The 922,746-nt window shown below is 48.4% G+C and carries 752 protein-coding genes, 27 tRNA genes, 8 pseudogenes and 2 riboswitches (2 of these 789 running past the window's edge); of the genes and pseudogenes, 329 read left to right on the top strand and 458 right to left on the bottom strand.

The window, feature by feature from the left end; genetic code table 11:
- From N5E87_RS05875 to N5E87_RS05860, 4 genes are all read left to right on the top strand, one after another.
- Window positions 1-866, top strand: partial view of a PepSY-associated TM helix domain-containing protein gene (locus N5E87_RS05875; RefSeq protein ID WP_279775168.1) — the 3' portion only. It extends 817 nt beyond the left edge of the window; 866 of the gene's 1,683 nt are visible here — the last part of the coding sequence; the start codon falls outside the window, past its left edge; it ends in the stop codon at window positions 864-866.
- Entirely contained in the window at window positions 863-1,213 is a 351-nt protein-coding gene (locus N5E87_RS05870; RefSeq protein ID WP_011621934.1) for a DUF3325 domain-containing protein, read from the top strand. The genes N5E87_RS05875 and N5E87_RS05870 overlap by 4 nt, the downstream gene beginning before the upstream one ends.
- A gap of 100 nt (window positions 1,214-1,313) precedes the next feature.
- Window positions 1,314-1,751, top strand: a complete 438-nt coding sequence (locus N5E87_RS05865; protein WP_088210791.1) for an OsmC family protein — start codon at window positions 1,314-1,316, stop codon at window positions 1,749-1,751.
- A gap of 129 nt (window positions 1,752-1,880) precedes the next feature.
- On the top strand, window positions 1,881-2,303 hold the full coding sequence (locus tag N5E87_RS05860; protein ID WP_279775167.1) for a hypothetical protein: 423 nt from the start codon (window positions 1,881-1,883) through the stop codon (window positions 2,301-2,303).
- A 106-nt stretch (window positions 2,304-2,409) separates the two neighbouring features.
- Here N5E87_RS05860 and N5E87_RS05855 read toward each other — a convergent pair whose 3' ends face one another.
- From N5E87_RS05855 to thrA, 6 genes are all read right to left on the bottom strand, one after another.
- Entirely contained in the window at window positions 2,410-5,691 is a 3,282-nt protein-coding gene (locus N5E87_RS05855; RefSeq protein ID WP_088210793.1) for a S41 family peptidase, read from the bottom strand.
- Window positions 5,692-5,898: 207 nt separating this feature from the next.
- Window positions 5,899-6,777, bottom strand: a complete 879-nt coding sequence (locus tag N5E87_RS05850; RefSeq protein WP_279775841.1) for a transporter substrate-binding domain-containing protein — start codon at window positions 6,775-6,777, stop codon at window positions 5,899-5,901.
- A 166-nt stretch (window positions 6,778-6,943) separates the two neighbouring features.
- Window positions 6,944-7,237: a hypothetical protein gene (locus tag N5E87_RS05845; RefSeq protein ID WP_279775166.1), complete on the bottom strand. Its 294-nt coding sequence runs from the start codon at window positions 7,235-7,237 to the stop codon at window positions 6,944-6,946.
- A gap of 266 nt (window positions 7,238-7,503) precedes the next feature.
- The gene (thrC, locus tag N5E87_RS05840; protein WP_279775165.1) at window positions 7,504-8,787 is read right to left on the bottom strand and encodes a threonine synthase; all 1,284 of its coding nucleotides are present in this window, start codon (window positions 8,785-8,787) and stop codon (window positions 7,504-7,506) included.
- A 65-nt stretch (window positions 8,788-8,852) separates the two neighbouring features.
- Complete coding sequence (gene thrB, locus N5E87_RS05835) at window positions 8,853-9,791, bottom strand: homoserine kinase (RefSeq protein WP_279775164.1); 939 nt, start codon at window positions 9,789-9,791, stop codon at window positions 8,853-8,855.
- Window positions 9,788-12,256, bottom strand: a complete 2,469-nt coding sequence (gene thrA / locus N5E87_RS05830) for a bifunctional aspartate kinase/homoserine dehydrogenase I (protein WP_279775163.1) — start codon at window positions 12,254-12,256, stop codon at window positions 9,788-9,790. The genes thrB and thrA overlap by 4 nt, the downstream gene beginning before the upstream one ends.
- A 642-nt stretch (window positions 12,257-12,898) precedes the next feature.
- Between thrA and slyD the strand changes: the two genes are divergently transcribed.
- A complete protein-coding gene (gene slyD / locus N5E87_RS05825; protein ID WP_279767419.1) occupies window positions 12,899-13,561 on the top strand; it encodes a peptidylprolyl isomerase in 663 nt (220 codons plus the stop codon).
- Between the two features lie 192 nt (window positions 13,562-13,753).
- Window positions 13,754-14,132 (top strand): annotated as a pseudogene (locus N5E87_RS05820) (hypothetical protein).
- 30 nt (window positions 14,133-14,162) lie between these two features.
- On the opposite strand, the gene trpR reads toward N5E87_RS05820, so the two are convergent.
- The gene (gene trpR, locus N5E87_RS05815) at window positions 14,163-14,438 is read right to left on the bottom strand and encodes a trp operon repressor (protein WP_011621923.1); all 276 of its coding nucleotides are present in this window, start codon (window positions 14,436-14,438) and stop codon (window positions 14,163-14,165) included.
- Window positions 14,439-14,627: 189 nt separating this feature from the next.
- Between trpR and N5E87_RS05810 the strand changes: the two genes are divergently transcribed.
- Window positions 14,628-15,077, top strand: a complete 450-nt coding sequence (locus tag N5E87_RS05810) for a cytochrome c (protein ID WP_011625579.1) — start codon at window positions 14,628-14,630, stop codon at window positions 15,075-15,077.
- A 65-nt stretch (window positions 15,078-15,142) separates the two neighbouring features.
- Here the strand turns inward: N5E87_RS05810 and N5E87_RS05805 are convergent, their stop codons facing one another.
- Window positions 15,143-15,832, bottom strand: a complete 690-nt coding sequence (locus N5E87_RS05805; RefSeq protein ID WP_088210800.1) for a cytochrome b/b6 domain-containing protein — start codon at window positions 15,830-15,832, stop codon at window positions 15,143-15,145.
- A gap of 297 nt (window positions 15,833-16,129) precedes the next feature.
- Here N5E87_RS05805 and raiA point away from each other — a divergent pair, with 297 nt between their 5' ends.
- From raiA to N5E87_RS05790, 3 genes are all read left to right on the top strand, one after another.
- A complete protein-coding gene (gene raiA, locus N5E87_RS05800) occupies window positions 16,130-16,486 on the top strand; it encodes a ribosome-associated translation inhibitor RaiA (protein WP_011621920.1) in 357 nt (118 codons plus the stop codon).
- A gap of 1,174 nt (window positions 16,487-17,660) precedes the next feature.
- Complete coding sequence (locus N5E87_RS05795; protein WP_011716230.1) at window positions 17,661-18,125, top strand: DNA polymerase III subunit chi; 465 nt, start codon at window positions 17,661-17,663, stop codon at window positions 18,123-18,125.
- A gap of 15 nt (window positions 18,126-18,140) precedes the next feature.
- A complete protein-coding gene (locus N5E87_RS05790; RefSeq protein ID WP_249554440.1) occupies window positions 18,141-21,017 on the top strand; it encodes a valine--tRNA ligase in 2,877 nt (958 codons plus the stop codon).
- A 412-nt stretch (window positions 21,018-21,429) separates the two neighbouring features.
- Here N5E87_RS05790 and N5E87_RS05785 read toward each other — a convergent pair.
- The 13 genes from N5E87_RS05785 to recA all read right to left on the bottom strand — a co-directional run bounded on the left by N5E87_RS05785 (window position 21,430) and on the right by recA (window position 28,665).
- Window positions 21,430-21,506, bottom strand: a tRNA-Arg gene (locus N5E87_RS05785).
- Window positions 21,507-21,600: 94 nt separating this feature from the next.
- Window positions 21,601-21,692 (bottom strand) — tRNA-Ser (locus N5E87_RS05780).
- A gap of 36 nt (window positions 21,693-21,728) precedes the next feature.
- Window positions 21,729-21,805, bottom strand: a tRNA-Arg gene (locus N5E87_RS05775).
- Between the two features lie 44 nt (window positions 21,806-21,849).
- Window positions 21,850-21,926: transfer RNA gene (locus N5E87_RS05770), tRNA-Arg, on the bottom strand.
- Window positions 21,927-21,969: 43 nt separating this feature from the next.
- Window positions 21,970-22,046, bottom strand: a tRNA-Arg gene (locus N5E87_RS05765).
- Window positions 22,047-22,128: 82 nt separating this feature from the next.
- Window positions 22,129-22,205 (bottom strand) — tRNA-Arg (locus tag N5E87_RS05760).
- Window positions 22,206-22,233: 28 nt separating this feature from the next.
- Window positions 22,234-22,310, bottom strand: a tRNA-Arg gene (locus N5E87_RS05755).
- A gap of 18 nt (window positions 22,311-22,328) precedes the next feature.
- Window positions 22,329-22,420: transfer RNA gene (locus N5E87_RS05750), tRNA-Ser, on the bottom strand.
- A 203-nt stretch (window positions 22,421-22,623) separates the two neighbouring features.
- Entirely contained in the window at window positions 22,624-22,821 is a 198-nt protein-coding gene (gene csrA / locus N5E87_RS05745; protein ID WP_006082602.1) for a carbon storage regulator CsrA, read from the bottom strand.
- Window positions 22,822-22,939: 118 nt separating this feature from the next.
- Window positions 22,940-24,196, bottom strand: coding sequence for an aspartate kinase (locus N5E87_RS05740; RefSeq protein WP_279775161.1), 1,257 nt, complete (start codon window positions 24,194-24,196; stop codon window positions 22,940-22,942).
- Between the two features lie 9 nt (window positions 24,197-24,205).
- Window positions 24,206-26,830, bottom strand: a complete 2,625-nt coding sequence (gene alaS, locus N5E87_RS05735) for an alanine--tRNA ligase (RefSeq protein ID WP_279775160.1) — start codon at window positions 26,828-26,830, stop codon at window positions 24,206-24,208.
- A 276-nt stretch (window positions 26,831-27,106) separates the two neighbouring features.
- Entirely contained in the window at window positions 27,107-27,517 is a 411-nt protein-coding gene (locus N5E87_RS05730; protein WP_279775840.1) for a regulatory protein RecX, read from the bottom strand.
- Window positions 27,518-27,591: 74 nt separating this feature from the next.
- The gene (gene recA / locus N5E87_RS05725; RefSeq protein ID WP_109287350.1) at window positions 27,592-28,665 is read right to left on the bottom strand and encodes a recombinase RecA; all 1,074 of its coding nucleotides are present in this window, start codon (window positions 28,663-28,665) and stop codon (window positions 27,592-27,594) included.
- A 382-nt stretch (window positions 28,666-29,047) separates the two neighbouring features.
- Between recA and mutS the strand changes: the two genes are divergently transcribed.
- Entirely contained in the window at window positions 29,048-31,633 is a 2,586-nt protein-coding gene (gene mutS, locus N5E87_RS05720; RefSeq protein WP_279775159.1) for a DNA mismatch repair protein MutS, read from the top strand.
- Window positions 31,634-31,773: 140 nt separating this feature from the next.
- Here mutS and rpoS read toward each other — a convergent pair whose 3' ends face one another.
- From rpoS to rlmD, 15 genes and pseudogenes are all read right to left on the bottom strand, one after another.
- On the bottom strand, window positions 31,774-32,754 hold the full coding sequence (rpoS, locus tag N5E87_RS05715) for an RNA polymerase sigma factor RpoS (protein ID WP_086903154.1): 981 nt from the start codon (window positions 32,752-32,754) through the stop codon (window positions 31,774-31,776).
- An 80-nt stretch (window positions 32,755-32,834) separates the two neighbouring features.
- The gene (locus tag N5E87_RS05710; protein WP_086903153.1) at window positions 32,835-33,731 is read right to left on the bottom strand and encodes a peptidoglycan DD-metalloendopeptidase family protein; all 897 of its coding nucleotides are present in this window, start codon (window positions 33,729-33,731) and stop codon (window positions 32,835-32,837) included.
- A 98-nt stretch (window positions 33,732-33,829) separates the two neighbouring features.
- Window positions 33,830-34,465 (bottom strand): protein-L-isoaspartate(D-aspartate) O-methyltransferase, encoded by a 636-nt coding sequence (locus N5E87_RS05705; RefSeq protein ID WP_011621910.1) that lies wholly within the window; start codon window positions 34,463-34,465, stop codon window positions 33,830-33,832.
- Window positions 34,462-35,211: a 5'/3'-nucleotidase SurE gene (gene surE, locus N5E87_RS05700; RefSeq protein ID WP_086903152.1), complete on the bottom strand. Its 750-nt coding sequence runs from the start codon at window positions 35,209-35,211 to the stop codon at window positions 34,462-34,464. Before surE ends, N5E87_RS05705 begins: the two co-directional genes overlap by 4 nt.
- Window positions 35,208-36,335, bottom strand: coding sequence for a tRNA pseudouridine(13) synthase TruD (locus tag N5E87_RS05695; protein ID WP_279775158.1), 1,128 nt, complete (start codon window positions 36,333-36,335; stop codon window positions 35,208-35,210). Before N5E87_RS05695 ends, surE begins: the two co-directional genes overlap by 4 nt.
- 29 nt (window positions 36,336-36,364) lie before the next feature.
- Window positions 36,365-36,844 carry a 2-C-methyl-D-erythritol 2,4-cyclodiphosphate synthase gene (ispF, locus tag N5E87_RS05690; RefSeq protein WP_086903150.1) on the bottom strand — a complete coding sequence of 160 codons (480 nt, stop codon included), beginning with the start codon at window positions 36,842-36,844 and terminating at the stop codon, window positions 36,365-36,367.
- Between the two features lie 51 nt (window positions 36,845-36,895).
- Entirely contained in the window at window positions 36,896-37,645 is a 750-nt protein-coding gene (gene ispD, locus N5E87_RS05685; RefSeq protein ID WP_086903149.1) for a 2-C-methyl-D-erythritol 4-phosphate cytidylyltransferase, read from the bottom strand.
- A 10-nt stretch (window positions 37,646-37,655) separates the two neighbouring features.
- Window positions 37,656-37,955 carry a cell division protein FtsB gene (ftsB, locus tag N5E87_RS05680; RefSeq protein ID WP_279775157.1) on the bottom strand — a complete coding sequence of 100 codons (300 nt, stop codon included), beginning with the start codon at window positions 37,953-37,955 and terminating at the stop codon, window positions 37,656-37,658.
- Window positions 37,956-38,055: 100 nt separating this feature from the next.
- Window positions 38,056-39,351, bottom strand: coding sequence for a phosphopyruvate hydratase (eno, locus tag N5E87_RS05675; protein ID WP_011621904.1), 1,296 nt, complete (start codon window positions 39,349-39,351; stop codon window positions 38,056-38,058).
- Window positions 39,352-39,564: 213 nt separating this feature from the next.
- Complete coding sequence (locus N5E87_RS05670) at window positions 39,565-41,205, bottom strand: CTP synthase (RefSeq protein ID WP_023267550.1); 1,641 nt, start codon at window positions 41,203-41,205, stop codon at window positions 39,565-39,567.
- 116 nt (window positions 41,206-41,321) lie between these two features.
- Window positions 41,322-42,200, bottom strand: a complete 879-nt coding sequence (mazG, locus tag N5E87_RS05665; RefSeq protein WP_279775156.1) for a nucleoside triphosphate pyrophosphohydrolase — start codon at window positions 42,198-42,200, stop codon at window positions 41,322-41,324.
- A gap of 187 nt (window positions 42,201-42,387) precedes the next feature.
- Window positions 42,388-42,683, bottom strand: a pseudogene (locus N5E87_RS05660) (IS481 family transposase); the annotation flags it as partial.
- Between the two features lie 140 nt (window positions 42,684-42,823).
- Complete coding sequence (locus tag N5E87_RS05655) at window positions 42,824-45,529, bottom strand: hypothetical protein (RefSeq protein ID WP_279775155.1); 2,706 nt, start codon at window positions 45,527-45,529, stop codon at window positions 42,824-42,826.
- A gap of 509 nt (window positions 45,530-46,038) precedes the next feature.
- The gene (gene relA / locus N5E87_RS05650; RefSeq protein ID WP_126512669.1) at window positions 46,039-48,246 is read right to left on the bottom strand and encodes a GTP diphosphokinase; all 2,208 of its coding nucleotides are present in this window, start codon (window positions 48,244-48,246) and stop codon (window positions 46,039-46,041) included.
- Window positions 48,247-48,435: 189 nt separating this feature from the next.
- Window positions 48,436-49,785, bottom strand: a complete 1,350-nt coding sequence (gene rlmD, locus N5E87_RS05645) for a 23S rRNA (uracil(1939)-C(5))-methyltransferase RlmD (RefSeq protein WP_279775153.1) — start codon at window positions 49,783-49,785, stop codon at window positions 48,436-48,438.
- 101 nt (window positions 49,786-49,886) lie between these two features.
- On the opposite strand from rlmD, the gene barA reads away from it, so the two are divergent.
- The 3 genes from barA to N5E87_RS05630 all read left to right on the top strand — a co-directional run bounded on the left by barA (window position 49,887) and on the right by N5E87_RS05630 (window position 53,600).
- Window positions 49,887-52,694 carry a two-component sensor histidine kinase BarA gene (barA, locus tag N5E87_RS05640; RefSeq protein ID WP_279775152.1) on the top strand — a complete coding sequence of 936 codons (2,808 nt, stop codon included), beginning with the start codon at window positions 49,887-49,889 and terminating at the stop codon, window positions 52,692-52,694.
- On the top strand, window positions 52,669-53,268 hold the full coding sequence (locus N5E87_RS05635) for a YjaG family protein (protein WP_011625559.1): 600 nt from the start codon (window positions 52,669-52,671) through the stop codon (window positions 53,266-53,268). Before barA ends, N5E87_RS05635 begins: the two co-directional genes overlap by 26 nt.
- Window positions 53,269-53,366: 98 nt before the next feature.
- Entirely contained in the window at window positions 53,367-53,600 is a 234-nt protein-coding gene (locus N5E87_RS05630; protein WP_011625558.1) for a DUF3319 domain-containing protein, read from the top strand.
- A 5-nt stretch (window positions 53,601-53,605) separates the two neighbouring features.
- Here N5E87_RS05630 and lldR read toward each other — a convergent pair whose 3' ends face one another.
- Window positions 53,606-54,505, bottom strand: coding sequence for a LysR family transcriptional regulator LldR (gene lldR, locus N5E87_RS05625; RefSeq protein WP_086903143.1), 900 nt, complete (start codon window positions 54,503-54,505; stop codon window positions 53,606-53,608).
- A 233-nt stretch (window positions 54,506-54,738) separates the two neighbouring features.
- On the opposite strand from lldR, the gene N5E87_RS05620 reads away from it, so the two are divergent.
- The 3 genes from N5E87_RS05620 to N5E87_RS05610 all read left to right on the top strand — a co-directional run bounded on the left by N5E87_RS05620 (window position 54,739) and on the right by N5E87_RS05610 (window position 58,780).
- Entirely contained in the window at window positions 54,739-55,701 is a 963-nt protein-coding gene (locus tag N5E87_RS05620) for an AEC family transporter (RefSeq protein WP_279775151.1), read from the top strand.
- A gap of 129 nt (window positions 55,702-55,830) precedes the next feature.
- The gene (gene recN / locus N5E87_RS05615) at window positions 55,831-57,489 is read left to right on the top strand and encodes a DNA repair protein RecN (RefSeq protein WP_279775149.1); all 1,659 of its coding nucleotides are present in this window, start codon (window positions 55,831-55,833) and stop codon (window positions 57,487-57,489) included.
- A 415-nt stretch (window positions 57,490-57,904) separates the two neighbouring features.
- Complete coding sequence (locus N5E87_RS05610) at window positions 57,905-58,780, top strand: universal stress protein (RefSeq protein ID WP_279775148.1); 876 nt, start codon at window positions 57,905-57,907, stop codon at window positions 58,778-58,780.
- 85 nt (window positions 58,781-58,865) lie between these two features.
- Here the strand turns inward: N5E87_RS05610 and N5E87_RS05605 are convergent, their stop codons facing one another.
- The 9 genes from N5E87_RS05605 to glyA form a co-directional block, all read right to left on the bottom strand.
- Window positions 58,866-59,360 (bottom strand): phosphatidylglycerophosphatase A, encoded by a 495-nt coding sequence (locus tag N5E87_RS05605; RefSeq protein ID WP_220057564.1) that lies wholly within the window; start codon window positions 59,358-59,360, stop codon window positions 58,866-58,868.
- A complete protein-coding gene (thiL, locus tag N5E87_RS05600) occupies window positions 59,360-60,316 on the bottom strand; it encodes a thiamine-phosphate kinase (protein ID WP_249554396.1) in 957 nt (318 codons plus the stop codon). Before thiL ends, N5E87_RS05605 begins: the two co-directional genes overlap by 1 nt.
- Window positions 60,317-60,394: 78 nt before the next feature.
- A complete protein-coding gene (gene nusB, locus N5E87_RS05595) occupies window positions 60,395-60,799 on the bottom strand; it encodes a transcription antitermination factor NusB (RefSeq protein WP_011621889.1) in 405 nt (134 codons plus the stop codon).
- Between the two features lie 14 nt (window positions 60,800-60,813).
- A complete protein-coding gene (ribE, locus tag N5E87_RS05590) occupies window positions 60,814-61,290 on the bottom strand; it encodes a 6,7-dimethyl-8-ribityllumazine synthase (RefSeq protein WP_011073313.1) in 477 nt (158 codons plus the stop codon).
- Window positions 61,291-61,429: 139 nt separating this feature from the next.
- Window positions 61,430-62,533 (bottom strand): bifunctional 3,4-dihydroxy-2-butanone-4-phosphate synthase/GTP cyclohydrolase II, encoded by a 1,104-nt coding sequence (ribBA, locus tag N5E87_RS05585; RefSeq protein WP_011621888.1) that lies wholly within the window; start codon window positions 62,531-62,533, stop codon window positions 61,430-61,432.
- 67 nt (window positions 62,534-62,600) lie between these two features.
- Window positions 62,601-63,257, bottom strand: a complete 657-nt coding sequence (locus N5E87_RS05580) for a riboflavin synthase (RefSeq protein ID WP_011621887.1) — start codon at window positions 63,255-63,257, stop codon at window positions 62,601-62,603.
- 7 nt (window positions 63,258-63,264) lie between these two features.
- Complete coding sequence (gene ribD / locus N5E87_RS05575; protein ID WP_279775147.1) at window positions 63,265-64,410, bottom strand: bifunctional diaminohydroxyphosphoribosylaminopyrimidine deaminase/5-amino-6-(5-phosphoribosylamino)uracil reductase RibD; 1,146 nt, start codon at window positions 64,408-64,410, stop codon at window positions 63,265-63,267.
- Window positions 64,411-64,509: 99 nt separating this feature from the next.
- Window positions 64,510-64,959, bottom strand: a complete 450-nt coding sequence (gene nrdR / locus N5E87_RS05570; protein WP_011073317.1) for a transcriptional regulator NrdR — start codon at window positions 64,957-64,959, stop codon at window positions 64,510-64,512.
- Window positions 64,960-65,169: 210 nt separating this feature from the next.
- Window positions 65,170-66,423 (bottom strand): serine hydroxymethyltransferase, encoded by a 1,254-nt coding sequence (gene glyA / locus N5E87_RS05565; RefSeq protein ID WP_011625551.1) that lies wholly within the window; start codon window positions 66,421-66,423, stop codon window positions 65,170-65,172.
- Window positions 66,424-66,613: 190 nt separating this feature from the next.
- Between glyA and ettA the strand changes: the two genes are divergently transcribed.
- On the top strand, window positions 66,614-68,281 hold the full coding sequence (gene ettA, locus N5E87_RS05560; RefSeq protein ID WP_011621884.1) for an energy-dependent translational throttle protein EttA: 1,668 nt from the start codon (window positions 66,614-66,616) through the stop codon (window positions 68,279-68,281).
- A gap of 76 nt (window positions 68,282-68,357) precedes the next feature.
- Here ettA and N5E87_RS05555 read toward each other — a convergent pair whose 3' ends face one another.
- Both N5E87_RS05555 and N5E87_RS05550 read right to left on the bottom strand, forming a co-directional pair.
- Window positions 68,358-69,365, bottom strand: coding sequence for a TIGR00341 family protein (locus N5E87_RS05555; protein ID WP_011716198.1), 1,008 nt, complete (start codon window positions 69,363-69,365; stop codon window positions 68,358-68,360).
- Window positions 69,366-69,632: 267 nt separating this feature from the next.
- Window positions 69,633-70,556 carry a LysR family transcriptional regulator gene (locus N5E87_RS05550; protein ID WP_086904357.1) on the bottom strand — a complete coding sequence of 308 codons (924 nt, stop codon included), beginning with the start codon at window positions 70,554-70,556 and terminating at the stop codon, window positions 69,633-69,635.
- Window positions 70,557-70,745: 189 nt separating this feature from the next.
- Here N5E87_RS05550 and N5E87_RS05545 point away from each other — a divergent pair, with 189 nt between their 5' ends.
- Complete coding sequence (locus N5E87_RS05545; RefSeq protein WP_279775145.1) at window positions 70,746-71,645, top strand: MBL fold metallo-hydrolase; 900 nt, start codon at window positions 70,746-70,748, stop codon at window positions 71,643-71,645.
- Between the two features lie 111 nt (window positions 71,646-71,756).
- Window positions 71,757-72,410 (top strand): DsbA family protein, encoded by a 654-nt coding sequence (locus N5E87_RS05540; protein ID WP_089068238.1) that lies wholly within the window; start codon window positions 71,757-71,759, stop codon window positions 72,408-72,410.
- A gap of 128 nt (window positions 72,411-72,538) precedes the next feature.
- On the opposite strand, the gene N5E87_RS05535 is transcribed toward N5E87_RS05540, so the two are convergent.
- Together N5E87_RS05535 and N5E87_RS05530 are read right to left on the bottom strand one after the other, a co-directional pair.
- Window positions 72,539-72,874, bottom strand: a complete 336-nt coding sequence (locus N5E87_RS05535; protein WP_279775144.1) for a TapY2 family type IVa secretion system protein — start codon at window positions 72,872-72,874, stop codon at window positions 72,539-72,541.
- A gap of 22 nt (window positions 72,875-72,896) precedes the next feature.
- Window positions 72,897-76,568: a PilC/PilY family type IV pilus protein gene (locus N5E87_RS05530; protein ID WP_279775143.1), complete on the bottom strand. Its 3,672-nt coding sequence runs from the start codon at window positions 76,566-76,568 to the stop codon at window positions 72,897-72,899.
- 559 nt (window positions 76,569-77,127) lie between these two features.
- On the opposite strand from N5E87_RS05530, the gene N5E87_RS05525 reads away from it, so the two are divergent.
- From N5E87_RS05525 to N5E87_RS05510, 4 genes are all read left to right on the top strand, one after another.
- Window positions 77,128-78,285 carry a metallophosphoesterase gene (locus N5E87_RS05525; RefSeq protein WP_126512659.1) on the top strand — a complete coding sequence of 386 codons (1,158 nt, stop codon included), beginning with the start codon at window positions 77,128-77,130 and terminating at the stop codon, window positions 78,283-78,285.
- Between the two features lie 277 nt (window positions 78,286-78,562).
- Window positions 78,563-79,357 (top strand): transporter substrate-binding domain-containing protein, encoded by a 795-nt coding sequence (locus tag N5E87_RS05520; protein ID WP_086904352.1) that lies wholly within the window; start codon window positions 78,563-78,565, stop codon window positions 79,355-79,357.
- A gap of 199 nt (window positions 79,358-79,556) precedes the next feature.
- Window positions 79,557-80,669 (top strand): efflux RND transporter periplasmic adaptor subunit, encoded by a 1,113-nt coding sequence (locus N5E87_RS05515; RefSeq protein ID WP_086904351.1) that lies wholly within the window; start codon window positions 79,557-79,559, stop codon window positions 80,667-80,669.
- Window positions 80,669-83,824: a multidrug efflux RND transporter permease subunit gene (locus N5E87_RS05510; RefSeq protein ID WP_086904350.1), complete on the top strand. Its 3,156-nt coding sequence runs from the start codon at window positions 80,669-80,671 to the stop codon at window positions 83,822-83,824. Before N5E87_RS05515 ends, N5E87_RS05510 begins: the two co-directional genes overlap by 1 nt.
- Window positions 83,825-83,906: 82 nt before the next feature.
- On the opposite strand, the gene N5E87_RS05505 is transcribed toward N5E87_RS05510, so the two are convergent.
- Window positions 83,907-85,094: a multidrug effflux MFS transporter gene (locus N5E87_RS05505; RefSeq protein ID WP_086904349.1), complete on the bottom strand. Its 1,188-nt coding sequence runs from the start codon at window positions 85,092-85,094 to the stop codon at window positions 83,907-83,909.
- Window positions 85,095-85,238: 144 nt separating this feature from the next.
- Here N5E87_RS05505 and N5E87_RS05500 point away from each other — a divergent pair, with 144 nt between their 5' ends.
- Window positions 85,239-86,006 (top strand): helix-turn-helix transcriptional regulator, encoded by a 768-nt coding sequence (locus tag N5E87_RS05500; protein WP_086904348.1) that lies wholly within the window; start codon window positions 85,239-85,241, stop codon window positions 86,004-86,006.
- Between the two features lie 152 nt (window positions 86,007-86,158).
- Entirely contained in the window at window positions 86,159-86,632 is a 474-nt protein-coding gene (locus N5E87_RS05495) for an NYN domain-containing protein (protein WP_279775839.1), read from the top strand.
- A 20-nt stretch (window positions 86,633-86,652) separates the two neighbouring features.
- Here N5E87_RS05495 and N5E87_RS05490 read toward each other — a convergent pair whose 3' ends face one another.
- The 3 genes from N5E87_RS05490 to N5E87_RS05480 all read right to left on the bottom strand — a co-directional run bounded on the left by N5E87_RS05490 (window position 86,653) and on the right by N5E87_RS05480 (window position 92,446).
- Window positions 86,653-87,921, bottom strand: a complete 1,269-nt coding sequence (locus tag N5E87_RS05490; protein WP_279775142.1) for an HD domain-containing phosphohydrolase — start codon at window positions 87,919-87,921, stop codon at window positions 86,653-86,655.
- A 123-nt stretch (window positions 87,922-88,044) separates the two neighbouring features.
- The gene (locus N5E87_RS05485) at window positions 88,045-91,194 is read right to left on the bottom strand and encodes a multidrug efflux RND transporter permease subunit (protein ID WP_086904346.1); all 3,150 of its coding nucleotides are present in this window, start codon (window positions 91,192-91,194) and stop codon (window positions 88,045-88,047) included.
- A gap of 13 nt (window positions 91,195-91,207) precedes the next feature.
- Window positions 91,208-92,446: an efflux RND transporter periplasmic adaptor subunit gene (locus N5E87_RS05480; protein WP_011716183.1), complete on the bottom strand. Its 1,239-nt coding sequence runs from the start codon at window positions 92,444-92,446 to the stop codon at window positions 91,208-91,210.
- 639 nt (window positions 92,447-93,085) lie between these two features.
- Here N5E87_RS05480 and N5E87_RS05475 point away from each other — a divergent pair.
- Complete coding sequence (locus N5E87_RS05475) at window positions 93,086-93,706, top strand: TetR/AcrR family transcriptional regulator (RefSeq protein WP_011716182.1); 621 nt, start codon at window positions 93,086-93,088, stop codon at window positions 93,704-93,706.
- An 89-nt stretch (window positions 93,707-93,795) separates the two neighbouring features.
- On the opposite strand, the gene N5E87_RS05470 is transcribed toward N5E87_RS05475, so the two are convergent.
- A complete protein-coding gene (locus N5E87_RS05470; RefSeq protein WP_011621862.1) occupies window positions 93,796-94,224 on the bottom strand; it encodes an OsmC family protein in 429 nt (142 codons plus the stop codon).
- 203 nt (window positions 94,225-94,427) lie between these two features.
- On the opposite strand from N5E87_RS05470, the gene N5E87_RS05465 reads away from it, so the two are divergent.
- Window positions 94,428-95,246, top strand: coding sequence for a transporter substrate-binding domain-containing protein (locus N5E87_RS05465; protein WP_126512657.1), 819 nt, complete (start codon window positions 94,428-94,430; stop codon window positions 95,244-95,246).
- A gap of 15 nt (window positions 95,247-95,261) precedes the next feature.
- On the opposite strand, the gene N5E87_RS05460 is transcribed toward N5E87_RS05465, so the two are convergent.
- Window positions 95,262-96,155 (bottom strand): LysR family transcriptional regulator, encoded by an 894-nt coding sequence (locus tag N5E87_RS05460; protein ID WP_086904664.1) that lies wholly within the window; start codon window positions 96,153-96,155, stop codon window positions 95,262-95,264.
- A gap of 135 nt (window positions 96,156-96,290) precedes the next feature.
- On the opposite strand from N5E87_RS05460, the gene N5E87_RS05455 reads away from it, so the two are divergent.
- Both N5E87_RS05455 and N5E87_RS05450 read left to right on the top strand, forming a co-directional pair.
- Window positions 96,291-97,547 carry an adenylosuccinate synthase gene (locus N5E87_RS05455; RefSeq protein WP_086904658.1) on the top strand — a complete coding sequence of 419 codons (1,257 nt, stop codon included), beginning with the start codon at window positions 96,291-96,293 and terminating at the stop codon, window positions 97,545-97,547.
- A gap of 173 nt (window positions 97,548-97,720) precedes the next feature.
- On the top strand, window positions 97,721-98,134 hold the full coding sequence (locus N5E87_RS05450; RefSeq protein ID WP_037428549.1) for a thioesterase family protein: 414 nt from the start codon (window positions 97,721-97,723) through the stop codon (window positions 98,132-98,134).
- On the opposite strand, the gene N5E87_RS05445 is transcribed toward N5E87_RS05450, so the two are convergent.
- Together N5E87_RS05445 and N5E87_RS05440 are read right to left on the bottom strand one after the other, a co-directional pair.
- Window positions 98,123-99,652 carry a bifunctional diguanylate cyclase/phosphodiesterase gene (locus N5E87_RS05445; RefSeq protein WP_037415378.1) on the bottom strand — a complete coding sequence of 510 codons (1,530 nt, stop codon included), beginning with the start codon at window positions 99,650-99,652 and terminating at the stop codon, window positions 98,123-98,125. The genes N5E87_RS05450 and N5E87_RS05445 overlap by 12 nt on opposite strands.
- An 85-nt stretch (window positions 99,653-99,737) precedes the next feature.
- Window positions 99,738-100,577 carry an HDOD domain-containing protein gene (locus N5E87_RS05440; protein ID WP_037415376.1) on the bottom strand — a complete coding sequence of 280 codons (840 nt, stop codon included), beginning with the start codon at window positions 100,575-100,577 and terminating at the stop codon, window positions 99,738-99,740.
- 373 nt (window positions 100,578-100,950) lie between these two features.
- On the opposite strand from N5E87_RS05440, the gene yegQ reads away from it, so the two are divergent.
- Window positions 100,951-102,315 (top strand): tRNA 5-hydroxyuridine modification protein YegQ, encoded by a 1,365-nt coding sequence (gene yegQ, locus N5E87_RS05435; RefSeq protein ID WP_279775141.1) that lies wholly within the window; start codon window positions 100,951-100,953, stop codon window positions 102,313-102,315.
- Between the two features lie 3 nt (window positions 102,316-102,318).
- Entirely contained in the window at window positions 102,319-102,570 is a 252-nt protein-coding gene (locus N5E87_RS05430) for a YfhL family 4Fe-4S dicluster ferredoxin (protein ID WP_011621854.1), read from the top strand.
- 86 nt (window positions 102,571-102,656) lie between these two features.
- On the opposite strand, the gene N5E87_RS05425 is transcribed toward N5E87_RS05430, so the two are convergent.
- The gene (locus tag N5E87_RS05425) at window positions 102,657-103,193 is read right to left on the bottom strand and encodes an SCP2 sterol-binding domain-containing protein (RefSeq protein WP_086904659.1); all 537 of its coding nucleotides are present in this window, start codon (window positions 103,191-103,193) and stop codon (window positions 102,657-102,659) included.
- Between the two features lie 138 nt (window positions 103,194-103,331).
- On the opposite strand from N5E87_RS05425, the gene N5E87_RS05420 reads away from it, so the two are divergent.
- Together N5E87_RS05420 and N5E87_RS05415 are read left to right on the top strand one after the other, a co-directional pair.
- Complete coding sequence (locus N5E87_RS05420; RefSeq protein WP_224020886.1) at window positions 103,332-104,333, top strand: peptidase U32 family protein; 1,002 nt, start codon at window positions 103,332-103,334, stop codon at window positions 104,331-104,333.
- A 31-nt stretch (window positions 104,334-104,364) separates the two neighbouring features.
- The gene (locus N5E87_RS05415) at window positions 104,365-105,237 is read left to right on the top strand and encodes a U32 family peptidase (RefSeq protein WP_279775140.1); all 873 of its coding nucleotides are present in this window, start codon (window positions 104,365-104,367) and stop codon (window positions 105,235-105,237) included.
- Window positions 105,238-105,252: 15 nt separating this feature from the next.
- On the opposite strand, the gene N5E87_RS05410 is transcribed toward N5E87_RS05415, so the two are convergent.
- On the bottom strand, window positions 105,253-105,972 hold the full coding sequence (locus N5E87_RS05410) for a DUF998 domain-containing protein (protein WP_086904660.1): 720 nt from the start codon (window positions 105,970-105,972) through the stop codon (window positions 105,253-105,255).
- A gap of 702 nt (window positions 105,973-106,674) precedes the next feature.
- Between N5E87_RS05410 and N5E87_RS05405 the strand changes: the two genes are divergently transcribed.
- The gene (locus N5E87_RS05405; protein WP_279775139.1) at window positions 106,675-108,033 is read left to right on the top strand and encodes a YjiH family protein; all 1,359 of its coding nucleotides are present in this window, start codon (window positions 106,675-106,677) and stop codon (window positions 108,031-108,033) included.
- 467 nt (window positions 108,034-108,500) lie between these two features.
- On the opposite strand, the gene N5E87_RS05400 is transcribed toward N5E87_RS05405, so the two are convergent.
- The 4 genes and pseudogenes from N5E87_RS05400 to N5E87_RS05385 all read right to left on the bottom strand — a co-directional run.
- Window positions 108,501-108,833 (bottom strand): hypothetical protein, encoded by a 333-nt coding sequence (locus N5E87_RS05400; protein WP_037424342.1) that lies wholly within the window; start codon window positions 108,831-108,833, stop codon window positions 108,501-108,503.
- Window positions 108,834-108,911: 78 nt separating this feature from the next.
- The gene (locus tag N5E87_RS05395) at window positions 108,912-109,136 is read right to left on the bottom strand and encodes a hypothetical protein (protein ID WP_037424339.1); all 225 of its coding nucleotides are present in this window, start codon (window positions 109,134-109,136) and stop codon (window positions 108,912-108,914) included.
- Window positions 109,137-109,568: 432 nt separating this feature from the next.
- Window positions 109,569-110,546 carry a transposase gene (locus tag N5E87_RS05390; RefSeq protein WP_099456835.1) on the bottom strand — a complete coding sequence of 326 codons (978 nt, stop codon included), beginning with the start codon at window positions 110,544-110,546 and terminating at the stop codon, window positions 109,569-109,571.
- 85 nt (window positions 110,547-110,631) lie between these two features.
- Window positions 110,632-110,964, bottom strand: a pseudogene (locus tag N5E87_RS05385) (transposase); the annotation flags it as partial.
- A gap of 355 nt (window positions 110,965-111,319) precedes the next feature.
- On the opposite strand from N5E87_RS05385, the gene N5E87_RS05380 reads away from it, so the two are divergent.
- The 3 genes from N5E87_RS05380 to N5E87_RS05370 all read left to right on the top strand — a co-directional run bounded on the left by N5E87_RS05380 (window position 111,320) and on the right by N5E87_RS05370 (window position 114,827).
- Window positions 111,320-112,402 carry a UDP-2,3-diacylglucosamine diphosphatase gene (locus tag N5E87_RS05380; RefSeq protein WP_279775138.1) on the top strand — a complete coding sequence of 361 codons (1,083 nt, stop codon included), beginning with the start codon at window positions 111,320-111,322 and terminating at the stop codon, window positions 112,400-112,402.
- An 89-nt stretch (window positions 112,403-112,491) separates the two neighbouring features.
- Window positions 112,492-114,294: a lysophospholipid acyltransferase family protein gene (locus tag N5E87_RS05375; protein ID WP_086022265.1), complete on the top strand. Its 1,803-nt coding sequence runs from the start codon at window positions 112,492-112,494 to the stop codon at window positions 114,292-114,294.
- Window positions 114,295-114,395: 101 nt separating this feature from the next.
- Window positions 114,396-114,827, top strand: coding sequence for a CBS domain-containing protein (locus tag N5E87_RS05370; RefSeq protein WP_011621846.1), 432 nt, complete (start codon window positions 114,396-114,398; stop codon window positions 114,825-114,827).
- Between the two features lie 25 nt (window positions 114,828-114,852).
- Here N5E87_RS05370 and N5E87_RS05365 read toward each other — a convergent pair whose 3' ends face one another.
- Window positions 114,853-116,205 carry an NCS2 family permease gene (locus N5E87_RS05365; protein ID WP_086903685.1) on the bottom strand — a complete coding sequence of 451 codons (1,353 nt, stop codon included), beginning with the start codon at window positions 116,203-116,205 and terminating at the stop codon, window positions 114,853-114,855.
- A gap of 517 nt (window positions 116,206-116,722) precedes the next feature.
- Between N5E87_RS05365 and torE the strand changes: the two genes are divergently transcribed.
- From torE to torD, 4 genes are all read left to right on the top strand, one after another.
- Window positions 116,723-116,893: a trimethylamine N-oxide reductase system protein TorE gene (gene torE / locus N5E87_RS05360; protein ID WP_011621844.1), complete on the top strand. Its 171-nt coding sequence runs from the start codon at window positions 116,723-116,725 to the stop codon at window positions 116,891-116,893.
- Window positions 116,894-116,919: 26 nt separating this feature from the next.
- A complete protein-coding gene (gene torC, locus N5E87_RS05355; protein WP_011625513.1) occupies window positions 116,920-118,098 on the top strand; it encodes a pentaheme c-type cytochrome TorC in 1,179 nt (392 codons plus the stop codon).
- Between the two features lie 15 nt (window positions 118,099-118,113).
- The gene (torA, locus tag N5E87_RS05350) at window positions 118,114-120,603 is read left to right on the top strand and encodes a trimethylamine-N-oxide reductase TorA (protein WP_011621842.1); all 2,490 of its coding nucleotides are present in this window, start codon (window positions 118,114-118,116) and stop codon (window positions 120,601-120,603) included.
- Between the two features lie 67 nt (window positions 120,604-120,670).
- Entirely contained in the window at window positions 120,671-121,300 is a 630-nt protein-coding gene (gene torD / locus N5E87_RS05345) for a molecular chaperone TorD (RefSeq protein WP_279775137.1), read from the top strand.
- Window positions 121,301-121,572: 272 nt separating this feature from the next.
- On the opposite strand, the gene torS is transcribed toward torD, so the two are convergent.
- A complete protein-coding gene (torS, locus tag N5E87_RS05340; RefSeq protein ID WP_279775136.1) occupies window positions 121,573-124,626 on the bottom strand; it encodes a TMAO reductase system sensor histidine kinase/response regulator TorS in 3,054 nt (1,017 codons plus the stop codon).
- 56 nt (window positions 124,627-124,682) lie between these two features.
- Here torS and torT point away from each other — a divergent pair, with 56 nt between their 5' ends.
- Complete coding sequence (torT, locus tag N5E87_RS05335; RefSeq protein ID WP_279775135.1) at window positions 124,683-125,750, top strand: TMAO reductase system periplasmic protein TorT; 1,068 nt, start codon at window positions 124,683-124,685, stop codon at window positions 125,748-125,750.
- Between the two features lie 65 nt (window positions 125,751-125,815).
- Here torT and torR read toward each other — a convergent pair whose 3' ends face one another.
- On the bottom strand, window positions 125,816-126,526 hold the full coding sequence (torR, locus tag N5E87_RS05330) for a two-component system response regulator TorR (RefSeq protein ID WP_011625509.1): 711 nt from the start codon (window positions 126,524-126,526) through the stop codon (window positions 125,816-125,818).
- 200 nt (window positions 126,527-126,726) lie between these two features.
- Here torR and N5E87_RS05325 point away from each other — a divergent pair, with 200 nt between their 5' ends.
- Window positions 126,727-127,098, top strand: coding sequence for a PilZ domain-containing protein (locus tag N5E87_RS05325; RefSeq protein ID WP_279775838.1), 372 nt, complete (start codon window positions 126,727-126,729; stop codon window positions 127,096-127,098).
- Between the two features lie 83 nt (window positions 127,099-127,181).
- On the opposite strand, the gene radA is transcribed toward N5E87_RS05325, so the two are convergent.
- A complete protein-coding gene (gene radA, locus N5E87_RS05320; RefSeq protein WP_011621836.1) occupies window positions 127,182-128,546 on the bottom strand; it encodes a DNA repair protein RadA in 1,365 nt (454 codons plus the stop codon).
- A 102-nt stretch (window positions 128,547-128,648) separates the two neighbouring features.
- Between radA and N5E87_RS05315 the strand changes: the two genes are divergently transcribed.
- Window positions 128,649-131,021 carry a PilZ domain-containing protein gene (locus N5E87_RS05315; RefSeq protein ID WP_279767309.1) on the top strand — a complete coding sequence of 791 codons (2,373 nt, stop codon included), beginning with the start codon at window positions 128,649-128,651 and terminating at the stop codon, window positions 131,019-131,021.
- A 16-nt stretch (window positions 131,022-131,037) separates the two neighbouring features.
- On the opposite strand, the gene N5E87_RS05310 is transcribed toward N5E87_RS05315, so the two are convergent.
- Together N5E87_RS05310 and serB are read right to left on the bottom strand one after the other, a co-directional pair.
- Window positions 131,038-132,039, bottom strand: a complete 1,002-nt coding sequence (locus N5E87_RS05310) for an alpha/beta fold hydrolase (RefSeq protein ID WP_279767307.1) — start codon at window positions 132,037-132,039, stop codon at window positions 131,038-131,040.
- Between the two features lie 82 nt (window positions 132,040-132,121).
- The gene (serB, locus tag N5E87_RS05305; protein WP_279775134.1) at window positions 132,122-133,114 is read right to left on the bottom strand and encodes a phosphoserine phosphatase SerB; all 993 of its coding nucleotides are present in this window, start codon (window positions 133,112-133,114) and stop codon (window positions 132,122-132,124) included.
- 79 nt (window positions 133,115-133,193) lie between these two features.
- Here serB and N5E87_RS05300 point away from each other — a divergent pair, with 79 nt between their 5' ends.
- Complete coding sequence (locus N5E87_RS05300) at window positions 133,194-134,390, top strand: AhpA/YtjB family protein (protein ID WP_279775133.1); 1,197 nt, start codon at window positions 133,194-133,196, stop codon at window positions 134,388-134,390.
- A gap of 168 nt (window positions 134,391-134,558) precedes the next feature.
- Here N5E87_RS05300 and deoD read toward each other — a convergent pair whose 3' ends face one another.
- The 11 genes from deoD to pnp form a co-directional block, all read right to left on the bottom strand.
- A complete protein-coding gene (gene deoD / locus N5E87_RS05295; protein ID WP_011621831.1) occupies window positions 134,559-135,269 on the bottom strand; it encodes a purine-nucleoside phosphorylase in 711 nt (236 codons plus the stop codon).
- Window positions 135,270-135,360: 91 nt separating this feature from the next.
- Entirely contained in the window at window positions 135,361-136,575 is a 1,215-nt protein-coding gene (locus N5E87_RS05290; RefSeq protein ID WP_055647280.1) for a phosphopentomutase, read from the bottom strand.
- Between the two features lie 9 nt (window positions 136,576-136,584).
- Window positions 136,585-137,916, bottom strand: coding sequence for a thymidine phosphorylase (deoA, locus tag N5E87_RS05285; RefSeq protein ID WP_011625502.1), 1,332 nt, complete (start codon window positions 137,914-137,916; stop codon window positions 136,585-136,587).
- A gap of 184 nt (window positions 137,917-138,100) precedes the next feature.
- A complete protein-coding gene (gene deoC / locus N5E87_RS05280) occupies window positions 138,101-138,871 on the bottom strand; it encodes a deoxyribose-phosphate aldolase (protein ID WP_011716152.1) in 771 nt (256 codons plus the stop codon).
- A 414-nt stretch (window positions 138,872-139,285) separates the two neighbouring features.
- A complete protein-coding gene (locus N5E87_RS05275) occupies window positions 139,286-140,125 on the bottom strand; it encodes an outer membrane protein OmpK (RefSeq protein WP_011716151.1) in 840 nt (279 codons plus the stop codon).
- Between the two features lie 335 nt (window positions 140,126-140,460).
- Entirely contained in the window at window positions 140,461-141,720 is a 1,260-nt protein-coding gene (locus tag N5E87_RS05270; RefSeq protein ID WP_011716150.1) for a NupC/NupG family nucleoside CNT transporter, read from the bottom strand.
- Between the two features lie 176 nt (window positions 141,721-141,896).
- Complete coding sequence (locus N5E87_RS05265) at window positions 141,897-142,661, bottom strand: TatD family hydrolase (protein WP_176370337.1); 765 nt, start codon at window positions 142,659-142,661, stop codon at window positions 141,897-141,899.
- Window positions 142,662-142,671: 10 nt separating this feature from the next.
- Window positions 142,672-142,851, bottom strand: coding sequence for a hypothetical protein (locus tag N5E87_RS23520; protein WP_041412565.1), 180 nt, complete (start codon window positions 142,849-142,851; stop codon window positions 142,672-142,674).
- Between the two features lie 71 nt (window positions 142,852-142,922).
- A complete protein-coding gene (gene prfC, locus N5E87_RS05260; RefSeq protein ID WP_011716148.1) occupies window positions 142,923-144,503 on the bottom strand; it encodes a peptide chain release factor 3 in 1,581 nt (526 codons plus the stop codon).
- Window positions 144,504-144,602: 99 nt separating this feature from the next.
- Window positions 144,603-145,505 carry a lipoprotein NlpI gene (gene nlpI, locus N5E87_RS05255; protein ID WP_086903699.1) on the bottom strand — a complete coding sequence of 301 codons (903 nt, stop codon included), beginning with the start codon at window positions 145,503-145,505 and terminating at the stop codon, window positions 144,603-144,605.
- A 191-nt stretch (window positions 145,506-145,696) separates the two neighbouring features.
- Entirely contained in the window at window positions 145,697-147,796 is a 2,100-nt protein-coding gene (gene pnp / locus N5E87_RS05250; protein ID WP_011716147.1) for a polyribonucleotide nucleotidyltransferase, read from the bottom strand.
- A 192-nt stretch (window positions 147,797-147,988) separates the two neighbouring features.
- Between pnp and N5E87_RS05245 the strand changes: the two genes are divergently transcribed.
- On the top strand, window positions 147,989-150,043 hold the full coding sequence (locus N5E87_RS05245; RefSeq protein ID WP_086903701.1) for an EAL domain-containing protein: 2,055 nt from the start codon (window positions 147,989-147,991) through the stop codon (window positions 150,041-150,043).
- An 86-nt stretch (window positions 150,044-150,129) separates the two neighbouring features.
- On the opposite strand, the gene rpsO is transcribed toward N5E87_RS05245, so the two are convergent.
- From rpsO to rlmE, 14 genes are all read right to left on the bottom strand, one after another.
- Window positions 150,130-150,399, bottom strand: coding sequence for a 30S ribosomal protein S15 (gene rpsO / locus N5E87_RS05240; protein ID WP_011621820.1), 270 nt, complete (start codon window positions 150,397-150,399; stop codon window positions 150,130-150,132).
- Window positions 150,400-150,525: 126 nt separating this feature from the next.
- A complete protein-coding gene (truB, locus tag N5E87_RS05235) occupies window positions 150,526-151,479 on the bottom strand; it encodes a tRNA pseudouridine(55) synthase TruB (RefSeq protein WP_086903702.1) in 954 nt (317 codons plus the stop codon).
- Window positions 151,479-151,919, bottom strand: coding sequence for a 30S ribosome-binding factor RbfA (gene rbfA / locus N5E87_RS05230; protein WP_086903703.1), 441 nt, complete (start codon window positions 151,917-151,919; stop codon window positions 151,479-151,481). The genes truB and rbfA overlap by 1 nt, the downstream gene beginning before the upstream one ends.
- Window positions 151,920-151,981: 62 nt before the next feature.
- Entirely contained in the window at window positions 151,982-154,651 is a 2,670-nt protein-coding gene (gene infB, locus N5E87_RS05225; RefSeq protein ID WP_086903704.1) for a translation initiation factor IF-2, read from the bottom strand.
- Window positions 154,652-154,676: 25 nt separating this feature from the next.
- The gene (nusA, locus tag N5E87_RS05220; protein WP_086903705.1) at window positions 154,677-156,176 is read right to left on the bottom strand and encodes a transcription termination factor NusA; all 1,500 of its coding nucleotides are present in this window, start codon (window positions 156,174-156,176) and stop codon (window positions 154,677-154,679) included.
- A gap of 29 nt (window positions 156,177-156,205) precedes the next feature.
- Window positions 156,206-156,661 (bottom strand): ribosome maturation factor RimP, encoded by a 456-nt coding sequence (gene rimP / locus N5E87_RS05215; protein ID WP_011716141.1) that lies wholly within the window; start codon window positions 156,659-156,661, stop codon window positions 156,206-156,208.
- A gap of 170 nt (window positions 156,662-156,831) precedes the next feature.
- Window positions 156,832-156,908: transfer RNA gene (locus tag N5E87_RS05210), tRNA-Met, on the bottom strand.
- An 83-nt stretch (window positions 156,909-156,991) separates the two neighbouring features.
- A tRNA-Leu gene (locus N5E87_RS05205) sits at window positions 156,992-157,078 on the bottom strand.
- An 11-nt stretch (window positions 157,079-157,089) separates the two neighbouring features.
- A complete protein-coding gene (secG, locus tag N5E87_RS05200) occupies window positions 157,090-157,422 on the bottom strand; it encodes a preprotein translocase subunit SecG (protein ID WP_011716140.1) in 333 nt (110 codons plus the stop codon).
- 1 nt (window position 157,423) lies between these two features.
- Window positions 157,424-158,206, bottom strand: a complete 783-nt coding sequence (gene tpiA, locus N5E87_RS05195) for a triose-phosphate isomerase (RefSeq protein ID WP_011071430.1) — start codon at window positions 158,204-158,206, stop codon at window positions 157,424-157,426.
- A gap of 193 nt (window positions 158,207-158,399) precedes the next feature.
- Window positions 158,400-159,737: a phosphoglucosamine mutase gene (gene glmM / locus N5E87_RS05190; RefSeq protein WP_086903707.1), complete on the bottom strand. Its 1,338-nt coding sequence runs from the start codon at window positions 159,735-159,737 to the stop codon at window positions 158,400-158,402.
- A gap of 74 nt (window positions 159,738-159,811) precedes the next feature.
- Window positions 159,812-160,645: a dihydropteroate synthase gene (gene folP, locus N5E87_RS05185; RefSeq protein ID WP_086903708.1), complete on the bottom strand. Its 834-nt coding sequence runs from the start codon at window positions 160,643-160,645 to the stop codon at window positions 159,812-159,814.
- Between the two features lie 159 nt (window positions 160,646-160,804).
- Entirely contained in the window at window positions 160,805-162,778 is a 1,974-nt protein-coding gene (ftsH, locus tag N5E87_RS05180; protein ID WP_164717925.1) for an ATP-dependent zinc metalloprotease FtsH, read from the bottom strand.
- Between the two features lie 29 nt (window positions 162,779-162,807).
- Window positions 162,808-163,437, bottom strand: coding sequence for a 23S rRNA (uridine(2552)-2'-O)-methyltransferase RlmE (gene rlmE, locus N5E87_RS05175; protein WP_011621809.1), 630 nt, complete (start codon window positions 163,435-163,437; stop codon window positions 162,808-162,810).
- 90 nt (window positions 163,438-163,527) lie between these two features.
- On the opposite strand from rlmE, the gene yhbY reads away from it, so the two are divergent.
- Window positions 163,528-163,827 carry a ribosome assembly RNA-binding protein YhbY gene (yhbY, locus tag N5E87_RS05170; RefSeq protein ID WP_011716136.1) on the top strand — a complete coding sequence of 100 codons (300 nt, stop codon included), beginning with the start codon at window positions 163,528-163,530 and terminating at the stop codon, window positions 163,825-163,827.
- A 57-nt stretch (window positions 163,828-163,884) separates the two neighbouring features.
- Here the strand turns inward: yhbY and secF are convergent, their stop codons facing one another.
- The 7 genes from secF to N5E87_RS05135 all read right to left on the bottom strand — a co-directional run bounded on the left by secF (window position 163,885) and on the right by N5E87_RS05135 (window position 170,562).
- A complete protein-coding gene (secF, locus tag N5E87_RS05165) occupies window positions 163,885-164,769 on the bottom strand; it encodes a protein translocase subunit SecF (RefSeq protein ID WP_126512608.1) in 885 nt (294 codons plus the stop codon).
- Between the two features lie 2 nt (window positions 164,770-164,771).
- The gene (secD, locus tag N5E87_RS05160) at window positions 164,772-166,646 is read right to left on the bottom strand and encodes a protein translocase subunit SecD (protein WP_279775132.1); all 1,875 of its coding nucleotides are present in this window, start codon (window positions 166,644-166,646) and stop codon (window positions 164,772-164,774) included.
- A gap of 377 nt (window positions 166,647-167,023) precedes the next feature.
- Window positions 167,024-167,551 carry a hypothetical protein gene (locus tag N5E87_RS05155; RefSeq protein ID WP_011621806.1) on the bottom strand — a complete coding sequence of 176 codons (528 nt, stop codon included), beginning with the start codon at window positions 167,549-167,551 and terminating at the stop codon, window positions 167,024-167,026.
- A 314-nt stretch (window positions 167,552-167,865) separates the two neighbouring features.
- The gene (gene greA, locus N5E87_RS05150) at window positions 167,866-168,342 is read right to left on the bottom strand and encodes a transcription elongation factor GreA (RefSeq protein ID WP_011621805.1); all 477 of its coding nucleotides are present in this window, start codon (window positions 168,340-168,342) and stop codon (window positions 167,866-167,868) included.
- A gap of 246 nt (window positions 168,343-168,588) precedes the next feature.
- Window positions 168,589-169,407 carry a DUF4198 domain-containing protein gene (locus N5E87_RS05145; RefSeq protein WP_011716132.1) on the bottom strand — a complete coding sequence of 273 codons (819 nt, stop codon included), beginning with the start codon at window positions 169,405-169,407 and terminating at the stop codon, window positions 168,589-168,591.
- 29 nt (window positions 169,408-169,436) lie between these two features.
- A complete protein-coding gene (locus N5E87_RS05140; RefSeq protein WP_167373712.1) occupies window positions 169,437-169,949 on the bottom strand; it encodes a DUF2271 domain-containing protein in 513 nt (170 codons plus the stop codon).
- Between the two features lie 16 nt (window positions 169,950-169,965).
- On the bottom strand, window positions 169,966-170,562 hold the full coding sequence (locus N5E87_RS05135; RefSeq protein ID WP_086903712.1) for a PepSY-associated TM helix domain-containing protein: 597 nt from the start codon (window positions 170,560-170,562) through the stop codon (window positions 169,966-169,968).
- Window positions 170,563-170,967: 405 nt separating this feature from the next.
- Here N5E87_RS05135 and N5E87_RS05130 point away from each other — a divergent pair, with 405 nt between their 5' ends.
- Entirely contained in the window at window positions 170,968-171,603 is a 636-nt protein-coding gene (locus N5E87_RS05130) for a hypothetical protein (RefSeq protein WP_176370338.1), read from the top strand.
- Between the two features lie 304 nt (window positions 171,604-171,907).
- On the opposite strand, the gene N5E87_RS05125 is transcribed toward N5E87_RS05130, so the two are convergent.
- The 10 genes from N5E87_RS05125 to N5E87_RS05080 form a co-directional block, all read right to left on the bottom strand.
- Window positions 171,908-171,982 (bottom strand) — tRNA-Gln (locus N5E87_RS05125).
- A gap of 20 nt (window positions 171,983-172,002) precedes the next feature.
- A tRNA-Leu gene (locus N5E87_RS05120) sits at window positions 172,003-172,087 on the bottom strand.
- Window positions 172,088-172,170: 83 nt separating this feature from the next.
- Window positions 172,171-172,247, bottom strand: a tRNA-Met gene (locus tag N5E87_RS05115).
- A gap of 1 nt (window position 172,248) precedes the next feature.
- Window positions 172,249-172,323: transfer RNA gene (locus tag N5E87_RS05110), tRNA-Gln, on the bottom strand.
- Window positions 172,324-172,345: 22 nt separating this feature from the next.
- Window positions 172,346-172,420: transfer RNA gene (locus N5E87_RS05105), tRNA-Gln, on the bottom strand.
- 47 nt (window positions 172,421-172,467) lie between these two features.
- A tRNA-Leu gene (locus tag N5E87_RS05100) sits at window positions 172,468-172,552 on the bottom strand.
- Window positions 172,553-172,606: 54 nt separating this feature from the next.
- A tRNA-Met gene (locus N5E87_RS05095) sits at window positions 172,607-172,683 on the bottom strand.
- A gap of 207 nt (window positions 172,684-172,890) precedes the next feature.
- Window positions 172,891-173,982: a redox-regulated ATPase YchF gene (gene ychF, locus N5E87_RS05090; protein ID WP_011621800.1), complete on the bottom strand. Its 1,092-nt coding sequence runs from the start codon at window positions 173,980-173,982 to the stop codon at window positions 172,891-172,893.
- A gap of 140 nt (window positions 173,983-174,122) precedes the next feature.
- Window positions 174,123-174,710 (bottom strand): aminoacyl-tRNA hydrolase, encoded by a 588-nt coding sequence (pth, locus tag N5E87_RS05085; protein WP_011621799.1) that lies wholly within the window; start codon window positions 174,708-174,710, stop codon window positions 174,123-174,125.
- A 167-nt stretch (window positions 174,711-174,877) separates the two neighbouring features.
- Window positions 174,878-176,104, bottom strand: coding sequence for an FAD-dependent monooxygenase (locus N5E87_RS05080; protein ID WP_164717924.1), 1,227 nt, complete (start codon window positions 176,102-176,104; stop codon window positions 174,878-174,880).
- Window positions 176,105-176,452: 348 nt separating this feature from the next.
- Here N5E87_RS05080 and N5E87_RS05075 point away from each other — a divergent pair, with 348 nt between their 5' ends.
- The 7 genes from N5E87_RS05075 (at window position 176,453) to N5E87_RS05045 (ending at window position 183,146) form a co-directional block, all read left to right on the top strand.
- Window positions 176,453-176,785, top strand: coding sequence for a hypothetical protein (locus N5E87_RS05075; RefSeq protein WP_011716126.1), 333 nt, complete (start codon window positions 176,453-176,455; stop codon window positions 176,783-176,785).
- Window positions 176,786-176,924: 139 nt separating this feature from the next.
- Window positions 176,925-178,349, top strand: coding sequence for a tRNA (N6-isopentenyl adenosine(37)-C2)-methylthiotransferase MiaB (gene miaB / locus N5E87_RS05070; RefSeq protein ID WP_011716125.1), 1,425 nt, complete (start codon window positions 176,925-176,927; stop codon window positions 178,347-178,349).
- Window positions 178,350-178,612: 263 nt separating this feature from the next.
- Entirely contained in the window at window positions 178,613-179,677 is a 1,065-nt protein-coding gene (locus tag N5E87_RS05065; RefSeq protein ID WP_011716124.1) for a PhoH family protein, read from the top strand.
- Complete coding sequence (gene ybeY, locus N5E87_RS05060) at window positions 179,667-180,128, top strand: rRNA maturation RNase YbeY (RefSeq protein WP_011716123.1); 462 nt, start codon at window positions 179,667-179,669, stop codon at window positions 180,126-180,128. The genes N5E87_RS05065 and ybeY overlap by 11 nt, the downstream gene beginning before the upstream one ends.
- A 39-nt stretch (window positions 180,129-180,167) precedes the next feature.
- Entirely contained in the window at window positions 180,168-181,043 is an 876-nt protein-coding gene (corC, locus tag N5E87_RS05055; protein ID WP_011716122.1) for a CNNM family magnesium/cobalt transport protein CorC, read from the top strand.
- Window positions 181,044-181,085: 42 nt separating this feature from the next.
- The gene (lnt, locus tag N5E87_RS05050) at window positions 181,086-182,636 is read left to right on the top strand and encodes an apolipoprotein N-acyltransferase (RefSeq protein ID WP_011716121.1); all 1,551 of its coding nucleotides are present in this window, start codon (window positions 181,086-181,088) and stop codon (window positions 182,634-182,636) included.
- Window positions 182,637-182,651: 15 nt separating this feature from the next.
- Window positions 182,652-183,146: a type II secretion system protein gene (locus tag N5E87_RS05045; RefSeq protein WP_011621791.1), complete on the top strand. Its 495-nt coding sequence runs from the start codon at window positions 182,652-182,654 to the stop codon at window positions 183,144-183,146.
- Window positions 183,147-183,207: 61 nt separating this feature from the next.
- Here N5E87_RS05045 and N5E87_RS05040 read toward each other — a convergent pair whose 3' ends face one another.
- Window positions 183,208-183,708 (bottom strand): zinc ribbon-containing protein, encoded by a 501-nt coding sequence (locus N5E87_RS05040; protein ID WP_023268299.1) that lies wholly within the window; start codon window positions 183,706-183,708, stop codon window positions 183,208-183,210.
- Between the two features lie 121 nt (window positions 183,709-183,829).
- Between N5E87_RS05040 and leuS the strand changes: the two genes are divergently transcribed.
- From leuS to lipA, 14 genes are all read left to right on the top strand, one after another.
- On the top strand, window positions 183,830-186,409 hold the full coding sequence (gene leuS, locus N5E87_RS05035; protein WP_037415179.1) for a leucine--tRNA ligase: 2,580 nt from the start codon (window positions 183,830-183,832) through the stop codon (window positions 186,407-186,409).
- A gap of 59 nt (window positions 186,410-186,468) precedes the next feature.
- Entirely contained in the window at window positions 186,469-186,963 is a 495-nt protein-coding gene (gene lptE, locus N5E87_RS05030; RefSeq protein ID WP_037415176.1) for an LPS assembly lipoprotein LptE, read from the top strand.
- A 52-nt stretch (window positions 186,964-187,015) separates the two neighbouring features.
- Window positions 187,016-188,047: a DNA polymerase III subunit delta gene (holA, locus tag N5E87_RS05025; RefSeq protein WP_099456849.1), complete on the top strand. Its 1,032-nt coding sequence runs from the start codon at window positions 187,016-187,018 to the stop codon at window positions 188,045-188,047.
- Between the two features lie 12 nt (window positions 188,048-188,059).
- Window positions 188,060-188,698 (top strand): nicotinate-nucleotide adenylyltransferase, encoded by a 639-nt coding sequence (nadD, locus tag N5E87_RS05020; RefSeq protein ID WP_047536934.1) that lies wholly within the window; start codon window positions 188,060-188,062, stop codon window positions 188,696-188,698.
- 117 nt (window positions 188,699-188,815) lie between these two features.
- Window positions 188,816-189,145: a ribosome silencing factor gene (rsfS, locus tag N5E87_RS05015; RefSeq protein ID WP_011071401.1), complete on the top strand. Its 330-nt coding sequence runs from the start codon at window positions 188,816-188,818 to the stop codon at window positions 189,143-189,145.
- Window positions 189,145-189,615: a 23S rRNA (pseudouridine(1915)-N(3))-methyltransferase RlmH gene (rlmH, locus tag N5E87_RS05010; RefSeq protein ID WP_037415165.1), complete on the top strand. Its 471-nt coding sequence runs from the start codon at window positions 189,145-189,147 to the stop codon at window positions 189,613-189,615. The genes rsfS and rlmH overlap by 1 nt, the downstream gene beginning before the upstream one ends.
- Window positions 189,616-189,675: 60 nt before the next feature.
- Window positions 189,676-191,532, top strand: a complete 1,857-nt coding sequence (gene mrdA / locus N5E87_RS05005; protein WP_279775130.1) for a penicillin-binding protein 2 — start codon at window positions 189,676-189,678, stop codon at window positions 191,530-191,532.
- The gene (gene rodA / locus N5E87_RS05000) at window positions 191,529-192,632 is read left to right on the top strand and encodes a rod shape-determining protein RodA (RefSeq protein ID WP_011621782.1); all 1,104 of its coding nucleotides are present in this window, start codon (window positions 191,529-191,531) and stop codon (window positions 192,630-192,632) included. Before mrdA ends, rodA begins: the two co-directional genes overlap by 4 nt.
- Window positions 192,633-192,649: 17 nt before the next feature.
- Window positions 192,650-193,714 carry a lytic murein transglycosylase B gene (mltB, locus tag N5E87_RS04995; protein ID WP_086903352.1) on the top strand — a complete coding sequence of 355 codons (1,065 nt, stop codon included), beginning with the start codon at window positions 192,650-192,652 and terminating at the stop codon, window positions 193,712-193,714.
- Window positions 193,698-194,540 carry a septal ring lytic transglycosylase RlpA family protein gene (locus N5E87_RS04990; RefSeq protein WP_011621780.1) on the top strand — a complete coding sequence of 281 codons (843 nt, stop codon included), beginning with the start codon at window positions 193,698-193,700 and terminating at the stop codon, window positions 194,538-194,540. Before mltB ends, N5E87_RS04990 begins: the two co-directional genes overlap by 17 nt.
- A 144-nt stretch (window positions 194,541-194,684) precedes the next feature.
- Window positions 194,685-195,860 carry a serine hydrolase gene (locus N5E87_RS04985; RefSeq protein WP_279775129.1) on the top strand — a complete coding sequence of 392 codons (1,176 nt, stop codon included), beginning with the start codon at window positions 194,685-194,687 and terminating at the stop codon, window positions 195,858-195,860.
- Window positions 195,861-195,980: 120 nt separating this feature from the next.
- Window positions 195,981-196,247 (top strand): DUF493 family protein YbeD, encoded by a 267-nt coding sequence (gene ybeD / locus N5E87_RS04980; protein ID WP_011621778.1) that lies wholly within the window; start codon window positions 195,981-195,983, stop codon window positions 196,245-196,247.
- 92 nt (window positions 196,248-196,339) lie between these two features.
- Window positions 196,340-196,993 (top strand): lipoyl(octanoyl) transferase LipB, encoded by a 654-nt coding sequence (lipB, locus tag N5E87_RS04975; RefSeq protein ID WP_088586977.1) that lies wholly within the window; start codon window positions 196,340-196,342, stop codon window positions 196,991-196,993.
- Window positions 196,990-197,955 (top strand): lipoyl synthase, encoded by a 966-nt coding sequence (gene lipA, locus N5E87_RS04970; protein ID WP_279775128.1) that lies wholly within the window; start codon window positions 196,990-196,992, stop codon window positions 197,953-197,955. Before lipB ends, lipA begins: the two co-directional genes overlap by 4 nt.
- A 67-nt stretch (window positions 197,956-198,022) precedes the next feature.
- Here lipA and rimI read toward each other — a convergent pair whose 3' ends face one another.
- Complete coding sequence (gene rimI / locus N5E87_RS04965; protein ID WP_279775837.1) at window positions 198,023-198,433, bottom strand: ribosomal protein S18-alanine N-acetyltransferase; 411 nt, start codon at window positions 198,431-198,433, stop codon at window positions 198,023-198,025.
- 125 nt (window positions 198,434-198,558) lie between these two features.
- Window positions 198,559-198,909, bottom strand: coding sequence for a DNA polymerase III subunit psi (locus tag N5E87_RS04960; protein WP_037415143.1), 351 nt, complete (start codon window positions 198,907-198,909; stop codon window positions 198,559-198,561).
- Window positions 198,910-199,124: 215 nt separating this feature from the next.
- Between N5E87_RS04960 and dpsA the strand changes: the two genes are divergently transcribed.
- Window positions 199,125-199,592, top strand: coding sequence for a DNA starvation/stationary phase protection protein DpsA (dpsA, locus tag N5E87_RS04955; protein WP_037415139.1), 468 nt, complete (start codon window positions 199,125-199,127; stop codon window positions 199,590-199,592).
- Window positions 199,593-199,941: 349 nt separating this feature from the next.
- Here the strand turns inward: dpsA and N5E87_RS04950 are convergent, their stop codons facing one another.
- The 7 genes from N5E87_RS04950 to N5E87_RS04920 all read right to left on the bottom strand — a co-directional run bounded on the left by N5E87_RS04950 (window position 199,942) and on the right by N5E87_RS04920 (window position 207,447).
- Window positions 199,942-201,147, bottom strand: a complete 1,206-nt coding sequence (locus N5E87_RS04950) for a heparan-alpha-glucosaminide N-acetyltransferase domain-containing protein (protein WP_126512590.1) — start codon at window positions 201,145-201,147, stop codon at window positions 199,942-199,944.
- Window positions 201,137-203,287: a TonB-dependent siderophore receptor gene (locus tag N5E87_RS04945; RefSeq protein ID WP_126512588.1), complete on the bottom strand. Its 2,151-nt coding sequence runs from the start codon at window positions 203,285-203,287 to the stop codon at window positions 201,137-201,139. Before N5E87_RS04945 ends, N5E87_RS04950 begins: the two co-directional genes overlap by 11 nt.
- A gap of 83 nt (window positions 203,288-203,370) precedes the next feature.
- Window positions 203,371-203,661 carry a DUF2946 domain-containing protein gene (locus N5E87_RS04940; protein WP_126512586.1) on the bottom strand — a complete coding sequence of 97 codons (291 nt, stop codon included), beginning with the start codon at window positions 203,659-203,661 and terminating at the stop codon, window positions 203,371-203,373.
- Window positions 203,662-203,819: 158 nt separating this feature from the next.
- Window positions 203,820-203,896 (bottom strand) — tRNA-Trp (locus N5E87_RS04935).
- 615 nt (window positions 203,897-204,511) lie between these two features.
- Entirely contained in the window at window positions 204,512-205,480 is a 969-nt protein-coding gene (locus N5E87_RS04930; protein WP_126512582.1) for a hypothetical protein, read from the bottom strand.
- A 43-nt stretch (window positions 205,481-205,523) separates the two neighbouring features.
- The gene (locus tag N5E87_RS04925; protein ID WP_126512580.1) at window positions 205,524-206,435 is read right to left on the bottom strand and encodes a 3'-5' exonuclease; all 912 of its coding nucleotides are present in this window, start codon (window positions 206,433-206,435) and stop codon (window positions 205,524-205,526) included.
- 85 nt (window positions 206,436-206,520) lie between these two features.
- Window positions 206,521-207,447 (bottom strand): DUF808 domain-containing protein, encoded by a 927-nt coding sequence (locus N5E87_RS04920; RefSeq protein ID WP_126512578.1) that lies wholly within the window; start codon window positions 207,445-207,447, stop codon window positions 206,521-206,523.
- A gap of 309 nt (window positions 207,448-207,756) precedes the next feature.
- Here N5E87_RS04920 and rpiA point away from each other — a divergent pair, with 309 nt between their 5' ends.
- The gene (gene rpiA, locus N5E87_RS04915; RefSeq protein WP_011621766.1) at window positions 207,757-208,416 is read left to right on the top strand and encodes a ribose-5-phosphate isomerase RpiA; all 660 of its coding nucleotides are present in this window, start codon (window positions 207,757-207,759) and stop codon (window positions 208,414-208,416) included.
- 107 nt (window positions 208,417-208,523) lie between these two features.
- Here the strand turns inward: rpiA and N5E87_RS04910 are convergent, their stop codons facing one another.
- Window positions 208,524-209,714 (bottom strand): class I SAM-dependent methyltransferase, encoded by a 1,191-nt coding sequence (locus N5E87_RS04910; RefSeq protein WP_126512576.1) that lies wholly within the window; start codon window positions 209,712-209,714, stop codon window positions 208,524-208,526.
- 468 nt (window positions 209,715-210,182) lie between these two features.
- Here N5E87_RS04910 and N5E87_RS04905 point away from each other — a divergent pair, with 468 nt between their 5' ends.
- From N5E87_RS04905 to N5E87_RS04895, 3 genes are all read left to right on the top strand, one after another.
- A complete protein-coding gene (locus N5E87_RS04905) occupies window positions 210,183-210,635 on the top strand; it encodes a hypothetical protein (RefSeq protein WP_126512574.1) in 453 nt (150 codons plus the stop codon).
- A gap of 83 nt (window positions 210,636-210,718) precedes the next feature.
- Window positions 210,719-211,600 carry a DUF692 domain-containing protein gene (locus N5E87_RS04900; protein ID WP_126512572.1) on the top strand — a complete coding sequence of 294 codons (882 nt, stop codon included), beginning with the start codon at window positions 210,719-210,721 and terminating at the stop codon, window positions 211,598-211,600.
- A complete protein-coding gene (locus N5E87_RS04895) occupies window positions 211,597-212,412 on the top strand; it encodes a DNA-binding domain-containing protein (RefSeq protein WP_126512570.1) in 816 nt (271 codons plus the stop codon). Before N5E87_RS04900 ends, N5E87_RS04895 begins: the two co-directional genes overlap by 4 nt.
- 39 nt (window positions 212,413-212,451) lie before the next feature.
- Here the strand turns inward: N5E87_RS04895 and N5E87_RS04890 are convergent, their stop codons facing one another.
- Window positions 212,452-213,585, bottom strand: coding sequence for an endonuclease/exonuclease/phosphatase family protein (locus N5E87_RS04890; protein ID WP_086903365.1), 1,134 nt, complete (start codon window positions 213,583-213,585; stop codon window positions 212,452-212,454).
- 681 nt (window positions 213,586-214,266) lie between these two features.
- Here N5E87_RS04890 and N5E87_RS04885 point away from each other — a divergent pair.
- The 4 genes from N5E87_RS04885 (at window position 214,267) to N5E87_RS04870 (ending at window position 218,787) form a co-directional block, all read left to right on the top strand.
- Window positions 214,267-214,968: a hypothetical protein gene (locus N5E87_RS04885; RefSeq protein WP_086903366.1), complete on the top strand. Its 702-nt coding sequence runs from the start codon at window positions 214,267-214,269 to the stop codon at window positions 214,966-214,968.
- A gap of 22 nt (window positions 214,969-214,990) precedes the next feature.
- Window positions 214,991-216,364 carry a magnesium transporter gene (gene mgtE, locus N5E87_RS04880; protein WP_086903367.1) on the top strand — a complete coding sequence of 458 codons (1,374 nt, stop codon included), beginning with the start codon at window positions 214,991-214,993 and terminating at the stop codon, window positions 216,362-216,364.
- 316 nt (window positions 216,365-216,680) lie between these two features.
- Window positions 216,681-217,769 (top strand): methyl-accepting chemotaxis protein, encoded by a 1,089-nt coding sequence (locus tag N5E87_RS04875; protein ID WP_086903368.1) that lies wholly within the window; start codon window positions 216,681-216,683, stop codon window positions 217,767-217,769.
- Between the two features lie 250 nt (window positions 217,770-218,019).
- A complete protein-coding gene (locus tag N5E87_RS04870) occupies window positions 218,020-218,787 on the top strand; it encodes an ABC transporter substrate-binding protein (RefSeq protein WP_086903369.1) in 768 nt (255 codons plus the stop codon).
- Window positions 218,788-218,869: 82 nt separating this feature from the next.
- Here the strand turns inward: N5E87_RS04870 and carB are convergent, their stop codons facing one another.
- From carB to N5E87_RS04835, 7 genes are all read right to left on the bottom strand, one after another.
- Window positions 218,870-222,094 carry a carbamoyl-phosphate synthase large subunit gene (carB, locus tag N5E87_RS04865; RefSeq protein ID WP_086903370.1) on the bottom strand — a complete coding sequence of 1,075 codons (3,225 nt, stop codon included), beginning with the start codon at window positions 222,092-222,094 and terminating at the stop codon, window positions 218,870-218,872.
- Between the two features lie 27 nt (window positions 222,095-222,121).
- Window positions 222,122-223,282, bottom strand: a complete 1,161-nt coding sequence (carA, locus tag N5E87_RS04860) for a glutamine-hydrolyzing carbamoyl-phosphate synthase small subunit (RefSeq protein ID WP_086903371.1) — start codon at window positions 223,280-223,282, stop codon at window positions 222,122-222,124.
- Between the two features lie 168 nt (window positions 223,283-223,450).
- Window positions 223,451-224,263 carry a 4-hydroxy-tetrahydrodipicolinate reductase gene (gene dapB, locus N5E87_RS04855; protein WP_055647169.1) on the bottom strand — a complete coding sequence of 271 codons (813 nt, stop codon included), beginning with the start codon at window positions 224,261-224,263 and terminating at the stop codon, window positions 223,451-223,453.
- Window positions 224,264-224,335: 72 nt separating this feature from the next.
- Complete coding sequence (locus N5E87_RS04850; RefSeq protein WP_055647162.1) at window positions 224,336-224,953, bottom strand: FKBP-type peptidyl-prolyl cis-trans isomerase; 618 nt, start codon at window positions 224,951-224,953, stop codon at window positions 224,336-224,338.
- Between the two features lie 192 nt (window positions 224,954-225,145).
- Complete coding sequence (locus N5E87_RS04845; RefSeq protein ID WP_086903372.1) at window positions 225,146-225,955, bottom strand: M48 family metallopeptidase; 810 nt, start codon at window positions 225,953-225,955, stop codon at window positions 225,146-225,148.
- 142 nt (window positions 225,956-226,097) lie between these two features.
- The gene (locus N5E87_RS04840) at window positions 226,098-226,691 is read right to left on the bottom strand and encodes a GNAT family protein (protein ID WP_086903373.1); all 594 of its coding nucleotides are present in this window, start codon (window positions 226,689-226,691) and stop codon (window positions 226,098-226,100) included.
- Between the two features lie 123 nt (window positions 226,692-226,814).
- The gene (locus N5E87_RS04835) at window positions 226,815-228,170 is read right to left on the bottom strand and encodes a DEAD/DEAH box helicase (protein WP_086903383.1); all 1,356 of its coding nucleotides are present in this window, start codon (window positions 228,168-228,170) and stop codon (window positions 226,815-226,817) included.
- Window positions 228,171-229,075: 905 nt separating this feature from the next.
- Between N5E87_RS04835 and N5E87_RS04830 the strand changes: the two genes are divergently transcribed.
- Together N5E87_RS04830 and N5E87_RS04825 are read left to right on the top strand one after the other, a co-directional pair.
- Entirely contained in the window at window positions 229,076-230,356 is a 1,281-nt protein-coding gene (locus N5E87_RS04830) for an AAA family ATPase (protein ID WP_126512558.1), read from the top strand.
- A gap of 180 nt (window positions 230,357-230,536) precedes the next feature.
- On the top strand, window positions 230,537-232,147 hold the full coding sequence (locus tag N5E87_RS04825) for an IS1634-like element ISSpu7 family transposase (protein ID WP_011787758.1): 1,611 nt from the start codon (window positions 230,537-230,539) through the stop codon (window positions 232,145-232,147).
- Window positions 232,148-232,636: 489 nt separating this feature from the next.
- On the opposite strand, the gene dnaJ is transcribed toward N5E87_RS04825, so the two are convergent.
- Both dnaJ and dnaK read right to left on the bottom strand, forming a co-directional pair.
- Window positions 232,637-233,770: a molecular chaperone DnaJ gene (gene dnaJ / locus N5E87_RS04820; RefSeq protein ID WP_011716086.1), complete on the bottom strand. Its 1,134-nt coding sequence runs from the start codon at window positions 233,768-233,770 to the stop codon at window positions 232,637-232,639.
- A gap of 109 nt (window positions 233,771-233,879) precedes the next feature.
- The gene (dnaK, locus tag N5E87_RS04815; protein WP_011716085.1) at window positions 233,880-235,799 is read right to left on the bottom strand and encodes a molecular chaperone DnaK; all 1,920 of its coding nucleotides are present in this window, start codon (window positions 235,797-235,799) and stop codon (window positions 233,880-233,882) included.
- A gap of 285 nt (window positions 235,800-236,084) precedes the next feature.
- On the opposite strand from dnaK, the gene N5E87_RS04810 reads away from it, so the two are divergent.
- From N5E87_RS04810 to N5E87_RS04800, 3 genes are all read left to right on the top strand, one after another.
- Window positions 236,085-237,005, top strand: coding sequence for a DMT family transporter (locus tag N5E87_RS04810; RefSeq protein ID WP_086903374.1), 921 nt, complete (start codon window positions 236,085-236,087; stop codon window positions 237,003-237,005).
- Between the two features lie 133 nt (window positions 237,006-237,138).
- Window positions 237,139-237,615 (top strand): Cys-tRNA(Pro) deacylase, encoded by a 477-nt coding sequence (ybaK, locus tag N5E87_RS04805; RefSeq protein ID WP_011716083.1) that lies wholly within the window; start codon window positions 237,139-237,141, stop codon window positions 237,613-237,615.
- A gap of 124 nt (window positions 237,616-237,739) precedes the next feature.
- Window positions 237,740-238,042, top strand: a complete 303-nt coding sequence (locus N5E87_RS04800; protein WP_086903375.1) for a hypothetical protein — start codon at window positions 237,740-237,742, stop codon at window positions 238,040-238,042.
- 111 nt (window positions 238,043-238,153) lie between these two features.
- On the opposite strand, the gene N5E87_RS04795 is transcribed toward N5E87_RS04800, so the two are convergent.
- From N5E87_RS04795 to N5E87_RS04775, 5 genes are all read right to left on the bottom strand, one after another.
- Window positions 238,154-239,431 (bottom strand): glutamate-5-semialdehyde dehydrogenase, encoded by a 1,278-nt coding sequence (locus N5E87_RS04795; protein WP_086903376.1) that lies wholly within the window; start codon window positions 239,429-239,431, stop codon window positions 238,154-238,156.
- Between the two features lie 12 nt (window positions 239,432-239,443).
- Complete coding sequence (proB, locus tag N5E87_RS04790) at window positions 239,444-240,562, bottom strand: glutamate 5-kinase (protein WP_086903377.1); 1,119 nt, start codon at window positions 240,560-240,562, stop codon at window positions 239,444-239,446.
- 176 nt (window positions 240,563-240,738) lie between these two features.
- Window positions 240,739-242,028: an NCS2 family permease gene (locus tag N5E87_RS04785; RefSeq protein WP_011621743.1), complete on the bottom strand. Its 1,290-nt coding sequence runs from the start codon at window positions 242,026-242,028 to the stop codon at window positions 240,739-240,741.
- Window positions 242,029-242,437: 409 nt separating this feature from the next.
- Window positions 242,438-244,603, bottom strand: a complete 2,166-nt coding sequence (locus tag N5E87_RS04780) for a TonB-dependent siderophore receptor (RefSeq protein ID WP_086903378.1) — start codon at window positions 244,601-244,603, stop codon at window positions 242,438-242,440.
- A 922-nt stretch (window positions 244,604-245,525) separates the two neighbouring features.
- Window positions 245,526-247,064, bottom strand: coding sequence for a peptidase M17 (locus N5E87_RS04775; RefSeq protein ID WP_086903379.1), 1,539 nt, complete (start codon window positions 247,062-247,064; stop codon window positions 245,526-245,528).
- 218 nt (window positions 247,065-247,282) lie between these two features.
- Here N5E87_RS04775 and N5E87_RS04770 point away from each other — a divergent pair, with 218 nt between their 5' ends.
- Together N5E87_RS04770 and N5E87_RS04765 are read left to right on the top strand one after the other, a co-directional pair.
- Window positions 247,283-248,746 carry an aminoacyl-histidine dipeptidase gene (locus N5E87_RS04770; RefSeq protein WP_086903380.1) on the top strand — a complete coding sequence of 488 codons (1,464 nt, stop codon included), beginning with the start codon at window positions 247,283-247,285 and terminating at the stop codon, window positions 248,744-248,746.
- 146 nt (window positions 248,747-248,892) lie between these two features.
- A protein-coding gene (locus N5E87_RS04765; protein WP_126512554.1) for an IS3 family transposase occupies window positions 248,893-250,109 on the top strand; the annotation gives its coding sequence in 2 pieces (ribosomal slippage) (window positions 248,893-249,241 and window positions 249,241-250,109; 1,218 coding nt in all).
- Between the two features lie 124 nt (window positions 250,110-250,233).
- Here the strand turns inward: N5E87_RS04765 and dinB are convergent.
- The 17 genes from dinB to N5E87_RS04680 all read right to left on the bottom strand — a co-directional run bounded on the left by dinB (window position 250,234) and on the right by N5E87_RS04680 (window position 267,920).
- Window positions 250,234-251,313, bottom strand: a complete 1,080-nt coding sequence (dinB, locus tag N5E87_RS04760; protein ID WP_086904329.1) for a DNA polymerase IV — start codon at window positions 251,311-251,313, stop codon at window positions 250,234-250,236.
- Window positions 251,314-251,464: 151 nt separating this feature from the next.
- The gene (locus tag N5E87_RS04755) at window positions 251,465-253,468 is read right to left on the bottom strand and encodes a methyl-accepting chemotaxis protein (RefSeq protein WP_086904330.1); all 2,004 of its coding nucleotides are present in this window, start codon (window positions 253,466-253,468) and stop codon (window positions 251,465-251,467) included.
- Window positions 253,469-253,765: 297 nt separating this feature from the next.
- The gene (bfr, locus tag N5E87_RS04750) at window positions 253,766-254,233 is read right to left on the bottom strand and encodes a bacterioferritin (protein ID WP_011621737.1); all 468 of its coding nucleotides are present in this window, start codon (window positions 254,231-254,233) and stop codon (window positions 253,766-253,768) included.
- 9 nt (window positions 254,234-254,242) lie between these two features.
- A complete protein-coding gene (gene bfr / locus N5E87_RS04745; protein WP_086904331.1) occupies window positions 254,243-254,716 on the bottom strand; it encodes a bacterioferritin in 474 nt (157 codons plus the stop codon).
- A 238-nt stretch (window positions 254,717-254,954) separates the two neighbouring features.
- Window positions 254,955-255,179, bottom strand: coding sequence for a (Na+)-NQR maturation NqrM (gene nqrM, locus N5E87_RS04740; RefSeq protein WP_011071354.1), 225 nt, complete (start codon window positions 255,177-255,179; stop codon window positions 254,955-254,957).
- Window positions 255,180-255,190: 11 nt separating this feature from the next.
- Window positions 255,191-256,249, bottom strand: a complete 1,059-nt coding sequence (locus tag N5E87_RS04735; RefSeq protein WP_039978924.1) for an FAD:protein FMN transferase — start codon at window positions 256,247-256,249, stop codon at window positions 255,191-255,193.
- Between the two features lie 98 nt (window positions 256,250-256,347).
- Window positions 256,348-257,604 carry an NADH:ubiquinone reductase (Na(+)-transporting) subunit F gene (nqrF, locus tag N5E87_RS04730; RefSeq protein WP_055647149.1) on the bottom strand — a complete coding sequence of 419 codons (1,257 nt, stop codon included), beginning with the start codon at window positions 257,602-257,604 and terminating at the stop codon, window positions 256,348-256,350.
- A 46-nt stretch (window positions 257,605-257,650) separates the two neighbouring features.
- Window positions 257,651-258,259 (bottom strand): NADH:ubiquinone reductase (Na(+)-transporting) subunit E, encoded by a 609-nt coding sequence (nqrE, locus tag N5E87_RS04725; RefSeq protein ID WP_006080469.1) that lies wholly within the window; start codon window positions 258,257-258,259, stop codon window positions 257,651-257,653.
- Between the two features lie 6 nt (window positions 258,260-258,265).
- Window positions 258,266-258,898: an NADH:ubiquinone reductase (Na(+)-transporting) subunit D gene (locus N5E87_RS04720; protein ID WP_011621733.1), complete on the bottom strand. Its 633-nt coding sequence runs from the start codon at window positions 258,896-258,898 to the stop codon at window positions 258,266-258,268.
- Entirely contained in the window at window positions 258,898-259,686 is a 789-nt protein-coding gene (locus tag N5E87_RS04715) for a Na(+)-translocating NADH-quinone reductase subunit C (RefSeq protein ID WP_086904332.1), read from the bottom strand. Before N5E87_RS04715 ends, N5E87_RS04720 begins: the two co-directional genes overlap by 1 nt.
- Window positions 259,679-260,878 (bottom strand): NADH:ubiquinone reductase (Na(+)-transporting) subunit B, encoded by a 1,200-nt coding sequence (locus N5E87_RS04710; protein ID WP_011716068.1) that lies wholly within the window; start codon window positions 260,876-260,878, stop codon window positions 259,679-259,681. Before N5E87_RS04710 ends, N5E87_RS04715 begins: the two co-directional genes overlap by 8 nt.
- Window positions 260,878-262,212 carry a Na(+)-translocating NADH-quinone reductase subunit A gene (locus tag N5E87_RS04705; RefSeq protein ID WP_055647166.1) on the bottom strand — a complete coding sequence of 445 codons (1,335 nt, stop codon included), beginning with the start codon at window positions 262,210-262,212 and terminating at the stop codon, window positions 260,878-260,880. The genes N5E87_RS04710 and N5E87_RS04705 overlap by 1 nt, the downstream gene beginning before the upstream one ends.
- A gap of 403 nt (window positions 262,213-262,615) precedes the next feature.
- Entirely contained in the window at window positions 262,616-264,667 is a 2,052-nt protein-coding gene (locus tag N5E87_RS04700; RefSeq protein ID WP_055647148.1) for a TonB-dependent receptor, read from the bottom strand.
- Window positions 264,668-264,821: 154 nt separating this feature from the next.
- The gene (gene luxS, locus N5E87_RS04695) at window positions 264,822-265,331 is read right to left on the bottom strand and encodes an S-ribosylhomocysteine lyase (RefSeq protein ID WP_011625409.1); all 510 of its coding nucleotides are present in this window, start codon (window positions 265,329-265,331) and stop codon (window positions 264,822-264,824) included.
- A 155-nt stretch (window positions 265,332-265,486) separates the two neighbouring features.
- Complete coding sequence (gene dctP / locus N5E87_RS04690; protein ID WP_055647147.1) at window positions 265,487-266,602, bottom strand: TRAP transporter substrate-binding protein DctP; 1,116 nt, start codon at window positions 266,600-266,602, stop codon at window positions 265,487-265,489.
- Between the two features lie 203 nt (window positions 266,603-266,805).
- The gene (locus N5E87_RS04685; protein ID WP_011621726.1) at window positions 266,806-267,126 is read right to left on the bottom strand and encodes a BolA family protein; all 321 of its coding nucleotides are present in this window, start codon (window positions 267,124-267,126) and stop codon (window positions 266,806-266,808) included.
- 134 nt (window positions 267,127-267,260) lie between these two features.
- Complete coding sequence (locus tag N5E87_RS04680; protein ID WP_086904333.1) at window positions 267,261-267,920, bottom strand: alpha-ketoglutarate-dependent dioxygenase AlkB; 660 nt, start codon at window positions 267,918-267,920, stop codon at window positions 267,261-267,263.
- A gap of 177 nt (window positions 267,921-268,097) precedes the next feature.
- On the opposite strand from N5E87_RS04680, the gene N5E87_RS04675 reads away from it, so the two are divergent.
- Window positions 268,098-269,231: a methyltransferase gene (locus N5E87_RS04675; RefSeq protein WP_086904334.1), complete on the top strand. Its 1,134-nt coding sequence runs from the start codon at window positions 268,098-268,100 to the stop codon at window positions 269,229-269,231.
- 206 nt (window positions 269,232-269,437) lie between these two features.
- On the top strand, window positions 269,438-272,596 hold the full coding sequence (locus N5E87_RS04670; protein WP_279775125.1) for a DUF2339 domain-containing protein: 3,159 nt from the start codon (window positions 269,438-269,440) through the stop codon (window positions 272,594-272,596).
- A gap of 74 nt (window positions 272,597-272,670) precedes the next feature.
- Here the strand turns inward: N5E87_RS04670 and N5E87_RS04665 are convergent, their stop codons facing one another.
- A complete protein-coding gene (locus N5E87_RS04665) occupies window positions 272,671-273,963 on the bottom strand; it encodes an aminotransferase class I/II-fold pyridoxal phosphate-dependent enzyme (RefSeq protein ID WP_011625403.1) in 1,293 nt (430 codons plus the stop codon).
- 594 nt (window positions 273,964-274,557) lie between these two features.
- Here N5E87_RS04665 and N5E87_RS04660 point away from each other — a divergent pair.
- On the top strand, window positions 274,558-274,944 hold the full coding sequence (locus N5E87_RS04660; protein WP_126512546.1) for a GreA/GreB family elongation factor: 387 nt from the start codon (window positions 274,558-274,560) through the stop codon (window positions 274,942-274,944).
- 564 nt (window positions 274,945-275,508) lie between these two features.
- Here N5E87_RS04660 and N5E87_RS04655 read toward each other — a convergent pair.
- Window positions 275,509-276,288, bottom strand: coding sequence for a helix-turn-helix transcriptional regulator (locus N5E87_RS04655; RefSeq protein ID WP_086904337.1), 780 nt, complete (start codon window positions 276,286-276,288; stop codon window positions 275,509-275,511).
- A 207-nt stretch (window positions 276,289-276,495) separates the two neighbouring features.
- Between N5E87_RS04655 and N5E87_RS04650 the strand changes: the two genes are divergently transcribed.
- Both N5E87_RS04650 and N5E87_RS04645 read left to right on the top strand, forming a co-directional pair.
- A complete protein-coding gene (locus N5E87_RS04650) occupies window positions 276,496-277,386 on the top strand; it encodes a DMT family transporter (RefSeq protein ID WP_086904338.1) in 891 nt (296 codons plus the stop codon).
- A 142-nt stretch (window positions 277,387-277,528) separates the two neighbouring features.
- Window positions 277,529-279,160: a methyl-accepting chemotaxis protein gene (locus N5E87_RS04645; RefSeq protein WP_086904339.1), complete on the top strand. Its 1,632-nt coding sequence runs from the start codon at window positions 277,529-277,531 to the stop codon at window positions 279,158-279,160.
- Window positions 279,161-279,242: 82 nt separating this feature from the next.
- Here the strand turns inward: N5E87_RS04645 and N5E87_RS04640 are convergent, their stop codons facing one another.
- From N5E87_RS04640 to N5E87_RS04625, 4 genes are all read right to left on the bottom strand, one after another.
- Complete coding sequence (locus tag N5E87_RS04640) at window positions 279,243-279,710, bottom strand: hypothetical protein (protein ID WP_086904340.1); 468 nt, start codon at window positions 279,708-279,710, stop codon at window positions 279,243-279,245.
- A 53-nt stretch (window positions 279,711-279,763) separates the two neighbouring features.
- Window positions 279,764-280,612: an FAD:protein FMN transferase gene (locus tag N5E87_RS04635; protein WP_086904341.1), complete on the bottom strand. Its 849-nt coding sequence runs from the start codon at window positions 280,610-280,612 to the stop codon at window positions 279,764-279,766.
- On the bottom strand, window positions 280,612-281,163 hold the full coding sequence (locus N5E87_RS04630) for an FMN-binding protein (RefSeq protein WP_126512544.1): 552 nt from the start codon (window positions 281,161-281,163) through the stop codon (window positions 280,612-280,614). The genes N5E87_RS04635 and N5E87_RS04630 overlap by 1 nt, the downstream gene beginning before the upstream one ends.
- A 79-nt stretch (window positions 281,164-281,242) precedes the next feature.
- Window positions 281,243-282,151, bottom strand: coding sequence for a DUF6662 family protein (locus N5E87_RS04625; protein ID WP_011621714.1), 909 nt, complete (start codon window positions 282,149-282,151; stop codon window positions 281,243-281,245).
- 549 nt (window positions 282,152-282,700) lie between these two features.
- Here N5E87_RS04625 and N5E87_RS04620 point away from each other — a divergent pair.
- The 3 genes from N5E87_RS04620 (at window position 282,701) to N5E87_RS04610 (ending at window position 285,638) form a co-directional block, all read left to right on the top strand.
- Window positions 282,701-284,038, top strand: coding sequence for a Na+/H+ antiporter NhaC family protein (locus tag N5E87_RS04620; protein ID WP_011625394.1), 1,338 nt, complete (start codon window positions 282,701-282,703; stop codon window positions 284,036-284,038).
- A 185-nt stretch (window positions 284,039-284,223) separates the two neighbouring features.
- Window positions 284,224-284,916 carry a hypothetical protein gene (locus tag N5E87_RS04615; RefSeq protein ID WP_086904342.1) on the top strand — a complete coding sequence of 231 codons (693 nt, stop codon included), beginning with the start codon at window positions 284,224-284,226 and terminating at the stop codon, window positions 284,914-284,916.
- A gap of 11 nt (window positions 284,917-284,927) precedes the next feature.
- Window positions 284,928-285,638: a 23S rRNA pseudouridine(2604) synthase RluF gene (locus N5E87_RS04610; RefSeq protein ID WP_086904343.1), complete on the top strand. Its 711-nt coding sequence runs from the start codon at window positions 284,928-284,930 to the stop codon at window positions 285,636-285,638.
- A 162-nt stretch (window positions 285,639-285,800) separates the two neighbouring features.
- On the opposite strand, the gene N5E87_RS04605 is transcribed toward N5E87_RS04610, so the two are convergent.
- Complete coding sequence (locus tag N5E87_RS04605; protein ID WP_086904344.1) at window positions 285,801-287,258, bottom strand: OmpA family protein; 1,458 nt, start codon at window positions 287,256-287,258, stop codon at window positions 285,801-285,803.
- Between the two features lie 915 nt (window positions 287,259-288,173).
- Here N5E87_RS04605 and N5E87_RS04600 point away from each other — a divergent pair.
- On the top strand, window positions 288,174-289,007 hold the full coding sequence (locus tag N5E87_RS04600) for a hypothetical protein (RefSeq protein ID WP_086902125.1): 834 nt from the start codon (window positions 288,174-288,176) through the stop codon (window positions 289,005-289,007).
- Window positions 289,008-289,565: 558 nt separating this feature from the next.
- Here the strand turns inward: N5E87_RS04600 and N5E87_RS04595 are convergent.
- The 3 genes from N5E87_RS04595 to gbpA all read right to left on the bottom strand — a co-directional run bounded on the left by N5E87_RS04595 (window position 289,566) and on the right by gbpA (window position 295,173).
- Complete coding sequence (locus N5E87_RS04595; RefSeq protein ID WP_279775124.1) at window positions 289,566-291,722, bottom strand: S46 family peptidase; 2,157 nt, start codon at window positions 291,720-291,722, stop codon at window positions 289,566-289,568.
- A gap of 238 nt (window positions 291,723-291,960) precedes the next feature.
- Entirely contained in the window at window positions 291,961-293,136 is a 1,176-nt protein-coding gene (locus N5E87_RS04590; RefSeq protein WP_011625389.1) for an aromatic amino acid transport family protein, read from the bottom strand.
- Window positions 293,137-293,697: 561 nt separating this feature from the next.
- The gene (gene gbpA, locus N5E87_RS04585) at window positions 293,698-295,173 is read right to left on the bottom strand and encodes an N-acetylglucosamine-binding protein GbpA (RefSeq protein WP_279775123.1); all 1,476 of its coding nucleotides are present in this window, start codon (window positions 295,171-295,173) and stop codon (window positions 293,698-293,700) included.
- Between the two features lie 125 nt (window positions 295,174-295,298).
- Window positions 295,299-295,394, bottom strand: a riboswitch (cyclic di-GMP riboswitch).
- 402 nt (window positions 295,395-295,796) lie between these two features.
- Here gbpA and N5E87_RS04580 point away from each other — a divergent pair.
- Complete coding sequence (locus tag N5E87_RS04580; protein ID WP_086902122.1) at window positions 295,797-296,354, top strand: TMEM165/GDT1 family protein; 558 nt, start codon at window positions 295,797-295,799, stop codon at window positions 296,352-296,354.
- A gap of 70 nt (window positions 296,355-296,424) precedes the next feature.
- Here the strand turns inward: N5E87_RS04580 and katB are convergent, their stop codons facing one another.
- The 6 genes from katB to fkpA form a co-directional block, all read right to left on the bottom strand.
- The gene (katB, locus tag N5E87_RS04575; RefSeq protein ID WP_086902121.1) at window positions 296,425-297,885 is read right to left on the bottom strand and encodes a catalase KatB; all 1,461 of its coding nucleotides are present in this window, start codon (window positions 297,883-297,885) and stop codon (window positions 296,425-296,427) included.
- Between the two features lie 346 nt (window positions 297,886-298,231).
- Complete coding sequence (locus N5E87_RS04570; protein ID WP_086902120.1) at window positions 298,232-298,477, bottom strand: YgjV family protein; 246 nt, start codon at window positions 298,475-298,477, stop codon at window positions 298,232-298,234.
- 53 nt (window positions 298,478-298,530) lie between these two features.
- Window positions 298,531-298,968 carry a hotdog fold thioesterase gene (locus N5E87_RS04565; protein ID WP_086902119.1) on the bottom strand — a complete coding sequence of 146 codons (438 nt, stop codon included), beginning with the start codon at window positions 298,966-298,968 and terminating at the stop codon, window positions 298,531-298,533.
- 110 nt (window positions 298,969-299,078) lie between these two features.
- Window positions 299,079-299,534: a hypothetical protein gene (locus N5E87_RS04560; RefSeq protein ID WP_086902118.1), complete on the bottom strand. Its 456-nt coding sequence runs from the start codon at window positions 299,532-299,534 to the stop codon at window positions 299,079-299,081.
- Between the two features lie 128 nt (window positions 299,535-299,662).
- On the bottom strand, window positions 299,663-302,275 hold the full coding sequence (exeM, locus tag N5E87_RS04555; RefSeq protein ID WP_086902117.1) for an extracellular exonuclease ExeM: 2,613 nt from the start codon (window positions 302,273-302,275) through the stop codon (window positions 299,663-299,665).
- A 648-nt stretch (window positions 302,276-302,923) separates the two neighbouring features.
- Window positions 302,924-303,694 carry an FKBP-type peptidyl-prolyl cis-trans isomerase gene (fkpA, locus tag N5E87_RS04550; protein ID WP_023268389.1) on the bottom strand — a complete coding sequence of 257 codons (771 nt, stop codon included), beginning with the start codon at window positions 303,692-303,694 and terminating at the stop codon, window positions 302,924-302,926.
- Window positions 303,695-303,847: 153 nt separating this feature from the next.
- Here fkpA and N5E87_RS04545 point away from each other — a divergent pair, with 153 nt between their 5' ends.
- The 6 genes from N5E87_RS04545 to pepN all read left to right on the top strand — a co-directional run bounded on the left by N5E87_RS04545 (window position 303,848) and on the right by pepN (window position 310,559).
- Entirely contained in the window at window positions 303,848-304,798 is a 951-nt protein-coding gene (locus N5E87_RS04545; RefSeq protein ID WP_023268390.1) for a wd-40 repeat-containing protein, read from the top strand.
- A 9-nt stretch (window positions 304,799-304,807) separates the two neighbouring features.
- Window positions 304,808-305,020 carry a SlyX family protein gene (locus tag N5E87_RS04540; RefSeq protein ID WP_011716034.1) on the top strand — a complete coding sequence of 71 codons (213 nt, stop codon included), beginning with the start codon at window positions 304,808-304,810 and terminating at the stop codon, window positions 305,018-305,020.
- Window positions 305,021-305,082: 62 nt separating this feature from the next.
- Entirely contained in the window at window positions 305,083-305,613 is a 531-nt protein-coding gene (gene def, locus N5E87_RS04535) for a peptide deformylase (RefSeq protein ID WP_011716033.1), read from the top strand.
- 9 nt (window positions 305,614-305,622) lie between these two features.
- Complete coding sequence (locus N5E87_RS04530) at window positions 305,623-307,023, top strand: hypothetical protein (protein ID WP_086902116.1); 1,401 nt, start codon at window positions 305,623-305,625, stop codon at window positions 307,021-307,023.
- 67 nt (window positions 307,024-307,090) lie between these two features.
- A complete protein-coding gene (gene lpoB, locus N5E87_RS04525; protein ID WP_007645693.1) occupies window positions 307,091-307,684 on the top strand; it encodes a penicillin-binding protein activator LpoB in 594 nt (197 codons plus the stop codon).
- 241 nt (window positions 307,685-307,925) lie between these two features.
- Window positions 307,926-310,559, top strand: a complete 2,634-nt coding sequence (gene pepN, locus N5E87_RS04520; RefSeq protein ID WP_086902115.1) for an aminopeptidase N — start codon at window positions 307,926-307,928, stop codon at window positions 310,557-310,559.
- A gap of 46 nt (window positions 310,560-310,605) precedes the next feature.
- Here pepN and N5E87_RS04515 read toward each other — a convergent pair whose 3' ends face one another.
- Window positions 310,606-312,138: an EAL domain-containing protein gene (locus N5E87_RS04515; RefSeq protein ID WP_256657218.1), complete on the bottom strand. Its 1,533-nt coding sequence runs from the start codon at window positions 312,136-312,138 to the stop codon at window positions 310,606-310,608.
- 287 nt (window positions 312,139-312,425) lie between these two features.
- On the opposite strand from N5E87_RS04515, the gene N5E87_RS04510 reads away from it, so the two are divergent.
- Window positions 312,426-314,318, top strand: a complete 1,893-nt coding sequence (locus tag N5E87_RS04510) for a methyl-accepting chemotaxis protein (protein ID WP_279775122.1) — start codon at window positions 312,426-312,428, stop codon at window positions 314,316-314,318.
- 93 nt (window positions 314,319-314,411) lie between these two features.
- On the opposite strand, the gene N5E87_RS04505 is transcribed toward N5E87_RS04510, so the two are convergent.
- Window positions 314,412-315,872, bottom strand: a complete 1,461-nt coding sequence (locus N5E87_RS04505) for a sensor domain-containing diguanylate cyclase (protein ID WP_086902112.1) — start codon at window positions 315,870-315,872, stop codon at window positions 314,412-314,414.
- A 345-nt stretch (window positions 315,873-316,217) separates the two neighbouring features.
- On the opposite strand from N5E87_RS04505, the gene N5E87_RS04500 reads away from it, so the two are divergent.
- Window positions 316,218-317,111, top strand: a complete 894-nt coding sequence (locus tag N5E87_RS04500) for a DUF72 domain-containing protein (protein ID WP_086902111.1) — start codon at window positions 316,218-316,220, stop codon at window positions 317,109-317,111.
- A 12-nt stretch (window positions 317,112-317,123) separates the two neighbouring features.
- Here N5E87_RS04500 and N5E87_RS04495 read toward each other — a convergent pair whose 3' ends face one another.
- From N5E87_RS04495 to N5E87_RS04470, 6 genes are all read right to left on the bottom strand, one after another.
- Complete coding sequence (locus N5E87_RS04495; protein ID WP_086902110.1) at window positions 317,124-318,593, bottom strand: inorganic phosphate transporter; 1,470 nt, start codon at window positions 318,591-318,593, stop codon at window positions 317,124-317,126.
- A gap of 194 nt (window positions 318,594-318,787) precedes the next feature.
- Window positions 318,788-320,464: a glucan biosynthesis protein D gene (locus N5E87_RS04490; RefSeq protein WP_164717923.1), complete on the bottom strand. Its 1,677-nt coding sequence runs from the start codon at window positions 320,462-320,464 to the stop codon at window positions 318,788-318,790.
- A gap of 256 nt (window positions 320,465-320,720) precedes the next feature.
- Complete coding sequence (locus N5E87_RS04485; RefSeq protein WP_086902109.1) at window positions 320,721-322,196, bottom strand: carbon starvation CstA family protein; 1,476 nt, start codon at window positions 322,194-322,196, stop codon at window positions 320,721-320,723.
- A gap of 227 nt (window positions 322,197-322,423) precedes the next feature.
- A complete protein-coding gene (locus N5E87_RS04480) occupies window positions 322,424-322,900 on the bottom strand; it encodes a GNAT family N-acetyltransferase (RefSeq protein WP_011716022.1) in 477 nt (158 codons plus the stop codon).
- A gap of 184 nt (window positions 322,901-323,084) precedes the next feature.
- Window positions 323,085-323,819 carry an LrgB family protein gene (locus tag N5E87_RS04475; protein WP_011716021.1) on the bottom strand — a complete coding sequence of 245 codons (735 nt, stop codon included), beginning with the start codon at window positions 323,817-323,819 and terminating at the stop codon, window positions 323,085-323,087.
- Entirely contained in the window at window positions 323,819-324,253 is a 435-nt protein-coding gene (locus tag N5E87_RS04470) for a CidA/LrgA family protein (RefSeq protein WP_086902108.1), read from the bottom strand. Before N5E87_RS04470 ends, N5E87_RS04475 begins: the two co-directional genes overlap by 1 nt.
- Before the next feature lie 120 nt (window positions 324,254-324,373).
- On the opposite strand from N5E87_RS04470, the gene N5E87_RS04465 reads away from it, so the two are divergent.
- A complete protein-coding gene (locus N5E87_RS04465) occupies window positions 324,374-325,264 on the top strand; it encodes a LysR family transcriptional regulator (RefSeq protein ID WP_011625365.1) in 891 nt (296 codons plus the stop codon).
- Between the two features lie 4 nt (window positions 325,265-325,268).
- On the opposite strand, the gene N5E87_RS04460 is transcribed toward N5E87_RS04465, so the two are convergent.
- The gene (locus tag N5E87_RS04460; RefSeq protein ID WP_011623796.1) at window positions 325,269-326,093 is read right to left on the bottom strand and encodes a hypothetical protein; all 825 of its coding nucleotides are present in this window, start codon (window positions 326,091-326,093) and stop codon (window positions 325,269-325,271) included.
- A 374-nt stretch (window positions 326,094-326,467) separates the two neighbouring features.
- Here N5E87_RS04460 and N5E87_RS04455 point away from each other — a divergent pair, with 374 nt between their 5' ends.
- From N5E87_RS04455 to N5E87_RS04445, 3 genes are read left to right on the top strand one after another with little or no spacing between them, the layout of a single operon-like run.
- Entirely contained in the window at window positions 326,468-327,202 is a 735-nt protein-coding gene (locus N5E87_RS04455; RefSeq protein WP_086902107.1) for a basic amino acid ABC transporter substrate-binding protein, read from the top strand.
- A 5-nt stretch (window positions 327,203-327,207) separates the two neighbouring features.
- On the top strand, window positions 327,208-327,888 hold the full coding sequence (locus N5E87_RS04450) for an amino acid ABC transporter permease (protein WP_011623798.1): 681 nt from the start codon (window positions 327,208-327,210) through the stop codon (window positions 327,886-327,888).
- A complete protein-coding gene (locus tag N5E87_RS04445; protein WP_086902106.1) occupies window positions 327,881-328,606 on the top strand; it encodes an amino acid ABC transporter ATP-binding protein in 726 nt (241 codons plus the stop codon). Before N5E87_RS04450 ends, N5E87_RS04445 begins: the two co-directional genes overlap by 8 nt.
- 692 nt (window positions 328,607-329,298) lie before the next feature.
- Here the strand turns inward: N5E87_RS04445 and N5E87_RS04440 are convergent.
- On the bottom strand, window positions 329,299-330,309 hold the full coding sequence (locus tag N5E87_RS04440; protein WP_086902104.1) for a sugar-binding protein: 1,011 nt from the start codon (window positions 330,307-330,309) through the stop codon (window positions 329,299-329,301).
- A gap of 361 nt (window positions 330,310-330,670) precedes the next feature.
- Between N5E87_RS04440 and nfsB the strand changes: the two genes are divergently transcribed.
- From nfsB to N5E87_RS04425, 3 genes are all read left to right on the top strand, one after another.
- Window positions 330,671-331,324, top strand: coding sequence for an oxygen-insensitive NAD(P)H nitroreductase (gene nfsB, locus N5E87_RS04435; protein WP_086902103.1), 654 nt, complete (start codon window positions 330,671-330,673; stop codon window positions 331,322-331,324).
- A gap of 309 nt (window positions 331,325-331,633) precedes the next feature.
- On the top strand, window positions 331,634-332,278 hold the full coding sequence (locus N5E87_RS04430; RefSeq protein ID WP_011623806.1) for a DNA-J related domain-containing protein: 645 nt from the start codon (window positions 331,634-331,636) through the stop codon (window positions 332,276-332,278).
- A gap of 266 nt (window positions 332,279-332,544) precedes the next feature.
- On the top strand, window positions 332,545-333,297 hold the full coding sequence (locus tag N5E87_RS04425) for a DsbA family protein (protein ID WP_086902102.1): 753 nt from the start codon (window positions 332,545-332,547) through the stop codon (window positions 333,295-333,297).
- A gap of 69 nt (window positions 333,298-333,366) precedes the next feature.
- Here N5E87_RS04425 and N5E87_RS04420 read toward each other — a convergent pair whose 3' ends face one another.
- The 3 genes from N5E87_RS04420 to hemG all read right to left on the bottom strand — a co-directional run bounded on the left by N5E87_RS04420 (window position 333,367) and on the right by hemG (window position 335,726).
- The gene (locus N5E87_RS04420) at window positions 333,367-334,374 is read right to left on the bottom strand and encodes a DUF4382 domain-containing protein (RefSeq protein ID WP_086902101.1); all 1,008 of its coding nucleotides are present in this window, start codon (window positions 334,372-334,374) and stop codon (window positions 333,367-333,369) included.
- Between the two features lie 265 nt (window positions 334,375-334,639).
- Window positions 334,640-335,167, bottom strand: coding sequence for a cytochrome b/b6 domain-containing protein (locus tag N5E87_RS04415; RefSeq protein WP_086902100.1), 528 nt, complete (start codon window positions 335,165-335,167; stop codon window positions 334,640-334,642).
- 37 nt (window positions 335,168-335,204) lie between these two features.
- Window positions 335,205-335,726 carry a menaquinone-dependent protoporphyrinogen IX dehydrogenase gene (hemG, locus tag N5E87_RS04410; RefSeq protein WP_086902099.1) on the bottom strand — a complete coding sequence of 174 codons (522 nt, stop codon included), beginning with the start codon at window positions 335,724-335,726 and terminating at the stop codon, window positions 335,205-335,207.
- A gap of 442 nt (window positions 335,727-336,168) precedes the next feature.
- On the opposite strand from hemG, the gene N5E87_RS04405 reads away from it, so the two are divergent.
- The 4 genes from N5E87_RS04405 (at window position 336,169) to N5E87_RS04390 (ending at window position 342,630) form a co-directional block, all read left to right on the top strand.
- On the top strand, window positions 336,169-337,374 hold the full coding sequence (locus tag N5E87_RS04405; protein WP_086902098.1) for an MFS transporter: 1,206 nt from the start codon (window positions 336,169-336,171) through the stop codon (window positions 337,372-337,374).
- A gap of 146 nt (window positions 337,375-337,520) precedes the next feature.
- Window positions 337,521-338,360 (top strand): TIGR03899 family protein, encoded by an 840-nt coding sequence (locus N5E87_RS04400; RefSeq protein WP_086902097.1) that lies wholly within the window; start codon window positions 337,521-337,523, stop codon window positions 338,358-338,360.
- A gap of 140 nt (window positions 338,361-338,500) precedes the next feature.
- A complete protein-coding gene (locus N5E87_RS04395; protein ID WP_126512509.1) occupies window positions 338,501-340,735 on the top strand; it encodes an EAL domain-containing protein in 2,235 nt (744 codons plus the stop codon).
- 14 nt (window positions 340,736-340,749) lie between these two features.
- Complete coding sequence (locus N5E87_RS04390; protein ID WP_279775120.1) at window positions 340,750-342,630, top strand: HAMP domain-containing sensor histidine kinase; 1,881 nt, start codon at window positions 340,750-340,752, stop codon at window positions 342,628-342,630.
- On the opposite strand, the gene cysC is transcribed toward N5E87_RS04390, so the two are convergent.
- The 5 genes from cysC to cobA form a co-directional block, all read right to left on the bottom strand.
- On the bottom strand, window positions 342,622-343,239 hold the full coding sequence (gene cysC / locus N5E87_RS04385; protein ID WP_086902094.1) for an adenylyl-sulfate kinase: 618 nt from the start codon (window positions 343,237-343,239) through the stop codon (window positions 342,622-342,624). The genes N5E87_RS04390 and cysC overlap by 9 nt on opposite strands.
- 48 nt (window positions 343,240-343,287) lie before the next feature.
- The gene (locus N5E87_RS04380) at window positions 343,288-345,012 is read right to left on the bottom strand and encodes an SLC13 family permease (protein ID WP_279767173.1); all 1,725 of its coding nucleotides are present in this window, start codon (window positions 345,010-345,012) and stop codon (window positions 343,288-343,290) included.
- A gap of 3 nt (window positions 345,013-345,015) precedes the next feature.
- Window positions 345,016-346,458, bottom strand: a complete 1,443-nt coding sequence (gene cysN / locus N5E87_RS04375; protein WP_086902092.1) for a sulfate adenylyltransferase subunit CysN — start codon at window positions 346,456-346,458, stop codon at window positions 345,016-345,018.
- Between the two features lie 130 nt (window positions 346,459-346,588).
- Entirely contained in the window at window positions 346,589-347,497 is a 909-nt protein-coding gene (gene cysD, locus N5E87_RS04370; RefSeq protein ID WP_011623816.1) for a sulfate adenylyltransferase subunit CysD, read from the bottom strand.
- Window positions 347,498-347,575: 78 nt separating this feature from the next.
- Complete coding sequence (gene cobA, locus N5E87_RS04365) at window positions 347,576-348,406, bottom strand: uroporphyrinogen-III C-methyltransferase (RefSeq protein WP_279767171.1); 831 nt, start codon at window positions 348,404-348,406, stop codon at window positions 347,576-347,578.
- A 430-nt stretch (window positions 348,407-348,836) separates the two neighbouring features.
- Here cobA and N5E87_RS04360 point away from each other — a divergent pair, with 430 nt between their 5' ends.
- Both N5E87_RS04360 and N5E87_RS04355 read left to right on the top strand, forming a co-directional pair.
- A complete protein-coding gene (locus N5E87_RS04360; RefSeq protein WP_086902090.1) occupies window positions 348,837-349,721 on the top strand; it encodes a phospholipase A in 885 nt (294 codons plus the stop codon).
- 186 nt (window positions 349,722-349,907) lie between these two features.
- On the top strand, window positions 349,908-351,455 hold the full coding sequence (locus tag N5E87_RS04355) for a S41 family peptidase (protein WP_279767170.1): 1,548 nt from the start codon (window positions 349,908-349,910) through the stop codon (window positions 351,453-351,455).
- A 53-nt stretch (window positions 351,456-351,508) separates the two neighbouring features.
- On the opposite strand, the gene N5E87_RS04350 is transcribed toward N5E87_RS04355, so the two are convergent.
- The 5 genes from N5E87_RS04350 to N5E87_RS04330 all read right to left on the bottom strand — a co-directional run bounded on the left by N5E87_RS04350 (window position 351,509) and on the right by N5E87_RS04330 (window position 359,452).
- Window positions 351,509-353,245 (bottom strand): hypothetical protein, encoded by a 1,737-nt coding sequence (locus N5E87_RS04350; protein ID WP_279775119.1) that lies wholly within the window; start codon window positions 353,243-353,245, stop codon window positions 351,509-351,511.
- A gap of 367 nt (window positions 353,246-353,612) precedes the next feature.
- Complete coding sequence (gene mtgA, locus N5E87_RS04345; protein ID WP_086902157.1) at window positions 353,613-354,398, bottom strand: monofunctional biosynthetic peptidoglycan transglycosylase; 786 nt, start codon at window positions 354,396-354,398, stop codon at window positions 353,613-353,615.
- Window positions 354,399-355,075: 677 nt separating this feature from the next.
- Window positions 355,076-355,873: a phosphoadenylyl-sulfate reductase gene (locus N5E87_RS04340; RefSeq protein ID WP_086902087.1), complete on the bottom strand. Its 798-nt coding sequence runs from the start codon at window positions 355,871-355,873 to the stop codon at window positions 355,076-355,078.
- On the bottom strand, window positions 355,866-357,563 hold the full coding sequence (gene cysI / locus N5E87_RS04335; RefSeq protein ID WP_011625339.1) for an assimilatory sulfite reductase (NADPH) hemoprotein subunit: 1,698 nt from the start codon (window positions 357,561-357,563) through the stop codon (window positions 355,866-355,868). Before cysI ends, N5E87_RS04340 begins: the two co-directional genes overlap by 8 nt.
- A 74-nt stretch (window positions 357,564-357,637) precedes the next feature.
- Window positions 357,638-359,452 carry an assimilatory sulfite reductase (NADPH) flavoprotein subunit gene (locus N5E87_RS04330; protein ID WP_086902086.1) on the bottom strand — a complete coding sequence of 605 codons (1,815 nt, stop codon included), beginning with the start codon at window positions 359,450-359,452 and terminating at the stop codon, window positions 357,638-357,640.
- Between the two features lie 417 nt (window positions 359,453-359,869).
- On the opposite strand from N5E87_RS04330, the gene N5E87_RS04325 reads away from it, so the two are divergent.
- From N5E87_RS04325 to N5E87_RS04315, 3 genes are all read left to right on the top strand, one after another.
- Window positions 359,870-361,396 carry a Re/Si-specific NAD(P)(+) transhydrogenase subunit alpha gene (locus N5E87_RS04325; protein ID WP_086902085.1) on the top strand — a complete coding sequence of 509 codons (1,527 nt, stop codon included), beginning with the start codon at window positions 359,870-359,872 and terminating at the stop codon, window positions 361,394-361,396.
- Between the two features lie 11 nt (window positions 361,397-361,407).
- On the top strand, window positions 361,408-362,892 hold the full coding sequence (gene pntB / locus N5E87_RS04320; protein WP_023268429.1) for a Re/Si-specific NAD(P)(+) transhydrogenase subunit beta: 1,485 nt from the start codon (window positions 361,408-361,410) through the stop codon (window positions 362,890-362,892).
- A gap of 152 nt (window positions 362,893-363,044) precedes the next feature.
- Window positions 363,045-363,434: a hypothetical protein gene (locus N5E87_RS04315; RefSeq protein WP_086902084.1), complete on the top strand. Its 390-nt coding sequence runs from the start codon at window positions 363,045-363,047 to the stop codon at window positions 363,432-363,434.
- Between the two features lie 88 nt (window positions 363,435-363,522).
- Here N5E87_RS04315 and N5E87_RS04310 read toward each other — a convergent pair whose 3' ends face one another.
- The 3 genes from N5E87_RS04310 to hldE all read right to left on the bottom strand — a co-directional run bounded on the left by N5E87_RS04310 (window position 363,523) and on the right by hldE (window position 366,410).
- Complete coding sequence (locus N5E87_RS04310; protein ID WP_086902083.1) at window positions 363,523-364,002, bottom strand: TetR family transcriptional regulator; 480 nt, start codon at window positions 364,000-364,002, stop codon at window positions 363,523-363,525.
- A 153-nt stretch (window positions 364,003-364,155) separates the two neighbouring features.
- Window positions 364,156-364,983 carry a hypothetical protein gene (locus N5E87_RS04305; protein WP_086902082.1) on the bottom strand — a complete coding sequence of 276 codons (828 nt, stop codon included), beginning with the start codon at window positions 364,981-364,983 and terminating at the stop codon, window positions 364,156-364,158.
- Entirely contained in the window at window positions 364,980-366,410 is a 1,431-nt protein-coding gene (hldE, locus tag N5E87_RS04300; protein ID WP_011715992.1) for a bifunctional D-glycero-beta-D-manno-heptose-7-phosphate kinase/D-glycero-beta-D-manno-heptose 1-phosphate adenylyltransferase HldE, read from the bottom strand. The genes N5E87_RS04305 and hldE overlap by 4 nt, the downstream gene beginning before the upstream one ends.
- Window positions 366,411-366,512: 102 nt before the next feature.
- Between hldE and N5E87_RS04295 the strand changes: the two genes are divergently transcribed.
- The gene (locus N5E87_RS04295; RefSeq protein WP_086902081.1) at window positions 366,513-367,439 is read left to right on the top strand and encodes an LpxL/LpxP family Kdo(2)-lipid IV(A) lauroyl/palmitoleoyl acyltransferase; all 927 of its coding nucleotides are present in this window, start codon (window positions 366,513-366,515) and stop codon (window positions 367,437-367,439) included.
- A 173-nt stretch (window positions 367,440-367,612) separates the two neighbouring features.
- On the opposite strand, the gene N5E87_RS04290 is transcribed toward N5E87_RS04295, so the two are convergent.
- The gene (locus N5E87_RS04290; RefSeq protein ID WP_086902080.1) at window positions 367,613-369,337 is read right to left on the bottom strand and encodes a potassium/proton antiporter; all 1,725 of its coding nucleotides are present in this window, start codon (window positions 369,335-369,337) and stop codon (window positions 367,613-367,615) included.
- 622 nt (window positions 369,338-369,959) lie between these two features.
- Between N5E87_RS04290 and N5E87_RS04285 the strand changes: the two genes are divergently transcribed.
- The 3 genes from N5E87_RS04285 (at window position 369,960) to N5E87_RS04275 (ending at window position 375,080) form a co-directional block, all read left to right on the top strand.
- On the top strand, window positions 369,960-372,245 hold the full coding sequence (locus N5E87_RS04285; protein WP_279767160.1) for a nitric-oxide reductase large subunit: 2,286 nt from the start codon (window positions 369,960-369,962) through the stop codon (window positions 372,243-372,245).
- A gap of 192 nt (window positions 372,246-372,437) precedes the next feature.
- A complete protein-coding gene (gene norR / locus N5E87_RS04280; RefSeq protein ID WP_279767159.1) occupies window positions 372,438-373,994 on the top strand; it encodes a nitric oxide reductase transcriptional regulator NorR in 1,557 nt (518 codons plus the stop codon).
- A 171-nt stretch (window positions 373,995-374,165) separates the two neighbouring features.
- Entirely contained in the window at window positions 374,166-375,080 is a 915-nt protein-coding gene (locus tag N5E87_RS04275) for a L,D-transpeptidase family protein (protein WP_011625331.1), read from the top strand.
- A 100-nt stretch (window positions 375,081-375,180) separates the two neighbouring features.
- Here the strand turns inward: N5E87_RS04275 and N5E87_RS04270 are convergent, their stop codons facing one another.
- Window positions 375,181-376,008, bottom strand: a complete 828-nt coding sequence (locus tag N5E87_RS04270; protein ID WP_088210999.1) for a M14 family metallocarboxypeptidase — start codon at window positions 376,006-376,008, stop codon at window positions 375,181-375,183.
- Between the two features lie 162 nt (window positions 376,009-376,170).
- On the opposite strand from N5E87_RS04270, the gene N5E87_RS04265 reads away from it, so the two are divergent.
- Complete coding sequence (locus N5E87_RS04265) at window positions 376,171-377,586, top strand: pitrilysin family protein (protein ID WP_279775117.1); 1,416 nt, start codon at window positions 376,171-376,173, stop codon at window positions 377,584-377,586.
- Window positions 377,583-379,121, top strand: a complete 1,539-nt coding sequence (locus tag N5E87_RS04260; RefSeq protein WP_279775116.1) for an insulinase family protein — start codon at window positions 377,583-377,585, stop codon at window positions 379,119-379,121. Before N5E87_RS04265 ends, N5E87_RS04260 begins: the two co-directional genes overlap by 4 nt.
- A 3-nt stretch (window positions 379,122-379,124) precedes the next feature.
- Here N5E87_RS04260 and N5E87_RS04255 read toward each other — a convergent pair whose 3' ends face one another.
- Entirely contained in the window at window positions 379,125-379,913 is a 789-nt protein-coding gene (locus tag N5E87_RS04255; RefSeq protein WP_086902075.1) for a polymer-forming cytoskeletal protein, read from the bottom strand.
- 217 nt (window positions 379,914-380,130) lie between these two features.
- On the opposite strand from N5E87_RS04255, the gene zapE (N5E87_RS04250) reads away from it, so the two are divergent.
- The 3 genes from zapE (N5E87_RS04250) (at window position 380,131) to N5E87_RS04240 (ending at window position 382,994) form a co-directional block, all read left to right on the top strand.
- Window positions 380,131-381,333, top strand: a complete 1,203-nt coding sequence (gene zapE, locus N5E87_RS04250; RefSeq protein ID WP_176370273.1) for a cell division protein ZapE — start codon at window positions 380,131-380,133, stop codon at window positions 381,331-381,333.
- A gap of 49 nt (window positions 381,334-381,382) precedes the next feature.
- Entirely contained in the window at window positions 381,383-381,820 is a 438-nt protein-coding gene (locus N5E87_RS04245) for a MerR family transcriptional regulator (protein WP_086902074.1), read from the top strand.
- Between the two features lie 238 nt (window positions 381,821-382,058).
- Complete coding sequence (locus N5E87_RS04240; RefSeq protein WP_279775115.1) at window positions 382,059-382,994, top strand: NAD-dependent epimerase/dehydratase family protein; 936 nt, start codon at window positions 382,059-382,061, stop codon at window positions 382,992-382,994.
- Window positions 382,995-383,096: 102 nt separating this feature from the next.
- On the opposite strand, the gene N5E87_RS04235 is transcribed toward N5E87_RS04240, so the two are convergent.
- Window positions 383,097-383,720 carry a LysE family translocator gene (locus N5E87_RS04235; protein WP_086902072.1) on the bottom strand — a complete coding sequence of 208 codons (624 nt, stop codon included), beginning with the start codon at window positions 383,718-383,720 and terminating at the stop codon, window positions 383,097-383,099.
- Window positions 383,721-383,796: 76 nt separating this feature from the next.
- Window positions 383,797-384,774, bottom strand: coding sequence for a LysR family transcriptional regulator (locus N5E87_RS04230; RefSeq protein WP_279775114.1), 978 nt, complete (start codon window positions 384,772-384,774; stop codon window positions 383,797-383,799).
- Window positions 384,775-384,910: 136 nt separating this feature from the next.
- Between N5E87_RS04230 and N5E87_RS04225 the strand changes: the two genes are divergently transcribed.
- Window positions 384,911-385,870, top strand: coding sequence for a sodium-dependent bicarbonate transport family permease (locus tag N5E87_RS04225; protein WP_279775113.1), 960 nt, complete (start codon window positions 384,911-384,913; stop codon window positions 385,868-385,870).
- A gap of 81 nt (window positions 385,871-385,951) precedes the next feature.
- Here N5E87_RS04225 and N5E87_RS04220 read toward each other — a convergent pair whose 3' ends face one another.
- Together N5E87_RS04220 and glnE are read right to left on the bottom strand one after the other, a co-directional pair.
- Window positions 385,952-386,923: a sensor domain-containing diguanylate cyclase gene (locus tag N5E87_RS04220; RefSeq protein WP_279775112.1), complete on the bottom strand. Its 972-nt coding sequence runs from the start codon at window positions 386,921-386,923 to the stop codon at window positions 385,952-385,954.
- Window positions 386,924-386,982: 59 nt separating this feature from the next.
- On the bottom strand, window positions 386,983-389,847 hold the full coding sequence (gene glnE, locus N5E87_RS04215; RefSeq protein ID WP_279775111.1) for a bifunctional [glutamate--ammonia ligase]-adenylyl-L-tyrosine phosphorylase/[glutamate--ammonia-ligase] adenylyltransferase: 2,865 nt from the start codon (window positions 389,845-389,847) through the stop codon (window positions 386,983-386,985).
- Between the two features lie 257 nt (window positions 389,848-390,104).
- On the opposite strand from glnE, the gene N5E87_RS04210 reads away from it, so the two are divergent.
- The 8 genes from N5E87_RS04210 to N5E87_RS04175 all read left to right on the top strand — a co-directional run bounded on the left by N5E87_RS04210 (window position 390,105) and on the right by N5E87_RS04175 (window position 397,127).
- A complete protein-coding gene (locus tag N5E87_RS04210; RefSeq protein ID WP_011623853.1) occupies window positions 390,105-391,082 on the top strand; it encodes a hypothetical protein in 978 nt (325 codons plus the stop codon).
- A gap of 15 nt (window positions 391,083-391,097) precedes the next feature.
- Window positions 391,098-391,997, top strand: a complete 900-nt coding sequence (locus N5E87_RS04205) for a DUF350 domain-containing protein (protein ID WP_011623854.1) — start codon at window positions 391,098-391,100, stop codon at window positions 391,995-391,997.
- A 4-nt stretch (window positions 391,998-392,001) separates the two neighbouring features.
- Complete coding sequence (locus N5E87_RS04200) at window positions 392,002-393,735, top strand: polyamine aminopropyltransferase (protein WP_279775110.1); 1,734 nt, start codon at window positions 392,002-392,004, stop codon at window positions 393,733-393,735.
- Window positions 393,736-393,813: 78 nt separating this feature from the next.
- On the top strand, window positions 393,814-394,227 hold the full coding sequence (locus N5E87_RS04195) for a DUF2170 family protein (protein WP_007645549.1): 414 nt from the start codon (window positions 393,814-393,816) through the stop codon (window positions 394,225-394,227).
- A gap of 12 nt (window positions 394,228-394,239) precedes the next feature.
- Window positions 394,240-394,929: a PspA/IM30 family protein gene (locus N5E87_RS04190; RefSeq protein ID WP_011715973.1), complete on the top strand. Its 690-nt coding sequence runs from the start codon at window positions 394,240-394,242 to the stop codon at window positions 394,927-394,929.
- A gap of 149 nt (window positions 394,930-395,078) precedes the next feature.
- Window positions 395,079-395,732, top strand: coding sequence for a hypothetical protein (locus tag N5E87_RS04185; protein ID WP_011715972.1), 654 nt, complete (start codon window positions 395,079-395,081; stop codon window positions 395,730-395,732).
- A 107-nt stretch (window positions 395,733-395,839) separates the two neighbouring features.
- Window positions 395,840-396,169 (top strand): hypothetical protein, encoded by a 330-nt coding sequence (locus N5E87_RS04180; RefSeq protein WP_011715971.1) that lies wholly within the window; start codon window positions 395,840-395,842, stop codon window positions 396,167-396,169.
- A 133-nt stretch (window positions 396,170-396,302) separates the two neighbouring features.
- Entirely contained in the window at window positions 396,303-397,127 is an 825-nt protein-coding gene (locus N5E87_RS04175) for an ion transporter (protein ID WP_279775108.1), read from the top strand.
- A gap of 53 nt (window positions 397,128-397,180) precedes the next feature.
- Here N5E87_RS04175 and N5E87_RS04170 read toward each other — a convergent pair whose 3' ends face one another.
- Window positions 397,181-398,692, bottom strand: coding sequence for a CYTH and CHAD domain-containing protein (locus tag N5E87_RS04170; RefSeq protein WP_279775107.1), 1,512 nt, complete (start codon window positions 398,690-398,692; stop codon window positions 397,181-397,183).
- A gap of 231 nt (window positions 398,693-398,923) precedes the next feature.
- Here N5E87_RS04170 and N5E87_RS04165 point away from each other — a divergent pair, with 231 nt between their 5' ends.
- The 4 genes from N5E87_RS04165 to putA all read left to right on the top strand — a co-directional run bounded on the left by N5E87_RS04165 (window position 398,924) and on the right by putA (window position 405,115).
- Window positions 398,924-399,604 carry a TIGR00153 family protein gene (locus N5E87_RS04165; RefSeq protein WP_011623862.1) on the top strand — a complete coding sequence of 227 codons (681 nt, stop codon included), beginning with the start codon at window positions 398,924-398,926 and terminating at the stop codon, window positions 399,602-399,604.
- Window positions 399,605-399,629: 25 nt separating this feature from the next.
- Window positions 399,630-400,919: an inorganic phosphate transporter gene (locus tag N5E87_RS04160; RefSeq protein ID WP_086902064.1), complete on the top strand. Its 1,290-nt coding sequence runs from the start codon at window positions 399,630-399,632 to the stop codon at window positions 400,917-400,919.
- A 194-nt stretch (window positions 400,920-401,113) separates the two neighbouring features.
- Window positions 401,114-401,662 carry a TIGR04211 family SH3 domain-containing protein gene (locus N5E87_RS04155; RefSeq protein WP_164717988.1) on the top strand — a complete coding sequence of 183 codons (549 nt, stop codon included), beginning with the start codon at window positions 401,114-401,116 and terminating at the stop codon, window positions 401,660-401,662.
- A 258-nt stretch (window positions 401,663-401,920) separates the two neighbouring features.
- Window positions 401,921-405,115 carry a bifunctional proline dehydrogenase/L-glutamate gamma-semialdehyde dehydrogenase PutA gene (gene putA, locus N5E87_RS04150; RefSeq protein WP_181382201.1) on the top strand — a complete coding sequence of 1,065 codons (3,195 nt, stop codon included), beginning with the start codon at window positions 401,921-401,923 and terminating at the stop codon, window positions 405,113-405,115.
- Window positions 405,116-405,172: 57 nt separating this feature from the next.
- On the opposite strand, the gene N5E87_RS04145 is transcribed toward putA, so the two are convergent.
- The 4 genes from N5E87_RS04145 to N5E87_RS04130 all read right to left on the bottom strand — a co-directional run bounded on the left by N5E87_RS04145 (window position 405,173) and on the right by N5E87_RS04130 (window position 410,049).
- Window positions 405,173-405,892, bottom strand: coding sequence for a LemA family protein (locus N5E87_RS04145; RefSeq protein WP_279775105.1), 720 nt, complete (start codon window positions 405,890-405,892; stop codon window positions 405,173-405,175).
- Window positions 405,893-406,032: 140 nt separating this feature from the next.
- Complete coding sequence (locus tag N5E87_RS04140) at window positions 406,033-406,881, bottom strand: hypothetical protein (RefSeq protein WP_279775104.1); 849 nt, start codon at window positions 406,879-406,881, stop codon at window positions 406,033-406,035.
- 8 nt (window positions 406,882-406,889) lie between these two features.
- Window positions 406,890-408,479 (bottom strand): hypothetical protein, encoded by a 1,590-nt coding sequence (locus N5E87_RS04135; protein ID WP_279775103.1) that lies wholly within the window; start codon window positions 408,477-408,479, stop codon window positions 406,890-406,892.
- A gap of 22 nt (window positions 408,480-408,501) precedes the next feature.
- Window positions 408,502-410,049, bottom strand: a complete 1,548-nt coding sequence (locus N5E87_RS04130; RefSeq protein WP_279775102.1) for an OmpA family protein — start codon at window positions 410,047-410,049, stop codon at window positions 408,502-408,504.
- Between the two features lie 367 nt (window positions 410,050-410,416).
- Here N5E87_RS04130 and N5E87_RS04125 point away from each other — a divergent pair, with 367 nt between their 5' ends.
- Both N5E87_RS04125 and N5E87_RS04120 read left to right on the top strand, forming a co-directional pair.
- Window positions 410,417-411,151, top strand: coding sequence for a DUF599 domain-containing protein (locus N5E87_RS04125; protein ID WP_011715964.1), 735 nt, complete (start codon window positions 410,417-410,419; stop codon window positions 411,149-411,151).
- A 96-nt stretch (window positions 411,152-411,247) separates the two neighbouring features.
- Window positions 411,248-411,427, top strand: coding sequence for a helix-turn-helix domain-containing protein (locus N5E87_RS04120; protein ID WP_011623867.1), 180 nt, complete (start codon window positions 411,248-411,250; stop codon window positions 411,425-411,427).
- A 51-nt stretch (window positions 411,428-411,478) separates the two neighbouring features.
- On the opposite strand, the gene cyaB is transcribed toward N5E87_RS04120, so the two are convergent.
- The 4 genes from cyaB to N5E87_RS04100 all read right to left on the bottom strand — a co-directional run bounded on the left by cyaB (window position 411,479) and on the right by N5E87_RS04100 (window position 417,110).
- Complete coding sequence (gene cyaB / locus N5E87_RS04115) at window positions 411,479-412,078, bottom strand: class IV adenylate cyclase (protein WP_279775101.1); 600 nt, start codon at window positions 412,076-412,078, stop codon at window positions 411,479-411,481.
- 52 nt (window positions 412,079-412,130) lie between these two features.
- The gene (gene cydC / locus N5E87_RS04110) at window positions 412,131-413,882 is read right to left on the bottom strand and encodes a cysteine/glutathione ABC transporter ATP-binding protein/permease CydC (protein WP_279775100.1); all 1,752 of its coding nucleotides are present in this window, start codon (window positions 413,880-413,882) and stop codon (window positions 412,131-412,133) included.
- The gene (cydD, locus tag N5E87_RS04105) at window positions 413,879-415,816 is read right to left on the bottom strand and encodes a cysteine/glutathione ABC transporter permease/ATP-binding protein CydD (protein ID WP_086902054.1); all 1,938 of its coding nucleotides are present in this window, start codon (window positions 415,814-415,816) and stop codon (window positions 413,879-413,881) included. Before cydD ends, cydC begins: the two co-directional genes overlap by 4 nt.
- A gap of 247 nt (window positions 415,817-416,063) precedes the next feature.
- A complete protein-coding gene (locus tag N5E87_RS04100) occupies window positions 416,064-417,110 on the bottom strand; it encodes a DUF3626 domain-containing protein (protein WP_086902053.1) in 1,047 nt (348 codons plus the stop codon).
- A gap of 395 nt (window positions 417,111-417,505) precedes the next feature.
- On the opposite strand from N5E87_RS04100, the gene N5E87_RS04095 reads away from it, so the two are divergent.
- On the top strand, window positions 417,506-419,155 hold the full coding sequence (locus N5E87_RS04095) for a DEAD/DEAH box helicase (protein WP_086902052.1): 1,650 nt from the start codon (window positions 417,506-417,508) through the stop codon (window positions 419,153-419,155).
- Between the two features lie 109 nt (window positions 419,156-419,264).
- Here N5E87_RS04095 and N5E87_RS04090 read toward each other — a convergent pair whose 3' ends face one another.
- Complete coding sequence (locus N5E87_RS04090; protein ID WP_279775098.1) at window positions 419,265-420,965, bottom strand: methyl-accepting chemotaxis protein; 1,701 nt, start codon at window positions 420,963-420,965, stop codon at window positions 419,265-419,267.
- A 269-nt stretch (window positions 420,966-421,234) separates the two neighbouring features.
- On the opposite strand from N5E87_RS04090, the gene N5E87_RS04085 reads away from it, so the two are divergent.
- The 4 genes from N5E87_RS04085 (at window position 421,235) to N5E87_RS04070 (ending at window position 425,499) form a co-directional block, all read left to right on the top strand.
- Complete coding sequence (locus N5E87_RS04085; RefSeq protein ID WP_086902050.1) at window positions 421,235-422,482, top strand: cysteine desulfurase; 1,248 nt, start codon at window positions 421,235-421,237, stop codon at window positions 422,480-422,482.
- Between the two features lie 67 nt (window positions 422,483-422,549).
- Window positions 422,550-422,993, top strand: coding sequence for a SufE family protein (locus N5E87_RS04080; protein WP_086902049.1), 444 nt, complete (start codon window positions 422,550-422,552; stop codon window positions 422,991-422,993).
- Between the two features lie 110 nt (window positions 422,994-423,103).
- Entirely contained in the window at window positions 423,104-424,267 is a 1,164-nt protein-coding gene (locus N5E87_RS04075; RefSeq protein WP_086902048.1) for a membrane dipeptidase, read from the top strand.
- Between the two features lie 59 nt (window positions 424,268-424,326).
- Entirely contained in the window at window positions 424,327-425,499 is a 1,173-nt protein-coding gene (locus tag N5E87_RS04070) for an AAA family ATPase (RefSeq protein ID WP_279775097.1), read from the top strand.
- A gap of 24 nt (window positions 425,500-425,523) precedes the next feature.
- Here the strand turns inward: N5E87_RS04070 and N5E87_RS04065 are convergent, their stop codons facing one another.
- A complete protein-coding gene (locus N5E87_RS04065; protein ID WP_011623878.1) occupies window positions 425,524-425,853 on the bottom strand; it encodes a cupin domain-containing protein in 330 nt (109 codons plus the stop codon).
- A 146-nt stretch (window positions 425,854-425,999) separates the two neighbouring features.
- Between N5E87_RS04065 and N5E87_RS04060 the strand changes: the two genes are divergently transcribed.
- The gene (locus tag N5E87_RS04060; protein WP_126512442.1) at window positions 426,000-428,267 is read left to right on the top strand and encodes a toxin-antitoxin system YwqK family antitoxin; all 2,268 of its coding nucleotides are present in this window, start codon (window positions 426,000-426,002) and stop codon (window positions 428,265-428,267) included.
- 61 nt (window positions 428,268-428,328) lie between these two features.
- Here the strand turns inward: N5E87_RS04060 and N5E87_RS04055 are convergent, their stop codons facing one another.
- Together N5E87_RS04055 and N5E87_RS04050 are read right to left on the bottom strand one after the other, a co-directional pair.
- Entirely contained in the window at window positions 428,329-428,703 is a 375-nt protein-coding gene (locus N5E87_RS04055) for a PH domain-containing protein (RefSeq protein ID WP_279775096.1), read from the bottom strand.
- A 142-nt stretch (window positions 428,704-428,845) separates the two neighbouring features.
- Window positions 428,846-430,762, bottom strand: a complete 1,917-nt coding sequence (locus tag N5E87_RS04050; RefSeq protein WP_086902045.1) for a U32 family peptidase — start codon at window positions 430,760-430,762, stop codon at window positions 428,846-428,848.
- Window positions 430,763-430,949: 187 nt separating this feature from the next.
- Between N5E87_RS04050 and rluA the strand changes: the two genes are divergently transcribed.
- From rluA to N5E87_RS04035, 3 genes are all read left to right on the top strand, one after another.
- Complete coding sequence (gene rluA / locus N5E87_RS04045) at window positions 430,950-431,627, top strand: bifunctional tRNA pseudouridine(32) synthase/23S rRNA pseudouridine(746) synthase RluA (protein WP_011625286.1); 678 nt, start codon at window positions 430,950-430,952, stop codon at window positions 431,625-431,627.
- A gap of 95 nt (window positions 431,628-431,722) precedes the next feature.
- Entirely contained in the window at window positions 431,723-432,184 is a 462-nt protein-coding gene (asnC, locus tag N5E87_RS04040; RefSeq protein WP_011073571.1) for a transcriptional regulator AsnC, read from the top strand.
- A gap of 207 nt (window positions 432,185-432,391) precedes the next feature.
- Entirely contained in the window at window positions 432,392-436,276 is a 3,885-nt protein-coding gene (locus N5E87_RS04035) for a S8 family serine peptidase (protein ID WP_279775095.1), read from the top strand.
- 91 nt (window positions 436,277-436,367) lie between these two features.
- Here the strand turns inward: N5E87_RS04035 and N5E87_RS04030 are convergent, their stop codons facing one another.
- From N5E87_RS04030 to N5E87_RS03990, 9 genes are all read right to left on the bottom strand, one after another.
- Entirely contained in the window at window positions 436,368-437,138 is a 771-nt protein-coding gene (locus N5E87_RS04030; protein ID WP_086902043.1) for an ABC transporter permease, read from the bottom strand.
- On the bottom strand, window positions 437,135-438,073 hold the full coding sequence (locus tag N5E87_RS04025) for an ABC transporter ATP-binding protein (protein WP_086902042.1): 939 nt from the start codon (window positions 438,071-438,073) through the stop codon (window positions 437,135-437,137). Before N5E87_RS04025 ends, N5E87_RS04030 begins: the two co-directional genes overlap by 4 nt.
- 516 nt (window positions 438,074-438,589) lie before the next feature.
- Window positions 438,590-439,120, bottom strand: coding sequence for a hypoxanthine phosphoribosyltransferase (hpt, locus tag N5E87_RS04020; RefSeq protein WP_011623888.1), 531 nt, complete (start codon window positions 439,118-439,120; stop codon window positions 438,590-438,592).
- Window positions 439,121-439,127: 7 nt separating this feature from the next.
- Entirely contained in the window at window positions 439,128-439,787 is a 660-nt protein-coding gene (locus tag N5E87_RS04015; RefSeq protein ID WP_279775094.1) for a UbiX family flavin prenyltransferase, read from the bottom strand.
- A 1-nt stretch (window position 439,788) separates the two neighbouring features.
- A complete protein-coding gene (gene mpl / locus N5E87_RS04010) occupies window positions 439,789-441,186 on the bottom strand; it encodes a UDP-N-acetylmuramate:L-alanyl-gamma-D-glutamyl-meso-diaminopimelate ligase (RefSeq protein WP_264889397.1) in 1,398 nt (465 codons plus the stop codon).
- Window positions 441,187-441,354: 168 nt separating this feature from the next.
- Window positions 441,355-441,990, bottom strand: a complete 636-nt coding sequence (locus N5E87_RS04005) for a hypothetical protein (RefSeq protein WP_279767127.1) — start codon at window positions 441,988-441,990, stop codon at window positions 441,355-441,357.
- Window positions 441,991-442,187: 197 nt separating this feature from the next.
- Complete coding sequence (locus N5E87_RS04000; RefSeq protein ID WP_264889395.1) at window positions 442,188-443,051, bottom strand: sterol desaturase family protein; 864 nt, start codon at window positions 443,049-443,051, stop codon at window positions 442,188-442,190.
- Between the two features lie 44 nt (window positions 443,052-443,095).
- Window positions 443,096-444,127, bottom strand: coding sequence for a DUF2804 domain-containing protein (locus tag N5E87_RS03995; RefSeq protein ID WP_086902037.1), 1,032 nt, complete (start codon window positions 444,125-444,127; stop codon window positions 443,096-443,098).
- 241 nt (window positions 444,128-444,368) lie between these two features.
- Entirely contained in the window at window positions 444,369-444,932 is a 564-nt protein-coding gene (locus N5E87_RS03990) for a porin family protein (protein ID WP_086902036.1), read from the bottom strand.
- A gap of 136 nt (window positions 444,933-445,068) precedes the next feature.
- Between N5E87_RS03990 and N5E87_RS03985 the strand changes: the two genes are divergently transcribed.
- From N5E87_RS03985 to N5E87_RS03970, 4 genes are all read left to right on the top strand, one after another.
- Window positions 445,069-445,635: a YajG family lipoprotein gene (locus N5E87_RS03985; protein ID WP_086902035.1), complete on the top strand. Its 567-nt coding sequence runs from the start codon at window positions 445,069-445,071 to the stop codon at window positions 445,633-445,635.
- 33 nt (window positions 445,636-445,668) lie between these two features.
- Complete coding sequence (locus N5E87_RS03980; protein WP_011625277.1) at window positions 445,669-446,256, top strand: peptidylprolyl isomerase; 588 nt, start codon at window positions 445,669-445,671, stop codon at window positions 446,254-446,256.
- Window positions 446,257-446,325: 69 nt separating this feature from the next.
- Window positions 446,326-446,646, top strand: coding sequence for a hypothetical protein (locus N5E87_RS03975; RefSeq protein WP_086902034.1), 321 nt, complete (start codon window positions 446,326-446,328; stop codon window positions 446,644-446,646).
- A 149-nt stretch (window positions 446,647-446,795) separates the two neighbouring features.
- A complete protein-coding gene (locus N5E87_RS03970; protein ID WP_279775091.1) occupies window positions 446,796-448,193 on the top strand; it encodes an MFS transporter in 1,398 nt (465 codons plus the stop codon).
- 90 nt (window positions 448,194-448,283) lie between these two features.
- Here the strand turns inward: N5E87_RS03970 and N5E87_RS03965 are convergent, their stop codons facing one another.
- Window positions 448,284-448,769 carry a YajQ family cyclic di-GMP-binding protein gene (locus N5E87_RS03965; RefSeq protein WP_011623899.1) on the bottom strand — a complete coding sequence of 162 codons (486 nt, stop codon included), beginning with the start codon at window positions 448,767-448,769 and terminating at the stop codon, window positions 448,284-448,286.
- A 162-nt stretch (window positions 448,770-448,931) separates the two neighbouring features.
- Here N5E87_RS03965 and N5E87_RS03960 point away from each other — a divergent pair, with 162 nt between their 5' ends.
- The 4 genes from N5E87_RS03960 (at window position 448,932) to N5E87_RS03945 (ending at window position 452,305) form a co-directional block, all read left to right on the top strand.
- Window positions 448,932-449,294 carry a VanZ family protein gene (locus N5E87_RS03960; protein WP_011623900.1) on the top strand — a complete coding sequence of 121 codons (363 nt, stop codon included), beginning with the start codon at window positions 448,932-448,934 and terminating at the stop codon, window positions 449,292-449,294.
- Window positions 449,294-450,274, top strand: a complete 981-nt coding sequence (locus N5E87_RS03955; RefSeq protein ID WP_279775090.1) for a 2-dehydropantoate 2-reductase — start codon at window positions 449,294-449,296, stop codon at window positions 450,272-450,274. The genes N5E87_RS03960 and N5E87_RS03955 overlap by 1 nt, the downstream gene beginning before the upstream one ends.
- 295 nt (window positions 450,275-450,569) lie before the next feature.
- A complete protein-coding gene (locus N5E87_RS03950) occupies window positions 450,570-450,908 on the top strand; it encodes a P-II family nitrogen regulator (RefSeq protein ID WP_011623902.1) in 339 nt (112 codons plus the stop codon).
- Entirely contained in the window at window positions 450,905-452,305 is a 1,401-nt protein-coding gene (locus N5E87_RS03945; RefSeq protein ID WP_232015271.1) for an ammonium transporter, read from the top strand. The genes N5E87_RS03950 and N5E87_RS03945 overlap by 4 nt, the downstream gene beginning before the upstream one ends.
- A 62-nt stretch (window positions 452,306-452,367) precedes the next feature.
- Here the strand turns inward: N5E87_RS03945 and N5E87_RS03940 are convergent, their stop codons facing one another.
- The 6 genes from N5E87_RS03940 to N5E87_RS03915 form a co-directional block, all read right to left on the bottom strand.
- A complete protein-coding gene (locus N5E87_RS03940) occupies window positions 452,368-453,891 on the bottom strand; it encodes an EAL domain-containing protein (RefSeq protein WP_232015359.1) in 1,524 nt (507 codons plus the stop codon).
- A 206-nt stretch (window positions 453,892-454,097) separates the two neighbouring features.
- Window positions 454,098-454,970, bottom strand: coding sequence for a multidrug transporter (locus tag N5E87_RS03935; RefSeq protein ID WP_086902031.1), 873 nt, complete (start codon window positions 454,968-454,970; stop codon window positions 454,098-454,100).
- A 164-nt stretch (window positions 454,971-455,134) separates the two neighbouring features.
- The gene (gene kdsA / locus N5E87_RS03930) at window positions 455,135-455,983 is read right to left on the bottom strand and encodes a 3-deoxy-8-phosphooctulonate synthase (protein WP_086902030.1); all 849 of its coding nucleotides are present in this window, start codon (window positions 455,981-455,983) and stop codon (window positions 455,135-455,137) included.
- Window positions 455,984-456,040: 57 nt separating this feature from the next.
- Window positions 456,041-457,288, bottom strand: coding sequence for a DUF819 family protein (locus N5E87_RS03925; protein ID WP_011623906.1), 1,248 nt, complete (start codon window positions 457,286-457,288; stop codon window positions 456,041-456,043).
- Window positions 457,289-457,432: 144 nt separating this feature from the next.
- Window positions 457,433-458,221, bottom strand: coding sequence for a tetratricopeptide repeat protein (locus N5E87_RS03920; RefSeq protein WP_086902029.1), 789 nt, complete (start codon window positions 458,219-458,221; stop codon window positions 457,433-457,435).
- Window positions 458,221-458,616, bottom strand: a complete 396-nt coding sequence (locus N5E87_RS03915; protein WP_011623908.1) for a SirB2 family protein — start codon at window positions 458,614-458,616, stop codon at window positions 458,221-458,223. The genes N5E87_RS03920 and N5E87_RS03915 overlap by 1 nt, the downstream gene beginning before the upstream one ends.
- 117 nt (window positions 458,617-458,733) lie before the next feature.
- On the opposite strand from N5E87_RS03915, the gene N5E87_RS03910 reads away from it, so the two are divergent.
- Window positions 458,734-459,147, top strand: coding sequence for a GNAT family N-acetyltransferase (locus N5E87_RS03910; protein ID WP_086902028.1), 414 nt, complete (start codon window positions 458,734-458,736; stop codon window positions 459,145-459,147).
- Window positions 459,148-459,292: 145 nt separating this feature from the next.
- On the opposite strand, the gene prmC is transcribed toward N5E87_RS03910, so the two are convergent.
- The 3 genes from prmC to hemA are packed head-to-tail and all read right to left on the bottom strand — an operon-like array spanning window position 459,293 to window position 462,512.
- Complete coding sequence (gene prmC / locus N5E87_RS03905) at window positions 459,293-460,153, bottom strand: peptide chain release factor N(5)-glutamine methyltransferase (RefSeq protein WP_086902027.1); 861 nt, start codon at window positions 460,151-460,153, stop codon at window positions 459,293-459,295.
- 2 nt (window positions 460,154-460,155) lie between these two features.
- The gene (prfA, locus tag N5E87_RS03900) at window positions 460,156-461,247 is read right to left on the bottom strand and encodes a peptide chain release factor 1 (protein WP_011715925.1); all 1,092 of its coding nucleotides are present in this window, start codon (window positions 461,245-461,247) and stop codon (window positions 460,156-460,158) included.
- 14 nt (window positions 461,248-461,261) lie between these two features.
- Complete coding sequence (gene hemA, locus N5E87_RS03895; protein ID WP_011625266.1) at window positions 461,262-462,512, bottom strand: glutamyl-tRNA reductase; 1,251 nt, start codon at window positions 462,510-462,512, stop codon at window positions 461,262-461,264.
- Between the two features lie 254 nt (window positions 462,513-462,766).
- Between hemA and lolB the strand changes: the two genes are divergently transcribed.
- The 3 genes from lolB to N5E87_RS03880 all read left to right on the top strand — a co-directional run bounded on the left by lolB (window position 462,767) and on the right by N5E87_RS03880 (window position 465,327).
- Window positions 462,767-463,411, top strand: a complete 645-nt coding sequence (gene lolB, locus N5E87_RS03890) for a lipoprotein insertase outer membrane protein LolB (RefSeq protein WP_086902026.1) — start codon at window positions 462,767-462,769, stop codon at window positions 463,409-463,411.
- A gap of 1 nt (window position 463,412) precedes the next feature.
- Window positions 463,413-464,267, top strand: coding sequence for a 4-(cytidine 5'-diphospho)-2-C-methyl-D-erythritol kinase (ispE, locus tag N5E87_RS03885; protein ID WP_086902025.1), 855 nt, complete (start codon window positions 463,413-463,415; stop codon window positions 464,265-464,267).
- A gap of 112 nt (window positions 464,268-464,379) precedes the next feature.
- Window positions 464,380-465,327: a ribose-phosphate pyrophosphokinase gene (locus tag N5E87_RS03880; RefSeq protein WP_011623915.1), complete on the top strand. Its 948-nt coding sequence runs from the start codon at window positions 464,380-464,382 to the stop codon at window positions 465,325-465,327.
- Window positions 465,328-465,512: 185 nt separating this feature from the next.
- On the opposite strand, the gene N5E87_RS03875 is transcribed toward N5E87_RS03880, so the two are convergent.
- On the bottom strand, window positions 465,513-467,375 hold the full coding sequence (locus N5E87_RS03875; RefSeq protein WP_086902024.1) for a methyl-accepting chemotaxis protein: 1,863 nt from the start codon (window positions 467,373-467,375) through the stop codon (window positions 465,513-465,515).
- Window positions 467,376-467,776: 401 nt separating this feature from the next.
- On the opposite strand from N5E87_RS03875, the gene N5E87_RS03870 reads away from it, so the two are divergent.
- Genes N5E87_RS03870 through N5E87_RS03860 form a run of 3 tightly spaced genes read left to right on the top strand, consistent with a single transcriptional unit; the run spans window position 467,777 to window position 469,841 of the window.
- Window positions 467,777-468,310 (top strand): RNA polymerase sigma factor, encoded by a 534-nt coding sequence (locus N5E87_RS03870; RefSeq protein WP_086902023.1) that lies wholly within the window; start codon window positions 467,777-467,779, stop codon window positions 468,308-468,310.
- Window positions 468,310-468,888, top strand: coding sequence for an anti-sigma factor (locus tag N5E87_RS03865; RefSeq protein ID WP_086902022.1), 579 nt, complete (start codon window positions 468,310-468,312; stop codon window positions 468,886-468,888). The genes N5E87_RS03870 and N5E87_RS03865 overlap by 1 nt, the downstream gene beginning before the upstream one ends.
- Window positions 468,885-469,841, top strand: coding sequence for a DUF4097 family beta strand repeat-containing protein (locus N5E87_RS03860; protein WP_086902021.1), 957 nt, complete (start codon window positions 468,885-468,887; stop codon window positions 469,839-469,841). Before N5E87_RS03865 ends, N5E87_RS03860 begins: the two co-directional genes overlap by 4 nt.
- Before the next feature lie 84 nt (window positions 469,842-469,925).
- On the opposite strand, the gene rsuA is transcribed toward N5E87_RS03860, so the two are convergent.
- Entirely contained in the window at window positions 469,926-470,633 is a 708-nt protein-coding gene (rsuA, locus tag N5E87_RS03855; RefSeq protein ID WP_164717920.1) for a 16S rRNA pseudouridine(516) synthase RsuA, read from the bottom strand.
- A 338-nt stretch (window positions 470,634-470,971) separates the two neighbouring features.
- Between rsuA and N5E87_RS03850 the strand changes: the two genes are divergently transcribed.
- The 4 genes from N5E87_RS03850 (at window position 470,972) to N5E87_RS03835 (ending at window position 475,535) form a co-directional block, all read left to right on the top strand.
- A complete protein-coding gene (locus N5E87_RS03850; RefSeq protein ID WP_086902020.1) occupies window positions 470,972-473,056 on the top strand; it encodes a M13-type metalloendopeptidase in 2,085 nt (694 codons plus the stop codon).
- A gap of 462 nt (window positions 473,057-473,518) precedes the next feature.
- Window positions 473,519-474,304, top strand: coding sequence for a RelA/SpoT domain-containing protein (locus N5E87_RS03845; protein WP_088211053.1), 786 nt, complete (start codon window positions 473,519-473,521; stop codon window positions 474,302-474,304).
- A 281-nt stretch (window positions 474,305-474,585) separates the two neighbouring features.
- Window positions 474,586-474,993, top strand: a complete 408-nt coding sequence (locus N5E87_RS03840; protein WP_011623923.1) for an SMI1/KNR4 family protein — start codon at window positions 474,586-474,588, stop codon at window positions 474,991-474,993.
- A 41-nt stretch (window positions 474,994-475,034) separates the two neighbouring features.
- Window positions 475,035-475,535 (top strand): DUF4447 family protein, encoded by a 501-nt coding sequence (locus N5E87_RS03835; protein WP_011623924.1) that lies wholly within the window; start codon window positions 475,035-475,037, stop codon window positions 475,533-475,535.
- Window positions 475,536-475,607: 72 nt separating this feature from the next.
- Here the strand turns inward: N5E87_RS03835 and N5E87_RS03830 are convergent, their stop codons facing one another.
- A complete protein-coding gene (locus N5E87_RS03830) occupies window positions 475,608-476,237 on the bottom strand; it encodes a glutathione S-transferase family protein (protein ID WP_011715913.1) in 630 nt (209 codons plus the stop codon).
- Window positions 476,238-476,354: 117 nt separating this feature from the next.
- The gene (locus N5E87_RS03825) at window positions 476,355-478,940 is read right to left on the bottom strand and encodes a TonB-dependent receptor (RefSeq protein ID WP_086902017.1); all 2,586 of its coding nucleotides are present in this window, start codon (window positions 478,938-478,940) and stop codon (window positions 476,355-476,357) included.
- Between the two features lie 199 nt (window positions 478,941-479,139).
- Here N5E87_RS03825 and N5E87_RS03820 point away from each other — a divergent pair, with 199 nt between their 5' ends.
- The 4 genes from N5E87_RS03820 to N5E87_RS03805 all read left to right on the top strand — a co-directional run bounded on the left by N5E87_RS03820 (window position 479,140) and on the right by N5E87_RS03805 (window position 483,623).
- Window positions 479,140-479,682, top strand: a complete 543-nt coding sequence (locus tag N5E87_RS03820) for a PH domain-containing protein (protein ID WP_011625253.1) — start codon at window positions 479,140-479,142, stop codon at window positions 479,680-479,682.
- Window positions 479,683-479,765: 83 nt separating this feature from the next.
- Window positions 479,766-481,052: an Nramp family divalent metal transporter gene (locus N5E87_RS03815; protein WP_126512423.1), complete on the top strand. Its 1,287-nt coding sequence runs from the start codon at window positions 479,766-479,768 to the stop codon at window positions 481,050-481,052.
- 151 nt (window positions 481,053-481,203) lie between these two features.
- On the top strand, window positions 481,204-481,668 hold the full coding sequence (locus tag N5E87_RS03810; RefSeq protein ID WP_041412549.1) for a DUF1456 family protein: 465 nt from the start codon (window positions 481,204-481,206) through the stop codon (window positions 481,666-481,668).
- Between the two features lie 266 nt (window positions 481,669-481,934).
- On the top strand, window positions 481,935-483,623 hold the full coding sequence (locus N5E87_RS03805) for an NAD-dependent malic enzyme (RefSeq protein ID WP_086902015.1): 1,689 nt from the start codon (window positions 481,935-481,937) through the stop codon (window positions 483,621-483,623).
- Window positions 483,624-483,688: 65 nt separating this feature from the next.
- On the opposite strand, the gene N5E87_RS03800 is transcribed toward N5E87_RS03805, so the two are convergent.
- Both N5E87_RS03800 and N5E87_RS03795 read right to left on the bottom strand, forming a co-directional pair.
- Entirely contained in the window at window positions 483,689-484,123 is a 435-nt protein-coding gene (locus tag N5E87_RS03800) for a DUF3069 domain-containing protein (protein WP_011625248.1), read from the bottom strand.
- Between the two features lie 24 nt (window positions 484,124-484,147).
- Window positions 484,148-484,675, bottom strand: a complete 528-nt coding sequence (locus N5E87_RS03795; RefSeq protein ID WP_086902014.1) for a phosphatase PAP2 family protein — start codon at window positions 484,673-484,675, stop codon at window positions 484,148-484,150.
- 156 nt (window positions 484,676-484,831) lie between these two features.
- On the opposite strand from N5E87_RS03795, the gene N5E87_RS03790 reads away from it, so the two are divergent.
- The gene (locus N5E87_RS03790; RefSeq protein WP_089068436.1) at window positions 484,832-486,730 is read left to right on the top strand and encodes a GGDEF domain-containing protein; all 1,899 of its coding nucleotides are present in this window, start codon (window positions 484,832-484,834) and stop codon (window positions 486,728-486,730) included.
- Here N5E87_RS03790 and N5E87_RS03785 read toward each other — a convergent pair.
- Complete coding sequence (locus tag N5E87_RS03785; protein WP_232015358.1) at window positions 486,727-487,497, bottom strand: transporter substrate-binding domain-containing protein; 771 nt, start codon at window positions 487,495-487,497, stop codon at window positions 486,727-486,729. The genes N5E87_RS03790 and N5E87_RS03785 overlap by 4 nt on opposite strands.
- A gap of 206 nt (window positions 487,498-487,703) precedes the next feature.
- Here N5E87_RS03785 and queG point away from each other — a divergent pair, with 206 nt between their 5' ends.
- Window positions 487,704-488,879 carry a tRNA epoxyqueuosine(34) reductase QueG gene (queG, locus tag N5E87_RS03780; protein ID WP_086902011.1) on the top strand — a complete coding sequence of 392 codons (1,176 nt, stop codon included), beginning with the start codon at window positions 487,704-487,706 and terminating at the stop codon, window positions 488,877-488,879.
- A gap of 17 nt (window positions 488,880-488,896) precedes the next feature.
- Here the strand turns inward: queG and N5E87_RS03775 are convergent, their stop codons facing one another.
- Window positions 488,897-489,676 carry a TOBE domain-containing protein gene (locus N5E87_RS03775; RefSeq protein ID WP_086902010.1) on the bottom strand — a complete coding sequence of 260 codons (780 nt, stop codon included), beginning with the start codon at window positions 489,674-489,676 and terminating at the stop codon, window positions 488,897-488,899.
- Between the two features lie 202 nt (window positions 489,677-489,878).
- Here N5E87_RS03775 and modA point away from each other — a divergent pair, with 202 nt between their 5' ends.
- From modA to modC, 3 genes are read left to right on the top strand one after another with little or no spacing between them, the layout of a single operon-like run.
- Complete coding sequence (gene modA, locus N5E87_RS03770) at window positions 489,879-490,664, top strand: molybdate ABC transporter substrate-binding protein (RefSeq protein WP_086902009.1); 786 nt, start codon at window positions 489,879-489,881, stop codon at window positions 490,662-490,664.
- Window positions 490,664-491,401, top strand: a complete 738-nt coding sequence (modB, locus tag N5E87_RS03765) for a molybdate ABC transporter permease subunit (protein ID WP_086902008.1) — start codon at window positions 490,664-490,666, stop codon at window positions 491,399-491,401. Before modA ends, modB begins: the two co-directional genes overlap by 1 nt.
- Complete coding sequence (modC, locus tag N5E87_RS03760) at window positions 491,395-492,480, top strand: molybdenum ABC transporter ATP-binding protein ModC (protein ID WP_086902007.1); 1,086 nt, start codon at window positions 491,395-491,397, stop codon at window positions 492,478-492,480. The genes modB and modC overlap by 7 nt, the downstream gene beginning before the upstream one ends.
- Before the next feature lie 72 nt (window positions 492,481-492,552).
- Here modC and N5E87_RS03755 read toward each other — a convergent pair.
- Together N5E87_RS03755 and N5E87_RS03750 are read right to left on the bottom strand one after the other, a co-directional pair.
- A tRNA-Leu gene (locus N5E87_RS03755) sits at window positions 492,553-492,639 on the bottom strand.
- A 151-nt stretch (window positions 492,640-492,790) separates the two neighbouring features.
- Window positions 492,791-494,380, bottom strand: coding sequence for a bacteriohemerythrin (locus tag N5E87_RS03750; RefSeq protein ID WP_086902006.1), 1,590 nt, complete (start codon window positions 494,378-494,380; stop codon window positions 492,791-492,793).
- A gap of 316 nt (window positions 494,381-494,696) precedes the next feature.
- Here N5E87_RS03750 and N5E87_RS03745 point away from each other — a divergent pair, with 316 nt between their 5' ends.
- Window positions 494,697-494,828, top strand: a complete 132-nt coding sequence (locus N5E87_RS03745) for a DUF3149 domain-containing protein (RefSeq protein WP_011715898.1) — start codon at window positions 494,697-494,699, stop codon at window positions 494,826-494,828.
- A gap of 113 nt (window positions 494,829-494,941) precedes the next feature.
- Here the strand turns inward: N5E87_RS03745 and N5E87_RS03740 are convergent, their stop codons facing one another.
- Window positions 494,942-495,553 (bottom strand): superinfection exclusion B family protein, encoded by a 612-nt coding sequence (locus tag N5E87_RS03740; RefSeq protein ID WP_086902005.1) that lies wholly within the window; start codon window positions 495,551-495,553, stop codon window positions 494,942-494,944.
- 167 nt (window positions 495,554-495,720) lie between these two features.
- On the opposite strand from N5E87_RS03740, the gene N5E87_RS03735 reads away from it, so the two are divergent.
- Window positions 495,721-497,352 carry an ATP-binding protein gene (locus tag N5E87_RS03735; protein ID WP_086902004.1) on the top strand — a complete coding sequence of 544 codons (1,632 nt, stop codon included), beginning with the start codon at window positions 495,721-495,723 and terminating at the stop codon, window positions 497,350-497,352.
- A 145-nt stretch (window positions 497,353-497,497) separates the two neighbouring features.
- Here N5E87_RS03735 and tcdA read toward each other — a convergent pair whose 3' ends face one another.
- Complete coding sequence (gene tcdA / locus N5E87_RS03730; protein ID WP_086902003.1) at window positions 497,498-498,316, bottom strand: tRNA cyclic N6-threonylcarbamoyladenosine(37) synthase TcdA; 819 nt, start codon at window positions 498,314-498,316, stop codon at window positions 497,498-497,500.
- A 417-nt stretch (window positions 498,317-498,733) separates the two neighbouring features.
- On the opposite strand from tcdA, the gene N5E87_RS03725 reads away from it, so the two are divergent.
- Complete coding sequence (locus N5E87_RS03725; RefSeq protein ID WP_086902002.1) at window positions 498,734-499,798, top strand: porin; 1,065 nt, start codon at window positions 498,734-498,736, stop codon at window positions 499,796-499,798.
- 430 nt (window positions 499,799-500,228) lie between these two features.
- Window positions 500,229-501,344, top strand: a complete 1,116-nt coding sequence (locus N5E87_RS03720) for a porin (RefSeq protein ID WP_055647705.1) — start codon at window positions 500,229-500,231, stop codon at window positions 501,342-501,344.
- A gap of 180 nt (window positions 501,345-501,524) precedes the next feature.
- On the opposite strand, the gene parC is transcribed toward N5E87_RS03720, so the two are convergent.
- From parC to nudF, 7 genes are read right to left on the bottom strand one after another with little or no spacing between them, the layout of a single operon-like run.
- Window positions 501,525-503,801: a DNA topoisomerase IV subunit A gene (parC, locus tag N5E87_RS03715; protein ID WP_011715892.1), complete on the bottom strand. Its 2,277-nt coding sequence runs from the start codon at window positions 503,799-503,801 to the stop codon at window positions 501,525-501,527.
- On the bottom strand, window positions 503,794-504,969 hold the full coding sequence (locus tag N5E87_RS03710; RefSeq protein WP_086902000.1) for a PQQ-dependent sugar dehydrogenase: 1,176 nt from the start codon (window positions 504,967-504,969) through the stop codon (window positions 503,794-503,796). Before N5E87_RS03710 ends, parC begins: the two co-directional genes overlap by 8 nt.
- Before the next feature lie 52 nt (window positions 504,970-505,021).
- Entirely contained in the window at window positions 505,022-506,908 is a 1,887-nt protein-coding gene (parE, locus tag N5E87_RS03705) for a DNA topoisomerase IV subunit B (protein WP_086901999.1), read from the bottom strand.
- A 56-nt stretch (window positions 506,909-506,964) separates the two neighbouring features.
- Window positions 506,965-507,540, bottom strand: coding sequence for a YqiA/YcfP family alpha/beta fold hydrolase (locus N5E87_RS03700; RefSeq protein WP_086901998.1), 576 nt, complete (start codon window positions 507,538-507,540; stop codon window positions 506,965-506,967).
- A 26-nt stretch (window positions 507,541-507,566) separates the two neighbouring features.
- A complete protein-coding gene (gene cpdA, locus N5E87_RS03695) occupies window positions 507,567-508,406 on the bottom strand; it encodes a 3',5'-cyclic-AMP phosphodiesterase (RefSeq protein ID WP_011623972.1) in 840 nt (279 codons plus the stop codon).
- A gap of 15 nt (window positions 508,407-508,421) precedes the next feature.
- Window positions 508,422-508,862 carry a DUF1249 domain-containing protein gene (locus N5E87_RS03690; protein WP_164717919.1) on the bottom strand — a complete coding sequence of 147 codons (441 nt, stop codon included), beginning with the start codon at window positions 508,860-508,862 and terminating at the stop codon, window positions 508,422-508,424.
- Between the two features lie 4 nt (window positions 508,863-508,866).
- Window positions 508,867-509,478 (bottom strand): ADP-ribose diphosphatase, encoded by a 612-nt coding sequence (nudF, locus tag N5E87_RS03685; protein WP_011623974.1) that lies wholly within the window; start codon window positions 509,476-509,478, stop codon window positions 508,867-508,869.
- A gap of 243 nt (window positions 509,479-509,721) precedes the next feature.
- On the opposite strand from nudF, the gene tolC reads away from it, so the two are divergent.
- A complete protein-coding gene (tolC, locus tag N5E87_RS03680) occupies window positions 509,722-511,029 on the top strand; it encodes an outer membrane channel protein TolC (RefSeq protein ID WP_011623975.1) in 1,308 nt (435 codons plus the stop codon).
- Window positions 511,030-511,103: 74 nt separating this feature from the next.
- Here tolC and N5E87_RS03675 read toward each other — a convergent pair whose 3' ends face one another.
- Genes N5E87_RS03675 through N5E87_RS03665 form a run of 3 tightly spaced genes read right to left on the bottom strand, consistent with a single transcriptional unit; the run spans window position 511,104 to window position 513,306 of the window.
- Window positions 511,104-511,841 (bottom strand): TIGR04219 family outer membrane beta-barrel protein, encoded by a 738-nt coding sequence (locus tag N5E87_RS03675; protein ID WP_279775085.1) that lies wholly within the window; start codon window positions 511,839-511,841, stop codon window positions 511,104-511,106.
- A 2-nt stretch (window positions 511,842-511,843) separates the two neighbouring features.
- Window positions 511,844-512,812 (bottom strand): DUF2333 family protein, encoded by a 969-nt coding sequence (locus tag N5E87_RS03670; RefSeq protein WP_011623977.1) that lies wholly within the window; start codon window positions 512,810-512,812, stop codon window positions 511,844-511,846.
- Between the two features lie 11 nt (window positions 512,813-512,823).
- On the bottom strand, window positions 512,824-513,306 hold the full coding sequence (locus tag N5E87_RS03665; protein WP_011715883.1) for a copper chaperone PCu(A)C: 483 nt from the start codon (window positions 513,304-513,306) through the stop codon (window positions 512,824-512,826).
- A gap of 34 nt (window positions 513,307-513,340) precedes the next feature.
- Between N5E87_RS03665 and N5E87_RS03660 the strand changes: the two genes are divergently transcribed.
- Window positions 513,341-514,078 carry an enoyl-CoA hydratase-related protein gene (locus tag N5E87_RS03660; protein WP_011625227.1) on the top strand — a complete coding sequence of 246 codons (738 nt, stop codon included), beginning with the start codon at window positions 513,341-513,343 and terminating at the stop codon, window positions 514,076-514,078.
- Window positions 514,079-514,216: 138 nt separating this feature from the next.
- Here N5E87_RS03660 and N5E87_RS03655 read toward each other — a convergent pair whose 3' ends face one another.
- From N5E87_RS03655 to N5E87_RS03635, 5 genes are all read right to left on the bottom strand, one after another.
- Window positions 514,217-514,417: a PspC domain-containing protein gene (locus N5E87_RS03655; protein WP_011623980.1), complete on the bottom strand. Its 201-nt coding sequence runs from the start codon at window positions 514,415-514,417 to the stop codon at window positions 514,217-514,219.
- Between the two features lie 145 nt (window positions 514,418-514,562).
- Window positions 514,563-514,856: a hypothetical protein gene (locus N5E87_RS03650; protein WP_011623981.1), complete on the bottom strand. Its 294-nt coding sequence runs from the start codon at window positions 514,854-514,856 to the stop codon at window positions 514,563-514,565.
- Between the two features lie 208 nt (window positions 514,857-515,064).
- On the bottom strand, window positions 515,065-516,072 hold the full coding sequence (dusA, locus tag N5E87_RS03645) for a tRNA dihydrouridine(20/20a) synthase DusA (RefSeq protein WP_086901996.1): 1,008 nt from the start codon (window positions 516,070-516,072) through the stop codon (window positions 515,065-515,067).
- 225 nt (window positions 516,073-516,297) lie between these two features.
- The gene (locus N5E87_RS03640) at window positions 516,298-516,972 is read right to left on the bottom strand and encodes a Fe2+-dependent dioxygenase (RefSeq protein WP_086901995.1); all 675 of its coding nucleotides are present in this window, start codon (window positions 516,970-516,972) and stop codon (window positions 516,298-516,300) included.
- A 75-nt stretch (window positions 516,973-517,047) separates the two neighbouring features.
- Complete coding sequence (locus tag N5E87_RS03635) at window positions 517,048-519,243, bottom strand: TonB-dependent siderophore receptor (RefSeq protein ID WP_086901994.1); 2,196 nt, start codon at window positions 519,241-519,243, stop codon at window positions 517,048-517,050.
- Window positions 519,244-519,812: 569 nt separating this feature from the next.
- Between N5E87_RS03635 and N5E87_RS03630 the strand changes: the two genes are divergently transcribed.
- On the top strand, window positions 519,813-520,277 hold the full coding sequence (locus tag N5E87_RS03630; protein ID WP_086901993.1) for a chemotaxis protein CheX: 465 nt from the start codon (window positions 519,813-519,815) through the stop codon (window positions 520,275-520,277).
- Between the two features lie 154 nt (window positions 520,278-520,431).
- Here N5E87_RS03630 and alr read toward each other — a convergent pair whose 3' ends face one another.
- Complete coding sequence (gene alr / locus N5E87_RS03625) at window positions 520,432-521,508, bottom strand: alanine racemase (protein ID WP_086901992.1); 1,077 nt, start codon at window positions 521,506-521,508, stop codon at window positions 520,432-520,434.
- A gap of 75 nt (window positions 521,509-521,583) precedes the next feature.
- Complete coding sequence (gene dnaB / locus N5E87_RS03620) at window positions 521,584-522,990, bottom strand: replicative DNA helicase (protein ID WP_011715877.1); 1,407 nt, start codon at window positions 522,988-522,990, stop codon at window positions 521,584-521,586.
- Between the two features lie 125 nt (window positions 522,991-523,115).
- Here dnaB and N5E87_RS03615 point away from each other — a divergent pair, with 125 nt between their 5' ends.
- Window positions 523,116-525,314, top strand: a complete 2,199-nt coding sequence (locus N5E87_RS03615; protein ID WP_086901991.1) for a S46 family peptidase — start codon at window positions 523,116-523,118, stop codon at window positions 525,312-525,314.
- 242 nt (window positions 525,315-525,556) lie between these two features.
- Here the strand turns inward: N5E87_RS03615 and rplI are convergent, their stop codons facing one another.
- Genes rplI through rpsF form a run of 4 tightly spaced genes read right to left on the bottom strand, consistent with a single transcriptional unit; the run spans window position 525,557 to window position 526,994 of the window.
- Window positions 525,557-526,009, bottom strand: a complete 453-nt coding sequence (gene rplI, locus N5E87_RS03610; RefSeq protein ID WP_011623996.1) for a 50S ribosomal protein L9 — start codon at window positions 526,007-526,009, stop codon at window positions 525,557-525,559.
- Between the two features lie 36 nt (window positions 526,010-526,045).
- Window positions 526,046-526,273 carry a 30S ribosomal protein S18 gene (rpsR, locus tag N5E87_RS03605; RefSeq protein WP_006083042.1) on the bottom strand — a complete coding sequence of 76 codons (228 nt, stop codon included), beginning with the start codon at window positions 526,271-526,273 and terminating at the stop codon, window positions 526,046-526,048.
- Window positions 526,274-526,284: 11 nt separating this feature from the next.
- Entirely contained in the window at window positions 526,285-526,590 is a 306-nt protein-coding gene (gene priB / locus N5E87_RS03600) for a primosomal replication protein N (protein ID WP_011073673.1), read from the bottom strand.
- A gap of 8 nt (window positions 526,591-526,598) precedes the next feature.
- Window positions 526,599-526,994, bottom strand: a complete 396-nt coding sequence (gene rpsF, locus N5E87_RS03595) for a 30S ribosomal protein S6 (RefSeq protein WP_011715868.1) — start codon at window positions 526,992-526,994, stop codon at window positions 526,599-526,601.
- 224 nt (window positions 526,995-527,218) lie between these two features.
- On the opposite strand from rpsF, the gene N5E87_RS03590 reads away from it, so the two are divergent.
- Entirely contained in the window at window positions 527,219-527,962 is a 744-nt protein-coding gene (locus tag N5E87_RS03590; protein ID WP_041412545.1) for a DUF481 domain-containing protein, read from the top strand.
- A 181-nt stretch (window positions 527,963-528,143) separates the two neighbouring features.
- A complete protein-coding gene (locus N5E87_RS03585) occupies window positions 528,144-529,568 on the top strand; it encodes an MFS transporter (RefSeq protein ID WP_086901990.1) in 1,425 nt (474 codons plus the stop codon).
- Between the two features lie 69 nt (window positions 529,569-529,637).
- Here N5E87_RS03585 and rlmB read toward each other — a convergent pair whose 3' ends face one another.
- From rlmB to zapE (N5E87_RS03545), 8 genes are all read right to left on the bottom strand, one after another.
- The gene (gene rlmB, locus N5E87_RS03580; RefSeq protein WP_086901989.1) at window positions 529,638-530,378 is read right to left on the bottom strand and encodes a 23S rRNA (guanosine(2251)-2'-O)-methyltransferase RlmB; all 741 of its coding nucleotides are present in this window, start codon (window positions 530,376-530,378) and stop codon (window positions 529,638-529,640) included.
- A complete protein-coding gene (rnr, locus tag N5E87_RS03575; protein ID WP_279775079.1) occupies window positions 530,379-532,808 on the bottom strand; it encodes a ribonuclease R in 2,430 nt (809 codons plus the stop codon).
- Between the two features lie 39 nt (window positions 532,809-532,847).
- The gene (motX, locus tag N5E87_RS03570) at window positions 532,848-533,504 is read right to left on the bottom strand and encodes a flagellar protein MotX (protein ID WP_082389636.1); all 657 of its coding nucleotides are present in this window, start codon (window positions 533,502-533,504) and stop codon (window positions 532,848-532,850) included.
- A 107-nt stretch (window positions 533,505-533,611) separates the two neighbouring features.
- Window positions 533,612-534,907, bottom strand: a complete 1,296-nt coding sequence (locus N5E87_RS03565) for an adenylosuccinate synthase (protein ID WP_055647687.1) — start codon at window positions 534,905-534,907, stop codon at window positions 533,612-533,614.
- A gap of 66 nt (window positions 534,908-534,973) precedes the next feature.
- Complete coding sequence (locus N5E87_RS03560) at window positions 534,974-535,162, bottom strand: DUF2065 domain-containing protein (RefSeq protein WP_047533524.1); 189 nt, start codon at window positions 535,160-535,162, stop codon at window positions 534,974-534,976.
- Between the two features lie 114 nt (window positions 535,163-535,276).
- Window positions 535,277-535,669, bottom strand: a complete 393-nt coding sequence (gene rpsI, locus N5E87_RS03555; RefSeq protein ID WP_006083052.1) for a 30S ribosomal protein S9 — start codon at window positions 535,667-535,669, stop codon at window positions 535,277-535,279.
- A 14-nt stretch (window positions 535,670-535,683) separates the two neighbouring features.
- Window positions 535,684-536,112 carry a 50S ribosomal protein L13 gene (rplM, locus tag N5E87_RS03550; protein ID WP_011073682.1) on the bottom strand — a complete coding sequence of 143 codons (429 nt, stop codon included), beginning with the start codon at window positions 536,110-536,112 and terminating at the stop codon, window positions 535,684-535,686.
- Window positions 536,113-536,410: 298 nt separating this feature from the next.
- Window positions 536,411-537,523 carry a cell division protein ZapE gene (zapE, locus tag N5E87_RS03545; RefSeq protein ID WP_279775077.1) on the bottom strand — a complete coding sequence of 371 codons (1,113 nt, stop codon included), beginning with the start codon at window positions 537,521-537,523 and terminating at the stop codon, window positions 536,411-536,413.
- A 440-nt stretch (window positions 537,524-537,963) separates the two neighbouring features.
- Here zapE (N5E87_RS03545) and degQ point away from each other — a divergent pair, with 440 nt between their 5' ends.
- On the top strand, window positions 537,964-539,316 hold the full coding sequence (gene degQ, locus N5E87_RS03540) for a Do family serine endopeptidase DegQ (RefSeq protein ID WP_279775076.1): 1,353 nt from the start codon (window positions 537,964-537,966) through the stop codon (window positions 539,314-539,316).
- Between the two features lie 125 nt (window positions 539,317-539,441).
- Window positions 539,442-540,524 carry an outer membrane-stress sensor serine endopeptidase DegS gene (gene degS / locus N5E87_RS03535; protein WP_279775075.1) on the top strand — a complete coding sequence of 361 codons (1,083 nt, stop codon included), beginning with the start codon at window positions 539,442-539,444 and terminating at the stop codon, window positions 540,522-540,524.
- Between the two features lie 163 nt (window positions 540,525-540,687).
- On the opposite strand, the gene N5E87_RS03530 is transcribed toward degS, so the two are convergent.
- From N5E87_RS03530 to N5E87_RS03520, 3 genes are read right to left on the bottom strand one after another with little or no spacing between them, the layout of a single operon-like run.
- Window positions 540,688-541,125, bottom strand: coding sequence for a PaaI family thioesterase (locus tag N5E87_RS03530; RefSeq protein ID WP_279775073.1), 438 nt, complete (start codon window positions 541,123-541,125; stop codon window positions 540,688-540,690).
- Between the two features lie 33 nt (window positions 541,126-541,158).
- A complete protein-coding gene (locus tag N5E87_RS03525; RefSeq protein ID WP_279775072.1) occupies window positions 541,159-541,563 on the bottom strand; it encodes a hypothetical protein in 405 nt (134 codons plus the stop codon).
- Window positions 541,539-542,420, bottom strand: a complete 882-nt coding sequence (locus N5E87_RS03520; RefSeq protein ID WP_279775071.1) for an alpha/beta fold hydrolase — start codon at window positions 542,418-542,420, stop codon at window positions 541,539-541,541. The genes N5E87_RS03525 and N5E87_RS03520 overlap by 25 nt, the downstream gene beginning before the upstream one ends.
- An 80-nt stretch (window positions 542,421-542,500) precedes the next feature.
- Between N5E87_RS03520 and N5E87_RS03515 the strand changes: the two genes are divergently transcribed.
- On the top strand, window positions 542,501-543,079 hold the full coding sequence (locus tag N5E87_RS03515; protein WP_279775070.1) for a TetR family transcriptional regulator: 579 nt from the start codon (window positions 542,501-542,503) through the stop codon (window positions 543,077-543,079).
- A gap of 97 nt (window positions 543,080-543,176) precedes the next feature.
- Here N5E87_RS03515 and murA read toward each other — a convergent pair whose 3' ends face one another.
- The 7 genes from murA to mlaF are packed head-to-tail and all read right to left on the bottom strand — an operon-like array spanning window position 543,177 to window position 547,800.
- Window positions 543,177-544,436 (bottom strand): UDP-N-acetylglucosamine 1-carboxyvinyltransferase, encoded by a 1,260-nt coding sequence (gene murA / locus N5E87_RS03510; RefSeq protein WP_011621482.1) that lies wholly within the window; start codon window positions 544,434-544,436, stop codon window positions 543,177-543,179.
- Between the two features lie 12 nt (window positions 544,437-544,448).
- Window positions 544,449-544,700: a BolA family protein gene (locus tag N5E87_RS03505; RefSeq protein ID WP_011621481.1), complete on the bottom strand. Its 252-nt coding sequence runs from the start codon at window positions 544,698-544,700 to the stop codon at window positions 544,449-544,451.
- Window positions 544,701-544,716: 16 nt separating this feature from the next.
- Window positions 544,717-545,001 (bottom strand): STAS domain-containing protein, encoded by a 285-nt coding sequence (locus N5E87_RS03500; RefSeq protein WP_086901982.1) that lies wholly within the window; start codon window positions 544,999-545,001, stop codon window positions 544,717-544,719.
- Window positions 545,002-545,006: 5 nt separating this feature from the next.
- Complete coding sequence (locus N5E87_RS03495; protein WP_086901981.1) at window positions 545,007-545,660, bottom strand: ABC transporter substrate-binding protein; 654 nt, start codon at window positions 545,658-545,660, stop codon at window positions 545,007-545,009.
- Window positions 545,661-545,671: 11 nt separating this feature from the next.
- Entirely contained in the window at window positions 545,672-546,145 is a 474-nt protein-coding gene (mlaD, locus tag N5E87_RS03490) for an outer membrane lipid asymmetry maintenance protein MlaD (RefSeq protein WP_011715852.1), read from the bottom strand.
- A 54-nt stretch (window positions 546,146-546,199) separates the two neighbouring features.
- Entirely contained in the window at window positions 546,200-546,985 is a 786-nt protein-coding gene (gene mlaE / locus N5E87_RS03485; RefSeq protein WP_086901980.1) for a lipid asymmetry maintenance ABC transporter permease subunit MlaE, read from the bottom strand.
- Window positions 546,982-547,800, bottom strand: coding sequence for a phospholipid ABC transporter ATP-binding protein MlaF (gene mlaF / locus N5E87_RS03480; RefSeq protein ID WP_279775068.1), 819 nt, complete (start codon window positions 547,798-547,800; stop codon window positions 546,982-546,984). The genes mlaE and mlaF overlap by 4 nt, the downstream gene beginning before the upstream one ends.
- A 561-nt stretch (window positions 547,801-548,361) precedes the next feature.
- Here mlaF and N5E87_RS03475 point away from each other — a divergent pair.
- From N5E87_RS03475 to mgtE (N5E87_RS03425), 11 genes are all read left to right on the top strand, one after another.
- On the top strand, window positions 548,362-549,339 hold the full coding sequence (locus N5E87_RS03475; protein ID WP_011715849.1) for a KpsF/GutQ family sugar-phosphate isomerase: 978 nt from the start codon (window positions 548,362-548,364) through the stop codon (window positions 549,337-549,339).
- Window positions 549,339-549,890, top strand: a complete 552-nt coding sequence (kdsC, locus tag N5E87_RS03470; protein ID WP_023268678.1) for a 3-deoxy-manno-octulosonate-8-phosphatase KdsC — start codon at window positions 549,339-549,341, stop codon at window positions 549,888-549,890. Before N5E87_RS03475 ends, kdsC begins: the two co-directional genes overlap by 1 nt.
- On the top strand, window positions 549,887-550,447 hold the full coding sequence (lptC, locus tag N5E87_RS03465; protein WP_011715847.1) for an LPS export ABC transporter periplasmic protein LptC: 561 nt from the start codon (window positions 549,887-549,889) through the stop codon (window positions 550,445-550,447). The genes kdsC and lptC overlap by 4 nt, the downstream gene beginning before the upstream one ends.
- A complete protein-coding gene (gene lptA / locus N5E87_RS03460) occupies window positions 550,434-550,985 on the top strand; it encodes a lipopolysaccharide transport periplasmic protein LptA (protein WP_088211738.1) in 552 nt (183 codons plus the stop codon). The genes lptC and lptA overlap by 14 nt, the downstream gene beginning before the upstream one ends.
- Window positions 550,982-551,713 carry an LPS export ABC transporter ATP-binding protein gene (lptB, locus tag N5E87_RS03455; protein ID WP_011621471.1) on the top strand — a complete coding sequence of 244 codons (732 nt, stop codon included), beginning with the start codon at window positions 550,982-550,984 and terminating at the stop codon, window positions 551,711-551,713. The genes lptA and lptB overlap by 4 nt, the downstream gene beginning before the upstream one ends.
- Window positions 551,714-551,818: 105 nt before the next feature.
- The gene (locus tag N5E87_RS03450) at window positions 551,819-553,294 is read left to right on the top strand and encodes an RNA polymerase factor sigma-54 (RefSeq protein ID WP_088211739.1); all 1,476 of its coding nucleotides are present in this window, start codon (window positions 551,819-551,821) and stop codon (window positions 553,292-553,294) included.
- Between the two features lie 28 nt (window positions 553,295-553,322).
- On the top strand, window positions 553,323-553,610 hold the full coding sequence (hpf, locus tag N5E87_RS03445) for a ribosome hibernation promoting factor (protein ID WP_007650503.1): 288 nt from the start codon (window positions 553,323-553,325) through the stop codon (window positions 553,608-553,610).
- Window positions 553,611-553,612: 2 nt separating this feature from the next.
- On the top strand, window positions 553,613-554,056 hold the full coding sequence (gene ptsN, locus N5E87_RS03440; RefSeq protein WP_011621469.1) for a PTS IIA-like nitrogen regulatory protein PtsN: 444 nt from the start codon (window positions 553,613-553,615) through the stop codon (window positions 554,054-554,056).
- Complete coding sequence (gene rapZ, locus N5E87_RS03435) at window positions 554,053-554,907, top strand: RNase adapter RapZ (protein WP_011627200.1); 855 nt, start codon at window positions 554,053-554,055, stop codon at window positions 554,905-554,907. Before ptsN ends, rapZ begins: the two co-directional genes overlap by 4 nt.
- Window positions 554,894-555,169, top strand: a complete 276-nt coding sequence (locus N5E87_RS03430) for an HPr family phosphocarrier protein (RefSeq protein ID WP_011627201.1) — start codon at window positions 554,894-554,896, stop codon at window positions 555,167-555,169. The genes rapZ and N5E87_RS03430 overlap by 14 nt, the downstream gene beginning before the upstream one ends.
- 212 nt (window positions 555,170-555,381) lie before the next feature.
- Window positions 555,382-556,746, top strand: a complete 1,365-nt coding sequence (mgtE, locus tag N5E87_RS03425; RefSeq protein ID WP_011627202.1) for a magnesium transporter — start codon at window positions 555,382-555,384, stop codon at window positions 556,744-556,746.
- Window positions 556,747-556,820: 74 nt separating this feature from the next.
- Here mgtE (N5E87_RS03425) and N5E87_RS03420 read toward each other — a convergent pair whose 3' ends face one another.
- Window positions 556,821-557,648, bottom strand: a complete 828-nt coding sequence (locus N5E87_RS03420; RefSeq protein WP_086901977.1) for a molybdate ABC transporter substrate-binding protein — start codon at window positions 557,646-557,648, stop codon at window positions 556,821-556,823.
- Window positions 557,649-557,883: 235 nt separating this feature from the next.
- Window positions 557,884-558,576, bottom strand: coding sequence for an OmpA family protein (locus N5E87_RS03415; protein ID WP_086901976.1), 693 nt, complete (start codon window positions 558,574-558,576; stop codon window positions 557,884-557,886).
- Between the two features lie 655 nt (window positions 558,577-559,231).
- Here N5E87_RS03415 and N5E87_RS03410 point away from each other — a divergent pair.
- Complete coding sequence (locus N5E87_RS03410; protein WP_011621463.1) at window positions 559,232-559,465, top strand: transposase; 234 nt, start codon at window positions 559,232-559,234, stop codon at window positions 559,463-559,465.
- 729 nt (window positions 559,466-560,194) lie between these two features.
- Here N5E87_RS03410 and N5E87_RS03405 read toward each other — a convergent pair.
- Together N5E87_RS03405 and N5E87_RS03400 are read right to left on the bottom strand one after the other, a co-directional pair.
- The gene (locus tag N5E87_RS03405) at window positions 560,195-561,052 is read right to left on the bottom strand and encodes a PA4780 family RIO1-like protein kinase (protein WP_086901975.1); all 858 of its coding nucleotides are present in this window, start codon (window positions 561,050-561,052) and stop codon (window positions 560,195-560,197) included.
- Between the two features lie 271 nt (window positions 561,053-561,323).
- Window positions 561,324-561,659, bottom strand: a complete 336-nt coding sequence (locus tag N5E87_RS03400) for a hypothetical protein (protein ID WP_256657222.1) — start codon at window positions 561,657-561,659, stop codon at window positions 561,324-561,326.
- 207 nt (window positions 561,660-561,866) lie between these two features.
- Between N5E87_RS03400 and N5E87_RS03395 the strand changes: the two genes are divergently transcribed.
- Window positions 561,867-562,415 carry a DUF2799 domain-containing protein gene (locus tag N5E87_RS03395; protein WP_086901973.1) on the top strand — a complete coding sequence of 183 codons (549 nt, stop codon included), beginning with the start codon at window positions 561,867-561,869 and terminating at the stop codon, window positions 562,413-562,415.
- A gap of 52 nt (window positions 562,416-562,467) precedes the next feature.
- Here the strand turns inward: N5E87_RS03395 and N5E87_RS03390 are convergent, their stop codons facing one another.
- A complete protein-coding gene (locus tag N5E87_RS03390; RefSeq protein ID WP_086901972.1) occupies window positions 562,468-563,250 on the bottom strand; it encodes a phosphatase PAP2 family protein in 783 nt (260 codons plus the stop codon).
- 193 nt (window positions 563,251-563,443) lie between these two features.
- On the opposite strand from N5E87_RS03390, the gene N5E87_RS03385 reads away from it, so the two are divergent.
- Window positions 563,444-565,384, top strand: a complete 1,941-nt coding sequence (locus N5E87_RS03385) for a GGDEF domain-containing protein (RefSeq protein WP_086901971.1) — start codon at window positions 563,444-563,446, stop codon at window positions 565,382-565,384.
- A gap of 186 nt (window positions 565,385-565,570) precedes the next feature.
- Here the strand turns inward: N5E87_RS03385 and nrfA are convergent, their stop codons facing one another.
- Window positions 565,571-566,974: an ammonia-forming nitrite reductase cytochrome c552 subunit gene (gene nrfA, locus N5E87_RS03380; RefSeq protein ID WP_279767056.1), complete on the bottom strand. Its 1,404-nt coding sequence runs from the start codon at window positions 566,972-566,974 to the stop codon at window positions 565,571-565,573.
- Between the two features lie 242 nt (window positions 566,975-567,216).
- On the opposite strand from nrfA, the gene narQ reads away from it, so the two are divergent.
- Both narQ and N5E87_RS03370 read left to right on the top strand, forming a co-directional pair.
- Window positions 567,217-569,013 (top strand): nitrate/nitrite two-component system sensor histidine kinase NarQ, encoded by a 1,797-nt coding sequence (gene narQ, locus N5E87_RS03375; protein WP_279775063.1) that lies wholly within the window; start codon window positions 567,217-567,219, stop codon window positions 569,011-569,013.
- Window positions 569,006-569,635, top strand: a complete 630-nt coding sequence (locus N5E87_RS03370; RefSeq protein WP_011621455.1) for a response regulator — start codon at window positions 569,006-569,008, stop codon at window positions 569,633-569,635. Before narQ ends, N5E87_RS03370 begins: the two co-directional genes overlap by 8 nt.
- A gap of 88 nt (window positions 569,636-569,723) precedes the next feature.
- Here the strand turns inward: N5E87_RS03370 and N5E87_RS03365 are convergent, their stop codons facing one another.
- Window positions 569,724-570,098: a YacL family protein gene (locus tag N5E87_RS03365; RefSeq protein WP_011715834.1), complete on the bottom strand. Its 375-nt coding sequence runs from the start codon at window positions 570,096-570,098 to the stop codon at window positions 569,724-569,726.
- A gap of 180 nt (window positions 570,099-570,278) precedes the next feature.
- Between N5E87_RS03365 and N5E87_RS03360 the strand changes: the two genes are divergently transcribed.
- Window positions 570,279-571,244 (top strand): zinc transporter ZntB, encoded by a 966-nt coding sequence (locus N5E87_RS03360; RefSeq protein ID WP_279775061.1) that lies wholly within the window; start codon window positions 570,279-570,281, stop codon window positions 571,242-571,244.
- A gap of 54 nt (window positions 571,245-571,298) precedes the next feature.
- On the opposite strand, the gene N5E87_RS03355 is transcribed toward N5E87_RS03360, so the two are convergent.
- From N5E87_RS03355 to N5E87_RS03345, 3 genes are all read right to left on the bottom strand, one after another.
- Window positions 571,299-572,414 carry a M14 family metallopeptidase gene (locus N5E87_RS03355; protein WP_279775060.1) on the bottom strand — a complete coding sequence of 372 codons (1,116 nt, stop codon included), beginning with the start codon at window positions 572,412-572,414 and terminating at the stop codon, window positions 571,299-571,301.
- 1 nt (window position 572,415) lies between these two features.
- Window positions 572,416-573,771 (bottom strand): lysine-sensitive aspartokinase 3, encoded by a 1,356-nt coding sequence (gene lysC / locus N5E87_RS03350; RefSeq protein WP_279775059.1) that lies wholly within the window; start codon window positions 573,769-573,771, stop codon window positions 572,416-572,418.
- A 143-nt stretch (window positions 573,772-573,914) separates the two neighbouring features.
- A riboswitch (Lysine riboswitch) is annotated at window positions 573,915-574,089 on the bottom strand.
- Between the two features lie 241 nt (window positions 574,090-574,330).
- A complete protein-coding gene (locus N5E87_RS03345; protein WP_011621450.1) occupies window positions 574,331-574,765 on the bottom strand; it encodes a DUF3293 domain-containing protein in 435 nt (144 codons plus the stop codon).
- A gap of 586 nt (window positions 574,766-575,351) precedes the next feature.
- Between N5E87_RS03345 and arcA the strand changes: the two genes are divergently transcribed.
- Entirely contained in the window at window positions 575,352-576,068 is a 717-nt protein-coding gene (gene arcA / locus N5E87_RS03340; protein WP_007644695.1) for a two-component system response regulator ArcA, read from the top strand.
- A 314-nt stretch (window positions 576,069-576,382) separates the two neighbouring features.
- Here the strand turns inward: arcA and N5E87_RS03335 are convergent, their stop codons facing one another.
- Window positions 576,383-578,674, bottom strand: a complete 2,292-nt coding sequence (locus N5E87_RS03335) for a S9 family peptidase (protein WP_126512409.1) — start codon at window positions 578,672-578,674, stop codon at window positions 576,383-576,385.
- A 296-nt stretch (window positions 578,675-578,970) separates the two neighbouring features.
- Here N5E87_RS03335 and N5E87_RS03330 point away from each other — a divergent pair, with 296 nt between their 5' ends.
- The 5 genes from N5E87_RS03330 (at window position 578,971) to N5E87_RS03310 (ending at window position 584,502) form a co-directional block, all read left to right on the top strand.
- A complete protein-coding gene (locus tag N5E87_RS03330) occupies window positions 578,971-579,963 on the top strand; it encodes a class 1 fructose-bisphosphatase (RefSeq protein WP_086901963.1) in 993 nt (330 codons plus the stop codon).
- A 564-nt stretch (window positions 579,964-580,527) separates the two neighbouring features.
- Entirely contained in the window at window positions 580,528-581,517 is a 990-nt protein-coding gene (locus N5E87_RS03325; protein ID WP_086901962.1) for a nuclease-related domain-containing protein, read from the top strand.
- Window positions 581,518-581,544: 27 nt separating this feature from the next.
- Window positions 581,545-582,498: a hypothetical protein gene (locus N5E87_RS03320; RefSeq protein ID WP_086901961.1), complete on the top strand. Its 954-nt coding sequence runs from the start codon at window positions 581,545-581,547 to the stop codon at window positions 582,496-582,498.
- A 637-nt stretch (window positions 582,499-583,135) separates the two neighbouring features.
- A complete protein-coding gene (locus tag N5E87_RS03315; RefSeq protein WP_011621445.1) occupies window positions 583,136-583,624 on the top strand; it encodes a TIGR00645 family protein in 489 nt (162 codons plus the stop codon).
- A gap of 407 nt (window positions 583,625-584,031) precedes the next feature.
- Window positions 584,032-584,502: a hypothetical protein gene (locus N5E87_RS03310; RefSeq protein ID WP_086901960.1), complete on the top strand. Its 471-nt coding sequence runs from the start codon at window positions 584,032-584,034 to the stop codon at window positions 584,500-584,502.
- 62 nt (window positions 584,503-584,564) lie between these two features.
- Here the strand turns inward: N5E87_RS03310 and N5E87_RS03305 are convergent, their stop codons facing one another.
- From N5E87_RS03305 to N5E87_RS03285, 5 genes are all read right to left on the bottom strand, one after another.
- Window positions 584,565-585,815, bottom strand: coding sequence for a dicarboxylate/amino acid:cation symporter (locus tag N5E87_RS03305; protein WP_086901959.1), 1,251 nt, complete (start codon window positions 585,813-585,815; stop codon window positions 584,565-584,567).
- Between the two features lie 390 nt (window positions 585,816-586,205).
- Window positions 586,206-587,078, bottom strand: a complete 873-nt coding sequence (locus N5E87_RS03300; protein WP_086901958.1) for a Wadjet anti-phage system protein JetD domain-containing protein — start codon at window positions 587,076-587,078, stop codon at window positions 586,206-586,208.
- The gene (locus N5E87_RS03295) at window positions 587,066-588,286 is read right to left on the bottom strand and encodes a hypothetical protein (RefSeq protein ID WP_011715822.1); all 1,221 of its coding nucleotides are present in this window, start codon (window positions 588,284-588,286) and stop codon (window positions 587,066-587,068) included. Before N5E87_RS03295 ends, N5E87_RS03300 begins: the two co-directional genes overlap by 13 nt.
- 42 nt (window positions 588,287-588,328) lie before the next feature.
- Window positions 588,329-588,982: a hypothetical protein gene (locus N5E87_RS03290; RefSeq protein WP_037422308.1), complete on the bottom strand. Its 654-nt coding sequence runs from the start codon at window positions 588,980-588,982 to the stop codon at window positions 588,329-588,331.
- An 11-nt stretch (window positions 588,983-588,993) separates the two neighbouring features.
- Window positions 588,994-592,665 carry an ATP-binding protein gene (locus N5E87_RS03285; protein ID WP_086901957.1) on the bottom strand — a complete coding sequence of 1,224 codons (3,672 nt, stop codon included), beginning with the start codon at window positions 592,663-592,665 and terminating at the stop codon, window positions 588,994-588,996.
- Between the two features lie 557 nt (window positions 592,666-593,222).
- Here N5E87_RS03285 and N5E87_RS03280 point away from each other — a divergent pair.
- A complete protein-coding gene (locus tag N5E87_RS03280; RefSeq protein WP_086901956.1) occupies window positions 593,223-594,122 on the top strand; it encodes an intradiol ring-cleavage dioxygenase in 900 nt (299 codons plus the stop codon).
- A gap of 113 nt (window positions 594,123-594,235) precedes the next feature.
- Here N5E87_RS03280 and N5E87_RS03275 read toward each other — a convergent pair.
- A pseudogene (locus tag N5E87_RS03275) lies at window positions 594,236-594,433 on the bottom strand (LuxR C-terminal-related transcriptional regulator); the annotation flags it as partial.
- Window positions 594,434-594,788: 355 nt separating this feature from the next.
- Here N5E87_RS03275 and N5E87_RS03270 point away from each other — a divergent pair.
- Window positions 594,789-596,087 (top strand): PAS domain-containing methyl-accepting chemotaxis protein, encoded by a 1,299-nt coding sequence (locus N5E87_RS03270; protein ID WP_086901954.1) that lies wholly within the window; start codon window positions 594,789-594,791, stop codon window positions 596,085-596,087.
- Window positions 596,088-596,457: 370 nt separating this feature from the next.
- On the opposite strand, the gene N5E87_RS03265 is transcribed toward N5E87_RS03270, so the two are convergent.
- The gene (locus N5E87_RS03265) at window positions 596,458-597,159 is read right to left on the bottom strand and encodes a DUF3581 domain-containing protein (protein ID WP_086901953.1); all 702 of its coding nucleotides are present in this window, start codon (window positions 597,157-597,159) and stop codon (window positions 596,458-596,460) included.
- A gap of 259 nt (window positions 597,160-597,418) precedes the next feature.
- Here N5E87_RS03265 and N5E87_RS03260 point away from each other — a divergent pair, with 259 nt between their 5' ends.
- Entirely contained in the window at window positions 597,419-599,602 is a 2,184-nt protein-coding gene (locus tag N5E87_RS03260) for a TonB-dependent receptor (protein ID WP_086901952.1), read from the top strand.
- Between the two features lie 68 nt (window positions 599,603-599,670).
- Here the strand turns inward: N5E87_RS03260 and N5E87_RS03255 are convergent, their stop codons facing one another.
- The 13 genes and pseudogenes from N5E87_RS03255 to N5E87_RS03195 form a co-directional block, all read right to left on the bottom strand.
- Window positions 599,671-599,901 (bottom strand): hypothetical protein, encoded by a 231-nt coding sequence (locus N5E87_RS03255; RefSeq protein WP_011621428.1) that lies wholly within the window; start codon window positions 599,899-599,901, stop codon window positions 599,671-599,673.
- 118 nt (window positions 599,902-600,019) lie between these two features.
- Window positions 600,020-600,430: a DUF2391 family protein gene (locus N5E87_RS03250; RefSeq protein ID WP_011621427.1), complete on the bottom strand. Its 411-nt coding sequence runs from the start codon at window positions 600,428-600,430 to the stop codon at window positions 600,020-600,022.
- 83 nt (window positions 600,431-600,513) lie between these two features.
- Window positions 600,514-600,636 (bottom strand): hypothetical protein, encoded by a 123-nt coding sequence (locus N5E87_RS03245; protein WP_256657223.1) that lies wholly within the window; start codon window positions 600,634-600,636, stop codon window positions 600,514-600,516.
- Window positions 600,637-600,981: 345 nt separating this feature from the next.
- Window positions 600,982-601,299: an antibiotic biosynthesis monooxygenase gene (locus N5E87_RS03240; RefSeq protein ID WP_086901951.1), complete on the bottom strand. Its 318-nt coding sequence runs from the start codon at window positions 601,297-601,299 to the stop codon at window positions 600,982-600,984.
- Between the two features lie 93 nt (window positions 601,300-601,392).
- Window positions 601,393-601,827 carry a hypothetical protein gene (locus tag N5E87_RS03235; RefSeq protein WP_197721430.1) on the bottom strand — a complete coding sequence of 145 codons (435 nt, stop codon included), beginning with the start codon at window positions 601,825-601,827 and terminating at the stop codon, window positions 601,393-601,395.
- 124 nt (window positions 601,828-601,951) lie between these two features.
- A complete protein-coding gene (locus tag N5E87_RS03230) occupies window positions 601,952-603,334 on the bottom strand; it encodes a hypothetical protein (protein WP_256657224.1) in 1,383 nt (460 codons plus the stop codon).
- A gap of 26 nt (window positions 603,335-603,360) precedes the next feature.
- Window positions 603,361-604,916 (bottom strand): IS3-like element ISSpu6 family transposase gene (locus N5E87_RS03225; protein ID WP_086937296.1). Its coding sequence is split into 2 segments (ribosomal slippage): window positions 603,361-604,454 and window positions 604,454-604,916, totalling 1,557 coding nucleotides; the frame shifts between segments, so codons are not numbered across the junction.
- Between the two features lie 676 nt (window positions 604,917-605,592).
- Window positions 605,593-606,042, bottom strand: a complete 450-nt coding sequence (locus N5E87_RS03220) for a hypothetical protein (RefSeq protein WP_086904190.1) — start codon at window positions 606,040-606,042, stop codon at window positions 605,593-605,595.
- A 171-nt stretch (window positions 606,043-606,213) separates the two neighbouring features.
- Window positions 606,214-606,492, bottom strand: a complete 279-nt coding sequence (locus N5E87_RS03215) for a peptidylprolyl isomerase (protein WP_011627235.1) — start codon at window positions 606,490-606,492, stop codon at window positions 606,214-606,216.
- Window positions 606,493-606,569: 77 nt separating this feature from the next.
- A complete protein-coding gene (gene mrcB / locus N5E87_RS03210; RefSeq protein ID WP_011715809.1) occupies window positions 606,570-608,864 on the bottom strand; it encodes a penicillin-binding protein 1B in 2,295 nt (764 codons plus the stop codon).
- A gap of 77 nt (window positions 608,865-608,941) precedes the next feature.
- Entirely contained in the window at window positions 608,942-611,449 is a 2,508-nt protein-coding gene (hrpB, locus tag N5E87_RS03205) for an ATP-dependent helicase HrpB (protein WP_279775058.1), read from the bottom strand.
- Between the two features lie 385 nt (window positions 611,450-611,834).
- Window positions 611,835-612,176: pseudogene (locus tag N5E87_RS23515) on the bottom strand (TonB-dependent copper receptor); the annotation flags it as partial.
- A gap of 205 nt (window positions 612,177-612,381) precedes the next feature.
- Window positions 612,382-614,568 (bottom strand): EAL domain-containing protein, encoded by a 2,187-nt coding sequence (locus tag N5E87_RS03195; RefSeq protein ID WP_086904188.1) that lies wholly within the window; start codon window positions 614,566-614,568, stop codon window positions 612,382-612,384.
- 170 nt (window positions 614,569-614,738) lie between these two features.
- Between N5E87_RS03195 and thpR the strand changes: the two genes are divergently transcribed.
- A complete protein-coding gene (gene thpR, locus N5E87_RS03190) occupies window positions 614,739-615,311 on the top strand; it encodes an RNA 2',3'-cyclic phosphodiesterase (RefSeq protein WP_086904187.1) in 573 nt (190 codons plus the stop codon).
- 117 nt (window positions 615,312-615,428) lie between these two features.
- On the opposite strand, the gene N5E87_RS03185 is transcribed toward thpR, so the two are convergent.
- On the bottom strand, window positions 615,429-616,208 hold the full coding sequence (locus N5E87_RS03185; protein ID WP_086904186.1) for a tetratricopeptide repeat protein: 780 nt from the start codon (window positions 616,206-616,208) through the stop codon (window positions 615,429-615,431).
- Window positions 616,209-616,630: 422 nt separating this feature from the next.
- Between N5E87_RS03185 and crp the strand changes: the two genes are divergently transcribed.
- The 4 genes from crp to N5E87_RS03165 all read left to right on the top strand — a co-directional run bounded on the left by crp (window position 616,631) and on the right by N5E87_RS03165 (window position 619,676).
- Window positions 616,631-617,266 (top strand): cAMP-activated global transcriptional regulator CRP, encoded by a 636-nt coding sequence (crp, locus tag N5E87_RS03180; protein WP_011070954.1) that lies wholly within the window; start codon window positions 616,631-616,633, stop codon window positions 617,264-617,266.
- A gap of 82 nt (window positions 617,267-617,348) precedes the next feature.
- Window positions 617,349-617,696: a hypothetical protein gene (locus N5E87_RS03175; RefSeq protein WP_011621417.1), complete on the top strand. Its 348-nt coding sequence runs from the start codon at window positions 617,349-617,351 to the stop codon at window positions 617,694-617,696.
- Window positions 617,677-618,351, top strand: a complete 675-nt coding sequence (locus N5E87_RS03170) for a response regulator transcription factor (protein WP_011621416.1) — start codon at window positions 617,677-617,679, stop codon at window positions 618,349-618,351. Before N5E87_RS03175 ends, N5E87_RS03170 begins: the two co-directional genes overlap by 20 nt.
- Entirely contained in the window at window positions 618,348-619,676 is a 1,329-nt protein-coding gene (locus N5E87_RS03165) for an ATP-binding protein (RefSeq protein ID WP_086904185.1), read from the top strand. The genes N5E87_RS03170 and N5E87_RS03165 overlap by 4 nt, the downstream gene beginning before the upstream one ends.
- 131 nt (window positions 619,677-619,807) lie before the next feature.
- Here the strand turns inward: N5E87_RS03165 and N5E87_RS03160 are convergent, their stop codons facing one another.
- The 22 genes and pseudogenes from N5E87_RS03160 to N5E87_RS03055 form a co-directional block, all read right to left on the bottom strand.
- Window positions 619,808-620,611: a DUF1338 domain-containing protein gene (locus tag N5E87_RS03160; protein ID WP_086904184.1), complete on the bottom strand. Its 804-nt coding sequence runs from the start codon at window positions 620,609-620,611 to the stop codon at window positions 619,808-619,810.
- Between the two features lie 164 nt (window positions 620,612-620,775).
- The gene (astD, locus tag N5E87_RS03155; protein ID WP_086904183.1) at window positions 620,776-622,239 is read right to left on the bottom strand and encodes a succinylglutamate-semialdehyde dehydrogenase; all 1,464 of its coding nucleotides are present in this window, start codon (window positions 622,237-622,239) and stop codon (window positions 620,776-620,778) included.
- Window positions 622,240-622,248: 9 nt separating this feature from the next.
- Window positions 622,249-623,268 (bottom strand): arginine N-succinyltransferase, encoded by a 1,020-nt coding sequence (gene astA / locus N5E87_RS03150; RefSeq protein ID WP_086904182.1) that lies wholly within the window; start codon window positions 623,266-623,268, stop codon window positions 622,249-622,251.
- A gap of 127 nt (window positions 623,269-623,395) precedes the next feature.
- Window positions 623,396-624,613: an aspartate aminotransferase family protein gene (locus tag N5E87_RS03145; RefSeq protein WP_011621411.1), complete on the bottom strand. Its 1,218-nt coding sequence runs from the start codon at window positions 624,611-624,613 to the stop codon at window positions 623,396-623,398.
- A gap of 308 nt (window positions 624,614-624,921) precedes the next feature.
- Entirely contained in the window at window positions 624,922-625,833 is a 912-nt protein-coding gene (locus N5E87_RS03140; RefSeq protein WP_086904181.1) for an alpha/beta hydrolase, read from the bottom strand.
- Window positions 625,834-625,888: 55 nt separating this feature from the next.
- Complete coding sequence (locus N5E87_RS03135) at window positions 625,889-627,034, bottom strand: HDOD domain-containing protein (protein ID WP_086904180.1); 1,146 nt, start codon at window positions 627,032-627,034, stop codon at window positions 625,889-625,891.
- A gap of 199 nt (window positions 627,035-627,233) precedes the next feature.
- Window positions 627,234-629,714 (bottom strand): prolyl oligopeptidase family serine peptidase, encoded by a 2,481-nt coding sequence (locus tag N5E87_RS03130; protein ID WP_086904179.1) that lies wholly within the window; start codon window positions 629,712-629,714, stop codon window positions 627,234-627,236.
- Window positions 629,715-629,889: 175 nt separating this feature from the next.
- On the bottom strand, window positions 629,890-630,465 hold the full coding sequence (locus tag N5E87_RS03125; RefSeq protein ID WP_086904178.1) for an aminodeoxychorismate/anthranilate synthase component II: 576 nt from the start codon (window positions 630,463-630,465) through the stop codon (window positions 629,890-629,892).
- 156 nt (window positions 630,466-630,621) lie between these two features.
- A complete protein-coding gene (locus N5E87_RS03120) occupies window positions 630,622-631,059 on the bottom strand; it encodes a ClpXP protease specificity-enhancing factor (RefSeq protein ID WP_011715796.1) in 438 nt (145 codons plus the stop codon).
- Entirely contained in the window at window positions 631,059-631,688 is a 630-nt protein-coding gene (sspA, locus tag N5E87_RS03115; protein ID WP_011715795.1) for a stringent starvation protein SspA, read from the bottom strand. Before sspA ends, N5E87_RS03120 begins: the two co-directional genes overlap by 1 nt.
- 96 nt (window positions 631,689-631,784) lie before the next feature.
- Complete coding sequence (locus N5E87_RS03110) at window positions 631,785-632,483, bottom strand: cytochrome c1 (RefSeq protein WP_086904177.1); 699 nt, start codon at window positions 632,481-632,483, stop codon at window positions 631,785-631,787.
- Complete coding sequence (locus N5E87_RS03105) at window positions 632,483-633,697, bottom strand: cytochrome bc complex cytochrome b subunit (protein WP_011715793.1); 1,215 nt, start codon at window positions 633,695-633,697, stop codon at window positions 632,483-632,485. The genes N5E87_RS03110 and N5E87_RS03105 overlap by 1 nt, the downstream gene beginning before the upstream one ends.
- Complete coding sequence (gene petA, locus N5E87_RS03100) at window positions 633,697-634,287, bottom strand: ubiquinol-cytochrome c reductase iron-sulfur subunit (protein WP_086904176.1); 591 nt, start codon at window positions 634,285-634,287, stop codon at window positions 633,697-633,699. The genes N5E87_RS03105 and petA overlap by 1 nt, the downstream gene beginning before the upstream one ends.
- A 368-nt stretch (window positions 634,288-634,655) precedes the next feature.
- Window positions 634,656-635,549, bottom strand: coding sequence for a protease modulator HflC (gene hflC / locus N5E87_RS03095; RefSeq protein WP_086904175.1), 894 nt, complete (start codon window positions 635,547-635,549; stop codon window positions 634,656-634,658).
- A gap of 3 nt (window positions 635,550-635,552) precedes the next feature.
- Window positions 635,553-636,698 carry an FtsH protease activity modulator HflK gene (gene hflK, locus N5E87_RS03090; protein ID WP_011715790.1) on the bottom strand — a complete coding sequence of 382 codons (1,146 nt, stop codon included), beginning with the start codon at window positions 636,696-636,698 and terminating at the stop codon, window positions 635,553-635,555.
- Window positions 636,699-636,734: 36 nt separating this feature from the next.
- The gene (gene hflX / locus N5E87_RS03085) at window positions 636,735-638,042 is read right to left on the bottom strand and encodes a ribosome rescue GTPase HflX (protein ID WP_086904174.1); all 1,308 of its coding nucleotides are present in this window, start codon (window positions 638,040-638,042) and stop codon (window positions 636,735-636,737) included.
- Window positions 638,043-638,066: 24 nt separating this feature from the next.
- On the bottom strand, window positions 638,067-638,339 hold the full coding sequence (gene hfq / locus N5E87_RS03080; protein ID WP_011070934.1) for an RNA chaperone Hfq: 273 nt from the start codon (window positions 638,337-638,339) through the stop codon (window positions 638,067-638,069).
- Between the two features lie 92 nt (window positions 638,340-638,431).
- The gene (gene miaA / locus N5E87_RS03075) at window positions 638,432-639,358 is read right to left on the bottom strand and encodes a tRNA (adenosine(37)-N6)-dimethylallyltransferase MiaA (protein WP_041416990.1); all 927 of its coding nucleotides are present in this window, start codon (window positions 639,356-639,358) and stop codon (window positions 638,432-638,434) included.
- The gene (mutL, locus tag N5E87_RS03070; protein WP_086904173.1) at window positions 639,351-641,285 is read right to left on the bottom strand and encodes a DNA mismatch repair endonuclease MutL; all 1,935 of its coding nucleotides are present in this window, start codon (window positions 641,283-641,285) and stop codon (window positions 639,351-639,353) included. The genes miaA and mutL overlap by 8 nt, the downstream gene beginning before the upstream one ends.
- Window positions 641,286-641,298: 13 nt before the next feature.
- Window positions 641,299-642,690 (bottom strand): N-acetylmuramoyl-L-alanine amidase, encoded by a 1,392-nt coding sequence (locus N5E87_RS03065; RefSeq protein ID WP_086904172.1) that lies wholly within the window; start codon window positions 642,688-642,690, stop codon window positions 641,299-641,301.
- A gap of 8 nt (window positions 642,691-642,698) precedes the next feature.
- On the bottom strand, window positions 642,699-643,157 hold the full coding sequence (gene tsaE / locus N5E87_RS03060) for a tRNA (adenosine(37)-N6)-threonylcarbamoyltransferase complex ATPase subunit type 1 TsaE (protein WP_086904171.1): 459 nt from the start codon (window positions 643,155-643,157) through the stop codon (window positions 642,699-642,701).
- Between the two features lie 79 nt (window positions 643,158-643,236).
- Window positions 643,237-643,542, bottom strand: a pseudogene (locus N5E87_RS03055) (NAD(P)H-hydrate dehydratase); the annotation flags it as partial.
- A 110-nt stretch (window positions 643,543-643,652) separates the two neighbouring features.
- On the opposite strand from N5E87_RS03055, the gene N5E87_RS03050 reads away from it, so the two are divergent.
- Window positions 643,653-644,861 (top strand): IS4-like element IS10A family transposase, encoded by a 1,209-nt coding sequence (locus tag N5E87_RS03050; RefSeq protein ID WP_088585397.1) that lies wholly within the window; start codon window positions 643,653-643,655, stop codon window positions 644,859-644,861.
- A gap of 15 nt (window positions 644,862-644,876) precedes the next feature.
- Here the strand turns inward: N5E87_RS03050 and N5E87_RS03045 are convergent.
- The 7 genes and pseudogenes from N5E87_RS03045 to orn form a co-directional block, all read right to left on the bottom strand.
- A pseudogene (locus tag N5E87_RS03045) lies at window positions 644,877-646,073 on the bottom strand (NAD(P)H-hydrate dehydratase); the annotation flags it as partial.
- Window positions 646,074-646,317: 244 nt separating this feature from the next.
- Complete coding sequence (locus tag N5E87_RS03040; RefSeq protein ID WP_011621393.1) at window positions 646,318-646,773, bottom strand: hypothetical protein; 456 nt, start codon at window positions 646,771-646,773, stop codon at window positions 646,318-646,320.
- 561 nt (window positions 646,774-647,334) lie between these two features.
- Window positions 647,335-647,410: transfer RNA gene (locus N5E87_RS03035), tRNA-Gly, on the bottom strand.
- 122 nt (window positions 647,411-647,532) lie between these two features.
- Window positions 647,533-647,608, bottom strand: a tRNA-Gly gene (locus tag N5E87_RS03030).
- Between the two features lie 44 nt (window positions 647,609-647,652).
- Window positions 647,653-647,728: transfer RNA gene (locus N5E87_RS03025), tRNA-Gly, on the bottom strand.
- Between the two features lie 32 nt (window positions 647,729-647,760).
- Window positions 647,761-647,836, bottom strand: a tRNA-Gly gene (locus N5E87_RS03020).
- A gap of 189 nt (window positions 647,837-648,025) precedes the next feature.
- The gene (orn, locus tag N5E87_RS03015; RefSeq protein WP_086902935.1) at window positions 648,026-648,571 is read right to left on the bottom strand and encodes an oligoribonuclease; all 546 of its coding nucleotides are present in this window, start codon (window positions 648,569-648,571) and stop codon (window positions 648,026-648,028) included.
- Window positions 648,572-648,683: 112 nt separating this feature from the next.
- Between orn and rsgA the strand changes: the two genes are divergently transcribed.
- The 5 genes from rsgA to N5E87_RS02990 all read left to right on the top strand — a co-directional run bounded on the left by rsgA (window position 648,684) and on the right by N5E87_RS02990 (window position 655,614).
- Entirely contained in the window at window positions 648,684-649,748 is a 1,065-nt protein-coding gene (gene rsgA / locus N5E87_RS03010) for a small ribosomal subunit biogenesis GTPase RsgA (protein ID WP_086902936.1), read from the top strand.
- Between the two features lie 80 nt (window positions 649,749-649,828).
- Window positions 649,829-650,707, top strand: a complete 879-nt coding sequence (asd, locus tag N5E87_RS03005) for an archaetidylserine decarboxylase (RefSeq protein ID WP_011627258.1) — start codon at window positions 649,829-649,831, stop codon at window positions 650,705-650,707.
- Between the two features lie 14 nt (window positions 650,708-650,721).
- On the top strand, window positions 650,722-651,606 hold the full coding sequence (locus N5E87_RS03000) for a DMT family transporter (protein ID WP_279775048.1): 885 nt from the start codon (window positions 650,722-650,724) through the stop codon (window positions 651,604-651,606).
- Window positions 651,607-651,674: 68 nt separating this feature from the next.
- Window positions 651,675-654,878 (top strand): mechanosensitive ion channel domain-containing protein, encoded by a 3,204-nt coding sequence (locus N5E87_RS02995; protein ID WP_055646863.1) that lies wholly within the window; start codon window positions 651,675-651,677, stop codon window positions 654,876-654,878.
- 13 nt (window positions 654,879-654,891) lie between these two features.
- A complete protein-coding gene (locus N5E87_RS02990; RefSeq protein WP_279775045.1) occupies window positions 654,892-655,614 on the top strand; it encodes a glycerophosphodiester phosphodiesterase in 723 nt (240 codons plus the stop codon).
- Window positions 655,615-655,637: 23 nt separating this feature from the next.
- Here the strand turns inward: N5E87_RS02990 and N5E87_RS02985 are convergent, their stop codons facing one another.
- Window positions 655,638-655,973: a DUF3392 domain-containing protein gene (locus N5E87_RS02985; RefSeq protein WP_047534684.1), complete on the bottom strand. Its 336-nt coding sequence runs from the start codon at window positions 655,971-655,973 to the stop codon at window positions 655,638-655,640.
- Between the two features lie 87 nt (window positions 655,974-656,060).
- On the opposite strand from N5E87_RS02985, the gene N5E87_RS02980 reads away from it, so the two are divergent.
- A complete protein-coding gene (locus tag N5E87_RS02980) occupies window positions 656,061-656,993 on the top strand; it encodes a D-2-hydroxyacid dehydrogenase (RefSeq protein WP_279775041.1) in 933 nt (310 codons plus the stop codon).
- A 117-nt stretch (window positions 656,994-657,110) separates the two neighbouring features.
- On the opposite strand, the gene N5E87_RS02975 is transcribed toward N5E87_RS02980, so the two are convergent.
- Window positions 657,111-658,685: a PAS domain-containing methyl-accepting chemotaxis protein gene (locus tag N5E87_RS02975; RefSeq protein WP_086902941.1), complete on the bottom strand. Its 1,575-nt coding sequence runs from the start codon at window positions 658,683-658,685 to the stop codon at window positions 657,111-657,113.
- A gap of 247 nt (window positions 658,686-658,932) precedes the next feature.
- On the opposite strand from N5E87_RS02975, the gene N5E87_RS02970 reads away from it, so the two are divergent.
- Entirely contained in the window at window positions 658,933-659,124 is a 192-nt protein-coding gene (locus N5E87_RS02970; RefSeq protein WP_086902942.1) for a bacterioferritin-associated ferredoxin, read from the top strand.
- A gap of 207 nt (window positions 659,125-659,331) precedes the next feature.
- On the opposite strand, the gene N5E87_RS02965 is transcribed toward N5E87_RS02970, so the two are convergent.
- Window positions 659,332-659,988, bottom strand: coding sequence for a thiopurine S-methyltransferase (locus tag N5E87_RS02965; RefSeq protein WP_086902943.1), 657 nt, complete (start codon window positions 659,986-659,988; stop codon window positions 659,332-659,334).
- 107 nt (window positions 659,989-660,095) lie between these two features.
- Entirely contained in the window at window positions 660,096-660,434 is a 339-nt protein-coding gene (locus N5E87_RS02960; RefSeq protein ID WP_086902944.1) for a hypothetical protein, read from the bottom strand.
- 247 nt (window positions 660,435-660,681) lie between these two features.
- On the opposite strand from N5E87_RS02960, the gene N5E87_RS02955 reads away from it, so the two are divergent.
- Complete coding sequence (locus N5E87_RS02955) at window positions 660,682-662,490, top strand: protein kinase (RefSeq protein ID WP_086902945.1); 1,809 nt, start codon at window positions 660,682-660,684, stop codon at window positions 662,488-662,490.
- Window positions 662,491-662,530: 40 nt separating this feature from the next.
- On the opposite strand, the gene N5E87_RS02950 is transcribed toward N5E87_RS02955, so the two are convergent.
- The 3 genes from N5E87_RS02950 to N5E87_RS02940 form a co-directional block, all read right to left on the bottom strand.
- The gene (locus N5E87_RS02950) at window positions 662,531-664,933 is read right to left on the bottom strand and encodes a zinc-dependent metalloprotease (protein ID WP_086902946.1); all 2,403 of its coding nucleotides are present in this window, start codon (window positions 664,931-664,933) and stop codon (window positions 662,531-662,533) included.
- An 84-nt stretch (window positions 664,934-665,017) separates the two neighbouring features.
- Window positions 665,018-668,728, bottom strand: coding sequence for a response regulator (locus tag N5E87_RS02945; RefSeq protein ID WP_011621379.1), 3,711 nt, complete (start codon window positions 668,726-668,728; stop codon window positions 665,018-665,020).
- Between the two features lie 220 nt (window positions 668,729-668,948).
- Window positions 668,949-670,343, bottom strand: coding sequence for a PhoH family protein (locus N5E87_RS02940; protein WP_011627270.1), 1,395 nt, complete (start codon window positions 670,341-670,343; stop codon window positions 668,949-668,951).
- Between the two features lie 402 nt (window positions 670,344-670,745).
- Here N5E87_RS02940 and rapA point away from each other — a divergent pair, with 402 nt between their 5' ends.
- Together rapA and N5E87_RS02930 are read left to right on the top strand one after the other, a co-directional pair.
- Window positions 670,746-673,652 (top strand): RNA polymerase-associated protein RapA, encoded by a 2,907-nt coding sequence (gene rapA / locus N5E87_RS02935; RefSeq protein WP_086902947.1) that lies wholly within the window; start codon window positions 670,746-670,748, stop codon window positions 673,650-673,652.
- Between the two features lie 245 nt (window positions 673,653-673,897).
- On the top strand, window positions 673,898-674,932 hold the full coding sequence (locus N5E87_RS02930; protein ID WP_086902948.1) for a DUF3530 family protein: 1,035 nt from the start codon (window positions 673,898-673,900) through the stop codon (window positions 674,930-674,932).
- Between the two features lie 64 nt (window positions 674,933-674,996).
- On the opposite strand, the gene N5E87_RS02925 is transcribed toward N5E87_RS02930, so the two are convergent.
- Window positions 674,997-675,803 (bottom strand): crotonase/enoyl-CoA hydratase family protein, encoded by an 807-nt coding sequence (locus N5E87_RS02925; protein WP_086902949.1) that lies wholly within the window; start codon window positions 675,801-675,803, stop codon window positions 674,997-674,999.
- A 578-nt stretch (window positions 675,804-676,381) separates the two neighbouring features.
- On the opposite strand from N5E87_RS02925, the gene N5E87_RS02920 reads away from it, so the two are divergent.
- Window positions 676,382-677,377, top strand: coding sequence for a response regulator (locus N5E87_RS02920; RefSeq protein ID WP_011621374.1), 996 nt, complete (start codon window positions 676,382-676,384; stop codon window positions 677,375-677,377).
- Window positions 677,378-677,395: 18 nt separating this feature from the next.
- Window positions 677,396-678,370, top strand: coding sequence for a sensor domain-containing diguanylate cyclase (locus tag N5E87_RS02915; protein WP_011621373.1), 975 nt, complete (start codon window positions 677,396-677,398; stop codon window positions 678,368-678,370).
- A gap of 57 nt (window positions 678,371-678,427) precedes the next feature.
- Here the strand turns inward: N5E87_RS02915 and rraB are convergent, their stop codons facing one another.
- From rraB to N5E87_RS02885, 6 genes are all read right to left on the bottom strand, one after another.
- On the bottom strand, window positions 678,428-678,835 hold the full coding sequence (gene rraB, locus N5E87_RS02910; protein ID WP_011715766.1) for a ribonuclease E inhibitor RraB: 408 nt from the start codon (window positions 678,833-678,835) through the stop codon (window positions 678,428-678,430).
- A gap of 43 nt (window positions 678,836-678,878) precedes the next feature.
- Window positions 678,879-679,622 carry a 1-acylglycerol-3-phosphate O-acyltransferase gene (locus N5E87_RS02905; protein ID WP_041412535.1) on the bottom strand — a complete coding sequence of 248 codons (744 nt, stop codon included), beginning with the start codon at window positions 679,620-679,622 and terminating at the stop codon, window positions 678,879-678,881.
- A 183-nt stretch (window positions 679,623-679,805) separates the two neighbouring features.
- Window positions 679,806-680,585, bottom strand: a complete 780-nt coding sequence (locus N5E87_RS02900) for a metal ABC transporter permease (protein WP_086902950.1) — start codon at window positions 680,583-680,585, stop codon at window positions 679,806-679,808.
- A gap of 4 nt (window positions 680,586-680,589) precedes the next feature.
- Complete coding sequence (locus N5E87_RS02895; RefSeq protein ID WP_086902951.1) at window positions 680,590-681,498, bottom strand: zinc ABC transporter substrate-binding protein; 909 nt, start codon at window positions 681,496-681,498, stop codon at window positions 680,590-680,592.
- Window positions 681,482-682,663, bottom strand: a complete 1,182-nt coding sequence (locus N5E87_RS02890) for a membrane protein (RefSeq protein ID WP_011715763.1) — start codon at window positions 682,661-682,663, stop codon at window positions 681,482-681,484. Before N5E87_RS02890 ends, N5E87_RS02895 begins: the two co-directional genes overlap by 17 nt.
- An 81-nt stretch (window positions 682,664-682,744) precedes the next feature.
- On the bottom strand, window positions 682,745-683,035 hold the full coding sequence (locus tag N5E87_RS02885) for an ABC-type zinc uptake system zinc chaperone (protein WP_086902952.1): 291 nt from the start codon (window positions 683,033-683,035) through the stop codon (window positions 682,745-682,747).
- 255 nt (window positions 683,036-683,290) lie between these two features.
- On the opposite strand from N5E87_RS02885, the gene N5E87_RS02880 reads away from it, so the two are divergent.
- The gene (locus N5E87_RS02880) at window positions 683,291-683,416 is read left to right on the top strand and encodes a hypothetical protein (RefSeq protein WP_011621366.1); all 126 of its coding nucleotides are present in this window, start codon (window positions 683,291-683,293) and stop codon (window positions 683,414-683,416) included.
- 80 nt (window positions 683,417-683,496) lie between these two features.
- On the opposite strand, the gene N5E87_RS02875 is transcribed toward N5E87_RS02880, so the two are convergent.
- Window positions 683,497-683,826: a hypothetical protein gene (locus tag N5E87_RS02875; RefSeq protein ID WP_011621365.1), complete on the bottom strand. Its 330-nt coding sequence runs from the start codon at window positions 683,824-683,826 to the stop codon at window positions 683,497-683,499.
- Between the two features lie 220 nt (window positions 683,827-684,046).
- On the opposite strand from N5E87_RS02875, the gene N5E87_RS02870 reads away from it, so the two are divergent.
- Entirely contained in the window at window positions 684,047-685,702 is a 1,656-nt protein-coding gene (locus N5E87_RS02870) for a mechanosensitive ion channel family protein (protein ID WP_086902953.1), read from the top strand.
- A 79-nt stretch (window positions 685,703-685,781) separates the two neighbouring features.
- Here the strand turns inward: N5E87_RS02870 and N5E87_RS02865 are convergent, their stop codons facing one another.
- Complete coding sequence (locus N5E87_RS02865; protein ID WP_086902954.1) at window positions 685,782-687,494, bottom strand: formate--tetrahydrofolate ligase; 1,713 nt, start codon at window positions 687,492-687,494, stop codon at window positions 685,782-685,784.
- Between the two features lie 240 nt (window positions 687,495-687,734).
- Between N5E87_RS02865 and N5E87_RS02860 the strand changes: the two genes are divergently transcribed.
- On the top strand, window positions 687,735-688,625 hold the full coding sequence (locus N5E87_RS02860; protein WP_086902955.1) for an aldo/keto reductase family oxidoreductase: 891 nt from the start codon (window positions 687,735-687,737) through the stop codon (window positions 688,623-688,625).
- Between the two features lie 54 nt (window positions 688,626-688,679).
- On the opposite strand, the gene N5E87_RS02855 is transcribed toward N5E87_RS02860, so the two are convergent.
- Window positions 688,680-689,510, bottom strand: coding sequence for a MaoC/PaaZ C-terminal domain-containing protein (locus N5E87_RS02855; protein WP_084796712.1), 831 nt, complete (start codon window positions 689,508-689,510; stop codon window positions 688,680-688,682).
- Between the two features lie 708 nt (window positions 689,511-690,218).
- On the opposite strand from N5E87_RS02855, the gene N5E87_RS02850 reads away from it, so the two are divergent.
- The gene (locus N5E87_RS02850; protein WP_086902956.1) at window positions 690,219-691,004 is read left to right on the top strand and encodes a methyltransferase domain-containing protein; all 786 of its coding nucleotides are present in this window, start codon (window positions 690,219-690,221) and stop codon (window positions 691,002-691,004) included.
- 173 nt (window positions 691,005-691,177) lie between these two features.
- On the opposite strand, the gene N5E87_RS02845 is transcribed toward N5E87_RS02850, so the two are convergent.
- A complete protein-coding gene (locus N5E87_RS02845) occupies window positions 691,178-692,074 on the bottom strand; it encodes a TraB/GumN family protein (RefSeq protein ID WP_086902957.1) in 897 nt (298 codons plus the stop codon).
- A gap of 48 nt (window positions 692,075-692,122) precedes the next feature.
- On the opposite strand from N5E87_RS02845, the gene N5E87_RS02840 reads away from it, so the two are divergent.
- Both N5E87_RS02840 and N5E87_RS02835 read left to right on the top strand, forming a co-directional pair.
- Entirely contained in the window at window positions 692,123-692,431 is a 309-nt protein-coding gene (locus tag N5E87_RS02840) for a prephenate dehydrogenase (protein WP_086902958.1), read from the top strand.
- A 138-nt stretch (window positions 692,432-692,569) separates the two neighbouring features.
- Window positions 692,570-694,321, top strand: coding sequence for a GGDEF domain-containing protein (locus tag N5E87_RS02835; RefSeq protein ID WP_086902959.1), 1,752 nt, complete (start codon window positions 692,570-692,572; stop codon window positions 694,319-694,321).
- 22 nt (window positions 694,322-694,343) lie between these two features.
- Here the strand turns inward: N5E87_RS02835 and N5E87_RS02830 are convergent, their stop codons facing one another.
- Entirely contained in the window at window positions 694,344-694,868 is a 525-nt protein-coding gene (locus N5E87_RS02830) for a DUF3016 domain-containing protein (RefSeq protein WP_086902960.1), read from the bottom strand.
- A gap of 270 nt (window positions 694,869-695,138) precedes the next feature.
- Between N5E87_RS02830 and N5E87_RS02825 the strand changes: the two genes are divergently transcribed.
- Complete coding sequence (locus tag N5E87_RS02825) at window positions 695,139-695,447, top strand: hypothetical protein (protein WP_086902961.1); 309 nt, start codon at window positions 695,139-695,141, stop codon at window positions 695,445-695,447.
- A 149-nt stretch (window positions 695,448-695,596) separates the two neighbouring features.
- The gene (locus N5E87_RS02820; RefSeq protein WP_086903010.1) at window positions 695,597-695,911 is read left to right on the top strand and encodes a hypothetical protein; all 315 of its coding nucleotides are present in this window, start codon (window positions 695,597-695,599) and stop codon (window positions 695,909-695,911) included.
- A 6-nt stretch (window positions 695,912-695,917) separates the two neighbouring features.
- On the opposite strand, the gene N5E87_RS02815 is transcribed toward N5E87_RS02820, so the two are convergent.
- Window positions 695,918-696,427 carry a DUF4240 domain-containing protein gene (locus tag N5E87_RS02815; protein ID WP_086902962.1) on the bottom strand — a complete coding sequence of 170 codons (510 nt, stop codon included), beginning with the start codon at window positions 696,425-696,427 and terminating at the stop codon, window positions 695,918-695,920.
- A gap of 125 nt (window positions 696,428-696,552) precedes the next feature.
- On the opposite strand from N5E87_RS02815, the gene N5E87_RS02810 reads away from it, so the two are divergent.
- The 4 genes from N5E87_RS02810 (at window position 696,553) to N5E87_RS02795 (ending at window position 699,210) form a co-directional block, all read left to right on the top strand.
- Window positions 696,553-696,936: a hypothetical protein gene (locus tag N5E87_RS02810; protein WP_086902963.1), complete on the top strand. Its 384-nt coding sequence runs from the start codon at window positions 696,553-696,555 to the stop codon at window positions 696,934-696,936.
- 74 nt (window positions 696,937-697,010) lie between these two features.
- Complete coding sequence (locus N5E87_RS02805; protein ID WP_086902964.1) at window positions 697,011-697,808, top strand: response regulator; 798 nt, start codon at window positions 697,011-697,013, stop codon at window positions 697,806-697,808.
- A 146-nt stretch (window positions 697,809-697,954) separates the two neighbouring features.
- Complete coding sequence (locus tag N5E87_RS02800) at window positions 697,955-698,227, top strand: HU family DNA-binding protein (RefSeq protein ID WP_011621350.1); 273 nt, start codon at window positions 697,955-697,957, stop codon at window positions 698,225-698,227.
- Between the two features lie 290 nt (window positions 698,228-698,517).
- The gene (locus N5E87_RS02795) at window positions 698,518-699,210 is read left to right on the top strand and encodes a TorF family putative porin (protein WP_086902965.1); all 693 of its coding nucleotides are present in this window, start codon (window positions 698,518-698,520) and stop codon (window positions 699,208-699,210) included.
- Between the two features lie 43 nt (window positions 699,211-699,253).
- Here the strand turns inward: N5E87_RS02795 and rimK are convergent, their stop codons facing one another.
- The 4 genes from rimK to N5E87_RS02775 all read right to left on the bottom strand — a co-directional run bounded on the left by rimK (window position 699,254) and on the right by N5E87_RS02775 (window position 704,638).
- Window positions 699,254-700,159 (bottom strand): 30S ribosomal protein S6--L-glutamate ligase, encoded by a 906-nt coding sequence (gene rimK / locus N5E87_RS02790; protein ID WP_011621348.1) that lies wholly within the window; start codon window positions 700,157-700,159, stop codon window positions 699,254-699,256.
- Window positions 700,160-700,325: 166 nt separating this feature from the next.
- Complete coding sequence (locus N5E87_RS02785) at window positions 700,326-702,044, bottom strand: GGDEF domain-containing response regulator (RefSeq protein ID WP_086902966.1); 1,719 nt, start codon at window positions 702,042-702,044, stop codon at window positions 700,326-700,328.
- A 9-nt stretch (window positions 702,045-702,053) separates the two neighbouring features.
- Window positions 702,054-702,488: a response regulator gene (locus N5E87_RS02780; RefSeq protein ID WP_086902967.1), complete on the bottom strand. Its 435-nt coding sequence runs from the start codon at window positions 702,486-702,488 to the stop codon at window positions 702,054-702,056.
- Entirely contained in the window at window positions 702,485-704,638 is a 2,154-nt protein-coding gene (locus tag N5E87_RS02775) for a CHASE domain-containing protein (protein WP_086902968.1), read from the bottom strand. Before N5E87_RS02775 ends, N5E87_RS02780 begins: the two co-directional genes overlap by 4 nt.
- A 314-nt stretch (window positions 704,639-704,952) precedes the next feature.
- Here N5E87_RS02775 and N5E87_RS02770 point away from each other — a divergent pair, with 314 nt between their 5' ends.
- On the top strand, window positions 704,953-705,129 hold the full coding sequence (locus N5E87_RS02770) for a hypothetical protein (protein WP_011621344.1): 177 nt from the start codon (window positions 704,953-704,955) through the stop codon (window positions 705,127-705,129).
- A gap of 104 nt (window positions 705,130-705,233) precedes the next feature.
- On the opposite strand, the gene N5E87_RS02765 is transcribed toward N5E87_RS02770, so the two are convergent.
- Complete coding sequence (locus N5E87_RS02765; RefSeq protein ID WP_086902969.1) at window positions 705,234-706,196, bottom strand: PDC sensor domain-containing protein; 963 nt, start codon at window positions 706,194-706,196, stop codon at window positions 705,234-705,236.
- A 280-nt stretch (window positions 706,197-706,476) separates the two neighbouring features.
- Here N5E87_RS02765 and N5E87_RS02760 point away from each other — a divergent pair, with 280 nt between their 5' ends.
- Window positions 706,477-707,832 carry a flavohemoglobin expression-modulating QEGLA motif protein gene (locus tag N5E87_RS02760; RefSeq protein WP_086902970.1) on the top strand — a complete coding sequence of 452 codons (1,356 nt, stop codon included), beginning with the start codon at window positions 706,477-706,479 and terminating at the stop codon, window positions 707,830-707,832.
- A gap of 67 nt (window positions 707,833-707,899) precedes the next feature.
- On the opposite strand, the gene N5E87_RS02755 is transcribed toward N5E87_RS02760, so the two are convergent.
- The 8 genes from N5E87_RS02755 to N5E87_RS02720 all read right to left on the bottom strand — a co-directional run bounded on the left by N5E87_RS02755 (window position 707,900) and on the right by N5E87_RS02720 (window position 715,671).
- Window positions 707,900-708,271 carry a hypothetical protein gene (locus tag N5E87_RS02755; protein WP_240520040.1) on the bottom strand — a complete coding sequence of 124 codons (372 nt, stop codon included), beginning with the start codon at window positions 708,269-708,271 and terminating at the stop codon, window positions 707,900-707,902.
- Between the two features lie 132 nt (window positions 708,272-708,403).
- Window positions 708,404-709,846, bottom strand: coding sequence for an MBL fold metallo-hydrolase (locus tag N5E87_RS02750; protein ID WP_086902971.1), 1,443 nt, complete (start codon window positions 709,844-709,846; stop codon window positions 708,404-708,406).
- Window positions 709,847-709,964: 118 nt separating this feature from the next.
- Complete coding sequence (locus N5E87_RS02745) at window positions 709,965-710,834, bottom strand: DUF2927 domain-containing protein (RefSeq protein ID WP_140374491.1); 870 nt, start codon at window positions 710,832-710,834, stop codon at window positions 709,965-709,967.
- Window positions 710,835-710,841: 7 nt separating this feature from the next.
- The gene (arsJ, locus tag N5E87_RS02740; RefSeq protein WP_086902972.1) at window positions 710,842-712,104 is read right to left on the bottom strand and encodes an organoarsenical effux MFS transporter ArsJ; all 1,263 of its coding nucleotides are present in this window, start codon (window positions 712,102-712,104) and stop codon (window positions 710,842-710,844) included.
- A 9-nt stretch (window positions 712,105-712,113) separates the two neighbouring features.
- The gene (locus N5E87_RS02735; protein WP_086902973.1) at window positions 712,114-713,127 is read right to left on the bottom strand and encodes an ArsJ-associated glyceraldehyde-3-phosphate dehydrogenase; all 1,014 of its coding nucleotides are present in this window, start codon (window positions 713,125-713,127) and stop codon (window positions 712,114-712,116) included.
- Window positions 713,128-713,190: 63 nt separating this feature from the next.
- A complete protein-coding gene (gene arsB / locus N5E87_RS02730) occupies window positions 713,191-714,210 on the bottom strand; it encodes an ACR3 family arsenite efflux transporter (protein ID WP_086902974.1) in 1,020 nt (339 codons plus the stop codon).
- A gap of 35 nt (window positions 714,211-714,245) precedes the next feature.
- Window positions 714,246-714,590: a metalloregulator ArsR/SmtB family transcription factor gene (locus N5E87_RS02725; RefSeq protein ID WP_011627301.1), complete on the bottom strand. Its 345-nt coding sequence runs from the start codon at window positions 714,588-714,590 to the stop codon at window positions 714,246-714,248.
- A 469-nt stretch (window positions 714,591-715,059) separates the two neighbouring features.
- Window positions 715,060-715,671, bottom strand: a complete 612-nt coding sequence (locus N5E87_RS02720; RefSeq protein ID WP_126512366.1) for a LysE family translocator — start codon at window positions 715,669-715,671, stop codon at window positions 715,060-715,062.
- A 99-nt stretch (window positions 715,672-715,770) separates the two neighbouring features.
- On the opposite strand from N5E87_RS02720, the gene N5E87_RS02715 reads away from it, so the two are divergent.
- Entirely contained in the window at window positions 715,771-716,637 is an 867-nt protein-coding gene (locus tag N5E87_RS02715; RefSeq protein WP_086902976.1) for a LysR family transcriptional regulator, read from the top strand.
- A gap of 75 nt (window positions 716,638-716,712) precedes the next feature.
- Here the strand turns inward: N5E87_RS02715 and N5E87_RS02710 are convergent.
- A pseudogene (locus N5E87_RS02710) lies at window positions 716,713-716,934 on the bottom strand (hypothetical protein); the annotation flags it as partial.
- Window positions 716,935-717,419: 485 nt separating this feature from the next.
- Between N5E87_RS02710 and N5E87_RS02705 the strand changes: the two are divergent.
- Window positions 717,420-719,381, top strand: coding sequence for an Ig-like domain-containing protein (locus N5E87_RS02705; RefSeq protein ID WP_086902977.1), 1,962 nt, complete (start codon window positions 717,420-717,422; stop codon window positions 719,379-719,381).
- Between the two features lie 60 nt (window positions 719,382-719,441).
- Here N5E87_RS02705 and N5E87_RS02700 read toward each other — a convergent pair whose 3' ends face one another.
- From N5E87_RS02700 to N5E87_RS02675, 6 genes are all read right to left on the bottom strand, one after another.
- Complete coding sequence (locus N5E87_RS02700) at window positions 719,442-721,157, bottom strand: hypothetical protein (protein ID WP_086902978.1); 1,716 nt, start codon at window positions 721,155-721,157, stop codon at window positions 719,442-719,444.
- Window positions 721,158-721,356: 199 nt separating this feature from the next.
- Complete coding sequence (locus tag N5E87_RS02695; RefSeq protein WP_256657225.1) at window positions 721,357-722,670, bottom strand: sigma-54 dependent transcriptional regulator; 1,314 nt, start codon at window positions 722,668-722,670, stop codon at window positions 721,357-721,359.
- A gap of 365 nt (window positions 722,671-723,035) precedes the next feature.
- Window positions 723,036-723,362 (bottom strand): putative quinol monooxygenase, encoded by a 327-nt coding sequence (locus tag N5E87_RS02690; RefSeq protein WP_086902980.1) that lies wholly within the window; start codon window positions 723,360-723,362, stop codon window positions 723,036-723,038.
- Window positions 723,363-723,405: 43 nt separating this feature from the next.
- Window positions 723,406-723,879, bottom strand: a complete 474-nt coding sequence (locus tag N5E87_RS02685; protein ID WP_086902981.1) for a GNAT family N-acetyltransferase — start codon at window positions 723,877-723,879, stop codon at window positions 723,406-723,408.
- A 128-nt stretch (window positions 723,880-724,007) separates the two neighbouring features.
- A complete protein-coding gene (locus N5E87_RS02680; protein WP_086902982.1) occupies window positions 724,008-725,615 on the bottom strand; it encodes a DHA2 family efflux MFS transporter permease subunit in 1,608 nt (535 codons plus the stop codon).
- A 13-nt stretch (window positions 725,616-725,628) separates the two neighbouring features.
- A complete protein-coding gene (locus tag N5E87_RS02675; protein WP_011627308.1) occupies window positions 725,629-726,684 on the bottom strand; it encodes an HlyD family secretion protein in 1,056 nt (351 codons plus the stop codon).
- A gap of 97 nt (window positions 726,685-726,781) precedes the next feature.
- Here N5E87_RS02675 and N5E87_RS02670 point away from each other — a divergent pair, with 97 nt between their 5' ends.
- Window positions 726,782-727,735, top strand: coding sequence for a LysR family transcriptional regulator (locus N5E87_RS02670; protein WP_086902983.1), 954 nt, complete (start codon window positions 726,782-726,784; stop codon window positions 727,733-727,735).
- Window positions 727,736-727,919: 184 nt separating this feature from the next.
- Entirely contained in the window at window positions 727,920-728,330 is a 411-nt protein-coding gene (mscL, locus tag N5E87_RS02665; RefSeq protein WP_011715722.1) for a large-conductance mechanosensitive channel protein MscL, read from the top strand.
- 81 nt (window positions 728,331-728,411) lie between these two features.
- Here mscL and N5E87_RS02660 read toward each other — a convergent pair whose 3' ends face one another.
- From N5E87_RS02660 to N5E87_RS02630, 7 genes are all read right to left on the bottom strand, one after another.
- On the bottom strand, window positions 728,412-728,735 hold the full coding sequence (locus N5E87_RS02660; protein WP_011627310.1) for an antibiotic biosynthesis monooxygenase: 324 nt from the start codon (window positions 728,733-728,735) through the stop codon (window positions 728,412-728,414).
- A 129-nt stretch (window positions 728,736-728,864) separates the two neighbouring features.
- Window positions 728,865-732,077 (bottom strand): efflux RND transporter permease subunit, encoded by a 3,213-nt coding sequence (locus tag N5E87_RS02655; protein WP_279775014.1) that lies wholly within the window; start codon window positions 732,075-732,077, stop codon window positions 728,865-728,867.
- Between the two features lie 77 nt (window positions 732,078-732,154).
- Window positions 732,155-733,438: an efflux RND transporter periplasmic adaptor subunit gene (locus N5E87_RS02650; RefSeq protein ID WP_086902985.1), complete on the bottom strand. Its 1,284-nt coding sequence runs from the start codon at window positions 733,436-733,438 to the stop codon at window positions 732,155-732,157.
- Window positions 733,439-733,453: 15 nt separating this feature from the next.
- Entirely contained in the window at window positions 733,454-734,836 is a 1,383-nt protein-coding gene (locus N5E87_RS02645; protein WP_086902986.1) for a TolC family protein, read from the bottom strand.
- A 216-nt stretch (window positions 734,837-735,052) separates the two neighbouring features.
- Window positions 735,053-735,502 carry a hypothetical protein gene (locus N5E87_RS02640; RefSeq protein WP_176370301.1) on the bottom strand — a complete coding sequence of 150 codons (450 nt, stop codon included), beginning with the start codon at window positions 735,500-735,502 and terminating at the stop codon, window positions 735,053-735,055.
- A gap of 163 nt (window positions 735,503-735,665) precedes the next feature.
- Window positions 735,666-735,869, bottom strand: a complete 204-nt coding sequence (locus N5E87_RS02635) for a DUF3012 domain-containing protein (protein ID WP_011621316.1) — start codon at window positions 735,867-735,869, stop codon at window positions 735,666-735,668.
- Window positions 735,870-735,905: 36 nt separating this feature from the next.
- Window positions 735,906-736,271 (bottom strand): STAS/SEC14 domain-containing protein, encoded by a 366-nt coding sequence (locus tag N5E87_RS02630; RefSeq protein WP_011621315.1) that lies wholly within the window; start codon window positions 736,269-736,271, stop codon window positions 735,906-735,908.
- A 148-nt stretch (window positions 736,272-736,419) separates the two neighbouring features.
- On the opposite strand from N5E87_RS02630, the gene arfB reads away from it, so the two are divergent.
- The 4 genes from arfB to N5E87_RS02610 all read left to right on the top strand — a co-directional run bounded on the left by arfB (window position 736,420) and on the right by N5E87_RS02610 (window position 738,564).
- Entirely contained in the window at window positions 736,420-736,833 is a 414-nt protein-coding gene (gene arfB / locus N5E87_RS02625; RefSeq protein ID WP_011621314.1) for an alternative ribosome rescue aminoacyl-tRNA hydrolase ArfB, read from the top strand.
- Window positions 736,834-736,934: 101 nt separating this feature from the next.
- Window positions 736,935-737,369 carry a type II 3-dehydroquinate dehydratase gene (aroQ, locus tag N5E87_RS02620; protein ID WP_037428701.1) on the top strand — a complete coding sequence of 145 codons (435 nt, stop codon included), beginning with the start codon at window positions 736,935-736,937 and terminating at the stop codon, window positions 737,367-737,369.
- A 34-nt stretch (window positions 737,370-737,403) separates the two neighbouring features.
- Entirely contained in the window at window positions 737,404-737,853 is a 450-nt protein-coding gene (gene accB, locus N5E87_RS02615) for an acetyl-CoA carboxylase biotin carboxyl carrier protein (RefSeq protein WP_279775012.1), read from the top strand.
- 33 nt (window positions 737,854-737,886) lie between these two features.
- Window positions 737,887-738,564, top strand: coding sequence for an SDR family NAD(P)-dependent oxidoreductase (locus N5E87_RS02610; protein WP_279775010.1), 678 nt, complete (start codon window positions 737,887-737,889; stop codon window positions 738,562-738,564).
- Between the two features lie 51 nt (window positions 738,565-738,615).
- On the opposite strand, the gene N5E87_RS02605 is transcribed toward N5E87_RS02610, so the two are convergent.
- Together N5E87_RS02605 and N5E87_RS02600 are read right to left on the bottom strand one after the other, a co-directional pair.
- Window positions 738,616-739,827, bottom strand: coding sequence for an MFS transporter (locus N5E87_RS02605; RefSeq protein ID WP_279775009.1), 1,212 nt, complete (start codon window positions 739,825-739,827; stop codon window positions 738,616-738,618).
- A 91-nt stretch (window positions 739,828-739,918) separates the two neighbouring features.
- The gene (locus N5E87_RS02600) at window positions 739,919-740,674 is read right to left on the bottom strand and encodes a hypothetical protein (RefSeq protein ID WP_086902991.1); all 756 of its coding nucleotides are present in this window, start codon (window positions 740,672-740,674) and stop codon (window positions 739,919-739,921) included.
- A gap of 158 nt (window positions 740,675-740,832) precedes the next feature.
- Between N5E87_RS02600 and ubiD the strand changes: the two genes are divergently transcribed.
- Complete coding sequence (gene ubiD, locus N5E87_RS02595; protein WP_086902992.1) at window positions 740,833-742,314, top strand: 4-hydroxy-3-polyprenylbenzoate decarboxylase; 1,482 nt, start codon at window positions 740,833-740,835, stop codon at window positions 742,312-742,314.
- A 110-nt stretch (window positions 742,315-742,424) separates the two neighbouring features.
- Window positions 742,425-743,123 carry an NAD(P)H-flavin reductase gene (fre, locus tag N5E87_RS02590; RefSeq protein WP_086902993.1) on the top strand — a complete coding sequence of 233 codons (699 nt, stop codon included), beginning with the start codon at window positions 742,425-742,427 and terminating at the stop codon, window positions 743,121-743,123.
- A gap of 508 nt (window positions 743,124-743,631) precedes the next feature.
- Here the strand turns inward: fre and N5E87_RS02585 are convergent.
- The 3 genes from N5E87_RS02585 to N5E87_RS02575 all read right to left on the bottom strand — a co-directional run bounded on the left by N5E87_RS02585 (window position 743,632) and on the right by N5E87_RS02575 (window position 750,906).
- The gene (locus tag N5E87_RS02585) at window positions 743,632-744,582 is read right to left on the bottom strand and encodes a bacteriophage abortive infection AbiH family protein (RefSeq protein WP_086902994.1); all 951 of its coding nucleotides are present in this window, start codon (window positions 744,580-744,582) and stop codon (window positions 743,632-743,634) included.
- Between the two features lie 601 nt (window positions 744,583-745,183).
- The gene (locus N5E87_RS02580; RefSeq protein WP_011621304.1) at window positions 745,184-745,810 is read right to left on the bottom strand and encodes a flavin reductase family protein; all 627 of its coding nucleotides are present in this window, start codon (window positions 745,808-745,810) and stop codon (window positions 745,184-745,186) included.
- Window positions 745,811-745,959: 149 nt separating this feature from the next.
- On the bottom strand, window positions 745,960-750,906 hold the full coding sequence (locus tag N5E87_RS02575) for a S8 family serine peptidase (RefSeq protein ID WP_279775006.1): 4,947 nt from the start codon (window positions 750,904-750,906) through the stop codon (window positions 745,960-745,962).
- Between the two features lie 258 nt (window positions 750,907-751,164).
- Here N5E87_RS02575 and N5E87_RS02570 point away from each other — a divergent pair, with 258 nt between their 5' ends.
- Window positions 751,165-753,558, top strand: a complete 2,394-nt coding sequence (locus tag N5E87_RS02570; RefSeq protein WP_279775004.1) for a fatty acid cis/trans isomerase — start codon at window positions 751,165-751,167, stop codon at window positions 753,556-753,558.
- A gap of 42 nt (window positions 753,559-753,600) precedes the next feature.
- On the opposite strand, the gene N5E87_RS02565 is transcribed toward N5E87_RS02570, so the two are convergent.
- Window positions 753,601-755,733 carry a M13 family metallopeptidase gene (locus tag N5E87_RS02565; protein WP_279775003.1) on the bottom strand — a complete coding sequence of 711 codons (2,133 nt, stop codon included), beginning with the start codon at window positions 755,731-755,733 and terminating at the stop codon, window positions 753,601-753,603.
- Window positions 755,734-756,187: 454 nt separating this feature from the next.
- On the opposite strand from N5E87_RS02565, the gene N5E87_RS02560 reads away from it, so the two are divergent.
- Window positions 756,188-756,766, top strand: coding sequence for a nucleoside triphosphate pyrophosphohydrolase family protein (locus N5E87_RS02560; RefSeq protein ID WP_086902998.1), 579 nt, complete (start codon window positions 756,188-756,190; stop codon window positions 756,764-756,766).
- 57 nt (window positions 756,767-756,823) lie between these two features.
- On the opposite strand, the gene N5E87_RS02555 is transcribed toward N5E87_RS02560, so the two are convergent.
- The gene (locus N5E87_RS02555; protein ID WP_086903013.1) at window positions 756,824-757,051 is read right to left on the bottom strand and encodes a helix-turn-helix transcriptional regulator; all 228 of its coding nucleotides are present in this window, start codon (window positions 757,049-757,051) and stop codon (window positions 756,824-756,826) included.
- Between the two features lie 2 nt (window positions 757,052-757,053).
- Window positions 757,054-757,572: a DUF2975 domain-containing protein gene (locus tag N5E87_RS02550; RefSeq protein WP_109286855.1), complete on the bottom strand. Its 519-nt coding sequence runs from the start codon at window positions 757,570-757,572 to the stop codon at window positions 757,054-757,056.
- A 157-nt stretch (window positions 757,573-757,729) separates the two neighbouring features.
- On the opposite strand from N5E87_RS02550, the gene N5E87_RS02545 reads away from it, so the two are divergent.
- Entirely contained in the window at window positions 757,730-759,790 is a 2,061-nt protein-coding gene (locus tag N5E87_RS02545; RefSeq protein WP_279775002.1) for a prolyl oligopeptidase family serine peptidase, read from the top strand.
- 45 nt (window positions 759,791-759,835) lie between these two features.
- Here the strand turns inward: N5E87_RS02545 and N5E87_RS02540 are convergent, their stop codons facing one another.
- Both N5E87_RS02540 and N5E87_RS02535 read right to left on the bottom strand, forming a co-directional pair.
- A complete protein-coding gene (locus N5E87_RS02540; RefSeq protein ID WP_279775001.1) occupies window positions 759,836-761,407 on the bottom strand; it encodes a response regulator in 1,572 nt (523 codons plus the stop codon).
- Window positions 761,398-766,443: a transporter substrate-binding domain-containing protein gene (locus tag N5E87_RS02535; RefSeq protein ID WP_279775000.1), complete on the bottom strand. Its 5,046-nt coding sequence runs from the start codon at window positions 766,441-766,443 to the stop codon at window positions 761,398-761,400. Before N5E87_RS02535 ends, N5E87_RS02540 begins: the two co-directional genes overlap by 10 nt.
- Window positions 766,444-766,995: 552 nt before the next feature.
- On the opposite strand from N5E87_RS02535, the gene N5E87_RS02530 reads away from it, so the two are divergent.
- Together N5E87_RS02530 and N5E87_RS02525 are read left to right on the top strand one after the other, a co-directional pair.
- The gene (locus N5E87_RS02530) at window positions 766,996-768,045 is read left to right on the top strand and encodes a two-component system response regulator (protein ID WP_279774998.1); all 1,050 of its coding nucleotides are present in this window, start codon (window positions 766,996-766,998) and stop codon (window positions 768,043-768,045) included.
- 68 nt (window positions 768,046-768,113) lie between these two features.
- Window positions 768,114-768,404: a helix-hairpin-helix domain-containing protein gene (locus N5E87_RS02525; RefSeq protein ID WP_086903004.1), complete on the top strand. Its 291-nt coding sequence runs from the start codon at window positions 768,114-768,116 to the stop codon at window positions 768,402-768,404.
- On the opposite strand, the gene N5E87_RS02520 is transcribed toward N5E87_RS02525, so the two are convergent.
- The 4 genes from N5E87_RS02520 to N5E87_RS02505 all read right to left on the bottom strand — a co-directional run bounded on the left by N5E87_RS02520 (window position 768,401) and on the right by N5E87_RS02505 (window position 773,262).
- A complete protein-coding gene (locus N5E87_RS02520) occupies window positions 768,401-769,519 on the bottom strand; it encodes an AI-2E family transporter (protein ID WP_279774997.1) in 1,119 nt (372 codons plus the stop codon). The two genes, N5E87_RS02525 and N5E87_RS02520, sit on opposite strands and share 4 nt — an antisense overlap.
- Before the next feature lie 217 nt (window positions 769,520-769,736).
- Window positions 769,737-770,657: a redoxin family protein gene (locus N5E87_RS02515; RefSeq protein ID WP_279774996.1), complete on the bottom strand. Its 921-nt coding sequence runs from the start codon at window positions 770,655-770,657 to the stop codon at window positions 769,737-769,739.
- Window positions 770,658-770,899: 242 nt separating this feature from the next.
- Window positions 770,900-772,054 carry a hypothetical protein gene (locus N5E87_RS02510; protein ID WP_279774995.1) on the bottom strand — a complete coding sequence of 385 codons (1,155 nt, stop codon included), beginning with the start codon at window positions 772,052-772,054 and terminating at the stop codon, window positions 770,900-770,902.
- A gap of 146 nt (window positions 772,055-772,200) precedes the next feature.
- A complete protein-coding gene (locus tag N5E87_RS02505) occupies window positions 772,201-773,262 on the bottom strand; it encodes a nitronate monooxygenase (protein ID WP_279774993.1) in 1,062 nt (353 codons plus the stop codon).
- A 388-nt stretch (window positions 773,263-773,650) separates the two neighbouring features.
- Here N5E87_RS02505 and N5E87_RS02500 point away from each other — a divergent pair, with 388 nt between their 5' ends.
- Window positions 773,651-774,067 (top strand): DUF2541 family protein, encoded by a 417-nt coding sequence (locus tag N5E87_RS02500; RefSeq protein ID WP_126512337.1) that lies wholly within the window; start codon window positions 773,651-773,653, stop codon window positions 774,065-774,067.
- 64 nt (window positions 774,068-774,131) lie between these two features.
- Complete coding sequence (locus N5E87_RS02495; protein WP_279774991.1) at window positions 774,132-774,557, top strand: DUF4156 domain-containing protein; 426 nt, start codon at window positions 774,132-774,134, stop codon at window positions 774,555-774,557.
- Between the two features lie 85 nt (window positions 774,558-774,642).
- Here the strand turns inward: N5E87_RS02495 and ubiA are convergent, their stop codons facing one another.
- Both ubiA and uvrD read right to left on the bottom strand, forming a co-directional pair.
- Window positions 774,643-775,503, bottom strand: a complete 861-nt coding sequence (gene ubiA, locus N5E87_RS02490) for a 4-hydroxybenzoate octaprenyltransferase (protein ID WP_086903820.1) — start codon at window positions 775,501-775,503, stop codon at window positions 774,643-774,645.
- Window positions 775,504-775,628: 125 nt separating this feature from the next.
- Entirely contained in the window at window positions 775,629-777,797 is a 2,169-nt protein-coding gene (gene uvrD, locus N5E87_RS02485) for a DNA helicase II (RefSeq protein WP_011715677.1), read from the bottom strand.
- Window positions 777,798-777,968: 171 nt separating this feature from the next.
- Between uvrD and N5E87_RS02480 the strand changes: the two genes are divergently transcribed.
- Window positions 777,969-778,889 (top strand): response regulator, encoded by a 921-nt coding sequence (locus N5E87_RS02480; protein ID WP_279774990.1) that lies wholly within the window; start codon window positions 777,969-777,971, stop codon window positions 778,887-778,889.
- Between the two features lie 243 nt (window positions 778,890-779,132).
- Window positions 779,133-781,103 (top strand): hypothetical protein, encoded by a 1,971-nt coding sequence (locus tag N5E87_RS02475; RefSeq protein ID WP_279774989.1) that lies wholly within the window; start codon window positions 779,133-779,135, stop codon window positions 781,101-781,103.
- A gap of 288 nt (window positions 781,104-781,391) precedes the next feature.
- Here N5E87_RS02475 and N5E87_RS02470 read toward each other — a convergent pair.
- Window positions 781,392-782,947 (bottom strand): IS3-like element ISSpu6 family transposase gene (locus N5E87_RS02470; protein WP_086937296.1). Its coding sequence is split into 2 segments (ribosomal slippage): window positions 781,392-782,485 and window positions 782,485-782,947, totalling 1,557 coding nucleotides; the frame shifts between segments, so codons are not numbered across the junction.
- Between the two features lie 441 nt (window positions 782,948-783,388).
- On the opposite strand from N5E87_RS02470, the gene N5E87_RS02465 reads away from it, so the two are divergent.
- Window positions 783,389-784,318, top strand: a complete 930-nt coding sequence (locus N5E87_RS02465; protein ID WP_232015265.1) for an FRG domain-containing protein — start codon at window positions 783,389-783,391, stop codon at window positions 784,316-784,318.
- A gap of 454 nt (window positions 784,319-784,772) precedes the next feature.
- On the opposite strand, the gene N5E87_RS02460 is transcribed toward N5E87_RS02465, so the two are convergent.
- Window positions 784,773-785,141, bottom strand: coding sequence for an NUDIX domain-containing protein (locus tag N5E87_RS02460; protein ID WP_279774987.1), 369 nt, complete (start codon window positions 785,139-785,141; stop codon window positions 784,773-784,775).
- Window positions 785,142-785,255: 114 nt separating this feature from the next.
- Here N5E87_RS02460 and N5E87_RS02455 point away from each other — a divergent pair, with 114 nt between their 5' ends.
- From N5E87_RS02455 to N5E87_RS02440, 4 genes are read left to right on the top strand one after another with little or no spacing between them, the layout of a single operon-like run.
- Entirely contained in the window at window positions 785,256-785,537 is a 282-nt protein-coding gene (locus tag N5E87_RS02455) for an IS66 family insertion sequence element accessory protein TnpB (protein WP_253990071.1), read from the top strand.
- Entirely contained in the window at window positions 785,537-785,887 is a 351-nt protein-coding gene (gene tnpB / locus N5E87_RS02450; RefSeq protein WP_253990070.1) for an IS66 family insertion sequence element accessory protein TnpB, read from the top strand. The genes N5E87_RS02455 and tnpB overlap by 1 nt, the downstream gene beginning before the upstream one ends.
- A 21-nt stretch (window positions 785,888-785,908) precedes the next feature.
- Window positions 785,909-787,657 carry an IS66 family transposase gene (locus N5E87_RS02445; RefSeq protein ID WP_279774986.1) on the top strand — a complete coding sequence of 583 codons (1,749 nt, stop codon included), beginning with the start codon at window positions 785,909-785,911 and terminating at the stop codon, window positions 787,655-787,657.
- A gap of 18 nt (window positions 787,658-787,675) precedes the next feature.
- A complete protein-coding gene (locus N5E87_RS02440; RefSeq protein WP_279774985.1) occupies window positions 787,676-787,939 on the top strand; it encodes a transposase in 264 nt (87 codons plus the stop codon).
- Window positions 787,940-788,037: 98 nt separating this feature from the next.
- Here the strand turns inward: N5E87_RS02440 and N5E87_RS02435 are convergent, their stop codons facing one another.
- From N5E87_RS02435 to N5E87_RS02425, 3 genes are read right to left on the bottom strand one after another with little or no spacing between them, the layout of a single operon-like run.
- On the bottom strand, window positions 788,038-788,919 hold the full coding sequence (locus N5E87_RS02435) for a neutral zinc metallopeptidase (RefSeq protein ID WP_086903815.1): 882 nt from the start codon (window positions 788,917-788,919) through the stop codon (window positions 788,038-788,040).
- A gap of 47 nt (window positions 788,920-788,966) precedes the next feature.
- Window positions 788,967-789,392 carry a hypothetical protein gene (locus N5E87_RS02430; protein ID WP_086903814.1) on the bottom strand — a complete coding sequence of 142 codons (426 nt, stop codon included), beginning with the start codon at window positions 789,390-789,392 and terminating at the stop codon, window positions 788,967-788,969.
- A gap of 11 nt (window positions 789,393-789,403) precedes the next feature.
- Window positions 789,404-789,637: a hypothetical protein gene (locus N5E87_RS02425; RefSeq protein WP_011621266.1), complete on the bottom strand. Its 234-nt coding sequence runs from the start codon at window positions 789,635-789,637 to the stop codon at window positions 789,404-789,406.
- Between the two features lie 193 nt (window positions 789,638-789,830).
- Here N5E87_RS02425 and N5E87_RS02420 point away from each other — a divergent pair, with 193 nt between their 5' ends.
- The 5 genes from N5E87_RS02420 (at window position 789,831) to N5E87_RS02400 (ending at window position 795,783) form a co-directional block, all read left to right on the top strand.
- Window positions 789,831-791,324, top strand: a complete 1,494-nt coding sequence (locus N5E87_RS02420; protein ID WP_086903813.1) for a helicase HerA-like domain-containing protein — start codon at window positions 789,831-789,833, stop codon at window positions 791,322-791,324.
- 313 nt (window positions 791,325-791,637) lie between these two features.
- Window positions 791,638-791,760: a hypothetical protein gene (locus N5E87_RS02415; RefSeq protein ID WP_039978852.1), complete on the top strand. Its 123-nt coding sequence runs from the start codon at window positions 791,638-791,640 to the stop codon at window positions 791,758-791,760.
- A gap of 493 nt (window positions 791,761-792,253) precedes the next feature.
- Window positions 792,254-793,210 (top strand): TAXI family TRAP transporter solute-binding subunit, encoded by a 957-nt coding sequence (locus tag N5E87_RS02410; RefSeq protein WP_011627359.1) that lies wholly within the window; start codon window positions 792,254-792,256, stop codon window positions 793,208-793,210.
- 107 nt (window positions 793,211-793,317) lie between these two features.
- Entirely contained in the window at window positions 793,318-795,351 is a 2,034-nt protein-coding gene (locus N5E87_RS02405) for a TRAP transporter permease (RefSeq protein ID WP_086903812.1), read from the top strand.
- A gap of 33 nt (window positions 795,352-795,384) precedes the next feature.
- Window positions 795,385-795,783, top strand: a complete 399-nt coding sequence (locus tag N5E87_RS02400) for a DUF1850 domain-containing protein (RefSeq protein ID WP_086903811.1) — start codon at window positions 795,385-795,387, stop codon at window positions 795,781-795,783.
- 46 nt (window positions 795,784-795,829) lie between these two features.
- Here N5E87_RS02400 and N5E87_RS02395 read toward each other — a convergent pair whose 3' ends face one another.
- Window positions 795,830-796,816, bottom strand: a complete 987-nt coding sequence (locus N5E87_RS02395) for a sensor domain-containing diguanylate cyclase (protein ID WP_086903810.1) — start codon at window positions 796,814-796,816, stop codon at window positions 795,830-795,832.
- A gap of 147 nt (window positions 796,817-796,963) precedes the next feature.
- Window positions 796,964-797,299 (bottom strand): FKBP-type peptidyl-prolyl cis-trans isomerase, encoded by a 336-nt coding sequence (locus tag N5E87_RS02390; RefSeq protein WP_011621259.1) that lies wholly within the window; start codon window positions 797,297-797,299, stop codon window positions 796,964-796,966.
- Between the two features lie 189 nt (window positions 797,300-797,488).
- Between N5E87_RS02390 and trxC the strand changes: the two genes are divergently transcribed.
- Window positions 797,489-797,911, top strand: a complete 423-nt coding sequence (trxC, locus tag N5E87_RS02385; protein WP_086903809.1) for a thioredoxin TrxC — start codon at window positions 797,489-797,491, stop codon at window positions 797,909-797,911.
- Window positions 797,912-797,977: 66 nt separating this feature from the next.
- On the opposite strand, the gene N5E87_RS02380 is transcribed toward trxC, so the two are convergent.
- Window positions 797,978-799,378 carry a DASS family sodium-coupled anion symporter gene (locus N5E87_RS02380; RefSeq protein WP_086903808.1) on the bottom strand — a complete coding sequence of 467 codons (1,401 nt, stop codon included), beginning with the start codon at window positions 799,376-799,378 and terminating at the stop codon, window positions 797,978-797,980.
- A 658-nt stretch (window positions 799,379-800,036) separates the two neighbouring features.
- Between N5E87_RS02380 and N5E87_RS02375 the strand changes: the two genes are divergently transcribed.
- The gene (locus tag N5E87_RS02375; RefSeq protein WP_086903807.1) at window positions 800,037-801,080 is read left to right on the top strand and encodes a sensor domain-containing diguanylate cyclase; all 1,044 of its coding nucleotides are present in this window, start codon (window positions 800,037-800,039) and stop codon (window positions 801,078-801,080) included.
- A gap of 221 nt (window positions 801,081-801,301) precedes the next feature.
- Complete coding sequence (locus N5E87_RS02370) at window positions 801,302-802,474, top strand: MFS transporter (protein WP_086903806.1); 1,173 nt, start codon at window positions 801,302-801,304, stop codon at window positions 802,472-802,474.
- Between the two features lie 48 nt (window positions 802,475-802,522).
- Here the strand turns inward: N5E87_RS02370 and N5E87_RS02365 are convergent, their stop codons facing one another.
- From N5E87_RS02365 to N5E87_RS02355, 3 genes are read right to left on the bottom strand one after another with little or no spacing between them, the layout of a single operon-like run.
- A complete protein-coding gene (locus N5E87_RS02365; protein WP_086903805.1) occupies window positions 802,523-804,145 on the bottom strand; it encodes a PepSY-associated TM helix domain-containing protein in 1,623 nt (540 codons plus the stop codon).
- 6 nt (window positions 804,146-804,151) lie between these two features.
- Complete coding sequence (locus tag N5E87_RS02360; protein ID WP_086903804.1) at window positions 804,152-804,442, bottom strand: hypothetical protein; 291 nt, start codon at window positions 804,440-804,442, stop codon at window positions 804,152-804,154.
- A gap of 3 nt (window positions 804,443-804,445) precedes the next feature.
- Window positions 804,446-804,700 carry a hypothetical protein gene (locus tag N5E87_RS02355; protein WP_086903803.1) on the bottom strand — a complete coding sequence of 85 codons (255 nt, stop codon included), beginning with the start codon at window positions 804,698-804,700 and terminating at the stop codon, window positions 804,446-804,448.
- Between the two features lie 341 nt (window positions 804,701-805,041).
- On the opposite strand from N5E87_RS02355, the gene N5E87_RS02350 reads away from it, so the two are divergent.
- Entirely contained in the window at window positions 805,042-805,929 is an 888-nt protein-coding gene (locus N5E87_RS02350; protein WP_086903802.1) for an SPFH domain-containing protein, read from the top strand.
- 107 nt (window positions 805,930-806,036) lie between these two features.
- Here N5E87_RS02350 and N5E87_RS02345 read toward each other — a convergent pair whose 3' ends face one another.
- Complete coding sequence (locus N5E87_RS02345) at window positions 806,037-807,557, bottom strand: permease (RefSeq protein WP_086903801.1); 1,521 nt, start codon at window positions 807,555-807,557, stop codon at window positions 806,037-806,039.
- Between the two features lie 2 nt (window positions 807,558-807,559).
- Window positions 807,560-808,033 (bottom strand): Zn(2+)-responsive transcriptional regulator, encoded by a 474-nt coding sequence (gene zntR, locus N5E87_RS02340; RefSeq protein ID WP_086903800.1) that lies wholly within the window; start codon window positions 808,031-808,033, stop codon window positions 807,560-807,562.
- 337 nt (window positions 808,034-808,370) lie between these two features.
- Between zntR and purH the strand changes: the two genes are divergently transcribed.
- From purH to N5E87_RS02320, 4 genes are all read left to right on the top strand, one after another.
- Window positions 808,371-809,969, top strand: a complete 1,599-nt coding sequence (gene purH / locus N5E87_RS02335; RefSeq protein WP_086903799.1) for a bifunctional phosphoribosylaminoimidazolecarboxamide formyltransferase/IMP cyclohydrolase — start codon at window positions 808,371-808,373, stop codon at window positions 809,967-809,969.
- 105 nt (window positions 809,970-810,074) lie between these two features.
- The gene (gene purD, locus N5E87_RS02330) at window positions 810,075-811,373 is read left to right on the top strand and encodes a phosphoribosylamine--glycine ligase (protein ID WP_011715652.1); all 1,299 of its coding nucleotides are present in this window, start codon (window positions 810,075-810,077) and stop codon (window positions 811,371-811,373) included.
- Window positions 811,374-811,553: 180 nt separating this feature from the next.
- Window positions 811,554-814,775, top strand: a complete 3,222-nt coding sequence (locus N5E87_RS02325) for an ImpA family metalloprotease (protein WP_086903798.1) — start codon at window positions 811,554-811,556, stop codon at window positions 814,773-814,775.
- A 156-nt stretch (window positions 814,776-814,931) separates the two neighbouring features.
- Window positions 814,932-815,156, top strand: coding sequence for a hypothetical protein (locus N5E87_RS02320; RefSeq protein ID WP_086903797.1), 225 nt, complete (start codon window positions 814,932-814,934; stop codon window positions 815,154-815,156).
- A 3-nt stretch (window positions 815,157-815,159) separates the two neighbouring features.
- Here the strand turns inward: N5E87_RS02320 and N5E87_RS02315 are convergent, their stop codons facing one another.
- The 3 genes from N5E87_RS02315 to hemE all read right to left on the bottom strand — a co-directional run bounded on the left by N5E87_RS02315 (window position 815,160) and on the right by hemE (window position 820,052).
- Window positions 815,160-815,963, bottom strand: a complete 804-nt coding sequence (locus tag N5E87_RS02315) for an SDR family oxidoreductase (RefSeq protein WP_086903796.1) — start codon at window positions 815,961-815,963, stop codon at window positions 815,160-815,162.
- Window positions 815,964-816,038: 75 nt separating this feature from the next.
- Window positions 816,039-818,609, bottom strand: a complete 2,571-nt coding sequence (locus N5E87_RS02310) for an EAL domain-containing protein (RefSeq protein ID WP_086903795.1) — start codon at window positions 818,607-818,609, stop codon at window positions 816,039-816,041.
- 378 nt (window positions 818,610-818,987) lie between these two features.
- Window positions 818,988-820,052: a uroporphyrinogen decarboxylase gene (gene hemE / locus N5E87_RS02305; RefSeq protein WP_011621241.1), complete on the bottom strand. Its 1,065-nt coding sequence runs from the start codon at window positions 820,050-820,052 to the stop codon at window positions 818,988-818,990.
- Between the two features lie 459 nt (window positions 820,053-820,511).
- On the opposite strand from hemE, the gene rsd reads away from it, so the two are divergent.
- The gene (rsd, locus tag N5E87_RS02300) at window positions 820,512-820,997 is read left to right on the top strand and encodes a sigma D regulator (protein WP_086017236.1); all 486 of its coding nucleotides are present in this window, start codon (window positions 820,512-820,514) and stop codon (window positions 820,995-820,997) included.
- A gap of 179 nt (window positions 820,998-821,176) precedes the next feature.
- Here the strand turns inward: rsd and acnB are convergent, their stop codons facing one another.
- Window positions 821,177-823,774 carry a bifunctional aconitate hydratase 2/2-methylisocitrate dehydratase gene (gene acnB / locus N5E87_RS02295; protein WP_069453740.1) on the bottom strand — a complete coding sequence of 866 codons (2,598 nt, stop codon included), beginning with the start codon at window positions 823,772-823,774 and terminating at the stop codon, window positions 821,177-821,179.
- Between the two features lie 434 nt (window positions 823,775-824,208).
- On the opposite strand from acnB, the gene hxpB reads away from it, so the two are divergent.
- On the top strand, window positions 824,209-824,865 hold the full coding sequence (gene hxpB / locus N5E87_RS02290; protein ID WP_011715645.1) for a hexitol phosphatase HxpB: 657 nt from the start codon (window positions 824,209-824,211) through the stop codon (window positions 824,863-824,865).
- Between the two features lie 69 nt (window positions 824,866-824,934).
- Here the strand turns inward: hxpB and N5E87_RS02285 are convergent, their stop codons facing one another.
- The 9 genes from N5E87_RS02285 to ampD form a co-directional block, all read right to left on the bottom strand.
- On the bottom strand, window positions 824,935-826,977 hold the full coding sequence (locus N5E87_RS02285) for a M13-type metalloendopeptidase (protein ID WP_279774984.1): 2,043 nt from the start codon (window positions 826,975-826,977) through the stop codon (window positions 824,935-824,937).
- 211 nt (window positions 826,978-827,188) lie between these two features.
- Window positions 827,189-829,408, bottom strand: coding sequence for a patatin-like phospholipase family protein (locus tag N5E87_RS02280; RefSeq protein ID WP_279774983.1), 2,220 nt, complete (start codon window positions 829,406-829,408; stop codon window positions 827,189-827,191).
- A 225-nt stretch (window positions 829,409-829,633) separates the two neighbouring features.
- Window positions 829,634-834,136, bottom strand: coding sequence for an EAL domain-containing protein (locus N5E87_RS02275; protein ID WP_279774982.1), 4,503 nt, complete (start codon window positions 834,134-834,136; stop codon window positions 829,634-829,636).
- Between the two features lie 408 nt (window positions 834,137-834,544).
- On the bottom strand, window positions 834,545-835,972 hold the full coding sequence (gene lpdA / locus N5E87_RS02270) for a dihydrolipoyl dehydrogenase (RefSeq protein ID WP_037413608.1): 1,428 nt from the start codon (window positions 835,970-835,972) through the stop codon (window positions 834,545-834,547).
- Between the two features lie 149 nt (window positions 835,973-836,121).
- Complete coding sequence (aceF, locus tag N5E87_RS02265; protein ID WP_279774981.1) at window positions 836,122-838,158, bottom strand: pyruvate dehydrogenase complex dihydrolipoyllysine-residue acetyltransferase; 2,037 nt, start codon at window positions 838,156-838,158, stop codon at window positions 836,122-836,124.
- Window positions 838,159-838,170: 12 nt separating this feature from the next.
- Window positions 838,171-840,837, bottom strand: a complete 2,667-nt coding sequence (gene aceE, locus N5E87_RS02260; protein ID WP_279774980.1) for a pyruvate dehydrogenase (acetyl-transferring), homodimeric type — start codon at window positions 840,835-840,837, stop codon at window positions 838,171-838,173.
- A gap of 80 nt (window positions 840,838-840,917) precedes the next feature.
- Window positions 840,918-841,670: a pyruvate dehydrogenase complex transcriptional repressor PdhR gene (gene pdhR, locus N5E87_RS02255; RefSeq protein WP_011070781.1), complete on the bottom strand. Its 753-nt coding sequence runs from the start codon at window positions 841,668-841,670 to the stop codon at window positions 840,918-840,920.
- A gap of 369 nt (window positions 841,671-842,039) precedes the next feature.
- The gene (gene ampE / locus N5E87_RS02250; RefSeq protein ID WP_011627384.1) at window positions 842,040-842,891 is read right to left on the bottom strand and encodes a beta-lactamase regulator AmpE; all 852 of its coding nucleotides are present in this window, start codon (window positions 842,889-842,891) and stop codon (window positions 842,040-842,042) included.
- 80 nt (window positions 842,892-842,971) lie between these two features.
- Window positions 842,972-843,511 (bottom strand): 1,6-anhydro-N-acetylmuramyl-L-alanine amidase AmpD, encoded by a 540-nt coding sequence (gene ampD, locus N5E87_RS02245; RefSeq protein WP_279774979.1) that lies wholly within the window; start codon window positions 843,509-843,511, stop codon window positions 842,972-842,974.
- Between the two features lie 250 nt (window positions 843,512-843,761).
- On the opposite strand from ampD, the gene nadC reads away from it, so the two are divergent.
- The 10 genes from nadC to N5E87_RS02195 all read left to right on the top strand — a co-directional run bounded on the left by nadC (window position 843,762) and on the right by N5E87_RS02195 (window position 853,396).
- A complete protein-coding gene (nadC, locus tag N5E87_RS02240; protein WP_088211949.1) occupies window positions 843,762-844,643 on the top strand; it encodes a carboxylating nicotinate-nucleotide diphosphorylase in 882 nt (293 codons plus the stop codon).
- Window positions 844,644-845,912: 1,269 nt separating this feature from the next.
- Complete coding sequence (locus N5E87_RS02235) at window positions 845,913-846,350, top strand: prepilin-type N-terminal cleavage/methylation domain-containing protein (RefSeq protein WP_126512320.1); 438 nt, start codon at window positions 845,913-845,915, stop codon at window positions 846,348-846,350.
- 69 nt (window positions 846,351-846,419) lie between these two features.
- A complete protein-coding gene (gene pilB, locus N5E87_RS02230; RefSeq protein ID WP_126512319.1) occupies window positions 846,420-848,129 on the top strand; it encodes a type IV-A pilus assembly ATPase PilB in 1,710 nt (569 codons plus the stop codon).
- A gap of 129 nt (window positions 848,130-848,258) precedes the next feature.
- Window positions 848,259-849,524 carry a type II secretion system F family protein gene (locus tag N5E87_RS02225; RefSeq protein ID WP_279774978.1) on the top strand — a complete coding sequence of 422 codons (1,266 nt, stop codon included), beginning with the start codon at window positions 848,259-848,261 and terminating at the stop codon, window positions 849,522-849,524.
- 55 nt (window positions 849,525-849,579) lie between these two features.
- Complete coding sequence (locus N5E87_RS02220) at window positions 849,580-850,506, top strand: A24 family peptidase (protein ID WP_279774977.1); 927 nt, start codon at window positions 849,580-849,582, stop codon at window positions 850,504-850,506.
- Between the two features lie 96 nt (window positions 850,507-850,602).
- Window positions 850,603-851,220 (top strand): dephospho-CoA kinase, encoded by a 618-nt coding sequence (gene coaE / locus N5E87_RS02215; RefSeq protein WP_279774976.1) that lies wholly within the window; start codon window positions 850,603-850,605, stop codon window positions 851,218-851,220.
- Window positions 851,213-851,947 (top strand): cell division protein ZapD, encoded by a 735-nt coding sequence (gene zapD, locus N5E87_RS02210; RefSeq protein ID WP_086903878.1) that lies wholly within the window; start codon window positions 851,213-851,215, stop codon window positions 851,945-851,947. Before coaE ends, zapD begins: the two co-directional genes overlap by 8 nt.
- 122 nt (window positions 851,948-852,069) lie before the next feature.
- The gene (gene yacG, locus N5E87_RS02205; protein ID WP_011621218.1) at window positions 852,070-852,279 is read left to right on the top strand and encodes a DNA gyrase inhibitor YacG; all 210 of its coding nucleotides are present in this window, start codon (window positions 852,070-852,072) and stop codon (window positions 852,277-852,279) included.
- Window positions 852,280-852,313: 34 nt separating this feature from the next.
- Window positions 852,314-852,712, top strand: a complete 399-nt coding sequence (mutT, locus tag N5E87_RS02200) for an 8-oxo-dGTP diphosphatase MutT (protein ID WP_279774975.1) — start codon at window positions 852,314-852,316, stop codon at window positions 852,710-852,712.
- Window positions 852,713-852,859: 147 nt separating this feature from the next.
- Window positions 852,860-853,396 carry a thioredoxin family protein gene (locus N5E87_RS02195; RefSeq protein ID WP_086903877.1) on the top strand — a complete coding sequence of 179 codons (537 nt, stop codon included), beginning with the start codon at window positions 852,860-852,862 and terminating at the stop codon, window positions 853,394-853,396.
- Between the two features lie 74 nt (window positions 853,397-853,470).
- On the opposite strand, the gene N5E87_RS02190 is transcribed toward N5E87_RS02195, so the two are convergent.
- Entirely contained in the window at window positions 853,471-854,397 is a 927-nt protein-coding gene (locus N5E87_RS02190) for an exopolyphosphatase (RefSeq protein ID WP_088586235.1), read from the bottom strand.
- On the bottom strand, window positions 854,398-855,717 hold the full coding sequence (rhlB, locus tag N5E87_RS02185) for an ATP-dependent RNA helicase RhlB (protein WP_086903875.1): 1,320 nt from the start codon (window positions 855,715-855,717) through the stop codon (window positions 854,398-854,400). It abuts the gene before it with no gap.
- Window positions 855,718-855,869: 152 nt separating this feature from the next.
- Between rhlB and trxA the strand changes: the two genes are divergently transcribed.
- Both trxA and rho read left to right on the top strand, forming a co-directional pair.
- Window positions 855,870-856,196 carry a thioredoxin TrxA gene (gene trxA, locus N5E87_RS02180; RefSeq protein WP_011070766.1) on the top strand — a complete coding sequence of 109 codons (327 nt, stop codon included), beginning with the start codon at window positions 855,870-855,872 and terminating at the stop codon, window positions 856,194-856,196.
- Between the two features lie 211 nt (window positions 856,197-856,407).
- Entirely contained in the window at window positions 856,408-857,673 is a 1,266-nt protein-coding gene (gene rho, locus N5E87_RS02175; RefSeq protein ID WP_011621213.1) for a transcription termination factor Rho, read from the top strand.
- Between the two features lie 177 nt (window positions 857,674-857,850).
- On the opposite strand, the gene N5E87_RS02170 is transcribed toward rho, so the two are convergent.
- Window positions 857,851-858,783 (bottom strand): LysR family transcriptional regulator, encoded by a 933-nt coding sequence (locus N5E87_RS02170; RefSeq protein WP_279774972.1) that lies wholly within the window; start codon window positions 858,781-858,783, stop codon window positions 857,851-857,853.
- Window positions 858,784-858,901: 118 nt separating this feature from the next.
- Here N5E87_RS02170 and N5E87_RS02165 point away from each other — a divergent pair, with 118 nt between their 5' ends.
- Together N5E87_RS02165 and N5E87_RS02160 are read left to right on the top strand one after the other, a co-directional pair.
- Window positions 858,902-859,924 (top strand): zinc-binding alcohol dehydrogenase family protein, encoded by a 1,023-nt coding sequence (locus tag N5E87_RS02165; protein WP_279774971.1) that lies wholly within the window; start codon window positions 858,902-858,904, stop codon window positions 859,922-859,924.
- Window positions 859,921-860,205: a putative quinol monooxygenase gene (locus N5E87_RS02160; RefSeq protein ID WP_086903872.1), complete on the top strand. Its 285-nt coding sequence runs from the start codon at window positions 859,921-859,923 to the stop codon at window positions 860,203-860,205. Before N5E87_RS02165 ends, N5E87_RS02160 begins: the two co-directional genes overlap by 4 nt.
- Before the next feature lie 61 nt (window positions 860,206-860,266).
- Here the strand turns inward: N5E87_RS02160 and N5E87_RS02155 are convergent, their stop codons facing one another.
- The 4 genes from N5E87_RS02155 to N5E87_RS02140 all read right to left on the bottom strand — a co-directional run bounded on the left by N5E87_RS02155 (window position 860,267) and on the right by N5E87_RS02140 (window position 864,669).
- Window positions 860,267-860,998 carry a fumarate reductase iron-sulfur subunit gene (locus N5E87_RS02155; protein ID WP_086903871.1) on the bottom strand — a complete coding sequence of 244 codons (732 nt, stop codon included), beginning with the start codon at window positions 860,996-860,998 and terminating at the stop codon, window positions 860,267-860,269.
- The gene (locus tag N5E87_RS02150) at window positions 860,998-863,004 is read right to left on the bottom strand and encodes a fumarate reductase flavoprotein subunit (protein WP_086903870.1); all 2,007 of its coding nucleotides are present in this window, start codon (window positions 863,002-863,004) and stop codon (window positions 860,998-861,000) included. The genes N5E87_RS02155 and N5E87_RS02150 overlap by 1 nt, the downstream gene beginning before the upstream one ends.
- Before the next feature lie 61 nt (window positions 863,005-863,065).
- Entirely contained in the window at window positions 863,066-863,737 is a 672-nt protein-coding gene (locus tag N5E87_RS02145; RefSeq protein ID WP_011621208.1) for a fumarate reductase cytochrome b subunit, read from the bottom strand.
- Between the two features lie 206 nt (window positions 863,738-863,943).
- Window positions 863,944-864,669: a fumarate reductase cytochrome b subunit gene (locus tag N5E87_RS02140; protein WP_086903869.1), complete on the bottom strand. Its 726-nt coding sequence runs from the start codon at window positions 864,667-864,669 to the stop codon at window positions 863,944-863,946.
- A 441-nt stretch (window positions 864,670-865,110) separates the two neighbouring features.
- Between N5E87_RS02140 and prmA the strand changes: the two genes are divergently transcribed.
- The 6 genes from prmA (at window position 865,111) to N5E87_RS02110 (ending at window position 870,418) form a co-directional block, all read left to right on the top strand.
- The gene (prmA, locus tag N5E87_RS02135) at window positions 865,111-865,992 is read left to right on the top strand and encodes a 50S ribosomal protein L11 methyltransferase (RefSeq protein WP_011621206.1); all 882 of its coding nucleotides are present in this window, start codon (window positions 865,111-865,113) and stop codon (window positions 865,990-865,992) included.
- A 174-nt stretch (window positions 865,993-866,166) separates the two neighbouring features.
- Window positions 866,167-867,135: a tRNA dihydrouridine synthase DusB gene (dusB, locus tag N5E87_RS02130; RefSeq protein ID WP_086903868.1), complete on the top strand. Its 969-nt coding sequence runs from the start codon at window positions 866,167-866,169 to the stop codon at window positions 867,133-867,135.
- Between the two features lie 16 nt (window positions 867,136-867,151).
- Window positions 867,152-867,457 carry a DNA-binding transcriptional regulator Fis gene (gene fis / locus N5E87_RS02125; RefSeq protein ID WP_006083371.1) on the top strand — a complete coding sequence of 102 codons (306 nt, stop codon included), beginning with the start codon at window positions 867,152-867,154 and terminating at the stop codon, window positions 867,455-867,457.
- Window positions 867,458-867,645: 188 nt separating this feature from the next.
- Entirely contained in the window at window positions 867,646-868,338 is a 693-nt protein-coding gene (locus N5E87_RS02120; RefSeq protein ID WP_086903867.1) for a hypothetical protein, read from the top strand.
- 731 nt (window positions 868,339-869,069) lie between these two features.
- Window positions 869,070-869,816, top strand: coding sequence for an iron-sulfur cluster repair di-iron protein (ric, locus tag N5E87_RS02115; RefSeq protein WP_086903866.1), 747 nt, complete (start codon window positions 869,070-869,072; stop codon window positions 869,814-869,816).
- 98 nt (window positions 869,817-869,914) lie between these two features.
- The gene (locus N5E87_RS02110; RefSeq protein ID WP_086903865.1) at window positions 869,915-870,418 is read left to right on the top strand and encodes an ATP-binding protein; all 504 of its coding nucleotides are present in this window, start codon (window positions 869,915-869,917) and stop codon (window positions 870,416-870,418) included.
- Between the two features lie 4 nt (window positions 870,419-870,422).
- Here N5E87_RS02110 and N5E87_RS02105 read toward each other — a convergent pair whose 3' ends face one another.
- From N5E87_RS02105 to N5E87_RS02075, 7 genes are all read right to left on the bottom strand, one after another.
- Window positions 870,423-871,001, bottom strand: a complete 579-nt coding sequence (locus N5E87_RS02105) for a HupE/UreJ family protein (RefSeq protein WP_086903864.1) — start codon at window positions 870,999-871,001, stop codon at window positions 870,423-870,425.
- Between the two features lie 147 nt (window positions 871,002-871,148).
- Window positions 871,149-871,871, bottom strand: a complete 723-nt coding sequence (locus tag N5E87_RS02100) for an HAD-IA family hydrolase (protein ID WP_086903863.1) — start codon at window positions 871,869-871,871, stop codon at window positions 871,149-871,151.
- Window positions 871,871-872,770 (bottom strand): tyrosine recombinase XerC, encoded by a 900-nt coding sequence (gene xerC / locus N5E87_RS02095; RefSeq protein WP_086903862.1) that lies wholly within the window; start codon window positions 872,768-872,770, stop codon window positions 871,871-871,873. The genes N5E87_RS02100 and xerC overlap by 1 nt, the downstream gene beginning before the upstream one ends.
- 48 nt (window positions 872,771-872,818) lie before the next feature.
- Window positions 872,819-873,454: a DUF484 family protein gene (locus N5E87_RS02090; RefSeq protein ID WP_011627404.1), complete on the bottom strand. Its 636-nt coding sequence runs from the start codon at window positions 873,452-873,454 to the stop codon at window positions 872,819-872,821.
- On the bottom strand, window positions 873,451-874,278 hold the full coding sequence (gene dapF, locus N5E87_RS02085) for a diaminopimelate epimerase (RefSeq protein WP_086903861.1): 828 nt from the start codon (window positions 874,276-874,278) through the stop codon (window positions 873,451-873,453). Before dapF ends, N5E87_RS02090 begins: the two co-directional genes overlap by 4 nt.
- A gap of 70 nt (window positions 874,279-874,348) precedes the next feature.
- Window positions 874,349-875,593, bottom strand: coding sequence for a diaminopimelate decarboxylase (gene lysA / locus N5E87_RS02080; RefSeq protein WP_086903860.1), 1,245 nt, complete (start codon window positions 875,591-875,593; stop codon window positions 874,349-874,351).
- A gap of 42 nt (window positions 875,594-875,635) precedes the next feature.
- Window positions 875,636-875,830, bottom strand: a complete 195-nt coding sequence (locus tag N5E87_RS02075; RefSeq protein ID WP_011627406.1) for a lipoprotein — start codon at window positions 875,828-875,830, stop codon at window positions 875,636-875,638.
- 67 nt (window positions 875,831-875,897) lie between these two features.
- Between N5E87_RS02075 and cyaY the strand changes: the two genes are divergently transcribed.
- The gene (gene cyaY / locus N5E87_RS02070; protein ID WP_011621196.1) at window positions 875,898-876,227 is read left to right on the top strand and encodes an iron donor protein CyaY; all 330 of its coding nucleotides are present in this window, start codon (window positions 875,898-875,900) and stop codon (window positions 876,225-876,227) included.
- Window positions 876,228-876,266: 39 nt separating this feature from the next.
- Here the strand turns inward: cyaY and N5E87_RS02065 are convergent, their stop codons facing one another.
- Window positions 876,267-878,681 carry a class I adenylate cyclase gene (locus tag N5E87_RS02065; protein WP_279774970.1) on the bottom strand — a complete coding sequence of 805 codons (2,415 nt, stop codon included), beginning with the start codon at window positions 878,679-878,681 and terminating at the stop codon, window positions 876,267-876,269.
- Window positions 878,682-878,883: 202 nt separating this feature from the next.
- On the opposite strand from N5E87_RS02065, the gene hemC reads away from it, so the two are divergent.
- The 11 genes from hemC to N5E87_RS02010 all read left to right on the top strand — a co-directional run bounded on the left by hemC (window position 878,884) and on the right by N5E87_RS02010 (window position 913,747).
- Window positions 878,884-879,816: a hydroxymethylbilane synthase gene (gene hemC / locus N5E87_RS02060; protein ID WP_037430190.1), complete on the top strand. Its 933-nt coding sequence runs from the start codon at window positions 878,884-878,886 to the stop codon at window positions 879,814-879,816.
- Between the two features lie 4 nt (window positions 879,817-879,820).
- The gene (locus N5E87_RS02055; protein WP_224021497.1) at window positions 879,821-880,561 is read left to right on the top strand and encodes a uroporphyrinogen-III synthase; all 741 of its coding nucleotides are present in this window, start codon (window positions 879,821-879,823) and stop codon (window positions 880,559-880,561) included.
- 60 nt (window positions 880,562-880,621) lie between these two features.
- Window positions 880,622-881,860 (top strand): uroporphyrinogen-III C-methyltransferase, encoded by a 1,239-nt coding sequence (locus tag N5E87_RS02050; RefSeq protein WP_279774969.1) that lies wholly within the window; start codon window positions 880,622-880,624, stop codon window positions 881,858-881,860.
- On the top strand, window positions 881,857-883,023 hold the full coding sequence (locus N5E87_RS02045) for a heme biosynthesis HemY N-terminal domain-containing protein (RefSeq protein ID WP_279774967.1): 1,167 nt from the start codon (window positions 881,857-881,859) through the stop codon (window positions 883,021-883,023). Before N5E87_RS02050 ends, N5E87_RS02045 begins: the two co-directional genes overlap by 4 nt.
- Window positions 883,024-883,423: 400 nt before the next feature.
- The gene (locus tag N5E87_RS02040; RefSeq protein ID WP_279774966.1) at window positions 883,424-905,401 is read left to right on the top strand and encodes an Ig-like domain-containing protein; all 21,978 of its coding nucleotides are present in this window, start codon (window positions 883,424-883,426) and stop codon (window positions 905,399-905,401) included.
- Between the two features lie 88 nt (window positions 905,402-905,489).
- Window positions 905,490-907,667 carry a type I secretion system permease/ATPase gene (locus N5E87_RS02035; RefSeq protein ID WP_086904748.1) on the top strand — a complete coding sequence of 726 codons (2,178 nt, stop codon included), beginning with the start codon at window positions 905,490-905,492 and terminating at the stop codon, window positions 907,665-907,667.
- Window positions 907,664-909,046 carry an HlyD family type I secretion periplasmic adaptor subunit gene (locus N5E87_RS02030; RefSeq protein WP_086904749.1) on the top strand — a complete coding sequence of 461 codons (1,383 nt, stop codon included), beginning with the start codon at window positions 907,664-907,666 and terminating at the stop codon, window positions 909,044-909,046. Before N5E87_RS02035 ends, N5E87_RS02030 begins: the two co-directional genes overlap by 4 nt.
- A gap of 26 nt (window positions 909,047-909,072) precedes the next feature.
- Entirely contained in the window at window positions 909,073-910,488 is a 1,416-nt protein-coding gene (locus N5E87_RS02025) for a TolC family outer membrane protein (RefSeq protein WP_086904750.1), read from the top strand.
- Window positions 910,485-911,093, top strand: coding sequence for an OmpA family protein (locus N5E87_RS02020; RefSeq protein ID WP_086904751.1), 609 nt, complete (start codon window positions 910,485-910,487; stop codon window positions 911,091-911,093). Before N5E87_RS02025 ends, N5E87_RS02020 begins: the two co-directional genes overlap by 4 nt.
- An 18-nt stretch (window positions 911,094-911,111) precedes the next feature.
- Window positions 911,112-911,819, top strand: a complete 708-nt coding sequence (locus N5E87_RS02015; RefSeq protein WP_086904752.1) for a transglutaminase-like cysteine peptidase — start codon at window positions 911,112-911,114, stop codon at window positions 911,817-911,819.
- 8 nt (window positions 911,820-911,827) lie between these two features.
- The gene (locus N5E87_RS02010) at window positions 911,828-913,747 is read left to right on the top strand and encodes an EAL domain-containing protein (protein ID WP_086904753.1); all 1,920 of its coding nucleotides are present in this window, start codon (window positions 911,828-911,830) and stop codon (window positions 913,745-913,747) included.
- A gap of 181 nt (window positions 913,748-913,928) precedes the next feature.
- Here the strand turns inward: N5E87_RS02010 and N5E87_RS02005 are convergent.
- From N5E87_RS02005 to N5E87_RS01990, 4 genes are all read right to left on the bottom strand, one after another.
- Window positions 913,929-914,005 (bottom strand) — tRNA-Pro (locus N5E87_RS02005).
- A 53-nt stretch (window positions 914,006-914,058) separates the two neighbouring features.
- Window positions 914,059-914,135, bottom strand: a tRNA-Pro gene (locus N5E87_RS02000).
- A 14-nt stretch (window positions 914,136-914,149) separates the two neighbouring features.
- Window positions 914,150-914,225 (bottom strand) — tRNA-His (locus tag N5E87_RS01995).
- A 53-nt stretch (window positions 914,226-914,278) separates the two neighbouring features.
- Window positions 914,279-914,355 (bottom strand) — tRNA-Arg (locus N5E87_RS01990).
- A 208-nt stretch (window positions 914,356-914,563) separates the two neighbouring features.
- Between N5E87_RS01990 and N5E87_RS01985 the strand changes: the two genes are divergently transcribed.
- A complete protein-coding gene (locus N5E87_RS01985; RefSeq protein WP_086904781.1) occupies window positions 914,564-917,194 on the top strand; it encodes a diguanylate cyclase in 2,631 nt (876 codons plus the stop codon).
- A 29-nt stretch (window positions 917,195-917,223) separates the two neighbouring features.
- Here the strand turns inward: N5E87_RS01985 and rep are convergent, their stop codons facing one another.
- Window positions 917,224-919,239, bottom strand: coding sequence for a DNA helicase Rep (rep, locus tag N5E87_RS01980; RefSeq protein WP_011627416.1), 2,016 nt, complete (start codon window positions 919,237-919,239; stop codon window positions 917,224-917,226).
- Window positions 919,240-919,454: 215 nt separating this feature from the next.
- On the opposite strand from rep, the gene N5E87_RS01975 reads away from it, so the two are divergent.
- The 3 genes from N5E87_RS01975 (at window position 919,455) to N5E87_RS01965 (ending at window position 920,561) form a co-directional block, all read left to right on the top strand.
- Complete coding sequence (locus tag N5E87_RS01975) at window positions 919,455-919,709, top strand: accessory factor UbiK family protein (RefSeq protein ID WP_011621181.1); 255 nt, start codon at window positions 919,455-919,457, stop codon at window positions 919,707-919,709.
- Between the two features lie 94 nt (window positions 919,710-919,803).
- Entirely contained in the window at window positions 919,804-920,142 is a 339-nt protein-coding gene (locus N5E87_RS01970) for a hypothetical protein (RefSeq protein ID WP_089068657.1), read from the top strand.
- A gap of 53 nt (window positions 920,143-920,195) precedes the next feature.
- Entirely contained in the window at window positions 920,196-920,561 is a 366-nt protein-coding gene (locus N5E87_RS01965; protein ID WP_279774965.1) for a hypothetical protein, read from the top strand.
- Here N5E87_RS01965 and N5E87_RS01960 read toward each other — a convergent pair.
- On the bottom strand, window positions 920,558-921,724 hold the full coding sequence (locus N5E87_RS01960; protein WP_279774963.1) for a crosslink repair DNA glycosylase YcaQ family protein: 1,167 nt from the start codon (window positions 921,722-921,724) through the stop codon (window positions 920,558-920,560). The two genes, N5E87_RS01965 and N5E87_RS01960, sit on opposite strands and share 4 nt — an antisense overlap.
- Window positions 921,725-921,958: 234 nt before the next feature.
- Here N5E87_RS01960 and N5E87_RS01955 point away from each other — a divergent pair, with 234 nt between their 5' ends.
- Together N5E87_RS01955 and creD are read left to right on the top strand one after the other, a co-directional pair.
- Entirely contained in the window at window positions 921,959-922,486 is a 528-nt protein-coding gene (locus tag N5E87_RS01955; protein ID WP_279774962.1) for a hypothetical protein, read from the top strand.
- 162 nt (window positions 922,487-922,648) lie between these two features.
- A protein-coding gene (gene creD, locus N5E87_RS01950) for a cell envelope integrity protein CreD (protein ID WP_279774961.1) crosses the window boundary here: on the top strand, window positions 922,649-922,746 show its 5' portion. Its footprint extends 1,375 nt past the window's final position; the window shows 98 of its 1,473 coding nt (coding positions 1-98); the start codon lies at window positions 922,649-922,651; the stop codon falls past the right edge of the window.

The raw sequence follows: 922,746 nt of genomic DNA, 5'->3' as shown, positions 1-922,746 counted from the left end.
GGGGCGATGCACCTATCAAGCAGGTGATTGTTTCCTATCCGAAAGATCAAAATAGCCAAGTGACCTTCTACCAAAATACCGGTAAAGACGTCACCGATGAATCAACACTCTTAGTGTTTAACGGTGTCACGGGTGAACTCAAGTACGCCAGCCCCCATAAGATGTCGGCAACCGTCGTGACCTACGACACTATGATGTCACTGCACACCGCGCGTTTTGCCGCGCCACTGCTGCGTATTTTGTTCTTCTTCTGTGGCTTACTCGGCTGCGCCATGGTCGCAACGGGTACCTTAATGTGGGCGATTCGTCTGCGCCAGAAACAGCAAAAGGCAATCGATAAAGGCGAGAAAGCGAGCCGTGGCCTGCGCTTAGCCGAAGGATTAAACTTCATGTTTATCATAGGCTTGCCCTTAGGCGCGGCGGCATTTTTCTATGCAAACCGCCTATTACCAACGGATTTTGCCGCCCGCTCAGCCTGGGAAGTACATAGCTTCTTTATCGCTTTAGGAGTGATGGGCGTATGGGCATTTTTCGGTCGAAGCCGACGTCATTGGCAATTCGCCTTGATGCTTATCGGAGCGCTTTATTGCGCACTGCCACTGTTAAATGCGGCCACGTCTCCGAGCCACTTAATTGATAATATCCGCAGCCAACAATGGGCACTGGTGGGGTTTGATGTGCTCGCGCTGTTACTGGGCTGTGCCATGCTTTTTGCCAGCACTCGACTCTCGGCCGTGGTGAAAACACTGCAAAAACCGAGTCGAAAAAATACCACAACCGTTGAAAAAGTCAGGAGAAAACAACCTGATCCGAGTTATGCTAACGAACTTGCCTCGTCGTCTCCCTTGGAGGAAGCAAAATCATGATGCCAGAATTTATCCCAGTGCTCGGCATTCTCGGGCTCAGTTATCTCTCCCTTGCGCTGTTTGCGTTAGCCAAGTTTGGCCATTTTAAGGATGTGTTTAAGCGCCCACCATCACAGTGGCAGAGCCGTCTGTTAACCCTGTTTGCTTGGCTGTTATTAATCATCAGCCTAAGCACCTGCGCTCAGGGACAAGGTTGGGCCTATGGCAGCATTTTATTTATGGGGATCATCTCGCTGGCCGCGATGTTAGTGATTTTGACCCTAAGCTACAGCCCGCGCCATCTTCCCATCGGCATAGTCACCGGCAGTGTATTGACTTGCAGCTTACTGTTAACGGGTGGGATCTAAGTCGTTTCAAAGGCGGCGCACTAAACTGTGCGCCCCATGCTGGAGAAGTCTTTTTAGCTAAGCTATAGTGCCCTGATGTCCTGCTATGAGGAGAAAAAACATGGGCTTTAACTTAACGGTGAATTGGCAAACCTCTCCAGCCGAAGAAGGCGAATTCTGCCGTGACCACAGCATTACGTTTGGCAGCGGTCAAACGATTCAGGCATCTTCTGCCCCCGAGTACAAGGGCAATGAACACTTGGTTAATCCAGAGGAAAGCCTGCTTGCGGCCTTGTCCTCCTGTCATATGTTGACCTTCCTCGCCATCGCTCATCTTAAACGTCTCCCTGTCGCCTCCTATGTCGACGAGGCTTCGGCTGAGCTAGGGAAAAACGAGGCTGGCAAGCTTGCAGTCACAAAAATGATCTTAAATCCTAAGGTAGTGTTTGCCGAAGGTGTCGAGGTTTCTGCTGAGACTCTTGAGAAAATTCACGAAAAAGCACACGCAAACTGCTTTATCGCCAATACGTTAGCGACAGACATTCAAATTAAGTTTTAACGATTTGGGGCAAGTTTATCGCGATAAACTTGCCCTCTCCGATGACCCATTTCCCTACCCGTTCAGCTTAGCTCAAGCTAAGTTACCGTATGATAACGCCATATCGTACGCTCACACTCGAGGTAAGCTATGCAAATCCAAGCCTATCGTAATACCGCAACACCCTATCAACAGCCAGCAGCAACAGCCACGACGAGTACGGCAACAGCCGCACCCGCCAGCGCGAGCACTGTGACCCTATCTAATGAAGCGAAACAACTGTCGCAGGTGGACCCGATCCCACAACCTCATGCGCCAGACTTAAGCAAAGTGAAGGCGGGTGTTGAGCAATATGCTCATATTCAAGCGACCAAAATGAAATATCAGGTTGCATCGGACATGGTCAATATCGCGATGGGAACGAACGATGGGATTTCGGCTCCCACGGCTTACTATTTGAGTCACAACGATTCCGCTCGGGCAGCAACTGTGGGGCAAATGGCCAATCAACAACAGGTCAACACCCTGCAAGCCTATGTTGATGCCAGCGAAAACATTAATGAGTGGGCATAAAAAAAGGTGTTGTCTCGGGAACCACAAGACAACACCCTAACATTGAACTAAGCCAGCTTAACTTGGCTAACTTAAACCTTAGTTAAATTTCTATTTTTTAAGCTAATTACTTAGCTTTTATGTCTTCTGCCATTCCTTTCGCCGGCATAGGCTGCGCCTTCAATGCGGGGATAGGCTGCTTAATCAACTCATCCTTAAGATAGCTGATGGCCGTTTCAAGCTGCGCATCGTGGCCGTTAAAGGTCGCAAAGGGTAAGTTATCCACCTCGATATCCGGTGTTACCCCATGTCCTTCGAGTACCCAGCGGCCATCCATCGCATATTGCGGATATTCGGCGACCCGCGCCATACCTTTATCTGTGAGAGAGTTACGACCCGATAACCACACGCCAGCGCCCGCAGTTTGCTTGCCAATGAGCGGAGCAATGCCCAGCGCCTTAATCCCCGCCGAGAAGGTTTCACCATCTGAGTACGTTAGCTCGTCGGTTAACACCACTAAATGGCCACGGAAGGTTTGCTGCATATTGGTATTAGGCGTGCCATGGGTTGGCTGCCAGAATGCCCAAGCGCGGCGTAACAGTTTTTCGATGATCCAACTATCAATATTGCCACCGCGGTTACGGCGCACGTCGATAATCAAACCGTCCTTGTCGTAATTGGTGTAAAACTCACGGGCAAAACTCTCAATATCGCCGCCGCCCATGGCGTATAAATGCAGGTAACCAATCTTGCCCTTACTCGCCTCGGTCACGACACCTGCGTTGTGGTTAACCCAATCTAAGTAACGTAATTGGCTATCGACCTGAGTGCTAACCGGCATCACCACGGTTTTATGGTTTTGGCTGCCGCGTTTAAGCTCGAGTAATACCTGCTTATCCTGCTGATTACGCAATAAACGAGTCACATCGGCCACATTAGTCACAGGAGTGCCATTGATGGCGAGTAACATATCGTCTTCTTTCGCATCGACTTCGATACGGCTTAAGGGCGATGCCTGGCTTGGCAGTTCAGGATCATTACGATAGATATGGGCAATTTTTACCCCATCGTTAGTTTGTTGTAGCCGAGCGCCTAAACTCGCACCTTTGGCCGCGTCTGGGTCTTTTGGCAGATCGCCACCCCGCACTTGCGAGTGCAACGAGTCTAGCTCGCCCATCATCTGCATAAAGATATCGTTTAACTCGTTACGATCGGTTAAACGGTCAAGTAGCGGTTGGTACTTGGCCTTGGTCGCTTGCCAATCGAGGCCCCGCATCTTCTTATCGAAGAAGGAGTCCCTGTGCATTAACCAAGCATCTTCAAACATTTGTTGCCATTCTAGGGTGGGTGAAATCGCTAATTGCCACTGATCCGTTTGCACCTTGGCGTTTTCGGTATCCCCCAACTTGTCGCCCGCATCTACGATCAGCAGCGACTTTTCATTGCTTTTTTTGCGCAGCAACAACTTGCTACCATCGGCGGACACACTGTAGTTCGCCACGTCTTCGGCAAACACTTCGGCTTTAGGGCGCTGCTCGCTAAACTTAATCGTCATCAAGCTAGGCTCAGTGTCATCGCCAATCGCTTGGTCGAGCACATAGAGACGACCATCAATGGCAGTTAACTGGCTGTAATTGCCTGAATCGACAGGCACTTGCCATAAACGCTCGCCAATTCCCGCCCAATCAATTTTTACCGGCGTCGGTTTATCTTTAGAGTCTGCCTTTTCCGCCGTCTTAGCCGTCAGCTCTGTGGGTTTGCTAAAGGGGAACTTGGCATTCTTCACTAAGGCAATCGCAAAAATCTGGCTACGTTTATCAAACACTGGCCCCATATTGCGGTCGCCCCAAGGTGAGCTTGGTGTCGCAGTAAACTGGCGATTGGAGAGGAAATATAGCCACTGGCCATCGCGACTAAAGGTCGGCGAATAGGACTCATACTTGTCGCTAGTGAGCGTTTGAGCCTTATTTTCGTCCACAGAATACAGCACGATTTGTGGCCTTTGCTTGCCGATTTCGGATTTAGTTAACGCGATAAAACGACTGTCTGCCGACCAGCGAATATCCGCATAGGGGCCGAGTCCCTCACCGTTGCTGATGATTTTTTGATTGGAGTTTTTCTTCAGATCCAGCAACCACACATTGCCATCGTTATCGTCGTGGGCAAGGTAACGACCATCGTTAGACAGACTCAGCGTCATTCTTAAGGTATGACCATCTTTGGTGAGTTGCTTCGCGCCGCTGCTGCCATCGGCAGGAAATTGCCAAATTTCCTGTTGACCACTCATGTCGCTGATGGCATAAACCGATTTACCATCCTGACTCATAATCGCATTGCGCACGCGATAGGTACCAGGCAGTGCCACTTGCACTAAACGTGAACCATCAATTCCCGCAATCGCCACATGGCTGCGGGCAGTGATCACCACTTTATCACCCGCAAGCGCAAGGTTCGCTGAGGTCGCATAATCCATAGGATCTTTTACCCAATGCTCGCGGCGTTGAGCAAAATCGGATGTTAATTCAATATCTAATAATGAGTCTTTGGCAGAGGCGATATCAAAAACATGAATATCTGCGCCCTGCTGGAACACGACTTTGCCTTGGTCCATGCGCGCGCCGCGCACTTGCCAATCTTTATATTGGGTCAACTGTTTCGCGTCACTGCCATCCAGAGCCATGGACCAGAGATTGTCGTTACCATCGCTGTCGCTGATAAAGTAGAGTCTGTCTTGCCATAGCATAGGCTGACGCACCGAACCTTGATGCTGACCACTGAGCAACTGCGCCTCGTCTTTGCCGCCGAGTTTAAAGCGCCATAACTCACCCTTAGCGCCGCCGCGATAAACCTTAGCGTTGTCGCCGGTGACCTGCAGGCCAAAACGGGTAAAGTACACATATTGATTATTGGCATCGACCACCCCTTCTACTGCGTCCGCAAGTGGTAAGTCAGTCGTCGCCAAGGTCTCAGGGTTAACCAGTCGCAACATCCAATTGTTCGCAGGGCCAAAGCCACTGTCGGTGGAATAAAGCACTTCGCCCTTTGCGGTCCAGCCTTGCACGCGCACTCGGCTGTTTTCGAAACTCACTCGTTTGGCCACACCACCCGCCACAGGAATGACATAAACCTCACTCGCGCCCTCATAATTGGCGACATAGGCCACCCATTTACCATCGGCGGAGATGGCCGCACCTAACTCTTCGGCGGGTAAAGTGGTCAGGCGCATCGCCGCCTTTTGCCCGAGCGTTTGAGTCCAAAGATCGCCTTCGGCCGTAAAGACTAAGGTTTGGTCATGCAATGCTGGCGCACGGTAATAACCTTGATTGCTCGCGGGTTGAGCGATGGCGTGGGCTGCGGACAAAGTGCCAAGGGCGAGCATGCAGCAGGCAACAGAATGACGAAGTTTCATGTGTAATCTCTATCCTATTGTTATTGTTAGCAATGGACTTTCTAGTGGGCGTGATTGACGAATGATGACCCAAAGTCTGGCAAAGTAATCCTACAAGCTAGCAGAAATTGATAGAGAGAGCAGTAACTGAAGGCAACAGAAGTTTTAGCAAATGTGTCATAGGCTTACCATTTGCTATACCGATAATCTTAACGGTATTTCTCAGGTTTAATCGAAGGTGAGTAAGTCGGCATATTGCGCGGAGAGCGAATTAAATTGATGGCTGGTTTTCGTTTGCTGCGCCAACGAAATTTGCTGCCATTTATATACAATTCGGGCAATTTCCCCGTTGGTACTTAACGCCTTAATTGCAGCATTAAATTGCTTTAATTGCGCTGATGAAAGGGTTTGTTTGCTGAGCATTAAGTGAATTTGGTTGCGGTCCAACACTGGCTTTAGCGGTGATAACCTCACCCCTTGATGCTGACTGGCGATATAAGGCATGGCCATGGCATCACCAATAATCAGATCCGCACGGCCATAGGTGAGCATTTGCACTGACTTATCGGCATCGGGACTGAGTATCAACAGATGCTCTTGCTCCAAGCGCTGCCGCGTCTGCTCATAATCCACCCCATACCAACCACTGATAGGCACTAACAAACGCAGTTTCTGGCTAAAAATATCTTGCCATTGGGTTAAGCGGATCTTGTCTTTGTTTCCATCCAACACAAATAAACGCACGGTTTCATCACGGTAGGCGGCGGAAAATAAGGCATACTCTTCACGCTCAGCGGTTTTAGTGGCGCCCATCATCATGTCTAAGGAGCCACTTTTCAGCATTTGATGCGAGCGCTTCGCCGGCACATTGATAAAAGTGACCTCGCAGCCTAAGTGTTCGGCAAAGGCGCGAAGCAGCTCCACATCTAACCCCTGCGCCTCCCCCTGCGGATCTTCCCAGGCATAGGGCGGCCAATCGTTATAACCCACTTTGAGGGGATTTAAGCAAACGGGCGCTCCGGCCTCAGATGGAACACCTAAAGCGGGGAAAATAAAAATACATAACAGCAGGATATGGCTAAGCTGAAAAACGAACCTAGGCACAATAGTCGCCCCATAATCGGTTGTTCTCGTCCTCATCAAGAATGTCTAACGCAATGAGTTTACCGTTAGAGCCGCAGCGTTCCCATCGCCTTCCTAAGCTTAGTCTGCATCAACTGAGGATGCCATGGCTTGAACTCCCGTAAGAAAGCCGTCGCTTAAGGTAACCGATTTAAAGCAGGCACTTATAAACTATCGCCACCACTTTGGTTGGTTCGCCCATATCCGTTTGCAGCCACACTATATGGGTGCCTCCTAACTCTTCTCCTTGTAAGGCGGCGGATTGTTTTGCTTCGGCAAGGTTATTGGCATGGCGACTCACACCTGTGACTAGCGCAAAACTGTCACAGTGAGTCACTTCAAAATCATAGGCTTCGTTAATACGCCGTGGTAATTGAGGGGGTTCTAAGGCGCAACTTGTGAGAAAAAAGATAAGGCAAATCCCTGATAAGGCACATTTAAACAAAACAGTTTATCCAATTGTTAAATCCTAAATAGGCGGGCGAACATAACGAATTCGATTCAACTTAATTGTGAAGCAACTCACATCCCTTTAACGACAACCAATACACTAAGTTACAAATATTAATTTGATTTCATATAGTTATATAAAGGTTTGATAATCATCATGGATGATAAGCTTTGATTAATTATCTCGAGCCTCATTTACACTTGTAAAAAAGGGAGTCAATCGACTCCCTTTTACCTGTTGCTTAATGGCGATTCGCCGCCTCAGCTTAACACCGCAAATAAATGTGACTTTAACTGAGCAAAATCGGCGGCTAATTCAGCCGAGAGTATGGGTTTATGCTCCACCGCTTTAAGTTCTGCAGGCAGAGGTAAATCGAGGTTAAGCTCTCTATCTACGACGTCCTTAAACTTGGCAGGATGCGCCGTACCTAAAAATATTCCCACTTCATCAGGCACTAAGTTAAGCGTTAAGGCTCTGGCTGCAATCGCTGCATGGGGTTCGGACACATAACCTTTGTCATGTAACTCCGCCAACGCCTCCGAGGTTTGCGCCTCTGATAAACGAATCCCCACTAGGTCCGCCAATGGCCAACCGAGTTTCTCGCAAATGGCCTCGACGCGCGGCCAGTTACTTGGCTCGCTCACATCCATCGCATTGGACATAGTCGCTTGAGTAGGATTAGGCTGCCAATCACCACTCTCTAAATAACGTGGGACAGTGTCATTGGCGTTGGTGGCGGCAATAAAACGTTTAACAGGTAAGCCCATGGCTTTGGCAAACAAGCCAGCGGTGAGATTACCAAAATTACCACTGGGCACGGCAATCACAGGATCGGCCTCATGGCGCTGTTTCGATTGGGCGACCGCTTCAAAGTAATAACAAATCTGTGCCAGCAAACGGCTGATATTGATTGAGTTGGCCGAGTTTAAATGCAAGCCATCACGCACATCGCTATCTTCAAAAGCCTGTTTGACTAAGTGCTGGCAAGCATCGAAATCGGACGCCACTGCCACAGTGTGAATGTTCTTACCTAAGGTGGTGAACATCTTTTCCTGTAGCTCACTGATTTTGCCCTTAGGATAGAGCACGACTACATTGACTTTATCTAGGCCGTAAAAGGCATCGGCCACAGCCGCCCCAGTATCACCCGAGGTCGCGGTTAGAATGGTTAAGCGCGAGTCTTGGGTAAAGGCATTGATGCATTGCGCCATAAAGCGCGCACCAAAATCCTTGAATGCTAAAGTTGGCCCATGGAAAAGCTCAAGGCACGAGCGCTGCTCATCGACCGCCACCAAGGGCAAATCGAAATTAAAGGCACGCTCGACCAGTTTATCTACCGCGTCTTGCCCAAGCTCTGAGGCAAGCCAAGCGCCGAGTACTTTTTTACTGCGCTCGACAAAAGGCATCGCCAGCAGCGCCTCGATATCGTGCAACACAGGGATTTGAGTAGGAAAAAACAGCCCTCTGTCTTTACCGAGTCCTAATTGCACCGCTTCCTTAAAGCTCACTTTCTGCGAAGGGTGTTTTAAATTATATAGTTCCATGCTCACTCGACCTTATCAGTGCCAAGCCGTTAGGCTTGGGCTTAATGCTTTTAAAAGTAAGAAAATTAATCGACTCGGCGCGTACCTTGCTCATCGAGGCGGCACACATGGGCAAAGCCCCCCGCTTCAGTCAGATAATGAGCCTCTAACCACGCCTTGGCGGCGTTAGCGGTCGCAAGATCGTCTGTTACCGAAAACAGCGTTGGCCCACTGCCGGAGATGCCAGTGGTTAACATGCCTAATTCGGCCAGCGCCGCCCTAGCATTGTCATAACCCGGTATCGCCGCCGCGCGGTAAGGTTCGGCCAACACATCCTTCAAGACTTGAATCGCAAGCTTGGCGTTTTGCTGATAAGAAGCGTGTACAAAGGCACTCAAATAACGCCCAAAATCGATGGCCACGGACTTATCATATTGTTCTGGCATGAGTTTACGCATCATTGCCGTTGAGAGTGAAATCCCAGGATACGCCACCACCCAATACCATTGTTTAAAACTGGGAATCGACTCACAGATAGCACCAGGCACATTGAGCATCAGCTGCATGCCGCCTAAATAACAGGGCGCGACGTTGTCGTAATGCACGCTACCGCTGATCTTGCCCTCAAACTCGCCCATGAGTTCGAGAAGCGCTTGCTTATCGTATGGACGCTCAAAATGCTCGTTAAGCGCGTAAAGCGCTGCAACCACAGAACTGGCGCTCGAACCTAAGCCACTGCCGACGGGCAAGTTTTTTTCTAGGGTTAATGCCACGCCTTGGTTTTCTTTCCCAAGGGCTTTTAAGAAAAACACCGCACATTGATGGACGATATTCTCCTCAGGATTGCTGGGTAACTTATGCGCCCAAGCTCCCACTTGAGTGAGGCTCACCCCCGCATCCGCCGCCGCAATAGTGACTCTATCGCCTAGTAAACTGCCATCGATGGGCGCAAGTGCTGCGCCCAATAAATCAAAGCCCACACCCACATTACCCATAGAGGCGGGAGCGTAAACGGTCAAACTCATACACTCACCTCACGAGTCCAATTTAAGGTTCTTAATACATCGGCAAAGGCGCCGGCCGCTGTCACTTCTGTACCCGCACCGTATCCACGTAATACAAAAGGAATCGGCTGATAATAACGGCTGTAGAATGCCAGGGCATTTTCACCACCTTTTACGCTGTAGAGCGGATCGGTAGCATCGACTTCGGTGATACGCACATAACACGCGCCTTCTTCAATCTGCCCCACATAACGCAGCACTTTACCCTGCGCTTTCGCCTCTGCCACTCGCGCCGCAATCGCCGCATCTGCCTCGGTTAAACGCGCCATAAAACTTTCCACATCGCCTGAATCATCAAAATCGTCAGGTAAGACTGAGTCGACAACGATATCGCTTAGCTCAAGTTTCAAACCCACTTCACGGGCCAAAATCAGCACTTTACGCGCCACATCCATACCACTTAAATCATCACGGGGATCGGGCTCGGTAAAGCATTTTTCCCGCGCCAGTTTAGTCGCTTCTGACAGCGTCATACCCTCATCGAGTTTACCGAAGATAAAGGATAAGGAGCCTGACAAAATACCGTTAAACTTGTGTAACTTATCGCCAGCAAATAACAGTTTTTTCAAATTATCGATAACGGGCAATCCGGCGCCAACGTTGGTCTCATACAAGAACTGACGACGTTGTTTCAAGGCTGTTTGACGCAGTGCTTGGTAGTAAGCGTAGTCTCGAGTATTGGCCTTCTTATTTGGCGTCACCACGTGCATGCCCGCATTCATCACCTCTAAATACTGGTTCGACACTTGCTCGCTTGAAGTACAATCCACCAGCACAGGGTTTAATAACTGTTGCTCTTTCACCCAAGCCAATAGCGCAGGCAGATCGCTTGGCTGCTGACTGTCGGCAAGCAGGTTTTGCCAATTGTTTAAATCGATACCCGCGCTATCGAGTAACATCTTGCTTGAATTCACGATGCCGCAGACACGAATGCTAATGTGCTGTTCTTTTAACACGCTCGCCTGATGTTTGATTTGCTCGAGTAAGCCTGCACCAACATTGCCGCAACCCACTAAAAACACATCCAAATATTGCTGCACATCGAAAAAGCCTTGATGACAAGCCGCTACCGCATGCTTGGTCTTTCGCTGCTCGATTACCGTTGAAATAGAACGTTCAGAAGAGCCTTGCGCAATCGCGATGATATTCACACTCGCCTGCGCTAACGCTTGGAAAAACCTCGCCGCCACACCTTTATGGGTACGCATGCCATCACCGATCAAGGAGACGATTGCTAAGTCATGGCGCATTTCAATCGGCTCGAGTAAGTCACTTTTGATTTCTAGTTCAAACTCTTGCTCCAGCGCCGATTTCACCTTGGCCGCATCGCTAGTCGCCACACAAAAGCTGATGCTGTATTCGCAAGAACTCTGGGTGATGAGTGACACGGAAACGCCACTACGGGAAATTGCCGCCAGCGTGCGGCTCGCCATGCCGACCATGCCCTTCATGCCTGGGCCTGATACATCAAACATGGTTTGATTATCCAGATTAGAAATTGCCTTCACCTGCAGACCGCTTTCATCGGCCTGATTCGATACCAGAGTGCCAGGCGCATCGGGGTTAAAACTGTTTTTGATATAACAGGGAATATGAAACTGAGCGATAGGCGCAATGGTTTTAGGATGCAGCACCTTAGCCCCAAAATAAGACAGCTCCATCGCCTCTTGATAACTGAGCTGTGACAACAATTTAGCATCGGTGACAACCCGAGGATCGGTGTTGTATATGCCGTCAACGTCGGTCCAAATCTCACAACTTGAAGCATCTAAACAAGCGGCCAGCACGGCTGCGGAATAGTCAGAGCCGTTACGGCCTAAGGTCACGACCTTGCCGTCTTCATCGGCGGCAGTAAAGCCGGGCATCACCCAAACCCGTTTTTCATCGAGGGCAAGATTTTTGAATCGCGGTTTACTGACGGCAATATCCACCACGGACTCGAGCGGACGACCACGGCCTAAAAACAACTCACGTGGGTCTAGCTGCGATGAAGTAATACCTTTTGCCAGCATGACTTGCTCCATCAAAGCAGCAGACAAACGCTCGCCAGCAACAACGATTTCGGCGCGCACCCCGTCAGGGCATTCCTGCAGCAGCGTAATACCGCGTAATCTGTCCTGCCAACGTGCAAGCTGCGCACTCAGTCCGGCGAACAACACTTCGCTTTGACTGCTCGAGAGTCCAGAACTGACCGCATCCTGATAGAGCGAAGTAAACACCCGCTCAACGTGTTGAATGACTGGCGAATAATCTTCCCCTTTTACCGCCACATCCACCATTTCTAGCAAGGCGTTTGTCACTGTCGCGGGCGCAGAGAGCACTGTAGCCACAGGTTCTGCTTTCGCCGCCTTGGCCACGATATCCGCCGCCATTGAAAATCGCTGCCAATTTGCAAGCGAGGTACCACCAAATTTCATTACTTTCATCTTGATCTCCTGTACCGCGCCCGACTAAGAAACATAAGCTAGAAACAAAAAAGCCCGCTTCTTTGTGGGAAGCGGGCTCGTCGTTAAAATTCTTTAGGGTGTATCAGCCCGCCCCCACTCTGGTTGTAGTGGTGGTTGTAATAATGGTAATTACTACAAAACCTAGGCTATGCATACGTTTGGGCTAATCCATGTCAATGTGATGTAAAACAGAATTGCCTTTTTCACCTAGCCTTGTCAACCCCCTAACTGGATTATTTATGAACAAATCTTTCACAGCCTCAAATTCGCCTCTTAACATTCATTAATATCAAGTTTTCCTAGGGTAAAAATGCGATTTCATCAATAGAAAACTGTTGACGTAAACGTAATGCTGCACAAATACATCTATTTTTAAACATTTAAATTCAATCAATTATATCAAGCATGTCGTAATGCCTTTAGATTAGGCTATGTAAACCCACTTTCGAGGCCAACAAACCACAAGCGATATCCATCAACAATTTGGCGTAAATTTCTCTCCAAATGGCTGTTCATCACGCCAACAAAAAGCTGTGCGATATCTAACATAAGCAACTTCAAATTATCGCCAGCGCCCCAAAAGCACGTTATTATGCGCGCACATTCCGAACCGGAGGCGATATGAAGATCACCCAACACAGCGCGGTAACCATTCATTACCGTTTATCAGATCAAGACGGCAGACTTTTAGAAGACTCTTTTGATGCCGAACCTATGCTCTATCTGCACGGTGCAGAAAACCTGATCCCAGGATTAGAAGCTGCATTAGAAGGTAAAACCAAGGGCGAAACACTGGATGTGACTATTAGTGCCGAAGAAGCCTACGGTCCTTACCACGATGGTCTGCGTCAAGCTGTGCCATTAGAAGCATTCGGTGATATCGAAGATATCGTTCCTGGTATGCGCTTTATTGCCGAGACAGAAATGGGTCAACGCCCAGTGCAAGTTGTCGAAGTCAAAGATGATGTGGTCATCGTTGATGGCAACCATCCTTTAGCGGGCCAAGCTCTGAGCTTCAACATTGAAATTATCGATGTTCGCGCTGCAACTGCAGAAGAAGTTGCCCATGGCCATATCCATGCCCACGGCGGATGTGGTAGCCATGGACACAGCCATGATCATGACCACGGCGGCGGATGCTGTGGTGGTTCAAGCCAAGATGCGGGTGGCTGTTGTGGCGGTTCTGATGATCATGGTCATCATCACCATGACCACGATCATGAAGCGTGCGACACACCCAAAACAGGTTGTGATGGCAATGGCGGTTGCGGTTGCCGCGGCTAATCGAGGTCGTAACGCGTAAAGCTCACTAACCCGAGCAAGATAATGAAGCACTTCCTTACATAAGGAGGTGCTTTTTTTATCAACAAATGTTTATAATCTAAAGGTAAACACGGAAGTTTTAGATAGATTCAGCATTTTTAACTGGAATATTAGGGTTTTAAACCTATTTCGATATCATGCGACGGAGTGCATATGTTAACAAAACCGGTATATGAAGCTTTACCTTATGGTTATATGGCATTAGGCATCGCAAGCTTTATGCTGCTCGACCCCAATTATGCTTTGATTGCTGCAGCAGTCATCTTTGTGCTTGGCGCAAGAATTTACACTATGCGCTCCCAAAACCGTCGTACCGACCCTATCAAACGTAGTAAATCAGGCGGGATCCCTAAGATGATTTATGACCTATTACCCTTCCTATACTTGCTCGGTGCATTGTCGATCTTTAAGTTTTTACCCGAAAAGTTTTACCCATTTATTAGCCATATTACTCTTAAGCTACAGCTTCTACATTCTGGTAAGACGTACGCTTTATCGTCGTCATAAGTTGCCTGTCACCCCAGTGTTTTAAGCAATTAAAGATAAAGACATCACGGCGACCTTATTTGATGAGCTGTTGAATTTTTTCTCTATGGCTGGGTGCCATATTCTTTAAATAGTTTGAACAGCGTGTAATCGTGGCGATGCTGACCTCGTATTCCGCCGCGATTTGCCGCTGGCTCATCTCACCATCGAGTAATAATTGAAATACCTTTAATCGTCCCGCGATCGCACTGCGCTCTTCTTCTGTCAGCAATAAATGGAACAACACTGAGAGTTCTTCATAGTTTCCATGGCTCAATATTTTCTCTAAAACTAAGTCCCAATTGGCTCGCATAATCGCCCCAGTAGCATTGTTTAAGCATTACAACGGCAGTTTAGCAGATTTACTCAACCAACAAATAACTTGTTACGTTTATCCCTCCTGCCTAGACAAAAACTGACAAAAATGCTTCTAGTACATTGAGTTAATTTGTGTACAATAGGAGCGCAATGTCACACTTCGACGCTAATTTGTGAGAATACGATGAAAAAATTACTCCTGACTCTCGTTGCCGGTACCTTATTGGCTTCAACTGCACAAGCACACAATTTTGAAGATGCGAAAGACGCGATTGAATATCGCCAATCTGCATTTGGCCTGATTGCTTATAACTTTGGCGATATGGGCGCAATGATGAAAGGCAAGAAACCTTTCGAAGCTGAAACCTTCGCAATGCGCGCCAACAATGTTGCCGCTCTTTCGCACATTCCTTTCGAAGGCTTTATTGAAGGTTCAGATAAAGGCGATACCGAAGCGCTAGCCAAAGTATGGCAAGATAAGGCTGACTTCGACGCTAAGATGAAAACCTTCCAAGAAAATGCCGCTATTTTAGCGACTGTGGCTCAAAAAGGTGACCAAGCTGAAATCAAGCAAGCCTTTATGAACACTGGCAAGAGCTGTAAAGGCTGTCACGACGTGTACAAAAAAGACTAATTACGCGTTGTAATGTCTAATAAAAAAGCCTGCTACATGCAGGCTTTTTTTATGTTCAGCATTGGCTAGAGCACTTGTACTATGGGCCACATCAAATAGGTAAACACCACTCCAGCGATGATTAACAGCACGATTAAGGCCAACCAGTGTGATTTAAACACCAACTGAGTTTCAGATTCGGCGTGCTCAACCTTAGACACCCGTTTATAACCGCTGAGCATGGCTCCCACTAATTTGTCACCTTTAAGCGCGTGTACAACGACAGCCAACACATGCACGGCACTCAAGGCTAAGATGAGGTTGAAATTCATTTTATGCAACCAAGTGAGAAACGAAGCAGTATCAGCACTCACATAGCGGTACAGTGGACCTTCGGTAAACACATCATCGGTAGCAAAGAGTCCAGTGATTAGCTGTAAGCTAATAATGGCAATCAACACAATCACCATATAACCGCCCATCGGGTTATGCCCTAAAACCACTGACACGCCCTTTGCGCGAACATCTTTCAAATATTCAAACACCACCTTGGGATGATGCACGAAGTGACTAAACCTCGCAGTATCACTGCCAATCAAGCCCCATAAAAGCCGAAAGCCAATCAAAATCAACAAACTATAAGCAAAGATCTGGTGCCATTGCATTTCGCCCACTTCGGCACTCCACCAGAGTAAGGCCATGAGGGCCACCATGCCCCAGTGAAAAAAGCGTGTGGGTAAATCCCAGACTTTAACTTTGATATGTTCGGTTTCCATAATACCTGCCACTCGACTGAGCAATGAAATAAGTGAAGGTATTTTATCGGGATCTAATGAAAAACTTAAAGTAAAGATAGGTAAATGATGGGAAAGACTGCGTAGTTATCCCATCAAATATGGCCTGTTCCGATAACCAATTCAAGCCTTTTCGACCAAGAATCCTCGAGATTTGTCTAAGCGATCAAATAACCAACGAACAGAACTGAACGGGGTAAAAAATGTGATTTAGATCTCGTTTTTAAGGGTGTAGATTGGTAATCTGAAATCGAAGGAAACAAATAGAAGGTGCAACATATGCTAAAGATTACGAGCAAACAACTAGAAGTCACTGCCCCAATCCGTGAACGCATTGAAAGCCGTTTTGACAAACTTTCTAGGCACGATGTGCAGTTGATTAATCCCCATGTCATCATCACAGAGGAGAAACCTGGTTTCAAAATTGAAGCATCGGTTGGCATCCCAAATGGAGAACTTTTTGCTCAAGCAAAACACGACAATCTTTATGCAGCCATTACGGCCATGGGTCAAAAATTAGAGAAACAACTCAATCGATTAACCCATAAACCTGAAGCACAACGTTTCGCATCCATTGCTCATCCCGAAGACGCTGTTAATGTCGAGGATGATTACGAGGAGGAAGATGCAGCTTAAGTTACTCGATGTTAGTGCGAGACCACATCACTTCGAGAGCATAAAGTAGATAAGGTTTAATAGGTCACATTTTTAGCAAAAGTTTGATAGACCATCCTAATGGTCAGTAAAAAGAGTGTGAACCTTTAAATAACTACTACACTTTACTAAGTGACAGCAGAATCGAAGTGATGTGAATTTCAACTTAAAAGCGTTAAATATCACCATAAGAAGGAGTACGCCGCCACACAAAACTCATACTCAAAAATAGTGACACAGGCAGTTACATTAAGGCAGTTACATTAAGACAGTCACATAAATTAAGTAACGCCAAGCAGTAATATTTATGCGTTTTCCCTCTGATGATCAAATGAGATGCGAGGTTACTAAAAAATAGAGACCGATGACCAGCAACTAACGACAAACGCACTAAAAGGGTGTTAACACACGAGTCGATCATAAAGGAGTAACCTACTACATCATATTGCCAATTTTAGTCTTACACACTCTTTGAGCCCAAATGTAACAATCAAGAGGAGGACGTCAGCAATAGAGCCACATAGCTACCATGAAAGACCACTTTAGGTGAATTAGCTTCTTAACAGTCAAACAATATGAGGAGGTTAATAGCGTTATCGGTAATATGAGCAAGTGGGCATATTACAAATAGTGAGTAAAAAAGAATTTAGATAACACGGAACAAGGCGAGCTGCTTAACAGCAAAATACCCAGTACCTTTTTGAGTACTAATATCAGCCAGATTCCTTTATTTATATTCTGTAGTGTAATCGTAAGTGAAAATGTAAGTTAAAATTGTAAGTTGAAAGTGAGTTAACCTGCTGAATAAACAAAATCTAATGCAATATGTGTTGTTTATTCACAAAACGTCAATAAATCCTTTAATAACAATGCTCAATAACCTAGGAGGAATAGTTTGTTTGACCAGTCTTTCAACCAGCGCACCTTCGGGTGCGCTTTGCTTTTATATCCCGAAAACCCATAGTCGTTTAACCATTAGTCTTAGCCTTAAGCGAGTACTTAAGCTGTGCACATTTGGCACAGTAACGGCTTAAGCCAACCCCTGTCCCCGCTGCTCAATCTCCCGCGAAAAACCCCGAAGCTAAACGTTAACCCCGCTTGAGTTTTAGTGTAGACTTACCCGTTCGTCTATAACTTTAAGCAAGGCATTGAAATCATGACTCAAGCGCTGTTTTATTTACTGCCGCCGATGGGCGTGAACACGGCCCTTAATGACATGTATCAATTGGCTTGCCGTCTAGCCCAACAGGGATTTATAAACCAGCAGCAGGTCTATATTCACTGTCAGGACAAGAACATCGCCTTCGAAATCGACGAGTTACTATGGCAGTTTGAACCCAGTGCATTTGTCCCCCATAACCTCAAAGGTGAAGGCCCCACCACAGGCTCACCCGTTGAAATCGGTTTTGACAGACTCGGCCCAAACAAAAGTCGCCAACTTCTGATTAATCTTGCAGACCAAGTACCTCCGTTTGCGGTAAACTTTGGTCAAATCTTCGATTTTGTGGCTAATGACGACCAACATAAAGCGATAGCACGTGAACGCTACCGCCAATATCGTGGCTTAGGGATTGAATTAACAACCCAAAATTTAGCAACACATCCACTTAATTTAGCTTGAGACAGATACGTTCCCATGGAAAAAACATACGATCCTCAGTCCATTGAGCAGACTCTTTACCAAAACTGGGAAGAGCAAGGTTACTTTAAGCCCCACGGCGATGCCTCACAAGGCAACTATTGCATCATGATCCCGCCACCTAACGTGACGGGCAGCTTGCACATGGGCCACGCTTTCCAAGATACCATCATGGATACACTGATCCGCTACCAACGTATGAAGGGTAAAAACACCCTGTGGCAAGTCGGTACTGACCATGCGGGTATTGCGACTCAAATGCTGGTTGAGCGTAAGCTTGAAGCCGAAGAAGGCAAGAGCCGCCATGACCTTGGCCGCGATGCTTTTATGGAAAAAGTATGGGAATGGAAAGCGCAATCTGGCGGCACCATCACTAAGCAGCTGCGTCGTATGGGCGCCTCAGTGGATTGGGACCGTGAGCGCTTCACTATGGACGAAGGCTTGTCTAAAGCCGTACAAGAAGTGTTTGTCCGTCTCTATGAAGATGATTTGATTTACCGTGGTAAACGTTTAGTGAACTGGGATCCTAAACTACATACCGCGATTTCTGATCTCGAAGTGGAAAACAAAGAAAAGCAAGGCCACATGTGGCATCTGCGTTATCCATTAGCCGATGGCGAGCTGACTGCCGACGGTAAAGATTACCTCGAAGTCGCCACCACGCGTCCAGAAACTATGCTGGGCGATAGCGCAGTTGCTGTTCATCCAGACGATGAGCGTTATCAAGCGCTGATCGGCAAATTTATTCTGCTGCCAATTGTTAATCGTCGCATCCCTATCGTTGCCGATGACTATGTAGACATGGAGTTTGGCACAGGCTGTGTGAAGATCACTCCTGCCCACGACTTTAACGACTATGAAGTCGGTAAACGTCACAAACTTCCTATGTTCAACGTGTTGACCTTAGATGCAGCCATTCGTGCATCCGCTGAAGTCGTCAATACCGATGGCACCATCAACACTAGCTTAGATGGTAGCCTGCCAGAGCGTTTCGCAGGCCTTGATCGTTTCAAAGCTCGTGATGCTATCGTGGCCGAATTTGAAACCTTAGGTCTGCTCGAAAAAATCGCGCCACACGGCCTAAAAGTGCCCTACGGTGACCGCTCTGGCGTAGTAATCGAACCTATGCTGACCGACCAATGGTACGTCGCCGTTGCACCTATGGCGAAAACCGCTATCGAAGCCGTTGAAAATGGCGACATTAAATTTGTGCCGCAGCAGTACGAAAACATGTACTTCTCTTGGATGCGCGACATTCAAGATTGGTGTATCTCTCGCCAATTATGGTGGGGTCACCGCATCCCCGCTTGGTACGATGCGAACGGTAAGGTGTATGTTGGCCGTAACGAAGCTGAAGTGCGTGCTAAGCACAATATCGATGATGCAATCGCCCTGCGCCAAGATGAAGACGTACTAGATACCTGGTTCAGCTCTGCCCTGTGGACATTCTCAACCTTAGGCTGGCCTGACAATGTTGAAGATTTAAAAACCTTCCACCCGACCGACGTGTTGGTGACGGGTTTTGACATCATCTTCTTCTGGGTTGCCCGTATGATCATGATGACCATGCACTTCATCAAAGATGAAGACGGTAAGCCACAGGTGCCATTTAAAACCGTTTATGTGACAGGCCTTATCCGCGATGAAGCGGGTAACAAGATGTCAAAATCTAAGGGCAACGTACTTGACCCATTGGATATGATTGACGGTATCGATCTAGAAGCCCTAGTTGAAAAACGCACTGGCAACATGATGCAACCTCAACTCGCCGCCAAGATCGAAAAGAGCACCCGTAAAGAATTTGAAAATGGCATCGAAGCCCACGGTACCGATGCCCTGCGCTTTACCCTAGCGGCAATGGCCTCAACTGGCCGTGATATCAACTGGGACATGAAGCGTTTAGACGGTTACCGCAGCTTCTGTAACAAGCTTTGGAACGCATCACGTTACGTGCTGATGAATACCGAAGGCCAAGATTGCGGCCCGAACTCACCGGATTACCAAGGCGGTGAGATGGAATTGTCACTGGCAGATCGCTGGATTATCGGTTTATTCAACCAAACCGTGAAAACCTGCGACGACCACATGGCAAACTACCGCTTCGACCTTGCAGCGAACACACTGTACGAGTTCACTTGGAACCAGTTCTGCGATTGGTATTTAGAGTTAACTAAACCCGTACTGCAAAACGGCAATGAAGCGCAAATGCGTGGCACCCGCCATACGCTGGTCAATGTGTTAGAGGCGATGCAACGTCTGATGCACCCTATGATGCCATACATCACTGAAACCATCTGGCAACGCGTTAAACCACTGACAGGCGCTCAAGGCGACACCATCATGCTGGCACCATTCCCAAGCTACGATGCAGCCAAAGTAGATGCGACCGCGATGGCCGATCTCGAGTGGGTTAAGCAAGTGATTGTTGCAGTACGTAATATCCGTGCCGAACTCAATATTGCGCCTTCTAAGCCATTAAATGCCCTACTGCGTGGCGTGAGTGCCCAAGATCAAGCCCGTGTTGAAGCGAACCAAGCCTTCTTTACAACGCTTGCGCGCTTAGAGAGCATGACGATTCTTGGCGAAGGTGAAACAGCGCCTATGTCGACCACAGGTCTGATTGGCGAAATGGAATTATTGATTCCGATGGCAGGTCTGGTGGATGTCGCGGCTGAAATGGCTCGCATCGACAAGCAGCTTGAGAAGCTGACTCAAGAGATTGCTCGTATCGAAGGTAAATTATCGAATGAAGGCTTCGTGGCGAAAGCACCGCCAGCCGTCATTGATAAAGAACGCGCCAAGATGGCCGATCTGAGCCGTGATATGGACAAACTAAAAGAGCAAAAAGCCGAGTTTGCTAAGCTAGAAGCCTAATCACGACATCTACGCTAAAAAGGGCTGTATTTTACAGCCCTTTTTATTTCCCCTGACCCGTCCTAAATAGCGTTACACTCTGCAAACCTCTCTCAGGACTCACCCTAAGACGCAATGTCACTCATCAATCCCTTGTTCCATGCTTATCTCTTCGTCTCTTTTACCGCTCAGCTTGCGAGTCAAGATAACCCTTACAGCTATCTCTTTATCAGGCGCTAAACAGTAAGCCAGCGCGAAAACATCATCGCTTAAGGCATAGGTATTCAAACAAGCATAACGTGGCATAAGAGGCGGATTATCAAGATTATAAAGCACGGGAAGAGATAAGGATTAATGCGAAATTAAGCAGAAAAATTCCATTAAAAAAGCCCTGCAATTGCTTGCAGGGCTTATCTAAATCTAACTAAGTAGATGGTGCGCGTGGAAGGATTCGAACCTCCGACCGCCTGGTTCGTAGCCAGGTACTCTATCCAGCTGAGCTACACGCGCTTAAATACTGGGTAAGTTGCCACCTTACCGATAGACTTGAGTCTAGAAGAAGCACTTAAGTCTCGCAAATTAAATCTATTCACTAGGAATAGAATGGCGGAGAAGGAGGGATTCGAACCCTCGATGGGAGATAAAGCCCATACTCCCTTAGCAGGGGAGCGCCTTCGGCCACTCGGCCACCTCTCCGAAAAATCTGCATTTGTAAGCTAATGCTTACTAAAATGGTGCGCGTGGAAGGATTCGAACCTCCGACCGCCTGGTTCGTAGCCAGGTACTCTATCCAGCTGAGCTACACGCGCGATTTTTGCGTTTTGCTAACAAAGCTAAAGCTCTGTCGGCGAATTGGTGCGCATGGAAGGAGTCGAACCTCCGACCGCCTGGTTCGTAGCCAGGTACTCTATCCAGCTGAGCTACATGCGCATTTTTAACTGTTATCTCAACACATTCGCATTGAGATTGAATATGGTGCGCGTGGAAGGATTCGAACCTCCGACCGCCTGGTTCGTAGCCAGGTACTCTATCCAGCTGAGCTACACGCGCTTAAAACACTTACTTGAAGCACTAATTACAAAATTTCGTCTGAAATTCAAACCTGATGAGTTAAACATAACTAATGCAGAGATGGTGCGCATGGAAGGAGTCGAACCTCCGACCGCCTGGTTCGTAGCCAGGTACTCTATCCAGCTGAGCTACATGCGCGACTTGTATCTATCTTGCTTCAATAAAATGGTGCGCGTGGAAGGATTCGAACCTCCGACCGCCTGGTTCGTAGCCAGGTACTCTATCCAGCTGAGCTACACGCGCAATTTTATCGGTAAGAAATGGCGGAGAAGGAGGGATTCGAACCCTCGATGGGAGATAAAGCCCATACTCCCTTAGCAGGGGAGCGCCTTCGGCCACTCGGCCACCTCTCCGTTTTCTTGGCGCACATATTACTGTTTGACGAAAATAAGTCAAACCCTTTTTCTGAAACAACTTCTGTTTGAAGCGTTTTTAATCACATTGCTGTTATATCCATCCAATGTGTTGATTTGCGCCAATCTTTCGGTTCAAAAAATAAAAAAGCCAGTTAAAAAACTGACTCTTCTATGTCGCTAATACTCGCCTAAGCGCCGTATTAAAAGTTACCACCTTCTGAAGGTGTACCTGATTTTTCAGATTGAATGCGTTGATAGATTTCTTCACGGTGGACAGAAACCTCTTTCGGTGCATTAACACCAATACGCACTTGATTGCCTTTTACCCCTAGCACTGTAACTGTGACTTCATCACCAATCATCAGTGTTTCGCCAACACGACGAGTCAAAATCAGCATTCGATAGCTCCTTTATGTCTTAATTCAGCTTACACACGGCACTCATCCGGTAGATGGGCATATTATAGGGTCAGCTGAGTACAAATTAATAGTATTCAATACTCAAACAGTTATTTAATTACACCTTATTTAGCTCGAAGGCGTGATGCAACGCTCGAACCGCCTTGTGTAAGTCCCTTTCATCGATCACAGTTGACAATTTACTCTCCGATGTCGAAAGTAACTTAGCATGGATTGTTTCATTACCCAATACATCTAACATCTTAGTCAATAATCCAACTTTTGCCTGTAAACCTTTGCCAACTAAAGACACTTTTGCACGTTGACGCTCAACAATCAATTGGCCTAGATCAAGACTTTCGCTTAAAAGCTCTAGCTCATGCAATAAAATATCGACCTTGGCTTCGGCCAGCATAAAACTGACACATTCGGCTGCTGAGGTTTCATTGAGCTTGAGCGGGGTAATAAACTCAACATCAATCTCAAGCCGTGCCAAGCAGGCTAATAGGGCTTGATAATGCTCACTGCTAGTAAATAAACCCTCGATGGTTAAGGTCGCGAGCGCCTTATTAATTGCAATACCTTGCACGGATGCGGCCATCGCCAGCTCTGATTCATCACCAAATTGGATCAATGTCCCATGGCCAGCCTCAAAGCTCGACAATACACGCAGTGGCACTTTAAAACGTTGTGCGTATTCAACCGAGTCGGGATGCAACACCTTGGCGCCGAGTTTTGCCATTTCTAGCATCACATCAAAACCAATCACATCGAGGCGTCTGGCACTACTATCGATATTCGGATCGGTCGTAAATACACCGGGTACATCGGTAAAGATTTGGCATTCATCGGCTTTTAACGCCGCAGCGAGTGCCACTGCCGTAGTATCAGAACCACCGCGCCCTAGGGTTGTTACATCACCATTGGGATCAATACCTTGAAAACCAGCCACAATCGGCACAATGCCATCGTTTAGCAAAGAGGTTAAGTATGCCGTATCGACACACTCAATACTCGCCCGACCAAACTGACTGTTTGTATGAATTTGGACTTGATCGCCAGTCAGGGATCTCGCGTTTATGCCGCGACGTTGTAACGCCATCGCCATTAACGCAATACTGATTTGCTCTCCCGTCGATACCAGCATATCGAGTTCCCGCGCACTCGCGCGGGGATCGATTTGCGCCGCAAGCGCAAATAGTCTGTTGGTCTCCCCTGCCATCGCAGAAAGCACCAAGACCTGCAGCTCACCATTGTGAGCGGACTTTGCAATTTGCTCGGCAACCACTTCGATGCGTTCAATCGAACCCACCGAAGTGCCACCAAACTTCTTCACAAAAAGCTTGCTACCACTAAGCTTTCGTTTTTCGAGCACAGCAACCTCTTAAGCTAAACGCTCAGTAATCCAAGGTAATACTTGAGACAGTGCCGCATCCAGATTTTCTGGCTGGCTACCACCCGCTTGGGCCATATCAGGGCGACCACCGCCTTTACCACCCACCTGTGCAGCAACCATAGCAACCAGTTCACCGGCCTTCACTTTAGCGACTAAGTCATTGCTCACGCCCGCGATAAGGTTCACTTTACCTTCTTGAGCCACACCGAGCAGGATAACGGCAGATTTCAGCTTTTGCTTTAACTCATCTTGCAGGCCACGCAGTGCACCTGCTTCAACGCCTTCAAGTTTCTTAATCAGCACATTTACGCCATTAACCACAACCGCATCACCGGCTAAATCCGCACTCGCTGCCGCAGCTAACTTATCTTTCAGTTGCTGCATGTCTTTTTCAAGTTGCTTCATTTTATCCAGTTGTGCTTTCAGCTTAGCCACAACAGATTGAGTATCGCCTTTAAGCAGTGCTGCTGCTTCTTCAAGTTGCGCTTGTTGCTGTGCCACATAGGCCATCGCCGCTGCGCCGGTTACCGCTTCGATACGGCGAACGCCCGCAGCGATACCACCTTCAGAAGTAATTTTGAACAGACCAATGTCACCGGTACGGCCAACGTGAGTACCACCACACAGCTCGATAGAGAAATCGCCCATAGTGACGACACGCACTTGTGCATCGTACTTCTCACCAAAGAGCGCCATAGCGCCTTTTTCTTTGGCTTCATCAATCGCCATTTCAGCGACTTTCAGCTCATGGTTACGGCGAATTTGGGTGTTAACTAACTCTTCAACCTGTTTCAATTCAGCAGGTTTGACCGCTTCGAAATGAGAGAAGTCGAAACGTAAACGCTCAGGGTCAACTAACGAACCTTTTTGAGTTACGTGAGTGCCCAACACTTGACGCAGTGCGGCGTGTAATAAGTGAGTCACAGAGTGGTTTAACTGAGTACGGTGTCGCAGTTTCTTATCCACTTTTGCTTCAAGTATTTGGCCAACGCTCAAGCTGCCAGCCGTTAACGTACCTTTGTGACCTGAAGCTTGACCAAACTTTTGCGTATCGCTAACAGCAAACTCAATACCTTGAGCCACTAATACGCCCTTGTCACCCACTTGGCCGCCCGATTCTGCATAGAAAGGCGTCACATCGAGCACGACTACGGCATCATCACCCGCATTGATTGCAGGAACTGACTCACCGTTTAGGTAAAGTGCTGTGACTTTGGCATTGCCTGTGAGTTCTGAGTAACCACAGAATGCAGTTTCAGCATCAATTTTCAGTGCCGCGTTGTAATCGGCGCCGAAGTTACCCGCGGCTTGCGCGCGGCTACGTTGTTCAGCCATCGCCGCTTCGAAACCTGCTTCATCGACGATAATGTTGCGCTCACGGCATACGTCGGCGGTTAAATCCACTGGGAAGCCATAGGTATCGTACAGTTTGAAGACAGTTTCACCGTCTAAGGTATCGCCCTGCAATTCGTTTAATGCGCTATCCAGAATACCTAAACCACGCTCAAGCGTACGGGCAAACTGCTCCTCTTCCGCTTTAAGGGCTTTTTCAACAATCACTTGGGTATCGGCAAGACCTTTAGCGGCATCGCCCATCACTTCGATTAGCGTCGGAACTAACTTGTAGAAGAAGGCTTCAGTTGCCCCTAACTTGTTACCGTGACGCACGGCGCGGCGAATAATACGACGCAGTACATAACCACGACCTTCGTTCGATGGCATCACACCATCGGCAACTAAGAAGGCACATGAACGAATATGATCGGCAATAACACGCAGCGACTTGTTAGATAAGTCAGTCACGCCGATGATTTCAGCCGCTTTAGCAATCAAGGCGCGGAAAATATCGATTTCGTAGTTTGAATGCACGCCCTGCATAATCGCAGCGATACGCTCAATCCCCATACCGGTATCGACGGAAGGTTTTGGCAGCGGCAACATTTCACCAGAGGCCTGGCGATTGTATTGCATGAATACTATGTTCCAGATTTCGATGAAACGGTCGCCATCTTCTTCTGGGCTACCAGGACGTCCGCCCCAAATATGATCGCCGTGATCGTAGAAAATTTCGGTACAAGGACCACAAGGACCTGTGTCACCCATTTGCCAGAAGTTATCTGAAGCGTATGGCGCACCCTTGTTATCGCCGATGCGAATGATGTTTTCAGCGGCAACACCAATCTTTTTATTCCAAATTTCAAAGGCTTCATCGTCTGTTTGGTAAACAGTCACACACAGACGTTCCTTTGGTAGCTTCAAGACTTCAGTCAGGAATGTCCAACCAAAACGAATCGCATCTTCTTTGAAATAATCACCAAAGCTGAAGTTACCCAGCATTTCGAAGAAAGTATGGTGACGCGCGGTGTAACCAACGTTATCTAAATCGTTGTGTTTACCACCCGCACGGACGCAGCGTTGGGCAGTGGTCGCACGTGTATAGCTACGTTTGTCCATGCCAAGAAACACGTCCTTGAACTGGTTCATACCGGCGTTGGTGAATAAAAGCGTGGGATCGTTGCCTGGTACAAGAGAACTACTGTCCACAACTTGGTGACCATTGCTGCGGAAAAATTCGAGGAAAGCACTTCTAAGCGCTGCTGTCGTTTGATACATGAAATCGTCCTGAATTGGGTAAGCATGACCAGCTACACCATAAGGTAGCCGTATTTCTATTTGCCCAGCATTATAAGCAGACTGAGGAAAGACGACCAGCCTTGAATAGCGATATAGGCTTAGGAATCTCATATTTTCGGTGAGTTTGCCGCTAAGACATTGCTTATCACAAAAGCCAAGCGGTAAAGAAGAGTCGATGAGGCGAACCCGCACCGCTGCCGAACGCAAAAGACAACGACAAGCACTAGCCTAGAGCTGCGAGTTTATGCCATGACGTTAGTCATCATGGTCTTCCAAAGGGTCGTAATCTAAGGCGTAGGAGACTTGTTCGTAATTAAAGCCTTGGCTCAGTAAAAACCGCACCCGTTTGGCTTTTTCTTTCGCCAGCAGCTCGCGGGATTGTGAGCCTTTGACCTCGGTGACTTTTGGGATAGCATATTTTTTGATGGCTTTAGCTTTTGCTAGCTCAAACCAATCATGATCATTTGCAGATAACGCGGCTTCGATACAATCCTTTGAAAGCCCCTTTTGGGCAATGGCTTGGCGAATACGGATAGGCCCATGACCACGGGCAATATGGCTGCGAACGAGAAGCTCGGCATAGCGCTTATCATTGATAAAACCCGATGCTTCACAATCATCGAGCACGGGATCGATATCAACGATTTCAAAGCCTTTCTCGAGCAGTTTGGAGCGGATTTCTTGGCGGGAATAGTCGCGGCGCGCTAACAGCGCGACCGCGATTTGACGGGCTGACTGGCTCAGAATACTTCGCCTGTTTCGAAATCAACATTGCCTTCGCTATTTTCATCATCAGAAGAAGATGAAGACATAGCACTTGGGTTACTCAGCAATAACTCACGCAGTGTTTTATCGATTTCAGCAGCAATTTCTGGATTTTCAGTCAGATATTTACCGGCATTTGCACGGCCCTGACCAATCTTGTCACCCTTGTAGCTGTACCATGCACCGGCTTTTTCGATCAGTTTATGAGCCACACCTAAATCGACTAATTCACCGGTACGGTTGATACCTTGACCGTAAAGAATTTGGAACTCAGCTTGCTTAAACGGCGCAGCAACTTTGTTTTTAACCACTTTAACGCGCGTCTCGTTACCTACCACTTCATCGCCTTCTTTGATTGCACCTGTACGGCGAATATCGAGACGAACAGAGGCGTAGAACTTCAGCGCGTTACCGCCCGTTGTGGTTTCTGGGTTACCAAACATCACACCAATCTTCATACGAATTTGGTTGATGAAGATTAACAGTGTATTCGATTGCTTGAGGTTACCCGCTAACTTACGCATCGCTTGGCTCATCATACGCGCCGCTAAGCCCATGTGTGAGTCACCAATTTCACCTTCAATTTCCGCTTTGGGTGTTAATGCCGCAACCGAGTCAACGATGATCACATCTACCGCACCAGAACGGGTTAACGCATCACAGATCTCAAGGGCTTGTTCACCGGTATCGGGTTGTGAACACAGTAAGTTATCGATATCAACGCCTAACTTTTTAGCATAGATAGGGTCTAGCGCGTGCTCGGCGTCGATAAAGGCACAGGTTTTACCTTCGCGCTGAGCGGCAGCAATCACTTCTAATGTCAGCGTCGTTTTACCTGATGATTCTGGACCATAAATCTCAACGATACGTCCCATTGGTAAACCGCCAGCACCTAAGGCGACGTCAAGGGAAAGTGAACCAGTAGAAATAGTCTCAACATCCATAGAGCGGTCTTCGCCCAGCTTCATGATGGAGCCTTTACCAAATTGCTTTTCAATTTGGCTCAATACCGCAGCAAGTGCTTTCTCTTTGTTTGGATCGACCTTCATTCCTGTTCCCTCATCTAGACAGTATCAGTACTGTCAAAAGTGATATTCAATTTAATAAAGCGGGTAATACAAAAAGCGAGGCTCTTTGTCATAATCTGCTGACTAGTATACTGTACAATCATACAGTATCAAGACCTGTGAATGATTTATTTTTCAGTCAGAAAATTTTCCCGTTGAGACAAGCTTTTACCGACTCGTGCTGCAGATTTGTCAGGATATCAGTGAATATCCATGGTTTAAGGGTCAATTTTCAGAAAATTATTGCTAAGATTGGCGTCAATTTATTTTAGACAGTAATAGTGCACATCCACTGATTTTTTATCCCATTACTGTACGACTTATTTCCCCGCTTTGGGCCGGCATAACGGACGAAAACGATTTAATGAATCCTATAGATACCGATGATTTAGAAAAACATACCCCTATGATGCGTCAATATTTGACCATGAAAGCAGAGCATCACGACATGCTGCTGTTTTATCGTATGGGTGACTTCTATGAACTCTTCTATGATGACGCAAAACGCGCCTCTGAATTATTGGGCATTTCCCTTACAGCTCGCGGCAAAAGTGGCGGAGACCCGATCCCGATGGCGGGTATCCCTTACCATGCAGTTGAAGGCTATCTGGCCAAATTGGTTCAAATTGGTCAATCGGTCGCGATCTGTGAGCAGATTGGCGATCCTGCTACCTCAAAGGGCCCAGTTGAGCGAAAAGTGGTGCGTATCGTCACCCCAGGTACTTTGACCGATGAAGCGCTATTGCAGGAGAGGCAAGACAATCTGTTAGCCGCGGTTTACCAAGGTAAAGTTGGTTTTGGCTACGCGACCCTCGATGTGTCTTCCGGCCGTTTCGTGATTGCCGAATTAGAGACAAAAGAGTCCCTCGAGGCCGAGCTGCAACGTACCAATCCGGTCGAAATTCTCTATAGCGAAGATTTTGGCGCGATGGAGCTATTGCACCATTTTAAAGGCAAGCGTCGCCGCCCCGAGTGGGAGTTTGATTACGATACCAGCATTAAACTGCTGCTGGCACAATTTGGCACTAAGGATTTGCACGGCTTTGGGATTACCGATGCAAGGCTTTCGCTACAAGCGGCTGGCTGCTTAATGCAATATGTGAAAGACACCCAACGCACCGCCCTGCCCCATATCAATGCAATTACCCGTTTCAATCAAACCGATACGATTGTCTTGGATGCGGCAACGCGCCGTAACCTCGAACTGACACAAAATTTGAGTGGTGGTCGAGATAACACCTTAGCAGCCGTGCTCGACAATACCGCCACAGCCATGGGCAGCCGGATGTTGCAACGCTGGATCCATCAGCCGCTAAGAGACCATGCCCTGATTTTTGCTCGCCAAACGGCCGTAAATGAATTACTCGAGACCACTGCCCATGAGTCATTGCATGAGCAGCTTAAAGCCCTAGGCGATATCGAACGTATCATGGCAAGGCTGGCGCTTCGCACCGCTCGTCCAAGGGATTTTGCCCGCCTACGCCAAGCATTAAACCTATTGCCTCAGTTGCAGCAATCACTCGCGCAGTTAAGTGCGCCCCATACGGTGAAACTAGGCCAACTTTTAGGTGAGTTTCCCGAAGAGCAACAACTGCTTGAGCACGCCATTGTCGATAACCCGCCGATGCTTATCCGTGATGGCGGCGTGATCCGTGAAGGCTACAATGCCGAGTTAGATGAATGGCGAGGCTTAAGTGAAGGAGCCACTGATTATCTAGTTCAGCTCGAGGCGCGGGAAAAAGAGCGTACCGGCATTGCCACGTTGAAGGTTGGCTACAACCGAGTGCATGGCTACTACATCGAAGTCAGTCGCCTGCAATCGCAGCAAGTGCCGTTAAATTACCAGCGTCGTCAAACCCTTAAGAATATGGAGCGTTACATCACGCCCGAACTTAAGGAATACGAAGAAAAAGTGCTGTCGAGCCAAGGTAAGGCGCTCGCCCTTGAAAAACAACTATGGGACGAATTGTTTGATTTAATCCTCCCCAAGTTGCATGAACTACAAGCCTTCGCCAGAGCGGCAGCTGAGCTCGATGTGCTGAGTAACTTTGCCGAACGTGCCGAAACTTTAGGGTATACCTGCCCAGAACTGAGCAGCGAAATCGGCGTAAAAATCGAAGCGGGTCGCCATCCAGTGGTTGAACGTGTGAGTCAAACGCCTTTTATCGCCAACCCTGTCACCCTACACAATCAACGCCGGATGTTGATTGTTACAGGTCCAAACATGGGCGGTAAATCGACCTACATGCGCCAAGTGGCGCTTATCACCCTAATGGCACATATTGGCTGCTTTGTGCCAGCTGATCGCGCCATCATTGGCCCTATCGATCGGATTTTTACTCGGATTGGCGCCTCAGACGATCTCGCCTCTGGTCGCTCAACCTTTATGGTGGAAATGACTGAAACGGCAAATATTCTCCATAATGCAACCGCGCAAAGTTTAGTCTTGATGGATGAAATTGGCCGTGGCACCTCAACCTACGATGGCCTGTCATTAGCTTGGTCTGCGGCTGAATATTTAGCACAGCAAGTCGGTGCAATGACGCTGTTTGCGACCCATTATTTCGAGTTAACGCAATTACCGGAAATTATGGCTGGCGTTTATAACGTGCACCTCGATGCGATTGAACACGAAGACACCATCGCCTTTATGCATGCAGTGCAAGAAGGTGCAGCCAGTAAGAGTTATGGTTTGCAGGTTGCGGCCCTTGCCGGGGTGCCAGCTCGGGTGATTAAGGCGGCAAAACACAAGTTACATCAACTTGAGAGCCGCGATTATCAAGTGGAAGGTGCTAATGTTCACGGCACTAGGGCACCGATCCAAACACTGCTCGCTCTGCCTGAGCCGGTGGAGAATCCCGCAGTCAGCAAATTAAAAGCCATCAATCCCGATAACCTGACCCCAAAACAGGCGCTGGATTTACTCTACGAGCTAAAACGCTTGAGTTAACACATAGAGTGAAAACTCGCGATAACATAAACGCGAAAGCATAAAAAAACGCCCTCAATATTGGGCGTTTTTTATGACTTTTTAAACTGGTTTAGGGCTAATTATCCAAGCCAAAGTTTCTAAACCTTAATCTCTAAACCTTAGTTTCTAAATAGGGCCTCTACAGAGAGGCCTTGAGCGCCCAGCAAATCACGTAGGCGTTTAAGGGCTTCTACTTGAATTTGGCGAACACGTTCACGGGTGAGGCCAATTTCTGCACCTACGTCTTCAAGGGTTGAGGGTTCATAACCCAATAAGCCAAAGCGGCGCGCTAACACTTCTCTTTGCTTGGTATTGAGTTCGTTGAGCCATTTCACCACTGAGTTTGAAATGTCTTCATCTTGTACTTTGTAGTCAGGGCCTACGTTGTCGTCATCGGCAAGCACATCGAGTAACGCCTTGTCGTTATCGCCACCTAAGGGGATATCGACAGAGGTGATCTTCTCGTTGAGCTTCAGCATACGGCTGACGTCAACACTGGATACTTGCAGTTTCTCGGCAATTTCTTCTGCCGTAGGTTCGTGGTCAAGTTTTTGCGCTAATTCCCGAGCCGTACGTAAATAGACGTTGAGCTCTTTTACCACATGGATTGGCAAGCGAATCGTGCGGGTTTGATTCATGATGGCACGTTCAATCGTTTGTCTGATCCACCAAGTCGCATAGGTTGAGAAACGGAAGCCTCTTTCTGGGTCGAATTTTTCCACCGCACGGATCAAGCCAAGATTACCCTCTTCGATTAAATCCAGCAGCGCTAGGCCACGATTATTGTACCGACGGGCAATTTTAACCACGAGTCGCAGGTTGCTCTCAATCATGCGATTACGGGATTTTTCGCAGCCTTTTAAGGCCTTACGGGAAAAGTAAACTTCTTCTTCTGCGCTAAGCAGTGGGGAAAACCCTATTTCACCTAAATAGAGCTGGGTGGCATCAAGATTTTTTTGTAGGTCATCTTGAACCTGTTGTTCGAGTCCTAGTTCTTGAACTAAATCAGCGGCAATATCCTGTTTATCGAGATCAAACTCTGCGGTATCTACGGAAAAATCTACTAGTTCTTCTGCGGCAGTGCTATTTATGCGGCTCATGATCAAATCTCCCAAACCTAATGTAAACTGCTTGAATTACTGCAATTTTTTATCCTCCATGCCAACAAGGCCCTAAACAATCATTGCTTAGGTAAATAGTTAAGTGGGTTAACAGACTGACCGTGGTAACGGATCTCGAAGCGAAGCATTACCTGATTGGTACCTGTACTGCCCATTTTTGCAACTGTCTGTCCAGCAAGGACATGTTGCTTTTCTTCGACTAAGATCTGATCTGCATGAGCATAGGCACTAAGGTAATCGTCACTATGTTTAATAATCACTAAATTACCATAACCCCTAAGAGCACTACCTGCGTATACCACCCGCCCATCTGCAGCGGCTTTGATGATATCTCCGCGTTTTCCTGCGATCTTAATTCCTTTATTTCCCTGCTCATTGGCAGAGTATGTCCCAATCAATTTACCTCTTACTGGCCATTGCCACTGACTGACACTGTCTGGCAGTGTTGATGTCGGGGCGACGATCGAAGGGTTAACATTTTGTTTAGAGCTTGTTGCAGAATACGCAGGCTTCGCTTTCTGATCAAGTGTTTTTTTCTGCTGTTCACTTGACAAGTTTTTCGCGGAAGAATTGTTACTAGCTGATTGTTTATCAAGAGAATTAGCTTTATTTTGCCCTTTAGACGCTGAATTACTTCCACCTAAAGTTGTAGAGCCTTTGCCATTTTTCCCAGTGTCATTCGTTAAATATAAAATCTGTCCAGGGTAGATGGTGTACGATTTATCTAATTGATTAATTTTGGCAATTTCGGCGAAGTCTTTACCCGCAGCCCAAGATATCGAATAAAGGGTGTCACCTTTCTTAACTTTATATGAATTAGATTTAATGTGGCCTTTGTTATGTTTGGAATAACTGTGGGAGAGACTTTCGACAGGTGCGGGGCGACTCGCCTGAAAGCTACAGCCCGCAAGCAACAACACTAAACTGAGGTTTAAGAGTAAACCCGCATTCAACAATAAAAACTCCTCTTTAGGGCTATCTTACTGTTTTACCTAATCATAAAAGGCCAAGTGTTCAACGAAGTGACCTAAAGCTAAATACTTCAGCGAATAACTTAAGCGAGCTCGCCATTGACCAAGGGAACAAATTTGACGGTTTCTATTACTTCAGAACTAAAACGGTCCGAGCGACGAGTAAAGCGCATCAATTGCTGCGTCTCTTCCCCCACAGGGATGATTAGCACGCCCCCTTCGGCCAATTGGGACAACAAGGCTTCGGGAACCTTAGCCGCTGCCGCCGTGACCATAATGCCATCGAAGGGGCTGCGATTCGGCCAGCCCTGCCAGCCATCACCATATTTGAATGACACATTATGCAGATCGAGCCGCTTTAATCTTTGTCTCGCTTGGATCTGTAAACCTTTAATACGCTCAATGGTGCACAGTTCTGGCACTAATTGCGCCAGGATCGCCGCTTGGTAGCCTGAGCCCGTTCCCACCTCAAGCACCTTTTGCGGCTGATGTTGAAGCAGTAACTCTGTCATACGCGCCACGATATAAGGCTGAGAAATGGTTTGTCCTTGGCCTATGGGCAAGGCAGTGTTTTCGTAGGCTTTATGGGCCAGCGCATTATCAAGAAACAACTCGCGCGGGGTATGGGATATTGCCTTAAGAACGGCTGGATGGCGGATCCCCGCCTCCTGAAGCTTTTTTGCTAAATTCACCGCCGATGTTAAGGCAACTCGAGTCATATTTTATCTACCCAATCTTGCAATACCGATAATTGTCTATACGCGGTCAAGTCCACGGTTAAGGGAGTGATCGACACATAACCATGGGCAATCGCATGGAAATCCGTTCCTTCACTCGCATCTTGTTCTACACCCGGTGGGCCAAGCCAAAAAATCTCTTTCCCCGCAGGATCCTGCGTTCGCACTATGCCTTCGGCCTTATGCCGTGCACCTAGGCGCGTCACCCGAATCCCTTTAATCTCATCGAGCGGTAAATCGGGCACATTGATATTGAGGATCTGATCGCTCGCAATCGGATGCGCTAACAGCCCCTGCACGATCCGCCGCGCATACACTGCCGCAGAGTGGTAATGTTTTAATGCCTTACCATTAAGCGAAATTGCAACGGCGGGGAAACCTAAAAACCGCCCCTCCATCGCCGCCGCTACTGTACCCGAATATAAAGTGTCATCCCCCATATTCGCGCCAGCATTGATGCCCGATACCACCATATCCGGCTCTCCATCACAAAGCTCACGTATAGCTAAGTGAACGCAATCCGTAGGTGTACCGTGAACCGAAATATAACCATTATCTAACCTATTAATTCTTAATGGGTTAGTCAAGGTTAAAGAGTTACTTGCGCCGGAACAATTACGATCGGGTGCAACCGTCATCACAGTGGCGATTTCGGCGAGCGCCTCGGTTAAGGCTCTGATCCCCGGCGCATTCACACCATCATCATTACTGACTAAGATGCGGATCATGAAGCGGACTCATCAGGCTCTGGCGCACTGGTTTCTGGTGTATCAAGCTCTGCCGTCTGACTCTCTGTTGCAGTATTCGCCTCAGGCGAGACTGTCGCTTGCCATTGCAGCTCTTTCACATCTTGATAATCAACCAGCTCTCTTAACAGCGATGTCGCAAAGCTGCCCGCAGGTAAAATAAATTCGAGCACTAATCCATCCGCAGTTTGCTCGTACTTAAGGCCTTGAGGCTCGAGTAACAATGGACGACGCTCCTGCTCAAGCCCCGCGTGCTCAAGGCCGTAGCAATCTTCGCTCAGCTCTGCCATGGCGAGGGTTTCAACCTCGGCGGCTTCGCCCTGCGGCAGCATTTTCCCGCGTCCCCAAAGTGGGGCTGAAAGCTGAATATCTTTCTCAATCAAGCGCTTTAAAACCACTAAGTCCCATTCTGGCGTGACGAAAAAGCTCTTACTGCCCGCCAGCATCACGCAATCCCCCGCTAAGGGTTTAGTGCCATGATTCGCCAAACGATAGGAGACGACGGTATTGAACAGATTGGAGCGCACCGCAGACAGATACATGCTGCGCTTATTACGGTCTTTCACCTTTTTGCCCGCCAGCATTTGCCGTCCCATCACTAGATTTTTACCATCGTGACCGAAACGCTGCTCACCAAAATAATTAGGCACACCAATCTGGCTGACTTTTTCAATGCGGCTGATAATGTCTTCTACGTTTGTGACATTGCGCAGGGTAAGAATAAAACGGTTGCCCAAGAGCGCGCCAATACGTAGTTTTTTGCTGTGGCGACTGCTGGATAAAACGGTTAAGCGCTCGCTGTTTAGCTCGCTCCAAGCTGGGGTTTCTTTACCTGGGATACGAATGCCAAACCACTGTTCTGTGATGGCATTTTTATCTTTTTGTCCAGCATAGGTCACCTCTTTGGGATGAACCTTAGCGAACTTCGCCAGCATTTCAGCCACTTGCACCGTATTCAGCCCATCCTTACGAATGTGGACTAAATGATGCTCGCCCTCGCCCGACGGGCTAAAAGGCAAAATCTCTTTCACGATAAAGTCGCTGTTAACGGTTCTTAAATCTGCGGTGCCCGTCGGTTTGCCGTACAGGTAATGTAGTTCGCTCATGGGTCTTTCTTATCTCTTAAAGTTTCAGGCTATTGGCGACTGAGTAATACGACGGCTTCGACCGCAATGCCTTCTTTACGGCCGGTAAACCCGAGTTTTTCGGTAGTGGTTGCCTTAACGTTGATATCGGCAACGTCAGCATTAAGATCGGCCGCCAACACGTGGCGCATATCCTCGATATGCGGCGCCATCTTAGGCGCTTGGGCAATGATAGTGACATCCAGATTACCTAGCTCAAATCCCTTCGCCCGCGCTAACGCATAGCAATGGCGCAGCAAGACGCGACTATCGGCGCCCTTATAGGCGGCATCGGTATCGGGGAAATGTTTACCAATATCCCCAAGGGCCATCGCCCCTAAAATGGCATCGGAGATGGCATGCAGCACTACATCGCCATCGGAATGAGCCACCAGCCCTGTTTCGTAGGGGACTTCGACCCCACACAAAATTAACGGGCGCGCTTCACCAAATTTATGGACATCAAAACCATGGCCGATTCGGATTTTCATTACTTAATTCCTAACGTATTTAATAAATTGCGCAATTCACTCAACTTGCCTTCAAGCATTCGCGCGCAGTAAAAAGAGCTCTGCCAACTCCAAATCATCGGGATGGGTGACTTTAATGTTATCCGCCCGCCCAGCGACCAAACCAGGGGAAATGCCCGCCCACTCCATCGCCGAGGCCTCATCGGTCACAACAGCCCCCGCGGCAAGCGCAGCTTTTAAATGTAATCGCAACAAGGAGGTAGGGAATAATTGCGGCGTCAACGCATGCCAGAGATTATCGCGGCAAACAGTCGAGCTAATTTCACCTAAGCTATTGGCGCGCTTCATGGTATCCCGCACAGGCATGGCCAAAATAGCCCCTTGGGGAAAGTGCACCCGCGAAGCCAGCAATTTATCTATGTCCCCCGCCATCAGGCAGGGTCTGGCCGCATCGTGTACTAAAGCCCAACCATTATCAGGCGCCTTATCGAGTGCCGCCAATACCGAGTCGGCGCGCTCAGAGCCGCCAATGACAGTCACCAGCTTGGGATGCTTAGCCTGCGGTAACGCAGCAAACTCGGTATCCTCAGGATGCAGTGCCACAATCACTTGGTTAATTTGCGGATGGGACAATAACTTGTCTAAGGTATGGGCCAGAATGCTTTGCCCCAGCAAGGTTAAATATTGCTTGGGTTTGCCCGCGCCCATGCGACTGCCAATCCCCGCGGCGGGCACAATCGCGACCACATGGTGCGAGAAAGGATCAATTTGAACTGCAACTTGGGTTTCGACCTGCGGCGCGACTTCTAATACGGTATCCATAGGCGCTCCGTTACTGCGAGGGACTCGATATTGAACGGTCACCGCCCACCACGCGATAGAAGGTCTCGCCTTCTTTCACCATGCCTAGCTCGTTACGCGCCCGCTCTTCAATCGCTTCGGTACCACTCTTAAGGTCGATAATTTCCTCTTTAAGCACCTGATTACGCTCATTGAGTTTTGCATTACCTTCTTGCTGAGCCGCGATCTGTTTTTGCAGAACAAAGTATTCGGGCAGGCTGTTATCGCCCGACCACAGCCGATATTGCAGCAAACCGAGAAGCACTATGAGTGCAATGACAAAGAATTTCATGGAGGAATTAGCGTCAGTATCTTGAATTAAAAAAATATACTGCAGATAGTACAACAAAAAAGGCCACCAAGTGGTGGCCTTTTTACATCAGACGACTAAATTACGCCTGACCTTTGATTTCTTTCAAACCGCGATATGGCGCTTTTTCACCTAATTGCTCTTCGATACGCAGCAATTGGTTGTATTTAGCAACACGGTCAGAACGGCACAGTGAACCGGTCTTGATTTGGCCAGCCGCAGTACCTACCGCTAAATCAGCGATAGTAGCGTCTTCAGTTTCACCGCTACGGTGTGAAATCACCGCAGTGTAACCCGCTGCTTTTGCCATACGGATAGCCGCTAAGGTTTCAGTTAATGAACCGATTTGGTTGAACTTGATCAGGATTGAGTTAGCGATGCCGTTCTCGATACCACGGGTTAAGATCTTAGTGTTAGTTACGAATAAATCGTCGCCCACTAATTGGATCTTATCGCCCATGATCTTAGTTTGGTATGCCCAACCATCCCAATCTGACTCGTCCAGACCGTCTTCAATAGAGACGATTGGATATTGTTCAGTCAGTGACTTCAGGAAGTCAGAGAAACCGTTTGAATCGAATACTTTGCCTTCGCCAGACAGGTCATATTTACCGTCTTTGTAGAACTCAGAAGCCGCACAGTCTAATGCCAGAGTCACGTCAGTACCCAGCTTGTAACCCGCTAATTCAACAGCTTCTTTGATTACCGCTAATGCATCAGCGTTAGAAGACAGGTTAGGTGCGAAACCACCTTCGTCACCCACAGAAGTGCTTAAACCTTTACCGTGCAGTACTTTTTTCAGGGTGTGGAAAATCTCAGCGCCCATACGTAAAGCTTCGCGGAAGTTTTTCGCGCCAACAGGTTGAACCATGAACTCTTGGATATCAACGTTGTTATCCGCGTGCTCACCACCGTTAAGGATGTTCATCATAGGCACTGGCATAGCGTATTGGCCAGGTGTGCCGTTTAATTCAGCGATGTGAGCGTATAGAGGCATGCCTTTGAATGCTGCAGCCGCTTTAGCCGCCGCTAAAGACACAGCTAGAATCGCGTTAGCGCCTAACTTGTCTTTGTTTTCAGTGCCGTCTAAGTCGATCATGATTTGATCGAGTTCAGCTTGTGCAGTCGCATCTTTACCGATTAACGCTGCACGGATAGGGCCGTTTACGTTAGCCACAGCAGTCAATACACCTTTACCTAAGTAACGGCTCTTGTCGCCATCACGCAGTTCCAGCGCTTCGCGGCTACCGGTAGAGGCACCAGATGGCGCAGCCGCCATACCGATAAAACCACCTTCTAAATGCACTTCGGCTTCAACTGTTGGGTTACCACGAGAATCCATGATCTCGCGACCAATCACGTTAATAATCTTAGCCATATTACCCTCGATTTAAGTTTAAAAGAGAAAAGAAAAAACCAATACCAATGGGAATTAACAGATGTAGAGTACGACCAAAATCTTTAAATTCCGTTTACTATTTCCGTCTATACGCATGTCGTTTATACACATGGGTATGAGTTTTTACTCATGATTACGCGGCCTGAGTGTAACAAAAGGCCGGGCCCACTGTCGCGGGTCCGGCCTTAAAATTTATTTCTTCAGATCACGTTTTTGATGTGCACTTGCGGCAGCAACGAAACCTTCGAACAATGGATGACCATCGCGTGGGGTCGAAGTGAATTCTGGGTGGAATTGACCCGCAACAAACCAAGGATGATCTTTCAGCTCAATCATCTCAACCAGTTTACGGTCAGAAGATAAACCACTAAATACCAGACCCGCTTGTTCTAAACGTTCTCTGTACTTGTTGTTCACTTCGTAACGGTGACGGTGACGCTCAACACAAGTGTTACCTTTGTACGCTTGCGCCGCTTTTGAACCTTCAAGCAGGTGACATAACTGCGCACCTAAACGCATAGTGCCACCTAAATCAGAGGCTTCATGGCGTTGTTCAACATTACCTTCTTCATCAACCCATTCAGTGATTAAACCAACCACAGGGAATGGCGTTGCTTTATTGAATTCGGTTGAGTGTGCATCGGCCATGCCTGCAACATTACGGGCAAATTCAATCAGCGCCACTTGCATACCTAAACAGATACCAAAGTACGGCAGCTCGTTTTCACGGGCATATTTAGCCGCCAGGATCTTACCTTCCACACCGCGCTCACCGAAGCCGCCTGGAACTAAGATACCGTCTAAACCTTGCAGAACTTCATCGCCTTTCGCTTCAACGGTTTGTGAGTCGATATACTTGATGCTCACGGATACACGGTTCTTCAGACCCGCATGCTTTAATGCTTCATTGACTGACTTATAGGCGTCTGGCAGTTCGATGTATTTACCTACCATACCAATCACGACTTCGCCGTTTGGATTGGCTTCTTGGTAAATGACGTTTTCCCACTCAGACAAGTCGGCTTCGCGGCATTCTAAACCAAAACGCTTAACCACTAAGTCATCTAAACCCTGTGAGCGCAGCAGCGCTGGGATCTTGTAGATACTGTCGACGTCTTTTAATGAAATAACCGCACGTTCTTCAACGTTACAGAATAACGAAATCTTCGCACGCTCGTTGGCAGGAATCGCGCGGTCGCCACGGCAGATCAGCACATCGGGTGCAATACCGATAGAACGCAATTCTTTCACTGAATGTTGAGTCGGTTTGGTTTTCACTTCACCCGCAGCGCCAAGGAATGGCACTAAGGTTAAATGCATAAACAGGGTACGATCGCGACCCAGTTCAACGCCTAATTGACGGATAGACTCAAGGAATGGCAGTGATTCGATATCACCCACAGTACCGCCGATTTCAACGATAGCCACATCATGACCTTCACCACCTGCAATCACTTTTTCTTTGATCGCGTTAGTGATGTGTGGGATCACCTGAATGGTCGCACCTAAGTAATCACCGCGACGCTCTTTACGCAGCACTTCCTCGTAAATACGACCCGTAGTGAAGTTGTTGCGACGGTTCATCTTAGTGCGGATGAAACGCTCATAGTGGCCTAGGTCAAGGTCTGTTTCTGCGCCGTCCTCAGTCACAAACACTTCACCATGTTGCGTTGGGCTCATGGTACCTGGATCAACGTTAATGTATGGGTCCAGTTTCATGATGGTTACATTGAGACCACGGGCCTCTAAAATTGCGGCTAATGAAGCGGCTGCAATGCCTTTACCTAGTGATGAAACCACACCACCAGTAACGAAGATATACCTTGTAGTCATGCTGAACCTGAGAAAATGAGTTTGAAAATACGTGCTTGTAAGAAAGCACTAGGACGGGGCAGTAGTATACCAAAGGTGTTGCCATTCGACAAACACCAATCCGGATAATTTGCCCTTTATCTTGGCTCGCCCTGTTTAACCATATCCCAGTAGGCATCTAACTCTTCTAAGCTATGTTCTTCTAATGCTTTATTATTTTGTCTCGCAAATGCCTCAACACCTTTAAAACGGCGTTCAAATTTAACATTGGCTTGGCGCAGCGCTTGTTCTGGGTCCACCTTTAAATGACGCGCCAAATTCACCACTGCAAATAATAAGTCGCCCATTTCGGCCTGTACTTTGGCTTGGTCGAGCGCAGGCTGATTCACCTCCGCCAGCACTTCATCAATTTCTTCATGGATTTTTGCGACAACGGGCTCAAGCTCAGGCCAATCGAACCCAACGCGCGCGACCCGTTGCTGAATTTTGATAGAGCGCGATAACGCTGGCTGCGCACGCGGAATATCATCAAGCACAGACACCTCGCTTGGTGAAGCCACCCCAGCCGCTAATGCCTTTTGTTCACGCTCACTGGCTTTGATTGCTTCCCAATTGGCTTTCATTTGCTGACTGCTGGCATCGGCCTCAAACACTTCATTACCAAACACATGGGGATGACGGCGGGTCAGTTTGTCGGTGATTTTATTGACGACGGTGCTGAAATCAAACCTGCCCTGCTCTTTGCCAAGCTGGCAATAAAACACCACTTGGAATAATAAATCCCCCAGCTCATCGGGTAATTCGTCTAGGGCTAAACGTTCAATCGTGTCGGCCACTTCATAGGCCTCTTCGAGGGTAAAAGGCACTATGGTTTGAAAGGTCTGCGCCTTATCCCAAGGACAACCCGTTTGCGGATCGCGCAGCTTCTCCATAATCTTCAATAATGGCGCAACATCGGTTGCAGAAAGTGCTGTTGCTGAAAGCTCAGTAATAGAAGGCGTGGTATGGGAAGTCATGCTGATATCCTTGCAAGAGAGTCGACACAGACAAATACGCAGGATGAGTACAAAGGAATACACTCAAGCAGAGTCGCGTCGCAACTAAGACAGTAATAGGGCAATAAAGCGCTAATGATAAAGTAGCCAAGCTTAAAGTGCTATTTTGAGTCGGAGATTAGGCTTTAGCGGAGATGATATGCCCACTACAGGCTTCATCCTCTTGCAGCTTACACTCAAGGTCGGCAACTTTTTCATCCGAAAGGATTATCCCTTCTGGCTCGACTTTGACTTCGAGGACTTTTAATCGCTTTTGAAGTTCTCTAAGCTATGTCGTAACCAAATAGAGTGCAAGCCACTGGCGGAGACAAATATCCTTTGTTTTTGAAACTCGTTACTAGAGCGAGACTGCCCATGAGCAGGAAACGCGATAGCATGTGTTAAGACAGCATTTTCAGTTACATCATCAACACGATTCTTAAGGTTCAGTGTTCTTCTGGACTGTAATACCCAAAAAAGAAGGCCAGCTGGATTGCTGACCTTCTCTTTACAACTATTCACCTTCAGTCACCAAACGCTCAGTAACCGAGCACAACCAAAATAGCTATATTGCAGCTTTACACAAGTCGCTAAGGCACCAAAAACTAAAATCCAAGTGCCGTGGTTTGACTGGGTTCCAACACCAAACGTGCAACACCAGTGACACCTGCACCATAAGGTCTGCTGGCCTGCATACCACGACTGAATGCCGCTGGTGCTGCTGTTTGGTTCCAGTAATCAAAGGCTATTTCTTCATAGATATTGAGTCTAGGGCCAAGACCTCGGGCCACATACCAGGGTGACTGGCTGTCATTGCGGCGCTCTTCAAATTCAAACACATAAATCCGCGGCCCCAATACGCCAGTCTCGACTTGTTTGAGCATATACCAGTCACGGCGGGCACAGGGCTCAGTGTCTACATCGCCACATTGCCAGCGATAAATTGACTGGAAGGCCACATCGTCGGACTCAGTATCAACTATCCACTTGATCGGCCGGTCAAACACGGGGGCAAAATCGGGAGGCGATGCCTGGAAGCTGCCAAGCTGATAACCCGTATTGCCTGCATTGAACTGCCAGCCAAAGTAGGCAAAACCGTCATCCCACAGCAAGTTGCCATCCTCCCAAGCTGACTTACGCCACTGATTGATGAAGCTGGTCCAATATTTGCCTTCGCCGTTGGTCAAATCAAACTCGCCGATGACGCCATTTTCGACTTCAAGCGCATAGTCGGTGTCGGCGGCAATCAGATTGCCCTCAGCATCGTAAGACTCACTGAATACCTGAATATCGCTGCCGGACTGGTCAAGCTTGCTGATATGCACGCTACTGCCATCTTCAAATCGGGCAACAAAAACACCCTGCTCATCAATGGTCCAAGTGAAAGGCCGCTCCAACACTCGGGCGATACCTGTGCCATCTGCACTGACCTCAAACAAGTCAGCAAACATATCCGAGTAACCGAGTCCTGGCTCACCAAAGTAATAATAATGTTCGACAATCCAGTCGCTAACTACCTCATCAGCAGTGAGTTTAAGTTCACTCAGTTTATCGCCATTGCGCATCAGTTGGTCGGTGGTGGACTCATCCAGCTTGCCACTGGTCGACACCACACCGCCTGTCAGCGTCACCGGCGTCATGGTTTCTTTCACCGTTGCGACAATACGGAAAGTGTCAGTTTTCTCGCCTTCTATGACCCGTTTCATGGTGGTGCTTTGCGGCTTGCGCAGCACTTCCACCTGGTTGACGCCTGCACTATGCAATTGCTCAACCTGCGCCATGGTTAATCCGGCAACGCCTTCTTCGACAGCGGGATAACTGTAGGAGCCCATAGGATCGATATAAGTCAGAGTTAAGGTGCCATTGGTGAGTGCCCAGCTGAACTTCTCTACACGACCAGTAGTTTCAATCCCGCCACCATCCTGGTGAAATTCAAATCGGCCCCCCCCTCGGGACAAAAAGCCTACCGCCGCTGGATACACTTCATAGTAGGTACTGGCAAGACTTTCAGGCGCAATCGGGGGGGTCAACTCAGGATCTGCGATGATATCGTCGACGGTCGCACTAATAATACCAGGCGTGGCGGTTTCGGCTGCGGTGACATAGCTGTTGTATGCTTCGGTATTGGTCAAGAGCTCCAGCACATTACTGACCCCTTCCGGCAAGGCAAACGCGCCCCCCTGAGTAATCAGTTTGACCACAGCAGCTGCCTCTATCAACTCATCCGGACTGACTGATTTTTCAATCAGGGTGAATTGGTCTAAATCAGCAGGAACCTCACCATTGTTAGCCGAGACTATCAGCGAATACAAGGCGGTCGAAACCGCATTGATAGACACAGTATTGGCGCCCTCATCGGCTGCTAGAGCATCTGCCTTGGTAGCTGGTGGCGAAACCTGCGTACTGGAGCTCACTTTGCCTGCCACAGCCGCCAGCACAGGATCCGCGTTCAGCTGGGGGACAAACTTGTAATACTCCAAACCGGCAGTGCTGGCCGATTTAACGATGAGATTAGTAAATAGATTGGTTTCATCATCGTCGGCTTTAAGTGGCAGGCTAAAAGCACCATTGCTGTCAGTTGTGGTACTGAAACTGGTGCCAGCCAAGGTGCCGCTGACCTCGGAGCTAGCAAAAGCGGCGTCAGCGACATTCCCTCTAACAGTATAAGTCATCATAATTGGTGTTACGGTGACGGTTCCGACTACAGAGGCGGATTCATCATCATCGTCAGTAACCATCAAACTGAAGCCTAGGTCGGTATCAGCCGAAACGCTTGGCGCCGTAAAACTTAAGGAAGCAGTGGTTTCACCAGTCAGGATTACCGGGACGCCAGTGGTTTGGGTCCAAAGATATGAGCTGATACTGCCATCCTGATCTGTCGCTGAGGCAGTTAAGGTCACAGCCGACTTCTCAACTACACCTTCAAAGAGGGCAGTAACCGTGGGCAACCTATTGTTGGCCACCAGCACCGAAACCGTGGCACTGGCAGTTTGATTGGCGCTGTCAGTAACTGTGACCCGAAGCACTGCGGTCCCATCTGCATCAACGCTCGGCGCGGTCACACCAACGATGGCGCTGGTGATGTTGGCCAGCTTTAACGTGGGGCCGGATTCTTGAGTCCATTGATAGCTGAGCGAGCTACCATCGTCCTGGCCGACCGAAATAATATCGACGCTTCGGTTTTCTTTCAGCGCTACAGAACTCGCAACGGTTACCGTTGGCATTTCATCGGTGTCATCAGAGCCGCAGGCTGCCAGTATGGCGCAGGCCAAAAAACTCACAGACACCTGTTTGAAATTTTTAAATTTCATCGTCACTCCTTAACGAGCTATAGGGTATATACGAGAGGTATGGGATAGACAACAATCGATAGGTATTGACGAATAACAAGCAATTAGTTCGCCTTTTAACCAATCAAAAAAAGCATAGTTCATATTTAAAAAGCACACGATAATAATTACGATTACAGTTCAGTAATTAGTGGAAGCTGCCATATCTTTTGTGCTTCATTCCTCTTCATACTCGTCTTTAGATTTTCTTCACTTTTTCTATTTTTGAGCAGTTGAACACCTCGAACAGAAGAAGACTTATAGATGCTAATAAACGCAAATTTATCATCTGATTAATCGCTACGTCAGAAGTGCTTTTTTGCATGATGGAGATAAACTCACGTAGCGAAACTATGAGCGAATACATGGATGGATTATTTATTAAGTAAAGAATCCACCTTCTGAAGAAGGTGGTTTAGGGCTAAATACAAAAAAGCGGTAGCACTTTATGCCCTACCGCCTTTTACAACGCATAATCACAGAATCGAGAATTACAATCTGCGCGCTTCTATCACGCTATCGACTTGGGAGAGCTTAGATAACACCCGCGATAAGCCATCGAGATTATAAAGCTCTAATTCCAGCTCTATGGCCGCAGTTTGATTCTTAATATCCGATGAGGAGCTCATGGCGAGCACATTGGATTTTTCGGCGGCGAGTACTGAAGTCAGATCCCGCAATAAACCACTGCGATCATGGGCTAATACGCGCAGGCGCATACGATAACCACCTGAATAGTTCTCGCCCCAAACCACATCGACGCCACGTTCTGGGTGAACGCGCATCAACTCTTTAACCTGTTCACAGTCGGAGCGATGCACCGAAATACCGCGCCCTTTGGTGATAAAACCTAAAATTTCATCCCCAGGTACGGGCTGGCAGCAACGGGCGATATGGCTGAGTAAGTTACCCACGCCATTCACTTCCACCTGACCACGGCTATTGGTGCCAGATTTGGGTTGGCTCTTCTTAACTAATTCTTCTACCGCATCTTCTTCGCTCACCTCATCGAGGCGCAACTTACTTTGAATATGGTTAACGACCTGATGTAAACGCACATCACCGCCGCCGATAGCGGCGAGTAAATCGTCCATACTCGCCATATTAAAGCGCTCAACAGCGATGGCGGCATCTTTGATTTTAAGGCTGACTCGCGCCAACTCGGCTTCGAGCATTTCTTTACCGGCGATAATGTTTTTATCGCGGTCCTGCTGCTTAAACCAATGTTGAATTTTCGAGCGCGCCCGCGATGTGCGGATATAACCTAAGTTTGGATTGAGCCAATCGCGCTTAGGATTAGGGTGCTTCGAGGTGATGATCTCGATACGCTCGCCCGTTTCAACCTGATAGGTAAACGGCACAATGCGACCATCGACCTTGGCACCGATACACTTATGGCCGACCTGCGAGTGAATATAGTAGGCAAAGTCGAGCACGGTTGAGCCAAGTGGCAAGTCAACAACTTCACCGCTTGGGGTAAAGACATAGACTCTATCTTCAAATACTTGGCTGCGGACTTCTTCGACCAAGTTGCCGCTTTCGACCACGTCTTCCTGCCATTGCAGAATTTTACGCAGCCAATTGATTTTTTCTTCGTAGCCGCTCTGTTTGCCGGAGTGATTACCTTCTTTATATTTCCAGTGCGCGGCAACCCCCAGCTCTGCATCTTCATGCATATCTTGGGTACGAATTTGAATTTCAACGGTTTTACCTTCAGGCCCCACCACTACGGTATGAATCGATTGATAACCGTTAGGTTTAGGGTTGGCCACGTAGTCGTCGAACTCACGCGGAATATGGTGCCAAAGAGTGTGCACGACCCCTAAGGCGCCATAGCAGTCCTGCAAACGTTCGGTGACAATCCGCACGGCGCGCACGTCAAACAACTCATCAAACTTGAGGTGTTTGCCCTTCATCTTGCGCCAGATGCTGTAGATATGTTTTGGACGACCATACACCTTAGCGCGGATATGATCCTCATCGAGGCGCTGCTGCAACTGCTCGACAAATTTTTCGATATAGACTTCGCGGTCTAATCGCTTACCGTCTAGCTGTTTCGCAATGTCCTTGTAGGTATCTGGATGCAGATAACGGAAGGAAATATCTTCTAATTCCCACTTTAACTGACCAATCCCCAAACGGTTAGCGAGCGGCGCATAGATATCGGCAATTTCGCGGGCCAGCAAGACGCGGGTTTCTTCGTCGGCATTTTTCACGGCGCGCAGCAAACAAACACGCTCAGCCAGTTTGATCACCACGGCGCGTACGTCTTCGACCATCGCCAGTAACATGCGGCGGATATTGTCGATTTGCGGCTCGGTTGAGCGGCTATTAGGGTTGATTTTTAACGCACCAATGGCATCCATGGTCACAACGCTGGCGACTAACCGCGCCAGCGGCTCGCCAAATTTTTCTTTGATCGCTTCTTCGTTTAATAAACCTGCATCAAACACCACAAACAGGATAGCCGCTTGCAGCGTCTCGATATCCATATTCAGCGGCGCGAGGATTTCAATCATCTCGCGGGCACGTTCGAGTAGTTCTCTTTTCGCGGCAGGACTCTTAGCGGGTAAGGCTTCGACCTGTGCAATCAGGGTGAGTAAGGTTTGCGCCTCCTCGACATGACTGACATAGCGAGCCACCCAATCTTCAAGATGAAAATCGGGATCATTAAAGTGCGCTTCGCGAACAGAGACCATCTAATTTATTTCCTTATTCGTGCTCAGAGAAAAGTGGCACCACCTCGGCACTCCTATCTTCAGCATTGGCACGGACTTGTCAAACCCAACGAGACGAAACTTCACATTTTTTACGTTATTCAAACGCTTTGCTTACTTTACACTCGAATAACGCGGGCAAGTGAAGAAACCTTGCCCAACCGATAAGCCTTATTTTGCAAGCTCAAACAACGCCATGGCTTCGATATGATGTGTCTGCGGGAACATATCGATTAAGCCTAACTTTTGTAACTTGTAGCCACGTTCAAGTAACACCGCACTGTCGCGGGCTAAGCTCGCCGGATTACACGACACATACACCACTTGGCGAGGTTTCATCTTCTTAAGCCATTGCAAACTCTCGAACGCACCCGCGCGGGCAGGATCGAGTAGCAACTTATCAATCTTGCCCATCCAAGGCTCGCAGGATAAATCGGCACTTAAATCGCCATGGTAAAAGGTTAAATTGCTTAAGCCATTTGCCGCCGCGTTTTCACGGGCTTGGCTAACCATTTCTGGCACCCCTTCAACCCCAATCACTTCGGCGCCCAGTTTAGCTAATGGCAAACTGAAGTTCCCCATACCGCAGAAGAGATCGAGAATACGCTCACCCGCCTGCGGTGCTAACCAGTCTAACGCCTGCGCCACCATGGCCTTGTTAATTTGCGCATTCACTTGCACAAAGTTACCCGGGGTAAAGGTGAGGCTCACAGGCGTTGCATCGGCTTTATCATCGAACAACTGGTAAACGGGCAATAACAGCGTGCCATTCACCCCATGGAACTCGCCGTCGTTGTCTTGTAAACAAATATGGATTTGATGCAGCTCGGCAAACTGCGCAAGCTTAGCCATGTCCTTATCATTTAAGGATTTAGTGATCCGAATTACCGCAAAATGGCCGTTGTCGGCGTCAATCAATTCTAAATGACCAAGACTCGATTTGGCCGCCAGTTGATTAAGCAACTTAGCAAACGGGTCGATTAAATCCGCTAAGGGCTTCGCCAAGACTAAACAGCTATCAATAGGCACGACTTGGTTGCTGCTCGAGGCACGAAACCCTAAGCTTAATTGCTTGGTATTTTTATCAAATAAAGTCGCAAGGCGGGCGCGGCGACGATAGTGCCACCCCTCACCCGTCAATGCGGGCACAGAGTTGCCTTCGGTGCCAGCAAATTTGGCCATAATATCAACCAAGGCCGCTGACTTATGCTCGCGCTGGCCGGCTAATGACATATGCTGTAAATCGCAGCCGCCACAGCTGTGGTAATGTGGGCATAGTGGCGTGACTCGCTCAGCGCTCGGTGTCTCGACTTTAATTAGCTTGGCTCGGGCATAGTTTTTCTTTTGTTCGGTCAGCTGCGCCTGCACGGTTTCATTTGGCAAGGCCCCGGGGATAAATACGACTTTTCCCTGATGTTGTGCTATACCAGCCCCTAGATGATCCAGCTGGTGCACGCTAAAGGACTGCTTCGCGGACAATTGCTTGGAACTATTTGGTTTTGCTTTAAAAAATTGTGCCATTTCGGCCTCTAAATCAATAAAAAACTGGTAAAGACCGCCCTTTTTCTGGCAGTCTTATAAAATTATATCGTCCCTAGAACTTAGGAAACTGCGCTGCGGCTATGAACCCTGTCAACAACATGACCAAATACAGCTTACGTTCCTGGGTTCTGGTGCTTGCGCTTGCGCCGACGATCTTAGTCGGTATTCTTCTGGGCAGCTACTTTACCATAAATCGCTTCTATGAACTCGAAGATACGCTGATTGAACAGGGCAGCAATATTATCGAGCCTCTAGCGATTGCCAGTGAAGTGGGACTCGTGGGCAATGACAGAGAGGCTACCAAACGCCTCCTTGCCGCCGCACAGCTGAATAAATCCACGCTCGTTAAATCCATCGCTATTTTTGATATTCAAAATCAACTCTTTGTCACATCGCATTACCACAAAGATTTCGAAATCATGCGCTATAAAGAGGCGCTGAGTAATCTGCACAAAACCGAAATCGAGCATGTGGGCGATAGCCTTATCCTTAGAACACCGATTTTTGCCACCGCCCCTCCGACGCCGGGCGCACCCATCAATTTTGATATCCAAACCGATACTGGCGAATTGCTCGGTTATATTTCGGTGATTATCAATAAAGAACGCGCGCTGCTCGAACAACATAGGGCCGCCGTGGCCGCCTTTATTATCGTCTTGATTGGGGTGCAATTAAACCTGTTGTTTACCTTTCGTCTGGTGAAAAACGTTACCCAGCCGATTACCGAAATGGTACGAGTGGTGGCCAAAATTCGCGAGGGTAAACTCGATGCTAGGCTCGAGGGCAATCTTATCGGTGAGCTGGATTTGCTTAAACGCGGTATTAACGCCATGGCGGGTTCGCTATCGGAATATCACGATGAGATGCAGCAAAATATCGATCAGGCCACCTCGGATCTGCGGGAAACCTTAGAGCAAATTGAAATCCAAAACGTCGAGCTCGACTTAGCCAAAAAACGCGCGCTGGAGGCCAGTCGCATTAAGTCGGAATTCTTGGCGAACATGTCCCACGAGCTACGTACTCCCTTAAACGGCGTGATAGGCTTTGCCCGTCAGCTCGTTAAAACCCCGCTGCACTCGAGCCAAGTCGATTACATTAATACCATCGAGCGCAGCGCCACTAATCTGCTGGCAATTATTAACGATATTCTCGACTTCTCGAAACTCGAAGCCGGTAAAATGGTGTTAGAAAAAATGCCATTCGGCTTAAGGGAAACCTTAGGTGAGACGATTACCTTAATCTCGGGCAGCGCGCAGGCGAAAGGGCTGGAATTGGTCGTCGATATTGCGCCAAACGTCCCCGACAATGTTAACGGCGATGCCATGCGCGTTTGCCAAATTATCAATAACTTAGTAGGCAATGCCATCAAGTTTACCGACTCGGGCAGCGTGTTAGTCAAATTAGAATTACAAAACCAGACCGACGAGCAAGTGGTACTGCGCTGTGATGTGATTGATACCGGGATAGGGATTGACGACAGCCAGCAGGACTACCTCTTTCAAGCCTTTGGTCAAGCGGATTCCTCGATTTCCCGCCGCTTTGGCGGTACAGGGCTTGGGCTGGTCATCACTAAGCGTCTCGTCAACCAAATGGGCGGCCAAATTGGTTTTACCTCGGCGGTGGATAAGGGTTCAAACTTCTGGTTCACTCTGCCATTGGGGCTCGGTCAATTCCAAATTGGTGACTCATTGCCCTTTGAAAAACTTAAAGATAAAACCGTGCTGTTTTATGAGCCCAGAGTGCTCACCCATTCGGTGATAAGTCGTCAATTAAAGCAATGGGATACCAAAGTTACTCACCATCAACACATTCCGAGTTTACAGACGACGCTCTCGACCACCGAGCATCAGTTCGATTATGTGCTGTTGAGTTGCCATGGATTTAGCAATCCCAATCAATTAGTCAGCACCTTAAACCAAGCCAAGACCAAGACGGATTGCTTAATCGTGCTGTTCGATTGCCAAGAGCAGGAAGTGCTAAGCCAATTTATTCGCCCCAATGCCGATGTGGTGTTGTCACTGCCGGTGAGCGAGCACCAACTGGCGCGTAATATGCTCTATCCGCCAATAGAATATGATATTTCACCACCAGCCAGCATCACAGTGCCCGCCGCGCGCCAATCATTGACCGTATTGGCGGTGGACGATAACTTTGCCAATTTAAAGCTGATTGATACCCTGCTTAACGAGTTAGTGACGACCGTCATCGCCGTTAACAGCGGTGAAGAAGCCGTCAAACAAGCCAAGAGCCGCACCTTTGACCTTATCTTTATGGATATTCAGATGCCGGGCACCGACGGTATCAGCGCCACTAAGCAAATCCGCCAAGGGTCGATGAACCGTAACACGCCGATTATTGCCGTGACCGCCCACGCGATTGCCGAGGAACGTGAACTGATTTTAGGCAGCGGTATGGATGGGTACTTGCCTAAACCCATAGATGAAGCGGCCCTCAAAGCCGAAATAAACCGCTGGATCACTCGGCCCAAGTTCACCCATTTCGATTTACATACCCTCAACTGGGATCTTTGCTTAACCCAAGCTAACCATAAGTCGGATTTAGCCTTAGACATGCTGCGCATGTTATTGGATTCGCTGCCTCAAACCGTTTCGGCAATCGAGACGGCGCTGAGCCAAGATGACCAAGCGACTATGCTCAGCACAATCCATAAACTTCATGGTGCTAGTTGCTATTGTGGGGTACCAACGACACAGCGATTATGCCAAGAGATTGAATCGGCATTGAAACGTGATGCCCGTGTCGAAGATCTCGAACCGGAAATACTAGAGTTACTTGATGAGCTAACTAAGGTAGAATCGGCGGCAAAACAAGTGCTATCACAGCTATCAGCGGAAATAACAGATGACCAAAAAAACGGGCTTCTTTAAGCGTTTAAAGGCGCTAGAACTACCACAGAAAAAACTCTTTGCCATTGCCCTTTGCCAACGAATGTTACCTAACTATCAATTGTTTTCAGAGGTTTGCGAGTTTGGCGATCCTGCGGTATTAAGCACTGTGCTCGAGCTTCTTTGGCAATCCCAGTACGACAACAAGCTGAAATTCAACATCGATGTGCATTTGCAGCGTCTAGAAGATAACACCCCAGAACCCGCCGACTTTGATAGCTATGGTGTGTATCCGGCGATGGACGCCGTGGTGGCTCTCTCGACGTTACTCGGGGCGATTCAAACCAATCTCGAGGAAGATATCACCAATATCAGCAAATTATCCTCAAGCACTGTGGCGAACTACATTGAGACCATCAGCGATGTGGATTTAACCGATGATGCCTTAGATGACTACGTCTTCGCCCATGAAGTGATGGAAGAAGAGCGCGCGCTGCAAAATACGCTGCTGGAAATCATCGAGGAAAATCCTAAGATCACCGCCGAGTTAGTGAAAGGGTTACGCAAAGAGATTATCGAAGCGGGTGTATCGAATATCGGCATCAGCGTGGCCTAAATAGGAACAGGCTACCTAAGAGACTTGGCTTTTAGGTAGCATCTTATACTGGGGAATACTGCACGAGGGGATAGGACTTAGCTAGGCATCCATTCAATATGAAAAAACTCGTTTATCAAGGATTTATCTTAACCAATAGCGAAGGCCGCACCGATACCTGGAAACTCACCATTGGTCAGCAAAGCCGTATTGGGTCCTTGTTTGAACTGCGCCGTTTAGTCAATTACTACCTTGAACTGGGTATTGTGCCCGCCACCCGCGCCAGCCTACAAGAGGCGAAGCAGACCCAAAACTCCATGAGTAAAAATCCGCTAAAGCCTCGCAAACGCTAACAGGCTTACGCCATCGAAAACAGTTCGGGCGCCTTAGACTGCATAAACTCGATAAACACCCTCACCTTCTGCGGCTGCTGACTCCGCTGGTGATACAGAATCGATATTCTGCGCTGTTCACCAATCCATTCTGGCAAGAGTACTTTTAACTGCCCCTCTTTAATTTGCTGTTTTACAAATAATTCTGGGCCATAGAGTATGCCGCCGTGGTCGAGTGTCGCCTGAATCGCCCCGTGCAGATCCGTGAGCGTAAGCTTTGTTGGGCCATTAAAATAAAACGACTCACCATTAGGGTGCTTTAAGTGCCAATTAAACAGTGGCCATACTTTAATTAACTGGTGGGCTTCAAGATCATCGGGATGGGTTAACTTTGGCGCCGAGGCTAAATATTCCGGCGTCGCAAACAGGCGATAATCGAGTTCGCCTAAGGTGCTCGACACCCAAGAAGAATCGGGCTGAGCACCGCCCACAATCGCCACATCGATCCCTTTATCAATTAAATCGACTAACTCATTGCTTTGGGAAATATGTAAGCGGATATCGGGATATAAACGTCCAAACTCGTTCAATGCGCGGATAAAAATGATAGAAATAATCGAAATCGGCGCCGCAATCCGCAATGTCCCTTCGGGCTTATCACTGCCGACACCGCTCAGTTCATCAAATTGGGCAATGACGCTCTGATAGCGTTGGAATAACGCTAGGCCTTCTTCGGTTAACCGCAGCTTACGGGTGCTACGCATAAACAATTGCTTATCGAGCTTCTCCTCAAGTTTGGCCAGCTTACGGCTCACTGTGGCGATGGGCATATCGAGCTCTTTAGCCGCTTGGGAAAAACTCCCCGCATTCACTAAATGCACAAACAGATAAATTAACTGCAGCTCGCCGCCTATATCATCAGCCATTTTCAATCCCAATCGTTTATGTGAGTGCCTGCATCCATAACGCGCACTAACTCATTGTGTTTTAAACGTAGAATTATTCACTTCTACGACCATAGCGCAATAGCCTCCAAGGGGAATGCTATGCTATTTTGCCGATAAATTTACTGCGCTAGCGCCGATTATCGTCAATTGGCTGAGAGAATATCCCGAGGCTCGTTTACGGGATAAGCAACACAAAAGGATGAGTGAGGGACATGACCATTTTAACCCCTCTGTTTGCCGTCTTCGGGATCATGCTACTGGGCACACTAGTGCAAAAGCTGCGCTTTCTTCCAGTAGAAACAGACCAAGTACTCAATCAATATGTTTATTATATTGCGTTTCCGGCCATCCTATTGATAGCACTGGCGCAGCAGCCCATTGAAGAGATCCTACAGTGGGGATTTATCGCCGGGTACAGCGCAGGTATGTTGGTGATTTACCTCGTTTGTATCGGCATCTCCCTGCTGGTGAACCCTAAACAGCCTGCGATAGCCGCCGTGCGCGCCTTAAATGCCACTTTTGGCAATACCGCATTCATCGGTATTCCACTCCTTGTCATCTTATTCCCCCAGCAACAAAGCGCCTTAGTTGCCGCTGCAATTGCCAGTTTATTGTCCGTACTCATGTTTGCCGTGGCCTTGGTCTCGTTAGAACTCGCCACCAATAAACAGCGGCAACATCACGCCGCGGTGATCATGCTGTTAGCCGTGGTGAAAAACCCGATTGTGATAGGTTGTTTTATTGGCGTGGCCATTTCGGCATTAGGGATAACCTTACCAGCGGGCTTGGCAATGATGATCCAGCAGATAGGCAATACCTCCAGCCCCTGCGCCCTCTTTGCCGTCGGCATGGTATTGGCGAAAGCCATGCGCTATCAAAAAGATAGCAAGGTATTTAGCCTAGCTAACTTTATCGAACTGAGCCTTATCAACCTGTTTAAACTTATCCTGCAACCCGCCTTGGTTTACTTCATGTTAAAAGGCGTAGGTGTCACGGGCGACTACCTCGTTATGGGCGTTATTCTTAGTGCCTTGCCCACGGCGGCAAGCGTCTATCTGTTGGCGCAGCGCTATAACACTCAGGCCTCCACCAGTGCACAAGGGATACTCTTTGGCACTATAGTGACCTTTTTCAGCTTACCCATTCTGGAGCAGCTCGTTAAAACCTATTCATAAACAAATAATTAGGCTTTAGGCTATCGCGATATGTCGAATATTCACCCAAAGCCACTTTACTGTATATAAATTCAGTATATACTGTTTATCAATACAGTGATTTGGTAAGTTTTTCGACAGGAACTCACTATGCTTTGCCAACTCAGCATCAACAATTTCGCTATCGTACGTTTCCTTGAACTGGACTTTCGCCCCGGTATGACCAGCATTACTGGTGAGACTGGCGCGGGAAAATCCATCGCCATTGACGCGCTAGGCTTATGCTTAGGCAACCGTGCCGATGCCAGCAGTGTTCGCCCTGGCGCGAGCAAAACCGAAGTCAGTGCCCGATTTTCGCTCGAGGATGTGCCTCTGGCAAAACGCTGGCTTGAAGATAACGATCTCGAACTCGATGATGAGTGCATTCTGCGTCGAACCATTGGCAGTGACGGCCGCTCACGCGCCTATATCAATGGCAATCCCGTCCCTTTGACTCAGTTAAAATTACTGGGGCAATTGCTTGTAGGGATCCATGGCCAGCACGCCCACCATGCCATGTTAAAGAGTGAACATCAGCTCACCTTGCTCGATAGCTACGCCAATCACAGACTACTGATAGACACAGTCGCGGCAAGCTATCAGCGCTGTAAACAAATTGAAGCCGAACTCAAACAATTAGAAGCCTCCCAGCAGGAACGTATCGCCCGTAAACAGCTGGTGCAATATCAAGTTGAAGAGTTAGATGAGTTTGATCTCAAGGTTGGTGAATTTGAAGAGATTGAACAGGAACACAAACGCCTGGCAAATGGCACCGAGTTGGTAGATAGCTGCCAAGCCAGCCTGTTTTTGCTCACGGATGGTGAAGAGAGCAATATCGAGTCATTACTGAACAAAGCCGTCGGCCTTGCCGAAAATCTGCAAAGTTATGACCCCGCGTTAACCAATGTCAGCACTATGCTGAACGAGGCGCTTATTCAAGTGCAAGAGAGCGCGGGCGAATTGCAGCACTACCTGAGTAAACTTGAGCTCGATCCCGCGCATTTTGCCTATTTAGAGGAAAGGCTCTCTAAAGCCATGCAACTGGCCCGTAAGCACCAAGTCAGCCCTGATAAATTAGCCGAGCATCATCTCGCCCTCAGGGCCGAACTCACAACCCTAGATGATGATGAAAATAAGCTAGAAGATATTCAACGCCAAGTGGAAGCCAGTAAAGTGGCCTACCTCGCTAACGCGCAAAAGCTGAGTCAGAGCCGCGCCCGTTATGCAAAAGAGCTGGATAAGTTGGTGACTCAATCCATTCATGAGCTCAACATGCCCAAGGGTAAGTTCACCATTGAAGTGAATTTCAATCCAGAAATCATGTCGATGAACGGCAGCGATAACATTGAGTTTATGGTTACCACCAACCCAGGCCAACCGTTACAACCTATATCAAGGGTTGCCTCAGGCGGCGAATTGTCACGTATTGGCTTAGGTATCCAAGTCATTACCGCGAAAAAGGTTGCCACACCAACACTCATTTTCGACGAGGTGGATGTTGGGATCTCAGGCCCCACTGCAGCCGTGGTTGGACGTATGCTGCGTAGCCTTGGCGAATCGACCCAAGTACTGTGTGTAACCCACTTGCCGCAAGTTGCCGGTAATGGCCATCAGCATATGTTTGTGAATAAATTCAACAAGGCCGGAAGCACTGAAACCACTATGACGCCTTTAGATAGGGAGCAACGTATCCAAGAGCTCGCCAGATTACTCGGTGGCGATACTATTACCACCAACACCTTAGCCAATGCGCGGGAGTTATTGCAGTAGTAACTCACCCTACCCCGCTGTAAATAAAGTCGTACACAGATTAAAGGCGCCAAGGCAGCCTTTAATCTTATTTGCAAGGGATAAACCTAAGCAGAAGGATTCACAATATTAGATATTTTAAGACGTTAGAATATTGATATCCCCAGATACTGACTAGCGGAATGCAAAATAACCGATAACGATAACAATCGCCCTCCGTGATGGATGAATGAATAATTTTTTATATTAATCGGTATATTTATAAAAAAATAATCAATAGTCCTGTCACCCTTTTCAATAACCTAATGAAGTTTAAATATTAATTTCAGTTAGATTATTATTGGCTAGATTGCAAATTTGATAGTGATATTTAATATTATCGAATAACGGTAGCTCTCCTAGACTTAATTACCTCTCTGGTCAATAGGAGTTGATCATGCCTTTCCAGCACATTCTCGCAGCAGTAGATGATTCAGTTCCGCCCAATGCCGTACTCAAAAAGTCCGTTGTCTTGGCTAGAAAATGCCATGCGTCCTTAACCGTTCTCAAGGTAAAACGCACCCACAATTTTAATCTCAATCTTTTATTTCATAGAGATAAATCTAAGCTGATGCCAGATGAAAGACGAAAGCCCATCTTGGCTTATCCAGATAAACAATATCCAATACACATAAAAGAATGCCTATCCCACTCAATACACAATGCTATCGTCAACGAATGTAATCAGTTTGACTATGATCTCATCATCGTCAGTCACAAATTCTATCCACCTTTCTTCAATGAATTTTTAATTGCAGATGAATGGCAATTGCTACGATTACCCCATATTCCAGTGATGTTTGTGGATCTTGAGGATTGGCACGAGAACGGCCATGTTCTCACCGCATTGGAACTCGATAATGAAAATATGACTCACCTCGAGTTTAATGAAACCCTTATAGAAGAAAGTAAACGGATTGCTAGCCTGCTCTCAAACGATTTGCATTTAATTAATAGCTACTTACCCGATCCCTTTTACATGAGCTTTAATCATCAGCCACAAGAACCCGTTTCAGAGCGGGAAAAATATAAAGCGAAGCTCACCACTGTGGCACGGCAGCACAATCTCAATACCCGCAACCTACACGTAGAAGAAGGTTTGCCAGAAGATACGATTTCCAATGAGGCACGTAGGCTCAACGTCAATATGCTGGTGATGGGCAGCGCCGAACGCAAAGGCATGTTGAGCGCATTCAAAGGTAATGCGGCGCGAAATATTATCAACAAGCTGCGAACCGATCTCTTTATTGTTAAACCGCGACATCAGCACTAATCACACTCAGCACTCAACAATCTCGCAAATAAAAACAGCCTTTAGAATTCACTAAAGGCTGCTTAATTATTACAAATCGGTTTCGTTAATGGATAAAAGCCGCGAGAGCCTGCACACCAATAAGCGCGAAAATGCCTGCTAATACATCGTCGATCATAATCCCAAAGCCGCCTTCGACCTTGGCATCCAGCCAACGGATTGGCCAAGGTTTGATGATGTCAAAGAGACGAAATAGCACAAAACCAACGACTAACCAGAGCACTCCGGCAGGCGCGGCAATCATTGTGATTAATAAGCCTGCGACTTCATCCCAAACGATTGCACCATGGTCATGTACGCCCATATCCTTAGCAGCTTTATCGCAGATATAAATCCCCGCGAGTACGCATACTAAGGTCACGGCTAAGTACCAACTCAAGGGCAATTGCGCCAATAACAAATAGAGCGGCACGGCCGCCAAGGTACCAAAGGTGCCGGGCGCCTTAGCCGCTAAACCACTGCCAAAGCCGAGTGCTAAAAAATGGATTGGATTTTTAAGAGACAGGCGCGACAGCGCCTGATCTTGGGATAACAACTTCATTAAAAGTGCTCAAAGCCATGATATGGCGGCGTAAACGGCTCACCATTGAGTTGCAACTTAAGTTTACTGCCCGCGCAGATTTGTCCAACCCGCACAAACTTAGTCCCCGCGTGGCTCAGTGCTGTTTCTAACGCACCTTTTTGCGCCTCTGGCACAGTAAAGAGCAGCTCATAATCCTCGCCCCCCGTCAGCGCATAACCTAAGGCATGCTCTTCGCTCACGGTATCCTGCATGGCGCGAGACAACGGAATCGAGCCCACATCCACAACCGCGCCTACCTGCGATGCTTTGAGGATATGGCCAATGTCCGAGATAAAACCGTCGGATAAGTCGATAGCGCTGGATGCTAAAGACCGTAACGACTGACCCGCTAACACTCGAGGTGTTGGACGATAATGGCGATTGATTAAGAACTCTTTATGCTCCGCACGCGCATGCTGCACGCCGCGGATCAAATCCAGTCCTAATGCTGAATCGCCTAGCGTACCGGTCACATAAATCCAGTCTCCTGCTTTTGCACCGTGACGCGTCAATGCCTTACCCTGCGGCACTTGTCCATGCACGGTAATGTTAATGGCTCTAGGGCCACGGGTAGTATCGCCGCCAATGAGGGCAATACCATAGTATTCAGCCGCTTCGAAGAGTCCCTCACTAAACCCACTCAGCCAGGCTTCGTTAACCTCAGGTAAGGTAAGCGCAAGCGTCATCCACGCAGGCTCAGCCCCCATAGCGGCTAAATCCGAAAGATTCACGGCTAAGGCTTTGTAACCTAAGGCTTGAGGGGGAATATCGGGGAAGAAGTGAACGTTTTCGACTAAGGTATCGCAGGAGATGGCGATCGACTTGTTTTCGGCGGGCTGCACTAGGGCGCAATCGTCGCCAATACTTAGTTTGACATCACGGCGCGTGGGGCCGCGGTGATTGAAATAACATTCAATAAGTTGGAATTCTTTCACTGTACAGTTTGGCGCGACTCACATCGGCCACCTTTGTTAGCAATGAAAAACGGTATCCTAAGATACCGTTTGTCCTTATTACTTACGTGCAACCAGTTTGTCGAGTAATCCATTAACAAACTTATGGCTTTCATCCGCACCGAAAGCTTTAGCCAGTTCAATCGCCTCGTTAATCGCGACTTTGAACGGCACATCTTTACGGAAAGTCAGCTCATAGGCCGCTAAGCGAACTATGGCTTTCTCCACTGGCGACACCTCATCAATGGGGCGGTCTAAGTGTGGAATGAACAACTCATCCAGTTGGGTTTTCTTAGTTGCTACGCCTGCAAATAGCTCACGAAAATAAGCTACATCAACACCGTCGAGGCTCTGTTCAGTTAAAAACTCGTGCTCGACATCGGCAATATTATTCCCGCTTAGTTGCCATGAATAAATGGCTTGTACGGCTAAACGGCGGGCCTTGCGGCGCTCAGAAGGCTTCATTATTTTTCCTACTATTACAACTGTTGTTCTAGCTGTTGCAGAACATTGACCATTTCAAGCAAGCTTAGTGCAGCTTCGCCGCCCTTGTTACCTGCTTTAGTACCTGAACGCTCAATGGCTTGTTCAATGGTATCTGTCGTCAATACACCGAAGGCAACAGGCAGATCGAACTCTAATGCGATTTGAGCTAGACCTTTGTTACATTCACCTGCAACAAAATCAAAATGAGGGGTACCACCACGGATCACAGCACCAAGTGCAATGATACCGTCAAACTTACCACTTGCGGCAACACGACGTGCAGCCAGCGGTAACTCAACCGCACCAGGTACACGGACGACAGTGATGTTTTCATCACTGACCTGGCCAAAACGTTTCAGCGTGTCAAGTGCACCTTCAAGCAGGCTCTCAACTAAAAAGCTGTTAAAACGCGAAATTACAATCGCAACTTTGGCATTCTTCGCTTCGATATTACCTTGAACTACGTTCATTTTCTTACCTAATTTAGCTAAAGCACCCGGCTTGGGCGAAAAGTGGCGACATGATACCACAGTCAATCGCCCACAGCCCTATGCAAATTATACAAATGATTAATTTTACCTTAGTGCAACGTCTAACAAGCTCAGCCTGTTACTCCGCCACGTATTCAGTCACTTCAAGACCAAAGCCCGATAGCGAGTGATAACGCTTAGGTGAGCTCAAGAGACGCATTTTGGTCACTCCTAGGCTGGCAAGGATTTGCGAGCCCACACCCACGCGCCGTGAAGTACCTTGCCATTTTGCAGAGGCTGGTGCTTGACCTTGATCTTCTGCCTCAAAGGCTTTGACTTTAGAGAGAATTTCACAGGGATGCTCTTGATTGCCCAGCAACACCAACACACCACCTTCGGCAGAAATACGCTCCATGGCTTTTTCAAGCGGCCAACTACGCTGCTGATCGCGCTCTGAGTGGAGTAAATCGTTGAAGGTATTTTGTAAGTGTACGCGCACTAAACAATCTGGCTTCACTTCGCCCTTCACTAAGGCAAAGTGCAGTTGATTGTCGATAGTGTCCCTAAAGGTCACCATGTCGAACTCGCCAAAGCGGGTTGGCAGTTTACATTTGGCTTCGCGCACGACTGTGGTTTCTTTGGTGTTGCGGTATTCGATAAGCGCCGCAATAGTGCCGATTTTAATCCCATGTAATTCAGAGAAAATCTCTAAATCGGGGCGACGGGCCATAGTGCCGTCTTCATTGAGGATCTCAACAATCACGCCCGACGGCTCAAGCCCTGCTAAACGGGCTAAATCACAACCCGCTTCAGTGTGACCTGCGCGGGTTAACACGCCGCCGTCCTGCGCCATTAATGGGAAGATATGACCAGGCTGTACTAAATCCGACGCCTTGGCATCTTTAGCCACGGCAGCTTTTACTGTTACGGCGCGATCGTGGGCCGAAATCCCAGTGGTTACGCCTTCTGCTGCTTCAATCGATACTGTAAAGTTAGTCGAGAACTGCGCATTGTTATTAGTCACCATCAAGGGCAGGTTTAACTGCTGGCAACGGGCTTTAGTCATCGTTTGGCAGATAAGTCCACGACCGTATTTCGCCATAAAGTTAATCGCTTCAGGCGTGACCAGCTCGGCCGCCATAATCAGGTCGCCTTCGTTTTCTCTGTCTTCGTCATCCATCAAAATAACCATTTTGCCTTGACGAATATCCTCGATGATCTCTTCTATACTGTGCAGCGCCATTGTAGGACCTTTATGATTTTACTGTTGTTATGAAATTCTATACCTAAGTGAGCTAAGTGCCAGTGCCCTAACGCACAAAGCCAGCACGGGCTAACATTTCCATAGTCACCCCACCGCCTTGGGTTTCTTTAGTATCAAAGCGCATTAAACGCTCTAAATAGCGGGCGATTAAATCCACTTCAATATTCACCTTATCGCCAGCTTTCAAATCTACCAACGTGGTTTCACCCGCAGTATGGGGCACTATGGTTAATCGGAAACGGTGTCCATCGACTTCATTTACCGTCAAACTCACACCATCGATGGTGATAGAACCTTTATGGGCGATGTAGCGAGCCAGCTCCGCAGGCGCCGCTAACCAAAATTCGATTGCTTGCCCACGAGCAAGACGCTGCTCTACGGTGGCAATGCCATCCACATGGCCGCTGACCATATGCCCGCCGAGGCGAGTTGTCGGGGTAACGGCTTTTTCAAGATTAACCTTAGTGCCGACTTTATAGTTAGCAAAGCCTGTGAGACTGACAGTTTCAGCCGACACATCCGCCACATAGCCATCGGCTAATTGCTGAACCACAGTCAAACACACCCCATTGGTGGCAATACTGTCGCCTAAACGCACATCGCTTAAATCCAGTTTGCCACTGGCAACCGTCAAACGAATATCATCGCCTTTACGTTCAAGCTTTCGCAGCGTGCCAACGGCCTCAATAATCCCAGTAAACATGGTTAACTCACTTATTCGCTAAAGATGGATTGGACGTGAGCCTCAAGGTGAAACGCGTATCCGCGCCCACTTTACGCTCATCGACCAGTTTGAGGGTCGGAATATCGGCCATCATTTGATAATCGGGTAATTCGAGTAGATTACGTCCCTGTGCGCCAAGGATTTTCATCGCTTGATACAGCACTAATTCATCGGCTAATCCCGCTCCGATAAAGGCGCCGGCTAAGGTCGCGCCCGCTTCGATAAGCACCTGATTACAGCTTTTGCCTAAATAGCTTAAGAGTGCGGGCAGCGAGATTCGACCATCAATCGCCGGTAATTGAAGACAAGTCACATGGGCGGGCAACTGCTCTACAAAGGCTGGCGAGTAAGGCTCAGTTGAGACTAATAACATCGGCGATTCAATCGCAAGCAATGCTGCCGTAATCGGCATCCGGCAACGACTGTCTAAAATAACCCGCAGCGGTTGTAAAATCTGCGCTTCTCTCAATTGTGAGCTAAGGCTGCCAAGCTCTGAGTAGCGCACATTGAGCGAAGGGTCATCGGCTAGCACAGTGTCAATCCCTGTCACTAGGGCGCAGGCGCGTAAACGTAAACGCTGCACATCGCGGCGAGCTTCGGGGCCAGTGATCCATTTGGACACACCGTTTGATAACGCGGTTTTACCATCGAGACTCGCGGCAAGCTTTACCGTCACCCAAGGTAGGCCTGATTCCATGCGCTTCATAAAACCAAGATTTAAAGCGTAAGCTTCGTCGCGGTGCAAACCGACATCCACTTGAATGCCCGCATCGCGCAGCATTTGAATACCGCGACCACCGACCTGAGGATTGGGATCTTCAACCGCCACCACAACTCGTTTTACACCAATATTGATCAGCGCCAAGGCGCAGGGCGGTGTGCGGCCATAATGGCTACAAGGTTCTAAGGTGACATAGGCGGTCGCGCCGCGTGCACTATCGCCAGCCATCCGCAGTGCATGCACCTCGGCGTGGGGCTCGCCGGCTTTTTGATGATAACCTTCACCGACAATCTGATTATCTTTTACGATAACGCAACCCACACTAGGATTGGGGCGAGTGGTATAAAATCCTTTGCGAGCCAGTTGTATGGCTCGGCTCATCATCTGGTTATCGAGTTCTGACCAATTCATATAAACCCTATGAAATCTTGAGGAAGCGTGTCCGAATGCTGCGCATAACGAGGCGCTAACCTAAGCACTAACCTAAGCGCTAACTTAAGATAACCCACATTACTTTTGCAGTTTCGCAATCGCCTCACCAAATTCGGAGACATCTTCAAAGGCGCGATAAACCGAGGCAAAACGAATATAGGCAACCTTATCTAGGCTCATTAACTGTTCCATCATCAAGTTACCTATCATCTCGGATGGCACTTCGCGCTCGCCGGTAGCCCGCAGCGTTGACTTGATTTTACTTAAGGCCTGCTCGATTTCATCCATGGACACAGGGCGCTTTTCGACCGCGCGTAACATACCTGCTTGCAGCTTTTCTTCATCGAAGGGTTGGCGCGTACCATCGCGTTTAATCACCCGTGGCATAACTAATTCTGCCCCTTCGAAGGTAGTAAATCTTTCGTGGCATTCGGTGCATTCTCGGCGACGACGCACTTGATGGCCTTCCGCCACTAATCGGGAATCGATCACTTTAGTATCTGTCGCGCTGCAAAATGGACAATGCATTGAGCCTCCTGCCGTGAATGGAATAAAGCCTATGGCTTTCGCTGTTTCTCGCTTAAACCGAGCGGGTTTAAGTCTAAGATTTTAGCAATAAAAATGGCCGCTTAATGCGGCCATGGGATTTTATCCTATTTATCGGCTGAGGTTAACCACCTGAGAGTGACACCCTAAGCAGTTGTGAACTCAGCTTTCATATTCAGATAAATTAACGAATTAACCGTAAACAGGGAAACGGGCGCACAGTGCCAATACTTGGCCTTTTACGCGCTCGATGACCGCTGGGTTGTGGGCATCGTCGAGGATGTCACAGATCCAACCGGTTAACTCTTTCGCTTCAGCTTCTTTAAAGCCACGGCGAGTGATCGCAGGCGTACCGATACGCACACCAGAGGTCACGAATGGAGAACGTGGGTCATTTGGCACAGAGTTTTTGTTTACTGTGATGTTCGCGCTACCTAAAGCGGCATCGGCTTCTTTACCCGTCAGGTCGCGACCGATTAAGTCCACCAGCATTAAGTGGTTGTCAGTACCGCCAGAAACGATCTTGTAACCGCGCTCTAAGAACACTTCAACCATGGCTTTAGCATTCTTAACCACTTGTTGTTGGTAAGCTTTGAACTCTGGCTCTAAAGCTTCTTTGAAGGCTACCGCTTTACCCGCGATAACGTGCATCAAAGGACCGCCTTGACCGCCTGGGAATACCGCAGAGTTCAGCTTCTTGTATAGCTCCTCATCATCGGCAGCAGACAGAATGATACCGCCACGAGGACCGGCTAAGGTCTTGTGAGTGGTTGAGGTCACAACGTGCGCGTGTGGCACTGGGTTTGGATACACACCAGCGGCGATAAGACCCGCAACGTGCGCCATGTCGACAAACAGGTAAGCACCGATTTTGTCTGCAATTTCGCGCATTCTTGCCCAGTCAACGATGCCTGAGTAAGCAGAGAAACCACCGATCATCATCTTAGGCTTATGTTCAACCGCCAGACGTTCCATTTCGTCGTAGTCGATTTTGCCTGATTCATCGATGCCGTAAGGAATGATGTTGTACAGTCTACCGGAGAAGTTTACAGGTGAACCGTGGGTCAAGTGACCACCGTGAGCGAGGTTCATACCTAAAACGGTATCGCCTGGTTTTAACAATGCCATGTAAACGGCGCTGTTTGCTTGAGAACCTGAGTGAGGTTGCACGTTTGCGTAAGTCGCACCAAACAGTTGTTTTGCACGCTCAATCGCTAAGGTTTCAACTACGTCCACATACTCACAACCACCGTAGTAACGCTTGCCTGGGTAACCTTCGGCGTACTTGTTGGTTAATTGTGAACCTTGCGCTTGCATCACGCGTGGACTGGTGTAGTTTTCAGAAGCAATCAGCTCAATATGCTCTTCTTGACGCAGAGTTTCGTTCTGAATTGCGTTGAACAGTTCCGGATCATAATCTGCGATATTCATATCTTTTTTCAGCATTGCTTACTCCAGCTGCCAATTCTTGTAGGTAGGGTTGCGCGGTATTCTACTCGTAACGAGCCGACAATCCCAGTCTCTGAAACATGAAAATCCTACAGTTTTACCTTGAACTCGCCTCAATGCCGAGTTGAGTTCGGCGCGCAATCGAGTAGAATTAGCCGCATCATTAGTCACTTATAGATGCAGAAAAATGGCTCAGTTTGTTTACAGCATGCTGCGGGTGGGCAAGGTTGTTCCTCCTAAGAAGCAGATCCTTAAAGACATTTCCTTAAGCTTTTTCCCCGGCGCTAAGATCGGTGTATTAGGTCTTAACGGTTCAGGTAAATCCACCCTACTGCGCATCATGGCCGGTATCGATACCGAGATTGAGGGTGAAGCGCGCCCAATGCCAGGTCTGAAGATTGGTTATCTGCCGCAAGAACCAAAACTCGATCCGACGCAAACCGTGCGTGAAGCGATTGAAGAAGCGGTTTCTGAAGCCAAAAATGCCCTCAAACGATTAGACGAAGTCTATGCGGCTTACGCCGATCCCGATGCGGACTTCGACGCACTTGCCAAAGAGCAAGGTGAACTCGAAGCCATCATTCAGGCGCAGGACGCCCACAATCTGGACAACATCCTCGAGCGTGCGGCGAATGCCCTGCGTCTACCTGATTGGGATGAAAAGATTGAAGTATTATCGGGTGGTGAGCGTCGCCGTGTGGCGATTTGCCGCCTGCTGCTGGAAAAACCAGAGATGCTGCTACTCGACGAACCCACCAACCACTTGGACGCCGAATCAGTCGCTTGGCTCGAGCACTTCCTGCAGGAATACTCGGGCACCGTTGTGGCCATTACCCACGACCGTTACTTCCTCGACAATGCTGCGGGCTGGATTTTAGAACTTGACCGTGGTGAGGGTATCCCATGGGAAGGCAACTACTCTTCATGGCTTGAGCAAAAAGATGCTCGCTTGAAGCAGGAATCTGCCGCAGAAAGCGCGCGTCAAAAGACCATCGCTAAAGAATTAGAATGGGTTCGCCAAGGTGCGAAAGGCCGTCAGTCTAAGGGCAAAGCCCGTATGGCGCGCTTCGAAGAGCTGAACACCACTGATTACCAAAAACGTAACGAAACCAACGAGCTGTTTATTCCGCCCGGACCGCGTTTAGGTGACAAAGTCATCGAAGTGAAGAACTTAACCAAATCCTACGGTGACCGCGTTCTGATCGATAACCTGTCGTTCTCCATTCCTAAGGGCGCGATCGTCGGTATTATCGGTGCCAACGGTGCAGGTAAATCGACCCTGTTCCGCATGCTGTCTGGCAGCGAGCAGCCTGATAGCGGCACCATCGAGCTGGGTGAAACCGTGCAACTGGCGTCGGTTGAACAGTTCCGTGACTCGATGAATGACAAGAACACCATTTGGCAAGAAATTTCCGGTGGTCAAGACATCATGCGTATCAACAACATGGAAATCCCAAGCCGCGCCTATGTGGGCCGCTTCAACTTCCGTGGTGCGGATCAGCAAAAAGTGATTGGCACGCTGTCGGGCGGTGAGCGCAATCGTGTTCACTTAGCTAAACTGCTGCAGGCTGGCGGTAACGTACTGCTCCTCGACGAACCTACCAACGACTTAGACGTTGAAACCCTGCGCGCACTGGAAGAAGCGATTCTCGAATTCCCAGGTTGCGCTATGGTGATCTCGCACGACCGTTGGTTCTTAGACCGTATCGCGACCCATATTCTGGACTACCGCGACGAAGGCCAAGTGAACTTCTACGAAGGTAACTACACCGAATACTCGGCGTGGTTGAAGAACACCTATGGTGCCGATGTGGTTGAGCCACACCGCTTAAAATACAAGCGTATGACTAAGTAAGCGCGATGCGTTTATCGGTACATAAAAAGCCCCGCAATTGCGGGGCTTTTCTTTGATGCACAAAAGGTTATGCCGACTAATCCTGTTCCTGAATCGCTTTCACATCACCATCGCGGTCAATCACATCGACCTGAAAGTAACGCACGCGCACGGTCGCCGGTTTTACTTGCCCCGTCTGCGTCAACTCACTTTCTAGTAGTCGCACAAAGCTGGCATCTGGTTTTTTAATGCCGCCAACGGTGACCCGCACTATCCATTGACTCGCCTCTTCCTCAATCCCGACTTTAATCAACCGCATATTGGGGAACTTGAGTAGCTGCTCGCTCACAATGCGAGTCACTTTGCTCTCATACAATTGCCTTGCCACCACATTATGCAGATTCACGCTGAGGGCGATAATCAAAATAACCAGCAAAATCAATGTAATGAAGTTACGTTTCAGCAACTCCCACAGCGAGCTTTTTTGCCAAAAATAAAATCCGTGAAAACCGTTCAACCACAGCACCACGGAGGACACAAATTGGATGGCGACTATGTTGGTAAACGTCAGTAAGAAGGCGCCTCGGGCGAGTTCAAAATTACCATGGCCTAGCAATATCGCCGAGGCACACAGGGGCGGCACTAATGCGGTAGCAATCGCTACCCCTACAAAGGAAGTACTTAACCGCGGCGAAATAGTCGCATAGGCGCCCGCTGCACCGCCAGCAAACGCGACCATTAAATCGAGAAAGTTTGGTGCCGTTCTCGCCATGATCTCCGGCGTGATGGGAATATCGGAATGCAGAAAGCCAATTAAAAAGGCGGTGAAATAAACCAGAATACTCCCCACGATTAAACTCTTAATGGCATGGCGGACTAGCAGCTTTTCCCCTTCGACCAGTCCTAATGCCAAGCCCAAAATGGGGGAAAACAGCATAGCGACAATCATGGCACCAATGACCACCGCAGCGCTGTTGGCCAAGAGTCCGTAGCTGGCGATGATGGCCGCTAGGGTGTTCATCGCCAAAAAGGGCACATCGAGCTGGGCATTGACGCGAATATTCGCGCGGGTAATTTCTTTGTGATCTTTAATATCTTCGCTCATATCGTCTGCTCAGCAAGGGAGGATGGGACCTAAGTTGCACATTTAAAACAAAAATATCCCAACCAATATAGCTGAACAGAAAATAGCCGCAATGGGGTTTAAGCGTCTGGCGCAAAATATAAATCGAAGGAAGGAGCTGGGACTGATTAACGATTCCAAAGTGACGTTAACCGGAGGGACAGAGTCGAACGAACAACGCAACCCTGTCACCACTATCTCATAGAGATGCAAGCGCAAGTTGCAAGTCGCGCATTCAAGATCACGCCCTTATATTGCGCCATTAAAATGCTGTACTAGCATATCCATCATCACCCTTAATGCGGGTTGCATATGTTTGCGGGATTGATACACCCCGTACACGCCTAAGGATTGAGGTTTAAATTCCCGCAGCAATGGCACTAATGCCCCCGAATCGAGGTGCGGTTTTGCCGCCCACAGGGGCTGCATGGCAATTCCCTCCCCCGCCAAGGTGGCGTTTAGCACCACCATAGAGTCATTGGCACTTAGGTTGCCCTTCACCGGAATATTAAATATCTGCCCGACTTCCTGCGTTGGCGTTGCCTTCGCGGCGACAGGCATTTGAGTGAATCGCCACATCACATCGCCAAAGTAGGAATAGGTTAGGCTGTTATGCCGAGTTAAATCCTCGGGATGCGTGATGGCCGAATGGCAGGCAAGATAACTCGGTGCAGCGCACACCACAGACTCACACTCGCCTAAACGTCTGGCGATAAGCGTAGGGTCGAGTTCGTTGGTGATTCGAATGGCAAGATCGATTCGTTCAGCCACTAAATCAACGGTTTGACTCGTCACATGAAAGTTCACACTCGCCTGCGGGTATTGGGCTAAATAAGGACGCACGACGCTGGGGAGGAGTAAATGCGCCATAAATTGCGAGCAGCTGATCCGCAGTAGCCCTCGGGGCTGGGCACTCTGAGCATGACTGACGGCGGGGACTTCCTGCGCCAACTCAAGCAAACGCTGACAATAATCGAGCACTTGTTCACCCGCATCGGTCAGGCTCAAACGTCTCGTAGAGCGGTGCAATAAACGGGCGCCTGACCATTCTTCCATCTCTGCCAAATAACGGGTCACCATGGAGCGCGACATATCTAACGCCTCGGCGGCGCCAATCATGCTCCCCCGTTCGACAATAGTCACAAACACCTTTGCCGCTTCGAGTCTATCCATGGTTTATTCGCCCCTTGTTGATTAGCTTGCACTAGATTCTCGGCTTTCAACGCCAATTCATCCGAATTATGCAACAAATAAGCGCAATTTTCCGTGTTTATCTAACGTTTTTTGCAACCTAAACTAAGCTCACTTTTGCAGCAGTGCAAATCACCGAATGCCTATTTGAATGAATAAGTGAGAACTGAAATGACACTATTGAATAACCTAAGCTTGACCAGCTTCAAACCCCAATTCGCCGCTGCAATGCTTGTGGCAGGAATGGCTACGGCGCAGGCCGCACCTTTGCAAGTGAGCCATTTTAATCCGGGTGAAAACAGCATCTTTGCCGTATCCTCCAGCTTTATCAGTGGCGAGCATGAAATGATGTTGGTCGATGCTCAGTTCCAAAAAAATGATGCCCAGACTTTAGTGAATACCATTAAGGCCAGCGGAAAAAAACTCACCTTGGTTTATATCAGCCACAGCGATCCAGACTTTTACTTTGGTTTGGATGTGATTAAGCAAAACTTCCCCGAGGTAGAAATCGTCGCAACCCAAACCACGGTCGATGATATTAAAGCCTCGATGGAAGGCAAACTCGCCTACTGGGGACCGATTTTAAAGGACAATGCGCCGAGCCAATTAGTGCTGCCAAAGGTGGTGACAACCAATAGCTTTAGTATCGATGGTGAACAAGTGCTGATTGAAGGTCTAGAGGATGCTCACCCTAAGCATACCTTCCTATGGGTACCTTCGGCTAAGACAATCACTGGCGGAGTTGAAGTATTTGATAATACCCATGTTTGGATAGCTGATACCCAAAGTATCGAGTCTCGCCAGGCTTGGTTAGCCCATTTGGATAAAATGAGTGCCCTCTCCCCCGAAACAGTGATCCCTGGCCATTATCTTGGCAAGGCAAGATTTGATCAGCGTTCAATTAGCTTTACCCGCGACTATATTCATGCCTTTGAAAATGCAGCTAAAACAGCAAAAAATTCTGCGGACCTAATTGCCAAAATGCTCGCACTCTACCCACAAATCCCCAGCGATGTGGGCCTTGAGATCAGCGCCAAAGTGATTATGGGCGAAATGCGCTGGCCCATGTAAACGCATCGGGGCACGGTATTCCCTGCCCCATTCATTCTGATGTAAGCCTTGGTTAGCACTCAAGCCAAAGCTCAGTACAACTCAGTTCAGCCCGTTTTATAGGAAGTCCCCATGAATACCAATGAAAATCCACAGGCCGTTTTACATGCCATTATCGACCCTCTGTGCGGTTGGTGTTATGCCGCCGCACCGCTGTTTGATGCCGCAGCCGCTGCCGGATTTAGCATCAAACTCCACGCGGGCGGCATGCTCACAGGCCCAAGACGCAAACAGATTGATAATCAATGGCGCGACTATGTCATGCCCCATGATCAACGTATTGCCGCACTAACCGGACAAGTCTTTGGTGAAAACTACTACGAAGGCCTATTGCGTGACACGAGTATCCTATTGGATTCGGCGCTGCCCATCAGGGCGTTACTCGCAGTGACTGCCTTAGGTGGCAATGATTTAGCATACTTACATGCGATGCAGCTCGGCCATTATCGTGATGGCAAGTGCGCAAGCGATGAAAATAACCTGCATCTTTTAGCGGAAAAATTGGGCATAGATGGCGCCGCCTTTGCCCGAGAATACGCCGAAAATGAAGAAGCCCTTTATCAACATATCGTCGCTTCACGAGCATTAATGAATCAGCTCGGCGCCCAAGGTTTTCCCTCCGTGGCGCTAGAGACCAGTGAAGGTCACTTAAAGCTTCTCAATCACAGCCGCTTTTACGGTCAACCCTCGAAGTGGCTTGAATATCTGAATGAGCAGCTATCCTAATCGGCAGCTTTCTTATCAAGTTTGCGTTTAAAAGCATACGCCTTAGGAGGTTTAATACCTAAGGCGTAATATTTTAGTCCTGAGCACAAAGCGATTATCTAAATCTTTTTAAAGGCTTAGACAATCGGTTAACCTTGATTTTCAGGAGCAAGCTCGGCCTGCTTGGCCTCTTCGAGGGTAAAACTCTCCGCCTTTTTCACGCATTCCAGCACAGTCTTAACATAGAGTGCTATCGGCTTATCCTGTGGTAAACGGGGTAATTTTGTTCCGGGTAAAGACAGTTGATACTGCTCGGCTTTAGATTCAAACCAGGAGAAACGCATCAACTTAGCTCCTTGATTCGTTTCTAAATAGCATTTGTAATCCTGTCGTTTCTCTTTTTCTGCCGCCATTGCAGGCCATTGAAGCCCCCATAACAGCAACAAAAAAATGGCACCATATTTCATCATTACGCTATCACTCATATTAATTTATTAAGGCTTTGCATCATTGATCTACGTAGTAGTAAATCTTATTTGCCTTAGGCCCACTGCCGATACACTTAGGATTACCGCTCTCACAAGTCGCCTCCTCAGGCACTGCCTTACCAATCCCAATCAAAAACATATCTGGAGTGGGAGCCTTAGCATTGGGGTCATCGGGCTGTGCAGCCGGGGGGATGACCAATTGCGGCGTATCCAAAACCAGTTCACCGGCATATAAGAAATCGGTTCTGTAACCATTTGTTCCCTTCTGTAAATTTCTCTTATGAAGAAATCCCCTACCCGAACTTAAACATTGGTCCTCCGAAGCATCACTGCCAGGCGCAAAGCTAGTAAACTGGACAGCACCGCCAACAATAATTGCAGACGAAAGGCTCTTTTGACCTTTCAGAGGGAACTGATAGTACCAACCCCGTTTTTTGCCAAAGGCGATTTCACTAGCTTGGTTGCTTGGCGCCGCCGTAGTCACATCGTATAAATCACTTAAGGTTAAGGCGCTCGGCACTGGCTTTTGATTAGGCTTACCTTGGAATGATTGGGTCACAACATTCCTATCTTGCAAGGCAAAAAACATATCCGAACGGGACACATCGTTAGGTTTTGCCCTGTGACCACTACCCACCACTACGGCATCGTAGGGAATATTCTGCTTCGTCACTGTCTTGGTCGATTTTCCGTTGACCACCTGAGTCAACTCGAAGGTATTGGTGATAATGGTCTGCGCGACCGTGGGGCCGGAGAAGAATCGTCTGTCACTTGCCACCGAACTCCTATCCCCTAATGCGGCAAATTTAAATCCCGACCAGGTCGAGGTATTTGCAGAAGGCATATCCATTCGCCACACATTCCCTTGTGTGTCAGTGGCATAAATCCTATCCGTTCTTCCATCACCATTACCGTCTAACACGGCAACGCTGCTCGGAACACTGTTCGCAATCCCCGGCAATTGGGTGTTTGCGCCATTGCCACCAAATTGATGGATTAACGCGCCTGTTTCGGCATCGACAATAAACACGCCTCGGCCTTGGCTATCGTCACTGCCAATTTCGGCGCCATCCTTGGTCGCAGGAGTATATCCCGCACCGAAGATCAGCACGGGTTTATCCCCAGTGGCACTCGGAATCGTGGTGACGACAGGCGTCGACCAGGATTGACCTAACTCGCCCATTCCCGGTGAGCTGGCATCAATCCTCCACATAAAAGTAGGATTATCGGGGGAGGTGATATCGAGGGCATAATAAGCATTTCCCCCACGGCGCATCCCCACAAACACCCACGCTTTTTCAATACGTTTACCCTGCATTTTGGTGTAAGCGACTGGCGAGCCATCGATGCCGTATACCGAGTGCACGCCCGTTGGCGCGTTCGCCTTCAGATCGCGAAAATTCGGCAGCAACTCATAGGGGATAAAACCCCAAGTCTCAGACACGCTATCGCCTTCATCCTTGAACATATGCAGGAACCCATGGTTAGTCCCCACGATAATCCGAATATCGGGCTGATCTTCAGAGCCAAAATTGAGTGCTAAGGGTTTGGAATGTAAAGCATCCCCCATAATATCGGCGCGCCAGTTGGGGGTTGCGCCACTCGCGGCACTGAGGTCCTGATTCTTGTCATTATCGACATCGATGCCCTTGGCCCAATCAAAATGCTCGCTAAGCTCAGTTTCATCAACCCCCATATACAAGGCCAAACGTGCATCGCCCCCCGCTTTGCGAGAGGCATTCGACAGGGTAAACGGGCTTAATCCCGTGCCTAAATTACTGTACAAGGTGCGACTACTCGCCTGCTGCATTGCACCTAGCACACCACCCCGCTTCACATCGTTACCATCGCCACTCGCACCACACTCTTCGGCCGAGGTCCAATAGGAGCAGGCCTCGGCTTTGATGTTGCCATCTTCGCCTATCGCATTGTTGCCTTTGCTATCGACAACATCACCACTACTAGTCACCTTAAATTTCTTGATATTGCCTAACCATCTCGGTCCTTTGTTCGGCAAAAACATAGAGTAATAAGCGGAATCAAAGGTTTGTGTTCGGTTAAAGTTATTACTCGCCACCGAAGGAGAGGTAAAGCTGGCATTTTTTTCGAGGATATTGTTCAGGGCCGTTTGTAATGAAGAGCGTAATTTACTGGCATCGGTCGCATCGAAATACTTACCTCCGCCATTTTCGGCGGTCTGCTTCAGCAAATGTTCGGCACTGGCGGCACCTTCACTAAAGCCGATGGTAAAGGTTCTAACGGTTTGTTTACCCGCAGAATTAGGATTGACGTCTTCGTTTCTCATCCAGCCCGAAAGCGCACTGAGGTAGCTGACGGGGCTTGAGGTATGTTTTCCCACACCTTTGGTTAATTGCTCCACCAAACCATCGGCCGCGTTATCCAAGGTGGGTTCACCGTCGGTGATATAGATGATATAGGCTTCATTTTGGCAACGTTTGAAGGGCGAATTATAGTTATTAGTCCCCACGACTAATGCTTCTGGATCGGTAAAAGGGTTTCTTTTCGCTTCGTAAGTTCCCTGATAGCGCCCCCAGCGGTCGTAATAATGGTAATCGCTGTCGTCGTCACCAAAATACTGACTCTGCCCGCCGAAATAGCGGTACGCCTCATAGAGGGTTTCGCATAAGGGGGTATTTTGGGCGTAGTTAATATCATTAATCCCTTTAAGCAGATCAATTTTAGCTGCAGCGGACATCGGCTTAATCCCAGAGATAATCCGCCCACCGTCACGCTGCCCATCATAGGGGCCATTCATATTGAAAATCGCTAGACCAAAATCCACACCCGGCGTGGTTAAAATCACACTTTCAATCGCATCTTTAGCCAAGGCCAGTCGCGTTTTATTGACCCTAGTTTTAGGACCATGCAGCCAGTTTAAGTAATCTTCGGTATAGACGGTAACCACTTTACCAGTACCAAACGCGGTCTTTTCCGCCTTCGCCTTGGCCGCGGACTTTACACTGTCTGACGAGTTAATACTGGCTTTAGTGTAACGAACCGGTTTGCTCGCCGTCCCTAAGCTATCCACGGGTAAACCTTGGGCTTCACCTGCCGCGTTACCGAACTTGTTTTCCTGAATATCCTCAAAACAATCGACGGCGGAAATGGAACTGCCGTTAAGCTCTGAAAACTCTCTCCAAGACCCCGAGCTTCCCGAAAAACCATATTCCCTAAAGAACCCCGTAAAGGTGCCGTAACGATTCAGATATTCCCATGAGCTTTCGCAGCCATTGAGAGCCCCTTTGAACTTACGTTTTTCCCGCCCTGAATTAGGGTTGGGCGCAGCCTCGTTTTCCGATGAGCCTCGGCTATAGAATAAATTACCCGATTGGGCATAATTTACATCGCGCTTATTCTCGTAGGGCGCTTCGACATCATAGGCGAGACTGCTCATGCTGCCCGAGTTGTCGAAAATAATCAGCACCTGTGGACGCGAGCCATTACGGGCGGACGCTTCGAAAACATAAAGCTCTGTGTCATCGGCGTGAGTCGGCGCCATAAATAAACTGGCCGCACTCACAATTACACTCGACAGAATAAGAGAAATGACTGACGTTAACGTATGGCGAACGTTTTGTGGTCGAGCGTTAAGGGATATCAGTGAAGAAACACGAGCAAGAGAGGACGCCACCCTATTATTAGGCTGGCATGTTAATAAAGACGGAATCATACAGTACGCATATCTGTTATTTAGATAAAAACACTTTTACCTAGCGTCTTATTATTAATCCACAGATTAACAATAAAGCCGATGCCAAAACAACCAACACCATTACCGAATGGAAGCCAGTAAAATCATAGCATTAGGTAACACGAACTGACTTTTACCATTATCAACACTTCTTTGGCAATAAATAAACAAAACTATTTAAACTGATAAATATGTATCAACAAGATCACAATGATGCGCACTAAAAATAATCACTTAAAAGTCATCATTTAAAGGTATCAGGAATAATTTATTTAAAAGTAACCGTATAACTTCCGCTTAAAATCAATTCCAAAATAACGCATTTAAATATGCGTAAAATACGATCAGCTCATTTCAACTCTCTATCTTGCTATCCGATTTCGATGCTCAATTATCGCTATCCTTTTAGCGGTATTTTAGGCATTCAGTGAGTCCATCATGAAAATATCCCATCTTTATGCCCCTTGCTGCATCTAATTATTAACATTATGCTAACCAACCCTAAATAGGCGGCGTAAAACGATATAAGGAACATCGAATGCACTTAGTCTCCGAATCTGGCCTCCCCCATGCCAACAGCCCATCGCAGGATGTGTATTCGTCCGAATCAACCCCAAAACGTCGCACGCTCGCCGCTCAGGGAGTCTTATTGACCCTGCTCAGCTTATTTTCCGTTGCCAGTTATAGTGCTGATCCAAGCTCCCCGGTCACAGATGGCCCCTATGTATTTCTCAATCAAGGGCAAGAAAATACCGCCTACTGGATCTGCCAGAGTCAGTTAAAACAAACCCCTATCGCAAACAATCAATTGGCTCGCCCAAATGATTGCGGCAACTTGCCACAGCCCTTACGTCATAGCGAAGCGCCTCAAGTTGAAGCCGACACTTATACCCATGCGGGTAAAATAGTGGCCCTGAGCGATGTGCATGGCCAATTTGATGTGATGATTAACTTGCTCAAGGCGCACAAAATTATCGATGACCAACATCGTTGGGCCTTTGGTGATGGCCATATGGTGATGACGGGCGATATGTTCGACCGCGGTCATCAAGTTAACGAAGTTCTGTGGTTTTTATATGAGTTAGATAAGCAAGCCCAAGCCGCCGGTGGTCGATTACATTTACTCATGGGCAACCACGAGCAAATGGTGTTTCGCGGCGACTTACGTTATGTGAATGAGCGCTATCAAACCTCGGCGGAATTACTCAATCGCAGCTATGATGCGCTCTACAACAAAGACACCGAAATCGGCCGTTGGCTTCGCAGTAAAAACACGTTGGTGAAAATCAATAATTTGCTGTTTATGCACGGCGGAATAAGCCCAGAATGGGTCGAGCGTAAACTCAATATCAGCGATGCCAATCAGTTATTTCGCCAACATTTAGACGATAAAAAAGAAGATTTAAAACAAAACGATCTGCTGAACTTCCTGTTCTTCACCAACGGTCCGACTTGGTACCGTGGCTACTTTAAAGACGCGCTTAACGAACAAGAAATTGACCAGATCCTTAACTACTTTAAGGTTGACCACATCATAGTTGGCCACACCTCGCAGGATCGGGTTCTTGGGCTTTATCATAATAAAATCATTGCGATTGATAGCAGCATTAAGAATGGTCAATCGGGTGAGCTATTACTGATAGATCAAGACAAGCTCACCCGTGGTCTGTACCAAGGTGAACAGCTAACGCTTTAAAATAAGAGCAAGCTTTAAAATAAGCACAACTCGAAGATAAGCACAGAACAAGATGATTAAGGGCTTATGGGCTTTCCCCATAAGCCCTATTTATTGGTCAAAGCAATAACTTCACTTCCCCTTTCGTTAAGAGTTATCCCCTAACGTTAGTCATCGCTGTTGCCACCATTCGCTTCCAGCGTTTTCAACACAGTAGAACCATTACACAAAATTCCCGCTCAAGCCCTAAACAGCCCCTATACTCAGCAAAGTGGCTCCGTATATTTAAAGGATAAGTATGGGTTTCAAGTCGCTAATCAAGATTAGCCTTGTATTACAGCTCTTAGGATTATCCGCACCCAGTTTAGCGGGGCGAGAGTTAACACTGGTCGCAACTAACTATCCTCCCTTTTATACCAGTGAGTTAGCCGATCAAGGCGGCGTCGCTCTCGTCGTCAAAGAAGCCTTTAAACGTCGCGGCTACCATGCCAGTGTAAAATTCTATCCCTTCGCGCGGGCAGCTTTGCTAGTCAAAACTGGCCAAGCCGATGGCATTATCGGCCTTTGGTATCGCAAAGAACGTGAGCAATGGGCGCACTATTCCGATCCCATACAAGCCGTACAGATAGTGTTCTTTAAACGTAAAGATAACCCCTTACATTTTAGTCAATTGAGTGAGCTTAAGCCCTTCACCATAGGCATTGGTCGCGGCTACGCCAATCCGCCCGAGATTGCCGCAGCAGGGTTAACCACAGAGGAAGGCAATTCCGATGAGATGAATCTTAAGAAATTGTTTCTAAAACGCATCGACTTAGTGCTGATTGGTTACAATCTTGCCCAATATTTAATCAAGCAACATGGCGATGAGTATCTCAATGCCCTTGAACAAGTTGGCGAACCCATAGCAACTGAGGTATTCCATTTAGGGGTATCGTTAGCGGTTGCCGATCAGGCCACCTTAGTCGATGAGTTTAATAAAGGCCTTGAAAGCATGGCCCAGGATGGCCGTCTTGACGCGATTTTAAGCCAATATCCGCAAATTCAATCCAGCTTAGATCCGATAGAGAAAATACGAACACAAGCACATCCTTAGCAAGATAACTCGGCTATCATAGCCACTTCGAACGGGACGAATGAGATTGCCATGGGGTATCTCGACACAAAACACAATTTCTTTCACTTTCGAGTGCTTAACTTTACAAACTTTTACCCACCTGATGACGGTTATTCACTAGAATAGCGCCATTAGTGCGTACGCCTGTTAACCGTCTTTGTGCGAGATAATCATTCCAATGAAAAAAACCATAATAGCCATTGCCTTAGTCGCTGCGGTTGCCGCCGCTGTGAGTTTTAGTGATGTACTGCAAGCGGCCAAACCCGAAAGCGCGCCCCATTTAATGCGCACTGTACCTGTGGTAACCGGAGAAGTGATTGAACATCCGCTGGCACAATCGATTTCACTCATAGGTAAACTCGCCGCCGATCGCGCTGTGGTCATCGCACCGCAAGTCACGGGCAAGATTAAGCAAATCGCAGTGACATCAAACCAAGCGGTCAAAAAAGGCCAGCTGCTTATCGAACTCGATGATATGAAAGCCCAAGCCGCAGTGGCCGAAGCCAATGCCTTTTTAAATGATGAAACCCGTAAACTCCGGGAATTTGAAAAACTCATCAGCCGCAATGCCATCACTCAAACCGAAATCGATGCGCAAAAGGCCAGCGTCGATATCGCCAGAGCACGACTCGCCTCGGCGCAGGCGGATTTACATTACCATTCGCTGATTGCCCCCTTTGCCGGCAAAACCGGTCTGATTAACTTCAGCGAAGGTAAAATGGTCAGCATAGGCACTGAGCTGATGACCTTGGATGATTTATCCAGCATGCGACTCGACCTGCAAGTCCCCGAACATTTTCTGTCACAGCTGAGCATTGGTATGCCAGTATCCGCGACCAGCCGCGCTTGGCCGGGGGAAACCTTTATCGGCAAAGTGGTTGCCATCGATCCACGCGTCAATGAAGAAACCTTAAACCTGAAAATCCGCGTGCAATTTGAAAACGCGAAAAACCGCTTAAAGCCCGGCATGATGATGTCATCGACCATCACCTTCCCACCGATTTCCGCCCCAATTGTGCCAGTACAAGCCTTAGAATATTCAGGCACTAAGCGCTACGTGTATGTGGTTGGCGAGGACCATATCGCCCATCGCACCGAAGTGATTTTAGGCGCCCGCGTGGGTGATCAAGTGCTTATCGATTCTGGCCTCAAGATTGGCGACAAAGTGGTAGTGCAAGGGCTAGTGAATATGCGCGATGGCTTAAAGATCAATGAAGTCGTGCTCGAAGCCAATAACAAGACTCAAGGTCCTGCCGCTAAGTCAGACGTCAACACCGCGGAGACGAAATAATGTGGCTGTCCGATGTTTCCGTTAAGCGCCCCGTCGTCGCGATCGTTTTAAGCTTATTGTTATGCGTGTTTGGTTTAGTGTCCTTCACTAAACTGTCGGTACGGGAAATGCCCGATGTCGAAAGCCCAGTGGTAACAGTCAGTACCAGCTACTCAGGTGCATCGGCCGCGATTATGGAGAGCCAAATCACTAAGACCCTCGAAGATGAACTCACGGGGATCAGCGGCATCGATGAAATCACCTCAACCACCCGTAATGGCAGCTCGCGGATCACAGTGAAATTCCTCCTCGGTTGGAACTTAACCGAAGGCGTGAGTGATGTGCGTGACGCAGTGGCCCGCGCCCAGCGCCGCCTGCCTGAAGATGCCAACGATCCTGTCGTCTCTAAGGACAATGGCTCTGGCGAGCCCTCTGTCTATGTCAACTTAAGCTCAAGCGTAATGGACAGAACTCAGCTGACCGATTACGCCCAGCGCGTATTAGAAGACAGATTTAGCCTCATCAGCGGCGTGAGTTCCATCAGCATCTCGGGCGGTTTGTACAAGGTGATGTACGTTAAGCTCAGACCCGAGCAAATGGCGGGACGCAATGTTACTGTCACCGACATTATTAACGCACTGCGTAAAGAAAACGTTGAAACCCCAGGCGGTCAAGTACGTAACGATACCACTGTAATGTCGGTGCGCACTAAGCGACTCTATTACACCCCGAAGGACTTTGACTATTTAGTGGTTCGCACCGCCAGCGATGGCACGCCTATCTATCTAAAGGATGTGGCGGATGTGGCCGTTGGCGCCCAGAACGAAAACTCCACCTTTAAGAGCGATGGTATCGTTAACTTAAGCTTAGGCGTTATCACTCAGTCCGATGCGAACCCTTTGATTGTGGCGCAGGAAGTCCATAAAGAAGTCGATAGAATTCAAGACTTTCTCCCCGAAGGCACAAGCCTAGTGGTGGACTTTGACTCGACCGTCTTTATCGACCGCTCAATTAACGAGGTATACAACACTCTCTATGTGACTGGCGCCCTTGTGGTATTAGTGCTGTACATCTTTATCGGCCAAGCCAGAGCGACCCTCATCCCTGCGGTGACAGTACCTGTGTCACTGATCTCAGCCTTTATTGCCGCCAATATGTTTGGTTACTCGATTAACCTCTTGACGCTGATGGCATTAATTCTCGCCATCGGTCTTGTCGTTGACGATGCCATCGTCGTGGTAGAAAACATCTTCCACCATATTGAGCGCGGTGAAGAGCCGCTGCTCGCCGCTTACAAAGGCACGCGGGAAGTAGGTTTTGCGGTTGTGGCCACCACAGCAGTGTTAGTCATGGTATTCCTGCCGATTTCCTTTATGGAGGGCATGGTCGGTTTACTCTTTACCGAGTTCTCGGTGATGCTGGCGGTATCTGTGCTGTTTTCTTCACTTATCGCCCTGACGCTGACGCCAGTACTGAGTAGCAAACTGCTCAAAGCCAATGTTAAACCGAACCGTTTTAACCGTTTCGTCGACAGTGGTTTCGCCCGCATGGAAAAGGTTTACCGTGTTGGCGTGACTCAGGCGATCCGTTTTAAATGGTTGGCGCCACTGGTGATCCTAGCCTGCGTTGGCGGCAGTGCCTGGTTAATGCAACAAGTGCCCTCACAGTTAGCACCGCAGGAAGACCGCGGCGTACTGTTCGCCTTCGTAAAAGGCGCCGAAGGCACTAGCTATAACCGTATGACAGCGAACATGGACATAGTCGAAGACCGACTGATGCCCCTGCTCGGCCAAGGCGTGTTACGTTCTTTTAGCGTTCAAGCCCCCGCCTTCGGTGGCCGCGCTGGCGATCAAACAGGCTTTGTGATCATGCAGTTAGAGGACTGGGAACATCGCCATGTCACGGCGCAACAAGCTCTTGGCATTATCAGTAACGCCTTAAAAGACATTCCCGACGTGATGGTTCGCCCTATGATGCCAGGCTTTAGGGGCCAATCGAGTGAGCCAGTACAATTCGTCCTCGGCGGCTCAGATTACGCCGAGCTGTTTAAATGGGCGCAGGTATTAAAAGAAGAAGCCAATGCCAGTCCTATGATGGAAGGCGCGGATTTAGATTATGCCGAAACCACACCGGAGCTTATCGTCACCGTCGATAAAGAACGGGCGGCAGAACTTGGGATCAGCGTCGATGAAGTCTCGCAAACCTTAGAAGTGATGCTCGGCGGTCGTAAAGAAACCACCTATGTCGACCGAGGTGAAGAGTACGATGTGTATCTGCGCGGCGATGAAAACAGCTTTAACAACGTTGGCGATTTGAGCCAAATCTATATGCGCTCGGCCAAGGGCGAATTAGTGACGCTCGATACCCTAACCCATATCGAAGAAGTCGCCTCGGCACAAAAACTTAGCCATACCAATAAGCAAAAATCCATCACCCTCAAGGCCAACATCAGTAAAGGCTACACCTTGGGCGAAGCCTTGAAGTTTTTGGATAATAAGGCGATTGAGTTATTACCTAAGGATATTTCCATCGGTTATACCGGCGAATCTAAGGACTTTAAAGAAAACCAGAGCAGCATCTTAATCGTGTTCGGTTTAGCGCTCCTAGTGGCTTATCTGGTACTGGCGGCGCAATTTGAAAGCTTTATCAACCCCTTAGTGGTGATGTTTACCGTGCCTATGGGGGTATTCGGTGGCTTCCTCGGCCTGTTAGTCACCAGTCAGGGCATTAACATCTATAGCCAGATTGGGATGATCATGTTGATTGGTATGGTGACTAAAAACGGTATCTTAATCGTCGAGTTTGCCAACCAATTGCGTGACCGAGGTTTAGCCCTAGATAAAGCCATTATCGACGCTTCGACTCGTCGCTTACGCCCCATTTTGATGACAGCCTTCACCACCTTAGTGGGCGCAGTGCCGCTGATCTTCTCATCGGGCGCGGGCTCTGAAAGTCGGATTGCCGTGGGTACTGTAGTGTTCTTCGGCATGACCTTCGCCACTTTTGTAACCCTGTTCGTGATCCCGGCCATGTACCGTTTAATCTCGGCAGCGACCCATTCACCGGGTTATGTTGAGGCGAAACTTGAGGCGGCCATTAAGGCTCAAGAATTAGCAGCGCAAGAGTTAGCGGCGCAAGAGGCAGCCAATCAACAGGAACAAACAGCCAAAGCCTAGCGCGATACAGTAAAACTAAACGGCATAGGATGTTTGTTAAAACCATAAAGCCAAGGGAGTCGTTTCCCCTTGGCTTTTTTATTTAAGTCTGAGAACCGCTCCCTCTGCGCCCTGTCAAGCTCGTCAAGTTAGTCAAGCTCGTCAAACCAAGCCCCACACAAAGCAGCGCCGCGAAGCTAATCACGCCCCCAAGATGGCTAACCATGCCCGCAGCGCCTAAACCTAGCCCCAACAGAATGTAATAAAACAGTCCAAACAGCGCGCCAGCAGAACCAGCATAAGCGCGGTAGTTTGCCAGCGCCGAGCTTAGGATATTAGGAATAGCGATCCCATAAGCAATCACAATCAACAGCATGGGTAGTAAGAAGTAAACATTGTTCAAGCCAATATCAGTCGATTGGATGAGCCAAATACCGAGTCCCCCGAATAGTGCAATAAGGCTTGCTAACCGCACTAATAGTGCACTGGAGTAACCTCTGCCTAGTAATAGTTTATTAAAATAACTGCCAAGGAATGCGCCAAGGCCCAATAACAACCCACTCATCCCGAAGGCAAGCGTCGACAACCCTTGCGCCTCAAACATAAATGGCGCCAATGAAAAGTAGCTAAACCACATCAAGTTAAATGAGGCCACCAGCAAGGTGTTTTTAATTATCTCGCTGTCGGTAAGCATCTTAATAGCTAACTCAACTATCGGGATTTTTTGGGTATGTGCAGGCCTCGTTTCGGGCAAAGATTTTAGCGACAAAAACAACAGCACTATGGCAGAAACCATCAGGGCGACAAACACCCCTTGATACCCCCAATAAGCACTGAGGAGACTCCCCAATAGCAATCCGATAATCGGGCTGATCCCAAGAGACATGCCCATCACCGAAAAGACTTTGGCCAATTCCTCCCCGCTGTAACTGTCACGCATCATGGTTTGAGTAATGACAGACCCGACTGCCGCACCAAAGGCCGATAATACGCGCGCCAGCAGCAACAGGGTAAAGTCGCTAATCATCAATGCGAAGGCTGAACCAATGGCATAACAGACTAATCCCGCAAGCATGGCGTTGCGTCGACCAATGATGTCGGCTAAACGACCCCAGCAAAATACGCCTATAGCAAAGGCGATAAAGTACACGGATAAGGTTTGCGAGGCGCTGGCAACAGACACCGCAAAGTTTTCTGCAATATTTGGCAAAGCCGGGCTATAGATGGTTTCCATAATTTGCGGAAACATCATCAACAGCACGCACAGCCAGAGTGGTGGTTTTATTTTCATGATTTTTATCTGCGTTTTAGCCTTTCAGTGTTAACCGATAAACCAAAACGGCGCTCCATACTTGTCAAAGAGGGCGCAGTATAGATAGGATCCCCAAGTGACAATTAACGACACTTAGACAAAAAACATCAAAAATAAGACAACATGGCCTTTATTCAACCCGAGCAGCAATTTAATCCCGATGCCTTAGACAACCTAGTGATTGGCATTGCCGCCGAAATTGGCGAGCATGACTCAGGTGTACATCAGCACCGCAAGGCTCAGCTGCTCTACTCATCGGCGGGATGTATGCGGTTTAACTTAGCCGATACTCAAGTCGTATTGCCGCCAACCCGTGCAGCTTGGCTGCCCGCAGGCGTGGTACACCAAGTCACAATGCGCGATGTAGTCGCCTATCGTTCACTCTACTTTGAGCCTGAAACCGTGGCGTCTTTGCCGGATAAAGTCACGATTTTCCATGTGAATCCGTTACTCAAAGCGTTAATCGACACTATGTCCTTTTGGCCTTGGGACAAACCCAGACACAGCCAGCACAATGCCTTTGCACTGCTAATTGAAGAGTTACTCCATGCGGATGCACAGAATTTAAGCTTACCCCTGCCCAAGGACAAACGGCTGCAAACTTGGCTTAAGCAATTGCAGCAACAGCAAATAATCCCCGCCAGCTTGCAGGAGATGGCCATTGAAATCGGCGCCAGCGAACGCACCATCAGCCGTATCTTTAGTAACGAAACGGGCATGGCTTATCAGGCGTGGCGGCAACAATGGCGCTTGCTCTCAGCTATTGAGCAATTAGCTGCGGGCGCCTCGGTGGCGCAGGTAGGATTTAATTTACAGTTTTCCAGCGACAGCGCCTTTATCAGCTTTTTTAAACAATATACCGGCACCACCCCGGCGCAATACTTTAGATAATCAATCCGTTAATCTAGCTAACAATCCATTAAGCGCAGCTACACACGGTAACTCCCTTTTAGACCCATTGCAGTTTTGCCTACTCGCGCCATTACCCGCCTTGCTGTGCTATAGTGCGCAGAGTCACCCAACTGATAGCCATAACTTATCCCTTGAAAAAAATCGCCCTCTTTGTCGACGTGCAAAACATCTACTACACCTGCCGTGAGGCTTATCAGCGCCAGTTTAACTATCGCAAACTCTGGCAACAGTTAAGCGCGCAGGGTGAGATTGTCAGCGCCATCGCCTACGCCATTCATCGCGGGGACGATGGTCAGTTAAAATTTCAAGATGCGCTGAGACATATTGGTTTTGAGCTAAAACTTAAGCCCTTTATTCAGCGCAGTGATGGTTCGGCAAAGGGTGATTGGGATGTGGGCATCACCATAGATGTGCTGGAGATGGCGCCCGAGGTGGATACTGTAATCTTGCTGTCTGGCGATGGGGACTTTGCCCTCTTGCTCGATAAGATAAGGCAAAAATACGCCATCGAGGCTGAGGTGTATGGCGTGCCCTCCCTCACGGCAAAATCTCTAATGGATGCTGCCACGCAGTTTATTCCTATCACTCCCGATTTACTGCTCTAACCTTTTACGCTAGTGAGCCACTAAGCCTCATACTCTTGTGTCGAGAGTTGGTAAAAATTATCCGCATCGGCTAGCAACACATCATAAACGTTCGAGTCCAACTTACCTTGTTGAACCATAGGCAACATAATCTCCAGCACCTCACTTAAGGACATAGAACCTCGATAAGGCCGATGTTGGGTTAAGGCTTGAAATACATCGACGAGTGCAAGGATACGCGAAGGTAAATCTAACTGTTCTTGTCTTTTTCTAAAGGGATAGCCCGAGCCATCGAGACGCTCATGGTGGTTTGACGCCCACTCACCAATCACAGACTTAGGAAAAAAGCTCTTTAAGGTGTGGTCGGTATCGACTGTGTGGCGCTTCATAATCGAGTATTCCTCCCTAGTCAGCTTGCCTTCCTTATGGAGTAATAAATCGGGGGTTTTGAGCTTACCAACATCGTGTAACAGCCCAGCCACATACAATAACTCGGCATCGGTATCCGATATGCCACAATCCTTAGCGACCAGTTTTGCCAGCAGTGCCACCTTGTCCGAATGATGAAAAGTAAAGGGGCTCTTGGCATCGACAATCCGCGCCAAAAATCTTGATATCTGCTTAACGCCTTCGAGATCCAACTGTTTGTCGTACAGTTGATTCGCTTCAAACTCGAGAGCCATTTGCTCGATATGGGCAGCCTCCATGTTGTACCAAAAACCGTCTTTACTGACTAATTGGCACATGGCCGCCACCATATTAGGCTCGAAGAGCACGCCACTGTGGGCTAGCAAATTATCCGCAACTAACCCCTCATGGAGGGTGATAAGCTCTTGATGACAACCATGGGTATAGCGCGCCCGCAGAAAATCGGTCCGATCGGCCAGAAACACCAATGCAGCAAGGTCACGGTCAAACTCAGAGATTGCCGCGGTTTGCAACTCTAGCCAAGGTGTATGGTGATAAAGCACAGTGAGGGCAAAGACATCTAGGATAGGGCACTTCATTAATGCCTCATACCCACGGCGGCTGTGGGAGGTGGCATCTTCTGGCTGCATTAATTTGAGTAGGCGTAGATGTTCCTCGGAGGAAGACACGCCGCAGTCATGGATAAGCCCCGCAAAATAGGCAAACTGCTTCTTTTCATCTGACCAGCCAAGCACATTGGCGCATTCATAAGCGATATAAGCCACCCGATGACCGTGGTGTAAGTCATCCACGCCAACAAAATCCAATGCCGTCGCCACGGCTAACAGCGCATGCCGCACATCAATTTTGATGCTGATTTCTTGGGGCTGAAAAGCATTCATCGCATTTTCCTAATTTAACGCACTGATCTAACTATAGTTACTTCGTCGATATTTACCCGCAAAAATAAAAAAAGACCTGCATTTGCAGGTCTTTTAAGGAGATAACAGATTGAACTGGCTTAATTATTGTGCCGTTAGCGCTTCCGCTTTACGGCGACCGCGTTTAGCGAGGGCATAGTAAAACAGCGGTGTCAGGATTAACCCAAACAGTGTCACCCCAATCATACCGGCAAATACCGCGACGCCCATGGCTTGACGCATCTCGGCGCCCGCGCCTGTTGAAAACACCATGGGTACCACCCCCATGATAAAGGCGATAGAGGTCATCAAGATGGGGCGTAAACGTAAGCGCGCCGCCTCGAGAATCGACTCCATGACTTCCATGCCATGGTCTTGTTTTTCTTTGGCAAATTCGACAATCAGAATCGCGTTCTTGGTCGCTAAGCCCACGAGGACGATAAGACCAATCTGGGTGAAAATATTATTATCACCGCCATAAATAAGCACACCACTAAGCGCTGAGAGTAAGGTCATTGGAATGATTAAGATAATCGCCAATGGCAAACTCAAACTCTCGTACTGCGCCGCCAGCACCATAAATACCAGCAGGATCACCAGAGGGAACACTAACAAGCCTGTGTTACCAGCGAGGATCTGCTGATAGGTCAGCTCAGTCCACTCGTAGGTCATACCTATCGGCAAAGTCTCGGCGAGGATTTTCTCAATCGCCGCCTGCGCTTGGCCCGAACTCACACCGGGTGCAGGGCCACCGTTAATCTCAGCCGTAGTGAAACCGTTATAGTGCATCACACGATCGGGCCCCGCACTCTGGCTCACATTGATAAAGGAGCCGAGTGGGATCATATCACCATTCACATTAGGCACTTTTAACTGACTGATCTGCTGCGGGCTTTGACGGAATGCTTCGTCGGCCTGCATATTCACCTGATAGGTTCGACCGAAACGATTAAAGTCGTTGACATAGGTCGAGCCCATATAGGTTTGTAATGTCTGGAAAATTTGATCGAGCGACACTGCCTGCTGTTTCGCTTTAGTCCGATCGATATCCAGTTCAAGTTGTGGCACGTTCACTTGGTAGCTGGAGAAAATCCCTGCTAATTGTGGATCAGCCCACGCCTTGTACATCACTTGTTGGGTCACCTGATACAAGGCCTCATAACCAAGGTTGGCTCTGTCTTGAATTTGCAGACGGAACCCTCCAATAGTGCCGAGGCCTTGCACAGGTGGCGGCGGGAAGATGGCAATAAACGCATCCTGAATACCAGCAAATTTCTGATTTAATTGGCCGGCAATCGCATTCGCCGACAGTTCAGGACTCTTACGTAACTCAAAATCATCTAGGGCAACAAACACCACGCCCGAGTTAGGACTATTGGTAAAACCGTTGATACTCAGACCGGGGAAGGCAATAGAGTGCGCCACACCGGGGTGATTTAAGGCGATGTCGGACATTTTCTTGATCACCGCATCGGTACGCTCGAGTGAGGCCGCATCCGGTAATTGGGCAAATGCCACTAAATACTGCTTATCCTGTCCTGGCACATAACCCGTTGGGGTATTTACAAATTGCACGCCCGTGAGCGCAACCATCCCCAGATACACCAGTCCGATAATGCCGCCAAAACGGATCACCTTACGCACTAAATAGCCATAACCCTCTGATGCACGGTTGAATAAGCGATTGAATGGCGTAAATAACCAACCACCAAACAGCTTATCCATTAACCGAGTGAGCGCATCTTTAGGCGCATCATGGCCCTTGAGCAACAACGCCGATAACGCTGGGCTCAAAGTGAGCGAGTTAATGGCCGAAATAAAGGTCGAAATCGTGATAGTCAGCGCGAACTGCTTATAAAACTGCCCCGTTAATCCGCTCATAAAAGCGGTCGGAATAAACACCGCGGCCAACACTAAGGTGGTTGCCACAATCGGCCCAGTCACTTCCTTCATGGCTTTTTGTGTTGCGGCAATGGGGCTTAAACCCGAGGCGATATTTCGCTCGACGTTTTCTACCACTACGATGGCATCGTCGACCACAATCCCGATGGCCAGCACCAAACCAAACAGCGACAACGCATTGAGCGAGAAGCCCATCAAGTGCATAAAGGCGAAGGTACCCACCAAAGACACAGGCACGGCCACCAGCGGAATAATCGAGGCACGCCAAGTCTGCAGGAATAGCACCACCACGAGCACCACTAAGAGCACGGCTTCGAGCAGGGTTTTCACCACCGCATGGATAGAGCCACGCACAAACACAGTCGGGTCGTAGACAATCTCGTATTGCAGCCCTTCGGGGAAAGACTTCGCCAGTCTTGCCATTTCGGCGCGCACATCGTCGGAGATTTGAATCGCATTCGAGCCTGATGCTTGGAACACTGGAATAGCTACCGCGTCCTTGTTATCTAGCAATGAACGCAGCGCATAGCTGGTTGCACCGAGTTCGACGCGTGCCACATCCTTAAGACGGATCACCTCACCGTTTTGCCCGACCTTGATGATAATGTCTTCGAATTCTGACAGTTCAGTCAGACGCCCCTTAACGTTAATCAAGAGTTGGAAGTCGGCATTACCGCTAGGCTGCGCCCCTAAACTGCCCGCTGCCGCTTGCTGATTTTGCTCACGTACCGCGGCGATAATTTCAGCTGGCGACATGCCAAGCGCCGAGACTTTATTCGGGTCAAGCCAGATCCGCAGACTATATTCGCCCGCACCGAATAAACGCACCGCGCCCACGCCTTTGATCCGTGCTAACTCATCTTTTACGTTGAGCGCCGCGTAGTTAGACAAATACAGCATGTCATAACGGTTATCTGGCGACAGTAAATGCACCACCATGGTTAAGTCTGGCGAGGACTTTTCGGTCACAATCCCAAGGCGTTGAACCTCCTGCGGCAAACGTGGCATAGCACGGTCAACCCGGCTCTGTACTTGGGTTTGCGCCCTGTCCACATCGGTGCCAATGGCGAAGGTAATGGTCAAGGTCATGCGTCCATCGGACGTCGCCTGCGATGACATATACAGCATGTCTTCGACGCCGTTGATTTCCTGCTCTAAGGGCGAGGCAACCGTTTCGGCGATGACTTTAGGGTTAGCGCCAGGGTAGTTGGCGGTTACCACGACCGTCGGAGGCACCACTTCAGGGTATTCGGTAATGGGTAATTGCCAGACGGCAATCGCCCCGGTGATAAAAAACAGCAGCGAGAGAACGGCTGCAAATATCGGTCTTTTAATAAAAAACTGCGACAACATTCTGTTGGATTCCTTAACCGCGGCTCGCTACTTCAACGTCTGGAGTGGTGATATTTTCTTGATGTTTATCAAGCAGTAATTGAGCTTGACGAAGCGCCTCTAGCTGTTCGCTGTCGGCCATATCAACCAGGTGTGGCTCAATTTGCATCTTAGGACGAACCCTTTGCATACCATTGACGACGATTTTGTCGTCTGCCGCTAAACCTTGCTTAACAATGCGTAAACCTTGAACTTTTTCACCTAGGGTGACGCCGCGATACTCCACGGTGCCATCGTTTGCCACCACTAAGACGAACTTGTTGTTCAGATCGGTGCCCACGGCTTTATCGTCAATTAAGATGCCGTCATAGGCGCCGCTACCGGCGGTACGTAATCTGGCGAACAGACCAGGGAGCAAGCTGTTGTCTTCATTGCTAAACGTAGCACGCACTCGAATAGTGCCTGTCTGTCTGTCCATCGAATTATCGACAAAGTCCACTAGGCCTATGTGTTGATATTCGCGCTCGTTGGCCAGCGCCATATACACGGGATTGTCGCCAGCCCTAGGGTCTTTACGCTTTTTCTCGGCGGTTAACTTGACGTATTTTAGATAGGTTTGCTCATCCACATCGAAGTAGGCATACATGCTGGCGGTCGACACTAAGCTGGTTAATACACTCTGCCCCGCAGACACATAGTTACCCGCAGTGACATTGGCGTAGGAGGCTCGGCCATCAATCGGCGCGCGCACTTGGGTGTAATCTAAGTCCAACTCGGCGCGCAGCAGCGCCGCTTTCACAGAGGCTACGGCCGCCGTGGTTTGGCGTTTGTTAGACTCGCGGGTATCGAGTAATTCTGCAGATACCGCCTTTTGGGCAAAGAGTTTACGGGCACGTTCTAAGTCGTTCGTGGCCAGTTGCTCAGCAGAGAGCGCGCTAGCAAGATCTGCTCTTAACCGGGCCACTTCCGCTTCGAACACACTCGCATCGATATGGAAGAGCACATCGCCTTTTTTCACTAAGGCGCCTTCTTTAAAGTTTACCGACGCGATATAGCCAGATACGCGTGGCACTAAGGTCACACTCTCTGGCGCCTGCAAACGGCCAGTAAATTCATCCCACTCGGTAACACGCTCATGCAATACCTGCGCAACATCGACCTTAGGTGCACCCGGTGCTTGCCCCTGCTGGGCTTCGGGTTCACCACAGGCCGAAAGGACAAAAGCCGCCACGGCAGTCAACATCAATATCCGTAAAGGTTGGTTACTTTTCATCTTACAATCCTCATGTGGCAGGCATTTATCTCGTTTAAGACAGACTTCAGTGATGGGCACTCGGTCAAAACCAATAAATACCGACTGGTAAAAAATATTATGTACTGGACGGTAATATATGGTGTAAACTGACTCTGTCAACTTATTTTGTACCGACTAGTATTTAATTTTTTGTGACAGCGTGAAACTATGTAGTTAAGCCTTTGAGGTTATTAGGGCGTGTTGACGTTTCGAGATTAGATTTTGTTCGTTCTGGCAAGCACGTGCTCGCGAAACGAGGAATGATGTGTAGTTATTCTACTCAAATGACGAGCGGCTCTTATGACAGAAAGTAAGAGCAAGGGCTTGCCAGACGAACCCTTCGGGCAGCATTTGGCTGGCGTTTCTGCTGCGTTATCGTCCGTTTATGTAGAATAACTACACAGCACGGACTTTGCCTTGCATAAAAGCCAGCCAAATTGCTGCAAAAATAACCCTGAAACGTCAACACGCCCTAGCCACAGCGAACGTGCTATGTGGGCTTGAATGGACGTATATTTTGGTGAGTTACTCACCTAACCCGCAGACAGCAGGCAAGAGTGGCTGGACATGAACTAAACCCATGTCTATCCTAGGGGCAATTGAGAATTGAGGAGCCTAATGATGTCAACCGTCACCCAGACGCCCTGCGTAGGTCGCCCACGAGCCTTCGACGCCGACGATGCATTGGCCAAAGCCTTGGAAGTCTTCTGGCAAAAAGGTTTTGAAGGTACATCGTTAACCGATCTGACTCAGGCCATGGGCATCAACAAACCCAGCCTATATGCCGCCTTTGGTAATAAAGAGCAGCTTTTTCTGAAAGCGATCGAGTTATACGAGCAGCGCCCCTGTGCATTTTTCTATCCTTCGCTTGAAAAAGAAACCGCCTATCAAGTGGTTGAGGCCATGCTCTATGGCGCAGCATCATCTTTAGTGGATGAGAGTCATCCCCAAGGCTGCTTAATTGTTCAAGGCGCCCTCGCCTGTAGCGAAGCCGGACAAGCGATCAAAGATACCTTGATTACCCGCCGCCGTGACGGAGAACAGGCACTATGCCAACGTCTGCAACGGGCAAAGGATGAAGGCGATTTACCCGCAGATGCCGATCCGCTGCTGCTGTCTCGATATATAGGCACAGTGCTGCAAGGCATGGCAGTGCAAGCCACCAATGGCATATGCCCCGGAGAATTACGCAAAGTCGCCGAGCTAGTGTTAGCCAACTTTCCGAAAAATAATGCGTGATAGTGCGACTAGCTGATAGCCATTGACATAAACCCCAGCAAACTCTGGGGTTTATGCTTTTAAAGCCGCTATCGAAATTAATCTTGAGATTAGTGCTGAACTTGGTGAGTGACTAAGCTTGGGCGCAGCAGATTGTCGTGGACAGGACAACGGTTACACACAGTATCTAAAAACTCACTCTTTTGTGCATCGGTTAAATCAGCATCAATGCTGGCATTGATGGCAATTTCTTTAAATCCCACAGGATCATCCGAAGGCTGGCCTAGTAATCCAGCCGAATTCATCACGGCTCTGACATGCACATCGAACTGGTGAATGGTGATATTTCGCTCACGCGCAACCATCTTAGCAATCGCCGAAATACAGCCTCCGAGCGAAAATAAAAAGGTCTCTAAGGGATTAGCGCCTTCATTGGTCGCGCTGGGTTGATCGATAATCAGCAAATGCTCACGTACCTGCGCCGTAACCTTCCAACCGCTTCCCATATGTGTGGTGACTTCAACGACTTTATCCGCCATGACTTACTCCATTAGTTTTTTTTCAATCAGATTATTCTAATAATTAAAAAACCAAAAGTCACAACTTAAGATCACAGTTTTATGGCCTAACTCGTTTTGTCATAAACAATCTCGGCCACATCACAAATCGCAAAATCATTAGGTTCGTTATAGGCACTTATGATATAAATTTCCGATTAGGAATAGGATGATACGGAAATAAGATGCGTGTTTGCAGCCCAACAAGGAATGAATTTCAGCGTGTAATAAATAACCCGCTGACGTTGTTGACTGCGGCTTGCTTATTTTTATTCTCTGCCACAAGCCACTCCTCCTTTGCCCAAGAAAGCCAAAGTAGCCCACAAGCCGCAGGCCATAGCATCACCTTAGCCGCCGAAGACAGCTGGCCACCGTTTGCCAATCAGTTTGGCCAAGGGATCTCCCATCGCCTTATCGCGGCGGCATTCAAACAATCTCAAGTGGAAGTCAACAGCCTAGTCGTGCCCTATAGCCGCGCCCTTATGATGGCCGAAAAAGGTGCCGTCGATGGAGTCTTTAACGTGACCCGCGAGGCGAGTACCGAGCAACGTTTTGTGTTTGGTAACACGCCGCTATTTGTGGCGAAAGCCTCTTTTTATCAACGTAAACAACGCCCGCTCATCGCCGCCAATAAATGGGAAATTCCCAAAGGCAGCATAGTCGGGGTCATAAAAAGTTATGAGTATGGCGATGAGTTTCCCGAACTGGTGAAACAGCGCCAACTGAATGTCATCACGGTCGCCAACCAACAGCAACTGATTAATCTGTTGATGATTGGCCGAGTCGATGCAGCGGTCATGTTCGACTTAGTCGCGCAGGAAAACCTGCAAAAAATGGGCGTCAGTGACGATGTGATCCCCGCCTTTAATAACCACAGCAGCGAGATTTATCTGGCCTTTTCGAAGCAAAACCCCAAAGCCGCACAACTCGCTAAAGAGCTGGATCTGGGCTTAACCCAGTTAAAAGCCAATGGACAGTATCAACAACTGCTTAGCACTAAGTAACCTTTCAAACCGCCATTAGCTGCCTTGAGTACGGATAATCTCTTGGTTCACCCAATGTAGCAGCTGCTTAATCGCTTTCGAGAGGATCTGATTCTGCCGCACGATGTAACCCAAACTGGTGCTCGGAAACTGCGGCAATGGCGTGACTTTACTCTTTAAGTGCGTCTTAGTGTAAATCGAAAACTCAGGCACAATTGCCACCCCAAAGCCCGCCTCGGCCCAATCGATTTGCGCATCCACACTGCCGACTTCCATGATCCGATAACGGGGTAAATTTAAGGTCGGTAATGCGGGATCGAGCAACTCGCGGGTACGAGTATCATGGCCGAGCAGAATCAAAGTCGGCCGCTCCGCATGGGGCATATCATGGCTGGCTTGGCTTTGCTGCCACAGCTGCAAATTATCCCCAAAGGCACACCATTTGATTTGCTGTAACTCGGTAAAATGCAGCGGCTGACTCTCCTTTTGCGCGATCACAAAGCCTAAATCCGCCTCGGCATTAGTCACCAATTCTGAGGCTTGGGAAGACGTGGTATTAAGCAGGGAAAAATCAATCCCGGGGAATTCCGCTTTAAATAACTGAAATGGCTGAATAAGCAGCAAACGCGAAATGATATCGCTGGCCGCTATGGTCAAGGTGCCTTGACTGAGATCGTTGATGGCATTGAGATCCGCCTGACACACTTGCAGTTCCATCAAGGTCTTCTGGCTGCTCTCGAGCAAACGAAACCCCGCCTGAGTTAGCCTAAACGGATTGCGCTCAATCAACTTAACTCGAGTATTCTGCTCCAGTTGTTTGATATGCAAGCTGACATTGGGCTGCGTCATATGCAGCGCCGCTGCCGCCTTTCCGAAGTGCTTACACTCGGCTAAGGTCACGAAGGTCTTTAACCAATGAAGTTCGAGCATCGCATTCATCTCCATCCATCAATTCAGCTCACCCTATGATATATGATTTCCTTATCACGACGATAACTATAATTAATTTCTCTTATTCATTAAGCAGGTCTAGCATAATCGCTTAATTCCTGTGGAGATGATGTTATGCCGTCTATCGTAGTTGTTGGTGCAAATTGGGGTGATGAAGGCAAAGGCCGAATCGTAGATTATTTAGCCGCAGATGCTGCAGCGAGTGTCCGCTTCCAAGGCGGTAACAACGCAGGTCATACGGTCGTTAACGACTTTGGCACCTTTAAATTACACCAATTACCTAGCGGTATTTTCAATCCAAACTGCGTTGCAGTACTTGGCCCTGGCATGGTGATCAGCCCTGAAAAACTCAGTGTTGAAATCGCCGAAGTCGAAGCGGCTGGCATTGAAGTTAAATTATGTATTTCTGACCGCGCAACCCTTTGCTTACCAATCCATGCGCTGGAAGATACCTTAGAAGAACAACGTTTAGGCGATCTGGCCTACGGTTCAACTCGTCAAGGTATCGCTCCTGCCTATGGCGATCGCGTGATGAAAAAAGGCATTCTGGTTGGCTGGCTAAAGCAACCGGAAGTGCTGAAAGAACGCATTCAATTTATGCTCGACTGGAAGTTGCCACAGTTAAAAGCACTGTACCCAAGCTGTGACTTCAACCAAACAGCAGAAGAAATGACTCAGTGGTTATTAGAGGTGACCGCCCCATGGCGTCCATTTATTTGCAACGTGACTGAGCCATTAAAAGCCTTACAAAAACAAGATGCTAACTTGTTATTTGAAGCGCAATTAGGCGCCGGTCGTGACTTGATTTACGGCGAATATCCTTACACGACCTCTTCTAACGTGACAGCGGCTTTCGCAGGTCTAGGAAGTGGTTTACCGGCTCTGCGCCCAGAGCGTGTGATTGCCGTAGCTAAAGCCTTCAGCTCATCCGTTGGTACTGGCACCTTAGTCACTGCGATGGAAGAGCAGGATGATTTCCGTAAAAACGCTAACGAATTTGGTGCAACCACGGGTCGTCCACGTGATATGGGTTACTTCGATGCCGTTGCTACTCGCAATGGTGTTGAGCTGCAAGCCGCAACTGAAATCGCCCTGACCAAGATTGACTGTCTGACAGGCATGAAAGATCTCAAGATTTGTGTTGCCTACGACGGTGAGCACACTGAGAACCCAATTTGGCCACAAACAGCTGCATTAAGCCCAGTGTATGAGCAAATGGAAAGCTGGAGTGAAGACATCACCACTTGCCGTACCTTCGAAAGTCTGCCAAAGGCTGCACAACATTATGTTGAACGCATCGAAGCCCTCATGGGCGTGCGCGTCAGCATGGTGTCAGTTGGACCTGAGCGCGATCAAATGATCATTCGCTAACGCATCGATTACCCTACAAAAAAGCCATATTCGTTTCGGCGAATATGGCTTTTTACTTTTGCTTTTTATACTCATCCCCCATTCCAATGGGACTGAGCGACTCTCTTGGGTTTTGTTTCACAAAATAAACCGCTAGACTGCGCTCAAATGAATAATCCTATATCGATGATTTTATGCCGCAATTTAGCCCGACTTATTCTTTTCCTGTGCAAATTTACTACGAAGATACCGACTTTTCTGGTGTGGTGTATCACCCGAACTTTTTGAAATACTTCGAGCGCGCCCGTGAGCATGTGATTGGCGCCGAGCGTTTACGCGAGCTCTGGCAACAGCAACAATTAGGTTTCGCCGTGTATCGCAGTGATATGTTGTGCCACGAAGGCGTGGAATTTGCCGACATCATCGATATCCGCACTAAGTTCTACTTTGAGAGTAAATACCGCACTGTATGGCTGCAGGAAATTTGGCGACCCAACGGCAAAAAACCTGCGGTTACGGCCACCATTGAAATGGTCTGTATGAATCAAGCGCGACAACTCGCGCCGATGCCAGCAGAGTTAATAACTCAATTAAGCTTAGGAATGTGACCCCATATTGACGCAAAGCATTTTGGGAGCAGGACGAAGTCGATGCCAGTGCATCTCAAGCTCTACTGCCCGCATTGGCTTGGCGTAGCATATGCCTTGAATCCGATCGACGCCCATCTTGACTAAGAAATTAAGCACCTCTTGGGTTTCGACGCCTTCGACCGTTACCTCATAACCGAGTTTTTTAGCAATATTAATGCTGGCCTCAAGGATATATTCAGAGGGTTCGTTCGGTTTCAGATCCTCAAGAAATGCTTTATCAATCTTCACTTCGTTTGCAGGTAAATGTTTTAAATAAGCGAGGGAAGAATGACCTGTACCAAAATCATCGATGGCGAGTTTTACCCCAAGGCTGCGGATTTGCGCTAAGGTATCAACGGCTTTATTTAAATCTGCCATCAAAGTACTCTCAGTAATTTCAATCATTAAGCATTCTGGCGGTAACTGGTAATGCTTTAGGCGCGCATCGATTTCATGGGGTAAGGTTTCACTATCGAGATCGCGAGTCGATAAATTCAACGCAACACAAACAGAAATCCCCGCTAATCGCCATTTTACCTGCTGCTGGAGCACTTGTTCTAAAGCCCAATGGCTAACGAGATCGATCATACCCGCGCATTCGGCAAGTGGGATAAATTCCCCAGGAGAAACCAATCCTAGCTCTTCATGTTCCCAGCGGATTAATGCCTCGACCTGAGTGCATCCGCCTGAAGCAACATCCTGCTTAGGTTGGTAAACCATGTATAAATGATTGCGTTGTAAACCATTAGGCAAGCTATCAATAATCTTTAATTCTCGCAGCTGGCGAATATCGTCATTCTCACTGTAACAGGCTATTTCAATTCGAGTTGAACGGGCTTTTTTGAGTGCTAAATCGAGTCTTCTGAGCATATTACTCACGTCGGCATGGTGCTGCGCTAATTGCAAACAGCCAATTTGTAGGCGCACACTGACTGGCGTATCCTTAATTTTAAAGGGTACCTGCAAGCGACCACGTAAATGCAGCAACGACTCCTGCGACAAACTCTGCTCATAATAGAGAAAAAACTCATCACCATTTAAGCGGGCAATCAGTTTCGGCTTTAGGCTTAAGCCAGTTAACCGATCGGCAAACTGTTTTAGCAAAATATCGCCAAACACAAACCCAAAAAGATCGTTCACATAGCGAAAACGATAAATATCAATAAGTACTAAAGTACCTTGTGTGATAGGCATTAACGAAGCCAGTGCGCGTTTAAGCCCAACACGATTATTTAACCCTGTCAGCTTATCTTTGCCCATGCCCGCTGGCAGTGCAGCGAGCATCTCATTTAAGGAATGATACAGGGACGCATACTCTTGCGGCACATCTGCAATATTAAGTGGGCTTCGGTCAGTCTTTTGCTTTTCAAGTTGAGGGCATAACTGTGCTAAGAATTGCTGCTGTTGGCGCAATGCTTGGGATCTTGTGCGTAAAAGAAACAGCACGGCGATCAAAACGATAACCAACGCTAAACTGATAAACTCCAGAATAACCATATCTAGGCCTCAATCTTACAGCGTAAGCTAATGACCAATATTTCCTCACCATAGGACAAGATTAATTTCCTTCTAAGCCCTAGGATTACTGGTAACTTTCTTTGATTGAATGGAATTTATCCATAAATTCATCACTTGCTAAGTCATTCGCCGAGACGGGCAATCCACGGCTAACAAACACATCCATCCGCTGCTCAAAATCAGCTCCTGCGCGTAACTCGCCAGTGTAGAATGCCGCGGCACGGATAAAATCTAAGTAGGTAACATGGTCGGGTAAATAGGGCAAATCAGCCCATCGCTCAACCACTTCCATCACCTCTGGTGCAAAATCCCAACTTTTTAACACGGCACGACCTAAAGGGCCTTGCATTTTACGTACTAAAGAACGCAATTGCTCAATACTGGTAAATAACTCAGGATGGGCCTCCGCCTCGGTGAGCACAGGCAAAGCACCGATATTATGGACTAAACCTGCAAGGGTTAAAGTGTCTAAATTTAACTGGCTAGGACGACGCTTATTGTACATCTGCAATATGGCACAAGCCGCAGCCGTCACATCGATAGAAGTACGCCAAACCTCATCCATCACTTCCCACACCATTTCATTGGTGGAAATAAATAGCTGCTCCATCGCCACTGATGTCGCAATACTCTTAATTTGGATTAAGCCAATGCGGGAGACTGCGCTATTAATACTCTCGGCGGGAATCCCACGACTATACAAGGCACTGTTGGCCACTTTAATAATACGCGCCGAAATGGCCGCATCTTGACCAATCACCTCAGCCACTTGCTTAAGACTTGCATCTGAGCGGCTCACCACTTCTTGCACCCGCATGGCGACTTCAGGCAAGGTTGGCAATACTAAGGCATCATCTTTTAATTTTTTAAGTAATCCGACTAACAGTAGATGTTCAGTAGACATCTTCGCTCCCATCAATCTGCAAACATAAAGCGGTAATAGTTGGAGTATATCAGTTGACGATCATTTGATGGGCAGAAAAAAGCATCAGACGTTAATTATTTGTATGACGCTGTTATCAATTTCACCCAGAACGGCATACGAAACTTCTTGGCTATCCCTTGATTCGCTTAAGCGAAATCGCACTAAACAGACGAGACGTCGTCAATCCACAGACAAGCGTCATCCCCCGCCATCACCTAGCTTAGGGGTATATTCGTAAAATGCGAACTATACCTAATCTTAGACGAGGTGATTTGCATAACCCTACTTTGATTGTGTAAAATGCCGCCCCCGCGCACTGCGCCTCCATCTACCAACCAATTCGAGAGTCATTATGTTCAAACCTGAGTTGTTATCTCCCGCTGGGACGCTGAAAAACATGCGTTACGCTTTTGCCTATGGTGCAGATGCCGTGTATGCCGGCCAGCCGAGATATAGCCTAAGGGTTCGTAATAATGACTTTAAAATGGAAAACCTAGCTACAGGTATCGAAGAAGCCCATGCGCTGGGTAAAAAGCTTTATGTGGTGAGTAACATTGCTCCCCACAACGCTAAGCTCAAAACCTATATCAAAGATATGGAACCGGTAGTGGCGATGAAGCCCGATGCGCTGATCATGTCAGACCCCGGCCTTATCATGATGGTGCGTGAGGCCTTCCCTGAGCAGGTGGTGCATTTATCGGTGCAAGCCAACGCCATTAACTGGGCGTCGGTCAAATTTTGGCAGACCCAAGGCATTAAACGGGTGATTTTATCCCGTGAATTGTCCTTGGATGAAATCGAAGAAATCCGTCAGCGTTGCCCAGATATAGAGTTAGAGGTGTTTGTCCACGGCGCCCTGTGTATGGCCTACTCGGGTCGCTGTTTGCTGTCGGGTTATATCAATAAGCGCGATCCAAACCAAGGTACTTGCACTAACGCCTGCCGCTGGAAATACGATGTGCACGAAGCACAGCAAACTGACTCTGGCGATATCATTGCCACCCCCAATGCGGTGCAAATCGAAACACCAACCTTAGGCGCGGGTCCTGCGACCGACCAAATCTTCCTGCTGCAAGAAGCCAATCGCCCCGGCGAATACATGCCAGCGTTTGAAGATAAGCATGGCACTTATATCATGAACTCCAAGGACCTGCGCGCAATCCAACACGTTGAGCGTTTAGCGAAAATGGGCATCGACTCGCTGAAGATCGAAGGCCGTACTAAGTCCTTCTACTATGTGGCCCGTACCGCACAGCTATACCGTCAGGCCATCGACGATGCCGCCTCAGGCAAGAGCTTCGATCGCAGCTTGATGAACCAACTCGAAGGCTTAGCGCACCGCGGCTACACCGAAGGTTTCTTACGTCGCCACGTACATGATGAATATCAAAACTACGACTATGGCTACTCAGTCAGCGATACCCAACAATTTGTGGGTGAATTAACCGGTAAACGCAATCTGGCTGGCCTTGCCGAAATCGAAGTGAAGAACAAATTCTCTGTCGGTGATAGTGTTGAATTAATGACGCCACAGGGCAATATCAGCCTCACCATCGAGCAACTCGAAAACCGCAAAGCCGAATCGGTTGAAGCGGGATTAGGTTCGGGCCATACCGTTTACTTGCCCGTGCCGAAAGAGGTTGATCTGAACCACGGCATTTTACTGCGTAATCTGCCCCAAGGTCAGGATACCCGCAACCCACACGAAGCAGGCTAAGGCATGGCATTACTGATCGACGACAGTTGCATCAATTGCGACATGTGTGAACCTGAATGTCCGAATCAGGCCATCACCATGGGGGAAGAAATCTACGAAATCGACCCAGACCGCTGCACCGAATGCGTAGGCCATTACGATAAGCCGACTTGCGTCTCCGTCTGTCCGATTGATTGTATTGACCCCGACCCTAACCGCGTCGAGTCCCACGACGAGCTGTTGGTCAAATTCGCCATACTCACGCAAAAAATTTGAGTGAGCATCGCCCGTCCAAGCTAAACAAAAAGCCCCGCAATGTCAGCGGGGCTTTTGTTTAACGGTTGATTACAGCCAAGTTCGCATCAGCTTAAGCTTGGGGATTTAGCCAAAATCACCGTCGGTTTTGCCTCAAGCTGCAAACGCACAATGGCATCGGCCAGCTTTTCAACGCTTAAGCGAATGGGTGTCGGCAGGCTGGCAAACTCAATACTCAGCAGCAGGTTTTTCACCTCAAGCCCTAACTCGGTATCGCCTTCGATGCTCAGTTTACGTTGGAAAAACAGCGTATCAGGGTCTTCTTTTGCCGCAGCGACCAATAACAGCTCGGCGGAATTGGCACTAAAGCTGACCTGGGCATCGGTCAGCTCACGCACCTGCCAGCGGCCATCGAAACTCACTTCAAAATACAGATTTAAATCTTCAACCCGAATCGCAACCCATTTATCTGTCAAGAAATCTAACTCGCCATCTTCGGCCTGCGGCGCCAGCAGCTGCGTTAAGAGTTGGCTAAGTACCTTGGCCTTAAGGCTAAAGGGCACTTTGGAGAGTGGCAAACGGATCAGTTTTGGGGTGAGTTCGAGCAGTTGTTTTGCAAGATTAGCTGAAAAAACAGCGGACATAAGCGGTTACCTAAGGATAAAAAACACTATATCTCCCAGTTTACCGAGATTTTATGATCTTAAACCTGTTTTAAATCAATTCACCGCCATTCAATCTTCCCTACACTCTGCCCCTGTTATTTTATCGGGAGCACCATTATGGAGTTGTTGTGTCCAGCAGGAAACCTGGCCTCGCTAAAGTCGGCGCTGCAGGCCGGAGCCGATGCTGTCTACCTTGGGTTAAAGGATGATACCAATGCACGTTCATTCGCGGGCTTAAACTTCACCCCTGCAAAATTACAGGAAGCCGCCGAGCTCACCCATCAGCGGGGCAAGAAAATCTTCCTCACCTTAAATACCTTTCCTAAGCCGAATGAGGAGCACCGTTGGTATCAAGCTATCGACTTGGCGGCCAGTATTGGCGTTGATGCCTTAATCGTTGCCGATCTGTCGCTGCTCGACTATGCCCACAGGCAATATCCGCATATTCCGCTGCATTTATCGGTACAGGCCAGCGCCACCAACTTGGGCGCACTGAGTTTTTATAAAGAGGCTTTTAATATCGCGCGGGTGGTATTACCCAGAGTGCTGTCGATGAAACAAGTACGCGACCTCGCCAAGGTCAGCCCTGTCGATTTAGAGGTCTTTGCCTTTGGCAGTCTGTGCATTATGGCCGAAGGCCGCTGCAACTTATCCTCCTATGTTACCGGTCAATCGCCAAACACTGGTGGCTCTTGCTCGCCAGCGAAACACGTGCGCTGGCAGGAACAGGGCCAAGACAGGCTGACTCGCCTCAACGAAGTCTTGATTGATAAATCAGGGCTCGATGAACAAATGGGCTACCCCGTCGTCTGTAAAGGCCGTTATCTCACCCAAGACGATGATAAACCGCAATATCTGCTCGAGTCTCCCACCAGCCTAAATACCCTTAGCTTGCTGCCTGAGCTTGCCAAAGCGGGCATAGTGTCACTCAAGATTGAGGGGCGTCAGCGCAGCCCTGCCTATGTAGAACAGGTGACCAAGGTTTGGCGCCAAGCGATTGATACCTATCTTAATCAACCAGATAAATTCCAGACGCAGGCCCATTGGGAGCAAGCCCTCGCGAAAGTCTCCGAAGGCCAAATTACTACCTTAGGCGCCTACGAGCGTGACTGGCAATAGCCCTAGCGATAACCACAAAGAAGAAACGATTATGAAAATTTCCCTCGGCCCACTGCTCTATTGCTGGGAAAAACAACAGGTCATCGACTTTTATCAGCAGGTGGCCAATAGTCAGATCCCGTTAGTTTATTTGGGTGAAGCCGTCTGTAGCCGTCGACGCGAACTCAAATTTGGTGACTATCTCGAACTGGCCAAAATGCTAAAATCTGCGGGTAAAGAGGTGGTGCTGTCAACGCTCGCCCTTATCGAAGCGCCCTCGGAATACACTGAGCTTAAACGTCAGGTCGATAATGGCGAATTTAGCATTGAGGCCAACGACATGGCGGCAGTGTATCTCGCCAAGGAGCACAAGCTGCCCTTTGTCTGCGGCGCCAGCATCAATAACTACAACCGCGCCAGTTTAGATATTTTGCAGCGCTTTGGCATGCAGCGCTTTGTGATGCCAGTAGAACTGTCAAAGGCTTGGCTGAGCCAAGTGGTCGCGCAAAAGCCCGTATTCGAAGTCGAAGTGCTCGGCCATGGCTACTTGCCGCTCGCCCACTCGGCGCGTTGCTTTACCGCTAGGCATCGACATTTGTCGAAGGACAGCTGCGAAACCGTTTGCCGCCAATACAGCAAGGGTTTACTAGCACAAACCCAAGAAGCTCAGCCTTTGCTGAGGTTAAATGGCATTCAAACCCAGTCGGCCAGCTGTGTCGATTTGCGCAGCGAAATCAATGAAATGATAAAGGTTGGCGTAGATGTGTTTCGGGTTTCGCCCAGCAGCGTAGCCTGTATCACTCAGGCCGATACGCTGGTCGAGGCATTAACTAGCGAGGCAACGGACGCTCAGTTTCCTCTTAGCGATGAGCACTGTAACGGTTACTGGTTTGGCGAAGCGGGGCTAAAATCCTTCGTCAGATAAAAGACATAGCCTACTTCACTCAAGCGTTGGCTCCTGGGTGAATGTGGGGATACATGATGGTGGCGTTAATAGCAGCGCCACCGTCCAACTTAATAGACTCCCAAGCCCAATCCATTCCAGCAATGCAGGCCACCATAAATCGGGCCTTGGCAATTGCAGTATCATTTCTTGATAGAAAGGTCTGTCTCCTTCCGTTAAGCCCAATGCTAACAGCGGCACATAGAGAAAAGTCATCATACTGAGCAATACCAACAGCGCTAATAATATCGTCAAGCGCTGACGGTGCTGCGAGCCGAATCCCACCCATAGTAGATAACAAATTGCACTTAAGCTGCCAAAGTAGAAAAACCATTTAAGTGCGAGGATATGCAAGTGATACACATTGACCGGAAATAGCCCAACACAGGCCAAGGCTAAAAACGTCAGTGCTAGAGCGCAAAAGAAAGGATACCCCCAAAACCCGCTTACAGTCTGTAGGGAGGAAAGACAATAAAAAACAACGCTTAAACTGCCAAAAAACAAACCGCCATTGAGCACCACGGCAAAGCTAGAATGGCCATAGGTTCCCAATTCACTCAGTGTATGATTTAAAAAATTGAAGGAGCGTGTTTCAGAGTAATCAAATCCGAATACTGCCACACAGATCCCCAGCATCAATCCAAAAATACCAAGGAAACCAAACTTAGTGGCAAGTGCCGAGCCCCTTGTTGCCATATTCATTTTTATAACAGTCATGGATAATTTAGCCAAACCAAAGTAGTACTAACTTACATGGAATTACAAAGAATTAAAGCGGCCCCTATCCTCTTTAGCGTAATATTTTATTTCATCACTATTCGCGATTTTTTAGTCATCGCAAAAACACTCCGAATTTAGTCATTTTTCAATAAAATATATGCAAATCCAAAGTTAAAAATGAATAAATAATCACAATAAATTCAATTATCGCTGTATCGTCCCAAAAGGTTAACCCATCATTGCCACCAGTGTTAGTTCGCTCACATTAAGTTAGCAACAACTGAAGCCCCGATACGATTCATGGACAAAAAAGCATCTAAAAGTGTATTTAGTGAAGATCCATTGAGAAAATTTTGAACAAAATATCACAAAAAAACCAATAACCCCAAGAGCAAAACAACTCAATAAACAATTCGCAACATGACAATGTAATCACTTGATTCAATAAAAATAAACCGCATCAAAACGTAATTTCGCACCCAAAACATTCATTAGAAATCGCCCAAATAACTATGCTATTTTGCTGCTTATCTCAAACAAATTTCCGAATCGTTTTACATGGCGGCGCTAAGCGAGTAATCTTCCCCCTTCTCGATTTTGAGTTGAATGAAAATGCACCTCACCCCAGCAAAGAATGCGGTTTTGAGAGAGCATTGATTCAAGTTTATTTGTGCGACTCGTACTTTAAGGTGTACACCATTGGCTACTGAACATAAAAACCGCAACATTAAGACGATACTCACCTTTATCGTCCCTTCGCTGATCGGTCTGCTGCTGTTTATGACCCCTATCAGCTATAACGATGCGATAACTATTCCCATCGCAATCATCTCTAAAGCACTGCAAAGCGTGTTAAGCGATGTATTAACCTTAATCGTGACTGTGATTGTTGTCGCCATGGCCTTGGCTTCGTTGCTGACAAAGTTACTCAAACCTAAGTTTGTGCTGAACAATCACTTCCTCAATGGTTTACTCAATATCAGCCCGCTGTGGCTTACCACCCGTGTCGTTGGCGCTGTCTTTATCGTGCTGACCTACTTTGGCATTGGCCCCGAAGCGATTAACTCTTCAAGCACTGGCGCCTTAGTACTGAACGATTTGTTACCGGTACTCTTCTCGGTGTTTATCTTCGCCGGTATGTTGCTGCCACTGCTATTAAACTTCGGTCTATTAGAGCTATTTGGCACCCTGCTGACCAAAGTGATGCGCCCAGTGTTTAACCTGCCAGGTCGCAGCGCCATCGACTGTATGGCCTCTTGGTTAGGTGATGGTAGCGTTGGGATCCTGCTGACCAGCAAGCAATACGAAGCGCGTTTTTACACCCAAAGGGAAGCCGCAGTTATCGGTACCACCTTCTCGGCGGTGTCAATTACCTTCAGCTTAGTGGTGATCTCACAGGTGAAGTTAGAGCATATGTTTGTGCCCTTCTACCTGACTGTGTGTTTAGCGGGTTTTGCGGCGGCCGTGATTGTACCTAAGTTACCGCCACTGTCGTGGAAGAAGGATAACTATATCGACGATACGCCACGTCAACCCGATGATGAGATGATCCCCGCAGGACACGGCGCACTCTCTTGGGGCTTTGATAAAGCGCTCGAGAAAGCTGCCAGTGCTGGTGGTGTCAAAGCCGTTCTAAATGAAGGGATTAAAAACGTTATCGATATGGTATTTGGCATTATCCCAGTGGTAATGGCCATTGGTACCACCGCGCTGATCATCGCCGAGCATACGCCTATCTTCAATTACTTAGGTATGCCATTCATTCCGTTACTGGAACTGCTGCATATCCCAGAAGCCACCGAAGCCTCTAAAACTATCGTTGTTGGCTTTGCCGATATGTTTATCCCGTCGATTTTAGCCAGCTCTATCGAATCGGATATGACCCGCTTTGTGATTGCCGCGTTATCCGTAACCCAGCTAATTTACATGAGTGAAGTGGGCGCACTGCTGATTGGCAGTAAGATCCCAGTGAATTTTGTTGAGCTTTTTGTCGTGTTCGTACTGCGCACCTTAGTGACTCTGCCAGTAATTGCTGGCGTGGCTCACCTGCTGTTCTAAGCGCAACATCACCTTAAATATCAAGGGGAGTCAGATTAACTGACTCCCCTTTTTTATACTGATTCAAACACGAACTCATACACAAACAGGCAGTTTTGATTACTTCGTTGAGAGTGGGTTAGTCGTACAAACTCCACTCATCATCATATAACTCAGTTGGGATAAAAGAACGTTCAATATAAAAGGGCGACCCATGGTATTTGCTCGATGACACGCAGCGAGTCCATCCGTGGATGCTCGACCGCCCCGTCCATGGGGGGGACGGTCGTCTCGCAAACCTCCATGGCTCACCTATTTAGCGTTGGCGTAATCTGTAAGTTTTAAAAAGAAATACGCAGCATGTTTTGGGACAGTTTCCTAGTTGAAGCCTTAACTCTAACTCGTCAGTTTCGGATAAAAATTTCTATGGATTAACGCCAAGTACTATAGCAGTTTGTAAGTTGCGTGTTACTGCGCCTTGTTTGCCTTTAGTCGTGATAGAAAGCCTCAGACACATAGAAATCGCAGAAAGATTTGATATCTTCCTTATTGTCGGACTCGATAGCTCTGGCTCGCAGTTTATAGCCACGCACAATTCGGCTGTTGTTTTCAATGGCGAACTGAATCATCAAATCATTGCTGCTTAAATCAAGCTTCTCTAATTCAGATTTAGCTGACTCCGCATTACTTTCAGTGAAAAAACTTTCCTTCATTTGCATATCTGGCTCAATAAGCAATTCTCTATGTTCGCACAGCAATTTCTCTTCAGTTGCTTCCGCATGAAGAGAGAACAAGATGGCTATGACAGCTAAAAACTTCATCACAGCTCCCTAGGCATAACGTTCGGTTCAACCGCAGTTTGTAAGCGCGAAGCGCTGTAGCGGCGTTGCAACCGCTTGTTATGGGTGGTGAATCTCATTTTCCCTGACCTCAATGTCCCCATTTTTTTCTGTTTCTACAACGTAAGGCGGGTTAGGCTCAAACTTAATTACAGATACAACAGACCCACATAGACCGGCGTGCCGTCCAAATGCAACCACGACATAGTCATTCATTAAAAATTTCACACCTGCAATCTGTTCGCCACCAAGCCATCTATTATGAAGATCACGTGCTACGTTCATGTATTACTCCATAACGCTAAGCACAGTTGCAAAATATTTGGCACTATATTTTGTCAATTGATGCGCATTGTTATAAATCAGTATGACGCGAAAGGTTAAGAAACTCTTCACCAACTTTATCGGAATACTGTTTAGCAATTTCCATAATGACAATACTATCTATGGATGGATTAAGTAGAAGTAAAGTACATGTTACCTACAATAAATCCAGCCACCCAATATAAATCAATAACATAATGCACTTTATGTTTGCCTACAACTGGTCCGAGTTAAAATGGTTTAAATAGGGACAATCAACAATCGCGGGGACAGCATCTAAGGCAATAAATTGCGCTAACTCATTAAAAAATGAGGTATTTAAGACGAAATAAATTGGCCCATAGTGCTTGGGATGTGTTCTGGATGAGGCTTTTGAAGTGATATAAGCAGTTGTCAGTTACTGTTAAAGTGCTGGCAGCATTTAGCAAAATGCCGTCGTCGCTTTTCTAAGTGTTCGCAGTAATCGGTCAGTTCTTGCAAGGTGCCCACTGGACCGTAAAATAGCTTGCCAAATTCGGTTGTCAGCTTGAGCCAATTGTCATGGGGAATATTTAATCTGTTCAGTATCTTGGCGCTACTTTCGCTGATGCATCCACGTTTATCATTGCGAATGATTCGGCCGGTATCATCCACCAATTGAAGGTAATCCGTTAAGGAAAATGCAATGCCATTGGGTTGGTTGTCGCACTCATTACCAATAAAAGGCAGTAGATTGCTCGGCTGCTCACCTTTTAATGCGGCCCGAATACGTAGTTGAATACTGGTATGGTCGGATTGTTCAGGTGTATCAGCCAGTTGTGATCTAATCGGATTTAAATCAACGTAAGTCATGCAGGCTAACACCGCAGCTTCATCGAGTAGAGCCTGTGACTTAAAACGACCTTCCCAGAAACGGCCTGTGCAGTTATCTTCTTGATTTGCTTGTCTTGCTATCGGTTCGTTGAGACAGCGCATAAACCATGAAATATCACACAAACGACTGCGATAAAGGGCGATTGAATGCTTTAATCTGCTGACCTCATGCGCTTCAACTAACTCACCTTTGGCGAACTTTTGTGTTAACTCATCGCCTTTAAACAACTTATGCCACTGCTCAAGCACTTCGCGGTCAGTCCAACGATTTGCACTGTCGATATCCACCCGCAGCACCAAATGCAGATGATTCGACATCACCGCAAATGCTGCCACATCAATAGCAAAAACGGCTTCAAGTTCAAATAATAATGACTCGACCCAAACACGGCGATGGTCATAGTTTTTACCCGAGTAACTATCATCGCCACATAAAAAAGCCCGCCGAACAACGCGGCTACAGCAATGGTAATAAGGAGTGTCTTCAAGACTTATCTGAGTTCTACGAGGGCGCGGCATACAAACCTCCTTGTTCAATGCTTAACCAAAGCATAGTAGGAGGTTTACTACCGCGCTATTAAAGCTGGGTGTCCAATTTCGGACTACCTTTGGCGAACTTTTGTGTTAACTCATCGCCTTTAAACAACTTATGCCACTGCTCAAGCACTTCGCGGTCAGTCCAACGATTTGCACTGTCGATATCCACCCGCAGCACCACATGCAGATGATTCGACATCACCGCAAATGCTGCCACATCAATAGCAAAAACAACTTCAAGTTCAAATAATAATGACTCGACCCAAACACGGCGATGGTCATAGTTTTTACCCGAGTAACTATCATCGCCACATAAAAAAGCCCGCCGAACAACGCGGCTACAGCAATGGTAATAGGGAGTGTCTTCAAGACTTATCTGAGTTCTACGAGGGCGCGGCATACAAACCTCCTTGTTCAATGCTTAACCAAAGCATAGTAGGAGGTTTACTACCGCGCTATTAAAGCTGGGTGTCCAATTTCGGAAGTCGGGAAGCTCTCAGGGATGAGTTTATGGCGTGTCACAGGGGAAGCAATGGCAATTCATCCTGCACACCTAGCGATAATACAATCTAGCTTTAGGCTAAAGTAAGTTAAATCCCCAGCCTGTTCTCATTGTATCCAGATCTAAATCTTGACGGGTTAACTCCAGCCTAATCCACCTTGCTGTCATCTGCATGTCACTTAAGCTTCATCATTCAGTCAAAGCCCGTCACTAACCTCTAAGGCAGTCAACAGCCGCATAGGGTGAATATGAGATGACTGGAGCTAATTACAGGGGACTTGATCGCACGCTTATCGACGCACTCAAGACTCCCCGCAACTCTTCCCGTAACACTCCTTCCAACTCTTCCGACAATGCTCCATCCAGTGTTAACACTACTTCCTTCTCAACCCCACATATTGCCAACGCCAGCTACGCCGCAAATAACCAAACCATCACAGTTAACGCCCTCTGGCTATCGGATATCCATCTAGGTTGTAAGGATTGCAAAGCCGACTATCTGTTAAGCCTATTAAATACCGTGCGTTGCCAGCACTTGTATCTGGTCGGCGATATTGTGGATTTATGGGCGCTCAAACGCCGCCTGCACTGGCCCGAGAGTCACAATAAGGTATTGCAAAAACTGATTGAACTGGCACAAAACGGCACTCAGGTGATGTATCTGCCGGGTAACCACGATGAGTTAATCAAGCCCTATGCCGAACTGACGCTGCTGAATATCAAAATTGCTCGCCAGTATATTCATCAGGGGATTGGCGGCCACAAACTGTTAATGCTGCATGGCGATCAGTTCGATGCCGATGTTTGCGTTGGCCGCTTCTACGCCATCTTGGGCGATCATCTCTACGACTTGTTGCTGTTCCTCAACCGCAATCTCCATCGCCTGCGAGAGCGTTTAGGCTACCCGTATTGGTCACTCGCCAGCTATATCAAATCCCGCGTTGGCAAGGCGCAGACGGCTATCGCCCGTTTTCGCCAGGCCGTAGTGAATTATGCCCAGCACTATGATGTAGATGGCGTCATCTGCGGCCATATCCACCAGCCAGAGTTATCGGTTCACGCTCGAGATAACCAATACAGCACGCCGAATAAGCGCCAGATAATCTATGCCAATGATGGCGACTGGGTCGAAAACTGCAGTTTGATCACCGAAACCTTAAACGGGGAATTACAGCTCTGCCGCTGGAACGAGCAAAGCGTAAACCTCGATATTCTGAGCAGTATTGTGCTGGCGCAAACGCCACCCCAAGCGCCTGTTAACGCCCCAACACCTATTCCACAAACGGCCACACACAGCCCCAAACAAGCAGAAATCCAACCAAGGGATGTTGCCTAATCATGAACCCATTAACACCTCATACCCCAAACGCAGATTCATTAAGCCCTAACACATTAAGCGCCAACGCATTAACGCAGGACGCAGCCATGCCACTGCCCGCCTTAAAAGCCAGTTCGATGATCTTTACCGTCGATAATGTGGTGGAGCAAAACCTGCCCGCCCTCAAGGATAAACCTTGGTTAGCCAAGCCGACTAAGGCAATGCTGCGTTACCTGTTGAATGAAAAACAATGTAACGAGATAGCCAATCAGTTTGCCTATCTGCAAGGGGTCGATTTTGTCGAGCAAGTGCTCGCCAGCTTCGATTTTAGCTTTACCGTGCCCGCCAACGAGGTCGAAAATATTCCCTGTGAGGGCCGCGTGGTGATCTTCGCCAATCATCCAATTGGCTCCCTCGATGCCCTCGCCCTGATTAAACTGGTCAGCGAAATTCGCCCCGATATCAAGGTTGTGGCGAACGAGCTCCTGATGGCACTCGAGCCTTTGCATTCTATCCTGCTGCCAGTGCGCAATATGACGGGCGGTACGCCGAAACAGCACCTCGAAAAAATCCACCAGCATCTGCGCAATGAAGGCGCGGTACTGATTTTCCCGTCGGGGGAAGTCTCTCGCCTGCGCCCGAGCGGCGTGCGCGATACCCAGTGGCACTCGGGCTTTTTGAAGATGGCGATTTCCTGTAATGCACCGCTGCTGCCAATCTTTTTGGATGCTAAAAACTCGGCCACCTTCTACGGCGCCTCGATGATTTACAAACCCTTAGCCACATTGCTACTGGTCAAGGAGATGTTTAAACAGGCCAAACGCAATATGCCCATTCGTATCGGCGAGCTTATCCCGAACGAAGCCGTACGCTCGATGGACTTTCCGCTAAAGACCAAGATAAAACTGCTTAAAAATCATCTGTATCGCATCGGTAAAGATAAAGACCCACTGTTTATCACCCAAAGCGCCATCGCCCACCCTGAGTCGCGCCGAGAGCTACAGGCGGCGCTGCAACAATGTGAACTCCTCGGCGAAACCCAAGATAACAAGCTGATTTATTTGTATCAGCATCAGGACAGCAACCCCATCATGCGCGAAATTGGGCGCCTGCGGGAAATCGCCTTTCGCGCCGTTGGCGAAGGCACGGGCAAACGCCGAGATATCGATAAATATGATTCCTACTACCAACATCTGGTGCTGTGGGATAAAGAGCAGTTTGAAATTGTCGGCGCCTATCGTTTCGCCAGCGGCGAGCAAGTGCTAAATCGCTACGGCGACAACGCCCTCTACAGCCAATCCCTGTTCCAATATGCCGACGGTTTTATGCCCTTTGTTAAACAAGGCTTAGAACTTGGCCGCAGCTTTGTGCAGCCCAAATATTGGGGCAAACGCAGTCTCGACTACCTCTGGTTTGGCATTGGCGCCTTCCTCGCCAAACATCCCGAATACCGCTACCTGTTCGGCCCTGTTTCCATCAGTAATCAACTGCCTGGCAGCGCGCGGGAGATGTTAGTGCATTTCTACTCCAAGGAGTTTGCGCCAGCACAGCAGCTAGCGGTGTCAATGTCGCCCTTTGGCTTGTCCAAGCAGCGTAAGTTGCAGTTGGATGAACTCTATTCGGGCGAGGATTACCAAAGCCACTTTAAGCAACTCAAACAAATGCTGGCGAGTATGGGCGCCGCGGTACCAACCCTGTACAAGCAGTATGGCGAGCTGTGTAAGCAGGATGGGGTGAAGTTTCTCGCCTTTGGGATCGATGCCGATTTTGGTGACTGTGTCGATGGCTTAGTCTTGGTCGATACCCATAAACTGAAGGGGAAAAAGTACCAGCGTTATATCGGCGCCCATTTACCCGAAGACTTACGCAACCCCTTGATGGCAGAGGACGAAACCGACGAACAGGATTAGGCACAAATCCGCCCTAATACATTGGCTAAATAAACATCGGTCTGTTATAAGTATCTGTAATACAGTGCATTAACGATACACGTCCTAGGAAGGGGTTTATCATGCCGATCATTATCGCCGATATTATGCGTACCCGAGTCGTCACGGTCGAAATGGACGATCGCTTAACCGTGGCGAAGGATATTTTCGATCAGGCAAACTTCCACCATCTGCTGGTGGTGGATGAATATAAACTCGAAGGGGTATTGTCGGAGCGCGACTTACTGCGTGCCATCAGCCCGAATTTGGGCAGCAGTGCCGAAACCGCTAAGGATCTCGAAACCCTACAAAAACGCGTCCATCAGGTGATGACCCGTAATCCCGTTACCGTTGCGCCACATGTGTCGCTCGATGCTGCGACGCACACCCTGCTAGAACACAATATTGGCTGTTTGCCCGTGCTCGATAATGGCGATTTGGTCGGGATAGTGACTTGGAAGGATTTACTGCGAGCCTATTGTGAACACAATGAGGTCAATGAAAGCGAGTGCTAACGGCACTCGCTTTCAACTTTATAAACTAGATCGCCCAGCCGCCCATATAGAAGGCCACAAGACCCAGCGTAATGGCGAGCACGCCTAACTTAAGCTGACGGATTTCACCGCTAAAAATGCGGCCAACCACTAAAGTCACAAAGCCAAGCATAATACCCGTCACAATGTTACAGCTGAGGATGATGAATACGGCGCAGGTTAATCCCGCCATCGCATCGACCTTGTCATTAAAGTCCAGCTTAGTCACATTGCTGAGCATCAATAGCCCCACATACATCAACGCAGGCGCCGTAGCATAGGCAGGCACTAAATAGCTGAGTGGCGCTAAAAACACCATCAGCAGGAATAATCCGCCCACTATAGTCGCGGTTAAACCCGTCTTACCGCCCGCCGCAGTACCCGCTGCCGATTCGATATACACGGCAGCAGGAGCGCCACCAACGATACCCGCAAACATGCTGCTCACAGAATCTGACGTTAATGCCTTGCCACCGCCGACGATATTATCGTCTTTATCCAGCAGATTGGCTTGCCCCGCGACCGCACGGATGGTGCCAGTGGCATCAAAAATCGCCGTCATCACCAGCGCCAGTACAATCGGTAATACCACAGGATTCAAGGCGCCCATAATATCCATTTGGCCAATCAGCGAGTGCTCAGAGGTAAAATCAGGCACGGCGAAGAAACCTTGGAATTTAACGCTTGGATCAAACACTAAACCGAACAGGGATAGGCCGATAATCACCAATAAAATCCCGCCGGGTACGCCGCGACGCTCTAAACCGATAGTGGCCGCTAACCCCAGTACGGTGGCGATAACGGGCAGGCTGTTAATGTCGCCTAACTTCACTGGCAGACCCGCGTCATTGGCCACAATCAACTGCACACTGTTAGTGGCAATTAAGAGTAAAAACAAGCCAATACCGATACCTGTACCATGGGCAATCCCCTTGGGTAAGTTAGCCAGCACCCATTGACGCACGCCCGTGACACTCACGACGGTAAAAATCACCCCCATCCAAAAGATGGCGCCTAAGGTCACAGGGATACTCATGCCCTGACCTAACACTAAACCGAAGGCGGTAAAGGCGGTGAGTGAAATCGCACAACCAATGGCCATGGGTAGATTTGCCCAGAGCCCCATCAGCAGCGAGCCGAAGGAGGCAATTAAACAGGTGGCGACGAACACGGCGCCGGGATCGAATCCCGCTTTGCCTAACATATTGGGTACCACAATCACTGAGTACACCATAGCGAGGAAGGTGGTTAACCCTGCAATCACTTCTTGGCGAACAGTGCTACCACGTTGTTGAATTGAAAAAAAACGGTCCAGAAACGAACCAGAGGGTACGGCTGTTGAACTCAATTGCTCAGACATATCTTGTTATACCTTGTGATCTCTTAAAATAGGGTCGATACCAATTGGCTTAACCATTGGCGACGCTGGCTGCGGCAGATTAGAGCCCCAAATCCAATGACTTGGGTGAGAGATCCACATCATTCTCCTACATCGGGAAAAATCCATGATCTGCAAGCAGTGACGCTTTGCATCGTTAAAATGGCTTCAACGAGACAAACGCAGCCTTTGTTGGGCGCGGATAATACTGTAAACGCCGCCAGATAGCTAAGACCTCGCCTGCACTTCAGTAAATAATTAGCGAAAAAATTCAAAATCAGTGTTTAAAAAAACGCCTAAACCGCACAACAAACTGCCGAGTTCGATCACAGAAATTAGATTAACTCTCTGTCAGTAAAACAAAAAGTCATCGGCTTTTTAAAATTTTCATAATTTTTCATATATTGTCAAAGCCCATTCATCCCTGCAGGCAAGTCCATTCACATCTCCCCTTTATAGTGCTCCCATCAAAAATCGCTTTCGAACGGAGCTCTTCCCAATGACAAAGCCCACTATGCAAACATCGGATAAGTCCTCACGCAGCAATGAGTTAAAGGCGCTGGGATTCATCATTTTCATACTCTTTCCCGCACTGACTGTCGCGGGGATCAGTCTCTACGGTTTCATCATTTGGATGATCCAAGCCTTCGGCGGCGTTGTCGGCCACTAATTCACTGATACTTTGAGGACGCTATTATGAAGTGGTTAACCAACCTCTGGCGCACACTAAACAAACCCACAAAAGCTCTCACCTTAGGCGCTGTCAGCATCAGTGCTTTTATCATGGGCATCATCTTCTGGGGCGGATTTAACACCGCACTGGAAGCCACCAACACCGAAGCCTTCTGTATTAGCTGCCACAGTATGGAAAGCAAGCCTTACCAAGAGTTACAGGAAACGGTGCATTGGTCGAATCACTCTGGCGTGCGCGCTACCTGCCCTGACTGCCACGTGCCCCACAACTGGAGCCGTAAGATTGCCCGTAAGATGGAAGCTTCCCACGATGTTTGGGGCTGGTTATTCAACACGGTCAACACCCCTGAAAAATTTGAAGCTAAACGCCTCGAAATGGCGAGCCGCGAATGGAAACGTTTCGATCGCGACAATTCTCTGGCCTGTAAAAACTGCCATAACTACAACTCGATGAAGTGGGAAAGCATGTCACCACTGGCGCAAAAACAGATGAAACGCGCCGCCGAAATCGACCAAAGCTGTATCGATTGCCACAAAGGTATTGCCCACCATTTACCTGAAATGGGCACGGCCCGCGCACCTGAACTCATCGCCGAAGTGGGCGCTGGCGTCAGCTCAGTCGAAACCAACCAAACCTACTACAGCGCCTTGACTAAGCCACTGTTCTTTAGTGAAAAAGGTGACGTTGAAGCCGGTACCTTAAACGTGGCCACTAAAGTCAAAGTGCTCGAAACCCAAGGTAAGCGCATCAAAATTGGCATCGATGGCTGGCGTAAGAAAATCGGTGCAGGCCGCGTGATCTACATGGACTTTGGGGTAAACATTCTGTCGGCGCAGTTAAGCAAAGATGCCGCCGAAACCGAAGGTGTTATCCAAACCTTTGAAGAGAAAGAAGACCCAATGACAGGCCTGAAATGGCAACGGGTTGAAGCCCAAATCTGGACCGATAAGGATTACCTGCTCACCGAGCTGCAACCACTCTGGGGCTATGCCCGCGACACGTTCCGCTCAAGCTGTAGCGTGTGCCACACCCAGCCAGATGAAGCGCATTTCGATGCCAATACCTGGCCTGGCATGTTCCAAGGCATGTTGGCCTTCGTGAACATGGACCAAGACACCCAAGCGCTAGTGCAGAAATACCTGCAGGAACATTCGTCAACCTTCGTGAAAAAAGAGCACTAATTCGGGAGTAATACCATGAACAGAAGAGACTTTTTAAAAGGCTTAGCCTCAACCTCTTTCGTTGCTTTAGGTGGCAGCTCAGTGTTAGCGCCCTTAAATGCGCTGGCCAGCACAGGCTTAAATGAAGACGAATGGCTGACCACGGGCTCACACTTTGGCGCCTTTAAAATCAAACGTAAAAACGGTGTGATTGCCGAAGTCAAAGCCTTCGATTTAGATAAATATCCAACGGATATGATTAACGGTATCCGCGGCATGGTCTACAACCCATCCCGCGTGCGTTACCCAATGGTTCGCTTAGACTTTTTACTAAAAGGCCATAAGAGCAATACCCAGCAACGGGGGGATTTCCGCTTCGTTCGCGTGACCTGGGATAAAGCATTAAAACTGTTTAAACACTCACTCGATGAAGTCCAAACCAAGTACGGTCCATCGGGCTTACACGCGGGGCAAACCGGCTGGCGCGCAACGGGGCAACTGCATTCCAGCACCAGCCATATGCAGCGTGCGGTGGGGATGCACGGCAACTACGTGAAAAAAATCGGTGACTACTCCACAGGTGCAGGCCAAACCATTCTGCCCTATGTATTAGGTTCAACCGAAGTGTATGCCCAAGGCACCTCTTGGCCGCTGATCTTAGAAAACAGCAACACTATCGTGCTCTGGTCAAACGATCCTTACAAAAACCTGCAAGTGGGTTGGAACGCCGAAACCCATGAGGCCTTCGCTTACCTCGCGCAGTTAAAAGAGAAGGTCAAACAGGGCAAGATCCGCGTGATCAGTATCGACCCTGTGGTCACCAAAACTCAGGCTTACCTTGGCTGTGAACAGTTGTATGTGAACCCACAGACTGACGTGACGCTGATGCTGGCCATCGCCCATGAGATGATCACCCAAAAACTTTACGATGATAAATTCATCCAAGGCTACAGCTTAGGCTTTGAAGAGTTTGTGCCTTACGTGATGGGCACTAAAGACGGTATCGCCAAAACCCCAGAGTGGGCAGCGCCAATCTGTGGGGTTGAGCCACACATCATCCGCGATCTGGCGAAAACCTTAGTGAAGGGCCGCACCCAAATCATGATGGGTTGGTGTATTCAGCGCCAACAACACGGTGAGCAACCTTACTGGATGGCCGCAGTCCTCGCGACCATGATAGGTCAAATTGGCTTACCCGGCGGCGGCATCAGCTATGGTCACCACTACTCTAGTATTGGTGTGCCTGCAACCAATGCGGCGGCGCCCGGCGCCTTCCCCCGTAACTTAGACGAGAACCAAAAACCCCTGTTCGACAGCACCGACTTTAAAGGCGCGAGCAGTACGATTCCCGTCGCCCGTTGGATTGATGCGATTCTCGAACCCGGCAAAACCATTGATGCCAACGGTTCGAAAGTGGTGTATCCCGATATTAAGATGATGATTTTCTCGGGCAATAACCCATGGAACCACCATCAAGACCGTAACCGCATGAAGCAAGCCTTCCATAAGTTGGAATGCGTGGTCACTATCGATGTGAACTGGACGGCGACTTGCCGCTTCTCCGACATAGTGCTGCCCGCCTGCACCACCTATGAGCGCAACGATATCGACGTATACGGCGCCTATGCTAACCGCGGTATTTTGGCGATGCAGAAGATGGTGGAGCCGCTGTTTGAAAGTTTGTCAGACTTTGAAATCTTCACTCGCTTTGCCGCGCTGATGGGTAAAGAGAAAGAATACACCCGCAATATGAGCGAAATGGAGTGGATAGAAACCCTCTATAACGAGTGTAAAGCCGCGAACGCGGGTAAGTATGAGATGCCAGATTTTGCCACTTTCTGGAAGCAAGGTTATGTGCACTTTGGTGATGGCGAGCTGTGGACACGTCACGCCGACTTTAGAAACGATCCTGAAATCAATCCATTAGGTACGCCTTCCGGCTTGATTGAAATCTTCAGCCGTAAGATTGAACAGTTCGGTTATGACGACTGCCAAGGCCATCCAATTTGGATGGAAAAAGCCGAGCGTAGCCACGGTGGCCCAGGTTCGGACAAATATCCTGTGTGGCTACAATCTTGCCATCCGGATAAACGTCTGCACTCACAGATGTGTGAGTCGAAGGAATACCGCGAAACCTACACAGTCAACGGCCGCGAACCCATCTATATCAGCCCTGTGGATGCCAAAGCGCGCGGCATTAAAGATGGCGATATTGTGCGCGTCTTTAACGACCGTGGCCAACTGTTAGCGGGCGCCGTGGTATCGGATCGCTTCCCTAAAGGTGTAGTGCGAATTCATGAAGGCGCATGGTATGGCCCAGTGGGTAAAGATGGCAGCGTCGAAGGCGGCGCCGAAATCGGTGCCCTGTGTAGCTATGGCGACCCGAATACTCTGACCTTAGACATTGGCACCTCTAAGTTGGCTCAAGCCTGCTCAGCCTATACTTGTCTGGTCGAGTTTGAGAAATACCAAGGCAAAGTCCCTAAGGTCAGCTCCTTCGATGGTCCTATCGAAGTCGAAATCTAACCGAGCCCACAAGGCGATGCGCCTAGCCAACTAGGCGCATTCCACTGTTAATCTTGAGGAACATGCGATGAGCAACGTCGATATCAATCATGCCAGAGCCTTAGTGTATCAGCTGCTGTCTTCTCTGTTTGCCCGTGAAATTGATGAGCCGCGCCTTAAGCAACTCACCAGTGAGCAAGCGCAGCAATTCTGGACACAACTGGGTTATGCGCCCGAGTTTAGTGCACCAGTCGCCAGCATACAGAAGGTGCTGAATGGCTTAACGAGCGATGAAGCCTTGCTCGAACTTGCCGCCGATTATTGCGGTTTATTCCTTGTAGGCACAAAGCACAGCGCCTCGCCCTATGCCAGCCTGTACTTGAGCCCCGAGGAAGAACCCTTGCTATTTGGGCAGCAGCATCAACAAATGAGCGAGTTTTTACACCAGAGCAAACTGCAAGTGCAGAGTCACTTCCCTGAACCTGCCGATCACTTAGCCGTGATACTCGCCTATATGGGGCACTTAGCTTGTCACAGTGAAGATGCTGCCCAGTTAAGCTTCCTAAATGCTTGTATAGACTCTTGGTTAGCCAAGTTTGTCGCCAAGGTCGTTGAGTGCGATAGCAAGCACAGCAATGGCTTTTACAGCGCTCTCGCCACACTTACCCTCGCTTGGGTGCAGCAAGATAAACAGCAGTTAGAACAGACAATCAATTGATCGCCACCAGCCTAAAGCCCGAGTAGCGTTAAACCCAAGTAGCGTTAAACCCAAGTAGCGTTAAACCTGAGTCGCATTAAGACTCAAGTTGATGCCTCATGTCCCGCCCTAGAATTAATTAACGAAATGCGGCTCCCAAGGGAGCCGCTTTTTTATTCCTCGATTTGCATTGGTTAAGCAGAAATACGTGCTGTTAAGAACGACTCACTTATAGAGTTAACGTCCTGTCGCGAATACTTTGCTGCTAATCCCGTGCAGCTAATCCAGTGTTGCTAGCCCTGTGTTGCAAGCCATTGCTCAAGCGTTGTCATCGATGCCTGCCAGCAGGCGGTTAATTCAGCCACGGCCTTGCTATCCAATCCATTTTCCCCTGTAGTGTTGAATGTTTTCTCCCACTGCTGACAACACTGGGTCAGTGCTTTTAGCCCCATGCTGGCACTGCTGCCCTTAAGCGCGTGCAATAGTTTTGCACCCTCGCTGAAATGCGCCACAGAGCTTAGCGCCGAGAGTCGCTCAATTTGCTCGGCACTGGAGGTTCGATAGAGCGTCAACATATCACTCACGGCTTTCACGCCTAAGACCTCAAGATCTTGCTGTAACTGGTTAAGATCTAACAAGGTTTCAGCTTGATGGCTCTGGCGGGTAGGTTCGGCATTATTCGGCGATTGAAGTGATTGTGCCGAGTGCGGCGATGACTCATACGATGAGGCTGGAATTGAAGCTGGCACACGCGCAACGCCTAACCATTCTGTCAGGGTTTGTAGGCTCAAAGGTTTAGCCAACACAGTATCAAACCCAGCCTCCCGATACAGGCTAAGATCCTCCGTCTGCATCTGCGCGGTAAAGGCGGCAAACTTCACATTGTCATTGGCGAATAACGCCTTTAACTGGGGTAATAGCGTGAGTCCAGAGCCATCACTCAGCTGAATATCGAGCATCACAGCATCGAATGCCTTATCGCCACTCACATGCGCCAGCGCCTGCTGACAACTGATGGCCAAACTGGAACTGTGGCCTAAATGCGCCAAAAATCCCTGCGCGACCATGGCATTGACCTTGTTGTCTTCAATCACTAACACCCGCAGGGGATTAACCCGTTTTTGCACCTGAGTTTGCGTATCCAATGCCCTATCACACTGGGTAAAGCTCAGCTCAAAACCAAATTCACTGCCCTTGCCTGGCTCGCTCTTGACCCAAATGCCAGGCCCCTGTGCATCCATCAGTTCAACTAACTGTTTGCAGATGGCAAGCCCTAAGCCTGTCCCACGGCTGCGCCCCTGATTAGGCAATACGCAGTAAGGCATAAATAATTGCTCGCGCACCTCGGGCGCAATCCCCACGCCGGTATCGGCCACCACAAAGGTCAACTTATCGCCTCGTACGCTGACATTGAGACTCACGCCGCCTTCGGGGGTGAATTTAATGCCGTTACCAATCAAGTTAAACAACACTTGCCTCAGCTTAGGGCCATCAATCTGAATACACGCGGGTAACTGGGGACGATTCAGCCTTAGGCTCAATCCCGCTAAATTGGCGCCCGCCACCATGATCGCCAGCACTTCATCGAGCAGGGCATTGATATCCGTTGGCCGCGGCTCATTGGTTAAATTACCCTGCTCGAGGCGGGAGAAATCGAGAATATCGCTCAGCACGGTTTGCAGCAGCGTGCCGCTGTATTGCGACAACGCGAGCATCTGTTGCTGCGCGGGCGGTAACTGACTATGGCCGAGCAGGGTGAGCGTCCCGAGTAAGCCATTGAGCGGGGTGCGGATTTCATGGCTCATGGTCGCCAAGAATTGGGATTTTGCCTGACTCGCCTCCTCGGCAACGATTCTTGCCTTAGCATGGCCTTTGGCCTCCGCATCGAGGCGCAGGTTGGCTTCGGCCAATTCCTGCGTGCGCGTGGCCACGGTTTGTTCGAGGGCCTTTTTATGCTCGGTCAGCTCATCGGCGACCTGGCGTAAATCCGTCTGTAATTTCAGGTTATGGGCGGTTTTTCGCTTAAATGCCTCGATGGCATTGGCCATGGCGGTCAACTCATCGTCGCCGTGGGCATCGAGGCTCACATTGGTGTCCCCTAAACTTAAGCGCGACATGGCCTCGGTCGCCTGATTTAACCTCAAGGCAATGCCGCGATAGATCACTCGATAAACCACGACCGCCATGATAACCAACATTAATATGCCCGTACCCCACAGCCCCAAACGGGCGTAAGACAACTGCATTAAATAATCACTGCGCGCCAGCTCCGCCCGCTGCTGCTGTTGATTAAGCGCACTGTCCACCAGCGTGTTGAGGCTATAGAGTTTTTCCGCTAACTCCTGCTGCTGACGCTGTTGGCGCTGTAGGCTTTGGCTCAGTTCTCGCTGTAATTTAATGATTTTTGGGGTATGGAGAAGGAGTGCCAGTTCCGCCTTTAGCGCATTGAGCCTGCCAGGGTCGCGGATAAGCTCAGCCACTGTGGTGAGCGCCATTAAATCGATACCCACCTCTGCCGCTGGCGCCTCAGTGGTCGCCAGCTCGATAGCCGTCCCTTGCTTTGGATGATCTGGATGATTCTGCGCCATGGGGTGGGATGGTGCAGTGCTGGCAAAGGTTGCCAATAAACGGGGAACACTCAATTGCAGTTCGGACTGTAATTCGGATGCCTCAAATAACTGACTGAGCAGCGCAATTTGATGCACTAACTTGAGTGCGCGGTTGAGCTGCTCCTGCACATCTAACTCTCGCTCAATCACATCATCGAGCAATTGGCCACTGCGTTTATCCCCCGCCATATCTGGGTAGGCTTGGCTGAGTTTTGCCAAAATCGCCGAGTCGACGACCGCCAATTCAGATTGCAATAACTCAGAGGCGCGGCCTGCGGCAACCGATAATTCGCGGGCCCTAAGCTGTAACTCATCGCCTAAGGTAATGCGCTGGCCGACACTCTTACCCAATAAGGTTAGTTGCTCGATGATTTGCCCAGCTAATACGGATAAATGATTATCTTCGTTCACATCCAGTGTTAGTAACACTTTGATGCTATTTAACATTGTGGCGCTTTCAAGGCTGAGCTTACGGCCGATAAATTCCCGCTGCCGCTCGTCCTCCACTTGGCCTAACTGGGTCACGCCATCGGATAAGGCATTAGAGGCCTGCACTAATTGGCGCGCGGCTTGAGAGGCGGGTAAGGATTCTTCATACAGATAACTGTCGGCCTGTTTAAGCCAATGCAAACTCAGGCTACCTAAGCTAACCAGTAGCAACAGCAATACCCCAAGCACGCCGAAGGCGAGCATGAGTCTGCCGGTTAAACTACTTCGCGATAAAGATAAAGGCGCCACACTTGTTCCTTCTGTTACAATGCCTTCGAAATAATCACTGTGGATGATACGAGACAATGGGAAAATTTTGGCAAGCTTTGCTCACACTCACCACTTTTGGCCTGTCATGTTTATCTGCAACTGGCGCCAACAGCCAAACTTGGCCATTGGAGCAACGCCATCCCTTTAATGCCAAGATTCAGCAGGCGCAGGCACTCGATTATCATCCCCTGAGTAAAGCACAACAGGCTTGGCGCATTTGTGCCTTAGTCCCCCACCTGAAGGATGCCTATTGGATTGGCATCGACTACGGCCTGATCCAACAGGCGAAACACCTCGGTGTGTCGCTGGATCTGTTCGAAGCGGGCAGCTACTACCATCAAGATAAACAGCTCGAGCAATTAAGCGCCTGCATGAAGGGAGATTACGACGCGATTTTGCTTGGCGCCGTGAGCCCCAATCTGCTCGAACAGTTTTCTGAGCCGCTAACTAAACCCGTGCTCGCCCTAGTGAATAAGCTCAATGCTGAGCAAGTGCAGACCCATATCGGCGTTAACTGGTATCAAATGGGGCTCAGCGCGGGCAATTTTATTAAGGCGGATGCCAAAGCGCATACGCCCACCCAGCCGACCACCTTGGCCCTCTTAGCGGGCCCTGAAAACCTCGGTGGCACAGATTTAGTCGAACAAGGCATTCGTCATGCCCTCGAGGGCAGCAATGTCAGCATCAGTGCGATTCAGCATGCCGATAACAATCGCAATCTCTACCGCGATCAATTACAGATTCTGCTTAAGGCCCAGCGCCCCGACTATATTCTCGGCAGTGCGGTGGCGATAGAAGCCGCTGTTAGTACCCTCAAACAAAAACAGCTGACGCAAGACATCAAGCTGGTGAGCAGTTACTTCTCCCCCGCGATTCTGCGCGGCTTAAAGCGACAAAAAGTGGTCTACAGCAATGATGACTTGGTCGTGTTACAGGGCAAACTCGCCATCGATGTCACGGTAAAACAACTCGAAGGCGCTGCGCCTTTTGGCGATATAGGTCCTGCTATCGTTGAGCGCACGACCTCACAAAATACCTTATCGGATCTTAGCTTTAGTCTCGCCGAAGCGGATTTTTATCCCCTGTATCAAGTGCGCCCCTGAGTGCTTAACAAAGCGATTAACTCTGCGCTTAATATAGCTATAAAATCATGGGCTTAAGTTAGCGATTAGTCATCCACCTTAGCGGCAAATAAATAGCCTTCACCATGGACAGTGACAAAGAGTTCGGGATTAAGCTTATTACGCAGGCGACGGATGATGACATCTATGGTTCTGTCATTCACATCCTGATTGCGATGACTGGTTTGCTGCATTAAGCGCTCGCGGGAAAGTACCTGCTGCGGATGCAACGCAAAGGCGGTTAACAACTCAAATTCGGCCTTAGTGAGCTTGATAAGTTCCTCCCCTTGGCGCAGCTTACGGCTGTTTAATTCAAGCCGATAGCCTTCAAAGCTCATCACATCATCGGGCTCGGATAATTCCTGCACCAGCGCTTGTTCGGCTTGTTTTACCAGAGAAATCCGCCACAGTAGGTTTTTAACCCTAACCAATAGCTCCCGCAGCTCGAAGGGCTTAGTCACATAATCATCGGCGCCCATCTCAAGGCCAACGATTTTATCAATCGATTCATCACGGCCCGAGACTAAGATAATCCCCACATGGGAGCGGCTACGTAACTCACGGGTTAAACTTAAACCATCCACCCCGGGCAAGTTAATGTCTAACATAATTAAATCAATATGTTGACGATTAAACTCGTGCCACATCTGCTCGCCATCGGCCGCCTCGACAACGCGGTAACCTTCTTTTTCAAAATACCCTTTCAATCGAGCACGAATAACCGCTTCATCATCGACAACGAGCACACTATAGGCCATGTTCTACATCTCTTATTTTGCTTAACTGAATTATTCATACTTTTTCATATTTGCATATGAGGAAAAGGTAAAATATGCGATCTCCGTTACTTTCTCGCACAAAAAACTGCCGAACTTTTACAGTAACATCAATATGACATATGCTTAGGCATATTGATTGGGGTGAGCACTAACAAACTATGAACAATAAAGAAGTAGTGATTGATGAAAGACGAAAGTTCTCGCGGATCCTCTTTGCCGCTAGCGCATCGGTACACCAAGGCGATAAACAGTGGCAAACCACCATACTCGACCTCAGCCTAAATGGCGCACTGGTGGACGAACCTGCCGGATTTAGCCATTCAGGTGAACCTATCATCCTCAGTTTTACCTTGCCGGGCTCGGATATTGAGCTGCAAATGGAAACCGAGTTAGTGCATCAACGCAACCAGCAACTGGGCCTGAAATGTAACTTTATCGATGTTGACAGCATCAGCCACCTCAAACGCATCGTTGAGCTGAACCTAGGCGATGCGTCGATACTGAATCGTGAATTAGCGCTATTTATCGAAAAACACAACAGCGCCGATTAAGCGAAAGCTCAGCGCGACACAGGCTTCACCGCCGATAACACCATAAAAAACAGCGCCATTAGGCGCTGTTTTTGTTTTGATCATTATATCGCTTCGAGGGCTTCGGATAATTTTGCCACGCCCACCACTTCCATGCCCGCTGGCGGCTTTTTCGGCACATTGGCACGGGGCACAATCGCCCGCTTAAAGCCATGTTTGGCGGCTTCAACGAGGCGTTCTTGACCATTGGGCACGGGGCGAATTTCCCCGGATAACCCCACTTCACCAAATACCACTAAATCGCTCGGTAAAATATCGCCACGGAAACTCGACACCATGGCCAGCAGCAAGGTTAAGTCGGCACTGGTTTCCGTCACTTTAACCCCACCAACGACGTTGACAAACACGTCCTGATCCGACATTTGTAACCCACCATGACGATGCATCACTGCCAGTAACATGGCTAAACGGTTTGCATCCATGCCCACAGCGACTCGGCGTGGGTTCGACATCGCCGAATTGTCCACCAGCACCTGAAGTTCTACCAGCAGCGGACGCGTACCTTCCCACACCACCATCACTAAGGAGCCAGAGGATTCTTCTTCACCGCGGGAGAGGAAAATCGCCGAAGGGTTAGCCACTTCCTTCAAACCACGCTCGGTCATGGCGAAGACGCCTAACTCGTTAATCGCCCCAAAACGGTTCTTGTGGGAACGCAAGGTGCGATAACGGCTGTCGCTATCCCCTTCAAACATCACAGAACAATCGATACAGTGCTCGAGCACTTTAGGTCCGGCGAGGCTACCGTCTTTGGTCACATGGCCAACCATAATCACGGCAATGCCGTTTTGCTTAGCAAAGCGAGTTAAATAGGAGGCCGATTCACGCACCTGCGACACGCTGCCGGGGCTCGATGCTACATCGCTCATGTGCATGACTTGAATAGAGTCGACGACGATGACTTTTGGCGATTCTTGCAGGGCGACTTCGCAGATCTGCTCCACACTGGTCTCGGATAACATCCGCAGTTTATTGGTCGGCAACCCTAAGCGATGGGCGCGCATAGCGACTTGCTGCAAAGACTCTTCACCCGTCACATAGAGCGCAGGCATTTGCTCGGCTAAATGGCACAGGGTTTGGAGTAACAGCGTACTCTTACCGGCACCGGGATGACCGCCAATCAGAATCGCAGAGCCTGGCACTATACCGCCTCCGAGCACCCGGTCGAGCTCGCCAAAATGGCTCACAATCCGTGGTAACGCATTGAGGTCAATTTGGTCTAAGGTTTTGACTTCGCTACTACCAGCACCGGCATAACCCGCAAACTTAGTTCCCCGTCCGGGCGAGGCGGCGCCTAAGCGCACTTCGGTTATCGTATTCCACTCCTGACAAGCACTACACTGCCCTTGCCAGCGAGGAAAATCCTGTCCACACTCATTGCACACGTACGCGGTTTTATTCTTTGCCATAACTTATTAAAATCTGTATAAAATCAATTTAAGTAACTGTGAATACTGCCGACATTAGACTAACACAGCACGGCATAAAATCAGCATTAGAAAAGACCCTACATGAGTTTAGATAACCATAATGCACTCATAGAACAGCTCAAGCCGCTACTCATGGAACCGAATTTCCAAGAGATTTTTCAGCAGCTGACTGCCGATGAAAACAATTCGACCCGTTTTCTGTTGAAAATGGAGTTGAATCGTTTGGCTTCGCCCTGCACCCGGATTATCGATCTTAGGGACAAATCTGAGTTGCCCTGCACCGAAGTCATGCTCGGCCAACAGCGCCATTTTCTCGATGAGCCCGCCAAGCATAGTCTGCAAGCGGCCATGTCTTTATACCGCAATAAGTACACCTTAGGGGTGTATGAATATGTCATCGCCGCCCATCAACAGCGGCGACAAAAACTGCGTCAGGTAACACAACAAACCGATAGCGTCGAACCCGAGCCGTTTATGGTGCCCGGCGTGGTGCTCGGCAGTTATTTTAACCGCGCCGAAGAGCGGATGAATTACAGTATCCGCATTGCGGTGTCGCAACCCGGACGGACGGAAATGCCGGGGATCACCGTCGATTTATCGGTTGGCGGTGCGCGCATTCGCTTGGCGGCGAATCATCCCTTCGACCTCGATAAGCCCCTTAAGGTCAAACTGCTCGAGCTGAGTGAAGAATATTACTATCCCGATTTACAACTCGGGGTCGATTATCAGATTGTCGATAGCCAAACCAATGGTGAATTCGTTTGGTTACGCTTGCGCAGGATTGGTGGTACCGATGCTTTAGGTGAAATGCTGGGCAACTTAATCCGTGGTTATAAACTTCGTTATAAGCTGGATGTGAATGATGTCTTAGTGACGGCGTCGGGTTTGGGGTTCGAGCGTCATTACCTACCGCACCTGCCGCATCTGCCTTTGTTTCTCAATCAGCAGTCCCAATCCATCACCCATATGCTGCTGAGCCGCGACAATCAGCAGATAGTGCATTATTTTCAGGATGAGAATGATATCAGCCAGTTGCCCGCCATGCTGACGCCGGCAAGGCTCTCTGCGCTAGTCAATCATCCCGAAAATCCCGATTACGGATTGTTTTTTAGTTTTACCTACAACGCCCAAGGCTCACTGTATTTTTACTCGGCCACCTTAGCCGAATTAAAAGCCAAGGGCATGACGTCTTTATTCCTCGGTTTTGCCTCAACGAAACCGAGCTGGCGTATTTTCAAACTCATCCCAGATAAGATTTACCATGCTAAAGGCTATCGCCGTGCGACCTTGCCGGGGGATGATGCCAAGTACAGTCCGCTGGTGGAGCAGCAATTGTCCCAGTTCAGCCATATGCTGCAACTTATAGACCTCACCAATGAGGATGAAAGGGCCAGCTACAAAGCTTGGCAGGACGATAGCAATGCCAATGCGCTCAAAGCCTTTGGCCAGCAGCGCCTAACGGCACACCAAATCAAGCCAGTTTCGATGCAATTTAGTGAGCGTCGACAGGAAGCGCGTTTTGCCTTCAAAACCTTAGTCAATGTGTCACAGGGTGCCCTAAAAGCGACGGGCATAACCTTAGATATTTCTGGCAGAGGCATGCAGCTGACTCTGGATAATCCGACTGAGTTTGCCACCAACAAGCCAATAATGATCAGTTTGCCTAAGTTGCAGACCATTGCCGGTAAGACTCAGCTGGATAATTTGCCCTACCGCCTAGTGCGTACTCGTAAAAATGGCGTAACGCTCCATTTAGCCGCGGTCATGGGTCACACGCCCCACGTTGGGGTGGAGTTTTTAAATAAACTGATCGCCCATAACCGTGAAAAACTCGAACAGCTGACCGAGAACAATAGCGAGATAACAGAGCTCGCCGATGGTTTAAAAAACATTCTGCTACGCGAGCTGCACTCGGTCCCCTACTTTGTTGAAAAAACAACAAAATCGGCACAGGTCGCCTGTTTAGGGGTCAGCACTGAGCATGATGAAATCAGCGATATTTTTGCCGCAGGTTCCTCGGATACCCTGCAATATAATCTCGCGCCGCTACTAAAAGATGGATTCTTTAAACGGGACATTCTCGATCCTATCCGCCAAATGAAGCCGCAGCAGGATATGGATTTTATTGAGGTATTTATCCAATTGACCCGCCAGTCCCGCGGTCAATTCCATTTAAAATGTGTTCCCGCCACCGAGCTTGGAGATGCGCAGGCCAAAATCGCCTTTATCAACCAAAGTAAACTGGCGGGACGCTTTATGGCGCTGCGGATTTACCGTGGTGCAACCGAGAAACCGGATATGGGTTACCTGCGCCGCGAATTGGAATACATCAACATCCACGCAAACCACAGGGCGAAACAACTCGAGGAACAACTCTGGCGGATTATCGGTGTAGGGGAACTACTCGATATCACCCAAGAGGTGGAGCTGCGCTACCCTACTCTGCAAAAATAAACTAGGGTGCATCGCCCTAGTCTTTTAACACCGCCAATTCAAACCCGAGATACCAATCGCGGATCAGTGGAAAATGGTCACTCATCGCATCCATATGGGTCAGCATATCCGCATGACCATAGTCGTGCTTAAAGCCATTCGCCTTTGAGAGCAGAGTGTATTTCACTTGGCGAAAACCACATTCAGAGATCATATCGGCGACATCTTCGGGATGCCCAAGCACAGTATCGTTTTGCCCAGCAATAAACCACGCGACGGGCCAGTGGGCCGCCTTCGCCGCCTTGCCATAGTCGAAGCCATCGTCATGGTCACGCCACTCTCCACGCACCCAATCTATGCTTTGAGTTAATGAGGCGCGGCTCTCGTTATCCATACCGACACGCAGCTTATCGGCGGCGAGATACCCCTGCCCCACGGCTAAACTCGGGGCGAGGCGATTCCAAAACACATCGACCATCAACCATTTTTTAAAGGACTTCACTCGAATCGTGCGTTTACTGCCAAAGGTTAGCAGTGAACGTACACTCTGCTGCAATTCGGGGTAACGCGCTAAGGCGCTTGCCATCAACACGCCGCCCCAAGAATGCGCGCACCAATGCAATTGCGATGGCGCAGGCTTTCCCTGCTCCTGACAAAGCTGTTGATGTATCTTCAAAATATGCTGCTGCACTAATGGCAGTTGCTCGCGGATCACCTCGCCTTGCCCTAGAGTAAAGCCACGCGCAATTTTGGGCAGACTCAAACCTCTACCTGCCGTATCCAGCACATAAACCACAAAGCCCGCCTGAGCGAGAAAGCATCCTAAGCCTCGACCACTCTGGCTGTAAAATACCCGGCCATTGGACATAGCACCATGCAACATCAAGATCGGAGGCTTTGAAAAATCCGCATTAGCAGGCAACAACTGGCGCAGGTGCAGCTGTCCATCTCGGTAAGGAATATAAAGGGAAGTTTGTGCGGGCGTTTGCGCCGAGTGTTGGGATGAAGAGGAAGTCAAAGTCAGTCGCTGGTAGTCCATTGATGAACACTAAACTACCAGCTAAGCGTCAAAAAACAAGAGTCATTACTCTAATGTTAACGACTCGGAAACAGCGGATAAATTAAAACTGCAGCAGATAAGGCAATACCCGCAGATCTAAACTGCGGATCCGCGCATCAGCCGCCGCCGCAAGTTTAGGCTTAGCATGGAAGGCAATCCCAAAGTCCGCCGCCTGCACCATAGGAATATCGTTTGCACCGTCACCGATGGCAACACGCTGCCCAACAGGGATCTGCCAGTCTTGGCTACAACGGTTCACCACATCGGCCTTAAACTGGGCATCGACGACTTTCCCCGTGACGGTTCCCGCGAGCTTGCCGTCCGCAATCACTAATTCATTGGCAAAGGCTGCGTCTAAATTCAACAGCTGTTTTAAGTGACCAACGAACGGCGTAAAGCCGCCTGAAGCCACAACGAGGCGCCAATGGTGCCACTTAAGCTCGGTCAGCATGGCCTCAAGGCCAGGCATCAGTGGCAAAGTGTCACACAGGGTTTGAATAATTCTGGCATCGGCGCCCTCGAGCTGGGCCACCCTTTGGCGCAAACTCTGCTCGAAATCCAGCTCGCCCTGCATCGCGCGCTCTGTGATCGCCGCCACTTGCTCGCCGACCCCTGCCATCGCGGCAAGTTCATCAATACATTCAATTTGGATCGCGGTAGAATCCATGTCCATCACCAGTAAACCGGGCTCGCTCAGTTTAGGTAATGGGCCACGAATAAGGTGTAACTCCACCTGTGATGGACAGGTGGCTAACAGCTCGGCACTCGGCTCCACGGGAAGCGCTAATTCAACGCAATGCAACGCCACTTGACGGCGAATAGGTGCGATGGAGAGCGAGGCTAATTTAAGGTTTTTAGCTAGAGAAACAATCCAAGCCGCTAATGAGTCTTCAATGCCTAAATCTTCGTAAATCAGACGCATAGCAAATCCACTTGGGGATGGCCGCGTAGACGATTCCTGATAAGCCTCGAAACAGAGCCCCTGATATTCAAAGCGAGGTGAAGGGCTAGCAGCTAACCATACAAACAGCGCATTTTGGTTCAAGCTTTCCATAGGACTCGTGTTCTCCAACTATCGGGCTCACTCAGAATCAATTATGATTAGGCAAGCGCTCTAACTATTAAGGGTCAAAGTGTTATATCTTAAAGGGCTAAAGAAAAGCCATAAAATCAGTAGACTGCTCCAAATCGCCATCGCCCTGACCTTGATGGTCGGCTTAGTGCAATTGTGGCAGACAAGCCTACTACAAGGTCAGCTGCTTCTAAAGTCCCAAACGCAAAAGATGGCCAGATTACTGGTACAACAAACGGCCTACAGCGCGGCACCCGCCCTACAATTGCAAAACGATGAGCAGCTCCAATGGCTGGCCAGCGCCCTAGTCGAAGATCCTAAGGTAATGTCGGCGGCCATTTTCAGCGACCAAGGTATACGCTTAGCCTTCGCCCAAAGCCTGACCAATGAAGCCTTAGATCCAGAATCGGAAGACATGAGTTTGCTCCTAAGCAAATATCCGCCCTATGTCGAACCCGTGATCCAAGATGGAAAAAATTTAGGCTATGTTGAGGTTAGACTCGATACCAAACTATTTTTTAATGAAATCAAAGAAGCACATAACCTAAATATGGAGCAGCAGCAAATGATGCTGCTGGTTGCCGGCCTTATCGGTATGTTGTTATCCCGCGCCTTGTCCTTTAAGCGCGCCGATTTTGACCGCCGTCGCACCCGCGCCAAATTGCGTAAAAACCCTAAGAAGAATAAAGCCATAAAAGCCCCCGAAGCGGCCGAGGAAGCTAAACCATCGGATAGTCAAGATACCCAGCAGGATGCCGTTATCGCAAGTGGCACTGAGGCTGTGCAAAAGCCGGCAGAAGCTAAAAAGGCCAAAGAAAGCAAAGAAGCACAGGATCTCGACACTCTGCCCTTGGAGAAATCGGCCGTCAGCAAGGCGCAGAATGAAGACAGCAATCAAGCGATTGCCGAACCTAAAGTGAAGAAAACCAAAACAAGCGCAGAAACAAAAGCTGCACTTGCGCCAGAACCCGTATCAGAGCAAGCAGCAGAGAAAGCGCTTGAGGTGAAGCCAGAGCTTAAACCAGAGAAAGAGACAAAGGATGAGTCATCATCTGAGCCAACGCCTCAGTCTCAGTCTAAAACGGATACCAAAGAACAGGCGACTCAAGCTTCAGTCACCGAGGCGCCAAGCTCAACGCCCGCGCCGAATAAATCTAAGGTTAAATCGGTGCGCAGAGTGAAAACCACTGTGGCGAAATCTACCGCAGAGAAAGCCCCAGCTCAACCAAGCGATTTAGATACCGATTCTACGGGTTAATCGAGGCGTATCAGCTCAAACTGAAGCATCTTGGGTTTAGCGCCGCCTTACAAAATTATCCATCCAAGAGCCAGCAACCCTGCTAAACCGATTGAACTTGAAGATAACGAGGCAATAAAAAAGGGTTCGCAATGCGAACCCTTTTTTTATAACGAAATTAGCGACACATTACAGCGTAATAGCAGCGTCTAATGTCATCACGATCATATCGTTGAACGTGGTTTGACGCTCATCAGAAGTGGTTTTTTCGCCAGTACGGATATGGTCAGATACAGTTACCACACACAGTGCACGAGCACCGAATTCATGGGCAACACCGTATAAACCAGCGGCTTCCATCTCTACGCCTAACACGCCCATTTTTTCCATCACGTCAAACATTTGTGGATCAGGAGTGTAGAACAGATCGGCAGAGAAAACGTTACCAACACGGATCTTAGTGCCTTTCACTTTGGCAGATTCGATCACAGCATTCATCAGCTCGTAGTTCGCGATAGCAGCGAAATCTTGGCCTTTGAAACGTAAACGGTTAACTTGAGAATCGGTACAAGCACCCATGCCGATGATTACATCGCGCACTTTAACGTCAGTGCTGATCGCGCCACAAGTACCCACGCGGATCAGGTTCTTAACGCCGTAGTCTTTAATTAATTCAGTTGCATAGATTGAGCATGAAGGAATACCCATGCCTGAACCCATAACAGAAATACGTTTACCTTTGTAAGTACCGGTAAAACCTAGCATGTTTCGAACGTCAGTCACTTGCTCAACATTTTCTAAGAATGTTTCAGCAATATATTTTGCACGTAATGGATCGCCAGGAAACAGAACTGTCTCAGCGAATGCGCCCTCTACAGCATTAATGTGTGGTGTTGCCATCGAAATAACCCCTGTTTATTTTATTAAGACTTAAGTCTTTGTTTACTGGCGGCCCAATGTTGGCCGCCAAATCGAGATCTTGCACGTTTACTTAGATAAACGACTCACCGTATTCCATCGGCTCAAGCTTGAAGTAACTTGCGATAGATTGGCCGATATCGGCGAAACTGTTACGGCGACCGAGTGAACCCGCTTTCAGCCCTGCGCCATAGGCCAATACAGGCACATATTCACGGGTATGGTCAGTACCTTGCCATGTTGGGTCGCAACCATGGTCAGCGGTGAGGATTAACAGATCGTCCTCATCCAGCAACGCGAGCATTTCTGGTAAACGCGAGTCGAAATACTCCAGCCCTTTCGCATAACCTGCCACATCACGGCGGTGACCATAGTGGGAGTCAAAATCAACAAAGTTAGTGAATACAATAGTATTTTCACCCGCTGATTTCACTTCGGCTAAAGTCGCATCAAATAGCGCTTCTAAACCGTTTGCCTTCACCTTTTTGGTGATGCCACAGTAAGCGTAAATATCGGCAATCTTGCCCACACTCACGACTTCACCACCGGCGGCTTTTAACTTATCTAATACTGTCTTCGCTGGCGGCTCGAGGGAGTAATCCTTACGGTTACCAGTACGAGCAAAGTCGCTTGGGCCTGTGCCATCGAATGGACGCGCAATCACGCGACCAATGTTGTAAGGCTCTAACTCTTCACGGGCGATTTCGCAAAGACGATATAAATTTTCTAAACCAAATGTGCCTTCATGGCAGGCAATCTGGAATACCGAATCCGCCGAAGTGTAAAAAATCGGCTTGCCAGAACGCATGTGCTCTTCGCCTAACTCTTCCAGAATCGTGGTACCAGAAGCATGGCAGTTACCTAAAAAGCCATCGAGTCCTGCACGGGCTAGAATCTTATCTGTCAGCTCTTTAGGGAACGAGTTTTGGTGCTCGCTGAAATAGCCCCAGTCAAATAATACGGGCACACCCGCCATTTCCCAGTGACCGCTCGGGGTATCTTTACCCGAACTTAATTCTTGAGCGTGGCCATAGGCACCAATCAGCTCAACATTGTCCGCAAAGCCTGGAGCAAACGCCCCCGTGCTTTCCATCGCCGCATGGGCTAAACCTAAACGCGCCAAGTTTGGCAGCGTTAACGGGCCTTCACGGCCGATATCGGCTTTACCTTCGGCACACGCTTTAGCGATATGGCCAAAAGTATCAGAACCTAGATCCCCAAACTTGGCGGCATCGCCAGCGGCGCCCACGCCAAAGGAATCCAACATCATTATAACTGTACGTTTCATAATTCTTCCTTAAAGATCCGCTGCTCGGATATAAGCATAGATCTCAGGTGTTTTTTCTGGAGCGACTTCATCAATACGAATCGCTTTTTTCACGGCTTCTTCCGCCTGAGCAAAGGCATCTTCAGATTGTGCGTGGATCACGGCAATCGGTGTTGAAGCATCAATCTTATCGCCAAGGGCACAGACTTGCGTCAGACCAACACTGTAGTCGAGTGCATCACCAGGCTTGCGACGACCACCACCTAAGGTAACCACAGCTAAACCGAGTTCGCGGGTGTCCATGCTGTGGGCATAACCTTGGGTATCGGCAAAGACTGGGCGAATAATTTGCGATTGCGGTAAGTACTTACTGTAGTTTTCGACAAAATCGACTGGACCACCGAGGCCTGAAACCATCTTGCCAAAGATCTCGGCAGCGCGGCCGTTATCTAATACGCGGTTTAACTTGGCACGGGCATCCGCTTCATCGGTCGCGAGGCCACCAAGGAGTAACATCTCGGCACAAAGACCCATAGTCACAGCGTACAGACGAGGATTACGGTAAGCACCGGTTAAGAAGTCGATGGCTTCTTTCACTTCAACCGCATTCCCCGCACACGAGGCTAATACTTGGTTCATGTCAGTGAGTAAGGCCGTTGTTTTAGTACCAGCGCCATTGGCTACCGCTGCAATACTACGAGCAAGCTCTTCAGAGGCTTCGTAGGTTGGCATAAATGCGCCGCTACCGACTTTGACGTCCATCGCCAATGCATCGAGACTACAAGCTAATTTCTTAGAGAGAATTGAGGCGGTGATGAGGGAGATGGATTCGACGGTCGCAGTGTTGTCACGGATGGAATAAAAACGTTTATCGGCGGGAACCAGATCGCCAGTTTGGCCGATAATCGCCACACCAACGTCTTTAACTACTTTGCGGAACAATTCACTCGAAGGTTCGGTTTGATAACCGGGAATAGCGTCGAACTTATCGAGCGTACCGCCTGTGTGTCCGAGTCCGCGACCCGAAATCATCGGCACATAACCACCGCAAGCCGCAGCCATGGGGCCGAGCATGAGACTAATCACATCACCGACACCACCTGTACTGTGTTTATCGATGACAGGGCCATTCAGACCAAGTGATTGCCAGTTGAGTACAGTGCCAGAATCGCGCATTGCCGTGGTCAAAGCGATTCTTTCATCCATATTCATGTCATTAAAATACACAGCCATGCCTAGTGCGGCGATCTGACCTTCCGACACTGCATTAGTGGTTATGCCCTTAACGAAGAACTGGATCTCTTCTGTACTTAAGGCTAACCCATTGCGTTTCTTACGTATAATTTCCTGAGCTAGAAACATGATACTGCCTCCAAGCTAAATACTAATACAACATATCCGTTATTTAGCTTTGCAATGAAACATCAAAACTGTAGCAATATTACAATTACATGCTATCGAAGTTTTGATGTTTCCAACTAGATTTAGGTCACACTTAATTAGTTTCGATATACGATTTTGGTATTAATCGAGATGCAATGTTCGATTAATAGCCTTGAGTCGGCTTAGGCGCATCGGCTAATTCTAATGTGTGTAACAAGCTGTTGAGTAAGCTTGAAGCACCAAATCTAAAGGTACGTGGAGAGACCCAATCCGCACCGAGAATACGCTCAGCCACACCTAAAAACTCTGCAGCTTGAGCAGCATCACGTACGCCGCCAGCAGGCTTAAAGCCCACTTTGGTGTTCTTTTCACTGATCACAGTCAGCATGATTTCGGCCGCTTCAAGGGTCGCGTTGACAGGTACTTTACCGGTAGAGGTCTTGATAAAATCAGCACCCGCATCGATAGACAGTTCAGAGGCGCGGCGGATAAGCGCAGGATCGGCTAATACACCTGATTCGATAATCACTTTCAGTAATACATCGCCACAGGCTTCTTTACAGGCTTTGACTAACTCGTAACCGACACTTTCGTTACCTTCCATCAGCGCGCGGTATGGGAATACCACGTCAACTTCATCGGCACCATAGGCAACGGCGGCACGGGTTTCTAATACAGCAATAGCAATATCATCGTTACCGTGTGGGAAATTGGTTACTGTTGCGATTTGAATGTCTTCTGCGCCCAGCTCATCGAGGGTCTTACGTGCGATAGGAATGAAGCGAGGATAGATACAGATGGCAGCAGTATTACCCGCTGGTGTCACGGCTTTGTGACACAGGTCGATCACTTTCTGATCGGTATCGTCATCGTTTAAGGTGGTTAAATCCATAAGTTCGATGGCGCGTTGTGCTGCTTTTTTTAAATCAGTCATAATAGCTCTCCAAAATAAAAAACAAATAAATAGAAATCAGTCGCTTATACGCAACGCTCAGAGCTGGCATTATTTTGATTATTTTTATATGGCCGGGCCTTCAGGCGATGCCGAGTAATTTGTGTAGGGCAAATTACATTTTTATTAGGTATTCAATCTTGCCTATGCATAACACATACGCATCCTGACACTTAAATGAACTATAAGTGATCACGACTTGAATCCTTGAAGACCGGAAGAGAGGATACGAATAATGTCTTGTTCCTACTTTTCCGCGAAAAATCCGTTTTAGCGCGAGAAAAACACAAACCTTTATATAAACGCACTGCTCAAATTATAAATGGGTTTAGATAAAGATTCATGACACATAAAAGATGGAGCCGCCATCGCGGCTCCAACGGCTTTTACAAGAAATTAGAACTTGTAAGTAGCTGACAGGTAGTGAGACCAACCTGTTGATTCTAGAGCCAGTGCACCAGCACCGTCTTCTAACAGGTAAACGTCTTTGAAGCCTTTCAAGCCATAGCCCAGAGCGTAACGATCTGAGTGCCAGTATAGACCGAAGAAGATGTTACCACCGTTAGAGGTTTTTGGTACGAAAGCAGTCTTGTCTTCGTCAGCACCGAATTGGTAATCGATGTAACCTTGGAATGACAGGAAGCTCTTGTTGTCGAAGAAGTAGAAAGGCTTGAACCAGTTAGCAGAGAATTGGTAACCGTTCCACTCTTTCGCGTTCATGTCGTAATAACCGTACAGGTTCATACCTGTTTTGCCTAACCAAGGCACGTTTACGTCAGCACCAACACCCCAGAAAGTAGAGTTAACGCCTTCACCGTTCAGACCGTCCCAGTTGAACAGAGTAGAGAAGTAAACTTCTTGTACTGGACCGAAAGATAAATCTTTACCAGTTAATGCATCGATAGAAACACGTGGAGCAAATTTCATGAACAGTTTGCTGGTGCCTGAACCTGGGTTCTTGTCACCGTCTTTGGTGTTCTCGTTTGCTAAGTTGAATACGTCAACATAACCATACAGATCGAAAATACCAGAACGGCCGCCGAACTCCATTTCTAAGTAGTTGTGTTGGTCGCCAGAAGCTGGGTTATCAGGCTTTTCGCCGATAGAGTACATAGCGTTGAACTGCATCCACTTGTAGTCAGAACCGTGAAGGTCTGAACGGTCTGCAGCAAATGCGTTACCAGACATTGCAGCTACTGCTGTAGCAGCTAAAGCTAAAGTTTTAACGTTTTTCATCATCAACCCCATTATTTTGTTTGCTACCGTCAAGGGTAGCGTTCTTTTTGTGGCGCTCGCATTCTACCTCGATTAAAAAAAATCTCAATAATCTGGCGTAAAATCACGAACACAAAATTCTTAATTGTGAACAAAGTCGCGACTTGTTGTTTACGATTAATTAACTTAACCGTACGTCACGACTGTTAAGACAGCATCACAGCTAAAGTCTAGTTGTAATCTGGCCTATACAATCGGGAAATATTCACTACTGGAAAATGGTTGAATTAACTTAGGTCCCGCCCTGCATGGTCAGGACCCAGTTAGTGGGGAGCGTCTCCCCTACACGTCTATGCTTAGATAGCTAAGAACAGACCTGCAATTGTTGCACTCATTAAGTTAGCTAAAGAACCGGCGATAACAGCACGGATACCTAACTTAGCTAAATCGTGACGACGGTTAGGAGCCATAGCACCTAAACCACCTAGCAGAATCGCAATAGAAGACAAGTTAGCGAAACCACACAGTGCAAATGAAATAATCGCTTTGGTTCTGTCAGTCATTGCTAAACCAGTGTCAGCAACAATCATACCGCCATCAGCGATGTCTTTTAGGTATGGAGCAAAGTTCAGGTAAGCTACGAATTCGTTAACAACGATCTTCTGACCGATGAAAGAACCAGCAACCAGTGCTTCGTTCCAAGGTACACCGATTAAGAAAGCTAAAGGCATGAAGATGTAACCAAGGATCAGTTCCAGTGTTAAACCTTCAACACCGAACCAACCACCTACACCACCGATGATGCCGTTGATCATTGCGATCAAACCAACGAAGGCTAACAGCATTGCACCAACGTTTAACGCTAAGTGCATACCAGATGAAGCACCCGCAGCAGCAGCGTCTAAGACGTTAGCTGGCTTATCAGGATCTTCTGGTAATTCATCCATGTCGTTTTTAGCAACTTCAGTCTCTGGGTGCATCAGTTTAGCCATTAATAGACCACCTGGTGCCGCCATGAATGACGCAGCAACTAAGTACTCAATAGGCACGCCCATTTGCGCGTAACCAGCAAGTACTGAACCTGCGATAGAAGCTAAACCACCCACCATGATCGCAAACAGTTCTGATTGAGTCATAGTTGGGATGAATGGACGAACCACTAACGGCGCTTCAGTTTGACCAACGAAGATGTTAGCAGTCGCAGACATAGATTCAGTACGGCTTGTGCCTAATGCTTTTTGCAGACCACCACCGATGATACGGATGATCCACTGCATGATGCCTAAGTAGTACAGAACGGCGATCAGAGAAGAGAAGAACACGATAACTGGCAACACGTTTACCGCGAAGATAAAGCCAAGTTTGAAGTTAGCTAAATCACCGAACAGGAAGCCGATACCGTTTTGTGCATAACCGATAACGCTAGAAACCGCGTCAGATACACTTTTCAGGATATCTTTACCGACAGGAACGTACAGTACAAAACCACCGAAGGCGGCCTGGATGGCTAATGCACCACCCACAGTACGCAAGTTAATTGCTTTTTTGTTATTCGATAGGAGGAAACCTATCGCAAGTAGGACGACCACCCCTACTAAGCTCATCAATATATTCATTAACCATCACCCTATTGTTAACACTTTTTAATTATGTTGTTAATCAACCTATTTCCGAGTCAGATTATACCCGAGAGAAAGTCGAAAATCGTCGTTTTGATCAAAATTTTGGAGTTTAATTTCAACCGCTTAGAGCAAAATGCTATTGCGACCTACACCTGTTTAACCAAAAACAACTAAAGGTCAAACAGTTGCATTGCATTCGACACCAAGTGTTCTGATATTAGAACACTAGATTTTTTTTGCAAAGTTGCAATTTTGTCTATAAAAAGTACAGCGTTAGCGGGTTGATTCCGTTTTTCTGTAACATTTTGCGGGGTCATGGCAGGAGAATCAGTCTCAAGTAGGAAGCTGTCTAGGGGCAATTCGCTGACGGTTTTGAGCAGTTTTTTCGCATTGGGATTCATCACTAAGCCCCCAATACCTAGCTTAAAACCCAACTTAATATATTCAGCAGCTATATCGGGACTGCCAGAAAAGGCGTGTATTACGCCACCTTTTGGGAGTTTGTGGCGCTTTAAATGGGACAATACCTCTTGATGAGCTTTGACTGCATGGACGATAACGGGCAAGTTCAGCTCATTGGCGAGAGTTAGCTGCGCATCGAAAAATGCTAACTGTTTACTCCAATTATCAGCATAAAGTTTGTCTAATCCGCATTCACCAATAGCAACAAAACGGGGACATTCTCGTAACTGAGAAACTTGAAATGTTAATGTAGAAATAGCCTTATCAACATCTTCGGGGCAAAACCAAGGATGGATACCTAAGGCAAAATAACATTGATATTGCTCTGCAATCGCCAACTGCTTTTCCCAATGCAGCGGGGAAACTCCCGGAATAATCAGATTATCGATGCCCGCTTGTCGCATACGCTGCACGACCTGTTCGCGGTCACTATCAAACTCTGCGAAATCGAGGTGTGCGTGGGTATCTAGCATCATCAATCTGTTACTCCGATTTTGTTTCTCCTTGGGGTGCAGGCGCCTTTTCTTGGCAATTCGGCTTGTTGCGGGCTAATGGCGGGTCCTCCAATCGAGGCATACAACAACGGCGATTCTCTGGCGTCAGCCCCATCTTGTCACACCAACGAATATAGGCACGCCACGCCCGAGTTATCCAATGAATCATGAGTCATCCCACAAATTGTAGATACAAAAAAGGCGGTGAATCACCGCCTTTTACCCTAGGTTACTTACCTGTTAGTGTTCGCGCGTTTTAGCGAACTCGATATCAGGGTATCTTTCCATCGAAAGATTTAAGTTAACCATAGTTGGCGCAATATAAGTTAAGTTATCGCCACCATCGAGCGCCAAGTTTTGGCTGCACTTACGGCGGAACTCTTCTAGCTTACGCTCATCTTTACAATAAACCCAGCGGGCCGTTGAAACGCTAATACCTTCGTAAATCGCTTCAACGTTGTACTCGCTCTTTAAGCGGCCGACAACCACTTCAAACTGCAGCACACCCACAGCACCAACGATTAAATCGTTCGAATCTAATGGACGGAACACCTGCACGGCACCTTCTTCAGACAACTGAACGAGACCCTTAAGCAATTGTTTTTGCTTGAGTGGATCACGCAGACGAATACGGCGGAACATTTCAGGTGCGAAGTTAGGTACACCGGTAAAGCGGAACTTTTCACCTTGGGTGAAAGTATCACCGATACGAATGGTCCCGTGGTTATGTAAACCAATAATATCACCAGGATACGCCACTTCAGCACGTTCACGGTCACCCGCCATAAAGGTCAAGGCATCGCTGACGTTAACATCTTTGCCGATGCGCACATGGTGCATCTTCATGCCTTGCTCATAGCGACCAGAGCAAACACGCATAAAGGCAACGCGGTCACGGTGTTTAGGATCCATGTTAGCTTGGATTTTAAACACAAAACCGGTGAATTTTTCTTCGTCAGGCATGATCATCCGCGCATCGCTTTCACGAGGCAACGGCTTTGGTGCCCACTCCACAATACCATCGAGGATATGGTCAACACCGAAGTTACCCAAAGCGGTACCGAAGAAGACTGGCGTAAGTTCACCCTTTAAGAAGGCTTGATGATCAAATTCATTCGATGCACCGCGAACCAGTTCCATTTCATCACGTAAATCAGCAGCATAACTACCAATCGCTTTATCCAGCTCAGGGTTATCGATGCCTTCAATCACGCGACGCTCTTGAATCGTGTGTCCCATACCGCTCTGGTACAGTACCACTTCATCACGCAGAATATGGTAAACACCTTTAAACTCTTTACCGCTGCCAATAGGCCAAGTGATAGGCGCACAAGCGATATTGAGAACATCCTCAACCTCGTCCATCAGTTCGATGGGATCGCGAATATCACGGTCGAGTTTGTTCATAAAGGTGACGATAGGCGTATCGCGCAGACGCGTTACTTCCATCAATTTGATGGTACGATCCTCTACGCCTTTTGCCGAGTCGATAACCATCAAGCAAGAGTCAACCGCCGTCAAGGTGCGGTAAGTATCTTCCGAGAAGTCTTCGTGGCCGGGAGTGTCGAGTAGGTTAACGAGCGCGCCACCATAGGGGAACTGCATGACAGACGTAGTAATCGAAATACCACGGTCTTTTTCCATTTCCATCCAGTCAGACTTAGCATGCTGACCCGATTTTTTGCCCTTAACGGTACCCGCTTTCTGCAGCGCGTTTCCGAATAACAGCACTTTTTCGGTAATGGTGGTTTTACCCGCGTCGGGGTGCGATATAATCGCGAAGGTGCGACGTTTATCGACCTCTACTTTATTGTCTGACATTTAACCTATGCACTCGTATCGCTAAAAAAGGCGCAAATTATAGCGCCTCAGTGCGTACTTGGCTAGGTAAAGCCCAAGATGTGTCTCGGGCGATATGGCTTATTTTGTGCCTTCGAGCAAACCTTTAACTTTGGCTAGTTCAATTCGCGCATATCTGTGCTCAACAAAGTCATAGATATTGGTCGCGAGGGCAAGGCGGAAATAATTCGCCGCCTCTTGGTATTGATTCTTGGCGATTTCGATTTTGGCGAGGTAGAAATACGCTTCACAGAGACGCTCAGCATATTCTTTGGGATGGGTCAGGCCTAATTTGGCGTCGGCAAAAACCTGCTCGCGGCTCTTAACGCCTAGGTAATAATCAACAATCACGGTTGACCAGGCATCGGCTTCCAGTCCCTTTCGGTGCTCCTGTAACTGACGTTTAGCTTCTTCAGCGTTATCCTTTGACTGGATGAGATATAACCACAGGGCGCGGTAACCATCTTTATTGTCGCCGGCATAAAACGCCTGCATATCTTTTAAAGCGAGATCGTTCCGATCGCCATAATAAAGCGCAATGCCGCGATTCAAGTAGGCATAATCATAGTTTGGCGACAGCTCTAATACCCCATCAAACGCCTCATAAGCGCTATCGTATTCACCCTCTTGGGTGTAATAAATACCAAGGAAATTATAGGCATCGGCTAAGTCGGGTTGCAGTTTAAGCGCCTGCATAAAATCGATACGCGCCATTAAGCGTAAACCAACGCTGTCGTAAATCACGCCACGGTCGTAATGAAAACGTGCGCGCTGCTCGTTGGTTAGCTCAACCGCCGATAATATTTCATTCAGCTTGGCAAGGGTGACTTCAACTTTATAGTCTGGCATCACGGGGGCGATGACTAACTTGCCTTCAACGTCATTTTGGTTGTCTAAGGGAGACTTAGTGGTCGCACATCCAGCCAACATCAAGCTGGCACCCGCCAGCACAGCAACAACAGCGGTTCTAATTTTAAGACTCATCCATTTCTACCTTTTTAGATTCCCAACCCACGCAGAAGAATGTTCATGATAGCAATCCCACTTCAGGACTGCTATTGAGGAATAGCATTAAACGCAATTTTATTAAACCTAAACAAACAAAAAGGAGATCAATTGATCTCCTTTTAGTCACGTCATGTCGAAACTGACGCCGATAATGTCAGTAAAGACGATTATTCAGCAGCGGCTTCTTTAGTCTGTGCTTCTTTGATTGACAGTCTTACACGGCCTTGACGATCCACTTCCATTACCTTAACGGTAACTTCTTGGTTCAGTTCAAGGTGGTCAGAGACGTTAGCAACACGCTCATCGCTGATTTGCGAAATGTGCACTAAACCATCTTTGCCTGGCAGAATGTTAACGAAGGCACCGAAGTCTACGATACGGATAACTTTACCGTTGTAGATACGACCCACTTCAACTTCAGAAGTGATTTCTTCGATACGACGGATGGCTTCACGGGTTGCATCGCCATTTGACGAAGCAATCTTCACAGTACCGTCATCTTCCAGTTCGATAGTGGTGCCGGTTTCTTCGGTCAGCGCACGAATAACCGCGCCGCCTTTACCGATAACATCACGGATCTTCTCTGGGTTGATCTTGATAGTTGTGATACGTGGAGCGTGGTCAGAGATATCATCACGGTGTGAACCAATCGCTTGGTCCATCACGTTCAGGATATGTACACGTGCGCCGTAGGCTTGTTGCAGTGCAATTTCCATGATTTCTTTGGTGATACCTTCGATCTTGATGTCCATCTGCAGTGCAGTCACACCGTCACGAGTACCGGCTACTTTGAAGTCCATGTCACCTAAGTGGTCTTCATCACCTAAGATGTCAGACAGAACAACGAAGTTGTCGCCTTCTTTTACTAGACCCATAGCGATACCCGCTACAGAAGTCTTGATTGGTACACCCGCATCCATCAGCGCAAGAGACGTACCACACACTGATGCCATAGAGCTTGAACCGTTAGATTCAGTGATTTCAGAAACCACGCGAACGCTGTATGGGAATTCTTCAGCCGTTGGCATTACTGCGTTGATACCACGCCATGCTAACTTGCCGTGACCGATTTCGCGACGCTTAGGTGAACCCACCATACCTGTCTCACCCACAGAGTAAGGAGGGAAGTTGTAGTGCAGCATAAAGCGGTTAGTACGCTCGCCCATGATGCTATCAATCTTCTGTGCGTCACGCTCAGTACCTAGAGTACAAGTTACCAGTGCTTGAGTTTCGCCACGGGTAAACAGTGCACTACCGTGAGTACGTGGTAATACGCCTGCTAATACGCTGAGAGCACGAACCATGTCTGGCTCACGACCGTCGATACGAGGCTCACCACGGATGATGCGACCACGAACCACTTTCTTCTCTAAGCTACCGAGCAAACCGTCAACTTCACGTAAATCGACGTCTGGGTTTGCAGCCAACAGTGCTTCTTTAGCAGCGGCTTTAACCACAGCAACTTGAGCATAACGATCTTGTTTAACTTGAATTTGATACGCTTGCGCTAAACCGTCTTCAGCTAATTCTTTAACTTGAGCAACTAAGGCTTCATTGGCAACTGGTGCAGTCCAATTCCAAGCTGGTTTACCCGCTTCAGCTTTGAATTCAGCAATCGCTTTGATAACCACTTGTTGTTGGTCATGGCCATAAACCACTGAGCCTAACATCACTTCTTCTGGTAATGCTTGAGCTTCTGACTCAACCATCAATACCGCGCTCTCAGTACCGGCAACAACTAGGTTCAGTTGGCTGCTTTCTAACTGAGTCACTGTTGGGTTCAGTACGTATTCGCCATTGATGTAACCCACGCGCGCTGCACCTAATGGGCCGCTGAATGGGATACCCGAAATAGCAAGCGCAGCCGAAGTACCGATCATTGAAATAATATCCGGCTCGATTTGTGGATCGACAGATACAACAGTAATGATCACTTGAACTTCGTTTGTGAAGCCATTAGGGAAAAGAGGACGAATTGGACGGTCGATCAGGCGAGCGATTAATGTCTCATCTTCTGAAGGACGGCCTTCACGCTTAAAGAAACCACCAGGAATTTTACCTGCTGCGTAGGTCTTTTCTTGATAGTTAACAGTCAGAGGAAAGAAGTCACGGCCTGCTTCAGCTTCTTTTTTACCAACAACAGTGACTAACACTGTCGTGTCACCCATGCTAGCTAAAACGGCAGCGTCTGCTTGACGTGCAATAACACCTGTTTCCAGGGTGACTGTATGTTGACCATACTCAAAACTCTTTACAATTGGATTCACGTGACCCATTCCTTAATTAATGACCTTGAATTACGCGCGTAAGTATACTGCAATTATCCACAATAGATAAAGAGCAGATAATGATGACAAAGGTCTATCTTTTCACTAAAGTGGGTAAACGAACAAAGAGTTATGCTGTAACTTAATGTCGCAAGATCCCCATAGCGAAAACAATAATAAAGGATGTGTTGAATGACGGGTCGCTTTAAATCCCTAACTTGGAAACAAACAAATCTCGTCGTTTTTACAGCGCTTTTTTTCGCTATCGCCATCTTCATTGTTGAAATCGCCCTCGTCGTCGTCTCCACCAAGCAGCAACTCACTACCACTCAACAAGAATTACTCGATTCTGTAGAACAACCCGCCGCCAACGCCGTCTGGGCTTTAGATGATAATTTGGCAAGGCAAACCCTAGAGGGGGCGATTAAAGTAGAGCATGTGGGCTCTGCGGTGATTGAACTCGATGATGGCTCGATGTTTGTTTCGGTGAGCAATAATAAAAAAAACAACTCACAAACCTTTATCAGCCTTAGCAATAAACTCTTTGATGACTTAAAAGAAATCTCACGGCCCTTGTATCGGCCCTTTTACTTTGAAGGCACACAAAAACAGCAACTTATCGGCACGTTAACCATTTTTTACGACACGCAGGAACTGACCAACACCCTCTTTAGCCAGTTACGCTTCAGCTTTTTTGCCACCTTAGCCCGCGCGCTATTACTCACCTTAGTGCTGTCCGTCGTATTCCACCGCTTCTTAACACAGCCAATAGCCAGGATCAGCGAAGCTATTGATAAGATTTCCCCCGATTCGCCCGATGAAAACCTGCTGCCCATGTCCAACGCCCATAAGGATGATGAATTAGGCCTAGTGACATCGAAGTTTAACCAGATCCTTATTCAATTCAGTCAGACCCAATCTAAACTGCGTAAAATGGCCACCCGAGACCCATTAACAGGCCTTCCCAATCGTACCCTACTACTCGAAACCATTGCCGTGACTATCCAGCGCTCACGGGTTCATAAAAGCAGTTTTGCGTTGATGTTTATCGACTTAGACCGTTTCAAAAATATCAATGACTCCCTCGGACACGCCCTTGGCGATCAATTCCTCGCCCGCATCGCCCGTATTTTAGAACGCGTGGTGGGCGATAAAGGGTCAGTATCACGCCTAGGCGGCGATGAATTCGTGATTCTAGCCGACTCAGTCCACTCCCCCGATCAAGCCGCCGACTTTGTCGATAAACTGTTAGTGCAGCTGAATGTGCCGATTCAGCTGAATGAACATGCGATTCACCCAGCGGCATCGATTGGGATTTCCATCTATCCAGAAGATGGCAACAGCGCCGAAGATCTTATCCGCCATGCCGATATCGCCATGTACAGCGCCAAGGCCGCAGGATCGAATCAATGGGCCTTCTTCAAACAGCAGATGACCGAGCGTGCGGCGGTGCGACTCCGTACCGAAGCATCGCTACATGATGCCTTGAAAAACAATGAATTTTTGCTCTACTTTCAGCCAAAATTGGATTTACAAAGCGGTAAGATAACCGCTTGTGAAGCCCTGATCCGTTGGCAAAAAGATGGCCGCTTAATCAGCCCCATCTCCTTTATTCCGGTGGCGGAAGAAACCGGCATTATTATTCCGATTGGACGTTGGGTTATAGAACAGAGCTGCCGCGTACTGCGCGACTGGCAGAAGAAATATAACTATGCGATACCGATTGCCATTAATGTCGCGTCACAACAGTTTGCCGATGCCAGCTTAGTGTCGGACATTAAGCAAATGGCGCTGCGTTACCAAATTCAACCGGAATTGCTCGAAATTGAAATCACCGAAACATCGTTGATGAATGACATTGAGCTTGCGATCAACAAGTTAGAACAGCTCAAGTCGGCCGGATTTGGTATTGCCGTCGATGACTTTGGAACAGGCTACTCTTCCCTGTCTTATCTGCGCCATTTGCCGATCACGACCATGAAAATCGACCGCTGCTTCGTGTCCGACTTACCAGGGGACAGCGCGATTGCCTCGACCATTTTGATGTTAGGTAAACAATTGAATCTTACGATTGTGGCCGAAGGGATTGAAAACGAGCAGCAACTCGATTGGCTCAAGCGTAATCAATGTCAAATTGGCCAAGGTTTCTACTTTAGCCAGCCGTTGCCCCAGGCAGAGTTTGAGGCGCTGTATATCGCAAACCAAACCGCAACCATTAGCAATATTGATGGATTTCGTGGCGCCTAACGCACCGAAGAGAGAGTGTAAAAGAGTAAATTTGAGGCAATAAAAAAGGAGGCTTAGCCTCCTTTTTTATGTCAGTAAACGCGTGATTAACGACGTAAACCTAACTTTTGGATCAGCTCATTGTAACGCGCTGCTTCAGTACGCTTCAGGTAAGCTAATAACTTACGACGAGCGCTAACCATGCGTAACAGACCACGACGTGAGTGGTGATCGTGGATGTGCTCTTTGAAGTGATCTTGCAAATGGTTGATTTGAGCAGTTAACAGCGCAACTTGAACTTCAGTTGAACCAGTGTCGTTTGCGCCACGGCCAAATTCAGCCAGGATCTTTGCTTTCGCTTCAGTACTTAGTGACATGTGTCTCTCCAAATATAAAATGTGAATCTCTAGCCGATCACTAACTCAGCCAGAGGGCGCGCTATTCTACCCATAATCCTTGGCGCGCGCAATAAATGCGATGGATTAATAACCCAAGATAATCAATTAAGATGCTTTAGCTTGGTCGTGGAGCACGACTAAACGCTTAGGTGCCAGTAAGCCATCTTCGTTCATCTCGCCAATTCCGACGAAACGACGCTCAGTGCCCAACGTAATGCGCACCAATGTATCTGCAACGAGTCCAGAGACTCGTACCGCCTGACCTTGCATTAAGTAAGCTGCGCTTGCATCAGGCACATTAACCTCGGGAAAGTCAGCAACCGCCGTATCCATAGGTAGCAGCAACGAGTCCAGCAAACTGCTTGGGTCAAGCTGCTCTTCCTGCGCCTTAGCGACTAGGGCTTCGAGTTGCTCCAAGGTGACCATTTTGTCGTAGGGATAATGCGCGACTTGAGTACGACGCAGCATAATAACATGGGCGCCACAACCGAGCATCTCACCTAAATCATCGATGATAGTGCGAATATAAGTGCCCTTTGAACAATGAATGTCTAAGGTCAGCTCATCGCCTTCTAGACCGATGAAGTTCAGTTCAAAGACAGTGATTGGACGTGCCTCACGCGGCACTTCAATCCCCTCGCGGGCATACTTATACAAAGGCTGGCCTTGGTATTTCAGCGCCGAATACATGGAGGGTACTTGCTGGGTATCGCCACGAAAATGCTCTAAGGCGGACATTAACTGCGCCTCAGTGAATTCGAGCGGGCGAGTCTGCACCACTTCACCGTCGGAGTCGCTAGTATCTGTGCGTTGCCCCAGTTTTGCGGTAACCAGATAACGCTTATCCGAATCCAACAGATGCTGTGAAAACTTAGTCGCTTCGCCTAAACACACAGGTAGCATACCCGTTGCTAAGGGATCGAGTGCGCCCGTGTGCCCCGCTTTGTTGGCATTAAAAAAGCGCTTTACCCGTTGTAATGCAAAGTTGGAACTCATGCCAGTGGCTTTGTCCAACAACACAATACCGTCGATAAAGCGCCCCTTCGAACGTCTCGCCATTACGCTTTACCTTCGGTGTCATCAGCTTCGTCGATGTCATTCTCAGTCACATCGTCGGCGCTACCAAACTGTTGCTGCTTGGCTTTATCGCTGTTGATCACTTGGCTGACGAGGTTAGACATACGCATACCTTCAACCAATGAACTGTCATACACGAAACGGATTTCAGGCATGACTCTCAGCTTCATGCGGCCCGCAACTAAAGTACGGATATAAGGCGCCGCTGTAATCAAGGCATTGAGCTTTTCTTGCACCAGCTCTTTGTCTTCTTCGAAGAAAGTCACAAACACTTTGGCGTAACTTAAATCGCGGGACACATCGACATCATTAACGGTTACAAAACCAATACGGGGATCTTTCATGTCGCGTTGTAACACAACAGCCAGCTCTTGCTGCAACTGCTGGGCTATGCGACGTGTACGACTGAATTCTTTTGCCATAATAGAGTTACCATAGCTAATGTATTAAATTGAAAGGGCGGCTAATGCCGCCCTCTTTATCGTTACAGTGTACGTGCCACTTCGACGGTTTCGAATACTTCGATTTGGTCACCCACGCGGACATCGTTGTAGTTCTTAACACCGATACCACATTCCATGCCGTTGCGAACTTCGTTAACGTCGTCTTTAAAGCGACGTAGCGATTCGAGTTCACCTTCGAAGATCACCACGTTATCACGCAGTACGCGGATTGGTGCGCTGCGCTTGATGGTACCTTCAGTCACCATACAACCGGCGATTGCGCCCAGTTTGGGTGACTTGAACACGTCACGTACTTCAGCCAGACCGATAATCTGTTGCTTGAACTCTGGTGACAACATACCCGTCATCGCCGCTTTCACTTCATCAATCAGATTATAGATAACGCTGTAGTAACGCAGGTCAACACTTTCGCTTTCGATAGTCTTACGCGCCTGTGCATCGGCACGGACGTTAAAGCCAACCATGATAGCGTTAGAAGCCGCAGCTAAAGTCGCGTCGGTTTCGGTCAGAGCACCCACACCGCGAGCGATGATGTTCACTTTCACTTCGTCGGTAGACAGACCCATTAAGGAGTCGGTAATCGCTTCGAGTGAACCTTGAACGTCTGCCTTCAGAACGATGTTCAGTTCCTTCACTTCGCCTTCGGTCATGTTCGCGAACATGTTTTCCAGCTTAGACTTCTGCTGACGTGCTAATTTCACGTCACGGAACTTGCCTTGACGGTACAGGGCTACTTCACGGGCTTTACGCTCGTCGCGAACCACAGTTGCTTCATCACCGGCAGATGGCACACCTGACAGACCTAAGATCTCAACAGGGATTGATGGGCCCGCTTCAGTGATTGAACGACCGTTTTCGTCTTTCATCGCACGGATTTTGCCGTACTCTAAACCACACAGAACGATGTCGCCTTGGCGCAGTGTACCTTCTTGAACCAGAATCGTTGCCACAGGGCCGCGACCTTTGTCCAGTTGTGATTCGATAACCACACCTGCCGCCATACCGTCACGAACCGCTTTAAGCTCTAATACTTCAGCTTGCAGCAGAATGCCTTCGAGTAGGTCGTCAACGCCAGCACCTGTCTTAGCAGATACGAAGGCGAACATGTTGTCACCGCCCCAATCTTCAGACATAACGCCGTGTTGCGCTAATTCACTCTTCACGCGGTCGATATCGGCTTCTGGTTTGTCCATCTTGTTGACGGCAACAATCAATGGCACGTTACCGGCTTTAGCGTGTTGAATCGCTTCGATGGTTTGTGGCATTACGCCGTCATCGGCAGCAACAACCAGTACAACGATGTCAGTCGCTTTAGCACCACGGGCACGCATTGCGGTAAACGCGGCGTGACCTGGGGTGTCTAAGAAAGTGATCATGCCGTTTTCGGTCTCAACATGGTATGCACCGATATGCTGAGTAATACCACCGGCCTCACCCGCAGCCACTTTCGCGCGGCGAATATAGTCGAGCAGAGACGTTTTACCGTGGTCAACGTGACCCATGATGGTCACAACTGGCGCACGAGGTTCAAGCTTAACGCCGCCCTCTTCATCACGCTCAGACAGTACTTGTTGCTCTAATTCGTTTTCACGGATCAGTACCACTTTGTGGCCCATTTCTTCGGCTACTAATTGGGCAGTTTCTTGATCTAACACTTGGTTGATCGTCACCATTGAGCCCATCTTCATCATTTGCTTGATGATTTCAGTCGCTTTAACAGCCATTAAGTGCGCAAGTTCTGCCACTGTAACGGTTTCACCGATACGTACATCACGGGTAACAGCAGCTACTGGCTTGTTAAAGCCGTGTGCCATTGATTCTGGCGCAGTGCTGCGGTTACGCATGTGTTTTTCGCGACCATCGCGAGCATCTTTACCACCACGTTTAGTCTTGGCGGTGTTTTTGTTACGAGCACGACGACCACGTTTTTCTTCATCCATATCCGATGAGTCTTCAGCGGCACGGGCCACTTTAGAGGTAGTGATATGGTGATCGCTGTAACGCTCAGCCTCTTTACGTTGACGCTCTTCTTCGTCCCAACGCTTAGAGTTTTCTTCCGCTAACAGACGTGCTTTTTCAGCCGCTTTAGCCGCTTCTTCGTCTTGCTTACGCTTAGTCGCTTCCGCTTGAGCCGCTTTTAAACGCTCAGCTTCAACACGTGCCGCTTCCGCTTCTGGTGAAGTATCTTTTGTGGTTTTCGCATCAGTCGCCGCTTTGGCTTTAGCTTTTGCTTCAGCATCCGCTTTCGCCTTGGCTTCTGCTTTTGCTTCGGCGTCTGCTTTAGCCTTAGCTTCGGCTTCCGCTTTGGCCTTGGCTTCTGCTTCAGCTTTTGCCTGAGCTTCAGCTTCTGCCTTCGCTTTGGCTTCTTCTTCAGCTTTCAGAACCGCTTCGCTCACGTCACGCTTAACGAAAGTACGGGTCTTACGTACTTCTACTTTAACGTCTTTAGATTGACCACCATTACCGGCCACACTCAGGGTCGATACGGTTTTACGTTGCAGTGTCATTTTGGTCGGTGCGCTTTCGCCGCCATGCTGCTTCTTCAGATAATCCAGTAACTGTTGCTTCTCAGCTTCAGACACGTTATCAGTTTGGCCTTTCTTAATTCCGGCCTGAGAGAATTGCTCAATCAGACGTTCAACACTTTTACCCACTTCCGTGGCCAATTTCTCTACGGTAGTATCTGCCATCAGTTAAATCCCCCTGTTGATCGACTTATGCTTCTTCGCCAAACCAACAGATGTTGCGGGCTGCCATGATCAGCGCACCTGCTTTTTCTTCTGTCAATTCTTCAATTTCGATCAAATCATCAATGCCTTGTTCAGCCAAGTCTTCTAGAGTCACGATACCTTTGCTTGCTAAAACATAGGCTAAGTGTCTTTCAACACCTTCAAGTGCTAATAACTCTTCACTTGGCTCCACACCATCTAGTGCTTCTTCAGTGGCGAGAGCTCGAGTAGAGATCGCCGCTTTTGCACGCTCACGTAATGCTTCAACGATATCTTCATCGAAGCCATCAATTGCTAATAATTCAGATACAGGCACGTAAGCCACTTCTTCGAGAGAAGTAAAACCTTCGTCAGCCAGTACTTGAGCAAAATCTTCATCTACATCCAGTGCGTTCATGAATAAGCTCTTCACCTTAGCGCTCTCGGCTTGGTGCTTCTTGTTCATGTCTTCCACTGTCATTACGTTCAGTTCCCAACCAGTCAGCTGAGTCGCTAAACGCACGTTTTGACCGTTACGGCCAATCGCTTGTGCCAGACTTTCCGCTTCAACGGCGATATCCATTGAGTGGTTGTCTTCATCAACGATGATAGAAGCCACATCGGCAGGCGCCATTGCGTTGATCACATATTGTGCTGGATTATCATCCCACAACACGATATCCACACGCTCGCCACCGAGTTCATTCGATACAGCTTGTACACGTGCGCCACGCATACCGACGCAAGCACCGATTGGGTCGATACGACGGTCGTTTGACTTCACGGCGATCTTAGCGCGTGCACCTGGGTCACGCGCAGCGCCCATGACTTCGATAAGCTCATCGGCAATTTCAGGTACTTCAACACGGAACAGCTCAATCAGCATGTCTGGCTTAGTGCGAGTTAAGAATAACTGCGCGCCGCGGGCTTCTGGGCGTACTGAATACAGCAGTGCACGGACACGGTCACCAGGACGGAATGATTCACGTGAAATTAAATCTTCACGGAACAATACGCCGTCAGCGTTGTTACCTAAGTCAACAACCACGCTTTCACGGGTCGCTTTTTTCACTACACCAGTGATCAGCTCGCCTTCTTTATCTTGGAACTGTTCAACGACTTGCGCACGCTCAGCTTCACGTACTTTTTGTACGATCACTTGCTTAGCGGTTTGCGTCGTAATACGGTCAAAGGCGACAGATTCGATCTGATCTTCGATGTAATCGCCAGGTTGGATTTCTGGGTTTTCGTAACGCGCAGCTTCCAAGGTGATTTCGCGGTATGGGTTTTCTAACGCAACACCGTTATCGTCGATCACCATCCAGCGGCGGAACGTTTCATAGGCGCCGGTTTTACGGTCGATAGAAACACGAACGTCGATATCGCCTTCGTATTTTTTCTTGGTTGCAGTTGCCAGCGCAGTTTCTAGCGCTTCAAAAATTTTCTCGCGTGGAACGGCCTTTTCATTTGAAACCGCCTCAGCGACTAGCAGAATCTCTTTATTCATTTCGTCTTGCCTCGTTCACCTTGAAACCATCAAAACTTAGCGATGATGTTGCCTTTACGGATATTATCCAAGGCGACAACCAGCTCTTTACCATTCACATTGAGTGACAGCATTTGACCGTCAACCTGTGTAATGGCGCCTTTTAAATTACGACTGCCCGCGACAGGCATTGTCAGTTGAAGCTTGACATCCTCACCGACGTAGGCCGCATATTGTTCAGCAGTGAACAGCGGTCTATCTACACCTGGTGAAGAAACCTCTAAGGTATATTCGGTCGAAATAGGGTCTTCAACATCGAGTACAGCGCTGACTTGGCGACTTACGTTGGCACAATCTTCGATATTGATACCATTCTCACCATCAATGAACACGCGCAGGATTGAATGTTTACCCGCTTGTACATATTCAATGCCCCAAAGTTGGAAGCCTAATGCCTCCACAGGCACTTTGAGCATGTCTGCCAGTCTGGATTCTAATGTTGCCAAAATTGACCCCCGGAAAAAACAAAAAAGGGCTTAATAGCCCTAGTAAAACGTCGCATCGGATACGACAAATTTAAAAGTCCCAGATAACAAAAAACCCCGTAATGACGAGGTTATTAGCTTCAAGAACCTGTAAACCATAACGAATTCAAACACTATTCGTTACTAGGAGCTGGTTGCGGGGGCCGGATTTGAACCGACGACCTTCGGGTTATGAGCCCGACGAGCTACCAAGCTGCTCCACCCCGCGTCAACTGTGTGCAAGTATATTGACTATCGTCTTTGCTTGCAATAACTAAGTCAGCGCTTACTTCGTCTCACTTAGCTATATTATGGTGCCGAGAGCGGGACTTGAACCCGCACGTCCGTTAGGACACAGCCACCTCAAGGCTGCGCGTCTACCAATTTCACCACCTCGGCGACACCTTTTACTAGTCAGGAATTTTCGTTTCTGACTTTTCGGTTGCTTGATCAACTGGTTGAGTAACCTGTTCATCAGCACCTAAATTTTTCCATGCATCTTCATTTTTTGCGTGGTTTGCACTTAAGTTGCCAATCAGCAGACTTAACGTGAAAAACGCAATGGCCAGAATCGCCGTTGTACGTGTCAGGAAGTTACCTGAACCGCTTGAACCGAATAAGGTACCTGATGCACCGGCGCCAAATGAGGCCCCCATGTCAGCTCCTTTGCCTTGCTGGATTAAGATCAGGCCAATTAAACCTAATGCAACCAACAAGTAAACAACTACTAAAACTTCATACATATTATGCGCTCATCGCTATGGTACACAGACTTAAAAACTCGGTAGAGTTTAAACTGGCACCGCCAATCAGTCCACCATCAACATCAGGTTGGGCAAATAAATCTGCCGCATTACTCGGTGTCACACTGCCACCGTACAAAATCCTGATATTTTCTCCGATAAACGGAGACACTTCAGAGAGACGCTTGCGTATAAACGCATGTACTTCTTGTGCCTGCTCTGGTGTCGCGCTCTTACCAGTCCCTACGGCCCATAACGGCTCGTAAGCGATAATGGCGTTATCAAAAGCCATAGTGCCATTTTTCTGGATCACTATATCCAACTCTTCCGCAATCACCTCGAAGGTACGTCTTGCTTCACGTGCTGGACCCGACTCACCCACGCATAGAATGGGGGTTAAACCGTGCTTTTGTGCTGCAGCGAATTTCTCCGCTACGATATTACTCGTCTCTCCGTACATACGGCGACGTTCTGAATGCCCGATAATGACATATCGACATCCGCAATCTTTAAGCATCTGGCCCGAAACTTCTCCGGTATAAGCGCCAAAGTCATGTTGACTTAAATTTTGAGCGCCCATCCTAACAAGTGAACCGTCTAACGCTTCCTTGTTTGCTTCTAGCAGTTGCCTTACGCTTTCTAGATAGATAGAAGGCGGGCATAAAACCACTTCAGCTGAATCATTTTGGAGCTTTGAGGCAAATTTCTTGAACAACTCTTGGGCTAATGCCGCGCTGCCGTTCATCTTCCAATTGCCAGCTACCATAGGACGTCTGAGTGCCATCACTATCTCCTCTGAAAGCGGCGTGAATAATAGCGAACCACTTATTAAGTTACAATAGCTAAATTCGAAATTTTTCAGATATTAGGTTGGAATGCTTACTTTTTACACGCCAAACCCTATTCTTGCTCATTAATGCAGCTAACACCTTCATTTTTAATCGGTATCAGCTGCACTCGACTAAAGATTGGTCTGATTAGCTCGCCGATTTTACCGCATCTGCGATCAAATTGGCGTGCGCTAACACAGTATTGTGATCATCACCTTCAACCATTACGCGAATTAACGGTTCAGTACCTGATTTACGTAGTAATACGCGACCTCGGGCACCCAGTTGTGATTCAACCTGAGCTTGGGCGGCTTTAACTTTATCTGAGCTTAATGGGTCGTGTTCCCCCTCAAAACGCACATTCACTAACACCTGTGGCAGCATCTCCATCGGGGCCGTGAGTTGCTCTAATGTGGCATTTTGTCGACGCATTGCCGCCAATACCAAGATACCTGCCACGATACCATCTCCCGTCGTGCCATGGTCAAGGTTAAGGATATGCCCCGAGTTTTCACCGCCAATGCGCCAATCGAGTTCTTTCAATAACTCCATCACATAACGGTCACCCACTTTAGAGCGAGCAAAGGGAATATCTAAGGCTTGTAAGGCTAAATCGAGGCCTAGGTTAGACATTAGCGTGCCGACAACGCCACCACGCAGCACGCCACGGGCTTTAGCATCGCAGGCCAGAATATAGAGAATTTGGTCACCATCGATAACTTCACCACGGCTGTTGACCATCATAATACGGTCACCGTCACCATCGAGTGCAATCCCTAAATCGGCGCCCTCGGTCAATACGGTTTCGCAAATTTTCGCCATGGACGTGGCGCCCACTTTGTCATTGATGTTGACGCCATTGGGCTTATCACCAATCGCAATCACCTCTGCGCCTAACTCACGGAATACCGCAGGTGCAATGTGATAGGTCGCTCCGTGAGCACAGTCCACGACAATTTTTAACCCTGTTAGGGTTTGATCCGCAGGGAAGTTACCCTTGCAATATTCGATATAACGGCCACGCGCATCTTCGATACGTGACACTTTGCCCAATAAATGCGACTCGACACACTCTAAGGGCTTTTCCAATTCGGCTTCAATTTCAAGCTCTAAGTTATCGTCCAGCTTGCTGCCATCATTGGAGAAAAATTTAATGCCGTTATCGTAGTATGGATTGTGGGATGCACTGATCACCACCCCCGCTTCGGCGCGGAAAGTGCGAGTAAGATATGCCACAGCGGGTGTTGGCATGGGCCCCATTAACATTACATTGAGGCCCGCTGCTGAAAGACCCGCCTCTAAGGCAGATTCAAACATATAACCCGAAATACGAGTATCTTTACCAATAATCACTTTTTTCGTGCCGCTGCGGGATAACACACGTCCAGCTGCCCAACCCAACTTTAATGCCAGCTCGGGAGTCATCTGGCCTGAACCTACCTTGCCACGAATACCATCGGTTCCAAAAAATTTACGTTCGCTCATATCGCCCCACAAACTTCAATGTGTCCCTTCGGTTGGGATCATAATATTAATGAAATACTTAACAAAAATAGCCTTTATAGAGATGCCTGTGTCGCTTGTAACACTTTCAGCATATCAACAGTTTCAGGGACATCATGGACACGAATGATATGTGCCCCTTTCTGGGCCGCTATCATGGCACCAGCAAGGCTCCCCGCTAGACGCTCGGAGGTCGGTCTAGCGAGAAGGTTTCCTATCATGCTCTTACGGGATAAACCTATCAATATCGGCAACTCAAACTGCTCAAAACGCTCTAACTTCGCGAGTAGTTCATAGTTATGTTCTAAGGTTTTGCCAAAACCAAAACCCGGGTCGATTAACAATCGTTCCCGCGGGATCCCCGCATCGATGCAGGCTTGAATACGCTCGCACAAAAACTCAGCAACATCGGCAACAACGTCCTGGTATTCCGGCGCCGTTTGCATACTGCGCGGCGCGCCCTGCATGTGCATTAAACAGATGGGTACATTTAGCTGAGCCGCTGTCTCTAATGCCCCTGGCTCTAACAAGGCTCGCACATCGTTGATTAAATGCGCACCAGCATTCACCGCTTGTCGCATCACTTCCGGTTTACTGGTATCGACTGAAATCCACACATCATGATGTTTAGCGACATATTCCACCAGAGGGATCACACGGGCAAGTTCATCCTCAACCGTCACATCGGCCGCACCCGGCCTTGTCGACTCACCGCCGATATCGATGATAAGCGCACCTTGGGCCACCATGTCATCGGCATGTTGGCAAGCTAATTCAAAGGAAGAGAACTTTCCACCGTCGGAAAAAGAATCGGGAGTAACATTCAGAATGCCCATCACGACGGGCGAAGCTAAGGATAAGCGTTTGGTTCCAGCAATTAATTCAAACACGCATTGACTCCATATGGGACAGCTTGCTAGCGCGTTTCATCCGTTTACTGCGCGGGTTCATTCAAATGACTGATTTATATTGAATGACAGCGCAGTCAATTTTCTAGCAAGATAAAACAAGAAAACCCCTTAACGGGGTTCTCTTTCAATTAACAACCGCTACTTAACGGGTGACTCATCAGCATCTTTCAGCTCTGCCTCAACAGGAGCGGTCTTTACCACTTCGTCAACTTTAACGGCAGGTTCACCTTTGCCATTGCCTTTGTCGTTTGAACCATTGTCATCCGCTTGCCAATCGGCAGGCTGACGCACTTCACGACGGTTCATCAAATCGTCAATTTGCAGTGAGTCAATGGTTTCATACTTCATCAGCGCGTCTTTCATCGAATGTAGAATATCGATGTTATCCAGCAGAATTTGCTTAGCGCGGCCATAGTTTTTATCGATAAAGGCTTTCACCTCGGCATCGATAACTGTCGCGGTTTCATCGGACATTGCCTTGGCTTTACCCATGCTACGACCTAAGAACACTTCACCTTCTTCCTCGGCATAGAGTAATGGACCGAGTTTGTCGGAGAAGCCCCACTGGGTCACCATGTTACGGGCAATCGATGTCGCGTATTTAATATCTTGCGAAGCGCCTGTAGACACTTTTTCGCTGCCGTAGATCAGCTCTTCGGCTAAACGACCACCGTAGGCAACCGAAATCTGGCTTTCTAACTTACGACGGCTTTGGCTAATCGCATCGGCTTCAGGTAAGAAGAAGGTCACACCCAGCGCACGACCACGTGGGATAATGGTTACCTTGTGCACAGGGTCATGTTCTGGCACTAAACATCCCACAATCGCGTGGCCTGCTTCGTGGTATGCCGTCATTTCTTTCTCGGCTTCTGACATCACCATAGAGCGGCGCTCAGCACCCATCATGATCTTGTCTTTAGCGCGCTCGAATTCTTCCATACCGACAACACGGCGATTACCACGCGCCGCAAATAGTGCAGCTTCGTTGACTAAGTTGGCTAAATCGGCACCGGAGAAACCTGGCGTACCGCGAGCAATTACGCTTGCTTTCACATCTTCAGAAAGCGGCACTTTACGCATATGCACTTTAAGGATTTGCTCACGACCGCGAACGTCCGGTAGACCCACAACCACTTGACGGTCGAAACGACCTGGACGCAGCAGCGCAGAGTCTAATACGTCTGGGCGGTTGGTTGCCGCAATCACGATAATCCCTTCGTTACCTTCGAAGCCGTCCATCTCAACCAGCATTTGGTTAAGGGTTTGCTCACGTTCATCGTGACCACCACCTAAGCCAGCACCACGTTGGCGACCTACGGCATCGATTTCGTCGATGAAGATAATACAAGGGGCTGATTTTTTCGCTTGTTCGAACATGTCACGCACACGAGATGCACCGACACCGACGAACATTTCTACGAAGTCAGAACCAGAAATGGTAAAGAAAGGTACCTTTGACTCGCCCGCAATCGCTTTAGCCAGTAAGGTTTTACCTGTACCTGGTGGGCCAACCATGAGCACGCCCGTTGGAATACGGCCACCCAGTTTTTGGAATTTGGTTGGATCACGCAGATAATCGACCAGCTCTTTCACTTCTTCTTTGGCTTCATCACAGCCAGCAACGTCAGCAAAAGTGGTCTTGATTTGATCTTCGCTCATCAGCTTGGCTTTGCTCTTGCCAAAGGACATAGCGCCTTTGCCACCGCCGCCCTGCATCTGGCGCATAAAGAAAATCCATACCCCAATCAGCAGCAACATCGGGAACCAAGAAATAAAGATCTGGGTTAAGAAACCCGACTCTTCGGCTTCTTGGCCTTTCATGGTGATGCCTTTACGGTCAAGATCATTAATTAAATCTTGGTCATACAGTGGCATGATGGTCGTGAATTTTTCGCCCGTGCGCTTAGAACCTTCGATAGTACGTTGGTCACTTTTCACTTCAACACTGGCGACTTGTCCATCACGAACATTGTCTAGGAACGTAGAATAATCCATCTTCTGCGATGACGAAGAAGAGGGGGAGTAACCCTGAAACACTGACATCAGCACAACGGCGATGACAACCCAGAGTATTAGATTTTTTGCCATGTCACTCAAATTACTAGACCTCATAAAGTCTTGCGATGATTAACGCTAGGGTACTACAACTTGTACCCTGTCGCCACAAGATAGACTTCACGGGAGCGTGCCCGCGACGAGTCCGGTTTACGTGTTTTTACTACTTTGAATGCGTCTTTTACCGCCTTCATATATTCGTCAAACCCCTCCCCCTGAAAGACTTTGACCGCAAAACTGCCGTTAGGTGCCAATACTTGATGACACATATCTAACGCCAGTTCGACTAAATACATGGCGCGCGGCTGATCGACACCATCGGAACCACTCATGTTGGGCGCCATATCAGACAATACAACGTCAACCTTATCCGCACCGACGCGAGTTAGCAATGCTTCGAGCACTTTCTCTTCACGAAAGTCCCCTTGCAAGAAATCCACGCCGACGATGGGATCCATTGGCAAAATATCACAGGCGATCACTTTACCTTTATCTCCGGTCAGCTTGACGGCTATTTGAGACCAACCACCTGGAGCCGCACCTAAGTCCACCACAGTCATTCCAGGGCGGATCAATTGGTCCTTCTCCTGGAGCTCCTCAAGCTTGAACGCAGCGCGAGAACGCAATCCCCGTTTCTGTGCTAGTTTGACATAATGATCATCAAAGTGTTCCTGCATCCAACGGGTGGAACTGGCCGTACGTTTTTTACCTGACATTTAAAATCCGCAACAATTGAGAGTTACACAAGGGCTATATAAGGGTAGAATAGCGGTTTTTCAACAGTAACTCAGCAAAAGTTGGTAGAAATGAACTTAACAACCAAACAAAAACAGCATTTAAAAGGTCTGGCGCACAATTTAAAGCCAGTGGTGCTGCTTGGTGCCAATGGATTGACTGAAGGTGTACTCGCTGAAATTGAAAGCGCACTCGCTTATCATGAACTGATTAAAGTGAAAGTAGCCTCTACCGATAGAGAGCTAAAAAATGCCATCGTTGATGCCATAGTACGTGAAACTCAATCTGCAAAAGTGCAACTTATTGGTCATATTCTGGTGATTTATCGTCAATCGCCTGAAATGAAAATTGCCCTGCCAAGAGCTAAGTAATTTTCCAGCCTTAAACAAAACGGCCACTCAAGCGAGTGGCCGTTTTGTTTTTAGCACTTATGGCGTATCTGTGATGACTTGCACTTTATAATGCTCTGGCGTTAATCCCAAAAATTCGGGCAATGAAGTCCCGACCGATATTGATGAGAAAGTGCCAGTTAAAATGCCGATAAACATGGCAATCGAGAATCCTTCTAACGGCCCTCCGCCCATAATCCATAACGCACCCACCGTCATTAAGGTGGTTCCCGAGGTTACCATGGTACGGGAAAATGTCGCGACAATCGCTTGGTTGTTAATCTCTTGGATAGCAAGCTTTGGCTTAGCAATCAATAACTCTCGGATCCGGTCGGCAATAATGATCGAATCGTTGAGCGAATAGCCTAAAATCGCCAGCACGGCGGCGAGCACGGTTAAATTAAACTCCATTTGGGTTAATGAGAAAAACGCGAGCACGAAAATCACGTCGTGCACCAATGCAAACAACGCACCGGAGGCGAGACGCCATTCGAAGCGATAACTCAAATAGCCTAAGATACACAGCATGGCCACCAACAAAGCAAGACCGCCCTGCTCGGCTAACTCTTTACCCACTTGCGGGCCGACAATACTGGTGTTCAGTACTTGCACCTCACCCAGTGGCGCTAAGGTTTCTTGAATATCGACATTACTCTGTGCTGTGTCGGCATAGCGCAATACCCAGCGTCCGGGCTCGCTAGCCGAAATCACTGTCACCTCTTGCTGATAAGCCGCGTTCAATAGCGGTTGCAGCTCGCTACTGGTGATCCGCCTATCGAGCTGCACCTCGGTCACCACACCGCCAGTAAAGTCTAAGCCCCAGTTAAAGCCTTTCATACCAATAATGGTGAGAGAGGCCAACATTAAAAAGATAGAGATAGCGCTCGACACATAACGCCATTTGGTCAGATTGAGATTCTTCATAGTTATACCCTCACATGACGGCGCGCATCACGCCCATACACTAGGTTGATTAAGGCTCTTGAGGCAAAAATACCGGTAAACATACTGGTCAACAGACCTAAACCTAAGGTCAAGGCGAAGCCTTGGATGGGGCCATTACCGATGGAATAGAGCACTACCGCGGTGATCATAGTGGTGAAGTTAGCGTCGAAAATGGTTGAGAACGCACTGTCAAAGCCAGTGTCAATCGCTAGGGCGAAGCTGCGCCCCTCTTTTAACTTGTCTTTAATCCGCTCGAAGATCAGCACGTTGGTATCGACCGCCATACCAACTGTCAGCACCAGACCGGCAATGCCGGGTAAGGTCAGTACAGCACCGGGGATCAGCGCCAGCAAACCAAAGAGGATCACCATGTTGGCAATCAAGGCCACGTTGGCGACCCAACCGAGACGGCGATACCAGAGCGCCATAAACAGCAAGGTAATTCCCATACCAAGGCCGAGCGCTGCAAAGCCGTTTTGAATATTTTCGGCGCCAAGGGTCGGGCCAATAGTACGTTCTTCAACAATAGTTACAGGCGCCGTCATGGAGCCAGCGCGTAGCAACAAGGCTAATTGCTGCGCCTCTTGATAGGTGCCTGCGCCAGTGATCCTGAAACGATCTCCCAGCTGCGATTGAATAGTCGCAACACTAATGATCTCTTGGGTTTGCTTGGCTTTGCCCTGCTCATCCCGGCTGTATTCGCTGTAGGATGTTGCCATCGGCTTACCGATATTGGCGCGGGAAAACTCCGACATTTTTTGGCCGCCTATTCGGTCGAGGTGAATGTTCACTTCGGCCATGCCCATTTCGCCAATATTGGCGCGGGCATCGACAATATGATCGCCGCCCAATACCGGCGTGCGTGCAACATAAACAGGATTGCCAGATTTATCCTTCAGCACCTGCGCATTCACCGAACCCGATTCTTTAACCTCAAAAAAGGCCAAGCTTGCGGTCGCACCAATCACGTTTTTCGCAGCGGCGGGGTCTTGGACACCAGGCAGCTCGATGCGGATACGGTGTTCGCCCTGACGCTGCACTAAGGCTTCTGTAATCCCTAGCTCCTCAATCCGGCTACGCATAATTTGCAGGTTTTGCTGCACGGTTAAATTACGTAACTTGATTTGCTCTTCTTGAGCGAGCTTTACGACTAAGCCATTATCCGCATTGGTTAATTGCCAAGTCGGATAACTTTGTTGCATAAACTGGCGAATGGCTGAGCGAGCATTATTAGTGGATTCAGCCGCTTCATTTAATGCAATTGCAATTTGCAACCCTGCGTCATCGCGCGTGCTATCAATACGCACACTGGCGCCGCGAATTTGCTGTTCACGCAAAAACTGCCTAAGGGACTCGACTAATGCATCGGCTTGGGCTTGATAGACGGGCTGCACATCGACATCCAGCAAAAATTGCACCCCGCCGCGCAAATCGAGCCCGAGTTTAATCGGTTCAAAGCCCATATTTTGCAGCCAACTTGGCGCGGCACTCACCAGTGCGAGCGTAAGTTCTTTCGGCTCACTCACCATGGATGACACTAAGGTCTTCACTAAGGTTTGCTCGCTGTCATCATTGAGCACGATAAGGGTTTGCCCGTCATCTGAGCTATTGGCGTTGCCATGTTGGGTATGCTTAACTTCGATACGCTTAACATCAATGCCCTGCGCCTTTAATTTATCCCGCAGTTCAATGGGGGTTAAATTAAGCCCCGCTTTAGCGCCCACCTGCACGGCGGCATCTTCTCCATACCAAGTCGGTAAGGCGCTAAATAACATCACGATAATCGTGACGATAAGCACAACGTATTTCCAAGCTGAATAGTGATTTAGCAGCTTTTTACTCTGAATTTTATCCATAGATATCACTCGCATGATATTGCCCGCTCTAATAGCCAAATGCTGCGCAAATAGTGCTAATAAACATGAGCGAACAATCACTGTATTACGGTGAAACCTGTAAACACGGATCCCACAAGGAGTACGCTTAACGCGAGCAAACTCAGTGGTGATAACCGATTAAAATCCGTCTAAACCGAATGGATTTAAATCCCATGCGATTTAGTCGCACCTTCGGCGACCACACCGCAGGCTTTGATGCTAGGTTATCGGGTACAGGTTTCGGATGACAAAATGCAAAGTTAATCAAAGACATCCCTAACGACCTCTGGTTCAGATGATGAACTCAAACGGTAGTTATGGATAAGCCTTGCTAACTTGCTACAGGGAGCGGTGAGTTAAGCGGCTTGCTGACTAAAGCGATATTGGAGGTTGGAGACTTTCCAGCCGGAGATCCGCGCTGGTGAAGATTCGGCTAAGAGAGTCCAATCCGGGCGAGCATCGAGGCGAATATTTTCCCCTAATGCGGGCGCAGGCTCTGGTTCGAACTCAAAGGCTAACAGGTAAACAGGCTTCACCTCACGCATATCATGCTGAACAAGATTTATAAAACGCTGGGAGTTAGCCGGAGCAAAATTAAAATCATCCGAGTGACTGACTAATTCAGACTCTGAGCAATCGGTGGCTTGTGCCTTATCTGAATCGGTACAGACAGCTTGTTTATCGCTCGCCGTCGATTGTACCGTTGAGTGATGTGGTGCAGTGTTATCTTGCGCAGTGAGTGACGGCGTATCCGCGGTAGGCGCAGTTGTGACTACCGTTGTCGCTACCGTTTTAGGCGCCAGATGCAGTTGCTGGGCGGTTAAGCTGCGCGGCGCATAGCCACCCGCATGGGCGATCAAGATGATCGACACACAGAGTAACATTAATCCTTGGCGCCAGTGCTTAATCAAACTCAGTTCCTAATTGGATACACGCAACTTTTACGTGATGAAATATTTGCAGAAGAAACAACACTTTCTTGGGTAGCTTCCGTAAAGAACCTTGATGAATGCATAGAAAGCTCCAAGCATGCAGCTTAGGTAACCGCCGCCTCAGAGGCAAATTAAACTTTATCCATCTTGCTTATTTGTGCGCCAAGGACACTGATATTGCAGTGCCTGAGATATAAAAAAGGCATAAAAAAGCCGCGCTAGGCGGCTTCGTATCGGTAAATAAGCGAGTCTGGTGAGACCAAGACTTAGATGTATTGCACCGAAATAATTTCGTAATCGGTCAAACCACCAGGGGTTGCGATCGACACTTCATCACCTTCATTCTTACCCACTAAACCACGGGCAATCGGAGAGTTGACTGAAATCAGGTTTTCTTTGATGTTAGCTTCATCGTCGCCCACGATACGGTAAGTCACTTCCGCATCGGTATCCAGATTAAGGATAGTCACAGTGGTACCAAAAATGATACGACCATTGTTCGCCATCTTAGTCACGTCGATGATCTGCGCGTTAGAAAGTTTGCCTTCAATGTCACGGATACGCGCTTCACAGATCCCTTGCTCTTCACGGGCAGCATGATATTCCGCGTTTTCCTTCAGATCGCCTAACTCTCTCGCTGAGGCAATCGCTTCAGTGATTTTCGGGCGACGTTCAAACTTGAGCATATCTAACTCTTTACGCAGCTGTTCTGCACCGACAACTGTCATAGGAACCTTAGTCATAACTTCTTTCGTCTCCTTTAAAACAAAAGCAACCCGTGCCGACGCTAAAGGTCAACACAGTAAAATCAGGGTGGAATTGCGCTATTCTAATCGTTATGCGCTTGGGATGCATCAAGAACTATGCACCAGTGCAGCTTACTGAAGCTCACGCTCAGATGCTAGTGCCAAAGTATAATAGTGCGAACTTAAGTGGGGCAAAATGCCCACAAATAAATTTGTGGGCATGGGGAGCGTTAAAGCATGCGCTTATTCAAGCCCAGCTTCGAAGGTCAAAAAGATTTCGCTAACTGTTTTATCGGCAAGAGATTTATCAGGACTTGGACGTTCGATTGAAGCATGCAGCAGATAACGACCAGCAGCTGGCAGCGTCATCGCCACTTTACCTTCTTTATCCGAAGTTAAACTGATTTCTTCCGGCTTATTACGGTACAGGCTGCCATCCTTCATGATCGCCACACTCACGCCCTCGACAGGTTTACCATCGTAAACAAACTGCAGTGTTGCGGGTTCATTTTCAACGATATCAGCGGGATGGGTAATAGGCACCAATTCCAAGTATTCACCTTTCGGTGCTAATACCTTATCGGTGGGTTTGTTGCGGGTCACATAGGTTTCGACCCGCGCCACATTTAATGAACCTTTTAGCTCATAGGCATCCTTTGGCATCACGGCCGCTGTCGCTTTTTTATCGAGTCGACTGCGAACCATGCCTTCTTTACCTTTGATTTTATAAACAGAAAAGTATCTCGGCGTGACTTCCTTTTCAAACTTATAGGTACCGTCTTGCAGTAATTGCACGTCGAAAACCGATTTACGACCACCAGTGTAACTTGAACTTGGAGAGCTTGGCTTGCCATCGGGTAAGTACACTCGTACATCGCTGGCGGTGACCGGCTTATCAAACATAAAGACTTGGTTACTGGCAGACACATCCGAGGTGATCCACACCGCCTCTTGGCTTTCGGCCGAGACGTTATAGTGGCTAGGTAAAATCCAGCGGTCATGGCTGCTCGCCAATGGGCTGATGCAGAGCGCGCTAACTAAGGCAAGTAAACGTAGTTTCATCTTCATATCCTTTCAGTAAAGTGCAGGGCTTAGCGAGTCATACCGCTTAAGCGAATATCAATCACGCCAGTTTCAGTGGTCGCTGGTAGTTGGGCGGTAAAATCCCCCGCCGTTAAATCAATATTTTGTCTCACGAGGTCACGCCCGCCGTGCTCGCGCACCACTTCGATAAACACTGTGTAGGAGGCTGGAGTCAGCGGCTTACCCGCGTCATCCGTTAAGTCCCAATCAATTTTGTAATGACCTGCAGGCTTGGTCGCCGAGGCAATACCGTCAACAAAACTCATGTCTTCACGCCCCGCCTTTCGCCACCAACGGCGAATGTCCTTAAGCCATTTATGGCCCTCGTCCCATACCCATAGGCTTAAGGTTTTAACGGTTTGGCCCTTGGCATCCTCAACCCACACGGCCACATAGGGACGGTGATACTGGCCTTCGGTAATTTCAGGCAAGGTCAAATCAACGGTCATTTTTGGCGCGGCAAATACCGCTGAACTCACAAACAACGCACCGATGGCGCTGGTGCGAATAAGCTGACGCATCATTAATCGGTTCTCCCTATGGAACAAAGTAGACATACACAAGTGCACAGCCTGAGCTGACGAGCACCATATAAAACAAGGATTTTTTAAGTCGTTTCGTTTGAGGCAGCAGCAAATAAGCGCCGGTGAGCGAAAAGAGAATAATCAGCAAGGCGCAGAGATCTAACACCCAAGCCCAGACTATCCCAGTATTGCGCCCCTTGTGCAGATCGTTAAGCACTGCAACAACGCCATAATCTAAGGTCTCAACATAGGCTTTGCCGTCGAGCAGATCTAAGGTGACGGTGCGATACGTGCCTGGGCCTTTATTCACTAGGCTTATCTCATCCTCATCGATATCGGCAGTGCCAATATCCATATCCCACTGGCTTTTTAACCAATGCCCCGCCGCTAAACGCCACTCAGGCTCCTGCGGCGCTGCGGGTATCAAATAGTTAGGAATATCAAACTGTTCACGTCGCGGCTCTTGATCTGCTGATGAAAACCAATTGGGATGGTTTAAGGTGATCCCGGTTACGGCAAAAAACAGCATTAACAGCAGCAGTGCCATAGAGACATAAACATGAATAATCCGAGCGAAGGAAAGCGATGATTTACTAACTTTTAATTTCAATGACTGACTCTCAAGAAGGGATATTAGGCAAGCGCCTAAATCGCCACCAACCGTTAGCTAATAGCCTGTATTAACGAAAGTTAATGGGATAGAGAGTAAATGATATTTATTATCAACAAAACCCAGGTTTACATTCTTTACATCACAAGCACGGTATAACGGCAAAGTTGATGGGAAATATTGCAAACTCACAGAGCGAGAATTGAGGAGGAGAAAACAGAAATAATTGTAAAACCAATACAAATTCAATTAGATAAAACTTAACTTTTTACCCTCTAATCCCTGTAAAAATTTACTTATTCACCCCTCTCGTTTACAGAATCGCAATCGGCTACAATCCGCCGCCGGCGACTTGCTGGTACTTCCAAAGGAAATATCATCTTGAGTACAACTCTGCTCAAAAAAATGCGTTGCCTTAACATTATTTGGCTCGCATTAATGCTTAATGCCTGTGTTGCCCCACTGCTATTGATGTCACCCCAAGGCCAACTCATGTGGGCACTACTAAAACCCCTTGTCGGATTAAATCCCAATGACGTGGGGCTGTTCGAACAGCCGCTGATTAAAGATCGAATGAAGGCTCTGCTCGGAGACAACTACGAGACCACAGTATCGCTGCTTAAAACCGCCGATAAAATCCAGCAGGAAGGCCCACTGTTTTATATGGTATCGACCTATACACCAGTGCCGGAAATGGCCGAAAAAGCAGGCTTTGTGTGGAACTCAGAAACCAACCAAATGGCGGTGATGTTGCTTACGGGTGGCTCGCCAAAAATTATCTCTGAGCAATTTACCGATCAGGCTGAGAAACTGGTACCAAGCTGGCCTAAAGAACTGGCTGACTACACAGATCCGCAAAAACTACAGCAAAAGGCGATAGATGCAGGCACCGAAAAGCTGCAAGAACAAATCCCAGCGGCTGCGCCCCTAAAAGCGGTTGCCACAGGCGATGTAAAAGCGACACAGGAAGCGGTACTTGAAAAGGCAGTGAGCGAAGTCGCAGCTCCCGCAGCGGTTAAAGAAGTTAAACCTGTACAATAATAACTAATCTACGCTCTGCGAGCGTTTTAGTCGCATTTCACTTTTGTCGGTGTTAGTCAGCCACAGTGTTATTAAGCACTGTGGCTTTTTTATCTCGATGACACACCCATTCCAACCCCTAAATACATCTTAGTCATTCGCACATAGCCAAAATACAAGCACGAGGCTTGCTCGAGTAAAGCCATAACACGCGAGTAATAGAGCAGAAGATTGAAAGATAACGAAGTAATGAGGGAGTGACTCGAAAAGCACATCACAAAAGACAGAAAGCAAAAAGCCCGTCGTAGGACGGGCTTTTTAACTATGGCTGGGGTACTAGGATTCGAACCTAGGTATGCCGGGATCAAAACCCGGTGCCTTACCGCTTGGCGATACCCCAATTAACTTGTTTCACTTTGATGGTACGGGAAGAGAGACTTGAACTCTCACACCTCGCGGCACCAGAACCTAAATCTGGCGTGTCTACCAATTTCACCATTCCCGCATCAAAATGTACCAGATTGGCAAACAAAGGCGTCTCTGGATTTTTACCAGATAAATCAAATTGATTTAACGTGGATTTAAATATGGTAGCAATGGCGGGACTTGAACCTGCGACCCCAGCATTATGAGTGCTGTGCTCTAACCAGCTGAGCTACATTGCCATGGCTGGGGTACTAGGATTCGAACCTAGGTATGCCGGGATCAAAACCCGGTGCCTTACCGCTTGGCGATACCCCAAAAACTGAGAAACATGAAATGATGGCTGGGGTACTAGGATTCGAACCTAGGTATGCCGGGATCAAAACCCGGTGCCTTACCGCTTGGCGATACCCCATCACTAACTTGTTTCATACATCCGCTTACGCCGATGTTTAAAAATAATGGTACGGGAAGAGAGACTTGAACTCTCACACCTTTCGGCACCAGAACCTAAATCTGGCGTGTCTACCAATTTCACCATTCCCGCACTGCTTCAAGTTGACATCCTGAATTGATGCTAGCAAACGCTAGGATAACGAAATGGTAGCAATGGCGGGACTTGAACCTGCGACCCCAGCATTATGAGTGCTGTGCTCTAACCAGCTGAGCTACATTGCCACTTCGTTATTGCGCGCCCCTCGTAGCGAGGAACGGGGCGTATTATGCTTATTCGAGGTATCGAGGTCAACAGCTTTTTTTCGCTATTTTCCTTGAGACAAACCGTTCGGCTATTACTTCACCAAACTGAGCAACAGATGCGCTAAATCGCCCTCTGTTGCCCGTATTTTACCTTACTTTCTAAAGCTTAGCCCTTTATCAAACCCGTTATACGTTAAACAGGAAGTGCATTACATCGCCGTCTTGAACAATGTATGTCTTGCCTTCTACACGTAACTTACCCGCTTCTTTGGCGCCCGCTTCACCTTTATAGGTAATAAAGTCGTCAAATGCCATCACTTGAGCACGAATAAAGCCACGTTCGAAGTCGGTGTGAATTACGCCCGCCGCTTGAGGTGCAGTCGCGCCCACAGAAACGGTCCAAGCGCGCACTTCTTTTACACCCGCTGTAAAGTAAGTTTGCAGGCTCAGTAATTGGTAACCAGCGCGGATCACGCGGTCTAACCCAGGCTCTTCTAAACCGAGGTCCGCCATAAACTCATCACGCTCTTCGGCCTCCATTTCAGCCAGTTCTGACTCAATGGCGGCGCACACTGACACAACAATGGCGTTTTCTTTTTCAGCAATGGCACGCACTGCATCTAAATGTGGGTTATTTTCGAAACCATCTTCAGCCACGTTAGCAATGTACATGGTTGGCTTTAAGGTTAAGAAGTTTAAGTAAGCAACCGCTTCTAACTCTTCCTTAGACAGCTCCATAGAACGCAACATATGGCCTTCATCGAGGATTGGACGCATCTTCTCGAGAACATCCACTTCAAACTTAGCGTCTTTGTCGCCGCCCTTAGCACGTTTTTGTTGACGGATCACCGCACGCTCTAAGCTGTCTAAGTCGGCTAATGCCAATTCAGTGTTGATCACTTCGATATCGCGCGCAGGGTCAACACGGTTAGCCACGTGGACAATGTTGTCATCTTCAAAGCAACGTACAACGTGACCGATAGCATCGGTTTCGCGGATGTTAGCAAGGAACTTGTTACCTAGGCCTTCACCTTTCGACGCGCCCGCCACTAGACCAGCAATATCCACGAATTCCATCGTGGTTGGCAGTACACGCTGCGGATTGACAATCGCCGCCAGCGCGTCTAAGCGTGGATCCGGCACAGGTACAACGCCAGTGTTTGGCTCGATGGTACAAAACGGGAAGTTTGCCGCTTCGATGCCAGCCTTAGTTAACGCATTAAAAAGCGTTGATTTACCTACGTTAGGAAGACCAACAATGCCGCATTTAAAACCCATATTCTTACCTTTCTCTCGATGATAGGCTGGCGAGTCACACTCACCAGCAAGTTTATAGTCACCCTGCCCTTAGGCAGTACATTGATTAATTCGATTGTTCTGGTGTTCGCCGTCCTTTATGCAGGACGCGAGCACAGGGCTTACTCCGCTTTAAAGGAGTGTAAGCGAGTCATGGCTTTCACCATGTCCTCTTTAAATAGCACTTCAGTGGAACGTACGGCTTCATCTACGGCGGCGTTGATCAGCTCTTGTTCTTTAGCAGGCGCCTTACCCAGTACGTAACCACTTACTTTATTCTTATCGCCGGGATGGCCAATCCCAATCCGTAAACGGTAGAAGTTTTTATCATTGGCCAGTTTAGCAATAATGTCTTTTAAACCGTTATGGCCACCATGACCGCCACCGAGTTTAAATTTAGCCACACCGGGCGGCATATCCAACTCATCGTGGGCCACCAGAATTTCTTCAGGGGTAATACGGAAGAAATTCGCTAAGGCCCCCACAGCTTTGCCGCTTAAGTTCATATAAGTCGTTGGGATCAGCAAACGCACATCTTTGCCATGCAACACGGCTCTGGCGGTGAGGCCAAAATACTTGCTATCCGGCACTAAGCTGACGCCACAGATGCGGGCCAATTCTTCCACATACCAAGCACCCGCATTATGGCGAGTCTGCGCATATTCGGCGCCCGGATTGGCAAGACCTACGATTAATTTAATTTCGCTCATGACACTCACTAATGGCACTCAATACTGTGTTAATTGGTCGATGGCAAAGCGCACATGGACGACCATCTTGAGTTAATAATGCCGCTTATACTCGTTAAAAACGCGGCATTTTAGCACTCAATGCGTAAGTCAACAAATGCCGAGTGAGTCAGCACTAATGATGTGGCCTAATTGAGGCCCATCGCATACTTCAGCACGGTTCGCTTGATGGGTGAGTTAATATTGGCCAGTTTTAACGCGCCGTTACGCAGTAATTTAAGTGGCAAAATGTCATTACTAAAACCTGCGTAAAACACATCCATGGTCGTCATCATCAGTTGATTATCGCGATAACGTTTGGCTTGATAGGCATTTAATACCTCGGTGGACCACCAAGGTTTATCCTCGGTTAATGCATTCTTGATTACCGTTAGTAAGGCCTCGACATCTTTAAAGCCGAGGTTAACCCCTTGACCCGCCAACGGGTTAATGGTGTGCGCCGCATCCCCTAAAATCACCACATTCGGCTTAAAATAGGCATTCGCGTGGCGGCGCGTCAGAGCAAAACTGCCTTTGGCTTCTACTGTAAAGTCACTGTCTAAGCGAGCGGGGAAATGCTGGCGGATTTGGTCGGCAAGCTGCTTATGATTCAGCTGCATTAATTGTTTAATGCGATTGGCATCGTCATACCAGACTAACGACGCATGATTGCCGGGGAGAGGTAATAACGAGCGCGGACCGTTAGGGGTAAATTGTTGCCAAGTGACATCTTGCTGACCTTGGGCGGTTTGAATATTAATCAGCATCGCCGATTGGGCATAGTCCCACCCCGAAATGCCAATCCCTGCCCATTGGCGCACCTGCGAGTTGGCGCCATCGGCCCCGATAAGCAGCTTTGCCTCAAGCTGAATACCGGATTGTAAGTGCACGCTTACCCCGTCTGTGAGACGCGAAAAAGTCGCCACTCGTTCTGGGCAAAACAATTTAATCGCATCCCATTGCTGCATTTGCTCCCACAGGGCAAGTTGCACCAAACGGTTTTCAACAATATGCCCTAAATGGCTCGCGCCGATTTGTGAGCTATGGAATTGAGTAATGCAGCCATCAAGCTCCCAGGTTTCTAAGCCCAGATAAGGCACATTACGCATGTTAAGCAGGCTCTCGAGCGCGCCTAACTGCTCGAGTAACTGTTCAGAGGCCACGCTTATCGCCGACACGCGCACATCTAATGCCTGCTCGGGGGAATAAGCCTCGGGGGCAAATGATTCAATCACCGCCACCTGTAAGCCTTGCTTCGCCAGTCCGATAGCCGTTGCCGCGCCCACCATACCGCCACCGACAAGGATCACATCAAATCGCTGAGCATCTGTGGTTGTCTGGCTTGGTTGCTGTGTTTGGCTTATCGCTTGGCTCATCTTAGTTACCACTCTTTAGAATTCTTTCCATTTATCTGACGCACTATACTCTTATCGAAACTCGAACTTGAGGCACAAGCTTAAAGCGCATCACTCTGATCGCGGACATTGTATCAAAAGCATGTCAATTTCAGCTCAAAGGTGAGCAAATGTTGCTAGGGGCGCATTTGCTCACAGTTGCTTACAAAGGCAAGTTTTCAGCCTTGGCAAAGCCACTACACTCTAAGGCAACCCCGCGGGGATCTCAGGCGGTCTGCGGGACAAGCCGATTAGCTTCTCACTTAGCGAGCCCTAGCCGTTCGGGACGAGTTACCAGTGAATCCACTTAATAGAGTTAGTGAGGATGTCATGAAAACACTCATCCACTTGCAGATAGCCAGTAGTCTACTGATTTGCAGCGCGATCCCATTTAGTCATGCATTGGCAGCAACACCCGTGATGGAAACCATCACAGTCAATTACCGCGACCCGCTCGATTATGCCCTATATCTACATACCACGGAAATGTTGAGCGTATTTCGACTCGAAATCCGTGAGGACATTAGCATTCAAGCCCGTAATAGCTTGTTAGAAATGGCAAATGCTGCCCAATTTAGCCAACCATCACTCGCACAAAACCCATCAGCTGAGATAAACCTAGCTTCTTTGTGGGTATCACAATCTCAAGGGATTAGCGAGTAAAAATGTGGACAAAGCTGGTCAGCAGCCATAACTGCGGGTAAAATGTCGCGCTATTTTTACTGGGCGGCCGGATTTGTCTGTAACAGGGCAAAGGCAGCTTGGGCACATATTTACTGGGCAGCGTAGGGCAACACAACTGATGAGCAAAAAACTCCATATTAAAACTTGGGGCTGTCAAATGAATGAGTATGACTCATCCAAGATGGCGGATCTTTTAGGCGAATACCAAGGTTACACCTTGACTGAAGAAGCAGAAGAAGCGGACATTCTACTGCTGAACACTTGTTCTATCCGCGAAAAAGCGCAGGAAAAGGTGTTCCATCAGTTAGGTCGTTGGAAAACCCTTAAAGATAAAAATCCCGATCTGATCATTGGTGTGGGTGGTTGTGTTGCATCGCAGGAAGGTAAAGCGATCAAAGACCGTGCTCAGTGCGTCGACATCATCTTTGGACCACAGACACTACACCGTCTGCCAGATATGATCGACCAAGTACGCCGTGGCGAAAAGGCCGTGATCGACGTTAGCTTCCCTGAAATCGAGAAATTTGACCGTCTACCAGAACCGCGCGCCGAAGGCCCAACGGCGTTTGTGTCTATCATGGAAGGTTGCAGCAAGTACTGTTCATTCTGCGTGGTGCCTTATACCCGTGGTGAAGAAGTCAGCCGTCCATCGGACGATATCATCCTCGAGATTGCCCAACTGGCAGAACAAGGTGTGCGCGAAGTCAACCTGCTCGGTCAAAACGTTAACGCCTACCGTGGTGCAACCCACGACGGCGGCATTTGTACCTTTGCCGAGCTATTACGCTATGTTGCCGCTATCGATGGTATCGACCGTATTCGCTTCACCACCAGTCACCCGATTGAATTTACGCAGGACATTATCGACGTTTACGAAGATACTCCTGAATTAGTCAGCTTCCTGCACTTACCAGTGCAATCGGGTTCTGACCGCATTCTGACGGCAATGAAGCGTGGCCATATGGCGATAGAGTACAAGTCAATCATCCGCCGTCTGCGCAAAGCCCGTCCTGATATCCAAATCAGCTCTGACTTTATCATTGGCTTCCCTGGCGAAACCAAAGAAGACTTCGCCGATACCATGAAGCTGATTGAAGATGTGGCGTTTGACCACAGCTTTAGCTTTATCTACAGTGCGCGCCCTGGTACACCTGCGGCAGATTTACCCGATGACGTTGATATGGAAGAGAAAAAACAACGTCTGGCGATTCTGCAGGACCGTATCACTCAACAAGCCATGCGTTACAGCCGCCATATGATGGGCACAGTACAACGTATTCTGGTTGAAGGCCCATCGGTGAAAAACCCTATGGAGCTGCGCGGCCGTACCGAAAACAACCGTGTCGTCAACTTCGAAGGTCAGCCAAAGCACATCGGTAGCTTTGTGGATGTCGAAATTGTTGACGTTTACACTAACTCACTGCGCGGTAAATTTATCCGTGGTGAAGATGAAATGGATCTGCGCCGCAACCTGCGCCCATCGGATATTCTGGCCAAACACAAACAGGATGACGATCTCGGTGTGACACAATTTAAACCTTAAGGGTTTAAAATCGAGCAAGCAGCACCTATATCAGGGCGACATGGTTTAGCTAACCTCAGTGTCGCCCTTTTTGTTTTGTGTACTTTTGCCTTTTATAGAGCAGTCATTCAAAACCCTTGGGCTTAACGATTTTCCGTTAGCAATTATCCGCTATGGCTCGTAAACTGAGATTATCTTCTGATTAGAGACTGCGATAGCAAACAGGCATCGCACTTGGCTTTTCACTCAGCACTTTGCTTGGTATTTGACAATAGGAGTACTATTTGTCCAGTAAATTAACCACAATGAATCTGTATCTCGAACCCGCAGAAACCCGCCGTTTGGCCTCGCTGTGCGGTCCCTTCGATGACAATATCAAACAGATTGAGCGTCGCGTTGGCGTTGAGATAGTCCGTAAGAACAACCATTTTCAAATTACCGGACTGCCGCGTAACTGTTTAAGTGCCAATAACTTACTTAAGCAGCTCTATATCGAGACCCAAACGGTCAAGGGCAGCACGCCGGATCTCGACCCTGAGCAGGTGCATTTGGCAATTCAAGAAGCCATAGCCCTCGAACAGGACGACAGCGGTGACGATAAATCTTTATTTATCAAAACCCGCCGTGGTGTGATTAAACCGCGTAACCCCAACCAAAGCACCTATGTGGCCAACATTGTGCGCCATGATATTACCTTTGGTATTGGCCCAGCGGGAACGGGTAAAACCTACTTAGCAGTGGCCGCCGCAGTAGATGCATTAGAGCGTCAAGAAGTGCGCCGTATTCTGCTCACCCGCCCTGCGGTTGAAGCAGGGGAAAAACTCGGCTTCTTACCCGGCGATTTAAGCCAGAAAGTCGACCCTTACCTGCGCCCACTTTATGATGCCTTGTTCGAAATGCTCGGCTTTGAAAAGGTGGAACGCTTAATCGAGAAAAACGTCATCGAAGTGGCGCCGCTCGCCTATATGCGTGGTCGCACCCTAAACGATGCCTTTATTATTCTCGATGAGAGCCAAAACACCACCGTCGAACAGATGAAGATGTTCCTAACCCGTATTGGCTTTAACTCACGCGCGGTGATCACGGGGGACATCACCCAGACAGACTTACCCAAACATGTTAAGTCGGGTCTGCGCCACGCTATTGAAGTCCTGAGCCAAGTCGAGGAAATCAGCTTTAACTTCTTCGTGTCTCAAGACGTAGTGCGCCACCCCGTGGTTGCTCGGATTGTTGAAGCCTATGATGCTTACGATCGTAAGGAGCAGGCATTAAAGGCTGAAAAAGAGCGCCGCGACTATCAACAAGCGCATCCACAAACGCAACAGGAAGTCTTAAAGCATGAGTCTTGATTTAGCCTTAGATGTGCAATACGCCACGGCGAGTGACTATCTGCCCAGTGAAGATCAGTTTGCTCTTTGGGTAAAAACTGCCATTGGTAACAGCATGGAACAGGCGGAGCTGACCATTCGCATCGTCGATGCCCGTGAAAGCCAAATGCTAAACAGCACCTACAGAGGCAAAGACAAACCGACCAATGTGTTGTCGTTTCCCTTTGAAGCACCGCCAGAAATTGAACTTCCACTGCTTGGAGATCTTGTCATTTGTGCCGCAGTCGTTGAAAATGAAGCGCGTGAACAAGATAAAACCCTAGAAGCCCATTGGGCACACATGGTTGTACATGGTTGCCTGCATCTGCTAGGTTATGATCACATTGAAGACGAAGAAGCCGAAGAGATGGAGTCGTTAGAGACTCAACTCATTGAAAGCTTAGGTTTTACTGACCCATATAAGGAACAATAATTAACCACGGTGCACAGCATCAAGGTTAATGAGAAAACTATGAGTGACGATATCCCCCCGAGTACGAGCGCCCAAAAGAAAGGCTGGTTTGACAGAGTAAGTCAGTTATTTCAGGGCGAACCTCAAAATCGCGAAGACTTAGTCGATGTGATTGATGGCGCAGAGCAGCGCGAGTTAATCACCGAAGACACCCGCGAAATGATCAAAGGTGTATTAGAAGTTTCTGATATGCGTGTTCGGGATATTATGATCCCACGAGCTCAAATTGTCGCGATTCAAATCGACAATACTGTCGAAGAATTGCTCGCAACTGTTATCGGTTCAGGCCATTCTCGCTTCCCTGTGGTTAACGAAGATAAGGACCATATCGAAGGCATTTTACTGGCTAAAGATTTGATCCCCTATGGTTTCTCAAACAGTGAAGAACCCTTCTCCCTTGAGCGCGTGATCCGCCCCGCCGTCGTTGTGCCAGAGAGCAAACGCGTCGACGTATTACTCAAAGAATTCCGCTCCCAGCGTTACCATATGGCGATTGTCGTCGACGAATACGGCGGAGTATCGGGTCTAGTGACCATTGAAGATATTCTCGAAGAAATCGTCGGTGAGATTGAAGACGAATTCGACCACGATAGCCCTGAAGACACTGAGATCCGCAAGGTCGGCAACACTGTCTACATGGTAAAAGCGTTGACGCCTATCGAGGATTTTAACGAAGAATTCAATACTCACTTCAGCGATGAAGAGTTTGATACCGTCGGTGGTTTAGTGTCCCATGCCTTTGGTCATCTACCAGAGCGTAATGAGAGCATTATGATCGAAGGAATTGAATTTAAAGTCATCAATGCCGATACCAGACGCTTAATCCAACTCAGAGTTAAACTCCCCGATCCCAATGTCGGTGAAGACGTAGAATAACCCTCTACGTAAGAATAACGCTCAGTGTAAGAAGAATTATCCGTGCTAACTAACATTCGGGCTTTTGCCCAACAAAAGTCCCGACTGAGCGTGTTACGGCTCGTGCTGGCGTTTATTTTAGGCGCCAGTACGGCGCTTTCCTTTGCCCCTTATTCCTTGTGGATTATCTATCCCGTCGCCATGGCCTTAGCCCTGTGGCTGAGTGGCTCCTTGACTCCTAAAGCCAGCTTCTTCCATTGGTTAAGCTTTGGTTTTGGCTGTTTCGCCGTTGGGATCAGTTGGGTGCATGTCAGTATGGACACCTTCGGTGGCCTCCCCTTGGCCGCCTCAGTGGGGCTAATGGCGCTGTTAGCCCTCTATTTAGCCCTTTATCCGGCCTTAACGGGTCTCGGTTTAGCGTGGTTGACCCGCACTAATACTCCGTCGCTATGGCGCAATCTATTACTCTTCCCCTCGCTTTGGGTCTTAGCCGAATGGGCTAGAGGCTGGGTGATGACAGGATTTCCCTGGATCTGGGCCGGCTACTCTCAAACCCAAGGTCCATTAAAGGAACTCGCGAGTATTATTGGTGCCCTAGGACTCAGTTTCTTAATTGCGATGCTCGCAGGCGCCTTAGCCCTGTGTTTTAGCAAGCGCTACAAAAGCCTGTTGATTTTACTGCCCATCATCGCAGCTGCGGCTTGGGTTGCCCCAAAGCTAACGCAAATCCAGCCGACAGGCGAATCAGTTAAAGTTGCTCTGGTGCAGGGAAACATTCCCCAAAGTATGAAATGGGAACCCGAGGCACTCTGGCCAACCCTATTGAAATACATGGATTTATCCCGTGAGCACTTCGACGCTGACATTATCGTCTGGCCAGAAGCCGCGATCCCGGCGCCAGAATCTATGGTGCAAGACTTTTTGGATAATGCTAACAAGGTTGCCAACCTTAACCACACTTCCATCATCACGGGGATTATTAGCCGTCAACAGAACGAGTTTTATAACTCTTTGATCGTGCTAGGTAACCATAATCAGAAGCAACAAGATACGCCGGATTATGAGAGCGATGGCAGCAACCAGTTTAAAAAACACCATCTACTGCCTATCGGCGAGTTTGTGCCCTTTGAAACCTTACTGCGCCCAATTGCGCCTTTCTTCAATCTGCCAATGTCCTCCTTCGCTCGGGGCGATTATCAACAGCCGAACTTGAGCGCCGTAGGCCATAAAATTGCCCCGGCAATTTGTTATGAAATCGCCTTCCCAGAGCAGCTGCGTGACAGTGTTAACCTCGGCACCGATCTGCTGTTAACCGTATCGAACGATGCGTGGTTTGGCACCTCAAATGGGCCGTTGCAGCACATGGAAATCGCCCAAATGCGCGCCATCGAATTGGGCCGTCCTCTGGTGCGCGCCACCAACAACGGTGTGACCGCGGTTGTTGATGAGAAAGGCAATATCACAGCTGCACTGCCGCAATTCGAAACGGGCGTGCTAAGCGCGACGATTCCACTGGTCACAGGCCAAACTTGGTTTGCCAAAATCGGCCAAACACCGCTGCTATTGCTGTGTGGTGCGCTGCTGTTCGTCGGGTTTATTCGTCGTAAAAAATAACAATAGAGTCAGAAATTGATTAATCAGAAACGCATTCAAGGTTTTACCTTAATCGAACTCGTCGTCGTTATCATAGTGCTCGGGATTTTAGCGGTTATTGCGGCGCCGAAATTTATCGGTATGAGCAAAGAGGCGCGGGAGAAAAGTCTGCTGCAACTTCAAGCCAGCGTAAAAACCGCCAATACCTTGGCCTATTCCAAGACCCAAATGCCCAGTTTGCAAAGCCAAGCCGTTGTGGGCCGTGACGATATTATCGACATCGACCTCGATGGTAATGGCACGGTCGACACTCGCCTCAAGTGGGGATATCTGGACAATACCGATATCGAAAAATGGATAACGAAAGACGATAAACTCGTCATTCAATATCAAGGCATTGATATTACTTATATTGGTTACGACTTAAATGACAATTCCATTGTCGACGACGATCAGTGTTATTTCCGCTACACCCAAGCTGCCGATTCGAGCACTCCGCCGCTTTACGATATCAATGTTCAAGGCTGTTGATGACTCACAAAAAAACGACGCAAAGCGTCGTTTTTTATTTATGCACGTTGAAGCAATCCCCTTAAGGCGTTAACGCCTCACGGGTAAACTCCTCATGGTCACACTCGGGGCAATCTGGGATCACGCCCGGAAACTCAATACTCATTTCATGGCCGCAGTTAGTGCACACCATCACCCCTTGGCTAACAATATCACCACTCTGGTAATAGCCGTGGTGTTTAAAGTCTTGAGCCAGTTCATGCCATTCCACTTGGCTGCGGTCGGTGATTTCACTTAACCAATGCCAAAGGGTGTTTTCTAGAGTGATCACCGTTGGGCTGTGGCTTAAGCTGTCGGCATTTTGCTCACGCAAAAAGCTGGCGATATCACGCTTTAAGAATTGCTCAACTAACGCGAGCTCATCTTCCCCCGCTTGTTCTTTGAGGCGTAAGAACTCCTTCCCTTGAGTGACAGACTTAAATAAATTCTTTGCAGTCAGCGAGTTATCTTCCGCAAATTGCGCTTTCACTTCGTTAATTAAGGCTTGATACAGTCCTAGTAGCGCACTACTTCTATCATTCATAACCAATACTCCTTCATAGAACCTTTTTAATGCATCGCTTCTAGTTTATTCTATGCAGATCTTATTCGCGTCGATATGGCGTTAGATCAAATAAATAGGCGGCACTGCCGGAAATAGCGTGATGCAAGAGCAATATAATCCCTCAGAAATTGAAGCCTTAGTGCAAAAGCACTGGCACGACAACAAAACCTTTGAAGTTACTGAAGATGCAAACAAAGAAAAGTTTTATTGCCTTTCGATGTTTCCGTACCCTTCAGGTCGACTCCACATGGGACACGTTCGCAACTATACCATAGGCGATGTGGTTGCCCGCTTCCAGCGTCTTCAAGGCAAAAACGTGCTACAACCTATCGGTTGGGACTCTTTCGGTTTGCCTGCAGAAAACGCCGCAATCAACAACAAAACGGCACCAGCACCATGGACTTATCAAAATATTGAGTACATGAAAAACCAGCTAAAATTGCTGGGTTTTGGCTATGACTGGAGCCGTGAAATCGCCACTTGTACCCCAGAATATTACCGCTGGGAACAATGGTTCTTCACTAAACTGTACGAAAAAGGCTTAGTTTACAAGAAAACAGCTTCTGTTAACTGGTGCCCTAATGATGAAACCGTACTGGCAAACGAGCAGGTACAAGACGGTTGCTGCTGGCGTTGTGATACCCCTGTAGAACAAAAAGAAATTCCACAGTGGTTCATTAAGATCACCGCCTACGCCGAAGAACTATTAAACGATATCGACACCTTAGACGGTTGGCCTGAGCAAGTTAAGACCATGCAGCGCAACTGGATTGGTCGCAGCGAAGGCGTGGAAATGACCTTTGGTGTAGCGGGTAGTGACAAGTCATTCGACATCTACACAACCCGCCCCGATACCCTGATGGGTGTCACCTATGTAGCGATTGCTGCGGGTCACCCATTAGCAGAATTAGCGGCGCAAACTAACCCTGAGCTGGCTGCCTTTATCGATGAGTGCAAAAACAGCACCACGTCAGAAGCCGATTTAGCCACCATGGAAAAACGTGGCGTCGCGACAGGTCTATACGCGATTCACCCCATCACTGGCAAGCAAGTACCCATTTGGGCGGCTAACTTCGTACTAATGAACTATGGCACCGGCGCTGTGATGTCAGTTCCAGGCCACGACCAACGCGATTACGAATTTGCGAAAAAGTACAATCTGCCAATCGAAGCGGTTATCAAACCTGTTGACGGGGAGTTAGACATCAGCGAAGCGGCTTACACCGAAAAAGGCGTGCTGTTTAACTCTGGCGAGTTCGACGGTTTAGACTTTGACGGCGCCTTCAATGCCATCGCCGACAAATTAGTGGCTGAAGGTAAAGGCAAACGCCAAGTAAACTACCGTCTGCGTGACTGGGGTGTATCACGTCAACGTTACTGGGGCGCACCAATTCCTATGGTGACCTTAGCCGACGGTACTGTTATTCCAACACCTGAAGATCAACTGCCGGTGATCCTGCCAGAAGATGTGGTGATGGACGGGATCCAAAGCCCAATCAAGGCCGATAAAGAATGGGCGAAAACCCAAGTTAACGGCCAAGACGCGCTGCGCGAAACCGATACCTTTGATACCTTTATGGAATCTTCATGGTATTACGCCCGTTATTGCAGCCCACAGGCTGATCAAATGTTAGATCCAACCAAGGCTAACTACTGGTTGCCAGTGGATCAGTACATTGGTGGTATCGAACACGCCTGTATGCACTTGTTATATTTCCGCTTCTTCCACAAGTTGCTGCGTGATGCGGGTCTAGTAAACACTAACGAGCCAGCAAAACAACTGCTGACCCAAGGCATGGTTCTGGCCGATGCCTACTACTACACCAACGATAAAGGTGCCCGTGTATGGGTGTCTCCGCTGGATGTAGTCACTACCGAAAAAGACGACAAGGGCCGAGTGACTAAAGCTATCGATAAAGACGGCAACGAACTGGTTTACACCGGTATGTGCAAAATGTCTAAGTCGAAAAACAACGGTATCGACCCACAGGTAATGGTCGAAAAATACGGTGCCGACACTGTGCGTCTGTTTATGATGTTCGCATCACCACCAGAATTAACGCTGGAATGGCAAGAGTCTGGCGTTGAAGGCGCGCACCGCTTTATCAAACGTCTGTGGAAACTGGCCAGCGATTATGTGGCGCAGGACAACAGCGAAGCACTAGACGTCAGCAAATTAACAAGCGAGCAAAAAGCACTGCGCCGTGAAGTGCACAAGACTATCGCTAAGGTGACCGATGATATCGGCCGTCGTCAGATGTTCAATACTGCGGTTGCCGCCGTGATGGAACTGATGAACCACCTGCAAAAAGCGCCGCAAACCACAGGCCAAGACCGAGCCATCATCGGCGAAGCCTTAACTGCGGTAGTGCGTTTACTATACCCCATCATCCCACACGTGAGCTTCACCCTGTGGAATGAGCTGGGCAACACCAACAGTATCGAAGACAGCCAATGGCCTGTTGTGGATGAATCTGCTCTGGTTGAAGACAGTAAACTCATCGTGGTGCAAGTGAACGGTAAAGTGCGCGCTAAAATCACAGTCGCGGCCGATGCTGACCAAGCGTCTGTTGAAGCACTGGGTATGGCGGACGAGCAAGTCATCAAGTACTTAGATGGCGTTACGGTTCGTAAAGTGATCTATGTACCCGGTAAACTGCTCAGCATCGTTGCCAACTAACATCGTTGATGTGATAAACAGATGCTGTCCACACGACAAACAGGAAACCGCGAAAACTTATGCTAATTAAACGCTTAGCTTTCGCAATCATGGCGCTGGTCATTATGACCAGCGCAGGTTGCGGTTTTAAGCTTCAACGTAGCTACCAAATCCCCGAGCAGCTCAATCAACTCAGTTTGAGCAGCTCGGATGAATACAGTGAACTCACCCGTTTGGTGCGTGAGCGGTTACGTTTGAACAACGTCAAGATTGTCGATGCCGCCAATGATGTGCCAGTGTTAAGGCTTATCACCGACTCCTTAGAGCGTTCGACCCTGTCGCTTTACCCTACGGGCAATGTGGCCGAGTATGAGCTTATCTATTTCGTCGAGTTTGCTGTGGCCTTGCCGGGCAAAGAGGCACAGCCTTTCAAGATTGAAATTCGCCGCGATTACTTAGACGATCCTCGCACCGCACTGGCGAAAAGCCGTGAGATGGAACTGTTAGTCAAAGAAATGCGTATTCAAGCGGCCGATAGGATTTTGCAATCCCTGGCTAGCACAGAGGTGAATTAATGCAGGGTCCAAATTAATGTGGCACTGCAATAAAATGTGGAGAGTGGTTTAAATGCGTGTTTATCCTGATCAACTCTCCCGCCATCTCAATCCGCTTCACGCTTGTTACCTGATTTTTGGTGATGATCCTTGGTTGCTCGAAACCTCCAAGGATCAGATCCGCCAAGCCGCCAAACGCCAAGGGTTTGAAGAGCGCGTTCAGTTAATTCAAGAAACAGGTTTTAACTGGGGTGACTTGACCCAGGAATGGCAGTCCATGAGCCTGTTTTCTAGCCGGCGCATCATTGAGCTAACTCTCCCCAACGCAAAACCCGGTGCAGATGGTTCGGCGGCGCTACAAGCGTTACTGCAAACGCCGAATCCCGATGTGTTGCTGATCCTTGAAGGCCCAAAACTCGCCAGCGAGCAGACCAATAGCAAGTGGTTCAAAACCTTAGATAGCTTAGGAATTTATTTACCCTGCACTACGCCAGAGGGCGACCAATTCAGACGTTGGCTCGACTCACGCATTACGCACTTTAAGCTGAATTTACAACCCGATGCGCGCGCTATGTTGTACACACTCTACGAAGGGAATTTACTCGCCGCCGATCAGGCCATGCAGTTGCTACAACTGTTAAGCCCAAGCCAGCCTATCGGTGCCGACGAATTAAGCCATTACTTTGAAGATCAATCCCGCTTTACCGTGTTTCAGCTCACCGATGCACTGCTGAATAATCGCCAAGACAGTGCTCAGCATATGCTTGCCCAACTCAACGGTGAGGGTACGGCCATGCCCATTTTACTCTGGGCCTTGTTTAAAGAGCTGCAGTTGCTGCTCAGCCTCAAGAGTGAACAGGCGCAAGGCGTGCCTTTAAATAGTCTCTTTGGTAAATATCGAATTTGGGATAAGCGTAAACCGCTGTACCAAACCGCGTTGCAGCGCTTAAGCCTCACCCAAATCGAACATATGCTTGCCTTCGCGTCCAAGCTGGAATTGAACTTAAAGCAATTAGGCCATGAAGATTGGACAGGGCTCAGCCACCTGTGCTTATTATTCGACCCCAAGGCCCACGGCCATTTGGCCCATATCAGCTTAGATTAAGGCACTGACTGGATGCGTATCGGTATTTTAGGTGGCACCTTTGACCCCATACATTACGGCCATATTCGCCCCGCGATGGAAGTCAAAGCCAGTCTCAAGCTGGATAAAATCCTGCTGATGCCCAACCATATTCCGCCACACAAAAACACTACCCACTCTACCACAGCGCAGCGGCTCGAAATGGTCGCGCAGGTATGTGAGGCATTAACAGGTTTCGAGCTATGTGATATCGAAGCTAAACGCGACAGCCCATCCTATACCGTTGTCACCCTTAAGCAGTTAACTCGACTTTATCCCAATGACGAACTGTTTTTTATTATGGGGATGGATTCGTTTATTCACCTGCAAAGCTGGCACCAATGGCAGCAATTGTTTGAATTAGCCAATATCGTAGTATGTCAGCGCCCGGGCTGGCATTTAGCCGAAGGGCACCCGATGCTACATGAGTTAAACGTACGCCACGCGTCGCTTGAAGCGTTAAGTCACTCAAATGAACCACAACATGGGCGCATCTTTACCGTTGATATCAGCCCACAGGATATTTCGTCCACCCAAATTCGCTCACAACTGGCCATGGGAGAAATTCCACAGGACGCCCTCCTGCCCGTCACTTTAAATTACATTCAAAAACAACGGCTTTATTTTTCTTAGGCCGAAAATCAAGCGCTAATAGTACAAACTCAGCAGCTAAGATCGCTAAGAGAATGTATTCCCCCGCTTAAGACTGATATACTAGCGCGCTATTTAAAATGAATGAGGTACATCAGCGTGCAGAGCGCCGAATTAAAACAGTTTGTTGTCGATAAAATCGACGATTTAAAAGCCCGTGACGTCGTGGTTATCGATGTCAGCAACCAATCTAACATCACCGACTACATGGTGATTTGTTCTGGTACATCTAAAACTCACGTTAAAGCGATCGCCGAAAATCTCGTGATCGAAGCGAAAGCCGCAGGCATTCCACCTATCGGTATCGAAGGCCGCGACAGCAGCGAATGGGTATTGGTGGATATGGGCAACGTGATCCTGCATGTTATGCAAGATCAAACCCGTGATTTCTACCAGCTTGAAAAACTCTGGTCAGAAAAGCAAGCCTAATGAAGTTGCAACTTATCGCAGTGGGGACACGGATGCCCGATTGGGTTACCCGCGGTTTTGAAGAGTATCAACGCCGCTTTCCTCGGGATATGGCGCTGGAACTTATCGAAATCCCTGCTGGTAAACGCGGAAAAAATGCTGACATCGCACGCATCCTGCAAAAGGAAGGCGAGCAAATGTTAGCGGCGATTCCTAAGGGCAATCACATTGTTACCTTAGATCTTCCCGGCAAAAACTGGACTACGCCAGAATTAGCGACAGCCATGAATAAATGGCAACTCGATGGTCGTGATGTGAGCTTACTGGTCGGCGGCCCCGAAGGCTTAGCGCCCGCCTGTAAGGAAGCCGCCCATCAGAGTTGGTGCCTGTCGGCATTGACCCTGCCCCATCCTCTGGTGCGGATTGTGGTTGCCGAAAGCTTATACCGCGCGTGGAGCGTGAACACTAATCACCCTTATCACAGAGAATAGCGGGATCTTGATGTTAACGAGTGTCAACCACCCGGATGGGATCAGCTGGAGATAGCCTAAGTGTCGCCAAAAAAGCGGATAACCATGCACGACCACGCCGCCGAGGCGTCACTGTTTAAGCGTCGTGCGCTGTTCACTTTTATTTGTGTTGTCGCCCTCCTTAGTGTGTTGGTGACCAATCTTTATCATCTTCAGGTTGAATCCTATAAAGATTACGAAACGCGCTCTAATGATAACCGCATTCGTGTCGTGCCTATCGCCCCAAGCCGTGGCCTGATTTACGACAGAAACGGCGTGTTACTCGCCGAGAACCAACCCTTTTATTCTCTCGACTTAGTGCCGGAGAAAATTGCCAATATGTCCGAGACCTTGGACGAATTAGGCAAGTTAATCGAAATCACTCCCGATGAGCGTGAAACCTTTACCGAAGCGCTAAAGTTTCACCGCCGCTTTAAGCCCTTAACCCTTAAAAATCAGTTGACCGAAGAACAGGTCGCCATTTTTAGCGTTAACCAACATCGCTTTCCTGGGATCTCCGTTGAGGCGGGTTTAAAACGTAACTACCCCTATGCGAGCCAGCTCACCCATGTGCTGGGCTATGTAGGTAAAATCAACACTCGAGATCGTGCTCAATTGGAGCGTAACGATCAGTGGAAAAACTATGCCGCCACCAAGGATATTGGTAAGCAAGGCATTGAAAAATACTATGAATCACTCCTTCACGGCACACCAGGTCATCTCGAAGAAGAAGTAAACAACCGCGGCCGAACTATCCGTACGCTTAAAATTGTACCGCCGGAGCCGGGGCAAGATATTTACTTAACTCTCGATTTACAATTACAGCAAAAAGCCGTGGAACTACTCCAAGGCCATAAAGGCTCAATCGTCGCTATCGATCCAAGAGATGGCGGGATTTTAGCTTTAGTGTCGAGCCCAAGTTACGATCCCAACCAGTTCGTGCAAGGGATTAACAGCAAGGATTACAGTGATTTATTGAACGACAAATCACGTCCGCTGATTAACCGCGCTACCCAAGGCCAATATGCGCCAGCATCAACGATTAAACCCATTATTGCCCTACTGGGACTTGATGAAAAAGCCGTGACCGAACACACCCGTATTTGGGACCCTGGTTTTTGGCAAATCCCAGGGGTTGAGCGTAAATATCGCGACTGGAAACGCTGGGGCCATGGCTGGGTTAACGTCTATAGTGCTATCGTGGAATCCTGCGATACCTACTTCTATGAATTAGCTTATAAAATCGGTGTTGATCCCATCGCCCGTTTTATGGAGCAATTCGGCTTTGGCCAAAATACTGGTGTCGATATTTTTGAAGAGTCGGCGGGTAATATGCCGTCGAAAGAATGGAAGCGCTTAAAATACAACCAAGCTTGGTATATTGGTGACACCATTTCTGTCGGTATCGGCCAAGGTTACTGGACCGCCACGCCATTGCAATTGGCCAGCGCCACCGCCATTCTCGCCAACGATGGCCGCCGCTTCCCGCCACATTTGTTAAAGTCGATTAAGGATAATACGGCCAAAATTGACTCACCAATTAACGAGTTACCGCCGATTGAGCTTAAAAATCCGCGCAACTGGAAAATCATTAATGAAGCGATGCGCCAAACGGCTCATAAGTCTCGCTTCACCGACGCCAGTTACACGGCTGCGATGAAAACCGGTACGGCGCAGGTCATTGGCGTGGCCGAAAACACTAAGTACGATGCCAATAAAATTGCCGAGCATTTCCGCGATAACGCCCTCGTGGTCGCCTACGCGCCCTTTGAAGATCCTAAAATCGTCCTCGCTGTGGTAATGGAAAACGCCGGCTGGGGTGGCGCAAACGCAGGCCCAGTCGCCCGCGCTATGCTCGATGAATACATGCTAAGAGACACTTGGAAACCAACGCCATGAGTGCCCATCAACGTCAAAACATCTGGCAACGATTGCATATCGACTTGCCCTTACTGCTCGGCCTGTTTGCCGTCATGGGCTTTGGCCTGTTTGTTATCTACTCCGCCAGCGGTGAAGATCTTGGCATGATGGAGCGTCAACTGTTTAGGATGTTTTTATCCCTAGGCATTATGTTTACTATGGCGCAGATCAATCCCGAGGCGCTCAAACGCTGGGCCCTACCGATTTACCTTGCGGGGATTGTGCTGCTGCTTGGGGTACATTTTTTTGGGGAAATTAACAAAGGCGCACAGCGCTGGTTGAACTTAGGCTTTATGGAGTTTCAGCCTTCGGAGCTGATTAAACTCGCCTTCCCCATTACTATGGCTTGGTATATCAGTAAGTTCCCTCTGCCACCGAAGAAACGCTACCTTGCGGGCGCAGCGGTGATCCTCTTAGTGCCGACGCTTTTAATTGCCAAACAACCTGACTTAGGCACCTCGATTTTGGTTGCCGCATCGGGCATTTTCGTGCTGTTTTTATCGGGCATGAGCTGGGCAATTGTGGGCGGTTTTATTGCCGCCGTATTGGCCTTCTTGCCGATCCTTTGGTACTTCCTGATGCACGATTACCAAAGAACCCGCGTATTGACCCTACTCGATCCAGAGCAGGATCCCTTAGGTGCCGGTTACCATATTATCCAATCGAAAATTGCCATCGGCTCTGGTGGTCTCTGGGGTAAAGGTTGGCTCGATGGCACTCAATCCCAATTAGAATTTATCCCCGAACGTCACACCGACTTTATCTTTGCGGTGATCGGTGAAGAGTTTGGCCTGATAGGCAGCATTATCCTGCTCCTGATGTATCTCTACATCATCGGACGCGGCTTAGTCATCGCCTCTCGGGCGCAAACTAGCTTTGCCAGACTCCTTGCAGGCAGTATCACATTGACTTTCTTCGTTTATGTTTTTGTGAATATTGGTATGGTTTCAGGTATCCTGCCTGTGGTGGGTGTACCTTTACCCCTTGTCAGTTATGGTGGCACTTCCATGCTGACATTGATGACAGGGTTTGGCATTCTTATGAGCATTCATACCCATAGACGTTTTGTAGATAGATAATTTTTAGGGACTTCTTAATGCCTATTCTTCGAGCTTGTTTGGCTCCACTGGCAGTGCTTTGCCTCAGTTCATACCTCATTGGCTGCTCGACCGCGAACGAGCCAGCAACAACGACACCGCCGCCAAGCGCGGCCGTGACCACACAGGCGCCAACACCTGTATTGCCCGAGGCCTTAAAGGCAGAGTTTATTAAAACCCAAATGGCACAAGGCTTTACTCAAGCCGAAGTGGAAAGCTTCTTGGCCAAAGCCAACTACAACCAGGCGGTTATCGATGCGATTTCTCGCCCTTGGGAAGCTAAGCCTTGGCACCAGTATTATCCGATTTTCCTCACCGAGAAACGCCTCAACGCGGGCCTAGCCTTCTGGAAAAAACACGAGGCGACGATTGCCAAAGCTGCCACTCAATACCAAGTTGAGCCACAAATTATTGTGGCCATTATTGGTATCGAAACCTTCTATGGTCAGTACACGGGCAATTATCCGGTAATCGACGCGCTCTATACCTTAGGGTTTTATTACGAGCCAAGAGCCACTTTCTTTCGCAAGGAATTTGGCGAGCTGATGAAGCTGGTAAAAGAAGAACACTTAGATATCAATAGCCTCAAGGGTTCTTACGCTGGCGCCATGGGCTTTGGTCAGTTTATTCCGTCAAGCTACCGCCACTATGCCGTGGATTTTGATGGCAGCGGCAACCGTGATTTACTCCAGAGTCCAGAGGATGCCATTGGCAGTGTTGCCAATTATTTCCATGAACACGGCTGGCAATTGCACGCGCCCGTTGCGCTTCCTTTAGTGAACAGCAGTGCCAATGCGCCTAAAGCCAAAGTGTGGGCCGGCGAGAAGTTGCAGTACAAGGTTTCTGATATTCTCTCCCCAAGTTTATCGCTGGCCACCGCCCGCGATTTAAATGCCTCGCAAAAGGCCATGCTTATCGAGCTGGAACAAGTGGATAGCAAGGACTACTGGTTAGGACTCAATAACTTTTATGTGATCACCCGTTATAACCGTAGCCCTTTGTATTCCATGGCCGTTTACCAATTTAGCCAACAACTGAAGCAACAACATGACGCTAAGAAATAATCTTTTACAGCTCTTGATGCTCGGCTGCTGTTTTGCGCTCGCGGCCTGCTCGAGTTCTAATTCTGGCTCGGCCAGCGAGAAGAACAAGAACATGGATCCCAACAAGGGCCGCTATGCGCTAAAAAACGATAAGATGCCCATCAATCCACCCAATGTGGATCATGTGCCAAACGCGACCCCAAAATACGAGCCTTACAGCCGTCGCGGTAATAAACCTTACACGGTTTATGGTGAGTCCTATACGGTATTAGATTCGGGCCAAGGCTTTTCCGAGACTGGCCGCGCCTCATGGTACGGTGAGAAATTCCACGGCTATGAGACATCGAATGGCGAGCCCTACGACATGTATGGCATGTCTGGTGCACACAAGACATTGCCATTGCCAAGCTATGCTCGCGTCACTAACTTAGATAACAATAAGCAGGTCATTATTCGGATTAATGATCGTGGCCCTTTCCATTCGGACCGGATTTTGGACTTATCCTACGCCGCCGCTTATAAGCTGGGTATGTTAGGCACAGGTACCGCGCGAATTAAGCTGGATGTGATCTATATTGGCACTCAGGCCGCGACACAATCGGCTATCGCCAGTATTCAATCCTCAGGCAATCATTACATACAATTGGTGGCTTCAAAGGATCAGCATAGGCTGAACAAAATGGCGAAGGATCTGGAGAAGAAATATCAGGTCAAGACCCGTGTACAACCGGCAAACAATATGTATAGACTACAGCTCGGTCCAATTGGCCAAACCGAACTGGCCGACCGATTACTCAATAAAGTGAAACAAGACGGTTACCCCGAAGGCTATATGGTTTTGGAGTAGTGACCGCTCACTATAAGATATAGATTTAGCTTAAAAATACCCCAGATGAAGGAACCTTCACTGAAAACCTTTGTCGAAGGGTGGTATACTCGCGAAACTATTTTGCCTTTTCTTTCAATACAACCAAAAAGACGTGCTAAGTTAATGATGAATTTTGTAAAAAGTCCCATTAAAACATTGCTGCTAATTTCGAGTGTTTCTCTTCCTGTTTATGCTGCGCAGCCGATTGTTACCCCTGATGCACCTACAGTTGCCGCCAAGGCTTACGTCTTGATGGATTATTACTCGGGCCAAATCATTGCCGAAGAAAATGCCTACGAAAGCTTAAACCCAGCCAGCTTAACGAAGATGATGACCAGTTATGTGATTGGTCAAGAAATCAAAGCCGGTAACGTATCCCCAGATGATGATGTGACCATCAGTAAAAATGCGTGGTCGAAGAACTTCTCTGACTCATCAAAAATGTTCATCGAAGTGGGTAAAACCGTTAAGGTTTCCGACTTAAACCGCGGCATCATCATCCAATCGGGTAACGATGCCTGTGTGGCCATGGCCGAACACATTGCTGGCACCGAAGGCGCCTTCGTCGACATGATGAACTCATGGGCGAAGCAGCTTGGCATGCGTGACAGCTACTTCGAAAACTCCCACGGTTTAGACTCTGAAAACCACAAATCAACCGCCTACGATATGGCGTTATTAGGTGCCGCACTTATCCGTGACGTGCCTGAAGAATACCGTGTCTACAGCGAAAAATATTATACCTTCAACGGTATCAAGCAATATAACCGTAATGGTCTGCTGTGGGATAACAGCATGAATGTAGATGGTATCAAAACCGGCCACACTTCTGGAGCAGGTTATAACTTAGTCGCTTCTGCAACTAAGGACGGTATGCGTTTGATTTCAGTGGTATTAGGCACTCAAAGTGAAGCCGCTCGTAAAGCCGAAAGTAAAAAGCTGCTGACCTATGGTTTCCGTTTCTTCGAAACAGTGACCCCTTACAAGGCCGGCGACAGCTTCGTGACGCAAAAAATTTGGTACGGTGATAAGAGTACCGTCGATTTAGGTGTCGCTACAGATGCACCAGTTACCGTCAGCCGTGGCCGTGCAAAAGACTTAAAAGCCAACTTCGAACTGACTAAGCCACTGGACGCACCACTGAAAAAAGGTGAAACAGTGGGTCGTTTATACTTCCAGTTAGATGGCAAAGATATTGCGCAATTCCCGCTAGTCACCTTACAAGAAGTCAACGAAGGCAGCTGGTTCAGCAAATTAGTTGATTACTTTAAGCAACTGTTTTCTGGTTGGTTTAGCTAATCCGGCTCACAAAACTCAGCCACCTTCGGGTGGCTTTGTTGTTTTTGGGGGAGTATCGCCCTTGAATCGGGTATAATCGCCACCATATAGTTCCTATTAAAATGGTTATTGAGCACGACTATGTTAAACACGAAATTTGATGAACTCATGGAGTTCCCCTGCGCCTTCCCCTTCAAAGTGGTTGGCGATGCCCACGAAGCCCTGACCGACAGAGTCGTTGCCGTAGTGCAAAGACACGCCCCAGGTGATTATTCACCTACGGTTAAGGCCTCAAGCAAAGGTAGCTACTACTCTGTGACCATCCGCGTCACAGTGACCAGCAAAGATCATATTGAGACTCTGTACACTGAGCTTGCCGGTATCGAAGGCGTTCGCCGCGTACTATAAGTATTCCTCAAGGCTATAAAATGTGATCTATCTTACATTTATGGCCAAGAGGCGTATAATAGCGCCACTCAATTATAGGGGAGAGGTTGCCCTTGCAAGACACCACTTTGCATATTCGGCATCTGGGACAGCAGGATTATGAGTCTGTGTGGCATGCAATGCAGCATTACACCGACACTCGTAACAGCGACAGTCCAGACGAACTGTGGATCGTTGAACATCCACCCGTATTTACCCAAGGCCAAGCCGGTAAAAGCGAACATATTTTGAATCCGGGCGATATTCCCGTGATCCAAGTGGATCGTGGTGGTCAAGTCACTTACCACGGACCAGGACAATTAGTTGTCTACCCTCTCCTCGATATTAAACGCAGTAAAGTGGGTGTCCGCCAACTTGTGACCCATATCGAGCAAAGCATTATCGATATGCTCGCCAAATACGCTATCAATGCCTACGCCAAGGCCGATGCGCCGGGCGTGTATGTGGATGAGCGCAAAATTGCCTCTTTAGGTCTTAGGATCCGTAAAGGCTGTTCATTCCATGGCTTAGCACTGAATGTGGATATGGATCTAGCGCCGTTTCGACGCATTAACCCCTGTGGTTATGCTGGTCTTGAGATGGTGCAATGTAAGGAACTTGGCGGCCCACAAACCGTGATTGAAGCAGGCGAGCAACTCATTATTACCTTTAGCCAACTACTGGGCTACCAACATCTAGTTCATCATCAAGGATTAGCAGCGTCATGAATAGGCCTGAACGTTTACAACCCGGAGTCAAATTAAGAGATGCCGATAAAGTCTCGCGCATTCCGGTTAAAATCGTGCCCTCTGAGCGCGAAACCATGTTACGCAAACCCGATTGGTTAAGGGTTAAACTGCCCGCGTCTAACCAACGCATTCTCGATATTAAGCAAGCGTTACGCGCTAACGGCCTGCACTCGGTCTGTGAAGAAGCTTCTTGTCCTAACTTGGCAGAATGTTTTAACCATGGCACCGCGACCTTTATGATTTTGGGCGCAATTTGTACTCGCCGCTGCCCATTCTGCGACGTGGCCCATGGTCGTCCACTCAAGCCCGATGCGGAAGAGCCTGTTAAATTGGCTCAAACCATCCGTGATATGAAGCTAAAATACGTGGTAATCACCTCGGTTGACCGCGATGACCTGCGTGATGGCGGTGCCCAGCACTTTGCCGACTGTATCCGTGAGATCCGTAAGCTCAATCCCGAGATTAAGATTGAGATCTTAGTGCCCGATTTCCGTGGCCGTATCGACGCCGCCCTCGACATTCTGTCGACCGAGCCGCCTGATGTGTTCAACCACAACCTAGAAACTGCGCCTATGCATTATCGCAAAGCGCGTCCAGGTGCGAACTATCAATGGTCACTCGACCTACTGAAGCGCTTTAAAGAGCGTCATCCCAATGTGCCGACAAAATCGGGACTGATGATGGGGCTAGGTGAAACCAACGAAGAAATCGCTCAAGTGCTGCGTGACCTACGTGAGCACAAGGTCGAAATGTTGACCTTAGGCCAATATCTGCAACCGTCTAAGTTCCACCTGCCGGTTGAGCGTTACGTCTCGCCAGCCGAGTTCGATGAGCTTAAAGTCCTCGCCGACGAGCTTGGCTTTACTCACGCCGCCTGTGGTCCATTAGTACGTTCAAGCTACCATGCCGACCTACAAGCTCAAGGTAAAGAAGTGAAGTAACCTTCGCTTTATTAATCCCATAAAAAACAGCGCTAAAGCGCTGTTTTTTTCATCTTCCTCTAAAACCTTAAGCCGTTTCGCTTAAGGCTAAATCCATCAAAATCGCATCTTCTTTGCCCTCTGCCAAAGGATAATAGCCTTTGCGACGACCGGTTTCGACAAAGCCCCGCTTCTGATAGAGTGCGCGCGCGGCAAGATTTGATTCGCGAACCTCCAGCATCAGCACCACCGCCTTGGCAGCCTTAGCGCAGTCGACAACCGCCGTGAGTAGCAGATGCCCATATCCTCGCCCTTGTTGTTCTGGCGGCAAACAAATATCCAGCAGCGTTGCCTCATCGACAATCTGCTGCACAATCGCGAAGCCGAGCAACTCATCACGTTGCATTAACCCAATAACGCGGTACAAGTGGCCAAAACAATCGGCAAGGTTATTCTCACTCATAGGATGGGAATGAGCACTCGCTTCAATGCGCGCCATTTGACTCACATCGGTTGGCGTCAGAAGCACGATTTGCAATGATTCGTTAAGGGTATTAAGGACTTGATGACTCACGGGAAAATCCAAATTAAAAGGTAACTCACGATAATGTGTACTGGACACGACTAGGCCGTTAATTGCTGCTCACGCCACTGGCAAATCTGCCCCCACAAGGCGCGCTTTGCCTCACTGCGCGTTAGTAACTCAGCTAGGGGATCCGACACTAACCAAGCCACTCTGGGCCTAACCCTGTGGCGACGTAAATCCCAGACGATGGGTTTACCCTTATGTGGCTCAGTGTTGAACTCACAGTCATCCTTACTGATCCCAATTAAACCAAGGACAGTATCAATCAGTGGCTCAGCGGCAGACGACATATCATCAACATCCCAAACCACTTGATAAGGTCGCACTTTAGTATCGCGAAGCTGCCAAGGAGTTATCTCCATCGCGGCTAAATAGGCAGATTTATTCATGGGGTTATTGGGGTTTCATTAAGCACTGACACCACATAAGGATACCAGCTAAATGGGCCGAATGTTATTGCCAAGATACGGTTCATGGCTCAAGCCAAACGTTTACTTACGCTTTAATCTGTAAAATCGATTTTATGAATCTATTTTAACCGCTTTATATGTTTAGCTTATTTGATAATCTATCTTCATTGAGTAGGACAATAGGAGGAATTTCCATGATTAACATCGGCATCAACCAAGCTCATAGAGAAGAAATCGCCGCAGGGTTAAATCAGTTATTGGCCGACAGCTACAGCCTTTACCTTAAGACCCACAGCTTTCACTGGAACGTCACAGGCCCCATGTTCACTAGCTTGCACTTATTGTTTGAACAGCAATATACCGAGCTTGCCTTAGCGGTCGATTTAATCGCCGAGCGGGTACGAGCATTGGGCGCAAGGGCATTAGGTTCCTATTCGGACTATGCCAAGTTGACCGAAATCCGTGAAGATCAAGGTGTCACTAAAGCTGAAACCATGATCCGTGAACTGTTAAGCGACCAAGAAGTAGTGATTAGAAATGCCCGTGCGCTCTATCCCTTGGTTAGCCAAGCCAACGATGAGGCAACGGCAGATTTACTCACCCAGCGCATTCAACTCCACGAGAAAAATGCGTGGATGTTACGTAGCTTATTAAGCGAATAACCCTTTCATCATCCCCAAGCCAAATGGCCGAGCAGTCACGCGCTCGGCCATTTTATTAGGGCGTGTTAACGTTTCGAGATTAGATTTTGTTCGTTCTGGCAAGCACGTGCTCGCGAAACGAGGAATGATGTGTAGTTATTCTACTCAAATGACGAGTGACAAAGAGCAAGAGCTTGCCAGACGAACCCTTCGGGCAGCATTTGGCTGGCTTTTCTGCCGCGTTATCGTCCGTTTATGTAGAATAACTACACTGCACGGACTTTGCCTTGCTTAAAAACCAGCCAAATTGCTGCAAAAACAACCCTGAAACGTCAACACGCCCTAGGCATTTATTGATGCTAAAGCTAATTTAGAGATACTTAAGCCAAGCCTGCTGACTCTGTCCTTTGTAACGGCTAAACCAGCGCACGGGATAATAGAGCAAAGGGATCAAGACTAAGCTTATCAGCCATACCCATCCCATATGCGCTACGCCAAAAAGCTCGCCATGGTTTGCGCCAAATATCCATTTAGCCAGCGAATACAGCAACAGCAGTACATATAAGTGCAAGATATAGAAGAACATAGGCACTGAGCCAAACACTGCTAACCTCTGCCCCATCCAACCTAATACACCGCCTGTCGCAAAATAGCGCTCAAACACGACTAAGCCGTAGAACATCCCGCCCAAGGTCACCAGCAAAAAACTCAGTGATGGCGGATACTTAGTTAGATTGAATACCGACATTAAGGTTTGGCCTAAGGTATCGCCAAACTGCCAAGGTAGCGTCTCGCCGTAGAGATTGAATCCACGCAGCAAGCCAAACAGCACGATACAGCCAAGCCATAACAGTATTAATTTTTGCTGACGCAGCCACGCATCTCCCCCTCGGCCAAAGACGGGGCCTGCTACATAGCCCAATAAAATCACGCCAATCCATGGTAGCGCTGGGTAACTTATCTTCAGCTTAAGCTCGCCCTCGGCAATCAAATAACCTCGGTCATGCAGTATCGTCCACAGACTATAGCCCCACTCATCCGGCGTAAAATGGATAGGCGACAATAGGTTATGGCCAAAAACAATCAATAGCCCGAGTAATGCCATCCACAGTCTTGGGAGCTTGATTAATGCCGCCAGAGCCAACATGCTCAGTCCTATCACCCAAATCACCTGCAACCACAGGGTGTGATAATTGCCCATCCATGAGACATTAATCACCAATACTTCGAGGGCGATTAAAAATAGTCCGCGCTTGATTAAAAACTCGCGCGCAGAACGCGGCTCGCCATGGCCACGATTGGCATAAAGCCAGGCAGAGACCCCAGTTAAAAAGACGAAGACTGGCGCACAAAAGTGCGCCGCAAAACGGCTGACAAACAGCGCCCAGTTGGTTGTGCTTAAATCCATTGGGTCGCTCACCTGCATATGCAGGAAAAATCGCTCCCGCACATGGTCGAGCAACATAATCAACATCACTAAGCCGCGCATCATGTCGATGCTATTGATCCGCTGACGCCCTTGCAGCTGAGGTGTCTCAGGCGAAGCGGCGAGTGTCGCTGTGGTATTAGAATTCATAGCTAATACTCACTTTAACGTTACGTGGCTCACCCGGCACGGCCCACAGCGCCGAATAACTGCTGGCGATATAATGCTCATCCAGCAGGTTATCGACATTGAGCGCGAGACTTAGGTTTTCGCCAAGCCGAGTAGTAAAGAACATTCCAAGCAACTGATAACTCGGTAATTGAAAACTCGGATCGGCCGAATCACCTAAGCGTGAGTCCACATAACGCCAACTCAGCCCTAGATGACCGTCGATAGAAAGATCATTTAAGTCCTGTTTGAGAATGATACTGCCCGTGTGTTTTGGCACATTGACTAACGGACTGCCCGCCGGAATTAACACGCCCCAATCCAGATTCAGGCTGTCGTTCGCCGTGCGGGTATTCAGGTAGGCATAGGACAAGGTCGCTTGTAAGCTCTCGGTCAACTCGGCCGCGACATCCAATTCAATCCCCGTGCTTTTGGCTTCACCAAGGGTCGCCGAAAAGCCGACATTGACGGGATCTGAGGTCAAGATATTGCTCTTTTGCGCATCAAACCAAGCCAAACTGCCATTGACGGGTAGCTCAAACCAAGTGCTCTTGAACTTAACCCCTAACTCGACGGATTTGCTCTCCTCTGGCTCGAAGGGATTACCCGCATAATCAGTGCCTGAAAGCGGTAAAAAGCCTTCCGAATAGGAGCCGTAAACACTTAACGCCTCAGACCATTGATACACTAATCCGACTTTCGGGCTGACTCTGTGATCCCTTTGATCCGACAGACTCGCGTTGACCTGCTCTGCGATTTCTTGGGAATAACGGTCAAACCTTAACCCTAAATGCAATTTCCAGTGCTCGGTTAACTCCAATTGATCCTGTAAATAGGCCCCCCAGGCATCTTGAGTCTCTCGGTTTTCATACAGCAGACTGACCTCAGGCTGAGCCGCGCCATATTGGGGGGCAAAGATGTCGATAGCATAGGCGCCCTTCTGGCCTCGATAACGGTAGAGTCCCGTTTTCAGTCGATAATGATAGGCATCCGTCCCGAGCAGCAGATTGTGTCTTATGCTACCAGTATCAAACTGGCCGCTGAGTTCAGCACGCACTGAATGGTCTTCAGAAGCGTAATCTCGATAGCGATGCTGCCGCGTCAGAGTACGGCCATCGTCATATAAGGATTGACGTCCCTTTGCTAATTCGGCATCCGATGAGTAGCCATTCAGACTCGAATCGCGATAGTTATAACCCGCGGTAAGCGACCAATCCTCATTTAATTCATACTCATAGGTAAGCTGATGCCCAGTCGCATCCACTTTCGTTGGCCCATCGTTGGGCTCGCCCAAGTAACGCGAACGGGGCACAGTATTAAAGTCGTTATTGAGCACCACTACGCCACGATCAAATAACTGTTCTTGCTTAAGATATTCAACCTCATACAGGAGCGATGACTTATCCGACAATTGCCAGCGCAGCGATGGTGTGACGATCTTTTTATCGCTAAACACGTAATCGCGAAAACTGTCATGCTCCTGCCAAGCACCATTGATCCTAAAGGCCAAGGTATCGGTCAGCCCCGAGGTAAAATCCCCTTCCAACCGATATTGATCGAAACTCCCCGCAGACGCTTTTAAATAGCCCTGCACCTCGTACTGCGGCTTTTTAGTCACAATATTCACAGTCCCGCCCGGCTCCGAGCGTCCATAAAGCGCCGAACCCGGGCCTTTGAGGATTTCCACATAGGCCACGTTCGATAGGTCTCTATGACCGCTAAAGCCTCGACCACCATTAAAACCATTGATTAAATAGCCCGATGGCATGTTTTCATTCCCAGGAAAGCCCCGTAACGAAAAACTATCCCATAGCCCACCACCGTTGTTTTGCCGCGCGACACTGGCGGAATAATCTAATAAGTCTTGAAAACGCGTCAGCCCAGTATCTTTAATCAGTTGCTCATCCAGCACAGTAATCGCTTGAGGCAACTCAGTCGCCGGCACATTGCCGCGGTAGGCCTGACGATAATGAATGCTTAAACGCTCGATATCGTCGTCATTAAGTCCCGCGGTATCAGTTTGCACAACCTCGGCGGCCAATAGGGGAACACTCGCATCCAACGCCAATAACGCCACGCCCAGCACTAATGCCGAGCGCTTGTGGCTCACATAAACAGCCATTTTTACTCCAAAAATAAACAGCATCGGGCACCTTAGTTAAGCCAAGGCGCTCGAAAAATAAGAGAAATAGATAAAAGCAGGAGTTAGGCTGTTAGCGGCGGCGCGCGGCTATGGAAGTGGCGCCTAAATGGCGTCTTAAAGGAAATAACATCAAACTCAACCGAGATAACACCCTGTTGAGCAACTTGAAAATCTAGCGGAGAGTATGAGAGGGCATGCTGCAATTGGTGCTGATGCAAACACAGCGCGCAGTGGGCCTTGGCATCATCATTGAGGTGGGAAACACTGTGCACCGCAAACGCAACAGACAGCAACACTAAGATGGCGGCAAGCCATAGTGCTAATCTGCGCCTTGTTAGCATCACAGAACTCAAACCATACATCCTCAAACCAAAGGGCTTGCGATTGTATGTTAGACACTACGAAAGTTGCAAATACCTTTACTTAACAAATGTAAGCAAATGCGGTGATAAAATTTATTGCGCGCAAAATAAAACGGCTCGCATATTTCTATGCAAGCCGTTGTTTTATTTGGCAGGGGTGGCAGGACTCGAACCCGCAACCATCGGTTTTGGAGACCGCTGTTCTACCAATTGGAACTACACCCCTGTTGACGTGGGGCATTATGCTAAAAGCACTCTCAAAGGTAAAGGACTTTTTATGACAAACTTAATTAACTGAGGAATTTTCAAACAAGTTTGCCATCTACTGTTGATTTAATTGGCATAAAGCTGAAAAAGTCAGCATGTAAGCTCAGTGCTGAACGTAAAAAAAACCGCCAGCAACTGAGTAAACATTAAGAAACGATGCTCTCTATGCTAAAAAAACTAACGCTTCAATATGGGGCGCGCAGTTTGCGCGTCCCAGCCAAACTTGTTGGGCGAACATGATTGACTTGTTATATGCACACTAGCTCCAAATCAGCGTCACTTAGGTTAAATATTTCTAACCAAAGAGTTATACCATTTTCATCGCTGCACTCTAGATCAAATGCTCCATCGTATACATCGACGACCGTTGCTATATCACCAACGCGAGGCACTCGTGAGCCAAAACTACATTCAGTGCGCTCAAATTCCTTATTCAAAGATTTTATCTTAACAACAGAGTACTGTTTCATCAGATACCTAACTGCATATAACAAAAGAGTCGTGAAAACGCCTAAAAGATGAATTTAAGCGCAGTAGGTCCCTTACACTCGCGACTAAATCCCATCGCTGATGGTTAATCATCAAGGGTTGAGATAAAAATCCGCCGCAAATCATTGTCCCAAAGCTGGATAATCTTACGGGTCTTGTCCTTATTCCAAAAACACTTACCAAACAGGATAAGCCCTGCGCCCTCTAAATCCCGCTTATCTTCGATATTAAAGCGCTTAAACAGTTTAGTTTTGACGGCCTCGATTGGAATGCCAATGTCTTTACTGTCGGCGGGATTGAGCCAAGATAACGTCGGGTCGCTATGGGAGATAGTGCCCCAGTACATATGGGGTTTGTTATCTGTCGGATCCGCATCAGCAAAATTCACAAACAAATTCTTCGCCCGCCAGCGGTACTTACGTTCATCATCGGTGTAAACCCAAAGATCCGAAGTCGCCAGTTCGGAGCCGCGCAGCAGGCTATGGAGTAACTTTTCTAGCCCTTGGCTCGGAGTACGCTTTGCCGTGATACCTATCTCAGGCTTATCGGCCGCCACTTGATAGCCAGCTTTGGGCTCCTGTACTGACGCTAATTGCTCGGTATCATTTTCAATTTCACTTTTGGCTCCCACCTCTTGCTCTTGGGGAGCCTTGATTTTGTGCGCTGAGTTAGAGAGTTTCTTATTACTGGGATTAAGCGAAAAATCGATAACTAAGGCATCGGCGTCGAGCAGTTGTTGCTGCACTTCGAGGGCATCTTGTTCTTCACGGGACTTTTGCGCCGACGGATTAAATTCGATGCAATCGAGCTCATGGTAACGAGAGCCAAAACAGGCGGCCTTACCATCCTTAGATGCTTTACGAAAATAGGCTTTACCGTAGCAGGCGGGGCAATATAAATGCTGGCGCAAACGCTCAATCTCAGCCTCGGGTAACTGCTGAAACTTGAACACACTGTAGGTGACACCAGCCTGAGCATGAGGATTGAGTCGTAATGACGACGAAGCGTGCTCTGCCGTAGCCTCGGTTGTGAGTACACAAATCGCATCCAACATCTCTTGCCCCCTAATCCTTATCTTTACGACCTTATCTCAAGTCTTAAGCTGGATGAAAATAGCTCGCGAGTCGTGCGGCTAAACTCGGCGGCAATAAGGGTTTATTACCGACGGTTGTTTTGCCATAAAAACCTTGCAGCTTGTCGATTAACTGCCAAAAACAGAGGTTTGCCGCCAATGCATCGAGGGCGGCGTACTGAATCTGCGCTTGGGATAAAGGCACCTGTTGCCAATTCGAGAGGGTAATTTTTTTAGGTTTATCGATGCGTTTATGCAGTAATGCCACCACCAATTGCCGCGTACCCATTTCCTTCCCAGCGCCGAGCTGCGCCATCGCCCAATTCAAATCGAGTCTAGGGGAGACCTGAATATCCCAATCCCGTTTCAGTGCTTGGCCATCGCCCCTTAATCCAATCCCCACTTTGAGGATCTGTTCATTTTCGAGCAAAGGTTTGAGCTCGGCGAGCCTCTCACCCAATACCGCCCGCTGAAATAAATAGCAGGCATCTGAGGTCGCCAATTGCACTAAGCTCAAGGGATGTTGAACACCCGGCTCAAAGCTTGCCCGCGTTTCGGTATCAAACCCCAGCACAGACTCACTGCTAAGTTGTTGTAATGCGGTGGCAAGCGTATCGGGTGTGACTAATTCCACCCGCATTTCGACCCGCATTTCCACTCGCATTTCGCCCTTTATATCCACCAGCGACAGTGGTTCGAGGTTTGCCAGCTCTGCATCGGTTAATCGCGTCGTTAGGGCGAGTTTTTGCTGAAACCATTGGAACTTAAGTTGCGAATCGGCTGCCGATAAGTCCCCCGCTTGTGACTCGGCTAACCCTGCAAGATATTGACTCCCAGCAGCATCCATCGCCGCGATAAGCTCGTCGGCATGTTCGCCTAATTCCTGACGCAGCCAAGCCAACTTATTGGGAGAAAGGCAATAACGCATTAATAGCATACTTCGTCCTTGAGCGTTGAAATAATCGCCGCGAGCACTCGCGCAACTCGGGTTAGCTGATCAGCAATAAAGGAGCAAAAACGCATCAGTTACGCAGCTTTTGGAATCCAGTCATCAGCAGTACCGCCACCGCGCCCGCCGCGATGCCAAAGAGCGCGTTAAGAATGCTTGGCGTCAGTAATCCAAGCACTGGGCCGACAACGGCAATGGTTTCCACAAATTGCTCGGCATGGTGGATTTGCTCGCCGACCCAATGTAATCCATGGGTTAGAATGCCGCCGCCCACCATAAACATAGCGGCAGTACCGATAATGGTTAAGCTCTTCATCAACACGGGCGCCGCACTCAGTAAGCCAAAACCCAACTTACGATTAAAGCGAGTAAAGCTCGACTCGCCCTGACGCTGGCTCAGATACAAACCCGCATCGTCCATTTTGACAATCGCCGCCACCAAACCATAAACGCCTATGGTCATCACAATACCGATAATGGCGAGGGTAAAAAATTGCGTCGTCAGCGACTTATCCGCGACTATGCCTAAAGTGATGGCGATAATTTCTGCCGACAACACAAAGTCGGTGCGAATTGCGCCCTTCACTTTTTCCTTCTCATAGGCCGCCAGATCGCTTATTTCGGGTAAGTCAGATTCGGCCTGCTCCGCATGTTTGTCTTTGCGATGGCTATAGCTGTGGTGTAATTTCTCAAAGCCTTCAAAACATAAAAACAAGCCACCGAACATCAACAAGGGCGTCACCGCCCAAGGAATAAAGGCGCTGATCAACATGGCCGCTGGCACTAAAATCAATTTATTGCGAAACGAGCCTAAGGCGACCGCCCAGACCACGGGTAATTCACGGTCGGCACTCACGCCTGTGACTTGCTGGGCGTTTAAGGCCAAATCGTCCCCTAATACCCCGGCGGTTTTCTTGGCCGCGACCTTACTCATCACCGCCACGTCATCCAAAATGGATGCAATATCGTCGAGTAAGGTTAATAAACTCGCCCCTGCCATACATGCTCCCTTAAACAAATAATGCTGTTTTTATCAATTCTGCTTTCGCCAATTCTGCTTTTACCATAGTAACTTAGTTAGATTAAGCCCGCCTAGCGAATCGTCAATAGCGAAATGGGCTTTATCTTAGGCACATCACTTATTTTAACGAGTTCGCTTAGTGATTAAATCCTTAAGCACATTAAGCCGAACACGGCATAAGATCACCGCCCAAGATCACAGCTACAGTGCAATAGCACCACACACTTTGATGGAAAAGAGTATACTAAGCCCAGAATTTTTACTCATTTGCCATTACAGGATGTCAACATGACTCAAGATGAAATGAAAAAAGCCGCTGGCTGGGCTGCTCTCAAATACGTTGAGAAAGACAGCATTGTGGGTGTAGGCACAGGCTCAACCGTCAATCACTTTATCGATGCTCTCGCCACCATGAAGGCCGATATTGAAGGTGCGGTATCAAGCTCAGAAGCCTCAACCCAAAAGATGAAAGCCCTTGGCATCCCAGTTTATGACTTAAACAGCGTCGATAAATTATCTGTGTATGTCGATGGTGCCGATGAAATCAACGGCCATATGGACATGATCAAAGGCGGCGGTGCGGCATTAACCCGCGAGAAAATCGTTGCGGCTGTGGCTGAAAAGTTTGTCTGTATTGTTGATAACACTAAACAAGTGGATATTTTGGGTGAATTCCCACTGCCCGTTGAAGTGATCCCTATGGCACGCTCTTACGTGGCCCGTGAACTCGTCAAACTCGGCGGCGACCCAGTGTACCGTGAAGGCGTTGTGACTGATAACGGCAACGTGATCCTCGACGTTTACAACCTTAAGATCATCAATCCTAAGGAATTAGAAGAGAAGATCAACGCCATCGTTGGCGTAGTGACCAACGGTCTGTTCGCGAAACGCGGCGCCGATGTGTTACTGGTTGGCACCCCTGAAGGCGTGAAAACCTTTACCGCTTAAGGCAAGGTGAGTCGAAAGACTCCCATGCGAGAAACAAAAATGCCAGTGCAACTGCACTGGCATTTTTTATGACCCTCATTTTTTATGACACTAAGGCCATTAAGCGATTACCACACTCGAGCCACTAAGCCCTTGAGGTAAAAACCTTCTGGGAAGGCGCTGCCAATCGGGTGATCGCTCGCCTGGCTTAAACGCTCGATAAATTGGATCTCACGTTTAGCATCCAGAGCCGCATCGGCAACGATTTTTTGGAACAGATCCGCAGGCATTAATCCCGAGCAAGAGAAGGTCAACAGCACCCCGCCCGGATTTAATAATTGCAGCGCAATCATATTGATATCTTTATAGCCACGACAAGCGCCATTGAGCTGCGACTTATTGTCGGCAAACTTTGGCGGGTCGAGTACGATCACATCGAAGGTTTTACCCTCATCACGGTACTGACGTAATAGCTTAAACACATCGGCTTCGTTGTAATGCACATTGTCATCATTTAAGCCATTGACTCGCATGTTCAAACGCGCAGTATCGAGGGCAAGTGCCGACACGTCGACGTTTTCAATGCTGGCGGCGCCCGCCTTAGCGGCGTATAGACCAAAGGTGCCCGTGTAGCAAAAACAGTTCAGCACCGATTTGCCCTTCACAAACCGCGCGGCCATGGCACGGTTGTCACGCTGGTCGAGGTAGAAACCAGTCTTATGACCCTTAGTCACATCGACGGCAATCTTGATACCGTTTTCTTCAATGATGACGGGCATTTCAGGCAGCGTGCCATGGAGCAGTCCCATGGTGGAAGCTAAGCCTTCTTTCTTACGGGAATCGACGTCTGAGCGCTCGTAAATCGCGCAATCGGGGTACAGCTCTGCGAGCACATCGACAATAGTGTCACGCCACACATCGGCGCCCATGCTCAGCAATTGGCAGACCAACACATTGGCGTATTTATCAATAGTGATACCGGGCAAACCATCGGACTCGGCGGCAATTAAGCGGTAACCGGTTAAGCCTTGCTCACGAATCAGATCGTCGCGTCCCGCTTGGGCACGCAGAATACGGCGCTTAAAAAACTCACGGTCAATTTCTTCTTCGCGATCAAAAGTCCAAATCCGCACTTGGATTTGAGACTCAGGAGACCAGGCACCACGGCCCAACCAATGACCATCATGGGCAACCACATCGACGGTATCGCCCGCTTCGGGTTTACCTTTAACGTTGTGGATCCCGTTGGAAAAGACCCAAGGATGACGACGCTCAAGGGACTTTTCGCGACCGGGTTTAAGTTTGATTCTGACTGCCATAGTACCGCCTTAAAAAAGTACCGCCTTGCTAAATTGAACCGCCACAACAAACTGCGTTAAGTTCGTCAGGCGCCGTCTTCAAAAAATGGAAGCGGATAATATACCTAATATCGTTTGAGCGCGAGCAATCCACCGTAAACAACGCACGTCCACCGTCAACAACGCGCAATAGTGCCGCGCTAATTGATGGCGATCATAGCTTAGTTTTCGCCGCAAAACCCACTTACCACAGCCGATTTTTGGCAAGCCAGCACGATTTTCGACGAGAGAAACAGGATTTTGCTGAAAGATATTCTCGCCCCTTAAGGTCTTATCCCAGTAACAGGACTTAAGCAAAAGCTGCACAAGCAACTAGGCTTATTCCTGTGTTTATCCATCCGCTTTATATGCTGCCTATTGGTGCTGTCGTTATAAAAGCAAGCTAATCAACAAGATGACTCATGTAGTCAGAATGCAAAGGAAGAGACCATGAATAAGAAAGCCCAAACCGCACTTTCAGGTGCAGCACTTGCTATGGCCATGGCCGGTATGGCAAGCCAAGTGAATGCAGCAGAACCTATGACCAGCGCCGACAGTAGCGACCTCGTCCACTGTTATGGCGTGAATACCTGTAAAGGCCATAACGACTGTAAAACCGCAGATAACGCCTGCGCCGGACACGCCAGCTGTAAAGGCAGTGGATTTGTGGCTATGCCAACCAAGAGTTGTGGCGATGTCGGTGGCAAAGTAGCCGATGATTGGGTGGGCAAAATCGCCAATACCGAGCTAGTACACTGCTATGGCATCAATACCTGCAAAGGCCATAACGACTGCAAGACCGCTGACAATGCCTGCGCCGGACACGCCAGCTGCAAAGGCAGTGGTTTTGTGGCCACCCCAGCCAAAGCCTGTGGCGACTTAGGTGGCAAGGTCGGCGCCTAAGGCTTACCCGCAAGCTTGGCACAGAGGAAGAAGCGGCCGGAATCTGGGCCGCTTCAGTCACTCAGTCATCATGAGGTTGATACATGGATAAACAGCATCTCACTCACCCCACCCTAGGTTTTGGTTTAGGGCTGCGAACCCAGCACTTCGACCATGTGCTTAGGCATCAGCCCGAAGTCGACTGGTTCGAGATACTCTCGGAAAACTTTATGGTCGCAGGCGGAAAACCCCGCTATTACCTGAGTGAGATTGCCGAGCGTTATCCACTGGTGATGCACGGCGTTTCTTTATCCATCGGCAGCACAGATCCACTGAATATGGATTATCTTAAGGCGCTCAAACAACTCGCGAATGAAGTACAACCCCAATGGATTTCGGATCATATTTGCTGGACCTCCATCCACGGCATCAATAGCCATGACTTATTGCCCCTACCCTACACCGAAGAAACCGTAAGACACGTGGCCGAGCGCATCGGCATAGTGCAGGACTTTTTAGGCCGCCGCATTCTGATGGAGAACGTCTCCAGCTATTTGTCCTACCAAGACTCCACCATGAATGAGTGGCAATTTGTTAACGCAGTAGCCGAGGAGGCAGATTGCCTATTACTGTTAGACATCAACAACATCTATGTCAGCGCCCGTAACCATCAGTTCCCCGCTGAGGATTATCTGCTGCAAATCGCGCCTAATCGGGTGCAACAATTTCACTTAGCGGGTCACTCGGATTACGGCGACTATGTTATCGACACCCATGATCACGACGTTTGTCCCAGTGTGTGGGAGCTGTATCGGCAGGCATTAACCCGCTTTGGTGGCATCAGCACTATGATTGAGCGCGATGCCAATATCCCCGAATTTAATGCATTAGAAGCCGAGTTGGCGATTGCCCGTAACATCGCCCGCACTACGTTAGGCGAGTCACATCCTCTGGTTTACAGACCGCGGCAGGAGACGGTGGCATGAGTCAACTTCGCGAGATCCAACAGCAATTTATGGATTATCTGCTGGCATGCGCCGCCCAAACGCCGATACTAGAAACCATAGAAAAATCCTTTAGTGACAAAGTTGCCGAGCAAGGCGGCGTGGGGCGCGATATCCGCATGCAGATTTACGCCAATGCCTATCGCATTCGCTTAACCGAAGTCCTCGATACCGACCATGAAATACTCGGTCTGTATTTGGGCGATGACTTATTTGCGCGCATGGCCAATGGCTATATCGCCCACCAGCCCTCACGTTTTACCTCGTTACGCCAATTTGCCGATGCCCTGCCCGACTACTTAGCCAGCGACGCTTTTTTTAGCCAGTATCCGATTATCAGCGATATCGCCAGATTCGAGCGCAGACTACTCAACACCTTCGATGCCAAGGATGAACAGCGCGCAAGTTTTGCGGCGCTGCAATCCTTACCCGCCGATGCTTGGCCCTATTGCCAACTGCGTTTTCACCCTAGCGTGCAGCTTTTTGAGTGTGCCAGCAATGCGGTCGAAATCTGGCAAGCCTTAAAGCATCAACAAGTCCCGCCCGCGCCCGATTATCAAGGTAAACGCGCTTGGTTACTCTGGCGCGGTGAAAGCCGTTTAACGGAATTTATTTCCCTCGCTGAATACCAATTCGCCTTGATTCAAGGATTTATTCACGGCGCCAATATTGCCGAGCAATGCGAATTGATGCTGAACTTTTTTGCGCCAGAAGAAGCCATGCAGCAGCTGTTGCAATCGCTGCAAGCTTGGTTTCAATTAGGCTTGATATTGAGTGTTCAATCGAATGATTAAGGCATCAGCCGCTCTATACACAAGCAGCGGCTCGAACCGCTAACGCCGCAGTGCCAACTCCACCATCACGGGCGCATGGTCGGTACTATAGGCATCTCGCTCATATTCGGGCCTGACTAAATGTCTATCACAGGTCTGATAATCCACCACTTGCGCCAAACTGCGGCTATCGCTGGCATCAAACTCATTGGAGAGCAACACATAATCCAGCACAGATCCTTTAGGGCCATAGTAATGGGTGGGCGCCCTATGCTCACGGTAATGGACGGCGTTATCGGCTACATTGGCTTCGATAAACAGCTCATAAGCATCTTGTAATCGATAGTGGGCAAACACTTGCGCTAACATCACATCGGATAAATGCCCAAGCCCAGCGGCTTTAATATCGTTACTGTGCAGCGCTTCGCCTTGGAGGGTTAACGCATCCAACGCGCCTAAGGACAAACTATCGTTAAAATCCCCCATCAGGATCACCGGATGTTTGGCACTCTGTCTTCTGGCGAGTATGGCATGGAACAGCAATGCCGCCTCGGCGCCCCGCTGCATGGTCGACGCCCAGCGCCCGAGGGCCTGTTCGGTTAATAGCTTAGTCTCGGCGTGTAACTTAAGATCCGACGGTGCATTTAACGACAAGCCCAAGGGATGCGGCTCTAAAGCCAATCCCGGCCGCTTAGATTTAAAATGAACCACATAGCAATCACAGGGGCCAATCTGCGGCACCGCCACCGTCGCCCGTAACACTTTACGGCTAAAGCTAAATTCGCTCGACAGGCCCATCGCCGCCACTAAGTGCGCCTCTGGTTCGATAGCATGTACCTCTAGGATAAGGAAGCGAGACGCCAAAGCCACCACAGGGCTTTGGTAGATATAGTCACTGACCAAGGTTGCACTATCGACCACCGCAAAGTGAGTGAGTCCCTGCTGCAACGCAAGCTGGCGTAACGGTTCGGGGCTAAATACCTCCTGAAACCCAACAATATCCGGATGATGTTGAGCCAATAACTCGCTAAACCACTGGCACTTTTTCTGCCATTGGCCGTGGCTATAGATATTCTCAAAATCGTAAAAGGCTGAGGGCGGCTCGATAAAGTTAAATAGATTCACAGTCGCAATTTTAATATTCGATTGCGTCGCCTCGGTCGAACTCGACAATTCTGGGGAATGCTGCGCCACGGTATTATTCCTCCTTAGCCAAATCATGCTCTCAACAGCGCCTTTAACGGATTTACGCATCAAAATGACCTATTTCCCCAACGACTTAGGCAAGAGATGCCATCTTAAGGCGTGATACCCAAGGTTATACCTAAATCGATTTGCTCATCAATCACAGCATGCTCATTGCCACCAGCAACCTAGGCAAGAAAGCCCATAAAACCAACAAGCAACCCACTCACTGAGAACACTTAACCACCAAGACGCAACAAGATTAAAACCAACTAACTCAATTCACTCAAGAATAAAAACCAAATTCAAACATAAACATAGTGAATTGGCACTCGGGTTTGACTTTGCGTTTTCGCGGTTTAGAATCTAGCCACTTTTATCATTGCGGAGACCCACTGTGGGCACACACATAAGTGACAGTAGATGCCCTGTCCAAGTGACAGGATTAAACACCTAGCACTAGCCCGCAATGTTTTTGCTGCTACCTGCTAGGCAGGGTAGTAGCGTGACGCTTCCTCACTCCACTCCCATATATTCAATTTGAGCCTTTACCCATGGCCAATCATGTCAGCGCGTGCGCTCGGCTATTGGTTTTATCCGGCCTTTGGCTGGAGGGAAAGTGCTGACCATTGAATACATCTTCACGCATGTTTTGCCCCAGTAGGCTTCCCTTACTTTGGGAGTTTACCTATGGCTTATATCAAACATACATCCACCTTAGCCCGGCATCCTTTGGCCCTCTTTGGGCTATGTCTTAGCGTCACAGCGAACGCTTCTTTACTGGACGTTGATGATCCCGGCATCGCCGAGCGTTGCGAGCTGCAACTCGGCTGGCAACAACCTAGATCGGATCACTCTGCGACAGCACTCAAAACGGCGGCAACCTGCAACCAAGGACAATGGGAATGGCACTTAGGGCTTGAACATCAACATCTAAGCGTTGAAGAACAAGCAGACAGCAGCAAGAACCAACAGCAAGCCGAGCTGGGCATTAAATTACCCTTGTCTATCGACACTGGCCCTTGGCAGAGCGCGCTGGCTATTAATCTGCAACACCATCATCAAGAGCCACACCCCATTGCCACAGAAGTGCTCGGCATTATGGGATATCAGATGGCGGAGCGGGATTTACGCCTCTATAGCAATTTGGGCTTTTATCAACACGCGGCTCAGTCGCCACAACTGATCGCAGGCATCGCCATTGCCTTAGCGCAGAGCGAAGATCAGCAATGGATCGGCGAAATTTATCGCAAAGCACCCGAGGCACACGCCTACCGTCTTGCCTATCAATGGTTACTCAAAAGACAGTGGCAACTCGAGTTCAGCCTAGGCAATGACCTTAAGGGAAACGCCCAGCAATTCGGTGCTGATATCACTTTTTTCTTTGGCTAATAGCTCGTTGGGAGAATGACCTATGAACATGAACAACAACCAAAAAAACACTAAGCAAATCATCTTAGCCCTGCAAATCATCCTAGAACAACGCGACAGCGAGAGCATGGTCGCCTTGGCCAAAGAGCGCCATTCCGCGGACATTGCCACCGCGCTCAGCACCTTTAGTCAGTCGCAGCAATTAGTGTTTTTGCAACTGGCACCGGCAAAAGTTGCCGCCGATTTACTGCGCTATTTAAGCGATGAGCAGCAAGCCGCATTAGTGCAACAGCTTGATAAAGCGACACTATCGTCGCTATTACTGACGATGGCGGCGGATGAGCGCGCCGATCTCTACAATCTGCTTGAACCCGAGCAGCAAAAACTCTTCTTGCCAGTGTTAGCGCAGGCTAAACGGGAAGATCTGCGTACCTTAGCCGCCTACGATAAAACCAAGGTCGGTGCGGCGATGACATCGGATTACACCTTACTCAATAGTCGACATACCGCCGCCCAGGCGATTGATATGCTTCGCACGGAAACCGCCGACAAAGAAACCATATATCAAGCCTATGTGGTTGATATGTTGGGACGCTTAATTGGTACAGTCTCGCTACGGCAATTACTGCTGGCTCAGCCAGAAGAACGGGTGGTCGATTTTATGAAGCCCAACCCCATTGCCTTGGATGCCAACGCCCAATGCCAAGAAGCGGTGCAGATGATCGCCCATTACGATCTGCTGGCCCTGCCCATCATCAATGGTAAGGGGCAATTGGTCGGGATTGTGACCTATGACGATGCGATGGATATTGCCAGCTCACAGGCCGATCTCGAGTTCACCAAAACCGCGGCCATCGGCAATATCGAACACAATTTAAAGACCGCAAGCATAGGGCTACTCTACCGTAAGCGCGTGGTCTGGTTGGTGATTTTGGTCTTTGGCAATATCTTCTCCGGGGCGGGCATCGCCTTTTTCGAAGATACAATTTCGAGCTATGTGTCTTTAGTCTTCTTCCTGCCCTTACTTATCGACAGCGGCGGTAATGCAGGCTCGCAATCCGCTACCCTAATGGTGCGGGGATTAGCCACGGGCGAAGTGATACTCAAGGATTGGCTCTCACTGCTAGGGCGCGAGTTAGGGGTTGCGGGATTACTCGGTGCCAGCATGGCGCTGGCGGTGTCCTTGCTCGGTTTCTGGCGCGGCGGCCCTGAAATTGCCCTCGTCGTCGCACTGACCATGCAAATTGTGGTGATCATTGGCAGCCTGATTGGTATGTCACTGCCCTTTTTACTCAGCAAGTTAAAAATGGATCCAGCTTCAGCCAGCGCGCCACTTATCACCTCAATAGCCGATATCATTGGTGTGCTGGTTTACTTTAGTATTGCCACTCTGATACTCGACTTACCAACGGCATAGGTCGATGACCTTCTAACAAGTCGTCACAGCGTTTGCAGTCAAATGCCACTGTGACGCACAGATTGGTGTCATAGCTTAAAACCACCATGGGAAGACAAAGGCATTTATCGCTCTGTCTTCCCATCTGGTTGAGGCCCGTTATTTGCGCCAGTTCATAAATTTGTTGTTTATTAAGAAAATGATAAGAATAAAACGCTGGGGTAGATTACGCTTTTACTAGCCGCATTTTGATTTAACACCTGCCTCACAGGAATCGCCCATTAATCGGCGAACAAGCTGCTGCCATAACAATATCGACAAAGGTTTAGAGGTTTTTATGTGGTTTCATTCCAAACTCAAAGCAGAAAACGAAGCGCTTAAACAGCGGCTGATGGATCAACAACACAGACACGAATTGGAAATTGAAGAGTTAAAAAACATGGCCCGAGAAAACGAGGCCATGCAGCAACAGTCCCGTCAGCATATTGATCTGTATAGCGAAGTCATCGCCTGCCAAAACCAAGGCGGCGAGATGTTAAATGCAGTGAGAGAAGGCCTAGCCAGCAGCGCCGAATTACTCACCGAAGAACAGGCTGCGCTGTCTGAATTAGACAAAATATTTGATCAAACACGGGTAGCAATTGCCAATTTAGGTAGCCGCGCGACTGACATCAACAAGCAAGCCACCAACAGTATGGATGCCGTAACCGAGCTGAATAACACTACCTCATCAATTAATCAGTTTGTCTCCGCCATTCAAGGCATTTCAGAGCAAACCAACCTACTCGCCCTCAATGCCGCCATCGAAGCGGCTCGTGCGGGAGAAGCTGGCCGAGGCTTTGCTGTTGTCGCCGACGAGGTAAGACAACTCGCCAGCAAGGCCCACGAGGCCAGTAGCCAAATTGAAAAACTGGTAAAACAGATTGTGGCACAGGCGTCGAATATCAAAGAAATTGTGCACAACAATCAAAACAGCGCCCTCGATGTCGCCTCCTCTTCGGCTCAAATCGGCCAAGTGGTTGAAGATGTACTCCAACGCTCCCACAAAATGCAGCAGGTGATCCACAATGCGGCGACCGCTTCTTTTTTAAATACCACTAAACTCGACCACGCAGTATGGAAGAGCCATGTGTATCAATTAATTGAGAAGAATCAACATAACCACAGTGTGAACTCCCATACAGAGTGCCGTTTGGGGCAATGGTATTTCAAAGGATTTGGCGCGGAAAATTATCAGCATTTAAGCAACTTTAAAGCTCTCGACGCTCCCCATAAAGCAGTGCACGATGCGGGTAAAGCGGCGCTGGCAGCAAAACAGAAAGGCAACTTAGCTGACATGGTAAAGCAGTTACATGCTATGGAAGACTCGAGTATGCGGGTTGTGGCTTGCCTCGATAATCTACTGCGAGATGTGTATCGCCAGTAACTCGCAAGTGTCAGCAGAGATGAGCGCCCTTGGGCGCTCTTTTTATTGCTAAGTCTCTCTTCCCTTCCCGCTCCTGCACTCGTAGTAGGGGAAATTCACTATCTATGTGCCGTTGCCTGCAAGAGCCATTGCGCCATCACAATCTACAAATACCCTAGAGCCGCCTTGATAGCCTAGGGCTTATCAACTTTACTTCATTGAGAGCATGCAGTGAGACTTGCTGATAACAGTTTCATTTTTAGGGTGATTAATGAAGTTTGTCACACACATACTACTTGCGGTATGCCTGTGTATTCTTCCGTACCGGGCGCTTGCCGCCCTCAGTATCTATACCGAAGAATGGGCTCCCATTAGCTTTTCCGTCGACGGCAAACCCGATGGTTTAGCGGTGCAAGTGGTGCAAGAAATTCAAAAGCGCGTGAATAATCAGGATCCCATCAAGGTCGTTCCCTGGGCTCGCGGTTGGAAGATAATGACGGAGCAACCTAATACAGTGCTGTTTGCCATGACCAGAACGCCAGCACGGGAACAACTGTTCAGCATGATAGGCCCTATCGCCACGGGGACCATTAACTTCTATGCCCTAAAAGACAGCCAACTCAAGATTAACTCGATTGATGATGCTAAACAGGCGAAAGCCGTGGGTGTATATCGCTCTTCCGTGGAAGATCAATTATTAATGGAGCATCAGTTTACCAATATTGCCCCTTCTACCACGCCGTTACTGAGCGCGAAGCAACTGATGAAAAAGCGTATCGATTTATGGTGCAATACTAATCTCACCGCACCGAGTATTCTCGCCGAAGCGGGCGCGAGTATGGATGAGGTCAAATCCCTCTACACGATCAGCGAAAATCATCTCTACATTTCGTTTTCGAAGGGAACCCCCAACAAAGAAATAGAACAATGGAAAGAGGCGCTTATCAACATCAAGGCCGATGGCACCTTTGCACAAATTTATCACCGCTGGCTGCCCAATGATGCGCCGCCAATGGAAACCGAGCGCGTTGGACAATAAATCTTTAGTACAAGGTGTTGAGTGTAAAAAGAAAGGCCGGATAACTTAGTTATCCGGCCTTTTGATGACAGAGGCTTATGGCTTATTTTGCCAATACGCGCTGATGCAGCTCTTGCACTGACGTCACGTTAGTGCGGTCGTCCGCAGCGTGTGCCATACAAGTGGCGAATGCGGCGTTCATGGTCGTGGTGTAGTTCACTTTGTAACGCAGTGCACCGCGACGTAATTGACGAGAGTCTTCAATCGCTTGACGGCCTTCGGTGGTGTTCACTATGTAGGTGTACTCACCGTTCTTGATGCGGTCAAGAATGTGTGGACGGCCTTCGTGCACCTTGTTCACTAAGCGTGGGTTGATACCCGCTTCACCTAGGATTACCGCAGTACCGTGGGTGGCATCGATTTGATAACCCAGCTCAATCAACTTAGCGGCTAAGTCGGCAACACGTTTCTTGTCGCTGTTACGCACAGACAACAGCGCACGACCAGACTTAGGCACTTCAGAAGTCGCACCTAACTGCGCCTTAGCATAGGCTTCGGCGAAGGTATCGCCCACACCCATCACCTCACCTGTTGAGCGCATTTCAGGGCCTAACAGTGGGTCAACGCCAGGGAACTTATTAAATGGCAGAACCACTTCTTTCACTGAGTAGAAAGGTGGGATCACTTCTTGAGTGAAGTTTTGCGCCTTCAAGCTTTGACCCGCCATCACACGGGCGGCAATCTTAGCTAACGGCACGCCAGTAGCTTTCGATACGAATGGCACGGTACGCGCTGCACGTGGGTTAACTTCAATCATGTAGATTTCGTTATTCTTCACGGCAAACTGTACGTTCATCAGACCGACAACACCCAGCTCCATCGCAAGCTTTCGTACTTGCACGCGCATTTCGTCTTGGATTGCTTGGCTTAAGGTGTAAGGAGGCAGTGAACAGCCTGAGTCACCTGAGTGAACCCCCGCCTGCTCGATATGCTCCATAATCGCGCCGATAACCACGGTTTCACCGTCACACACTGCATCGATATCCACTTCAATAGCATCGTCGAGGAAGTGGTCTAACAGTACTGGCGAAGCGTTAGATACGCTTACCGCTTCGTTGAAGTAGCGCAGTAAATCCTGTTGGTCGTAAACAATTTCCATCGCGCGGCCGCCCAGTACGTAGGATGGACGAACAACTAATGGATAACCGATACGCTCGGCGGCAATCACAGCACCTTCAACGGTGGTGACTGTATCGTTTTCAGGCTGTTTCATTTCCAGACGTTGAATCGCTTGCTGGAAACGCTCACGGTCTTCTGCACGGTCAATCGCATCTGGGCTAGTACCAATAATTGGCACACCCGCCGCCTCAAGGGCGCGAGCCAGTTTCAGCGGAGTTTGACCACCGTACTGTACGATAACGCCCTTTGGCTTCTCGATACGGACGATTTCTAGCACGTCTTCTAGGGTAACAGGCTCGAAGTACAGACGATCTGAAGTATCGTAGTCGGTAGAAACGGTTTCAGGGTTACAGTTCACCATGATGGTTTCATAACCGTCTTCACGCAGGGCTAATGCCGCGTGCACACAGCAGTAATCGAATTCGATACCTTGACCGATACGGTTTGGACCACCACCTAACACCATGATTTTCTCACGGTCAGATGGGTTCGCTTCACACTCTTCCTCATAGGTTGAGTACATGTAAGCGGTGTCGGTGGCAAATTCAGCCGCGCAGGTATCTACGCGCTTGTAAACTGGGTGGATGTCGAAACGGTCACGCAGTTTACGGACTTCAGTCTCGTTTACGCCAAGGACCGCCGCCAGACGCGCATCGGCAAAACCTTTACGCTTAAGCTTACGCAGCAGTTCTTCGTTAAGACCGGCTAAACCACCTTCGGCCACTTGGCCTTCCAGCTTAATCAGCTCTTCAATCTGGACTAAGAACCATGGGTCGATGTTGGTTAAACGGAAGATTTCATCCAGGGTTAAACCCGCACGCATAGCGTCGGCAATGTACCAAATACGGTCACAGCCTGGCTCTTTCAGCTCGAGGCGAATGCGCGCTAAGGCATCGGGTTTGGTTAAGTCAGTGATTGGGTCAAAGCCGTGACGGCTCACTTCTAAACCGCGCAGGGCTTTTTGCAGTGACTCTTGGAAAGTACGGCCAATCGCCATCACTTCGCCCACTGACTTCATCTGAGTGGTTAAGCGATCGTTTGATCCGGCAAACTTTTCAAAGTTAAAGCGAGGTACTTTAGTCACGACGTAGTCGATGGCTGGCTCGAATGACGCTGGCGTGCGACCGCCAGTGATGTCGTTCATCAGCTCATCGAGGGTGAAACCGACCGCTAACTTGGCGGCGATTTTCGCAATCGGGAAGCCCGTTGCTTTAGACGCCAGTGCCGATGAACGTGATACGCGTGGGTTCATCTCGATGATAACCATACGGCCATCTTTCGGGTTGATACCAAACTGTACGTTCGAACCACCGGTTTCAACACCAATCTCACGCAGTACCGCCATAGAGGCGTTACGCATCAGTTGGTATTCTTTATCTGTCAGGGTTTGTGCTGGGGCAACGGTAATAGAGTCACCAGTGTGCACGCCCATTGGGTCGAAGTTTTCGATAGAACACACAATGATACAGTTGTCGTTACGGTCACGAACCACTTCCATCTCGTATTCTTTCCAACCGATTAAGCTCTCGTCTATGAGCAGCTCTTTGGTTGGCGATAAATCTAAACCTTGAGAACAGATTTCTTCGAACTCTTCCTTGTTGTAGGCGATACCACCGCCCGAGCCACCCATAGTGAATGATGGACGAATAATACAAGGGAAACCAACGAGGTCGAGTACACCATAGGCTTCTTCCATGCTGTGGGCGATGCCCGCGCGTGGACACTCTAAGCCAATGCTCTTCATGGCTTTGTCGAAGCGGCTACGGTCTTCTGCTTTGTCAATCGCATCGGCGGTTGCACCGATCATTTCAACGTTGAATTCAGCCAGTACGCCTTTAGCTTCAAGCTCAAGGGCGCAGTTCAGTGCGGTTTGGCCGCCCATAGTTGGCAGAATCGCATCAGGACGTTCTTTAGCGATAATGTTGCGTACCACTTCCCATTGGATTGGCTCGATGTAAGTGGCATCGGCCATTTCAGGGTCGGTCATAATGGTGGCAGGGTTAGAGTTCACCAGAATGACGCGGTAACCTTCTTCACGCAGGGCTTTACAGGCTTGAGCGCCTGAATAGTCAAACTCACACGCCTGACCAATGACAATCGGGCCTGCACCTAGGATAAGAATACTCTTTATATCTGTACGTTTTGGCATTGCTTCTCTCTTCTCCTAGCTTGCGTATTACTTAGCGTTCTGACGGTATTGTTCAATAAGCTCGATAAAGTGATCGAACAGTGGGGCCGCATCGTTCGGACCAGGGCTCGCTTCAGGGTGACCTTGGAAGCTGAACGCAGGTTTGTCCGTCAGATGGATACCTTGCAGTGAACCATCGAACAGTGACTTGTGAGTCACTTTGATATTGGCAGGTAATGTGGCTTCATCGGCAGCAAAACCGTGGTTTTGGCTGGTGATCATCACGTTACCTTTTTCGATATTGCTCACTGGGTGGTTAGCACCGTGGTGACCAAACTTCATCTTTAAGGTTTTCGCGCCTGATGCCAATGCCAGTAATTGGTGGCCTAAACAGATACCGAAAATCGGCGTATCGGTTTTCAGGATTTGTTGAATCGCTTCAATCGCGTAGTCGCATGGCTCTGGGTCACCAGGGCCGTTTGAGAGGAACACACCGTCTGGGTTCATCGCTAACACGTCAGCTGCGGGTGTTTTTGCTGGAACAACGGTGACGTCACAGCCACGGTCAACCAACATACGCAGAATGTTTTGCTTAACGCCGTAGTCGTAGGCAACGACTTTGTACTTCAGCGCTTCGGCTGGAGTATCTTCAGGTAAGCCGCCCACTAAACGCCAGCTACCTTTACGCCATGGGTAAGCTTTCTCAGTCGTTACTTCTTTCGCTAAATCCATGCCCTTTAAACCAGGGAAGGCTTTAGCCGCAGCCAGTGCTTTCGCTTCATCTAAGTCAGCACCCGCCATGATGCAACCCGCTTGGGCACCTTTTTCACGGAGGATTCGAGTTAATTTACGAGTATCGATATCTGCGATGCCAACAACATTGTTCGCTTTGAGATAATCACTGAGGGTTTGCTGATTGCGGAAACTACTTGCTACGAGTGGAAGATCGCGAATGATTAAACCACAAGCATGAACCCCATTGGATTCGACGTCTTCATTATTGGTACCAGTGTTACCAATGTGGGGGTAGGTTAAAGTTACTATTTGGCGTGAATAAGAGGGATCAGTTAAAATTTCTTGGTATCCTGTCATGGAAGTGTTAAAAACAACTTCACCAACAGAGAGACCATCGGCACCAATTGCTGTGCCAGTGAATACGGTTCCATCTTCGAGTACGAGTAAGGCAGACTTTGTCAACGCGACCTCCATAAAGAGCCAAGCCACTGAAATATAATGTTTTTATGCTATGTTAAGATACCAATTTCCGCTTATTTACGAAATTTTGACAAATTCCAGCGAGTTTACAGGATAAATCCAAACTCGTCTACACCTTGGCATCTGAGTGCAAAAAAAAACGCCAACATGGCGTTTTTTCTGTTAATTCAAACCTAATACCTGCTGCATGTCATACAGACCCGGTTTTTGCTCCACTAACCAATGGGCGGCACGCATAGCGCCATTAGCAAAGGTCATACGACTAGAGGCTTTATGGGTGATCTCTAAACGCTCACCGATATCGGCAAACATGGCGGTATGCTCACCGACTAAGTCGCCCGCGCGCACAGTCGCAAAACCAATCGTTTCACGGTCACGCTCGCCAGTGATCCCTTCGCGGCCATAGACGGCGCATTTTTCAAGATCACGACCTAAGGTCTTGGCAATCACTTCACCCATTTTTAGCGCAGTGCCAGATGGCGCGTCTTTCTTATATCTGTGGTGACCTTCGATAATCTCGATATCGGTGTAATCGCCCATGACCTCTGCGGCCAACTCGAGCAATTTCCACATCAGATTGACACCCACGGACATGTTCGGCGCCATCACTACCGGCGTTTGCTCGGCAAAGGCATTGATCTGTTCTTTTTGAGCATGATTGAAACCGGTTGTGCCGATCACCATGGCTTTCTTATGGCGCACACACCAGTCTAAATGGACAATACTGGCCTCTGGCGCAGTAAAATCAATCAGCACATCAAAGTCATCGGTCGCATAGTCGAGCGAATCCATCACTAGGACATTTAACTTGCCCACACCGGCAAGCTCGCCCGCATCCACGCCAACTAAGCTTGAACCAGGACGCTCAATGGCGGCACCTAAGCGAATGTGCTCTTGATGATAAGCCGATTCAATAAGAGTCCGTCCCATGCGTCCACCCGCACCGACAATTGCAACTCTCACTTGTCCACCCATTTCAATCTCCTCAAACCTGTTCATCACTTCCATACAAAAACGCCTAAGACTGGCTTAGGCGTTTCGATCACATTAGACGATGTCTAATAACTCGACTTCAAACACTAAGGTTGAGTATGGAGGAATAGAAGCACCCGCACCACGCTCACCGTAAGCTAAGTGATGTGGAACGAATAATTTTAACTTGGTACCTACTGGCATCAATTGCAGGGCTTCAGTCCAGCCAGCGATAACGCCAGATACTGGGAATTCAGCTGGTTGACCACGAACAACAGAGCTGTCGAACACGTCACCATTGATGAAAGAACCATGGTAGTGAGTACGCACAGTGTCTTCGTAGGTTGGTTTTGCACCGCTACCTTGAACTAATACTTCGTATTGCAGACCAGAGTCAGTCACGATCACGCCCGCACGCTTCGCGTTTTCAGCTAAAAAGGCTTCGCCTTCAGCAGAAGCGGCAGCAGCAGCTTGCTCTTGAGCCGCTTGAATACGACGGCTGATCTCAGTGAATGCAACTTGCATATCTTGCATAGATACAGCGCTTTCAACGCCAGCAAATGCATCGGCTAAACCTGCTTGAACGGCAGCAATATCCACACCTTCAAAAGAATTAGCAGCCAGTTGCTCGCCCATTTGACGACCTACACCATAGCTTGCTTGCTGTTCAACAGTACTGAATTTATCAGACATAATTAACGACTCTCAATGTTCAATGGAATTTTGCGCGCCAGTTTACCATAGTTCCACGCCCTATGCTGATAAACTGACTGCTTATTTAACTTTGGTGGCGATTTTACGTAACCGATGCGTATTTATCCAGCAATAGCGCCTAATTGCGGCAAGATAAGGCCTGCCTCTAAACGAGCGCCACGCACTGAATGGCTATTTAGGCAACACGCATTGGTTTTTGATATTCGCCTTTGCGCTCTGATACAAAGGCTGCATTTGCCCCTGTAATTGCTCGAGTTGGGCGATGCGGTTGCTGTTTGATGGGTGCGTCGATAACAGCTCTGGCCCTTGGCTACCGCCCGCTTTCGACATATTGTGCCAAAGTACCACGCTCTGCGCTGGGTCGAACCCTGCCCGCGCCATCAACTCCAGCCCCATCACATCCGCCTCACTCTCCTGAGCGCGACCAAAGGGTAAAATCACCCCAACCTGCGCACCCAGTCCTAAGGCCGACATATATAAGTCACGGTTTGAGACGCCACTCGCGCCAAGGGCGGCATCGGCGATTTGCATCCCCATGCCCGTCATCTGCGCCCGTGAGACCTGCTCATTACCGTGCTGGGCTAATACGTGGGCCACTTCATGGCCCAATACAGTTGCCAGTTGGTCCGGGGTACTCGCGACGTTAAGTAAGCCGGTATACACGCCAATGTGTCCGCCGGGCAATGCAAAGGCGTTCACTTGCTCGGAGTTGAACAATACAACATCCCACTTCTGGGTTTGATCGGGCAGCACTGCAGTGACGCGATTCGCCACGCAATTTACGTACTGGGTGAGCTTTTTGTCGCTGCTGATCTTTTGCTGCTTTTTCATTTCTTCAAAAGAAGCATCCCCCATTTGCTGCATCTGTGAAGCCGAATACAGCAAGGTTTGGCCACGCCCCGTGGGCGATTTAGTGGTCGCGCAGCCCGATAATCCTAACGTGAGTCCAATCGCCACTAAGGCGAGTGATGTTGCTTTCATAGGGAACTCCTTAATCCGAACGAGGCCGAACCTCGCAGCCAAGTGACTCAACTGATCATGCTTAAGATTTTACTGAGATAGCAAGCAGAAGCCAAACGACATTCAGAACTTGCCTAGCAAGCATAAATGAACCAAGTGCCAGTTAAGATGCAATATATTCTTCCCTTAACATGGCATAGAGGTATTCATCGCCCCATGCGCCCTTAAAGAAGATGTTTTTCACATAATGGGCTTCGCGCCGAAAGCCGAGTTTTTCGAGTAATCTACAGCAGGCAAGATTGTCTACATCGGTTATCGCAATGACACGATGCTTATCTAATTCCACAAAGAGATAACCCAGCAATGCGCTCACGGCCTCAAACGCAACCTGCTGTCCTTGATACTCAGGCGCAATCGTAAAGCCGATCTCCATTTGCTGCTCATCAATAAAATGCAGTGCCACATCGCCCACTAAGATGGCAGGCGTCGCTGCCGATGCCTCAGTGACAATCGCCAATTGAAACCAAGTGTCCGCCGCGCCAAATTGTGCATAATCCATGTTCTCGAATAGCGCGACGGCATCGCTATAAGAGTAATCCGTCCAGCTTTGATATTTGGCGACCTTAGGCTCGGCTCGATAGGCGGTAAAAGCTTCGAGATCCGCTCGCTGAAATGCTCGAAGCGTAAAACGTTGGGTGGTTAAACCGTGATTTACCATATGGTGAAGTGCGTTACCTATCGTCAATGTCGACGCCATGCCTGCTCCTTTAATGTGAATAAACCGCTAATGTCAGTCAGTCCCTAAACTCGCTATATAGTTCGCCCAGCGGAAACAGATAAATAGCAACCAATAAGTATGGATAGCAACGCAGCCTCACTCTCAACGCTTGCCTTTAAAGGCTTTGATGCCGTGCTTATTAAGACTGCGACGATTCGCCTGCTTATCACGAGGTGGGCGCTTAGGCGCCACTTTATTATCAGCACCGTCCTCTCTCACTCTTTCGCTCGGCTTATCGGTCACAGGAAAGTCCGCCAATGATGCTAGCGGTAACTCACGCGCCGTCAAGTTGCGGATCGCGGTCAAGCTTGGCATTTCACCATGGCACACCAAAGAGATGGCAAGCCCATTAGCGCCTGCCCTTGCGGTGCGACCAATGCGGTGCACATACACAGGCGCACTCATGGGTAAATCTAAGTTGATCACCACAGGCAAGGCATCGACATGAATACCACGGGCCATTAAATCCGTCGCCACCACCACTTGAATGCGATTGGCTTTAAAGTCGGCCAAGGTCTGGCTGCGCACGATTTGATCTTTTTCTCCGTGCAGTGCAGCAGCATTTATCCCTGCCTTAACTAGTCGTTTCGCTATTGCATCCGCATCATCGCGAGCACTGATAAATACCAGCACTTGCGGCCATTGATATTGTTTGAGTAATGCAATCAATGCCTGCGCCTTACTGCCCTTATTGACTAAATACAGTCGCTCTTCGATGTCGGCGGCGACAGCATTGCGTGTATTGGCCTCAACTCGAAGGGGATTATTGCTCAGCAATTTACCCGCCAAGGAATCCAACGCCTCTGGCAAGGTGGCAGAAAACAGTAAGGTTTGCTTACGCTTAGGCATCATTGCCATCAGCTTTTGCACATCGGGCCAAAATCCCATTTCCAGTAAGCGGTCGGCTTCGTCTAGCACTAGGCATTTTATTGAGTCGAGACTGATATGGGACTGCGTGCATAAATCCAATAAACGCCCGGGGGTGGCCACGATAAGCCGCGGTTTAGCGGCAAGTTCGGCTAATTGGTCTTCCTGCACTATGCCGCCACAGAGGAGCTGAATCTTCAAAGAAGACGATAACTTACTCGCCAGCGCGTGCAGCGCTATCGTTACCTGCTGCGCCAATTCCCGTGTCGGCACCAGCACCAAGGCCTGCGCATTGCTGTCCAAAGATGGCACTGACTCAGCCCCCGCTAACCCCACTTGTTGCTGAAGTTGTTGATGGATGGCTTGTAGCAAGGGCAATCCAAAAGCCAAGGTCTTACCGCTACCGGTTTGCGATAGCGCTAACACATCTCGCCCCGCAAGAATCGCAGGAATCGCGAATTGCTGTACCCGTGTCGGATGCTTGAGCCCGGCAGGCAATACCGAACATAACGCCGCATTGACGCCAAGCTCGGCAAAGGTTAACGACTCTGGGGAAGACTCAGTGGAAGAAAAAGGCTTAGGAATGGTCATCACAACACCAATAAAAACATGGGAGCGAAAGTTTACGCAGAGTTGGCTGCTAATACCAATATAGTTTCGGCTTTGACTAAAGCCCTGGGATAGTTGTTTCGTCATATCCAGTGACGTATCGGATTACCAACTATCGACAAGCAATCATTGAGTTAAAGGTTTTTAAATCAAAGTCGTGGGTCTTCAACCCACACCCGACCAAGAGGGGATCAACAGCAATCCCCTCTTGGATCTCCCTTGCCGCCCTAGCGAAGTTACATGCATTAATGAGTCGCTTCGTGCTTATTCGAAAATCGCTAACGCTTCCGATGGTACATCCCCTATTTATTAAATAAAGAATCCGAAAGCTAACTCGGCATCCATGCCTCGCTCACGCGATTTTCTTCAACGCCCTCAGCAACTTCGCAGGGGATAGGTGTATTCCGGTCACTTCATCATGGACTGCCCCATCGAGGAATTTAAAACAGATATTTCTAATCTTTTTCTCAATATTCTGCGTCATTTTTATTTTGTGTTGAAGAGTAATTTAATTGCTTTACATCAAAGAGATATAAAATGTAGGATGATATTTATCAATAAGTTAAACAACCTTTTTTTCTGGTTATCAGCTGAATAAGATTTGATATGAGCTATAGAGAAAGCAACCTCGACAGAGCACTAAGAAACTGGTTTTCAAAGGACTTTTCAAAGTCATTACTAAGATTCATTACACTTAGAAATGGACATATGAGAGGACTATCTACATTCAACATTGACTTTGTATATCCGATAACTGCTATAGCAGGGAAAAATGGTTCGGGAAAGTCAACAATTCTAGCTCTTTCAGCTTGTGCTTATCACAACAAAAGTGCTGGTTTTAAGCTGTCAAATAGAAAACTACCTTATTACAGTTTGCAGATTTCTTTATTCAGCATTCAGAAGACATACCACCACAAGGTATCGAAATTCTTTATGGTATAGCGCACAATCGTTGGAAGAAAACTGATCAGTTTCCAGATGGAATAGGAGTTGGTTATCAAATAAGAAGAAAAAAACAAGCTGGGAAATGGAATGACTATGCCAGCAGAATTAAACGGGACGTAGTATTTTTAGGAATCGAGAGAATTGTTCCTCACAATGAAAAAAGTCAATCAAAAAGCTATTCAAGATCATTCTTACATTCTGGTGACGCTGGTTGGGAAGATAAAGTTAAGGATACTGTAGGAAAAATTCTAGGCAAAAAATACGATCAGTTTAAATACGTAAGCCACTCTAAATACAGACTTCCGATCGTAACCGTAAACGGAAATAGATATTCAGGCTTTAACATGGGCGCAGGTGAGAATGCATTATTCGAAGTGCTGTCAGTTATGCATGCAGTGTCGGAAGGAGCGCTGGTCGTCATCGATGAAATAGAACTTGGTCTTCATGCAGAAGCTCAGAAGAAGTTCATTCAAGCACTTAAAGAACTTTGTAAACAACGATCCCTACAAATAATATGTACCACCCACTCAAGAGATGTCTTTTCGCAATTACCTGATGATGCAAGAATATTTATTGAAAACATAAATGGTAAATCTGTTGTTGTATCAGGTATATCTCCGGACTACGCGTTTTCGAAGCTAAGCGCTGAAAACTCACAAGAACTTAGTATTTTTGTAGAAGACCGAGTTGCTAAGTCCATTCTAATGGCGGTATTACCTAGTTCTATCCGTTCAAGAATTAGCTTGGAAGTTATTGGCTCTGCCTCAGCTCTCTCTAGGCAGCTTGCTGCAAACTATAATCGTCAAAATAGAACACCAATTTTAGTAATTTTTGATGGCGATCAACTGAATAAAGAAAAGCAAAATTTAGACCACGCATTCTCCATGTCTGAATCTATGGATAAGGAAAGTTTTAAACGCTGGATGTTATCACAAATGACTTATCTACCGGGTGATACTTGGCCTGAATCATGGTTAATACAAAAAAGCAGTGAAAGCATCGAAGAACTCGCAAAATTATTAAGTATCGACGAGGATGAGTTAAAAGATGTATTAGAGCGCGGATTGGAAGCAGGGAAACATAATGAGTTTAATGAAATAGGAAAGCTTATTGGCCTCGATGAAACGGATGCTCTAAATAGATTTTGTATGAATATTGCACAACAACATATATGCGAGTTTTCGGAACTTGTGACTTTAATCAAAAATACTCTGGATAAATAATAAAGCACTACCAGACAAATTTTCCGTAAACAGCAGCATTACTATAAAACCGTCATTCCGCAGCTAATTCCAGAATTTAAATAGTGTGATCTGGCGATCAGCTTTTCATAAAAACTACGACACCATCTTGACCGCGATCGACAGTTTTGATCTATTACTGCTATTTGACGGTCTCAAAATATGTCTACCCATCCTGTTATTAAACGCTTAGATCACCTTGGTCTCATTGCCGCCTTTTGTCACGAAATTGGCCTGCCACGGATGATAGATGCCGTTATCCCAAAATATTCTGACCACAATGTTTCTCATGGTGACGCGGTATTGGCCATGCTCCTAAATGGACTTGGCTTTCATAGCAGAACACTGCACATGTTCTCGGACTTTTTTAAGACCAAGCCTGTATCTAAGCTACTCGCCAAAGACATTGAAGCACACCACCTGACTGATGATGTACTAGGCCGCACATTAGATGCTCTATACGAAGCCGATGTCTCAGCGCTCTATCAGGTTATTGCTGAGCGTGTTGTTGATAAACTGGGCTTGACGACCGATTCTGTTCATCTTGATATCACTAGCTTCCACGTTGATGGTGAGTATGCACAAGATGAAAACACCAACGTGATTAAGCTTGTAAGAGGTTATAGTCGGGATCATAGGCCAGAGCTTAACCAAGTCGTGCTTGAACTCATCTGTGAAAACCAAGCAGGTATTCCTGTTTACATGCAAGCACTGAGTGGTAACACCAATGATGCCAAGGCATTCGCTGAAGTCACTAAAAGACACATACATTGCCTAAAAGCCGCGCAAAATAGTCGTTACTTTATCGCTGATGCCGCTTTGTACACCGAAGAAAGCATCTCCTCGCTAGATGAGCAAAATCAAAAATTCATTACCCGTGTCCCCATGACCATCAAGCTCGCAAAACAAGCACTACTTGCGCTAGAGCCAGAGCAATTAAGCACTATCGGTCATGGCTACTCAGGATGTTGGATAGACTCGGATTACGGAAAGGTCAATCAACGTTGGTTGCTCGTTCACAGTGAACAGGCCACCAAGCGGGAAGAAATCACTTTCTTCAAGAACTTAGAGAAAAACATAGCAAAAGAAATCAAAGCGTTGGAAAAGCTAAGTAAAAAACCATTCGCTTGTGAAGTTGACGCAGAATTAGCGTTTAACGATTTCAAGAAACAATGTGACTTACTTGGGTTTGAACAAGGCACTCTCATCAAACAGCCGACTTACTCTCATTCGGGCCGCCCAAAGACAGATGAAGCACCGACAGGATACCAATACTTTATCGAAGCCGCCCCCTTCACCGACCTAGAAAAAGTAAAACTGGCTAAGCTCAAAGTAGGCATGTTTATCCTCGCGACGAATGACACCGACAATGAAGCACTCACCATGGCGGCTCTTCTAGCACATTACAAATCGCAACAAAAAGTCGAGCGCGGCTTCCGTTTTCTAAAAAGCCCTGAGTTTTTAACCTCTTCCATCTTCTTGAAAAAGCCTGAGCGCATTGAAGCGTTGCTAATGATAATGACGTTGAGCTTGCTTGTTTACGCTAGTTTAGAACACAAAATCAGAGAACAACTCGCACAAACCGAAGCGTTCTTCCCAAGTATGGTAAAGAACAAGACGACCTCCAGACCGACGGCACGTTGGGTCTTCTTGCAATTCGAAGGCATAGATACGCTAGAGATTAACGGCCAAAGGTTCATCACTGGACTTCAAGATCACCAAACACAACTACTCAAATTACTCGGTAGATTCTATGAGGTAGTTTATTCCTAAATTAGCTGCGGAATGTCGGATAAAAAGACATTCGGGATTAACAGCTAACGTCGAAGTCACAGAAGTTCACCATCCCCTAGGAGTTGCCGCAGGGCATTTGCGTTCGTTGCGTGAGCGAGGCATGGATGCCGAGATAGCGTCAGTCGAATCAGGGACGAGCGTCTGACGCGATAGCATAAGGACGCTTAATGCCCAAGGGGCTTTCAACTCCGTTGGGGCGTCTTGGAGCATCCAAGGGCGAAGGCCAACGGCCGTTTTGAGCGCGAGATAGGGATATCGAGCTGGCAATTTAACATGGACGTTTTTGATAGGACGAGCAGTCCTCCTTGGTCGGGTGTGGGGTGAAGCCCCACGACTTTGACTCACCTCGGCCGCAAGGCCGCCTTTCCCAACAAAAACAGATATAAAAAAGCCCCGCTAGTGTTAAACACTGCGGGGCTTTATTTATCTAGTGCGCTGCTAACATAACAGCAGCGCCAGCAAACCTAATTAGCTATTTAGGTCTTGGAAAAACTTCTTCACGCCATCGAAAAAGCCTTCAGCCTTTGGGCTGTGCTTCTTTGATTCACCGGTTAAAGTCGCCTCAAACTCACGCAGTAATTCTTTCTGACGCTCGTTTAGGTTGACTGGCGTTTCCATCACGACTTTGCAGAGCAAGTCGCCAACGGCATGGCTGCGAACCGATTTAACCCCTTTGCCACGCAGACGGAACATACGGCCCGTTTGCGTTTCGGCTGGGATCTTCAGGCTGACTTTGCCATCCAGTGTTGGCACTTCAATCTCGCCGCCGAGCGCCGCTTTGCTGAATGAAATTGGTACTTCGCAGTAGAGGTTGTTGCCATCACGGACAAAGATAGCATGTTCACGTACTGTGACCTGAACGTATAAATCGCCCGGTGGCGCACCAAACTCGCCTGCTTCACCTTCACCCGCTAAGCGGATACGGTCGCCAGTGTCGACACCCGCTGGGATCTTAACTGACAGGGTTTTGGTCTTCTCGACACGGCCATCACCATGGCACTTAGAGCAAGGATCTTTAATGATCTTGCCGCGACCATGACAGGTTGGACATGGCTGTTGTACGGTGAAGAAACCTTGGCGCATTTGCACTTGGCCTTGACCATGACAGGTACCACAGGTAGTCGCCGAAGAGCCTTTTTTCGCACCGCTGCCGTCACACACATCACAGCTGGCTAAGGTTGGAATACGCAGTTCTTTGGTGAGGCCTTTTACGGCTTCTTCCAGTGATAACTCTAGGTTGTAACGTAAATCTGAGCCGCGGGCCGCTTGGCGTTGACCGCCACGGCGTCCACCGCCGAAAATATCGCCAAAGACATCACCGAAAATATCGCCGAAATCTCCCGCACCGCCGTAGCCACCACCGCCGCCGCGATTCGGATCCACACCCGCATGACCAAATTGGTCATAGGCCGCTTTTTTGTTGGCATCGGTAAGGATTTCGTAGGCTTCTTTAACTTCTTTAAAGCTCGCCTCGGCAGCTTTGTCGCCAGGGTTGCGATCGGGGTGAAACTTCATCGCCAAACGCTTGTAGGCTTTTTTAATTTCACGTTCGCTGGCGTCACGACCAACGCCTAATACTTCGTAATAATCTCGCTTTGACATAATCTCATGCTTCTCAGCTTAAGTTGAACGAACGGGCGTTAGGGTTTCCCCGTAACGCCCGCCTAGAAATTAACTATTTGAAATCAATCAATTTGATTGAGAGCAAATGTTATTTCTTGTCGTCTTTCACTTCTTCAAATTCAGCATCGACAACGTCATCGGCAGTCGCGTTAGACTGTTTAGCAGCACCTTCTTGTGCGCCGCCTTGAGTTTGAGCTTTAGCCTGAGCAATTTCCATCAGCTTAGCAGACGCTTCAATCAGCTCTTGAGTCGCTTTTTCAATGGCTTCTTTGTCGTTGCCTTTGGTTGCAACTTCAACTGCGCTCATTGCCGCTTCAATCTTAGCTTTGTCGTCTGCTGGCAGTGCATCGCCCGCTTCCTCAACTTGTTTCTTAGTTGCGTGAACTAAGCCGTCAGCTTGGTTGCGAGATTGCACTAACTCTTCAAACTTCTTGTCTTCTTCAGCGTGTGCTTCAGCGTCACGTACCATTTGCGCCACTTCTTCTTCGCTTAAGCCTGAAGAAGCTTTGATGGTGATGTTTTGTTTCTTACCGGTTTTCTTGTCGGTGGCAGAAACATGCAGAATACCGTCAGCGTCGATATCGAACATCACTTCGATTTGTGGCATGCCACGTGGTGCTGGCTCAATACCGTCAAGGTTGAACTGACCTAATGACTTGTTCGCGCTCGCTTGCTTACGCTCACCTTGCAGTACGTGGATGGTTACTGCACTTTGGTTGTCATCGGCTGTTGAGAACACTTGCTGTGCCTTCGTCGGAATAGTCGTGTTTTTCTCAATCAGCTTGGTCATTACGCTGCCCATGGTTTCGATACCCAGAGACAGTGGTGTTACGTCTAACAGCAGAACGTCTTTCACGTCGCCTGACAGTACGCCCGCTTGAATCGCAGCACCTACGGCTACGGCTTCGTCTGGGTTTACGTCTTTACGAGGTTCTTTACCGAAGAAGTTAGAAACCGCTTCTTGAACCTTAGGCATACGGGTTTGACCGCCCACTAAAATCACTTCGTTAATGTCTGATACTGATAAGTCAGCGTCAGCCAGTGCCACTTTTAATGGCTCTAAAGTACGAATGATTAAGTCTTCAACCAGTGACTCTAACTTAGCACGGGTGATTTTCACCACTAAGTGCTTAGGACCTGTTGCATCGGCAGTGATGTATGGCAGGTTCACTTCAGTTTGGTTGGTGCTTGAAAGCTCAATCTTCGCCTTTTCAGCCGCTTCTTTCAGACGTTGCATTGCTAGTGGATCTTTACGCAGATCTAAGCCTTGCTCTTTCTTGAATTCATCAGCTAAGTAGTTGATTAAACGGTTGTCAAAGTCTTCACCACCTAAGTGAGTGTCACCGTTAGTCGCTAATACTTCGAAGGTTTGGTCGCCGTCGTTGCTGTCGATTTCGATGATAGAGATATCGAATGTACCACCACCTAAGTCGTACACTGCAACGATGTTGTCGCCTTGCTTCTTATCGATACCGTAGGCCAATGCTGCAGCCGTTGGTTCGTTGATAATACGTTTAACTTCAAGACCTGCGATGCGGCCCGCATCTTTAGTGGCTTGACGTTGTGAATCGTTAAAGTATGCAGGAACGGTAATTACCGCTTCTGTCACTTCTTCACCTAAGAAGTCTTCTGCTGTTTTCTTCATCTTTTTCAAGATTTCAGCAGAAACCTGTGGTGGAGCCATTTTGTTGCCACGTGATTCAACCCACGCATCACCGTTGTCGGCTGCAATGATTTTGAATGGCATGATGTTCACGTCACGTTGAACTTCGTCGTCTTTGAAGCGACGACCGATCAGACGCTTAATCGCGAAGAATGTGTTATTTGGGTTAGTTACAGCTTGGCGTTTTGCTGGCTGACCCACGATGGTCTCATCATCGGTGTAAGCGATGATAGACGGGGTTGTGCGATCGCCTTCAGCATTCTCTAATACGCGTGCTTTGCCACCATCGAGGACAGCTACACAAGAGTTTGTTGTGCCTAAGTCGATACCAATAATTTTACCCATGAGGTCCTCCGAAAAATTTCTGTCTAACTAAATTTATAAGTTGGTTTTGATATGGGGCCGGACGGTTTTTTTTCAAGTCCACTGTTGGCCACCTTCTCTGCCTTAACACCTATATTGGGACAGGGAATTTAATTACAAGGGCCGATAAAAAATTTTTCTGATTTATCTTTTCAAAGGGCTCGACTGTATAAAATATTCAAAACCGCAAAATCCGCTTGCTTATCAGCAATAGCTGTTATTCAATCTGCGCACATTGAGTGATGTTTAAGCGCATAGGGTAATAGTGTGAAATCTTCAAATTTGGCGTATGTGTACGGCATGGCCGCGGTATTCCTCTGGTCGACGGTGGCAACCGCCTTTAAGATTGCCCTCGGATTTTATAGCCCATTGCAGCTGGTGTTTGTGGCGGTACTCACCTCAATCATTGCCCTAGGTGCCATTCTCGCTTGGCAGAAAAAACTGCCACTTCTTAAAGCACAGCTCCTGCGTCGCCCGGCGTTTTATCTGGTTACCGGGCTGATTAACCCTTTTCTGTATTATGTGGTGCTGTTTAAAGCCTATTCACTGTTACCCGCCCAGCAGGCGCTCTCACTCAATTACACTTGGGCGGTATTGCTACCGCTGTTAGCCGCGCCGCTCTTGAAACAACATTTGCGTAAGAGCGATATGATTGCGGCACTGATCGCCTACTCAGGGGTCTTTATTATCGCCACCGGCGGCGATATCAGCGGTTTTCGCTTCGACAGTCCGCTCGGGATTGGTCTTGCATTAACCAGCACTTTGCTCTGGTGCCTATATTGGATTGTGAACACTAAAGATCAAGGCGACCCCGTCGTCAGCCTACTATTAAGCTTTTTGATTGGTTTGCCCTTTATTACCGTAACACTGCTGCTGACCGATACCCTGCCCAGCTTTAGTTTGAGCGCCGTGATGGCGGGCATGTATGTTGGCTTATTTGAGATGGGCATTACCTTCGTGCTGTGGTTAATGGCACTTAAAACCGCGACTCGCACGGCTAATATCAGTACCTTAGTATTTTTATCACCAGTGATGTCGATTGGTTTTATTGCTTGGATTCTGCAAGAAACTATCGCCACCGCAACGTATATTGGATTAGGTTTTATTTTAAGTGGCATGATGTTACAGCAGTTATTCCCGCGTTACCTTGAGCGCAAAACCAAGCTTAATGCCAAGCTTGCAGACTGAGTAAGGTGTATCACATGGGCATAGGTAATTTATGCCCGAGCTAACATTTTAACGCCGCAGAAAGGGCTACTATGGCGGACTTTTATTGCCCCTAGACTTTTATTGTACCTAATTGGGGCGCGAGGACGAGAGCATGACACCAGCCGTACAAATGGCAAAGAAAGCCAAAATTCCCTTTGAAATCTTAGAATACAGTCACGACCCACACTGCGCCGCCTACGGCGAAGAAGCCGCCAATGTGTTGGGGCTCGCCCCCGCGCAGGTATTTAAAACCTTACTGGTCGCGACCGATAAAGCCCATCCGCCGCTTGCTGTTGCGCTCGTTCCAGTTGATCATCAACTCAATTTAAAAGCCGTCGCTAAATGTTTAGGCCTGAAGAAACTGCAAATGGCCGATGCGGATTTAGCACAAAAATCATCAGGCTATCTCGTTGGCGGCATTAGTCCCCTCGCCCAGAAAAAACAGCTGCCAACGCTAATCGATGCGACGGCTCAGCAATTCGATAAAATCTATGTGAGTGCCGGCCGCCGTGGCCTTGAAATCTGCCTTGCGGCGAATGACTTAGCGAAATTATGCCGCGGGTCTTTTGCGGATATTAAAACCCTTTAAGGCTAAATATCAGATATTTCTAAAATATGTTCAGAGCATCACAGTATTTATCCCAAATTGATTTGAAAATAGAGACATATCCGACTATAAATTGAACTGTACACAGACGACTAAGGATAGTCAGATGGAAAAATCAACTCAATGGAATCAAGAAGATGGCTTAAGCCCTATCAGTTGGGTCGCCATGCTCATTTGTATTGCCCTTTTTATCTACGAACATTTTTGGGGAAATGGTTTTACGACCATGGTGGTGATGCTCTACTGCACTTTTTTACTCCCCTCGGTACTGATCACCCGTAGAGTGCAAGAAAGGTATTTCCTGTATACCTTGGTATATATCAGGGCCTTTCGTAAATTCACTACCCTGATGTCGGTGGCGTTTCTGTGTCTGTGGTTGATTGCCACTTACACTCCACTCATCCATTAATCGAGATGTTTGTCTCGTCCTGAAATAAGTTTGCCAATAAAAAAGCCGCTATAGCGGCTTTTTTAATAGAACGATGTTGCCAAACGAGATGGCCCGTCGCTGACAAGTGAACTAAGCGCGGCTGGTGTAATCACCCCACGCTAACCACTTATAGGTGGTCAGCGCCTCAAGCCCCATAGGACCACGGGCATGGAGTTTTTGCGTGCTTACGGCCACCTCGGCACCCAAACCAAATTGGCCGCCATCGGTAAAACGGGTGCTGGCATTCACATACACAGCAGCCGAATTCACTTCGTTCATAAAATGTGTTGCGGCGTGGATATCATCGGTGAGAATCGCCTCCGAGTGCCCACTGGAATAGGTACGGATATGGGCAATAGCTGTATCTATGTCACTCACCACTTTAATGCCTAAGGTCAAAGATAACCATTCGGTCGCAAAGCTTTGCTCAGTTGCCGGGGAAATATCAAACCCCAGCCCATCGAGCAGTACATAGCTTTGTTCACACACCGAAAAACGCACACCTAAACGGTGTAAGTACTCGGCAATTTGCGGCACAAAACGCTCGGCAACCGCATTATCCACCAGCAAAGTATCTAATGCATTACATACCGTTGGGCGCTGCACTTTTGCGTTGGCAATCACCTCGAGTGCGCGCTCAAGATCGGCATGTTTATCGACATACAAATGGCAAATCCCAATGCCACCTAAGATCACCGGAATCGTCGCTTGCTCGGCGCAAAGGCGCTGTAAGGCTTGCCCGCCACGGGGGACTATCATATCGACATATTGGTCGAGCTTGAGTAGCCCTGTGACTAAGGCTCTATCCGGAGAATCAATCAGCTGCACCGCATCGACTGGCAGACCTTGGCTCGCAATCGCGCCACGGATCACTTCACTAATCAGTTTATTGGATTCGAGTGTCTCTTTTCCGCCACGCAAAATCACAGCATTACCGGTTTTAAGTGCCAACACAGCAATATCGACCGTCACATTCGGCCGCGCCTCGTAGATAACCCCAATCACCCCAAGTGGAACACGGCGGCGCGTGAGCCTTAAGCCATTGTCCAACACGCGGCTACCAAACTCTTCGCCAACGGGATCGGCAAGACGCACCACATCGCTGATATCACCGATAATCCCCGCCAGACGCGACTCGTTAAGTAAGAGTCTATCGATCATTGCCTCATTCAAGCCTTCAGCCTTAGCAGCTGCAACGTCTTTGGCGTTGGCAGCGAGAATCGCCTGAGTATTCTGCGTCAAGGCCTCGGCAATCGCCTCGAGTAAATCCGCTTTCTGTGCGGCGCTAAGATTTGCTAAGGCATAGCTGGCTTGTTTAGCCTGACTGCCCAGTTGTTGTAAATATTGCGCTTGATTAGTTTGACTCAAAACAGACCTCGCTTATAAGACGACCATGTCGTTGCGGTGCACTATTGCGTCACCATAATCGTAACCGAGCACAGACTCGATTTCGTCGGAATGTTTACCCGCAATTAACCCTAAAGCCTCACCACAGTAACGGGTGATGCCTCTGGCAATGATTTTGCCTTTTTGGTCAACCAGTTGCAGGGTTGCACCACGTTCAAATTCCCCTTTAACGCCAATAATCCCCTTAGAGAGTAGGCTGCGACCTTTTTCGGTCACGGCTTTCACCGCGCCCGCATCGAGTACCAAGGAACCTTGGGCGGCAGGTCCAGCTAAAATCCACTGTTTGCGGCTCTCTAACGGATTTTCGATGGCACTAAAATGTGTGCCGACAGATTCTTTACCGACGACTTTTTTAATCACATCGGGGTGATGACCCGAGGCAATCACCACTTCAATGCCCGCACGGCGAGCAATATCCGCAGCTTCTAGCTTAGTCGACATTCCGCCCGTACCTAAGCCCGACACTGAACCACCCGCTAACAGACGCAGACTGTCGTCAATTTTCTCGACCTGAGAAATCAGCTTAGCATTCGGGTTAGTGCGCGGATCGGCATCGAATAAGCCCTTTTGATCCGTCAACAAAATCAACAGGTCTGCATCACACAGCAATGCCGCACGCGCCGACAAGTTGTCGTTGTCGCCCACTTTGATCTCGTTAGTGGCGACGGCATCGTTTTCGTTGATAATGGGAATAATATTGTTTGCCAGCAAGGCATTAAGCGTATCGCGGGCATTCAAATAGCGCTCTCTATCGTGTAGATCGGCACGGGTCAGCAGCAATTGCCCCACATGCAAACCATAGATGCTAAAGAGTTGTGCCCAAGCGAGAATAAGCTGACTCTGCCCGACAGCGGCTAATAACTGTTTGTTAGCCATAGTGTCGGGCAATACCGGGTATTGGAGATGTTCGCGTCCGGCGGCAATTGCGCCAGAAGTGCATAATACGACTTCGACCCCTGATCTCATCAGTGCGGCCATTTGACGAGCAAGCTCAACCATATGGGCTTTATCCAGCTGTTTACTGCCAGAAGTCAGCACACTCGTCCCTAACTTCACTACCACGCGGCGATACGCTATCTCACTTAAATTCATTATTCATATGTAGAAAATAACCGGATAATCCTTATACCTAATCCGCAGAGCAATTGGTAGTTAGTGGGCAGGATGTTGGTAGAAATTTTCAATTCTGCTTGGGATCGCGCATAAAAAAGGGCCATCGATTAGATGACCCTCAAAAAATAGCCCGCGAATGGGCGACTAGCTCAGTATCAGCCGTAAATAAATTTCGCAATAAACATCGCCGCGAGCACCAGCACGCCGATATTTAAATCGCTAAAGCGGCCCGTTAACAGCTTGATGACAGCATAGGAAATAATCCCCAGCGCAATCCCTGTGGCAATCGAGAAGGTCAGCGGCATCAGGATACACACCACAACCACAGGTGCAGCCTCAGTTAAATCTTCCCATTCAACGTGAACCAGTCCAGCCATCATTAGAATCGCCACATAGAACAAGGTACCAGCCGTAGCATAGGCGGGGATCATTCCAGCTAATGGTGATAAGAATAAGGCCAAGATGAACAGTAAGCCGACCACGACGGCGGTTAAGCCAGTACGGCCGCCCGCGCTCACCCCAGCGGTACTTTCGATATAACTAGTGGTGGTTGACGTACCGAATGCAGCGCCCGCAATCGTCGCTAAACTGTCGGCGGTTAAGGCACGGTTTAAGCGAGGTAAACGGCCTTTTTCATCGAGGAAACCACCGCGCTGCGCAACCGCAACTAAGGTGCCTGATGTATCAAAAAGATCCACAAACAGGAAGGCAAACACCACGGATAGCATTGTCACTTCAAATACTTGGGATAAATCCATCGCCATAAAGGTCGGTGCGACAGAAGGCGGCATAGAAACGATACCGTTGTAATGCACATCACCGAAGAGTAACCCAAGTCCTGTGATGATAAGGATGCTTAAAATCACCGCCGATTTCATACCACGTTGCACCATGGCAATGATCAGGAAGAAACCTAACACAGCCATCACCGCAGGGAAGGCGGTAATATCGCCCATAGTCACTAAAGTTGCAGGGCTTGCGACCACAATGCCGGCACTCTTAAGACCGATCAGCGCGAGGAATAAACCAATACCCGCAGCAATACCGATACGCAGCGACATAGGAATACTGTTCACAATCCACTCGCGAATACGCACTAGAGACAGGATTAAAAAGCAAATTCCCGACAGGAAAACGGCGCCGAGTGCCGTTTCCCAGCTATAACCCATCTCACCCACGACTGTGTAGGTAAAAAAGGCATTGAGTCCCATACCTGGGGCCAGTGCAATGGGGTAGTTCGCCATCACACCCATCACAATACAGCCCACCGCCGCCGCTAAACAGGTGGCCACAAACACGGCGCCATGATCCATACCCGCATCGGCTAACATCATTGGATTCACAAAAATGATGTAGGCCATAGTCATAAATGTTGTCAAACCTGCTATCGCTTCCTGCTTGAGGCTCGTTTGATTTTGTTTCAGTTTGAACAGCTTTTCTAACATGGAACTGGGTTCCTTTTCTTTTAAAGTAGGTAGGGTCAAAAATGTAAACACTATGTAGTCGTGTTTTTCGCAGGGGATTATAGGGAGTTTGTGCTGGTCAGGCCAGAAAATTGATGGAGATTTTCTTGATAGAAATCGCTAAACAGAACAAAAAACCACCGCACTTAATTTACATTAAAGCTCACTATAAATAGGGCTTAGCAAGCCAATCTTAACCACAGGGAAATTCAAACGCCGTTCAGGATTAACAGCACATTGTTTTTAAAGCGAAATAATCACAATAAAGCACAATGGTTATCCCATTTCGGCATATAAGGCAACGTCAGCGCCGCAAATGGGATTGAAGTCGATAGCAAAAAAGCCGACGCCCTTAAGGGCGCCGGCTTTTTGAGTGCAACGGGTAAAATGCTTAAAAACGATAGTTAAAGCTGACGGTAAAATTACGTGGCGCGCCATAGTGATACACACTGTAAGCTAGGCCAGACGCTGACATATAGGCATAATATTTCTCATCCAGCAGATTCTCTACGTTAACTTGCAGATCCATATTCTCAGCCAGATCGTAGCGCGCCATCAGATTCACTAGGGAGTAAGCATCCTGCTTGATTGCCACATCACTGACATCTGAGTAACTGTCACTTTGCCAATTCACCCCACCACCTATGGTTAACTCAGGCAATAAGTCCACAAATTGATAGGTGGTAAACAGTTTAAATTGCTTCTGCGGACTGGTAGTCGCGACTCGCTTACCCTCTGCATCTTCGGCATTAAATTGCGAGTAACCCGCAGAGATATTCCAGCCATCGGCAGGCTCACCCACCACTTCTAGCTCAAACCCCTTACTCTTAGTGCCTTGTGCGGCCTCATAGTAATTCACGGGTTTACCACCGATATAAATCGTTCCGGCTAAGGTTGCCAAGTTATCTTGGTCAATTTGGAACACGGCCACAGTGGTATGTAGACGATCGTCAAGATAAGCACTCTTCAGACCTAATTCGTAGGCTTTGCCTTCTAATGGATCGAGGTAATTTTGATCGGCATCGAAATTATTCTGCGGATTAAAAATCCCGGTATAACTGGCGTAAATACGATGCGCGTCATTGATATCGTACAAGGCGCCAACGTAGGGCACAAACACCCCATCATCACCAAAGTTAGTATCGGTACCATAGCTCACGCCTTCACGGTTCCAGCTTGAGATACGTCCACCAGCAATCAGTTTAAAATCATCGGTAATGGTCAGGCGAGTCGCCGCATAAAAGCCTTTTTGCTCGGTATCCATATTGAGCTGACGGTTCGCGTTGCTCGACCATTCAGGCTCGGCAAACTGATTTTGTTGCCATTCGTAGAAGTTATCGACCACTTGCGAGTCCCAACCCGTCATATCGTCACGGATAGGCTCATAGGTATCGGCGTAGGATTTTTGCTTACTATACAAAGCGCCCGTCACAAACTCATGGGTTTGACCAAAGAGGTCATAGTCGCCTTTAAGCTGCACATCAAAGTTATTCGAGTTACTTTCACCATGGCTGTGATAACGCTGTCCACTGAGTCCCGCCCCCGTGTCTTTATCGAGCATACCCGACATGTAGATCATCTTAGTGGTGGTCTCATACTCCATGCGGTTGTAGTTAGCGACCAGCTGCCAACCATTGCTGAAGTAGTGATTCAGGTTCGCAAAGTAGTTGATGTTTTTGGTTTCCCAGCGGCTCCAATCGGCGGCTGTGGTGGCCGATGTATCCCAATCAGTGGCTGAACCATCACTAAAGACGGCGGGCAACGCGCCCCACATCGCCCCTTTGGGATCGTTGTGGTTATAGCTACCACCGACACGCAGCAAGGTGTTGGCCGTAATATCACTGTCAACCACACCATAGAGAATGGTTTTGCGGTCTTGGTACAGATCTTGGTAAGAGTCGCTATTCACATACTTAGCGACCAAGCGCCCACGCACACTGCCGTCTTCATTCAGACCATTGGATACATCCGCGGTGACTTGTTTTTTATCCCAACTTCCAGTGGCGACATCGACATAACCTTTAAGATCAGAACTGTCGGCATGCTTACGCACTAAGTTAATTGAGGCCGAAGGATCGCCAGCACCAGTTAATAATCCGGTAGCACCACGCACGACTTCAACGCGCTCGTAGATAGACACATCCGATACCGTTTCACCGGCATCACCGCCTAAACTCCAAGATAAAGGCACGCCATCAATTTGATAGTTTTGCACGGTAAAACCGCGGGCCGAAAAACCGTTACGCACGTTATCGGTTTTTGAAGATGATAAACCCACAGTGTTGTTGACCACATCGACCACGGTATTTAGCGCCTGATCTTCAATCCGATCCGCCGTCATAATGCTGACCGACTGTGGCGTTTCCCGCAGCGTGAGTCCCAACCCCGTTGCGGTATCAATATTACGACTCACTGTGTATTTACCCATCACAGTGATTTTTTCGATATTTTGATCTTGTGTCTCTGTTGTTGAAGCGGTTTGTTCTTCGGCCATCAGCGCCAAAGGATTCAAAGCTAGGGTTACTGCAGCAGCAAGTGGAAGTAGATTAAAACGCATAGTCGTTCAGCAAGTTTCGTTAAGGTGCGCATACGGTAACATCATTGAGAACGATTTGCATTTGTATTTTATGTGACAAATGTAACAAATTCATCATTCTTAAGTCGTACAAAAAGATGAATAGATTGATGACGAAGTTTTATACTTTAAAAACAGATAATTAAATTAACTTTTGATAAAAGCAGTCATTTCGAGATGGCCGCAAAAAATTTTACGTTTATGGGAAGGAATGAGAGGCATAGCGCCGTAACGACAGAAAAAAGCTAAAAAAAAAAAGCCTGCTCAATGAGCAGGCAAGACATATTTCAAGCGTCCCTTTCGGGGAAGTACATTACCGCGCTAGCGGAAGAAACCTGGCATACCCATGCAAAAACACCGATATGCTACTTGAGTCTAAACACGCCAAAAAGGCGATACAAAGGTTGATGGATGATGGAAACTAGGTTTAAAGGGATAGTTAGCCCTTAAAGCTCATAGCGAATAAACCGCCACGCAAAACATCAGAGTTAATCCAAGTGTTTTGCCAAACAAAGTGATTCTTGCCTGTATAAGACATAGTCAATTACTCCTAAGTAAAGTTGAGATTAAGTACTCTAGTAAAGCTTGGCTCGGTTCCTTGGAACTAGAGATTCTCAAATCCGTTGAGACGACTTGTCACTCGGGTCCTTGGAGAAGGATATCCATCCTGGATAGACTAGAGGGGATGGGCGCATTGCCCTGTCCACGAAAACTATTATATGTTTTCGTAGTTTTATTACAAGCTTTATTTGTATTTTTTTTAATTAAGGCTTTTTAATGTAATTTAATTACGTAAAAAAACCAAAAATCATGGCGACATGCATCACATAAAAACAGAAATAATCCTGTAACCACCTAATAAGTAAGATATTACAGAATTATTTCTATTTATTACGTTAAATTGTTAACGATTGATCAGATATTGATACAGACCGACCAAGGGACTCGCAGTGGGTTTTCCATAGAGAGGATCGCCCTCCGTCGCACTGCCAGCGATATCTAAGTGTGTGTAAGCTAAAGGAATTGCGGCATTTATGCCATGTTCAAACAATCCCGAAGCCTTAAGCAAAAACGCCGCCGGATATTGATGCCCACGGGCCGTTACCGAAGATGGCGCATTGTTAGAAGATAAAATATCAGCCGCCCCTGAGACTTCACGGATCTTGGCAAAGTCCTCGCGGCGCAAAGTAGAAACCTCAAAGGGTTCGCCCCATTGGCTTGCCTGTAACGCGAGTGTCTGCGCACACTTGGCACCACTGGCGACCGCATTTTCAACCGCAGCAGGATACGCCCCATAACAACGTACCACATGGCCCGTGAGAGTCGCGACCGAGAACAACTCTGGTTGCACCGCCGAAACGGCTTTAATACGCAGATGACTTAACAGGTCAGCCAATACTAAGCGCCCTTCCGCATCCGTATTACCAATTCGCACCCGCACGCCCGCATGGCTAGTGATAATTTCATCGGTAACAAAGGCTTCGCTACCAATGCTATTACGCACTAAGCCCAGTTCGGCGATCACTCGGATCCCTTTAGGCTTGAGCATAGACAAGGTTTTAAATAACCCTGCCACGGCAGAGGCTCCACCTTTATCGCGGCTCATGCCCGCCATTGCGCCGCCCACTTTCAGATCGGCGCCGCCCGTATCGTAGACCACACCTTTACCAGCAAATAAGAAGGTACGAGTAATCTCGCCTTCGGGCAGATATTCGAGTTTCACCACCCGCGGTTGATGCCGCCCAACGGCAAAGGAAGAACGCGCCACCGCACTTAACAGTGGATAATCGCGCTCGAGAATATCCCTATCTTCCACCACTGCGGTTTTAATCACACTGCCTTTAAAGGCTTGCAAACAATATTCGGCAAAGGCCTTAGCCGACATACGCTCAGGTTCAGTGCCACATAAATCCCGAGCCAACACACGGCCAGCTTCTAATGCGTTGAGCAATTGACTCTTTTTAGCTGATAGAGACAGCAATCCTATGGCTTCAAAGGCTGGCGTTAAGCCCGTTGCCTCGCGCAATTCTAAGGTTTGCCATAATTCTTGACCGCAGGCGAGCGCCGCAACTTCAGTCGCAAAACCAAACTTGGGCGTGGTAGAAGGCACCACATAAAGCAGGGGACGCTTAGCGCCCGCGTCTTTAGCGATGGCAATAGCAGCTCTTGCCGCATCACCATAAACACGCACATCGGCATAATCATCAGCCACTTGAGTAACCGGCGCTATGATTAAACGGCCACCGGCTAAACCGGGGGCAAACAGTAACGTCGGGCTCTTACCGACACGCTTATCGACCTTAGCGCCATGCTCGGCCAATAAACTGATCTCATCAATTCCGATAGCACCAAGATCCGGTGTGACGACCACAACCGCATCCCAACCTTCACCATCAAAAATGGCATTTTCTGCTTGTACATCAACAAAGTTAACTTGAAACATGACCCATCCTTTTTCATTATTGTGCCTGCATTATTCCCGCTATAACGCTTAATTACCAATCAAAAAATCCCTTTGTCCCCATCGAAAAGACTGAGGGTGGCAACTTTCGCTGCCACAAGCACAGATAGGCTGATCGAGAAGATTAATCGGCCGAGCAGAATGTGGTAGGATCAAGCCAAATTTGCCCTATACCCACAAGACCTGATGAGGGACCTCCTGTGACAGCGTTAAGTCAGTTATACCCACAGCCTTTATGGCAATGGTTCGAACAAATCTGTGCAATTCCCCACCCTTCCAAACATGAACAAGCACTCAGCCAACACATCCAAGCGTGGGCTAAGAGTAAACAACTCGATGTCGTGGAAGATGCGGTCGGCAATTTAATCATTCGCAAACCCGCAACGGCCGGAATGGAAGATCGCAAAATCGTCGTGATCCAAGCTCACATCGATATGGTGCCGCAAAAGAATGCCGATAAAGTGCATGACTTTACCAAAGATCCTATCGAAGCCTATGTTGACGGTGACTGGGTAAAAGCCAAAGGCACGACCTTAGGTGCCGACAATGGTATTGGCATGGCGTCAGCCTTAGCGATTTTAGGTAGCGACGATATCAAACACGGCCCACTGGAAGTGCTACTCACGATTGATGAAGAAGCGGGCATGACAGGCGCCTTTGGCCTACAAGCAGGTATGCTCGATGCTGAAATCCTGATCAACACCGACTCAGAGCAAGAAGGTGAGATCTACATGGGCTGCGCTGGCGGCGTCGATGCGCAGATCACTCTGCCTATGGTATGGCAAGCATCGGAGCAAAGTTACGCATCATTTAGCCTGCATTTATCTGGCTTAAAAGGCGGTCACTCTGGGGTCAACATCCATTTAGGTCGGGGTAACGCCAACAAACTATTGGCACGCTTCCTGTTTGAAAATGCCGATGAATTAGCGCTGGAATTAACCCAATTTACCGGTGGTTCACTGCGTAATGCCATCCCACGCGAAGCCAATATCAGCTTTATGTTACCCGCTGAAAATGTCGATGCACTGAATGAAAAAGTGCGCGCTTTTGAAGACTTAGTCCGCGCCGAGCTGGCCATTGCCGACCCTGATATGCGTTTAGTGTTGAGCGAAATCCCAACGCCAAAACGCGTGATGAGTGAAAACAGCCAAAACACGCTGATCGACCTGCTGCATGTATGCCCTAATGGCGTGATGCGTATGAGCGATGAAGTCGCTGGCGTGACTGAAACCTCACTCAACGTAGGCGTGATTAGCACTAACGATGAAGAAGTTAGCATTCTGTGCTTAATTCGCTCGCTCATCGATTCGGGCCGCAGCCAAGTTGAAGGCATGCTTAATGCGCTGACCAACCTCGCTGGCGCTGAAATTGAATTCAGTGGCGCTTACCCAGGTTGGAAGCCAGATAATAGCTCACCCGTAATGGCAATTGTGCGTGAGACCTACGAGTCTATCTATCATAAAGAACCGGTTATCATGGTGATCCACGCGGGTCTTGAATGTGGTCTGTTCAAGAAGCCTTATCCAGAAATGGACATGGTGTCGATTGGCCCTACTATCCGCTATCCACATGGCCCGGATGAAATGGTCAATATCACCACAGTTGGTCAATACTGGGATCTGCTCCTAGCTGTGCTAGAACGCATTCCCGCTAAAGGTGAATAATCACTCTAGGTGAATAGTCGCTAAGCAGACGTAAATAACAAAGGCCGCAGAGGGTTTACCAATGCGGCCTTTTTGTGGCTTTTATTTGCGCACTTGACCCGTCCTAAATAGCGTTGACACTTTTCAAACTCATTTTGGAGAGTGTAATGACTTCAACAATTAAACGAACTCAACGTGATTATTCCCTCGCTTTTAAATTGGCGGTTGTCGACCAAGTGGAAAAAGGCGAACTGACCTATAAACAGGCGCAAGACAAGTACGGTATTCAAGGTTGCTCCACCGTGTTAGTGTGGTTACGCAAGCACGGCAAACTGGATTGGTCCCAAGGGACACCGTCTACATCAATGCGAGGACAGTTGATGACTGAACCCACCGAGCTCACCCCCGAGCAAAAGATAAAAGCCCTCGAAGCCGAACTGGAAGATACCCGCATGAAAGCGGCGTTCTTCGAAGCCATTGTCGAAAAACTCAGAACTGACTACGGGATATCCGTCGTAAAAAAGCCACACGCGAAACGCTCCAGGAAAAAACGGCCATAGGTTATCGCGTCACCCAATGCTGTCGCTATCTTGGCATCAGTCGTCAGGCGTATTATCAGCAATGTCAGCGGCAAACAGAATGGGAGCAAAGGGAACGACAGGTGGTGCAAACGGTGCAGTATGAGCGGTTATTTCAACCGCGAGTCGGTACGCGTAAAATGCAGTATTTATTGAACAAAATGCATCAAATAGTGATAGGACGAGACCGGTTATTTCGCTGTCTTAGGGCGCATCGTTTGTTGGTTACGCCGAAACGGGCGTACCATAAAACGACCAACAGCCATCATCGATTTAGGTGTCATCCCAACTTGCTTAAGCCCAGCGAGCAGCAAGTGGACATCAGCCGCTCAGAGCAAGTCTGGGTGGCTGATATTACCTATCTGCCACTGCAAGATAATGAAGCCTATTTAAGCTTGGTGACCGATGCCTGGTCACGAAAAATTGTGGGTTATCATGTTGATGATAATCTAAAAACAGACGGGGTGCTAACGGCCTACAAACGGGCGCTGAAGCAGCGACAAGATAAAAGTAAACCGCTGATACACCACTCAGACCGAGGGATACAGTACTGCTCAAACGCGTATCAAGCGGTTCACGCACATCATGGCGTGACATGCTCAATGACCGATGGATATGACTGCTATCAAAATGCCTTAGCAGAGCGAGTGAATGGCATCTTGAAGCAGGAGTTTTTAACACATAAGCCCGCAACGCTGGAGGAGGCGCGACAAATGGTGACAGAAGCGGTTGCCATCTATAATCAACGGCGGCCACATTTGGCCTTAAAATACAAAACGCCCGATGAGGTTCATCGAGCGTTTTAGGTGGAAATAAGTGTCAACTTATTTCAGGACGAGACAACTACGTGAGGCTGATTATCGCGTTAACTTACATAACTTAGCTAGGTTAGATTGGTGCTGAGCCAGAGCCGCCTAGATTAGATTGACACTAAAACACAAAATCCAACTGCTTCGTTTCGCGTACCATGAGCGGCGAAAGCGTGTCTTTAGTCTCGGCGAGTCCAACAGAAACCCCGAGTAACCGAATTCCACGTCCCTCTTGCCTAGCCATTGCTTGGCTCAGTAGCTCATAGAACATCACCACGGAGACCTCGTCACTACGATGCTCGATGGTGGTCTGTTTAAAGTCATTAAATTTAAGTTTGACCACCTGCTTATGGATTTGCCTCCCCTTAGCACTTCGCCCTAAACGGCTGGACAACTCTTGGATTAATCCCGGCATCACCTGCTGGCACTGCTCAAGCGTGTAAATATCCTGAGCGAGAGTGGTCTCAACGCCTACAGATTTGCGCTCGCGGCTCACCGAAATCCCACGATCATCGATGCCATGGGCCCGCTCGACTAACACGGCGCCAAACTTACCAAAACGGGCAATCAACTCTTGCTTTGGATAAGCCTGCACATCGGCGCAGGTATTTAAGCCTAGCGAAGACAGTTTCTCAGCGGTCACTTTACCCACTCCGGGTATTTTCCGCAGGGATAAGCTTTTAACAAACTCGGGGACCTCATCGGGTGGGATAACACATTGCCCATTGGGCTTATTTAAATCAGAGGCAACCTTGGCGAGAAATTTAATCGGCGCCACGCCCGCCGATGCCGTCAGCCCAGTTTCGGCCAAAATATCACGGCGAATCGCCTCGGCAATTAAAGTGGCAGAGCCCTTAAACAGCTTACAATCGCTGACATCTAAATAGGCTTCATCGAGGGAAAGCGGTTCGATTAACTCTGTGTATCGGCAGAAAATGGCGCGAATTTGCTGCGACACCTCTTTGTAGACCTGCATACGACCGGGAACGAGGATAAGATCGGGACACAATTTCAGTGCGTAGCCCGTCGCCATGGCAGAACGCACACCAAATTTGCGCGCCTCGTAATTACAAGTGCTGATGACGCCACGCTGCACCCGACTGCCGCCGACGGCCAAAGGCTTACCGCGGTATTCGGGAAAATCCCGCATTTCCACCGCAGCAAAATAGCAATCCATATCAATATGAATGATTTTTCGCACCTTGCATTCCTCCGACACCCAAAATACTGTATATAAAAACAGTAATCAAGTATCACTTTTCAATTTGCAACGGTGCTGTTTGCGCTTGGATTGTTAGCGCCCAAAAAACAAAGGGAGCCCCTAAGGCTCCCTTGATTTACAACTATTTGAATTAAATCTTAAATTGCCCAATGTTGCGGGTCAGTTCATGAGTCGCTTGCTCAAACCCCTGCAAACTTTGGGATAAATCTTGGCTTGAGAGCAAAGACTGATCGGACAAACCGCGCACGCTAACAACGTTTTGTGCCACCTCTTCAGCCACAACGGCCTGCTGGCCAATCGCCACGGTAATTTCCACCGTTTGCTGCTGAATCGACACAATCGCACTGGCGATATCACTTAAGGCTTGCTCCACTTGTGTGGTCAAGTCTTGTCCGACCCTTGCCTGCTCAACCCCAGACTCCATCACCTGCTCGGCTTGTAGCGCGCTCTGCTGCAGGGTTTGGATAATCCCTTGAATGTTGGCGGTAGAATCTTGGGTGCGGGATGCGAGAGTTCTCACTTCATCGGCCACCACAGCAAAACCTCGGCCTTGCTCACCCGCCCGCGCCGCCTCAATGGCCGCATTGAGCGCCAGCAAGTTGGTTTGGTCGGCAATGTTGCGGATCACGCTTAACACTTCGCCAATTTGCTCTGAGCTGCTACGTAACTCCTTGATGACTTTGGCGGCTTCAATCACTTGAACCGATAATGCCTTCATGCCTTCGGTCGCGCGGGACACGATTTGAGTACCGTCATGGGCCTGAGTCTGTGCCTTTTCGGCAAAATCATTCGCCCGTTGAGCGCTTATCGCCATTTCTTGGCTAGTCTGCGCCATTTGGGTGGCAGCCGTGGCCACTGAATCGATTTGTTGTTTCTGCGATGACACAGAAGAGACCGCTAAATCACATACTTGGCGAGCATCCATCACCCCAGTGCCAACCTCTTGGGTAAGATGTCGGGTATGCAGCAGCATCTGCTGCACCTTTTCGGCAAAGCGGTTGAAGGCATCACCCAGCTTGCCTAACTCATCTTCGCGCTCCATTAAAATGCGTTGGGATAAATCACTATCACCCTCGGCAATATCTTCCATAGCATCCAGCAATTTGCCAAGCTGGCGTCTAAAGGGCAACAACATCAACCATACTGTGATGCCAACCAAGAGCATAATTCCTAAGGCAACAAAACAGGCATTCCAAAAGGCTTCGGTCACAGGCGCTTCAATCACCTCATGGGGCAACATAAAGGCTAAGTGCCATTTCTGCTTTGGATAATCGCCGCCCACGGACACAAAGGTTACCCGCTGCGGCACTCCGTTAAAGGTGACTTCGGCAAAGCCCTTCGCTTCGCGCTGCATTTGCTGCCTTAAGGTGGTAAAGCCTGAGGTGTCCTTAAACTGGTTATCGATTTGATTCGCAAGTGAGCCCGGCGGGAATTTATCCGAGAATCCAGGGAAATAAACCAGCTTACCTTCGTCCGTCATCAGGAAGGCTTGGCCGTAATTGCGGTATTTGATTGGCGCTAACAGGGTTTTGCCAATGGTATCGATTAGAATATCCATACCACCAATCCCAATCAGCTCACCATTGGCGCCATAGACAGGGGTTTTAACTGTGGCCGAAATCGAGCCATCGTTGGCATCGACCGCAGGATCGCCCACAAATAGGCCGCGCTGATCGATAGCCTCCTGCCACCAAGGACGTTTATTGGTGTAATAGTTTGGATCGCCATCGAAACGGCCATTGAGGTCGAAATATTCAAAGGTATTTGCCGAGCCGAAGAACACTGACTTCACATCGCTATCACGGTCGGAAAACGAGCGGAAATAACGAATAATATCTTGATACTGCTGGTCATTGGTTAGGTTACTGCCACGGGCATGGTATTGGCTAAACCAGTTGATAAGCCCTGGCTCGGCAAATACTGAGTGGATCACTTGCCCCTTAGCCACAAAATAACCACCAATCTCATTGGCCTTTAAGGCTACGAGCGCCGAAATGTCCGCATCCACTTGCTTACGTGTGTTATTACTTTCTTTATTCACGAGCAAAGCAGCAACTAAAGTAAGAAGTACAGCAAGGGCACCGACGATAGTGACCACTAACTGCAAACTTAGAGAACGTTTTATATATCTCATTCATCTTCCCGTCTGGCTGATCAACCACTTAACAAAAAATCATGCAAAAACAGTTTCACACGGTAACAATTTTTACCCGCCAACAACAGCCGAAATGATGAGAAAAAACGTAAACAAGTATTTGTAAAGAAAAGACATTAGCAAATAATAGGAATCACTAAACAAAGGACTTCCATCAGAAGATCCCATCACTATCACTAACTTTTACAGAATGTTAGACCAAATACTCAAAATCCCAATAAAAAAGCCAGTCACGGAATGACTGGCCTGAGTGTTTGAGCCGCGCTACTGACGCTATTACATCTTAGTTTGCAGGTAATTCGCTAAACCAATACGGTCAATCAAACCGAGTTGTTTTTCTAACCAATACATATGGTCGGATTCGGTATCGTCGAGTAAGACTTCTAAGATCTCACGGGTTTGGTAATCTTTCTTCGACTCACACAGGGCAATCACCTTACGTAAATCATCGGCCACCTTGTATTCATAGGCCAAATCGTTACGCAGCATCTCTTCGACGTTTGAACCAATGTTAAGCGCTTCCCGCGCGGCCACATTCGGCACGCCTTCAAGAAATAAAATACGCTGTACCAGTTTGGCCGCATGACCTTTTTCATCATCCGACTCGTGGGCAATACGCTCATAGAGTTCGTTCAGCCCCCAGTCTTCGTACATATGAGCATGCACAAAATACTGATCCATCGCCGATAATTCTCCCGTTAGGAGTCGATTCAACGCGTCGATGACTTCTTTATCACCTTTCATATTCAGCTCCTATGACTCACTAATTTGCGATTGAAGATAGTTTTGAATGCCGGTTAAGCTAATCAGCTCCTGCTGCGATTCGAGCCAATCTAAATGCTCTTCTTCATCTTCAAGGATATCTTCCAGCAGATCACGACTGACATAATCCTGCTCGGCTTCGCAGAGGCTAATGGCATCCCGCAACAGTATGAGTTGTTCCTGCACCATGGCTAAATCGCAATCGAGCATCTCTTGAGTGTGCTCACCAATACGCAGTTTTTCGAGCTGTTGCAGATTCGGTAATCCCTCTAAAAATAATACCCGCTCGATAAGCTTATCGGCGTGCTTCATATCTTGGATGGATTTCTTGTATTCGACGTGATTTAGCTTCTCGAGGCCCCAATGTTTGAACATTCTGGCGTGGAGAAAATATTGATTAATGGCCGTTAACTCACAGGTAAGTACCCGATTGAGTTGTCCCACCACTTTAGGATGACCTTTCATAAGTAACTATCCTTGATATGAGTGAAAGATTGATCTAAATCAAGCTTCTAGCCTAGTACAGTTTTCAACCCAACTCAAATTTTCTTTATTTTTCACAAACTTAAATATAAAAAGCATTCTCATTATCGCTTAGATTAGCCCGCTATCCACCTCAAATATCAGGGATTAATTTTGCCACTGCTAAAATCGAGGCAAAAAAATAGCCTCCAAAGGAGGCTATTTCAGTTGAAGCGGATAATTAAATGATCCTGTCTTTGGTTAACTTCGCTCGGCGCGCTTCTTCAGCGGCCATACGACGCTTACGTTTGTCGCAGGGATCATCACAATCGCAGGCTTTTTCAATCCCTAATACACCTAAACCGCCACAGCTTCCTTCCACGGCTTTGCGCTTGATGAGATAACCTATCGACATAAGCAAAAAGAACAGTAATAAAATCACAAATGCCGCGATAAAAGTGCTCATGTTAACTCCAACTACTTAAGGAAAGGCTTGAAGGCGTCACTGTAGTAGACTTTAAATCCTTCGCCTTGCTTTTCTATTAGCATTATCGCCAAGTGTTCTTTCTTGGCAAGCTCCAATGACGCTTCTGTGCCCAAAACCATCATCGCCGTCGCAAAACCATCGGCCGTCATACATTCTTTATGCAAAACGGTCACAGATGCTAGCTTATGATTAATAGGTAAACCGGTACGTGGATCAATTATATGAGTAAATCGCTGACCTTCTTCCTCATAATAATTGCGATAATCCCCCGACGTTGCCATCGCCATAGTGCCAGGCTCAATCACCTGTTGCACTGCCATGCCCTCATCGGTCGGTTTCTCTATCGCGACGCGCCAAGAACTGCCATCGCCTTTGGTGCCCTTAATGCTCAGCTCGCCACCAATTTCGACTAAGTAACCAGTTGCATGGTACTTATCTAAAATAGAGGCCACTTTGTCCACACCAAAACCTTTGGCGATTGAAGACAAGTCCACATATAAATGCGCATTGTGCTTGCTTAAGCGATTGCCTTCGATAGAAAGCTCACTGATACCCGTTTTGGCTTTAGCCGCATCGATATCCGCTTGAGTCGGCACTTTGGTTGGGCGCTTATCGGGGCCAAATCCCCATAGGTTTACCAGCGGCCCTAAGGTAATATCTAAGGCTTTGTCTGTCACGTTATACAAACGCATGCCTTCTTTAACCACTTTGATGGTATCAGGAGAGACTTCGACGCTTTGCTCAAGCGGTAACTGGTTGAAACGTGACAATTCTGAATTGGGTCGATAGGTCGACATCTGGTTGTTGACTAGCTCTAAGGCTAAGTCAATCTCGGCCTGCAGTAATTGGGCCGTCGGCATTTGCTCATTGGGAACCACTTTAATGTGGTAGGTCGTGCCCATTGTGCTACCCGCGAGGGAGATAACCTCATCCTGTTTGCTACAGGCTGAAATAAAAAAGGCTAGACCTACAAGGACCAGCCAGCTCACTGAATGCTTTAACACTGAGGTTTTTAACACGGGGGTTTTTAACGCTAGGGTTTTAAACATAGTGACTAACAACTCTTTTGGATGCCCTTTAATGCAAAAGTTGCAGATGAGAGCTCTACTCCACATCTGCAACTCTTCTCACCTTGGGCTAATTCACATTAGCCGCCGAAGTCATCCAACAGGATGTTTTCGTCTTCGACACCAAGATTTTTCAACATACCGATCACGGCCGCGTTCATCATTGGAGGTCCACACATGTAGAACTCACAATCTTCTGGCGCTTCATGGTCTTTCAGGTAGTTTTCATACAGTACGTTATGGATGAAACCTGTGTAACCATCCCAGTTGTCCTCTGGTTGAGGATCAGACAGGGCCACATGCCATACGAAGTTGTCGTTTTCAGCCGCTAAGCCGTCAAAGTCTTCCACGTAGAACATTTCACGCTTAGAACGTGCACCGTACCAGAAGCTCATCTTACGCTTAGACTTCAGACGCTTCAGTTGGTCGAAAATGTGTGAGCGCATTGGGGCCATACCCGCACCACCACCGATAAACACCATTTCTGCATCGGTATCTTTCGCGAAGAATTCACCGAATGGACCAGAAATCGTGACTTTATCGCCAGCCTTTAGGCTCCAAATGTAAGATGACATCTTACCGCATGGTAAGCTCAAGTTACGTGGAGGTGGCGTTGCGATACGCACGTTCAACATGATTATGCCAAACTCTTCTGGATAGTTAGCCATTGAGTAAGCACGGATCGTTTCTTCTTCAACTTTAGATTCTAACTTGAAGAAGCCAAAGTGTTCCCAGTCACCACGGTACTTTTCAGGTACGTCGAAATCAGCATATTTAACATGGTGCGCAGGCGCTTCGATCTGGATGTAACCACCCGCACGGAACGGAACAGATTCACCATCAGGGATTTGCAGCTTCAGTTCTTTAATGAAGGTCGCCTTGTTATCGTTAGAGATAACAGTACATTCCCACTTCTTAATACCGAAGATTTCTTCGTCAAGCTCGATTTCCATGTCGTTCTTAACATTCACCTGGCAAGACAGACGGCAACCTTTACGGGCGTCACCCTTGCTGATGTGATCTAATTCTGTTGGCAGAATATCACCGCCGCCAGACTTAACCACTACGCGACATTGGCCACAAGAACCACCGCCACCACAGGCGCTCGATACGAAGATACCGCTGTTCGCTAGCACACCTAACAGCTTGCCACCGGCACCGGTTGTAATCGCTTTTTCAGGATCGTCGTTGATGCCGATCGTGATGTCACCGCTAGACACTAGCTTAGATTTAGCGAATAAAATCACTAACACTAAGACCAGGACGATAGCAGTAAACATACTCACACCGAGGTAAACCTCGAGCGGAGTAGATTTAAAAATACCAAGAATATCCATTAACTTATCCTTAGAAGGTCCAATTCAAGAAGCCGTTTGGTGTCTCTTACAGAGACACACCAGAAAACGACATGAAACCTAAGGCCATTAAACCAGCGGTAATAAAGGTAATACCTAAACCACGCAGGCCATTCGGCACATCGGCATACTTCAGCTTCTCACGGATACCGGCCATCAATACGATAGCTAATGCCCAACCTACTCCAGAGCCGAAACCAAACACCACACTTTCGCCCAGCTTGTAGTCACGCTCAACCATGAATGATACCGCACCGAAAATCGCACAGTTCACAGTGATCAGAGGTAAGAAGATACCTAACGCGTTGTACAACGGAGGAAAGTACTTATCCAGTGCCATTTCCAGAATTTGAACTAAAGCCGCAATCACACCGATAAAGGTAATGAATTTCAAGAAGCTTAAGTCAGCTTCAGGTGCACCAGCCCAAGCCAGTGCGCCAGGTGCTAACAGCCCTTGGTAAATAACTTGGTTAGCAGGAACAGAGATAGTTAACACTACAACTACCGCAATCCCTAGGCCCATCGCGGTAGTCACTTTCTTCGATACCGCTAAGAAAGTACACATACCTAAGAAGAAGGCCAGTGCCATGTTTTCAATGAAAACAGAGCGAATTAACAGGCTAATATAATGTTCCATCTCAAATTACCCTTTTGCTTCAACTTGCTCTGGCTTATAGGTACGAATAATCCAAATCAGAATACCGATCAGGAAGAACGCACTTGGCGGCAGTAATAACAGACCGTTTGGTTGATACCAGCCACCTTCAGAGATCTTGTGCAGGATTTGAACACCGAACAGAGAACCGTTACCAAACAGTTCACGCACGAAGCCAACAGCTAACAGAATCGCACCGTAACCTAAACCGTTACCGATACCATCCATAAAGCTCATCATTGGCGGTGTTTTCATCGCATAGGCTTCAGCGCGACCCATTACGATACAGTTCGTAATGATAAGGCCCACGAATACCGATAACTGCTTAGAAATCTGATAAGCATAAGCCTGCAGCAATTGGTCAACCACGATTACCAGAGAGGCAATAATGGTCATCTGTACGATAATACGTACGCTGCTAGGAATATGGTTACGGATCATTGAGATAAACAGGTTAGAAAACGCTGTTACCGCAGTTAATGCCAACGCCATTACCAGTGCAGTTTCGAGCTTGCTCGTTACCGCTAACGCACTACATACACCAAGTACCTGTAATGCAATCGGGTTGTTGTTGACGATAGGTCCAGTCAGAACCTGTTTCAGTTCTTTAGCGTCAGACATTAGCTGAGACCTCCATTGCGTGCTTTTTCAATGAAACTCGCAAAACCTTCTTTACCTAACCAGAATGTCAGAGAGTGTTGAACACCGTTACTGGTCAGAGTCGCGCCGGATAATGCATCCACACCGTATTCAGTGCTAGCAACAGCTGGGTTTTTAGTTACGCTGATAGCAATGTTACCTTGCTCATCAAATAACTTCTTACCGTGCCATTTCGCTTTCCACTGAGCGTTTTGCACTTCACCACCAAGACCTGGGGTTTCGCCTTGCTCGTAGTACACTAAGCTTTGAATCGTGTTCAGATCAGCATCTAACGCGAGGAAAGCATACATAGTCGACCACAGGCCATAACCATGAACTGGCAGGATCACGCTGGTTAACTTACCTTGTTCGTCACGCACTAAATAAACCACTGCATCTTCAGCAACACGCTTAACCGAAGCGATGTCGTTTTGAGGTACAAATGAGGTTTTCACATCGCGAGACGCTTTGCGTTGATCGAATGTGTTGGCATCAACACCTTCAACCCAATCACCGGTTTTTAAGTTAACTAACTTAGCTTCGATGTGCTTGCTGTAAGTATCCAAAATCTGAGCTTTGGTTACTTTGCCCGCTTTCGTGTCAATCAGACCCGCAGCTTCGAGGATGTACTTTTGCTTATCAAGCAGCTTGTTTTCTGCTTGAGTTGGGCGCAGTAATACTGCCGCAGTCGACACGAATATCGCACAAATTAGACATAAGCCAACGACGATAAATAACGTTCTGCCGAACGAATCTTTATTACTAGCCACGAGCAATCCTCCGCTTGATATTTGCCTGAACCACGAAGTGGTCGAACAATGGCGCGAACAAGTTAGCAAACAGAATCGCTAACATCATGCCTTCTGGGAATGCAGGGTTAATCACGCGGATAAACACAGCCATTGCACCAATCAAGATACCGTATGCCCATTTAGCTTGGTTAGTGAATGACGCAGACACTGGGTCAGTCGCCATAAACATCATGCCAAATGCAAAACCACCTAACACTAAGTGCCAGTACCAAGGCATTGCAAACATTGGGTTAGTGTCGCTACCGATCACATTTAACAGTGTAGAGATAGCAATCATACCGACCATCACGCCGCCAACGATGCGCCATGAAGCGATACGGGTATAGATGATAACCAGACCACCTAACAGAATCGCCAGAGTCGATACTTCACCCACAGAGCCTGGAATGAAACCGAAGAACGCATCCCACCAGTTTTGGTTGAATGTGTAATCTAAGGTACCCGCTGCCGCTTGGCTCAGAGCCGTTGCACCAGAGTAACCATCAGCCACAACCCATGAAGTGTCACCAGACATGTTCAGAGGGTAAGCGAAGAACAGGAAGGCACGACCGGCTAATGCTGGGTTTAAGAAGTTACGACCAGTACCACCGAACACTTCTTTAGCCACAACCACACCGAAGGTGATACCTAAGGCCACCATCCACAATGGGATAGTTGCTGGCAGGGTTAACGCGAACAGGATAGAGGTAACGAAGAAACCTTCGTTAACTTCGTGGCCACGGATAGCGGCAAACAGCACTTCCCAAATACCACCCACGGCGAAGGTCACCGCGTAGATAGGTAGGAAGAAACAGGCGCCGTACCACATCAGTGCTGGCCAGCCAGAGTTGGCGGTCAGTTCGGTACCAAACATGCCGAACAGGCTCACTTGCCATACGTCAGGCGTTGCAAAACCCGCGATTAACGCAAGTTGTGCTTGCAGACCCACGTTGTACATACCCACGAACATCGCTGGGAAGGCACAGGCCCAAACCGTGATCATCATACGTTTCAGGTCGATGTTGTCGCGAACGTGGGTTTTACCCTTGTTCACTTTACCTGGCGTATAAAAAATGGTGTATGCCGCTTCGAAGAGGGCATAAAACTTTTCGTATTTACCGCCTTTTTCAAAGTCGGGTTCAATACGTTCGAAAAAATCTTTCAAGCTCATTAGCCTTCCCTCTCGATCGTATCTAAACAGTCACGCAGATATGAACCGTAGTCATATTTGCCTGGACATACGAACGTACACAGTGCGAGATCTTCTTCATCCAACTCTAACGCGCCTAAAGTGGCAGCACCGTCAAAGTCACCTGAGATCAGGTCACGCAGCAACATAGTAGGAAGAATATCCAATGGCATTACACGCTCATAGTTGCCGATTGGCACCATAGCGCGGTCTGAACCACCAGTGCTCGTTGTCATGTTGAACAGACGAGAAGCGCTTAAGTGGCCAAGGAATGCACGGGTAATAGAGTATTTGTTTGAGCCTGGTAACACCCAACCAAAGAATTCTTTTTCAGTGCCTTCTTCTAACAGACTCACCTGCGCGTGGTAACGACCTAAATATCCTTGAGGACCTACAGCAGTACGGCCATTCAGCACAGAACCTGAAACAACACGTACGTTACCATCTAAGGTTTCGCCCGCGGTCAGTTCAGTCATGCTTGCACCTAAAACAGTGCGAACCAAACGTGGCTTAGCCGCTTTAGGACCGGCAATCGCGACCACGCGTTCGGTATTCAGTTGACCGGTAGTAAATAGCTGACCAATGGCTATTACATCTTGGTAACCGACATGCCAAACAGTACGTTTTGCAGAAGCTGGAAGTAGGAAATGGATATGAGTACCAACAAGACCCGCAGGGTGAACACCGGCAAATTCTTCAACTTGGGCATTAGCGGCAGGAATATCGGCGCCAGGCGCTTTACAAAGGTAAACTTTACCTTCGGTAAGTCTTGCTAAGACCTTAAGACCATTAGCAAAATCTTCTTTATGCTCACGGATCACTACGACAGGATCGGCGGCATGGGGTTGCGTATCAATCGCGGTTACAAAAATACCAGCGGCAGAAGAATCTACGGCAGGCACTTTGCTGAAAGGACGTGTACGCAATGCAGTCCATAAGCCTGATTCGATCAGGTTGTCACGGACCAGTTGCGAGTCTAGCGTATCGAGAGCAGTGGCGTCATACTTAGCAAAGGCAACGCTTTCGTTCCCTTCTACTTGAATAACAACAGACTGCAGCACACGCTGGGCGCCCCGGTTAATGTCTAATATAGTACCACTGGCTAAAGCCGTATATTTTACGCCAGGATTTTTCTTATCTTCGAAAATCACCTGACCTTTTTGTACTTTATCGCCCACTTTGATCTTCATCGTTGGACGTAAGCCAATATACTCTTCACCCAAAGTAGCTACATGTTTAATGGCTGGGCCATTATGGATAACTTGCTCTGGTCCGCCTGCTATAGGCAGTTCCAATCCTTTCTTAATTGTAATCATATCCACAAGCACTACGTTTTGAAGGAAAGACAATGCGCCGCGTTCCTGCTAAATACTGAGGTTTTAAACAAAACCTACTGCATTGAGCTAGCGCAGATTTATCACAGAAATGCGATCGCAATCACGCTGGTCGCGCGCATTTTACCCCAATTGCCGTGGCATCGCCACGAAAATTATAGGTGATTTCAAACCTCAAATAAGGATTTAAAAGAATCATGCGCTACAGCGTTCACCTTCCGACCGAGTGAGGGCTCAGAAAGAGAAAATATTACGGTCGTCAAATACTATAACATTAATTTTAAAAGAAATAATTTAGCGAAAGGTCGATACCTCTTTATGGCGAGGCTTAATACGACCATTTCGCTTTCTCGTTGAATAACCTTTAAACAAGATTTAATTCAGTTTAAAAACGCCATTGATAACCCAAATAGCTGATCCGTCCATTTTCAGACCGAATTCCGCTATTTGATGCTGTGGTGACTAAGGACTCATCGAGTAGGTTTTCGACGCGAATATACAACCTATGGTGTTTATCAAAATCATAGTTTGCCGCTAAATCGACCCGCCATTGGCCCGAAACCTGTTGCAGTTCGCTACCAAATTGGCTGAAATTCCGCTCCGATTGATAGGCCGCCTCAAGATTTAGTTGATATTCGCCATAGTTAACCCCCGCACTCAATTGCAATTGATGTTCGGGTAACCAAGCCAATCTCTCTCCCTCTAGAACACAGCCTTGGACATCGGTACAAGTGCTGGTTTGATACTCGGCGCTAAGATATTGATAATTTAGCCCTAAGGGTAGCTCTACCCCACCCAGATCCCAGCGATAGCCAAGGCCAAGTTCTACACCATAGGTGAGCACATCGGGAATATTCTCTTGGGTTAACAAGCGTTCATCGGCGCACATCGAATAGCTATCGCAATCCACATGCAAATTGTCGAACTCTTGCACATAAGCCCGTAAATCCGCTTTTATCCCTTCACGCGCATATTGGGCACTCACTTGATAATGGAGCGACACCTGAGCCTCTTGGGTGGTATTCCCCGCGCTTGCCGCAGTCCAGGCACGACGGATATCGGTACTAAAACGCCAATCGCCCGCATCATAGAGAACACCTAATTGCGGCATCCAATCACTATCGGAGAAGTCCGCTTCGTCTAGTCCCGCGAACGCTTGCTTCACTTCACGATTGACACTCACATGCTCGTAAGTAAGCCCTAACTTGATTTGCATGCCTTGCCAGCGGAATAACGAATCGATGGCCGACGTCAGCGCAGTGGCATCATCCGTGTAAGCGAACAGGGCATTTGACTCATCAGCCATCAGACTTCTATCCGCTTGCCATAACGCCGTTTGTTCGCCAAAGTGCATTTCGGCCTTATCCGTATGATAACGAGCGCTGTAAATAATTTGATGTTCGCCGTATTGGTTTATGGCTTGGGTCTGGGCACCAAAAGCGCTGTAATCGTTATCTTGGACCAGCAGATTTAAATCGGCGCCATTTGCACTGGGATTTCGATCAAAAGCCGAGATGCCTGAAAGCGTTGCAGCATCAATCTCTTGCCCATTAAACAAGCCAAGTTGGTTCAGTTGTTGTGAATAGGACTGATAGTAGAAGTCAGTGATCACTTTACTGCCGCCTAAATCCACTTGGTGTGATAGCTGATACTTGTGCTGCCGCCCCCGGTGCTTATCTTGTGCCGTTGCCGAATATAAGAGTAAAGGATCCTGTTGCCAGTCTGCTGCCGTGATACCAAGTTGCGAGCGATAACTGTCATCATCGATAAATTGGTAAGTAAATTCTGTTTGCTGCGGACTACGAGCCCCGAGCAAACTGGCGGCGTTGACCTTAAACAGCAGGTCAGTTTTTTTTCTGTCGGCATCACTGCCGTTGAAAAAATTTGCATCACCTTGTTCTTGAAGATAATTCGCCGCGAATAAGGCTCCATATTCCTTTTGCTTAACACCCCAAGTCATGCCGGCATTGAAGTCGGAATCCGTTGCCCCTTCAACCTGAAAACTACCTGACTGAGGTTGGTCGGCAATTTCAAGACTCTGGTAATTCACCACCCCAAAGGCCCCCTGCCCGCCTACCGGCATATTTGCCAGTGGTGTACTCGTGACATTTTGTTGTAGTAAAAGGTTAGGCAGTAACTGCAACTGCGACGCCGAATAAGGCGCGGGTGAGAAATACACCCTATCTTGCATCACAGCTACGCCTTGGCTGGCGGAGCGCATACTGATATTCGCACTGTTTCCGCTGTGGTCGGCTCGTAATAAGGTTAGGCTGTTTAAGTAACTCAACTGCATCCCATCATCACTGGAGTGATAGTGGTTATTGAGTTCAATCAGATCGAGCGTCTGAGAATGGAGCGGGTTTGCATTAAGTGTATTAGGGTAAACACAGGCAACCGCAAGCGCGGTCAGCGACATCACAAAGTAGCGACTGGACATACCAAGCTCCCAAAAGTGTTTGTTAGCGTACGGCGTTTTTGTTGTTATTTTGTAAAATAGCTGAATTTACTCGAAAAAAAAAGCGACGAATGTCGCTTTCTTGACGCTAACACTTTGAACCTCGCTAGCGCAGAATGCGCTAGCCCAGCAAAGCTTAGAGTTGACCTAAGATCTCATCGCTGAGTTTTAAGTCGTCGTTGCGGTTAACACTCACGCCTGCGGCGATAATGTTACGGGCAATATCTTGGGCTTGTTCTAACGAGTGCATCTGATAAGTGCCACATTGATACTCGTTAAGCTCAGGAATTTCAGATTGCTCAACCACTTTGAGCACATCTTCCATAGAGGCAAGCCATGCATCGGCCACTTGGCGCTCGCTAGGCTCACCAATCAGGCTCATGTAGAAACCAGTGCGGCATCCCATTGGAGAAATATCAATAATTTCAACATCGCTGCCATTAAGATGATCACGCATAAAGCCCGCAAACAAATGCTCTAGGGTATGGATACCGCGCTCGCTGAGGATATCTTTATTCGGTGCACAAAAACGCAGATCGAATACGGTAATGGCATCGCCTTTGGGGGTACTCATATGTTTGGCAACGCGCACGGCAGGCGCATTCATCCGTGTATGGTCAACGGTAAAGCTATCAAGTAATGGCATAGGGCTCTCCAAATTCTTAGGGCGATACAACCGCTATCGGTTTATGGGCGCAAGCATAACACCAAATGGATTCGGTCGATAACAAGATAATGTAAGATGAAATCATCTCATATCAATCAGACGCTAATATGAACATTTTGTTCAAATTAGCAGCATTAGTGCTGGCGCTGCTGGCTGTAAGCATCCTCTGAAATCTTATGATACTCACGTACACCTTGCTCATACGCATGGTAAGCGCGGTACACTTTGCGCATCATAGGGTCCTGCTCTGCCTGTTCTTCAATGACCTGCTGTGAAATACGTTCAAGCTCACTAAGCACCTCCGGCGGGAATGCCTTCAGCACCACACCCTCGTCTTTTACTAAGGTTTCAAGGGCTGTCACGTTACGCGTGGTGTATTCGTCCAACATATCTTGATTGATAGCACGCGCCGCGCCTTTGACTATGGCCTGTAAATCTTCGGGCAGACTCTCGAAGGCGGCTTTATTGATCAAGAACTCCATATTGGAGCCTGGCTCATGCCAACCGGGATAATAGTAATATTTGGCGACTTTATGTAAGCCAAAGGCAAGGTCATTCACTGGTCCAACCCACTCAGCCGCATCAATCGACCCCGTTTGCAAAGCGCCATAAAGCTCCCTACCCGCCATATTGACGGGAACGGCACCGACACGTTTCAGCACTTCGCCCCCTAGGCCTGGCATACGGATCTTCAAGCCTTTAAAGTCGGCAATAGTGTTGATGGGTTTATTAAACCAGCCGCCCATCTGCATGCCCGTATTGCCACCCGCTAATGGAATAATACCAAAGGGACGATAGACTTCCTCCCACAGTGCCATACCGCCACCATAATGCAGCCAGCCGTTCATCTCTTGGGCCGTCATGCCAAAAGGGATAGAAGAAAAAAACTGTGAGGCGGGCGCTTTCCCCTTCCAATAATAGGAGGCGGCGTGGGCCATCTGCACTTTACCTTGGCTCACACCGTCGAATACCGCAAAGGCCGGCATTAACTCACCCGCGCCATATACATGAATTTGCAAACGGCCATGGGACATGTCGTTCACCAACTTAGCAAAACGCTCAGGCGCCATGCCTAAACCGGCGAAGTTTTTCGGCCACGACGTGGCTAAACGCCACTCAATCACCTCTTTGGCGGGAGCCGAGTCAGGATGGGGGGATGCAGAAATCTGTTCGGTCTTTGAAGGCGCAGGATTACACCCACCGAGTCCAATCAGTAATACCGCAAGCAATAGACTCCCCAAATGACGCATCAAACCTCTCCCACAAGACAAATAACCAGTTAACAGTATGAAAATTAGCGTGCTTTTATCGAACGACGAACGTTTAACACTGCTGAAATAAAACATATTGTTAACACATAAAGTTAGGGAGGGAAACCCAATAATTTCCTCTATTTGACCTAAAACAAAAAAGCCACGTTGATAACGTGGCTTTTATAAAATCAGGGGTGCAATTAACCGCGACAATTTGGCGTTTTAGGCACTTCAACATCCTTAGCCCATTCACTCTGAGTGAAGGTATGGATAGAAAGTGCATGCACACCGTTCGCTAATTCATCGGCTAAACAATTGTTTACCAAACGATGGCGGGCAAGTAAGCGAAGGCCTTCAAATTCATCACTGACGACAACCACTTTAAAGTGAGTCTCTGAATTAGGCGGAACATGGTGACGATGGCTTTCGTTAAGGACTTCTAAATGAGTTGGCGAGAAGCTTTCGGTTAGCTTCTTATCAATGGTCTGTGCCACTGTGCCCTGCGCATGGGTATTGGACATATTCAAATCTCAACATGGGAAAATCCAGTGGCCGCAGAGTACTGCTTCAAGTACAAAAGATCAAATCCCAACGTCAGCTTTGCGGCTTTAAGCTGAGCCAATTTAGTAACAGTATGAAATGATTTGGCTTTCAATCAGCCATGATAATTAACAATCAATTGCCTAAAGGTGTAGTTCCAACGGGGTTCCTTAACCTTTAAGCGCTTAGGCACACTGTGTAACCAATCTTGCTGCATTGGCCAATGCATAATCAGTAAGTCACCACTGTGTAAGCTAATCGTGTATTTCACCTTGCTGTGTTTATGTTTAATCACAAAATCCCGCGAGGCACCAAGGCTGATAGAGGCGATATCACTGCCGCTTGCAATCTCGGGCTCATCATCGCTGTGGGCGCCCATGCAATCTTGACCATCGGCATAGCGATTCACTAACACACCATTGCTGCCTAGGCCAAAATCCCGCTGCAGTTTGTCGCGCAATTTTTGCAAATACTTAGGCCAAGGCAGGGCACGAATAAATAGCCCTGAATATAAATAGTCACATCCCGTATCGCCATACCAAACCTGCAGCCTTGGAATGGGATGATATTCCCCAAACACTTGAATTTGTGGGCGACTCAGCGGGTAAGATTCGGCCTCCTTGAGTAAGGCATGTTGCTGCGCCACATTCAAATAATCCCTAATTAAGGTGATAGGCGGCTCGACCTGTGCCGCATCTTGGCGATGAGCACGAGAGCTTCCTCTAGCAGCTTCAATATTGACCTCAGGCTCGAGCCCTAAATCGGCTTGTTTCATGCAGCACCTTATTACGACTTACGACGTGATTGACCCCGCTCAATTATCCATGAATGCGCGAGCGGATACACAACCTCAGGCAAGCATCGCACGATGAGGGGAAATCTGCGATAATCTGCGCCTTATTTTTATTGGCAGCATTTTTATTGGCGCCGTTTTTATTGGCATAGTACAAAGATGACGACACAATTTTCAGTGGCAGGGATTGAGCTTGAACTATTTCGCTACCCCGCTTCGCAGGAATCCAATCTCCAAGCTTGGGATGCGGCAGACGAGCATTTGATTAACACCCTAGTCGAAGGCGGACAAACCGCTGTGCCAACGGCCATTATCAACGACAGCTTTGGCGCCTTAAGCTGTGCCCTATCGCGGCTCACTCCCGATTGGCCACTAAATGTCGAAACCGATGCCAGAACCAGTTTTTTAGGTGCAGAGCAAAATCATCATCGCAATCAGTTGCCTATGGATAACCTCACCTGGTTTACCAGTCGCGATGCCTTGCCTGGCAATCTCGCCCTCGTATTGATGAAGCTGCCTAAAAACCTCACTTACTTTGCCCACCAGCTGATGCGCTTATCCCAAGTGTTACCCGCGGGCTGCAAAGTGTTGGTTGGTGCAAAAGCCAAGTCAATCAACGCCAGCTTATTGGAAGTCTTTGCCAAATACTTAGGGCCAGCGAGCGCCAGCCTCGCATGGAAGAAAACCCGCGTCATCACCTGCATTAGCGATGGTAAGCCACGTGCCTTACCAAAGGAAATCACTTGGGATATTCCTGAATTTAACCTCCACATCAGCAATTTAAGCAATGTGTTTGCCGCCAATAAACTCGATATCGGCGCGCGCATTATGTTGGATAACCTCCCTCAGGGCGATTTTAAAACAATTATCGACCTTGGTTGTGGTAATGGCGTGCTCGGTCTGCGTGCCGCCCAGTTATACCCAAATGCCGATATCCATTTTATTGATGATTCCGAAATGGCGGTGGCCTCGGCAAAAGCCAATTGGGCAAACAACCAACTCCCCGCACAAAAAGGCCATTTTCATTGGGATGATTGCATGACCCATTTACCCGATGGAGTCGAACCCGATTTAGTACTCTGCAACCCGCCCTTCCATCAGGGCGAGGCGATTACCGATCATATTGCTTGGCAGATGTTTTTAGACGCGCGTCGCCGACTCAAAAATGGCGGCATTTTACATATAGTGGGTAATCGCCACTTGGCTTACCACGTGAAATTGCAGCGTTTATTTAAAAACTGCACTACTGTTGCCTCAAACGGCAAATTTGTGATCCTGCAAGCGCAGAAATAACCGCTTTAGCTCAGCAAAGATAGGCAAAAATCATGGCGCTATCTTTGCTTTCTCTTTTCATTCCTGTATCAGCGCATACTGAATAACGGCTTTTCGCTAGCCGTCCCCCTAAGTTGTCAGTACAATCTTTGGCAGCAAATGCATAAAAGTGAGTCACTTAGACTTTTATGCCCCATGGATATGGAAAGCATATTTAGGATATTGAGATGCCGTTAAAGGATGACGTTGACCAACTCAAGGCAGAATTGGCGCAGTTAAAACTGCAGCACCTGTCGCAGCAATCTTCACTCAGCCGCCAACTGGCAGAATTTTCGGCCAAGCTCGACAGCATCAGTCTTCAGCTTGAGCAGCAAGACAATGGCCCTCTCACCACCCCATCCGCGAGTGTGGAGGATATAACAGCGCCATTCGGCACGACGATGGATTCAGGGGATGAGCGCGTTTCACTGCAATCTGAAGATCTTACCCCCCATATCCAGCCGCAAATGCCCGAGGCAAATCCTTGGCAAGACGATCCTTGGCAGCGCCACGCAAAAGCTCCCTCAAAAGCCGTGCATTCACCTCAGGATTCGCAGCAGGATGATTCGCAGCAGGATGATTCGCAGAAAGATAAGGCCTTTTCTCAGCAAGCCGGACTTGAAGTGGGTGTGCAGGCCACAAGTCAGTTAGAGACCATCTTATCCCAAGGCGTTGCCGTCATCATGGCGCCATTTGCGGCCATCAGCGAACAGGTCAAAGGCTTTTATCAGCATTATCAAGCCAAGGGCTTAGGCCCAGTGTTTTTGATGACGGTCGCGGGCATCATCACCCTAACTCTGGGTTTTGGTTATCTACTGCAATATTCCATCAACCATTGGTTTTCCGAACTCGGTAAAGCCCTGCTGGGTTTTGGCTGCGCCAATGCGATTATTGCGGGCGGGATTTTTATCCGCCAAAAAAGGACGGGCATGGCCGACTTTGGCTCTGGGATTGTCGGATTAGGCCTCATCCTAAACTATCTCTGCGCCTATTTTATTGGCCCCTACTTTGAGATTATCCCCAATAGTGCCAGCTTTATCCTGCTGCTATTGATTACCTTAGCAGGTTATGGCCTGTCGATGCGGCTCGATGCAAAGATCATAGCCGTCATTGCCTTAGTCGGCGGCTCGATGGCACCTATGATGCTGTTATCCCAAAGCTATGCGCCGCTACTGTATATCCCCTATCTGCTACTGATTGGTGCGGGCGCCCTAGCCCAAAGCCGTAAATTACACTGGCCATTACTGCTGGAAATCACCGCCTTCCTGCATATCGCCTGCATCGAAGCCTTCAGCTATTTTGTCGATTTACCGCTCAGCCAATGGGGCGGCGGCGCAGTGCTCGCCCTAGTGAGCATTAACGCATTGTTTTATCTCTATGGTCTATATGGGTTTATGGTCAATCCTTCAACGACCTCACTCAGCCATAGAGCCTTGGTTCTGCCGATAGCCCTACTGGCCTTTGCTCTCTTCGAAATCACCCAATTTACACCATTCGCTGGGGAGATTTTTATCGCTAACGCACTCATCTGTGCGGGCTTATACCTTAAGCTCAAGTCTCGACTCACCCCGTCCCAGAGCAGTCTCTTATTAGTCTTTGGCGGCAGTTTTGCCGCTTTTGCCGCCCTTTATCTATTAAGCCATGATTTTCTCGGATTAGTGCTTATCCTCGAAGCATTGCTCCTGCTCTGGATTGGCCTTAAGGAGAAACTGATTTCGGTGCGCGCCGAAGCCTATGTGTTATTGCTAACTGGGCTGATGCTCAATTTATATGCCGTGCTGACAGGTTTTTCCTTACTCGGACTTGGCGAGCGAACGCCTATGGCGGCACTTGGGTTCCCGCTGCTCGCGCTAGCCTTAAGCGCGGCGGCCCTGCTATTTGTTATCCGCCAAATAGCCAATGATGAGTTGCCACTGTCGCGGCTCGAGCGGCAACTGAGTTATTTACTCAAAGAGGTACTCAGCGGTTTTTATGCGGCGACCCTTTTGCTGGCAGCTTTCCTTGTCAGCAGCGATTATTATCTCGCCATCATCCCGCTTGTGAGTCTGTTGCTGTTGTATTTAAGTGGTAAAGACAAGTTGATGGTCAGCGAGTTTGCCGCTTGGCTCTTGCTACTGCCGCTCTTATTTACTGTGGTCGAAGGCGTGACCCTTACTGACAGCCTGAGCTTTAGTGCGCAGCCACTGATGGCCAAGCTGGCACGCATCGAATTATTCGCCGCCCTGCTGCTGGCCCACTATTGGTATCGTAAGCATTATCCAAGTTCGCTGTTCGCCCAAGCCGCCAAGCAGATACAGCTCGGCTGTTATCTGCTGTTACCTCTAATGTTATTACCTAAGGTAATGCGCAGTTATTGGGAATTTACCGCGGTTGCACTCTGGCTCAGCAGTTTGTTCAGCCTCGGGCTTGCCTATGTTATCAAGCATAAAGCCCTTGAGATTGAAACCAAGATTTTGACTTGGCTGGCGATACTCACCACCGCCAGTTTGTGCCTGTTTGAAGTTTGGCAAGGGCTTATCGCACTGCTAATTGGCGCCCTAGTCATGGGCTTTGTACTGCTGCGTTATCGCAAGCTTGCCAAGTCTTGGACATCACTGCTAACACTGCAATGGCAACTTAGCCCTTATTATTTCGCACTAGTGCTGGCCGTATTAGTCTATGGATTTAACCGCGTCGATGTAGTGGCATGGTCGATGACGGCTTTAGCGCTGAGTGGCTACTTTGCCCTCTTGATCCAAAGACGCAGCAAACATGGCTCAGTGCAAACGGGATTAATAGCGCACATAGCCATAGAAACCCAAGCCGCGGTGCGCTCAAGCTACAGCATGGCCTACGGGCTTTGTCTGGGGCTCGCGCTATTGCCGATAATGCTGCACTTTGAGTTGTCGCTAAGGCTCGATCTGAATAACCTGTTATTAATACTCTGTGAATTGATGGCATTAGCCCTGCTCGCGCTACTTATCTTGCGCCGCGGCGTCGCTATTCGTTTGCATCAGCGTTTCTTACCACTGCAGTGGCTCAAATGGGGCTGGCACGGGTTGCTCGCACTGAGTTATCTCACCTGGAGTTATACGTTCGATAATATTATTGCCGCGCCACTCAGTGCCATTCTGCTCGTCGTGCATGGCAGCGTGTTGATGTTTATCAGCCTAAAACCTCAGCATGCGGATATGATCCGCCTCGCCGCCGGACTCTTTACCTTAGCCACACTCAAAGTGTTATTGCTGGACATGGCGTCCTTCGAGCTAGTGCAAAAGGTTATCGCCTTTATGGTGATTGGGGTGATCTTACTGACCGTATCTTACTTCTATCAAAAGGCGCGTAATCGCCTACAACAAGCAAACTAATAAGTCGCCAGTAATGCAAAGTAAAAGGCCGCTAAAATTAGCGGCCTTTTCATTCAAATAATCAATCTGCTACGTTAAGCCAAGGCTTTTTCTAGCGCCTGCGCCACATCGGCAATAATATCGTCGATATGTTCAATGCCAACGGAGATTCGAATTAAGTCTTCAGACACCCCGGCTCTGGCAAGCTCGTTCGCATCCAACTGTCTGTGGGTGGTGCTGGCTGGATGGCAGGCCAGCGACTTGGCATCACCAATGTTCACTAAGCGCAAAATCATCTGCAACGCGTCGATAAACTTGCCACCAGCGATTTTCCCCTCCTCTGGAGTGGCCGCTTTAATCCCGAAGCTGATGATCCCAGAGGCTTTACCGCCAGTGATTTTTTGGCAATTTTCACGGTAAGGGCTGCTCGGCAAAGCGCCGTAATTCACCCAACTGACCGAAGGGTGCAGTATCAAGTACTCGGCTAATGCCAAGGCGTTCGAGCAGTGACGCTCCATACGTAGGCTCAAGGTTTCCAGCCCTTGTAGCAGCAAAAATGCACTGTGGGGTGAAAGCGCCGCCCCAGTATTACGCAGCGGCACCACGCGGCAGCGTCCGATAAAGGCTGCGGCGCCAAAGGCCTCGGTATAAACCACACCATGGTAGGAAGGATCGGCTTGATTCAGCAGAGCAAAGCGTTCTTTGTTCGCTACCCAATCGAACTTGCCCGAGTCAATAATCACACCGCCAATCGTCGTACCATGGCCGCCAATGTATTTGGTCAACGAATGGATAACGATATCGGCGCCATGCTCAAACGGACGACATAAAACAGGTGTGGCGACAGTGTTATCGACGATTAAAGGCACGCCGTGTTTATGGGCTATCTCGGCTAAACGTTTAAGGTCAACAATATTGCCGGCGGGGTTACCGATAGACTCACAGAATAGTGCCTTGGTCTTGGCATCGATTAAGGCATCAAGCTCTTCAAAGTCATCAAAGGCTGCCATCCGCACTTCGACTCCTTGGCGCGGCAGCGTATGGGCAAACAGATTATAAGTGCCGCCATAGAGTTGGCTGGTACTGACAATATTGTCCCCCACCTGAGTAAGGGCTTGAATCGCATAGGTAATGGCCGCCATTCCCGAGGCTAGTGCGAGTGCACCTATGCCGCCTTCAATGGCCGCAAGCCGCTGCTCGAGCACGCTGGTCGTCGGGTTCATAATCCGCGTGTAGATATTGCCTGCGACTTTTAAGTCAAATAAATCAGCACCATGTTGGGTATCATCGAAGGTGTAGGAAGTGGTTTGATAAATAGGTACCGCAGCGGCTTTCGTGGTCGCCTCTGATTCATATCCGTGGTGTAACGCCAGTGATTCAAGTTTCATCTTTGTGTCCTTCCCCAATAAATTCCCCAAGCCGTTCCTCAAACATAGCCATTCCCCAAGGCAAATCGAGGATGTGCGCTACGCCAATTGATGCTCCGATCGCACAAGATTTGTGCACTGTATCCAAGCTAACAGATGGACATCTAGAAGTCTAAATAATTTTCAGTTCAGCATTAAGAAGTGCGATAAATGCCAAAAAAGAAGGTCTACCATTCACTAAATATTCAATAATCTTTTACTGGTTGCTCATCATTATTTTAAATATTATCAGGCTTGCTTTATTTTTTTAGTTAGCCTATGGTATAGGCATTAATTAGTGATTAATCATCAAGCTCTGAATGATTAATTTAGCCTTAATTTTAGATGGAGATGTAGCGCTATGTTAAAAAATGCATTTTCATTATTCACAATTAAGCCAACCTTTTTAAAGCTGAATCATGCAATTTATTTAGCTAATCCAGTACGCCTGTCACTTAAATTTCCAGTTTAAGCCGAGTGCCACTCGCACTCGGCATCTAATACCCACATTTAATTTTATCGCTTCCATTTTTATTTGGGGCATGGCAGTTATCTAGCTCATATTTTGGGGTAGTTATGTTTTATTCTTTTTTTAGCAATCTATTTCAGTCTTTTATGTTGAAAACTGAAACCTATTACCTGCAAAACAGTTTTAATACCTCACTGCGCCCGACTTCATTAGCCGCAGTGATTGCAAAACTGGATCAACTCAAAAGTGAAGAAACCCTAGATAAAGTGACGGTTGGACGAGCAATTTTACTGGTTAATCAACAGGACCAGCAGGAATACCGCATCGAGCTGGTGTATCCACCAAGACACAAACCCAGAGCAGGACGCTACTCTGTGATCTCCGATCTCGGTGTCAGCCTACTCGGACGCACTAAGGGCGAATATGCCGAAGTCAATATTCTAGGTAAACCCGTACTGTTTAGGGTGAAGGATATCACCCTCGGCAAGAAATAAATCAGAGGGAAAAATAGCATTTCCAGAATAAAGCATGTTCAAATTTCAGTGGCAACATGCTTTTAAATCGCTATTTGCGGCGGCATTTAGCATAGGCATTATATAAAAGCTGGAGGACATTATTTTGAAGTTATTAACAGGCCGCGGAATGAATTAAAGCCGATGGCCCTATATCAGAGCCTCTTGACTATTTACCGAGTATGGCAGCGCTTATGTAAAAATCATCAAGGGGTGAAAGTAAATTATGGGTCATCGACTTTTTTCCATTCAACTTTATCGACGGATAGAGTTGAATAAACTATCGATGGGAATGCGGCGCTACACTCGATAGTCTCATTTTATGAAGTTTCACTTTACTGAGTATCACTTTGCTGAGTTTAAGTTCAGTTAGGAGTATTTGTCATGAGTAAAGAAAAAGCGAAAAAACCGCCGATGAAAACCTTAAAAGAGAAACGTCAGGATAAACGGAATCGACAGAAAAACTCCGATTAATCCCTGTGTAAAAAATCCCTTAAATCCTCTCTTTATTTGTAAGAGGGCGTGGTGACTACCGCGCCCTCTTTTTTATCCCAGTTGACGGCGGTATTGCTCAGGCGAATATTGGGCATATTTTTTAAACATCACTATATAAGGTGAGGTTTGGTTATAGCCCAAGGTCAGCGCCACTTCCTTGATTGCCAATCCTTCACGTAATAGCTGTAACGAATAAATAAACTTATGCCGCTGTCGCAGCTCGGTAAAACTCATCCCAAGGCTGTCTTGGCAACGTCGAGCCAAAGTGCGCTCTGTGGTATGCAGCTCACTCGCCCAGGTCTTAAGGCTCTTTTGGCTGGCGGGGTCGAGTTCGAGTTGCTGCAAAATGGGCTGTAATAATTTATCGCGACTCGAGGGTAAAAATTGCGGCTGTGCCTGACCTAAAATCAATTGGTCGATTAACACCTCAACCAGACGTTTATCCGCTTCGCTCTCGGCCACTCGGACTTGCCGCTCCCTTAGATCGTTCACTATCGCCTGTGCTATGGGGGTGACCGCCAACAGACAGGTCTCATCTGGAAAAACACCCGCACGATTTGCCACTATATTCATCGAGCAATAATGGATACTGCGGCGAGTAAAGCTCTCATGTTCAATCCCCGCCGGCACCCAAATCGCATATTGGGATGGCGATAAAAATCGCTGCCCAGCGGCATGCAGCTCCATAATACCGCCGCTGATCAGCTGCAATTGCCCCCAAACGTGGCTGTGTTTTGGAGTGATGGTATTAGGGAGAAAAGCTTCATAGTTAAAGAAAATATCGGCAACAGGTGCTTGTTCCGCCCTGAGCGGATGGTAAACGGGGCGCATCAGTACTCCACTGTACTCCATAATTGCGAGTCGATTCGGGGCGCAAACAGGGGCTTTAGCCGAAAAAGGATTGTCCGCCGACGAACTGACATTGTCTTTTAGGCGATATTTATATCATAAAAGACCAGAGATAATAGCAGCCAACCTATGACATCGGGTTTATGCCCTTTCGGCTAACCCCGTCTTCACGCCAATTAAGACTAATCTATGCTGTATTTATTTCCCCTGCTCGCCGTCGTGATTTGGGCGGGCAATGCCATTGTTAACAAACTCTCTTTTGGGATAATCGCCCCCGAAGCGATAGCCTTTTATCGCTGGTTTTTTGCCATGCTAGTGTTAACCCCATTTATGCTAAAACCCGTCTGGCGCAAGCGTAAAACGATTGCACCATTACTGCCCAAACTCGCCACCTTAGCCGCCTTAGGCATGGTATTAAACCAGAGCCTTGCTTATTTTGCGGCGGCAACAACAACCGCGACCAATATGGCCCTAATCAACTCGCTGGTGCCAATGGTGAGCTTGTTTTTAGCCGTACCACTGCTTAAACAAAAGCTGACCCCCTTAGTCTTTGGTGGCACTGTGATTTCGCTCTTGGGCTTAGTGTTTATGTTAAGCCACGGCGATATGGCCAATCTTGCCATCGGCGTGACCCAAGGGGATTTACTGTTACTCATCAGCGCCTTTGTCTACGCGCTTTATGGAGTATTGCTTAAACGCTGGCAATTGCCGATATCGACGTGGGAGTCAGTGTATATTCAAGGGCTTATTGCGGTGTTGATGTTAACACCACTGCTGTTTAGCGCGCCCAGTGTCGCCATTAGCAGCCAAGCCGCACCGTTAATACTCTATGCCGCTCTTGGGGCTTCACTCATTGCACCTTGGGCTTGGATTAATGGCATCAGCAAGTTAGGTGCCGAGCGTACCAGCATTTTCTTCAATTTGCTGCCAATCCTCGCGGCTATTTTGGCAGCGATCATTTTGAATGAAACCTTAGCCGTTTATCACTATTTAGGCGGCGCTATGGTCATCATTGGGGTAATGTTAGTGCAGGTAAAACCTAAGATGAAACCCATAGCCCCCATCGCTTGTACCGAATAAATTGCTCTACTCAACGCCCCAAAACCTTGGGGCGTTTTTTATCATCGCTTCAAATACAGACTTTTCGCCGACTGCTGCAAACAACCAAATAGCGACTAAGCTATTTAATAAGTCGTTTTGTCAGAGAGTTATGGAGAGTCCCATGTTTAATAGCATTAGAGTAAAGTTTTCGCTGATGTTTGCCATTATGGCGACAGCCTTAATTGTGATGGCCGTGACGGATGCGATGCAAAACCGCACCACCCTTAAGCAAATGCAGGAATTTAGCCAACGATTTAATCCGGCAATTTCGGCCATTCTCAACGCCGACCGCGATCTCTATCAGGCCCAACTGAGTGAGGAAATTTTGCTTCGACCCGAACTCAGCAGCGAGAACCGTAAGAGTGAGATAGACAATTGGCAGGAAAACGTCGACCAAGCGCGCGACCGCATGGGGGAATTTAAAAATTATCTGCAAGACCATTTAGAGGTGATAAAGTCCACCAGCGGTTTTGAAGCGCAGTTTTCGCTCTGGTATCAAGCCTCATCGGAAGTGATCAATGCGGTGAAAAACAATGACCTCGAACAGGCAAGACAACTCCATGAAAACAAATCTAAAAAAGAGTTTAAGGCCCTGAGGAGTATCTACAACGCCGCCGGTGAAGCCGCCGATAACCGCGTTAAAGAACTCGATTTACAGGCCTCAGAGCAGGCCACCACGCAAACCCAAGTTTCGGTCACTATAGCCACCTTAGTCGCCATAGTTGCCCTAGTGATTGCCTACTTTGGCCCCAAAATCATAGTCAATGCTATTCGTGATATTACCGATAGGATCAAGGATATTGTCGATGGCGACGGAAACTTAACCCAGCGTATCCCCATCACCCGCCAAGATGAAATTGGTGAGCTGGCCAATGCCTTTAACTTGTTCGTTGCCCAACTGCAGCAAATGGTTATCGCGATTATCAGCCAAACCAAAGATGTCAGCCAAACCGTTGAAAACCTCGCGACAAAATCAACCACCACCATAGGCATCAGTTACGAGCAGGAACAGTTTGTCGATACCATAGTCACGGCGGTGAATGAGATGAGTGCCGCGGTGCGAGAGGTCGCCAGCAACGCCCTGCATACCGCCACCGAAATTACTAAGGTCAACGACCAAACCATTGAAGGTAAGAACATTCTGACTCAGTCGGTCAACCATATTCAGCAACTGTCAGAGTCGGTGAAACAAGCCGTAGCGGTTATCGAAAAACTCTCAGTCAATTCCGCCAATATCGCCTCCGTATTGGATGTTATCCGCTCGATTGCAGAGCAAACTAACCTACTCGCCCTCAACGCCGCCATTGAAGCGGCCCGTGCGGGTGAGCAAGGACGGGGCTTTGCGGTGGTTGCCGATGAAGTGCGTACACTGGCGAGCCGCACCGAAACCTCGACCCAAGATATTCAGCGAATGATTGAAGAGTTACAACGGGGCGTAAATGATGCGGTGAAGAGCATTGAGTCGGGCGCCAGCCTCACGAACTCGACCGTGACCCTCGCCAGCCAGACACAGGATGCTTTAGATGAGATCCTGAACTCCACCTCTAAGGTCAGTGAGATGTCGACACAAACCGCCACGGCCACCGAAGAGCAAACCCATGTGACCGAAGAAATCAATCGTAACTTGACCGAGCTGTCTGACAAAACCCGCTACTGCAATACTGTTATCCAAGAGACTCAGCAAATCGTCGTCAACACCCAAACCATTTGCAGCAATCTGCAAAAAGAAGTGTCACGCTTTAAAGTCGCTTAAGGAGAGTAACGCGCCCAGATGTACCAGACTTAGCGTTACTCAAAGACCAATAAAAAGAGTGCCTAGGCACTCTTTTTATTGATTAGAGGATACGTTGGCGCGTTAAAGATTGCTGCCGAATTTGCCGGCCGTGCCAATAATGCCAACCAAAGCCGCCACAGAGTAACAGCCCTAAAAAGGTGTGTAATAAACTCGCGGCCAACTGCGCCGATTCAGAGCTTAAGTAATACAAGCCAACACCCGTTAACGCTAATGCCAATAGACTGAGTGACATCACTAATCCACTCTTATGATTAAGCTTTTTACGCCAACCAGCACGAATATGGCTATGCCACAGTGCGCCGAGCAACATGAGCATCAACCAGCCTAGCAGCACATGCATCACAACTGCGGGTAAGCGCAGATCCCCGCTCAGGCCAAAATCTACATCCCACTGCAGCTTAAACTCCATCACCCAAGGCAACATAAATAAGCCCGTAAGGCCTGTTACTGTGATGGCAAGGATGATCAACCAGAAAAACCAATTGGGATAACCACTTAATTTTTTCATTTTTATATATCGTCAAAAATACTAAAGAGTGATGAAAGCGTTATCGACAAATCTTAGGGCGCGAAGTTGACTAAATCGCCACCCAACTGCTGAATTTTTGCGGCGGCGGTGGCATCGTCAAGGTAGCCCGCTACCTTGGTTAATGCGTCGGCGCGCCAGGCAAACGGTGCGCGCACACTCACAACCTTTTCTTTGTCGCTGGCACACTGCTGCTCGTCTAAATTGCCCGTCGGTAACAATAACGCGGGGTAATCATGGCTTAAATGCTGGGAAACCCGCGAACTGGCAAGGGCGGTATTACTGACGTTGATCTTTTGACTCAATCCGTTCGGACCACGGCACAGCACATTTAATGAAGCGCTACCAAACACTTTTAAATCACCACCCGCATTCACCCAGCCGCCGCACACGCCGGCCCGTCGCAATTCAGTGACCGCCATATCGACCGCATAACCTTTAGCTATGCCATCTAAGGTCAAAATTAGTGGGCGAGCTAACCTTGCTTTATCCGCCTGGATTTCAATATCTCGCCAATCCCCCTGCAACAGCAGCGGCATTCCGAGATAAGCAGGCAAGGCGCCGCGGGACATCATCTCGCCGCCCACAGTGCAGTTGAAGAGGTTGTCACTAGCCCTGCCAAACCACTTGGCGAGCTTCAACACCCTCAGGCTATCAGGACTTAAGGATATCCACTGCCCCGGCTGGCGATTCAGTAAATTCAGCTCACTATCCTGCTGGTGAAAACTGAGTAAGCGGCCAATATGGGCCACACGCGAAAAAGCCGCTGTTATAGCGGCTTGAAGGGCAGACTCATCCAGTGAAGGATGAGCGTTGTGCTCGGCAACGGACTCAGCGGCAATTTCGACTAAGGTGCCGAGTAAGGGTTTGGCTCTACGTATCACTATGCGACTGACTGCGACAAAAAGAGTTGATGGATAACAAGTAACCGTTTTACGCCATCGAGTAAATTACGGCAACTTAATGTGGCACCGCTAATATTGCTGACATCCTCATCGAGTTTAAAGGGATCTTTGAGGGTTTTACCGTGGAACTGATCGCGCCAACTCGCTTCACGCACTTGGCCGCCGTGGGTTTCACGGTAACTGAGCACCTCTAACCCGAGCACTTCGCCCTGCGGACTAATGCCGATGGCGTAGGTAATATACTCATGTTTACCGACAACATCATCCACCACAAACCAACCGAGAAACTGACCGTCCTTTTCAACTTTCCAGATAGGTTGCTGATCTTGGCGTTGGCGAACGCCCGATAAATCTTTGATCTGATCTTTCGCATCGGAGCTCAGTAAGGTTGGACGCTCACTAAATACCGCTGCCTTATCAAAAATCAACGCCTGCGCTTGGGCCACTGTTAAATAATCCGCAGAAAATGCAGGGGCGGCAACTATGACTATTGGCATAAACCACAAGCTATTCAGATATGTATGCGCCATTTCAATACCTAGTGTTAAAGCAAAAGCTTGATTCATCGCAGGCAGAGCCACTCTGCCCTGCCTATGAGTAAAATACAAATTAGAAGTTAAATGCCACTTTTAATCTGACTTCTTGTTCTGTTTTTTCAATCAGATGCAGACTGGTGTCCTTTTGACCTTCGTACTGCTCACCGCCACCACTTAACTGAGGTAACCAAGTGAGGGTCGCCCACCAATCGGCGCTACCATAGTGCAATGAAGGGCCGGCGAAGAATGACCAACGCTCTTGACCAATCTCAGTCTCAAATTCGGTTTCGAATAACACTTCGGCACTGATAAACCAGTTAGGGGCGAAACGGTAGCTCAGGCCAGTGCCCATTTTCAGCTCCAGTTCCATCTCAGGATCGGTTGACCAGTCAAAGTCTTCAGGCAAATTGGCAATTGGTGCGCGGTCGGCATAGGTCGATTCCATGCCAAGGTTGCCAACCCAAATTAACTCGCCTTCGAGCATGTACTTTTGAGTCTGTAAGCCTAAATCGAGCGACAGGGTGTCTTTGTCTTGACCAGAGTGCACATCAATCCAGTCATAGTCTAACGAGGCGGTCATAGACAGACCAATATCATCCTTGGCAGGGCTTAAAAACATGTAGCTTAAGCCGACTTCAGCGCCAGAGGTGGCAAAACCAATGTTTTTCTCTTTCGGCAGATAACCATCGATGATTAAGCCGCTGGTATCTAGAGACATAAACTTAGCCGAACCCGATACCGCAAACTTGTCGGTCACACCGTATTCCAGCTCAGTTTCGTAATTAATACCACGGTAAGTACCTTGGCCTTTGTCGTTACGCAACGTCACTTTTTGATAGAGTTCAATGGCTTCTTTAGGCATAGCCTCAGCGCCTTTGACATAACCAAATAAATCTTCACCCGCAGTGGCTGTGTGGCAGATACCGAGTGTTAGCACAGAGGCAGCGACGACACTCAGGCGATGACGAGAAGATGTGCGCATTTAAACAAAGTTCCAAAGAGTTATTAACATAATTTGGAGGCGATTCTAGTAGAGCAACAAAAACAACGCAAATCATTATCATTAGTGTTTTATCAGATAAAGTACCAAATAATAAGGATATTTCATTTAAAACATGATGTTACAAATTAATATTCAATTAATATTTTTTTGCTATGCAGATTCAATCTGCTCAGGTCATCGCGCATTTCTGCTCAATGACTATACTCACCACAGCCTTGAATCGGCTCACGGCCACCCTACTCACACAAATACAGGGTTCATTCTTTGCGTGGTGACAACAAAATAGCGGTAATTAACCAACTGATAAATAAGGTCTAAACTGAGTAAAAACCACGATTTAAACCTCTTTTTAACGAACAGATCACAACGGAAGTAAAAACATCTAGACGTCTAGATTGACAGTAAAATGGCAATCCAATATGCTTGGCACCAAGTTGCTAGGATATGATGCCAAAGCGGCATAGATTTTAAGCGAGTTAGACTGCCAAGGATCACGCGGACAACCCGCCGAGTAAAAGAGAAATTACATTGAGTCAATCAGCCCAAACCACTGCACCGAGTAGCCCGGCATCCTTTATTGCCCTGTTACCCTTATTCGTTTTTCTAAGTCTGTTTATTGGCGCAGGCGTCTATTTCCAAAGCCAAGGTGTGGACTTTGCCTTCTATCAATTACCGAGTGTGATTGCCATTCTGCCAGCCATTATTCTGGCCTTGGTATTATCAAAACAAAAACTCAATCAAGCGATTGATACCTTTATCGGCGGTATTGGCCATAGCAATATTATTGCTATGTGTTTGATTTACTTGCTGGCTGGCGGTTTTGCTGCGGTCGCGAAAGCCACCGGCGGTGTCGATGCGACTGTCGCCTTAGGTTTATCACTTATTCCTTCAAACCTGTTACTGCCCGGCTTTTTTGTGATTGCCGCCTTTATTGCCACCGCAATGGGTACCTCAATGGGCACTATTGCCGCCGTGGCACCTATCGCCTTAGGCGTTGCCGATCAGGCACAAATAGATTATGCCCTGATGGCGGGCGCCGTGATGTCTGGCGCACTGTTTGGCGATAACCTCTCGATTATTTCGGATACCACTATTGCGGCCACTCGAACTCAAGGCTGTGATATGAAAGATAAATTCCGCGAGAACCTGATTTTTGCTATCCCGGCTTCACTGTTGACCTTTATCGCTTTTGTGATTGCAGGCCAAGGCCAAGCCGATCTAGCCGCTCAAGAAATTGACTTTATTAAGGTGATTCCTTACCTGACAATTCTGGTATTAGCGGTCGCAGGGTTAAACGTGTTCGTCGTCTTGACCTTAGGCATTCTGCTGGCGGGCGCAGCGGGATTCCTGACCATGGACTATGGCGTTATCCAATTTGGTAAGGATATCTACGCAGGCTTTAGCAATATGCAGGAAATCTTCATCCTGTCGATGTTAGTCGGTGGTTTAGCCGCACTGATGCAGCAACAAGGTGGTCTAGCCTTTGTAAGCAAGCAGATTGAAAAGCTCATCACCCGTTTCTCAAAAGCTCAAGGCGAAGCCTCATGCCGCGCGGCTGAATTAGGCATGGCAGGGATTGTAGCCGTCACCAACAGCTGCGTTGCCAACAACACAGTATCTATCGTTGTGACGGGGGATATTGCTAAAGATCTGGCTGAAAAACACGGTGTTAGCCCTAAACGCGCGGCCAGTGTACTCGATATTTTTGCCTGTATTATCCAAGGGTTAATTCCCTATGGCGCCCAAGCACTGCTGATTGCTTCAACCTTTAGCATCACACCGCTGGCGGCCGTATCCCACGCTTGGTACTGCATGATCCTAGCGGCTGTCGCGATTGCGATTGTGATTTTCCGTAAGCGCCACTAATCTTATTCGACTGTCGATAACACAAAGGGAGCCATTCGCTCCCTTTGTTTTTATCTGCCTAAGGTTCAAATTAGCTCAAGACTTGCCATCAGTTTAGGATTAAGGCAAGTTACAGCGGGTTATTTGCGCGGTATTAACCTTAATTTACGCCATACTCATTCACCCCAAAATGCATCCATCACAATATGAATCCGCAGCATGAACCCAGCTTTTACGACTTACATCGCCTGATCACATGGTTGATTGTGGGCGCGGCGCTGCTAAGTGCCACAGGGGTTATCATCGCGCTCTACGCCGAATATCAAGTCGTCGGCACATCTGCCCTGTTTATGCGTGCCGATTTTCTTGGTGACTATATCAACTCGCCCCTCGCCTATGTGTTTAACCTCGGATTATTAGCCGCAGGGATTTGTATGTTGATCTCTATGGCTGGGCTCTACTTACTTAAACTCGACAGCTTTAGTCAATATATTGCGCTCACCGGCGCCTGGGTTGGCACCTCAGTGATTTTGATGGGGATTTTTCCGATTAACTTTTTAACCATGCACAGACTGGTTTCCACTAGCTATCTGTTAAGCACGCTAACCCTGCATGCCTTGGTGATTATTGCGGGAATCATGCCTAAACTGATCTGCCCAAGACCTTTGTTTTACTTAAGCTTATTAAGCTTTATCAGTGCCGTTTGTCTGAGCTTACAACTGGACTGGAGCCAGCTAGATTTCCCGCCCTGCGAGACAAACATTCACTTCTGTTTTGTCGCCGCCAATATGTGGCTGCAAACAAACCTAAATATTATTTGGTGCATCAGCCTTGCATTTGCCATGCGCCGTTTATCCAAAATCCTGTATTATCGCGCCCAAGTCCATCACCCGTTTTAGCTTAGTCATTTATGCGTCTCGCCAAATACCTTGCCCAATGCGGCATTAGTTCACGCCGCGAAGCCTGCCGCTTAATTGAGGCCGGACGTATCAGCCTCAATGGCAAAATTGCTCAGCATACCGATGCCGTGTATTTCGATGCTGACGGCCTATGCCTTGATAGCCTCAGCTTAGACGATAAGCCCATTTCGGGCACCGAAGCACTCAGCTATTGGCTCTTCAATAAAGCCGTGGGCACAGATTGCCGGTTGTTAGACGCCGATAAGGACAGTTTGCTGCATTTACTGCCAACCACGCCAAGACTCTACCCTGTTGGCAGATTAGATAAGGATTCCCGTGGCTTATTGCTGCTCACCAATGATGGCGAACTCACCCATAAACTGATGCACCCTAGTTTTGCCCACAGTAAAACCTATCATGTGCAACTCGATAGACCCTTCAACGATGCCTTTATCGAACAAATGGCCTGCGGCGTGCAATATAAAGAGGTGCGCACACTCCCCTGCCAAGTCACGCGGTTAAGTGATGTGAGTTTTGAAATTGTGCTTACCCAAGGGTTAAATCGCCAAATTCGGCGCATGTCCAACGCCTTAGGTTATAAGGTGATTGACTTACAACGCGTCGAGTTAATGACATTAACGCTAGGCTCCTTAGCCGAAGGCGAAATGCGACCACTCAGCCCTGAGGAAGTTACAGCGCTTAAAGCCGCTGTGGCAATTTAGTGGAAGACAAATGGCGAATGCCCCAAGCAGCTAACCACAATTTGAGGCAAATGCCTGCGCGAACAATATCTTCCAATAAACACCAATGAAGATAAAAACGCCTGAGTCATCTCAGGCGTTTTAGATGGAACGAAGATAGCCTTTCAAGCTGATGACCTTGAGCTACTTTTTATCGGAACGAAGCACTAACTCCACTCTGCGATTCAACTTTTGTCCGGCGTCATTAGTGTTACTGGCCACAGGGCTGTATTCCCCGTTACCGTGGGCGGTTAATTGGACCGACGGAATTTTAAACTCGTCACTCAACTGCTTAATCACTGCTGCGGCGCGGCGCTCCGACAGGCTTTGATTGTAACTCCGCTCGCCCTTGTCATCGGTATGTCCAACTACATAAAAACTCAGCGTCGGATTCTGCTTAAGATAACTCGCGAGGACCTCGAGCACTGGCTTGGACTCAGGTAACAAACGCTCACTATCATAATCAAACAACAATCCCTCTAATGTTGCCTTGCCTGTTTGGCTAATCGCATCGGTCAGGGCATCGAGATTAATCGCCACACGATCATCCTTCAGAGTAGAGAGCTCCATTACCCTAAGCGTAGTATCGGCTGGTGTGCCATCAAAATATCCTTGGGAATAGATATCGAAGTAAACATCGCCCTTGGCGTGGCTCAGCTTAAACAGCTGATACTCCTGCCATTCGTCTTCTCTATCGTCCTTGATTAATTTGATGGCATTGATCAGGTTATCATCGTCGCCGCAGGCCGTGCCTTTACAATGGAATACCCGCTCAGCCTGCAGTTTTTGTGCAGCTGCGGCATAATTGCTGTTGATTTCAAACAACGAATAGCTTTCAGGCATCTGATAACTTATTTGGGTAAGCTTGGCATCCAGCGATTTGGTTTGATAATCGGCGCCAGAGATCCCCACTAATACAGGCACTTGGGTAAAGTTAGTTTGTTTGTAACTGGTAATATAACTGCCGGGCATGCGCCCCAATAAAGGATGGTCGGTCGCGCCTTGAGCATCGTCACTACGCCTATCTTTAATCTCAATTTGCTTCGGCGCCTGCTGTAAAAAGTCACCATTGGCTTGGATCAAATCTAGCGGCTCAGGAATAGAATCAAGGATATCGACTTGCAGATAGGTATATCTATCCTCGCGATTGACGACATAGATACTGGCGTAAACCTCACCGCGAGAACCTTTCAGTTTTGCCGCCACGTAAGCACTGTGATAGTCAGCATTCACGCTCTTAAGCGGCTTTAGCTGAGTTTGCATCGCTTGACCATCACCGCAGCTGGCGGCCTGACAGCTAAATAGCACTTCAGCATTCAGTTTTTTTAGCTGTGCCAAATAGTTATTGATCACATGTTCAGGACTATACCCCTCGGGCAACTCAACGCTTTGTCGAGTCAATTTGCCCGATACAGGCAACAGAGTGAACTTGCCGCCATCCATTGCGGTGATAAGTTCAAAGGGCGTAAAGTGGATGCGCTTTTCTTCAGGCGATTTGGCGTCAGGAAAGGGAGTAAACAGCGATTCAGCATTCACCGCAAAAGAGGCGACACCGCAGGTCGAAGTCAAAAGTACAGCACTCAATAACGTCTTATGTCCCATAAAAAATCCTTTTCTGTGGGGGAATCTAGCTCTCGCGAAGCAATTAAATAGATAAAAATAGTGACGGGATAATACGATAAAATTTTTTACCTAGGTATTAAACGGCATAAAAGTAATACTTTTTATTGAAAAGGAAATACGGGAAATACTGCGAAGAAATAAAGAAAAATATAGAAGCCCCATCTTTAAATAGCACACAGAAGTAGAGATACCATGTTCATATGAATGTGAAAGAGCAGCCATGCGACCAACGGTCACTATTGCAACAATGGCAATTTTAACGACCATTGAACTGTTCATCTGGCTAAAAGCTTTTTGCCCCCAAACAAGACAGTCGAATCGGATATTGCGTTATATGCATTGCCACTGTTTCCCCAGTGACACGCCGTGAATATATCCCTATAGGCTCGACGGCGGCATCCATGCCGCCAACGGTCACTGTTGTAACAGTGGCAATCTTAACGACCATTGAACTGTTCATCTGGCTAAAAGCTTTTTGCCCCATTCCGTGTTTCGGCTCGTTAGCTCAATCGAAAATTCCCATACCTGCTGCCATATATATTCTTATCTATTTGCCTATGTTTGGCCTTACCAGAAATCGGCTAACAATGTATGGGTATACAGTCGTATTTAAATTTAGGTGTTTTGGTATGATTTTGAGACAAAATCAGTGCGCACTAATTCCATCCGCAATAAATAAAACTCTATAAAATCAGGTGAATATAGTAACTGAATTTTAGTTAATAGGTTTGGAAAACGCGCATGCGCGTTTTTCCAGATGGTGTATTTGGCAGAAAGCTGATAAGTTCTTTACATACAGATAGTTAACCGTGCGCGTTTTCACTGGTCTAACAAGGTAAACGCGCATGCGCACTAATCAAATGTTATGCAATTCACCGACTAATGGAGTAGCCAATGGCTAAAAAAGAAGAAAAAGATTGCTTTGTGATCATGCCAATTGCAGATCAGGAAGGCTATCCAAAAGGACATTTTGGCCATGTTTATGAAAATATAATTCGGCCATCTTGTGAAATGGCCGGTTACAACCCTGTTCGAGCGGACGAGGTTAAAGAAACAAACCTAATTCACCTCGATATCTTAAAGAAATTAATTGAAGCTCCTATTGCAATTTGCGATCTGTCAAGCCGAAATCCAAATGTTCTTTTTGAGCTTGGAATAAGGCAGGCTTTCGACAAGCCTGTTGTTTTGATACAGGAAAAAGATACTCCCAAAATATTTGATATCGCTCCACTTCGTTATCTTGAATACTCTCAAGAAATGAAATATCACGAAGTCCTTGCAATACAGCAAAAGCTAAAATCATCTATTGAGGCAACAGCATTAGCTGAAGGTGACTCTTCTAACGTTAACTCTATAGTTAAACTTTTAGCACTTAATTCACCTGCTAAAATTCCAGATTTGGAAAATGGCAAAGAGGGTCTCGCATTGGAGGTAATGCAAGCTGAACTACGCAATATGCGACAAATGATGGAAATGTCTATTTTTGAAAGCCAAAAAAGCCCTAAAGGTGAATCGATTGCTGCTATTGAATATCAACGGTTATCTGCGAATCTTGACAAGCTTGTTAGCTCCAAGAGACTACCGATAGAAGAAAGAATGGATCGATATCACCTCTTAATGCGTGAAGTTGACGAACTAATGCATACCTGTAGAAGTGAGAGCGAGCACATGCATTTCAGACGACTAATGGAAAGAGTGCATCGTGCCGAACGTGAAATCCTTGCATAACAAAGCATTGCAGCGGACAAGCCGCTGAATGCGGCGTTAACCCATAGAAATTTTTTCCGAAACAGACGCGTTAGAGTTAAAGCTTTAACTCGAAAATGTCCCAAAGCATGCTGTGTGTTTCTTTAAAACCTGCAAGCTACACCGATGCTAAAAGGGTGAGCCATGGTAATTAGCGAGACGACCGTCCGCCCCAAGGCCGCTCTTTGGCATCCATGCCATCGCGGCATTCGTGAATCCATTCACATCAGATGGGGCGGTCGAGCATCCACGGATGGACTTGAACAACATCCCTGTTTAACGGCCAGTTCGCCATCCATGGCTCTCGTTCATAAGCTTAGAAACCCTAGGTTTCTATTCACCGTGTCAGTGAGCGAATACCATGGCTCGCCTAGCAATACTGCTATCTCAACAGCTATCAGTAGTCATTGCACAAAAAAATAGCGATAAACTTACTTAGTTTATCGCTATTTTGATGTGTTGCTATTGCAGTCTTATATCACGCTTAAATGCTGATAATCCGACCACTATAGGCCGCACCATTGCTGATGCGGCGATGGATTACTTAACGATTTCCATCTCGGCTAACAGGTTGTCGGCATGATCTAAATACTTCATTACCCACAGCATATAACGGCTATCGACTTGGATTGAGCGGTTGATATTGTCGTCGTACGCCCAGTCACCGATGATGCTTTCATACACGCCATCGAACAGTAAACCCACTAATTCGGCGCGGCCGTTTAAGGTTGGAGAGCCTGAGTTACCGCCGGTTGTGTCTAAGGTCGACAGGAAGTTTACTGGTACAGAATCGATGGCTTTCACATAGAAATCGCCATATTGCTTCTGCTTGATAAGGTCTAACTGCTTTTTCGGCGCATCGAATGGGTCAACGCCAGTGTCTTTTTGCACTATGCCTTCGAGGCGAGTAAAGGGCTTAGCCACTAAACCATCTTTAGGTTCATAACCTTTAACATGGCCAACGGTCACGCGCAGGCTAGAGTTCGCATCGGCGTACACAGGCTTACCTTGCTCACGGTTATAGGCAATGATGGCATCCATATATTGCGGACGTACTTTCATTAGCTCGCCATCTAACTCTTTCTCTTTCTTCTCTTCGCTCATGTTAGTGTCATACAAGGCCACGGCGAATTGAATAAAAGGATCCTTTGAGGCTTTGAAGTCATCAACGGATTTTTCCATCCAAGCTAAACGCACATCTTTGTTGCCCAGCTCGGTTTTGGCGTACATTTTGTCTAAGGTTTTCGAAAGTTTAGCTTCGTTAACCTTTTTATCGATACCAAAGGCTTTATCCATTGCTGGTAAGCGCTGCGCCTCGGGTAACGCGGCATAACGTTTAAGCATATCCAAGAGAACGGCCTTATCGACACTTGGCGCATAACGGCGGTCAATACGTTCCATGCTCGCCTTGAAACGTGTCATATCGCGGTCTTGGAAGCCAGGTTCGCGCTGCATATCAGGCAATTGCTTTTCATGGGCTAAACGGTACAGATTGGTCGCCGTTGGCACCATAGTGGTGTTGCCAATGTAGCTTAAGATCATATCCCGTTCTTGATGGGCTTTGCTTTTGGCGATCAGCGCGTCTAAGTCGCTTAAGGTTTTACCGTATTTGGCTTCGCGGCTGCTGTCTTTAGCAATCCATGCGGCGAGCTCGGCTTCACGGGCCTTGCGGTCAGCTAACATGGTGGATTTGCCATAAAACTCGATCATCGAAGTGAAGTTTTTAGCGTAGTTCGCTAAGCCAGCGATTTGGCTTTCGTACTTAATGCGCTCGTCACTGCCTTCTGGCGCCGTTTCTTTGATGATTTCAATAAAACGTTCGCGCAGCATCTTGCCTTCTGGGTAAGCCCATTCGAACTGATTTTGCACTTCGTTCGCGGTGCGGTATCTGTTAGTGCGGCCGGGATAACCCGCCACCATCACAAAATCCCCTTCGCTCACACCTTTGGCCGAGACTTTTAAGAAACTCTTTGGCTCGTACGGCACGTTGTCGGCGCTAAATTCGGCGGGTTTACCGGTTTTAGACACATAGGCGCGGTAGAAGGAAAAGTCGCCCGTGTGACGCGGCCACATCCAGTTATCGACATCGCCGCCGTATTTACCAACACTGCCCGCGGGGTTATAAACTAAACGTACGTCGCGGATTTCTAACTGTTTTACCAGATAATATTCTAAGCCGCCGTGGAAGCTATACACTTGGCAGCGGTAGCCTTCATCCTTTTCACACTCGGCAACGAGAGCTTTTTCTTGGTTCTCGACGCCTTGATAAAACTCACGGCCCGCTTTGTTTTCAAGCCCAGCGTTGACGCGCTCAGTCACATTGGTCACCTCTTCGGTGACATAAACGCGAGAACCGGGCGCAGCGGGTAATTCATCGGCAAAGGTTTTAGCTAAGAAACCGTCCTGCAACAGGTTTTTCTCTGCAGTCGAGTTATATTGAATCGAACCATAGGCACAGTGATGGTTTGTCACCACTAAGCCTTTTGGCGAAACAAAAGATGCTGTACAGCCACCTAGGCTGATCACAGCATTCATGGGGAATTCGGTCAGTTTGGAAATCGATTTCGCATCAATCTCTAAGCCTTTCGCTTTGAGTTCATCGGCCATTGCGGGCAATTGGTGTGGCTGCCACATACCTTCATCGGCATGGGAGGCAAAACTCGCCGCCACGGCAACTGAGAGTAACCATTTTTTCATTATCTTAAGTCCGTTTTAGGTGAAGAAAGCCGAGCGCTTGCGAGGCCATTTCTTATATTTATTGGGATTACATGCCACTTTGGTTAACGCTAAAAAGCAAAAAGTCAGGCACTGGGCCTGACTTTAGCATATCGCACGCACTCTATAACAGAGTTAGAAAAATTCGCTTACAAAGCAAATACATTCATCATATTTATCGGTTTAACTCTGCCGTTTCAGTACGCTAAACGGCTTTAACTTACAGCGCGACAAATAACTGAGCGCCGATAATCACCGCGCCTAGCAGACCCGCAATCCCGAGGGCAAATGTGCCGCCGGACACTTGGTATCCCTGCGGCGTGGCTTGGCGCTGACGCAGTGCCATCACGATCGGCAGGAAGATAATCATCACCACCAGCGGCACGGCCGCAAACCCTAATACCGCAACAAAACCTTCGGGGACATAGAGCGCACACAACAGCGGCGGCACAAAGGTTAACAGCCAGGTTTGGGCGCGGCCGAGGAAAGTCTTCTTCGCGCGGGTCAGTTCGGCCACAAAATCATACAGACTTAAGGTGACCCCAAGGAAAGAGGTGATTAAGGCTAAATCCGCAAACAGCGAAATACATTTGCTGATCCAAGGCGTGTGGGCAATCTCTTGTAATGCACTGATAAGCGCAGGTAAAGAGCCATTAAAGCTGCTGATTTCGGTGCCACCCACTGTGCCTAAGGTCACCAATAACCAGAAGATATAACACGCGAGCGGAATGGTTGAACCGATTAATAATACCTTGCGCAGCGACACGGCATCGCCATCCAAATAACGTACTAAGGTGGCGATACACACGTGGAAACCAAAAGAAGTAAACACCACAGGAATCGCCGCCATCCAACTGCTGGTCATGGACTCGGCCACGGCACTGGTTGCCATACTCGAGATACTGACTTCGGGTAATAAAAACAGCACGACCACAATCAGTAATAAAATCATCAGCGAAAACAAGAAACGCGAGGCTTTATCGACCCAAGCCACCCCTAAGGCCGCAAATCCCCCCAGCACTAAGGTAAACAGCACGACCGCCAGTTGGTTATCTAACACGAGGTCGAACATATTTTTGGCTTTAAGCACTAACAGCGATGAGCCGCCTGTCAAATACGCCGCCGTTAAGGCAAAGAGTAAGCTGAGAAAGGAGGCGCCTTGCACCATTTGGCCTTTTTTGCCGAGGAGTTTGCCCGTGATGGCGTGGACGTTATCACCGACGCCTGAGCGCAGGTTAATCTCAAGCATTAACAATGAGGTATAGGCTGACAAGCCCCAAATCACCACCATTAACAAAATGGCTGGCACCATGCCTAAGGCGGCCGTGGCTAAGGGTAAGGCTAACATTCCCGCGCCAATGGCGGTCCCTGCGACAATGGCTATCGAGCCTAACATTTTTGAATTCACACAATTATCCTGTTCAAGTATTAATTATTATTTTTTAAGGTTTTTTGAGTAGATTTGAAGGATAAAGCCTTGCGCACTCTGTGATTAAGCCAACAGCAATCTCAAACGAAAAGCGTCACTAAACTTAAAGCATCCAATCCGATCTCAAAGAGCAGATCAATTGGCCCCAATAGCTTTTGAATATTTCAACCCAGTCGCCATTGAGGCTAACTAAATCGTTTGCAGAAAAGTGACATTAATTTCAACCGTGATTGCCTTAGCAAAGCAGCGACATCGCGCGTAAAAGAAGATAGCTCTGGACATTAACAGAGCCAACCCCAGCGGGCAAGCCAGTTATAGACAAAGATGACGCCGCTTTGGCTATCCGAAGGGGAAATGTGAGTAAAAGATAAAAAATCGAGGCGGATCTGTTACCAAAACAATAAACCCTGCAACACCTGTGGCATTGCAGGGTTTATCAATGAGTTTAGCGATTCGCTAACGGAGATACGGGATTGCGCTAAAGCGAATTAACGCGACTCACAATCCGCTTATTCCCCTGTTAACCGATTACAGCTCAGTCCAAGCCATATTCCAAGAGCCGCCGACACCCGGTTCAAACCCAGTTGCAGTGGGCGACCATTGCATGCAATAACCACTGTAAGGCCAAGGTTTACATTGATAGACCTTGCCAGTTTTAGGTTGCAGCACTTTAGTACCCGCCACATAGTTTTTAATGCCCTCGGGGAAGACAAAATCGGCATCCGGCGCTATGGCTTGATCTTTTAAGAACAGATCGAAGTTTTGCTGGATAACCTCACCTTGCTTAGGCTCGCCCTTCACTTGTAAATGATAATGGCCTGCCTTTGGCGCGACGACATCAAGCACTAGACTCGCGTTGGTGTTATTGACCGCTTGCGTGACATAACCAGCTGCCGTGCCATCGTGGCTAAACAGATAAGCTGAGACCTGCATATCCGCATTAGTGCTGACATCGAAACTGACCTTTGCGGCACCATCGACAATGGTGTAATCATCGGCCAGTGACGTGACATCGAGCTGATTACCCGGCGCAGGCGCAATATCAAAGCTCACTTCCACTCGCTCTAGGCCCGAATTAGGCGCGGCATAAATCTCATTTTTACCGTAAACGGGCGAGATCACCCCAGAGGCATTCTTCTGCCCCGCCTTAAGTTGTGGCTGCTGGGCATTAATGGCACTGGCTAACAGGAATGGCCAGTTTTGCTTGGCGCCTTGAGTGGTGTCGGCAATGGTTATCTGAGTTTGCTTGGCAGTTTGCTCGCCATTAGCATCAAACACCCGCGTCATCACCTTATCACCCGCCTTAAGATCGAGTGACGGATTGATATCGCCAATATCGGTCCACTCGCCCGGCACCACAACATCTGAGCTAAAGTTCACATCGATGGCATTATAGAAACTGTTCGTGGTATCACCGACTTCCCACACGGCCAAAATCACGTGATAACCGCTTCTGTCTTCAGGCACATAACAGTTATGTGTCACTAACTTAGGCGGCTGAACCATGCCACCGTCGACCACACAGAAGGGAGCTAAGTCAAAGCTTGCACGGCTCAACGCTTGGTTTTGATCCCAGCCTTGACGAGTTAAATAGTAACGCCAATTGCGGGTCACATGGTTAGCGGTGAACTGCCAGCTAAAGTCATTCCAACCCGACTTAATGTCATGCTTAGACCAACGACTTGGGCTCTGTTCATCCAAGGGAGAAAACGCCGCGTTGGCTGCACTGGCAATTTTGCCGTCGGCAGGGCCTGACTCTGGAAAACCTGATGGGCCTTCAACACTTTGTGGTTCCCACTGAACGGCGCCGCAGTTTAAATTGCTGCCAGTTTTACAGGCGTATGAGCGTGATTCTGGTGAAACCACATAACCGTGGGCCGACGCCGTTTGGCTCACGAGCGCACTCGTAGCGCTTAAGGCCAAGGCAATTAGGCTTAAACGAGCCAGTTGTGGGTGTTTACGGTTAGCATTTGTGATTGATGTAAAAGCAGTTAGATGTGCCACTTTATTGTACTCCGTAGGGTGCCTTTCTCGACGAGATTGGCATAGGTATAAAAGTGGTATTTAGGCAAAACAGCATTAAGCAAAGCCGTTTATTTTTCAAAGAATTGAAAGCATCAGCTCAATTCTGAGGCAACCCCGCTATCTTAGTTTCAACATCCCTTTACAACCTTAGACCGGAGGCTTTGCGTCCTAATTTTTCAATTAGTTTGCCAAATACGGTGGAGCTCCATTGAAGTTAACAGTATGTAACTTAAACATTGAGACCCGGCTAACCTAACAACAAAAGACAGCGTTGTCAAAATTTAAATTATTACAATTCAACATCTTACAAAACGCAAGGCGGTATTTTATTGGCGCCTGTCAGATTATTTGCCCTCTGACTCGATGAGTTTAATCTTGAAACCCTGTTTCACTTGGGTATAATGCCCTCCTCGCTTCGGGGGAGTAGCTAACTGGATTTCGAGCCATCGATATTCAGGGTGAACATCAACATACTTGGCCGCATGCCATGGTGTTCACAGCAAATCATCGATTTGTCCTGCAAGACCTGAGCACAGTAACCGCACCTAGGGGTGGACGGTCTATTGTGCTTATGTCAAACACCACCCCTAAAAGGATCACACTTGGAAGCGTTACTCGCCTCAACCTTTACGGTTGCCATCGCCGAGATTGGCGATAAAACTCAACTGCTTGCCCTATTACTCGCTGCAAGATTTAAAAATAAAACCGCGATTATCATGGGTATTTTACTCTCGACTCTGTTTAACCATTTTGCCGCCGCCTGGCTTGGCCAATGGGCGATTAACTGGGTGAGCCCAGATATAGCACGCTACTTGGTTGCCGCCTCCTTCTTTGCGATTGCACTCTGGGTACTGATCCCCGATAAAGTGGACGCCGAAGAGAGCCGTTTCTATAAGATGGGACCCTTTGTTGCGACCTTTATTCTGTTCTTTATCGCCGAAATGGGCGACAAAACCCAAATCGCAACTGTCGTTTTAGCCGCTAAATACGATGCCTTAGCCATGGTGGTTGCAGGTACTACTTTGGGTATGTTGCTGGCGAACGTCCCAGTGGTTATTGCGGGACATTTTAGTGCCGAAAAATTACCAATGAAGTGGATCCACAGGGGATGTGCAATTTTGTTTGCCCTGCTCGGCGTGGCAACCTTAATGGTTAACTGATTGATAAAATGAAGATAGACAAAAAGGCCAGTGATAACACTGGCCTTTTTTATGGGGTTAACGAATTAACTTATAACCCGAGAGCCGTTTGGATACGTTGACCGTAATCGGCATCGGCTTTGTGGAAATGTGCCAGCATACGTTGCTGTACCTCTACACTTGCCTGACGCAGTGAGCCAGAAATCGTTTCCACTAAGCGTGCTTTCTCGGCTTCGCTGAAGATGCGATACAAGTTACCCGCCTGAGTGTAATCATCCTGATTGTAACGGCTGTAACGCGCCGCTTCGCCATCTAAACGCAGTGGTGGCTCGGCAAAGTTTGCCGGTTCAACTAAAGCACCCGCAGTGCTGTTTGGACCATAGTTAGCCGCGGCATCGCCACCGGTTTGACTACCGTGGTACGGGCATTGTGTTCCCGCCATGGCACCCGCACGTTGGTGATGGTTAGCTTTAGTCGCATGTGGGCAGTTTACCGGTAACTGGTTGTAGTTCGCCCCAATTCGGTAACGCTGCGCATCGGCATAGGCGAATAAACGCGCCTGCAACATCTTGTCGGGCGATGCGCCCACACCTGGTACTAAGTTGCTCGGTGCTAATGCCACTTGCTCGACTTCGGCAAAGTAGTTTTGCGGTAAACGATTCAACTCTAACACACCAATTTCAATTAACGGGTAATCGCCATGTGGCCACACCTTAGTTAAATCGAATGGGTTGATATGGTAAGTGTTGGCATCGGCCTCAGGCATAATCTGTACGTTCACCGTCCAACGAGGGAAGTTACCGTCGGTCACAGCTACCACCATATCGCGCTGGGATGAGTCAGGGTCGATACCCTTTAACTTATCGGCTTGCTCGTTGGTTAAGTTCACCACGCCTTGCTGCGATTTGAAGTGGAACTTCACCCAAAAACGCTCACCTTTAGCATTCCAAAACGAGAAAGTATGCGAACCATAACCATGCATTTGGCGGTAGTTTGCCGGAATACCACGGTCAGACATCAGAATCGTCACTTGATGCATGGCTTCAGGGTTTAATGACCAGAAGTCCCACATAGCTTGTGGATCTTTCAAATTCGTCAATGGGTTACGCTTTTGGGTATGGATAAAGTCTGGGAACTTAATACCGTCACGCAGGAAGAAAGTCGGCGTGTTGTTACCCACGATATCGTGGTTACCACGGGCGGTATAGAAGCGCAGACCAAAACCACGGGGATCGCGCTCGGCATCGGCAGAACCCATTTCACCGCCCACGGTAGAGAAGCGCACGAAGGTCTCAGTTTGCTGACCCACACCGTTAAAGTGATCGGCGATGGTGTATTCGCTTAAGTCTTTAGTCAGGGTGAAAGTACCGTATACGCCAGTCCCTTTCGCATGCACAACACGCTCAGGAATACGCTCACGGTTAAAGTGGGCAAGTTTTTCAATTAAATGCCAATCTTGCAGTAGTAAGGGACCACGCTCACCCGCTGACAATGAGTTTTGATCGTCAGCAATTGGAGAACCGCTTTGGCTTGTTAAATACTGTTGACTCATATCTTGCTCCTCATTCTTGATTGGTGTTAACCCAAGATTCAATTAAATCGTAAATAGTGGCCATGGCTTCTCTCCTTGGCAGGGCGACGTGTTGTCGATGGAGTTAGAATAGGCAAAGATACGAATTCAATAAAACGATTAATATAGATTCAAACAATCTACATTTCAGATTAACGAAGAGTGCTTAGATCATTCAGGGAGTAAAGTTCACTCCCCGTATGTGATGAAATAGCCAGCAACAGAATAAAGAGTATGCCAGCCGCAACGCAAACCGACTTGGCAAAAATGAGAACTCGAGCTTAAGGCAAACTTAAAAAATACTTCAATTGATTCAAAGTGCTACATATTACTCATTGACAGAGCTCGCCTGCTCGCGATAGATAACGACCAAGTAATAAGCATCGATTAACACGATAAAAAAGTTAACCGCCGCCACCGGATAAGCTTGTATCGCAACCCCATAGGCAACGAACAATGCCGACCCCAACAAGTTCCACCAGCGTAACTTTTTGATGTTAGACATCATCAAAGAGATGGCCACCACCACAGACGCCAAATAACCAACCCATTCCCACATCATTGCACTATCCATATCACGTCCTTATTTATCGATTGATACAACTAAAACAGGTTGGTTGAGCCTTCTTAGCGTTGTACTACCGCCGCCGTCATCCGTGAAATACAGGTCAACTCCCCTGCACTATTATGGATTAAGATTTCCCACACCGAACTGCGTTTCCCCAAATGAACCGCTTTAGCCGTCGCGGTCAGTAAGCCATTACGCGAAGCGCGTAAATGGTTGGCGTTAATCTCTTGTCCAACACAATAATATTGCTCGAAATCCACCGCAAAGTTTGCAGCATAGCTGGCCACAGTTTCGGCCAGTGCCACGTTCGCGCCGCCATGGACAATGCCTAAGGGATTATGTACGGCGGGCGTGGCAGGCATAGTCGCCTTCATATAGTCATCGCCAATCTCGCTGATCTCAATCCCTAGAGTCTGCATTAGGGTGCCTTTGCCCCCCATACCAGCATCTAAACGGGCACAATCCTCTAAGGTGACAGGTCTAAACCAAATACTCATTTCAACATCCTAGTAAAGAAAACCAGCTAGCAGTTTACTAAGAAGTGACTGAAGTTCAACACATAAGCATTGGCTAATAACAGCCAGATAATGGCAAGGAGTCGCTACGCCTAAGTTAACCAATGCTTTGTGACAGCAAAACGACTAAACCAGACTAAGAACATTCCCCACAGGATCACCACGCTCGGCATCATAAGGGCATCGCTACCCAATACCGCAGCCGCCTGCTGAATACCAAATACATAGCCCATTTGCACCAATACGGCGACAAGAGACGCGAGCAACACTTTATAAGAAAAGGCTTTTTTAATGAGTAACAACAGACAACCTATAACGCCAGAAACCACCGCAAACCCAAACACACAGTCGAGCCAGGCGGGTGTCGATTCATAGAGCTTTATTTGATCTGGGCTCATCTGCGCCATGGTCTCAGGCGTCATGGTCATTTGGAAAACAAATGCCAATAAGCCCATGATGTTCCATAACAAACTGATGAATGCGACAAAATAAAACCACAGTGGCGCTTTTGCCACGCCGATTGCATGGTCGGAGTCAGTTGCTGCCATGTCCGCTCTCCTTGTCATCAAGGTACATAAAGTCCCACAACAACAGTGCCATAAAAAAGGGATGGTAAAACCATCCCTTAGCTCTGAGTTTAGCTCACAAACTCAGTTGTGAGCGTGCAATCACTCGATTAACGGCGACGGCGTTGTAAGCCGAATAGAGATAGCAAGGCTAGACCTAAGTATCCTAACGCACCACCATCATCCTTTGGTTTTGGCTCAGGTTTTGGTGGCTCAACAGGCGCTGGGTAGCTAAGTGCGACAATAACGGGATCGTGGTCAGACGCTGAGAAAGCATTCTCAGATTTGGCCAGTTCACCAGAGAATTTTTTGCCGTATTCAAACAGGTTAGATTCCACCGAGTTGATATGCCAATCTTCGATATCCACTAAACGCTTGGCAAGACTGGTGTTTGCTAAGGCATGGTCGAGGTTACCTAACTCACCGTTGTAGCTGTATGAGTAAGTTCCAGCGCCGTGGGCCTGAGTATTGAGGTTGATTAGGCCATAGCCCTTCTCAATCTTGCTACCTTGGCGCTCAAACACTTTACCATCTAAGGTGGTCCATGAGGCGGTCATGATATCGCGCTCAGACTTGCTCGCATCGTAATCGGTCAATACGCGGATAGGATCTTCCATGCCGTAGGCATTCATATCACCAATCACCAGCAGATCGCCTTTAACGTCTTTTAAGGCTTCGCCGAGCACTTTAGCAGCCGATACGCGGAAGGCATTACACTTGCCCTGTTGATCGGCCGGATCGACTGACTCTTCGAAGTTGACCCAATCTTCTAAACAGCCTGAACCTTTTGATTTCAGATGGTTAACAACAACTGTTAAGTTCTGATCATGGATCTTAAAGGTTTGCGCTAGGCTGTGACGTTGGTAAGCATCGTTACCAGGGTTAGTTTCAGTCTTGCCATCTTTCACACGAGTCACACTGCCAGCGGTCGCGTGCTGCTCTGGGGTATCAATCGCACGGGCCGCACCCGCAAGGCTCACTTTACCCGCGCGGTAAAGCATACCCACAGTAATAGCATCGCTACCGAAGTACTTACCGTCGTATTTATCTTCGTCGGTGATTTCAACGAAGCTGTAAGCATTTTCAGCGGTTTGCTTCTCGTTTAAGGCATCGACTAAGCTCTTAATCGCGCTCTTTTCACCAAAACCGTTGTTAGCGATTTCCATTAAACCGACGATATCGGCGTTCATGGCGGTAATGGCGCTGACAATTTTCGCACGTTGCAGCAACATTTCTTCTTCGGTCAAGGCGCCGCGGTTACTGCCCGATGGGTTTGTATCACCACCAACAACATCGTTAAAGAAGTTCAGCACGTTAAAGCTGGCGACACGGATATCGCCCTTAGTGGCCACACTTGGCGCGTCGGTTCTGTCATCACCACGGATAAAGTCACCAGCGGTAATAGTGTTGGTCGCCACTAAACGGTAAGCACCATAACTGTAACCAATCACACCTTCGAGGTTGGTCAACTGGTCACCCACACGGATATAACCGGTTTCGACGTTAAAGTCAGGGAAGTAAGGAATAACACCATCGGCTGGCTTGTAGTCAGATTCAATAAACAGCTGATTTTCAAGGTTAGATTTAACTAAAGCAGTCGCTTCTGCTGACAATGCTGGATAAAGCTGAGTTGGCTTCATCAACGGCGCTTTGTAAGACACCAGCATATTATTACGACGGCCAGCATAATCGTAGCTGAAGGTACGACTGATCTTCAGATCGCTACCCGCATCCAGTTTCACGTTCATGCCTTCGTAGCGCTCTAATGCCTGCGCTAAAGTTTCGCCATCGGCCACATAGAATGGCGCAGCAGCAGGGACTTCGCCCTTGGTACCGACTTCGAATTTCTTGTCGGTTTTGATATCGATTTGGGTTAAGCCGAAGTATTCCTTCACCTTACCCTGAACGCAGACCTCAACCCCAGGTTGAATCGCTTCTGGTGGATTCTCACCTAAAAACACGAACACACCGTCGGAGGTGTATGGCGAGTTATCGCCCTTCACTTCTTGAAGGTAGAAACCTTTGAATAAGCTCTCGCCACGGGCAGTCACTACACCGCGAACAGTCACTTCAGTTTCAGACTCGAATGCGCCAGCTGGAACATAAGGGCTAGACTCACCCGCGCCTTGGACTTGATAAATAGGGACGATTTTCGCGCCGCTGCAGCTAAAGACTGGTGTTTCTGGCTCTGCTGCACCTTCTAGCGAACCTAAACCAGTGAAGGTGTCCTTAGGTAATTGTTCCCATTGGGCAGGATTAAAGACAGTGTTAGCGACTAATGAATCGAGTTTACGCTGCAGAGTGACATCGAGGCCCCAACCAGTCGGCGTTGGCACATCACCAATAATATCAACTACCGCACCATCTTTAACTAAGGCAACCGCATCACCACCGTTAAAACTTAAAGCGCCCGAAAAACTATCGACACCTTGAGGGAGAGTAATGGCACCACTTGAGTTAAGAATAACTTTAGTCGCTTTAGGCGCGATGCTTTGTCCATCTAATACTTGCATATCCAGCGCATCGGTTGCGCCGTCTTTATAGCGAACGAGTTTATAACCAGTGAGATCAATTGCGGTATCACCGCTGTTGTACAATTCGATAGCCTTGTTGTTTGAGCTACCTTCTACGTATTCAGTGATCATCACATCAGCACTTGCCATCATAGGCAAAGCAGCCGCAACAGCTAAAGAAATAGCCGTTAATTTATTAACATTATCCATATCAACAACCCCATTATTATAATATTGCCGCTAATTTTTATTAACGTGCGGGCGGATTATTCCAGAGTTGTAGGGCTAAAAAAAGGGGGCAAGATCTCACTATCCACGGATAACATATTGATGGAAATGTAATTTTACAGCCACAACTGTCTCATATAGAGAACAGTCAGATAAAACAAAAGCATTAAACAACAATAAAACAATAAGTAAGAAAGAGACAGCAACTTAGTCAAACCAAACAACCTGCACAAATAACAAACAAAAAATTAATATGATATTTTAATGATATTTTTAAGTATGACATACTGAATAAAGCAAGAGCTTTTTATAATTTAAATTATGGCAATTTATTTAAAACTTAATTATTTGATCATTATTTTGAAATATTATTCGTCGCCAAAATAATACCCTTTATCCGTCTTTTAAACACTGGTTCGATTTAAAAAGCCTAGCCGTTGGTCGTTTGCGAGATGATGTAAAACAGTTAAACAAGTCTCCCCATGGTTTTGTTTGTATCGATAACAGCACTCTTCAGGCATCTTTATTGCCATTTTTATTGCCATTTTTATTGCAAAAAAATACCGCCCTGAATGGGCGGTATTCTATGAGTGCAAAACTTAAGCAGAGTTAAGTTGTTATCACTGTCAATTACTTTTTAGCAGGCTCAGCCGCAGCTGCTGGCTGTGCTTTCTCAATAGACTTCAGCTCAACTTCAAAAATCAGCGTTGAGTTTGGTGGAATAGTACCGTTATCACGCTCACCGTACGCTAACTCTGAAGGAATAACGAACTTGTACTTAGCGCCAACAGGCATTAACTGTACACCTTCAGTCCAACCAGGAATAACGCGGTTTAATGGGAACTTAGCCGACTGACCACGCTTGTAAGAGCTATCAAACTCAGTGCCATCAAGCAGAGTACCTACATAATCCACTTCTACAGTGTCTTCAGCCGCTGGCTTGTCACCAGAACCAGGAGTTAACACTTCATATTGTAGGCCAGACTCTGTGGTTACTACGCCAGGCTTAGCTTTGTTTTCCTCGAGGAACTTTTTACCATCCTCAAGGTTTTTAGCCGCAATGGCTTTAGCTTGTTCTGTACGCTTGTCGTTTAACTTTTTGTCTAAGCCTTGAAGAATAGTTTGCATTTCTTCTTCGGTTAATTTCAGTTGATCATTCAAACCGTTAGTAAAACCCGTTACGATCAAAGTACGATCAACTGGCAGGCCTAATTCTTCTTGCTCTTTGATATGGCCAGACATATAACGACCGATTGAAGCGCCCACACTGTAGGCTTCTTTTTGTGCTTCAGTCGTTAATTCAACATTTGTGCTTGCATTTGTTGCTTTTTCTTCTTGATTACAAGCAGATAGGCCAATAACAGCCAATGCAACTAACGATAATTTATAAATCGATTTCATTAAAGCTTCCTCAGCATCCTCAAGCGGTTACAATAACCTAAGCGCGACAACTTTATACTAGTTATCTGGGTTATACCAACTAGATTCTTTATGGGTTAACTGTGATTAATTTCACTCTACCGGACTAGAGACACCAACTTTAGGAGCAAGTTCATGAAGAAAACCCTACTGCTGGTAATTTGCACACTTTTTTTAACGGCATGTCAGCCAAAAGCCGATGATATTCGTGTGGTTTCAAAGGAGCCATCATACAGTGCGAGTCTCTCGAGTGATGGCACTGTTGCCATTGTGGCCACCCAAAGCCAGGGAGTCCAATGTTGGGACTTAACCACTCATAGCCTCAAATACCAATGGGTACATGGCGATCTCAACACTGGCGTCACGGCCACCGCGATTTCACCTAACGGTGAGTTCGCCGCATCGTTAAGCCGGGATTCAGTTGCCCTATGGACAATAGCCGACGGCAAATCCCTTGGATGGTGGTCACTGCCCGCCTCGGGTGAGAGTGTGGCAGTGGCGAATAATGGCGCCTTACTGATTGGCTTAAACGATGGCAGCGTAATGTCACTCAATGCCACTAAGACAGCATTGATTAAATTCTTAGGCCACAAGGAACGAGTGAATACGGTTGCGCTTTCCGCCGATGGCCGTATTGCCCTCTCTGGCTCCAACGATATGCAGGCTATCCTGTGGCAAGCGCAAACCGGCCAGCCTATCCACACTTGGGATATAGGTAGCCGAGTGACTAAAGTGGCTCTCAACGACAGCGGCAGTTTAAGCTTTACCAATGGCAGTACCAACGAGGCCAAAATTTGGGACAACAATAGCGGTAATGTTTTAAATCAATTAGCAATTAACCGTCGCCAAATGACCTTTTCAGCGGTACGCTTTGCCAAGCAAGACACTCAACTGATTACAGGCACGCCCGCGCGTGAAGTCATACTCTGGCAACGTCAAACGGGTAAACCTATTGCTAAGTGGCAAATTGCGCTGACTAAAAACAGCCAAAACCGAGGAGCCGTTGTATACTCTGTGGCAATTCGAGATACCAATAAAGTGGTTAGTATCAGTAGCCAAGGCCTAGTTGAGACTTGGCAGGAGTAGAGGTTAGTCATGCAAGGCGTACAAGAACAGATTGAAGAGCTGCAAATGAAATTGGCTTTTCAAGAGCTCACGGTCGAAGAGTTAAACCAAGAGGTTATTAAGCTGAACCAGCTTATTGCCAATCAGCAACATCAAATTCAGTTATTGATTGGTAAGTTAAAGGCGATGGAGCCCAGTAATATTGCGACTCAAGCAGAAGAAACACCACCGCCACATTACTAATTCAATAACGGATAATCCAATCCATTAACGACAATATGACCACTAAATATCCAGGGAATGCGATGTTTAAAGATGAGATGTTACCAGCCCCCAATCAGCCACTACCAATAGCCTTGGTGGGTGAAGCCATTTTAAAACAGCAGGCGGATGAAGTACGCGACTTTGATGAAAAGCTCAGTCATTTAGCATCGCAAATGGTGGCAAGCATGGTTGAGGCAAAAGGTGTCGGAATTGCCGCTCCTCAAGTCCATAGCCCACTCGCCCTGTTTATTATGGCATCCCGGCCAAACGAGCGTTATCCCGATGCGCCGCTAATGGACCCTGTCGTGGTGGTTAATCCACAGATCTTGTCTGCCTCTGCGGAATTAGTTAGCGGTGAAGAAGGCTGTTTATCGGTTCCCGGCCAAAGGTTTAGCATTTGGCGCCACCAGACGATTGTCGTGCGCTATCAAGATCTTGCAGGACACTGGCAACAGACTGAGTTAACAGGTTTTATCGCTCGTATTTTCCAACATGAGTTTGATCATCTACAAGGGATCACTTTGCTTGAACGCTCTCAAATGCCAGAACAAAAACTAATGGCAAGAAGGTAAACCACAGGCATGAAAACCACCTTCATATACTCTTTTATTAAACCCACACTTAGCACGCTAATGCTCGCCGCCATCTTAGGCTCGAGCGGTTGTGCCTATAACAGTATTTTTATTAATTATCCGGCACAAATTGCACCGATAAAACAACAGCTCAATACCGCAACGCCCATGGCGGATATCGACAAACTAGCCAGCAATATCCAAGGTAATGATGGCCTGCTCTACGCCCAAGAAGCAGGACGTGTAGCGCAGGTGGCCGGCGATTTTGCCAGCAGCCGTAAGTACTATCAGCAAGCGGTTGAGGCCTATACTGCCTTCGATGATAAAGCCAAGATTAGCGCCAGCGATATAGGTGCAACGGCCACCAGTTTAGTATTAAACGATAATGCCATTCCCTATCGTGGCCCAGGCTACGAGCGCATTATGCTGCACCAATATCAAGCCTTGAATTACCTGTTCAGCGGTGACTATCAAGGCGCATTAGTGGAGGTTCGCCGCAGTAACGAGCTGCAAGGCTCTGAGCAGGAGCGTTATCAAAAGTCACAAAAATCCGTACAGGCCATGGCCAATGGCACCATAGATGCCGAAGTGAATAAGCTAGGCCAAGCCGCTGGCACAGTGACCAGCTCCTTCCTCAATGCCTACAGCTACTACACTACGGGTCTGTTGCATGAAGTATTAGGTGAGCCAAACGATGCCTTTATCGACTACCGTAAAGCGGCGCAAATCACTCCAGATAACACTTATCTGCAACAGGATTTAGTTCGTCTTGCCAAGCAACTCGGCATGCCGCAATACGATGAGTTTAAAAGGCGCTGGGGCGATGCCAAGCTTCCCAAGGCGGGTGAAGGCCAAGTGATTCTCATGGTCGAAAAGGGCTTTGTACCTGAAAAACAAGCGCTCACAGTGCCCTTCACTATCCATGGCAATTGGCAAACCGTCTCTTTGGCAACCTATGGACCGAACAATAGTGTTGTTGCCGAGGCTCAAGTGCAAGGCTTAGGCTCAGTGCTGAAAACCGAGCCTATCGCCAATATCGATGCCCTAGCGATTAACGCGCTCAAGGAAGATTTGCCCGGTACTTTGGTTCGCCAAGTCGCGCGGGTGTATGCCAAATCGGAAATGGCCTATCAGGTCGAAAAAAGCGGTAAGCCTGGCAATAATGCTGCCGATATTGGCAGTATCGCGATGCAGATTTTTAACGTGGTCACCGAGCAGGCGGATCGCCGCAGTTGGTTGACCCTGCCGAAACAGGCGCAAATTGGCAGACGTTACCTCAATCCGGGGCAATACACGCTACAGTTGGACAAGGCACCACCGGCCAAAATTGACGTTGCCGCAGGCAAGACCACCTTGGTCTGGGCAATTGATACTGGTAATTACACCCGAATTTATTCAATAATCATTTAACCTAGCGGTGAATGTTTGAATAAAACGAGTGTCATTAAGTTTTTACAATCACAAAATGGAACTGACTATGAAACAATTTAAACTGATTTTTGTGCTGGCTGCCGTAATGGGTCTGGCTGCATGTCAATCGAAAGTCGAGTATGGCGATGCCACAGAAGTGGAAACCGTTAACGAAAACTTTGGCTCAACGGATCTGCAAGCCATCGCCGCTAAGATGGTCGATAGCATGATGACTTTCCCACCTATCGTGGCCATGACGGCGAACAACCGCCCAATTTTGTTTGTCGATAGCATCAAAAACAAAACCTCTGAGCATATCGATACTGAGTCAGTGACCGACTCTATCAGCAACAAGTTACTGCGCTCAGGCAAGTTCCGTTTTATCGACATGACAAAAGTAGATTCAGTTCGTAAGCAACTGGATTACCAAAACAATACCGGTATGGTTGATCCATCAACCGCCATCAAGTTTGGCCGTCAAATCGGCGCCCAATACATGCTGTATGGCAACCTGTCTAGCATCGTTAAGCAAGATGGCAGCACCAAAGACGTTTACTACAAGATGACTATGCGTCTGATGGACTTAGAAACAGGCCTGATCGAATGGTCTGACGAAAAAGAAATCCGTAAGACTAAGTCTAAGTCTTTCTTAGGCATGTAATCCCGTTAAGCCCCATGGGCTAAAGCCGAAATACTTAAAAAAAGCCAGCATTTTCGCTGGCTTTTTTTTACATTTTTAACATTGGTTATCCCTGCTAAATAAGGTAGTGTACTCGGCCAAAATACCCAGCATGGGTGCCGCTTTCAAATGGGGATAAGTTTGCTAGGCCACAGAGCCTAAACTTGCCAGCCTGCGCCGCATCCAAGCCATAAATAAAGTAAATCGTTGAAGGATTGAAGTCGTGAATTTGTTCAAAGCCAGCCTAGTTGCCATCACCTGCTCGGCACTCATGTCGTGCGCCGTCCAAAGTCCGTTAAATACGGGCCCAAGGGATGCAAGCCCCTATATCAGCCAATATCAGGCGAGCTTACGTTCACAGGTGATTTCGAATGTGCATTATGAGCTGGATTTTCAACTGACTGGCGACACTGACTTTAGCGCAACGACTAAGGTCAACTTCAATCTCAGCGAAGTGCCCAAGCAATTGAGCCTCGATTTGAACAAGGCACAAATTAAGCGCTTTTTGATCAATGGCACTGCGGTTTACCCCAACTACAACGGCGCCTATATCAGTCTGAATACTCGTTTGCTGTCCTCGGGTGACAACACCATTGAAGTGCAATTTACTCGCCCCCACAGCACCAATGGTGAAGGCTTGCACCGTTTCCAAGATCCCGTCGATGGCAAGGTCTACCTGTATTCGCATTTTGAGCCTGCTGCGGCGCAGCAAATGTTTGCAGTGTTCGACCAACCCGATTTAAAAGCCAACTATAAAATCAGCGTAACCGCGCCGAAAGACTGGCAAGTGATCAGCACCATGCGCGAGTCCTCAGTCACACCAGCTGGGGCCATGAATCGTTGGGAGTTTCCTGAAACGCCTAAGTTAAGCCCTTATAACTTCTCGATGCATGCTGGTCCGTACCATATGTGGCAGGACAACTCTGGCCGCTATCCGATGCGCCTCTTCGCGCGCCAATCGGTGGCTAACCAAGTCACGCCTGAGGATTGGTTTACCTATACCAAACAAGGCTTAACCTTCTTTGATGCCTATTTCGGTATTCCTTATCCCTTTAAGAAGTACGACCAACTCTTAGTGCCTGATTTCCTCTACGGCGCAATGGAAAACGCTGGCGCCATCACTTTCGCCGAAGATCGTTTCCTCCACAAAGCCGCTATGACCGCCGAGCAAAAACAAAGCTTAGCCGGCGTTATCATGCATGAGATGGCACACCAATGGTTTGGCGATCTGGTCACCATGAAGTGGTGGAATGGTTTGTGGCTAAACGAGAGTTTTGCCTCCTTTATGGGCACGCTCGCGACCCAAGAGGCCACCGAGTTCACCAATGCCTGGCGCAGCTTTTACGCCCAAGGCAAACAACGCGCCTATGAGCAAGACAGCCTAGTGACCACGCATCCCATCGAAGTGCCCGTGGCGACCACGCAAAACGCCTTCGATAATATCGATGCTATCACCTATCAAAAAGGCGCCTCGACCCTCAAGCAGTTGCGCCATTTACTCGGCGATCTAGTGTTCCAGCGCGGCGTGAGTAACTACTTAAAGCAATACAGCTATCAAAATGCCGAGCTAGATGACTTTATCAATAGCCTAGCTAAATCGGCGGGCCGTGACTTAGGTGCCTGGACGAAAGACTGGCTCTACAGCGCAGGGGTTAACACCATTAAGGCCGAATACCGCTGTGACGGTAACCGCATCAGCGATTTTAGTCTGTTGCAGTATCCTGCGAGCAGCGAGTTGCCGACACTCAGGGAGCAGAAAGTCCAAATCGCCCTGTTCACTAAGGGACGTTTCGATTTAAGACATGAGACCACGGTCGCCGTCACCTACAAGGGTGAGCGTACCGAGGTGAAGCAATTAGTTGGCGAGCGTTGTCCGGATTTGGTTTACCCCAACTACGATGACTGGGGCTTTGTGAAGGTGCAACTCGATGACAAATCCTTCGACACAGCCAAACAACAGTTAAGCCGTGTCACAGATCCATTGCTGCGCTCTATGCTGTGGCAAAGCCTGTGGGACAGCGTGCGTGAAGGCAACCTGAGCCTAGATCAATACTTAAGCACAGTGTTCGTCAACGCCCCTGCAGAGAATGACTACACTGTAGTCGGCCAGATTATTTCGACTCTGCTCCGCAGCAAAGAATACCTCGCGCAAATCGCGCCGATTCAACAAAACTATGCTGAGAATGCGGTCAAAGGCTTAGCGCAAATGAGCCTTCGCAAAACCATGGAGAGCCGAGGCGATAATGACTTCCAGCGCCGCTGGTTCAATGCCTATATTCAGTTAGCGGGCGATCGCGACAGTCTGCGCCACTTAGCGCAATTACTGGATGGCACAACCAAAATCAAAGGCTTAACCCTAGACCAAGATCTCCGCTGGGCCATCATCACTCAGCTGAATCGCTATGACTTCCCGAATGCGCAGCAACGTATTACCCAGGAAGCCGCCCGCGATAACTCGGATTCGGGTGAAAAGGCCGCATTGGCCGCACAGGTTATCCGCCCAGAAGCCGCTGCCAAACGCCGCTGGTTGAGCAAAGTGCACGCCGACGCCCTGCCGTTTGCCAAACAGCGGATCATCATGGAAAACCTCTATCCTGCGGAACAGAAACTGCTAAGCGCGGCCACCGCGGAAGAGCGCCTCGCTAACTTGGCGGACATGGATAAGAAAGGCCCAGTGTTTATGCGTAGCTACAGCCGCAACCTTATCCCAACCGACTGTAATTACACCAGTATTGCCGCCTTGGATAAGGTATTAGATACCCAAACAGGATTATCTAACCTAACGCGCCGCACGCTGTTAGAAACCCGACAAACCGAGCAACGTTGCGTACTGATCAAAAATAAAATGACCCATTGATAATGGCTCATAAAAAGAGGCTCAATTGAGCCTCTTTTTGATCGGGTTACTCGATACGCCGAGAAGGCAATTCTTGGTAGAACTGCAGCAACTCTTCGAGCGCCAAAGGTTTAGCGTAAAAATATCCCTGATGTTGATAAACCCCTTTCGCGGCTAAGTACTCCACCTGTGCCTGAGTTTCAACGCCTTCGGCCACCATATCCATATGCGACTCACGGCCAAAGGCGATAATGGCATCGAGTACCGCGCCTTTTAAATCCTGCGTGCCTATGGTATCGGTAAACATCTTGTCGATTTTGATGCTGTTAATCCCTAGCCGCTGCAAATAACTAAAACCACCAAAGCCAGTGCCAAAATCATCCAATTTAAAGTCATGGCACAGGGGTAATACCGCCTTCATTTCGGCGAGGGCCAGCTCAAATTGGGTGATGGGCTTACGCTCTGTCAGCTCAAAGGCGATACGTTTAACCTTGGGATCGCTATGGCTGGAGAACCATTTGCTCAATAACCCCGACTCGAGGTGCTGGGCGACGATATTAACGCTGACCCAGCCTTTGAGCTGAGGCAAGTCCTGATATACCTGCTCGAGGATAAGATCGGTGATCGGCAAAATTAAGCCCGAATCTTCGGCGTAGGGAATAAACTGGTTCGGTTGAACGAGCACGCCATCGAATCGGCGCCAGCGGACTAACATCTCTTGGCCGACGACCTCTCCGGTGCGGCAATCGATAATCGGTTGATAATAAGGAATAAACTCTTTTCGGCTGATGCCTTTTTGGATGAGCATCCCCAGCGACACCCGCGCCGATTGCCAATTCCAATAAAAAATCACCGCAAGGAAAGATACTATCAAGGCAACCACAAATAGCACAACGGCTACGTGTGAGGCTTCTCGCCAGTAAAGTGTATCCCCCGCCCTTAAGGTCAAGGTCACATCTAACACGTTGATATAACGAGAGTCCTCAATAAATACGTTCTCTGTTTCTAGCCGCTCAACGCCCCGCTCGAGGGAAGAAAGGCCTTGATAACCAACCAATAGTTGATAACAACCTAGGCACAGATTTGACAGGGTTTCGTTATAGACAGAGCTATTGGTGAGCACCACTAACTTTTGCTCGCCCAAATGGAACACATAACCAATGCTGCGAGCCCTATCGTTAGCCGCGACTGTCGTGGCAATATCCACTCGATGTGAATCAAAATATAAACTTCGAGAACGGTCGAACTGATAATTAACCGGAGGCCCTATATTGGAGCATTGCTTGCCGTCTACCAATTCTAACTGAATAAAACGAACGATCGCGGGGCTTAAGGATGGGCTATTTAGCAGCGCGATATCGTCGGTATCGCAGGTAAAAGATAATTCACTGAAGGCCTGCGCGACATTTGTCGCTTCAAATCCATCGAGTCCATTGGCAAACGAAGTCGCAATAATATCTAAATCATCGCTGAATCTTTTTTCCATACTGTAACGGGTCAACCAAGGTTGCATCGCACATGCCAGCAGTATGGGCAAAATAAAGATAAGGCAGGTATGTAACCAGGGATTAAGGCTCCAGCGAGGAAAATTCCATTTCATATTATTCCGCTCATTTGCATTCATCAGCACTGATTTGTACTAACTTACTGTTATATCAGAGTATGCCTGATATCCGCTGAAAGCTGTGCAACAAATCAAATTAGTCATCTTACAGGAGTAAACTCCTATTTGGGCAATATCGCCAATTTACCAAGATGACAGCCAATCCGAGGCGTAATCAATTTAAACACATAAAAAATTGGTGACTTATCAATTCATGCTTTCACATTTTCAGCCGCTATACTCTATTGACGTTAGACAGCTAACGGAATTTAAAGGAATTACATATGAGATCAACACTCAAAACCCGCCTACTCTTTAGTAGTCTTTTCGCCGTTCTCATTACTGTTGCAGTGCTGGTAAGCATTTCAAGCTATTTCATCCGCAATAACGCCTTAGAAAATACCCAACATGAAATTGATCAACTGGCGAACACCTTTGCCGAAGGGATAGGCCTGTGGATGCAAGATCGCAAAATGGCGATTACCAGTCTTAAAAAGACCATTGAAGCCGATCCCAATGTGCAGATCACGCCCTATTTATTACAAGCCCATAATGGCATGGGATTCGCGCTAACCTATTTTGGCGATGAACAAGGCAACATGTACCGCCAAGATCCCGCGCTAAACACGGCTAACTATGATCCCAGAGTCCGTCCTTGGTATATGGACGCCAAAGCCGCTAATGCGATGGTGATGACGGCGCCCTATGTGAGCGCCACCTTGAAAAAACAAGTGGTGACCATTGCCGAGCCAGTCATGGTTTCGGGTAGCCTATTCGGGGTGGCCGCAGCAAACCTCACCATAGACCAGCTCACCGATGCGGTTCAGCGCCTTCAAGTCCCAGGTAAAGGCTACACCTTAATGGTAGACAAGACAGGGCTTATCATCAGCCATCCCAATAGCCAGCTCAACAATCAACAGTTGAACACCATAGATAAAGACTTTACCCCCAGCTGGTTATCCCAACGGGCAAATGCCAATACCTTAGAAGAGCGTGAACTCGGCGGCGAAACTCAACTCATTTATGTGGCGGCAATCCCGTCCACCGATTGGGAGTTGATTTTCGTGATGAACAAAGAGGAGATCATGTCGCAGGCCACCACACTCGCTTGGTGGATGTCCGCCATCGGCGCCGCGTTACTGGTCCTCTTCGGCTTGGTCCTCGTGGCCATCTTCAAAATTCAATTTAAAGACTTAGAACGCGTAGCCTTGGCACTCAATGATATTGCCGAAGGGGATGGCGACCTGACAGTGAGAATTCACACCGCCAACAGCCACGACGAGATTGGCATCTTGGCCTCGGGCTTTAACCGCTTCGTCGAGCGCCTGCATGGCATGATCTCCAGAATGCACAAGATTGCTGGTCAACTGGAATATCAAGCCCAGGGCAGCAGTGCATCGGCCACGGATAATAGCCAGCGCATCGCCGTGCAGCAGGACGAAGTGACTATGGTGGCGACCGCTGTCACTGAGATGGCGAGCGCCACCGAAGAGATTGCCAGCAACGCCGAGCATACCGCGCAAACGGCACAAGACGCGGTTGGTCTGTCGAACCACGGCCAAAAACAAGTGATGCAGAGTCAGCAATCGATCCGCAACTTGGCCAATGAGGTCGAAACTGCGGGCCGTATTATCAGCGAGTTGAACGAACACTCGCAAAAAATTAATAGCATATTGCTCACAATCAGTGGCATTGCCGAACAAACCAACTTGTTGGCGTTAAACGCCGCCATTGAAGCCGCCCGTGCCGGTGAACAAGGTCGCGGCTTTGCCGTGGTGGCCGACGAGGTGCGCGTGTTGTCGCAGCGCACTCACTCCTCGACCCAAGAAATTCAGGCGATGATCGAAACCTTACAGCAAACTGCGGGTAAGGCGGTTAAATCTATGACTCAAAGTCATGATATGGCTGAAACCAGTGTCGCCGACGCCAACTCGGCCAGTGAGAGCCTGCTACAGATCAGCAAAGCCATTAATGAGATCTCGGATATGGCGAGCCAGATTGCCACCGCCGCAGAGGAACAAACCTCGGTCACCAGCGAAATTAACCGTAATACCGAGTCGATTCGCGAAGTTTCTGAAAACCTCTCCATCGAGGCGCAAAGCTCTATGGTACAAGCGCAGGAATTGGCTCATTTAGCCGCCTCGCTGCAACAGGAAGTCGGCCGCTTTAAGCTATAAATGCGCCAACGCCCTATGCCCTAACGCATCGCCACGCTATAAAAAATCCCCGATAATCTTGAGCTTATCGGGGATTTTTTTATAAAGATCACACTAGCGCTTCAAGGCCTCTCGATGGGGTTGGATTAAGGGTTCGAAATAGCTGGTCTTTAAGCCTTGATAACCCATTTCAATCCGATTGCCACCATTACGCTTCGCCTTGTACATCGCCGTATCGGCGCAGGACAACAGTTGTTTTTCATCCCTACCATGCTCGGGATAGAGGGCAATTCCAATGCTCGGCAAAATATGGACCTGTTGATTAACCAGCTCAAAGGGCTGGTTAAGCACTTCTAAGATCTTTTGGGCGACGAGCAAGGTATTCTGCGCCGAATCGACACGCTCAAGCAGGATCACAAACTCATCGCCACCAAAACGGGCAACGGTATCCGAGTTTCTCACGCATCCCAAGATCCGCTGGGCGGTGATTTGTAGCAGGAGATCGCCCACGCCATGGCCATAGGTATCATTCACCCATTTAAACTTGTCTAAGTCCAAATAGAGTAAGGAGAAATAGCTCGACTCACGATTCGCGCGTGATAGCGCCTTTTGGAATCTGTCATAAAACAACTCACGATTAGGCAAATGGGTGAGTTGGTCATAAAGTGCAATATGCTCTAACCGCGCCAACATCTGCCGCCGCTCAATCGCAAAAGCGACTTGGGTCGACACAAACTCCAGTAACTCACAATCCTGCTGAGTGTAAGCCCTAGAATCAGGGGTACTGTGCATAATCAAGGCGCCGATAATGCCCTTCTGCAATGTTAGCGGCACGCCAAGCCAACTTATGGCTTGCGGGTTATCTTGCTGATTATCTTGCTGATTTTTTTGCGAATCGACTTGCGAATAGCAAAGCTCACTTTCAACCGCAGAAACAGGCCGAGCCATGGGGCAAAGCAGCATAGACTGTGCGCTTTGGATCACTTGCTCGGTAAAATGATCGAAACTGGCGGATTGCGCCGGATTTTGCTCCCCCGCCAGCACGCGATAGGGAAAATCTAACTCATTAAGATCGGCATCATACAGCGCGATAGCAAAATTATCCGTCGGTAACAGTTTGGCCAGGATCTGGTGAATGCGTCGATACAGCGCAAGGAGATCTTCGGTAACATGCACCGCCTCAGAAATCTCATACAGCGCAGCCTGGCGCCGCTCGGCGGCTTTGCTTTTAGTGATATCGCGGGCGACGGCAATCCGCTGCTGGCGATCCTCAGACCAGCGGGCAGACCAGAGAATATCGACCAGTGAGCCATCTTTACGAACATAACGATTTTCAAAATCGAGCTTATAACTGCCCGCCATAATGTCATTGGCGGCGGCCAGTGTGCGTTCCCTATCTTCTGGATACACAAGATCTAACATCTGCATCCCCAGCATTTCATCTGGGGTATAACCAAAAATACGCTCGGCGCCCGCACTGACAAACTCGAAGCGCCCGGTTTTATCGACGACGCAGATAGCATCTAATAACAAATCAACAAATTGGCTTAGGGAAGTATAACCATCGTTTTTCACACAACTCTCCAACTATGCCGAGGGTTTATTTACGTCATGAGGCCCATTAACAAACCGGGGAAATCCCCGCCGTTAAAGTCCAAAACACAGAATAACATACTATTAGAGTAGGTTAATTACCATGACAGTTCCAAGCTAAATCCAGCGCAATCTCGCCCGCAAAATGATAAAAACCAGCGGTAGATTTGACGGACACAAACCGATTTAAGCACAATACCCCAAGAGCGATGGCATGAGTCGCCAACTTAAACCTCATTCCAGTGTTTAGCCAGTTAAGTAGGAGTATGTTTGACGTCGTTCCAATCCCCTCCCCATAGCGCGCGACATTTACGTCTCGGGCTTGCCATGTGGTCGCATAACCATTGGCAAGAAAGTGTTTATGGTTCAAGTACTAAACAGGCTGAAAGACTTGCCCGCTATGCCAGTATCTTCAACACAGTGGAAGGCAACACCAGCTTTTACGCGACGCCAAATGCGCAAACTGTGATGAATTGGCACAGCGCCACTCCCGATGATTTTCGCTTTACCTTCAAACTGCCACAAGCCATCACCCATCAAAAGCAGTTGCAGGATTGTCAGCAGGAGTTATTGGCCTTCTTCCAAGTGATGTCACCCTTGGTTGAAAAAACCGGTTTGTGGAAAATTCAGCTTCCCGCTTCCTTCGGCCCCGAACAGCTACCAGTGTTAGCAGTTTTTTTTGATCTGTTACCGCAAGGTTTAAGCTATGGCGTAGAGGTTCGCCATTTAGGCTTTTTTGCCAAGGGAGACGCAGAGCGAGCGCTAAATCGCCTGTTGATGGATAGACAAATCAATCGCATCATCATGGACAGTCGGCCACTGTTTGCCTTGCCGCCCGCCAACGAAGCGATCATCGATGCCCATAAGAAAAAGCCACAGGTGCCCGTTCACGCTATCGCGACCGCCCATACGCCCGTGGTGCGTTTTATTGGCCAAACGGATGGAACGATTGAAGCCTTAGCGGCGAGTAACGATAAATTGCTGGTAAAGAATAACGATAGTTTTTTTAACAACTGGCTAAGGCAACTCGCACTCTGGATAAAAGAGGGGCGCGAGCCTTATCTGTTTATCCATACGCCCGATAACCAGACCGCGCCCGAATTAGCGATACGTTTATACCAGCAGTTGCAGCAACAACTGGCCAATGAAATCAGCTTGCCCACTATTCAGTTGCATAAAGCGTTGGCAGAGTCTGCCGCGCAGATGCAACTTACGTGGTAAAAGGAATTTAGCTTAACCCCAGAGCGCGTTAGCCAAGATAAACACCAATGCAGATAAGAGCATGGTAATCGGCAGTGTCAGTACCCAAGCTAATAAAATCTGCTTAATGGTTTGGCTTTGTAAGCCTGAGCGATTGGCCACCATAGTGCCTGCCACCGCCGAAGACAGAATATGGGTGGTTGAAACCGGCATTCCCGTCACGCTAGCAATCCCAATCGATGCCGCCGCCGTCACCTGAGCCGCAATCCCTTGGCTGTAGGTCATCCCCGAGGAGCCTATCTTCTCACCGACGGTATAAACAATGCGACGCCAACCCACTAAGGTGCCACAGCCCAAGGCCGTCGCAATGGCCACTATCACCCACAAAGGCGCGTATTCGGTTGACTTAGTTAGGTCCTTACGCCATTTATTGAGTGATGTTAACTCTTTGGCGGGTAAGTCTAATTTTGCCACTTTGCGCGCAGTATCATCGATACATAGCAGCAAGCGACGCACTTCACGACGTTCTTCGACACTCATCTCTTGAAAACTGCTGGCCTTATCTAAACGGCGATCGAGCAGCGACATGGCCGGTAACACGGTTTGTGCCGAGCAGTGGCTCAGTAAAGTGTCAGTCACATTCACTTGTGCTTTAACATCCACCAGATCGCTAATCACAGCTTGATTGCGACTGTAGATAGCCATAATACGGCGGTTAGCATCCTGTGTTCTCGCCAAATCATAGGATTGGCTACTCATGTCGAGGGCAAAATACGCTGGTGCCATACAGATCAGCACCAGCATCACTAAACCAATGCCTTTTTGGCCATCGTTAGAACCGTGGGCGAAGCTCACCCCCATGGCCGAGGCTATCAAACTGACGCGCGCCCAGAACGGCGGATGGCGTTTGCCATTAATCTGAAATTGTTCATCGGGGGTGCGGTGTATCTTGTGCTTTTGCCACACGTACTTCATTAGCAATAACAGTATCCCCGCCAGCACAAATCCCAGCGTGGGCGAAATGATCAACGACAGCATAATCTGCGTGGCTTTGGTGAGATTAATGCCGTGCAGTACAGGTTCATTGTGTATCCAGGCGAATGCGCCGCCAACCCCCATAATCGAGCCAATCAGGGTATGGGAACTGGAGGCAGGAATACCAAAATACCAAGTCCCTAAGTTCCAAATAATGGCCGAAAAGAGTAGTGAGAACACCATCAACAGCCCTTGGGTTGAATCCATTCCCAGTAAAGAATCGACGGGCAAGAGATGCACTATGGCATAGGCCACGCCAAGCCCGCCGAGCAGCACTCCGGCAAAGTTGAACAGGGCTGAAGAAATCACCGCGAGGTTGGCAGGCATGGCCTTGGTGTAGATGACTGTGGCAACAGCATTGGCGGTATCGTGGAAGCCATTGATAAATTCGTAGGCCAGCACAAATAGCACCGCCAGCACTAAAGCTACCGACCAACCCAGGCCGATAGAAGTCAATATCTCAAACATGAATCGCTAACCTATAACGAGGACGCCACAGATTACGCCTAAGGTTGACCTCTTTGACAGTGAAAAATTATTTAGATTTGCAAAAAGTGAATCAGTCCTCAATAACTCCGTGTCAGGCTTGCATTTAACAAATCCGCTAATGCAAAAACGCCAGCACAGGGCTGGCGTTTTAAGATTTAACACTGAGTCACGGCTTACTGCAGATGACCGGCGTTATGCAATTCACGCTCGTTCACTGGTGGTGGTGTCCACTGGTACATCCAAGTCTCAGTTAACGGTTGACCATCTACCTCTAAGTAAACTCTGAGGTTAATTGGCTCAACGCTGTCTTCTGGCGGCACTAGGTCAAACATAGCACGGTAACCGTTGATCGCATGTTGTGGGCGAGCAGATTCGATTTCTACACGACCCTGAGAGGTCGAAATCACCGCTTTCACTTGGGTATCTTTACCCAGCATAGGTAAGGAACCACCAGCAAAATCAATCACAAAGCGCTTGCTATAGTACTTACGCTTTTGACCAACCACACCACCAATACCAGTAAAGGTATCGACTACGCGGGCACGGGGTGACTGCACGGGTGGAATACCACCCCAGTACATGTTGTAGCTGTAGAGTAACTCTTGACCCGGCTGAATGGGCTCTGCAGGGTTCCAAAACGCCACGATATTGTCGAAGGTTTCATCCAGTGTTGGAATTTCCACTAACTGCACCGAACCTTTACCCCAGTTGCCAGTTGGCTCAATCCACAGGCTTGGACGCTTCTCGTAGAACACGCCATCATCTTGATAATGGTCGAAATTACGGTCGCGCTGCATTAAACCAAAGCCCTTTGGATTCTCATCGCTATAGGCATTAAAACGCAGGTTGCTTGGGTTGCCCAGCGGACGCCAAATCCATTCACCGTTACCCGTGTGCATGGCAAGACCGTCTGAATCGTGGATCTCTTGACGCCAATCGTAACCAGTGCGGCGATCGTTTTCACCCACCATGTACATACTGGTCAGTGGTGCAACGCCTAAACGTTCGATGGCTTTACGCGGGTAAATCGCTGCATCGACCTTCATTTTTAAACGCTCACCCGGTTCGATATCAAAACGGTAAGCCCCTGTTACACTTGGTGAATCTAACAGAGCGTACACAGTCGCAATATTAGAACCCGGTTGTGGCTTCTCTAACCAGAAACGGGTAAACATAGGGAATTCTTCAGGCTTAGGCAGCGCAGTGTCGACCGCTAAACCACGGGCAGATAGACCATATTGCATTTCTTGACCTACTGCGCGGAAATAGCTGGCACCTAAGAAGGCGACCACGTCACGCTGCCAGTCGGTATTAAACTGCATTCTAAACCCAGCAAAGCCTAGGTCTTTCGGTAGTTGGCTACCCTTTACCTTGGATTTACCGTAATCGAACATGGAAGACGAATATTCGATCAGCTTTGCCTTGCCATTTTCCAATTGGTAAATATGCACAGGCGTATCGAAGTACAGACCTAAGTGGAATAACTCGGCGCGAAACTCCGAATCATCCTCACGCCACAGGGCGGCTTTTTTCTTGAAATGGAACTGCTGGTAATCATCCCAGCTCATGCCCTGTAAGCTTTTTGGCAACTCGCCCTTATGGCTCACATAGGACTCAGTCGCCAGCGTATGGGCATAGCCTTTCAACCAGGCGTAGCTAAACTCTTCTTCCTGCGGCGCACTCGCCTTACCCGCTGCACAAGCAGATAAGCTTAACAACACGCTGCAAGTGAGTAGCACACTGCCCACCATGCGTTGTAAACGGCTACGGGTAGACTGAGCTTCCACCGACGGCATCACCATCGGCTCACGATTTAAATGTCTTTGTTCGGGAAATAAATTGGGTTGCATAAGCAGACTCTGATTTGGTGTAACTTCCTGACACTTCTCTGCAAAAGTAAGCAATATTGCAGTGACTGCCCTGTGGAGAACTGTTGATGACAGTGATAACCATACCTCTATCTCCATCAGTTCGCCAGAATCTAACATAATTTCGACGCAATGGAATATGTCACAGTGACAATATTCAATACTGACGCCAGTTTATGAAAATAGTATTAAAAAGGGCTGCAAAATGCAGCCCTTAGCAGTCATAAAACCAATGAGGTTAAGAGTTTGTATTCAGCACTGTTTTGCGTTTGTTATGGGCAATAATCAAGGCCACTAAACACACCACGCCGACCGCAATCCCCACGGGTTGGCTCAGAGATTGAGGCAAACCTAATCCAATACCCGCCGTCATGATGTAAGAGATGGTCACACAGGTTCCGGCAATCGCAGGCAAACTCACAATCCAATGGAAGCTACCTCTATCGAACAGGTACTTAGTAGCCAACCACAGCACGCTTGTCGATAACAGCATGTTTGAGAAGGCGAAATAACGCCAGATCAAGGAGAAGTCGATCTTAGTCATAAAGTAAGCGATAGTCAGGATAGGCGCTGCCACCAGCAAACGATTACGCATACTCTGTGGGATGTTAAAGGCGTCGATAATAGTGAGACGCAGCGATCTAAATGCAGTATCACCCGAGGTAATAGGGAATACAGCCACCGCAATAATCGCCATTACACCGCCTAATACACCAAGATAGCTAGTAGCCACTTGGTTAACGACCAGGCCTGGCCCACCTTGGTCGAGTAAGCTCTTAAGCTCAACATAACCACCCGGGAAGGCCGCAATACCCGCAGTCGCCCACACACAAGCCACAACACCTTCAGCCACCATAGCGCCATAGTAAACGGGGCGAACGTATTTCTCGTTGGTCAGGCAGCGCGCCATAATAGGTGCTTGAGTCGAGTGGAAACCACTGATTGCACCACAGGTAATAGTCACAAACAGCAATGGCCAAATCGGTAAACCGTCTGGGTTTGGCTCGAGTAACTCATTGTTGTAATGGCTGTGGTTGAAGTAAGCAAACACATCGCCCATTTCGGGTAACTGTGGAGCGCTGATCAGCAGAGCAACCGCAATCGAGGTGGTCATAACGATCATCAACAGACCAAAAGCGGGATACAGCTTAGTGATGATCTTATCGATTGGCAGCATAGTGGCTAAGAAGTAATAAGCCAAAATCACTAACACCCAGAAGGTGTTATTGCCAAAAATGGTGTCTTTAAAATAGTCGAGGTTACTTAACAGACCCGCAGGGCTCATGATAAACACCACGCCCACGAAGAACAGTAACATCGCAGTAAACAGCAGCATCACGCCTTTAAAGTAGACATTAAAGTAGTGACCGGCGATTTCTGGCAGACTCTTACCGTCTTCTTTAATGCTTAACACACCCGAGAAATAGTCGTGTACCGCGCCGCCAATAATGTTACCTAACACAATCCAGAGTAAGGCTACTGGACCATATAAAGCACCTAGGATAGGACCAAAAATCGGGCCTACACCAGCAACGTTTAAGAATTGGATCAAAAACGCTTTGGTGGGGTGAACGGGCACATAGTCCACACCATCTTCGAATCTTGCTTGGGGAGTTTGCGCTTTAGGATCAATTCCTGCTTGGCGCTCAACAAATGGGCTATAAAACTTGTATGCCAGCACTAAGAGCGCAAGGCATAAGAAGAAAATAAACATTATTTAATTATCCATACTTTAGTAGGAGGTGATTAAATGGAGAGTTTCATTGAGTTAGCCAATGAGGTCAAGCCATCACGTACTAGACTAAAGTCGGGTTGATAAATCTGAATTTACGATAAAACACGTATATCTAAATAGATTTATTAAATAATGTATTGGCTCCCAATATGCCAAAATCTCAGGTTAAGGGCTTTAAGCCTTTGGTTAGTGTGATGGTTTAAGCATCAGCGCAGCACAAACTCCAACAAAGGCGCCACATCGTCCGCCTCTTGAATGAGTCTGTCCATCTTTACAAACCCATGGCGCAGCAACACCCGCTGGGACGCAAGATTATGCTGTGCTACATGGGCAAAAAGCGGCCTTGAGGTCACTAAAGGTAAAAACGCGCTTAAGGTTAAGGTTGCTACCCCACGCCCCCAAAATGCGCGGTCAATCCAGTAACCAATCATCGCCTGCCCATCCATATGCCAATGGCCAATATTGCCAACGAGCAAGCCATCGACTTCTATTCCCCGTGCCAGTACCGACGCCTGTCCGAGGATATTTTGCTGCCAATGAAGGTAAAACGCCTCACGATCCCGCGAGGGAAATTGCGCCAATTGGGATGCTATCGGATCCTGTTGATGGGTGAAGATCAACTCCAGATCGTCTTGTCCTATGGGTCTCAATGTCACATTCGATACCCGTGTTTGCTTGTCCATCTTATATCCCTATTTGATTTAATTTAGTGTCACTAGATTTCGACATTCGCCGCCAGCTAAAAAAATGGGCGCATAACCCAAGCAGAGGTTAGCGCCCTAAGAGGCAAAACAACATCATTAAAACAAACAAAATCACATTAAGGTGGAGAGGGTTAACGCAAATTCAGCACATCACTCTCGAACACTAACTGAAGATCACAGCAAATACGGGCGCGCCCAGCACCATAGCAATCCCGATAAAAATCATGGTCAAACTGGCAATAACGCCCTCTTGCTGGCCTAACTCACTGGCTTTTGCGGCGCCCGCACCGTGGGCCGAAGCGCCCAATGCCACGCCCTTACCTAAAGACGTACGAATGTGCATCAGCTTGAACAGCGGCTCACATACCAACATGCCGATTATGCCGGTGATGAGCACCATCATGGCTGTCAGTTCTGGCACTCCGCCAAAGGCGCTTGTCGCCTCCATCGCAAAGGGCGTAGATACCGAACGCACCAACAAGCTCTTAGACAGCTCGACCGGCAGCGGCACAAATTTCACTAACAGCCAGCTAGAAATCATGCCCAGCAACAATCCCGCTATCACCCCAAGGGCAATGGTCAGTGGATATTGGCGAATGAGTTTACGCTCCCGATAAATCGGCAAGGCAAATGCGATCGTCGCTGGTGCTAACATCGCCATTAACCAATGGGTGTATTCAAAATAAGTCGGCAGTGGAATATCGAGATTAAACACCAAGAGCGTGATCACCACGGGCGCGAGTACAATCGGCGCCAACCACCACACACGGTGGAGCCTATATAAACGCTTGGCCGCAAAGTAACAGAATAGCGTTAATAACAAGCTGATAAGTGCCAATCCCGTCTGCGAAAACAGTAATTCAGAAATCGCTGCTGGGCTTAAGTTAAGGCTCGACATTAGGCGGCCTTAGCATGGCGACGCGCATGCTTTTTGATATTGAGTTGACGCTCAAAACGAAATACTCGGTCAACCACAAATCCCGTGCCCACCATCACGCAAACACTGCCCATGACTAAGGTGAAGAGAATATTCACCCCATATTGCTCAAACAGGCTCTCGTATTTGATAACGGAGATCACAGGCGGAATAAAAAACAGCAGTAACTCACCAATCAACCAAGCGGCACCAAGCTGCACCGCATTTTCAGGGATTAGCTTAGTCGCAAGTAAAATCAGTAAGATACCTAAACCCAATACACTACCAGGCACAGATAAATGCGCCCAAGTGGCTAACCAATGGCAGGCGAAAGACAATAAACAAAAGAGGCCAATTTGAGTTAACAATAAAGCCCCATGACGGCATCGACGTATTGCGGCTTGGAGGAAAGACATGTGGTTTCTCGATTTACACTAAAGTTGCTATAGGAATATTTTAGGCTTGCCTATTCAATAAAAAAAATGAATATTAAGCATGTAATCCATGAATTTTAAGAATGTATTATCGAGGCGAGAATGGATCTTAAAGTGCTGCGTTATTTTATCGAGATCATCGATGCCGGCGGTTTTGGTAAGGCCAGTGAAAAGGTTCATCTCACCCAACCCGCCCTCTCCAAGGCGCTGCGCCAATTAGAGGAAGAACTCGATCTGGTACTACTCGAGCGCGGCAAGCGTGGCACTCAGGTTAAGCTCACCCAAGCGGGAGAAGTGGTCTATCGCCATGGCAAGGAGTTGCTCGCTGGCCGACAACGCATGCTGGCCGAACTCAGTGCCCAGCGCAGTTTAACCGCAGGCGAATTAAAACTCGGTCTCGCGCCACTCGGCAGTGCTGAAATTTTTGCCCCAATCATTGCCAAATATCGCCAACAATATCCGCAAATTGATATGCACCTGCTGGTGCGCGGCGGCGTGGAGCAAACTTTAGCGATTCAAAAGGGTGAAATTGAACTGGCCACCGGGATTATTAACTTCGACGATGGTTACCACGGCATTCGGGTGTTTAACGATCCCATGGTGGTGGTGCTGCCCAAAGAGAATCCCCTCACCTCGCGAGCTATGCTGTCGATCCACGACTTAGTCGACGAGCCACAAGTGATGTTTGAGACCGAATATACCTTGTATCAACTGGTGCTAACCGCTTGCCAACACGCCGGATTTACTCCTAAAAATATCACTCGAGTCAGCCAAGCCGACTTCGGAATTGCCCTAGTCGCGGCGGGCACAGGCGTGATGATACTGCCGCGCTCTATCGCGCGGCGTTACAGTGTCTCTGGGGTGGTGAATATTCCATTGGCGAGCGATGAACTGCGTTGGGAGTTATCACTGTTTTGGCGCAAAGAACAGGTATTGTCCTTTGCGGCGCAGGCGATGATTGCGTTAGTGGAGAAACACTTAACGCAAAAGTAGCTCATTACCAAGGCACGACTAAGCTAAAACGCACTAAGGTATCGTTATCCCAAGGCAGGATGGGCAAGTAGTCGGGTGAGTGCACACTCTCCTTGGCATAGTGGTCTAGGTTGTATTCGGTATGCTCCACATACAGTAACCACTGGCTACCCTTCTCCCAATAATCCGTGTCGTAACTCATGCTGAAACGATATTGATTTTCAAGCCATTTATCACCGTCGTTCCAGTTTTGCGCGGCAAAACTCATGTTTAATTTAGGCGTGATATCAAAACCAAAACTGCCCATTAAGGTGTAAGCGAACTCGCCATTACCAAAATCGCCCCGATCGTAACCACGGGTACGGGGCACGTCGTCATCGATTTCTAAATAGTAATAACCCGCGCCCGCCTTTAACTGGGCCTGCGATTCCTGCCCCTTATAATTGGCGGTTAATTCAGGGAATAGCTTGGCTTGCTTTTCGATCGAACTCACAGTGTTACGTTTACCCTGTAGGTCCACTTGCCATCCGAAGAAGAAGCGAGGATCGATATGGTAGAACTCACCCGAGGCCACATAGTCCGATTTAAACCACACAGGAATATGGTCGGGATCGAGATCGTCGGTATCAATGTCGATAAACATATCCAGCATGGCAGACAGGTAAATATCCGACGCCGTGGTATGTTCAATCATAATGTTGCCGTTAAATCCAAAGGTGTGTGAACTCTCCTGTTCCACAATAAAATCGTGTATCCCCATGGTGTAATGCCACTGGGTCGATTCTTCTGCACTGACCGAAGTTGCTAGACCCAAAAGGAGTGCCGCTGGTGCCAGAGTTAGGTATCTCACATTTCGCTCCATAAATTGCTATTTGATCCTGCATTAAGATTAGATTAACTGGGCATAATTTAATGAAGTTTTTACAATTTTTGTTAGAAATCGTTCATCGCTAACTATTTTAGCCGTAAAAATGAATAAAAAATGATATATCCCGCACAAGTGAAAGCCGAAAATTGCTATTCACGGTCATCCTAAACAATTCACTAACGCTTTAAAAACGTGTCTATATCAAACACAGCAAGCGTTGTAATCACAAGTGTTTAGGCATACAACAACTGCGACCTCAAATGCATTTTTAATCACCTTTAAAGCATAATTATTGACACGAGAGCGTCACATCCCTATAGTCGCCACATTGCGAGTCATTCAAAAGAGAGTCTTAAATGAAAAAATCCATGTTATTAGGCGGCCTAGCCCTCACTGCCACCTTGTTGTTAGCTGGATGTGGGAAAAGCAACGATGTTTTAGTGGTTGGAACCAATGCGGCCTTCCCGCCCTTTGAATACGTTGGCGGACAAAGTGGCGACGAGATCAAAGGCTTCGACATTGAGCTTGCTAAACAAATCGCTAAAGATGCCGGCAAGACGCTCAAAGTCGAAAATATGAAATTCGATTCACTGATCGTGGCGCTAAACTCAGGCAAGATTGATTTTATCGCCTCGGGCATGACCATCACGCCAGAGCGTCAGGCCAGCGTTAACTTTTCGGAGCCCTACTATGAGGCGACTCAAGTGCTGCTCGTGAATAAAGATAACGACACCATTCATACCCTTGATGACATTAAAGACAAACACTTTGCAGTGCAGCTCGGCTCAACCGCCGATATGATGTCTAAAAAATATACCCAAAATGTCACCGCCTTTAACACCGGCTTCGAAGCCATCATGGAACTGAAGAATGGCAAAGTCGACTTAGTGCTATTCGATAGCGAACCTGCGGCGAACTATCTGGCGAAAAACCCTGATCTCAAACTGATCAAGCTGGACTTTCCCCCTGAGTTTTATGGCTTTGCGGTATCAAAGCAGCAGCCTGAACTTCTCAATAGCATTAATAACACGCTGAAAAAATTGAAAGAAAGCGGTCAATATCAGACGCTCGTTTCAGCCCATATCAAGTGATCCCTATGTTAGAAGCAATCAATACTTCGCTGTTTAGTCCCATTGGCGACGACGGCATGATAGGCATACTGCTGATCCTAAACGGCTTAAAAGTCACCTTGATTGTGACCTTCTTCGCCATGTTATTAGGCGCAGTATTAGGCGTGGGTACCACACTGATGAAGATGTCATCTAAGTGGTATATCCGCTTCCCCGCCGAGCTTTATGTTGGCGTGATCCGCGGCACGCCAGTGGTGGTGCAGTTAGTGATCCTTTACTTCATCGTGCTGGCCGCATTCGATGTTGATAAGGTCACCGCCGCCATCATCGCCTTCGGTTTAAACAGCGGCGCTTATATCTCTGAGATTATTCGCGCAGGGATCCAAGCCGTAGATAAGGGTCAAACCGAAGCGGCACGCTCGCTCGGCCTGTCACAGGCGATGACCATGAAGCTGATTATTCTGCCGCAGGCGATTAAGAATATTCTGCCCGCGTTAGGTAATGAGTTTATCGTGCTACTCAAAGAAACCGCCGTAATTGGCTTTATTGGCGGTGTGGATTTAATGCGGGCGGGTGAGATTATCCGTAGCCGTACTTTTGAAGACAGTATCCCACTCTTTACCTGTGCACTGATTTACCTGTTCCTGACCTACAGCTTCACATTTATGCTGTCGAAATTCGAAAAGAGGTTGAAGCAAAGTGATTAACATAACCAACCTACACAAAAGTTACGGCGATAATGCTGTTCTTAAGGGCATCAACGAACATATTCGCCAAGGCGAAGTGGTGAGTGTTATCGGCCCTAGCGGCAGCGGTAAAAGCACCTTTTTACGTTGCATCAACCTGTTAGAAAAACCCACCCAAGGGGATATTGAAATCGAAGGGCAATCCATTACCGCCAAGGATGCCTGTGTCGACAAATTACGGCAAAAAGTGGGCATGGTGTTCCAAAACTTCAACCTATTCCCCCATAAAACCGTATTGCAAAACATTACCTTAGCGCCAGTGAGCCTAAAGTTAATGACCCAAGCCGAAGCAGATAACAAGGCGCTCACTCTACTAACTCAAGTGGGTTTGCAGGATAAAGCTAATGCCTATCCTTCGAGTCTCTCGGGTGGACAAAAACAACGGGTTGCCATTGCCCGCGCGCTGGCGATGGAGCCGGATCTGATGCTATTCGATGAGCCCACCTCGGCACTCGACCCCGAAATGGTCGGCGATGTACTGGATGTGATGAAGGACTTAGCGCAAAAAGGCATGACCATGGTGATTGTCACCCACGAAATGGGCTTTGCACGCGATGTTTCCGACAGGGTCATCTTTATGGATGGCGGCTATGTGGTGGAGTCCAATATCCCCGAGGAATTATTCACCCGCCCCAAAGAAGCCAGAACCCAAAGCTTTTTAAGTAAAGTGCTGAGGTAATAAAGACTTATATAACATTGAAAGGTGAACAATGGTATTTGCTCGATGACACGCCGAAAGCTTTGAGACACTTAAAAGCTGGCTCTGATTGATGGATGAGTCATGGCATTCACTCGACGACTCGCAGCAAGTCCATCCGTGGATGCTCGACCGCCCCGTCCATGGGGCGGACGGTCGTCTCGCTAATCACCATGACTCTCCTGTTTAACATCGGTGTAGTCTGGTTGTTTTAAAGAAGATATTGACTCGTTTTGGGACAAAAGCGATTAATCTTTTTATCTATTTATGGAATTTATTGTCATTGCTTCCCCAGTGACTCGCCGTGAATATATCCCTATAGGCTCGACGGCGACATCCATGTCGCCAACGGTCACTGGTGCCCCAATGCCAATTTTTACTACCCATTTTCGATATGTACGTAAAAAGCAAAGGGGCAAAAATCGCGTTCGCCAGAAGCCAACGAAAATTGAAAATGGGTCGAAGTTAACAAGACTAGGCAAGTTTGATCCACTTTCACGTTCAAAAAATTGATAGGGTAATTTCAAATTAATACAGCAACTGATTACCAATGATCTTTTATCACCGACTTATGGGTATAAAAGATGGATATAAAAGACTGTGCAAACATCTGTTTGTGACTTTTTGGAGTCTGCACTCTCCAAAACGGTCTCTAGAACATAACCTCTATGGCATTACATTCCCGTAGGTTTCTCGCAGGTCTCATAGTTTTGCTGAGTACAAAAGGTCACAGGTGTGTAGATAATGTCATCGAATTTTTGTTTCGTGACAATTTTATATAAGGTCAAAATGGCCTGCCTGCCCATTTCATAGGGACTTTGACCAATGTTGATATGGGCAAGTCGGTCTTTCAGCATAGTTAATTGTTCTGGAGAGGTGTCGGTAATAATAATGACGATGTCCTTGTTATCGATTTTATCTTGATAGGGAGCCATCATTTCACGGTAGAGAGCTACATCATTTTGCGCCCAACCGCCAACGGCTACGAAGGAGTCGGCTTTAACAGGCTTACCTTTCATCACGGACTCCATTTGCTTAACCGCTTGACTAAGTTGGTCAAAATTAAACAAAGGCTCCCGCACTTCAGTCCAGCTCAAATCGTTATTGAGCAATTCACCCGGAGGGGTATTGTAAGTTTTGCCTGATAACGCAGAGCGAACGCCCATCAGTCTTAAATTCAGATTCGGAGAATCGGGCCGGCCCGATTGCATGATCAGGGTTCCCCCATTGGGTCGTATCTTTTTAAGCTCCTCCCCTAACGACTGACCTAGTGCAAAATTGTCGGTGCCGATATAAGCCAAACGTAAACTCTTAGGGTCTTCATCGATAGAAGCATCAAAGTCTGAGTCATAGGTAACAACAGGAATACCGGCTTCCTTTGCTCTCTTTAGGCTATTTTCGGCAAGATATTTAGATTGCGTAACCGCGACGGCAATTCCATCAACACCTTCATCAATCAGCTGATTTATCACTTGATCTTGCAATCTCACACTACTTAATTCGGGTCCTCGATAGATGCATTCAACCCCTTTAATTTGTGCGGCGGCGTCAACACAACCCGTTTGGCTTTGGTCAAAGAAAACACTATAGAATTTAGGCACTACTGCAAACTTAAACTCCTTCCCGTAGCCACAAGACAACGGTAATAGGCTAAAAGCAATCAGCAGCATCAATAATCTCGCCATACATTCTCCTAAACAGTAAGCTCGACTTAATAAAATGTAGCAAAGGAATAGATTAAACCACACAAGTGGCAACTGTATTATGGGAGACTTTTGATCTCACTCAGTGTTTTTGAGTTAGCTCATCTCTCTACCCACAACAAAACAGTACTCAACAATTTGTTAGACGAGTCATAACGCCAATAGATGATTCTTGCTATTCACTGCAATTCACCACAGCCGATAAGCATTCATTGCGTAAAACGGCTATTAATTTCAAAAATATTTTGAAACTGATAGCTGTTTTGATCACATTGTTTTTTGTCCAAACCTGCTTAAAATGCTGAGGTTGAATTTGTATTCCTAGATGATTTGGAGCCGTTACATGAGTGATTTAAGTTTTCTCGCTAAAAAGCGTTACACCACTAAGGCCTTTGATCCAACAAAGACGATTCCTGCCGACAAGATTGCCGAAATCAAGACCTTACTGCAATTTAGCCCATCATCGACCAACTCGCAGCCTTGGCACTTTGTATTGGCTGGCACGGCGGAAGGCAAAGCCTTGATCGCACAAGCGACCGAAAACTACGCCTTCAATACTCAAAAAATTCTCAATGCTTCCCATGTAGTCGTGCTGTGTACGCGCACTCAACTCGATGAAGCCCATTTGCTGCAAGTGCTTGAGCAAGAAGCCAAAGATGGCCGTTTTGCCAGTGAAGAAGCCAAGCAAGGTCAACATAATGGCCGTTCTTTCTTCGCCAATATGCACAAATATGAGCTAAAAGACGCCCAGCATTGGATGGAGAAGCAAGTGTATTTAGCACTGGGTACCCTGATGTTGGGCGCAAGTGTGCTCGATATCGATGCCTGTCCTATCGAAGGTTTCGATGCGACTAAACTCAATCAAGTCTTAGGCCTGCGCGAAAAAGGTCTGTGCGCCTCTGTCGTGGTCGCTCTAGGTTACCGCTCCGAAGAAGATTTTAACGCTAAGTTACCGAAGTCGCGTTTAGCGCAAGAGGTTATCTTTACCGAGATCTAAACCTCGCCTCTTGAGCGAATTTGTATATGCCCTTGTTTGTTATTGACAAATAAGGGCATTTTTATCGCCAGCTCTCTAGCATCAGCCAGCTACCATAACCGCAGTTAAAACCAACCAAAGGCGGAGTGACCTCAGGGTAAATTGCTCTAGAATCCTTCTTTGCCTACACTTTTCCTCTATGGCATAGTGTATTCCAAGCTCAGTAACGACTCGCATCACAATAAGATAAAAGCATTTAAAATCTTATAGATAGTGAATTTTACTTTTAATCACACTCGCTTGATAACAACTTAGGATGGGACAGTCAGTATGCTACTCGCTAAACCTTCACTCAGTGCAGAAGCTCAATCGGCAACGCTCTCGACCACTAAGGGCGATAACCCGTTAATCTGGCCCGTGTTATCCGTGTTACAAGCCTCTAATCAAAGCTGGAAAATCCATCACCTCGCTACCGAACTGCAAAATCGCGGGCTAATCCATCCGTTAGATGAAAACCCTGGTAATGATTTGTTTAAACGCAATTTTTTACTGATGAATGCCCTGTTCGAACTGCAAGAGATCCTGATGCCAAAGCAATGGCTGCAAGTCAAAGCGATGGAGATCCAGATTTTCCGCCTCGTGCCTTCCAACGTTAACCTATTGATAATGGAAGATACTTCACTGCGGGAATATTATCTTGACTGGAATAACTACGACACCAGTGAAAACGTAGTGCGCGAATTATTGGAAGCCTTCTGGAGCAGTTATAAGAGCTATATTGGCCTGAACGTGAACTTGATGCACAAGGGCCACGCCCTGAGGGTATTCGAGTTAGATGAGAGCGCCACCCCAAGGGACATCCGCAAACAATGGCGCCGTTTAGCGCTGAAATGGCATCCCGATAGACCCGAAGGCGATGCGGCGCGTTTCCGTGAAGTCTGTGAGGCTTGGCAATCCCTGCGGGATATTGCTTAAGTTTTTCCTTTTATATCTGTGATCCCCTTTGCAGTCTGACAAAGTTATCGAGCTAAACTCCCGCGGGATCACAGATTTAGTCCAATATCTACCGCCCATTTCAGCGATAATTAAGCATCCCAAACTAACCTAAAACCATATACACGCTGGTATAACGCGAGCGTAACTCCGAGACTGAAATCACCTGAGCCACCTTAGTCCACTTAGGTAGGTACAGCGCATGCAATTGATGCGGTGAATTCACTCTAACCGAATTTGAGGGTTCTATGATCAAACCAATCGCCTTGGCTGTCGCCTTAATCGTTGCACCATTTAGCACCTTTGCCGCCAACTTTGTCGAAGGCACGCACTACACGCAAATCTCTGACAAAGCACCGAGCAGCAAGCCAAAACTCACCGAGTTTTTTTCCTTCTATTGCCATAACTGTTTCAATATGGAAACCAACTATCTGCCTGATATCAAAGCCAATCTAAACAAAGGTATTGCATTTGATACTAAGCATGTCGACTTTATGAATAGCGACATTGGCACCGAAGTGATGCGCTCACTGGCAGTTATTCATGAGTTAGATAATAAAGATGCGTTAACCCATGCGATGTTTGCCGCCATCCAAGGCGAAGCAGGCGCAAACGGCCACGACCACAGTGCGCCAGGCCATAAGCACGAGCCGCAAATCAACAGCCGTGACGACATTAAGCAAATTTTTGCCAAGTTTGGTATCGATGCGGCCAAGTACGACCAACTCGCCGACAGTAAAAGCACAGATGAGAAGCTAGCCCTGTGGCGTGCCCAGCAAAACCAATTCCGCGTTGAAAGCGTGCCAGCCTTTATCGTTAACGATAAATATGCGGTTAACTTAAGCAGTATCAAAACCTTAGATGAGCTGATTGGCTTAATTAACTATCTGGCCGTCGAGAAAGATGCTCAGGCGCCTAAGAGTTCAGGCGGCAGCTTAAACTGGTTATTCTTAGCCTTTGCAGCCGTTATCGCCCTTGGCCGCCAAAAGCGTTTGAGCTAAGGTTCGATTGACGAGCGGCCAACAAAAAACCAGCTGTGATGCTGGTTTTTTTGTTGGCCCGGTTAACGACTAAGGGAAATTACGCTCGGCAACCCCTTTGGCCGTCACTGTCACCCCAGTTTCAGCGGCGTGAATAAAGAAAGGCGATTCCACATCATCGGGATTGTTACTCACATCTGGATCATCATTTTGCGCTAGGCAGGTATAACCTAAGCTGTAATCCCCCGCGACCACAAAGCCAAATTCATAATCGTGGCCGATGACTTGGCCGTTTGCATCGGTAACATCATTCACCCTAGCCGCCGCAATAGGAGCAATTTCAGTGGCCGTGTCGGCCTCGGTTCTGAAATCCTTCATCTGTTCCAGCGTGGTATTGGCAGGATACAAATAAACCGCTGGCGAGAACACTGAGCCACCCGCAGCGACTTCACAACCTTCCATCACAGTAGCGCCAACCGTGCCTTTAATCGCGCCCACTTCGGACTGATTAAATAATTGCACTGAAGTCGGTTTTAGCGTCCAGTAATCTTTATTACCGTGGGGATCCTGCAAACCTTTGCTTAAATCAAACTCGGCAACAAAGCTATTGACGCCCGCCGCGATGGTGAATTTCTTATTGAAAAACAATCGGCCCGTATCGCTTTCATCGGCACCCACACCGCCGCATGAGCCGTTGCTGTTGGTCGTTAGCCCATAGAGAGTGTCGTCTAAGGTTTGTACGTGTGAGCTGTCGCTATTGGCTACTGTTCTGTTTTTCATATACAAACACATTTGATATTCGCCCACGGGAATCGATTGACCGCTCACTAGGGTATCTACCGCACTGCCTTGAAACTCCAATAAATCGACAAATTTAAGCTCGCCATTTGGGGCGACATTGAACGAGTAGCTACCAGTGTCGTTCTTTAATACCACTTGCCTGAATGCAATCGTGACCGATTTTGCATCGGCGGGATTATCGGATACGCCTAGGCTGAATGTCGCCATTTGGGTGGCAGGTTCGCCCGAGTCAGATCCACCGCAACCAAACAGCAAACCTGTTAACGCTATCGCTAGAGCACTTTTTTGAATATTCATAGGATACCTTCATTAGTCTTCCACAAAATTCTCAACATCGTCATACCTCGCCCCATGAGCACACATCGTAACGCCAAAGCATGAAAACAACGGCTCAAACGGGCTGGGTAGGCATGTAGAGATAAGTCTAGGGCTGAGTGTGCAGCTTGTCGATGAACGTACGCTGAACGGTGAAAATCCGTTCAACGGTGGAAGATATTAAGAAGGCGTAGGACTCGATCGGAGCAAAGCCAGATCCTTAGGTGCATCCGCGCGTAATTTCGACTTATTGCCTAATAAATTCAATGATGTGAGATGCCGCTAAAACCAAGTGAACCACTAAAAAGCCAATAAATACATCGGCGCAAATTTGATGGTAACCACGCCATGTCATCGCCAGCGGGGTACCTTGATAGAAAAACCACAGCGCCCCAGTCACACCCGTTGCGACCAGCAGCAACATGCCAATGCCTTCAACCGTGCTGAATAAGCCCTTGCCCCCGGCAACGGGCAGTTTTCCCTTAAAAAGTCCTTTAATATCCTGTATGAGTTGCCCCCAATCCCCCACCAGCCAGGCGAAGTATTGATGCCATTTGCCTTGAATACTGTTGCGCAGTAAAAATAAGATCCCCAATGCAGCTGCAATTAATCCAAGATAAACATGCAGATAATCCCAGATACTGGCATTGGCGCGCAGGCTTCTACCGATAAAAATCCATGGGCTGGTGCAGACGAGTAGCCCCACGGATAGCACAATCCACAGGTGTAGACGCGCCAACACAAAATCGAATATCTGGGTTACTTTTGCCGACATAGTGGGTTTCCCCTTAAGAGCTAAGCGACGGGCTCGCTCAGGCTTGGTGGATCAACAGGCCGAAATCATTCACTTTTTGCCAATCCGTGTATTCAACATTGGTAACAGGATCCGTCGGCCCCTTAGTTAACCACATGATAAAGCGAATGATATTTCTATCGAAGGCATTGTAGCCTTGGTAATTTAGATTACCGCCAAACACTTGCAACAGGGTTGGGCGCCAAGTGGTTTTGCTTAAAAACGCCTGCATATAAGGATTGGTTTCTGGGGTGTTTTTCTCAGGTTTACGGGCGACTAAACTGACGGAGAAAAAACCGCTCACCTTTTGCGTGAGGATCTTTTGATGCTTTTGAATAAATTCGTACAACGCCGGATTATGTTTTCCGTGGCGAATACTGGCGCCAATAACGATCTTATCGAAGGACTCCATCGCCGGCACAGCCTTAATATCCGCAATCACCACAGAATTACCTAACTCTTTGAGTTGCTGCGCCAATTGATTGGTGATTTTGCGAGTTTGACCATGAACACTAGAGAAGATGATCAGAATTTTTTTCACTTAAGCCTCGATTATCTCAACAAAAATAAGAAAAAGCGGCCAGAAGAAAGACAAAGAACGGCGGCTTTATGTTGACCTAAACAAACCGATAAATTCAGCCCTATAACACAATTCACCACTTTGATAATCAAGCGCCTGCGAAGCGCATCTATGGTGCATGAGTTAAATAGAGGCGGTTTAGGTTTACCACGCAAAAAGCAAACTGCCTATTACGATATTGCATACTAGGTGATTTAGTCACCGATTTACATGAAATAGATCACGGGCTTAGCGCCAAATGGCCGCTGGATATACGGTAATTCTAGCTTGCTCACAAAAATAAATATCCGCATCTCTGGGATCAAAATGTTACAAAATCAGAAATAAGTGCCAATCCTTAGCGCTAGCGCATAAAAGACAAAAGCATTAGCATTTGTTCACTTATCGCCTGAGTACCCTACCCATGAAAACAACTCAAAACGCAGATCCCAAAGCACTGCTGCTGTGGATGACGTTTGTTATGTCGCTCGTGTTCGCCGTTTGGCAAGCCCTACTGAACAACTTCGTGATTGAAAAAGCCCAATTCACTGGCGCCGAAATCGGTATGCTGCAAAGCCTAAGGGAAATCCCCGGCTTTTTGGCCTTTACCGCTATTTTTGTATTGCTGTTAGTGCGCGAGCAGGCCTTCGCCCTGCTGTCATTAGCCCTTCTGTGCATTGGCGTGGCGATTACCGGCTTTTTCCCGCAGGTATTGGGCTTATACCTCACCACATTGTTGATGTCGGTTGGTTTCCATTACTTTGAAACCATTAACCAATCCCTCACACTGCAATGGGTCGCGAAGCAGGATACTGCAGGTTTTATGGGTAAAGCGCTGGCATGGCGCTCGGCAGCGGCCTTAGTCGGCTATGGCAGTATTTGGCTTGTCATGACCTGGCTTAAACTCGATTACTGGCATATGTATTTGATTATTGGTGTATTAGGCCTACTGATGGTGATCAGCATGAGTCTGTACTACCCACAGTTTGATACCCACGAAGTGCAACACAAAGAAATCATCCTACGTAAACGCTACTGGTTGTATTACCTGTTAACCTTCTTTTCTGGCGCCCGTCGGCAGATTTTTATGGTGTTCGCAGGCTTTATGATGGTCGAGAAATTCGGCTATACCGTCAGTGAAATCACCGCTCTTTTCCTGATCAACTATGTGGTCAATCTACTGTTTGCGCCGTCCATTGGTCGCCTAATTGGCCGCATTGGCGAGCGCAACGCCCTCACAGTGGAATACATTGGGCTCTTTTTTGTGTTTGTCAGCTATGCGCTTGTCGAGCAACCCCATATGGCCGCCGCCCTCTATGTGATTGACCATTTGCTGTTTGCGATGGCAATTGCCATGAAAACCTATTTTCAAAAGATTGCCGATAGCAAAGATATTGCGGCCACCATGTCGGTCAGTTTTACCATTAACCATATCGCTGCGGTGATTATCCCTGTGCTCTTGGGCTTGCTGTGGCTGAGCGATCCCGCCCTCGTCTTCTACATTGGCGCTGGATTTGCGGTCTGTTCCTTAGTATTGGCACTCAACGTGCCGCGCCATCCCTCACCCGGGAATGAAACCAATTGGGCTTGGTCTGCTAAATCCATCGAAAAACCGAGTCTCGACAGTTAAAAAGTGCCCGCAGCGTAATAAAAGCAATCCAGCGCAGAGACTTAAGGATTGCAATCGACTAAGCTGGAAGCATTTCGTGGGGTCAACTTGATCCCACGAGCTAACAAAAATAGGGCCAACACAAATAGGTCAAACAGGATAAAGGCATGAAGGATTCAGATATTTTAATGCTTGCGGATGAAGCGGCTCCCGCAGCCGAGGTCTCGGCCCGTAAAAAAGCGCTGGTACTGGGTCGCCAACTCGGGCTCGCCAGTGAGCAGGAATATCGCCCCGCCAATGCCTCGATTGCCGAACGCGCGCAACATAGGGAGCGTAAACTCGCCAGCCAGTATCAAGCCAATGTCGAAACCATTTTCGCCCTCGCCTTGAGTTACACCCCGTCGGATGTCACAGGGGTCGATCTGGATCCCGACTGGAGCCATCAATTTTTTTTGATGGCGGAGCAAATCCACAACCGCAAAATGCAGGATCTGTGGGCCCGTATCCTCTCCAGTGAAATCGTCAACCCGGGCAACTTTAGCCTGCGCACCCTAGCGCTGTTAAAACAACTGACCCATAGGGAAGCGCAAATCCTCGAAAAAGCTCTCGGTATGGCGGCCAAAGTGAATAATGAGCAGCGCTTAAAGCTGATCAGCGGCTATCGGCTCACGGGCGGACTCGGCCAATACTTTCGTAAAAATACCAGTGTCACCCTAGGCTTATCCCAATTTGGTCTGCCCTACTCCAGCATTCTCACCTTAGTCGATGCGGGGATCCTGCACAGCAGTGAGTTTGAAACTGGCCTACTCAACAGTAAAACCCCCATCCAACTCACCATGCCCGGCATCCAAATGAAGCTCACTCCAAAGAGTGGTAACTTGCTGTTTAGCTACTATCGCTTAACCCCGATTGGTGATGAGCTGGCGCAACTGGTGCTACCAAAACAAGACCAAGATTACCTGAAGGCGCTACAGGCGCTATTTGCGAAGGATTTTAAAATAGAGTAATCGCTTAAACAGACTTATATGTCTGACCACGAAATCTTTTCTTGAATTACCCCTGAGTGTCGCAAATACTTTGAGTATAAAAAACACTCAATTCTAAACTGGGTAAATAAGGATGTTTCGACATCTCAAGGAAAGAGAATATGGTCAGCCAATCGCAAGACATTATCTTCTTAGATGAACCCGAACCAAGTACCGCGCTAAAGGCGACGAAAGCGGTCAAAATTCTCACGGTAGACGATGATATTAACTTCCAACGCTCTACCGCTTTCGCCTTGTCCACTCTCACCATTCTTGGCGCAAAAATAGAATTAACCCAAGCATTTAGTTACGCAGAAGCCTGCCAGATGGTCGCCAATGAAGACGATTTTGCCATTGCCTTAGTCGATGTGGTGATGGAAACCGAAGATGCTGGCCTCAGACTCGTGCGAGGCATCAGGGAAGTGCTCGGAAACGAGAAAATCCGCATTATTCTGCTCACAGGGCAACCCGGTATGGCCCCCGTGTTTAACGTGATGCGTGATTATGATATCAATGACTATTGGACTAAATCCGAGCTTTCCGCCGACCGTCTGCAAACCATCTTGACCACTAACCTGCGCTCCTATCAGCAGATCAGTAATATCGCTAATGCAAAGCGCGGGTTGCAGTTAATTGCCGAGTCCAGCGGTGCCCTCTACACCTCGCGCAATATCAAAGAACTGTCGAGCAAAATGCTTCAACAATTGGCAATTCTGCTAAATTTACCCTCGGGCGGCATAGTCTGTGTTAAAGCCATTAACGATCTGCATGAATTTGGCCATATGCATCAAATCATTGGCGCTTCAGGAGAGTTTGAATCCTACTACGGTAAAGCCTTACAGCAGCTCGAACAGCAACATATCCGCATCCAACTCGAGTTGTGTCTAAGCAGCAAACACTCCCGAATCGAGTCGCAATATACCTGCCTGTTTTTCCCCGGCGAGCTTGCCGGTAATGACTATGCCGTTTACCTCGCCACGGGGCGACTACTCGATGCGACCGAAACCGAGCTTATCCGTGTTTTTAGCATGAACATTTGCGGCGGCCTGCACAGCGTATCGCTAATGAGCCAACTGGATAAAATCGCCTTTGAAGATCCCTTACTGAAAATTCCCAATCGCAATGTGCTTATCCGCACACTAGATGGCATTTTGAAGGAAGACATTCGCGACAAATTTAATTTATTACTCATAGACATAGATAAGTTTTCAGACTTCAACCATGTATTTGGCTCAGAGCATGGCAACAACATGCTCAAGCATGTGGCAAATAGTCTAAAAGATCAGTTCGACGCCAGCGTGCTGGTCAGCCGTTTAAAGGATGATAAGTTTGCCATTTTAGGCCCTAAACATTTAGTTTCAGCCGCTCTAATTGAGCAATTATTTGTCGAGCCATATCAACAGGGTACCTCCTGTATTACAGTCAATATCAGTACAGTTACCCTGCCCTTGGAACTGGCCGAAGGGGATGCGGTAGCCGCCATCACCCAGCTGAATATGGCACTGAAAAAGGCCAAGAGCCTCGGGATACGTCAGCATGTGACGTATCAACCATCTAAAGATGATGTCGCCACGCATTTTGAATTACTGCAGGCCTTGCAACTTGGTATCACCCAAGGAGATATCAATATCGCGCTGCAGCCACAGGTGTCGTTACAAACGGGGGAAGTCGTAGGTGTCGAAGCGCTGGCGCGCTGGACCTTGCCCAATGGCGACAGCGTGCCCCCTTTGCGCTTTATTCCCATCGCCGAAGCTACGGGGCTGATCACAAAACTTGGGAAACAATTATTTGTGCAATCTTGCCAAGCCATGCATGCCTTAACCGAAGCGGGTTACCCGAATCTGCGGATCGGCGTTAACCTCTCGGCGATGCAGTTTGAGCAAGAGCAAATCGTCAATCAGCTCAATGCCGATATCCAAGCGGCACAAATTGCCAGTGATCAGATTGAAATTGAAGTCACAGAGTCGATTGCCATGCAGAATTTTGAGGTGATCAATAAGCAACTCAAAGCCCTGCGTAATATGAATATTAACGTCGCCATCGATGACTTTGGCACTGGTTTTTCATCGCTAGCGTACCTCAGCAAACTCACCTTCGATCGCATTAAAATTGATAAATCCTTTATCGATAATGTCACCACGGATGATGGTGCCGCGGCCATTGTCGACAGCATTATCCTGCTAGGGGAACGCTTTAAGATGAATGTGATCGCCGAAGGTGTCGAAACCCTAGAGCAAGCACGTTGGCTGAAACATCGAGGATGCCACGATGCCCAGGGCTATTTTTACGCGAAACCAATGCCACTCAAAGAGCTACTCATTTGGTTGGCCAACTTCCAAAAACGCATTATCGAATGATATTGAGCCGAGCCATGACGCCCTTACAACTGCTTAGTCGCTACTGGCTTAAACTGATGTTGCCTTGGTTACTCTTGGTACCCTTGCTAAGTCTCGTGCTTTATCAAAAACGCCATGAAGAAGCGATGACGCCTTTAGCGCGACAGGCGGCGATGGTGCTGGCCGATGCCAACCAAACCATAGCCTACTATTTGGGCAGTCTTAAACGGGATGCGCTGTTTCTCGCTAAATATCAACTTCTTCTCGATACCGCTTCGGGCAAAAATACCGATCTCAGTACCGTCGAACACTTTTTTAAGGCATTCAGTGAGGCGTCACAGCAATATGACCAAGTGCGCTGGCTCGATAACGACGCCATGGAAAAGGTACGCATTAATCTCATCAACCAAGTCGCCCAAATTGTGCCGCAGACAGAGTTACAATCTAAACAGGGGCGCTACTACATAGCACCGAGTCTGGCGCTTGAGCCCGATACGTTTTACTTCTCCCCCCTAGACTTAAACGTTGAAAACAAAGTTATTGAAACCCCGATTAAACCAATGCTGCGTATCACTACCCCAGTGTTTTTAGTCTCGGGGGAAAGGCAAGGATTTATTGCGCTGAATTTTCTCGCCCAAACCCTGTTAGACGCTATCGCCAGCACAGCTAAAGGCGGAGTCGAACTGTCGATGCTAAACGCCGATGGTTACTGGTTATTGGCGCCGCAGCCGCAAATGGCATGGGGATTTATGTATGGTCGAGAAGATTTAAAGTTTGGTAATAACTATCCCGAAGCGTGGCAAGCCATCAGCAAAAATACCGAACTTGCCTTTACCACATCAAATGGATTTTGGGATTATGAAAATGTGCAAAATCTCGGTAATGCGACGCTACCGAATTGGCGCTTGGTTGCTCATATTTCCCCAACAGTGTTAAGCCAAATCACCCTGCAATGCGCTCTGGAGTCTTTAACTATCGGGCTAATCTTGTTGATTTTAGGCGGCATAGTCTGTTGGCGCGCGGCTAAATCTATGTATGAACGGGATAAACTCCACGACGATTTAACCGAGCAGCAGCGACGGCTAGCAAATAGTAATAAAGCGCTGGCGCAGTCACTGCAACACCTGCACGATACTCAGCAGCAACTGATTGAAACCGGTAAATTATCTTCTCTTGGGATGATGGTGGCGGGTGTCGCCCATGAGCTCAATACCCCTGTGGGCGCCTCTTTAATGACCCTATCGAGCATGAAGAATGAGTGCAGCAAATTGCAATCTGCCTTCGAAACGGGCCTTAAACGCTCCGATGTCGATACGTATTTTGAGCACTTTTATGAAGGCGCCGAGATAGTCCAAGCAAACCTAGAACGCGCAGCCGCCTTAGTGAAAAGCTTCAAACGGTTAGCGGTCGACCGCACCGGTGAAGAACGTCGTGCCTTTAAACTCACTAGCCTAGTGCAAGATATGCTGCACACCTCATGGTTAAGAATGAAGAAGCAATTTCATGAACTGAATATCGACATCTCACCCGAGATAGAACTCAATAGTTATCCAGGCGCCCTTGGGCAAGTACTCGAGAATTTAGTCTCAAATGCGCTCACCCATGCGTTCGAAGATGTCGGTAATGGGCAAATCAACATTACGGCCTACAGCCTCGAAGATGCCTTTGTCGCCATTACCGTCACAGACAATGGCGGCGGCATGGACGATGCAACCTTAAAGCAGATCTTCGATCCCTTCTTTACCACTCGAAGAGGTAAAGGCGGCACAGGTTTAGGATTACATTTAGCACATCAACTGGTGACCCAGTTACTAGGCGGGTATATCAAAGTGACGAGTGAACTGGGCAAAGGCACTTGTTTTACATTAACCATTCCAACAAATGCCCCTGAGTCCCATAAAATCAGCTTAGGCTAATGCTTTCGCCTTATCGGGATTGATGACCCCAATCGCGGTTAAATAATCGATTAAAGCACGCACTTGCGAGGCTAAATCCCCTTTACTGGTATCAATCGTTAACTCCGCCGAGAGCGGCGCCTCGTAGGGTGATGAAATACCGGTAAAGTTGCTGATCTCACCGCGGCGAGCCTTAACATACAAGCCCTTAGGATCGCGCTGCTCACATATGCTAAGCGGCGTCGACACATGCACTTCGATAAATTGACCTTCTGGAAAACGTGCACGTATGCTATCGCGCTCCCCGCGAGTCGGCGAGATAAAGGCCGATAGTACGACTAAGCCCGCATCCACCATAAGTTTTGCCACTTCGCCAACGCGGCGTAAGTTTTCATCCCTATCGGCGACGCTAAAACCCAGATCCTTACATAAACCATGGCGCACATTATCGCCATCGAGCAAATAAGTGTGAAAGCCCGCCTCAAACAGTGCGCGCTCAAGCGCCCCTGCTAAAGTCGACTTACCCGCACCAGACAACCCAGTAAACCAGAGTAACACTGGATTTTGGCCCTTAAGCTTAGCTCTGGCCGCTTGGTCGACACTATGTTGGTGCCACACAATATTGCTCATAAACACTCCTCAAACCTTAGACCGCAAAAAGCCCAAGGCAAAAAATCATTAAAACGGAAAGATAACTGGCACCATAAAAATCACTATCAGGGAATAAAGCACAGATAGCGGTAGCCCTAAGCGCAAAAAGTCACTGAAACGATAGTTGCCCGCGTTAAACACCATTAAGTTGGTTTGATAACCGTAGGGCGAAATAAAACTGGCACTGGCCCCAAACACTACCGCCATAATAAATGGTCTTGGATCGACGCCATAATTCAGCGCCACCGCATAGGCAATCGGAAAGGCCAAGGCAGCCGCGGCATTATTGGTAACGAGTTCAGTTAACAACAAGGTGACTAAATAGACACCCACAAAGGCGCCAAACACCCCATAACCATTGATGGTACCGAGCAAGCCTTGCGCTAACCCATCGGCAAGACCAGTGCTCATCATCAGATTCGCCAACCCTAAGGCACTGCCGACTATCACTACTAATTCCAGTGGGAAGCGACGCTTAAGCTCCGACAAGGTCACAGCGCCAATGGCAAAGTAGCTCAGCAGTAATAGCACTAAGCCCTTGGCCAGCGGTAATACGCCGGTCAGACTAAGCACAATGGTGAGCACAAAACTGCTTAATACAAAACGGCTGCGGCGGCTGTCTAAGCGCACATTCAAATCGAGTCCGCTGACGGCGGCAAATTCAGTACTCAGCTTAGCATTGGTGCTAAAACCATCCCCCGGTGTCAGCAGCAACACATCGCCTGGTTGTAATACGATATCGCCCAAACCACCTTTTAGCGGATGATGACCACGGCGAATCGCCATTACCGCCGCATCAAACTGTTCGCGAAAGCGAGACTCCTTTAAGGTGCTGCCCACTAGACTCGATGAGGGTGCTAACACGGCTTCGACTAGGTTTTGCCCTTTTGCTTGATGTTTACCAAACCAATCCAGACCATCGAATTGATGCAACAGCTCCACCGACTCCACCGCGCCACTGAAACGCAGCACATCGTCCGCCTGTAACACTAACTGTGGCGGAACCGGACAAATACAGATGCCGCTGCGCTCAAGCTCGACTAAATAGAGCTTTTTCAGGGCTCTTAATTTGTTGTCCACCACGCTACGACCGACTAAAGACGAGCCTTTGGCCACATGGGCTTCCAGCAGATAGGGCAGTGTCTCTTCGGTCGAATCCTCTCGCCTGTCGGGTAAGGTATTGGCCAATACAATCAGCAGCACTATGCCTAACAGCACAATCAGCGTGGCCACTGGCGTGAACTCAAAGAACCCCAGCGCAGGCAAGCCCGCATTTTCGACAAAAGAGTTGACGATAAGGTTAGTGGAAGTACCAATTAAGGTCAGCGTACCGCCCAGAATCGCCGCATAGTTAAGTGGCAACAACAACTTAGCTGGAGCATGAGCCTGATTGCGGCGCACCACTCCAATCAAAGATGCAACGACGGCGGTGTTATTGGTAAAAGAGGACAGCAGCGCCGTCGAAAACCCCAATTTTGCCATAGTCACCGCAAGCGAATTATTGCCAATCACTTGGCTTAACTTGCCCAGCAACGAGGTTTTTTCCAGCGCCGTCGCCGCCAGCACCAATAACACCAATGTGACTAAACCTGTGTTGGTAAAGCTAGTGAGCGCCGTGTCGAGTGATACCATTCCTAGGAGGTAACAGAGTAAAAAAGCAAATAAAAACAACACAGCAGGATTAATGCGGCCGGCGATTAAGCCAGCCACTAATCCAAACAACACTATAGCTAATAGCCACAAGTCACTCACGTATTAGGCTCCAAGCTTTGAAATATCAATCGCTTGCCAATGCGGGAAGTGCTTACGCACCAGCGCATTAAACTCGATTTCAAAGGCGCTAAATTGTGAGGACGCTTGCTTGTTCACATGCTGTCCCGATACCACCATCACAGCCGCCACAGTAGCATTGGATAAACGGTCAATCAGGATCATGCCGCCAGTATCACGCACCAGAGAATAGGCATCGAAGACGATATCTTCGGTCAGTTCTAAGGTCACGCGGGCGATGGCATTGAGCCCTAAAGTGTCGGCGCTGCTGCGCGCAAGTGTGTTCACATCAACCACATAGTCGATGGCCGTCACAGAGGCTTGGGTCTTCTTACCCGCAACTTTAATGTCGTATAACTGGCCGAGTTGTAATGGTTTTTCATCCATCCACACTAGGTCAGCCACGATTTGATTGGCAACCTGTGGCGCACTCTCTGGCAGTGCCAGTAAGTCACCACGGGAAATATCGATTTCATCTTCTAAGGTGATAGTAACGGCTTGCCCAGCAGTCGCTTCGGCGAGATCGCCATCGAAGGTCACAATGCGTTCAACCTTGCTACGCTTACCCGAAGGCAGCGCAACCACCTCGTCACCCACCTTGATGACACCAGAGGCTAAAGTACCGGCAAAACCACGAAAATCGAGATTTGGACGCGACACATATTGCACTGGGAAACGTACAGGCAAGGCGCTGAGTTCACGTTGAGTATCAATGGTTTCGAGCAGTTCCAGCAGTGTGCCGCCCTGATACCAAGGCGTATGCAGACTCGGCTCAACCACGTTATCGCCATTGAGTGCAGATAAGGGTACAAAGTGGATATCTAAGTCGCCAAAATCTTTTACGAACTCACTGAAATCATTACGGATACGATTGAACACTTGCTCATCGAACCCGAGTAAATCCATCTTATTAACCGCGACCACAAAGTGACGAATACCCAGCAAAGAGGCAATAAAGGCATGACGCTTGGTTTGAGTCTGCACGCCATAACGCGCATCCACTAAGATCACTGCTAAATCACAGGTTGAGGCGCCAGTCGCCATATTACGGGTGTACTGCTCATGACCTGGGGTGTCGGCGATAATAAACTTACGCTTGTCGCTTGAAAAATAACGATAAGCCACATCGATAGTAATGCCCTGCTCGCGCTCGGCTTGCAGACCATCCACCAACAAAGCCAAGTCTATGGCTTCACCCGTTGTGCCCATCTTAGCGCTATCATTTTTTAAGCTGGCGAGTTGGTCTTCATAAATCTGCGCGCTGTCATGCAGTAAACGGCCAATCAGAGTGCTCTTGCCATCGTCTACGCTGCCGCAGGTTAAAAAGCGCAACAAACCTTTATGTTGTTGCTGGGCTAGATATTCTTTTACCCCGTGCTGGCTGATTTCTGCCGCCATACGATTGGTTTTATTGACCGCTTTATCCATCTTTATCTCACTCTTATCTTGCTCAACTGTTCGTGAAGTCACTGGTACTTGATTGCTCTAAAAGCCTTCATCGGGACATTCACGAAATCGGTTTAATCTGTCTCTCAACCTGTGCACGAAATGCCTTGGTTTAGAAATAACCTTGGCGTTTCTTCTGCTCCATCGATGCACTCTGATCCGAGTCAATCAATCGCCCTTGGCGTTCGCTCGAGCGAGTTAACAGCATTTCTTCGATGATTTTTTCGAGATTATCCGCCTGCGAATGCATCGCCGCCGTCAATGGATAACAACCTAAGGTTCTAAAACGCACCACCTCATGCTTGATGGTTTCGCCTTCCTCGAGCTTCATACGCTCATCGTCGGCCATAATCAGCTGACCACCACGCTCAACCACAGGGCGCTCAGCTGCAAAATACAGTGGCACTAACTCAATGTTTTCTTGATAGATATATTGCCAAATATCGAGTTCGGTCCAGTTAGATAACGGGAAGACACGAATACTTTCGCCCTTATTTACCGCGCCGTTATAGGTGCGCCACAGCTCGGGACGCTGATTCTTGGGATCCCATCTGTGGTGACGATCGCGGAACGAATACACCCGCTCCTTCGCGCGGGACTTTTCCTCATCGCGGCGCGCACCACCGAATGCGGCATCGAAACCATATTGGTTTAAGGCTTGTTTTAAGCCTTGGGTTTTCATGATGTCAGTGTGCTTGGCACTGCCATGGTCGAAGGGGTTAATCCCTTGGGCAACGCCTTCTGGGTTGGTGTGGGTTAATAATTCAAAGCCAAACTTTTTCGCCTGCGCATCACGAAAGGCGATCATCTCTTTGAATTTCCAGCCCGTATCCACGTGCAACAAGGGGAATGGGATCTTGCCGGGATAAAAAGCTTTACGCGCAAGGTGTAACATCACCGAAGAATCTTTTCCGATGGAATACAACATTACTGGATTGTCGAATTCGGCAGCGACTTCACGAATGATCTGAATGCTTTCGGCTTCCAGTTGTTGTAAGTGGCTTAATTCACGCCCGGCCATACTCTTCTCCGTTTACCTAAAATGGGCTGCAAAAGGCAGCTGAATTTAACTTAACTATTTCTAAAAAATCTGATTTAACTAAATTTTTGCCACAATCTTGGCGGCATCCGCGGTATCGAGTGCTGACTCGCCCTCACCCTTAGGCTGGAACCAATTTAAGCTGTCAGCTAACGCAACCACTTCGCCAATAATCATCAGGGCGGGCATTTGCAATTGCGGATCGGCCGCGAGCTGTTCGAGCGAATCTAATTGGCCAATAAAACGCTGCTGCGACTGAGTGGTCGCCTTCGACACTATCGCCACTGGTGTTTGTGGGCTACGGCCAGCATCGATTAATCCTCGACGAATAATACCCGCATTTAAAATCCCCATATACACAACCAAGGTATTGTTTGGATTAGCATAACCCTGCCAGTCCATTGGACGGCTTTCGAGCTGACAATGGCCAGTGATAAAGGTCACCCCCTGGGCATAATCCCTGTGGGTTAATGGAATGCCCGCATAGGCCGAAGTACCACTGGCGGCGGTAATGCCGGGAACCACTTCAAATTCGACGCCCGCTTCAACTAAGGTTTGTAACTCTTCACCACCGCGGCCAAAAATAAAGGGATCGCCGCCCTTGAGGCGTACCACGTTTTTACGGGTATAAGCTTTCGTCACCAGTAACTGATTAATTTCATCCTGCGCAGCACTATGTTTACCAGCACGTTTGCCAACGGCAATCTTCTCTGCATCTTTGGGGAGCAAATCGAGGATATCTTGGCTGACGAGCGCATCGTATAGCACAGCGTCGGCTGACTTGAGAATACGCCAAGCCTTGAGGGTTAATAGCTCCACGTCTCCGGGGCCCGCGCCAACTAGCCAGACTTTGCCCTTCGCCCCTTGGCCCGGTAAAGATAAAATTTCCATCACATTCCCCGATATGAGATCAATGTGTTGCAATATAGCCCTAGTTATATTCCTTAATAAATATAAAATCATTAATTGTTATACCAAAAAGAAATAACAGCAGGACTTCGAATCAAGCCAATTCACTATACTTGAGGGAGGCAAAAGTGCCACAGGCCTAAAAATAATTTAAACAATTGAAGTACAAAGATAAATAATGCTTTCATGGCTAATTTATCGGCAATCAAAACTTGCATAAAGTCACATAACCGCACTATGTTATTGCTAAAAATTCTAGTTAGTTGCTTCTTTAGATCACGAAAATGGATTCAATATCGCCATAACCAAGTAGGGCAAATGGCAGGGTTTCTCACAATAGATCCACAAACTAATGTTAAGCTGGGCAAACAACGAGAAAGCGTAAGGCAAACAGACACATCAAGGAGGGCCGATGTCCCTATTTTATAAAGGTATCGCATTAATTGGGCTGTTAACTTGTACTGGACTACAAGCGGAAGAATCTCTCATTAAAGGACGGGTACAGGACGAGCTAGCAACCTCAGAACGTCCCTTTGTGATCACACCGCATAAAGTGAATTACATTTTACCCGCCACCTACAACCCCGATCCCAATATGGCCCCCTTTGCTCAAGATGCAGCGGAGAATAACTACACACTCGACGAGATGGAAGCTAAGTTCCAGATAAGCTTTAAGTTTCCTATTTGGTACAATGTTTTTGGCGATAATGGTCACTTATTCTTTGCCTACACTAACCAATCCTACTGGCAGGTTTATAACAAGGATATTTCTTCCCCGTTCCGTGAGACTAACCACGAACCCGAAATCTTTATGCTGTTTAACAATGACTGGAAAATTGGCAGCGTGACCAACTCCTTCTGGGGCTTTGGTGCGGTACATCAATCTAATGGCAGGTCAGGGTTACTATCCCGAAGTTGGAATCGTATTTATGGCACTATGATTTTTGATGCAGGCCCATTGGCCTTCTCAACCAAGGTGTGGTGGCGTATTCCTGAAGACGAAAAAACCGATATCCATCAACCCCGTGGCGACGATAACCCTGACATCGATGAATACATAGGTAAAGCCGAGTTTGTGGGAGTGTATGGCATCGATGACCATAGGTTCACCCTCACCCTAAAAACCAACTTTAAAGATATTGATCGAGGCTCGGCAGAATTTACGTGGAGCTACCCAATCATCGGCAATTTACGCCTTTATACTCAATACTTTAATGGATATGGTGAGAGCCTTATCGACTATAACCATCATAATCAACGTATTGGTATTGGCGTTTCCCTAAACGATATTCTCTAGTCTCTTAACCGTGACAAGGCACAAAAAATAGCCATAATTCTATGCTGACTGATGAGAACTGCTGTTAAATTGCTCAAATGGACAGGAGCAAAAGGTGCGCTCTGGTGATTTATATTGCCAAAATAGACATTTACATCGATAGTCGCACACCTTTTTAGCAGTAAAAGTAAGTTGTCATGGAGGAATATGAATTTTAGCTATCGCACTGTCGTTAGTTTGCTGGGCGTGATTATTTGCGCGAGCCTTATCAGGCTCGCGTTTTTCGCTATTCCTGAAAAAGCACAACCCACGCTAACGACCAAAGATATTCGCCAAGATCTCTATATTCTGTTCGACCAAATTGAGCAACACTCGGCATTTTACGCACTGGACCCACAGACCAATGAGCAGCAGCTCAAACGACTGGCAGGGTTAATCACAGCACAATATCAAGATGTTGTACCTAAAGAGCGCTTCGCCGCCGAGCTCACAAAACTGCTCAATACCTTAAAAGACCCAGGGACACAGGTTGCGAAAGTCGAAAATAGCAGCGGCGAACTGCCCTTAACACTCAGGCCCGTCAACGAGCAATGGCTCGCCTTGGACAGCAAAAATAATCCCATCAGCGCCGATTTTCCCTTTATTACCCATATCGATGGCATTCCCTTAAGCAAATGGATTTCGGCCAGCCAAGCCTATTTATCTGAGCCTGCAAAAAATAGCCAAGAGATGCAGCTGATTTGGCTCAAGCGACTCAATTTGCTGCGGGAGGACTTAGGCTTAAGCATCAAGCCCCATGTGCTGATAAGCTTAATTAATGATGATTTGCAGACCACGCAAGTGACTATCGCCCTGCCGCAACCATCGAAAACCATAGTTAAACCGATTGAGGATGAGGCTGAACTGAGTTTTGAAAGCCTGATCACCCAACTCGATAATTTAGCCCCGACGGCGCCAATCAGGCCTGATTATTCATTGGAGCAGATCAATCAGGCGACAGCACGGCTCAAGATTGATGATCTCTATGCCTTTGAACTCGATAAGCGGCAACAAGACGCCCTACGCCAAGGCATGGAACAACCCTTGTTGATAGTCGATTTAAGGCAAGCAAGGGGCTTTAGCCCTAAATTACTGACCATGTTATCGCGTTATCAAGATGCCCCTCAAAATGCGACGCCCTATACCTCAGCCATGACACAAATAATGGGCTTTGCCCATTATCGCCGCTCACCAGAACTGAGGAATGATTATTTAAGGCCCCTAAACTTTAGGCCGCTCGAGGCACTGGAACTCAGCTCGCCTCGACTTAAGGTACTAACGAGGCGTCTGCCAAGCATAGATGAAAGCCGATTTAGCCCTTGGTTTGTCCGCACGAAACCCGAAGTTTCAGCCGAAGGCAATAATCGCCTTGCACTGCTAGTAAGCCCTTTATGTAAACAAGAATGCGAGTGGATAGCCTACCGCACAAAAGCTTGGTCGAGAGTGAATCTGATTGGGGAGAAAACCTCGGGTGATTTTGCCAGACAATACCAACTCACATTACCTAACAGTGATTTAGATGTTCGGTTTAGCAGCTCACTCACCTATGACGCCGCAGGTGAATTGCTTTCAGGAAAAGGCACAGAGCCGGATATTTGGCTGCCACAGAACAGCGATATTGAATGGCAAGGACTGGTCAGTTTAGTGCGCGCCGCGAAACCGAAATCCATAGACTCGCCCCTAGGTTCTCAACCTAAGTTAGCGCAAGCCAATTAACAAAAAAGCCAGCAATCAGCTGGCTTTTCGATTAACACTCTAAGGTATCAAGCTTACTTTTTCTCGCTCGCTTTTGAGTTCATCACAGAACCAAACACTATGCCCTGTTTGTTCACATCGAAGCTCATTTGCACGCGCATATTGTAATCTTTCAGCATTTGCAGCTCTTCAGGAATCGGCTCGCCAGTCAGTTCTAACAGGGTCAGTACTGGGGTAAACATCTTACCGTAATCAGCCGACATGCTGTAAAGCCCATTGGCCGATGGCTTTTCGCCAGCCAGTTTATTGGCTAACGCTAAGCCTTTATCGCCAGAGTAAACCACTAAGTGTTGTCCCTTAATCGCCAGCATCGGCTTGATGTTCATCTCAGGCGGCAACATTAACAGTGGTGATAAGTCGGTAGGTTCGCCATTATCCGCAACTTGCAGTTCAGCTAGCATTGGAGCAAAAGGTTTCACCATATTGAACAGCATTGAAGGATTATCAGCCGTTAAGCTCACTAAGGCATCTAAGCTTTCAAGCTTTGGCTCTTGGTCTTGTGTGCTCATCTTATAATCGAGCAATGACAGGCTCACACCTTTAACGCCGTTAGCCATGCCAGTAAACATACCTAACATCGCAGGGCTCTGTTGGCTTAACTCTGCTTGCAACTCGGCAAGCGGCGCGCAGGTTAACTGCGGCTTTTGCAGGTCATCCCAAATCGCCGTCAGTGAAGGCGCAACTTCATTAACGTCAATCCCCAGTCCCATCGAGAAGATAGTGCTGTTAATGTCAGCTAAGTGGGTTGGAATGTAGCCGCGCATTTTTTGCAGCGCAGTTAGGATTGCTTGGTTTTTGCTTTCAACCACAAAAGAGGCCGCCATATGGCTTTCTTTTTCGGTTGAGCTAAATGCCGTTAATCCCGCAACCGTACGAGGCCAGTTGGCAGCAATGGCGGTTAGCTCAGTTTTGCACTCAGGAGTACGGATTTCCGCTAGCGGATCTTCACCATGGTTTTCTTCAGCCATGAATTGAGTGAGCTGTTTGCCTAGCATATTGCCATCGGGAGACGTAATCGCTTTAACAATCTCAACGTGGTTGATAAAGCTGATGCTATCTTCCATAAAACCATGGGTTTTGATGATGTCTTTCAGCATGCCAGAAGCGGCTAAAGATTGAGTTGGTTTCTTTAATCCAAAGGCCATTTCTAAGATTTCTGGCTCAATCGTTGTGCCAGATAAGGTCACAGTTAAGATGCCATCTTTATGGGCAAATAACAGGTCAACCTTCTCAGTAGAACCTTCTTCAGCGAGTGAATAAGCGCGATAATCAACGCCCGCTAAGGTGCGCTTTTCATGGGTGAAGCCGCTGTCTTTCTCGGCTTTATCCAAGACGGCCCAGAATGCATCAATTTGATCCACATTGGTTTTAAGAACAGGGATCACACCTAAGGTATAGAAAAAAGGCTCGACTTCATTTGGTAAACCAAAGGTCTTAAGCAATTGGGTTGGATCTTTCATCCCATCCATATACTGCGTATAGATGCTGACAAAGAACTTGGCCAGAGGGCTATCTAATGCACCTAACTCGGCCAACGAATCCGTTGAGAATTGCTGGTAATTGCTAGAAATGGATTGCAGGTAGTTTTTCAGTGGGAAAGGTTTTAATTGGCCTGAAAATACTGGGGTGTCGGCAGGGATATAATCAAGCAAAGGATTGGCCGAAGCACTCGAGCTAGTTCCATGCTGAGTGTACCAATAAGCACCTGCGCCCGCTGCAATAATAGCCGCAGCAATAACAATCTTCTTCATCTAAAACTCCATTTAATAACCGTCAAAGTGACAAAAATAATACCGAAAGCACTCGCCTTCGGTATTTAAATACTGACCTGTTGTCATTCCTTTTTACACTCGTCATGGCAAACCAACATCCGACACAAGCTAAGAATTTGCAAGGGGAATAGCCCAAGGACTGAGTGTATTTGAAGGGGAAATTCGTGCGCTAATTTACCATTAATTAACCTAGGATGCGAATCAAGCTGCTCTATTAAGGCGAATTCGCTTAGCAAACTCAATTAATTTCATATTCAGCGCCTAATTCATATTAATGATAAAGTTCATCGCAGCGATAAAGCGCATGACATGTTAATAAGACGAAGGTTATCGCCTTATTTACCCGTTAATCGGCATTATGAACACGGTTAAGCGTCACTTCCCCTAACTGGCGCATTTGCTTACGGATCCAAGCGGAGCGCTGCTCAACATAAGGTGAAGGCGGCGAGACTTTATATCGCCAAGGATTGGGTAATACCGCCGCTAATAATGACGCCTCATAACGGGTTAATTTAGCTGCACTCTTACCAAAATAATGTTTCGATGCCGCTTCGGCGCCATATATTCCGGGGCCAAATTCGACGATATTGAGATACACTTCGAGGATCCGCGACTTATCCCAAATCAATTCCATCAACAGGGTAAACCAGGCCTCAATTCCCTTGCGGATAAAACTGCGGCTCGACCACATAAACAGGTTTTTCGCCGCTTGCTGACTTAAGGTACTCGCACCGCGAACCTTGTTGCCCTTTTGGTTGTATTCGATGGCCGAACTTATTGCGGCTAAATCAAACCCCGTGTGGTTGGCAAATTTTTGATCCTCTGCGGCAATCACGGCTAATTGTAATTCAGGAGAAATTTGCTCGAGTGAGCGCCATTGATGTCGCACCTCTGTCACTGGTGCAGGCGGGAATAATGCCCGTTCAATCCGCCAAGTCCACATCGGCGGGTCAATAAAACGCAGTAGCACCACGCTTAGAACAGAGGCAAGTAATAAGCCCAAGATGAGTTTAACGAACCAAGCGACTATGCGCTTAAAGCCGCGCGCCTTGGCTCTGGGTGCTGGGCGATTGGATTTGTTCCCTTGAGGACGATTGACATGATCGCGCATGGCATACAAAGGGGCGGTCATCCAGTTATCCTCATCAATAGTTTCACCAAAGGGGCCGTTTGCGGTGGCATTGGCCACACCGCATAAAATATGCACAGTGTAAGTTGATGATAATATTGTCATAAACAGCGCCAAAAACCGAGCTGAATTGATGAATTAGCGAAATAAACGATGCTAACTATGTTGGCTCAACCTCGGCAGCTTTGACCACAGCTGACCGAGGTGAAATGGGCAGATTAACGAGGGCTAGCAAGTCAATCAAACTGCTTGATACTCGCGGCGGCGAGCAAGGTCTTTTGGAAGTGCGACTGTTTTCCGTCTCGTTATATCGTTACACAGCAAACTAAGCCCATAAATAACGATATTCAACAACTTAACTTGGCAAAATACCGACTAAGGCATATCTGCGCAGTAAACTCCCTCAAAACCATCTACGGGAACTTTGTAATATAGCTCAGAACATTCTAATGTGCATAACTCTGTGAGTAAAAATGTACAAAAAATTTATCACCGATAAAAAAGTCTAAACTAACTCTATGAAAATAAAATCTATCTGACTTTGATGACGCCAGAATGACACACAAAATACTTTAACGGCCAAACCGCTTTAAAATTGAGCAAAATACCATTTTGATGACGTAAAATAAAAAATGCCACAGGGGATACTGTGGCATTTATCTATTAAATCAAATAGATGACTATATTTCGTAATGCAAACCGCATTCGCGTTTTAAACCATTAAAGCGGGTTTCTTCTTCAGTCATCCCTAATTCTAAGGGTTTACTCGAATGGGTATCCCCAACAGAAACATACCCTTGATCCCATAGAGGATGGTAAGGCAAGTCAAATCGCGTCAGATACAAGTGCACATCTTTGTTCGACCATTCGATAATCGGCAGCAGCTTAAAGCGAGTTCCGTGGATAGCCAATATTGGTAACTCTTCGCGAGTGCTCGACTGACTGCGGCGAAGTCCCGCAAACCAAGTGCCGACTTCAAGTTCTGCCAAAGCACGTTGCATCGGCTCCACTTTATTGAGTCGATTATAACGCTCGAGTCCGTCTAAGCCCTGCTCCCACAGCTTGCCAAAACGCGCTTCCTGCCATGCAGAGGTCATCGGCGCTTGGTAAACCTTGAGGTTTAAGGATAAGCGCTCGGTAAGCTGATCAATAAACTGATATGTCTCAGGAAAGAGATACCCAGTATCCGTTAAGATCACCGGAATATCCGATTGCACCTGACTCACCATATGCAACATCACCGCCGCCTGGATCCCAAAACTGGATGACAGCGCGTGATTCCCCGGCAAATAGGCTAAGCCCCAGAGCACTCGCTCTTGAGCCGTCAATCCGGCCAAGAAGCGATTAATGCGTTCCAGTTCCGCTCGCTGCACATCCTTAGGCGCCGTCAGCAGCGCTTTCAGTTCGCTGTGACTTACCACGCTCTGCAACGCGTTCGGCAAGCAGGAACCCGTCACCCCAGAATCAAGATCAGCCATGGAAATCCTTAGCGGCATCGATAACCGCCTTCACTACGCCCGTGCGGACGGTGAAGTTACCAAAGGTTTCGCCTGCATTACGCTCAACCGCGTAACGGGCAAATAATGCATCCAATTCAGCAAGGATCTCAGCCTCTTGGATATTCTCTCTGTACATCTTATTCAGACGAGTGCCTTCGAAGTTCGCCCCAAGATACAGGTTGTAGCGACCCGGCGCCTTACCCACTAAGCCGATTTCAGCGGCAAATGGACGTGCGCAACCATTTGGACAACCCGTCATACGCACTACTATGGCTTGATCGCTAATGCCATTTTTGGCCTGCAGCGCATCGATATGGTCGATAAACTCAGGGAAATAACGCTCGGCTTCCGCCATCGCCAATGGACAGGTTGGCAAGGCCACGCAGGCAATCGAATGACCGCGAGTTTGGGTCAACACTTGGCCGAGTAAACCGTGTTTACGGGCAAGGCCTTCGATGGTCGCTTTATCCTCGGGAGCCACACCCGCAATAATCATATTCTGGTTTGAGGTCATGCGGAAATCGCCCTTGTGGATCTTTGCGATTTCACGCATACCGGTTTGCAAACTCTTACCAGGCACGTCTTTAATGCGGCCGCTTTCAATAAACAGGGTTAAATGCCACTTACCATCGACACCTTCGACCCAGCCATAACGATCGCCGCGATCGCCAATCACCACATCGCGCTTGGGCTCAAACTTGACGCCAGCACGGGCTTCCACTTCGGCCTTAAACTTCTCATAACCATGGTCGACGATAGTGTACTTGAGGCGCGAACGCTTACGGTTGGTACGATTGCCCCAGTCACGCTGCACTGTCATCACAGCTTCGGCAAACTTCATCACATCTTCAGTTTTGATGAAACCAAAGTCATCGGCCAAGCGCGGGAAGGTTTCCACTTCACCGTGGGTCGACCCCATGCCGCCACCAGCGGTCAGGTTAAAACCGACTAATTCGCCATTTTCAGCCACCGCAATAAAGCCTAAGTCGTTGGTGTAGACGTCAACATCGTTATCTGGCGGCACGGCAACGGCCATCTTAAACTTACGTGGCAAATAGGTTTTGCCGTATACAGGTTCAACGGTTTCGTCTTCTGTGGTCAGTAACTTCTCTTCATCTAACCAAATCTCGGCGTAGGCACGAGTGTGGGGCAGCAGGTGATCAGACAGTTTTTTCGCGACTTCATAGGCCTGCGCATGCAACTTAGACTCGACCGGATTCGGGTTACACATCACGTTACGGTTAACGTCACCACAGGCGGCGATTGAGTCGAGCGCCTCACGGTCCAAGCCTTGAATAATGGTCTTGAGATTACGCTTTGGAATGCCGTGGTATTGGAACGTCTGACGCGTCGTTAAACGAATGCTGTTAGAGCTGGTGAGCGTCGAGGCAATTTCATCCACGCCTAACCATTGCTTAGGCGTACACACACCGCCAGGCACGCGGGCACGTAACATAAAGCTATACAAAGGCTCGAGTTTTTGCTCTTTACGCTCGTTACGTAAATCACGGTCATCCTGCTGATAGAAGCCGTGGAATTTGATCAATTGCTGATCACCGTCGCTAAAACTGCCCGTCACCGAGGAATCTAATCCCTCTTTGATGGTGCCACGCAGATAATCACTGTCGGTCTTTAGGTATTCGTTTAATGCTAACTTTTGCTCACTCATGGCAACTGCCTCTTAAAATTCATTCGGCGGCAGTATCTCCGTGGATACTGCTCTCTATCTTTGGGATCGATTAATTAGTACACGTCTTTTTGGTAACGTTTATGACTGCGCAGGGTCTCGAAATATTCTTCCGCCGCCTCGCTCGACAGTCCGCCAAACTCCACCGCAACCTCAAGTAAGGCTTGGTGCACGTCCTTAGCCATACGTTCGGCATCACCACAAATATAGAGATGCGCGCCATTTTGCAGCCATTGCCACAGGGTTTGTCCCTGCTCTTTAATGCGGTGCTGCACGTAAATCTTATGGGCCTGATCCCGCGAAAATGCCACATCGATACGGGTTAAATCGCCGTTTTTCAGATACTGTTGCCACTCGGTTTGATACAGGAAGTCCTGCTCAAAGTGAGGATTACCGAAGAATAACCAGCTATCGCCCTCAGCGCCTTGCGCCACGCGTTCCTGCATAAAGGCGCGAAACGGCGCAACCCCTGTGCCAGGGCCAATCATGATGACTGGCGTTTGTGGATCTTCAGGTAAACGGAAATGCTTGTTCGGTTCAACATACACTTTTACTTCGGCGCCTTCCTCTGCCGAGGCTAAGAAATGCGATGCGCCACCAAAACGGGCTTGTCCTTGGTGCTCATCTTCCACCAAAGCCACGGTGAGATGCACTTCGGTATCGACCTCACTCTGGCTCGAGGCGATGGAGTAGAGTCTTGGCGTTAATGGGCGTAATAATTCCACTAACTTGTTTGCATCGAGATTAGCATCGGCCTTGAGCTGATAGTTCGCCACTAAGTCTGCAAATTGATGGTGTAAGATAAACTGGCGAACCTGTTCTTTATCTTCGCTCAGGGCAAGCAGCTCTGGGCTTGCGGACAACTCGGCCCAGGCTTTGACTAAACCAGGATATAACTGTGTCAGTTCTTTCTTCTCGATTAAGGCTTGTTTGAGGCTGATGGATTCATTAGCGACAGTCACCTTAATATCGGCCGCTAACCCTAAGCCCGCTAAAATCTCATCAACCAAAGTTTCATTGTTGCTAAACCACACTCCAAGGGCATCACCGACTTCGTAACGCAGTCCTGACTCGCCTAAATCGATTTCAACGTGGCGCACGTCTCGATCTGAACCACGTCCGGTGATCTTTTGGCTCACCAACACTTCGGCACTGTAAGGGTTTTGCTTAGTAAATTCGCTCTCGCTGGCAGCTGGTGCCGAGCTGGTATCATTGAGCGCCACCACGTTAGCCGTGGTTTGAATCAGTGGCTTCACGGCGGTGAGTACATCGGCGTGCCACTGTCCAGCCGCAGCCTCATAGTCCACATCACACTCAACCAGAGGCAGTAGCGCTTTGGCGCCTAATGCCGAAAGACGAGCATCGAAGTCTTTACCTGTCTGGCAGAAAAACTCATAGCTTGAATCGCCCAGCGCCAACACAGAGTAATGTAAGTTGTTTAATTGAGGTGCGCGTTTCGATGCTAAAAACTTATGTAATTCAATCGCATCATCCGGCGCTTCACCTTCACCATGGGTACTGACTACCAGCAATAACAAGGTTTCTTGCTTAAGCTGGCGCACATTGTATTCACCCATAGAGGCTAGATTCACGCTATAGCCCTGCACTTTTGCCTTCTCGGTCAAGGCTTTGGCAATACCACGGCCATTGCCGGTTTGGCTGCCATAGAGAATGGTCACTGTCTGCGCCGCCGGTGCATCGGACACGGGCGCGAGCTGGGCCAGATTGCCCGACGCATTGGCCGTTGCGGCTAAATAACCGCTCACCCAAGCAAGTTGCACCGCGTTTAATTCAGCGGTGAGTTGTTTCAGCTTTTCGACCTGCGGTTGCGACAGGGGTGAAGCCAGTGATGAAAGTTCTTTTAACAACATGAGACGGCCCTATGACAGTGTAATGTCCAGCAGATTAGCGTGGTTTTAGAAAAGCAAAAAAGAATAATATTTGATTTTTAATTCCATTTTGGAATATACAAAGTGCAAAATTTAAGCTACAAAAGTGTGCACTGGTTAAAAGTTTTTGATACGACCAGTTCAGAAACGACCAGCTTGAGCAATATGCGCTTGTGTCAAACCAAAGTATTGCCACAATGGTGACGAGCCTGCTGTACAGTACCTTCTGTTGCTCGCAAAGAAGTTTGTTTTCAAGCACAAATTTCATACCAAGATTGAATGCGCTAACTGCCACAACTGAATAAACGAGTTCATTCTTATCGCGGCCTAGCCCTACCTAGGTTTAGCTCAGGGGAAGCACTCAGGCGGAACGATTATATAAACCACCAGGGAGTAATCATGCAGATTGGAATACCGAGAGAGAGTCTCGCCGGTGAGACTCGGGTCGCCGCGACCCCTGCCACCGTCGAACAACTTAAAAAGCTCGGCTTTGAAGTTGTTGTTGAGGCCAATGCTGGCTTACTGTCTAGCTTTGACGATGCCGCTTTTGAAGCCGCTGGGGCGAAGATCACGGCAGAGGTTTGGCAAGCGGATCTGATTTTTAAAGTCAATGCACCGACCGATGCTGAAATTGCGCAAATTAAAGAAGGCGCGACCTTAATCAGCTTTATCTGGCCCGCTCAAAATGCTGAGCTGGTCGAGAAACTGTCTAAACGCAACATCAATGTGATGGCGATGGACATGGTGCCACGTATTTCCCGTGCCCAATCCCTCGATGCTCTCTCTTCTATGGCCAATATCGGCGGTTATCGCGCCGTTGTTGAAGCCGCGCACCACTTTGGCCGTTTCTTTACCGGACAAATTACCGCCGCAGGTAAAGTTCCGCCAGCCAAAGTGCTGGTGATTGGTGCCGGTGTAGCGGGTCTTGCCGCCATTGGTACCGCAGGTTCGCTAGGGGCTATCGTTCGTGCCTTCGACACACGCTTAGAAGTGGCCGAACAAATCGAATCTATGGGTGGCCAGTTCCTCAAACTGGACTTTACCAATGAAGATGGCAGCTCATCGGACGGTTATGCTAAAACCATGTCGGACGAGTTTATCGCCGCCGAAATGGCACTGTTTGCCGAGCAAGCCAAAGAAGTCGATATCATCATTACCACAGCGCTGATCCCAGGCCGTCCTGCACCTAAGCTCATTACTAAGGCTATGGTCGACAGCATGAAACCCGGCTCTGTGATTGTCGATATGGCCGCGCAAGCGGGCGGTAACTGTGAATACACTCAGCCTAGCGAGCTATTCGTGACCGAGAATGGCGTTAAAGTCATCGGCTTTACCGATCTTCCCGGCCGCCTGCCCGCGCAGTCTTCACAGCTTTACGGCACTAACTTAGTCAACCTGATGAAGTTAATGTGTAAAGAGAAAAACGGCGTCGCCAGCATCAACTTCGATGATGTGGTGATGCGCAATATGACAGTGGTCAAAGCAGGCGAAGTGACCTTCCCGCCACCGGCGATTTCGGTGTCGGCAGCGCCCACCAAACCTGCGGCTAAGGTTGAAGCCAAAGCAGCTGAGGCCAAAAAGCCATCCAAGCTTAAGTATATTCTCGCCGCCCTTGGTGCTGCGGGTTTTGCTGCGGTTGCCTCGGTTGCGCCAGCCGAGTTCTTATCCCACTTTACGGTTTTTGTCCTGTCCTGCGTGGTGGGCTATTACGTAGTGTGGAACGTATCCCACTCACTACATACGCCTTTAATGTCAGTGACTAACGCGATTTCGGGCATTATCGTGGTCGGCGCCTTGCTGCAAATTGGACAAGGTTCAACCTTGGTCACTGTGCTGGCGTTTATCGCCGTGCTGATCGCCAGTATTAACATCTTCGGCGGTTTCACCGTCACTCAGCGCATGCTGAAGATGTTCCGTAAAGATTAAGGGGGTATAACGTGTCTCAAGGACTGGTAACAGCAGCTTACATTATTGCCGCCGTGCTCTTTATCTTCAGTCTCGCAGGATTGTCGAAGCAAGAAACGGCCAAACACGGCAATTTATTTGGTATCACAGGTATGGCCATCGCCCTACTGGCGACCATTTTTAATCCTGACACCAGCGGTGTCGCTTGGATTATTGTCGCCATGGTGATTGGTGGTGCCATCGGCGTGCGTTTAGCACTTAAAGTCGAAATGACAGAAATGCCCGAACTGGTCGCAGTACTTCACAGCTTTGTGGGTATGGCGGCGGTATTAGTGGGCTTTAACAGCTTTATCGACCTACACCCAGAGCAAGTCTCGCAAGTGGTTGTGGCCGTTGGCGGAGATATCAACTCCACCTTAGCCGCAGTGCAGGATGCGCTAAGCGAAGCGGCCAAAGCCGCCGAGAAAGCCCATTTAACTGGCGCTATGCTCAACATTCACTTAGTGGAAGTGTTCCTCGGGATCTTTATCGGTGCGGTGACCTTCACGGGTTCTATCGTAGCCTTCGGTAAGTTACGTGGATTAATTTCCTCAAAACCTTTGATGTTGCCACATCGCCATAAACTGAATCTCGCAGCGGTATTGGTATCGCTTGGCCTGTTGGTGTACTTCGTGCAAACCGGTGGCACTATGCCTGCCCTGCTGTTGATGACACTTATCGCCTTCGCCTTTGGCTGGCATTTAGTGGCTTCAATCGGCGGTGCGGACATGCCAGTTGTGGTCTCTATGCTGAACTCCTACTCGGGTTGGGCTGCGGCGGCGGCGGGCTTTATGCTGTCAAACGATCTGCTGATCGTGACAGGTGCGCTCGTGGGTTCATCGGGTGCGATTCTGTCTTACATCATGTGTAAGGCGATGAACCGCTCGTTTATCTCGGTTATCGCAGGTGGATTTGGCACCGATGGTGTGGCCTCATCTGGCGATGAAGAAATGGGCGAATACCGCGAAACCAACGCCGAAGATGTGGCTGACATGCTGAAAAACGCAACGTCTGTCATCATCACTCCAGGCTATGGTATGGCAGTGGCTCAGGCACAATATCCTGTGGCTGAAATCACTCAAAAACTGCGTGATCGCGGCGTGAAGGTACGCTTTGGTATTCACCCAGTGGCGGGTCGCTTACCAGGCCATATGAACGTACTCTTGGCCGAAGCCAAAGTGCCCTACGATATCGTGCTCGAAATGGACGAAATCAACGAGGACTTTAGCGATACCGACGTAGTACTCGTCATTGGTGCCAACGATACGGTGAACCCAGCGGCGATGGAAGATCCGGGCAGCCCTATTGCGGGCATGCCAGTGCTCGAAGTGTGGAAAGCGCAAAACGTAATTGGCTTTAAACGCTCAATGAATACAGGTTATGCGGGTGTACAAAACCCACTGTTCTTTAAAGACAATACTCAAATGCTGTTCGGCGATGCTAAGGCCAGCGTTGAGGCGATTTTAAAAGCGCTGTAATGCTTAAGTTTGCGTATTAACCATAAAGGGAGCCACTTGGCTCCCTTTATCTTTTCCCCTGCTTAGGGATGTTTTCACACGTTTTTAAGCCAGCTCAGCTAGTCTCTGCGCAACTTGCTTGTAGTCGCCCCATTCATTGAAAGGATAGCTTGATGCTGCTTGGATTATTTATGCTGTCGGCAATTTTGATTAAAACCTCATTGCTGGGGCTCGGCTGGATATCGATTGGCATTGGCATCGGCGGTTATCTATTTTGCCGCTATTACCGCTTTAATCTCGCCGCTCGTTTGGTGCAAAAGTTTAAGCGCCTCTTTATCACGGGAGCGATATTGCACTTACTCTTGTACCTTGGGCTTATCGTTAAACTCTTCCTTATCGATAGTATTGAGGATATTCCAGCCTTCTTTATCAGCCATTTGGTGTTCCATCATGCGCTTTGCGCCCTGATCGCCGCGGCACTGACCTTTATGGCTGTCGGCGTGTATCTTACCCAACAAAAGTTAAAACAAGCGCAGCTGCCTCCCCCATTGCAGCTTAACTAACTTAACAGCGAGAAAACGTAATCGGCGCGCCAAACTATAGAAACAAAAAAGGAGCCTGAAGGCTCCTTTTGATAGTAATTCGTTGAGATTATGCCGCTTTGGCAACATCAAAATTAGACAGCAGCATAACCGCAGTACGGCCTAATAGATGATTGATAGTGCGATCACCGATCAATCCTAATTCAGCAATGGCTTGCTGACGTGCTGTACTGACCGCTCTGAAGAGGGTGATTTCATTATTCGCGCCACCACAGAGGCTGAAGAATAATCTTAACACTGCGCGGTAATGCTCTTCTTGCATCGCTTTCATCCAAGAGGCTTCTAAGGCTTCTTGGCTAGAAAAGTCGAGTGCGGCAACAAATAAATTGCCAATACGACTATCTAAACGGATTAAGAAGTCGTTTTTACGCGGAAAGTGATGACTAATACCAGTGCGGCTAATCCCCGTTGCTTCAGATAACGTGGTATAAGACATAGTCTCAAAGCCAATAGTCAAAATTTGTCTTAACGCTTCATCCATAATCTGATTTATGGTCTGCTCAGTCTGTACTCGCGAGCGCTTAGCCATAGTAAAGTCTCCCGTTGTTCTTTTTCTGGGGTAGAGCTTACCAAAGCCTTTCAGGGATTACTGCTGTTTGGAAACGCCAAACAAGTGTATTTCGCTTTTGTTCAGCTAGGGTTCAGTTTGAAACAGGGAGATTTATCGATTCCGTTTACATATTCACAACATTGAATTTTGTACTAACCAGTCGTGGGCCTTTGCCTCCCCCATCAACAATGTCAGTGTCGGGTTAAGGTAACGCCCAAGATCCGGCTTACGCCAAGATAGGTATGCTGGCAGGGGTTGCAGCACAGTCTCACCAAAAGTACGCTGCATTAAACTCGAATACTCACGAAATACCTCTGGTTCTATTTGTACTATTTTAGGATAAAAATCGGCGACAAAATCACGATATTGGCTGTAGTGGGCAATCTGGCTCACTTGATACTTTTTTAACACTTGTATCATCATAGGGCTGCTCCAGTGAGACATATACTGCGAACTTGTTAATGCCGCAAGGTTGCGTCTGTGGTATTGCTGCCAGGCTAAATCCAAATTGCCTTTGGCCTTAGCAACACGCCAAACCAGATAGAGATCCGCTAACCACTCATGCTGGTAAGCTGTTAATTCTTTTGGCAATAAACTGCCCTGCAAGGCCAAATTCTCAAGGTGTCCTAGCTCATGCCACAGGGTTAATAATGCCTGTTCTTTGAGGTCATATTGATAGGTTGTGCCATCGATATTGAGCAGTTGAAACTCTGGTGTTTCTCGCTCATTTACCAGGATTAAACCGGAGAAATGACTATTTTCGACGGGTAACACCATGGCACTGCGAAGCCCAATCTCAGTTTGAAACTGGGCTTCACTGCGGGGGAGTTGTTCACGGACCTGAGTTGGAAAGCTTGCCAGACACTGACTCAATTGCGCTAACGGGCAAATTAACGCCAGCTTGTCGCCAATAGGCACCCAAGTCAGGCTAGAGATCAGCGTCAGAGCAATGAGACTCACTGTTTTGCCATGATATTTTGGATAATGGCCGTCGTTGATATCCCGTCTTCAAATCCCAACACTTGGACTTGGCCGCCCGCGGCAATCACCTCGGCGCCACCGGCGATGTCTTCAACCTTATAATCACCGCCTTTGACGAGAAGATCGGGGAGCAATCTGGCGATGATCCGCTGTGGCGTATCTTCACTAAAAGGCACCACCCAATCGACGGCGGCTAATCCCGCTAACACCGCCATACGTCTATCCACTTGATTGACAGGGCGACCTTCGCCTTTTAAGCGTTTGACCGAGGCGTCATCATTCACAGCCACAATCAATCTATCGCCTAAGGCTTTGGCTTGCTTGAGGTAACTGACGTGCCCCGCATGCAGAATATCGAAGCAGCCGTTGGTCATGACCACTCGCTCGCCACGCAATTTGGCTTGCTCTAGGGCATAGGCAAGTTGATCTTCACTCACCACCCCAAAACCCGACTCACCGTGGTGCAGTGCTAAGGCTTCAATCAGCTCGATACGAGACACAGTTGAAGTGCCCAATTTACCCACCACAACCCCTGCGGCGGTATTGGCAATGGCGCACGCCTGCGGCAATTCTGCGCCTGCGGCGAGTGACGTCGCCAGAGCAGAAATCACAGTATCACCTGCGCCTGTTACGTCATACACCTCACGGGCCACCGTGGGAATGTGTAACTCAGGGGCATTGGCCGTCACTAAGGTCATGCCCTTTTCTGAGCGAGTGACTAAGATAGCGTCGAACTGGTGTTTATTGAGTAAGCCTCGGGCCTTTTCGAGCAGATCCGCCTCAGAGGTTACCGCGCCAACCACGGCTTCAAATTCACTCATATTGGGGGTGATCAGTGAGGCACCATGGTAACGACTAAAATCGGAACCCTTTGGATCGACAAGCACTTTCACACCTTTAGCGCGAGCCAGTGCAATAAAATCCTGCGGCTTATCGATAGCACCCTTCGCATAATCCGACAGCACCACTACATCGACCGAATCGAGTAAGGCTTCAGACTGTTTGAGTAAACGTGCACTATCCTGCTTATCGAAGGACTCTTCAAAATCGAGGCGAATGAGTTGCTGGTTACGCGACAATACCCGCAGCTTGGTAATGGTCGGTTTGTCGGCAATATTCAACCACTGTGGCTCAACACCCAGGGCTTGCACGCCAAGGGTTAACGCCTTAGCGGTATCATCCTCACCGACTAACCCCGCCAATTGCACTTGGCCGCCGAGGGTCGCGATATTTAGCGCCACGTTGGCCGCACCGCCCGGTCTGTCTTCGACTTGGTTGATCTTCACCACGGGCACTGGCGCTTCGGGGGAGATTCGTCCCGTTGGCCCAACCCAGTAGCGATCTAACATCACATCGCCGACAACTAACACTTTGGCTTTTTCAAATGCTGGCAGAGAAACCTTCATAGCGCTCTTATCTATTGCAGAAATTAAACCGTGATTGTACCTAATTTTCGGCAAAATATGAGTTAGAATAAGCAGTAATTTTCAAAAGTAGCGAGTATTTTTGTGGTCGAGAAAGCTGAGTTTTCATCATCCTTATATCATCCGAAGCACTGGCCCATGTGGTTTGGGGTGTTAGTGATGCGGATTACCCAAGTGTTGCCTCTCTCGTGGCAGATGAAGTTAGGCAAAGGCCTAGGCCGATTAGTCAAGGCTATTGCAGGCAGTCGTACCCATACCGCGCGCCGCAATTTAACCCTCTGTTTCCCCGATATGCCCGAGTCGGAGCGTGAAGCCCTGCTGACCCGCAACTTTGAAGAAACGGGTAAAGCGATTTTCGATACCATCAATGCCTGGTGGTGGTCCGATGAAAAAATCCAACAACATATGCAGATAACCGGCAAAGAATACGTTCAAGACACCTTGAACGCTGGCCATGGGGTGATTCTGTTTGCAGTGCACTGCTTACCACTGGAAATGGGCGCACGTATTTTTGGTCAATTCCAACCCGGTGTAGGGGTATATCGCCCACACAACAATCCGGTGATGGAATACCTGCAGGTCAAAGGCCGCCTACGCTCAAACAAAGCCTTAGTACCTAAACGCGATCTACGTCAGATGGTGCGTTGTTTACGCAATCCCGATGTGATTTGGTATACCGCCGATCAGGATTTTGGGCGTTCAAGTGCGGTATTTATTCCCTTCTATGCTGTGCCCGATGCCGCGACCATTACTGGCGCCACCACACTGGCCAAACTCGGCAAGGCCAAAGTGCTCCCCTTCTTCGTGGAGCGTACCGAAGGCGATAAGGGTTACCATATTGAGATTATGCCGCCGCTGGATAACTTCCCGGGCGAAGATGAACTGACCGATGCCATTCGCGGTAACAAAATTATCGAACGGATTATCGATAGAAATCGCGCCCAATATATGTGGCTTCACCGCCGCTTTAAGACTCGCCCAGATCCAACGGACAAGTCCTTATATAAATAAGCTTTTGTTCAGTCGGTTCGAGATAAGCGCTTAAACGCGAATAAAAAATGCCAAGCAATCGCTTGGCATTTTTTATCTTAGATCTGTTGGTTTAAGACATTGTTGAGGGTTGAGGGCTTGAAACCCTAAGCATCATATCCTGCTAAGTCCTGCATCGCAGGCTTAAGCACTGGTTATGCCTCCGCCGGTAAGCGAATACCCACATTGGTGACTTTGCCTTCATAGAGCCCTGCAACCACCCAATGCAACGACTGCCATAGGAACTGATCCCCAAGTACCGGATGTGAACCTAATTCTGCCGCCACTAAATCCGCGACCGTCATATCACCTGTTGCTTCGTCTAACTCCAGACCATAAATCGGCGCTAGATCCAGCAGCTTAACCTCGGTATCGATAAAGAAGTCACCGAAGAAACGTGGTACTTCTTTGGTTTCGGGCGCCTGACTAAAGAGGTTACTCAAGGCCTCTAGGCTCTTCTCTTGCCCGAGCACACACAATATATCACCCGCTTCTAGGCAGGTACTGCCCGATGGATGCAACAGTGTGTTTTGACGAAATACCGCCGCAATCCGCGTGCCATCCGGCATAGAGAGACGTTTAAGCGGCTCGCCGATACACCATTTGTTTTCACTCAGATGGTACACAAACACTTCCCACTCGCTGCTCGGGTAAATTTCGACCCCAGAGCGTGAAATCGGTAATGGCTTAGGCGGTAACTCCACCTTAGCTAAACGCGCCGCCGTGGTAAGTGATGCCCCTTGCACTAGCAGTGACACTAACACTACGAAGAATGCCAAGTTAAAATACAGCTGAGCGCCCGGTAATCCCGCCATCATAGGGAATACCGCTAAAATAATCGGCACGGCGCCACGAAGCCCAACCCAAGAGATAAACCAACGGTCACGACTGCTAAAACTCTTAAAGGGCAACAAGCTTAGCCAAACGGCTAACGGTCTGGCAAACAGGATCATCCCAAAGGCTAACGCCAAGCCCGGCAGCCAAATATCTAACAAGTCAGATGGTGTGAGCAGCAGCCCTAATACGAGGAACATACCGATTTGGCTGACCCAGGTCATGCCATCCAACACGTTTAAGATTGAATGGCGACCACGGGTAGGCTTGTTGCCAAGGAATAAACCGACTAAGTAAATCGACAGGATGCCGCTGCCGCCAAGTTTGTTCGACGCGGCATAAATCATCAGACCGCCACTGAGCACTAAAATTGAATACAAACCTTCGGCAAGCTTGCTTAAATTAACCAACTTCCATAGCAGCCAACCGCCACCGAGGCCGAGGAAAATCCCCAAGCCAAACTGTTTGATAAAGCTTATCAGCATAAAGCTTGCGGATAGCTCGGCGTCCACATTCGCGAGGATGGCAATCAGAGTTACGGTTAAAAACACCGCCATAGGGTCGTTGCTGCCCGATTCGATTTCCAGTGTCGCGCCTACACGTTCGTTAAGGCTACGTCCCTTTAATAGTGAGAATACCGCCGCCGCATCGGTGGAGCCGACAATTGCCCCCACAAGCAAGCCTTGCAACCAGTGTAGGTCAAATAACCATGCGGCCATCACGCCCGTGATACTGGTGGTAATAGCGACCCCAAAGGTCGCCAGCGATAATGCTGGCCACAGTGCCACCCTAAAGCTCGCGACCCGCGTGCGCATACCGCCATCGAGCAAGATAATGGCTAAGGCTAAGTTACTGACAAGATAAGCGGTTGAGTAGTCGTCAAACAGAATGCCGCCGGGACCATCCTCCCCGGCTAAAATCCCTACAGCGAGGAAAATTAATAAGATAGGGATACCCAAGCGCGAAGACACGGGACTTAACAAAACACTCACAGCGGCAAGCAAGGCACCGATCAGAAAAAAACTATTGATGGAATCTGCATCCACACATGCCTCCTTAAATACAAGAGTGTTTAGTTAAACGATAAAGAAATCACCTAGATTAAAAATGACTCAATTGAAAATTTTTGTGTTTCTATACTAGCATAAAAAATGCAAATTAATGGAGTTTTAAATATTAAATTTCAAACATCTACATCCAAATCTTCAGTGAAAGGCCATTTTGACTAACTTTTACATAAAAACCAGTACAACCACAAACGCCTACCGAACATGAACCCAAGCTCATAAACAAGATAAAATCTATATTTATCAATATATTTTAAAATTTCATTCCATATAAACTCACTGTATACCGCCAAAATCGCGAGGATAACCATATAAAAATATGCTGTATTCGCTAAAAGTCGGCTTAAGTCCAGTTAAACTCTGCAATAACTTGAAAGCATAGATAAAATCACCTTTTCCATTGTGTTATCGACATACAAGCCTCTAAAGATGTCATAAAGACAATCACTGTCATATCAACAATCAACATTCAGTATCAAAAAGACAATCAAGCATAGGGTAAAATTTATATTCTTCTTTATTTTCAACAACAAAAAGGTTTGGCACGTATTACGCAATAGCAGGTGAAACGTATCAAAATGACGTTGCATCAAGGAGACTTATGAGCAAACAAAAACTCACCGCTATCGCACTGTTAGTTGTGCTGATTGCTTCATTCACTGTCCTGCTGAGCATCGGCAGTGAAATTTATCGGGAAAAACCGCCGATCCCCACTGCATTTACCGATGTAAATGGTCAGGTTGTGTTTAGCGAAAATGATATCGAACAAGGTCAATTGGTCTGGCGCTCCATGGGCGGCCATCAACTGGGTTCGGTTTGGGGACATGGCTCTTATGTTGCCCCCGATTGGACCGCTGACTGGTTACACAGAGAAGCCGAAGCTTGGCTCGATATTCGCGCTGAGCAGCAATATCAAACGCCGTTTGCCCAATTAAACTCCCAACAAAAGGCTGGGCTTGAGCAGGCATTAAGGGAAGATTTACGCCATAACAGCGTCGAGCCACAGGCCGATGGCACTGTGCTGATCCGCTTGTCCGACACTCGTATCGAGGCGATAAATAAGGTCGAGCAGCATTATTTATCCCTGTTTGGCAGCGATCCAGAACTCAGCAACCTTCGTGAACAATACGCCATGAAAGAAGGCACTGTGCCCGATCTAGTGCGCCGCGAACAACTCAATGCATTTCTCTTTTGGGGAGCCTGGGCGGCAATCACCGAGCGCCCCGATGCCCCCTATACCTACACCAATAACTGGCCCTTCGATCCCCAACTAGGCAATACACCGACCTCGGATAATATCGTCTGGTCGATACTCAGTATTGTGACCTTAATTGCGGGGATTGGCGGATTGATCTGGCACCATGCGAGCGGCAAGCATGAAAGCCTGCCCAAGCCCTCGGAGCAAGATCCGCTGTTTTTCACTAAACCCACCGCCTCACAAAAAGCCGTCGGCAAATACTTCATCACGGCAATAGGACTGTTCTTACTGCAAATTTTACTCGGCGGGATCACAGCCCACTATGCGGTTGAAGGCCAAGAGTTTTACGGTTTACCGATTTCAGAAATACTGCCCTACTCAGTGACTCGTACCTGGCACACCCAATTAGCGGTATTTTGGATAGCCACGGTCTGGTTAGGTACTGGGCTGTATATTGCTCCCGCCTTATCGGGTTATGAGCCTAAATATCAGCGTCTCGGCGTTAACGTACTCTGGGTAGCCTTAGTCGTCGTGGTGCTTGGCTCCATGGCGGGCGAATGGATTGGGGTGCAGCAGTATTTTGACCTCGATATGAACTTCCTCTTTGGTCATCAAGGATATGAGTACATAGATCTTGGCCGAGTATGGCAAATCTTACTCCTCGTCGGATTATTGATTTGGCTTGCCTTAGTCACCGCAGCCATCAAACCCGCCCTTAAAGTGCAAGGCGAGATGCGCCCTGTGATTTGGGTACTCTATGCCTCTTGCGTGGCAATTGGTTTGTTCTATGGCGCAGGCCTCTTTATGGGTAAACACGCCAACTTAGCGATTGCAGAATATTGGCGTTGGTGGGTAGTGCACCTGTGGGTTGAGGGCTTCTTCGAGACCTTTGCCACCGCCGTTATCGCCTTGATGTTGGTACGTTTAGGGTTAATCCGCGGTCGCAGTGCCAACGGTGCGGTGTTATTTACAACGGTGATCTTCTTAACCGGAGGTTTGATTGGCACCCTACACCACCTCTACTTTACTGGCACCCCGACCTCAGTGATCGCCTGGGGCGCCATCTTCTCCGCCTTAGAAGTCGTTCCCCTCGCCATTATTGGTTTTGAAGCGATGGAAACCTACCGTCTGCGTAAAGCCAGTGGCTGGATGCAACGTTATCACTGGACGATAATGTTCTTTGTGGCGACCGCGTTTTGGAACTTAGTCGGAGCAGGTATGCTGGGCTTCTTAATCAATCCACCTATCTCGCTCTATTACATTCAAGGATTAAACACCACGGCCACCCATGGTCACGCCGCCTTTATGGGCGTGTACGGTATGCTGGGCATGGGCTTGATGCTCTTCTGTCTGCGGGGCCTCACCGGCAATATGCAGTGGAATGACAAAATACTCAAAGGCGCCTTCTGGAGCCTCAACATTGGCCTAGCAGCTATGGTGTTCATGTCGTTATTACCCGTGGGGATTACGCAGTTTTTTGCCGTCATCGACCATGGATACTGGTTCGCCCGCTCACCAGAAGTGATCCATAGTCCACTGGTTGAAAAGCTGGTTTGGATGCGTATGTTTGGAGATATAATCTTCAGTATCGGCGGTCTCTTAATGGGTGCCTTCTTAATCGATTTGATAAGAAAAGCCCTGAATAAACCGGCCAAAGTGCAACAGGAAGTTTTACAAACAAATCACTAATCACAACGATTAATCCTGTCTGACCAAGGTGCCGTTTAGGCACCTTGGTTGCTTAGTTTGATGGCCTGCGCCGTTTATCGTTTACCACGCTTTTATAGCCTTACCGCATTAACGGTTAGCAGTGTCTAAACAACCTGTGTCAATATAACAATCAATGCTATAAATCAGGGGAACCTCGCTGCAGGAGTTTTTATGGCCCTAAGTCAAACTGACCTTACCCGTATCGCACTGGATATCACCTCTGGTTTAGCCCACAGAGACCGCTTCTCACGCTTGCTCGATACGGTGAGAGCTAACCTGCACTGTGACGCGGCAGCGCTACTCACCTTCCATGGACACTATTTTACCCCGCTTGCCATCGACGGTTTGAACGAGGATGTGCTCGGCAGACGCTTTATCCTGAATGAACATCCAAGGCTTGAGGCCATTGCCCGGGCGGGGGATATAGTGCGCTTTCCAGCCGACAGTGAACTTGCCGATCCCTACGATGGCTTGATCCCCAATCAAACCGGGGCATTGAAGGTCCATGCCTGTATCGGACTGCCCTTATTTGCCGACGAACAGCTTATCGGTGCCGTGACTATCGATGCCTTTAATCCCCTGCAGTTCGACCAATTCAGCAATACTGAGCTTCGCAGCTTAAGTGCGATTGCCGCCGCATCCTTAAGCAACGCCCTGCTGGTTGAAAAGTTGGAGCGCATGGCACTCAATAGCCACTCGACCCATGTGCAGGAAAAGAGCCCGAACCTTAACCACGATGCCGAAATCATCGGTAACTCGCCCCAGATGCAAAGCTTGAATCGAGAGATAGAAGTTGTTGCCCATAGCGACCTTAACGTACTGATTTTAGGCGAGACTGGAACAGGCAAAGAGTTAGTTGCACAGGCAATACACCAAAAGTCCGCGAGACAGCACAAACCCTTGGTTTATCTCAATTGCGCGGCGCTTCCTGAATCGGTTGCCGAGAGTGAACTTTTTGGCCATATCAAAGGCGCGTTTACCGGCGCCATCAGCCATCGCAGTGGTAAGTTTGAAATGGCCGATAAGGGCACACTCTTTCTAGACGAGATTGGCGAGCTTCCGCTCACCCTTCAGGCTAAGTTGCTGCGGGTCTTACAATATGGCGACATTCAAAAAGTGGGGGATGATCGCAGTCTTAAAGTCGATGTGCGTATCATTGCCGCCACCAATAAGGATCTGAAGACAGAAGTGCTGGCTGGTCGCTTTAGGGCCGATCTTTACCATAGGTTGAGCGTGTTTCCCCTGCTGGTGCCGCCCCTGCGCGAGCGCGAGCAGGACATCACCTTGTTGAGCGGATTCTTTGCCGAGCGATATCGACAAAAACTCGGGATGAAACAACTTAACTTCAGCCCCAGTAGTTTAATCTTGCTCAATCAATATACCTGGCCGGGCAATGTGCGCGAGCTCGAGCACGCCATTCACAGGGCGACCGTGCTGGCGCGCGTCTCGGCACAGGATGGCTGCTGCACCATAGCGCCACAACATTTTGATTTACCGTTTAAACAAAGTCATTCAGAAACAAGCGCATCGACAAGTTTAAGCGTAAACGAAACACAGCATCGCCCGCAGGAATGCGCCAGTTTAGCCCAAGCGACCGACACCTTTCAGCGGGACTTCATCAAACAAGTGCTCAGTGTACATAACGGCAATTGGGCCGCTTCGGCCAGAGCCTTAGGACTCGACCCAGGCAATCTGCATCGCCTCGCAAAACGCTTAAGGCTAAAATAAGTGATAAATACGCCGTACGGATCATATTTCAGTTGAAATAATGGCCAAAATAAGGAAGGATGCGAGCTTCGCGCGCCAGTGCACTTTGCCCGACAATTTGCCGCCCTGTTTTGGGGAGAAAAAGCCGCGTAAAACAGGTTATTTTATTAACAGGAATCGTAGTATCCGCTTATGAGTATGCTTCGCACCACAGCTTTATTATTGACTCTGGTTTTTCCGAGTCTTTCCGCTTTAGCAACGGAATACCCTTTACCGTCTTCGAAGAGTCGGTTGGTTGGCGAAAACCTGTATTACACAGTGCCAGAGGGTAAACACACCCTCGAAGATATTGCCGCTAAATTCCAACTCGGTCTAAGCAACTTGCTGGAAGCAAACCCTGGCGTGGATCCTTTCCTACCAACACCAGGCAGCAAGCTATTAATTCCTCAACAGCTCATTCTGCCCAATGCGCCGCGTGAAGGCATAGTGATCAACGTTGCTGAAATGCGCCTGTATTACTATCCAAAAGGTAAGAACACCGTTGAAGTGCTGCCCATCGGTATTGGTCAGATTGGTAAAGATACCCCTGAAAACTGGGTCACCAGTGTTCAACGTAAACGCGCTAACCCAACTTGGACACCAACCCCACGTATTCGTAAAGAATATGCCGCAAGGGGCGAAATTCTGCCTGCTGTATGGCCAGCCGGTCCCGATAACCCAATGGGACTCTACGCGCTCTACATAGGTAACTTGTATGCCATCCATGGTACCAACGCCAGCTTCGGTATTGGTTTACGTGTCAGCCAAGGCTGCGTACGTTTACGCCACGATGACATTGAACACTTATTCAAAACGGTTCCAGTGGGTACCCGAGTACAATTTGTGAACCAACCGATTAAAGCGACCGAAGAGCCAGACGGTAAGCGCTACTTAGCCGTGCACCAACCACTGTCACGCACCATTGCCGAGTTTGAATCAGAAGAGCCCGTCTCTCTGACCCTACCGAAAGACATCGCCAAGTTTATTGCCAAGGCCGATACTGATTCAGCAGTGATTAAAAAGCTGCTCGATGAACGTACAGGCGTGCCAACGATTATTAATCAATAATCGGCAACCAGTAATAGATTGCAGCGGTTGATGCCGCTGCGCCCATAAAAATACCCGCCTAGGCGGGTATTTTTGTTTCAATCGAAATGAACTTATCGAATCAATCGCATAATGGTGCGCAAAGGGCCAAGAAATGAGTCATTGCCGCGCTATTTGCCAAGATACGTTGGTCGAAGTTTTGCAGTGCAGGGGTTTCGGTACAGGCACCGACACGTGCGCCGCTACGCACTAAACACGCCTCAAATGAGGTATCGAAGTGATTGAAAATGAGGCCATCTTTAACAGGGCAACCATCAATCTCACCGTCGGCGGCGATAGGGAAATAGCCCCCTAAGGTATCGCGTAAATCGAGACTAAAACGTCCCGGCACTTGGCTTGGCTCGAAGGAATACACATAAGCCTCACGGCTCAGTACGTCCTCATGGCAGGTTAAAATACCGTCACGGCTCGCCGCGATGAGTAACTGCGCATGATCTAACAGCAGCTTACCTTCCACCGAGGTGCTCTCGTTGGCCTTAGGTTTACCGTTTTCAAACACGAAGCCACGGTTAGGGTTTTCACCAAACTTGTTAAATCTGTGGCCACGCTTAAAGCCGGTTGGGTTCACCAGAGGCAGAATGCTCAAATTCACCCGTTCGAATAAATCGGCCGATGCCTCACTTAAAAAGTGCAGTAAGCCCCAAGGGCCAGCCGATTCTTCGCCGTGAAACCCTGCGCTGATCAATAACGAAGGTAAGCCAGATTTGGCGGCGGGAGATTGATACAGACTGACGCTGTACTTGCCGACTTCACCGAGTTTTTTCTCAACCATCCCCAAACGGGACATTTCCTGCTCAAGCTGTAGATAAAAATTATCGATATCTGTGCTTTCACAGTTAAAAATATCGCTTTTCCACTGAAAGGATTCGAACGGAGATCTGCTTACCATATCTTGTACTTATGCCAGAAAAAGAACTGTGCCATCATAGCAGTTCTTTTAAAAAACTGAATGCTATTCAACTGATTTAGATGAAATCAGAGGAGTGGGCTAAGCTGCTCACACAAGCACACAGATGAAAGCCTTCAGCGGGTAATTTAGATAGGATGCTAAATGAGACCATACCTTAGCGGTTATTTCGGCCTAGTTATCGCGTTGCTTAGCCCTTCGCTTAAGGCGCAGTGCCAGATAACGGGCGCCGAGCGCCTGTATCAACTCGAGTCGCAAATTGAGACTTACACTTTGGCCAATGGCCTCACGGTACACCTCTTGCCGCAAGCGGATATGCATACCTTGAGCATTGCCAGCCAGTTTAATGTCGGCGCGCGCAATGAGGCCAAGGGCCAAACGGGCTATGCGCACTTATTCGAGCACATGCTCTTCAAGGGCAGCGAGCAGGCTCCCGGCGACAGCTATGCCCAGCAGTTAAGTGCTCTTGGGGCGCGTTTTAACGCCAGTACCCACTTCGATTACACCAATTATTACGTCACTCTTCCCAGCCAAGCCCTTAACTTAGGGCTGTTCCTCGAGGGCGATCGTTTTATTCGCCCCGATTTGAACCAGACTACGGTGAAAAATCAGCAGGAAACCGTGCTCCAAGAAATGGCGCAAACCATAGATAACCAGCCCTATGTGCGCAGTGCGATGGAGTTTCTGCTAGAGCAGGTTAAGGATACGCCCTATGGCCACGGCATTATTGGCAGCCGCGAGGATATTACCGAGGCGAGTCCCGAGCGTTTAACCGCCTTTCACCGCGACCATTATCGCCCCGATGCGATGCAGTTATCCTTAGTCGGCAAGCTTCCCTCCGACGTTAAGTCGCTTATAGCACAATACTTTAATGCTTGGCCCACGCCTGATCAGCCCATAGCCGAATTTGATGAGCTGAAAATCACTCCCAAACCCGTGCATGCAGAGCTTATCGATGAGCGCGGTCCTTGGCCTGGCTTACTGCTCGCCTGGCATACTGTGGGTAAAAATCATCCCGACGCTGCCGCTATTCGCCTGCTCGAAGGCAATTTATTCCAAAATACCCGCAGCGCCATAGCGCAAATCAGCCAGCACGATCCGGCACAAATGTTGAGTTATTCATTGCCCTTTGAGCTGAAAAATCATGGCATGACCAATCTGGTCTTAGTGCCTAGGGCCAAAACCTCCCTCGATGACTTAACGGAAAAGGTTTTAAGCGTGGTTGCTAAAGTGCAGCAGACACCATTGAGCGACGCAGAACTGTGCCAACTTAAACAAAGCTGGTTGAACAATCAGTTAGCGCTGCTCGATAACACTCAATCGCTCGCCACCCTGTTATCCGCCACGGCGAAACAAGACCAAATGCATCCTTTAACGGCCCAGTGGCAACGGATTAACTCCGTTAGTGCAGAGGATATTCAACGGGTTGCCACGCGATACTTTACCACCGATATGGTCAGGGTTGACCTGTTACCGCCTTGGTATATCCGCGTAGGAAAGACATTGCTGGAGTGGCTGCCATCGAGTATGAGCGATAGCCTTGAGGACGCGGTACTATGATAAAAACGATTCCATTCACTAGATTGGCAATAGTGCAAAATCTCCTTAAAGGCCTAAAAGCCATGAGTCTTGGCCTTATCGGTATCACGCTAATGGCCTGCCAACAGACCCAGCTTAACTTTACCGCCACCCAAGCGCCCAGCTTGGCAAGCTTCGATACCCCAACTCAACAACCAGAGGTGGGGCTGATCCGCCTGCCCACGGAACCGACTTTTATCGATATTGTGCCCGATGGCCTAACACTCCCCTACCAGCTCCACACAGCAAACAGCAGCCAAGGGCTGAGTAATAGGGTGAGCCTGGTAGCCATCAGTCCCAGCATGCCCTTCGAAAATCCAGATATTTTACAGTTCGCCCTGCAGGAAAAGGCCCGTAGTCTGGCGCTCAACCAACCCGATGCCTGCATTGAAACCTTCGAGACTCGCGTTACCCTACACAGTATCAATCTGAGCCTAGCCTGCCCTAGGCCGGTTAATCACCTCTACCGCCTATTGATACAGTTTTGGCAAGCCGATGCGTTTAGCGAACATGCCGTGGCAGCGGTCGATATCGACAATATCCGCCGCCAATTGAAACTCAATAAGCACTTGAATGCCTTTAGTGGCGCCGAAATTGATAAAGTCTGGCGCGATAAACTCCTTGGGGCGGCGCATCCCTATAATCAGAGCATTAATAATCAGGCACTGTACGACTCACTCACCTTAAGTGAACTATCGCAATTGCAGCAGCGCACGTTTGCCCAAGCACAGTGGCACCTGTTTTTAGAAAGCACAGAGGCCGAAGAAGCCGAGTTTGATCTCAAGCAAAGCCTCGCCCTGTGGCCGGGTGATACAAACTTAAGCATGTCCACGGGGCCAACTAAAGCAAAACCCCTTAATCGAGCGACTTCGTCGATAAAGCAGTCACACACTATCTATCTGATTGATGCGCCGGGCAGCGTACAGACTCAGGTACGGATCGGTTATGCCCTCGACGATAAACACCTGTCTGCTCAGGATATTCCGCTCGCTTGCCGCAGTTTGGCCGCCATCTTGGGACGCAGCTTTTCGGGTCGGCTCTATTACGACTTGCGTGAACAGCGAGGCTTAACCTATGGAGTCTATGGCCAATGCGCTAATGCGCCGCTCGCCACCAGCATTAAGTTTTATGGCAGTACGGCGATAGAACACACGGGCGCCTTTGTGGTGGGGATTTTAGATCATCTCAAGCTGCTAGCCTCAGCGCCAGCGAGCGATGGGGAAATTGCCGCCCTTAAAACCTATCTGATTGGCGAAGCGCTGTTAACCCAAGACAATCCCAGCCAACGTGAAACCCAGTTTATTCATCAACTCGTGTTGGGATTAGATCCCCAGTCGAACCAAGCGATGAACGCTAAGCTGCAGGATCTGACACCAGTACAGTTACAGCAATTAACCCAGCAAGCCTTTAGCGGTGAACCTCTGGTGATTTTACGGGGGGATGTCGATAGGATAACGACCGATCTCACCCACAAGCTGCCGGGCTGGCAGCTAGAGGTGGTCAAAGTAAACGATTAATTTTTAGAGTTTACCGCTAGGTACATCGCTCGCCGTGCCCTGTTGTAACATCTGGGCATGGCCTTGCTCCATTTGCGCTAAGTCTTCCATGGCGGCGCCAGACTCCATATTAGGATGCATTTCGTCTTGATGTTCTGGATTGCTGTCATCGTGGCTATCCTTGGCGAGCGTGTCATCTTTCACGGGGGATTGCAGCAGAGTTTCACCATTCAAGGCATCGCCCTGCGCAGTATTTGCTGTAATGGCCGCTGGTTGACCAAAGGTGCTTACCCAAGTAGTTAACTTTGCCGATGTTATGACACTGACCAGCACAATGACGGCTGCGGCCGCTGCGCCATAGGGTAACCATTTGCGCGCACCCGGCTGATTATCCCGAGCATACAAGGCGTTAGTCTGAGCGGTGTTGGTATTTTTGGCTGCGCCCTCTGGCGCTAAGGTTTGTAATAGCTCGGGTAGATGTTCCAGCTCTTGGCCGATAACACGCTGACCGATAAATTGCCCGCCTTCATAAATTTCTAATTGGTGGCTAAGCACTTCGCCCTCGACCGTGCCAGAGCTTACAATCACTAATTTATTGCAACGCACCTTGCCGCGAAAAACGCCGCAGACTTTCAGTTCATCACAGCTGAGCTCACCCGAAACTTCGCCACCAAGCTCGATCTTAATCTGTCCGGCGCAGCGGATACTTCCCACTAATTTCCCCGCAACTAATGCCGTGCCTGCCAGTTGCATCTCGCCCTCAATGGAGGTTGAGGCACTGATAAAAGTGACACCATTACCTTTGCTACCCATAGGTTTAATTCCATCTCATTATTTTTGTGAAAAAGATGTTAAGTGAAAATACCTGAAGAATAAAGCATTGGATTCCTTTGATATTTGACTTGAGTCGGTTTTAGGTAAGATTTTAGTCCACTGCTTAACTGTGTTAGGCTGGCAAGGTTTTTCAGCAGATTTAGGCCCAACATCAGCCCAAGCTTGCTGCCGCAAAGGGATAACACTGACTCAATCGATGACAAATTCCATGGTCTTAAACCCGCTCACAATTGCAACAGCTACCCTATCACCTCAGGCCATTTATCAGGCAAAGATCGGCGCCGAGCTGATTGAGGATCCCGCGCAGGCACAGGCAGTACTCGCCTTAGATAAGCTGTATCAGCAGATCTGTGGCCAAACAGATGCTCAGCCAATCAAAGGCTTATATTTGTGGGGCGATGTCGGCCGTGGTAAAACCTTTCTGATGGATTTGTTCTTCGATTCCCTGCCACAACAGGGAAAGCTTAGGTTGCACTTTCATCGCTTTATGGCGCGGGTACACCAAGCCTTAAAGGAACATGCAGGGCAGCGCGATCCCCTTAAGTTGATCGCAAAAAATTTAGCGCAGGAGTGCAAGGTACTCTGTTTCGATGAGTTTTTTGTCTCAGACATAGGGGATGCCATGATCCTCGCTGGTTTGTTTGAAACCTTGTTTGCCCAAGGGGTCGTGTTAGTTGCCACATCCAACATTCCCATCGAGCGCTTATATGAAAATGGTCTCGCCAGACACAGATTTTTACCCTGCATTGCACTGCTCCAGGTCCATACCCAAATGCTGCATTTGAATGGCGAGCAAGACCACAGGTTGCACGCCTTGAATCACGAGCCGTCGGCAGAGGCCATTGCCGCCACCTCAAAGAATATTGGCCTGACTGGCACACTGAATTTCGAGGCCATTTTCACGGCGCTGACGCATGGTGCGCCCGCGTTTGAAACCAGCACGTTGCGCATCTGTCAGCGGGATATTCCTGTCCTGCGCGCCACTGCTGAAGGCCAGCAGCCTTCGGTCGCCTGGTTTGATTTTCATGCCCTGTGCGATGGCCCGCGCTCGCAACTCGACTATATTGAAATTGCAAGCCGATTTAAGGTGTTAATGCTGAGTAATGTGCCCAGACTCGGGGGCGAAGTAAAAGGTTGGATCCGCGCCCGCGGCACTGAAGATGGCACAGGCGACAACCAAGCGGCCACCACGGGAGAGCGGCAACTGTCCTACGCCGCCAACGATGATCCAGCGCGGCGTTTTATCAGCCTTATCGATGAGTTATATGATCAAGGGGTGAGCTTATATTTAAGTTGCGAAGTGCCACTGAGCGAACTCTACCAAGGCGGCGCCCTCAGTTTTGAGTTTCGCCGTACCTATAGTCGGCTCATTGAAATGAGCCAGCAAAGAGTAGAATGAGGCGTCCCGCAATGGGCACGATTAACATCAGCAAGAAAGTGATATCAAGATGAATATTGGTGAATTATCCCAAAAGACCGGACTTGCGGCGTCGCGGTTCCGATTCTACGAACGCATTGGTTTACTCAAAGCGGTGAAACGTAAAGCGAATGGTTATCGCAGTTATCCACCTGAGGCAGTGATGGCGCTCGAGATGATCACCACCGGGCAACAGGCGGGATTTAGCCTCGATGAACTGCGGTTATTACTGCCAGCCGATCTGGCCAACTGGGATCATCAGCATTTACTCAATACGCTGCGGCAAAAGGTCAACGATCTCGAAGAAATCGAGCGAAAAATCGCACTCAACAAAGCCAAGTTATTGGAGGTCTTAACCGAAATTGAAGCTAAACCCCAAGATATGGACTGCCAAACCAATGCGCAGCGGGTGATGTCGCAATTCGGTTGGGATATTTTATCCACTCAATCGCAGCCAAAGTCCAAATAACCCGATCACTGAAAAGCCTCACATCGAAGACAATAACGGCACCCTCTTTTTGGCCACCACTTTGCTGGCTGCGGATTTAGCCCAGATGCGTCACCACATTCCAACTAACTTCTTTATTCTTATAGCATCACTAGGTGCGCTTTAAGCTCAAGCGAATAAATCCCAAGATTGGCTATTGACCTTAAACTTAGCTTTAACCTTAGGATAGTGGCAAACGAGTCATCCCTTTGGAGAAAACATGAGACAAACCATACTCGGAGCCAATGGCCAAATCGGCAGAGAACTAGCCCTTAGCCTTAACCGCGAGTTTGACTGTGACATTCGCCTTGTTAGCCGTAAACCGCAAAAAGTGAATGCCACGGACGAGTTAAAGAGCGCCAACCTGCTCGACTTAACACAAACCTTAGCCGCGGTGGAAAGCTCTGACATCGTTTATCTCACGGCGGGACTGCCAATGGATACTCAGCTTTGGGTTAAGCAATGGCCTGTTATCATGGGGAATGTTATCCAGGCCTGTAAGACTCACGGCGCCAAGCTGGTGTATTTCGATAATACCTATATGTATCCGCAAACGGCGGCGCCGCAGCACGAGGATGCAGCATTTGCACCCAATGGTGCCAAAGGCCGCGTGAGGGGCGACATCACCCAAATGTTACTCGATGAGATGAAGGCCGGGCGACTCGAGGCGATGATCTGCCGCGCGCCAGAATTTTACGGCCCAGGCCAAACCCAGAGCATTACCAACACCACGGTTATCGACAATCTCGCCCAAGGGAAAAAGGCCAAAGTGTTTTTACGTGACGATACGAAACGCAGTTTGATTTACACCCCAGATGCCAGCAGCGCCATGGCCTTACTCGGGAATACGCCTGATGCCTATGGACAAACATGGCACTTACCCTGTGATGACAATAGATTGACCTATAAGGAATTCATTACTCTTGCAGCCGACATTTTTAAAGTATCGGCGCGATATACTGTGGTCAAAGAATGGCAACTGTGGCTCGCGGGTAAATTCAACCCCACCATACGTGATGCGGGAGAATTGCTGCCCCGTTATCGCTGCGACAATCTGTTTATTTCTGATAAATTTAAAGCTCGCTTCCCTGATTTTAAGGTCACTCGCTTTGAACAAGGGCTGGCTGAAATCGCCAAGCAACGCAAGTTAATCTAAGAGTATGCTCGATGGCGTCGTGGATAAGTGTGACGCCATCTCATGCATTCACTAACTGGCAGAGAGTAAGAGGCAGAGAGTAAGAGGCAGACGCTTGGGTTATCAGTCGCTAATAGCAACTTTTCCGGCAAGACCGACCAGTAACACGCCGGAAACGCCCTCAAGTCCGCGAGCGTAACGCTTTGAATCGGCTCGATTAAATAGCCAACTGCCACAGGCGGCATATAGCAGGTTAACCAAGGTTGCTAAGCCACTGAAGAGTAAACCTAAGATAAACAGCTGCGTGGCAACCTCGCCCGAGGCGGGGTCGATAAATTGCGGTAAAAACGACAGGAAAAACAGCGCTACCTTAGGATTTAACACACTCACCACCACGCCCTGTAAAAACACATTGGTGTTTGGCGTGGCGTTGTCGCCAATCACGATTCTGCTCTGGCCCTGCCAGCAGGATATCAAGGCTTTTACGCCTAAATACAATAAGTAAGCCGCACCGAGCCATTTCACTATATTAAAGGCCAAGGCCGAACTTAAGATAATGGCGGAGAGCCCCAAGCAAGTGGCCAAGGTATGCACAAAATAACCCGCGCCTAATCCTAACGCCGCTTTAAGCCCACTGGCCATCTTACCCTTCATAGTGTTCGAAACGATGTAGACCACATCGGGCCCGGGGATCAGATTGATTGAGAGGCACGCAATCACAAACATCAGCAACGAATCTAGCTCCATTTATTTTCCTCTGAACATCTGCACCGACATTTTTAGCCTAAACTACCCTATCCCCACTGCCGCGCCAAGATAAGTATCATCCATTAAATCGCTGGCTTAACTGCTGAATATCCGCAGCGACCCACTCAGGTTCAATACAGTCGGCAAGTTGGCTCGCCATAAACGACACTAACTGCATGGCAGCATAGGGTAAGCGCCTATCCTTGCGCCCCACCAGATACCAGTTACTCTCCAGTGGAAATCCGTTCACCGACAATATTGCGGGTTTTTCACGGCCTTCTTGCAGAGTGTGCGCCGAAATCACCGATAATCCTAAGCCCGACGCCACGCTTAAACGAATGGCCTCGTTGCTCTCAATTTGCATAGTGTCACTCAAGGCAATGCCTTGGGCGCTACACCAAGACTCAAACATCAGTCGTGTGGCAGAGCCTGGCTCGCGCATGATAAAGCGCTCTTGTTTCAACTCGCTAAAGCTAAGGTGTTGGCACTTAACCGCCCAGTGGTCCTTAGGGGCTATCAGTTGCAGCGGATTTTTAATGATCCGCGCCGATAACACATGCTCACCACTTGGGGGATGACTAAAGAGATATAAATCATCTTCTTGGCGCTCGAATCGCCCCAAAATATGCGCACGGTTGCCAATATTTAAGGTGACTTTGACCTGCGGAAATTGGCGATAGAAGGCCCCAAGAATCCGAGGCATCACGTATTTTGCAGTGGTCACTAGACCAATATTGATATGGCCCACACTGCCGCCCCTCGCCTGCTGGATAAAGGCATCGAAGTCTTCGAAACGACTCAAGGTATCGCAGGCAACCCGATAGAGCTCTTGCCCAACTAAGGTCGGCTGCATTCGCCCCTCAGCGCTTACCAACAAAGGCTCACCCAAAATATCCGCCAATTTCTTCAGTTGTAGCGAGACAGTTGGTTGAGTGAGATGCAAGGCGCGCGCGGCGGCTGAGATATTGCCAAGCCTGACGACCTGCACATACACCTCGAGCAAACGAAAACTTAAGTGCCGAAGTTTAAGTTGGTCTTGGGATGATTTATCCATAGATTTTTATCTATACCTAATCTGCAAACAATTTATTTTTCAATATAGCGAATTGGGTTCAGAATCTCCAGCCATCGATGCCCGTGGAACTTTCTCGGCGCATCATTCTGTTGATGTCGTTATTAATGAGATACTTATGCCAGATATTGTCATTGCGTTTTTCGCCTTAGGTTTACTTGCCGGTTTGGTTAAATCCGATCTTAAGGTCCCCCCCGCCATCTACGAAACCCTATCGATTTTGTTAATGCTGACCTTAGGGCTTAAGGGCGGTATGGCGCTACACGGCCATACCCAAAACCTAGTGATCACCGAATTGGTTGCCGTTGTCGCCTTAGGCTTACTGATCCCCTTAGTGCTTTACCCTGTGCTGACGCGCTTAGTGCAACTCGGTCGAACCGATGCCATTAGCATCGCCGCCCATTATGGGTCGGTCAGTGCGGGCACCTTTGCCGTGGTACTTGCCATGGTCGAAAAATCAGGGATGACATTAAGGCCCGAAACCACCCTATACCTAGTGCTGCTCGAACTGCCCGCGATTGTGGTGATGCTCTGGCTGCACAGATACTTAAGCTCAAAACAGGCGGGGCAAGATGCCGCGCCAACGGCCCATAAATCCAGTGTGTTGCACGAGGCGCTAACCAGCCGTGGCGTAGTGCTATTGGTTGGCGGTGTCATGATAGGTTGGCTCTATGGCCCGACGGGTCTTGCCCCTCTTACACCTGTGCTCCTCGGCGGCTTTAAAACCCTACTGGCACTGTTTTTACTGGAGATGGGCTTAGTCACAGCGAAAGTCTGTTTACCACTGCCACTGCAACAATGGCGTCTGTTAGTGTTTGCCGCCGTAACGCCGTTTATTTTGGCATGGTGTGGTATCGGAGTCGGTTTATGGTTGGAATTGCCCGAAGGCAGTATCTTAATACTTGCCGCCTTAAGTGCTAGCGCCTCCTATATTGCAGCGCCTGCCGCTATCCGCGCCGCGATTCCCGAGGCCAATATCGGTTTGGCGATGCTGGCATCGCTGGGGATTACCTTCCCGGTAAACGTGCTAATCGGTTTGCCCCTGTATCAGCACTGGGTGCTACAAATTACCGCTTAAACTTCGCCCATAAAAAAGGGAGACTACTGTCTCCCTTTTTAGCTTTTCAATCTGCTTATGACTGAACCAACGCCCAATCTACTAGGGCTTATCTAAGTGGTGCAAGGCTTTGTTTTCATACATAGCCCTGTCGGCGGTATCGAGTAAATCCTCAAGGTTCATATCGGATTCTGGCGACCAATGGGCAACACCTATACTGGTTTCTAACGGGCGCTGCTGCGGACGTTCCTGATTATATTGCTCAAGCAATAACTTAAAACGCTCGATGGCAAAACCGACTGTATCAGGCTGCACAAAACTGAGCAGCACCACAAACTCATCTCCGCCCAATCTGGCTATTACATCGGACTCTCTAAACGCCGCCATTAAAATATGGGCAAAATCATAGAGCACTTGGTCGCCCTTACGATGGCCAAAGCTGTCGTTTACTTCTTTAAAAAAGTCGAGGTCAAAAAACACTAACGCCGCTTTTGCGTTAGTACGTCGACAACTGGCAAGAGATTGATAGGCCAGCAGTTCAAACCCTCGCCGATTAGAGATCATGGTGAGCGGATCTAAGGTATTTTGCGCGATAAACAGCAGCTCGGCCTCAACCATTTGTCCCAGATCCGTTAAGGTTTCAATGTCATCGTCGCTAAACTCCCGCGGCTCATTGCCGATTAAGCACAGCGTCCCGACCCGATATTCGCCTTGAATGGTAAGAGGATAACCCGCATAAAACCGGATATGCGGAGGCTCAGTCACTAAGGGATTATCGAAAAAGCGTGGATCCTTGAGGGCATCGTTAACGATAAACACACCATCATGGTTGATAGCATGGGCGCAAAAAGAAATATCCCTTGGGGTTTCAGTCACCTCTAACCCTTGGCGAGACTTAAACCACTGCCGATTCGCGTCGACTAGTGTCACCACGCAAATCGGCAGGGCAAAAATCCGCCGGGTTAGCCGAGTGATCCTGTCGAATCTTTCCTCGGCATCGGTATCGAGTACATTCAGCGCCCTTAGGGTGGCTAAACGTTGTAACTCATTCTCAGGAATGGGAGGTAGTTGCATAGTACACTCCGCTAATGGCTCTCTAACAAGCTTAGACTAACAGCAAGGCTCACGTTGATTTACTCAAGGATTGCCTGATAAATCACAACCACTCGCTCCGCGTGAGCTGCCACATCATCAAAGGCTAACTTACCGGCTTTTTGTTGCAGGGTGAGACGATGATTTTCATCCCGTAGCCAGCAATAACTCTGGGTTAAATGCTGCGCGCTCATCAGCGGCAACAGCTCAAGCTCGGCCAGCACACCAAAAATACGCACGTTATCAGACCAAATCGACAACTCGGGATACTCATGGGCGTGAGCAAGCACTAAATATTGGGCGATAAACTCAATATCCGTGATCCCGCCGGGACTCTGTTTTAAGTCGAATTCACCTTCACTGACCTTGAGTAAATGGTCACGCATCTTTTGGCGCATCTCACGCACGGCCTTTTTCAGCTCGTCCTTGTCCCTTGGTTGTTCAAGCACAGAGGCGCGGATCTGGCTAAATTTAGCCGCTAAACTATTATCGCCAAACACAAAACGTGAACGCACTAAGGCTTGATGCTCCCATGTCCAGGCCTCCTGCGCTTGGTACTCACCAAAGCGCGCAATCTCACTCACCATTAAGCCCGATGCGCCAGACGGACGCAGGCGCATATCCACTTCATATAGCTCACCCGAGGTGGTTCGGGTCGAGAATAAGTGCAGAATACGTTGAGCCAGTTTCAAATAAAAATGGCCCACTTCTATCGGTCTATCGCCATTGGTAAGGCTGTTGGCCATGTTTTCGGGCGCTTCGTAGAGGAAAACTAAATCCAGATCCGAACCGTAACCCAGTTCGATACCGCCTAACTTGCCATAGCCTATGACCGCAAAGCCGGTATCGTTGCCTTCCTCAAGATAACTGGGCACGCCATGGCGCACCGCCACTTGTTGCCATGCCTGCATCACCACTTGCTCGATAATGGCTTCGGCCAAGAAGGTTAAGTGATCGCTCACCTGCATCACAGGTAAAACACCTGTCACATCGGCGGCGGCAATTTTCAGCTGTTGGGACAACTTAAACTGGCGCAGCGCCTCCATTTGCTGCTCCATATCATCCTCAGGTACCCGCAACAGATATTGACGTAGCTCACTGGGGTAATCATCGAGCGAGGTTGTGTCGTACAGATGCGCTGGGTCGATAAGCTCATCGAGCAACATCGGGAATTTAGCGAGCTGCGCCGCAATCCAAGGACTGGCGCAGCACAGGCTCACAAGCTGTTGCCGTGCGCCGGGGTTTTCGCACAGCAACTCAAGATAGGTGGTGCGCGTCAGAATTTGCTCCAGCACCTTTGAGACGGGCTCGAAGGCTGCTGAAGGGCACGGCTGATTGAGTAACTCGTCCAGCAACCTTGGCATTAATTTATCGAGGGTCTCACGGCCACGGGGGCCAATCGAGCGTTTAGTCACGGTGTCGCGCCAACTGCTGAGCAACGGCCAGAGTTTATCGTCGTCAATCTGCTGCTCTGCGAGGAGATTGATCGCGTGGTCGTCCTGCTGCACATTCCACAGCTGCGCAGTCCAATGCTCGGCTTTCTCCTCGCCTTCTTCACCGCCCACGGTGGCTTTAAAATGACGATGAATTTTCGCCATCGCCGCCTCGATATGGGTGCGAAGATCGGTTTCGTTGGTCATATCCAGTACTGCGCAAAGTCTTGCCCAATCGAGGGGATTATTTGGCAGAGTCTGAGTTTGCTTATCATCAATCGCCTGTAACAGGTTCTCGACTCGGCGCAGTAATAAGTAGCTGTGTTTTAGCTCATCGACCGCCAAGTACTCGAATTGCCCTAGGCTGTAAAGGGTGTCCATGGCTCCAAATAGGCTCTGCTGGCGCAGGGCGGGTTCACGACCGCCGCGGATCAGCTGAAAGCTTTGCACCACGAACTCCACCTCACGTATCCCACCCGCACCGAGTTTAATATTGTCGGTTAACTGGCGGCGACGCACTTCTTGGGCAATGAGTTGTTTCATTTTGCGCAGGGATTCAATTGCCGAGAAGTCGATATAACGGCGATAAACAAAGGGGCGCAGCAAGCTGTGTAATTCGTCGGAAAAATGGTTCCAAGGTCCGAGCGAACGAGCTTTGACCATGGCATAGCGTTCCCAATCCCGCCCTTGCTCTTGGTAATAATCCTCAAGACCACTAAAACTCACCACCAATGGACCACTCTCGCCGTAGGGACGCAGGCGCATGTCGACGCGGAACACAAACCCATCGACGGTAATTTGGTCGAGTAAATTAACTAGCCGCTGCCCCATACGGATGAAAAACTGTTGGTTATCGAGGCTTCGGCGCCCGCCCACGGTTTCGCCATGCTCGGGGAAGGTAAAAATCAGGTCGATATCGGAGGAGAAGTTCAGCTCACGCCCACCGAGCTTGCCCATGCCCAAAATAAGCAAAGGCTGCGGATTGCCTGCCTTATCCATAGGCGTGCCATATTGGGCACACATTTCTTTATAGAGCCAATCCCTTGCACCTATCACTAACGCTTCGGCGAGTGCCGAAAGGTCCAGCAGTGACTCTTCTAAGCTGGCGTAATCTAAAAAATCCCGCCAGGCTAAACGCACCATTTGATAATTACGGAATCGGCGTAATTGACGTTTTGCGAGGTCTTCAGTCGTCGCACTATTTAACTGTTCGTGTAGCTGGGCATCAAAGGTCTGCCGCTCCACTTGCTGCAGATCGCCCGCGAATAAAGTGTTAATCCACTCGGGTGACCGAGTTAACTGCGCTGCGATATAATCGCTTAATCCTAAAACGTTTTTCAGTTCCTGCTGCTGCGCAGGCGTTAAATTTGCCAGTCCTTCTGACCATACTTCGGCGAGGCGTGCCCAATGCCGCTCTGCGGCTTGAGTAACGAGGGGAGACAATGACTTATTACTGTCTTTTTGTACGGCCATAATAATCCCTAACAAATTTAAACGTCGACATATTATGTCATAAATGATATAGAATGAAGCCACATCAGGTTTGATGCCATTGCCATGCCTCAAGGCAAATTTCCCTCCATGGCAAATGCAAGCTCAGCCCAACAGAAAGTGGCCCCCTCTTTCTTGGCTGTTTAGGGTACTATAACCTGTGAGGCAAACATATTGGGCAAGTAGATTATTATTGTCCGCCCATATTTGAGTTTTATTTCAGCACTTTTGGAGAAAACATGGCAGGAATGCTAATGCGGGTTCTCACGTCGATACTCATTTTGGCCGCGACCTTATCGCTTACGGGTTGTGGCGATGACAGGCCAGAGAAAATTGAGAAGTATCAACAACTCACTCAGCAGCGCCTCTCGACACTCAATACCATGCTCGAGGACGGTCAGGTACGTAACGCCAATCTGCTCAAGCAATACAGCAGTTTGCTCAAACAGCAAAAGCCCGATTTCGCGCCACTCTTGGATGAATTAGCCAAGGATTCCACCGCCGAAGGGCCAATGTATACGTCGCTGAAGCGCCGCTTAGACGATGCCAAAAACTCGGCTAACTTTACCGATCTCGACCAGCAACTCGCCGAGGTTGAGAATCTCTATCAAGCGGCCGATCCCAGCCTGTATAACGACATGCTTTCCGATCCGGTCAACGTGATTGCCGATATGTCGGATGGCAAGCTTGCCCGCGTTAATGCCATCAGCCGTGAAGCGGCGGCCCTTGCCAATAATGCCGAAGATTTTGGCCCTGGTAGCCAATTGGTGGGTAACCCGGCCTACGGCAGCTGGCAGACAGACTCGAGCGGCATGTCCTTCTGGGCTTGGTACGGCATGTATTCGATGTTTTCGAATATTTTTCACCGCCCCATTTATTACGACCGTTGGTCGGGTAACCGTGGCTACAGCTATTACAACGACGTAGGTCGTTATCGCTATACCTCGCCAAAACAAGCACAGGCGCAGGAAAAAACCTTCGAGCAGACCAAAAAACGTTTCGATTCTCAAGGGAAACGCTTCGACAGCCCCTATTCAAAATCGCGCACGGGTGCCACGGCTCTCTCCCGTGAGAGCAGCAGCGCGCCTAAAACCAATACCACAGCGAATAAGTCGAGCGCGCAGTCGGGCAGTAAATTCCGCTCAAATTATTCTAAAGACAGCAGTTTCCGTAATTCCAGCAACCGCACGACCCGCAGTGTGCGCCGAGGCAAGTAAACTAAAGGATCTCCCATGACATTATTTCAGGATTTCGGTATCACACCAGAGCTAGTCACCATACTGGCAATTGACCTCACTATTGCGGTTATCTTGTTGACATTAATGCGTTATTTGCAGGGTTGGAGCGTCAGAGTCAATAGCAGTAAAGAGCTGGCTGAACGCGATAACTTTGCCTTTGGGATCAGCACCGCCGGTGCCGTTGCCGCGCTCGGCATAGTGCTGACCGGTGCTATTACTGGCGCAGCTGCGCCCTCGTATTTAACCGAAGCCATTGGCATGAGCGCCTACGGGTTATTTGGTTTAGTGCTGATTAAACTCGGACGTTTTTTACACGACAAAATCGCGCTAAATGAGTTAGATAAGAACCAGCAAATCCTTAAAGGTAACGTATCAGTCGCCATTGTGGATGCGAGCGCCGCCATCGCTACCGCGATCATTATTCGCGCCGTCCTGCTATGGGCCGAGGATTTAACACTCGACACCTTTATTGCCATCTTCAGCGCCTTTGCGATTTCGCAGTTGATGCTAGTGCTACTCACCCGTCTACGCGAAAAACGCTTCGCGAGTCGTAATCAAGACTCTTCTATGCAGCAAGCTCTCGCCCAAGGCCACACAGCATTAGCCATTCGCCACGCAGGCTTTATGATCGCCATGGCACTAAGCTTTAATGCTGCGAGTCATTTTATCCTGTTCAACCCAACCGCCTATGTGACTAACATCATCGGTTGGTTAGTGTTCTCCATCATCATGTTGGTGGTACTGACACTGCTGCTATTTGTGATTAAAAAGCTAGTGCTGGCACGAATCGATTTAGCAGATGAAGTTGAAAGACAACACAACATTGGTATCGCTGCCGTAGAAATGGCCATCAGTATTGCTATCGCACTTATTCTCACGGCCCTAATGGCGTAATCCAATGCACGAATCCCAAACAACTGGCTCGGCGACTCAAGCGGTAAAAACGAGTCGCCTAAGCTGGTTCGATGATGTCCTACTATTGGGCATTATGGCCGTACTCGCTGGGTGCGGCCTGATCTACGAATACCTGTTGTCCCACTACGCAGGCCGGATCTTAGGCGCGTTAGAAGCCGCCATTTACACTATGATCGGCCTGATGATCGTCTCCATGGGTCTTGGCGCCTTTTCCGCTCGCAAAATTAAAGATGCCTTTACCGGCTTTGTGGTGCTCGAACTCACGGTCGCGCTCTGCGGCTCGCTGGCGATTTTAATTACCGCAGCCGTAATAGGTTTTGGTCAGCAGCTGCCGATGCTTATTGCCTCCACCTTAGGCTTACCACCGGATCAATTGCCCGAGGGTGGCATGATTGGCTCGCTGCAAAAGCTGAGCGAATATCTGCCCTATGTCTGGGGCGTTTTGCTCGGCTTGATGATCGGGATGGAAATTCCGCTGATCGCGAGGGTGAGACAATCTCTATCAGATGAACACTTACTGCATAATGCCGGTACTATTTATGGCGCCGACTATATTGGCGCAGGGATTGGCGCGGCCATTTGGGTCGGCTTTATGCTGGCCATCGATATTCAACTCGCCGCCGCGCTGACCGCCAGCTTTAACTTGCTCGCCGGCTTTGTGTTTATCTGGCGTTTTTGGCCCAAGATCCAAAGGGCGAAATTATTGCTCGCGGGGCATTTTGTGGTCACGGGCGTATTATTGCTGCTCGCCATTCAAGGGCCGAGTTGGGAACAACAGTTCAACAATCTGCTCTATAAAGACAAAGTGGTTTACGCTAAGGCCACGCGTTTTCAACAACTCACCTTTACCGAGCGCTTACGCGGCAATGGCCTCTCCCCCATATACTCTTTGTATATCAATGGCCGATTACAGTTTTCGAGTATCGATGAGCATATCTACCATGCGTTTTTAGTTCACCCAACGCTTGCGGCCAGCGCTCGCCACAACAAGGTATTAATCATTGGTGGTGGTGATGGACTGGGCCTAAAGCAAGTGCTGCGTTGGGAGCCAGAGCAAGTGACCTTACTCGATCTTGATGCCGCATTAGTGCAACTCTTTAAAACGCCCGATACGGATATGCCTAAGCGTCTAAGCCAAGCCCTGTTGGCCCTCAATGGCAATGCCTTTAACGATCCTCGCGTTAAGGTGATTAACGACGACGCCTTTAATGGAGTCGATAAATTGATTGCCATAGGGGATAAATACGATGCCATTATTGTGGACTTGCCCGATCCTAGCCATCCCGATTTAAATAAGCTCTATTCGGATTATTTCTATCGCAAGCTCAAGGAACTAATGAGCAGTGATGGCGCTCTGACTGTACAGTCAACCTCGCCCTATCACGCGCAAAAGGCCTTTATCTCGGTCGCGAAAACCTTGGCTTTAGCGGGGTTTGACGTAAAACAGTATCACCACAACGTCCCAAGCTTTGGAGAATGGGGCTGGAGCATTGCCACTGTATCGGGAAAAGATGCTCAGCATCGCCTAGGCGAGCTGACAACACTGCCGATAGCGGATGACTGGTTAACCTTAGGTTTAGTCAAAGGCGCCTTTGAATTTCCTGCCAATTTTTATCAGGACGCCGCCAATATTAAGCCTAACGAACTCGGTTCGTTGCAGTTGTACCATTATCATCAACAGGCATGGTCCGAAACCCAAGGACTGGATCTTTTTTAACGGATAAAGATAGTACTTGACATATTATGTCTCGGTGCTATCTTTGAACACAGACATAATATGTCAATAAGGACAAATATGAATATCCATACTCTTGCTAATCACCTCAACAGCCTTGGCAATAACAGCCAGACCGGCTTCCAATTCGATTGCTATCCAATTGATGGTGAAGTCGAAGTGTTGCAAGTGAATGTGGTCGGCCGTGAAGAAATCCCGGTATTCGTATCGGTTACGGACAACCAAATTCTCTGCATCAGCTACCTGTGGGGCGAGAACGAAGTAAACCAAGAACGTCGCAGCGAAATGTTTGAGACCATGCTCGAATTAAACATTCCAATGCCATTGTCAGCCTTTGCCAAAATTGATGACAAATACGTGGTTTACGGCGCGCTGTCTCTGCAATCTAGCATGCTCGAAATCGAGCAAGAGTTAGCAGTCTTATCCGATAACTGCTTAGAAGTTATCGATGAAATGGTCGACTATCTGAAATAAGGAGCCACAATTATGGGCATTCTGAACAAAATTTTAACAGCGTTTCGCGGTGGTGCCACCGAAGTTGGCCAAAGCATCGTAGACGCAAACTCGACTCGAATTTTCGAACAGGAAATCCGTGATGCCGAGAAACATTTAACCAACGCCAAGCGCGAACTGACCGATGTGATGGCGAAAGAAATGCAAGCCAGCCGCGAAGTTGACCGCTTAAAGCGCTCAATTGCCGAACACGAAGGCTATGCAACGCAAGCATTAGATAAAGGCAACGAAGCCTTAGCCATTGAAGTGGCTGAAAAAATTGCTCAATTAGAGCAAGAGCTGGCCGAGCAGCAAACTGCCAATGACAGCTTTAGCGCCCATGCAGTACGCCTGAAAGATTTAGTGAAGAAGACCGAGCGTCAACTGTCTGATTATCAACGTCAGTTAAGCATGGTCAAAACCACCGAAAGCGTACAAAAGGCGACGGCGACCATTACCGACTCTTTTGCCTCAAGCAACTCTAAGCTGCTGAATGCCAAAGATTCATTAGAGCGTATCAAGGCGCGTCAACAACAGTTTGACGACAGATTGAAAGCCGCTGAAACCTTAGCCGAAGAAGGCAGCGATAAATCATTGCAGGCCAAATTAGCCGAAGCAGGCATTGGTGAGCAAAAATCGAATGCCAACGCCGTGCTCGAACGTATCAAGGCACGTAAAAGCTAATTCATGATTGACCAAACGCCGAGCACCGATGGGACCATCACCCCCTATTGTGCTCGGCTTTTTTGTTTTTTGTTTTAGACACGCGGATATGTCCAATCAGCCACTCATGGTGTGAGCTTTGGCATGGTACGCACTGTTTAGGAGCGAATATGGGATTTTTTAACAGTATTTTTGGTAAAAAGGCGCCGCCAGCGCGTGAACTCAATCATCCCTCTGCGCTCAAGATCGGCGATATGATCTCCATCGACAATAGTTTTGCTCTGCCGCCACAATTGCGCGGTCAACAACTGAAAGTCGAAGCGGTGAATACCTATGAGTTTGAACGCAATCAGCAAACCGAGTGGGTGCTAAAAGGTCATGGTAGCGAAACGCTATTTTTGAGTATTGAAGAAGACGATGAAACTTACCTCGCCTTCTCTATGAAAATTACCCGCGCACAGGTGGAACAGTTATTCGATTTAGAGCAATTCAGTACCCTGTTCGATGAACCAGGCCACGCCGAACTTACCACCCAAGAGTTATCGCCACAGCTAGCCGAGCAGCTCGAACAATGGCTGGGTAAACAATACCATCAAGTGACCTTTGCGCTATTTGGCTATTTCCACCGCGAAGATTACCGCGGCCTAAAACCGCCGCAGGATGCCAATGGTGCAACCGGCGAGCCCTTCGAATATTATTTACTGCTCGACGATGACGAAAGCCGCGCGGTAGAAGTCGAAGTGTACGAGGGGGGCGATACCGATGTGGTACTGACCTTATACCGCCCCCTGTCGGACATTCGCGACTACTGGCCCGGTCAATAAAGTTTGGCATACGATAAAGTGCGCGACTCGCACTTTATCGCTTAAGCCATTACAATCCCAATTGAATTCGCTCGAAATGTACGGTTGATAGCAACAGGTAACGCCTAATGAGTAAAACGAAACACCCTCTCCCAGAGCAATGGCAAAAGAACCAGCAAGCCGCAAAAGCGACCCAAGTGGCCTTCGATCTCGATGAAAAGTTTCAATATTCTATTCGCAAAGCCGCGCTCGATGCGGGTGTCAGCCCCTCCGATCAAATCCGTACCATTTTAGGCTTAAGTGTTTCAAAACGTCCGACTCGCCCCCGCTTAACCGTCTCTCTAAACGCCGAAGATTATGTACAACTCGCGGAGAAATACGGTCTTAGCGCTGACTCTCAGCTTGAGATTAAACGCCGCGTACTCGAAGACTTAGTACGCTTTGTCGCCGAAGATTAATCGCAGTTACGCCTCTAAGCATTTAAGCGCCCGACAAACCTAAGTCGGGCGATTTATCACAAAGTTAATTTACTCATAGCGTAAACTCTTTTACCTTAGACATTCGCCTTAAAACACAGGGATCATGTTAGGCATGACAGATAAAACCCCTTGGTCGCTCCGCTCTTTGGGTAATCCATCTCCCTTCGAATTCGCCATGATGCTGTTGTCGCTGCTCTCGGTCATCATAGTGTTAGTGATGACCTTTGGCCGACTCGACAAAGAAACCTACCGGTTACTGTTTTTTATCGATACCACGATTTGCATGATTTTTATGGTTAACTTTTTCGTTGGCCTGTTTCGCGCACGCGATAAAGTATTTTATCTGCGCCATCATTGGATCGATTTTATCGCCAGTATTCCCGCCATCGAGGCACTGCGTATCGCGAGGGTGTTCCAAATTCTGCGGGTGATCCGCCTAATTCGCATGAGCCGCTCTTTCCTTATTCCCTTGATAAAGCAGCGCAAACAAGCCACTCTCGCTAGTTTGCTGGTCGCTATGGTGACCATTTTAACCTTCGCTTCTATCATCATTCTGATTGTCGAAAGTGGCACCGAGGGCGCCAATATTCAAACCGCCGAGCAAGCCATTTGGTGGGCCTTAGTGACGATTTCGACCGTGGGTTATGGCGATTTTTATCCCGTCAGCACCGCAGGGCATATTGTGGGCGGCATAGTGATTGTCAGCGGTGTAAGCTTTTTCGGGGTGATTTCGGGTTATATGGCCTCGGTATTTGTCGCCCCCGATGAAAGTGAGCGTCAAGAACGTCAAGACGCCCATAAGGCGGAGATTAAAAGCGAACTCGAAATGGCTCTTGCCAGAATGGAAGCAAACCAGCGGCAGATGGAGCAAAATCAAGCGCAGATGCTGGCCAAAATTGCCGAGTTAAAACAAGCATTGGAAGCCCAAAAGAATTAGGAAGGCATGGCCTTCCTAAGCTTCATTCTATGGGGTGATGACCAATCGGTCATTTACCAGTAGGTCGTTTGCGTCATCGCGTTTTGTCTCGACGCCTCCATCGCAAAGAGTAAGCTTTGCTGCTTAGCCTCAAGCCAGTCGCTTAAGTCGATGCCAAGGGTTTGCGCCGCCAGCGTCAATTGCTGATAACAGGCTAAGGTTCTAATCCCTAACACTAAATCCTGCCAAGGTGCCCTAAAGGCATCGCGGGATTTTGCCTCATACAAAAGCCCATACGCTTGTCCTACTTGAATACTCTCATCCAGTAACGCCGCGCACTGTAAATAATCCTCGGCTGTCATGGTCTTATCGCTAGGCATGGCCGAGAGTACCGCCTGCCATGAGGCTTCCTGCGCATGATCAGCATGCTGGGATAACCCAAGCTCTGCGGGCAGTTCGATGTTTCCCGCGCTGAGCGCCAATAGGATCTCGACAATCGCTAACTGCAATTGACCGTATTCAATACTTTGCCAGAGTGAGTCTAATCGCTCAGAGATATCCATGGCCTCAAATTGCCGCTGTAGTTGTTGCATCAAAGCTTGACGGGCGTCGTGCCGAGCCAATAAGCCTTTTTGACTACCGAGCAAAGCTGCGAGGGCCTGTGCCTCTTCAATGAACACCAGCTGCGATTCAATCAAATTAAAGTGCTGCATCAAAGTAGCATTAGCGAGGCCAAACTGGCTCAGCGTCATCCGTAATAAACGGATACAGGCGCGCATCCGCCACCACAGGGCTATTACGGCTTCGTTGTCTTGTTCTTCAACAATCATGGCTTCGAGCAGCTGCCAACGTTCGAGTGCAGTTTCCTGTAGCACTTGGCAGGTAGCCGTTAAATCCTGTTGGTGGGGCTGATGAAGGTTGAGATCCTCTGGCACGGGCAGCGGTAAAAACTCCAGCGCACTCAAGGTTAACGGCTTAGATTGCCCCGCGAGTCGATAGCCGCGCTGCGCCTTACTGGCTTTACCTAAACGAACAGGAACACTATCGGCCACTTGCATCGCCAAGGTTAATAAGGCACTGGCATCCCCCGACAATAGCTCAAATTCGAGTTCGCATAGGGCTTCATGCTGACCATTAGCGGTAATATCCCCCGTGTCCAAGGCAACCTCGATAAGGCTCTCTTCGAGAGTCACATGCCAAGCTCGGCGATAAAAATCGGTATGAAATACGCAGCCAAGCGCCGCTTGCACCGAGGCTAAATCGGCATTCGCGGGCCAGATATTGGCGGGAAAGAGGCTTAAATTTGGGCTGTCGGCTTCAATGGTGACGTTATATTCGGGACGCGAATGGATCCCGCCCACAACTTGCCCCGCCGTCTTAATGGTTTGCTCTTTTTGACCATCAAACCCGCGTACCCTTAGCCCCATGTCCCATTGGCGTAATTGTAATCCGGGGGTATCAAAGTAACCGTTGCTTAAGCGACGCTTTCCCTGCGGAGTGGCGTTTGGCAGGCTATCTAACTTATTTATCAAGGATTCTTGAAACTTAGGAAGGAAAAACAGTTTTAATTCTATCTCTGCATTCATTGCGGCACCGCTCATTTTGTCATCAAATATTCATTGATGCGTCACTTTTAGTTCATAATGTCACAAATGTGTCATAAAAATCCCGTAGGATTTGGTTTTGAAGTTGGTATATAACCCGTTAGAATAAAGCTGTGATTTTTTCTCAAAAAACACAGTTTCAATACGCGGACGCATAGGGTAACATGCGCCCGCTTTTTCCAATCATGGAACAATCTAAATAGGTAAACGGCAATGCCAGTAAACTCTATTTTGGGCGTGTTTGCAAAATCGCCAATCAAGCCTCTTCAAGAGCACATGGACAAAGTCTACGATTGCGCATCGTTACTGGTCCCCTTTTTCGAAGCCACCATCACAGGTAACTGGGATGGCGCAGTTCAACTTCGTAAGCAAATCAGTTTAGCGGAAAAGCAAGGTGACTCACTCAAGCGTGAAATTCGCCTCACTCTGCCAAGCGGCTTGTTTATGCCAGTTGAGCGTACAGATCTATTGGAACTACTGACTCAACAAGACAAAATCGCTAACAAAGCAAAAGATATCTCTGGTCGTGTTATCGGCCGTCAATTATTAATCCCTCAGGTCATGCAAGTGCCATTTATTGCGTATCTACAACGTTGTATCGACGCAGTAGGTCTTGCAAAACAAGTTATTAACGAACTCGAAGATTTGCTTGAAGCAGGTTTCCGCGGTCGTGAAGTCGACTTAGTGGCTAAAATGATCAACGAACTCGATATCATCGAAGAAGATACTGACGATCTGCAAATTCAATTACGTCGTCAACTATTTGCATTGGAATCAGAATTGAATCCTGTCGATGTGATGTTCCTCTATAAAACGATTGAATGGGTCGGCGGTCTTGCAGATCTTGCCGAACGAGTCGGTTCGCGTCTTGAGCTTATGCTGGCTCGCGTTTAATAAATAAGGTTATCAAGGTATCAATATGGTTGATGCAGGTATGGAGGTGGCTAACGTCTTAGCCACTAATGGGCCGTGGCTTATTGCCATTGCGGCCGCGTTTGGTTTTCTAATGGCGTGGGGTATTGGTGCGAACGACGTGGCCAATGCAATGGGAACCTCTGTGGGTTCCAACGCTATTACTATTAAACAAGCGATTATTATCGCAATGATCTTCGAATTTGCTGGTGCTTACTTAGCAGGCGGCGAAGTAACCAGTACGATCCGTAACGGTATTATTGATTCAAGCTACTTTACCCAAACCCCTGAATTGCTGGTATACGGCATGATTGGCTCGCTGTTAGCCGCAGGGATTTGGTTAGTTGTCGCATCAGCCTTAGGCTGGCCAGTATCGACCACTCACTCAATCGTGGGTGCGATTATCGGCTTCGCGGCTGTGGGTGTTGGCACTGATTCAGTCGCTTGGGAAAAAGTAGGTGGTATCGTTGGCTCTTGGGTCATCACCCCTGCAATCTCTGGCTTTATGGCTTTCATTCTGTTCCAAAGCACGCAAAAACTGATTTTCAACACAGATAACCCACTCGCTAACGCGAAACGCTATGTGCCTTTCTACATGGCATTTGCGGGCTTTATCATGTCGTTAGTCACTATCCTTAAGGGTTTATCACACGTTGGTATTCACTTAAAAGGTGCCGAAGCATACATGTTAGCCGGTGTGATTGCGCTGATCGTGGGTATCGTGGGTAAAGTGGTGATTTCTCGTTTAAAAATGGATGAGAAAGCCACCCACAAAACCATGTACGCTAACGTTGAAAAAGTGTTTGCTATCCTGATGGTGCTCACCGCCTGTTGTATGGCGTTCGCCCACGGTTCAAACGACGTAGCTAACGCGATTGGCCCATTAGCGGCGGTTGTCTCTGTGGTAAACAGTGGCGGTCAAATTGCGTCTAAGTCTCCGTTAGTTTGGTGGATCCTGCCTTTAGGTGCCGTTGGTATCGTGATGGGTCTGGCAATCTTCGGTAAGCGCGTGATGCAAACCATTGGTAAAAACATCACTCACTTAACGCCAAGCCGTGGTTTTGCTGCCGAATTAGCCGCTGCCTCGACTGTCGTTATTGCTTCTGGTACTGGTTTACCTATCTCTACTACACAAACCTTAGTGGGTGCGGTATTAGGTGTAGGTATGGCCCGTGGTATTGCTGCAATCAATATCGGCGTAGTGCGTAATATCGTTGTGTCTTGGGTGGTCACCTTACCTGCGGGTGCGGGTCTGTCGATCATCTTCTTCTTTATGATTAAAGGTATCTTTAACTAAGAAGCCCAAGGTGACTATGGCAAGCTTGCCTTAGAAACGCACAAACACACAGGAATCGCTAGCATGGATGCGGCAAAGTTGAGGGAAGTCTATGACTTCCCTCTTGCATTGCAGGCCTCAAATCCCTAGCATGTGGTCACTATTTCGTTGATGAGAATACAAAAGTGTTAAGAATGCTGACTCTGGTGGGAATGATGTTACTCTCCCCCAACCTGCTGGCCGAAGGCCAACCCCGCTATATCTCGGACAACGTGTTTCTTTATATTCTCAATGGTCCGAGTACAGACTACCGTATCTTAGGCTCAATTGAAGCGGGTCAACCAATTACCTTATTAGGCGAAACCCAAGGCGATTACTCCAAAATTGTCGACCACAAGGGTCGCGAAGGTTGGATACCGACTAACATGATTAGCTCGGCACCCAGTTTTCGCGAGCAAGTATCGTCACTCACCAGTGAACTGGCTGAAGCCAAAGCTAAACTGGACGAAGTGATGAGCTCAACCGATAACCATGCCGATGAAGTGGCAGAGCTAAAAGCCAAGCTGACCGAAGCCGAAACTATGCTCAGTAAAACCACCCAAGAACGTGATAGTTTGAAAGTGGCCGTGGATCGCAGCGCTCAGGAAGCGCAATTTGCCCTATGGCGTGAAGGTGGACTGATCGCCGCCGCCGGTTTAGTGGTCGGGGTGATTTTAGTTTATCTGCCAAGACCGCAACGCCGTAATAAAAAGCGTTGGATGTAAATTTTTACGCGAATCCGCTGAAAGTAAAATCAAAAGCCAGTGTTTTCAAACACTGGCTTTTTTGTCAATTGAGCGTTACATCTGGCGCGTAACAAGCTAATCAAACAATCTTCACATTCTTTCACGCTATAGTGTTGTCCGTCACATTTTGGTTGTATAATCTGCGCGCGCAAAGCTTCATATTGTATACAAAATATCAAATGCGTTTCGCGCCCCCCATTTTTGTTTCAACAATAGAGCCCAAAACAACTGGCCAAGATGGAAGCGATTACTATGTTCAAAGCGAGTGAAGTGCTGGCAGGCCGCTACGATTCTGCCAATCTCGACGAACTGTTCAAAGCCGTCACCGACAACTACATTGTCGATGAAGAACAATACTTGTCAGAGCTAATCAAACTAGTGCCCTCCAGTGATGAAGCCATCGAGCGCGTCACTCGTCGTGCCCACGAACTGGTCAACAAAGTTCGTCAATTCGATAAGAAAGGTTTAATGGTTGGCATCGATGCCTTCCTGCAGCAATACAGCTTAGAAACACAGGAAGGGATTATCCTGATGTGTTTAGCCGAAGCCCTGCTGCGTATTCCCGATGCGGCCACCGCCGACGCCTTGATTGAAGATAAACTCTCAGGCGCGAAATGGGATGAACACTTAAGCAAGAGCGATTCAGTACTGGTTAACGCCTCCACTTGGGGCCTAATGCTCACTGGCAAAATCGTCAAACTCGATAAAAAAATCGATGGTACGCCAAGCAACCTGTTAAGCCGTTTAGTGAATCGTTTAGGTGAGCCTGTGATCCGCCAAGCCATGATGGCGGCGATGAAGATCATGGGCAAGCAGTTCGTTCTCGGCCGCACCATGAAAGAAGCGCTCAAGAACAGCGAAGACAAGCGTAAATTAGGTTACACCCATTCCTACGATATGCTGGGTGAAGCCGCGCTGACGCGTAAAGATGCCGAAAAATACTTTAACGATTATGCCAATGCGATTACCGAGTTAGGCGCGCAAAGCTATAACGAAAACGAATCACCACGCCCAACTATTTCTATCAAGCTGTCGGCACTGCACCCACGTTACGAAGTCGCTAACGAAGACCGTGTACTGACCGAGCTGTATGACACCGTTATTCGCTTAATTAAGTTAGCCCGTGGCTTAAATATCGGTATTTCTATCGACGCCGAAGAAGTTGACCGCCTCGAACTGTCGCTAAAACTGTTCCAAAAACTGTTTAATTCTGACGCCACTAAGGGTTGGGGCTTACTCGGTATCGTGGTGCAAGCTTACTCTAAGCGCGCCCTGCCAGTGCTGGTATGGTTAACCCGCCTAGCGAAAGAACAAGGTGACGAAATCCCCGTTCGCTTAGTGAAAGGCGCTTACTGGGATAGCGAGCTGAAATGGGCACAACAAGCTGGCGAAGCCGCATACCCACTCTACACGCGTAAAGCCGGTACCGACGTTTCTTACTTAGCCTGTGCGCGTTACCTGTTATCTGACGCCACCCGCGGCGCAATTTACCCACAATTTGCCAGCCACAACGCGCAAACCGTTGCCGCAATTTCAGATATGGCGGGCGATCGTAACCACGAGTTCCAACGCCTACACGGTATGGGACAAGAGCTGTACGACACTATTCTGTCGGAAGCTGGCGCGAAAGCGGTACGTATCTACGCCCCTATCGGTGCCCATAAGGATCTGCTGCCCTACTTAGTGCGTCGCCTGCTGGAAAACGGTGCGAACACCTCGTTCGTACACAAGCTGGTCGATCCGAAAACCCCTATCGAGTCTTTAGTGGTTCACCCACTGAAAACCCTGACAGGCTACAAAACCCTGGCTAACAACAAAATCGTTTTACCTACCGACATCTTCGGTAGCGATCGCAAAAATTCCAAGGGACTCAATATGAACATCATTTCAGAAGCCGAGCCATTCTTCGCGGCCTTAGACAAATTCAAATCGACGCAGTGGCAAGCGGGCCCTCTGGTTAATGGTCAAACCTTAACTGGCGAGCACAAAACCGTGGTGAGCCCATTCGATACCACCCAAACCGTGGGTCAAGTGGCCTTTGCCGACAAAGCGGCTATCGAACAAGCTGTCGCCTCTGCCGATGCGGCGTTTGCAACTTGGACTCGTACTCCCGTTGAAGTGCGCGCCTCAGCCCTGCAAAAGCTTGCGGATCTGTTAGAAGAAAACCGCGAAGAACTGATTGCCCTCTGTACCCGTGAAGCGGGCAAGAGCATTCAAGACGGTATCGACGAAGTACGTGAAGCCGTAGACTTCTGCCGCTACTACGCGGTACAAGCTAAGAAGCTGATGTCAAAACCTGAACTGCTCCCAGGCCCAACGGGTGAGTTAAACGAACTCTTCCTCCAAGGTCGCGGTGTGTTCGTCTGTATCAGCCCATGGAACTTCCCATTGGCGATCTTCTTAGGCCAAGTTTCGGCAGCCCTCGCTGCAGGTAACACTGTCGTTGCTAAACCTGCTGAACAGACTTCTATCATTGGTTACCGCGCAGTGCAGCTCGCACACCAAGCGGGTATTCCAACGGACGTGCTGCAATATCTACCAGGCACAGGCGCTACCGTAGGTAACGCACTGACGGCTGATGAGCGCATCGGCGGCGTATGCTTTACCGGTTCAACTGGCACAGCCAAACTCATCAACCGCACACTCGCAAACCGTGAAGGCGCAATTATTCCGTTAATCGCCGAAACCGGTGGTCAAAACGCTATGGTGGTTGACTCTACTTCTCAGCCAGAACAAGTGGTTAACGATGTAGTGTCTTCATCCTTCACCAGTGCGGGTCAACGCTGCTCGGCGCTGCGTGTACTCTTCCTACAGGAAGATATTGCAGACCGCGTAATCGACGTACTCCAAGGTGCAATGGATGAGTTAGTGATTGGCAACCCAAGTTCAGTGAAAACTGACGTAGGCCCAGTTATCGATGCGACCGCGAAGGCTAACCTTGATGCCCATATCGACCACATCAAGCAAGTGGGTAAGTTGATCAAGCAAATGTCTCTGCCAGCAGGTACCGAGAATGGTCACTTTGTGTCGCCAACTGCCGTTGAAATCGACTCAATCAAAGTGCTTGAAAAAGAACACTTTGGTCCAATCCTGCACGTGATCCGTTACAAGGCATCTGAACTTGCCCATGTGATCGATGAAATCAACAGCACAGGCTTTGGCTTAACCTTAGGCATCCACAGCCGTAACGAAGGCCATGCCCTCGAAGTCGCTGACAAGGTTAACGTAGGTAACGTGTACATCAACCGTAACCAAATCGGCGCAGTGGTTGGTGTACAACCTTTCGGCGGCCAAGGTCTGTCGGGCACAGGTCCAAAAGCCGGCGGCCCACACTACTTAACTCGCTTCGTGACTGAAAAGACTCGCACTAATAACATCACCGCTATCGGTGGTAACGCGACCCTGTTGTCACTGGGTGATAGCGACGCCTAAGTCCTAACGACTTATTGATAAACGAAAGCCAGACTCTGTCTGGCTTTTTTATTATTCTTATTTCTCTGCTGCGGCTGATTCCTTTTTTTCTATCTTTGTTTTAGCAGCTTCAACTACCTTAGTAATGGCTATATCACCTTGGTCAACAACTGACTTAAACGTTTCCGATTGTTTAGCATTCTCGATATGCGTGGTCGCAGAGGCCTTGAGGTATTTTGCAGAGGACTTCAAGGTTTGTGACGAGGTGTTAATCAAATTTTTCACCGCTTCCGAATCATCACGATTGAAAATCCCGAGAGAGCTCAAGGTATCCTCGTTATCAGCATTATAATAAGGTGCTGGATCAAAACTCAGCTTATTTGCCACTAACATAGTGGGAAAGCTAGAGCGGTAACTATTGTAAATATTCACATGCTTATTATAAGTCTCACGCTTAGCCGCAATGTTATCTTCTAAATCTTCCAACTGCTTCATAAGCTTGGAATAGGTTTCATTTGCTTTCAACTCGGGGAAGCTTTGTGACAACGCGGCCAAAGATTGGGTACTGGCTTGCTGATCTGCTGATATTTTAAGATGTGTTAACTTTTCATGATCGCCGAAACCTTGTGCAATATCGATCACTCTTGATGCCAAATCTCTTCGTTTTTGCAAAGAAACCTGAATATTGGAGGCTTGTTCAACCAGAGATTGCTTTTTAGATTGCAATGAGTTGTAGGTAAAAATTGACCAAACAGCAAATGCGCAAAACAACACAAATAAGATCAAGATAATATCCATTAAATATCCTTAAAACAAAATCAACTATGAGACTATGAAGTCTTAACCTCATCTTAAGAGATTAAATAAGCCATTTTTTCAAATAACAACATAGCTCTACAATTACACATACTAAAAGCCAGACTGAGTCTGGCTTTTTATTACATATCACTCATTAATACGGGTTGTCCAAATTCCTTTAACTGGGCATTGGATGCCTCAAAATACTGCTGCCAAAACTGTTTCAACGGGAGCATGACTTGGCCACCTCTAAATCCTTTCGATGTCGCTGGCACCCAACCCGCACCTAATACATAAATGTCCGCCTGCTTAAAATCACTTAACATATTGGCTTTTTGGACTTTCTGCATCTCTTGCTCGGGTGCAATCACTTTCAAGGTGTTTTTACTGTAAAAGCTAGTGACATCGGAATTTTCAACCATATCAGAAACCAATAACAACACCCGTCTTTCTCCCTGATTGACCGCTACTTGCGGGGCAATCACCTGAGATAAATTGGTAATTATTTCTGTTTTAGGCACATCCGCATCGTTAGGTTTAAAAGCATTTTTGATATGAGTGTCGACTTTCGTTTTCACAAATTGAGTCTGTTTCGCCATACAATTATCGAAGGTCATTAAACTCTTTTTGGAAACATCGTCTCTATCTGCAATATCTGTGTCTAATCTTCCGCTGAATAACACATCAGTATAAAAATCCTTCACATAAGCACTGAAGCTGATAATGGTGATTTTATCCCCAGGTTGCAAAAAGAGGTGCACTTTTTCATGGACTAACTTTTTAATATTAATGTCCGGTGAAAACGTACCATCAACAGCAACAAATAAATGTCGACCAGAAACAACCTTAGCCGTTGATGGTTCGATTTTCGCGAAGTCGTAACAACTTTTAATATCGTTTCTTTCGCCTGCAATAACAGGCAAACACCCTGATACTATGCTAATCGTACTAAACAAGCCACTCAGTACATACTTAGAAAGTTTTGTCATTCGAGCCATCAGCTTAATTCTCCAAGCAGCTCTTTGCGTAATCGTTCTCGCATTTGCTCTTCAGTTTCAGCCACTTTTTTTTGCTGGGCAATTTCAGCCAGTAATTCCTGTCGAATCCGTTGTTCAGCCTGTTCAGGAGTTTCTATTTGTGCGGCTTTTTTAGCATGAACCTCAGCAAGAATTTCGGCTTGCAATCTTGCCTCCATTTCCTCTGGCGTTTCTACATCAGCCACTTTGCTAGCTGCGATCACTGTGGGACGAGTTGTTTCTTGGACTTCTTGATGCTCACGTAAACGTACGGATTGTGTATATTTATTTTCAGCATTGCCTAAGTCGTCCATATAAGTAAGAAATGAACGATGTCCGCATCCTTCAAGCATCTCTAGAACCTTCGGATCTTGACAATTCACTTCGGCTTTTTGGTTCATTCTTTGTTGCAAATTAGTTAGGCGTTTCTGTGCTACACGCGCAACCTGCTGCTTTAATCGAGAATAATGGGTCTTAAACTCACGTTCACTCTTAAAGTTACCAATTTCTTTACGCGCATCTTTAGAATGCTTGCCTGCAAAACCTGTTTTAAAGCCAATTAAAATCCCAAAAATTTGCAGCAGAATGAATAAGAATGCTAAGAATATAAATGTCCCCCAGCCTCCTTTTTGCTCGCGCTCCCAAACATCATCGCCAGCTTTGTCATCTGCATTTTTTGCTTCTTGAACTAACATAGCTGGAGGAGCTTCAGCATAAGGATCTTGCTCTTGATAAATGACACCGTTTTGTTTGATATTAACTTCGTCTATATGCATTTTTTCTAAAACTTGACCACGCACATAAGTCGCTAATACTGCTATCACTAAAATCGCAATCGCAGTAATAGTTGTAATTAAATAGCGTGGTTTAACTTCAGCGTTAGTTGAAATGCGACTGATGAGTTGTTTATATTGCGGCTCATCATCATCTTCGAAGGTTTTATCTAAATTAATTCGAGTATTAGGAGCAAGCTCAGGCGTCGCCTTATCACGATTCTTCGCATTTTTCCACCATACTTTTGCCTTTTTAATTAGTGAGTTAGCATGCAATTCGTGCCCAGTAAAATGCGTTAAACCGACTAATAAGACTGAAATAATAAAAGCGATGCCAATTGCACCTTGTTGCTGTAATTTTTCAGATGCTCCAGGAATAGTAAATCCAGATAAAACATAACTAAACCCCATTGCCTCTACGAATACTAAAGCCGCAATGAGGATCCATCCCAAAATGTGTAAATTATTACGTCCATTTTCAGTCACTTTACCTAAGTAATCTTGGCTCTTACTAAATAGCTCTTCATCTTTATTGACTTTTTCATAGTGAGCAGCAAAATCGGCACATAATGCAACTTCACTATTTAGCCACTCTTTATCATAGTTTTTAACTTGAGTTTCATAATCTTTGGCTAAACGATTCTCCTTACCAATTAGCGGAAATGCATACCAAGTATTAAGCCACCAAAAACTAACTTGCTCCCACCAAACCATAATAATCACGATTAGTGTCATTATTGAAAGAAGTGACACGACAAGTACACGATACTCATTAAACAGTAAAGATAAAAAATCCATTTCCAACTCCTAAACCCATCTCTTATAATAATCTTGGTTCAAACCCAGCTTCATATACAGTTTTATTTTTTTCGTAATACAACTTTCCAGCAATTGCGGTTGTTGATCTATCAACCGGCATTACCACATCCATACAACGTACAGGAGAATCTTTATCTGTAGTAAAAACCCGATATAACAAACCTCTATCTCCATAGTAAGTTTCAACGTGACTAGATAACTGATAACTAGGCGCTTCCTTACTTGCTCCCTTATAATTTTTCCAAATATTTACAGTGGGAGCAGAAACTGCTGTACCACTATCTTTAACCACGGCTACGGGAGATAAACCAATATAATGGCCATTTACTTTACTGACCCAAACAGTGCCATTCATCCCTGGTAAATAATCGGCTGTATTATAATCTTGACGATTATATCTTTCGCCAGTGGCTAAGCTCTTAACATCACCATCGACCCTTGGTCCTTCAACCGCACAGTTTAAGTTTGATATCTCTGACGCATATGCACTACTAAATAATGCAAATCCACTCTCTTTTTTTACTCCAACCAATTGCGCAAAATTAGTTGAGGGTTCTGTCATTTTTTGTCCACCAAAATCAACTAAAGCCTTCTGTTGATTTGATGGTCTAATTAATTGAACCATCTCAGATTGAGACATAGCTATTTGTGAACTTTCTTTACTTACAACAGCTGTAGATTTTTGGCCTGCTTCACTCGATTTGACCGAAGCAACCTTATCTTGGGAACGACGAGATAAATAACTGAGGTTGGTTTTTTGTTTGTTAGAATAGGCCAGTAACTGATCTGGCTTACCATCGATTTCTACAATTTCTACTCGACGATTTTTAGCTTTTCCCTCTTCATTGGTATTGACAGCAACAGGCTGCGATTCTCCAGCACCTTGGAAAAATAATCTTTCAGTTGGAATACCCGCTTGATGAAATAGTGTAGCTACATAACGAGCCCTAGCTTCACTTAACGTTTGATTTAACGATTCACTCCCTGTTGCATCTGTGTGCCCAGTAATGAGGATATTCTGCTGAGAATCTTTATAAATAGTTGCTAATTTTTGTAATTTCTGCCTTGCCTTGGTCGTGGCCTCCGCAGAGCCTGAGTTAAACATCATCTCATCTGCACTAGAAATTGTTGCAGCCATACCTACAACTTGATAATTAGCATATTTTTCCTGTTCCTCCTTAGACATAGTTTTGTTGTTAGCACTAATTAAGAGGTTATTTTGTTGATCATCAGCATTTGTAGAAGAGCTGATAGAAGTAAATTGGATATCAAGATTTTCAGTTTTGGCTAATGCTTCAAGTGCTTCGCGTTTCTTTTGAAAATCGTAACCAACAGTGCATCCAATTGCAGCACCTGCAGCAGCACCATAGGCCATCCCCTTCTTACCACCTAAGTAGTTCCCAATTAAAGCACCTAAACCAGTACCAATTGCACAACCAATGACCGTTTCTTTATTATTTTCTACCGATTGCGTAACCGCACAACTACTAAGTAACAACGCTGAAGCGACTGCGACTGCGATAGGCTTGAAACTAGATACCATAGTCATCCCTAACTCTATAAAAGAAGAAATTTAAATTGATTTGTGAGCATTAACATGGAAATTAGAAGAAAATACCATTTGAATGTCAATCTAAAGTTTACATAAATGCGAACAATGTGTTGTAAGAAAATTGCGGATGCTACATTCGTAACATCATAGGTTAATCTCTTTGGATTTAGAGATTATTACGGTGACTAACAAGCTTTATAACCAAGCCATTGCATAACAACTGTGAACAGATAATCATTATTCATAAAAAATGTCATTAAAATTTATCACTAAGTTGCCTTCAGTATTTCTCTCCCCGCATAATCTATAATCTGTTCCTAATCAGGCAGTGATTTAACGTGTTCAACAACGAACTAAGGCAACTATGACATTCTCGCTATTAGATATTTCTGCATTAACGTGGTTTATCGTTTCTTGGGCTGGCTATACCGCTTTTGCCCGACGTAAGGCGAAGGATACCGACTGTATTGCCCGTGGTCTGCACAAGCACAGAATCTACTGGATGCTCGAGCTGATGACTCGAGGCGTGCGGGTTGGCGATGCGGCGTTATTAGCGAACCTTGAACGTAATATTGCCTTTTTTGCCTCGACTACGCTGTTCGTGCTCGCGGGGGTACTAACCTTATTTGCCCAGGTTGAACGGCTCGAAGCCGTGATCGCCACTATTCCCTATGCCACACCGCCGAACCACTCCTTAGTTCAAGTTAAGCTGGCGCTATTAGTAGTAATCTTCGTGATGGCATTTTTCCAATTTACCTGGTCGATGCGCCAATATGGCTTTGTGAACGTGATGATAGGCGCAGGCCCAATGGATAGCGAAGGCGCAAACGACAACCTCAAAGCCTACGCGCGGCAAATGGCAACGGTGCAAGACCAAGCCGCCCATTCCTATAACTATGGCCTGCGGGCGTACTACTTTTCGATGGCCGTGCTCTGCTGGTTTGTGCACCCGATACTGTTTATTTTGGCCAGCCTGTTTGTGGTGGTCACCCTCTATCGCCGCGAATTTAAATCCCGCGCCGTAATGGCCATTACCGCCGCCAAGGCACATTTGGGCAGCGAATATCAGGCGCGAGAAGCCCAGCGCCAAGCCAAGTAGTCGCCAGCCAACCCCAGACTGCGCCCGCCAAAGCGCAGTCTGATTCTTGTTCTATACTCATTGAGTTAATCACCAATCAATAAGTGGGAGTGAGCCATGAGTGATAATCTGTTAACTGTGGATGAAGTGTGCAAGTTGCTGGATAAGAGTCCAGCAACGATTAAACGCTATGCGCGGGAAAACCTGCTCAGCAGCGTGAAAGACGGTGAAGAATTGCGATTCCCCGAAGAAGAGGTCAAACGTTACTTAGCCTTTTCGCAGCGCTTAGGAAGATAAGCCGCCGCGCCTTGTATCGATCCATCCCCAAATGGACTTGGGATGCCTCGCTTATCCTTGTATAGCCATCTGTAACTGTCTGTAAGATAACAACTCCCGTTGTGATTCCTCTAGCCCAAGCTCAGCGGCTAAGGCGAGGAGCTGCGCCTCATAGATTGGCAGCTTAGCTTCATCATTAGTCATGATTGCAAGCTCGGCAAAGTCACCTAAGCCTTCGAGCCAATCAAGCGTTAAATGAAATTCCCCGAGAAAATATACGCTGCGGCGTTTTTTAATCTCAAGCACACATTGATACCCTAAAGTCCGTAGCATACTTTTGGCCTTGTTGGCATCCGTGATATTAACCGCCTCACAGCGGTCCTTCTCGGGCCCTTTTACAATCCACAGCATGATGCCAGAGGGCTGCATCTCGCGAATACACAGGCTTTTATGCTCAACCGCTAAGGATGCTGTTGGTGCATCAAAATAGCAGTCATGCTCAAGATTATCCTCGAGCATCACCTCGGGGGATTTGGCGCTTAAACGCGCCCAAAAGGCCTCTCGGTCCGTGAGTCGATACTTAAGCTCTACCTCAAACTTACCGTTAAAATGGGCGTTAATTTGCGGAGCGAATTCTTTAGGCGCCATGTCTGCTGGCATAGGGTTATTCATATAAAGGCTTCACTCCTGCTGCGCGTATTTCTCACCCATTCAACATCCAGACTCAAGCTAAGCGACGATAGAGCGCCTGATAGGCGGGGCAAGTTTGAAGTAACTGCTGATGATCGCCCGATGCCACAATTTGCCCCTCGGCGAGGAGGTGAATTTGGTCCATCTTGGCCATCGCCGTTAATCGATGGCTGATCATTAGCAGGGTTTTATCTTTCGCAAATTCAAATAATAAACTTAGGATTTCCCGCTCGGTGCGTTTATCTAAGCCCTCGGTTGGCTCATCTAACAGTAACAAAGGCGCATCACGCAGTAATGCCCTTGCCACGCCGATACGGCGCTGCTCACCGCCCGATAACTGCCGGCCGCCCTCACCAATCCACATATCGAGAGGCTTGTCGCCTTTAAGTAATTCGCCTAAACCAACCTGCTGTAATACTTGGATAAAACGCTCGTCATTGGCGGTACGCTTTTGCCCTTCTGGCACAGGCAAGGCAATGGCAAGGTTCTCCCGCAGCGTGCCCGCGTACAGGTAAATTCGCTGGCTCACGACTGTCATCGCCGATCTTAAGGCGGCCTCGCTATAGTTCGTCAGCGGCTGACCATCTAGGCAAATTTGGCCACGCTGCGCCTGCCATTCACGGGTGATTAAGGACAATAAACTGGATTTACCACAGCCCGTTGCGCCCAATAACGCCACCTTTTGCCCAGGCTGTACCGTTAAGGATAAGCCCTGCAGAACGCTCTGATTGTCGTGATAGCCAAAATGGATATCCGTCATCTGCAGCCCGCCCGATGTCGCCTTAAGCGTTGAATTTTCGATAAAACGAATATCGCTTTCCTGCTCGGTGATTTCGTGAATTCGTGTCGCCGCCAGCACGCAGCCCGACAAATGTTGGAAAGCGCCCGCGATTGGCATCATCATTTCGACGCAGGCCATAGTGGCAAACACCATCAAGGCGAACATAGGGCCGGGAGGTACGGTATCGCCCACGCCATTGGCGGCTAAAAATAGCATCATGATGAGTGCCGAGCCTGTCGCTAGGATCAGCATGGCTTGGCTCAAGGCGGTGATATTCGCCATCGCCCCTTGGCTGGCAAATAACGCCTGTTCTGCCTCATCGAGCTTGTGTCTGTATCTGGCGTTCGCACCAAATAAACTCAGCTCAGCTTGGCCCTGCAGCATCTCAAGCAACTGCACCCGATATTGGCGTTTGGTCTCCAACATATTGCGACTTGGTTCATGCCCAAGCCGATAAAACAGTAGTGGTAGCAGCAGCCAAACCACCACTAAAAACAGGCATAAACTTAAGGCCAGCTTGGCATCAAACCATGCGAGGAACAGATATAACAATGCCGTCATCAGCAAGGAAGCCGCCATCGGCGTCAACAATCGTAAATACAGATGGTCGAGTGTATCTATATCCGCCACGAGGCGGTTGAGCATATCCGCACGGCGCAGCCCCTGCAGATTTTTGGCGCTGAGTGGGAAGAGTTTTCGCCACGCCCAAACTCTGAGTTCAGTCAGTAATTTAAAGGTCGCCTCATGGGTCGCGAGACGCTCCCCGTAACGACTGGCCGTTCGCGCGATAGAAAGGAAACGCACGCCACCGGCGGGAGTAAAAAAGTTAAAGGATTGGGAGCCGATAACCGTTAATCCCGCCACCGCCGTCGCCGATAAAAACCAGCCCGACAGCGACAATAAACCAATCCCCGCCATGAGTGTGGTGAGGGTGAGCACTAGCCCAACGGCCATCATTAACCATTGGTAGGAGAACAACCGAATAAAGGGAAGGAGTATTTTCATTGTGCGGCTCCCTTTGTTGTCCCTAACGCAATATCGCTGTGGCTATCAGGCATTGACGGTTCAAGCCCAATATCGGCTACTGATTCAGTATTTTCATGCAACATGGTTTGGAATAACCCCGCCTCAGTTGACAGCGTCGCAAAATCCCCCCGCTGGACTATCTCGCCCTTATCGAGCACTAGGATCGACGACATATGGTCCAGCTGATCGACCCTGTGAGTCACCATAATGCCCATCTTGCCCGCCATCGCCGCTCTTAAGGTGCGGCTAACGAGTTGTTCGCTGACACTGTCTAAACTCGCCGTCGGTTCATCGAGAATAAAGACCTGCGCCGCCTGTCCCAATGCCCGCGCAAGCGCAATACGTTGCGCCTGCCCGACCGATAAGGTCGATGACTGCTCGCCTATCGGCGTGGCTAAACCAAGAGGTTGGCTGCGGACAAACTCATGGATATTGGCCCGCTCCAGCAATTGCCAAACCTGCTCATCCGTCATTTCGGGATTGGCTAAGGCGACGTTTTCTCGCACTGTGCCATGGAATAACTGCGGCTCCTGCCCAAGCCATGCTAACTGCTGTCGCCAATGGGCAAGGTCGAGGCTTGCAAGCTCAACCCCATCAATTAGCAGTTTGCCTTTATAGGGCAAAAATCCTAATAAGGCATTGAGTAAACTGGTTTTACCGGCGCCGCTTGGGCCAACCAGAGCCAAATGTTCGCCCTGCTTCAACTCAAAACTGATGGGGCCGAGTAAACGGCTGCCATTGGTACTAAAGACTTCTAGATCTTTTACGCTAAGGTGAGTCAGCTTATCGAGTCGCGTTTGCTGCCCGAGCTTGTCCTGCGAAGAATCTGGCTCAGGGTGTTCCAGCAGCGTCATCAATGCTTGGGCCGCGCCAATCGCCTGCGCTTTAGCGTGATAGTGAGTGCCCATATCCCTAAGGGGCTGATAAAACTCAGGCGCCAAAATTAAGATAAACAAGCCGACAAACAGGCTGAAAGGTAAACCTTCATTCGCATTAGGCCCAAGTTGAGCATGCGCGCCATAGTAGCCAAAATCGAGGTGACCTAAATAACTGAAACCAAAGTAAACCGCCAATACGGCAATCGATACCGCGGCAAAAAACTCTAGCACCGCCGAGCTTAAAAAGGCCATGCGCAGCACAGACATAGTACGGCTACGGAACTCCTCCGAGGCTTTTTCGATAACCTTAAGTTCAGCATCACCCCGATAGAAGAGTTTTAAGGTCGAAAGCCCTTTCAATCTATCCATAAAGTGGCCACTTAATCTGGCTAAGGCATTGAAGTTTTTACGGTTAGCATCGGCCGCGCCCATGCCGACAAGGATCATAAACAGCGGGATAAGTGGCGCGGTTAATAGCAAAATCAGCCCCGCCGCCCAGTTGATGGGAAACACGGCGATAAGGATCAATAAAGGGATCACACCAGCAAGGGTCATTTGCGGTAAATAACGGGCATAAAAATCTTGTAAATCTTCCACTTGCTCTAAGACTATGCTCGCCCAACTGCCTGCTGGTTTACCTTTAATAAACGCGGGGCCGAGCCGAGTTAACTTATCCATTACCGCACCGCGGATCTGTTGGCGTAAGCGTTTGCCCGCTTCAAAACTGGCGCGCTCGCGGCCATAGGCGAGTATTGCTCGCAATAACATTAAACCAATCAAGGCCATAAAATGTGGCAGATAATCGCTTGCTCCCACAGCAGGCTGGATTGGCGCGCTATTCGCGCCATCAGTAAATGCCTGCAAGGCATTGCCAACAATGACGCCATCGAGGAGTGTAGCTATCAGATAAGCCTGTGCTATCAATGCAATAGCGCTTAACATTCCACACCATACGGAGAGCTTAACAAACCAGCCACAGGCTTTTTTTTGCGACTTGAGCCAAACGAGAAGGGACTTTTCTAACGACTTATCCATGGTGCTCCAACAGAAACTAGCAAAGCAGTAGGTTGTAGAAATAGGCTAAACACTGAGTGGCCCCGAGGGGCTTGCAAGTGTTGAAAAGGTTCGATAGGGACGCAGTATCGCAGGCATCCAAGGTAGATGAAACCTTAGCGGAAGCTTTTGTTAGCCTATTCACAAAAATGAGATAAAGATCAATAAATTCCCAAAGTGCGGGAACCCAGAGCCAACGCTCGCCGCCAGCTTAATCAATCGGCCTTAATTATTGCTGAGCGCCGTATTTGACTAACACATGCCAGAGCAGCTTGAGCTCATGTGCCACCTGAGCGCGGTTCCCCCGATCGCGCCAATGCTGGGGCGAATGGTATAAATCCCGCGCCGCCACGCCAATGGCATAGGCATCGACACACTCGTCGATAGCAATGCGACTCGCCAAAGATGGCATAGTCGGTCCACGGAAATCACTGGGGATCTGCGCCGTGTGCAGGCTAAAACCATTATGATATTGCAGCTCGATATCATAGCGATCACATAGCTTGCTCAAGGTGGCACCAATTTCAGTCCCTTTAAAACTAGGGTCTGCCACCAACATGGCAATGTCTTCATCGAGGGACACATCACCGTGGATCTGCGCCTCAATATAATGGTCGAGATTGTTCGACATCGGCCGTTCAAAGCGCGATAGCAAAGATGAATTCAGTTGATGCGCCAAATATTGGATCACGTTGAGCGGTTTAAAATCCACTTTCCCCAAGGCATAGTGGCGCTCAAAACTCTCGGTGAGCAGTGCCGCTAATACATCATCAAAGCAGGATAAAGTGCCCTTTTCCTTCGGGTTACGGTAGGAATCTAAATAAGTGAACGTCGAGCGCGTGAGTAACTGCGAATGGGTCAGCAAATAACAGCTGCCAAAACGCGGGGCAGGGCCATCCTGCCACATGCCTAAATCCAAGGCGCCATACTTAGGCCGAGACTTAGTCCCCTTGTAAGCATCGCCAAAGAGTTGATTTTCCCAATGATCCCTTGGCCCACCTAACTCGGGGGATAACTGTCCGTTGGAGATATGGGTTTCGAATTGGCTGCGGTATTGACCATCACGCAATAATCCTTCGGCCACTGTGATGCCGCGGCTATCGATTCTGTCGGGATGAAAATGCAATGCGACTCGGCCACAGTGTAACAATTGCTTCAGCGCCGCTTGCATCTCCTGCATGGGAATGTTGGACATCTGCTGCACGTTTCGAATAACCGCCACGGCCTGTTCACTTCGACCACGTGCGAGGCGTTCAATATGCTGTATTGCTGTCATAATCCACCTGCCATGGAGCGTCAATATGCCTAAGAGGACTCATCCTAAGAATTCAATGCTGCTGAATTCAAGCTACAAAGGGAAAATTTCCCAGTTATCTTTACTAATCCGATTGATGACTAACGTCTTTGCAACCTATTGAGGATATTTGTTGATTTTACCCCAAGTTAGATTACTTAGAAGCAATGAAATTAACACAAGCGTGATCTTTCCCTAAATACTGAACAAGATACTGATAGGTCGATAAATTAGCCACTCCTGAATCGGCTTTTGCGCCAGATAGACAACAAACCACTTTCAAACATGGCGATCTAGCGCCTCTTCATGTAAGCTGCACGCCCGCCAATTCGGCCATACTACTGCTGCGACACTTTGCTGCCACAAGAGACCCATTAATGAGTTTTTCCTCCCTAGGTTTATCTGCACCGATCCAAAAAGCCGTGACTGAACAAGGTTATGACACACCCTCTCCTATTCAAGCACAGGCGATTCCCGCCGTACTGACGGGTAAAGACGTGATGGCTGCGGCCCAAACGGGGACAGGAAAAACCGCAGGCTTTACCCTGCCGTTGCTCGAATTACTCTCTAAAGGCAATAAAGCCAAGGCGGGACAAATCCGCGCCCTAGTGCTAACCCCCACGCGCGAGTTAGCGGCTCAAGTAAGCGAAAGTGTTGAAACCTATGGTAAATACCTGCCATTGCGCTCAGCGGTCGTCTTTGGTGGCGTGCCGATTAATCCCCAAATTCAAAAGCTACGCCACGGGGTTGATGTGCTTGTCGCCACGCCTGGACGATTATTAGATCTTGAGCAGCAAAAAGCGGTGAAGTTTAATCAACTCGAAGTCTTAGTGCTGGATGAAGCGGATCGCATGCTCGACATGGGTTTTATCCGCGATATCAAAAAGATCCTCGCCATGTTGCCCGCTAAACGACAAAACCTGATGTTTTCGGCGACCTTCTCCGATGAAATCCGCGAGCTGGCCAAAGGCCTAGTGAATCAACCGGTAGAAATTTCAGTTACGCCACGCAACGCCGCGGCAAACACAGTCAAACAATGGATTTGTCCCGTCGATAAGAATCAAAAATCGGCGCTGCTTATCCAACTCATCAAGCAAGAAAACTGGCAGCAAGTCTTAGTGTTTTCACGCACTAAACACGGCGCTAACAGACTGGCTAAGAGTCTTATTCAAGCCGAGATCAGCGCCGCCGCTATCCACGGCAACAAGAGCCAAGGCGCACGCACCAAAGCCTTAGCCGACTTTAAGAGTGGCGAAGTGCGCGTGCTAGTTGCGACCGATATTGCGGCGCGCGGACTCGATATCGACCAATTACCACAAGTAGTGAACTTCGATCTGCCCAATGTCCCCGAGGATTACGTGCACCGCATTGGCCGCACCGGCCGTGCTGGCGCCTTAGGTCAAGCCGTATCCTTAGTCAGTAGCGAAGAAACTAAGCTACTCAGGGACATTGAGCGTTTGATCAATCGCGTGCTTGAAAGGCAAGAGGTTGAAGGCTTCAGCCCTGTGCATGCGCTCCCCGAATCGACCTTAAATGCCCATGGTAAAGAGAACAAAATCAAAGCCGTGGCGAGCCAACGTAAGCATCGCAGCGCGGGTAAACCCTCGCCAAGAGCCGGTACAGGCCGCGATGGTCGTAAAACGCCAGACAGCAGCGACGGCTCTGCGCAGCAAAAGAACTCAAATCCAAACCAAGGCCAGCGCAATAATCAAGGCCAGCATAAGCGTCCTCAAGCGGCAAAAAACGCTGAGCACAAAAATACGCACTCAAGTACCGAAGCTGCCCGCACGCCCAAACCACAGGATAAACGTCCTTCGCGTGGCAAAGGCCCAGCTAATAGCGAACATAAAGCCAAAGGCCAGCCTCATTCAGCGGCGCAACAACTTAGCCCACAGGCTCGCAGCGAGAAACAACATTCTGACTCACGCCGCCAAGGCCGCGCTCAGCCGAATGCTAATCCCGCCAGCGGTGAACACAAAAAGCCCTCACATCGACCCGATAACCGCCCTAATCGCGTAAAATCCTAATTCGATTTCGAGCCCCAAAGCCCCGTAATAAGATGCGTAAAAAAGATGCCCAGCACTGAGTGCAGGGCATCTTTGTTTGAGAACTAACTTATCTACAATCTTGAAGTTATTAGGCTTCACGCACCTTAAATTGCTGCATGGCTTCGCGTAGGGTGTTGGCCTGCTGCGAGAGGGATTCGCTGGCCTTAGCCGTTTCAAATGCGCTATTAAGCACGGATTCTCCCGAGTCACGAATGGTATTTAAGCGCTCGCTGATATCTTCGGCGGTGACCGCCTGCTCCTCACTGGCGGTGGCCACTTGAGCATTAGCCTGTGAAAGCTGAGTTAAGGCATCTAAGATCTCAAACAAGTTTTGTTTGATTTGCTTAACTTGGAGCGATGACTCATTGATTTGTTGCTCATTTTTACCAAATGAGTCGACGGCCGACTGGGCATCAAGCACTAAGGTTTGAATAAGCTGACTAATTTCCTGGGTGGCGGTTTGGCTGCGCGTCGCGAGGGCGCGCACCTCGTCGGCAACCACGGCAAAACCCCGTCCCTGATCGCCCGCCCTAGCCGCCTCAATGGAGGCGTTTAACGCCAGTAAATTTGTCTGCCCCGCAATGGCATCCACCACGGAAACAAAGTTTAAAATTTTGCCTGTGCTAGCTTGGAGTTGCTGGATAAGTTGGCTCGATTGCTGGGCACTCTCTACTAGTTGCTGAGTGATCCGCTCACTCGCCTCCACAACGGCGCAGCTGTCCTTGGCTCGGCCTTCCGCTTGGCCCGCCGAAAAGGATGCCGTTTCGGCGCTGCTAGCAACCTCGGTAATGGTCGCCGCCATTTGTGTCATCGAGGCGGCGACTTGGTCAGTATCTTCCTGCTGGCTGAGTATTGCCCTGCGATTATTTTCTGCCACCGCATTGAGTTCTGTCACCATAGAGGCGATTTCTTCGCTGCGCCCAATCACATGCCCCACTGTTTGGCTTAGGGTCAAGGCCATTTGATTCATGCTTAGGGTTAACTCGCCAAGCTCGTCCTTAGATTCGGCTTGCAGCACTCGGCTAAAGTTGCCCGACTCCATCATGGCGGCGGCATTACGCAAGCGCGTAATAGACCGCACTATGTACTGACTAAATAACATACCTATGCCTAATCCCAAGATGAGGGCGACCGACGAAATCACCATCAGGCCGTAAATCGCGCTTTTCTCCTCATCTTCGGTGATGGATACCGCGGTTTGGGTCATTTGCTCTAAACGCTGCGCAAATTGGCTGAGCTGAGTGTTGAATTGGGATTGAGTTCGCTCAAGGTCGCTCACCTGCTGCACCAACGCCGTGGCCTGAGTATGTTGCTGTATCGCATTCACCACAGTCGCTAGCTGGGCATCATAGTCGCGATAAACGCGAATGATGTCGGTGACTTCTTGGATCAATTGTTGGGTTTTATCACGTAGTTCAGGCGGTTGAGGGAGGGTTAACGCCTCATTTAGCATGGTCTGTGTGGAGAGTAACTCGTCGTTAATGCGCTCTTTATGTTGAATCACTTCACCAATAAAGCCTTCAATTAATCGCTCCTGGGCTGAGACTGGGATCTCTGAAGCGCGAAAAGCCTTTTCAAGGCTAATCGAACTCTCGAGCTGCAAAATAGTGACCTCACTCGATAACTTCACTAGGGGGAGGTTTTCGGCGGTAATAGTGTGGATTTCATCCGTTACCCGCTTCATCTTTAGTAGGCTAAAAGCCGCTAATAACAGCATGAGTAGCAGCATGATGCCGATAAGGCTGCCCATCTTATATTTGATCCGTAAATCTTTTAAAAAACCAAGCATAAGCTTTGAACTCCAACTACCAAGGATCCCTTTGTCTGTATTTAGCATAGTTGGAGTTTTACGCTTTGCCGCTTAGGCTAAGCGCTTATAAACGAAAAATAAAACCTTTAGCATACCCGATTCACCTAATCCAAGTAGGCAACTGAGTGTCAATCCCTTACAGACCCTAGCGTCCCCTTGCAAACCACACGCCCGCAACCGATGAAAACTTGCATTCAGGTGAGAGATAACCGAAGATCCAAAAGCCTTTTTATTGCGTTAAGCCCCAGATGACACACTCAGCCTCGACCGACACAACATTGCCCGATAGCCATAGCCAAATCCGCTCGCAATTTCCTACCCTCTCGCAAATGTTGGGCGACTATCCCCTGTGTTATCTCGATACCGCGGCCACCAGCCAAAAGCCGCAATCCGTGTTAGATGCCATGGCGCAGTATTACCTGAACGACAATGCCAATGTGCACCGTGCGGCGCACCAGTTATCGGCGCGCGCGACCTCTAGCTACGAGAAAGTCCGCGATGAGTTAAAAGGGTTTATTAATGCTAAGCGCCGCGAAGAAATCATCTTCACCCACGGCACCACTGAATCGATCAATCTAGTCGCCTATGGTTTAACGCCACAGATTGCAGCGGGCGATCTGATTTTGATTGATACCGCCGCCCACCACGCCAACATAGTGCCGTGGCAAGAATTGGCAAAACGCACAGGCGCCATCATTAAACCCATCCCTCTCGATCGGGATGGCAGGCTCGATCGCCATGCCTATCAAGCGCTACTTACCCTCAAGCCCAAGGTAGTCGCCCTGTGCCATGTGTCGAACGCCTTAGGCACAGTGAATCCCGTTGTCGAGTTAGTGCAGCAAGCCAAGGCGCAGGGGGCGATCACCTTAGTCGATGGAGCGCAGGCGGTTGCACACTTAAGCTTAGATATGGCCGCTATCGATTGTGATTTTTATGTGTTTTCAGGCCATAAGATGTATGGCCCGACTGGCATTGGTGTGCTTTATGGCCGCTTCGATAAGTTAGATACGCTCACGCCACTGTTAACGGGCGGCGAGATGATTAAACGAGTGAGCTTCGATGGCACCGAATTTGGCAGCCTACCCAATCGCTTAGAAGCGGGTACCCCACCCATCAGTGAAGTCATCGGCCTAGGCGCCGCTATCCGCTTTTTGCAACAATACCTCACGCCAGAGGTTCAGGCCCACGAGGCTGAGCTGCTGCAATATTTACAGCAGCAGCTACGCGCCCTCGGAAATGTACATCTCTATGCGGCCCATAGTGATAATCTCGGTGCGGTTGCCTTTAATCTGGGCGATGAACATCATCAAGATGTCGGGATTTTATTAGATCAACAAGGCGTTGCCGTGCGCTGTGGCCATCACTGCGCCATGCCCTTGATGCAAAGCCTTAACTTAAAGGGCTGCTGCCGAGCATCGATTGGTATCTACACCAATAAAGCCGATATCGACCGCTTTATTGCCGCCTTAGCCTCAGTCAAAGACTTGCTGCTCTAATCCGCTCGCTAAGGGCTAACATCATTGCGCCATCAGGCAACACGCTTAAGAAGAGGACATTTTCGCCATGACATTGCCAATCATGCCCGCTGCCACTGAGTTTGATTACTCCGTTGAGGAGGCATCAAGCCTGTTAGCCCGTTTTGAGCAAGCGCCGAACTGGCAGGAAAGATATCGCCAAATCATGTTATTAGGTAAAACCTTACCGAGTTTAGCGGATGAGTTTCGCCTTGAGTCCGCCCAAGTCAAAGGCTGCGAGAGCGATGCCTGGCTGTACCATATTGAGCAAGATGCTAAGCATTATTTTCTGGCCGATAGCGATGCACGCATTGTGAAGGGATTAATCGGTTTACTATTGAGTGCCTGTCACGGCAAACAGAGCGACGAGATACTCGCCTTTGACCCTTCTGCCTATTTCAAACAATTAGGGCTAGAGGGTCAATTAAGCCCCTCGCGCACCAATGGCTTACATGCCTTAGCCAAGGCGATGATTGATGCGGTAAAACCCTAAATCAATCTGTGGGTTAAATAGGTAAAAGAGGGATTTAATCAAAGACTTCTACGCCTTAACAGGGTATAAAGAAGTAAAAATTAGCTTCATCTGAAGGAGAGCGCACGCCCATGAAGGCTGTTAATCAAGATCGTCGAACACTGTTAAAAGGGATTGGCGCCGCCACGCTACTTTGCCCCTTTGCCAGTGTCTCCAGCCTTGCTGCGCCGCGCTCTCGGCGCTTATATATCGATGGTTTATCCTTTTTGCCCGATGACTTAGCCGATGTTCCGGCATCGGGGCTCGATGCCTTTTTATGTGATATCTCTGCCATCGAAACCATTGAACAAGCCGACGGCACCTTAAACTACAAACGCACCTACAAAGCCTGTATGGAAAGCATCCAGCAAGCCGCGAAACGCGTCAGCGAGCACCCTGATATTCTCCTGCAAGGCTTAACTGGACGCGATATCCAATTGGCGCGGGAGAGCAATCGCACTGCGGTTTTCTTCCAAATCCAAGGCGCAGATTGCGTTGAAGAAGACAGCGAGGCCAACCAATGGGCCCGCGTCGATGAGTTTCACCGTCAAGGTCTGCGAGCACTGCAACTTACCCACCATTATGGCAATACCTTTGCCGGCGGCGCCCTCGATAACGATGCCAATGGCGGGCTCAATAAACCTCTTACCGCCCATGGCCGCGCACTGATTGAAAAACTCAATCATGCCAATATCTTAGTCGATGTCAGCCACTCGAGTGCCCAAACCGCGTTAGATGTAGCCAAACTCAGCCGCGCGCCCATAGTCCAAAGCCATGGAGCGGCGCGCGGTATTGTCAAACATGCCCGTTGTAGCCCCGATGAGGTGATCCGCGCCATTGCCGATTCAGGCGGCGTATTCGGGGTCTTTATGATGAGCTTTTGGCTCACTAATAATGCCGTTCCAACTGTCGATGACTATATCCGCCAGTTAGAATATGTCGCCCGAGTCGGTGGGGTCGATTGTGTTGCCATCGCCAATGATTATCCGCTCAGAGGCCAGGAGAATCTGTTAGCCCTGAATAACGACAATGCCCAAGGCGTGAAGGAATATCAGGAATGGTGGTACAGCCTAAGGGCTAAAAAAGTGTTAGGGTTTGATGCAGAGCCAAGGCATGTGGTCATTCCCGAACTAAACCATATCGAGCGTATGAGCCGTATCGATGATGCCTTAGCTAAGGCCCGTTTTAAGTCGACCGATCGCGACCGCTTTATGGGCGGAAACTGGCAAAGAGTGCTCAATCAGGTACTCATCTAAGCCCGCGCTAACTCAGTCAGGGTTAAATTGCGAAAAATTACTCGAGAAAATGGACCGCCATGCTGACTACCCTAGCCATCTCTAACTATCGTACCTTGCGGGAGATAGTCTTACCCCTTGGGCGCCTGAACCTAGTGACCGGCGCTAACGGTAGTGGCAAATCCAATTTATACAAAGCATTACGACTACTAGCTCAAGCAGCGCAGGGTGGCGTTGTTAATGCTTTGGCGCAGGAAGGCGGCTTAGACTCCTGTTTTTGGGCAGGACCAGAAAATCTCACTAAGGGCATGTTAGCGGGCGATACGCCAATTGAAGCTACAGTCAGACAAGCGCCAAAACGCCTAAAATTGGGATTTGCGGGCGAAGATTTTAGTTATCTGATTGAGCTTGGCCTCCCCAAACCCGACTCCACCACCCTGTTTGGGTTAGATCCGCAAATTAAACGTGAGGCGATTTGGAATGGCCCCAAATATCGCTCCGCCAGCGTGTTGGTGGAGCGGCGCGGTCCTATGGTGAAGAGTCGCAGCCCAGAGGGACAAGGTTGGCTCACCTTGAGCGCCCATCTGCAAAGCGGTGACAGTATTTTTACCGAACTTGCCGATCCTGAACGTAGCCCTGAAGTATTAACGCTCAGGGACAGCATTCGCGCCTGGCGGTTTTACGATCACTTTCGAACCGATGCCGAAGCCCCGGCGCGTCGTCCGCAGCTCGGGACCGCCACGCCCGTATTGCACCATGACGGTCGAGATCTCCCCTCTGCCATACAAACCATTTTTGAGATTGGTGATAAAGCCGCATTCGATCATGCGGTGACCGATGCTTTTCCGGGGGCCAAAGTGCGTATCACGCTCCAAGCGGGCGGGATACTCCAACTCGAATTCCACCAGCAGGGCTTACTAAGACCACTACATGCCAGTGAACTCTCCGATGGCACCCTGAGGTATTTATTGCTTATTGCCGCATTACTCACCCCAAGGCCACCCGAGCTAATGGTATTAAACGAGCCCGAAACCAGCCTGCATCCCGATTTATTGCCCGCTTTGGCTCGGCTTATCGCCAAGGCTTCCGAGGTTTGTCAGCTTTGGGTCGTGTCCCACGCTAACCGTTTGATTAATGCCTTGAGCCAGTTTGAGCACTGCAATACTTTGGCGCTCGATAAAAATCTAGGGCAAACCCAAATCGTGGGGCAGGATTTACTCAATACGCCCAGCTGGCAATGGCAACTCAAATAGCCGCCAAGATATAGCGTCTTTGCATCATACCGTTTCAGCATCGTAAAATACTGCCAGCCATAGGGTTTCGCCCTCTGAACTGGTCGAAGCGACTCTGTGCTTTTGATGCGGCGCTAGGGTGAGATAATCCCCAGGTTTAAGGGTAACTAACTGAGCATCTTCGAATTCGAGCTGCGCCTCCCCTTTGAGCAACATCACCCACTCATATTGAGATTGATCGTACCACTCCCCCACTGGCGTCGAATGGCCTTGCGAGATAATGCGTTCAATCTTCAACTTGCCATTGCCAGCAAGGGTTTCGAACACTTCTTGTGATAAATCATCGGGGAGTGACTGATAAAAATTTTGTAGCATCTTGAATCCTTATCATGGCTCGAGGGCAAGATAATCTATTGAGAAACCAAAGTATAAACCGTTATCATAGGCGCTCTTAGGGCTAAGAGCCTTATGAGATGACAAGATAAGACAGTTGTATCATATGGATATGGAGAAGTTGACCTATGTCGTTGTTTCGCGCGTTTAAAGCTAAGTTATTTAATACCAAAGAAAAAAGCTGCGCCCATCAAGACATACCTCTTCAAACTTCTCCCAATCCCGCTCCTCTCACATCCAGTACCTTCAAACCCTATTTTAGTCTTGCCATTCAAGCGACTCCGGCGCAAGCCACTCATTCAGAAACCCATGAAGAATTTACCCGCCACAACTTCGACAGCCCGCAAACGATCGAACTGCTAGGTTGGGAGCGAGAGCATGAATCCTGCACCTTTCACGAGACCCAATTTGACCGCATCGAGATACACGGCCCTGTGCAAGATTTTTATCTCGGTCAGGATAAGACCTGTAGCCTAGTGCTGGATTCTGATGCAGCGACAACTCAAGCCCGCTGGCAAGTGGCACTGGTAAACCCGCAGGAATTAGTGATCTGCCGTTTTTATATCGATGCTAGGTACAGAGTACAAGGCGATATGCAGGACTTCGGCAGTCTCACTGGCAAACTGCAACGGACATTCCACCAGATTGAGACAGAGCAAGGTCAGAATCTACTCAGAATCGTCACCCAATCCCCCAACCTCACTCAGGCCGTCGATTGCAATTACTTTGGTGAGCGCAACGGCATCACTCGCCAATTCAATGCCTTAGGTGTATTGCAGTTCGAAGGGCATTTTATTGAGGAGCAACAGCTCGGGCGCCAGACTTGGTATGACAATGAAGGCAAAATCAATCAAGTCGAGGAGCGCCACGCCGAGGGAATGTTACTGACCCGCTACTATAGCAATGGTCAGATAAAAGAAACCGCCGAAAAGGATAGCGAAGATAATTATATCAATCAGTTAACTCGCTATTATGAATCAGGCGCACTGTGGCTAATACGCCCCATGCAGGCGGGAAAAATCCATGGCACAGAGCATATCTACTATGAAGATGGCAAGCTGCAGGCCGAGCTAACCTATGACATGGGGGAATTGGTTAAAGAGCTTTGGTACCATACCAACGGCAATCTTAGGCAAGAAGTCCATCTCGATGCCGCGGGCAAAAGCCTCGAAACCTATTACGAAGATGGCCAACTCGCCTGGCGAGAACACCTCAATCCACAGGGGTTAAATTGCGGTCTACGTCAGGAATGGCACCCCAATGGCGTGCTGGCAAATCAACTCAATTTTGTTGATGGCGTTGCCCATGGCAACAGCGAGAAATGGTATCCGAACGGACAGCTTGAACAATGCATCCCCTTTGAAAATGGCCATGAGCAGGGGCTTGCCACTTGGTACCATGAAAATGGTCAACTCTCCCTTGAGATTTACCTTGAAAAGGGTCTAAGAGAAGGCCTTTTCCGTAGCTATTATGCAAGCGGCGTATTGTCAGCTGAGGGCCAATATCAGCGTAACCTCTCCATCGCGCCCTTTATCGAGTACTATGAAAACCAGCAAATTCAAATGTATTTGCCCCACACTCAAGGCAATCGCGATGGCACGGCCCGCTGGTTTTATGAAGACGGTACTATCAAGACGATTGCTGAATATTTTGTCCGCGACGGCCAAGGTTACCTTAAGGAAAGCTCCTCCTATAACCAGCAAGGGGTTCTCGAATCCTTTGAGAGCCACTCCAATACCCGTTGTGGCTATCTTCTTGAGGATAATCAACGGGAATATTATCAAACGGGCCACCCTGACACTCGCATCGAATACTATGAGGATGGGGCTATCCGTTGGCTGCTCACTCGCATAGACGAGAACCTATTCAGCTCAAAAGCCTTTTCAAAACAAGGCGAATTGCTCGAGTCTGGCTTTGTGAAAGTGATAGAGAACGATTATCAGGATGTCGGCCACTGGCAACGTTTTACACCGCAAGGCCAACTGCAGCGCGAAGCCTGGCTCAGTGACGATGGCAAGCTCAATGAAACCCGTCACTATTTTGATGCCGCCGAGCAGCAACAGACGATGGCAGCGGAAACCAAGGTCGATGACAGCAACATTGTCGAGGCAATGGCTAAGTCTAACGATACTAAGGAGCCACAAACATCGGCGCCTATCCTTAGTTACCATTTGAAATTTGACCCAGATAGCCAACTCTATGCCATGAAACGCTATCATCCGAATCGTCAAATCGCCGAAGAAGGCAACTTACATTTTCGGGGACAAGAGCACTTTTGGGTGGGGATCCACAATCAGTACGATAAACAAGGCCGACTCGAATTATCCGAAACCTATACGATGAATGGTGAACCGATAGAACAGTCCAGCGGTTCAAATCATAGGGTCTTGAATTGATTGAATGTCAGCAAGTCAATTAGGCGATGACCTGCTGATAACTCTATCGCAAAAGTAAGGGTTAGAGCGCGAACGTCGCTATGGTCTTTTGGATCCCCACCACATCGGTGCCGCGTTTGAGCTCTTTGACCAGAGGATCACTTTGGCCAGAGATCCAGATCCTAAGCTCGGTATCCATATCGAAATGGCCTGTGGTTTCCACTTCAAAATGGGTGATGGATTTATAGGGTACTGAGTGATAGCTAGTTTTCTTGCCCGTCAGTCCTTGCTTATCGATTAAAATCAATCGTTTGTTGGTAAATACAAACAGATCTCGGATCACTTTATAGGCCAGTTTTAATTCTTCCTGAATCCCCATTATTGGGCGCAACTCTTCGGCCAGTTCCTGTAAATCGACCTCTGATGCATTCCCCAGTAACCCATCTAACAATCCCATGCTGACATCCTTTATTATTGAAGTTTTTCAATAAAATATCCTGTAGTTAACCAAGTGGCAACATAGAGAGCGGCAACGGCGCTAAAAACAAAAAGGGAGCATTGAATACTCAATGCTCCCTTGAAAACCATTCAAGCCTAAATTAAACGGCTTTTTGACCGCGAACCTGACGGTTTTCACCGACGACCATCATCTCGCATTTTGGACAATCGAAAACTAACTTAAGCACATCGTTACCTATCTCAAGCACCATAGGATCCGCCTTAATGCCCGGCACTTCCTTAGGACAGAGATTGAAGTTAAATCGCAGGCAATGCTTAGTGATCATTAACGGCACATCTTCGGTCACGCCGTTTTTCTCGTAGGTGTCCTGAATTTCAATCACGCCATGGCGTTGATAAAAGTCCTTCGCCTTTTCGTTTGCCACGTTACCCAAGTAACTTAAGTGTTTGAATGGATAGACGGCATCTTGATTATATTTCCAAGGTTTTGGACGCTGGTAACCTTCAACACGGGCAAGTTCTAATGCTGCGACTGCATCACGGCGCAGGCCGTTGAGGACAGATGCAGGCAGGAACCAAGGCTCGGCGGTTTCGATACTGATCTGGCGCGCTGTAAAATCGGTACTGCCCAGTTTCGACAATTGAGTACGGATAGTCTGCAAGGTTTTTTCTGCGTCGGTGGCGGGCGTTTTTTCGACTGCAAGCTCAACCGTTGCACTGAGGCCGTAAATATCCGTTAAGGTCAGCGCCACGCCCGTAGCAGTATCGGTTAAACGCATGTCGACGCCGATAATACGCTTGGCTGACTCCTTAGAAAGTAAAGTCTCGAAGGCTTGGTTATGGTTACGGTATAAGGTCATACCGACACGCAGATCGCGCGGCACCTGCAATACATGCAGCTTATGACCTTCGGCTCGGTTAACACGCAGTCCCTGCAATTTGTCATCGGACTGTTTGGCCATCGCATAGTTTGGCGGGAAATACGCTAAACCATCGCCGTTATTAAACTCGTGGGTTGAACTGACTTGAATAAAGTCTTTGCCGATGGCGACCACTTTACCCACATCTTGCCCGATATATTTTGGCGAGCGGAAGTCTTTAATCCCTTGGCTACGCTCATTCACAAAGTAATCTGTGCTGCCACGGTTAAAGGTTTTTTCAGGATCCGGAGTAAAAGTATGTTCAGTACGGCCATGGGATGACGCTACAAACTCAGGGCGACGCGCCATAATGGCATCGAGCTTTTGACGATAATGGGCGGTCACGTTTTTAACGTAACTTAAGTCCTTTAAACGCCCCTCAATTTTGAAGGAGCGCACACCGGCATCAATCAAGGCTTCGAGGTTATCGGTTTGGTTATTGTCTTTTAATGAAAGTAAGTGCTCATTTTGCGCCAACACATCCCCTTGGCGAGTCTTAAGATTGCCCGGCAGACGACACATTTGCGAACATTCGCCACGGTTTGCACTGCGGTTACTGAAAGCATGACTTAAGTTACATAAGCCGCTGTAGGCCACACACAGGGCGCCGTGAATAAAGAACTCAATCTGCATATTGGTGTGAGCCGCAACCTCACGGATTTGGCTTAAGCCTAACTCACGCGCCAACACTACTTGTGAAAAACCTACTTGCTCTAAGAATGCGACTTTCTCGGGATTACGGTTATCCATTTGCGTACTAGCATGCAGCGCAATCGGCGGCAGGTTAAGTTGCAATACACCCATGTCCTGCACAATCAGTGCATCGGCGCCCGCGTTATACACATCCCAAATCAGCTTTTCAGCGGTTTCGAGTTCATCGTCCATCAGAATAGTGTTAATGGCCACAAACACTTGCGCATGATACTTATGAGCAAAAATACACAGACGGGCGATATCTTCCACACTATTACCCGCGGTCGCACGCGCTCCGAATGCGGGACCACCGATATAAACCGCGTCGGCACCATGGCGAATGGCTTCAATGCCATAATCGGCATTTTTTGCAGGCGCCAATAACTCTAAGCGGTTATTAACGTGAGAAAGTGTCTCAGGTGTGTAAATCTCTGGCTGGCTCATACTTCACTGGCTCAAAATGAACAATCACGAAAAAGGTGACGAGTATAACAAAAACTCAAATCCAGCTCTATCTGCAAATCATTTTTCGCTGGATTAAAGCGAGGCGAGATAAGGAGCAGAGACAACAAACTTGCACCCCAGAGCCGAGCAGAGTATCTTTGCCGCGCATTGTTTAATAGGCGCGATTATGACTGATTTTATTTACCAACCACCGACAACTCCCTGGCTCGATGTGCTTTACCAAGATAAAGACATTATCGTGGTCAACAAACCTTCGGGATTATTGTCCGTGCCAGGTCGCGATCCCGCCCATTACGACAGTGTTTACGCCCGGGTAAAAGCCGAGCATCCCCATTGCCAAATAGTCCATCGCCTCGATATGGCGACCTCAGGTGTCATGGTGGTTGCGCTCATTCGTAGCGCCGAGCGCGAGCTAAAACGCCAATTTCACGATAGAGAAACCAGCAAAACCTATCTCGCTCGGGTGGCTGGTCATATCAAAAACGATACTGGCAGTGTGGATTACCCGCTAATCTGTGACTGGCCCAATCGCCCAAAACAGAAGGTTGACCACGAAATAGGTAAACCCTCATTAACTCACTTTGAGGTGTTAAGCCGCGCCAAACGCTCGACTCTCGTTAAGCTAAAGCCGATTACTGGACGCTCACACCAACTCAGGGTGCATATGATGGCACTTGGGCATCCTATTCTCGGCGACGGCTTTTATGCCGATCCGCTGGCAAAATCCTTAGCACCGCGATTATTACTCCACGCCGCAGAACTGACCATTAAACACCCTTATACGGGTGAGAGCATGACGTTCAGTGCCGATGCCCCCTTTTGTGAGCCAGAAGGTGAGCAATGATCACTAAAAACAATAAAAACACCTAAAAGCAGTAGCCATTCACCATAAAAGAACGTAACTTTATGACAATTCATTATGTTATAGAGAGTTTATTTATGGAAACCGCATTTCAGCGCGATCAGCTTGATAACCATATCCTCGAAGCCTTAATGCAAGACGCACGCACCCCGTTTGCCGAGCTTGCCAAACGTTTCGGTGTGAGTGCGGGTACTATCCATGTGCGTGTCGAGAAAATGAAACAAGCAGGGATTATCACCGGTGCCCAGATCACCATCAATCCCAAGGCCCTTGGGTACGATGTCTGCTGTTTTATTGGAATTAATCTCAAAAGTGCTGGCGACTACCCCGCCGCCATCGCCAAGCTAAATGCCCTAGAAGAAGTGGTAGAAGCCTACTACACCACAGGCAACTACAGCATTTTTGTCAAAGTCATGTGCCAATCCATCGATGGCCTGCAACACGTGCTGATTAACCGCATCCAATCAATCGACGAAATTCAATCGACTGAAACCCTTATCAGCCTGCAAAACCCTATCACAAGAGCGGTGAAGCCTTAGTTACGGCTCTCACAAAAAAGCCTTCAAACAGAATGCTACATCGCAAAATGATGACTTAAGTCTTTTTTCTACCAAAAGTGTTAACCGTACGACACTTTTGTGTTACAACTTCATTGCTAGCCATTAAATGCGCAGCATAACAATAACAATTTAGCTACACGGTGCTGTTGTCAGTACCAAAAGCATTAATTGACAAGGAATGAAGTTGTGAAGACAAAATTATCTATCGCTATCTCGGCGGCACTATTATCAAGTGCAGCAGTTGCTAACAGTGGGTTCATTTTTGAAACTTACTCACCAGAAATCACCGCTCAAGACCAATATACCAAACCTAAACTAGCTGGAACTAACCTTACTGCTCCACAACGTTTTATCGTTGAAATGGAATCACCAGCTCTAGCCAAATATAAGGGTGGCATTGGTTCTTACGCTGCGACAGCCACAACTCAGAAGGGACAAAAGCTAAACGTTCAGTCTTCCGAAGTGAAGAGTTATTCAAACTACCTAGCAAAAGAGCAAAACAATTTTGCAGCAGCTTTAGCCAAGACTATTCCTAATGCTAAAGTAGAGCGTCAATTTCAAACCTTATTCAATGGTGTCACTGTAGTTGGTCAAGGTCTAACCGCTGACACTTTGGCAAAAATGCCTGGCGTGAAATCTGTTTATCCAGAAACCATGTATGACATCAGCATGGATGCCTCACACCAAGTGATTAACACCCAAGCAATGTGGAATGCTGTTTCTGGTATGGAGAATGCTGGTAAAGGTATTCGAGTTGCGGTCATTGATGGTGGTATCCGCCCTGAAAACCCAATGTTCGCCGATGCTGGCTTTAGTGCACCTAGTGGCAATCTGCCAAGCGACGACTACTGTTCAACCGTAGATGCCTCATTCTGTAACAACAAACTGATTGTTGCCCGTTGGTCACAACCAACATTCCAAGTTTGTCCTAATGAATATATGAGCCCGCTGGGTTATGGAGGTCACGGTACCCACGTTGCAGGCACTGCGGTAGGTAACAAAGTTTCGACTAGTTACAAAGATATTCCAGTTGAATTGTCGGGCGTGGCACCAGCCGCCTACCTTATGGTCTACAAGGCACTGTTCAGCAAAGCTGACTGTAGTGGCGGTAGTGGTTCTAACATTATGCTGATGGAAGCGTTAGAACACGCAGTGAATGATGGCGCCGATGTTATCAACAACTCATGGGGCGGTGGTGCAGGCGGCGATCCTGCGAGCAGCCCATACAAAACCATGTTTGAAGCCGCAGAAGCGGCTGGTGTAGTAGTAGTAACCGCAGCAGGTAACGACGGTAATGGCTCACAAACCATTGGCTGTCCAGGTTGTATCGAATCCGGTATCACGGTAGCTAACACAACAACTGGACGTTATTTTGCTAATAGCTTCAATACAGGTGGTGATGATCTCTTAGCTATACCTAGCTCAGATGCTAGCTTGATCGCAGATATTACTGGCAATGTTATTGCCGCAAAAAATTTAGATGCTGAAAATGCAAATGGTTGTAACGCTTTTGCGCAAGACTCTTTTAAAGACGGTATTGCACTAATCTCCCGCGGTGAGTGTAATTTCACATTGAAAGCAGCAAATGCCGAAGCCGCTGGTGCTAAAGCTGTTGTTGTTTATAACAACGCAGCAGGTGCACCAATTACCATGTCAATGCCTGGTGATAATTTCCCCGCTGTCATGATTACTAAAGACGCTGGTTTAGCCATTATGAATTCAATGGGTGAAACAGCAACGACTGGAACAATTGTCGCGAAAACAAAACGCATTATGGTTCCGGAACTTGCAGATAACCTTAATAGCACTAGCTCTCGCGGCCCAGATGGTAACCAAAATATCTTAAAGCCAGATATTGCTGCTCCTGGCACAAATATTCTATCCGCATTCTCACCTGACGATGGCGGTGAAGATTTTAACATGATTTCAGGTACCAGTATGGCAAGCCCGCACGTTGCTGGCGCTGCAGCACTAATGAGCCAACTGCATCCCGAATGGACTGCAAATGAGATTAAAACGGCCCTGATGTCTACCTCCAAAATCAGCGATGTACTCGATGATGATGCGATGACAGCTGCAACTCCGTTCGATATGGGCGCTGGCCGCTTGGATTTAGATGCAGCGGCTAAAGCGGTATTAACCTTCGATAAAGGCTCTGTTGCATCAGACTCTTGCGTGGGAAAATGCACTTTCACTCGAACTGTGTATAGCAAGAGTGATGTAACCACAAACTGGAACTTAGCAGCATCAGCTGACAGCATCGGCATCACTGTGTCTCCTGCAACGCTTGAGTTAGCAGCGGGCTCTTCAGCGACAATCACTGTCACTGTAGATTCAACTTTTGCTAAATATGGCGAATGGATCTTTGGTAATGTGATGATTAGCAGCGCTGAAGGCTTACAGGATGCACACTTGCCCTTGGCAGTGTTAGCAAAAGAGTCTAGCGATGCCTCTTTAGTAACCACTTACACAACAAAAACAGATATCACTTCAGGCGATGTGATCCCCGTTGTGGCAAGTGTAAACAATTCTATTTTTGAAAACACTGTGACGATTAATGCGCAAACGCCGAAGGGGACTAAATTGACCTCCAAGGACGACGTAACTGTTTCTTTATCCGGTGCCACACAAAATGGTTTCTCGATCAACGAAGAGCTGGGGCTAATGACCTGGGTTGGTAGCTTAGCACTGCCAAAAATGAACACAATCAAGAGTGCTCAACGCTTCCCAAGTATCGTGGATTTAGGTGTTAAGCCTATAACCTGTACTGCTGGTTGTGATGAAAAGTCATTTACCTACACAGTACCAAGCTTTAAGTACAATGGTGTTAGCTATAACCAAATTACCTTTTCTGACAACGGTATGGCAATTGTTGGCGGTGGCAACACAAGCGGAACTTATACCAATCTACCACTCCCCAATAGCGCAAATCCAAACAATATCCTTGCACCATTCTGGTCTGATTTTGATTTATCGGACGGCAGCACTGGCGATACTGGTGGTGGCAATTTAGCCATTAGCGTTTTAACAGATGGTTCAGGCGCTAAATGGTTAGCCCTCGAATGGTACAAAGGTCAGTTGTACGATGATCAATCTGGTTCAGCCTATACCTTTAGCATCTGGATTAAGACAGGTGATACAGAAGAAGTCGTATTTAACTATATCGATATTCCGAACATGCCATCCAATGTTTCTATCGGCGCAGAAAACATTGGCGGCACTATTGGTGCAACTTACCATTACAATGGCAGTGGTGACACAATGGCGAGTGGTAGTTCATTAGCCCTGAAGAATACTACAGCGGGTAATGTCACCATCAATTACAGCACTAAAGCGACCGAGTTGAATATGGGTCAAGCGGATAGCATCGAAACCGATGAAGAAGCCTTAGTCTCTATCGACGTATTAGCAAACGATACCCAAGCAGATAAGAAAGTTGCCCATGCAAATATTTCTGGCGATGGTATGACTGCTAAAGCCTTACGCATTATCGATGTCATGCCTCAAGGCGTGTTAGGTGAAGTGAAGCTGGTTCAAGCCCCAATGCACGGCAGTGCCGTCGTTAACGTAGATGGCGGCATTGATTATACGCCTGAACTGGACTTCGTTGGTACAGATACCCTAAGCTACACAGCAACCGACGAAGCAGGTAATACCGGCGCAGAAGCTGTTGTGACAATTACAGTTAACAATGTCAATGATGCACCACAGGTTCAAGCTGAAGGCTCAACTGGTGTTGAAGGGTCAACTGTAACTGCAACTGCAACTGGTACTGACGTTGATGGTGATGAACTGACCTATAACTGGGTACAAACCAGTGGTACAACCGTCGAGTTTACTAACAGCGGTAATAGCATCAGCTTCGCAGCACCAAGTGGTGCGCAGGATCTGACGTTCACAGTTACTGCATCTGACGGTGCATTGGAAAGTGAACCTGCAACTGCGACTGTTAAAGTCACCGCTAAACCTGTGGTTGTTGAAACACCAGAGAAGAACGACAACGGTGGTGCTCTGGGTTGGTTAACTGCCTTGTTATTACCTCTGGCGGCAATGCGTCGTCGTATGAAGTAAGCAGTTCATCTATAAACAAAAGGGAGTCTATATGACTCCCTTTTTTATTGTGTAGATACGTAGGATCTCGATGGTATCAACAAGAACCGGATTACGAACGCAGGCCTATTCCCCGCGAGATGAGGTAATACGCAACGCCCCAAAGTACGGCACAAAAGCCCACCATAATGCCAATAGAAAGCGGAATGCTGATATCGGCAAAACCTAAGAAACCGTAACGGAAGACGTTGATCATATAGACCACAGGGTTCAGTGCCGAAACGCCTTGCCAAAAGGATGGCAGCAACGACAGTGAATAGAATACTCCGCCGAGGTAAGTTAAGGGCGTGAGCACAAACGTCGGGATGATGCTGATATCATCGAAACTCTTGGCAAATACCGCATTAATTAATCCCCCTAAGGAGAACAGCACTGAGGTTAAAAATACCGTCATGACCACAAGGCCCGCATGGTGCAAGCTGATGTCGACAAAGAACATGGCGACTAGCGTGACAATTAAACCAACGCATAAGCCCCGAGCGACACCGCCCCCCACATAGCCTGCGATCATCACATAATGAGGCACGGGTGCGACCATTAACTCCTCGAGATTACGCTGAAATTTCGCGCTATAGAAAGAGCTCGCCACATTCGAATAGGAGTTAGTAATTACCGACATCATGATTAAACCTGGCGCGATAAACTCCATATAAGATACGCCACCCATATCGCCAATGCGGCTACCGACCAAGTTACCAAAAATCAAAAAATACAAGGTCATAGTGATCGCTGGCGGAACTAGAGTCTGGATCCAGATCCGGGTAAAACGATTGATTTCCTTAGTTAATATGCTTTTTAAGGCGATAAAATACAGCTGTTTCATGCCTTAGCTCCTTGGGTTTTCTTCACTAACTCGACGAAGAGTTCTTCTAAACGATTGGATTTGTTACGCATCGACAAAACCTCTACCTTAGCGGCGGTTAACTGCGTAAACACATCATTGAGATTGTGATCCTTTGCCACATCCACCTCTAAGGTATGCGGATCGGTTAAACGGCACACCATGCTATCGAGTGTGGGGGCGACATCGATATCGCGGCGTAGGTCGAGGATAAAGGTTTCGAGATTCAGCTTACTCAACAAGGCCTTCATGCTCGTGCATTCCACCAGCACGCCCTTATCGATAATGCCGATATTGCGACAGAGCATTTCTGCTTCTTCAAGGTAGTGGGTCGTCAGAATGATAGTCACGCCCTGCTGGTTAATTTGCTTGAGGAATTCCCACATTGAGCGGCGTAGCTCAATATCGACCCCTGCCGTTGGCTCATCTAAGATCAGTAACTTAGGTTCGTGCATCAGGGCGCGGGCAATCATTAATCGCCGCTTCATTCCCCCAGAGAGTGTGCGAGATTGGCTGTTGCGCTTATCCCACAAATCCAGCTGGCTTAAGTATTTTTGGGCTCGCTCAAGAGCCACGGCCTTAGGCACGCCATAATACCCCGCCTGATTCACGACGATTTGCAGTACCGTTTCAAACTGGTTGAAGTTAAATTCCTGTGGCACTAAACCTATGCACAGCTTGGCTTCCTCGAGCTGCTTATCGATATCAAAATCAAACACCTGCACAGAGCCAGCGGTTTTCTGCACCAAGGAGCTGATAATACCAATAGTGGTCGACTTACCTGCGCCGTTCGGGCCGAGTAGAGCAAAAAAGTCTCCCTGTTCAACGGTAAGGCTAATCCCCTTTACCGCTTCTACACCGCCTTTGTAGGTTTTTTTTAGCCCCTCGAGTACGAGAGCATGGGCATGATTGGCCATAGTGCTACCTGATCCTAAAAGAATGAACAAAACAATAAGATGGTGTCGAAAACAGCAAATGCAACACGCTAGGCTGTATAAAAACGAATTATGGCTCTAGTTGATTGAATCAATACAGATTAATTTATTAAAAATAACTAGGGCGTGTTGACGTTTCGAGATTAAATTTTGTTCGCTCTGGCAAGCTCGTGCTCGCGAAACGAGGAATGATGTGTAGTTATTCTACTCAAATGACGAGTGACAAAGAGCAAGGGCTTGCCAGACGAACCCTTCGGGCAGCATTTGGCTGACGTTTCTGCTGCGTTATCGTCCGTTTATGTAGAATAACTACACTGCACGGACTTTGCCTTGCATAAAAGCCAGCCAAATTGCTGCAAAAATAACCCTGAAACGTCAACACGCCCTAATAGATCACCAAACGCGGATACGTGACCCCAAACAACATTTGCGTAGCCAACTTTCGGCACAAAACAAAACTCCCGCCTAGGCGGGAGTTTGAGTCATAACGCATCGGGCTTATTCGAGCGGCACCACTTTGGCGATATAAGGCAAGTTGCGGTATTGCTCAGCATAATCGATGCCGTAACCCACAATAAACTCGTCGGGGATCGTAAAACCGATAAAGTCGACTTTAACATCCACTTCACGGCGCTCGGGTTTATCCAACAGAGTGCACAGGGCTAAGCTCTTTGGCTCACGCAATAACAGCATTTCGCGCACTTTGTTTAAAGTGTTGCCCGAGTCAATTAAGTCTTCCACAATCAGCACGTCGCGGCCCGCGATATCCGATTGCACATCCTTCAGCACTTTCACATCCCGTGAGCTGGTCATGGCATTGCCATAGCTCGAAACCGACATAAAATCGATTTCAACATGGCCTTTAATACGGCGGCACAGATCAGCCATAAATACGACTGAACCTTTTAACAATCCCACCATCAGCAAACGCTCGCTGTTGGCATAGTGGGCATTGATTTGCTCGGCCATTTGATCCAATTTTTGGCTGATCTCTTCGGCGGAGATCATCACTTCGGTGGTGTGTTTCATATCAGTCTCAATTGTCGATGTCATTGGGGGAGTGTTTGTCATAGCCCCAGCGACTCGTTAATGCATGGTCAACGCCCAAATGATCGAGGATTCGAGCGACCATGAAGTCTACCAGATCTTCTACGGATTTGGGATTATGATAAAAGCCCGGTGACGCCGGCATGATAGTAGCCCCTAAGCGCGATAGGGTTAACATATGCTCTAAGTGTATGGCATTAAAAGGAGTTTCCCGCGGAACCAAGATCAGTTGCCCGCGCTCTTTTAATACCACGTCCGCCGCCCGTTCGAGCAAATTATTGCTCATGCCGGTGGCAACAGCCGCCAGAGTCCCCGTCGAGCAAGGGCAAATCACCATTTGTTTAGGGGCTGCACTGCCTGAAGCTGGCGGCGAAAACCACTCATCTTTGCCTAATACCACTAACTCGCCAGATAAAGTGATCTTCTTCTGTGCCAGCACCTCGAGCAATTGTGCCTTGGCTTTATCGCTGTTCGCACTAAGCTGCAAGCCATGCTCAGTGGCCAGCACCACACGGGCTGCGCTTGAGATCATTAGAAATACTTGATAGCCCGAGGCCAACAAGCACTCTAATAACTTCAAGCCATAGGGCGCGCCCGAGGCACCGGTCCAGGCTAAGCTAATGGCTTTATCAGATTTGGCATAGGCCATATTAGTCCGCCTGCTGAACAAACTGTGGGCTCACTTCGAGCGCCGCCAACAGTTTCTTATGTAAGCCGCCAAAGCCGCCGTTACTCATTACCACGATAGTGTCACCCGCTTTTGCCGAGGCAGAGACTTTAGCCACAACATCATCAATTTGATGCAGAACAGTCACAGGGATCACCGCAGCTTCCATCGCCTCTTTCATGTTCCAATCGATAGTATCAGCTTGATATAAAAAGGCTTCGTCCGCTTGCAGCATGGAATGAGCCAGCGTGTCTTTGTGCACCCCACTCTTCATCGTGTTCGAGCGCGGCTCTAATACGATAGTGATTTTGCTTTGACCAACCTTGGCACGCATGCCCTTAATGGTGGTCGCAATCGCCGTTGGATGGTGAGCAAAATCATCGTATACACTCACGCCGTGAACAGTACCTAGCAGCTCCAGACGACGTTTCGGCGGCACAAAGCGAGTTAATGCCGCGATAGCAGCACTCGGTTTAACCCCAACATGGCGCGCGGCCGCGATGGCCATTAGCGCGTTTTCGATATTGTGCTGACCAATCAGCGCCCATTCGAGCACACCTTGGGATTCGCCGTCGAAGAAGACTTCAAACTCGTGGCAATCATCACTTAAAGCCTTAGCATGCCAACCCTTAGTCACCTCAGCGGTGTGGAAGGTCTCTTGCTCGCTCCAGCAGCCCATCTCAATGGTTTGTTTTACCGCGTGGGAATCGGCAGGCCAAATCACTTTGCCTTGCCCTGGCACGGTACGGATCAGATGATGGAATTGTTTTTGGATCGCCGCTAAATCGGCAAAAATATCGGCATGGTCAAATTCGAGGTTATTGATCACCAGCGTACGGGGATGATAATGCACAAATTTAGAACGCTTATCGAAGAAGGCGCTGTCGTATTCATCGGCTTCGACCACAAAAAACGCCGATTCCCCTAAACGGGCCGACACGCCAAAGTTTTGTGGCACGCCGCCAATCAAGAAACCGGGTTGATAACCGCAATCCTCTAGGATCCACGCCAGCATGCTTGAAGTGGAAGTCTTTCCATGGGTACCAGACACGGCTAACACCCAACGCTCAGGCAGAATATGATCGGCTAAAAACTGTGGTCCAGAGGTGTAAGGGATCCCAAGGTTTAATACCGCTTCGACACAAGGATTGCCTCGGCTCATGGCATTACCAATCACCACAAGATCGGGATAACTACCCGCTTCACCTAACTGACTTGGATCAAAACCTTGAATGAGTTCAATACCTTGCTCTTCAAGCTGCGTACTCATCGGTGGATAGACGTTGGCATCCGAGCCTGTCACTCTGTGCCCTTTTGCCCTAGCCAAGAGTGCTAGGCCACCCATGAAGGTTCCACAAATTCCTAAAATATGTACGTGCATACCGCTCGCTCTGATGTTTTTGAATTCAAGGCTATTCTAATCCATAGCACAGCAGATTGGCAGGTTAGGATCTCGGAAAAGCCACTTGTTTGGCAAAGATACTGATAGAGAAAGGGATTTTTACAATTGAGTGAAGTTTAGCTAACAGAATTGTGCCACCAAGCTCACTTATCCGCGCAAGCTGGCATAGAGCTTTGGATATTGACTGCGATGGCGATTAAAGAGGAACTGACGCAGGGCTTCTCGCTCTTCGGCTTCGGCCTGAAACCTGACAATCGCTAGTCCTTGCTCGTGGCGAATCGGCTCGATTTTAACCCGCATGGTTTCACCATCGGGTAACTGTAACTGCAGCTCTTGGCTATCGACCAATTGCTCAAACTGCTGCTGGGATTTAGCACGAATCGCCATGCCAGAACTCGACAAAGACACCACAGACCATTGTTCGCCCTGATCTTGGTCAAAGATCCACACATCTTCTGGCTGAGTCAGACGCCAACTCCGCTCCGCCCCAGTGGCGTCGAACACTTCGGGAACACCTAAGGTGGGCTGCAATTGGCCAAAATCATCGAGGCGCATCTCTAAGGGAAACCAAAGTTTATAGGGGCCGACTTCGGCCAGCAGGGTCAACTTGGCCTTACCCAAAAGCGAGGCCAGTGCTTGCGGCACATCGGTTTTGACCGTTAATACATGGTTAACCAAGGGCTCAGAATGAGCATCCTCGGCGTTATGGGTTATGCGATTAGGAGAAAATAGCTCTCTAAAACAAGCTAATTCCTCTAAGGTTAAATGCGGCTCATCAACCATACTGCAACCTACTCAGATGAATCCCTTGTACAAAAAATTACCACCAAAGCATGAGCCTGTACATTTTTTCATCTATAAATTTGCAAAAAAAGAAAAGTAGGCTAGCAAGGCTAAGGTCTGACTCCTATTAGCCATTTGCACTATTTAGTGAAGATTAACCACTCGTTGAGCGCTGCTGATTCGCGTATTGAGCTAAATCACTCATCCTTTTGCTGACTGGCTGGAGGCGCGAAGAGGATTTTACAGCGCTCCGAGAATGTCAGCCCCCGCGCCGTCACCTCGCTGAACATATCGCGCCATTCGCTAAAGGTCACTTTAAGTGGATTGAAACTGTTGACGGGTTTAGTGATCCCGTAAATCACTGTCTCGCCCTCGGGTACAAAGGTACCGAAGAGTTTGTCCCAAATAATTAAAATACCGGCGTAATTTTTATCGATATATTGTGGATTACGCCCATGGTGCACCCTGTGGTGGGAAGGCATATTAAACAGCCATTCTAAGGGGCCAAGTGTTCTCACCGCTTGGGTATGCACAAAAAACTGCAATCCCAAGTTCAATAGCACCACAAAAACCACCCAATTAGGGTCGAAGCCTAAGATCACCAGCGGCAACCAAAACACCCACATACCAGCGAAGGGATACATCAAACTCTGGCGAAAGGCGGTGCTGAAGTTCATATTTTCCGAGCTGTGGTGCACCACATGGGCCGCCCACATCCACCGCACTCTATGGCTCGCACGGTGGAACCAGTAATAGCAAAAATCTTGGGCAATCATCAGCAGCACAAAGCTGAGTGGCCCCATTTGAATATCGAATAATTTCCAACCAAATACCGCTAGGTACAACTTAGCGATCAGCAAACCCGTGAGGATATCCGCGCCTTGGTGCATGGCGGCGAGACTAAAATTACACAGCACTTCCTTCGTGTGGTAACGGGCACTCACTGGCAGTTTTTGTCTTCTGTCGCCGAAATACCATTCCAGCAAAATGCAGACAAAAAACAGTGGAGCCAATACCAGCAGCAACACCTCGGGATGATTGATTAACGCGGCGATATCCATATACCCTTATCCTATTGTTATTATTGTATTAAAGCGTAAATCGCCTACCAGCGGGCGTAATGGTCCTCGGTCAATCCCAACACATTATTGAGTTGGAATTTACGCCCCTGGTTGTCAATGATAAAACCGCTAAAAAGCCCCAGATATTGGCGGAAATTACTTTTCAGCAAGATAAAATTGCGTTTCTCACTGCGGCAATTTCGCGCCGTAAACTCTAAATCGACGCGGCCATCGTGACTATGAATACGCCAGAGATCTGTGCCCTGCTGACCATGACGGTCAAACTCAAATTGCACAGGTCCGAGTAAATGCCGCTCGCCATTGATCCAAAACACGTTTTCATTGGCACCGGTTTCATTAACACCCGCAGCAAGATTTAATCCAATCACCCCTTCATCAATTTGGGCATTGATGGATGCCCAGCGCCAGCTGGTATCTCGGCGCATAAAGCCCGCGGAAAAATCATAACCTGCGAGGGCAAAATTCAATGGTTGCGGTTCATGGTCTATGGTGAGTTGTCCTTTGACCGATAAGCCATTGTGTTTTTGGGTATAGGTCCAGCCGTTGTATCCCGTGGGACTACACATGGCCATAGGTAAACTTAAAGGTAAGGCATGCAGGGTTAAATCGGCTTGAATGCTTTTAGTATCAATGACTAAATGCCAATTACCCTCTTGGATCTTAAAGGTCACGCTAGCGCCTTTACCGCCGATTGCGGCAACCCCGTTGGCGGGTGAAGGCGTCATCCGGTAGCCAATCCCAAAGGGTTTCAGCCAGTCATATTGAGTTAACCTATTGTTTTTAATGTCATATAAATAACAGAAACCACTTCCCAGATAAGCGATATCCGCCAGTGCAATGCCAATGATGTAGCGCGGCGTGATAATCGAAATAAACTGGAACTGCTTAAAATCAAACCGTTTTGCCCAGGCCGATGCGGGCTTGTCCATGGTATCGAAATAGGCAAAATCCGCTAAACCTAAGCTACCGACTATGCCATCGAAATGGCCGAAATGTGGCTGACCTTTGGCATTGATTAAACTGTCGGGGGCGATTTGGGTAATAATCCTAGACATAAACTCGCCTTTGCTTGTGCACTCGAAGGAGCATTTATGCTCTCTTATTTAATGTTGAATTTTTACTCTAACCTGTCGCCCATTGCATTAAAAGAGTGCAAGCTCAAATTGTTGTGATTTTGTTGCCGGCAAGAATTCGGTTTAATCCCACCAGCGGATCATAAAAAAAGCGCCCTAAGGCGCTTAATCGACACAAACTTATCCGCAAATTGATAGCGAATGCTTCCGTAAACCTAAGTCGTTAGAAACGATAACTCATGCCAAAGTTTACCCCTTGTAGCTCGAGTTCTTTCATTGGCACATATTGGTATTCAAGGTTTAGCCCAAAGCCCGACTGAAACCGATATTGCCAACCGACCGCGCCGTAAAAACCTACATCGTCCGAATCCATCTCTTGCTTATCCATCTCATAACTCACTTGGGTGTAAGCAGCGCCGAGTTTGGCGTACAGACTATTACCACGGGAGAGCGCATATTCGCCGTAGGCGGTAGATCTAACACCTTGGAAACGTAAATCTTTTATCTCGCTGAATGTATTAACGAGCGCACTTGCCACACCACCAGAGCCCGTTAAATACCCTGCTTCAACGCCAAAGTTGCCGTTAAGCATATAGCGATAATAAAAGTCGCTGGTGAAGGTATCGCCCGCATCATATTTGCCGCTCTTAGTTTCAAATTCTTGAGTGCCATAGCCTAAGCTGCCACCCAACACATGGGGAGAATCGCCGGCATTCGCCTTACCCACAACCGCCCCGCTAAACAGAGCGAACGACAACAGCCAAGTATTAATTGTTAAGTATTTCATATTGTTTAAATTCAGTATTCAGATGTTGGCACATCATAACCTTTGCACCTGTATAAGGACTGAACCCGAGTGCATTGTGGTAACAGGGGGGATTTCTGGTATGCTGTAGCCACTTTTTACTTGCATGAGATCCCCCATGAAAAAGTTATTATTGACGCTGACTTTCCCCCTGCTCTTCGTGGGCTGCGCGAGCCAAAATCCAACTCATATGGCATTTAGCCCACAGGTTCCCGATATTAACCAACAGACCAACAGACCCGTACAGATCTCATTGGATACCATTGATACCCGTAACGTCGAGTACGTGGCGCGCTTTATCGAAGAAGGCACTAAGACTCGCCTCGTCGGCCCGAGTGAGCCACCTAAATTATTACTCGATGAAGTTTTCCGTAACGGTTTTACCCAAGCGGGCTACCAGATTGACCCAAGCGCGACCAACTCTGTGCAAGTTCAGTTAGAAGAACTGCAAATGGATGTCACCAAAAAGACCTTCGGTTATGAGGCCAAACACAGCGTGCTGATTGCCGTGCAAGCCCGCAATTCCAGTCAAGAATTAGTCAAACGCTATAAAGCCAAGGGCACTTTAAAAGGCCCGTTAACACCAGACTTTGCCACTCTAGAGCTGGATATGAACAAGTTACTCGGCCAACTCACAGGGGAAATTTTGAATGACCCTGAGTTAAACCAGTTCCTGCAACAATAATAGTGCTAATCGATAATTAATAAGGAAATCATAATGTTTCGTTGGATATCTGCACTCTTAGTTCTCTGTGCCAGCTATAGCAGTTGGGCAGCAATCGACATTCAACCCGATACCTTGTATCCCCAAGTCGAGTTTGATACCAGCCTAGGTAAGATTGTGGTTGAACTCGATAGAACCCGCGCACCGATTACCGTCGATAACTTTCTGACCTATGTAGTCAAAGGCGAGTACAACAACACGATTTTCCACCGTATTATCAGTGACTTTGTCGTTCAAGGTGGCGGACTAAACCCACAATTAGAAGAATTACCTGCAGGAAAACCGATAGTTAACGAGTCTGGCAACGGCTTATCCAACAGCATGGGGACTATTGCGATGGCGCGCGACAACGATCCCCACTCGGCTACCCGCCAGTTTTACTTCAACGTGGCGGATAACACTAAGCTGGATCCATCCAAACGTCGTTGGGGTTATGCGGTATTTGGTGAAGTGATTGAGGGCAAACAAGTGCTGGAAGCCATGGCAGTGGTCGAGACCACGACCAATGCAAAACTCAATTGGCCCGATGTGCCAGTGACACCTATCATATTGAAAACAGCTAAATTACTGCCGAAAAAATAATCGAAAAAAATTTGATCAAAAGCCCTAATCCTCTATCTATACTCAAAAGGCAACAGAAAGGAGGCAAGGGTGACGATTGAAGAATTTATCGATAATAAAGCGCCCCAGCTTGCTATGTATGGCAAAGCATTTTTGAGTGACGAGCTCGATTTCCATGAAGTCCAGCTCTATCTTTGGGACACACTCGAGGAATGGCAATTACTCATTCCAAGTAGTGAAGCGCAAACAGAAACAGAAACCGTGTTTTGGCATTTGCTCCATAGTTTTAACAAGTGGCCAGACTGGGTGATCCGCGGCAATCAGTACCTGTGTCAGCAGTTACATGCGTGCTGTGACTTCCTTAGTTTAGGAGGCCAAATGCCCTCAGGGTGCGTTGGTATTCGACCTTGAGTAATACACTCTCTAAAGACTCAGCTTGCTGGGTCTTTTTATTTTCCCTCTGCCGCACAGAAACCCATCGAGCATCATAAGGATACGTATTAATCCTTGAATCCCACCGCATCTTACCCGTAAGCTAGGCGGATTCGACTCCTCGGCTCATGCTTATGTTCGTAATCGGTTTAAATCGGCGCATCTTAGAATTCTTTAGCGTTTACTACCATAAGCGCGTGTTGATACTGTTGTTACTCGGCTTTTCTGCTGGCCTGCCATTAATGTTGGTCTTTTCAACCTTGTCTTTTTGGCTGCGGGAAGCAGGAGTAGACCGTACATCTATCGGGTATTTCAGTTGGATAGCGCTGGCTTATGCCTTCAAATGGGCCTGGTCGCCCTTGGTGGACAGATTATCTCTGCCCATACTGACGCGCTTTTTAGGTCGTCGGCGCAGTTGGATGTTGTTCGCCCAACTGCTATTGGTCGGCGCGATTTTGGGTATGTCCTTTAGCGACCCACTGCAAGATCTCGAACGCTTGGCCGTATTTGCCCTGATGGTCGCCTTTGCATCCGCCACCCAAGATATTGTGATTGATGCCTTTCGTATCGAATCTGCCCCCGAAAAAATGCAGGCCGCGCTTGCTGCCGCCTATCAGGTGGGCTATCGCAGCGCCATGATTGTGGCGACCGCTGGTGCGCTCAGCATCGCCGCTTGGGTTGAGCCAGGCAATACCGAATATAACCTGCTCGCTTGGCAAACTTCCTATTTGGTGATGGCAGGACTGATGTTTGTCGGGGTGTTAACAACGCTTTTTAGCCGCGAGCCACAGGTCGATACCCGCGCCGCCGATGAGACCGAATTAGCGGTAAAACAACGCTTGAGCGAGCGTTATCCCAAGCCCGTTGCGGCGAGTCTCTCATGGATTTATACCGCCAGCATACTGCCCTTTATTGACTTTTTTAACCGCTATGGCCGTAGCGCCATTTTGATTCTTTTGCTGATTTCTTGCTATCGCATTTCGGATATCGTGATGGGGATTATGGCCAACGTGTTCTACGTGGACATGGGATTTAGCAAAGAAGAAATTGCTTATCTGAGTAAGATCTATGGCCTTATCATGACCTTAGTTGGCGCAGCCTTTGGCGGTATCCTATTAGCCCGCTTCGGCACCATGAAGATTTTATTCCTTGGCGCCCTCTTGGTCGCTGTCACCAATTTGCTATTTGCTTGGCAGGCGATGATTAGTTACAACGTCCAATTTTTAACCTTTGCGATCTCGATCGATAACTTTAGCGCCGGTATTGCCACCGCCGCCTTTATCGCTTACCTCTCGAGCCTCACCAGCAGCGGCTACAGTGCGACCCAATATGCGCTGCTCTCCTCGATTATGTTGCTCTTCCCTAAGTTTATTGCTGGCTTCTCGGGCGCCTATGTCGATGCCTATGGCTATGTAAACTTCTTTGTCGCCGCCAGTGTGATTGGTTTTCCCGTGTTACTGCTTATTCATTTAGTGAATAGATACGTGCCCCATGGCAGCAAAGATAACGCCGAATCTAAGCAATAAAAAAGCCCCTCGCCTTTGATAGCGAGGGGCTTTTGAATGTCTATCAGCACACTGACTCAAGGTGAATCAAATGCTGGCTAGGCTTTGCGATTAATCGCGGAAGTTATTGAACTGGAAAGGCTGACCAAGATCCGCTTGACGCACTAACGCCATCACAGCTTGTAAATCATCGCGGGCTTTACCCGTCACACGCACTGTGTCGCCTTGGATCTGAGATTGCACTTTAATCTTGCTATCTTTGACCATCTTAACGATTTTCTTGGCGATATCCGTCTCGATCCCCTGCTTAAAGCGCACTTTCAGGGAGAAGGTTTTGCCACTGTGAACCGACTTTTCGTCGACATCCATAGTCGAAGGCTCAACGTTACGCTTGCTCAATTGGGTACGCAGAATATCGACCAACTGCTTGCACTGGAAATCATCTTCCGCGGTGAGAGTCACCACATGATCTTTATATTCGATGCTGGCATCTTTACCACGAAAATCGAATCGGCTGCTGAGTTCACGGCGGGAGTTTTCGACCGCGTTACGTAATTCAACCTCATCCACTTCAGACACAATATCAAATGAAGGCATAGTTGCCGCCCCTTAGGTGATTGTAAATGCCCATAGTTTACCGACTCCCTCCCCCAAGTTGAAGGTTAACTTTGCCCAAGCAAGATAAAACTCGGGTTATGGATGACTTTGGCGGCACATTTTCCTATTATGGCGTCACACTAAGATAATCAAATTGTATTTGTGATAACTAAAAACACCCTATTCAAATTGGCTTTAGCCGTAGCCTTTGTCGTGATCAGTTATCTGGTGTTTTCCAGACCAACCTATTCGCAAAGTATCCCCAATATCGATAAGGTAGGCCATCTTGGGAGCTTCTTCTGTCTCTCTTATCTGACCTTTCTCGCCTTTCGCCCTAAATGGTACTGGCTCTCGCTGGTACTTGCCGCCTACGCGATTTTGATTGAGCTAGTGCAATCGCGTTTACCCTACCGCAGCGCCTCTGTCGGCGATGTGTTAGCGGACTTTGCTGGTATCGCTTTGTTTTACTTCTGTCTTTGGGCCTATCGAAAATACTTTAGCGCCGCCCAACTCAAGGAAGAATAATGTTCGGCCAAGGTGCGTCATCCGCTATGGAGCCTCAAATCACCGATATCGCGATTTTAGGGGCTGGCGCCGTGGGGCAATTGATTTGCCATCAACTGCATTCGGCAGGATTAGCCGTAGGCCTGATAGCGCGTGAATCAGTATCCACTTCTGAGGCGACGGATTGGCAAGACCTTGTGTTTTGCCCTCTGCCATCAACAGATGCAAGTGCCGATTCAGTGTCATACCGAGTGCCTAAAGTTAGTTTAGACAGCACAGGCTTACAGCAGGTTAAGCTGCTAATTGTGTGCGTTAAGGCTTATCAAGTCGTTGATACTATTAGCCCTTTACTCGACAAACTCTCGCCCCAGTGTCATATCCTGTTATTACATAATGGCATGGGGCCACACTTGGCTCTCGCGCCCAAATTACAGGGACGCGGCTTAAGCCTTGGCACCACCTCCCAAGGCGTGCTGCGCCAGTCCCGCTGGCAAGTCAAACAAACTGGCCAAGGCTTGACCCAGTTTGGCCATTTTATCGGTCCCGTATTATCGCAAGCACTGCGTGATGGGCTGCTAAACGCTATCCCGAGCAGTGAATGGGTTGAGGCAATTATTCCGAGTCTTTGGCAAAAGCTTGCGGTAAACGCCGCGATTAATCCGTTGACCGCCCTGCATCAATGCCCGAATGGCACCTTGGCTCAAGCAGAATTTACCCAGACCATCGCCAGTATCTTAGATGAACTGGTCGAGGTGGCCGCCCACGATGGTATCGAGCTGGATAGACAAATGCTTGAGGAGCGCGTCTACCGGGTGATTGAACTTACGGCCGCGAATTTCTCGTCGATGCACCAAGATGTAGCACACCATAGGCCAACCGAGATTGAACAAATTAATGGTTATATTTGCGACCGCGCCAGCGCGCACGGTTTAAGTGCAGCCACCAATGCCCAAATGTGCCAATCCATTAAACAGTTGTCGGCAATAACACCACAAACTTAATCAATATACTCAATTGATTTTAAATGGATTTCATCATGTCCAACCGAGCCAAATAAAACTCGGCGATATTCCAGCATTTTTAAATGCACTCGAATTGGCATTTCGATGCCAAATGCACCATCACAGCGCACCAAATAGGGGCGTAATCACCTGTTTTTGCACTCTTTTGCGGCAAAAACGCTGTCTATTTGAGTGCGTCACATTGTTAACATAATGATAATAAAAACATTATTGTTATGGCCTGATTCCTGCTTTGTTCACCCCACTTACGTCTGAAGTTCGTTGGAGAATAAAGTTGAAACTCATCACCGCTATTATTAAGCCCTTTAAAATTGATGATGTACGTGAAGCGCTGACGCAACTTGGCATCCAAGGTATGACAGTGACCGAAGTACGCGGTTTTGGTCGCCAGAAGGGACATACAGAGCTATATCGCGGCGCCGAATATGCGGTCGACTTTCTCCCCAAAATGAAGCTTGAAATCGCCATCCATTCCGAGCTGGAAGATGCGGTCATCGAAGCCATTGTTGCTGCGGCTCACACGGGTAAAGTCGGTGACGGTAAGATATTCGTCACCCCACTCGAGCAAGTGATCCGCGTGCGCACCGCTGAGGAAGGGAGTGATGCAATATGAGCCAACAGACACCCGCACTTAACACTAAGATCGAGCGCTGCACGAATACCCAAACCAGCCAGCACACTAAGTTTGCTCAGCCTAACGCCCGTTATTCAAAATTGGGTTATCAGGCATTATTGGCGCTGTTCGCCAGCGGCTTTGCAGGCACAGCGTTGGCCGATGAGGCACAGCTCAGCGGCGCCAACACTGCCTGGATTTTAAGCTCATCTGCCCTAGTCCTATTGATGACACTCCCAGGGCTGGCGCTGTTTTACGGCGGTCTGGTGCGCAGTAAAAACGTGCTATCGATTTTAATGCAGTGTTTTTCTATCGCCGCTATCGCCTCCGTGCTGTGGTTTGTGGTGGGTTACTCTATCGCCTTCGATACCGGCAACGGTTTTATCGGCGGGCTTGGCAAAGCTTTTCTAGCCAGCATTGGTCGCGATAGTGTCAGTGGGGATATTCCCGAACCTTTATTTATGCTTTTCCAGATGACCTTCGCGATTATCACGCCAGCGCTGATCATCGGTGGCTTTGCCGAGCGGATGAGGTTCTCCGCCGTACTGATGTTTTCAAGCGCTTGGTTGCTGTTAGTCTATGCACCTATCACCCACTGGGTGTGGGGCGGCGGCTGGTTGGCCGAGCTTGGCCTGTATGACTTTGCTGGCGGTACCGTCGTACACATTACCGCTGGGGTGGCGGCACTGGTGGCGGCAAAAGTGTTAGGGCCGCGTAAGGGATTCTTAAACTCGGCCATTATGCCCCATAACTTAACCATGACAGTGACAGGCGCGGGCATGTTGTGGGTAGGCTGGTTTGGCTTTAATGGCGGCAGCGCTTTAGGCGCCAATGGCACTGCGGCCATGGCGATTCTCGCGACCCATCTAGCCGCGTCGATGGGCGCTATCACTTGGGCAGGTATCGAGTGGTATAAATTCGGTAAGGCCAGTGCACTTGGTATAGTCACAGGCATGGTGGCAGGCCTTGGCACTATCACTCCAGCATCGGGTTATGTCGGCCCTGCTGGCGCATTAGTTATCGGTTTTCTTGGCGGCGTGGTTTGCTTCTTTTCAACTGTGTACATTAAACAAAAGCTTAAGATTGATGACTCACTCGATGTGTTCCCAGTTCATGGTGTCGGCGGTATTCTCGGTACTTTGCTGGCGGGAGTATTTAGTTCGACTCAGCTTGGGATCTTCAGCGGTTATGGCTTTGCCAGTGTGAACCACACTATGCTCGACCAACTCGGGGCGCAGGCCATTGGCGTTATCGCTACGTTCACCTATACAGCGATTGTAACTTGGTTATTGTTTGTGGTGATTGGCAAAATCCTCGGCGGACTTCGAGTCAGCACAGAGCAGGAAGTGAATGGCCTAGACCTTTCCGAGCATGAAGAAACAGGCTATAGCCTGTAGCTTGATGACTACACTTGCCGTCAGGACTCACGTCCTGATGGCAAGTTTACTGATACCGCTTGTTAATGAACCTTCAGCCATTGCCTAAGCTCATCTAATTTCATCGGCTTAGCGTATAAATAGCCCTGCAAAGAATGCACATTACGACTGATTAAATAGTCCGCCTGCTCTTGGGTCTCCACCCCTTCGGCCACAGCCACATAATTCATCTTATGGCAGAGTTCGATGATGGTATCGAGCACATGGGAGGTCACCGAATCTTGTCCTATGGTATCGATAAAGCATTTATCGATTTTAAGGTAATCCAAGGTAAAGGTTTGCAGCAGCGACAAGGTTGTCTGCCCAGTACCAAAATCGTCAATCGCCACTAGAATCCCCAGCTCACGTAGCGCAGCAATTCGCTCACACATATCCGCCGTTAATAATTGCCGCTCGGTGATTTCAATTAACGGCTGCACACCAATTTCTGCAAACGCATCCCTAAGGTAACGAAACTTAGCCTCGATATCGCTTTGGATAAAATGCTCGGGCGCCACGTTAAAACCGACCCTAAAACCCGGTTCCACTTGCATCGAGCTAAAATCGGCCAAGGCCCGTTCAAAAATATAATTGGTTAATGGCACGATTAATTTGCTTTCTTCGGCGATGGGAATAAACAAATCGGGACGAACTAAGCCCATTTGCGGATGCTGCCAGCGCACCAGCGCTTCAACGCCTTTGGCTTTGCCATCTTCACTGCCCACAATAGGTTGGTATACGAGGAAAAACTCTTTATTTTCAATGCCGCTTCTAATGTCGTCCGCAAGGGAGTGACGCCCACGACGCTTTGTCAGCAATAGGCTGGACAATATGATCAGGGTAAATATCAGCGGCAGTGATAATGCAAAGGCAATCCAATAAAAATGCCAAAACAATCCCTTAGAGATCTCCAGCAGGATGACAAAATCCTGATGCACATCAAACTGATCCTTCGCCAATACCCTAATAACTTGGTTACCACTAAACTGCGGGCTTGAGGGCAACGTCGCCCCATGTAAGCCAAGCACAACGGTTTTCACCGCGCGAGGAAAGACATCCGGCTGAATAAAACTATCGATAAGGTATTGGCCTTCGGAAACAACCACGGCGCCGTATTGCGTATTCTCATTCTTATAAATCGTGATGATCGCTGGTACGCCCGGCCGAGCAGGCGTCTCAGGCACGATATATTCAGAGCCATTTTGCAGCCTATCAGCAGGTAGTAAGGTATTTAAGGGGAGATTCACCTCTCCCGTAGTCGACGAGCAGTAAAACGCATTTGCATTGAAGAGTAATACGCCCCGAAAATAAGGCTGAAAATACATATATTCGGTTAACTTGCCGCAATCTTGCTCAGTTAAGTCCTTGGCAAACTCACCCACTTCATCCGATAAGTCTAAGATTGCCTCTAGACGCTCCAAATTGAAACGGCCAATTTCCGCGGCTTTATTATGGCTTAAATAGCCCGCGATAAAGTAACTCAATAGCAAAGCTAAAAAGATGGGCAACAGAAGTAAGGTTAGCCAGTGTTTTAATGTCAATTCGGATAAGGAGAAGTTGTGACGCATCGAAATTTGGGCAAGAATCGTACGGACTGGCATAGTAACAAATCCCCGTTGAATCGATTGTTATTTTTTGTATCGACAGTATCTTAGCCACTAAAAGAATCAAAGATATAGCCGATTTGGTCTTTCTTGCCCTATGTTTTGATTAATCGATTATCGGGCCTGCGCAACTTCATTAATCGATACCGACTTTGCCATCAATTGCCGCATTATTCCCACATCACTAATATCGCTGCCAAGGCGATTAAGATAAGGCCGAGCAACTCTTTAATTTTCACTTTCTCTTTGAGCCAGAATGCCGAAATCAGCATCATAAAGAAGATTTCTACTTGGCCTAGGGTTTTCACGTAGGGTACGGCCTGCAAAGACATGGCACTAAACCAACCAATGGAGCCAAAGCAGCTAGCGGTACTCGTCAGCAAGGTTAACCTAGGCCGTTGGATTAAGGCGATTAACGTTTCCTTATCCTTTAGGACTAAATAACTGACTAACACTAAGGTTTGCAAACAGATCACGCATAACAATACCCAAGCGGCGCTATGGGGAAAGCCGACATTTAACCTCAGGCTTGCTTCCCTCACCCATAAAGAGGTCAGTGCAAAGGCGCTGCCGCTAGCAATGCCAAGAAGCACAGTGCTTAGGGATAACTGCCTAAGCCCTTGCTTGGCACTCAATAAAAACACGGCAACGCCACCTAAAATCACCCCAATCCAACCGAGTAACGATAAATGGGTGCCAAAAAAGAAAGTGCCTAATATCGCGGCGACAATGGCCTCACTCTTGGCAAGCCCGGCACCGATGGCAAAATTTTGTTGTTGAAACAACTTAACCATCAAGCCAGTCGCGAGGATCTGCATCATGGATGCACCGACAATAAAGCCGATAAATTCCGCCGTAAAATGCGGTAATCCCACATTATCCCAAAGATATAACAGCCCAAGATACAAGGCCGCAATCGGGCCAGCCCAAATAAACCGCGCCAAGGTGACACCCGCCACCTTAACCTCTTTACTCAGTTGGCTCTGAAAGGCATTGCGCCACGCCTGCATAAATGCGGCTAATAAGGTAAAGAAAATCCACATCCGAGCCATCCTGTTACTGCCAGACTGCACTCTGACATGGGTTATGCGCTAAATTGGAGCCAACATCATAAACACAAGGTTTTGATATCGCTATGGAGAAAATTTCACCCAATAAAAAACCCCGAACGATTCGGGGCTTTTTAGTTAATAAGGTTCAGCCAAGCTTACTTGCTAGTATCAATCGGGTCGAAGGATTTCACCAAATCATCAATCGCCTTCATCTGCTTCAGGTAGTTTTCTAACTGATGCAGTGGTAAGGCACATGGACCATCACATTTAGCGTTATCTGGATCTGGGTGAGCCTCGATAAACAGACCCGCTAGGCCTAACGCCATACCACTACGGGCTAATTCAGTCGCTTGAGCACGACGGCCGCCCGCCGAATCGGCACGACCACCTGGACGTTGTAATGCGTGGGTGGCATCGAAAATCACTGGGTAGCCGGATTGCTTCATCTCATCCATGCCCAGCATATCAACGACTAGGTTGTTGTAACCGAAGCATGAACCACGCTCACACAGGATAATCTCATCGTTACCCGCTTCGTTGAACTTAGTGATGATATGGCGCATTTCGTGGGGCGCTAAAAACTGTGGCTTTTTCACGTTGATGATAGCGCCCGTTTTCCCCATGGCGACAACGAGGTCAGTTTGGCGCGCTAAGAAAGCTGGTAGCTGAATAATATCAACCACTTCAGCGACAGGCGCACATTGGTAAGGCTCATGCACGTCGGTGATCAATGGCAGATTGAAAGTCTTTTTGATTTCTTCAAAAATCTTTAAGCCTTCTTCCATGCCTGGACCACGGTAAGAGTTAACAGAAGAGCGGTTAGCCTTGTCGAACGACGCCTTGAAAACATAGGGAATACCCAGTTTTTGCGTCACTTCGGCATAGGTTTCAGCAATCGACATAGCGAGATCGCGAGACTCAAGCACGTTCATGCCACCAAACAACACGAAAGGTTTATCGTTAGCGATCTCGATTGAACCTAGGTTTATGATTTTATTACTCATCGCAACTTCTCTCTAAAATGCTGGAACCTTACCAGCGCTGAACAGGAGCTAAGGCTACTATACCGCGACGGCTTGCAGTAACTGACCGCAGAGCCACGCCATATAAGTGCCTAGCGCATAACCAAATACGGCTAATAATACCCCTACAGGGGCTAAAGCTGGGTGGAACGCCGCTGCCACAACTGGCGCCGATGCCGCCCCACCTACGTTTGCCTGACTGCCCACGGCCATATAAAACAAAGGAGCCTTAATTAACTTAGCAATCAATAACATAAAGCCAGCGTGCACTATCATCCAAATAATGCCCACTAAAAAATATAGCGGCGTATCAAGGACCTTGCTTACATCCATATGTAAACCAATGGTCGCCACCAAAATATACAAGAACGCCGACGCCACCTTAGAAGCCCCCGCCGCCTCTAAATGGCGCATAGGGCTAAAGGACATGGCTAAACCTATGGTGGTCACAATCACCACTAGCCAGAAGAACTTAGAGGTTAAGCTGTAATCCTCAGTCCAAGGATAGTTGGCCTCAAAATAAGGGCCGAGGAAATCGGCGGCAATATGGGCCACGCCCGTGATGCCAAAACCGACTGCCACAATCAGCATCAAATCACGCAGGCTTGGAATACGTGCATTTTCAGCATGATACTGTTCAACCTTGTTCTTTAAGGTCTCAATTGCTGTGGTATCTGCACCTGTCTTGGCATCGATTTCTTTGGCTTTTGACGCCATAAACAACAATACTGCCATCCAAATATTGGCCACAATCACATCGACTGTCACCATCACGGAGAAGATATTGCCGCCCACCTCATAAATTTCTTTCATCGCGGCTTGGTTGGCACCGCCGCCAATCCAGCTCCCCGCGAGCGTCGTCATGCCACGCCACACCGCATCAGGACTATCGACACCAATCAATGAGGGTTCTATAAAGGACACCACGAGCAGTGCAATCGGCCCGCCGATCACAATACCGACAGTCCCAGTTAAAAACATGATCACCGCCTTAGGCCCCAGTCCTAAGATGGCTTTTAAATCCACACTTAAAATCAGTAGCACCAAACAGGCGGGCAATAGATAACGCGAGGCCACATAGTAAAGCTGCGATGTGCCACCATCGATCACCCCAAAGGTATTCAACAACGATGGTAAGAAATAGCAGAGTAATAACGCAGGAATAAAACGGTAAAACTTTTGCCAAAATGGATGGCTACTACTACTGGTATAAAACACAAATCCCAGAATCGTTGCCAATATTCCCAGCGCCACCGCGTCATTGGTGACTAATGCCGTGCTTGCCATGAGTATTCTCCCTGTTTGGTACAGTTGTTATTGTATTTATGCTAAAAACTGCCGTTTGCAGTTAGTGGGCAAACTTCCCATTCGCCCGATTTATTGTTGTTTTTTAGAAAAACAAGGAGAGCCTGCTAGGCTCTCCTTTAAGATTTAGTGATAGATTTCAGCGTGTTCACTGAGCTCTTTGAGCTGCATTTTGACAATTTCGATAACAGGATCATGCGGGCTGTTATCGACAAAGTGTTGCAGATCGGCCGCAGCGACATTGATACACCCCAGTTGCTGGGCGATAAAGGCGCGCTCCCGATTTAGGTGCACATCATCTGGATGCCACTGTAGCAGTAAGTTGCAACATTCCATCGCCGCCTCAAATTGATGCGACACGATACACCCCGCCTTAAGCTCATGCAGCATGCGTGAAATCAGCTTCTTCACCGACGCAGCCTTTAAGTAGCTTGGCTTAAGTTCAGCCGCGTTACCCAGCTCACCGCGCACTAACACATGGAGTTGGTGTTTCGTTAGCTCTTTGCCCGTCAGTGGGTCGTGATAACGCACAACACCAGCAACATGACTGCGAAGCACGGTATTACCCGGTAAGAGTAAGGCTTCGAGCTCTAAATCGAGCTGCTTGGCCAGTAGCATCAAAACCGTCGCCAGTGTGGTGCTATTGCCCTGTTTAGTGATAAGGCAAGTGCCTAAGTCCGCCGCTTCGGTACTGAAGTAATTGTCGCGGACACAAAAACCCAAGTCCTGATAAAACCAATGCAGCAACGCATTTAAGCGTTGCTGTTGATCCACCAGGTAATGACTTAATACGGCTCCCGCCAATTCAAACCAAGCCCATTTCGCCGCTTCGAGGTTTGAAAATCCAAGGTGAGCACCTACATCCAATGCCGACTCGGGCAAAGAAATGCCATCTTGCAGATTGTATTTACCCATTAACCCAATAATACCGCTTGTTTAAAATGCGCCAATTTGGCGGCGTAAACTAACCAACCTAATGCACCTAAAAAGGCAAAAACTTTGAACAATTTGTTTCTGTTCGCTTTTATCGCAATCACGCCCAAGGCAATATACGCGAGCACGGCGCCAATCTTTTCGGTCAACCAAGGATCCACAAAGGGATATTGCTTGATCATAAAGCACAGGGTTAAGCCCGACAGCAGTAAAAAAGTGTCGATAACATGGGGCGCGATTTTGAATACTTTCTTGCCCATCAGTGCTGACTGACGTAAGTGCAACACAAAACGAACGACAAAAAACAGCACACTCACGGCAATTAAGGTTAAATGCAGGTGCTTAACAGCAGGATAAAGACTGTAAAAAGTTTCCATTGTGATACTTATGGCCAGTGACAAAGGCGCTAGTTTACCCTAATCATAACGCCAGACCAATGCCTAACGCGCGAGATTCACAGACGAAACCCGGCCCTCAGTTTGCAGGAAACCACAATGAATTTAATGATAATTGACGATGAATCCACCGAATTTGCCGATGCAGTAAAGCAAAAAATCGTCGAATTTAATCAGCTGCACTGGCAAACACTGAAACGCCAAAACCTAGGATTAAAATTACAGGATGAGGATGGCAGCTTGCTCGCGGGCTTAAGCGGCAAAACCTTTGGTAATTGGCTATTGATTGACTACCTTTGGGTCGATGCCGCATTACGCCAGCAAAACATCGGCTCACGCTTATTACTCGAGGCCGAAACCAAGGCCAAACAACGCGGCTGCCAATTTGTCCTGCTCGACACCTTAGATTTTCAAGCCAAACCTTTCTATGAGCGCCACGGATATCGCGTGCAATGGGTACAACAAGCCTATCCCGAAACCGGCAGTAAATTCTTTATGGTCAAAGTGTTATAGCTTGAGCCTAAGCTTAGAGCTGATTTTGAAGATATTGAGTCGGGCACTTGCCAAAAGCGACCCATTTCAACCGATACACAAATAAAAACGCCATTGATAAATAACCAATGGCGTTGTTTAGTGCTTGGCAGGATAGGATTACATATTAAATTCCAATCAAACCCATCCACTTACCCATAGTACATCTGTCGTTGCTGCCAAAATCCCGCACGGTTGCGACATTCTGATAACCCAGCTCGGTCAGTTTTTCTCTAAGCTTTACCGCCTGCTCAAAACCATGCTCGAGCAGAATATAGCCGTTGGGCTTTAAATAATCCCGAGCGGTTTTGGCGATGTAGTAAAGATCGGCAAAGCCCTCATCGGCGGCAGTGAGCGCGCTTTGCGGCTCAAAACGCACATCCCCTTGATGTAAATGCTCATCGGCCTCATCAATGTAGGGCGGATTTGAGACAATTAAATCAAAGTCATGGGTCTTAATAGCACTAAACCAGTCACTCTGGAGGATCTCAACCTGCTCGAGCTTAAGGTTAGTTCGGTTAGCCTTGGCCAAGGCCACCGCATCTTCCACCTTATCGACGGCAGTGATTTGCCAAGTCGCCCGCTCAGAAGCCAGCGCCAGCGCAATTGCACCAGTTCCAGTCCCTAAATCGAGCACCTTAGCATTGCTCTCAAGGGGCAAGTTTAAGGCAGTTTCGACCAGGATTTCGGTATCGGGGCGAGGAATTAACGTGGTGTCATTCACGATAAACGGCAGTGACCAAAACTCACGCTCACCCACAATATGCGCCACGGGTACGCCCTGCTGGCGACGTTGCACCATCTGCTGGAAACGTTTCCACTGCTCCACCGTCAAGGCTTTTTCGGGCCAAGTGTAGAGAAATGCACGGTTTTTATTGAGGCAATACAGCAGAAAAACCTCTGCATCCAGATGGGCGGATTCAGAGGTAGGCGCTAGCTGTACGTAGGCCCATTGCAGGGCCTCGGCGATACTCGATTGATCAGCCAAAATTACCCCTGCTCATCAGCCAGAGCGGCTAATAGGTCGGCCTGATGCTCTTGCATCAGCGGTCCTAAAATCGCATCTAAGTCGCCTTCCATCACTTCGTTTAAGCGATATAAGGTTAAGTTGATACGGTGTTCACTCACGCGGCCTTGCGGGAAGTTATAGGTACGTACACGCTCGGAGCGGTCACCACTGGCCACCAGACTACGACGAGTTGACTCTTCGGCGCTGCGGCGCTTTTCGTCTTCAACGGCTTGGATACGCGCCGCTAACACGCTCATCGCTTGAGCGCGGTTTTTATGCTGTGAACGTTGGTCCTGACATTCCACCACAATCCCGGTAGGAATGTGAGTAATACGAATGGCAGAATCGGTTTTGTTAACGTGCTGACCACCGGCGCCCGATGAACGGAAGGTATCGACCTTCAGATCGGCTGGGTTGATTGAAATCGCTTCTGCTTCAGGCACTTCGTGCATAACTACCACAGTGACGGCTGAGGTGTGTACACGGCCCTGAGATTCAGTTTCAGGCACACGTTGAACACGGTGACCGCCGGATTCAAACTTGAGTTTACCGTAGGCACCTTCACCACTGACTTTAACGATGATTTCTTTGAAACCGCCGTGCTCACCTTCGTTCGAGCTCATGATCTCGAGCTGCCAACGGTTGGCTTCGGCATAACGGCTATACATACGGAACAGATCACCCGCGAAGATTGCGGCTTCGTCGCCACCCGCACCGGCACGAATTTCGATAAAGGCGTTGGTGTCGTCGTTAGGATCTTTTGGTAATAACAGAATTTGCAGCTCGGCTTCGAGACGCTCGAGTTCGGCTTTAGCCGCCTTGATTTCTTCCTGCGCCATTTCGCGCATTTCAGCGTCATCTTCTTCCAGCATTTCCTTGGCAGACTCGAGATCCGCCTGTGCTTGCTGGTAGGCTTTAAAGCCTGCAACCACTTCTTCTAACTGAGAATATTCTTTGGATAACGCGCGAAAACGCTCCTGATCGGCGATAACGGACGCATCACCAAGCAAGGCTAAGACTTCTTCATTGCGCTCGAGCAAGCCTTCCAGCTTGCGGATAACGGATTCCTTCATTTAACTCGCTAACCTTAGTTTTTATCTAATCCGAGCGCTGTTCTTAACTGACCTAAGGTATTCAAATCACCCTGACGACTCGCCACTGTGAGGGCTTGGGTTGGTGCGTGAATGAGCCTATTAGTCAGGCGATTGGCTAGTTCAATCAATACCTGCTCAGTGTCGCCCCCCTGCGCTAATTTATTCAGGGCGCGTTCCACTAACTCATCCTTTATCGCCATGCTTTGGCTGCGATACTCGCGAATACTGTCGACCGACTCTAAAGAACGCACCCAATCCATAAAGAGGTAGGATTGTTCTTCAGTAATTAATTCAGCTTGCTCGGCGGCCTCCTTACGGGAAGCCTTATTCTGTTCAATAATGCTATGCAGGTCGTCCACTGTATACAGAAACGCATCGTCCAAATCGGCGACTTCCGGCTCAATATCCCGGGGAACTGCTATATCAACCAATAACATAGGTTGATGGCGACGCTGCTTTAGCGCTTTTTCTACCATGCCTTTACCAAGGATTGGTAGCGGGCTGGCGGTAGAGGATATCACGATATCGGCTTTAGGGAGAAAATCTGGTATCTGTGCCAACGTAATTGCCGTGGCATTAAACTCTTCACACATGCTTTGGGCACGTTCAAGAGTACGGTTTGCCACGACCATAGAAGCAACACCGTTATCCTTAAGATGTTTAGCCACCAGCTCAATGGTTTCACCGGCGCCAATTAACAACACCTTAGTGGTCGACAACGAAGAGAAGATATGTTTTGCCATGCTCACGGCAGCAAAGGCCACCGAGACAGCCGCGGCACCGATTTCGGTTTCGGTACGCACTTTTTTCGCCACGGAGAAGGTATTTTGGAACAAGCGGTCAATGGTCAGCGCAACGGTACCCGCTTCTTTAGCTTTCACAAAAGCCTGCTTAACCTGCCCCAGAATTTGCGGCTCACCCAAGATCAGCGAGTCGAGACCGGAGGCCACGCGCATCAAATGCTTTACCGCCGCTTGACCGTGGTAATTGTAGAGGCACGGCGCTACATCTTGATGATCTAGGCCGTGATATTCTTCAAGCCACTCAATGATGTCGGCCTCATCGCCATTGTTACAATACAATTCAGTGCGATTACAGGTCGAGACGATAACGGCTTCACCCGAGCGTGTACGACTGGCCAGACTCTTCATGGCATCATGAATTTTGTCCGGAGAGAAGGCAACTTTCTCACGCAGGTCTACCGTGGCTGTTTTATGGTTAATACCGATTGCTACAAGGCTCATCTGACTCTTTTCTAGATTCTTGGCGTCTCTCTTAATAAGGGCATTCTACTGAATTGGCCCAACTAAAAACAGAATACGCTTAACAAAACCGAATAAAGGTCTAACTTCTTACCTAAATTTTCTATCAATGATAGACAAATGCAGATTATCGCGACCGAAGTTATCCCAAGTGACCGCCAATGGAAATTTTACGATTGGCATTGGTATTCTTTACAAGCCCTCGTATCATAAGGACTTTGGTATATCAGTTATAGATGAATAATTTGAAGCGCTTCACAAAATCCATTTTCTCTTGTATCGCCTTGAGCGGCCTATTGTTTTTAGGCGGCTGCGAGACCCTGCCGCCAACGACAGATCTCAGCCCTATAACGGTCGATAATGCCGCGCAAGCCAAGGCGTGGGAATTACAGGGGAAACTCGCTATCCGCACGCCGCAGGATAAGCTCAGTGCCAATCTCTATTGGCGCCACAGTGAGGAGCGAGACGAGCTCACCCTCACCACTATGCTCGGCACCACAGTGTTGACTTTGGATGCTACGCCTAACTCGGCTCATCTGCATGTCGATGGCAAAGATTTTCGCGATAGCAACGCCCAAGCACTACTCGAGCGAGTCAGCGGCTGGTCCATCCCGATTAACGACTTACCCCTTTGGATCACAGGCCAAGTCGGCGCTTTAGACCGTGTGCTTGCCGTTGATAGCAATGGTAAAACCAAACAAATTCAAAACTCGCAAACCTTGCCACCTTGGGTAGTCACATTTTTGAGTTGGCAATCCCAAAGCGGTGCCGAGGTACCCTATCAGTTAAAGCTTGAACGCGGTGATTTACAGCTCAAGCTGCAACTCAATCAATGGCAAGCCTTAGGTAAACCCTCAATAATGCTCGGAGAAAAACCTTAGCATGTCGAATGAGATTTCGCGCAATTGGCCCGCGCCCGCCAAATTAAATCTGTTCCTGCATATCAACGGACGCCGCGCCGACGGTTACCATGAGTTGCAAACCCTGTTTCAATTTATCGATTGTTGCGATCTGCTCGACTTTAGGGTGACGCAGACGCCTGAGCTGATATTGCACTCTGGCATGTCGGCCGTTGTCGCGGATAGCGATAACTTAATTCTGCGAGCCGCAAAATCATTACAACAAGCAACAGGCTATCCTGGCGGCGCCGAAATCTGGCTTGAAAAACGTTTACCCATGGGCGGCGGTTTAGGCGGCGGCTCCTCCGATGCGGCTACTACGATTGTGGCGTTAAATCAGTTGTGGAACACCCAACTATCTAACGATGAATTAGCCACAATTGGTTTAAAACTCGGTGCCGATATCCCTGTTTTTATTCGCGGTTTCGCGGCATTTGCCGAAGGCGTTGGCGAACGTTTACAAGCGGTGACACCCACTGAATTTTGGTATTTAGTGATAGCGCCCGATGTCCATGTTTCCACCGCAGCTGTGTTCCAAGATCCTTTGCTACCCCGCGATACTCCTAAGCTTGGCATCGACACGTTAATGAGCCAACCTTGGGCAAATGATTGCCAAGATCTGGTCGCTTCCAAATACCCTCAAGTTGCCAAGGCCTTAGGCTGGCTGCTAGAATATGCGCCGTCGAGAATGACCGGAACGGGCGCATGCGTGTTTGGGGAGTTTTCTTCGCAGCAGCAAGCTCTCGCAGCCTTGGCGAAATTACCGTCTGATATGCAAGGATTTGTTGCAAAAGGGATGAATATTTCGCCGCTCATAGTGCGACTCAATCATCCATAAACTACTTTCTTCTAGAGCAACTTTTTACGATAGCCCACGGGTTCCGCTCCCGTCCCCGCATCGTCGTTGCTCTAGCCACTAAAATATAAAGCAAACGCCTGAGGTTCATACAGTGCCCGACATCAAGCTCTTTGCTGGGAACGCCACCCCCAGTCTCGCTAAGAAGATAGCCGATCGTCTATTTTGTAAACTCGGAGACGCAGTGGTTGGTCGTTTCAGCGATGGTGAAATCAGTGTCCAAATTAACGAAAATGTACGTGGTGCCGATGTGTTTATCATCCAATCCACCTGCGCCCCAACCAACGATAACCTAATGGAACTTATCGTTATGGTTGACGCGCTACGCCGTGCATCAGCCGGTCGTATCACTGCCGTTATTCCTTACTTTGGTTATGCTCGTCAAGACCGTCGCGTACGTAGCGCACGTGTACCTATTACTGCGAAAGTTGTTGCTGACTTCCTGTCAAGCGTCGGTGTTGACCGCGTTCTGACCTGTGATTTACACGCAGAGCAAATTCAAGGCTTCTTCGACGTACCAGTAGACAACGTGTTCGGTAGCCCTGTGCTGCTCGAAGATATGCTGGCGAAGAAATTAGATAACCCAGTGGTTGTTTCTCCAGATATCGGTGGTGTTGTTCGTGCTCGTGCAGTGGCAAAACTATTAGATGATTCTGATCTGGCCATTATCGACAAGCGTCGTCCACAGGCAAACGTTGCGCAAGTGATGCACATCATTGGTGACGTTCAAGGCCGTGACTGCATTATCGTTGACGATATGATCGACACAGGCGGCACTCTGTGTAAAGCGGCTGAAGCCTTAAAAGAACACGGTGCAAACCGCGTATTTGCTTACGCGACTCACCCAGTATTCTCTGGCAAAGCGGCTGAAAATATCGAAAACTCAGTGATCGATGAAGTTATCGTGACCGATACTGTACCTTTAAGCCCTGAAATGCTTAAAGTGGCTAAAGTGACTCAACTGACGATGTCGGCCGTATTGGCAGAAGCCATTCGCCGCGTCAGTAACGAAGAGTCTATCTCTGCAATGTTCAGCCACTAATCGCGGCGCTTTGCATAAAAAAACGCACCTTAGGGTGCGTTTTTTGTTGGTGGGTTTTATCGCAGTTTTTATTTAGAGTCATTCACGTTAATTCACTCACGCAGCCATCTTAAGGCAAACCGCTGCGCTTAACTTCGCCATAAAAAACGCACCCTAAGGTGCGTTTCTGGCTGATAAAAGTACGACTAGATCTTAAAGTGGCTCACGGCACTGACCAGATATTCGGCGCGGGATTTAAGTTCATCCGAAGCCGACGCATTGGCATCGGCAGCCCGAGAAGAATCCTCAGCAATATCACGGATAACGACCACGTTCTTATTCACTTCGGCGGCAACCATGCTCTGCTCTTCAATCGCTGCGGCAATCTGTGTGCTCATATCCATAATATTATGCACATCAGTATTGATAAGCTTCAGCAACTCTCCCGCCGCAGCGGCCTGCTCGGCACTCTCGGCCCCTTGCTTTTGGCTCGCATCCATTAATTGCACTATGGCGCGAGTTCGGCTTTGCAAGGTTTGAATAATGTTGGCAATTTCCTGTGTCGACGATTGAGTTCGCATCGCCAGACTGCGTACTTCGTCGGCAACCACGGCAAAACCACGGCCTTGCTCACCCGCGCGAGCAGCCTCAATCGCCGCATTGAGTGCCAGTAAGTTGGTTTGCTCCGCAATGCCACGGATCACATCGAGCACGCTACCAATGGTTTCACTGTCACGCTCGAGCTCATCCACCACAGAGGCGCTGCTATTAATCTGATCAGACAGTTGTCTGATCTTAAGGATGGTTTGCTCAACCTCAGTTTGCCCTAATTGAGCATTCTCATGGGTTTTACCCGCTTTGAGGGCTGCAAGCTCGGTAGTTTTAGCAATTTCATCAATGGTCGCGCCCATTTCGGTAATCGCCGTTGCCACCATATCAGTTTCATTAAGCTGCTGGGCAACGCCTTCGGACGCGAGCATAGCGTTCTCTGACACACTCTTACAGGAGGTGTTAATCGTGGCGACTGAGTCAATAACCTGCTCGATAAGCTGCTGGAAGCTTCCCACCATGCTGTTGAAATGCTGCGCAATTTCACCCAGCTCATCCTGGGTAGAGGCATCGCATCTGAGGGTTAAATCCTTGCTGACCTCGATACGTGAAATCACCTGAGTGATACGCTCAACTGGAGTGATAATGCTGCGGATAATAAGGTAGGTAATCACAGCAAGGATCAGGGCGATAATCACGAAGACCAAAATCCCGATATTTACGCTGCTGCTTTCAGTATCATCGATGGCTTTTAACGCAAGATTATGCAGCTCGTCGGCACTGGCTTCGGTCAACTTATTCGCGGCGATCAGTTTCGCCATGGTGCCATCTTTTTCACTGAGGCCCAGTTGCTGCTCTTTATTAACTAAGCTCTTAAAATCCTTTTGATATTGCTCAATTAAGGCCGCAATTTTATTTTGGGTATCAGTGTCTAAACTCGATGCTCTCAGGCTAGCATTGAACTTGGCGATGTTAGCGTCGAAGGTCTCGACATAGCTCATCTCGCGGCGCAGCATAAAGTCTTTTTCGTTGCGGCGTAGCTGCAACATAGCGACTTCGAGGGATAACTGGTCGTATTCCTTCAGCATGGACTCGACATTATGCACTGCCGTTCTTAGGGTGCCGTAGAGACCCGTTTTAGGGGTTAAACCAATTTCTTGTTGGAGTTGTACAACTTCGTTAAAGGCGACTTGGTACTGATTGAGGTTACGGTCAAAGCTTTCGAGTGACGCTGTGGAAACCTTGTATTTTTTAAAAATACTCTCGAGACTCGGGACTAACTCATCAATCTTTGCATGTACTTCTTTATGCTTTTCAACATATTGAATATCTTTCCGACCAAAGAAGTCCTTTTCATTTTTACGCAGTAGCAATACGTCTCGCTCTAGTTCGAGAACAGTTTGCGCGGCGTGGGAGAGTTCCGACTCAACCGAATTAGAATGAAGCTGCAATCCAAACATGGCAATCAAGGCCGTCACGGATACAGCGGCACTGAGTAACAACTTTGAGCGGATTAACATATAAAGCCCCTAATAAATAACATCTCTTAAAAAGATAGCTGGGAGTTAGGCCTTTAACAGCAAAATATCCCTGATATACAAAGTTTATCTTTTATTTATTGTGCACTGGTCGAGCAATGCTCCTCTTCACACCATCACCATTAACTGCAACGCCAGTATTAGGCTGAATATCGCGAATGATTTATCCTGCTGTATTAGCGATTACACCTGAATACCATTTGGTATAAAATTAATAACTTCATAAAGTTAGCGCCAAAATACACCACTAATTTTACTACAACAACGCAAAGAGTTACGCAATATCTAAAAATAAACTGAATATATTTTTATTGGATACAAACCTTTTGCGCTTTTCAAAGCGTCCAATCAGTAACCATTCACCTTGATGACAGGAAAATACAGTGACGGCAGGGAGACTCCCACTCAACGATGCAATGTCAGAATTTGACCTCATCACCTTGGCCAGCCAAGGGAATAGAGCCGCATTTAAGCAACTGTATTTACACCATCATCCAAGGGTATATGCCCTATCACTGCGCTTATCAGGTCAAGCCTCGCAGGCGGAAGAAATCACCCAAGAGTGCTTTATTCTGGTCTGGCAGAAATTGCCGCAGTTTAGGGGGGAGAGCCAATTTTCCACTTGGTTACACAGCATTTGTGTGAATCAGGCACTGAGCTTTATCCGTAAGCAAAAGTCATTTTGGGCACGTTTTATCCCGATGGAGAGTGACGATGAACATTCAAGCGCGGATGAACATTATCAAGGGTTAGACAAGTTGATCCTCAAACTGCCAGAGCGGGCGCGCATCGTGTTTGTGCTCTGCGCCATTGAAGGCTATCAACATGAAGAAATTGCGCAATTACTTGGTATTGCAGTGGGAACCAGTAAGACCCAGTACCACAGAGCCAAGCAATTACTACAGGAGATGCTGTAATGTCCTTATCTAACGATCCCCGCGAGGCCAAGCTCCAGCAGTTGATTGATGATGCTCCCAAAGCATTAACTCCCAAGCGGGATCTTTGGCAAGGCATCGAAAAACGTATGGATAAGCCATTGGCGTCGCAAACGGCTGTTCGCCAAGCGCCGCGACTGCAAGGCGTGCAATGGGCGATTGCCGCAACTGTAGTGCTGGCGGTGTTCTTCGGTTTTTACACTCAAGCTCCGGTAAAAACGTTGCTCCCTGAACAAATCGCCAGCCAACCGGCGGATGATGAACAAGCGCTGCACACGCTGCTAAGCCAAATTGCCCAGACACATCAAGCCCAAGTGACGAGCCTTGAACAAACCTCGACGGTTGTCGCTTGGCAAACCAGTCGCTTTGGCGCGCCATTAGAGCAAGGCTTAGCGGAATTACGCCGTGCCGGCGAACAGATTTATCAAGCGTTACAAGCTAATCCAACCGACAAACAACTTTGGCAACTCTGGCTTTGGGTGCAACAACGTGAACTCGATTTGCTACAGCAAGGCCAAAAACTTCCGATTCAAAACTCAACACAAGGAAATAGCATATGAGCCATTTTACCCTCACGAAAACCAGTCTCTTAGTGTCGACGCTTTATCTTGGCCTTATGGGCAGTGTATTCGCCGCTGAAAGTGTGGACAAACAGTTGCCGATGAGCAGCGATACCCTGCTGCAAATCAAAGTCCAACGGGGCGAAGTGCAAATTCAAAGCTGGGATAAAAATGAAGTCAGCGTGACGGGCACTCTCGATGAGCTGAGCGAAGGTTTTGTCTTCGAACAGAAAGGTAACAACCTGAATATCGAAGATAAAATGCCACGCCACTATAACGGCAGTGACAACAACGGCTCAAAACTCACCATTAAGGTACCTAAAACCGTCAAGCTGAGCGCCGATACGATTTCAGCTAATCTGCAAATCAGCCAGACTCAAGGCGAGCTGGAGTTAAATACCGTTAGCGGTAATATCACCGCCGAGGCACTGGACGGCACACCGACATTGCACACTGTGTCTGGCGATATCACCACTAAGGGATTAGCAGGTAAAGTGATGTTAGATACCGTCTCCGGTGAGATTAAAGACACTCAAAGCAAAGGCGAAATCAAATACCGTCTAGTGAGCGGCGATCTCGACAGCCAAACCTTAGCCGATAAAGTGAAAGTCGAGCAGGTTTCGGGGGAAATCAAAGCCGACTTAAATACCGCCAAAGAAGTCAATGTCCGCACCGTGAGCGGCGACACTCAAGTGTCACTGGCAAAAAGCTTCGATAAAGCCAATCTAGAGAGCGTTAGTGGCGATATTATTGTGACATTTGCTGATACACCCGATGCTAATTTCGAGCTCAATGGCGGCCCAGGCGGTAAAATCAAAAATGGCTTGAGCCAAGATGTGCCACAAAGACAAAAATACGTGCCGAATGAATCCTTAAGCTTCCAAACGGGCTCTGGTAGCGCCAGTGTGAAGATGGATACCATTAGCGGTAATCTGATCCTGAAAAAACAATAGCCTTATCAGAAAACCCGAATTAACGATAAAAATAGCAATAAAAATGCCGCTCATCAGGAGCGGCATTTTTTTAGCCAAAGGGTGTTAAATCGAGGCGATTTCTTCGCTCGTCAGATAGCGCCATTCGCCTAGAGCAAGTTCTGCGTCTAATTCAATTTTGCCAATGCTTTCACGGTGTAAGCCAACCACATGATTACCTACGGCGGCAAACATCCGCTTCACTTGGTGATACTTGCCTTCGGTAATGGTTAAACGTACCAACTGCGGCTCGATGATTTCAAGCACTGCGGGTTTTGTCAGGCCGTCTTCGTTTCTCAGCTCCACTCCAGCGGCAAAAACGCTGATCAGACTCTCATCCACAGGCTCGGCTAACGTCACTAAGTAACGCTTGCCACAGTCTTTTTTCGGCGAGGTGATCCGATGCGACCATTGACCATCGCTCGTGATCAACACAAGGCCTGTGGTATCGGCATCTAAACGGCCGGCAATGTGCAAGGTTTCGGGCTTTTCAATATCCAGCAGGCTCAATGCCGAAGGGTAGACTTCATCTATGGTCGAGCAAATCGTATCCACGGGCTTATTGAGCATCAGGTAACGCTCACCGACGAGGGAGATAGGCTCACCTTCGAGGCACACTTGCATCCCCTCGAGCACTTTAAAGCCAGCATCTTTAATCACAGCCCCATCACAGGTGATGTCACCACGGTGCAGGGCTTTTTTCGCTAAAGAACGGGTAAGCGAGGTACTTTCACAGATAAATTTGTCTAAACGCACGGGACGACTCAACTTCAATAAATGAAAACCGCCGTATTATGAGGCCCAACGAACGAAAGGGCAAAGCCTAGCCAATCAAATTGCTCAAACGCGTACTCGGTTACGCAGTGCAAACCTAAGTGCTTACTAACTTGACAGAGCTTGCGTACGGTATGTTTGGCGGTTTTTAGGCCAAATTCAACCATGGTAATTTTTAGTTACAACTGATGGATAATAAATCCGACTGAAAAAGTGTAATCACCTTGTTTAGATTCCCACTAAAGCATTAACATACGTAGCGTTGCGCCTGAAGCAATCCCATTTTGCAGCCAAACAGACCCAGAGATGGGCACAATAACAAATTCGAAGGAAACGACATGAGAAAAGTACTCATTGGGGGACTGTGTGCCTCACTCATCGCGGGCCTCACTGCCTGTAATGACAAACCCGCTGAAGTTAAAGCGCCAGAAACCACTAAAACCGCCACTGCTGCCGCTGTAACTAAAGCATTAGGTTCAGGTATCGAATTTGAAAACTTCGATAAGTCTGTGCGTCCACAGGACGACTTCTATGAATATGTTAACGGCGCTTGGCTGAAGAAAGCCGAGATCCCAGCCGATCGCACTAGCATTGGTGCCTTCTACGATCTGCGTGAAAAATCCCGTGATGACGTTAAAGCCATTATCGAAGAAGTCGCTGCAACGCCAAATCTGGCCGTAGGCACTGACGAGCAAAAAGTGGCTGATCTTTACCGTTCATTTATGGACACAGCAACGCTAAACAAACTGGGCGTGACGCCACTGAAAGGCGAGTTTGATGCCATCAACGCCTTAAAAGATAAAAACGAGCTGGTAAAATACTTCGCCCACAGCCAAATCATGGGTGCGGGTACGCCAATGGCTTTCTACATCGATATCGATGCAAAGAACTCTAGCCGTTACGCGACTCACCTGTATCAATACGGCCTAAGCCTGCCAGAAAAAGACTACTACTTTAACGAGTCAGAGCGTTTCGTTAATATTCGTAAGGCTTACCTTGCCCATATCGAAAAAATGTTCACTCTAGCCGGTCTTGCCAATCCAAAAGCCAGCGCAGAATCTATCCTCGCACTCGAAACTGCGATTGCCGCTAAACATTGGGATGTGGTTGAAACCCGCGACAGCACTAAATCCTATAACCTGTACCAAGTGAAAGATCTGCCAAGCTTAGCGCCAGATATCGACTGGACAGGCTACTTAACGACATTAGGTGCTGACAAGCAAACCGACATTATCGTTAACCAACCAAGCTATATCCAAGGCCTGAACGAAGTCCTCAAAACGACCGATTTGGCCACTTGGAAAACCTACATGCAATGGCAAGTGCTGACCCACGCGGCAAGCAACTTGAGCGAAGAGTTAGACAACGAGAACTTTGCCTTCTTCTCTAAAACCCTGAACGGTCAAGAAGAACAAGAGCCACGTTGGAAGCGCGGTGTTGCGGCAGTCAACGGCGTATTAGGTGAAGTGGTAGGTAAAGTGTACGTGAAGCGTCACTTCGCACCAGAAGCCAAAGAACGCATGCAAGCACTGGTTGAAAACCTGCGCGGCGCCTACGGCGACAGCATCAAAGATCTGACTTGGATGAGCGATACCACTAAGCAAGCTGCTGCCGAAAAATTAGCGAAATTCAACCCGAAAATTGGTTATCCAAACAAGTGGGAAGATTACAGCAAGCTGACCATTAAAGCCGATGATTTGATTGGTAACGCGGTTCGCGCAAGCGAAGTTGAGCACGCTAAGTCACTGGCTAAGTTAGGCGCGCCAATCGATAAAGACGAGTGGCACATGACCCCACAAACGGTTAACGCTTACTACAACCCAACCATGAACGAAATCGTGTTCCCAGCAGCAATTCTGCAACCACCTTTCTTCAACATGGAAGCGGATGATGCCGTCAACTACGGCGGTATCGGTGCGGTTATCGGTCACGAAATGGGCCATGGTTTCGACGACCAAGGCGCTAAGTTCGACGGCGAAGGCAATATGCGTGACTGGTGGACAGAGAAAGACTTAGAAGAATTCTCTGCCCGTGGTAAGGCGCTGATCGCACAATACGATGGTTACTATGTGTTTGACGATCTGCACGTGAACGGCAGCCTGACCTTAGGCGAAAACATCGGTGACTTATCGGGCGTAACTATCGCTTACCGTGCGTACAAAAAGTCGCTCAATGGTAAAGAAGCACCGGTTATCGACGGTCTGACTGGCGACCAACGTTTCTTCATCGGCTTCACGCAAATTTGGCGTGCAAAAGCCAAGGAAGAAGCTCTGCGTAATCGCGTAGCGACAGATCCACACTCACCAGCGGAATTCCGTGCACTGGGTGCGCTATCTAACATGCCTGAGTTCTACACCACCTATGATGTGAAACCAGGTGATGCTATGTATATAGCGCCAGAGAAACGCGTAAAAATTTGGTAATCCCAAATTAATTCAAGACAGTAGTAAACAAGCCCAATGGCGCCGTTCACAATAGCGGCGCTATTTTTTAGGCACGAAAAATGTGAACTTAATACCAATCACATTAAATATCTAATCAGTTCAGAGCCTCACAGGCATCTCAATCCAAGGCGCATTGACGAAGAAATGGTTATTCCCTTTTAAGTCAATGTAACACGGGAGTGAGATGCCTGTGAGGCTCCCGCAGGGCGGGGTTGAACGGGCTTTATACTGCGTTTAAGGCTTTCGACAGAGCGCCACTATGCCTTCAAGCCTTCGCCTTGTCTAAAGCCCGTTTAACTCCCGCTGAATGAACAGATATTTAATACGATTGGTATAAGCCAAACATGAACAAGTCTTCATCATTGATTCAGCTTTAATTAAGCCACTCCAGCCTATGGTATCCCTGTGATGTGTATCACTCCCATAAGGAAGTAGGCCGTTATGAATAAGTTATTTCGTACCTTTTTTATCTTTCTACTCTTATTATCGACCCGCACAGGCGTAGCCAATCCTTTAGATATCAATGACAGCAGAGCCGAACGCGGTAATTACAGTGCAAGGCAGGCTCAAAGCCATGATCTGCATGGTCTTTATGCGCTAAACACTCAAACCTTCGCCCCCCCACGTCAAGCTTCGGCCTGTTTAGACAACTTATATTCCAATGCCCACGCGGCCCAAAATGAACTCGCAAGCCTGTTGCAGACAGTGGTCGCCAGTTCACAAGCGCAGGTGATTTTGCCTGATGTGAAAAGTTATCAACGCGCCGCCGAGAAGGTCGCCATCAAATTTAATGGGGATGCGAGCCAGATCACCGACCTTGCCCGCGCTAGCATCGTCAGTAACAGTATCTCCGAGCTGATGCAAAGCTATTACGCCTTAAGCGAGCAAGCTCAGGTCGTGAAACAGAAAAACCGTTTCGCCGAGCCTAAAGCCTCAGGTTATCGCGACCTTAACTTACTGGTACGTTTGCCCGAAAGCGGCATGATTGCTGAGGTCCAATTACACCTTAAGGATATTGCCGACATCAAAAGCGGCCCAGAACACAAGGTTTACGAACAGGTTCAACAGATTGAGGCGAACGCGATCAAACAGCAACGGGGGTTAAGTGAGTTTGAAACCGCGCAGATCGCTAAGCTGCGCCAAGAGTCACATAAGCTGTATCACAAAGCTTGGCTTAACTATAAACGCGTCGATGAAGGACTACTGCTCACTAACTCAGTAGCTTAATCACCTGTTTGTTTAATTGTTTAATTGTTTAATTGTTTAATTGTTTAATCGCTTTACCGTTTAGCTCTGTACCACTTCCACTGTTGCGCTGGCTATTTGTGAAAACAGATGCCAGCGCTTTTTTTTACGGAGTCACACCAGACTCAACCCGAAGCGTCACTGCTGCAAATACGCAAACTAAAGCCGAACTATCCCTACTACAAGCTCACCGCCCTTCCCTCGCATCCAGCCTTGTTTCCCTATATAATCCCGCGCCATAAGGCGACCCTTAAGGAAATTCCATGCACGACATTATTGAGCAACTCCAAGAACGCAGCGAAACCGTGCCTGTGCCACTCGAGTTACCGACATTCGAGCAGTTAGTGGAGGTTGAGGAACAGATTTTGATCCCGCTGCCACGGGAATTAAAGGAATACCTACTCCATGCCAGTGATGTGATTTATGGCGCGATTGAGCCTGTGACTGCAGCCGATCCCTATTCACACACCTATTTACCCGAAGTCACCTGCTATGCTTGGTCAATCGGCTTGCCAAGGGACTTAATCGCCATCTGCCAATTGGGCGATGACTTTTACTGTATCGATCAGGATGGCCAAGTTCACTTCTGGCAAAATGGTGACTTTACCGATACTTATTGGGAATCCTTCTGGGAATGGGTCGAAGATATTTGGCTTAAAAACAAATACTGATTTTACCGAGATTTTATTTTTATCAACTTGAGAACCGCATTATGTCTAAAAATATTGGCTTGAACGCCATCGAAATGAGCTACTTACGCCAATCACTCAGCCTCAGTGCGGCTCAAGTAGGACAACTGACCAACCACAGCGAAGCCGATGTATTAGCCTGGGAAAATGCTGAAACACAGGCCCCGGAACTGGCACAGAAAAAGCTCTTAGATCTTGATGATATTATCGAGATGCAAGTGCTCAATACCACTGACGGCATCGAAGCCTTATTCAAGAAAGAGCCTAAGCGTCACTTGGCCTTCGTGGTGTATCCAACCCAAGCCGTTTACACCCAATATAATCCTGAATTTTTAAGCTCGCTGCCGTTGACTGAGCTATACAACACGGCGGCATGGCGCATTAAGAAAGAATGTAAACTGGTGCTCGAAGTGGATGTTAGCTTAGTCAATCTCGATGTCGAAGCCTACAAGGCATTCCGTGAGCAAAATGGGTTAAGCGAAAGCCGTGAAAGCCGCGCCAAATGGGCGGCAACTCAGCTATAAACGCTAAACGACTTAAGCAAAAAGGGCAGAAGTAAATCTTCTGCCCTTTTGTTTTTTATCGCTTAGTGCCAATTAAGCCTGCGCTGCGTTGGCGACGGCTTCCATTTTGGCGAGTGCCGATTTACGCGAAGGACGCGCCGCAATTCTATCGCGATACGCCGCCAATTTAGGCGGGATCTGCTGCTCAAATAAGGTGCCCCACATCAGTGTATGCGCCAGCAGAATATCGGCTACCGATAAGGTGTCACCGAGTAAAAAGTCACTATCGGGCAGCATAGCTTCAGCCAAGGCCGCCGCCTTATCAAACTCCCACACAGCACAAGGCATGATGGAAGGATGACGCTGAGCTTCCGGCAGTGCAAATTTATGCTTACCGAGGGTCCATAGAGGCTGCTCGAGTTCGGTAATAATAAAGCTCACCCATTGATGATGCAGACCCGATGCCGCAGTGCCCGCTTCAGGTAACAAATTACCAAACTTCTCCGCCAGATACAGGCAAATGGCCGCCGACTCAGACAATACAAGATTATCGTCGGTTAACACTGGCACTTTGCCGCAGGGATTAAGCGCTAAAAACGCGGCGCTACGGTGCTCGCCCTTATTCATATCCACAAACGAAAAGGCCCATTCGGCGCCTAACTCTTCTAACACCCAAGCGACTCGTAATGCACGGCTGCGGGGCATGCCATATAAGGTGATCATATTAACGTCCTTTTAGTGATGACTGATTAACGAGAACGAAGATACACTGTGTCGCGGCAGAGTAAAATACAAAAACGGCGCCGAAGCGCCGTTTCCTATGACTCAATCAATGACTCATTAGAAGTTCATTGTCAGTTTAGTGTAGATATAACGTCCCATTGGGTTGTGTACAGAAATCACATAACCATAGAGGTCGGTATCGCCGTCACCAATCGCAAATGGTGGTTCTTCATCGAACACGTTGTTCACGCCTAATGTCAGCTTAAACATCTCGTTGAATCGGTAACTACCTGACATATCAACTAATAACTGCGCATCAACCATACGAGACTTGTTAGTTTCGAAGTCTAACACGCCGTCAAAGTCGATATCTGGAGTATCTTCGAACTCACCGATGTAGCTCAGGTTTACGTTGGCAGCGAAGTTATCCATGGTCCAATTCGTGGTGAGTAACCAGCGATGTTGTGGGAACTTGTACTCGCCAGTGTAATCGAGACCGTCTTTTTCGAAGTTATGTAAGTAGCTGTACTCTAGGCCAAACTTCAAATCACCAAAGCTATCTAGCTCAAGACCATAGTGGGTTGACAGGTCAACACCCTGCACATCCTGCGAGCTTAAGTTGATAAAGCTTGAGTGAATAATGCTGATAGGACCTAAGGTTTGACCCGCTTGCGGTGCTAAACGCTCACACACTGTGCTGTTTTGATCGTTACAGTTTGCGGTGTAGATATCGCCCAATGGCTGCTTATCGATCTTGTTATCTTGAGTGATGCTGTAAACATCGAAACCGATATCAAACTTCTGGCTTGGCGCCCAGATAAGTCCAAGGTTCCATGTTTCTGACTCTTCGGCATCCAACTCAGAGTTACCCTGGAATTCAGTGTTGTAGTCGAGCGCTTCACAATCCACACCATCGGCGGCGCAGCGATAAGTATCGATAAAGAAGCTACTTTCGCGTGATGGGCCTAAACCGATTTGTGCTAATGAAGGCGCGCGAAAACCCGTTGACCAAGAACCACGGCTCGTCAGCTCATCGGTGATGCCCCATTGGAACGCCACTTTAGGGTTAGTGGTTGAACCAAAATCGCTGTAGTGGTCGTAGCGACCCGCGAGTTGCAGCTCAAAGTTATCCGTGACAGGAATAGAGAACTCCACATAACCTGCGTATTGGTCACGGGAGGCCGCAGCAGAAACCGCTTCGGTACCGAAAATCAGCCCACGTTGGAACTGTTCATCCGGCACGTCGCTCACGCTTTCTTCACGGTATTCCACACCCGCCGCCATCATAATATCGCGATCCGCCAGCGTGAACGCTTGGCCCGAAATGTTTGCCGCGTAAGACGTCATGCTCGATAAACCTTGGCGAACTAGGCTAGTGGTAATCGCATCGATCACATCCTGCGAGTTCATGGTGCCGCCAAAAGGATTGTAGCGACCCGCATCGATCTCGGCTTGCAGGTAATCGGTTCTGACCCAACCTTGAGTACGATCGCCCGTTTGAGTCGATTCACTGCGGCCGCGTTGTACCGAAGCTTCCCAATCCCACTCTTTAATCGTGCCACGTAAACCCGCGACTAAACGCAGGGTGTCGGACTCGATATCCCAACGACGTGCGCCCGCATCCACAGTACGGAAACGACCGATTTCAATATCTTTGCCCCAAGGATTATTTGGGTGAGTGCCTGGCACAGTTAAGGCCGCATCTTCATCCAAAGGTGTTGGTGCACCACCCGCAATTGAAGAGTTATGTTGCGCGGCTAACTCGAGGAACGCGGTTAAATCGTCATTGAAATGGTAATCGAATTGACCAATAGCCCCGATACGCTCAGCCTCAGGGATCACTAAGTTGTATGGACCATAGTCAAATAAACAGCTGCCGCTGGCCGTTGCACGATCGGGCGGACAGGATGGGTCGATAGTCTTCACGCCATCGACATAAAAATAACCGGGGAAACCACGTGAGGAACGGAAATCTTCACCACCGTAAGGGCTTTGATCGGCTGTGCCAAAACGGCCCAAATCGGTTGCCGCTAAGGTATCGTTTTTAAAATAGTCGAGAATAACCGACGCACTGCCCTTTTCGGACTTCACGCCCCAAACGACGCTTGCCGTGGTTTCATCATAACCCGTACCTGGGGTGTCGCCGTAACCTAAGTTAACCTCAATCCCTTCGATGTCTTTTTTCAAGACGATGTTAACTACACCCGCAATCGCATCGGAACCGTAAATCGCCGATGCACCATCTTTCAGAATATCAATGCGTTCAATCGCTGAAACCGGAATGTTGTTAATGTCGACGAAGGAGTTAGTGATACCTTCGGCAAAGGCACTTGCCGCAACACGGCGACCGTTAATCAATACCAGAGTGGCGTCAGGGCCTAAGCCACGCAAACTGATTGAAGCACCACCGTTTGCGGTCGAGTCTTGGCTGTTCCCACGGGTAGAGAAAGCGCCAGCACCGTTGGCAGGCATACGTTCGAGTAACTGCTGCAGGTTGTCAAAACCCATGTTGGCAATATCCTCTTTGCCAATGGATTGAATGGGTGACGGTCCCTCGATATCAGTGCGCTTAATACGAGAGCCCGTTACTTCAATGCGTTCAACTTTGTCAGCGCCGTTATCGGCTGCATAGCTAATACTCGGGGCAAATGCCATTGCAATCGCGATAGCACAAGCACTGGGTAGAATCTGAGGTCTTTTCATTTACATCCCCTAATCTTCACTTGTTAAATTTATTTTACTTTTATTAAACTAATTTTTAACACAACCAAGGTAATCGGTTGTAAAACAAAGTCAATGGGGGACTGAAAAAAGTTAAACTTTTGTTACTAATAAAAACCATGTATTTTCCTGATGAGATCTCTCAAGATAGCGAAATGGAACATTGGCACTGAGGAAGAACATGCAAGAACAAACAATTCATGAAGCCCAATTTGAAGATAATTTAGGTTTGTACTGGTTACTCTCAGGGGCCGCTTACTTCACCTTAAGTATTGTTGGTATTCCCTTGTTATTACTTTGGTTTCCTATTGGGTTATGGGGGACTCGCCGCTACATCAGCAATATGAGTGCACGCTTAACCAGCAAAAAGCTGATCGTGCGCAGAGGCATATTAACTCGCACAGAAAATACGGTTCCCTTAGATAAAATTACCGACATCGCTCTCATTCAGGGGCCGATTATGCGCTTGATGGGATTACATAAACTCACGGTTGAAACTGCAGGACAATCGGGCGCAGGCGCTTTAATTAGTCTGGTTGGCATAGTCAACGCCCCCGATTTTAGGGCGCAGATTTTGGAGCAAAAAGAACGCTTAAGTGAGGCACATACCACCAGCGAGACGAGCGCTCCCACAGAAGATAACGCAATGTTGACCCAACTTGTGGAAATGACGGCAAGCTTAAAACGCATCGAAGCCCTACTCGCCTCAAAATACAATTCTTAACAGTTAACATCGCGACTTAACGGCTTAGATAGCTCAGTATCGAGCAAACCATTTCCAACGGATAAGGAAACACCCAGCGTATTATGGCGACTTCTCAAGTAAAACCTCTCCCCATGAATTGGACAGCCCAACTGGCCCTCGGCATAAAAGCCATGGGACCCGGTGTGTTAATGGCCGCCGCTGCGATTGGGGCTTCACATTTAGTGTCATCCACCCGCGCCGGCGCAGAATTTGGCTGGCAACTCGCCTGGGTGATTCTGGGAGTAAACTTGCTGAAATACCCCTTCTTTGCCGCGGGTGCGCGATACACCGCCGCGACAGGGGAAAGCCTGCTGCATGGTTATCTTAAACAGGGCCGAGGTTACTTGTGGTTATTCACAGGCCTCAATGTGATTGCTTCCATCGCCAGTACCGCGGGGGTTTGCATGTTAACCGCCGCAATGCTGACCCAGTTTATCCCTCTGCCTATTGATGTGTTGGCGTTATTAGTGCTGATAAGTTCGTTGTTGTTATTGATTTTAGGGCACTATTCATTGTTGGACAGGCTGACGAAGATCATCATGTTCGCCCTGACGCTCACCACCTTAATCGCCGTCGCCTTGGCATTGGATCATGTGAAACCGCTAGAAAGCCAGTTTGTCTCCCCCTCACCTTGGCAGTGGGCCCATGTGGGATTCTTGGTCGCCATGATGGGTTGGATGCCTGCACCTATTGAAGTTAGCGCATGGAATTCGTTGTGGTTATTGGAAAAACAAAAGACATCACCCGTTACTCCCGCCCAAGCTATCTTAGACTTCAACTTAGGCTATCTAGTCACTGCTCTGTTAGCCGTGGTCTTTTTGGCCTTAGGTGCGCTGGTGATGCATGGCAGTGGTGAGCATTTTTCCGACTCTGGTGCCAAATTTGCGAACCAATTAATCAACTTATATAGCCAAGTCATGGGTGGGGAAAGCCGCTATTTGATAGGCATAGTGGCGTTTTTATGTATTTTCAGCACCACTGTCACTGTCATCGATGGCTATAGCCGAACCTTGAACATGGGCTGGCAACTGCTCTCACGCGCAACAGTCAGCGAAACCCAATCGGACAAACGCCTAACGGGCATCATGCTCAGCGTAAGCGCATTAGGATTATTGCTCATCCTGTTTTTCAAGGGCGCCCTGCTGCCACTGCTGGAGTTTGTGATGATTTTAGCTTTTATGACGACAGTAGTTTTTGCATGGCTCAACTATCGCTTAATGACTAGCACCCAACTGCCAGCGGCTCATCGTTATGGCACAAAAATGAAAGGCCTCTCTTGGATAGGATTAAGCTATTTGCTTATTTTTGCAGTGCTTTTTATTTACTGGTACTTCGTCATTCAAGCTTAATCTAACCCTCAGCCGCTAAGCAGGAGAGCATTTCGCTCACAGTAACGGTGCGAGTATTTAGCAGTGAGATAGACTCACCTGCTTTTATGGCGCTTTGGGTATATAATGTCTGCTCTTAAACCAGACAGCGCAGCCGCGCCTAGAGATGACCATGATTAACAATGATATTTTGCGCCGTTTGCGCTTCGTGTTTGATTTCAACAATGCCAAAATGATTAAGATCTTTGCCAAAGTTGGAAGAGAAGTGCCAACCGAAGAGATGATTAGTCTGCTGCGCAAAGAAGAGGAAGAAGGCTATAAGGCCTGTAACGACACGACCCTATGTCAGTTTTTAGATGGTCTTATCATCGAAAAACGTGGTCTACGTGAAGGGGCTGAAATCCCAAAGCCAGTATCAAAATTAAACAATAACTTAATCTTCAAAAAGTTACGTGTTGCTCTCGAAATGCGTGAAGAAGATATTATGGCCACCTTAGCGCTCGCCGAAGTGCAAATGTCTAAGTCTGAGTTAAGCGCACTGTTTCGCAACCCAGATCATAAAAACTTCAAAGCCTGTGGCGACCAGATCCTGCGTAACTTTATCCGTGGCTTATCACTAAAATATCGCGGCGTTTAATCTCCACATAGCTTAACCCCAGAAACGCAGTCTAGGCTGCGTTTTTTGTTTTAATAGCACCTTAAACAACCATTTACACGGCAAAAGCATTTACAATCAATTAACAGAAGCATGTTTTAAACGGCCAGATTGTCGCCTGCTGCAAAAAAAGCCACAAATAGCGCACGACACAGGCAACAAAGATCACATTTCATGATAACCTTACGTGACTTACAGCACGTCTCAAGCACGTACCGAACCATTAAACAATAACTCAAAGGTTACCCATGGACGATAATAAACGCCCCCTCTATCTTCCGTTTGCAGGACCTGCCATTCTTGAAGCTCCCTTAATTAACAAGGGCAGTGCATTTTCGGAAGAAGAGCGTATTTTCTTTAACCTCGAAGGCTTAGTACCCTACGCCATTGAAACCATTGAAGAACAGGCTTCACGCGCCTACGATCAGTTCAGAAGTTTCAATAACGATCTCGATAAGCACATCTATCTGCGCAACATTCAAGACACCAACGAAACCCTGTTTTATCGTTTAGTGCAAAACCACATCAGCGAAATGATGCCAATTATCTACACCCCGACGGTAGGTTTGGCCTGTGAGCGCTTCTCGAAAAACTATCGCCGTAACCGTGGTCTGTTCATCTCCTACCCGAATAAGGACAGAATCGACGACATCCTCAATAACTCGACTCGCCAAAAAGTAAAAATCATCGTTGTGACCGACGGTGAGCGCATCTTAGGTTTAGGCGACCAAGGTATTGGCGGCATGGGGATCCCGATTGGTAAATTGTCGCTCTACACCAGCTGTGGTGGGATCAGCCCAGCATACACACTGCCAATTACCTTAGACGTAGGTACCGATAATCCACAGTTGCTGGAAGATCCTATGTACATGGGTTGGCGCCATCCACGTATTGGCGGCGAAGAGTATGCCGAGTTTATCGAAGCCTTTATGCAAGCCGTGCATGTACGTTGGCCAGATACACTGATCCAATTCGAAGACTTTGCCCAAAAGAATGCGATGCCAATCCTTGAGCGTTATAAGGATCGCTACTGCTGCTTTAACGATGACATTCAAGGTACCGCCGCCGTGACTGTGGGCTCGTTACTCGCCGCCTGTAAAGCCGCGGGCACTGAGCTCAACAAACAACGCATCGCCTTCTTAGGTGCCGGTAGCGCAGGCTGCGGTATTGCCGAAGCTATCGTTGCGCAAATGGTGTCTGAAGGTATCAGCGACGAGCAAGCCCGCAGCCAAGTTTGCATGGTTGACCGTTGGGGCCTGCTGCTCGACAACATGCCTAACCTGTTGCCATTCCAACAAAAATTGGCTCAAAAATGTGCCGATATCAGCAACTGGAATAACTTCAGCGACAATATTTCACTGCTCGATGTGGTCAATAACGCTAAACCAACGGTGCTGATTGGCGTATCGGGCGCACCGGGTCTGTTTACCGAAGAAATTGTTCGTGCAATGCATAGCCACTGCGAACGTCCAATTATCTTCCCACTGTCAAACCCCACCAGCCGTGTTGAAGCGACGCCAAAAGACATTCTGCACTGGACGTCTGGCCAAGCCTTAGTGGCAACGGGTAGCCCGTTTGAACCTGTTGTTGTCGATGGCGAAACCTATGAAATCGCGCAATGTAACAACAGCTTTATCTTCCCAGGTATTGGTTTAGGTGTACTCGCCTCGGGTGCTCGCCATGTCTCCGATGCGATGTTAATGGCATCGAGCCGCGCGCTCGCCGAATGCTCACCGTTAGCCATTAATGGCTCAGGACCACTCCTGCCAAAACTGGAAGATATTCACTCAGTAAGTAAGCATATTGCGTTTGCCGTCGGTAAAGTGGCGATTGAGCAAGGATTATCCTTGCCTGCAAGTGATGAGCTGCTGATGCAATCTATCGAAGATAATTTCTGGAAGCCAGAGTATCGCCGTTATAAGCGTACGTCTTTCTAATATCAGACATTATTCCAATAAAAGCCCGTCAATCGACGGGCTTTTTATTGAGTCAAACTCACAGCTTAAGGCGCCATCACCTGTTTAAAGCTGTTGAGCATAGAACGGTCGGTACGCGCTTTCTTTAATTTCCGCACGCACTCTTTCAGTGACTCATCGGCTAAGCGACCGAAAATACCGTTGTACTCATTCTCATTGATGGCCTCATCGGTATCGGCCTGCTCAGAAATCTCCTGGGCGACACGGCTAAGTTGCAACCACGCATTGGCAATATAAAAACCGTGGAACTCAGCCTGCGGCATTAAATTACGCGCACTGGCGGGTAATGCTTCCCAAGCGGTGGCAAATTTGTCTTCGCGATCGAGTAACAACTCGGCACATAAACCTTGGTAAGCCGCTAACAGGCTCTCTGGCATTTTTGCCATAGGTAGCACTTTATTGGCAACATTGTGGGAAATCCGCTCGGCGGTTTCACGATACTCAACTGATACTTCAGCCATAATTACTCTCTTATCCTAAGCGGCTTAAAATTGGCCACTAATATATAAACCATAGACCCCATTATGGGCCAAAGGTGTCACTGTGATCCCTTTATAGGGCTCAGTAAAATACCAACCCGCCAGTGCGCCAATGGCTGCGCCTGCGAGCACATCTTCTAAATAGTGCTTATCGCTCTCGACTCGGGTGTAGCCCACATAAGTCGCAGCAAGATAGGCAGGCAGACCATATTGCCAGCCATAACGCTGCTGAATAAACGTGGCCGCCATAAAGCTGTCCGAGGTGTGCCCTGACGGAAAAGAATCATCACCACTGCCATCGGGTCTATCCTTACTGACACCCAATTTAAGCCCTTCGACTATGACTCGGCTCGAGACGGCGGCCTTAAGTAATTGCCACGATCCCTCATTCCCATCCTCATAGAATAGGGTCGCGCCCAAAGCCGTCGCAGGCAGGAGTAGATGAACCACATCGCCCGAGGTTTCGATATCATCCGAGTTTGCCCAACTCGCTCCCGTAAACAGCAACAGGACGGCACAGAGTAGTTTTTTCAAGGGTTTTCCTTATTGGGTGAGATCCAAGGCGACGTTTATACCTTGATAGCGGAATGAATGCAAAAATTGCAAACTTTACATGTAAACAATACGTAAAAAGTTTATGCTAAGATAATGATTAGCTATCTGTTTCAGCGCTAACGGGAAACCTCATACTTGCAACATTACCTTCGATATTTAGCCATTTGTCTTATGCTGCTGATAGGCACGCATAGGGTTGCTATTGCCGAGGGACAAGCACAGGTCGATCAGATTTTTGCATTATTCGATAGCGGTGAAGCCATGACCCGTGAATCTATCGAGCAAAACCTATCACTGCTGGAAAAGCTCATTTCGAGTGATGATGTTGAGCGCATCGAAAAACTGAATCTGCTCAAATGCTGGAATCAGCCTTTTGAGACCGAAGAGGATGTGTTGCACTCGCTTCAGCACATTGAACAGACAATGGCACAGATCCCGCCAAACGCATCACCGCATTTTCTTACCGACTTTACTCTCTGCCATGCTTGGTTTTTACAGCAAAAGGGCGATATTAATGGCGCCATGTCGGGTTATACCAAAAGTATTCAGAGCGCCTATGAGCATGAAGATATTAGACTCATTGCCGATGCTCGCAGTCTGCGTGGAGCCTTATATTCCTACATTGGGGATTTTTCTGAGGCGCTGGACGATTTAGTGACCGCACAGGGGCTGTACGAGTCCTTGAACTTAACGGGTTGGGCAAATGTCAATTTAGCGGATATTGCCACCAGCTTTAGGCGTTATGGCGACCCTGAGAGTGCGATTAAATACTACAACAAACTCAAAGAGTTTTACTCCCAAAAAGGCAATAAGGAACAAGTTGCCAACGTCACTTCCGACATTGGGATTGCCTTAGATGAAATGGGCGAACATGAGCGAGCGATTGAAAGCTTTCGTTTTAGCTATCAGTATTTTAAAGAACACAAATACCCTCTTATTGCCGCGATCAACGCGACCAATATTGCCTATAGCCTTATTCAGTTAAATCGCCTCAATGAAGCCGAAACCTATTTAAAGGAAGCGGCGCAGGAAATTACCGATAAAGAACCGAGCGCCTACAGCTTTATGAAGCTGTTTATGGCGAAAATTCGTTATCAACAGGGACGCTATCAAGAAGCGCTGGATGAACTCGCCGCCGCAGAAATTGCATTCCGTGTGATGCACAATGATCGCGGCCTCATCCAACTATTACAGCTTAAGAGTGATATCCATGCGGCCATGGGCGATCTACCTTCGGCCTACCAAGAGCTACAGCAATTTATCGCCTTGACGAAAAAGGTGGATGATAGCTCCTCAGCACACCAAACGACTGAATTAAAGGTAAAGTTTGATACTAGTTGGATCGAATCTGAAAACAAACGCTTGCTCGATAATCAAAAATTAAAAGAGCAAGAGTTAGCACTGCTAGAGAAAAATAAATCACTGCAACTTATCATCCTGCTGCTCACGGGCTGTATTTTGGCGATAGTGTCACTCTTTGCCTACAAGCAAGTGCACCGTAACCGTCACCTACAGACCATAGCCTTAACCGATTATCTGACTCAATTGCCCAATCGCAGGCACATCTATGCCCAAGCTGAGCTGTATTTTCAGCAGGCAATAAAACAAAAAACACCATTCTCAGTGATCATTTTCGATGCGGATCATTTTAAAAAGATTAACGATAATTTCGGTCATGAAATTGGTGACCAAGCCTTGCTGACCATAGCCCAAGCCAGCCAAGCATTAACTGCGGACCGCAATCTCATCGGCCGGATTGGCGGTGAGGAGTTTTTAATCCTCTTACCCAATACCAACGCAGAGCGCGTTTGGGAACTGGCACACGAGTTACAAACCTTAATCACCCGTTATGGTGCCATTAATTTGCCCGTAGAGTTAAAGCTAACTGTAAGTGCCGGAGTGGCTACTTTAAATACCGAATTAGGCAAACAAGATGATAGCTTTGCGCGTTTGCTTAAGCGTGCGGACAACGCCCTTTACGACGCCAAAAACGCAGGACGAAACTGCGTTAAAGCCGCCAAAATGGCCGACTAACCTACGGTTTTTCGGTGCCAAAAGATGTGATGTTCGAGGGGCGGCGGCAAGGCGCCAAACCATTTTTGATATAGCCGAGCAAAATCCCCCGATTCTTTGAGCTTTTCTAACTCAGCTTGCCAACGTTGCACAGTATCGGCAGAGGTTCCTTTTGAGAATGCCAGATAAAGATGGATTTCGGCGATGACATACACAGGTTTGATGTCCGACTCCTTAGCACCGATATCTTGTAGTATATGCTTGACCGCCAAATCGGCCTGACACCAGAATCGCACCCGTGAAAACAACAACTGCTTTGCCGATTGCTGCGGAAAACTCGCCACTAATAACGCATCGATACCCTGCTGTTGCAGCAGCTGCGCGCCGATAGACTCCCGATAAACACCGACGATCCCCGCCGCACTCACTTCAGATAATTGATTGATGCGAATAGGATCGTCAGCTCTGGCGTAAAGGGTAATTTTACTGGTCGCTATAGGGCCAATAAAATCGAAATGGCTTTCCCGTTCATCACTGATGGAAGTGGCAAACAGCAACACATTCGGCGCAGAACTCGCAATCGAGTATGCTCGCGCCCAAGGTAGCACCTCGATTTTCTCCTGCTGTCCAAGGCGGGGCTGCAGCAGATTAACCAGTTCCACCCCAAAGCCTGTCGGCACTCCATCTTGCTCGAAGCTCATGGGAGGCCAAGCTTCTGTCACTAACCGCACCGTCTCGGTTGCCGCTTGTGTCGCCGCAAAGCTAAGCCCTGAATAGCCAAAGCCCATGCACAGTAGCAGGCGATAACAGTGTTTGCTGAGGGTGGACAACATAGGCAAGACCGAAGAGGAAACTTACTATCCATCATAGATCTAATTTACACACGGAAGAAAGCAAATTAAGGATTTGGCTAAATCCCCTTGGAACGACACTCGTCCCTAGTGGCATAAAACTGCTATCATAGCGCCATCTTATTAAGTCCAATGCCGCTTCCATGTCGATCACCACACCTAGCAATATTCCCGATGCCGCCACCCTATCCCGCCTCGCTTTACAAATTAAGCATTGGGGAAAGGCGCTCGGATTTGCCCAAATAGGGATTTGCGACACCGACTTAACCGCAGAAGAAGCTAAGTTACAGACTTGGTTAGATAAGGGGTATCACGGGGAAATGGGTTACATGGCCACACACGGTATGATGCGTGCCCGCCCCCACGAGTTGCACCTTGGCACAGTTCGAGTGATTTCGGCTCGGATGGATTATTTGCCGCCAGAGGCGGGGTTTGCCACTAACTTAGCCTCGCCGAATATGGGCTATATCTCGCGTTACGCAGGCGGCAGGGATTACCACAAACTCATCCGTGCCCGCTTAAAAAAGCTGGGCGATCAAATCAGTAGCGAGCTTGTCGCCTTGGGGTTCGATGCCGCCGACTTCAGGCCCTTTGTCGATTCGGCCCCAGTGCTGGAACGTCCACTCGCCGAAAAAGCCGGCATTGGTTGGACAGGTAAGCACTCACTTATCCTTAATCACGATGCGGGCAGTTGGTTCTTCCTTGGGGAATTGCTGATCAACCTGCCCTTACCCGTAGACATTCCAATCCAAGAAGACTGCAACACCTGCGTGGCCTGTATCACTTCCTGCCCGACAGGCGCCATAGTCGAGCCTTATACCGTGGATGCACGCCGCTGTATTTCTTATCTCACAATCGAATTGCAGGGTGCCATTCCTGAGGAGTTTCGCCCCTTAATGGGAAATCGCATTTACGGTTGTGATGATTGTCAGTTGGTGTGCCCGGTCAATCGCGAGGCGCCGCTGACTCAGGAGAGTGATTTCCACATTCGGCCTAAACTCAAGCAGCCTGAACTGCTCACCTTGTTTGCGTGGAGCGAAACCGAGTTTCTTAAACAGACCGAAGGCAGCGCCATTCGCCGTATTGGTCATCAGCGCTGGCTACGCAATATCGCCGTCGCCCTAGGCAATGCGCCGAGTTCGCCGCAAATCATCGCCGCCCTTGAGCAACGTAAAACCCAAGCAGATGTCGATGAAATGGTGAAAGAACATATCGATTGGGCCCTAGCACAGCAAAATGCGGGCGGCTCACAAACCAATAACCGTAAAACGGAGCGACTGGTTAGGGTCATCCAAAAAGGCTTACCACGGGATGCCTAGCATCCTCGCTGCATGCCTTAATTCATACTCGCAACAATCACTTGTGTGGCATCAAAACAGGCAAAACAAGGCTCACCAACTTTGAGCGTTTGAATGTCGGCCAATGGCATCACCGAATAGATAATCTCTTTAGCGCCAATCTCTATCGCTAACTCAGCCTTATCGGCCAGTTCGGTCACACTCAGTAAGTGCCCACTGACGCAGTTTTGCCCCGCGCTCTGGCAAGCATCACGACTGGCCGTCACCGCTGGCGCCTTAAACAACAATAGAATCGATTGGCCCAAGGCTAACTGCAGACGCTCAAAACTAGCATGGGTCACTGAGATTTGGATCTGTTGCCCACCCGCCAATGTCACCTTCAGGCTGTCATTCAAACCGAGTGGCTCAATACCGTGGATACGCCCCGTTAATTGGTTGCGAGCACTGGTTTTAAGGGAGAAATGCGCCATCACATCCAACAAACTGTGCATATCGACCGAATCATCCAGCAACGCTGACAGTGCCATTTCCTGCACCTGCGAGGTGATGGAATACACCTTAAGTAAACGCTCACCAAACTCGGTCAGTTTGGCACCACCACCGCCCTTCCCCCCCTTTTCGCTGCTGACGACGGGCTCGGGCATAGTGGTATTCATCTCATTTATCGCATCCCAGGCGGCCTTATAGCTGATCCCCGCCAACTTTGCGCCCTGGCTGATAGACCCAGTATTAGCCACTTGGCGCAGCAAAGCTATCCGCCGAGGATTGGCGAAGGGTTTGTCCCCCAATGACAATGTCAGTAGTGCGTGTAAGTCCATGTTCCTGCGCGCCTTAGCTTAAGTGAATGCTATTGTCCCCGATCAATCTTGAGATACCAATACATACGGTCGGAATTCTCCGCCGAGGTATTAACCTTTTCGCCAATAAACCGAGCCGAGATCACTAATTTACGCATCGGGACTTGAATGATCGATATATAGATTGGTATATAACGATCACTTTTTATCACGGAGGAACACCATGAGCTCGCTCAAACACTTTTTGCGTTTTACCACAGCCTCAGTCGTTGGCTTAGCCTTCAGTTGCAGCATCAGCTTTGCCGCAGACAAAGAACAAGTGACGGTTTTTGCCGCCGCATCCCTCACGAATGCGCTTAATGAGATTGGCCAGCAGTACGAAAAGGAACATCAAACGAAAGTGATTTTCTCCTTCGCCTCCTCCTCAACGCTCGCCAAACAAATCGCTAATGGTGCGCCCGCCGATCTGTTTATCTCCGCCAACCAAAAATGGATGGATTACCTCGTCGAGGCCAAGGCGGTCAATGCCGATAGCCGTATTACCCTGTTAAAAAATACCTTAGTGCTGATTGCCGAAAAGAACAGCCCGGTAAACCAAGTCACACTGAACAGCGATTGGGATATTAAGGCCGCGGTCAATGGCAGCCGTTTAGCGGTGGGCGACCCTGACCATGTCCCAGCTGGACAATACGCCAAGCAAGCGCTTGAAAACCTGAATCTTTGGAAAACCGCCGAGCCACTACTGGCGAGAGCAAACAATGTCCGCGCCGCTCTAGCATTAGTGGAACAGGGCGAAGCCCCGCTCGGTATCGTTTACTCGACCGATGCCAAAGTCGCGCAAAAGATTAAAATTGTGGCGACCTTCCCCGCGACTAGCTATAGCCCGATAGAATATCCCAGCGCCTTAACGAAGCAGGAATCCACCGCCAGCGCTAAAGACTTTAATCAATACCTTCAAAGCTCAAGTGCAAAAGCAGTATTTGAAAAATATGGCTTTGGAGTGAACTAGTGCTGAGTGATGTTTTAGTAAGTGGCTCGCTATTTGACGGGCCACTCCTCAGCGAATACGAAACCACCGCGCTGCTGCTGAGCCTCAAAGTCTCAGCGGTTGCCGTGCTTGCCAGCTTACCCTTAGGCATTTTATGCGCTTGGTTGCTGGCACGCGTGGAGTTCCCCGGTAAGGCTATCTTTGACAGTCTCTTGCATCTCCCATTGGTGTTGCCGCCGGTGGTGGTGGGTTACCTACTGCTCATCAGCATGGGGCGCCAGGGCGTCTTCGGGCAGTGGCTATACAACTGGTTTGGGTTAAGTTTTAGCTTTAGCTGGCGCGGCGCGGCACTCGCCGCCGCAGTCGTCTCCTTTCCTTTAATGGTCAGAGCCATACGTCAATCCTTCGAAACCGTGGATATTCGCCTCGAACAGGCGGCGCGCACCTTAGGAAGCAGCCGCTGGCGGGTATTCCTAACCATCACCCTGCCACTCACCTCGCCCGGCATAGTCTCAGGGATGATCATCGCCTTTGCCCGCAGCCTTGGGGAATTTGGCTCGACCATCACCTTCGTCTCCAATATTCCCGGCGAAACTCGCACCATTCCGCTGGCCATGTATTCCTTTATCGAAACACCGGGAGCGGAATATCAGGCTATGCGCCTGTGTATCATCTCGATAGTGATAGCGCTGGCCTCCTTACTCGCCTCCCAATGGCTCACTAAAAAGGCCCTCAAAAGAACGGCAAGTGTATGTTAAACATCAATATTGAAAAACAACTCGGCCAACTACAACTTAAGGTGAACACCCAATTGCCGTTACAGGGCGTCACCGCCGTATTCGGCCGCTCAGGAGCGGGCAAAACCTCCTTAGTGAATTTACTCGGCGGATTAACCACGCCGGACAAAGGCGAGATTAGCCTTGGCGACACACTATTGTTCAAGTATAAAACCGTTAATCTCCCCCCTGAAAAACGCCGAATTGGCTATGTCTTTCAAGAAGCGAGGTTATTTCCCCATTACAGTGTGAAGGGCAATCTCACCTATGGGATGCGTCATAAAACGCCTGAATTGTTCGACAAAGTGGTCTCGCTACTGGGCATAGAAAAACTTTTAAGCCGCTATCCCAGCACGCTCTCCGGCGGCGAAAAACAACGGGTCGCCATTGGCCGTGCCCTACTCACCTCACCACAAATGCTGTTGATGGATGAGCCCTTAGCCTCCCTCGATTTACCTCGAAAACGCGAATTGCTGCCTTACCTACAAACCCTCGCGCAGGAATTAAAGCTACCGATCGTCTATGTGAGCCACAGCTTGGATGAAATCCTACAACTCGCCGATCATATGTTGGTGTTGCATCAAGGAAAAATGATCGCCCAAGGACCACTAACACAGGTATGGAATAGTGAACAAATGCGCCCCTGGGTGCCATTACAGGAACTGAGTTCTCTGCTGAGCGCCAGAATCGCCGACAGACATCCTGATTATCCAATGACAAGGCTGTTGATGGACGATGGCAATCAGCTCTGGGTCAGCGGCCAACTGCCGCCCACCCATAAACAGTTAAAGGTACGCATTCAAGCGAACCATGTTTCCGTTTGCACAGAGGAACCTAAAGGCTCGAGTATTCGTAACTTACTCAGAGGAAAAATAAAAGAGCTCTACCCCAGCGATAATGGCGAGCAAATTCAACTTAAAATTGCTCTTGGCAAAGACGAGCTCTGGGCCAACATCACCCCATGGGCACGAGATGAGTTACAACTCATTCCAGGAAAGGCTATCTATGCCCAAATCAAAGGCGTGACAATGACGCAAATGGATATTGCCGAATCCCACTGAGTTGAATATTTGGAGCAGATTTTAGACACAAAAAAACCGACCCTAGGTCGGTTTGTGTCCCTTTGGAAGGGATGGTACCAGAGGACGGACTCGAACCGTCACGCTTTTAAGGGCGGCGGATTTTGAATCCGCTGTGTCTACCGATTTCACCACTCTGGCATTATAAAATTAGAGCTAACAAAAACAAGCAGCTGGCTCTAAGTGCTGGGAATTATACCTTTGCCTTTGACAATGGCAAGCCCTTTTCAGAGGCTGGGTGGCAAATTAGTTTTAACCGCTCAAAAATCCAACTCTGATAAACCAAGGCAGGTTATTCGGCGCCATGGGCGAGTAAAAATTGGGTGTATTCCTTATCGCTCTTTTGAATATGATTGACGAGCCAGGCTTTTAAAAATGCCATGAGTTCATCGGCTACATCTTCACCTCTAGCTACCCGCTTTTGAAAATCAAGCACTTGACCCACCAACTGAGCATGCTTTTCCTTGTGGGCCACGGTTTGGGGATAGCCAAAACGTGCAAACAATTCTTCTTCATAGGAGAAATGGTTCGCGGTGTAATCCACCAGCCCTTGGACGATACGCTTAATCGCCTCAAGCCCATATGCCTCACTTAACGTCCGGTGTAATTCATTGATTAATGAGACTAAGCGTTGGTGCTGACGGTTAATCTCTGGCATGCCAATATCAAGCTCAGGCCCCCATTTCACGAATAACTTACTTTGGGCTTGGCTCGAATTAAACATTTTGGCATCGACATGGAATCGATGCAGCAGGGAGCCAATTTCCTGCGACATGTTATACACCTTAAGACTGGATAAATTGGTGTGGTTGGTATGGCGCGCATTTTTTAGGGCAAGATCGGCCATCACGCTGATATTTTTGTTAATTTCTTCGGCAACTGCATGTTGCTCTTCCGAAGCCGTTGCGATTTGGTGGGACATATCGGTAATGCTTTCAACCTGAGTCACTATGTCACCGAGGGCTTGATGGGCTTGCTCCACCATCACGGCGGTTTCGTCGGCGATGGTGACATTCTTAAGCATCACTTCTACGCTCTGCTGCGCGCCCTTTTGCAACGTGGTAATCTGCTGCTGAATTTCGGCGGTAGCCTCTGAGGTACGTTTAGCTAAGTTACGCACTTCATCGGCGACAACCGCAAAGCCACGGCCATGTTCACCGGCGCGCGCACTCTCAATCGCCGCATTGAGTGCCAATAGATTTGTTTGCTCCGCGACTTGGGAAATGGTTTCAATGATACTGCTAATGCTATTGGTATCGGCGGCAAGGTGCTCGATAACGCCTTTAGTTTGGTGAATTTGCGATTTCATATCGCTGATTTTATTAACGATAGTACCAATTAAATCATCACCGTGTTTCGCCGAGCCTTGGGCAATATCCGCCGCACGCGCCGTACTGGCGGCATTTTGTGAGACTTCTTGTACGGTGGAGACCATCTGCGTCATCGCCGTTGCGGCCAACTCGGTTTGACGCTCCTGCTCGAGCACGCCCTGTTTTGCCTGTTCGCTGATCGCTTTAATATCGGTCGCGACTTTCTTCATCCACTCACTCGTGTCAACGAGGGAAAGAATAGTGCGACTAACATCCTCACCCATGCGGTTGATACTGTGGACAACCGTGATAAACACACCCGCATCTTTCTCATCGAGCTGATAACTTAAATCCCCATCCCCTAAGTGATGGGCCGCACGCTCTAAGTGCCGTAAGTTACGGATCAACTTGTTAATATTTAAAAAGAGAATCACTGCAAGGGCAATTAAACACAGCGCCGCAATCCAGTGGGCACTGGTCGCTAAACAATAGAGTGGATATAAGAGTAAGACCATGGGCGCAAAGATAATCCCGTAGCCCATGGTGCCTTTTTGGACACTGATGCCAGCCATTCTTGTCTCCTTCAAAAATGCTATTTCACTTGCTTGCGAGAACTAACTCGTTTGTAACCAACAGATCTTTGTATCATTTAATGATTTTTTCGTACTCGATACTCTTAAGACTAGTCCCGAATGAAACAAGAAACAAAGCCCGAAGGAATGACTTTAACAATATTTTACCAATGGCTAAATTTGAGCTAGATCACAGGGTTAATCTGTAGTTACAAGATTGTTTTAAGATGTCGATTTTTTATTGATCGAGATCAGTATTTACAGCCGCTAAGGGCGCTAGTGTAAGGGGGACTTCACAGGAAAGAGGATTTCAATCATGGCATTTTGGTTAGATTTAATGTTCGGTAACCCAATTGGTTTACTCTCAATGATCGTTATCTTTAGCACTATAGGGATAATTTCTTATATCACTTGGATGTTCATTGTGAAGTCCGCGCAACAATCGTAGTTTTTGCTTCCAAATTGTTATTCTGTTCATTGTAAAAATTGCACGTTGTTATGGGGGTTAATCTAACCCCCATTTTTTGTGCCTGTGATTTCTGCTTTAGAACACAACCCGCATTAAGCGGCGTGTTTACGGCTTTGCACTACCCCATTTAAGAACTGCGGACGCGCTTTAATCAAGTGCTGCATTTCTTCCTGGCTCGGCTCTCCCGCGGGTAAACGCAGTACTCCACGATTCAGATACATGCGTGCCTTCATCGAAATTTTATAATCCGCCGTAGGACCTTGGATCGCATAATGGCGCTCATTGCCTAAACATTCGAGGATGCAGGCATTCAGTAAGCTTTTTACTGCGGGTTCATTTTGCGGCAATGTCAAAATGGTGGCGCCCTGTAAAAAGAACTCCCGCAAGAGAGCTCGCTCGGCACGGTCCATCAGATTGACCTTAGCCTCAATCGTTTCCGTCACGCGTTTATCACTTAAGTGACGAATCGACTCATCTAAGCCAAGGTTTAATAACTGAGTTAAGAAATAAGCAATTGAAATGATTAGTCCTAGCCCAACGAAATGGGCATGCTCGGGGACGAATTTATCCAGTGCCAACAAGGCGAGCACATTCGATGGGATCGCCAATAACACAGCGCAGCTGACCATTAGCCATAACATGACTCGAAACATCATCTTTTTAGGGCTAAACAATTTCACTGAATCCAGTTTGAGTTTAATCATAATGTTATCCCAGCGACAAAAAATTGAACTTAGACAGCATCAAGCAAGTTTGATGCCACTATATCAGTTAAAATTGCGGGATATTTCATGGGGATAAAATGCACAATCTAGAGGCTTGAGTCTATGCTTATAAGCATCCAACTCGCTATCAGATAAAGACTATTTAGATGCTGACATTCTTTAGTCAATTTATTAAAAGCCCGATAGGCAGGCATCTTACCTTGTCTATCGTGCTGTTCAGCTCTCTGATTACCTTAATGACGACCGCCTACCAACTGATCAGCGACTACCGCGGTGATGTCACTCGCATCGACCGTGTATTCTCCAATATTGAAAAAGCGAACCTCGATGTCCTCGCCGCCAGCATTTGGGTTATCGATGAAAGACTGATTAATACTCAACTGAATGGCCTTATCCAACTACCTGATATCAATTACATTTCAATCAAAGATGATAGTGGTCAGTCATGGAATTCTGGCGAGCAAAAGCAAAACCACACGCTCAGTAAAACCTTTCCTCTGATGTATAAGTCGCCCACAGATAATATCAATGTCGGCAGTTTAGAAGTGCAAGTGGATATGGATGCTATCTATCAACGTCTCTACGATAAAGCGATCCTCATTCTGCTCTCCAATGGCATTAAAACCTTCTTAGTCGCGGGATTTATCCTGTTTCTCGTCTGGTACAACATCACTAAGCATCTCGACAAACTCAGCAATTACTGCAAACGCATCGACTTAGATACCGACTTTGAACCACTGCAATTTGAACGTAAAGACAAGGTCGATGAGTTTAAGCAAGTCGCCGATGCCATCAACAGCATGCAGGACCAGCTTCGCAGCTCCTTTGAGGCACTGAAAAGCTCTAAAGCCGAACTGCAAACCGCCTTAGAAGACAGAGAACGGTTGCTGAAACTCGAACGGAGTTATAAAGAAGAGCTCGCAAGACAGGTCAAAGAAAGAACCCAAGAATTAGAACAGTCATTAACGGCGCTAAAACGGGCGCAGCAAGTATTAGTCGAGCAGGAAAAAATGGCCGCCTTGGGTGGGCTCGTCTCTGGGGTTGCCCATGAGATCAATACGCCGATCGGCATTTGTTTGACGGCGGCCAGCACTCAACTGAACCATATCGAAGAGCTGATTGACCTCATTCACAGCGAACACGCCACCCTCGACGAAATCAACGCCATCTTAGATGAGTATCAAGAAAGCTGTGAGCTAATCGTCCGTAATATCACCAAAGCCAGCAGCCTGATCCAAAAATTCAAAACGATCGCCATCGATCGTAGCCACGAAGAACATCAATGTATTAATCTGCAAAGCCAGCTTAAGGAGATCCTAGAATCGACCTTAATCATGTATCCCAAGGTCAGTGTACAAACCCAGCTACAGGTTACGCCAACACTCAATATTCAGACCAATGTCAGCCTGCTCAATCAAATTATCAGTAATATTCTCTCCAACGCCTTCACCCATGCCTTCCAGGATAGACAGAATAACCAAATTCAGATCACGGCGAATCTAGAGCAAGACTATGTCAATATCAGCATAGAAAACAATGGTATAGCCATCCCCCCCGAAGTGGCAGAGCATATGTTTGAACCCTTCTTTACCACCAACAGGAGTAAAGGTGGCACTGGCTTAGGCTTATCCGCCGCCTTTAATGCCGCCACACTGCTAAAGGGCACCATGAACTACCAAGCAGACTCGGCACTGGGAGGCGCTAAATTCAATATCCGTATTCCCCTTACCCAGTGTGATGCGCCTAAACTGACCACACACCATGACTTTACAATTTGATGGTGCGCTTGATAACGAGCTTAATAGCAAGTGGCACGAGTAGAAGGCAAGTAAAGCAAACACTGGCGCCACTAAACAAAAATCCACAGCAATGGCTGTGGATTTTTGTTGTTAAAGATGAGTCTTTATCTTATTGATTCGCCGCTTATTCGCTCGCAGCTGGTTCATTTGCAATTTGGGCGAGCCTAGCAAGTACACGGCTGGCCGCCACAAAACCAAAAGTCCCTGTCACCATAGTGACGGCGCCAAAGCCAGAGGCACAATCCATACGCATAGAACCATCGGCCGTCGCTTTGCTACTACACACGGAACCATCGGCTTGGGGATAAACTAATTGCTCACTGGAAAACACTGCATCGACGGCAAAACGGCGCTGCACATTTTTGGAAAAGTTATATTCGCGGCGCAAAATATTACGCACTTTGGCCAGTAAAGGATCTTGGTAGGTTTTAGCCAGATCGGTAAGCTGGATCTGCGTTGGATCGGTTTGGCCGCCCGCGCCGCCAACGGTCACAATCTTAATTTTTTGACGTTTACACCAAGCAATCAGCGCCGCCTTTTGCTTAACCGCATCAATACAATCCACTACATAATCAATATTGCCACCCGCCTTGGCCCCAAGCAAATACTCGCCAAGGTTATCGACTGTAATAAAGTCTTCCACTTCATTGACTTGGCAATCGGGATTGATCGCACGGATCCGCTGTGCCATCACAGCCACTTTAGACTCGCCAATTGTCGATGACAGAGCATGAACTTGACGGTTGGTGTTCGTTACACAGATATCATCCAAATCAATCAGGGTAATTTGGCCAATACCACTGCGCGCCAACGCCTCCGCCGCCCATGTGCCAACGCCGCCAATGCCAATCACCACCACATGGGAGGCGGCAAATTTAGCGAGCGCCTTTTGCCCGTACAAGCGGCCAATGCCACCAAAGCGATTCTGATAGGCTTCAGTCATCAATACTTACCTTATATCTAACTAACAATGGCCGCCCTTAGAGGATGCGAAAGACAATCTACAGCAGCGTAACGCAATAAAAATGCGCCGTGGATTTTATACGATTTGGGCCAAAAACCGAAATCTATCTCGACCTAGGTTTGCCAAGTTGCACTCAGATACAAAAGTGCGGCAAATGTAGTCATTGGCACTTTCCTGAATCATAGGCTCATATATTAGGTAAACTCGGATTAAAATTTCGTTTTAACCTTGTAAAACATAGTGTTAAAAATATAGTCATTTCAACACCAAGTGATCAAGATCACATTTTTAATTCGTTTGCCTGTCACACTGCGCAGCACCAAAGCTCCACACTCCGCAGTAAAAAGAGATAACTCTTGCTGCATAAAATAATGATATAAGTACAGGAAAATGAAGATGAAAAAGAATCTGCTCACTACAGCGATTGCAGCTAGTCTCGCATTTTGCTCATTTAACTCCCTAGCCGATGGCCCAGAATTTTACGGCCATGTCGACCTGAGTATCACCGACTCAGAAAAAGGTTACGCCGCTCAAAATCAGAAAGATGGCACAGTACTCGAAAACAACTTTTCTTGGGTGGGTGTCAAAGGCTCTGAAAGCGTAAGCCCTTACTTTGATATCATCTATCAAATGGAATTTGGCGTAGAAAACTTTGATAACTCGAATAAAACCTTCAATGCACGTAATACCTTCCTCGGGGTGAGAAGCGTTGCGGGTACCGTTTTAGCGGGCCGTAACGATACGGTATTTAAAGCGTCCGAGGGCGGTTTTGATTTGTTCGGCAACACCAACGCCGACATCGACCTGTTATTAGCAGGCCAAACGCGCTCAGCCGATGGCATTTCCTATTATTCCCCTAAGATCGCCGATCTTATCACCCTTAACGCCACCTATCTGATGAGTGACAACTATGATCAACGCGATAGCCAAGGCAACGAAGTTTATAGCCAAGATCAAATGTATGCCTTAAGCGCCACCTTAGGCGACAAGACCTTTAAAACCCATAATTACTATGTTGCGGCGGCCTATAACGATGGCATCGAAAATATCGAAGCCTACCGTGGTGTTGCCCAAGCAAAATTTGGTGATTTCCTCTTTGGTGCCATTTATCAGCACAGCGAGCATATTGACGACAGATTCTCAAATCTCTCGGGTGAGACCTATTTTGTGAATGCTGCTTATCTGATGGATGATTTGAAATTCAAGCTGGTTTACGGCAAAGATGACTCTGGTTTAGGTAAATATGTCAGCCGTTTTGTCGGCAGCCAAGACAGCGGTAACCTCGAACAAGTGAGTGATGTCGACCTTCAACAGCTCACAGTAGGCGCAGATTACCGACTTAGCACTAAGACTATGGTCTATGGTCACTACACTCGCTTCGACGGCGACCTTATGCTAGCAGGTACAAAACAAGACCTAGACGACAACGTGTTTACTGTAGGTTTACGTATTGATTTTTAATAGTATTATTCTAATTCGAAACAGATAATATTTGATAAAAAAGCGGCTTTGGCCGCTTTTTTATTGTATCTCATACTAAATAGCATTCTCCCGCCCCATTTATGACAAACTTGCGACAACATTAGTATATGCTACAGTTAGGCCCGCCGGTCTGTATATGCTACGGCACTTCGCATACCTCTTTAGTAGTATGCCAAAAATACAGTTTTATCTCTTACACGCCGATTTTCGGTCAAGTGATAGGGAAATGTCCTAAAAAACCCCGAATACAGGCAAGGAGAGCTAAAAACTTGATCTATGACACAGCCTGCAAGGCATAAAACTGTAAAAATCGGCGGCAACTTTGTTACTTATTTCTGTAACAAACGTGTTAAACCACACAAAAACCATGAAAAATGGATAAGAACTTAGGTTCGAGGGAGCACAAAACATGAAAAAGACATTCATCTCTGCATCAGTTGCATCAGTATTAGCGCTGGCTTCATTCGGTGCGCTAGCCGAAGGCCCAAGCTTCTATGGTCGTTTAGAGCTTGCATTAACTAATACTGAAACAGGTGCAACTCTACAATCAGGCACCAATGGTGTTGACACAGCAAACTATGCTGATGAAAACAATGCTGGTACCTATTTAGAAAATAACTTCTCACTGTTAGGTGTTAAAGGTACTGAGAAGATCGCTGATGGCTATGATGTTGTTTATCAAATGGAATTCCAAGTTGAAAACACTTCTGGCTCAGGTGATGTGTTCAAAGCTCGTAACACTTTCTTAGGTTTAAAAACTAATGCAGGTACTGTATTAGTAGGTCGTAATGACACTGTATTCAAACAAGCAGAAGGTAACGTAGACGTATTTGGTAACACCAACGCCGATATCGACCGTTTAGTCAGCGCACAAACTCGTAGCGCAGACGGTGTTTGGTACTACTCTCCAAAAATCGCTGATTTAGTGACCTTAAACGCCACTTATCTATTTGATGATAACGACACTACTGCAAAAACCACCGAAAGCTTATACGCTCTGAGCGCGACTCTGGGTGATAGCAAGTTCAAAGATCAAAACTACTATGTCGCTGTAGCTTACAACAAAGGTATCGCTGGTGTTGACGCATACCGCGGTGTTGCTCAAGTTAAATTTGGTGACTTCAAAGTGGGCGGTTTATTCCAACAATCTGAAGATGTTGTGAATAGCGATAAAGATGGTAACACCTATTTTGTAAACGTAGTTTACACCTTAAACGGTGTTAACCTGAAAGCCGAATACGGCTTTGATGAAGCAGGTTTTGGTAATTACTACAAAAACGTAAACAAATATACTGTTACTTCGACTGATCCAGTAACAGGTAAAGATGTTATCACCAATAAGTCTTGGTCAGGTACTGATATCAGCGTGCAAAACTTCAACGTGGGTGCTGACTACCGTTTCTCTAAATCAACTATGGTATACGGTCAATACGCAATGTACCGTGGTGACCATGTCGTAGCAGGTAACAAAGTAGACCTACAAGACGACAACGTATTCTCTGTTGGTGTACGTTACGACTTCTAATATCCTTACGGATATTCGCTAATAAAAACCTACCGCAAGCGGTAGGTTTTTTTATGCCTTGTATTTAAGAAAAGTGACTCTGTAGCGCATAACTCTGAGAATAAAAAAGCCACTCCAGTGAAACTTGAGTGGCTTTGATTAACTTGTTGCGACTAACTCTTACGCAAGCTCAAATGAGCGTTAAATGCTAGGTAAAACCTCTGCACCTTCGCCTAATTCAACGCTATCAACACGTTGTAATCCGCGCGGTAACTTGGCGCCACGGCGGCCACGTTCACCACGATAATGTTCTAAATCGCTCGGTTTTAAGGTGAGTTTACGCTTACCTGCCCATAGGGTGACCGAAGTGTCTGCTGGCACAAGTTGTAAGTGGGTCATCAACTCTTCACGATTCTTAGCGCGCTCACTCGGAATACCGATAATCTTGTTACCCTTACCCTTAGACAACTGTGGCAATGCTTCCAATGAAAACAGTAACATACGCCCTTCATTGGTGATGGCTAGAATCGACATCTCGCGATTGCGGTCAATAGGTCTCGGCGGCAAAGACTTGGCATTCGTCGGTAAGCTTAACAGGGCTTTACCCGCCTTGTTACGTGACACCATATCGTTATAAGTACAGATAAAACCGTAACCTGCATCGGTGGCGAGTAGGAAACATTGCTCGTCTTCACCCAAAATCACATGCTGCATGGTTTCACCCGGCGCCATATTAAAGCGCGTGGTGATGGGCTCGCCTTGGCTCCTCGCCGATGGCAGGCTGTGACTGTCGGTCGCAAAGGCGCGTCCCGATGAATCAATAAATACCGCCGCCTGATTACTGCGTCCCATCGCACTGCATAGATATTGATCCCCCGCCTTATAGGACAAAGACTCGGCATCGATATCATGGCCCTTAGCGCAACGCACCCAGCCTTTTTCAGATAACACTACAGTCACTGGCTCGCTCGGCGTCAGCTCCTGCTCGGTTAAGGCACGGGATTCATGGCGCTCAACAATCGGTGAGCGGCGATCGTCGCCATAGGTTTCGCCATCTTGAATTAATTCTTTCTTGATCAAGGTTTTTAAGCGGCGATCTGAGCTTAATAACTGTTCTAATTTCTCACGCTCGGCCTCAAGCTCATCCTGCTCGGCCTTGATTTTAAACTCTTCTAACTTGGCTAAATGACGTAACTTTAACTCGAGGATGGCTTCGGCTTGCCTATCCGTCAGGTTAAAGCGCGCCATTAACTCGGCCTTTGGCTCATCGTGGAAACGAATGATTTCAATCACTTCATCGATATTGAGGAAGGCTATCATCAAGGCTTCGAGGATATGTAACCGTGCTAAGACTTTATCGAGGCGATACTCGAGACGACGCCTTACGGTATCGACACGGAACTCTAACCATTCGGTTAATAGCTCTTTTAATCCTTTGACGCGTGGACGACCATCTAGGCCCAAGACGTTCAGGTTTACCCTAAAGCTTTTCTCAAGATCTGTGGTCGCAAACAAGTGCGCCATCAGTTGATCGCAATCGACGCGATTTGAACGCGGCACCACCACTAGTCGCACAGGGTTTTCGTGGTCAGACTCATCACGTAAGTCAGCCACCATAGGCAACTTTTTCGCCTGCATCTGGGCGGCGATTTGCTCTAAAATTTTGCCGCTACTGGCTTGGTGCGGCAGCGCGGTGATCACTATCTCACCAGCATCGACGCTATACACGGCGCGGGCTTTTATGGAGCCACGGCCCGTCTCATAGACTTTGGCAATGTCAGCCGCTGGCGTGATGATCTCGGCCTCGGTCGGATAATCAGGCCCAGGCACATAGCCCATCAATTGCTCAAGTTCGAGTTTAGGATCGTCAAGCAGTGCCACACAGGCATTGACTAACTCTCTAGCGTTATGGGGCGGAATATCCGTCGCCATACCGACAGCGATACCCGTGATGCCATTGAGTAAAATATGCGGCAAACGTGCGGGCAGCACTTTAGGTTCTTTCAAGGTGCCATCGAAGTTAGCGCCCCATTCGACCGTACCTTGTCCCAGCTCAGACAATAATACTTCGGAGAACTTAGACAGGCGCGCCTCGGTATAACGCATCGCGGCGAAGGACTTAGGATCGTCTGGCGCACCCCAGTTACCTTGACCATCGACTAGCGGATAACGGTAAGAAAATGGCTGCGCCATCAGTACCATAGCCTCATAACACGCGCTGTCGCCATGGGGATGGTACTTACCTAATACGTCACCGACGGTACGGGCTGATTTTTTATGTTTTGACTGAGCTGATAACCCGAGCTCACTCATGGCATAAATAATCCGCCGCTGCACCGGCTTAAGCCCGTCACCGATATGGGGCAAGGCTCGGTCCATGATGACGTACATGGAATAGTTCAGATAAGCTTCTTCGGTAAAGCGCCGCAGGGGCATCTGCTCTACGCCATCTAAGCTTAACTTGATCGCGTCACTCATTTTCTTCTAGTTCCTGTGGTTCTTCAGTATTATCGCCATCCTTATAGAACAGCCGATACAGGTTACCTTTCAAATCATCCGAGATGTACATTGCGCCATCTTCCCCCGATAACAGGGCATAGGGACGGGCAACGGGAAACTCGCCATCAAGAAAACTCACTACGGTTTCACGGCTGACAACTTGCTCATTCTCGAGTTTCAACATGACGATCTGATAACCCACTTTGCTTGAACGGTTCCAAGAACCATTTTCAGCAACAAACAATTGATTATGGTAGATCTCAGGGAATTGCTTACCGCGGTAAAACGCGAGGCCAGTCGGTGCAACATGGGCTGGCAGTTCATAAACCGGGACGGTAATTTTTAAATTCTTAGGTTTTTCGTAGGCAGGCTCGACCACGGACGAAGCGTGCAAATACGGGAAACCATAATGGCTGCCAATCACATCGACGCGGTTGATTTCATCGGGCGGTAAATTATCCCCCATCCAATCACGACCTTGGTCGGCAAACCATAACTTGCCATCTTGGGGAGACCAGTCAAATCCAGTCGCATCACGTACGCCTAGGGCAATCTGCTCACTTGCTCCAGTATCGACATTAATCGCAATTATGCTGCTGTAGGGCGCACTCGCCTCACACACGTTGCACGGTGCACCGATGGAGACATACAAGCGGCCATCGGGGCCAAAATTCATCGCTCGGGCACTTTTTTTATCAGATTCTGGCAGATCGCTGTAGATCTCTTTCGGGCGAGTCGGACGGCGTAGGCGCTGCTCAATATCAATAAAACGTACGATACGGTTTTCGGTTGCAACAAAAAGATCGCCATTATGGAAGGCTATCGCATCGGGGGATTCGAGCCCTTTCGCAATCACGTAACGTTTATCCACACGACCATCTTGGTTGCTATCAACGAGCGCATGCACTGTGCCACTCTTATTGGAACCCACAAATAGCGTGCCATTTGAGCCCATGGCAATCTGTTTTGCATCCCCGAGATCGGAGGCATAAAGGGATAAACCAAATCCCTTCGACACGGTAATCATGATCGACTGAGACCCCGCTATCGCCGTCTGACTTGTTAATAACGCCAGACTCGCCAGTAGGGTCCCGAAGGCAGAGAACACCCTTAAATATTTATAATTATTAGTTTTTATATACAACATGGTAATTTTCTTTATGCCTAAGTTTTATTGTTATCGGCAATAGTGCACAACATTAAAGTACCGCCATGTCACCCTTATCCTCGAGCCAAGTTTTACGATCGGGCGAACGTTTCTTAGCCAGCAACATATCCATCAGGGAGTCAGTTTCTTCTACATCATCAATGGTTAACTGAACTAAACGGCGAGTGTTTGGATCCATAGTCGTTTCACGCAATTGCAGCGGGTTCATCTCACCCAGACCTTTAAAGCGTGTAACTTGGACCTTACCCTTTTTATTCTCGGCAGTAATACGGTCGAGAATACCTTCTTTTTCAGCCTCATCTAAGGCGTAGTAAACATCCTTACCTATATCGATACGGAACAGCGGTGGCATAGCGATATATACATGGCCCTGTTCGACCAGCACACGGTAATGTTTCAGAAACAGAGCGCAGAGTAAAGTTGCAATATGTAGCCCGTCGGAGTCCGCGTCGGCGAGAATACAAATCTTGCCGTATCTTAACTCGGAGATATCATTGCTGTCGGGATCGCAACCAATCGCCACCGAGATATCATGCACTTCCTGCGAGGCCAACACCTGCGAGGCATCAACCTCCCAAGTGTTTAGGATTTTACCGCGCAGCGGCATAATGGCTTGGAACTCACGGTCACGTGCCTGCTTAGCACTGCCACCCGCAGAATCCCCTTCCACTAAGAAGAGTTCGCCGCGCATCGGATCTTGGCCGCTACAGTCGGTCAATTTACCCGGTAATGCCGGGCCAGAAGTGACTTTTTTACGGGCGACTTTTTTCGCGGCTTTTAAGCGGCGCTGGGCATTGTTAATACACATTTCCGCCAGCGACTCGGCCAATTCGGTATTCGAGTTTAACCACAGTGAAAACGCGTCACGCACAATGCCAGAAACAAAAGCAGAGCTTTGACGGCTCGAGAGTTTCTCTTTGGTTTGACCGGCAAACTGCGGATCTTGCATCTTCACCGAGAGAATGAAGGCAGCGCGATCCCAAATATCCTCAGGCGACAGCTTGATACCGCGGGGGATCAGATTGCGAAACTCGCAAAACTCCCGCATCGACTCCAGCAAACCTTGGCGGAAACCATTCACGTGAGTTCCACCCAAGGGCGTTGGGATCAAGTTAACATAGCTTTCGTTAATCGCATCGCCACCTTCGGGCAACCAAGTAATCGCCCAATCCGCGGCTTCAATTTGTCCTTTAAAGCTGCCGATAAAAGGCTCTTCTGGCAGCATCAGGTTATCGCCAACCGCCGCCTTGAGATAATCCGTTAAACCACTCTCGTAGTACCATTCATGGACTTCGTTGGTGTGTTTATTGGTAAATTTGATCCTCAGGCCCGGGCACAACACGGCCTTGGCGCGCAGCAAATAGATGAGTTTGGAGTTGGAGAAATTCGCCGAATCAAAATAACTGGCATCGGGCCAGAAATGTACTCGAGTACCAGTATTGCGACGACCACAAGTACCAGTGACTTTTAACTCTTCAACCTTAAAGCCATTTTCAAAAGCAATATCATACACTTGGCCATCACGGCGTACCGTCACTTCGACGCGACGAGACAGGGCGTTAACCACCGAAATCCCAACACCGTGCAAACCACCGGAGAATTGGTAATTCTTATTCGAAAATTTACCGCCCGCATGCAGTTTAGTGAGGATAAGCTCGACCCCGGGAATGCCTTCTTCAGGGTGAATATCTACCGGCATCCCCCGACCATCGTCGGTGACTTCCAGAGAGTTATCGGTATGGAGCACAACTTCGATTTTAGTGGCGTGGCCCGCTAAAGCCTCGTCCACACTGTTATCTATGACCTCTTGGCCTAAGTGGTTAGGTCGGGTGGTATCGGTATACATACCTGGACGGCGTTTAACTGGGTCGAGTCCGTTAAGAACTTCAATGGCGTCAGAGGTGTATTGATTCGTCATAGTGTACGCTATAAGTTGTTATATCCGGCCATGTTGCGGCTCTGGATGACTATTTGTCAAGGTAAGTGTAAAAATTGGCTTACAGTTTGCAGATATCGCTCATAACCCACAAAACTGTGATCGCCACCGGCTTCGATCCGTAATTGGCAATGGTGGTACTTATGCAGTGCTTCACGATAATCCAGCACTTCATCGCCCGTTTGCAATAGTACCAAAAAACGATCGGGATTGCGGATAACAGCCGTATTAAATTCAGCCACTTCCTGCTTATGCTCTGGCAATACCTGATAATGCTCTTCGGTATAAGGGTTAAATTGCGGCCCCATAAACTCATCAAACAGCTCAAAGGGCTTGACGGCCGGATTCACCAACACAGCGCGGCCACCATAGTGCTCTGCCAAGTAACTCGCAAAATATCCCCCCAAGGATGAGCCGATATAGCTCAGTGGCTCGCCCGCTTGCTTGGCAGCCTCAACATATTGCAGCAGCAAAGCCATGGCGGCCTTGGGAGTATTGGGTAATTGCGGTTGATGGAATGCTAAGGAAGGGTGATGCTCAGCCATATATTGCGCCGTCATCACCGCTTTATCGGAGAAAGGTGAACTGTTGAATCCGTGAATATAGAGCAGCATAGTTCCTCAAGCTGCGGTCACTCGCGTTAATAACCGCTGGAATCTTTATCGGGGGAAAACAGATTTCCCGGCACGCGATACACATTAGTGCAGATGCTACCATCGGCCTTCAGCTCCAGCAAACGATAACCGGGTTGCAGTCCATCGAGGGCAAAATAAGGCGATTGCGGTTTAAACTGAATACAAGTGGAAGGCGTTGCCATTAATTGCAGCGCACCATGGGGGCCATCGTAATCGGTATCCAACTGTTGATGCACATGTCCCCAGAGTAACCCTTTAACCTGCGGGTATTGGGCGACACGTCTGAGAAACTCAGTACCATTATCCATGCAATGTTGGTCTAACCACGCGCAATTCACCAAAATAGGGTTGTGGTGCATCACCAGTAAGGTATGGCGGTCTGGATGTGCGGCTATGGCCTGTTCAATGAGTTCGAATTGACTCTCGGCCATATTGCCGCCGGGCTTTCCCCGAACGGTGGAGTCCAGCATCAGGATTTGCCATTTTCCGACCAAGATACGCTGCTGACCGAAAATCCGCTCACCCTGCATATGCAAAAACATAATCCGCGGATCATCATGATTACCCGGAAGATAATGGCAAGGTAAATTGAGTGGCGCCACAGCGGCCACGAATTGACGATAGGATTCGGGGGAATAATCTTGGCTTAAATCGCCCGTGGCTAACATCAGATGCGCTGGATAGTCGACAGCACGAATCGTATTAAGCACAGCAGCAAAACTTTTACTGGTGTTGACCCCTAATAACTGAGCCTCAGGATCGGCAAAAAGGTGCGGATCAGTGACTTGCACTATGCGCACACTTTCTTCTTCAGCTATGGAGTAAGAGACTGCCTCTTTCAGCACATTGAATACCCAATTCTAAGATTGACACACCAAACGTTGTTGGCTGCCAATCTTCAATAACTCCCCCAGGAATGCATTAACCTGGTACTTTTCATCGCTATGATACATGCGTAAATTGGGATAATCATACACTGGGCGCAATTGGTAAATCTGTTGACCAGTTAACACTTCTGCTAATTTAGCATCATGATAAATTCTAACTAACACCTTGGGAGTATTAATAAACTCCATGATTTTAACTGGTCGTGAGATCTCAACTAATTGAGTATATTTGGTATTTTCTAAAATACGGATTACTAATACACCCGCTTCACCTTCAAGTTGCCAAGACTGCCCCACCTCAATATCGAGCGGTAACCACTTCTGCATATAGCCGTAGTTACGCCCGCATAGCGCTAAAAAGTCGCTCACGTTAGGTTGGTAGCGCGGTTTTCGGTGCGATATTGAAGTAGCCAAACCTTTATCCAACTTTAACCAGTTGCTGATAGTTTAATTGCAACCACTGCAATCCAATTACGGTCGAAGCATTGTCTATTGCCCCGTTGACGACCTCATTATAGGCATCCTCACGGTCTAACACATGCAATCGAATATCTTCGTGTTCGTCAGCTAATCCGTGCAGACCTTGCGCCTGGGATGAATCCACCTCGGCCCAATAGAAATAGAAACGTTCCGTACTGCCACCTGGACTTGCCAAATAACTATTCACAAAATGCATATTGCGAGCGGTTAAGCCTGTTTCTTCGAGCAGTTCGCGGTGTGCGACATCCTGTGGCGTTTCGTCGGGCGCAATCATACCCGCGACCAACTCCATTAGCCAAGGAGATTTAGAGGTCGCTAATGCAGGAAACCGAATTTGTTCAATCAAAACAATCTTGTCACGCGCAACATCATAGGGAAGAACCACCACGGCATGGCCGCGTTCAAACACTTCACGGGTCACAGGTTGGCTCCAACCACCGGCAAAAAGCTTATGCTTGAAAGTAAACTGCTCCAAGGCAAAAAAGCCCTGATACAGCGACTTTGTCTCGAGAATTTCAACATCTGTTTTCGAAAAACCAGCAGGCTTCATATTTCAATCCTTAACCGTTAAATTTTCGCCTATTATCAAGGCAATTTGGCGCATTTTTAAAATAAAATCTGTTACACTTCGCAGTTGACTTGAACGTGTGGGAGTTTTTAGACTCTACGACATTAAGTTTTAGCTGTATCGGGAAGCGTCGGGAAGCGCAAACCGCCTTGGTAAAGGCATTACTTAGTCTAAACGAAGTTACATATTTCTCCTTTTGGAGAATTTGTCTAATAAGGACAGCAAATGAAATTTAAGATCCGTTCTCTATGCGCAGCATTGACTCTCGCGGCTTCCGCTCAAGCGGTTCAAGCAGATGATTTACTGCAAATATATCAACAAGCACTGACGAGCGACCCGCTAGTATTACAAGCACAAGCTCAACGTAATGCCTTGTTTGAAAAGATCGAACAAAACCGTGCACCACTGTTACCGACAATCAGCGCTAACGTGGGTTATGACAAAGCATGGAATGATCCTAAGAGCGATACCAGTGGATTAACCGGTAGCCTAAAGCTGAACCAAGTGATCTATGATCACAGCGCTTGGGTTGGTTTAAGCCTGGCCGAAAAAGCCGCTTCTCAAGCCGATTCAAACTACGCTTCTGCCCTGCAAAATTTGATCACTCGTGTGACTAAAGCCTACTTTGATGTGTTAACGGCGAAAGATAACTACGAGTTCCAAGGCGCAGAGAAACGTGCGATTGAACGTCAACTCGAGCAGACTAAACAACGTTTTGCCGTAGGTTTAACTGCGATTACCGACGTACATGAAGCGCAAGCTCAGTATGACTTAGCCTCGGCCACTGAAATTTTGGCTGAAAACACGTTAGCCAACAGCTACGAAGCCCTGCGTGAAATCACAGGTATCGATCACAAGACCATTAACGTGCTCGACACCAACCGTTTCTCCGCGGTAACACCAGCACCTACCTCATCGAGTGAGTGGCTAAAGATTGCTGAAACCAACAGCGTCGATCTGATGACTCAACGCATCGGTAAAGATATCGCCCAAGAGACCATCAGCCTATACAAAGCGGGCCACATGCCATCTCTTAGCCTAAACGCTGGCTATAACAAAGGGTTAGAGCAAAAAACTGGCGACGTGAATGAGCCTGATTTTGACAATGTGAACGTTGGTGTGAACTTAAGCATTCCTATTTTTGAAGGCTTTAAAGTCACCTCACAGGTCAAAGAAGCTCAATTCCAATACGTGGAAGCGAGCGAGAAGTTAGAGCAAACCTACCGCAGTGTGGTGAAAAACGTTCGTAACAACTACAACAACGTAGGCGCTTCTATCAGCTCAATCCGTGCTTATGAGCAGTCAGTGATTTCATCTGAAAGTGCGTTAAAGGCAACACAAGCGGGCTTCGAAGTCGGTACTCGTACTATTGTTGACGTACTGAACCGTACCCGTGACCTGTACGACTCAAAACGTAAATTGTCGGATGCACGCTATAGCTACATCAACTCAATCATTGCGTTGAAACAAGCTGCTGGCACCTTAAATGAAGACGATGTTATCTCTATCAACAACGGTCTAAAAGCCGAATAAGATAGCGATACATCCCATAAAAAAAACCGCCTAAATGGCGGTTTTTTTTATGGCTGATTCATTAGCGTTAACGCTTAGAAATCAATTTCTACACCCGCGAAATAACCGTCAAACTTGGTATCAGCGCTGATGCCAGAGAAATTATTCACATCAAAGGCAAACTCACGGTAACCAACGCGTACACGGGTATCCACCGCCACGCCGTCAAACTCCCAGCCTAAGCCGATGGCATAGTCATGTACGTTAGACTCGTTTACCCCAAGCATTAAATCCGCAAAACTGAATAAGCCTAGGCCTGGCATGCTCACATGCGTGCTGGCATAACCCATCACAATGCCGCTATCGACGTCTTTCTCTTCAGGATGGCCAGCGTCTTGAACGCGCAGAGAGCCGTTCATCAGCTTGTAGGCGGCACCGAGATCCAAAGACAGAATGTCGTTATCCAGCAACTCGTAATACAGCACAAAATCGGTATTGCTCAGATCGGTATAGCTGGTCACATTGCCAGTAAAATCATGACCATTGAAGGTAAAGTCTGCATTCGTCAGACTGCCCTTCTGATCTAAGCTATTTTCACGAATTTTAAGATTCGGGATAAATGGCAGCGGATGCTCAACCGCAACCCAATAGCTACCTTGTGCCGATGAGCTGTAGTCAAAACCTTGTTGTGGTTGACCTTTGTCGGCAAAAGTACCGCTGGTATCGGCGCGCCAGTAATCACCACCAATTTTGAATCCAACCACAGTAGCCGCTTGGGCAGAAGTGGCCATTAAGCATCCTAATACCGCACTGGCGAGGAGTGTTTTTTTCATAATTAACCTTGAGATAGCAAGTTCGTTAAATCAATCACCGCGGCATTCGCACGGGACACATAGTTAGCCATAACCAATGAATGATTAGCGACTAGACCGAAACCACTGCCATTAAGTACCACAGGGCTCCAAACCGTTTGTTGAGTTGCCTCTAGCTCACGAATGATCTGTTTCAGGCTGACCTCAGCATTTTTCTTTTTCAATACGTCAGCAAAGTCGACTTCGACTGCACGCATAAAATTCAGCAGTGCCCACGAGGCACCACGGCTCTCATAGAACACATCATCAATTTTCCACCAGCTGGTTTTCACCTGATGGCTGGCTAAATTCGGGGTCGATTGGCGCGCAGCATTGTCGCCGGCTAAATCGGTATTTAATCGCTCCTGCCCAACACTCGCCGATAAACGTTGAGACATGCTACCTAAACGTTTTTGGACTTCTTTGAGCCACTCGTTGAGGTTGTCGGCACGGGCGTAAAACTGAGCATCCTGATTGTTTGGATCCATCATCCTCGCGCGATATAGCTTGAGCAGCTTAACGCCATCGCGGTATTCGCTCTCGGCGCTAGGCACTAACCAACTTGTATGGTCGATATTTAGCTTAGCCTGCGCCTCACTTAGGTCTTTATCCGCAGCGGATTGAGACTGGGAGCGGCTAAACTCTTTACGCATAATCAGTGCTAAATCACGAACTTGCTCTAAAGCGCCGTACTCAAACGCGGGCATGTTATCCATAAAGATTGAAGGGGGCATCACATCGTTTGATAACCAACCACCCTGCTTATCCAACAATGTTTCAACGGTCAGGATCAACGACGTGGTGGTTGCATAACCCACGACATTCTTCTCTGTGGCCGTCAGCTGTTGTGGAGTCAGGGTATCAGGTTCGATACTCCACCACACACTCACTAGATAACCAATTAAAACAACAAATAAACCAACTCCGGTGACCTTCTTCCATGTTATTTGCATCAAGTGACTCCTTAATGATGGTGATGATGCTCATGTTCAGCAGCATTCTCGGCCTGCTTAGCAACGGGCAATGTAATCGTTAGATTCTCGCCATCGTCAAACGCTAACTGCAGTTTAACTTGCTGATCTAGGGCTAATGGGGCTTTGAGTCCGATGAGCATCACATGCTCTCCAGACGGCGAGAGGGTTAATTTTCCGTGGGAGGGAATATCGAAACCTTCAACATGGCGCATCTTTACCATGCCTTGTTCTTCGATGATGGTATGTAATTGTGCTTCCTTCGCGACCTCAGTCGTCACTCTGGTGAGGCGAACCGTTTTATCGCTATGGTTCTCCAGCGTAAAGTAAGCGGCGGTATTTGGTACTGTATCAGGCATTGCACGGACATGACCTTCGGTCATCACTACGTTCGCGAAAACAGAAAATGAGGCACAGGATAATGCGACAAAATTAAACATCTGTTTGAATATCGGTTTCAATGTCTTAAACTCCATGTCTACCCAATGTCGTCGTAAAGGAAAACAACCCATGAGTCATATACAGGTTCGGGATGATCAGGGCGTTCGTATTATCAGCTTTAATCGCCCAGATAAACGCAATGCACTTGATCTTAATATGTATAAACAACTGACAGAATACCTGATCGAAGGTGAAGCAGACAACGACATTCGTGCCTTTATGCTCCATGGCGAAGATAATTGTTTCACCTCGGGCAATGATGTTGCTGACTTTTTGAAAAATAGTGACTTAGGTCCAAATCATCCTGCGGTGCGCTTCCTATTTTGCCTGTTGGAACTTAAAAAACCGCTGGTCGCCGCCGTCTCTGGTGCCGCCGTTGGCATAGGCACAACGGTACTGCTTCACTGTGATTTGGTCTATGCCGACAATACGGCTAAATTTCAACTGCCCTTCGTGAATTTGGCCCTAGTGCCCGAGGCTGGCGCAAGCTTACTCTTACCCGAATTGGTGGGTTATCAAAAGGCGGCGGAGCTCTTGCTGCTCGGCGAAAGTTTTGATGCAAATACTGCGCACCGACTGAATATCATTAACGATGTGATCGCCCAAGAAGAGTTACTCGGTTACGCCCTGAGTCAGGCCAAGAAATTGGCAAATCAGCCACCGCAAGCACTGCAAATCACCCGTCAGTTGATGCGACCACATAAAAACCGCGTGCAACATCAGATGCATCAAGAATTAGAACAATTTAGTGCAAGACTCAAAAGCGATGAAGCAAAAGCCAGATTTCAGGCTTTTCTTAAAAAGTGATGCTCACTTAAACAGTGTTCACTATTGGCATGAGGGTCGATGCGCCCTCTTGTTGATAGCATCCCGCTAAAGACTGTGTCCATAAACTTGCATCGGCAATTCCATTCACATCCCCAAATTGGGGGAGTAAAACGTAGGTTAAATCGGTCTTTTCCATTGGTCCACAAGTAAAGCCAACACAAAGTAAACCAGCAGACTCACACCCGGCATAAACAGAATCGCGCCGGCCCACACTACACGAGTCCAAAAACAGGACCAACCAAATTGCCACGCCATACCGGAGGCAACACCACAGACTAAACGTTCTGAATTGTCCATTCGCATTTGCGCTCGTTTCATTTTGAACTCCAATTGATGAATAATTTACTTATCGCTGACACTGTGCCACTGAAACCAGCAGATAATTCCTGAAAACAACGCGAGGCTAATCACTGGTAGCAGTAGCAGAGTCATAAGAGGTGCTACAAACCACATAGGCAGCTCCTTACTTGTTTGCGCTGTATTCGCCTGAGGTGACAGACTCACCTTGGTTATCGGCGCTCAGTGTTAGCTGGCTATTGAAGTCATAGATACTTTCAGCTAATTGTGTTTGCAGTGATAACACCAGTTCACGCTTAGTGTTAACCAACAACTCCTGCGCTTGGGTGCTCAGCGTTTGCTCGATGGCGCCCACTACATCAGATACAGGTGCTGCTTCGGCGTGTACAGAAACACTCGCCATTAATGCACCAAATAACACACTCGCTTGAACTGATTTTTTAACGTTTGAAGTAAACATGATGTCGTCCCTTTCCGATTGATTAACTTGACATAGGGACTATTACAAAGGGCGTGCCAACTTATCAAACCATGCTTAACACACTAATTTAATTAGATTTAAAAATTTATTTTAAGCTATAACGAAATAAGCGGGATATTTAGGAAAGGTAAAGTGGTGAAAAATACTACAAGCATTAGTCAATCTCACCACTTTTTAAATCGAATAATTATTGAGCAATTATTTCGCTCTGAATACTTTGGTAAGCCTGCTTGACCACCTCAATACCTGCACCATTTTTATGGGCGTTTTCGCTCAAATAACGACGCCACGCACGGGCACCCGGTAAGCCTTGGAATAAGCCTATCATATGGCGAGTGATATGATTTAAGCGCCCGCCCGCCTGCAAGTGAGCCTCGATATAGGGCAACATAGCCTCAATCACAGCTTCACGGCTAATTACCGCCTTCTGGCTACCACAGAGGATTTGGTCAACCTGCGCCAGAATATAGGGATTTTGGTAAGCCTCACGTCCTACCATCACACCATCTAAGTACTGCAAGTGGTTTTTGGCCTGTTCAAGGCTCGTTATGCCACCGTTAATGCTGATATTGAGCGTCGGATAATCACGCTTAAGCTGATATACCCTGTCGTAGTCTAAGGGCGGGATCTCGCGATTTTCCTTCGGGCTTAAGCCCTGCAGCCACGCCTTACGCGCATGGATAATAAACTCACCACAGCCTTTAGCCATGACAGTATCAATAAAGTGAGTCAAAAACTCATAGCTATCCTGCTCGTCAATGCCGATACGCGTTTTTACCGTCACAGGAATATCAACCACTTGCTTCATAGCATCGACACATTCAGCCACCAGCTCGGGTTCAGCCATCAAACAGGCACCAAAGCGACCGTTTTGCACCCGATCGGAAGGACAGCCCACATTGAGATTCACTTCATCATAACCGCGCTCGGCGGCAAGTTTGGCGCAGCGAGCAAGTTCAGCAGGATTCGAGCCCCCCAATTGTAATGCAAGGGGATGTTCTTCTTGGTTATAGGCAAGATAATCACCACGGCCATGCAAAATCGCCCCCGTCGTCACCATCTCGGTATACAACAAGGCATTTGCCGACATTAAGCGAGCAAAATAACGATAATGACGATCCGTCCAATCGAGCATGGGCGCAATGGAAAAGGTGCGGTCGAGCTGTAGACCATCATTAAGATTATTTTTCAACACGTGACTATCGACTCAAGTAATTAAAATTTGCCAGTAAGTTCAAGCTTTGAGGGATAAAGCGCCTTAATTTAACTGCAGATGAGCCATGCAGCGCCAGCGTAAAAATACAAAACAGTAAACGAGTTAACGTTTACTGTTTTGTTGCCCCTCAGAGCTGGCGGGATTATACCCTAAACCGCCCGCTTTGGGGAGATGAAGCAGGGGCAGAAGCCTAGCTTAGGATCACTACAACTCGCTCCAATGTCTGAGCAAGTTATGGTAAACCCCCGTCAGATTAAACAACTCTTGTTCTGACGCGGCCTGCGCCGTCAACGCTTGAATCGATTGATCGAGTTGAAATAGCAAGCGGCGCTGCCCCTCATCGCGCACCATACTCTGCAGCCACATAAAAGCGGCGGTGCGTTCACCCGAGGTAACAGGAGTGACCTGATGCAGACTCGTTGACGGATACAACACCAATGAGCCCGCCGCGAGCTTTATGCTTTGCTGGCCATAGGTATCTTGGATCACCAGCTCACCACCTTGATAAGTGTCTGGTTCACTTAAAAATAAGGTGGCCGACAGATCGGTGCGCACCATACCTTCGCTGGTCGAGCGAATCGCGTTATCAATATGGTAGCCAAAGGTTTCGCCACCTTGATAACGATTAAACAAAGGAGGATAAAACTGTAATGGCAGCGCCGCCGACACAAATAAAGGGTAGGCCAACAAGCGCGCCATGATCAGCTCGCCGATTTGCAGTACGACAGGGTCATCTTTGTCTAACTGTTGGTTACGTTTGCGGGTACTCGCCATCACGCCCGAGGTCTGATTGCCATCAATCCAAGTGCGGGCATCGAGCTCTTGCCTTAGCTGATTGACTTCTTCTTTAGAAAAAACATTCGGAATTTCAATAAGCATTTCAAAATCCTATTGGAATAGCATAAACATCAAAGGCAGCCCTAGGGCTGCCATTCAGATCTCGATTAATACGGCTTAGAAGTGCATATCGGCACTTAACATCACTAAGCGACCAGCGGCCATATTGGCAAAGTGCGCGGTATACGCTTTATCGTAATAACGCTCATCCGTTAGATTTTGCACGTTCAGGCGTAAGGTCAAGAATTCACTCATTTTATAAGATGAAGTCAAATCAAAACGCCAGTAGGATGGAATCGACAGCGTGTTAGCCGTATTACCATAAACTTTACCCATGTAGTACGCGCCCGTACCAACAGTAAAATCCTCAGTCACATCGTAAGTCGTGAATAAACTTAAGCTATTTTTAGCGGTATTGGGGAAGCGGTTACCATTTTGTGCTTGGTTATAACCATTGCTTTCCAAGGTCGCCTCCAAATAGGTGTAACCACCAAAACCGTGCCAATGCTCAGTGAAGTCACCGGAGAAGCCAAGTTCGAAACCTTTCACCTTTTGCTCACCCACGTTTTCCTGCGGCGAATTACGATCGCCAGAGGTCGCGACCCGAGCGTTGTTTTTCTCGATTTGGAATACCGAACCATTCAAAGATAAACGTCCGGCTAAGAAGTCCCACTTAGTGCCTAACTCGTAGCTTTCAGTATCTTCAGGCTCTAAATCGGCGTTGGTGCTGCCGAGACGGTCCGCGCCATCACCATTTGAGGTACCAGGAGGGTTAGAAGAAGTACCCCACGCGGCATAAATACTGCCGTTTTCAGCGGGCTTATAAAGTACCGATAATTGATAGTTAAAGAAGTCAGTATCATTGCTAAATTGAGAAGTCGAGTTCTCAGCACTGGTGCTGTAATCATCCCAACGGATCCCGGCGTTCACCATCCACGCTTCGGTTAACTCAATGGTGTTAAAGGCATAAAGCGAGCGAGTATCGGTTTCTGTAACTGTCGCATCGGTGCCGAGGGTGATAGTACCAACCCAAGGATCGTGCGGATTCGGATTATCCAGCAGCGTACAGTTGTAGTTGTCCAGCATCGCCTGATCACAACCCGCGTTGCGGCCATTACCCGTATCGACGGTGTAACTTAAATTACTAGTACGTTCGTTACTGAGTTCAGTCCCGACGGCAAAACGGTTCGTCATCCCCGCGAGTTTTGCTTCACCCGAGAGTTGTAATTGAGTGGCTAGAGTCTTAGTAACCGAATGGCGCGACTTAGTGTTTCGCCAAACATAACCATTAGCCACGTTGCCCGTAGTGTCGTCCGGGTTGGTCACAATATAGTAATTGCTGTTACGGCTATAGATGGAGGTCGAAGTGAACTGCATGTCGTTATTAAAATCATGGCTGATCAACACTGACGCCGTATCATCCATAGTGTCGCGAAAATCTCGGGACAACAGACCATAGAAGTTGTCAGGGTCGACATCCGCTGGCTCGCCTGTGGCCTGATCGTAGGGAATACCATAATCAGGAATGTCATGGTTTTCAAAATGATAATATTCGAGCGTCACTTTCGTTGGCGTGGTTAAACCAAAGGTCACCGAAGGCGCTACGCCCCAACGGTTACCCGTGACTTCATCGCGTCCAGGGGTATCGGCATCGTGGGCCATCATGTTGATACGAACCGCAGCCTCATCGGCAATCACATGGTTAACATCGACACTGGCGCGTTTAAGGGAATCCGTTCCAACGGCAACGTCAGCATTAATAAAGTCTTCGGATTGCGCTTTTTTGGTCACAATGTTGATGCTACCACCAACGGCACCACGGCCGTTGTATACAGAGCTTGGGCCTTTCAGGACTTCAATTTGTTCAATGTTAAAGGTTTCACGGCTTTGTGAGCCCACATTACGCATACCATTGATAAAGGTTGAAGATTGGGCATCGTAACCACGGATGAAAGGTCTATCACCGTAGGGGTTGCCACCCTCACCTGTACCTAAGGTAATACCAGGAGTTGCACGTAGCGCATCGGTAAAACTTTGGGCGCCCATGTCTTTGATTAAATCTTGATTGATAACGGTAACAGTTTTAGCGGTATTGAGCAGGTCTTCGGTAAATTTACCCGATTGCACTTTACGGCTGTTGTAACCTAAGTACTCCCCGTTTACTTCAATATGCTCGACTTTTTTATCAACGACTTGCGTTTGCCCTTCCGTTGCCATCGCGGGAATGGCCGAAACCGCCATCCCAATCGTTAACGAACCTAAAACATGAGCACCGAGTGTGACTCGGCCATTACGACGTTTTGCAAATTTCATCAAAAACATTCCTGTTGCGGACTAAACCTGTAACAGATGCCCCCCACCTGTTAATCGCCGCTAATATATTCAAAACATAATTTGCAATCAATAATTATTATCATTTACATTACAATTTAATCTTTATCACATTATCAACAGCGATTGAGTGCTAGGTCTCAATTAGCAAGATATGAGGAAAAACATTTGCACGAATTGAATTTAACAATATGAAAATAAAAGAAATTCAGTATTAAATGGGAAATGCTGCGCTTGCAAAGTGCTGAATAATCAAGCTTCTCTCGAAAACTGATGGATAAATCATTGGAAAGGTATAAGAGGCCGAATGGACCCAAATCAACGGCCGTTGCGCGAAGCAGATGTATTCAGATGCGTAAGATTAAAGGACTGTGTCTTGAGCCTCTGCACGGATAAACAACAATAAAATCGTGAAATTAACCTCACATTTCCATTTGTGTCATCTAAGCTGATAGAGTGTGATTAAGATTGCTGTGGTTCAGCCACTTTTCGTCTAACCTTAATGACATGGTGACCATAAGGCTTAAGTTCATAAGAGGAAACACTGAAGCATGAACGTCAATTTTATTAACCCTTTTCTGCAATCCCTGCTCAATGTCATTTCGACGATGGCAAGCATGGATCTCACTCCGGGCAAGCCCCAAATTAAAACCGACAACTTAGCCAAAGGTGATGTGTCGGGGTTAATTGGTATGGTTGGGCCGCAGACTAAGGGATCGTTATCTATTACCTTTGAACAAAAGCTGGCACTGCAGATCATGCAAAATATGCTTGGGGAAAACCCTGGTAAGATAAACGAAGAAGTCACCGATCTCGTGGGTGAAATTACCAACATGGTCACAGGTGGGGCAAAAAATCTTTTAGGGCAAAAGGGTTACGAGTTCGAAATGGCAACCCCTATGGTGGTCTCGGGTAAAGGGCATACTATTTCCCATAAAGCGAACGGCACCAAAATTATCATGCCCTTCAGCAGCCCATTCGGTAACGCCTTTATTGAAATCTGCTTCGAGAATTAATTCATATCGTTCATGTCGCTCTGCAAGATTGATTATCGCTTCAAAGGCTTAATAACCAAGTGCAGAAAGGCGGGCAGCAAACCGCTCAATCTCCCGCTTCTTAGGGTATAAAAAACGGCGCAAATGCGCCGTTTTTTATTTCTACTCTGATGGCTTATGCAAGGCACACCGCCACCCTTGGGGTGAGTTTAGTCACTAACTCATAGGCGATGGTGCCAATGTGTTCGGCGACTTCCTCAACGGGCAAGGCGGCGCCCCAAAGCAGGGCTTCATCGCCAACTTGGTCTGTCGCATCGGCGCCTAAATCAACGGTTAACATATCCATAGATACACGACCAACAATCGGCACTCGGCGACCATTAACCCATACAGGCGTACCTTCTGGCGCATTGCGCGGATAACCATCACCGTAACCAATCGCCACGACACCAAGGCGAGTATCTTGTTTCGCCGTCCAATAACAACCATAGCCAACGGGCTGTCCCGCCTTGTGATCGCGCACCGCAATCAAACGCGAGACTAAGTTCATCGCCGGGATCAGACCATGATTGGCACCGCAATCCCCCGTCACAGGTGAGACACCATAAAGTGCAATTCCTGGGCGGATCCAGTCCCCTTGGCTCTTAGGCCAATAGAGGGCGCCCGCAGAATTAGCTAAGGTTCTAAACCCAGGCAAATCCGCGGTTAACTGGTTAAAGGTTTGCATTTGCACTTGGGTATAATGATTTTCAGGTTCATCGGCACAGGCAAAGTGAGTCATCAAATGGATAGGCTTGGCGACATTATCACAGGCCATCAAACGCGCATAAACCTGCGTAAATTGCTCAGGCGTCACGCCTAAACGATGCATGCCAGAATCCACTTTCAACCATACGGTGACAGGTTTTGATAGCCTCGCCTGCTCTAACATCTCGATTTGCGACTCGTGGTGCACCACAGTATCGATATCGTGAGCCACCAACAGAGGTAAATCAGTGCTGCGAAAGAAGCCTTCAAGTAATAACAAGCGCGCCTTCACGCCACCGGCGCGCAGTTCTAAGGCCTCTTCTAAACGGGCTAAGCCAAAGCCATCGGCAGTGTGTAAACAGTTGGCGACATTTAATAATCCATGACCATAACCATTGGCTTTCACCACCGCCATCACTTGGCTGCGACTCGCCTGTTGACGCAAGACGGCGAGATTGTTTTGCAGTGCACTACTGCTAATTTCTGCTCGGGGAAAAGGTTTCAAAATTTGCCTTGTCTATTTGGAAAGTCAGGAAATAAAAAGAATACATAAGCAGTGCTTAGCTTCTAACACCAGAAATTAATCTTCTTCAAACTGCGGGCCAGCGTAGTTATCAAAACGGGAAAACTGGCCTTGGAAGGTCAAACGCACACGTCCAATGGGGCCGTTACGCTGCTTACCTATGATGATTTCCGCCGTGCCCTTATCGGGAGAATCGTTGTTATACACCTCATCACGGTAAATAAACATGATGAGGTCCGCATCCTGCTCAATAGACCCCGATTCACGTAAGTCCGAGTTCACTGGGCGCTTATCGGCACGTTGTTCGAGCGAGCGGTTAAGCTGGGAAAGTGCAATCACGGGGATCTCTAACTCTTTAGCCAATGCTTTGAGAGATCGAGAAATTTCGGCGATTTCTAGGGTACGATTGTCCGATAACGCAGGTACTTGCATCAGCTGCAAGTAGTCGACCATGATCATCGATAAGCCGCCATGTTCACGGGCGATACGGCGAGCACGGCTGCGCACTTCGGTCGGGGTTAAGCCTGAACCGTCGTCGATATACATCTTGCCCTGCTCGAGCATGATCCCCATGGTCGAGGATACCCGCGCCCAATCCTCATCATCGAGCTGTCCGGTACGGATTTTGGTTTGGTCGACGCGGCCCAAGGAGGCCAACATACGCATCATGATCTGTTCCGAGGGCATCTCGAGACTGAAAATCAGCACAGGTTTGTCTTCATTCATCGCCGCCTGCTCGCAGAGGTTCATCGCGAAGGTGGTTTTACCCATAGAAGGACGCGCCGCGACGATGATCAAGTCGCCGGATTGGAAGCCCGCTGTCATACGGTCAAGATCGCTAAAACCGCTCGACACCCCTGTCACACCGTTGTGCGGGTTGTTGTAGAGTTGCTCAATCTTATCGACGGTTTTTTCGAGAATGGTTTTAATGCCTTCGGGACCTTCGTTGGCATTGGTACGCTGCTCGGCAATCTTAAAGACTTTACTCTCGGCCAAGTCGAGCAAGGCGCTAGAGTCACGTCCTTCGGGATTGTAACCCGCATCGGCAATCTCATGGGCGACACGGATCATCTCCCGCACCACGGCGCGCTCGCGCACAATCTCGGCGTAGGAAACAATGTTACCCGCGCTCGGGGTGTTTTTGGCAATCTCGCCTAAATAAGCAAAGCCGCCCGCTTCTTCGAGTTGGTTTTCAACTTCAAGCTGTTCAGAAACCGTAATTAAGTCGATGGGTTGACCACTTTCAACCAAACGGTGCATGGCCGCAAAAATCATTCGGTGGGAGCGGGAATAAAAATCCTCTTTCACCACAGTCTCGGCCACTTTATCCCAAGCGTCGGCGTCTAACATTAGGCCACCTAAGACCGATTGTTCAGCCTCTATCGAATGCGGCGGCAGCTTTAAGCTATCGACCTGCACATCTGTCGGCTTATTCTTAGGTTTAAACGCACCTTGTTGTGACATTAACACTCCCGATTTCCAACAACTTAACAAAATATGATATAAAACCCGCGTCAAGCAAACAGGCCGTTTACATTCGCCTGTTACTTCATTCCAACGGACACTCTAACTAAAAATAAGGAAAGAACATGCGTATTGCATTGGTTGCAGCCTTAGTACTGACCTCTGGCGTAGCAACAGCCGATGAAGGACAATGGCAACCTTATCAAATGCCTTCAATTGCAGACAAACTCAGCGCGCGTGGAATCGATATTCCCGCTGACAAATTAGCCGATCTCACCAGTTATCCAATGAATGCCGTTGTTGGGCTGGGCTATTGTACCGCCAGTTTTGTCTCGCCCCAAGGGCTAGTTGTGACAAACCATCATTGTGCCTACAAGGCGATACAATATAACACTAAGAAAGAACATAACTATCTCGAACAGGGCTTTTTAGCCACCTCGATGGATAAAGAACCGTCGGCAGGTCCTAACGAGCGTTTATACATCACCGAAGCCGTGACCAATGTCACCAGCGATGTCACCAAAGACCTCAGTCAAGATCCACTCAAACGCTACGAAGACATTGAAAACCACAGCAAAGCCTTAGTCAAAAGCTGTGAGGCCGATGATAACTACCGCTGTAACGTGCGCAGCTTCCACAATGGCTTGGAATATTACCTCATCAAGCAATTGATGATCCGCGATGTTCGCTTAGTGTACGCGCCACCAGAAAGCGTTGGCGCTTACGGCGGTGATATCGATAACTACGAGTATCCACGCCACTCGGGCGATTTTGCCTTCCTGCGCGCCTATGTAGGTAAAGATGGCAAGCCAGCGGCTTACAGCGAAGATAACATTCCTTACACGCCAAAGAGTTACCTAAAAGTGAACGCCGATGGTGTGAAAGCGGGTGACGGTGTGTTTGTGGCGGGTTACCCTGGCACCACCAACCGTTATAACCTCACCAGCGAGCTTAAATTTGCCAGCGACTGGTTATACCCAACTCAGGCAAAACGCTATCAATTACAGATTGATACTATCGAAGCCATGGGTCAGGAAGATGCCGACATCGCCATTAAATATGCAGGCAATATGGCGTCGATGGCGAACCGGATGAAAAAACTCAACGGTCTGCTGGCAGGCTTTAAAGCCACGGATATCGTTGGTATTAAACAGCAACGCGAAGATGATTTTCTGGCTTGGTTAAAGAAAAACCCTGACCTTAATCAAAACCTTATCAGCGAGCTAGAAGTTTTACTGGCCGAGCAGCAACTGCAAACCCAAACCAATTATTACTTCACCAACGCCCAATCGAGCACACTGCTCACTGCGGCCAATAGCCTCTATCGCTTAGCCAAGGAAAAGCAAAAGAGCGATGCCGAGCGTGAAATCGGTTTCCAAGAGCGTGACCTTGCCATGTTCAGCTCGCGCCTGAAGCGTATCGACTCCAGCTTTGACGTTAAAGTCGATAAAACCCTTTGGTTACAAGATTTAAATTCCTACTTATCACAACCCAACCGTGTTGCCGCCTTAGACAATAAGCTGAATCTAGACGATAAAAATGTCAGCCTAGAAGCAAAACTCGACGGCCTGTATTCGCTCACGACGCTGACAGACCAAGCGCAACGTCTGGCGTGGATGGATGCCGATGCGAAGGCCTTTGAAACCAGCAGCGATCCCTTTATCCGCCTCGCTGTCGCGTTGTACGACACCAATATGGCACAAGAAAAGGCAGAAAAAATTCTAGCGGGTAAACTGTCTACCGCTCGCCCAGCCTACATGGCTGCCGTTATCGACTACTACAAAGCCAACAACTGGCCTGTGTATCCCGATGCAAACGGTACCCTACGTATCAGCTACGGAATGGTCGATGGTTATCAATCCCGTGATGCGCTTTACAAACAGCCATTTACTCGCCTCGATGGCATCGTAGCTAAGCACACTGGTGTTGAGCCCTATAACGCTCCGAAAAAACTGCTCGATGCAATCCATGAGCAGCGTTTTGGCAATCACTTAGTGAAATCTGTCTACCAAGATCCACGCAGCTGGATTTGCCGTCTGTTCTCTTGCTTAGACAAGCCAGAAGAATTTAACTCTGTGCCAGTTAACTTCCTGTCGAGCGTCGATACCACGGGTGGTAACTCGGGCTCACCTGTCTTTAACGGCAAAGGCGAACTCGTCGGCCTGAACTTCGATTCCACCTATGAAGCCATTACCAAGGACTGGTTCTTCAACCCCACCATCACCCGCGCCGTACACGTAGATATTCGATATATCCTGTGGATGATGGATGAAGTAGACCATGCCGATAATTTAATTAAAGAACTCGATTTAGTGAGAAATTAATCCCGAGAGCAAGTTAAGCAGTCCTGAAAAAGCCGCTCAGCGTTAAGCTGTAAGCGGCTTTTATTTTGGCTTCTATTTTAGAACGCATGAACTTTAACATTGAAGATTATCTGAATATGGCTGGCACAGCCATCGATAGCAGAACAACTATTATAAACCGGAGTACATGTCCACAAATCCAAAATTCAGCCATAAAAAAACACCGCCGAAGCGGTGTTTTTTTAGTTTAAAGCAGTTGGTAATTAAGCTTCTGCAACAACAGATACTTTAACAACAGCTTTAACTTCAGTGTGTAACTGAACTTCAACTTCGAAGTCACCAGTAGTACGCAGAGCGCCTAATGGTAAACGAACTTCAGCTTTAGCCAGTTCAACGCCAGCAGCAGTTACTGCATCAGCGATGTCACGAGTGCCAACTGAACCAAACAGTTTGCCTTCATCACCAGCTTTAGAAGCGATAACAACAGCTTCCAGAGCAGCGATTTTTTCAGCGCGTTGGTTAGCAGCAGCCAGATCAGCAGCTAATTTAGCTTCTAATTCAGCGCGACGAGCTTCAAATACTTTAACGTTGCTTTCGTTAGCAACAACAGCTTTACCTTGTGGCAGCAGGTAGTTACGAGCGTAACCAGCTTTAACTGCAACTTGGTCACCCAGGTTACCCAGGTTAGCGATTTTATCAAGCAGAATAACGTTCATTATCAAATCCTCTATATTCGATTAGGAATACTGCAATTACTGATGTAAATCAGTGTATGGCAGTAGAGAAAGATAACGAGCACGCTTGATTGCGCGAGCTAGTTGACGCTGATATTTAGCACTAGTACCAGTGATACGGCTTGGAACGATCTTGCCGCTTTCAGTGATGTAGTTCTTTAAAGTAACGATATCTTTGTAATCAATTTCTGCAACACCTTCAGCGGTGAAACGGCAGAACTTGCGACGACGGAAATAACGTGCCATTTGACAGTCTCCTAAGTTTTCAATTCGACATTTTCGGCATGGATGACTAAGCGATTTTGGCCATTTCGCCCCTGTTGAAGCGTCATAAAACCTTGAACTTGTACTTCCACACCTGCTTTCAGATTGTCTGCCACGCTTTCAAAGCGTGGGCCACTCAATATCACTTGTATTTGTACGTAGACGTTGCGGAGCATATCTGCTTCATAACGCTGCGATTTGTGTTCTAGCATTATCACACTGTGTGCGATGCCTGCCGGGCTTTTAAAGCGTCTGGAACGGGTTATGGTTCCTGACAACACCAAGTTATTGGTGGTCACAGATAAACTTACTCAGCGATTTCTTCAGCGTTAGCTTCATCATATGAGCGGTCGCCAGCTGGGCCACGACGTGAATCGCGCTCATCTTTAGCTTTCGCCATTGGAGATGCTTCAGTAACGGCAACTTTAGTACGCATTACCATGTTACGCAGAACTGCGTCGTTGAAACGGAAAGCAGTTTCTAGCTCTTCAATCGTCTCTGCTGGTGCTTCAACGTTCATCAGAACGTAGTGAGCTTTGTGCAGGTCTTGGATTGGGTAAGCCAGTTGACGACGGCCCCAATCTTCTAAACGGTGGATTTTGCCGTTAGCTTCGGTGATTGCACCGGTGTAACGCTCAATCATACCTGGTACTTGTTCACTTTGATCTGGGTGAACCATAAATACGATTTCGTAATGACGCATTTATTGCTCCTTACGGTTATGTAGCCTCGTTATTGGCTCAGTCAGACCAAGTGGAGGCAAGGAACGAAAATAGTGACTGATTCGAGCGCGAGATAGTACAGAAAGCAGACGCGAAACTCAAGCAATAACTTTGCCTCAACCCGCAATACGGGTATGATGACGCCTCACCCCTATTCGGATATCAAACATCAGCCACTCAAGAACCCAGACTAATGTTACGAGCAATGCTAAAAGTTATCGCCCCTTTGAGTTTGTTTTGCCTATCATTTCCGGCACTTGCGCTTGTACCTCCCGATTATCAGGAACCGCCAAGCGATTTTACTGCTGAAGTCGAAGCCGGCTTACAATTGAACACGGGCAATACCGAGTCGAGCAGTTTTAATGGTCGCACCCAGCTGATTTACGATGCCAAGCAAACGAAACAAGAAGCCACGCTAAAAGCGTATTTCGCCTCAGAGAAAAACCAAACCACCTCAGAGAAGTACGAACTCCAACTGCAGAGCAACTATAAACTCACTAAGGGTTATATCTTTGGCCGTGGTGACTTCACTTGGGATCAGTTCGGTAGTTATACCCAAATCTCAACCCTTTCTTCGGGTTATGGTTTTAATGCCATCAGTACCTATAAGACCAAACTCAGCCTCGAAGTCGGTCCGGGTTATCGATACAACCTGCCTGCAGAATCGGTCGCTGAGCCCGATCCCGCCGCCGAAAAGGATGTGATTTTGCGTACTGCGGCAAAGTTTTCGCAAAAATTGCAGGAATACACCAGCATCAATGCCGATCTCACCGCCGAGGTGGGCGAGAATAACAATACTCTCACCCTCGACATGAACTACAAAAACTTAGTGTTCCAGGATTGGGCATTTAAAATCGGCATGAACGTCAAGTACACCGAAGTGGTTCCCGAAGGCAGTAAGCAGACTGACACAGTCACTACCTTTAACTTGCTCTATACCTTTAGATAATAGAGGTACTCAGTGGTTTGGCTGAAACTAGGTTCACCCTCTCAGCCAAATCCCATTTCAGTCTAATTGAGTGATCCACACACAAAAATGATAACTCAGTCATTAAATCCCAACATATTGCAACACGGAATAAACACCAACTCCTGATATACTCTCCCTGCAACCATACAAGGAGTAGTTAATGGCAAATCCGCTACGCACTTTCGCCTCTTTATATAGCACGACTCTATTAACTGTATTGGCAGGCGGTTTACTCACCACCTATTTAGGCCTGCGCCTGTCGGTGATGCACGTTCCACAGCTATGGATAGGCGGCATGATGTCGGCCTATTACGTCGGTCTGGTGGCGGGCTCTAAGATAGGTCACCGTTTGATTGCCCAAGTCGGGCATATTCGCGCCTTTGTCGCCAGCGCTGGGATAGTGGCCGCCTCCGCGCTCGGCCACGCCTTAGTGGATGAGTTAGCTGTTTGGATCCTCTTAAGACTTATCGTCGGTATGGGCATGATGTGCCAATACATGGTGCTCGAAAGCTGGCTCAATGAGCAGGCCGAAAGCAACCAACGCGGCACTGTGTTTGCCAGCTACATGATAGTCTCGTATTTCGGTTTGATATTGGGCCAAGGTGCCATCAGCCTCTATCCTGAACTCGGCCTAGAGCCGCTGTTACTGATCGCCATCTGTTTTGCCCTGTGTATTGTCCCCATTTCCTTGACCCGCCGTATTCACCCTGCGCCACTGGTACCCGCGCCCTTAAAAATCGCCCACTATTGGCGCAAAGCCCCGCAAGCACTGACGACTATTGCGATAGGTAGCATGATTGTCGGCTCCTTTTACGGCTTGGCGCCCGCCTATGCGAGTAACTTAGGTTTACCGCCCGAGAAAGTCGCCACCTATATGACGGCCACCATTCTTGCGGGTCTGCTGGCGCAATGGCCGATGGGGAAGCTATCCGACATCATGTCCCGCAGCCGGCTTATCCGCATTAACTGCGTACTGCTTGGGATCTTAGCGCTAGCTATCGCCCTCACGCCTTACCATCCCACACTCTCACTGGTGATGACGTTTCTGTTCGGTATTCTTGGTTTTACCTTCTACCCTTTGGCGACGGCACTGGCCAACTCCCGTGTCGAGCAGAGCGAAAGGGTCGGTCTATCAGCCACCATATTACTGACCTTCGGTCTTGGGGCCAGTATCGGTCCGCTTATCGCCTCAACCCTAATGCAATGGCTCGGCAACAGCATGCTCTATGGTTTTATGTCGGCCTGTACCTTAATTCTGTTTTTACGCCTGCGTTATGTTCACTCACAACAAAAGGCCGAAACCAATGTAACTCAAGACTACATCATGGCAACTGGTGACTTAGTTTCATCCCCGCTTGCGGCCGCGCTCGACCCAAGGGTTGATGTCGAATCGGTGCAGGAACAAATGACTCCCACGCCCAGCGACGATGAAGAAGATTTAGGTGCCGATGCCCTCGAAGATGATGACACTGACAACGAACAACAGCTGACATTCGAGTTTGACGTTAATCCAGAGCCGACTTTTGTTGACGCAGAAAGTCACGACCAAGAAGAGTCTCATCTCGATGCGGTGAAAACCGCTTAAGAGGGATTTCAGTTATTCGAGACAATAAAAAAGACGGGCTAGCCCGTCTTTTTTATGGAAAGCTATCGATTAGCTACGGCGTTGACGCACGGCTTCGAATAGGCAGATGCCCGTTGCGACCGACACGTTTAAGCTAGAAACGCTCCCCGCCATCGGAATCGAGACCAAGGTATCGCAACATTCACGACTTAGGCGGCGTAAGCCTTTGCCTTCGGCGCCCATCGCAATCGCTAGCGGCCCTTTAAGATCGGCTTGATATAGCTCGCAATCCGCCTCGCCCGCCGTGCCGACAATCCACACGCCCTTTTCCTGCAGATGACGCATGGTACGCGCAAGATTAGTCACTTGGAATAAGGGCACAGTTTCGGCGGCGCCGCAGGCCACTTTACTCACCACAGCGGTTAAGCCAACTGAATTGTCCTTCGGCACAATAATGCCCTGCACACCCGCAGCATCTGCGTTACGTAAGCAAGCACCTAGGTTATGCGGATCGGTAACACCATCTAAAATCAAAAAGAACGGTAAGTCGGTCTTAGCTAACAACTCATCTAAGTCATGCTCACCAAGGATTTTAGCAGCCTTAACACGGGCAACAATGCCTTGGTGCTGAGCACTCTCGGCTTTATCATCCAACACTTTGCGTGATGTCACTTGGATGCTAGTGCCAAAAGCTTTAGCCTGGCGGATCAGCGGCGTTAAACGCTCATCTTCACGGCCCTGCAACAGCCAAAGTTCAATAATGCGCTCTGGGCTGTGTTTTAACAGCGCTTCAACCGCGTGGATCCCAAAAATAATATCTTGTTTCTTCATTTACTTCTTTCTCGTGCTCCGCTTCGCGGCCTTTGGCTTTTTCGCCGAATTTTTTACGCTTTTCTTAGGCTTAGCGCCTGCTTTAGACTTGGACTTACTCGCCCCGGCCTTATCTGAACTGGCTTTCGATTTCGCGCCTGTCGATTTAGCCGCCTTAGCCATTTTGGCGCCTTCACGGTTTACCCGCTCACGTGCCGTCATCGGTTTTTCTCGACTTGGCGCAGACTTACGGCGACCGCCTTTTCCACTGTCGCCGAGCATGACTAAGTCAATCTGTCTATCATCCAAGTTTACCGCAGCCACTTTTACCGTGACGGGATCACCCACTTGATAGATTTGACCCGTGTGCTCACCAATCAATCGCTGACGCATAGGATCGAACTGGTAATAATCGCTGCCCAGGCTAGAAATATGCACTAAGCCATCGATAAATAAGTCATTTAAGCGAACGAATAAACCAAAGTTAGTGACAGAGGCAATAACCGCCTCGAAGGTGTCACCCACATGGTCCTGCATAAATTCACATTTCAGCCAGTCGCTTACATCACGCGTCGCTTCATCGGCACGACGCTCGGTGTTCGAACATTCTTCGCCTAAGAGATCCAACTCATCGAGCTGATAATGGTAGCCACCATCGGATGTCCACTTTTCATTGGCTTCGCCTTTTTCCTTCGCCAATAAATAGCGGATCACGCGGTGAAGCACTAAGTCAGGATAACGGCGAATAGGCGAGGTGAAGTGCGCATATTCTTCGAGTGCTAAACCAAAATGACCTTCGTTATCAGGTGTATAAATAGCTTGGCGCATTGAGCGCAGCAACATCACTTGAATAAGCTCGGCATCGGGCCTATCGGCGATTTGCAGCATCACATTCTGGTAATCCGCAGGCGTTGGCTCAAGTCCACCGCCCATGCTTAAACCACGTTCGGCCAGAAACTCTTTAAAGTTTGCCAGCTTCTGCTCAGAGGGCGACTCATGCACGCGATAGAGGATTTCACCCTTGTGCTTTTTCACAAACTTAGCGGCCGATACGTTGGCCAAAATCATACATTCTTCAATGATTTTATGAGCTTGATTACGCGCTCTTGGCACAATCTTATCGATCTTGCGCTGATCGTTAAAAATAAACTGCGTTTCTAAGGTCTCAAAGGCAATCGCACCACGCTCGGCGCGCTGTTCATCGAGCGCTAAATAGAGTGACTGCAAACATTGCAGATGCGGGAATAGCGCTTCATGTTCAGGCGCAATAGGTCCGCCTTCGAGCATGCCAGCCACTTGGGTGTAAGTGAAGCGCGCATGTGAATGCATTACCGCGGGATAAAACTTATAACCAGAGAGCTTACCTCGGGCTGAAATCGTCATCTCAGCGACCATACACAGGCGGTCGACATGGGGATTAAGCGAGCACAGGCCGTTAGAGATTTTCTCCGGCAGCATAGGGATCACTTGCGACGGGAAATACACAGAGTTACCACGGGCACGGGCTTCGGTATCTAGGGCCGAATCGGTACGCACATAGTAGCTCACATCCGCAATCGCCACCCACAGACGCCATCCGCCACTAGGCTTAACTTCGGCATATACCGCATCGTCAAAGTCGCGGGCATCTTCACCATCGATGGTCACTAAGGGCAGATCTCGCAGATCGACGCGGCCAACTTTATCGGCTTCGGTCACTTCATCTGGGATCCGGCGCAGTTTTTTCTCAATCACCGCCGACCACGTATGGGGAAGATCGTAATTGCGCAGGGCTATTTCGATTTCCATTCCCGGTGCCATTTGCTTGCCAAGCACTTCGGTCACTTTGCCTGCGGCTTTAACAAATCGACCGGGACGGCGGGTTAATTCTACCACCACCACATCGCCTTGACGGGCGCCATTGCGATCTTCACTAGCGATTAAAATTTCTTGGGTAATGCGCTTATCATCGGCAATCACAAATGCCATGCCACTGTCGACATGGAATCGACCAACAATCGCAGCACTACGGGGCTGGATCAAACGGACAATACGGGCTTCTCGACGACCTTTACGATCCATACCGGCTTTTTGTGCCAGCACTTTATCGCCATGGAAATACATCAGCATGTCGCGATTTGAGATAAATAAATCGTCGCCACCTTCGTCAGGTTTAAAGAAGCCGTAGCCTTCTCTGTGCCCAAGAACAATGCCGGAGATCAGATCCATTTTATCAGGTAAGCCGTAGCTTTGACCGCGGGTAAATACCAATTCACCGTCGCGCTCCATCGCCCGTAAACGGCGGCGCAGGGCTTCTAATTGCTCTTCATCATGGATCTGTAGTGCAGCAGCGATGCTGTCACGGGTAATAGGTGATTTTTGAGAACGTAAGTACTCGATAATATACTCACGACTTGGGATAGGGTTTTCGTACTTATCCTGTTCACGCTCGAAATGAGGGTCTTTGATCATTCAATATCCAATATTTCTGTCTCAATCTGTAGAGACAACTCAACGGGTTCGCAAGTGCTCTTGCTGGGCCCGCGCCACTGCACTGGCGGGCATTTTAGCGGCTAACACCTGCAGTAATGACAAGGCTTTTTTCTTAGTCGCCTCATCGGTAAATACATTGTTGTATAACCAGTTATAGGCCATTTCATAGTCTCTTGGACTACCATAACCTTCACCGTATAAACGGACCAGCATCATCCGCGCGGCTAAACTACCGCTCGCTGCCGCTGGCAATAAATAATTGACCGCACGGTCTTTATTACGAATAACAAACTTACCATTTTGATAATATTCGGCAAGTTTCACCATGGCCTCGGGGCTGCCCTGCTCAGCTGCATCACGCAATAACCCCATCCCTTTGACCGCATTGGCTTTTACACAGGTTCCGTGGTTGAGCATTTCTCCCCACAAAAACTGATACAGGGGCTGCTTTAAGACTTCTGCGCGCGCTTCGATGTCTTGCACTAACTGACAGTCATCTTGTTTGACTCTTGCCAAATACTTTTCACCGCGGATCATTTCAAGCAATTGATCTTGAGAATAAATATCCACCGCCTGTGTTTCAGCAAAGCACATTGAAGATACTAAGGGCAGCAGCGCAACTAATGCAGTACGTAGCATAACGACTCTCAATGACAATAAGGTGAATACTTGCATCGGCAGTATAACCTATTTCTTGAGCTCGAGCCGAATTTCTAACCACGAAAGCAAACAGGAAGGAACAGCAGAGGGTGAAAAGGCCGTGAAACACGGCCTCTACGATTTTAGTTAAACGGGCTAACTAAAATCATCGTCTCATTACGGTCTGGACCGGTAGAAATGATGTCGATCGGCGTTTCTAACAACTCTTCAATACGCTTGATGTAGTTGATAGCTGCTTGCGGTAACTGATCTAAAGAGGTCGCACCGAAAGTTGACTCGCTCCAGCCTGGCATAGTTTCATAAACAGGAGTGACCTGCTCATAACCTTCAGCTGCTAATGGCGTAACTTTGGAGATAGTGCCATCTGGATGTTGATAACCCACACAGATCTTCACTTCTTTCAGGCCATCAAGTACGTCTAACTTTGTTAAGCAGAAGCCGCTTACGCTGTTGATTTGTACTGCGCGGCGCATTGCCACTGCATCTAACCAACCTGGACGACGTTTACGACCAGTAGTCGCACCAAATTCATGACCTTTAGTCCCTAAATGATCACCTACTTCACATAAGAGTTCAGTTGGGAAAGGACCAGCACCAACGCGAGTGGTGTATGCCTTCATGATACCTAAGACATAGTCTAAATGACGTGGACCAAAGCCGCTGCCTGTCGCCACACCACCTGCGGTCGTATTTGACGAAGTCACAAACGGATAAGTACCGTGGTCAATGTCTAACAGTGTACCTTGTGCGCCTTCGAACAGGATTGGCTCACCCGCTTTACGCGCGTTATCCAAAAGTTCAGTCACGTCAACACACATACTCTTCAGATAGTCAGCTAAGGCTAACGCATCGCTAAGTGTTTGCTCGTAATCTACGGCGTCAACTTTGTAGTACTCTGTCAGCATAAAGTTATGATATGCCATAACTTCTTTCAGCTTTTCAGCAAATAGTTCAGCATTGAACAGATCGCCCACACGCAGACCGCGACGAGAAATCTTATCTTCATACGCAGGACCAATACCACGACCCGTAGTACCAATAGCTTTGTTACCGCGCGCTTTTTCGCGAGCGATGTCTAAGGCACAGTGGAATGGTAGGATCAGCGGACATGCTTCAGAAATCAGCAGACGTTCCTCAACAGGAATGCCACGCTCTTTGAGCATGTTGATTTCTTTCATCAGTGCGTCGGGTGCAAGCACTACACCATTACCGATAATGCATTTAACATTGTCGCGTAGGATGCCTGATGGGATCAGATGAAGTACGGTTTTATCGCCATTGATCACTAAAGTGTGACCTGCGTTATGACCGCCCTGGTAGCGAACTACATATTTTGCCTGTTCTGTTAGAAGGTCGACAATCTTACCTTTTCCTTCGTCACCCCATTGAGTGCCGAGAACAACTACGTTTTTGCCCATTGTTTGCTGCAAGGTTGTGGTTAAAAAAGAATTCTAACAGATTTTAAACCGCAAGTGGTAAGGCATTTATGAAAAAATAATCAAAATGACCACACCAGCAGTGACTAATGAGCCACCGATGCGACGCAAAACTTGCTGATTTTGATTGGAAAGTTCATTTAAATATCGGCGCCATTTATTGGGGAATAACAATGGTCCCACACCTTCCAAAATCAACACCAGTGCCACGGCTAGCATAAATAACTGTAAGCTCATCTTCCTCTCTCTTAGCTTTTTCTACCCTAAAAATCGGTGATTAATACGAGGATAACCAATTTTAGGCAATAAAAAACCCAGCATAAGCTGGGTTTTTTGAGATTCCAAAACGTATTAACGCTTAGAGAATTGTGGCTTACGACGTGCTTTACGTAGACCCACTTTCTTACGCTCAACTTTACGAGCGTCACGGGTAACGAAACCAGCAGAACGTAATGATGGACGCAGAGCTTCATCTAATTGCATCAGGGCACGAGTGATACCGTGACGGATTGCACCTGCTTGGCCAGTGATACCACCGCCTTTAACAGTTACATAGATGTCCAGCTTGTCAGTCATTTCAACTAACTCTAATGGTTGACGAACAACCATACGAGCAGTTTCACGACCAAAGTATTGGTCCAAAGGACGTTGATTTACAACGATGTTGCCACTACCAGCTTTAGCGAATACGCGTGCTGTAGAGGTTTTGCGACGGCCAGTGCCGTAGTACTGAGTTGCAGCCATTTGCTTAATCCCGTTTAGATATCAAGAACTTGAGGTTGTTGTGCAGCGTGGTTATGTTCTGCGCCAGCGTAAACTTTCAGTTTACGGAACATGGCACGGCCCAGTGGACCTTTTGGTAACATACCCTTAACTGCTTTCTCGATGATCATTTCTGGCTTATGAGCTTGCAGCTTTTCAAAGCTGATTTGCTTAATGCCACCAGGGAAGCCTGAGTGCGAGTAGTACGTCTTGCCTTGCGCTTTGTTACCAGTAACAGTAACTTTCTCAGCGTTGATAACGATGATGTAATCACCAGTGTCAACGTGAGGAGTGTATTCAGGCTTGTGCTTACCGCGTAAACGCAGAGCGATTTCGGTAGCGATACGACCTAAAGTTTTGCCGTCTGCATCAACGACGAACCAGTCACGAGTTACAGTTTCTGGTGTAGCAGTAAAAGTCTTCATTATTACAAAAACCCAAAGTTAATTTTCTGTCTCACATGTTGCTTGCAATGACAAACAACACAAAATTGCCTTTCAGTACCCCTTCGAGTACTTAACTCGGCGTACAACTTCCACCTAGTTTGGTGGAGTAACGTGGGCAGGTGGCGGATTATAGACAAACGTGAGTTAAAAATCACCTGATATTTTGACAAAAATCATAAAAATTCGATCGATGTGGCTCATTACTACGCTAAGGAATGAGCCACTGAAGATTTGTCGAGAAAAACCCCGCAAAGCACGCTCTGCAATAGTCTAAGACTTAGGGTAAATGCTCTGATTTTAAGTAATCGTGGGATTGCATTTCAATCAAACGGGAACGACAACGTCTGAATTCAAAACTCAATAAGCCGTCGGCATAAATGTCTTCTAACGGCACCTGCGCGGACACGATCAATTTAACGTTGCGCTCGTAAAACTCATCCACCATGGCCAAAAAGCGTCTGGCGATATCATCACCCGTTAAAAATGCGCCCATTTGCTCAATGCCACTCACCAGCACGGTATGATAAATCCGCGCCAGTTCCATATAATCCCGCTGACTACGGGGGCCATCACATAAGGCTCTAAAATCAGCAAGCAACACACCTTGCGCCTGTTGGCGAATGCTGATTGCGCGCCCTTCAATCTCAATCGCATCGGTTGACACTTCGGCCTCGGGGGCTAACTGACGGAAATAACGCAGCAGATTAGTGTCGGCCTCTTCATCGAGTGGATGGTGATAAATCTCGGCCTGCTCCAGTGTGCGTAGACGATAGTCGATGCCCGAGTCCACATTGAGTACTTCACAATGCTGATTGATCAGCGCGATCGCAGGAAGAAATCGCGCCCGTTGCAACCCATTTTTATATAAGTCGTCAGGGATGATATTTGAAGTCGCCACTAATACCACGCCTTCTTTAAAGAGCGCTTGGAATAAGGTGCCAAGCAACATGGCGTCGGTGATATCTGACACGAAAAACTCATCAAAACAAATGACTTTATATTTTGCCGCCATTTGTTTGGCAATCACTAATAATGGATCGCGCGTACCTTTAAGGGTGTCTAAATCTAAATGCAGTTGATGCATAAAACGATGAAAGTGCGCCCTTAACTTTTGATTGCCAGGTAATGCATCAAAGAAGGTGTCCATCAAATAGGTTTTACCGCGGCCTACGCCTCCCCAAAGATAAAGCCCTTTTGTAGGCGCGGGTGCCGACTTTAAGCCAAAAGAGGTCAATAGCTTACCAAATACAGAATTAGGCTCTTCGGCTGCGGTGAGATCCTCATAAACGCGTTGCAGCGCCTTTACCGCCATTTCCTGCGCCGGATCATGGGAAAAACCATCACGAGTAAGATCTTTTTGATAATGCTGCCAAGGGCTTAACTGGGGCACGTTATTATTCTCTTTTGTCCTTTGGAAAAACTGCGTCGATATTAACACGGCCAAGATGACGCAGCATATATTTATACCCTATCAACTTGGATCTGTAGTGAGCTTGCGGAAGGGCCCAGCACAACGGCTTAATATGATAAAACTGATGAGGAAGAACTATGCTGTTAGCTGATTAAACTCAATGATTGGAAGTTATTAGGACTTGAAAAATACCTTAAAAGCCCACAGGTTTCACTTCAGTTACAGTCAATAAAATGTTGATAAAATAACCGTTAAGAAATTAACCTTTGTTAATATTGATGAACTTTTTCAATGAGGTGCGTGTCCGAAAGGTTACCTAGGCAAATAGCCGGTACCGATACAGATTTGATCTGGTGCGGACACAAACTGACGACGCATTACATCCAGATCCTTGATCCCTTATTTGGAGTTATGAATAGATGAAAACGAAATTATCTGTACTTTCAGCCGCAATGTTAGCCGCAACCCTGACAATGATGCCTGCGGTTTCACAGGCCGCTATTCCGCAATCTGTTGAGGGACAACCCATACCCAGTCTTGCGCCTATGCTAGAGCGCACGACTCCCGCAGTGGTTTCTGTAGCGGTTTCCGGCACCCATGTTTCTAAACAACACGTTCCGGATGTGTTCCGCTATTTCTTCGGCCCGAATGCACCGCAGGAACAAGTACAAGAGCGTCCATTTAGAGGCTTAGGCTCAGGTGTGATTATTGATGCTGACAAAGGCTATATTGTCACCAATAACCATGTGATTGACGGTGCCGATGATATCCAAGTTGGCTTACATGACGGCCGTGAAGTCAAAGCCAAATTGATTGGTACCGACTCAGAATCCGACATTGCCTTACTGCAAATCGAAGCTAAAAATCTGGTCGCAATTAAAACCTCCGACTCAGATGAGCTGCGTGTTGGTGACTTTGCCGTGGCTATTGGTAATCCCTTCGGTCTAGGACAAACCGTGACCTCAGGGATTGTCAGTGCCCTAGGCCGTAGTGGTTTAGGCATTGAAATGCTTGAAAACTTTATCCAAACCGACGCAGCAATTAACAGTGGTAACTCGGGTGGCGCGCTGGTTAACCTTAAAGGTGAACTGATCGGTATTAACACGGCTATCGTCGCACCAAACGGTGGTAACGTCGGTATCGGTTTTGCGATTCCCGCAAACATGGTGAAAAACCTAGTGGCTCAAATTGCCGAACACGGTGAAGTTCGCCGTGGCGTGCTGGGGATTTCAGGCCGTGATTTAGATAGCCAACTTGCCCAAGGCTTTGGGTTAGACACTCAGCACGGGGGCTTTGTGAATGAAGTCACTGCGGGCAGTGCTGCTGAAAAAGCAGGTATTAAAGCGGGCGATATTATTGTTAGCGTCGATGGCCGTGCGATTAAGTCGTTCCAAGAGCTGCGAGCTAAAGTGGCAACCATGGGCGCAGGCGCCAAGGTCGAACTGGGCCTTATCCGTGATGGTGATAAGAAGACCGTGAGTGTCACCTTAGGCGAAGCTAGCCAAACCACTGAAAAAGCGGCTGGTGCTGTACATCCTATGTTGCAAGGAGCCTCATTAGAGAATGCCTCTAAAGGGGTTGAAATTACCGATGTCGCGCAAGGCTCGCCTGCGGCAATGAGTGGTCTGCAAAAAGGCGATTTGATTGTCGGTATCAATCGTTCTGCGGTGAAAGATCTCAAATCACTCAAGGAACAGCTCAAAGATCAAGAAGGTGCTGTAGCCCTGAAGATCCTGCGTGGTAAGAGCTTATTGTACCTAGTGCTGCGTTAATCGATACGCCGGTCTGATTTATATCCCATTATCAGATGCGGATCAGCATAGGGAACGCGCGTTCCCTATGCTTTAACTTGTTAAACATGTTAATCTAACTCACCTTTTTCAATATTTAGCCTGCCATGACAATAAAAGAAACCCTGTTATATCTCGGTAAAGCCGTGCTTTTCGGCCTTATCATGGCGGCCATGTTTTTATTGGTGACTCACTACTTCGATAATAAGAGTCTTGGCAATTCACTTCTGCAAAACCGCGGTAATAATACAGTTGAACTGTCCTTTGCTAAGGCAGTGCGCCGCGCAGCACCTGCCGTAGTCAATATTTACAGCTTAAGTATCGATCAGAGCCGTCCATTGAATTCTGGCTCACTCCAAGGCCTAGGCTCAGGGGTGATCATGAGTAAAGAAGGCTATATTCTCACGAATTATCATGTCATTAAAAAAGCCGATGAAATTGTTGTCGCCCTACAAGATGGCCGCAAATTCACCTCGGAAGTCGTAGGTTTTGATCCCGAAACCGATCTTTCAGTGCTTAAGATCGAAGGCGATAATCTTCCTACTGTGCCAGTCAATCTCGAAAGCCCACCGCAGGTTGGTGATGTGGTATTAGCCATTGGTAACCCTTATAACCTTGGGCAAACCATTACCCAAGGTATTATCAGCGCCACGGGTCGTAACGGCTTGAGTTCGGGTTATTTAGACTTTTTACAGACCGATGCTGCGATTAACGCCGGTAACTCAGGCGGCGCCTTAATCGACACTAATGGTAGCCTGATTGGTATCAACACCGCCGCCTTCCAAGTGGGCGGCGAAGGTGGCGGCCACGGCATTAACTTCGCGATCCCGATTAAACTGGCCCACAGCATTATGGGTAAACTGATTAAAAATGGTCGAGTGATCCGTGGTGCCTTAGGGATCTCTGGCGAACCGATTAACCCTGTTGTGGCACAAATCCTCAACCTGCCCGATTTACGTGGTGTATTAGTTACTGGTGTCGATCCTAATGGTCCAGCGGCACGAGCGCAGCTTATGCCAAGGGATGTAATCATCAAATACGGCGACGAAGATGTGCCTGGGGTCGAAATGCTGATGGATAGAATTGCCGAAACTACGCCCGGCAAGAAAATCATGATGACGGTTATTCGCCAAGGCAAGGAGCAAGTATTGCCCGTGATTATCGATGAGAAAGTCGTCGTCGATAATTAAGCTCAGTAACTGACTTTGTTAATCTCAGAATGAGGCATGTAAAACCTCATTCTGAGTCATCGTCCAAATCACCTATTACCTCATCCCTCAATTAGCAAAGCTATTTATCTCGCACTGCAATTTTTAACTGGCTTTGCTCAAACAGTGACTCTTGTTATCGCTTTTAAAGGTTTGGTCTCTTGATAAAACAAGTGGCAGAACCGCTCGCAAGTAACTTCCCCTCACTGTTTCGAATCGTGCCTTCGGCAATACCCAGCGAGCGAGAAACATGTGTCACTTTTGCTTCAGCAATAAGCTGCTCATTCATGGGGACAGGTCTCATCATTTTAACGGCTAAATCCACAGTCCCGTAGCTAACACCGGCTTCTAGCAGGCTATGTACAGCGCATCCGGTGACAGAATCCAATATCGTTGCAGCAAACCCTCCGTGTACGCCTCCCATAGGATTACAATGTTGTTCCGTTGCACAGCAACCCAATACAACCGCGCCGGGGCTGACTTGAAGATTAAACATGCCCATAGTGTCAAAAATCGTTGGTGGTATGTCGCCGTTGATGATAGCGCTTAAATGTTCCAATCCGCTGAGATGAGAGATATTCAATTTTTATCCTTTAAATAAGTAATGCAGAGTGAATTAACGAGCAACAATACGAAGCGAATTCTTATAAAGCAGCAAGATGTAACCAATTAATATGCATCCCATTATTGCTTCTAAAGCGATAAACAAATGGATTTTCATCGCAATGCTATTTAACGGAGCGTAGTTGTAATGCCCAAGCGTAAGTATGTTGCATACTCCGTAAACGATAAGAATTGTGGCGCCTATATGATGATGCCCTTTTTTAATCACGTAGAATCCTAACGGCGCCAGAGGTGTCATAACAAACCAAAAGAGATCAACAAGTTTAGGATTTAACCAGTTTGGTTCAGGGTAATGGGCAAAAAATAGTATGTTGTCGACGTAATGCAGAACACTACTCAAAAACGTAGCAATCAGTATCCATTTAAGGGGAATTAACCACTGTCTTGATGTGCCCATATTGCTTTATTTTCCTTATTAATCGCCGTGAACCAATCTAAACTGGCTTGCCATAGAGGAATCGCGTTTTTACGGAAGTACCCCATATGCCCAATCTTGCCGCCTAAGATCTTTGGTGAGAGATCAAGACGGGTTAATGGCGCATTACTGTAGTGCTGAATAAATGCATCTCGCGATTCAGGCATAGCCCAAAGATCATCCAGCGCATTGGCTGCAACCATAGGGGTCTGTACCGATTGGAAGAGTTTTTCAATTCCATCCATGGTGGGATCGTCAAAAAAGTAATGACGAAAACGACACCAGTGCCGCCATTGTTTAAACACGTTTTTTGGCAGATCTTCGCCCATTCCCAATAGGTTCCAAGCGCAGTATCCCTTCCACCATGTCAGGAGCGGCAAAACGATATTCCACATCGTTAGTACTTTAACTCGTTCAAACAAGGGCATATAACCATGCCAACCCGCGCCTGTACCAAATATATAAGCACCTGTGACTTTTTGATGATTTGGCAGTAAACCAAATGCATGACCACCATAGGAATGACCCACAATAAAAAGTGGGGCGTCATCTTTACTCATAAACTGGACTGCGGCAGCGAGATCTTGTTTACCCCAGTCGAGAAGGTTCATTTCAAAACCCTCTAGCGTTTCAGGTTTGGATTGTCCTATTCCACGGTAATCAAAGGTTAATGTTTCAAATCCTTGTTCACTTGCAAATTGAGCAAAGCGTCGATAAAACGCCTGCGGCACACCAGTCGCCCCCGCAACAATGACTCGACCTTGCATAGCCTTTTCTGTGCAAAACAGCTGGCCACGGAGTAAATAATGATCTTCCGTGTAAAACGATGTTGAGATCATAGCGCTCACTAATTATAACGAGTGTCTTAATGTATTTTTGATGCTAGCCTATAACAACTGTTATAACAAGTGGGATTTTCATGGGCACAATCTCTAATGAGGGTCGTCAGCGGGTCATTGAAGCCGCCGCAATCATGCTTGCTTCAAGCGGTTTACGGGCCATAAGTATTCGTGAAGTGGTCAAGTTTTCAGGTACTCCGTTAGGTTCCGCGTATCACAACTTCCCCGGTGGAAAACAGCAGATAATTACTGAAGCCATTATTTGGGCAGGCGCTCAAGCATCCGCGCAACTCAGTGCTTGTCTTGATAAAGATCGAAACAACGGCATTAATTTGTTTTTATCACTGTGGCGCCAACGTCTTGTTGGTTCACAATATCGTCATGGCTGTCCGATTGTTGCAGCAGCGATAGAACTGCCAGAAGAGGATGAAGCTTCAGAAATAAAAGCGGCAGTGGCACGAGTATTCAGTGACTGGCAGTCATTATTAGCTCAACACTTCGAGTCATTAGGTCACACAAAGACCTCAGCCAATGCCATGGCACTTAGCATTATTGCCTGCATTGAAGGCGCTGTTGTGATGTGTCGGGGATACCAAAGCATTGAACCCTTCGATGCGATATTAGAATGTATCCCTAAATTAGTTGGGAAGACGCGCTAATTGACTCTAATTATTCCCCTGTCTTTTCAGCTGAATGAATATAATAAAAAACCAGCACTAGGCTGGTTTTTTATTGGGAGCTAATCCTACGCAAATGTTATTGCACACGTTCTACATGCGCGCCCAATCCTTGGAACTTCTGCTCGATATGCTCATAACCGCGATCTAAGTGATAGATGCGATCGACGATGGTTTTACCATCGGCGACTAAGCCTGCGATCACTAAACTTGCCGAAGCGCGTAAATCGGTCGCCATCACCTGCGCACCACTCAAAGACTCAATGCCTTGGATGATGCAAGTATTGCCTTCAAGCTCCATGTTCGCGCCCATACGGATGAGCTCTGGCACGTGCATAAAGCGGTTTTCGAAGATAGTTTCGGTAATGGTCGCCGTGCCCTGGGCTAATACGTTAAGCACACAGAACTGCGCCTGCATATCGGTTGGAAAACCTGGGTATGGCGCCGTCTTGATATTTACCGCTTTTGGACGCTTGCCTTCCATGTCGAGCTCAATCCAATCTTCACCTGTGGTGATCTTGGCGCCCGCATCTTCAAGTTTCGCGATAACAGACTCTAACGAAGCAGGATCGGCCTTTAAGCAACGGATACGACCACGGGTCACAGCTGCAGCAACCAGGAAGGAACCGGTTTCGATACGGTCTGGCATCACGCGATACTCACAGCCCTGTAGACGCTCAACGCCTTGAATACGCAGTGTGGCACTGCCGACACCAGTGATCTTCGCGCCCATGGCAATCAAACAGTTAGCCAAGTCAATCACTTCTGGTTCACGGGCCGCGTTTTCAATCACGGTTTCGCCATCGGCAAGTGCCGCGGCCATCAACAGGTTTTCGGTCGCACCCACGCTCACCATGTCCATAAAAATATGGGCGCCTTTTAAGCGACCATCGACACGGGCCTTGATATAACCTTCTTTCACTTCAATCTTGGCGCCCATCATTTCGAGACCATGTAAGTGAAGGTTTACTGGACGAGCACCAATGGCGCAGCCACCGGGTAATGACACATCTGCGGTGCCATAACGGGCTAATAACGGGCCAAGGATCAGAATAGAGGCACGCATGGTCTTAACGAGATCGTACGGTGCGCAGAACTCGTTAAGGTTCTTGGTCGAAATACGGATTTGACCATTGCCTAATTCATCCACATCGGCGCCTAGGCAGCGCAGCAATTTACAGCTGGTGCTCACATCGCGCAAATTGGGGACATTCGACACAATAAAATCAGTCTCGGCTAACACGCCTGCCATCAGAATCGGCAACGCGGCGTTTTTAGCGCCGGAAATAATCACATCACCAGCAAGCGGAGGGCTTGCTTGAATCGCTAATTTATCCACTTTTCCTCACTACTAGCTGTTGAAAATTTTCTCGCGTTTCCATTGGGTCGGCGTGAAAGTTTTAATCGTTAACGCATGTAACTCACCGCTGGCGATATAGCTCATCAGGGGTGCATAAATGGCTTGTTGTTGTTTTACACGGCTCATGCCGTCAAAACATTCACCGACCGCGATCACTTTGTAGTGGCTGCCATCGGAGCTGGCGTGCACTTCATCGAGTGCTAACGCGTCACGTAAAATCTGTTCTATTAAGCTGCATTCCATGAAATTCGGTACCTTTTCAATTCGCTTCTTCGGTGAAGAAGGACTGTAAATCATATAAATCGATTAATTTTTTTAGCTGATCCGACGCTGAGCATAGCTGCAGTGGCGTGCCATGCTGGCGCACTAACGCCAGCAAAAAAGCCACGCCAGCACTGTCGCTGTATTCCAGCTCAGTGAGCGACAAGATTTGGGTTTCTTGGCTTAACAGGCTTTGCCTTTGCGGCCATAACGCGGCCACTTGTTCCTGTGATAAACGCCCTTTTAGGTGGCAAATTTTACCCTGTTGCACAAATTCAACCACGGCGCTTACTTCCCTGCTTTAGGCTGTTTAGTCACTTTGTCTTTGGTGCGCTCTTCCAGCATCTTGATCACGGCATCAATCCCCTGTTGGCGGATAAGATTCGAGATTTCAGATTGCTTAGAGGACAGCAAACTCACGCCTTCGGCAACTAAGTCAAACGCCTTCCAAGAGTCATCCTTGAGGCGACGAACTTTAAACAACAGCTTAATCGGCGGACGACCCGCTTCGATAATCTGTACGTTTACGTCGACAATCTTCTCATTGCTGAAATCACTACCGGGAGAAAACTCCACTTTTTGGTTAGTGTATTCGGTAAAAGCTTGAGCATAGGTTGAGACCAGGTAACCTTCGAAGGCATCGACGAAGCGATTGCGCTGATCTTCGGTCGACTCTTTTAAATACTGGCCTAACACTTTGTATGAAGCGTATTTATAGTCGATGTAAGGCATCAACTCTTCACGCACGATCACCTTGAGGTGATCCGCATCGGCATCGATCAAGGCTTTATCTTGATGAAAGCGGTCGAAGGTTTTGTTGGCAACGGATTTCACCATGGCATACGGGTCCATAGTGTTAATCGTGGCATCATCCGCCAGTGCGGTCGTTGCAGTAAATATCCATACTAACGGCAGTAAAAAGCGCGATAAGCGTTTAAACATAGCGGTAACCCCTATTTATCCTTTGAACCCATACTATATAAGAACTGACCAATCAGATCTTCTAACACTAATGCGGAGCGAGTATCGTCAATCTTGTCGCCATCTTTAAGCATACTCACGTCATCATCGACAAAGCCCGGTGTTAATCCGAGGAACTGCTCACCGAGTAAACCTGAAGTTAAAATAGCTAAGCTACTGGTTTCAGGGAACTTATCGAAACGCTTGTCCATTACAATCGTCACCACAGCCACTAATTTGACTGGGTCTAAATCAATCTTACTCACGCGGCCAACCACAACGCCGCCGACCTTGACCGGAGAGCGTACCTTCAAGCCGCCGATATTAGTGAAGTTGGCGGTGAGGGTATAGCTGCTGTCGCTGGTCTGCACTTCGATATTGGCGACTTTAAACACCAACACCAAAAAGGCCGCTAAGCCCGTTAAGAGAAACATACCCACTAATAATTCAATTTTTCGTGTCAACATGCTCAGTTACCACTCTGTTAATCCGTCTATCTGTATCCTTGGCGCTGCAATCCGTTAGCTGCCAAACATCAGGGCTGTTAGTAAAAAGTCCAATGCCAGTACGGCGAGGCTCGATTGCACCACGGTTGAGGTGGTTGCACGGCTGATCCCTTCAGGATTGGGCACCACTTGATAGCCGCGATATAAGGCTATCCAAGTCACCACCACGGCAAAGACGCCGCTCTTAATCAGGCAGTTCACTATGTCTTGGCGCCATTCGACCGAGGCTTGCAGAATCGACCAGAAAGCCCCGCCATCGATACCTTTCCATTCCACGCCGACTAAATGGCCGCCATAAATGCCTACCGCAGTAAACATCAGCGCCAACAGCGGCATACTGATCACCCCCGCCCAAAAACGTGGCGCAATGATTTGCCTGAGTGGGTCAATCGCCATCATCTCTAAGCTGGATAACTGCTCGGTACTCTTCATCAGACCGATTTCGGCGGTCAGCGCCGAACCTGCACGGCCCGCAAATAATAGCGCTGTGACCACAGGACCGAGTTCACGCAGTAAGCTCAGGGCCACCATGGGGCCTAAGCTCTCCTCAGTACCGAAACCGACTAAGATGTTGTAGCCCTGCAGCGCCAACACCATGCCGATAAACAGGCCCGAGACCACAATAATGACCATAGATTGTACGCCGACCACATAGATTTGGCGCACTAATAATGGAAAACCTTTACGCACCCGAGGCCAGCGAAAAATCGCGCCCCAGAGCATCAGGCCAGCACGGCCAAAACCGAGCACTAACTCGATAGCGCTGCGGCCGAGGTCGGCAATACTGTCGAATAACTTCACTTGCCAGCTCCTTTAGCCATTAATTCTTGCTGATAATCCTTCACCGGATAGTGGAACGGCACAGGGCCGTCGGGCGCGCCTTGAATAAACTGTTTGAGCTGCGGATTATCCGCATGCTTTAACTCCTCAGGCGTGCCATGGGCGATCACTCTTTTATCTGCCACCACATACACATAATCTGCAATCCCGAGCACTTCATCCACATCGTGGGACACCACAATAGAGGTCAGATTCAACGCATCGGAGAGTTCGCGGATAAGCTTCACCAGCACGCCCATCGAAATTGGGTCTTGTCCGGCAAAGGGCTCATCGTACATCACCATTTCAGGCTCAAGGGCAATCGCCCGAGCAAGGGCGGCTCGGCGCTGCATCCCACCGGATAACTCACTTGGCATCATCTGCGCGGCGCCGCGCAGACCAACGGCTTCGAGCTTCATCAATACGATTGAGCGAATAATCTCTTCGGGTAAGCCCGAGTGCTCACGCAGCGCAAAGGCGACGTTATCAAAGACGTTGATATCGGTGAATAAGGCGCCACTTTGAAACAACATGCTCATACGCTTACGCAGTTCGAATAATTGGCTACGACTCGCGGCATGCACATCCTGACCATCGAACAACACTTGGCCGCTATCGGGCGTTAATTGGCCACCGATAAGCTTAAGCAAAGTGGTTTTACCTATACCACTGGGGCCCATAATGGCGGTCACTTTGCCCCGAGGGATAGACAGGCTAATATCTTCATATATGACACGCTGGCCACGGCTGAAGCCCAAATGACGGATCTCAACCAACGGCGTTTGTTCTTGAGTCATGCTTGATTCCGATATTTGAAAAGAGGTGGCCTACGCTTCCTGCCCAGACCAATCGAAGAGCCGCAAATTGTACGTAATTGCGCTTTAACCTACAACAGAATCGACACTATCGTCCTGCGATACTTTCAATTTGCCTCATTTCCAGCGAGAATGCGCCCTAAGTTTTCGCTCTGTGAAGATAAAGTGTTACTTAATGTTTTCATCCTTGTTGATTAATCAGCAGGATTGTTTAGTTAAGGCTAATAAGATAAGCGAAATAACACTGAACTAGGCAAGACAACTTAACTCAAAAGCCATATTGAATGTCAAACTGGTTATCATGGCGGCCATAGCAATAAAAGTGGCAGCACAAAACAACCAAGACGATGATTTTGCTCAAGGCATTCAATCGCTAAACAGGTTATCCTGCCCTATTGCCGCAAACCCTATAGGCAAGGGCTAAACAATAAAACGCTACTCCGAGTAAGAAGCCGTTAATTTTATCATCTTTATCGCGTACCAAATTGTGCTATTCCAATCCCAGAACGGGGCGACAAAGACAATGCAAGAAGAGAGATAGACATGGTAGACCAATCACAATTGCGCCAGTGGGGCTGTAAAGTCATCGATATTGAAAAATCGGCCCTCGATAATCTTTATCAATATGTCGATTCCGTTGAATTTGCCCAAGCCTGCGAGTTAATTCTCAACTGCACCGGCAAAGTGATAGTAATGGGGATGGGGAAATCAGGCCACATTGGCAATAAAATCTCGGCCACCCTTGCCAGCACAGGCACCCCAGCGTTTTTTGTCCATCCAGGCGAAGCCAGCCATGGTGACCTAGGTGTACTCTCTGACAATGATGTGATTCTTGCGATTTCAAACTCGGGCGAATCGAGCGAAATCCTCGCGCTGATGCCAGTTATCCAGCGTAAAGCCATCCCTGTGATTGCCATGACTGGCAAGCCAGAATCCACCATGGCGCGTCTCTCTAAAATTCATTTATGTATTGAAGTACCAGAGGAAGCTTGCCCGCTTGGGCTTGCACCGACCTCAAGCACCACAGCAACCTTAGTCATGGGCGATGCCATCGCCATTGCGCTGCTGCAAGCCAAAGGCTTTACCCGGGAAGATTTCGCCATGTCCCATCCGGGCGGCGCCTTAGGTCGTAAGCTGCTGCTTAAAGTCAGCAACGTGATGCACAGCGGCGATGATTTACCACTGGTTAAACACGATATCTGCATCACCGATGCCCTGTATGAGATCTCCAAGAAAGGCCTTGGCATGACCGCGGTTATCGATGAGCAAAACAAACTCGTGGGTATCTTTACCGACGGCGACCTGCGCCGCGTTATCGATGCCCAAGTCAACCTGCGTACCACGCCGATTGCCGATGTGATGACGCGAAACTGTGTCACAATTACAGAAAACGTTTTAGCGGCGCAGGCGCTGCAAGTGATGGATTCCAAAAATATCAACGGCCTGATAGTGATAGATAAAGAACATCATCCTGTCGGAGCCCTCAATATGCTCGATATGGTTAAAGCGGGAGTGATTTAATGCCACAGCAAGGTTTTTATGGCCCCATCAGCGACGATGTTTGGCAAAGGGCGCAAAAAATTAAACTGCTGATCTGCGATGTGGACGGGGTGTTTTCCGACGGCCGCATTTATTTGAGCAACTCAGGGGAAGAACTCAAAGCCTTCCACACCCGCGATGGTTATGGCGTGCGCTCATTATTGACCAGTGGTTTTAATCTGGCGGTGATCACTGGCCGTCAGTCTAAAATTGTCGAAAACCGCATGACGGCTCTGGGTGTGACGCATATTTATCAGGGCGTGGATAATAAATTCGTTCCCTATGAAGAGCTGCTGTCGCTCTACAATGTCACCCCAGAAGAGGTCGCCTATATCGGTGATGATATTGTCGACTTGCCGGTGATGAATGTGGTCGGCTTGGCCGTCTGTGTTGCCGATGGTCATCCCTATGTCCGTCAACATGCCCATTTTGTGACCCACTTAAATGGTGGACATGGCGCACTCAGGGAACTCACTGATCTGCTCTTGCTGAGCCAAAATAAGTTCACTTCCGCCCATGGGATGAGCATATGAGTCGTGTGACCCTCGCCATTATCGCCTTTTTTGGTACTGCGCTGGTGCTATATTGGCAAGTGCAGCAAAAACGCGGTGGCGATACGGATGACAGCTTGAACGTCAGTGACAGACCCGATTACATTATCGAAGATCTGCGCAGCATTGAGTTTAATGAGCAAGGGCAAGTTAACAGTCGCGTCACGGCAAAGCACATGGAACACTATGAGCTGAAAAACCAAACCGACTTTACTGAGCCCGTCTATCTTGTCTATCCCGACCAAGGTAAAGCAAAATGGCAGATCCGAGCCGATCAAGGTCGACTCAACAAAGATACCGGCAAGGTTGTATTAGAAAATAATGTTATTATCGATGCCATCAGCCCTGGTGAACCCATACAGACATTGTCCACCAGTTTTTTAGAACTCGATCTCAACACTATGATAATGACCTCTGACCGCATCATTTACGTCACAGGGAAAGATTTTAATATTCAAGGGCAAGGCCTTTATGCCGACCTTAACGCGCAGGAAGTGCAATTGACCAGTCAGGTAGTAGGAACCTATGAAGCAAAATAACATATTACTTGCCGGCCTAATGCTAATCACCAGCATGAGCGCCTTCGCCAAGGTTGGTGACTTACAGCAAGAAGTGAAAATTAAAGCCGTTAGCCAAACTGCAGACATTAAAAACAACCAGATCATTTTCTTCGGTCCGGTTGAAGTCACCCAAGGCTCGATTAAAATCCATGCGGATCAACTACGTGCATTTTCTGCCGAAGGGGAAAACAGCAAGATTTTAGTGGCAACCGGTAATCCTGCGACTTATAGCCAGATCCTCGACGATGGACGCCCAGCTTCAGCGAGCGCGAAAGAAATTCGCTACGAAATGGCGACCCGCACCCTGACCTTGACAGGCTCAGCCAGCCTAGACCAAGCGGGTAGCCAAGTGACGGGTAACCTCATCCGTTACGATATTATTCAGCAAAAACTGATCGCTGAGAGCACGGGTAGCGGTGATGATCGCGTGATTACCATTATTCAACCTGACAACTATCAGGAAGAGATCAAGAACCAGCCCGCGGACAAACCTGTGAAAAAACAGGACTCTAAATGACCCAAATCACCTTAAAAGCACAAAATCTCGCTAAGAGTTATAAGAGTCGTCAGGTTGTGAAAGATGTCAGCCTGACGGTGAAAACGGGTCAAGTTGTCGGCCTACTCGGCCCAAACGGCGCGGGTAAAACCACCACCTTTTATATGGTCGTGGGCTTAGTCAAAAGCGATAAAGGCCATATCTTTATCGACGATGATGATTTAACCGCCGATCCTATGCACCTGCGCGCCCGTAAAGGCATTGGTTACCTGCCACAGGAAGCCAGTATCTTTCGCAAGCTGACCGTGCATGACAATATCATGGCGGTACTGCAAACCCGTAAGGAGCTCAATCGCGATCAACGCGAAGAAGAGCTGGAGCATCTGCTCGAAGAGTTCCATATCACCCATATCCGAGATAGCCAAGGCATGTCGTTATCGGGCGGTGAACGTCGCCGCGTCGAAATTGCCCGCGCCTTAGCGGCCAATCCTAAGTTTATTCTGCTCGATGAACCCTTCGCCGGTGTCGACCCGATTTCGGTTATCGATATCAAGAAAATCATCGAACAACTCAAGAGCCGAGGCCTTGGGGTACTGATCACAGACCACAATGTGCGCGAAACCTTAGACGTCTGTGAACATGCCTACATTGTTAGTCACGGAAACCTGATTGCCGAAGGAACTCCCGCAGAGATCTTAGACAATCAGCAAGTTAGGGCTGTGTACTTAGGTGAACAATTCAGGCTATAGTTACTTAAACAGAGCCAATTAGCCTTGAATTTTGGCTTATAAGCGCCATCAATATGATAACAAGCGGCCTAAATTCAAAATAATAACGTAGGGATCAGCGGTAACATGAAAGCGTCACTCCAGCTCAAACTGGGTCAACAGTTAACCATGACGCCACAACTTCAACAGGCCATTCGTCTGTTGCAATTGTCGTCATTGGAACTGCAGCAAGAGATCCAGCAAGCCTTAGACTCTAATCCTCTTCTCGAGCTGGAAGAGGAGCAATTCGACGCGCCTACCGAACGTAAGCAAGATATCGCCGATACCGACTTTAGCGAAACGACGGCCCAGCCACAGGAACAAGACAATTCCACTGTGGACATTGCCGAGTCGTTGACCAAAGAATCCCTGCCCGAAGAACTGCCCATGGACACCACTTGGGATGAAGTCTTTACCGCCTCGCCAAACTCAGGTTCTGGCGCCAGCCGTGAAGATGACATGCCCTTCCAAGGGGAAACCAGTGAAGGCCTGTACGAACATTTAGAATGGCAAAAAAACCTCACGCCCTTCTCTGAAACCGATTTAGCCATCGCCACCGCGATTATTGATGCCATCGACGATCAAGGTTATCTCACTCAAAGTACTGAAGATATCCTCGAGGCCATGGGCAATCCTGAGATAGAACTGGATGAGGTCGAAGCCGTACTCAAGCGTATTCAACACTTCGATCCCGTTGGTGTCGCCGCAAGGGATTTAAGCGAATGTCTGCTTATCCAACTCTCCCATTTTTCGCCGGATACCCCACACCTCGAAAACGCCCGCATGTTGATCAAAGATCATTTAGATCTGATCGCCGCCCGCGACTTTAGGTTGTTGATGCGTAAGACCAAACTTAAAGAGGACGAGTTAAGGGACAGCATAGCGCTGATCCAAACCTTAAACCCTCGCCCCGGTTTGCTCATCACCCCTGTTGATGAAGAATATGTCATCCCCGATGTGTCGGTATCGAAGAAAAACGGTCGCTGGGTGGTCGAGTTAAATCCAGATTGCATGCCAAAAATCAATGTTAATCAGCAATATGCAGCCATGGCGCGCAGCACCAAAAGCCAAGCCGATAGCCAATTTATCCGCGGGCATCTGCAAGAGGCCAAGTGGTTTATCAAAAGTCTTGAAAGCCGTAACGAAACACTGCTCAAGGTGGCAAACTGCATAGTGCAATATCAACAGGGTTTCTTCGAATACGGTGAAGAAGCCATGAAACCTATGGTCCTGAACGATATCGCTGAGGCGGTAGAGATGCATGAGTCCACCATTTCACGGGTGACGACGCAAAAATACATGCATACCCCAAAGGGACTTTTTGAACTAAAATATTTCTTCTCAAGCCACGTCGGGACTGATGATGGCGGTGAGTGCTCATCCACGGCAATCAGAGCCTTCATTAAGAAACTGGTTGCAGCGGAAAACCAGAAAAAACCATTAAGCGACAGCAAGATGGCACAGCTTCTGGCAGAACAGGGAATTAACGTTGCGCGCAGAACCATTGCGAAGTACAGAGAAGCGATGCTTATTCCCCCTTCCAATCAGCGTAAAAGTTTATAGCCTAAAGTGGAAATCGGAGGACGTTTATATGCAAATAAACCTGAGTGGACACCATATCGAGATTACTGAATCGTTACGGGCTTATGTTGAGGAAAAGTTTTCAAAACTTGAACGTCATTTCGAACAGATCAATAATGTGCACGTTGTGCTCAATGTTGAGAAAATGCAACAAATTGCCGAAGCGAGAATCAACCTCACCGGTGGTGAAGTCTTCGCGACTTCAGAGCATGCAGATATGTATGCTGCCATAGACGTCCTGATCGACAAGCTTGATCGTCAGGTTATTAAACACAAAGAGAAGTTAACAAAACACTAGCAATGGAACTTCGTACCATACTGCGGCCGGAATGCACGACCTGCGCCACTCCGGGCAGTAAGAAAAAGGTACTGGAACTTATCAGCGACTTAGCCGCTGCCCAGTACCCCACCCTCTCATCTCAAGAGATCTTCGAAAGCCTAGTGGCGCGCGAAAAGATGGGGAGCACAGGTATAGGTAACGGCATCGCCATTCCACATGGTCGATTAACCGATATAACACAACCCATAGCCATATTGGTGAAATGTGAGGAGCCGATAGCCTTTGATGCTATCGATAAACAACCTGTCGACATTTTATTTGCGCTGCTGGTGCCTGCTGACCAATGTCAACAGCACTTAAGCACTTTGTCCTGCATGGCTGAAAAGCTCAGCGACAAACAAATATTGAAGCAATTGCGCAAGACGCATGATGAAACGGAACTCTATCAGGTAATCACTGGATGAAACTGGTCATAGTGTCAGGGCGCTCAGGCTCAGGCAAATCGGTCGCACTAAGAGTGCTTGAAGATCTCGGCTATTATTGTGTCGATAATCTTCCGTTGCCGCTGATTGGCAGCTTACTCGAACAGCTCAAGGGCAGTAACGATCTCGTCGCCATCAGCGTCGACGTGCGTAACCTGCCGGAGCAAGACAAGGTACTCGTCAAACAGCTCGCAAGCCTGCCAGAGGGCACTGAACTTACCAGCTTCTTCTTAAATTCCAGCGATAAAGTACTGTTAAAGCGCTACAGCGAGACTCGGCGCTTACATCCCTTATCTAAGAGCCGAGTATCACTGCAAGAAGCCATCAAGCTTGAAGGCAAATTGCTCGAGCCCCTGTCACAGCAGATGGATCACTACATAGATACCTCGAATCTGAATATCTATGAACTCAGCGACCAAGTGCGGCAAATCCTGCTTGGCAGTGTCGATAAGGAACTGGTGATCAACTTCGAGTCCTTCGGTTTTAAGCATGGTATGCCAACCGAAGCCGACTTTATGTTTGATGTGCGCTTTTTACCCAATCCCCATTGGGAACCCGAGCTGCGCCCCCTTACCGGCTTAGATGAACCCGTTGCCGAGTTTTTAAATCGCCAGCCGCTGGTCAATAAGTTCATCTGGCAAATCGAGAATTTACTCGAAACTTGGTTGCCCCACTTAGAGCGTAATAACCGCAGCTATCTGACCATCGCCATCGGCTGTACCGGCGGTCAGCACAGATCGGTTTACGTGGCCGAACAACTGGCTAAACGCTTTAGCAACGGCAAACACAAAGTGAATGCCCGTCACCGAGAGTTAAACCATGCCAAAGCTTGAGCGCCAAGTCACCATCTGCAATAAACTCGGTTTACATGCCCGCGCCGCGACAAAGCTCGTGGTGTTGGCCTCAGAGTTTGATGCCAGCATTACGCTGATCCAAGGTGAAAAACAGGCCTCTGCCGCCAGTGTTTTAGGGCTACTCATGCTGGAAACGGGTATGGGTAAAACCATTACCCTGATTGCCGAAGGCCCAGATGCGGAGCCCGCGCTCAATGCCATTTGCGCGCTTATCGACGCTAAGTTCGACGAAGCCTGCTAATTGCCTCGACATCTCATCTCGATGCTCCCTACCGTTATTCAGTACCCTGTTTGGTTTTGATTTCAGCACCTTATACCAGTAAAACACATTTGTGACTCGACGCCCTCCCGTGCGCTAAATTACAATATACTGCTGCGCTTTGGCTTAAGTCCTTTGGCTTAAGTCCTCAACAGCCAAACGCCCCTATCCACCGTCGCCACTTTGGAGGAAACATGCCTGTAGAAGCCTCAGACAGCTTACAAGTCGAACAACGTCTCGACCAACTGAGCCATGCCCTCAATAGCGGTATGTTTGTGCATGTCAGGCAAATGCTGCAAAACATGGCGGCGTCGGATATCGCATTGATTCTAGAGTCCTCGCCCCCTAAAGCGCGGCAAGTGTTATGGCAACTTATCGATCAGGATCAGCTCGGGGATATTCTCGATGAACTCAGTGAAGAGTTAAAAGATCCGTTGATCCGCGCCATGAGCCCTGAACGGGTCGCCAAGGCTACCGCCAGTATGGATACGGACGATCTCGCTTATATCCTGCGAAGCTTGCCGGATACCGTCTATAAGCAAGTATTGCAGTCAATGAGTCTGCAAAACCGCCAGCGGGTGGAGCAGGCGCTCTCCTACCCCGATGAAACCGCGGGCAGCCTCATGAACACAGATACTGTGACCTTAAGGCCCGATGTGAATATCGATGTGGTACTGCGTTATTTGCGCCAACGGGGCAATCTGCCCGATACCACTGACACCTTATACGTGGTGGATAAGCACGATCGCGTACTCGGCGGGGTAAAACTTGCGGATCTGCTCACCTGTGATCCCAATACTCATATCAGCAGCATTATCGATACCGATATCGAGAGCATTCCCGTGGGCATGTCCGACAGCGAAGTAGCGCAGCTGTTCGAGCGCCATGACTGGGTATCTGCGCCAGTGGTCGACAGTGAGGGCAAATTACTCGGGCGTATCACCATCGATGACGTGGTGGATGTTATCCGTGAAGACGCCGAGCACTCCATGATGGGGATGGCGGGGATGGACGACGATGAAGACACCTTCGCCCCTGTGGTAAAGAGTACTTTCCGCCGCTCACTCTGGCTGACGATTAACCTGTTTGCCGCCCTGTTAGCAGCCTCTGTCAGCAATATGTTTGAAGGCACAATCGAACAATTCGCCACGATTGCGATTTTAATGACGATTGTACCGAGCATGGGCGGGGTCGCGGGTAATCAAACCTTAGCCCTAGTGATCCGCGGGATTGCCTTGGGCCATATTGGCCAGAGTAATGCCCGCTGGCTGATTGGCAAAGAACTCGCCATTGGCTTTTTGAACGGCCTCATGTGGTCGATTTTGGTGTTTATCGCGGTATTAGTTTGGAAAGATGATATGGCGCTTGCCAGCCTGATTGGCGGCGCAATGCTCATCAATATGACAGTCGCCGGACTGGCTGGCGCCAGTATTCCGCTGATCTTAAAACGCTTGAAAGTGGATCCGGCGTTAGCGGGCGGTATGGTACTCACCACTGTCACCGATGTCATTGGCTTATTTGCCTTCCTAGGATTAGCGACCCTGTATTTAATGCACTAGCACAGGCCTAAGCCTTGCTAAAACGAGCAACAAAAATGGCGCCATAGGGCGCCATTTTTAATAGACGATTAGCACTATTTTTTAGGCGGCTGAAAGCCATAGCCCGTTAAAATCGCTTGTCCCTCAGGGGATAAAATAAACTCGGCCAGAGGCGCGGCCGCACTATTGGCATCCTTCAACACCAATAGGCCATAGTCGGCGCCAACGGCTAACTCTGGCGGTAAATCGACAATCTTGAGGCTAGGCACTTCTTTTTGTGCCAGCACCGCATTGGTGCAATAGGTTAAGAATACGTCCGCCAGCTTATTTTCCATCACCCAAGCATAGGGATTGCGATCTTTGGGTGGTTTAGCACTCTCTGGCCCACCCGTTAGCTGCAATGCTTTGGTTTCTAATGTGGTTTTTGCATTGGCTTTTAAAGCCTCGGCTTTCGCAAACACAGCCCAAGCATAATCCCCCGCGGGATCGGCTTTTGGCGTTGACGTCCCAAGCTTTATTTGCGGCGCGAGCAGGGTGTCTAATAAGTTCGCACTGGTGAGTGGTACATCCGCCTGGGCAATGGCACAGAGCTGGTTACGGGCAAACATTTGCACCTGTTGACCCGCTCCCGCATCGACTAAGGCCTGCGGGTGTTTCATATTCGCCGAAGCGAAAATATCCACTCGCTCACCCTCTTGGATCCGCTTGAGTAATAAGCCCGAAGGCGCATATTGCGCCGCGACTTTAGCGTCGGACTTCGCCTGATAGGCGGCAATAATATCGTTCATTGCCGCCTTTAAACTGCCTGCGGCCCTGAGTTCAATAGGGGTTGTCACCTCAGCGCTCATTGGCGCGCCTTGTACCATTCCCGCCATCAATGTCGCCCCTAAACTGATTGCTAACACTAAACCCTGTTTTGCCATGCTGTTATCTCCGTTTGCACAGGAAAATGTCCTAGTGCATACAAGACGGCAAAACCTTTAGCGGATCAAGTATTACCGCTGCTGGATAAATTCAAATCGGGACGATTGTGGCCAAGATCACTTAAGTCGTTTAGGTGAATGGACAAATTGTCCCCGAATGCAAAATGTAGCCTAATGCAAAGAGCGAGTGCAGAGAGTAAAAAGTCGCCCGTAGGCGACTCTTATTTTATGGAAATTATTGCCCCGTTGGGGTTAATACAATTTCCACTCGGCGGTTTTGCGCGCGACCTGCGGCATTCGCATTCGATGCAATAGGACTCGCCTCACCCATACCCTTAGATTTAACGCGAGCAGAAGCCACACCTTTGCTCATCAGGTAGTTGCCCACTTCGCTGGCGCGGACTTGTGATAAACGTAGGTTGTACGAATCTGAGCCGCTGCTGTCGGTGTAACCTAATATGTTCAGTTGAGTCTTGCTGTATTCCTTGGCCACCAGCGCCACTGAGTTAAGTACGCGTTTAGCGCCATCACTCAGCTCAGTTTGGTCGACACCAAAGGTCACTTCGTTTGGCATATTGAGAATAATATTGTCACCGTCGCGGGTTACACTCACGCCTGTCGAGGCCAGTTGTTGGCGCAGTTTGGTTTCTTGCACATCCATGTAGTAACCAATCCCACCACCGACGGCGGCGCCTGAGGCTGCACCAATTAAAGCACCTTTACCACGGTCGCTCTTGCTAGAGGACGCAACCCCAACAGCCGCGCCGGCAACCGCACCAATTAAGGCGCCCGTCGTTGCTTTTGCCGTTTGTTGCTCATTGGTATAGGGATTGACTGTAGAACAGCCAGACGCAATCAAGGCGCCTGTCACCACAACAATCGCAAGCTTAGATGCTGGCAGTGATTTGATCAGAGAAGGCTTCATCATTTATGACCTCATAACATGATTGATGATGGTATTTGCCCGCCAAAAGGCAAAGGGCGTGGCAAGTCGCCAAAGGACACCATAAAAAATCGCAGTATATAAGCATTCTCTTTTGAGACAATCTTTAATCGCTTCTTTGCTCAGTTTATGACTGATTCAATCGAAAACAACACTAAATAAAAACATCTTAAGATCATCTATACAACATTTAGAGTAAAAGCACTGAAATAGTGCAAGCTGCACCGTTTCAGACATGGCTTTAAAAAGTCACCGTTTGAAAAGTTTTAATAAGTTTATGATTTTTAATAAAAATATAAATTTATAAATGTTGGCACGGATTTTACATACTAATAAATAGGTAGAAGAGCAGAGGCGCTCAAAGCCACTCGCTCAACACCTTATGTAAGCTGTTTGACATCAATGGACGTTAATCTAAGTGCCCGTTGTGAGGCATGTAATCGAAGCACAATCCCTAAGTGGATTGAGGAGAATAGAGATGAAACATCTGATGAAACTTATTAGTCATTGTCGCCACGAATGGTTGTCCCTGCGCCACCTAGGACATAGCCAGTGGGATATAGAACAGCGTCATTAATCACCAAGGAAAGCACCGAAAGAACCAGCAAGCAGACAGAACATAGAGTAAGAGGGATAACCCATGGGAATCGCCAATCATAGTCTTAAACCTGACGTTATTTTTGAAGTGAAAGTCAAAGGCAGATTACTCTCTGATGTCGCACGACAGTACGGTATTTCGGCTAAAGCGGTTTACCAATGGGTAAGAGAAAGTGAGCAACAGCCACAGCAAAGGGAGTGCGCTTTAATCTCTGAAATTGCGCAGTTGCAGAAACGTATTAAACAGCTAAACAGTGAATTACGCACTATAGGTTGAGGTAACCTCGCCCAGTGCCCTTATCGACAAGGCCGGACCCCATTGCATATTGCCCTGTAGGTCTAACGCGGTATGAAAGTTGTGCTAAAAACAATAATAACAGCGCCCTTTTACGTCCGGCCTTGTCATCCAATGAATAGAATGCGTGATCAATAACAGTTTAGACAGGGTCGGATGGGTATCTATTATCGCTCCCCAACGACCTAAGATATAAATCGTACAAATAACAATAATAACTGTGCAGTTTACTATCCGGCTCTGTCAACTTAATACTTAAAGGGTATGCAATAGCAAAAGAGGAAAGGTTTTGACAAGGCTTTAGAGGGAGCTATCTCCCCCAAAGATCAAATATGTGAATTGTGCTCCCCCAAGTCACGAACATATTACCCTCTTGGGTCTTGTCCTTTTATTCACGGATCAAAGACGATCCAGCGCTAGACTAGGATAGCGCGCCATGGATGGCTGTGTTGCGTGCAACACCAAAGGTTTCGGCAAGGCTCGAGGGAGTTGTCTCCCCCAAAGATTAATATGTCGATAGGGCTCTGTGACCCATCAATATATTTCTCCCTTAGGTCTTGTCCTTTTATTGAGTGGTTCAATGGAAAGGAAGGGGCTGAGTGCCCATGCCAAGGACGGCAATGCCACTGTTTCTTATGACTGCTGACTGCACGAAAGGATTTGTTCAATAAAAAAGACGCCTATCTGGCGTCTTTTTTATTGTGATGTCAGCTAATAGTTTTCGTTAGCCTCTTGCAGTCGCAGTTTACGCTCCTGCGCCTCATCATAGGCGGCTTGGATCTCATCTAACACAGAATTCACATCGGCATCGACTAATACTTCGGTAAATTTACCCGTGAGCGGCGTATCCGCTTTTAATTGTCCCGCTTCGAACAGTGCCCACATTTCTTTGGCATATTGGGTCTTGAGCAGCTCAGGGGCGTACTGACCGTAATATTGCGTCATGTTGTTAACATCACGCTCCAGCATCCATTTCGCATGGTTGTTGGCCGCAGCATCGACAGCCTGAGGCAAATCGATAATCACAGGGCCATTAGCATCCACTAGGACGTTAAACTCGGATAAGTCGCCGTGGACTAAACCCGCACAGAGCATACGTTTGACATAGGTCATCACTAGCCCATGGTCGTGGATGGCTTGCTCGGCGCTGAAACTCACATCATTAAGACGGGGCGCGACATGGCCTTCGCTGTCGGTGACGAGTTCCATCAACAATACGCCATCGAAACAGCCAAAGGGCGTTGGTACTCTGACGCCCGCATCGGCTAAACGAAACAACGCATCGACCTCGGCGCTCTGCCAGGCCTCTTCCATTTGTTCGCGGCCAAACTTAGAGCCTTTTTCCATCGCTCTGGCTCGGCGGCTATTACGGACTTTCCGTCCCTCTTGGTAAACCACCGCCTGCTTAAAACTGCGTTTATCCGCTTCTTTATACACCTTGGCGCAGCGAATATCCTCACCACAGCGTACCACGTACACTGTAGCCTCTTTACCGCTCATCAGTTGGCTAATGACTTCGTCAACCAGCCCTTCATCAACCAGAGGTTGGATTCGTTTAGGAGTTTTCATACCGACCTTATACCTTACTTAGGCGTAAGATGGAATGTGCCGGGCAAATCTTCATATAAAAGCAGCCTTATCAAAGAGGATAGATAAAAAGATTCAGTTAAAGATACCTGACTTCAGTAAAAACTAAAGCACCTCGTGCAGGAACACAATAGCAAAACGCAGTGGATTTACCGTCAGTAAAGCTGCTGAAAATTAACCCTGATTGCCTGTACCTTGGCTTAACGAGCGCATCGATTGACTCAAGCAACAAGGCTATGAAATCCATCGTGATTTATACGAACAGCGCAATCACACTGCCAACCGTTGCCGCAGCCTTGAGCAACTGTCCGGCTTTGTAATAACCTTGAACATTCTCTTGGGACGATGCTTTCGGCTCATGGACTGATTCACGCCCCTGCGGCTCAGCCAGACCAAGCGCGCCATGGGCAAAGGATTGCAGAGCGCCGACCTCAGTCTGAGTCTTGTTATCGCTCGACTCTTGAGGTCCTGTGCCACTTTTAAGTTCCGACTTTAACTCTTTGGCAGACGCAGAAATCGTCGCCGAGTGTGGCACAGACCGTTTTGTTCCCAATAGCGAGCTATCTGATGAAGGTGGCAAAACCTGCATAAGCATATCCAATACAATGGGTTAAAAATTAAAACTAACATTAACTCAATGCCTTAGCATTATTACATCGCGCGAGTTGTGACTCAGATAGGGAAAGCCAGCCAAAGCGCTGTGCCGGATAACCGTATTGCGGGCGCAATATTGCACTGGCTCTCCCCTTCCCTAAGCTTTATGCTGATGCCCTTTTGTGACTGATCTGATTTTCAAATGCGCTATCTTAATCTTGCTTTGGCTCTTACCGCCCTCTCCCTCACCCAATGCACGAGTCTCTCACTCGAGGAATGCCGAGATAATGACTGGTACGCCACGGGCTTAGCCGATGGTAATCGAGGCGCCAACGCGAGTCTGCTCAATCAATATCAGCAGGATTGTCATGAGTTTAACCTCAAGGTGGATGCTGCCCAATGGCAACAGGGGTATCAGCAGGGGCTTATCAGCTATTGTCTGCCCGAAAATGGCTACCGCGTAGGTTTAGCTGGAGAAAGTTACTACGGCGTTTGTAACAACAATCAGTTTGTTGAGCGTTATAACCAAGGACACGAGCAATATTTGGTGAATAAGCGTCTGGCTGATATTGCCGACCGCCTAAATGCCATCGATATCGAAATCGGCAGCATCAACAACAAGCTGAACAATCTCACCGATAAAGCCGATCTGCTGCGGCAGAAAAACATCCTATTGAACGAGAAAAACCATCTCCTCGACGAAAGGCTCAGATTGCGTCAAGGCGATATCCGCTTTGAGTTTCGCTTCTAAGCTTTCGCCTCAGACTAGTTTGAGGGATAAGAATGGCTTGAGGGATCAGCTATCACTTAGAGATGGCTTCTTTGGTATTGATAATACTGATTTTGTTGGCAACTTTAATCTTTTTGACCTTGGGCACACGAAGAAAGAAGCCATAGTAGAGCAAGCTGGCGGATGTCCAAGCGATGGCCAGACTCCAGAGGTCGTGACTCAAGAAATGGGCACCACGCAGCTCCTGCGCAAAACCAAATACCGCGCCTAATACTATCCCAAAGATGAGACCCGCTTTGGCATAAGCTGGGCGGTATTCCTTCAGCACATAATAGCTTGCCACCCAAGCAAAACCGCCGCTCGAATGTCCACCGGGAAAACACTGACCAAACTCGGCACCCTCTGGCAAGCGAGCAAACAGGGATGAATGCATCATGCGACCGCCAAACTCAAGCACATCCCAAGGGCAAGTCATATGAGTGAGACTCTTACCAAGGCGCACTAAAACCACGCTGACCAGCACACTGCAGAATAAATAGATAAAGCCTTTACGGTAGGGGCGCAGTTTGTCGATGCGAAAACTTAAACCAATACAGCTAACCACGACGACGGCAAACAGAATAACCAGATTTCGCCCAGTGACATGCAGCACCCCCTCAGTCAACCAATGGCCGCGCAGTGGCCAAGAATCGACACCACCCTGCCAGTGAAATAATAAGCTGGCGAAGCGCATATCGGCATGGGTCAGTTCGAGCCAAAAAATAATCACCGCAAACACGAGCCAAGGTGCAAGCAAATGTCCCTTTGCGAAGCTGAAAAATGTCGTCCTAACATCGCTTTTGTTATTGTGATGCACTTAATTATCCACTCGCCCAAAATACCCAGCACCAGACTACGGTCGAATTCTTATCAAAAGCTTAAGAAATACAAAACATGGGAATTAACATACCATTTACAAAGTGAAGCAAACTTAATTGTTTGGGTAAACTCGCGCAGAGAGAAAAAGACTATAGTTTATAAACAACAACCTGCTTTCGAATGAGCCTCAAATGCCCTACAAGTTTGCCCTCCAACAATCTCAAAAAGAGCGTATATTCGCCGACATGGCAATTGAGACAGGAAAAATTACCGTACCACCTGAGATGCTAGAGAATTGGCAACAAACTTTAGATCTACTCTCCGAAATTGTGGATACACCTGCCGCGCTTATCATGCGTGTCCACCCCACTGAGATAGAGGTGTTTGCCTCGAGCCATAGTCAGGGGAATCCCTACAAACCCCACGATAAAGAACATTTAGGGCATGGTCTCTATTGCGAGACCGTGATGAAAGAGTGCCGTGAACTTCACATCCCCAATGCCTTAAAGGATGCCAATTGGGATAAAAATCCCGACATAAAGCTAGGGATGATTGCCTACTGCGGCCTGCCATTGCATTGGCCCGATAACAGCACCTTCGGCACCATTTGTATGCTCGATAGCAAGGAGCGTAACTACAGTCAGCAATTTCGCAGTTTGTTAGCGCGGTTTCAAAATGCCATCGAAACCAATCTAATCACTCTGTATCAACAGGCTAAATTGCAGCTCCATAACCAGCAACTCGAGCAAAAAGTCCAGCAACGCACCCACGAGTTGGCCGAGCTGAGTGCCAAATTAATCCGTGAAATCGAAACGCGCACCACCACCGAAAGCTCACTTGAGTACCATAAGAGTTACGATCCGCTGACAGGCCTCCCCAACCGACTCAATCTGCTCAATACGTTGGCGAAAATGCTGGAAGATATTAATCGTAAAGAAAAAATCTCAGTGTTTTACCTCGGGCTACGTAACTTTAAGTCCATTAATGACAGCTATGGTTATCTTATTGGCGATAAGATACTCACCATCTTGAGCCAGCGGTTACAGCATTGCACAGACGGCCATACCTTTATTGCCCGCATCGCGGGGGCGGAGTTTGTGCTAGTGCAAGCCCATAAGCCCTCGCAGCGCGAGACCCACAAACTGCTGAATCAGATCATCAACTGCTGCAATTCACCCTTTGGTATCGCAGACTTCGTGATCACTATTCCCTCGTCAATCGGCATAGCACAGGCGCCAAGCGACGGCATCGATGCCGCAACCCTGCTGCAAAAAGCCGGAGCCGCCATGACCATTAGCAAGGCCGAAGGCATTCCCTATAGTTTTTTCAATCAAGACACCCAAATCGCACTGAGCCAACGCTATCAACTCGAGTCGCACTTAGTCGATGCCCTAAGAAACAATGAATTAAGCCTGCACTACCAACCCTTTATCGAACTCAAGACCCACAAAGTCATTGGCGCTGAAGCCTTGCTGCGTTGGCACAATCCGGTGTTAGGACAGGTTTCACCCGACCGATTTATCGCCTTGGCCGAGCGCAATGGACAAATCATGGAGATAGGTAACTTCGTGCTCCACAGCGCCATTAAGCAAGCGGCCGACTGGTGCCAAATGTTGCAGCGGGACTTTAAAATCGCCATCAATATCTCCCCCGTACAAATGCGTAACCCCCGCTTTGTCGAACATATTGCCGAGCTATTAACCCTGTACCAATTACCCGCCACGGCGCTGGAGCTGGAGATCACCGAGGGCATGTTGCTACAGGACGAACACTTGGCCCACCAGGCCATTATGCAGTTGCAGGAACTGGGGATCCGCATCTCACTCGATGACTTTGGCACAGGCTACTCTTCATTAAGCTATCTACAGAAATATTCCTTCGATACCCTAAAAATCGACCGCTGCTTTATCAGTAAGCTCGAAAACAGCGAGCAGGATAGAGAGTTAACTAAGGCTATTATCGCCATAGGCAAAAAGCTCAAACTGAAGGTGATTGCCGAAGGCGTCGAAAACCAAAACCAGGACAGTTTTATCCGCAATGAAGAATGCGATTTAGGACAGGGATATCTCTATGGCAAACCCGTGACACCCGCGCAGTTTGAACGTGACTTTATTCGCCCATCCAAGCGCTAAAAGCGTGATGTAGATAAAGTCCGCATAGACGCGGCAAGTTGTTAACACCTAAAGCAAAAGAGTCAGAACTGACGTGATATTGGCCTCGCCCTTAAACAACAAGCTTGAAAGCCGCCAAAAATAAAGCCCCCGCAACCTAAGTTGCGGGGGCTTTTACATGAGGGGTTAGCTCATATTCAACAGGAATTACTTATAAGTTGCTTCGCGTTTTTTCGCTTCTTCATCCCACTTAGGTAACACGTCTTTCTTGAATGCTTCTTTCTCTGCATTCATCTTGTCCATGTCCATACCCAGTGCAGCCTGTGCTTTAGCTTTAGTAGAGATATCTGGGATAGCAACAGGATCTGTTAAACCTTTTTTCGCTAACAACTGTGCTAACTTAACACGAGCATCAGCGGCTTTATTAACAGACGTACCCAACACTCGTAGTGCTTCTTCAGGCGCGTGAGCTGCAACACCGTGCGAAGCAATGGCTAAATCCCAGCGCCATTGAGCGTGGCGAATATCAGTTAAAATTGGCTTCATCTCAGCTTCGGTAGCACCTAATTCCCATGCTTTAGCGGCTTCGAAGTGCGCTTTCACTAATTGCTCTTCCGCTTTAAGTTTCATTTCTTTAACTTTAGCTTTGCGCTCATTAGTAACGCCAACTAAGAATTCTTTCGTTTGGCTATGGCAAGTTGCACAGGTTTCGTCGAAGCGATCGAACGGGTTACCGACTTTATGGTCAGTGAACTTCTTACCTTCAGGGCTAGTCACTTTAGGCATATGGCAGTCAACACAACTGACATTATTTTTACCATGAATACCCAGTTTCCAAGTTTCATACTCAGGGTGCTGTGCTTTTAACATTGGCGTCTTAGATAACGCGTGAGTCCAATCTGAGAACTCGATACCATCGTAATAAACTTCCATCTGGTCAACAGTGATGCCCATATCCCAAGGGAATTTTACGAAGTTCTTTCTGTCTTCTTTCTTCTCGAAATAGTATTCAACGTGACATTGACCGCAAACCATTGATTGCTTGTCTTTCTTCGAGGCTTTATCAAATGGCGTACCGATAGCATCCATTGCGCGGTCTACATAAGGACGAGAGATCCGCAGTTTTGGCGAACCTTTTTCATGGCAATCGCCACAGCCAATAGTATTGGTCACTTCCGGGCCACCTTTAGCCCACTTGCCTTTGAAGTAACCGTCTTCACCTTGTTCTTCGATCAGGCGAGGTACGTCAGGGCTCTTACAGCTCCAACAAGCCATTGGCATTGGGCCGTCTTCCGCGTTGGCAGGGGCGCCAGTACGTAGCGTATTACGCACATCAGTCACGGCATACATATGGCCGCGAGGCGCGTTGTAATCTTTAGCAAAACCATAACCAGCCCACAGAATAACCATATTAGGATCCTGTGCTAATGCATCAACAAGCTCTTCACTCTTTGCAGTGTCATGCCAGCTATTATATTGATTTTTAAATTTATCTTTATAAACTTCGTTGCGAGGCTCGGTCTTATCGCTCGCCATCGCACCCGCCGCCATGAAGCTCGCGGCAACCAATGCACTGAGTGCAAAGGACTTACCTGTCATCTTCTTCATCATCTCATCTCCGTGTTGCATTATTTTAATAAATCACGACATCTCCAAGGCCAAAGTTAGTGGCTTAAACCCTCCAAAGACATACCTCTTAGGGGGTATCTAGAACGAAGTTTGCGCTAGATCAAAATGTAATAGTGTTGTTGTTCACACTTTTATGTTTTCGTTAGTGTAGTACATTATTTTCTAATGTAAAACACGACTAAAGTGCCATTAAATCAATGGCCCATATATTAGGTAATGGACATATGAAACGAGGCAGCCTTACCTCTAAAATTTTGGGTTTAATGTTAGTACTGATTTTGCTTTCTAGCAGCTTGGCCATCTTCGCAATCATCAATTTGTCTTACAGTTTAGGCGATGCAAAGGCCATCAACGCCTCGGGTTCACTGCGGATGCAAAGTTACCGGCTGATGTTTTATGCCAATTCGGGCAGTGATGCCGCCCAAGAGAAGATTGCCGAGTTTGAAAACACCTTGCACTCCGAGGCATTGCAACCTTCCACAGGTTGGCTTAGCCCGAAAAAGATCGCCGATCAGTATCAGCTCGTCATCGATAAATGGCTGGTGATGAAGTACTACATTGAGCAGGAAAACTCCCGCGACTACGCCGCCTCGCTCAAGGACTTTGTCGATACCATTGATTTATTGGTGTTAGAAATGGAACACCACGCCGCCTTCAAATTGCGCCTGCTTGCCGCGAGCCAGATTTTTGGACTCGGGCTAATGCTCGCCATCGCCTTTTTAGCGGTACGTTTTACCAAGCGAAAAGTCGTGGTGCCCTTGCAGCAGTTAATGGAATCGGCCAACACCATTTCGAAGGGTAACTTTGAGATAGAAATGCCCGAGACCGAATATATTGAGCTCACCGCCCTAACCCACGCGCTGCAAAAAACCGCCCGCGAGCTCGCGACCCTGTATGGCAACCTAGAATCCCAAGTCGCCGAAAAGACCCTAGCGCTCACTAGGGCAAATAATGAACTCGCGTTTTTATATGATAACCTATTGACGCTTAACGCGAATAAACTCGATTACAAGGCACTCAGAGCGGCGTTAAATCAATTAAAAGATTATGAGTCTATCGACTATTTACGGCTCATTATTCAGTACCCAGAGCAAGAGTTAGAAGTGGTTGAAGCCGATGGTGGTTGGCCGGAAGATACCCAAAACAGTACCCGCTTCCCACTGCAATTTGAGCAGGCCGATTTAGGTTACTTAGAGCTTATTTCGGCGCAGGACACGAATACGCCGCTGTTTAAAAACTTCGCCATCATGCTCACTCGCTCCATCGTTATCCATAACGCCACTGAGCAGCGCCAGCAGCTGGCCTTGATGGAGGAGCGCGGAGTGATTGCCAGGGAATTACACGACTCCCTCGGCCAAGTACTGTCATTCCTCAAAATCCAAATTAGCTTGCTGCGCAAAAACTTAGATCATAGTTGCCGCAGCCCTGCGATCGAGGGGCAACTGACGGAAATCAATGAAGGCGTCAGTACAGCCTATGTACAGCTTAGGGAGTTATTATCCACCTTCAGATTAACCATCAAAGAACCGAATCTGAAGAACGCGATGGAAGCCATGCTAGAACAGCTTAGGGCCAATACCGATATCAAGATCCATCTCGATTACAAACTCTCGCCCCAATGGCTCGAGGCGAAACAGCATATTCACATTCTACAGATCACCCGTGAGGCTACACTCAACGCGATAAAACATGCCAATGCCAGCCAGATCAATATTCGCTGTTATAAAGATGACAATAGCATGGTCAATATCAGTGTGAGCGATAACGGCATAGGAATTGGTTATCTAAAGGAGCGGGATCAACACTTCGGCATAGGGATCATGCACGAGCGTGCCAGTAAATTAGCCGGTACTGTTGTATTTAGTAGCAATGATACGCACACTAATAGCAAGGGAATTACCGAACAACTAGACCAAGAACAACCGGATGTGCCCTTAGCGTCTAATAACAAATCCAATTTGTCACAGGGAACCAAAGTTACTTTAATCTTCCCTTCCCAACAGGAGCCTACACATGGGTAAACCTTATTCAGTCCTCGTGGTCGATGACCATCCCCTCCTACGTAAAGGGATCTGCCAGCTGATCGCCTCCGATCCAGATTTTAGTCTCTTCGGCGAAGTCGGCGGAGGCTTAGATGCCTTAAGCGCCGTCGCCACCGATGAGCCAGATATTGTTCTGCTCGATCTGAATATGAAGGGAATGACAGGACTCGATACCCTCAATGCCATGCGCCAGGAAGGCGTGACTTCACGAATAGTGATCCTCACAGTGTCGGACGCCAAACAAGATGTTATTCGACTGCTACGCGCGGGCGCCGACGGGTATTTACTTAAAGATACCGAGCCGGATCTGCTGCTCGATAAGCTCAAAAATGCCATGTTGGGCCACAGAGTGATCAGCGATGAGGTTGAAGAATATCTGTACGAACTTAAAAATGCCGCCGATGAGCAGGAATGGATTTCAAGCCTCACCCCAAGGGAGCTACAGATCCTGCAACAGCTGGCAGAAGGCTTAAGCAACCGGATGATTTCAGAGCACTTACATATCAGTGAAGGCACGGTAAAAGTACACGTGAAAAACCTGCTGCGTAAGGCCAATGCCAAGTCTAGGACCGAAATGGCAGTCAGGTATTTGAACAACTAATACTTCAAACCTAGTGATTTAGCACTAAGCTCAAAAAATAAAGGCAATCAATCGATTGCCTTTATTTTATGCTTTGATTAAATCGGTATTATCGCCCTTTTTGCACAAACTCATACCAACTTAGCAGAGCTTCCTCTAAATCCTCTAGGCCACAATAAGCTTCCGATTCCGCATCGTAGAGGGACATCGATTCCTCGAGTTCATACTCTTGCTCAAACCCTAAGGCATTGGCATAAATGCGCGCCTGTTCTTCATCCAGATCTAGGGTGAGATCGCCGCCAATTAACCGCCAAGAATCACGCTTACCCGCTTGAATTTCTTTGATAATATCGAGCACTTGTTGAATTTTGGCTAACTCAGGCCCCAACTCTTCCGAAAACCATTGGCCCAGCACTTCATGGTCCATACTAAAGCTGGCTAAATAAGTGCCCGTCAAACTGTTACGCCGAAATTCATATTCCATTTTATCTTCTCAATGCATTACAACTATGGCTAATTTTAATCTATTTCATCGTAACTTGCTTGGCCAGCAATTTAGTCCCACCAAGGGCAGCAATTGTCAGCACAATCATCGCCTAGACTTCATTTTCACAACGAAATCAGTTAGCTTGAGTCCATGATTTAGCAAGAGATGGAATGCGATATGCACGATGGATTTATCTACAGCTTAGTGCTTAGCGGCGCGCGCGCGGGGTCAACCTTAACCCCAGAAGAGCTTGAAAACTGGGATCCCAAGGATGGGCTGATCTGGATACACCTACGTTATCGCCACAAAAAAGCCCGCCACTGGGTGTTAAATAGCGGCTTGAATAAAGTCGAAAGCGATGCCCTGCTCGCCCAAGATACCCGCCCGCGTGCCGTACTGGCTGGTGAAGGCGTTTTGCTGGCCCTGCGCGGGGTTAACTTAAACCCCAATTCAGCCCCAGAAGACATGGTCGCGGTACGTATTTATGCCGATAAACATCGGATTATCTCTACCTGCGATCGTGAGTTGCTCTCAGTCAAAGATGTTGCCGAACTCATCATGGAAGGCGCAGGCCCCACCACCACAGGGGACTTTATCGTCGCCGTATGCGAAAGACTCACCACCCGTAAAGTGGATTTTATCGACACCCTCGAAGAGCAGCTGTCTGAGTTAGAAGAACAAGTAGTCTCTGGCAATGTAAAAGACTTACGCACAGATATCGCCGAGCTACGCAGGCAAACCGTGGCGCTACGACGTTATTTAGGCCCGCAGAAAGAAGCTTACGGTAAGATGCTGTCCGATCAATTTGTGCTGTTTAACGAGCCCGAAAGACTCAAGATGCGCGAAACCACGGACAAACTGATCCGCACTATTGAAGACTTAGACGCCCTGCGTGACCGAGCTAATGTGACCCAGGAAGAGTTACTCAGCCAACAATCGGAGCAGCTAAACAAGCGCTTGTATTTCTTATCCTTAGTCTCGGCAATCTTCTTGCCGCTGGGCTTTTTAACTGGCTTGCTTGGGGTGAATATTGGTGGCATTCCCGGTGCGGATAACACCTGGGCCTTTGCGACCTTCTGCGGCATTCTTATCTCGCTGGTCGCCCTGCAAATGGCGCTCTTCTATCGCTTTAAGTGGTTGTAGACTGGAATAAAAAACGCCAATCACAGGATTGGCGTTTTGTTTTGTGGATTGCAGTTACTGCGGCAACTCAAACAGATTCGTCATGACTTTATACAGCTCGGTGCCTTGATGCACGGACGCCGAGGCAAAATGGAGTATGGGCACACAATCCTGCGGCAAGCTAAGCGCCGTTAGCTCCTGCTCGCTGCCATATAAATCTAGGCGCAGCAGATTGACTAAAGTCTCACCCGCCGCCAGTGGCTCTCCCACGGGCGCCACATATTCCACCAATCCCGCCATGGGCGCATGGTACTTTTTGTAATCCTTAAGATAACAGCCAAAACGCGGCATCTTTGCGGGCGCCACTCGCTCGGCAATCACCCCGCGATGACTCAAATAGGCCAAAATGCCCTTGGCATCGACAAAAGCATCCTCGAGGCAAATACGTTCTTGGCTCGCCAGTTCCAAGGTAAAGGCCGAAACGGCAATCTCGAGATCTCGCCCTTGTGCTTTAGCGACTTCACTCAATTGCCACCAAGGGCAAAATGCCGCTTCATCCATAGCCCCGCCAAAACTATTGGGGATCACTAAGGTGTAAGGAATCGAGAAATACTGCGCCGCTGTAAGGTCATATTCAGGGCAATACAAGTGTTTACAGGATTTAGGCCCGGTATGCAGATCCAATACTATATCCGCCTCGTGGGCCATGGCCTGCAGGTTAACCGCTAATCTGTGGCCTGTGGTCACGCCCCACTCGTTGCGCAAACGCTGCTGACACGCCTCGACTAAGGTGCTGCGGTAAGCTTGGATAAGCGCGCTATCGCTAAGCTCAGCATGTTCACGGTACCAAGCGGGTAAATCAATCGAATGATTTAAGTACTCGCGGTTCCAGTTTGCCCCTGTGATAGGGTCAAAACGCCCCAGCGTAAACTCGCCACTCTTTTGATTGATCCCCAGCGGATTCGCCAAGGGCACTAAGGTAATTTCCCCTAAGATGTCGCAACGCTCGAGCTGCTTCATCAATTGGAAAATCACCGCATTGCCCTGCACCTCGGCGCCGTGAACATTGGCCTGAATATACACTTTAGGGCCAGCAACATGACCACTTGGCTTAAAGTGGTAAATCGGCAGGGTGAGTGCTTGCCCTGCGGCAAGCTCCCCAATGGTTAAAGACGATGCAGTCGGTTGCATATTACACGCCTTCGAACAGGTTTTCGTGCAGCGCTTTAACCACTTGCGCCGCTTCTGATTCGGCTACCAATACGCACAAGTTATGCGGGCTGGCGCCTTGGCAGATCATGCGCACATTGTGGGGCTCGAGCACTTCAAACACTCGGCGACAAATGCCCGCGGTGGTGGCAATGCGGTTACCGATAATCGCCACCAGTGCTAAACCATCTTCAACACGCACACGGCAATGCTGTGATAACTCCTGTAGCAGCGCTTCGCTCAATAGCCCCTGGCCGCTCGAATCGGAACCTGTTTTATCTAGAGTGAGCGATACGTTAACTTCGGAGGTGGTGATCAAATCCACACTGATCTTATGTCTTGCCAAGGTGGCAAAGGTTTCAGCCAAGAAGCCCTGTGCATGCAACATTTGCAGGCTGTGTAAATTGAGTAGCGTTTGGTCGCGGCGCAGCGCAACCGCGCGAAACACGGGCGCATCTTCAACCTGATGACGGATCCAAGTACCGCCCTTTTCAGGCTCCTTACTTGAGCCGACAAACACTTGAATTTGTTGACGCACTGCAGGCAGAATCGTCGCAGGGTGCAGCACTTTAGCACCGAAAGTCGCCATTTCGGCGGCTTCGTTAAAACTGATTTCGGCTATAGGATGGGCGTTTGGCGCAAGGCGTGGATCAGTTGTGTAAATCCCGGCCACATCGGTCCAAATCTCAACCGCTGAGGCTTTTAAGGCTTCGGCTAACAGTGCCGCAGAATAATCACTACCGCCACGGCCAAGCGTGGTGGTTTGCCCCGCCTCATCTGAGCCAATAAAGCCTTGAGTCACAATCACTTGTTCAGATAACAGCGGCAGTAAATGCTCACGTGAGAGAATGGCAATTTGCTCAACCTGTGGCTCGGCGCGGCCAAAATGGCTGTCGGTGCGCAGCACTCTGCGCACATCGAAGGCACTCGAGTTAGCGCCTTTTTCCCGCAATACCGCCGCAAATAATGCCGACGAGCACTGCTCGCCAAGGGACAATAACTCATCCATGGTGGCCTTGCTGCGCTGGGATGCTAGCGCTTCGCTCAATACCGCCATACGGCTTAACAGCTTATCCAATGCCGCAGCTACGTCGTTGGGGCGACCCAGTTTATCTAAGATAGCGTATTGAATTTGCGCAATTTGCTTTAAGCGCTGTAAACGACCATCGTCGTTCATCGACTCTTGGGTGAGTTCAACCAAAAGGTTAGTCACGCCACTGGAGGCGCTAACCACCACTAAACGGCAATCAGGATTGCCCAGTACGATATCGGCGCAGCGATTCATTGCACCGTAATCGGCGACTGAGGTACCACCAAATTTTGCGACAACAAGAGACATTATCGTACCTCCGCAGAAGCAGAAGACACGGCACAAACTAGGATAAGATCTTGATTAACTAACATGATTACGCTCCGAACCAACTTCGTTCGAAGAGCCTGGTGCTCAATGATACGCACCCCAATAGAAGGGAAACAGCAATCGTCACCAGAAGCTCTCCACCAATTACAGGTGACAATCGTTAGGATTCAGCCTAAGCGACCGACATAAACATGCAGCAACCACATCTATGCCTCGGCGTTAATCTCCCTCATCAATCATCGCTGGAGTTTGTGCTCCTCTGACTGACTACCTAGTTAACGCTCCTCTTCTGTTCCTTTCCGCCGGAAAGGGACGAAAAAAGTAGCAATAAACCCCTAATGAAGTCAATGCTAATTTCACATCGCATAAACAAATTCAATAAACGCTTTTAAAAACAATGAGCAATTTAGCGGTAAAGCCTAAGCAAAAATGGCGGATAGGTATCATGCAGGGATTAACAGGATTAAAAAATAACTGACCTAGCCTTGCCCTTTACAGGCAAAGCCGGATAAGAAAAATAGTAATAAACTCGCGGGGCTTAGGTCGCTAGATCGGGCAGTTCGTAAACCAAACGCACGTGATCATTAAACAGGCCTAAACACACTTCATCATGCCCGGTGATGGTGCAAGGCACTAAACTCACCTCGCCCTTTTCCACCATGTAGATGGCATATTGATTAAACTTTTTCCCCAACTGCAGCGCCATGCTTCTATCGACAAACACCGCCCAGCTCTTTTCCATATGGGATAAATCTGGCGATGCGCCCACCATTGCACGATAGGGGCTGCCGATTAATTCAATATCACGGAGAAGTTGGCGGTCGAGTAAACGGTTTTGGCTGGGACTGAGGAGGGTTGAAGCGGGATTATGGGCGGTAATTACAGCAAAGGAAAAATCACAGGATAATGCTTGAGTAAGCAAAAACAACGGCTTCTGGTAATGCTGCCACAAATCTTGAGTCATGTTGTCCATTGGTAGTCTAGTCGAAAAATGAACCCGAGTTAGTGTAGCAGAGCGCTTCCAAAATCCAAAGAGGCGTGAACTAGGTCACAAGAATTAAAAATACATTAGTTATACTAATCAATGACTAAAGTAAATATCATGATAAATCAGGGCCTCATCCAGAAATTTGTTAACATTTCATTTGTTAACAAATGCCTAAAACGAGTACAATGACGCCATTGGCTAGTTGAGCAGATAACATTAAGTTTGCTTAATCTTGACAAGGGTTTGTTAGATTCCTCTGTGAAATCACCCAAGGCTAGCCAGACATCTTTTAAAATGTGTTCTACATTTGAGTTATCATTTAAACATTTTAAAAAAAACAATAGTTAAGGAACTATTTATAACTATTGCTTATCGAAGTTGATACTGGTTACGTTTTATCGTATTACACTTTAAACGTGCACTTTATATACATCCTGATGTGTCGCCGTAAAGATCTTTCCTTTGAAGCACAGAGCAGTTAGAGGAAGTATCAACATTTTATGAATATAAGGATCCGATGTAAGCGGTCCTTATGGTTAGAATAAAATTGGTTAAAATTTAGGTAATTAATATGCAAAATCCGCACATTCTGATCGTTGAAGATGAAGCCGTTACCCGTAACACGCTGAGAAGTATTTTCGAGGCAGAAGGGTATGTGGTAACTGAGGCCAATGATGGCGCAGAAATGCATAAGGCTATGCAGGAAAACAAAATTAACCTAGTGGTTATGGACATTAACCTACCAGGTAAAAACGGTCTGTTGTTGGCACGTGAATTACGTGAAATCAACAACATCGGTCTGATCTTCCTGACAGGCCGTGACAACGAAGTCGACAAAATCCTTGGACTTGAAATTGGCGCGGACGATTATATTACCAAGCCGTTCAACCCACGTGAATTGACGATTCGTGCTCGCAACCTTCTGACTCGTGTGAATAGCGCTGGTAACGAAGTCGAAGAAAAGAGCTCTGTCGAATACTACCGTTTCAACGATTGGAGCCTAGAGATCAATAGCCGTTCTCTGGTGAGCCCACAGGGTGAATCTTACAAGCTACCACGTAGCGAATTCCGCGCTATGCTGCACTTTGTTGAAAACCCAGGCAAAATCTTAACTCGTGCCGATCTGCTGATGAAGATGACTGGCCGTGAGTTAAAGCCACACGACCGTACTGTTGACGTGACTATCCGTCGTATTCGTAAGCACTTCGAAAGCTTGCCAGATACGCCAGAAATCATCGCGACTATCCACGGTGAAGGCTACCGTTTCTGCGGTAACTTAGAAGACTAATCTTCGAAGTCCGTTTGAATAATAAAAAACCAGATCCTCGGATCTGGTTTTTTTATCTCTGCAATATGGCAAATCCTCTGCCCCGCTTTATCACCCCGCCAAACTTTAATCGCCAAGCTGAAATAGCCATTGCAGACTTTAAAGCGCACCGATTGGAATGGAGCACTTCAAGTGCTATCCACAGCCTTAACTCAGGTGCTAGCTAAGGTGGTAGCTGAGGTATTAGCCAAATACCGAGTGTAAAAAAAGAGTAAGGTGTTAGCCTCACTCTTGGATAACGGCAATCGCTTGGTTAAACAGCGCTCTGCTGTGGGTTATTTGCCGCTTTTAAGCTGTCTATCGAGGAAATCTGCCAGCGAGCGATATAAGTGGTTACGCACTTTCTCACCGCGCATCGAATGCTTAGAACCTGGATAATCAATCATCTGGAACAGTTTGCCCTCGTCCTGCAACGCCTTATACACGCGAGTACTGTTTTCAAACAATACGTTATCGTCGGCCATGCCGTGGTACATCAATAGCCCAGACTGATAGTTTTTCACATAGGGAAACACGCTACTGGCTTCGTAACCTTGTTCATTATTCCCGGGATGGGCGAGATAACGTTCGGTGTAGTGAGTATCATATAAACGCCAATCGGTGACGGGCGCGCCCGAAATCGCCGCCTTAAAGTAATCCGGCGCCTTAAACAGACTCATCAAGGCCATATAACCGCCGTAGCTGTGGCCATAAATCGCCACATTATCGCTATCGACAAAGGGCAAGCTGCGCAGATAATCGACGCCAACCTTTTGGTCGTTCACTTCCGCCTCGCCCAAGTGACGGTAAATTACCTGTTCGAACTGAGTGCCTCTGTGGGCACTGCCACGGTTATCAAGTTGAAATACCACATAACCTTGCTGCACTAAGTATTGGGTAAAGTAATCCTGCTCACTCCAGCTATTCGTTACCAATTGCGCATGCGGGCCGCCATAAACGCGCACGACTACAGGGTATTTTTTGATCGCATCGAAGGGCACAGGTTTAAAGAGACGCGTTTGTAAGATTTGACCATCTTCGGCTTTAAGCTCTTTAAACTCAGGCAGTTGCCACAAGCCAGCATAGTCATACAGAGGATGACCGGCTTTGACTTGGTTCTGCTCGACCCACGCCAAGTGTTGACCCTTATCGCCGTGCAAACTGATCTGTGGCGGCTGAGATAAGCTATTGAAATAATCCAGATACACGCTTTGACTATCGGCAAATACCGGATTGTGCATCCCCGCCTCGCTGCTCACGCGCTCAACCTTGCCACCCGCTAACAGCACACGGTAAAGGTGTTTTTCGATAGGGGTATCTTTGCGGCTAGTGAAATACACCCAGCCTGCGGTTTCATCGATATATTCCAGCTCATCGACTGCCCAATTGCCCTTGGTCAGTTGCGTCTTCAGCTTACCTTTTAGGTCAAACAAATAGAGATGATTAAAGCCGTCACGCTCCGAGGCCCAGATAAACGCCGACTGTTGCTTTAAGAAGTGCAGGTCATTGTTAAGATTCACCCAAGCATCGCTACGCTCTTTGACTAAGGTTTTCGGCTTGGTCAGCGCATCGAGCGCCACCAGTTGCAGGTCTAATTTTTGTTGATCACGGCTCTGCCACTGGAAGGATAAATGCTTGCTGTCGGGTAACCAATCGACGCGAGGCAGGTAAATATCCTTATTTTTATCATCGCTTAAGGTGACCCAATTGATGGCTTTATTATTAAGGGTCACAACACCCAGTTGGATCTCGACATTGTTTTTACCCGCCGCCGGATAACGCTGCTCGGTAAGCTTAATGCCATCGGCGTAGATTTCATTGCGGGTGACTAACTCAACGCCCGACTCATCGATACGGGTAAAGGCGATGGCCGATTCATCTGGCGCCCACCAGTAACCCGTCATACGATCCATTTCTTCCTGGGCGACAAATTCCGCCATGGCATTTTTAATCGCGCCGCCACCGTCTGCGGTCATGGCCTCAAGCTTTTTAGTCGCTAAATTGAGTACATACAGATTTTGGTCCCGCACAAAGGACACAAAATTGCCCTTGGGCGATAGGCGCGCATCGGTGGCAAAGCCCTCGCCTATCGGCAGTTGGCTAACGCTGTAATCCGCTAAGGAGAAGTAATACAGATTCCCCGAGGCAGGGATCAACAGCGCCTTGCTATCGTCCGCCCAGAAATATTCCATAATGCCTTCGCCATAAATACGTTGGCGCTCGCGGCGAGCCTTTTCTTCATCGGATAACTCATTGCTCGCCAGTTTATCGGCGTTTAGCAACAGGCTAGATTCGCCCGTCTTCACGTCCATCTGCCAGAGATCGTAAAAATTCTGGTTGTCTTTACGTCCCGCAAGATAGGTCACCCTTTGACCATCTGGGGATAACTTTAATCCACGGGGACTCGTGCCCGCCAAGGCAGGCGAAGCATTCATGCGCTCGATAGTCAGCGGCGTTGTGCCGCCTTCAAGCGCATAGGCGGGGGGCAATATCGCGCTAGAAACCATGGCCAGTTGACTCGCTATCAGTAGGGATGAGGCGCCCAATGTCACCGAGCGCAGGGAAGAAGCGAACCCATTTTTAGTCATTATTATTCCTTGGAAGCATACTCGCCTTAAGGTGGCGATCAAAAACTGCCGTCATTGTGCCAAGGCAAAGCCTAAATAAAAAGCGCAGGCAATATACAGATACAAATTAGCTGGCGAACTCCTGCGGTTAGCTCAATTTTCAAGATAACCCACTCAGTCTGACACATAGGGATAACCCTCTTGGCTTAAATTGATTAAAACCCACAGCAACATCGCTGAAATTGTCGACTAACTGAGTTATTATTCGCGGCAAATAATGAAATTGACCTCAATGTTGAACCCCTAAAGGACCTAACATGCAGACTCTTGCCCAGCACTTAACCTCAAAGGCAGTGAACGAATCCCTCTCGCAACTGATTTTGACCTTAGCCGACACCTCCAAAGCCATCAGCCATGCCGTGCGCCACGGTGCCTTAGCTGGCGTGTTAGGCGCGACCGAACAGGAAAACGTGCAAGGTGAAACCCAGAAAAAACTGGATATCATCACCAACGATATGCTCAAAGATGCATTAAAAGCCGACGGCACAGTGCGCGGCCTAGCCTCTGAGGAAGAAGATCATGTGGTTGAAGTCAGCGCCAATGGTCAATATCTGGTGTGTTTCGACCCTTTAGATGGTTCATCAAATATCGATATCAACTCGCTGGTCGGCACGATTTTCTCTGTTTTACCTGCACCACAAGGTGAGTTAACTGAAACAAGCTTTTTGCAATCGGGTCGCAATCAGTTAGCCGCAGGTTATGTGCTCTACGGCCCATCAACCATGCTCGCCCTCACCACAGGCCAAGGCGTGCAACTCTTTACCCTGCACCCAGAAACCAACGAATTTTTACTGACCAACGCGGCCATGAGCATCAGCCCAGACACCCAAGAGTTCGCCATTAACATGTCGAATCAACGTTTTTGGGAAGCGCCAATGCAGACCTATATCGCCGATTTACTGCTAGGCAAAATTGGCCCGCGCGAAAAATCCTTCAACATGCGCTGGATTGCCGCCATGGTCGGTGATGTGCACCGCGTACTTTCTCGCGGCGGTATCTTTACTTACCCAACCGACAATAAAGATCCGAAAAAGCCATACAAGCTGCGTTTAATGTACGAAGCCAACCCAATGGCCTTGTTAGTCGAGCAAGCTGGCGGTAAAGCCTCTACTGGTTATGAAACCATTTTGGATATTCAACCAACGCAAATTCACCAACGCGTTGCGGTTATCCTAGGTAGCGCCAATGAAGTGGACGCTTGCCTAAGCTACCATGGTTTGGATTACAGCGAAGAACCAACTCTGGATTAAGGCGAATCTCTTAAGCTTTGATTTTGATTTGTTTGATAAAAGCCACTGACCACAGTGGCTTTTTTGTTGTCGCTTAATGCGACACTTTGCATTCATTCTTAAGAAGAAAATCAAGATCGTGGGGCTTCACCCCACACCCGACCAAGGAGGACTGCTCGTCCTATCAAAAACGTCCATGTTAAGCTGCCAGCTCGATATCCCTATCTCGCGCTCAAAACGGCCGCAGGCCTTCGCCCTTGGATGCTCCAAGACGCCCCAACGGAGTTGAAAGCCCCTTGGGCATTTAGCGTCCTTATGCTATCGCGTCAGACGCTCGTCCCTGATTCGACTGACGCTATCTCGGCATCCATGCCTCGCTCACGCAACGAACGCAAATGCCCTGCGGCAACTCCGAGGGGATGACGAACTCCTGTAACTTCTGTGTTGGCTGTAAATCCCAAAGAGTTGCACTTTCCCATCATTGATCAACGTTAACCTTTAGCGATTTTTGTCTTTATCTTTCAATGGCACAGTGGGTATTATGAAACCGATTATTATCAAGTTATGAATGGACGCTGTTGATAAATGATTCTGAAAACTAAAACACTGCAAAATACCCAAACACCACAAACGATTGCGGGTCAAAAACAAGAACAGGACGTTGCCTTCTATCTACGCCGCGCTTTCAAAGATCATCCAGAAGTACTCGTTATCAATGATTTTCGATTCACCTTTAACGGTGAAACAGCCCAAATTGATCACTTAATTATTTATCCCTACGGCTTTGTTTTAATTGAGTCTAAAAGCATAAAAGGTCATGTAGATGTAAACCAACATGGCGAATGGACGCGCAGTCACGGCAATAACTGGTTTGGTATGCCATCACCAATCAAACAGGTTGAACTACAACAATCACTGCTTAAAGAGATGCTAAAGCAGCATAGAAGTGAAATTCTCGGTAAGTTACTCGGGATAAGACAGCAAGGCTTTGGTATGCGGTGTTGGGATCATTTATGTGCGGTCTCAAGCGATGCGGTCATCAACAGAGAAACTATGCCTGCGGCAGTTTCAGAGCAGTTAGTTAAGACAGAGTTTTTAGTCGAGAAGCTTGAAAAGATCATGAATCTTAAAAGCAAATTCTTCCGAATTATTAATGTAAGTGATACCCGCCCAGACTTTAATCAAGAAGAGCTGAATTCAATCGCTAAGTTCTTAATCGATCGCCACCTAGACCAATCTCAAGCTGCGAGTGAAATAACGCCAGTACAAACACCACAAATCAAAGAACCTGTAGCCTCCTTTGCCGTTAACAAAGTGGCAGAAGTAAAAAACCAACCAATATCGCAACCTACAACAAACAGCATGCTTCGCTGTAAACATTGCGGAGAATCAACAAACTACACCCCGATGTACGGTAAGTTTGGTTACTACATAAAATGCAATCAATGCGCTAAAAACACGCCAATGAAACAAGCATGCCCACAGTGCCAAAGTACACAAACGAAAATAACTAAAGCTAAAGAGACCTACACACTACATTGTAATGATTGCGATAACCATTATAGGGTTATCTAAACGAAATCAATTAGGATACTCATAATTTTGTCTACTACAGCGAACATGAAACCTTATCAAATTAAGTTGAGGTACTTTTTATTACCAGTACTACTGCATATTAGCGGTATTACGCTATTATTTTTCTTATCATCTATATTCTTTACAAAGTATCTATCCGAGTTAATTGGTCACAATCACTTTTATCAAACCTATCTAACTAGCATTGAATGGAATGGGATTGTAAGCCTATTCTGCATTTCTGGATTTGTGTCATACCTCTCAGTTCGATTGATAAAAAAGCCATTTTCATTTATTGAATTTAAAAAGCCAAGATATAAAAATTCAATGTGTTTATCACTTTTATCACTGCAGTCACTTTTATTAATATCTGCTTTTTTATTGAGTTCATTTGGTTTATCAAGATTATCAGAACTAGATAGTCCAACCGAATGGCAAGAAAAAGGAACGCCTGTATATTTCACTGTCAAAACGGCTGATTTATCTGGGCAAAAATCAGTACACATCCAATTAAGTCCATCGCAAAGATACAGCAAGGCGATAGATGTGTTTTGTGTTATCAGCCTTGATAGCAGTGGCCATTTTTGGGCAGGTTTCAACTACCCATTTTCGGTTGAAAAAACAGAAAAATACCCAAGTGAAAAAATCGACAAGCTAATCAGTGATAGTGTTAATAAGTGTAAAAATACATCAAATAGTGATATCAAATACTTCAAAAAAAGTAGTTTCGCCTTTGAAAACAGTGGCTATTTAAATGCTTTAAAACGGATAGTTAGCAGCGATATACTAGAGAATAACAACATCACTTTATTTGTAGCATCACAACATCTCGAATTTAATAGTATAAAAACAGACCTATTAAATGGTTTCTTAATGATGTTCGCTACTATTATGACATTTTTGGCCTATGAACTCTGGCAAGCTAAAATACACTGGGAAACTTATTGGGCCCTTAAGAAAATAGAATCTGGGCTGGCATAACTCTTTTGGGATTTAGGGCAAACGCTTGGTTCACAGAAGTTCAGCTTCCCCGGCGAAGTTGCCGCGGGGCGTTGGAATAAATTGCGTGAGTCCGGTCATGGATGACCGGCTAGCTTTCGCAGGTACAGGGACGTTGCCTTCGGAAGCGATAGCAATTTATCCATAAGACCAAGGCCACTAACCAATGCATGTAACTTCGCTAGGGGCGTCTTGGAGCATCCAAGGAGGATAGGACGAGCAGTCCTCCTTGGTCGGGTGTGGGTTGAAGACCCACGACTTTGATTTACTTCGGCCGTAGGCCGCAAGACTCGTATACTCACAGCGATAACTTTGCCAATTCAAACGCCAAACAAACCAGCACTATTATCAAATGTGGGGTCAAACCCCACGACTTTCTCGGCCGTAAGGCCGCAATGACTAAACATCAGCATAATCAGGTGCGGGTGAAACCCCACTAACCTAACTCACTTGGCCGTTAGGCCACAAAACCAAATCAGCTATGCTCGCAAACTTGAGCTTAGCTGCATATACCTCACGCCTTTGCGATTGGCCGATAGCGCGGCATTAACCCAGTATGTTATTGTTTTGGCTTCATAGATTCGATTATTAAGCTTTAACCACTAAGGATTTGCTCCATATGGAAAAAATATTTGAAAGGCTAATGTACGCATCACGCTGGATTATGGCGCCCATCTACTTGGGACTGAGTCTAGTGTTGTTGGGTTTAGGCATTAAATTCTTCCAAGAGATCTTCCATATTCTGCCGATTATTTTTGAGATGACCGAAGTGGATCTGGTGCTGGTCACCCTGTCCTTAATTGATATCACCCTAGTGGGCGGTCTGATTGTGATGGTGATGTTTTCTGGCTATGAGAATTTTGTCTCGCAGCTGGATGTCGGCGAAGACAGTGAGAAGCTCAGCTGGTTGGGTAAATTAGATTCGGGCTCACTAAAAAACAAAGTGGCCGCCTCCATTGTGGCGATTTCGTCAATTCACCTGCTGAAAATCTTTATGGATGTGAAGAATATCGATAACGACAAAATCATGTGGTACTTGCTTATCCATATCACCTTCGTGGTGTCGGCCTTTGCCATGGGCTACTTGGATAAGATGACTCGTAAGTAAGCGGCGACATCGCCCCATGAGCGGCATTACTGTTTGAGTGTGAGTGCTAAGCGTGACGAAACCAGCCATTGCCAAACAATGCCGAGTGCCAAAGATTAAAACAAGCCACTGATAATAGTGGCTTTTTTATTTTCTGAACAAAAAATGTGCCTCGCACTTTGGTATTAATTTAGTTGGCATTGCATAAGTGCATGTTTGAATTGAAATTATTGCTTGAGATAATAGCCTGAGTTTTAACCTAAACGGCGTTTGATACCAAAGGCTAACCTTTTGAATCAAATTCAAGACCAATTAACCCAAAAGGGTTATTAAAATGCGTCAAGATTCTTTATAATCGCCAACATTTTGACAATGTAGCAACACAAATCATCACCTGTATTCGTCCGCACAATTAACAAGGTAGTAAAGTGAAAACACAGTTACTGGCCCTCATGCTCGTCAGTCATTTAGGCTACGCATATGCCAAGGAAGATTTAGCCACAAGCTTAGACACCGCAGAACCCGCCCCTAAAAGCCATAGCATCGACTTTATTGATAAAGGCCTCAAGCTGAGCTTGAGCTGCTCCGTTGGCGAAACCCAACCCATCTTAAACGTCACTATGGGTGAATCCTTTGCATTTGGTAGCGATCCAAGCGTGCTAATTATTCGCAGCGACAAGCAGCACAGTGTGAAATTTCGCGGCACCGCGACCTTGATGAACTTTACCAGTTTGCCAAAGGCTGACGACGATCTGTGGCAGGCGTTAGCTCAGCTACAAACTCAAGAACTAAGCCTTGAGGCCGTTTCGTTTCGCTCAAGCAAATACACTAGCTCAACCTTAGTGGCCGTGGGATTTAGTGAAGCGGTCAGCCAGCTAAAACAGAAGTGTAGCCAGTAAGGGCGTGTCTCGTCCTGATACAAAAAAGCCACTGTAATCAGTGGCTTTTTTAGTTGTGCGATTTAAGACTCGCTATCGACCAGCTCGACTTGATGGGTCTTTTCGGTTTGGTCGACTATGGTCAACACCGCCGTATCCCCCACTACGTTGCAGGAAGTCAGCACCATGTCGATGATGCGATCCAGCGCGGCCACAATTGCAAAGGCTTCAATCGGCAAGCCCATTTGATGGATTAATACCCCAATCATCACCATGCCGCCACCGGGCACACCACCCGCGCCAACAGATAACAGGAAGATACTAAACAGCAGCGATGGCAATTGCTCGCTGGTGATTGGCATACCGAAGGCATTGGCCACAAAGAAAATCGCAATCGTGATATAAATCGCCACGCCGCCCATGTTCATGGTTGCCCCAAGCGGCACGCCAAAGCCTGCCACGGCGCGATTAACCCCAAGCTTTTCGGTTAGGGTGCGCATAGTCACAGGAATCGTGGCATTAGAGCTGGCAGTAGACAGGGAAAACAGCACTTGCTCTTGGGTTTTCTCGCGAAAGCTCTTGGCCGAAATCGGTGTAAAGAACCCCACCGCCAGCGGATAGACCACAAAAATCCACAATAATAACAGCGCCAGAATGATCACGACATATTCGAGCACACTCATAAATACTGCCGCATCTAAGGTGGCACCTAACTTAAACATCAGCGCAAACACGCCATAAGGCGCAAGGCTCATCACCACAGAAATCAGTTTCATCATGATTTTATTGGCGGTTTGAAAACCTTGTACCGCGCCAGCCACATGCTCGCCAAGGGATTTAATCACCCCGCCCAGCATCAGTGCCATAAAGATCACTTGCAGCATATTGCCCGACATAAAAGCCGCTACCGGGTTGCGCGGCACTATATCAATCAGCAGCGCCATTAAGCTGGGAAGTTCGGTCGCGGTAATCGCCACCCCATCAGAGCTGCTCATATCGACGCCTTTACCTGGGTCGAGCAATAGCACCACTAACAGGGCGGTTGAGATAGCGACCACGGTATTAACGATGTAAAAGCCGAAGGTTTTGCCGCCAAGGCGCCCAAAGCTTTTTAAGTCCTGCAGCTCACACACGCCGCAAACGATACTGACAAACACCAGAGGCACGACCAACATCATGATCATATTGACGAACATAGTGCCGACGCCGCCAGCCAGTTCGACTAAATTGCCAGAAAAGAAGCCAATATCGTTTAGAAAATATTGCACTAAGGTGCCGAGAATAAGTCCCGCAAACAGACCGATAAAGATCCGTGTCGAAAGTGATTTAATCATGCTTATGGTTTCCCCAAATAGCTCATCTTTTATTCTTCATCTTCCTTGATGAGCAAAATCGCCATTCCCTTTTCGGTTCAGGCGGGGATAGTGAAACATGCTGGCAGTAAATTCAATGAATAAATTTACTTATTTCATTTTCAATTAAGCCAAACTCATCACAAAAATTTTGTATTTATATGATTTTTATTGGAAATAAAATTATCGATTAATAATTACGCTATTAAGATGCAAGTTAAAAAATCAAAATTTAAACAGTATTTAAACCAAATAAATACAATTAATCGATTCAGCTTGAATAATGCTAGATTTAAAAACCAAATAAGCATTTTAATCAGAATTAAAAACTGCTTATTAAGACATTTATAGAGAGATGGGGAAGGATAACGACTAACAATATGCCAGTAGCACTAGCTCAAGCCGATGCGCTAGCAGGTGCTGCTGTTTAATGCTAATGCGTTGCTGAATTAACCAAAGGCTTAATTGCTGCCAATTTTTTAAGTCGGCTGACTGTAAGTATTTAGCCTGAGGCGCTTGCTTGGCAAAGTCATCTGCGGAATTAATCTGTGGGATAGCGAGTAACTCGCTGGGCGCAAAAAGCGCTAACTTTGGCACGATACAATGGGTCATGCCCGTTAAGGTGTGGGCAATTTGCAGCCCTGCAGGGTCGAGATCGGTAAAGGCAATGATCGGCATTTTACCCGCCATCGCCTGTAAAAACTGGCGCACCCCAATGGGGGAATGGTTGCCGCTACCACGGTAAATCACCATAACGCGGCTCAGTTCGGCGGGTAAGCGCGCTTGAGTGATTGCATCGAATATATCTAGGTTTTCAACCACTAAGATAGCGTTAACATTAAGCTCATGGCAAAGCTGCTCTGTTTCATCTAAGGGAGTGCGTAACGCAGAACGCGCAGACATCCCCATGGGAGGCGATTCAAAACCGAGATACTTCAACAAAACATACTCGGCTTCGGGGCGGATACTCGCCAGCTTTTCATTCTGGCTTTGGGCGGACATGGCGATACGGTCTAGATTAAAGTCCAGAGCCTGTAAATCGACGCCCTCTTTTGCCAACACGCCTTTGCGTAGCAATTCAAAATCCCGTGGCGCAAAACACAAATATTTTTCCGCGCCATCCAGATCGCCCACTTCTAATTCGCGGTAAATCGTTCGCCAATTCGGGCTAAGTTTCACCCTTGGAGCGCGGTTAAGATAAACGCTCTCCAAGAGTTGCAACTGCTGCTTGCCTAGGCGAGCCATAATTCCACATCGCGGATAATAAAGTTACCGCTGTAGATGGGGTGAGGTTCACCTAATGGCTCTAACTCAAAGTAAGCCTTATGCTCATCGGGTAAGCCTTCGTAGCCGCCAATCACTTGATAAATCCAGCTTTCGGCATCCCACGGCAGGGCTTTTTCGGCTAAGTAATCGAGCGCAGACTGACGTAAGCCCGACTCAATCACGTCGACAAAGTAAGTGTCGACCGCTTGCTTGAGTGGATTATCAGGAATATCAAAGTCTTCATTCTGCGTCAGCGGCACGGCCACATCCTGCTCGCGCACTGTCTCGACTATGCCCTGACGGCTAATCGCCTTGATATGGGCGACGATATTCATCAACTCAAACTCTTGGCTGGCGTTATGCACATCCACAGATGCTGGAGCCAACAGCACTTCGGCGCGATTGAAAAGGCTTGGGATTTCCTTGTGGGACACATGGTCCGCAGGGCGATAATCCGGGTGCAAATCGGTGTACAGTAACCAACCCTTAAGCAAGCGGGTACGGCCGCGAATTTGCCTAAAGCGACCGAGAAGTTCCAGCAATCTGCCCTGCACCACACTGAGTTCCTGGGCGCAGTCGCTCATAGTTTCCTGCAAAGTCGTCACCAGCAGCTTACGCAGCTCACGGATATCACCGGCGATTTCACCTAATTCGCTAAACTGGAACATCTCCAAGCCATTGAGCAATTCAGATACTTGGCTTTGGGCGAGTTCGTTTTCACGGATCTTAGCGTTAATGGTACCGACATAACCGAACTCGTTGTTGATGCGTCCCCACAACACGCGGATGGAGTAGCGTAAACTGTCGGCAAAGCTATACACATGCTCACTTAAATCAGACAGATACGCCTCGGCGGCACTGTAATCTGAGCTGTGGCGCGCTTCTTTATAATGGTCGGCCAAGGTCTTAATGGTGGCGAGCGCCGAGCCGACGTTGGAGTCGATTTGGCGATTGCGCTCATCACTTAAGCCCTCTTCGAGCAAGGCACGCACCGAGCGTTTAAGGCGCAGCTCTTGGTCTGGCTCTGGGCGCCATAAAATCCCTGCCTGCTTGAGTTTTTCAACCACGGCGGGATCATGGCTCTCTTCCTTGAGCGAGCCTGCCAGATAGGCGTCCATGATGATGTCAGCATGGCGACCTAACTGCTTGAGTAGCTTCACCCCAGCCTGATGTAAATTACTGCTCATCACGGCCTCCTTGGTTGAAGCTGTGCGTTATCGTCCAATGCATCATAGTAAATCCCGCTGCGTCGCCGTTTCCGCCTGCGCTTCAAGGCTGAGGCCTTCGGTCTCGTCGATAAAGCGGATCACTTCGTACAGATAATCCAACTTGCCAGTGGCGATATAAATTTGTTTTTCCACGTTAGGGCGCACCAGATAACCAAGCTCCACTAAGCGCTTGAACACTAACTTAATTTGCGCATCGCTATTGGTACTGGTTGAACCGAATAAGCGGTATTGGCTGAGTTTGGCCAACTGCTCACGAAACGCGGGCGTATCTTCAATTCGGCTTTGCAACTCGGTTAAACGCACTGGCGCGCCTTCGCTTAAGGGGGCATCTTGGCCGCTGGCTTCTTGCACTAATACCAGCCACTCCACCATAGGGATAAGTGCCTGACAAATATCCTTAAACTGCGATGAAATCACCTTACGTTCGCTTTCGCCTAACTGCAAATAACCGCAGAAAAACACATCGCCCTCGGCGGCCGAAGCAACGGTGCGATTGATTTGATTCAAATAAGCCTCGACCCGCTCGCGGGTGCTGTTATTTTTCAATGCGCGCCAGCCATCTTCATTGGTGGTGCGGCAAATAAACTCACCTTTTAGCAAGAGTTCGATAATGGCGCCCGTGCCGACTAATACGGTTTGGTTTGACTCATTCATGGCTGCACTCATTAGATGGCCTCCTTGCTCAGGCGTTTACTCAACATATCGGCAATCGGATTGGCTTTGGGCTTCACCACCTGCAACTTCTTGGTTTGTTTATTAATAATGTAACGGTTCTCGAACAGGTTCAGCACTTCTGACTCTGGGTTCGGGAAGGCGCCTAACACGCTGATATTGTTGTTACCACAGGCATCGAAAATCTTCTTCACGTTGGTGTGGTGCAGCGTGCCCAGCTCGTCGATCGGCCAGTGAATGGTCGCGTCGCTACGGCCACGTAACAAGCGCGTGAATGCCAACAGGAACTTACACAGGATCAAGTAAGCCATACCGTGGCTCGAGGATTCGTTCAGCTGTCGGTCGGTGCGGATAATCAGGTCGCTATTGCCCTCTTTGAGGCGCAGCTCGATTTCCAGCAACTTAGCAATGCCGCCGGTTAAGGCCGCGCGGCCAATAATGTCTAAGGCGCGGCGCATACTGTTGGTGTATTCCTCATCGGGCAGACCATTAAAGCCGTCGGCCTTCCACTGTTTGAAGGCTTTAACGAACTGTTCAAGCTCAGGCCAAAACTCTAATTCGCTGATCTTAGAGCGAATACGTACCGCAGACTCGGATACGCCATCGAGGAATAACTCCTCGCCCACTTCGCGGGTAATGCGCGCACTCTGGGAGGCGATGCGACGGTCGATATCGGCAAGTACATCGTAGAAGGCGGTTAAGTCGACCCCGAAGATCCGCCCCTGTTCACGCAGCGCCATAATCGATTGCGGCACAATCACATTGAGTAACTGTTCAAGCTGTGGCACTAGCTTGCGGTAATCCAGCAGGCGTATACCTTTGTCATTGATAAAGCTCGATTCTTCGCGAGCGCGCTCCCAAGTCTCGGCTAAACCTGAGCCTGACTTGCTGGCAATTACAGAGTCGAAATGCTCCACATATTGCTTAACCGAGCCCATCAAATAATCGCGTTTTAGCAGTAAATCTTCGCCCTGACGCAAACGCTCACCTAGGCTACCTTGAGCTTCTTCATTGTTGGCGGGCAGTTTCAGCTCGGCCAACTTACGCATCACGGCGCGCAGTTTGGTTAAGTTTTCAGAGGCTTCAATCTGCGCCGCATCCGAGGCCTTACGGTCGGTCTCGAGTTGTTGACGGCGGGTCTTCACTTCTTGGGTCTTGGCTTTAAGCTGCTGATCGATTTCCGAGGCGGCACGTTTCACGTCGCTCAATTGGGTCTGCAACTTAGGTTTACGCAGCAACCAAGTGTGTTGATACCAATCATCGAAGCGCAATACTTCGCTGCGGCGCTGCTCGGCGCGGCTGATTTTAGTTTCAAGCTCACGGATTTGTTGCTTGAGTTTAAGGATATTGTCCTCATCCACACCGCGGGACTTAAGCTCGTTTTTGTACCAGGTTTCGCAGGCTTTCTGCTCGGCCTTAGCACTTTCGCGGCGGGCATCGATAGTGGCCTTGATTTGCCCGAGTTGATTGTCGAGCGCGCCAATAACTTCCTGCCAGTAGGCTTGTTTTTCCATGCGCGCTTCGAGCGCCTGCTCTTTTTGCTCTTCGAGCCAGAGCTGATGTTGATGCTTAAGCTGCTTTAGCTCGCCATCGAGTTGAGTTAAGCGCTGCTGGGCAAAGGCTTTACGCTCGGCCAGCGCCTTGTTGATCTTGTCCTGCTCACTGCGTTTTTCATCGAACAGACGACGTAAATCATCGCGGCTATTCTTGTAAGCCGTGCGGGCAAAGGTCAGTTCACGGCTGAGTTTATCCAGCTCACCGTTAATCGCCACCAGCTGAGATTCAGCCTCGGCTTGTAATTCCTGCGCGCTTTGCAGCGCTTCTTCGGCCTTGCTTAAACGAATGCGCAGTTCCTGCTCTGAGGCGGCATATTCAGGCACATCGATGGCTTTAAGATCCAAATGCACCCCAAACAGGGTGTCGCTCGTCCCTGTCACGCTCGGATGTAAATCGGTGCGGTGCAGCAACTCGGGGGCAATGACTTTACCCAGACTCTGCTCCCAACCTTGGGCTTCCTTACGCAGAAACTCAAGCAAGGTATGGGACTGAGGGAACAGCATATGGTGCAGTTCATCGAGCGCGGTTTGGCGTTCGTTAACCCGCAGGCTGGCGATACGCAGCGCTTCGTTAGCTTGGTCGCGTTTGGCGCGCAGCTTACGTTCATCGCTGCTTAAACGTTCCACCTTAGCGTTACAGCTTTCTTGCTCTTCGTCGGCGCGGTGGATCCGCTCGTCGAAAATCGCGAGGCTTAACTTTTCTTCCTCGGTGTAGGTCACGCCATCGACACGTAATTTAAGCTCGGCGGCATTGAGTTTGAATTGATATTCCTGTTCGCTAAAGCTCGCCTTGCCCGCATCCATTTGGCTGCGCCATTGGGCTTCGAGGGCATCGAGATCGGCTCTTGCCACTTCACGCTGCTTATCGCGCGCTTCGCGTTGCTTGTCTTGATCCGCGTGTAAGCCTTCGAGCTCGCGGTTTAACTGCTCGCCAATTTTGCTGCGGCGGGCATTGTAAGCCGCTTCAATATCTTGGTGTTTTTCGGTTTGTAATTTATGGCGCTCGCTTAAGTTTTCCATGTCAGCGCGCCAGTTTGGCAGCATGTCCAGGTCAGCCTTGGCTTGCTCGATATTCGCATCTAAAAAGGCGCCGTGCTGATCTTCAATCGCATCTAGCTCGTACTCGCACTTAGCCACGTCACCCTTGGCGGCGGATAGGTCGAGGTTTAGCTCGTCACGCACTTCTTTCCATTCGTCGTCCAACATCCGAAGCTTTAAATTCAGCTCCTTAGACAGGGTTTGTTGGATCTCTAAACGATCGGCCTCTAGGCTTTCGTCGTTGCGATAACCACGGGACAGACTCGAGAGGCGCATCTCGGCGCTGAGCAATTGGTTAAATTCCTGCTCGAGCTTTTCAAACTCGGGGCGGATCACTTCAAAGCCTTGGATTAATTGACTCTCGCGGATCCACGCCTCGACGCGTTGCGGGTTTAAGCGTGAGCTAGGTGGATTCACCCCGTCTTCTTCCAAAATGGCGGCGATCATGGATTTGACCGTTTCCATTTTGCCTTCTTTGGAGTGCACCGCCTTGGCGAGTTTTTCGATATGGCGCAGTGAATGCTCACCTTCACACAGGGCGAATTGGTGCGCATAGGCTCGCAGCTCGCTGCGGTTGCTGCCTGTGCTTAACAGGGTGCGATCGTTTTGAATAATCGCGCGGTATTCGCGGGTATTCAGCAAGTTAGTGGTGGCTACGCCTTGGCGTTTTAATTCGCGGCCAAGTTCTGCCATGGTGTGGCATAAAATGGTGTCACCATTTTGGGTTTTAATGTAATCGCTTAGCTCGAAACCTTTGCCGATAAAGCGGTAGTTCACCCCTTTACCATCACCCGCCGATGCCAGCACGGCTTGATAGAGCAAGCCATCGGCCTTTTGATATTCGTAAATAATGTAGCTTGAATCGTGTGGCAAGTACCAACGCTCGAAACTGTCACGGGTTGAAGGCACCACGCGGCTAGGATATTCGCCATAAAATACAGGCACTAAACGTTGCAGAGTGGTTTTACCCGAGGCGTTAGTACCACAAATATTGGTATGGCCATTGAGGGCGAGTTCCACAACGCCCGGAAGGTGCGTATCAATCAGCACAATACGAATCAAGCTTGGCATTTCATTCCTTATCCAAACGGGGTCAAAGCTAACCCAGATAAATCGAGCCCAAATCGAGACCATGACTCAAGATTAAACGCCGAGGCGTACAACCTAAGCTCAACACACCTAAGATCTACACAATAAAGGGGCGGTCAGTCTCAATGGACAAAAGCGTGTGACGGGTAATCATCCTTGCGAAATCATCTTTGCGAAAGTTGCGAGGTAAAATCCCATTTTGTGCCCCTAAAATAAGGCAAATAGGGGGCATAAGCAATCGAGCACCCGAGTCTTTCACCTCCACGAAACAAGTCTGCTCAATGTTACCTCAATTCCCGTCTATTTAACGGTTAACAAAACGTCAGTAGATCACAATTGGGCATAAAAGCTTTGGGGAAAACGGCCGATGTCGGCGCTCCAAGCTAATACAGAGGCATTGGCCGCCGTTAACATTTTCAGTAACTGTCAACTTGGGTAAAACAGTGAAAGACTCGGCCTCGCAGCCGAACCAAAATCACATTTCATTCACTAATCACTGCAAGCGTTAACAATAAAACCCAGCTAAGTGAGTAGCCTAAATGACAAAAAATACCCGCCCATCTTCAGCGCTTAAAAAGGCGCTAAACACCTCGATAGACAACGCCCCACGCCGCACCTTACTCAAAGCCATCGGCTGGACATTGGTCGCGAGTCCCTTGGTCGGCTTAGTCGGCTGCGGCTCGGAGTCCGAAGAAAGTACCAACGACAGCAGCAATAGCAATACGGATACCGGCTCAGGTGCCGATGTGACGACCCCGAGCGATTGGGCCAGTGGTGGCACCGCCAGCATGACGGTCAACTTCCCCGACACCAGCCTCTTCACCGCCAGTGGTGCCTGTGCCTTGGCATTAACCCAATCGGCGGTGGAAGGCCCTTGCTATTTCCAAGTCGATAATCGGGATGATATTTCGGACGCCGAATCGGGTTTGCCTATGCAGATTTGTTTTCAAGTGATTGATAAAGATTGCAATCCATTAAGCGGATTAGAGGTGGAAGTCTGGCATTGTAATGTCGCTGGCGTTTACTCAGGCGACACCAGTGGCAGCGCGGATAAGAGCCGCTTTAACAGTGGCTACTGCACCGGAAATTCGAGCAAGGCGCTGCAATCCCAGTGGTTTAGGGGCACCCAAGTGACCGACAGCGAGGGGCGAGTTAACTTTAAATCCTGCTTTCCGGGCTGGTACTCGGGGCGCACTATCCATGTGCACTTTCGGATACGAAACAACAATAACGACCAGTTGGTCTCACAACTGGGCTTTAGCGAGAGTTTGACGACCGAGATTTGCACCAGCCATCCCGAATATCTGACCCGTGGCCAGCAAGATACCAGCCTCAATCGCGACAATATTTTTGGTAGCAATTACAGCGCGTTTCTATTTAATACCAGCCAAAATGACGATGGCTCACTCCTCGCGTGGCGCACACTCCAGTTGAATTAATCGAGTTGAAAGAACTAATTCGATAAGCATGATTGAGCATTATAGAAAAAGCGCATCTTTCGATGCGCTTTTTCCTGTCTAATCTTTGGGTAAAAGGGCTTACTTTCGCGCCATTAATCAGAGTCCAAGGTCTTTAAATGTTCGGCGATACGACCATAGATTAAGATCATCTCGGCGAGCGAGCCGACCTGCATACCCCGCATGAGATTGGAACGGTGAATCTCGACCGTGCGCATAGCGATGCGCAGCGTATCGGCAATTTCCTGATTCTTAAAGCCTTTAGCGATAAGAGAGAGGATTTCCCGCTCCCGCTGCGGCCAATTCGGCGCATCGGCACGGTAAGGACTTCCCGCCAAGATAGAGAAAATCGCTTAACCTAGGCTCACCATCCAAGGCGCTTGCAGCGGCGCCTTGGATAAATAACCCGCCTTTGAAGCGCGACACATGTCGCTCTTTTTTATCCTCAGCGTGATCTTATTTTGACGATAATTGGTATCTATCTCACAGCATTAAGTTTCGTTGAAATACCTCTTACGAGTAAAATCATGGCTATAGTTACACTATATTGCACTATGCCGAACGCTAAGAGCCTAATGCTCTGTGCCTAATGCTCGGCTTAGGCTCTCAACGCCGTCTTTGAGTTAACCCACTCATCAGGAGTATTCAGTGTTTAATTCTTCACTACGTAAAGACCTCGCAGAAAGCGAAACCAAACGCAGGGAAGCCGAGGCCGTTGTCGATTCAATCAAGGCGAGTATCGCGACGATTGAGTTTACCCCCGATGGCATCATCCTCGATGCCAATCCCCTGTTTTTGAAGGCTGTAGGCTACTCACTGGATGAGATTGTCGGTAAACACCACAAATTATTTTGCGCCGCAGATTATGTAAACTCCTCGGAGTATCAACAGTTTTGGCGCGAATTAAAGCAAGGACAAGCGAAGGAAGGCAAATTCCCCCGCGTGCACAAGAATGGTCAAGAGATCTGGCTCAGGGCGACATATTTCCCCATCAAGCTGGATGGCAAAATCACTAAGATCATGAAAACTGCGGCGGTGATCACCGAGGATAAATATCAGCTAGATGCTCAGGCGGCGCTGTTTAGCGCCCTGCAAAAATCCCAGGCGATCATCGAGTTCAGCCCCGAGGGCAATATCCTCAATGCCAATGCTAACTTCCTCAGAACCATGGGATATAGCAAGGAGCAACTCCAAGGCAAGCATCACCGCCTGTTCTGCTTCGATAACTTCTATCAGGATAATCCCCATTTTTGGGATGACCTGCGACGTGGGCAATACAAGAAAGGCCTATTCCAACGTAAAAATGCCTATGGGGATTCGATTTGGCTTGAGGCCGTCTACAACCCTGTGATGGATGATCACGGCAAAGTGGTAAAGGTAATCAAGTTTGCCAGCGACATAACCCAGAGAATTATCAAGAGCCATGCGATTCGGGATGCAGCCAATATCGCCCATGCCACCTCGCAGAGCACGGTGGAACAGGCTAACCGCGGCGTGCAGTTACTCGATGCGACGGTAAACACCTCAAACGCGATTGCGGCGCAGACCCATAAAACCACCGAGTCTATGCTGAAGCTCAACGAGCAATCTCAAAGTATTCAAGCAATTGTGGCAACAATCAGTGCGATTGCCGATCAAACTAATCTACTGGCCCTCAACGCCGCCATCGAAGCTGCCCGCGCAGGCGAACAAGGCCGTGGCTTTGCAGTAGTGGCCGATGAGGTGCGCCAATTAGCGGCGAGAACCAGTAAATCGACCGGCGAAATCGCCGCTGTGGTCGATAAGAACAGCCAACTGACCGCCAGCGCTACCAGCATGATGAATGAGGTTGAGCGTATCGCCGAAGAAGGCAAACAGCAATTAGCGGAAGTCACCGCCGTGATGGGTGATATTCGCACCGGCGCGGAGAATGTCGCCGAGACAGTCTCGCAACTTTCCATTGATTAACCCATTTTGGCCAAGCGTTAAGGGATAAGCGAGATACTTAACCCAATCGCTAAATTGAAAGGCTGAGCTAATAAGTGAAGTGGGAAAACTGCGAAAGAAAGCGAGGTTAGCAGGCTTAAGCGGTTAGAAAGAGCAAGCTTAAGCGATTAGAAAGTTAAGTTAGCAAGCTTCAGTGGTTAGACAGTTAAGTTGTAGAGCCAAGCTAAACCCTTGGGATAACGGGCTTTAAAGCTGTTGTTATCCCAAGAGGTTTGAATTGAGTCTTAGCCGTTATCGGCGCCTTGGTTTTCCCTCGTCGCCTTACTTACCAAATCACTCAGGTTTTACTCGAAATAGTTCTGACTCGAAACATGTCGACTCAAAATACCGCTTAAAAATCGGTTTTGCGCCCTTCATAGGCGGCACACATTTGTTGCATTTGCGTCTCTTCGTAGGGGCGCAGGCCGCTCATGACTAAGGTTTTAATCCCTGTGCCAACGAGGGTATCGCCGCTATGCAGCTCAAAGTGCAGCGTCACATCGCCACGCTTACCATCAATTTTAAGCTCTTGTTGTACAAGAGATAACTTCACTTCCACAAAATCAAGACTGGTTAAGTCGAATGACATGCTCTCGTAGATCACTAGGGGACGCTCGGGGTTAATCATCACTTGATGCTGTTTCATCAAAGGCACCAAGATATCGATAAAATTGTGTCCCGAAAACGCCACATAGTTGCGAATAAAGGATTCGGTTTGCGCGTCGCAACGACTCACATCGCCCTCACGACTCACCTGCAAATAGGTTTTTTCGCGGTTATCGCAAATCGAAAAACTGTCGCTCACCTGCTCGGGAAATTGCAGCTCGACGCCATCACCGACCATGCCAGCAAAGGTAAACTTCATGTTCTGGCTTAAACCGTACTGGGTTAAGACGAGGGCAAACAGCAAGTCGCCGGGCACACAAAAGCGCTTAGCACCCACATCGTGGATAGGGTTAAAGTCTTGGGCGATTTTCTTGGCGAAGTCACTGGCTTGTTGTGCAGAAACAGAAATTGATTGATTTTGCTTAGAAAAATACGGCGATAGGAACATATAAACTCGATCTTAACTGGCTCAATATTGGGCGAATAACAAAGGTGCAACGAGTCTACCTCAGTTTCGGCATTTCACTCACCCGATGACTTATCCTCTTAAGGTAACGAACAAAGTAACATCTAACTTACATTTGTAAAGATAAAGAGTTTTAAGTTGGTTTTAAGTTGATAAAACTAAGCTCCGCGGCCGCAAACGAGAACAATTCCTGTTTGCAAAAAAAATAAAGACAAGCACCATGTCCGATTCGGAGAGCCCAATGACCCAACTTAGCCCAATGCGCCTTAGCTTATTGGCCTGCGCATTAACTACCGCCTTCAATGCCCAAGCCAATTCGCCCACCCAACCCCCCGCAAAAATAGAACAGATCAGTATTTTCGGCAGTAAAAATCCCCTCGATACCACCCCAGGTAGCGCCCATCAAATTACCGAAGCCGAATTAGAAACCTTTAAATATTCCGATATTATGCGTACCTTGGCCTCTGTGCCCGGCGTTTATATTCAAGAAGAAGATGGTTATGGCCTGCGCCCGAACATTGGTATGCGTGGCACGGGGCAAAATCGTTCTGAAAAGATTACCGTGATGGAAGACGGCGTTCTCGCCGCTCCCGCCCCCTATGCCTCCCCAGCGGCTTACTACTTCCCCACCTCAGGTAGAATGCAATCGGTTGAAATCCTAAAGGGAAGCTCAACGGTCAAGTATGGCCCACGCACCACGGGTGGGGTGATTAACATGCTGTCTCGGCAAATTCCTCAAGAGGCATTAGCCGGCAAAATTGATCTGGCCTTAGGCCAAGATGGCTTCGGTAAATTACACACCTATGCGGGCGGACAAGGCGAACGCATTGGCGCTGTGGCCGAGATTTATCGCTATCAGGCCGACGGATTTAGGGAGATAAACACGGTCGGCGGTGACACTGGCTTTACTAAAAATGATGCCTTAGCCAAGGTTAGAGTGAACACCGACAGCACGGCTGCATACCAGCAATCCCTTGAACTCAAATTGAAATTTGCCGATGAGACCTCTAACGAAACCTATATGGGTCTAACCGATGCGGATTATCAGGCCTCGCCCTATAGTCGCTATTCAGCCTCGCAAAAAGATCAGATGACCACAGAGCATAAGCAAGTACAGCTCAACCATATTATCGATTTTAGCGACACGCTAAGCCTTAGCAGCATTGGCTATTACAATGATTTTCATCGAAATTGGTATAAGGCCGACAAGGTTGGTGGTGAATCATTAAGTGGCAAAGGGATCCAAAATGCTGCCGACTTTGATGCGGGTCTGCTCTCTGAGCTTGAGGTCAATGTCAAAGCCAATAATCGCAGTTACCTCGCCCAAGGCATACAAACGGAACTCAATTGGTTACTCGGGGATCACGACCTCGCCTTTGGTCTTCGCTACCATGAAGATGAAATGGACAGGTACCAATGGGCCGACAGTTATGCCATGGACGCCAACAGTGTCATGTTACGCACTAAGAGTGGCGTCCCGGGCACCGACTCTAACCGTGTCGATAGCGCCACGGCATTTGCGGCCTATGTGCAGGATAAAATCAGCCTAGACGCGCTCACCATTACCGCTGGCCTGCGCTGGGAAGATGTCGAAACCCAACGCCGCGATTGGGGTAAGAAGAATCCGGGCCGCGAGGGGAATCCCGATAAACAGGTTGAAAGCCAGTTCAATGCACTGCTGCCTTCGTTATCAGCAACTTACCAGATTAATGAGCAAGTATTACTTCTGGCTGGGGTACAAAAAGGCTTCTCGCCCGCCGCACCCGGCAATGCTAAGGGGCAAGAAGAACAGAGCTGGAACTATGAGGCTGGCGTTCGCTACCATCAAGATGCATTTAATGCAGAGTTAATCGGTTTCTATAGCGATTACAGTAACATGCACGGCAACTGCACGGCGGCGCAGGGTTGTGATGACACTAAACTCGACAATCAGTACAACGCAGGCGAAGTAGAAGTTAAAGGCCTCGAACTCAGCCTCGCCCACGAGTTTAATCGAGCCGGAGCGATGAGTTTTCCAGTCAAACTCGCCTACACCTACACGGATGCCGAGTTTGGCAATAGTTTCGAATCTGAGTTTGAAACTTGGGATAAGGTTGAAGCGGGTTACCAATTAACCTATCTACCTGAAAACCAATTGTATATTTCAGCAGGTGTGCAATCGCAAGACTGGCAAATCACAGTGGCGGCACGTTATACCGATGAGATGCGAACAAAAGCAGGTGCAGGTGCCATTCCCGCAGATGAAGTGATTAAGGCCAAAACCTTAGTGGATTTGTCGGTGCGTTACTTTGTCACCCACAGTCAGGAAGTGTACTTAACCGTAGACAACCTCTTAGATGAAACCTATATGACGACGCGAGTACACGGCTCTATTTTTGCCGGAAAACCTCAAACGGTCACACTCGGTTACAGCTATAAATTTTAATCCCTCGTAAAACGAACAAGGGCAAACCCAGTTTGCCCTTGTAAATCATCTGTCTGCAATCACTGCGACTAAACTCGCTTAAATTCGCGCTTTAACTGAAAACTCTCGTCGGTCACCAGTTGTTCTAACACCTCTACCCGCTCGCGCAGTTTATCAAGCTCAATGCGTAACAGTTGGTTTTCGGCCTGAAGCTTATTGCTGACCGAATTGCCGCGCTCGCGGATCTTCATAATCGCGACTGTATATCCGCCGACAATGGCAAAAATAGGGATAAGTAATGCAAGCGTTGCTGCGTTCATAACGGGTCCTTTTCGAATTTATCTCTTAATCCAGTATGTGCAACATAACCTAAATGCACCAGTGACAAAAGTCATGAGTTGTCACCAAGCAGTTGAGCGGCTCTTTATCAAGTCCACGCTATTCCTTATCGAAACTATCCACCACAATCGCCCCCATAGAAGCCGGCATAGTAATCACGATAATCCGCTTAATGGAGGTCAGAGGGTCGTCAATAAAGGGCAGCTTATCGAGGCAAAGGAGCACCAAACTCACCACACAGGCGCTAATCAGATAGGCCATAACAATCCGAAAAATAAATACCGGCAGGCGGTGACGAATGTTTTGTTGGAACACACTCTGGTAAGTAAATACCCCGAGAAACAGCAGCGACAAACTCAATAACATCAGCAAATTCAGTAGCGGCAAGGTCTCCCCGAGTTGCCATGCCTCCTCCGAAAACCCAATAGGCACGGCAAGCGCAAAGGCGCCGACACAGACTTGAATCGCATCTTCGGTGTTAAAACGGTAGGTATCAAAGTTAAAGCTCATCGCGCCTCCCTGTGATTTCACGGCACATCATCGCCGCACATCGAATAAGCAAATCATAACCCGTAAAATATCACCCATTGTCGCTACTTTGGCTGCGCTTTTAATGCGTCGGCGAGTACCTTAAAGGTCACGATAGCATGGCAGCCAGAAGCTGCCTTGAGGTGAACTGTCGTTTCGCTAATCACCATGGTTCTCCTGTTTAGCATCGATGTCGCCTGTTTGTTTTGAAGGAAGATGAGTAACTCGTTTGGGGACAAAAGCGATTAATCTTTTTATCTATTTATGGAGTTTATTGTCATTGTTTCCCCAGTGACTCGCCGTGAATATATCCCTATAGGCTCGACGGCGACATCCATGTCGCCAACGGTCACTGGTGCCCCAATGCCAATTTTAACTACCCATTTGCGATATGTACGTAAAAAGCAAAGGGACAAAAGTGTGTCAGGGCATCGGCTGCATCAGGTGAATTTCGGATAAAAATTTATATGGGTTAACGCCCCAATAAGCCGCCGAAAGGAACGCAGCGTATTGAGGTCGGATTAATTGGTTTGTTAAATACCGTAGTCGCGCTCTACCTTCGATATGCGGGTTTTGAATGATGAATACCATTTGTCATGGCCAAGCTTTTGGGCTTCTTGGTGCTCTGCATTTGCCTTCCACAGCCTGATGGACTCAAGATCAGACCAATATGAAACAGTAATTCCAACATCCTCCCGTGCCGACTCCACGCCCAAAAAACCTGGTTGTTTTGAGGCTAGTTCAACCATTCGATCTGCCATTTGTCCGTAACCGCTATCACCTTCAGTACGGTGAGATGTAAAAATTACCGCGTAGTATGGCGGCTTAGGTGTGTTAGCGATGAGAGACATCTTTACTCCTTTAGGTATTTAACGCCGTTGGCATGGGCCGAGCGCAAGCGAGGTCCAGCCGAAGGCGAACATGCCCAACCTTGTTATACGCACCTAAAATGCCCCTTGCTCTTTTTGAGTTTGCCAGAAACTTACCAGCCTGCGAAGGAATTTATCTGCTGACTCTTCTGTACCGTCAGGAAACTCAATATTTAATGGCCTGGCAAAACCATCACTGAAGCCGGAGGAAAACCCCGACTGTGTTCTAGTTTTGACTTTGTTCTTAAAGTGCTTGGTGCCATTTGTAATATTGCGAGCTACCTCCAGATCAATAGCTATATCGGGAGAGCCTGGATAGTTGGTATTAAATGATGCTTGGTTAAACTTAGTTTTATGCACCCACTCATACATGTGATAAGCGATGATAGTTGTGAGCAAGGCATGCCGGCTTGAAGAGTTATTTTTAATAAAGTCTTCATGCTGTGGCAGTAACATTTCTGTTAAATAGTCATCAGCCGTTTTTATGTCAAAGCTAGATGTATGGGTCATAAGATTCCTTTCAGTGCGTATAACGTCGTGCTCACCGGAAAATTAGGAGCGCAGCGAGTAATTTTTCCGCGTGCAGCACTTTGTTATGCTAATTCAAATCAGTTCATACATAAGCTAATAGTCACTAGCTTCCCTTGGCAATAGTTCTAAATACGTCATCATTATCAGCGCCATCATACTTTATAAGACGAACCGCACTTTCAATCAGCGCTATTCTTGCAAAGAAGAACGCCCGCTCTCTTTCAACCTTCATGGCTTCTAATCTATTAAAATAGGTACCATGCAGTATTTTCGAACGGCCATCATCATATATCTCTTTAATAACTTTATTTAATGTTAGTGGATTTTCGCCCCCGATAACTTCTCGATCACCCTCTATATCCAGCAAATTAGAAACCATAGTAGCTATACCCGCATACTTACCACCTGCAGAAAGCACATCAAGGCTTGTTCCCAGTTTGGCAACTGCTATTGAATCGCTTGACTCTCTACACCCTTCACCAAACCAATCAAGAGCCGTTGCCCAGCGGTTTGAAAGCTTAGGAAAGCGATGCTTATCGGGAGCAACAATGCCCTCTAAAATGAAAGCAATTGCTGGTATCACGGATCTGATATCTGAGATGGCTTTATCGATCATGTCGCCTGACAACGATGGAATTCGGTCGCTCAGGGACTGCCCGGGCAGCCAAAGGAATCCATCTGTTTCGACTATACTGAATGTTCCGACGGGAAGTAAGCGCTCTTCTTGCAACACTTGCTGATGAAACAAAGCTTTAGAGCCTATACATAGCGACATGGAATCCAAAGCCGTTTTACAGACAATCCGAGCTAGCTTTCGAGAAAAATCCTTTTCATAACCACTAATTGTGACTTTGATTAACGACGGACATTTTTCCACGGCACTATAAACTGTAGCCGCCAGACCAGGAATTGGTGTTCGCTCATGAGGTTTTGCCAAAGCATCTTTTAAAATATCTTTCCATTTGTAATTTGCCTCTGGCTCATTAAGGTATCGCTTTTTCCCTTGCTCTGGGAAGTCCACTAAATCTATCCAATCATTGCGACTTATAAAGCTAACTGGACCAATATAAAATGGTGATTTTCGCTCCATACCTGCAGTCCATGCGGGAAAGTAGTACGTGTAGACATTGGCGCCAGACTCTATTCGACTTTCTGTCTCCGCCTTTAGTTTTTTGATAGCTGTTTTATCTTCATCATCATAAAAATTGTTGAATTCATTGTCGGCATGCATGTCTGCTATGACTTGCCTTACAATTTTCTCGTAGCCTTCGATCTCAATCTTAATTAAATCGTTTGACCTATTGGAGTGCAAAATATTAACTGCTCTTCTTAGCAACTCTCTTGCGCGTTTAGTGAAATGTCGCTGAAAACCATTGGAGGCGGTTACGAAGTCTGGCATCCCAAACTCTTTGCTCCAGTTGAAATCCATGGAGTGTATTCTATCCAGCTCATCAACTAGTTCTTTCAAGGAATCGGTGTTTTTCAAGATAGTTGTCACTCTTTGTTTAAATATTAAGCTGCATTTATTACGCCTTCTTCTGGTGCCTTATCTGGGTTGAGTGTTACAGCGCCAACCGCTTCACAATTTCTGATCTCTGTAGACCAACGCATCGGTTTTCTTTCCTTCGCCGCCTCAAGCACTTTCTTGCGCTTCGCTAAAATAGCGCCATCTTGCAGTGCATGACGTTGCCCTGGTGAGACAAAATTTAGCTGGCTGTGTTTATGCTCATCGTTGTACCAGGTTACAAACTTTTCCACCCATTCTCTTGCTGTTGCTAAGCAGCTAAAACCTGATGCCGGCCACTGTGGGCGGTATTTCAACGTTTTAAATAACGACTCTGAAAAGGGGTTGTCATTACTCACCCGCGGCCGACTTAATGATGCCGTAATACCAAGCTCTTCCAGCTTGGCTTTCATGGTCAGTGACTTCATCGGCGCCCCATTATCAGAATGCAGCACTAATGGCGTGTTAAAGCATTGCTCGCGTAACAGACAGCGTTGGATTAGCGCAGCGGCATATTCCCCACTTTCTTGCTCATGAACTTCGTAACCCACTATTTTTCTACTGTAAATATCTTCAAACAGGTACAAATAGTAGAACTGGCCTTTGACGATTGAGGCTAAATAAGTGATGTCCCATGACCACACTTGATTCGGCCCATCTGCCCGATAACTCAACGGTTTGCTTCGATTGACCGCAGCCTGAGTGCGGCCACGATGGTTAAGTTGACCATGAGCATTTAACACTCTGTAGAAGCTGGATTCCGAGGCGATATAAATCCCGTTATCTAATAATGTTGGCACAATTTGCGACGGGGGTAAGCTGGCGTACTCCGCTTGATTGCACACACTTAATATCTGTTGTCGCTCATGTTCTTCGAGTTTATTTGCTGGCTCTGGTCGAGCTGCTGTTGGCCTTAAATCAGCTTGCACTTGACCTTCTCGATACCAACGTCGATAGGTACGCTTACTGAGGCCCGTTTCAGCACAAGCCTTATAAAGGCGAGCACCATTGGTATAGGCCTCTTGGATTAAGGCAATCAATGCTATGCGCTCAGGCAAGGGGGTTAGCTCTCCTCGCTGTCGTCCCCCCAGAGCGCATTGAGCTTTTTTCTGAGCACCAGTAACGCAGCAGCTTCAGCCAGCGCTTTCTCCTTATAGCGCAATTCCCGTTGCAGCGATTTGATTTCGGCTTTGTCAGCCTTAGCCTGCTGTTTAATGGTTTTAGTTTGTACTTCTGAGGTTTGAAAACCAGCTAAACAATCCTGTTTCCACTGCTGTACTTGCTCGCGGAACAAGCCCTTTTCACGGCAATACTGGTTTATCTCCGCTTCCGACAGCGGCGCTGTTTCAATAATCACGGCAAGTTTTGCTTCAGCCGACCAATCATCGGCTGTTAATGTTTTACCTGGCACGGGGCGACCTTCTTTTCTGGCAATATCTCGCCAATGATACAAGGTTTGCACCGCGATGCCTTCTTCCCGAGCGACCTCTGCGACCGTTAAGTTGTGAGGAGGTAATAATTTTTTAAGGATCGCTTCTTTACGTTCTGGTGAATACCGAGCCATATCGTTCTCTTTTGCCGCACCCTGTCTTTAAACATAATGATTATTTAGGGGTGACAACAATCCTGACACAGGGGGGAATCTTTTAATTTCATTTTCAGAAGCGCCTAAACGTGCAAATTTTCAACATTCTGATGCGACGATAATATTGTGCATAACATTTGATTAGTGCGCATGCGCGTTTATCTCGTTGGACCAGTGAAAACGTGCACGGTTAACTATCTGTATGCAAAGAACTTATCAGCTTTCTGACGAATACACCATCTGGGAAAACGCGCATGCGCGTTTTCCAAACCTATTAACTAAAATTCAGTTACTATATTCACCTGATTTTATAGAGTTTTATTTATTTCGGATGGAATTAGTGCGCACTGATTTTGTCTAGAAATCATACCAAAACACCTAAATTTAAATATGACTGTATACCCATACATTGTTAGTCGATTTCTGTAAGGCCAAACATAGGCAAATAGATGACAATATGTATGGCAGCAGGTGTGGGTATTTTCGATTGAGCTAACGAGCCGAAACACGGAATGGGGCAAAAACGCATTAGTTTTTACTCTAAGTCGTTGGCTTTAGCTTTAGACGTTTATGGATAACATCCACACTTAGGGGTAAGAATATGAGCCGTATTCACCATGCGGCCCATATTTTGTCCCTGCGTCGAAGGGAGCGATTAGATCAGATTGTTAGCTTTCGCGGGTCCCAAATAATCAAACAAACGATTCCTTTGCTCTTTATTTAACGCATAGTAACTAAACTCTATATGTTCGCCGTTAGCCTCTAATAGCTGTATTTTCTTTGGGTACTGCGAGGTAACGTTATAGCCACAATATGAAGCTTTATCTATCTTCTGGACTTCTTCATAGGTCGAAACAAGAATTTTCTGGTCGTCTATTGTGATTGAAAATGAATCAATTTTTGAATTCCCAGTGTTGAAGATAAGTAACCATACGGGAATGAGAATATTCAAAGCTAGAAAAACAATAAACATCAGTAAAAAAGTATGCTGATCACTTTTTGAACCAACGATGGTGAGTAATCCTAATTGTGGGAGGAGTAGTGTCAACGCAGTCTTATAGAGCCTGTCGAGAATGCTCTGCAAATTTGTTTGTTTTAAATCCATTTATACATACCAGAAGCTAACGTCTTATTAGTGCGTATGCGCGTTTATCCCGTGAAAACACTGGAAACGCACACAGTTAACTATTTTTTGAAAATAAGCGTTTAGATTGGTGTTGAGATGCAGCTTAATGCGTCGATAAGTAGCTTACTTGACTCAATCAACGCAACCTGATTAAGTGCGATACAACACCTTCACTACATGCCAACCAAACTTGGTTTTAACGAGATGTGGCACTAATAGCTCACCGGAAAAAGCGACTTTATCGAACTGCGGCACCATTTGCCCACGCTTGAATTCACCGAGATCGCCGCCCTTTTTCGCCGACGGACATGAGGAATAGCGCTTGGCTAACGCGCCAAAATTCGCGCCTTTATTCAATTGCTTAATAATATCTTCCGCCTGCTCTTTGTGTTTAACAAGGATATGCACTGCGGCTGCGGTTTTATACATCTGGTACTCTCTTTTTAAAAGACAGCGGTGCCATTTTGCGGCACCGCTGTTATCGCTTTACCTATCAAGAATAAGTATTACTGACCTAAAATCTTCTGCCACCACTGCAACGGCTCACCGCAGTTTTTCGCAGGATTATAGGTACCTCTAAGGGCTGGCAATGCCTCGGTATTGCGGCATCCCGCCTCCTTAGCTTCACCGGTATCACGGTCAAAGTAACCTTGGATCACGCCCGTTGGCGGAATCGAGCGTAGCCCAATCGGTGGACGCTCCTTCAAGAAGGCTTGATACACCGCCATCGCGCCACTGCTACCGTAGAGGCTGGTCTTACCGTTATCGTCGCGTCCTACCCAAATCGCCGCGACGTTACGCTCGTCAAAACCGGCGAACCAAGAGTCGCGGCTATCGTTACTGGTACCGGTTTTACCCGCCAGAGCAACGCCTGGGAAGGCATTACCTAAACGTGTTGCCGTCCCCGAGCGCACCACTTGCTGCATGGCATATTGCACCAAGAAATCAGTATCCGGCGTAATGGCTTGCTCCTTCGGTGAGCGAGTCACTGGCAACGGCTGATTATGACTGTCGAGCACCGCCGTCACTGTGGTGAGTTTGCGATAGGCACCATAATCGGCCAGCGTTTGATAAACCTGCGCCACCATTAACGGCGAGCCATTCACAGCGCCCAGTAGCATAGACGGGTATTCGTTAAGCGGCTCTTGCCAGCCAGATTTAGCCAGCGTGGTTGCCACCGCATCCACACCCACGGCAATCCCGAGGTTCACCGTAGGTACGTTCATCGACTTTTTCAGCGCCGTTAACAAGGAGACTTGTCCACTAAACTTCTTATCAAAGTTCTGCGGTGACCATGTTTTGCCCTGCTCATTCTTTAGGGTAATCGGCTGATCTTTAAGTGGCGAAGCCAAGGTAAACTGGCTATTCGGTGCCAATGCGGTCGCATACACGAATGGTTTGATGAGCGAGCCTATGGGTCTGCGGATCTCAACAGCGCGGTTATAGCCATCAAAGCCAGGCGTCTTATCACCCACCATAGCCGCGATACCGCCAGTGTATTTGTCCGTCACGACCATACCAATCTGCAACGACTTATTGCCTTTATCTAAGCTCTTAAAGGTTTGAGTCACGGCGATTTCGGCGGCTTCCTGCGCCATTGGATCCAGTGTGGTGTAAATCTTGACCCCAGATTGTTTTAATAACGCATCACCATAGCGCTCGTTAAGCTCTTGTTTAACCAAGGCATAAAACGCAGGTAGCTTTTGATGCACTGGTTTATTGGGATTACGTAAGCCTAAGGGCGACTCTACCGCAACCTTGTATTGCGCAGTGCTCAGCTCACCCGACTCCATCAAGAGACGCAGTACTAAATCGCGACGCTCTTGGCTGCGCTCAGGATAACGCCATGGGTTGTAATAGGAAGGCCCCTTAATCGCCGCCACTAAAAACGCTTGCTGCGCCGTGGTTAGCTCGCCGATGGGTCGACCAAAATAGAACTGTGAAGCCAGCCCCATACCATGCACGGCGCGGGATTTATCTTGCCCCATATACACTTCGTTGAGGTAGGCCTCGAGGATTTCTTCCTTGCTGTAACGAAAATCGATAATCACCGCCATTAAAGCTTCGCGAATTTTACGCAGCAAAGAGCGCTCGCTCGAGAGGAAGAAGTTTTTCGCCAACTGCTGGGTCAGTGTCGAGCCGCCCTGTACGGTACGACCCGCACTGATATTCACAAAAGCGGCACGCAGAATCGCGAAGGGATTAACCCCGTGATGTTCGTAAAAACTGCGGTCTTCCACCAGCAGCAAGGCTTTTACAATCGCCTTAGGCATTTCTTCTGTGGGAACAAACAATCTGTCTTCGCCGTCACCCGCAATAATGCGGTCGAGCAATACAGGTTCTAAATGGAATACCGCCAACTGGCGCTTATCTGACATACGTGCAATCGAGCTGATCCCATCGCTGTCGAAGCTAATCATCACTCGCTGCTCGGCCTGATCGCCCTCAGGATGTAAGAAGGGACGACGCCATAATTCGATTTTGGTGCTGGATGCAGAGAACTCACCCACCTCACGGGGATTGGCGACTTTGCGATAACCTAAGAGTTTGAGTTCGGCCATTAACTGTGGATGACTCACGGCAGCGCCGGGATATAAGGCCATCGAGCGGCTAAATACCTGCGCGGGTAAGTGCCATTTTTGCCCCTCAAACTTGCGGGCAATAATTTGATCGAGGTAAATACTGTAGAAGGTCACAACGGCTAGGCCGATTAAGGCTAGTTTCCAAGTGAGCGACCAAATTTGCCCAAACAGGCCACGGCTGCGCTTCGCTTTCGCTTTTTTTGTCGTCTTAGTTGTCATATCTACTTCATCATTTATGCGTTAACGGCATCAGTCACAGGCACAACACAAGGTTGTAAATCAAAGCAGTCTAAAGGCTATGACTGAGATAAACCTAAGGTTTTCTTCTTGGTAAATTTTGTGGGCTGCGTATTGGCAGGGTCGTCCGGCCACAGGTGTTTAGGATAACGCCCACGCATTTCTTTTTTCACTTCCACATAGGGCCCTTGCCAAAAACTGGCGAGATCCGCTGTTAGAGCCAAGGGGCGCTGCGCCGGTGACAGCAATTCCATCGTCACCTTAAGCTTACCTTGAGCCAGTAGCGGGCTGTCTGCCATGCCAAAGGTTTCCTGCAAACGTACCCGCAGCAAGGCTCGCCCCGAGGCATCGTACAATATCGGCGCGAAGGTGCCCGTGGCTAACGGCCATGAGGTGGGCAGCAGCGCATCGAGTGCCTGTTGCTGTGACCAAGTTAATTGGTTTACCAGCAAACTAAAGCAATCGAGTTTTTGTAATTGCGGCAGATTATTCACATTTTCAAGGTAGGGCGCCAGCCATGTTTCAAGGTTTGCCAGCAGCGCGGTGTCGCTCATATCCGGCCAATCGGCATTCGGATCTAAATCGCGCGCTAACTGTAATCGAGCCTGAAACTGCGCTAAGTTATCGTGCCAATTGAGGATTTGTAACCCCTGCTGGCGAATGTAACTCAGTAATGCCGCCACAATTTGGCCGCGATTCGGATTAGCAATAGCCTCTGATTTCAGTAAAATCTGCCCGACTTTGGTTTGGCGCTCGGCCACAGCGCGGCCTTTAGCTTCATCCCAGCCGCATTGGTCATAACGCTCCACCAACTCGGCCAACTCCTCATCGAACAGACTTGGCAATAATGGACTGGCGAGATAAATCCGCCCGGCATTCTTGCCTTCGGTTTCTTGATAATCTGCCACCACCAACCAAGGCGTTTGCGCTAAGGCATCTTCGGCGCTAAGCACCACGCCCGTTCCATTGGCCAATTGATACCCCTCAACGCCACGGGATTTGGCAACCCGGTCAGGATAAGCCAGCGCCAACAGCAAACCGGCATCCTGATGATGGGCATGGGAGGCGATGGCCACTAAATCGGCCTGAGTAAATTGCTTATCTAGCGCCAGCTTTTTAAGCCATTGTTTGGCTTGCTGCCCCGCACTGCCTTGGGTGGCAAAGTGCAAATAATTCATGATATCGGCGCCTTTGCGCGGCAATCCCCGCGCTTCCAAAATCCCCGCCAGTAAACAGGCTAAGGCCGCCAGTTGATGTTCATCGCGAGATTTGGCCACCAATAACATATGGGCAAGACGCGGATGACACCCCAGCTCATAGGCCGCTTTGCCATGCGCAGTCAGCTTGTTTTGTTCATCGACCATGCCTAAACGCTGAAGCAGTTGCCAAGCTAATGCCTCGTTCACCGTGGGCGGCGCAGTCAATAACAGTAAGTCGATGAAGGATTTCGCGCCCCAGTAGGCACAGTCGTGGGCCATGGCGACTAAGTCGGCTTGGCTGATTTCGGGTTCATCGGCCTTGAGCAGACGTTGATGCTCCTCTTGGCCCCATAAACGGATGCACTCGCCCGCCGCCAAACGCCCCGCACGGCCAGCACGCTGGGTTGCCGAGGCTTGGCTGATGCGCTTAAGGCTTAAACGTGTCACCCCAGTTTTAGGATTAAAGCTGGCTTGGCGTTTATAACCGCTGTCGATAACAAGGCCAATGCCCTCGATGGTCAGACTCGACTCGGCCACGTTAGTGGAGAGCACAATTTTGCGCCTGCTGCTGTCGGCCTTTATCGCCCTGTCCTGCTCCTGCGCCGATAGCTCGCCATAGAGTGGGCACACCGCCACACTGCTGCTATCGAGGCGCTCTTCTAGATACTGCGCCACTCGGAGGATTTCGGCTTTACCGGGCAAAAACACCAGAATATCCTGTGGCCCCTTATCGCCTACGGATATCGCGGCATCGAGCACAACGCGGCTCAGATGATCGAGCCAATGCTGCTGCCCAGCAACGGGGCGATAGCGAATGTCGACCGGGAAACTGCGCCCTTCACTCTGTAGCAGGGCGGCATCGGGCATCAACTCAGCCAATGTCAGGCCAGATAAGGTTGCCGACATGGCGAGGATTTTCAAGTCGTCCCGCAGCGAGCTTTGCACTTCGAGCGCCAAGGCTAAACCCAGATCTGTGGTCAAATGCCGCTCGTGGATCTCATCGAAAATGATCATCTCGATGCCTGTTAATTCAGGATCTTGCTGGATCATGCGAGTTAAAATCCCTTCGGTGACAATCTCAAGTCGAGTCTCACCACTGACCTTTGACTCGCCGCGCACGCGATAACCTACCTCTTGCCCTACCGCCTGCTGCCGACAACTGGCAATAAATTGCGCCACGCTACGGGCAGCCACACGTCGAGGTTCCAGCATTAAAATCCGCCCAGAAATCTCAGGCCAATCCAGCATGACTAAGGGCAATGCGGTCGATTTACCCGCACCCGTTGGCGCTTCGAGGATCACTTGCGCATGTTTCGCAAAGGCATCGCGCAGGGATGGCAATAAGGAATGAATGGGTAGATTGTTCAATGCAACAGTATCAACAGGGAAAAATGATGGGGAAGTTTAACATAGGCCTTAGGCAGTGTCCCTCCCGCGGCCTTAGCTTTGGCACGTCGCAGTTTGGCATTGGCTTGCTAAAAATAGCATCGCCCCGACAGCAAGGCTCTCGGGGCGCCAATAGTACAAATAAGCCGAGTTAGAACTGATAGGTCAGCTTAGCCCACAGATTTCGGCCCGGCTCATTGACCCTAAACATGGCCTCACTGCCCGGCAGATCGTTCCCCGTGCCCGCCTTACTCACATGCTCGGCATAGGCGGTATCAAACAAGTTTTCGACACCCAAAATTAAGGATAAATCCTTGCTGTATGACCAAGAGGCATTGAGCGCCAAGGTACCAAAACCGCTGCTCGGGCCATACACATGCTGACCATCATCGACTATGTTTAAGCGCGAGCCGCCCAGCCCCCGAAACATGGGATCGCCACCGGAGCCGCCCTTGCGGGTGATATTAAATCCAGGGATAGAGCGTAAAAATCCCGAGCCATCGTAGGCAGGCAATGGCAAACGGTTCTGTTTAGGATCGCTCACTAGATGGACAGGCTGGCGCATTACATCGCCAGATACCCGCAGATAATCATGACATTTTTTATCTTCACCACAATCGCTCGCCTCAGAAGACCAGCCTAATTGAGGTACAGCGGTGCCGAGCACACCCGCTAAAATAACGGCTAATTTGATAGGTTGATACAGCACGATATTCCCCTACATATTGTTTTTAATGATTTTTGTGGGGGTATTGTTGTTACTGGCTAAGGAAGCGCAATCAAAACTCGGCTGGGCGCGACAATCTGTCGCAGCCCAAATGGCGAGGGATCACAATTAGATAAATAGTGGTAAATGAGTCGCTTAGCCGTTAAGAATTGCAGATTTGCGAAAACTCAGCGCAAGATAACCTAAGTTAGCGTAGCCAAGGTTCGGCCAAGCCAGAGGTTAAGGTCAGTAATGGCATAGGCTTGTTGATGGCATAACCTTGGGCATAATCCACACCTAAGCTTTTTAACTTAGTGGCAATTTCGGTGGATTCAACAAACTCCGCCACCACATCGAAGCCCATATCTTGTCCGAGCTGACAAATGGCTTTAATAATGGCTTGGTCGGCCTCGTCTTCGCACAGATTAATCACAAACTGGCCGTCGATTTTGACATAATCCACGTTCAAGCGTTTAAGGTAGGCAAAGCTTGAGAACCCCGCGCCAAAGTCATCCAACGCGAGTTGGCAATTTAATGGCCTCAGCACTTCAATCAATTTAGTGGCCTGATCTAATTGGCTCACTGCGGCAGTTTCGGTGATCTCAATGCAGAGCTTATCCACCAGCTCAGGTTCGGTCATCAGGCGCATTTCGAGCCAATTCATAAACTCGCTGTCACCTAACGAGGTCGCCGACAGGTTGACCGAGACCAACTCCAGCTGTTGCCAAATATCCAAATGGCTACTGCCCCACTTCAGCAGATTATCGATCACCCACAAGTCGACCTTGGCCGCCAAGTTGTAACGCTCCGCCGCGGGGAGAAAGATCGCCGGCGAAACAATAGTGCCATTGGCCTGCACCATCCGAAGTAGCACCTCTAAATGCAGGCCGGATTCTTCGCGACTTAACGGGGCAATGCTTTGGAAATACAGCTCAAATTGATTTAGCGCGAGGGCGCTGACGATATCGACTGAGGCCATCATCTCGGTATAGAGGCGGGTCATTTTAGGATCTTTGGTACTGTACAAATGCCAGCCATTGCGGCCCTTATCCTTGGCGAGACGACAGGCCGCATCGGCCTGACTCATCACAGTGTAAATATCCGTCGCAGACTTTTCGAGCTTAGCGATCCCCATGCTGACACTGACATTGTGGCAACGGTTTTCCCAAATAAACTCGTGGGTCGCTAACTGAGTGCAGATCCGATTAGCGATATGTTGCGCCGAATCCACATTGCAATAATGCATTAAAATCCCAAACTCATCGCCACCCAAACGCGCGACAATATCCCCCTTACGCACCAATTGCTTGAGACGTAATGCAAGCTGGCACAGTAATTTATCACCGGCCTGATGGCCGCTCACATTGTTGATCACCTGAAACTGATCGACATCGATAAAGGCAACGCAGGTCGGCATCTCATCTTTAGTTTGCAGCAGATTTTCGAGCAAAGCCTCAAAATGCAGCCGATTCGGTAACCCAGTCAAAGCATCATAATTGGCATGAAAGGACAGCTCATCGGCGAGGCGATATTTTTCACTAACATCCTCGGCAATCATCACTAGGGTGTCTTTATTGCCGTGGATTTGGCTAAAGCTCAGCCTCAGCCAATCCAACTGCAGGTTGGATTTTAAGGGTAACTCACACCAGGCTTGCCCCAATACGCCTTCACGCACCATGTGCAGCGTGTCGGTGAGCATGGCATGCTCCTCTTCGCGCACCATGCTGAATAAATCGTATCCATGCTGCACCGGCAGGGTTTGCAACGCGACTTTGTTCAGCATGGTCAGTTGATTCTGTTTATCGAGCAGGGCGCAGGCTAAAGGCAATTGATTAAAAACTTCGCGATATTTGTGCTCACTGGCCAACATATCGTGGGCGATACGGGTCAGTTCCATCGCCGAGCCAATCATCACGGCCGCATGTTGAAACTCCCGAATAAACTCCGCACTCCATTCACAGCATTCGGAGCAATTGACCGCGCCAAGGGCGATACGGGTTTCGCCAAACACCACAGGCGGTAACACCAATAGGCTTTTAACGTTCCAATCACGAAGTAACGCCCGCTCAGCTTGGGCCTCTGCGGGCAAGGTATCGACATCGGGAAGATTCAGCAGTGTGGGGGTTCTCACTAAGGAGCGAAAAAACGGCATACGCGCGAGCGGCCAGACCCGTGTCTGTTGGCCCTGGCTAAATTGCGGTTTTAAGTACAGATTACGGGTACGTAGATGGTCTAGGGCTAAACTGCCCGTTAGCACAAATACGCCATCACAATGCAACTGCAGCGTGATGGCCTCTAGGGCTTGATCAACATTTTGCTCTAGGGTTTCTAGCGGCGTTTCGCTAAAAATCGTCACTAATGCCTGTTGAAGTGGATTTGCTAAACCATCTGACATGAAAAGGGATTTCCTTACCTACAATTCCATTTAAGGTATTATTTCTACGCTGACCTCGGATAAACTCAAGTCGTCTAAGTCCATCATGGGGACTACCGCAGAAATGTCTGTATTACCAAACAAAAGCATAGCTTATGTTTGGCATTTGAGCAGCTGATGGAGATAAACAGGTGTTACAACGACTCTTCCTTGGGTTTGCCCCCACAAGCATACAGCGGCAACAACTGCTGCAATTGCAGCAAAGCTTGGCACCGCATTTAGCGCCACATGCTAAACCCGTCACCCAAAGCAATTTACACTTAACCCTCGCGTTTTTAGGACTCGCCAATCCGACTCAAGTGGCGCAGTTGCTCGATGGTGTCGATAAGCTGGCTAAACCAAGATTCAGTGTCACGCTGGATAGCATCGCCGTGTGGCCTAAGGCGCAGGTCTGTTGTTTAAAGGGCGATAGCATCAGTCCTGAGTTAGCTCTCTTAGCATCTCAGGCACAGAATTTAGCCCAACAGTTACAGTTGCATCTGAGTGAGCATCCGTTTCGGCCCCATATCAGCTTGTTTAGAAAGGCAAAACCATCAGGCATCTTGGCGAGTGAGCTAACGCTTAAGGAGTTGGTACAGCAGAACATCATCCAAGCTTCGATGCTTGAACTCACGCTCGCACCCGAGGAGCTGCACTTATATCTTTCCGCCAGTGGCGGACGCTGTGTGGAATATCAAATCTTACATTCTTGGCCGCTCGCATAAACCCAATTCGCTAACGCGAATAAACGATGCACCAGAAGTCATCTGTAAAAATATCAGTAAAAACATTAGCCCGAGCATGGCTCGGGCTGATAACAAGACAAGCAAACTCAGACAGGGTTAATCGAGTAAACGCAAGGTCTCACGGTAAGCGCGCTTTTGCTCATAGCTGTGCAGGCGCTGCTGAAACTCGTCGGTCTTGGTGGCTTCGGCCGTCATCTTTAAGGCGGCGATCGCTTTTTGCTGGGTCGATACCGCGGCGCCAAAATCACCGACTTCGGCATAGGCGGCCGCCAAGTTATCGAGGTTGGTGGGATCGTTCTCGTTCACTTTCAGCAGCTGCAAGGATAATTCGAGCGCTTTATTACCATCGCGATATTCGGCTTCGGGGCAAGTCGCTAAAATCCACGCCACATTGCCAAGGGCGACATCATCCCCCACGCGGGTAAATTGCTCCACGGCTTTACCGCAGTTACGGGCAATGCCATCGCCACCCGAGGCGTAAATAAAGCCTAAACGGAACTGCGCCCAGCGATTACCACGCTCGCCCATATCCTTGTACCAACGTTCGGCCACGGCTAAGTCACGCTTTACTAGCTGCCCCTCAAAGGAGAGATCCGCTAAGGTTTGCTGCGCCTTTTCGTGTTGCTGCTCGGCGGCAAGGGTCATCCAATGTAATCCGGTCTGCACTTCTTGCTGTACATAACGTCCAGAGAGAAACATCAGCCCCAGTAAAAATTGTGCGTCGGCATCGCCCTGCTCCGCCTGCACTTGAATGTGCACAAATTTACTCGCCGCAACTTCATTGGCTGGCTGTGGAATAGAAAATGCGTGCGCGGCAGCACTCATCCCTAGGGATAAAGTGAATCCGGCGCCTAAAACCCATTGTCTGTATTTCACCTGGTAACCTCTTTACGAAAAACAACCGCGCCCTCAAGTTAGCCTGAATTATTCCCATAAGTCGAGCCTAAATCGGCGTAATCGAACCTATATTAAATAGAAATAACCCTTAAGGGGCAGCAATTATCCCATTCCTTTGATTCATTAGTCGCAATTGAGGTTATTTTCTTCGCAAAAAACCTTAAAAGCCTTTATAAGATGTGATTAACTCTACAGAGTTAAGTGAATCCAGTGAGTTTGGCACCGATTTAGTTGACTAATATCACTAAAGTAGCAAAATAAGCTCTAATTTTAGGTGGTTAATTGCATTTATTCACTCATTCTAAACTAAGAGGTGTATCAAGTTTTTATGAGTGTAATTGACGTAAAATGCTTATTTAGAATATTCTTACTTTCGTTTTAATCAATCGAGGAACATCGACATGGCTCTGATTGGTAAGCCAAAACCAGACCCAACTTTGGAATGGTTTTTATCACACTGTCACATTCACAAGTATCCCGCTAAAAGCACCTTGATCCATGCCGGTGAAGACTCAGATACCCTTTATTACATCGTAAAAGGTTCTGTAGCGGTATTGATTAAAGATGAAGAAGGTAAGGAGATGATCCTTTCTTATCTTAATCAAGGCGACTTTATCGGTGAGTTAGGATTATTCGAAGAACAAGCTGAACGTACTGCTTGGGTTCGTGCGAAACAAGCATGTGAAATTGCTGAAATCTCTTACAAGAAGTTCAAGCAATTAATTCAAGTTAACCCCGAAATTCTGATGAAGCTATCGGCTCAAATGGCATACCGCCTACAAAGCACTAGCCAGAAAGTGGGTAATTTAGCGTTCCTCGATGTGGCTGGCCGTATTGCCCAGACATTGTTGCACTTAGCTAAGCAACCCGATGCCATGACTCACCCAGACGGCATGCAAATTAAGATCACTCGCCAAGAAATTGGTCAGATCGTCGGTTGCTCCCGCGAAACTGTGGGTCGAATCTTAAAGATGCTTGAAGAGCAGAATTTGATCCAAGCACACGGTAAAACCATTGTGGTATATGGTACCCGTTAAGATAGACTTCAGCTTGATTTAAGCCTGTTTCATTAAAGTGGCCTAGCATAAAATCTAGGCCATTTTTTATTGGGGAGCATAAATGAAACGGCTGTTTTTTATCTGTTTTTTCAGTCTGTTTACGCTGGTGCATCCAACAATAATTCACGCCGAACCGATTGAATTAGAACATTATCAAGCCAAGGCTTTAGTCAACTCCGGGCAAATTTTATCACTCAATGGCACCCTTGCCGTGGTGAATCAATTTTGCCAAGGCGAACTAATTGACGCCCATCTCTATCAAGAAGATCATAAATGGCGCTATGATTTACAAATCAAAGTGCAACGCGGCCAAATAGTGAATCTGAGTATTGATGCCACCAATGGTCAGCTCGAACACTCCACCGCACTACCGAGCGAATGTCGAAAACATGAAACTGCTACTCGTTGAAGATAATCCGATGTTGGTCTCCGAACTGGAGAAGCAACTCAAACAGGCTGGCTACGTTACCGATATTACTGACAAAGCAGTTGAAGCCGATTACCTCGTTAAAGAAACCCAATACGACTGCGTGATCTTAGATATTGGCCTCCCCGACGGCAATGGACTGGAATTACTCGAAGGCTGGCGTAATCAAGGCATTAGCACACCGGTTATCATGCTAACGGCCCGCAGCCAATGGCATGAAAAGGTCGAAGGCTTTAATGCCGGCGCCGATGATTATTTAGGTAAACCCTTCCATGCACAGGAATTACTGGCGCGTATTCAGGCGCTTATTCACCGTGCACACGGCCGATTAAATAATCCCAGCAAGCAACTTAGCTATGGCGGCGTCACCTTAGATGAAGCTGAGCAGACGGTGAGCGTTGGCGAACATTTATATGAGTTGACCGCCATGGAGTTCAGGCTGTTAAAAATCTTCCTCATGTCGCCTAAGAAGCTGTTATCTAAGGCACAGCTGACGGACAAGCTCTATCAGTTTGACGATGAGAAAGAGAGTAACGTGGTTGAAGTTTACGTGACTCACCTGCGTAAAAAACTCGGTAAAACCGCGATTGAAACCCGCCGCGGCCAAGGTTACATCTTCCACGGCCTGACTGCATGATCTCCATTCGCACTAAGCTCAGTTTATGGTTAACGAGCTTATTAGTGTTAGGCACAGTGATTGGACTCATATTGTTTGAGTCCATGCTGCGCCAAGCGTTTCACGACTCCATTATCAACCGCTTAGAAGAAGATCTTGAGCACATCATGTTGGCGACCCATATCAATAATGGGGAGATCAATATCGATCAGAGCCAACTGTCGAGCTTCTACCGCCCCGCCTATTCGGGGCGTTATTTCCAGCTCAACCTGCCCAATGAAGTGATCCGTTCCCGCTCCCTGTGGGACATGCAGCTCGATATCGAACCTTTGGCGCCAAACCAGACCCGCGTCTGGCAGGCAAAAGGGCCGAAAAACAATGATATGCAGCTATTATCCCTAGGGCTGAACTCCAGCAGCGCCAATGTCACCGCCACCCTAACGGTAGCGCAGGATTTGAGTATCGGCCGGCGCGTGTTTAGCGAGGTCTATGGCACTAAGCTTGGGATTAACCTCGCCATGTTAGTGGCCATGATCGCGGGGATCTTCTTGATCCTGCGTCAATCCTTTAAACCGGTAAAACAGATCCAACACGCGCTCTCCCGCCTGCAGGAAGGCGAGATTAACGCCTTAGAGCTGAATAACATTCCGCCCGAAGTGCAACCGCTAGCCAAGACCTACAACGAGTTATTGGAATACACCGCCAAGCAAATTGAGCGTAGCCGCAATAACTTAGGCAACTTAAGCCATGGGTTAAAAACCCCACTGGCGGTGATGCAGCAACAGGTTGAAGCCTTGGGGCTTAAAGATCCCGACACCGCCATGGCGCTGCAACAGCAACTCGACGCTATCCATAAAATGGTCGAACGTAAACTTGCGGCGGCGCGGATCACCGGCGATATGTTACCTGCCGCCCAGTTAGTAGTGCCGAGGGATCTTCACAGCCTCGCCAATACCCTCAACAAAGTACATAGAAGCAAAAGCATCAATTGCGACTTTGAGCTCGACCCCAGTATCCAGCGCCTGCCCATCCATAGGGAAGATGGCATGGAGCTCTTAGGGAATCTGCTCGATAACGCTTTTAAATGGGCCGGCAGCCAAGTCGCGGTCAAACTGTGGAAGACGCAAAACAAACTCTGCCTTAGCATAGATGATGATGGCCCAGGTGTTGCTGACGATGAACTCGATAAACTCACCCAAAGGGGCACACGCCTCGATGAATCCGTTATGGGCCATGGCCTAGGGTTATCGATAGTGAAAGAGATTGCCGAGCAATATGGCATTGAGCTTAAGTTTAAGCACAGCAGCCATTTATCAGGCCTCAGTATTGAACTAGTCTTTAGCTAACGAGTGCTTAGCTAACCAGTGCTTTGCGAGCCAACTATTTGCTCTGAGTGTTGCGCTAGAGCCGCCAATAAAAAACGCCATCGAACGATGGCGTTTTTGTTTGAGATGAGTCTGCAAATCGCCTTAATTCATTAGGCCTTTTTCGCGTTGGTACTCTCAAAAATCTTATCGGCTGATGCGGCCACGAACCCAGTGTACAGTTCGCCATTCGCCTTAGGATAACGCAGGGCAAATTCATAGAAGCAGCTTGGGATATCAACCGTTGCATCGCTAAATTCTACGGCGATTTTATCGGCCATGGTCGATGACTGTTCCAGTAACACCTCTGGCGAACCTTTGATTTCGCCACCTGAACTATTGAGCACAAAGCCCGCTTGCTTAAGCGCATCGTTTACAGACTCTAATGTCTCGAAGCCCTCGAGGTGATTGATAGAGACTGTAAAATGGTTGGCGCGGTAGCCAAAGGCCGCCACCCAAGCCGCATATTCGCTCTCTTCGAGCAGCGTCTCATAGGTCTTAGCATCCAGTGACCAATGGCGACCCGAATAGATAAAGTTGTCCGCTTTCGTCGCTTGCTCATCCACTTGGGCAATCAAGCCTTGGATGGTGCTTTGCAGTGATGGGCTAAATTCTTCCACCAATAACTCAGAAATAAACACCTTAGGTTGAGTCGCATCTGGGTGCTCAAAATGCTTAGCCACCAGCTTTTTCTGTTCAAACTTATAATCACCACAAGCCACATAACCTAAAGAGGTAAAGTGCTCGGCCAATACAGCTAAATTCACCTTAGCGATGTTAAAAGTACGCAGGGCGATATGGTCGTTGATAATCGGCTTGCCGTGACCGAGTAGCTCGTGCACTTTGGCCGCAGATGGGGTCATTTGAATATAGTCTTGCCAGAGGGCGGCAAATAACGCATTGATATCTGTGTGCATAAAAACTCCTTTTATTGTGCTGCGACTATAGTGCGTATTGTTTTGCCGCTCGCACTCAATGTAACGACCCTAGCCACTTGCTGCACAACGGCGCTCAGTAGCAGCCCAAGTAACGTTACTGCTTGTGATGAAAAAGGAAGAACCTAGGTTCTTCCTCAATGATGTCACTCTAAACTTAACCCTGGGCTTAAACTTGCGGGTAGGCTCACCGCATCCGCCTCAACGGAGGCAACGGGGTAAGCACAATAGTCGGCAGCATAAAATGCACTCGCTCTGTGGTTACCCGAAGCGCCTACGCCACCAAAGGGCGCAGCACCCGAAGCACCAGTGATCTGCTTGTTCCAGTTAACAATCCCCGCACGAATGCGGGCGAGGAAATACTCATAATCATCACGACTATCGGCCAAGATACCCGCAGACAAACCATAACGGGTTTGGTTAGCCAGCTTAATCGCCTGATCAAAATCGTTATAGCGCACTAATTGCAGCAGTGGTCCGAAGTATTCCTCATCGGGTAACTCGCTCACCGCAGTCACATCGATAAGTCCGGGTGAGACTAAGCCCGTTCCCGCCTGCAAATGAGTGAGTTCAACCAGCGACACACCGCCTAAGTTCTGCAAGTTAGCCTGCGCCGCGACCATACCTTTCGCTGCGCCTTCGGAAATCATTGAGCCCATAAATGGCTGTGGTTGCGCGTTCCAAGGACCGACTTTAATCTGCTTTACCGCTTCAACCAGCTTGGCGACTAAGGCATCGCCCTGCTCGCCTTGCTCAACATAGAGCCTGCGGGCACAGGTACAACGCTGGCCAGAAGATATATAAGCCGATTGCAGAATATCGTGCACCGCCGCTTTAATATCGGCGACGCCTTTAATAATCAGCGGGTTATTACCGCCCATTTCTAAGGCGAGGATCTTACCCGGATGACCCGCATATTGCTGGTGCAACAGGTGACCAGTGCGAGAGCTGCCGGTAAAGAATAGGCCGTCGAGTTGTGGGTGCGACGCCAGCGCCTTACCCGTATCGACTTCACCTTGCACTAAGTTGATAACGCCCGCAGGCAGACCCGCCTTTTCCCACAGAGAGACCATTAACTCGGCCACTTTTGGGGTTAATTCTGAGGGCTTAAACACCACGGTATTGCCCGCGAGCAGCGCTGGCACTATATGACCATTGGGTAAATGCCCAGGGAAGTTATAGGGCCCAAACACAGCAACCACACCGTGCGGCTTATGGCGCAGTACCGCACGCCCTGCTGGCGTGTCATTGGCCTCAGTGCCGGTACGCTTGTTGTAAGCTGTGGCCGACAGGCCAATCTTACCAATCATGGCAGCGACTTCTGTCGCCGTTTCCCATTGAGGTTTACCTGTTTCTTGAGCGATCGTTTCGGCTAATTCGGCTTTGTTCGCTTCGAGTTGACTGCGATAGGCTTCGACTATCTTTAAACGCGCATCAAAACCTAACATAAACCAATCGAACTGAGCTTCACGGGCGGCATCGACGGCGGCGTTGACTTGATCGGCCGTTGCCGTTTGGCCGCGCCAAATGATTTCGCTATTTGCTGGGTTGCTAGAGGTCACATCATGACCCTTGCCAGCTTGCCACTGGCCTTTAATAAAATGTGTCATTTGCTATTCCTACATTGCCAAAATACGGATTTGATCGCCTTTTGCGAGTAACAAACCCTCGGCGAGTTCTGGACTAATTACCACCTGCTCAGTTTTGTCATCGACAGCAAGACAAGCGGAGGTCGCACGGTAATTGGCTAATTGAGTGTTAGAGACAATAAATTGCTTATCGGATTCAGGCATTTCACCAATATCTACGGTCAGCAGACGGCTCTCTCGCACGGCGCGGATATCCGTGAGACGGCATTCCACCGTTGGACCGCCATCGAAAATATCCACATAACCACGACATCTAAAGCCTTCCGCCTGCAACAGACTCAATGCAGGACGCGTATTGGTGTGCACTTCGCCAATCACTTTTTGCGCTTCTTCGGGCAGCAGGCAAACATATACAGGGTTGCGGGGCATCATCTCCGCCATAAAGGCTTTTTTGCCTAGACCCGACAGGTAATCTGCCTGAATAAAATCAATGCCTAAGAAGTTTTTCTGCAACCAGCAGTAGAAGGGAGAATTGCCATCGGAATCGCTCACGCCACGCATTTCGGCAATCACTGTCTCACCAAAGCGTTTAGCGTGCTGTGCCAAAAATAGAAAACGGCTGCGGGACAACATCCGGCCATTGTTCCCTTTGCGATAACCTTCACGCAAAAACAGGGTACAAAGCTCGGCTGCGCCAGTGTAATCGTGGCACAGGGTTAAGGTTTCCACCTCGTTGCGAACTTCGATTTGCTCAGAATGATAGACCTCGGTCCCGAGGCGGTAGTGGTAGAAAGCATCTTCCATACCCACGGCGGCTTCAATGGCACAGGTACCGACCACTTCACGGGTCACGGTATCCTCGAGCACCATCAAATAGCCTTCATCGAAGGGCTTATCAATCACCTTAACGAATGAGGCTTCTGCGCGGGCAATTTTATGCCTTAGCAAATCGGCATTGACTGGCAATGAGGTAAAGCCATGGCCAGATTCTTCGGCGATTTGATACAGAGATTCAAAATCGCCTGCCTGAATAGGACGTATGATTAACATCTTAGTGTCTCCTCACTTAAGCTTGCTGTGCAACAAGGCGCCTATCTTGAAAAAGACAGGATGGATGCACGCAAGTATTCCCTGACAAAAAAGGAGTGCGAATAAGATTCAGCACTCCTTTGGTCGCTTAGGCAGCAGCGATGCTCGCCACAGCACGCTCAAAACGTGCTAGGCCTTCTGCAATATCTGCCTCAGGGATCACCAGTGAAGGAGCAAAACGTACCACGTTAGCACCCGCCATCAGGCTCATTAAGCCTTCAGCAACAGACGCTACTAAAAAGTCACGTGAACGACCTTGGTACTGTTCGTTTAGAACCGCCCCTAACAGCAAGCCTTTACCGCGAATTTCAGAGAAAACATGATATTTTTCATTAATTTTGTTCAGACCATCGCGTAATAACTGCTCGCGATGTTTCACACCATTCAAGACTTCTGGTGTGTTAACCACGTCTAATACCGCGTTACCGATAGCACAAGCTAATGGGTTACCACCGTAGGTTGAACCGTGAGTACCCACTTTCAGGTGCTCAGCAATTTCAGCGGTAGTCAGCATAGCAGCGATAGGGAAACCGCCGCCCAGCGCTTTAGCAGTGGTCAGGATATCCGGCACTATGTCGGTGCCCATGTAAGCGTAGAGTTCACCAGTACGGCCGACACCGGTTTGTACTTCGTCGAAAATCACCAGTGCGTTGTGTTTGTTGGCCAGTTCGCGAACCGCTTTTAAGAATGCAGGATCGGCATCGATAATACCGCCCTCACCCTGCAGTGGCTCAAGCATAATGGCGCAGGTTTTATCCGATACGGCCGCTTCTAATGCCGCAACATCGTTATAAGGTAAGTGGGTGATGCTTTGTGGTTTTGGACCAAAACCATCGGAATAGGCCGCTTGACCGCCAACGCTCACGGTGAAGAAAGTACGACCGTGGAAGGCTTTATCGAAGGCGATGATTTCATCTTTCTCTACGCCGAATTTTTCTAAGGCGTAACGACGGGCTAATTTCAGTGCCGCTTCGTTGGCTTCGGCACCAGAGTTAGCAAAATACACACGCTCAGCAAACGTGCTGTTAACCAACTTAGTTGCAAGCTCAAGCGCTGGCTCGTTGGTCATCACGTTAGACAGGTGCCATAATTTTTCGCCTTGCGTTTTTAAGGCATTCACTAAAGCGGGATGACAGTGACCTAAGCAATTTACCGCGATACCGCCGGCAAAATCGATAAACTCGTTACCCTCTTGATCCCATACTCGGCTTCCTTCGCCACGTACAGGGATTACGGCAGCTGGCGCATAGTTAGGCACCATAACCGCATCAAACTGGGCACGATTCAACTTCATATCAACGCTCATTCTTCTTCATCCTTTGTTTAAATGTAACGGCCTCGGGAGCCGTCTGAGTCCCCAACGTATCTTTATCTTGAGTTAGTGATACAGGGTATGCTTGTGTCTATTAATAGCCATTATTAGCGAAATTGTGATCAAAATACCAGTTTTTCACAAACAACATTCGCCTTGCTTTGGGTCAAAGTGCATAAAGATTGTAGTTTAAGAACTATACAAGCGTTTACGCCAGAGGCCTTTAGCATATTTAGTCAGAAAAAAAGTTATTTACCCCTATTTTTGCTAGCTATTCACTGAATATGAATAACTACACAATTTTAACGAATCAGCTGTGAAAGCACAAAATCTGCAATTTGTTCCCTCGCCTCAATCGCTTCTGGCAACAGATGGAACAGGGGAAAAACATGGGGCATGTTGTGATAAAAACGCGATTCTACCGCACCACCACAGGCCTTAATTTGCATAACCAGTCGTTCTGAGTCCTGTAAAAGCAACTCGCGCGTACCGGCAATCACTAAGAGTGGCGGCAAGTCAGTCAAGTTCCCCTGCAAAGGCGAAACCCGTTCAGACATAGGATTCGCCCCAGCAAGATAAGCGCCGCGCAGTCGCAAAAGCGACTCAATGGTAAAGAACGGATCATCCGCCCCTAAAATCAGCTCGGTATCGCCGGTAATGGCTAAATCAAGCGCGGGTGACAACAACACACAGGCTTTAGGCATGGGCAGATGGCGCTTTTTCAGTTCGAGCAGCAGACTCAAGGCTAAATTGCCGCCGGCAGAATCACCCATCAACACCAAATTATCGCAGCCTTTCAACTCAATTAAGTGCAGGTAAGCCTCGAGCACATCGTCACAGGGCGCGGGATACGGATGCTCCGGCGCTAAACGATAATCAGGGATAAACGTATCGAGGCGACAACGCTCACTGATATCGGCCACCAGTCTTGCGTGGGCATGGGGAGTTTTAAAACAAAATCCGCCGCCACGAATGTAAAACAGATTGCCCAAACGCGGCGTGTCATTCAGCAGCACATAATGCAACAGGGTAGAATGTTGCAAGGGAATCGAAGCCGTAACGAGTTTTTCAGGCCATGGCAGCCAGCGCTTATCCAGCTCTAATAAGCGTTGTCGCACTTGATTTAGGGGGAGTTTAGCCTTACCTCGGCTAATGGATGGCCGTGCCACATAGGATAAAATAGTGTTTAATACAGATGCTTGCCAGCTTGGCATTTCCCGTCCTCCACATCAGTGCCGCAATAGGACACCGATGGGAACGGCGTGCAGATCACAGCAGATCCAACTTCCGATAATTCTGTGCTTTTAGGCGCAGCACTTCCTGTTCGCTCAGCTCGTAATAATCGAACATTAAGCGTTTTTCCTGCGGCTCGATTTGGCGCATCTCCTCGAGCAACAGCACCTTAGCATAACAATTCGCCCGTGCCACTATAGCGGCTGGTATCGAGAGTTCGCGGTAAGTTAAGGTTTGGTCTAGTTCCTTTAACAACAGGGTTAAGGGGCTATGCTCAAACTTCAGTAACTCCAATAGCTGCCAATTGAGTTTGTGCCCGTGAGCCAGCACTTGCTCAAATACCGCCTTGGCCGGAAACTCAGTGGCAATCACCGCATCATACACTTCTTTATCGCGACTCGAGCTGGCCTCGCGGATCCAATTGCCCCAAGTTTTATCAAATAAACGCGCGCTCAAGCTAAGCACAACCGAGGTGCCTAACTGATTCATTAATGCACCACTATAAACTAAGGCTGAGTCAGTATTATGAAGCTGTGCTAACGCATTCGCTGCTATTCCGCTGACGATGCTATAGCGCCACAGCTTGCGGGTGGTCCAGAGTAACTTAGCGTTGCCACTGGGCAGCCAATTACGTAGGCAAAAATAAGGAATAATGGTGCGCAGGTTTTCGATGCCAATGTAATTCATCACTAATTTGATATCAGTAACACGCACATCTGAACTTTGCGGACGCCGCGCCCGAAATGCCGGGCTATTGACCATATTGGTTAAATCGCGGCATAACCAGCTCAAATTACTGATTAAAGGTCTTAAGCGCGTCGCATCTAGGTTTTTGGCCAGCAAAAGCTCGAGCAACAGGATCTGTGACTCATTAATCTCCGACTTCGCCAGCACTAACTCTGGGGATGCCAGTTGATGCTCAATGGCATTATTGACTGTTTCGGTGAGTTGATTTGAGATGGCCTCAAAGACTTCACGGGCCTGAATTTGTTTGAGGAGCCTCGACAGAATCGCCTCTCGCTCGACATCGAGCTTATTAGCATCGGCTTCAAGCTCTCGGTCTAAATCATCCAATAAGGTAGGACCGGCCTTTTGCTTACCGAGAATAAGTTGCTGATAGAGCCTATGTTCTATCTCTAAAATTTTGCCGGGTCTAACGCCGCCCGCTACCGATATCGCCACAGTTTATCTTTCCTATCTCGCCCGTGCTAAGTGGCGCGCATACGCTAAAATCGTTAAAAACATGACAATTTCAGCATATAGGTTAAATCTTGGCAATAAGCAAACCGCTTACTATTTAACAGTCCAGATTGGATTCACAGACGCTGAAATTCACACAACAAAAAGGCCTCATATTGAGGCCTTCATATTGTCGCGAGATTTACTTAAGCTCTTGTTCAAACAGCTTATAAATACGGCGATATTCGTCCAACCAGCTCGATGGCTGACGAAAACCATGGGGCTCAACCGGATAAATCGCGGTTTCGAACATCGGTTTTTCCAGCTCGATAAGGTGCTGCACCATGCGCACGCTATCTTGGAAAAACACGTTGTCATCCATCACGCCACTCATGATAAGTAACGGCTTAGTCAGACCTTGGGCATGCTCGATAGGCGAGCTACGCTCGTAGGCGATAGGGTCAACATCCGGTGTGTTTAAAATGTTGGAGGTGTATGGCGCGTTGTAATGTGCCCAATCCGCCACAGGGCGCAGTGCAGCGCCTGCTTGGAATAATTCCGGCTCAGTAAACAAGGACATAAAGGTTAAGAAGCCACCGTAAGAACCGCCATAAGTACCAACGCGCTTAATATCCACGTTGGCATTTTGGCCCATCCAAGTTACACCGTCTTTTAAGTCTTCAACTTCAGGGTGACCCATGTTGCGATAAATCGCCGTGCGCCAGTCACGGCCATAGCCTTTAGAACCACGGTAATCCATGTCCATCACCACATAACCTTGTTGAGTCAGTAGGTTGTGGAACATAAACTCACGGAAGTAACCACTGAAACCATAATCGGCATTCTGTAAGTAGCCCGCACCATGGTTGAAGATAACGGCGGGGTATTTCTCGGCGCGGGATTTGTCATACCCCTGCGGCAAATAAACCCGCGCATACACTTGGCCAGCACCATGGTTAGAAGGTACGGCGACCACTTCAGGCGCTTGCCATGGATATTGCTTAAAGGCATCGCTGGTGTATGAGGTGAGCTGTTTTAACTCACCGCCAATCGGCTGAACATACAGCTCATTCGGCGCTGTACGGCGAGAGGCATTCAGCAGCAACTTAGTGCCATCAGGGCTTAAGCTGTAATCTAAGTTACCGTCCCACTGGGTTAATTGCTCATTTTTGCCCGAGGCGATATTCACACGGTGAACGTTGTAAATACCTGGGTGAGTTTGGTTAGCCTTGTAGTAGATATAGTTTGCATCGGGCGAGAGAGTAATATCGCTCACCACAAACTTACCTTGAGTCAAAGCGCGGGGCTTTTCGCCGCGGGCTTTGATATAAAGCTGGGAATAGCCTGTTTCTTCAGAGAGATAGTACAGAGTGTCCGTACCTGGTAACCAGCCAAATTGGTTATAGTCGTAGTTCACCCAAGCATCATCATGCAGGCGATGCTCGGTGATAAACTTGCCCTTTGCCAGATCGACGCTGGCAATCCAGCGGTCTTTGTTATCGGTCGCTTCGACCATCACCGCCAGCTTATCCTCAGACTCATGCCATTGAATCGCGCTTTGAGTCCAGCCCCAATCTTGCATCAGCTGGATTTTACGGGGAGCCTTAGTACTTTGATACGATTCACCTTTTGCCTTAGCGTTTTCACTCTTAACCTTAGCTAAAACGTCCTCATCGAAGCCGGTTAAACCTTCGATAGTCACATCAATCTGTTTATGCTCATTGAGATCGAGTACCACAAAGCGTTGGCCAGGCGGCGTATCTTCTGCAACACGGGCGCGGACTGGCACAGGATCGATATAGCCTTCACTACCGAGGTAGTTTGGCATGATGTCGTGTTCACTGCTGCCGGTGTAATTTTTATCGGTAAGGGCTACAAACAGATAGCGACCGTCTGGCGACAGACTTAGCTCAGACACCACCTCGGCATCACCTAGATACCAAGTATTAGCCGCGAGGGTTGGATCGCTCTTTTGCAGCTCGTTCTTAAACTGTTCTTTGGCTTTGGCATTTTCTTGCTGCAACGCCACATACTGAATGAGTCTGTGCTGCTGTTTGGCTAGGTAGCTGCTGGGTTCTTTTACCCCCTCAGGCGCTTTAGCCATTTTGATTTCAGCCAACTGCTCGACTAATCCACTGTCTTGATGGATTTGGAAAACATTATCCCCTTGCCAATAGGCAATATCGCCATTGTTAAGGTAACGCAGGCCACTGATGGCAGTGCGCTGACGGGTAAGCTGGGTGATTTTGCCAGAGCTTAAATGCTTAACAAAAATATTGCCTTGGTAGATATACGCCTTATTGGCCTTAGCACTGTCTAACACACCAAACTGTTGGTCCGCCGCGTGTAACTTATCGATGGCCAGTTCAACGGCGCGGCTGTCATTAATGCCCTGCTGGTAATAATTCCGTAGTGGCGATGCGCTAGGTTGACGGGCAAAGAAAACGCTCTGGCTGTCATCGCTCCAGTAAGCTTCCTTAGCGAAAATCCCCATCCAATCGGGGTTCGCCATAATTTGATTCAGCGTAAGGGGTTGTGAAACTTGGGGAGGCTGAGCTAAAGGGACTTGATAAGCCTGTGGTGTGGTCGCGGGAGTGGCCGTTTCGGTTGAGGTGGCGGCGCAACTCGTCAATACCGCAACGGCTAACGCACTTAAACCCAAATTTCGCATTACGCTGTTCATTCGTCCTTCCTTTTATTGTTATCGCAATCCTGCAAACGCAGCGGACTATCCCCACAACGCTCGCAGCTAGACGTAGTTTGGCGGCATTTATATCACACTTAGGCGACATGTTTGCTTAAAAGGAGGAGAAATCTTGTAACAAAGATTAGGGCTGAATGGAGCTTTGGGATTTAATCTAAGCCGATTGCGACAAGAAGTTTGCCAACAATTCATGGCCTTGCTCAGTTAAAATTGACTCGGGGTGAAATTGCACACCAAAGAGTGGCAGCTGCTTATGGCTCATGGCCATAATTTCGCGCCCATGGGTTGGGTCGTCAAACCAAGCATCTAACACAAATCCCTCAGGGACAGCATCGACCAACAATGAATGGTAGCGTGTTACCGTTAATGGTTGATTTAACCCTTTGAATAAGCGCTCGCCTGTATGGCCAATCGCACAGACTTTGCCATGCATCACTCGCTGCGCCCGCACAACCTTAGCACCAAACACCTGCGCCATGGCTTGATGCCCTAAACACACACCGAGGATAGGTAAACGCGTAGCAAAATGCTCAATCGCCGCGAGGGAAATCCCCGCTTCATTTGGCGAACAAGGCCCGGGAGAGATGACTAAATGGCTCGGTGCCAACGCCTCGATTTCCGCTAAGCTGATTTCATCATTGCGTTTAACCACGATCTCTTGCCCTAACTGCTGAAAATACTGCACTAAGTTAAAGGTGAAAGAGTCGTAATTGTCGATCATTAGCAACATACAAAATCCATTGGCTCAAATGGTAAGTCGATGCATTCCACGGCTGAAATGCGGCGCAAATGCTACCACAGGCCTTTGCGCGGATTAAACCTTTATCCAATAAAAAAGCCAGTCAACAGACTGGCTTTCAAGAGTATAGAACAGGGCGCAATTAACCTATTTAACTAAGGTTAAATGACTGCGACGCTTAGGAGGCTCATCCGTAGGTTCGGTTGGCTTCTCGTTTGTCTCAATAACAGACAAGGTCGATTCGGCTTCCTCTTCGACTAAGTACGCGTCTTCAATATCGAAGACAGTCCCTGCACCATTTTCACGGGCGTAAATGGCCACAATCGAGGCCATTGGCAATAATACCTGTTGAGGTACACCACCGAAACGCGCATTGAACTCCACAAATTCATTACCAATTTGCAAATTGCCCACCGCGCTGGCCGCGATATTTAATACGATCTGGCCATCCTTCACGTACTGCTGTGGTACTTGGGTGCCTTTCACAAAGGCATCCACGACAACGTGAGGCGTTAATTGGTTGTCCATCAACCAATCGTAGTAAGCCCTGAGTAAATAAGGACGATTTGGAGTCAACGCTTTCATTACATTCCCATGCGCATTTCGCGTTCAGCTTCAGTCAACGAAGCTTTAAATGATTCACGCTCGAAAATACGTGTCATGTAGGCTTTGATGTCTTTCGCTACGCGGCTGTCTAACTCGATACCTAATACAGGTAAACGCCATAATAATGGGCCGAGGTAGCAATCCGCTAAACCGAATTCTTCGCTCATAAAGTAAGGCATTTCACCAAATACTGGTGCAATTGAAAGTAAACTTTCAGTCAGTTCTTTACGGGCCGCTTCAGCGCGATCGCCTTTGCGAATACGGTCAACGAGTGAGTACCAGTCAGTATCAATGCGGTGCATCATCAAACGGCTTTGGCCGCGAGATACTGGGTAAACAGGCATCAACGGTGGATGAGGGAAACGCTCATCCAAGTATTCCATGATGATACGTGATTCATACAGAACGAGCTCACGATCTAACAAGGTTGGCACTGAGTTATAAGGATTTACTTCAAGTAAATCTTCAGGCATTTCGTTTGGGTCGACCTGTAAAACATCAACAGTAACCCCTTTCTCAGCTAACACGATACGCACTTGATGGCTATACAGATCATCAGCACCTGAAAACAGTGTCATGACAGAGCGTTTGTTGGCAGCAACAGCCATTGATACCCTCCAGAGTCGAAATAAAACAAAAGTAAACGAGGGGCAAAGCCCCCCGTTTACACTATGCGGATACTATATTTTACCCGTTATTGGTGCCTAGTGTACATCTTTCCAGTACTCTTTCTTCAAGAGGTAGGCCACAATAAAGAAGATAAACAGGAATCCAAGTACCCACCAACCTAGCGCTTTACGCTCTAACTTAACAGGTTCAGCCGAATAGACTAAGAAGCCAGTGATATCACGAACTGCTTGGTCGTACTCTTCTGCATTTAACTTACCACCAGAGACCACAATAGTGCCATCTTCTTGCTTAACAGGAGTGCCTTGCAGTTCTTCAAGAACATGTGGCATCCCCACAGATGGGAAGACAGTGTTGTTTACGCCGAATGGACGGCTTGGGTCTTTGTAGAAGCCTTTGAGGTATGAATACACCCAATCTTCGCCACGAACACGCGCTACTAAGGTTAAGTCTGGTGGAGTTGCACCGAACCACTTAGCCGCATCTTTGTGTGGAATCGCGTTTTGCATCAGCTCACCGATTTTGGCATCGGTAAACATGTACTTGCTACGCATATCATCGGCAGAAATACCGAGATCGTTCGCCACACGCTCATAGCGTTGATACTGAGTGCTGTGACAACCAGAGCAATAGTGTTGGAACATATCCAGACCACGCTCTAAAGAAGCCTTATCATGCAGATCAACATTGGCTTTTTCTAAATGTACATTGTGTCCACTCGCGGCCATTGCCAGCGTCGGGATCAATGTAACTAATGCAATCAGTAATTTTTTCATTAGTGTGTCAACCTCGCTGGAACAGGCTTAGTTTTCTCATTTTTGCTGTATAACCACAGTAATAAGAAGTAGCCGAAATACGTCACAGTGAAGATACGTGCAACAATAGTCAGCTCTGGTGTTGCAGGTACAGCGCCTAAGTAACCTAAGACGATGAACGATACAGCAAACTGAGCGATGTTCAACTTGTGCAGCGTGCTGCGGTAGCGAATTGACTTCACTTTACAACGGTCTAACCAAGGCAGCACGAACAGTACTGCAATCGACAGCCCCATCATTACCACACCGCCCAATTTATCGGGAACAGCACGTAAGATGGCGTAGAACGGAGTGAAGTACCATACAGGTGCAATGTGCTCTGGTGTCTTCATTGGGTTAGCCGCTTCAAAGTTTGGCTTCTCAAGGAAGTAACCGCCGCCTTCTGGGATGAAGAACAGCACGTAACAGAACACGATCAGGAAGCCCGCAACGCCCATAATGTCTTTAACTGTATAGTATGGGTGGAATGGAATACCATCAACTGGCCAGCCATTCTCGTCTTTGTTCTTCTTGATTTCGATACCGTCTGGGTTGTTTGAACCCACTTCGTGCAGAGCGATTAAGTGTAAGAACACTAAAACCACTAACACTAATGGCAGTGCGATAACGTGCAGCGCGAAGAAACGGTTCAGTGTCGCGCCAGAGATCACGTAGTCACCACGGATCCACAGGGTTAAGTCATCACCGATAACAGGGATAGCACCGAACAGAGAAATAATTACCTGCGCGCCCCAGTAAGACATTTGTCCCCATGGCAGCAAGTAACCCATAAAGGCTTCAGCCATCAGCACGAGGAAAATCAACATACCGAAGAGCCACAGCAGTTCTCTAGGCTTTTGATATGAACCGTAAATCAGACCACGGAACATATGTAAGTAGATCACCACGAAGAATGCAGACGCACCCGTTGAGTGCATATAACGCAATAACCAGCCGTACTCTACGTCACGCATGATGTATTCAACAGAGGCGAACGCACCTTCTGCTGTTGGTACATAGTTCATGGTCAACCAGATACCCGTCAGTAATTGGTTAACCAATACCAACATGGCTAATGAACCGAAGAAGTACCAGAAGTTAAAGTTAGTTGGCGTCGCATACTGACCCACGTGACGGTTATAAGTCGCCGTCATTGGGATACGCGCATCGATCCAATTAATTAAATTCTTAACCATTACGCCACTCCTTTATCTACACCGATGATAACGGTGCCATCATCAACGTATTGATGTGGAGGGATAACTAGGTTCAATGGAGCTGGAACGCCTTGGAATACGCGGCCCGCCATATCGAACTTAGAACCATGACATGGACAGAAGAAACCAGAAGTCACGCCTTGAACTTGCTCACCAAATGAATCTGGTAAATAAGTTGGTGAACATCCTAGGTGGGTACAAATACCGACGGCAATAAAATACTCTGGCTTAATAGAACGCAGAGAATTTGTTGCATATTCAGGTTGTTGCATTTCTGCAGACGCTGGATCTCTTAGCTTATCGTCGTGTGTTGGCAGTTCATTAATCACTGCTTCTGTGCGACGGACAACCCATACAGGTTTTCCACGCCATTCAACACGGATCAGCTGACCTGGCTCAATTTTACTGATATTTACTTCTACCGGCGCACCTGCGGCTTTCGCCTTGGCACTCGGATTCCATGACTTGATGAAAGGAACCGCTACAGCGACGGCACCAGCACCACCTACTACGGCGGTTGCGGCTGTCAGGAATCTGCGACGTCCGGTATCGACTGGCGCATTGCTCATCCACTTATCTCCCAGAGGGTGTTGGAATTTTTGTTTTTCAAAGACTTTCTGCCACCTAGTTATCACCATGGGCAAAAATCGAAGTTTGAAGCGGGGCTCATTATAGCTAAAAATTAGAAGCAGATCATAGTGAAAACACTCAACTAAGTTAGGGAGATTGCGTGTTTTTTAAAAAATGGACAAAAAAAGCACAACTATTAAGCGATTTTAATCGTTTTGATATACTTTTTGAGCAAATGGACTGTGAGGTCGGCATAATCCATGCATCGCTAATATAATTCCAGCTCCCATTTTGTCACTTTACCTTTTCCTGCTGATAAAAAAATGGGCCCTGTTTTCAGGACCCATTTCAATACACTATTGATTGCTTACTTCTTAGGTGAAGTGCTCTTCATATATTTGAAGAACTCGCTATCAGGTTCTAACACCATGACATCAGAGTTACCGGAGAAACTCGCACGGTAAGCATCTAAGCTACGTAAGAAGCTGAAAAACTCAGGATCTTTACTGTAAGCATCAGAATAAATTTTCGCGGCTTGCGCATCACCTTCACCGCGGATGGTTAAGGCTTTACGCTCGGCTTCAGCAATCTTCACAGTCACGTTGGCATCAATGGTCGCACGGATAATTTCAGACTGCTCTTTACCCTGTGCTCTATGCTCTTTAGCAACCGCTTGACGCTCGGCACGCATACGTTGGTAAATGCTGTTGCTCACGTTTGCGGGTAGGTTGATTTGCTTCACACGCACGTCAACCACTTCAATACCTAAGTCTTTAGCGCTTTCAGAGGCGTTTTCTAACGCATCATTTTGCAGCTCATCACGTTTACCTGAAACAATTTCCTTGATAGTGCGACGACCAAACTCGGTACGTAAATCGTTGTTGATCTTACGTTGCAGTAAGGTCTCTGCATTCGACTTAATCCCGCCGTTAGTGGAGAGGTAGTATTTTTCGAAGTCGAAAATACGCCACTTCACATAGGAGTCGACCATCAAATCTTTTTTCTCAGAGGTGACGAAACGATCGGCCGCACCATCTAAGGTTTGGATACGCGCATCGAGTAACTTCACTTTATCGATCACAGGCACTTTAAAGTGTATGCCTGGGGCGAAAACGCGGGTCACTGGTTTGCCGTCAACGTTGTCTTTAACGATTTCACCGAAACGCGCCACAATCGCTCGCTCGCCTTCGTTAACCACCATCACAGATGACAGACCTATGCCTAATACGATGGCAATCAGAACAATACCTAATCTACCCATGGATTACTCCCTCCCTTGGCGAGCACGGTCCTCGCGAGAAGGGCGTCCACTCAAAGGCTCACCAATGCGAGTCGTTGACATAGATGAAGAATTGACGTTCTGCTGAGCCTTATGCTCAACCTCTGGCGTAGTCACAGGCTTCTCTTTCATTAACTTGTCTAAAGGCAAATACATTAAATTGCCATTGTTCTTGGCGTCGATTAGTACCTTGTTGGTATCTGTCATCACCTGCTGCATTGCATCGAGATACAAACGCTTACGGGTCACTTCAGGTGCCGCTTGGTACTCTGGTAACAGCAACTCGAAACGAGCCACTTTACCGCGAGCTTCAAGAATTTCACGCTCTTTATAGGCATTCGCTTGTTGCGCCATACGCTCAACTTCACCGCGCGCTTTAGGCTCAACTTCACGGGCATAAGCTTCGGCTTCACGGATAAAGCGTTGTTCGTCTTCTTGCGCCGCAATCGCATCGTCGAAAGCATCTTTCACTTCTTCAGGTGGACGCGCTGGCAAAAAGTTAACGTCAACAATGGCTAAGCCTAATTTGTACGGCTCAATGATGCGCTCGAGTTCTTTCCAAGTGTCGCGACGAATCGCATCACGACCCGTGGTCAGAATATCGTCCATCTTGTTGTGGCCGATAACATAACGCAGCGCACTGTCTGTGGCTTCGCGTAAGCTGGCATTCGCATCAACGGCACTGAACAGATAAGAATACGCATCAAGAATACGATACTGTACGTCCAACTCGACCTTCACGACGTTTTCATCTGAGGTCAACATGCTGCCAGAAGCAGGAATGGAGCGAACAGACTGCACATCAACGGGATAAATCTGGTCGATAAACGTAGCCTTCCAATGCAGACCAGGTCCCACCTCACCAATGTGCTGACCAAAACGCAGCGCAACACCACGCTCAGCTTCTTTAATGGTGTAAAAACCCGAGAGTCCCCAAACAACAAAAGCGATGGCAAGAATGATGATTAAGCTGAACGAACTAAAGCTCTGGCCTGATGAGCCATTGCCTTTGCCGCCAAAGCGTTTTGAAAGATTACGAAAAACCTCATCAAGGTCTGGTGGTCCTTTGTCGTTACCACCTTTATTTCCCCAAGGATCATTACCCTTGTTACCGGGCTCGTTCCAAGCCATTTAGCACTCCATAAGTGGATGAAATAAATTAGATTATTAACAAACAGCCTTTTCTGTCGACGGATCGAAGATAAAGGTTTCTAACTCACCCTGACTCTGTTTAGCTAATCGGCGCCAATCGGCATCCGATAAACGAACAGACAAAATACAGTTCCCCAGATCGTCGTACTCTTTCTGCTGTATCGCATCCAGTCGATAAAACTGGCCAAGATAATGTCCAGCAGTTGCCGGAATCTTAAGTGTAAACTCATGAATAACTTCACCAATTAACTCGGTGATCGCCTTCAGGAGCAGATCAAATCCCAAACGTTTTTGTGCCGAAAGCCAGACGCGTACCGGCTTACCACGTTCATCGTATTCAATGCGCGGCGCGACATCTTCAAGCAGGTCGATTTTATTACAAACGACCAACTGCATCACTTCAGCTGCATCGATATCTTCGAGCACGTTTTGCACCTGCTCGAAGTTATCCGCCATGTTTTCATCAGCACAATCAACAATATGCAGCAGCAATTCCGCTTGACGCGTTTCCTGCAATGTTGCCTTAAACGCGGCAACCAGATCGTGTGGTAAATGGCGAATAAAACCTACAGTATCCGCTAAAATCACGGCACCGTCGGGCAGATCTAACTTTCTCAATGTGGGATCGAGTGTGGCAAATAGCTGGTCGGCTGCATAAACATCAGATGAGGTTAAGGCATTAAACAGCGTTGACTTGCCCGCGTTGGTATAACCCACTAATGAGACTGTTGGCATGTCACTACGCTTACGGGCGCGGCGACTCTGCTCACGTTGTTTATCAACACGCTCTAAGCGTTTATTGATATTTTTAATGCGGCCCCTGAGCAAACGTCTATCGGTCTCTAGCTGGGTTTCACCCGGACCACGTAAACCGATACCGCCTTTTTGGCGCTCAAGGTGAGTCCAACCACGCACAAGACGCGTCGACATGTGGCGCAATTGCGCTAGCTCCACCTGTAACTTACCTTCATGGGTCCGAGCACGTTGAGCGAAAATATCCAAGATCAGCGTGGTTCGGTCCAATACTCGGCACTGACACACCTGTTCAAGGTTTCGCTCTTGAGCAGGACTCAAGGCGTGATTGAAAATAACCACATTAGCCTCAGTAGCAGCCACTAATGCAGCTAACTCCTCGGCTTTACCAGAACCAATAAAAAACTTACGGTCTGGTGAGCGTCGACTTCCAGTAATGACCCCGACTGAGCGTGCTCCAGCTGATTCTACTAATAGCTGTAACTCGACTAAGTCTTCTCGGCGTTCCTCATCGGAAAAGTCGATATGGACAAGAACCGCTGTTTCTCCCGCCTCATAACGATCAAACAAGAAGCAAACTCCTCAAACTAAAACTTATTCGCCACTTGGCATATCGTCTTGCGCGCCATAACCGCCCTGGGCATTTTGATGGCCAGCAACGTTAAATGGACGAGCAGGTACTACGGTAGAAATAGCGTGTTTGTAAACCATTTGGCTCACTGTGTTTTTCAACAGAATGACAAACTGATCAAACGACTCTACCTGTCCTTGGAGTTTAATGCCGTTTACCAAGTAAATTGATACAGGAACGCGCTCGCGGCGTAGTGCGTTCAAAAATGGGTCTTGTAAAGATTGCCCCTTAGCCATTTTATTATTTCCTTTTTAATTTATATAAAAATAAATCGTTATCAGTGAAGTTTTTTGTTTAGTTTTAGTATTATACAGCAAGGGCTAATAAGCTAGCGGCATTGACGCATAAGTGTAACTAAATTCCCCTCAGCACCACTTTCAAGCCAATTCAACTCTGGCCAACTACGCAACCATGTTAATTGACGCTTGGCTAATTGCCTAGTAGCGGCAACGGCTTTTTCGACCATAGTATCATAGTCAAATTCACCATCGAGATACTGCCAACATTGTCGATATCCCACGCAACGCATTGAGGGCAAATCTAAATGTAGGTCACCTCTCGCTTTCAGCTGGGCGACTTCATCAATAAAACCTTGCTCTAACATTATCCGAAAACGCTGCCCGATTAACTCATGCAGCACTTTGCGCTCACGGGGCGCAATGGCAAATTGCACCACATCGTAGGGTAAAGGAGCCGACTTGGTTTGAGTTAACTCGGTCAGACTCTTACCGCTTATTCTATATACTTCTATCGCTCTTGAAAGCCTTTGTGGATCATTAGGATGAATTCTTTCTGCCGATACGGGATCTATCTCCCTTAATTGCGCGTGCAGTGCTTCCCATCCGTTTGCGTCCGCTTCGGCTTGGATCTCGGCCCGAATCGCCTCATCGGCACTCGGTAACGGCGATAATCCTTCTAATAACGCCTTAAAGTACATCATGGTGCCGCCCACTAATACGGGGGTCTTTCCCATGCTAATAATCTGTTCAATCTCGCGCAGCGCATCGGCTCTAAAATCGGCGGCGGAGTAGCTCTCTGCTGGATCGCGGATGTCGATCAGTCGATGTGGACCTCGCGCTAATTCCTCGGCAGAGGGCTTAGCACTGCCAATGTCCATGCCACGATAGATCAATGCTGAATCAACCGAGATAATCTCACAATTATGCTTTTCGGCTAATTCGAGTGCTAAAGCGGTTTTTCCGGACGCCGTTGGTCCCATCAAAAAAACCACTTTTGGCTGTAATTCTTTATTCAATTGCTTGCTCTTCTAGCCACGATTGCCAAGGTAAGGATACTGCTTTATCGGCAATTTGCTGTCTTTTCTCTTCAGTTAACTGACTATAGGCCGCCCAAATATCCGCAGCCGAGGTAAATCCAGTTAAGCTCTGCTCTGCCAGCCACACTGCCAATGCATTAGGTGCTGGTGCTTCAAAACGTAGCGATTGCAACCACTCGGGGATCACCTTCGCTAACTGGCTATCCCTGAGATATGGGGGCACTTTTTTGATTATCAACTGCTGATAGCGAATTGTTAGTTCTAATCCTAATTGCCGGATAAGTGTTTCATGTTCTTCGAGTAATGCTGGCCAATCCGTATCGGCGGCTATCGACACTGGCATCAATAATGGCTGACCTATCAAACCAGTTGCCAGCTTTGTTTCTATCTCATGGCTACGTGTCGCTAACGCCACAGATTGAATCGGCAACAGACTCAAGTTTTGCCCCTGCGCTAATACCCAATATTGACCATTGAGTATGGCGGGCATTGCAAGCACGGGTTGATACGGCTTGTCCTGCACGCTATAGGATGGCGTTTGCAATAATTCGCCGTAACTGGCGATAGCCGCCTTAGAAGGAAGCTCGGCTCGGGCACGATTTTCCCCTGTCGAACCACTACGTGACTCCCGCGGAACCGCCATACTGCCGTAGGCATTGCTCTGCACGCCAGCGTACGGACGCGTGCTAGCAATATCCCGAGTACGCTCAGCTAGCTGAGAATCCCGTGATATCTCGGCGCGAGAAGTATCAACACGTGAAGCTTCATCCCAAGTTGAATGCGTTTTAGATTCAGGTGATTGCAGCTCGAAGGCATGATGCTCAGTTTGTGACTTCGCCTCAGATTCAGAGAGAGAGACCTCATCCCCAACCTGTGGCGAATTCGGCTCGAAAGGACGCTCAAAACCCAGCTCGCCCGCTTCTTCGAGCGCCGATTGCAGTGCCTGCAGAATATAATCATGCACATAACGGCTCTGATGAAAGCGCACTTCGTGTTTCGCCGGATGCACGTTAACATCCACCTGATGGGGATCGATATCCAGCATCAACACATAACCCGGCTGTTCGACCTCGGCTTTTTGAGCAAATGCTTGGCGCACCGCATGATTGACTAAACGGTCGCGCACTAAGCGGCCATTCACATAAAAGTAATGGGTGTCGGTTAACACCGTTGACCAAGGCGACTGTAAATAACCACTTAAACGTAGGTCGTCGTGTTGGCATTCTACCCGCAACGCCTCATCGGCAAATTGGCGCCCAGCAACCTGAGTCAATCGCTGCAAATACTGCGGCTCATTCATCGCCGGACGATAGTTACGTACGGTTTTGCCATTGTGGGTCAAGGTAAAGTGGATATCCCCACGCACTAACGCAATGCGTTTTAACCATTCATCAATATGGGTAAATTCGGTTTTATCGCTTTTAAGAAAACGTCTACGGGCGGGCGTATTAAAGAACAGGTCGACAACTTCGATAGTTGAACCAACAGGATGTGCGGCCGGCATCACCTTAACCGCCATGTCGACGCCTTCGGCATAAGCCTGCCAGGCTTCCGTTTGCTCGGCCGTACGCGAGGTCAAGGTTAAGCGGGAAACTGAGCTGATACTCGCCAATGCCTCGCCGCGAAAGCCAAAGCTGAGGATGGCTTCAAGGTCGTCAAGGGAATGCAATTTCGAGGTGGCATGGCGCGACAAGGCTAAGGCCAGCTCATCCTTTGGGATCCCCGAACCATTGTCGCGGATCTTAATCAGCTTGCTGCCGCCCTTATCGATTTCGATATCGATACGCGTCGCCCCTGCATCTAGGCTGTTCTCGACAAGTTCCTTCACCACAGAAGCCGGCCGTTCGACCACCTCTCCGGCGGCGATTTGGTTGGCTAGTTGCGGCGGAAGGATCTGGATCCCCATAGACTTCATCCTATTAACTCTCAGGAATGACGAGTGTTTGCCCGAGTTGTACCACATCTGTCTTCATGCCATTGGCGCGCTTAATGCTTGCCATAGGCACTTGATAACGCTGAGCAATTGCCGAAAGTGACTCGCCGCGGCTCACCTTGTGTTTAATATTTCCCGAGGATGATTTCGCGCTCGTGCTAGCCGTTGTGCCACCGCTATTACGCTTCGCGAGCAAGGTGTCAGCTGGCGGGTTATTGTGGAAATAACGGCTAACGCCCTTATGGATAGCGGTTGCGATACTTTCCTGATGGCGACTGCTGTTGAGCAAGCGCTCTTCCTTCGGATTCGAGATAAATCCTGTCTCCACCAGAATGGAGGGAATATCGGGGGACTTTAATACCGCAAGGCTAGCAGACTCAGGGCGACTCTTATGCAGTTCAGTCACCGAGCCGAGATCCTTCAAAATATCCCCAGCAACAGAGTGACCTATAGCCATCGAACTGTTCATAGACATGTCGAGCAGAGTCATTGCAAGATACTGTTCGTTATCGGTATTTTGGATAATTTCCCCTGCACCTCCCAAGAGTTCTGAGTGTTTCTCTTTTTGCTCTAACCAACGACCAATTTCACTGTTCGCGCGGCGCATCGACAATACCCACACTGACGCCCCCTTTGGCTGAGGTGAGGTAAAGGCATCGGCGTGGATAGAAATCAGTAAATCGGCTTTACTGTTACGGGCAAGCTCGGAGCGCTTGTTCAAATTCACAAAGTAATCGCCGGTACGGATCATCACGGCGCGCATACCCGGCGTGTCGTTGATCTTACTGGCCACTCTTTTTGCTATTTCCAGTGCGACTTTTTTCTCGTAAACACCTGAAGGCCCAATAGAACCAGGATCATCACCACCGTGGCCCGCATCAATGGCCACCACAATATCACGGGAGGATTGCGCCGATTGAGTCACCGTTTTAACGGGAGTTGAACTGACGACAGCGGTCGCCGTGGTTAAGGTTTTATCCTCGAGATCGACCACCAGACGATTACCATAGGGCGCCGTCACCGGTAGGGAAAACAGGTTAGCATTTAATGGCTTAACTAGATCGATCACCAAACGTAAATCACCTTTAGTGGGTGATTTGCTGACGCGAACCCCTTTAACCAATTTACTGTTGTTATCAATATTTTTCAGGCTCAGTTTTGTCGACGCCTTTTTCAGATCGACCACTAAACGATTGGGCCCATCGAGGGAAAAATAAGTGTAATTAGGCGCTTCGCTCAAATCGAACACCACCCGGGTCGACTCTGGGGCAGCCCAAATACGCACGCCCTCAAGCTGGTTAGCCGCGTGGGCTGCTACAGCAAAAAAAGCGCACAGAAAAAAAGTAATAGTTTGAAAGTAATGCTTATTTTTAGTCATCTTTGTTTTTATTTTATTGCGGCTAATAGCTTTTTACCTGATTCTGTTAAGGCTCGAATTTGGATTTCACGTCCTTGGTTAACATAATTTAAATGCAGGTGAATATCGGCATCGGGCAAGAGTCCATCACCTTTGTCGGGCCATTCCACAATGCACAGGCTGCTATCGGTAAAGTAATCACGGATCCCCATGAACTCGAGTTCTTCAGGATCGTTTAAACGATACAAATCAAAATGATAAACTTCGACACCGTCTAGCTCATAAGGTTCAACTAAAGTGTAGGTCGGGCTCTTTACCGCTCCTTTATGCCCTAATCCTTGGATTAAACCGCGGCTCAGAGTGGTTTTCCCCGCCCCTAAATCCCCCGTCAAATACAGAGTCAAAGGCGCTTGAATATGGCGGGCCAGTTTTTGCCCAACCGCAATAGTCTCGTCTTCGTTATTTAATTGAAAGGTTAACTCTGTCATTTCCGCTTTTATCACTGCTGTTATAGATGGAGGAGGCAACTTAAGCGCGGGAATGCCCCGCGCTTAAGTTTTACAGCGCCTAGAGTAAATCACTATTTACTAATTGGCGAATAAAAGGCATCAAATCGCTGGCTAACATGCCCCGTTCACCCTGCACTGCAGCCAAATCCGCCGCGCAGCCATGAACGACAACCCCAACAACGGTCGCCTGCATGTTATCCATTCCTTGAGCCATAAGTGCGCCTATAATACCAGATAACACATCGCCGCACCCACCACTCGCAAGCCCAGGATTTCCAACAGGTGCCACGACCATCTGTTTTCCATCAAAAATGACTGTACCCGCACCTTTAAGCAGCACCACGCCACCATATTTTTGCTGCAAAGCACTGAAGAATCCCCTGATGATTTACAAATAAATCATCAAATTAGAGTGGAAGCGCATCTTGTTGCATGATCAAATGGTTTCGCTAAAAACTACACTTGGACAACAAGATGCGCGAAGCCAATATCCTACAACATTCTTTACACCAATACTGCCCAGAACTTCACCTAAAACGATTAAACAGCTTGATGCTGGCCTCTAAGGCACTGATTGAATGTAAGACACTGACCTTGACTGAGTTAGGTCGAAATTTACCAACCACGGCCCGAACCAAGCACAACATCAAGCGCATTGATCGTTTGCTCGGCAACACGCATCTGCATCAAGAACGGTTAGCTGTCTACCAATGGCATGCCCGCCTCATCTGTTCTGGTAACCCTATGCCGATTGTGCTCGTCGATTGGTCAGACATCCGAGAGCATAAACGCATCATGGCTCTGCGCGCCTCAATAGCCTTCAATGGCCGCTCTATTACCCTGTATGAGAAGTCCTATCCCCTATCAGAACAATGCTCTAAGGCCTCCCACAACGGTTTTTTAGCGGACTTAGCCAAGATTTTACCTTTGCATGTTACCCCTCTCATCGTGACTGACGCGGGGTTCAAAGTGCCTTGGTACAAAGAGGTTGAGGCGCATGGTTGGTTTTGGCTAAGCCGTATTCGCGGTACAGTTCAATTTGCAGATATTGGCGCTGAAAATTGGCGTGCAGTTCGCAGTACACATGACTTGGCCAACGGTCAAGCGAAGAGCCTGGGTTGTAAGACCTTGACCAAAACTAACCCTATCAATTGCCATCTCACGCTTTATCGTAGCAAACCTAAGGGGCGTACAAATCAGCGTTCAACGAGGACTAATTGCCACCATCCATCGGCAAAAACGTACTCAACATCGGCGAAAGAGCCTTGGGTGTTAGCCAGCAATTTACCACCAGAATCTCGGAGCCCAAAGCAGCTGGTAAACCTGTACGCCAAACGTATGCAAATAGAGGAAACCTTTCGTGACCTCAAAAGCCCGGCATACGGCTTTGGCTTACGCCAAAGTCGTACCAACAGTCCAGAGCGATTCGACATCATCCTACTGATAGCGTTGATGGTTCAATGCCTGTTGTGGCTAGTTGGTTTACACGCACAGCAACAGGGCTGGGATAAGCATTTTCAGGCCAATACCATTGGGCATCGAACGGTACTCTCAACGATTCGCTTGGGATTGGAGGTACTCAGGCGGCCTGATTATCAAATCACGGAGAAAGAATTGCTGGCGGCCTGGGTATTATTCGCCAATCAGTTGCTCAAATATGGCTATGCTATGGCTGATTTATGAGGGGATCCTTCAGTGCAAAGCACGCACGGCTGCAAATCTATCCTGCTCAATGTCGGCGACACTGCATCCCAAGAGCCGCGCAGCTTCCCCTGGATGAGGCGTGAGTACCCAGTTAGTTTGCCTGCGTGGTTCTTGACTGAGCAGATTCAAGGCATCGGCATCGAGCACACAGGGTTTATCGCTTAAGCCCGCGGCTTTAAACAAGTTATAACCCCAGTCGTGTTTTCCTAAACCGGGGCCAAGTACCACCACCTGTGCCCAACCTAGGCGCAGATAGACTTCCATATCGACCAGTTCACAGCCCCAAAACATCAATTCGGGGCGCGAGACGTTTACTGTCAGTTGATGCTCTGGCCTGCTGATCACAGTCACCAATCCGGCGCCCGCACGTAAGCAGGCTTCACTGGCGAGGCGAATGGCTCCTGCCATACCAAAATCACCACCGATCAGCGTTACCTTACCCGATTGCCCCTTGTGGCTGTCCCGTGCTCTTGCGGCAAAATGGCTTTTTAACATTTCACCGCCGACTCGCGTTGCACTCTCAGCATCGAAAAATGGCGTTAATCCCAGATCGGCAAAGGCTAAATGGCCGCAGTGGTGTCTCGCCTTACTGGTCAAAAGCCCCTGTTTTAATCCACCAAAGCACAGAGTGACATCCGCCATCACGGCGACCTGAGCGACAACGCCAGTATCGGCAACGATCCCCGAGGGCAAATCTAAACTCAGCACCCAAGCTTCACTCTGATTGACGGCATAGATCAGTGCAGCAATATCCTGACGTACGGCGCCCTTAACTCCCGTGCCCAGTAAACCATCGATAATGACTGGCGCCTGCTGTATCGCTTCGATATTTGGGGAATCGATAACACCGCCCTTGGTTAGATAGGCAGAAAGTGCCTGCTCGAATTCAGCTGTGCCTTGGGTCTTGAGTAAGTACACCTTGACCTGATGCCCTGCTTCTAAGGCTAGGCGCGCGCAGACTAGCGCATCGGCACCATTATTGCCGCAGCCAGCTAACACCAGTAAAGGCATTCCTTCAAGAAAAGGATGTTGTTCACGCTGCTGAGTAAAACACTCGAACGCCGCACGACCTGCACGTTCAACTAATTGATATAAAGTGGTTTCACCTTCTGAAACAGCAAGCAATTCAGCGGCTCTCACCTGCTGCTGCGTATAAAGCGCCGTGGGTAAACTCGATAAATCTTGTGCCATAGAGGATCTCCTGCGCGACAAATAATCAAAAGGACAGCTCACCTAACACACCCTGTGATTGGTGAGAACCAAGCATTACAAGGTCAAATCAACCAATGAGATCAAGAAAGTAGCAAAAACCGCCCCAAAAAATTATGACGTAAATCAGTTGCCATGCAAAAAGCGTCCAAAGTGAAAAATACTCATCCGGTAAAGACAACAAAGCCAGCATTACGCTGGCTTTGAAAGGTCATTCTGAATCGAATTAGATATCGTCCATCCGAATTGTGCTATGCACCAAACGTTGCTGCTGAGTTTTCTCTACTCGAATCAGGCCCTCTAATGCGGTGCGCGCATCCTCGGCAGTAGTTGAGTTAACGGTTTTTTCCAATAAGCCGATCAGTCGATTTTCTAAATCGAGGTGCAGATTAAGCACATCATCTTCGGTCATATTGGCGGGTAACATAGTGTCTTGGCAGCGCTTAGTAAAGTCTTCAAATACAAAGTCTTTATACCAAGTATCTAATACTCTAACGGGCGCCTCATCCATATAATCACGCAATTTTTCAGCCACATGTTTTTGGTGAGACTCAAAATATTCCAGCATCATCTTCACGCGGGCAGAATCGGCCTGATTGTTCAGTCGGCCATAGAGTTGCGCCATATCTAAGCGGCAGTTCGCCACATACTCAAGTAAATCACGCAATTGTTGAATACGCATATAATGCACTCCAGTGTTAAGCCAACTACTTGGCGCTATTAACTTTGTCTGGATTCATTATGTAAGTAAAAGCGTTGCGAATATTTGAACAAGGTCATAATTTAACTTTCGCAACGCCATCTAATTTAGGAAATCTTGAAGAAACAAGGCGCAGATCACGCATTAACCTTGCAGTTTTATTTTTTACATAATAGAAAACATCAGCGATAACAGCCGCAGAGCAGGCAAAGTGTGCCCATACTTAACCGCATTAGCATTAAAAATAACCGTGCAAACAAAGGTTAATAAATTGCAGCGATGAAAGTACGAAAAAAGCGCTTGGAGTAATCAACAACGAAACAGACATGCTAAGCAAACAGAAAAGCAAAATAGCACTGCGTAAGTTGCGATATATCTGTTTGAAATAGAGAAGATTTTATGAGGGAATGACGAGAAAAATTGGAGCGACATATCGGGTTCGAACCGATGACCTATACCTTGAAAAAGAAAGGTATCGCAATATCAAAAGCACAACTGAGCTAATGCGAATTGAGTACTTGATTATGGGGAGATTTAGAAAATTGGAGCGACATATCGGGTTCGAACCGATGACCTATACCTTGGCAAGGTATCGCTCTACCAACTGAGCTAATGTCGCATAACTATCGCTGTCACATCCGCCTTCAACATTCACAAAGGTATCGTCTATCAACCTTTATCAACTGAGCTAATGTTGCATAATTTGTATTTAATGACTTGGTGAATCACTAAATTTTTATTTGGAGCGACATATCGGGTTCGAACCGATGACCTATACCTTGGCAAGGTATCGCTCTACCAACTGAGCTAATGTCGCATAATTTTGTATTCAATGACTTGGTGAATCACTAAATTTGTATTTGGAGCGACATATCGGGTTCGAACCGATGACCTATACCTTGGCAAGGTATCGCTCTACCAACTGAGCTAATGTCGCATTTACATTTTAAGACTGTAACCGTCTGAAATTGGAGCGACATATCGGGTTCGAACCGATGACCTATACCTTGGCAAGGTATCGCTCTACCAACTGAGCTAATGTCGCCTTTTGTATCGCTGCCACATTTGCCTTGAACATTCACAAAGGTATCGTCTCCTAACCTTTATCAACTGAGCTAATGTCGCAATCACTTATATGAGCAGCGCTTCGTGTCCGCATCAAAAAGTTGAGGCCGCATTATATGAAAAATTTATGCGGCTGCAACCCCTTCTTGCAGATTTATCTGCTGATCGGTCAAATTTTAAATACTTTGCTGCGGTAATACTGTAATTCCGCGATCGACTCTTGGATATCTTGCAGCGCTTGGTGGGTATTTTGCTTTTTGAAACCCGCCATGGTTTCAGGGCTCCAACGCTTCACTAACTCTTTTACCGTGCTCACGTCGAGATTGCGATAATGGAAGTAGTCCTCCAGTTCACGCATATAACGATTTAAGAAACGACGGTCCTGGCCCACGCTGTTACCACACATAGGTGAGGCACCCTTAGGTACATATTGCTCTAAAAATGCGATGGTTTGTGCAACGGCCTGTGCTTCATTCACTTGGCTGGCACGCACTCTATCGATCAGACCCGATTCACCGTGGTGTTTTTGGTTCCAATCATCCATGGCTGCCAGCACATCATCCGATTGATGAATAGCAATTACAGGCCCCTGACCGATAATATTGAGTTCTTGGTCTGTTACTAAGGTAGCAATTTCAATGACTCTATCGACATCGGGTTCTAACCCTGTCATTTCGAGATCGATCCAAATGAGATTATTCGCGTCCGCCGCCATAATTCAGCCTTATCATGTCAGTTAGCCTAAATTCAGGCTTTTTTATTCAAGAGCGTGTATCATACTGCTTTTTTCAGACACAAAAAATCATCTAATTGACGAAGACAAATCAGTGAGTAAAAAGAAACCCCTAAGCCAAGGCCAATTACGCCGTATGCGCGCCAATCACGAGAAACGCCTCAATCGTGACAATGGTGATAAAAATGCGCCTGAGTTACAGGATAGCTCACTCGGCCCAGAACAGAGCGGAACCGTGATCTCCCGCTTTGGCCAACATGCCGATATTGAAACCGAAGATGGCCAAATCGTGCGCTGCAATATTCGCCGCACCATTAAAAGCTTAGTCACCGGCGATAAAGTGATTGTACGCCTCGCCATTGAAACCCAAGCCAACAGTGGCATTGCCGGCATTGTAGAAGCGGTACACCCTAGACGCTCTTCGCTCTCGCGTCCCGACTTATACGATGGCGTGAAAATTATCGCCTCGAATATCGACCAAATTTTGATTGTGTCGTCCGTGCTGCCTAGCTTTACCACCCAGATTATCGACCGCTACTTAGTGGCAGCCGAAGACACGGATATTCCGCCGATCATCATTTTGAATAAAATTGATCTGCTAACGCCAGAAGAAGCCCCCACCATCGAAGCCGCCTTAAAACGTTACGAAGATATCGGTTATCCCGTATATAAGGTCAGCAGTAAATTAGGCGAGGGGTTAGATACCATTAAAGCCCTGCTGAAAGATAAAGTGAGCGTATTTGCAGGCCAGTCCGGTGTAGGTAAATCTTCACTGGTTAACGCCTTACTGCCCGAAGCCGAATTATTGGTGGGCGATGTCTCCGACAACTCGGGGCTGGGCCAACACACGACCACCACGGCTAAATTGCTGCATTTACCCAGCGGTGGTGATTTAATTGATTCCCCCGGTGTGCGCGAATTTGCCCTCTGGCACTTACCCGCCCAACGTGTCGGTTGGTGTTTTATCGAATTTAGAGACTTTTTAGGTGGCTGCAAATTCCGCGATTGTAAGCATGGCGATGACCCAGGCTGCGCCTTAAAAGCCGCTGTCGATGCGGGTAAAATTAGCGAAGATCGCTTTAATAACTACCATCGTATTATCGCAAGCCTTGATGAGCAGCGCCACGCACGGCATTTCCGCGCCCAAAGCGATGAATAACTAACGCCATCGTCTCGCATAAAATTAACGTAAAACAAGTCTCAACCTAAGTTGAGCAACATAAAGGAAAGGAACATAAATTGGATAAAGTTAAAATTGCGCTGCAGTACATGCTGCCAAAGCACCTGTTATCTCGCTTAGTCGGTAAACTTGCCGCTTCCGAAGCTGGCGCATTAACGACTGCCGCGATTAAATGGTTTATCAAGCAATATAAAATCGATATGAGCGAAGCGGCTCAGAGCGAACCCGAAGCCTATAAAAGCTTCAACGACTTTTTTACCCGCGCACTTAAGCCTGGCATTCGCCCAATTAATACTGCGGCCAACATCATGGTGCATCCTGTTGATGGCGCCGTCAGCCAACTTGGTCCCATCAAGGATGGCCGTATTTTCCAAGCTAAAGGCCATCACTATTCCTCACTCACACTACTGGGCGACCAAGCCGAAGATGCCAAACGCTTCGAAGGCGGGGATTTTGCGACAATTTATCTGGCTCCAAAGGATTATCACCGCATCCACATGCCGATAAAGGGCACACTGTCGAAGATGACCTATGTACCAGGTGAGTTGTTTTCCGTTAACCCCTTAACGGCGCGCCATGTGCCAGGCCTGTTTGCTCGCAACGAACGTGTTGTGGCGATTTTTGAAACCGAGCTTGGCCCGCTAGCTATGGTATTAGTAGGTGCGACCATTGTGGCCAGTATCGAAACCGTGTGGGCAGGCACAATTACGCCACCAACGGGTAAGCAAGTGTTCACATGGGAATACCCAACAGTCGGTCCAGACGCCATTACCTTAGATAAAGGCGAAGAAATGGGCCGCTTCAAGCTTGGCAGTACCGTCGTCATGCTGTTTGCTAAAGATGCTATCGACACTTTCGCCGAAGGCGTTGAGCCAGAAGCCGTAACGCGTATGGGTCAAGCCTTTGCTAATCTCAAAAATCAGGCGTCAGCCGACTAACTACGGCGACCCAATTGAGCCAGACCAGTAAACCTTCGGGATTAATCGAATTACACTTAGCTGTGCTGATGTTTGGCGGCACAGCTTTGTTTTCCAAATTAATTCCTTTAAGCGCACTCGATATCACCTTCTTACGGTGTGTGGTCGCGGCCTTGGTCTTGGCATTACTCATCAAATTCCGTGGGAAATACTTAAGCCTTGCCAGCAAACAGGATTATCTGGTTGCTATCGGCTTAGGTGTGATAGTCAGCTTACACTGGGTCACCTACTTTGCCGCGATGCAACTCTCATCGGTCGCCATCGGCATGATTGCCTTCTTCACCTATCCAGTGATGACAGTTATTGCCGAGCCGTTATTAACAGGCAATAAAATCAAGCTGATGGATATTATCAGCGGTGTTTTAGTGCTGATAGGCGTAGTGCTATTGATCCCCGAAGCCAATCTTGGCAACGATACAACCTTAGGGATTGTGGTCGGGATTGTCTCGGCAATGTTATTTACCGCCCGTAACCTACTGCAAAAACGCTATTTTTCCCAATATAGTGGCCCCCACGCCATGTTTTATCAGACCCTAGTGGCGGCGGTGTTTCTTATGCCTTGGCATAAAACCGAGTTACAGACTATCTCCCTCGAGACCTGGGGCTTGATTGTGCTGCTCGGGGTCGTGTTTACTGCCGCGCCCCATGCGCTGTTCACCTCGGCATTGCGCCAATTAAGTGCTAAAACAGTAGGGCTAGTCTCCTGCCTTCAACCCTTTTATGGGGCCATGTTGGCTTTGCTGATTTTAGGTGAAGCACTGAATGTAAATACTTTGATAGGCGGAACCATCATAGTCGCCACCGCCATCTTTGAAACCCATCAATCCCACCAGTCACAACGGCGAAAAAAGAACATTTGAAACATACCAATCTTGGCCCAAGTTGGCTAAGATGAGTGCGTCTTTCGCCTCTAATTGCTTTTGCCTATATGCCACGTATTTTATTGTTCGTTATTGCTTTTTTGTCTTTTTCTCTCCATGCCAATTCGCCCTTGCAATTGGACAAGCGTCTTGGCCTAAACAACCAAAATCAGCAACAAAATATTAGCATTGACGATCAAATTGTTGAGCTTAAAAACAACATTGACAGACTGGCGGCCAATGCGAGCAGTTTTCAGCAGGCGCAGCTGGATTTTGAAAAAAATAAAAAGGTCATCGATCAGGGCTTAAAAGAGGCCACTAAGCCATTAAAGCTGGATAAAGGAACAGATCTTAACCAGCAAGCCTCGATGGCTTATTTACGCCTATCTGAGTTAAAAGAGAGCGAGGCGGCTCTCGGCAATCAAGTCAACGAACTACTACAGCGGCATAATCTACTGCCTTCCGTCATTGCCAATGCAAGACAAAATGTGCTGCAAAATAAAAAAACGGAATTGGCGCCTATCGATACGCCTGCGGGTGAATTACAACAAATACAGCGGATTTTCTTCGAACAGAGCCTAGCCACACATGAGGCCGAGCTTGCCAGTAGCCAAAAGCGTATCGAACTTACCCAGCTACAGTTACAGTTAGTTCGCCAGCAATTGAGCCAGCAAGAAGCCTTTATTGAAACTATCAATAAGGCGATCAACAAGCAGCGCCAACAACAAACCGATGCCACGCTGGCCAAGAATTTAGTTGATACCACTAAAGTCATCGATCCGATTACACGCAATATCGCCGATACCAATCAAATCTACGGCCAAAAACTGCAAACCTTAACCTTGCAAATCAATAACGTGGTAGAGCAGCAAGAACAGGCTGAGCTCCAATATCAATCCCAAGCCAAGCAACTCGCTAATATCCAAGAGCAAATTACTTGGGTCAAAATGAATTCCGCCTTTGGCGAACGCTTTTTGCAGATGTTGCAATCGCTGCCCAAACCGCCAAACCATGAAAAACTACAAACTCTTATCGCCGATGCGCGTCTCGACAGGTATCACCTAGAGCAACAGCAGGCACTCAACGAACAAGAACTCGAACAAGCCAATCTCTATAATGAGGGGCAGATTAAGTTGCTGCGCTCACAGCAAGCATTGCTGACTCAGCTAATGCAGAGTTATGACCAGTATTTGAGTGAACTAGGCAAGCTTAAAGTGAATTATCAGCAGCTTAGCCAACAGCACCTGACGCTAAAAAACACCCTAAACGAACATCTATTTTGGGTACCTAATGCCGCGAGCATTAACAAGCTCTGGCTCACCGATATTCAACGTAGCGCCCTATGGCTAATCCAACAGGCACAATGGGGACAACTGAGCAAAGCTTGGCAGGAGCAAAACGACTATTGGTCATGGTGGATCATTCTGCTAGTGCTCTGTTTAGTGGTTCAAGATTTAATAAAACCTAAATTCAATCGATTACTCGGCAACTATGCAACCTATGTGGGTAATGTGACTCAGGATAAATTTATTTATACCTTCAAATCCTTAGTCCTTAGCCTAGGTTATGCCTTAATCAAACCGCTCCCCATAGTGGCAGCAGGATGGATTTTCTATCAATCAGACCGTAACTTTGTGCAAGCGGTCGGCATGGGAATTTTAGCAATAGGATTGGTTTACCTATTGTATCGATTGATTTTTATTCTTGCTCTAGATAAAGGCGTATTGGTAGGTCACTTCAAACGCCCCTCAAAACTGATTCAGGCAGGCCAGCTCAGGCTCAAACACTTTGTATTTGTCGCCAGTCCCTTGCTTGGCATTATGGGCTTTACCGAAATACTCGATGCCTCGCTTATCCGCAACAGCATTGGCCGCGGCGCATTTATCTGTTTTTGTGTGGTGTTATTCTTGTTATACAAGGATATTTTGCTATTAAGCCGGCAAAATAGCGTTGCTCAAAAAGAGGGGAAGAACAAACGGCTGATCCAAAAAATGCTCTGGGCGCTATTGATCGCTGTTCCCCTGCTGAGCGCTGGGCTCGCCTTTAGGGGCTACTACTTCACCGCATTCCAAATGCTGTTGCAATTACAGCTATCGATCATATTGGGATTAAGCTTTTTACTTCTCTATCAATTAATTAAACGTTGGATGTTGATTGAGCGCCGCCGCATTGCCTTCGACCGCGCGAAAGCGAAACGGGCTGAGCGTTTAGCCCAACGGGAAAAGGGCGAAACACACCATAGCTCCAATGATGGCTTAGATACCTACGAAGAACCCGTAGTCGACCTCGAAACCATTTCGAGTCAGTCCCTTGGATTGGTGCGTTCCTTATTGCTACTGGCGTTTTTAGCCAGCTTGATTGGCCTGTGGACGCAAACCCATACAGCGCTGTTTTCCTTCTTGGATGGCATCACCCTCTGGACCACCAATACCAGCGTCAATGGTGTCGAGCAGCAGCTCCCCATCACCATGAAATCGCTGTTATTCGGCTTAATCGTCGTTGGCTTCTCGCTGATGATTGCGACCAATTTACCCGGTTTGCTTGAGCTGATGATCCTACAGCGTCTCGACCTGACACCGGGCACTGGCTTTGCTATCACCACAGTAAGTCGTTATTTAGTGGTATTTTTAGGCCTGCTGATTGGCTTTTCAAATCTCGGGATGGAATGGTCAAAACTGCAATGGTTGATTGCAGCCTTGTCACTGGGTCTCGGTTTTGGTTTGCAGGAGATTTTTGCCAACTTTATCTCGGGTTTGATTATTCTATTCGAAAAGCCAGTGCGTATTGGCGATACGGTGACAATCCGCGATCTCACCGGAACTGTGAGTAAAATCCAGATCCGTGCCACCACTATTATCGATTGGGACAGAAAGGAAATTATCATTCCTAACAAGGCTTTTATTACCGAGCAATTGATTAACTGGTCGCTGTCGGACCCTATTACCCGTGTCATTGTTTATGTGTCGGTTGCCCGCGATTCGGATCCAGCTAAAGTGGAAGCAACGCTTTATCAAGCGGTGCAAGAATGTGAAAATGCGCTGCCGAATCCAGAGCCAGAAGTGTGGTTTGCGGGCTTTGGTAAACATACTCAAGACTATGAAGTACGAGCCTATGCAAAAGATATGTCGGCACGCTGGCCACTACGCCACGATCTGCATAAACGCATTACCCGTAAGCTTAAAGAAAACAACTTGGAACTCGCCTATCCGCAAATGGAAATCCATATTAAAAATGGCCAAACTCGCGATCAGGTCGGCATAATCCGCAGTTAATAGGAAAAATCACATGCTTATTTTTGCTCACCGTGGTGCCAGCGGTTATGTGGCAGAAAATACCTTAGCCGCCATGGCCAAAGCGATTGAATTAGGCACCAAAGCCATTGAGTTGGATGTGCACAATGTCGAAGGTGAGTTAGTCGTATTTCATGACCGCAGGCTCGACAATAAAAGCTCAGGCCAAGGCATTATCCATTTAGTAAATAAGGGCTACCTAGAGCAAGTCACGGTTAAAGGCGAACCCATTCCCACGCTTTGGCAAGTGCTCGAACTGGTCGCAGGTCGCGCCACGGTAAACATTGAACTTAAAGGCGTAAATACAGTAACGCCACTCCTCGAACTTTATCCAAAAGCCATCACCGAGCTAGGGTTCAGTACCGAGCAATTACTGATTTCCTCCTTTAATCATCCTTATTTACAGCAAGTTAAACAGGCTCTGCCACAGGCATTAGTGGCGCCCTTGCTCGCCAGTATTCCCCTCGATGGCGCAGCGGTCGTAAGCGAGCTAAACGCATATTCTTTGCATTTAGATGTGAGTTTTATCAGCAAGGCCCTAGTGGATGACGCCCACCAGAGGGGCGCTAAGGTGTATGTTTACACTGTCGATCATAGTGATGATATCCATGCCCTTAAGCAGTTAGGGGTCGATGGTATCTTTAGCAATTACCCCGACCGTGCCATGCAGGCGCTGTTACAACCCACCAATACGGATTATTGCGGCTACTTCGAATAACCCCATGGCGTGGATTTAGCGGTTTAGGCTTGGCTATTTCGCTGTGCCCAATAGCCGATAAAAATAAACATGGCGACGATCAGCAAAAACATCCAATGGGATGGCATGGCAACGATTTGCCTTGCCACCCAAGGCGTAGCTTTAACGATCAATAGGCCATAACCAAAGGCATTCACAATGATAAAAACCAAGGTTCGCAGGATAAAAGAGTGACCAACTAAATACCGTCTGATGATGCGATTCATATCGGCTGAAAACACTAAAATCAAACACACCACCATGGCCGTGGCGATATCGAAGGACCAAGGACGCAACATATTTCCTAAATGGCCAATAATGGCGACTAACTGATCAAACATAAGATTCAACCTAAATAGCGCTGCAAAAATAAAACAAGACAGCAGCATATTGAAAAATAACGACAACCAAGCATAAAGGGAGACGACATGGGGCACAAGTTACTCTTACTCACTAAGGCGAATGAACAATATCGCCAGCTCATTGAGGCGCAGCAGTTGCCCGGGCTTGAGTTGCTTGATGATAATCCCACCAATATTGCACAGGCCGATATCTGGCTTGCCGAGCCCAAACTTGCCGCGCCACTACTGCCGCATGCAAAGCAGTTGCAATGGCTGCAATCCAGTTTTGCGGGCATTGATGCCCTGATGGGGCCAAGGGCAAGAAAGGATTATCAACTCACCAACATCAAAGGGATTTTCGGCCCCTTAATGAGCGAATATCTATTCGGTTATCTGCTCGCCCACGTGCGAGGACACCTGTTCTACCAAGCGCAGCAAAGGCAAAAATCTTGGCAAGTGCAAAGTGCTACGCGCAGCAGCTTGCAAGGGATGCGATTATTACTCTTAGGCACAGGTTCTATCGCCCAGCATGTGGCTAAGACAGCTAAGCACTTCGGCATGCATGTTACAGGGATAAACCGCAGCGGCCGTGAAGTCGAAGGCTTTGATGCGATCCAGCCGCTCTCGCAGCTCGCGCAATGCTTAAGCCAAAGCGATGTGGTAACCAATTTACTGCCCAGCACCCCAGAGACACGTTTGCTGTTAAATGCAGACATGCTCGCCACGCTCAAAGGCAATGCCATTTTAATGAATGTGGGCCGTGGTGACGTGCTCGACCTCGATGCCCTCAATACCCAGTTGATTGCGCGTCCTGAACAACATGCCGTTCTCGATGTGTTCACGCAGGAGCCACTCCCTGCGAGTCATCCGATTTGGGAAAGACCCAACGCCATCATCACGCCCCATATCTCGGCGCCGAGTCATCCTGAACAAATCGTGCGTATTTTTAGCGACAACTATCGCCGCTATATCGCTGCAGAGCCGCTACAGAATCAGGTCGATTTTATTCAGGGTTATTAATTTGGGAACGAGTTTGGCGGTTGAATGAAAAGCGGAAAACCCCAACTCTCGCAGGAAAAAAACAAAAGGCAATCAGACGACTGATTGCCTTTTGATTAAGGATTCTTGCGATAAAAGTTAGACTTTAAAACTGCGCTTTAAAAACTGCCCAACCAATACAGTATGGGAGTCCATTTCACCTATCACTTCATCGTTGAGACTCACCATTTCGCAGCCGAGTTGATGACTGGAATGGGTAAATTGCGACACATTCACCACGCTGCGATTCATCTCGTTCGCCACGCTCGATTGCTCCTCCACCGCACTGGCAATATGTTGGGTCATATCCGTGATGGTAGTGATAGCTTCACGTATGGTACGCAGCGCTGTGCCCGCAAGATCTGCTGTGGTAATACATTCGCCAGCCGCATCAACCCCCTCCTGCATACTGCGCACGGCCTTGTGAGTGCCCTGCTGCAACAGATTGATCATTGTGTGGATTTCTTTGGTGGCATCATGGGTGCGCTGCGCTAATGCCCGCACCTCATCGGCAACAACGGCAAAACCTCGCCCTTGCTCCCCCGCCCGCGCCGCTTCAATCGCCGCGTTCAGCGCCAATAAATTCGTTTGTTCGGCAATGCCTTGGATCACATCCAGCACTGTGCCTATGTCTCGGCTATGCCCTTCTAACTCAGTGATCACCTGCGAGGTTTCCTGCAACTGCTGCGCCATGGTCTGAATCGACTGAATAGTGGTGACAACGGTTTTATCGCCGTTGATCGTCTGCTGCGACGCCATTTGCGAAGCATTCGCCGCATCGGCGCAGTTTGAGGACATATCCCCAAGCGTCGCCGTCATCTGTTGCATAGCCGTGGCAACCTGTTCAATCTCAGCGAGTTGTGACTGACTTGTTCCTTGAATTTCTTCGCCTTTCGCCGCAGAAATCTTGGCTTGCTTACTCACTTTATCGCAGGAGTCGCGGGCGCGACCCAACACGGACTTTAACTCTGAGGTTTGCATTTGCAGCGCCAGATCGACAGCGCCTAAATCGTCGGATTGCCCCGTATAGATATGTGCCATCAAAGGGTTATCGTAGATTTTTTTTGCCTTAGCAACCAGCGCCCGATAACGCCCTAAGATCAAATTACCGCCGATAAACAGCACGAGGGCACTGATGGCAAGTGCCACAAATCCCACCGCCCCAATCTGCAACGCCAAATACAACATGGGCAACAAGGCGACTAAGGCGAGCAGCATCAACTTAGTCGGCATCTCTAAGGTACGTTTTAACGCTTTAACATTACCGCTTTTATTTAATTCGGCGTAGGCGGCTTCTGCTCTATTGATCTGGTCACGGCTGGGTTTAGTGCGTACCGATTGAAATTCGGCCACCTGACCATTAACCATAATCGGCGACACATAAGCATCGACCCAATAGTGGTCGCCATTGGCGCAGCGATTTTTGACTATGCCTTTCCAAGGCTCGCCTTTACGGATGGTTTTCCAAAGATCTTCAAATGCTTGGGGAGGCATATCGGGATGGCGCACCATATTATGGGGCTGTCCCAACATGGCACTCAGCTCGTATCCCGCAACGGTGCAAAACGATGGATTGGCGTAGGTGATATGACTCTTAGTGTCCGTCGTAGACAATAAAATCCAATCCGCTGGATAGTCATATTCCCGCTGTGTCACTGGCAAATTCTTTCTCATGATAACCCTTGGATCTATTGTAAATTTATTATTCCATCGTCCATGAGTTATCCATCCTTGATCGCGTCCAATGACCCGTAATCGCTAAATCATCCCTCTTTTTCTTGTCTTCTGAGCACTGAGCATAGACTAGAAAATGTGCGATGTGTAACAAAACAGGAAACCAGCACAACAAGTTTACTACTAGGATTGCATTTGATAAGCGTTTTCATTTAGAATTAGCTCAATTCGTTTTGGAGTCCAAAAAATGTACGTTTGTCTCTGCCATGCCATCACAGATACGCAAATCAAAAACGCAGTAAGTCAGGGTGACTCTAGCCTTGCTGACGTTAGAAAGCGTTTAGGCGTTGCCGATCAATGCGGCAAGTGCGCAAGAATGGCCGTACAAATTATTCAGAACCAATTAGAAATTGAACCTAATTACTACGAAGTGGCTTAACTTCGAGCCTCCAGCTCCTTTTCTGTCAAACTAAACCTGTATTTCAATGCTTGTTCCTTGGCGATGCCATCGCCTTAAAGGGGCTGTCGCAAATCTCAGCGCAGATGCCTATTTTGCGATAATTGTATGACCCCTTAATGACACATCCCACGTCCCCAAAAGCATTAATTCTTTGAGTTCAATGGGATGCATATTTTTACCGGCGAATTATCTGCGTGTTAATAAATACGCGGCTTCATTCAGCCAAGGGACTTCTTTCTTAACGAATCTCGGATTGTCCGCAAGCACATCCTGACAATCCAAGAGTTGGATTTCAAAATCGTCACTTAAATGTGTTTCGACCCAAGTTGGCGACACCGCAAAAGGCGGCCCACTTAAAGTGTCCTGCGGGTAATCTAAAGTCACTAATAAACCCACACTACCCGAAGGCAATAACTGCGCTAATTGCTTGGCGTATTGCGCCCGCATACTCTCAGGCCAAGCAATCAAGGCCGCGCGATCATAAAAACCACTTACCTTGGCCGTAATCGACTGGGGTAAAGTGAAAATATCCCCTTGATATAAACTGACCTGCTCAGTGTGGTAATGCTGATGCTCGCCCAGCGCACTTTGCTGCATAGGTAATTGGTTATCTTCGAAAAACTGCTGCACTGCGAGTTCATTTAACTCACAACCAATCACTTGATGCCCCTGCTCGGCTAAAAAGCACATATCTAAAGATTTACCACACAGGGGAACGAAGACTTGAGCCTCGGCGGGCAATGCCAAGGTATGCCAATACTTTACGAGAAAGGGATTGATATCTTGCTGGTGAAAACCAATCAGCTGTTGCTGCCACTTCTCATGCCAAAAACCGGGTTCCATAGGTATATCTCAAATGACTAAAGTTATCCTTACTCTAATGGCATTCACGGGTGGATGCAAAATCTCAGATACCGTATGTTAATCATAGAGATGTAAACAGTTAATGACTAAGCCAATGCCGTTTGTACCCGGCGGAGCCAAACGCAATTCTCACACTGGCATTGGCGGCGCGATAAATGATGCGGACTTAGGGATGAATCAATAAAGTCGACGGCGATCAGCAACTGCTGCTTAAGCTCGGCGACGGATTTTTGCTCGACGGCTACCAGCTCATCGTTCTGGTTCATCCAGATACATTCCATGCCCTGGTGGCAAGTGAGACACTGCTCATCGCGATCATTAAAAAATACCGCATGTGGACAATGGGTCACCTCCATTGACTGCAAAATTCGCTTACGCGGAAACTCTAACAACTCGATCAATAAAGCCTTATCTTGGGCGGGCATATGCCCTCCTTTCATCCACTTTGTCCACGGGAAATTTAACAAAAATGTATCCCATCCAATGTGCTTAAGATTACCTAGACTCCATACGATTTAACTTGATATAAATCAAAGTCAGCGACGAAATGATGGGATAGGTAAGCCCTAAAAATCACAAGTTTATCGCAGGCAACACCAGCCACAGCATCCTAAGCCGATTTGCTTATCAGCCTCGCTTACTGTTTAAATAACCAAAACAAGGAGTCGCGCATTGCAAACACCCCAATTACAACATTTTTACATTTCCGAAGAGCAATCTATTTACTTGCTCAAAGCCAACGATGCCCGTAAACACAAGGCGTGGATCCGTTTATGTAAACAACAGTTAAGTAAGTTGGGTTATCGCGACATTGAGTTTATCGGTAAGGGGGCTTACGGCTTTGTGTTTGCGGGGATTAATCAGGCCAACGAAGCCCATGTGTTTAAATTCTCAAGAATTAATCTGCCACAGCATATTCAAGATCGCTTAGAGGAAGAAGCCTTTATGCTGTCCTTACTCAAACACCCCAACATTCCGGGAGCGATCAAATTTGAGCGGGTCGGCAAACAAGGGATCTTAGTGATGGAGCGTGCTAAGGGCGAAGATCTCGAGCAGCTTTGTCGCCGTTTAGGCGCCCTGCCCCCTGCCATGGTGATGAGTATTGCCCGCCAACTGGCCGATATTCTCTACTATCTGCGAACGGGAAAACCCTTAGTGCATGGCGACATTAAGCCCTCGAACCTTGTCTATGATATTGAAAGCCAACATTTATCCTTAATCGACTGGGGCTCGGCCGTATTTGCGCAACGGGATGAATATAACAAGGCCGTCGAAGACAATGTGATGACGTTGATGTCGAGCGATCAGCAGCACACCAATGCCCGCATGGGGGACGTGTATTTTATCGGTGAAGAACAGCTAAATGGCGCGCTCTCCAGCCCGCGTTTCGACGAGCAAGGCGTAGCAGCGACCTTGTATGCCTTGGCCTCTGGACAGGCAAGTCGCTTCGGCGCGCAGGTGATCCCGCCCACCAGCATAGGCTTACCCATGGAGTTGGCACGCACCTTGGAAGGCATGCTCAGTATTGATGCCGTGCAGCGCAATCTGGCGGGGGATTATTTTCTCAAAAGTATGCGCCACAGCCATAGATTGCATTTACCTGAATTGCCAAAAGCTGAACTGATGGGCGAAATCCCTGTCTGGGTGCAATCCCGCGAAAAAGATGTCGAAACCGTCAGTTACAGCTCGCGTAAATCCTTTTTAAAGGAACATAACGCGCAGGATCCCATCGCTAAGATGGATGACATTCAGCTCGAAAAATACTATCGCAACTTCTTAGCCGGCATGGGCGATACCGAAAAGGGCTTTATCGCCGCCGTGGGGCGACTCGGTCAATACCCTATCGTTGGCGGCCTTGCCATTCATTGGCAGGAAACAGGCGTGTTTATCGACTCCAACCTCGCCATCTACGATGCTAAACAAAAGAGTGCCCTCATCATCGCCGTTAATAATATGGTGACACTCGCGCGGGGAATTAAGCGTATCGGGGTGTTTAAGGCCTGCTTCTTTAACGCTAGGGACACGTTGCATATCGAGCGCGAAAACACCAGCGAACCCTTTGTCGCCAGCGCCGATCTCCAACTGCCCTTCGAAGTCGGAGATGTGCCGACCCTCGAAGATAAATCGCGGCTGCACTCTTACTTTGAAGACGGTAAGGATCCGGATGAAAACCTCGAATTACCGAGTGAAATCATGGAGGAATTGGCGCGTATCAACCAAATCCACCACACGGGCTGCATCATTTTCGAGGCGCTGCCGAATCACTTAAAGATCCACAGCTACTTAAAACTGCTCAATCCACGTAAACAGGCGGCGTTTCGCGCTAGCCTCGACCGCATTTTGCATTATGTTGGTAAAATTCAAGGCCATGGGGTCTCGGGCTTTATGAAACTGCCCTATAAAAATACTCGCCGCTTTACCCATATTGAGCGTAAAGCCGAACATTTTTATCCTAGAAACCCAAAAGAAATAGGCGCATAACGAATCACCTCGTTAGCGCCTATGATGCTGAAAACCAAGCTTAGATAGGTGAACCCGGCGGCAGTTTCAAGGGTTTAGGGATCAGTTTGCTGTTGGCATCAGTGAGTCCTGCACTCAGCCCCTGTTGCAACCAAGTGTAGTGGGAGGCCACCTTAGCATTCGCCCGATTCGCTTTGGCTTTAAGCTGTTTAATCACGAATTGGGCGCGCTCGTAAATTGCCGCCTTCACCTCTGCTGAGGTTTGCGGATTGTGATACGCAGACAAGAGTTCATCAATCACCACCGCATTCACCCGCATCCACACACCTTCAATCAGAGCGAGCTTATCTTCTTGATAAAGGGTCGCGGCAAACAACTTATTGAGTAAAGTTTCAACCGAGAGCTGTTCATTATCAGCCATTGCCCCTTGGCTGACGCGATTTAAGCGCTGTGGCATTAATAACTGACCCACAGTATGGCGCGCTAACACTTCCGCCATACCGAGGGGATCGCTCACCACCCCAAGCCCTGACTCGAAGGACTCCCGCGTCGCTTGATAATTGCCCGCTTTAGGCACCAGCGTATCGAGTAAGGTTTGCGGAACCGTTAAACTGGCCGCATCTAAGGTGCTGAGCAGCGCATCGAGGGCCGACAATTGTAACTGAGGCGCAATGTAGCTCCAGCGACTCCCCTCACCGATAGACAGATAGTTATAGTCAGTGCCGCCAATAAACTTAGTGACCGCATCGATTTGATAACGGTTAAGCAAATAGATAGGCACAAAGGCATCGGCTAATTCACCCTGTGGCTCGCCCGGCAACAGGGCTGTGCTGCTAAAGCCTTCAATCGCCTTAGCGCGAATACGATTCAAATCCAATAGCTGCGCGATAGGGTCGTCACCGCTGTCCCACAAACTCGCATAGGCTTGGCTGGCATCCGCTTGGCGCGAATCGGCTTCGCCAATATAGCGCAGCCCTTTTCGAGCCACTTCGGCCAGTAACTGATTTTGCAGCGCCTTCTGCGCCGTGGCATCGCCTTCATCGCTATAGCCGTAAGCGATAGCAAAGTTATCCCATGGCCCGACACCTACACCATAAGGTGCTGATATATCAATGTCATTGCCTTTCAGCATAATCCTAGGATGGGGATAATCCATCACTGAGGCGTCCTGATTTGTCGAGGCGGCAAAGTTATGATCTAAGCCTAAGGTATGGCCGACCTCATGGGCGGCAAGTTGGCGAATACGTGCTAAGGCTAAGTCATTAGCCGCTTGCTCGGCGGCGCTTCTATCACGCCAGCCTGCAGTTAAGCCTTTGGCAATCAAGTAATCTTGGCGCACTCGCAAGCTACCTAAGGTCACTTGGCCTTTGATGATTTCGCCAGTACGCGGATCGGTTAGCGCCGCGCCGTAGGACCATCCGCGCGTGGCGCGGTGTACCCACTGGATCATGTTGTAGCGAATATCCTGCGGATCGGCATCGGGCGGCAAGAGTTCAACCTTAAAGCCGTTGATAAATCCCGCTTGGGTAAACGCACTCTCCCACCAGCGTGCGCCATCGAGTAGCGCCGAGCGGATTGGCTCTGGCACACCTGGGTCGAGGTAATAGGTGATGGGCTTGACTACTTCGCTCGGTGCAGGTCCAGGATTCACCTTTTGCAGGCGGTGGCGCAAAATAAACCGCTGCACCAATGGCGCCGAAAACGGTGTGGCATAGTCGCGATACTCATCGGATAAATAGCCGCTCATAGGATGATAAGCGCGGGGTTGATAGCCCTCATCGGGCAGCTCGACAAAGGAGTAGCGCATCCGCACCGACATTAAGGTGCCATCGGGCGTCACCTTAGCCACTTGCTCACCCGCCGCATCGGCTTTAAAGGTAAGCTGCACATCCACATCACTATTCTTTTCAAAGGATTTCACCCCGGCGGGTAAAATCGCCGAGCGGGTTAAATCGAGGCGATAATTCCCCTGCCCGCGATGCAGGAGAGCATCCGCGACGCCATGCAGATCATTGAGTACCAACTTACTAATAGCCACCATATCTGGCTTACCATCGAGTAACTTACCCTGCCACAATACCGAATCGGCAAAGGCCTCATCCACGGCGCGCTTTTCGGCGGCATCTTGGGTATTAGCGCGATACTGGGTATTCAGTTGCTTAAGTTGAATATAGGGACCTTGGCGCTCAAACTGCACCATGCGGGTTTGACCTAATTGACCACGGTCGAGACCGATATCGTTAGAACCGACCCCTTCAGGCAAGCTAGTCACCAATAAAAAAGGCTGATTTAAACGGCTCACCTCGAGGTATAACTCTCCCTCGCTTGGCTCATAGTAAAGATTAAGAAATCCCTTAGCGGCTTGGCTCTGCTTAACGACTTTAGTGCTCGGCAGATCCGCGGCGACGCTCAGCGCGGGTAAACCTAAGAGTAGGATGGCGAGGGCTAGGCTATGGGGTTTCATCTTTCCTCCTGATTAGGCTGTCTACATGGTCATGTTACACAATAAGTGAACCACGCGGGGCCATCATTGGCCCCGGGCAAACAATTAATGATGATTATTCTTATGTTTTATCCAATGCGATAAGGTTTCAAACAGTTCAGTTAACACTATCGGCTTAGTAATATGGGCATTCATCCCTGCCGCGAGACTCTTTTCTCGATCGCCCGACATCGCATGGGCCGTCATAGCGATAATAGGCAGCACGTCGGCACTAAAGCGTTCACGCAGTGCCCGCGCCGCGGTTAACCCGTCCATCACTGGCATTTGAATATCCATTAATACCGCATCGAAGGGGCGAGAGTCGATAATATCGAGGGCAATTTGGCCATTCCCTGCAACAACGACTTCGTATCCTGCGCTCTTTAGCAGCTCAGTCGCCACCTGTTGGTTGATAAAGTTATCTTCCACCAAGAGCACAAGCCCTGTGTGTTCGCCCTCTTCGACAGGCACTTCATCAATAGGCTGCACCACATTAAGCCTTGGCTCATCGGCAAAGGCGGCGATGATCTCATCGAACAGACTCGATGCCTTAAAGGGTTTTTGCAACACGGCAAACACATTGGCACTGTCGACTTCGTGCTGTAAAGGTTCCGCCGCATAGGCGGTCATCATGATGATAATGGGGCGTTTCGCGATACGGCCTTCGGCCACCATGGTATCGATGGCGCTGATCACATCGCCACCATCCATCTCTGGCATCATCCAATCGAGCAACAATAAATCGATAGGATCCCGCGACAACTTATACAGCGCCTCGGCGCCGCTTGCTGCCGTATCCACCTCGAAGTGGAAATCGCGCATCAACGCTGAGTAAATTTGCAGTGCCGTCGGGTTATCATCCACCACAAGTGTGCGTAAATTATTGAGTTTTTCAGGCACCACTAAGGGCTCAACCTTGGCTTCTTCGGCAATTTCAAAGCTGATGGTAAAGCTGAAGGTACTGCCAACACCTAACTCACTCTGCACCTGCATCTTGCCACCCATCATGGAGACCAAATGCTTACTGATCGATAAACCTAATCCCGTGCCACCGTACTTACGGGTCGTCGAGCCATCGGCTTGGGCAAAGGCATCGAACAGTTTTTCCTGTTGATCTTTACTGATCCCAATCCCCGTATCGCGCACCCAGAATTTTAAGGTAATCCGATGGTCGCGCTCGCCCACATCTTCGCAGCCCAGTTCAATCTCACCGGATTGAGTAAACTTCACCGCGTTCGATAACAGGTTAATCAGCACTTGGCCTAAGCGCAGCGGGTCGCCCTTAAGAATGAGGCCTGCCGTCACTGGCGCATACAATAATAACTCGACGCCTTGCTCCTGCGCCTTAAGCGCGTTGAGATCGAGGGCATGATCGAGCACTTTATCCAGTGGGAACGGCACCCGCTCCAGCTCTAATTTACCCGCCTCAATCTTAGAGAAGTCGAGAATATCGTTAATAATCCGCAGTAACGACTGCGCCGAGAATCCGGCTTTTTCGAGGTAATCCTTCTGCTGAGCCGTCAACGAGGTGCGCTGCGCTAACTGCAACATGCCGATAATGGCGTTCATAGGCGTGCGGATTTCGTGGCTCATGTTGGCCAAGAACTCACTCTTATACAGGTTCGCCAGTTCCGCGTCCTGCTTCGCCTCCAGCAGTGCCACTTCGTTACTCTTATGGCGCGTGATGTCCTTGTGGGTACCGACCATACGCTTAGGCTGACCATCGGCGGTAAATTCCACCACCCGGCCGCGGGAAAGCACCCAGTGATAACTGCCGTTTTTGCCTAAAATCCTAAACTCGATCTCATAGGCATCGACGGGATTTTGTAGATACTGATTACGGTATTCTTCGACCCGAATCCTATCGTCGGGATGCGTCAGCTGGTCGATAGCCGACACTAACGCAGGGAATTCATTGGGTTTATAGCCCAGCATCGAATAATAGGATGGGTTGCAAATAATATGCTCTGAATCCAGATACCAGTCCCACAGACCGTCTTCCACCGCGTCCATCGCTAAATGGTAACGCTCCTCCGACAGGCGTAACTGCTCGGCGGACTCGTACTCACGCGTGACATCGCGCCACACGGCAATTAAGCCTTGCAGCTCGCCACGACGGTTATAGAAAGGCAGTTTCAGGGTGTCGAGCAACACAGGTTTGCCGGCTAACTCGACTTTCTCTTGATAACGCAGCGGCGTGCGATCTTTTAAGATCTGCTCATCCTCGGCGCGAATACGAATGCCCATCTCCGGCGAGGTTAAATCCTCCGACGACAGACCAATCATCTCGCTTTCGGTGTAACCCAGCATCCGCTCGGCGGCCTTGTTACAGCCGAGGTAATTGCCTTCTTTATCTTTAAAGACAATGGCTTCTGGGATGGAGTCGAGTAAGGAGCGCAACAACGCATATTCCCGCTCGCGGCGCTCGGTCGCATCTTTTAACCGTTCAGTGCGGCGCGCGACCAGTTTGTCGAGTCGCTTATTCTGCTCGGCCAAATGATGAGTGTATTGCTTGTTTTCCTCAAAGATGCGGCTCACCAGCAGGAACCAAGGTTCCCACCCCGGAGTGATTTTTTCTGGCGGTTTACGTGGCTCTTGGGAACAGCCCTCTAAGTGCGACAACAGCCGCGATGCTGGGCTCACGAAGGAGCGGCGCGTTTGCCAGTGCACTATGGTCACCAGCACCGACAGGGCGATCACTACGAGGATAAAGGTCAGCTGCAGTTTTTCGACCGAATCTTGGAACAGGTCGTCTTCATTCTGCAGATACAACAAGCGCCACGGCGCGTTATGCAGCGCAACCGAGTGAATATAGTAACCGTTGCGAATAATCCCTTCGTGGGCATCGAACAATTCGGACTCGGGGAGCGAATGCAGCTCAGACGGAATACGCTGACTGATGTGATATACCCGATTGATATCTGAGCCATCGAAGTCGCTGTGGGACAAAATATTGTTCTGCTGATCGAGCAAGATCACAGTCCCAGGCATTTTGAAGTACACCCGAATTTGCCGCGCCAATGAGGCCAAGGTCATATCGAGGTTAATTGAGCCCATAAACTCATCATCGAGATAAACGGGCACACCTAAGGTGGTCAGCAAGCCTTTGCCCGTCGAATCGACATAGGCCTCACTCCAAAACACGCTGCGCTGCGGGTTCATCGCCGGGGTGGCGTATTGGAATTGTTTCTTATTGAGTAGCTCATCCCTAAAACGCTGGTCGCCGTTGGTCCAAGGGAAGTAGGACATCATCCGCTGGCGGGATAAATAATAAATCGCCGAGGCTTTAGGCGCGGCTTCCTTAGCGACGGGGAAAGACAGCGACAACTCGAACAGCATTTCCAGCTCTTGGTAGAACTTATCGCTGCGGCCATCGAGGGAGCCTGCGCCAGTGATCCGCCCCATGTTGGTAAAAGGTTTACCGCCCTTTGCGTAGTTAGGCTCTAAGGTAAAATACTGACCACTCTCGTTAAATTTGCCGTATTGCGGTAAACGATCCTTACGCACTAGCTCACCTAAGCGCAGGTGATCCACGGCCACATCCCGCAGACTCTTGACCGCGCGGATGCTCGACTCCAACAGCAAGTCGATTTGCAATACGTGACGCTCAACCTGCTCTTCGCGCTGCTCCATCTGCTGGGTTTTCTGGCGATCGAAAAACATCCACGCCGTCAGCAACGACAGGACAATCACGCCGATATAGGTATAAAAAACGGCGCGGTTATAGTTCTTTTGGATCGGCGATTTTAATTGGAGATCCGGCTCACTCGATTTCATCCACTACCCTTGATTGCAGCGCTTGATTTTAGCCATCGGTGGCAAAAGTGACTGAGTACATTTATGGCTTCATATATTAGCAGGAAGAAACCTCGCGTCGCATCAAATAATTGCCGTACGAAGGCTGTCAAAGTCTATGATTAGTTAATTGAAAAATCATAGAAATGCGTAAAAACAAAGGTCCCACGAGTGAGACCTTTTGTAACAATAAAGTAAATAGTTAGAGATGTTCTTCGGCGTATTCGGCCAAGCGTGAACGCACCACCCCATTCAAGTACAAGTTGGCACTGCCTTCAAAGTCTTTAAAGCGTTCGACTATGTAGGTTAACCCCGAGGTCACTGCGGTGAGATAGTTCGAATCGATCTGCGCTAAGTTACCGCAACAAATCAATTTTGTGCCTTCTCCCATCCGAGTGATCATGGTTTTGATCTGCGACGCCGTCAAGTTTTGACATTCATCCAAGAGCACGATGGAGTTTTGGATCGAGCGGCCGCGCATAAAGTTGATCGACTTAAATTGGATATTCGCCTTCTCCATGATGTAGTTCAAACTGCCAGTCGGATTCACATCATTCTTATGCAGCACTTCTAAGGTATCGGTAATCGCCGCCAGCCATGGCATCATCTTCTCTTCTTCGGTGCCGGGTAAAAAGCCGATGGACTCGGCAATTTCTGGCGTATTACGAGTCACAATTACCTTATCGTAACGATTACGCTCCACCACCAGCTCCAATGCCGCCGCCATTGCTAATAAGGTTTTACCGCAACCGGCTGGCCCCGTTAAGATCACCAGATCGATATCGGGATCGAGCAGCGCCTGCAACGCCATACCTTGGTAAACATTCTTAGGTTTAACGCCCCACGCCTCGAGGTTTTTTAAGCGCTCACGGCCCAGATCTAAAATATGCAGATGGGTATCGCTACGCTCGGTGACGCGGCCACAAAAATCAGATTCGGTATCAATCAGGTATTGATTAATGTAGAAGGGTTCGTTGTCTAAATCTTTCAGTGGGACTTCGTGAATCGTATGACGACCATGGCGCTCGGTGGATACCTTGTTTAAATGCTCCCAAAAATTCCCTTCGAATTGATAAAAGCCCTTGCTGAGGAAACGAATATCATCGATCAGCTGGTCGGTTCGATAATCCTCAACCAATTGAATGCCCGCGCCCTTGGCCTTCAGACGCATATTGATATCTTTGGTAACTAACACCACGGTACGTGGATGGTGGAGGTTTTGCAGGTGCAGAGCGGTATTGATAATGCGGTTATCGTTGCCATCCCCCGGCAGGGCGCCTAAGGTAAAATCGACAAGATGGTCAGGGAAAATAGACAGCGCCCCTATCGCATCGGCATGCCCTTCTCGACTCGGTAAAGGGACACCATTAATGATTTGTTCCGGTGTTGTATCACCGCCTAGGGTATCTTCCAGCGCCCGTATGGCAACCCTAGCATCCCGACTCACATCACTCTTTCGATCTTTAATCTGGTCTAGCTCTTCTAGCACTGTCATCGGAATGACCACATCGTGCTCTTTAAACGAATAGATCGCCAAAGGTTCATGTAGTAACACATTGGTATCCAGTACAAACAACTTTCTGTCGTCTTGTTCCATGGCGCCTCCAGAGTGCTCGATTGTTTTTATGCTACATCTCTTTCCCGGTGAGTGGATATGGCTCCTATGTCAGTTGGCGAGCTAAAGAATGATCTTAAAGTTCAAGCCTCTACTTAATAAAGACGGCTAGCGGCTTAAACTAATATTGGCACCATTCTCTCTGAATGCCAACCGAATGAACCTGTGTTTAAGTCGGTGACTCGAGGGCAGTGTAGGTCCCTCGATATGACAGTAGCATGACAAATCATCGTACGACTACAGAGAATTTTCTTCACTGTTCAATTTGTAATCTAGTGTGTGGGGAATTAGGCTCTAACGGGTGAGAGGGCGATTCAAATATCCCTAGTATTGATATAACATACGCGCCCTTTGTTAGAGTCCGCCCAGAGATGAGAATTTAAGATGCCGTTTGCCTTAGGACAACGTTGGATAAGTGATACCGAGTCAGAGCTTGGTTTAGGAACAGTCGTACAAGTTGAAGGCCGTATGGTCACAGTGTTATTCCCTGCGACTGGTGAGAACCGCATGTTCTCGCGCAACGAAGCCCCCCTGACCCGTGTCATATACAACCCTGGCGATACGGTTGAAAGCCATGAAGGCTGGAGCCTCTCGGTTGAAGAACTCACCGAAAAAGACGGCCTCGTCGTCTACCACGGTATCCACAGCGAAACAGGTGAGAAAGTCAGCCTGCGCGAGACCCTGTTAAACCACAACATTCGCTTTAACAAACCGCAAGATCGCCTGTTTGCTGGTCAGATTGACCGCCTAGACCGTTTCGGTATTCGTTACCAATGCCAGTTACTGCGTCATCAACTGGCGACCTCAGATTTACTCGGCTTACAAGGTCCACGCGTCGGCCTTATCCCCCACCAGATGTGGATTGCCCATGAAGTGGGTCGCCGTTATGCGCCGCGTGTATTGCTGGCCGACGAAGTGGGTTTGGGTAAAACCATCGAAGCGGGTCTGATTATCCATCAACAACTGCTCACTGGCCGCGCCGAGCGGGTACTGATTATTGTGCCGGATACCCTGCGCCATCAGTGGTTAGTGGAAATGCTGCGCCGCTTTAACCTGCGCTTCTCAGTATTTGATGAAGACCGTTGTGTCGAGGCCTTTGCCGACCATGACAATCCTTTCTACACCGAGCAGTTAGTGATTTGTTCCCTCGAATTACTGCGTAAAAAGAAACGTCTCGACCAAGCACTCGATGCCGACTGGGATCTGCTGGTCGTCGACGAGGCTCACCACTTAGAGTGGACCGAAGAAGCCCCGAGCCGTGCCTACCAAGTGGTTGAAGCATTGAGCGAAGTAGTGCCTGGCGTATTGTTATTAACGGCCACGCCGGATCAACTCGGCCATGAGAGCCACTTTGCGCGCCTGCGCCTACTCGACCCAGATCGTTTCTACGACTACGATGCCTTCCTCGCCGAAGAAAACAGCTACAAAGATGTCGCCGTTGCCGCCGAAGCCTTAGCGGGCAACGGAAAATTATCCGATGCAGCCATCAACAGCCTCACCGAATTACTCAGCGAGAAAGACATAGCGCCGAGCATTCGTTTAATTCAAGCCGAAGATATCGACAGCGAGTTGCAACAAGCGGCCCGCAGCGAACTGCTGCAAGAGTTGCTCGACCGCCACGGCACTGGTCGCGTGCTTTATCGCAACAGCCGCGCCTCGGTAAAAGGCTTCCCGAAACGTATTTTCAACGCCTATCCCCATGCAATGCCTGAGCAGTATCTTACCGCTGCCCGCGTGAATGAGATGATGGGTGGCCGTAAGAGCTTAGAAGCGAAAGCGGCGCAAGCCCTAAGCCCTGAAAAACTCTACCAAGAATTTGAAGATAACAGCGCCAGTTGGTGGAAGTTCGATCCTCGCGTGGATTGGTTAATCGAGTTTTTAAAGTCGCACCGCAGCAAGAAAGTGTTGATCATCGCCAGTGGCGCCGATACCGCCCTGAGCTTAGAAGAAGCCCTGCGTACCCGTGAAGGCATTCAAGCCACCGTTTTCCACGAAGGCATGTCGATCATCGAGCGCGACAAGGCGGGAGCCTACTTCGCCCAAGAAGAAGGCGGCGCCCAAGCGCTGATCTGTTCTGAAATCGGCTCCGAAGGTCGTAACTTCCAATTCGCCAGCCACTTAGTGCTGTTCGATCTGCCATTGAACCCAGATTTATTAGAGCAACGTATCGGCCGTTTAGACCGTATCGGTCAAAAGAACGATATCCAAATTCACCTACCTTATCTGCAAGATACGGCGCAGGAGCGTCTGCTCAACTGGTATCACCAAGGTCTGAATGCCTTCGAGCTGACCTGTCCAAGTGGCCATGTGCTGTACAGTGAATTTGCCGAAGATCTGTTGAATGTTCTCGTCGGCGGGGATGAAGATGAGCTAACCAATCTGCTCAACCACACTCAAAGCCGTTACAAAGAACTGAAACACGCTATGGAGCAAGGCCGCGATAAGCTGCTGGAAATCAACTCCCACGGTGGCGATAAGGCCAAGGCGATTGTCGAGCGTTTAGCCCAAAGCGATCAGGACACTAAGCTTATTGGTTCGGTGATCCGCTTGTGGGACATTATCGGTGTCGATCAAGAAGATAAAGGTGAAAACTCTATCATTCTGCGTCCAAGCGAACACATGATGTTCCCAACCTATCCGGGTCTGCACGATGATGGCGTGACGGTCACCTTTGACCGTGATACCGCGCTCTCCCGTGACGATATCGCCCTGATCACCCAAGAGCACCCGTTAGTGCAGACAGGCTTAGATCTGATCACCGGCTCTGACACTGGCACGACGAGCGTCGCGATTTTGAAAAACAAAGCCTTACCCGCAGGCACCCTGTTCTTAGAACTGATCTACATGGCGGATGCCTCGGCACCTAAATCGAGCCAGTTATATCGTTATCTGCCACCAACACCTATCCGCGTACTGCTGGATAAAAACGGCAACGATTTATCTGCTAAGGTGGATTACACCAGCTTTGACAAACAGTTAAGCGCGGTTAACCGCCATATTGGTAGCAAGTTAGTCACAGCATCCCAACCGATTCTGCATCCGTTATTTGCTAAGGGTGAAGAATATGCCCAAGCCGCAGTGAACGAGTTAGTGGCGCAGGCGCGTGAGAAAATGACCAGCCAACTGACGGGCGAATTAGACCGTTTAGAGTCCTTGAAAGCGGTTAACCCGAATATCCGTGAGGAAGAGTTGGAATACTTGCGTAATCAAATGCAGGAACTGAGCACTTACCTCGACGCAAGTCAGCTACAGCTCGACGCGATTCGTATGGTTTTGGTTAGCCATGTCTAATCCGTAATAACGGTAAGCAAGAACCTCCTTAGGCTCGCTTAAGCGAATATGCAAACGCCCAGCAAATACTGGGCGTTTTTATTTTCTCTTCACGATAAGTATGGCAGTGGGCTGTGGGCAGGGCCTAGGCACTGCTGTGCGCGGTCGCCGTCACGAGCTCAAGCAAAAATTGCTTCTGCTACGCCGCTTCAGGTTATACTCTAGCTAATTGAATTTATGAGACTACACTGGTGGTTATCAATTCTATGGCGCGTATTATCCCCTCGGTATTGAGCCTAACCATAGCTCTCGCCAGTGCGAGCTTATTCGCCGCCGATCCCAGCACTCAAGCGCCAGACCCCAATACTCAGGCGCCAGAAACAAGTACTCAGGCTCCTGAATCTGCACCAGAATCCAGCCCGCAGGCGCCAGAATCTAATGCTCAGGCGCCAAAGACGACTCCCCAGAACGCCGAGACGAACCAAGCGAGCAAAGCGCCCAATGGGCAAGCTGTGGCAAAAAGAACAAGCAGTTATTTACCCGCGAGTGAAATCAAGCAGATCACCATAGATGATCAACCGCTCGAACTTTTAGTTCGTTCATGGGAAGGCCGCAAAAAACTCGGCGCCGCGATTATCTTACCCGCCACCAATGGCACCGCCGATGCGCCCGGATTAATGGCTTTTGTCAGACGTAATATCAATGCTGCTGGCTGGGCCAGTTTAAGCCTTACCCCGCCCACAGAGCCGCCCGCACCCAACTTTGCCACTCCGGCGACCGAAGTGACCTCCGCAGGAGCGGCACAGTTAAGCAGTCCTTCGAATAAACCGAGTCAAAAAGTGAAACCCGAGCAGAGCAATAAGCATTTGCTTGAGCAGGAAGACTTTTTAGTCAAAAGCATGTCCCAGCTCGACAGCGTAGGCACCGACTTTCCCGGTAAACGGGTGCTGATCACCGCCGATCAAAGTGCGGGATTATTGATAAGTCTATTAAGCCAAAAGAAAATTGCCGATCCCGATGTATTAATCGTCATCAACCCCTACAGCGAAGATGAGGCGCGTAACCAAGCCCTTGCCGAAAAACTGGCCAAGCTCACTATGCCAATACTCGATATTCAATCACCCGATGGTCAACCCGCATCGTTAGAAACGGCGGAGCAACGCAAAAGCCTCGCCGTGACGTTAGAGGCGCCGAATTATCGGCAAACGACATTGGCATTAAATCTGGATAACGAGAGTGCATGGCAGAACTGTTTGAGCGCCATAAGGGGATTCGCCGCCCGTAAGAGCGGCGCCAATTGAGGTGCAAGCCTTTCTAAAGCTTAAGTAATCCGTTATGGGGCGTTATCGAAATAGAGTTACGCTGCTACCAACCCGATTGGCGATCTTGATAGGCTTTGTTGGGATCCTTTAGCTGACGCGTCGCCGCAATCGCGCGATTTTTACCAAGTAACAGTCTCACTTGGCTCCACGACTCACGGCAAAGAAGTGCACGAATCGAAGCCGTCCAGCTACGATTGATGCTCAACTTGATCGCCGCCGCGGCATCGGGGGAAGTATTGAGAAGCTCCTGAGCCAATTGCTGCGCGCTTAACATCGGATGATCACTTAGCTGAGTCACTAACCCTAAGCGACTCGCCTCTTCGCCCGACAACACTTTGGCCGTAAGGCTGAGTAACATCGCCTGATCCTTGGGCATTATTTGCCTCAGCGCCACTAAGCCTGCCATGTCCGGCACGAGTCCCCATTTGGCTTCCATAATAGATAACTTGCTGTCTGGGCTCGCTATTCTAAAATCAGCACCTAATGCGATTTGCATGCCACCGCCATAGCAGCAGCCTTCTAACACCGCGATGACGGGCACGGGTAAACCTTGCCACCCAAGGGAGACTCTCTGCGCTAAGTTGGCATTGCCAGGCAGCCATTTAAACAGCAATTTGAATGCTTGCATCGGTGCCGACATCACGCTCTTTACGTCCAGCCCCGAGCTAAAATGGCCTCCAGCTCCAGATAAAATGACCAGTCGAATCTGCGAATTTGATTTAATACGTTTGATCGCTCTATCCAACTGGCTAAACATTAAATAATTAATTGCATTATATTTTTCTGGTCGATTGAGCTGGACATATGCAATGCCATCCTCAATCCTTACTTGCACACAAGGCTCACTCATGAAATATTCCGTTACTGGTCAGGCCAGAACAAATGTTAACACGTTTGGAATAATTCACCAAAGGATGTAACATAAGCCTAAATTTTGACATCCGTCAAAATACTGTCGACTGTCATTAAGTTTTACTGGGTGAGTATGCTAGGCTTGCGCTGAAGCATGAGAACCTCAAAAGTATTAACCCCTTATGTTCAACCATGGGTGCAACTTGTCGTTTTAACGAGTCATCTTCTCTGAACATCGGTTGCATCACCAACGGCGCTGCTTACCCACAAATTTGCAAAATAGTGTCGAGATGGGTCCCGTGGGGAAACAGCCTATTGCAGGATTGAGCATCGAGCTATTCACCAAAATCGATGCCCTGCTTACGACAAATTCGCGAAATTTGATTTAATTATCCAAGGCTTTTTACTGCCAGCGCCTCGCGCTCGTGAGATAAATAAATTGAATTAACAAATAAAATCTATAGGTTACATATAGATGTTATAAATCAAACTTGCCCGAAGAGCTTAATTCGTCATTCAAAGATTTAGAATTAGTGTTATCTTCAATAAATGGGCAATTAAGGATCAGTAGTCAGCATGACAATCTCTGTACTCATCTGTGACGATTCCGCCATGGCGCGCAAACAAATGGCTCGCACCCTACCGAAAGAATGGGATGTCGAGATCACCTACGCTACCAATGGCGCCGAGGGTTTAGATGCCATTCGCGCAGGTAAAGGCGAAGTTGTCTTCCTCGACCTTAATATGCCAGTCATGGATGGTTATGAAGTGCTGCAAACCGTGCAGCAAAACGATCTCCCCGCGCTGATTATTGTGGTCTCGGGTGATATTCAGATCAAAGCCCATGAAAGAGTGAAAGCCTTAGGGGCATTGGATTTTATTCAAAAGCCCGTCAGTGCCGACGCCATCAGTAATATCCTGCAGGAATACGGCATCCTCACCCTAACGCAGAAAGATCAGGCGGAAGAAACGCCGATGATCAAAGTCGATATGCGTGACGCCTGCCAAGAGATCGCCAACGTCGCTATGGGGCGCGCCGCCGATCTGTTAGCCAAACTTCTCGATGTTTTTGTCCTCTTACCTATTCCAAACGTGAACGTGCTCGAAGTCAGTGAGCTGACGATGGCGCTCAAAGCAACAGAAGAAAGCTCCACGGTATCAGCCCTCTGCCAAGGATTTATTGGTGCGGGCGTGGCGGGTGAAGCCCTGCTGCTATTCCACGATTCGAGCTTTCAAGACATGGCAAAACTCATGGGGCTAGCCAATCCAGAGGACATTAGCACCGAGATTGAAGTGTTGATCGACACAGGTAACGTATTGATTGGCGCCTTCCTAAACGGGATCTCTGAGCAGCTCGACATGAAGTTCAGCCAGGCTCACCCTGTAGTGCTAGGCCGCCACTGTACGGTGAACGATCTTATCCATGATAACTCGGAAAAATGGCACAGAACCTTAGCAATGGAAATTAACTATCGTATTGAAAACCATAATGTTCAATGCGATTTGTTACTGCTATTTACCGAAGACTCTATTCCGACGCTCAGTTATAAGCTCGGTTATTTACTCGATTAATCAGTTGGATTTTACCTTATGTCAAACGATCAAAGCGCAATGAACGAACTCCATTGGCTTATCGATATGGTGCAAACCATCGAAGTGGGTCTAGTGGTATTAGATCGCGATTATAATATCCAACTGTGGAACGGCTTTATGGAAAATCATAGCGGCGTATCCCCTAATTCGATTAAAGGGCAAAACCTGTTCACCCGTTTTCCTGAGCTGCCTGCGACTTGGTTAAAGCAAAAGATGGAATCGGTTTTTATGCTGAAAAATCGAGCCTTTATCAGCTGGGAACAAAGACCCTACGTGTTTCAGTTTAAAAACTACCGCCCCATTACCGGACGGGCCGATTTTATGTACCAGAACGTGACGCTGTTGCCTCTAGCCTCATTAACCGGAAAAATCACCCATATCAGCGTGATTATTTATGATGTCACCGACATCGCCGTCAACAAGCTACAGCTCAAGGCCGCCAACGAGCAGTTAGAACGCCTTAGCCAGACCGATGGCCTGACACAGCTCCACAATCGCCGCCATTGGCAACAATGTTTAGAGCATGAGTTTGACCTCCACGCCCGTTATTCGGGGATGTCGAGCTTGGTCATGATAGACATAGACCATTTCAAAAGAATCAACGATACCTACGGCCATGTCGCGGGTGATAAGGTGATTCAGCATATCGCCCATATCCTAAGCCATTCATTAAGGGAGACCGATTGTGTCGGCCGCTATGGTGGTGAGGAGTTTGCAGTGGTCATGCCCAATACTTGTGGCGCCGATGCCCTCAACTTTACCGAGCGTTTGCGGGAAAGAATTGCCGACTCCACCATAGTGTACGAAGGGCTGAAGATAAAAGTCACAGTAAGCCTAGGCGTGTGTGAAATCGGCAAACATATCACCAGTAGCTCTGGCTGGATTTCTTGCTCAGACAAAGCCTTATACGAAGCCAAGCAGAAGGGGCGTAACTGTAGCGTCCTGCACACCGCACAAACTAGTGGTTACTAAAACCAAAAAGCCCATCGATGATGGGCTTTTTGTTACTGAAATCTCAATGGTCGCGAATTAGTGCGGGAAACCGTCATCTTCTTCGTCGTCACCTTCTTCATCGTCGATATCGTCACCAACGAAGTAAGTGCCCCAACCGTCGTAATCCACTTTCTGTTTAGCCGCGAGTTGCAGCAACTGCTCGGTCGCTTTGTCCAGTAAAGCCACTTCCAACTTGTGGTAAGCGATAGCATCAAAACAGAAAATCACTGAGCCATCTTCCAGCTCCATTTCTTCGGCGTCGTTGACTTCAAAACCGAGTTTGAATGCATCAACGGCGGCTTTTTCTAAGCGGTCGAAGTTGCTAGATGAGAAATGGTGCTCAATGGTGTATTCCGCATCTGGCTCTGAGCCATCGTCAAGCAGGGCTTGCACTATGTCACGATTCTCGGCAAGTTGGGCTTTTAATTGACTTTCAATAGACATGGATTTGTCTCCGTTAAGGTAAAACTGGCTCAAATTGGCGCTATTATACGTCATCACCTTCGAGAGTTTTACCCATTAATGTTGCCGCTTCACGATTTATCTCGTTAAATTTGGCTGACATAGTCTCATACACTTGGGCAGAAAAGGCCTTCACATCGGCTTTGTCTAATCCTTCGGTCGGGATAGGCGCCATCATCTCAATGATCACTACCCCGTTATCCCAACGGTTTAAATTAATATGGCTCTGACAAGAGGCAAGCACTGGCACTATCGGCACCCCAGCGGCAATCGCCGTATGGAAGGCGCCAGCCTTAAAGGGGAGTAAACCGCGGCCACGTGAGCGGGTACCCTCAGGGAAAATCCACACAGATAAACGGTTCTGCTTAATCTTTTCGGCGGTTTTAGCCATGGTATCGAAGGCACTGTTGCGATTTTTCCTATCGATCAGAATATTGCCCGATAACCAGTAGATCTGCCCGAATAGCGGGATCCACACTAAGCTCTTTTTGCCTAAGCTGACGGTGCTTTTCGGCACGGCTTTAGTGTGAGTGAACAGATCGAAGTTATTTTGATGGTTCCCCAAGAAGATATAAGGGCCATCCTGAATTTCTTTATGCCGACGCACTATGACTTTAAGCCCTAGAATAGGGGCGACGGATGAGAAGATCTTGGCGAACATATGTACATTGTCACGGTGACGAGGCCGCAACAAGCAGACCAATCCACCAAAAATAAACGCGAGTAACAATGACACAGCCAACAACACAGATCTGACGAGTAACAGCACGACATACTCCAAGGATGAAAGTGGCGACAGTATAGCCACCCAGCCCTAGGGACTCAATATAATGTTTACATCTGTAAGCTGAGTTGCTAACAATCCAAACAAAAGCCCATCGATACACGCGCAATCATGCACGACGATGGGCTTTTAAATCAATATCTAAGCTTAAACGGCTAAGCTAAAAACCTAGTTTGCGACCTGGCGCACTGCCGCGGTTTGACTTAAGCCTAAACGGAAGACCAAGGCACTAAGGGCCAAAGTCGCGACAATTGCCGCGCCGCTCGGTAAGTCCAACGTTGCCGAGAGCACCAGCCCCAGCAAGTAACCCATAAGGCCGACCAGATAAGCGTAAAATAGGCCGTTCTTACCTTGGTACTTGTTGAGCGCAAGAGCAGGCAAAATAAGCGTGCTAAACACTAAATAGACCCCTACCAGCTCTACCGACAAAGTGATCACTAGCGCAAATAGCAGATAGAATCCCGCACCGTTTAAGATCTGTGGCCGCAGAAAAATCACCGCTAACACAGCCGCATAAACCACAGTCGGCAACACTAATTGCGACCAACTCACCCAAAGGATCTGGCCCGACATCAATTGCTTTAACAGCTCAGCCCCGTGGGGATCGTTCGCCAGCAATAGCATGGCCGCCACCGCCGACAACACGTAAAAGCAACCTATCATCGCCTCTAGCTCACCCGCCATCCGCTTAGATAACCAAGCGATAAAACCCGCCCCCGCAAGGGCGAATAAGGCTGGCATCCACACATTAGAAAATGGCATCTCTTCTAACCTGTGGTCCATGTGCGCCACAATCGCCCCCAACGCGGCGACTTGCGCAATGGCTAAATCGATAAAGATAATCCCACGCTTAAGCACTTGTTTTCCAAGTACAATATGCGTTGAGAGCACTAAGATCCCCGCTGCCAGTGCTGGCAGCAGGATCGACATCAGTTCCAGATCCAACATAGGCTTATTTCACCCCGTTTAAGAGGGCAATCGCGCTGTCGTAGAGGCTGAAGAGATCTTGACTCGCATCATTGCCACCTACCGACATTGGCAACATAAGCACAGGTAGATTAGCCTTTTCACCCAACCACTTAGCACCACGCTCATCCTGATAGGACGCCACAACTACCGCCAGAATATCGCCCTGCTCGGCGCGGCTCAGCAAACTGGCTAAATGGCCGCTAGTCGGTGCCAGACCGGGTTTAGGCTCAAGATCAGCAGCTTGTTCAATCCCCAACCAGTTGAACAGATATCTAAAACTGGTGTGATAGGCGATGACCTTTTTGCCTTTTAACGCTTTGGCCTGCTCTTCCCAGCGGGGGATCGCCGCCTGCCAACGAGTGCTAAAGTCCGCTAATGCCTTTTGGTAATTTGCCGCCTCACTCGGGTCGAGTTGGCTCATCTTAGCGCTGAGCGCATTCGCGACGCTTAGCAAACGCGTCGGATCGAAGTGGATATGCGGATTTCCCTGAGCATGCACATCCCCCATGCTACGGTCCACACTCGCTAACTTATCTAAGGTATCGATTTGATCGGCGGCGAAAAACAGCCCCTGATCGGTAGAACGAACCTTAGCGTTAGCCGACTTCATTTGCAGCATTGGCAGCCAACCGATTTCTAAATCGGCGCCCGCACAGATCACCAGATCCGCTTGGCGCATTTTGGCGATCAAACTCGGACGCGCCTGCACTTGATGCGGATCCTGTAAGGCCGTGGTTGCCGAATAAATGCTGGCGTTTGGAGCCAACTCTTTTGCCAATGCGGCATATTCGGGTTCACAGGCAAACACATTCAGTTCTGCATGGGCAAAGCCTGAACAGGCGAAAGACAGGGCCGCTGCGGCCGCTTTAACAAAATTAGAATTGATGCGCACCGTGAGCCCCCAGAGACATAATGTATTGAACAGTGAAAACATTGTCGTCTTCGATTCCATCGAAGTTAGTTCCCTTCTGATTGGTGTACTGGAAACGTACCGTCGAGAAATGGCTCGAATGCCACGCCAGACTCACCTCAGATTCCTTTAACTTCTGTCCATGGAAATGATCGCCATGGAGCTCTTGGGTATCCACCTCGCCGTAACGCACACCCGCAGACCAGCTAGGCGTGAATTGATATACGCTGCTCAGATACCAACCTTGGTGATAATCCTTGCTCGGTGCATCTTCGGGATGAAGGTCGCTCGGCACAAAGTCAGTCACACGGTAATACTCGCCGCTCAGGGTCAGGTTTTGGTATTTATAGTTACCATTTGGCGCCCATTTATACACAAAATCAGCACCATAGGTGTTTTTACCTGTGTAAGATGCCGCATGGCTGTGGTCATGGCCTTCCTCGGCGGTTTCGTCTTCGTGCTCATCGCCCTCTTCATGGGCTGTGACTTGGCCATTTTCGTTACGTAGGTAACTTAAGCCCGCCTGCCATGAACTGTTATCACCAATGTCACCACCAATTTTGGTGTAAAAGGTGTATACGCCCACATTTTTAAACTCACGTTCGCCGTGTTCATCGGCAGCACGCATGCTGTCGCCCTTGAAGGCTTCGGCGCCTAAGGTCCAATACAGATCCGTCGGAGCAACAAAGTTTAAGCGCACACCGTCGTCAAAGTAATGGCCGCCAAAAAATGCACGGTAAGCAATAGGACGGTCGGTGAACGAATCCGTGTGCAAATGTTGGTTATTTAAATAACCGATATCCGATAAGAAACGTCCGCCACGAATTGAGAACCCCGCTGGCATCGCCATAGTTTGGATAAAGGCTTCTTCGAGATTCAGCTCAGTTTCACCGTCGTGCATCTCAACAACGGCGGTCACTTTGCCGTAAAACATGTCGTCGATGTTGGCGCTCATCGCCAGCTCAGTTTCGCCTAAACCAAATCCTTCGGCGGTTTCGGCCAATGGACGCTCAGCCGTTTGATAATAGCCATTCAGCACTGCGCTGATCGCCGGATTGGTTAAACTTGAGTCAGCGGCAAATAACGTCGGTGAAGCAAATGCGCACGCCAAAGCCACCAAAGAAATTCGGTTGTTAAAAACAGTCATGATATCTCCAAAATACAACTAGCGCTCGATGACTCATCCAAGTCATCAAGAAATACAATAAGTTAAAATGTAAAAGTTGATTTAGCGGAGAACAGGTGGCGCGCGGCTTAGGTAAACACTGACGTGTTTGGAGAAGCTAACGGGTAAGACAAATTCACAGACATCGAACCGCTGTACCGCTAAATCGAGCTTAAGCGGTTGGGTGAGCAGAATTTTATTCAGCTGATGTTGATGGAAGCACAGGGTACAGTGCGTCTTTGCCCCATCATCAAGGTGGGTCACACTATGGGCTGAGGCAACAAAAGACAGCAACACCAATACGGCGGCAAGCCATATCGAAATTGTGCGTCTTATGTGACTGTGCAGTCTCACTCAGTCGTCCCCATAGTAAAAAAGTGGCACAAGTTTAAGTCAGGCCACTAGCAAGTTGCAATAAGGTAATAGGCGCCCAATGCGTTACAAGATATTTACCATTGCAACTTTAGGATGAAAAACGCACAACAAAAAACCGGCTCAAGTTGGCAAAAAGAGTTATTTAAGATTAGCTTAAGTCAGTAAAACTATGATGTGCCCAGTGTAATACTGGCTAATATGTCATTCTATTCAATCCAGCAAAAGGCAACCAAAATGCTAGCATTCTTTCGTGAAAACTTAGGATTAATCTTAGGGATAGTGATTTTCGGCGCAGTAATTTTGGGCGGGATTTATTACGTAGAACACTCACTCGAGAGCCAAGAGCAGGTTATCCAATAACTCAGCCCTAGCCTAAACCAAGTTGAGCCTGCGCGATAACCCCTGCGCGGCTCGACTCGGTTAATCTAACGCCCTCACCTCTAGCGATACTTCTGCCGTTGATCGCTATCGTCTTGCTTCTCTGGCGCCTCAATCGTTTGTAGTTGATCCATAAAATGGCTCACCAGCAGCAACATCACACAGAAGATCATCACTGGGATCAAAAAATGCCGCGTCGAGGCATCGAAATAACTGTATAAGCCCGTCAGCACACTCGCATAAAAGCCAAATAATTTTAACTTCAACAGTTTAGGATTGTGGCCCAGCCAGGCTGAACAATGGGGACATTGCACTTGAGCGTGAAAGCCCTTTCCGCGCTGTTGGGTGATTTGGGCAATTTTGATCGACTGATGGCAATGGGAGCACAGCATTTAGAGTAGGTTCCTCGACATGGGGCGCTAAGTTTATCAGAATTTCCCTCCACTCAGTCGAACTAATTAGCGCAGCGGTTTAAAACCTCACTCCCATAGCGAAAGCTGCAAACCAGCGCACAAATTTTATACTCAGATAGCATTTTATACGGTTCTAATTTTACAGTGTTTAGCGCAGCTCCTATTATGTACCTACCTATTTTTATTGAAGATAACGCCTATGCGCCGCTCACTCATATTCATGTTCGCTCTCAGCTTTCCCCTGCTATTGAGTACCGAGGTTTTCGCGACGGATGCAGCCGAACCCGTTGCCGCCACTCAAACAGTTGCCGTCCCTAACGAAGCCCAAAACGAATTAATTACGCTAAAATCAGCGATTAAAGAGGATATTGCGCGCTTATCCCAATCCCAAGGTGAGTTGCGCACCATTGTTGAATATCGCATTCAAAACAAGACATTGCAGTTACGCAATAAGATTAAAGTGCTGTTAGAAGATGAGAACTACGATAAAGCCTTTATGTTGGCATTGGTGCAAGAGCAGCTGACATTTAATCTTAAAATCAACGACTACTTCAATGATATCGTGACCAAGTTGTCCCATAAACTCGGCACGGCGGATGACGAGTCGACCTTACTCGAAATCTCTAAACGTGAGCTCGATAAGGACAACAACTACAAACAACGACTCGAGACCTTAAACTGGCTCGGCCAAATGGGCGAAGATGTCGCAGCGCAGAAAGCAGAGCTGACCCAAATTCTCTTAAGCCGCGCCGATAACTTCGATAGCTTTGTCACTTTTACCCAGCAACAGTTACAAAATGCGGTCAACGCCGCCACTAATGCCGGTAAAGATGTGACTGCCGCGCAAACCAGTCGCGTCATGCAGCTAAAGGACAGATTGGCGCTCAATAGCCAGAGCCTTAGCATTGATATCGACTTACTCGATGCGCTCGAGCAAAACACCGCCTCACTGAAAAAGACCCTGTTCAGTATCTCAGGCGATATCACTCAGGATGTCTTGAGTATCGATGTGGCCTCAAGCTTAGTCGAACAATGGCTGCATACGGCCAAAGAACAGTCCATCAACCATGGCCCCACCTTGGTCTTTAAGCTATTTATCTTCTGTATGATCCTGTTTGTCGCAAGCCTTGCGGGCAAACTGGCGAAGAAGATTGTGAGCAATACCGTCAGTAACTCTAAGTTAAATTTCAGTAAGTTACTGCAAGACTTCTTTACCTCGCTCTCGGGAAAAGCGGTCTTCACTATCGGTGTACTGATAGCCCTCTCCCAGCTTGGCATAGAATTAGGGCCGTTATTGGCAGGCTTTGGTATCGCTGGTGTGATCATAGGTTTCGCCCTGCAGGATTCACTCTCGAACTTTGCCTCGGGCATGATGATTTTGATCTATCGTCCCTACGATGTGGGTGACTTGATTAGCGCCGCTGGTGTAACGGGGCGCGTAAGCCATATGAGCCTAGTCTCCACCACAATTAAAACGTTAGATAACCAAAGGCTTATTATTCCAAACAACAAGATTTGGGGTGATACCATTAACAATATTACCGCCGAGCACCAACGCCGCGTCGACATGACCTTCGGCATTGGCTATGGCGACAATATTGAGCACGCCGAAGCCGTGCTTAAGTCGATTGTTGAGGCGCATCCTAAGGTGCAAAAAATCCCTGCACCGCTCATTAAACTGCACGTTTTAGGGGAGTCCTCGGTCGACTTTATCGTCCGTCCTTGGGCTAAACCCGAAGATTATTGGGATGTGTACTGGGATATTACCCGCGAAGTGAAAATGCGCTTCGATGCCGAGGGCATCAGCATTCCTTTCCCGCAGCGCGATGTGCATATTTACCAAACCAGTAAATAACGCTTCGCCAACGTGAGCAGTAAACAAAAGGCGCAATCCTAGATTGCGCCTTTTTCATGATATTCAAACTGTTAATCGATTAACCTAAACCGGTAATCTCGCCATCTGCGCCGATATCAATCTTTAAATAGCCAGGAACTAATCCAAGCCCTGGCATAGTCATCACATCCCCCACCAACGCGGTAATAAATCCGGCTCCAGCATTTAACACTAACTCGCGCACTGGCACGATAAAACCTTGCGGTACGCCTTTAAGTTGAGGATCATGGCTAATGGATAAGGGTGTTTTTGCCATGCAGACGGGTAAATCGGCGTAACCGAGGGCACTGAGTTCTTGTAATTGCAGCTTAGCCGCCTCGGATAAACTCACCCCAGCAGCGCCATAGCCAACTTCGGCCAAGGTCGATAATTTCGCCTCAAGCGCCATGTCATCGGGATATAGCAGGGTAAACTCGCTTGGCTGCTCACAGGCGCGCATGACGGTTTGCGCCAAGGCCAATGCCCCCGCCTCACCTTGGCTGAAAGCCTCGCTAAGCTCGCAGCCAAAGGCGGCGGTGCCCGCAACGGCCTCAATCAACCAGTTAAGCTCGGCATCCGTATCGGTTGCAAATCGATTAATAGCCACCACAACGGGAATACCGTAACGCGCCACATTGTTGATATGCCAGTTTAAGTTGGCAAATCCCGCCTCGAGACGGGTTTGGTCGGGCGCATTGATATCCGCATCCGACGTCAAGCCGCTATTTGCCTTCAATGCCTTTAAGGTGGTTACTAACACCGCGGCGCTCGGGGTTAATCCAGACTGGCGCGCCTTGATATTACAAAATTTCTCAAACCCCATATCGGAGCCAAAACCGCCTTCCGTCACCACAAAATCGGCCAGCTTTAAGGCGATATCGTCGGCAATCACCGACGAGTTGCCATGGGCAATATTCGCAAATGGCCCTGCGTGAATAAGACAAGGCGCACCGTTTAAGGTCTGCATCAAGGTGGGTTTTACCGCATCCGCCATGATCGCCGTCATCGCGCCGGCAACGCCAAGGTCTTCCGCGCTAATAGCCGCACCTTGGCGATTGACTGCCAGCACAAGCTTGCCAATGCGCGCGCGCATATCCGCCAGATTACGACTGAGTGCCAGAATCGCCATTAACTCAGAGGCGGCGGTAATATCAAAGCCAGAAGTGTAAGCTGGGCCATTATTCTCACCTAGCCCAACCTCTATTTCACGTAAACAGCGATCGTTATGATCGACCACCCTGTGCCAACGGATGCCGTTAGGCGCTATATCCAGATAATTCTGCCCAGACTGCAACTCAAATTCGGCCTTGCCTAAACGTGTTTCATGGTAGAGCCGAGAGGCTATTGCCGCCGCACCAAGATTATGGGCGCTGCTGACAGCATGAATATCACCCGTTAGATGCAGATTCAGCTCCTGCATGGGCACCACTTGGGCGTAACCGCCACCAGCGGCGCCACCTTTCACCCCAAATACCGGGCCCATACTGGGCTGGCGAATACAGGCGCACACCTTGTTACCGAGCGCTTTAAGGGATTGGGTTAAGCCAATGGTGGTGACGGTTTTGCCTTCGCCGTGGGGCGTTGGAGTCACGGCGGTGACTATGATCAGTTTACCCTGTTGCTGCTCGGCTAAGCGCTGCTGCGCACGTAAATCGACCTTGGCTTTAGTCTTGCCAAATAGCTGCATCTCATCGGGCAATAACCCAAACTCGGCGCCAAGCGCTGCGATATCTTTTAGGTGCGCACGGCGCGAAATATCCATATCGGTTAGCATGGGTCATCTCTCCCTTGGGTATTTTGGTATCCCCGCTCGGCATGCGAGAAAGAAATACAAAATAGGTATGCAAAATCGGTAAGTATCAGCAACGGCTGATTGAATATGGCGGATATTAGGTGATTAGCTTTAAGATATATAGCCATCGAAAGGGTTAATGAGCGATTCCTTAATCTGCATCAAATAAATCGACTCGCGTCCTTTCCCCTACAAAATACAGATTCCCAAATGAGAAACAACATGAGCGGATCCCCTTTTAGTTTTTCAGAGTTTGTTGCCGGCTTTTGGCGAATGCACAGTTGGCAAATGTCACCCGCCGAGCGGCTTAACCTGATAGAACAGTATTTAGACCTAGGTGTGACCACTATGGATCACGCCGATATTTATGGCCAATACCAGTGCGAAACCCTGTTTGGTGAGGCGTTAGCGCTAAAACCCGCCTTAAGGCAGCAGATGCAATTGGTCAGCAAATGCGGCATTAAGCCCGCCTTCGATTGTCGCCCCGATCGCTATGTAAACCACTACGACACCTCCAAGGCGCATATTATTGCCAGTGTGGAGCAATCACTAAAGCAGCTGAAAACTGATTATTTAGATCTATTGCTGATCCACAGACCCGATCCTTTGATGGACGCCTATCAAGTGGCCGAAGCCTTTGCTGACTTAAAACAGGCGGGCAAAGTGCAACACTTTGGGGTATCTAACTTCACCAACACGCAGTTTTCATTATTGCAGTCGAGATTAGCTGAGCCCTTAGTCACCAATCAAATCGAAATTTCACCGCTAACAATGGCGAGTTTGCACGATGGTACGCTCGATTTATGTCAGGAGCGGCGCATTCGGCCTATGGCTTGGTCGTGTTTGGGCGGCGGTAAGATCTTTGATAATAGCCATCCACAGGCGATTCGCCTGCAACAAACCCTAGCGGTCATCGCCGATGAGATTGGCGCCCAAGATATCACCCAAGTGATTTATGCCTGGGTGCGGACGTTACCGAGTCGGCCCGTGCCGATTATCGGCAGTGGCAATATCGCGAGGATAAAAACGGCGGTGGCCGCACAGTCACTCACCCTAGACAGGCAGCAATGGTTTAGTATCTGGCAGGCATCAACCGGACACAGCGTGCCTTAGTACTGCAAACAACACCAACAAAAACGGCGCCTTAGGCGCCGTTACTCATCATGCTTAAAGCTGCACTTCACCGCTGAGGTGCGGTCTACGACCTTTACTGTCACGCAGCTCAAACACCCACTTGTCTTGTGATTTTTCGTAGCCAAATCCCACTTCTGCGGGCATCAGTAACGGCAGCTTAAAGGCCACATCGACCACAAAGGGGCGTTCACCAATCTCAGGCATTAATTCCGCTAAACAGCGCGCCTTAGACCACATTCCGTGGGCCAGCACACGGTCAAAACCGAAACGTTTGGACAGTACGGGATGCAGGTGGATCAGGTTATAGTCACCTGATGCTTTGGCATAACGACGACCTAAATCTTCACTCAATTCCCATGATTGGGGTGAGTCCCAAGCCATCTCGAGCGCCTTAGGAGGACGAACGCGGCGGCCAGCGGTCTCGATACGATAGAGGTAAGTCGACAACGATTCCCACACCAGCTCTTCGCCCACAAAGGCCTTAGAGACAAATTCAAACTCTAAGCCTGAATCGGTTTCACGGCTGGTCGTTAACGCGCATTCGAGGGAGAACACTTCATCGACTGTCGTCGGACGATAGACTTGAATACGGTTCTTTAAATGGATCATCCCCAGCAGCGGGAAAGTAATACCATCGTGGGTAAAAATCACCGCGTGTAGGCGAAATGCCATCACATACAAATAGGTTGGCGGTAATATTTTACCGTCGAAATTAAAGCCACACACTTGGGCATATTGGCTAACTTTGGCCTCGGACACTTGCACATTGGGCGCCGACACCTTGATATAAGGTAAGGGCTGTTGATCCCAACCGGGCTTACGACCAAAGAAAATCTTGCGATAAAGAGAAAACAGCGAGGGCATCGCGTTCAATTCAACACAATATGCATTATTCAAGTCTGAGTACCTTTTAATTAACTATCCCTACGCACGAATAACCAGAAATACCCCGTACAGATGCATAACATCTGAAAAATCAAAAAGCTCACGAGTGTAAAACAGGCAAAACTGTGTCTAAAAAGGGCTGATGCTGACTCACCGAATGGACAATTATACCCAAACAACCTGAAGATGAGGATTCAGCGGGAATGTAACGCTCTTTAGGCAAGGTCATTTATTGCTCCTGCATAAATGACATTCACACCTTCCATGGTGCTTGCGGTTATTTGCGGACCTAGTGGACTAAGTTAAAAATAACCAACACAGCATAAAGAGCGTTAAAACCCGCCGAGACGGAGCGCCTAGGGCACTCCACTTCGGTGTTGCATCAATTCACAAGGTGTTCACATTCCTTCATTGATGCGCCTTGAATTGAAGCCCCCTAGACGCTCTGAAACTCATATCTTCAGGTCGCTTGGGTATATTAGAGTCAGGTTTATCGAAAACGGCGTGATTATACCCCAGCGGATAGAGTTCTGGATATCCCCAACTTTACTGTGATTTTTTATCCTATTAAAAATCAATATATTATAAAAACATGGCCCTGCATGACTTTGCCTTATCCACACTGCGAGTGCGAAAATATTACGCCTGTGCCACACTATCGCCCCCAGTCTTTAACTTAGTTAACCCGTGCAAGATAAGAATTTCGATAAACTCGCGCAAAAGTTCGCGAAGAACATTTATGGCACCCCTAAAGGTGAAATCCGTGCCGCCGTGTTATGGCGCGATCTCGCTCCCGCTTTGGCGCAATTGGGCGATAAAAAATTGCGGATTTTAGATGCCGGCGGCGGCTTTGGTTATTTCAGCCAAAAGCTGGCACGTCTGGGCCATGAAGTGGTGTTGTGCGATATTTCCGCTGAAATGCTTGCCCAAGCGAAAGCACAAATCGATGCCAGCGACACGCCATTGGCAATCCGTTTGGTTCATGCACCGATTCAGGCCCTCTCCGTCGCCGAACATGGCAAGTTCGATCTTATCCTCTGCCATGCCGTAGTCGAATGGCTGGCCGATGCGAAAACCACCATGGAAGGCTTGCTGACCATGCTTAAGCCCAATGGGCTGTTTTCGCTGATGTTTTACAATAAAGAGGCTATGCGCTTCCATGCGTTAGTGTCGGGTAATTTCGACTATGTTGCCGCCGATCTAAAGGTGAAGAAGAAGGTGCGCCTCACGCCCACGCACCCGCTTTATATTCATGATGTTAAACAATGGTTTGCCGAATGGCACATGACCCTGCTGCGCGAATCTGGCGTGCGAGTCATTCACGACTATTTGAAAAAACATCAGCCTGCGGATTTTGACTATCAAAAGTTGCTGACGATGGAGCTCGAATATTCCCAACGCGAGCCCTATATTTCGCTCGGCCGATATGTGCATTTTCTGGGGCAAAGCGCCGCAACCGACACATCCGCATAAGCTCGCGAAACAATAAAGGACGCCAAGGCGTCCTTTATTGTTTAAAAGCCGTTGATTAGACACTCACTCTGCGCACTAAGTATGTTCAACCCTAGTGCGTTAAACCCTGGTGCGTTCAACCCCTGTGTTTTCAACACCAGAGTGCCAACCCAATCATCCGTCACACAGAGATATCAGTTACATTGCTCACGCCAACAGGCGATTACGGTGGCCCCCTTCTGTTTAAGTAGCTGAACTACGCTTTTATCACCCACCACATGGCCTGCGCCTACTACCACAAATAATGGCTCGCTGGCTGCTTCTGCGGTCATTAATCTCATCATGCCATCGGCCATGACCTTATTACGCTGCCAAAGAATTTTATCCAGCATCAGGGTATCGCCCTCACCGCCAAGCTGCTCCTGCATCAAAGTATCAAGTGCAGTTTCATCACCGGAGCGCCACGCCTCAACCAGCGAGAGTAGTTCGGCATCAGAGGCATTAATGGCTTCGCGCACCATAGACCACTGGACTTGACTATCGAAGGAGGCCAGTAATTGGAACTGCGACTCAGCCGTCTCCAACTGATACACAGGCTTACCCGCACGGCCAAGCAACTGCATATCGACACCATAGTCGGTAATAAACCCTAAGCTATTGTAACGTAAAAGATTAAGTTGAGATGCCTGCAACCAAGGTGCAAAGGCTTGAATCGACTGGCATAAGCTTGCCTTGTCTTCACAATAGTGGCGCATCACCTCTACCGTTTGCTTATCTCGGCTCTGCCAATCGAGCCCCTGTTCATGAGTCGCCATACCATACTTTTGCAATAGGGCGCGGCTGTCGATTTTATTAGTATCGATTTCAACCACTAATCCCTTGGATTTGGTAAATGCCGCCTCCACTTGCGCTGGCATAGGATAAAAATCGGCACGGCCAATATGGATTGAACCCAAAAGGTAAGCGGATTTCCCCTGCCATTGCACCTGATAAAACGGCGGTTTATCCGTTTGCGCCGCCCAACTCGGCCCACAGGTAAACATTGCGACGCCGCACAGCGCCAGTAATAGTCGCCACCGACTTGTTGCCATATCCTTTGCCCCTTATAATTCCTGCAAATTTTGCAATGAGACGCTGTTATGCCACACACTAAGGTTATAGAGCAACTGAAAGAAAACCTTCAAATCGCCTATCGCCAAGCCATAGACGCTGACACTAAGTTAGATGAGTTGAAAAAAGCGGGCCATGGGAAATTCACTAGCATTTTCACAGCCGAACAAGGCTTTATGGTGTCGAGCAACCGCTTTTTGCCCTATGTGCAAGAATTAGTGGATGACCTCACTAAGCTGCAACAACAGAGCAGCCTAGATCCCGCCGCACTAGAAACCTTAGTGCGCCAACTGGCCACCCTACTAAAAACCTTGCACGCCTTTAAAAAGCAGAGCTAATTCAATAAACGCTGAAATATCATCGATTTCAGCGTTTGCTCTCATTTCCAACCTACGGATTTTCGGCAAACAAAATTGTCATCATTTTGTCATTTCTAAGTCATAGACTCCGCAAACATTGTCGTGGGGGCTGAAGTAATGACGAGTTTAGATCTGGCAAAAGAGCTTGATAAGATAATCGCAAAGGGGGCAATCAGCCCGCTTTTTCAGCCCATATTCAATATCTTGGAACACAAGATCCACGGATTTGAAGCCCTGAGCCGCGGGCCAGAGCACAGCCCGCTCTACTCACCCATTCCGCTGTTTAAAACCGCGGAACATCAGGGCAAATTGAGCGAACTCGAGACTCTGTGCCGCCGTATTTCGCTAGAGCAATTCAAACTGCGCCAGTTCCAAGGCCGTTTGTTTATCAATATTTCCCCTAAGGCCCTGCTCGATCCCACCCATCCTAAGGGCATGACGCTGCAACTGTTACAGCAGCTTGGGATCTCACCTTCACAGGTGGTGATTGAGTTATCGGAGCAATATCCCGCCGACGATATCGACTTACTGAAATCTTGCCTGAATCACTATCGCAGCCAAGGCTTTATGACCGCTATCGATGACTTGGGTGCAGGCTATTCGGGTTTGCGGCTCTGGTCAGAGTTATCGCCCGACTATGTGAAAATCGATCGTCACTTTATTCACCAAATCGATTCAACCCCGGTTAAACAAGAATTTGTACGCTCGATTGTCGAACTGTGCCAGAGCCTCACCTGCAAAGTGATTGCCGAAGGGATTGAAACCCAAGAGGAACTCGCCGTACTCAAACAGCTAGGCATAGTCTATTGTCAGGGGTATTTGCTCGGACGCCCCGAGGCGCAGCCAAGCCGCGCAATGAAAGCGACTTTAGTGCCGAATAATACCCAAGTTCAGCCCAGATACAGCGAATCCGCCGAAAGCCTCTGCACCAGCGCTATTACTGTGGTACCGACACTCAAGCTTAAGCACTTAAGCGATACTTTTAGCTCTCAACCCGCCTTACAGGCCGTGGTTGTGGTGCAAGATCAACTGCCGCTGGGGATTATTAGTAGAGCGACTTTGCTGGAGCTTTTTAGCACGCCCTATGGCCGAGCCCTGCATGAAAACCACGCCGTCAGTGAAGTGATGGACCCGCAAGTGTTGCAGATTGAAGCCAGCGAGCCCCTGTCGATTGTGAGTCAATTACTGACCTCGGAGAGCGCCAATACTGTCGCCCAGCAATTTATCATTCTGCGCCGTGGCAAGTTGCTCGGCATTGGCCACACTAAAGATTTGCTACAGCGGATCACCGAGCACAGGATCAAGATGGCAAGGCATGCCAATCCGCTAACGGATTTACCCGGTAATGTGCCTATTCAGGAAGAACTCAAACGCCTCAGAAACCAACAAAAGCCTTTCTACTTGGCCTATTTTGACCTCTGTCAGTTCAAGCCCTATAACGATATTTACGGCTTTTGCCGCGGCGATGAGGTGATCTGCGAGGTTGCCAATCTGTTAGTGAAATACAAGACGGACAACTGTTTTATCGGCCATGTCGGTGGCGATGACTTTGTGGTGATCAGCACCTGTGAGCAACTCATCGACCGCTGCCAACGCATTTTGACGGATTTTGAGGCCAATAAGTCGCTCTTTTATAGTGCAGAGCACTGGCAAGCCCAAGAAATGCTCGCCGATGATAGGCAAGGACAAGCCTGTTATCACAAGCTAATCAGCCTCTGTGTCGGCGTGCTTACCCCCGCCCATACCTATAACTGTAATGAACATAGCCTATCGACCTTAAGTGCCAAGGCAAAAAAACAGGCAAAATCCGCAAGTAACGGATTTTGCCTGTTAGAAGAACTCAATATAACCCAAGCCCTAAGCGCTTAGGCGAGAGTGGTGACAGATGCGCCTAGAGTTTAGGTGCGATGGTTTTCTTTAACCAATCGCGCAGCATTTCAGTCTCATACATAAATGGCTTGTCAGTGATAGGTTGAATGCCCGTCATAAAGCCCATGTCTGAAAGCTTTTCGTCCCCGGTGATGATGACTTTGTCATTCTCAAGCACTTGATAACTAAAGGTCATGCGCGGTGGATAAATCTCTTTGATCACCCGTAAATCATCGGCTGTAGCACCAAAGGTTGGGCGCATATCACCGGCTAAGTCGACATCGGTCACCGTCATCTCTAACTTTTGATTCGGTTTTAAAACCTTTGCCGCTTCTTTATTGATATTGGTGGTTAAGGTATCGAATAAACGCTTTTCATAACGGGACTGAATTTCGCCCGATGATTTAATATCACGGAAATCCTTTGGATTTTGCCAAACAATCTTAACCACCCCATCTTCTGTCACTGGGTCGGTTTTCGCCTCGTCTGCGGCCCATACAGCACTGCAACTCAACACGCTGGCGAGTAATAAGAACTGAACTTTCATATTTGCCTCCTAGGCCTAATTGTTTCTGCCATATACCGTACAAAATCTAACCTGAACTTCAGCTTAATGTAAAACAAAACTCAATACAGCATCACTAGCGTAAGCTTTTGTATAGATTAGTAAATATTTTAGATAATGTTAGGGAAACTCGTATCTTTTTGTATCCAATACCCCATAAGGGATAAAGTTATTAATTTGTGATCATTTAACGCGCATATTACGCCAAAAAGTATTATCCTTCGCACACTATTTTATGACCACGAATGAAAAATGAAATTCCCCGTTGTACCTGTGTTTGTGTTAATCCTGTTCACTTGTTTTGCCAGCGCTATTTGGTTTATCTCCTCGGGAGAGAAAGATACACGCCCCGAAACCTGGTCATCTTTTATTTATACCCATGGTTATGATTCTGGGAAGTATAAGAAAATGGATAATTTCGACAGCTACGAAGCTTGCCGAGACTATGCCAAAGAGCAATCTTCCTTCTACGATGATGTGCCTTGGGAATGCGGTTTAAAATGCGGTTTTGATGCCCGTAAACAGGGCTTTCAATGTCAAGAAATGCGAAACGAGCAGTAAGATAGCGGTTCAGCCAAGGTTCAAGATCCCTCCGGTAAGCTTAATTTTTCAGCAATACCTTTGGTTTTGTTTGTCATGGATGCACGATGAAAGCCAAACGACGATTTAACAATCGACCGAGTTCCGGTGATTTTAATTTGGAGTTATCTATGAAACTAACAACCGCAAATCTACAGCAACCTTTAATGGCAAAGTTCGCCTTACTGACGCTCCTCACCCTAGGCACACTTATCAGTTTACCTAGCCATGCCGCCACGCTTAGTGCTACGCAGCAACAAGTGGTAAAGTCTCACTTTGATAAACTGGCTCAATCACAACAGCAGGCAGAAGAGCGCATGACAAAGCAGCTCGATCAAGAATTTAGCCGTCAATTAGCGGAGCAAGAGCATCAGCTGATGCGCCAAGCTTGCCCTCGCTATGGCATGACCTTCGATATTAGCAGCAATGCCTGCTTGCGCTCTTAAGCCGAATTAAAACGGAAAACGCGCACTAAGCTCAGGATACTGCTGCTTTAAATCTTTGGGCTTAGTGCTAAATTTTTTACCCGCTGGCGTCGCCTTACCCGAAGGCATAAAAGGCAACTCCTTACCCGTTCTGTCTTCAAATAGTTGACCCGCGATCAAGTCGTAATCTTCGATAAAAGGATAGGCATAGCCGTCCTTCTCAGGCCATGCCGTTAACTGCGCCAAAGTGTCTGGATTGGCAATCACCGCCTCGTAACGGGCTTGTCCAAGTGAGATCAGAAACGCGCGAAATTCGGCAAAAGCATAATCGGAATCACAGCCAGTAATGATATAAGCCGCTCCCCATACCGACCATAAGTAGCTTCGACGCATCTGTTGGCCAAACAATTTATCGAAGGCTTTTAACTCCTCGTCACTCAGCTCTGCCAACTTTTGCTTTAATGCCTGCGCTAAAGATTCCTGGGATTGCGCGGGTTCACTGCGGGTCACTAAGTCCCAAAATTCTACTTCTGTCATCACTTAACCTAATATTGAATGCCTAAGCAAAGGCGTATTCTACATGATAATACGGTTATGCTGGACTCAGTTCAGGGCTTTTCCTACACTTGCTCCACTTAAAATCAGCCATAAACGCTAACCCTATGCCTAAACGCCTTATTCTACTGATTGCCCTCTACACCCTGTTTGCTGTGGCAGCACTACTCCGTGCCGTTGCTACTGGTTCGTTCGACCTCTTTAGCTTAGGTGTATTGCCGGTTTTGTTTGGCATACTCACGCAGGCACCTTGGTCTAGCTTAGTGCTGAAAATTTATATTGGATTACAGACCTTAGGTCTGTCGGCACTGGGGATTACCGCGATTATCGCCTATCAAATTACCCCGCAAGACGTCAAAGTGGTGGTTGAAGGCCACAACATCCCGATGTTGCCCTTAGTCTTAAGCATCATCGCCTTATTGTTAGTACAGTATTGGGTAGCCTTTTCCCGCATCACCCATCATTATTTAACCGCAAAGGTAAAAGCGTAAGCTTGTTTATTGCTAAGCCCTTGTTTCTAGCCTAAGTTAACGGCTCCCTAAAAGACCTGATAAAGCCAGCCACTATGACTCATTTATCGCCTAGCGAACTCTCGATTCTCATTGTTGAGCCATCGGAAACCCAGCGCCGCATTATCATCAAGCGTTTACAGCAAGAAGGTATTATCAGCATCCAAAATGCCGCAAGTTTGACCCAAGCAAGGGAGTTGATTGCCCGCCACAAGCCGGATCTCATCGCCAGTGCCATGTATTTTGAAGATGGCACCGCGACCGAGTTTTTAAGCTACCTGCGCACCAACAGCGAATATAAAGACATCCAATTTATGTTGGTTTCGAGTGAATGTCGCCGCGAGCAATTAGAAATTTTCCGCCAGTCTGGCGTGGTCGCGATTCTGCCAAAACCTTTTAATGCCGAACACTTAGGCAAGGCGCTAAATGCGACCATCGATTTACTCAGCCACGATGAACTCGACCTAAGTCACTTCGATGTGCATGACGTGCGTGTGCTCGTGGTCGATGACAGCCGCATGGCGCGCAATGTGATTAAACGTACCATTGGCAACCTTGGGATCAAGCAGATCACCGAAGCGGAAGATGGCGCTCAAGCCATTGAGTTAATGCGTAATAATATGTTTGACCTGATCATTACCGATTACAATATGCCCAGTGTTGATGGCCTAGCACTCACTCAATTTATCCGTAATGAAAGCCAGCAATCCCATGTGCCTATCCTCATGGTGTCTTCGGAAGCGAATGATGCTCACCTGAGCAATGTCTCTCAGGCGGGAGTCAATGCCCTGTGCGATAAACCCTTCGAACCCAAATTGGTAAAGCAGCTCTTATATCAACTGCTCGAAGAATAAAACCTAAGTCACGAATGGGGTAAATATTCTGCATTTTTGTTACTTATAGGACACAAGCCCGTAGCAAAGGGCTTTCCAATGGCTAAACCTTGTGGCATGTTAGGCACGCTGACTTAATAAATCTACGGAAAGAAGAGACAATAAAGATGAACAAAACTGAACTTATTGCCAAGATTGCAGAAAATGCCGATATCACTAAAGCTGAAGCAGCACGTGCATTGAAATCTTTCGAAGCAGCTATTACTGAATCAATGAAAAACGGTGACAAGATCTCTATCGTTGGATTTGGCTCTTTTGAAACCTCCACTCGCGCAGCTCGTACTGGCCGTAACCCACAGACAGGTAAAGAAATTCAGATCGCTGAAGCCACTGTGCCTAAGTTTAAAGCGGGTAAAACCTTGCGTGATAGTGTGAACTAATTCGCTCGACATTGATTTTATAAAACGCCTCCTCTGTGAGGCGTTTTTTTTGCCCTCACGAAAGCATGAAAGATGATTTTTTGCACAAACACAGTGCGTCCACCGCTCCATTTTTGAGCATTTTAAAACATTTAATTAACATCAATTATGCAACCAATTGTTTTTAAAGATGTTCAAATAATGGCATGTGATTAGCAATTCCCTTATCAGAAAAAACCATGATGCACCAATGTCACCCACTCTGTGGTGACATGAGTGAATCGATAAATAAGTCAATCGAGGGGATGAGAATGAGAAAATCACTGTACAGCGTTTTGGCATTATCGACGGGATTGTTATTAACGACCAACGCCTTTGCGGCGGTGTCCGGCAATATTGGCGGCACCTCAAACTATCTATGGCGCGGGGTCACTCAAACCAATGATGCGGTCGCCATCCAAGGAGGCATTGACTATAGCCATGACTCCGGATTCTATGCTGGCACTTGGGCCTCAAATGTCGACTTTGGCGACGATACCAGCTATGAGTTGGATCTCTACGCAGGCTACGGCGGCAACATCACCGAAGACCTCAGCTACGACATTGGCTACCTCTACTACGCTTACCCCGATGCCGAAGGCAGCATCGATTTTGGTGAACTGCACGGTGCCATCACCTGGAAATGGTTTGAACTCAGTTATTCCCACGTGATCAACGCCGGTGATGATGTCGCGGCCGAGCCATTAGATAACAAAGATATGAGTTATCTTGCGGCCACTGCGTCTTTCCCACTGACGGATAAACTGAGTCTGTCATTGCACTACGGTTATTCTAGCGGCGATGTAGTCGAATCTTGGTTCGATGAGGATAACTACTCAGATTACAACGTCACACTCAGTGCCGATACCAGCATGGGTACAGTCTCATTTATGGTGTCGGATACCGATCTGCAGGGTGATGATGCCAAGGTTGTTTTAGGCTATTCCTACGGCTTTGATTTATAAAATTAAACGCTAAAAAAACGCCGCGATAATCGCGGCGTTTTTGTTAGGCTATCACGGCGCGATTCGATTTACGCGCTAATACCATCTTCTCAATATATTCCACGATAGGCTCAGTCACCGAAATCCCCGTGGTCTGCTCAATGCCTTCAATACCGGGCGCCGAGTTCACCTCTAGGATCAAGGGGCCGCGATTCGAACGTAAAATATCAACCCCCGCCACCACTAATCCCATGGCTTTCACAGCGGCAACCGCCATCTTGCGCTCTTCGGGCGTAATTTTTACTTTCTCGCCGCAGCCGCCTAAGTGCAGATTAGAGCGAAAATCCCCTTCAGGCCCTTGGCGCTTCATCGAAGCCACCACTTTATCGCCGACCACAAAACAGCGAATATCGCTGCCGTTGGACTCCTTAATATATTCCTGCACCATGATATTGGCTTTCAGCCCTAAAAAGGCTTCAATCACGCTCTCGGCGGCGGTTTTGGTTTCGGCTAACACCACGCCAATCCCTTGGGTGCCTTCCAACAACTTAATCACTAAAGGGGCACCGCCCACCATGTTAATCAAGTCGGGAATATCATTGGGTTTATTGGCAAATCCCGTCACAGGCATGCCGATACCTTTGCGGGAAAGCAATTGCAGCGCGCGTAACTTGTCCCGTGAACGTGCGATTGAAATCGAGTCGTTGGCGGCAAATACGCCCATCATTTCAAATTGGCGCACAACGGCACAGCCATAAAAGGTCACGCTCGCGTGGATCCGCGGAATAATGGCATCGAATCCCGTTAACTCTTGGCCTTGATAATGAATGCTCGGCTTGATGGAGTTGATATTCATGTAACAATTCAAGGTATTAATAACCACGGCTTCATGGCCACGGCTCTCGCAGGCCGCGACTAAACGTCGGGTGGAATACAACTCAGGGAACTGGGATAAGATACCTATTTTCATTGCCAAATGACCAAATTAAACACTGTGATTGAAGCTCTGAGCACACTGCATCAGAAAGGGGCGCAGATATTTGTCTATTGCTGAGTGTAAAGCAAGAAAATATTCCTCACCAGACGAAAACCTCGGCACTAGCCAAACGTAAGATAATCTTCACAATTTAGGTTCGCTATTTAGGAAGTAAGGGAGTGATGTACTTAGCTTCAAATTCACTCGCCTCTATGGGGCGTGAGAAAAGGTATCCCTGTAACACATTGCAATGCCTTTCGGTGCAAAACTCGGCTTGCTCGACGGTTTCAATCCCTTCCGCTACCGCGGTGACGTTAAAACCATAGGCAAAATTGAGTAATGCGGCGAGTAAACGAGTGTCTTTTTCGTCCTTATCGTAGGAGGCAATAAAGCTCTTATCGATTTTTAATACACTGATTGGAAAGAGTTTAATATGCTCTAATGATGAAAAACCTGTGCCAAAGTCATCGAGGGCAAAGCGCACCCCAAGTTGCGCAATCTTATCCAGCACCTTGGCATGCTCATGGGGTTCTTCAATCAAGCAGTTTTCAGTGATCTCTAACTCCAGCGCCGTGGGGGCAAGCCCAGTTGCATCCAGAGTTTTCACTATCTTCTCGTATAAGTCGATATGACCAATTTGCGAGGCGGACAGATTCACCGCCATAGTAAAACTGCGCCCGGTCGGCGCTAAGAGGCTCAACCATTGCTGCGCCTGTCGGCACGCCTCAAGCAGGATCCAATCCCCAATCTCCTCCATCAGTCCGATTTCTTCGGCAATGGGGAGGAACTGATCCGGTGAAATCAGTCCATCTTGGGGATGTAGCCAACGGATCAGCGCTTCCATACCAATCACTTGGTGGGTTTGAGCGTCGACCTGTGCCTGATAGTAAACTTTCAGCTCGTTCTGCCTCAACGCCATTCTCAGGCTAGACTCGATATGATTGCGGTAGCGCACCTCACGATCTAAGGCTTCGGAATAAAACTGAATTTGGTTACGGCCCATTTTTTTCGCGCGATACATGGCGATATCAGCACATTTCATCAGCTCAGAGCTATCGGATGCGGCCTCGTTATAAAAGGCCACCCCAATACTGGCACCAATCATCACGTCGTTATCCCCAAGCTCAAATACGTCTTCAAAGGCCTTGAGCAGCCGATTAGCCACTATCATGGGGAAATATTTATAGTCATTGTCGGTCACAAGCACCACAAACTCATCCCCACCTAAGCGGGCAATCACGTCACCATCGCGCAATACCGAACTTAACCTCGACGCCACCTTTACGAGTAAGATATCACCCGTTTGATGCCCTAAAGTGTCATTAATCGCTTTAAAATCATCAAGATCGAGCAAGATTACCGCTAAAAAATCGTTGCTGCGTTTCGCCCTCGCGATGGCGCGATTGAGGCACAACTCAAATCCATAGCGATTCATTAATTTGGTGAGCGAATCGTGCTCGGCGAGTTCTTTGAGTTTTTGGTGACTGTTGCGTAACGCCAGAGCCATAGAGGCACGTTGCTTAGCGTAACGAATTGAACGGCTTAGAATTCTTGAATTGACTTCATCTTTCAGTAAAAAGTCCTGTGCGCCCAACTCGATGCAGCGCTGCGCCAGTTTTTCATCTTCGTAACGACTCAGCATTACCACTACGGTTTGCTCTTGAGTCATAGAGTTAAGCTTGATCAACACTTCTAAGCCGTTAGCATCGGGCAGCAAATAATCGAGTAAGATACCGTCAAAATGACGCTCTAACGCAAGATTTAAACCATCAAATGCACAGTTAGCCTCAATGACATTAAAGGCTAATTTCGACTGCCGTAGCGCCCGAATAATGGCAGTTCTATCGACTTCATCATCATCGATCAGTAGTAAATCCATATACATACCCTATACGCTTGGAAGCTCCACGATGCGCCAGTAGCCTTCCAACATATTAAAAATGTTATTAAAACCGTCTTTAATATCCGTTTTCACCATGTAGCCTGCAACGTGGTGACTGTACGCCCTCATTCTGTCTTCATCAGCGCTCGAGGTCGTGAGCATAAAAACCACAGAGGAGGACAACACCGGATTGGAGCGAATATGTTCGAGAAATTCGAACCCATTCATGCGGGGCATATTGAGATCGAGCAGAATTAAATAGGATCCTTTAATGGCATCCGAATGAGTCAGAATAGAGAGCGCTTCGAGCCCATCCTTCGCCCGAATGAGCGGATTCAGTAAGCGCAGCTGCTTCATCGCCCTCTGCACCGCCATATAATCCACATCGTCGTCATCCACTAATAAAATGGTGACTTGTTTATAGTCATGACTATTGCTCATATCCCCTCCTTGTTGACTATGTGCATTGGCCAGCTAAACCGGAAACAACATCCTCGCCCTTCTGATTCTAGTTGAATTTTTCCGCCAAGACTTTCTACTGTCTTTTTAACTAATGACAGGCCTAAACCACTGCCTTCAACTTCATCTCTTGGTCTAAGGGTCTGGAACATTTGAAACACCTTTCCATGGAAACTACTGGCAATCCCAGGACCATCATCAATGACGCTAAACCAATAATGATGATTCGAGGTTTCACATATCACTTTGATGACACCTTCACCTTTATCATGGTGTTTAATCGCGTTGCTGATTAAGTTGCGGATCACCAGTTCTAACAAGGTTTTCACTGTCTTAAGCGTTGGGAAATTCCCTTCAAGCACTAAACTGAATCCCTGTGGCGGGGCCACTAAGGCAAACATATCTTCCACCAGCAGCCGAGTGTCGACTTCAACAATCTCGGTATCGACTCGACCAATACGCGAAAACATCAGTAATCCGTCGAGTAGCAACACCATCCGCTGAATACGGCTTTGGATTAAACCTAAATATTTTTGAACATTTTCGTCGGTGTTCTCGGACAGATCTTCACTGAGCCAGTTAGTTAATTGCTCTATGCCACGCAGTGGTGACTTCAAATCATGGGAGGCAATGTAGGCAAACTGGTCAAGTTCCTTATTGATACGCTCAAGCTCCTTAGTATGTTCAATGCGCTGCGCTTCTATCCGCTTACGCTCCGACACATTGTTTATTGTCGCCAATATCGACACGCCATTACTGAAGTGAATTGGTGTTAGCCCGACTTCAATCGCCAGCCGCGTCCCATCCTTACAGCATCCGAACAAGTCATCCCGAAGCGACATGTTTTTCGCGATTGGTTGGGCAAGATAAGCGCCCATATGCTGTTGATGTATTTCCTTCAACCCTTCGGGCAGCAACATATTGATTGAACGACCGAGTAACTCATCCCGTGCGTATCCAAATAGGCGTTCGGCATGGGTATTCACTAAGGTAATGACGCCACTTCTATCCACCATAAAAAGCGCGCTGGGTGAAGCTTCAATCACGAGGCGGAAGCGTTTTTCGTTGGCAATTAACTCTGCCGTTAATCGCGACTCTTGATAGCGATTTCGCGCCATCGTCAGCACTGAGTAAAACAAGGCTAAGATAAACGCACTCCCAATCACCTGTAGCCATACACTCTGGGTTTGTTCCGCGCTTGAGATAAAGCGTGACTCGGAGGACACCTCTAAACGCCAAACTTGACCCTCCATGGTTTCTAGCTGGGATTGATAAAACACATCATTTGTAGAGGGCAAGGCTTTATGACTGCTAAACATCAGGCTCTCGTTATTGGCCTCCATGCCATCGTAAATCGCCAGTTTTAATCCCGAAAAACGTTTTCCCATAATGCCTTGCATCAGATCATTCATACGAAATGGGGCGTACACCACGCCGATGGCCTGCTGCTTACGCTCTTCCTCCGTCATCGGCTGACCACGGTATAAAGGGACATACATTAAAATGCCAGCCTGAGCATCATCCGGGGTTTCTTGCACTAAGGTGACCTTACCCGATGCGGTGGGAAGCCCTGTGGCAATGGCATGTAAGATGGCTGTTCTGCGGGTAGGCTCTGAGCACATGTCAAAACCAAATGCCCTTTGATTGCGCCAGTCAAATGGCTCTAGGTCTTTGATGGCGCAGTAGAACTCCCGCTCACCTGTGGGAGTGACTCGATAATCGCTAAAACCTTCCTGTTGCACCTCTTGCGTAAAGGAATCTAAGTTGGCTGGAGTTAAGAGCTGCGCGAAGCCTAAACCTTGAATTCCTGGGTAATACTCGGTTAAGCGGGCATTAGAAACATAGAGTTGCCATTCATGGCGCGTCACCCCATCAGAGGCCAGAAATAATCCAACTCCGCCGCGTAATACTTGCTCATAGGCGGTCATGCGACTGCTGACGGCAGCAATAAGATCTTGAACATTATTGTTAAAACGCTCTTCACCCCGGTCTCGTAAATATTCTTCGAGGACATACCAGGATATCCCCATAAAAAAAACGGCGGCGAGTAACATCAACCAACTGGAACTGATTACGCTGGCATAAACATTTTTTGAGGGGCTGAAAGAATCGGGGAAACTATCCATGTCCATACACGCTAAATCCCTAGCACCAAATTGATGATAATGACTTCTCCAAGTGTTGTTGGTGTTTTAGGCAAATTCAAGTCAATCCGACCATTTAAGTAGGAATTAACTTAGAAAATAAAAATAATGAGTTATGCGCTTAATCACAAAATTCAGCACTCGCTGAAATAGCCCAAAATAGCGCGATAATATGACAAGCCTACGACGTCGCGTTTCGGCACCACGGGAAGAAAATTTTACGTTGACTCGCAAAATTTTTTGCTTTTCTGCCACACTCTTTTTAGATAGAAAGGCGTTAGGAACAACATGAGGAATTCGTTATGGCTCATATTACTGAAGTCGTGCCCAACGATACTGAAATTGAGGCAATGACCACCCCTAGAAACAGCAAAGCAGCCGAGGCAATGCAACATAAGCGCGAAATTAAGAAGCGCTTAGAAGATTACCTCGAACGCGCCGAGTTAAGACGTGCATTAGGAGATGACGACTTTTTCTAAGCTGCCCGTTCCCTTAAGGCGTTAGGTGACTCAAACCCGACGTTTTTCTAAAAGCCTCACCCAGCTCCTAGGGGCTGGGTGTACAATTTACTATTCTTTTGATGCTACTTTTTGCCACTCTTATAAGCCTGAGTTTTAATCAGCAGCCATTCTGCTTTTGCCCCGAGATACACATAAGCCCCTAAACCGACTAATAACCCTACCACGGCCAACATCATCCAAATCGCTGGCTCGATATATTGTTTCTCGCCCAGTGACGCCTTAAACATGGTCAATAACGCCTCAATCGAAATGGCGATCAAAATCGTTGAAACAAAGCGAGTGATGGTTCGGCGGGTGGAGCTGTGGCGAAAAATATCCTTATGCATTAACACTTCTTCCTCCAGAATGGTTTTCCCAAGGTCGAAGATCGCTAACGCTAGAGTCATAAAGATTATGATCCCAAAAGGTTGCAATGGATCTTGCCCGACATGATCCACCACAAATAACCCATAAATATCCCTAAGCGCCGTCCAAAGTAGCGCCATCACCAGCACAAAAAGCCCTGCGACTATCAAGCCATACACGGCTTTAAAGGCTGGCGTTACTCGCCGACGAGCACTGTCGCCCATCATAAACTCAATCATTCGTGTCAAATCCACATCGACGACCAGATAACCCAGCTTTTGCTCCTGCTGCACAATCGCTAAGGAGGCTGATAAACATAAGTTCCCGCTGGCATTGGATAAATAAGGGCGAGTGATATTGACGCCATCGGACTCATCCCGATTAGTAAAATAGGGCCGCTGACTGCGGTCGCGATTCCCCCCAAGGGGCACTAACTTGATCTGCTGATCGACCACTGTGATATTTTGGCTTATTTGCACTCCTTGGGTATCGAGCAAATACATCAGCTCGACAAAGGGGTAACTGCCCGCAATGCCTTTCATGGCCTTGATATCGACTTTAGGTTGGTGAAATAAGTCCGCATCGGCAATCCCCGTTAAAATGGACTCCATCAGCTCATGCACTGTGGTCTCGTATTCGTGATAACGCTCAATCACACTCAAATAGCTCATTGCAGCCATAACTCTCTCCCATCGACGTTATCCCATTGCTCAAACACCCAAAGCAGCTTTGATGCCAGCTAAATAAGTTAATGTTTAACAGTGGGTTATGAGATTAAGTTAACGCTATCTCGCGCTAAAATAAGCCGTATTGCACCAAAATGATTCATCAAATCGATAGTGTTTAAGGTATTTAATCGACAATATTCAATTGCTTGGGGGAAGAAACCTATAAATACAGCGGCTTTACCGCTATGATTAAGCTAATTTTTATCGTCCAAGTAGCAACAGGATTACGGGAATGTCAGAGTCGTTAGCCCAGTATCAAGAAGATTTACGCCGCCTTTCCGATGAGCTTATCCGCATCCAAACGCCGATTAAAATTTTAGATGCCATCAAATGGCCACGGGAAATGGAAGAGCGCTTTCTCTCCAGTAAAGGCACTGTTCTGCCAGCGATTAGCCAAGATTTTTATCAAAAAATTGCCTTGCCCTTCGATCCCGTTAAAACCCAAGCAGAGCTGCTTGCCTTAAAACAAGAAATCCACCGCCGTTTGGGTAAAAAAGACAAGCTGGGTAAGATCTTAGTTGCTAACGTCGACCAATATCGCTTAGTTGTCGATATGCTGGGTCATCGAGGAACCCCTGTCTTTGGTCAGCTGAGCCAAGAACTCTACGGCAGCGCCAGCCACAGATTACATGGCGATCGCCACACCCTGCGCCAATTGGGCGATAAACTCAGTTATATCTTCTCCCTGCCCGCCGCGCGGCATATGAATAAGCATCACCCCAAAATCATCAGTGCCCCCGAAGCCGTGAATGTACTGAGCCAGCGATTGGAAAAGTACTTTCACAGTGATGATATGCGGGTGCGGCTGAGTGACGGGATTGTGTCTGACGCCGCAGTGGGTGGCGATACGGTCAAACTCAACAGCAAAGCCATGTTCAGCGAGTCAGATCTCAATGTGTACGAAGTACATGAAGGTTGGGTGCATGTGGGTACCACCCTCAATGGTCGAGCTCAACCCCATGCGACTTGGCTCAGCGTCGGTTCTCCCCGCGTAGCCGCCACCCAAGAAGGGCTTGCCGTCTTACTCGAAATGCTCACCCTAAGTTCTAACCCAGGCCGCGCCCGCCGTATTAGCGATCGTGTCGCTGCGGTAGATATGGCGGAAAATGGGGCAAACTTTATTGAAGTATTTAACTATTTTAGAGAGTTAAATCTTAGCGCTAAGGACAGTTATCGAGTCACACAAAGGGTGTTTCGTGGCGGCATGGTCGAAGGCGGCAGCTTTTTTACCAAAGATATTTCCTATGTGCGTGGTTATGTCGAAAACATCAACTTTATCCGCAGCGCCATCACATCGGGTTTACCCGAACTGATCCCTATGCTGTTTTTAGGCAAACTCGCCATTGAGGACATCCCCGTGCTCTATCAAGCTTGCCAAGAAGGAATTCTGACGCCGCCTAAGTATTTGCCGCCGATGTTCGACAACTTCAGCGGCTTGTATGCTTGGTTTGGTTTTGCCTCAGGATTAGCAGGTATCGATCTGAAAGGGGTGCAACGTCACTTCACCCGCTTATTTAAAGACGTGCCCAGTATCGACCCAAGCCTCGAGTTACTCGACGACACTGAATTTGATAATAACTCGGACTAAACCCCCATTAACATTGAAGGCTCACAAACAATGTGAGCCTTCAATGTTAAGACTGAGTTTCTAAGGCTTAGTTTTCGATTTCGAATCCTTCGCCATTGCACTCTAAATACTGCTGGCAAGCAGGATAGATCCCCTTGCCACACTCGTAGAAAATAATCGCATTACCACCTAATTTCTGTACTTGAAGCTTTAAATCCTTTTTCAAATCATCAATATCAACTTTTACCGTTGGGTCGATCTCACTTTTACAATAGGTTGCAGACACTTCACCCAATCCTACGTATTTATGTCGCGATAACTCCGCCATTGTGTACACTTCCACAGTGCCAGCAATCGCATTATTTAACGCCACAGATCCGACATTGGTTCTAAACGTTGCCCCGCTACATCCGGCAAGTAAAAGAATACATACGAGCAAATAGCTTTTTCGAATTATCATTATTTCATTCCATTGAGCCTGTCTATCACAGCGAGATACAGTAGCTATAACTAAAGTGCTTAAAGGTGTAAACCAAGCATGCTTCAATGTCAATAATGCAACAAAATTAACCAATTAATAACATTATCTTATCTAGTTAGTCACCCAAACTAATTTGGGTAAGGCATTTAAATCCAACATATCGCCACGGGTGGCGATAGCCAGCGCTTTAGGTTTGGTTTTCGAGTCTTGATTCATCACAGCGACTAATCCCTGCTGGGCTTCGGGTTCGCCGTGAACAAGCACCAAAGGCGGCTGCGCTTCAAAATGTCGATACCAACGTAATAACTCCGCCTGATCCGCGTGGGCCGATAAGCCACCGACAGTGTGTAATTTAGCAGCAACTTTGATGCTATTACCATGGATAGTGAGTTCCTCGGCGCCATCGACTAAGGCACGTCCAGGCGTACCGAGTGCTTGATAGCCACAGATAATCACATCGCATTCAGGGCGCCATAGATTGTGCTCTAAATGACTACGGATACGGCCACCGTTACACATGCCGCTGCCCGCAATAATGATCAACCCTTTGTGCACATCGTTAAGGGCGATAGACTCTTCAGTCGATTGGATAAATTCTACATTCGACAATAACGGATGTTGCCCCGGATGCTGGCGCGTAAAGCGCTTAAAATCATCGTCCATTAAGGGATAATTATTGACATACACCCGCGTCGCCTCAATCGCCATAGGACTATCGAGGCAGACTTTCCAGCGGGAGAGATCCCACTCTTTGGCATACAAATGAAATAGATACAAAAGCTCCTGCGCACGCCCCACGGAGAAGGCCGGCAACAGAATATTGCCGTGGCTCTCAGTCACCGCCTTGGCGAAAATCGCCTTTAACTCGGCCAGTGTATCGGTCCAACTACGGTGGAAACGATTACCGTAAGTGCTTTCCATTAGCACTAAATCGGCGGTGTCGACTAAGGTGGGATTACGTAATATCGGCATGCCAGCACGGCCAAGATCGCCACTAAATACCAGTTTTTTCTGTGCCTTTCCTTCTCCCAACCAAAGCTCTACCAGTGCCGAGCCTAAAATATGCCCCGCATCCGATAAGCAAATATCCACATGGGGGATCACTTGGGTGACTTGGCCATATTCAAGCGATACAAACTGAGTAATGGCCTGCTCCGCATCTTCTACAGTAAATAGCGGCTCTAAAGGCTCCAACTCATGCTTAGCACGCTTTTTATTGGTTCTTTCGGTATCGCGCACCTGCAACATGGCGGCATCTTTCAGCATGATGGCACACAGCTCTGCCGTCGCTTTATGGGTAAAAATCGGCCCGGTATAGCCCGCCTTAACCAACAGGGGTAAGCGGCCCGAATGATCAATATGGGCATGACTCAAGACAACGGCTGAAATCGCAAGGGGATCGAAGCTAAAAGGTTCGTGATTACGTAACTCATCGGCCTTGCCGCCTTGGATGAGGCCGCAATCGAGCAGCATTTGCTTACCTGCCACAGTGAGTAAGTGGCACGAGCCAGTCACTTCCTCGGTTGCGCCCAAAAACTGCAATGTCATCTGCATAGCCTGCCTCCAGCATATTTATCTCTTTTAAAGATAGACTATGCCCTTATTCCTAAAAGAAAAAGGAATAATTGGTAAAGCATGATCAAAGCCAACTTTCGATGTAAAACCTTTGGGATCAATAACCTAACAGCGGGTACAACTGGCCCTGACGAACCGCTTTATCGGCTTGTGTCAGCGTGCCGTCCCGCTGCCATTGCTCCAGCAGTTTCTGCAATATAGGCTGCACTTCGGCGGCCGTCATACCTGCGCGAATATCCGCACTGTAGAGCAGTTTCAGCAAAATATAATCCAACCCAGTGAGCAAATCCTGCGGTGTTTTATCGTTAAAAATGGAAGGAAATACTTTCACCGAATCATTGGGTAGGCCCAGCACTTGGGTGATTTCTTCCACCACGCAGGCCACCAATTTGCCATGCATTTGCGCTTGGTCGACGGGTATAACCACCCAAGCACGCTCAATTTCATTCTGGGAATTAAGCGCAAATTTGCCCATACAAACAGAGCCATGAATATTACTGGCCGCACTTGCCCCCATAAGACGCATCACCACATCGGCCCATTGGGATTGACGGGTAAAGACTAAGTGTAAATTGGCCTCTTCGAGCGAATCCACCTTGACAATACTGTGGCCAGTGATTTGTGCAAGATGGCTTAAATGCATCTGCACCAATTGTGCATGCAATCCATTATCGCCCACTTGATGCTCGACAAAGACACGCACGGGCTGACGCCATTTCCGTACCCGATGTTTATCTTTATCGTATTCATTTTTAAGGGCTATCTCGTCGAAGGCTTGAATAATATAGGTGGGATTTTTCCAATCTCGAATAGGTCTTGGCACTAGGTTAGGTGTTGCATCGGACGCTATGGCAGCGCTTGGTGTCGAATCGTTTGCGGCCTTCGCGGGCACGATAACGAATAGCAAAAACAGGGCGATTAAGCCAATGACAGCATACCTTGTGAAACGCTTTAACCCCGAGAGCATCCTATTCCTATCCTTGTCGAGGCAGCTTGATAGAGATCAGTGCCGTCATTGCAATAAAGGCCGTCGAAATCCACAAACAGGCCACCACCCCATAACTCTGATACACCCAGCCCGAAAGCACGGTTCCGACTAAACGCCCCATGGCATTGGCCATATAATAGAATCCCACATCGAGGGATACCGCCTCTTCACTGGCGTAACTCACGATTAAATAGCTGTGCAGTGAAGAGTTAATCGCAAACAGTCCGCCAAATAACATCAGCCCCAAGATCAGACTGAGCTGTGGTGAGAAATTCAAATATAAACTGAGTGCAATTAACGCGGGAACAAAAGCTAATAAGGTCGACCAAGCTAAGGCGGTATAACCATCGGGGATACGCTGCAAAGTGCCAGCTTCCGCTTTGCTCGCACCGGTAATCTTCGGTGCTAAGGTTTGCACTATGCCGTAGCCTATCACCCAGAGCGCCAAAAAGCCGCCCACGGCCCAATGATCCCAGCCCCATTGACTCGCCAGATACACGGGCAAAGCCACCACAAACCACACATCCCTTGCGGCAAACAAAAACAGGCGCGCCACCGAGAGAATATTCACGCTGCGGCTTTTAGAAAAAATCTCGGTAAACTTAGGTTTGTTCTTCGCTTTCCCCAGATCCTTTTTCAGCAAAACCAGACTCATTAACCACACCAGCGCAAGCACGGCCATCATGGCGGCAATCGCCATATTGAAACCTAATCCCGCCAACAAAGCGCCACCGAGGAAAAAGCCCGCTCCTTTGAGGGCATTTTTAGATCCGGTCAACAGGGCAACCCAATGGTAAAGCTTGCCCTGCTCGCCCTTTGGAACCAGCAATTTAATCGCGCTTTTGGCGCTCATCTTGTTGAGATCTTTAGCAATGCCAGAAAGCGCCTGCGCCGCCATCACCCAGGGCACGCCCGCGAGCCACAGCGGTAAACTGGCCGCTGGCACCAATAACATCCCTAATGCCCACACCTGCATGCCAAGGCCTAGATTCATGGTACGATTAAGCCCTAGGCGAGCGCCGAGATAACCGCCCACCAGATTGGTTACGACACCAAAAATCTCATAGAACAAGAACAACATCGCAATCGCGAATGGCGTATAACCGAGATCGTGAAAATGCAGTACCACCAACATCCGCAGCGCACCATCGGTTAAGGTAAAACTCCAATAATTGAAGGTGATCAGCAAATATTGCCGCACGGCTGCGGGCAATTGCATCAGTTGTTCAAATAGCTTGGCGGCAGGCACTGTGCTCTCCTAACGCGGTAAATCAAGCTGGCCGACTAAACGGGCGAGCTCTGCCGTACGGTTGGCATATCCCCACTCATTGTCGTACCACACGTAAAGTTTTAGCTGAGTACCATTCACCACCATGGTCGAAAGCGCATCGACAATACTCGAACGGGGATCGGTTTTATAATCAACCGACACTAACGGCCGCTCCTCATAACCTAAAATGCCCTTGAGTTCCCCTTCGGCGGCGGTTTGTAGCAGTGCATTCACTTCCGCTTCGGTCACGCTGCGCTCCAGCTCAAATACACAGTCGGTGAGGGATGCGTTGGCGAGCGGCACCCGTACCGCATGGCCATTCAGCTTGCCCTTAAGCTCAGGGAAAATATGAGTAATTGCCGTCGCACTGCCCGTGGTAGTAGGGATTAAACTTAACCCACAGGCGCGGGCGCGGCGCAGATCCTTGTGCGGCGCATCCAGAATCGTTTGGGTGTTAGTAATATCATGGATAGTGGTCATAGAACCGTGTTTGATGCCAATCTGCTCATGGATCACTTTCACTACCGGTGCAAGACAGTTGGTCGTGCATGAAGCCGCGGTCACAATCGGATGAATTGCCGGATCGTATAGTTGATGATTCACGCCCATCACCACATTTAACACACCTTCCTCTTTGACTGGCGCCGTCACCACCACCCGCTTCACGCCTTGATCTAAATAGGCTTGCAGTAAGGCTTTGGTTTTCATCACCCCGGAGGCTTCAATCACCACATCGCATCCCGACCAATCGGTCTCGGCAATCGTCTTATTGCGTGTGGTGCGAATGGTTTTGTCTTGGATTTGAATGCCCTCGTGACTCGCCGTTACCGGATAACGCCAGCGACCATGGACTGAATCGAACTCAAGCAAATGGGCCAAGGTCGCCGCATCCCCAGCGGGATCGTTAATCTGCACAAACTCAACATCATCCCATTCCCACGCCGCGCGCAGAGCCAAACGTCCCATGCGCCCAAATCCATTAATTCCGATTTTAATTGCCATGATTTATAAATACCTAGTTAACTTATAGTTTATTGATTTTTAATGTAATTATTTAAAAACAGATTAAGTCGCAAACCAATGACGGGTGCGATTGGCAAAGTACACCAAAGACAACATCACAGGCACTTCGACCAAAACGCCCACCACGGTCGCCAGTGCCGCCCCAGAATGCAAACCAAAGAGCGAAATTGCTACGGCTACGGCTAATTCAAAGAAGTTAGAAGAACCTATCATGCTCGCGGGCGCGGCAATGGCATGGGTCAATTTGAGCTTTAGCGCCAACCAGTAAGTCAAAATAAAAATGCCATAGGTCTGAATAATCAAAGGAATAGCTATGAGTAGAATATTTTGTGGCTGTGTCACTATGGTCTTGGCCTGAAAACCAAATAACAGCACAACCGTCGCGAGTAGCCCTATCACAGACCAAGGTTTGAGTTTAGCTAATAGCTGCGGCACCGCGCTGGCACCATGGCTTGTCTCGAGGCGCTTTCGAGTTAACACGCCTGCGACTAAGGGCAATAAGACATACAACACCACTGAAAGCAGCAGGGTTTCCCACGGCACTTGAATATCACTCACTCCCAGCAACAACGCGCAGAGCGGCGCAAACAGAAACACCATAATGATATCGTTAACAGAGACTTGCACTAAGGTGTAGTTAGGATCGCCCTTCGTCAGTTGGCTCCAAACAAACACCATGGCGGTACAAGGAGCGACGCCGAGCAGAATCATCCCCGCGATATATTCGCCCGCCGTTTGCGGGTCGACCCAATCGGCAAACACCAGTTTAAAGAATAACCAGCCGAGTAAAGCCATGGTAAAAGGTTTAATAAGCCAGTTAATAGTGAGTGTCAGCAACAACCCCTTGGGATTTTTACCGACATGTTTAACCGCCGAAAAGTTAATCTGCACCATCATGGGATAGATCATCACCCAGATGAATAACGCAATAATCAAATTCACATGGGCCAACTCGACAGCCGCGATAGCGGAAAATGCCTCTGGCGCCAGATTCCCAAGCATGACTCCAGCAAGAATACTCAAGCCAACCCAGACACTTAAATAACGTTCAAAGATCCCCATAACAACCTCGACTCACAAATTGCATTGTTTGCGACTCAGCAGCAGGCTTTAGCACGTTCGGGACGAGCCCCCATGCTGCACAGATTCTGCATACTTTCAGCTAAAAACGGGCTATTAGCCTCACAACTTTGCGCTAATACTTGCTGACACCAAGCACTCAGCTCAGGATTAATTTGATAAAACACCCATTGACCTTGGCGCCTATCGACTAAGATCCCTGCTTTTTTTAACTGCGCTAAATGCCGGGAGATCTTAGGTTGGATCTCCGACAGCGCGGCCATTAATTCACAGACGCACAGCTCCCCTTCCCGCTGGATTAGCAGTAAACATTTCAGCCGAGTCTCATCGGCAAGAGCCTTAAAAAATGCCACGGGTTGCATCGAGTGCTCCCAAAATGATCAGATCACATATGGAATAAAGCATATATGAAAAAACATATATGTTAAGTGATTTTTTGCAGTCTTTAGATGGAGAGGACCAATGGAGCGGATCTTGAAGTGAAACTTTGTAGCCTGATAAAAACTGGTGATATCACTGATAGGGCTTTGAGTGACAGCACTCTTATCTCAATCCCCCTTTTTAACCCCTTGTTTCCCTAACCGTTATTGCGCTGTCCATTGGTGCGCTAGGTTTTCTCCTAAGTTAACCTTGGCATAGCCTGCAAGTGGCATGGATTGGCTCAACATTCAGAGCAATCCATCCATAATAGACATCTGATGCAAGTGTAAGGGAATCCTAGCGAATATATCTTCCCCTTAGGCGATATCGAATTAACTGTGAATTTAAGTCAACTTTAGACCGAATTAAAAACTGGATAAAACCTATCGCCGCAGAGGGAAGAAATCAGCTTCAAGCGTTAGTTGATAATATCGCACCAAAGGTTATAAGCCCCACGCCACAGGCCTGATTAATCCTATGACCAAACCGCTTCAATACTCGAGTGGCTTTTGCTGAGGTCACTAAGTATGCCACGATGCAGAACCAGATCCCGTGTAACACAGCGATATAAACACCATAACTGATGACGAATGCGAAGCCGTCACTATGGGATGAAATCAGCTGGCTAAAAACACTCAAGAAGAAAATCATCGTTTTAGGATTCAGTACATTACATAAAAATCCTTGCATAATGTACTTTCGATTTTTTACTGGTTTAATAAGCTGAGTCCCGTAATCTAATGTGAGCTTGGCACTCAATAAACCTGTGATCCCAAGATAGATTAAATACGCTGCCCCCACATACTTCACTAGGCTAAATAACCCAGCATTGTTGGCAATTAACTGACTTATCCCAATGATTGAATAGCTAATATGGACACAAACTCCCACGCCAATTCCAAGGGCCGTCAACATCCCCGCTTTTCTGCCATACATGGCACTATTTTTAAAGACCAACACAAAATCGGCACCAGGGCTAACCACAATCAGCAGCCCAAATATCACAATACTCAATAACTCCATTTCCGCTCCTCAGGGTTCATTAGCAAGCGGTAATTGTATCGAGTCGCTGGTAAGTTATAATCGAAAAGAAGGCACTAAAACCGTGAGAAAAGTTCACACATGAGACATTTAAAAGCATTCTATGTATTTCACATTACGGCCGAGTCCTCGAGTTACAGCCAGGCCGCAGAGAAATTGCATATCACTCATGGCGCGGTCAGTAAGCAAATAAAACTCTTGGAAAACCACTTATCGCAAATACTGTTTTATAAACAAGGCCGAGGGATGTGCCTCACTCAAGAGGGGGAATTGCTTAAGCGCTACACAGATATTGCTTTTAACACCTTAGATAGTGGGGTAAAGCAGCTAACTCGGGAAAGCCATCATTATCTTGAAGTTTCCTGTGAACCCACACTCACCATGCGCTGGTTAATGCCGCGGTTAGCCAGTTTTTTCCAGCTAACGGGCATAGACGTTCGATTATCGACGGCTGGCGGGCCAGTCAAACTGGCAGAATCTGGATTATCTTTGGCCATTCGGCGAGACGATTTTCATATCCCCCCTGAATACAGCAAGCACAATTTAGTTAATGAGTGGGTTGGCCCAGTATTTTCGCCTGAATATTGGCGGCAAATTCAGCAAAACTGGGGCGATATTGTCCTGCTGCATAGCGACTCTCGGCCCTCGGCATGGTCGGATTGGTCGCAGCGTTCGGGACACAATTTCTCAGCCAATAAGTCAAAATCCTTTGAGCATTTCTATTTCTGCCTGCAGGCGGCGGTTGATGGACTCGGAGGCGCCATAGGCTCGTATCCCCTGATTGTTGACGACCTAACAAGCGGCAGGCTCGTCGCGCCATTTGGCTTTGTCCCATCAGGGCATCAATATGTGTTATTGAGTCATACGGAAAGACTTGGCAACAATGAATTGGCTTTCTTCAACTGGTTAGAGGAGACCCTCTCCTTATGCCAACCCGAAACCGCCTAAGCCACGGAGCCCGTATAAAATGAACTTACAACTCCCTAGTGGGAGCTTAACGCCCCATCACTCAGCATGACGCAATCAGAGTCCCCGCTGCCATTCCTGCCTTAAGGGAATGCTGCGCGGCACGTTAATCGCCTGCTCAACCTGTGCCAGCAATTTGGCCTTGCTCTTGGTCTTGTTCTTACCTAATACTCCTTTTAAGACAAGGTCGCTACATGCGTGCTGCTGCAACAGCGCAACACCACTTCAGCTATTGAAGAGCATGACCTAGGACTTCATCCCTGCAGCACGAACTTTTTTGTAACGTCGCCAGCAATGACTCAAAAGTTTATCCCCTTTTGATATTGCCCAGCACTCGGCCATGGCCACTTTCACTATGCCATGAAGACATAAGCCAAACATCGCTAGCGATGTGACAAAAAATAGGTGTCAAAATTTAGACATTGCCATTTTTATTTGACTCGCACCAATAACTGGCTGTTTCTGTATCCAAAAGCATTTTCAACAATAAACTAACTGCTAATTGAATGAAAAACAGTCAAAATCCAGTCTGGTTTAACCAGTATATTTTTTGAACAGTTTTATATCTTTCATTTCAACGACATCAACTAAAACCCGCATTCTTACTGGGTTTTAGCCTATATACATTCATTTTTCTCTACCCTAGAATGCCCCCGCGAAACAGCTCAAAAACTGTTTGCCTTGTTAAATGGAACTTATGTCCCCTAATTGAACGTTAGTGCCCATAAGTTTCACGTTTTGCCCTAAAGCTGAAGAGATAAACAATGAAATACTCTGCCATGATGCTAAGCAGTTTACTGCTCACAAACACTGTCCTCGCTGCAGATATGCGTCCTTTTGAAGGCACGCTGTCCCTCGAGGTGGAAGATTTCTCGGAGCATGCCATTGAAACGTTTCGTCTCCACGGTAAACAAGGCGAAGTACATGATTTAGCCTTAGCATCGACACCTCGTTGGTTAAAACCCGGTCAAAGCGTCCGTGTGTTTGGCCATGCTAATGGCAAACAATTGCAGGTGAGTGATAGCAGCGTCAGCTTACTGCAAACCAATGAAACGACTTCTTCGGCTCAAACCGTCAACTCGGCCATCACACCGATCAGTGGCAACAGAAGCGTACTAGTGGCGGAAGTCAACTTTGCGATCAATCCGATCGTAAAACTGACTGAAGCCGAGATCCAAGATCTGTTGTTTAATCAATCTTCGGCCTTCTACGAAGAAAACTCCTATGGCGCAGTTTCCCTCTCGGGCGACACTACCAGCCCAGTTACTGTCGATGTGGATGTCTCTGTATGTAACACTGACGCCGTCGCCTTAGCCGCTGACCAAGAACTCAGTGCCCGTGGCTTTAACCTCAATAATTACGACCATGTTATGTACTTGATCCCGACTCACCCTAAGTGTACTTGGTCAGGTAAGGCCAATGTGGCAGGCAAGCGTAGTTGGATCAAACGAGTACAGTTATCCACGATTAACCATGAATTAGGGCACAACCTTGGCTTATTCCATGCAAATAAAAAGGATTGTGGTGCCGTTACCACCGCTGACAGCAGCCAATGCACTATCACTGAATATGGCGACTATCTCAGTGCAATGAGTGGTACTAATACACCTAAGCATTTCAATGCATTCCATAAGGAGCAATTAGGTTGGCTGAGTGGCGATCGTATCAAAACCGTCACAGCCGATTCTCGGGTAACCCTATCACCCGTAGAGGCTGAGGGTAACTTCCCCCTGCTGTTAAAAATTCCCAATGGCCAAGATTCTTCAGGTAACGAGCTGTTTTACTATGTTGAATATCGTCAGCCAACCGGCTTTGATAGCTCACTGGCTACCGAAGCTGCCGCAATGCTGAATGGCGTAAGATTACGCGAAGGCGCTAGCAACAATGCCGCTAGCAGCTATTTGCTTGACCCAACACCAAACAGCAGTAGCTATGATTGGGATGACATCAGCTTGGCTCCTGGACAATCCTTTGAACAACAAGGTATCCGTATCGATGTCGTCGCATCAGACGCTTCCTCTGTCACCTTAGATGTAGTCATGCAAAACAGCGCAGCTCAGTGTATCCGTGGCACTAGCAGCTTGACGGTACAAGCGGCTGTCTCACAATTGCAACAGGGGCAACAAGGTTCTGTCGATTTGCTGCTCACCAACAATGACAGTAGTGCCTGCCCAGAAACCACTTACAGCCTGACAACGCAAGCTGATGCGGGTTTATACGCAAACTTAGCAAACAACAGTGTGACACTTGCACCACAAAGCAATCTGCATCTGACACTGTCGTTAGAAGCACTGCAAGCAAGCGGTAGCAATACTTGGAAAGTGATTGGCAGCAACCAAACTAGCTCACAGCAGGCGGTGAGTTCAGGTAGCGTATTGTTAACTGCAGCAACCAGTAATACTGCACCACTCGCTGTGAATGATGATTTCAACGATATCAGCGCGAGTACGGTACTGAATGTGCTGGCCAATGACAGCGATTTAGATGGTGACAGCCTGTTCATCAGTGGCACCACTCAAGGACTGAATGGAAAAGTGACTGTCAACGCTAACAATACCCTGACCTATGTGCCCTCTAAGCGCTTTAAAGGCAGTGATAGCTTTAGCTACACAGTGAGTGATGGCAAACTGACCGCAGTTGCAACTGTCACTATCAGCCCTAGCACCACAAGCGGCGGCACGACGGATACCAGCACAAGTACTGGTGGCAAAGGTAAAAATAGATAATATGAGCAAATAAAAAGGGCCGTAATGACGGCCCTTTTTGCTAATACACAACTCAGTTAACTATTCTTGCACGGGTAATGGACACAAATCGCAGCTCGCGGTATCCGAGTTACCAATTGTCGCTAAATCACCCGTATCGACCACAGGAGAAGTCGCCCTCGCCGTTGCGGTGTTAGACAAAGTACCGTCGGCACCTGTGGGTAATGTGCTTGGGAAGTAATGACTTTGGGTTAACTCACAAACATGACCACCAAAGTTACCTTCCACTTCACCCGCCGTATTGGTACACATTAGGCTGTTACCATCGCAGCTATAACCCGAGCCGCAATCGTTGTTGGTTAGGCACTGTTTTGCAAAATCCAAACTGAATGTGGCATTTAGACTACTGTCCACAGAGTCTGTCAGAGAGACATCCAACGGTGCGTCCCCCGTGTTACAGACGGTAATGTCGTAGTCTTTTCGCAGAGCGACCAAACCGCTGTTTTCTGCCAGTGATACGCTACAGTTTTTCGCAATAGTTAACCTAGGACTCAAGGCTAACGAATCGCAGGTTGCAGTGTACGGTTCGGCACTGATACTGGCAGATCCAAAGCTCACACTGGCATCAACAGTGTTAGTACCACCATTCACATTAGAGATGTAATACCCTGTATAGGTCAGCATTTCGTTAGGAGCCCAACCATCAGCACCATTAGCAAACGCGCTCAAGGCTTGGCTAATGCTAAAGGCGGTACCGTTGCTAGGAGTATCGTTGATGGTGACAGTTTCACCGGCACCAATGCTACCGACCCCAGTATTAGTGAGTTGCAAGGTGTAATCGATACGGAATTGATTACTGCCGGTCAGCTCAGTCGCACTACAGGTTTTCGCAATCGCAATACTACAGAGAGGGAAATCGCCACCTAAAAAGTCCTTCAATTGGGCGGTTTCAGAACGAGACGACCGGGTTTCGATGAGGAAACTACTGAAACAAGGAATTTCACTCACTCCCGCGGCCAAGAATGCTTGGGTCACATTCAAACGACCTTCAAAGAAGGATTCATAGGGATAAGTGTTAGGTATGCCCGCTTTGTTTTCATAGGGCCACAAACCATTGGCCACGCCAGCAAGTTCAGGATTTTCATTGGTAATGGCGCAGGCAACGCCAGTATCACCTGCGGATAAACATTTGGCTCCGGCATCGCCAGAGGCATAGAGCAGTTCCAAATGTTCAGAGACATCACCACCCGAATTCACCCAGCGCATCACTTGCACAAAAGGCACAGAGTTCGAATCCTGAGGGTATTCCATGATGATAAATAAGTCATTTTCTTGGTGTTGTCCGGTAAATTGGTTACCTGAGCCTGGGCCGACTTTATCTTGGAAGAACCAAAATCCCATAATAGCGTCACCATTGTTGGCATAACGCTCAGCACCAAAGTAAAACACTAAGTCATCACTAACACTGCCGTTATTAATAAAATAGGCAGCTGCATATCCATTGCGCAGGTCATCCTTATCGGGTACGGCACCGTCTTTGTACCACCATTCGGTCACATCTAAGGTGTCTTTCGAGCCCCCTTTCCAAAAAATCGTTTGTGGTGGCAAGTCGGAAATCACTCCAGTGGTGACATTCGCTGTACTGCTACCTAAGTTAATCGTTTGCCAATCATCGAGTGTAGTCTGCTTGACAATATTACCATCCAGCTCGACCTTATCTACCGTAGCCTGTACACCGTATACCATCAATGTGCAGACCCAAAGCAGAAGGGTACGAAACAATAGTTTGAGTTTCATAACATTCTCCTCATTTCCTGTGGACGGAATCCCGCTGCACCCACCAACCTCTGCATATGCGCATTCCGGATTGTGAACATCTGCACTAAGCAAGCCACAAGCCAAAATCTAATACATTGATATATAATAAATTAAAAGAGATGACTGGATAAGATGTGTCACAACGGTGAAGCAGACTGTCGCAGGATAAATAGACGGACTAAGGCACCTTTATCTGACACTTTTTCAGGAGTCGATAGAAGGTCGCTCTGGAGATATTTAATGAGCGGGCGGCGGCGGAAATATTATGTTTATGATCGCTAATGGCTTTAAGTAATACTTCTGCCTCATGCTCTGCGCGGCAGCGCGCGAGATCTTGGCTGGTACGATTTGCCGTGAGTGAATCTAGCCCTAACAACTGTGCAGTAATAATGCAGTCATCAGTTAAGACCATAGCCCGACGGATCCGGTTACGCAGCTCGCGCACATTGCCCGGCCAATTGTAGTGTTTCATCGCACAGCGGGCATCGTCACTAAAATGAAACTGAGTACAGTTATCCGAATGTTCTAACAAGAATTGTTCCGCGAGCAGCATGACCTCGTCACTATACTGTCTCAAACTTGGCACATGCAAGCGTAACACATTGATACGGTGATATAAATCCTCACGAAAGCGGCCTTCGTCAATCGCGGCCTCTAAATCCTGGTGGGAGGCAAATAACAAACGGCAATCTACTTTTATGGGCGCATTGCCACCAATTCGCATAATGTGTTTATCATCCAAAAAGTGCAGTAAGTTGACCTGTAAGTCTAAGGGGAGATCGGCAATTTCATCTAAAAACAGTGTTCCACCATGGGCTTGCTCTAAATGACCGATATACCGTTTATCGGCGTCGGTAAAGGCACCTTTCTCATGGCCAAAGAGGGTGGAATGGATAAGCCCTGTAGGCAGCGCGCCACAATTTACTGTGATAAATGGCCCTTCGTGCCTTTTAGATAAACTATGTAAGGTTTTAGCACATAGTCCTTTGCCAGAGCCCGTTTCACCGCTCAGTAATACGGTTTCATCCGACAGACTAAATTTATGCAGCCGCTGACGCAGCTGTTGCAATAAGGGATGCTCCCCCCTAATGGTCGTTAAAACCTTTACAGGCCCCTTCCCTCCTTTCGATGGTGTCAACTGCGCCATACCCCAAGCGTGTCCAAGGGTATCGGCAAAGCGATTCCAATCAAATGGGCGATGGTAATAATCAACAAAATTAGCGGCGCTGAGCCAGCTGCAATGCTGCTCCAAGGCGCTATCGGTAACGGCAATCCAATGCAAGGAGGGATATTCGGCTTGAATAACCGTAATTTCTTTAGCGAGTAAGACTTGGTTAGTGTCACTGATAAAAGCTATAGCAACACGTAAATCATATTTTTGCAGCAATACTAAAGCGTCAGCTGCCGACACTGCTTTTAAACAGTTCCAAGCCGCTTGTTTAAGTTCTTCACTACACTCAGGTAGAGATTGCTCAGGATCGAGTACCAGCAACCACCTTTTCCAACGAGTATCTACAGGAGTCGGCTTCGCGATTTCATCCATATTAAGGGGGCAAATGAACCTATTACTTATCTAGTCTAGAAGGACAATGACTTTCCGACAAACCTGACCAGAATGGTTCAATTAGACCTTAAATGCTTAATACGTTTTACCTGATAATCTCATGCGATGCATGTCCATTAAGGATCAATCATGCTTTTGAAAAATTTATAAATTTTCAAATGCAACCGCAACATCTTGTATGAACTTATGGTATGAACAATATAGGGTATGACTAATAGTTGCAGTATCGATAAAACCCGTTCAAGTAGTGAACGCTAATGGATTACAGAGCTTACCAATACTGCACGGGACGATTAAGCGATGACTTGATGGTAAGTTTCCACATGGAAAGACTCGACTAACTCGGGCATCACCTGATGGAAATAATGCTGAATGGCATCCTTAGCGCAGTGCTCATCGAATGCCGCGATATCGACAAACTTCTCCACAAAGGTCACGCGGCGCGGTTCATCACGGCTGACGTTGAGTTCATAACGGATGCAGCCCGCTTCGCGGCGCGTATCGGGGATCAGCGAAGCGAGCGCCGCAATCAAGGCCTCGGTTTGACCTTCTTTCGCTAAAAAGCTCGCGACGCAAACGAGTTGTTGTTGATTGATTTTATAGTCCGTAGAAGTTGTCATTTGACTTCCTTAATAAGAGTAAATTCAGCTAGTTAACACCAGATTACTTAGGCTGGTAGCGCATATCAATATGGGGAATGCCATCTTCCAAATACATGTCGGAACAGGCGTTAAACCCAAGTTTTTGATAGAAGCTTTTCAGATAATCCTGAGCACCAATTTGGATACCCGCTGCAGGCCAAGTGCTAAGAGCGGCATCAATCGCCCGTTGCATCAAGGGCATAGCCAGTCCTTTACCTCGTCCCGCTAGAGACACGACGACTCGGCCAATACTGGCCTCGGGATAACTCAGCCCAGGAGGTAAGATGCGGGCATAGGTGAGTAACTCGCCCGCTGGCGATAAGCCGATTAAATGCTGGGTTTCAGGGTGTCTATCTTTATCGTCAAGCTCTGGATAAGCACAGGCCTGCTCGACCACAAACACATCGACTCTCAATTTGAGAATCTCATACAAAGTGTTAGCAGTTAATTGATTAAATTTAAGATTTTGCCACTCGACTGAATCTTGTATCGACATAAAAAGGCTCTGCGTACAACCGGAAAAGAGCCCGAGTCTACCACAGCGGTCGCCGCATAAAAAAGCGCCTTAATCCTGGGGGAATTAAGGCGCAAGGTTACGCATTGCGAAAACGAAATGAGTCAGTCTTATTCGATCGCCGCATCGTGGGCGACTGGCCCTTGAGGTTTACGGATAAGCAGCACAGCCAGCACGGCAATTAACAACAGGGCACCCATAATCAAAAACACATCGTTATAGGCTTGAATATAGGCCTGCTGACTCACGGTTTGCCCTAACAGAGCCTTGGCCTGCATGGAGGCGGTATAGGGATCCGAGCCGCCCTGTTGCAACATACTGGCACTCTGATTCAAATAGTCCTGCGCCTGTGTACTGACCGCAGGTAAAGACTCCTTCACATGGGCCAAATGGCTGCGGGCCAAGTTATCGGTTAAGGTCGCCACCAGCGCGATACCAAAGGCACCGCCTAAATTACGCATCACGTTCAATACGGTCGAAGCCGAAGGATTCTCATGGGGCTTTAAATGGGCCGTCGCCAGCATACCAATGGGCACTAAGATAAAGGGCTGGCCTAAGGCGCGCACCACTTGGGAGGCAATCATCTGCGGCCCAGCGTAATCGGCGGTCATTTGGCTATTCATGTAATAACTGAGGGCAAACATAAAAAAGCCGAAGGCGGCTAAGTAACGCCCGTCGAAACGTTGCATTAAACGCGGCACTAATGGCAATACCAATAGCTGCGGGAAGCCCATCCACATAATAACTTCACCGATTTCCAGCGGCGTGTAATCATGCACTTGAGACAAATAAAGTGGGATCAAATAGATAGCGCCAAAGAGAGCCATCCCCAGCAAAAAGTAAGCTATGGTCGAAAGCACAAAATCACGTTTACCGAGCAGGCGTAAATTCACTAAAGGGTCTTTGCGCTTAAGCTGGATCCACACAAACAGCACTAAATTCACCGCGGCAATGATGGCAAGATTGCGGATCAAATCCGAGCCAAACCAATCCTTGCGGTTACCTTCCTCAAGTACCACTTCGAGGCAGCCCATACCCAGCGCCATAGTGACAATGCCCGCTAAGTCGGCATTTTTCAGTTTGTCCCACACCACGGGGCGTTTTTCGAGACCATAGGCCAACATCGCCATCACCAGCAAGCCGGGCGGCACGTTAATATAAAACAGGTAATGCCAACTAAAATGCTCAGTTAACCAACCACCTAAGGTTGGGCCAATCGAGGGAGCAAACGTCGCCGTCACCCCGAATAACGCCATCCCCACGGCACGTTTATTCTCGGGTAAAAATTCTAAGATCAACCGAAAGGCTAGCGGGATCAGCGCGCCACCAAAGAAGCCCTGCAACGCCCGAAAGGCGATCATGGCCTCGAGGTTCCACGAAATAGAACACAGGATAGAAGCAAAGATAAAGGCAGCTGTGGTCCACAGCAGATAACGCCTGACCGAAAGCCCTGTGCTTAACCAACCCGAGAGCGGGATCGCAATCATCTCTGCAACAAGATAAGCCGTTGAAATCCAACTACCTTCCTCCAGAGTTGCCCCAAGGCTGCCTTGAATTTCCTTCATCGAGGCATTGGTGATTTGAATATCGAGGATCGCCATAAAGGCGCCAATCAAACCACCAAAAACAGCAATCCACGAACGGCGACTACCACGCTCATATTCGCTCGGTGTAGCCCCCGCGGCGATAGCCTCAGGTGCCGCAGCAATTGTGCTCATGTTAACGACCTACTTAGCGACCGACGTTAGCAGCGATGGCTGTCGTCGGATGCGACGCAGTATCGACCTTCACCACGGCACTTAAACCGGGGACGACACGCGCCTCTTCTTCTGAGAGATCTAAACGGATCCGCACCGGAATACGTTGCACGATTTTAGTGAAGTTACCCGTGGCATTTTCGGCGGGCAGCAGACTGAATTTGGCTCCGGACGCCGGCGACAGACTATCGATAACACCTGTAAAGGTTTTGTCGGGAAACGCATCGAGACTGACCTGCACCGACTGCCCAGGTTGCATATGTTGGATTTGGGTTTCTTTAAAGTTCGCCGTGATCCACACAGCCCCATCCGGAACCAAACTGTAGAGTGCCTGGCCGGGTTGCACATATTGCCCCACCATGGCGCCGCGTTTACCAATCACCCCAGAGAAAGGCGCGGTCACGCGGGTATCATTAAGCTGAATTTTAGCCAACTCCAATGCCGCATTCGACTGCTCAACCACAGAGCCAGCTTGATTAAGCTGGGCATTGAACACGGCAAGCTCACGCTCTTTAGCCACTAACAGTGCCTTGGCTTCATCCAGCCCAGCGGCGGCAGAATCAAAACCTGCCTGCAATTGGTCGACATCGTCCTGTGAGCTGTAGTTGCTGACTTTTAACTTTTTAGCACGAGTTAACTGTTGCTCAGCACGCAGTTTGTCGGCCTGCGCTGCGACCACGCCCGCACTCGCTTGGCTGATCAACGCATGTTGTAATTCCACCTTAGCGGCTAAGGTTTGCAGATCGGCCTTAGCACTGGCGAGTGACGCCTCGGCTTGGCTGACTTTCGCGCTAAACTGGTTATCCTCAAGCTGCGCCAATAACTCGCCCTTACGCACATGCTGGTTATCGGTCACATCGGATAACACTACGTAACCAGGAACTTTCACACTCACATGGGAGATATCGGCCTCAACATAGGCGTTGTCAGTGGTTTCGATAAAACGTACTTGCGTCCACCAGTAATAGCCGCCCCCCGCGACAGCGGCGAGTATCAGTGGAACGGCGATGATGAGCTTACTTTTGGACATGAATGACTCCTTGATTAGTGAGTGCTAGTGTACTACTGTCTCATCACGTTTATTAGATAGTTAAAAATCAACCCACTGTTTCACAGGTGTAACAATCATGGATCTCAATCGTGTGCAGATATTTGCCCAAGTCGTCGAGCAAGGCAGCTTTACTGGCGCCGCCAAGGCCCTGGGTTTAACTAAGGCCACAGTCAGTCGCAAGATTGCCGAACTGGAGTCAGATACTGGCACCCAATTGTTATTCCGAACGACCCGCGCCCTCAAACTCACCGAGGCGGGATCGAGTTATTACAATCGGATCAATAAGATCTTGAGCGATCTACAGAGCGCCGAAAATCAACTCAGCGCCCACCAGCAATTGATTAAAGGCAACCTAAAAATAGTGTGCCCCATCGAGTTAGGCCAATTGTTCCTCGGGCCTATTTTCGCCCAGTTTTTAACCCTTTATCCCGATATCACCATTGAGGCAGAGCTCACTAACCGCAAGGTCGATGTAATAGAAGAAGGCATCGATTTGTTATTCCAAATCGCCGACTCGAGCGATACGCGTCTGCAGAGTTATTCCTTAGTTAACGCCTACAAATCATTGATGGCAAGCCCAAGTTATTTAGCCGAGCACGGTACCCCAAAAGTGCCGCAGGACTTAGCCAAGCATAAAGCGATTCGCTTACAGTCGGCGCATATTGAAGGGGCGTGGAAGCTGTTTGATGGCCAGTCTTGGGTGGTGATAGAACCCGTCACACAGCTAACAGTAAACAATGTCACCATTGCCCGCGAAGCCGCCATTGCAGGGCTTGGCATTACGGCCGTGCCGTCGATTATTGCGCAGGAAGCGATAGAGAAAGGCTATTTAGTGCCGCTCCTCGACGATTATCCAATGGTGCAAACCAAAGTGGTGCTCAGCTATCCCAAACGGGCGTATTTACCACGAAAATATCGCGTCTTTATCGAATTTATCTATACCGCACTGTTCAAACGCTGGGGGTCACAGGTATTAGAAGTGCCAGAATTTATCGGTCAGCAAGAGCAGCCTTCCCCACGCCAAACTTAACAATTGTAACTTTCAGAGGGTGAAATCAGACGGCGAAGGATAAATCCAGAAAGTCAGAATTGCCTTAATCCTTAAGCCCCTATAAGCTTGGCAAGGTAACAGGCAGCAAAAGACCCTTAGGTTTTCCTGATACAGATAACACAATAAAATTTAACATTTCATTTTTAATTTCGGAGGAAACCTAATGAGCTTAATTAAAGAGTTCAAGGCTTTTGCGTCCCGTGGCAATGTGATCGATATGGCGGTGGGTATTATCATCGGTGCCGCTTTTGGCAAGATAGTCTCATCCTTTGTAGCCGATATCATTATGCCGCCAATTGGGATCATCTTAGGTGGCGTGAATTTCAGCGATCTGAGCATAGTGTTGCAAGCCGCCCAGGGCGACGCGCCAGCGGTAGTGATTGCTTACGGTAAATTCATTCAAACCATCATCGACTTTACCATTATCGCCTTCGCGATTTTTATGGGCTTAAAAGCCATTAACAGCCTAAAACGCAAACAGGAAGAAGCGCCGAAAGCGCCACCTGCACCGACCAAAGATCAAGAGTTGTTATCAGAGATCCGCGATCTGCTTAAAGCGCAGCAAGAAAAATAAGCTAACGCCATTTTTATCTGATTGATTGCAATAAAAAACCCATCGACTTCGATGGGTTTTATTTTTGTTCAAGCGCTTAGCTTACTCGGGCACGTCGTGCACTGTTTCGCTATAGTCTTGCACGACTTCGGCAACACGGATGCGATAAGAGTTAAATAAGCAAGGCACAATGCCAGATTGCTCAGCAATGCTGTGGGCCATTTGATTACGCCATTGGGTAATAGAGGCCATGTCATCCCAAAACGATAAGCTCAGCACCTTGCCATCGTCGGTTAAGCTCTGAAACCGTTCAATTGAAATCAGCCCCTGACGCCCTTCTAAATATTGGCGCATCTCAGCTGCCACGTGCAGATATTCTTCCTTGCCTTCTTTCGTGGGCACGACTTCAAAAATGACTGCGATCATAATGCTCTCCAGAGATAGTAATCCTTAATACCAGAGCTAAGCCTAGCCTAGATCGCGCACTATAGCTCACTGATTTTTAACTTTAACATTGAGCCTTGCCACAAAATGAGGCCAAGGCTCAATATCCCACTAGGTGGGCGACTTATCGTGACGATATAACCAGCGATACAGAGTCGGTAACACCAATAACGTCAGTGCCGTAGAGCTAAACAGCCCGCCGATAATCACCACCGCCAGCGGCTTTTGGATTTCGCTGCCCACACCCGACGACACTAAGATGGGGATCAAGCCCAAGGCCGAGGTCAATGCCGTCATCAGCACGGGACGTAAACGGCCAACCGTGCCTTCGTAAACCGAGTCATAGAGCGACTCGCCGCTCTGCCTACGCTGATTAATCGAGTCCACTAACACCACGCCATTGAGCACAGCCACCCCAAACAGCGTGATAAAACCAATGGAGCTTGGCACCGACAGATAAGTGCCGCTGACAAACAGCGCCACGATACCGCCGATCAATGCCAAAGGAACGTTTGCCATGATCAATAAGACCTGCTTCAGCGCACCAAAGGAGAAGTACAACAGCAAGGCAATCAAAGCGATAGAGATAGGCACCACCAACATCAGCTTTTGTTGTGCCCTCTGCTGGTTCTCGTACTGACCACCCACAATCACCGTATAGCCCGCGGGCAAATCGGCCTGAGGCACCAGCGCATAGATATCTTTGACCACAGATCCCATGTCCCGCCCCGCCACGTTGGCTTGCACCACCACGCGGCGCTGCACATCATCACGGCGAATATTCGGCGGCGCCATTTCCACCTCAACGCTGGCCACCTCACCTAAACGCACTGTGGCACCATTGCTGCCGCTAAGGAGTAAATCCTTAATCACATCCGGGCTGCTGCGATACTCGGCTGCGAGGCGCAAATTGATGTCGTATCTCGCGTTACCGTCGATCACCTGTCCGGCGCTGGCACCACCAATCCCTTGGCTGACTAGCGACATCACTTGGTCGACGCTGATGCCATAACGGGCAAGCTGCGAGCGGTCTGGCCGCACCACCAGCTGCGCCTCACCACTGACCTGCTCGAGGGACACATCCACGGCACCGGGGATTTTCGCCACCAGATCGGTGAGCACTTGTCCCTTTTCTGATAAGACATCTAAATCGGGGCCAAAAAGCTTAATCGCCAACTGCGCCTTTACCCCAGAGAGCAACTCATCGACCCGCGTCGCAATCGGTTGTGAGAAGGTGAGTAGCAGCCCTGGGAAGACACTAAGCTTTTCTTCCATCAGCCGTTGCAGCTCCAAACGCGAGCTAGCCGATTGCCATTCTTCGATGGGTTTAAGGCCGATATAGACTTCGATATTGCTGACAGGCTCAGGATCGCCGCCTAATTCGGGCGCACCGATACGGCTCAAGGCATATTCCACCTCGGGGAATTCCAGCAACATGGCCTCAAGCTTTGGCGCTACATCTAAAGAAGTGCCAAGGCTCGCGGTCGGTGCCAGCGTCACCCTAAGGTTAATCGTGCCTTCCTCTAGCTCGGGCACAAACTCGGTCCCCAACCTTGGCAGCAAAACCATACTCATGGCAAACATCAGCAGCGCACTGATCATCACCAACTTTGGCCTAGCAAGGGTTGCACTCAGCAGCTTGCGATAGGCTGAGTCCAAAGGTGCTAAGACGACGCTCTCCTTGAGCACGACGCCACGCTTAAACAGATAAACCGCCAGAGCAGGCACGGCAATCAAGGCCACCAGTAAAGCGGAAATCATCGCCAAAATAATGCTGACCGCCATAGGTTGGAACAACTTGCCCTCAACCCCTTCCAGCGCAAATAACGGCGCAAACACCACAATGATGATGGCGGTCGCGAAGAAGATCGGACTGCAAACCTCTTTCGCCGCCAGCATAATGCGCACGGCCATGCTGTTATCCGCGTCTAAAGCATGAGCACTGCCATCCTCATCGCCATGATATGGGTCAACTTCGCCATCGGCGCGGCTTCTCGCCTGGGCTAAATGACGGCGGTCTGGCTGAGTTAAATGTTTGAAAATATTCTCAACCATCACCACAGAACCATCGACCAACATACCAATGGCCACCGCTAACCCACCAAGAGACATCAAGTTGGCAGACAGGCCATAGTAAGACATCACCATTAGCGCCAAACCAATAGATACTGGTATAGACAGCAGCACCAACAGGGTGGCGCGGATATTCACGAGGAACAGCGCCAAGATCACCACGATAAACACAAAGGCCATTAATAGCGCATCGCGCACTGTGGTAACGGCTTTATCCACTAAATCCGCTTGGTCGTAAAATACCTCGAAGGACACGCCCTTTGGCAGGGCCTGTTCAATCAGATTAATCCGCGCATCGATATCATCAATCGTCGCCTTAGTGTTGGCGCCCATGCGCTTGAGCACAACGCCCGCCACCACTTCACCCAAGGCCTGCGCTTGCCCCGCTTCATCGCGGCGCGTCATAGTCACGGCCCCAACACGGATCTCACTGCCAAAATCGACCTTAGCAATGTCGCCCACTCGCACAGGCGTGCCACGCACTTCTGTCAGCGGAATTTGGGCGATCGCGGCAAGCCCTGCTTCACCCGCGGGTAACATGCCATAACCCCGCACCACCAATTGCTCCTGGCCTTGGTCCATAAACCAGCCACCAGCGTTGCGGTTATTGCTCTCAAGCGCCTCACTCACCTGCGCCATCGACAAACCATAGGCTCGCAGCTTGTTAGGGTCGACCTGCACTTGATACTGGCGCACCTCGCCGCCAAAGGATAAAACATCGGTCACGCCGCCCACCGGCATCATGATCAGTTTAACGAGGTAATCGTTAAGGCTACGCAGCTCGGCGGCATTAATGCCAGAGCTAGGATCTGCCCGCAGAATGTACTGATAAATCTGCCCTAAACCCGAAGTATTAGGGCCAATTTCTGGCACACCCACCCCGCTTGGGATCATCTCCCGCGCCGCCTGTAACTGCTCAAACACTTGCTGACGGGCAAAATAAATATCCGTGCCCTCGGCAAATACCACGGTCACAATGGACAAGCCAGTACGCGAAAGTGAACGCACCTCGGTCACCGCTGGCAAGGCATACATGGCCGATTCGACCGGATAACTGATGAGCTTCTCCACCTCTTCGGCGGCCAAGCCCTCGGCCGCAGTATTGATGGTCACCTGCACGTTGGTCACATCGGGAAAGGCATCCAGATTCAATTTGGGCAACATGGCGACACTAGCGGCCACCACAGCAAGCAGTGCGAGCACTACTAATAGCCGATTTTTAATCGCGGCTTCGATTGCTTTTTGCAACATATAAATTCCTCGCGCATTCGCCCTAAGCCTTTAAAAAGGCGTAAAAATAGGGCTTGATAAGGTTCGACTCATCGGCATTAGTGGGCATGAATATCAAAGCCAGCTTTGGCCTGTTCCGACGCTAAGAAAAATGCGCCTCCCACTACCACTTTTAGTTGTGCCTGTCGTGCCTTATCTAACTTGTCGCCGCGCACTAGGCTTAAGCCACGCTGACTCTGCACCAGCTCCACCTCAATGGCTTCAAACCCATCCTCGTCTTGAATAAAGATCTGCCAATCGCCATCCCCGCTGCGGGTAAGCGCCGCATCGGGCAAGACAATTCCTGAAGAAAAACCTGATGATAAGTCGCTGCCCTTGGGCGCATCGGCAAAATACAGCTCGGCAAATTGCCCCGCGTGCAACACATGCTCAGGGTTGGGCATACTGACTAAAATCTGCTCGGTGCGGGTCACACTATCCAGCTCATGGGAGCGGCCGATAATCTTGCCCGCCAGCGTTTTATCCCCCACTTGCACTAACGCCGGGCCGCCGACATTCACATTGGCCGCCTGCGCCGGGGTTAATTGCGCTTCCACCCACAGGTGCGACTCATCGGTCAACTGCATTAATGGTGTGCCAGCGGTGAATACTTGGCCTAGCATGGCAATATCCTGCTGCACACGGCCATTGATAGGCGCTAAAAGTTGATAGCTGCCGATAGCTTCTGGAGTCGACTCTAAGGTACGGATCTGTGCATCCGTCATCTTGATCGCCTCCAGAATTGCTCGCTTAAGTTCGGCATCGACCTGCGCCTGCATTCTGCGGCTCACGCTCACAGCTCCCTCGCTCATCCGACGCACTCGACTCCACTCGGCGGCGGCATTGATATATTCCGCCTGCGCCTTGGCGACTTCTGCGCCGCCTAAGGTCAGTAAGGGCTCACCTTTTTTCACCTCTTGGCCGGGCACCACATGGCGCGCCTGCACCCGCACATCCAGCTGCGGCGCTAAGGTCGCGGTTCTATCACGGTCAACCACTAAGGTCGCCGTCGCCCGAATATCGAGATTAAGATTGCCAAGGCTTAAGCTTTCGCTGCTCAGGGGCAACAGGCGCACGCCGGCAAGTTCTAACTGCGCAGGCGTAAAAGTAAGCGCCTGCTCACCATGGTCATCTTCCGTCGCGGAAGCGCTCTTTTCCGCCTGATTGGTGACCTTTTCAGCGTCGTGATCATGGCCTTCGCCCGCGAAGGTTGGCGCCATCAGGGTTAGGGAGGCAAGCATCAAGGCCAAGGCTAAACGGGAAGGAGTAAATAACGACCTCAAGCCTTCAGCAGACACTGTGCCCAAAGTATGGAAAGACGATTTTTGAGTAAATGAATTCATAGTGTTACCTCACAATTACTTTGCTGGCACGGCATTTGTGGAAGAAGTGGAACTTGATTTGTCGACGGATTTGTCGGCGAATGTGTCAACCACGGGCAGCAGCTGACCGCTGTCCCCCATCCAAGTTAACCAACTCTGATAAATTGCCGTTTCGAGGTTTAAACCGACCAAATAACTGGCCGCGAGCTGACGTCGACTCTGCAAATACTCGCTAGTACTCACATCACCCGAACGCCACTGCTCACTTAAGGATTTAGCGGCTTTACTCCCCGAGGCTGCGACTCGCTCGCGCCAATCTTGGTAGCGCGCCAGTAAACGGGGTAACGCATTGGTAAATTGTGCCTGTTTGGCCGTAAGTACTCGCTCACGGGCTAAGTAGTTCTGCTCCGCGATAGCGATGCCTTTATCGGCAACCGACTGTAACTCGCTGTAGTTATTCCGCACCTGCAAAGGGATCGCCACGCCGACGCCAAACTTGTTGTCATCGCCTTCCTTTTCAACACCGAGGTTGATGGTGGGATCGGCCGCCGTGTCCGCCTTAACCTTCATGGCATTGGCCTTCGCCAGCAACACCTGTTGATGGGCACTGGTCAATGCGGGTAAATCCACTTTCGGGGCCATTTGCGACACCCATTGGCCAATCTCGGGGATAAATTCCCTAAACCCCAGCTTATCGACTCCAAGTAATTCGATGACTTTGCCATCGGCCACTAACGCCGCTTGTTCGGCCAGCGCATAGTCGGCGGTGTTACTCGCCAATTCGAGCTTTAGCAGTTGCAATTCAACATCGGATAAATCCCCTGCCGCAAAGCGCTGCTCGGCAATATTGAGCTGTGCCTGCGTAAACCTTAATTGCTGCTCGGCAAAGGTCAGCGCCTTATTGCTCTGCGCCTGCTCGGCCAGCGCCAATAGCCGCTCGGCCAACATCTGACTGCGCTCTAGCTGTATATCCGCTAACAGGATTTGCGCCTCGAGCTGGGCAAGGCGGGTCGCCACGCCGCGCTTATCGCCCCAATCTAGGGTTTGGCTCAGCCCTAGGCTGTAGGTATCTGTGTCGGCGTTTTGATAATCGAGTCCAAGCTCAGGGTTATAGATGGCGCGATCCGCAGCCGCAATGGCAAGCTCAGCCTGTTGCTGCCGAGCAATTTGCGCCTGTACTTCGGGTAACTGATTAATTTGCTTGAGTAACTCAGGCAACCACTGATTGAGTGAGGCTTGAGTCTCAGTGGCTAATAAGTTGTCTGGTGCCAATTCAACCGATGAGGCGATTGAATCGTCCTTAAGCACTTTGGATTCGAGGGCTGAAGTTGCTGCAACGGCAGAGTTAACCTGTCCGCCGACGAGCACTAAGCTACTCATGAGGGCAAACAAGGTCTGGGCGATAATGGTTTTATTCATCGCAATTCCTAACAATATCTAATATTGATTGGCCCCACGCCATAGGCATACGGATACCAATCGAACACTCCCCAGAGGCGTTAAATATCGAATAAGCTCAAAGCGCTAGCGCGAGCCATGGCCGTTTTAGACCCATCATCGATGCTGTGGGGATAAATAAAGGGCTTATGGCGGCGCGCAAAAACGCTGCGATACGCGATAAGCAGATATTGAAGGTTAAGCGATGGGAGGGCGGTACTTAGGTAATTGATCTGCCGAGAAATAAGCTAAATCAGCCGGCACATAGGCCATATCAAACGCGACAGTCGTTTGGCTCTCGGTATGGGATAACAACGCCACATGACCGCCGTGACATTGGCAATCGAGGCAGAGGTCAAAATCTTGAATTTCAGTGGTTTGCACTAAGTGTGAGTGGCCACTCACGCTCGCAGTTGCTATGCCAGACTTGAGCGCCGTTTCGCCAAACGCCTCGGCACTGAATCCGAGTGTCTGCTCATTGGGGCACACACAATCCACACATTGGGCCAAGGTGGTCACGGGAGCACTAAATTGGAGATGGGGATGATTCTCGGCTTCTTCGGCGCCATTACCCGCATGTAACTGATGCGCACCCAAATTCGCGCCCGCAAATTGCAGCACGATAATGGCTATCAGTAGGGTGACCATTCGGCTAAAGAATGGCTTGGCGGTCGAAATCAAATATCACCTTTGGACAATTCAGTAGGTTGTTAAGCAATAGCTTGTGCAACTTCAGACAGGGATTCTAAGCATAAGTTCACAGCTTGCAACTAAAAAGAAGCCAAGCTGTGACGCTACTAGCTTGAAAAGCTTATTTAAACACGCAGTGTTTAGCGTAATCGGCAGCTTCGTTCGCCGTCCAATCGCCAGAAGGTTTATCCTTCATTTGCTTACACCAAGCTTCACTGCCCACCTCTGGCGCACAGGCACTTAAGCCTGCGGTAAAGGCCAACACTAAGGCGATAGCGCCTAATTTAGCGGTCGGTTTGGCAGTCATAGTTTTCAACAAAGACATAGTTAATTCCTTATAAGTAATACCCACCATGGGCCGTTAAAAAGTTGAACGTTTCGCAATCCAGTCGATGGCTTTAGCTTTTTGTTCTAAGGGGAACCAAGCCACTTCGCCCTGCATAAAGGGGCCGAGTAAACGCACAGCGTTACCCACCCAATCTGGGCCACCAACAAATACTAAGGCTTCAAAATTAGGGAGTTGGACTTCGCCGCTGCCCGTTAGCGACTCAAATTCCCAGCCTTCGAGTAAGACGTCCGCCTCGATATACAGGCAAACTTGTCCCCAATCCTTGCGGTAACTCTTAATGGCCGGCTGTAAACGGGTACGATAATCGGTTGATGAGAGTCGACCACTGGCGAAAAGACTGATAACACCCTTAGCAATATCGGGGATTTGGCATAACATAAAGGCACTCCGAAACGAGAACACTATTTTGCAAACGGGCAAACACGCCTGCCCAGCAAGAATGCGCCGATGATAACAAATCTATTGAAAAGCCATAAGCAGTTATTGCTCTCTTCTCAAAGCAATTGGACAAAACCCTAAGTCTGCCATGATAAAAATCTCAAACCGTGTGGAACTTCCGGAAAATGAAATCGAGTGGCAATTTATCCGCTCAAGCGGCGCTGGCGGGCAGAATGTCAATAAAGTCTCCACCGCCGCCCAATTGATTTTTGATATCAGAAACTCGTCATTACCCGAGTTTTATCAGCAGCGCCTGCTGCAAAAAGCCGATCATCGGATTACCGCCAGTGGCAAAATCATTATCAAATGTCAGGCGAGCCGCAGCCAAGAGGCGAATCGGCAAACCGCATTGGAGCAATTTATCGCCCTGGTTGCCAGCGTGGCCGAGGTGCCCAAAAAACGCATTCCAACCCGCGCGACCAAAAGCAGCCAAACCAAACGCTTAGATGCGAAAAAACAACGTGGCGCCACTAAAGCCATGCGACAGATTAAGTTTGATTAACCCCGCCGACAGCGCGGTGACATTCATAATGCAAAATCCGCCCGAACAGGTTAAGTTAATGGCATTCAACCCGTTAAGGCATGTCGTAAAAGGAAAGCGTAATGAATCATAAAGTTCTGCTCATCAATGGCCCCAATTTAAACCTCCTTGGTCGCCGTGAGCCCAGTGTTTACGGTCATCAAACCTTAGCCGATATCGTTGCCATTTTGAGTGAACAAGCTCAAGCAGCAGGTGTTGAACTTGAGCATATTCAATCGAATGCCGAATTTGAGCTGATCAACGCTATCCATGCCACCGATGCGCAGATGATCATTATCAACCCCGCAGCCTTTACCCACACCAGTGTGGCCCTACGTGACGCACTGCTTGGGGTAGATATTCCCTTCTTTGAAGTGCATTTATCCAATGTCCACGCCCGCGAGCCCTTCCGCCACCACTCCTATTTGTCCGATAAGGCCATTGGGGTGATTTGTGGTTTCGGCGCCCAAGGCTATGAGTTTGCCCTTGCGGCGGCGATTAAGAGATTGAAGGCATAAACGCGATTAGCGTGAGTACAGGGAGCCACAAGCCATGGCGGTTGACCTTCGAAAGATCAAAAAACTGATTGAATTAGTGCAGGAATCTGGGATTGCAGAACTGGCGATTACCGAAGGGGAAGAGTCTATTCGCATCACCCGCTACGGCCCACACACCGCAAGCACACCTGAGGGCGCGCATCATCCTGCGCCCTCTTCAGCACTGACGCCAAAGCCTGCCAAAGCCCGTGACGCCCTGCCTGTGATTGAAGGCTTTGTGCAGCTATCGCCCATGGTCGGCACCTTCCATGCCTCACAAGGCCAAACCGAAGCGCCCTTAGTGTGCATAGGTCAAAGGGTGGCGCGCGGCGACACGCTTTGCATCATCGAAGCCATGCGGATGCAAAATCCCATCGAGGCCGAGCGTGACGGCATAATCGGCGCTATTTGGGTGAAAGATGGGGACGATGTCGCCTTCGACCAGCCGCTGTTCACCCTGATCTAAGCCTAAACGTCCAGAGAACACCAAGAGGTAAAGATGATACTGATTACTGGCGCAAGCAGTGGCTTAGGCGCGGCATTAGCTGCCCTGTATGCCAAGGATAACCAAGCACTTACACTGACGGGGCGCGATGCCAATCGCCTGCATACCGTAGCCAATGCCCTTAGCCCATTTTCGACCCAAAGCATCAGCGCCATCAGTGCCGATTTAGCGGACGAAGCGAGTGTCGAAGCGCTATTCGATGGCCTTACCGATACCCCCAACACGGTTATCCACTGCGCTGGCAGTGGTTACTTCGGCGCACTGGAAACCCAAGGCATGAGTGAAATCCAAGCGCTGCTGAATAACAATGTCACTTCAACCATTCTGCTGGTACGTGAATTGGTGAAACGCTATAAACAGCAAGCAGTTAAGGTTGTGATCGTGATGTCTACCGCCGCCCTCGCCGCCAAAGCGGGAGAGTCGACCTACTGCGCCGCCAAATGGGCGGTGCGGGGCTTTATCGAATCGGTACGTTTGGAGCTCAAGCAGAGTCCGATGAAGTTGATTGCGGTTTATCCCGGCGGTATGGATACCGGCTTTTGGCCGAGTAGTGGTAAGAATCTAGATACCTCAAGCTTTATGTCCGCCGATGAGGCCGCAGGCATGCTAAAACAAGCACTGCTCGCCACTGAACATGGTTATATCGCCGATATCACCATACAAAGAGGTTAAGAAGTTTACTTAAAAGCGGCGCAGATATAGATCTGCGCCGTCATGGTCAGCTTAATCAATGCAGTTTGCAGTGCAAAGATTATCAGCGCTGCGACTCTCCCTATGGGTTAACCACCACATGACTAAACCACCGAGGGATAACAGCGCTGCGGCATAGCCAGTCGCGGCGATGCCTTGGCCTGATAAGATCACTAAGCTGCCAACCCAAGGGCCAATCGCATTGGCAAGATTAAAGGCACATTGTACTAAGGCGCCCGTCATGGCCTGCCCATCGGGGGCCACATCCATTAATCGCGCCTGTACTATGGTTGCTAGACCAATCCCCGAACCTACAAAGAATACAATCGGCATTAATGCCCAATAAGATCCCGTCAAACTCGGATACAACGCCAACACTAAGGTGCTTAACACCAGCGACCAAAATGCCGCCGCCAGCGCCGACTTATCCGCCGCCCAGCCACAGACTAAGGTGCCTAAGGTGGCGCCAATCCCAAAGACCGCCATCATCACCGGAATTTTAAAGGGCTCGACCTGGGTGACTTGGATCAGCGTCTCGGCCAGATAGGTATACACACAGAAAATCCCGCCAAAACCGATAGCCGCAATGCCGAGCGTGAGCCAAACTTCACGGTTCTTCAGGGTTTGCAGCTCTTTTTTCGGGCTGGCATTTTGCGGTACGGCAACATTTGGCGCGAGAAAATACAGCATAACAGCAGTCACGGCGGCAATAATCGCCACTATGCCGATACCAGAGCGCCAACCGACGGTTTGTCCCATCCAGGTCGCGAAGGGCACGCCAACGATAGTGGCTAAGGTTAAGCCGATAATCACCCGAGAAACCGCTCGGGCCTTCATCTCGGGAGGCACTAAGGACGCCGCCAGTAACATAGCCACCCCAAAGTAAGCCCCATGGGGCAAGCCGCTTAAAAAGCGGAAAAAGACTAACCAATTCAAACTGGACGCTAGGGCGCTTAAGCCATTGGCAACCGCCATCATGGCGGCCAAGGCGATTAACAGCGTGCGCCGCTTAATCCTCACCCCCAGCACCATAATGATGGGCGAGCCCACCACCACCCCAAGGGCATAGGCACTGATGGCATAACTCACATGGGCGACATCGACGCTTAAATCACTGGCGATATAAGGCACTAAGGTCATGGCGGCAAATTCTGTGGTGCCTAGGGCAAAGGTGCCTAATGCCAAGGCGAGTAACACCCAAAGCGCGCTGCTTTGAGCCTGAGTCTGGGGTTGAACTGCTTGCAAACGATTTCTCCGCGATTCTATAAAACGACAACTGGCTAAGAAAAAAATAGGAGCCCACTCGGGGCTCCCGTCGATAAGGCCTAAAACAACATTACTTCACTAACTGTTCTTGATAGGTTTGGCTATTCCAATCGAAGGCGTAAAGCGTACCTTGCCACTCATATAAGGTACGGCCATCCTGTTGCACTATTCTGGCATTGCTCGGCAGGCTCGACACACTGCGCGCCGCCCGTGCACGGGGCACATTGGCAATTTGCTCCGCCGAGGCTGTTGATGCCCTAGCCGTCGATGCACCTGTCTGTGATATCACAGTCGCACTATTCGTTGGCATATTCGACACCATACGGCCTTCGCTCGGCGAATATTGCATACTCGTTGTGACTCGCACTGGGGGCGAAACTGCCACTGGCGTATCATCATAGGCCATAGGAATAGACAAGCCTATGCCCGAATAGGGTGAATTCCAATAACGCGAGCTATTCCAGCCCCAATCGTTCCAACCGTAGCCGAGATTCCAACCCGTACCCCAACCCGTCGCTAAGCCAACACCTAGGCCCAATCCCCAAGGATAATAAGGACGATAATAGGGACGATAGTGGCGGTGGCTATCCCCATGTTTATGGTGATTATTGTAGTGATTGTCGTGGCGACCATGACTCTCGCTATGGCGATCATTGCCGCGATCGCGTGCCGCCGCCAGATTCGGCACGGCTAAGGTGCAAATCAGTAAGGCGCCCAGTAAAGACAAGGTAAAGCCTGTTTTATGCCAAGGCTTAGCCGACTTAGGTAAGCAAACTGATTGAAGTTGAAGATATTTATCTTTAACAAGGCATGGAGAGAGTGTCATATAAACCTCGAAATACCGGGCACTGGTCAAATAAACATCGACCTAGGACAAGCATTTTACGCTTCCAAAGCTGGAAGATCACTGAATAGGTTAACCCTAAAACAGAAAAATGCTATAGTGCGCGCCACACGGATTTCCACTGCAGAGGCTATTTCCACATGAGTTTTAAGGATTTACGCAGCTTTATTGATCATCTGGAAGCCAATGGCGAACTCAAACGCATTAGCTACCCCGTTGATCCTCATTTAGAAATGACAGAGATCGCCGATCGCGTTCTACGCGCCAAAGGCCCTGCACTCCTATTCGAAAATCCAACGAATCATTCAATGCCAGTGCTGGCCAACCTCTTTGGTACCCCAAAACGTGTCGCCATGGCGCTGGGTAAAGATGACCCGTTAGCACTGCGCGAAGTCGGCGAGCTATTGGCGTTTTTAAAAGAACCCGAGCCACCACGCGGCTTTAAAGACGCGATTTCAAAAATCCCCATGTTCAAGCAAGCCTTGAATATGCCACCTAAAACAGTGCGTAATCCCGCCTGTCAGCAAGTGGTAAAAACGGGCGATGAAGTCGATTTAACTCAGCTGCCGATTCAGCATTGCTGGCCGGGCGATGTCGCACCTTTAGTCACTTGGGGCTTAACCATTACCAAAGGTCCGCGTAAGAGTCGCCAAAACCTTGGGATCTACCGTCAGCAGTTGCTCGGCAAGAATAAACTCATTATGCGCTGGCTGTCCCACCGTGGTGGCGCCCTCGACTTTGCCGATTTTAAAGAGCAATTCCCCGGCGAGCGTTACCCTGTAGTGGTAGCCTTAGGCTCTGATCCTGTGACCATTTTAGGCGCGGTCACCCCAGTGCCCGATGCCATGAGCGAATACGCCTTCGCAGGATTGCTGCGCGGCGAGCGTACCGAAGTCTGCAAGGCATTAAGCTGTGATTTAGAAGTGCCCGCCAGCAGCGAGATCATCCTCGAAGGCTATATCGATCCCGACGAAATGGCCGAAGAAGGCCCCTACGGCGACCACACGGGTTACTACAACGAGACGGATAAATTCCCTGTCTTTACCGTGACCCATATTACCCACCGTAAGGATCCGATTTACCACAGCACCTACACAGGCCGTCCACCGGATGAACCCGCCATGTTAGGTGTGGCACTCAACGAAGTGTTTGTGCCGATTTTGCGTAAGCAATATCCTGAAATTATTGATTTTTACCTGCCGCCCGAAGGTTGCTCCTATCGGATGGCGGTGATCTCGATTCGTAAACAATACCCTGGCCATGCGAAACGGGTGATGATGGGCGCTTGGTCCTTCCTGCGCCAATTTATGTATACCAAATTTATTGTGGTGGTCGACGACGATGTGAATTGCCGCGACTGGAATGATGTGATTTGGGCCATTACCACCCGTATGGATCCTAAGCGCGATACCGTGATGATCGATAACACGCCGATCGATTACCTCGACTTTGCCTCCCCCGTGGCAGGCCTCGGCTCCAAAATGGGCCTCGATGCCACCAATAAGTGGGAAGGCGAAACCAACCGCGAATGGGGCACACCGATCGTGATGGATCCTAAGGTTAAGCAAAAGATCGACTCAATCTGGGATGAGTTAGGCATAGACGACAGCCCAACCCTATAATTCAGCTTAAGCACGACTCTCGTACCCACTTAAGCCAAGAGAATAGGCCGCCAGCGGCCTTAATGTGACACCTAACGACAACAAATGATGAAAGGTGCAAAGGAAGTTTGATGAAAACCATACGTTGTAAGATAGAGAAAGTAACCCCCTTTAACGACGCCGTGTATCAGGTGTGGTTAAAGCCCGACACCCCCTTTGAGTTTCAAGCGGGACAATACCTGTGTGTTGTGATGGGTGAAAAAGATAAACGTCCCTTCTCTATCGCGTCCGCCCCTAATGCCGAAGTGATTGAGCTTCATATTGGCGCGGCCGTCAGCGAAAGCTATCCAATGCAAGTGGTTGAAAAATTGCGTAATAGCACGCATATCGACATCGAAGCTCCCGGCGGCGAAGCACACTTACGCCACGACAGCCAGCGCCCACGTCTATTGATCGCCGGTGGCACTGGCTTCTCTTACATTAAGAGCATTGTCGAGCAACAAATCGCCCTCGGCCAACAGGTCGAAACTACCCTCTACTGGGGTTGCCGCACCCAAGATGCGATGTACTACGAAAGCATCGCTCGCCAATGGCACGACGCTCACCCTTGGTTACACTTTGTGCCCGTTGTGGAAGAAGCTCCAGCAAACTGGCAGGGTAAAACCGCTAATCTGCTCGCGCAAATCAAGCAAGATTTTATCAGCCTCAATGGCTATGACATCTATATCGCAGGTCGTTTCGATATGGTCGGCGCCGCCCGCGAAATCTTCCGCGAAATGGGTGTCGATGAAGCCCATCTCTACGGCGATGCCTTCGCGTTTATCAAATAACGCGTTGATTTGTGAGTTTGGCTGAGTAACCTTTGCCAACATTGGCTCAAACAATAACCCCCAGTTTTTACTGGGGTTTTGTTTTATACGTTATGCCGTATTTCACATTGAATATGGCCTACAGCTAAGAAATCTACATATCCAGACGTAGTTTGTTTTTTACATCAAAGTCAACGTCGTGGGTCTTCAACCCACACCCGACCAAGAGGGGATCAACAGCAATCCCCTCTTGGATCTCCCTTGCCGTCCCTAGCGAAGTTACATGCATTAGAGACTGGCCTTGGTCTTATGGATAAATTGCTATCGCTTCCGATGGTACATCCTGTACCCCGAAAGCTAGCCGGTCATCCATGACCGGACTCACGCAATTTATTCCAACGCCCCGCGGCAACTTCGCAGGGATTGGTGCACCTTCAACCAGTATATAAAGTTTAGCTGTATTGCTTACCGGAAAGAACTATAAACTTCCTCTATCATAACAGTTTTCGTATCTTACTCTTCAAAACTACTAGCAACACAAGTCTGCTATTTTGATCAATTGATAGTAAGCAGGATTTATATCTAAGTTTTCTAATACAACTTCAAATTTAACTTTTTCAAATTCACTGTAATAAGAAACGTACCAATAGCAATCAGGTTTTACAATCGAAGCTATTCTCTCAAAATATGGTATATCAACGTCTGAAAGCGAATGTCCTAAAATATAAATTTCTTTAATACTATCAAGCCTTTGAAAATAGTCTTCATTATCTTTAATAATTTTTTTAGTATTTTTATATGATGCAGAGAAGTAACTATTTACATTATTTTTCAAATTTTCATATATAGGATCATGTTGATTAGCCATTTCATCATACCAGTAATCTAACTGTTCCGACGAAAAGTTATCAGGAGGTCTTTCAATGGTTGTTTCCTCAATAAAGGAATCAGGCTCAATCGCATGACCGAAAATTAAATCCTCTGCATCATTTGCAACACCATGAATGTATAAAATACGCTCACCAGGAATAAAGTACTCTTTTTCTAAAGTATTAGTGTAATTGAAACTAAGAAATAACTCACTAATATCAATTTTTATTAGCTTAGATGGATCTATTTTTTCAGAAGATGCTTCAATAATAAAATTACTGAACTCTTTACGTAATTTACTTGTTAGCAATTCGAGTAACCTATTTGATTCGATATCAGCAGTATGCCAATCCCTATCACGGAAATCCTCACTTGAAGTATTTGGAAGATATTCAGATAACTCATCGAGTACACCATCCTTATCTAAATTTGCCAAGTTCTCTTCGAAATTAGCCCATAAATCCTCATCATTACCCGAGCAATAATATTGATTTATTTTTCTAAAAAGATCTTGATTATGCAAACTAATATAGTTTTTAAAGCTGAAATAATTTGTTGATAATCCGTGATGCATATCAAATCCATTGCCAATAATATACAGTTTTTTCATTACTTACTATTCCTGTAAAAAAACATGCTCACAGCATATATTTAAATAAATAATATAAAATTTATATTAAAAATATCTTTCTATGCCAAAAACTACGATTGGAAATTATAGTCACTTCGGAATTAACCGCAATTACATGGCTAACCACTAAGGCTATAGCACAAAAAAGCACTCGGAAGTTAATTGCTGAAAAAGATAAAACACTCGTACTTTTTCTACCTTTGGCCACTTGAATACAATACAAAAGTTCAAAGAATACACCATCCCCTTGGAGTTGCCGCAGGGCGAATAAACAAATTGCGTGAGTCTCGCCATGGATGGCGAACTAGCTTTCGCAGGTGCAGGGACGCATCCTTCGGAAGCGATAGCAAATTTGGCAATGAGCACAAGGGGTTTTCAACTCCGTTAGGGGCGTCATGGAGCATCCAAGGAGGATAGGACGAGCAGTCCTCCTTGGTCGGGTGTGGGGTGAAGCCCCACGACGTTGATTTTTCTTTTAAAAAAGCTTAAATCATGAATTGCTCTGCAATGAGATACCAAAACTCATAATTCAAAAACTCAAACGCAGTTTGCCTCTCAAGCCTAGCGGCATTTAAGCGCCCTACACTTGTGGTCTATGTAGATCGAAACGCAGATCTTCGGAGATCCCATAGTAGGCGGATGGGCCGCCGGCGCGCAGCACGGGTTCGGCGAGGGCGGTTTGATACACACCTTCACTATTGAGCAAATGCTTGGCGATATGCACGGCAACGACTTCACCTAAGACGAGCCAAGTATCAATCTTATCCCCATTGGCGGCAGTTAATTGAATACATTGAGACAGCTTACATTCAAAGTTGACCGGGCTTTCGGCCACCAGCTCAGCTTGGACGATAGTGCCCGCCTTGGGGGTGAGTCCGGCAAAGGCAAACTCGTCCTCCCCGCGGGGCAGCATGGCGGATGTTTGATTCATTTTCTCGGCAAGGCTGCGGGTGGTGAGGTTCCAGACGAACTCACCGGTGTCGACGATATTGGCGACACTGTCTTTCCAGCCCGTGCTGGCAAAGCCAATGATCGGTGGTTTGTAGTTGAAACAATTGAAAAAACTATAGGGCGCGAGATTGCGTTGCCCCTGGGCACTGCGCGAGGAGATCCAGCCTATGGGTCTAGGGGCGACAATCGCATTTAAGGGGTCGTGCGATAGTCCATGTCCCTTGCTCGGCTCGTAAAAATAGCGTTCTGTAGTCATCTTCTTCCCTTATCGATTTGTGCCCAATAAAGCTTAGCATTCACGCATGTCATTCATCTTAACCCGTGAACAGGTCGAATAACAGGAAGATATTAACCCAATAAAAAGAGGGACATGCGTCCCTCTTTTTGACTGGAGAATGAAGCTAATTAAGCACGAGTGGCTTTTTTAGCGCGGCGAATAAATGCCATAGAAAGCAAGCTGAGTATGCTCCATCCTAAGGCACCGCCTGAGCTAGATTCTGGCTCAGGAGTCTCAGGAGTCACTGGGGTGACTGGCGTAGGTTCAACACCATCAGACTCTACCGTCAGCATAAAGCTAGTGCTGGCGGCATCGGAGCTGATTTCGTTATCACGCACAGTCACTGTGACTAAGGTGTCACCGTGGAAGTTCGCTTCTGGGATCAGGGTAAACTGACTACCCTTGATCTCGGCACTAATGTGCTCACCCGTGACTTCAACCGTGTTCGGAACCTTGTTCGCGTCCACATAGGAGACACTCAGTCCTTCGAGACGGGTGTTTTCGGCAACGACTTGGTTAGCAATTGGCGCTAACTTGATATTGCCATTCACATTCACTGTATGCACTAACGTGGTAGGTGCTGCGCCTTCTAGGTCGTAGTTCAGCTCAACATTCAGCGTCTTGCCCGTAGCTTCCGGTTGAACGGCCACTTTAAAGCTGACTTCCATACGACTCTGCTCAGGACCCACATAGTCATAACAGACCACCAGATCGTTTTGCAGTTTTTCGTCTAAGTCATCGAAACCTAAGACTTCGTAGAGGTTGCCATTTTTTGGACCTACGGTTCTTGACCATGGAGAGTCAAACCCTTCCACAAATACCGCGCCTTTCGCCACATTTGCACCTAAGTTGCTATAGGCGTAAATGATTTCGTATTGGCCAGGACGATCGTCGATACCGCTGCGTAAAATGGTTTCAAAGTCAAACTCTTCACCCGTTTTACTGTCGGTGACATTGTCGAACTCGAGGAACAGTAGATCACCCAAATCTGGACGGTCTTCAGCATACTGAGTTGCAATGGTTAAACCCCATGGCTCAGAAGGATCGCGACGATACTTGCTGGTGAACGTGCCACGCCAGAATGGCGCCAAGGCTTCGTTCAAGAATCCTGGACCACGGTGTTGTGACATGTACCAATAACCTGTGTTGAACTGCAACGCCCCCACGGTATGCATACGCATGTAGCCCGCGTTAGGTTGGTTGTAGACTTCAAACTTGGCGTTTTGTTTGTAGAACAGCCAATTGATAGGCACATCGAATGCGTTGTTAAAGTCACCGACAAACCAGTCTGCGTTAGGCTGGATACGGAACTCGCCCCACAGGTCGATATAGCCGCCTTTCGAATATTCATCGATCAGCGGTGTATGGCACATCTTATCGGTTAAGCTGGTGCTGACCTTGTACTCACGTCCAACGTTGCGTGTCGACAACTCTAAACCACTCAGGGTTAGGTTGTGCTCATCGGCAACGATCGCTTTGGTCACATCATCGTTATTGGTTTTGATCGTTCCCGTCGCGAGACGCATACCTTCCGGCAGCTTCATCTCGAACTTGTAGTTACGATCCTGTGTCTCTAAGTTAGGCGCAATGTTGAGCTTAACGTCGATGACATCCATGCTACGGGCCTTGTCTTGGCTCACAGACCAAGTTACCGCATCGTCGGCACGACGAATATCCAGCGCGGTAAAGCCTAATGTGCCTTCGGCACCTGGCATATTGCCAAGGTCGAAACCACCGTAGTAAACATCGCCAGCTTTGGTTTCAGGAATGTTCCAGTGAAGACCAATCTCATAGTTACCGTTACCGTCGTGGGATGCCGGGCCTGACATGTTCAGGTAGCCCTTGTCATCGTTTTCCATCACTAGGGCATAGCCAGTTTCCACGGCAACATCGCCTTGACCCGCACCATAGGCCATAGCGGTAGCTACCCAGTAAGTACCTGGGGTTGGGTTCTCAAAGCTACAGTAGTTATGCTCAGACTGACTGCTCGAAATACACATTAACTCATCGATATATTCCGCACGAATCGCAGAACTCGTTGGGTTATCGCCCTCTGGTACGAAGGTATTGCTGCCGTTCTTATCCAGACCCACCATGATAAAGGGGTGCATCTCGGTATAGCGTGGGTTCAAGTTTTCCAGCGTCGAGACAAACTCTGCCTTTTGAACTTCTACCACGAAGCGTTTAGTGCCTTCAGGCACCACTACAGGGCGAATATCCCAACCCTTATCTATGTTCGCTTTGCTTAAGATCGCGCTCACTGCAGTTAATTTATTTGAGCTGATCTCTGGCTTCACTGGGCCATAGAAACGTGGGGTCAGTTGGCTGTAAGAATCAGTGTTCACCACCAAAGACTCAGTGCCTTGATCGCGAGTGATTTCAAAACGGTGTGCCACAGGTAGCTGATCGGCAACGCTCGCCACCACCACAGGCATATGCACATCCGGTGAGCTGCCATTGGTTTCTTTCAGTAACACTTGGCCATTGAAGAAAGCATTCTTATTGAGCACTTCGCTCCAAGGCGCCGAAGCATCTGTTGGCTCCACCTTATGTTCGATAAGATTTGGCGTTTTCGCAGTGATAATAATGCTTTGCGATTCACCCGCCTTCAGGCTGAAGGACGCCGGCGATACAGATACCTCAAAACCTTCTTCCTTACCGACACCTTCAACTGTCCAAGTGCCATCACGGGTCGCCTTAACGGTACGCATCCAGCTACAGGTTTTCTCGCATTCCATTTCCACCATAGAAGGCAAGTTCAACCAGTTCACTACACCGCCGTTGGTCGGATCGGCATTACGGTAGTTGTCGATGGTTTCATCCATCACTAATCCCGTATCCGCTGCGCGCGCCACGTTGATCGCCCCCGCACCCGCCATGAAGTTGTAGTAAGGTTCAACCAACTCATATCCGGTATTCAATACCACAGGACCTGCGGTCAGCATGAGCGCAGACTGGATTTCAGCTGGAGTCCAATCTGGGTGTAACTGGGTCAATAGCGTCATCGCCCCAGTAACGTGCGGCGCGGCCATTGAAGTACCGCTCATAAAGGTCCAGTCAGACGCTGATGGGTTATTGGTAAATGGCTGATCGTCGGCGTTGGCCGCATAAATATCCACACCCGGCGCCGTTAAATCGGGTACTAAGGTGTTGTTGGTTTTACTTGGGCCTAGGGAGCTGAATGTCGCTAGGTTATTACCCGCTGACGCATCGAAGCTGTACTCGTTAGTAAAGTCGGTAATGGTCGCGCGCGCAGTACCTGGGTTTTTCAGTACCCAGTTACGGATCTTAAGGCGATCGGCATACTTCACTTGGATACCCGGGATCACGTACATATCCGCTTCGAGGTTATCCACTGAAGAGCTCATATTTTGCAGGATCACGCCACCGGCGCCGCCTGCAGCCACGTTTTTCGCTTTTTCGATACGGGCAATATCACCACGCTCACAAACGACGATTTGATCCGATGTAAAGGTGCCCGCAGGGAAAGGCACATTACAGCTTGCCGCTGTGTAGCTGTCTTTGGTGTTAGGATCAGCATATTTCTCTGCCAACACCACTTCACCGGTAATCGCGCCAGAGAAGCTGGTCCCTTGAATCGCCGTCGTTGGTTTACCCGTGCCTTCGAAGCCTGTGAGGCTCTTAATACCCGCCTTCAGCTTACGGTCATGGGTGGTTGCACCGACTGTGGTAACCCAAGGTGATGAGTGGTCAGCCGTCCAATAGGCACCGCTGTTACCCGCCGCAGCGGCCACTGAAATACCCGCTTCACGGGCCGATAAGAAAGCCAGCTCCATTGGGTCACCCCAAGGCATGTTCTCCGCGCCGCCGATAGAGAAGTTAATCGCATCGACACCATCGGCAATCGCATCTTCAAAAGCCGATAAGATGGCCGACTCAGGACAACCCGCATAAGGGTCGCCACTGGTGCCTGGCCAGCACACTTGGTAGGCAATAATGTGCGCGCGTGGGGCGACACCACTGGTCTGAGGGAAAGTGAAAGGTACATCCACACCATCACTGACCTTATCGCCGGTAAAACCTTGCAGTGGTGTATCTTTTAAAGTGTTACCCGCAACGGTACTCGCCGTGTGAGAGCCATGGCCAGCGTAGTCCTCTGCGTTGGCAGGGCGAATACGCTTTTTCGCGCCACTAGAAGTTTGGAACTCAGGGGCGGCATACACATCGGTGATTTCAGGGTAAGAATGCAGGCCCACTAACTTGTTGTTACACAGCTCAGGGAAGGCGCCACAATCGCCGATCGCCTGACCTTTGTATGGGTTTAAGCGCGCATATTCTTCATCATCGGCAAAGGCGACATGGTCGGTGTTGATACCGGTATCGATAATACCGACGACCATGCCTTCACCCTTCACGGGCAAACCGCCTTGCGTTGCAGTGCCTTGCCACATTTGGTCAGCACCAATGAACTCTGGGCCGCGGTCGGTGCGCAGTTCAAAAATACGGTTAGGGGAAATACGCTTCACCCCAGCCTGATGCGACATGCGAATCGCATCTTCCTGCGTCATCTCAACGACTAAAGCGTTGCTGGCAATAGTGAATTGCTTGTTGATTTTCAGGTTAACGCCCGCTTGACGTACACTCGAAACAAACTTGTCCTGTTTGCCTAACAAGAAACTCTTATAGGACTGAGCCGCCGCCGTGTTTACGCTGACACGACCCTTAGCGATGATAGAACGGTTAACTGGCGCCTTAGTCGCGGCGAACCCAGGGAGATCACCCTCGTAGGTCGCCAGAGGTTCGGCCTCTAACTGCACTATGTAGGTCTGCACGCCCTGTGAATTGGCTTCAGGCTGGAAAATCTCTTGTGGGGAACGGGCTTTTTTAACGCGGTTGAGCTGTCCTGGCGTGCCGACATAAATGTCACCACTTAACTCAGCCTTGCGCTCATTGGTCACTTTTAAGACATCTTCGGCGGTGAAAGTGGGAGTATAAAAACTGCTCCCTGCAACCTTCTCCATTCCAGGGTCGGCCAATGCAAACGTACAAGCACCGCTAACATAGAGCGCAGTCAGGCTCGCGATAGCGGTACGTTTGAACTGCTGATTGTTCATAGCATTTCCTTCAGAATTATATAGTTATTTTTTTACGCACAGAGGTGCGCTACTAGATATAACAAAACTCCGCAAAAAAATGCGTACCATTATGTAACCTTGATAAAACACAAAATAAACATATAAAGACGTACTGGCGGGACGATAATCGTCGAAAAAACAAAAAATACGCCGTAAATTCAACTTGTTCAGACTATTCTGCTAGAGTGTTGCAGATTAGGCATGGATAAAGCTCATCAGTCGGGCAAAGGAGTGGATATGAATCCGATAAATGCAGTCTGGAAACGTTGGCTATTGGCCCTAGTGTTAGCGGTCACGGGTTGTGCCAGCGTCGCTCAAGTGGATTTTGATAATCTTTACGGTAAAAGCTCGCCGCTGACGCGGGCCGATAATCAGCCAATCCAGAGTGAACTCACAGCACAAACAAAGACTTATCATTCGGCTGTTGAACCTATCATCAACGGTCGCTGCGTGGTTTGCCATGCCTGTTACGATGCGCCCTGCCAACTTAAAATGACTTCCAGTGAGGGGATTGAACGGGGCGCGAACAAGGAAAAAGTCTATCAGGGCACCCGCTTGATGGCGGCAACACCAAATCGGTTATTTGTCGATGCCCACACGCCTGAAGCTTGGCGCGAACGCGGTTTTTATCCCGTGCTCAATGAGCGCGCCCAGACCCCACAGGCCAATACTCAGGCCTCAGTGCTGGCGCGGATGCTCACGCTAAAACAGGCCCATCCCCTGCCGGACACTAAACTGCTCGATAAAAATTTCGACTTTAGCCTCGATCGGGTTCAGCAGTGCGCCAGCATTGAGGAAATGGACAAATACGAGCAATACCAACCGCTTGCGGGTATGCCCTACGGCTTGCCTGCGCTCAATCAGCAGGAACATAAAGTATTGATGCAATGGCTCGAACAGGGTGCAGTGTTGCCGACGCCACCCGCGCTCAGCGCCGAGTTTAATCAAGAAATTGCCCGCTGGGAGCAGTTCTTAAATGCCGACAGCCTCAAGGCGCAACTGAGCGCCCGTTATATTTACGAGCACTTATTTGCCTTCCACCTATATTTTGAGTCGTTAACCGCGGCCGATGCTCCCGCGGCTTACTTCGAGTTAGTGCGCTCACGCACGCCGCCGGGCAAACCGATTGATCTGATTGCCAGTCGCCGCCCCTTCGACGATCCGCAAGTGTCGCGGGTGTATTACCGCTTTAAGCCCTATCACGCCACGATCGTCGATAAGACCCATATTCCCTACGCCTTGAATAACACTGTGCTGCAAAACTGGCAGCAGTGGTTTATCGATGCCAAGTACCAAGTCAGCTCGCTGCCAAGCTATGCGCCGAGCGTGGCGGCCAATCCCTTCGAGGCCTTTATTCAACTGCCCGCAGGCTCGCGTTATCGCTTTATGCTTACCCGCGCCCAAGACACTATTATGGGCTTTATCAAGGGGCCGGTTTGCCGTGGTCAGGTCGCCCTCAATGTGATCAACGATAGATTTTGGGTTTACTTTGTCACCCCAGAATATATGGACGACAGCGACTTTACTGACTTCTATCAGGGCCAAATCGAGAACCTACGTATGCCCGCCGAGGAAGAAAGCACCGCCCTTGCCGTGACTTGGGTGAAATACGCCTCCAAACAGGGCGAGTATATGCGGGCACGAAATCAGTTTTTAAATCATAAGTTTAAAAATGGTCGCCACCTTACTATCGATGGTTTATGGGACGGAGAAGGCAGTAATGATAATGCTAGCCTGACGGTATTTAGGCATTTCGATAATGCCACTGTGGTCAAAGGGTTAGTGGGAGAATCTCCCAAGACGGCTTGGGTGATCGATTATGCCCTGCTGGAGCGCATTCACTACCTCCTAGTCGCCGGTTTCGATGTGTATGGCAATTACGGCCACCAGCTACTCACCCGCCTGTATATGGATTTTTTACGGATGGAGGGCGAGTCTAACTTCTTGACCTTGTTGCCCCAAGAGGAGCGCCGTAAGCAGTTTAAAGACTGGTATCAGGATGCGGGCACCCAGCTAACCGCCTTTATTGCAGGGGATATTAATACCTTCAATCAACCCACGGGCGTGCTCTACTACACGGACGATCTTAAGGCCGAACTCTATCAAAAATTGGCCGCTAAGGTCGGTGAAGTTCAGCCCCAACGCTATCAAATCGCACTCAGTCAGTTGCAACCTAACAGCAAGGCATTGTTGCAGGCGCTAGGCAGAGTCAAAGGCACGCAAGCCACCCTTTTACCCGAGCTGACGATGATCATGATTGAGCCTGAAAAAACGGGCAAAGCGGAAATTTTTACCTTAGTACGTAACAGTGCCCATCGAAATATTTCGAGCCTATTCAATGAGGAAAGCAACCGCGATCCCGCCAAGGATGATGTCACGCTAGTGCGCGGACTTTTGGGCAGTTACCCCGAAGCCTTCTGGCATATTAAGGAGCAGGACTTAGCCAAAGTTGTGGCCAAGGTCGAAGGCATGCAAACCGAAAAAGACTACGAGGCGTTATTGGATTTGGCGGCGGTGCGCCGTACCGATCCGCGTTTCTGGGCCTTTAGCGATAAACTCAACCAAGCCTTTTTCGACAGTCACCCGATTGAGAGCGGTTGGCTGGACTACAATCGACTGCAAAATCGCTAACAAAAAAGGGAACCCTAGGGTTCCCTTTTTATCAACTTACGCTTACCAGATCTTCACGCGATCCTCTGGGGCTAAGTACAGCTTATCGCCGGGCTTCACATCAAAGGCTGTGTACCAAGCGTCTAAGTTACGCACAGTCAGCGCACGGTACATGCCAGGGGCATGACCATCGGTCGCCACGCGGGCACGCAAAGCTTCGTCACGCATCTTAGTCGCCCACGTTTGCGCGAAGCCGATAAAGAAGCGTTGATCGCCACTAAAGCCATCGATAACTGGCGCAGGTTTGCCGTTAAGCGAAGCATGGTAGGCATCGAGCGCGGCCGCTAAGCCCGCCACGTCGGCAATGTTTTCACCTAAGGTCAGCTTGCCGTTGACATGCAGATCCGGGAATGGTGCATAGCTATCAAACTGCTTCGCCAATGCCTCACCCTGCTTAGCAAACTGTGCAAAGTCCGCTGGCGTCCACCAGTTACGCATAGCGCCAGTCGAGTCGAACGCCGCACCATTGTTATCGAAGCTATGGCTGATCTCATGGCCAATCACAGCGCCAATCGCGCCATAGTTATAGGCTGCATCGGCCTTAGCATCAAAGAATGGTGGCTGCAAAATCCCCGCAGGGAAGTTAAGCGCATTTTGCACTGGCAGGTTAACCGCGTTAACCACTTGCGGCGTCATCCACCACTCGCCCTTGTCCATAGGTTTGCCGATTTTGGCGAGTTGATGGGCGTATTCCACCTTTTCACCATTGATAGCATTGGCATAGGCATTAGTTGGCGATACCGCATAGGCATCGTAATTGCGCCATTTATCAGGATAACCCACGCCCACGGCGATGGTCGCAACCTTAGCTAAGGCTTCCTGCTTGGTTGAAGGGTCCATCCACTCGAGTTTTTCGACACGCTTACCAAAGGCACTGACGATGTTATCCACCATAGTGCTGACTTCGGCCTTGGCCGAGGCAGGGAAATAATGCTCGGCATAGGCGCGGCCCACGGCATCACCCAGGTATTCATCCAAGGCACTCAAGGCGCGTTTATCACGGCTGCGCTGCTCAGGGGTGCCCGATAGCTTAGTGCCGTTAAAGGCAAAAGAAGCGTTATCGATAGCCGAAGGCAATACATCGGCGTGGCTGTTGATATGGTGGAACACCAACCAGTCTTTCCACGCATCCAACGGCTCAGAGGCCACCAGCGCCGACAGTCCCGTAATAGCACTGGCGTGATAGGCGGCAAATCTGTCTTGCTTGCCAAGCTGCGCGGCATCTAAAAACGCTGTCCAGTCGATGCCAGGGGCTTTAGCATCAAAGTCGGCGCGGCTCCACACACCCGATGCCTTAGTGAAATCTTCACTGTCTTCACGGCTGGCGTGGGCGCTAGCGATCTTGTGTTCGAGGGCAAAAATGCGCTCGGCACGGGCTGCGGCATCGCTGATGCCCGCATCGGTCAGCAGGGTCTCGATATAGGCACGGTAAGCGGTGCGGATCTCGACCATTTTAGGGTCGTCCGAGAGATAGTATTCACGCTCGGGTAAACCTAAACCGCCTTGCAGAATATAAGGCAGCACTTCGCCCGGCGTCGCCAGACCTTGAGTCACGAAAATACCGAAGAGGTTTTCGGTGAAAAAGTCGGTGGCATTGAGAGGGTCCACATCGGCACGCAGGTTAGCACCGAGCGCCGCAGATAGGGCGTGTTTATCCGCAATGGCTTGATAGCGGGCTAAATCGGCTTCCATTGGCTTCATGCCCGCCGCATCGATTGCCGCAGTATTAGTGTACGCCTTGTAGAAATCGGCAATGCGTGCATCATCGCTGCCAGCGGCGTGTTCGGCCTTGACCAAGTCGGCGATCAGGCTGGTTTTATGCTTTTCCGTCTCTTGGAAAGCCACTAGAAATGCACCCGTGCTTGAGCGATCGGCGGGGATCTCAGTGGTTTTCATCCACTCGCCATTGGCATAGGTATAAAAATCATCGCCGGGTTTAACCTTAGACGACATTGCCGCGAGGTTAATGCCGATTGGCATGGCGGCTTGGCTGGCAGCAGGCGCTGCGCTGGTTTGTACTTTTGCAGCATTGTCGCTGGCTGCAGCGGCGGTTTCCTTGGTGTTATCACCACAGGCAGTTAACCCTGTCAGTACTGTCGTCGACAGTAATATGGCGGGGATCAGGCGGTCCGACATATGAGACTCCTTCCGTTGTTATTCTTGTATTTTTGGTATTTTGGCTATTCGAATGCTTTCCAGCATGGCGAGGCAGTGTAACTGGCGATATGGTGGGATGTAAAAGAAACTCACACTTTATGATAGAAAGTTAATGCAAAGTCTTTAATACAGTCTAATTACAACACTGAGTAGGTAAACACCTCTAACACAAGCCAAGATCAGTATTCGCGATGCCAAATAGAATGAATTAGCTTGGCCAATAGCACAAAGCCACGACAGATAGCTACTGAGCACACTTACACCCAGCGCATACCGAAGCCCGCAGCTCCACGATTTGGCAGCAGGTATTTTTACCCCAAGGCGGACTCGCTTTGTATTCTGCGCCACCTTTCTTTAGAATTGCCGCTGTTATCCATGAATCGATTTTGCAAATCCATTCGTAAAACCCATTGATAAAATCTAAGGCTTCCCGATGAAACTCACTTGTTTAACTCAACCTATTTATGACCACTTGTACCGTGATATCAGTGAGTTTCGCAGCACCTTCGACCTCGCCGTCAACGATGCTAGCTCCTTGGATGAAAAGGCCGACACGCTACATACTTCACTGATTATTGAAGAATTAACCGAACTTGCCGAAGCCGATAGCCGTATCGAGCAGGCCGATGCCATTGTCGATTCTGTGTATGTATTAATGGGGCGTTTAGTGCATTTAGGCGCGGCCCAAATGAGTGACCGCCTAGAGATCAGCTACCTTATCGACTTGCTGCTGTGTGTGGCTAAAAACCGTGAAATCGACTTTATCGCCTGCTGGGATGAAGTGCATTCGAGCAACATGAGCAAAGTGTGCCGCAATGAGCAGGAACTGACAGAGACTATCGCCTTCTATGCCGAGCAAGGCGTTGAAATCGTTGGCAGCAAAAAGGGCGAGTTTATCATCGCCAAATGCGCTAAAGATGTGGAAATGGCCGGTAAAGTCGTGCGCCAAGGCAAGGTATTAAAGTCGGTGTACTATCGCCCTGCGGATTTAACTCAGTTAGTTAAAGCGTAAAACCGCAAACCTAGGCTGCACAGCATCTATAAACAGCATGCAGCCTAGGCCACTTCCTTAGTCCGACGCGTCTTGTTCGGCATCCTTGCGGTATTCCAAAATATCCCCCGGCTGACAGGCCAAGTATTCACAGATACTCGCCAAGGTATCGAAACGCACCCCTTTGACCTTGCCCCGTTTTAACAGGGACAAGTTAGCCTCGGTAATGCCCACCGCTTTGGCCAGCTCCTTAGAGCTCACCTTTCGCACCGCCATCATGACGTCTAAATTAACGATAATATTCAAAATCAAACAAACTCTTGGTTTTCCGCCTCATAATCGCGGGCGGCTTTAAGCAAATACACGATCAGCAACATCAGTAAAATCGTCGATATATTGCCAAAATCGAGCACCAGTTCGATACGACCTTCTTCAAAAAATGACTGATGATAGATACCTATCCCTAAGGTTTGCAGCATCTCGAACACTAAGGCCGCCACTTTTAACCACACTAGCCATAGGTAACATTTCATACTCTCATCACTGAAAAACAGGCCGCGCTGATAGCAGGATAAGAGCCGTTGCAGCCAATAGACTCCTAATAAAAATGTGATAAATAATGGGGTTAGCATTGCAAGCAACAGCATTCTGTTGGCGCTTGCGAGGTGCCATAACTCGAGCAACTGGGTGTTACTGCTATTGAAGCGAATATCGTCGTAGGCCCAATAGCAATAAAACAAGTAGCCGACAATGGCCACCGCCGAAAAGAGCACCAGCCAGCGGCAAAACTCACTGATTTTTATTAATTTTTTAAAATTTTGATTCATCAACTCACCCAAACATCACCCTAGATAATTCTTAGCGAACGTGCATCAGTATAATCCTTCGACAAAAAATATTACAAAGAAATATAAATTTATTGTTTTACGATAATTAATTTTCGTATTAGCATGTTTTCAATTTCAACACACTCAGGTGACGACAATGCAAAAATTTCCATTCACGAGTCAGTTATGCAGTGCTGCCATTGCCGCCGCACTGCTACTGACGGGTTGCAGCGCCGCTGATACCCAAAATGCACAACCTCAAGTTGCCGCGACGCAGCAAACCGAAGCGCCGTTAATTCCTATCGAAAACTTCTTTAACGAGCAGAGCATTCGCCATTTAAAAATGTCCGACGATGGCAAGTGGCTCGCCTTTGTGAAGGAGTATCAAGGGGCCAGTAATATCTTCCTGATGGCCGATAAGGCCGATCTTGCCAGTGCTACGCCACTGACCACCTCCGCCGAACCTATTCGCGACTTCGAATGGTCCGCCAAGGGCAATGACCTGTTCTTTATGAAGGACAAAGGCGGTAATGAGAACACCCAGATTTACAAGCTGAGCTTTGAAGAACACGCGGGCAAGATCACCGCCAAAGAGCAACGCTTAACCCATAAGGACAATGTGCAATACAGCGTGCTCGAGCAGGTAAAAGACAATCCTGATTTACTGGTTGTTCAAGCCAACCACGACGATTCGAGCCGTATGGATATTTATCTGCTCAACATCCACGATGGCAAGTTAACCCCAATCCTGAAGAACGAACTGAGCTTTACTCAAGTGAAGTTTAACAAGCAGGGTAAACCTGTGATTGCCAGCAGCAGTAATCTCGATAACACCAATGCCTTATATGTGCTGATCGACGGCAACTGGCGCAAGATCATCCAAAGCGCCAAGGGTGAGAGCATCGATATTCTTAAAGTGAACGATGACAAAAAACTCGCCTATATCAGCGCCAATATCGGTGATCGCGATAAGCAGGAATTGCTGAAAGTCGACCTGATGACGGGTAAATATGAAACGCTGCACAAGGATCCCGACAACGAGGCCGACGTCTATTCGGTGCAATTTAACGATGCGGGCGAGCCATTAGCCGTGGCTTACTATGGCGGCCGTTTGCGAGTTTATCCCTTAGATGCCGAGTTTGCCCGCCATTGGGATGTGATTAATCGTCATTTTAATCAAGATGTTGAAATCACGATTGGCGAGATGAACGAGAAAACCCATCTGTGGCAAATCCATGTCGCCAGCGACAGAGCCGCGGGCGCGGACTATCAATACAATGCCGCCACAGGGGATATCCATCTGTTAGTGGACATTCCAGCCAGCATTCCTGCGGATCAACTCTCGCCACGCCAATCGATTGTGTATACCGCGCGGGACGGCGTGAAAATCCAAGCCTATTTAACACTGCCTAAGGGTAAACAGACGCAGCTGCCGACCATTATCCTGCCCCATGGCGGCCCTTGGGCACGGGATTTTTGGACGCTCGACTCGGGTTACTTCCACGCGATTGCCCAGTTTTATGCCAACCGTGGCTATGCGGTGTTGCAACCGAACTTCCGTGCATCGACGGGGTTCGGTAAGAAATTCTTAAACTTAGGCAACAATAATTGGGGGATTGGCAGCATGCAGCACGATCTCACCGACGGAGCTAACTACTTAGTGGCGCAGGGCATTGCCGATAAACAGCGCTTAGGGATCTTTGGAGCCTCCTACGGTGGCTATGCGGCGCTGTCTGGCGCGACTTTTACACCTGACTTGTACCAAGCGGTGATCGCCTATGTGGGGCCATCGAGTCTAGTGACGCTGATGAATTCCTTCCCCGACTACTGGCGCCCCTATTTAGGTCAATGGTTTGAGTCGGTGGGTGACCCACAGATTGCCGAGCAGAAACAAGATATGGAAAAACGCTCGCCAATTAACTATGTCGATAACATCAAGGCACCATTGATGCTGATCCAAGGTGCGAATGACCCACGCGTCACCCAAATAGAATCAGACAATATTGCCAAGAAGATGTATCAAAAGTCTTTACCAGTTAAGTACATACTGGCAAAAGATGAAGGGCATGGATTCAGTAAGCGAGCCAATAAACTGGCCTCGATTGTCGCCACTGAGCAGTTTTTTGCCGAGCACTTAGGTGGGCGTGTCGACACCAATGTGAATCCTGAAATCCTAAAACACTTGGACGGTTTAAACGTCGATATCAGTAAACTCTAACGCGCTAAGGGCAAGCTAAGGCTTGCCCTTTTTGTTGTGCCTTTATCACTCGGCAACCACGACATCGACGGCGGCGGGTAGACGGAGCTCAACTCGAGTCAGTAACTTAGTATCATCCACCACGAGATTAGCCTCGCCCTTTTGCGCCCGAGCAAACAAACGGGCCGCATAGGTGCCTATGCCTAGCCCCTCTGCCTTGCCTTGAGTGACATATTTTTCCCAAAACTGTTCACGGATATCGACGGGCACGGCGCCTGTGTTCTCGATAGCGATCAGTACATCACCTTCCTGGCGCGATAGCGAAATCGCCACCTTAGTCTTAGGGCGCGCCGCCTCGAAGGCATTTTTTAGCAGATTGAACAGCATAGGATGGCAGAGCTTGGGGTCGCCCATCACATCGAAGCTGCTGCAAGGGTCTTCGTCGGGTAACAAATACGCCACTAACTGTTTGCTGTGAAAGGTTAGCTGCGCCGCCTGCAGCAACTGCTTAAGCATTTCATGCACCGAAAACCACTCGGCATCCAAGGCATATTGCCCCGCCTCGATACGCAGAATATCCGAGGTCAAATTCACGGTGTTGATCGACTGTAGGGCCAGTTCATCGACCAAATTAATCTTGGGCAGCCACTCCTTAGGACAGCTTTTATCCTGCGCGAGCTTTTGCGCCAGCGCGCTGATGGTCGCCAGCGGATTTTTAAGATCGTGACTCATGATGCCATCGGCATTGTCTTTGAGTTGTGCCAGACGCTGCATCTCGTCGCACTCTTGCTGTAATGTCCGCTGGCGCTGCATTTGTGCTAGCACATTCGCCAGTTTGAGCTTTAAGATCTCTGGCTGTACTGGCTTAGTGAGGTAATCTATCGCGCCGCCTCTAAGCCCCTGTAGATGATGCTCAACCTCGCCGAGGGCGCTGACAAAGATCACTGGGATCTGCGCCGATTTAGGCTCAGATCTCAAGGCTTGCAGCACTTGGTGTCCGTCCATCTCGGGCATCATCACATCTAACAACACCGCATCGGGCGGCGTCGCCGATTGGCAAATTTTTAGCGCTGCCTTACCGTCCTTAGCAAACAACACCTTATATTCGTCATTTAAGAGCCCCGCCATAAAGGCCAGATTATCCGGCATATCATCGACCACCAGCACCACATTCAAGGCGGGCGTCGTTTCAGTTGTCGCCGTTGTTTCTACTTTAGCCGCCATCGCTGAAGATAGCGCGACTTGAGTGCGTTTATGCCGACGCGTGAGCGCCTGTAACACTCTGCCCTGCAAGGTTTTAGAGTTAAAAGGCTTAGCGATAATGTCTGCGACATGGTATTTCATTGCCACGTCCACTAAACCTCGATGGGCATTGGCCGTCACGAGGATAATGGGTAAGTCCCGCCATTTTTCCTGCTGACGCAGGCCCTCGAGTAACTCTTGGCCATCGCCATCGGGCATGCTCCAATCCAGCAGCAACAACTCGACCTGATGACGCTGTAAGACGTCCAAGGCTTGGCGACCGCAATCGGCCTGTAACACCTGACCAAAACCGAGTTGCCGCAGCTGCTCAGCCATAATCTTACGCAGGGCATCCATATCCTCGACGATCAAACACTGCATCTGACCTAACTGCATACTTCCTCCTGCGCCAATTTAAGTGTGTGCAGTCGCGTTAATGCCTGTTCAAAATCAAACAGTTCAACATCCATTTTTAACTGTTTAAGCACACTCGCCTGGGACTGAAACTGCGGCGCATGGATAAGCTTATTCACCCATTCCAGAGCATTGGTGTTGTATTCCAGCAGGCTGTTTTCTAATTGCTCCATCAGTCCACTTAAGGCGTCATCATCCAGACAGATTTCATCCTTAGTGCTGAGCTGTTGATGCCAAAGCTCCAAGCCATTGACCAAACACTGTAATTCGGTTTGTAGCGCCAACAGTTGATCGTGTAACTCCACGGTAAAACTCTGCTGCGCCGTGTGGCATTGCTGCTCGAGTTCACCGGCTTGGCGGCTGATCTCCACCGCCCCGACATTGGCGGCAACGCCCTTTAAGGTGTGCAAGCTTAAGCGCAGCTCATCGGCATTTTCGTCCTGCCAGGCGCGCTGTTGCTGCCCGAGCAGTGTCTTGCTGGTGTTGATAAATAACCCCAACAAATGACTGTAGAGCGACTCGTTATGATCGCAAAGCGCAAGACCATTGTGAGTCTGTAAGCCATCGAGCTGCGGCAGGCCATGGCCTGTGCTCGCTCGCTTTAATACCAAGGGCACTGGTTTACGCTGCTTTGGCGTTATCCAGCGCGCCATAACCGTGTAGAGATCCTTCACATGCACAGGTTTAGTGATTTGGTCATTCATCCCCACCGCCAGCGCTTTTTCAATGTCACCAGACATGGCATTGGCCGTCATGGCCAAAATCGGCAGATTGGCAAATTCAGGCAATTCGCGGATCCGGCGAGTCGCCTCGTAACCATCGAGCACTGGCATCTGGCAATCCATAAGCACACAGTCGAAGTACTGCTGCTCGATGCGCTCAATGGCCTCAAGCCCATGATTCGCCACAGTGACATTCACGCCCGCTTGGCGTAATAGCTCTACCGCCAGCTCCTGATTGAGCTGATTATCCTCAACCAGTAACACCTCGGCCCCCGCTAACTGAGTCTTCAGGGCGTGCAGAGAGTGGTCCTGCTGCACTTGTCTGCCATGCTCATTGTTGTGTCCCAGCAGGGATAACAGGGCATTACCTATGGCAATAGGCGTCAGTGGTTTCGTTTGTGACAGCACCCTTGGGTTATTTTCAATCAGCGGCCTTAGGGTGTCTTGGTCGCTGAGGTTACCAATCAGCAGCATCCGCGAATCGGGATTGGCCATTAGCGCAGCCAGTAACGCTGGGCTAAATGCACTGTAATCACAGAGCACAAGCTGGCGCGTGCCTGAGTGGTTCAGCGATTCTATGACGCTATCAGAGTCGGCCACCGAGACCTGCATCTGGGCCGATATCCCATGTTCTGTGAGTAACGTTTCTAATCTAGGGTGCAGCCCGACTAACTTAGCGGTTTCCCCCGCTAAGGCATCGAATAGCGACTTAGGCTCATAGGTATCGGCACAGTTGAGTGTGATCCTAAGGTAGAAGCGACTGCCCACACCAAACTCACTCTCACACCACACCTCGCCGCCCATCAAGTGGGCAAGGCGCTTACAAATGGCCAAGCCAAGCCCGGTGCCGCCATATTCCCGAGAGGTCGAGGCATCGACTTGTTCGAATGAGCCAAATAGCATCCCTTGTTTTTGCTCGGGAATACCAATGCCAAAATCTTCCACGCAGAAGGTCAGCTCGACCTCATCCCCCTGTTGCGTACTCTGACAACTTAACACCACACTGCTGTCATCATGGGAAAACTTGACCGCGTTATTGCAGTAGTTGATCAGGATCTGCCCCAAGCGCAGGCCATCACCATGGTAATAACGGGGCAGCTCGGGCGGCAGATCGAAGATAAATGCCATGTTTTTCTCTTCGACCTTGTAACTCACCACATTAGCCAAATTAGACAGCACATCGTCGAGATCGAATACCGTGCATTCGATATCCATCTTCTCGGCCTCAATCTTGGAAAAATCCAAAATATCGTTGAGTATGCCCAGCAGCGAGCCCGCGGCTTGATGCACCTTGCCCACATAATCCCGCTGCTTACTGTTCAGCTCTGTCTGTAGCACGAGATACGACATCCCCAGAATCGCATTCATCGGCGTGCGGATCTCATGGGACATATTCGCTAAAAAGTCCGACTTGGCGTGGTTAGCCGCCTCAGCCGCCTCTTTGGCAATGGCCAGTTCGTCCTGAATCGACTTAGTGTCGGTAATGTCTAAGGCCCAACAAAGGTTAGCATTTTGTCCGTCCTGCACTGTGTGATAGGAAGTCAGCAGCACATCGCGGCGCTGGCCATGGGCATCAAACAGTTGCGTCTCAAATACGGTACTGTCTTGGCTTAAATCCAATTCGCGGATATGGCAACGGTAGTCATCGGGCTGCACAAAAATCCGATAAACTGATTGCCCCACCTCTAGCCCCGTCATCTCGGTAATTTGCTCATTCACATAACGGCAAACCCCTTCGATACATATCCAGACCCCGATCGGGCTTCTGCCTAACACGTGTTTCAGCAAATCCCGCTCACGCTCGAGCAGGGCATTCATTAACTTTCGTTCCGACAAATCGTGGTACGACCCCAGCACAAATAGCTCGCCATTGAGCTCGATGCGCTTGAGTGTCACGTCTACCTGAATAACCTCGGCGGCCGTGTTAATAAAGTCGGCCTCAAACTTAAGCTGCCCTTGGTCTAACACGGTTTGCAGACGTTGCTCAAACACGCTCTGTTTAGCAGCATCATCGTCCTGCTCGGGGTAATAGACTAAGGTGCGTTGCCCAATCAGTTGGTGTTTACTCTGATACTTGAGCAATGACAGTAGAGCACTGTTGCACTCGATGATCACCCCCTGACTATCGGTAATCACACAGGCATCGACCGCCGAATCAAACAGTGCTTGAAACTTATGCATGCTCAGGCTTAGCTGCTGCTCGGTGTGGATCCGCTGCACGATATCTTTATTTAACCGTCTGTTGCGCAAGCTAAAAAGAAACAGCACCAGCAAAACCGCCACGGCAATCCGCACCGCCCAGTCGAATACTTTCTGCTTCTTAATCCCCAGGTCATATTGCACATTCACCCAGCGGTGCTGAATTTCGCGCGCCTTATCCTGCGGGATTTGTGCAAAGGCTTTATCTAAAATGCTTTGCAGTTCGGGCCAGTCCTTACGTACCCCCATAGAAATCCCAAAGCGGTAGTCGCTGGCCGCCGCAATTTGCAGGTGATTAAAGGGAGGCGACTGAAGTAAGTGCGCTGTGCTTGGGAAATTAACAAAGGCCGCATCGACCTGACGCTTATCCACTGCCATTAAGGCTTGCTCCAAATTACTGACGGGCACCAGCACTATGTCTGGATAGTCTTCGAGTAGCTGCGTGTGAGTAATATCACCGGCTACTACACTGACCGATTTGCCCTTAAGGCTCTCAAGGCTGTTGGGATGCTCGCCCTCGACGTGGGTCACTATCACCGGCGGATACTGATTTAAGGCATCGGTAAATAACATCCACTGCTCACGCCCTGAATCCGCCGAGGCCAGCGATAACATATCCACTTTATGCAGCTTAAATTCCTCAAGCGCTTGCTGCCAGGAACCTTCGTTATAGGTCTGGAAAATCAGCGGTACCACACGGCTGATTTCGGCAAGATAGTCCGCCATCATGCCGCGGTGAATGCCGTTTTCATCAATAAAATCAATCGGCGCTGAATGGGGATCCACGCCCACCCTGACGATGGGATTGTTGTTGATAAAGGCCCTTTCCTCTGCGGTGAGCATGCTCATAAAGCGGTGCACATCCATATTCGGGATCAGCGCGCCTAGGCGAAAATCGACCAGAAACAGATTTTTATTGAGCGCCAACGAGACTCGGGCGAAATCGGGCTGCAGTGAGTCAAAGTCGAGTAACTCATAGTAATCGTTATAGTTATTAGGGCTGATGATCAAAGGTGTAATTAAAAACTCCGCCCCCTTGGAGCGAATATCCACCCCATTTAAATAATCGAACAGCAGCACCAGACCAAATGCGCCCTGAAACTCCATCCCACCGACAGCGGCGGCGATAGCCCCCTTTTGGATCCCTTGGGCGAGCTGATGATCCCAGCTTAACGAAGCAATATGGGGAATGGGCCGCTGCGGATTGGCTTCGGCCTCATGGCTTACCGCCAATGCCATAGTGGTATTCATGGCAATCACGGTATTGATACTAGGATCCTGTTGTATGGCTTTAAGATAAGCCTCACGCGCCGCTGGCGCCGTCCAGTTGGTGTTCACTACTTTGAGTTTGGCATTGGCAAATTGCTTTTTCACTGCAGTTTTCAGCTCAGCAGTACGCTTTTGCACATCGTGATTATCTTTATTCCCCGCGAGTAACAGCACATTCATGCGCTCGGCAGCGCTTTCCTGCTCAAACATTTTTTCGAGTAGGTTTTGCCCAAGGTTGTTGTTATTCATCGCCACTCGGCCAATCCAGTTGGCATTTTGTGTGCGCAGAGACAATGAGCTTTGGCTAAATTCGGAATTGATGGTCACCACAGGGATATGCTGCTGATTTGCCTCGGCTAAGAGCGCCTGCCCCTTGCCAGCAACGGGGACAAAAATAATCCCAGAAACATCGTTAGCTATCGCCTCACGGCCCAGCTTGAGCAAAGTGTCTGGCGTGCCATCGCCGTAAGCCACATCCAATTGGATATTGAGATCCATCGCTGCAATTCTGGCGAACTTAGCGATTTGGTGCCAAAAAGGTCTATCGGATTCCAAGATCAGACTCACCCTATGGCTATGGGCGAGTTTTTGCGCCGGCGTCAACTCGGCCAGCGCCTGACGATGTTGCAGCGTCGATGATTCATTGGCCAGCACAGCGTTGGGCCATACAGACAGTAGCGCAGCTGATAACAGCAAGAGACCCGCAAAATAACCCAATGAAGCGAGTGGCTTACAAGGATGCGCTTGGTGGTGACCCCTGCCGATGGCGGCCAAGCCTTGTCGAATAGTCCTGTGTATACGACCCGATGAAATGCCAAAAACGGCCATAACTTTTCCTCTTAGGTTAAGTTTCTTACCGTCCCGTTGGTATGAATGGTGTATTAAGAATGAGAAGACGAAATGCGAACAGCTAAAACACGGAGGATCTTATGGGATCCGAGATCATGGATGGAGCACAGTTAGCCCGCTTATCCACTGGGCCAAAGGCGCTTTAGCTCATAAAACAGGCAACAATTGTAAAAAAAACCGCATCGACTAAAAAGTATCAATCCCTAAAAGTGTGAACAAAACAGGCCAAAAGATACAACATGATACATTTTTTTGGGGTATTATCCTGTTAGTACAAGATTTAACCAGTCGTTAAATCCGCAATATTTTTTCCGTCAAGCTTACAGCTACCGCCATCATATAACCTGAAAAATGAAAATGTAGACTTCATATTTTTATGATGATTTTCATATTGTTATATTGATTCCTCATGGAATTAAGCAGCATTAACCGCCTAGTTTGGCACTGGCATTAACGGGGACGAATTGGGGCTCTCTCAGCATCGTCGCCGGATTAATACGGGAAACCAACCGACACAGTTGAGGCGAAACCATGACTCCATTTGTAACAAAGCCCACCCTATTAGTAGTGGATGATACTCCTGATAATATTCAGATCATTCATGGGATCCTGTCGGCGCACTATACGATCCGCGCCGCGACATCGGGTGAGAAAGCGTTAAAACTGGCTAGCACCCATCCATTACCAGAGTTAATCCTACTCGATGTGATGATGCCTGAGATGGACGGCTTCGAAACCTGCCGCAGACTCAAACGCGATCCTGTGACCAGCAAGATCCCCGTGGTGTTTGTGACCGCCAAGACAGATACCATAGACGAGCAAACCGGATTTGAACTCGGCGCCGTGGACTATATTTCCAAACCCATCAGCCCAGCTGTACTCAAGGTACGGACTCAAACCCATTTAGCTTTGAGCAATCAGGCAAGGCAGCTCGAAGCACTGGTTCAGCAACGAACCCAAGAGCTTGAATCGACTCGCCATAAGATTATTCAAAAGCTTGGGCTGGCGGCAGAATATCGGGATAACGAAACGGGATTACATATCTCCCGCATGAGCCATTATGGGCGCATTCTGGCCGAGCAAGTCTGCGACTCCCAAGCTTGGTGTGAGATGTATTTTACGGCGCTGCCGATGCACGATATTGGCAAAATTGGCATCCCAGATTCGATCCTATCGAAACCGGGTAAGTTAACAGACGATGAGCGCCAGCAAATGCAGCAACATACCAGTTTTGGCGCGCAGATCCTCGATGACGAAAACGATCCCTTGTTATCCCTTGCGCAGGAAATCGCCCTCCATCACCATGAACGATGGGACGGAACTGGTTATCCCCATGGGCTGGCAGGCGAGCACATTCCATTAAGCGCCCGTATTGCTGCGGTTGCCGATGTGTTCGATGCACTCACCTCAGACCGCCCCTATAAAGCGGCGTGGAGTACTGAGCAGGCCTTTGATTACATCCAAGAACACTCAGGGACTCAGTTTGACCCTCAGTTGGCGCAGGCCTTTATCGCCTGCAAGGAGCAAATACTGCAAGTGCAGCGACGTTTTGCCGAGCCAGCGGCCACAGTCACCCATTGAAAGTCTGACCAAGTGCTTCAGAACGAGGTAGACTCCTAGAACATGGGTGCAACTGATAGGGATAACAAATGAATCCAGCAAAAGTGGTACGCGCTAAGGTTATGCAATTAACGGATTTACCGAATATTGGTAAAGCGAGCGCGGCGGATTTACGCCTGCTCGGCATAGAGACACCGGCGCAATTGCTGGGGCAAAATCCCTACCAGATGTATCGCACTCTGTGCGACAAAACTGGCCAAAGACACGACCCCTGCGTACTGGATGTGTTTCTGTCTATCACCCGCTTTATGGCGGGTGATGACCCTAAACCTTGGTGGTATTACACCGAAGAGCGCAAACAGACATACGGCCAGCTTTAATCTGCATGCTTTGGCAGTATCTCTTGGGATACGGATGTCAGAACCTCTGGTGAGTCAGGCTCGGTACTGGGATCGTCCCTTAACCATTCGCGCCAGATAGCAATCAGCAACGCCATCAACACAGGGCCGACAAACAGACCAACAAACCCCATGGTTTTCACCCCACCAATCAAACCGAAAAAGGTCGGCAGGAAGGGTAATTTGATTGGCCCGCCAACCAAATTAGGTCGCAGCGTTTTATCGACAATAAACAGCTCGATACTGCCCCAGAGGAATAAGCCCACCCCTGCCGTCATATCGCCGGTGCCGACTAAGTACAGTGAAATCAAGGTAAACATAGTTGGCGCACCGCCGGGCACTAAGGCCATAAACGCGGTCAACACCCCAAAGGCTACGGCCGAAGGTACACCTGCAATCCAGTAAGCAATCCCCAACACAATGCCCTCACCGATGGCGATAAGTGTCATGCCGATAACGGTTGAACTCACAGTCGCAGGCACCACGCGGGAGAACCTATGCCAGCGTGCAGGAAGAATGCGCTCGCCAACAATATCCAGCTGTTTAGCCACCGATTCGCCATCTTTATATAAGAAAAACAAGGTGATCAGCATAAACAGCAAGGTCAGCAGCAGGCCCAAGGTATTCCAGCCCAATTGCAGTACCCAGCGGGAAATACCACTCAGATTCTGGCCACTAATGGCACTGACTATCTTGCCCAGCTCATGGGGTTCACCGATAAACTGCTGCCATTGCAGGGTGAGCCACTCGCCAATCCAAGGTAAATCCTTAATCCACAGCGGCACGGGAGCGCCATGCTGGTTGGCATACACCAGCCACTCCACCCAGGCTCTAATTTCTTGTAAAGCATAGGAAAATACAAAAATCAGCGGCGTAATAAGCCCAAGAATAATCAAGACTAACGCGATAGTGGCAGACAACGCCGAGCGACCACCGCATTTAGCCATTAATTTTTGATACAACGGCCAACTGGAGAAGCAGACGATCAGGGCGGCCAAGGCGGGAACTAAAAAATCGATAAAAAAGAAAACACCAGCACACAGCAATAAAATCAATAGGGTACGACCCACCGCAGCATTACTGATAATCTGTGCCATCCACAAACTCCCACAATAGAATCCAACAACAAGGCGGAAAACTTGGCAGAGTGCCAAGCAACAACCAGCCTTTGGGTGTTCCCCATTCTGTGAGCCAGTTTATTGCGCAGTGCTTTCCATGGGCAACGACATTTAACTAAAGCGTGAGTAGTGTATCAGTGCTACTGGTATCCCCAAAGGCCTTCGAATATCTCGAAGGCCAAATGGTTGAAAATCCCTATGGCGCGGCCTTGAGCTTAGCGACAATTTTCTCTGGCTGGCTAAAATCGGTAATACGCTCAATTACTTTACCGTCTTTCACCCAAAGCAATGTCGGGATGTTGCGGATACTAAAGTGATTAAATAGCACACCTAATTCATCGATACTAAAATCGACGCGTGAAGGATAGAGCTGTTTAAAATCGGCGAGGGCTTTATCGTCCGTCCACAGATGATTCACCACCCCATGCCAGGCTTTGTTCGGCAGCTGTTGTGCTAGCATGTCTAAATCTTTCTGGGCGGCAACACAGGCCTGAGACATTTCAGGGCGACTCTCTGCCAAATACCAATCACACCAAGTGGCGGTAAAAAACAGTAGATGCTCGCCTTGCTCCCAAGGTTTCAGCAGCTTAGCCGTTTGTTCTGGGCTTGGTGCATCTGTAGTTTGCGCGCTGAGCTCTTGGCCATTGGCCAACATATCGATAAATTTATCGAGGTTCGCATCCGACTCATGGCTAGTGTAAACCACCTCGCCTGCGCGATTGATTAATACGCTATAGGGCGTCCCGACTAAGCCAAGGGCCACACCCAATTCGCCCTCGTTATCTAGCCAGACAGGCATAGTCAGACCGAAACGTGAGATCACTTCGGCTATCTTAGGCTGTTCTTCGTTGATATTAATATTCAGGGCGAGGATATTGACCTTATCCTGATACTTTTTCTGCAATTCCTCAAAATGCGGCATCTGCTCCATACAGGGCTGACACCAGGTTGCCCAAAACTTAAGGTAAATCGGCTTATCGCCAGCGATGTTTTTTAAGGAGGTTTGCTGTTGATCTGGATAGGTTTTTAGCACTATATCTTGATAGCTTTTATCGGCAGCAAAAGTAGAAAAACAGATAAGGGCGAGACAGGTAACTATGATTCGACGTAAAAACATTAGCGTTATCCTTTCAGGTGGAGATCGCTCGCAACCACAAGGGTTGGTCGTGAGATTCAGCCAGTGACATAAGCAATTACTGAGAACAAATACCAAGTGAAACAGGGCGGCATTACAGGACTGAGCCGCTCACCCGCCAGTATAAATGAATAGGCTTATATTTTAGCCATGTAAAATATAAGCCTATTTGAGCAGAAGCGACGCGCCGATTGCACCAAGGCCGCGAACTCATTTTCTTCTCACTACGATACCTTATCTAGCACAACACATGGGGTTAAGGTATCGGCTAACGCTTGAGGGTCCTCGACGACTAAGTTAACCACAGTCAATGACTCAGGTAATTGCCCCATAGCGCCGTAATAAACTTGTGGCAGTTTAAATATCAGCTGCACATTCGCCTCACCACGACCTAGGGTTAAGATTTCGGGTGCGTCACTAGGCGTGGTGTCACCCAGTGAAGACTGCGACACAGGACTGCTAAAGTGCCCTAATTTCAGTTCACTAATCTGCGTGAAATCAACGGCCATAAAGCCCCACATACCGTTATTAATAATGAGCTTATCCGCCCTTTGGTAGAGCGAGTAATAACGGCTGATCCGATAATTTGCCGCCATTAATAGGATGGAGTACAAAAGCAACCCCGAAACAAATAGTGCCGCAATATGGCTTATTCCATCGAGTAAGCTGTAGCTCACCGCTGAGGCGGCCATTAACCCCACGATGATAACCAAGGCATGCCAAGGCTTAGCGCTGAGCAAGTTGAGTGAGCCAATAGCCTCAGGGTGACGACGGGAAAAATAAGGAATAGCGTAATACCAACTGGCGGGCTCAGTGGCGAGGATCAACCCCAATGTTAACCTCTTCTCGTCGGCACTTGGCGGCAAACCAGACTCTGACGGCTTGTAGGGATTAATTGAGTCTATTTTTACCGCTTCAGCACTCGGCTCAGGCTGCGCCATTGCGGCATACTGCTCAACGATAGCTAATCTTGGATCCCCAGATGCCTTTCTCGCCTGCCATAAGCCCTTAATAATGCTCACCATCAAGTACAGCTCGATAAGGAGTAATACCGCAATAATGGGATAACGTAGCCAAGCGACAAACTCGAAATACTCAGCAACTTCATGTGGATAGCTAAGCCTAGCCATTAGGCTACTCAAACTTAACACAACCAATATCTTCCACGGCTTTTGCGCACCTATTCTGATAATCCAATACCAATAAAGCACTGGCAACAGCACAAAATAGAGGGCCGTCACTACGGCTAAGGATAAGGCTTCACGCGTGTTTGTAAGCTGCTCCGGCAGCAAATGAAAGCCTAGGACATATACCGCAATCATCAGTACCAGAAAGGCAATGCGGTATTGAACTTGGCGTCTAAGTCGGATTTTTAGCATTTAACATCCCTATCAACGAGCATATTCAATATAGGGATGCGGCTCGATACACCTCATCCCCATGATAATGAACACCAAACTCCTCACTTGGCTTAGTAGTGATATGGGGAGTGACGGCCATGGAGACAAGGTTGAGTAAGAAATAATCAGCTAGATAATAAACCCATCACCCCTAAAGCCAGCTGCCGCGTCAGATCGGCTGCGGGAATGTTTCGGCAACCACTGGCATTTTGGCCGCACCATAGCGGACTAAAATCGCCAAATCCTTGCCGCTCCGCCGCCGTTCTTAAGCCCGCAACGGCTGAGGATGCCAAGGGGAAATCTGGCACAGCTTCATTCATCGGCCCCATTTCGGCCATAAAGCGGTTCACTATGCCGCGAGCGGGTCGACCGGAAAATAAATTAGTCAGTGCCGTATGCTGAGCGGCGTCGCTTTGCAGCGCCTCACGATGAATGCTGCTGGTATTGCACTCGGGGCAGAGTAAATAGGCTGTTCCCACTTGCACCGCCGAAGCGCCCATCGCCATGGCAGCGCGCACTGTGGTGGCATCGACAATGCCACCGGCAGCAATCACAGGAATATCCACCGCCGCAATCACCTGCGGTAAAAGACTAAAAGTCCCCTGCTGCTCGGTTAAATCCTCGGATAAAAAGTGCCCTCTGTGCCCACCTGCCTCAAGGCCCTGGGCAATAATCGCATCGGCGCCGCGAGCCTCGAGCCAAAGTGCCTCCTCGACAGTAGTCGCCGTGGAGATAACTTTTGAACCCCAGGATTTGATTTCCAGCAGCAACTCTTCATCGGGCAACCCAAAATGAAAACTCACCACCTCGGGCTTAAATTTGGCTAACACCTCGGCCTGCGCCTTGCTGTAGGGGGTGCGCTGGGCGCCAGCGGGCTGCGCATTCGGGTCGAGATTAAATTCAGTGAAATAGGGTGTCAGCTGTTCGAGCCAAGCCGCTTGCTTGGCCGCCTGCGGTAAAGGCTCACTATGGCAAAAGAAATTCACATTGATAGGTTTAGTGGTATTGCTGCGGATTTCGGTTAACTCAGCCTCAAGCGCCTCGAGGGATAACATAGCGCAGGGCAAGGAGCCCAATCCACCGGCCTGCGATACTTCAATCGCCAGTGCACTACCCTGCACGCCCGCCATCGGGGCTTGAATAATCGGAAACTGGATCCCAAACAATTGTGTTAGTCGGCACGGCATACTTCACCTCCATTGAATAAATCCTGTAGCGACTCGCGCCTGCCTTGCTTACAGCGAATACGGCGATAAGCGAGCGAGCCGAGTACGAGTTGTCACAATCTACCAGAAAAATGCATACGACATACAGCATTTGGCCGACAGCGAAAAATCGGCACTTTAAATCTGCCCTTTAAATAGGATGATAAAATGTCATCATTTAATGGATATTTCAGTCTAATTAAAAACAAAAATAATATAACCAAAATAACAATGACATTTGTATCAAAGTAAAAAACACTTATCGAAACTTCCTAAAAAATCACGTGATATCCGCCGCATTCACCAATTAAAAAACTATTTAGGGATAGTTAAATCCCTTATGATTCGCCCCCATTTTTTGGAGGCCATAATGTTATTAAAATCCAGTCTATTTTCGACGACCATCATCCATCGACTCATTCTTTGTTTACTACTCGCGCTCACCACAACCGTTGCCCACGCAAAAGATGATGATAAGGATGATGAAATCACCCTAGGTCGAACCCTGTTACTCGGCATAGGTGATCATCCTGCCACCATCCCGCTTATCATTTGTAGACAAGCAAAGTACATTAAAATCAAGGCAGAAAGAGATGTCAGCGTTGATCGCGTCGTAGTGACCTATGGGGATGATAAAACCCGTACCGTCCGCTTTGATACCGATATCGAAAAGGATAAACACTCGGAGTGGAAATCACTCGGTGCGCGCCGCTGTGTGAAAAAAATTGAGGTATATGGAAATTCAGACCGCAGTAAAGCCGGAATTAAAGTCATCGGCAAAAAGTAGTGATGAATTAATAGAACCCCATTAACTTCGATTTGATGAAATAGTGAATGCGAGCACTCAATAAATGATCTTTCGTGCAATATTGCTGTTATTAATCGGTTTAAATTTAACGGCGTGTGTCACCTTTCCGACGCCTGAATCGGCACAGGTTAAAATATTATGGGAAAACTCTGTCGCCATCGAAAACTGTACCTATAAAGGCACAGTCATTGGATCACAGGGACATTTCTATGACTATTGGTTACACAGTGATAGGGATATGGTGTGGGGCACTCTCAACGAGCTGCGTATCAAAAGTCATGCCCTCGGCGCCGATACGGTTTATCTCTATCAACCGCTTAAGTTTTTAGGCTCAGTGACTATGATGGGAAATGCTTACCAATGTGCTGAAACTCAATCTTCAGAGGCCAAAGCTTCTGAGGATAAAGCTTCTGACGCTCTAGATTCAACAAGTCTGCCGTCGCAGATGAATAGCGCATCGAGTCAGTAGCTTGAGTGTGAACAGGCTTTTGATGAGTTTTGAGCGGCTATCAGGCGACACGCCTGATAGCACTCATACAAACGGAGAGGAAAACTTAAAACAGATAATCGGCGCCTAAACCGACAAACAGTGCTAATCCCGCCCAGTTATTGTTGAGGAAGGCTTTAAAGCAAGGAGCTCTTTCGCGGCCAAAAATTAACATCTGTTGGTAAGTGCTAAAACCAACAAAGGTAAGTAGTCCTAAACCATAGAGCAGGCCACGGTCGGCACTCCAACCCGCGGCGATAAAACACAGCAGCGCGGCAAATTGAAATAACCCAATGATTTGACGGTCGTATTGGCCAAAAAGAATGGCTGTCGATTTGATACCGACTTTTAAGTCATCGTCCCTATCGACCATGGCGTACATAGTGTCGTAGGCCACAGTCCAGAACCAATTGGCGGCAAATAACCACCAAGCTTCGATGGGCACTTCACCGGTTTGCGCCGCATAGGCCATGGGAATCGACCAGCTCCACACCACGCCCAAAAACATCTGCGGCATGTTCGTTACCCGCTTAGTAAAGGGGTAGATAATGGTGAGGATAATGCCGACAACAGAGAGCTTAACCACTAAACCGTTGAGCAGTAACACTAAACCAAAAGCAGCTAAACCTAAGATCACAAACAGCAATAGCGCTTCTTTGGTGCTGATTTCGCCACTGGCGAGGGGACGGGATTTAGTGCGCTCAACGTGGGAGTCGAGGTCGCGGTCGGCATAGTCGTTAATAATGCAGCCACAGGCGCGCATAATCACCACACCGATAATAAAGATAATCAACACTTTAATATCGGGCATTCCACCCGCCGCTAACACCAGCGCCATTAAACAGGGCCAGAGCAATAACAAGGTGCCGATAGGACGGTCGAGTCGAGTCAGGCGGGAATACACGTCCCACTTCTGCTTTAGATTCATTAACTAGCTACTCCCAAACCTAATTTTTTATCTCGGTTGCTAGGCTAAGCATCATATACCCTAGCCACCTTTTAAGCGAATTTGTGCAGACTCAAGCTGTCACAAAATCATGACATTGGCGTCAATCAACGCGCCTCTAAACGCGCGTAGGCGACCACCAGCCACTTACTGCCAAAATCACTAAAATTCACCTGCACTCGCGCCTGCGCGCCACTGCCCTCAAAGTTAGTCACTTTACCGTCACCAAATTTTGGATGATGCACTCTTTGGCCGACGCTAAAGCCAGTATCGTTGGCGACCGCCGACTTTTGCGCACTGAAGCGATTATTCGCCATCGGCGTTGACACCTGCGCCTTTAAGCGAATTTCGTCCACATATTGCGGCGGAATTTCCTTAATAAAGCGAGATGGACGGGCATAATCTTCGCGGCCATAAATACGGCGGGATTCGGCATAGGTGATATAGAGTTTTTCCATCGCGCGGGTCATGCCCACGTAACAGAGGCGACGTTCCTCATCGAGTCTGTCGCCCTCTTCGAGCGCCATCTTACTCGGGAAAATCCCCTCCTCGACGCCCGCCATAAACACCATAGTAAACTCAAGCCCCTTGGCCGAGTGCAGTGTCATTAACTGTACGGCATCGGTAAAGGCATCGGCCTGACCTTCGCCCGCCTCTAAGGCCGCGTGGGATAGGAAGGCGTTAAGCTCGCCCATATCCTCAAGCTCCTCTGGCATTTCGAAGGTGCGCGCCGCGGTAACGAGTTCCTCTAAGTTTTCGATACGGGCGTGGGCCTTTTCGCCTTTTTCCGCCTCGTACATGGCCTTAAGGCCAGAGGCTTGGATCACTGTGTCCGTCATCCGGTACAGCGCCATATCCTGAGTTTCTTCCTGCAGGGTGACGATAAGATCCATAAAGCCACGTACCGCAGAGGCGGCGCGGCCAGCCAGCACTTTTTCATCCAGCAAACGTAAACAAGCCTGCCACAGGGTGAGTTCCTGCTGACGGGCGGTCGAACGCAGAATATCTAAGGTGCGATCGCCAATGCCGCGGGGCGGTGTATTAACCACGCGCTCGAAGGCGGCATCGTCATTTTTATTGCTGATTAGACGCATATAACCCATAGCATCTTTAATCTCTTGGCGTTCGAAGAAGCGCAGGCCACCGTAAATACGATAGGCTAAGCCTTTGTGTAATAAGGCTTCTTCGAGCACACGCGACTGAGCGTTTGAGCGATATAAAATCGCGCAGTCACTTAAATTGCCGCCTTTTTCGTACCAATCATTGATACGGCCGACAATAAAGCGCGCCTCGTCCATTTCGTTGAAGGCGCAGTAGAGGGAAATCGGCTCACCATCGGCTTCGTCGGTCCACAACTCTTTACCTAAACGCTCGGGGTTATTGGCGATAAGGGCGTTCGACGCCTTCAAAATATTGCCCTTGGAGCGATAATTTTGCTCGAGGCGAATCGTAGTCGCCGTCGGGAAATCCCGCAGGAAGCGGTGCAGGTTTTCAACCTGAGCGCCACGCCAACCGTAAATAGATTGGTCGTCGTCACCCACTATCATCACATTGGCGGTTTGGCCGGCAAGCACGCGGATCCAGGCATATTGAATGGCGTTGGTATCTTGGAACTCGTCTACCAGAATATGCTTAAAACGTTCTTGATAATGCGCCAGCAAATGCGGTTTATTGAGCCAAAGTTCGTGGGCACGCAGCAGGATTTCGGCAAAGTCGACTAAACCTGCGCGATCACAAGACTCTTGATAAACCTGATAAATCTTCAGCAGGTTTTGCTCAATCGGAAAACCACCCGCATCGATATGCTTGGGCCGTAATCCTTGGTCTTTCTTGCCATTGATATAGGCCTGCGCCTGACGGGGAGGATATTGCTTTTCATCCAGATTCAAACTTTTAAGGATGCGTTTCAGCAAGCGCACCTGATCGTCCGAATCGAGAATTTGGAAGCTTTGCGGCAATCCCGCATCTTGGAAGTGAGTTCGTAACAGACGATGCGCTAACCCGTGGAAGGTACCAATCCACATCCGCCCCATATTGGTGCCAGCGACTTTCTCCACCCGCTCACGCATCTCGGCCGCGGCTTTATTGGTAAACGTCACAGCTAAAATTGAGTAAGGGCTCTGCTGTTCGACCTGCATTAACCACGCGATACGGTGGGTTAATACTCGCGTTTTGCCACTGCCTGCGCCCGCAAGCACTAACATGCTGGATTGCGGTGCCGCGACAGCCTCGCGCTGTTTATCATTCAGGCCGTCTAGTAAAGAAGATACGTCCATTCTCGCCTCCAAAAAATCGAGGGGGCAGTATAACAGAAGAAGCGCCCAAGGCATGCCACGAGTTTGAGCTCAATCACAGACAATTCATTTGACTCGAGGGCCAAGTTTGGCTTGAATTGGTTGATACAATTTATTAACAACTAAAGTATGACTCGATGCCAAGGGACCTGAATGCATTATTGTTTTAACGCTTTTGTGTTGGATACCCAGAACCGAACCTTGTTCTGCAACAACCAAAGGCTCCACTGTGACGAGCGCGTTATCCTGTTACTCGCAAAGCTAATCGACGCCTATCCCGCCCATTGCGATCAGGCCTGCTTGCTCGAACATATTTGGCCCAATACTGTGGTGAGCAGTTGGTCCGTCGCAAGATTAATCTCAGATACCCGCAAATTATTCGAGGCGGCGGGCCTTAAGGTGCCCATTATTCAAACCTTGCATGGCCGAGGGTATCGGCTCTCCCCCGATATCGCCGCCATTATTCGCTCCGATGCCGTCGCTAACAGTTTTGCCGCTCAAGACCACTCACTCGCAATAACAGATAACGCCACCAGCGCAGCCAACTCGAATACACTTCAACCCGCGCAAAAAAAGCCCTATTTCACCCTGCCGGGATTAGTCTTGATTGGGATCTTGTCGAGCGCAGTGCTTGCCCTGCTCTATCACAATCAAGCCGAACGTAACGGCCAATTAGTGTTGGCCGAGCCGCAAAACGTAAAAGCACGCATATTGTGGGTCGATGATCACCCGGAAAATAATCAGGCCGAACGCCAGTTTTTAGAGCAAAAAAAGATTGGGGTTTACACCACCAAAACCAGCAGCGATGCACTCACACTGCTGAGTTTGTATAGCTACGATGCCATTATTACCGACATGGGCCGGGGCACGGATCCCCTCGCAGGTCTGAAACTGATGCAGGCAATCCGCGAGCGTGGCATCAGCACACCCATTTACCTCTACACCATCATGCCCTCCGAGGCGCTGCGGCAAAAAGCCCAAGAACATGGCGCGCAGGACATCGCCGTCGAAGCCGAAGACTTATATCAACACTTGATGCCACTCATCCGTTATGCCGACGAAGGCGCGCAGTAAAGCCGCGCTCAACCTCAGCAAATTTTGCTTCAATCTATTGATATTATTCACTTTCAAAAACATTCAATAAGTTTCAAAGACAAAATCCCTCCAGAGGATTTATATCTTGTTCAGGGTTCAGCACCTGAGCCCTTCTGCCGATCGCTATCGCCCGTGCCCCAATGATGACTAACGACCATCCCGCTATGTGGGATAGCGAGTTGTTGCTGATATTTGCTCAGTAGCCTAAAAGGAATTTACATAATGAAGCCAATCTATCGACTCACGGTTCCCATTCTCTTAGGTCTCACGCTCGGCGCCTGTGGCGGCAGTGATGATGACGATGAAGATCCTAGCCCCATTGAATCCCAGCAGTTTGCCATTAAAGGGACAGTAAAAGGGCTAACCAACACCTTAAAACTCACCCTACAAACCAATGGCCAGACAGTAGAAACGCTTTCTGTTCAAAGTGATGGCACAGATAAGGCCTTTGCATTTTCGAATATGCAGAATGAAGGCGTTAGCTTTGCCATTACCGTCAATACGCAGCCAACAGCACAAACCTGTACCGTCGCTAATGGCAGCGGCACCTTAAGCCAGAGCAATGCCGAAACCGCCCTCGTCACCTGTGAAACCAATGCTAATGCCGAATTAACCGGGATCTTTAGGGATAGCCCAGTTGCCGGGATCCATTATCAAACCGACAGCCAAACCGATGGCACCACCAGCGATATTGGTGAGTTTCAATACTTACAGGGGGAACAAGTCACCTTTTCGGTCGGCGCGATTCAGTTTCCCAGCACAGCTGCCAGCGCACTCGTCACTCCCACCGAAATTGCAGCGGGCAATGAGGTCACAAAGGTAAATATCCTGCAATTGCTGCAAACCCTAGATAAGGATTGCGATGTCGAAAATGGCATTCAGATCAAAAGCTCACACCATGATCTGCTCGCCAATACCGTACTGGATATCAGCAGTGCCGATTTTGACTCCCAACTCAACACCGCCTTTGCCAGCCTCGGCTCGGGCTTGAGTCTTATCGGTGAAGCCCAGGCCCTCAGCCATTTCGATAATTCGAATCGTAATCTGCTGCTGGGTAGCTGGCTGCTGTCGGAGGGAGAAGGCCAAAGTAATATTCTGACCTTTATCGACCATAGCCGTTACCTATTGATCCACGAAAGTTCTGGCGATGGTGGCCAAGCGGCGGCCTCGGTCGAATACGGTAATTACACTTGGGATAGCGTGACAGGCAGCTTCAGTGTCAGCCTTATTGGTCAATCTGACGGCTCCGGCGGCCTGTACGATGGCAGCAGTGTCGTCAATAAGGCAGAGGTCAGTTTAACTACCCTCAAGCTGACCCTCACGGACAATGGCGCCAGCAATATCACGCTCACTCGTATCGAAGATGCTAGCGATGCGTTAATCGGCACCTGGCATGTGTACGACCCCGAAACCGAGAACGACAGCTTTGTGACTTTCCTGCCCAATCAAGCCTATGCCATTGTGCATACCGCCAACTCCGACAGCTATGAGGGTCAATCCCCCCAAGCGCAATCGGGAGAATTTGGTCATTACGTCAAAGATACCAGTGGCTATAAGTTTACCGCCAGTGTCGAGTCCGACGGCCCTAATGGTCTCTATGATGCCCAGTCAGCTGACGCCCATCAGTTTTCATCCATCAGCACCAGCCAATGGGGCGAGATGATGGCAACTGAAAATGGCCCAGAAGGCGGTACTTTTACCTTAGATAAGGTAGGCAGTTTTGTGACTGAGTTGGTCGATAAACCTTCAGCCGCAGCAGGCACCAGCCTTGGACGCATAACTTCGGTGCGGGATATCGAAGGCTTTAGCTACGACGCCACAGTCAATCGCCTGCTGCAATTCGACTTAACCTTTGCCACGGACACACAAAACCGCTGCACCACCGAGTTCGCCAATGGCCAATGCGGCGCACGTTACAACATGCTGGTGCAGAATGTGTCCGAGAATGATATGGGGGATGTGATTGGTGAGATCAGCCTGAACGAAGTCACCAGCAATGCCCAAGTGAACAGCGATTTTTATATGACAACCGCTGGCACACTGCACTTTGCCTTTAGTGGCAGTCAGACAATGACCATCAGCCCCTTGTTAGGCAAATCTTGCCAAGGCAATCAACGCGCCTTAGTGAGCTTAACCGATACCAGCAATAACCAATCACTTTGGTTAGTCGAGTTAACCCCAGCCGCCCTATAGCTAACGCTATCTTCCCTTTGTCGGGCTATGTTCTTCCGTAGTCCGGCATTTTTTTATTCTAAAAACCATGAACACAGCTATTGCCTATCGAACCGTTTGAAATCGAGCCATATATAACCAGATTTATTTCAAAGCATGTTCAATAAGGATTAAGCACTTTCATTCCAGTGACACGCCGTGAATATGTCCCTATAGGCTCGACGACGGCATCCATGCCGTCAACGGTCACTTCCATAACAATGCTTAATCCGGTGTTTTTCAAGATAGTTGTCACTCTTTGTTTAAATATTAAGCTGCATTTATTACGCCTTCTTCTGGTGCCTTATCTGGGTTGAGTGTTACAGCGCCAACCGCTTCACAATTTCTGATCTCTGTAGACCAACGCATCGGTTTTCTTTCCTTCGCCGCCTCAAGCACTTTCTTGCGCTTCGCTAAAATAGCGCCATCTTGCAGTGCATGACGTTGCCCTGGTGAGACAAAATTTAGCTGGCTGTGTTTATGCTCATCGTTGTACCAGGTTACAAACTTTTCCACCCATTCTCTTGCTGTTGCTAAGCAGCTAAAACCTGATGCCGGCCACTGTGGGCGGTATTTCAACGTTTTAAATAACGACTCTGAAAAGGGGTTGTCATTACTCACCCGCGGCCGACTTAATGATGCCGTAATACCAAGCTCTTCCAGCTTGGCTTTCATGGTCAGTGACTTCATCGGCGCCCCATTATCAGAATGCAGCACTAATGGCGTGTTAAAGCATTGCTCGCGTAACAGACAGCGTTGGATTAGCGCAGCGGCATATTCCCCACTTTCTTGCTCATGAACTTCGTAACCCACTATTTTTCTACTGTAAATATCTTCAAACAGGTACAAATAGTAGAACTGGCCTTTGACGATTGAGGCTAAATAAGTGATGTCCCATGACCACACTTGATTCGGCCCATCTGCCCGATAACTCAACGGTTTGCTTCGATTGACCGCAGCCTGAGTGCGGCCACGATGGTTAAGTTGACCATGAGCATTTAACACTCTGTAGAAGCTGGATTCCGAGGCGATATAAATCCCGTTATCTAATAATGTTGGCACAATTTGCGACGGGGGTAAGCTGGCGTACTCCGCTTGATTGCACACACTTAATATCTGTTGTCGCTCATGTTCTTCGAGTTTATTTGCTGGCTCTGGTCGAGCTGCTGTTGGCCTTAAATCAGCTTGCACTTGACCTTCTCGATACCAACGTCGATAGGTACGCTTACTGAGGCCCGTTTCAGCACAAGCCTTATAAAGGCGAGCACCATTGGTATAGGCCTCTTGGATTAAGGCAATCAATGCTATGCGCTCAGGCAAGGGGGTTAGCTCTCCTCGCTGTCGTCCCCCCAGAGCGCATTGAGCTTTTTTCTGAGCACCAGTAACGCAGCAGCTTCAGCCAGCGCTTTCTCCTTATAGCGCAATTCCCGTTGCAGCGATTTGATTTCGGCTTTGTCAGCCTTAGCCTGCTGTTTAATGGTTTTAGTTTGTACTTCTGAGGTTTGAAAACCAGCTAAACAATCCTGTTTCCACTGCTGTACTTGCTCGCGGAACAAGCCCTTTTCACGGCAATACTGGTTTATCTCCGCTTCCGACAGCGGCGCTGTTTCAATAATCACGGCAAGTTTTGCTTCAGCCGACCAATCATCGGCTGTTAATGTTTTACCTGGCACGGGGCGACCTTCTTTTCTGGCAATATCTCGCCAATGATACAAGGTTTGCACCGCGATGCCTTCTTCCCGAGCGACCTCTGCGACCGTTAAGTTGTGAGGAGGTAATAATTTTTTAAGGATCGCTTCTTTACGTTCTGGTGAATACCGAGCCATATCGTTCTCTTTTGCCGCACCCTGTCTTTAAACATAATGATTATTTAGGGGTGACAACAATCCTGACACAGGGGGAATCTTCCCAACCTCTACAGTATCCAGCACCTTCTGACGAGCATGCAGTCTGTATAGAATGGACGGCTGAGTTCAAACCAGCTTCATCCCCCTTTTGAAGACTGCCAAAAAGAAGTGAGTTGAGCTTTTTTACTAAAAATCTTCGTTTCTTGAATGCTAATCGAAAGTGCATTATGTTCTTGTTTTATCTTGGATCACCAGATTAATTTGATGTCTTTCAGATTGGCAATATGTGCATGCAGCCAGATGACCATGTGTATCTGTTTCACGAAGGTGATAAGTCCAAAGTTGACCCAAACACAACCAAGTTCCATGGCAAGATGATATAAATTTTAGAAACAGTTTTATTAAATAAAGGCGTACAAGATGGCGGAACACAAGCAACCACCGACAGCAAATTCACTTCAAGAGATCATCGCTTTTGTTGAATCGCTCGACATAAGTAAGCGGGGTGCTTGGTTTCGTGGTCACACTGACTCATCCTTTGAACTGCTCCCTTCTGTTTTTAGACGGACGGGGAAGGATGGAGATGGCCCATATTACAATGAAAATGAACTATTAAAAGAATTCCTTCGCAGGCACCCTGCCGCTAAAAAGGAACATTCCAATACTTTAGAACTGCTTACCTACGCACAACACTATGGATTGCCCACAAGGTTGCTAGATTGGTCTGAAAATGTTTTAGTGGCGACCTATTTTGCTTGTCTGGATGATAATACCGATGGAGAGCTTTTTATTCTTAATCCTCTTCCATTTGAACAAGAAATAGGCGTATTAATATTTGAAGATGTAAATACAAAAGTCATTAATACATCAATAGATGCAGAAACAAGTGTAAAAGTACTGACCGCAATTAAAGAAGAGTCTAAGGAAAAAGGAAGTTTAGAGTCATATACTTATATCAACGGAATTTCAATCGTAGACTACAATGGAAACGATCTATTATCTTTGTTCACCAAAAAAAGTTTTATCAATATAAACTTTAAACTAGATGAATACGAATTGAATCACGTAGGTAGCTTTTACATGTATCACCCACCGTTAATAAATAAAAGATTAATTGCTCAAAATGGATGTTTTACCGTACATGCTGGAAAGATTTTTAACGGTAAGATGATTATTCCATTTACCCATCTAAAGCCGAATGAGACTGCTGGGCTATCGTCAATCCTTATAGATAAGGACGCCAAACAAGACATTCTAAACTCTCTAAGAATGTGTGGTATTGATAAAAGCCGCTTATTCCCCGAACTAGAGCATCAAACTGCGGTAATTAAAGAGTTATGCAAATTTTAACCTCAATATCAAAGGCGATACTTTGAAAGATAAGAAATAGTTTATCAAAACACCCATTGTTATATTGTAAATATTATACTTAGTAAAAAACCGAATAGGGTTAAACAGGGCATTCATATCTCTTTATTGCTTTTAGTGACCAACAGACAACTCAATAATCACAGTAATACACCATCCCCTCGGAGTTGCCGCAGGGCGAATAGACAAATTGCGTGAGTCTCGCCATGGATGGCGAGCTAGCTTTCGCAGGTGCATGGACGCATCCTTCGGAAGCGATAGCAAATTTGGCAATGAGCACAAGGGGCTTTCAACTCCGTTGGGGCGTCTTGGAGCATCCAAGGAGGATAGGACGAGCAGTCCTCCTTGGTCGACTCTTGATTAAAAATCAGGAGGTGAAGCCCCACGACTTTGACTTTGCTTTTAAAAGCAACCACCCATGCTTGCTGGCAAAGCCTTAAAACTTTGCACTCACGACAACCCCGTTGAAATTAAGACAATCTTTAACTCTTTGCTGCTGAACCGCGCTAAGGGTGTCGATATCATGGAAGGCAAACTCTGAGTGTTCATGACTCAAGCGAATCACCGCATCGGCAGATGCAAACTCACAACGAAAGATAAAGGCTTGGGATTGATAGGCACTGTGATAATACACACCGCTCAGGTAGTGGACGTTCACCGCCAATCCCAGCTCCTCTTGGCATTCACGCAACAGGGCTTCGTGAATCGTTTCGCCGGGCTCTAAGGCTCCGCCGGGTAAGCCCCAGGCACAATTGCCGTAATTAGCCTTAAGGAGTAACACTTGGCCAGCATCGTTAGTGATCACCCCATGGCTACTGAGCCGAAATCTATCTTCAAATGTAAGCGTCCATTTTAGGACGTCCTATCCCCACTAACGATCGCGCGATAAGCTGTGCACTCACCATAACAGGAGAGTGATATGACAAAGCGCGCTTACCGCAACGCTGCACAATGGCAGCAATTAATCGACTTATGGCACACATCAGAGCTGAGCATTGCTGAGTTTTGCCAAACCCATCAACTGAGTACCATGTCATTTTACAAATGGCGGCAACGCTTGGCTCCACAAACCGAGCAAGCACCTGTTCGTCAAGATACACAGTTTATCGATTTATCCGCGTTTGCACACCAAGGCAACACCCGCTGGCATATTGTCTTGTCGCTGGGCAATGGCGTTGAACTTACCCTTAGCCAGCAATAATGTTTATCCCTGCAGCTAACCAAAAAATCTGGCTGTGCACCACGCCCGTGGATATGCGTAAATCCTTTAACGGCTTAAGTGCCCTGGTACGCAATAAGCTTTGCCATAATCCACAAAGCGGCCAGTACTTTGTGTTTATCAACGCCCGTAAAACCCAGATGAAGGTGTTGTACTTCGAAAGCTCAGGCTATTGTGTCTGGGCGAAGCGCCTAGAGCAAGGCCAGTTTCCGGTGAAACCGCACCCCAATGGGATCCAATCGCTCACCGGCTGCACCCTGCAAATGATCGTTGACGGAATTACCGTACTTCGTCAAAAACAAGCGAAGCGCTATGGGCAGCCAAGCGCTTGATAAGCCTGTATAATTGGCGCTATGAAAATCAAGCCTTCACCCTCATCCAACGTGGCAACGGATGCTGAGACACTGGTTAATTTGACCAGTGAAATTGCGCGTCTGCAAGCCTTGGTTGAGGCTCTTCAGCAAAAAGACACCTTAGCGCAAGCACATGCTGAATTGGCGCAAAAGCACGCTGTCTTATCAAAACAGCATGCAACTTTATCGCAAAAGCACAGCACACTTGAGCAAAACTGGGATGAGCTACAAGCGAAATTCACGACATTGACCCAGTCCTTCGCAGGCATTAAGCAGCGCTTAGCCTGGTTTGAGAAGCAGTTGTTTGGTCAGAAGTCAGAAAAGCGCGCGCTGGAATTGGGTATGCAGTTAAGCTTGCTGGGCGATATGGTGCCCGCGCTGACCCAGCCCGAAGGTGAAACCGAATACACCACCTACACCCGCAGAAAAGGCAAGCAGCGTCCGGATGATTGCGTCAATGACAGTGGCCTACGTTTTAACGATAACGTGCCGGTCAAAGTGATTACGCTTATTCCCGATGAGCTAAAAGGGGAAGATGCGGACAAATATGAAGTGATTGGTGTGAAAAGCACCTTCCGCTTAGCGCAGCGCCCGGCGAGCTTCGAAGTGCTGCGTTATGACCGGCAAATCGTCAAACACAAAGAGAGCGAAGCCATTCTGCCAAGCAAGGCGCCGTTTAATGTGCTGGATAAAAGCTGTGCGGATGTGAGCTTTATCGTCGGGATGCTGGTCGATAAATTCCAATATCACTTGCCGTTGTATCGCCAACACCAGCGTTTAGCTGCGGCGGGCATTACCTTAAGCCGCAGTACGCTGGGCACCATTGTGGCACGTGGCATTGATTTACTGTATCCGATTGTCGATGCGATGCTGACCAGCATCTTACAAAGCCAGGTGCTGGCCATGGACGAGACGCCCATCAAAGCAGGCAAAGCTGGGCCAGGCAAAATGAAGCAAAGTTACTTCTGGCCGGTGTATGGCGATAAAGATGAAATTGTTTTTACCTTCTCCACCAGCCGCGGGCGGCAGCATATCGAAGAGATATTAAAACATCGCTTTAAAGGCACCTTATTAAGTGATGGTTACAGTGCCTATGCCAGTTATATCAAAGCCAATGAAGGCTTAACCCACGCCCAGTGCTGGGTGCATAGTCGCCGGCAATTTATTGAAGCTGAAAACAGCTGGCCACAACCGGCCAACGAAGCGATAAGCCTAATCGCTAAGCTGTATGAAATAGAAGAGACTATCCAACGCCAAAAGCTCACTGATGACAAAAAACGCCAATACCGGCTTACCCACAGTAAACCGGTGGTGGACCGCTTCTTCCAGTGGTGTGATGACATCCTGCATAACCTGACGCTGCTGCCCAAAGACCCCCTCTATAAAGCGATTGGCTATGTACAAAGCAAAGAAATGGCACTGCGCGTCTTCCTGGAAGCCCCTGATGTGCCGCTGGATACGAACCATCTGGAGCGGGCGCTCAGGTCCATTCCAATGGGTCGAAAAAATTGGCTGTTCTGTTGGACCGAAATCGGTGCAGAGCATGTCGGCGTTATCCAAAGCCTGATAGTGACCTGCCGCTTGCACGATATCAACGTGAACGACTATTTAACCGATGTACTGCTGCGCATCAGCCAACATCCTGCCAGCCAGGTACACGAACTGACGCCACAGTATTGGAAAACCAAGTTCGCTGACAACCCGCTACGCTCTGACCTCTTTGCTTTACCCGCCACTTCGGTAGAATAGCCTCCAGACGGAGGCGATATGCGCATAGAAGACCTAACCTTAGACGAATTACACGAGCTGAACGAGCTTATCTGGAAACGGATTGAGTACTTGCGTTTGCAAAACGATATTAATGTCCTGAGTCAGTTACGCTTAGGCCAAAAAGTGCACTTCAAGGCCAAAGAGGGGCAGGTATTCGGCGTGGTCATCAAAATTAACAAGAAATCGGTGGTGGTGGTCAGTGACGATAATCGCCAGTGGAAAATGCCACCAGGACTGGTACAGATCATGAAAGACGTTTAGTCAGGTTGGTTGGCAGAAATCTGCAAGGCGTCAATACGTCCTAAAATGAACGCTTACCTTCAAATGCCATGTCTCAATCCCACGCTAAGGCTGTGTTATCACGAGTTGTGATTAAAGGTATTGCAGCTGGCAAGCTTGCCAGAGGCAAAGCCTGTCTTAAACCATTTTACCCTGTCAGCCGAACTGCCATGGGTAAAGGCTTCGGGTTGTACGGCTCGGCCAGCCATTTTTTGCAGGCGATCATCCCCCACAGCACTCGCAGCAGCGATGCCTTCTTCAACATCTCCGGCTTCGAGCAGATTGAGCTGCCTGTCGACATAATGCCCCCACACGCCAGCATAACAGTCGGCTTGCAATTCGAGGGCAACACTCAATTGATTGGCCTGCGCCTTGCCAGCGGCTTGCTGCGCCTGACGGACTTTAGTGCTGGTCCCGAGTAGGTTCTGCACATGGTGGCCCACCTCGTGGGCAATCACATAGGCGAAGGCAAAATCCCCCGGCGCACCGAGTTTTTTCAGCTCCTCGAGAAAACTCAAGTCGATATAAACTTTGCTATCAGCGGGGCAATAGAAAGGCCCTGATTGCGCCTGTCCCATACCGCATCCCGTTGAGGTCATATTGCGATAAAGCACCAGTTTGGGCTCGACATATCGCCCCTGCAGTAATTGATTCCAGACGGTTTCGGTGGTGCCGAGGATCGCCGCCACAAACTGGGCATTTTCATCTTGAGCGGCTGTATTGCTGGCCGATTGTGACTGGCTAAACCCCGCTTGATTGCTCGGGTCTAGGGACAATCCGCCAGTAAAATATTGAAACGCAAAATACAATCCGCCTAGCAGCAATATCACTCGGCCGATTTTGGTGCGAAGTAGAAAAGGCAGCAAGCGCAGCAGGAGCGCGCTGGGCACGCCCGCGGACGCCATCTGCTGGTCACGTCTGTCTTCGATATTGGAGCTGCGGTCACTGTCATGCCAACGCATTGGATTTCCTAGGCTATGGGTATGGGAGCTAGATTTCAGTGTAGCCGTTATTTGGGATCATTCTGCTCGGCGGGCGCCGCTTTTAACGAGCGTAAAAACAGCCCTAGCCCACCAAAGGCTAACACTAAAATCACGATCAAATCGAAGGCCGACATGGCCCTAAAGTGAAACTGAATCGAGCTTATCACGCCGACAATTAAGGCGACTAAGGAGCCTAAGGTCAGCAGCCAACCGAACTTAGTCTTGGCATCAAAAAACACCATCACTATCCCGAGGATAAACGGTAGCATCACCATACCTGTGGTGATAGAAAATCCCTGCCCAAAAGCATTCATGCGGTAGAGTCCATAGCCCAGTCCAAAACTGGAGCTTACCTGTATCGCATTGAATAACAGATAAAATCCTGCACACATCATGGCAAGCCCAATAAAAAATTGGCCAATACCGCCCTGTGTTCCTCCCGCTCCCTTCATACCAATCCTTTCTATTGACGTTGTTGAATCGCTTTGTCGACAGCTTCTTTAAGCTGTTGGTCCTCTGCAGCCTTTTTGGCTTTCTCGTGGGCTGCCAACTGTTTATCCGCCTCAGCCACGCAGCGCTGTTTATCTAACATGGGCTCATAGGGGTCGACATCCGTCCGGGCAGAACAGGCTAACTCGGCACAGGCAGAGGTCAACAGTGATGCGGACAAGACTAACATAATCAAAGGGGTTTTCATCTTCGGCTCCTCAACAAAATAGCTACACTTAACCAAGCTAACATTGGCAAGCTTTACTTGAGCTGTATCGATTATGTGCTCAACGATATTGACACAGATCCACGAAAGGCAAACACTGAGTGATGTTTTTTTATCCACCCATGACCGACGCCCCATTGGTTCATCACGGGGCTAATTAAGACAAGGACTGCGCTTGAATACTCTACTCTTAGGTAAAGGTGAGCAACAGGTTCACTTAAATCTTAAATATGCCAACCGCCACGGACTGATCGCAGGCGCTACTGGGACGGGGAAAACCGTTTCGCTGATGACCCTCGCCGAAGGCTTCTCCCGCCAAGGTGTGCCGGTATTTATCACCGACATTAAAGGTGATATCTCTGGGCTTGGCGTCGCGGGCACACCAAACGACAAACTCTTCCAGCGAGCCGCCGAAATCGGGATTGAGGAATATCAAACCGAGGCCAATCCGGTGGTTTTCTGGGATTTGGCAGGAGAGCAAGGACACCCCTTACGCACAACCGTGAGCGAGATGGGGCCGACCCTGCTCGGGCGCATTCTCGAACTCAATGACACCCAAAGCAGTATTTTAGACATAGTGTTTCAACTGGCTGACGACCAAGGTTTATTGTTACTCGATCTCGACGATCTTCGCGCTATGCTCAACTTAGTCGCCGATGAGCGCAAAGATATCTCCGCCAAGTATGGGCTTATCAGCGCCCAGTCCCTCGCCGCCATTCAACGTTCGGTCCTCGGCTTAGAGCGCGATGGCGGCAAAGACTTTTTCGGCGAGCCAGCGCTTCAACTCGAAGACTTGATGCGCACTAACTTACAAGGGCGCGGGATTATCAATCTGTTAGCCGCTAATAAGTTAATCCTGACCCCTAACCTCTATTCCAGTTTCTTACTCTGGCTGCTATCAGAACTCTTTGAAAACCTACCCGAAGTCGGCGATCTCGATAAACCCAAGTTAGTCTTCTTTATCGATGAGGCACACTTATTGTTTGAAGGCTGCCCAGCAAGTTTGCTTAAACGCATAGAGCAGATTATGCGGCTTATCCGCTCCAAGGGCGTCGGGGTGTATTTTTGCTCGCAGTTTCCTGACGATATTCCCAACGAGATCTTAGGTCAGCTCGGTAATCGGATTCAGCATGCCCTCAGGGCGTATACCCCAAGGGATCAAAAAGCCGTTAAAACTGCGGCGGAGACCTTTGTGCCCAACCCTAAATTGGTGGTCAGCGAGGTGATTTCACAACTCGCCGTGGGCGAAGCTTTAGTCTCGACACTCGCCGAGAAAGGTGTGCCTACTATGGTGGAACGCGCCCTGATTGCACCGCCCCGCTGTCGCATGGGGCCCGCAAGTGCGGAGGAGTTAAACGCCATTCGTGCCAAGAGTCCCATTGGCGGCAAGTACGACACTTTAATCAACCGAGAGTCCGCCTACGAGCGGCTCAATCAACGGCACGCCGAAGCGGCCAATGGCGCCGCTAGCACCAAAACCGCGAATACGCCCGCCACCCAAGAGGCGGAGCAAGGCTGGTTTAGTGAACTGATCTTTGGCAATAAACGCCGCCAAGGATTGGCCGAGACACTCTCCAAACAAGCGGCGCGAACCGTGGGTAATCAACTCGGTAAACAAATATTGCGCGGACTACTCGGCGGCATACTCGGCAAGTCGACCCGCAGGTAATGGCGCTGGGCTAAAACCGTGCGCCAAACCGCATATTTTATATACACATTGGCACTACCATTAGCGTGAATTATTCTAAGTAGTGAGTGGATCTTAGTTAGGATTTAGGTGATAAGATTATTTTGCAAGTACCGCTCAGAGAGGCAAATAAATTCAAGTAATTTACCAATAGTTTTAAATAGTTGTGATTTAAAAATGGTGTAATTCGAGTTTAATCGTTTCGCTTTAATCAGGACATCATGGAACGGGTTTTACGCAAATGGCTTACATGATTAGCCTGATGAACAACCACTGAAAGTACATGGAGTTAACTATGAGTAAAGAGCAAAAAAATCGCAAAGAGGCCAAGAAAAAGCCGTTAATGACGATGAAGGAAAAACGTGCCGCAAAACACGCCAAAAACGCGTCTAAAGGTCTCCTCGATAACGTTAAATAATATTGTGGCACTTTAGGGTGCGCCTCCAATATCGACAATTAAGGGTTAACTGCGGTTAGCCCTTTTTATTGGCTCACTCTCGGTTTTTGGTTATTTATCCCGCAAACAACACAGATTAAGTTATCAATAAGGTGATGATTTAATTAGCCTAAGCCCTTAACTGAAAATGTCACCTAGACTAAAGCAACATGCACATTGCTTGAGTCTTTTGCTAAGGTTTTATTTACCTAGATCACCCAGAACCACAATCGCAGCTAAGTTACCGATTTATCAGCTTATTCCATTTTAGCCATCAGAGCACCCGACGCTCGCTAGCCCTATTGGAATATTGGTTATTCGCCTAATAAATCACGATTTAGACTGCATATAAACTCGTGACAAAGCCTGTATTTTGAGCAGATTTGGGTATATAAGTAGTGATACTAAAGTAGCAATCAAACAGTTCGATTTACCTTACCCTATATAACACAATAAAAAATAAGGATATTTCAGCATGAAAATCAACAAACGTTTTATCGCCGTTGGCGCAGCATTAACGCTCTCACTCAGCGCAGCCTCAATGGCGGCCGCACCTGCCTTTATCAATATCTTAACTGGCGGCACCAGTGGCGTGTATTACCCCATTGGTGTGGCACTGTCGCAGCTCTATGGCTCAGGCATTGAAGGCGCCAAAACCTCTGTGCAGGCCACTAAAGCCTCGGTTGAAAACCTCAACTTGCTGCAAGCGGGCCGTGGTGAATTGGCCTTAGCCTTAGGCGATTCTGTGGCTGCTGCCTATCAAGGCGATGCCGATGCAGGCTTTAAAAAGCCATTAGATAAGGTGCGCGTACTCGCAGCCGCTTACCCTAACTACATTCAAATTGTGGCCAATAAGGAATCTGGCATCAAAACCTTAGCGGATTTGAAAGGTAAACGTATTTCTGTCGGTGCACCGAAGTCAGGTACTGAACTCAACGCCCGCGCCATTTTTAAAGCCGCGGGTTTAAGCTACGAAGACATGGGCAAAGTGGAATTTTTACCCTATGCCGAATCGGTCGAGCTGATTAAAAACCGTCAGTTAGATGCGACCTTACAATCTTCGGGCTTAGGTATGGCAGCTATCCGCGATTTAGCCGCGACTATGCCAATCAACTTTGTGGAAATCCCCGAAGATGTGATCGGCAAAATCAATAACCCAGCCTATCAACATGGTGTGATCCCAGCAGCCACCTACGAAGGCCAAACCGCTGATGTCTCTACGGTTGCGATTCAAAACCTCTTTGTGACTCAAGCCGGTGTGTCTGACGATTTAGCCTATCAGATGACTAAACTGATGTTTGAGCATTTAGACCGCCTCGGCAACGCCCACTCAGCGGCGAAAGCCATTCAATTAGACAAGGCAACCAAAAACCTGCCTGCGCCACTGCACCCAGGTGCTGAGCGTTATTTCAAAGAAGTTGGCGCACTCTAAGGGTGTAACCTCAATCTGTGCGACCCGTTTTTGACCTAAGCACTTGAGTGATAGCGTCACTCAAGTGCTGCGTCGCCCTCTGTAGTCTAATGCTGTGAGGCATAAATATGAGCTATTCCGAACAAGGACTAGGCGCCAAGACCAGTGACTGGCCCAAGGCGCTGTTTTATACCGCGCTACTTTTCTCTATTTTTCAAATCATTACCGCCGCCTTTCATCCCGTATCGACCCAAGTTTTGCGGGCAACCCACGTTGGCTTTTTACTGTTAATCGTATTTTTAAGTTATCCGGCGGTGGGCAAGTCTCGCCCTTGGCAACCCTTAGCCTGGGTGCTTGGCCTTGCGGGCATGGCAACGGCCGCCTATCAATGGTTTTTTGAGGCCGATTTGATCCAGCGCTCCGGTGAACTTACCGATGCCGATATGGTGATTGGCGTGGTGCTGATTGTCTTAGTGTTTGAAGCCGCGCGGCGGGTGATGGGCTGGGCACTGCCGATTATCTGCTGTATTTTCTTGGCCTACGGCTTATTCGGCCAATATCTCCCCGGTGACTTAATGCACCGTGGCTACGGCGTGGACCAAATTATCAATCAGTTATCCTTCGGTACCGAAGGGCTCTACGGCACACCAACCTATGTGTCGGCTACCTATATCTTCCTATTTATTCTCTTTGGTGCCTTTTTAGAGCAGGCGGGGATGATCCGTCTGTTTACCGATTTTGCGATGGGATTATTCGGCCATAAACTCGGCGGCCCGGCGAAAGTGGCCGTGGTATCTTCGGCGATGATGGGCACAATTACGGGCTCGGGCGTTGCCAACGTGGTGACCACGGGGCAATTTACCATCCCCTTGATGAAGCGCTTCGGCTACCGCCCCGCCTTTGCTGGCGGTGTAGAAGCCACTTCCAGTATGGGCAGCCAAATTATGCCGCCCATCATGGGCGCGGTGGCCTTTATCATGGCCGAAACTATTAACGTGCCGTTTATTGAAATCGCTAAAGCGGCGTTAATCCCCGCGTTATTGTATTTCAGCTCAGTGTTCTGGATGGTGCATCTGGAAGCCAAACGCGCCAATCTCTGCGGTTTGCCTAAGGATCAATGCCCCGATCCTTGGGCGGCAGTGAAGGAGCGCTGGTATCTGCTGATCCCACTGTTTATTTTGATTTACTTGCTGTTTTCGGGACGTACGCCGCTCTTCTCCGGCATGGTCGGTTTAGCGCTGACTTCGATTGTGATCTTAGGCTCTGCGATTGTGCTGCGCCTACCTTCTAATGCGATGCGCTTTGCCTTTTGGATTGCCCTTGGGGTGTTGTGTGCCGGCTTCTTCCAGATGGGAATCGCCGTCGTCTTCGGGGTCATCGCCTTACTCGTCGCTGTCTGCTGGTTTATCAAAGGGGGCAAAGATACCCTGACCATCTGCCTGCACGCTTTAGTCGATGGTGCTCGCCATGCGGTGCCCGTGGGGATTGCCTGCGCTCTGGTTGGGGTGATTATCGGTATCGTCTCGCTAACGGGGATTGCCTCAACCTTCGCCAGTTACATCCTCGCCGTGGGTCAAGATAACCTCTTCCTCTCGTTGGTGTTAACTATGCTCACCTGCATGGTGTTGGGCATGGGTATCCCAAGTATCCCTAACTATATTATTACCAGCTCGATCGCCGCCCCCGCCCTGCTGGACTTAGGTGTGCCGCTGATCGTCTCCCATATGTTTGTGTTTTACTTCGGGATTATGGCCGACCTCACGCCTCCCGTCGCCTTGGCCTGCTTTGCCGCCGCGCCAATCGCAAAAGAATCGGGGCTGAAGATCAGTCTATGGGCGATTCGCATCGCTATCGCTGGCTTTGTGATCCCCTTTATGGCGGTTTACGATCCGGCGCTTATGCTACAAAGTGATAGCTGGCTTGCCATCGGCTTTGTGATGTTAAAAGCCACCGTAGGTATTGGTATCTGGGGCGTGATCTTCACCGGTTTCTTACTGCAAAAACTCTATTGGTGGGAACGGGTTATCGGCTTCCTCGCCGGAGCCAGTTTAATCCTTGCCACACCACTCAGTGATGAAATCGGCTTTGGTCTGGCGCTACTCTTTATCGTGCAGCACAGCCTAAGAGCACGCAAACTGAAACGTCTTGCCGAGCAGGGGTAAGGTTTTGAGTGTATGCAAAAGTAAGGCATTAAGATGCTAGGTCTATGTTTAGGCCTAGCGGGCACTCTGTGGGCGCAAGTGCCCACAGAGCAGTTCACCCTGGCGTGGAACCACAGCATAGAAAAAATCCGCTGGGAAGAAGACTATCAAGTCACCACTCAAGGATTACAACTCACTGAGGCCAGAGTCAAAGGCACGGGCGCGGGAATGGAAATCCCCGATGACGCTGTGTTTAGCAATGGCAGTTGGCATTATCAACCTAAGTTGCCCGTGCTGCCGAGATTACACTTAGGGCGCACACCCGAGGCTGGGGATTTTGAGCTGTGCTTCACTCAGGCTTTGGGGGAGACGCAGTGCCAAGCTATGAGTCATTGGATTGGCCCGCCGAACACACACGATGCCGCCGTTGAGGTGTGGGGCTGTCAGCTGTGAAATATCACTTTATAAAAACGCGCAAGCTAGGCGCATCTGCCGCCGATTAACGGTCAATAGCGCTCTCATCCCGAGAGAAGCTGTAGCCGTTTTTCCCTTGGTGTTTAATACGATACATAGCGGCATCGGCGCGATCGCAGCTTTGAGCAAAACGATCACCATACTCAAAAATATCGATACCAATACTCAGGCTAATCGCCACCTCGCAACCATCGAGTAAGAAACGTTGTCGATAAACATCCAACAAGGATTGCGCGAGCATGCCTAAGACTTCGATATCTGAAGTGGGCAGGACAATCACAAACTCGTCCCCGCCGAGCCGCGCGATCTTCGCCTGTGCGCCCGAATGCTCCACTAATGAATGCGCCACATGCACCAATAAGTTATCGCCAAACTTGTGGCCATGGTGATCATTTAAGGCTTTAAAACCATCAAGATCGATAAAGAATAACGCCCCACGCTGGCCGGGTTGCAATAACTCATCGAAGGCCGTGGTGATGGCTTGGCGGTTCATCAAGTTGGTGAGAGGGTCGCTATGGGCTAACCGAGCTAAATCCAGCTCATAGCGCTTTTCTTGAGTGATATCGATATGGCTGCCCATCATCCGCAGCGGCGTGCCATCGGGTAGACGCTCAACAATGCGGCCACGATCCGACACCCAAGTGATGCTGCCATCTTTGTGCAGCATGCGATGTACGACCTGATAATAATCGGCCTTGCCATTCACATGATCTTCAAAGGCTTTGATTACCCACTCTTTATCCTCTGGATGAAGTTTGCTTTTCCAGCTGTCGACATGGGCGCGAAGCTCCTCGCGGCTAAAGCCGAGCAGTTCGCCCCACTTCACATTGAACAGGGTGAGATTGCCACTGGGAACATGCTGCTCCCACAAACACAAGCCATTGCCATCGAGGGCGGCAAAGAGTTTTTCTTCGGCGCGATTATTGAGCGCCGTTAACCGCGCATTTTCACGTTTAAGCTCGGCGATTTCGGCCTGAAGTTGCTTTATTTGTGCTGCAGAATCCGCTACCACGAAAAGTCTCTGTTGTTAGGTTGGAGGATTTTCGTCCAGTGTAAAACAGTTAAAGCCGAAGGGACATAGTAAAAAGGATAAAGCTAAAGGGGAGCAGGCAAGCCACACAAAGGAGTCAGCCAGATGCTGACCCCATCAAGCTGACGCTTAATCGCGGGTGAGCACTTCAAGCAATTCAATCTCAAAGGTGAGGTCAGAATTTGGCTTGATATGGGCACCAATTTGGCGCTCGCCGTAGGCTAAATGCGCAGGGACGAATAACTTACGTTTTCCGCCAACCTTCATGCCCATCAGTCCTTGATCCCAACCTTTAATCACTCGGCCAGTGCCAATCACGCATTGAAATGCCTGACCACGGTCATAGGAGGAATCAAACTGAGTGCCGTCCTGTAAAAAACCGCGGTATTGAGTGGTGATCAACGCGCCTTTTACGGCCTCTTTTCCTTCGCCGATAACCAGATCGACAACTTCTAATTCAGTCATTTAATTAATCTCTTCGTCTTCACTTACATACAAGTGATCCATCAAAGTGTCTATTCTAACATCGCCAGCCGAGCTTGTCGGTGCAGCTCCCCCATTTTGTGGTGCAGGTTTCGATACGCCTTTACCTCCCTTTAAATTTGCCACGGCGTCCCCATATCTACAGCATGCATTGAGCTAAGGAGCCATTCCATGATTATCGCCTGCCCCCACTGTGACACCTTAAACCGCGTGCCCCAAGAGCGGTTAACCGAGCAGCCTACCTGCGGCAAATGTAAACAGAATCTGTTTGCGGCGGCGCCCATTGAGCTCACGAGCGCCAATTTTATCAATCATGCTCACAAGTCAGAGTTGCCAATTGTTGTTGATTTTTGGGCGAGCTGGTGCGGCCCCTGCAAAAGCTTTGCGCCCACCTTTTCGGCGGCAGCCAAAGCATGGGAACCACAATTTCGCTTCGGCAAGATTAATACCGAGGAGCAACAGGCGTTGGCGGCGCAATTTGGGATCCGCTCTATCCCTACGCTGATGATATTCAAACAGGGGCATGTTATCGCCCAGCAAGCGGGCGCCTTACCCAAGTCGGCGCTCGACCAATGGCTGCAGAGTTATTGTTAGAATCTATAGTTGCGCCCATAAAAATACCCAGCCTAGCTGGGTATTTTTTGGATGAATCAGGCGCGTTTACACTTCCCAGAAGGTGTGGGCAATAATGCCCAGCACTATCATGCTGAGGAAGTTAACTATCATACCCACTCGCACCATTTCCGATTGCTTAATATGGCCAGAGCCGTAAACAATGGCGTTAGGCGGCGTCGCCACAGGCAACATAAAGGCGCAGGAAGCCGCAATACCAATCAGCACTGAGAGCATCACTGGCGATACCCCTAATGCTTCGGCAATCGCCGCAAATACCGGCACTAACAGCGCCGCGCTTGCGGTATTACTAGCAAACTCGGTCAGCATCACCACAAAGGCGATTACCGCGAACACAAACAGCGACATATGGGTGCTACCAAAAATATCCGTCATCCAGTGCGCGAGGAACACGCTGGTACCGGTACTTTTGAGCACGGCACTCAAGGTTAAACCACCACCGAACAGGATCAATACGCCCCAATCTGTGGTCGATTCGATCTTCTTCCAGCCTACAAGCCCGAGTCCCGCCAGCAACACCACAGTACCAAGGGCAACTATGGTATCAAATTGCGTGATCCCACCGAGCGCTTTGGCCAGCGGCACACTGAAAATCCAGCAACAAACCGTCGCGAGGAAGATAACTAAGGTGAGTTTGCCTTGGAAAGTCAGTTTTTGTTCTTCAACATCCAACTTACATTGCGCAGATAGATCCGGCTTAAAGTACCAGTAGAGTGCCAAAAGCATCATAGGCAACATCAAGATCACCGTAGGAATACCAAACTTCAGCCAGTCGCTAAAGCTTAGGCCGACCTGCGCCGCGGCAATCGCGTTTGGCGGGCTGCCGACTAAGGTACCAATGCCACCAATGTTGGCGGAATAGGCAATCCCAAGCAGCAAGAACACATAAGTGCTGTGGTACATCTTGCGATCGAGCTGCTGCAAAATCCCCAGCGCGAGTGGCAACATCATCGCCGTGGTTGCTGTGTTACTGATCCACATAGACAGCAACGCCGTCACGCCAAACAGCATTAAACAGGCAATACTGAGTTTACCCTTGGAGGCCAGTAATAATTTTTGCGCTATCAGGGTATCGATCTTTTGATGGTGCAGCGCCGCAGCTAATACAAAGCCACCGAAAAACAGATAGATAATCGGGTTGGCAAAGTTACTCATGGCTTCTTTGGTTTCAAACACTCCAAAGAATACCGCCAAAATCGGCACTAAAATCGCCGTGATACTGATGTGAATCGCTTCGCTTAACCACAAGATGGCGGCGAACACTAAGATAGCCAGCCCTGTATTGACCCCTTGGTCAAAGGGTAAACCGTAATACAGCGCGAATAGCAGCAGAATATCCGCCACTAAGATCAGCATTTTTTTCTTTTCAAGCCCGGCATTCGCGGGCGAATGATTGGGGGGAACCGACGTTGATTGCTCTAAGGACATGGTGACAACCTTCATACCATTATTTTTTTAGGCAAATTTAGGGCATAGGTCACACTTGGCAAAGCAGTTTATTTTGTGCTTTTGCCACCAAGCAACCACAAACACTGCAGACAAAAGGCGCAAAAATGCCATTTTCGAGATAAAAATCACCTGTTTTTGATCTGAACTTATGTACAAAATTTTCAAACGCACAAAAATACCGCAAAAGTTTGCCAAAGCTGTAATTGAATAAATGTTTAAAACTGTGACGCACGTCAAATTTTAGTTTTCAACCAAGTGATAAAGACTGAATTTAATCTTAAAAACAGCAGTTAAAACCAAAATATCTAAATTATTTACACTTTTGCAACTAAAGATTCCACCAAAGACAATCGCCGCATATTTTCCAATTTATTCACATTTAAACAACCACTCAATTTAACGGCTCGCCGAACAAAAACCGTCTGAGCCCCGAGATGACGCCGATTTTCAAGCTATCTCCCCCTTCGTGCGGCGCTATCAAGTTGTGTCAGCTTGAATGCAAATAAGAGATTCTTTAACCTAAAACCAACAAAGATTGCAGAGCGTGCAAACTCACTCTATATTGCAGCTAGAACCTTATTTAGGCATTTAAAATGTTGCTTTAAATGACCAAAGGCGTTTAAGGGAGGGGATAGCGATGGACAGATATTTTAACCCCTTGAGTTTATCTGATAGTGCCAAGGAACATCAGATTAGCTTCCCCGTGGAATTTGTGCAGGCGCTTACCGTGGCGACCTCACTCCAAGAAGTGCTCGATACGGTTTCCCAATGGATCTATCAACTCTTTGATGCACAACGAGTCAGCATCACCTTAAAGGACGATGCCGACTACCTAAAAATCTATTCCATCAGTGGCGATAAGGCTATTCCACTCGACTTTAGAGTCCCGATTGCTAACACCTTTGTTGGTCGCGTATTCACTAACAAGACAGTACTGATTTGCGATGTTCTGACGACATCCGCAGATCTGGACTGCATCATGCTTGCCCAGAGCGGCATGAATACCTGCATGGACGCCCCATTACTCTATGGGGATATTTGTTTGGGCACACTTAATGTCGCCCATCAACAATCCAATTATTACACCGATTTACACGCCTTAGAGTTACAGTGCTTAGCCAATTGGATTAGCCTGAACATCAGCCTGCGTCTGCAACTGAAAGAACTCGAATACCTTGCCTCAACGGATCATTTAACAGGCGCGGCCAATCGACGGGTGTTTACCCAAAAAATCCAACAAGCCATCGCGGTGTTCCATGAACAGGGACAAGCCTTTTACTTTGCTTTGATGGACATAGATCATTTTAAGATGCTCAATGACCAATTTGGCCATACCGCAGGGGACTATGTGTTACAGCGGATTGTCGCGATTACCGAAACGCTGATGACGAGTCCAGGTAAATTCTTTCGGATCGGCGGTGAGGAATTTGCGATAATCTTCCTCGAGCAAACTGGCTATGATGCCCTGCAGTTTTTTAACGATATCAGGGAAGCCATTGCCAAGGCCGCCATGGACTATGATGATGTACAGCTCAGCGTCAGTGTCAGTATCGGCTTTACCGCGATGAGCCCATTAGATGAGGCGCCAGAATCCCTGCTGCGCCGCGCGGATAAGGCGCTGTATCAGGCAAAACTGGCGGGGAGAAATCGTGTAGTGATGTTTAACAGCACTCAAGTATAATTACCCGACATGTTTAATAACCGTTCATTCAACGCCGAAAAAACGCACAACAAAATCGCAAGTTTGTAACATTTAAAGCTCATTATCTCTATGAATAATAAACACAAATATTATTCACCATCTCAGTCAATCTAACTCACTTTACCCTGCACAAAATTCGGCCTAAAGTCGCGCCCGTAATCTCACCTCCCGCTAATGATTTATCCATTTTGGTACCGCTTGTGGAAAATAGTGCATTAACTCAATCGACTCAAAAGCCAGGGCTGTTTGTGCCTGTTGCTGGCTTAAGCCTATTTGCCCTCGCCTCGGGCTATTTGATGAGTTTGATCCCGCTGTCACTCAGTTACTTTGAGCTCAGCCCCGATCTCGCACCATGGCTCGCGAGTATTTTCTACCTAGGCTTATTGCTGGGCGCACCTTGCATCGCGCCAATCGTGGCACGTATTGGACACAGCAAGGCCTTTATTTTATTTCTCAATATCTTATTGTGCAGCGTTGTGGTCATGGTACTGCTGCCACAGGGCGGTATCTGGCTCGCTTCGCGACTCGTTGCTGGTGTCGCGGTGGCAGGGATTTTTGTGGTAGTCGAATCTTGGTTGCTGATGGCCGACACCCAAAAACAACGGGCCAAACGCTTAGGCCTGTACATGACCGCCCTCTACGGCGGCACGGCAATAGGACAACTCGCGGTCGATTACTTAGGTACCACGGGCAACCTTCCCTATTTAGTGGTGATAGGTTTACTGGCCGCCGCCAGTTTACCCGCGCTCTTAGTCAAACGCGGTCAACCACAATCGAGCGAGCAACACTCGATTGCCCTATCGGATCTTAAAAACCTGAGTAAACCCGCCGTGGTTGGTTGTTTAGTCTCGGGATTATTGCTCGGCCCTATTTACGGCCTATTGCCTGTTTATGTGTCGCAGGACATGGGATTTGCCCAGCAGACGGGGCAATTTATGGCGCTGATCATTATGGGCGGCATGATAGTCCAGCCCTTAGTGAGCTATTTATCTCCACGCTTCCAGAAAAGTGTATTAATGGCTGCCTTCTGCTTAATTGGCGCAGCGGCACTCTTTTTACTGACACAGAAATCCCTCGTTGGACTCTGGTTAGGCTTTGTGTTGCTGGGCGCCTGCGCCTTTGCCCTCTACCCTATCGCCATCAGTCTGGCCTGTGATCATCTGCCCAGCAGCCAAATTGTGTCTGCAACTCAGATTATGTTGCTCAGTTATTCCGTAGGTTCGGTTATCGGCCCGGTTGCAGCGAGTCGCTTTAATCATATCGAGCATGGCTTGTTACTCTACTTAGCCGCCAGTTTTGTGCTGACTTCTTGTTACCTTGGCGCGCACTTACTGGTGCGAAGCAAACCTCGCTTGCCGACGGCAAAAGCTTAAGGCCTATTGCTCAGTAACAAAAAGGGCGCCGATAAGGGCGCCCATTTTTTAGACTGTTTTTAACCTAGCTTCTTCAGCCACCAGCCCCTTGCTGGGAATAGCCCAGACACTGTCCTGCGGGCCATTGAATACGCGATGGCGCGTGAGTCGGTATCCATAGTAGAACAGCCCACTAAAGCCGAGCGCCACCAGTTCGACCCCAAGCGTTGCCGCCGAATGGGGCGCCCATAAGCCAAGATTCGGCACTAACAGCCCAATCACAGAGGTAATAGGCATTGCCAGAGTCGCCAAGGCGCACAGAGGCAAAATCAGCAGTGCCGCCCTCGCCGCGCCGCGCCAAAAGGCATAAGCCACTAAGGCGACGAAGACGACATAGTACAACCACAGATAGAGATGATTAATATTGCTCACCTGTGAGTAGAACCATTTCCCTAGCAGCATGCTCACCGCCAGAGCGGCAACCGAACCTAAGCAAATCCCCACGGTGGCGCTCGCCATTAATCGGCAAGCACGCGTCTGCTCACTCGCCTGTTTTTTACGTCGCTTTTCCAGCCACAGCAAGTTACCGCTGTAAAATAAAAAAGCGCCGCTCAAGCCTAAAAAGAAATACACCCAGCGCCCAAGATCGCCCCCGTAACTGCCAAAGTGAAGCCCGAAGAATACCGCCACCGTTCTGGCCCAAATGCCCTTATCACTCTGGTCAATGGTGCTGTTGGTTATCTTAAGGCTATAGGGGTGCAGATATAAGTAATCGGTAACTGGCCCGCGCATAAAGCCGTTAGGGTTGTACAGGCCTAAACGCAAGGTCGCACGGGGATTATTCAAGTTCATAAAGGTCATTTCATGCACTTGATACTCGGGGGCGAGCTCCTGCACCTTAGTCAGAACCGTGCTGATCTTAGGCAAATCGGCGAGCGTATAGGGCGTTCTGTCGGGTGCGGGTTGGGCAAACAGCGGTTTTTCACCGTAAACCACCTGCTTGAGCCCATCGTAAAGCTGATCATGGAAGGCAAACACTATCACGGTCAGGCTGATCACCAGATGAAATGGCAAACTAGTAATGCCAACTAAGTTGTGGGCATCGAGCCAGAAACGGCTTTCGCCCTTGTCTTTACGCAGGGCGAAAAAGCTTTTAGTTAAGGTGGGCAGTAAGAAAATCACTCCAGAAACCAGTGCCAAGAAGTATAAGAAGGCGGCGACGCCGAGCACATAGACACCCGCTTGATCGTGGCCCACTTCACCGGCAATCCCCGCAGTGCGGTGTAATTGGTCAATCAGCTCGGCCAGCTCGCTTGGGGTACTTAGCTGAGTCACTAATTGCCCCTGCTCGTCGAGGCTAGCATGCCAAAGCTGATTACTCATGCTGAGTTCACGCTCCGAGCCCTGCTGATACCAAGTCATCGGCGACTGATGCTCATCATTCAAGTGCAAACTAAAGCCGTTTTTCGCCTTATCGTCCCGCGCTAACACCTGCGACACTAACTCATCGAGCCTATCGGCAGAGACTTGCGGCAAAGTCACTGAGGGCGGCATTGACCAAGCGTCAATCGCGCCTTTAAACATAGTGAGCGATCCGGCATAGAAACCGATAAACAACACTATTCCGGCGATGATCCCAGTCCAAATATGGATAGACTGATACACCCGTAACACATCACTGCGAACTTTCATCCCTTATCACCTAAAGGTATATAAAACTATATAAGTCAAAATGTTAAGCAGGCCTAAATAGCCAATGGCTCTGAGTCCTGTTTTAAAGAGAAAACTCAAACTTAAGACAGATAACCAAATGGGCGCGATCAACCACATATTGACCTGCACCTTAGTATCAGCATCGATTCCGCCCGGACCAAACCAGGCAAATAATCCCACTAATCCAAGCGCCAAAGTGAAGCCTAAAATCAATCCTGCTAGTGACTTAGTCCACCAGTCGGGTTGTAACTTGTCCTGTTCAGCTAAACGCGCCATGGCTTATTTCCGACCGATAAGAGAGATAAAAGGCACTAAGCCCGAGAGCAACATCAACAGGGCTATCCAGAGAAATATTGCGGCGCTGAAGGTGAACAGACTCAGCCAACCAATCAAGCTGGCGAGGGCAAGCCCATAGGCAAGTAACCGCCAAGGCCGCTTAGGCAAAGGGCGAGCTAATCGTTTTTGCTGCTTATTGGTCAAATAACACAACAGGCAAGCCGTCAGCGTCGACAACAAAAAGATGAGTTGCAACACGGGGATTTATCCTCTCAAGACAAAGTGTTAGCACAATTAAACCCACTGAAATCTATCGCCTTTCCGCCTGATTCCCACAAAGCAATAACGGGGCGACATGATAGAAAATTGAGTTAATTTCGGGACTCTAACTTTGATGAGAATAGTTCGCAATAACATTTACACTGTAAGGATAAGCAATGACATCTGGCTCACACATCGACAAGTCCAATGCAGTCTTGTTGCCTCACGTTAACCATTAAGATACATTTTGCTGCAAAATGTAACGCCAAGTGATTAAAACTAAACCGTATTCCGCCCCAATAAATTCGCCATCGCAACATATCAGCAAAGGAAGCGACATGATAAAAACTGAACTTAACCTGCCAAGCTCTATTGGCCTCTCTAAAATCATCCCCCTGGTGATTTTACTGATCCTCTTTATTTCACTCTTTGGCAGTTGGTACACGGTCGACCAAGGTGAGCGCGGAGTGATTCTACGTAACGGTAAGATCATCGGCACCGCCGAGCCAGGGCTCGGATTTAAAATGCCACTGTTCGATACAGTAGTGAAAATCTCAACCCAAACCCACACCACCAGCTACAGCTCATTACAAGCCTATAGCCGCGATCAGCAACCCGCGACCCTCAATGCTTCAGTCACCTTCAACGTGCCGCCGGATCGCGTCGAAGAAGTGTATGCCAACTTTAAGAGTATCGATGCCATGGTAGCTCGTCTGCTCGACCGCCAAGTGCCAACGCAAGTTGAGAACATTTTTGGTAAATACACTGCGATTTCGGTCGTGCAGGAGCGGATCAAATTCGGTATAGATGTCACCAGCGCCATCACTAACTCGGTCAAAGGCCCCATCGAAATCACCTCAGTGCAGATTGAAAATATCGACTTTTCCAACGCCTATGAAAAGTCTGTAGAAGACAGAATGCGCGCCGAAGTTGAGGTACAAACCCAGCTGCAAAACCTCGAGAAAGAAAGAGTCAGCGCACAAATCGCCGTGACCCAAGCGCAGGCAGAAGCAGACTCGCAACTCGCCCGCGCTAAGGCAGAGGCCGAAAGTATTAGGATTAAAGGGGATGCAGAGGCGTCTGCCATTAAGAGCCGCGCCGAGGCTCTGGCACAAAATCAAAACCTTGTCGAACTGACCAAGGCCGAGAAGTGGGATGGCAAGCTGCCCACCACAGTGCTGCCAACGGGCACCCTGCCCTTTATCGATGCTAAAAAGTCGAACTAATAAACGACTGAGCGTCACGCGTCACCCTGCCGCGTGAGCGGTACAATTGAAGTGTCACAATAAAAAAATCCCCAGTCATTGCTGGGGATTTTTAGTTAGCGTTAGCACTATGAGCAGCAGTCGCTGCGGCGCAGCCAGCTTCTTGGGATTTTCTCGAATACCACTTTCGCCATCAGCAGTGCGAGCACTATGCCTGATGTAGCGACTAGCCACTCTGGCAACACTTGATGTTGCTCACCAATCTGCGGCATCACCTCAAAACCAAAGTTAGCAACCAGATAGTTCACCAAAGCGCCGGCAACTAAGGCAACCCCCAAGACGCCGCCAAGATAGCCATAGAGCGCACGCTTACCCAGCTCCTTAGTCACCACGCCTAAGGTGGCGATATTGGTTGCAGGACCTGCCATCATAAACACCAGCACGGCGCCAGGGGAGACACCCGCCAGTAGCAAGCCCGCTGCAATCGGCGTCGAAGCCGTGGCACAGATATACATAGGCACAGACACTAGCACCATCACCAGCATTGCCAGCAATCCATCGCCCCACTTAGCTAAAAAGTCAGCAGGAACATAGGTTTGTACTATGGCCGCGAAGAATAAGCCCACCAGTAACCAGAGTGTGGTGTCACGCACCAGATCCGTCGCCGCATATTTAAGACCTATGCCTACTCGTGCAATCACAGACTCAGACTTAAGCTCGGTCGCCATATCCTGTGTAGATGCGCAGCAGCTCTCGCCTTCGGCTTGATGGCTGTCAGCCGTTTTCGCGCTTGAGCTACCACAACAAGCGCCCTTCTTCACTACGACTATTTTTTCAGGCAGGGCAGTTTGAGTGCCACAGCATGATCCCGCACTCTCTGCATTTACGGAATGGGCTTTAGCAGCATTAACCTTAGCTGCATTAACCATAGTGACAGCGCCCATGCTTGGGCCGCCAGTTGCCATTAGACTTGGCGTAGCCATCGGCGTCATTTTGATTTTTGGCTCGGCTGCTGGCGCTTTCGCGTTATCACTGCCGCAGCAGGAAGACTTAACTGGCATGATTGCAGGTGCCTTAGTCGATGAACAGCAGCTTTTTACCGCTTCGGCTTTGACCATTTTCTCCGCCGACGGGGATTTTGAAGCACAGCATGAAGCGACAGGAGTAGCACTATCGAATGCCTTGTCTGACTGAGCCGTGTCTAACTGAACCTTGTCTAACTGAGCCTCGGCCTTAGCCGCAGGTTTGCCATCGTCATCATCTCGCCCGACTAAAAGGCCCGCAACAATAGCGCTGGTGATCGCCGCAATCGGCCGTACTATCGCCATAAAAGGGCCGAGTAAAACGTAAGAAACCGTTACAGAGTCGACCCCAGTTTCAGGAGTCGAGACTAAAAAGGAAGTCGTTGCCGCTTTCGATGCCCCAGAGCGGCGCAGCCCAACGGCCGCAGGTATTACCCCGCAGGAACACAGAGGTAATGGCGCGCCCAATAACGCCGCCTTCACCACGGTTTTAAAGCCATGTCCGCCAAGTTGCTTTTGCATCCAAGCCATGGGCACAAACACTTTGAGTAGGCCCGCCAGAATCAAGCCGAGCAGCAGCCAAGGGGCGGAATCTAAAAACAGATCGATAAAATTCTTCAATAACATAGTTAATTCCCTGGCTTATCTAGGGTTGTCGCATCTGGAGTTTGGCCATGGTCGTGCTCCACACGCACTCGCTCTGTGCTCGACTCCAGCGCCTCTAAAATCGAGCAATGTTCGGCACTACGCGGACCGCCGCAGCAGGCATCCGACAGTTTTTGCAAACTGGTTTTAAAATGCAGCAACTCGGCAATCTTAGTCTGCACCTGAGCCAACTTAACGTCGACCATGCCCTTCACATCGGCACAGGCCCAATTGGATTTATCCAACTCGATAGAAAGCAGCTCGCTAATTTCACTCAAGCTAAAACCTACCGCCTTCGCCCGTAGAATAAAACGCAGCCGTGCGGCATCGGCATCGGTATAGACCCGATAGCCAGAGTCGGTGCGGCTCGAAGGCGAAAGCAGGCCGTGTTTCTCATAAAATCTGAGGGTATCGGCTTTCACTTCGCATAAATCGGCTAACTCACCAATGCGGTACATAGTTCTATCCTTTGCAGCTTAGCTTGCCCCATGCCAACCTTCGCTGACAATCAACATCATAGGGCGAGTATAAACCTTAGAGCCTACTCCAAGGTCAAGGGCTATTTTTAAATTTATCCCTCAGTCAAAAACCACGGCACTTTGTTCTGATATCAATATTGTGAAATCGCGCAGAAAAAACACCCGTAAATCCAGTTTTACGGTAGAATACGCGCGCCTGACGCTGGGACAAAAAATATAAGTAGGACCAAGGGGCTTTTGGAAAGCAGAATCCGATAGAAGTTGTTCTGTTTTCCGAAAGATCCTTGAAACTAAAATAACTGGACCCTGTACCCAAATGACTGTTGCAAATAATGCCAGACCCATTCGTCGCGCGCTGTTAAGCGTTTCAGATAAAACCGGAATTCTCGAATTCGCCAAAGCATTACACGCCCAAGGCGTTGAACTGCTGTCAACGGGCGGCACCGCTCGCTTGTTAGCGGATAACGGCGTGCCTGTTATCGAAGTATCTGACTATACAGGACACCCTGAGATCATGGATGGTCGCGTTAAAACCCTGCACCCGAAAGTGCATGGCGGCATTTTGGCGCGTCGCGGTCTTGATGAAAATGTCATGGCTGCCAACAACATCAATGCAATCGATCTGGTTGCGGTTAACCTCTACCCTTTTGCCGATACCGTAGCTAAAGCCGGTTGCACCTTAGAAGATGCGATTGAAAACATCGACATCGGTGGCCCGACTATGGTGCGCGCTGCGGCGAAAAATCATAAAGACGTGACTATCGTGGTAAATGCGGCCGACTATAACCGCGTATTAGCCGAAATGGCCGCCAACAATGGCAGCACGACTCACGCGACCCGTTTCGATTTAGCGATTGCCGCCTTCGAACACACTGCCGGTTACGATGGCATGATCGCCAATTACTTCGGCACTATGGTTCCTGCGCATAGCACTGATGAGTGCTTCGAAGACTCTAAGTTCCCACGCACCTTCAACACTCAATTAGTGAAGAAGCAAGATCTGCGTTACGGTGAAAACAGCCACCAAACTGCAGCCTTCTATGTTGACACTAAGATCGACGAAGCCTCAGTCGCAACTGCAGTTCAACTGCAAGGTAAAGCACTGTCTTACAACAACATCGCCGATACCGATGCCGCCCTTGAGTGCGTAAAAGAGTTCAGCGAACCCGCTTGCGTTATCGTTAAACACGCTAACCCATGTGGTGTTGCACTGGGTAAAGATCTGCTCGATGCCTATAACCGCGCCTATCAAACTGACCCAACGTCAGCCTTTGGCGGCATTATCGCCTTCAACGGCGAGTTAGATGCAGCAACCGCTAGCGCTATCGTTGAGCGTCAATTCGTTGAAGTGATTATTGCGCCAGTCGTGAGCCAAGCTGCCCGCGATGTAGTGGCCAAGAAAACCAACGTGCGTCTGTTAGAGTGCGGTCAATGGGATACTAAGACCAAGACCTTAGACTATAAGCGCGTAAACGGTGGTCTGCTGGTGCAAGACCGCGACCAAGGCATGGTTGGCTTAGATGACATTAAAGTCGTGACTAAGCGTCAACCGACCGAGAGCGAGCTGAAGGACTTAATGTTCTGCTGGAAAGTGGCTAAGTTCGTTAAATCTAACGCCATTGTTTACGCTAAAGACGGTATGACCATCGGTGTCGGCGCCGGCCAAATGAGCCGCGTCTACAGCGCTAAGATTGCCGGTATCAAGGCGGCCGATGAAGGCTTAGAAGTGGTTAACTCTGTGATGGCGTCCGATGCCTTCTTCCCATTCCGCGACGGTATCGATGCCGCAGCGGCGGCGGGCATCAGCTGCATCATCCAGCCAGGTGGCTCAATGCGCGATGCTGAAATCATAGCCGCGGCCGACGAGCACGGCATGGCCATGGTAATGACGGGCATGCGCCACTTCCGTCACTAATGCCACCTACAGCCAGCACGCCATGTGCTGGCTGTTTCGTTTATCGCACTCTGTAGCGCTAAAAATCTAACCACAAGAATTTAAAACTCAAAGGGATGACTTAACATGAAAGTATTAGTTATTGGTGGCGGCGGCCGCGAACATGCCCTAGCTTGGAAAGCGGCACAATCCCCACAGGTAGAGCTGGTTTATGTTGCTCCGGGTAACGCGGGCACAGCCCTCGAGCCGAAGTTAGAAAACCTCAACATCAGCGCGACGGACATTCCTGCCCTGCTCGATTTTGCTCAAACCAATCAGATCGAACTCACCATCGTTGGCCCAGAAGCGCCACTGGTATTGGGTGTGGTCGATGCCTTTAATGCTGCGGGTCTACCCATTTTCGGCCCAACTAAAGCGGCAGCACAGTTAGAAGGCTCTAAGGCGTTCACTAAAGACTTCTTAGCACGCCACAATATCCCAACCGCGGGTTATAAAAACTGTACCGAAATCCAAGATGCTAAAGCCTTCGTGCGTGAACTAACGGGCAAGACAGGTTACCCAGTCGTAATCAAGGCCGATGGTTTAGCCGCAGGTAAAGGCGTGATCATCGCGCAAGATCAAGCTGAAGCTGACGCCGCCATCGAAGATATGCTCGCAGGCAACAAGTTTGGCGATGCTGGTTCTCGCGTGGTTATCGAAGAATTCTTAAAAGGCGAAGAAGCCAGCTTTATCGTGATGGTCGATGGTAAAAATATCCTCGCCATGGCAACTAGCCAAGACCATAAAGCCCGTGATAATGCCGACCACGGTCCTAACACTGGCGGCATGGGCGCTTACTCCCCTGCACCAGTCGTTACCCAAAGCGTGCACGATTGGACAATCGCTAACGTTATCCGCCCAACGGTTGATGGCATGGCCGCTGAAGGCAATGTTTACACTGGCTTCCTGTATGCGGGTCTGATGATCGCACCAGACGGCAGCGCCAAAGTACTGGAATACAACTGCCGCTTTGGCGACCCAGAAACCCAACCTATTATGATGCGCCTCAAGTCAGATCTGGTTGAGCTGTGTTTAGCCGCGACCCGTGGCGAGCTGGATAAAGTTACCGCCGAGTACGATTCACGCGCCGCAGTCGGTGTTGTATTAGCCGCCGGCGGTTACCCAGACGACTACCGCAAGGGCGATGTGATCCAAGGTTTAAGCCTAGGTAATCACGATGCCAAAGTCTTCCACGCAGGCACTGAGATGAAAGACGGTCATGTAGTTACTAACGGCGGCCGCGTATTATGCGCTACAGCCCTAGGACACACAGTGACCGAAGCACAAAAAGCCGCTTATCTGCTGGTTGATGAAATCCACTGGGATGACGTGTATTTCCGCACCGATATCGGCTATCGCGCCATTGCCCGCGAACAACAGGGCTAAGCTTTAATTCATTTAAAAAAACCGGCTATGCGCCGGTTTTTTTATGACTTAAATTTGACGAGCGTCAATTTTAAGTTAATGATTTATATCGATTTAAACAATCAAAACCTACTTTCACCCGCATTATTCCTATACAATGCTACGCAAATGTTAACTACCTACAAATGCTAAGGATTCTCCATGGAGATTAGACTCATTTCTGCCGCCATCGCCTTGATACTCGCGGGTTGTGGCGGAGGCTCAGAGGACTCGGGTAGCACAACACCCCCGCCGGAGCCGCCAGTCCAACCTCCCGCGGTGACTCAATATACAGCGAGTACCAGTTCAGTCTCAGGTGGTAAGCTCATCCCTAGCAGCCAAAAGGTCGATGCGGGTAAAAGTGCCAGCTTTAGCGTTCAAGCCGACAACGGTTTCGTGCTGGATAGCATTAGCGGCTGTGGCGGTGCGCTGACCGAACAGACCTACATCACTGCGACGATAAGCGCCGATTGCACAATTACCCCAAGCTTTATCAGCAATGCTGAAAATGCCATTCGCCATCAAGACCATACCCTTGCCAGCTCTAACGAACTGATTGATTTCAGCACTGCTGAACTTGCCAAAGTGGACGCTGCCCGCAAAGCGAAAATCACCGAACTCTATCAAGGTGTCGGTAACAGCATCACTTGGCATCCGACCCACGATTCCATCACCTTTTCGAGCTTTATGCCGGAAAATACTTTTACCTTACTGCCATCCAATGTTGATGGCAGCGGCGCCAGCGCCGTACGCGGCTTAGTGATGGCGGGCGAACAACAAGGCCAGCGTTATGCCGCCATGGGTGGCAACCTGTTTGCGGTTAATAATTCGGATCAGAGTGATAAGCTGCTGAAAAACCTTATCGGATGGCTGACCAAAGGCGGCGATCAGCAGAATGGCCTGAGCATAGTCACGGCACAGATGCCAAGTCGCGCCGACAGTTGGTATTTCCCCCATAACGAAGGGATCCGCACTTGGCTAAGCAAGTACTACCCCGACGCCCACAGCATCAACGACGCCAATAGCTGTGATTACACCGCCCTTGCCAGCTGTATCGATACCTTAAAACCCGATTTAATCGTTATCAGCGATATTGACCGCGACAACCTAGGTTACGCGGGCATTCAAGCGGCCATCACTAAAGCCAAGGCAGCGGGGATCCCGCTGCTGCTCTCGAATTATCGACGCGAACAAAGCGCTATGCTCTCGCCACTCTATCTTGAGATGGGGCTCTCTACTGCAGGAAACTATTGGTCGAAACTCAATGCCAATAACCTGAGTATCGACACTATCCTAGCGCAAGATAAGGCGCTCGCGGATGTCGACACCCTGCTGGCAAATTTGCGCGAACAACGCTTCGATACGCAAGTGCTCAATGACTGCAGCGGCAACTATTTAAGCTGTAACAGCAGCGCCTTTGTCGATACCTTCAAGGCGGGCGCGGATTGGTATCGCAGCAATGCCGAAACCTTAGATAACAATGATATCAATGCTTTTAACAGTTCGAATTTCAGCTTGATGAAAGCGGGGTTACTGCTCGCCGATAAGTATCGCTCCGAAATTGATTACCCCATCGCCTACAGCGAATCCGCCCAGTGGCAGCAAGCCTTGTTTGCCGATTGGAGTGTCAGCTACGCCCGCGCCCACAACCTAGCCCAACCTGACTTAGGTGAGTATGTCACCGACAGGACCAATCTGAGCAAGGGAAGCAATGCCCATTACGCTTACCCTGCAACTGTGTCTGAACGTAAAAGCATCACAGTGCCTTACTCCGGCCAGTGGACAACAACGGGCTGGTACGCCTTACCCGGGCAAACCATCACACTCAACCGCTTAGACAATACTGATGCTAATGTTGAAATTAAGCTGAATTATCATAGACGTAATACTAACCGCGCCTATGAGCAAAAGGTTTATCGCGCGCCACTGGAACTCGCCCAGCAGCGCCTCAAGCTCGCCAAAGGGCAAAGTCTTGAATTCTCAACCCCCTATGGCGGCCCTATTTATCTCTATATCAGTGGTGGCGACGGTGCGCTCAGTGTCGATGTGCAAGCCAAGAATGTGGCCAAGCACCCCAGCATTATGGATTTCTCTAATCCCGCTGAAATCACGGCCTTTAGCGATAAGATCCAAAATACCGAGTTGCCCCATGTGGATCTTCGCACCGATGGTGCCGAGCAGCATTTGCGCCGTGACCGTTTTATGAATGCGATTGGCGGTAAGTTCCCGGATGTCAATGCGTTGCTCAAGAGCATTGTCGAGGATCATATCAACAGCGTGTATACCCTCGCTGGGCTGAAAATCCAAGGTAAGAGCTTAAGTGAATCTCTCCCCTCGGATGTGCTTGCAAGCTGTCAGGCACTGTTTGGCGCAGACTGCACCGATGCTAGCCTGCATACCCGCAGCATCATCCAACACGCTAACTATGATCAAAACGCCCACTGCGGCTCGGGTTGCAGTGGTAATCCATGGGATGCGGCTTGGAATATTTCGCCCACGGGTTGGGGAGATAACCACGAACTCGGCCACAATCTGCAAACCAACCGCCTGAACGTGCAATACGCTACTGCTGCCAATCGCGATAATTGGGCTGGTTATGGCAGCCGCGCGGGGGAAAACTCCAACAATATTTTCCCCTATGTGGTGTTGTGGAAGACCCATTATCTGCGTGACGGCAACACGAGCAGCATCACCGATGGTCATATGAATCACAAAGATCTCTTCTATGTGTTTATGTCCGATGCGGCAGGCACCACTGATACCAGTGGCAAACGCGTGGTCTTTGGCGCCAACTGTAAAGTGCTCGATGTGGGCGAAGACAGATACACCGCCCCTTGGGCCAGCAATGCTTACGCGGTACACAACGGCTATCGCATGGCGTTTTACATCCAAATGGCGCTAAAAGCCCATGGCATGACGCTTAACGACGGTACCAGCCTAAGCAATGGTTTCAATATCTTTACCCTGCTATATCAGCACAGCCGCATCTTTGGCAAATACGCCAATAATGCCAGCGACTGGGAGGCTAACCGCAGCAAACTCGGCTTTGAACTCTTCCCATACGAGGGCCATAGCGTTTACGGCAGCAAAACAGTGAGGGATATTCCGGGCAATGACTTTATGCTGGTATCCCTGAGTAAGCTCACAGGCAAAGATTGGCGCAGCCATTTTGATATGTTGGGCCTGCGTTACTCAAGCCTCGCCGCGGCGCAGGTAGCGGCAAACGCCAGCCAAGGTGCGGTCCCTATGGGTATGTATGAGCTTGAAACCGATTTGCCACCAGCGAACATGAGCCAAGGCTTAAGCTTTATCCCTCTGTCAGTTAGCGATGGTAGCACTCTGTGGAAAGGCACAGGCTCACCTAGCCAATGCGCTAAACCTTAATGGGTCTTAGATATCGATAGCCTGACACCTAAGCCCATCACCAATAAACCCCGCTTATGCGGGGTTTATTTTTGCCCTAAAGCGTGAGCTGACGCACACAAGTCCCCCTTTGGCGGGTGCACTATCTAGACCCAACAAAAATATCAGGGGTTATTTATGGGATATTCAATCAAAGACATTATTTATCAAGGAGAAAAGTCTGGCGTGCACAATTGGCAGACGCTATCGGGACTGAATTTTTACTGGCATCCAGACTGGTTACATATCGCAGAGGATCTCACCGGCCACAAAGCCACCGCCCATATTCAGGCCGATGGCGATAAGGCGACCCAAAGCGAGGCAGAGCAAGCTATTGTGAAACACCTTAATCGCGGCAAATAAGCCTTAATGACCCGACGCAATCGCCTTGCGGGCAATTTTATCGATTAATCCTGGTGCAATCAGCTTTAGCCAGCGCCCGAGTCGGCCACGCAGCGACGTAATAAGCTGCCGACCTCGGGTCGCTATCACAGGGAGCATCATGTTCGCACATTGCTCGGCGGTAATAATTTTGGCTTCCTGCATTGGAGATTTACCAAGCGGCTTACCCTCGCCGTCGAGGGCACGCTTATGAATTTGTGATACGACAAAATCGGGACAAATCACAGTCACGGCAACGTTATCATCCGCCAGTTCAATCCGCAGCGAATCAAAAAAGCCGATAACTGCATGCTTAGAAGCGGCATAGCCACTGCGCGTCGGCACGCCCGTTAACCCAGCTACCGAGGCCACAACCACCACCTGACCTTGGCTCGATTTTAAATAGGGTAAGGCGGCATGAGTTAAATACGCTGGCCCTAAGTAGTTGACTCGCATGATATCTTCAAGCACAGACAACTGATTAAGCTCATCGAAACGTGACCACATGGTCATGCCCGCGTTATTCACTAGAATATCGAGGCGACCATAATGGGCAATAGTGGCTTGGATTAAGGCTTCGCATTGGGAGGCGCTACTGACATCGGCGGCAAATACAAAGGGAGTCGGACCATAGTTCGCGATTTCGAGGGCAAGGGAGGCTAAACGTGTTTCATTGCGGGCACTGAGCACCAGTTGGCAACCCACCCGTGCCATGGCGATGGCCAGCGCACGGCCTATTCCCTCCGAAGCGCCCGTAATAATGACCACTTTACCCGTCAGTCCATCCATAACTATTCCCTTGTTACCAATGTGTTAATTATGCTCCGAAGTAAATTGGCATAATCATCTTAAAAGCGCAATCCCCTATGCGCGTTGAGCGTGCGGCACGCCAAGCGGCTCGCAATAACTGCTCAGGGGTTGCGGTCGCCCTATCGCATAACCTTGCGCGTAATTAATCCCAATCGCCTGTAATCTATCGATAATCTCTTGGTTTTCGACAAACTCGGCCACAGTCTCAATCCCCATGACGCGGCATACGTCCTGAATGGATTTGACGATGGCGTAATCCTTGGCGTTGACCGCGAGGTTCTTCACGAAACAGCCGTCAATTTTGACATAGTCCACCGGCAGTTCACGCAGATAACCATAGGACGCAAAGCCACTACCAAAATCATCCAACGCAAAAGAAAACCCGAGTTTACGCAGCTGCCTGAGCATTTCCATGCCGCGGTGACGATTTTGAATCGCCGTGGTTTCGGTGATTTCAAAGCACACACATTGGCTTGGGATATCAAAAATCTGTTGCTGCAAAGCGATATATTCCACCATGCCTTCGGCACCTAAGCTATTGCCTGAAAGGTTGATTGAAATACAGTGATCCGGCCACAACTGTGGATTTAAGGATAGCCATAAGAAGGCCTTACGTATCACTTCTTTGTCGATTTCAGGCATGAGCTTAAAACGCTCCGCCGCTGCGATAAACTGTGCTGGCGCTAAAATACGGCCGCAGGGTTCTTGGATCCTGAGCAGGATTTCCATCCGTTGCCGTTTAGAACTCGCCCCTAAACCGCGGATCGGTTGGTAGTAGAGCAGCAGTTCATTTTCCTCAATCGCTTGCGCGATACGCACCGCCCACTTGGGCGCGTTGCGCTGGTAGGTCAGCTCTTTATCTTTATCATCGTAAAAATGGATTTGGTTTGTTCCCTTGGCCTTAGCGGCAATACAGGCAATATCCGCATCCTTAAGTAGCTCCAAGGCATTGATATAGGGCGCACGGCCAAAGGCGACGCCAATACTCAAGCCGACCTTGTAGTTACAGTTTTTATCGTGCAGTACCTGCAGCGAAACCTGAGCGATAATTTGTTTTAACTGCTGGGCAACGGCCAACGCAGTGCTATCGCAAATCACTAAGCCAAATTCGTCGCCACCTAAGCGAGCCAGCAATGCCTGCGGCCCAAGGCAAGATTGAATCGTCCGCGCTACTATGGCCAACATGCGATCGCCTGCGGCATGGCCACAGCTGTCGTTAATCAACTTAAACTGCTCTAAATCCAGATAACATACCGCGAGGCGCTTAGCCTGACTGGCAAACTGCGGCAACCGCTCCTCGAAGGCTTGCCGATTGAGCAAACCTGTCACGCTATCGAAGTTGGCGCGTTTTTGCAGCTGGTGCTTAAGTAGCTCTTCCTGGGTAATATCCCGTAGCACCACCACAGTGCCGGTAATTTCTTTATCATGATTCAACACGTTACTGATGCTACGTTCAATAATCCGTGGCGTGGCGGTTAATAGCTTGATTTTGGCGACTTGCGGCGTAGTCTCCCCCAAACGCATACAATGGAATACCGCTTGATTTAACTGCTCCCCCGCTTTTAATAACGACGCTAGGCTCTGGCCAACGGCGTAACAGCTGGCAACATCGAGCAAAGATTCGGCCTTGGGATTCATATAGATCACTTTGGCATCGATATCAGTCAGGATCACCGCCTCGGCAATCGACTCTAGGGTAGTCTTACCGCGTTCTTTCTGCTGGTATATACGGGCAAGTAAGCTGTTAACCCGGCTGGCTAACACTTCTAACTCGACGTTACCTTCACCGCTCACAGGGCGATACACGCTGGCCGCAGGGTCGACTAATGCCAGCTGCTTCATCATGCTTTTAAAGGGTTTTAACAGGCCAGCGCGCAGCCAAATGTACCCCAGCGCAACAATCATCACGCCGAGTAGAATAATCCCCACCGAAACCCAATCGAGGTCGAGTTTTACTTCTTGGAAAGGTTCAGAGGAGAACTGTACCTGCAGATACAATGGCGAGTTTTCCTGCAAACTCGGGACTGGCACAAAGCTGAGGCGATCTTTCGCGGCCGCAGTGTTGCTGCGACTCATCTGCACCTGAGTGACTAATGGCGCTTGGGCATATTCTAATAAATCCTGCGCCGATAACTGGCGCACCAAGAGCACGTATTCTTCGGGGGCGACGGCTGCGGCGGTGACAACAAGCCCAACATCCCCCGCAAGATACACCCCAGCCACTTTAGGTTTACCAGCGGCAAGTACCGCATCGGCAATTTGCTGTTGTGTCGCTAAGGCAATACTGGAGGTGTTGGCGAGAACACTTTGCAGTTGCCCGCCCTGCAGAATAAACCAGTGTAAATTGGCGGACATGGCGCTCTCAAGCCATGATGACTCGATGGATTGCAGCAGTTCGCCATCGACCCGAGACAGCGGGGAGGCATAGATATTAGTGAGAAAACTTAAACGGTCGATATCGATGAGAAACTGTTGCTGGATATTAGTCAGCTCATGCTGCACATTATCTTGGCGCAGCAATTCAACCCTATGATCGAACCAATAGCCGAGGCAATAGGACACGAGCACAACCGCTGGCAAACAGAATCCTGCAATAAATACCAATATTTTGTTGCCAATGCGCATCTCTTACCACGGCTTTTGTCATTGAATAAATAAACGGCTTTACATAGTCCCTTATAGCGTCATGCAACATATCTCATTTGCAAATAGTATTAAATATCACTTTGCTTTATCCGTTGCTAAAGTAAGCAATAGCATGCATTTAATTGTGTTAAACGCCTTTGATTTAGCGCAGCTATTCGCTAAATAAGTTTTAAAAAGTTAGATGTTAATCAATATCCTATGTTCTAAAGCCGCTTGTAAACACCTTGTAATGCCTCGGCTTTAGGTTTGGGGAGAAAGGCATAACTCGAGCCGAGTTGACGTTAAGCCCGCACTGCTTAGCATTGAGTCACAGCATAAAAAAACGGACCCTTAGGTCCGTTTTTTCTTCAGTATCGCTTACTTATGATACTGCTTAGATTGAGCATGAACCGCCTTGATAAAGGCACCCGCATGCTCTGGGTCAACGTGCTGATGAATACCGTGGCCTAAGTTAAACACGTGGCCTGTACCTTCACCGTAACCCGCCAGAATTTGAGCTACTTCTTCTTCGATACGTGGGATTGGCGCGTACAGCATAGAAGGATCCATGTTGCCCTGAAGCGCCACTTTGTGACCGACACGGCGACGGGCATCGGCAATATCGACAGTCCAGTCTAAACCTAAGGCGTCACAGCCAGTTTCAGCCATGGCTTCTAACCATAAGCCACCGCCCTTAGTGAATAAGGTCACTGGCACTTGGCGGCCATCGGCAAAGCGAGTCAGACCATCGACAATCTTCTGCATATAACGCAGTGAGAATTCACGGTAAGCCGTGTGCGATAACGCGCCGCCCCATGAGTCGAAGATCATCAGCGATTGAGCGCCGTTAGCAACCTGCGCATTCAGGTACAGAGTCACTGAGTCTGCTAACTTGTCGAGTAACATATGCAGCGCCGCTGGCTCTGCGTAGGCCATCTTCTTAATTTTTTCAAAGGTTTTACTCGAGCCACCTTCAACCATGTAAGTCGCGAGTGTCCAAGGAGAGCCAGAGAAACCAATCAATGGCACTTGGCCATTCAGTTCACGGCGAATAGTGCTAACCGCTTTCATCACATAACCCAGATCATCTTCTGGATCGGGAACGGCTAATTTTTTGATGGCATCGATAGTGTCTGTTGGGCGCTCAAAACGTGGGCCTTCGCCCGCCTCAAAATACAGACCTAATCCCATCGCATCGGGAACAGTCAGAATATCGGAAAACAGAATCGCCGCATCCAGCTCGTAACGACGCAGCGGTTGTAGCGTTACTTCACAGGCCAGTTCATGGTTTTTACATAAAGACATGAAGTCACCCGCTTGAGCGCGAGTCGCTTTGTATTCAGGGAGATAACGGCCAGCTTGACGCATCATCCACACTGGAGTCATATCAACAGGCTGTTTTAGTAGGGCGCGTAAATAACGATCATTCTTTAATTCTGCCATTTGGCTTGATTCCTAGACTTATTGAGATCCGCTGGGTCGGTAGTTTAGCATTTACGCGGATAATGTAACCTTTAAGTGCAAATTTATGTGAGCTATTCCCCATCATTGCTGTCCATTTAAGCACTTATCGTCAAAATGCTAGCCAGATAACATACTGTTTAGTAATCGAACCCAAAGTCACACTAAGACAGAAAAAAGTTGCGCTGGTTTCCTGCCTTTGGTATAAAAAGTTTGCGCTAGCAAGAACAATCAAGAAGCTCGTCGCATCGAGCCTGCTATATACATTACTCGCCCAACGATAGGTTTCTATCGTTGGGCTTTTTATTTCCGCATTTTTTTATACAAAACAGCTGGTTTGTCCATCTGCCAATTCTCGCAAATCCCGATAAAAAGGGTTGATCCAAGAGCTATTTCTCCCCTACATTAGAGTCATGTCCTGGCACTTAAATGGAATGCATCATGCTGAGAGAACTCGAGAAAGCAGAACAAAAGTGGGGCGGTTCAAATAAGCTTATAGATCAATGGCTAGAAAATCGTCGTAAACTCTTGGTGCATTACTGCCAGATAGCAGGCCTTCCTCCCTATGGGAAAGCCGAAAAATCCCTTCCCTCCTTCGATCATGTGAAATCCTTTTGTGATTTATTAGTCGATTACGTCTCCGAAGGCCATTTCGAAGTCTATGACCAAGTGGTCAATGCCTGTGAAAAGTTTGGCGCCTCGAGCAAAACCTTAGCCCAGCAAGTACTGCCAAAGATCACCCCAACGACCAACGCGGCGTTAGACTTTAATGATAAGTACGCCGAAGCGCAGGATGACCAAGTGTTATACCAGCTCGATAAAGATCTTTCCGAACTGGCCCACACCATGGAAACCCGTTTCGAGTTAGAAGATAAATTGCTCGAAGTGCTACATAACCAGTATTCAGAGCACGCCCAGCAAGCCTAATTAGCGCTAACCGTTATGCACCGCGAGTCGCATGATTGCGCCTCAATGGGTCAAGTCGCCACCCTTGATAAATAGTGTTTGAGATTAGCAGTCACTTCTTAATCAACAGCTTATTAGCGATAGAATTTACAAACAAAAAAGCCAGCTTTCGCTGGCTTTTTCATTATCATATCAATCGATTATACAGCTGATTGAAAGATCACTTGTGATGCTTTCTGAGTGTAAGAATCGATTTGATCGAAGTTCAAGTAACGGTAAGTGTCAGCTGCAGTTGCATCTAACTCTTTCGCGTATTCTTGGTATTCTTCAACCGATGGCAGACGACCTAACAGGGCTGCTACTGCCGCTAATTCCGCAGAGGCTAAGTAAACGTTAGCGCCTGTACCTAAACGGTTCGGGAAGTTACGGGTAGAAGTCGATACCACTGTAGAACCTTCAGCCACACGTGCTTGGTTACCCATACACAGTGAACAGCCTGGGATCTCGATACGCGCCCCAACGCGACCGAAAATACCGTAGTAACCTTCTTCGGTCAGCTGGTCTTTGTCCATCTTAGTCGGTGGTGCAATCCACAGACGTGTTGGCAGCGTCTTAGCGAACTTGTCTAACATCTTACCGGTCGCACGGAAGTGACCAATGTTAGTCATACAAGAACCTACGAACACTTCGTCAATCTTAGTTTGCGCAACAGATGACAGTAATACTGCATCGTCTGGATCGTTTGGCGCACACAGGATTGGCTCTTTGATCTCGTTCAAATCGATTTCGATCACCGCAGCGTACTCGGCATCAGCGTCTGCGCTCATCAGCTCAGGATTCGCTAACCACTCTTCCATGCCTTTGATACGACGCTCTATCGTGCGACGGTCACCGTAACCTTCGGCGATCATCCACTTCAGCATAGTGATGTTCGAGTTCAGGTACTCGATGATTGGCTCTTTGTCTAACTTGATAGTACAACCCGCAGCAGAGCGTTCTGCAGAAGCGTCAGACAGTTCGAATGCCTGTTCAACTTTCAGGCTTTCTAAGCCTTCGATTTCCAGTACGCGGCCAGAGAAGATGTTCACTTTACCTTTCTTCTCAACGGTCAGCAGACCCATTTCAATCGCTTTTAATGGAATCGCGTGTACTAGGTCACGTAGGGTGATGCCAGGTTGCATCTTGCCCTTGAAGCGCACTAATACTGATTCTGGCATGTCCAGAGGCATCACACCGGTCGCGGCAGCGAATGCCACTAGACCAGAACCTGCTGGGAATGAAATACCGATTGGGAAACGTGTATGTGAGTCACCACCAGTACCAACTGTGTCTGGTAATAACATACGGTTTAACCAAGAGTGGATAACACCGTCACCTGGACGCAGAGACACACCGCCACGGTTCATGATGAAGTCTGGCAGAGTGTGGTGAGTGTTCACGTCTACTGGTTTTGGATAAGCGGCAGTGTGGCAGAATGACTGCATAGTCAAATCGGCACTGAAGCCTAAACAGGCTAAGTCTTTCAGCTCGTCACGGGTCATAGGACCAGTCGTGTCCTGTGAACCCACAGAAGTCATCTTAGGCTCACAGTATTGGCCTGGACGTACGCCAGCAACACCACAGGCTTTACCAACCATCTTCTGCGCTAAAGTGTAACCTTTGCCATTATCAGCGACGTCTTGAGGACGTACGAATACGTCAGAAGCTGGTAAGCCTAATACTGCGCGCGCTTTGTCAGTTAAACCACGACCGATGATCAATGGAATACGACCACCAGCACGCACTTCGTCTAACAGTACGTCGGTTTTCAGGCTGAACTCAGAAATCACTTCGTCTGAGTCGTGACGCTTCACTTGGCCAGCGTATGGATAAATGTCGATCACATCGCCCATTTCCATTTTGCTGACGTCAAGTTCGATTGGCAGTGCGCCCGCATCTTCCATAGTGTTGAAGAAAATCGGCGCAATCTTGCCACCTAAGCAGAAACCACCTGCACGTTTGTTAGGTACGAATGGGATATCATCGCCCATAAACCACAGTACTGAGTTAGTCGCAGACTTACGTGACGAACCTGTACCTACAACGTCACCCACGTAAACTAATGGGAAACCTTTGGTTTTCAGTTCTTCTAATTTCTTGATTGGACCTACGCTGCCAGGTACATCTGGCTCGATACCATCACGCGCGTTTTTCAGCATAGCTAAAGCGTGCAATGGGATATCTGGACGTGACCAAGCATCAGGTGCTGGTGACAGGTCGTCGGTGTTGGTTTCACCTGAGACTTTGAATACGGTCAGGGTCACTTTGTCCGCTAATTTTGGACGGCTTAAGTACCAGTCTGCATTTGCCCAAGCTTCAACGACTTGTTTAGCATAGGCATTACCCGCTTCCATTTTCTCAACCACATCGTGGAAAGAATCAAACATCAGCAGCGTGTGAGATAAGGCTTTAGCGGCTAAAGGCGCCAGAGCAGGGTTATCTAACTGAGCGATCAGCGGCTCGATGTTATAGCCACCTTGCATAGTGCCTAATAACTCAGTCGCACGTTCGGCAGACAGGATAGGTGAAGTTGCAGCGCCTTTGGCAACCGCATCTAAGAAAGCGGCTTTTACGTAAGCGGCTTCGTCAACACCGGGGGGAATTCGATTTTCTAGCAGGTCAAGAATAACGGCTTCTTCACCAGCGGGGGGATTTTGAACCAATTTAACCAGTTCAGCCACTTGATGTGCATCTAATGGCTTAGGGACTACGCCCTCTGCAGCACGTTCTGCGACGTGTTTACGATATGCTTCTAGCACGGCAACATTCCTCTTTGTTTGGCGCTCTAACAACGAAACTGCACGTCTTCTCAATTGAAGCTGACAGTCCGACATGATCGACCCGTATTTCCGGCCAGCAGTATACTACAGCTTTGCAAAAGTATGAATCAGGTCACACTCGGCGAAAGACGAAATAAGGGCTAAATCCGGAGGTGCAGCTCAACTTACGGCAAGAATAAAACAAGGGAAATTAGACAATAGTTTGAAAACAGACAAAAAACCATAAGCGACAAATAGTTAACATAAGTTAATCAATTTAAAATCGAACGAATATTTTTTTGCTCACAACCGCAGGTTAAGCGTAAATATTTTTAAACTTTGTGCTTTTAGACTTTGAAGATGCAGAGCTTAACCATACACTCAAGTTCCCAGAGCATAGCGCTTAGTAATCCTTCCCATCCCTTGGAGTAGTAATGACATCCCTTAGTATTCAAGCTGTTATCTTTGATATGGATGGTGTGTTAATCGATTCAGAACCCCTTTGGCAACGGGTTGAGTATGAAGTCTTATCGGCACTTGGCGTGCCCGTCACTATCGAAACGATTCAACAAACCACAGGTTTACGTATCGACCAATGTGTCGACTATTGGTATCACAAAGCACCTTGGGCCGATTACGACAATGCCAAGGTCAGCACCGCCATCGTCGATAAAGTCGCAGAGGAAATCCTGCGAACGGGCGAAGCCATGCAAGGCGTTCAACAAGCCATTGATTACTGCCAAGCTAAAGGCTTAAAGATAGGCCTAGCCACCTCTTCTTTTTACACCATTATCGAAGCCGTACTCAGTAAACTCGGCCTAAGCGATAAGTTTATGGCGGTACAATCCGCCGAAGGTCTCACCTATGGCAAACCCCATCCCGAGGTGTACTTAAATTGCGCCGCCGCGTTAGGAGTCGACCCGCGTTATTGCCTCGCGATTGAAGACTCTTTCAATGGTCTTATCGCCGCCCGCGCTGCCAATATGCAGACCGTCGCCATTCCCGCACCGGAGCAACGCGGGCAGGCCAAATGGGTTGTCGCCCATCACCAAGCCGACAGCTTGTTAGATTTACCGGCTATCTTGGGCTAATCACAGCAACAATTGACGCAAATAAAAAAGCCAGACATCCGTCTGGCTTTTTCATTTTCATCCTATGGATTACCAGATTTTTACGCGCTCTTCTGGTTTTAAATACATCTTGTCGCTTTCTTTCAGCTCAAAAGCTTTATAGAAGGCTTCAATATTGCGCGGTGTACCCATAGCACGGTAGTGGCTAGGTGAATGCGGATCCGTCAGTAAACGACGACCTAACTCTTCATCACGGTAGTTGCGGCGCCACACTTGTGACCAACCGACGAAGAAACGCTGCTCACCCGTTAAGCCATCGAGCACTGGTGCAGGTTTACCGTTTAAGCTCATCGCATAGGCACGCGCCGCTACGGTTAACCCGCCTAAGTCACCAATGTTTTCGCCTAAGGTTAAATCACCGTTCACAAACTTACCGGGCAACGCTTCATAGCCAGAATACTGCGCCGACAGTTGCTTACCGCGTTTTTGGAACTCTTCACGGTCTTTATCAGACCACCAATCACGCAGGTTGCCGTCGCCATCGTACTTAGCACCTTGGTCGTCGAAACCATGGCTGATTTCGTGGCCAATTACCGCACCGATACCACCGTAGTTAACCGCATCATCGGCTTCCATATTGAAGAATGGCGGTTGCAGAATCGCCGCAGGGAATACGATTTCATTGCCAACAGGGCTGTAATAAGCGTTCACCGTTTGTGGTGTCATATGCCACTCGGTACGATCGATTGGCTTACCTAACTTGTTGATCATGTCTTGATATTCGAAGTTGGCATAACGCATATAGTTACCCACCAGCTCATCAGGCTTGATCTCTAACGCTGTGTAGTCTTTCCACTTGTCTGGATAACCAATCTTGTAGGTAAACTTAGACAGTTTTTCTTGAGCCGCGACTTTCGTTTCAGGCGTCATCCACTCGAGTTCGTTGATGCTGACTTCAAAAGCTTTGATCAAGTTTTTGATCATGGTTTCCATGCGGGCTTTTGCTTCTGGTTTGAAATATTGCTTAACGTACTCCTCACCGACTAACTCACCAATCACTTGGTCGGCGCCATCTACCGCCTTTTTCCAACGTGGTTGTTGTTCTTCAATACCCATTAAGGTTTTGCCTTTAAAGGCAAAGTTAAGGTCAACGAAGTTTTTGCTTAACAGCTCAGCATAGCTATCCACTAAGTGGAACGTTAAGTAATCCTGCCAAGCTGAAACGGGGAAGGCATCAAAATTAGCGCCTAACTTTTCTAAGTATGATGGCTGACGCACGATGACTTCAGTCACTTTATCGCCAAGGCCCGCACTGGTCGCAAAGGCATTGATATCAAACTTGCCAGTGAGTTTTTGCAGCTCGGCACGGCTCAGTTTGTTGTAAGACTTGTTAGCATCGCGAGATTCAACGCGGCTCCACTGGCTCTTAGCGATCATCATCTCGATGTCGGCTACGTTTTTCGCGGCACGTTTTGCATTTTTATAGCCTGCTTCAGTCAGAATATCAGTCACATATTTCGCCATTGCTTGGCGATTAGCGACAAACTTAGCGTCATCTTTTAAGTAGTAATCGCGGTCTGGCAAGGTTAAGCCCGACTGGCTTAAATACACTGCATATTGGGTAGAATTTTTCGCGTCGTTATTAACGTAGAAACCAAAGGGAATACCTGAACCGCTGGTGAGTAATTTGCCCATTACCGCAGGTAATTCGCCGTGGGTTTTCACCGCTGCGATATCCGCCAGTAATGGATTTAATGGGGTTACACCTAAGGATTCGAGCAAATCGGTATTCATAAAGCTGGCGTTAAAGTCACCGATTTTTTGATTATTAGAGCCAGGAGCAGCATCTTTTTGCGCTGCGGCGGCATCGATGATTTTTTTCAACGCATCTTGGCTTTGATCGTACAGCACAGAGAATGCACCGTAGTTAGACTTGTCGGCAGGGATAGGCGTATTCGCTAACCATTTACCGTTCACGCTGTAATAAAAATCGTCTTGATGGCGAACTGAGGCATCAAAGTTTTGTAATTCAATGCCAGAAACCGCGGCGACTTCAGTTTTAGGCTCGCTGCTGCAAGCGGCTAAACCTAGGCTCAGGGCAATCCCCAGCGCCAGTGTGCTAATCTTCTTCATTGTTTTCCCCAGCTTCCGTTGAGAGTGTTGTTATTTTTTCCTGCAAAACCTTAGCATTTTGCCTAGTTTGGCTGTAGCAAGATTTTGTAAAAGGTTATGACACTTAGTGATATTTGCGCAAACCAGTATAAACGCGATTTTTAGATTATGCGGGAATAGTGTTCAGCAGGAAAAACGAAGGGCATAACCTTAGTTATGCCCTTCGATCGATTTAGAAGGCTTTACCGACAAATAAATACAAGGATTTATCACCCATATCTGTAATACCAAAGCCCAGTGCTGCCGGCCCCATAGAAGTATCTGTACCTATGTAAAGGCTAGAAGCATAGATAAGGTCTGAGAGGGATACCTCTGAGCGTTCATACCATACATTTCCCGCCTCTAAACTTAGCCCTAAATAGAGTGGGTAATCTCTCATACCTAATAAGGCATCTCGGCCCAGATCATACTGATAGACAAAGGCGCCAAAGAGCTTATGCGCCCCTGTGAGCGAGTCCTTGTGATAACCAGAAAGGTTTAAGAAACCGCCCAAATCGGACAAGTGTAACGTATTAAGTCCGTCATTATTATTTGTCGCAAGCGACGCTTTACCCACAAAGGCATGATTGCCAACGCTGAGCGCGCCTTTCCAATCGGCTTCAACCTGAACACTAAATTCGTTTTTATTGTTATCAACGACATCGTCAAAATCTTCATTACGCACATACACATTTAAGGTGATGCGGTTACCCGAAGTCGGGAAACTAATACTGTCTAAGCTGTCATAACCAACCCTCAAGTAAGCACCGTAGGAGTTAAAATCAAAATCCTTCAGCAACCAGGCATCATTGACGATAACGCCTTTCTCCCCCACTAAACCAAATTCAATAAACCCTTGCAAGACATAGTTATAACCAATTCCTAATTCAATAGTGTGGGTTTTCTTGTCAAAGACAAAAACACGGTTATTGTTATCGTAGAGATCCCAATTATGAACATCGAATTGATATCGGGCTCGACTATAAAACTCTTGATCTCTATCTAGCGGTTGATAAAACTCGGTTGCAAATAGCTTTTCGAATCCAAGCTTAACTTCGTTTCGCCACTCTCCGCCATTAAAGGTTAAGTCTGTCATGGTATAAGCCATATCAAAGCTGATGGCTGAATCAGAGCTAAAATCGTCCTCCCAATTAAAGCCTAGTTGGAAGTAATTTGGTCCCCAAGATTTAGCTCGGGTGGTCACCGTCAGCACTCGACCTTCTTCAGACTCGACAAACTCGGCATCCACGCGCTCAAACTTATTGAGGGAATAGATGCGTTTTAAGGCATCGTTCAATTCATCTTTAGTAATATTCTGACCAGGTTTAAGTTCTAGGGTTTCTTTTAATAAATTAAGGCTAACTTTTGAGTGGTTATCAAACACAATTTCCTTGATAGGATGAGCGATATCCGCCATGACAGTCTTACCCTTGGCCCTTTTACTCTCAACATAGGCGGCATATTGTTCTTCGCTAACGCTCATCTTTTGCAATTTAACTAACTGGCTGGTCGCCGCTTCTTTGCCGAGGGTTAACGCTAAAGGCATGATGGTAAAATCGGTTGTGCTTAGGGCATCGATCGCAGGACGGATCAACACATCATTATCAGTCAATAATTGCTTTTGTTTTTCAGTACTGGCGTTAGTCAAGAAGTTAGATAACTGATCGAGCACCGCAATCGTGCTGTCGAGCTTGTCTTTGGTCACCAGTGGCGAACCGATATCCACGGCAATCACTATATCGGCGCCCATAGCCTTAACTACGTCCACGGGCATGTTGTTGGCAATCCCACCGTCGACTAACAACTTGCCATCAATCTGTGTCGGCTGCAGCGCCCCTGGTACAGTTGCAGATGCCTGCATGGCCTTAACTATGCTGCCGTGGTTGATAACCACGGGTAAGCTGGTTTCTAAGTCGGTCGCCACCGCTCGGTAGGGAATGGCTAAATCATCAAAATCACCAAACTGACTGACTAAATCCGTTGATTGACGCAATAGCTGCGACATGGTCTGGCCACGCAGTAAACCACTAGGCGCCTTCACTTCACCTTCGTTGTAACCAATGTTCAGCGGAATATTGTAGCGATCCCTTAGTTGTTTATCCCTGTAGCTCAACACATTACGTGGGATGGTATCCGAATAACCACTATCCCAATCAACCCCCATCATGATGGTTTCGACTTCACTTGCACTGTATCCCAAGGCATACATACCCGCGACATAAGCGCCGATACTCGTACCTGCAATATAGTCCACAGGAATATGATGTTCTTCTAAAATTTTAAGTACACCAACATGGGCGGCGCCTTTAGCACCTCCACCGCTTAACACTAATCCTATTTTTGGCCGTTCAGCCGCACATAAGGGAGTCAGCAACACACATAAAAAGAGAGAAGCTACTATTCGGCGCATCATAATGAGTACTTTTATAGGATAAAAAATTTCGAGTTAATATTAGCAAATTTATCTATTTAACCATCAGTCATATTTTATCTGAACCGATGAGTTGAAAATTTGCCATTAATGATCGCGTTATTTCATTTACGTTTAAACACAAGTGCTGTAAACAGATAATTCAACATAAAACCCCAACTTGAGCCGAGGCTAAAAATGCGCAATTAAGCACACATAAATTGCAGATTAAGATTGCAATGAGTCAAGCGGAGACTGTAACTGAAGATATTTTTCAAAATCACTGACAGACATTGGTTTAGCAAAGTAATAGCCCTGAACAATATAACAGCCACGGCTAAAAAGCTGCTCTAACTGCTCAACGGTTTCGACCCCTTCTGCTACTACGGTTAATTTTAAGTTACGAGCCAATTCAATAATACTACTCACAATAGCCTGATCGGCAGAATTAGAGGCGATATCGATCAAAAATGAACGGTCAATTTTGAGTGTATTCACCTCAAAATTGCGTAAATAAGCTAAAGAGGAATATCCGGTGCCAAAGTCGTCAATCGCGACTTCAATGCCAAGCTCGTCAAGCTGCATTAAGTGGGCTTTAGCCACCTGCAACTCTTTCATTAACACCCCTTCGGTAATTTCTAAGCATAAAGATGAAGCGGGCATACGGGTGGCATCGAGAATTTTCTTCACGCCATCGATAAAGTCTGGTTGACGGAAATGCACAGCTGAAATATTGACCGACAATTTAAATGGCTCAGCGGTTTGCATTGCCCATTTGGCCCCATCCGAACACGCGCGGCGTAAAACCCAGCGATCAATATCAACAACCAAACCACAAGCTTCGGCAACTTTAATAAAAATATCGGGTCGCACAAAACCATCGACGGGATGTCGCCAACGAATGAGTGCTTCCATGCCAATAAATTTATCCCCCTGCAAAATATCAATTTGTGGTTGATAATACAGTTCAAATTCTTGCCGCTCTATCGCTTTACGTAAATCAGCCTCCAAACGTAAATGGTATAACGCTTGGGCATTGCGCTCTGATGAATAATATTTGAAGTTACCACGACCTTCTTCCTTGGCATGATACATGGCCAGATCCGCATTTTTTATGAAGGCTTCTGGCTGCATTGCATCATCGGGCCAAATACTGATCCCAATGCTGGTTGAAATATAAAACTCGCGGCCAAACAACCTAAATGGCGCGACGATTTGTGCCAACAACTGTTCTGCTAAGTGGTTAATATCACTTAACTCTTTAACATTTTTCAACAAAATAACAAATTCATCGCCACCAAAACGGCAGAGTAAATGGTCACTTCCGATACAGGATTGTAATCGATTAGATGCTTCAACTAAGAGTGCATCGCCCATACTGTGGCCATAGGAATCATTGACATGCTTAAATCTATCTAGGTCAAGAAACAGCAATGCTAACTTTTCACCACTTTGCTCAGCCGCTTGAATAGATTGCATCAAACGATTGGCGAATAACGAACGGTTAGGGAGTCCTGTTAATACATCGTAATTTGCCAGACGTCTAAGGTCGGCCTCGGTGCGTTTCCGCTCAGTGATATCTGAAAATACCACTACATAGTGAATGGCATTTTCATTCAGTGACTGCATCACCGATACGTTAAGCCATACGGGATAAACTAGGCCGTTTTGTCCGACTAACTCACGCTCACCCGTCCATGAGCTATCCTGACCAAGTAACTGGGCAACTTCCGTAGATAACCCGTCCTTCATTTGCACAAATTGCGAAAATGATAGGCCGACTAAGCTCTGTTGTTCTGAGCCTATAATGTGCTGTGCGGCATGATTGGCAACACGAATATTTTCATCTACGTCTAAAATAAGTACACCTTCTGATGTATTTTCAAACGCTTGGGCTAAAAGACTGACTTCATCTTCAAGCTGCCGCTGCAAGGTTATATCACTATAAATACCCGCTACCCGCTCAATAACTTGGGTTTGTTTATTACGAGCCACAGGACGCCCGCGCACTCTCAACCAGCCCCAGTTACCATCGCGACGATGATATCGATATTCGGCTTCAAACCGATCAACCTCTCCTGCAAGCATACTATTCCATTGCACCAGTACTTTTTCCCGATCCAAAGGATGTACGGGAAGTGATTCAAGAGTAAGTACAATTTCGTTGGCATGACTTCCCAAGACATAACCGCGGTTATCGAGATAAAAACATTGGCTATCCCTATGCCATTCCCAAAGATCAGAGTCGCTACCACGTAACGATTGCCTGAGACGATCATCACTCTCGGTTAGCGCTTGATTCATCGCCATAAAGGTGCGAACCTGACGCTGTCGATACCACGCTAAACTCAGTGCAATAATCGAAAACACTAATAATAATAAACCTTTAAACCCTTGAGTCAACCACCAGTGCTGCTCAACATAGAAGGGAAAAGTAAAGGGCTTATCTGACCAGATTCCATTGACTTGGCTTAACACCTCAAGTAGATATTCTCCCGCTGCTAAGCCTGCGAGGTTTACCTGCGACTCACCTTGGAGCAGCACATAGTTATCTTCCTCCCCTTGATATCTGAGTCGATATTTAAATTGTATTGGCGAATCATCAAGGTAATCGAGGTTAGTGATCTGTAAACTCACCATGTTGGCATCGGGTTTAATTACCATCATGGGCTGAGGCAGTAGGGAAACTTCGGTGCTGTTATCGTAATAGACAGACACAGACTCGAGCATCACATGGTCATCGGTGATCCGGTTGACCAGCTTATCCACATCCAAGTGCATAACCCCTTCCGGAGTGCCAAGATATAGACCAAACTCGGGGGAATAGAAGTAAGCTCCTTCATTCATTTCATCGGAAATCAGCCCATCGAGTTGGTTAAACATGGCGATATGGCCGGTCGCGATATCTTGGCGGATCAGAGAATCGGCGCAGGCCACCAGATTGGCTTTAGGCGTCTTTTGGATAAAAAACACTGAGCTGCAGTTCACTTGCCATAGCGCAGTAAGCGAAACCAGCTCACTGCTGTTGAGGTGATACTCAAATAAGCCCTTTTCGTAGGAGCCAAACCACATCACTCCAGGTGACATTTCTTCGATATGGCTAACGGTGGGCATGGCACTCAAGCCATTAAATAGGCTTCGCTGATCGTGGAACTCATTCGCCTCATCCAGATAGCCAAAAACCCGCTTACCACCGATCCACAGCTTACCGTCGGAGGCGCGATACAAGGTTCTAATCGCCGGACGCTTGGGTTCCACGGCATCTTTAGCAGGTTTTGCAGGCTTGTCGATGTCAAAGGCCTGTGGCGCTTTTAAATCGGCCTCCCAGAAATACAGGCCTGTAGAACTGGCGATCCACACCCGCCCTTTTAACAGTGGGTCAACATAAGTCCGATAAACCAGCTTGTTTTTAAATTCATCTTGGCCATTGATCCACTTTGCAAAGCTCTCGCCCTTAAAGCTTGTTCTATCAACCACAAACAGGCCGCTGGTGCTAGAGATCAACAAGTAGTGCTCGGCAAATGGGCTGATATCGTAAATACTCTCGTGGGACAGCAAACCTTCAATCGGGATATCTATGGTTTGCTGTGTGTCCTTGGCAATAAACATCACATTGGATGAGCCAAGCCAGAGTCCCTCAGGTGCCGCAAACACTGACCAAATCATGGCATCGCCCAGTGCGTAGGGCTTATCCGCGGTATAGGTCTCTAAGATAAAATCGGGACGCGATGCCAGCAGCGCCAAGCCATCGCCAGAGCCGCCCACCCACATCAGACCCGAATCATCGAACAGCATGGCCTTGAGGATTTCCATATTGGCCTGCTTTTTCAGCTCCTCCTGATAATTCTCAATCTGGTGGGTCTCTGGCGACCATTTCAATAGGCCAAAACGACTGGCAAACCATAGCGAGCCCTTAGGATCTTCAACAATCACTGTGCTCCAATCGGGTAATTCAGGCACGGGATCAAGTTGCTGTGTGCTTGGCTCGAAACGATACACGCCACGGCTCGTCGCCAACCATACGCGGTGTTTCGTATCCTCAAGCATATCCAGAATGCTTCCCATAGACTCAGTCCATGGGTATTTACTGAGGGTTTTACCTGACTTATCCAGCAGCAATAAATCAAATTGCCCAGCCAGCAGGATTTGCTCATTGGGGAGCACCAATAACTTGCGCCAAGGCAGATCGCGATTTACCGCCAGTTGAGTCACCAGAGTGAGTTCAGAAGTCGCAGGGGAATACTGATAAATCTGACCATTATCAATCAGCAATAGCCAACGCTGAGCATCCATCCGCGCAGCAGACAGCATGGCGCCACCTGGAAAGTGCGGGAACAAATCGGGTGAGCCAAACAACGTAAATTGATTGCCACGGATATCGTAGAGATACAACGCCGCGTTGGTGCTGACCAGCAGCTTGTCTTGCCCGACGTTGACCACTGAGTTGAGGAAATCATCCGCAAGACGGGACTCGCTCCCCGTTTTGTCTATGCGTCTGACTTTAGAATTACTAACGCGATATAAGCCTTGCTCGGTCGCCGCCCAGACAAAACCATGGTCATCTAAGGTCAAGCCACGAATACTGGTGGCGGCTAATCCATCTCGGTCGGTGAAAACACGTTGCACAAATCCACCAGCCCAAACCATGTTCAGACCAGAGACAAAAAGGATGAAACATGCCAGAAGTGTTTTAGTTATTCTTGTTTGCATTTGATGGCTTACTTCATACATATACCCAAACCACCTCAAAATGCAGAATTCAGCGGGAATTTAACGCACTTTAAGCAAGGCGGCTATTTGTAGGCCTAGTGGGCTAAGTCAAAAATAGCCAACACGGCATAAAGTGCGTTAAACCCCGCCGGGACGGAGCGCCTAGGGCACTCCACTTCCGTGTTGCATCAATTCAAAAGGTGGCCGACATTTTTTCATTGATGCGCCTTGAATCGAAGCCCCCTAGGCGCTCTGAAACTCGTATTTTGAGGTCGCTTGGGTATAACTGTACTGTAGCAGTTCAACAGTCTGAATACACCCGCACATTCACATTAACTTTACATTTTTACTTAGGCAATAAAAAAGCGCCCTAAAGGCGCTTTTACGAATATAAGTCTCAACTTATTTCAGGACGAGACAAAGATTAAATTACTTTTTCTTTGCCTTTGGGTTTGGCAGGTCAGTAATAGAACCTTCGTAGATTTCAGCCGCTAGACCCACTGATTCGTGCAGTGTGGGGTGAGCGTGAATCGTTAATGCTAAATCTTCAGCGTCACAACCCATTTCGATGGCTAGGCCGATTTCGCCCAACAGTTCGCCACCGTTCACACCAACAATAGCACCACCGATAACGCGGTGCGTGTCTTTATCGAAAATCAGCTTAGTCATACCTTCGCTGCAATCTGAAGCGATTGCACGGCCGCTGGCAGCCCATGGGAAAGTCGCTGTTTCGTAAGCAATACCTTGCTCTTTAGCTTCTTTCTCAGTCAGACCAACCCAGGCCACTTCAGGGTCTGTGTAAGCGATTGATGGGATGACTTTTGGATCGAAGTAGTGCTTCATGCCCGCGATCACTTCGGCCGCTACGTGGCCTTCGTGCACGCCTTTGTGAGCGAGCATTGGTTGACCAACGATGTCACCGATAGCGTAGATGTGCGGTACGTTAGTACGTAATTGCTTGTCAACGTTGATGAAACCACGCTCATCAATCTTAACGCCGGCTTTGTCGGCATCGATCAGCTTGCCATTTGGTGTACGGCCGATAGCGACTAATACCGCATCGTAACGCACTGGTTCAGCTGGTGCGCTCTTACCTTCCATAGAAACATAAATACCGTCTTCACGGGCTTCGACCGCTGTGACTTTAGTTTCTAGGATCAGGTTGAATTTCTTCTTGATTTGCTTAGTGAATACGCGAACAACGTCTTTGTCAGCCGCAGGGATCACTTGGTCGAACATTTCAACCACGTCGATTTCACTGCCTAAAGATGAATACACAGTACCCATTTCTAAACCGATGATACCGCCGCCCATTACCAGCAGTTTGCCTGGAACTTCTTTCAGTTCTAATGCGTCGGTCGAATCCCAAATACGTGGGTCTTCATGGGGAATGAATGGCAGTTTGATTGGGCGAGAACCCGCAGCGATGATCGCTTGGTCAAACTTAACCACAGTCACAGTACCGTCTTCAGCAGTCACTTCTAAGCTGTTAGGGCCAGTAAATTTACCGAAGCCATTAACAACGTTTACTTTACGCATTTTAGACATGCCGCCTAAGCCACCAGTCAACTGGCTGATCACTTTTTGCTTGAAGCTGCGTAACTTGTCTAAATCGATTGTTGGCTCGCCGAACACAACACCGTGTGCAGCAACGGCTTTGGCTTCTTCGATAACTTTAGCAACGTGTAACAGGGCTTTAGATGGGATACAACCCACGTTCAGACACACGCCACCTAAAGTGCTAAAACGTTCAACGATAACGGTTTCCAGACCTAAGTCAGCCGCACGGAAGGCAGCAGAATATCCAGCAGGACCTGCACCTAATACCACTACCTGAGTTTTGATTTCGTTACTCATGTTTTCCTCTAATTCTCATTCAATCCGTTGGAGGAGAGTAATCCTGCCAACCGAAAATGCGCCAGCGCGTAAGGTGGGCGCATTTTAACCTGTGTTTGATACTGATCACAATAAACAAAAGGCCACTCAAGTTGAGCAGCCTTATTTGTTTACAGAATCAAAGTACGAATATCGGACAGAATTCCTGACAGGGTCACGCTAAAGCGTGCAGCCATAGCACCATCAATCACGCGGTGATCGTATGATAGCGACAGTGGCAACATCAATTTAGGCTCGAACTCTTTACCATTCCACTTAGGCTTAATTTCAGATTTAGACACACCTAAAATCGCCACGTCTGGGTAGTTAACGATTGGGGTAAATGCAGTACCACCAATGCCACCTAGGCTTGAAATAGTGAAGCAGCTACCCTGCATATCGGCAGACTTCAGTTTACCGTCACGGGCGCGGATAGAAATATCGGCCAGCTCACGAGATAACTCGATAATGCCTTTCTTATCCACGTCACGCACCACTGGCACAACCAAACCGTTTGGCGTATCAACCGCCACACCGATGTGGTAGTACTTCTTCTGGATCAGTGATTCACCGTCGCTGCTTAAGCTTGAGTTGAACACAGGGAACTGTTGCAGCGTTTTCGCCACAGCTTTCATCATAAAGACCAGCGGAGTGATCTTATAATCGGCTTTCTTCTTCGCCGCTGCGTCGTTCTGCTGCTTACGGAACTCTTCCATTTCAGTGATATCAGCTTCATCGAACTGAGTCACGTGGGGAATAGTTACCCAGTTGCGGTGCAGGTTTGGACCAGAGATCTTCTGGATACGGCTTAATGGAATCTCTTCCACTTCACCAAACTTGCTGAAATCCACTTTCGGTGCGGCAATTACTTGCAAACCACCACCGCTACCCGCTGCAACGGAAGTTGCTGCTGTCGCCTTAGGACGAGACAGTTCGTATTTCACATACGCCTGTACGTCTTCCTTCATGATGCGACCTTTACGGCCAGAACCCGTCACTTGAGTGAGGTCCACACCGAATTCTCGGGCCAAACGGCGAACCGCAGGAGACGCATGCACCACACCGGTTGCCACTGGCGCACCCGCACTTGGGTGATGTGGAACTGGTGGACGGCTAGGAGCGGCTGCAACAGGCGCTGGTGCCGCTTCTTGGGCAACAGGAGCAGGAGCTGCGGCTTGAGCCACAGGGGCAGAAGCTGCACCCGCACTTACTGTTGCAACGGAAGTAGTTTCAATCGTCGCAATCACGCTACCTTGCGAAACCTTATCACCCACTTTAACGGTTAACGACAACAGTTTACCGGCGAATGGCGCTGGTACTTCCATGGTCGCTTTATCGGTTTCAAGGGTAATTAAACCTTGATCAACTGTAATGTCATCGCCCACAGACACGAGCACTTCGATCACATCGACATTGCTCGCATCGCCAATATCAGGCACTTGGATTTCTTTAACCGCAACCACTGGTGCTGCAGCTGCGACTGGAGCAACTGGCGCAGCAGGAGCCGCTTGAGCGACAGGTGCAGAGGCTGCTGGCGCGCTCGCTTGTGGCGCTGCAGCAGGTGCCGCGCCGCCCACTTCGAGCATGATCACTAATGAGCCTTGAGAAACCTTGTCACCCACTGCCACTTTCACTTCTTTTACCACACCCGCGAATGGCGATGGTACGTCCATGGTCGCTTTGTCGGTTTCAAGCGTGATAAGGCCAGCGTCAACCTCAATCTTATCGCCAGCGGCAACTAAGACTTCGATAACAGACACATCGGTGTCACCACCGATATCCGGCACAGTGACTTCAACCACTTGGGTTGCGCCCGTCGCTGGCGCGGCAGCCACTGGGGCTGGAGCCGCTTGTACTGGAGCTGGTGCTGCTGGGGCTGGCGCAGGAGCGGCAGCTTGAGCAACAGGCGCAGCTTGAACATTAGCCGTGCCCGCTGCTTGCATCATCGCAATTAAAGTACCTTCGCTGACTTTGTCACCGACGGCCACTTTCAATTCGGCTAACACACCCGCGAAAGGCGCAGGAATGTCCATGGTCGCCTTGTCGCTTTCGACGGTCAGAATCGACTCTTCCGCTGCTAAGGTATCGCCCACAGAAGCACAGATTTCGATAACCTGTACTTCATCGCCGCCGATATCAGGAACAAAAACTTCTTTTAATTCAGCCATTTTTATTGCCTCTTACGCGTACTGTGGATTGATCTTGTCAGCGTCGATGCCGTATTCCTTGATGGCATTCGCTAACACATCAACAGGCAGCTCTTTACGATCAACCAGTGACTTCAGTGCCGCGATAACGATGAACTTAGCGTCCACTTCGAAGTGGTGACGCAGGTTGTCACGGCTGTCTGAACGACCGAAACCGTCAGTACCTAACACTTTGTAATCGGTTGGCATGTAAGCACGTAACTGCTCGCCGTAGATCTTCATGTAGTCAGTCGCTGCGATTGCAGGCGCATCACTGGAGATCACTTGGCTGATATACGCTTGTTTTGGCGTTTCAGTTGGGTGCAGCATGTTCCAACGCTCAACCGCTTGACCATCGCGAGTCAGTTCGTTGAAGCTGGTTACGCTGAATACGTCGGCAGTGATACCGAAGTCTTTTGCCAGTGCTTGAGCCGCTTTGCGGGTTTGCTCAAGAATGGTGCCACAGCTCATTAATTGAACTTTGCCTTTACCCGAGCCGGCAACGGTTTCTAACTTGTAGATACCTTTAACGATGCCAACTTCTGCACCTTCTGGCATGGCTGGCTGCTCGTAGTTTTCGTTCATTGTGGTCAGGTAGTAGAAGATATCTTCTTGATTCTCGCCGTACATACGACGAATACCATCTTGTACCACAACGGCAATTTCATAACCGTAAGTTGGATCGTAGGTAATACAGTTAGGAATGGTGTTAGCCAGTACGTGGCTGTGACCGTCCTGATGCTGCAGACCTTCACCGTTTAAGGTTGTACGGCCAGACGTACCACCGACTAAGAAGCCGCGTGCACGCATATCACCTGCTGCCCAAGCCATGTCGCCAATACGTTGGAAACCGAACATTGAGTAGTAGATGTAGAATGGGATCATTGGCACATCGTTCACTGAGTAGCTAGTTGCAGCCGATACCCAAGATGACATAGCACCTAATTCGTTAATACCTTCCTGCAGTACTTGGCCTGACTTATCTTCACGGTAGTAAGCCACTTGGTCAGAGTCTTGCGGAACGTATTTTTGGCCTTCGTGAGCATAAATACCCACTTGACGGAACAGACCTTCCATACCGAAGGTACGCGCTTCGTCAGGAATAATTGGCACGATGTTTTTGCCAATCTTCTTGTCTTTTAACAGCGCAGTCAGTACGCGAACAAACGCCATGGTCGATGAAATTTCACGGCCATTTGAGCCTGCTAAGATCGAATCGAAAATCTTCAGTGATGGCACTTCCAGCTCTTCGCTGAACTTCTCACGACGTTGCGGCACGCTGCCATGCAGCTCGGCACGACGGCTCATCATGTACTTCACTTCTTCCGAATCTGGACCTGGGTGGTAGAACGGCAGATCTTCTAATTGATCGTCTGGAATTGGGATATTGAAACGATCGCGGAAGTAACGGATAGACTCGATACCCATTTTCTTCACGTTGTGTGCGATGTTCTTACCTTCACCCGCATCACCTAGGCCGTAACCTTTAACGGTTTTCGCTAAGATAACCGTTGGGCGACCTTTAGTCTTACGCGCATGGTCTAATGCCGCGTACACTTTAACTGGGTCATGACCACCACGGTTTAAGCGCCAAATGTCATCATCTGACATGTTCGCTACCATTTCGGCAGTTTCTGGGTATTTGCCGAAGAAGTGTTCGCGAGTATAAGCGCCACCTTTGGCTTTACAGTTTTGGTATTCACCGTCAACGGTTTCTTCCATTAACTGCAGTAACTTACCGCTGGTATCGCGGGCCAATAATGGATCCCAATAACGACCCCAAATCACTTTCACCACTTCCCAGCCTGCGCCGCGGAATTCGCCTTCCAGCTCTTGGATGATCTTACCGTTACCGCGTACTGGGCCGTCCAGACGTTGCAGGTTACAGTTGATGATGAAGACTAAGTTGTCTAATTCTTCACGGGCAGCTAAACCGATAGCACCTAAGGCTTCTGGCTCGTCACACTCACCGTCACCTAAGAAGCAGTAAACGGTTTGGTCAGAACAATCTTTCAGACCACGGTCAGTCAGGTATTTTAAGAAGCGAGCTTGGTAAATCGCTTGGATTGGACCCAGACCCATAGAAACCGTTGGGAATTGCCAGTAGTCAGGCATCAACTTAGGGTGCGGATAAGAAGATAAACCTTTGCCATCCACTTCTTGACGGAAGTTAGCCAGTTGGTCTTCAGTTAAACGACCTTCTAAGAATGAACGGGCGTAGATACCTGGGGCGATATGGCCTTGGAAATACACTAAGTCGCCGCCGTCTTTCTCGTTTGGCGCGCGGAAGAAGTGGTTGAAGCACACGTCATAAATGGTTGCGCTCGACGCGAAACTCGAAATATGGCCGCCTAACTCTAAATCTTTCTTAGAACCACGCAGAACCATAGCTAAGGCGTTCCAACGGATGATGGCGCGAATGCGACGTTCCATCTCTTGGTTGCCAGGCATGTGCGGCTCTTGACCCGCCGGAATGGTGTTCAAATAGGCCGTGGTCGCAGTGTAAGGCAAGTGCGTGCCATTGCGACGGGCTTTATCGATCAGTTTCTCTAATAAGAAATGGGCGCGTTCAGGGCCTTCCTGTTCTAATACAGCTTGCAGGGCGTCAACCCATTCCTGAGTCTCTAACGGATCTAAGTCTTGTAGCATATCTTCAGACATGACACTGTCCTTCTCTATATACATGATGATGAATGGTGTTTGCGGCATATTCCGCTTTAGCGAGTGCTAAAGTCGGGAACTTAAGCGCCACTCTTTAAACGGCGCAAACTTCGCTGCAACCGGCTATCTTCTTCCCGCACAGATAACATCACCTCTTCGATGTAACTTAAGTGTTCATTCGAGGCTTCTCTGGCGGCTTCAGGATCACGACGAACGATAGCAGCGAGCAGAGCACGTCTGTGATCGTTGGCCATAGTGGAGGCTTCTTCGCGGCGGCTTAAAAGCTCCAAGTTTTGCGCCACATTCTTATGCAGCACAGGGGTTAAACTGAGTACGAGATGCAACATAGCCACATTGTGTGACGCTTCGGCGACGGCGCGATAGAAACGCACAATGGCAGCGGCTTGTTGTTCGATATTGGTGGCGGCTTCCACCTCAAGGATCATACGCTTGATATTCTGCATATCGGCGTCTGTGCCACGCAATGCGGCAAAATAGGCCATCATGCCTTCGGTCGCATGACGGAATTCCAGCAAGTCGTATTGGCTTTCTGGATCGGCAGTCATTAATTCAACGATAGGATCGGCAAGGCTCTGCCAGAGTTGTTCTTTGACATAAGTACCGCCGCCTTGACGGCGCATTAATAGCCCTTTCGCCTCAAGCTTTTGAATGGCTTCACGCAGTGAAGGGCGAGACACTTCAAACTGGATGGCCAGTTCGCGCTCCGGCGGTAATTTCTGACCCGGCTGTAAACTGCCTTCGAGGATCATCTGCTCGAGTTGCGCCATGATCACATCAGAAATTTTTGGCTGATTAATTTTACTATAGGCCATTAGGCGCTCAGCTCCGTTGTAAATTGGTCTTACCAATTTTTATGAGTGAGCGCACTTTATCAAATCACACTTTTGATGTCTAGATTGAAAATCGACCTTAAAAGGTGATCCCATTCAAAACCGCTCACGATGTGAGAGCATAGCCTAAAAATGTCACTATGGGGTCAGACCATTTGACATAAGTAAATGAATGCCAAATAAGCCTCTGAGTAAACGGCATTTTCACCGAAAATCATTCCAAAATACAGTGGCTAAATAGCATTCTGTGACGTAGCAGAAATCTCGGTTACAGTGCACTAAAAACAAAAAAGGAATTGGCGAATCACCTTCACCCATTCCTTCTTTAAAATGTCATGTGGCGACTACGGCTTAAGTCACTAGGCCAAAAATGGTCAACAGCGACAGCACAGCAACCATCAGCGTAAAGTTGCGTTTACTTAAGACTAATAATGCCAAGGTCGATTGTACACAAACTGGTGCACTCGACTCCTCTGGCAGCGGCTGAGAAGCTAACGCCGTTTCTGTCACGACCCTTCTGGCACTCGCATTGATGTTTAAGGCATGGTCACGCCAAGCCGAGAGCCCTTCACTAAACTGACCGCTGAGCGCATAGCCAAAGGAAAATACCCGGCTCGGGATCCAATCTAGGACAAACATAATATCTTCGATAAGCGGTAGATTAAGGGATTTACGCACATTCTCTTCGGCATAAAAACGCGCGGTGCAATATAAGACAGCGCCAACTGGGCCTAGGAAGATAAAACATAATGCCACTGCGCCGTAATAACGATAGTTAATCCAGGCAACACTCTGCCCGACCTTGGCGCCTAAGTCTTTTTCAGACACCGCATCTAAACACTCACTGCAATCTAATTCGGCCGCATAGTGGTAACAGGCTTGCACGTCGGAGCGACACGCCGCCTGCATATACTTTTTAAAGCTATCGCGCTGTTTTTGATGATTAAAGCAAATAATTGCCACCACCACCCACAGGGCAAGGGTTAACAGCCCCCAAAACATGCCAGAGGCAACCCAACCCAAAACATGCACTACCAAGGCGGGCAAAACTAAGGCGAGCAACATACTGGTATTGGTTAACGAGGCTTTGTCACCAAAGAAAGTGGATTGATAGGATTGCAGTACGCGATCGCATTGCCACGAAGCGGGAAGGAACTTCAATCGTTCCACAAGAATGGCGACCAGTAATGAAAATAATGCCATCGGTAATACTCCTTGTAAAAAAGCCGGAAAAGCTCAGGGTGATGAGAAAATACCTCCCCTTCGCTTGCTCCTCTTTGCTGCTAGCCTAACGCGGTTAAATACCTTTCCCAGTCGAAGCTTGGTCCTGGATCCGTCTTACGCATCGGTGCAATATCACAATGCCCCACAATCCGCTGAACTGTTAATCCCGGATACTGCGCCAATAAGGCCCGAGTCAACTCTGTAAGCTGCTGATATTGGGCCGCAGTATAGGGCTCAGTATCTGTGCCTTCAAGCTCGATACCGATAGAGAAATCATTACAATTTTCCCTTTCGCTATAACGAGATACGCCAGCGTGCCAGGCTCTATCTTCACAACTGACATACTGCACACATTCACCATCACGGCGAATTAAAAAATGTGCTGACACTTGCAGCCCCGCTAAATCGGCGAAACTTTCATCGGCCTCAGTATCTAAACACCCTTGAAATAATTGATCAATATAGGGAAGTCCAAAGCATCCCGCTGGCAGGCTGATATTGTGGATCACCAACAGGCTAATTTCCCCAAATGGGCGACGGTTAAAATGCGGTGACTCACAGCGTCGAGCCGAGGAAAACCATCCGGCATCAAAGCGCATAAGCTCTTCCTATATTACAGGCATAATGCCACTACTCTAACAGTATTAAGTGACTGAATATATGCAATTCAATGACAAAGGTGAAATATCCCGCCACGCCCCAAACCATCATCAGTTAGCACGATAATCTCAATCGGCCCACTCCTTGTGACTTTTTATCACCCGCACTAGGTGGTAATCTTAGCCCTAAATGCAAGCAAGCAATTTCAAGCACGCCATCTTTGGCATGCAAGAATGCAAGGACCCAATCATGCTAGAGAACGATATTCGTCACGCCGTAAAAACTGCCCTCAATGAAGACCTTGGTGGAACCGAGATCAACGAGCACAGCAAAGCCATTGCCTACGGCGATATTACTGCCCAACTTATTCCTGCTGATAAATATGCCGAAGCGACCTTAATCACCCGCGAAGAAGGAGTTTTTTGCGGAAAAGCTTGGGCCGAACAAGTCTTCAATCAATTAGGTGGCGAAGTCGCACTGCACTGGCATGTTGATGATGGCGATCTCGTGCTACCAAACCAAGTGTTATGTGAACTATCAGGCCCAGCCCGCACTATCCTTACGGGCGAGCGCACTGCAATGAACTTTATTCAGACCTTGTCAGGAGTCGCGACACTGACAAAACATTATGTGGATAAGTTAGCGGGCACTCACACACGCTTACTCGATACTCGCAAAACCATCCCAGGACTACGCACGGCTCAAAAATACGCGGTCACTTGTGGCGGCGGTAAAAACCATAGAATCGGTTTGTTTGATGCCTTCTTAATTAAAGAAAATCACATTATGGCCTGCGGTGGTATTCGCCAAGCGGTAGATGCTGCGCGCAGCTTGCACCCGAATAAACCCGTAGAAGTTGAAGTTGAATCCCTAGAAGAGCTCGCATTAGCGCTCGATTCAGGCACAGATATCATCATGTTAGATAACTTTGACATCACTATGATGGTCGAAGCGGTTGAACTCAACAATCAATACAAGGCTAAAGGTAGTGGTGCAAAACTTGAAGTCTCGGGCAATGTCACCTTAGATACCTTGGCAGAATTTGCCAAAACTGGGGTTGACTATATCTCCGTCGGCGCACTCACAAAGCACGTTCGCGCCCTCGATCTCTCACTCAGACTCAAGTCTTAGTCTCATTGGGTCCAAGCTTGGGCTATCAGTAGCACTTTGATCCACTAGATATCCAACTTTAAGTAATCCAACCAAAAGCGGCTTAACACTAAGCCGCTTTTATCTACGAGTTTTATCAGCGTGTTCAGCTTTTCTTTACTGACTTTTATTTATTGATTTTGTTCAAAGCCATCTCGGCACTTATCGTGTTATTTTCTCAATATATAAAACGGCATATGGCTATAATATTTTCGTTTTACGCATTTTTTAAAACACAAAAACACCACCATTTTTTTGAGGTAAATAGCTCACTGAAGGTCACTAGCTAGCCGCTTTCGCTATTAATTCATAAATACTGGCTAAAATAGCTTCGATATTACGCCAAATTATAAACAATAAAGACAAAGTGTTAGCCTTACACTGTCCAAAACCAGACATTAGAGACAAAGCGAAAATACTTCAAGCACTTGATTTAAAATACCTTATCTAATATCCATTCCTTTTTTATCAATCAAATAGTACTAAAAAGTAATGCGTTTATCGCCAAACCTCATCTCACTCAATTATCACTAAAATCACGTCACAGTTTTGACACAAAGTTAAACAACGCCAACATTTGTATCACTGTCAATTTTTTGTTAGAACGCAATACGTTTTAATGTCAATTTTTTAGACAAAATAATCATTTTATTAGTGTTTTTCACCAAAAAGCAGTTCCCTTTTTTTTAACTTTGTACTAACTTTTACTGAAGTGGAAATAGCGGCATGCTAGACACACTAAAGACATGGAATTTTTGTATCTCACTCACTGTATGAAGGGATACAGAAGGACAGCAAAGGATTGGCGCAAGGGTTATGTGAGGTGCTTATTCATGACACATAGCTTCTTGCCAAAAGAGTTAAGTATAGCGAGTTAGGTATAGCGTCTGTTACGGGTGAGATGGTTTTAGGCAAATTCATCCCTCATACGCGAAACCTGTGCAATTTGGTGCGGCTTGAGGCCTCAATAGCACTGAGGCCACATTAAAGAGCACGTTGAAAGATGCAATATGTTTGACGATACATCAAACGATGACCTATACAAAATGGTATGTTGGTAAATTGTTACATTTTAAATCGATTTATCAGCCAACATAGTATAGGCTTAACGGTTGTAAGCAATGTCCACTGCGACTAAAGCTAAAAAGTAAAACAGATAAGTAAAAGTAATTGTAAAATAAACATTTTTACTTATCATCGGGTGACTACAAGTTAACTTGTTAATTAATACTGCGTAAGCTGGAGAAAGAAATGAAAGCAATGAATAAAAGTTTAAACAAGCAAGCTCAGGGTTTCACCCTGATCGAGTTAATGATTGTAGTTGCCATTATCGGTATTTTGGCTGCAATCGCACTGCCTGCATATAAAGACTATACAAAAAAAGCTCGTTTCTCTGAAGTGAATACTGCTGCCGACGGAATAAAAACAGCTGCTACTGTATGCTTCCATGATCAAGGAGGTACAACAAATTGTGGTACTTTAAACACAAATGGGATTCCAGCAGCTCCAGCTGCTACAGATAATCTAGCATCCCTAACTCTAGCCTCTACCGCAACAACTATTACTATTACTGCAACTGGGACTACTGCTGCCGGGGCGTATACAAATGTGTTAGTAGGCACAGACACTTCGGGTGTATTAACTTGGGCTCAAAGCGGTACATGCGATGCAGCAAACTACTGTAAATAGATAAAAAATTACGGTGGTTTGTTTATTATTACGAACCACCGTTAATTTATAACTAACAAAGACAGCATAATGCCAACCACAGGTCTTCATTTGGGTTTATCTACCCTGTTTATTCGTAAGGGTCTGTTAAATGAAGAGCAGATGGCGAATGCCATCACTAAATCCCGTCAAACTAAACAGACCCTAGTAACAACCTTAGTTCAAACTAAGTTGATCTCGGCGCGCTCTGTTGCCGAGCTTTGCTATGAGGAATATGGTACTCCACTACTCGATTTAGCTGAATTTGATATCAGTGCCATTCCAGAAGAATTTATTAATAAAAAGCTGATTGAAAAACATCGCTGTCTACCTCTCTTTAAACGCGGTAATCGCCTCTATATTGCCACCTCAGATCCTACCAATATTGCCGCCCTCGAAGAGTTTCAATTTAGTGCAGGACTGCATGCTGAAGCGATTTTGGTGGAAGAGGATAAGCTGGCTAAAGCCCTTGAAAAGGTATTAGAAGAAGATATCACCAGTCTCGATCTAGGCGGTATGGATGAAACCGCTTTAGCGGGTATTGAGATTACCGACACCGATAAGCGCCAAGAAGAAAATACTGGTGATGGCAGTGATGATGCACCAATCGTCATTTATATCAATAAGATATTAACTGATGCCATACGTAAGGGAGCATCAGATCTTCACTTTGAACCCTATGAAAAACGCTATCGCATTCGTTTTCGTATCGACGGTATTTTGCACGAAGTCTCCGAACCGCCCATTAGCCTAGCAGGGCGTTTATCGGCGCGCTTAAAAGTAATGTCGAAACTCGATATTGCCGAGCGCCGCGTCCCTCAAGACGGCCGGATTAAAATGAAGCTTTCCCGCACTAAGTCCATCGACTTCCGGGTAAGTACATTACCGACACTCTGGGGCGAAAAAATCGTAATGCGGATATTGGACTCCTCTTCCGCACAGCTTGGTATCGAAAAACTCGGTTACGAACCCGATCAAGAAAAGCTTTACCTTGAGATGCTAGCCAAACCCCAAGGCATGATCTTAGTCACAGGCCCTACAGGTTCGGGTAAAACGGTTTCGCTTTATACAGGATTAAATATCCTGAATACCGCCGAGCGCAATATCTCTACTGCCGAAGATCCCGTAGAAATTAACCTTGAGGGTGTAAACCAAGTTCATATTAATTTAAAAGCGGGCTTAACCTTTGCCTCAGCGCTACGCTCCTTTTTGCGCCAAGACCCCGATGTAGTGATGGTTGGGGAAATCCGTGACCTTGAAACCGCAGAAATTGCCATTAAAGCAGCTCAAACCGGTCACTTAGTGTTATCCACACTTCATACTAATTCGGCAGCCGAAACTTTAACCCGTTTAATCAACATGGGTGTACCTGGCTATAATATCGCCAGCTCGGTGAATCTTATTATTGCTCAGCGACTTGCAAGACGGCTTTGCACTGAATGCAAGCAACCCGAACAAATTCCTGAACATGAGTTACAACGTTTAGGCTTTACCGATGAGCAAATAACTCAAGGCTTTACCACCTATAAACCTGTAGGTTGTGAGCATTGTTCTGGCGGATATAAAGGACGGGTCGGTATTTACGAAGTAATGAAAATGTCCGATGAAATCGCCCGCACTATTATGGAAGGCGGTAATTCATTACAAATTGCCGAGCAAGCCAAAGCACAGGGGATGCGCGATCTGCGTCAATCTGGCCTACTCAAAGTGATCCAAGGGGTTACCAGTATTGCCGAAGTAAACCGAGTCACAAGTTTTTAAAACGCATAGTTATTTGGCTACACTACATAGCTCGCTTAAAGGTTTTATATAACCACTTTTTGTATCGCTATATATACTAATCTAGTGACAATAAACTTATAGCTAATTAATGCTTAATAGGGACCATCTATGGCGACGGCAACGACAGTAAAAAAGCCTCGTGCCAAAAAGAACGAGCAAAAAAGCCAACCTAAGATTTATACCTTTGAATGGAAGGGCTTAAACCGTGATGGCAAAAAAACCGGCGGCGAATTAAAAGGCACTAGTGTCGCCGAGGTAAAAAGCCAACTAAAACTCCAAGGGGTTAACCCTAAAGTTGTCCGCAAAAAAGCATCACCTCTTTTCGCTCGAAATCCCGATATCAAACCTATGGATATCGCCATGGTGACCCGCCAAATAGCAACCATGCTGGCAGCAGGCGTCCCCTTAGTCACCACCATAGAAATGCTCGGTCGCGGCCATGAGAAGCAAAAAATGCGCGAGCTGCTCGGTACTATATTGTCAGAAGTACAATCGGGGATTCCATTATCAGACTCACTACGTCCCCATAGACGCTATTTCGATGATCTCTATGTCGACTTAGTCGCAGCAGGTGAGCATTCAGGCTCTCTCGATGCAGTGTTCGATCGAATAGCAACCTATAGAGAAAAAGCCGAAGCCTTAAAATCTAAGATTAAAAAGGCGATGTTTTATCCTGCGGCCGTTGTAGTGGTGGCAATATTAGTGACAACACTATTATTACTATTCGTTGTCCCTCAATTCGAAGATATTTTTAAAAGCTTTGGCGCAGAACTGCCCGCTTTTACCCAATTAATTATTGGTATATCACGCTTTTTACAGAGTTCTTGGTATATTTTCCTTGCTGCCATAATTGTTGCCATTTGGTTATTTGTCCGTGCCCACCGCAACTCACAAATGTTTAGGGATCGTATAGACGAGCTTGTGCTTAAAATCCCTATTATTGGCGAAATCCTCCATAAAGCAGCGATGGCACGATTTTCCCGTACTTTAGCCACTACCTTTGCCGCAGGGGTGCCTTTAATTGACGGTATGGAGTCAGCTGCGGGAGCCTCTGGCAACGCGGTTTATCGTTCGGCACTATTAAAAGTACGTCAAGAAGTGATGGCGGGGATGCAGATGAACGTCGCCATGCGCACCACAGGACTTTTCCCCGATATGCTGATCCAAATGGTGATGATTGGTGAAGAATCAGGTTCACTCGATAATATGCTCAACAAAGTGGCCAATATTTATGAAATGCAGGTCGATGATGCCGTTGATGGCTTATCAAGCCTTATCGAGCCCATTATGATGGTAGTAATTGGCATTTTAGTCGGCGGTTTGATTGTCGGTATGTATCTGCCGATTTTCCAAATGGGTAACGTTGTGGGTTAAGCTTAACGCAGCGAACCCAACTAACTGATTTAATGAGTAAGAATAAGAACTGCTAATGTCAGACTTTATATCCCTTTTAAGCCACTCTCTAGCTCAGAGTCCTTGGCTATTTATTACATTAAGTTTTGTGTTTGCCGCCACTATTGGTAGCTTTTTAAATGTCGTCATTCATCGCCTTCCGGTGATGATGAAGCGCGAATGGCAACAGGAGTGCAATCAATATCTGCAGGAATATCATGCTGATGTCGTAAAGCAGATTGGCATAGAAAAGCTCAACAAGCCGATAGATACTTACCCTGAAAAATACAATCTAGTGGTGCCAGGTTCCGCCTGCCCTAAATGTAAAACCGCAATCAAGCCTTGGCATAATTTACCGATTGTGGGCTGGTTAATACTCAGAGGAAAATGCGCCGCTTGCGATGCACCAATATCCTCACGCTATCCGATTATTGAGTTAGTCACAGGATTATTGGTTGCAACAATTGCTTGGCATTTTGGTCCTAGCTGGCAGTTTGTGTTTGCTGCGGTATTAACCTTTGTATTGATTGCCTTAACGGGTATCGATCTCGATGAGATGCTGCTTCCCGACCAGATGACACTTCCACTCCTATGGCTTGGATTACTCATTAACCTCAACCATACCTTTACCACACCAACCGATGCCATTATAGGCGCTGCAGCAGGCTATTTGAGTCTCTGGTCGGTGTTTTGGCTGTTTAAGCTACTCACAGGTAAGGCAGGCATGGGTTATGGCGACTTTAAACTGCTCGCCGTATTTGGCGCATGGCTAGGTTGGCAAATGCTCCCCCTAGTCATTTTACTGTCGTCTTTAGTTGGTGCCCTTGTCGGCATCACGCTCATCCTGCTCAAACGTAACCAGCTAGCAAACCCAATCCCCTTTGGGCCTTATATTGCCGCCGCTGGTTGGATAGCGCTAATCTGGGGACAACCTATAGTCGATTGGTATCTAAGTACGTTGTAAAAACACGGGATGCACCTTTCTTTCTTCAGCGTTTGGCGTTCAAGCTCGGACGGAATTGTCTGTATCGAGTAGGTACCTTATGTATACGAGAATGTTATGTCCAAGTTTGTCATAGGTCTAACGGGTGGCATTGGTAGCGGTAAAACTACCGTGGCCAATTTATTTGCCGAAGAAGGTGTTGATTTAGTCGATGCCGATATAGTCGCTCGTGAAGTGGTCGCTAAAGGCTCAAAAGGACTCGAAGCAATTATCGCTCACTTCGGCACTGAAATAGTAACCGAGGCTGGGGAGCTTGACCGAGCCAAGCTGCGGCAACGGGTGTTTAGTGATGAACAAGCGCGCCAATGGTTGAATCAGTTGCTCCATCCTATGATCCGCCAAGAAATGTTATCACAAGTCGAAAATGCTACCTCAGACTATGTAATTATGGTTGTGCCCTTGCTATTTGAGAACGGGTTAGATAGGTTAGTCAATCGGACTTTAGTGGTGGATATTTCGCCGGAGTTGCAAGTAAGCCGTACCGTAAAACGGGACAATGTTGACGCCACTCAGGTAAATAACATCATTAATAGTCAATGTAGTCGCAGTGACAAACTCGCTAGAGCCGACGACATTATTGATAATCAGGGAGAGATATCAAAACTAAAACAGGAGGTGCAAGCATTGCACCAGCGCTATTTACAATTATCCGGTAATCACGACGCCCATGACTGACTTAGTTTACGAACAGCCTTTAAATGAGAAGATTCGCAGCTATTTGCGCCTCGAATATCTCAATAAACAGCTCAGTAATAACCTAAATCACGACCACCAACATAGATGTTTCTACCCTCTTTTCTCCCTGTGCGAATTATCGGAGCGTTGCGACTATCGCAATGAAGTCCTTAAAGATATCGAGCGCAATCTGCTGCAACTGAGCAAATGGCAAGAGCTCGACCATGTCGATAGCGAACAGATTGAGTTTTACATTCAAGCATTAATGCAAGCTAGGGAGCCACTACAGCGTCCCGAGCGCTGTGGAAGCCAGCTCAAACAAGACCGATTTTTATCGGCTCTGCGACAGCGTTTTGGCATGCCAGGCGCCTGCTGCAACTTCGACCTCCCCCAACTGCATTTTTGGCTCGCCAAACCCTGGGAAGAAAGACAGCAAGATTACCAAGCTTGGATCAGCCATTTTGATCCCCTTCTCACTCCCATCACGCTTTTGCTTCAACTTACCCGCAGTACCGCCCATTTCGATAACGCCACCGCCCATGCCGGTTTTTACCAAGGTGATAGTGCTCAAGCGCTCTCACTAGTACGAGTCAAAGTCGATGCCGCCCACGGCTGCTACCCCACCATCAGTGGTCATCGCAATCGCTACGCCATCCACTTTGTCCAATTCGACCAACAGCGCCACTCCGACCGCAGCATCGAATTCCTACTAGCGACCTGTGCCTGAAGCCTTTACACTAACGACCTCTAAGTTACTGCCGAGTTAAAGCCAATGTTGCCTACTAGGCATAATTGCGATACTCAGCGATTCCCTTGTTATTTCAGTCGACTGCTAAGGAGAAGTCTATTATGCCGTTAACCGTCAACTGTCCAATTTGTAAAACCCCAGTAGAATGGGTTCCTCAATCGGAATTCAAACCCTTTTGTAGCGAGCGCTGCAAGATGATTGACCTCGGCGATTGGGCCTCCGAAAAACATGCTATTCCGGTCAAATCTGAGTTTGACCTCGACGCGTTAGATGAACTCGGTTACGACGAAGAAAGCTTTTTCAAAGAGTAAGACTCAATAATCAGCCCTTTATAAGCAGAATTTTATGACAAAACGCATTCATGTTGCCGTCGGCATTATCCTCAACCCTAACGGGCAAATCCTACTCGCTAAGCGACCAGAACATTTACATCAAGGCGGTAAGTGGGAATTTCCAGGAGGCAAAGTCGAACAGGGCGAAACCGTCACCCAAGCCTTAATTCGTGAGCTAAAAGAGGAAGTTGCGCTAATCGTCAGCGAAAGCGAGCCTTTTATGGCGCTAAGCTACGATTATCCCGATAAACAAGTGTTACTCGATATTCATACTGTCAGTGAATTTACGGGAGAAGCGCAAGGGCTTGAAGGGCAACAGATTGCTTGGGTCAATAAACATGAGCTGAGCCATTACGACTTCCCCGAGGCCAATAAACCGATCCTTAGTAAATTATTGGCACAAGCCGAATAACAACACCGCTATTTTGCAGGCAAGATTTAGGTTTTACATTAGCGATACGTGATCTGGGTTGCAGCAAATTCATCCGCAACTTTTAGAAAGCGCAAATTAGTGTTTGAATGCAATCTCATTATTCTTCTTCGATTTCGAGGGCATATCATGCACAATAACGTCAAAGCATTACTCGCCACGACCGCGTTATTTTTTAGTTGCCAAGTACTAGCAAATGGCGGCTGTGGCTTTGAAGAGCAACAACAGGGCTTGATTGCCACCTGCAGCGAGGAGAAACAAGAAGTGATTTTAACCGGTGTAGTTGAAGCGCAACATTTAGTAAAAGATCTCAATGAGTTTGCTGAGGGCTACAAGAGCTATCAAGTGGATACCACATCCTTAGCCCCTCTTAAAAATATCACTGAGCCAACCGAAATCGTGGTCATCATCGGCACTTGGTGCCCAGACTGCCATCGCGAAACACCACGCTTTATTCGCATTATGGAAGAAGTGGCTAACCCCAATATTAAAGTGACTTATATTGGGGTTGATCGCAGCAAGCAAGATCCTGAAGGACTGGCGGCAAAATACGAATTTAAACGTATTCCCACCTTTATCGTGCTACAACAGGGTAAAGAAATTGGCCGTATTGTTGAGCGTCCAACCGTCTCGCTCGAAAAAGATTTAGTCGAGATTTTAAACTAATCTCGAGTCGGTAAATAATAAAGGCCGCTAAGTCTACACTTGGCGGCCTTTATCTTTTTAAAATGGAGCCGAAGTTAAATCGCTTCTTCTAAAATTCGCTGCGCCAGCATCACTAACACCCCTTCACGCAGTGCGCCGCCTGATAGCGCCAACTGCTCAATCCCCAAGAATTCAAAGAGCGCGAGTAAAATTGCCACTCCTGCGGCAAATGTCGGTGCGCGCTCGGCACTTAGGCCGATAATCCCCATAAGGCTGGCATGTTCTTCGGCAAGGATTTCCGCTTTAAGCTGATTCAGCACAGCTAAGGTAATGATTTCAGACTGCTTACGGTGCATTAATACTTCGACTACAGATTGCACAGCGCCAGAAGCCCCCACCACACAGTGCCATCCTAAGTCTTTTAACCTTTGCCTATGTTCACCTAAGACTTCCAACACTTCCTGCTTGGCATCGTCAAAATCGAGCTCTTGCAACGGGGCATTGTTAAAGAAGCGACGATTAAAGGTCACACTGCCCATAGGCAAACTGGTCTTAAACTGAACTTGGTGACCATCACCGATAATAAACTCGGTACTGGCGCCGCCAATATCGATCACTAAACGTCGACCTTGGCCGCAAGTGGTCGCCACCATACCTTGATAAATCAGCTCAGCTTCACGCATGCCTGAGATAATCTCAATCGGATGACCCAAAAGCGGAATCGCCTTCTGATTAAACTCATCGGAATTATGGATACAGCGCAGTGTCGCGGTAGCAATTACAGCGACATGATTAGGATGGATTTTATGCAGCGCTAACATTTGGGCAAACATTGCTAGGCAATCTAGACCACGCTGCATCACTTCTGCGGTTAGATGACCATCTTCGCCAATGCCTTCGGCTAACCTTACTTTACGTTTGTATTTAGCAATAATGTGTGGCTGACCGCCTTTTGTCTTAGCGATCAGCATATTAAAGCTATTAGAGCCTAAAGTAATGGCGGCATAAGCGGGTGTTGGCATTTAAGGCTGTCTACGCGTCCTGTCATGGCGAGGTGGACGTCCACCACTGCGATGGGCACCTTGTGGTCGCCCTGCACCTGAGCGTTCACGTAAATTGCGTGCTCCCGCAGGATGCTTGCGATGAATTTTGACCGGCGGCGGAATATCTTCCAGCAAGGCATCACGGTCATAATTGCTCACAGGAATAGAGTGATTGATGTAGGTTTCAATCGCAGGCAAATTCAGGGCATATTCTTCACAGGCAAAACTGACCGATACACCTTTGTTACCCGCACGCCCAGTACGACCAATACGGTGGACGTAATCTTCGCAATCATCAGGTAAATCATAATTGTAGACGTGGGAAACATCGGAAATATGCAGTCCGCGCGCGGCAACGTCGGTCGCGACCAGAATATCTAATTGGCCTTGGGTAAATTGCTCGAGAATGCGAATACGCTTCTTCTGCGGCACATCGCCCGTCAGCAAACCAACACGGTGCCCATCCCCTTCAAGCCAAGACCATAGGTTTTCACAGCTGTGCTTAGTGTTTGAAAAAACAATGGCCTTCTCTGGCCAATCTTCTTCAATCAGCGTTAGCAGCAAACGCATTTTGTCTTCTTGGGAAGGATAGAAAATTTCTTCTTTGATGTTCTTGGAGGTTTTTTCTTCGGGGGCGATTTCGACTTTCACAGGATCATTCATATGATCGTAGGCGAGTTCCTGCACTTTCATCGAAAGTGTCGCCGAAAACAGCATATTCAGACGCTGATCGGCACTGGGCATACGTCGGAATAGGAAACGAATATCCTTAATAAAACCAAGGTCGAACATACGGTCGGCTTCATCTAGTACCACCGCTTGAATGCCACCGAGATTGATAATCCCTTGACGAACGTAGTCAATGATTCGCCCGGTCGTACCAATCAGAATATCTACGCCTTGATCGAGCGTCTTGCGCTGTACATCATAGCTTTCACCGCCATAGACAATGCCGACTTTTAAGTGGCTGTGTTTGGCTAGAAGAATTGCGTCTTTCGCGATTTGAATCGCCAGTTCACGGGTTGGAGCCATAATGATGGCGCGCGGCTGATTTAATTGACGGTTTTCAGGAACAGGCGTCGACAATAAATGGTTAAATGTGGCAACCAAAAACGCCATTGTCTTACCCGTGCCCGTTTGGGCTTGGCCGGCGATATCTTTTGATTGAAGTAATACGGGTAATGATAACGCCTGAATCGGCGTACAAAATTCAAAGCCGTTTTCGGCAAGTGCCTGTTTAACCTCTGGATGCAGAGGAAGGTCGGCAAATTTTTGATTAGATAAATGTGTTTGGCTCATAGCGCAAGCATACCATTTGGGGTTGCAATAAGATACTCGATCGTTTGAAATAGCCACATTGTAAAAAGGTAACTTGAAAAGCTATTTTTCAGCCCCAATATACATGGTAAGCCATTAACAAACCAGCAATGGCAACCAAACTGGAGAACATCATGAGCGATAAAATTATATACCTGAGCGACGACAGCTTCGAAAACGACGTATTAAAGGCCGATTTACCAGTATTGGTAGACTTTTGGGCTGAATGGTGTGGTCCATGCAAAATGATCGCTCCAATCCTTGATGACGTTGCCGAAGAGTACGCAGGTCGTGTGACTATCGCTAAATTAAACGTTGACCAAAACAACGTTTCTCCAGCGAAATATGGCGTTCGTGGTATCCCAACTTTACTGTTATTCAAGAACGGGGAATTAGCGGCAACTAAAGTTGGCGCACTGTCAAAAACTCAATTAAAAGAGTTCATCGACGCACAAATCTAATTTGTTGTCGCTATGAGTGACCTCCGGCACAAGCTTTAATTAATTGTGCCGGAATACCCCTAAATTTCTGGACGCCCCGCTTTGTTAGTGCTACTTTAATAACCAGATTCTTTCTAACTAAACCACTTCTCGCTCGTCAATCACTATCCTGAATCACAAACTTTACTGATTGATCGCGGTAAGCTTTGTCGCGTAACACAAGATCCCCAACATGAACTTAACTGAATTAAAAGACACGCCGATATCCGACCTAGTTTCGCTAGCCGAAAATATGAAACTCGAAAATATGGCCCGTGCTCGCAAGCAGGACATTATTTTCTCTATTCTTAAAGCCCACGCCAAAAGTGGTGAAGACATTTTCGGTGGCGGTGTATTAGAAATACTCCAAGACGGATTCGGTTTCTTACGTAGTGCAGATGGATCTTACTTAGCTGGCCCTGATGATATTTACGTATCACCAAGCCAAATTCGCCGCTTTAACATGCGAACGGGCGATACCATTTTTGGCAAGATTCGCCCACCAAAAGAAGGTGAACGTTATTTTGCCCTGCTAAAAGTTAACGAAGTTAACTTCGATAAGCCCGAAAACTCTCGCAACAAAATCCTCTTCGAAAACTTAACCCCACTCCACGCAGAAGAACGTATGCGTATGGAGCGTGGTAATGGCTCTACTGAAGACATCACTGCCCGTATTCTGGATTTATGCTCTCCTATCGGTAAGGGTCAACGTGGTCTGATCGTCGCGCCACCAAAAGCGGGTAAAACCTTATTACTGCAAAACATTGCTCAGTCTATCACCTACAACAACCCTGAAGTGGTGTTGATGGTATTGCTGATCGATGAACGTCCTGAAGAAGTGACCGAGATGCAACGCCTAGTTCAAGGTGAAGTGATTGCATCGACCTTCGACGAACCAGCCAGCCGTCACGTACAAGTGGCTGAAATGGTTATTGAAAAAGCCAAACGTTTAGTTGAGCACAAGAAAGACGTTGTGATCCTACTCGACTCTATCACCCGTTTAGCGCGTGCATACAACACTGTTATCCCATCATCGGGCAAAGTGTTAACCGGTGGTGTGGACGCAAACGCCCTGCACCGTCCTAAGCGCTTCTTTGGTGCAGCTCGTAACATCGAAAACGGCGGCAGCTTAACAATTATTGCCACCGCACTGGTTGATACTGGCTCGAAAATGGACGAAGTAATTTACGAAGAGTTCAAAGGTACTGGTAACCAAGAACTGCATCTGTCACGCAAGGCCGCTGAAAAACGCGTATTCCCTGCGATTGACTTCAACCGCAGTGGTACTCGTCGCGAAGAAAAGCTGACCACACCTGATGAACTGCAAAAGATGTGGATCCTGCGTAAGATCTTAAATCCAATGGATGAAGTCAGCGCAATGGAATTCCTGATCGATAAACTGGCGATGACTAAGACTAACGAAGAATTCTTCACCGCGATGAAACGCGCTAAGTCTTAATCCTAGGTTTAGGGTCAAATCTTTCAAAAAAGCCGCTTAATGCGGCTTTTTTATTGCGCCGAGTTTAGCTGGACAAGATGAAATCACAGAGCGTTGAGCCCTCTTCAGAGAGGAAATCACGAAGGCAATCCACTTATCAAACCTCAGCGAACTCCCTTAGATTCCCGCATTCAATTGTTATTTAAACTGCGTTTCAGACTTAAGGTATGCCGCTAGGGCACGACTTAAGGCTTGAGTCTGTTGCCTGAGCATTTCACGAAGTAACAGCACCACGGGCGTGACATGCTCACGCCCAGGGCACACTAAGTATAAATTAACCGATTCGCCCCGATATTCTGGCAGCAAGGGCACAAGGCGCCCAGCCATAATATCCTCCGCCAGATCTAAGCTCGACTTGAACACTAAACCCTTACCTGCCACGGCCCAGCGGCGCGCAATCTCAGCATCATTGGCGCTGCGATTACCCGTCACGCGGATTTTAAATTCCTGGCCATCACGCTCAAATTGCCATTGATCATGGGTGCGGTCATCGAGTTTATAAAACAAACAATTATGCTGAGCTAGCTGTTCTAAGGTTTCTGGTTTGCCAAACTTGGCGAGATATTCAGGTGAAGCACATAATAATCGGTCGGCGCAGCAAATCGGAAATGCGACCTGATTGGAGTCCTGCGGTTTACCGTAACGTACCGCGACATCGATTTTATCGTGGTAAAAGCTGCTAATGTTATCGCCCAAATGCAACCGCACCTGTAGCTGCGGAAAATCTAACAGGAAGTCATCGAGCCAAGGGACAAATAAGTTACGCCCAAAATCGGATGAAACCGACAGGCTCAAGGTGCCAGAGACTTTACCTTTATCGCTGGCAATCGCCTGTTCCCCGAGGGCGAGATCACTCAAAGCACGGCGGCAATGGATAAGATAGCGCTCACCTTGAGCAGTTAATCTCAGGCTTCGGGTCGTACGTACAAATAGGCTAGTATCGAGTTGTTTTTCAAGCCGTTTAATCGCTGCGCTCGCCGATGCTGCCGAGAGTTCCATTTCAACCGCAGCAGCCGAAATACTGCCGCAATCGGCAACGCGAACAAATAGTGCGAGATCATTCAGCAGCATGATTTTCAAAAATCCTTTGAAAAAATTACAAAGTTTACCCCGTTTATCTAGGCTTTAATATTCCACACAATAGTTGCCATTGACAAGTACAGACACCAGCCGCCAGCGAGGAATCAAGATGAAAGCCATAGGTTATCAAACCGCGGGAGCCGTCGATGCACCCAATGCATTACAAAACATCACCTTACCTGAACCTACACCGCAAGGTTTTGATCTGCTAGTTGAGGTGAAAGCCATATCCGTTAATCCCGTCGATACCAAAATCCGCGCATCAAGCTCAGTTCCAGCAGAGGAATATAAAATCCTCGGTTGGGATGCGGTCGGAGTCGTTAAAGCCGTGGGTGACAAGGTGAGCCTGTTTAAGGTGGGCGATGAAGTCTGGTATGCCGGCGAGATTAGCCGCAGCGGCAGCTATGCCGAATATCAGTTAGTCGATGAGCGTATCGTGGGCCGTAAACCTCAAACCCTAAGCAATGCACAAGCAGCAGCGCTCCCCTTAACCAGTATCACGGCTTGGGAATTGCTGTTTGACCGTTTAGGTCTACCGCAGGACGGCTCAGCCACGGATGCACGTATTCTGATTATCGGTGCCGCTGGCGGCGTAGGTTCTATCATCACTCAACTTGCGGTCAAGCTAACTGGCGCCGAGGTGATTGGCACTGCATCACGTCCTGAATCCGCAACTTGGGTTAAAAACTTGGGTGCCGATGCGGTCATAAATCACAACAAGCCGCTCTCGGAGGAGCTAAAGCAGTTGGGTATTGCCGACGTTACCCATGTGATTAGCCTAACCCAAACCGATAAGCACTTTGACGAAATCGTAAAAGTGCTTAGACCCCAAGGAAAACTGGCGCTAATTGATGATCCAGTCGGTCCACTGGATGTGATGAAGCTTAAACGTAAAAGCCTGTCGCTACATTGGGAACTCATGTTTACCCGCAGCCTCTTTCAAACCGAAGATATGATTGCCCAGCATCATCTGCTCAACCGTATCGCAGAGCTGATTGATGCAGGAACAGTGCAAAGTACTTTTGGTGAGCATTACGGCACTATCAATGCACAAAACTTGCTTAAGGCGCATGCACAAATTGAGTCGGGTAAGGTCATAGGTAAAATTGTGCTAGAAGGATTTAGCCAATGAAAATCACGGTTTTTGCGCAAATCCAAGCACATCCAGGCCAAACAGATTCGCTGTTTAACTTGCTCAAACAGTTAGTGAGGGATACCCACACAGAGGCTGGTTGTTTTGAGTATACGCTGCATCGCTCTTTAGATAATGCAAATCACTTCTGGATGTATGAAGTGTGGCAATCTCTAGCAGCGCTGGAGGCACATATGGCAAGTCCGCACTTTAGTGCTTTCGTAACAGCATCAGAAGAACTCGTTAAGCAGGTTGATATTCATAAAACCTATGCCTGTTAACGACCAAAAGCAAAGCGCCTAATCAGGCGCTTTGCTTTTTGAATCAAACAGCTAACAGAAATTAAACTAAGGTCATCGCCATTTTGCGGCGCAGATAGGCTATCTGCTGCATATGGGGCAAATCCTTCGGACAGTTGTCTTGGCAGCCGAGCAAGGTCATACAACCAAACACGCCATCCTGATTGCCAATCACATGGTAAAAATCTTCAGCCGTGCGCGCATCGCGGCTATCGAGTTCAAAACGGGCGATTTTCATCATGCCCACGGCCCCAACAAAGGTCTCACGCATTTGTTTAGTGGCGCAGGCTGATACACAAACACCGCACTCGACGCAGCGCTCTAATTCATAGAGCCGCGCCGCTTCCTCTGGCGCCATAGGCTCTTCGAGTCGATGAATACTGATATCATTCGCCTTTGGGTGTAACCACAGCTTCAAGCGCTCGGCGAGTTCGCGCATAAACTTACCCGTGTTAACCGATAAATCGCCAATTAATTCAAAGCCAGGTAATGGCATTAGGGTGATTTCTCCCTTGGGATATTTGGCGGTTAAGGTACGGCAAGCTAAGGTTGGGAAACCATTGATCACCATGGCACAACTGCCGCAAATCCCCGCCCGACAGACAAAGTCAAACTGCAACGACGTATCTTGCTCTTCTCTGAGCTTATTGAGTGCAATAAATACCGTCATGCCCGGCGTTTCGGTGAGATGATAACGCACCATCTTCGGCTTATCGTTTGGCTCCTGCGGATCATAACGAAAAATATTAAAGGTTAACTGGCGACCTTGGCTCATTATGATTTTTCTCCTAGCACATTGGCAGATGGTCTTTGTAAGGTATCGCTTAAACGTTCATTTTTAGCTTGTAAGCTCGGCGGCAGCTCGAATGGCATCAGCGCCGCTTGGCGTTGATAACGATCGGCATCGTCACCCAGCCCTGCCAAAATCTCGGCAATTTGTTGCTCGCGTTTGGCGGTATCGGGGTGTGCGATGGCATTATCGATACCATAACCCCGGTATCCCGGCGGCAGCTCCATCTTCATCACATCCAGCCGCTCGTAGCTTAAAACGGGGGCCAACGCCTCGGCATCGGGCCAACTGGCGAGAGTACGGTTGAGCCAGTCTCTGTCATTACGCTGCGGATAATCCTCACGGGCGTGGGCACCACGGCTTTCGGTACGCGCTGCTGCGCCACAGGCAACGGTCAACGCTACCTTGAGCATCCGCTTCACCCTTAGCGCTTCTACCAGCTCTGGGTTAGCGTGGCGTTTCTTGCACTTAATGCCGAGTTTACGTGAGCGCTCAAGCAGGGCTTTTAGCTCAGTCACCGCTTTATCAAGCTCAGGGCCGTTACGGAAAATCCCCACGTAATCCATCATAATCCGCTGCATTTCGCGTTTAAGTACAAAGGGACTTTCATGGCCTTCGCCATCGACTAAGGTGTCGATTTCAGTCTGCACCTGTCGCATAAATTTCTCGGCAAGCTGAGTGTCGATTTCAAGGCTATTATTCTCACAAAAATCAGCCACATATTTGCCGATAATCATGCCACCCACCACGGTTTCGGCGAGCGAGTTACCGCCCAAGCGGTTAAAGCCATGCATATCCCAACAGGCCGCTTCGCCGACGCTGAATAAGCCCTTAAGCTGCGGACTCTCGCCCGTCGCTTTAGTGCGGATCCCGCCCATGGAATAGTGCTGAGTTGGACGAACGGGGATCCAATCCTTCGCAGGGTCAATCCCGAGGAAATTCTCGCAAATCTCCTGCACTTCACGCAGGTTGGTTTCGATATGCTTGCGCCCAAGCAGGGTGATATCGAGCCATAAATGTGGGCCATAGGGGCTATCGACGCCCTTACCTTTACGCATATGTTCGGTCATGCGGCGAGACACCACATCCCGCGACGCCAGCTCTTTCTTCTCTGGTTCATAGTCCGGCATAAAACGGTAACCGTCTTTATCCCGCAGCAAGCCACCATCACCGCGGCAACCTTCTGTGGTTAAAATCCCCACGGGCACAATCGCCGTTGGGTGGAATTGCACCGCTTCCATGTTGCCAAGGGTCGCAACGCCCGTTTCGAGCGCCAGCGCCTGACCTATCCCCTCGCAGATAATCGCGTTGGTTGAGACTTCATAAATCCGGCCATAGCCACCGGTAGCAATAGTGGTCGATTTCGCGACATAGGCACGCAACTCACCCGTGATTAAACAACGGGCAATTACCCCGTGGCAACGTTGACCGTCGTGGATAATCGCCAGCGCTTCGACGCGTTCGTGGACAGGAATATCCATCGAAATCGCTTTGTTATCCATGGCATAGAGTAAGGAGTGGCCGGTACCGTCAGCGGTGTAGCAGGTGCGCCACTTTTTGGTACCACCAAAGTCACGGGCATTGATCAGACCGTGGGCCTCTTCGGCTTCCTGCAAGGTGACTTTTTGTGCGTTAACAATGACGTCCCTCGGGCCTGCGGTTACACGTGTCCAAGGCACACCCCAGTTGGCTAATTCACGCACCGCCTTAGGCGCACAATGGGCAAACATTCTGGCGACTTCTTGATCGCAGCCCCAGTCCGATCCTTTCACCGTATCTTGAAAGTGCACGTCTTCATCATCGCCCATGCCTTTAACTGCATTACCAAGGCTTGCCTGCATTCCGCCCTGCGCCGCCGCAGAGTGAGAACGTTTAGCGGGGATAAGCGATAGCACTAAGGTATCTAACCCGCGCTCTTTAGAGGCAATGGCCACCCTCAGGCCAGCCAATCCGGCACCAACCACTAATGAATCGGTATAAATCAGTTTCACGCCTGCTCCTTAACGGGTACTGCTGTTATTGTTTTAGGACAACACTCTTTTGTTATATTCGCTAACTCGCGTGGGGTAAAAATGCCAATAAGGAGGCAATCCCTACAGTGACAAACGCGATACTCACAATGGTTTTAATCTTACGTAAACGGCTGCGACTATTGAGATCCCGCGCAGCGCCCCACTTCAGTGCTACGCGGTAAATCCCGATGGCCGCATGTAACTCCACCGTCAGTAATAGTGGCAGATACACCATCCACACGCCTTGATTCCAAATCCGCTCTGCACTGCCCTGCGGGCCAATGGTTTCTGGCGCCGAGCCGATAAGCCATAGATGCACCGGCAGCAATAACAGGATCACCACGCCCGTAATGGCCTGCCAACGCCAGAGACGAGTATCGCTGTGATTGATCACTTGCATCTGTTGTTTTAGCGCCCGTTGCTGACGCAAACTCATGGGTAACTTTTGCAGTGCAACAATCACATGCACCAATGCTAGGGCGGCAATCCCCACAGCAATACAAGTCACCACCCAGGGATAGCCATGGCCATCACTGGAGAGAAAACTTAGCTCCATAGTTCGAGCCACCCAGTTCATGGCATCGCCACCCAATAAAATGGATGACACCAGCACTAAGTGGGTCCACAAAAACACCGCCAGAATGACACCCGACAAACTTTGGCTTAAATCCAGCCACGCACTCCATTTTTTTATACTTAGTTTGATTGCCATTGCTTTCGCCTCGCGCCGCAGGCTCCTAAGAGCCCTGCTTAATAAGTTGTCCTCGAAAATTAATATCGCTCACAAATCCATCAAAAAACCTGAGTTAGATCAACTAGGAGGCGAATAATTAATCGAATGCTTAAATATTAGCAGCGAAACAAAATCCTGCTGCGCCCAAATCCATCAGGGATAAACGCAGCAGAATTGGATTTCAATCAATGGGGCACGTAAGGCTGCACCGGCACACTTAGCTCACTACCGATAAACATATAGGAGACTAAGCTCGCACCACCTAGGCATAACAAATAGATAATCAATACCTTAGCAAGCTTACGTAAGCCGGAGCGCTGGGTCGTGATGCCCCACTTAACCGCCACTCGGTATAAACCAATCATGGCGTGGATGACGACTGCGGGCAGCAACAGAGCGTAGAGCAACCAAGCATTATCGTGATAGACACGCTCGGCCGATAAATGTGGACCAATTTCAGGATTTAAGATCATGGTAAAGAGGTGGACAGGCACTAGGAAAAACAAAATAAAACCCGTGATTAATTGCCAAAACCAAGCATGGGTATCGCGATGTTTAATGCCTCCTAAATGTGATCGCAACGCTCGCCACTGCCCAAGCTGCGCCGGAAACCGCCTAAGAGCAACGGCAGCATGTAGAATCACCACCAGCAGCATAAACACTGAGAAGAGTTTAGTGACAATCGGAAAGCCATGGCCCGTACTACTAAACATACCGCCTTCGAGCAACTGCACCACATGGTAAAAGGCCTCTTTCCCCAGCAGAATGCTCGACTCGAAATGCATATGTAACAACAGAAAGCAGCCCAGCATAATACCAGTCGCGCTCTGTAATCTATCGGCCTTAGCCGACCAAGGGTGACCTATCCCCTGTGTTTTCACGCTAGTGTGAACGCGCGTTACGCTTGTCATCTTGCTTTTACCCTTTAATGGTTTGTTGACGCCTCTTTGCAAACTACACCATAGCAGCAACAAAAAACGCGGCTGAGTGTCACAGATTTAAAGCGTGAGGCAACTCACGGGATAAGCGTCAACTCTTAGAAGAGGATCACAAAAAAGTCGTAAAAACCAAACAAAGGTAAAACCAATTAACCATTATATTTCATGGCTTTATATTAAAAATCGAAACGAGCGGTTCGATTTTGCGTACAACCAACAGCTGACAAGCTAACTCCTTGTCCATGCTGAAATAAACCTCGTTTACTACCCAAAACCCCTAGATTGCTAGCGCAAATCCCTCAACCCACCTCATCGACATCGCTAACGTTTAATTGCCATCGAATTCTGCAAATTAGCGCAGTTTGGGTATACAATAGCGCGATATTTTTTAAACCTAGCCACAGGATTTTACCCATGCCTTGGATCCAACTTCGCATTAACACTAACAGTGACGATGCTGAAACCATCAGCGACTTACTTATGGAAGAAGGCGCCGTTTCTATTACCTTTGAAGATGGTAAAGACACCCCAATTTTTGAGCCTAAACTGGGCGAAACCCCTCTGTGGCAAGATACCGTTGTGGTTGCCCTGTTCGAGGCTGACACAGATCTCGCACCGACTATCGAGATGCTGAAAACCCTGCCGTTTTTAGGCGAGCACTTCAGCCACAAAATCGAGCAAATTGAAGATAAAGACTGGGTTCGCGAGTGGATGGATAACTACCACCCAATCCAATTCGGTAAACGCCTATGGATTTGCCCAAGCTGGCGTGAAGTTCCCGATCCGAGCGCAGTGAACGTGATCTTAGATCCGGGTCTGGCCTTCGGCACAGGCACTCACCCAACGACAGCACTGTGTTTAGAGTGGTTAGATAGCTTAGATCTCAGCAATGAAGAAGTGATCGACTTTGGCTGCGGCTCAGGCATTCTCGCCGTGGCGGCGCTGAAACTGGGCGCAAAAAAGGTCACAGGTATCGATATCGACTATCAAGCCATCGAAGCCTCTAAAGCCAATGCCGAGCGTAACGATGTTGCTGACCAATTGGCACTTTATCTGCCAGAAGATCAACCCGCCGATCTTAAGGCCGATGTGTTAGTTGCCAATATTCTCGCAGGCCCACTGCGTGAACTTGCCCCCCTTATCGCCGAGCGTGTCAAATCTGGCGGTAAATTAGCCCTTTCTGGACTGCTTAAAGAGCAAGCGCAAGAAATCTCTGACTTCTATAGCCAATGGTTCGACATGGACGAAGCGGCTCACAAAGAAGATTGGAGCCGCTTGACAGGTAAGCGCAAATAACGCTAAAGGGTGGCGCAACATGCGCCACCACTGGCTTAGGCTTATTTTGTCGATGACTTCTCAAGGCTAAAAAGTCAAGAAAAAAAATTGCTCCTAGGTCATTTATTGACCTTTTCACGGCCAATAAAAAGGGCTACTATAGCGCCCCTTTGAAGAGCTAAGGTGAAACAGTAAATGCAGATTGGACCCTATCAACTGAAGAATCAGCTGATCGTGGCACCAATGGCAGGTGTCACCGATCAAGCTTTCCGTAATCTCTGTCTTCGTTATGGTGCAGCCTTAGCGGTGTCGGAGATGCTTTCATCGAATCCTGAAGTTTGGGACACAGATAAGAGCCGCCAGCGTATGACGCATTCCGGCGAGGAAGGTATTCGCTCAGTGCAAATTGCAGGTGCAGATCCAGAGTTAATGGCGCTGGCCGCCCAGTTCAACGTCGAACAAGGTGCCCACATCATTGATATCAACATGGGATGCCCGGCAAAAAAAGTGAATAAAAAGCTGGCAGGTTCTGCCCTAATGCAAAATCCACCCTTAGTGAAAGAAATTTTACAAGCCGTGGTCGCTGCAGTAGAGGTGCCTGTCACGTTAAAGATTCGCACAGGCTGGGAGCCTGAACACAGGAACGGTGTTCAAATCGCCCAGATTGCTGAGGATTGTGGTATCGCCTCGCTCGCCGTTCACGGCCGCACGAGACAATGCATGTACAGAGGCGACGCCGAGTACGACACCATCAAAGCAATTAAACAGAATGTCTCGATTCCTGTTGTCGCGAATGGGGATATCGACAGTCCGGAGAAGGCCCGCTTCGTGCTGGACTATACCGGTGTCGATGCTCTGATGATAGGACGGGGTGCTCAAGGACGGCCTTGGATTTTCAGAGAAATCCAGCACTACTTGGGTACGGGTAATAAGCTAGCGCCCATTGAGGTGGCTGAACAGCGTCAAGTGATGCTGGAACACCTCACCAAACTTTATGATTTGTATGGTGAATATAAGGGTATCCGCTTCGCCAGAAAGCATATTGGATGGTACCTAGACCAAGAGGATCAGCGCCAGTTCCGGGCTGACTTTAATCAGCTGGAAACCGCTGCAGAACAGTATTCCCTGGTGGAATATTATTTTGATGAATTAGTACAGAATTAATAAAGAGCAGAATAGAATGTTTGATCAGACAACTAACACAGAAGTTCACCAGCTTACCGTTGGCAAAATCGAAACCGCAAACGGCACTATCAAGCCCCAGTTATTACGTGACGCTGTTAAGCGTGCCGTAACTAACTTCTTCGCACAGTTGGACGGTCAGGAAGCACAAGAAGTGTATGAAATGGTGCTAAGTGAAGTTGAAGCACCTCTGCTTGACATCATCATGCAACACACTCGCGGCAACCAAACCCGCGCAGCAAACATGCTAGGTATCAACCGTGGTACTCTGCGTAAAAAATTAAAGAAATACGGCATGAACTAATCCGCAAGGATTAAGCTGTTGTATTGAAAAGGGTTAATCAGAAATGATTAACCCTTTTTGCATTTTGAACCCACATTTGAACCCACAGCTAGCGATCTACTCGCATTAGTTTTTATCTTGATTACAGCGATTCACTCCGCTTATAAAGGAAACTCTTGAGTTCTCATCTAAGTATAAAATGAGGGATTATGGACTTACTCGATAAGTTTGAGCTGAAAGAGTGGTGGGTAACAGCTTTGACAGCACTGCAAAGGGAGCAAATTGCCAATGATTACCAGCCAATGGGCTTAATAAGTAATCCCCCGTTTTTATATCAACCACTTTCTAATAATGGACATAGTGGCACGGGTATCTGCGGTCTAATACACGTTCTAGCTTGTGTTGCTAAGGGTCAAGCTAAAGATATTTTATTAACAAAAACGGAAAGCGTGACAATTGCAGAATACTCTAACCCGAAGACAAACCTCATTGATGTTCACCTTGTGTTAGGCTCACTTATCAAACATCACTACGCGTTGCGGGAAAAACTCGACCACTACGAAAGGGTAAAAGAGCTGTGTTTAATGCAAATAGCCATAGCCGATAAAACAGCCAACAAATTTCGTCACCCCGAAAAACCTAAAGAACTAAAACAGCTTCATCAATTAACGGGTATGAAGCACCCTTATTATGACGAACCTCAAATGCTGCCCTCACATACAGGCTACAAGCAACTAGCGATTATTCTTGAGAAAGAAGGCGATCTTGAAGGTGCATTAAAAATATCTAAGCAAGCTCTAAAGCAAGGATGGACAGATAATTATGAAAAACGCATCGACAAACTTAACCAAAAGCTAGCGAAGAAAAAGATAGCCAAAGTCCGCACAACACCAAATAGCTAGATTTAATATAACTACCCACTGTTTCGACGAACCGCGCCCCTGTACGTTTTGAAGTAGCCGAAAGTGGAGCATCTAACGTGTCAGAAAAAAGACTAATGTGTATGACTTAAGCCGATACCTTCCCCACGTTTTAAAAGCCATTAATCCTTCCATCAATGGCGCTCTAACGTGTGTAATATGTCCCTCCCTTAACGTGTCACAAAACTGGTGCCAAGTTCTAACGAGTAAGATAAGTTTTACCCTCCCCGTGACTTCCAATTAATACCTGTTTGACCTTGGAAAAATCTTGCCACCTTTTTTATGAGTAAGAAAACCCCTCACTATTCGAGCATAACTTTAAAATTAGCAGGGTACTGACGTTAGAAAAACCATTGCATACCTATGCCGTATTAAGGCAATAAAAAGCCCCCAATTAAGGAGGCTTAACATTCAAATTTTCTAGCTAGCTGGTCGGTAGTCAAATCACGGCTAACTCCACTTAATTCTGCTCGTTCGTTTTATTTCTCTCTAAGAGCCATAGCAATGACTCGCCTTTGGCTTTCTTAGCGACAATTCCCCGCCACAGCAAAGTAATTGAATTGCGCTCACCTTAAGGTAACTTCGCTACTCCCTTAGAGATATTTCATAGCATGAAATGTGATATGCCCGACTAATTTAGTCAGGATTTATTGCGCGAATATAAAGCTGCAAATATTATGCATGTAAAATTATTCTCGCTTTGGAGTGTTGCTATGTTATCTGCCCATCTCTCATCCGAAAACCCAGTTGAAGCACAGTCAGCCTCAATCACCCCATTGCTTGAACGCAAAGTGGGGGAACTGGTCGCAGAGGATTTTCGCCGCGCCCACGTGTTTAGCCAATTTGGTATCGATTTCTGCTGCGGGGGTGGTCGAGCACTCGCCAATGCCTGCGAGCGAGCAGAGGCCAATCCTGAGCAAGTCGTCGCCGCATTGGAGGCCGTTTCCCACTCGGGAGCCAAGGAAGATGAACTCAATCAATTGCCACTCGACCAGTTGATCGATTATATCGAGCGCACCCACCATCAATATGTTCGCGCTAAGGCACCGTTATTGCTCGAATATTCAGAGAAAATGGTACGCGCCCATGGTGAGCATTATGCCGAGATTATTCCCTTCGCTGGCTGGGTGCGCGCCTTAATTGAAGACTTAATGCCGCATTTGATGAAGGAAGAAAATATCCTCTTCCCGGCGATCCGCGCCATGAGCCAAGGTGAGCAAGTGCAAGGTTGTTTCGGCCATATAGGCAACCCCATCAATGCGATGCAATACGAGCACGAAGAAGCTGGGCAAATTTTGCAAAAGCTTCACGAGTTAACCAATGACTTTACGCCGCCGGAATACGCCTGCACCACATGGCGCGTCTGTTATGCGACTCTGGTCGAATTTGAGGCAGACTTGCACCAACACATCCATTTAGAGAACAACATCCTCTTCCCTAAGGCGCTGCAACTCGCCTAGTACAGATAGCTGATTCACAACAAAGGCCAGCACAACTGCTGGCCTTTGTTATTTTGGCGTGTTACAAAAAGTGGTGTGCTACGCAAGGAGCCGCCGCCATGACATACCCCACATTCGCACTCGATGATATTGGTTCACTGCATGAATCCGCCCAAGTGGAGTTCAAACTCGCGCGGGGCCGCGACGGTCAAGGCCAGCTCCCCGAAGATATTTGGGCGACCTATAGCTCCTTCGCCAACACCTTAGGTGGCGAGATTATCCTTGGGGTGCGTGAAGAACATGGTTATTTCACCATTGAAGGCATTCCGAATCCCCTGCCCGTGTTGCAGGAGTTTTGGGAAATCCTCGATGATCCCAGCCGCACCAGCCATAATATCCTGGCGATTTCTGATGTGCAGCTAATTGAAATTATGAATAAAAAGCTGATAAGGATTCGCGTGCCACTCGCGCCAGAGCACCTAAAGCCCGTGTTTATCGGCACAGATCCTTATGCGGGGACTTATTTTCGCGTTGGGGATGCCGACATGCACGCCAGCCGAAGACAGGTCACGCAAATGCTGCGCCGCGCCCATCATTGCACTAAGCAACTCAAGGCGCGTTAAGCCATTAAAAGCCTGCGAGTAAATATCCACCCATAGCCGCAATCGCTACGCCCGATACCCGCATTAAGCGGCGCTGGCCCGTCACGCGCTGCATGCCTAATCCTAACATGACCCCACCAAGATGAATGACCGCAGTGCCAAACAAGAAACCGAAGGCATAGAGTATGGGACTGGCGAGTTCAGGCATTTCCATCCCATGGGCATGGCCGTGGAAAATCGCAAACACGCCCACAAAAGCCATAGCAAACAACAGCGGAAGTTGGCGGTCAAAAGCTATCGCCAGCCCAAGCAATAAGACAGATAGCGCAATGCCAATTTCGACAAAGGGCACCGGAATCGCATACAGGCCTAAAATGCCACCAACTAACATAAAACACACAAAGGCTAAAGGCACAGTCCAAATGGCGCGGCCGCCCAATTGAGTACTGAGCATGCCCACACTCAACATGGCAAGGAGATGGTCAAAACCTAAAACGGGATGATTAAAGCCCGCCATAAAACCACCACCGGAGTGGATTTCGTGCGCCGACGCAGGGGCAATAAACGATAGACTCAAGAGGAGCAACAGACTTAAACGCACCATAGCAGTTCCTTGACAGTGATGGCGTAACAACCGAGTGAAAGATATCGAACACTCTACGGCAAAGCCGTGAAGCAATCTTTGATCCTTATCACCTTAAGCTATCGCTTAATTCAGCGGATAACCTAGCTCAACTTTCTTTAAACCAAATTATGGCAGTAACATCTCCAGCAGAGCATCGAGGGTCGCAATTTCCATATGGGGCAATAGGGCTGCTATCGGCAACGACGCCACGCGACCAAAACTCGGGTTGAGCCAGACCGACTGGCACCCCGCCAAACGCGCACCGCGAACATCGGCATTCATGCTATCACCGACGTGCAGCAGTTCGTCTAAACCGATATCTAACCTTTCGCAGGCCTGTGAAAACATATCTTTAGCAGGCTTCATCCGCACACCACTGCCAGGATGCAGCACAAATTCGAACACCTCACTCAAGCCAATGCGCTGTGCGTCCACATTGCCATTGGTGATACCAATCAACCGAAAATGGGCCGATAAGCGCGTGAGCAGCGCCAATACTTCGTCTGAAACCTGAAAATGGCTGCGATGGAAATAGAAACAATCCAACCCTTCCTGCGCACCCCGTTTTGCCTCCGACTCACTATAACCGAGCAGCGAAAGGCCTTTATGCAGAGTCGCAATTCGCGCAGCTGAGGTGTCATGAGCCAGGGCGGGATTTTGCTGTAGCAACTGTAACTTGAGCAGTCGCCATTGCTGCGGTTGCCAAGCTTGAGTAAGCGGAAAAGCCTGATGCAAAAACTGCGTTAGCTCGGCTTCGGCATTCAGAATATGAGGCTCGTTATCGTATAAGGTATCGTCGAGATCGAAGCTGATCGCACGAATATTCTGGGGTCTAAGATAACAACGCATTATTTATCCTGTTGTTTTTTCGCTCTAGGATGGGCGTTATCATACACCTTAGCTAAGTGTTGGAAATCTAAACTGGTATAAATTTGCGTGGTCGACAGGTTTTCGTGACCCAATAATTCCTGCACCGCCCGTAAATCGGCACTGGATTCCAGCATGTGCGTCGCAAAGGAATGGCGTAACTTATGGGGATGCACCCGCATAGAAAGCGCCTGCTCCTGACCCCATTTGCTCATGCGCGCCTGAATACTGCGATGGGACAAACGCTTGCCCTTCTCCGTGACAAACAATGCATTATCTTCACAGGAAATTTGTTTGCGGCACTTAAGCCAAGCACTGATGGCCTCTATGGCGTAACGCCCAACGGGGACTATGCGCTCTTTGTTGCCTTTGCCCAAAACGCGCACTTCATGCTGGTCGTATTGCACGCTGGATAAGTCCAGCGCCGCCAGTTCAGCCAAGCGCAATCCACTGGAGTAAAACAGCTCCATAATGGCTTTATCACGCAGGGTCAGCGGATCATTGCCCTCTATCGCGAGCAGATGCGAAATAGAATCGACGTCGATATTCTTCGGTAACGGTTTGGCTTGTTTGGGCGCGCTCAGCCCCTTGGCAGGATTAAGTTCAATCACGCCTGAGCGCAATAAAAACTCTCCCCACTGTTTGATGGCCGACAACCACAATGACAGCGAGCGCGGGCTCAAGCCCTTGCGATGCAGCTTAGCAAGCACCTGTTGCCAATGCTCACGACCCACATTGAGCAGATTCACGCCCTCTGGCAGTAACTCGCTTCCCCGCTGCAATTCATACATATAATTGCGAACCGTATGCGCCGACAACTGGCGCTCAGACTGCATATAGGTTTCAAACTGCTGCAAATAGGACTGACACTGTGGGGTCATCTCCATCTCCTCATCATTACGCAATTGAGGCAAGGCGCACCATGTACCTTAAAGCTTGGCCAGCATATGTGCGAGTAATCGGCGCAATTGTTCGAGCAACATATTGTCCATATCGGGATGGAAATGCGCCGCATCTTGGCTAGCAACGGCAAAAATCATCGGGATCTCATCGGCTAACTTCACTAACGCGACAGAGCCCACTTCGCTACCAAATAGGCGTTTCGCTTCCTGCTGGGTTAACCGACCAAAGTAGTAATCCTTGCGCAGACGCTGAGCCCAAATCGCTTGCATCTCCACATCGGCATCTAACACGCTGATCAGGCGCACATGGGTAAAATTAAACTGCGTCTTTAAACTATCGGCCAGCACTTCTTTAAGGGCTTCTAAATTAACGCAATTGAGTAACTTAAAAGACAGCTCGGTATTAAAGAGGAATATCTTTTCATTGCGCGCTGCCATCGCCAGCAGACTGGTGATTTCTTCTTCGAGTTGCCCAACCCGTTGGCGCAGTAACTCTTGACGACGCTCGACCAAGGAAATCGCGCCGCGCTCCGAATGGGGTAAACGCATCGCAAGTAACAGCTCGGGATAACGATTAAAAAAGTCTGGGTTATCGAGTAGGTACTCGCGAATAATCAACTCATCGAAGGGAAGATCGGTCTGCGGCATCAAAGGCTCGGTCATAACTGAATTTGTCCATCGTAAACGTGCTGCGCTGGCCCCGTCATCCACAGGGGTTTGCCTTCACCTTCCCAATTGATGGTTAAGGTGCCCCCCGGCAAGTCGACACGTACCTGTTGGTCGAGTTTGCCTTGGATTTGCCCTACCACCACTGCGGCACAAGCACCAGTGCCACAGGCTAAGGTCTCGGCCGCACCACGCTCGTAAACTCTAAGCTTGATATGGCCCGAGTTCACCACCTGCATAAAGCCGACGTTTACCCCGCGCGGAAAACGCTCATGCTTAGTGAGCAGTGCACCAACCTCGGCGACATTCGCGTTAGCAACATCTTCCACATCGAGCACGCAGTGGGGGTTGCCCATGGACGCCGCACCACATAAAAAGGTTTGTTGCGACGTTTGCAGCAGATAGGTTTTTTCGGCCTTCTTGGCTTTGAAAGGAATTTGGCTAGGATCGAGCACAGGCACGCCCATATTCACAGTGACAGTGCCGTCACGTTCGAGGCGAAGAGTCATCTTACCCGCAGAGGTGCTTACACGAATTTTATTCTTATTTGTCAGACCCTTATTACGAACAAAGCGCGCAAAACAACGGGCGCCATTGCCGCAGTTTTCGACCTCACCACCGTCGGCATTAAAGATACGATAGTGAAAATCCAAATCGGGATCATAGGGCGGCTCAACCAGCAAAAGTTGATCGAAACCGACACCAAAGTTACGGTCGGCTAAACGGCGGATCTGCTCAGGCGAAAAGAACACGTTCTGCGTGACACCATCGACCACCATAAAATCGTTGCCCAGTCCGTGCATCTTAGTGAATTGGATCAAGATACTTATCCTTTAAGCCTAGGCGCCGCCATTAACTAGCCAAGCGCCTGAATCAATATAATTTTCTAGTTTACGGCAGGAGTTGCTCACCTTGCCAGAGCTGCGCTAATTTTTCTCGCTCACGCACCAGATAAGCCTTGTCACCATCGACCATCACCTCGGCCGCACGGGGACGAGTGTTATAGTTAGAGGCCATGGCAAAACCGTAGGCACCGCTCGAGCGCACAACCAATAAATCCCCTGCCGCAATCGCGAGAGCTCTGTCTTTACCTAAAAAGTCACCGGTTTCGCACACTGGCCCTACGATATCAAATACTTGCGCTTGTTCATCCCTTGGATTTACCGGAATGATATTTTGCCAAGCGCTATAGAGTGCGGGGCGAATTAAGTCGTTCATCGCGCCGTCGACAATCGCAAAACGTTTATCGCTGTTTTCTTTAAGGTACAGCACCTGAGTGACGAAAATGCCCGCGTTAGCGGCAATGGCGCGACCCGGCTCGAAAATTAACTTGAGCTTGCGATCGCCTAAACGTGCGAGCAGGGCTGCGGCGTAAACATCAGGATGCGGCGGAGTTTCATCGTCATAGGTCACCCCTAAACCACCACCCACATCGAAGTGTTCAATCACAATGCCTTGCTCGGCCAGACGGTCGATAAGGGCCAACATTCTGTCCATCGCATCGAGGAAAGGTTGGATCTCTGTCAGTTGTGAACCGATATGGCAATCGACCCCTTTTACCTGCAAATGTGGTAGCGCATGGGCACGGGCGAATACGACTTCAGCCTCATCCATGGCGATACCAAATTTGTTCTCTTTAAGACCCGTCGAAATATAAGGATGCGTACCGGCATCGACATCGGGATTCACCCGCAGTGACACGGGAGCAACTTTACCTAAGCGGCCTGCAACCTGATTTAACTGTTCAAGCTCGGCGCTCGATTCGACATTAAAGCAATAAATACCGAGGTTAAGTGCCTGTTCCATTTCGGCAACGGTTTTACCCACGCCCGAAAATACCACTTTGGCCGGGTCGCCACCGGCTTCAATCACCCGCGCTAACTCACCGCCCGAGACAATATCAAAACCACTGCCTAAACGAGCCAAGACGTTTAGCACGGCTAAGTTAGAGTTGGCTTTCACCGCGTAACATACTAAATGTGGATAGTCGGCCACCGCATTGTTAAACGCATGCCAGTGACGTTCGAGCGTCGCACGGGAATAGATATACAGTGGCGTGCCATACTGCTGGGCTAAATCATTGACCCGACAGCCTTCGGCGTACAGGGTATTGTCTTGGTAGAGAAAGTGATCCAATGTCCGATTCCTTACTGCGCTTTGTTGTAATTATGCTGATTATTATTGTGTTTTTTCAGTTTCAGCTTGAGGCTCCGCCGGGTCGGCAGGGGTCGCTTCACTCTTCGGCGCCTTAATTTCTGTAGGCTGACTCACCTCTGCGGGAGAGGATTTATACAGGGGGCCTTTTTGACCGCATGCTGTAATGAATAGGCTACCAAGCAATAACAATAAAAACAGTCTCATTTTTCTCAACATCTGTGCATCTGGTGACTAATAGCCTTATAATCGCACCCATCTTGACGAAAGCAAAGGACAGAAATGCATGGCCATGACAGATACAGAATTTCACCAGCTCGCCGATGACATGTTCCAAGCGATAGAGACCGCTATCGAAACCGCAATTGATGAACAAGACGCCGATGTCGATATTGATGCCAGCGGTAACGTGTTACAGCTGGAATTTGTCGATGGTTCGAAAATTGTTATCAACAAACAAGAGCCTTTGCATGAGATTTGGGTTGCGACCCGTTTCGGTGGCTATCACTTTGGTTTTGTTGATGGTAAATGGATTGATGGCCGTAATGGTGGCGAGTTTATGCCCTTTGTACAGGACTCAATCCTTCGCCAGAGCGGTATCGCACTGAGCTTCTAATAAGCGCGTGCAGCTTTAACAAGCGGGAGCGATTCCCGCTTAAAACTCCACGTTAGCGTTATTGATATCGACCCCAAAGGGCATGACAGTCAACTCGCCCGCAACCCGCACTAGATGGAAAAACTGCGGAATGTTAAACCTCGCCTTCGAAGCATAATACTCATCAAATACATAGTGATGACTCACTTTGTTGACCAACTCCATCATATTCGAGCCAGGCTGCACATAATGGCTGAGCTGATTATCTTCATCGAGAATAAACACATCCAGACTTTCGGGCCGCTGGCGCAGGAAATATTGAATCGCTCCTTTAGCCGCAAAGTTCTGAATAATTTTCGGCATACTCGAAAAGGGATCGTCGCCCAACTCGGGCCGAGGCAATTGCACCAGATGACTGCGTGACAGCTGCTGATAGAAGGATTTTGCATCGCTCAAGTCCTGATACGCCATCCCTAATGGGTTAAAGAAAATCCCATAACGGGTATGACTGATTTGCAGCGGCTGCACTAAAGTGCTCGATTGTTGCACCTGCTGACATAGGCGCACGGTTTGTTTCAGCAGGTTTTTCACCGCTAACTTAAGCTGAGGCCTGAGTTTTTGTGAGCAGCTAATCACATCCATATCCACCGGATGAGTCGCTCGCCTTAACCCCGGCGTGACAAACGATAGCGCCTGCAATACTGCGGTTTCGCCCTCAAAACGGTGGCATTGCCACTCTCCCCAACTATTGAGGCAGATGGCATCGAGGGCGCCGAGCATATTTTCCTTCTTACGGCCTAATGAAAACACGTTGGCATTCATTACATCGACCATCATCTCTTGCCCATGCCAGTGGACGGTAGGATCGCAGTCGAGATTAAGAACAAAAATCAGCTTTCTAAAATGCCAAGGCTGGCATAGGTCAAGTTTCGATACCCGCCAGTCGTGGTCGATAAAGTTCAGTAGCCGCCGCGCCGCCTCGGTTAGGCGCCGAGACTTAACCTTACTCTGACCAAACTCATACCATTTGGTTTCTGGCGTCGACACGCCGTTCAAGCAGCCCCAGATCATCAATGCCGAGGGAGTTTTCCCCTTACATATCGCCGATTCACCCAACAGATTTTGCGGTTTTGGCCCCTGACGATAAAGGTAATATTGGTTTTCCTTAGTGCTAGACACCATGGTCACTTCAGATTCGGCGACTGAGCGGCTCCAAAGCAGATTTAACTTAGCGATTTGATCTTCATCTTGGCTGAAGTAAGTGTGCAACTTGCGGGTGAGCATCCCCAGCTCTTCAATCCTGAGCCCCTCATTCAACTCATGGGTCGAGGCGAAGCGCAGCAGCGTTTGGTAACTCGCCAGCAGCAACTCGTTGAGCTGTTCATTGAACCAGTTCAATTGTCCGCTGTGCCAATGCTCACAGTCATCTAAGGTCGAAATCAAGCTGTCGGGCCACTGCCATTCTTGCACTAGCTTTTGCATTTTGGCGTAGCGCCAGTCTTTGCCTTGGTCCGCAACACTCAAATACACGCCACATTTGAGATAAAAACAGCGGCGCACAATCTCGAGTCGACGATTATCATTCTGCTTTAATAGATAGGCTTCGATGACCTCATAAATCGCGTAATAAGCATCGTTAGAGGTGGAGAAATCTCCCGCTAAGGTCTTTTGCCATAACCTGTCGCACAACAGTTGCGAATGGGGATATTCACTCGCATAGGCTTCCAGTAGCAGTACTTTTATCAACGCCTTATGGGGTTTATTAAGGCCTTTATAGAGCTGCCACAGCGACGCTCCAAAGTACTCACTCGCCGGCAGCTCGTGCACATTACCTAGGTACAGCAGCTCAGGATTAAGCTTGGCATCGGGCCACCATGCGATGGTTTTACCCGCTAACCGAATTTGGCTGCGGTAAAACTCCTCAAGCAATAACCAATGTTGCGTACTGCCGCTGTGCTCATGGGCCATCGACGATTGGCAACCGGAACGCTGCGATTTATCGCCAGAAAATTGCAGCGGGTGAACTAAGTAAAAATTCACCTCAAACTGATATTCGGCAAACCAAGCGGTTAAACGCTCGGCTTTTAATTTGATAAAGGCTAAGTCCTCATCACACAGCTGTGCATGGTGCACTAGCCATACATCCACGTCACTCTTGGCATTCTGGCCAAAACTGGCCGTGCTACCCATAGCGTAAACGCCTTCAAAGGCTGGATTTTCAACCTCATTAGCAATAAAGGGGAGCTTAAATACATCGCAGGCCTGCGCCTCAAGTGAATCAGGACGATAACCTTGGATCCCACACGGTGTGTCGGCATCGACAAAGCCGGGATACTGGACGCTATTCTGTTGAAGTAAAAAGGGGATCAAACGGAACAAATGCTTTTGCAACGGAGACAACAAGGCTAAGGCCCGTGCAATACGAACCTGATTAAGTCTTTCTGCAATATCAGGAAACTGGCCTTGCTGATCCATCCTAGAACACGACACTTAAGCACAATTGAGAAGTGTGCTCATGTTAACACTTTTGCAAAGCTGAGCAACTAAATGAGATATCCATCACACTTTTATACTATTTAGAACACCGCCGACTTCAAAGAATCGATACGGCTTCCTTACATTCGCGAATAGCCAATGTTAGCATTGGCGCAACTAAGATCTCTGATGGAAACTAGGCATGTCTGAAAACCGCATACGTATCGCTACCCGCAAGAGTCCGCTGGCCATGTGGCAAGCTGAATTTGTTAAAGCAGAATTAGAACGCGTTCACCCAGGTATTGTGGTGGAGCTATTGCCAATGAGCACTAAGGGCGATGTTATCTTAGACACGCCATTAGCGAAAGTTGGTGGTAAAGGCTTGTTTGTGAAAGAACTCGAAGTCGCTATGCTCGAAGACCAAGCCGATATCGCCGTACACTCGATGAAAGACGTGCCAGTAGATTTCCCCGAAGGCTTAGGGCTGGAAGTGATTTGTGAACGCGAAGATCCGCGCGACGCCTTTGTGTCTAACCTTTATAAGTCAATCAGTGAGCTGCCACTCGGTGCCACGGTAGGCACCTCAAGCCTACGCCGTCAGTGCCAACTGCGCGCCTCACGCCCAGACCTGATTATCAAAGATCTGCGTGGCAACGTCGGTACTCGCCTCGCGAAACTCGATAACGGCGAATACGATGCGATTATCCTGGCTGCGGCGGGTTTAATTCGCCTGAAATTATCTGAGCGTATTGCTAGCTTTATTTCTGCGGAAGAATCCTTACCCGCAAACGGTCAAGGTGCTGTCGGTATCGAATGTCGTACCAATGATGAGCGCGTTAAAGCATTATTGGCACCTTTAGAGCACTTAGAGACTCGCTACCGAGTCATCGCCGAACGCGCCATGAATACTCGCCTCGAAGGTGGCTGCCAAGTTCCTATTGGCGCCTTTGCCGAAATAGATGGTGATGAGATGACACTGCGCGGCCTCGTTGGTAATCCAGATGGTAGCGAAATCATCGAAGGCGTGATCACAGGTCCAAAGACCGAAGCGACGCAACTCGGTGTTGCCCTTGCTGAAGAACTACTGAGCAAAGGCGCTAAAAGCATCCTCGACGCTGTTTACGCCAAAGCCTAAGACGATGAAAGTCTTACTGACGCGCCCCGAGGGGCGCAATCAGTCGATGGTCGATGCCTTGAATGAAAGAGGCATCGAACACTGTGTGACGCCACTGCTCTGCGTTGAGGCCACGCCCCCTCTGCCGCCAGACTCTTCGCATCCACTCGCTAATGTCGATATGGTTATCTGTATCAGCGCCAATGCTGTCAGCTTTGCTGATGCTGCGTTTAAAGTCGATACTGCCCAAGTTAAAGACTGGCCAAGCGTACCTTATTTCGCCGTAGGTCATGCGACTTGGGAAGCGCTGCAAGAGAAGGGAATTGAAGCTCTCGAAGCACCGGATGATTGTCAGCAAACAGAAGGCTTGCTGACATTGCCTGCACTGCAACATATCCAAGGCAAACATATCACTATCATTCGTGGTGTCGGTGGTCGTGAAGCCCTCGCTGAGCAACTGAGTGCCAGAGGCGCGAGGCTGCGCTATTGGGAAGTCTATCAACGCGCTTGCCCACCACTCGATGGCGCCGCGGTTAGCCAACACTGGCGAGACTTAGGGATAGATACTATTGTCGTGACGAGTGGTGAAGTACTGGATAATCTGATTAATCTAGTGCCAAAAGAGTTATTTGCATGGCTGCGCTCATGTCATATCATAGTCCCCAGTAACCGAGTAGAAGCTCAAGCTCATGCCTTTGGTATAACCCAAGTCACCAATGCCAATGCCGCCAACAGCAAAGCCGTGCTAAACGCCCTTAAACTCTAAGCGCTATTTAGCCCGATTTTACTCGAATTTCGGCAGTAGCATGATTTTAAGGACTGTTAAATGGATAACAACAAGCACGACGCCCAAAGCCCAGAGTCACAGGCTATCCCAGTTCTCGCCACATCGGTCAATACCGATGACGCTGCACCACACAACCAAGCTTCTGAGTCACAGGCGAGCAAGCCTGAAGAACCTGAAGAACAAGAAGTCAAACCTGCCGACACTAAGTCGCAAGCCAGCAAACCCAAATCGACCCAAGCTGCTCACCAAGTGGTGCAAGTGAATCGTAGCTCATGGGCTATTCGTTTTGGTGTACTACTGGCCTTAGGCTTGACCGTTTGCACCATAGGTGGTGGCTATTTGCTGTATCAACAAATGCAGCAACAGCTTCAACTGCAAGAGACGAAAAATCTAGCCCTGCAAGATCAGTTGCAACAGGCTTTACTCGTCCCAAATCAGCGTCTTGCACAACTTGAGCAACAACAACTCTCAGATGCAAAAACCTTCCAAGAGTTATCTAAGCTTGCCACAGATCAAAACCAGTTACAGGACAGACTAGAGAAACTGGCCCAGCGCAGCCCAACCCACTGGATGGCCTCAGAAGCCGAATATCTAGTAAACATGGCTGGACGTAAGCTTTGGCTCGAAAAAGATCCGCGCACGGCAACCGATTTATTAAAATCCGCAGATGAAACTATTGCCGCGATGAACAACCCCGCATTACTGCCAATCCGTAAGGCATTGGCAAAGGATATTGCGGCGACCACCAATATTAAGAGTTTGGATATTGAAGGTGGTGTATTAGCACTCGATGCCTTAATCGACCAACTTGACAAATTGCCGCTAAATCGTGCCGACGCTGAAGCAAGCACGGCTGAAGATACGACCATTTCCGGCGATCTTAACGATTGGCAAAGTAATCTGAGTAAAACCTGGAAGGCGTTGACTCAAGATTTTATTACTATTCGTCATCGCACCGCCGATGCGCCAGCCCTACTTGCTCCAGAGCAACAATGGTATTTGGTTGAGAATATCCGCCATAAACTGCTGCAATCACAACTGGCACTCTATCGCTATGATAGAGCCGCTTATCATCAATCACTGATGATGGCGCGCCAGTGGATCCAAACCTATTTTGATGTTCAAGCGCATCAAACTAGCGAGGCCATTGCCGAAATCGACAAGTTGGCAACACTCGATCTTGACCCTATTACGCTGAAATCTTTTGCCGCTAAACCGCTGTTATTACAGTTAACCAGCTATGGTGAACTCACCTCTGCAGAGGAACCGCAGCTATGATTAAGGCATTAATATTTCTTGGTATTATACTTTTAGGCCTGTGTATCAGCCCCTGGATTGTTGGCAATACTGGCTATGTGTATATTGCCGCGGGTGATTACCAGCTTGAGACCAGTTTAGTTTTTGGCATCGTCATGTTAATCGTGTTTTATGCGCTATTCCAAGTGCTGGAATGGTTAGTGATCACTGTGATTAATCTGCTGCTACGTAGCCGTTTTATCCCGCAGCATTGGCGTCGCCGGTCTGCCAAGAAACACACTCTGATGGGCGCACTCGCGATTGCCGAAGAAGATTGGCCTGCGGCAGAACGTGCCATGATTAAAGGGGCCGACAACGGTGAACTGCCAGCATTAAATTTATTAGCCGCTGCACGTGCTGCTCAACATCAAAATAAAATTGCCGAACGAGATCAATATCTTGCCCGCGCTGAAGCCCAGCCTATGACGGCCAATGCGGTAGCTACCACTCGTACCCGTTATTTACTCAAACAAGGTGAATTAGCCTTAGCCAGAGCCGAGCTCGATAAGTTAGCCCCAACTAGCAAGAGTAAAGCCCCTGTGCTGAAACTCGCCCTCGAGTTATATCGCGCCCAGGAAGATTGGGAAGCGCTTAAGCTATTGCTCCCAATACTGAAGAAACGGCAGATCTTAGAGGATACCAAGCTAAATGCACTAAGCATTGAAACCCATTGCGCCCTGTTAAAAGCGGCGAGTCTAAAAGGGGAAGAAGCCCTAGAACAATGCTGGCAATGGCTTTCACGCGATGAACGTAACCAGTCTGAGTTTTTAGCGATTTATGCCATGGGCTTATGCCGCTTCAATCGTAAAGACCAAGCGCTTAAATTACTCTCGAAAAAGCTACGTAGCTCGCCAGAGTCGTCACTGTTAGAAGTAATACCACAAATAGTCACCGCCCATGACGAAGAGATCCGCAAGCAATTACTCAAGCATGAAATCACCCATGAGAATAATGCTGATTACCAAAAGTGCTTAGCGCTGTTGTATCAACAAACCCGCGACATGAAAGAAGCTAAAACCTGCTGGCAGAATGTGTGTCGTCTCGCCCCAAGCCAAGCGTCTTGGTTATCACTTGCCCGTATTCAAGAACAACTCGGCGAACAAGGTAACGCAAATCAAAGTTATCGCCAGGCGGTTAACTTGTAATTTGCTATAGCCGCAGCTCCTCTATAGGAGTTGCGGCTCATCAAAACTAACCAATCAATTCCTTTTTAGCTCACCTAAACGCCGTTTTAGCAGAATTCATAAAATTTTAATCTCTATACACAGACCAATTTGTTATAAATATGTTTCTATATATAAAACAAAGGTACTAGATGCTGCGTCTATTCTGCTTTAAGATACCACATCTAGTTAAGGCAGATTTAAACGCCAATTTTTCGAACCACTCTCCGTAAAAGCCAGTCATAGCAAGCTATCGCATTGCGTCAAAAAATTGACTTCCTATTAGTACCAAGCTAAAATTTCATCACTTGTATCACTATCCAACACATTTGTTGGATTTGTGCATCTTTGGATTAACACAATCAGGTGTTGGGAGCTTATTATGGGATCGATCATTACAACAAAGAAAGGTTTGCTCAAACTAGTCAAAGGGCAGATCGAAGTCGAGGTTAATGGTTCAAATCAACCCGCTAAGGATGGCGAGCAACTCCCCAAAGGTGCTGTGCTTCATATCGGTGAAAATGCGACTTACGAAATCACCTTTGATGATGGTACTAAGTTATCCAATGAGGTTGAGCCTAGCATTGCTGCCACCCCCAACGCCGGCGGCCAAGCAACCCAAGACGAAATCCAAGCATTACAAGATCTCATTGCATCGGGTGAGGACCCAACCCAAAACTTACCAGAAACCGCCGCTGGTAATGCGCCAGCTGGCCGTGACGGTAACTCTGGCTATGTCACCTTAGCCCGTGATGGCACAGAAGCCTTAGCGACATCTGGTTATTCAACCTCTGGACAAACGCTCACCGCAGCCACAACAGCCGCACCAGAGCAAACCGTAGCAACCGACTCTCCTTCGGTATTAGTTAACGACAGTATTACGGTCGATGAGGATACTGTTGCTTCTGGCAATGTGCTCGATAACGACAGCGATGCCGACAATGTGTTAAGTGTGGTTGGATTTAATATCAACGGAACCGACTTTGCGGCGGGCACAGTTGTTACGCTCGAAGGTGGCAGCTTTATACTCAATGCCGATGGCTCTTATACCTTTACCCCGAATGAAAACTGGAACGGCCAAGTTCCTGTTATTACCTACACCACCAATACTGGCTCAACCGCGACCTTAACCATTAATGTCACCCCAGTTGATGACCCATCGGTATTAGCAAACGACACCAATACTGTTGCTGAAGATACCGTCGCCACAGGCAATGTGCTCGACAACGACACCGATGTCGATTCCAGCTTAAGTGTGGTGAGCTTTACAGTATCGGGCAGCACCTTTGCTGCAGGCACAACCGTCGCTCTCGAAGGCGGCAGCTTATTACTCAATGCCGATGGCTCATACAGCTTTACCCCGAATGAAAACTGGAACGGCCAAGTTCCAGTGATTACCTACACCACTAATACTGGCTCGACTGCAACTTTAACCATTAATGTCACCCCAGTTGATGATCCATCGGTATTAGCAAACGACACCAATACTGTTGCTGAAGATACCGTCGCCACTGGCAATGTGCTCGACAACGACACCGATGTCGATTCCAGCTTAAGTGTGGTGAGCTTTACAGTATCGGGCAGCACCTTTGCTGCAGGCACAACCGTCGCTCTCGAAGGTGGCAGCTTAGTACTCAATGCCGATGGCTCGTACAGCTTTACCCCGAATGAAAACTGGAATGGCCAAGTTCCAGTAATTACCTACACCACCAATACTGGCTCAACTGCAACCTTAACCATTAATGTCACCCCAGTTGATGATCCATCGGTATTAGCCAACGACACTAATACTGTTGCTGAAGATACCGTCGCCACAGGCAATGTGCTCGACAACGACACCGATGTCGATTCCAGCTTAAGTGTGGTGAGCTTTACAGTATCGGGCAGCACTTTTGCTGCAGGCACAACTGTCGCTCTCGAAGGTGGCAGCTTAGTACTCAATGCCGATGGCTCTTACAGCTTTACCCCTAATGCAGATTGGAACGGCCAAGTTCCAGTAATTACCTACACCACCAATACTGGCTCAACTGCAACCTTAACCATTAATGTCACTCCTGTGGCCGATGGTGCACCAAGCGTTACCATTACCACTGATACAAACGATGATGGTTTTATCAGTAATGCAGAGCTCGGCGGGGCAACAGACGTCAGTGTGACCATTGGCTTAGACGGCACAGGTGCGAATGCAGGCGATACCCTGACAGTGAATGGTGTTGACTATGTGTTGACACAAGAAGATATCAATAATGGTTATGTAAACTTAACACTTCCTGCGCCAGCTGAAGGTGAAACTATCACTGTAGTTGCAACCATTACCGATCCAGCGGGTAATACTTCGCCTGAAGGCAGTGATTCCGCGCTACTCGACACGACGGCCCCCACTATTACCGTCAGCGCGCCTGATGATACCCGAGATACCACGCCAACCATCACAGGTACAACAGATGCCGCCCCTGGTAGCCTCATCACTATTGTTGTTACTGACAGCAATGGTGTGCAGCAAACTCTTACCACCACTGTGAATCCTGACGGTACATATGCTGTTGATGTCATTAATCCAATTCCTCATGGTGGTTATACTGCAACCGCAACAGTGACAGATCCAGCTGGCAATACGGGCAATGCCACTGATAATGGTAATGTCGATATCAAGATCGATGAGGACGGCGACGGCAACACCGTGGCCATCACCAGCATCACCCAAGACACCGGTAGCTCCAGCAGCGACTTTATCACCAACGACAACACCTTGGTGTTCCACGGCACCGTCGATTTGGATGACAACAGCACCTTAGCCGTCACCATCAACGGGGTGACTTACACCACCGCTAACGGCTTAGTGATTGATGCGCAAGGTAACTGGAGTGTGGACCTGACCGGTACCGTGCTGCCTGACGGCACCTACCCTGTGGTCGCCACCGTTACCGACGTGGCCGGCAACAGCAAAACCGTCACCCAAGATGTGGTGATTGATACCAAGATTGATCAAGACGGCGACGGCAACACCGTGGCCATCACCAGCATCACCCAAGACACCGGTAGCTCCAGCAGCGACTTTATCACCAACGACAACACCTTGGTGTTCCACGGCACCGTCGATTTGGATGACAACAGCACCTTAGCCGTCACCATCAACGGGGTGACTTACACCACCGCTAACGGCTTAGTGATTGATGCGCAAGGTAACTGGAGTGTGGACCTGACCGGTACCGTGCTGCCTGACGGCACCTACCCTGTGGTCGCCACCGTTACCGACGTGGCCGGCAACAGCAAAACCGTCACCCAAGATGTAGTGATTGATACCAAGATTGATCAAGACGGCGACGGCAACACCGTGGCCATCACCAGCATCACCCAAGACACCGGTAGCTCCAGCAGCGACTTTATCACCAACGACAACACCTTAGTGTTCCACGGCACCGTCGATTTGGATGACAACAGCACCTTAGCCGTCACCATCAACGGAGTGACTTACACCACCGCTAACGGCTTAGTGATTGATGCGCAAGGTAACTGGAGTGTGGACCTGACCGGCACCGTGCTGCCTGACGGCACCTACCCCGTGGTCGCCACTGTCACCGACATTGCTGGTAACACCACTAGTGCAACGCAAGATGTGATTGTCGATACACAGATAGGACTGGGACGAGATAACGCTGTAACAATTACAAGTATTACCGAAGATACAGGTAGTTCCAATACAGACTTTATCACTAACGACAACACCTTAGTGTTCCAAGGTACCGTAGAATTAGATGGCAACAGTAACTTGGTTGTCACGATCAACGGCGTGGAATACACCATAGGTAATGGTCTAGTGATCGATGCAAATGGCCATTGGAGCGTCGACTTAACCGGTACCGTGCTGCCTGACGGCACCTACCCTGTGGTCGCCACCGTCACTGACGTGGCCGGCAACAGCAAAACCGTCACCCAAGATGTAGTGATTGATACCAAGATTGATCAAGACGGCGACGGCAACACCGTGGCCATCACCAGCATCACCCAAGACACCGGTAGCTCCAGCAGCGACTTTATCACCAACGACAACACCTTAGTGTTCCACGGCACCGTCGATTTGGATGACAACAGCACCTTAGCCGTCACCATCAACGGAGTGACTTACACCACCGCTAACGGCTTAGTGATTGATGCGCAAGGTAACTGGAGTGTGGACCTGACCGGTACCGTGCTGCCTGACGGCACCTACCCCGTGGTCGCCACCGTCACCGACGTGGCTGGCAACAGCAAAACCGTCACCCAAGATGTAGTGATTGATACCAAGATTGATCAAGACGGCGACGGCAACACCGTGGCCATCACCAGCATCACCCAAGACACCGGTAGCTCCAGCAGCGACTTTATCACCAACGACAACACCTTAGTGTTCCACGGCACCGTCGATTTGGATGACAACAGCACCTTAGCCGTCACCATCAACGGGGTGACTTACACCACCGCTAACGGCTTAGTGATTGATGCGCAAGGTAACTGGAGTGTGGACCTGACCGGTACCGTGCTGCCTGACGGCACCTACCCTGTGGTCGCCACCGTTACCGACGTGGCCGGCAACAGCAAAACCGTCACCCAAGATGTAGTGATTGATACCAAGATTGATCAAGACGGCGACGGCAACACCGTGGCCATCACCAGCATCACCCAAGACACCGGTAGCTCCAGCAGCGACTTTATCACCAACGACAACACCTTAGTGTTCCACGGCACCGTCGATTTGGATGACAACAGCACCTTAGCCGTCACCATCAACGGAGTGACTTACACCACCGCTAACGGCTTAGTGATTGATGCGCAAGGTAACTGGAGTGTGGACCTGACCGGCACCGTGCTGCCTGACGGCACCTACCCCGTGGTCGCCACTGTCACCGACATTGCTGGTAACACCACTAGTGCAACGCAAGATGTGATTGTCGATACACAGATAGGACTGGGACGAGATAACGCTGTAACAATTACAAGTATTACCGAAGATACAGGTAGTTCCAATACAGACTTTATCACTAACGACAACACCTTAGTGTTCCAAGGTACCGTAGAATTAGATGGCAACAGTAACTTGGTTGTCACGATCAACGGCGTGGAATACACCATAGGTAATGGTCTAGTGATCGATGCAAATGGCCATTGGAGCGTCGACTTAACCGGTACCGTGCTGCCTGACGGCACCTACCCTGTGGTCGCCACCGTCACTGACGTGGCCGGCAACAGCAAAACCGTCACCCAAGATGTAGTGATTGATACCAAGATTGATCAAGACGGCGACGGCAACACCGTGGCCATCACCAGCATCACCCAAGACACCGGTAGCTCCAGCAGCGACTTTATCACCAACGACAACACCTTAGTGTTCCACGGCACCGTCGATTTGGATGACAACAGCACCTTAGCCGTCACCATCAACGGAGTGACTTACACCACCGCTAACGGCTTAGTGATTGATGCGCAAGGTAACTGGAGTGTGGACCTGACCGGTACCGTGCTGCCTGACGGCACCTACCCCGTGGTCGCCACCGTCACCGACGTGGCTGGCAACAGCAAAACCGTCACCCAAGATGTAGTGATTGATACCAAGATTGATCAAGACGGCGACGGCAACACCGTGGCCATCACCAGCATCACCCAAGACACCGGTAGCTCCAGCAGCGACTTTATCACCAACGACAACACCTTAGTGTTCCACGGCACCGTCGATTTGGATGACAACAGCACCTTAGCCGTCACCATCAACGGGGTGACTTACACCACCGCTAACGGCTTAGTGATTGATGCGCAAGGTAACTGGAGTGTGGACCTGACCGGTACCGTGCTGCCTGACGGCACCTACCCTGTGGTCGCCACCGTTACCGACGTGGCCGGCAACAGCAAAACCGTCACCCAAGATGTAGTGATTGATACCAAGATTGATCAAGACGGCGACGGCAACACCGTGGCCATCACCAGCATCACCCAAGACACCGGTAGCTCCAGCAGCGACTTTATCACCAACGACAACACCTTGGTGTTCCACGGCACCGTCGATTTGGATGACAACAGCACCTTAGCCGTCACCATCAACGGGGTGACTTACACCACCGCTAACGGCTTAGTGATTGATGCGCAAGGTAACTGGAGTGTGGATCTGACTGGCACAGTGTTAGCCGATGGCACCTACACAGTGAACGCCACAGTGACAGACGTTGCGGGTAACTTTAAGACAGTGACCCAAGATGTGATCATCGACACCCAAGGCCCAAGCGTCGTGGTGAACATTGTCGATGACGTGCTAACGGTTGGCGAAACCAGTGAAGTGACCTTCACCTTCAGTGAGAAAGTCACCGGTTTTGACGCCTCTGACTTAGTGGTTGTCGGCGGCACGCTCAGTAACCTTAGCAGCACAGATGGTATCAATTGGACTGCAACCTTCACGCCGACCCCAGGCTTCACTGGCACCGCCAGTGTTACTGTCACCGCCGGCAGCTATACAGATCTAAACGGCAACCTCGGCACCAGCGGCAGTGATACTGCAGGCGTGGATACCCAAGGCCCAAGCGTCGTGGTGAACATTGTCGATGACGTGCTAACGGTTGGCGAAACCAGTGAAGTGACCTTCACCTTCAGTGAGAAAGTCACCGGTTTTGACGCCTCTGACTTAGTGGTTGTCGGCGGCACGCTCAGTAACCTTAGCAGCACAGATGGTATCAATTGGACTGCAACCTTCACGCCGACCCCAGGCTTCACTGGCACCGCCAGTGTTACTGTCACCGCCGGCAGCTATACAGATCTAAACGGCAACCTCGGCACCAGCGGCAGTGATACTGCAGGCGTGGATACCCAAGGCCCAAGCGTCGTGGTGAACATTGTCGATGACGTGCTAACGGTTGGCGAAACCAGTGAAGTGACCTTCACCTTCAGTGAGAAAGTCACCGGTTTTGACGCCTCTGACTTAGTGGTTGTCGGCGGCACGCTCAGTAACCTTAGCAGCACAGATGGTATCAATTGGACTGCAACCTTCACGCCGACCCCAGGCTTCACTGGCACCGCCAGTGTTACTGTCACCGCCGGCAGCTATACAGATCTAAACGGCAACCTCGGCACCAGCGGCAGTGATACTGCAGGCGTGGATACCCAAGGCCCAAGCGTCGTGGTGAACATTGTCGATGACGTGCTAACGGTTGGCGAAACCAGTGAAGTGACCTTCACCTTCAGTGAGAAAGTCACCGGTTTTGACGCCTCTGACTTAGTGGTTGTGGGCGGCACGCTCAGTAACCTTAGCAGCACAGATGGTATCAATTGGACTGCAACCTTCACGCCGACCCCAGGCTTCACTGGCACCGCCAGTGTTACTGTCACCGCCGGCAGCTATACAGATCTAAACGGCAACCTCGGCACCAGCGGCAGTGATACTGCAGGCGTGGATACCCAAGGCCCAAGCGTCGTGGTGAACATTGTCGATGACGTGCTAACGGTTGGCGAAACCAGCGAAGTGACCTTCACCTTCAGTGAGAAAGTCACCGGTTTTGACGCCTCTGACTTAGTGGTTGTGGGCGGCACGCTCAGTAACCTTAGCAGCACAGATGGTATCAATTGGACTGCAACCTTCACGCCGACCCCAGGCTTCACTGGCACCGCCAGTGTTACTGTCACCGCCGGCAGCTATACAGATCTAAACGGCAACCTCGGCACCAGCGGCAGTGATACTGCAGGCGTGGATACCCAAGGCCCAAGCGTCGTGGTGAACATTGTCGATGACGTGCTAACGGTTGGCGAAACCAGTGAAGTGACCTTCACCTTCAGTGAGAAAGTCACCGGTTTTGACGCCTCTGACTTAGTGGTTGTGGGCGGCACGCTCAGTAACCTTAGCAGCACAGATGGTATCAATTGGACTGCAACCTTCACGCCGACCCCAGGCTTCACTGGCACCGCCAGTGTTACTGTCACCGCCGGCAGCTATACAGATCTAAACGGCAACCTCGGCACCAGCGGCAGTGATACTGCAGGCGTGGATACCCAAGGCCCAAGCGTCGTGGTGAACATTGTCGATGACGTGCTAACGGTTGGCGAAACCAGTGAAGTGACCTTCACCTTCAGTGAGAAAGTCACCGGTTTTGACGCCTCTGACTTAGTGGTTGTGGGCGGCACGCTCAGTAACCTTAGCAGCACAGATGGTATCAATTGGACTGCAACCTTCACGCCGACCCCAGGCTTCACTGGCACCGCCAGTGTTACTGTCACCGCCGGCAGCTATACAGATCTAAACGGCAACCTCGGCACCAGCGGCAGTGATACTGCAGGCGTGGATACCCAAGGCCCAAGCGTCGTGGTGAACATTGTCGATGACGTGCTAACGGTTGGCGAAACCAGCGAAGTGACCTTCACCTTCAGTGAGAAAGTCACCGGTTTTGACGCCTCTGACTTAGTGGTTGTCGGCGGCACGCTCAGTAACCTTAGCAGCACAGATGGTATCAATTGGACTGCAACCTTCACGCCGACCCCAGGCTTCACTGGCACCGCCAGTGTTACTGTCACCGCCGGCAGCTATACAGATCTAAACGGCAACCTCGGCACCAGCGGCAGTGATACTGCAGGCGTGGATACCCAAGGCCCAAGCGTCGTGGTGAACATTGTCGATGACGTGCTAACGGTTGGCGAAACCAGTGAAGTGACCTTCACCTTCAGTGAGAAAGTCACCGGTTTTGACGCCTCTGACTTAGTGGTTGTGGGCGGCACGCTCAGTAACCTTAGCAGCACAGATGGTATCAATTGGACTGCAACCTTCACGCCGACCCCAGGCTTCACTGGCACCGCCAGTGTTACTGTCACCGCCGGCAGCTATACAGATCTAAACGGCAACCTCGGCACCAGCGGCAGTGATACTGCAGGCGTGGATACCCAAGGCCCAAGCGTCGTGGTGAACATTGTCGATGACGTGCTAACGGTTGGCGAAACCAGTGAAGTGACCTTCACCTTCAGTGAGAAAGTCACCGGTTTTGACGCCTCTGACTTAGTGGTTGTGGGCGGCACGCTCAGTAACCTTAGCAGCACAGATGGTATCAATTGGACTGCAACCTTCACGCCGACCCCAGGCTTCACTGGCACCGCCAGTGTTACTGTCACCGTCGGCAGCTATACAGATCTAAACGGCAACCTCGGCACCAGCGGCAGTGATACTGCAGGCGTGGATACCCAAGGCCCAAGCGTCGTGGTGAACATTGTCGATGACGTGCTAACGGTTGGCGAAACCAGCGAAGTGACCTTCACCTTCAGTGAGAAAGTCACCGGTTTTGACGCCTCTGACTTAGTGGTTGTGGGCGGCACGCTCAGTAACCTTAGCAGCACAGATGGTATCAATTGGACTGCAACCTTCACGCCGACCCCAGGCTTCACTGGCACCGCCAGTGTTACTGTCACCGCCGGCAGCTATACAGATCTAAACGGCAACCTCGGCACCAGCGGCAGTGATACTGCAGGCGTGGATACCCAAGGCCCAAGCGTCGTGGTGAACATTGTCGATGACGTGCTAACGGTTGGCGAAACCAGTGAAGTGACCTTCACCTTCAGTGAGAAAGTCACCGGTTTTGACGCCTCTGACTTAGTGGTTGTGGGCGGCACGCTCAGTAACCTTAGCAGCACAGATGGTATCAATTGGACTGCAACCTTCACGCCGACCCCAGGCTTCACTGGCACCGCCAGTGTTACTGTCACCGCCGGCAGCTATACAGATCTAAACGGCAACCTCGGCACCAGCGGCAGTGATACTGCAGGCGTGGATACCCAAGGCCCAAGCGTCGTGGTGAACATTGTCGATGACGTGCTAACGGTTGGCGAAACCAGTGAAGTGACCTTCACCTTCAGTGAGAAAGTCACCGGTTTTGACGCCTCTGACTTAGTGGTTGTGGGCGGCACGCTCAGTAACCTTAGCAGCACAGATGGTATCAATTGGACTGCAACCTTCACGCCGACCCCAGGCTTCACTGGCACCGCCAGTGTTACTGTCACCGCCGGCAGCTATACAGATCTAAACGGCAACCTCGGCACCAGCGGCAGTGATACTGCAGGCGTGGATACCCAAGGCCCAAGCGTCGTGGTGAACATTGTCGATGACGTGCTAACGGTTGGCGAAACCAGCGAAGTGACCTTCACCTTCAGTGAGAAAGTCACCGGTTTTGACGCCTCTGACTTAGTGGTTGTCGGCGGCACGCTCAGTAACCTTAGCAGCACAGATGGTATCAATTGGACTGCAACCTTCACGCCGACCCCAGGCTTCACTGGCACCGCCAGTGTTACTGTCACCGCCGGCAGCTATACAGATCTAAACGGCAACCTCGGCACCAGCGGCAGTGATACTGCAGGCGTGGATACCCAAGGCCCAAGCGTCGTGGTGAACATTGTCGATGACGTGCTAACGGTTGGCGAAACCAGTGAAGTGACCTTCACCTTCAGTGAGAAAGTCACCGGTTTTGACGCCTCTGACTTAGTGGTTGTGGGCGGCACGCTCAGTAACCTTAGCAGCACAGATGGTATCAATTGGACTGCAACCTTCACGCCGACCCCAGGCTTCACTGGCACCGCCAGTGTTACTGTCACCGCCGGCAGCTATACAGATCTAAACGGCAACCTCGGCACCAGCGGCAGTGATACTGCAGGCGTGGATACCCAAGGCCCAAGCGTCGTGGTGAACATTGTCGATGACGTGCTAACGGTTGGCGAAACCAGTGAAGTGACCTTCACCTTCAGTGAGAAAGTCACCGGTTTTGACGCCTCTGACTTAGTGGTTGTGGGCGGCACGCTCAGTAACCTTAGCAGCACAGATGGTATCAATTGGACTGCAACCTTCACGCCGACCCCAGGCTTCACTGGCACCGCCAGTGTTACTGTCACCGTCGGCAGCTATACAGATCTAAACGGCAACCTCGGCACCAGCGGCAGTGATACTGCAGGCGTGGATACCCAAGGCCCAAGCGTCGTGGTGAACATTGTCGATGACGTGCTAACGGTTGGCGAAACCAGCGAAGTGACCTTCACCTTCAGTGAGAAAGTCACCGGTTTTGACGCCTCTGACTTAGTGGTTGTGGGCGGCACGCTCAGTAACCTTAGCAGCACAGATGGTATCAATTGGACTGCAACCTTCACGCCGACCCCAGGCTTCACTGGCACCGCCAGTGTTACTGTCACCGCCGGCAGCTATACAGATCTAAACGGCAACCTCGGCACCAGCGGCAGTGATACTGCAGGCGTGGATACCCAAGGCCCAAGCGTCGTGGTGAACATTGTCGATGACGTGCTAACGGTTGGCGAAACCAGTGAAGTGACCTTCACCTTCAGTGAGAAAGTCACCGGTTTTGACGCCTCTGACTTAGTGGTTGTGGGCGGCACGCTCAGTAACCTTAGCAGCACAGATGGTATCAATTGGACTGCAACCTTCACGCCGACCCCAGGCTTCACTGGCACCGCCAGTGTTACTGTCACCGTCGGCAGCTATACAGATCTAAACGGCAACCTCGGCACCAGCGGCAGTGATACTGCAGGCGTGGATACCCAAGGCCCAAGCGTCGTGGTGAACATTGTCGATGACGTGCTAACGGTTGGCGAAACCAGTGAAGTGACCTTCACCTTCAGTGAGAAAGTCACCGGTTTTGACGCCTCTGACTTAGTGGTTGTGGGCGGCACGCTCAGTAACCTTAGCAGCACAGATGGTATCAATTGGACTGCAACCTTCACGCCGACCCCAGGCTTCACTGGCACCGCCAGTGTTACTGTCACCGCCGGCAGCTATACAGATCTAAACGGCAACCTCGGCACCAGCGGCAGTGATACTGCAGGCGTGGATACCCAAGGCCCAAGCGTCGTGGTGAACATTGTCGATGACGTGCTAACGGTTGGCGAAACCAGTGAAGTGACCTTCACCTTCAGTGAGAAAGTCACCGGTTTTGACGCCTCTGACTTAGTGGTTGTGGGCGGCACGCTCAGTAACCTTAGCAGCACAGATGGTATCAATTGGACTGCAACCTTCACGCCGACCCCAGGCTTCACTGGCACCGCCAGTGTTACTGTCACCGCCGGCAGCTATACAGATCTAAACGGCAACCTCGGCACCAGCGGCAGTGATACTGCAGGCGTGGATACCCAAGGCCCAAGCGTCGTGGTGAACATTGTCGATGACGTGCTAACGGTTGGCGAAACCAGCGAAGTGACCTTCACCTTCAGTGAGAAAGTCACCGGTTTTGACGCCTCTGACTTAGTGGTTGTCGGCGGCACGCTCAGTAACCTTAGCAGCACAGATGGTATCAATTGGACTGCAACCTTCACGCCGACCCCAGGCTTCACTGGCACCGCCAGTGTTACTGTCACCGCCGGCAGCTATACAGATCTAAACGGCAACCTCGGCACCAGCGGCAGTGATACTGCAGGCGTGGATACCCAAGGCCCAAGCGTCGTGGTGAACATTGTCGATGACGTGCTAACGGTTGGCGAAACCAGTGAAGTGACCTTCACCTTCAGTGAGAAAGTCACCGGTTTTGACGCCTCTGACTTAGTGGTTGTGGGCGGCACGCTCAGTAACCTTAGCAGCACAGATGGTATCAATTGGACTGCAACCTTCACGCCGACCCCAGGCTTCACTGGCACCGCCAGTGTTACTGTCACCGCCGGCAGCTATACAGATCTAAACGGCAACCTCGGCACCAGCGGCAGTGATACTGCAGGCGTGGATACCCAAGGCCCAAGCGTCGTGGTGAACATTGTCGATGACGTGCTAACGGTTGGCGAAACCAGCGAAGTGACCTTCACCTTCAGTGAGAAAGTCACCGGTTTTGACGCCTCTGACTTAGTGGTTGTGGGCGGCACGCTCAGTAACCTTAGCAGCACAGATGGTATCAATTGGACTGCAACCTTCACGCCGACCCCAGGCTTCACTGGCACCGCCAGTGTTACTGTCACCGCCGGCAGCTATACAGATCTAAACGGCAACCTCGGCACCAGCGGCAGTGATACTGCAGGCGTGGATACCCAAGGCCCAAGCGTCGTGGTGAACATTGTCGATGACGTGCTAACGGTTGGCGAAACCAGTGAAGTGACCTTCACCTTCAGTGAGAAAGTCACCGGTTTTGACGCCTCTGACTTAGTGGTTGTGGGCGGCACGCTCAGTAACCTTAGCAGCACAGATGGTATCAATTGGACTGCAACCTTCACGCCGACCCCAGGCTTCACTGGCACCGCCAGTGTTACTGTCACCGCCGGCAGCTATACAGATCTAAACGGCAACCTCGGCACCAGCGGCAGTGATACTGCAGGCGTGGATACCCAAGGCCCAAGCGTCGTGGTGAACATTGTCGATGACGTGCTAACGGTTGGCGAAACCAGTGAAGTGACCTTCACCTTCAGTGAGAAAGTCACCGGTTTTGACGCCTCTGACTTAGTGGTTGTGGGCGGCACGCTCAGTAACCTTAGCAGCACAGATGGTATCAATTGGACTGCAACCTTCACGCCGACCCCAGGCTTCACTGGCACCGCCAGTGTTACTGTCACCGCCGGCAGCTATACAGATCTAAACGGCAACCTCGGCACCAGCGGCAGTGATACTGCAGGCGTGGATACCCAAGGCCCAAGCGTCGTGGTGAACATTGTCGATGACGTGCTAACGGTTGGCGAAACCAGCGAAGTGACCTTCACCTTCAGTGAGAAAGTCACCGGTTTTGACGCCTCTGACTTAGTGGTTGTCGGCGGCACGCTCAGTAACCTTAGCAGCACAGATGGTATCAATTGGACTGCAACCTTCACGCCGACCCCAGGCTTCACTGGCACCGCCAGTGTTACTGTCACCGCCGGCAGCTATACAGATCTAAACGGCAACCTCGGCACCAGCGGCAGTGATACTGCAGGCGTGGATACCCAAGGCCCAAGCGTCGTGGTGAACATTGTCGATGACGTGCTAACGGTTGGCGAAACCAGTGAAGTGACCTTCACCTTCAGTGAGAAAGTCACCGGTTTTGACGCCTCTGACTTAGTGGTTGTCGGCGGCACGCTCAGTAACCTTAGCAGCACAGATGGTATCAATTGGACTGCAACCTTCACGCCGACCCCAGGCTTCACTGGCACCGCCAGTGTTACTGTCACCGCCGGCAGCTATACAGATCTAAACGGCAACCTCGGCACCAGCGGCAGTGATACTGCAGGCGTGGATACCCAAGGCCCAAGCGTCGTGGTGAACATTGTCGATGACGTGCTAACGGTTGGCGAAACCAGTGAAGTGACCTTCACCTTCAGTGAGAAAGTCACCGGTTTTGACGCCTCTGACTTAGTGGTTGTGGGCGGCACGCTCAGTAACCTTAGCAGCACAGATGGTATCAATTGGACTGCAACCTTCACGCCGACCCCAGGCTTCACTGGCACCGCCAGTGTTACTGTCACCGCCAGTGTTACTGTCACCGTCGGCAGCTATACAGATCTAAACGGCAACCTCGGCACCAGCGGCAGTGATACTGCAGGCGTGGATACCCAAGGCCCAAGCGTCGTGGTGAACATTGTCGATGACGTGCTAACGGTTGGCGAAACCAGCGAAGTGACCTTCACCTTCAGTGAGAAAGTCACCGGTTTTGACGCCTCTGACTTAGTGGTTGTGGGCGGCACGCTCAGTAACCTTAGCAGCACAGATGGTATCAATTGGACTGCAACCTTCACGCCGACCCCAGGCTTCACTGGCACCGCCAGTGTTACTGTCACCGCCGGCAGCTATACAGATCTAAACGGCAACCTCGGCACCAGCGGCAGTGATACTGCAGGCGTGGATACCCAAGGCCCAAGCGTCGTGGTGAACATTGTCGATGACGTGCTAACGGTTGGCGAAACCAGTGAAGTGACCTTCACCTTCAGTGAGAAAGTCACCGGTTTTGACGCCTCTGACTTAGTGGTTGTCGGCGGCACGCTCAGTAACCTTAGCAGCACAGATGGTATCAATTGGACTGCAACCTTCACGCCGACCCCAGGCTTCACTGGCACCGCCAGTGTTACTGTCACCGTCGGCAGCTATACAGATCTAAACGGCAACCTCGGCACCAGCGGCAGTGATACTGCAGGCGTGGATACCCAAGGCCCAAGCGTCGTGGTGAACATTGTCGATGACGTGCTAACGGTTGGCGAAACCAGTGAAGTGACCTTCACCTTCAGTGAGAAAGTCACCGGTTTTGACGCCTCTGACTTAGTGGTTGTGGGCGGCACGCTCAGTAACCTTAGCAGCACAGATGGTATCAATTGGACTGCAACCTTCACGCCGACCCCAGGCTTCACTGGCACCGCCAGTGTTACTGTCACCGCCGGCAGCTATACAGATCTAAACGGCAACCTCGGCACCAGCGGCAGTGATACTGCAGGCGTGGATACCCAAGGCCCAAGCGTCGTGGTGAACATTGTCGATGACGTGCTAACGGTTGGCGAAACCAGTGAAGTGACCTTCACCTTCAGTGAGAAAGTCACCGGTTTTGACGCCTCTGACTTAGTGGTTGTGGGCGGCACGCTCAGTAACCTTAGCAGCACAGATGGTATCAATTGGACTGCAACCTTCACGCCGACCCCAGGCTTCACTGGCACCGCCAGTGTTACTGTCACCGCCGGCAGCTATACAGATCTAAACGGCAACCTCGGCACCAGCGGCAGTGATACTGCAGGCGTGGATACCCAAGGCCCAAGCGTCGTGGTGAACATTGTCGATGACGTGCTAACGGTTGGCGAAACCAGCGAAGTGACCTTCACCTTCAGTGAGAAAGTCACCGGTTTTGACGCCTCTGACTTAGTGGTTGTGGGCGGCACGCTCAGTAACCTTAGCAGCACAGATGGTATCAATTGGACTGCAACCTTCACGCCGACCCCAGGCTTCACTGGCACCGCCAGTGTTACTGTCACCGCCGGCAGCTATACAGATCTAAACGGCAACCTCGGCACCAGCGGCAGTGATACTGCAGGCGTGGATACCCAAGGCCCAAGCGTCGTGGTGAACATTGTCGATGACGTGCTAACGGTTGGCGAAACCAGTGAAGTGACCTTCACCTTCAGTGAGAAAGTCACCGGTTTTGACGCCTCTGACTTAGTGGTTGTGGGCGGCACGCTCAGTAACCTTAGCAGCACAGATGGTATCAATTGGACTGCAACCTTCACGCCGACCCCAGGCTTCACTGGCACCGCCAGTGTTACTGTCACCGTCGGCAGCTATACAGATCTAAACGGCAACCTCGGCACCAGCGGCAGTGATACTGCAGGCGTGGATACCCAAGGCCCAAGCGTCGTGGTGAACATTGTCGATGACGTGCTAACGGTTGGCGAAACCAGCGAAGTGACCTTCACCTTCAGTGAGAAAGTCACCGGTTTTGACGCCTCTGACTTAGTGGTTGTGGGCGGCACGCTCAGTAACCTTAGCAGCACAGATGGTATCAATTGGACTGCAACCTTCACGCCGACCCCAGGCTTCACTGGCACCGCCAGTGTTACTGTCACCGCCGGCAGCTATACAGATCTAAACGGCAACCTCGGCACCAGCGGCAGTGATACTGCAGGCGTGGATACCCAAGGCCCAAGCGTCGTGGTGAACATTGTCGATGACGTGCTAACGGTTGGCGAAACCAGTGAAGTGACCTTCACCTTCAGTGAGAAAGTCACCGGTTTTGACGCCTCTGACTTAGTGGTTGTGGGCGGCACGCTCAGTAACCTTAGCAGCACAGATGGTATCAATTGGACTGCAACCTTCACGCCGACCCCAGGCTTCACTGGCACCGCCAGTGTTACTGTCACCGCCGGCAGCTATACAGATCTAAACGGCAACCTCGGCACCAGCGGCAGTGATACTGCAGGCGTGGATACCCAAGGCCCAAGCGTCGTGGTGAACATTGTCGATGACGTGCTAACGGTTGGCGAAACCAGTGAAGTGACCTTCACCTTCAGTGAGAAAGTCACCGGTTTTGACGCCTCTGACTTAGTGGTTGTGGGCGGCACGCTCAGTAACCTTAGCAGCACAGATGGTATCAATTGGACTGCAACCTTCACGCCGACCCCAGGCTTCACTGGCACCGCCAGTGTTACTGTCACCGCCGGCAGCTATACAGATCTAAACGGCAACCTCGGCACCAGCGGCAGTGATACTGCAGGCGTGGATACCCAAGGCCCAAGCGTCGTGGTGAACATTGTCGATGACGTGCTAACGGTTGGCGAAACCAGCGAAGTGACCTTCACCTTCAGTGAGAAAGTCACCGGTTTTGACGCCTCTGACTTAGTGGTTGTGGGCGGCACGCTCAGTAACCTTAGCAGCACAGATGGTATCAATTGGACTGCAACCTTCACGCCGACCCCAGGCTTCACTGGCACCGCCAGTGTTACTGTCACCGCCGGCAGCTATACAGATCTAAACGGCAACCTCGGCACCAGCGGCAGTGATACTGCAGGCGTGGATACCCAAGGCCCAAGCGTCGTGGTGAACATTGTCGATGACGTGCTAACGGTTGGCGAAACCAGTGAAGTGACCTTCACCTTCAGTGAGAAAGTCACCGGTTTTGACGCCTCTGACTTAGTGGTTGTGGGCGGCACGCTCAGTAACCTTAGCAGCACAGATGGTATCAATTGGACTGCAACCTTCACGCCGACCCCAGGCTTCACTGGCACCGCCAGTGTTACTGTCACCGCCGGCAGCTATACAGATCTAAACGGCAACCTCGGCACCAGCGGCAGTGATACTGCAGGCGTGGATACCCAAGGCCCAAGCGTCGTGGTGAACATTGTCGATGACGTGCTAACGGTTGGCGAAACCAGTGAAGTGACCTTCACCTTCAGTGAGAAAGTCACCGGTTTTGACGCCTCTGACTTAGTGGTTGTGGGCGGCACGCTCAGTAACCTTAGCAGCACAGATGGTATCAATTGGACTGCAACCTTCACGCCGACCCCAGGCTTCACTGGCACCGCCAGTGTTACTGTCACCGTCGGCAGCTATACAGATCTAAACGGCAACCTCGGCACCAGCGGCAGTGATACTGCAGGCGTGGATACCCAAGGCCCAAGCGTCGTGGTGAACATTGTCGATGACGTGCTAACGGTTGGCGAAACCAGCGAAGTGACCTTCACCTTCAGTGAGAAAGTCACCGGTTTTGACGCCTCTGACTTAGTGGTTGTGGGCGGCACGCTCAGTAACCTTAGCAGCACAGATGGTATCAATTGGACTGCAACCTTCACGCCGACCCCAGGCTTCACTGGCACCGCCAGTGTTACTGTCACCGCCGGCAGCTATACAGATCTAAACGGCAACCTCGGCACCAGCGGCAGTGATACTGCAGGCGTGGATACCCAAGGCCCAAGCGTCGTGGTGAACATTGTCGATGACGTGCTAACGGTTGGCGAAACCAGTGAAGTGACCTTCACCTTCAGTGAGAAAGTCACCGGTTTTGACGCCTCTGACTTAGTGGTTGTGGGCGGCACGCTCAGTAACCTTAGCAGCACAGATGGTATCAATTGGACTGCAACCTTCACGCCGACCCCAGGCTTCACTGGCACCGCCAGTGTTACTGTCACCGCCGGCAGCTATACAGATCTAAACGGCAACCTCGGCACCAGCGGCGTCGATACCGCTGGGGTCGACACCTCGGCACCTAATACACCAACCGTACTAATTGTTGATGATGGTAACCCAGGTGATGGCCTGTTAACTGCGGCTGAAATGGGCAACGATGGTGTGCAGCTTACCGTATCAATCAACGGTACTGATTTTGAAGCCGGTGGCTATGTCACACTCACCATTGATGGCGGTGCCGCAATTCAACTGAGCTTTGCTGACTTCACTGATAATGGCAGTGGTAGCCTGACCTTTGATAACTATACCTACGCTAACGGCGTTATCAGCTGGACTGAAACTGCCCCAGCTGACGGTCAAAGCATCACGGTCACCGCTACGCAAACCGATAAGGCGGGTAACACTTCTGCTGAAGGTTCTGACACGGCTCTGGTTGACACCACAGCACCCACTGCACCGACCGTATTAATTGTCGATGACGCTAATCCAGATGATGGCCTGCTGACGCAAGGCGAAATCGACGGAAATGGTGCAGGTGTACAGTTGACCGTGAGCATCGATGCCGAGGACTTCAGTGCTGGCGGTCACGTGAACCTGACTATCGTCAATGCTGGCGTGACCACCAATGTGGAATTAAAGCTGGTGAATGGCGAGCTGCAGTTTGCCAATGGCAATCCTGCGACTGGCTACAGCTACAACGCCACCACGGGCGTGATCAGCTGGACGGAAACGCGTCCGGCGGACGGTGCACTGCTGAAGGTGGAAGCAACCCAAACCGACAAGGCAGGTAACACCTCAGACAAGGGCAGCGACCAAGCGACTGTCATTTATACGAGTGACGATAGCTTTACCAAGCAAGAAGATCAGTTAGTAACAGGTCAACTTTTGACTAACGACCATTCAAGTAATACAAGTATCGTCAGCTTTACCGTCATGTATAACGGCACACTAACAAGCTTCAATGCAGGTCAAACTGTGGCCCTTTCCATAGGTAGCTTGCTAATACAAGCTAATGGAGAGTTCAAATTTATACCTAATCAACACTGGTCAGGCGATGTGTCCACTGTTACGTACACGACTAATACGGGAGATACGGCAACACTCAATATTACAGTACAACCAGTTGCCGATAAGCCATTGGTTGACGTGATACTGACCGCTAATGGCACACCACTTTACAGTGGTTTCATCAGCTCAGGAATTACAACTGAACAGTTCCGCAATGGCGATTTTACTCACCAACCATTCAATACTGGAGCTAAACAAACAGATGCTTCCAGTGGCCAAGATACAGTATATGGTTCGAATGGAAACGATCACATAGTTAGCACGAATGGCGGTGGAGATCACTTGCTTGGTTATGCTGGCAATGATGTGCTAGTCGGCGGAGATGCTATTCAAGGTGATACAATTAATGGCGGTATTGGGAATGATATCTTAGTTGCAGGACTTGGCCAAGATAGCTTATATGGTGGCGAAGGGAATGATATTGCCGTCCTTATGGGCAATCGCGCTGATTATATCATCACGAAAGACTATAGATATTCACAGTGGGACAACTGGTTCAACTTCACAACAATTGAGCACGGACAAACAATAACAAAAGCACTGCACGATATCGAATATATCCAATTTGATGACGGCATTTATGAATTGGACAAGAACACTGGTGAGCTCGTCATGGTTCAGCCAACCTATGTTGACTACCCAGTTGAAATCCATGCATCTCTAACTGATCGTGACGGCAGCGAATTGCTCGACTCCATTGAATTGAGTGGTTTGCCTGCTGGCACACAAGTGTTCTACAACGGACAACTACTCGGTGTAGCTGACAATGATGGCAAGCTACTGCTAGATTACGACGGCCCTGATGGCTGGACTGGTGGCAATCTCTGGGCTGAAAATGCACTGGACGCTACGTTGACTGGAGTCACAATTCGCGTTCCAGGAACAAGTGCAGGTCAGGTTGACTTGGTAGTTGAAGCGGTTGCCAGAGAGAAAGGGACCGATCTCACTAATTCTGCAACGGGTGAAGATACCATCCGTCTTGATTACTTCAAGGGCACAGAAGGTGAGCCAGGAGACCAAAATGTCAATTTTGGCAGCGAACACAATATTGTTGTGGGAGACCTTGACGGTAGCATTGTTCTGCCAGGTCAAAACTACAATATTGCCTTTATGGTCGATAGCTCAGGCAGTATTAACGCTGATACGCTAGAGACGATGAAATTGCAGTTGGCTCAGGTATTGGAAACCCTCAAAGACAGTGCAAGCGGCCAACAAAGTGGTACGGTGAAAATTTTCTTGGTTGATTTTGATACTCACGCCAAGGGCAGCATCAGTGTAGATCTTAGTGACCCCAATGCATTAGATATTCTTCAAGATGCCTTAGATGATATGAGCAGCGGCGGCGGCACCAACTATGAGGATGTATTCACAACTACGGCCAACTGGTTCGCCAATGGTGATGCCCAAAATAATAGTGGGGCGACTAATCTTGCCTTCTTTATTACCGACGGCAAACCAACCTACTACAATGCTGTTCCTGGTGGTAACCCACTGGTATACGACACTTGGGGGAGCAATAATGATCGTAGCTTGTCACAACTCATCGGCAGTGGCTACGTATTCGGCCAAGTCTATACAGTTAACGGACATGTGGTGATTGACGAAAATGGTAATGTTTTCAGCGTAGACGTCTTCAACAGCGTGAGCCGGAGCCCTGTTGGAGCAATGCGACCCGATGCCCAAGGTAACTATCAGTACTATGCTTTAGCTGGTAATGGTAGAGACTCCAGCGCGGATACTATATCAAATTCCCAAGCAGGCTTTGCATTGCTCTCAAGCCTAGGCGTCACGGTTCAAGCCATCGGCATGGGTTCGAACATCGATGAGGATGACCTATTACCTTATGACTCTGATGATAATGTTCAAACGAATGTTGATGCTGATGATCTAGCCGATGCAATTCTTGGCGACCAAGTTAACGCCATACCAGGCGCAGATCGTTTTGATGGTGGTGCTGGAGATGATGTCATCTTTGGTGATGCGATACACTTTACTGGCATTAGTGGCCAAGGCTTCGCCGCTATTAAAGCCTACGTTGCCGATAAGCTAGGTATAGCTGATGCTAGTGATGCCCAAGTTCACAGATACATCAGTGAACATAGTGACGAGTTTGACCAATCTGGTGCAAACGACAAAGCAGACATCATTTTGGGTGGTGCTGGTAATGACATTCTATTCGGTCAGGGCGGCAATGATTATTTGGATGGAGGTGCTGGTAAAGATACTCTCTATGGTGGCAATGGTAACGATACTTTGATTGGCGGTGCAGGTAACGATACTCTGATTGGCGGTGCAGGTAACGATACTCTGATCGGTGGCTTAGGTGATGACGTTCTACGTGGTGATAGTGGTAATGATACCTTCGTATGGCGCTATGCGGATGCTGACAAAGGCACAGACCACATCATGGACTTCAATGTGAGTGAAGATAAGCTCGATCTGAGTGATTTACTCCAAGGAGAAACGGCTGGCACGTTAGAAAGCTATCTGAACTTTAGCTTAGATAGCAATGGTTCTACCGTTATCGATATCGATGCTAACAAGGATGGCGTATTCGATCAACATATCGTACTGGATGGAGTTAATCTGTTTAGCCAATATAGTGCTACCGATAATGCAGGCGTCATCAATGGACTACTGGGCACTAATGGTAACGGCCCTCTGATCATCGATGCGGCGCCTGTCACACCTGATGCACCACAGGGTGTTACATCATTAATAGACCCTCATAACAACAACGGTACTATCATTCCTTAGGAAATCAGTTCATATGGCCTATAGAAATATAGGCCATCATGACCCATACTTCTGATAATAAAATAAAAATCAAAGGATAGATAAGTAGGTGCCTGTTACAGCCTCAGAAAAAGTTGAGCAGTGGACTATTTCCGCTTCACAGCGGGTAATAGTCGACCCTCTACTTGATTGTTTAGTGTTGCTCACTGAACACTTTGGAAATCCATGCTCGAGTGATTCACTTGCGGCAGGTCTGCCCTTGTCTGGGGCAGCATTAACTCCCGATTTAGTACCGCAAGCGGCATCTCGTGCTGGACTAGCGGCAAAACTATCGCGTAAGGGGTTAAACGAAATATCCCCGATACTGCTGCCATGTATTTTGCTCTTAAAAGACAAGAAAGCCTGTATCCTGCGCGAACTCAACCTCGAGTCAGATAGAGCGGTTATCCAACTGCCTGAAACCGGCGGTGAAGAAGTGCTCACAATAGAGGCACTTGAAACCTTATATGTCGGCTATTTATTCCTTGTAAAACAGGAATACCGTGGCGATATGGGGTTCGACGTTTACTTACACGACAATAAAACCCATTGGTTAGTACAAACCTTAAAAGACTCCGCGCCCATTTATCGAGATGCGTTAATCGCCTCGGTGTTGGTCAACATCTTTGCGTTAGTCTCTCCACTGTTCATCATGAATGTGTATGACAAGGTTGTGCCTAACCTAGCCTTCGAGTCCCTATGGGTATTAGCCATAGGTGCATCTATCGCTTACCTATTTGACTTAATCATGCGACAACTTCGAAGTTATTTGATTGATGTTGCTGGTAAAAAAGTCGATATCATAGTGTCATCACGGCTGTTTGCAAAAGCGATTGGCATCCCGCTTGAGCGGCGCGCACCGAGTATTGGCGGCATGGCCAAGCAACTGGGTGAGTTTGATAATATTCGAGAAATTTTAACCTCGGCGACCATCACAACATTGGTCGACTTACCATTTGCACTCTTCTTTCTCATCATCATCTACATTGTAGCGGGGGATTTAGCGGTTATTCCCGTAGTGGGTGGTTTGATTATTATCGGCTTTACGCTTTATACCCAACCTAAGCTAAAAGCTGCCATTGAAGAAGGTAATAAGTTCTCCAGCTTAAAACACGGTCATCTGATCGAAAGCCTCTCTGCTCTTGAATCGATTAAGGCCAACGGCGCCGAAGGGATTGTTCAGCGCAGCTGGCAGCAAATGATCGGCCATAGTGCTAACTGGCAATTGAGATCGAAAAAACTCTCTAACTCAGTCTCCAATATGGCTAACTTCATTGTACAATTTACGGTTGTATGCGTAGTGATTTTAGGGGTATACCGCGTTGCCGATAATGCCATTTCCATGGGAGGGATTATTGCCGCTGTAATGTTATCGAGCCGAGCCATAGCACCGATGGCACAGCTAGCAGGTTTGATGACCCGCGCGAACCATACCGCCAGCGCACTACGCCAGCTCAACGAACTAATGGTACAAGAAGACGAATTCGAGAACAAAGGCCACCTCGTCAGCAAACAACGCTTGATGGGTAAAATCAACGCCGATCACGTGGGCTTTAGCTATCCCGGTTCAGAAAAACCTGTGCTCTACCCTATGACGCTCACCATCAATCCTGGTGAACGTATCGCTATTATTGGCCGCAATGGTTCGGGCAAAAGTACCTTAGCCAAACTCTTGGTTGGCCTATTTCAACCCACCAGCGGGAGCCTGCGTTACGATGGCGTCGACTCGGCGCAAATTCATCCTAGCGATCTTCGCCGTAACTTTGGCTATCTGCCGCAGGACGTCACCCTTTTCCATGGGACTATCAGAGATAACATTCTATTTGGTACTCGCCAAGTGACCGAGCATCAACTGATCCGTGCAGTCCAGCTGTCCGGTGTTAGCCAGTTCACTCACTTAGAAGCAGAGGGTCTGGATCAGCAGGTGGGCGAAGGCGGTATGTCACTGAGCCGCGGTCAAAGACAAACCGTTGCCCTTGCCCGTGCCACACTTAACGATCCACCTGTGCTATTAATGGATGAACCCACAGCCAGTTTGGATGCGCGCGCCGAGCAGCAATTTATTCGCTCTATGCAAAATGTTAGTAAGGACAGAACCTTACTGTTGATCACTCACAAAATGCATTTATTACAACTGGTTGACCGAATTATTGTGCTGGAACGTGGCCATGTGGTTGCCGACGGTCCCAAAGCCGAAGTGTTAGAAAAACTCAATTTTGGCCTAGTGACTGGAGGCCCGAAACAATGAGTAAAAATCTAACCGCAAATGATTTGGACATGGTGGATGACGTTTATGGCGCCATGATGACTGATGCTCCCAGTGGGCACAGACTCATTATTTGGGCCTTGGCAGCTATGGTTGTCTGCTTCTTGTTATGGGCAGGCTTTGCCAAGTTGGATAAAGTCACTACGGGTTCGGGTAAGGTCATTCCCTCTTCGCAAGTGCAAGTAATCCAGAGTCTCGATGGCGGCATCATGCAGGAGCTGTATGTGCGAGAAGGCGATGTCGTCACTAAAGGCCAACCTTTGGTTCGCATCGATGACACACGTTTTCGCTCCGACTTTGCTCAACAAGAGCAAGAGGTTTTTGGTTTAAAAACCAATGCCATCCGTATGCGTGCCGAGCTAGACAGCATATTGATTTCAGACATGACCTCAGACTGGCGTGAACAAGTTAAAGTCACCAAGAAAGCCCTAGTGTTTCCTGAAAGCCTAATCGAGGCTGAGCCAGCGCTAGTGAAAAGACAGCAGGAAGAATACAACGGCCGCTTAGACAACCTAAGCAACCAGTTGGAAATTCTGGTACGTCAAATCCAGCAAAGACAGCAGGAAATTGATGATCTCGCCTCAAAAACCACCACCTTAACGACCAGTATGCAGTTGATTTCGAGGGAACTCGAGCTCACTCGGCCACTCGCCAAAAAAGGCATCGTGCCCGAAGTCGAATTACTCAAGCTTGAGCGTGCCGTTAACGATGCCCAAGGTGAGCTAAACTCCTTACGATTACTCAGACCTAAGCTGAAGGCCGCATTAGACGAAGCGATTCTTAAGCGCCGTGAAGCCGTATTCGTTTATGCCGCCGATCTTCGCGCACAACTTAACGAAACCCAAACACGCTTATCACGTATGAACGAGGCTCAAGTGGGTGCGCAGGATAAGGTGAGTAAAGCAATTATTACTTCCCCTGTTAACGGTACCATCAAGTCTGTGCATATCAATACCTTAGGAGGTGTTGTTCAGCCTGGTGTCGATATCGTGGAAATCGTTCCCTCAGAGGACCAACTGCTGATTGAAACCAAGATCTTACCAAAGGATATTGCGTTTCTGCACACAGGATTACCCGCGGTCGTCAAAGTCACGGCCTACGATTTTACGCGCTACGGCGGCCTAAAAGGTACAGTCGAGCATATTAGTGCCGATACTTCACAGGACGATGAAGGAAATAGCTTCTACCTTATAAAGGTAAGAACAGAAGAATCCAGTTTAGTAAAAGACGATGGCACACAGATGCCAATTATTCCGGGAATGTTAACGACCGTTGACGTTATCACCGGACAAAGATCCATTCTTGAGTACATTTTAAATCCAATTTTAAGGGCTAAGGATACCGCGCTCAGAGAGCGTTAAGCCTGTTATAAACCGGGAGGTTTGCAATGAAGACTTCAGTTAGACAACAATTTCAATGTTCAAAACTAGCGATTGTATTATCAGTTATCCTGTTACCGCTATCGGCTCACAGCCAAACGCTCGAACAAGCGGTAGCACATACACTTGATACAAATCCTGACTTGCGCGTTGCGTTTAACCGCTTCAAGGCCAGAGAAGAGCAAGTGAATCAAGCGATTGCGGGCTATATGCCAACAATTGATGTCACTGGTGGCTATGGCTATGAACAAACCGACAGTGTATCGACTCGTCGACGCCCGAATGTGGGTGATGTTGATAGCAAAGGAGTTGCTGAACTCAACCGAGGTGAGTTTGGTGTGAGCTTAAAGCAAATGCTATTTGATGGCTTTTATACCAGCAGTGAAGTTGATCGTTATAGCTTTGAAGCCAGTGCAGACCAGTGGGCGCTTCTTGCCGCAGCAGAAGACATGGCACTTGATGTCAGTAAGGTCTACCTCAACTATCTGCGCACCGATGAGGTGCTCAAATTGGCTGAGAAAAACCTCAACAGCCACAAAGATATTTATGAGCAAATCAAACAACGTACCGATTCAGGTTTAGGCTCGACTGCGGATCTCTCACAAATTACCGGTCGTCTCGCCCGTGCCAATGCGAACGTCATTTCTGCACGTAATAATCTACTCGATGCCAAAGCACAATTTATTCGTGTGATCGCGGCTGATCCTGTTGATTTGATCCAACCCGTACCGGATGCAGATTTACTGCCGAAAGATCTTAACTCGGGCCTTACCGACGCGCAGGAAAACCACCCGATTTTAAAATCCGCAGCCAATGATATTCGCGCCGCCGAGAACGAACGTTCGTCGGTGCAAGCAAGTTATTATCCACAAGTCTCGTTAGAGTTAAATGGTAACTGGAACAACGATGTGGGCGGTGAAGACGGCGTTAGCGCGTTAGCCAGCCAAAACGTTGGCGGTTACAACAACGATCTGGTTGCTATGGTGAGAGTGAGATACAACCTGTTCGCTGGCGGTAAAGATCTCGCCCGCGAAAAAGAAACAGCCTACAAGTTAGGTGAGGCCAAAGAAATCCGTCAACGCGCGCAGCGTGAAGTGGTTGAAGGCGTGAACTTAGCGTGGAACGCCTATGAAATGTTAGCCCCACAGAAGCAATATATCCGCGACCATGTGATGGCAGCAAAGGACACCCAATCTGCTTATGCCCAACAGTTTAACTTGGGCCAACGCAGCTTACTCGACTTACTCGATACCGAAAACGAGCTGTTTGAGGCACGTAAAGATTACTTACAAGCCGAATACGATGAAATCATTGCAAAATATCGCGTACTCAACTCTACTGGACGTTTACTTGACTCCTTAAAAGTTACTCGCCCAGAAGCATGGCGTGGTGAGCGCAACTACGAGGGAGGAGCCAACCAATGAAAACCCTAATTCTATTTATGAGCGTGGCGCTTTTAGCTGGTTGTTCCATGCGGGATACAGTTAATATTGAAGAAATGACCACGACTCAGGCCTATGATCTGTCCGACAAGGATGGTGATGGCGTGATTGAAGCACGTGAGCGTTGCAACGACACCGCCAAAGGCGCAGGTACGGATAATTATGGTTGCGGTCAAGTAAAAGCGATTAATGAGCGTAAGGAAATCAATGTATTATTTCCAAATGACTCAGCTTATATTGCACCAGAGTACTATCCTCAGATTGAAGAAATTGCGATGTTTTTACGTCAATATCCCACGACTAAAGTGACTATAGAAGGTCACACTAGCCGCACTGGGACAGATGAAAGAAACGCCGTACTTTCTCAAGAACGTGCTGATGCCGTCACCGCGGTGCTAGCGGATCGCTTCAGCATCGACAGAGCTCGACTCACAGCCATTGGCTACGGCTCTAGCCGTCCATTGGTACTCGAGCATACGCCTGATGCTGAAACCCGTAACCGCCGCGTAGTCGCGGAAGTGACCGGTGATGATACGACGACAGATATGAAATGGACGATTTACTCTGTCGATGAACCCACTAAATAAAGGCTAACAGAATAGGCTATGAACGGCAGGCTAAGGGATTACAATTCGTTTTTGCGGGCCTGTCGCTTAAGCCTAATCGCGTCTGCGCTTGCGGTCGGCTGTTTATATGCCAGCCCGACCCAAAAGCTGGATGAAGCCAAAATTACCTCAACGCTGGAGAAGCGTTATGGTGAGCGCGCGGGTATGCGTGCAAGAGCTTGGTTTAAAGTGGTGGCAGAAGCCAGCACGCTCGACGAAAAAGATAAACTTTTAAAAGTGAACAACTTTTTTAACTTATTCCGCTTCGTCGATGACATCAAGTTATGGGGAGAATCAAACTACTGGGCGACTCCAATGGAGTTTATTGGCGTAAATGGTGGCGACTGTGAGGACTTTTCCATTGCCAAATATTTCACGTTACTCCAATTAGGTGTGCCCGAAGATAAGATGCGGATCACTATGGTTAAAGCCACGAGCGTGAATCAGTATCATATGGTGTTGGCTTACTATGATACGCCTTCATCCATCCCTCTAGTACTCGATAATCTCGACCATGTCATCAAACCCGCAACACAACGTAAAGATCTCATACCCGTTTACAGTTTTAACGGTAAACAGTTATGGCTAAATAAAGAACAGGGACGAGGCGTTTTAGCTGGCTCGTCAACACGACTCGAAAAATGGAATGACCTTAACCATAGGTTAGGGGTTGATCGCCTAAGACAACCCAAATTAAAACTGGAGTAGCACCCAAGATGACACTGTTTAGACAGATTTATTCGCTGCTTTTTAGCCTGTTTTTGTTAGTAGTAGCAAGCCTTGGCTATGTGCAATTCACTGAGACTCAAAGCTTTTTAACCAAGCAAATGGAATCGGATCTAAACAACGCCAGTACTTCGCTTGGATTAATGCTTACTCCTGCACTTGAAGCTGGCGATACTGCGGCTGCCGAAACCTTAGTTAACGTTATTTTTGAAGGCGGCTATTATCAAAATATCAAGTTGACTTGGATGGTTGATGGCAAACAACAGGAATGGAATAACCCGCTAAAAATTGAAGATGTGCCCCAATGGTTCATCAATTTAAAACTATTTAAGACAATCAAAAAAGAAAGCACTATTACCTCTGGATGGTTACAACTGGCTCAACTAGAAATCACTGCGCACCCAGGTTTTGGTTACCATGAATTATGGCGAATTATGTCAAATACCATTATCGCCTTTTCATTGCTGTTTTTAGTCGCAATTTTTACTGCAAGATTAGGATTAACTTGGATCCTAAAACCACTCCACGCTTTATCTGATCATGCTAAAAAGATTGCTGCGCGCCAGTTTGGCCCCGATATGCCCTTGCCTAAGACCACAGAACTCAAAGATCTCGTTACCGCATTCAACAGTATGTCAGCTCAACTTAAACAACTCTTCCAATCGCTCGATGAAGAAGTTGGTACTTTACGTAAAAAGAATCTCACAGACCCCGCCTCTGGACTGCCTAACCGCCAATATGTGGTGAGCCGTCTCAATGGCTGGCTAAGCGAACCGAGTAGCGGTGCCCTATTTTTAGCTAAGCTAGACTGGCTCGAAGAAGTTCACAGTAAATATGGCTATCAGGTTCGCGATGAAACCATTCGCCTATTGGCCGAAAAACTGGTTCAGCAACTCAATGAGATCACCCCATCCGTGGTGGCGCGTATTGCCGCGTTTGAATTTGCTTTCCTCGTTACCGATGTCGAGCACGACCAAATAAGTAAGTACCTGCAAACCCTGATCCGCACCATCAACCAAGAAATCTCTAAAGCAGGCTGTAAGCCCAATGAGAACTTTGCCATCGGTGTCGCTGAACGCATCGGTCAGATGAAGGTGTCAGACATTCTGGCGCAGGCGGATAACGCGCTGCAAAAAGCCCTGAAGGAACATAAATCCTTCCATTGGTTCGAAACAACAGAGCAACAGCTGTTTACCCGTGAACAGTGGCGCGACAACTTAAGCCATGCCATCAGCAATAAGAAGTTTAAGTTCCGTTGGCAGCCTATCCAGTTTTGTAATGGTGATGGTGTCGCCCAGCGAGAGCTTTACTGTCAACTTGAGTTGGGCGATAAGGTGGCCCACGCTGGCCAGTTTATGCCCTATATTGAACTGCTATCACTCGGCTCTCTGCTCGATAAGTGCCTGATTGAGACAGTATATGAGCAAAAACTACTTGAGCGTAACTATGAGCCACTGGCAATCAACCTGACGCATCAAAGTATTAGCGATACCCTGTTCCATGACTGGCTCAATCACTTCCTGCGCAGCATGCCACAGGTCGAGCGCATCTGCTTTGAAATCCCCGAAGCAGGCGTCTATAGCGATTTAGAGTCCTGTGTGCTGTTATGCAATATTATTCGTGATAATGGCGCTAAATTTGGTATCGACCACTTTGGTCGCCAATTTGGCTCAATGTCGTACCTTCAAGAGCTAAGACCAAGTTACGTCAAGCTCGACCAATCCTTCTCCTACTATGACGAGGCCTCACATAATAGCGAGCTCTGCCGCGCCATTATCAATGTCGCCAAAGGATTGGATATTCAGGTGATAGTGACAGGTATCCAAGAAAAAGCGCAGTTAGAACGCTTTGATGAGCTTAAAACTGACGCCTATCAAGGCTTTATCGTTCCGCCAGAGAATATCGACTAAGTCGAATATCTTTGCATTAAGGCTCCTACGGGAGCCTTAATTATTTGAGCGGGGAGAATGGCTACTTGGCTATGTCGTGCAATAACGACTACTCGCAAGGCTTAAACAGAGGCATACAGCCGAGAGACAGATACAAAAAAGCCCCAGTTATTCCTAAGGAATTCTGAGGCTTCAATGTAATTGGTCGGTGATAGAGGATTCGAACCTCTGACCCTCTGGTCCCAAACCAGATGCGCTACCGGACTGCGCTAATCACCGTAACTGTTAACTATTTGCCTGAAAAATCAAGCGCGCTAGTTATGCGAAGAATGTGGTCGGTGATAGAGGATTCGAACCTCTGACCCTCTGGTCCCAAACCAGATGCGCTACCGGACTGCGCTAATCACCGAGATGTAAATGAAATGGGGTGACTGATGGGGCTCGAACCCACGACAACCGGAATCACAATCCGGGACTCTACCAACTGAGCTACAATCACCACTGACTTTCACTTTACTGCTAACCTTCAAGCTCACAACTCATTCGGAGAAATGGTGCGCCCAAAAGGATTCGAACCTTCGGCCTCACCCTCCGGAGGGGTGCGCTCTATCCAGCTGAGCTATGGGCGCTCGCCTTGGTTAGCGCCGCATATAGTATGGACAAATAGCCTTTGAGTCTATAGCTGTTTTGCACTTTTTTTACTGACTGCTCAAGTTTTGATACATTCGCATGCTTTTTCGACGAAACTCCATCGTAAATATGGCTTGGATGTTACGGTATTTCATGTTAAATATAACGTTTGGTAAACAATTAACGCAGAACTGATTAGTGAGTATCATGTTTAGGGATGAAGATGGAACTACCCCGCCTCGAGCTCATGAGGTTGAACGCTTAAAAAAGAGACTTAATCGCCTCAAATATTTGGCGCATAAGTATAAGCGTGCCGAAATCGTTCAAAATGCGTTACTCGAATTATCCCATATCGCGACTCAGGTTTCTTCCCTCGAAGAATTCTATCTAGGTGTGCATCAACACCTAAAGCAACTAATCTCTGCCGATAATTTTTTTATTGCCACTCTAGATGTGAATAGCGGGGACATTTCTGTTCCCTTCTTCGCCGATGAAAAAGACGCCCACCCCGCCCAACTCTATCCCGAGCAATCGCTATCCACCCTGCTACAACAGGGCTTAACGGGCTATGTCTTTCGCACTGGCGAAACCGTATTGTGCGATGAGGCTAAAGTTGACGAACTGGTTCAAGCGGGCGAGATAGTCAATCTCGGCTCGCCTTGTCACCTATGGCTAGGCGTCCCCATTAAACATGAAGGCATAGTGACCGCGGTACTCGTAGTGCAAACCTATGATACCAACGTGAGTTACGGCGATATCGAGGTCGAGTTAATGACCTTTATTTGCCATCACATTGCCGGCGTGATGGAAAGGCTTAAACATCAAGAACAACTAGAACAAGCCATTCAGCAACGCACTAAGGAACTCAGCCAAGCCTACGATAAACTCAAGCAAGAAGTGTATGAGCGCCGCAGAGCCGAGCGGTTACAAAAGTCGTTATTTGAGATTGCTGAACTTGCAAGCTCAGGCTCAGATAACCCTGACTTCTATGCCCAGTTGCATAATGTGATTCGCCATCTTATCCCCGCCAATAACTGTTATATCGCTCTGTTGAATGAAGAAGGCACTCACTTAACCTTCCCGTTTTACGTGCCGCAATTAGGTAATCAACATCCAGGTTCAAGGCCTTTGCAGGATGGATTGACCGAGTATGTGCTTAAACACAAGCGCCCATTATTACTCGACCAAAATGATATCAATGACTTAATCACCTCTGGCGAACTTTACGCTAAAGCCCCCGCACTAAACCACACCCAAACAATGCATCAATGGATAGGTATTCCACTGTTTATCCATGATGAAGTGCGTGGCGCCTTGACCATCTACAGCTTCAGCATGACCCAAAACTACCAAACTAAAGATTTGGAATTGCTGACGTTTGTATCCCAGCATATCGGCGCAGCCATCGAGAAAAAGCTAACGGCAGAATCTTTGCGCCGTAGCTATGAAGAATTAGAAGAAAAAGTCGCGGCACGCACCACGGCTCTTGCCGAGTTAAATAAGGATCTTGAAAAAGAAATCCGCCAACGCCGCAATATGGAAGCCAAGCTAGTGCATGATGCCAAGCACGATGCGCTCACAGGGCTGCCGAATCGCGCCATGTTTATGGAACGCCTCAACCAAGCCATTAAACACGTGCGTCGCCATAGCCTAGAGCAGTTTGCCCTATTGTTTATCGACCTCGACCGCTTTAAGCAAATTAACGACACTATGGGGCATTTAGAGGGGGATAGGTTCTTAATTGAAACCGCTACCCGCCTACGCGCCTGTATTCGCAGTAACGATACCTTAGCCAGACTCGGTGGTGATGAGTTTGTTATCCTGCTCGATAGTATTAATGGTATTAACGATGCCCGTGATGTTGCCGAGCGGGTGATTCAAAAAATCTCACTCTCCTATACCTTAGGGGCAATCGAGTTTCACTCGGGCGCCAGTATTGGCATCACCATCAGTGGCAATAAGCTAGATACCAGTGAATCTATGCTACGCAATGCCGACACCGCCATGTACCAAGCCAAGGCAAATGGCAAAGGCTGTTATGTCATCTTCGACGATAGCGCCTCCCAGCAAAAGATGCAGGACATTGCCTTCGAAAATGATTTTAAGCAAGCTTTACAAACTGGTGAGTTACAACTGCAGTTTTGGCCGATTGTCGATTTACAGACACAGCAAACCCAAGCTTTAGAATGTCGTTTGACCTGGGAGCATCCACAGTGGGGCACCATTCCACAGGAGATCCTCAGCCAGTTAGCCGAACAAGCGAACCTGATGGTCGAACTGGATAAGTATACGATTAGCTTGCTGGATAAGAGCTATCATCAACTACTTGCCAACCAAGGCGATAAAGTTGAATTACACCTTATGCTGTCGAGCCAACATCTAAAGCATAAGCACGCGCTGCGTGGACTCAAAAACGCCCTAAAGCAGACTAAGCTTGCACTGCCACAGCTATGGCTGTTTTTTAATGAAAAGGCATTAGTGCTGGAAACAGAGAATCACATTAATGGCTTTGAGTTGTTGAAAAAGCTGGACGTGAACTTGGGGATCAGCCACTACGGCAGTGGCCACAGCTCATTAAATAGCTTGTTATTCTTACCCATTAAGGGCTTAAAGCTCGATGCCAACATCACCAAACAATTGCAGGATGAGCAACACATTAAGCTGATGTCGGCTTACCAGAAAGCGGCTTCGACCTTAGACTTACAAACCTTTGTCGACGGGCTACAATCCGCCGAGCAGATAAAAATCTTCCACGCATTAGGTTATCGCTTTGGCCAAGGCGGTGCCTTAGCCTCACCTTTTTTATTGTCAGACACCACACAACAGGTCTGTGCCTGAATGCAGTAATCACATGATGAATCTTGTGATTACTGCTTTTTAAACATATCCCTTAAATTTGAGATATGGCTGCGGCCAGTCTGCATGCGCTCCTGCTCGGTTTGCTGCGGTTTACGGTTCTCCCAAATAAGGTCATCCTGCGGTAACTCATGCAGAAAACGGCTCGGCTCGCAGCGCATGGTTTCACCAAACTGGCGACGCTCACGGCAGAGGGTAAACCACAGCTCGCGCTGGGCACGCGTAATCCCCACATACGCCAGACGACGCTCCTCGTCGACGTTATCTTCATCTATGCTGGTTTGATGCGGCAGAATGCGCTCCTCAACCCCCACCATAAACACGAAGGGGAATTCCAACCCTTTAGAGGCATGCAGCGTCATTAACTGCACCTGATCGCCACCTTCATCCTCGCTGTTACGCTCCATCATATCCCTAAGCGTCAGGCGGTTAACCACCTCAGGCAAGGTCATGGGTTCTTCTAACTCATCCCCCGAGAGCATTTCAGTCACCCAGCGATAGAGCTCGGAGATGTTTTTCATCCGCATCTCAGCGGCCTTGGCACTGGTACTGGTCTCGTATAAATAGTCTTCGTAATTAATCTTACGGATCAATTGTTTTACCGCCTCTACGGGCTCGCCTCGCTCGGCGTGCTCCCCGGTATCGACAATAAAACGGCCAAATTGATACAAGGCCGACATGGCATTAGGCGGTAAATGATGATTCAGCTCAGGGTCAAAAATTGCCTCAAACATGGAGATATGTTTCTCGTTGGAGAAGTTACCCAAACGCTCTAAGGTCGATGGACCAATGCCGCGCTTAGGCAAGTTTACCACTCGCAAAAAGGCGTTATCATCGTCGGGATTTACCACTAATTTGAGGTAGCCCATGATGTCTTTAATCTCGGCACGGGCAAAAAACGAGGTACCGCCACTTAACTTGTAGGGGATACGGTTAGTCATCAGCGCCCGTTCGAGCAGGCGAGACTGGTGGTTTCCCCGATACAGAATCGCGTAGTCACCAAATTGGGTACGGCCAACAAACTTGTGGCGAATGATTTCGGCAACGACACGCTCGGCTTCTTGCTCCTCATTGGCGGCAAACAGCACCCGCATCGGCTCACCATAAGCCAACTCGCTAAATAACGACTTATCGTACACATGGGGATTGTTGGCGATAAGGATGTTAGCCGCCCGCAAAATACGTTGGCTAGAACGATAATTCTGCTCGAGTTTAATCAGCTTAAGCGTGGGAAAATCTTTGCCCAACAACACTAAGTTCTGCGGTTTAGCCCCGCGCCATGAATAGATGGACTGGTCGTCGTCCCCCACCACGGTAAAACGCGCGCGCTCACCCACCAGTAATTTGACCATCTCATACTGGGAAGTATTGGTATCCTGATATTCGTCCACCAGCAGGTATTGGATCTTGGTTTGCCAGCGCGTACGCACTTCCTCGTGATGCCTTAGCAATAAGGTCGGTAGCAGAATTAAGTCATCAAAATCTAAGGCGTTGTAGGCTTTCATATGCTGGGCATAACGCTGATACAACATGGCAAACAACTGCTGTTGTTCATCCTTTGCCAGCTTGCGCGCCTGGTCGGGAATAATCAGCCCACCCTTCCAGTTGGAAATCGCCCCCGCAAGGGCTTTGAGTAAGTCTTTATCTTCCTGTAATTCTTTTTGAGTCAGCTCTTTAAGGAGCGCGAGCGTGTCTTGATCATCGAATAACGAGAACCCAGGCTTTAATCCCAGCACTTTATGCTCACGTTTTACAATTTCAAGCCCCAGGGTGTGGAAGGTCGAAATCCACAACCCTCTAGCCTCTTTGCGCCCCATAGACTGAGCGACCCGCTCCTTCATCTCGCGCGCCGCTTTGTTGGTAAAAGTTACCGCCGCAATATTGCGCGCATTGTAGCCACACTTTTGCACTAGGTAGGCAATCTTGTTGATAATTACGCGTGTTTTGCCACTGCCCGCGCCCGCTAACACTAAGCAGGGACCCGAAACATAATGAACGGCATCATTTTGGGCAGGATTGAGTTTCATCTTCGCGCAATATCCAAACAAGTCTTCAGAAGGGGGATGGGATCATAGCAGAAGCTAAGGTTTTAAGGCCAACAAATCCCCTTGCAATCGTTATCACACCGCCGTGACAAAGCGCGCAATCGTGGCGATGAGCACGGCCCAATCCGCGGCTTTACTTTTGAAAGCTAACGTACTGAGTTACAATTCATCCATTCAGCAAAGAGGCGGACAAGATTATGATCAATCCAAAGAAAATCGAAGAAATGGCGAAGCAACTGAGCGATAGTTTGCCCAGCGGTCTTAAGCAATTTGCCGGTGAATTTGAAGAGCGCAGCAAGCAAGTGCTGCAAAATCAATTGCTCAAGTTAGATCTGGTTTCCCGTGAAGAATTTGAAGTACAGCAGCATGTACTACTGAAAACCCGCGAGAAGTTAGAAGCTCTGCAGGCGCAAGTTAATGAGCTTGAGAAAAAGCTGAACGCCGCGGACTAACTGATAATGCATGTGTGAAAGAGCACAGTTAGCGATAGCGCAGCTGTGCTTTTTTGTTTTTAACACTTCAAGCATTGAGTCACTTAGGGAAATAATGCAACAACTCGCCAGCTACATTCTCGCCATTCAAGGTTATCCTAGCCCGGTTTCAGTGGTGAGCCACACCCAAGAGCAGCACAGTTATCGGGACGATAATGCTGAAATTTGCGAATCCTTGACCTTGTATCACTTCGACAACGGGGTTGTGGTCAGCCTGTTAAGCGAGCAAGATACACAGGCTGATGAGTCAGACGCGGTTTGTGCCGATTATTGGCTCAGCTATCGCCTCGTGACGGCCGATATCGCGATTTCGCCGCAGCAAAAGTCCTTTAGTAATCTGTGCCAACAAGGCTTTTGGCTTAAGATGCAGCAAGGGCTTACCGAGCGAAAATAGTTGTGGGCGCCAAGACTTAAGCGCTCGAGTTCGAATCGTCAGGGAAGAAGACAATGGATACCGCAAGCACCACTTTCTATCAGGACTATCTCCTTTGGGGATTGTTACTCCTTGGCGGTCTGCCACTGCTCAGTTATCCCTTTGTGGTTCTCGCAAGCCTGATGGGGCTTGCAAGCCAAACCACGATTAAAGTGCATTGGTTTTATCGGCTGATGAATAAAAGCTTTTTGTGGGGACCCCTGGCTTATCCCTTAGTGTACATTCCCTGCTATTGGCTCGCGCGCAGTGAAAACAGTTCATTATCCTTAGGCTATGCCGCCCTGCCACTACTCTTTTTAGCACTGCTGTACCTGTGCTTTCGCTGGATGGATGTACCAACTAAAGACAAGCGCCCAGATAACGATAAAGATCCCGATTAGATCTTCTGCTGCCGTGCGTATTTTTGTTTAAATGCCTTATGGTTAGCCTTCACCAATTTCCAGCGGCTACAGCCATTAAAGCGCGCATACTCAGTGACTGCAGCCTCAAATGCCGCACAAAAGTCATCATCCATGCCATCGAATCCAGCTTCTAGGGTTAGCTGCTGTAATAACAATAAACCGCTTTGCCGCTCAGCTTTCACATCTACTCGACCAACGAAGCGGTCGCACCATAAAATCGCGAGGGAGTAATAGCCATATTGGCGTTTTTCGGCGGGCACATAGACTTCAATTTGATAATCAAAATCAAACCATTGCTTTAATCGTTGCCGCTGAATTAATAGATTATCGAAGGGATTGAGTAACCAGACTCGGTTGGGCATCGCAGCGGTTATTTGCAGCTCGGGGCGATAAAAATACCATTGCCCTTCGGCCTTAAAGCTCGCTAATTCACCTTGGGACTGCATTGCGGCTAATTGCTCATTCACATTAGCTTTTATGCCTTTGCGCAGATACGCGATTTGCGCCGCCGAGCCAAAGGCATGGGCATCGAGGTAACGCTCAATCAAATGGTGGGCAAATTCGGCCTCACTCGGCGCTTGGGTATTGATATGCTCTGGCAGCACACGCTCGGTAAGATCATAACATTTTTGAAATTTTTCCCGCCGCACCACCATTAGCTCACCGCGCATAAACAACTGCTCTAGCGCTTTTTTGGCGGGTTTCCAGTCCCACCAGGCGCCGTTTTTACCTTCGGTATGTTCAAAGTCACTGGCTTTAAGTGGCCCTTCAGCGCGAATGCGGGCGCGCACTTCCTGCATCACCTTATCGTCTGGCTCAAACCAATGTTTTCCGCCATTTTGTAGCAGCTGTTTACGCTGCAAACTAAAACGGTAGTCGGCAATCGGCAAATAGGCCGCCGCATGGGACCAATATTCAAAAATCTCCCCCTGTGCTAACGCCGTATCTAGCATCTGCGGTTGATACTGCGGCATCCGGCTATGCAGCACATGGTGATGCGCCCGCTCGACCACATTGATAGAGTCGATCTGCACATAACCAAGGCGGCTAATCAGCTCGCTCACCGACGAGTGAGGTTGCAGTAAACCTTGCTGCTGCATATTCAGCTGTAACCACTCGCGGGGTGAAAAAGGGTTCGACATGCACTCTCCAAAGGTACTAAAAGCGAATAGCTATCTCAAATGGATACCCTTATCGGCTAAATATCAAAGGGATAGCTGTCTCACTTTTGTCGTATATTTCGCAAACTTGGCGCCAATTTGCCAGCTTGCCGACAACTTCGGTTAACATAAGGCATTTCCTAGCTAAGGGCTATCGCTTTACCTCGAGGCGAGCGATGCACTCTCCAAGGTTAGTCCCTCATTAAGGATTGATGAATGAATATCTATTACCGCGAAGCTAAACTCTGCGGTCGCAAAACTGGCAATGGCACTAAGCTGCCATTTTTGATGAATATGCTGTACTCACTCGCTGACAAAAATGGCGATTTACAGCCCTTTGCCATAGAGGATATTAAGGCCGTCCTGTTTAACCAGCATCAATCGATTGGCTGCTCCATCAAAGCACCTTTGCCCATAGTCTCTTGGCGTAACGAAGCCATTTGGTACGAGCTATTCAAAGGTGAGCAGCCCGTATATCTACCCCAATGCATTACTTTTACCAATGGTGCCATCGACTATGCGATTGTCGTGATTGGCGATGAGTATGAGCTACGTATTTGGCCTGACGCCAATAATCGTGAGCGTGAAAAACACCAATGGTTTTCACACCATGCCGCCGTCTATTCGGAAGAAACCAACATCTTTAAGGAATGTCTTGAGACCTTACTCAAACATATCCGTAAGGAAGATGATTTTGAGGCAAAACACCCCAAGTTTGGCCAAAAGCCCCGAGCCGCGACCTAGGATTTAGCTCGAATCTGGGCGATTGCCATAATTTTGCCACTATTGATCAGCAACTTGCCCGCAATTCCTGCGGGCAAATCTGTTTTAATACCCACCGTGATATCGAGTTAGCACCACAGAATACCGTGGCGACTCGCGCGTATTTCATAGGGAATGAAATCCATGTTTAACATTATTTTCTGGGTGCTCACGTTACTGAGTTTGGCGCTATTTGGCGGCGCCATCTATTTAGTTGCGCGCGCACTCCTTAAAAAACTCAA

It is taken from the genome of Shewanella sp. GD03713, assembly GCF_029843705.1.
GTDB lineage: Bacteria > Pseudomonadota > Gammaproteobacteria > Enterobacterales > Shewanellaceae > Shewanella.
The sequence above is the reverse complement of the archived record's forward strand: the minus strand, read 5'-3'. Positions and strand labels throughout refer to the sequence as shown.

What these genes read in the sequence shown, in the direction of transcription:
- N5E87_RS05870 (WP_011621934.1), top strand. Translation starts at nt 863, where the DNA reads ATGATGCCAGAATTTATCCCAGTGCTCGGCATTCTCGGGCTCAGTTAT.
- N5E87_RS05865 (WP_088210791.1), top strand. Translation starts at nt 1,314, where the DNA reads ATGGGCTTTAACTTAACGGTGAATTGGCAAACCTCTCCAGCCGAAGAA.
- N5E87_RS05860 (WP_279775167.1), top strand. Translation starts at nt 1,881, where the DNA reads ATGCAAATCCAAGCCTATCGTAATACCGCAACACCCTATCAACAGCCA.
- N5E87_RS05855 (WP_088210793.1), bottom strand. Translation starts at nt 5,691, where the DNA reads ATGAAACTTCGTCATTCTGTTGCCTGCTGCATGCTCGCCCTTGGCACT.
- thrC (WP_279775165.1), bottom strand. Translation starts at nt 8,787, where the DNA reads ATGGAACTATATAATTTAAAACACCCTTCGCAGAAAGTGAGCTTTAAG.
- thrB (WP_279775164.1), bottom strand. Translation starts at nt 9,791, where the DNA reads ATGAGTTTGACCGTTTACGCTCCCGCCTCTATGGGTAATGTGGGTGTG.
- thrA (WP_279775163.1), bottom strand. Translation starts at nt 12,256, where the DNA reads ATGAAAGTAATGAAATTTGGTGGTACCTCGCTTGCAAATTGGCAGCGA.
- slyD (WP_279767419.1), top strand. Translation starts at nt 12,899, where the DNA reads ATGAAGATCACCCAACACAGCGCGGTAACCATTCATTACCGTTTATCA.
- trpR (WP_011621923.1), bottom strand. Translation starts at nt 14,438, where the DNA reads ATGCGAGCCAATTGGGACTTAGTTTTAGAGAAAATATTGAGCCATGGA.
- N5E87_RS05810 (WP_011625579.1), top strand. Translation starts at nt 14,628, where the DNA reads ATGAAAAAATTACTCCTGACTCTCGTTGCCGGTACCTTATTGGCTTCA.
- N5E87_RS05805 (WP_088210800.1), bottom strand. Translation starts at nt 15,832, where the DNA reads ATGGAAACCGAACATATCAAAGTTAAAGTCTGGGATTTACCCACACGC.
- raiA (WP_011621920.1), top strand. Translation starts at nt 16,130, where the DNA reads ATGCTAAAGATTACGAGCAAACAACTAGAAGTCACTGCCCCAATCCGT.
- N5E87_RS05795 (WP_011716230.1), top strand. Translation starts at nt 17,661, where the DNA reads ATGACTCAAGCGCTGTTTTATTTACTGCCGCCGATGGGCGTGAACACG.
- N5E87_RS05790 (WP_249554440.1), top strand. Translation starts at nt 18,141, where the DNA reads ATGGAAAAAACATACGATCCTCAGTCCATTGAGCAGACTCTTTACCAA.
- csrA (WP_006082602.1), bottom strand. Translation starts at nt 22,821, where the DNA reads ATGCTGATTTTGACTCGTCGTGTTGGCGAAACACTGATGATTGGTGAT.
- alaS (WP_279775160.1), bottom strand. Translation starts at nt 26,830, where the DNA reads ATGTATCAAACGACAGCAGCGCTTAGAAGTGCTTTCCTCGAATTTTTC.
- recA (WP_109287350.1), bottom strand. Translation starts at nt 28,665, where the DNA reads ATGAAGGTCGATCCAAACAAAGAGAAAGCACTTGCTGCGGTATTGAGC.
- mutS (WP_279775159.1), top strand. Translation starts at nt 29,048, where the DNA reads ATGAATCCTATAGATACCGATGATTTAGAAAAACATACCCCTATGATG.
- rpoS (WP_086903154.1), bottom strand. Translation starts at nt 32,754, where the DNA reads ATGAGCCGCATAAATAGCACTGCCGCAGAAGAACTAGTAGATTTTTCC.
- N5E87_RS05705 (WP_011621910.1), bottom strand. Translation starts at nt 34,465, where the DNA reads ATGACTCGAGTTGCCTTAACATCGGCGGTGAATTTAGCAAAAAAGCTT.
- surE (WP_086903152.1), bottom strand. Translation starts at nt 35,211, where the DNA reads ATGATCCGCATCTTAGTCAGTAATGATGATGGTGTGAATGCGCCGGGG.
- N5E87_RS05695 (WP_279775158.1), bottom strand. Translation starts at nt 36,335, where the DNA reads ATGAGCGAACTACATTACCTGTACGGCAAACCGACGGGCACCGCAGAT.
- ispF (WP_086903150.1), bottom strand. Translation starts at nt 36,844, where the DNA reads ATGAAAATCCGAATCGGCCATGGTTTTGATGTCCATAAATTTGGTGAA.
- ispD (WP_086903149.1), bottom strand. Translation starts at nt 37,645, where the DNA reads ATGGATACCGTATTAGAAGTCGCGCCGCAGGTCGAAACCCAAGTTGCA.
- ftsB (WP_279775157.1), bottom strand. Translation starts at nt 37,955, where the DNA reads ATGAAATTCTTTGTCATTGCACTCATAGTGCTTCTCGGTTTGCTGCAA.
- eno (WP_011621904.1), bottom strand. Translation starts at nt 39,351, where the DNA reads ATGGCTAAGATTATTAACGTGATTGGTCGCGAGATCATGGATTCTCGT.
- N5E87_RS05670 (WP_023267550.1), bottom strand. Translation starts at nt 41,205, where the DNA reads ATGACTACAAGGTATATCTTCGTTACTGGTGGTGTGGTTTCATCACTA.
- mazG (WP_279775156.1), bottom strand. Translation starts at nt 42,200, where the DNA reads ATGACTTCCCATACCACGCCTTCTATTACTGAGCTTTCAGCAACAGCA.
- N5E87_RS05655 (WP_279775155.1), bottom strand. Translation starts at nt 45,529, where the DNA reads ATGAAATTTAAAAATTTCAAACAGGTGTCTGTGAGTTTTTTGGCCTGC.
- relA (WP_126512669.1), bottom strand. Translation starts at nt 48,246, where the DNA reads ATGGTCTCTGTTCGCGAAGCGCACTTTAATGATCCCGATTTTCATCTT.
- rlmD (WP_279775153.1), bottom strand. Translation starts at nt 49,785, where the DNA reads ATGGCACAATTTTTTAAAGCAAAACCAAATAGTTCCAAGCAATTGTCC.
- barA (WP_279775152.1), top strand. Translation starts at nt 49,887, where the DNA reads ATGAACCCTGTCAACAACATGACCAAATACAGCTTACGTTCCTGGGTT.
- N5E87_RS05635 (WP_011625559.1), top strand. Translation starts at nt 52,669, where the DNA reads ATGACCAAAAAAACGGGCTTCTTTAAGCGTTTAAAGGCGCTAGAACTA.
- N5E87_RS05630 (WP_011625558.1), top strand. Translation starts at nt 53,367, where the DNA reads ATGAAAAAACTCGTTTATCAAGGATTTATCTTAACCAATAGCGAAGGC.
- lldR (WP_086903143.1), bottom strand. Translation starts at nt 54,505, where the DNA reads ATGGCTGATGATATAGGCGGCGAGCTGCAGTTAATTTATCTGTTTGTG.
- N5E87_RS05620 (WP_279775151.1), top strand. Translation starts at nt 54,739, where the DNA reads ATGACCATTTTAACCCCTCTGTTTGCCGTCTTCGGGATCATGCTACTG.
- recN (WP_279775149.1), top strand. Translation starts at nt 55,831, where the DNA reads ATGCTTTGCCAACTCAGCATCAACAATTTCGCTATCGTACGTTTCCTT.
- N5E87_RS05610 (WP_279775148.1), top strand. Translation starts at nt 57,905, where the DNA reads ATGCCTTTCCAGCACATTCTCGCAGCAGTAGATGATTCAGTTCCGCCC.
- N5E87_RS05605 (WP_220057564.1), bottom strand. Translation starts at nt 59,360, where the DNA reads ATGAAGTTGTTATCCCAAGATCAGGCGCTGTCGCGCCTGTCTCTTAAA.
- nusB (WP_011621889.1), bottom strand. Translation starts at nt 60,799, where the DNA reads ATGAAGCCTTCTGAGCGCCGCAAGGCCCGCCGTTTAGCCGTACAAGCC.
- ribE (WP_011073313.1), bottom strand. Translation starts at nt 61,290, where the DNA reads ATGAACGTAGTTCAAGGTAATATCGAAGCGAAGAATGCCAAAGTTGCG.
- ribBA (WP_011621888.1), bottom strand. Translation starts at nt 62,533, where the DNA reads ATGGCGCTGCACAGTATAGAAGAGATCATCGAGGATATTCGTCAAGGC.
- N5E87_RS05580 (WP_011621887.1), bottom strand. Translation starts at nt 63,257, where the DNA reads ATGTTTACTGGGATTATTGAGGCCGTTGGCACGCTGCGAAAGCTTGAA.
- ribD (WP_279775147.1), bottom strand. Translation starts at nt 64,410, where the DNA reads ATGAATTGGTCAGAACTCGATAACCAGATGATGAGCCGAGCCATACAA.
- nrdR (WP_011073317.1), bottom strand. Translation starts at nt 64,959, where the DNA reads ATGCATTGTCCATTTTGCAGCGCGACAGATACTAAAGTGATCGATTCC.
- glyA (WP_011625551.1), bottom strand. Translation starts at nt 66,423, where the DNA reads ATGCTGAAAAAAGATATGAATATCGCAGATTATGATCCGGAACTGTTC.
- ettA (WP_011621884.1), top strand. Translation starts at nt 66,614, where the DNA reads ATGGCTCAGTTTGTTTACAGCATGCTGCGGGTGGGCAAGGTTGTTCCT.
- N5E87_RS05555 (WP_011716198.1), bottom strand. Translation starts at nt 69,365, where the DNA reads ATGAGCGAAGATATTAAAGATCACAAAGAAATTACCCGCGCGAATATT.
- N5E87_RS05550 (WP_086904357.1), bottom strand. Translation starts at nt 70,556, where the DNA reads ATGGATAGACTCGAAGCGGCAAAGGTGTTTGTGACTATTGTCGAACGG.
- N5E87_RS05545 (WP_279775145.1), top strand. Translation starts at nt 70,746, where the DNA reads ATGACACTATTGAATAACCTAAGCTTGACCAGCTTCAAACCCCAATTC.
- N5E87_RS05540 (WP_089068238.1), top strand. Translation starts at nt 71,757, where the DNA reads ATGAATACCAATGAAAATCCACAGGCCGTTTTACATGCCATTATCGAC.
- N5E87_RS05535 (WP_279775144.1), bottom strand. Translation starts at nt 72,874, where the DNA reads ATGAGTGATAGCGTAATGATGAAATATGGTGCCATTTTTTTGTTGCTG.
- N5E87_RS05530 (WP_279775143.1), bottom strand. Translation starts at nt 76,568, where the DNA reads ATGATTCCGTCTTTATTAACATGCCAGCCTAATAATAGGGTGGCGTCC.
- N5E87_RS05525 (WP_126512659.1), top strand. Translation starts at nt 77,128, where the DNA reads ATGCACTTAGTCTCCGAATCTGGCCTCCCCCATGCCAACAGCCCATCG.
- N5E87_RS05520 (WP_086904352.1), top strand. Translation starts at nt 78,563, where the DNA reads ATGGGTTTCAAGTCGCTAATCAAGATTAGCCTTGTATTACAGCTCTTA.
- N5E87_RS05515 (WP_086904351.1), top strand. Translation starts at nt 79,557, where the DNA reads ATGAAAAAAACCATAATAGCCATTGCCTTAGTCGCTGCGGTTGCCGCC.
- N5E87_RS05510 (WP_086904350.1), top strand. Translation starts at nt 80,669, where the DNA reads ATGTGGCTGTCCGATGTTTCCGTTAAGCGCCCCGTCGTCGCGATCGTT.
- N5E87_RS05505 (WP_086904349.1), bottom strand. Translation starts at nt 85,094, where the DNA reads ATGAAAATAAAACCACCACTCTGGCTGTGCGTGCTGTTGATGATGTTT.
- N5E87_RS05500 (WP_086904348.1), top strand. Translation starts at nt 85,239, where the DNA reads ATGGCCTTTATTCAACCCGAGCAGCAATTTAATCCCGATGCCTTAGAC.
- N5E87_RS05490 (WP_279775142.1), bottom strand. Translation starts at nt 87,921, where the DNA reads ATGAATGCTTTTCAGCCCCAAGAAATCAGCATCAAAATTGATGTGCGG.
- N5E87_RS05485 (WP_086904346.1), bottom strand. Translation starts at nt 91,194, where the DNA reads ATGTTGTCGCAGTTTTTTATTAAAAGACCGATATTTGCAGCCGTTCTC.
- N5E87_RS05480 (WP_011716183.1), bottom strand. Translation starts at nt 92,446, where the DNA reads ATGAAAAGTAACCAACCTTTACGGATATTGATGTTGACTGCCGTGGCG.
- N5E87_RS05475 (WP_011716182.1), top strand. Translation starts at nt 93,086, where the DNA reads ATGATGTCAACCGTCACCCAGACGCCCTGCGTAGGTCGCCCACGAGCC.
- N5E87_RS05470 (WP_011621862.1), bottom strand. Translation starts at nt 94,224, where the DNA reads ATGGCGGATAAAGTCGTTGAAGTCACCACACATATGGGAAGCGGTTGG.
- N5E87_RS05465 (WP_126512657.1), top strand. Translation starts at nt 94,428, where the DNA reads ATGCGTGTTTGCAGCCCAACAAGGAATGAATTTCAGCGTGTAATAAAT.
- N5E87_RS05460 (WP_086904664.1), bottom strand. Translation starts at nt 96,155, where the DNA reads ATGCTCGAACTTCATTGGTTAAAGACCTTCGTGACCTTAGCCGAGTGT.
- N5E87_RS05455 (WP_086904658.1), top strand. Translation starts at nt 96,291, where the DNA reads ATGCCGTCTATCGTAGTTGTTGGTGCAAATTGGGGTGATGAAGGCAAA.
- N5E87_RS05450 (WP_037428549.1), top strand. Translation starts at nt 97,721, where the DNA reads ATGCCGCAATTTAGCCCGACTTATTCTTTTCCTGTGCAAATTTACTAC.
- N5E87_RS05445 (WP_037415378.1), bottom strand. Translation starts at nt 99,652, where the DNA reads ATGGTTATTCTGGAGTTTATCAGTTTAGCGTTGGTTATCGTTTTGATC.
- N5E87_RS05440 (WP_037415376.1), bottom strand. Translation starts at nt 100,577, where the DNA reads ATGTCTACTGAACATCTACTGTTAGTCGGATTACTTAAAAAATTAAAA.
- yegQ (WP_279775141.1), top strand. Translation starts at nt 100,951, where the DNA reads ATGTTCAAACCTGAGTTGTTATCTCCCGCTGGGACGCTGAAAAACATG.
- N5E87_RS05430 (WP_011621854.1), top strand. Translation starts at nt 102,319, where the DNA reads ATGGCATTACTGATCGACGACAGTTGCATCAATTGCGACATGTGTGAA.
- N5E87_RS05425 (WP_086904659.1), bottom strand. Translation starts at nt 103,193, where the DNA reads ATGTCCGCTGTTTTTTCAGCTAATCTTGCAAAACAACTGCTCGAACTC.
- N5E87_RS05420 (WP_224020886.1), top strand. Translation starts at nt 103,332, where the DNA reads ATGGAGTTGTTGTGTCCAGCAGGAAACCTGGCCTCGCTAAAGTCGGCG.
- N5E87_RS05415 (WP_279775140.1), top strand. Translation starts at nt 104,365, where the DNA reads ATGAAAATTTCCCTCGGCCCACTGCTCTATTGCTGGGAAAAACAACAG.
- N5E87_RS05410 (WP_086904660.1), bottom strand. Translation starts at nt 105,972, where the DNA reads ATGACTGTTATAAAAATGAATATGGCAACAAGGGGCTCGGCACTTGCC.
- N5E87_RS05400 (WP_037424342.1), bottom strand. Translation starts at nt 108,833, where the DNA reads ATGAAGTTTTTAGCTGTCATAGCCATCTTGTTCTCTCTTCATGCGGAA.
- N5E87_RS05395 (WP_037424339.1), bottom strand. Translation starts at nt 109,136, where the DNA reads ATGAACGTAGCACGTGATCTTCATAATAGATGGCTTGGTGGCGAACAG.
- N5E87_RS05390 (WP_099456835.1), bottom strand. Translation starts at nt 110,546, where the DNA reads ATGCCGCGCCCTCGTAGAACTCAGATAAGTCTTGAAGACACTCCTTAT.
- N5E87_RS05380 (WP_279775138.1), top strand. Translation starts at nt 111,320, where the DNA reads ATGACTGGAGCTAATTACAGGGGACTTGATCGCACGCTTATCGACGCA.
- N5E87_RS05375 (WP_086022265.1), top strand. Translation starts at nt 112,492, where the DNA reads ATGCCACTGCCCGCCTTAAAAGCCAGTTCGATGATCTTTACCGTCGAT.
- N5E87_RS05370 (WP_011621846.1), top strand. Translation starts at nt 114,396, where the DNA reads ATGCCGATCATTATCGCCGATATTATGCGTACCCGAGTCGTCACGGTC.
- N5E87_RS05365 (WP_086903685.1), bottom strand. Translation starts at nt 116,205, where the DNA reads ATGTCTGAGCAATTGAGTTCAACAGCCGTACCCTCTGGTTCGTTTCTG.
- torE (WP_011621844.1), top strand. Translation starts at nt 116,723, where the DNA reads ATGACAAAGCCCACTATGCAAACATCGGATAAGTCCTCACGCAGCAAT.
- torC (WP_011625513.1), top strand. Translation starts at nt 116,920, where the DNA reads ATGAAGTGGTTAACCAACCTCTGGCGCACACTAAACAAACCCACAAAA.
- torA (WP_011621842.1), top strand. Translation starts at nt 118,114, where the DNA reads ATGAACAGAAGAGACTTTTTAAAAGGCTTAGCCTCAACCTCTTTCGTT.
- torD (WP_279775137.1), top strand. Translation starts at nt 120,671, where the DNA reads ATGAGCAACGTCGATATCAATCATGCCAGAGCCTTAGTGTATCAGCTG.
- torT (WP_279775135.1), top strand. Translation starts at nt 124,683, where the DNA reads ATGGGAAAATTTTGGCAAGCTTTGCTCACACTCACCACTTTTGGCCTG.
- torR (WP_011625509.1), bottom strand. Translation starts at nt 126,526, where the DNA reads ATGGCCTATAGTGTGCTCGTTGTCGATGATGAAGCGGTTATTCGTGCT.
- radA (WP_011621836.1), bottom strand. Translation starts at nt 128,546, where the DNA reads ATGGCAAAGAATAAAACCGCGTACGTGTGCAATGAGTGTGGACAGGAT.
- N5E87_RS05315 (WP_279767309.1), top strand. Translation starts at nt 128,649, where the DNA reads ATGAGTTTAGATAACCATAATGCACTCATAGAACAGCTCAAGCCGCTA.
- N5E87_RS05310 (WP_279767307.1), bottom strand. Translation starts at nt 132,039, where the DNA reads ATGGACTACCAGCGACTGACTTTGACTTCCTCTTCATCCCAACACTCG.
- serB (WP_279775134.1), bottom strand. Translation starts at nt 133,114, where the DNA reads ATGGAAAGCTTGAACCAAAATGCGCTGTTTGTATGGTTAGCTGCTAGC.
- deoD (WP_011621831.1), bottom strand. Translation starts at nt 135,269, where the DNA reads ATGGCAACACCACACATTAATGCTGTAGAGGGCGCATTCGCTGAGACA.
- N5E87_RS05290 (WP_055647280.1), bottom strand. Translation starts at nt 136,575, where the DNA reads ATGAAACGTACAGTTATAATGATGTTGGATTCCTTTGGCGTGGGCGCC.
- deoA (WP_011625502.1), bottom strand. Translation starts at nt 137,916, where the DNA reads ATGTTTCTAGCTCAGGAAATTATACGTAAGAAACGCAATGGGTTAGCC.
- deoC (WP_011716152.1), bottom strand. Translation starts at nt 138,871, where the DNA reads ATGACTGATTTAAAAAAAGCAGCACAACGCGCCATCGAACTTATGGAT.
- N5E87_RS05275 (WP_011716151.1), bottom strand. Translation starts at nt 140,125, where the DNA reads ATGAAAAACGTTAAAACTTTAGCTTTAGCTGCTACAGCAGTAGCTGCA.
- N5E87_RS05270 (WP_011716150.1), bottom strand. Translation starts at nt 141,720, where the DNA reads ATGAATATATTGATGAGCTTAGTAGGGGTGGTCGTCCTACTTGCGATA.
- N5E87_RS05265 (WP_176370337.1), bottom strand. Translation starts at nt 142,661, where the DNA reads ATGCTAGATACCCACGCACACCTCGATTTCGCAGAGTTTGATAGTGAC.
- N5E87_RS23520 (WP_041412565.1), bottom strand. Translation starts at nt 142,851, where the DNA reads ATGATTCATTGGATAACTCGGGCGTGGCGTGCCTATATTCGTTGGTGT.
- prfC (WP_011716148.1), bottom strand. Translation starts at nt 144,503, where the DNA reads ATGTCAGACAATAAAGTAGAGGTCGATAAACGTCGCACCTTCGCGATT.
- nlpI (WP_086903699.1), bottom strand. Translation starts at nt 145,505, where the DNA reads ATGAGTCTTAAAATTAGAACCGCTGTTGTTGCTGTGCTGGCGGGTGCC.
- N5E87_RS05245 (WP_086903701.1), top strand. Translation starts at nt 147,989, where the DNA reads ATGACGGGTCGCTTTAAATCCCTAACTTGGAAACAAACAAATCTCGTC.
- rpsO (WP_011621820.1), bottom strand. Translation starts at nt 150,399, where the DNA reads ATGTCACTAAGTACTGAAGCGAAAGCAAAGATCCTGGCTGAATTTGGC.
- truB (WP_086903702.1), bottom strand. Translation starts at nt 151,479, where the DNA reads ATGGCGAGACGTTCGAAGGGGCGCTTTATCGACGGTATTGTGTTGTTG.
- rbfA (WP_086903703.1), bottom strand. Translation starts at nt 151,919, where the DNA reads ATGGCAAAAGAATTCAGTCGTACACGTCGCATAGCCCAGCAGTTGCAG.
- infB (WP_086903704.1), bottom strand. Translation starts at nt 154,651, where the DNA reads ATGGCAGATACTACCGTAGAGAAATTGGCCACGGAAGTGGGTAAAAGT.
- nusA (WP_086903705.1), bottom strand. Translation starts at nt 156,176, where the DNA reads ATGAATAAAGAGATTCTGCTAGTCGCTGAGGCGGTTTCAAATGAAAAG.
- secG (WP_011716140.1), bottom strand. Translation starts at nt 157,422, where the DNA reads ATGTATGAAGTTTTAGTAGTTGTTTACTTGTTGGTTGCATTAGGTTTA.
- tpiA (WP_011071430.1), bottom strand. Translation starts at nt 158,206, where the DNA reads ATGGCACTCAGACGTCCTATGGTAGCTGGCAATTGGAAGATGAACGGC.
- glmM (WP_086903707.1), bottom strand. Translation starts at nt 159,737, where the DNA reads ATGAGCGAACGTAAATTTTTTGGAACCGATGGTATTCGTGGCAAGGTA.
- ftsH (WP_164717925.1), bottom strand. Translation starts at nt 162,778, where the DNA reads ATGAGGTCTAGTAATTTGAGTGACATGGCAAAAAATCTAATACTCTGG.
- rlmE (WP_011621809.1), bottom strand. Translation starts at nt 163,437, where the DNA reads ATGTCAGGTAAAAAACGTACGGCCAGTTCCACCCGTTGGATGCAGGAA.
- yhbY (WP_011716136.1), top strand. Translation starts at nt 163,528, where the DNA reads ATGAACTTAACAACCAAACAAAAACAGCATTTAAAAGGTCTGGCGCAC.
- secF (WP_126512608.1), bottom strand. Translation starts at nt 164,769, where the DNA reads ATGAAGAATCTCAATCTGACCAAATGGCGTTATGTGTCGAGCGCTATC.
- secD (WP_279775132.1), bottom strand. Translation starts at nt 166,646, where the DNA reads ATGGATAAAATTCAGAGTAAAAAGCTGCTAAATCACTATTCAGCTTGG.
- N5E87_RS05155 (WP_011621806.1), bottom strand. Translation starts at nt 167,551, where the DNA reads ATGTTACTCTGTGTGTCGATCATCTTGATCGCCCATGCGGGTGGCTAT.
- greA (WP_011621805.1), bottom strand. Translation starts at nt 168,342, where the DNA reads ATGACTAAGGTTCCTATGACAGTTGTCGGTGCAGAACAGCTGCGTAAA.
- N5E87_RS05145 (WP_011716132.1), bottom strand. Translation starts at nt 169,407, where the DNA reads ATGAAACTACGTTTACTTGCCTTAGTTAGCGCGCTCTGCATCAGCCCA.
- N5E87_RS05140 (WP_167373712.1), bottom strand. Translation starts at nt 169,949, where the DNA reads ATGCGTCAGCTTATTCGCACCAGCGCCATCGGTGCGTTGTTTGTGAGT.
- N5E87_RS05130 (WP_176370338.1), top strand. Translation starts at nt 170,968, where the DNA reads ATGCGTTGCCTTAACATTATTTGGCTCGCATTAATGCTTAATGCCTGT.
- ychF (WP_011621800.1), bottom strand. Translation starts at nt 173,982, where the DNA reads ATGGGTTTTAAATGCGGCATTGTTGGTCTTCCTAACGTAGGTAAATCA.
- pth (WP_011621799.1), bottom strand. Translation starts at nt 174,710, where the DNA reads ATGAGCGAAATTAAATTAATCGTAGGTCTTGCCAATCCGGGCGCCGAA.
- N5E87_RS05080 (WP_164717924.1), bottom strand. Translation starts at nt 176,104, where the DNA reads ATGAGCCAAGCGATAAGCCAAACACAGCAACCAAGCCAGACAACCACA.
- N5E87_RS05075 (WP_011716126.1), top strand. Translation starts at nt 176,453, where the DNA reads ATGAAAACACTCATCCACTTGCAGATAGCCAGTAGTCTACTGATTTGC.
- miaB (WP_011716125.1), top strand. Translation starts at nt 176,925, where the DNA reads ATGAGCAAAAAACTCCATATTAAAACTTGGGGCTGTCAAATGAATGAG.
- ybeY (WP_011716123.1), top strand. Translation starts at nt 179,667, where the DNA reads ATGAGTCTTGATTTAGCCTTAGATGTGCAATACGCCACGGCGAGTGAC.
- corC (WP_011716122.1), top strand. Translation starts at nt 180,168, where the DNA reads ATGAGTGACGATATCCCCCCGAGTACGAGCGCCCAAAAGAAAGGCTGG.
- N5E87_RS05040 (WP_023268299.1), bottom strand. Translation starts at nt 183,708, where the DNA reads ATGAATGATAGAAGTAGTGCGCTACTAGGACTGTATCAAGCCTTAATT.
- leuS (WP_037415179.1), top strand. Translation starts at nt 183,830, where the DNA reads ATGCAAGAGCAATATAATCCCTCAGAAATTGAAGCCTTAGTGCAAAAG.
- lptE (WP_037415176.1), top strand. Translation starts at nt 186,469, where the DNA reads ATGCTAATTAAACGCTTAGCTTTCGCAATCATGGCGCTGGTCATTATG.
- holA (WP_099456849.1), top strand. Translation starts at nt 187,016, where the DNA reads ATGCGTGTTTATCCTGATCAACTCTCCCGCCATCTCAATCCGCTTCAC.
- nadD (WP_047536934.1), top strand. Translation starts at nt 188,060, where the DNA reads ATGCGTATCGGTATTTTAGGTGGCACCTTTGACCCCATACATTACGGC.
- rlmH (WP_037415165.1), top strand. Translation starts at nt 189,145, where the DNA reads ATGAAGTTGCAACTTATCGCAGTGGGGACACGGATGCCCGATTGGGTT.
- rodA (WP_011621782.1), top strand. Translation starts at nt 191,529, where the DNA reads ATGAGTGCCCATCAACGTCAAAACATCTGGCAACGATTGCATATCGAC.
- mltB (WP_086903352.1), top strand. Translation starts at nt 192,650, where the DNA reads ATGCCTATTCTTCGAGCTTGTTTGGCTCCACTGGCAGTGCTTTGCCTC.
- N5E87_RS04990 (WP_011621780.1), top strand. Translation starts at nt 193,698, where the DNA reads ATGACGCTAAGAAATAATCTTTTACAGCTCTTGATGCTCGGCTGCTGT.
- N5E87_RS04985 (WP_279775129.1), top strand. Translation starts at nt 194,685, where the DNA reads ATGATGAATTTTGTAAAAAGTCCCATTAAAACATTGCTGCTAATTTCG.
- ybeD (WP_011621778.1), top strand. Translation starts at nt 195,981, where the DNA reads ATGTTAAACACGAAATTTGATGAACTCATGGAGTTCCCCTGCGCCTTC.
- lipA (WP_279775128.1), top strand. Translation starts at nt 196,990, where the DNA reads ATGAATAGGCCTGAACGTTTACAACCCGGAGTCAAATTAAGAGATGCC.
- rimI (WP_279775837.1), bottom strand. Translation starts at nt 198,433, where the DNA reads ATGGCGCGCATTGAAGCGAGTGCTCATTCCCATCCTATGAGTGAGAAT.
- N5E87_RS04960 (WP_037415143.1), bottom strand. Translation starts at nt 198,909, where the DNA reads ATGAATAAATCTGCCTATTTAGCCGCGATGGAGATAACTCCTTGGCAG.
- dpsA (WP_037415139.1), top strand. Translation starts at nt 199,125, where the DNA reads ATGATTAACATCGGCATCAACCAAGCTCATAGAGAAGAAATCGCCGCA.
- N5E87_RS04950 (WP_126512590.1), bottom strand. Translation starts at nt 201,147, where the DNA reads ATGAATTCTAATACCACAGCGACACTCGCCGCTTCGCCTGAGACACCT.
- N5E87_RS04945 (WP_126512588.1), bottom strand. Translation starts at nt 203,287, where the DNA reads ATGGCTGTTTATGTGAGCCACAAGCGCTCGGCATTAGTGCTGGGCGTG.
- N5E87_RS04930 (WP_126512582.1), bottom strand. Translation starts at nt 205,480, where the DNA reads ATGTTGGATGCGATTTGTGTACTCACAACCGAGGCTACGGCAGAGCAC.
- N5E87_RS04925 (WP_126512580.1), bottom strand. Translation starts at nt 206,435, where the DNA reads ATGCTATTAATGCGTTATTGCCTTTCTCCCAATAAGTTGGCTTGGCTG.
- N5E87_RS04920 (WP_126512578.1), bottom strand. Translation starts at nt 207,447, where the DNA reads ATGGCAGGGGCGAGTTTATTAACCTTACTCGACGATATTGCATCCATT.
- rpiA (WP_011621766.1), top strand. Translation starts at nt 207,757, where the DNA reads ATGACTCAAGATGAAATGAAAAAAGCCGCTGGCTGGGCTGCTCTCAAA.
- N5E87_RS04910 (WP_126512576.1), bottom strand. Translation starts at nt 209,714, where the DNA reads ATGGCAGTCAGAATCAAACTTAAACCCGGTCGCGAAAAGTCCCTTGAG.
- N5E87_RS04905 (WP_126512574.1), top strand. Translation starts at nt 210,183, where the DNA reads ATGAATAAGAAAGCCCAAACCGCACTTTCAGGTGCAGCACTTGCTATG.
- N5E87_RS04900 (WP_126512572.1), top strand. Translation starts at nt 210,719, where the DNA reads ATGGATAAACAGCATCTCACTCACCCCACCCTAGGTTTTGGTTTAGGG.
- N5E87_RS04895 (WP_126512570.1), top strand. Translation starts at nt 211,597, where the DNA reads ATGAGTCAACTTCGCGAGATCCAACAGCAATTTATGGATTATCTGCTG.
- N5E87_RS04885 (WP_086903366.1), top strand. Translation starts at nt 214,267, where the DNA reads ATGGCTTATATCAAACATACATCCACCTTAGCCCGGCATCCTTTGGCC.
- mgtE (WP_086903367.1), top strand. Translation starts at nt 214,991, where the DNA reads ATGAACATGAACAACAACCAAAAAAACACTAAGCAAATCATCTTAGCC.
- N5E87_RS04875 (WP_086903368.1), top strand. Translation starts at nt 216,681, where the DNA reads ATGTGGTTTCATTCCAAACTCAAAGCAGAAAACGAAGCGCTTAAACAG.
- N5E87_RS04870 (WP_086903369.1), top strand. Translation starts at nt 218,020, where the DNA reads ATGAAGTTTGTCACACACATACTACTTGCGGTATGCCTGTGTATTCTT.
- carB (WP_086903370.1), bottom strand. Translation starts at nt 222,094, where the DNA reads ATGCCAAAACGTACAGATATAAAGAGTATTCTTATCCTAGGTGCAGGC.
- carA (WP_086903371.1), bottom strand. Translation starts at nt 223,282, where the DNA reads ATGGAGGTCGCGTTGACAAAGTCTGCCTTACTCGTACTCGAAGATGGA.
- dapB (WP_055647169.1), bottom strand. Translation starts at nt 224,263, where the DNA reads ATGGGTGGACAAGTGAGAGTTGCAATTGTCGGTGCGGGTGGACGCATG.
- N5E87_RS04850 (WP_055647162.1), bottom strand. Translation starts at nt 224,953, where the DNA reads ATGTCTGATAAATTCAGTACTGTTGAACAGCAAGCAAGCTATGGTGTA.
- N5E87_RS04845 (WP_086903372.1), bottom strand. Translation starts at nt 225,955, where the DNA reads ATGAAAGCAACATCACTCGCCTTAGTGGCGATTGGACTCACGTTAGGA.
- N5E87_RS04840 (WP_086903373.1), bottom strand. Translation starts at nt 226,691, where the DNA reads ATGGCGTCGACATTGACGATAGGTAACGCACTTCACCATATGGTAAAT.
- N5E87_RS04835 (WP_086903383.1), bottom strand. Translation starts at nt 228,170, where the DNA reads ATGACCATTCCTAAGCCTTTTTCTTCCACTGAGTCTTCCCCAGAGTCG.
- N5E87_RS04825 (WP_011787758.1), top strand. Translation starts at nt 230,537, where the DNA reads ATGTCTACCCATCCTGTTATTAAACGCTTAGATCACCTTGGTCTCATT.
- dnaJ (WP_011716086.1), bottom strand. Translation starts at nt 233,770, where the DNA reads ATGTCAAAGCGAGATTATTACGAAGTATTAGGCGTTGGTCGTGACGCC.
- dnaK (WP_011716085.1), bottom strand. Translation starts at nt 235,799, where the DNA reads ATGGGTAAAATTATTGGTATCGACTTAGGCACAACAAACTCTTGTGTA.
- ybaK (WP_011716083.1), top strand. Translation starts at nt 237,139, where the DNA reads ATGACACCAGCCGTACAAATGGCAAAGAAAGCCAAAATTCCCTTTGAA.
- N5E87_RS04800 (WP_086903375.1), top strand. Translation starts at nt 237,740, where the DNA reads ATGGAAAAATCAACTCAATGGAATCAAGAAGATGGCTTAAGCCCTATC.
- proB (WP_086903377.1), bottom strand. Translation starts at nt 240,562, where the DNA reads ATGAATTTAAGTGAGATAGCGTATCGCCGCGTGGTAGTGAAGTTAGGG.
- N5E87_RS04785 (WP_011621743.1), bottom strand. Translation starts at nt 242,028, where the DNA reads ATGTTAGAAAAGCTGTTCAAACTGAAACAAAATCAAACGAGCCTCAAG.
- N5E87_RS04780 (WP_086903378.1), bottom strand. Translation starts at nt 244,603, where the DNA reads ATGCGTTTTAATCTACTTCCACTTGCTGCTGCAGTAACCCTAGCTTTG.
- N5E87_RS04775 (WP_086903379.1), bottom strand. Translation starts at nt 247,064, where the DNA reads ATGTTTCAAGTTAACTTTGTTGATGTACAAGCAGAAAATGCCATTTTT.
- N5E87_RS04755 (WP_086904330.1), bottom strand. Translation starts at nt 253,468, where the DNA reads ATGAGATATATAAAACGTTCTCTAAGTTTGCAGTTAGTGGTCACTATC.
- bfr (WP_011621737.1), bottom strand. Translation starts at nt 254,233, where the DNA reads ATGAAAGGTGATAAAGAAGTCATCGACGCGTTGAATCGACTCCTAACG.
- bfr (WP_086904331.1), bottom strand. Translation starts at nt 254,716, where the DNA reads ATGAAAGGTCATCCTAAAGTGGTGGGACAACTCAATCGGGTACTTACC.
- nqrM (WP_011071354.1), bottom strand. Translation starts at nt 255,179, where the DNA reads ATGAGCACTTTTATCGCGGCATTTGTGATTTTATTACTGTTCTTTTTG.
- N5E87_RS04735 (WP_039978924.1), bottom strand. Translation starts at nt 256,249, where the DNA reads ATGTTTAAAACCCTAGCGTTAAAAACCCCCGTGTTAAAAACCTCAGTG.
- nqrF (WP_055647149.1), bottom strand. Translation starts at nt 257,604, where the DNA reads ATGGATATTCTTGGTATTTTTAAATCTACTCCGCTCGAGGTTTACCTC.
- nqrE (WP_006080469.1), bottom strand. Translation starts at nt 258,259, where the DNA reads ATGGAACATTATATTAGCCTGTTAATTCGCTCTGTTTTCATTGAAAAC.
- N5E87_RS04720 (WP_011621733.1), bottom strand. Translation starts at nt 258,898, where the DNA reads ATGTCTGACGCTAAAGAACTGAAACAGGTTCTGACTGGACCTATCGTC.
- N5E87_RS04710 (WP_011716068.1), bottom strand. Translation starts at nt 260,878, where the DNA reads ATGAGCTTGAAAGATTTTTTCGAACGTATTGAACCCGACTTTGAAAAA.
- N5E87_RS04705 (WP_055647166.1), bottom strand. Translation starts at nt 262,212, where the DNA reads ATGATTACAATTAAGAAAGGATTGGAACTGCCTATAGCAGGCGGACCA.
- N5E87_RS04700 (WP_055647148.1), bottom strand. Translation starts at nt 264,667, where the DNA reads ATGTCCAGTCGCTACTTTGTGATGTCGCTGACCGCGCTTGCGGTTGCC.
- luxS (WP_011625409.1), bottom strand. Translation starts at nt 265,331, where the DNA reads ATGCCATTACTTGATAGCTTTACCGTTGACCATACACGGATGAATGCG.
- dctP (WP_055647147.1), bottom strand. Translation starts at nt 266,602, where the DNA reads ATGCGTCATTTGGGGAGTCTATTGCTTGCGGTATTACTGATTGGACTC.
- N5E87_RS04685 (WP_011621726.1), bottom strand. Translation starts at nt 267,126, where the DNA reads ATGTCCAATACCCATGCGCAGGGCACAGTGGCACAGACCATTGATAAG.
- N5E87_RS04680 (WP_086904333.1), bottom strand. Translation starts at nt 267,920, where the DNA reads ATGAAACAAGCCGATTTAGGGCTCGAGCCTGAGGTCAATATTGAAGCT.
- N5E87_RS04675 (WP_086904334.1), top strand. Translation starts at nt 268,098, where the DNA reads ATGACGACACAATTTTCAGTGGCAGGGATTGAGCTTGAACTATTTCGC.
- N5E87_RS04670 (WP_279775125.1), top strand. Translation starts at nt 269,438, where the DNA reads ATGCCGTTAAAGGATGACGTTGACCAACTCAAGGCAGAATTGGCGCAG.
- N5E87_RS04665 (WP_011625403.1), bottom strand. Translation starts at nt 273,963, where the DNA reads ATGAAACTTGAATCACTGGCGTTACACCACGGATATGAATCAGAGGCG.
- N5E87_RS04660 (WP_126512546.1), top strand. Translation starts at nt 274,558, where the DNA reads ATGTTTTATTCTTTTTTTAGCAATCTATTTCAGTCTTTTATGTTGAAA.
- N5E87_RS04655 (WP_086904337.1), bottom strand. Translation starts at nt 276,288, where the DNA reads ATGCGCCCCGTTTACCATCCGCTCAGGGCGGAACAAGCACCTGTTGCC.
- N5E87_RS04650 (WP_086904338.1), top strand. Translation starts at nt 276,496, where the DNA reads ATGCTGTATTTATTTCCCCTGCTCGCCGTCGTGATTTGGGCGGGCAAT.
- N5E87_RS04645 (WP_086904339.1), top strand. Translation starts at nt 277,529, where the DNA reads ATGTTTAATAGCATTAGAGTAAAGTTTTCGCTGATGTTTGCCATTATG.
- N5E87_RS04640 (WP_086904340.1), bottom strand. Translation starts at nt 279,710, where the DNA reads ATGAAAAAATTAAGTGGTTATCCCAATTGGTTTTTCTGGTTGATCATC.
- N5E87_RS04630 (WP_126512544.1), bottom strand. Translation starts at nt 281,163, where the DNA reads ATGGCGCATACATATCTGAATAGCTTGTGGTTTATGCCAATAGTCATA.
- N5E87_RS04625 (WP_011621714.1), bottom strand. Translation starts at nt 282,151, where the DNA reads ATGCGCACATCTTCTCGTCATCGCCTGAGTGTCGTCGCTGCCTCTGTG.
- N5E87_RS04615 (WP_086904342.1), top strand. Translation starts at nt 284,224, where the DNA reads ATGAATCCGCAGCATGAACCCAGCTTTTACGACTTACATCGCCTGATC.
- N5E87_RS04610 (WP_086904343.1), top strand. Translation starts at nt 284,928, where the DNA reads ATGCGTCTCGCCAAATACCTTGCCCAATGCGGCATTAGTTCACGCCGC.
- N5E87_RS04605 (WP_086904344.1), bottom strand. Translation starts at nt 287,258, where the DNA reads ATGGGACATAAGACGTTATTGAGTGCTGTACTTTTGACTTCGACCTGC.
- N5E87_RS04600 (WP_086902125.1), top strand. Translation starts at nt 288,174, where the DNA reads ATGGCTAAAAAAGAAGAAAAAGATTGCTTTGTGATCATGCCAATTGCA.
- N5E87_RS04595 (WP_279775124.1), bottom strand. Translation starts at nt 291,722, where the DNA reads ATGAAAAAATGGTTACTCTCAGTTGCCGTGGCGGCGAGTTTTGCCTCC.
- N5E87_RS04590 (WP_011625389.1), bottom strand. Translation starts at nt 293,136, where the DNA reads ATGTTAGGCTCGATAGCCATTGTCGCAGGGACCGCCATTGGCGCGGGA.
- katB (WP_086902121.1), bottom strand. Translation starts at nt 297,885, where the DNA reads ATGAGTCAACAGTATTTAACAAGCCAAAGCGGTTCTCCAATTGCTGAC.
- N5E87_RS04570 (WP_086902120.1), bottom strand. Translation starts at nt 298,477, where the DNA reads ATGGATAGTGCAATGATGTGGGAATGGGTTGGTTATTTGGCGTCTGTG.
- N5E87_RS04565 (WP_086902119.1), bottom strand. Translation starts at nt 298,968, where the DNA reads ATGAGTATTTGGTTTAGACCTGTCACCTTAGAGGATTGTGCCCGTTTA.
- N5E87_RS04560 (WP_086902118.1), bottom strand. Translation starts at nt 299,534, where the DNA reads ATGGCAGCAACTGACTCCGACCATGCAATCGGCGTGGCAAAAGCGCCA.
- exeM (WP_086902117.1), bottom strand. Translation starts at nt 302,275, where the DNA reads ATGGATAATGTTAATAAATTAACGGCTATTTCTTTAGCTGTTGCGGCT.
- fkpA (WP_023268389.1), bottom strand. Translation starts at nt 303,694, where the DNA reads ATGAAATCGATTTATAAATTATCGTTAGTTGCATTGGCTGTTATTGGC.
- N5E87_RS04545 (WP_023268390.1), top strand. Translation starts at nt 303,848, where the DNA reads ATGAAGAAAACCCTACTGCTGGTAATTTGCACACTTTTTTTAACGGCA.
- N5E87_RS04540 (WP_011716034.1), top strand. Translation starts at nt 304,808, where the DNA reads ATGCAAGGCGTACAAGAACAGATTGAAGAGCTGCAAATGAAATTGGCT.
- def (WP_011716033.1), top strand. Translation starts at nt 305,083, where the DNA reads ATGTTTAAAGATGAGATGTTACCAGCCCCCAATCAGCCACTACCAATA.
- N5E87_RS04530 (WP_086902116.1), top strand. Translation starts at nt 305,623, where the DNA reads ATGAAAACCACCTTCATATACTCTTTTATTAAACCCACACTTAGCACG.
- lpoB (WP_007645693.1), top strand. Translation starts at nt 307,091, where the DNA reads ATGAAACAATTTAAACTGATTTTTGTGCTGGCTGCCGTAATGGGTCTG.
- N5E87_RS04515 (WP_256657218.1), bottom strand. Translation starts at nt 312,138, where the DNA reads ATGAAATGGAATTTTCCTCGCTGGAGCCTTAATCCCTGGTTACATACC.
- N5E87_RS04510 (WP_279775122.1), top strand. Translation starts at nt 312,426, where the DNA reads ATGAGATCAACACTCAAAACCCGCCTACTCTTTAGTAGTCTTTTCGCC.
- N5E87_RS04500 (WP_086902111.1), top strand. Translation starts at nt 316,218, where the DNA reads ATGTGGTCGCATAACCATTGGCAAGAAAGTGTTTATGGTTCAAGTACT.
- N5E87_RS04495 (WP_086902110.1), bottom strand. Translation starts at nt 318,593, where the DNA reads ATGTTTGAGATATTGACTTCTATCGGCCTGGGTTGGTCGGTAGCTTTA.
- N5E87_RS04490 (WP_164717923.1), bottom strand. Translation starts at nt 320,464, where the DNA reads ATGCAACCCAATTTATTTCCCGAACAAAGACATTTAAATCGTGAGCCG.
- N5E87_RS04485 (WP_086902109.1), bottom strand. Translation starts at nt 322,196, where the DNA reads ATGTTTATTTTCTTCTTATGCCTTGCGCTCTTAGTGCTGGCATACAAG.
- N5E87_RS04480 (WP_011716022.1), bottom strand. Translation starts at nt 322,900, where the DNA reads ATGGACAAGCAAACACGGGTATCGAATGTGACATTGAGACCCATAGGA.
- N5E87_RS04475 (WP_011716021.1), bottom strand. Translation starts at nt 323,819, where the DNA reads ATGTCGAGCCTTAACTTAAGCCCAGCAGCGATTTCTGAATTACTGTTT.
- N5E87_RS04470 (WP_086902108.1), bottom strand. Translation starts at nt 324,253, where the DNA reads ATGTCTTTCCTCCAAGCCGCAATACGTCGATGCCGTCATGGGGCTTTA.
- N5E87_RS04465 (WP_011625365.1), top strand. Translation starts at nt 324,374, where the DNA reads ATGGATCTTAAAGTGCTGCGTTATTTTATCGAGATCATCGATGCCGGC.
- N5E87_RS04455 (WP_086902107.1), top strand. Translation starts at nt 326,468, where the DNA reads ATGAAAAAATCCATGTTATTAGGCGGCCTAGCCCTCACTGCCACCTTG.
- N5E87_RS04450 (WP_011623798.1), top strand. Translation starts at nt 327,208, where the DNA reads ATGTTAGAAGCAATCAATACTTCGCTGTTTAGTCCCATTGGCGACGAC.
- N5E87_RS04440 (WP_086902104.1), bottom strand. Translation starts at nt 330,309, where the DNA reads ATGGCGAGATTATTGATGCTGCTGATTGCTTTTAGCCTATTACCGTTG.
- nfsB (WP_086902103.1), top strand. Translation starts at nt 330,671, where the DNA reads ATGAGTGATTTAAGTTTTCTCGCTAAAAAGCGTTACACCACTAAGGCC.
- N5E87_RS04430 (WP_011623806.1), top strand. Translation starts at nt 331,634, where the DNA reads ATGCTACTCGCTAAACCTTCACTCAGTGCAGAAGCTCAATCGGCAACG.
- N5E87_RS04425 (WP_086902102.1), top strand. Translation starts at nt 332,545, where the DNA reads ATGATCAAACCAATCGCCTTGGCTGTCGCCTTAATCGTTGCACCATTT.
- N5E87_RS04420 (WP_086902101.1), bottom strand. Translation starts at nt 334,374, where the DNA reads ATGAATATTCAAAAAAGTGCTCTAGCGATAGCGTTAACAGGTTTGCTG.
- N5E87_RS04415 (WP_086902100.1), bottom strand. Translation starts at nt 335,167, where the DNA reads ATGTCGGCAAAAGTAACCCAGATATTCGATTTTGTGTTGGCGCGTCTA.
- N5E87_RS04405 (WP_086902098.1), top strand. Translation starts at nt 336,169, where the DNA reads ATGAAAACAACTCAAAACGCAGATCCCAAAGCACTGCTGCTGTGGATG.
- N5E87_RS04400 (WP_086902097.1), top strand. Translation starts at nt 337,521, where the DNA reads ATGAAGGATTCAGATATTTTAATGCTTGCGGATGAAGCGGCTCCCGCA.
- N5E87_RS04395 (WP_126512509.1), top strand. Translation starts at nt 338,501, where the DNA reads ATGGTCAGCCAATCGCAAGACATTATCTTCTTAGATGAACCCGAACCA.
- N5E87_RS04390 (WP_279775120.1), top strand. Translation starts at nt 340,750, where the DNA reads ATGACGCCCTTACAACTGCTTAGTCGCTACTGGCTTAAACTGATGTTG.
- cysC (WP_086902094.1), bottom strand. Translation starts at nt 343,239, where the DNA reads ATGAGCAATATTGTGTGGCACCAACATAGTGTCGACCAAGCGGCCAGA.
- cysN (WP_086902092.1), bottom strand. Translation starts at nt 346,458, where the DNA reads ATGGATAAAGCGGTCAATAAAACCAATCGTATGGCGGCAGAAATCAGC.
- cysD (WP_011623816.1), bottom strand. Translation starts at nt 347,497, where the DNA reads ATGGCCGGGCGTGAATTAAGCCACTTACAACAACTGGAAGCCGAAAGC.
- cobA (WP_279767171.1), bottom strand. Translation starts at nt 348,406, where the DNA reads ATGGAAATTTTATCTTTACCGGGCCAAGGGGCGAAGGGCAAAGTCTGG.
- N5E87_RS04360 (WP_086902090.1), top strand. Translation starts at nt 348,837, where the DNA reads ATGTCCCTATTTTATAAAGGTATCGCATTAATTGGGCTGTTAACTTGT.
- N5E87_RS04355 (WP_279767170.1), top strand. Translation starts at nt 349,908, where the DNA reads ATGAATTTTAGCTATCGCACTGTCGTTAGTTTGCTGGGCGTGATTATT.
- N5E87_RS04350 (WP_279775119.1), bottom strand. Translation starts at nt 353,245, where the DNA reads ATGAAGAAGATTGTTATTGCTGCGGCTATTATTGCAGCGGGCGCAGGT.
- mtgA (WP_086902157.1), bottom strand. Translation starts at nt 354,398, where the DNA reads ATGACCGCCCCTTTGTATGCCATGCGCGATCATGTCAATCGTCCTCAA.
- N5E87_RS04340 (WP_086902087.1), bottom strand. Translation starts at nt 355,873, where the DNA reads ATGGCTGATCTTGATTCTGGGGTGACGGGTTCCTGCTTGCCGAACGCG.
- cysI (WP_011625339.1), bottom strand. Translation starts at nt 357,563, where the DNA reads ATGAGTGAGCAAAAGTTAGCATTAAACGAATACCTAAAGACCGACAGT.
- N5E87_RS04330 (WP_086902086.1), bottom strand. Translation starts at nt 359,452, where the DNA reads ATGTTGTTAAAAGAACTTTCATCACTGGCTTCACCCCTGTCGCAACCG.
- N5E87_RS04325 (WP_086902085.1), top strand. Translation starts at nt 359,870, where the DNA reads ATGCAGATTGGAATACCGAGAGAGAGTCTCGCCGGTGAGACTCGGGTC.
- N5E87_RS04315 (WP_086902084.1), top strand. Translation starts at nt 363,045, where the DNA reads ATGCTGCTTGGATTATTTATGCTGTCGGCAATTTTGATTAAAACCTCA.
- N5E87_RS04310 (WP_086902083.1), bottom strand. Translation starts at nt 364,002, where the DNA reads ATGGCTAAGCGCTCGCGAGTACAGACTGAGCAGACCATAAATCAGATT.
- hldE (WP_011715992.1), bottom strand. Translation starts at nt 366,410, where the DNA reads ATGAAGGTTTCTCTGCCAGCATTTGAAAAAGCCAAAGTGTTAGTTGTC.
- N5E87_RS04285 (WP_279767160.1), top strand. Translation starts at nt 369,960, where the DNA reads ATGAGCAAACAAAAACTCACCGCTATCGCACTGTTAGTTGTGCTGATT.
- norR (WP_279767159.1), top strand. Translation starts at nt 372,438, where the DNA reads ATGGCCCTAAGTCAAACTGACCTTACCCGTATCGCACTGGATATCACC.
- N5E87_RS04275 (WP_011625331.1), top strand. Translation starts at nt 374,166, where the DNA reads ATGAGTATGCTTCGCACCACAGCTTTATTATTGACTCTGGTTTTTCCG.
- N5E87_RS04270 (WP_088210999.1), bottom strand. Translation starts at nt 376,008, where the DNA reads ATGGTAAGCAGATCTCCGTTCGAATCCTTTCAGTGGAAAAGCGATATT.
- N5E87_RS04265 (WP_279775117.1), top strand. Translation starts at nt 376,171, where the DNA reads ATGAGACCATACCTTAGCGGTTATTTCGGCCTAGTTATCGCGTTGCTT.
- N5E87_RS04260 (WP_279775116.1), top strand. Translation starts at nt 377,583, where the DNA reads ATGATAAAAACGATTCCATTCACTAGATTGGCAATAGTGCAAAATCTC.
- N5E87_RS04255 (WP_086902075.1), bottom strand. Translation starts at nt 379,913, where the DNA reads ATGGGTAGCAAAGGTAATGGTGTCACTTTTATCAGTGCCTCAACCTCC.
- zapE (WP_176370273.1), top strand. Translation starts at nt 380,131, where the DNA reads ATGACAAATTCCATGGTCTTAAACCCGCTCACAATTGCAACAGCTACC.
- N5E87_RS04245 (WP_086902074.1), top strand. Translation starts at nt 381,383, where the DNA reads ATGAATATTGGTGAATTATCCCAAAAGACCGGACTTGCGGCGTCGCGG.
- N5E87_RS04240 (WP_279775115.1), top strand. Translation starts at nt 382,059, where the DNA reads ATGAGACAAACCATACTCGGAGCCAATGGCCAAATCGGCAGAGAACTA.
- N5E87_RS04235 (WP_086902072.1), bottom strand. Translation starts at nt 383,720, where the DNA reads ATGGAGCTAGATTCGTTGCTGATGTTTGTGATTGCGTGCCTCTCAATC.
- N5E87_RS04230 (WP_279775114.1), bottom strand. Translation starts at nt 384,774, where the DNA reads ATGGATAAATCATCCCAAGACCAACTTAAACTTCGGCACTTAAGTTTT.
- N5E87_RS04225 (WP_279775113.1), top strand. Translation starts at nt 384,911, where the DNA reads ATGCCAGATATTGTCATTGCGTTTTTCGCCTTAGGTTTACTTGCCGGT.
- N5E87_RS04220 (WP_279775112.1), bottom strand. Translation starts at nt 386,923, where the DNA reads ATGCAACTACCTCCCATTCCTGAGAATGAGTTACAACGTTTAGCCACC.
- glnE (WP_279775111.1), bottom strand. Translation starts at nt 389,847, where the DNA reads ATGGCCGTACAAAAAGACAGTAATAAGTCATTGTCTCCCCTCGTTACT.
- N5E87_RS04210 (WP_011623853.1), top strand. Translation starts at nt 390,105, where the DNA reads ATGGCAGGAATGCTAATGCGGGTTCTCACGTCGATACTCATTTTGGCC.
- N5E87_RS04205 (WP_011623854.1), top strand. Translation starts at nt 391,098, where the DNA reads ATGACATTATTTCAGGATTTCGGTATCACACCAGAGCTAGTCACCATA.
- N5E87_RS04200 (WP_279775110.1), top strand. Translation starts at nt 392,002, where the DNA reads ATGCACGAATCCCAAACAACTGGCTCGGCGACTCAAGCGGTAAAAACG.
- N5E87_RS04195 (WP_007645549.1), top strand. Translation starts at nt 393,814, where the DNA reads ATGAATATCCATACTCTTGCTAATCACCTCAACAGCCTTGGCAATAAC.
- N5E87_RS04190 (WP_011715973.1), top strand. Translation starts at nt 394,240, where the DNA reads ATGGGCATTCTGAACAAAATTTTAACAGCGTTTCGCGGTGGTGCCACC.
- N5E87_RS04185 (WP_011715972.1), top strand. Translation starts at nt 395,079, where the DNA reads ATGGGATTTTTTAACAGTATTTTTGGTAAAAAGGCGCCGCCAGCGCGT.
- N5E87_RS04180 (WP_011715971.1), top strand. Translation starts at nt 395,840, where the DNA reads ATGAGTAAAACGAAACACCCTCTCCCAGAGCAATGGCAAAAGAACCAG.
- N5E87_RS04175 (WP_279775108.1), top strand. Translation starts at nt 396,303, where the DNA reads ATGACAGATAAAACCCCTTGGTCGCTCCGCTCTTTGGGTAATCCATCT.
- N5E87_RS04170 (WP_279775107.1), bottom strand. Translation starts at nt 398,692, where the DNA reads ATGAATGCAGAGATAGAATTAAAACTGTTTTTCCTTCCTAAGTTTCAA.
- N5E87_RS04165 (WP_011623862.1), top strand. Translation starts at nt 398,924, where the DNA reads ATGCCAGTAAACTCTATTTTGGGCGTGTTTGCAAAATCGCCAATCAAG.
- N5E87_RS04160 (WP_086902064.1), top strand. Translation starts at nt 399,630, where the DNA reads ATGGTTGATGCAGGTATGGAGGTGGCTAACGTCTTAGCCACTAATGGG.
- N5E87_RS04155 (WP_164717988.1), top strand. Translation starts at nt 401,114, where the DNA reads ATGTTACTCTCCCCCAACCTGCTGGCCGAAGGCCAACCCCGCTATATC.
- putA (WP_181382201.1), top strand. Translation starts at nt 401,921, where the DNA reads ATGGAAGCGATTACTATGTTCAAAGCGAGTGAAGTGCTGGCAGGCCGC.
- N5E87_RS04145 (WP_279775105.1), bottom strand. Translation starts at nt 405,892, where the DNA reads ATGGATATTATCTTGATCTTATTTGTGTTGTTTTGCGCATTTGCTGTT.
- N5E87_RS04140 (WP_279775104.1), bottom strand. Translation starts at nt 406,881, where the DNA reads ATGACAAAACTTTCTAAGTATGTACTGAGTGGCTTGTTTAGTACGATT.
- N5E87_RS04135 (WP_279775103.1), bottom strand. Translation starts at nt 408,479, where the DNA reads ATGGATTTTTTATCTTTACTGTTTAATGAGTATCGTGTACTTGTCGTG.
- N5E87_RS04130 (WP_279775102.1), bottom strand. Translation starts at nt 410,049, where the DNA reads ATGACTATGGTATCTAGTTTCAAGCCTATCGCAGTCGCAGTCGCTTCA.
- N5E87_RS04125 (WP_011715964.1), top strand. Translation starts at nt 410,417, where the DNA reads ATGACATTCTCGCTATTAGATATTTCTGCATTAACGTGGTTTATCGTT.
- N5E87_RS04120 (WP_011623867.1), top strand. Translation starts at nt 411,248, where the DNA reads ATGAGTGATAATCTGTTAACTGTGGATGAAGTGTGCAAGTTGCTGGAT.
- cyaB (WP_279775101.1), bottom strand. Translation starts at nt 412,078, where the DNA reads ATGAATAACCCTATGCCAGCAGACATGGCGCCTAAAGAATTCGCTCCG.
- cydC (WP_279775100.1), bottom strand. Translation starts at nt 413,882, where the DNA reads ATGAAAATACTCCTTCCCTTTATTCGGTTGTTCTCCTACCAATGGTTA.
- cydD (WP_086902054.1), bottom strand. Translation starts at nt 415,816, where the DNA reads ATGGATAAGTCGTTAGAAAAGTCCCTTCTCGTTTGGCTCAAGTCGCAA.
- N5E87_RS04100 (WP_086902053.1), bottom strand. Translation starts at nt 417,110, where the DNA reads ATGACAGCAATACAGCATATTGAACGCCTCGCACGTGGTCGAAGTGAA.
- N5E87_RS04095 (WP_086902052.1), top strand. Translation starts at nt 417,506, where the DNA reads ATGAGTTTTTCCTCCCTAGGTTTATCTGCACCGATCCAAAAAGCCGTG.
- N5E87_RS04090 (WP_279775098.1), bottom strand. Translation starts at nt 420,965, where the DNA reads ATGCTTGGTTTTTTAAAAGATTTACGGATCAAATATAAGATGGGCAGC.
- N5E87_RS04085 (WP_086902050.1), top strand. Translation starts at nt 421,235, where the DNA reads ATGACACACTCAGCCTCGACCGACACAACATTGCCCGATAGCCATAGC.
- N5E87_RS04080 (WP_086902049.1), top strand. Translation starts at nt 422,550, where the DNA reads ATGACATTGCCAATCATGCCCGCTGCCACTGAGTTTGATTACTCCGTT.
- N5E87_RS04075 (WP_086902048.1), top strand. Translation starts at nt 423,104, where the DNA reads ATGAAGGCTGTTAATCAAGATCGTCGAACACTGTTAAAAGGGATTGGC.
- N5E87_RS04070 (WP_279775097.1), top strand. Translation starts at nt 424,327, where the DNA reads ATGCTGACTACCCTAGCCATCTCTAACTATCGTACCTTGCGGGAGATA.
- N5E87_RS04065 (WP_011623878.1), bottom strand. Translation starts at nt 425,853, where the DNA reads ATGCTACAAAATTTTTATCAGTCACTCCCCGATGATTTATCACAAGAA.
- N5E87_RS04060 (WP_126512442.1), top strand. Translation starts at nt 426,000, where the DNA reads ATGTCGTTGTTTCGCGCGTTTAAAGCTAAGTTATTTAATACCAAAGAA.
- N5E87_RS04055 (WP_279775096.1), bottom strand. Translation starts at nt 428,703, where the DNA reads ATGGGATTGTTAGATGGGTTACTGGGGAATGCATCAGAGGTCGATTTA.
- N5E87_RS04050 (WP_086902045.1), bottom strand. Translation starts at nt 430,762, where the DNA reads ATGAGCCAGCCAGAGATTTACACACCTGAGACACTTTCTCACGTTAAT.
- rluA (WP_011625286.1), top strand. Translation starts at nt 430,950, where the DNA reads ATGACTGATTTTATTTACCAACCACCGACAACTCCCTGGCTCGATGTG.
- asnC (WP_011073571.1), top strand. Translation starts at nt 431,723, where the DNA reads ATGGAAACCGCATTTCAGCGCGATCAGCTTGATAACCATATCCTCGAA.
- N5E87_RS04030 (WP_086902043.1), bottom strand. Translation starts at nt 437,138, where the DNA reads ATGAAACAGCTGTATTTTATCGCCTTAAAAAGCATATTAACTAAGGAA.
- N5E87_RS04025 (WP_086902042.1), bottom strand. Translation starts at nt 438,073, where the DNA reads ATGGCCAATCATGCCCATGCTCTCGTACTCGAGGGGCTAAAAAAAACC.
- hpt (WP_011623888.1), bottom strand. Translation starts at nt 439,120, where the DNA reads ATGAAACACACCACCGAAGTGATGATCTCCGCCGAAGAGATCAGCCAA.
- N5E87_RS04015 (WP_279775094.1), bottom strand. Translation starts at nt 439,787, where the DNA reads ATGGCCTATGCCAAATCTGATAAAGCCATTAGCTTAGCCTGGACCGGT.
- mpl (WP_264889397.1), bottom strand. Translation starts at nt 441,186, where the DNA reads ATGCACGTACATATTTTAGGAATTTGTGGAACCTTCATGGGTGGCCTA.
- N5E87_RS04005 (WP_279767127.1), bottom strand. Translation starts at nt 441,990, where the DNA reads ATGGTTGATGAGCCGCATTTAACCTTAGAGGAATTAGCTTGTTTTAGA.
- N5E87_RS04000 (WP_264889395.1), bottom strand. Translation starts at nt 443,051, where the DNA reads ATGGATATCGCCGCGTTAATCAATCATCCCGAGGTGTTGCTGCTGGTA.
- N5E87_RS03995 (WP_086902037.1), bottom strand. Translation starts at nt 444,127, where the DNA reads ATGTCTAGGATTATTACCCAAATCGCCCCCGACAGTTTAATCAATGCC.
- N5E87_RS03990 (WP_086902036.1), bottom strand. Translation starts at nt 444,932, where the DNA reads ATGAAATACTTAACAATTAATACTTGGCTGTTGTCGTTCGCTCTGTTT.
- N5E87_RS03985 (WP_086902035.1), top strand. Translation starts at nt 445,069, where the DNA reads ATGAAAAAGTTATTATTGACGCTGACTTTCCCCCTGCTCTTCGTGGGC.
- N5E87_RS03980 (WP_011625277.1), top strand. Translation starts at nt 445,669, where the DNA reads ATGTTTCGTTGGATATCTGCACTCTTAGTTCTCTGTGCCAGCTATAGC.
- N5E87_RS03970 (WP_279775091.1), top strand. Translation starts at nt 446,796, where the DNA reads ATGCTTATGTTCGTAATCGGTTTAAATCGGCGCATCTTAGAATTCTTT.
- N5E87_RS03965 (WP_011623899.1), bottom strand. Translation starts at nt 448,769, where the DNA reads ATGCCTTCATTTGATATTGTGTCTGAAGTGGATGAGGTTGAATTACGT.
- N5E87_RS03955 (WP_279775090.1), top strand. Translation starts at nt 449,294, where the DNA reads ATGTTCGGCCAAGGTGCGTCATCCGCTATGGAGCCTCAAATCACCGAT.
- N5E87_RS03945 (WP_232015271.1), top strand. Translation starts at nt 450,905, where the DNA reads ATGAGCCAACAGACACCCGCACTTAACACTAAGATCGAGCGCTGCACG.
- N5E87_RS03940 (WP_232015359.1), bottom strand. Translation starts at nt 453,891, where the DNA reads ATGCGTCACAACTTCTCCTTATCCGAATTGACATTAAAACACTGGCTA.
- N5E87_RS03935 (WP_086902031.1), bottom strand. Translation starts at nt 454,970, where the DNA reads ATGTGGATTTTCTTTACCTTATTAGCCGCATTTATGCAGGCGTGGCGC.
- kdsA (WP_086902030.1), bottom strand. Translation starts at nt 455,983, where the DNA reads ATGAGTAATAAAATCATAAACCTAGGTTCAATCGAGATCGCTAACGAT.
- N5E87_RS03925 (WP_011623906.1), bottom strand. Translation starts at nt 457,288, where the DNA reads ATGGCAAGCACGGCATTAGTCACCAATGACGCGGTGGCGCTGGGAATA.
- N5E87_RS03920 (WP_086902029.1), bottom strand. Translation starts at nt 458,221, where the DNA reads ATGGGTAAATACAATCTGCAAGATGGCATTTCTTTGCCCGAGTCGGCA.
- N5E87_RS03915 (WP_011623908.1), bottom strand. Translation starts at nt 458,616, where the DNA reads ATGGAAACTTTTTACAGTCTTTATCCTGCTGTTAAGCACCTGCATTTA.
- N5E87_RS03910 (WP_086902028.1), top strand. Translation starts at nt 458,734, where the DNA reads ATGAATTTAATGATAATTGACGATGAATCCACCGAATTTGCCGATGCA.
- prfA (WP_011715925.1), bottom strand. Translation starts at nt 461,247, where the DNA reads ATGAAGGAATCCGTTATCCGCAAGCTGGAAGGCTTGCTCGAGCGCAAT.
- hemA (WP_011625266.1), bottom strand. Translation starts at nt 462,512, where the DNA reads ATGAGCCTTGTAGCAATCGGTATTAACCATAAAACAGCCACGGTAGAC.
- lolB (WP_086902026.1), top strand. Translation starts at nt 462,767, where the DNA reads ATGAATAATTTGAAGCGCTTCACAAAATCCATTTTCTCTTGTATCGCC.
- ispE (WP_086902025.1), top strand. Translation starts at nt 463,413, where the DNA reads ATGTCGAATGAGATTTCGCGCAATTGGCCCGCGCCCGCCAAATTAAAT.
- N5E87_RS03875 (WP_086902024.1), bottom strand. Translation starts at nt 467,375, where the DNA reads ATGTTAATCCGCTCAAAGTTGTTACTCAGTGCCGCTGTATCCGTGACG.
- N5E87_RS03865 (WP_086902022.1), top strand. Translation starts at nt 468,310, where the DNA reads ATGTCCTTATCTAACGATCCCCGCGAGGCCAAGCTCCAGCAGTTGATT.
- N5E87_RS03860 (WP_086902021.1), top strand. Translation starts at nt 468,885, where the DNA reads ATGAGCCATTTTACCCTCACGAAAACCAGTCTCTTAGTGTCGACGCTT.
- N5E87_RS03850 (WP_086902020.1), top strand. Translation starts at nt 470,972, where the DNA reads ATGAGAAAAGTACTCATTGGGGGACTGTGTGCCTCACTCATCGCGGGC.
- N5E87_RS03845 (WP_088211053.1), top strand. Translation starts at nt 473,519, where the DNA reads ATGAATAAGTTATTTCGTACCTTTTTTATCTTTCTACTCTTATTATCG.
- N5E87_RS03840 (WP_011623923.1), top strand. Translation starts at nt 474,586, where the DNA reads ATGCACGACATTATTGAGCAACTCCAAGAACGCAGCGAAACCGTGCCT.
- N5E87_RS03835 (WP_011623924.1), top strand. Translation starts at nt 475,035, where the DNA reads ATGTCTAAAAATATTGGCTTGAACGCCATCGAAATGAGCTACTTACGC.
- N5E87_RS03830 (WP_011715913.1), bottom strand. Translation starts at nt 476,237, where the DNA reads ATGATCACCTTATATGGCATGCCCCGCAGCCGTGCATTACGAGTCGCT.
- N5E87_RS03825 (WP_086902017.1), bottom strand. Translation starts at nt 478,940, where the DNA reads ATGAAAAGACCTCAGATTCTACCCAGTGCTTGTGCTATCGCGATTGCA.
- N5E87_RS03820 (WP_011625253.1), top strand. Translation starts at nt 479,140, where the DNA reads ATGCAAGAACAAACAATTCATGAAGCCCAATTTGAAGATAATTTAGGT.
- N5E87_RS03815 (WP_126512423.1), top strand. Translation starts at nt 479,766, where the DNA reads ATGGCGACTTCTCAAGTAAAACCTCTCCCCATGAATTGGACAGCCCAA.
- N5E87_RS03810 (WP_041412549.1), top strand. Translation starts at nt 481,204, where the DNA reads ATGATTAACAATGATATTTTGCGCCGTTTGCGCTTCGTGTTTGATTTC.
- N5E87_RS03805 (WP_086902015.1), top strand. Translation starts at nt 481,935, where the DNA reads ATGGACGATAATAAACGCCCCCTCTATCTTCCGTTTGCAGGACCTGCC.
- N5E87_RS03800 (WP_011625248.1), bottom strand. Translation starts at nt 484,123, where the DNA reads ATGGCTGAAGTATCAGTTGAGTATCGTGAAACCGCCGAGCGGATTTCC.
- N5E87_RS03785 (WP_232015358.1), bottom strand. Translation starts at nt 487,497, where the DNA reads ATGGGCTTTGGCTATTCAGGGCTTAGCTTTGCGGCGACACAAGCGGCA.
- queG (WP_086902011.1), top strand. Translation starts at nt 487,704, where the DNA reads ATGTCGATCACCACACCTAGCAATATTCCCGATGCCGCCACCCTATCC.
- N5E87_RS03775 (WP_086902010.1), bottom strand. Translation starts at nt 489,676, where the DNA reads ATGGACTTACACGCACTACTGACATTGTCATTGGGGGACAAACCCTTC.
- modA (WP_086902009.1), top strand. Translation starts at nt 489,879, where the DNA reads ATGAGCTCGCTCAAACACTTTTTGCGTTTTACCACAGCCTCAGTCGTT.
- modC (WP_086902007.1), top strand. Translation starts at nt 491,395, where the DNA reads ATGTTAAACATCAATATTGAAAAACAACTCGGCCAACTACAACTTAAG.
- N5E87_RS03750 (WP_086902006.1), bottom strand. Translation starts at nt 494,380, where the DNA reads ATGGCTGGCATCAGTGTCCAAAAAGGCACCATGGGCTACGGGATTATC.
- N5E87_RS03745 (WP_011715898.1), top strand. Translation starts at nt 494,697, where the DNA reads ATGGCATTTTGGTTAGATTTAATGTTCGGTAACCCAATTGGTTTACTC.
- N5E87_RS03740 (WP_086902005.1), bottom strand. Translation starts at nt 495,553, where the DNA reads ATGATTAAACTCAAACTGGATTCAGTGAAATTGTTTAGCCCTAAAAAG.
- N5E87_RS03735 (WP_086902004.1), top strand. Translation starts at nt 495,721, where the DNA reads ATGCTGACATTCTTTAGTCAATTTATTAAAAGCCCGATAGGCAGGCAT.
- tcdA (WP_086902003.1), bottom strand. Translation starts at nt 498,316, where the DNA reads ATGACTGAAGCCTATCAGAATCGCTTTGGTGGCATTGGCCGCTTGTAC.
- N5E87_RS03725 (WP_086902002.1), top strand. Translation starts at nt 498,734, where the DNA reads ATGAAAAAGAATCTGCTCACTACAGCGATTGCAGCTAGTCTCGCATTT.
- N5E87_RS03720 (WP_055647705.1), top strand. Translation starts at nt 500,229, where the DNA reads ATGAAAAAGACATTCATCTCTGCATCAGTTGCATCAGTATTAGCGCTG.
- parC (WP_011715892.1), bottom strand. Translation starts at nt 503,801, where the DNA reads ATGAGTGACGCGATCAAGTTAAGCTTAGATGGCGTAGAGCAGATGCCC.
- N5E87_RS03710 (WP_086902000.1), bottom strand. Translation starts at nt 504,969, where the DNA reads ATGTTGTATATAAAAACTAATAATTATAAATATTTAAGGGTGTTCTCT.
- parE (WP_086901999.1), bottom strand. Translation starts at nt 506,908, where the DNA reads ATGACGAATCAATACACCTCTGACGCCATTGAAGTTCTTAACGGACTC.
- N5E87_RS03700 (WP_086901998.1), bottom strand. Translation starts at nt 507,540, where the DNA reads ATGCTGCTCTATATTCACGGATTCAACAGTTCACCTTTCTCCGATAAA.
- nudF (WP_011623974.1), bottom strand. Translation starts at nt 509,478, where the DNA reads ATGAAGCCTGCTGGTTTTTCGAAAACAGATGTTGAAATTCTCGAGACA.
- tolC (WP_011623975.1), top strand. Translation starts at nt 509,722, where the DNA reads ATGAAATTTAAGATCCGTTCTCTATGCGCAGCATTGACTCTCGCGGCT.
- N5E87_RS03675 (WP_279775085.1), bottom strand. Translation starts at nt 511,841, where the DNA reads ATGAAAAAAACACTCCTCGCCAGTGCGGTATTAGGATGCTTAATGGCC.
- N5E87_RS03670 (WP_011623977.1), bottom strand. Translation starts at nt 512,812, where the DNA reads ATGCAAATAACATGGAAGAAGGTCACCGGAGTTGGTTTATTTGTTGTT.
- N5E87_RS03665 (WP_011715883.1), bottom strand. Translation starts at nt 513,306, where the DNA reads ATGGAGTTTAAGACATTGAAACCGATATTCAAACAGATGTTTAATTTT.
- N5E87_RS03660 (WP_011625227.1), top strand. Translation starts at nt 513,341, where the DNA reads ATGAGTCATATACAGGTTCGGGATGATCAGGGCGTTCGTATTATCAGC.
- N5E87_RS03655 (WP_011623980.1), bottom strand. Translation starts at nt 514,417, where the DNA reads ATGAAACGAGCGCAAATGCGAATGGACAATTCAGAACGTTTAGTCTGT.
- N5E87_RS03650 (WP_011623981.1), bottom strand. Translation starts at nt 514,856, where the DNA reads ATGTTTACTTCAAACGTTAAAAAATCAGTTCAAGCGAGTGTGTTATTT.
- N5E87_RS03640 (WP_086901995.1), bottom strand. Translation starts at nt 516,972, where the DNA reads ATGCTTATTGAAATTCCGAATGTTTTTTCTAAAGAAGAAGTCAATCAG.
- N5E87_RS03635 (WP_086901994.1), bottom strand. Translation starts at nt 519,243, where the DNA reads ATGAAATTTGCAAAACGTCGTAATGGCCGAGTCACACTCGGTGCTCAT.
- N5E87_RS03630 (WP_086901993.1), top strand. Translation starts at nt 519,813, where the DNA reads ATGAACGTCAATTTTATTAACCCTTTTCTGCAATCCCTGCTCAATGTC.
- dnaB (WP_011715877.1), bottom strand. Translation starts at nt 522,990, where the DNA reads ATGTCACAACAAGGTGCGTTTAAACCTAAGAATAAGCCGACAGATGTG.
- N5E87_RS03615 (WP_086901991.1), top strand. Translation starts at nt 523,116, where the DNA reads ATGCGTATTGCATTGGTTGCAGCCTTAGTACTGACCTCTGGCGTAGCA.
- rplI (WP_011623996.1), bottom strand. Translation starts at nt 526,009, where the DNA reads ATGAACGTTATTCTGCTTGATAAAATCGCTAACCTGGGTAACCTGGGT.
- rpsR (WP_006083042.1), bottom strand. Translation starts at nt 526,273, where the DNA reads ATGGCACGTTATTTCCGTCGTCGCAAGTTCTGCCGTTTCACCGCTGAA.
- rpsF (WP_011715868.1), bottom strand. Translation starts at nt 526,994, where the DNA reads ATGCGTCATTACGAAATCGTATTTATGGTTCACCCAGATCAAAGTGAA.
- N5E87_RS03590 (WP_041412545.1), top strand. Translation starts at nt 527,219, where the DNA reads ATGCTAAAAGTTATCGCCCCTTTGAGTTTGTTTTGCCTATCATTTCCG.
- N5E87_RS03585 (WP_086901990.1), top strand. Translation starts at nt 528,144, where the DNA reads ATGGCAAATCCGCTACGCACTTTCGCCTCTTTATATAGCACGACTCTA.
- rlmB (WP_086901989.1), bottom strand. Translation starts at nt 530,378, where the DNA reads ATGAAGAAACAAGATATTATTTTTGGGATCCACGCGGTTGAAGCGCTG.
- rnr (WP_279775079.1), bottom strand. Translation starts at nt 532,808, where the DNA reads ATGATCAAAGACCCTCATTTCGAGCGTGAACAGGATAAGTACGAAAAC.
- motX (WP_082389636.1), bottom strand. Translation starts at nt 533,504, where the DNA reads ATGCAAGTATTCACCTTATTGTCATTGAGAGTCGTTATGCTACGTACT.
- N5E87_RS03565 (WP_055647687.1), bottom strand. Translation starts at nt 534,907, where the DNA reads ATGGGCAAAAACGTAGTTGTTCTCGGCACTCAATGGGGTGACGAAGGA.
- N5E87_RS03560 (WP_047533524.1), bottom strand. Translation starts at nt 535,162, where the DNA reads ATGAGCTTACAGTTATTTATGCTAGCCGTGGCACTGGTGTTGATTTTG.
- rpsI (WP_006083052.1), bottom strand. Translation starts at nt 535,669, where the DNA reads ATGGCTGCAACTCAGTACTACGGCACTGGCCGTCGCAAAACCTCTACA.
- rplM (WP_011073682.1), bottom strand. Translation starts at nt 536,112, where the DNA reads ATGAAGACTTTTACTGCTACACCAGAAACTGTAACTCGTGACTGGTTC.
- degQ (WP_279775076.1), top strand. Translation starts at nt 537,964, where the DNA reads ATGAAAACGAAATTATCTGTACTTTCAGCCGCAATGTTAGCCGCAACC.
- degS (WP_279775075.1), top strand. Translation starts at nt 539,442, where the DNA reads ATGACAATAAAAGAAACCCTGTTATATCTCGGTAAAGCCGTGCTTTTC.
- N5E87_RS03525 (WP_279775072.1), bottom strand. Translation starts at nt 541,563, where the DNA reads ATGGGCACATCAAGACAGTGGTTAATTCCCCTTAAATGGATACTGATT.
- N5E87_RS03520 (WP_279775071.1), bottom strand. Translation starts at nt 542,420, where the DNA reads ATGATCTCAACATCGTTTTACACGGAAGATCATTATTTACTCCGTGGC.
- N5E87_RS03515 (WP_279775070.1), top strand. Translation starts at nt 542,501, where the DNA reads ATGGGCACAATCTCTAATGAGGGTCGTCAGCGGGTCATTGAAGCCGCC.
- N5E87_RS03505 (WP_011621481.1), bottom strand. Translation starts at nt 544,700, where the DNA reads ATGGAATGCAGCTTAATAGAACAGATTTTACGTGACGCGTTAGCACTC.
- N5E87_RS03495 (WP_086901981.1), bottom strand. Translation starts at nt 545,660, where the DNA reads ATGTTTAAACGCTTATCGCGCTTTTTACTGCCGTTAGTATGGATATTT.
- mlaD (WP_011715852.1), bottom strand. Translation starts at nt 546,145, where the DNA reads ATGTTGACACGAAAAATTGAATTATTAGTGGGTATGTTTCTCTTAACG.
- mlaF (WP_279775068.1), bottom strand. Translation starts at nt 547,800, where the DNA reads ATGACTCAAGAACAAACGCCGTTGGTTGAGATCCGTCATTTGGGCTTC.
- N5E87_RS03475 (WP_011715849.1), top strand. Translation starts at nt 548,362, where the DNA reads ATGGTAGACCAATCACAATTGCGCCAGTGGGGCTGTAAAGTCATCGAT.
- kdsC (WP_023268678.1), top strand. Translation starts at nt 549,339, where the DNA reads ATGCCACAGCAAGGTTTTTATGGCCCCATCAGCGACGATGTTTGGCAA.
- lptC (WP_011715847.1), top strand. Translation starts at nt 549,887, where the DNA reads ATGAGTCGTGTGACCCTCGCCATTATCGCCTTTTTTGGTACTGCGCTG.
- lptA (WP_088211738.1), top strand. Translation starts at nt 550,434, where the DNA reads ATGAAGCAAAATAACATATTACTTGCCGGCCTAATGCTAATCACCAGC.
- lptB (WP_011621471.1), top strand. Translation starts at nt 550,982, where the DNA reads ATGACCCAAATCACCTTAAAAGCACAAAATCTCGCTAAGAGTTATAAG.
- N5E87_RS03450 (WP_088211739.1), top strand. Translation starts at nt 551,819, where the DNA reads ATGAAAGCGTCACTCCAGCTCAAACTGGGTCAACAGTTAACCATGACG.
- hpf (WP_007650503.1), top strand. Translation starts at nt 553,323, where the DNA reads ATGCAAATAAACCTGAGTGGACACCATATCGAGATTACTGAATCGTTA.
- ptsN (WP_011621469.1), top strand. Translation starts at nt 553,613, where the DNA reads ATGGAACTTCGTACCATACTGCGGCCGGAATGCACGACCTGCGCCACT.
- rapZ (WP_011627200.1), top strand. Translation starts at nt 554,053, where the DNA reads ATGAAACTGGTCATAGTGTCAGGGCGCTCAGGCTCAGGCAAATCGGTC.
- N5E87_RS03430 (WP_011627201.1), top strand. Translation starts at nt 554,894, where the DNA reads ATGCCAAAGCTTGAGCGCCAAGTCACCATCTGCAATAAACTCGGTTTA.
- mgtE (WP_011627202.1), top strand. Translation starts at nt 555,382, where the DNA reads ATGCCTGTAGAAGCCTCAGACAGCTTACAAGTCGAACAACGTCTCGAC.
- N5E87_RS03420 (WP_086901977.1), bottom strand. Translation starts at nt 557,648, where the DNA reads ATGGCAAAACAGGGTTTAGTGTTAGCAATCAGTTTAGGGGCGACATTG.
- N5E87_RS03415 (WP_086901976.1), bottom strand. Translation starts at nt 558,576, where the DNA reads ATGATGAAGCCTTCTCTGATCAAATCACTGCCAGCATCTAAGCTTGCG.
- N5E87_RS03410 (WP_011621463.1), top strand. Translation starts at nt 559,232, where the DNA reads ATGGGAATCGCCAATCATAGTCTTAAACCTGACGTTATTTTTGAAGTG.
- N5E87_RS03405 (WP_086901975.1), bottom strand. Translation starts at nt 561,052, where the DNA reads ATGAAAACTCCTAAACGAATCCAACCTCTGGTTGATGAAGGGCTGGTT.
- N5E87_RS03400 (WP_256657222.1), bottom strand. Translation starts at nt 561,659, where the DNA reads ATGCAGGTTTTGCCACCTTCATCAGATAGCTCGCTATTGGGAACAAAA.
- N5E87_RS03395 (WP_086901973.1), top strand. Translation starts at nt 561,867, where the DNA reads ATGCGCTATCTTAATCTTGCTTTGGCTCTTACCGCCCTCTCCCTCACC.
- N5E87_RS03385 (WP_086901971.1), top strand. Translation starts at nt 563,444, where the DNA reads ATGCCCTACAAGTTTGCCCTCCAACAATCTCAAAAAGAGCGTATATTC.
- nrfA (WP_279767056.1), bottom strand. Translation starts at nt 566,974, where the DNA reads ATGATGAAGAAGATGACAGGTAAGTCCTTTGCACTCAGTGCATTGGTT.
- narQ (WP_279775063.1), top strand. Translation starts at nt 567,217, where the DNA reads ATGAAACGAGGCAGCCTTACCTCTAAAATTTTGGGTTTAATGTTAGTA.
- N5E87_RS03370 (WP_011621455.1), top strand. Translation starts at nt 569,006, where the DNA reads ATGGGTAAACCTTATTCAGTCCTCGTGGTCGATGACCATCCCCTCCTA.
- N5E87_RS03365 (WP_011715834.1), bottom strand. Translation starts at nt 570,098, where the DNA reads ATGGAATATGAATTTCGGCGTAACAGTTTGACGGGCACTTATTTAGCC.
- N5E87_RS03360 (WP_279775061.1), top strand. Translation starts at nt 570,279, where the DNA reads ATGCACGATGGATTTATCTACAGCTTAGTGCTTAGCGGCGCGCGCGCG.
- N5E87_RS03355 (WP_279775060.1), bottom strand. Translation starts at nt 572,414, where the DNA reads ATGCAACCGACTGCATCGTCTTTAACCATTGGGGAGCTTGCCGCAGGG.
- lysC (WP_279775059.1), bottom strand. Translation starts at nt 573,771, where the DNA reads ATGTCTCTTGTTGTCGCAAAATTTGGTGGTACCTCAGTCGCCGATTAC.
- N5E87_RS03345 (WP_011621450.1), bottom strand. Translation starts at nt 574,765, where the DNA reads ATGGACAACATGACTCAAGATTTGTGGCAGCATTACCAGAAGCCGTTG.
- arcA (WP_007644695.1), top strand. Translation starts at nt 575,352, where the DNA reads ATGCAAAATCCGCACATTCTGATCGTTGAAGATGAAGCCGTTACCCGT.
- N5E87_RS03335 (WP_126512409.1), bottom strand. Translation starts at nt 578,674, where the DNA reads ATGACTAAAAATGGGTTCGCTTCTTCCCTGCGCTCGGTGACATTGGGC.
- N5E87_RS03330 (WP_086901963.1), top strand. Translation starts at nt 578,971, where the DNA reads ATGCAGACTCTTGCCCAGCACTTAACCTCAAAGGCAGTGAACGAATCC.
- N5E87_RS03325 (WP_086901962.1), top strand. Translation starts at nt 580,528, where the DNA reads ATGATTCTGAAAACTAAAACACTGCAAAATACCCAAACACCACAAACG.
- N5E87_RS03315 (WP_011621445.1), top strand. Translation starts at nt 583,136, where the DNA reads ATGGAAAAAATATTTGAAAGGCTAATGTACGCATCACGCTGGATTATG.
- N5E87_RS03305 (WP_086901959.1), bottom strand. Translation starts at nt 585,815, where the DNA reads ATGATTAAATCACTTTCGACACGGATCTTTATCGGTCTGTTTGCGGGA.
- N5E87_RS03300 (WP_086901958.1), bottom strand. Translation starts at nt 587,078, where the DNA reads ATGGCTCGCCTAGGCAAGCAGCAGTTGCAACTCTTGGAGAGCGTTTAT.
- N5E87_RS03295 (WP_011715822.1), bottom strand. Translation starts at nt 588,286, where the DNA reads ATGAGCAGTAATTTACATCAGGCTGGGGTGAAGCTACTCAAGCAGTTA.
- N5E87_RS03290 (WP_037422308.1), bottom strand. Translation starts at nt 588,982, where the DNA reads ATGAATGAGTCAAACCAAACCGTATTAGTCGGCACGGGCGCCATTATC.
- N5E87_RS03285 (WP_086901957.1), bottom strand. Translation starts at nt 592,665, where the DNA reads ATGCCAAGCTTGATTCGTATTGTGCTGATTGATACGCACCTTCCGGGC.
- N5E87_RS03280 (WP_086901956.1), top strand. Translation starts at nt 593,223, where the DNA reads ATGACAAAAAATACCCGCCCATCTTCAGCGCTTAAAAAGGCGCTAAAC.
- N5E87_RS03265 (WP_086901953.1), bottom strand. Translation starts at nt 597,159, where the DNA reads ATGTTCCTATCGCCGTATTTTTCTAAGCAAAATCAATCAATTTCTGTT.
- N5E87_RS03260 (WP_086901952.1), top strand. Translation starts at nt 597,419, where the DNA reads ATGACCCAACTTAGCCCAATGCGCCTTAGCTTATTGGCCTGCGCATTA.
- N5E87_RS03255 (WP_011621428.1), bottom strand. Translation starts at nt 599,901, where the DNA reads ATGAACGCAGCAACGCTTGCATTACTTATCCCTATTTTTGCCATTGTC.
- N5E87_RS03250 (WP_011621427.1), bottom strand. Translation starts at nt 600,430, where the DNA reads ATGAGCTTTAACTTTGATACCTACCGTTTTAACACCGAAGATGCGATT.
- N5E87_RS03245 (WP_256657223.1), bottom strand. Translation starts at nt 600,636, where the DNA reads ATGCTAAACAGGAGAACCATGGTGATTAGCGAAACGACAGTTCACCTC.
- N5E87_RS03240 (WP_086901951.1), bottom strand. Translation starts at nt 601,299, where the DNA reads ATGTCTCTCATCGCTAACACACCTAAGCCGCCATACTACGCGGTAATT.
- N5E87_RS03235 (WP_197721430.1), bottom strand. Translation starts at nt 601,827, where the DNA reads ATGACCCATACATCTAGCTTTGACATAAAAACGGCTGATGACTATTTA.
- N5E87_RS03220 (WP_086904190.1), bottom strand. Translation starts at nt 606,042, where the DNA reads ATGGATTTAAAACAAACAAATTTGCAGAGCATTCTCGACAGGCTCTAT.
- N5E87_RS03215 (WP_011627235.1), bottom strand. Translation starts at nt 606,492, where the DNA reads ATGTATAAAACCGCAGCCGCAGTGCATATCCTTGTTAAACACAAAGAG.
- mrcB (WP_011715809.1), bottom strand. Translation starts at nt 608,864, where the DNA reads ATGACAACTAAGACGACAAAAAAAGCGAAAGCGAAGCGCAGCCGTGGC.
- N5E87_RS03195 (WP_086904188.1), bottom strand. Translation starts at nt 614,568, where the DNA reads ATGTCAGATGGTTTAGCAAATCCACTTCAACAGGCATTAGTGACGATT.
- crp (WP_011070954.1), top strand. Translation starts at nt 616,631, where the DNA reads ATGGCTCTGATTGGTAAGCCAAAACCAGACCCAACTTTGGAATGGTTT.
- N5E87_RS03175 (WP_011621417.1), top strand. Translation starts at nt 617,349, where the DNA reads ATGAAACGGCTGTTTTTTATCTGTTTTTTCAGTCTGTTTACGCTGGTG.
- N5E87_RS03170 (WP_011621416.1), top strand. Translation starts at nt 617,677, where the DNA reads ATGAAACTGCTACTCGTTGAAGATAATCCGATGTTGGTCTCCGAACTG.
- N5E87_RS03165 (WP_086904185.1), top strand. Translation starts at nt 618,348, where the DNA reads ATGATCTCCATTCGCACTAAGCTCAGTTTATGGTTAACGAGCTTATTA.
- N5E87_RS03160 (WP_086904184.1), bottom strand. Translation starts at nt 620,611, where the DNA reads ATGCACACAGATATCAATGCGTTATTTGCCGCCCTCTGGCAAGACTAT.
- astD (WP_086904183.1), bottom strand. Translation starts at nt 622,239, where the DNA reads ATGACACATTTTATTAAAGGCCAGTGGCAAGCTGGCAAGGGTCATGAT.
- astA (WP_086904182.1), bottom strand. Translation starts at nt 623,268, where the DNA reads ATGTTAATCATACGTCCTATTCAGGCAGGCGATTTTGAATCTCTGTAT.
- N5E87_RS03145 (WP_011621411.1), bottom strand. Translation starts at nt 624,613, where the DNA reads ATGAGCGTTGATATGAAGTTGAATCGTGCCCAGTTTGATGCGGTTATG.
- N5E87_RS03140 (WP_086904181.1), bottom strand. Translation starts at nt 625,833, where the DNA reads ATGCCAAGCTGGCAAGCATCTGTATTAAACACTATTTTATCCTATGTG.
- N5E87_RS03130 (WP_086904179.1), bottom strand. Translation starts at nt 629,714, where the DNA reads ATGAACAGCGTAATGCGAAATTTGGGTTTAAGTGCGTTAGCCGTTGCG.
- N5E87_RS03125 (WP_086904178.1), bottom strand. Translation starts at nt 630,465, where the DNA reads ATGTTGCTAATGATCGACAATTACGACTCTTTCACCTTTAACTTAGTG.
- N5E87_RS03120 (WP_011715796.1), bottom strand. Translation starts at nt 631,059, where the DNA reads ATGAAAGCGTTGACTCCAAATCGTCCTTATTTACTCAGGGCTTACTAC.
- sspA (WP_011715795.1), bottom strand. Translation starts at nt 631,688, where the DNA reads ATGGCTGTTGCTGCCAACAAACGCTCTGTCATGACACTGTTTTCAGGT.
- N5E87_RS03110 (WP_086904177.1), bottom strand. Translation starts at nt 632,483, where the DNA reads ATGAAAAAATTACTGATTGCATTAGTTACATTGATCCCGACGCTGGCA.
- N5E87_RS03105 (WP_011715793.1), bottom strand. Translation starts at nt 633,697, where the DNA reads ATGGTTAAGAATTTAATTAATTGGATCGATGCGCGTATCCCAATGACG.
- petA (WP_086904176.1), bottom strand. Translation starts at nt 634,287, where the DNA reads ATGAGCAATGCGCCAGTCGATACCGGACGTCGCAGATTCCTGACAGCC.
- hflC (WP_086904175.1), bottom strand. Translation starts at nt 635,549, where the DNA reads ATGGGTAGATTAGGTATTGTTCTGATTGCCATCGTATTAGGCATAGGT.
- hflK (WP_011715790.1), bottom strand. Translation starts at nt 636,698, where the DNA reads ATGGCTTGGAACGAGCCCGGTAACAAGGGTAATGATCCTTGGGGAAAT.
- hfq (WP_011070934.1), bottom strand. Translation starts at nt 638,339, where the DNA reads ATGGCTAAGGGGCAATCTTTACAAGACCCATTTTTGAACGCACTACGC.
- mutL (WP_086904173.1), bottom strand. Translation starts at nt 641,285, where the DNA reads ATGGGGATCCAGATCCTTCCGCCGCAACTAGCCAACCAAATCGCCGCC.
- N5E87_RS03065 (WP_086904172.1), bottom strand. Translation starts at nt 642,690, where the DNA reads ATGACTAAAAATAAGCATTACTTTCAAACTATTACTTTTTTTCTGTGC.
- tsaE (WP_086904171.1), bottom strand. Translation starts at nt 643,157, where the DNA reads ATGACAGAGTTAACCTTTCAATTAAATAACGAAGACGAGACTATTGCG.
- N5E87_RS03050 (WP_088585397.1), top strand. Translation starts at nt 643,653, where the DNA reads ATGCGCGAAGCCAATATCCTACAACATTCTTTACACCAATACTGCCCA.
- N5E87_RS03040 (WP_011621393.1), bottom strand. Translation starts at nt 646,773, where the DNA reads ATGCGTATTCAACAATTGCGTGATTTACTTGAGTATGTGGCGAACTGC.
- orn (WP_086902935.1), bottom strand. Translation starts at nt 648,571, where the DNA reads ATGGCGGCGGACGCGAATAATCTCATTTGGATCGATCTCGAAATGACA.
- N5E87_RS02995 (WP_055646863.1), top strand. Translation starts at nt 651,675, where the DNA reads ATGCCACGTATTTTATTGTTCGTTATTGCTTTTTTGTCTTTTTCTCTC.
- N5E87_RS02990 (WP_279775045.1), top strand. Translation starts at nt 654,892, where the DNA reads ATGCTTATTTTTGCTCACCGTGGTGCCAGCGGTTATGTGGCAGAAAAT.
- N5E87_RS02985 (WP_047534684.1), bottom strand. Translation starts at nt 655,973, where the DNA reads ATGTTTGATCAGTTAGTCGCCATTATTGGCCATTTAGGAAATATGTTG.
- N5E87_RS02980 (WP_279775041.1), top strand. Translation starts at nt 656,061, where the DNA reads ATGGGGCACAAGTTACTCTTACTCACTAAGGCGAATGAACAATATCGC.
- N5E87_RS02975 (WP_086902941.1), bottom strand. Translation starts at nt 658,685, where the DNA reads ATGAGAAAGAATTTGCCAGTGACACAGCGGGAATATGACTATCCAGCG.
- N5E87_RS02970 (WP_086902942.1), top strand. Translation starts at nt 658,933, where the DNA reads ATGTACGTTTGTCTCTGCCATGCCATCACAGATACGCAAATCAAAAAC.
- N5E87_RS02965 (WP_086902943.1), bottom strand. Translation starts at nt 659,988, where the DNA reads ATGGAACCCGGTTTTTGGCATGAGAAGTGGCAGCAACAGCTGATTGGT.
- N5E87_RS02960 (WP_086902944.1), bottom strand. Translation starts at nt 660,434, where the DNA reads ATGCCCGCCCAAGATAAGGCTTTATTGATCGAGTTGTTAGAGTTTCCG.
- N5E87_RS02950 (WP_086902946.1), bottom strand. Translation starts at nt 664,933, where the DNA reads ATGAAACCCCATAGCCTAGCCCTCGCCATCCTACTCTTAGGTTTACCC.
- N5E87_RS02945 (WP_011621379.1), bottom strand. Translation starts at nt 668,728, where the DNA reads ATGAAATCGAGTGAGCCGGATCTCCAATTAAAATCGCCGATCCAAAAG.
- N5E87_RS02940 (WP_011627270.1), bottom strand. Translation starts at nt 670,343, where the DNA reads ATGGAACAAGACGACAGAAAGTTGTTTGTACTGGATACCAATGTGTTA.
- rapA (WP_086902947.1), top strand. Translation starts at nt 670,746, where the DNA reads ATGCCGTTTGCCTTAGGACAACGTTGGATAAGTGATACCGAGTCAGAG.
- N5E87_RS02930 (WP_086902948.1), top strand. Translation starts at nt 673,898, where the DNA reads ATGGCGCGTATTATCCCCTCGGTATTGAGCCTAACCATAGCTCTCGCC.
- N5E87_RS02925 (WP_086902949.1), bottom strand. Translation starts at nt 675,803, where the DNA reads ATGAGTGAGCCTTGTGTGCAAGTAAGGATTGAGGATGGCATTGCATAT.
- N5E87_RS02920 (WP_011621374.1), top strand. Translation starts at nt 676,382, where the DNA reads ATGACAATCTCTGTACTCATCTGTGACGATTCCGCCATGGCGCGCAAA.
- N5E87_RS02915 (WP_011621373.1), top strand. Translation starts at nt 677,396, where the DNA reads ATGTCAAACGATCAAAGCGCAATGAACGAACTCCATTGGCTTATCGAT.
- rraB (WP_011715766.1), bottom strand. Translation starts at nt 678,835, where the DNA reads ATGTCTATTGAAAGTCAATTAAAAGCCCAACTTGCCGAGAATCGTGAC.
- N5E87_RS02900 (WP_086902950.1), bottom strand. Translation starts at nt 680,585, where the DNA reads ATGTTGGATCTGGAACTGATGTCGATCCTGCTGCCAGCACTGGCAGCG.
- N5E87_RS02890 (WP_011715763.1), bottom strand. Translation starts at nt 682,663, where the DNA reads ATGACTGTTTTTAACAACCGAATTTCTTTGGTGGCTTTGGCGTGCGCA.
- N5E87_RS02880 (WP_011621366.1), top strand. Translation starts at nt 683,291, where the DNA reads ATGCTAGCATTCTTTCGTGAAAACTTAGGATTAATCTTAGGGATAGTG.
- N5E87_RS02875 (WP_011621365.1), bottom strand. Translation starts at nt 683,826, where the DNA reads ATGCTGTGCTCCCATTGCCATCAGTCGATCAAAATTGCCCAAATCACC.
- N5E87_RS02870 (WP_086902953.1), top strand. Translation starts at nt 684,047, where the DNA reads ATGCGCCGCTCACTCATATTCATGTTCGCTCTCAGCTTTCCCCTGCTA.
- N5E87_RS02865 (WP_086902954.1), bottom strand. Translation starts at nt 687,494, where the DNA reads ATGCTAACCGATATGGATATTTCGCGCCGTGCGCACCTAAAAGATATC.
- N5E87_RS02860 (WP_086902955.1), top strand. Translation starts at nt 687,735, where the DNA reads ATGAGCGGATCCCCTTTTAGTTTTTCAGAGTTTGTTGCCGGCTTTTGG.
- N5E87_RS02855 (WP_084796712.1), bottom strand. Translation starts at nt 689,510, where the DNA reads ATGCCCTCGCTGTTTTCTCTTTATCGCAAGATTTTCTTTGGTCGTAAG.
- N5E87_RS02845 (WP_086902957.1), bottom strand. Translation starts at nt 692,074, where the DNA reads ATGGCAACAAGTCGGTGGCGACTATTACTGGCGCTGTGCGGCGTCGCA.
- N5E87_RS02840 (WP_086902958.1), top strand. Translation starts at nt 692,123, where the DNA reads ATGCCACACACTAAGGTTATAGAGCAACTGAAAGAAAACCTTCAAATC.
- N5E87_RS02835 (WP_086902959.1), top strand. Translation starts at nt 692,570, where the DNA reads ATGACGAGTTTAGATCTGGCAAAAGAGCTTGATAAGATAATCGCAAAG.
- N5E87_RS02830 (WP_086902960.1), bottom strand. Translation starts at nt 694,868, where the DNA reads ATGAAAGTTCAGTTCTTATTACTCGCCAGCGTGTTGAGTTGCAGTGCT.
- N5E87_RS02825 (WP_086902961.1), top strand. Translation starts at nt 695,139, where the DNA reads ATGAAATTCCCCGTTGTACCTGTGTTTGTGTTAATCCTGTTCACTTGT.
- N5E87_RS02820 (WP_086903010.1), top strand. Translation starts at nt 695,597, where the DNA reads ATGAAACTAACAACCGCAAATCTACAGCAACCTTTAATGGCAAAGTTC.
- N5E87_RS02815 (WP_086902962.1), bottom strand. Translation starts at nt 696,427, where the DNA reads ATGACAGAAGTAGAATTTTGGGACTTAGTGACCCGCAGTGAACCCGCG.
- N5E87_RS02810 (WP_086902963.1), top strand. Translation starts at nt 696,553, where the DNA reads ATGCCTAAACGCCTTATTCTACTGATTGCCCTCTACACCCTGTTTGCT.
- N5E87_RS02805 (WP_086902964.1), top strand. Translation starts at nt 697,011, where the DNA reads ATGACTCATTTATCGCCTAGCGAACTCTCGATTCTCATTGTTGAGCCA.
- N5E87_RS02800 (WP_011621350.1), top strand. Translation starts at nt 697,955, where the DNA reads ATGAACAAAACTGAACTTATTGCCAAGATTGCAGAAAATGCCGATATC.
- N5E87_RS02795 (WP_086902965.1), top strand. Translation starts at nt 698,518, where the DNA reads ATGAGAAAATCACTGTACAGCGTTTTGGCATTATCGACGGGATTGTTA.
- rimK (WP_011621348.1), bottom strand. Translation starts at nt 700,159, where the DNA reads ATGAAAATAGGTATCTTATCCCAGTTCCCTGAGTTGTATTCCACCCGA.
- N5E87_RS02785 (WP_086902966.1), bottom strand. Translation starts at nt 702,044, where the DNA reads ATGGATTTACTACTGATCGATGATGATGAAGTCGATAGAACTGCCATT.
- N5E87_RS02780 (WP_086902967.1), bottom strand. Translation starts at nt 702,488, where the DNA reads ATGAGCAATAGTCATGACTATAAACAAGTCACCATTTTATTAGTGGAT.
- N5E87_RS02775 (WP_086902968.1), bottom strand. Translation starts at nt 704,638, where the DNA reads ATGGACATGGATAGTTTCCCCGATTCTTTCAGCCCCTCAAAAAATGTT.
- N5E87_RS02770 (WP_011621344.1), top strand. Translation starts at nt 704,953, where the DNA reads ATGGCTCATATTACTGAAGTCGTGCCCAACGATACTGAAATTGAGGCA.
- N5E87_RS02765 (WP_086902969.1), bottom strand. Translation starts at nt 706,196, where the DNA reads ATGGCTGCAATGAGCTATTTGAGTGTGATTGAGCGTTATCACGAATAC.
- N5E87_RS02760 (WP_086902970.1), top strand. Translation starts at nt 706,477, where the DNA reads ATGTCAGAGTCGTTAGCCCAGTATCAAGAAGATTTACGCCGCCTTTCC.
- N5E87_RS02755 (WP_240520040.1), bottom strand. Translation starts at nt 708,271, where the DNA reads ATGATAATTCGAAAAAGCTATTTGCTCGTATGTATTCTTTTACTTGCC.
- N5E87_RS02750 (WP_086902971.1), bottom strand. Translation starts at nt 709,846, where the DNA reads ATGCAGATGACATTGCAGTTTTTGGGCGCAACCGAGGAAGTGACTGGC.
- N5E87_RS02745 (WP_140374491.1), bottom strand. Translation starts at nt 710,834, where the DNA reads ATGCTCTCGGGGTTAAAGCGTTTCACAAGGTATGCTGTCATTGGCTTA.
- N5E87_RS02735 (WP_086902973.1), bottom strand. Translation starts at nt 713,127, where the DNA reads ATGGCAATTAAAATCGGAATTAATGGATTTGGGCGCATGGGACGTTTG.
- arsB (WP_086902974.1), bottom strand. Translation starts at nt 714,210, where the DNA reads ATGGGGATCTTTGAACGTTATTTAAGTGTCTGGGTTGGCTTGAGTATT.
- N5E87_RS02725 (WP_011627301.1), bottom strand. Translation starts at nt 714,590, where the DNA reads ATGCAACCCGTGGCATTTTTTAAGGCTCTTGCCGATGAGACTCGGCTG.
- N5E87_RS02720 (WP_126512366.1), bottom strand. Translation starts at nt 715,671, where the DNA reads ATGGAGTTATTGAGTATTGTGATATTTGGGCTGCTGATTGTGGTTAGC.
- N5E87_RS02715 (WP_086902976.1), top strand. Translation starts at nt 715,771, where the DNA reads ATGAGACATTTAAAAGCATTCTATGTATTTCACATTACGGCCGAGTCC.
- N5E87_RS02705 (WP_086902977.1), top strand. Translation starts at nt 717,420, where the DNA reads ATGAAATACTCTGCCATGATGCTAAGCAGTTTACTGCTCACAAACACT.
- N5E87_RS02700 (WP_086902978.1), bottom strand. Translation starts at nt 721,157, where the DNA reads ATGAAACTCAAACTATTGTTTCGTACCCTTCTGCTTTGGGTCTGCACA.
- N5E87_RS02690 (WP_086902980.1), bottom strand. Translation starts at nt 723,362, where the DNA reads ATGACAACTTCTACGGACTATAAAATCAATCAACAACAACTCGTTTGC.
- N5E87_RS02685 (WP_086902981.1), bottom strand. Translation starts at nt 723,879, where the DNA reads ATGTCGATACAAGATTCAGTCGAGTGGCAAAATCTTAAATTTAATCAA.
- N5E87_RS02680 (WP_086902982.1), bottom strand. Translation starts at nt 725,615, where the DNA reads ATGAGCACAATTGCTGCGGCACCTGAGGCTATCGCCGCGGGGGCTACA.
- N5E87_RS02675 (WP_011627308.1), bottom strand. Translation starts at nt 726,684, where the DNA reads ATGTCCAAAAGTAAGCTCATCATCGCCGTTCCACTGATACTCGCCGCT.
- N5E87_RS02670 (WP_086902983.1), top strand. Translation starts at nt 726,782, where the DNA reads ATGGATCTCAATCGTGTGCAGATATTTGCCCAAGTCGTCGAGCAAGGC.
- mscL (WP_011715722.1), top strand. Translation starts at nt 727,920, where the DNA reads ATGAGCTTAATTAAAGAGTTCAAGGCTTTTGCGTCCCGTGGCAATGTG.
- N5E87_RS02660 (WP_011627310.1), bottom strand. Translation starts at nt 728,735, where the DNA reads ATGATCGCAGTCATTTTTGAAGTCGTGCCCACGAAAGAAGGCAAGGAA.
- N5E87_RS02655 (WP_279775014.1), bottom strand. Translation starts at nt 732,077, where the DNA reads ATGTTGCAAAAAGCAATCGAAGCCGCGATTAAAAATCGGCTATTAGTA.
- N5E87_RS02650 (WP_086902985.1), bottom strand. Translation starts at nt 733,438, where the DNA reads ATGAATTCATTTACTCAAAAATCGTCTTTCCATACTTTGGGCACAGTG.
- N5E87_RS02645 (WP_086902986.1), bottom strand. Translation starts at nt 734,836, where the DNA reads ATGAATAAAACCATTATCGCCCAGACCTTGTTTGCCCTCATGAGTAGC.
- N5E87_RS02640 (WP_176370301.1), bottom strand. Translation starts at nt 735,502, where the DNA reads ATGGTCACCCTACTGATAGCCATTATCGTGCTGCAATTTGCGGGCGCG.
- N5E87_RS02635 (WP_011621316.1), bottom strand. Translation starts at nt 735,869, where the DNA reads ATGTCTTTGTTGAAAACTATGACTGCCAAACCGACCGCTAAATTAGGC.
- N5E87_RS02630 (WP_011621315.1), bottom strand. Translation starts at nt 736,271, where the DNA reads ATGTTATGCCAAATCCCCGATATTGCTAAGGGTGTTATCAGTCTTTTC.
- arfB (WP_011621314.1), top strand. Translation starts at nt 736,420, where the DNA reads ATGATAAAAATCTCAAACCGTGTGGAACTTCCGGAAAATGAAATCGAG.
- aroQ (WP_037428701.1), top strand. Translation starts at nt 736,935, where the DNA reads ATGAATCATAAAGTTCTGCTCATCAATGGCCCCAATTTAAACCTCCTT.
- accB (WP_279775012.1), top strand. Translation starts at nt 737,404, where the DNA reads ATGGCGGTTGACCTTCGAAAGATCAAAAAACTGATTGAATTAGTGCAG.
- N5E87_RS02610 (WP_279775010.1), top strand. Translation starts at nt 737,887, where the DNA reads ATGATACTGATTACTGGCGCAAGCAGTGGCTTAGGCGCGGCATTAGCT.
- N5E87_RS02600 (WP_086902991.1), bottom strand. Translation starts at nt 740,674, where the DNA reads ATGACACTCTCTCCATGCCTTGTTAAAGATAAATATCTTCAACTTCAA.
- ubiD (WP_086902992.1), top strand. Translation starts at nt 740,833, where the DNA reads ATGAGTTTTAAGGATTTACGCAGCTTTATTGATCATCTGGAAGCCAAT.
- fre (WP_086902993.1), top strand. Translation starts at nt 742,425, where the DNA reads ATGAAAACCATACGTTGTAAGATAGAGAAAGTAACCCCCTTTAACGAC.
- N5E87_RS02585 (WP_086902994.1), bottom strand. Translation starts at nt 744,582, where the DNA reads ATGAAAAAACTGTATATTATTGGCAATGGATTTGATATGCATCACGGA.
- N5E87_RS02580 (WP_011621304.1), bottom strand. Translation starts at nt 745,810, where the DNA reads ATGACTACAGAACGCTATTTTTACGAGCCGAGCAAGGGACATGGACTA.
- N5E87_RS02575 (WP_279775006.1), bottom strand. Translation starts at nt 750,906, where the DNA reads ATGAACAATCAGCAGTTCAAACGTACCGCTATCGCGAGCCTGACTGCG.
- N5E87_RS02570 (WP_279775004.1), top strand. Translation starts at nt 751,165, where the DNA reads ATGAATCCGATAAATGCAGTCTGGAAACGTTGGCTATTGGCCCTAGTG.
- N5E87_RS02565 (WP_279775003.1), bottom strand. Translation starts at nt 755,733, where the DNA reads ATGTCGGACCGCCTGATCCCCGCCATATTACTGTCGACGACAGTACTG.
- N5E87_RS02560 (WP_086902998.1), top strand. Translation starts at nt 756,188, where the DNA reads ATGAAACTCACTTGTTTAACTCAACCTATTTATGACCACTTGTACCGT.
- N5E87_RS02550 (WP_109286855.1), bottom strand. Translation starts at nt 757,572, where the DNA reads ATGAATCAAAATTTTAAAAAATTAATAAAAATCAGTGAGTTTTGCCGC.
- N5E87_RS02545 (WP_279775002.1), top strand. Translation starts at nt 757,730, where the DNA reads ATGCAAAAATTTCCATTCACGAGTCAGTTATGCAGTGCTGCCATTGCC.
- N5E87_RS02540 (WP_279775001.1), bottom strand. Translation starts at nt 761,407, where the DNA reads ATGCAGTTAGGTCAGATGCAGTGTTTGATCGTCGAGGATATGGATGCC.
- N5E87_RS02535 (WP_279775000.1), bottom strand. Translation starts at nt 766,443, where the DNA reads ATGGCCGTTTTTGGCATTTCATCGGGTCGTATACACAGGACTATTCGA.
- N5E87_RS02530 (WP_279774998.1), top strand. Translation starts at nt 766,996, where the DNA reads ATGACTCCATTTGTAACAAAGCCCACCCTATTAGTAGTGGATGATACT.
- N5E87_RS02525 (WP_086903004.1), top strand. Translation starts at nt 768,114, where the DNA reads ATGAATCCAGCAAAAGTGGTACGCGCTAAGGTTATGCAATTAACGGAT.
- N5E87_RS02520 (WP_279774997.1), bottom strand. Translation starts at nt 769,519, where the DNA reads ATGGCACAGATTATCAGTAATGCTGCGGTGGGTCGTACCCTATTGATT.
- N5E87_RS02515 (WP_279774996.1), bottom strand. Translation starts at nt 770,657, where the DNA reads ATGTTTTTACGTCGAATCATAGTTACCTGTCTCGCCCTTATCTGTTTT.
- N5E87_RS02510 (WP_279774995.1), bottom strand. Translation starts at nt 772,054, where the DNA reads ATGCTAAAAATCCGACTTAGACGCCAAGTTCAATACCGCATTGCCTTT.
- N5E87_RS02505 (WP_279774993.1), bottom strand. Translation starts at nt 773,262, where the DNA reads ATGCCGTGCCGACTAACACAATTGTTTGGGATCCAGTTTCCGATTATT.
- N5E87_RS02500 (WP_126512337.1), top strand. Translation starts at nt 773,651, where the DNA reads ATGTTATTAAAATCCAGTCTATTTTCGACGACCATCATCCATCGACTC.
- N5E87_RS02495 (WP_279774991.1), top strand. Translation starts at nt 774,132, where the DNA reads ATGATCTTTCGTGCAATATTGCTGTTATTAATCGGTTTAAATTTAACG.
- ubiA (WP_086903820.1), bottom strand. Translation starts at nt 775,503, where the DNA reads ATGAATCTAAAGCAGAAGTGGGACGTGTATTCCCGCCTGACTCGACTC.
- uvrD (WP_011715677.1), bottom strand. Translation starts at nt 777,797, where the DNA reads ATGGACGTATCTTCTTTACTAGACGGCCTGAATGATAAACAGCGCGAG.
- N5E87_RS02480 (WP_279774990.1), top strand. Translation starts at nt 777,969, where the DNA reads ATGCATTATTGTTTTAACGCTTTTGTGTTGGATACCCAGAACCGAACC.
- N5E87_RS02475 (WP_279774989.1), top strand. Translation starts at nt 779,133, where the DNA reads ATGAAGCCAATCTATCGACTCACGGTTCCCATTCTCTTAGGTCTCACG.
- N5E87_RS02465 (WP_232015265.1), top strand. Translation starts at nt 783,389, where the DNA reads ATGGCGGAACACAAGCAACCACCGACAGCAAATTCACTTCAAGAGATC.
- N5E87_RS02455 (WP_253990071.1), top strand. Translation starts at nt 785,256, where the DNA reads ATGACAAAGCGCGCTTACCGCAACGCTGCACAATGGCAGCAATTAATC.
- tnpB (WP_253990070.1), top strand. Translation starts at nt 785,537, where the DNA reads ATGTTTATCCCTGCAGCTAACCAAAAAATCTGGCTGTGCACCACGCCC.
- N5E87_RS02445 (WP_279774986.1), top strand. Translation starts at nt 785,909, where the DNA reads ATGAAAATCAAGCCTTCACCCTCATCCAACGTGGCAACGGATGCTGAG.
- N5E87_RS02440 (WP_279774985.1), top strand. Translation starts at nt 787,676, where the DNA reads ATGCGCATAGAAGACCTAACCTTAGACGAATTACACGAGCTGAACGAG.
- N5E87_RS02435 (WP_086903815.1), bottom strand. Translation starts at nt 788,919, where the DNA reads ATGCGTTGGCATGACAGTGACCGCAGCTCCAATATCGAAGACAGACGT.
- N5E87_RS02430 (WP_086903814.1), bottom strand. Translation starts at nt 789,392, where the DNA reads ATGAAGGGAGCGGGAGGAACACAGGGCGGTATTGGCCAATTTTTTATT.
- N5E87_RS02425 (WP_011621266.1), bottom strand. Translation starts at nt 789,637, where the DNA reads ATGAAAACCCCTTTGATTATGTTAGTCTTGTCCGCATCACTGTTGACC.
- N5E87_RS02415 (WP_039978852.1), top strand. Translation starts at nt 791,638, where the DNA reads ATGAGTAAAGAGCAAAAAAATCGCAAAGAGGCCAAGAAAAAGCCGTTA.
- N5E87_RS02410 (WP_011627359.1), top strand. Translation starts at nt 792,254, where the DNA reads ATGAAAATCAACAAACGTTTTATCGCCGTTGGCGCAGCATTAACGCTC.
- N5E87_RS02405 (WP_086903812.1), top strand. Translation starts at nt 793,318, where the DNA reads ATGAGCTATTCCGAACAAGGACTAGGCGCCAAGACCAGTGACTGGCCC.
- N5E87_RS02400 (WP_086903811.1), top strand. Translation starts at nt 795,385, where the DNA reads ATGCTAGGTCTATGTTTAGGCCTAGCGGGCACTCTGTGGGCGCAAGTG.
- N5E87_RS02390 (WP_011621259.1), bottom strand. Translation starts at nt 797,299, where the DNA reads ATGACTGAATTAGAAGTTGTCGATCTGGTTATCGGCGAAGGAAAAGAG.
- trxC (WP_086903809.1), top strand. Translation starts at nt 797,489, where the DNA reads ATGATTATCGCCTGCCCCCACTGTGACACCTTAAACCGCGTGCCCCAA.
- N5E87_RS02380 (WP_086903808.1), bottom strand. Translation starts at nt 799,378, where the DNA reads ATGTCCTTAGAGCAATCAACGTCGGTTCCCCCCAATCATTCGCCCGCG.
- N5E87_RS02375 (WP_086903807.1), top strand. Translation starts at nt 800,037, where the DNA reads ATGGACAGATATTTTAACCCCTTGAGTTTATCTGATAGTGCCAAGGAA.
- N5E87_RS02365 (WP_086903805.1), bottom strand. Translation starts at nt 804,145, where the DNA reads ATGAAAGTTCGCAGTGATGTGTTACGGGTGTATCAGTCTATCCATATT.
- N5E87_RS02360 (WP_086903804.1), bottom strand. Translation starts at nt 804,442, where the DNA reads ATGGCGCGTTTAGCTGAACAGGACAAGTTACAACCCGACTGGTGGACT.
- N5E87_RS02350 (WP_086903802.1), top strand. Translation starts at nt 805,042, where the DNA reads ATGATAAAAACTGAACTTAACCTGCCAAGCTCTATTGGCCTCTCTAAA.
- N5E87_RS02345 (WP_086903801.1), bottom strand. Translation starts at nt 807,557, where the DNA reads ATGTTATTGAAGAATTTTATCGATCTGTTTTTAGATTCCGCCCCTTGG.
- zntR (WP_086903800.1), bottom strand. Translation starts at nt 808,033, where the DNA reads ATGTACCGCATTGGTGAGTTAGCCGATTTATGCGAAGTGAAAGCCGAT.
- purH (WP_086903799.1), top strand. Translation starts at nt 808,371, where the DNA reads ATGACTGTTGCAAATAATGCCAGACCCATTCGTCGCGCGCTGTTAAGC.
- purD (WP_011715652.1), top strand. Translation starts at nt 810,075, where the DNA reads ATGAAAGTATTAGTTATTGGTGGCGGCGGCCGCGAACATGCCCTAGCT.
- N5E87_RS02325 (WP_086903798.1), top strand. Translation starts at nt 811,554, where the DNA reads ATGGAGATTAGACTCATTTCTGCCGCCATCGCCTTGATACTCGCGGGT.
- N5E87_RS02320 (WP_086903797.1), top strand. Translation starts at nt 814,932, where the DNA reads ATGGGATATTCAATCAAAGACATTATTTATCAAGGAGAAAAGTCTGGC.
- N5E87_RS02315 (WP_086903796.1), bottom strand. Translation starts at nt 815,963, where the DNA reads ATGGATGGACTGACGGGTAAAGTGGTCATTATTACGGGCGCTTCGGAG.
- N5E87_RS02310 (WP_086903795.1), bottom strand. Translation starts at nt 818,609, where the DNA reads ATGCGCATTGGCAACAAAATATTGGTATTTATTGCAGGATTCTGTTTG.
- hemE (WP_011621241.1), bottom strand. Translation starts at nt 820,052, where the DNA reads ATGGCAGAATTAAAGAATGATCGTTATTTACGCGCCCTACTAAAACAG.
- rsd (WP_086017236.1), top strand. Translation starts at nt 820,512, where the DNA reads ATGCTGAGAGAACTCGAGAAAGCAGAACAAAAGTGGGGCGGTTCAAAT.
- hxpB (WP_011715645.1), top strand. Translation starts at nt 824,209, where the DNA reads ATGACATCCCTTAGTATTCAAGCTGTTATCTTTGATATGGATGGTGTG.
- N5E87_RS02285 (WP_279774984.1), bottom strand. Translation starts at nt 826,977, where the DNA reads ATGAAGAAGATTAGCACACTGGCGCTGGGGATTGCCCTGAGCCTAGGT.
- N5E87_RS02280 (WP_279774983.1), bottom strand. Translation starts at nt 829,408, where the DNA reads ATGATGCGCCGAATAGTAGCTTCTCTCTTTTTATGTGTGTTGCTGACT.
- N5E87_RS02275 (WP_279774982.1), bottom strand. Translation starts at nt 834,136, where the DNA reads ATGTATGAAGTAAGCCATCAAATGCAAACAAGAATAACTAAAACACTT.
- lpdA (WP_037413608.1), bottom strand. Translation starts at nt 835,972, where the DNA reads ATGAGTAACGAAATCAAAACTCAGGTAGTGGTATTAGGTGCAGGTCCT.
- aceF (WP_279774981.1), bottom strand. Translation starts at nt 838,158, where the DNA reads ATGGCTGAATTAAAAGAAGTTTTTGTTCCTGATATCGGCGGCGATGAA.
- aceE (WP_279774980.1), bottom strand. Translation starts at nt 840,837, where the DNA reads ATGTCTGAAGATATGCTACAAGACTTAGATCCGTTAGAGACTCAGGAA.
- pdhR (WP_011070781.1), bottom strand. Translation starts at nt 841,670, where the DNA reads ATGGCCTATAGTAAAATTAATCAGCCAAAAATTTCTGATGTGATCATG.
- ampE (WP_011627384.1), bottom strand. Translation starts at nt 842,891, where the DNA reads ATGGCATTATTTTCATTACTGGTCGCCATTCTTGTGGAACGATTGAAG.
- ampD (WP_279774979.1), bottom strand. Translation starts at nt 843,511, where the DNA reads ATGCGCTTTGATGCCGGATGGTTTTCCTCGGCTCGACGCTGTGAGTCA.
- nadC (WP_088211949.1), top strand. Translation starts at nt 843,762, where the DNA reads ATGCTAGAGAACGATATTCGTCACGCCGTAAAAACTGCCCTCAATGAA.
- N5E87_RS02235 (WP_126512320.1), top strand. Translation starts at nt 845,913, where the DNA reads ATGAAAGCAATGAATAAAAGTTTAAACAAGCAAGCTCAGGGTTTCACC.
- pilB (WP_126512319.1), top strand. Translation starts at nt 846,420, where the DNA reads ATGCCAACCACAGGTCTTCATTTGGGTTTATCTACCCTGTTTATTCGT.
- N5E87_RS02225 (WP_279774978.1), top strand. Translation starts at nt 848,259, where the DNA reads ATGGCGACGGCAACGACAGTAAAAAAGCCTCGTGCCAAAAAGAACGAG.
- N5E87_RS02220 (WP_279774977.1), top strand. Translation starts at nt 849,580, where the DNA reads ATGTCAGACTTTATATCCCTTTTAAGCCACTCTCTAGCTCAGAGTCCT.
- coaE (WP_279774976.1), top strand. Translation starts at nt 850,603, where the DNA reads ATGTCCAAGTTTGTCATAGGTCTAACGGGTGGCATTGGTAGCGGTAAA.
- zapD (WP_086903878.1), top strand. Translation starts at nt 851,213, where the DNA reads ATGACTGACTTAGTTTACGAACAGCCTTTAAATGAGAAGATTCGCAGC.
- yacG (WP_011621218.1), top strand. Translation starts at nt 852,070, where the DNA reads ATGCCGTTAACCGTCAACTGTCCAATTTGTAAAACCCCAGTAGAATGG.
- mutT (WP_279774975.1), top strand. Translation starts at nt 852,314, where the DNA reads ATGACAAAACGCATTCATGTTGCCGTCGGCATTATCCTCAACCCTAAC.
- N5E87_RS02195 (WP_086903877.1), top strand. Translation starts at nt 852,860, where the DNA reads ATGCACAATAACGTCAAAGCATTACTCGCCACGACCGCGTTATTTTTT.
- N5E87_RS02190 (WP_088586235.1), bottom strand. Translation starts at nt 854,397, where the DNA reads ATGCCAACACCCGCTTATGCCGCCATTACTTTAGGCTCTAATAGCTTT.
- rhlB (WP_086903875.1), bottom strand. Translation starts at nt 855,717, where the DNA reads ATGAGCCAAACACATTTATCTAATCAAAAATTTGCCGACCTTCCTCTG.
- trxA (WP_011070766.1), top strand. Translation starts at nt 855,870, where the DNA reads ATGAGCGATAAAATTATATACCTGAGCGACGACAGCTTCGAAAACGAC.
- rho (WP_011621213.1), top strand. Translation starts at nt 856,408, where the DNA reads ATGAACTTAACTGAATTAAAAGACACGCCGATATCCGACCTAGTTTCG.
- N5E87_RS02170 (WP_279774972.1), bottom strand. Translation starts at nt 858,783, where the DNA reads ATGCTGCTGAATGATCTCGCACTATTTGTTCGCGTTGCCGATTGCGGC.
- N5E87_RS02165 (WP_279774971.1), top strand. Translation starts at nt 858,902, where the DNA reads ATGAAAGCCATAGGTTATCAAACCGCGGGAGCCGTCGATGCACCCAAT.
- N5E87_RS02160 (WP_086903872.1), top strand. Translation starts at nt 859,921, where the DNA reads ATGAAAATCACGGTTTTTGCGCAAATCCAAGCACATCCAGGCCAAACA.
- N5E87_RS02155 (WP_086903871.1), bottom strand. Translation starts at nt 860,998, where the DNA reads ATGAGCCAAGGTCGCCAGTTAACCTTTAATATTTTTCGTTATGATCCG.
- N5E87_RS02145 (WP_011621208.1), bottom strand. Translation starts at nt 863,737, where the DNA reads ATGGCAATCAAACTAAGTATAAAAAAATGGAGTGCGTGGCTGGATTTA.
- N5E87_RS02140 (WP_086903869.1), bottom strand. Translation starts at nt 864,669, where the DNA reads ATGACAAGCGTAACGCGCGTTCACACTAGCGTGAAAACACAGGGGATA.
- prmA (WP_011621206.1), top strand. Translation starts at nt 865,111, where the DNA reads ATGCCTTGGATCCAACTTCGCATTAACACTAACAGTGACGATGCTGAA.
- dusB (WP_086903868.1), top strand. Translation starts at nt 866,167, where the DNA reads ATGCAGATTGGACCCTATCAACTGAAGAATCAGCTGATCGTGGCACCA.
- fis (WP_006083371.1), top strand. Translation starts at nt 867,152, where the DNA reads ATGTTTGATCAGACAACTAACACAGAAGTTCACCAGCTTACCGTTGGC.
- N5E87_RS02120 (WP_086903867.1), top strand. Translation starts at nt 867,646, where the DNA reads ATGGACTTACTCGATAAGTTTGAGCTGAAAGAGTGGTGGGTAACAGCT.
- ric (WP_086903866.1), top strand. Translation starts at nt 869,070, where the DNA reads ATGTTATCTGCCCATCTCTCATCCGAAAACCCAGTTGAAGCACAGTCA.
- N5E87_RS02110 (WP_086903865.1), top strand. Translation starts at nt 869,915, where the DNA reads ATGACATACCCCACATTCGCACTCGATGATATTGGTTCACTGCATGAA.
- N5E87_RS02105 (WP_086903864.1), bottom strand. Translation starts at nt 871,001, where the DNA reads ATGGTGCGTTTAAGTCTGTTGCTCCTCTTGAGTCTATCGTTTATTGCC.
- N5E87_RS02100 (WP_086903863.1), bottom strand. Translation starts at nt 871,871, where the DNA reads ATGCGTTGTTATCTTAGACCCCAGAATATTCGTGCGATCAGCTTCGAT.
- xerC (WP_086903862.1), bottom strand. Translation starts at nt 872,770, where the DNA reads ATGACCCCACAGTGTCAGTCCTATTTGCAGCAGTTTGAAACCTATATG.
- N5E87_RS02090 (WP_011627404.1), bottom strand. Translation starts at nt 873,454, where the DNA reads ATGACCGAGCCTTTGATGCCGCAGACCGATCTTCCCTTCGATGAGTTG.
- N5E87_RS02075 (WP_011627406.1), bottom strand. Translation starts at nt 875,830, where the DNA reads ATGTTGAGAAAAATGAGACTGTTTTTATTGTTATTGCTTGGTAGCCTA.
- cyaY (WP_011621196.1), top strand. Translation starts at nt 875,898, where the DNA reads ATGGCCATGACAGATACAGAATTTCACCAGCTCGCCGATGACATGTTC.
- N5E87_RS02065 (WP_279774970.1), bottom strand. Translation starts at nt 878,681, where the DNA reads ATGGATCAGCAAGGCCAGTTTCCTGATATTGCAGAAAGACTTAATCAG.
- hemC (WP_037430190.1), top strand. Translation starts at nt 878,884, where the DNA reads ATGTCTGAAAACCGCATACGTATCGCTACCCGCAAGAGTCCGCTGGCC.
- N5E87_RS02055 (WP_224021497.1), top strand. Translation starts at nt 879,821, where the DNA reads ATGAAAGTCTTACTGACGCGCCCCGAGGGGCGCAATCAGTCGATGGTC.
- N5E87_RS02050 (WP_279774969.1), top strand. Translation starts at nt 880,622, where the DNA reads ATGGATAACAACAAGCACGACGCCCAAAGCCCAGAGTCACAGGCTATC.
- N5E87_RS02045 (WP_279774967.1), top strand. Translation starts at nt 881,857, where the DNA reads ATGATTAAGGCATTAATATTTCTTGGTATTATACTTTTAGGCCTGTGT.
- N5E87_RS02040 (WP_279774966.1), top strand. Translation starts at nt 883,424, where the DNA reads ATGGGATCGATCATTACAACAAAGAAAGGTTTGCTCAAACTAGTCAAA.
- N5E87_RS02030 (WP_086904749.1), top strand. Translation starts at nt 907,664, where the DNA reads ATGAGTAAAAATCTAACCGCAAATGATTTGGACATGGTGGATGACGTT.
- N5E87_RS02025 (WP_086904750.1), top strand. Translation starts at nt 909,073, where the DNA reads ATGAAGACTTCAGTTAGACAACAATTTCAATGTTCAAAACTAGCGATT.
- N5E87_RS02020 (WP_086904751.1), top strand. Translation starts at nt 910,485, where the DNA reads ATGAAAACCCTAATTCTATTTATGAGCGTGGCGCTTTTAGCTGGTTGT.
- N5E87_RS02015 (WP_086904752.1), top strand. Translation starts at nt 911,112, where the DNA reads ATGAACGGCAGGCTAAGGGATTACAATTCGTTTTTGCGGGCCTGTCGC.
- N5E87_RS02010 (WP_086904753.1), top strand. Translation starts at nt 911,828, where the DNA reads ATGACACTGTTTAGACAGATTTATTCGCTGCTTTTTAGCCTGTTTTTG.
- N5E87_RS01985 (WP_086904781.1), top strand. Translation starts at nt 914,564, where the DNA reads ATGTTTAGGGATGAAGATGGAACTACCCCGCCTCGAGCTCATGAGGTT.
- rep (WP_011627416.1), bottom strand. Translation starts at nt 919,239, where the DNA reads ATGAAACTCAATCCTGCCCAAAATGATGCCGTTCATTATGTTTCGGGT.
- N5E87_RS01975 (WP_011621181.1), top strand. Translation starts at nt 919,455, where the DNA reads ATGATCAATCCAAAGAAAATCGAAGAAATGGCGAAGCAACTGAGCGAT.
- N5E87_RS01970 (WP_089068657.1), top strand. Translation starts at nt 919,804, where the DNA reads ATGCAACAACTCGCCAGCTACATTCTCGCCATTCAAGGTTATCCTAGC.
- N5E87_RS01965 (WP_279774965.1), top strand. Translation starts at nt 920,196, where the DNA reads ATGGATACCGCAAGCACCACTTTCTATCAGGACTATCTCCTTTGGGGA.
- N5E87_RS01960 (WP_279774963.1), bottom strand. Translation starts at nt 921,724, where the DNA reads ATGTCGAACCCTTTTTCACCCCGCGAGTGGTTACAGCTGAATATGCAG.
- N5E87_RS01955 (WP_279774962.1), top strand. Translation starts at nt 921,959, where the DNA reads ATGAATATCTATTACCGCGAAGCTAAACTCTGCGGTCGCAAAACTGGC.